We start from the raw sequence: 902,780 nt of genomic DNA on the forward strand, positions 1-902,780 counted from the left end.
CCGTCTCGTGATGGCGCCGTCGGCGTTCGAGCCGGAAGCCCATCCAGAATCGATCCTGATGCGGGCACGCAAGTTAGGCTTGATCGTGAGCCGCATGCCCTCGCTGGAGAGCGGCGAGGCGCCGCGGCTCACCGCGGTCGCGGTCGAGGACCTCCTGTTGCGGCCGAGCGAGAAGATTGACTATGCGCGCCTGGAAGCGCTGATCAAGGGCAAGACGGTGATCGTCACCGGCGGCGGCGGGTCGATCGGCTCCGAGATCTGCGAGCGCGTAGTCGCTTTCGGCGCCGCGCGTCTTTTGATCCTGGAAAATTCCGAGCCGGCGCTCTACGCAGTCACGGAAGCACTCGCCGCGCATGGCCTGCCGGCCCAGATTGAAGGGCGGATTGCCGACATCCGCGACCGCGAGCGCATCATGCGCCTGATGGCGGAGTTCAAGCCGGCCATTGTGTTCCACGCCGCGGCGCTCAAGCACGTTCCAATCCTCGAGCGCGACTGGAGCGAGGGGGTCAAGACCAACATCTTCGGCTCCATCAACGTGGCGGACGCAGCGCTCACCGCCGGCGCCGAGGCCATGGTGATGATCTCGACCGACAAGGCAATCGAGCCGGTGTCGATGCTCGGCCTGACCAAACGCTTTGCGGAGATGTACTGTCAGGCACTGGACCACGACCTCGCAGCGGGGGCGCGCGGGGCCAAGCCGCCGATGCGGCTGATCTCGGTCCGGTTCGGCAACGTGCTGGCCTCGAACGGCTCGGTGGTGCCGAAATTCAAGGCCCAGATCGAGGCCGGCGGTCCCGTGACCGTGACGCATCCCGACATGGTCCGCTATTTCATGACCATGCGCGAGGCCTGCGATCTCGTCATCACGGCGGCAACGCATGCGCTCGGCAGTGCGCATTCGGACGTGTCGGTCTACGTGCTCAACATGGGCCAGCCGGTGAAGATCGTCGATCTCGCCGAGCGCATGATCCGCTTGTCCGGCCTGCAACCCGGCTACGACATTGAGATCGTGTTCACGGGCATGCGGCCGGGCGAGCGTCTGCATGAGATCCTGTTTGCGTCCGAGGAGCCGACCCGCGAGATCGGCGTCGCCGGCATCATGGCCGCGCAGCCGAACGAGCCCCCGATGCAGACGCTGCGCAAATGGATTGCGGCGCTCGAGCAGGCGATCGCGCTGGATGATCGGACGACCATCACCGCCATCCTCAAGGATGCAGTTCCGGAATTCGGCTCGAGACCGCCGCCTGACATCCTTCAGGACGCCTGAGCGCGGGAGAAACGCCGCAGCACGATAGCGACCGCGACCGCACCTGCGAACAACGAGACGATCGTGATCGTCATCGATCCGGCGCGAACGGTGGCAATGGCGAGCAACGCCAGCAGGAAATTGAGCGCGAATGCCTCGCCGACCACCCGCTTCACCGTGAACCCATTGTCGATTGCACGCTGGTAGAAATGCGTGCGGTGCGCCGACCAGAACGGCTCGCGGCGTGCGATCCGTCGAAACAGCGTGATAGTGGAATCCGCAAGATAATAGGCCGGCAACAGCAGCGCCGCGGCCGGCTGCCCGCGAAAGGCGAGCTCCAGCAGGCACCAGCCGAGCAAAAGGCCGATCGGCAGGCTGCCGACATCGCCCAGGAAGACTTTTGCGACCGGGCGGTTGAACGGCGCGAAGCCGAGCATGGCGCCGAACAGCGCCGTCGCGATCAGCGCGGCCGGCCACGGTAGCTCGCCGAGCCATCCCAGCAGCAGCAGCGCCGCGGTGACCGGCACCACTTCTGCTGCCGTCATCAGGTCGAGCCCGTCCATGAAGTTGACGAGGTTCACGAACCAGACTCCTGCGAGCAGGATGAGACCGCGCTCCAGCGCAAGCGGCAGCGCCGGAACGATGCGCGAAGTCTCGGGCGCAGTGAATACCACGGCGCCGACGGCTGCCGCCTGCAGCACCAGCCGCAACAGCACCGGCAGCGACACGATGTCGTCGGCGAATCCGACCAGCGCGATCAAGACCGTCGCACCAACCAGCGCCGGCGGGATCGCGACGTTCGCGACAATCGCAAAGAGCGAGGCGACGATCAGCGTCGCGGCGATCACGGCGATGCCCGCACCCTGTGGGGTCGGGATGCGATGCGAGGACCGCGCGTTCGGCCGCGCCAGTGCGTAGCGCTGGAGCAGGGGACGGCTGGTCCAGGTGATGAGCGCCGACATCAGCGCGGCGATTGCGACGGCAAGCAGCGAGGGCAGGGCGGTGAGGGCGTCGGCGGCCGGGCTCACTCGGGCACCCCGATCGGCGCCGACCCTTGCGCGGCCTTCTCCGCGCTGAGGATCCAGACCAGGCCGCCGATCGCCCCGACGATGAAGAACACGGCGCCGAACAGCAGCGAGACGTTGACGCCCTCGTTTGCTGCGAGTCCGGCGAAGCCGAACGCGAGGCCCATCGTGGCTTCACGTACGCCCCAGCCTGCGATCGAGATCGGCATCATGGTGATCAGCATCACCGGCGGGACGAGCAGAAATATCTGGCCGAAGCTGATCGGCGCCGCGATCGACTGCACCACGCACCAGGCGATGAGGACGGCGAGCACGTGAACGAGGATCGACAGGATCGCGACGATCGGTCCGCGGCTGCGGCTGAAGATCACGCGATTGGCGACCACGGCACAGGCGTGGATGTGATGCGTCGCCCACCAGGTCTTCAGCCAGCGCCATTTCAAGGCGCCGAAGATCAGGAAACCGAGGCCGCCCGCGAGCGCCGCGAAGTCGAGGAGCAGCAGCGCCGAGCGCCCATTCGGATCAGTGATGAGGGTGTAGCTCCAGGGCAGGCTCGCGACGATCAGAACCGCGAGCGCGATCAAGCCGATCGCGCGATCGACGAAGATCGAGTAGGTCGCCGCGCGCCAGCCGGCACCGGCACGCGCGACCAGCCACAGCCGGACCGCATCGCCGCCGATCGCCGACGGCAGGGTCTGGTTGAAGAAGGCACCGATCACGTTGTAGCGCATGGCCCGGCCGAGCTCGAGCGGCGCGCCGCATTCGGCGCTGATCTCGCGCCAGCGCAGCACGCCGACGAAGATTTGCAGGAACGTGACCCCGATCGCCACACCGATCCAGACCAGGCTGGTCACCGTGAAGCGCGAGAACAGTTCGGACAGGTCCACCTTGCGCAGCGCCAGATAGAGCAGCGCCGCGGAAATCAGGATCTTGGCCGCAGAAAGCAGGATTCGGCGCATCTCGCCCGCTTGAATAGGGTTTGCGAAGGTTGGAGGCAACCCGACGCGAGGCGCCGAATTCGGCCGCTTTCGTATGGTTTTGGCGCCAATCTTGCAATAGTCGTGTGTAGTCAGCCGTGTGTAAGCCGTGGTGCAGCGGCGTCTTGAAGGGCCCTCATGAGGAGCAGCAGGCCTATTGCGACCTCCACGATGCGGCGGCTAAACAGGTTCTGCGGGCAAGGGATCTCTGGGGAACAGGATGACGGATCAGGCGATTTTGGTCACGGGCGCTGCCGGCTTCATCGGCTTTCACGTCGCCCGGCAGCTCTTGGCCGAAGGCCGGTCCGTCGTCGGGCTCGACAATCTCAACAGCTATTACGATCCCGCGCTGAAGCGAGCACGCCTTGCACTGCTCAAGAACGAGTCCGGCTTCTCCTTCGTCGAGGCCGACCTCGCCGACCGTGAGACGATCGCGGCGCTGTTTGCGCGACATCAATTTGCCAAGGTCGTGCATCTCGCGGCCCAGGCCGGCGTGCGCTACTCGATCGAGCAGCCGCACGCCTACGCCGATTCCAATCTCCAGGGCTTTCTCAACGTGCTTGAAGGCTGCCGGAACAATGGCTGCCGCCATCTCGTCTACGCCTCGTCATCGTCCGTTTATGGCGCCAACACAAAGATGCCATTTGCCGTGCAGGATCGCACCGACCACCCCGTGAGCTTCTACGCCGCGACCAAGAAGGCGAACGAATTGATGGCGCAGTCCTATAGCCATCTCTACCGGCTCCCGGTCACGGGCTTGCGCTTCTTTACCATTTACGGCCCCTGGGGACGGCCTGATATGGCCATGTTTCTCTTTGTAGATGCCATCATGGCGGGCAGGCCGATCCGGCTCTTTAACCATGGCAGGATGCGCCGCGACTTTACCTATATTGATGACGTGACGCGTGTAGTATCCAAGCTGATCGATCGTGTGCCTGCGGACGATCCGGCGGCCGCAAATGCGCCGTCAAAGCTCTACAATGTCGGCAATCACCATCCGGAGGAACTGATGCACGTCGTCGGGCTTCTGGAGCGGGAGCTGGGCCGGACGGCGATCAAAGAATTGCTGCCGATGCAGCCGGGAGATGTGCTGGAAACGTTCGCGGATGTCGAGGATCTGATGCGCGACACCGGCTTTGCGCCGTCAACGCCGATCGAGCATGGGGTCCGTAACTTTGTCACCTGGTATCGGGACTATTTCAAGGTTTGAGATGACGATGGACAAACGCATAATCCCCCTGATCATGTGCGGCGGTGCCGGCACGCGGCTGTGGCCAGCTTCGCGCGAGGTGCGGCCCAAGCAGTTCCTGCCGCTGTTCGGCACGCGCTCGACCTTCCAGGACACGCTGCTGCGCGTCTCCGATCCCTCGCTGTTCGATCGACCGATCGTCATCACCAATGCGGCCTATCGCTTCATGGTGCTGGAGCAGCTCGCCGAGATCGCGATCGAGGCCGATGTGATCCTCGAGCCGATGCGGCGCGATTCCGGACCTGCGATCGCCGCGGGTGCGGTATTCGCGCAGAACCGCGCCAATGAGGCGATCGTGCTCGCGCTCGCCGCCGACCACGTGGTGCGGGACAATGCCGCCTTCGTCGCCGCGTGCCGCGAAGGCCTTGCGGCCGCGAATGCCGGGCGCATCGTCACCTTCGGCGTCAAGCCGGAGCGGCCGGCGACCGAATACGGCTATATCAACCCGGGCGAGGTGATCACCGGCGAGGTGCACGCCGTCGCGCGTTTCGTCGAAAAGCCGGATGCGGTGCAAGCATCGGACTACGTCAATTCCGGCTATCTCTGGAACAGCGGCAACTTCATGTTTCCGGCCAGTGTGCTGCTCGATGAATATCGCAGGGTGGACGCAGCGAGCATCGAGGCGATCTCCAATGCAGTCGCCAACGCCGGCCGCGATCTCGGCTTCGTCACGCTGGAGCCTCAGGCGTTCGGCGCGGCGAAGGCGATCTCGATCGATTATGCGGTGATGGAAAAGACCTCGCGCGCCGCGGTCGTGCCGGTGTCGTGCGGCTGGTCCGACGTCGGCTCCTGGCACGCGGTGTGGGAGCTCTCGGAGAAGGACGCGCTGGGCAACGCCGCGCACGGAAAGGCGGTGTTCGAAGACTCCCGCAACTGCAACGTCACTACCGATTCCGCGCTGGTCGCGCTCGAAGGCGTCGACGATCTCGTGGTGGTCGCCACAGCGGATGCGGTGCTGGTCTCGCGCCAGAAGGATGCCAACGGCTTGAAGCGTCTCGTGACCAAGCTCAAGGCGGTCGCGCCCAAGGTCACCGAGGAACATCTTAAAGTGCACCGGCCCTGGGGCAGCTATCAATCCGTCGACAATGGCGAGCGGCACCAGGTCAAGCGCATCGTGGTCAAGCCGGGCGGCCGCTTGTCGCTTCAGAAGCATCACCATCGTGCCGAGCACTGGATCGTGGTGCGGGGCACGGCACAGGTCACCGTCAACGAGACCGTGAAGGCGGTGCACGAGAACGAGTCGATCTACATCCCGATGGGCGCCGTCCACCGGATGGAGAATCCCGGCAAAATTCAGCTGGAACTAATCGAGGTCCAGACTGGAAGCTATCTCGGGGAAGACGACATCATCCGGATTGAAGACGACTATCAAAGGTCGTAACCAGCAAACTCCGAATCACGCGATCCGGGCCGAAAGAGCGGTATCTTTTCCGGCTTAAGGCCCCGGGAACGTGTAATTTTTTGAATCAAATCGTGTCCGGACCGCTAGCGCGTCATTCGCCACAAATGTGGCGCCCGTGCTAGAAGCGGCGCCGGGGATTTGGGTTGAATCGGGGTTCCATCAGATGAGTTCCAAAGGATCTGCACCGGCAAAGGCCGGCCTGCGCGTCGGCGTCATTGGCGCCGGCGTGATGGGCAGCAACCACGCGCGCGTACTCGCGGGTCTTCCCGGCGTCAGCCTCGTCGGCATCGTCGATCCTTCGCCGACGCACCGCACCCGCACCACCGAGCTTGCGAGCTGCCAGGGTTTCGAGACGCTCGACCAGCTCTTCGCCGAGGGTGTCGATGCCGTCACCATCGCAGCGCCCACCCATCTGCATCACGAGGTCGCGCTCGCCTGCATCGCCAAGAACATCCACGTCCTGGTCGAGAAGCCGATCGCGTCCACGGTCGAAGAGGGCCGCGAGATCGTCGCCGCCGCGCAAAAGGCCGGCGTCACGCTGATGATCGGTCATGTCGAGCGCTTCAATCCGGCTGTCGCCGCGGTCAAGCAGGCGATCGCGGGCGAGGACATCTTGTCGATCGCGATCACCCGCGTCGGCCCGTTCCCGCCGCGCATGTCCAATGTCGGCGTCGTCATCGACCTCGCCGTGCACGATATCGATTTGATCCGCTGGTTCACCGAATCCGACATCGTCGAGGTGCAGCCGCAACTGTCGAGCGCGGTCGCCGAGCGCGAGGACATCGCGCTGTTGCAGTTCCGCACCGCTAACGGCGTGCTCGCCCACATCAACACCAACTGGCTGACGCCGTTCAAGGCGCGCAGCGTCACGGTCGCGACGCGCGACAAATACGTGATGGGCGATCTGTTGACGCGCCAGGTCACCGAATGCTTCGGCTTCAAGCCCGATGGCAGCTATTCGATGCGGCATCTACCGGTCGGCCATGACGAGCCTCTGCGCGCCGAGCTGATCGCGTTCCTCAATGCGGTCCGCCACGGCGAGACCCCTGCAGTGACCGGCGACGAGGGCGTCGCCAGTCTCGAGATCGCGACACAGTGCCTGGAAACGCCGTCGCGCCCCGCCGCCACGGCGCCCGCCCGCAAGGGCCCGCGTCGTGTCGCCGGCTGATTCCTTTCCATGTCGGCTTCTCAAACTTCGCGAGAAAATCAGCAAAGCGCCATGAACCAGCATCTGCGTTCCGATCCCATTCCCTTCATCGATGTCGGCGCGCAGCGCCGCCGGCTCGGCGCCTCGCTCGATGCAGCCGTGAAGCGGGTTCTCGACCATTGCCAGTTCGTCAACGGCCCGGAGGTCTTCGAGCTGGAGAAGCAGCTTGCGGCCTACAGCGGTGCCAAGCACGTCATCGGCTGCGCTAGTGGCACCGACGCGATCCTGATGACGATGATGGCGAAGAAGGTCGGACCCGGCGATGCCGTGCTGTGTCCGTCCTTCACCTTCATCGCGACCGCCTCGCCAGTGGCGCGGACCGGCGCGACGCCGGTTTATGTCGACGTGGACGAGGCGACCTTCAACATGAGCCCGGAGTCGCTGAAGCGCGGCATCGCGACCGCCCGCAAGGCCGGGCTCAAGCCGGTTGCTATCATTCCGGTCGACCTGTTTGGCCAGCCTGCCGATCACGACGCCATCGCCGAGATCGCCAAGGCCGAAGGTCTGTTCGTGCTCGACGATGCCGCGCAGGGCTTTGGTGCGAGTTACAAGGGCCGCAAGCTCGGCACGCTCGGGCACGCCACTGCGACCAGCTTCTTTCCCGCCAAACCGCTCGGCTGCTTCGGCGACGGCGGCGCGATCTTCACCGACGATGACGAACTTGCAGCCACGCTGCGCAGCATCCGCGTGCACGGGCAGGGCGTCGACAAATACGACAACGTCCGGCTCGGCCTGACCGGCCGGCTCGACACCATGCAGGCCGCGATCCTGCTCGAGAAGCTGAAGATTTTTGACGACGAGATCGCCGCCCGCAACAAGGTCGCAGAGCGCTACGCACGTGGCCTGTCCAACGTCGTCACCGTGCCGCGTCTTAGCCCCGGCAACACGTCGGTCTGGGCGCAGTACACCATCCGCCTGCCCAAAGGCACAGACCGCGACGGCTTTGCCGCCGCGCTGAAGGCCCAGGGCGTGCCGACCGCGATCTATTACGGCAAGTCGATGCATCAGCAGACCGCCTACAAGCACTATCCGGTCGCAGAAGGCGGCTTGCCGGGATGTGAAAGCCTGTCGCAGGACGTCATCAGCCTGCCGATGCATGCTTATCTGACCGAAGCCGACCAGGAGCGCGTCATCGCCGCCGTGCGCGGCGCGGTTTCAGCGTGATTGCGCCGCGGCTTCTTCACGTCTCCTGCTTGCGGGAGAGGGCGGCCGAAGCGCCGGGTGAGGGTTCTGTCCTCTGGGGGAGTCTTCGTTCTTGAGACACCCTCTCCCCAACTCTCCCCCGCAGGCGCGGGAGGGGGCGGACCTTCCTCCCGGCTAGCACCTAGACCTAATCCTGCCATGCTCTAAAACAGACGCATGCTCGGACGCATCTTCACGGTTGGCGGATATACGCTGCTCTCACGGGTGACGGGATTTGCCCGCGACATCATGCTCGCGGCGATTCTCGGCGCCGGCCCCGTGGCCGACGCCTTTTTCGTGGCGCTGCGACTGCCCAATCATTTCCGCGCGATCTTCGCCGAGGGCGCCTTCAACGCGGCCTGGGTGCCAGCCTACGCGCATGTCCATGGCGAGAAGGGTGAGGGGGCGGCGAGACTGTTCGCCGATCGCATCTTCACGCTGCTGCTGGCCTCGCAAATCGTGCTGCTGATCGTCGCCTGGCTGTTCATGCCGCAGGCCATGAGCATTTTGGCGCCCGGCTTTTCCGAGGACGCCGAGCAGCGCAAGCTCGCGATCGAGCTCACGCGAATCACCTTTCCTTATCTGCTGCTGATCACGCTAGTGACGCTCTACGGCGGCATGCTCAACGTGATGCAGCGCTTCGCCAGTGCCGCGGCCGCCTCGATCTTCCTCAACGTCGCGATGATGATGACGCTGGCGCTGGCCGCCTGGTTTCCAACCGCGGGCCACGCCGCGGCCTGGGGCGTGCTGATTTCCGGCTTCCTGCAATATTTCCTGCTCGCCGGCGATCTGGCGCGTCATGGCGGCCTGCCGCGCTTTGCGCCCTTGAGGCTCGATGAAGACGTCCGCGGCTTCTTTAAGGCGTTGGGGCCAGCGACGCTGGGCTCGATGGGTACCCAGGTCGCGCTGTTCGCCGACACCATCATTGCGACGTTCCTGCCTGCCGGTGCTCTGTCGGCGCTCTATTACGCCGACCGCCTCAACCAGCTCCCGATCGGCGTCATCGGCATCGCCATTGGCACGGTGCTGCTGCCGGAGATGTCGCGGCGAATCACAGCCAACGACCATGACGGTGCGATGAAGGCACAACGACGTGCCTTCGATTTCACGCTGCTGTTCTCGGTGCCGTTCGTCGCGGCCTTCATCACCGTGCCCGAGGCGATCATGCGCGCGCTGTTCGCCCGCGGCGCATTCTCGAAGGCCGATGCCGCCGCCGCCGGCGCCACGCTCGCAGCTTATGCCATCGGCCTGATCCCCTTCGTGTTGATCCGCAGCGCGGTCGCGACCTTCTATGCGCGCAAGGATACGGCAACGCCGGTCCGCGCTTCGCTGACCGGCATCGCCGTCAACGTCGCCCTGAAAGTCGCGTTGATGGGATCGCTCGCCCAGATCGGCCTCGCGCTCGCAACAGCCGTCGGTGTCTGGACCAACCTCTTGCTGGTGCTCTTCTTCGCCGCGCGGCGAGGCTTTCTCGTGCCGGACCGCGGCTGGCTGATGTCGCTGGCCAAATTCCTGCTGACCGGATTGGTCCTGTCTGCCGCGTTCTGGCTGATCGCGCACTTCAGCGCGGCCATTTTGGCCTCCATGCAGGCCTTCCGGGACGAACTGACGCTGGCCCTCTTGGCCATCGGGGGCACGATCGTCTACGCGCTCGCGATCCTCATCCTGTTCGGCCGCAACTGGCTGATCTCGCTGATGCGCAGCTAGGCGTTACCCGGCGATCACCGCGCCGTGTCCGATCAGGTCCTTGCCCACTGCGGCCGGATGCGCCTGATGCGGCCCGTCGCCGATGCGGATGAAGTGATTTTCGATGAAAATGCCGTGCGGATGAGCCGCTTGTTAGCGTCCGAGGCACCAGGCGTTTACAGCGCGATGCCTCGCCGGGGCCTTTCATGCGGTTCCCCGATCGTGATACGATCTTTGGATATTCAGGTGACGTCCTCAGGCAACAAGGCGATGAGGCAGTGACCATGCCATTCCGCTCTCCCTGGCCCACATCTCAAATTGACAAGTTCGCCACCGGCAATGCCGACCTGCTGATCCTGATCGGCCGCATCCTGCTTGCATGGGTCTTCGTCGGAAGCGCGTACGGAGCGCTTACGAATTTCAGCGGCTCAGTGGGCTATTTCCGGTCGCTGAACCTTCCAATGCCCCAGCTGTTCACGACAATAACCGTCCTGCTGGAAATAGTGATATCGGTTGGTTTGATACTCGGCCTTGGAACGCGCTACTGCGCAATTTTGGTTTTGCTATTTGTGGTCGCGGCTACTGCAATCGCACATCGTTACTGGGAATATCCCGCCGGTCCGCAACAGATTGGGCAGTACAATAATTTCTTGAAAAACATCTCGATATTGGGAGGCGCTCTGTTGATCCTGGTCACCGGAGGGGGGCGGTTCTCCCTCGATCGGAGGCTGACAGGCTAGCAGCGTTGCCCGTTCTAACTGCCTGGAGGCGCAAGCATCGTCGCTCCCTCGCAGAGCTGAGAGAGTGCGGCCGCACGATGTGGGCGCTTTGGTTCGTTCGCCCTTGCATCATCAAGGGGACGCACAGCCCTGCCAGTTTGGCAGCTGCCAAGCCGCGCCTTAAGGCCATTATTGCGTCACTTCGCCCTAGGCCTGAACGTAACCTCGAGTAGATGGCTGAGGTGTTTTGAGAGAGGCTTCAAGCGCTCGGCAGTGATTCCGAAGAAAAGCATCAACCACGTCGCCAGCGCTGCACACCACAATAGGCTTTCCAATGTTTCGGGCATGAGGACACCCTTTCAAACAAGTACTTGAAATGCGAGCAGTCTTGCCCAACGAAACCCGCGTGGCAAGTCCTCCAATAAGTGGCAAGACGCCGAAATACCCGGAACAGCGTTAGCTTACCCTGACATTCGCCAAAGCACTGCATCTCGGTGTGCGCCGAGGAAGCAAAACCAATCTGCTGCTGGTGCTCCTCTTCGCGGTGCGGCCAGGCGAATTTCCAGAGACGACTGCGCCGGAGCAAATGGCTCGCTTCTAGGATGCAGCAGACATTGGCACATCCCTTGATTTTACGCGATTGTTGTGGTACGAGCGTCTCATGATCAAATCCATGCGCACCGTCAACTTCATGCACATGACCCGCTTCGGCTGGGCCGTGGGAGGAGTCGCGCGCTAGGATTTCGACGACGACATCTTTTCCACCAGGCCCCGCCGGCATCGGACGGGGCCTTTTGTTTGGCCATGCTCCCTGCCGGCCCAACAGCAGGAGCGTCCGATGCCACCCCAACAGACGATCATCACATCCGAGGCCGAGCGCGATGCCGCTGCGCTCCGCCTCGACCTTCCCATTGCACTGGAAAAGGATACTGCTGGACCAGCGGCCACTTCTTCGGCGCAAAGCGTCTTAAGCCTGCTCAAGCAGTGTTGGCGTGCGTTTCAGCGGCGGCGCGAACGCCAGGGCTTAAGGGTCACTTTGCAGGAGCTGAGTGACAGGGAGCTGATGGACATCGGCTTGACGCGTAGCGAGATCGACTACATCACATCTCAACGAGCCATCGATACGCTTAGAGATAGGGCGACGCATCTATCGAGCCGTGGTGTCATGTGACCTGATCGGCATCAGACGCGGACATGCGCTTTGCGAACAAGCGGCGGACAGCACGGCCGCTTGTTCATGGGATTGCGCTTGCGGGTTAGTTCGGCAACTATCATGCCAATAACCGCATCGATCCTCACAGGGAAATGACCGAGCTGCGACCTTTCGCGCCCGTCCCGCTCTGACAGGCGAGGGCAGCGAACAAGTTTCGCGGACGCTGCATGCCTAAACCCGTTTGCCTTGACTCTCTTTCCACGGCAATATGCCGACAAAACAACCATGAGAACGGGAAGACAAAATGGCGGCTCCCATCAAGTTCGGCGTTGGCCAAAGCGTGCTGCGCAAGGAGGATGACGCACTCATCCGCGGCAAGGGCCGCTATACCGACGATTACACGCCGCAGGCCGCGCTCCGCTGCCTGGTGCTGCGCTCGCCGCACGCGCATGCCAAATACACCATCGATGTGAACCGTGCCCGCGGCTTACCCGGCGTTGCGCTGATCCTGACTGCCGATGACGTCAAGGATCTCGGCAATCTGCCGTGCCTGTTCAATCTCGAGACCGATCCGTTCACCGGCCCCCCTTACCCGATCCTCGCCAAGGATGAGGTACGCCATGTCGGCGATGCCGTCGCCTTCGTGGTCGCCGAGACCATCGATCAAGCCCGTGACGCGATCGAGGCGATCGACGTCAAATGGAGCCCGCTGCCGGCGGTGACCGGCGTCGTCAACGCTGTGAAGCCCGGGGCCCCGCAGGTCTGGCCGGACAAGCCGGGTAACGTGCTGTTCGACGTCTCGATCGGCGACAAGCAAGCGACGGAAGCTGCCTTTGCCAAGGCGCATGCGGTCGCCGAAATCTCCATCGTCAATCCGCGCGTGGTCGCGAGCTTCATGGAGACGCGCGCAGCCGTCTGCGAATACGACGCCAAGCGCGACCATCTGACGCTGACCGTCGGCAGCCAGGGCAGTCATCGCCTGCGCGACATCCTCTGCCAGAACGTGCTCAATATCCCGAGCGACAAGATGCGGGTGATCTGCCCCGACGTCGGCGGCGGTTTCGGCACAAAACTGTTTCCGTACCGGGAATACGCCTTGATGGCGGTCGCGGCGCGACAGCTGAAGAAGGCGGTGAAGTGGGCGGCCGACCGCTCCGAGCATTTCATGGGCGACGCGCAGGGCCGCGACAACGTCACCACCGCCAAGATGGCGCTGGCCGAGGACGGCAAGTTCCTCGCGATGGATTGCGATCTGATGGGCGACATGGGCGCGTATCTGTCGACCTTCGGGCCCTATATCCCGCACGGCGGCGCCGGCATGCTGCCAGGTCTTTACGACATCCAGGCCTTCCATTGCCGGGTGCGCACCATCTTCACCCACAGCGTGCCGGTCGATGCCTATCGCGGCGCGGGGCGGCCGGAGGCGGCCTACGTCATCGAACGCCTCGTGGATGCCTGCGCGCGGAAACTCGAGATGACGCCGGATGCCATCCGCCGCAAGAATTTCATTCCGCCGAAGGCGCTGCCTTACAAGACCGCGACTGGCAAGGTCTACGATTCCGGCGACTTCGCCGCGCATCTGAAGCGCGCGATGGAGATCGCGGAATGGAAGGAGTTTGGAAAGCGCGCCAAGGCGGCCAAGAAGCATGGCCTAATCCGCGGCATCGGCCTTGCGAGCTATGTCGAGATTTGCGGCGTGATGGGTGAGGAGACGGCCAATGTCCGTCTCGATCCCAGTGGCGACATCACCGTCCTGATCGGCACGCAATCGAGCGGGCAGGGTCATCAGACCGCCTATGCGCAGATCGTCGCCGAACAGTTCGGCCTGCCGCCGGAGCGCGTGCATATCCACCAGGGCGACACCGACGAGATCGCGACGGGCCTCGGCACCGGCGGTTCGGCCTCGATTCCCACTGGCGGCGTCTGCGTGGAGCGTGCTGCGGGCGATCTCGGCAAGAAGCTGAAGGAGTTCGCAGCGCAGGCGCTGGAAGCGAGCGCGGGCGACCTCGAGATCACCGACGGCGTGATCCGGATCGCCGGCACCGACCGCTCGATCTCCTTCGCCGACCTCGCCAAGCGGCCCGGCGCCGATCCGTCGAAGCTGAACGGCAGCGCCACCTTCGCCAGCGCCGATGGCACCTATCCCAACGGCACGCATCTGGCGGAAGTCGAGCTCGATCCGGCCACGGGCATCATCAAGATCGTCAACTATGTGATCGTCGACGATTTCGGCAAGACGCTCAATCCGCTGCTGCTGGCGGGGCAGGTGCATGGCGGCGCCATGCAGGGCATCGGCCAGGCCTTGATGGAGCAGGTGGTCTATGGCGCGAGCGACGGCCAGCTCATCACCGCGACCTACATGGACTACGCGCTGCCGCGCGCGGCGGACGGGCCGGCCTTCGTGTTCGAGACCAACAACGTTCCCTGCAAGACCAATCCGCTGGGCGTGAAGGGGGCTGGTGAGGCCGGCGCGATCGGCTCCTGTCCGGCCGTCGTCAACGCCATCGTCGATGCGCTCTGGCGCGAATACAAGATCGACCACATCGACATGCCGGCAACGCCCGAGCGGGTGTGGATTGCGATCAACGAGCATCACCGCCGTCACAGCCTCTGAAGTCCAGATAACCCCGCGCGGGAATAAACGCCTGGCGCGGGGTTCTAGTCATGGACGACCTCTCCCGAAAAACTCTGCGAGCCGGAGACACGAGCCAATGAAACGAACGTTGATCGTCGCGGGCGCCCTGCTGCTGGGCGCGGGCGCCGTCATGGCGCAGCAGGAGATTGCCGTTCAGCAGGACAATCTGATGCGCTCGCAGGCGAAGAGTCTTTACACTGTCATTCAGAAGATGACGAAGGGCGACATTCCCTACAATCAGAAGGCGGTCGACGAGGCAATCGCGCATCTGGAGGCGGATGTCGCCAAGATCGCCAAGACCTTCGAGGTCAATCCCAAGCAGGACGTGGTGAACGCGACCTATGGCGCCTCGCAAAAGGTCTGGCAGAACAAGGCCGATTTCGACTCCAAGATCCCTCCGGTGCAGAAGGCGATCGCCGACGTCAAAGGCAAGATCACCAATGTCGCGAGCCTGAAAGCGGCCTATACCGCGATCAACGATCGCTGCACCGACTGCCACGAGACGTATCGGGTGAAGTTGAAATAACAGGGCACAGTTCTAGGTCCGTAGCCGGGATGGAGTGAAGAGAAATCCGGGCTACCAGAATTGAAAAATGGCAGTTGCGAAAGCAGCCGCACTTTTTGCGCGACCATGGTCCGCGAGTCGCAGCGCAGCACGAAATTCCGTCCGCAAGGCCTGACGGATCGCTGTGAGAGCGGCTATCTTTGCTTCAGCCGCCGCGGCATTGATGTGAGCTGTTGGATGCCGGCGCATCTCGCGCCTGACTGCCTCATGATAGCAGGAGTTCCAACGCCCGGCGAGGAACTGAATCAACAGCGAGATAGGCCATGGCAAAACCGTTCCCGTCGAAGACCCACATCGGCAACCATATGCTGCATCCGGAAACCTTGATGCTGACCTATGGCTATGACCCGCAACTGTCGGAAGGCGCTATCAAACCGCCGGTGTTCCTGACCTCGACCTTCGTGTTCAAGACGGCCGACGACGGCCAGGACTTCTTCGACTACGTCGCCGGCCGGCGCGAGCCGCCGGAGGGGATGGGCGCAGGCCTGGTCTATTCGCGCTTCAATCATCCCAACAGCGAGATCGTCGAGGATCGGCTCTCGATCTACGAGCGCACCGAGAGCTGCGCTCTGTTCTCGTCCGGCATGGCGGCCATCGCAACCACGATCCTGGCTTTCGTGCGCCCCGGCGACGTCATTCTGCACTCCCAGCCGCTCTATGGCGGGACGGAAACCCTGCTGACGAACACGCTAGCGCGCCTGTCGATCGGCGCCGTCGGCTTCGCCGATGGCATCGACGAGGCGGCAGTCAAGCAGGCCGCGGAGGAGGCCATGCGCAAGGGCCGGGTGTCGATGATCCTGATCGAAACTCCCGCCAACCCGACCAACGGGCTGGTCGACATTGCGATGATGCGCCGTGTCGCCGAGGCCGTCGAAAAGGCTCAGGGACACACACCGATCATCGCGTGCGACAATACGCTGCTCGGACCGGTGTTTCAGCGACCGATCGAGCACGGCGCAGATATTTCCTTGTACTCGCTCACGAAATATGTCGGCGGTCATTCCGACCTGATCGCGGGCGCCGCGCTCGGCTCGAAGGCGCTCATGAAGGGGATCAAGGCGCTGCGCGGCGCCATCGGCACCCAGCTCGATCCGCATTCCTGCTGGATGATCAATCGGTCGCTCGAGACGCTGAGCCTGCGCATGGAAAAGGCCGATGTGAATGCGCGCCTCGTCGCGGACTATTTGCGCGATCACCCCAAGGTGGCGAAAGTCCACTATCTCGGTCATCACGAGGACGCATCGCCAGCCGGACGGGTGTTCGCGGAGCAATGCTCAGGCGCCGGCTCCACATTCTCGTTCGATATTGTCGGCGGCAAGGAAGCGGCCGTCAAATTCCTCAACGCGCTCCAGATCTTCAAGCTCGCCGTGAGTCTCGGCGGAACGGAATCGCTGGCGAGCCTGCCGGCGACGATGACCCATTCCGGCGTTCCCGCCGACATCCGCCGGAAAATCGGTGTCCTCGATTCCACGATCCGGCTGTCGATCGGAATCGAAAATCCGTCTGACCTGATCGCCGACCTCGCGCAGGCGCTGAATGCGGCTTGAGCGTGGCGAGAATCGAAAAGGCCGGACGCCCTCCTGCGTCCGGCCTTCGCGCAACGAAGTCGCGTTTGCGCTTACTTCGTCACTTGGCCGCGGATCTCGCCGCCCGGGTTCGCCGCCGTGTGGATGTTGATGTAGTACTTGCCGCCGAGCAGATCGGCGGCCTGCGCGTCGGTGAGCGTCGCTTCGCCCTTGACCGGGCTCGCGGCCGCGTTCGGGATCGCGACCGCAACGCCGGCGTTCTTGCCCGCCTCGGCCGGGCCATGGAAATGAGCCGCGGTGGCAGGGCCAGAGAGCCCGGAATAGTTGACAGTCCAGGACAATTTCTTGCTGGCGGCATCGTAGTTCAGATCGGCCGTTCCGCTGCCGCTGCTGGTCGTTGCGGGCACCTCGGACTTGGCGTCGAGCGTTGCTTTCAGCTTTTCGGCGCAGGCCGGGCCTGCAAAAGCGATGGCACCGAGCGCGCACATGGCGATGACGGTCTTGTTCATGACATTCTCCCTGCAAAACCCGTTCGGGCTGGCTAACTTTCAACAGTCGGCATTTCAGTTTATTCCCGTTTCCGGCCAGGGCGGGCTAAATTCTTTGTGGTTGGAGCCGCACGGAGATCGGTCATAGGTTCGCCGCAACGAATGAATGGATCAGCATGTTGCAACGAACAATTTTCGTGGCGCTGCTCGTCGCGATCGCCGCTACGGGCATCTATTGGTGGCTCAGCGCGCCGGTGGTGGCGGCTGCGAGCACCACGCCGCCACCCCATGCGCCTGATCTTGCCAATGGCGAGGTGATGTTCAACGCCGGCGGCTGCGCGTCCTGCCACGCCGTTCCCAATCAGCCCGATCGTCTCAGGCTTGGTGGCGGCGTCGTGATCAAGTCGCCGTTCGGAACGTTCTACGCGCCGAACATCTCGCCCGATCCGGCCGACGGCATCGGCAAATGGACGGACGCCGATTTCGTCAATGCGGTGATGCACGGGGTCTCGCCGTCCGGGCAGCATTACTTTCCGGCGTTTCCCTACACCTCCTATCAGCACGCCAGGCGCGAGGACGTGCTCGATCTCTTTGCGTATCTGAAAACGCTGCCAGCCGTTGCAGGCAAAGTGCGTGACCACGACGTCGGCTTTCCCTTCGACATCCGGCGCAACATCGGCATCTGGAAGTTCTTATTTCTGGACGACAAGCCCTTCGTCGCCGACGCCGCGAAGTCGCCGGAATTCAATCGCGGCGCCTATCTCGTGAACAGTTTCGGCCATTGCGCCGAATGCCACAGCCCGCGCAACGCGCTTGGCGGCATCATCTCCGGTGAGCGGTTTGCCGGCGGGCCCAATCCGGAAGGCGAGGGGTGGATCCCCAACATCACCCAGAAGCGCCTCGGTGACTGGAGCGCGAAGGATATCGCCTATTTCCTCAAGACCGGCGAATTGCCCGACGGCGACAGCGCCGGCGGCGCGATGACGCGCGTCATCAAGAACACCTCGCAATTGCCGGATGCCGATCTCGCGGCGATGGCGGACTACGTCAAATCGCTGCCGCCGGTGGACGGGCCGACGCCGCCCAAGCGCAAGCAGGGGAGCTAGTGTAGCAGCATTAGCCCGTGCCGAACGCCTTGAACGTGATGATGGTAAGGGTGTCCTGGATGCCGGGCAGCACCTGCACCTTCTCGTTCACGAAGTGGCCGATGTCGGTGTCCTTGTCGACGTAGAACTTCACCAGGAGGTCGTATTGACCGGCGGTGGAGTAGATCTCGGAGGCGATCTCGGCTTCGGCGAGCGCATTGGCGACCACATAGGACTGGCCGAGCTTGCATTTGATCTGGACGAAAAAAGGAACCATCGCGGTCACTCCGAAAGCACATCTGGCCGGCTAATAGGCCAAAACCGGCTGCATTTAGCAAGCGAACTTGCCGGCCGCCAGTTGCCGGTCCGGCGCTCAGGAGGCGACGGCCGCCGCGGCGAATGCATCCCTGAGCCGCTGCGCGAGTTCGACCTTGCGATAGGGCTTGGTCAGCACGATGGCTTGCGCATGCGCGCGGCCCTGCTCCACCAGGGTCTCCAGCGCGTAGCCCGAGGTGAACAGGACCGGCAGGCCCGGGCGAATCCGCCGTGCCTGATCGGCAAGCTCCCAGCCGCTCATGCCGCCGGGCATCACGATGTCGGTGAACAGCATGTCGATGCTGGGGTCGGTGCGCAGCTGCTGCAGGGCCTCCTTGCCGTTGACCGCGGCGACGACGCGGTATCCGAGAGCTTCCACCCTGCGAATCGCGGAGGAGCGAACGAACGGATCGTCCTCGGCGATCAGAATGGTCTCGTATCCTCTGGGTGCTGTGTCCTCGCCGTCGACGAGGTCGGCCTGTGTTTGCCCTGCATCGGCGCGCGGCAGGTAGATCCGGACCGTCGTCCCAAGGCCCGCCTCGCTGTAGATCGAGACATGGCCATTGGATTGCTTGGCAAAGCCATAGACCATGCTGAGGCCGAGCCCGGAGCCCTTGCCGACCTCCTTGGTGGTGAAGAACGGCTCGAAGGCGCGCGCGGTGACATCAGGCGTCATGCCTTCGCCGTCGTCGGTGACCGAGATCAACGCGTATGTGCCGGATGCGACTTCCGGGTGAAGGACACGATAGTCGTCGTCGATCGCAACCAGCTCCGTGCTCAGCGTCAGATGTCCTCCGGATGGCATGGCATCCTGTGCGTTGAGCGCAAGGTTCAGCACCGCGGATTCGAGCTGGGTGCGGTCTGCAAAGGCCATGATCGTGCCGGGCCCGGAGCTCGTCCTGATCTCGACATTTTCGCGCAAGGTGCGCTTGAGCAGCTTGAACATGGAATCAAGCAGGCCGCGGCAATCGATCATCTGAGGCTGGAGCAATTGGCGGCGGCTGAACGCGAGCAGGCGCTGCGTCAGCTCGGCGCCCCGTTCGCCCGATTGGCAGATGTCGTCGGCAAACCGCTTGAGGTCGGGCCTCGCCTTGAGCTGCTCGCTGAGGTGCTCGGCATTGCCGATCATGACGGTCAGCAGATTGTTGAAATCATGCGCGATGCCGCCGGAGAGCTGGCCGACCGTCTCCATCTTCTGCGCCTGCTGGAGCTGCTGCTCGGTCAGGTTGCGCGCGGTCAGGTCGTGGATGATGCCGACGAAGATCAATTCACCGTCCTGCCGCGCCTGACCCACCGACAGGTTCATCGGAAAGGTCGATCCATCCTTGCGCAGGCCGAGGGCCTCGCCGCCGGTCGCGAAATGCCCCGTGCGGCTGTCGGACGCAGCAGCTGCCTCGGGCATCAGCATGCCGATATTCCGGCCCATCACCTCGTCGGCCCGGTAGCCGAACAAGCGCTCGCAGGCCGGATTGAACAGCAGGATGCGGTCCTGCGCATCGAACAGGATGACCCCGTCGACCGCGGTCTCGACGATTGCGGTGAGGCGCGCCACGCTCTCGCGCATCGCGCGCTGGGCTTCCCCGACTTGCTGGAGCAGGAGCGTCGCGTCCCGGGTCTTGATTTCCTCCTCCTCGAGCGCGGCCTGAACCTGCCGAAGCTCGAACGGAGAGGGAATCGTCAGGATCTTCGGTAGCAGCGGCCAAAGCGCGCCGGCCGTGACCACGGAGGCCACCGCGGTCAGCGCCTTGACGATGCCCTCGATGCCATAGATCGGGACCCAGAGCGTGTAGATCGACAGCACATGGGTCAGGCCGCACGCCATGATGAAGATCGCGAACGCCCAATAGACCCAGCCGAATTTGAGGTCGCGCCGCTTGGTGACGAGGATCGCGAGCGCGAACGGGATCGAAAAATAGGCGGCGGCGATGCCACCGTCCGAAACGACATGGAGCCAGATCAGTTCGGGTTCCCACAACAGGCAGATGCCATGCGGCGACAGCATCGAGGAGTCGAGGAGACGTTCAAAATAGGCCCACATAGTTCCACCCCCGGGAAGACGTGCGAGCCGGGGACGGCTCGCGCGATTAGTGTCGCTGGGCGATTCCACCACCTAACGTCTCACTCATCAGTGTGCACGCCAAGGGCGAGCTATCAAGGCTATGGCGAGGCTCGATTTTTCAAGCCCGTCCGACTGCGGGGGCATGCCGCGCCGGTTGCGGGCGCGACGGGCCGCCGCGAATCATGGCGGCGGGCCGTCGCGCTTGCTGGGGTTCCACGATCGCGCTAGGACAGGGCCATGGCGGTGTCCTCAAGCAAATGCATCCCGCGATGACGACCCCGGTCGCACTTACCATCGCCGGCTCCGATTCGAGCGGCGGCGCCGGCATCCAGGCGGACCTGAAGACTTTTGCCTCGCTCGGCGTCTATGGCGCCTCCGCCATCACGGCGCTGACGGCGCAGAACACGCGCAGCGTCACCGGCATTCACGCGGTGCCGGCGGAGTTCGTCACGGCACAGATCGATGCGGTGTTTTCCGATCTCGACGTTGGTGCTGTGAAGATCGGCATGGTGGCCCAGGCCGCCAGCATCGAGGCGATCACGGTCGCGCTGTCGCGCTGGGCGCCCCGGCACGTGGTGCTCGATCCCGTGATGGTGGCAACATCAGGCGACCGACTGCTGGCCTCCGAGGCCGTGGAAGCGTTGCGCACGAGACTGATACCGCTGGCCTCGGTGATCACGCCGAACCTGCCCGAGGCCGCCGCGCTGCTCGAGGAGCCAATGGCGGCCAGTGAGGCCGAGATCGAAAGCCAGGGGCGCCGCCTGCTGGCGCTCGGCTGCCGTGCGGTCCTGGTCAAGGGCGGGCACGGCGAGGGCGCGGAGAGCATCGACTATCTGGTCAATGCCGACAACACCATCGCGCTCGCTGCGCCGCGCCTCGCCACCAAGAACACCCATGGCACCGGCTGCTCGCTGTCCTCGGCGGTCGCGGCGGGTCTCGCCAGGGGTGAGGAGCTCGAGCAAGCGGTGCGCAACGCCAAGGCCTGGATCAGCGCCGCGATCGGAGCCGCCGACCGCTTCAGCGTGGGCCAAGGACACGGCCCGATCCACCATTTCCACAAATTTTACTGACGCGGGCTCGCTCAACCTCTCCCGCTTGCGGGAGAGGTCGCGCCGAAAGGTGCGGGTGAGGGCTCTCCCCACTCGGGGATCATCGCTTGAGGAGGCATCCTCACCCCTCTCCCGCAAGCGGGAGAGGCAGCGCACTTGCCTCGTGTGCCTCGTGGGTTCCAGCGGATCTGGTCTTGGGCGAGGTGCCGCTGCGGCGCCATGTCGCCTGATTGTCGCATGCCACTGATATTCGCGGGGAAGGGCGAGGCAAGGCGTGATTCGTATTTGAAGGTGCCTCAAAGGTTCAATCGGTCATCCCCCTGTCACGGGACATTGTTACAGGCTGGCGCATGGGAAGCTACGATGTGAGTGACGAGAGCCCGGAGCGGCGCTTTCGCACGTTGTTCATCTCCGACGTCCATCTCGGAGCCCGCGGTTCTCAAGCCGATCTTCTGCTCGACTTCCTGCGCTATCACGATGCCGACACCATCTATCTCGTCGGCGACATCGTCGACGGCTGGGCGCTGAAATCGAGCTGGCACTGGCCGCAATCACACAACGACCTGGTCCAGAAGCTGCTGCGCAAGGCGCGCAAGGGCGCCAAGATCATCTACATTCCCGGCAATCACGACGAGTTCCTGCGCAACTATTACGGCACGCATTTCGGCGGCATCGACGTGGTCGAGAACACCGTCCATACCGGCGTCGACGGCAAGCGCTATCTCGTCATCCACGGCGACATCTTCGATCTCGTGGTGCAGAATGCGCGCTGGCTCGCCCATCTCGGAGACAAGGCCTACGACTTCGCGATCCAGATGAATCGCTTGGTCAATTTCTTCCGCCGCCTGTTCGGCGTGCCCTATTGGTCGCTGTCGCAATGGGCCAAGCAGAAGGTCAAGAACGCCGTCAACTATATCGGCGCGTTCGAGCAGGCGCTCGCCGCCGAAGCGCGGCGCCATGAGGCCGACGGCGTGATCTGCGGCCACATCCACTATGCCGTGATCCGCGACGAGGCCGGCATCCGCTACATGAATTGCGGCGACTGGGTCGAGAGCTGCACGGCCCTCGTCGAGCACGACGACGGCCATTTCGAGATCATCACCTGGGCGGATCATTTGCAGAAGCCCGCACAAGTCCCGCAGGTCGCGGCAAGAGCTGCCTGATGAGAGCTGCCTGATGCGCATCCTGGTCGCGACCGACGCCTGGCACCCGCAAGTCAACGGTGTGGTTCGGACGCTGACCAAGCTCGCTGACGGCGCCGAGGGGCTCGGCGTCGCGTTCACGTTCCTGACGCCGCAATCGTTCCGCACCTTCGCGATGCCGAGCTATCGCGACGTGCGCCTCGCCATGCCGCGTCCGGCGCGAATTGCAAAGCTGATCGAGGAGGCGCGCCCGGACAGCATCCACATTGCGACGGAGGGACCGATCGGCCTGATGGTCCGCCGCTATTGCCGCCAGCGCAAGCTGCCGTTCACGACCAGCTTCCACACCCGCTTTCCCGAATATGTCCGTGCCCGCGTGCCGGTGCCGGGCTCGCTGATCTGGCGCGCGCTGCGCCGCTTCCATGCGCCCAGCCGTGCCGTGATGGCGGCAACGCCTGCGCTCGCCCGCGAGCTCGGCGAGCGCGGCTTCGACAATGTCGTGCTGTGGCCGCGCGGCGTCGACACCCATTTGTTCCACCCGCGCGCGATCGACCTCTGTCTGCCGGCGCCGGTGTTCCTGTCGGTCGGCCGGGTTGCGGTGGAGAAGAATCTCGAGGCCTTTCTCGATCTCGATCTGCCCGGTACCAAGGTGATCGTCGGTGACGGTCCGGCGCGCGCCTCGCTCGAAGAGGCCTATCCCGATGCGATCTTCCTTGGCGAGAAGCACGGCGAGGCGCTGGCGGAAATCTATGCTGCGGCCGACGTCTTCGTGTTCCCGAGCAAGACCGACACGTTCGGCCTGGTCCTACTGGAAGCGCTCGCGAGCGGCCTGCCGGTGGCGGCCTTCCCGGTGAAGGGTCCCCGCGACGTTATCGGCAATGCGCCGGTCGGCGTTCTCGATCACGATCTGCGCAAAGCCTGCTTCGCCGCGCTCGATATCTCCCGGCAGGACTGCGTCGCGTTCGCCGCGAATTACACCTGGGAGGCTTCGGCCCGGGCTTTCGTGGCCAGCATCGAGGCAGTCGGCGCGGTGCTGCCCGGCCGGAACGGGGCGGAACAGCCACGCTTCGTCGCCTGACGGGGAAAATCCTCGCGGGGAGGTGTCTTGCCCGCGGCTCGCCGGCCGCGATAAAGTCGGCCATGACCGAACAGCTCCTCCCGGTCGGCCCCGCCGACATCGACGCCGCAGCGCGCGTGATCGCGCCTTACGCCATCCGCACCCCGCTGTTGTCTTTTCCCGTGCTCAACGAGCGCGTCGGCGCAAAGGTCTTCCTGAAGCCGGAAATGCTCCAGCGCACCGGCTCCTTCAAGTTCCGCGGCGCCTTCAACAAGGTGTTCTCGATTCCGCAGGACAAGCGCGCCGGCGGCGTCGTCGCGTTCTCCTCGGGCAACCACGCCCAGGGCGTGGCGGCCGCGGCAAAAATCCTCGACATGCAGGCGACGATCGTGATGCCGGCGGATGCGCCGCTGTCCAAGCGCGAGCGCACCAAATCCTACGGCGCAGAGGTCGTGCTGTACGATCGCGATCGCGACGACCGCGAGGCGATCTCGCGCGGCATCGCCGAGAAGCGCGGTGCGACGCTGGTCAAGCCATATGACGATCCCTTCGTGATTGCGGGGCAGGGCACTGCCGGCCGTGAGATCGCGGAGGACATGGCGGGCCTCGGCCTTGCCCCCGATATCGTGGTGGCGCCGGCCTCCGGCGGCGGCCTGATCGCGGGCGTCGCCACGGCGGTGAAGGCGCGCTATCCGCTAGCCGAAATCGTGGTCGCTGAGCCCGAGGCTTTCGACGATCACGGCATTTCGCTTACCGCCGGCCATCGTGAGCCGCATCCGCCGGCGGGCCGCACCATCTGCGATGCGCTGATGGCCCTGATGCCAGGCGAGATGACCTTTGCGATCAACAGCAAGCTGCTCGCGCGCGGCGTCACGGCGTCGGACGCCGAGGTCGGCGCGGCCGTGGCGTTCGCCTATCGCGAGCTGAAGCTCGTGGTGGAGCCGGGCGGCGCCGTCGGCCTTGCCGCGCTGCTCGCGGGTCGGCTTGATGTGGCCGGCAAGAACGTCGTCATCGTGCTCTCCGGCGGCAATGTTGATGCGGAGTTGTTCGCCGAGCTGGTGGCTTAGGCGTCATTCCGGGGCGCGCGCGAGCGCGAACCTGGAATCCATTTCCCCACCGACCCTGCTGCACAATGGACTCCGGGCCTGCGCCTCTCGGCGCATCCGGAATGACAATGTTCAAGAGCTGACATGAAGAAAGGGGCAGAGCGTTGCCGCTCTGCCCTGTGTCGTGTGCGCTTCTTGCGCGAATCAGTGCATGAAGCTCCGGCGATTGTTGCCGCCGCCCGTGCTCGGCGCCTGGTTCATCGACTGCCGGAAGTTGTTGCTGCTGTTGACCATACGGTTCGGCATCGTGTTGAGCTGCGGACGATTGGTCTGCACGTTGTTCTGCAACTGCACCTTGTTCACCGGATTGTTGTTGAGCTTCACGATACCGGTGTTGCCGTTGTTGATGCGGATCGGGTGGTTCTGGGTCTGAACGGGCTTCACATCGACATTCGAGTCGCCCTTGCCGGCACCCGGCATGCTCACGATCTTGCCCGGCTTGCCGTTGGCGTTGCTGGCATTCGGCTTGGTGTTGGTCACGGGCAGCGTCACGATCTTGCCGGTGCCGCCAGTGTTGTTGCTCGTGTTGGTCGGCGCGGGCAGGGTGACGATCTTGCCCGGGGTCGGCGACGGCGTGCCGTTCGGCTGGTTGTTGCCTGAGGGCAGGTTGATGATCTGGCCACCATTGCCGAGCTTGCCGATGACGTTGCCGTCGATCGGCTTCTGCACGACCGGCAGATTGCCGTTCACTTGCGCGCCGCCATTGCCCTGCTGCATCAGCGGCATGTATTTGGGCTGGCCGAGATTGCCGATCTTCAGCGTCGGGGCGATGTTCTGTGGCGCCAGGAACTTGGTCGCTTGCATCAACGGGATCTGCTTCGGCTGCGCCTGCAGTTTCAGCGCGACTTGCGCATAGGGGCTGTTGCCGTAGCTGTCATAGAAGCTCTTGTAGCCCACAGGCGAATTCGCGAGCACAGCCTTGTGCCAGGCCTGCGAGATCAGGAGATTGTTGAGCAGCCAGCGGATGTGGTCGCACAACGGGTCGTGCGGGTACATCTGGATGAACTCCTGATAATATTCCGGCCGGCCCTCGGACACCACGTAGTCATAGGCCTGGCGGGTCGAGCGGCTCGGCAGGTTGGAGGCCATCTGCACCACCGGCGCTTTTACCGGCGGCCGATTGGCGGCAACGGCGGTGTCGCCGAAGAAGGTGAAGTCGCTCGTCAACGACGAGCTCTCCCACGGAATCTGCGCGCCGCTGGTGGTCTGGTTCACCTGCAGGCGCACGCGCTTGAACAGCTGCTCGATCGGCACGTTGGGCTCGCGCGCGACGTTCAGGAACGCCTGGGTGTAGGGGCTGTGGCCGCTGGTGCCGTCGAGCGCTTCGGCGCCCGGCGCGGTCGAGTAGCCGACGATCGAGCCGTTCGGCGCATCGACAATGGCTAGGCCCCGGCCGGCATCGTTGACTTGAGGGAACGGGTTGTTGCGGCAGGCATCGAGGATGACGATGCGCATGCGGCTCGGGATCGTCTCCAGCGTCGACATCACGTCGACCAGACGCACCGAGTTGTTGACGAGCTCGGTCGGGCTCGACACCTTGGCGTCGACGGGAACGAGATAGTTCTCGCCGGCGAGCTGCACGCCGTGACCGGCGTAATAGACCATCGCCACCGTGTTCGGACCGCGCGAAGCGACCTTGGCGGAAAAGTCCTGCACCACGCGCAGCATGTCGTTCTGGGTGAGGTCGGTCGCGGCGACCACTTCGAAACCGGCCGAGTTCAGGAACTGCGCCATCGATTGCGCGTCATCGTCGGGGTTCGCAAGTTGCGGCGCGTTCTGGTAGTTCGCATTGCCGATCACCAGCGCCACCCGCTGCTCCGGGCCTTGCAGCGCGGTGGGAGCCGGCTGGGCCGGGGCGACTTGCGCGGAAACGGGCCCGCAAGCGAAGCCGAACAGGCTTCCCAGGAGGCCGGCAGTCATCAGGAAAGGCTTTAGGCGGAACATGGCGTGCTCCTTTGCCACTTATCTCGATGCGAGATTGGTTGCGAGCAAGCCTGGCCACGTTCGAGTCCGGCGTCCGTGATCCCTATCACGATGGTAAGTTGCGTGATCTGAATCACGCTTGGAACCTGCTATGATTGGGGATCGATTGGGAGGATGGCCTCCGCGCAATCGATCGACTATTGTCGATTCATGTCGCGCCTTATGTGTCTATTCGTTGCTGTCATCCTGTCTCTGCTGCCCGCAGTCGCGCCCGCCGAGCCCGTTCAGAAGCGTCCCAAGCCGGTCTGGCGTGGCTACGGCTTCCTGCCGGGCTATCGCCAGCCGCTAAGCAACAGCATTCCGCTCTACAAGCAGAAGGACGCGATGCGTCGCCTGTCGCGCGCCGACCGGCGCCACTGGTACATCGACCCGGTCCCTCAGTATTACCGCTGGGATGGCGAGTGGCACTATTTCGGCCGCCCCGGCTTCGGCGGCGGCCGCTACAATGGCGGCAGTTTCGGTCCATGCTGGACGCGGACGCCGATCGGGCCGGTCTGGAATTGCGGGTGACGAGGGGGCGCGCGACTAGTCCGTCATTGCTTCGCTGCGCTCGCAATTGACGATGTGGTGAGAGCGCGCGCGCTCTCACGAGAAGAACGCGATCTTCTCGGCCTGGGTCATGCGGCGGATCGGCGCGAGCGGGTCGTTGGCGGCGGCGCGGGGCTTTTGAAGGATGCCGCTGGCGAGGATGGTGGCGCCGAGCGAGGACTCGGGCAAGGACGTGGATAAGGGCGAGGGCATCGGCAGCGTCGCGCTTGGTGCCGCGGCGAATGTTGCTGTGGCCGCCATGGTCGGGGCCGGCTGCTCCATCACTTCGGCAGCGGCTTCCGCAATGGCGTCGGTGAGGCGCGCGAGCGAGTCCATCGCGATCTGCGCGTTTGCGGCGGGCTCTTCCGCGACCGCTGCGACGACCGGCTCCGGTCCGATCGGCTCCGGGATCTCGGCGGCAATCGGAGCTGCGATCTCCGCGGCCATCGGTTCCGGCGCGGCGGCGGCCAATTCCACCGGCTCGATGATCTCGTCGAACTCGGGATCGGGCGCGGCCATCTCCAGCGCGATGGCCTCGAGGATGGCTTCGTCCTCGGCTTCCGCGGCGGCATCGAGTGCGAACTCGTCGTTCGCCTCCGCGAGCGCGGCGGGCTCGGCGGCCGGCTCTTCGAAAGCGATGTCCGCATGCGCCGCTTCTTCAAGTGCCGCCTGGCTTTCGGCGACGATCTCGGGCGCGAGGGCGGCGTCCATTGCCTGCTCGGCAACGTCGGCGGAAGTATCAGTGACGCCGGTTGCCTCGACGGCTGCTTCGGCCTCCGGCGCTGCGGCGATGTCGTGCGGCGTCTCCGCAAAAGCCACGGGGGCTTCGCTCGCGATCGCGCCAGGTGCCACCTCCGCAGGCGCCACGTCCGCCGCGGACGACGGTGCCTCCTGCCTGGGAGCCGGCGCGGCCTGCGGCGTTGCGTCGCCGTCAAGCTGCTCGAGGCGATCCTTCAGCAGATCGAAGGCGGCCTTGAGCTCGACGCGGGGGTCGATGGTCGAAATCTGTCCGCAGGCGGCCTCGATGGAAGCGAGCTGCGAATCAATGAGGTCGCAGATTCGGCCGTCGGCGCCGATTTCGCGCCAGCGCCAGGAGATCTCCTTGATGATGCGCACCCCGAGCGGGATCGGCGCCAGGCTCGCCTCGATCGCCGCGGGATCGAACGCCGCGATCGCGATCGTCTCGGCCTCGCGGATGGCGCGGCGGATCTCGATCAGCGCCTCGGGCAGGCGGTCCTCGACGACGGGTTGTCGCTGTGCCGCAAGGGTTTCTTCGATCTTGGCGACCGCATCGAGCACCATGCGCGTGTCGGCGTTGCGGTTGCGCTTGGCATATTCGCCGAGGAACCAGCGGCCGCGCGCGGTCTCCATGAAGGCTTCGCGGATCGCGTCGTAATCCTGCTCGTTCGGCTGGGCCGCGCGGGCAGACATGGGCGAGAGGGCGAATGCTTCGTTGGCCATGACAATCTCGTCGCGCAAATCACCGCGCGTTACTGTAACGATCACCACGATATCGACCGAATCGCAATTGGTTTGATGCAGTCCGAATCACAAATCCCCATCGCGGCAGCGAAGAAGCGGCGATTCGCCGTGAGTCTTGCCCTGTTCTATTCGGCTGTGTTCGCGGTCTCGGGCACGCATCTGCCGTTCTTCCCGGTGTGGCTGAAGGCGATCGGCATCGACGCCGCCTGGATCGGGCTCATCAACGCGCTGCCGGCGATCACGCGCTTCACCACGCTGCCGCAAGTGACCGCGTTTGCCGAAAAGCGCCAGGCCATTCGCACCGCCATGATGGTGTCGGTGCTGGCGACGGCGATCGGCTTTACTGCGGTCGGCTTGCAGCAGCAGCCGTTGGCTCTATTCCTGATCTATGCGCTGACCTGCGTGATGTGGACGCCGACGATGCCGCTGACGGACGCCTATGCGCTGCGCGGTGTCGCCCGTTACGGCCTCGATTACGGACCCCTGCGGCTGTGGGGCTCGGCAGCCTTCGCAGCGGGCTCGATCGCCTGCGGCTATCTCGTCGACAGCATCGCACCGCGCGATCTGATCTGGGTTATCGTCGCGTGGGCCGTCGTTGCGGTTCTCGCCAGCCTGCTGCTTCAGCGGCTCGACGATGTCAGGCGCAAGACTACCGAGACGCATGGTGGCAAGGCGCTGCTGCGCGATGTCGGCTTCTGGGCGATCATCGCCTCAGCCGCGCTGATCCAGGGCAGCCACGTCGCCTATTATACGTTCTCGGCCATCAACTGGCAGCTCCATGGGATCAGTGGGCTGACGATCGCGGGGCTGTGGACGCTGGGCGTGATCGCCGAGATCGTCGTGTTCGCGCTGTCGCCGCGCTTCTTGCTGCATCCGTCCACGATGATGGCGATCGGCGGGCTAAGCGCGGTGGTGCGCTGGATCGTCACCGCCAACGAGCCGCCGCTGACGCTGCTCGCGATCGTGCAGCTCGGCCACGGTCTCAGCTTCGGCATGACCATCGTCGGCACCATGAATCTCCTGGTGCAGCGCGTGCCGCCGCACAAGATCGCGCGGGGGCAGGGCTACTACGCCGCGTGCAACGGTCTATTGGGCGCAACGACCTCGATCGCGTCAGGCGCGATCTACGCCCATATCGGCGACGACCTGTATTACGTCATGGCCGCGATGGCCGCTGCCGGTGCACTCGTGATCTGGTCGGCGCGGCACCGGCTCAAGCCTCATCCCCACAGCGAGGCGTCCGGCGGATAGACCAGACTGTCGTCGTAACGCAGGGCGTGATCGCGATCGCGCGCCAGCAGCAGCGGGCCGTCGAGATCGACGAAGCGCGCCTGTGGCGTCACCAGCATCGCAGGCGCCATCGACAGCGAGGTTGCGACCATGCAGCCGATCATGATCTCGAAGCCTAGCGTCTGCGCGGCATCGGCCATGGCAAGGGCCTCGGTGAGGCCGCCGGTCTTGTCGAGCTTGATGTTCACGGCGTCGTAGCGCTCGCGCAGCGGCGCGAGCGACGATCGGTCGTGCACGCTCTCGTCGGCGCAGACAGCGAGCGGTCGCTTGATCCGTGCCAGCGCCTCGTCCTTGCCTGATGGCAGCGGCTGCTCCACGAGGGTGACGCCAGCCTCAGCGCAGGCGGCAAGATTGTGCTCCAGATTGGCCTCGGTCCAGGCCTCGTTGGCGTCGACGACCAGCTCGGACGTGGGGGCGGCCTTGCGGACGGCCGCGATCCGCATCCCATCGCCTTCGCCGCCGAGCTTGATCTTGAGCAGCGGCCGGTGCGCTGCCTTGGCGGTCGCCGCGGCCATGGTCTCGGGGGTGCCGAGCGAGATGGTGTAGGCGGTGGTGCGCTCGCGGGGCGTCGGGCGGTTCAGCAGGTTCCAGGCCCGCAGGCCCCCAGCCTTGGCCTCGAGGTCAATCAGGGCGCAATCCAGCGCGTTGCGGGCCGCACCGGGCGGCATGGCGGCCTGGAGGGCCTCCCGGGTCAGCCCAGCGGCCACCGCGTCCTGCATGGCCTCGATGGCGGCTAGCGTCGCCTCGGGCGTCTCGCCATAGCGGGGATAGGGCACGCACTCGCCGCGGCCGGTCAGCCCACCCTGGCTGACCTCCGCCACGACCGTCACGGCCTCGGTCTTGGCCCCCCGGCTGATGGTAAAGCTGCCGGCGATGGGGAAGCGCTCGATTCGCGCCGCCAGGGAGGCAAATTTCATGGAAGTCATTTTGAACTCTGGCGAAATCTGAACCTGCTAGTTACCTGTAGCAACTAACAATGGGCAGTTGGGGATACCTTCTCTAGGTAAGGGCGCGTGCGCAACCATCCGATTCTATCCGTTTCCTGCGCCTCGGCACGGGAGCGGACATCTTGAGTGGCGATCCGAAGCTGGAACGGATTGCCAAGGGCAACGCGCTGGCACTCTGCGCCACCGGAACCTGGACCGCGAGTTTCGCGCCGGTCCTGGAGCGGATGGTGGCGGACGCCGAGAAGCTCGCCGGCGGTCCACAAAGCATCTTCATCGACGTCTCCGAGGTCGCCAAGCTCGATACCTTCGGCGCCTGGCTGATCGAGCGGCTGCGCCGCAGCCTGACCCAAGGCGCCGTCGAGGCCCAGATCGCCGGGCTCTCCGCCAATTATTCCAGCCTCGTCGAAGAGGTGGGGCGGGTGCGGGCGACCCCCGTGATCGACAGCAGCCCGATCACCATCACCGGCATGCTGGAGCAGATCGGCCGGACCGTGGCCGGTGTTGCCGGCACCATGGCGGGCCTCGTCGACATGCTCGGCGCGGTGCTCGCGGCAGGCTTTCGCGTCTTGATCCATCCGCGCTCGCTGCGCCTGACCTCGACCGTGCACCACCTGGAGCAGGTCTGCTGGCGCGCGGTGCCGATCATCGTACTCATCACCTTCCTGATCGGCTGCATCATCGCGCAGCAGGGCATCTTCCATTTCCGAAGATTCGGCGCCGACATCTTCGTCGTCGACATGCTCGGCGTGCTGGTGCTGCGCGAGATCGGCGTGCTCTTGGTCGCCATCATGGTCGCGGGCCGCTCGGGCAGCGCCTACACCGCCGAGCTCGGCTCGATGAAGATGCGCGAGGAGATCGACGCGCTGCGCACCATGGGGTTCGACCCGATCGAGGTCCTGGTGCTGCCTCGCATGATGGCGCTCGTGATTGCGCTGCCGATTCTCGCTTTCCTCGGCGCGATGGCCGCACTTTATGGCGGCGGGCTCGTCGCCTGGCTCTATGGCGGCGTCGAGCCGGAGGCCTTCCTGTTGCGGCTCCGCGACGCCATCTCGATCGATCATTTCATCGTCGGTATCGTCAAGGCGCCGGTGATGGCCGCCGTGATCGGCATCGTCGCCTGCGTCGAGGGGCTCGCCGTGCAAGGCAGCGCGGAATCGCTGGGTCAACACACCACGGCATCGGTGGTGAAGGGCATCTTCTTCGTCATCGTGATGGACGGCGTGTTCGCCATCTTCTTCGCCTCGATCGGGATGTGACGATGGCAGCCGAGATCCAAAATCCCATCATCCGCGTCCGCGACATCACCGTGCAGTTCGGCTCAACGCGCGTGCTCGACGGGCTCAACCTCGACGTCAAGCGCGGCGAGATCCTCGGCTTTGTCGGCCCATCCGGCGCCGGCAAATCGGTGCTGACGCGCACCATCATCGGCCTCGTGCCGAAGATCGCAGGCTCCATCGAGGTGTTCGGCGTCGACCTCGATTCCTCCAGCACGTCGCAGCGGCGAAATGTGGAGCGGCGCTGGGGTGTGCTGTTTCAGCAGGGCGCACTGTTCTCATCGCTGACTGTGAGGCAGAACATCCAGTTTCCGATGCGCGAATATCTGCGCGTCTCGCAGCGGCTGATGGACGAGATCACCATGGCCAAGCTGACCATGGTCGGTCTCAAGCCGGAAGTTGCCGAGCGCTTCCCGTCCGAGCTCTCCGGCGGCATGATCAAGCGCGTGGCACTCGCCCGCGCGCTGTCGCTCGATCCGGATCTCGTCTTCCTGGACGAGCCAACCTCGGGCCTCGATCCGATCGGCGCCGGCGATTTCGACGAGCTGGTCCGGACGCTCCAGCGCACTTTGGGCCTGACCGTTTTCATGGTAACCCACGACCTCGACAGCCTTTACACAGCATGTGATCGCATCGCCGTTTTAGGGAACGGTAAGATCATTGCGGCAGGGTCGATCGCCGACATGCAGGCCTCGCAGCATCCCTGGCTGAGGCAGTATTTTCATGGCAAGCGCGCCCGCGCGGTCATGGGTTAAGAGCTGGGTTGAGTAGCCGGAGCAGCTGATGGAAACGCGGGCGAATTACGTATTGATCGGGTCGTTCACACTGGCGGTGATCGCCGCCGCGATCGGCTTCGTGCTGTGGTTTCAGTCGCTGCACACCACCAAGCAGCGCATCCCCCTGCGCGTCGTGTTCGAGGGCCCGGCGGCGGGCCTGCGCAATGGCGGCAGCGTCAACTTCAACGGTATCCGGGTGGGTGAGGTTGTCTCGGTGAAGCTGGACAACCCGCGGCGGGTTGTCGCACTCGCCATGATCGAGAACAACGCCCCGATCCGCAAGGACACGCTGGTCGGCCTCGAATTCCAGGGCCTCACGGGGGTCGCCGCAATCTCGCTCAAGGGCGGCGACGAGGCCGCAGCCGCACCGCCGCTCGACCAGGACGGCATCCCGACGCTGACGGCGGACCCCAACAAGCTCCAGGACGTCACCGAGGCGATCCGCGGCACGCTGCAGAACATCAACAAGATCGTCGCCGACAATCAGGAATCGGTGAAGAACTCGCTGAAGAATCTGGAGACCTTCACCAATTCGCTCGCCCGCAATTCCGAGAAGATCGACGGCATGATGGCCAAGGTCGACGGCGTCATGCTCAAGGCCGATAGTCTCATGCTCGGCCTCAACACGCTCGCCGGCGGCAAGGACGGCGGCGAGCTGTTCCAGGCGGTCAAGTCGATCCGCGAACTGGCCGAGGACTTCGACAAGCGCTCCGGCGCGCTGATGAGCGACGGCCGTCGTACTCTCGGCGACATCAGCCGCGCCGTGAACAATTTTGACCGCAACCCGACCCGCGTGCTGTTCGGCGCCAGCAACTCATCGCAAGCAGCCCCGCCGCCCGAGCCGCCGAAGCCGGCGGCGGCCGAGCGCAGGCGGTAGGAGGACGAGCAGTCATTGCGAGCGACTTGTCCGCTGTAGCTCGAAGAGCGAAAGCGGAAGCGAAGCAATCCAGACTGTCTCCGCGGAGGCAGTCTGGATTGCTTCGTCGCAAGAGCTCCTCGCAATGACGGTGCTTGTTGGGGCCGCGCAGTTCCTACCGCGCGGTAAATTGCTGGTGCAATGACAAGCCCAAACAAAAACGGAGGCCGTGAGGCCTCCGTTCTCATTCGCAATTCGCTGTTGCTATTGGCGTCTCACCCCAGCCGTCCCGCTGCGTGGGCCAGCAGCGTGTAGACCAGCCCCGTCTCCGAGATCAGGTGGCTGCGCAGCTCCTGCGGGCCGCGGCCGTCGCGGGCGACTTCGTCGAGCAGGCGTTCGAACTCCGCGACATAGCGGTCGACCGTGCCCTTGAAGTTGCGGTCGGCGCGATACTTGCGGGCGACCTCGTCGAAGGCCTTCTGGCCGGCGGGCGTGTAGAGGCGCTTGGTGAAGGCCTTATTCTCGCCGCGCTGGTAGCGGTCCCACATCTCGGCGGCGAGGTTGCGGTCCATCAGCCGGCCGATGTCGAGCGACAGCGATTCCAGCGGATTGCCACCACCTTGCGGCGCCTGCGGCTGCGGGGCGGGTGCCGCACGGCCGCGGGGAGCCTCACGGCCGTTCGGAGTGGCAGGACCGGTGTCGGCGCGGTTGAGCAGGTCCGACAGCCAGCCGTCGCGGCCCTGGTCGTTGCCGGCAGGCGCGACTGACGGCGCTTCGGTGCGGCGCGCAGCCGGCATGCCGAGGTCCGGCGGCGGCAGCGTCGAGGCGCTGCCGGTGTCGCGCATGCGGGTCTCGGTGGCGCGGCCGCCGACGGCTGCCAGCACCGCCGGCTCGTCCTGGCGCTGCACGCTGGCGCGGTTCGTCGTGGTGACGTCGAGACCGCGGCCATGCTGGGCCACGATGCGGTTGAGCTCGGCGAGTGCTTCGATCTGGTCGACGATCACCTTGCGCATCTGCGCCGTGCTCTCGGCGGCCTCCTGCGGCATCTCGAGCACGCCGCGGCGCAGCTCGTTGCGGGTGGCCTCGAGCTCGTTGTGCATCTCGAGCGCCATCTGCTTCATGCTGGAGACGAGGTTCGAGAACTTCTCGGTCGACTGCTTGAACATCACATCCGCTTCGTCCGTGGTCTGGCGGTAGATGTCGTGCATGGCATCGATGGTCTGCCGGTGCTCCTCCTCAGACGCCGCGCGCACCGCCTCGAACTGGCGGGTGATCGCAGCCGAGCCTGCGCCGGCGGTCTCGGCGACGACGCGGGCGATGTCGCGGGCACGCTCTTCGGCTGCGGCCAGCGATTCATCGAGCAGGCCGGTGAAGCGCGAGAGGCGCTGGTCGAGATCGGCCGTGCGGAGGTCGATCGTGGTGACGAGCGATTCCAGCGCCTGCTTGCGCTCGGCGAGCGAGGCGGTGGTGTTCTTGTTGCTCTGCTCGACGACCTGCGCGGCCTCGACGAGCGCCTTGCCATGCTTGTCGAACTGGGTCGACAGCTCGCCGAGATCCTGGAGCGCCTTCGTGGTCTTGCTGTTGAAGACGTTGAGCTGGTCTTCCAGGTTCTGCGTCGCAGCGCCGTTGCGTGAGGTGACGTCGTTCATCGCCGAGACGAAGTCGGCGACGCGCGTCACCAGCGCCCGCTCGAGCGAGTTGAGGTTGTCGTGCGCACCGGTCAGCACCTCCTGGAGCAGGATGTTGCCTTCGCGTAGCCGCTCGAACAGCGCCACCGTGTCGGTACGCAGGATCTTGCTGGTCTCCTGCATCTCGGTGACGGCCGCGATCGAGACCTGGCGCGACTGGTCGATCGCCGAGCGCGAGGCCTGCTCGAGGTCCTTGAGCGACTTGCCGACCGCGCCGGTGGCGATCTCGCTCGCGGTATTGATGGCGCGGGCGACTTCCGAGCCGTTGCCCATCATGGTCTGCGAGAAGGCCTGGCCGCGCGTCTCGATCGACTTCAGGGCGTCGGAGGTGACGCGGTCGATGTCGAGCGTGAGCTGGCTGGTCTTGGAGCCGATCGCGTCGACCAGAGCGCCGCGCTTGGCGTCGATCATGTTCGACAGACGGTCGGCCTGCTGCTGCACATAGGTGACGATCTCGTCGGTCTTGCCGGTCATGGCCTGGCCGAAGCTGCTGCTGGCGGCGAGCACCGAGCGCTCGACGTCGGCCGAACTCGACTTGACCCGCGAGCTCGCCTCGTTGGAGGCAGATATCAGCGCGTTCTGGGCGTTCAGCGCGCTGGTTTGGATGTCGTTGGTCGCATTCGCGGTGGCTGCGCTCAGCGTACGCTCGATCTCGGTCGAGATCGTGCGGATCTGGCTCGCGGCATCCGCCGAGGTCGAGGTCAGCGAGGTCTGTGCCTCACGCGCGCTGTTGAGGATCGTCGAGGCGGTGTCGGCGCCGACCGCGGTCAGCGTGCGCTCGATGTCGGTGGTCAGCGATTTGATCTGGCTCGCCGCGTCGGTCGAGGCGGAGATCAGCGTGCCCTGCGCCTCGCGGATACCGCCGGTGAGCGCCTCGATGGTGGCACCGCCGGCGGTCGCCAGCGCGCGCTGCATCTCGGCCGCGAGCGAACGGACCTGGCTGGTCTGCTCGGCCGAAACCGCGAGCAGGGTGCTCTGGGCGTCGCGGGCGCTGGTGGTGATCGTCTCGGCGGTCGACACGCCGACCTGCGAGAGCGAACGATGCACTTCGGCCGCGAGCGACTTGACCTGGCTCGCCGCATCCGAAGACGCCGTGACCAATGTGCTCTGAGCCTCGCGGGCGCCGCTCATGATGGTCTCGGCGGTCGAGGTGCCCGCCATCGAGAGCGAACGCTGCACGTCGGAAGACAGCGACTTGATCTGGTTGGCAGTCTCGGTCGAGGCCGCGATTAGCGCGCCTTGCGCATCGCGGGCGCCGGCGACGATCAACTCCGCCGTGCTGGTGCCGGCCAGCGACAGCGAGCGCTGCACGTCGGCGGTGAGCGTCTTGACGTGGTTGGTCGCATCCGAAGAGGCGGTGACGAGCGTGGTCTGCACTTCGCGGGCGCCGGCCAGGATCGAGGCGGCGGTGGCCGAGCCCGCCGCGGACAGCGTGCGTTCGACGTCGGTCGCGAGCCCCTTGAGCTGGTTCGACGCCTCGCCCGATGCGGCGACCAGGGTCGACTGCGCCTCGCGGGCACTGGTCAGGATCGAATTCGCAGCACCGGTGCCGACCGCGGTCAGCGCACGCTCGACCTCGGTGGAGGTCATCTTGAGCTGGGCATTGACGTCGGAGGAGACCGTCATCAGCGACTGCTGAGCGGTGCGCGCGCCGGTCTGGATGGTCTCGCTGGTGTTGACGACGAGGTTGGTGAGCGAACGCTCGGCGTCCTCGACATGCGAGCGGATCGCGGTCGAGATCATCTCGGCGCGGGACATCATGTCCTCGCTGGCCTGGCGTCCGCTGCTCTCGATGCGGCCGGCGACGGCCTCGACGCGCGAGCCGAGTAGATCCTCGAACTGCGCCACGCGCACGTCGATGTCGTTGGCGACCGAGCCGACCTTGGTCTCGATGGCCTGGTGGATCTCCTGGAAGCGCGCCGTGACTGTGTCGGCCAGATGCGTGCTGCGGCCGTCCATGATCTCGGTGACGCCGGTGATGCGGCGGTCGACCGCCTCGATCGCCTGCGCGGTGCCATCGGTGAGGGTCGAGGTCAGCAGTGTGAGCCGCGTGTCGATCGACTGCACGGCCTGCGAGGCGCCATTCGTCACCGCCGTGGTCAGGTAGGTGAGGCGGGAGTCGATGGACTCGAGCGCCTGCGATGCGCCGCCGGTCAGCGTCGTCGTGAGATGCGTCAGCCTCGTGTCGATCGACTGGAGGGTCTGCGATGCGCCGTCGGTCAGTGAGGTGGTGAGGTGGTTGAGGCGCGTATCGATCGTTTCGATGGCCTCTGATGCGCCGTCGGTCAGCGAGGTGGTGAGGTGGTTGAGCCGCGCATCGATCTTTTCGATGGCCTGCGATGCGCCGCCGGTCAGCGACGTCGTGAGATGGGTGAGGCGGCCATCGATCGACTGGATAGCCTGCGCGGCACCGTCGCTCAGCGACATCGCCAATGTATTGATGCGTCCGTCGATGGTTTCGGTCATGGACCTGGCGCGGCTGTCGAACGACTGTTCGAGCGCGGCGACGCGGCCGATGAGCTGTTCGTCGAAGGTCTTGATGTGGCCTTCGATCGTGCCGTCGAGGCTGGCGAACTTGCCGTTCAGGGAGGCGTCGAAGTTGCTGACGCGCTCGCCGATCGTGGTCTCGAATTGCAAGAGGCGCTGGTCGAGCACGGCCGTGATCGCGCCGCCATTGGACGTGAAGCGGGTGTCGAAATTGTCGACATAGGTCTTCAGCGTCTCGGCGATGTCCTGCGTGCGCTGGCCCATGCGATCCACGATCTCGCCGCCGAAGGTCTTCACGGTGCGGTCGAACTCGGAGATGTGACGCGTGATCAGCGCGCCCAGCGTGCCGGAGTCGCGGGCGAACTTCTCAACTAGCTCGGTGCCCTGGTTCCTCACGAGCTCGTCGAAGGCGCTCATCTGGAGCGACAGCGAATCGTGCGCGGTCTCGGTCTGGCTGACGACTTTGGCGACCAGGGTGTTGACGGTGGCGTCGAGCGCCTCGCTCGCCTTGTCGCCGCTCGTCATGATCTGGCCTGCGAGCCGGTTGCCGGCGTCGTCGATCTTGGCGGAGATGTCGTTGGAACGCAGCTCGAGCTCGAGCAGCAGCGAATCCGACGAATTCTTCAGGGAATCGTGCACCTGCTCGGTGCGCTCCGAGATGCCGTCGACGATCGCGGCGGAGCGCTGCTCGAACTCGCCGGTGATGCGGTCGATGCGCTCGTTCAACATCTCATGGACGCGGTCGGCGAGGTCGACGAACTCGTCGTGGACGTGGCCGGTCTTGAAGTTGAGGCTGGTGGTCAGCCGCTCGCTGGCGTCGAGCACCGCGCGCGTAGTCTCGTTGCTGGCCTCCTCGAGGCGGTCGAGCAGGTCGCCGCCGCGCTCGCCGAGCGCCAGGATCATGTTGTCGCCGGCGTTACTCAAGGCGCTGGTGATGTGGGCGCCGCGCTCTTCCAGCGCGCCGGTGATGGACTTGGCGACCTCGTCGACGCGCGAGGCAATCGCGTCCGAGATCAGCGCGATGTCGTGGCGCAGGTCGATCTGCACCCCGGAGATGGCGCTGCGGACCTGCTCGGCCTGGCCGACCAGATTGTCGCGCTGATGCGCGATGTCCTGGAGCAGGGCGCGGATGCGCACCTCGTTGTCGGAATAGGCGCGCTCGAGCGCCGCGACCTCGTTGGCGACCAGCGTCTCGAGCTCGCCGGCGCGCGCGATCGCGCGCTCGATGCCGTCGCCCATCGCCGCGACCTCGCGGCGAATGGCCTGGCCGACGGTGACCATGGAATCGGAGGCCGAGCCTTCCGGCTCGGAGAAGCGGATCGCGACCTGCGCCATCGCCTGCGCGATCATGCGCATTTCCTGGCCGCGCCAGACGAGGCTCGCCAGGAAGTAGAACAGCATGATGGGCGCGAAGAACATCGCGATCAGGCCGGCAATGACGAGCACGCCGCCGCTCTGGCCCATGGCGGCCTGGATCGAGGGCAGGAAACCGAACGTCAGCGCGGCGCAGGCGGCGAGCCAGACGCCGGCAAAGATGGTGGCGAAGTTGTAGACGCTGCGGGCAGGGCGGCCCTTCTGAAGCGCCTGGAGCAGCTGGCCGATTGTCTCGCGGTCGTCATTGGCGGCGCGGCGCGAGGTGCGCGGCTCTTCGATCGGGTCGAACGCGGTTGCTCGTTCGTTGGCGGCGGGGCGCGGCTCGAAGCTCGGCTCGTCGAAGATCGGTGGCTCGGGCGGCGCCACCGGAGGCGGCGTTTCGTTGCGCATCGCGGCGTTGCGGCTCGTATCCGCAGCGGTGTCACTGATGTTGAGGGCTTCCTGGATCGCAGAAAGCGCAACTTCTGTGGGGTCTTTGACCTTTTTCGGAGTGTTCGCCATGTCAGTCGGAGCCCTCGTTACTTGTACGCGTCCCCCCGCGAGCCCTGCGCGTTACGCAAGCCCACAGACCGGATCATGCCGCTTGCGCGGATCTCCGAGCCGTCCCCACCCGGACGGCTTGTCCGCCAATTTCTGCAACATCCTATTGGCAGAGCGTCTCGAATGAAATGCCCGCGATTAAGACAATCTTAATCATCGTTAACAGGATCAGGCCGTAACGCCTTAGCAATAAATGCAATTCTCCACCGAACTTGGCAGATTACGGCAACTTTTAGTCAACAAACCGGCGGATCTGCGTCAAACAGCCCAAACATTTCGTTAACCATTTTCATGCTTGGGTGGGAGGAACCTGACCGCCGAACCGGCGGGACATCGCGAATGCCGGGGCCTGCGTCATGACGCCTGAACTGCAACGGATGGACTGGATGCCCTCGCCCCCGCTTGCACCCACCGACAGCCCGCTCGACCTCGATCACCTCTCGCGCATGACGCTCGGCGATGCCCAGCTGGAACGGGAAGTGCTGGCGATGTTCGCCGAGCAGGCGGCCCGCCTGATTGCGGCGATGATGGCGCTGCCGGCCGAGGCCGGCGCACTTGCCCACAAGCTCAAGGGTTCGGCTCGCGGGATCGGCGCCTTTGCGGTGGCCGATGCCGCAGCCAGCCTGGAGACCGCGATCCGGACCGGCCATGGCCGGCCCCACGCCCTTGCTGCCTTGAAAGAGGCGGTAACCGAGGCCCGCACCGCCATCGAGGCGATGCTGAAGTCTTAAGCGCGGACTGTCAGAACCCGGTTCTACTCTTTTGTTTTGACGCGTTTTCTTGCCGCGAAGCGGGATCCACGTCGCGCGAAAACGCTATGGCGCCGGGCGGACCGACCCGTTATAGGACAGCCGGGACCCATCACCTTCATTCCAAGCACCGCGGCAGCACGAGCACACATGGCCAAGATTCACTTTGTCGACCACAAGGGCGAAACCCGCACGGTGGAAATCGAGAACGGCGCAACCGTGATGGAAGCCGCCATCCGCAACAGCATTCCCGGCATCGAGGCCGAATGCGGCGGCGCCTGTGCCTGCGCGACCTGCCATGTCTATGTCGACGAAGCCTGGCGCGAGAAGGTCGGCAGCCCGACGCCGATGGAAGAGGACATGCTCGACTTCGGTTTCGACGTGCGCCCGAACTCGCGCCTGTCCTGCCAGATCAAGGTCTCCGACGACCTCGACGGGCTCGTCGTCGGGACGCCGGAACGCCAGGCCTGATCTTCCCTTCAATAGGGCAGATCTTTAATAGGGCAGATCTTTCCGGAAAACCGCTGCACGCTTGGCAGCTAGCGCGGCCCTTCGGGTCCGGATCATCGATTAGTCGCGCGGCGGCGCGACCTCGATGCCGCGCTTGTGCCAGGGGCTTAGCTTCGCGACCACTTCTGCAGTGAGCGGCGTTGGCCGCCGTGACGCTTCGTCGATCATCACGCCGACCGAATTCGCCGACGCGATGCACTTTCCTTGCGAGAATACGACCTGCTCGAAGGTCACCGACGTTCGTCCGAGCTTCACCACGCCAAGGCCGAGCTCGATCGTGTTCGGCCAGTGCAGCTCGGCGCGGAAATGGATGTCGAGCCGCACCATGATCCAGGCAAGACCCGGCGGCGTCAGCCCATATTCCGGGAGCTTCATCAGCGTGACACGGCCGGTCTCGAAATAGGTGGCGTAGACGGCGTTGTTGACGTGCTGGTTGGGATCGAGATCGCCGAAGCGAACGTTGTCGCTGAGGCGATAAGGGTAGTCTTCCAGGCGCGGCGTCGTATCGAGGCGGCTTGGTGCGTTCACCGATTGATCTCCGTCATATCCTTCCTCGTTACAACCCAGTTATTTTGACCCGGCAAGTGGGTGCGGCGGCCGGGTGCTCCCGCTTTTATGCCTTCCCTGTTCCATCCCCGTTGGCTAGACAGGCGGGGTCACCTCGGCCCAAAGGGCGCCGTCCAACCGATAACGACCGATAAAGAGACGACATGAGCGACGTGATCAAAACCGATGTGCTGATTATTGGCGCCGGCCCCTGCGGTCTGTTCGCCGCCTTCGAGCTTGGCCTTCTCGACATGAAGGCGCATTTCGTCGACATCCTCGACAAGGTCGGCGGCCAGTGCGCCGAGCTCTATCCGGAAAAGCCGATTTACGACATTCCCGGCATTCCGCAGGTCTCGGGCCAGGGGCTGACCGACGCGCTGATGGAACAGATCAAGCCGTTTCATCCGACCTTCCATCTCGGCGAGATGATCGAGACCGTGGAGAAGATCGGCGATCCCGCCTTTCGCTGCACCACCGACGCCGGCAAGGTGTTCGAATGCAAGGTGGTGGTGATCGCGGCCGGCGGCGGCTCGTTCCAGCCCAAGCGCCCGCCGGTGCCGGGCATCGAGGCCTACGAAGGCACTTCTGTGCACTACGCCGTGCGCAAGATGGAGACGTTCCGCGACAAGAACGTGCTGATCGTCGGCGGCGGCGATTCCGCGCTCGACTGGACGCTCAATCTGCATCCGATTGCCAAGCGCATCACGCTGCTGCATCGGCGCGACGAGTTTCGCGCCGCGCCCCACAGCGTCGAGCAGATGCGCGCGCTGGTCGCAGGCGGCAAGATGGATCTGAGGCTCGGGCAGGTCACGGCGCTCTCCGGCGCTGATGGCAAGCTCTCCGGCGCCACCATCAAGGGCAACGACAACGCCATGACCGAAATTGCCTGCGACACCATGCTGCCGTTCTTCGGACTGACCATGAAGCTCGGCCCGGTCGCGAACTGGGGCATTGCGCTGGAGAACAATCTGGTGCCGGTCGAGACATCGGCGTTCGAGACCAACGTATCAGGCATCTTCGCCATCGGCGACATCAACACCTATCCCGGCAAGATCAAGCTGATCCTGTGCGGCTTCCACGAGGGCGCGCTGATGTCGCAAAAAGCCCATCGCTACGTCTATCCGGAGAAGCGGCTGGTGTTCCAGTACACGACCTCATCCTCCAGCCTGCAAAAGAAGCTCGGTGTCAACTGACGGCGCTGAGCAGGGGGCCGATGCCCCATGTTTCTGGTGCTGGAACCGTTCGCGAAATCGCCGTAGTCTGCGGCCATTCCAGTCGTGGAATAGCAAGGTGATCTAATGCGGAATTTCCTGTCCAGCTCTCGGCTGCTTCCCTTCCTCGCGCTCGCGTTGTCGCTCCTTGCGGTGACACCGTCTGCGGCACAGACCGCCGAGCCTACCGCGGCGGGCCTCTGGCAGAAGGTCGAAGACGGCAAGACAGTCGGATGGTTCCTCTTCGTCGACCACAACGGCATCTTTGAAGGCGTGATCGCAAAAACCTTCCCGCGGCCAACCGACGATCCGAACGAGGTTTGCTCCAAGTGCACCGACGATCGCAAGAACGCGCCGGTGCTCGGCATCTCCTTCGTCCGCAACATGAAGCGCGAAGGCTTGAAGTACGAAGGCGGCAACGTGCTCAATCCGCGCGACGGCCAGATCTGGAAGGCCAACATGAAGGTCAGTCCTGATGGCCAGACCCTGACGCTGCGCGGCTATCTCGGCATCGCGTTGCTCGGCAAGGACGAGACCTGGACGCGCCTGCCGGATGCCTACATGGCCCAGGTCGATCCTGCCATCGTGGCAAAATATCTCCCTGCGCAGGCCGCTGCCACGAAGCCGGCGGCACCCGCGACGAAAAAGGGCGGCGCGATGATGGCGCCGGCGCCCAAGCAGTAAGGGCGTCCCTCGCGCACTGTGCCGCCTGGTCGGCAGCAGCTCCACACATCATCATCATTCCTCGTACTGGCGGGGAAGACGGAAAGTCGCCGGCGGTCATATCCGCCGAAAGACGAACGCGCCGCGGGATCGTTCCAGTAGTTGCCCGGAATGCAAGCTGGCGCCGGATTTGCATAGCTATCCGCAAAGCTGCTGGGGGAACGAGTCGCTGCCTTCACGCCTTTCGCCGAGCCGCGGAAGGCGGTCGGCGCGCGTTGTCCCCCCGCGGCGATCATGTCGATCCGCGGAGACGATATGCGACTTGCAAGATTGTGTGCGGTGCCATTGCTGGCCCTGACAGCGCTCTTGGCGACATCGGCGCTGGCGCGCGATGACGGGCGTTACGCCAACTCGCCGCTAAAACCCTGGTTCGAAAGCCTGCACAGCGAATTCGGACAGTGCTGCTCCGACGCCGACGGCTACGTCATTGCCGACGTCGACTGGGAGTCCGATCGCGGCCGTTACCGCGTCCGCATCGACGACGAATGGGTGTTGGTGCCCGACGGTGCGGTGATCACTGTGCCGAACAAGATCGGCCGCACCATGGTGTGGAAGCACTATATCGATGGCCATCCGCGCGTGCGCTGCTTCATGCCGGGCAGCATGACGTAGACCCGCGTGTCATTCCGGTCGGCGCGGAGCGCCGAACCCGGAATGACAAAGCGAAGCTTAGTGCGACCGGTTTTCCGAACCCGCGCTCGCGAGCCGCTTGACGCGCGGGGTCAGCACTGAAACCTGCGCGGGCGAAGCGGGCATGCCGGCGACGATCATCGCGGGCGCGGCGGACTGCTCCTCGACGCCGGCGCCGCCGAGCACCTGCACTTGCGTCGCCGAGATCGGAAACGAGGTCACTTCGTAAGAGGGAAGCTCGCTGGCAAAGGCACCGGCCGAGCTTGCAATCATGGCGCCGGCAACGGCAATCATCGAGAGAATACGCATTGGAAAAATCTCCGTGGAAGATGTCAATCGGAGGTTTGGTCGCGTCGGTGCCGGAACAGGTTCGCTCGCGCGCGAACATTCCCATCGCCGTCGACGAAAATGTGGTTGCGTGATGCGAAAGGACGAAACGCGCACGAAGTTTTTCGCGGCAATGTTTCCGGACGGTTTCGCGGAAAGAGCCGACGCGCCTCGCTTAGTGCTCTTGCAGATCAAGCTGCGGAGCTTTTGCCGGCGCGCTAGCCGCGGAAAAGCGCAGGCTCATCGTCGTGCCGCAGCCGGAGACTGAGGAGATGACCAGCTCGCCGCCGTGGGCGGCCATGATCTCGCGGACGATCGACAGGCCAAGGCCCGCGCCATCGCCCGTGGTGTTGCCGGTCTGAAACGGCTCGATCAGCTTTTGTTCGGCGCCATCGGGCAGGCCGGCGCCGTCATCGTCGATCGAGATGCCATCGCGGCTGAGCGTGGCGACGATGCGTCGCGCGCCATGGGCATGGATGAGCGAATTGCCGACGAGATTGGCAAGCGCACTGCGAACCGCAGCGTCCACACCTTGCACCAGGAACGGACCTTCGCCGTCCTGCTCCCGCGCAAGCTCGATACCGGCGTCCAGCGCCGAGGGGCTGAAATCGGCCAGCACCTCCAGCGTGATTTGGGCAAGATCGATCGGCCGCTTCTCGATCGCATGATTTTGCAGCCGCGCCAGGTCGAGCATGGCGGAGACAAGCGAGGTCAGGCGGCGGACGTCGCGCACCAATTCGGTCCGGAGGGCCGGCTCGGGCACGTCCTCGATCTTCGCACGCAGCGTCAGTGGTGGGTCCGGAGCGACGTCAACCCACAGGGGCTGGATGCCTACATCGTCATACACGAGCAAAATCGAAACTTGGAAACGGCCGGGCCGTCGAGGGTGTAGGATTCGCGGAATACCGGACGCTGCTGCCTGATCCACGCGCTGTACGAGGTCCGCGTGATCGAGGGCAAGTCGTTCGACGTGATCGAGAAGAGGGCGGCCGCGCCGCTCGACAACACCGGGACCATGAGGATCGCCGGTCCGAGCGGCGCGATCGACGACACGTTTGACGGTCCGGCGTCAAGCGAACGGTTGCGCGCAGCGATCGCCGATCTCATCACGCGCAGCCTGCCCGTCACGCTGGGCGACATGCACCTGATCGACAGTCAGTGAGGCCGGCTCGCCAGCCTCAGGTCACCGGCGCCGGATTGAACAGCGTGAGGTCGTTGTGGATGCCCCAGCGGTCCGACCACGGCTTTGTGCGGCCGCTGGCGACGTCGAGGATCAGGCGGAACAGGTCCCAGCCGGTTTCCTCGATGGTCTTCTCGCCGGTGGCGATGCGGCCCGCGTCGAAGTCGATCAGGTCCTTCCAGCGGCGGGCGAGCTCGCTGCGGGTGGCGACCTTAATCACGGGCGCGGCCGCAAGGCCGTACGGCGTGCCGCGGCCGGTGGTGAAGACTTGCAGCGTCATGCCGGAGGCGAGCTGGAGCGTGCCGCAGATGAAGTCGGACGCGGGTGTCGCCGCGAACAGCATGCCCTTCTGCGTCGCCTTCTCGCCGGGCGAGAGCACGCCGGTGATGGCAGACGATCCGGACTTGACGATCGAGCCCAGCGACTTCTCGACGATGTTGGCAAGGCCGCCCTTCTTGTTGCCGGGCGTGGTGTTGGCGCTGCGATCGGCACCGCCGCGGGCGAGATAGGAATCGTACCAGGCCATCTCGCGCACCAGCGCGCGGCCGACGTCCTCGTTGATCGCGCGCCGCGTGAGGAGCTGGATGGCGTCGCGCACCTCGGTGACTTCCGAGAACATCACGGTTGCACCGGCGCGCACCAGGAGGTCCGCGGCAAAACCGACGGCGGGGTTCGCGGTGACGCCGGAGAAGGCGTCGCTGCCGCCGCATTGCAGGCCGATGACGAGATCAGAGGCCGGACAGGTCTCGCGCTTGCGGGTGTTGAGCACCTTCAGCCGTGCCTTGGCTTGAGTCATGATGGCATCGACGATGGCGCCAAAGCCGTCGAAGGCTTCGTCCTGCATGCGCACGATGGCATCGTTGACGCCTTCCGGCACCAGCCGCTCGGGCGCGAGCTTCTCGCAGCCGAGGCCGACGACCAGAATCTCGCCGCCGAAATTCGGGTTGAGCGCGATGTTCTGCAGCGTGCGGATCGGCACCACAGCGTCGGGCGCGGTGATGGCGACGCCGCAGCCATAGGCGTGCGTCAGCGGCACGACGTCGTCGACATTCGGGTACTTCGGCAAGAGCTCGGCGCGGATGCGCTTCACCGCATACTCCATCGTGCCCTTGACGCATTGCACGGAGGAGGAGATGCCGAGGATGTTCTTGGTGCCGACCGAGCCGTCGGGATTGCGATAGCCCTCGAAGGTGAATCCTTCGAGCGGCGGCAGCGGCGCCGGGACGGCGGTCGAGATTTCGAGCTTGTCGAGGGCAGGGGCCTCCGGCATGCGAATGCGGGCTTCGTCCACCCATTCGCCGGCCAGGATCGGCGAAAGCGCGTAGCCGATCACCTCGCCATAGCGGATGATCGGCGCGTCTTGTGCGATGTCGACCAGCGCCGTCTTGTGCCCCTGCGGCACGAAGGCGCGCAGCGTCAGCCCGCAGGCGAAGCGGGAGCCGGCGGGAAGCCCGAAATCATTGACGACGATCGCGACATTATCGCGCTCGTTGAGCTTGATGTAGCGGGGCTGCTCTTTCGCTGCGACTGACTGGTCCATCTGCTCTTGCCTCAGAGACTGAATCGTAGGGTGGGCAAAGGCGCAACGCGCCGTGCCCACCATGCTTCACACCGAAGATAAGCGGTGGGCACGCTTCGCTTTGCCCACCCTACGATATCTACGATGTCGGCCCATCAACCCGGATTGGTATAGGCCGTCTTCACCGCAGTGTAGAACTCGCGGGCATAGGAGCCCTGCTCGCGGGCGCCGTAGCTCGAGCCCTTCCGGCCGCCGAACGGCACGTGATAGTCGACGCCGGCGGTCGGCAGATTGACCATCACCATGCCGGACTCGCTGTTGCGCTTGTAGTGCGAGGCGTATTTCAGGCTGGTGGTGCAGATGCCGGAGGCGAGGCCGAACTCGGTGTCGTTGGAGATCGCCAGCGCCTCCTCGTAATTCTTGGCGCGGATCACGGCGGCGACGGGGCCGAAGATCTCCTCGCGGGCGATGCGCATGTTGTTGTTGGCTTCGGTGAACAGCGCCGGCTGGAGGTAGTGGCCGGGCGTTTCGCGCTTGAGCAACTCGCCGCCCCACGCAAGCTTGGCGCCCTCGTCCTGGCCGATCTTGATGTAGCGCAGGTCCTGGTCGAGCTGGCTCTGGTCGACCACCGGGCCGATATGCACGCCGGCCTTGAGTGCGTCGTCAACCGACAGGCCCTTCAGGCGTTCGGCCATCGCCGCGACGAAGCGGTCATGGATGCCTTCGGTAACGATCAGGCGCGACGAGGCGGTGCATCGCTGTCCCGTCGAGAAATAGGCTCCGTTGACGGCGACCTCGACGGCGGTCTTGAGGTCGGCGTCGTCGAGCACGACCAGCGGATTCTTGCCGCCCATCTCGAGCTGGAACTTTTTCATCGGGTTCGACAGCACGCAGGCCTGCGCGATCTTGCGGCCGGTCTGCACCGAACCGGTGAAGGAGATCGCCGCCACATCCGGGTGGTCGAGCAGGGTCTGGCCGACCACGGAGCCGGAGCCGACCACGAGGTTGAACACGCCGGCGGGAATACCGGAGCGGGTGATGATCTCGGCGAGCGCATGGCCAGAGCCGGGCACCAGCTCAGCCGGCTTGAATACCACGGTGTTGCCGTAGCAAAGCGCGGGCGCGATCTTCCAAGCGGGGATTGCGATCGGGAAATTCCAGGGCGTGATCATGCCGACAACGCCCACCGGCTCACGGGTGAGCTCGACGTCGAGGCCGGGACGCACCGAGGCGCCTTTCTCGCCGATCAGGCGCAGCGCTTCGCCGGCGAAGAACGCGAAGATCTGGCCGGCGCGGGCGACCTCGCCGATGCCTTCCGGCAGCGTCTTGCCTTCCTCGCGGGCGAGCAGGCGGCCGAGCTCTTCCTTGCGCGCGAGGATTTCGAGAGAAACCTTGTTCAGCGCGTCATAGCGCTCCTGCGGCGTCGAGCGCGCCCAGGCGGGGAAGGCGGCCTTGGCGGCAGCGATCGCCTTCTCGGTCTGCGCCTTGTCGGCCTTGGCATATTCGCCGACGAGGTCGTTGGTGTTGGAGGGGTTGATGTTCCTGGTGACGCCGGAGCCGTCGACCCATTCGCCGCCGATGAAGTTCTTCAGGATTGCCGTCATCTCGTTCCTCCAAGTCATCTAAGGGGCATGATCCCTCTCGGAAAACCGGTACCCACTTTTCCGGGATCATGCCTGAAGTTTCTTAACGCACGAGGCAGGGACGCTTGTCGTCGAAGGTCCAGCCGGGGATCAGATCCTGCATGGCAATAGCGTCATCGCGTGCGCCAAGTCCATGCTGCTTGTAGAGGTCATGCGCGGCGTCGATGGCCGCTCTGTCGATTTCGATACCCAGGCCCGGCCTGTCGGGCACGGCAATCTTGCCACCCCTGATCTGGAGCGGCTCTTTGGTCAGCGCCTGGCCATCCTGCCAGATCCAGTGAGTATCGATGGCGGTGACCTTGCCGGGAGCGGCGGCGCCGACATGGGTGAACATGGCGAGCGAGATGTCGAAATGGTTGTTGGAGTGCGAGCCCCAGGTCAGGCCGTTGTCGCGGCAGGTCTGGGCGACGCGGACCGAGCCTTGCATGGTCCAGAAATGGGGATCGGCGAGCGGAATGTCCACCGCACCGAGACGCAGCGCATGGGAAAGCTGCCGCCAGTCGGTGGCGATCATGTTGGTCGCGGTTGGCAAGCCCGTGGCGCGGCGGAACTCGGCCATGATCTCACGGCCGGAGAAGCCGGCCTCGGCGCCGCAGGGGTCCTCGGCGTAAGCGAGGATGCCATGCATGTCCTTGCAGAGGCTGATCGCTTCGTCGAGCGACCAGGCGCCGTTCGGGTCGAGCGTCACGCGCGCGTTGGGAAAGCGCTTGGCAATCGCGGTGACGGCCTCGATCTCCTGCTCGCCGCGGAGCACACCGCCCTTGAGCTTGAAATCGGCGAAGCCGTAATGGTCGTGGGTGGCTTCCGCGAGCCGCACCACGGTCTCGGGCGTCATCGCCTCCTGATGGCGGAGGTTGAACCACTCGATCTTGCCGGTCTCGCCGTTGACATAGTCGAGCTTGGATTTACGGCGGTCTCCAACGAAGAAGAGATAGCCGAGCGTCTCGACGCTCTTGCGCTGCTGGCCTTCGCCGAGCAGCGCCGCGACCGGCAGGTTGAGATGTTGGCCGAGCAAATCGAGCAGCGCGGATTCGATCGCCGTGACCGCGTGGATCATGACGCGCAGGTCAAACGTCTGCTTGCCGCGGCCGCCGGCATCGCGGTCGGCGAAGGCGGTGCGGATATCGGCGAGGATGTTGCTCATCGCGCCGACGGTCTTGCCGATCACGAGATCGCGGGCGTCCTGCAGCGTCTGCCAGATCTTTTGTCCGCCCGGCACCTCACCGACGCCGGTGTGACCGGAATTGTCGGTGAGGATGACGATGTTGCGGGTGAAGAACGGCGCATGCGCGCCGCTCAAATTGAGGAGCATGCTGTCGCGGCCCGCGACCGGGATCACCTGCATCGCCGTGACGACCGGTGCGCCGGCGACTGGCGCGCCGAAGATCTCAGTCTGGGCCATCGCACGCTCCTCCTGTTGTCGTCCGTTATTCTGCCGCCTGTTGTGTCGAACGGATGGCGGGCAGATTCTTCACCAGCGCGGTCAGTTCCGCCATCTCCTGCTCGGTGAGATCGGTGAGCGGCGGACGGACCGGACCGGAATCGCGGCCGATCACCTTCATGCCGGCCTTGATGATCGAGACCGCATAGCCCTTCTTGCGGTTGCGGATCGCGATCAGCGGCAAGATGAAGTTCTTTAGGCCGGCATGGATCGTCTCATGGTCGCGCTTGCGCACGGCGGCGTAGAAATTGGTGGCGAATTCCGGCACGAAGTTGAACACGGCCGAGGAATAGGTCGTCACGCCCATGTCGAGATAAGGCAGCGCGAAGGTCTCCGCGGTCGGCAGGCCGCCGATATAGGTCAGGCGGTCGCCGAGCTTGGTGTAGACGCGCGTCATCAGCTCGATGTCGCCGATGCCGTCCTTGTAGCCGACGAGGTTCGGGCAGCGCTCGGCGAGACGCGCGAGCGTGTCGGGTTGGAGGATGGCGTTGTCGCGGTTGTAGACGATGACGCCGATCTTCACGGCGGCGCAGACCGCCTCGACATGGGCGGCGAGGCCCTCCTGCTCGGAATGGGTGAGATAGGGCGGCAGCAGCAGCAGGCCATCGGCGCCGGCCTTCTCGGCACCAACGGCGATCTCGCGGGCGATCGCGGTGCCGTAACCGGTGCCGGCGAGCACGGGCACGCGGCCCTTGGTTTCCTCGACGGCGATCTTGACGATTTGCGGAACCTCGGTCGGCGTCAGCGAGAAGAACTCGCCGGTGCCGCCGGCGGCGAACAGGCCGGCGACGTCATAGCCGCATAGCCAGTCCATGTTGGCGCGGTAGGTCGCCTCGTCGAAGGAGTAGTCAGCCCTGAACGGCGTGACGGGGAAGGACAGGAGGCCCGATCCGATCTTCTGGGCCATTTCCTGCGGGGTCATCTTGCTCATGGGCGCGGCTCCCTTCTTGCGTGTTGTGGAGGACGCAAGCCTGCGCGTCCATGCGCCGGTGTTTAGGAGACCGTTCGATGCGCGTCCAAGCCAAAGCCTATATCGACTGATGCAGATTGAGTATTAATCCTCCGCCACATCCACGGAGGACAATTCACCGGCGATTTTGATGAGGGCCGACAGCAGCGGATTTTCGTCGTCGCGGCGCCAGACCATGAAGAGCTCGACGGGAACGCGGGTACGCAGCTTCAGCGGCCGCAGCCGCACATCGGCGATCTTCAGGCTTGCCGCCGCCGCCGGCACGATGGCAAGGCCGAGGCCGGCACGCACCATGGCGAGGATCGAGTGGATCTGGCTCAGATGCTGGACATAGCGCGGCAGCACGTCGGCGCGGGTGAACAGCGCCACCAGCAGATCGTGAAAATAGCGGCTCTCATAGGGCGAATACATCACGAAGGGCTGGTCGTCGAAATCCTTGATGGTGATGCTCTCCGCATTCGCCAGTGGATGCTTCTTCGGGATCGCCGCGAGCAGGGGCTCGGCGACGACGCGGCGGCTGGCAAGCTCGGGACGCGCAATCGGCGGCCTGAGCAGGCCGGCGTCGATCTGGCCCGATGTCAGCGCCTCGAACTGGTCGCCGGACACCATCTCCTTCAGCGAGAAGTCCACCTCCGGCAGCTTGGCGCGGCAGGCGGCAACGAGCTCAGGCAGGAAGCCGTAAGCCGCGGCGGCCGTGAAGCCGATCTTCAGCGAGCCGGTCTTGCCGAGCGCGATGCGGCGGGCGACTTGCGAGGCGCTTTCCGCGAGCTTGAGGATGCGCCGCGCCTCCGGCAGGAAGCTGCGCCCTGCGGGCGTCAGGCGCACCGAGCGGCTGGTGCGCTCCAGAAGCGGCGCATCGATGATGTGCTCGAGCACCTGGATCTGCCGGGACAGCGGCGGCTGGGTCATGTTCAGCCGCGCGGCGGCGCGGCCGAAATGCAGTTCCTCCGCCACCGTGACGAAACAGCGGAGCTGGTTGAGGTCGAACATCGATACATGCCTTAGATGGATAAGGCGTTTCCCCGGCACTTCTAGCATCGATCACCCCCAAAACAAAGACGGCGGCTGGGAAGCCGCCGTTGAGTTGCCTGGTCAAGCTCCCATGGGAGCCCTCAGGAGGAATGTTTGAGCGTCACCCGCTCGATCTTTCCGACGACCACGAGATAGGCGAACGCCGCCACCAGCGCGTTGAGGCCGACGAACACCAGCGCGCCGTTGAACGAGCCGGTCGCGGCCAGGATGTAACCGATCACGATCGGCGTGGTGATCGAGGAGAGGTTGCCGAAGGTGTTGAACAGGCCGCCGGAGACGCCGCCGGCTTCCTTCGGCGAGGTGTCGGAGACGACCGCCCAGCCGAGCGCGCCGATGCCCTTGCCGAAGAAGGCGAGCGCCATGAAGCCGACCACGAGCGCCTGTCCGTCGACATAGTTGCAGGCGATGATCGACATCGATAGCAGCATGCCGCCGACGATCGGGATCTTGCGCGCCATGGTCAGCGAGCCCGTCCTGCGCAGGATGGCGTCGGAGATGATGCCGCCGAGCACGCCGCCGATGAAGCCGCACAGCGCAGGCAGCGTCGCGACGAAGCCGGCTTGCAGGATCGACAGGCCACGCTCCTTGACGAGGTAGACCGGAAACCAGGTCAGGAAGAAATAGGTCAGCGTGTTGATGCAGTACTGGCCGAGATAGACGCCGAGCATCATGCGGTTGGAGAGCAACTGGCGGATGTGATCCCAGCCGGAGCCGGCCCCGGGGGCACGCTCGCGCAGCAGATCGTCCTTGGGCGCGTCGAGATCGACCAGCGCGCCGCCTTCCTTGATGTAGTCGAACTCGGCGTCGTTGATCGAAGGATGCTCCTTCGGGCCGTAGATGCTCTTGATCCAGACCAGGCCCATGACGATGCCGAGCGCGCCCATCACGAAGAACACGAAGCGCCAGCCATAGACGTGCGCGATCCAGCCCATCAGCGGCGCGAAGATCACAGTCGCGAAATACTGTCCCGAGTTGAAGAAAGCGGACGCGGTGCCGCGCTCATTGCCGGGAAACCAAGCGGCGACGATGCGGGCGTTGGCGGGGAAGGAGGGCGCTTCGGCGATGCCGACCAGGAAGCGAAGTGCGAACAGCACGAGGACGGCGGTGCCGGCACTGAAGAAGTCGACCCAGCCCTGCATCATCGTGAAGATCGACCAGACGATGATGCTGAAGGCATAGACGAGACGCGAGCCGTAGCGGTCGAGCAGCCAGCCGCCCGGCACCTGCGCGATCACGTAGGACCAGCCGAACGCCGAGAAGATGTAGCCCATGGCGACGGGATCGAGATGCAGCTCCTTGGAGAGCGCGGAGCCTGCGATCGACAGCGTGGCGCGGTCGGCATAATTGACGGTGGTGACCAGGAACAACATGGTCACGATGAACAGCCTGACGCGAGACCTCTTCACGTCCGCTGCGGACACCACTGCGCTCATCACGCGCCTCCTTAGAACTCGAACATTTCCTCAAGGCGACTCCTAGAGGCGCGCGCGGCAAAGTGTCCAAGTTCAAGGCAGTATCGATCGATGCCGTTTTTGGATTGATGGAACGGCAGGTGAGGGGGGAACGATCGTGAGGGTGGCGAGATGCTAACTCCAAGCTCGTCATTGCGAGCGCAGCGAAGCAATCCAGAATCTTTTCGCGGAGGGCCTCTGGATTGCTTCGCTGCGCTCGCAATGACGGCGAGGAGAGAGTTGATCTTCGCTTCTACTGCCGCGCACTCGGTAGCAGCTGCGGCAGAAATCCGCGCGTCACATCCGGCGGAGCGGCGTCGAGGCCGAGCACGGCGCTTGCGGCGGGCAGTGCGGCATCCGCCATCGCGGCGTGGCCCTCGGCGCTTGGATGCACGGCGCCGCCATAGACGGCGGAGAGCACGCCCCAGGTCGCGTCGTGGATGTCCGTCGGCTGGCTCGCGGCCGGCAATCCTTGCGGATAGGTCATCGCGGCAAAATAGCTGTCGTTGGCGTCGCGGATCCAGCGGGCGCGCGGCAGGTAGGCGCGGTATTCCGAAGCGCCGCGCCCGCACAGCATCGGCTGGCTCGCCGCGGTCACGATGTCGGGATTGAAGCTCTGGCCGTTCTCGGCAAAGCAGGTGCGGTCGAATTCGGGATCGTTGCCCGAATGAGCGCAGAAGCCGTGATCGGCGAACGCCGCCTGATGCGTGTCGACGAAGGTCATGCGATCGGCTTCGGGATCGCGGCAGAGCGCGCCGCGGGTGCAGGTGGCGAGCCCTTTCAGCTGCGGCAGGAATTCGGTGTCGACGAAGGTCGAGACGCGGGCCAGGCGCTGCGGATCGGCGTTGAAGGACGGATGGATGTCGAAGCCGGCGCGGCCACCGCGGCAGGGCACGCCGCCATCGGCGAGTGCAGGGTTGGCGTAGGAGACGTAGACCACATGCGAGAGGTCGCCGCCGACCAGCGGCTTCAGCGCCTCGCGCAGCTTGACGAAATTCTGCGGCAACTCGCGCGCCAGCGCGTCACGGGAATCGTCGACGCTTGCCATCACGCCGGAGCGGCGGAACAGCGCGCGCTCGGTCGCGGTGTCGACGATGACGTCGGCGACGAGACCGGAAAAATAGACGTCGTTGGCGCCGACCGACAACAGCACGAGATCGAGCGTGCGGTCGGGCTGGCGCTTCTTCGCCGCGGTGAGCGCTTCGCGCAGCTCGGCGACCTGCGCGTTCACGCTGGTGTTGCAGACGCCGGTCTTGCCGGGCGGGCATTCGCGGGCGCGCTGCGAGCCGAGCAGGCCGTCGCCGATGCTGGCGCCGGTGCAGGCGAGCGGCAGGAAGGTCACGGCGATGTGGGTGTAACGCACCGCGAGCGCCAGCGCGGTGCGGGCCTGATAGCTGTAGAGCGAGCGGTGGCAGGGTGCGTTGAACCAGAGCGCGCTGTAGCGTTGCCAGTTGGCGAGCGTATCGGGCGCCTCGCAGGCGCGGCCACCCTTGAAGCCGTGGCGGCTCGGCCGGTAGTACTGCGCGCCGGCGGTACCGAGATAGGAGCGGAAGCAAAAACCTTCGTCCGACAGCGCCAGCGGCCGGTCCGGATTGCCTTCGCCGGAGGCGATGCTGTCTCCTAAGCCGGCGATGAAAATGTCGCGGACCTGAATCTCGGCCTGGACCCGCTGGGTCGGATCCGAGCCGGAGGAGACATCGACGGTCGCGACCGTCTGCTTGCCGTAGCGGACGCGCAAATTGACCGGCTCGGCGCAGTCGAAGGTCGAGGTTTGCGGCCCGTCGCCATCGTCGAACGACCAGGCGCAGGTGGCGCCGACCGGCACTGCGCCGGCGAGGCGCACGGTGACGGGATGGTCGATCGGGGTGAGGTAGTTCTCCTTGACGTTGTCGCGGGTGCAGGGCTGGTTGACCCGGCCCTGGAGGTCGATGCAGAGCCGGTTGACCATGTTGCGGGCCCAGCCGCGGCCCTCGCTCTGGAGCTCCAGCGACTGCTCGGCGGCCAGGATGCTGCGGTTACGCGCATTCTCGACATGGAGCAGGAAATCGCGCTCCTCGCGGAACAGGCGGAAGCGGTTGCGCACCTCCCAACTGATCTGCATGGCGCCGGCGTCCTGCGCGGCGGCGCGCTCGAGCGGCAAGGCGGACAGAATCGCGGCAAGCAGCAGGGCGCCTGCACGGAGGGTGCGAAAGGGGAGAGGGATCATGGTCCGCGTGTTCAACGGCAAAGTTGGGGCGGAAATAAGAGAGGATTGTTGCCCCGCCCGCAACCTTAGTCTGACGCTCCTGCTGACCCGCCTATCGCTTGCCGGCCTGCCGCAGCGTCCGCTCGCGCTCCATCGCGGCCACCTGCTGGGGCAGGTTGGCCTGGGCGCAGGCCTCCGCCAACCGTCGCCGCTCCTGCCACGGCGCGACCACGTTCATCCAGAGTTCGCGCGTGCCCATGATGGAGATGGCGAGGCCGAACGGGATCACGAAATAGAGAAGGCGGAACACCAGCAGCGTCGCCAGAAGCTGCTCGCGGCCGAATTCGGGCAGCGCTAACAGCATGGCGGCATCGAACACGCCAATCGAGCCGGGTGCGTGGCTGGCAAAGCCGAGCAGCGTCGCCAGGATGAACACCACGGCGAGCGACATGAAGTCGATTGGCGGATTGGCCGGCATCAGCAGGTACATCGCCGTGGCGCAGAAGCCGAGATCGACCACGCCGATCAGGATCTGCACCAGCGTCAGCGGCGTCGAGGGCAGCACCACCTTCCAACCCTTCTGGCCGAGCTCGCGCCGCTTTTCGCCCATGCAAAGCCAGACCAAATAAGAACCGATCGAGGCGAGGCCGCCGAGCGCGATCAGCCGGTTGATCGATGACGGCAGCTGATCCATCGCGGACGCCGCATCCGGATGGATGGCCATGCCGATCGAGAGCACGAAGATGTTACCGAGCCAGAAGGTCAGGCCCGACAGGAAGCAGATTTTCGCGACGTCGATCGCGTTCAGGCCGTAATCCGAATAGATCCGGAAACGGATCGCGCCGCCGGTGAAGACGGTGGCGCCGATGTTGTGGCCGATCGAATAGGACGTGAAGCTGGAGAGCGCCGCGATGCGATAGGGAACGTGCTTCTTGCCGATCGTTCGCAGTGCAAAAAAGTCGTAGAAGGTCAGGGTGCAGAACGCGAAGAAGACGCAGATCGCCGCCAGCCCGATACTTCCGCGGGGAATCTCGGTCAACGCCGTCAGGATGACCCCGGTATCGATGCCCTTGAGGGTCCGCACCAGTGTGGTGACCGCGAAGGCGATGATGCAGACGCTCGCGGCAATGCCGAGCCGTCGCCAGCCGATCCATCTATTGAAGCCGCGTCTCAGCGCGGGCAGCAGTCCGTGCATTCATCCTCCCGGCAGGGGGCAAGACCGATCCAGCCAGGTATTGGCAAGTCGGGTACGATGACGGCCAAAGGCGGGCGTCGATCGGTTGGCATGATCCAGCTCATTTAAGGCAAAAACAGCGGCTTGTGCAGCCCTTGACAACAATAGGTTCTGCGTTGGACCAGCCACTTTTGTCATATGTGGTTCACATCTGACGCGCGTTAAGCATATGAGTCGCGAAACGCGGCTCGGACGGCGCATTCATGTTTAAGAGGATGGTTTCAAATCCTGCCGCCATCCGCATTGTTCCAGCGCAAAGCGATGGGCGTTTTGGAACGTCGATACCGCGTGCTCGTTGAGCCCGATCAGCAGCCGAACATGGCGGAATAATGGGCCTTTCGTGCAGGCCGATACCGCCGTGTTCCCGAAACCGAGAGGACCGGAACGATGGGACTGTTCACAAAAGACATCAAAACCATGAACGACCTGTTCGTGCACCAGCTCCAGGACATCTATTACGCCGAGCAGCAGCTCACCAAGGCGCTGCCGAAGATGGCAAGCAAGGCTACCGATCCGCAGCTGAAACAGGGCTTTTTGATGCACCTCGATGAAACCAAGCAGCATGTCACGCGTCTCGAGGAGGTGTTCAAGATGCACGGCGTCGCCGTGAAGGCAGTCGACTGCCCGGCCATCGACGGCATCATCGAGGAAGCCGACGAGACGGCTGGTGAGGTTGCCGACAAGGCCGTGCTCGATGCTGCGTTGATCAATGCGGCCCAAGCCGCTGAGCATTACGAGATCGTCCGCTACGGCAGCCTGATCGCCTGGGCTAAGCAGCTCGGCCGCAATGAGTGCGCGGCGGTACTTGCCAAGACGCTTGAGGAAGAGAAGGCAACCGACAGGAAGCTGACCACACTCGCCGAGAGCAAGGTGAATCTGCGCGCGGCGAGCTAGCGCGAAGGTGGCGAGATAAGATGCCGCGTGGTGCTGCCGCCCCATAGACTATGTCATCGCCCGGCTTGACCGGGCGATCCAGTATTCCAGAGAAATTAGTGGATACGGAGAAGCCGCGGCGTACTGGATGCCCCGCCTGCCGCCTACGCTAAAGCTTCGGCGCGCCCGAGACCGAAACCTCGGCGAAGCCTTGGCGTAGCCGGGTCGCGGGGCATGACACTGTCTGTGGGGCAAGCACGATCGCTACACACCATCATTCGGTCATTGTCGAATCATGACGGTCTGCCACTAGCGTATATTTCGCATGGGGCTGCAATCGAGGTGGCAGCATGCGAGCAAGCACCATCAAATATCAAACCTTGGACAACGCGCGCGCCGGCTCGCACCTTGCAACCTCCCTCACGCTTGCCGCGATGAGCCTCGGCTACGGCGTGGTGCAGCTCGACGTCACCATCGTCAACACCGCGCTCGATGCCATGGGCAGGGCGCTCGGCGGCGGCGTTGCCGAGCTGCAATGGGTGGTCAGCGCCTACACCATCGCGTTTGCCGCTTTCATCCTGACGGCCGGCGCGCTGGGCGACCGGATCGGCGCCAAGCGCGTCTTCATGGCGGGGTTCGCCATCTTCACCGCGGCCTCGCTCGCCTGCGCGGCGTCGCCCAATGCGGTCGTGCTGATCGCAGCACGGCTGGTTCAGGGCCTGGCGGCGGCGATCCTGGTGCCGAATTCTCTTGCGCTGCTCAATCATGCCTATGCGGACGACCGCGAGCGTGGTCGCGCCGTCGCGGTCTGGGCCGCAGGAGCAAGCCTTGCGCTCACCGCCGGCCCCTTTGTCGGCGGCGCGCTGATCACGCGGGTCGGCTGGCGCGCGATCTTCCTGGTCAATCTGCCGATCGGGCTCGCCGGCCTGTGGCTGAGCTGGCGTTACGCCAGCGAGACCACGCGGGCGCGCTCGCGCGAGATCGATCTGCCCGGCCAGCTGGCCGCGATCGGTGCGCTGGGCGCGCTCGCCGGCGCAATCATCGAAGGCGGAGCGCTCGGCTGGGACCATCCAGCCGTGATCGCAGCCTTTGTCGGAGCCGCCGTTCTCGCCGTGCTCTTTGTCTGGCGCGAGAGTCGCGCGGCGCAGCCGATGCTGCCGCTGTCGTTGTTCGGCCACCGGCTGTTCACGCTGACCTCGCTCGTGGGGCTGCTGGTGAACATCGCGATCTACGGCCTGATCTTCGTGCTCAGCCTGTATTTCCAGCGGATCAATGGGCTGTCGGCGTGGTGGACCGGTCTTGCCTTCGTCCCGATGATGGCGGCGGTGCTGCCGGTCAATCTGTTGGCGCCGCGCCTTTCAGAGCGCATCGGCTCGTGCCCGACCATCGTCGTCGGCGCCTGCATCTCGGCCCTCGGCTGTCTCGGCCTGCTCTCGATCGAAGCCGGGACCAGCTATTGGGCGATCTGCGCGCAGACGATCGCGATCAGCGGCGGGCTCGGCCTCCTGGTGCCTCCTCTGACGTCGACGCTGCTCGGCAGCGTCGAGAAGGCGCGTTCCGGCATTGCGGCCGGCGTCCTGAACGCGACGCGGCAGACCGGCAGCGTGCTCGGCGTCGCTCTGTTCGGTTCCCTGGTGGCGTCGGACCGTGCGTTCATGACGGGGCTGCATTTGTCGCTCGTCATTTCGGCGGCCGTCTTGCTGATCGCCGCCAGCGTGATTGGCGTCGGCGCGCCGGCGCGAGGATCAACAATGTGAGCGAACGCACACATCTCCTATTCACCATTCCCCGAACAGGTTTGTAGCCAGTTACCGATCGTCCATCTCTGTCGGGTCAAGTGCCGGTTGATAGGGGCCGGCAATGTATCAAGTTCTCTTCTGTCTCACCGACGAGCACGATTGGCGACTGGTCGCGCTTGGCGGCGCGGTGTGTCTGCTCGCCAGCGCGGCGGCAATCAGCCTGTTCCAGCGCGCACGCGTGACGCACGGCCCCGGGCGTCTGGCCTGGATCGCCCTGGATGCCGCCGTCAGCGGATGCGGCATCTGGGCGACGCATTTCATCGCGATGCTCGCCTACGGGCCGGGCGGCGCCGGCGCCTACAACATCCCGGTAACGCTCCTCTCCTTGATCCTTGCGATCTCCGTGACCTTCGTGGGGCTGAGCATCGCGGTATCGTCCTCGCGCCCGGTGTGGATCGCCCTCGGCGGCGCGATCGTCGGCACTGGTGTCGCGGCGATGCATTACACTGGCATGGCGGCGCTGGAGATACCGGCACGGGTGGACTGGATCGGAAGCACGGTCGCCGCCTCGGTGCTGTTCGGAATCGTCTTTGCCGCCTTCGCACTGTTCATCGCCGCGCGGCGCGACGACCTCTCCCATGCGCTGACGGCGACCACCCTGCTGACGGTTGCCATCGTCGCGCATCATTTCACCGCGATGGGCGCGGTGCTGCTGACGCCGGACCCGACGCGCGCGATCAGCGGGCTTTCCATCCCGCCGGCCTCGCTGTCCTTCCTCACCGCCAGCGCCGCGGTCGCGATCATCGCGATTGCGCTCGTGGCCGCGCTGCTCGACCGCCGCGCCAAGGGCGCCTTGGGGCGCCAGCAGATCGTGTTGGACAGCGCGCTCGAGAACATGTCGCAGGGACTGTGCATGTTCGACGCGGACGGCAAGATCATCCTGTTCAACGAGCGCTACGCCGCGATGCTCCGTCGCACCGACATCCTGCTCACCGGCCGCCTTCTGGTCGACGTGCTCAGAGAAGAGCAGGCCAAGGGCCAGTGGCAGGGCGACGCGGATGAATTCTTCGCTCGCCTCGTCGCCGACGCGCGCGAGGGCCGCACCACGACCGACATCGTCAACCGGTTCGGCCGCTCCATCCGCGTCGTCAACCAGCCGATGCAGGGCGGCGGCTGGGTCGCGACCTTCGAGGACATCACCGAATGGCTGGAGGCGCAGGCCAAGATCTCGCACATGGCGCGCCATGACGCACTGACCAGCCTGCCGAACCGCGTGCTGTTCCACGAACAGCTCGAGCAGGGACTGCGCCGGACCAATTCGGGCGACCAGCTCGCGCTGCTTTGCCTCGATCTCGATCACTTCAAGGACATCAACGACTCGCTCGGCCACCCCATCGGCGACGCGCTGCTCAAGGAGGTCGGCCGCAGGCTGAAGACGACCGTCGGCGAACACGACACCGTTGCGCGGCTCGGCGGCGACGAGTTCGCGGTGGTCCAGATCGGACGTTCCGAGGAAACCGCTGCGAGGTCCCTTGCTGGGCGCCTCGTCGAGGTGATCTCGGCGCCTTACGAGGTCGACGACCATCAGATCGTGATCGGCGTCTCGATCGGCATCGCGCTGGCGCCGCAGGACGGCAACAATCCGGACGAACTCCTGAAGAACGCGGACCTCGCGCTCTACCGCGCCAAGGCGGACGGCCGCGGCACCTATCGCTTCTTCGAGACCGGCATGGATGCCCGCGCGCAGGCGCGGCGCCTGTTGGAAATGGATCTGCGCGCGGCGCTGCAACGTGACGAGTTCGAGGTGTATTATCAGCCGATCCGTGACGTCGCGAGCGGCCGTGTCGTCGCCTTCGAGGCGCTGTTGCGTTGGAACCACCCGCAGCGCGGGCTGATCGCACCCATCAGCTTCATCCCGCTGGCCGAGGAGACCGGACTCATCGTTCAGCTCGGCGAGTTCGTGCTGCGCTCCGCCTGCACCGACGCGGCCACCTGGCCCGACGATGTCGACGTCGCCGTCAATCTCTCGCCGGTGCAGTTCAAGAGTCCGAACCTGATCGCATCGGTGACTGAGGCGCTGGCCGCCTCGGGACTCGATGCGCGCCGCCTCGAGCTCGAGATCACCGAATCGGTGCTGCTCCAGAACAGCGAGGCGACGCTGACGACCCTGCACGAGCTGCGCGCGATGGGCGTGCGGATCTCGCTCGACGATTTCGGCACCGGCTATTCGTCGCTGAGCTATCTGCGCAGCTTCCCGTTCGACAAGATCAAGATCGACCGCTCGTTCGTGTCGGAGCTGGCGACGCGCGAGGATTCCATGGCGATCATCCGCGCCGTGACCGGCCTCGGCCGCAGCCTAGGCATCGTCACCACCGCGGAAGGCGTCGAGAACGACGCGCAGCTCGAGCTGCTCCGGCGCGAAGGCTGCACCCAGGCGCAGGGCTATCTGTTCAGCAAGCCGCGGCCTGCTTCCGATGTGGCGATGATGCTGGACGGCCCGCGGCTGCGCGTGTCGGCTTGATGGTCTAGCCGCGGCGCAGTGCGAAATGCGCGCCGCAAAATGCCATCACGGCGCCGAGACACAGCGCAGCGAGCCCGGCCAGCACGCTCGAGACGGTCGGGATCGGGCTCGGTGCCGAGGCCACCTGGCCCGCGCCCGCAAGCAGCAGCACGCCGAGCGCGATCAGGAATTGCCGCATCCGTTGCGGGATCTGCCCGGAAATCGCGCTCTGCATCATGGTCGCGGTGAAATAGCCGCCGGAAAAGCCGACGGTCGCAATCAGCCACCAGGCGATCGCCGCGCCGGCCGGGATGAACTCATGCGTGTCGGAGCGCCAGAGGCCGCCGAGGTCGAGCCCGTAGCGCGCGCCCAGCATGTGCACCGCGAGCGCGAGCAGCACGCCGGAGATCATTGCGGCGCCGAGAATCAGGCGGCGCGGAAAAAAGGTCGTCTCAGCCATGCCCCGCTTGTAGGATGGGCGAGGGCGGTCGCGCAAGCGGATCGCATACGGGATCGCGCGGACGGGATTGATTGTCGAGATGCAGGTTTCGGATGCTGATGAGGCAGTCACGAGCTATGCCTACAAGGCGTCGTTGATCGGCTCGGCGCATCGCTTCGAGCTGACGGAGCAGGGGCTTTCCTGGCACATCGCCGGGCACTCCGCGTTGTGGCGCTATGACGAGATCAGCGGGATCCGGCTCTCGTTCCGCCCGGTGTCGATGCAGCAGCACCGTTTTCGCGCCGACGTCAGCCACGCCAGCGGTGGGCGCATCGCGATCCTGTCGACGAGCTGGCAGACCGCGGCGCTGATGGCGCCGCAGGACAGCGGCTTTCGCGCTTTTCTCGTCGCGCTGCATGCACGGATGGCGAAAGCGGGGAGCCGGGCGACGCTGAGCGCGGGCCTCGGCCGCAAGACCTATGCGGCGGTGTTGGCCTTCCTGGCGGTGCTGACGGTGGCGATGGCGGGTCTGTTGATCCGCGCGCTGATGATCGACGAGTTCGCCGGCGCGCTGTTCATCCTCGGCTTTGCCGCACTGTTCGCCTGGCAGGTCGGCGGCTTCGTGTGGCGCAACCAGCCACGGAGCTACAGCTTCGATCAGTTGCCCCGATCCTTGCTGCCATAGACCGATCGTTACTCCGTCGAGTCGAAATCCTCTTCCTTGGTGCCGAGCAGCGACACGATGGTGCGCAGGCCGGAATCGAGCTGCTCGGGCGAGGGCGGGGCAAGCGCGAGCCGCACCGCATTCGGTGCATGGCCATGGGCGATCGCGAAGGTCGAGGACGGCGTCAGCGCGATGCCGCGCCGGGCCGCCGCCGCGACGAAAGTCTGCGAACGCCAATGCGGCGGCAACGTCAGCCAGAGATGATAGGAGCGCGGGTCGGCGGCGAGCTGGTAGCCGGCCAGCAGCCTTGCCGCGGTCTGCTGGCGGCGCGCGGCGTCGATGCGTTTCAGCCTTGTCAGCTCGGCGACGGTGCCGTCGGCCATCAGCCGCTGCCCGGATGCGAGCGCGTGGCCGGAGGCGATCCAGCCGCCGGTGCGGACCGCGCTCATCATGCTTTCGCGTAAGTGAGGCGGTGCGACGAGGATGCCGAGCGCGAGGCCCGGCGCGACCTTCTTGGACAGGCTGTCGATCACGATGCAGCGGTCCGAACCGAGTGCGGCGAGCGGCGTGTCGTCGGCGAGGAAGCCGTAGACGGTGTCCTCGATGATGGTGAGATCGAGCTTTTCGGCAACCCGCATGATGTCGGCGCGCCGCGTCGCATTCATGGTGACGCCGAGCGGGTTCTGGATGATGGGCTGGAGATACAGCGCCGACAGATGCGCCTCGCGATGCGCCTTCTGGATGGCGTCGGGGCGCGCGCCGTGCTCGTCCATGGGAAGCGGGACCAGCGTCACGCCGAGCCGCGCGGCGATGCTCTTGACGTAAGGATAAGTCAGCGCCTCGACGCCGCAGCGCCCGCCGGTGGGAACGAGTGCCGCGAGCGCGGCCGCGAGTGATTGCTTGCCATTAGCGGTGAAGACGATCTGCTCGGCCTGCGGCGTAAAATCCTTGCGCGAGAGATAGGCGGCGGCAGCATTGCGCGCGCTCTTGGTGCCGGTGCTGGTCGAGACGCGCAGCGCGGATTCGAGCGCGTCGACGCGCTCGAGCCCCGCAAGGCTCTTGGCGATCATCGCCCATTGCTGCGGCAGCAGCGGGTAATTGACCTCGAAGTTGATGCGCGCGTCGGCCGGCTCGCTGATCGTCTCGACCTCGCGCCTGATGTCGCCGGAGATGAAGGTGCCGCGGCCGACCTCCCCGATCACGAGCCCGCGGCGGAGCAATTCGGTGTAAACCCGGCTCGCGGTCGAGACCGCGATACCGCGGTCATAGGCAAAATTGCGCTGCGGCGGCAGCCGGTCGCCGGGCCTTAACGTGCCGTTAGAGATATCGACGGCAATGGCATCGGCAAGCTTCACGTACTCGAACTTGGACATTATTGCACCGAGAGCAATGTTTTCCTTGCTCCGAGCAATGTACTGGAGCATTTAGGTTCCATCAAGTTCCGCGATTGAGCCGAGGAGAGCGAGAGCAATCCGACGGCAAATGAGGTGCAAGCGCTCGAAGCGTCTGCGCCAACGGCATCGGCTTCGCCGCGCGGGACGATAGGGCCGGAGAAGAACAATGACCACGATCTCGCAAACTGCCGGGCAGAGTTTACGCCCATCCTCATCGAGCGGATTTTTCAGCACGCTCGCTGGCGCCGTCTACGCGCTGTTCGACCGCCTGGAGCGCCGCTCCGCCGTCAAGACGCTGAACGAGCTCGACGACCGCGCCCTGCGCGACATCGGGATCACGCGCAGCCAGATCGAGGACGCGGTCTACGGCCAGTTCAAGGCCGAGCTGACGCGGTATTTGTGAGCCGCTTCTATCGCTACGCCCGGCAAGTCCGGGCGTGGTGATGGACGTAAAGTGCTTCCCCATCGTCATTGCGAGCGTAGCGAAGCAATCCAGAATCCCTCCGCGGAAATACTCTGGATTGCTTCGTCGCAAGAGCTCCTCGCAATGACGGAGTATGGGGCGACTCCGTCGCTTCATCATTCGCATCTTCATTCCAGACGCACGATCGCATCCTCGCGGCTCATCTCGCCCGAGCTTTGCTTCGGTGCCTTGCCCTCAATGAAAGAGGGCGCAGGGAAGACCGAGCGCCGGCCGGGCACCCACGGTCCACTGTGCGAAAGATGGCAACAAGAATCTGCACAGCGGCATACAGGTGAAGCCTAGCAACCGGCCTTCCCTGCGCAGTGGTTTTACGGCTTATGTCGTGCTCTCCCCGGGGAGCGATGCACTATTGCCCCCGTCGTCTTGCGGATGGCTGATGCGCGCGTCCGGTTGGACGACACACATCACCGCAAGATTTGGCGCACAGACCCCGGGCGCCAGGACGACACGATTTTGCCGTACGCGAACCGCACCTGTCGTTGGCGTGACGCTTTCGCTCACGGTTGCCCGCCCTGCGAAGCCTTTCGCGCCGGTGTGGCCCACGTCCACCGCCGCCCGGCCCGCGTTCGTGACGATCGCGATACGCCCCTCTTCCTCGGGCCGGGTTGCGCGACACATACGTCATTTCCGAATTTCGGTAAAGCGGAATATTTTGGATGGCGCGCGTTGACCGACAGTTGGTGTGTTTTGCCCGACAGGCAACGCAAGGTCTTGTAGCCCGAGCAATAGGCGGACAGTGCTTCAACGCCGTCAATTGCGAGCGCAGCGAAGCAATCCAGAGTCTTTCCGCGGCAGCAGTCTGGATTGCTTCGTCGCAAGGGCTCCTCGCAATGACGGCGTGGTGAGAGATCAGTGCCTGACCACCAGCACCGAGCACTTCGCGTAGCGCACGACGTGTCCGGCGTTGGAGCCGAGGAAATAGGTGCGCATCGCCGGTCGGTGCGAGGTCATCACGATCAAGTCGGCTTTCATGTGCGCCGCTTCTTCCAGGATCTCGTGATAGATGCCGCCCTGGCGCACCACGCTGGAGATGCGGGAGGGCTCAATCCCGGACTCGCGCGCGACGATGGCGAGGGCCTCCTCCGAGGTCTGGCGCTGCTGCTCGTCGAAATCGGCCGGCACGTATTCGGCCAGCATCACCGGCGTCATCGGCAGCACGTTGAGCAGGCGTACCGTGCCGCTCCAGGTCTGAGACAACGTCGCCGCGGTTGCGATCGCCGGCTTGGCGAGATCGGTATCGGCGAGGTCGATGGGCACGAGGATGGACTTGAACATCTGCGCCTCCAGTCTTCCAGTCAGCACCTCCTGGGACTGAATCAACCGGTCGAGACCGCGCCCGCGCGTCTCATCCCGATCGAAGCAGCTTGGGGCTGACGAACAGCACCAGTTTGCCGCGGCGGTAGGCCACGTCACCCCAATCCTTGACGTCAAAGTCGAAGATCGCAAGCCCCGCTGTGGGCAGGTTGTGGCCGAGCGCCCTGGCTCCGGCCCGGTCGCCGCTGCCCGTCAGCATCAGCGCGACCTCGTGCATGCCGGGATTGTGGCCGATCAGCAGCAATCGCTTCGGGTTGGCCGGCGCGGTTGCAGTGCGAATGGCTTCCAGGATCTGCGCGGGATCGGCGCCATAGAGTTCCGGCAGGACCTCGACCTGCGGCGCCGCGACGCGGTCCCTCATTGCCTTCCAGGCGATGTCCCAGGTCTGTCGGGCCCGGACGGCATGCGACACCAGCACGGTATCGGGGAAGGGCGGATGGGCGGCGATCCAGTCGCCCATCTGCGCAGCATCCCTGTGGCCACGGTCGTCGAGGCGGCGATCCTGGTCACGGCCGCTCGGCGCGTCGGTCTCGGTCTTGGCGTGACGCAGCAGCATCAAACGGCGCATGGCATTCTCGAATCGTTACGCATCCAGGATAATCTACAGGCGCGGGTTGAGGACAAGGTGACAAGCGCCCGATCGGTCCTTTAAGAAAACGACATGAATGAGACCTTCCCAAGCGTGCCCCAGGACGAAGCCGGCTTTCACGAGCGGGAGCGGCTGTCGTTCGATCTCGATGCCGACATTTGCGTGATCGGGGCGGGGCTTGCCGGCCTTTCCATCGCGCTGGAGGCGGCCCGGTTCGGGGCCAGCGTCGCGGTGCTCGAGGGCCGCCATGTCGGCTGGAATGCCTCTGGCAATCAGCTTGGCACCGTGATGCCGGGCTTTGCACTGCCGCTCACCGACCTGATCGAGCGCATCGGCTCCGAGGATGCGCGCGAATTGTGGACGCTGTCGAAGGAGGGCGCCGAGTTCGTCCGCGCCAACGCCACGGAAGAGAATATGCCGGGGATCGGCCTCAGCGAGGGCGTGCTGGAAGTCTCCAATGTCGATGTCGGCGACCGGCTGATCAGCCGGTTGCAGATGCTGAACGAGGATTTCGACACCGAGGTCGAGGGCTGGCAGATCGATCGCGTCCGCGCGGTGCTTAGGACCGACCGCTATTTCCACGGCATCCATTATCCCCGCGCGTTCCAGGTCGACGGCCGCAAATATGTGCATGGCCTCGCGGCGCTGGCGCGGCGGGCAGGCGCCCGCATCTTCGAGGATACGCCGGTCGTCAGCATCGATCATTCCGGCATCCGCAAGCGTATCGTCACGCCCTCGGCGCGGCTGCGCGCGACGCATATCGTGCTCGCGGGCAACATCCATCTCGGCGCGCCCTTGCGGCGCCTGTCGGAGACGCTGCTTCCGGTCTGGCGTTATGCCGGGATCACCGCGCCGCTCGGCGAGCGTGTGCATGAGATCATCGCCTTCAAGGGGTCGGTGCTGGATTCCGACGGCATCGACCATTTCCGTATCGTCGACGGCGACCGGCTGATGTGGGCGAGCCCGGAAACCACCTGGGCGGCACGTCCGCAGCGCTTCGCCGGCGCCATCAAGCGGCGGATCCGCACGATCTTTCCCCAGTTCGGCAATGTCGAGATCACCGATACGTTCGGCGGCGCCACCGGGCAGACCGTGCACGGCATGCCGCAGATCGGCCAGCTGCGCAAAGGCCTGTGGGTGGCGAGCGGGTTCGGCCGCCAGGGCATGAACATTTCGGCCATGGCCGGACAGATGATTGCGCGCAGCATCCTCCGGGGCGACGAGCGCTGGCGCCTGTTTTCGCCGTTCGAGCTGGTCTGGGCGGGAGGCACGACCGGACGGGTCGCGGGCCAGCTGGTCGGGATCTGGGGCAGGGCGAGCTCCGCCGCCGCCGGCTCGCTCGCCCGCTACCGCGAGCGGGCGCGGGTCAAGGACAGGGAACGCGAGGCCCGCCTTGCCGAAGCCAACCGGGCGGCCGGCACCGGTCCGCGCCGTCCGCCGCCCGGTGTCCGGCCACGGCCGGCCCCGCCGCCACGAGCTGCGGCCCAGGACGCGGAACCGGCCTCGCACGAGGACATTGTCTCGCAATAGACCCGAGAAAAATTCCGCCCGGAAGTGTAACGTCGGCCGTTAGAGCCCGTATCTCAGGGCGTGGACACGCTCCCGCACGGAGAATGAGATGTTTGATCGCCGCATCCTGCTATCGACTGCCGCCGGCCTGTTCGGCCTTTCGGCCTTCCGCTGGCTGAGGGCATCCCCGGCGGAGGCTGGTGAGAAGACCGCGGAAAAGTTCGAAATCACGAAGACGGAGGCCGAATGGCGTGCCCAGCTCACGCCGCAGCAGTATGAAATCCTACGCAATCACGGCACCGAGCGGCCCGGCTCCAGCCCGCTGCTGAAGGAGCACCGCAAGGGCATCTTCGCCTGCGCCGGCTGCGACCTGCCGCTGTTTGCGTCCGAGACCAAGTTCGAGAGCGGCACCGGCTGGCCGAGCTTCTACCAGCCGATCGAGGGCAATGTCGGCAAGACCGAGGACCGTGCCTACGGCATGGTTCGCACCGAAGTGCATTGCCGCCGCTGCGGCGGCCATCTCGGCCACGTCTTCGACGACGGTCCGAAACCGACCGGCTTGCGCTACTGCATCGACGGCTTCGGGCTGGTTTTCCATCCCGCGGCGGCGTCGGCGACGTGAGGCTCTTTATTTGACGCGTCTTCTTCAGCCGAGCTGGTGACGCGTCGCTCGAAAACGTCATGACGTCCCGGCAATTGTTGCCGGCCCGGCAATTGTGCCCCGGTCATCCGACCGGGGCATGTCAATTTAAGTCGTTGATTTCCTGAAAATACCCGCATTGGCATGGCCTTTGCGACTGTCTCTCCCGATTGCGGCCACGGGTCGGCGCCGCCGAGATCGGATTTGGAGACAAAGTTATGGGTATCTTCGATGCAATGAACACCTCGGTGGGTGGCTTGCAGGCGCAGTCCTTCGCGCTTCAGAACATTTCCGGCAACATCGCGAACTCGTCCACCACCGGTTACAAGGGCATCGGCACCAGCTTCGTCGATCTCATTCCCGACTCATCCGTGCCGAGCAAGCAGGTCGCAGGCGGCGTGACGGCCAACGCGAAGGCCACCATCACGACGCAGGGCACGATCTCATCGTCCACCGTCGCCACCAACATGGCGATCACAGGCGACGGTTTCTTCTCGATCCAGAAAGCGAGCGGCGTCGTCGACAACGTGCCGGTGTTCACCGGGGTCACCTACTACACCAGGCGTGGCGACTTCCAGCTCAATGCCAACGGCAATCTGGTCAATGGCGCCGGCTATTACCTGATGGGCGTCACGGTCGACCCGAAGACGGGCAATCCGCAGGGCAACGTGGCGACCGTCCTGCAATTCCAGAACAATTTCATTCCGGCGCAGGCGACCACCTCGATCCAATACGCCGCGAACCTGCCGACGCAGCCGAACACGGTGGCGAGCACGACCGCGGCGACCGGCACGCTGCTGGCGGCTGGTGGACTAAACCCGTCCGATTTCGCCGCCAACCCGCTGCCGGTCGGCACACCGCCCGCACCCTATACCAACGCAAAGGTGTCCGGTGCGGCGGCGACCGGCAACGTCCGCTCGGCCTACACGTCGACGACGGCGACGGGCACGGTTGCGCTGCAGAACAATTCGTCCGCGGTCGCCTCGACCACCACGTCCCTCGACAACACGGTCGGCACGCATCTCGCCTCCAGCATTCTCACCGCGTTGAGCGGCCAGACGCTGACCATCAACGGCAACACGATCACCTTCAATGCCGGCACCACGGTCTCGACGGTCGGCAGCAACACCACGATCGGTCTCGGTGCGGGCACGACGGCCACGGTGGCCGACATCCTGAACGCGATCCAGACTGCCGGCGGTGCCGGCGTCACGGCGTCGCTCTCCGCCAGCGGCAACATCATGATCTCCAGCGGTACCGGCACCGACGTGGCGGTGGGCAGCGGCACGGCAGCCACCGCGCTCGGCATCAGCAGCGTGACGCGCGGCGGAAACGTGCTGTCCTCGCCCGCGATCTCGGGCGCGACGGTGCTGAGCGGCACGGCGACCGCCGGCGGCGCCCAAGTGCTCTCGTCGGGTTTTTCGGCAGGCCCGCCCGCCGACACGATCACCGTCAACGGCCAGACGCTGACCTTCGTCGCCTCGGGTGCCTCGGGCCCGAACCAGATCAACATCACAGACAACATCACGACGCTGCTCGGCAAGATCGACGCGCTCTCCGGCGGATCGGGGTCGTCGGTGAGCAGCGGTGGCGTGATCACGCTGAACACCGGCACCGTCTCCAACCTCACGGTGTCGAGTTCGAACAGCGCTGCCTTCGCCGCGCTCGGCTTCACCTCGACCATCACCAAGAATCGCGACGGTGGCGGCACCGCCGGTACCGGCGGTGTGATCGGCAACGATATCGCCACCTTCACCAAGGAATCGATCAGCGGCGGTGCGGTGACCGCCTACAACGCCGCGGGCACGCCGGTGAACCTGCAATTGCGCTGGGCCAAGACCGACAGCGCCTCGCTGGGTGCGGGCCATTCCGATACCTGGAACCTGTTCTACCAGACCGACCCGAATGCGACTGGTACGACGGTCGGCTGGGTCAACACCGGCCAGGCCTTCACTTTTGCCGCCGACGGCTCGCTGACCTCGCCGAGCGGCTCGGGCATCACCATCAACAATGTCAGCGTGAGCGGTCAATCGCTCGGCTCCGTCGCCTTCAACATCTCCTCGGGCGGGCTGACGCAATATGCCAGCACGAGCGGCGCGGTGACCATCAACACCATCACCCAGAACGGCTATGCCGCCGGTCAGCTCCGCTCGGTTGCCGTCAACAACAATGGCATCGTGGTCGGCACCTTCTCCAATGGCCAGAACCTCAACCTCGCTCAGGTGCAGCTGTCGCATTTCAACGGCACCAACTATCTGAAGGCGCTCGATGGCGGCGCCTATGCCGCGACTGAACAGTCGGGAGACGCCATCGACGGCGCTTCGGGCACCATCAGCGGCTCGTCGCTGGAGGGATCCAACACCGACATCGCCGACGAATTCACCAAGCTGATCGTGACCCAGCAGGCCTATTCGGCCAACACCAAGGTGATCACGACCGCGAATTCGATGGTGCAGGACCTCTTGAACGTGTTGCGCTGATCGGCGCGTAACGTAACCAAAGGCGGGTCAGTGATATGGGTTTGAGTTCAGCCCTCGCCAGCGCGATGAGCGGTCTGCGTGCCAACCAGGCCGCGCTGTCGATCGTCTCCTCGAACGTCGCAAATTCGCAGACGCCGGGTTACGTCGTCCAGACGCCGAACCAGATCGAGGTCACCACCGGCGATTTCGGCTCGACGGCGATGACCACCGGTGTCAGCCGCGAGCTCGACAGCTACGTGCTGAACCAGCTGCGGACCGAGACCGGCGGCAGCGGTTACGCCGACCAGATGGCCAACATCCTGAAGCAGCTTCAGAATGTCTATGGTACGCCGGGCAATGACGGCACGCTCGAAAGCGCGCTCAACAAATTCACCACGGCGCTCCAGGCGTTGTCGACCAGCTCGGGCGCTTCGTCGGCCCAGACCGTTGCGCTGGGCGCGGCACAGGCACTGGCACAGCAGCTCAACGTCACCACCAAGGGCATCCAGTCGCTGCGCTCCAACGTCGAGCAGGATCTCGGCACTTCGGCACAGCAGGCCAACGCGGCGATGCAGAAGGTCGCCGATATCAACACCAAGCTCCAGGGCCTGTCGGCCAACGATCCCTCGGCGGCCACGCTGATGGACCAGCGCGACCAGGCCATCAACACGCTGTCGAAATATGTTGACGTCCGCGTCACCACCGACGGCTCGAACCAGGCCAACATCTACACCACGACAGGTATTCAGCTCGTCGGCGCCGGGCTTGCCTCGCAATTCTCTTTTGCGTCCACCGGCGCGCTCTCGGCAACTTCGCTCTATAACATCGATCCGGCCAAGTCCGGTGTCGGCGCGCTCACGATCAAGCTGCCGAATGGCTCGCAGCTCGACGTCGTCGCCAACAACGTAGTTTCTTCCGGCCAGATCGCGGCCGATCTGAAGCTGCGCGACCAGACCCTGGTGCAGGCGCAGACCCAGCTCGATCAACTCGCTGCGACGATGTCGAGCGCGCTGTCCGACAAGACCACGGCCGGCAGCACGGTCTCGGGCCCACCGGCCGGATTCGATCTCGACCTTGCCGGTGCGCAGCCGGGCAATACCGTCAACATCACCTACACGGACACGGCGACCAACACCCAGCGCCAGATCACGCTGGTCAACGTGACCGATCCGGCGGCGCTGCCGCTGCAGAACGCGACGAATGCCAACCCGATGCGGATCGGTGTCAACTTCTCCGGCGGCATGGGAGCGATCGCCTCTGCGCTCAACACCGCGCTATCGGGCACGCATCTGTCGTTCGCCGCCGCCCCGTCGCCGGCGACAGCCACGACCCTGCGGGTGACCGATGACAACACCGGTCTTGCCAAGATCAATTCGGCCTCGACCACCAAGACGATCTCGTCGCTGACGTCGGGCAATCCGCAACTGCCGCTGTTCACCGACGGCGGGCAGGCGCTCTACACCGGTGCGATCACCGCGTCGGGCTCGCAGATGACCGGCCTTGCCGGGCGCATCGCCGTGAACACGCAGCTGGTTTCCGATCCGACCCGGCTGTCGGTCTACAACACCTCGCCGGTGACGCCCGCGGGCGACACCACGCGTTCGGACTATCTCTATTCGCAGCTCACCAATGCGGTGTTCTCCTATTCGCCGCAGACCGGCCTCGGCTCGGCGAACCAGCCCTTCACCGGCAGCGTTTCGAACTACCTCCAGCAGTTCCTGAGCATCCAGGCCAACGCCGCGACCCAGGCGACCCAGCTCCAGCAGGGCCAAAGCGTGGTGGTCTCGACGCTCCAGGCGAAGTTCGACTCGACCTCCAAAGTCAATCTGGATTCGGAGATGTCGAACCTGATCCAGCTCCAGAATGCCTATGCCGCCAACGCTCACGTGATGTCGGTGGTGCAGAGCATGATGAACACGTTGCTCCAGGCTCAAGGGTAAGAAGTAACAGGGCTCTGAAAGATGTCGATCAGCAGCATCAACTACTCGTCGTCGGTTCTGGGCTCGCAGATCCGCAACATCAATCAGCAGCTCACCGACCTGTCGACGCAGCTCTCGACCGGCAAGCTGTCGCAGAACTATTCCGGCATGGGCACCAACGAGGGCTTTGCGATCGCCGGGCGCGCGCAGCTCTCCAACATCGCCGCCTATACCGACACGATCACCAACGTCAATGTCAGCATCAACCTCGCCAATACCGCGCTGCAGTCGCTGACGAAGATCCGCAACACGGTGCAGACGGGCTCGGCCAGCACCGCGCAAGACCTCAACGTCAACGGCCAGACGGTCGCGCAGAACACCGCCGCCGCCCAGTTCGGCTCGATGGTCGGCGTTCTCAACACGCAGACGGGCAGCCGCTATCTATTCTCCGGAACGGCCGTCAACACCCAGTCGGTTGCGGATGCCGGCGACATCATCAACGGCACCACGACGCAGGCGGGGTTCAAGACCGTCATGGCCGAGCGCCAGGCCGCCGACCTCGGCGCCAACGGCATGGGCCGCCTGGTGCAGACGCAGCCGACGCCGAGCTCGGTGCAGGTGTCGGAGGACGCCGCGGGATCGCCGTTCGGGCTCAAGATCAAGGCGGTCTCTTCGACGCTGACCGGTGCGACTATCACCGGCCCGAGCGGCTCGCCGGTGTCGTTCTCGGTCAATCTCAACGGCGTCAACCCGAACAATGGCGACAAGCTGAGCGTCCAGTTCACGCTGCCGGACGGCACGACCGAGCAGATCGACCTGACCGCGTCGACGGTGACGCCGACCCCGCTCGGCAGCTTCGCGATCGATGCGAGCGTCCCCGTCAACCCGAACAACACCGCCGCGAACCTCAACACGGCGCTGAACACGGCGATCACCAAGCTCGCCAACACCTCGCTGGTGGCGGCATCCGCGGTCGTCGCCGGCGACAATTTCTTCAACACGGCGAGCTCTGCGATCGGCACGCCCGTCAACAGCCAGGCTGCGCCGCCGGCGCCCGTCACCGGCGCGACGGCACTGTCCGGCGCGAGCCCCTCGGACTCGATCTCGCCGGGCTTCGTCGCCGGCGACACCATCACCATCAACGGCACCACGCTGACCTTCGTCAGCTCGGGCGCGACCGGCAACCAGATGAACGTCACCGACGGCATCCAGACCCTGCTGAGCAAGATCGACCAGATCACGGGGACGTCGAAGCCCTCGACGGTCCATGGCGGTTCGATCACGATCAACACCGACGATGCGGCGAGCCTCAACATCACGAGCTCGAATACGGGGGCGCTGAGCTCGCTCGGTTTCAGTTCGACGCCTGTGACCGCCACGCAACCGCCGCTGCGCGTCGGCTCGTCGCCGGCGAGCTCGGCAACCACGCTGGTGAACGGCTCGGCCAATACGGTGAAATGGTATTTGGGCAATGACGGGCCGGGCTCGCCGCGCTCGACGGCGATGGCGCGGGTCGACGATGCCGTCACGGTGCAGTATGGCGCCCAGGCGAATGAAGATGCGATCCGCCGGCAATTGCAGGCGATCGCAGTGTTCGGGACTTTCTCGACCTCGCCGACCGGGCAGTATTCGGGCGGGCAGGTTTCCGCGCTGAGCCTGCGCGTGACGCAGGCGCTGACCCAGCAGCCCGGGCAGCAGCGCATCGAGGACATCCAGACCGACATCGCGATGGCCCAGAACACGATGAAGGACGCGACCACGCGCCAGACCCAGGCCAAGGCGCAGCTCCAGACCATCATCGACCAGGCGGAATCGGCCTCGCCGGACCAGGTCGCGAGCGAGATCCTGGCGCTCCAGAACGCGCTCCAGGCGTCCTACCAGGTGACTTCGAACCTGGCGCAGCTCTCGCTCGTCAAGTTCTTGTAGGGTCGCGTTAAGGCGCCGTTAACCATGCCTCTTTACCTCTTGGTGAGGATTGGAGCGGGGCGGGGCTGCCGATGTCGGACAAGATGCAATTGGTGGTGGCAACGCCATGCTTCGGCGGGCAGGTGTCGAGCATCTATGCGAGCTCGATCTTCGCGCTCCAGCGCGCCGTGCACGGAATGTCCAATCTCGAGCTCAAGGTGCACTTGCGCGACGGCGACGCGCTGATCACGCGCGCGCGGGCCAATCTGGTCGCGATGTTCCTAGACGATCCCAAGGCGACGCATTTCCTGTTCATCGATGCCGACATCGGCTTCAGGCCGGAGCAGGTGTTCCGGCTGATCGAATGCGGCGCCGACGTCGTCGCCGGCTGCTATCCGATCAAGCGGGTCAACTGGGACAAGGCGAAGCGCGCGGTCGAGGCCGGCCGCGCCGATGTGCCGGCGGCCTCGCTCGACTACGTGCTGGAGATCGAGGATCCCGACCGCATCGTGGTCGTCAACGGCTTCACCCGTGTGCGCTATGCCGGCACCGGCTTCCTGATGATCCGGCGCCACGTGCTGGACGCGATGTGCCGTCACCCGAATTATGCAGCTCTGCAATTCGTCCGCGAGCATTCGCACGATATGCTGGCGGCGAGCCCGAACCGGTTCGCGCTGTTCGAATGCATGATCGATCCGGCGACCGGCACATATCTTTCCGAGGACTTCGCCTTCTGCAAGCGCTGGACCGACATCGGCGGCGAGATCTGGGCCGACATCCAGAGCTCGCTCGATCACGTCGGACCGTCGGTGTTCCACGGCGACATCGCCTCGCAATTCGCGCCCGCGCCCGCAGCGGCGGCGGCCGATGCGGCGTGAGCCTTTCGGGATGAGCGCTGGCGCATCCCGTCTGTCAGCACCGGAACGCGCATCCGAGGACGGCCCGCGCTACCGCCTGCGCGATCTCTTCACACCGCTGGACACGCTGCTCGTCTCCGGCGGAGATCCGCGGCTGGCGCTCGACGCCAGGGATCGCGTCAACGCCTATGGCTGCGCGGCCTCGCCGGAGCCGGGGATCTGGAATTTCGCCTCCTCGACCGCATCGACGATCTCGCAAGCGGCTTATGATCGCGCCGCGCTCGCGCGCGAAGAGCTGATGCACAAGTGCCTGTTCGACGAGGTCGAGATCGCCTTCGATGCGCGCTGTGAAGGCATGCGCGAGGAGTTGCGCGGCCATTTCCAGCTCTCGCCGCGCGTCGATGTGGTGTTCTCGCCGTCCGGCACGGATTCCCAGCTCCACGCCCTGTTCGTGGCGCGCGCGGTGCTCGGCGCGCCGCCGGTGACGATCGTGGTCGGCGCCGACCAGACCGGAAGCGGGACGATCCATACCGCGCGTGGACACCATTTCAGCTCCATGACGGCGAGCGGCTTTGCGGTCCGCAAGGACGGCGCGGTTGCGGGGCTGGCCGGCGCCAGTATCGCGCTGCCATTGCGCGAAGCGGGGCCTGGGATCGCGATGCGCGCGGACGCGGATGCTGCGGTGCTGCGCGCGATCGAGGCCACGATCGCGCAGGGCGCGCCGGTGCTGCTTCAGATTATGGATGCCTCGAAACTCGGCTGGCGCGCGCCGAGCGCGGCCTGCCTCGACGAGATCGCGCGGCGCTGGCCGCGCAAGGTTCAGATTGTCGTCGATGCCTGTCAGGCCCGGCTCGGCCGCCGCCGGCTGCGCTCCTATCTCGACCGCGGTTACCTCGTGCTGATCACCGGCTCGAAATTCTTCGGCGGACCGGCCTTCAGCGGCGCGCTGCTCGTCCCGAAAGGCTTTTCGCGGTCGCTCGACCGGGTCGAGGCGATCGCGCCTGGCTTTTTCGATTATGCCGGCCGTTGCGACTGGCCGATGGCCTGGACGATCCTGCGTTCGCGCTTCGAGCGCCGGCCGAATTTCGGCCAATGGTTGCGCTGGGAGGGGGCGCTGGCCGAGATCGGCAGCTACTATGCAGTGCCAGGTGCATTTCGCGCCAGGGCACTGGTCGAGCTCGCGGCCGGCATCGACAGCATGATCGCGCTGTCGCCGTCGCTTCGCTCCGTTCCAGCCGGAATCGGGAAGGTTGGTGTCGACGACGAGGAGTTCGCGCAAACTACGATCTTTCCGTTTCTGCTGCTGCGCGACGGCAAGCCGATCTCGATCGCGGAGACCGGCGCCGTTCATCAGGCGCTGGCGCGTGACATGAACGAAGAGATCGGCGGCAGCACGGCGGACCGGCAGGTCGCCGCGCAGCGCTGCCTGGTCGGCCAGCCGGTCCGGCTGGAGCGCCAGGACGAGGCCCCGCTGGCCGCATTGCGCCTCTGCGTCGGCGCACGGCTCGTGACCGAGATCTGGTCCCCGGACATGGTGCAGGCGCGACGCAATTTGCAGCACGTGCTCGATCGCGTCGCCGTCGTCCTGGTGAAGATCGAGCTGTTGCTTGATCGTGGCGCGGCGGCGCCCGTGCCGGCAAAGTCCGCGTTCGAGGTGTGAGATGCAGCAGCCGGTTTCCGTAGCCAACTTTGCCGACCGTATCGGCTTTGCGCAGTTGACGCGCCAGGCCTTCGAAGGTGTCGATTTGCAGCCGTTGCGCGACCAACTCGTCGTCCGGATCACGGAGGGGACGGCGCAGGCGGGCGAAGGCCTGGATTTGTCGCTGATCGTCCAGCTCCTTGGCGACAAGGCGGCGGGGCTTGCGATCCAATCGGAGGTGCTGACCTTCCATCAGTTGTTTCGTACGCCTAGCGCGGCTCCGAAGCCGGGCTTGCGCGTGCTCGCGCTTGCAGCCGACATCGACATGGGCGGCAACACGCCGATCGATTTCCTGCTCGAAGGCTCCGACATCGAGCTGTTGACGCTCTACGTGGTCAAGGGCGTCGGTCTGCCCGAGAACTTGCCCGAGCACGACGTCGCCATCGTGATTGCATCCGATTCCGAGGAATGCCGGGACGCGCTCGCGCTGATCGAGAAGGCCGCGCCACACTGGCCGCGGCCGCTGCTCAATCGCCCCGATCTCATCGGCAACCTCGATCGCGACAAGCTCTATCGGCTGCTGACCGGTGTGCCCGGCCTCGACATTCCCGCGACCGTCCACGCCACGCGTGCGCAATTGTCGGATCTCGCGCAGGGGCGGATCGCATGCGCGGCCATCGCGGACGAATTGCACTTTCCGATGATCGCGCGGCCGCGCGGATCGCATGCCGGTGTCGGGCTCGCGAAGCTCATTGATGCGGCGGCGCTCGTGGCCTATCTCGCCGAACGGAAAGAGCAGGACTTCTTCGTCGCGCGCTTCGTCGACTATGTCAGCCCCGACGGGCTCTACCGCAAATATCGCCTCGCCATGGTCGACGGCAAGCCTTACGCCTGCCACATGGCGATCGCCGATCGCTGGGACATCTGGTATCTCAACGCCTACATGGCGTTCAGCGAAGAGAAGCGGGCCGAGGAAGCCGTCTTCATGCTCGACTTCGACCACGCCTTTGCGGCGCGCCACAAGAGCGCGCTCGAGCAGATGAGCAGGCGCGTCGGCCTCGACTATTTCATCGTCGACTGCGCCGAGAACCAGAACGGCGAGCTCCTGGTGTTCGAAGCCGACAATACCGCCGTCGTGCACAACATGGATTCGCCGGTCGTGTTTCCGTACAAGCCGCCGCAGATGCGCAAGATATTTGCGGCGTTCACGGCGATGCTGTCGCGGCATGCGCGAGCGGGCAAGGGAAGTGCAACATGAACGAGATCATCCGCAGCACGCCAAGCTCCGTCACCCACAGCTCGCTCGATCCGCAGGACTGGAGCGAATTTCGCGCGCTGGCCCATCGCATGCTGGACGAGGCGATCGATGGCATCGCCAACGTTCGGGCGCGTCCGGTGTGGCAGCCGATCCCCGATGAGGTCCGCGCGGCATTCAAGGCCGACGTGCCGCGCGAGGCGAGCGACCTTGCCGATGTCTATCGTGAATTTGCCGAGCATGTCGCGCCCTATGCGACCGGCAACGTCCACCCGGGCTTCATGGGCTGGGTCCATGGCGGCGGCACTGCAGTCGGCATGCTCGCGGAGATGCTGGCAGCCGGCCTCAATGCCAATCTCGGCGGACGCGACCACATGCCGATCGAGGTCGAGCGCCAGATCGTGGCGTGGATGCGCCGCCTGTTCGCATTTCCGGAAGACGCGAGCGGCATCTTCGTCACGGGCACGTCGATGGCCAATCTGATGGCGGTGCTGGTGGCACGTACGAATGCACTCGGCACGCTGGCGCGCCAGCACGGCATCGGCAATGACGGCGCACTGCTTACGGCCTATACGTCGCACGCTGCACATGGCTGCATCTCGAGGGCGATGGACATTGCCGGGCTCGGCATGGACGCGCTACGCAAGATCGGTGTCGATGCCGATCATCGCATCGATGTTGCCGCGCTTCGTGCGCAGATCGCGGTCGATCGCGAGGTCGGCTTCAAGCCGTTCCTGGTGGTGGCATCGGCCGGCACGGTGGATGTCGGCGCGATCGACGATCTCAGGACAATCGCGGAGCTGTGCCGCGAGGAAGGGATCTGGTTTCACGTCGACGGCGCTTTCGGTGCGCTCGCCATCCTGTCATCCGAGCTCGCGCCGTTGCTGGGCGGCATCGAGCTTGCGGATTCCATTGCGCTCGACTTCCACAAATGGGGACAGGTGCCCTACGATGCCGGCTTCCTGCTGGTGCGCGACGGCGAGCAGCATCGGCAGGCCTTTGCGCAGCCTGCGGCCTATCTGCGCCGCGAGGCGAGGGGACTTGCGGCGGACGCGGTCTGGCCCTGCGATCTCGGCCCGGATCTGTCGCGCGGCTTCCGTGCGCTGAAGACCTGGTTCACGTTGAAGACGTTCGGCACCGATCGGCTTGGTGCGGTGATCGCGCGAAGCTGCGCGCTGGCAAAATATCTGGAGGCGCGCATTCTGGCCGAGCCACGGCTGGAATCGCTGGCGCCGGTCAATCTCAACATCGTCTGCTTCCGCTACCGCGCCGATGATGCGGTCAACCGTGAGATCGTCGCCGACATTCAGGAGTCGGGCGTCGCGGCCCCATCGAGCACGACGCTGGACGGCAAGTTCGCGATCCGCGCCGCGATCGTCAATCACCGCACCGACGAGACCGACATCGATGCGCTCGTCGCGGCCGTGCTGGAGTTCGGCGGACGCCGGAGCGGCGGCGTGATCGAGGTCGAGGCGCCCCCACTCGCGGCGCAGTGAGCCGCAGGCGCAGATCAAAACGGCAACGGCCCCGGAGATGATCCGGGGCCGTTGTCGTTCGGAGGGTTTGGATGGGCGCGGTCAGGCGGCCGAGCTGACGTCGCTCTTGGGATGTGTGGCCTCGTACTGGTCGCGCAGCTTCTCTTCATAGGCGATTAGTTTGCGGGCCTCTTTCAGCGCCCGGTAGAGGTCGCCGCTCATGATGTTGTTGTTGATGCCCTCGATGATCGGCCAGGAGCTCGGCACCGCGGTGACAATGTCGCGCACGAGGTTGAAATACGTGCCGTGCTGTGTCTGCGGATCCGGCGAGATATACATGAGTTGAACCGCCAGATAGACTAGCTTGGCAGGAGTGTTGGCAGTCTCCGGCGTTAGGATGTCGCGCTCGCGCAGGATCGGCACGTTCTCGCCGTCGATCAGAAGGCGGGCGCGCTGGTCCGTGTTGGTGATCACGGAGTTTCCGACGATGATGCGCTCGTGCGGTTTGAGTTCGACCTTGAGAGCCATGCCTGTTCTCCATCAACCCTTTTCTAACGAGTGGCGCGCTCGCCAGTGAACGGCGATTGCCGACTCTGATTTGGGTCTGATCCTTGCTGAATGTGGTTAACGGCTCGTAAACATCCGCGCTCATGCTCAAAACGACAATGATGTCAACGTATTGCAGAGATGAGATGCCCGGAGCCTGGAGTCAGGGATAGGCGCTTGGAGCGCGACGCGGAGAAACCGGCGGTTTCATTTCACGGATTGTTAGAGGCTTGGACGCACCGTCCGCCGGTCGTTTGATCAATCTCGGTCAAACAGGACGCGTAGCTACCAGAAAGGTAACAGTATGTCCGGTATCGTTCTCTCCGCATCGGTTCGTCAGAACCTGCTCTCCCTCCAGTCCACCGCCGACCTCCTCGCCACCACCCAGTCCCGTCTGTCGACCGGCAAGAAGGTGAACTCGGCGCTGGACAACCCCACCAACTTCTTCACTGCTCAGTCGCTCGACAACCGCGCCAGCGACATCAACAATCTGCTCGATGGCATCGCCAACGGCGTGCAGGTGCTGCAGGCCGCCAACACCGGCATCACCTCGCTGCAGAAGCTGCTCGACAGCGCCAAGTCGATCGCGAACCAGGCGCTGCAGACCACGGTCGGTTACTCGACCAAGTCCAACGTCTCGACCACGATCGCGGGTGCGACGGCTTCCGACCTGCGCGGCACCACGACCTATTCGAGCGCAACCGCGCTCTCCAACGTGCTGTTCTCCGGCACTGCCGGCGGCACCACGGCTGCGACCTCGGCCACCACGCTGGGCAGCGCGGCCATCGCCACGGTCACGGGCACCGCGATCAACGCGGCGACCACGGCGGCCAAACTCCTGAACGGCGCGGGTGTGGGCGACGCCAACGCCGGCGTGGCTGCGGGCGATACCCTCACCGTCGACGGCAAGACGATTACCTTCGCGTCTGGCGACGCGCCGGGCACGGCGCCCACCGGCTTCACGAAGGTCGCCGCGATCGCCAACACGACCACCGGCAACGTCTATACCGACGCGAATGGCAACTCGATCGTCTATCTCGGCTCCACGACGCAGGCTTCAATCGGCGACGTGCTGACCGCGGTCGATATCGCAAGCGGTGTCCAGCGCAACGTCTCTGGCACCTTGACGGCGAACACCGGCCAGACCGCCTCGAGCGTCAACGGCAGCGGCCAGCTGGTCCTCAACAGCTCGACGGGCGCTGATCTGAGCATCACGGGCAAGGCTGACACCCTGAAGGCGTTGGGTCTGACTACCGCGACCGGCACGGGCAGTGCCACGATCTCGGCGGCCCGTCTCACCTCAGGAACCAGCCTCGGCACCTTCGTGCAGGACGGCTCGACCCTGAATGTCAACGGCAAGACCATCACCTTCAAGAACGGCGGCACGCCGGGTGCGTCGGAAGTTGCGAGCGGCTCGGGCGTGTCCGGTAACCTCGTGACCGACGGCAACGGCAACTCGACGGTCTACCTCAACAAGGCAACGATCGCCGACGTGCTGAAAGCGGTCGATCTTGCGACCGGCGTGCAGACGGCATCCAACTCTGGTGGTACGGCGACGGTCACCACGGCGACGGGTCAGACCGCGTCCTCGTTGGTTGCTGGTGCCCTCCACATCTCGACCGGAGCGAACTCGGATCTGTCGATCACCGGCACGGGCAACGCGTTGTCGGTGTTCGGCCTGAACGGTTCGACCGGCACCGGCACCGCCTTCACCGCCAGCCGCACCGCGGCTTCCGGCGGTGTCTCGGGCAAGACCTTGACCTTCACCTCCTTCAATGGCGGCACGGCGGTCAACGTCACCTTCGGCGACGGCACCGGCGGCACGGTCAAGACGCTCGATCAGCTCAACACGCAGCTTCAGGCAAACAACCTGACGGCCACGATTGATGCCAACGGCCTGCTCACGGTCTCGGCGACGAACGACTATGCATCCTCGACGATCGGATCAGCCGTCGCTGGTGGTACGATCGGCGGCACGATCACTTCGACCTTGACCTGGTCGAACGCGACCGCGCCGGTTGCTGACGCTGTTGCCCAGGCCACCCGTTCCAACCTGGTGTCTCAGTACAACAACATCATGACGCAGATCGACACGACCTCGCTGGACGCTTCGTTCAACGGCGTGAACCTGCTCAACGGTGATCAGCTCAAGCTGGTGTTCGACGAGACCGGAAAGTCGAGCCTGAACATCACCGGCGTGACCTTCAACTCGAAGGGTCTGGGTCTGGCCGGGCTGGTGCAGGGCACCGACTTCATCGACAATTCGGCCACCAACAAGGTGCTGGCCAAACTGAACACGGCGTCGAGTACGCTGCGTTCGGAAGCCTCCACCCTGGGTTCGAACCTCTCCGTCGTGCAGGTGCGTCAGGACTTCAACAAGAACCTGATCAATGTGCTGCAGACCGGTTCGTCCAACCTGACGCTGGCCGACACCAACGAGGAAGCGGCCAACAGCCAGGCGCTGTCGACCCGCCAGTCGATCGCGGTCTCGGCGCTGTCGCTGGCCAACCAGTCGCAGCAGAGCGTGCTCCAGCTGCTCCGCTAAATAGCGGCCGACATCGCAAACCCAATACGGCGGCGGGGCTTCGGCCCCGCCGTTTTTTTGTCGCTCGCACGTTGTCGAGAGGCGGTTGCATGAGCCGTGAAGCGGTAACTGTTCGTTATGGTTAATGGACAGATAACGGGCCAAAAACATCAACGATCTCAGCTTGATTGTTGCTTCTGACGGAGCGTCTCCGTGAGCTCATTGTGAACCGCCGCTTACGGACACAAGTCCGGTTTCACCCTTTGTTAGCCATGTCGACGCACCCTGCCTGCGTCACTCGATCCAACAGCGATCGAACGAAGACGCGTTAGCTACCAGAAAGGTAACAGTATGTCCGGTATCGTTCTCTCCGCATCGGTTCGTCAGAACCTGCTCTCCCTCCAGTCCACCGCCGACCTCCTCGCCACCACCCAGTCCCGTCTGTCGACCGGCAAGAAGGTGAACTCGGCGCTGGACAACCCCACCAACTTCTTCACTGCTCAGTCGCTCGACAACCGCGCCAGCGACATCAACAACCTGCTCGATGGCATCGCCAACGGCGTGCAGGTGCTGCAGGCCGCCAACACCGGCATCACCTCGCTGTCGAAGCTGCTCGACAGCGCCAAGTCGATCGCGAACCAGGCGCTGCAGACCACGGTCGGTTACTCGACCAAGTCCAACGTCTCGACCACGATCGCGGGTGCGACGGCTTCCGACCTGCGCGGCACCACGACCTATTCGAGCGCAACCGCGCTCTCCAACGTGCTGTTCTCCGGCACTGCCGGCGGCACCACGGCTGCGACCTCGGCCACCACGCTGGGCAGCGCGGCCATCGCCACGGTCACGGGCACCGCGATCAACGCGGCGACCACGGCGGCCAAACTCCTGAACGGCGCGGGTGTGGGCGACGCCAACGCCGGCGTGGCTGCGGGCGATACCCTCACCGTCGACGGCAAGACGATTACCTTCGCGTCTGGCGACGCGCCGGGCACGGCGCCCACCGGCTTCACGAAGGTCGCCGCGATCGCCAACACGACCACCGGCAACGTCTATACCGACGCGAATGGCAACTCGATCGTCTATCTCGGCTCCACGACGCAGGCTTCAATCGGCGACGTGCTGACCGCGGTCGATATCGCAAGCGGTGTCCAGCGCAACGTCTCTGGCACCTTGACGGCGAACACCGGCCAGACCGCCTCGAGCGTCAACGGCAGCGGCCAGCTGGTCCTCAACAGCTCGACGGGCGCTGATCTGAGCATCACGGGCAAGGCTGACACCCTGAAGGCGTTGGGTCTGACTACCGCGACCGGCACGGGCAGTGCCACGATCTCGGCGGCCCGTCTCACCTCAGGAACCAGCCTCGGCACCTTCGTGCAGGACGGCTCGACCCTGAATGTCAACGGCAAGACCATCACCTTCAAGAACGGCGGCACGCCGGGTGCGTCGGAAGTTGCGAGCGGCTCGGGCGTGTCCGGTAACCTCGTGACCGACGGCAACGGCAACTCGACGGTCTACCTCAACAAGGCAACGATCGCCGACGTGCTGAAAGCGGTCGATCTTGCGACCGGCGTGCAGACGGCATCCAACTCCGGCGGTACGGCGACGGTCACCACGGCGACGGGTCAGACCGCGTCCTCGCTGGTTGCTGGTGCCCTCCACATCTCGACCGGAGCGAACTCGGATCTGTCGATCACCGGTTCGGGTAATGCGTTGTCCGCGCTCGGCCTGAACGGTTCGACCGGCACCGGCACCGCCTTCACCGCCAGCCGCACCGCGGCTTCCGGCGGTGTCTCGGGCAAGACCTTGACCTTCAGCTCCTTCAATGGCGGCACGGCGGTCAACGTCACCTTCGGCGACGGCACCAACGGCACGGTCAAGACTCTGGACCAGCTCAACACTCAGCTCCAGGCGAATAACCTGTCGGCCACGATCGACGCCAACGGACTGCTCACGATCTCGGCGACCAACGACTACGCGTCGTCGACGATCGGATCAGCCGTCGCTGGCGGCGCGATTGGCGGCACGATCACGACGTCCCTGACCTGGTCGAATGCGACTTCGCCGACGGTTGATCCGGTTGCCCAGGCCACCCGTTCCAACCTGGTGTCTCAGTACAACAACATCATGACGCAGATCGACACGACGTCAGTCGACTCGTCCTTCAACGGCGTGAACCTGCTCAACGGTGATCAGCTCAAGCTGGTGTTCGACGAGACCGGCAAGTCGAGCCTGAACATCACCGGCGTGACCTTCAACTCGAAGGGTCTGGGTCTTGCCGGGCTGGTGCAGGGTGTCGATTTTATCGACAACGCCGCGACGAACAGGGTGCTCACCAATCTGAATGCGGCCTCGAGCACGCTGCGTTCGGAAGCCTCCACGCTGGGTTCGAACCTGTCGGTGGTGCAGGTGCGTCAGGACTTCAACAAGAACCTGATCAACGTGCTGCAGACCGGCTCGTCCAACCTGACCCTGGCCGACACCAACGAGGAAGCGGCCAACAGCCAGGCGCTGTCGACCCGCCAGTCGATCGCGGTCTCCGCGCTGTCGCTGGCCAACACGTCGCAGCAGAGCGTGCTCCAGTTGCTCCGTTAATAAGTAGCTGAACTTCCAAGACAAAAGAGAGCGGCGGGGCTTCGGCCCCGCAGCTTTTTTGTTGCCGTTAACACCTCGCAGATTCCGCGTTCTTCGGCGGGGAGGGGCGCTAACCCGGCATTAACCCTATCCCTTAAGTCGCCGTTAACCATACTTTAAAGGACAGCCCCTAAAACTGGACCAAAGCCCGCTTTCCAGATCGGCGAGCCCGATTCGTATCCGGTTCAAAAGGAAGATCCGCCAATGTCCAACATCGTTCTCTCGGCGTCAGTTCGCCAGAACCTGTTGTCGCTGCAATCGACGGCCGACCTGCTGGCCACGACGCAGCAGCGCCTGGCGACCGGCAAGAAGGTCAACACGGCGCTGGACAACCCGACCAACTTCTTCACCGCGCAAGGGTTGGACAACCGGGCGAGCGACATCAGCAACCTGCTCGATGGCATCAATAACGGTGTGCAGGTGCTGCAGGCGGCCAACACCGGCATCACCTCGCTGCAAAAGCTGATCGATAGCGCCAAGTCGATCGCCAACCAGGCGCTGCAGACCACCGTGGGCTATTCGACCAAGTCGAACATCTCGACCACGATTCCCGGCGCGACGCCGGCGGACCTGCGCGGCACCACGAGTTACACGAGCGCATCGGCGACCGGCAATGTCGTCACCAACGGTACCGCTGGTGGTACGACGCCGATTACTGCCGCGACCACGCTCGGCGGCATTTCGCAATCCCTGACTGGTAACGCCGCTCCCGACGGCGCCGGCACTGCGGCAAGCCTCGCTGTGGGCCTCACCCTTCTTGGCACGCCGAGCAACACCACCATCGCGGCGAATGGTGCTCCGTCGGACGGCGATGTGCTCATCGTCGACGGCAAGACCATCACGTTCAGGGCCGGCGCTGCGCCGGCAGTGGCCAACGTTCCCGCCGGCTCCGGCAAGAACAACAACGTCGTCACCGATGGCAATGGCAACTCGACCGTTTACCTCGGCACCAATGCCGCCCCGGCCGCAACTGTTCAGGACGTGATGGATGCGATCGACCTCGCGAGCGGCGTGCAAAAGGCCGCAATCACGGGCGGCACTGCGACGCTGTCGAATTCGTCAGGCGCCAACGCCTCCATCGCCGGCGGTCAGCTCACCCTCACCACGGGCACGGGCGCCGACCTCAGCATCACCGGCAAGGCCGACTTCCTCAAGGCGCTCGGTCTGACGACCGCAACCGGCTCCGGCAACGTCACTGCTACGAAGGCGCGTCTGACGGCCCCAGCGACGCTGGGCACGCTTGTTCAGGACGGCTCCACGCTCAACGTGGACGGCAAGACGATCACGTTCAAGAACGCGGCCGTCCCTACCGCTGCTCCATCGGGTTCCACCAAGGTCGGCAACATCGTGACGGATAGCAGCGGCAATTCCGTCGTCTATCTCCAGGGCGCGAACGTTCAGGATTCGCTGAACGCGATCGATCTGGCGACGGGCGCCGGCATCATCAGCGGCGGCGTCGTGGTCGCAGCGAGCGGTTCGTCCCTTTCCTCGGTCGTCAACGGCGCTCTCAAGCTCAGCACCGGCACCGGTGCGGATCTGTCGATCACCGGGACGGGCAACGCGCTGTCCTCGTTCGGGCTGACCGGTCCCACCGGCACCGGCACCGCCTTCACCGCGAGTCGCGCACCGGGAACGGGCAGCATCTCGGGCAAGACGCTGACCTTCACCTCCTTCAACGGCGGCACGCCGGTCAACGTCACCTTCGGTGACGGGACCAACGGCACGGTCAAGACGCTTGATCAGCTGAACTCCCAGCTGCAGGCGAACCATCTGACGGCGACGATCGACGCCAATGGCGTGCTCACGATCTCCACCGTCAACGAGTACGCCTCCTCGACGCTCGGCTCCACAACTGCCGGCGGCGCAGTTGGCGGTACGATCACGGGCGTGGTGGCCTTCACGACCGCCCAGCCGCCGATTCAGGATCCGGTCGCGCAGACTGCGCGCTCGAATCTGGTCAACCAGTTCAACAACATCCTGGCGCAGATCGATACGACGTCGCAGGACGCCTCCTTCAACGGCGTCAACCTGCTCAACGGCGATACGCTGAAGCTCATCTTCAACGAAACCGGCAGCTCGACGCTCGCCATCAACGGTGTGGTGTTCAATGCGGCGGGCCTCGGCCTCAGCAACCTCGTCAACGGCGTGGACTTCATCGACAACGGTGCCACCAACAGGGTGCTGACCAGCCTGAACGCCGCCTCGAGCACACTGCGGTCGGAAGGCTCGGCGCTCGGTTCGAATCTCTCGATCGTGCAGGTGCGCCAGGACTTCTCCAAGAACCTGATCAACGTGCTGCAGACCGGCTCGTCCAACCTGACGCTTGCCGACACCAACGAGGAAGCGGCCAACAGCCAGGCGCTGTCGACCCGCCAGTCGATCGCGGTCTCCGCGCTGTCGCTCGCCAACCAGTCGCAGCAGAGCGTGCTCCAGCTGCTCCGCTAAGCGCGACGCTGACGATCGCAATGAATGGAAGCGCGGCGAGGCTGATGCCTCGCCGTTCTTTTGAGAGAGATCGCTAACTCGATTAGCTGAAACCGGCGCATGATGGACGCAAGCGTTTACAGTGCACGCACGCGTGTTTAGCTTTGAAGTGAGAAGACTCCGCGACCCGTAATTGTCCGGAGTCCTTCCGTACTCTCACGTAAGCAAATCTTAAGCGCTGCTGCCTAGGGTTGGGAAAGAAATCCTTAAGCTCGTTCAACGGGCTAGGTAAACCTCCAAGGTGTGATTGATGTCGAATTCTGCTGCCTCGGCCTACGCGCGCGTTGCAACGACCACCGCATCTCCTCGCGACATTGAGGCGCAGACCCTGCTCAAGGCCGCGAACAAGCTGCAGGATGCGGTCAACAGCGCCGATCCGCTCAGCGAGCAGACGATGCAGGCCCTGATGTTCAACCGCAAGCTCTGGACCATCTTCCTCAGCGAAGCGATGCGCGACACCAATCCGCAGCCGCTCGACGTCCGGCAGAAGATCGCCAACATCAGCGTGTTCGTGCTGAGCCAGACCGCGGCGCTGCAGATGAGCCCGCAGTTCGATCACTTCCGTCCGCTGATCGAGATCAACAGGAACATCGCTGCCGGTCTGTCCGGCCGTCCCTGATGGACGGCTCAACCTATCTCGAAACGGCGCAGGCTACCCGCGACACCTGAGCGTCAGGCGCTGAGATCGGTATTGAGCGGACGCGAGGGCTCGGATTTCAGATCCATTGCGTGGAAATAAGCACGCCGGCGCAGCATTGCCTCGTCGGGGAACTGGTTGACCACCGCGTCAGTCTTGTCGTTGACCACCTGGAAGACGAAAGATGCGGCCGCCTGGTCGAACACGACCTGGCGCGAGATGTTCTCGCTATTCTGCAAATCGTTGCGCACGGCCGCGCTGGTATCGCTCGCGGCCACCGTCTGGCTCACGGGCAGATCGGTTTGCACGGCATCGTTCGCCGCCGCGTTCGACGTCGTTACGATTGGCGCGGGGGCCGGTATCCCCACCGGCCGGATGCTGAAATCTGTACTCATGGCAGCCTCCTGGTTGCCTTACTTGAGTCAAATCCCAACCCCTCTAATCGCGCAAGCATGGAGCATCAGGATTGAAGGTCCGGTTAGGAAACGTGCCTAACCGCGCGACGACATCGCCGCGCGGTTTTTTGTAAAATTGTCTCTTGTTCTTGCGGGCGCTCAGAGCGAGCGGCTGACCGCAAGCGGTGTGATGTGGCGCGGGCCGGGAGCTGCGCGACGACCCGCGGCGGTATAGGTGTTCGGTACGTTGCGCTTCTGGATCTCGGCATTGACGCCGCGCACGACGCTCTCGGACACGGCGTGTGCGGTGGCGAGCACGGTGAGATTGACCTGAAGCATCGCCCGGAACGCATCGTGGTGGCGATGCAGCGTCGAGAGCAGCTCGGGCGCGGATTTCGTGAGCTGGGCCTGGTTCGCCTTCAGCTGGCTGACGGCACCGACATAATTTCGCGACAGCTCCTGCTTCTTGCCCTCGAGCGTCATCGCCTCGCGGACGTTGCCGGCGCGAACCAGCTCGGTCTCGCGCTCGATCAGTCCGAGCAGGGCGCTCATCGCATCCATCAGGTTCTCGGCGAGCTTGCGGGCCTCGGCGCTGCCGGGCGCGGTGTTCGTACGCTGCGCTTGCATCGGCTGACGTGAGGCGTTGAAATGGTTCATCTCGATTCACCTTATGCCGTGCGGATCGTTTTCGCCTGCTGCATGATCAGGGTGCGGTAGACTTCGTTGGCGATGCCGACGCCGCCGGCCTTGGCGAAGTTCTTGGAATATTGCTCCGTCAGCATCGAGCGCCACACCCCGGTGCCGGGCGTGTCGCCGAACGGGCCTTCGCCCTTCAGGCCGGAGGTCATCTGCGAGAACATGCTGTTGAGGAACATCGCCTCGAAATCGGTGGCGGTCTTCTGTGCCTTGGCCTGCTGTTGCGGCGAGACCTTTTGCAGGGCGCTCGCGAGCTCGAAATCCGGCCGGCCGTTGCGACTCTCGACCGAAAAGGCCGAGGAGTTGGCGACGCGCGGGGTGTTGATCGCGCCGGTCTGCATCACATCACCTCGATGTCGGCTTCGATCGCACCGGCGGCCTTGATCGCCTGGAGGATGCTGATCATGTCGCGGGGCCCGATGCCGAGGCCGTTGAGGCCGTCGACGAGCTGCTGGAGCGACACGCCGTCCTTGACCACGGCCAGCTTCTTGCCGTCCTCGGTGACGGTGACGGCGCTGCGTGGCGCGACCACGGTCCGCCCTCGCGACAACGGGTTGGGCTGGCTCACCTGCGGGCTCTCGGAGATCGTGACGGTGAGGTTGCCTTGCGCAACCGCGACCGTGGCGACGCGGACGTCGCGGCCCATCACGATGATGCCGCTCCGCTCGTCGATGATGATCTTGGCGGCGAGATCGGGATCGACCTGGAGCTGCTCGATCTCGGTGAGAAAGGCGACGACGTTGCCCTTGAACTCCGGCGGGATCGACAGCTGCACCGTCGAGGGATCGATCGGCTCGGCGGTCTTGACGCCGAGATAGTCGTTGACGGCGGCCGCGATGCGCTTGGCGGTGGTGAAGTCGGCGTTGCGCAGCGCCAGGCGCACGTTTGGCAGGCGATTGAGCGCGAATTCGATCTCGCGCTCGATGATGGCGCCGTTGGCAATGCGCCCCACGGTCGGCACGCCGCGCACGATCTTCGCCGCTTCGCCCTCGGCCTGGAAGCCGGAGATCGCGAGCGAGCCTTGCGCGACCGCATAGACGTTGCCGTCGGCACCCAACAGGGGCGTCACGAGCAGGGTCCCGCCCTGGAGGTTCTTGGCGTCGCCGAGCGCGGAGACGGTGACGTCCATGCGCGTGCCCTGGGTGGCGAACGCCGGCAGGTTGCCCGTCACCATCACGGCGGCGACGTTGCCGGTGCGGATGGTGGCGCCTCGGATGTTGACGCCCATGCGCTCGAGCATCGCTTGCAGCGACTGCTTGGTGAAGGGGATGTTGTTGAGCGTGTCGCCGGTGCCGTTGAGGCCGACGACGAGGCCGTAGCCGATGAGCTGGTTCTGCCGCACGCCCTCGATGTTGGCGAGGTCCTTGATGCGCGATGTCGCGCTTGCAGGCGTGACCGAGAGCGCCAGCGCTGACAGCGCGGCACAGGCCACCCCAACAATCCTCACCCAACGAACGCCTGGCATCCTCTGCTCCCCAAGGCTCCTAAAAAGGCTCCTAAAAAGGCTCCTCAAATCGAAAGACCGGCTGCGACACTCCCATGACGAGCTGGTCCGGCGCTTTCCTTGCGAGCGCCGTGCCAACCCCGAGCAGCGAGGGTAGGTGGCTGAATAGGTTGAATAAATCTGTTTCGACCGGTGTCAGCCGGCGTTCGCCCTGAGGAGCGAAACTGCCGCCTGTCGGCAGATTTTGCCGAGCCGTTTACGCGCCGTTAACCATAAAACGGCGAAGGTGCGGCATCGATCACCCGGATTGCTGCGATGCGCATCTACGGACCGAACGGCACCACGCTTGGAGCGCCGGCCAGCCAGGCGAGGCGGACCGGCTCCGGCACCTTCGTCCTGCCCGACACCTCGTCGGCGCAGGAGACGCGGAGTGCTGCCGCGCCGAAAGCCACCGCCAACATTGATGCGTTGCTTGCACTGCAAGGCGTCGAGGAGGATCCGGTCGAGCGCCGCAAGCGCTCCGTCGCCCGCGGCAGGACCGCGCTCGACGTGCTCGACGATCTCAAGATGGGGCTCCTGTCCGGCAATCTCGACGCGTCGACCGTGATGCGGCTGCGCGACGCTGCGGCGAATTTGAAATCGTCTTCGGGTGATGCCGGTCTCGATGCGGTGCTGTCCGAGATCGAGCTGCGCGTCGAGGTCGAACTGGCGAAGGCCGGGCGGACGTAGTCAGGCATCGCGCGCTGTCATCGCCCGCGAAGGCGGGCGATCCAGTATTCCAGAGACTGTCCTTGTTGAATCGAGAGGCCGCGGCGTACTGGATGCCCCGGTCAAGCCAGGTCAAGCCGGGGCATGACAGCGGAGTTTGGAGTGGGCGCGCAGCGCACTTCCGGCAGAGCGCCTATGCCGCTTCCTCCTTCTGCTGTGCGTCGTAGCGGCGCTGGGCGGCGAGCACGTCCTTCAAGTTCTGCTCGGCCCAATCGCGCAGGGGATCGACCGCCGCCGCCAGCGTCAGCCCGAGCTGCGTGATCGAATATTCCACCGTGACAGGTACAGTCGCGATGGCGCGGCGCCTGATCAGGCCGTCGCGTTCGAGCGATTTGAGAACCTGACTCAGCATCTTCTGTGAAATGCCTTCGATCGTGCGGCGCAATTGATTGAAGCGCATCGGCTCCTCGCGCAGCAGCAAGAGGATCAGCACCGCCCATTTGTCGCCGACGCGATCGAGGATCTGGCGCGTCGGACAGTTCGCTGCATAGACGTCGGGTTTCATCTTGGGGTCCTCGGATTCCGTTCTGGTCGTCTGCGAATAGGCATGCCGGTTACTCCAGCGTTATCAGGTAAGCACAAAGTGCTCTCTTAACACCAGCATTCTTTGCGATATCTAGTAACTACTAGTTACTATAGAAGCAAAGGAGCCTTCCATGAAAATCGCAGTCGCCGGCGCCTCGGGCCGGGCCGGGTCGGAAATCACCAAGGAACTATCCCGTCGCGGCCATAGCGTCACCGCCATTGCCCGCAATCCGGAAAAGATCGCGGCCCTGCCGAACGTCACGCCCACCAAGGGCGACGTGCTCGATCAGGCCGGCCTCGCCAAGCTGTGGGCCGGGCACGACGTCGCCGTGAGTTCCGTGCACTTCCTGGCCAGCGATCCGCGCAAGCTGATCGGCGCGGCGAAAGACTCCAAGGTGAGCCGTTACCTCGTCGTCGGCGGCGCTGGCAGCCTCGAGGTCGCTCCGGGCGTGAAGCTGGTCACGACTCCCGGATTTCCCGCCCAGTACAAGGCCGAGGCCGAGAAGGGTTCCGCCTTCCTGGACCTGTTGCGACAGGAAAAGGACCTGAACTGGACCTTCATTTCCCCGTCGGCGCTGTTCGTCGAGGGCGAGCGGACGGGCAAGTTCCGGATCGGGACCGACCAGCTTCTCGCAGATGCGAACGGCAAGAGCTGGATCACCTTCGCCGACTACGCCATTGCGCTCGCCGACGAGATCGAGCGGCCGGCCCATCTGAGGCAGCGTTTCACGGTCGGTTACTGAGCCGGCAGCCACCCCCGGGTCTTTGCGGATAAACGTTCTTGTGCAAGGACTTGGGGGTGGCCCCCGAGCGATCAGGGAAATATTGTCTGTCATAGGAGGCCGCTATATAAGGCCCCGCTCAACGGACCCCGTTCCGTTTGCGAGTCGTTGCTTAGACAGATAGGCCGCCCTTGGAAAAGTTGAAAAACTACCGACCGACCGACAAAGAGCCTTTCATGAACGACCGGCAGAAGGAGTACTTCCGTCTGAAGCTCCTTGCCTGGAAGGATGAGATCCTCAAAGAGTCCAAGCTCACCCTGCAAGCCCTGCAGGAGGAGAACGTGAACCACCCCGATCTCGCCGATCGGGCTTCGTCCGAAACCGACCGTGCCATCGAACTCCGCGCCCGCGACCGCCAGCGCAAGTTGATCGCCAAGATCGACGCCGCGCTTCAGCGCATCGAGGACAACACCTATGGCTATTGCGAGGAAACCGGCGAGCCGATCTCGTTGAAGCGGCTCGAGGCCCGGCCCATCGCGACGCTCTCGGTGGAAGCGCAGGAGCGCCACGAGAAGCGCGAGAAGGTCTATCGCGACGAATAGAGCCCGAGCCGCAGAGTTGCGGCTCTTTGTTTTTGGAGGCAAGGCGCCTTTGGGCGTCGGGGTCGGCGTTTTGCCTGTCGCATGAAAGCCGCGCGCTTCAATGCGCGGGTGCAATCGCGAAAAGTGAATCGCGATCAACGCTCTAGACTCGATTCCTCGGGGCTCACGTGAGTTCGGATGAGAAACAGCCTTCACTTCAGGTGCGGGAGGTTTTGCGAGTCGCATCAACGAGATCGACTCGGATGTTGAGGCGTTGATCCAGCAGCATCAAGCATCGCTGTAATCACGCTTTGAGCGCCGGTCGCGGGACCGCATGGCGCGCGCCCCATAAGGCCCAGACCAATTCAATATTTCCTTAAACGCGGGCGAGGGGCCGTAGTCTGCCCGCCGCCCGCGCTTGTCAGGCCGGAGCGGGGATGCTGAAGTGTCGCCCTCGAATGCGTAGCGTGGGAGGCGGCGCCGATGGACAGGATTCTCGAAGCCGCAAAGGCGATCGCGCTGGCGCGCCGCAACCATGCGCCGCTCGCGCCGCTGAAGCGTCCTCCGGCCGATGAAGCCGAGGGCTATCAGGTCCAGCGTGCCCTGCACGATCTCCTGCTGCCCCATGTCGGGCCACTCGTCGGCTACAAGATCGGTTGCACCAGCCAGGTGATGCAGGACTACATCGGAATCCCGCATCCCTGTGGCGGCGGCGTGTTCCAGAACGGCGTCCATGAGAGCGGCGCGAAGCTCGCCGCCTCCAACTATGTCCGCGTCGGCGTCGAATGCGAGATCGCGGTGCGGCTGAAGCGCGACCTTGCCGCCGGCGAGGCGCCGTTCACGGCCGAATGGGTCGGCGAGGCCGTCGAAGCCTACCATCCCGCGATCGAGATCGTCGACGATCGCTACGTGAAGTGGGAGACGATGGGCGCGCCGACCCTGATCGCCGACGATTTCTTCGCCGCCGGTTGCGTGCTGGGCCCCCTGGTTCCACGCTCGTCCGTGCCGGATCTGATGGCAGTGAAAGGCCGCGCCATCGTCAACGACGAGGAGGTGAGCCAAGGCACCGGCGCCGACGTGCTCGGTCACCCCCACAACGCACTCGCCTGGCTCGCCAACCACCTCGCCGCCGAAGGCAAGAGCCTGCACGCGGGGCAACTCGTGCTCACCGGCAGCCTGGTGAAGACGCTCTGGCTGAAAGCCGGCGACAAGGTGCGGATGGAGCTGGACGGGCTCGGGACGGTGGAGGCGGAGTTTACGTGAGGCGTTGCGGCACCCTCCGCGGTCGTTCCCCGCTTGCGCGCAGGGCTGTCCGGGGAATGATTCACTGTGTCGCGGAGCATGCCCGGGTTTTCCCGGCTTGAAGCAGGTACTTTCTGGTTGTCGAGACTCAGAAAGGGGCCGGGCATGCGGTTTAGCGATAGCATTTTTGGAAGGCTGCTTGAACCGATCAATCGGCGGCAGTTTCAGACGACTGTGGATCGTTTGGATGGCGACGCCTACGACAAGACGTTCGACAGCTGGGATCATCTTGTCGCATTGATATTCTCCCAGCTCAGTGGCGTCGACAGCTTGCGTGCCCTTGAGGCGATCTGGAACGCCAATTCGCATCATCACTACCATCTTGGTGTCGGCAAATTGGCGCGCTCGACGCTTGCGGATGCCAATGCCCGACGGCCGGTCAGTATCTTCGCAGAAGTCTTTGAGCGATTGTCTGGGCATGCCGACCGAGCGCTGAAGCGGGAGGGTGCCGAGATGCTGCGGCTGATCGATGCGACGCCGGTTCCGCTGGATCAACTCAGCACCTGGGCCGGTTGGAACGGACGTACCCGTGGTCTCAAGCTTCACGTGGTTTACGATCCCGGCTCGGATCATCCGCGCCGTCTGGCGATCACGCCGTCGACGGTCAATGACGTCACACCAGCCCAGCAATTCCCGATCGAGGCCGGCGCCACCTATGTGTTCGACAAGGCCTATTGCAGTTATGCCTGGTGGACACGGCTTCACGACGCGGGCGCCTGCTTCGTCACCCGCCAGAAGAAGAATCTGCGCTTCAGAGCTACACGCTGGCGGAAGCTGCGGAAACAAAAGGGGAAGGGCTTTAAAATCATCGACGATGCTGAGGTAAAGCTCCTCAGCAGCTCCAAACTTGCTGTTCCGATGCGCCGCATACGCCTCAAACGCGATGACGGTACAAAACTGACCCTCATCACCAACGATCTGAAGCGTTCGGCCATCGAAATCGCTGCGCTTTACAAAACACGCTGGCAGATCGAGCTGTTGTTCCGCTGGATCAAGCAGCACCTCAAGCTTCGCAAATTTCCCGGCCGCTCCGAGAACGCGGTCCGTCTGCAAATCCTCGCCGCCATGATCGCCTATCTGCTGCTGCGGATCGCCGCACGCGAAAGTCATCTAATCATGCCGGCTATCCGCTTCGCAGGTCTTGTCGCCGCGTCGCTGTTCGCACGAAAACCAATCGCCGACATCGACCGACCTCCCAAGGTGAACCCATCCGCTGCCCGCGACAGAAGCTCCCCCGACCAGATCAGCTTCTGTTATGCATAGAATTCCCCGGACAGCCCTGCGCGAGGGCGGGGAATCCATTAGGCGGAGGTTTTTGGGTTCATCACTGATGTCTCGGAATACTGCATCGCCCGCCTTCGCGGGCGATGACAGTTGAGAGGTCAGATTGCGCTCGGCCAAGCTCGTCATTGCGAGGAGCCCTTGCGACGAAGCAATCCAGAGTCTCTCCGTGGAGGCAGTCTGGATTGCTTCGCTTCGCTCGCAATGACGGAGTTTGGGGCCGCGGTACTGCATGAATTGTTAGCTGCGAGTCGTGGCGGCTTTTGAGGGGAAGCTCTCTCAGCCGTCATTGCGAGGAGCTCTTGCGACGAAGCAATCCAGAATCGTTCCGCAGAGGCAGCCTGGATTGCTTCGCTGCGCTCGCAATGACGGAGTGTGGGCAGACGGTGTCGCTGCAACTGCGCGAACCTGAGCCGCAGTTCGCAGCCGCCTTTCGCAAAATACATGCGGCCCTCGCCAGGGGAGCTAGCGAGGGCCGCGTCGTACATCGTCGTTCGCGCCTAGGTTCGCGGACACGATGTGGGAGCTCTTAAACAGGCTTAGAAGGGCAGCAGCACGTCCATGACCTGTTGGCCGTAGCGCGGCTGTTGCACGTCCATGATCTGGCCGCGGCCGCCATAGGCGATGCGGGCCTGCGCGATCTTGCTGGAATCGATGGTGTTGTCGCTCTGGATGTCTTCGGGGCGAACGATGCCTGCGACCACGAGCTCGCGGATCTCGTAGTTGACACGGATCTCCTGCTTGCCCTCGACCACGAGGTTGCCGTTCGGCAGCACCTGCGTCACAACCGCGGCGACGTTGGTCTGCAACGCTTCCTGGCGGTTGACCGAGCCCTTGCCGTCGGCCGAGGACGTCGAGTCAGTAGTGAGGAGACGTCCGGGGAGAACCTTGAGCGGCTGCGTGACTGTCTGGCTGCCGATGAAGTCCGTAATCCCTGAATCTTCCTTGCTGGTCCGGCTACGTTGGGTCTCGTTGGAGAGGTTGGCCTTGTCCGTGATGTTCACGGTCACGGTCAGGAGGTCGCCGACCTGGCGGGCGCGCTGGTCCTTGAAGAAGGCGCGGCTGCCGTTACGCCACAGCGAGTTCGGATTGTAGGAGGCGACTTCCGGCTTCGGCATCGGCATCTGCACCGGCTTGTAGCCGGGCTGCGTCGTCGGATTGTCGATCGCCGACAATTTCGGTTGCTCGCCGATCTGCGACAGGCGGTCGATCGAGGAGCAGCCGGTTGCCAGCGCGCAAGTCGCCAGCAGCAGGGCAGAGATCGCGATGCGACGAAGACGGGAAGCCGAACTGAACGGAGACATGACTTACTCTGACTTGGCTGGAGCTTGCGAGACGCGAACTTGCGGAATTTGGGCTTGTGCGATCTGGGCGGGAGCCGGCGCCTGGATCAGGCTCTGCGCGAGGGCTGCGGCCGCCGGCACATCGTCACGCTTGAGCGACGAGGTCTGCTCGACCGCGGGCGCCATCGGTGCGGACTGGCTTGCGCCCTGGACCGTGACCTGGCCGCGGCCGGTGACGACGCCGGTCAGCGTGCGCTTGGATTGCGGATTGAGCACGCTGACGGTGTCGCCCTCGGCACCGCTCTCGATCGCCTTGCCGCGCGTGGTGAGATAGAGACCGGGCACCTGGTAGATGATGGTGACGGTCTGATCGCGCACCACGAAGTCAGGCTTGACGATGTCGGCGACACGGATCGGCACGCCCGCGCGCATCGGCCGGCGCAGCTGCATGCCGACGGTACGATCGCGCGAAGCGGGCTCGCCGGTGACCTCGGCCTTCGGCCGCCGCTCCAGCGAGACGTCGGAGGATTTCAGGAGCTCGGTGCGGTCGATGTCGCGCGTCAGCACGGCCACTTCTACCGTCTCGATCGCGGTGCCGGTGAAGCGGAGCTTGGTCGGCGCCGGATTGTTGTCGTTGTTGATCTCGAAGGCGACGTCGAAACGGCCGCTCCGGGCGTCATAGCGGGTTGAGACCGGCTGGAGCGCACCAGTGTTGGAGGCGTCGAGCCGCATATCGGAGATGCCGCGGTCGAACGTGACCGTGATGTTGGCGGCGTCGCCAAGGCCGAAGCGGCGCTCGAGCGTCGAGGCGACCGCGTTTTCGAGGTCCTTGCTGGCGAGCGTGCGGGCGAGGCGGGTGACCTGGACCTCCTTGATGTCGCCGGTCATCACGCCGATCACTTGTTTGGCGCGGAGCACCGACAGCACCTGCGCGACCGTCAGCGTGCCGGTGGTGCCGAGATCGGGCGAGCGGTAGACCGGGATCAGCGCGGCCGATCCTGCGTTGTCGATGAGATCGCCGACCCGCACCACGTCCGAGGTGACGGTGACGCTCGCGCGCAGCGTCGGCGCTGCGATGAAATCGTCGGCCGCCGCTGCCGGCAGCGCCAGCGCGAGAAGAGCGGAGATCGTGGCGAGGGTGGTCCGGATCATCGTCATCACCTCAGCGGAACAGCGCCGTGGTCGATTGCATCATCTGGTCGGCGGCGCTGATCACCTTGGCGTTCATCTCGTAGGCGCGCTGGGCCGCGATCAGGTCGCTCATCTCCGAGACGACGTCGACATTGGCCTGCTCGAGGCTTCCTTGCGTGATGTTGCCGTAACCTTCGGCCGTCGCGGTGCCGTCCTGGGGCGGGCCGGAGGAGGGCGTCTCGGTGAACTGATTGCTGCCGACGGGCTGGAGGCCCGCCTTGTTGATGAAGCGGGTCAGGCCGATCTGGCCGAGGATGGTCGAGGTCGACGAGCCCGGCAGCGTCACCGAGACCTGGCCCTGGACGTTGACGGTCAGGCCCGAGGCGTTGTTCGGGATCGTGATCGTCGGCTGCACCGGATTGCCCTGCGCGGTGACGATGCGGCCCTGATTGTCCATCTGGAAGGTGCCGTCGCGGGTGTACTGGTAGGTGCCGTCGGGCATCAGGATCTTGAAAAAGCCTTCGCCCGAGACCGCGAGGTCGAGATCGTTGCCGGTCTGCGACAGCGTGCCCTGCGTCATGCTGCGCGGCGTGCCGACGGTCTTGACGCCGCCGCCGATGTCGACGCCCACCGGCAGGATCGTGCCCTGGTCGGACGACTGCGCGCCGACGCGGCGGACGTGCTCGTAGATCAGGTCCTGGAACGCCGCGGTTTGCTTCTTGAAGCCGGTGGTGCGCAGGTTGGCGATGTTGTTGGAGATCACCTGAACGTTGAGTTCCTGTGCCGCCATTCCGGTCGCTGCGGTGTGAAGCGCCTGCATGTCAGTTCTCCCTCAATCAGGCCGGAACGTCGGCGAGCTTCTCGATCGCCGATTTGTGGAGGTCGCTCTGCTGCTGGAGCAGGTTGGCGATGGCGGTGTAGCTGCGCATGACTTCGACCATGCGGCTCATCTCGCCGACCGCATTGACGTTCGACTTCTCGACGTAGCCCTGGCGCACGCTGGACTTGGTGTCGGCCTGCGGGGCGGCAGAGCCCACGTCATAGAGGTTGGCGCCGAGCTTGGTCAGCTTGGTCGGATCGTCGAACGAGGCCATCCGGATCTTGCCGCGGATCGAGTCGGTCTTCGCCGTGCCCTCGAGCACCGTGATGGTGCCGTCGGGTGCGACGTTGATGTCGTGGTCGGTCGGCTGGAAGGTGATCGGGCCGGCGGTGCCGAGCACGAGGTTGCCGTCGGAGGTGACGAGCTGGCCGGTGCTGTTGAGCGAGAATTTGCCGTCGCGGGTGTAGCGCTCGCCGCCATTGGCCTGCACCGCGAAATAGGCGTTGCCATCGATCGCCATGTCGAGCGGGTTGTTGGTCGGCTCCGTCGGCCCCTGGCCGACGTCGCGGAAGGTGCCGCGGTCCTGCACATAGGAGACCCGGCGGTCCGCGCCGATGAAATTGTCCTCGCGCGCGTTCGAGTTGAGGAACTCCTCGAACAGCGAATGGTCGGCCTTGAAGCCGTTGGTATTGGCATTGGCGACGTTGTTGGCGATGACATCCATCTGCCGTTCCAACGTCATCTGCCGTGACAAGCCGATCAGAAGCGCGTTCTGCATCGGAAATCTCCCCTGAGTGAGATCTGCCAGCTCGCTCTCCCAAGCGCCTTGGCGGACCCCGTGAACGAGACCGTCTGGTTCTCCCAAACCGTTCGGTCTCGGCCCTTTCTCAGCGAAAGCCGTGCCAACTCGAAAAAATGTGTAATTTCAATTGTTTGACAAATTTTGAGGGACGCGGGAGGGCGGCAGAAAGGTTCTGTTAGCCATGTTTGCCCGGCAGATTTTTCCTAGCGGAGGCCCAATCGAAAGATTCCGTTAACCATTATTACCGTAGCGTTTGCCATGAAGAGGAGCGCATTTGCGCCGGGGGCATTTGTATCGCGTCACTGTCTGAGGCTTCGCTCTATCGACCCCTTTGAGAGATCCGGGCGCGGCGACCATGGCAGAGAACGAAGCGGAAGGCGGTGCAGCCGCCGAGGGCGCGGAAGCCGCTCCGCCGAAGAACAAGCTCAAGCTCATCATCATGGCCATCGGCCTGCTCGCCGTCCTCGGCGGCGGTGCTGCGACCTGGTTCTTCTTCTTCCGTCACGGCGATGACGAGCACCACGCCGAGGCGGCGCCGCCGCCGAAGCCGCCGGCTTTCGTCGACGTCCCCGATATGATGGTCAACCTCGCCGGCGCGCCCGGCGAGCGGGTGCAATATCTGCGGCTGAAGATCGTGCTGGAGCTGAAGGAAGAGAAGCAGATCGAGGCGATCAAGCCGACGATGCCGCGCGTCACCGACCTCTTCCAGACCTATGTGCGCGAACTGCGCCCCTCCGACCTCAACGGTTCCGCCGGCATCTTCCGCCTCAAGGAGGAGTTGACCAAGCGCGTCAACGCGGCGGTCGCCCCGATCCAGGTCAGCGCGGTGCTGTTCAAGGAAGTCGTGGTGCAGTGAGGGTAATGAGCTAGCACCATGGCCGGCAACGAGCAGATGGACCAGGATGCGATTGCCGCCCAATGGGAGGCTTCGCTCGATTCCGAGGATCCCGCGGAGGCCGCGAAGGCTGCCGCCGAAAACGAATTATCCGAGACCATGGCCCTGCAATGGGCGGCCATGGTCGAGGACGGCAGCCGCGATCTCGGCACCGGCAAGAACTCCGGCGAGCGGGTGCTGTCGCAGGAGGAGATCGACAATCTCCTCGGCTTCACCGTCGGCGACGTCACGCTCGACGACCATTCCGGCATTCGCGCGATCATCGATTCGGCGATGGTCTCCTACGAGCGTCTGCCGATGCTCGAAATCGTCTTCGACCGCCTGGTACGGCTGTTGACGACGAGCTTGCGCAATTTCACCTCCGACAACGTCGAAGTCTCGCTCGACCGCATCACCTCGGTCCGCTTCGGCGACTACATGAACTCGATCCCGCTGCCGGCCGTGCTCTCGGTGTTCAAGGCCGAGGAGTGGGAAAACTTCGGCATGGCGACGGTCGATTCCAACCTGATCTATTCGATGATCGACGTGCTGCTCGGCGGCCGCCGCGGCACCAGCCAGCTCCGCATCGAGGGGCGGCCCTACACCACGATCGAGACCGAGCTGGTCAAGCGGCTGGTGGAGGTGGTGCTGGCCGACGCCGAGCAGGCGTTCCGGCCGCTGTCCCCGGTGACCTTCACGATCGACCGGCTCGAGACCAATCCGCGTTTCGCCGCGATCAGCCGGCCCGCCAACGCCGCGATCCTGGTGCGCCTGCGCATCGATATGGAAGACCGGGGCGGCAACATCGAACTGCTGCTGCCTTATGCGACCATCGAACCGATCCGGGGCGTCCTGCTCCAGATGTTCATGGGCGAAAAGTTCGGCCGCGACCCGGTCTGGGAGGGGCATTTCGCCACCGAGATCGTGCAGGCCGAGATCGCCGTCGATGCCGTGCTCTACGAGGCCGACATTCCGCTCAAGCAGCTGATGCGGCTCAAGGTCGGCGACACGCTGCCGCTCGAGATGCGCGCGGATGCCAACGTGTCGGTGCGCTGTGGCAGCGTCACGCTGACCGAAGGGCGGATGGGCCGGGTCGGCGACCGGGTCGCGATCCGCGTGACGAAACCCCTGCGCAAGCCAAGTACGACACTTGCGATGTTCGAGAAGGTGGACGAGCAGAACAAGATGATGGAGGCCCCATGAACCACTCCCTGGGAATGGCGATCGAGTCACTGGTGGCTATCCTGCTGATGCTGACGATCGTCTATTGCGTCATGCTCAACAAGCGCCTGACGCGACTGAAGGCGGACGAGCATTCGCTGAAGGCGGTGATCGGCGAGCTGATCACCGCGACCGAGATCGCCGAGCGCGCGATCGGCGGGCTGAAGCTCGCCGTGCGCGACGTCAACGAGAACCTCGGCAGCCAGCTTGCGGCGGCAACCCAGATGTCCGACCAGCTCTACAAGCAGCTCGGCGAAGCCGACAACGTGGTGCGGCGCCTGTCCAAGATCGCGATCGCCGCGCGCCCCGTGACCAATCCGGAAATGGTTGCCGCGCCCGCAGCCAAGCCTTCGTCGGCGAAGGCGGTGGCGGCGGCGGCCGAAGCTTTCTCCGAGCGCCGACGATCCAACGGCATTGCCGCATGAAGTCAGGGTATGAAGTCCTTTCGTAACATCCGCGTCATCCCGGTCGTCCTGGTCGCCGTAGCAGGTCTCGCCACGCTGAAGGTGGCGGGCCTCGTGATCAATGGCGGCTATGTGTTCGACTACAAGCCGAACCAGGCCAAGAAATCCTGGGCGCAGGAGAATCTGAACTTCCCGACCGGTCGCGAGGACCCCGACATCACCGGATCGACCCATGGCGCGCCGAAGGAGGCGCCGAAGCTGGCTGCTCCCGAGACCAAGCCGGAAGGCACCGTGGTCAAGATGGACGAGGCTCAGCCGCAGGTCTCGGCCTCCGAGCGCGCGATCCTCGAGCGGTTGCAGGCACGCCGCCAGGAGATCGAGGCCCGCCAGCGCGAGATCGACATCCGCGAGAGCCTGCTCAAATCGGCCGAGAAGCGCATCGAGAACAAGGTCGAGGAGATGAAGGCGGTGGAAACCCGCATCTCCGCGACCCAGGCTGAGCAGAAGGCCGCCGAAGCCCAGCGCATGAAGGGCCTCGTCACCATGTATGAGGGTATGAAGCCGAAGGACGCCGCACGGGTGTTCGACCGGCTCGAGATGGGCGTGCTGATCGAGATCGCCTCGGCCATCGCGCCGCGGAAGATGTCGGACATCCTCGGGCTGATGTCGCCCGAGGCCGCCGAGCGGCTCACGGTCGAGATGGCCCGCCGGGCTAATGGCGGCGGCGATCAGTCCGCCTTGGCCGGCGATCTGCCCAAGATCGACGGCAAGCCGACGCAAAAGCCGAATTGAGACGCCTTGCGTGTCTAGTTCGCGAACGCCTGTTGCGCCCTGCGAACAGGTGGGCGCAATTGCTTCTCAACGCGAGGAAGAGTTTTGAGCTGCTGCTTGATCAGCGCGGCCTTTGTGACCCGAGTCACGAGCTGCAGCGTGCTATGGCAACAGGAGCATTCATATACTTTCAGGGCATATCCTCTGGCGATCGGAACGATCGCTACGACCGCTCTTGCCCTGCTACACACAATGCAACCGGCTTCTCCGCTCATTGATTACCCCCAGAGCTAACCAATCGATTCGTATCGCCGAGATCACATCTGAGTCAGAGTCGCGTGCGAAGCGCAACGCCTCGAAGGTTGTGAGTGCGCGTGCTCAGCAACTCGTCAAGGCAGCACATCAAGCTCCCGTTGCGGGTGCAGCTGCGGCAGGCGGCATCTTCTGAGACTGCGGTGACTTGACGCGCGCAGGTGTGAAGTGGCGGACAGTGACGCCCAAGGCGCCGTCGTAGGCTTCGGCCATTCGCAATGAGCAGCGCAGGAGGAGGAGGCCATGAACTGCTCGTCCGCAGCAGATCGCGTAATCGAGGCCGTCAACCGGCTGCTCCTAGCGGCGATGACGTCCGCCTGGACATCCGCGCTAAGCCATCAGCATGCGGCGCCGCCCGAGGGCGACGACGGCAACGATGATGAATCTTCTCTCGGTCAAGAGAGCTCCTCCGCGCCGGATGGCGCCGGCAATCGACACTGAAGACGCCACCGGCTTGCGGGCGTCACACGATCAGATCGTGTAGCACATGGCCCTGAACTGTACCTGCTCCGTAAGCTGGATCAACATCAGGTGGGGATGTTTCAGGCACGGACGCCAGTTCGGACCCGTGGAATGTCCCAGCGTGGTCGTGATGACCGGCGAGGTCTGAGAGATGATCCAGCCCCGCGCCGTGCTGTGAACCCTGCGAAGCGTCATCCTTGAACTGGAACGAATCGCCGAGCTGCTGCGGATTGGCGGGCTTTAGCCCGGACGCTCCATGGGGCGGGTCGTGCTGCTCGGCCGCCTCGCTCGAGGGCGAATGGTTGGCGCCAGCCATCGATGACTTCAGAAGGCCGGGGTTGAGCGTTGTCTTTGCCGTGTCATCGCTGGGATGACCAGCCGCCTGGGCGGCGTTTCCCGGGGGCGAGACGCCGTGATTCCCGGCATCGCTCCCCAGCGCAAGCTCGCGCCCGGCGTGCAGTTCGGCGGCGTTGTGGGCAAAATTCAGCGCGTCGATGGCGATGTCAGGCATCTGGCCGCTTCCGGAAATCGCGCCATCTTTGCCAGCCGTCGTGTCGGGCGCCGCCAAGTGGTTGAAGACAAAGCTGACCTCCGTCGGTGCGGCCATGTGCTGCAAGATCGTAGACGGTCCGCTGGCTGAGGGAGCTACCGCAGTTTCGGTCGCGTACGTTTGCACGTCGTCTGAACTGGAGAGGCTGGAATATTCGGTCCCTTCGGTCTGGTCCCAGCTCCAATTCAGGCTGTAGGTCGCCTCGCTTGACTGGATTGTGGAACTCCCATCGGCGGAGATCGTGCTGTCGCCGCTCCCGGAATCGGAGGAGACCTCGGAAGTGGTCGTCGTCACGGCGGTCGCGTCACTCTGCGCGGTTACGGTGAGGTCGAGCAGTTCGCTGGCGGCCGCCATCACAGGTGCCGCAGCCGGCGCCAGGATGAAGTCCGACGCGTCGATGGTTGCAATTCCCTGCAAATGGACTTCGAGCAGACCGGAATCGCCGATGTGCAAGGTCTGGTCCGTTGGATTGACGTACACGATGGTTTCATTCGCCGCGCTGTCATAGAGCCAGGCGATCGTATGTGCCGGCACGGCCGTGCTGGTTGAGCTCAAGGCCAAGATGACGAACCCAAGCGCGCCAAGAGCGGTCAAGTCGATCTTGTCGGCCCCCGAGGCGAAGTCGGTGATCGTGTCGAACTGGCTTGCGTTGGAATCGGCTACGAACAAATAAGTGAAGCGGTCGTTGCCATTGCTGCCGGTGAGTTGGTCCGCACCAAATCCACCGATTATGGTGTCGCTGCCGTTGTTGCCGTTGATCGTATCGTTGCCCGAGCCCCCGTAGATGACGTCATCCCCATCGTTGCCTTTGATCGTGTCATTGCCGGAGCCGCCGTAGAGAACGTCCGCTTTGCCGGTGCCATTGACGGTATCACTGCCGGCCCCCGCGTAGATGATCTGACCTGTGTCGCCGCCGCCCGCGATGGTTTCGCTCCCCGGCGTTCCATACACGTTGGGGGGATCGGAGATCACGACGGATCCGGTGGCCAGATTATCAAAATCGTTGGGGTCAGCGTCACTGGCGCCATGGATGGCGATGGTCACCGCCTGGGTCGTGCCATCGATGGCAGTTACCGTGAAAGTGTCGGTCAACGTGTCGCCGACATCGAGCGCTTGAACCACGCTATTGTTGTTGTCGAGTGTGTAAGTCCATACGCCGGCTGCCGTCATGGTGAAGGTGCCGTATCCGTCGTCGCTCGCAGTAGGCGAAGAGACCGCGGTGAAAGTGTTCGGCGCGTTGTCGACGTCTGTATCGGTGAGCGTGCCGGTCGCGACGGGGGCGCCGGGCGAGGAAGTTCCTGCCTCGGTCACTGAGCCGGTTGTCGTGCCGGAAATCATGGCCGCGTCGTTGGTGCCGTTGATGGTGATCGTCACCACCTGCGGCGTGCCGTCGAGGGTTGTGACAGTGAAACTGTCAGTGAGCGTGCCGCCAACATTGAGCGCCTGCACCGCGCCGTTGGCGTTGTCGAGCGTGTAGGTCCACACGCCGGCGGCGGTTATTGTAAAGGTGCCATAGCCACTCGTGCTTGCCTTGGGCGAACTCACAGTTGTGAAGGTATTGGACGCATTGTCGACGTCGGCGGCAACCAGCGTGCCCGTTGCGCTCGGCGCGCCTGGTGTCGCATTGGCAACGCCTCCGGCCTCGGTCACCGAGCCGGCCGTGGTGCCGGAAATGACGGCAGCATCGTTGCTGCCATGGATGGTGACCGTCACCACTTGAGCGGTTCCGTCCAGCGTGGTCACCGTGAACGTATCGGTCAGTGTCTGGCCGGCGATGAGCGCCTGCACTGCAGCGTTGGCGTTGTCGAGCGTGTAGGTCCACACGCCCGCTGCCGTCATGGTGAAGGTGCCGTAGCCGGCGGCGCTTGCCGTTGGCGAGCCGACCGCCGTGAAAGCATTTGCGGTCGTGTCGACATCGGTGTCGGTGAGCGTGCCGGTCGCGGTGGGCGTGCCGGGGTTTGCATTGGCGATGCCGCCAGCCTCGATCACTGCGCCGGTCGTCGCGCCGGAGATGACCGCCGCGTCACTGGCTCCGTGGATGGTGATCGTCACCACCTGGGCGGTGCCTCCGATCGTGGTCACCGTAAAGCTGTCGATGAGTGTGTCGCCGGCATTGAGCGCCTGCACAGCGGCGCTGCCGTTGTCCAAGGTGTAGGTCCACACGCCGGCCGCCGTCATCGTGAAGGTGCCATAGCCACCGGCGCTCGTTGTTGGCGAGCTCACCGTCGTGAACGTATTAGGCGGATCGTCGACGTCGGTGTCGGTGAGGGTGCCGGTCGCAATTGGCGTGCCTGGCGTTCCATTGGCGATGCCGCCAGCCTCGATCGTCGATCCGGTCGTGGTGCCGGAGATGATTGCGGCGTCGTTGACACCGTTGATGGTGATCGTGAAGGTCTGATTGACGGTGGTGTCTCCATCGGAGACCGTGATAACAAAACCGTCGGTCGTGGGCGCCTTCAGCGCGTTGATAGCGGCGTCATCAGGCACGAACGTATAGGCGCCGCTCGTGCTGTTGACGTAGAGTGTCCCGTAGGGGCTTGTCTTCGACAGATCGTAGGTCACTCCATTCAGGACCGTATTGCCGGCGCTCGCCCCGATAACGCCGAAGATCAGCTGGCCGCTGCCGTTGGTGCTACTGGCACTGAAAGTCCCTGTCGTCGCAGTGAAGGTGTCAAACACCACCGTGTCGAGTTCAGCGGGCCCGGCTCCGGTGCTGAGCGTCGGCGGTAGACGTCCCAGAGGCTCGATAATGGCGAATGGCAACACAGTCGGCAACGTCTGCAGCTCCGGCGCGTCAGGCGGAACGAAGTTGATCGGCTGCAGCAGCTGGGATTTGACGAAGGGAGGCGTACTCGAGCCATGCGGCCCTTGCCCTTGTGCTAGATTGGCGAGCACGTCCTGTTGCTCGGCACGCAACTCGTCCATCCGAGCGGCAGTGTTCGTGACCTGGTTGACACTGATGCTGGATCCTACTTTTTTGAGGATGATCGTCTCACCAGGATCTTCGACGATGATGTGTCGTGGGATCGGTTCCTTGGTCACGAGCTCAAATGCGCCGTGCGCAAGATCCTTGTAGGTGATGGAGTCGTCATCCAGGACCGTGACATCCGGATCCGCGGCCTCGGCATTTTGCGCGGCCGAGAAAGTCAGTGCTGCAAGCGTCAGCATCCCGAAACCGCCCGCATGGCCTCGGGTGCGAATGCCTGCAATCGGCGTATTCAGCCGGAGAGACCCGGCTTCTGCCAGCCGGCCCAGTACGAAACTGAAGCTCCCTCGGGTCACGTCGAACAACGCTGCATGTGACATGCCTTCGACTTCGAAGACGAAGTCGCTCAGCGCGACGTGAGTGCCGCAGGAGATGTTGAAAAGAGTACCGTCGATGAAGCGAAGTGTGATCTGTCCGTCGGCATCGGTTTCGATCACGTCGGCCCTGTAAACAGGCGCACCAGCTACGGCCTGTGTGGCGACGCCGCTCGCTCGCGTGAGCGTACCGCAACCGATCACTGTATGAATGTGGCCGATGATCTGGACGGGCAGGGACGTAGCGGCCCCGTTACCAACCTGGATGTCGGACGCAACTGACATGGTTCGACCTCGCCTGGGTGATCGATTCAGGCTCGGCGTGCTGCCAGGGTCTTGCTCGGGGCGCCCTCGCCAATGGACAAAATATCCTGGGCGCTGGCAGCCCGAAGGCTTGCCCGCCGAAACAATCAAGTCTGCTTTAGAGAGAGACGCATTGCGCGGGGTACAGCGACGCGTACCGCCATTCCCGCCGTGTCCCCTCCCGCCAATGTGATTAAATTGACAAACGAGACGTATTTAATATGTGGCGTTTACTTAACGTTGAGGATAAATTAGGCCGGTCGAGCAAATTAAACAACAATTATATTTATTGCAGCTGCGCTTCGCGGTTCAAAAATGGGCCAACGATAGCGACAGATCCTTCTCAGAAAGGGGGGATCATGTGCAGACCTACGACAGCCGCATTGGTGACCAGCTTCGTTTTGGCGCTTGCCAGTTTCTTGCCGAGCGCGGCTCGAGCGCAAATCGATTCCGCCAAGCCCGCCGTCGCTGACTCGTCATCCAAACCCATTGGCAAGGTGGTGGCGGCCACAGGCTCGGTCACGATTGAACATGCGGGCGCAGTGATCGTTCAGGCGAATGTGTCGGGTGAGCCCGGTCGGGCCAACGCGGGTGATCCCGTATACCTTGGTGACGTGGTGCGGACTGGAGCCGACGGCCGAGTCGGCATCAACTTTACCGACGGCACCTCGTTCAATCTATCGAGCAACGCCCGCATGGTGTTGGATCACTATGTGTATGAGCCGGACGGCAAGTCCAATGCGACCCTGTTCAATCTCGCCAAGGGAACGTTCACTTTTGTCGCTGGCAGTGTCGCAAAGACCGGCGACATGAAGGTCGGGACCCCGGTCGCCACGCTAGGGATTCGAGGCACGACGCCGCATATCGAGATTTCGGATGATGGGTCGGTCAAGTTTTCGACCCTGATCGAAGAGGGCAGCAAAAGTAAGCTCGTGAAGAAGTCGCCGTCGTCGGCGCAGCCCGAGTCCGATCGAAGCAGCAACCGCAGGCTCAACATCTGTCGGGGATGCTGAAAACTTTGTTGGCCTGAAGTCGCCGTGATGCCGGCTGCAACGCAGCCGGGCAGAGAAGACTGGGGTTAGCGCTTCGTTCGCTCTCGGAGTTGGACGCCTGCTGTGAAAATGACCGCGAGAACCAGTGTCATCAAGGCCGTGATGCTCATTCTCATCGTCGTGCTGTCCAGCTCGTCGGCCTTGGCGCAGAAGCCGGAGAAGGGCAGCTCCCTCAAGAATGTTGAACTGTGTAACGGCTCAGATCGCGTGTCGCCCGAAGCTCGGATCGATGGCTGCACGGCGTTTATCGATGCGGGCGAAGGGACTGCGAACGGCTTCGCTATCGCCCACAACAACAGGGGCAATGCCTATAGCGCCAAAACCGACTACGAACGCGCGATCAAGGACTTCGTCGAAGCGACCAGGCTCAATCCAAATTATGCCAAAGCCTTCAACAACCTGGGCGTGGCCTATCTGAGGAAAGATGCGCACGAACAGGCCCTTGGCGCTTTTCAGGAGGCGCTCAAGCTCAACCCGAACTATGGGGCTGCTTTTGCCAACCGAGCGGCAGCCTACCTGAAGAGGAATGCGTACGAGCGCGCAGCGCAGGACTATGACGAGGCAATTCGCCTTGATCCGAATCTGGAGGCGGTGTGGAGCGGACGCTGTTGGGCCCGAGCCGTCCTCGGCGCTTTGCAGGCTGCGCTGGACGACTGCGACAGGGCGCTTCGATCGGAAGCAAACAACGCCGCAACATACGATTCGCGAGCTCTGATAAATCTGAAGATGGGGCAACTCTCCGCGGCTATCGATGACTACAACTCAGCGCTGCGGTTCGCGCCCAAGCTTGCGAGCGCGCTCTACGGCCGCGGGGTTGCCAGGCTCAAGCTCGGCGACAGAGCCGGCGGCGATAGCGATATTTCGGCGGCAAGACGAATCGACGCTGGAATCCGCGAGGACTTTGCCCGCTATGGAGTGCCGTCGAACGATTGACCAATCGCGGCAGCGCTATTGTGCAGGTGTTAACAACTCCTTAACCGTCTGCCTCTCAAATCCAAAGCTGGCGGACCTGCCCACGCTCGATCCGGCACCGCGTGCTGCCCCCCAGAGCAAATCAAGATGTAGCATTAACAAGTCCTTAATTGGCGAGACCTACAGTCGACGGCACCGGCCGGCGCCATTGCCGGCATGGATTGTCGGACCGGAAGAAATGCCGCCAATGGCGCGAGAGGCTGCCGCTGGATTGTTGACGCGAGCCCGCGCCCTGGCGCGGCAATTGTCGCGTCATGTCCGCAAGGTGCCCGTGCTCGCGGCCTGCCTGCTGATCGGCTTCGCTGCGCCTGCCCGGGCGGTCGATCCTGTCAGGGGCGAGGCGAGCTTTTCCGCGGGCGGCGGTTTTGCCCGTCTCGTGATCAAGCTCGGCGAGGACGTTCCCTCCGAGGTGACCACGGCCGGCTCCATTCTCGTGATCCGTTTCGACCGGCCCGTCGACGTACCCGTCGATCGCGTTCCGGAAGGTGCGCCCGACTATGTCAATTCCGCCCGGCGCGATCCCGATGGCGGCGCCATCCGCCTGTCGCTGGCGCGCCGGGTCACCGTCAACACCATGAATGCCGGCGAGCGCACCTTCATCGACCTCTTGCCCGAGGGGTGGAAGGGGCCGCCGCCGAGCCTGCCGATGGAAGTAGTCAAGGAACTGGCCGAGCGCGCCCGGGTCGCCGAGCGCGCGCTGCGCGCGCAGCGCGCCGCGGCCGAGGCCAAGAAGCGTCCGCAGATCCGCGTGCACGCCTCGGTGCAGCCGACCTTCGTCCGCTTCGTGTTCGAGATGCCCGACGGCGTCGGCGTGTCCTCCGTGCTCAATGAGCAGAAGCTCACGCTCGCGTTCAACGCCAACCTCAATTTCGATCTGGCGGACGCGGTCGTCGCCGCGCCGCCGAACGTCGCCTCGATCAAGCAGAAGGCCGACATCGACCAGACCAGTGTCGAGATCGCGCTGATCGGCGATTCCGACGTGCATTCGTTCCGCGACGAGAAGAACTACGTCGTCGACATCGCCTTCCAGCCGGACAGGGGCAGGGCGGCGGCGACGCCGGAGGCGGCGATCGCGCAGCTCAAGCCCGCAGGTCACGGGCCTGCGCCTGAAAAGCCGGCGGCCGAGAGTCCGAAGGACGCTCATCGCGAGATCGCGGCGCCGACGTCCGAGACAATCGCGCGCGAAGCCAGGATAGAGGTGAAGCCCGACGTCAAGCCCGAGGTGAAGCCGGAAGCGCCCGCCGCGATGCCGGCCGTCGAAGCGCCGAAGCCGGCGACTGAGGCTGCGCACGCTCCAGCAGCGCCCATGGAAGCCTCCAAGCCGGCGCCGCCCGTTGCCGAAGCCGCCCCTGAAGCACCGCAAGAGGCCGTGAAGGAAGCTGCGAAAGAGCCGGTCAAGGAAGCTGCCAAGGAAGTTCCCAAGACTGCTCCTGCGTCGGTGCCGGCGGCGGTGCAGTCCGGTGTTGCCAGCGTCGATGCGCGCCGCGACAGCGACGGCCTGCGCGTGACGTTCCCGCTTCAGGTCGCAACGCCTGCGGCGGCGTTCCGCCGCGGCGACACGGTCTGGCTGGTGTTCGATACGCCAAAGCCGATCGATGTCGAGGCGATCCGCACCAAGGGCGGCGCGATGATCGGCGAGGTCGGTCGCTTGCCGCTCGACAAGGGGCAGGCGGTTCGCATCCGCCTCACCCGTCCGCTGGTCTACTCGCTGACGAGCGAGGAAGTCGGCAAGGAGACCAACTGGCTGCTGACGCTCGCCGACAAGATCCAGGCGACGCCGCTGCCGCTGATGATGTCGCGCAACATCACCGATCCTGCGCTCGCCAACATCGCGATCCCCTTCGCCAATCCGGGCCTTCTGCACAAGCTCACCGATCCCGATGCCGGTGACACGCTCTATGTCGTCACCGCGCAGCGGCCGGTGCGCGGCTTCATCAAGCGGCAGGACCTCGTCGATCTCTCGCTGCTGGAATCCGCGCACGGCATCGCGATCCGGCCGAACTCCGACGAGGTCGGCGTCGAAGTCGGCGCCGACAAGGTCATTCTCGGCAAGAAGGGCGGGCTGACGCTGTCGCCGGTCGACATCTCGGCCGAGCGCGCCCCGACCGCGGTGCGCCCGGTCTTCAGCCCCGAAGGCTGGCGCAAGGGCCAGTCGGAGAATTTCTGGATGCGCCAGAGCGATCTGATGACAGCGATCTCGGCCGTCGACCCCGCGCTGCGTTCGCTGCCGCGGCTCGACCTCGCGCAGTTCTACATGTCGCGCGCCATGTATCACGAGGCAAAGGCCGTAACGGACGTGATGCTGAGCGACCCTCTCAACAAGGAGGAGAGCGGCGCGCTGATCATGCATGCGATCGCGAACATCCTGATCGGCCGGCCGGCGCAGGGCCTGAAGGACCTCGCTAATCCCGTGATCGGCAACAGCCACGATTCCCAGCTCTGGAAGGCGCTCGCCTATGCGCGCCAGGGCAAATGGGCGGACGCGCGCGAGAAATTCAAGAACGTCGAGTTCGCCATCGCCTCGCTGCCGCTCGACATCCAGCGCATCGTGACGATGGACGCGATGCGCGCCTCCCTCGAGGTGAAGGACTATGCCGGCGCCTCCAAGCGCCGCAGCGAGCTCGAGGTCGTCGGCGTCTCGCCCGAGGCTGCGCCCGGCTTCGCCGTGCTGCGCGGCCGGCTCGCCGAGGCGCTCGGCCACGACAAGGATGCGCTCGACGACTACAAATTCGCGGTCGCCTCAAGCGACCGGCCAGCTGCGGCCGAGGCCAAGCAGCTCGAGGTCGCGCTACGTCAGAAGCGCGACGAGATCGGCAAGGAAGAAGCGCTGCGCGAGCTCGAGACGCTGTCGATGACCTGGCGCGGCGATGCGATCGAGGTCAAGACGCTCCAGATGCTGTCGCAGCTCTATGCCGAGAACGGCCGCTACCGGGACGCGCTCACGGCGGCGCGCACCGCGACGAAGCTGCAACCGAACGCAGAAGCCTCGCGCCAGGCGCAGGATCTCGCCTCCGACCTGTTCACGCAGATCTTCCTAGGGCCCAAGGGCGACGATATGCCGCCGGTCGAGGCGCTCGGGACGTTCTACGAGTTCCGCGAGCTGACGCCGATCGGCCGCCGCGGCGACGAGCTGATCCGTCGTCTCGCCGACCGTCTCGCCTCGATCGATCTGCTCGACCAGGCCGCCGAGCTCCTGCAATACCAGGTCGATCACCGCCTCGAAGGCGCCGCCCGCGCCCAGGTCGCCGCGCGCCTTGCCATGATCTATCTGGCCAACCGTAAGCCCGACATGGCGATCACCGCGCTGCGCGCGAGCCGCATCAGCGACCTCTCCGGGGAGCTCAGGCAGCAGCGCCTGCTCCTGGAAGGGCGGGCGCAGAGCGACGTCGGCCGTCACGATCTCGCGCTCGACATCGTTTCCAACGTCTCCGGGCGCGAGGTGCTCCGCCTGCGCTCCGACATCTTCTGGGCGGCGCGGCGCTGGCGCGAATCCGCCGAGCAGATCGAGCTCTATTACGGCGAGCGCTTCCGCGACTTCAAGCCGCTCAATGCGGTCGAGAAGAGCGACATCATCCGCGCCGCAGTCGGCTACGCGCTCGCCGACGATTCGATCGGCCTGTCACGCTTCCGCGAGAAATACACGCCGCTGATGAGCGAGAGCGCCGACCGTCTCGCCTTCGACATCGCGAGCAAGCCGGCCGCGGCCTCCAGCGCCGAATTCGCCGAGATCGCCAAGCTGGCTGCCAGCGTCGATACGCTCGACGGCTTCCTGCGCGAGATGAAGCAGCGTTTCCCCGACGCCACCGCCCGCGCCCCTAGCGCGCCGCAGGCCAAGGACGAGTCCGATCACACCGGCTCGCTGCCCACGATCCCGGTCGTGCGGCAGATCAAGATGACGCGGTAGGATCCCTGCTGCCGCGCGAAGTGCGGCCCGGGACAGCGCCGCAGTCTACGTCATCGCGAGCGCTGTTGTGTCGGAAGGTCGCCACCCCATTCTCGTCATTGCGAGCGCAGCGAAGCAATCCAGAGTCTTTTCCGCAGCGGCAGCCTGGATTGCTTCGTCGCAAGGGCTCCTCGCAATGACGGGGAGGGGTCGGAGGCTATCGCTGGGAGCGGAGAGGATGCCCCTTCGCGGGGCATGACTGCGGATGCATTGGCCTCACCCCCCGTAGCTCTGCACCAGGCTTCCCGCCACTAGCGACCAGCCGTCGACCAGGACGAAGAAGATCAGCTTGAACGGCAGCGAGATCGTTGCAGGTGGCAGCATCATCATGCCCATCGACATCAGCACGGAAGCGACGACGAGGTCGATGATCAGGAAGGGGAGGAACAACAGGAAGCCGATCTCGAAGGCGCGCTTCAGCTCGGAGATCATGAAGGCGGGGACGAGGATGCGCAGTGCGAGATCGTCGGGTGTCGCCGGCGGCTGTTCGCCGGAGAGATCCAGGAACAGCTTGAGGTCCTTCTCGCGCACGTTCTTCTGCATGAAGCCGCGCAACGGCACCGAGGCGCGCTGGAGTGCGTCCTCGACACTGACCTGGTTGGCAACGAGCGGGCGGATGCCCTCGTCGTAGGATTTCTGCAGGACCGGACCCATCACGAAGAAGGTGAGGAACATCGCGAGCGCAATGATCACCGAATTCGGCGGCGCGGTCGCTGTGCCCATCGCTGTGCGCAGCAGCGACAGCACGACCACGATGCGCGTGAACGACGTCATCATGATCAGGATCGACGGCGCGATCGACAGGATCGTGAGCAGGGCGATGAGCTGGATCGCGCGCTCGGTAACGCCGCCACCGCCAGCGCCGCCGCCGAGATTGATGCTGATGTCCTGCGCATGCGCAAGGCTCGCGAGCGAGGCCGCGCCGACCAGGACAGAAAGGAAAAGAACTCTACGCGGGAGGGCCGGCAGCCTCACGAAGACGGCTTCGGACGGCCGAGCAGCGAGGCCATCTCGTCTTCGAGATTTTCAAAGCTGGTCTTTTCCGCGGCGGGCTTTGCAGGCGGGGCCGGTGGCGCCGGCGGCTCGCTGCGTGCCGCGCGCGGGGGAGCGGCCGGCGGCTCCGGCGCAACCGGAGGCGCGACCGTTTCGCCGGCCGGGCGGCGCAGGGCAGCTTCGAGCCGCTGGGCCATTTCGGCGAGATTCTGCTCGGCGCTCGAGGGGATAGCGGCCGGCGCCGGTGGCGGAACCGACGGAGCCTGCGGAATGGGGGGAGGCGGCGGCGCGGCTGCGCGCTCGGCGCGCACCGGCGGCATCTTCGGCGGCTCGCTCTGGCGCGGCGGGCGCGGCATCAGCGGCGGCTCGTTGCGGGCGATGCGCGGCGGCAACGGCTCGGGCCGTGGCTCACGCTCGGGTCGCGGCGCGATCGGTTCGGGCGGAAAGCCGGCGAGCGGCGGCTCGCTGCGGCGTTCGGCCAAAGCGGGCGCAGGCCGGCGCACTTCATCGGCGAAGGACGGGCGCGCGGGCCGCGGCGGCGGCTCGGGCATGTGTGGCTCGGGATGATCCAGCAGCTCGGGTCGCGGCGCTTCGTCGGCCCACCCGCCGGAATCGGGCATGGGGGCGAGGCGCGGCGGTTCCGCGGCGCTGGGACGCGGCGGAAGCTGGTCGCGGCCGGACGCGGCGCGAACGATGTTGGGCTCGACGACGATGTCCGTCGGGCCGCCGATCATGAGGAGATGCTCGACATTGTCACGCCGGACCAGCACCAGGCGGCGCCGGCCGTCGACGGCGGCGGCATCGATCACGGCGAGCCGAGGCATCCTGCCGCGCTGGGTGTTGGCGCCCAGCCGGCTGCCGGCGAATCGGCGAACCAGCCATGCAGCGACGCCGATCAACGCCAGAACGACGATGAACGCGACGATGAAGGTGATAGGGCTGCCTTGCATACTTGTCCCCGACAAATGGCGCTTTTCTCGTGCCCGTGGTCAGACGCGCCAACCACCGGCCTACGATGCCCCAAACTGCGATCTCTTAATGTTCCACGGCAAGTTTTGCCGTCCCCAACTCTTAATAACCTATGAATCGCTCGATCCAAAACGACTTCTTGGCCTGTATACGCGCCGCCAAACGGTTGGGTTAATGCCACTTTTGGCAGCGTCGAATCACAACGCGCGCATATCGTGTCCCATCGGGGAACAAGTGCCCGTGACATCTTTAACCAGCTGTTAACCATACAGGCGGCAAATTCTGCCTAGCTTCGGACCTCAAGGTCCGGAAGGGGCGGAAGGAGCCGCAACGATGTCCATCAACGACCTCCCGGTGCTGTCGGCGCTTCGGACCAAGATGCAGTGGCACCAGGAGCGCCAGCGCGTGCTGTCCGAGAACGTCTCCAACTCCGATACCCCCAAGTTCCGGCCGCGCGACCTGGTCGAGCCGAAGCTCGACAAGACCGGCGCCGTCACGGGCTCGATGGGGCCTCTCGCCCTTGTCCGCACCAGCGCCTCCCACATAACGCCGTCAGGCGCGGCCTCCGCATTCGACCAGAACAAGAATGCGGGTTTTGAGACCCGTCCTGCGGGCAACGCCGTCAATCTCGAAGAGGAGATGATGAAGGCCGCCAGCAACCAGATGGACTACGCGGCGGCGACCTCGCTCTATTCGAAGAGCCTGCATCTGCTCAAGACCGCGATCGGCAAGGGCTAGACCTAGAGGAGCCCCATCATGGCGAATGACAGCAGCGACTTTGCCCGCTCGATGGCGATCGCGACCTCCGGCCTGCGGGCCCAGGCCGGGCGCATGCGGGTGATCTCGGAGAACATCGCGAACGCGGATTCGACCTCGCAGACATCAGGCGGCGATCCCTATCGGCGCAAGGTGCCGACCTTTTCTTCCGCGCTCGACCGCACGCTCGAGGCGCAGGTCGTCACGCTCGGCAGGATCAAGCCCGACCAGTCCAGCTTCCGCGTCAAATACGAGCCGAACAATCCGGCCGCGGATGCGAGCGGCAACGTCAAATATCCCAACGTGAATTCTGTGGTCGAGATGACCGACATGCGCGACGCGCAGCGGTCCTACGAGGCCAATCTCAACATCATCAGTGCGACGCGCCGGATGATCCAGCGCACGCTCGACATCCTCAAGAGCTGAACAGGACATCTGAGCCATGGCATCACCGACAATCGCCGCCAATGCTTATGCCAGTCTCGCCCGCGTGCTGGAGAGCGGCGGCGCGGGAAAGGGCAGCGAGCCCAGCGGACAATCCTTCGCTTCGCTGCTGAAAGACGCTGTCGGCAGCGTCATGGAGTCCGGCCGCAAGTCCGACGCGCAGACGGTGGCGATGGCCGCCGGTAAGGCTAACGTGATGGACGTGGTGACGGCGGTCGCCGACACCGACGTTGCGGTGTCCACGCTGGTCTCGGTCCGCGATCGCGTGATCGCGGCCTATGAAGACATCATGAAGATGCCGATCTGATGAGGGAATGGCGCTCGCCCCAATCGTCATTGCGAGCGCAGCGAAGCAATCCAGAATCTTTCCGCAGGCGCCAGTCTGGATTGCTTCGCTGCGCTCGCAATGACGGAGATAGGTCTTCGCACCGCTTCAAGCGCGTGAGGAGGCGAGGAACGAATAAAGGAAGTTTGCAATGACCGGACCCGAAACCCTCGACGTCGCGCGCGATGCGATCTGGACCATCGTGATCGTGTCGTCGCCGCTGATGGTGGTCGGCCTCGTGGTCGGCGTCATCGTGTCGCTGTTCCAGGCGCTGACTCAGATTCAGGAGCAGACGCTGATCTACGTGCCGAAGATCCTGGCCATCTTCGCCACGATGCTATTGGCGCTGCCGTTCATGGCCGACTCGCTCCACGCCCACATGCTGCGGATCTCGTCGCGAATCATCGGCGGCTGAGGCAAGATGCGTAAACTATGCGCATCGACGTCTCGCTGCTGCCGGCGCTCGCCGCCTCCTTCATGCTCGCCTTCGCCCGGGTCGGTGCGATGGTGATGCTGCTGCCGGGCCTCGGTGAGACCAACATCCCGACGCGGATCAAGCTGTCGATCGCGCTGCTGCTCACGCTGATCATCCTGCCCCTGCATCGCAATGCCTATCAGGTCGACATGGGCTCGCTCGCGCCGCTCCTGGTCCTGATGCTGCATGAGATCGCGATCGGAATCGTGCTGGGCGCGACCGCCCGTGTGACGCTCTCGGCCCTGCAAGTCGCCGGCTCCGTGATCGCGCAGCAGATGGGGCTCGGCTTCGTCACCTCGGTCGATCCGACGCAGGGACAGCAGGGCGTGCTGGTCGGCAATTTCCTGACCATGCTGGGCGTGACCTTGTTGTTTGCCACCGACAGCCACCATCTGGTGATCGCGGCGCTGAACGACAGCTACAAGATCTTCTCGCCGGGCGAGACCGTCTCGAGCGGCGATATTGCCTCGCTGGCAACGCGGGCCTTCGCAGCCGCGTTCCGCCTGGGCTTGCAACTCTCCGGACCGTTTCTGGTGTTCGGCCTCGTCTTCAACATCGGGTTAGGTGTGCTGGCGCGGCTGATGCCGCAGATGCAGGTCTATTTCGTCGGCGTGCCGCTCTCGATCTTCGCGGGCTTTTTGGTCCTCGCCGTGGTGCTCACGGCGATGATGGGTACGTTTCTCGACTATTTCATCGGTGTCATGCACCAGATGATGCCGCTCAAATAGGTGATCGATGGCGGAAGACAACGATCCCGAGAGTCAAACAGAAGACCCGACGCAAAAGCGCCTCGACGATGCGCTCGAACGCGGCGACGTCGCCAAGAGCCAGGAGATCAACACCTGGTTCATGATGGCGGGCGGCACGCTCGTGGTTTCAACCTTCTCGGGCTCGGTCGGCAGCGGGCTGCTGACGCCGATGCGCAACTTGCTCGCCAATTCCTGGATGATCAAGACCGATGGCAAGGCTCTGCTCGCGCTGATGCAGCAGATCGAGTTCGCCGTGCTTGCGGCAATCGGCGTGCCCCTCTTGATGCTGGTGCTGGCGGCGATTGCCGGCAACATGCTCCAGCACCGCCTGGTGTGGTCGGCCGAATCCCTGAAACCCAAATTCAGCAAAATTTCGCCCGGCGCCGGCTTCAAGCGCATCTTCGGCAAGCAGGCGGCGGCGAACTTCCTGAAAGGCCTCGGCAAGCTGATCGCGCTCAGCGTGGTCATGACCATGATCCTGTGGCCGGAGCGGCATCGCATGGAGGCGATGGTCAAGCTCGATCCGGCCGCGATGCTGGGTGCCACCACCAGCATGACCATCCATCTGCTCGGCGCGGTGGTGGCGGCGCTCGCGATCGTCGCCATCGCCGACTATTTCTTCCAGTACCGCAGCTGGTTCCAGCGGCAGAAGATGTCACTCCAGGAGATCAAGGAAGAGTTCAAGCAGTCCGAAGGCGATCCGCACATCAAGGGCAAGATCAGGCAACTCCGGCAGCAGCGCGCTAAGAAGCGCATGATGGCGGCGGTTCCCAAGGCCTCCGTGATCATCACCAACCCGACCCACTATTCGGTGGCGCTGTCCTACGAGCGCGGCATGTCGGCGCCGATCTGCGTCGCCAAAGGTGTCGACAACCTCGCCTTCAAGATCCGGGAGATCGCGCGCGAGCACGACATCCCGATCGTCGAGAACGTGCCGCTCGCCCGCGCGCTCTACGCCACCGTCGACATCGACCAGGAAATCCCGACCGAGCACTACCATGCGGTCGCCGAAGTCATCGGTTACGTCATGCGGCTGAAGCGCGGATTCGGCGCCGGGCGGGGATAAAATGCCGGAAAAGTACCGGAAATGGCCGTAATCTGGGAATCAGCGTACCTTTCGCTCCTGCTGCCCTTGCACCTTTGGGTCCGATTCAGGCAGGGAGGACCCCGTGCGCCCCGGAGCGCGTTGATTCTCTGCCGACAGGCTGCGCCAGCGTGAAATGACTGCTGAGACCGACCACGACCTCACACGCGAGCCCGTTGCGGCGCACGAGCCGTCGCCGCGCTCGGGCAGCATCGCGCTGGTGTTGCTGGTGGCCGCCGGCCTCGTCGCGGTCGCCGTCGGATTGATGACGCTCGGGCGCGCGCAGGCGCAGCCCTATATCCTCGGCATCCTCGCCGTGCTGGCGATGGTCGGCTTGTTCAACCTGTTTGCCTTCGCCGCCGGCATCATCCGCTTCGCCGATCGTAATCTCGACGATCCCATCATTGCCCGCATCTCCGATCACTCGTTCGACGGGCTCGCGGTCACCGATGCGCGCGGGCATGTGGTCTATTCCAACGCGGCCTATCTGACGCTGACCGGCGCCACCGGTCCCCAGGACGTGCGCCCCGTCGAGCGCGTCTTCATCGGCAACCCTGACGTCTCCGAAGCCGTGTTCCGCCTGCTCAAAGCCGCCCGCGAAGGCAAGCGGCAGCAGGAGGAGGTACGCATCTCCGGCCAGGATGGCAACCAGGGCCGCTGGCTGCGCATGCGGGTGCGCCCGCTCGGCACCGGCAAGCGCGAGGCGAAATATGCGGTGTGGTCGATCGCCGACATCACCCGCGACCGCGAGCGCCAGGAGGACGTGTTCCAGGAGCTCCAGCACGCGATCGAATATCTCGATCACGCGCCTTGCGGCTTCTTCTCGGTCAATCCGGCCGGCGAGCTCGCCTATGTCAACGCGACGCTGGCGAACTGGCTGGACTACGACCTCGCCGAGATCGGCTCGGGCGGGTTGAAGCTCACCGACATCGTTTCCGGCGACGGCGCCTCGCTGCTGACCTCGATCGTGGCGGTGCCGGGCGAGGTGAAGACCGAGGTCTTCGACATCGACCTGCGCATGCGCACGGGCAAGACCATGCCGGTGCGGCTCTATCACAAGCTCGCCTTCGGCGCCGACGGCGCGCCGGGGCCGTCGCGCACGCTCGTGATCAGCCGCGCCCGCGACGAGCGCAGCGATCCCGACCGCGCCGCCGAGGTGCGCTTCATGCGCTTCTTCGACCACACGCCAATGGCGATCGCGACCGTGGATCGCGGCGGCAATGTCGTGCGCGCGAATGCGCGCTATGCCAAGCTCGGACAGGCGCTCGGGCTCGACAGCGCCTCCAAGTCGATCTTCCGCGCGGTCAATTCCCGCGACCGGCACCTGTTGATCGCGGCCATCAACCAGGCCGCCGAAGGCCAGGCCGACATCGCGCCGGTCGAGGTGGCGCTGGAGGGGACCAAGGAGCGCTGGGGCCAGTTCTTCGTCACGCCGGTCGATGCGGCCGAGAACGAGGCGGAAGCCGCCATCGTGCACATGCTCGAGACCACCGAGCGGCGCGCGCTGGAGAACCAGATCAACCAGTCGCAGAAGATGGAGACGGTCGGCCAGCTCGCCGGCGGCATCGCCCACGACTTCAACAACGTGCTCTCCGCCATCATGATGGCGAACGACTTCCTGCTGAACGCGCACAAGCCGACCGATCCGTCGTTCCAGGACATCATGCAGATCAAGCAGAACGCGACGCGCGCCGCGACGCTGGTGCGGCAGCTGCTGGCGTTCTCGCGGCGGCAGACGCTGCGGCCGCAGGTGCTCGATCTCGGCGATGCCTTGAGCGATCTCACCATGCTGCTGCGCCGGCTGATCGGCGAGAAGGTCAAGCTCGACCTCGTCCACGGCCGCGATCTCTGGCCGGTGAAGGTCGACGTCTCCCAGTTCGAGCAGGTGATCGTCAATCTCGCCGTGAACGCGCGCGACGCCATGCCTGACGGTGGCAAGCTGATCATCCGCACTGCAAACGTCAGCACCGAAGACGCGGGCAAGCTCGCTTACAAGGGCATGCCGGCCGCCGACTATGTCCGGATCGAGGTCGCCGACACCGGCACCGGCATCCCCGCCGACATCCGCGACAAGATCTTCGAGCCGTTCTTCTCGACGAAAGAGGTGGGCAAGGGTACCGGGCTCGGGCTTTCCACCGTCTACGGCATCGTCAAGCAGACCGGCGGTTTCATCTATGTCGATTCCGAACCGGGGCAGGGCACCTCGTTCCATATCTTCCTGCCGCGCCATCATGCCGAGCAGGAGGTGCAGGTCGAGCAGCCCGCAGCTTTGGTCAGCGCGGCCAATGGCGCCGCGAAGGAAGCCGCACCGGCGGCGGAAGCCAAGCCGCGCACCGATCTCACCGGGCAGGGCACCATCCTCTTGGTCGAGGACGAGGAGGGCCTGCGCGCCCTGAACGCGCGTGGCCTGCGCTCGCGCGGCTACACCGTGGTCGAGGCCGAGAACGGCGTCGAGGCCATGGAGGTGCTGGAGGAGGAGAGCGGCGCGATCGATCTCGTCGTCTCAGACGTGGTGATGCCGGAGATGGACGGCCCGACGCTGCTGAAGGCGATGCGGGAGAAGAACCCGGACATCAAATTCATCTTCGTTTCCGGCTACGCCGAGGATGCATTCGAGAAGAGCCTCCCCGAGGGCCAGCAGTTCGACTTCCTGCCAAAACCGTTTACGCTGAGCCAGCTCGTGGCGGCGGTGAAGGAAACGATGACGAAGGCTGGGTGAGCGTTGTGCCCGAGAGATTGCATTGACGCGCGACAACCTCCGCCGTCGTCCTGGCGAAAGCCAGGACCCATACCGCGTGATCTCTCGGTTGCGCACGCTGCCAATCCCGAACGACCAGCCTTCGCCAAATTGCCTCTCGGGGTAATGGGTCCTGGCTTTCGCCAGGACGACATCGGGAGTGTATGCGCGCGACTGCTTCAACACCGTCATTGCGAGCCACCGGGTCCGCGCAAAGCGCGGCCCGATGACAGGCTCTGCGAAGCAATCCAGGCCGTCTCCGCGGAAAGATTCTGGATTGCTTCGTCGCAAGGGCTCCTCGCAATGGGAGCTGCGCTCGCAATGGCGAGGAAAAAGCGGAAATCCCGTCGCAAAAGCGCCGGTATCCCGCGACCTCGGTTCCCCGCCCGGCCAAACCCCCGCCAAATGCGGCCAAACCCCCGCCAGATGCGGCCAAACCCCCGCCAAATATGGGCTTTTGCCACATCCCCGCGACTGAGGGCCGCAGCTTTAGGTTCCGAAACCGGCTTCACTTTTCGGGAAGTCTGCCCATCTTAAGGCGCACGTCCCCATGCCGGGGATTTGGGAAACGCACATGACTTTCTCGCATCGCTCCCGCAGTCTCTTCAAGACCATTGCCGTCGTGCTGGCGCTTGCGCTGCCGACCGCACTGGCGATCTCCTCCGCTGACGCCCGCGTCGGCGGCGGCTTCTCGTCGGGTTCGCGCGGCTCGCGCACCTATTCGGCGCCGCCGTCGACCACGACTGCGCCGGGCTCCACCTCGCAGTTCAACCGCACCTACACCCAGCCGGGCGCAGGCATGAATTCGGCCGCGACCGCGCCGGCGCGCGGCGGCCTGTTCGGCCGCGGCGGCGGCTTCCTGGGCGGCCTTGCGGCCGGCTTCCTCGGCGCCGGCCTGCTCGGCATGCTGTTCGGCGGCGGCCTGTTCGGCGGCCTTGGCGGACTGTCCTCGATCCTGGGCCTGATCATCCAGATCGCGCTGGTGGTGCTCGTGGTGCGGCTGGCGATGTCCTGGTGGCAGCGCCGCCACACGTCGCAGCCGGCCTATGCCAATGCTAATGCGGGCGCCGGTCAAGGACCGCAGCCGAACTATCGCAGCGGTCTTGGTGGCTTCGGCTTCGGAGCCAACAGCGCGCCGCTCGAGATCAAGCCGGACGACTATGAGGCGTTCGAGCGCCTGCTCGGCGAAATCCAGACCGCCTGGTCGAACGAGGACGTGGCCAAGCTGCACACGCTCGCGACGCCTGAGATGGTCTCCTATTTCGAGCAGGATCTCGCCCAGAACCGTTCGCGCAACGTCGTCAACAAGGTGACCAACGTCAAGCTGTTGCAGGGCGACCTCGCGGAAGCCTGGCGTGAAGGCGAGACCGACTACGCCACGGTGGCGCTGCGCTTCGGGCTCATCGACAAAACGGTCGACCGCAACACCGGCGCCGTGGTTGCCGGTAGCGAGCAGCCGGGCGAGGCGACCGAGATCTGGACGTTCGCCCGCCGGCCGAGCACCGGCTGGGAATTGTCGGCGATCCAGCAGACCAACTGATCGCTCGCGACACGAGGAACCAAGGCGTCGTGCTCCCGCACGGCGCCTTTTTCTTTGTGCGCCCAGCATGGGCGCACTCTTATGGGTGAAAGTCCCATCGTAAGCTGATCATGGCGAGCGAAGTGAAGCGCAACTGCATGAGGGCGACCGAATGTGGGGAGGAAGCGTGGATCGAAGCTGCGGGCCGATGGACAAGAACCGGATAGAAGGCGCTGCCGACCAGGGCGAGCGGGCAAAGGACCGCGAAGCTCTCATGATCAAAGGGAAGCGGCGTAGATCCGGCGGTCGTGCAGTGAAGGAGTGCGTTCTTACCTGGGGAGACCTTGCCTCACGTCCGAAAGGGCGACGGTGTCGAGCCGGAGCGAGGGGGCAGCAGAGGTCGTAGTAGCCGGGGGTACGGCGAGGAGCCCGCATCCCGGCGAAGGACCGAACGAGGAGGAGTGTTAGGCACCATGCCGATGTGGGGAGCACCGCGTCAGATGCCTGCGCAAGCAGGGCGGCTCGAGGAAGGACGCGGTGAAGCCGCGTGGGCCTCGGGCAGTGACGAAGCTCGCCGCCCGCGGCCTGCAAAGCAAAGCACGGGGTCGGCGCTGCTATTGGCGGCGCTGACGAGAGAGAACCTGCAACGGGCGTTGCAACGGGTGCGGGCCAACAAAGGCGCAGCCGGTGTCGATGGTCTGGATGTTGATCAGACTGCCGAACATCTGCGTACGGCGTGGCCCGTCATCCGGGAACAGCTGTTGCAGGGGACGTACCGGCCCAGTCCGGTACGTCGGGTGACCATTCCCAAGCCTGAGGGTGGCGAGCGCGAGCTTGGCATCCCCACGGTGACGGATCGGTTGATCCAGCAGGCGCTGCTGCAAGTGCTGCAGCCCATCCTTGATCCCACCTTCAGCAAGCATAGCTACGGCTTCCGCCCGGGTCGAAGCGCACATGAGGCCGTCCTTGCGGCGCAGTCATATGTGCAATCGGGGCGCCGGATCGTGGTGGACGTCGACCTGGAGAAGTTCTTCGACCGGGTCAACCACGACATCCTCATGGACCGTCTTCAGCAACGGATCGCAGACCCCGGAGTGATCCGGCTGATCCGGGCGTATCTGAACAGCGGGATCATGAGCGATGGCCTGGTTCAGCAGCGGATGATGGGCACGCCGCAAGGCGGGCCGCTATCGCCGCTGCTGGCGAATGTCCTGTTGGATGAAGTGGACAGGGAGCTGGAACGTCGAGGCCATTGCTTCGTGCGCTATGCCGACGATGCGAACGTTTACGTCCGCAGCCGCCGGGCTGGTGAGCGGGTGATGGCGCTGCTTCGGCGGCTCTACGGCAAGCTGCGTCTGACGGTCAACGAGACCAAGAGCGCAGTGGATTACGTGTTTGGTCGCAAGTTCCTGGGCTACAGCTTTTGGGTGGGCCCCGGCGGCGTGATCAAGCGCAAGGTCGCCGTCAAACCGCTGATGACGTTCAAGCAACGTATCCGGCAACTGACCAGCCGCAGTGGCGGGCGCAGTCTGCCGGACGTGATGGACCGCCTGCGGTCCTACGTTTTGGGCTGGCGGGCTTACTTCCGGCTGGCGCAAACGCCAAAGGTCTGGCGCGAGCTGGACAAGTGGCTGCGCCATCGGGTGCGTGCAATCCAGCTCAAACAATGGAAACGCGGCAAGACCATGTACAGGGAACTGATGGCGCTTGGGGCCAAACCGGATGTGGCGCGGCAGGTGGCGGCGAACAGCCGGCGCTGGTGGCGCAACAGCGGCATGCTCCTCAACGCCGCGCTGACCCTCGACTGGTCCAACCGGCTCGGACTACCCCGACTCTCATGACCTCAACTTCTCGAACCGCCCGGTGCGGACCCGCATGCCGGGTGGTGTGGCAGGGGAGCGACCATACAAGGTCGCCCCCTATGCCGATTGGGCGCCCCGCATCGGAATAAGCGGGCGTGCGCCGGGTTGAAATCAGGCGGCCAACGACAAGCACAACCGGAGGACAACATGATCCGCACCGAGAGATCCGTGACGATTTCTGCCCTCGCGCTCGCAATGGCCTTCCTCGCGGCGCCGTCGGCGCAGGCGCAATCGGCCGACATGACGTTCTTCGTGACGTCCAACGGCCCCGGCAAGGGTGCCGATCTCGGCGGCCTCGAGGGAGCCGACACGCAATGCCAGAAGCTTGCACAAGCCGCCGGCGCCGGCACCAAGACCTGGCGCGCCTATCTCTCGACACAGGCCGCCGACGGCAAGCCGGCCATCAACGCCCGGGACCGCATCGGCAAGGGACCGTGGCAGAACGCCAAGGGCGCGGTGATCGCCAAGGACGTTGCCGACCTGCACGGCGCGGCCAACAACCTCACCAAGCAGACCGCGCTCAGCGAGAAGGGCGAGGGGATCAATGGTGTTGGCGACCAGCCAAACCGGCATGACGTGCTCACGGGATCGCAACCAGACGGCACCGCGTTTGCCGGTCCGGACGATCGCACCTGCAAGAACTGGACATCGAGCACACAGGGCGTCGCGATGGTCGGCCATCTCGATCGACGGGGTCTGCGCGACGACGAGCCCTCGAAATCTTGGAACAGCTCTCACCCCTCGCGCGGTCCCGACGGCGGCTGCTCGCAGGCCGATCTGAAGAGCACCGGCGGCGACGGCCTGCTGTATTGTTTCGCGGCGAATTGAGACGCGAGCTGTCTCTTCCGTCATTGCGAGGAGCGTAGCGACAAAATTGCGAAGCAATTTTGCGCTGAAGCGACGAAGGAATCCAGAGTCTGTCCGCGGCGGCAGTCTGGATTGCTTCGCTGCGCTCGCAATGACGGAGTGTGCTGCGAGAGCGTTCCGTCCCGCACTGACGGAACCTTCTGCCGCATGCTACATTGGTCCGGTCGCCCGCAACGCTCACGGACTCCTCCCATGAAATACGAGCTCTATTACTGGCCCGAGATCCAGGGCCGCGGCGAATATGTGCGCCTGGCGCTGGAGGAAGCGGGCGCCGCCTACGTCGATGTCGCGCGCGGACCGCGCGGGACAGCTGCGATGATGAAGATGATGGACGCGAATGGGGGCACGCCGCCCTTCGCCCCGCCATTCCTGAAGGCGGGCAAGCTCGTCATCGGCCAGACCGCCAACATCCTGCTCTATCTCGGCGCCCGCCATGGCCTTGCGCCGAAGACCGAAGGCGGCAGGCTCTGGGTGCACCAGCTTCAGCTCACCATCACCGACCTCGTCGTCGAGATCCACGACACCCATCATCCGCTCGGGCCCTCGCTCTACTACGAAGATCAGAAGCCGCCGGCGAAGAAGCGCACCGCCGATTTCTGGAGCGAGCGCGTGCCGAAATATCTCGGCTATTTCGAGCAGCTTCTCACCGAGAGTGGCGGCACCTATGTCACCGGCCGCAGACTGACCTATGTCGATCTCTCGCTGTTCCAGATCGTCGCGGGGCTGCGCTATGCGTTCCCCAAGCGCATGAAGGCGTTCGAGACAGATATCCCAGGCCTCCTCGGCCTGCACGACCGCATCGCCGCACGGCCCAACATCAAGGCCTATCTCGACAGCGACCGCCGCATTGCCTTCAACGAGCAGGGCATCTTCCGCCGCTATCGCGAACTGGATGCTTAGCCAGTCCGGACGGCAGAGTGATCTGCCCTCACCAAACGCCCGGCACCAGGCGGTAGCGCACCCGCGCCGCATAGTCGGCATAGCCCGGCAGGCCTTCGCGCAAGGTGCGCTCCTCGATAGGGATACGGACCGCGAACAAGGCGATGAAGAGCGGTATCATCGCAAGTCCCCACAACGACCCAAGCAACAACGGCACACCGGTGAAGAACAGCACCATGCCGCTGTACATGGGATGCCGGACATAGGCGTAGGGACCGGTCGAGATCACGTGCTGTGCGCGCTCAGCCTGGAGCTTCACCACGGGCGCGGCAAACGAGTTCTCGCGGAAGACCCACATCGTGAACAGTGTCGAGGCCAGGAACAGCACGAGGCCGAGGACCTGGAATGCAATCGGCATCTCGGAGGATTGAATGCGCCGGTCGAGGCCCATCGCGACCAGCCAGGCCAGCATCGCCACGACAAAGACCGTCATGAACATTTTGTCGGCGGCGGGCTGATCCCGTTGCAGGACCGGCCGCAGACGTTCGGCGAGCAGAGCCGGATCGATCCGGTAGAGCCACCAGCCGCAGAGCGGACCGAGCAGGGCGGAGCTGGCGAGGAGCACCCAGGCCGAAGGCCAGTGCAGCGTTCCGGCGGATACGAACAGCAACGCGCCCATGCCGACGACGAAGATCGTGTTCTGCAACAGGAGGCGTGCGATCATGCGCAGGGTCCCGGGATGACCGCGCATGATAGTGGTCCTGCTATCCGGCAAAGATGCGGCCGGATGCGCAAAAGGCCCGATCGACCGGATCGGGCGCTTCAGCTTTGGCAAGCCTGATCAGGCGAGCTGATCGATCCGCGTGCCCTGACCCGGCGGCAGCGGCGCGGGCGGCTGCGGCTTGTAGGTCGGATCGTCGTCGTTGACCTTGGCCTGATCGTCCTGCTGCTTGGTCGTGTCATAGCTCGGAACCACGATCGCGATCGGTGGCGGCGCAACGGTGGAAACCTTCATCCGCAAATCCTCACACATGGAAACAATTGAGCCTGCCTCGCGAGGAGCGAAGTTTCCTTCAAGGCAATCGTTAAAATGCGAGGAAATTGGCTTGGTGGGATTGGGCTGCCTTTAGCTTCTGCGCGTGCAAGTCTTAAGAGAATCGCGGCTCTCTCCACCGTCATTGCGAGGAGCTCGCGACAAAATTGCGTAGCAATTTTGCGCTGATGCGACGAAGCAATCCAGTCTGTCTCCGCGGAAAGATCCTGGATTGCTTCGCTGCGCTCGCAATGACGGAATTCGTGGTGGGCGGCATCGCGACACGCGCGCCGTCACCCTGCGGAAAGCGGGGAGCCCCGCGTCTATTCGTCCTTGCCGCGCGTGATCGCGATGGACGCGTCCGACCTGGTGCGGCTGCATTCCATGTTGAGCCGCCGGTAACGCATGTTGATCTTGTCGCCGCGCAAAAGCCCCATCCGCTTCAGGCAACGTGTCGCGCCCGACGTGGTGTCGTCCTTCGTCACGGTGAAGACGATCGCGGCCATCGACCCCACCAGCGCATAGAACTCGGGCTTGGGCTTGCGATCGCCCTTGGCATAGAGCTCGATGGAATATTTGTCGCCGCGGCAGCCGACGGACAACTCCTTGGCCGCCGGGTGCGTCAAATAGACGATGTTGGCGGCCCGGAAATTCACCTTGAGCCGATCGATCTGGTTCGCCAGCTCCTTGGCGCTGTCGTCGCAGCGGTCGGCGCGCGCGGGGGAGGTGAGGGCCACAAGGCCGGTGATGGCGGCGGCGACCAGGATCGCGCCGCGGACGTTCGAGTTCAATGTCATGATGAAAAGCCCCTTAGGGCGCGCATTCAAGCGTCGGCGGACACGAAGCGCAAGGGTGAGCGCGGGCCTTTCCACGTGCTGTGCCAATGCCTTCCCGAGCCCTAGCCACCTCTCCCATGCGCACCGGTCCCTTTCTTTTCTGCCGGAAATGGGCTTAGAACGCTTCTACGCCGAGGGCCCGCGCGAGGCCCCAAAACCCGAGATCGACCCCATGAACGCTCCCACCGCCTTCCCCGACCAGTCAAAGCCCGTTCCGCCCTACAAGCACACTCCGTTGTTCCCGCTGGGCAAGGACGAGACGCCCTACAAGAAGATTTCGTCCGAGGGCGTCAGGGTCGAGAAGGTCCTGGGCAAGGACATGCTGGTGGTGTCGCGCGAGGCGCTACGGGCGCTGTCGGAGGCGGCTTTCGGCGACATCAATCATTACCTGCGACCGGGCCATCTGAAGCAGCTCCGTTCGATCCTCGAGGACGGCGAGGCGAGCCCGAACGACAAGTTCGTTGCGCTCGACTTTTTGAAGAACGCCAACATCGCCGCCGGCGGCGTGTTGCCGATGTGTCAGGACACCGGCACCGCGATCATCATGGGCAAGAAGGGCTGCAACGTCATCACCGATGGTGACGACGAGGCGGCGCTGTCGGAGGGCGCGCGCGATGCCTATCTGCGCCGCAATCTGCGCTACTCGCAGGTCGCGCCGCTCTCGATGTACGAGGAGAAGAACACCGCCAACAACATGCCGGCGCAGTGCGAGATCTACGCCGAGGGCGACGACGCCTACAAGTTCATGTTCATGGCGAAGGGCGGCGGCTCCGCCAACAAGAGCTTTCTGTTCCAGGCGACGCCTTCCGTCCTCACCAAGGACCGTCTGCTCGCCTTCCTCAAGGAGAAGATCCTCACCCTCGGCACCGCGGCGTGCCCGCCTTATCACCTCGCCATCGTGATCGGCGGCACCTCGGCCGAGCTGTGCATGAAGACAGTGAAGCTCGCCTCCGCCCGCTACCTCGATGCGCTGCCGACGCACGGCTCGCCCGACGGCAACGCCTTCCGCGACGTCGAGATGGAGAAGGAAATCCACAAGATGACGCAGTCGCTCGGTGTCGGCGCGCAGTTCGGCGGAAAGTATTTCTGCCACGACGTGCGCGTGATCCGGATGCCGCGCCATGGCGCTTCGCTCCCGATCGGGCTTGGCGTGTCCTGCTCGGCCGACCGCCAGGTGCTCGGCAAGGTCACCAAAGACGGCATTTATCTCGAGGAGCTCGAGCACAACCCGGCGCAATATCTGCCGCAGGTCGAGCAGTCGCTCGGCGGTGAGGTCGTCAAGATCGACCTCAACCAGCCGATGAAGGACATTCTGGCCACCTTCTCGAAATATCCGATCAAGACCCGGGTCTCGATGACCGGCACCATGATCGTCGCGCGCGATAGCGCACATGCCAAGCTGCGCGAGCGGCTGGAGAGGGGCGAGCCGCTGCCGGACTATTTCAAGAACCATCCGGTCTATTACGCCGGCCCGGCCAAGACGCCCGACGGCTACGCCTCCGGCGCGTTCGGCCCGACCACCGCGGGCCGCATGGATTCCTTCGTCGACCAGTTTCAGGCCGCCGGCGGCTCGATGGTGATGGTCGCCAAGGGCAACCGGGCGCCTGCCGTGCGCGAGGCCTGCAAGAAGTATGGCGGCTTCTATCTCGGCTCGATCGGCGGCGCTGCGGCGAATCTCGCCGAGCACTGCATCAAGAAGGTCGAGGTGCTCGAATATCCCGAGCTCGGCATGGAAGCGATCTGGCGCATCGAAGTCGTCGACTTCCCGGCGTTCATCATTATCGACGACAAGGGCAATGATTTCTTCAAGGAGTTGAATCTGGGCTAGCTGCTTCATCCGCACTTGCGTGCGGGTGATCGCACCTGTGCTTTACGAAAGATCGTCATGCCCGGGCTTGTCCCGGGCATCCACGTTCTTGGTACGGCGAACAAGATGTGGATGGCCGGGACGAGGCCATGACGATGCGGAAGCTTCAACTACAATTCGTGACCTGGTTGGAGCAGAGCGAACGCCACCAGCCGCGCACACCGTCGTGGCTCTCGACGAGACCCCAATATCCGCTGCAGGCGAGCAGGCGCTTCGGGCCGCCGTCACCATCGATCGGGCCGCCGAGCTCGCGCTGCGCCGCCATCCATTTGGCGTCGACGAAGGGGGCCTGGAACAGCCCGCCCGCGCGCGTGTAGCCGTTGGCGAAATTCGCGCCGACCTTGTTGGAGGCGACCCAGCCGCGTCCGGCATAGGGCTTTGGCGCATTGCGCGGATATTTTTTCTCGTCCTCGTAATCCTTGCCCGGCGGCTTCGCGCCTTCGATCAGAAACCAACCGTCCTTGAAACCGACGATGCGGAATTCGGTGAGCCAGCCGCCCTCGGGCGTGTTCTCGCTGCCGCCAAGCTTTAATCGATACGGCGGCGGCAGGGTGCCGAGCACGCGCGCCTTCACCGATGGCTCGGTCCGCACGTTGAGTCCGTTCGGATCCTTGTCGATGGACCAGGCGCCGAGATTGCAGGGCTCGGTGCCCTCGGGCAGGGTTGCGCGCTTGCCCGCCAGCTCGGCGTGGAGCTTTGCATAATCGCCGTCGTCATCGACCGCATCGGCCTCGACGCGCGGCTTCAATTCGGCCGATACCGCGAGCTTCTCGTCCGGCGTCAGCGCGACCACGAGGGTCTGGCGCGCACCGAACACGCTGGCCGGCGACTTCGGGTCATTCGACGTCGCCGGATAGACGGCGAGGTAACCGGTCGAGGCTTCGGTGCGGTACGCCGTGCCGGCGACATAACCCGCCGGCACCAGGGCGAGCGCGCTTGCGCGCCACGCCGGTTCGGTGTCGTCCGCGCGCGCTGCTTGTGTCGCGACACACAGGATCGTCGCCGCGATGAGATGGAGCAGGCGCATGATTGCTGCGCGGCCTTATGCCCGCGCGCCCGTGAACGGGAAGCTGCCCATCGGGCCGATGCCCATCTCGCCGCTGATGCTGTCGCCGGAGACGGTGCCGGTGAATTCGAGCGTGAGCGGCATCGGGTTGGTGATCGAGACTTTCCAGGAGACGTTGTCGCCAGAGACAGTGCCGTCGAAAATCTCGGCGGTATTACCTTCGGCGCCTTGCGTGCCCGTGAGCGCGCCGCCCGCGGCCTTCAGGCTCAGCGTCGCCTGGCGCTCGCCCATCGGCGTCGTCATGGTCAGATTCCAGTTGCCGTCAACGGCCATTCCTGTCTCCCAAAATCCCGGCGGGTCGCGACGATCCGCGGCCAGTCCTGGGCGAGCCTATAACCCAACTCGCAGCTCCTGCCTAACGCTGCATTGGAGGCATAGAAGCATGATCCGGAAAAGTGTGTAGCGGTTTTCCGAAAAGATCATGCTCAAACAACAACCTAAAGCGCGGTCACATCGCGCTTTAGGCGCGGGCAGCGGCGCGCCGGCGGCTGGTGACGATGAGGCGCAGAACGACGTACTGCGCGGCAAAGGCCAAGATCTTGGCGCCGCCTGCGACCACTGTGAGGTATAACGCCCACAGCTTCAGATCGCCGGTCGATGCGACGGCGATCACGCCGACGCCGATCACGAACATCAGCACCGCCCAGGCATAGCCCGCAGCCGTCACATATTCCGGAACGGTCTCGACGACGATCGGCGGCATGTAGCGCAGCATCCAGCCGCGCTTGAGCATGATGAGTCCGATCGCGAAATGCGCGATCGCGGGCTTTGCCAGCATAAAGCGGGGATCATTGGTCAAGAGCGTGATCGCGCCCAGCACGACCACGAGCGCGAGGCTCGCATAGGTCATGTAGTTGAGCTCTCGTCCCTTGACGCGGGCATAGATCACCTGCGCGATTGCACCGGCAATCGCCACCGACGTCGCCAGGACGACGTTGTCGGTGATGAGGTAGATGACCAGGAAGACGATGGCGGAAAGGAAGTCGGAGGCGAGGCGGGCGAATACGCTCTTCATCGTCGATCCTGTTCAGCGAGCGTTGGGCAATGCGCGGGCGGGCGCACCGTACTTGATCTCGCGATACTCGGGATACCACTTTGTGAAGTACATCGCGCTGTTGCGGGCCGCGAAGGCAACCGCAAGGCTCGACCAGAGCGGCAGCCCGGGGACGTAGAGTAGCACGAGATTGGCGGCTGCCATCAACAGCGCGGCTGCGGTCCAGGCGCCGGTGATGACATAATTGGCGCGGAGGAAGCCGGGCATCGCCGCGGTTTCGGCCGGGACCGATTCAAGCGCATATTGCAGCGTGAAGGGACGACGGACCAGCATCGAGCCGAGTGAGATGATGAAGATGCCGAGATCGACCGACAGCTTGACGCCGAGCGTGCCGAGCGCGGGATCGAGCAGCGCGAGATAGAGGCCGATTGCGGCGAACACGATCGCCGAGCCCGTGGCCAGGATCTTCACCGAGCGGCCGCGCACGGCGTCGATTGCGACCGTGGCGAGGCAGATTGCAGCGGCCGCAAACACGCTGATCGTGGCGGAGGTCACCAGCATCAGCAACGCGAAGGCGCCGTAGGGCGCGAGGATCAGGAAAATCGCCATGAGCCGCCTCGGTCGGGTCAAATCTTTACAATGTCAAGATAAGTAAGCCGGGCGCGGTCTCGGGTCAAGCGAAATCTTTACAGTGTCAAAATGACGTAAGCGACCTCTAAAAGATGAAGTGCTGCAATGGCTTGGTCGGAGGCCTCGTCAGCCAATTCCGCCCAGGGCAGGCGCGACAGGATCGGCAGCGCGGAGGCGATCAAAAGGCCGATGGTGAGCAAGATGCCGCCGTTGAAGAAGGTAATGCTGCTTCGGCGCAGCCGGATGGTTTGGAATGCGAGTGCGGCGCAGGCCAGGGCTAGGACGGCGAGGCAGTCCGCGGTGATCGAGGGCATGTGCATGTGGAATCTCTTTGGTGACACATCCGCGCTGTCATTCCGGGGCGACGCGAAGCGTCGGAATCCATTGAGCGGCAGAACACGCGGCGAAATGGATTCCGGGCTCGCGCTAACGCGCGCCCGGAATGACGAGGTGAGAGCTACGCCCCCACCCAATTGCCGTGAAAGCCGTCGGGCACGCGGTGGCCGAGCTGTACCAGCGCGACGGGACCGGCCTCGACATCGGTGGCGTTGAACACGGCGAGGTCGCTGCGGTTCTCCCGCGCGCGCCAGACCACCGCGAGCAGCCAACCGTCGCCCTCGGCGGCATCGTTCGACCTCTCGACGAACAGCGGCTCGGAGATGGTGTCGCCGGCCGGCAGCAGATAATGGCCGAGCCGTTTGCCGTTGCCGTCGACATGGACGACGCCCGAGAGCGCGCCGAACATCGGCAGCCTCGGATTGGCGCAGGCGTACCAGCCGTGACGGCTCTTCAGCCCGGCGCGGCGATCGTCGATGCGGGGGAATTCGCCGGTGAGATCGTCGAGATAAGTCTGCTGGAAGCGATCGGTATTGCCCGAGAGATCGAACGTCCAGCGGCAGTGGCGGGCGCGCGACTTCTCCGGATCCGTCGGTCGGCCGTCGGGATGCGGAAACAGCGGCGCCTCCTCGAACTGCATGACGTCGGCGATGATGCGGTGATCGTCTTCCCACGCATTCATGACGTGGAAGACGTAGCAGGCCTCAGCTCGAAACCAGACGACGTCCTTTGCCGTGTCGTTGCGCTTCATCACGCCGACATAGGCGCCTTTGTCCGGCTCCCAGGCATAGGGCGACCGTCCACTCATCGCGCGCTCCATGCTGCCGGTGATGGGAAGGATCGGAAACAGCACATGGTTCGCGGTGACGATGAAGTCATGCACCATGCTGGCATAGGGCGCCTCGAAACGCTCGAAGCGCGTCACCTTTCCGGACGCATCGATCGATCCGTAGGAAAGGGCAGGCGTCAACGGTCCGGCGGCATTGTAGCCGAAGAACACCAGTTCGCCTGTGATGGGATCGATCTTCGGATGCGCGGTAAAGCTGCCGGCGATGCGGCCCTGGTAGTTGTGATAGCCGCGCGTTGCCAGCGTGCCAGGCTCGATCTCGGTCGGCAGATGTGCTTCTTCCAGCGCCAGCAGCTTGCCGGCATGGAAGATGATGTTGGTGTTGGCGACGCCGCCATCGGTGAGATCAGCCGGGGCATCGGGCAGCTTGCGGCCGAAGCCGCCGAACAAGGCGCGGCCGGCGTCGTGCTCGGCCAGCCATTTCGGGGTGCGGACCCAGCGATTGCGGTAGCTGGCGCGTCCGTTCTCGAGGTGGAAGGCGTGCAGCATGCCGTCGCCCACGAACCAATGCGCGCCGGGCGAAGAGAACTGCGGATTGGGGCCGTTGCGGTAGAGCGTGCCGTTCAGCTCGCGCGGCAGTTCGCCGATGATGTTGAGGAATGGCGCATCGGCCTCGAACGGGATCGGCGCGATGTTGTTGCGGCGCTCAGTGACGGCGTCCTGCTGCACGGCGTATCCTTCCCTATCTTTACATCGTAAAGATTGGATAACGCTAATTGCCGTTCCGGTCAAGCGAAATCTTTACACTGTCAATATTGCGCCCTATAGCTTGTCCATGGGCAAGAGCGAAACCAGGAACGCGCGCGGCGTGCGCCCCCCGAAGAAGTCACCATCGGCCTCGCGTTCCCCGCGGCGCCCGGCGGTTGCGAAGACCGAGACACCCTATCATCACGGCGCCCTGCGCGAGGCGTTGCTCCAGGCTGCGGAACGGGTGCTGGAGCGTGACGGGCTTGCCGGCCTGACATTGCGGGCGGTGGCGCGCGAGGCGGGCGTCTCGCATGCCGCGCCGACCCATCATTTCGGCGATCTCACCGGGCTGCTCAGCGAGCTTGCGGCCGTGGGCTTCCGCCAGTTCAACGCCGCGATGGCCTCGTCCTGCGATGCTGCCACCACGCCGCTCGAGCGCGCGCTGGCGCGGCCGAAGGCCTATGTTGCCTATGCGCAGGCCCATCCCGGCATGTACGGCATCATGTTCCGCACCGAACGGCTCGATTATTCGAGGCCCTCGCTGCATGAGGCGGCCGAGGCCTCCTTCGCCGGGCTTGCCAATGCGATCGGCATGATGCGGCAGGAGCAGATCAGCGAAGACGCGCTGACGTTGAACCAGGGCGCGGCGATCGCCCGCGCCTGGTCGATGGTGCACGGCTTCACCACGCTGCTGCTCGACGGGCGGCTCAAGGATATTTTGGAGCGGCTGCCCGAGGGCACGACGGCCGAACGGCTGCTCGAGGCGATGCTGACGGCGCCCGTGACCACCAAACTTCCGGTGTAGCGGGCTGTTGAGCCGGAGAAGAGCCTAAATCGCGATGAGATTAGGATGAATCGTCATCGCGGTGAGGATGGGATCATGATGGCGGCTCGATGCAGCTGGAACTTCGTAGCATCAGACGCCTTGATTGTGGGCAAGGCTCAAAAGCGCCATCAGGCACCTGACAGCGGCGCGGAATCGTTCTAGAAGAGCGGCTTCGCTTGGGTCATCCAGCCTCGTTCGCGTCTTTTTTCTCTTGATCATGCCAGCCATCTCTTCGAACAAACCTTATCGCGTCGGCCGCTCCAAGACCGGGCTCGGCCTTTTCGCCACCAAGCCGATCAAGAAGGGAACCCGGATCATCCGCTATTTCGGGCCGATCCTGGACTCGCGGATTCCGGCGCACGACGAGATCGAGAACAAATATCTGTTCGAGCTCAACGGCCGCTGGACCATCGACGGATCGGTGCGCAAGAACTTCGCCCGCTACATCAATCATTCCTGCCGGCCCAACGCCGAGTCCGACGTTCGCCCGCGCGAGCGCAAGGTCTTCATCCGCGCCATCAAGAACATCGAGCCGGGCGACGAGATCAACTACGACTACGGCACCGACTATTTCAAAGCCTATCTGAAGCCGATCGGCTGCAAGTGCGATTCCTGCGAGAGAAAGCGCAAGAAGCTGCGCGCCGAGGCGCGGGCCGAACGCGCCAAGGTGAAGGCGCGAGCCGAGCGCAAGGCCACGAAGGCGGGCGCCAAGAGTCCGAAAAGCAAGGCCGCCAAAAAGAAGAAGCTCAACGGCCACGCCATCGGCAAAGCGAACGGCCGCGCGCGGGCCTGAGCTTGGGCCTTTAACTCAGCTGTCATGCCCCGGCTTGCCGCCTTCGCTAAAGCTTCGGCGGCCGAGCACCCTTGTGGCCCCGGCGTAGCCTTGGCGGAGCCGGGACCGGGGCATCCAGTACGCCGCGGCGTCTCAGCTCAAGCACAACTGCCTCTGGAATACTGGGCGCCCCGTCAAGCCGGGCGACGACAGCGTGTGGATGTGCGTCTCACGCCGCCACCGCACTCGCGCTCCTCCGCAGCCCCACATATTGCAGCTCGGCGAACACGCCGGTCGCAATTGCCTGCGCCACGACCATCAGCTCGCCCGCGAGGTTCGGCGATACCGCCCCTGAAAGCAGCAGCGCGATGCTGCCGGCTGTCCAGGCCGCGTTACCGATCACGACCAGCAGCACGAGCGCCTTGGACACGGATGCACGCGCGGCGAGCCAGCCGACCAGCGTGGTGTAGGCGATCAGGAACAGGCCGGTCTCACGCAGCAGCGCTTCCGGCAGATTGAACAGCGAGGCGAACGCGCCTGCGCCGAAAGTGAAGCCGAGCGCGGCGACGCCGCTGAAGAGGGCATCGGCGAGCAATGCACTGCGCAGGAAAGTGGATGCTTCGATCATCGTGGTTCTCCTTGGTTGAGGTTGGGGGAAATCACCGCAATCCGCGCCACCAGGCGCGGACGATGCGGGCGAGGCGGAACGGGCACAGGCTCCTGCCGATGCCGTGCTCGAAAGCGATGACCTGCGCGACGACATAGTCGCCGGTCGAATGCATCAGCGGCTCCGGCATGTTGAGGCTGCGCGCCAGCATCCGGGTTGCGAAGGCCATGGCCCAGGGCAAGACGTGGTCTGCGAGGGTTCCGTAGAGCAGCAGCGCGATCATGGTCATCTCCTGTTGCGACCGAAGATGCGCGCGTGCGCGCCCCAATTCGATTACCTCGCGGGTAATGGAAGGGCCGAAATCCGCATGCTAGGTTTTCGATCATGAACGCACATGCATCCACGGCACGCGCCGAACGCAGCCAGCCGGTCCATATCGGCGACCATTTGCGCGAATGGCGGCAGCGCCGTCGCATGAGCCAGCTCGATCTCGCGGGCGAAGCCGAGATATCCGCGCGGCACTTGAGCTTCGTCGAGACCGGCCGCGCCGCGCCCTCGCGCGACATGGTGCTCAGGCTCGCCGAGCGTCTCGACGTGCCCTTGCGTGAACGCAACGTGCTGCTGGTCGCGGCCGGCTATGCGCCGGCCTTCCCGCAGCGCCCGCTGGAGGATCCCGCCTTGAAATCAGCCCGCCAGGCGATCGACCTCGTCCTCAGTGCGCATGAGCCCAATCCGGCCCTGGCGGTGGACCGGCATTGGAACCTGGTCTCGGCCAATCGCATGGTGGCGCCGCTGCTCGACGGCATCCCGCAGCACCTGCTCGGCCAGCCCTTCAACGTGCTGCGTCTCGCGTTCCATCCCGAGGCGCTGGCGCCGCGCACGGTCAATCTCGCGGAATGGTGCGGGCATCTGCTCGAGCGGCTGCACCGGCAATGCGAGGCGACGGCCGACCCTGAATTGATCAAGCTCTATAATGACCTGAAGGGCTATCCTATCCCTGCGCGCGCGGCCCCGCTGTCGAGCGATAATGTCGCCATTCCCTTCAAGCTGCGTCATGATGGAGAGATACTAAGTTTCTTCTCTACCACCATGGTGTTCGGCACGCCCGTGGACATTACGTTGTCGGAGCTGGCGCTGGAGACGTTCTTCCCGGCCGATGAGCGTACCGCGGAGCGGCTGAAGCAGATGGCGGCAGCTATGACGTAGGGCCCTTGCCTCGGGGCGGCTTCGGCTTATGTTTGGGCCAACGTTTGTCGTCAAGGAGGCGCCGCCCATGAGCACGCTGAAACCGCTCCAGATCGATGTCGTCTCCGACGTGGTGTGCCCCTGGTGCTATATCGGCAAGCACCGGATCGAGAGCGCGTTGGCGCTCGTGCCCGATGTTCCGGTCAAGCTCAATTTTCGCCCGTTCTTCCTCAATCCCTGGGTGCCGCGCGAGGGCATCAGCCGTGAGGATTATCTCACCAGGAAATTCGGCTCGGTCGAGGCCTACAAGGGCATTGCCGGGCGCGTCGTCGCAGCTGCGAGTGAGGAGGGCCTCGTCTACCGGCCCGAGATGGTCGCGCGTCAGCCCAACACGACCGACTGTCATCGCCTGATCCTCTGGGCCGAGGCGATCGGCAAGGCGCCTGAGATGAAGCAGCGCCTGATGGAGCTCTATTTCCGCGACGGCGGCGATCTCACCGACGTGAACGTGCTGGTGCAGGCAGCGGCCGATGTCGGCCTCGATGCCGACGACGTGCGCAAGCGCCTCGCCACCGACGAGGACGTCGCGCGCGTGTCGGCGGACGCACAGGAGGCCGCCGAGAAAGGCATCTCCGGCGTGCCGACCTATGTGTTCGCACAGAAATACGCCGTCTCCGGCGCGCAGGATCCGAACTTGCTCGCCCGCGCGATCCGCCAGGTCTCGGCGGAGATCAACGCGCAGGCGGCGGAGTAGTCTTTCGCTTATTTGCGGAGCCGATGGACCACGCGTCGCGCGGCCTGATGCGCGACGTTGAGGCCGGTCAGCGCAGCATGAATGAGCGCGACGACCGGATCATTCCGCCGCAGCGGGATCAGCACGTCACCGATAGCGAAGCGTCCCCGCCAGATCGGATTGATCATGGGGTGATCGGCACTCGCCATCGAATCCGCGCTGGCTATGGCGGGATCGGCGCAGAGGTGGCGGGTGAGGTCGAGCGTGAGCTGCACGCCCGGCGAATATTTCGCAAAGCGCTCGTCGATGCCGAGCTTGAAGAAGAAGGCGCGGTCCTGGTGCCGCAGCACGATTCCGGCGGCGACCTGCGTCATGCCGGCACGAAGCGTGATGATCTCGCATTGCGCGGTTTCCGCCAGCGCCGCGACAGCGCGGCGGATGAAGGTCGCATCGCCCGCATGCTGGATCAGCGCGGTGCCGCGCTCGCCCTTCCAGCCGCTGGCCTCGAGTTGCAGGAATGTTTCGAGCGCGGGCCCAATCTCGTCGCGCCCTCGCGCGACCTCGAACACGACGGGGCCATTTTCTTCGAGCCGATGGCGCTGGCGCCGCAGCTCCTTGAGCTTCCTGGCGCCGAGCGCCTCGCGCAAGAGCGTCTCGCCATCTTGCGTCGCATCGAGGCTGGCGCGGATGTAGGAGCTGAGCAGGCGCGGCTTCAGGCCATCACGATTCAGAACCTGGTTGAGGGCAGTCATCGCAGCGCCGTCGAGCGCGACGTCATTCAGCACGAGCGCATGGGCTCCGGCCTCGCGCGCCTGCTGCAACAGACGCGTGGCGGCCTCGATCGGGGCGTCAAGGTCGATCAGCGGGCTGCACAGCGTGCCATAGGGATGCGCGCTCACCAGCGCGGGCAGGGGAATCTTCCAGGCGCGCCAGAGCGAGATCACCGGCATCAGCCCGATCAGGCGCGTCGAAGATGCGTCGAATGCGGCAAGCGCTGAGGCCCCGGTGCGGCCGCGCGCGGTCGCGCTGACGGCGAGCTCCCAGCCGGGCAGGTAATAGCCGTTCGGCTCGATCGTGCGTTGCGCGAGCGCACGCCATTGACCGGGGTCGATGGAGGTGAGCGGAACGCGCGCGCGCGCGGCATCCCTTGCCGATGCCGGATTGACCGCTGCCTGCTGCGCGATGTCGACCACGTCCCGTCCCCGTTCACGCGGGCCAGGGCCGCGTTACGGCCCATGCTTAGCGCAAAGATTGGAAAATACCGTTGGGACGCTGCCTCAATTCGAACGGTAGTGTTAACGTCTCGTTGAGCATCTAAGCGGTGGCGAGCCGTCGGGTGCGTTGCCGGAGGCTTGCTACTGGTCACCCGGGACGAAATGGTCGCGGGCGCTTGCCCGTCCGCCCCCGGCAGTGTCCGTGATCGTGATGTCGATGTCGCGGGATGTCTGCGGCAAATGTGCCGGACCGACCTGCACGGATAAGCGCACCTCCCGGGTTTGATCCTGCCCGACCGCGACGACCGGCTTGCCGTCCGGCCCGGCCTCGATGCCGGCGACGCGAGGGGTCGCGCCGGGCAGTCCCGAGGTCTCGAGCACAAACGATCGTTCTGCGCCCTTGTTGAGGATGCGCACGATATAGTCGTTGCGCACCCCGCCATCCGAGAGCTGGACGAAGAGGGGATTGCGCTCGTGCAGCACGTTGACGTCCATGGTCGCGCGCGTCGCGAGTGCGTAGAGCATGATGCTGCCGACGATTGCGATTGCTGCCGCGTAGATCAGCGTGCGCGGGCGGATGATGCGATAGATCGGCGGCTTGCCGTCGCGCCGGCGCTGCATGTTGATGTCGGTGTCGTAGCCGATCAGGCCGGCGGGCCGACCGATCTCGCGCATGACGTTGTCGCAGGCATCGATGCACAGGCCGCACTGGATGCAGCCGAGCTGGATTCCATGGCGGATATCCACGCCTGTCGGGCAGACATTGATGCACTGGTGGCAGTCAACACAGTCGCCGGCGACGTCGCCATGGGCGCGGGCGACTTCCGCCTTCTTCACCGACATGCGCGGCTCGCCGCGGTCGCGGCGATAGGTGACATTCAGCGCCCATTCGTCGGTCAGCGCCGCCTGGATGCGGGGCCACGGGCACATGTAGATGCACATCTGCTCGCGAGCGTGGCCTGCGAAGAGGTAGGTCGTGGCAGTCAGGATGCCGATCCAGAGATAGGCGATGAATGGCGCCTGGAACGTCGCGAGCTCCTTCACCAGCGTCGGCGCATCGGCGAAATAGAGCACCCAGGCGCCGCCGGTCCACCAGGCGATCATGATCCAGAGGAAGTGCTTCAGGGCAACTTTTCGGATGTGATCGAATGTCCAGCCGCGCTTGTCGCCCTGCATGCGCTCGCGCCGGTCGCCCTCGACCCAGCGCTCCACTGCGTAGAACAAGTCGGTCCACACCGTCTGCGGACACATGTAGCCGCACCACAGCCGGCCTGCGACCGCGTTCATCAGGAACAGCGTCATCGCCGCGATGATCAGCAGACCGGTGAAATAGTAGACTTCCTGCGGCCACAGCTCGATGAAGAAAAAATAGAAGCGGCGATGCGGGAAGTCGATCAGCACGGCCTGATCCGGCAGACCCGGGCCGCGATTCCAGCGTACGAACGGCAGCAGATAATAGGTGCCGAGCGTGACGCAGAGGATCGCCCATTTGATGCGGCGGAAGGGCCCGCGGACCGACTGCGGATAGACCTTCTTGCGCTTCTCGTAGAGAGGTCCCTCGATGAAAGTATCGTCGGTCATGCCAAATTCCCCCGCATCACAGGCTGCATTGGCGCGCGTTCAGGAGAACGCGCAGCCGCTGCTCAGGCCCAGCTTCCTGAACACGATCGCTGCCGGGCAGAAGCCCGTGAACGAGGCCTGCAACATGTTCAGCCCGGCGAATGCCGTCAGCAGGTACCAATACGCATTCACATAGGTGCCCAGTGCGAGACCGAGCAGGACGACGCATCCCGCAAAGGCGAGGACGGCTTTATCGACATTCATGGCAGGCTCCTTCTTCTTACGAACGGGTCAGGTTGGCTTCGGTCCAGGCGACGATGCTGCGCGCATCCATCGCGCCGGAATGGCGGGCGATCTCGCGGCCGCCGCGCATCAGCAGCAGCGTCGGAATGCCGCTGATGCTCAGTCGCGACGACAATGCGGGTGCGTTGTCCGAATTCAGCTTCAACAGCCGCACACCGGGCTCGAGCTGTTGCGCCGCGCGCTCGAACATCGGAGCCATGGCGCGGCAGGGCCCGCACCATGGCGCCCAGACGTCGATCAGCACGGGAATGTCGCTGCTGGCGACATGGCGGTCGAAGTCCTTCTCGTCCACCTCGATCGGCTGGCCGGTGAACATCGGCTGATGACAGGCGCCGCAGCGCGCACCTTGCGGTGCACGTTCGGCCGGCAGCCGGTTGATGCGCCCGCAACTGCCACAGACGATCTGGCGTGTCGTGCTCATGTGCCGGTTCGGACCTCCTTGAGCTTGGCGATGTTCAGCTTGTCGAGAACGAAGCGCTCGTAGAAGGGCTCGCTCTCGCCGCGCCGCATCTTGCGCAGGAAGTATTTCTCGAAGGCGACCTTGGCGAGGTGCACCCACTCGCCCTTGGAGGACCAATTGACGTTGCGCGGCGGGATCTGCGGCTGCGCCAGGAAGGCGACGCCGGAATCGCCGAAGTCGGCGAGGCAGATCGCGTTCCAGGTCGGCTGTGCCGTGGGCGCTTTGCCGCGAAGCAGGGCGCCGATGTTCATCGCGGTCGCCGTCACCATGGATTCGATCATGAAGCCGGTCTTGGGGACGCCGACCGGCACCGGTGTCGCGCCGACCGGTGCGATCGCGACGCAGACGCCGACTGCAAAGACATTGGAGAAGGTGGGGTTCTGCTGATGCTTGTCGACGATGACGAAGCCGCGCGGATTGGTCAGTTTCTCGATGCCACGCACCGCCTCGACGCCGCGAAAGGCAGGCAGCATCATCGAATAGACGAATGGCAGCTCATGAGCCTTGCGGGACGTGCCGTTGTCGGAAAACTCCTCCACCGTCATCAAGCCGGGGGTGATTTTGTCGACGCGGGCGTTGGTGATCCACTTGATGTGCTTCTCCCGCATCTCGCTTTCCAGCAGACCCTTGGTGTCCCCGACGCCGTCGAGGCCGAGATGGCCGATATAGGACTCCGAGGTGACGAACGTCATTGGGACCCGATCGCGCAGCTTTCGCCGGCGCAGCTCCGTTTCCAGTATGAAGAGGAATTCGTAAGCCGGGCCGAAACAAGAAGCGCCCTGCACGGCGCCGATGACGACCGGGCCGGGGTTCGCCGCGAGCTTCTCGAAGGCCTCACGGGCATGCGCAGCGTGATCGACGTGGCAGATCGACTGGGTATAGCCTTGCGGCCCGAGACCCGGAATCTCGTCGAACGCCAGTTCGGGGCCGGTCGCGACGACCAGATAGTCATAGTCGATCGACGTGCCGTCGCCGAGCTCGACGCGGTTCTCGGCCGGGTGGACGCGCCTTGCGCCCTGCGTCAGCAGCCGCACGCCCTTGCGTTTCATCACGTCGGCAAGGTCGATCTCGATCTCTTCGCGCTTGCGCCAGCCGACCGCGACCCAAGGGTTCGATGGGACGAAATGATAGACGGCGCCTTGTGAAATGACACTGAGGCGATCGTCCTTCCTCAACTGGGGCAGCAATTCGTAGGCCATCAGCGTTCCGCTCAGACCGGCTCCGATTACGGCTACTTCCGCCATGGGTACCTCCGTTGGACCAAGCCGCTCCGCCGGTTCAGTTCCGGCCGTCGTGCAGCGCTTGACGATATATTCGTAATTGCGTATATACGCAAGTATGAAAATAGATAGCGAGATCATGGAGCGGGCGGCAGATCAGGCAAGCGAGCTGCTCAAGGCGCTCTCGAACCGCCACCGTCTTCTCATCATCTGCCAGTTGATCGACGGCGAGCGGTCGGTCGGCGAGCTGGCCGAGTTTCTGAGCCTGCGGGACTCCACGGTCTCCCAGCATCTTGCGCTCCTTCGCAAGGATGGCCTGGTCGCCGCCAGGCGCGATGCGCAGACGATCTTCTATTCGATCGCCAGCGAGCCGGCGCGCGAAGTCCTGAAGACGCTTTATCAGGTGTTTTGCGCGCCGAAGTCCGCAAGGACGAGGTGAAGCCTAGGCAAGGGCGGGCGGGTGCGCCTTGCGCGAGATCAACGCGCCTTCGCCCGATGTCGATGAAATGAGAGGAACACCGCGGCGCGGTGTGATGAACCCGATGACGACACGGATGTGTCCCTTGCAATATTTGGCACGCCTGGGATTTCTGGCCGCGTGGGCGGCGATCGGAGTACCGGCGGGGTCCGCTGCCGCCGCGGCAACGCTCACCGTTGCGCAGCAGCCGGTCACCGACGAAAAGGCCGTCTTCGCGACCGTCGAGAGCATCAGCGTGGTCCCCGCACGCGGCCGCATCGGCGGCACCGTCGTTCAGCTCAAGGTGCGGGAAGGCGATCGCGTCACCGCAGGTCAGGTCATCGCGGCCATCGGCGACGAGAAGCTCGTCCTGCAGATGAAATCGCTCGACGCGCAGATCGAGGCGCTGCAGGCCCAGGCCAGGCAGGCGCAGCTCGACTTCACCCGGACCGAAGGGCTGGTCGAGCGCGGCATCCTGCCGCGCGTCAAGCTCGACGAGCAGCGCACGGCGCTCAACGTCGCCGACAACGGCCTGCGCGCCAGGACCGCGGAGCGCGCCGTCATCAACGAGCAGCTCAACCAGGGACAGGTGCTCGCGCCGACGGACGGGCGCGTGTTGAAGCGGTTGATCACCGTCGGATCCGTCGTGCTCGCCGGCGACCCGATCGTCACGGTCGCCGAGCAGAACTTCAAGCTGCGGCTGCGCGTGCCGGAGCGCCACGCGCGCTCTTTGAAGGCCGGCGACAAGGTCCGCGTCGATGGCGCGGAGCTGGCGGGAGAGGCCTCGAAATGGGGCGTGATCGACCTCGTCTATCCCCAGATCGAGGAGGGGCGCGTCATTGCGGACGCGACCGTCGAGGGGCTCGGCGAATATTTCGTCGGCGATCGCTTGCGGGTCTGGATCGCCGGCGGCGCGCGGCCGGCCTTTGTCATTCCTTCGAGCTATGTGACGACCCGGTTCGGCATCGACTACGTCCAGCTCCGCAAAGGCGATGAGACGATCGACGTGCCGGTGCAGCGCGGCCGCGACATGCCGACGCCTTCGCTTCCCGACGGGCTCGAAATCCTGTCGGGCATCCGGACCGGTGACCAATTGGTGCGGCCGTGAATCTCGGGCTGTCAGGACGGTTGACCAGGTCGACCATCGCATCGCCGCTCACGCCGCTATTCCTGCTCGGGGCCCTCGTCGTAGGGCTGATCGCCGTCGTGGTGATTCCGCGCGAGGAGGAGCCGCAGATCAGCGTTCCCATGGTGGATATCCGCGTCAATGCCGACGGCCTGCGCGCGCCCGACGCGGTGGAGCTGGTGAGCAAGCCGCTGGAATCGATCGTCAAGGGCATCGACGGCGTCGAGCACGTCTATAGCCAGACCGAGGACGACCGCGTGATGGTCACCGCGCGCTTCCTGGTCGGCACCAAGTTCGAGGATGCCATCCTGCGCGTGCACGAGAAGATTCGCGCCAATCTGGACCGCATTCCCGTCGGCATCCCGGAGCCGCTGATCGTCGGCCGGGGCATCAACGACGTTGCGGTGACGGTGTTGACGCTGTCACCGAAGCCGGAAGCCGCCAGCCGCTGGACCGACGAGGATCTCTACGAGCTCGCCGACAAGCTGCGCGCGGAGCTGATGAAGGTCGACGACATCGGCCTCACCTACATATCCGGCGGCGCGGCGCAACAGATCCGGGTCGAGCCAGATCCGGAGAAACTGTCGCTGTTCGGTGTCACGCTGCAGCAGCTCGTGGCCAAGGTGAAGGACGCCAATCGCTCGTTCCTGGCGGGGCAGGTCCGCGACGCCGGCATCGTCCGAGGCGTCGCGGCGGGGCAGACGCTGTCCGGCATTCCCGACATGGGACTGCTGCTCATCACGAGCCGCGACGGCCGGCCGGTCTATGTCAAGGACGTCGCCTCCGTCTTCGTCGGCCCGAGCACCGTCGAGCATCGCGTCTGGACGGATTCGCGCGGGCCCGCTGGGCAGTGGGCGCGCACGCCCGCCGTCAGCCTGGCGCTGGCCAAGCGGGCCGGTGCCAACGCGGTCGTCGTGTCCGAGAACATCGCCAAACGCCTCGAAGGATTGAAGTCGCGCCTGATCCCTGGGGATCTCCAGGTGACGGTGACGCGCGACTACGGCGAGACCGCCAACGAGAAGGCCAACGAACTGCTGTTCCACCTCGGCCTCGCGACCGTCTCGATTGTCGTCCTGATCGCGATCGCGATCGGCTGGCGCGAGGCGTTGGTGACCTTCGTCGTGATTCCCACGACGATCCTGCTCACGATGTTCGCCGCCAATCTGATGGGCTACACCATCAACCGCGTCAGCCTGTTCGCGCTGATCTTTTCCATCGGCATTCTCGTCGACGACGCCATCGTCGTCGTCGAGAACATCGCGCGGCATTGGAGCATGCGCGACGGCCGGCCGCGCCTGCAGGCGACCATCGAAGCGGTGGCGGAGGTCGGCAACCCCACCATCGTCGCGACGCTGACCGTGATCGCCGCGCTGCTGCCCATGCTGTTCGTGTCGGGCCTGATGGGCCCCTATATGGCGCCGATCCCGGCCAATGCGTCGGCTGCCATGCTGTTCTCATTCTTCGTTGCGATGGTGGTCGCGCCCTGGTTGATGATCAAGCTCGCGCCGAGGGGCGAGGTTACCTCGACGCATCCGGAGCACGATGAAGGTCGGCTCGGCCGTCTCTACCGGCGCTTCGCCACGCCGATCGTGCGGAGCAAGCGGTCGGCCTGGATCTTCCTGCTCGGCGTCGGCATCGCGACGCTGCTGTCGATGACGCTGTTTGCGACCAAGTCGGTGACGGTCAAGCTTCTGCCGTTCGACAACAAGTCCGAGATCGCCGTGGTCGTCGACCTGCCGGAAGGGGCGAGCCTGGAGGCGACCGAGCGCACGCTGTTCGGCGCGGCCGAGATCGCGCGGCAATTGCCGGAGGTCACCTCGCTGCAATCCTATGCCGGCACGCCCGCTCCCTTCAATTTCAACGGCCTGGTGCGGCACTACTATTTGCGCCAGAGGCCCGAGCTCGGCGAAGTTCAGGTCAACCTGGCGGCGCGCGGCGAGCGCAAGCGCGCGAGCCATGAGATCGCGCTCGAGCTGCGCGAGAAGCTGAAGGCGCTCGATCCGCCCGCGGGCACCAGCATCAAGGTGGTCGAAGTGCCGCCCGGGCCACCGGTGCTTTCGACGCTGCTCGCCGAGGTCTACGGTCCCGATGCGGCCGCGCGCCGTGCGGTTACGGCCGAGCTCAAGAAGGTGTTCGCGGAAGTGCCGTTCATCGTCGACATCGACGATTCCGTCGGCGAGAAGCGGCCACGGCTGCGGCTCTCGATCGACCAGGACCGGCTCGAATTCTTCGGCGTCGAGCAGCGCGACGTCTACGACACCATCCAGGCGCTGTTCGGCGGCATTTCGATCGGCTATTCGCATCGCGGCGAGGACCGCAACCCGATCGAGATCGCGGTGCATCTCGGAAAGCGCGATCTGGTCTGGGACGAGGCGTTGGCCTCGACGCCGGTGCCGGCCAACACGTTGCCCGGCAGCAAGACGGTGGTCGAACTCGGTCAGGTCGTGAAGGCGACCATGGAGGAGGGCTCGCTGACGATCTTCCGCCGCGACGGCCGCTTCGCCGACATGGTGATGGCCGAGCTCGCCGGCCGCTTCGAGGCGCCGCTTTACGGCATGCTCGCGGTTGCCGATCGTGTGGAGGCCCATGACTGGGGCACGCTGCCGAAGCCCGCGATCAGCCTGCACGGCCAGCCATCGGACGAGTCGCGGCCCACGCTGTTGTGGGACGGCGAATGGGAGATCACCTGGGTGACCTTCCGCGACATGGGCGCCGCCTTCGGTGCGGCCATCCTCGGCATTTACGTGCTGGTCGTCGCCCAGTTCCGGAGTTTTCGCCTGCCGCTCGTCATCCTGACGCCGATTCCGCTGACGCTGATCGGCATCCTGATCGGGCACTGGCTCCTGGGGGCGCCGTTCACCGCGACCTCCATGATCGGCTTCATCGCGCTGGCCGGCATCATCGTGCGTAACTCGATCCTGCTGGTCGATTTCATCAGGCACAGCGGCGCAGATGGCAAGTCGCTTCGCGAGGTGGTGCTGGAGGCCGGCGCGGTCCGCTTCAAGCCGATCCTGCTCACCGCGCTCGCGGCCATGATCGGCGCCGCGACCATCCTGCTCGACCCGATCTTTCAGGGACTGGCGATCTCGCTCCTGTTCGGGCTTGCCTCGTCGACGCTGCTCACCGTGCTGGTGATTCCCGCGATCTATATCGCCTTGCGCGCGCCGCGCGAGGCTATTTCGACCACAGCCAAATCCAGGCCATGAGGATCCGATGGACAAGAACTACGTCGACATCACCAGGAACATCTCCGCCAACCTGAAGAAGCTGCGCAGCGACATTCCCGACACCATGAAGGGATTTGCCGCACTTGCCCAGGCGGCGACGCACGACGGCGCGCTCGACAAGAAGACGAAGGAGCTGATCGCGCTGGCGCTTGGCGTCGCTGCGCATTGCGACGGCTGCATCGGCTTTCACACCGAAGCGCTCGTCAAGCTCGGCGCGACGCGCCAGGAGGTCGAGGAGACGCTCGGCATGGCGGTCTATATGGGCGGCGGCCCGTCGTTGATGTATGCTGCGGACGCGATCGCGGCCTACGAGCAGTTTCAGCAACAATCGGTAGTCGCCTAGTTGCGGTCATTCGATACGATCATACCAACGGGACCGGGCGAGTTGTCTCGTCCGGTCCCGGCCATCAAGACTTCATCGATTACCAGCGATCGTCGACACCGACGCCAACGCTGACGCCGGGTGCGCGAATGCCGACGCCGGCGCGCGGGCCGTCATCCCAATCGCGATGGTAGGTCCGACGTTCATAATAGCGTTCGCGCGGCATGTAGTTATAGGAATCTCGCACGATCACACGCGAACCGCTGCGCGTGCGATAGCAGCGGCCGGCGTCGTCGCAGACAAGTCGTACCTGCTGGACGAGATCCGGATTGGTGTACTCGCTGCTCGTGTAGATGTCGGAAGCCTTCGCACTCGATGCGGCTGCCAAAGCACCGACGCCCGCCAACAGCGCAACAGTCAACGTCCTCATCATGTCCTCCTCGAAACTGCCCTCGGCGGTAACAAGAAAGGGAGGCGGTGTTCGTTCCCGTCGGCGATGCTGGTTTTTCCCCGGAACCGCAGCTTCGTTAGAGCGATTTGTTCCTAAATCGGCTGGTAAGTCTCGGTCCCGCAGATGTCGTCGGCTTCCGCACGCCGGCGGTCGACGACCCTTCCACCGGTGATGGTCACGATGTAGGTCTGGGCGCCCAGCGACGTACCGGTCGCGGAGGTGAGCTGTGCGCGGACGCAGGCCGTCCAGCCCGGTCCTCGCACCTCGCGATGGGGCGGGGCTACGTGCACCTCACGCGGATAGGACGTGTTCAGGAAGACCACGTCGATCTGCTCGCGCACCACGCGCTTGACGTCGGGGGCCGGCTCGGGTGGCGGTTGCTCGGCTTCCTTCATGCGCATGAACTCGGGCACCGGCGCGCGGCTGTCGGCAAAGCCGCAGGCACCGAGTGCGAGCGCGCCGGCGAGAAGCGCCGCATGAGCAATGATCCGCAACATACTTGAAGGTCCCCCCTGCGGGCCAACACATAGGCACGAATGCGATCGGGCGAAGTCCCGCCCGATCAAGATTTGCTGAAGTCTTGGAACCCGCGGCATTTGCTATTACGGGATTGCAGGCTAGTTTGTACCCCAGGCGAGGGGGGTTGCATTCATGAGGATTCTGGTGATAGCGGCCGCGGTGCTGGCGCTGGCGGGAAGCGTGGCTCAGGCGCAGATGGGCGCCGGCAGCAAGCGCCATGGCAACGACGCCAAGGCGGACAACAAGCCCAAGGTCGACGAAAAGGCCTACAAGGCCGCGCTCGAGCGCATTCCCGAGCCCAAGGAAAAGTACGATCCGTGGGGCGGGGCCCGCCCCAGCGAACCTGCCAAGAAGTCGAAATAGAACGAGGCGGGCGTTGCGGATCCACCTGCGCGTTGCTGCCGCATTCGTTACGCTCCTGTCGTTTGCCGTGCCGCCGTGCTTCGCCTGGGAGAGCTGGGGCGGCGATCCCGGCGGTTCGCGCTTCTCGCCATTGCGGGAGATCTCGCCGGGCAATGTCGGCCAACTCGTCCGCGCCTTCGAATATCACACCGGCGATCTCACAGCACGCTCGCCCGAGCTGATGCGGCGAACCAAATTCCAGGCGACGCCGCTGTTCGTCGAAGGCAGCCTGATCTTCTGCACGCCCTTCAACGAGGTCATCGCGCTCGATCCCGGCACGGGCGCGCAGAAATGGCGCTATGATCCGAAGATCGCGATCAACCAGCGCCCCGCCAATCGCTATGTCTGCCGCGGCGTCACCTATTGGATCGACGACACGGCGCCGCCGGATGCCGCCTGCCGCGCGCGCATCTTCATGGGAACGAACGACGTCCGCCTGATCGCGCTCGATGCGAAGACAGGCATTCCCTGTGCCGGTTTTGGCAATGGCGGGGAGATCAAGCTCGATATCGGAATGCCCCTGGAATGGCCGGGCGAATTCCAGATCACCTCGCCGCCGGCGGTCGGCCGCGGTGTCGTCGTGGTCGGATCTGCGATCGGCGACAACCGCCGCGTCGACGCGCCGAGCGGCGTGGTGCGAGCGTTCGATGCGCGCAGCGGCCAGCCACGCTGGACCTTCGAGCCGCTCGAGCGCGAAGGCATCGAAGCCGGTCACGCCAATGTCTGGGCGCCGATGTCGGTCGATGACGCGCGCGGACTCGTATTCCTGCCGACGTCGTCGCCCTCGCCGGATTTCTGGGGCGGCAAGCGGCCGGGCAACAACGAGCACGCCAATTCGGTGGTCGCGCTGCACATCGAGACCGGCGAACTCGTATGGGCCTTTCAGATCGTGCATCACGACGTCTGGGACTACGATCTGGCGGCGCAACCGACGCTGGCGCGCCTCGACACGGGTGAGGGCCAGCGCGATGTCGTGATCCAGCCGACCAAGCAGGGGTTTGTCTTCGTGCTCGATCGCGACACCGGCAAGCCGGTGTGGCCCGTCGAGGAGCGCGCCGTGCCGCAGGACGGCGCGGAAGGGGAAAGATTGTCGCCGACCCAGCCGTTCCCGACGCACGTGCCCGCGCTGACGTCACAGACGATCTCGACCGAAGATGCGCTCGCGCTATTGCCTGCGCTGCGTCGCTCGTCCTGCGAGCGACAATTCGCGGAGGCGCACAATGAGGGCCTGTTCACGCCGCCTTCGAGGCAGGGCACGCTGTTGTTTCCATTCACCGGTGGCGGGGTGAACTGGGGCAGTGCGGCCTTCGATCCGGTCAGCCAGATCCTCTACGCCAACACCAGCCGCGCCGTGCATCGCGTGAAGCTGATCCCGCGGGCGGAAGCTGTCGGGTTCAATCCGCCGCCCGGTCATGATTTCGGCCAGCAGCGTGGTACGCCGTTCGCGATGACACGCGCAGTGGTCATGTCGCCGCTCGGCTTGCTCTGCAACAAGCCGCCCTGGGGCGAGATGGTTGCGGTCGATCTGAAGGCCGGAAAAATCCTGTGGCGTTCGACGGTCGGCACCACCGAGGATCTTGCACCGCTCGGCGTGCCGCTGCCGTGGGGCGCGCCGCTCGTCAACGGGCTCGCGGTCACCGCAGGCGGGCTCGTCTTCACCGGAGCGATGGACGCCTATTTGCGCGCCTTCGATGCGCGGAGCGGCAGGGAGCTGTGGCAGGGCCGGTTGCCGGTCCCGGGCGTCGCCAATCCCATGACCTATCTCTGGCAGGGCGAGCAATATGTCGCGATCGGCGCCGGCGGCCACTCCGAGGCAGGCACTTCGATCGGCGACAGCGTCGTTGCGTTTCGCCTAGCGCGGCCGGGCGAGGCGCCCTCGCTATGGTCGCGCACCATCGATCGTCCCGGTGGACGTTTTCTTGCGGCGTCCTCAGTGATCGCGCTCGCGGTCGTCGCGTTCGCGATTGCAAGCCTGCGCTGGCGTCGCCGCCGTCGTATCGCGCGATCATGATCGTGTTGTGGATGCGATGCGAACGATCGTTCACATCGCGCGCGCTATTGCACGAAAGCAAGGCCGACGCGTTTGTCGCTGCGCCACACGGGGCGGCAAGTCCGCACGAAATTGTCGCACGAAATCGATAACTTGAAGCTCTGCGGCAGCGTTGTGGGCCCGTCGAGATCGACGGCAGCGCCGCCGGTCGATATGTTTCTCACCGTGCATGCGATTCCGCTATTTTCAAAGGTGATCCTGCCCCCCTTGAAAACACGGTGACGCTGCGTTTCACGCCTCTCAATCATTCGCGTTCATCCACAATGACCATTGTGAAATAGCGCATAGAAATTACCTTGAACTCAACTCAATACTGGCGCTACTTGCGCTCCGCTTCAGACTTCGTTTACCACGTTGACGCGGACAATCTCTCCGCCGACTTTCCTGACAAGCCCTTTATGGCGTTCGCGCCGATGGAGATACTGATGAAGACCATGGTTTCGATTCTGTTCGCTGCAGCGCTCTCGCTGTCGTCCATGCCCGCCCACGCCGTCAAATGGGACCTCTCGACCATGAGCTGCAAGCAATTCCTGGAGAGCGGCGAAGACAACATCCGAGTCGTTCTGACCTGGATGGACGGCTGGTACAAGGGCGACGCGGACAACGCGATCATCGACACCGACGTGTTCATCGAGAACGCCAAGAAGTTCGGCGCCTATTGCGGAAAAAATCCGAACGTCGGCATCGTGACCGCAGCCGACGAGGTGCTCGGCAAGTAGCGTTTTCTGTCTCGACATGGGATTCGTCGAGAGCCGCGGCGCGCCTGGCGCTTCCGCGGCTCTCTTCTTTTCGAAGCACGCTCAGCCCGGCAGCATCGCGAACGCGCTCGACACCATCGCAATCGGCTTGTTGTCGGAGGCCGAGAGCAGCGTGACGCGGCCAAAGCTCATGGTACGCCCGAGCCGCACCACGCGGGCATCCGCCAGCACGTCCGAGGAGGAGGCTGCGCGCATGAAATGCGTGGTCTGGTCGACCGTGGTCATCGGACGATAGCCGCGGTTGGCGGCGAGGATCGCGATCACCATCGCGGTGTCGGCGAGCGCCATCAGCGCCTGGCCGCAGACCACGCCGCCGTTCCGGCACAATCGTTCAGAAAACGGCATGCGCAGCAGGGCACCCGGCTGCCAGTCCGGCGCATCCGCCGGCTGTGCGTGCTCGATGCGCTCGACCGAGAGGTCGAGATCCTGGACCCAGGGCGCAAAGACCTCGCCGAGGATGCGTTTGGCGTCAGTGATGCCGAACTCGGCGTCTGGCTGCGTTTGCATTGCAGTCGTTCCCTCCATTGTTGCCGGATGTTTCGCCTCATTCTGCGCGCATCGGCGCGGCAAAGTCACCCGGTCTGGCGCCGGTCTCTTCGGCTTGAAAATGCCCGACTTCGCCCGATATGATGGCTCGCTTGGGTACGGGTGGATGATGTTGCGTCGATGTGTCCTGGTCTTTTGTCTGGCTGCGCTCGGCCTTGCGCTGAACGGGTGCACCAAATGCGGCCCGATCTGGGACGACTGGCTGCATGCGCCGAAATCGTGCAGATCGGACCGGCTCTAGCGGCCCTGAGGTCGCGGTCGGCCGCGACAAGGATGACAAAGCGCGGGCGATCCGTGCTTCATGGATGATCAAGGAGTGGATGATGAAGCTTTTCCGTTTGGCCGCGGTGCTGGCCGTGCTGGCGGGACCGGCCTATGCGCAAATGCCCAATCTCAATTTGCTGCAGGAAGGCCCGGGCAAGACCCCCGAGGAGAAGGCCGCGGACGCCGAGCGTGAAAAGGCCTACAAGGAAACGCTGAAGAAGATTCCGGACTCCAAGGCGTCCAACGATCCCTGGGGCGGCATGCGCGCCGATCCGCCGAAGCAGTCGGCGGCGCCGAAGGCCTCGGCCGCGACCAGCGCGCCGAAGAAGAAATCCGGCACGGCCGCCAATTAACCTGCCGCCGCTCGGGGGTGGTTGACGCCTCCGGGTGGGACTCCTCTTTGCCCTGCCGGCCTCCTACATCTCGCAAGAGAGTAGAGTATTGCGTAGAGGAGGACGGGACATGGCCGATCGTCCGCGGGATCTCGCCGAACGGATGGCACGCCGGCGCAAGATGGGCGGCAAGCCGGGCCATCCGGCCGGCGACGGCTATCTGCGCGAGACCTTCACGCTGCCGCGCGCAGCGGCACGGGCAAGGGCGGAGGCCTTCTTCGCCCGCTACCCCAAGGCCGGCTATATGAGCGCGGTCGAGACCTGGCGCGAATTGCCCGGCGGCGACATCGAATTCACCATGCGGCGGCTGCCCAGCGCGGATTAGAGCATGATCCGGAAAAGTGTGCAGCGGTTTTCCGGAAAGATCATGCTCAAACAAGAGCGTAAAGCGCGATGGCGATTCATCCTAGTCGCATCGCGCTTTAGGGGCTCACCTTTTCGATCGTCTCTGCGACGATGCGGATCCGGAATACGGGCTCTTTCGCCTCGTCCAGCAGCTCCATGTGCCATTCGGAATTTTGCTGGAGCTTGCGGGCGATGCCGGCGGCCATGTCAGCGCAGACGCTGGTCATCTCCTTCCAGGCCGAATCGCGATCGGCAAATTCGCTCGCCTGGTCCGCGCAGCCGGAATAACGGCCGTTCCGGATTCGAAAGAAGTAGAGCGGCATGGCTGGCACCGATCAACGCGTGACGGCCCAACCCCAAGGCCACGGGCGCGCAGTGCAATCCCAAACCCCGGTCAGATCAATTCCGGGCGGCTACGGGATATACCCTGCGGGGCGCCGCGCCGGCCGCTGATCTCACCCAGACCGGCCGGTTCAGGCCGTCTTGCTCAGGCCGTCTTGCGCTCGATGGCCTTCAGTTCTCGGTCGATGCGCAACTGCACCCGCCGGATTGCCAACAGGTCGATCTTCGTCTCGGTCCTGCCGGTCTTGATTTGGTCGCCGATTCGGAACTGCCACTGCCAGATTCCGGGAACTGCCGTCTTGGCGACGGTGAATTCGACGCCCCTGTGATTCATGGTCACCTCCCACGATTCACCTTCCATGCCCGTAACATGTTGGGCGTCATCATATGCTCGCGACAAGTGAAATCTGTCGATAAGTCGCGGACCGTTGACGGAAACCGCGAGGGCGCGCACTCCGAAGCAAACGAGGTCGGATTCGGCGCCGCTTGCGCGCCGCCCCGGAACTCTGTTCATGGTCGGAGAACCACGGAGCAATCCGCGCGCGACGGCATGGGCCTTGCTTGGCCCGATGACGGCAAGCAACCATGGGCGCCTCATGCTCGGCATTCCCCGCCGCTATTCTCATTTCGTCTTCGGTATCATCCAGTCCGGACTGACCTCGCTGATCGCGGCAGGCATCGCCAGCCTTCCCGCAGGCAGCGCGAGGGTCTTCCTCGGGCACTGGATGGTGTCGTGGCTGATCGCATGGGCCGCGATGCTGCCGATCGTGCTGCTGGCTGCGCCCGCGATCCGCGCCGTCTCGCTGCGGCTGACGCGGGAGGAGCGGGAAGCTGCGAACCAGCAAGCAGCCATGAAAAAACCCCGCCTGGGGAGAGCCAAGCGGGGCAAAGAGTTGTTGGAGGCTGAGGTGCTGGGCTGCAACACCATAGCCAAGAGACCCTAACTGGTTCGACTTACGTCAGCCTGACAGGCGGCCAAAGCGGAGCGGGGGCCGGCGTCACGTTCGTCGCGCCGCTTTCGTCCATGCCCGCAAACAGAAAACCCCGCTCGCGGGGAGCGGGGTCGTCGGCTGGGTATGGAGACCCGGTGTTGGTCCACCGGGCACGTCGAGACTAGGCGATCAGGCTTACACGCGCCTGACGGTGTCAGTGGGGAAGCCGCGATCGCGCGGGCCGCAGACTGGCCTCGCGCCCGTCCCAATTTCGACATCCGTCCGCACAACTGGCGACACACGGGTCGGCAAGATTCCACACCGTCCGGCGCAGCCATGGGGGAAACGTGGCGCGGCGGCAACGGGGTGGCATCATGGATAACGTAGAGCGGTCTTTCGCCGCCGCGACGGCGGCTGGCTTCGTCGTGCTGGTGATCGGCCTCGTGCTGCTGGCGTTGCTGTAGCAAGGCGTCAGCGCAGGTATGGGGAGGCGGCCGGGGTCCGCGCCGGCGCGCTTCGTCGATGGTGAATGGGCACCAATCTTTCAAAAAGGTGGAAAACAACCCCATGCACAGTAGGCTGTGGGGTGATTTCGTCTTTCCATCAATGGCTTACTGGAAGTATTTGGATACCATAACCACGCGGGATGCTCAGCCAAGCGCATCCCGGCGCGCGATGCTGGATTCCCGCGAGGTCAACGGCAGCCGCTCGCGGCGGTCAGGTTCTGCAACGCGTGCCCAGGCGCTGCCGCTCGCCGTCGTGGGCCTTAGTGAACCTTGATCTCGCCGAGAGGCAACCGCAGCTCGGCGGCGCGCTCGTCACGGTCCTTCTTGCGAAACTCGTTCTCCTTGCGCTCGAACTTGATCATCTCCTCCTGCGCGGCCTCCAGGAGGTGGTTGCGCCTGATGGCGCCGTGGTGTGTGTCTTCAGTCATGACAGGGGTCCCCAGAGTTGCGGTCCCATCCCGAAGAAGGCCACAGACCGCGAAAAGGTTCGGTGCCTCAGGATTAAGGATTTATGACGGCGCCAAGGCCCGCGCGTCTTTGATGCGCGTCAGTTTCGGACGAGGATCCCATTAGCGCAAAGTGTGCAGCGGTTTTTCCTCGCGACAAACGCCGAACGCGTTTGCGCGGAGATCATGCTCAAACAATAGACTAAAGCGCGATGACGATTCTTCGTCATCGCGCTTTAGTGGCAGGGCTTACCAAGCATCTGCGCGCGCCGGCTGTGGCAGCCGTCGTGCAATTGCGATTTCTTCGTAATTTTTGCACCGACTTTCGGAGCGCCCGATGAGATCGGAGTGTTCGATGTCTGCGCTTGCGTCGAGGCCGAGCCGACGAAGATGGCCAGCGCTACAACGATCTTGAGAACCGATTTCATCACGCCTCCTGAATTCAAGGGTCCGAAAGATAACGCTACATATATTAGCGTTACATAGCGTAGCATTCAAGCGCAAGAGATCCAGCGAAACGCAAATTAGGACAGTGCTACGAACAGTAGTTGCCCGGAATCCACTTGGCATCTGGACACCGGTACGGTGCCTCCCGCCGGGGCTGGAATTTCATCCCGAAACGAGATTGCAACCGGCAAAGGGGTCGCTGAAGGGCGGCCCCTTTTCGATTCAGGCACGAGCAGGGGATTGGGACAGCCGCAAAGAACATATTGCGAACCTAGAACAAATAGGGTACATTACTTTTATCGCCGGCCCGCCCTCTCAATCGTTTGTCCCCCTAGCGAATCCTCGCCATAAGGAGCACGACCCAATGTCCGCCACTGCCCTGCGTATCGTCGAAGGATCTTCCATGGACAAGAGTAAAGCCCTGGCTGCCGCGCTCTCTCAGATCGAGCGCCAGTTCGGCAAGGGATCGGTGATGAAGCTCGGCAAGAGCGACCGCTCCATGGACATCGAGGCGGTGTCCTCCGGCTCGCTCGGGCTCGATATCGCGCTCGGCATCGGCGGCCTGCCCAAGGGACGCATCGTCGAGATCTACGGGCCGGAATCGTCGGGCAAGACCACGCTGGCGCTGCATACGGTGGCGGAAGCGCAGAAGAAGGGCGGCATCTGCGCCTTCATTGACGCCGAGCACGCGCTCGACCCGGTCTATGCCCGCAAGCTCGGCGTCAACATCGACGAGCTGCTGATCTCGCAGCCCGACACCGGCGAGCAGGCGCTGGAGATTTGCGACACCTTGGTGCGCTCCGGCGCGGTGGACGTGCTGGTGGTCGATTCGGTTGCGGCGCTGGTGCCGAAGGCCGAGCTCGAGGGCGAGATGGGCGATGCGCTGCCGGGTCTGCAAGCCCGTCTGATGAGCCAGGCGCTGCGCAAGCTCACGGCCTCCATCAACAAGTCCAACACCATGGTGATCTTCATCAACCAGATCCGCATGAAGATCGGTGTGATGTACGGCTCGCCCGAGACCACCACCGGCGGCAACGCGCTGAAATTCTACGCCTCCGTCCGCCTCGACATCCGCCGCATCGGCGCGATCAAAGAGCGCGACGAGGTCGTCGGCAACACTACGCGCGTGAAGGTGGTGAAGAACAAGCTGGCGCCGCCCTTCAAGCAGGTCGAGTTCGATATCATGTATGGCGAGGGCGTCTCCAAGATGGGCGAGATCCTCGATCTCGGCGTCAAGGCCGGCATCGTCGAGAAGTCCGGCGCCTGGTTCTCCTATGACAGCCAGCGCCTCGGCCAGGGCCGCGAGAACTCGAAAGCCTTCCTGAAGGCCAACCCCGACATCACCGCCAAGATCGAGACCTCGATCCGCCAGAACTCCGGCCTGATCGCCGAGCAGATTCTCGCCGGCACACCGGAGCGCGACGCCGACGGCGAGGAGCCGGCGGAGTAAGCCTTAAAGCAGTAGAGTTTTCGCGAGGAGCGGGCGCTGAGGACGTTGAGTTGCCGACGTCTTCGGTGCCCGTTTCGTTTTGGGGTGGGGTGGGGCGCCGGGGCTATGAAGCGTGTGATCTTGACCAGTTCGTCCGGCGTTGGTCTCACCTATGCCGGTCGTGCTGACATGGTCGTCCCCTTGATCTTTCGGTTCGTTTGGGGGCCTCTGCCTACGTCGCATCACCTCGAGGATTACCTCACGGGCGGCTATTACAGGGGGGATCCGGAGGTGCGGTGGTCCGATCTTGTGGGCCGGTTGCCTCAGACCGGTCTCGCGCACAAGGAGACTGGCCTGGTTTGGTTTTGCGAGACCTATGGCGTCGATCTTATCGAGCTGTGGTTCGACCCTGAGCCTAACAGTCAATTGCAATTGATCTGGATCCTCGACTATTTGCGGTCCCATCCATCGATCACCGATCGTCTGAGATTGCGACGTGTCAATTTCGATTTACGCGAAGCGGACGGCCCGCAGCTTCGCGATCGTACGGTGCTGGAATCGGAGGTCGCGGACGGCGACTTCGAGATAGCCAATATGGCCTGGGAGGCCTATCGGGCGCCGACGCCTGAACTTTGCTTCGGGCTACTGGGGAGGGATTTGCCTAGGCTGCCCTTCCTGAAGCCGGCCCTGGAAGCATTGCTGGCAGAACTGCCGGCGCCGACGACGGGGCTGGGAGCGACGGAAGCGCGGCTTCTCGAACGCATCGCGGCAGGACACAATCGGACCGATGAGCTGTTTCGGCCGGGCGCGCTGGGGACACGCGTGTTCGATCAGTGGGAGTTGGGCCCATTGCTCGAAGGGCTCGCATTCGGCCCGGCACCCGCGGTCACTGGGCTGGATGGCAAGCTGGCGACACTCGATCCGGACAATGCGAGAAGCCGCAACGCCGCCTTTCGCCGGAGCCGGCTGTCGCTGACGGAGTTCGGCCAAGCCGTGCTTGAAGGCCGGGAGGATTTCCGCCGTCACAATCCGATTCGGCGCTGGTGGGGCGGTACGCTTCTCACCAATGAACGATTGTGGCGCTGGGATACGCGGAGCCGCTTGTTGGTTGCGCCGGTGTAACGCGTGCGTGTTGCTCAAAAGTGCCCCTGTATTACGTATCAATTTAAGAGGCGATCGTGTCACATCTGATCCTGGCCACGAATGATCTTGCGACACACACGCTTCGCCAATCGGGTGCGGCGAACATCGCGCTCGGATTCTGTCTACGCTTCGTCTCGGGGAAATTACCCTCCGAGGAGCAACTTTTGATGGGACTGGAGCGGCGATCGGCAAAGCACTGTAATCCAGGCGATCATTGGCTCGACGACGTTTGTCGCGGCTCGCTGGAAGGTTTCGGCACGCGCGATATCGGTTTCTTCGAGCTGTGCGAGAAGTTCGACTCGATTGAAATATGGGTTGATCCTCGGCCCAATGATCAGCTTGTGCTCGTCTGGCTGCTCGACCTTCTTCGCCCCTACAAGGAGATCACGACGAAGCTGAGCTTGGTGCATACGGATGACATTGTTGCGAACTATGCTCCGCAATCGGTCGCAAAATGGAAGCTGCCGGCCTTCAAGGTGGTCGACAATCATTTGATGACGGCAAGCCGCGCCTGGCGGGCCTATTGGCCGTCGACGCCAGAACCCTGTTTCGATCTGCTGATGACGGATCTGATGATCCTGCCGAGACTGCGATCGGCGCTGATTGCGGTGCTTGAAGAGCTTCCTGACAGCGTGACGGGACTCGGTGCAACTGAAATGGATCTGCTGGATTTTGTGAACGAAGGGCACACCGACCCGAGGCGCGTCTGCGATGCCAGGTGGCTTCGCGATGTATTCGACGGAAACGACGCGCGCTATGCCTTGCTCGAACTGGCGGAACATTCGGCGCCGCCGGTCTTGTTGGGCGATCCGGCGTTCGACAACGAGGCCCGCTATTTCGGCAAGAGTGAGTGGAAGGTCACGCTGACTGAACTCGGGCGTTCACTTCTCGCGCGCGAAGACGACATGTGGCGTCACAACACGATCAAACGTTGGTGGGGCGGTACCGAACTGACCAACGAACGTCTCTGGCGTTGGGATCGCGAAAGCCGATTGTTGGTTGGGCCTTAGAGGCGCGTTCAGTGCCGTAGGGTGGGCAAAGGCGCGCAAGCGCCGTGCCCACTATATTTCAATAAAGGCAAGATGGTGGGCACGCCTCCGCCTTCGCTCTTCGAGCTACGGCGGACAAGCCGCTTTGCCCACCCTACGAAACCTCCGTCGCGTCTTACTCCGCCGCTTCCGCGTAATCGCTCACCGGCGGGCAGGAGCACACCAGGTTGCGGTCGCCGTAGACATTATCGACGCGCCCGACCGGGCTCCAATATTTGTCGGTGCGCGAGGTGCCGTCCGGGAAGCAGCCCTCGGCGCGGGTGTAAGCGCGCTTCCAATCGTCATCCGCGATGTCGTGCACGGTGTGCGGAGCGTGGCGCAAGGGCGAGGCCTCGATCTTGAAGCGGCCGGCTTCGACCTCGGCGATTTCTTTCCGGATCGCGATCATGGCGTCGCAGAACCGGTCCAACTCGGCCTTCGATTCCGACTCGGTCGGCTCGATCATCAGCGTGCCCGGCACCGGGAAGCTCATGGTCGGCGCGTGGAAGCCGTAGTCGATCAGGCGCTTGGCGATGTCATCAACGGTGACGCCGCTCGTCGTCTTCAGCGGACGGGGATCGACGATGCACTCATGGGCGACACGGCCCTTGGCGTTCTTGTAGAGCACCGGGAAATGCGGATCGAGGCGTGCTGCGATGTAATTGGCGTTGAGGATCGCGATCTCGGTCGCACGCTTCAACCCCTCGCCGCCCATCATCAAGATGTAGATGTAGGAGATGGTGAGGATCGAGGCCGAGCCGAACGGCGCCGCCGACACCGGGCCGACCGGGGCGTCCGCCTTTGTTGCGGGATGACCGGGCAGGAACGGCGCGAGATGCGCTCTGACGCCGATCGGGCCCATGCCGGGGCCGCCGCCGCCATGCGGGATGCAGAAGGTCTTGTGCAGGTTGAGGTGGCTGACGTCGGCGCCATAATCGCCGGGCCTGCTAAGGCCGACCTGTGCGTTGAGGTTAGCGCCGTCGAGGTACACTTGGCCGCCATGGCCGTGCACGATGTCGCAGATCTCGCGGATGTGCTCCTCGAACACGCCGTGGGTCGAGGGATAGGTGATCATCACCGCGGCGAGATCGTTGGAATGCTTCTCCGCCTTGGCGCGGAGATCATTGACGTCGACGTCGCCATTCTTCTCGCAGGCGACCACCACCACGTCCATCCCGACCATCGCGGCCGAAGCCGGATTGGTGCCATGGGCGGAGGAGGGGATCAGGCAGATCTTGCGCTGGCTCTGTCCGCGCGACGCGTGATAGCCACGGATTGCGAGCAGCCCGGCGTATTCGCCCTGCGCGCCAGAGTTCGGCTGCAGCGAGATCGCGTCATAGCCGGTGATGTCGCACAGCCACTTTTCAAGCCGCGCGAACAGCGCGTGATAGCCGGCGGCCTGCTCGCGCGGAGCGAACGGATGCAGCGTCGCAAACTCCGGCCAGGTCAGCGGCATCATCTCGGTGGTCGCGTTCAGCTTCATGGTGCAGGAGCCGAGCGGAATCATGGCGCGGTCGAGCGCGAGGTCGCGATCACTGAGCTTGCGCATGTAGCGCAGCATCTCGGTCTCCGAGCGATGCGCGTGGAACACCGGATGGGTGAGGAACGCGGTGGTGCGCTTCAACTCGTCCGGCAGCGCCTCGCGCGTCTCGGCGTCGATCTCGGCATAGGCGAGTGTGCCGCCGAAGGCGCGCCAGACCGCTTCCACCGTCGCGGGCGTCGTGGTCTCGTCGAGCGCGATGCGCAAGCCGCTATCACCGATTCCAAGATTGATCTTCTCGGCATCGGCGCGTGCGACGATCTCGACGCGCTTGGCGCCGGCATCGACGCTGAGCGTGTCGAAGAAGCTATCCGACCGCGGCGCAAAGCCGAGCTTGCGCAGGCCCGCGGCGAGCACCGCGGTGCGGCGGTGGACGTTGCGTGCGATCTGCATCAAGCCTTCGGGGCCATGATAGACCGCATACATCGAGGCGATCACGGCGAGCAGCACCTGCGCGGTGCAGATGTTCGAGGTCGCCTTCTCGCGGCGGATGTGCTGCTCGCGGGTCTGCAGCGCCAGGCGATAGGCCGGTGCACCGCGCGAATCCACGGAGAGGCCGACGATGCGGCCGGGCAGCGAGCGCTTCAGCGCATCGCGCACCGCCATATAGGCCGCGTGCGGTCCGCCATAGCCCATCGGCACGCCAAAGCGCTGCGCCGAGCCGATCGCGATGTCGGCACCTAACTCGCCGGGCGAGGCCAGCAGCGTCAGTGCCAGCAGATCAGCGGCAACGATCGCCAGTGCGCCCTTGGCGTTCAGCGCCGCGATCGCGGGCCGCAAGTTCCGCACCGCGCCCGATGAGCCCGGATATTGCAGCAGCGCACCAAGCACGTCGGCTTTGTCGAGATCGGTGAGGGGATCGCCGACGATCAGGCTCCAGCCGAGCGGCTCGGCGCGGGTGCGCATCACCGCGAGCGTCTGCGGATGCACGTCCTTGTCGACGAAGAAGGCCTTTGCCTTCACCTGCGAGTGCCGTTCGGCAAGCGCCATGGCTTCGGCCGCCGCCGTCGCCTCATCCAGCAGCGAAGCGTTGGCGACGTCGAGACCGGTGAGATCGCAGATTATGGTCTGGAAGTTGAGCAGCGCTTCCAGGCGGCCCTGGCTGATCTCGGGCTGATAGGGCGTATACGCCGTGTACCAGGCCGGATTTTCGAGGATGTTGCGCTGGATCACAGCGGGCAGGATCGTGCCGGAATAGCCTTGGCCGATCAGCGAGGTGAAGACCTGGTTCTGCCGCGCCAGCTCGGCCATATGCGCAATCGCCTCGGTTTCACTCAGCGGCTTGCCGAGATCGAGCGGGGCGGCCTGCCGGATCGAGGCCGGCAGCGTCTCCGCCATCAGCGCGTCGACGCTTTTCGCGCTGACGGCCTCGAGCATCGCGGTGACGTCGCCTGCCGAGGGGCCGATGTGGCGGCGAACGAAGCTGGCGGCGGCCTCGCCATTGGATTTGCGGTGCGCGGTCATCATTGGGTCCTCGCTCTAAATCATCTGACGCCGTCATGCCCCGCGAAGGCGGGGCATCCAGTAAACGCGGCCGTTCGTGCTTGACCCGAGAAGCCGCGGCGTACTGGATCGTCCGCCTTCGCGGACGATGACATCGAGAATGAGGTTACAGTTCGCTTCATCTCACGCCGTATGTGCCTTGTACGCAGCTTCATCCATGAGGCCGCCGAGCTCGCTTTTGTCGGCGATCTTGATCTTGAAGAACCAGGCGGCGCCTTGCGCATCCGAGTTCACCAGCGCTGGCTCGGCGGCGAGTGCGGGATTGATCTCGAGCACTTCGCCCGAGACCGGGGCATAGACGTCGGAGGCGGCCTTGACGGATTCCACGACGGCGGCAGCTTCCGCCTTCTTCAGCACGCGGCCGAGCTTGGGCAGTTCGACGAACACGACATCGCCGAGCTGCTGCTGCGCGTAGTCGGTAATGCCGACGGTCGCGACATCGCCCTCGATGGCGAGCCATTCATGGTCGGAGGTGTACAGCGTCGTGGTCATTGTCGAATCCTCAGCGTTTGTAGGTATTCTTGACGAAGGGCATGGCGGCGACCTGCAGGGGCAGTCGCTGGCCGCGCACCTCGGCGAACAGCTTGGTGCCGAGCGCGCTCCGGCTCGTGGGCACGTAGCCCATCGCCACCGGCGCGTTCAGGCTCGGGCCGAAGCCGCCCGATGTAACTTTGCCGATCGGCTCGCCCACCGTCGCATCCGCAAACAGCAGCGCGCCTTCGCGCACCGGCGCGCGTCCCTCGGCACGCAGGCCGACGCGGCGGCGGCTGGCGCCTTTATCGAAATGAGCGAGAATCTTCTCGGCGCCGGGGAAGCCGCCGGCGCGCGCGCCGCCAGTGCGGCGGCTCTTCTGCACCGACCATTCCAGCGCGGCTTCGACCGGCGTGGTGATGGTGTCGATGTCGTGGCCGTAGAGGCAGAGGCCGGCCTCGAGCCGCAGGCTGTCGCGGGCGCCAAGGCCGATCGGCATCACGTCGGGGTTTTCGAGCAGCGTCTTGGCGAGACGCTCGGCATCGCCAGCGGGAACGGAAATCTCGAACCCGTCCTCGCCGGTGTAGCCCGAGCGCGAGACGAAACAGGGGAGGCCGGCGACCTCGTGAGGACCGGCGTCCATGAATGTCATGGAGGGCGCCACTGCACACATTTTCGCCAGCGCCGATTCCGCCTTCGGGCCCTGGAGCGCGATCAGCGCGCGGTCGGCAAGCGAATCGATGACGCAGTCGCCGGAGAGATGCGCGCGCAGATGCGCCTCGTCCGCGTCCTTGCAGGCTGCATTGACGACCAGGAACAGGTGATCGCCGAAATTGGCGACCATCAGATCGTCGAGGATGCCGCCATCCGCATTGGTGAACTGGGCGTAGCGCTGCCGTCCTGGTGCAATCGCCACGATATCCTGCGGCACCAGCCGCTCCAGCGCGCGGGCGGCGTCCTCGACCCTGCCGGACTTCGGCCGAAGTGCGATCTGGCCCATGTGGGAGACGTCGAACAGGCCGGCAGAGGCGCGGGTATGGAGATGTTCCTTCAGGACGCCCGCGGGGTATTGCACGGGCATGTCATAGCCCGCGAACGGCACCATCTTGCCGCCAAGCGACACATGAAGGTCGTAAAGGGGCGTTCGTCTGAGGGGGGCGTGGTCGTCGGGTGGAAGCATCACAGGGGCCCTCGGCGGTTCCCCGGGGACGATTCCCCGGGAGCAACCAGTCGAAGCCCCATCTGTCGCTGTGCCTGAGAGTATTATCCCGTCGGCGGACGCTGGTCCGGGCCACCCCCTTTTAAAAGGTAATTGCCCGTCGGCGCCTCTTTCCAGATGTCGTCAAAGCCACGCGGTCCTTTTGCCTGAGAGTTTCCGGGGCGGTTGCTCCTTCGGCGCCGGCACCAGTGCCGGTCTCTCCCGACGTGGCCGTACGATATAGATAGGTAAAGACCACAGGGCGGCCAAGCCTGTCAACGCGGCGGCTTCGCCTTTCAACCGGGATTGCTACGGGATTGCGCGCCTGCGGCAACCCACTGATCTGCTTGCACAGTTTCTGGACAGCGAAGCTGGCCTTGTCTAAAAGCGCTTTGGCCCGCAGATATCAGCCTTAACGTCCGGTTTTTATGGCGAGAAGCGCGGGTCCAAGCACACCCGATTGGATGAACATGAGCGGCGTCAACGAGATCAGGTCGACCTTTCTGAACTTCTTTGCCGAGAACGGCCACGAGATCGTGCCGTCCTCGCCACTGGTGCCGCGCAACGACCCGACCCTGATGTTCACCAATGCCGGCATGGTGCAGTTCAAGAACGTCTTCACCGGCGTCGAGAAGCGGCTCTATCAGCGCGCCACCACGTCGCAGAAATGCGTGCGCGCCGGCGGCAAGCACAACGATCTCGACAATGTCGGCTACACCGCGCGCCATCTCACCTTCTTCGAGATGCTCGGCAACTTCTCGTTCGGCGACTATTTCAAGGAGCGCGCGATCGAGCTCGCCTGGAAGCTGATCACTGCCGAGTTCGGGCTGAAGAAGGACAAGCTGCTCGTCACCGTCTATCACACCGACGACGAGGCGGCCGGCCTGTGGAAGAAGATCGCCGGCTTCTCCGACGACCGCATCATCCGGATTCCGACCTCGGACAATTTCTGGGCGATGGGCGACACCGGCCCGTGCGGCCCGTGCTCGGAGATCTTCATCGACCGCGGCGAGCACATCTGGGGCGGGCCTCCGGGCTCGCCGGAGGAGGACGGCGATCGCTTCCTCGAATTCTGGAATCTCGTGTTCATGCAGTACGAGCAGGTGACGAAGGAGGAGCGCGTTGGCTTGCCGCGTCCCTCGATCGACACCGGCATGGGCCTGGAGCGCATGGCCTGCATCCTCCAGGGCGTCGAGAGCGTGTTCGAGACCGACCTGTTCCGCAACCTGATCGATGCGACGGCCTCGGCGCTCGGCACCGGGCCGAGCGAGCAGACAGTGGCGTCGTTCCGCGTCATCGCCGACCATTTGCGCTCCTCCGCCTTCCTCGTCTCCGACGGCGTGCTGCCCTCGAACGAGGGCCGCGGCTATGTGCTGCGCCGGATCATGCGCCGCGCGATGCGCCATGCGCAGCTGCTGGGCGCGAAAGAGCCGCTGATGCATCGGCTGGTCTGGGCGCTGGTGCGCGAGATGGGCCAGGCCTACCCAGAGCTGATGCGCGCGGAGAATCTGATCGAGGAAACGCTGCGTCTGGAAGAGACCCGCTTCCGCAAGACTCTCGCGCGCGGCCTTGCCATCCTCGACGAAAAGAGTGCGGGCCTGAAGAAGGGCGACATGTTCGACGGCGACGTCGCCTTCACGCTCTACGACACCTACGGCTTCCCGCTGGACCTGACGCAGGACGCGCTGAAGTCGCGCGGCATCGGCGTCGACCAGGCGGCCTTCTCCGATGCGATGGAGCGCCAAAAGGCCAAGGCGCGCGAGTCGTGGAAGGGCTCGGGCGAAGCGGCTTCCGAGGCGATCTGGTTCCCGCTGCGCGAGAAGCTGGGTGCGACCGAATTCCTGGGCTACGAGACCGAAAGCGCCGAAGGTGTGGTTTCCGCACTGGTAAAGGACGGCAAGGAGGCGGACAGCCTCAAGGCCGGCGAGACAGGGGCGCTGGTGCTGAACCAGACGCCGTTCTACGCGGAATCCGGCGGCCAGGTCGGCGACACCGGCGTGCTGCTCGGGGAGGGCGGCATCAAGGTCCGCATCACCGACACGCAGAAGAAGCTCGGCGATCTCTTCGTCCACATCGGCACGGTCGAGAGCGGCGAAGTGAAGCTCGGCACCGCGCTGCAGCTCGAGGTCGATCATGGGCGTCGTTCTTCGATCCGCGCCCATCACTCGGCGACGCATCTCATCCACGAGGCGCTGCGTCAGGTGCTCGGCGATCACATCGCGCAGCGCGGCTCGCTGGTCGCGCCCGACCGCCTGCGCTTCGACTTCGTGCATCCGAAGCCGATCACGGCGGAGGAGCTGTCCCGCATCGAGGACATCGCCAACGACGTGGTGCTGGAGAACGACGAGGTCACGACGCGTATCATGGGTGTCGATGAAGCCCGTGAGGCCGGGGCGCGCGCCCTGTTCGGCGAGAAATATGGCGATGAGGTCCGCGTCGTTTCCATGGGCAGGACCGCGCGCGAGCGCGGCGCCAACGCGCTCGGCTGGTCGGTCGAGCTCTGCGGCGGCACCCATGTGAGGCGCACCGGCGACATCGGCCTGATCACGCTCACGAGCGAGAGCGCGGTCGCCTCCGGCGTGCGCCGCATCGAGGCGCTCACCGGCAATTATGCGCGCAAGCACGCCAATGACACCATGGCGCTGGCCAAGACCGCGGCCAACGAGCTGCGCACGTCCATCGACGACGTGCCGGCGCGCATCACCGCGCTGATGGAGGAGCGCAAGAAGCTCGAGCGCGAGCTGTCCGACGCGCGCAAGAAGCTGGCAATGGGCGGCGGTGCGTCGTCGAGCAACGGCGCGGCGGCAGGCGTGCGCGAAGCCGGCGGCGTCAAGCTGATGGCGCGCGCGGTCGAGGGCATCGAGATGAAGGATCTCAAGAGCCTCGCCGACGACGGCAAGAAGCAGATCGGCTCCGGCGTCGTCGCCATCGTCGGCGTCACCGAGGACGGCAAGGCCGGCGTCGTGGTCGGCGTCACGCAGGATCTCACCGCGCGCTTCAACGCCGTGAATTTGGTGCGCATCGCCTCCGAAGCGCTCGGCGGCAAGGGGGGCGGCGGCCGACCCGACATGGCCCAGGCCGGCGGCCCTGACGGCGCCAATGCGGCCGCGGCGCTCTCGGCGATCGAAAAAGCGATGGCAGGCGCTTAAAGCCCTATGTCCCCCGTTCCGCGAGGACGTGGGCTTCGCGATCCCGATTTGAGGGATCGCCTCTTCGAATTGCTGGAGCACGATCCGCTGGCCTATTCGGTCGGGTCGCGCTTCATCCAGGTGATCATCGGCGTCATCGTGATCAACGTGGCGGCGATGATCCTCGCCTCGGTGCCTGAGCTGGACGCGCAATTCGGCACGCTGTTCGCAGGCATCACCATCCTGTCCGTGATCGTGTTCGCGCTGGAATATGCGGCGCGGCTGTGGACCGTGGCCGGCCACACGCAGCGGAAGGCGTCCGCGCTGTCCGACCGGCTCGGCTACGCCTTCTCCGCGCTCGGCATCATCGACCTCATGGCCTTCCTGCCTGCGGGAACCGTGCTGGCCACGGGCCGACATGCGACGCTGGCAGCTCTCGGCGTACTGCCGTTCTTCAAGCTGATCCGCTATTCGCCGGCGATGCGCTCGCTGCTTGCGGCCGTGCATGCCGAGCGGCGCGCGCTGATCGGCTGCATCGTCATCCTGGTCGGCGTGGTCTTGACCTTTGCTTCGCTGCTCTACGCCATCGAGCGCGACGTGCAGCCGGACAAGCTCGGCACCATCCCGCAGGCGATGTGGTGGGCGATCGTGACGCTCGGCACCGTCGGCTATGGCGATGTCGTGCCGGTGACGCCGCTCGGCAAGTTCATCTCCACCTTCGCCATCATCAGCGGCTTTGCCATGATCGCGCTGCCGGTCGCGATCATCTCCACCGCCTTTGCCGAAGAGGTGAAGCGGCGCGATTTCGTCGTCACCTGGGGCATGCTGGCGCGGGTGCCGCTATTCTCGCATTTGTCGGCCGCCGAGATCGCCGACATCATGCGGCTGCTCAGGGCACGCACCATCGAGCAGGGCGAGATCCTGGTGCGGCGGGGCGATGTCGCCTCCTCGATGTATTTCATCACCGCCGGCGAGGTCGAGATCGCGCTGCCGAGCCAGCAGGTGCGGCTTGCGGACGGCACCTTCTTTGGCGAGATCGCGCTCTTGCACAAAACAAAACGCAGCGGCACGGTGACGGCGACGCGCAAGACCCGGCTGCTCGTGCTCGACGCCCAGGATTTCCACGCGCTGATCGCGCGCATGCCGACGCTGGCCGCCCACGTCCACAACACTGCGAAAGCGAGGCTCGCCGACACCGGCGATCTCGCTGCGGCGGAGCTGGCGCAGGCGGAGAAGGAAGATGGGGGCAAGGCGCGCTGACGAGGTCCGCGGGTTAGCCCTTCTTCAGGAAAACATACTCGGCGGAGTAGGGCACGCTCCTGAACTCGCCAGCCCTGTCGCAAGCGCCGTCGAGCTTGCCGCCATGGGTGTTGATGCGCTGGACCGTGGTCACGGGCGTCAGCACGCCGCTGCCGCGGTGAGCGGTCACTTCCAGCTTCAGCCAGGGGATATCGCTCGCCGTTGCGCCCGGCGCATTGCCGATGGCCTTGCCGACCAGGGCGCTGCCGTCGGCATGCTCCCAGTTCGGGCCGGCATAGTGGCGGCCGATGGTCTTGCCGTCCGAGAGAAGCGTCGCGATCGGCTCGCGGAAGGTCCAGGCGAGCTTACCGTCGGTGCCGGCCTTGCACTCATAGACCTGCGCGCCCTCGGCGTGCACGCTGAGCGCGACGCTCTCGCCCGGCGCGGCGATGGCCTCGGGAAGCGGATCGGCAGCGAATGCGGGCGTGCTGGCCAGCGCGAAGGCCGCGAATGCAAGGCTCTTCGATGTCGGCATGGCGCTTCCCCGGATAAGAACTCTCGTCATTACGAGGAGCTCGCGACAAAATTGCAGAGCAATTTTGCGCTGATGCGACGAAGCAATCCAGACTGTTTCCCCGGAGGGATTCTGGATTGCTTCGCTACGCTCGCAATGACGGCGTGGCTGGCAGCTTACGCCGCCAGCGCCTTCGTCAGGTTCTCGGCGACCTTGTCCAGGAAGCCGGTGGTCGAGAGCCAGCGCTGGTCGGCGCCGACCAGGAGCGCGAGGTCCTTGGTCATGTAGCCGGCCTCGACGGTGTCGACGCAGACCTTCTCCAGCGTGTTTGCGAACTTGGCGAGCTCGGCATTGTTGTCGAGCTTGGCGCGATGCGACAGGCCACGGGTCCAGGCGAAGATCGACGCGATCGAGTTGGTCGAGGTCTCCTTGCCCTTCTGGTGCTCGCGGTAGTGGCGGGTCACCGTGCCGTGGGCAGCCTCGGCTTCGACCGTCTTGCCGTCCGGGGTGAGCAGCACCGAAGTCATCAGGCCGAGCGAGCCGTAGCCCTGCGCGACCGTATCGGACTGCACGTCGCCGTCGTAGTTCTTACAGGCCCAGACATAGCCGCCGGACCATTTCAGCGCCGAGGCCACCATGTCGTCGATCAGGCGGTGTTCGTAGGTCAGGCCCTTGGCGTCGAACTCCTTCTTGAACTCGCGGTCGAAGATGTCCTGGAAGATGTCCTTGAAGCGGCCGTCATAGACCTTCAGGATCGTGTTCTTGGTCGACAGATAGACCGGATAGCCGCGCAGCAGGCCGTAATTGAAGGAGGCGCGGGCGAAGTCGATGATGGAGTCGTCGAGATTGTACATCTCCATGGCGACGCCGGCGCCCGGGGCCTTGAACACTTCCTTCTCGATCACGGTGCCGTCCTCGCCGACGAACTTCAGCGAGAGGGTGCCCTTGCCCGGGAACTTGATGTCGGTGGCGCGGTACTGGTCGCCATAGGCGTGGCGGCCGATGATGATCGGCTTGGTCCAGCCGGGAACGAGGCGCGGCACGTTCTTGCAGATGATCGGCTCGCGGAAGATGCAGCCGCCTAGGATGTTGCGGATGGTGCCGTTCGGCGACTTCCACATCTGCTTGAGGTTGAACTCCTTCACCCGGGCCTCGTCCGGGGTGATGGTGGCGCACTTGACGCCGACGCCGACCTTCTTGATGGCCTCGGCGGCGTCGATGGTGATCTGATCGTTGGTGTGGTCGCGGTGCTCCATGCCCAGGTCGAAATAGAGCAGCTCGACATCCAGGAACGGGTTGATCAGCTTGTCCTTGATGTACTGCCAGATGATCCGGGTCATCTCGTCGCCATCGAGTTCGACGACGGGATTGGATACCTTGATTTTTGCCATGATCGGGGAAGCCTCTTGGGAACGGCGCTTGTGGTGCGCCATGGGAATATCCGGCGCCTCTTAGCACCGCCGCGCGGCGGGCGAAAGCCAAGGGATTATGCACTTTTAGCTCATCCAGCTTCCGCAGACGGGCAGCGGCAGCCCGCCCTCGGCCGGACCCGGGTCATGTTCCAGGCGAGATTCAAAAGTCGAATCCAACCCGTTATTTCCCTTGAGAATTTTGTCAGGACAGGCAAACGACAGGCGGACGGGGCGGCCCGCCCGGTGGGCCGGCTTGAATCAACTCCTGAAGTGGCCTCTGCAAGGCCTTGAGAGACAGCGTGAAAGCGAAGCGAGATGTCGGGGACTGACAAGAGCAAGGCGGGGCTTTCTCTCGATGGTCCCATCGTGATCCTGGTCGAGCCGCAGCTCGGGGAAAACATCGGCATGGCCGCGCGCGCCATGGGCAATTTTGCCCTGAGCCGGCTTCGCATCGTCAATCCCCGCGACGGCTGGCCCAACATCGCGGCCCAGCGCGCCGCCGCCGGCGCCGATCAGATTCTGGAAAAGGTCGAATTGTTCGAGACGGTCGAGCAGGCGGTCGCCGATCTCGACCTGTTGTTCGCCGCCACCGCCCGCGCGCACGACCAGGCCAAGCCGGTGGTCGGGCCGGAAGCCGCCGTCGCCGAGATCTCGGGGCACATCGCCACCGGGGGCAAGGCCGGTATCCTGTTCGGCCGCGAGCGCTGGGGCCTGACCAACGAGGAGGTCGGGCTCTCCAACCGTATCATCACCTTCCCGGTCAATCCGGGCTTTGCCTCGCTCAACCTCGCGCAGGCCGTGCTGCTGGTCGGCTATGAATGGTTCAAACGAGCCACATCCGGCGAGCTGCCGCACGCCATGCCGGAGCGGTCCGAGCGCGCTTCGCAGCACCAGATGCAGGCCTTCTTCGACAACCTCGTGCGCGAGCTCGACAAGGTCGAATTCCTGCGCCCCGCCGAGAAGCGCGACACCATGCTGGTCAACCTGCGCAACATCTTCAGCCGGATGGAGCCGACCAAGCAGGATATGCACACGCTCCACGGCGTGGTGATGGCGATCGCGGAAGGGCGCAAGGGCCCGGCCAAGGGCGGCGTGCTCGACGGCGAGCAGGCCACGCGCCTGCGCGCGCTCTTGGCTGAGCACGGGCAGGGCGGCGGCGTGCCCGACAGCGGCTCGACCGTGCGCGGCCTCGCCCGCCTGCTCCGCCGCAACCCGACCGATGCCGAGCGCCTGCTCTGGCATGCGCTGACTCGCGACCGGCGCTTCGCCGGCCAGTTCAAGCGCCAGACCCCCGTGGGGCGGCATATCCCGGATTTCGTCTCATTCCCGCACCGGATCGCGATCGAGCTGGTCAACCCGGGCGAGGGCGAGACCATCGCCGCCGACCGTGCGTCGCGGCGTGTGTGGCTCGAAGCGCGGGATTATCGTGTGCTGGAGATCCGGGCGGCGGACGTCGAGCGCGATCTGGAGGCGGAGCTGGTGCGGCTTGCCGGGATGATGGCGCAGAGCGCGTAGGTCTCGTCGCGCATCGGTCTTGTAGGGTGGCAAAGTGTAGCGTGCCCACCATGTCGATCGGCAATGTTGAGACAGGTGTCGTGGGCACGGCGCTGCGCGCCTTTGCCCGCCCTACGGATTCGGACCTACACTGCCTCTAGCTGGTCCGCCGCGCGCTTCTTTTTCGTCTTCGACTGGCTGAGCAGGGGACTTGCCGCGAGCGCGGCCGTATCCGCGACGCCCGGATCGCGCGAGACCATCGCCGCGACGATGGCGCCGTCGATGATGAGGCCGAGCTGGTGCGCGAGCACGGTGGGCTCGCTGGAGCCGAGCTCGCCGGCGAGCTTCTCGATGTGGCCGAGCACGATTTTCTTGTGCCTCAACGCGATGTTGCGGAACAGCTTCTGATCCTTGTCGTGCTCGCCGACGGCGTTGATGAAGGGGCAGCCGTAGAAGCGTTCTTCGGCGAACCAGCTCTTCAGCGCGGGGAAGATGCGCGTCAGTTTCGCCTGCGCGTCGCCGCCGCCTTGCTCCATCGCGCCAATGAACCATTCGCGCCACTGCTTGCCTTCGCTCTCCAGCACCGCGTTGACGAGGTTGGTCTTGGAGCCGAACAATTTATAGAGCGTGGTCTTCGCGGTGCCGGCTTCCTCGATGATCGCATCGATGCCGGTGGCATTGATGCCGTTCTTGCAGAACAGATGGGTCGCGGCGCTCAGCAAACGTCCGCGCGCGGACTCGTCGTCGCCTGCGCCAGCACCGGCGTGCGGCGAATTCGTTTTTTTCTTCGATGACGTCTTAGCCATGGACTCGAACTTACCCGCAGCTGCGCCGCATCAGCAAGCCGCATCTGTTCGGCGCCGAAAAGATTCGCATGCGCAAGCGCATCTGCTTCGCCTTTAAGCAAGCTGCGGCTGATCAATCCGCAGGCAGGGACACCTAAGCGGCTCCAATGCTTCGCGTTTTGTTTTCGGCTTGCTGTGGCACGCTCCATGCAAGGAAACAGACCGTTCGGTATCCTGCCGATTTTCACTTCTGCCAGGGAGAAGACTGATGACTGCCGTCGTTCAGAAGACAGTGCTGACGGGGTGCCTCGCGCCCATCGATAAGAATGGCCTCGAGCAACTGATCGCGAGCGGCAAGGCCAATCCGAAGGTCGTCAAGACCTTGAAGTGCAAGACGGTCGCGGAGGGAAAATTCCGCCACGCCAACTACATCCGCAATTTGCCGCCCTACATCGTCGACGAGCCCCCGGGGCTTCTGGGCGACGATACCGCGCCCAATCCGTCGGAAGCCTCGCTCGCCGCGCTCGGCTCCTGCCTCGCCGTCGGTCTGCACGCCAACGCCGTGCATCGCGGCTGGATCGTCAACAAGCTCGAGCTGGAGCTCGAGGGCGACCTCAACATCACTGCGGTCTGGGGCACCGGCGACACCTCCGACAAGCCGGTCGGCTTCACTGACGTCCGCGTCAAGGTCGACATGGAGTGCGAGGGCATCGCGCCGGACGAGATCAACGCGCTGGTCGCCCATGTGAAGAAATGGTCGCCGGTCGCCAACACCTTCACCCGTCCGGTCAATCTCGAGGTTGGCATTTAGAAGACAGCAATCAGCAACTGGGGTGCGGGAGACGATCATGGGTTCACTGGCTTTATCGCGGGTCGACGTTTTGGATCATCCCGCACCGTCCATTGCAGGAGAGGTGGCGCGGATCGCGCGGGAGCAGCTCGCGCCGCTCGCTGCCGGCGTCGACGCCGGCACGGTCTATCCGGCCGAGGTGCTGCGCAAGTTCGGCGCGGTCGGCGCCTGGGGCAGTCACGTCCCGCACGAAGGCCCCGCGGATCTGCGCTGCGCGATCCAGGCGATGGCTGTTATCGGCGAGGTCTGCGGCGCCACCGCCTTCATGGCCTGGTGCCAGAACACGCTGGTCTGGTACGCCGCGAACTCAACAAATCTGAAGCTGGCAAAGCGCTTCGGCGACGCCTTCTCGACCGGGCGGGTGCTCGGCGGCACCGGCCTCTCCAACCCGATGAAGAGCTTCTTCGGCATCGAGAGGCTCAAGCTGAAGGGGCGCAAGGTCGACGGCGGCTACATCGTGCGCGGCGCGCTGCCCTGGGTCTCCAATCTCGGTCCTGACCATTACTTCGGCACGATCTTCGAACGCGAGGACGATAAGGGCATCGCAAAAGGCGAGCCTGGCACGGTGATGTTTCTGGCCGACTGCTCCGATCCCGCGATCACGCTGACGCCGTGCAAGCCGTTCCTCGCCATGGACGGCACCGGCACTTATGGCGTCCAGTTCCGCGACGTCTTCGTGCCGGACGAACTGATCCTGGCCGATCCCGCGGGTCCCTTCGTGAAGAAGATCCGCGCCGGCTTCATCCTGCTCCAGGCCGGGATGGCGCTCGGCGTGATCAGGGACTGCATCAACATCATGGACGAAGTCGACAGCCCCCTTGGCCATATCAACCGCTATCTGCCGCAGCAGCCGGTGCATTTTCGCGATCTCGCCGCCGAGCTCGAGACCGAAACGATGGCGCTGGCGCGTGATCCCTACAACGAGGAGGAGACCTACTGGCGCAAGGTGATCGCACTCAGGCTTCGTGCCGGCGAAGTCAGCGTCGCGGCGGCGCATGCGGCGATGCTGCATTGTGGTGCACGCGGTTATCTCAAAAGCCACCGCGCTCAGCGGCGACTGCGCGAGGCCTATTTCGTCGCGATCGTCACGCCTGCCACCAAGCAATTACACAAGATGCTCGCCGATTCCTGATCTTCACGAGTCCACCCGAAGACCACTGCCAAGACGACTGTTAAGACCACCACCAACCTCAACGGAGAGGCTGCCAATGACGGACGTTCTGATCTCTGCCAGCGAACTTGCCGATCTCTTGAAGACCGAGCCCTGTGTCGTCATCGACACCCGCAATCCCGACGCCTACGGCGCCGGGCACCTCCCCAATGCCGTGAATGTGCACGACATCTTCACCTATCTTGCGACCTCGACGCCCGAGGGCATCAACGAGCTCAAGTCCAAATTTGCCGACGCCTTTGGTGCCGCGGGTCTCTCCGGAACGGAGACAGCGGTGGTCTATGAGCAGTCGATGAACTCCGGCTTCGGCCAGTCCTGCCGCGGCTACTATCTCCTCACCATGCTCGGCTATCCCAAGGTCAAGGTGTTGCATGGCGGTTTCGATGCCTGGGCAGCAGCCGGATTGCCGGTCACCAAGGACGTGCCCACGGCGGCGAAGGCCTCGTTCACGATCGTACCTGAGGCGGGCGAAATCCTGATCGACGCCAAGACCATGCTCGGGGCCGTCGGCAAGCCCGGCATCGCCATCCTCGATGTGCGCGACGTTGATGAGTGGATCGGCGACAGCTCGTCCCCATACGGCAAGGATTTCTGCCCGCGCAAGGGCCGCATCCCCGGCGCGGTGTGGCTGGAATGGTACCGCATGATGAAACCGACCGCCGAGGGCCCGCGCTTCAAGTCCAAGGACGAGATTCTGGCCGAATGCGCCACTGTCGGCATCTCGCAGACGACGCCCGTCTATCTCTACTGCTTCAAGGGCGCGCGGGCCTCGAACACGTTCCTGGCGCTGAAGAATGCCGGCGTGAAGGACGTGCGGATGTACTTTGGCTCCTGGAACGAATGGTCGCGCGATCCGTCGCTGCCGATCGAGCAGGGATTGCCGGTTGTGTCGGGGGTCACGACCAAGGCGGCGTGATTGCGTGCCGCTGCTATAGGGCTCGGTCCACCTCTCCCCGACGGGGAGAGGTCGGATTGCGCAGCAATCCGGGTGAGGGGGCGTTGCGTTTGGTGAGACCGTAAGCCCTCACCCGCATCTCTCGATGCGATCCGACCTCTCCCTACGGGAGAGGTGAACCGAGGCGCGCGACCGTGCTTCGCCAAATTCTAGCCGTTGAGACCCGCCCGTGGACGAGGCGCGATTCCCAGCGCCTTGATCCGCGAGGCCAATGTGGTCGGCTTGATATCGAGCATCTCGGCCGCGCCGCCGGGGCCGAAGACTTTCCCTGCGCAGGCTTCGAGCGCCGCCAAAATGTTGGCGCGCTCGTGATCGCGCATTTCCGATGACGTCATGACCGCGGGGCACACATCGGCTTTCGGGCGTGCAGTGCCGCTCGGAGCTTGCGTGCCGGAGGGGTCGGGCAGATCGATGCGCAGCCGCCCGTTCTGAGACAGAATTGCGGCGCGCTCGATCACGTTCTGCAATTCGCGGACATTGCCGGGCCAATCGTAGCGGGTCAGCCGCCGCGCATCGCCTTCCGACAGGCGCAGGTTCGACTTCAACGCCTTGCTCTCGCGCGTCAGGAAATGCTGGGCGAGCAGCGGAATGTCCTCGCGTCGCTCGCGCAAGGGGACGGTCTCGATCGGAAATACGTTGAGACGGAAATAGAGGTCCTCGCGAAACCGACCGCGTTGCACCTCCTGCTTGAGATCGCGATTGGTCGCGGCAATGACGCGCACGTCGACTGCGCGCGTGCGCTCCTGGCCGACGCGTTCGAAATTGCCTTCCTGCAAGACGCGCAGCAGCTTGCCCTGGAGTTCGAGCGGGATCTCGCCGACCTCGTCCAGAAACAACGTGCCGCCGTCGGCAAGCTCGAACCGGCCGATGCGGTCGCGCGTTGCGCCGGTGAAGGCGCCGCGGACGTGACCGAAGAACTCGCTCTCGAACAATTCGCGCGGGATCGCGGCGCAGTTGACGCGGATCAACGGCCGGTCGCTGCGACCTGAGGCTTCGTGGATGGCGCGCGCGATCAGCTCCTTGCCGGTGCCTGATGCCCCGGTGATCATCACCGCCGCGGTGGTCGGGGCCACCAGCTTGACCTGGCGCAGCGTCTTCTGGATCGCCTCGCTCTGACCGATGATGCCGCGGGGATTGGTCTCGATGCGGATTTCTTCCTGGAGATAGGCGTTTTCGAGCTCGAGACGCTCGCGCAGGCGGTCGACCTCGGCAAGCGCGGCATGCAGCTTCTCGTCGGCCTCGCGGCGCTGGCTGACATCGCGAAACACCACGACCGCGCCGACCACCACGCCGCGGTCGCGGATCGGAGTGGAGGTGTATTCGACCCAGGCCGGCGAGCCGTCCTTGCGCCAAAACACCTCGCCGTCGACCTGATGCACGGCACCGTCGCGGAACGCCGCATAGATCGGGCAGTCGTGGTTGTGATAGTGCCGGCCATCATGGTGGGTATGGTGCACGATGGGATGGATTTCCTTGCCGACCAGCTCCTCGGCGGTCCAGCCGAGCATCCGCTCCGCCGCCGGGTTGACGAAGGTGGTCTTGCCCTCGGCGTTGACGCCATAGATGCCTTCGCCGGCCGCGCGCAGGATCAGCTGGTTCTCGCGCTCGATGTCCTGGAATACGCGTTCGACCCGCTGCCAGGTCGAGATGCCGCCGCGCATGTGGTCTTCGGCAGCAGCGTCGACGTTGCGCCGGCGGCGCGCTTCGAGATCGGTGAGGGTGAGCAGCACCAGCGTGCGGCCGTCATGGGGCAGGATGCAGCCGGCATATTCGAGCCTGAGATTTTGCCCGGCGGCATGGCGCGGGGTGAGCGCCGTGGTCCAGTAGGCGCCCTTGTGCAGCACGGCCTGGGTGAACACGGTCAGCGCCGGGAGCTGGCCGGCATGAAGGGTGCTGGCCCTGGTCTGCCGCAACAGCGTGCGGTCGTAGCCGAGCAGGGTGCAGGCCGCCGGATTGGCGTCGATGATCTGATCGCGGGAGGGATCGACCAGCAGCGTCGCCTCTACTGAGGACTCAAACGCCGCGGTGCGCGGATCGATGGTGTCGGCCGCATCGTCGCGGCCGGGCATTGGCGTCATTGCCATTACGAAATCTCGTCATTTGACTACGAGTTTTCGTTTATCACGACTTTTCGTAGCGACCAAACGCTACGGAAAGTGCTGCGTCATCAACGCACTGCCTCGCGATCCGACGATGGCATGCTCCTTGCGTAATTCCTTCTGCAATGACGCGCAGGAGGTCCGATGTCCACATTCGACAATCCGTTTGATCCCGAGCGAAACCTTCGAGCCGGTTGTGTCTGTGGCCAGCACCGATCGGCGGCGGAGCACGAGCAGGCGAGCGCGGCCCTGCGCTGCGACCCGTCGGACAGCGAGGAGACGCGTTACGCGGGCGTTGTCGCCTCCGCGGTGATGCGCGCGATGTTTCCGCAAGATATGGCGCGGCGCGCGTTTCTGAAATCGGTTGGGGCCTCGACGGCGCTGGCCGCGCTGTCGCAGTTCTTCCCGCTTCAGACCGCAACCGAGGTGTTTGCCGAGACTGGCGCGCCCGAGAAGAAGGACCTCAAGGTCGGCTTCATCCCGATCACCTGCGCGACGCCGATCATCATGGCGGCCCCGCTCGGTTTCTATGCCAAGCACGGCCTCAACGTCGAAGTGGTCAAGACCGCCGGCTGGGCAGTGATCCGCGACAAGACGATCAACAAGGAATACGACGCGGCACACATGCTGGCGCCGATGCCGATCGCGATCTCGCTGGGGCTCGGTGCGAACGCCATTCCCTTTGCCGTGCCGGCGATCGAGAACATCAACGGGCAGGGCATCGTGCTGGCGGCCAAGCACAAGGACAAGCGCGATCCCAAGGACTGGAAGGGCCTGAAGTTCGCCATTCCCTTCGACTATTCCATGCACAACTATTTGCTGCGCTATTATCTCGCGGAAGCCGGTCTCGACCCCGATACCGACGTGCAGTTGCGCTCGGTACCGCCGCCGGAGATGGTCGCGAACCTGCGCGCCGACAACATCGACGGCTTCCTCGCGCCCGACAACATCTGCCAGCGCGCGATCTATGACGGCGTCGGTTTCATGCATCTCTTGTCCAAGGAGATCTGGGATGGCCATCCCTGCTGCAGCTTTGCTGCGAGCCGCGAGTTCATCACGACGGCGCCGAACAGCTTTGCCGCACTGACGCGGGCCATCGTCGATGCGACGGCCTATGCGTCGAAGGCGGAGAACCGCAAGCAGATCGCGGAGGCGATCGCGCCGGCGAACTACATCAACGCGCCGGTCACGGTGCTGGAGCAGGTTTTGACCGGCACCTACGCCGACGGCCTCGGTGGCGTGAAGACCGACGCCAAGCGGGTCGATTTCGATCCGTTCCCCTGGCAGTCCTTTGCGGTGTGGATGCTGACGCAGATGAAGCGCTGGGGCCAGATCAAGGGCGACGTCGACTACAAGACGGTCGCCGAGCAGGTGTACCTGGCGACCGATACGAAGAAGCTGATGACCGAGATGGGGCTGTCGCCGCCCGCGAGCAGCTACAAGTCGTTCGCGGTGATGGGCAAGACGTTCGATCCGGCCAAGCCGGAGGATTATTTGGCCAGCTTCAAGATCAGGAAGGCATCGTGAGTAAACTTCTCTCGCTACCGTCGTCCCGGCGAAGGCCGGGACCCATAACCCCAGGGAGATGTTTGGCGAAGACTCATCGTTCGGTGCTGCTACCGATCGCGATCGATAGATTCCGCGGTATGGGTCCCGGCCTTCGCCGGGACGACAGGTGGAGAGGTCTCGCGCAATGAACTCCTCCCTCCGCCTCCGCGCCGGCCTCGTCTCCATCGCACTACTCGCCGCATTCCTCGGCATCTGGCATCTCGCCACGCGCTCGACCGGCGCAACGACAACGATGAGCCCGGAATACGCCAAGCTGATGGGCCTGACCGCGACGCAGGGCAAATCCGCGATGCCCGGGCCGCTCGATGTCGGCGCAAAGCTCTGGGAGCACCTGAGGCAGCCGTTCTATGACAACGGGCCGAACGACAAGGGGCTCGGCATCCAGCTTGCCTATTCGATCGCGCGCGTCGGCACCGGCTATCTGCTGGCGGTGCTGGTCGCCATCCCGCTCGGCTTCCTCATCGGCATGTCGCCGCTGCTCAGCAAGGCGCTCGATCCCTTCATCCAGGTGCTCAAGCCGATCTCACCGCTGGCCTGGATGCCGCTCGCGCTCTACACCATCAAGGATTCCTCGGTCTCGGCGATCTTCGTCATCTTCATCTGCTCGATCTGGCCGATGCTGCTCAACACCGTCTTCGGCGTTGCCGGCGTGCGTAGGGAGTGGATCAACGTCGCGCGCACGCTGGAGGTCGGCACCGTCAGGCGCGCCTTCACCGTGATCCTGCCGGCGGCAGCGCCGACGATCTTGACCGGGATGCGCATCTCGATCGGCATTGCCTGGCTCGTGATCGTCGCCGCCGAAATGCTCGTCGGTGGCACCGGCATCGGCTATTTCGTCTGGAACGAGTGGAACAACTTGTCGATCACCAATGTCATCATCGCGATCCTCCTGATCGGGATCGTCGGCATGCTGCTCGACCAGATCCTGGCGCGATTCACGCGCATGGTTACGTTTCCGGAGTAGGGCAGTGACCGATAAATTCATCTCCATCGAAGACATCGCGAAGCGCTATCCGGGCGCGGGCGGCGCCACCACGACCGTGTTCGAGAATCTCTGGCTGTCGATGGCCCGCGGCGAGTTCTGTTGCGTGATCGGTCATTCCGGCTGCGGCAAAACCACAGTGCTCAACATCCTTGCCGGCCTCGATGCGCCGAGCGAAGGTGCCGTCATCGTCGACGGGCAGGCGATTTCCGGCACCAGCCTCGACCGCGCCGTGATCTTCCAGAGCCACGCGCTTTTGCCCTGGCGCACCGTGCTCGGCAACGTCGCCTATGCCGTCAGCTCGAAATGGCGGAGCTGGGATCGCGCCAAGGTCAGGGCGCACGCGCAGAGTTTCATCGATCTCGTCGGGCTCACCGGCTCCGAGCACAAGCGTCCCTCCGAGCTCTCGGGCGGCATGAAGCAGCGCGTCGGCATCGCCCGCGCGCTCTCGATCACGCCGAAGATGATGCTGATGGACGAGCCGTTCTCCGCGCTCGACGCGCTGACACGCGGCACGCTCCAGGACGAGGTGCGGCGGATTTGCCTCGAGACTGGGCAGACCGCGTTCATGATCACCCATGACGTGGACGAGGCGATCTACCTCGCCGACAAGATTTTTCTGATGACCAACGGTCCGGGCGCGGTGCTCGCTGAAGTCGTCGAGAACCCGCTGCCGAGGGATCGCGGCCGCACCGATCTGCACCGCCATCCGCTGTACTACGCCTTGCGCAACCACATCATCGATTTCCTGGTGACGCGCAGCAAGACCTTTGCCGCCGAGACGCCCGGTCACGATCCGCGCAACGTGCCGGTGGTTCAGATCGGCAAGCCCGGACTGACGATCGCGTCGAATGGCGAAGAGCAACGACAGCCATGGATACCCGGGCCCAGCCCCGGACTCACTGCGTGATTTTATAGACGCATGATCTACGGAAAACCGCTTCACACTTTTCCGGATCATGCTTTTGAAGAGGAGACCCTGACATGAAACGCGAAGACCTCACCGAGAAGCTGCTCGACATCAAGCGCGAGAAGGGCTGGAGCTGGAAGCACATCTGCGACAAGATCGGCGGCTATTCCGAGGTGCTGATCGTTGGCGCGATCCTCGGTCAGATGAAATTGACCAAGCCGCAGGCCGCCAATGCCGGCGAGCTGTTCGGCCTGTCGAAGGCGGAAGTTGCCATGCTGAACGAAGTGCCGATGCGCGGCACCGGCACGCCGATGCCGCCGACCGATCCGCTGATCTACCGCTTCTACGAGATGGTGATGGTGAACGGCCCGGCCTGGAAGGCGCTGATCGAGGAAGAGTTCGGCGACGGCATCATGTCTGCGATCGACTTCGACATGGGCATCGAGCGCGTCGCCAATCCGAAGGGCGACCGCGTCAAGATCACCATGACCGGCAAGTTCCTGCCGTACAAATATTACGGCGCCAGCGGCAACGTGCCGGAGTACGGCTTCAGGGAGGAGTGACCGCGGCGAAGGCGGCGCGCAACTCGCCGACCGGCGCCATGTCGCGAACATAGGTGAAGGATCCCTTGTCCTTCATCTCGCGTGCGCAGTTCAGGAACGCGGCGAGCGCGTAGCGTGACATGGCCCCGCCGACGCTGATGCGCTTGACGCCGGCGGCGGACAATTGCCCGGCCGTCAGCGTCGGGTCGGCAAAGCCCATCACGTGGTTGAACGGCTTTCCGAGCGAGGCGACGACGGTCCGGATCGTGGCGAGATCGTATAGGCCCGGCGCATAAAGGACATCGGCGCCCGCGGCCTCGAAGGCCTGCAGGCGGCGAATTGTGTCGTCGATGTCCTTGCGGCCGTGCAGGAAGTTCTCGGCCCGCGCGGTCAAGGTGAACGGAATTGGCAGCGCGCGCGCCACTTCGACCGCGGCCTGGACGCGCTCGACGGCGTGGGAGAAGTCGTAGATGGGACGATCACGGTCGCCGCTGAAATCCTCGATCGAACCTCCGACCGCGCCAGCCTCGGCGGCGCGCTGAAGCGCTTGGGCGGCACGCTTCGGGTCATCTGCGCCGCAATTCTCGAGGTCCACGCTGACCGGCAGTTCGGTAGCTTCGACGATCGCGCGCGCGTTGGCGAGGATGACGTCGAGGCTGACGCCGCCGCTGCCGAGCATGTTGGCCACCCCGAGGCTCGTGGTCGCCAGGGCCTCGAAGCCCATCGCCGCGAGCAGCTTGGCCGTACCGGCGTCCCATGGATTGGGAATGATGAAGGCTCCGGGCCGCTCGTGCAGTGCGCGAAACGCCGTCGCCTTGTCCAGCTGGCTCGTCATGGCTCGTCTCCGTGTTGTTCGTGCAAGCAGCCTTAGGAGCGTTTCCGTCATCCGCCAAATTTGTTATTCCTTCAGTGATCATCAGTTTCTTGCATGAGGTCGCGATGGACAGTGATGCCCTCAACACCTTCCTGGCGGTGCATCGCAGGGGCGGGATCTCGAATGCCGCGAAATTCCTGCACCGTTCGCAGCCGGCGATTTCGCGCCGTATCGCCCTCTTGGAGCAGGAGCTCGGCGTGCCCCTGTTCGACCGGGTGGCAGGCCGCACCCGGCTCAGCGATGCCGGGCGCGTGCTGATCCCCTATGCCGAGCGCGCGGTTGCCGCGGCGCAGGACGCCGAACAGGCCCGCACGTTGACCAAGCAGAATTCGGGGCCGGTCTCACTGGCCGTGACCGGTACGCTTGCCGACGGCCGCCTCTCGACCATCATGAAGCGGTTTGCGAGGGAAAATCCCGCCGTCACGCTGGCGCTGCAGACAGCGACCAGCGCGGAGGTCAGCGATCTCATCCGGCGCGGCGAGGCCACGATCGGCCTGCGCTACAACACCGACCGCTCCGGCGATCTCGCCTGCGAGCAGGTGCTGAGCGAGGCGTTGCAGGTCGTCTGTGCGCCCGACCATCCTCTGGCCGGAAAGCGCGTGAAGCGCCTCGCCGAGCTGCGCGGCGAGCGCTGGATCGCATTCCCGGAGACTCGCGGGCGTCGCGAGATCGCCGCGGCTCACGTGTTCGCGTTGTTTCTGACGCAAGGGCTTGGCGAAGTCGCGTGGACGGCCGTGGACAGCCTCACCGCGCAGAAGCGGCTCGTGGAATCGGGCTTTGGCCTAGCACTCCTGGCGAGAAGCCACGTGGAGGAGGAGCTGCGTGCGGCCTCGATCGCGACGATCGCCGTGGGCGATCTTGCCGCGAACCAGGACATCGTCCTTGTCACGCGTCGTGGCGGCTTTCTGAGCGCGGCCGCCGATCGCCTGCTCGAGACCATCCGCCGCAACTATGCCGGGCCGGATGTCTCGACCACGCGGGACGCCAGAAAGCGGTCGCCGGCGCGCAAGGGAATTGCGCGCCGGCGACTCGCCTGAACCAGTTACTTCCCGGCCTTCACCTCGGCGGCCGCCACCGCGATCAGCTCGCTCATCTTGGCGCGAATCGCCTGCTCGGTGACGGCGACCTTCTTGGCGGCGAAATCGGCCATGACCTTGCGCAGGACGTCGCCATCGCCGGCCTCCTCGAAATCGGCCGCGACCACCTCCTTGGCATAGGCGGTGGCGGCGTCACCGGTGATGCCGAGCTGTTCGGCCGCCCACAGGCCGAGCAGCCGGTTGCGGCGGGCCTCCGCCTTGAATTTCTGCTCCTCGTCGAGGGCGAACTTCTTCTCGAAACCTTCCTCGCGCTTGTCGAACTCGCTCATGCTTTGTTCCAAATTCCTCTGAATGGAGTGGGAGCCTTCCGTTGCGGCGACCCGGCTGCATGCCTACATAGAGAGCAGAAATAGGCAAAACAACGGGCCGTTAAGCCGCAGGCAAGACGGTATAAGTTGGTGCCGGACGGCCGGATCGATTGTGCTTGGACAGCCAATCGGATAGGTTGCCTAAGGCTTGGTTCCCGTTCTGTTTCCAAAGATTCGAGACGGGTTCCGAGCCGTTCACGGCAGCTCCGCTGTGGGTCCTAATCCTAGTCAACCGGAGCACACCAAATTCATGGATTTCAACAAAACACGGTACATCCCAATGAGCCGTCGGCGTCGCATTTATGAAGGCAAGGCAAAGGTTCTCTATGAAGGCCCGGAGCCCGGTACCCTGATCCAGCACTTCAAGGACGACGCCACCGCATTCAATGCGAAAAAGCATCAGGTGATCGAGGGCAAGGGTGTCCTCAACAACCGGATCTCGGAGTACCTGTTTCAGCACCTCAACGACATCGGGGTGCCGACCCATTTCATCCGCCGCCTCAACATGCGCGAGCAGTTGATTCGCGAGGTCGAGATCGTGCCGCTGGAGGTGGTGGTGCGGAACGTTGCCGCCGGCTCGCTGTCGCAGCGCCTCGGCATCGAGGAGGGCACCCAGCTGCCCCGTTCGATCATCGAATTCTACTACAAGAACGACCAGCTCAACGACCCCATGGTGTCGGAAGAGCACATCACCGCCTTCGGCTGGGCGACGCCGCAGGAGATCGATGACATCATGGCGCTCGCCATCCGCGTCAACGACTTCCTCACCGGCCTCTTCCTCGGCATCGGCATCCGTCTCGTCGATTTCAAGATGGAGTGCGGCCGCCTGTTCGAGAACGAGATGATGCGGATCATCGTCGCCGACGAGATCTCGCCGGACTCCTGCCGTCTGTGGGACATCAAGTCGAACGAGAAGCTCGACAAGGACCGCTTCCGCAGGGATCTCGGTGGCCTGCTCGAGGCCTATACCGAAGTCGCAAAGCGCCTCGGCATCCTCATGGAGAACGAGCGTCCGCAGGGCTCCGGCCCGGTGCTGGTGAAGAGCTGAGAGAGGATCTTTGACGTGAAGGCACGTGTCACCGTTACCCTGAAGACGGGCATCCTCGATCCGCAAGGCAAGGCCATCGAAGGCGCGCTGAAGTCGCTCGGCGTCGACGGCGTCGCCAGCGTCCGCCAGGGCAAGGTGTTCGACATCGAGCTCGCCGGTGCCGACAAGACCAAGGCGGAAGCCGTGCTGAAGGAAGCCGCCGACAAGCTGCTGGCGAATACCGTGATCGAGAATTATCGGGTCGAGATCGTCTAACGCGCGGGCGGCTTACAGCCACCCTGCACGACGGAATCGCCAGTACAGCGCGCCGCACGCCGTCAGCATCACGCCGAGCAGCATGTAATAGCCGTACTCCCATTCCAGCTCCGGCATGTGCTTGAAGTTCATGCCATAGATGCCGGCGAGCGCGGTCGGGATCGCGATGATCGCGAGCCAGGAAGCGAGCTTCTTGGAGACCGCGGTCTCCTGGGCCTGGCCGACCAGCAGGCTCGCCTCGAAGGCGAAGGCCAGCACCTCGCGCATGGAATCGATCCGCTCCTGGATGTTGCGGACGTGGTCGGTGACGTCGCGGAACAGTGGCTGCATGGCCTGCCGCACCATCGACAGTTCGTCATGCTCCAGCCGGCGGCAGACCTCCACCAGCGGTCCGATTGCGTTGCGGAGCCGCAGGAGGTCACGGCGCAGCATATAGAGCCGCTCGATCTGCGCCTTGGTGATCGCGTGCGCGAGCACGTCGTCCTCGATCTCCTCGATCTCCTCGTGAATGCTCTCCAGCACGGGCGAGTAATTGTCGACGATGAAATCGAGAATGGCGTAGAGGATGTAGTCCTCGCCGCGGGCGAGCGCCCGCGGGCAGCTTTCGCAGCGTTCGCGCACCGGTGTGTAGGAGGTCGAAGCACCGTGGCGCACCGAGACCAGATAGCCATCGCCAACGAAAATGTGCGTCTCGCCGAAGGCGATCCGGCCTTCGACCAGTTGCGCGGTGCGCGCGACGATGAACAGAGCCTCGCCGTACTGCTCTATCTTGGGCCGCTGATGGGCGTGGTTGGCGTCCTCGATCGCGAGATCGTGCAAATCGAACTGCTTCTGCACCGCGCGGAGCAGCGCCATGTCCGGCTCGTGCAGGCCGATCGAGACCACATGGCCGGGCTTGGCCCGCCAGCTCGAGGCCTCGCTGATGGCGATATTGGCGACGCGCCGGCCGTCGACATAAGCGCCGGCAGCGACGACGCCCTCGGTGGGCACCGGCTCGGAGGGGGATGCGGGCAGCGACGGGATATTCATGGCTTCAATCCCGGGCAAATCGAGCGGTCAGACTGCGTGCGACCAGAGCCTGTGTACAAGGCCCTTTGCCGAGGCTAGCACTGGTAAAATCCCCGTCAAATGGTTATGTCTCTTGGCGAATTGGCCCCTCCGTGCCACCCCGATTCCAGCCACCGTCGGAACTTAAGCCATGAAAGCCGCCATCCTCGTCTTTCCCGGAATCAATCGCGAGCGCGACATGGCGCGTGCCTTGAGGCTGATCTCCGGCAGCGAGCCCGCAATGGTGTGGCACGCCGAGACCTCGCTGCCTGCGGGCACCGACCTCGTGGTGGTGCCGGGCGGCTTCTCCTACGGCGATTACTTGCGCTGTGGCGCGATTGCGGCACGGGCGCCCGTGATGGACGCGGTGCGCGACTATGCGGCCAAGGGCGGCCTCGTGCTCGGCGTCTGCAACGGTTTCCAGATCCTCTGCGAGTCCGGCCTGTTGCCGGGCGTCCTGATGCGCAATGCGCGGCTGAAATTCATCTGCCACGACGTGCATCTGCGGGTCGAGCGTTCCGACACGCCGTTCACCCGCGGCTACAATGCCGGGCAGGTGATCCGCGTGCCGGTCGCCCACGGCGAGGGCAATTACGAGGCGGACGAAGAGACCATCAAGCGGCTCGAAGGTGAGGGGCGGGTGCTCTATCGCTACTGCTCGGCCGACGGTGTCGTTGACGATAACAGCAACATCAACGGCGCGGCGCATTCCATCGCCGGCATCGTCAACGACAAGGGCAACGTGCTCGGCATGATGCCGCATCCGGAAAACCACGTCGAAGACATCATGGGCTGCACCGACGGCCGCGGCCTGTTCGCCGGCCTCGTCCGGCATCTGGAAAAAGCCGCGTGATTTCGTTCGTGCTGAAGCGGTCGCTCGCCGCGCTCGCGGCGCTGTCGTTCGCGACCGCTGCGTTCGCGCAGGATTATCCCAAACGTCCTGTTACCATGATCGTGCCGTTCGCGGCCGGCGGCACCTCGGACGTGATCGCGCGAACCGTCGCCGAGCAGATGGGTATCGCGCTCGGCCAGACCATCGTGATCGAGAACGTCGCCGGCGCCGGCGGCTCGACCGCGCTGGCACGCGCCTCTCGTGCCGAGCCTGACGGCTACACCATCGCGATCGGCAATGCCGGCACCAATGCCGCGACCTACACGATCTATCCAAAACTGCCGTTCACGCCGGACTCGTTCGTGCCGATCGCCATGGTGGCGAAGACGTTCGGCATCATCGCCGTGCGCAAGGATTTTCCGGCGAAGGACCTGAAGGAGTTCATCGCCTACGCCAAGGCCAACCCGGGCAAGATCAATCTCGGCCATGCCGGCGTCGGCTCGTCGAACTATTTGATCTGCAAGAGCTTCGTCACCGCCGCCGGGGTCGACGCGACGCTGGTCGGCTATCGCGGCGCCGCCCCCGCGCTGACCGATGCGGTCGGCAGTCAGATCGACGGCGTCTGCGATGCGGCGGCGTCAGTCTCGCAGGCGATCAACGAGAAGCTGGTGAAGGGCGTCGTGGTCGGCTCCACCGTGCGGCTCGCGACGCTGCCGGATCTGCCGACGTCTGCCGAAGCCGGCCTGCCTGAATTCGAGGCGCAGGGCTGGAACGGCCTGTTTGCGCCCAAGGGCACCCCGCCGGCGGTGATCGCCAAGCTCAATGCCGCCGCGCGCACGGCAGTCGAGACCGATGCCGTGAAGAAGCGCTTCGCCGACCTCTCGACCGTTGCGCCCGACCCCGACGAGCACACGCCCGAGGTGCTGCAAAAGCTCGTGACGCGTGACGTCGAAAAATATCGGAAAATGCTCGCGGACGACGCCAAGCAATAGCTGCATTCGGCTGCGATTTCATGAACCTGCATCGCGTCTGAGACGACTGACCCGTCGTCGCGACGCCGGACGATCTCCAGAAGCAATGGCCGGACTTGCTGCAGATGGTCGGCCGCACGGCCGAAGCGCGCATGGTCTTCAACGAACTCCTGATCCAGATGCGGCGCGCGCCGAAATATCTGCGCAAGGCGCAGGCCGAATGGCTGTTCGATCGCCGAGAAGCAGCTTTCGACCTGAAGGGGGCGTGCCAATCTCATAGAAACGTTAGGGATATCCAGGGTACGAAGGTGATCAGCAACAGGCCCAGGAACAGCCAGGCGAGATAGATCCAGATCCGGCGCATGCCGGCATCCGGCGGAACGTTGCCGATGATGCAGGCGGCGTAGTAGCAAAGGCCGAACGGCGGCGCGAACAGGCCGAGGCCCATGGCGAGGATCACCACCATCGCATAGTGCACCTCGTGGATGCCGAACTGCGCCGCCACCGGAAAAAGCAGGGGGCCGAACAGCACGATGGCCGGGATGCCCTCCAGCACGCTGCCGAGCACGATGAAAGCCAGCACCGAGATCAGCAGGAAGCCGTAGGCGCCGCCGGGCACGCCCGCCATGCGCGCGGCGAGATCATGCGAGAAGCCGGATTGCGCCAACGCCCAGGCCATCGCGCTCGCGGCGCCCACGATGAACAAGATCGAGCCGGACAGCGATGCGGTCTGGACCAGCATCGGCAGCACATTCTTCCACGTAAGACTGCCGCGATAGATGATCAGGCCGAGCACGAGGCAGTAGGCGATGCCGATCGTCGAGACTTCGGTCGCGGTCGCAACGCCCTCGACCACGGCGCTGCGGATCAGGAATGGCAGGGCGAGCGCCGGCAGCGCCACCCAGAACGTTCTTGCGACCACGGATAGCGGCGCGCGAGCGACCTTGGCCGCGCCATTCTCCTCCGCGCCCGCCCGGTAGCGCGCAACGAAAGCAAGCACGATCGCCAGCACGATCCCCGGCAGGATGCCGGCGGTGAAGAGAGCCGCGATCGACACGCCGGTGACGGAGGCGATCGCGATCAGCGCGATCGATGGCGGAATGGTCTCGCTCATCGCGCCCGATGCCGCGAGCAACGACACCAGTTCACCATCCTTCATGCCGCGCTTGCGCATCTCGGGGAACAGCACCGGTGCGATCGCCGCCATGTCGGCGGTCTTGGAGCCGGAGATGCCCGAGACCAGTAGCATGGCGCCGAGCATCACATAGGACAGCCCGCCTCGGACATGGCCGAGCACTGAGGCGAGGAAGGCGACCATGACCCGCGCCATGCCGGTCTGCTCGACCAATTGGCCCAGCAGCACGAACAGCGGCACTGCGAGCAGGATCAGCGAGCTCATGCCTTCGTCGATCCGCCCGACCACGACCAGCAATGGGGTGCGCGTCGTGGTCAGGAGGAAAGCGACGGTCGCAAGGCAAAAGGAAAAGGCGATCGGCACGCCCGCCATCACGGCGCAGCCGAGCAGCCCGACGAAGAAGATCAGCAGGTTCCAGTTGCCGAGCGACTTCAGCCAAGGCCCGGCGAAATAGAGTGCTCCGGCGATCGCGGCAAACAGCATTCCAACGGCCAACAGGTCCTTCGCCGATCGCTTGACCAGCGTGAGGCAGATGCTGGCCAGCGCGACGATGCAGCCGACCGGAATCGCCGCGGCGCGAACCACGCCCGACCAGCCGAGCGCCGGCGTCTCCACGAACGCCTGATCTTCCACATAGTCCAGCGCCGGATGCAGGATGATCGCCAGGAACAGCGCGACGGAGCCGGCTGCGAGCGTCGAGGCCCAGGCCTCCGCGCGTGGCGACAAATGGGAGGTGAAGAAAGTCAGGCGCATATGCGCCGAGCGCTGCACCGCGATGGCGCTGCCGAGCATGGCGAGCCAGAGGAACAGGATCGAGGCGAGCTCGTCCGACCAGACGATCGGCCGATGGAAGACCCCGCGTGCGACGATGCCGGCGAACAGGATGATCACCTCGGCGACCACGGCGATCGCCGCCGGGATCTCCACCAGCCAGCGCAGCACCTGCTCCGGCCAGCGTCCCCGGATCGCCCGCGCGTCACCGAGCGTTACCGCCTCGGGCATGTCGACGACCGCGCTCATGCGAGCGCCCCGACGGCGGCCTCGAGCGTTTTCCAGTTGTCCTCACCGAACTTGCCGCGCCATTCCTTGTAGAAGCCGGCGCTCGACAATCCCTTGCGGAAGGCCTCCTTATCGGACCCCTCGAAGCTGATGCCCTTAGCGACCAGTTGATCCTTCAGGGTCGTGTTGAGCTTCGCGGTATCGGCGCGCTGCTCCATCGCGGCCTGGTCGAATTCTTTGCGGACGATCACCTGCAGTTCGTCGGGCAGCGCCTTCACCGAACGGCGGTTGCCGAGGATGAAGAACGGATCCCAGATGTGATTGGTCTCGGAGATGTACTTCTGCACCTCATAGATCTTGCCTGCCTCGATGGTGACGAGGCCGTTCTCCTGCCCATCGACCAGATGCGTCTGCAGCGCCGTGTACAATTCGTTGAAGTTGATCGAAGTCGGGTTGGCACCCAGCGACTTGAACAGGGAGGTGAAGATCGGCGAAACAGGCACGCGGATCCGGTAGCCGGCGAGATCGCCCGGGGTCTTGATCGGCTTGGTAAACGACGAGATCTGCCGAAACGTGTTGTCGGCCGGCTTGGCCATCACAAGCGCGCCGGTCTTCTCGATCTGGGTTGCGATCAGCCTGCCGAGATCGCCATCCATCGCATTCCAGACCTGGCTGTAGTCGGAGAAGGCAAAGCCGACATTGGCGATTCCGGCCACAGGCGATACGGTCGACAGCACGGAGCCGGCGATGTTGAGGAAGTCGACGCCGCCGCTGCGGATCTGGGTCAACAGATCGGTGTCCGAGCCGAGCTGCGAGGCCGGAAAGAACTTGATCTCGAGGCGCCCGCCGCTCGCCTCCTTGATCCGCTTCACGGCTTGGTCGAGCCGGGTGTTGATCGGTTGCGTCAGCGATTGGCCGGTGGCGAGCTTGTACTCGAACTCGGCCGCTTGCGCCGGCCTGGTGCGAATGGCGACCAGAGGTACAGCCGCGGCAGCGGCAGCCATGAAATTGCGGCGTGAGATGGTGTGGCGCTGACCCGACATCGTTCGTCCTCCCCTGATGCGTTTGTGCCGCGCCTTGTCTTGTCGGCGCACGTGTTCGTTGCCGCGCGCAAACCCTGCGCCGGTGATCTCAAAATCGCTTGTCTGGTGAAAGGGCTTTGCCTTGCGTCCTTCCCCCCGCGCGAACCGGCGCTCCGCGCCGTCCTGTTTCCTCGATCAGCACCCGTCTGCTGCGGGTTGCCTTGAGCCTGAAGCCTAGATCGCTGGCCATGGGCGACAATTGAATTATATTCGCCGTCACTTTAGCTGGCCTAAAAGGTTTCCTGATGCAGATACCGTTTCGCGCCATCATCGTCTTCCACGCGGTGGCGCGCGCGGGCAGCATTTCCCGTGCGGCGGATGAATTGCGGGTCACGCCGTCGGCCGTCAGCCAGCAGATCCAGGCGCTGGAGCTGCATCTCGGCACGGCGCTGACCTCTCGGGTGGGGCGTAACATTACCCTGACCGAGGCCGGCGAACGCTATTTCGAGATGATCAGCCGCGAGATCGAGCACGTCACCGACGTCACGCAGCATGTCCGCGGCATCCGCTCCGCCACCACATTGACGGTGCGCGCCGCGCCGAGCGTATCGAGCAAATGGCTGCTGCCGCGACTGGCAAGCTTCGTCAACGCCAATCCGGACATCGAATTGCGGCTCGACGGCACCAATGAGCCGACCGATTTCCGCAAGGAGAATGTCGACCTCGAGATTCGCCATGGCGAAGGCAGCTGGCCAGGTCTGTTCGTGGAAAGTCTCGGCAAGGAGCGCTTCTTTCCGCTGTGTTCGCCTTCCTCGTTTGCTGCGGGGAGCCTCGTAGCCCAAGACCTGCTCAAGCACCGGCTGATCCATTCGGTGAAATCACAGATGCAATGGCCGCGCTGGTTCATGGAGGCCGGTATCGAGCCTGCGGAACGCTGGAAGCGCGTACTGTTCGACCGCAGCCACATGGCGATCGACGCTGCCGTCGACGGCCTCGGCATTGGGCTGGAAAGCGAACTGCTGGCCTGGCGCGAATTGCGCGACGGCCGCCTGGTTTGCCCCGTGAAGAACCCGCCGCAGGTCGCGCTGACCACGCAGTGGATCGTCTGTCCGCACGGCCATCTGCGCCACCGCAAGACCCGCACCTTCCTCGACTGGTTGCGCGGGGAACGCGACGCCTGGAGCGGGCAGCAGGCCGTGTCGATTGTTTAGCGTGCCTACATCGTCGCGGCAGATAATCTGAATTGCCCCCGGATTCGCCGCTGCCTAACGTTTCCGTGCAAGGCGAGCGCGGCCGGACCTCACGGCTGCAACAACGCCGTCATCCGAGGAACGCTTAAGGAAATCCAGATGAATCTCCATCGCATGCTGCTGGAGCGCAAGGCGGCCGGCAAACCTGTTACCATCGGCCTCATCGGGGCCGGAAAATTCGGCCTGATGTTCCTGTCGCAGGTGCGCCAGACCGACGGCATGCATCTCGTCGGCGTCGCCGACCTGAACACCGCCCGTGCCCATGCGCAGCTCAAGCTCGGTTGCTGGCCGGAGGAGCAATATGCGGCAACCTCGATCGACGACGCGCTCAAGCATGGCCGCACCGTCGTCACCGACAATGCGGACGCGCTGATCAGGCACCCGGCCATTGAGGTGATCATCGAGGCGACCGGCGATCCCGGCGCTGGCATCCGCTTCGCGATGAAGGCGATCGAGAACGGCAAGCACATCGTGATGGTCAATGTCGAGGCGGACGCAGTCGCAGGCCCGATCCTGGCGCGCAAGGCGAAGCAGGCCGGCGTCGTCTATTCACTCGCTTGGGGCGACCAGCCGGCGCTGATCGCCGATCACGTCGACTGGGCGCGTGCCGCCGGCTTCAAGGTCGTCGCCGCCGGCAAGGGCACCCGCTATCACCCGACCTATCACCAGTCGACGCCTGATACGGTGTGGGACATTCTCGACAAGTACATGAAGATCAAGGATCGCAACTCGATCAACCCGAAGATGTTCAACTCCTTCGTCGACGGCACCAAGTCCGGCATCGAGATGACGGCGGTATGTAATGCGACCGGGCTGCATGCGCAAAGCGAGGGCCTGTCGTTCCCGCCGGCGACGCGTTTCGAGCACGCCGAAATCTGCAAGCCGAAATCCGACGGCGGCATGCTGGAGAAGTCAGGCGTCACCGAGGTCACGTCCTCGGTCTATCGTGACGGCACCGATGTGCCGCAGAGCCTCGTGATGGGCACCTATGTCGTGTTCGAGACCGACAGCGCCTATTCCGAGGAATGCTTCCGCGAATACAGCATGCTGCCGGACAAGACCGGCAAATATGCCTCGCTGTACCGCCCGATCCACATGATCGGACTCGAGCTCGGCATCTCCGTTGCCTCCGCGGCGCTGCGCAAGGAGCCGACCGGCGCGCCGATCGTGTTCAACTCCGATGTGGTCGCGACCGCCAAGCGCAAGCTGAAGGCCGGCGAGATGCTCGACGGCGAAGGCGGCTTCTGCGTCTGGGGCAAGCAGACCCCAGCCGACGCTTCACTGAAGCAGGGCTACTTGCCGCTCGGCCTCGCCCACCGTGTCAAGCTCAAGACCGATATCGAGCCAGGTCAGCGCCTGAGATGGCAGGACGTCGAATACGATCCCAATAGTCTCGCCGTGCGGGTGCGCCGCGAGATGGAAGCGGCCTTCCGGCAGCCGAACGTGGCTGCTTGATTGACGCTCGCAAAAAGCGCTTCACGCTATCGTAGCTTCAGCCGCTCCGCCGGCACCGTCATGGCCGCAACGCCGGCCATGACCAGCAGCAGGCCCAGCGCGAGGTTCGATGGCACGCTCTCGCCGAGCAGCAACACGGACAGACCCACGCCGATCGGGATGCGCAAATAGCCTTGCGCGTTGGTGGTCAGCGTGCCGAGCCGGCCGAGGCAGACGTAGAACAGCATCAAGCCCAATGCGCTCGACACGATGCCCATGACGATGGTGGCGATGATCGCGGTCGGCGTCGGGTGCAGCGTCCAGGGCTGATCGATGACAAGCGAGGGCGGCAGCAGGATGATGCCGCCGAACAGCAACGAGCCGGCCGCCACCACCATCGGGTCGTACTCGGACAGCCTGAGGCCGAAGATCGTGGCGCAGGCAAAGGAGATGGTGGCGACGAGGATCGCGATCTCGGCGACGATCTCGCTACTGAGCCCGCGCAGCGCATCGAGGCCGACGATGAGAATCGTGCCGGCAAGACCGAGGATCGCGCCGGCGAGCTTGAGCAGCGTTGCCGGCTCATGCCGCGTGATCAGCGAGGTGATCAGGAAGGCGAAGATCGGCGTCGTGGAGGCCAGCACCACCGTGTTCGACGCCGGCACATATTGCTGCGACCAGGTGATGATCAGGAACGGGAAGGTCGAGTTGATCAATTGCTGGGTCGCGAACAGCTTCCAGGCCTTGGCGTCGGTCGGGATCGTGACGCCGCGCATCCACAGGATCGCGAACAGGAACGCGGCCGCGATCAGCGAGCGCGCCGAGATGAAGGTGATGGGTGGAATCGTGTCCAGCGCGAGCTTCGCCAGCGGATAGGTCGAGCTCCAGCAGCAGGCGAGCGCGAACAGCAGCGCATAGTCGTGCCAGCTGCGTGCGCCGGTGGCGGCCATGGACGGCGACGGCGTTGATGCGGACGCCATCGCGCGACCCGCCTCAGATGTGCTCTGCGGCACCTTGTTCCTGCTCCCCGGCGTACAAGCGCACACCCGACTGTGGGCGAGGGGATCCAAAAAGGGAAGCCGTCGAGCTATGCGTTTGGCTGGGGCTGCGGCTTCCGCTTCATCCGCTTGATCGTGCCGGAAAAGGTGAGCAGCAGTCGCTCGCCGGACATCATCTTGCCGCGCAGGAAGATCAGCGAGCCGCCGGCGCGGCTGACCTCGCCGGTGCATTCGATCAGCTCGCCCTCCCGTGCCGCGTCGAGGAATTCGCAGGCAAAGTTGGTCGTCACCGCCCGGCTGTCCAGGACGTGGGTGGCGATCGCGAACAGGGAGTAGTCGGCAAAGGCCATGTAGCAGCCGCCATGGACGTTGCCGGAGCCGTTGAGGTGCTTCTTTTCGACCCGGAAGGCGCTGCGGACACTGCCGTCCGCCTCGATCCGGTGCCAGAACGGGCCGACATGGGACTCAAAACTGTCCCGAATCCAGGTCCGCCAGCCCTTAAATTCTCCCTCGGTGGCAACATGGAGGTCGGGGCGGCGGGGAGCGGGCGCTTTGGTCAATTCGTGCAAGGAAATGGGCCTTCAATTGCGGGTCTTTAGCCCTTAAATCCGATCCGTCCGCGCCGTGCAATTCCTGTTCCCGCGGGGCCCCCGCCGCAAAACGTGGGACAGCGGGAAAATGCGCCATAAAGGGCTTTTCCAAGCCCTCCGATGTTCCTAAGAACGGCCAAAGCCCGCCGAAAGCCCCGAATCCATGAAGAATGAACCCAAGATCACCCCCGAACTGGTTGCCGCCCACGGGCTCAAGCCCGACGAGTATGAGCGCATCCTCAAGCTGATCGGGCGGGAGCCGAGCTTCACCGAGCTCGGCATCTTCTCGGCGATGTGGAACGAGCATTGCTCGTACAAATCGTCGCGTATCCATCTGCGCGGCCTGCCGACCAAGGCGCCCTGGGTGATCCAGGGCCCGGGCGAGAATGCCGGCGTGATCGATATCGGTGACGGCCAGGCCGTGGTCTTCAAGATGGAGAGCCACAACCATCCGAGCTACATCGAGCCCTATCAGGGCGCGACCACCGGCGTCGGCGGCATTTTGCGCGACGTCTTCACCATGGGCGCGCGCCCGATCGCCTGCCTCAATGCGCTGAGCTTCGGTGCGCCGGAACATCCCAAGACCAGGCATCTCGTCTCCGGCGTCGTTGCCGGCGTCGGTGGCTATGGCAATTCCTTCGGCGTGCCGACGGTCGGTGGCCAGGTGCGCTTCCACACCCGCTATGACGGCAACATCCTCGTCAACGCGATGGCCGTCGGCCTCGCCGATGCCGACAAGATCTTCTATGCGGCCGCCTCCGGCGTGAACATGCCGATCGTCTATCTGGGCTCCAAGACGGGGCGCGACGGCATTCACGGCGCCTCGATGGCGTCGGCCGAGTTCGACGACAAGTCCGAGGAGAAGCGCCCGACCGTGCAGGTCGGCGATCCCTTCGCCGAGAAGCTGCTGCTGGAAGCCTGCCTCGAGATCATGGAGAAGGGCTGCGTCATCGCGATCCAGGACATGGGCGCGGCGGGCCTGACCTGCTCGGCGGTGGAGATGGGCGCCAAGGGCGATCTCGGCGTCGACCTCGATCTCGATGCGGTGCCGACCCGCGAGACCGGCATGAGCGCCTACGAGATGATGCTCTCGGAGAGCCAGGAGCGCATGCTCATGGTGCTCAAGCCCGAGAAGGAAAAGGAAGCCGAGGCCATCTTCACGAAGTGGGGGCTCGATTTCGCCGTGGTCGGCTACACCACGCCGAGCAAGCGTTTCGTGGTCAAGCACGGCGGCGACGTCATGGCCGACCTGCCGATCAAGGAGCTCGGTGACGAAGCGCCGGTCTATGACCGCCCGCATGTCCCCTCCGCCGCGCTGTCGATCGTACATGCGCGTGACGTTGCGGCGCCGATAGGCCTCGGCGCGGCGCTGGAGAAGCTGATCGGCACGCCCGACATGTGCAGCAAGCGGTGGGTGTGGGAGCAGTACGACCACGTCATCCTCGGCAACACCATGCAGCGCCCCGGCGGCGATGCCGCCGTGGTGCGCGTGCAGGACGGACCGAAGGGCCTGGCGCTGACGGTCGACGTCACGCCGCGCTATTGTGAGGCCGATCCGTTTGAGGGTGGCAAGCAGGCGGTGGCGGAAGCCTGGCGCAACATCACCGCGGTCGGCGGCAAGCCGCTGGCGATCACCGACAACCTCAATTTCGGCAACCCTGAAAGGCCCGAGATCATGGGGCAGTTCGTCGGCTGCCTGAAGGGCATCTCGGAAGCCTGCCGCACGCTCGACTTCCCGGTCGTCTCCGGCAACGTCTCGCTCTACAACGAGACCAACGGCCGCGCGATCCTGCCGACGCCCTCGATCGGCGGCGTCGGCCTGCTCGACGATTTCACCAAATCCGCTTCGCTCGCCTTCAAGGCCGAGGGCGAGGCGATTCTGCTCGTCGGCGAGACCCATGGCTGGCTCGGCCAGTCGGTTTACTTGCGCGACATCTGCGGCCGCGAAGAGGGCGCGCCGCCGCCGGTCGATCTCGCCGCCGAAAAGCGCAACGGCGATTGCGTGCGCGGCATGATCCATGCGGGTACCGCGACGGCCGTGCACGACCTCTCCGACGGCGGCCTCTTGATCGCGCTCGCCGAGATGGCGATGGCGAGCGGCATCGGCGCCAAATTGCTCGCGGCGCCGACCGCGCTTGTGTCGCAGGCCTATTGGTTCGGCGAGGACCAGGCACGCTATCTCGTCACTGTGCCGGAAACTGAGGCCGGCCGCGTGCTCGCCAAGATGCGCGGATGCGAGGTGCCCTGCGTGCGGATCGGCACCACCGGTGGTGACGCGATTGCCATCGTGGGCGAGGCGCCGATTGCGATCGACACGCTGCGCAAATCGTTCGAGCACTGGCTGCCGGAGTATATGGGCGGGAAGGCGGCGTAAGCCGTTCCCGCGCTCTCCGTCATTGCGAGGAGCAAAGCGACGAAGCAATCCAGACGGTTTCCGCGGAGGGACTCTGGATTGCTTCGTCGCAAGGGGCTCCTCGCAATGACGAGTTGAGAGACCTTGGCCTCACGATAAGTCCCGTGGCCCGGATGGAGCGTGCGCTCCATCCGGGCCACTGGGTCACAGCACCTTCGTTGCCCCGGGGATCTGGCGCAAGGCGCGCGTTAGCGCCCAACTGAACGCGACTGTCAGCACGAACCCGATCGTCGCCTTGACGATCGCTGGCAGCTCATAATCAAACAGCCAGTATTGCAGCCAAAGCGCGATCGGGTAGTGCACCAAAAACATGCCGTAGGCGTCCGCCTGCATCGGATCGAGTAGCTTGGCTGAGCCTGATTGTCTGAACCTCTGGAAAAAGGCGAGGATTAGAAACATGATAGCCACGCTGAAGACAGCGAAGCAGATGGCATAGAGCCCCTCATACCAGTTCGGCAGCGGCGACGGATTTCCCAGTATTTCGCGCTTGATGAAGATCAGTCCCCAGAGCAGGCAATACGGAACGATCGTCAAGACCATCCAGTCCCAGCTGACCTTCGCCATCCGGCCGTCTGCCGCGAGCAGGCCGCGATCCATATTCGCGACGCCAATGCCGGCACCGAAAAAGAAGTAGCTCGCATAGAGCATCACACGCCCGTGCTGCACCGAGAAGGGCCCGAACTCGAACCAGTTGCCTGGTCCATAATACATCAGCCCGGGAACATAGAACGCTGCGGTGACGGCAAGCATGACCGCGAAGAACACGGCGGGCCGACGGCGACCGTGCAGCGAGAGGCGGTTGATCGGATCGAGCAGGGTGGGTGACAGCCGATGCAATATGCAGGCGACCACGTCGAATCCGAGCAGGACCCAAAGGAACCAGATCGGCCCGCTCGGCCACGGGCCCACCGTGACCATATTCCACCAATATTCCGAAAAGCCGATCGCGGGATGGTGTCTGAGCGAGATGGCGTAATAGGCGAGCGGAATGATCGTGAATGCGCAGATCACGAACGGCAGGCCAAGCCGAAGCAGGCGATCTGCCAAATAGTTCAGCGGTCCCTTGCGGGCAATGCCCGACCACGCAAACAAGCCCGACAGGAAGAAGAACATCGCCATGAAGAAGCTGTCGGTGGCTAGCACGATCATGTCGAAGCCGAAGAAGAACTTCGGGTCGGTATGGCCGAAGTAAGTATAGGGGATGACTGCATGGTGCAGCAGCACCACCAGCGTCAGGAAGGTACGGGCACGATCGAGCGACAAATTGCGCGTCTTGGCCTTGCGTGCGGCGTGTGCCTCTGCGCCGATCGTCGCCGAATGTGACATCGTCATCATGATTGCCCCGCGCTCCCGCCCCGGCTGGACTGTGCCGCCGGGAACCTGATTCAGCAAGGGCCGTTTGGGTCGCTCTTCAGTCCCCGGATCCCCTTAGGAACCAGTTCCGCGTAACGAAGTTAGGGTTCGCGAAAAGGGCGTGAGGCCGCGAGGGGCGGCACCAATTCGGAGCTGGCGATGACGATCCTGAAGTGGGCGCTGATCTTCTTACTTGTCTCGATCGTGGCCGGTGTGCTCGGCTTCACCGGCATTTCGGCCGCCTCCGCCGATATCGCCCGCTTCCTGTTCTACGTCTTCGTCGTGATCTTCCTGGTGCTGCTGATCCTGGGGCTCACGATCTTCAGGGCGTAGCCGGGGGCCGGCTCGAATCGGGACGCCGCGCCGGCCATCAATGGCCTGCGAACGGTCTCACGTGGGTGACCAGGTCCGCCAGGAACTCGTCGGGACGATCGAATGGAATGAAATGACTTCCGCCGCGCACCCAGACAAATTCCTTATGCGGGGCAGTGATCTGATTGAAGAGTTGTTCGGCCGGCCCACTCGGTGTGTTGTAGTCCGCATCGCCCTCGATGAAGATCACGGGGATCGGAAACGCGAGGCCCAGCGAGGCGACATCGCGCTTGAACATGGGGCCCTCTCGTCCGCGCAGATATTTTGCGGAGAAGGCCATGCCTTTGCGCCAATTGTACCAGTCCAGCAGCGAGAAATCCGGCATGAACGGGGGCGGGACGGGACCCGCCAACTGGAAGCTCTCGATGGAGGGGAGCCCCAGCGCCTTGCTCCACTTGTCCGCAACCAGTCGATTTTGTGGAGTAATCAGAGGTCGCGCGACGACTGGCGCCAATTCCGCCAGGGCCTCGCTATTGCCAGCGGACTGCGCCAATGCTTGCAGATGCGCGATCGTGATCTCGAATTGCTGCTCGAAGGTCGCCCTGCCGACCACTTGTCCCGTGCCGACATAAGCATAGAACAGATCAGGGCGCTGCTTGACGATGTGTATGCCCAGGAACGAGCCCCACGAATGCCCGACGAGGACAATTCTGTCCTTGTGCAGATGGGTTCGCAGATACTCGGCCAGCTCGATGCCATCCTGCGTCATCCGCTCGAGTGTCATCGTTGGAGCGAGCGCGTCTCCAGCCGCGCCGTAAGTGCGGCCGGTGCCGCGCTGGTCCCACTGCACCACGGTGAAATGCTTTTCCCAGGGGCGCCAGCCCGATGAGATCGGTAAAGTCGATCCTCCGGGGCCGCCGTGGACGAACAGGAGAACCGGATTATCCCGATCCTCGCCGCGGATTTGAATCCATTGCTGGATGCCGCCGATATCGACAAACCTTCCTTCCTCCACCCCTTTGGGGGAACGGATGGCGAGAGTATCCGCGGCAAGATGTTGGCGATAGGCGCGAAACCCGAGCCCGGCAGCGGTCATGGCAATGACGATGCCGGCTGCTCCGAGCAACGAGACCCCAATCAGTCTTGCGGCCTTGCGCGGCATCGCGTGCCTTGTATCGGAGGGGAGGGCGATCCGCGATCGCCCGGCGTCGGCGTCCCGTGAGCCTACCCCACTTCCTCGATCTTCACCTTGTCCGGATAGAAGGCAAGATGGCCGGAAATCTCCGTCATCGCGGGGAAGGGCGTCTCGTAGGTCCAGATCGCGTTGTCCAGCGTCTTGCCGTCGGCTTTGACGCTGTAATAGTTCGCGTCGCCCTTGTACGGACAATGGGTGACGCGGTCGGTGCGCTCGAGCAGGGCCATATTGGTGTCCTCCCGCGGCACATATTGCACCGCCGGATATTTGGCCTCCTTCAAGGTCAGCGCCTTGCTGGTCTCGGCGATCACGATGTCGCCGGCCGTGACGCGGACGCGCCGGGGATTTTGGGTGATGGTGATGGGGTGGTCGGGCCCTGGAAGCTTCATGATGTCACGCCTTTTCGATCAACCTGCCGCGCGCGGCACTTTGTCGTGCCTTCCTGTTGGGATCAGGGATATAGTGCCTGAGTGCGTGACGGTGAAGGCCGTTCACGCTAAGTTTGGCCGTGCCGGTGAGGGGACCCCGGCAAGCGATTCGAGACCAGAAGGAGCGAGACCAGAATGCCCATGGACGCCCACGATATCGAGGCGATGATCAAGGCAGCAATCCCCGATGCCGAAGTGACCATCCGAGACCTCGCCGGCGATGGCGACCACTATGCTGCGACCGTGATCTCTGAATCCTTCCGCGGCAAATCCCGCGTCCAGCAGCACCAGATCGTCTATCAGTCCCTGCGCGGCCAGATGGGCGGCGTGCTGCATGCGCTGGCGCTGCAAACCGGAGTACCCGGCGGGCCGGGCACTTGATCTGACGGGCACCTGATCCAAGCGCGACGGGGACGAAGATGGCTGCGGAGAACCCGCGCGGCGCGATGTTTCGCGTCATCGGTCCGAACCAGCACAGCCGTGTCACCAATGCCGAGCTGTTCTTCGACCTCGTCTTCGTCTTTGCCGTCACACAAGTTTCGCACACGCTGCTGCACCATTTTACGCCGCTCGGCGCGGTGCATGTCGCGGTGCTGTTTCTCGCGGTATGGTGGGTGTGGGTCTACACCGCCTGGGTCACCAACTGGCTCAATCCCGAGCTGACGCCGGTCCGCATCCTGCTTTTTGCGATGATGCTGGGCGGCCTCGTGCTGTCGACGACGATTCCGACCGCCTTCGAGGGGCGAGGCCTGTGGTTTGCGATCGCCTATGCGACCATGCAGGTGGGGCGTACCGCATTCTGGCTGTTCGCGACCCCGCATCACCGCACCGCGGTGCGGCACAACGCGATTCGGATCCTGACCTGGCTCTCGATCTCCGCGGTGCTGTGGATCGCTGGCGGCCTGTCTGAGGGTGATACGCGGCTATGGCTGTGGATCGCGGCGGTGACCTGGGAGTACATCTCGCCGGCGGCGCGCTTCTGGGTCCCGAAGCTGGGCTTCTCGTCGGTCGAGGCCTGGGCCGTCGAAGGCGCGCACATGGCCGAGCGCTGCTCTCTGTTCGTCATCATCGCGCTCGGCGAGGCCATCGTCGTCAACGGTGCCACTTTTGCCGAGCTGACGTGGACCGCGGACAACATCCTCGCCTTCGTCTCGGCGCTGGTCGGCGCCATCGCGATGTGGTGGGTCTATTTCCACAAGGGGGCCGAGGCCGGCTCCGAGCGCATCTCGAAGTCCACCGAATCCGGCCGGCTGGCGCGGCTCGCCTACACCTATCTGCACATGCCGATCGTCGCCGGCATCATCCTGACCGCGGTCTCGGACGAACTGGTGCTGAAGCATCCCACCGGCCATTCCGACCTGCGGACCATCGTGAGCACGATCGGCGGTCCCTTGGTGTTCCTGGTCGGCACCATCCTGTTCAAGCACGCCATCCGCGGCTTCCTCCAGCTCTCCCACGGCATCGGCATCATCCTGCTGCTGGTGCTGAGCTGGTTCGCGTCGGAGCTATCGCCGCTCTGGCTTTCGGTCGCAACGACGGTGATCATGATCGTCGTCGCGGTGTGGGAGTCGGTGTCGCTGGGGGCGGCAACCGAGGAGTAGGCGCGGAGGCCTACTCGGCCACCTCCAGCGCGTGCACCGAGAACATCTTCGCCGCATCCGTCCAGCTTTCGCGCACACGCCAGCCCGCGCCATGTGCCAGTGATGCGAAACGCTCGATGCTGTATTTGTAGCTGTTCTCGGTGTGGATGCTCTCGCCCGGGCGGAACGAGAAGCTGGTGCCGAGCAGACGCACCGTCTGGCTCTTCCTGCTGATCAGGTGCATCTCGATCCGGTGCCGCTCGCGGTTGTAGATCGCACGATGGGTGAAGGCGGAGAGGTCGAAATTGCCGCCGAGCTCGCGGTTGATGCGCACCAGCACATTGAGATTGAAGCGCGCGGTGACGCCGGCGGCATCGTTGTAGGCGTCGTGCAGTACCCGCTCATCCTTCTCGAGATCGGCGCCGATGATCATCTGCGCGCCCTTACCGAGGATCTTGCGGGCGCTCTTCAAAAAGGCCTGCGCTTCCTGCGGCTCGAAATTGCCGATGGTCGAGCCCGGGAAGAAGCCGACCTTGGGCATGGTTGCGACCGCCCTGGGCAGTTCGAACGGTGTGGTGAAGTCGGCGGCGACCGGATAGATGCCGAGCGTCGGGAAGTCCCGCTTCAGGCCGTTTGCCTGCGCCTTCAGGAAGTCGCCGGAGATGTCGACGGGCACATAGGCCGCGAACTTGCAATGGCCCAGGAGCAGGCGCACCTTGGTGGTCGCGCCGGCGCCGAACTCGACCAGCGCCGCATGCTCCGGGATGATCTTCGCGATCTCGCTGCCGCGCTCCCTCAGGATCGCAAGCTCAGTGCGCGTCGGATAATATTCCGGCAGGCGCGTGATCGCCTCGAACAGCTCTGACCCCGTCGCATCGTAGAAATATTTCGGCGACAGCTTTTTCGGCTGCTGCGAGAGGTCCTCGATCGCCTCGCGGGCGAAGGCAGTCGTCTGCTCGTCGGGGAGATGGGCTTCGGCCAAAGCGCTGGCGTGCACATTCATGATACTCTCCTGAACGCGCTGTCCGGCGCGCATTTGTCGTCGGAATGTTTAGTCGTAGTCGGCGAGCCGCAGCCCCGTGAACTGCCAGCGGTGGTGCGGATAGAAGAAGTTGCGATAGGTAATACGGCTGTGGCCTTCAGGGGTTGCAAGCGAGGAGCCGCGCAGCACCAGCTGGTTGACCATGAATTTGCCGTTGTATTCGCCAAGCGCGCCTTCGACGGCGCGGTAGCCCGGATACGGCGCGTACGAAGAGCGGGTCCACTGCCAGACGATGCCGAAGGCATCGTTGAGCTGGCCGGTGCGCGCCGCGACCTCCCATTCCATCTCGGTCGGCAGGTGTTTTCCGATCCAGCGGGCGAACGCGTCCGCCTCGTAATAGCTGACGTGGCAGACCGGCGCGTTCGGATCGATCGGCTTGAGGCCGGCAAGCGTCATCACGTGCCACGTGCCATCGACCTCGCGCCAGTGGCCCGGAGCCTCCCAGCCCTCGTTGCTCACCGTGGCAAAGCCGTCCATCAGCCACAGCGTTGCAGTCCGGTAGCCGCCGTCGCGCATGAAGGCGAGCCATTCACCGTTGGTGACGAGATGGCGGGCGATCTTGACCGGGCCAACGAGGGCGCGATGCGCCGGCTTCTCGTTGTCGAAATGGAAGCTGTCGTCGACATGGCCAACGGTGTGGATGCCTTCGTTCAGAGACAGCCAATCCTCGCCGGCACGGGTCGCGCCCGGGAAGCGCCAGTCCGGATCATAGGCCGGGGAGACCGGATTCTGTGCGAAGGCGTGCAGGATGTCGGTGAACATCAATTCCTGATGCTGCTGCTCGTGATTGAGCCCGACCTCGACCAGCGGCGCGATCTCACGCAGCTTGGCCGCGTCCGCTTCTTGGAAGAATTTGACGACGGCCGCATCGACATATCTGCGATAGGCGCCGACCTGGTCGGCGCTGGGACGGGTGATGTCGCCGCGGCGATGCCGAGCATGACGCGGGCCGGCGCTGACGTAATAGGAATTGAACAGGAATGCGAAATCGGGGTGGAAGGGCCGGTAGCCCGGACAGTGCTCGCCGAGCAGGAATTGCTCCCAGAACCAGGTGGTATGCGCCCGGTGCCATTTGATCGGGCTCGCATCCGGCATGGACTGGGTCTGCTGGTCCTCTGGCGAGAGTGGCGCCGCCCGGCGTTCGGTCTCGTTGCGGACGGTGAGAAACGCGTCTGCCAGCCGCTGGGCGAGCTTGCCCGGGTCGGAGGACGGTGACGAAAGCGGGGCGGCGGCCGTAGCGGAGGCTTGTTTCGTCACGTTTTTCTCCAGACAGGACAAGAGAACGTTGTTGGCGCTACCCGGTTCCAAAACCAAGGTTCGTCCTAGATAGGGGCTCCGTTACGGTATGAAAGTCCTCTCCGGCGATGATATTGATGTCATCAGCCTATGGACCGGCGGGGCTCAGACCGGCCGCCCAAGTCCAGGACGAGGGCCCTTCGCCGCCATTTTACTTTGGATGCACAACGGTTTGGGCTACATATATGGGTAGATGTCGGGTTAGATCGGCTGAGCTGGCCCGAGACAATTGGTGGGGGCTCCGCCCCGGAAGGACATGGAAATGAGCATCGAGGAATTCATCGCCAACGAAGTGAAGTCGAACGACGTGGTTCTGTTCATGAAGGGCACGCCGCAATTTCCGCAGTGCGGGTTCTCCGGCCAGGTCGTCCAGATCCTCGACCATATCGGCGTCGGCTATAAGGGCCTCAACGTCCTGGAATCCGCCGAGCTGCGCAACGGCATCAAGGAATATTCGAACTGGCCGACCATCCCGCAGCTCTATGTGAAGGGCGAGTTCGTCGGCGGCTGCGACATCGTCCGCGAGATGTTCCAGGCCGGCGAATTGCAGCAGCTCTTCTCCGAGAAGGGCGTCGTCGTCGCGGCTTGATGCATGGCCCAGCTGACGCGCCGGGTCAGTGGCGCCGAGCTCGAGGTCATCGTTGCCGACATCACCACGCTCGGCGTTGACGCCATCGTCAACGCCGCAAATTCGTCTCTCCTTGGCGGAGGCGGCGTCGACGGGGCGATCCACGACGCTGCCGGTCCCGAGCTTCTCGCCGAGTGCCGGACGCTCGGAGGATGCCCGACCGGCGATGCCAAGATCACCAACGGCTACCTTCTGCCCGCGCGCCATGTGATCCATGCGGTCGGCCCCGTCTGGCATGGCGGCAGCCACGGCGAGGCGGAGGCGCTGCGCTCGTGCTATCGTCGCGCGCTCGAGCTCTGTCAGGCCAATGGGCTGACCTCGCTGGCCTTCTCCGCGATCTCCACTGGCGTTTATCGTTTCCCGGCCGGCCAGGCCGCGAAGATTGCGGTTCATACGACCATCGACACGCTGCCGGCCGCGCCCTCGGTCAGCCGCGTCATATTCTGTTGTTTCTCGGAGCGAAGCGCCGCCCTTCACATGGACGTGTTGACGCGGTACGGCAGCCCTTGTGCGTGACGACGCGGTCAGTACACTCCGCCGGACCATGTTCCGGGGAGGGGGTATGATTTCACAGTCTGGACTGCGTGCGCTGGTCTGCGGCGCGGTGGTGTCGCTTGGCGCGATGTCGTCCGCGCACGCGGAGGGCACCTACGAGATTCCGGCCGGCGCGCATTTCAACCAGGACAAGCTCGCGAAGGTCAGCGAGTTCTTCAAGAACGAGGTCGTCACCGGCAAGATCGCCGGCGCCACCGTGCTGATCAAGCAGCACGGCAAGCCGGTCTACCACGAAGCCTTCGGCGTGCAGGACGTGGTCAGCAAGGCGCCGATCACCGACAAGACGATCTTCCGCCTGTTCTCGATGACCAAGGCGATCACCTCGGTGGTCGCGATGCGATTGATCGAGGATGGCAAGGTCAAGCTCGACGATCCCGTCTCGAAATACATCCCGTCCTTCGCCAATGTGAAGGTCGGCGTCGAGAAGAAGGCGGAGGACGGCAGCAAGTCGCTCGAACTGGTGCCGCCCAACCGGCCGATGACCGTGCTCGACCTGATGCGCCACACCTCGGGCATCACCTATGGATTCTATGGCGACAGTCTGGTGCGCAAAGCCTATCGCGAGGCCAATATCTATGCCGGCGATTTCGACCTTGCCGAGTTCGCCGAGCGGATCGCAAAACTGCCGTTGCACAACCAGCCGGGTGCGCTTTGGCAATATGGCCATTCCACCGACGTGCTGGCGCGTGTGATGGAGATCGCGGCCGGCAAGCCGCTGATCGACATCATGCGGGAAAAGCTGCTCGACCCGCTCGGCATGGTCGATACCGGTTTCTTCGTTACGGCCCCCGAGAAGCAGAAGCTCCTGGCGCAGCCGGTGCCGAACGACAGCGATTTCCGGGTCGGCCGGATCAACGATCCGACCACCGTCAAGAAAATCCAATTCGCCAGCGGCGGCATGGTGACGACCATGGCCGACTATGAGCGCTTTGCGCAGATGCTGCTCAACGGCGGCAGCCTCGACGGCAAGACCATCCTCAAGCCCGAGACATTCAAGCTGATGGTGACCGATCAGGTCGGCCCGAAATCGGGAGTCGACCGTGACTATTTCTACTTCCCCGGTGACGGTTTTGGCTTCGGCCTCGGCCTCGCCGTCCGCACCGATCCCGGCAATGCCAAGCCGCCGCCACCCGGCGATCTCGGCGAATTGAAGTGGGACGGCGCCTCCGGCTGCTATTTCGTGATCGACCCCAAGCAGGACATGTTCTTCGTCCTCCTGGAGCAGACTCCTACTGAGCGCCAGCGCGTACAACGGACATTGAAGCAGTTGGTCTATGAATCCATGGAGAAGTGATGTGCGCGGGCGCCGCGCGCTGATCGCGGCGCTCATTGTTCTGTTTGGCGTGGTCGGTGCGCGTGCAGGCTCCGAGCGCGCCGCGCACAAATTCTCGCCTGAAGGCCTCGCAAAGGTCTCCGACTACATCCGGAACGAGATCGCCACCGGCAAGATTCCCGGCGCCATCCTGCTGCTCCAGCAGCATGGCAAGCCGGTCTATTACGAGAATTTCGGCGTCCGTGACGTCGCGACCGAGATCTCGATGAGCGCGGACACGATCTTCCGCCTCTATTCGATGTCGAAGCCGATCACCTCGGTCATGGCGATGATGCTGGTCGAGGAGGGCAAACTCTCGCTCGACGATCCCGTCTCGAAATACATTCCGGCCTTCGCCAAGATGAAGGTCGGCGTCGAGACGAAGGCCGAGGACGGCAAGGTCGCGCTGGTGCTGGAAGCGCCGAATCGTCCCGTCACGATCAAGGACCTGCTGCGCCACAGCTCGGGTCTGCCGTATGGCTATCATGGTGGCGGCATGGTGCGCGAGCTCTATGCCGAGGCCAATCTGTTCCAAAGCAATCTGAGCAATGCCGACTTCGTCGCGAAGATCACCACGCTGCCGCTGGTCGAGCAGCCGGGCACCGCGTGGGATTACGGCTTTTCCACCGACGTGCTCGGCCGCGTCATCGAGGTCGCTTCCGGCAAGACGCTGCTCCAGTTCGAGAAGGAGCGGCTGCTCGATCCGCTCGGCATGACCGAGACCGCGTTCTTCGTCGCCGATCCCGCCAAATTCCCGCGCGTTGCCGAGCCGATGCCGGAGGACCGCAACATCAACCCGACCACGCCGGTTCGCGACATCAGGCGGCCGTCGAAGTGGGAATCGGGCGGCGGCGGCATGGTCGGCACGATCGGCGACTACGCCCGTTTTGCGCAGATGCTGCTGAATGGCGGCATCTACGAGGGACGGCGTTATCTCAAGCCCGAGACCATCGCGCTGATGGCATCCGATCACATCGGACCTGAGACGAAGATCGCGCGCGACCAGAACTATTACCCGGGCGACAGCTCCGGCTTCGGCCTCGGCTTTGCCGTACGCACCTCGGTGCCGCCGGGGACTTCCTGGCCGCTTGGCGAGTATCGCTGGGACGGCGTCGGCGGCACGTTCTTCTTCATCGATCCCGAAGACGATCTGTTCGGGATCTTCATGGTGCAGACCCCCTCACAGCGCGGCCGGATCCAGCTGGCGCTGAAGACGCTGATCTATCAGGCGATGGGGCGGTAAGCTCGACCATTACGCCCCTCGGGCCACCTGACTTACGCTCCGCGCACGATCTCCCTGACGTATCCGATCGTCTCCTCGATCTGGCTCGCATTGACGTCGAGATGGGTGCAGGCGCGGATGCGGCCGTCCATCATCGCAAGCGTCACGCCGCGCTGGCGCAGCGCTGCGACCATCTTGTCGCCAGCAACGCCGGCGCCGTCCGGCTTGAAGAACACCAGATTGGTCTCAGGCTCCTGCACCTCGATGCCAGAAATCTGCGAGAGCCCGCGAGCCAGTGCCCGCGCATTGGCGTGGTCGTCGGCAAGGCGATCGACGTGATGGTCGAGAGCGTAGATGCAGGCAGCGGCGCAGATGCCGGCCTGCCGCATCGAGCCGCCGAGGCGCTGCTTCCATTGCCACACCGCGTCGATGAAGGCGCGTGAGCCTGCGAGCACGCCGCCGATCGGCGCCCCGAGGCCCTTGGAGAAGTCGATCCAGGCCGAATCCCATCCGGCGGTCATGTCGCGCGGCGAGATTCCGCTCGCCACGGTGGCGTTGAGCAGGCGCGCGCCGTCCATGTGCGTGATGAGGCCGTGCTGCTTGGCGATCGCGACGATCTCGTCGAGCGCGGCCTTCTTCCAGATCGTGCCGCCGCCGATATTGGCGGTCTGCTCGACGCTGACGACGGTCTGCGGCGGCTGGTAGCGCGTCCGCGGATGCAGCGCCCTGCGCAATGTGTCGGGTGTGAACTGGCCGTCGGCGCCCTTCAGCTGCGTGACCTGGAAGCCGCCGATCGCCGCATGCGCGCCGCCTTCGCGGGCGATGATGTGCGCGGTCTCGTGCGCGAGGATCTCGTCGCCGGGACGGCAATGCACCAGCGTCGCGGTGACGTTGCACATCGTGCCCGACGGCATGTATACCGCGGCTTCCTTGCCGAGCAGATCGGCTACGCGCTCGCACAGCGCGTTTACCGTCGGGTCATCGCCGACCTGCTCGTCGCCGACCTCCGCCCGCGCCATAGCCTCGCGCATCGCAGCGGTTGGCTTCGTCTGCGTGTCCGAGAGCAGGTTGATGCGCACCGGGGGCGCCTTGGGATCGACGGGGGGAGGGGTGTAGAGCATCAACTTGCTCCCTGAGGGATTGGCATTCGCTCGCGGTCAGCGAGTTCTAGGTGGACGCCGGGCGGCGTGACGAAACCGCATAATAACGATTTCTGTCTCGGTCACACGATAATCGATCAGATAAGGATAAGGGTTGACTGGCAAGCGGCGGACGTATGCACGAGTGGTCTGCCGCCCTGCATAAGGATGGTCCTGAAGCAGCGCGATAAGCGCGACAATGCGGTCGCGGACGTGGCCTGCTCCTGGGGCGAGCGCGCTTCGATATACGTCGATCTGGGCAAGCGCCCGCTTCGTGTAACGGACCTTCACAGCCCGTGCTTGGCCCACATCGCGCGAACTTCATCGGCGCTAGCCAGCTCACCGCGGGCGATTTCAGCTTCGGCCTCGGCGAGATCCGCCTCTTCCGCCGCCGTCAGCTGGATCGGAGGTTGATCGACTCCGGCGAGTTCAAGCAGCGCTCGCGCCAACTCATCCTGCTCTGAATCGGACAGGCCGGAAACCTTGCTAAAGGCCTCTTCCAGACGCGTCATGATGAACTCCGTTAGTGCAAGCATAACACGGATGGGATGAGACAGGGGAGTGGCGGCCTGAAACGAAAAAGGCCCCGGAAACCGGGGCCTTTGAACGTCGATCTGCCGAAACGATCAGCGCGAATAGAATTCGACGACCAGATGCGGCTCCATCTGCACCGGGAACGGCACGTCGGAGAGGCCGGGGATGCGCGCGTACTTCGCAATCATCTTGCCATGGTCGACTTCGAGATAGTCGGGAACATCGCGCTCGGGGAGCTGGCTGGCTTCGAGCACGTGAGCGAGCTGCTTGGAGGCTTCCTTGACCTCGATCACGTCGCCGACCTTGAGCTGGTAGCTCGAGATGTTGACCTTGCGGCCGTTCACCTTGATGTGGCCGTGGTTGATGAACTGGCGCGCGGCGAAGATGGTGGAGACGAACTTGGCGCGGTACACGACCGCGTCGAGACGGCGCTCGAGCAGGCCGATCAGGTTCTCGCCGGTGTCACCCTTGAGGCGGCTGGCTTCCACGTAGATGCCGTGGAACTGCCGCTCGCTGATATTGGCGTAGTAGCCCTTCAGCTTCTGCTTGGCACGGAGCTGCACGCCGAAATCGGAGAGCTTGCCCTTGCGGCGCTGGCCGTGCTGGCCCGGGCCGTATTCCCTGCGGTTCACGGGGCTCTTCGGGCGGCCCCAGATGTTCTGGCCCATACGGCGATCGATCTTGTACTTCGCCTCACTGCGCTTAGTCATCGCGTCCTCTTCGGTTGCATGGTTTGAGGAAACGCGCCCTCCTGTGTGACGGGCCAGGCCCGGCACCGACAGGTCCGATCCCCAAAGCTTAAGGGACAGGACCACGGGTCGCGAAACGCTTCGCGGGCCGAAATCGGCCCGCGAGCAGGCGGCTTTTAGGGGAGTTTGGGGTTCGCTGTCAATGCGAATGCCCCCGGAATCAGGTCCTTACTGCCCGGATGGGCTTGGGGCCGGCTGCCCGCAATTCGGCAGCGATTTCAGTGTTGAGGACCTGTTCCAGCCGGGTCAGGACCCGGGCGATCGGGGCGGCATCCGTCACCCGGTGGTCCCAGCGGATCACGACATGGATGGTCTGGTCTGCCTCGACCACCCCATAGCTGATGACGAAGGGGCCCGGCGTGATGGGGTGGAGCTCGCCGCCGCCATAGGCGGCCACCGAGCTTACCGCGAAGCTGCCGAACCAGTTGCCGCGCTGCCGGCCGAAATTCAGCCCCACCGCCCAGGACAGGCGCCGCAGCGGCAGGGGCAGGCGGGTCGCCCGCATGATCTTGCGGAACATCGGGACGTCCTCGACCGGCGCCGTCTTGGCGCGTCGGATCTCGGCGTCGATCTGGCCCAATGGCAGGGCTTCCGGGCCCGATATCCGCTGCGGCAGCACGCATTCCTCGCCCCGTTCGACCCGGGCGATGGCGACCAGCGCGACGCTCTTCGGCAGCTCGTAGAGCGATGGCCAGGGCCATTTGGCATAGACGGTCCGCAGGATCGGCTCGTCCTTGGCGACCAGGGCGAAGGCCTTCACGAACATGGCCGCCCAGCCGGCAGGCGCCATCGCGCCAGCGCGGGATTCGAGCAGGGGGCGGATATCAAGCGAACGGGAGAGCGAGACGAAGGGCACGCCCATCGAGGCGCGCATGAGGTCGCAAATCAGGCGGCGTCGCAGCGAGATGGTCTTGGGCGTCCCGCGCATTGGTCTCCGGTTCCCGCAGATTAAAATATGTGCAGCGAGCGGGTCATCCGCTCGCCGCGTGATCTAGCACGAACCAACCCGCTTGGGCTCGGTCGGTTCGTCGCATCAGGGCGCCGGCGAGGCCAGGGGCTTGGTCTTGTCGGTGACGTAAATTTCAAACAATTTCAACGACTTGTTACCAAGGGTATTGGCGTCGCGCACGGCGCCTGCCGGAATCTGGTAGGAATCGCCGGCCTTCAGATGTTTGTGGAACGACCCTAGCAGTGCCCGGTTTCCGGCAAGGCCGAGATCGGCTTGTTCAGCGCCTGATCCCTTCGAACGCGGCCATGATGCCGCGCTGGAACAGCGACCAGTCGAAGCCGAGCGCGATGGCGCGGTAGCCACGGTCGATCAGGGCGTTGGCCTGGTCGGCGGTGCGCGCCACGCCCCCGATCGGTACGCCGCTTCTGAGGATGCCCGCCTCCGCGCGGGCGACCAGCTCGAGCAGCTCCGGATCGTCCATCTGCCCGCGCTTGTTGATGGACGTCGCGAGATCGCCGGGACCGATCACCGCGACGTCGATTCCCGGCGTTGCCATGATCTCGTCGATGCGATTGACGGCGTCGACATGCTCGATGGTGATCATGCAGATCATCTCGTCGTCGGCGCTGGCCATGTAGTCCGGCATCGACTGGCCCCAGCGGAACGGCGCGTGGAAGGGACCCCAGAGACGATCGCCGCGCGGCGGATAGCGCACGCTGCGCACCGCTTTCTCGGCGTCGTCGCGGTTGGTGATCATCGGGAAGTTGATGCCGAAGGCACCGATGTCCATCGGTGCTTTCGCAAGCCATGGCTCGTTCGCGGCGATCCGAACCAGTGGCGTGCATGGCGTGCCCGTGGTCGCGGCGATCATCGCATGTGCTTCGGTCAATCCAATCGGGCCATGTTCGAGATCGACGATGATCCAGTCGAGCGAGCGCGCCATGATCTGCACCATCTGCACGCTCGGGATCGTCGCGATCGCGCCGAAGGCGGGGCGCCCCTCGCGCCAGAGCTGGCGGAGACGGTTGAGTGGTGTGGAGGGGACCGACATGGGAAGGCCTGCGGCAAGGTGACGACGGCAAAGCCTAGCAGCGCGCCGTTGCCGCGCAAAGTCAGGCCAGGGCGCGGCCGCCGAAGAACGGCGTGAGCATCGCCGAAAGGCCATGCACGCGGTTCGAGGTGAAGATCATCTCGGCGCCGGACTGTACGATGCCGCCGATCCGCGGGCCAAGCAAATCCGAGACGCGGCGGGCGATCGCGGGCGCAGGGTCGATCCACTCGACCGGCCAGGGCGCCAGCCGTTTCAGCCGGTCGAGCAGCAGCGGATAATGCGTGCAGGCGAGCACCACCGTGTCGGTGCGCGATGTCGCATCCCCGGCGTCGCCGACGAAACAGGGAGCGAGTTCGGCGAGGATGGCCTCGTCGCTGATCGGAGCGCCGCTGAGCTCGGCTTCAGCCAGCGAGGCAAGCTCGGGTGAGCCGACCAGAGTCACCTCGCATCCTTGCGCGAAATCGCGGATCAGAGCTTTGGTATATTCCCGCTTCACCGTGCCCTTGGTGCCAAGCACCGAGACGCGGCGGGTCTTCGACTGCGCGCAGGCCGGCTTGATCGCCGGCACCGTGCCGACGAAGGGTACGGAATAAGCGGCGCGCAAGTGAGACAGGACCAGGGTGGATGCCGTATTGCAGGCGATGACGATGAGGTCGGGATCATGCGTACCGATCAATTCACCCATCAACGGTACCACGCGGGCGATGATCTCGTCCTCGCCATGGTGGCCGTAAGGGAAGAAGGCGTCGTCGGCGACATAGACGTAATGCGCGTCCGGGCGTGCGGCGACGACCTCACGGAGCACCGTGAGTCCGCCAAGGCCGGAATCGAACACCAGGATGGTCGGGGAGTTGGTCACGTCATTACCTTAAGGCGCCATGGTTACCATTCGGTTTTTAGGGCGGTTTTGCGGCGGGACCGCCCCAGCGCCAATCTGGACGGGTCGAATGCGCTGCGGACGCGGACATATCCGCAAAATTCCGGGGAGCCATCGTGTCCCAGGCGGGCCGCAACGTCTTTGGCGTTGCGGCGTAGAGCCGGGGCGGTCACGCGATCCTGTTCGTGGTGGCCGCCCGCTCCGTGGCGAGCTGCTTCTGCAGGCGATCGATGTTTTGTAGGAGGCGCTGGCTGGTCAGCACCAGGAAGTAATAACCGAACTGCGGATCCTGGAAATAAATCTCGAGCAGCCGGTCATAGGTGATCGTCAGCACCTGTCCGTCTTCGATGCACTCGATCGTTCCGGTGCGCCGGTTGTCCGGCGTGAGAAAGCCGAGCTCTCCCATGAGAGTTCCCGGCCCGATCTCGACATTGATCTCCTTGACCAGGAATTTTCCGGTGACCGTGAGGAGCATCTCGTTGGCGGGGTCGCCCAGCCTGAACAGCGTATCGCCATGGCGATATTTGCGCTCGGTCATGAACGGCTTGAGCCACTCGATCGACATGTCGCCCTCGGCGGCATGGCGCGCCTTCTTGACCAGCTTGAGCATCTGCCGCAGCCGCAGGGCGTTGATCGGCAGCAACAGAAGATACAGGAGGAACGTCGAGACGTTGGCGGAGAGCGCGCCGAAAACGGCGAACAACGCGCAGCCGATCATGTTGGCGACGCGCAGCGGCACCATCGTCCGCATCAACAGGGTGGCGACGAAGAAGACGGCGCCGACCGCGGCGAACAGATTGGCCAGCGTGATGTTGTGGACGAAGATCTCCAGCAGCCGGTTGAAGATCGCGTCGTAGGTGACGTTGTTTGGATCGAGGCCCATCTGGACCAGGATCTTCGCGATCCTGAGGTTGTCCGTTGCCGCATCGAGAATGCGGTCGAGGATCGAGGAAACGTCTGCGCTGCCGGACGGCATGGTACTAACCCCGCGTAAGGCCTTCAGTCCTGGTCGGTATGCTCGACACGTATAGCCGAAATCGAATGACGGCCGCCTGAAATGAAGCCTTTGGCCGTCACGCCGCAAGAGGCAAATTTTAGCTTGATCGGGCGTTTCGGCAATTGCCCCTTTGGTTGTGCGTCGGCCCGCAACGCGGCCGTGATTCGGGGCGGCTTCGGCGGCGCGGATGGGCCTGGGACGCCCGACGCCGCGGGGCCCGATCTTCGCCTTATGGCTTGGCCGCGGGTTGTACGACCTGCTGCTCGACGAGGCCAAGACGTCCTGGCAGCGAGCCGGCGCGCAGCCGCATGGCGACGCTGTTGGCCTCTTCCAGGGTGAAGTTGCCGGAGATCTGGCCCGAGCCGCCGGTGATGGGCTCGCGGATCACGGGAGCCGCGATCACCCTGTCGTCGAGCACGATGGCGAAGGGCCTTCCGATGTTCTCTGCGGTGATGTGGGCGAAGCGCCGCGTGCCGCGGCCGTTGAAGCGGAACGAGGCGATCGGCTCCTTCGTGTCGCTCGTAAATCCCGGTCCCGCATAGCTGATGTCGTCGCCCTCAAGCGCGCTGTCCTTGGCAACGAGATAGGGAAGCTTGTCCTTGAAGCCGAGCAGGATTTCCGTGCCAGTGGGCGGCGTGCCCGATCGCGCCTGCTCCGGCGGCATCGAGAGATCGATCAGGCGGAAGCTGACCCGCACCTTCTTCGCGAAGATCGTGGTGATGCGCTCGGGCTCCATCGCGCCCGGCAGGAAGATGCGGATGCGGTCCGTTCCCTCGGGCTGGACGCTGGCGAGCGTGATGCCGGCGTCCTTGAGGCGCTGCTCGATCATGGCGATGGAATCTTCGACGAGATCGTGCAGCCGTGCGGCGGATGCGGCGTCGGTCGGCGCAAGCCTGATCAGTCCGTCGCCGGCGTCGGTCACGGTGAGCGCGTGCGTGGGCAACCCCTCCGCCGCCGAGGCGAGCTTGCGCGTGAGCTGTTCGCGACCTTTGGCGTCCGCGATCTTCACTTCGACGCCGCCGTCGCGGATCGCAAGGCCGGAGAAGGCGATCCGTCCCTCGCGCAGGATCTTGTAGGCGTCATCGCGCAGATCCGTGACGACCGCCTCCCGCAAGCCATCAGTGTCCACCTTGTAGATGATGCGGGATCCGCCCAGCTTCTCCATCTTGTCGACGACGAAAGCCGCGACCTTGGCGCGCATCTTGTCGAATTGAGTGTCGGCCAACGCCACGCGAGGCAGCACGATCGCCATGGCGAGTCCGACGAGCAGCCTTGTGATGGGGTTCCGCAGATGCGTAGGCATGATCACCTCAAGTCTTGCGGCAGGACGCTGGCGGGGGAGGCCGGCGCCAGTTTCTTGGTCCCCGGATCGGGCGCGGAGGTTCAATTTCGGTCTGGATCGAGGGCGACCGCCGCAGCCGGTAGGCAATAGACGAACGCCAAATCATCCATCATTGTGTTCCCGCTCGACCGGCAAATCGGTCGAGGCCTCGCCAACCAAAATGTCAAAAGACAGGGGCGGGGACATGCATCTGAGGGAGGACGAAATTCCATGGCGGGCATTCATGCGCTCGATCGGCTCATCGGCAACGACTATCCGGATTTCTTGACGGACGCGGACGTCCGGGCCTTCGAGCAGATTCCTTATGCCGATCGCGTCGCGGCCGAGAGCACCTATGACGCGATCAGGCTGGGTGCAGCGCGCAACCCCGACGGCGCGGCGATCCAGTTCCTGCAAAACGCCGATCCCGCCGACACGCCGGTCGTGGTCACGTATCGCGATTTCATCGCGCGCGTCACGCAGGCCGCAAACATGTTTCACGCACTGGGAGCGGAGAAGGGCGACGTCATCAGCTTCATGCTGCCGCTCGTGCCGGATGCCTTCGTGACGCTGTTCGGCGCCGAAGCCGCGGGCATCGCCAATCCCGTCAACCCGCTGCTCGAGCCGCACCAGATCGCGGAGATCCTGGAGGCCGCGAACACGAAAATCCTGGTGGCGCTTGGGCCGATGCCCGGCACCGACATCTGGCAGAAGGTCGAGCAGATCCGCCCGCAACTGAAGCATCTCAAGGCCATCGTGCAGGTGTTCGGCGGCGGCGATCCCGCCAACGGCATCTTCGCCTTCGGCGACCTGATCAAGCAGCAGCCGTCGGACCGGCTTGTCAGCGGGCGCAAGATTTCGGGTGCCGACATCGCCGCCTATTTCCACACCGGCGGCACCACCGGCACGCCGAAGCTGGTGCGGCACACCCATGCCAACCAGGTCTATCAGGCCTGGGCGCTCAATCTGCTGCTGAAGGCGAAGCCTGGCTCCAATCTACTGTTCGGAATGCCGCTGTTTCACGTCGGCGGATCGTTGACGCAGGTGCTGCTGACGCTGTCGAGTGGCGGCTCGCTGGTCGTGCTGTCGCCGAGCGGCTGGCGCAATCCGAATGCGGTGAAGAACATCTGGCAGCTCGTCGAGCGCTACAGGCCCGACGCGCTGTCGAGCGTGCCGACGGTGCTTGCCGCTACGCTGGCGGTGCCAGCGGGTGATGCAGATATTTCCAGCTTGAAATATGCCGCCGGCGGCGGCTCGGCGATTCCCGTCGCCGTGGGCTCGGCGATCCAGGACAAGCTCAAGCTGCCGGTGATCGAGGTCTACGGCATGACCGAGACCTCGAGTGTGCACACCCTGGCCTATCCGTCGCGGCCGATCCGGCTCGGCTCGGTCGGCCTTCCCATGCCTTACGCGCGCGTGCGCATCGTGCAACTCGATGCCGATGGCCGCCTGATCGGCGACTGTGCGCCCGACGAGATCGGCGTCGTCATCATGGCCGGGCCCGGCGTGTTCGGCGGCTATCTCAACGACGAGCACAACAAGGGCGCCTTCGTCGACGAGGTCTGGGTCAATTCCGGCGATCTCGGCCGGCTCGATGCCGACGGCTATCTCTGGATCACCGGCCGCGCCAAGGACCTCGTGATCCGCGGCGGTCACAACATCGATCCGGCGCCGATCGAGGAGATCATGTTCAGACATCCCGCCGTCGGCTTCGCTGCGGTGGTCGGCCAGCCCGACGCCTATGCCGGCGAGTTGCCGGTGGGCTACGTGCAGTTGAAGCCGGGTGCGAGCGTCGAGCCGGGCGAGCTCGAAGCGTGGGTGCGCGACCGCACGCCGGAGCGCGCCGCCGTTCCGGTGCAGGTGATTCCGATCAATCCGATGCCGGTGACGGGCGTCGGCAAGGTGTTCAAGCCGCAGCTGCGCTGGGACGCGGCGGAGCGCGTGTTCACCAAGGTACTGGCGCCGCTGGTCGAGCGCGGCATCGATTGCAAGGTCAGGGTTGGTGCCCATGGCAGTCACGGCTCGATCGCCACTGTGACGCTTGCGGGCCTGCCACCGGATCAGCGCGAGGTAGTCGCGAACGAGGTGCATGCGCTGCTTGCACCGTTCGTGATGCGCCACGAGGTGGTGCAGATGTAGCGACCCCGATAGACGGCTTCGGCGTCTGTCCGAAAGCAGGGCGACGCTGCGCCGCATTATCCATATCCCCATTAGGGCGTCCTATGTGATGGGCATCACATAGGAAGAATTAGCAATCGGCGATGCTTCCGAATAGTCTCGTGGAATTGCATCCGGGGGGACGCAAGTGATTCCGTTTCGGCTATTTGCTTTGTTGATATTTGCGATGGGCCTTACCTGCGGATCGGCGCATGCCGACCGGCGGGTGGCGCTCGTGATCGGCAATTCCGCCTACAAGAGCGCGCCGAAGCTCGGCAATCCCGTCAACGATGCCACCCTGGTCGGCGGCATGTTCAAGAAGGCCGGCTTCGATTCCGTGGACGTCAGGCTGGATCTCAGCGCCAGCGAGATGCGGCGCATGCTGCGCGAATTCGCCGGCAGGTCGCGCGATGCAGACATGGCGGTGATCTATTACGCCGGTCACGGCATCGAGCTCGACGGCAACAACTATCTCATTCCGACCGATGCCACGCTGGAGACGGACGGCGACGTTCTCGACGAGACCATCCCGGTCGAGCGGGCACTGTTCGCAGTCGAGCCGGCCAAACAGCTGCGCCTGATCATTCTCGACGCCTGCCGCGACAATCCGTTCGCGAAGACTATGAAGCGCACACTGGCCTCGCGCGCAATCGGACGCGGCCTCGCCAAGGTCGAGCCGACCAGCCCGAACACGATGATTGCCTTCGCGGCCAAGGCAGGCTCGACCGCGTCCGACGGCGATGCCAGAAACAGCCCGTTCGCTACGGCACTGGTCGAGCACCTGCCGAAGCCGGGACTTGACCTGCGCAAGGCCTTCGGCTTCGTCCGCGACGATGTGCTCAAGGCGACCAGCTACAAGCAGGAGCCTTATGTCTACGGCTCGCTCGGCGGCGACGACGTGCCCCTCGTCGCGAAGCAAGCCGCAACCGGTCCGCAGGCAAACCCGCAGGATGCCATTCGCAGGGATTACGAACTTGCGCTCCAGCTTGCCACGCGCGACGGCTGGGAGGCGTTTCTAGCGGCGTATCCCGATGGCTTCTACGCCAATCTGGCCAAGGGCCAGTTGAACAAGATCGCGGCCGAAGAGACGCGCGCTTCCGCTGAACAAAGGGCCAAGGCGGCCGAGCAGGAAAAGGCAAGGCTCATCGCCGAGCGTGCCCAGAAGGCCGAGCAGGCGAAGGCGGCCGCGGCGGCCAAGGCGGCCGAAGAGGCGCGCATCGCCGCGGAGAAGCAGAAACAGATCGAGCAGGCGAGGGCCGAGGCGGCCGAGCAGCAGCGCAAGATTGCCGAGGCGGCAGCAGCGAAGGCCTTGGCCGAGAAGCAGGCGGCGGAGAAGGCTAAGGCCGAGCTCGCTGCCAAGCAGGCGGCAGAGAAAGCGGAGCAGGCCGCAAAGCCGGCTGCCGATCGGCAGATGCCCGAAGTCGAAAACCAGAAAGTCGCTGCGCTCTCGCCGGCGCCGACGTCAACATTATCCGCGGCTGATCTGACAAAATCCGTGCAGAGCGAACTACGCCGCGTCGGCTGTCTTACGTCGGCTGCAGAGGGCGAGTGGACATCCGCCGCGCAGCGCTCGCTGACGCTGTTCAACAAATATGCCGGCACCCAGTTCGACGTGAAGCTCGCCAGCGTCGACGCGCTCGATGCGCTGAAGGCGAAGCCGGGACGGGTCTGCCCGCTGGTTTGCAATTTCGGCTTCAAGGCCGACGGCGATCAATGCGTCAAGATCACCTGCCGCGCCGGCTATCGCGTTGGCGATGACAACGAATGCGAGAAGGTGCCGGAGAAGAAGCCGGTCGCGACGCGCGAGGATTCGGGGAGGCGGGACACAGACCGAAAACAGACTGAAACCGCGCCGGCAGCACCGCAAGCCTCGGGACAAGTGATCTGCAATGCCGCCGGATGCAGGCCGATTGCCAAGGGGTGCCGGCTTGGAACGGCCAATCATCCTGCCACTCCTACGGTGAAGATACCGGCCGAAATATGCAACTGATGATGAAGCGCACCTTTCGGACTTGCTCCTTCGCACTGACGGCCCTTGCTTTTTTTGTTCTTGCAGACTGTCTCGATTGCAGCCCAGCACTCGCCGACAAGCGCGTCGCGCACGTCATCGGCAATTCCGCGTACAAGAGCGTGCCGAAGCTTGCCAATCCGGTGAACGACGCTGGCTTGATCGGCGCCATGCTGAGGAAAGCCGGCTTCGACACGGTCGACGTCAGGCAGGACTTGAATGCTTCTGAAATGCGCAAGGCGCTGCGCGAGTTCGGCGTGCGGACGCGAGATGCCAATGTCGCGGTCATCTACTATGCGGGCCACGGCATGGAGCTGGACGGCACCAACTATCTGATCCCGACCGATGCCGCTCTCGAGACCGACACCGACGTCTACGACGAGGCGTTGCCGATCGATCGCGTGCTGGTGAGCATCGAGCCTGCCAAACAGCTTCGGCTCGTCATCCTCGACGCCTGCCGTGACAATCCGTTCGCGAAGTCGATGAAGCGTACGGTGGCCTCGCGCGCCATCGGGCGCGGGCTTGCCAAGGTCGAGCCGACCAGCCCCAACACGATGATCGCGTTTGCAGCCAAGGCAGGCTCAACCGCCTCGGATGGCGATTCCCGGAACAGCCCGTTTGCGGTGGCATTGTCGGATCATCTGCCGAAGCCCGGGCTCGATCTGCGCAAGGCGTTCGGCTTCGTGCGGGACGACGTCCTGAAGAACACCGGCAACAGGCAGGAGCCCTATGTCTACGGCTCGCTCGGCGGCGACGACGTGGCGTTGGTCCCGACCAAGCCTGCTGCGCCCGGCCCGCAGGCCAATCCGCAGGACAGCGTCCGCAGAGACTACGAGCTTGCACTCCAGGCCGGGTTGCGGGACGCCTGGGAAGCATTCCTGCAGACCTATCCGGACGGCTTTTATGCAAACCTCGCCCGCGTGCAGCTAAAGAAGATTGCCGCCGAGGAGGAGCGCACGGCGGCGACGGAGAAGGCGCGGCTGGCCGAGCAGGAAAAGGTGAAGCTCGCCGCAGAACGTGCTCGGAAGGCGGAGCTGGAAAAAGCTGCCGCCGCCGCGAAAGCCGCCGAAGATGCGCGGATCGCTGCGGAGAAGCAAAAGCAGATCGAGCAGGCAAAGGCTGGAGCGGCCGAACGCGAGCGCAAGGCCGCGGAGGCCGCGGCCGCCAAGTCGCTCGCGGAGAAGCAGGCAGTCGAAAAGGCCGCGGCTGAGACCGCGGCGAAGCAGGCCGCGGATGCCGAAATCGGGAAGGTTGCTGCGCTGTCGCCCCCGTCCAATTCTCCGCCGCCCGGCGATCTCGCGAAATCGGTCCAACTCGAACTGCGCCGCGTCGGCTGCATGAAGGCTGAGACGAATACCGATTGGAGCGAGACCGCGCAACGCTCACTCATACTATTCAACAAATACGCCGGCACGAAATTCGATGCGAAGCTTGCGAATGATGATGTGCTCGATGCCTTGAAGGCCAAGTCGGGACGCATCTGTCCGCTGGTCTGCGACCATGGCTTCAGGGCCGACGGCGACGCCTGCACCAAGATCGTCTGTCGCCCGGGCTACCGCGTCAGCGACGACAATGAGTGCGAGAAGATCCAGGAGAAGAAGCCGGTCGCGACGCGCGAAGATTCGAAGAAGCGCGACGTTGAGCGCAAACGAACCGAGTCCACACCGCCAAAGACCCAATCCTCAGAACAGGTGCTATGCAACCAGGCGGGCTGCCGACCTGCAGCAAGAGGGTGTCGGATAGTGATTGGTACGGGTCAATCACAGGGGAGCGGCGGCATTGGACAGCAGAGAGAGGTTTGCAACTGATCTGAAGCGACAGCCTCGCGGTGGCATGGCTGGCAAGGCCGCGCCAATCCGGCAGGACTATCTGTATTGTGGTTTGGCGTAGACGCCACGGGCCTCGATAGGGGGGTGCTCTTCGCTGAGTTACCCCGCCGGCATCCGCGTCTCGATCAGGCGCACCCAGTACGATGCGCCGTGGCCGAGGATGTTGTCGTTGAAGACGTAGGCCGGGTGATGGCACTCGTTGCCGTCGCCCATGCCGACCAGGATCATCGCGCCGGGGCGCGCTTCCAGCATGAACGAAAAATCCTCGGCGCCCATCATCGGGATGAGCTTGTCGTTGACGCGATCGGTGCCGACGATGTCGCGGGCGACCTCGGCGGCGATGCCGGCCTCGCGCGCATGGTTCATCGTCACCGGATACATCCGCGTGTATTTCGTCTCGGCCGAGCCGCCATAGGCTCGCGCGACGCTGTCGGCGACTTCGCCGATGCGGCGCTCGACGAGATCGCGCACCTCAGGGTCGAGCGTGCGCACGGTGCCGGCGAGCTCGGCGATTTCGGGGATGATGTTGAAGGCTGTGCCGGAGTGGAATTGCGTAATCGAGATGACGGCGGACTTCAGCGGATCGACATTGCGCGCCACGATCGATTGCAGCGCGCCCACTATCTGCGAGCCGATCAGCACGCTGTCGACGGATTTATGCGGTCCGGCGCCGGCGTGGCCGCCCTTGCCGCGGACCGTGATCTGGATGTTGTCGGAGGAGGCGAGCATCGCGCCGGGGGTGGTTGCGAAATGGCCTTCGGGCAGGCCCGGCATGTTATGCATGCCGTAGACCTCCTGGATGTTCCAGCGCGTCATCAGCCCGTCCTCGACCATGGCCTTGCCACCGCCGCCGCCTTCCTCGGCGGGCTGGAAGATCATGATCGCCGTACCGTCGAAATTGCGCGTCTCGGCGAGATATTTGGCAGCGCCGAGCAGCATAGCGGTGTGACCGTCATGGCCGCAGGCGTGCATCTTGCCGGGGACTTTTGAGGCGTAGGGCACGCCTGACGTTTCCATGATCGGCAGCGCGTCCATGTCGGCGCGCAGGCCAATGGTCTTGTCGGAGGTCGATTTGCGGCCGCGGATCACGCCGACCACGCCGGTGCGGCCGATGCCCGTCACCACCTCGTCGCAGCCGAACTCGCGCAGCTTGTCGGCGACGATGCCGGCGGTGCGGTGGACTTCGTAGAGCAGCTCGGGGTTCTCGTGGAAGTCATGGCGCCAGGCGGCCATTTCGTCGGACAGGGCGGCGATGCGGTTGACGATGGGCATGAGGCGGGGATCCGTTTTTCTTTGGGAGTTGGCGTTCGTTAGGCGGGTGAAGTCGATCTAATCTTCGATGAAATTCCCATTGATGTCGCGCGTGCGAATCTCCAAGTCGTGTGACGTGAACCCGTGAGAGTTCTTTCTTTGTGAAACAGAACTCTGCAAGTTCAGTCATCAGCTCTCGCCAAACACGCGCTTGAAGATCTTATCGACGTGCTTGAGGTGATAGCCGAGATCGAACTGCTCCTCGATCTCGGCGTCGGTGAGATACTTCTTCACCTCAGTGTCCTTCTTCAGGAGCTGGAGGAAGTCGCCTTCGCCGCGCCAGACCGGCATCGCGTTGCGCTGCACGAGCTTGTAGGCGTCCTCGCGGCTGGCGCCCTTCTGCGTCAACGCCAGCAGCACGCGCTGGGAGTGCACGAGGCCGCCGAGGCGGTCGAGGTTCTTCTGCATGTTGGCGGGGTACACCAGCAGTTTGTCGATCAGGCCGGCGAGGCGCACCAGCGCGAAGTCGAGGGTCACCGTGGCATCCGGGCCCATCATGCGCTCGGCGGAAGAGTGCGAGATGTCGCGTTCGTGCCAGAGCACGACGTTCTCCAGCGCCGGCGTCACATAGGCTCGCACTATGCGGGAGAGGCCGGTGAGGTTTTCCGACAGCACCGGATTGCGCTTGTGCGGCATTGCCGAAGAGCCCTTCTGTCCCTCCGAAAAGAATTCTTCGGCCTCCAGCACCTCGGTGCGCTGCATGTGGCGGATCTCCACCGCGATGCGTTCGATCGAGGAGGCGATCACGCCAAGTGTCGAGAAATACATCGCGTGGCGATCGCGCGGGATCACCTGCGTCGAGATCGGCTCCGGCACGAGGCCCATGGCCTTGGCGACGTGCGCTTCGACGCGCGGGTCGATCTGCGCGAATGTGCCGACGGCGCCGGAGATGGCGCAGGTCGCGACCTCCTTGCGCGCCGCGATCAGGCGTTCCTTGGCGCGCGAGAATTCGGCATAGGCATAAGCGAGCTTGAGGCCGAAGGTGACGGGCTCGGCATGGATGCCGTGGCTGCGGCCGATGGTCGGCGTCATCTTGTGCTCGAAGGCACGCTTCTTCAGGGCAGCCAGCACCTTGTCGAGGTCGGCGAGCAGCAGGTCAGCGGCGCGGGTGAGTTGGACGTTGAGGCAGGTGTCGAGCACGTCGGAGGAGGTCATGCCCTGGTGCACGAAGCGCGCCTCGGGACCGACGATCTCGGCAAGATGGGTGAGGAAGGCGATGACGTCGTGCTTGGTCTCGCGCTCGATCTCGTCGATGCGGGCGACGTCGAACGTGGCGTCCTTGGCCTTGGCCCAGACGGTCTTGGCGGCCTCCTTGGGGATGGTGCCAAGCTCGGCGAGCGCGTCCGCCGCATGCGCCTCGATCTCGAACCAGATCTTGAACCGGGTCTGCGGCTCCCAGATCGAGGCCATTTCCGGGCGGGTATAGCGGGGGATCATCTGACGGCTCCAAGAGGTGGGCGGGATACCCCTTGCGACGCTAGGGGCGTGGGCTCCGGCCAAAATGCTTTTTACGCCGCGATTTAGCAGAGCGGGGAGGGCGAAACAAACGATCCGGCCCAAGGAGCGGGGTACGGGGGCAACTATCCACCGGTCGGGCGCGGCGAGCCCGCGCCGGAGCAAAAATTGGCTATCAATCACGGATCATTGACTGACAGATATTGAAATCTGTCAGCGAGACGTGTATATCCGTACTCCGACGCTCCGATTGGGCGTCCCGCGACAAGCCCCGGGGAGCCCGACATCCGAAACAAGCTCGGATCGGAGGGCGGATTGAAGAACGGGGACCGCGGACGAATGGAGACTTAAGACAATGACGACCGAAATCCTCAATTTCACCGGCGTGATTGGGCATTGGCTCAATTTGCTGGTGGCGCGCCAGATCGCGGCGCAGGCTGCAAAACTGCCTCATTAAGGCATAGGCTTTCCGAACGACCGGCCAGGGCGCTTCGGAAGCGGTCCTACTGCCGGGTAACTGAGCCCTGAACGGGAACATGGTGCTGGCATGAATGAAGCTATTGTCTTGACGCCGGAGCGGATCCTCGAAGTCACCGAGGACGTGCTCAGGCGCTTCGGACTTGCCAAGGCCACGGTGGTCGACGTTGCCCGTGCGCTCGATGTGAGCCACGGCAGCGTCTATCGCCATTTCCCGAGCAAGGCTTCGCTGCGCGAGGCCGTTGCCAAACGCTGGCTCGACCGCATCGACGCTCCGTTGCGCGCGATCGCCGAGGAGCAGGGCCCCGCACCTGTCAGGCTCGACCGCTGGCTGCGCATGCTGTTCGCCGCCAAGCGTTCGCGTGTGCTCGACGACCCCGAGATGTTCCAGACCTATCTGACGCTGGCGCGCGAGGCCTGTGCGGCCGTCAAGTGTCACAAGGACACCATGATCGACCAGATCGCGGCGATCCTGACCGACGGCGTTAAGCAGGGCGTATTCGAGGTGGAGGACGTCAAGACCACCGCGCGCGCCATCTTCGATGCCACCGTCCGCTTCCACCATCCGGCCCATGCCGACGAGTGGAAGGATGCCGATCTCTCCGCGCGCGTCGATGCGACGCTGGCGCTGCTGCTGCGTGGGCTGAAGGCGGCCTAAAGCCGCAGGATCCCTTCAAAAGCGGTGCGGCTCATCAACCTCTAGCCTTGTGGAGCAGGGGGCCGTCGCCAAGCGAGGGCGAGGAAGCCTGGTGTCTTCGCGTGTGGAAAGCAGGGTCGGACGAGGGCACGACCGGCGGACTCTCCGGATATGCATTGACCGCGATTTCGACGACGTCCTTCGATCGCTTTCGAAGGCGGTAGAATGTGAGTTCCTGATCGAGCATTGGGCAGCGGAAGTGGACGACGGCGGTGTCCGGCAGGCGGCAAAGCTCGTCAATGAGTTCGCCTACTGTGATGATCGGGGGATGGTCGACTGTTTTGTGATGACCCTTACTCATGATCGTTACTCCTTCACTCCGTTGCTAACCGAAACTGAACGGTCTCCGTTCCATTCCGCTCGGCACATTGAGAAGGTTCACGGGACTGAAGCGATGCGGCAGCTCTGCTGCTAGATCCTCGTCAACCCGCACGACGCCGCAAGCCGCACGAGCTGCGCGTCCGTGCGCGCGCCTGTCTTCGACTTGATCAGATAGTGATAGTTCTGCACCGTCTTCACACTGAGGTTGAGATGCGCTGCGATCTGCTCGGTGGTGGCGCCGCCGGCGAACTGCCGCAGGATCTCGATCTCACGCTCGCCCAGTTGATCCAGCGCCGAACCGGTCGGCGACAGGCTGTCCTCGGCTAAAATATGCGCGATGTCGTCGCTCATGGCGCGCTCGCCGCGCGCCACGCTGCGGATCGCATTCACGACTGCCGACGGCTCGCTGCTCTTGGTGACGAAGCCAGAGGCGCCGGCGCCGAAGGCGGCTTTCACCAGCACTGCTTCGTTGTGCATGGTGAAGACGAGAATGCGCGCCCGCGGGCTGCGCGCGCGGATGTTGCGGATTGCCTCCAGCCCACTCGCGCCGGGCATCGAGATATCAAGCACGACGACATCGGGATCGTGCGCTTTGAAGGCGCCATAGGCGTCCGCGGCGTTGTCGGCTTCCGCCACGACGCGAAGATCGCCCTGGCTTTCCAGCACGCGCCGGTAGCCTTGCCGCACGATCGGGTGGTCGTCGACCAGCAGCACGGAGATTCCTGTTGCCGCGACCTCGCTCATCTCGGCCTCACGCGGCGAGCGGGATGGTGGCGGCCACGCTGAGGCCGCGGGTCGCTGGCAGGATTGACAGCGATCCACCGGCGGCCGCAACACGTTCGCGGATGCCGGTGAGGCCGAAGCCGGCCGATTGCGCGACGCGCTCCGCATCGCCGCCGCCGTCGTCCTCGACACGGATCAGGAGCGCGTCGTCCTCGCCGGCTTGGCGCTCGATGCGCAACGAGATCTCGCGCGCCGAGCCGTGACGCAGGGCATTGGTCAGGCATTCCTGCGCCACGCGATAGGCGGTGGTGGCCGCCGGACCGCTGATGTCGGTGAGATCGCCCCTGAGATCGAGCTGGATCGTCGGCCGCGCCGCGCTCTGCGAACGCCAGCTGTCGACGAGATTGACGAGACTGGCCTCTAGCCCAAGCTCCTCGGGCAGGGGATTGCGCAGCCGCTTCAGCGCATCGCGCAGCGACGCCATCAGGTGATGGGTGGCCTGCGAGATCATGCGCGCATCCTGCGCGATGCCATTGTCTTTGCTTTCCTTCGCGCTCGCCGTCTCGATGGTGTTGGCGAAGGCGAGGATGGCGGAGAGATTTTGCCCGAATTCGTCGTGGAGCTCGCGGGCGAGCGCGCGGCGTTCGTCGTCGCGGATCTCGATCAGCCGCCGTGTCAGCGCTGCGCGCTGCTCGGTGGCCTCCTCCAGCCGGCCGCCGAGCGCATCGACGGCGCTGCCGATCATCGCAAGCTCCATCGAACGGAAGCGCGGCAGCTTCGTGCGATACTGGCCGCGCGCCATGCGCTGCAAGGCGGTGACGATGGTGCGTGCCGGCGCCAGCGCGTGCGCGATCGCGAGCGAAGCCAGCAGAGCGATTGCCGCCGCCATCAGCAGAGCAACGTCGATCACGTTGAGGATGTACTCCCAGGCGAGCGAGATTGCGGCGGCGGCGTCCGGCGTCGCAACCACCGTGCCGGCGGCTGCCGCGCGGGGACTGACAGGCCGCACCACCTCGGCGTGGCTGCCGAGGAAGGTCGGCACGATCGATGCGAACCAGCGCGGTGGTGTCTTGCCGATGCCTTGGCTCTGGCCGCAGAGCGGCTTCTCGAACGCCGCGGCTGGCTGGAACTCGACGCAGACGCCGGGCGAGATCAGCTTCATCGTCTCCAGCGTGCGCCAATCTGGAACCGGCAAGAGATGCTCGCGGGCTCTGCTGCTGCGCAACAAAAGCTCACGCCAATATAGCGCCTGAAGCGCCTGCGCGACCCGCTGCGCGGAGGCCGCCGTCGCCCGGTCGACACTGCGGTAGGCGTCGAACGTGGCCCACACCGTCGCCGCTCCCAGGCAAAGCGCCACAATGAGCAGCAGACGGGCGACGAGCTGAAGCACGAGGCGCATGCGATCACCCCCAACGTTTGGTAAGCTCAGCCTAACAACGCCGCCGCGCCTTGCCAATTGCGGGGAACGGCAGGATGGCAGCTCGGGCAAATTTCCCAAGCCGGATTGGGCATGGGTCTTTGGACCTGGCGCGGCGGCTTTGATCTAATCGGGCAAGAATCTTTCTCGGCCAATCGTCGCAAGCCAATCGGCGCAAGTCAGGAGCAGTGCAGCATGAGTTCTATGACGATTGGACCGATCGCAGGGACCGCGACCGACCCCTCCGAGCGCAGCGCGCTGCTGTTCTGGATGATTTTTACCGGGCTCTCGGTCTTCGCCGTCGTGCTGTTGTGGCGCTTCGGCCTGATCCACCTGATGCTGACCTCCGACCGCACCTACATTTCGAGCGTGATCGCGGTGCTTTATGTCGTCACCTGCGGCCACTGCTTCCTGCGGACGCGGGCGATCGCGCGGGAGGGCGCCGCGGCACGGCGCTGCCGGGCGGTGCTGTCGGCCGTCGGCGGCAGCAAGGCGCTGGATGCGGGGGCGACGGCGCTGCCGCGCGGCCTCGTGCGCGATCACATCGAGAGCCTCGTGACCAAGGCCGCCGCGCAAGGCTACCGGCCGGTCGACCAGACGCTGCTGCTGCGGACGCTCGCCGACCGCCTGCGTGGCTCCAACGGCTTCGGCGCCTTCGTCTCGGATACGCTGATGAAGCTCGGCCTGCTCGGCACCATCATCGGCTTCATCATCATGCTGGCGCCGATCGCGGGCCTGGATGCCGCCGACAAGACCGCGATGCGCTCCTCGATGGGGCTGATGAGCGACGGCATGGCGGTGGCGATGTACACCACGCTGGCGGGCCTCGTCGGCTCGATCCTGGTCCGCATCCAGTACTACATGCTGGATGCGGCGACCCAGCGGGTGTTCTCGGATGCGGTGGTGCTGACCGAGACCTATGTGACCCCGGTCCTGGAGCGCAGGGGATCTGGGACGCCGTCATGATGGATGATTTCGGTCTCTATCCGCGCGAGGAGGCGTTCGATCCGCTCGGCGTGATGCTGTTCAAGGCGCTCCAGGTGATCGCGTTCCTGTTCTTTCTGGCATTGCTTGCGGTCTCGCCGGATGCCAAGGACGGCAAGATCGATTCCAAGGCCGAGTTCATGATCACGCTGGACTGGCCGGACAATCACCCCGACGATCTCGACCTGTTCGTGCAGGACCCTGCCGGCAACATCGCCTGGTATCGCCACCGCGAGGCCGGCTTCCTCACGCTCGACCGCGACGATCGCGGCGGCGCCAATGACTTCATCATCGTCGCCGGCAAGAAGATCGCCTCGCCGATCCGCGAGGAGATCGTCACCGTGCGTGGTATCCTCGCCGGCGAATACACCGTCAACGTCTCGCATTTCGTCGCGACGACCGGCGAGCCCGTGACGGCCAATGTGAAGGTGCAGAAGCTCAATCCGACCGCGCAGGTGATCTTCGACAATAAGTTTACGCTCGACCACACCGGCGACGAGAAGACCGCGGTTCGGTTCCGGCTCGATGCCGAGGGCAAGGTGGTCAATGTGGATCAGCGGCCGAAGTCGCTGCTGGAGACGTTTCGCAGCAGTTGGCGCAACGGCGGCGATGTCGATCCCAAGACCGGTGTGAGCAAGAACGCTGTGAGGGTGCGCCGTGATTAGCCTGCAGACGGTCATCCTCTCGCTGTCGGTCGCCTACGCCGTCGTAGGCGCGCTGCTGCTGGTCGTTCTGGTCTATGCGAGGCTGCACTGGTCACTGAAGGCGGTCGCGGTGGTCGTGACCAGCGCCTTCTATGTCGTCAGCTTCACCGAGATGCGCGGGCTACTCGGCTGGGCCAGCTCCGACCGGATGCCGGCCGCCTTCAAGCTGCTCCAGGCCCGCATCGTCGAGCCGCATTCGCTGGAGGGCGACCCCGGCTCGATCTATCTGTGGGTCGAGGCGCTGGACGAAGACAATCGCCCGAGCGGCATTCCGCGGGCGTTCCGGGTGCCCTACGACGACAGGCTGGCCGACAAGACCCATGCGGCGCAGAACGAGATCGCGGCCGGGCATCCGCAGGGCGGGCGCGCCGCCGATTTCGGCGGCGGTGACGGCAGCCTGATCGACATGGTGCGGGAATATGTGACGCCGAAGACGATCCTGGAGACCAGTGGCGGCGATTCCTCGACCGGCGAGTTCAACGCCCCGCCGGCCGGCGCGCAAAGCGCCGTATTCACGCCGCTGCCGCCGCCCCGAATGCCACCAAAGGACGAGCAATAGGCCCTTCACCATCGCGGCAGCGACCCGCTGGAAAACCGACCCGCTCCGGCGCATGTTCTTGACGTCCCTCAATTTGGCCTTATCGGCTTCCGATAAGATTTGAGGGTGGAGGGTGCGTGCTCCTAGCTGTCTTCTCGGATATCCACGGCAACCGGCAGGCGTTCGAGGCGTGCCTGAAGATCGCCCGTGCGAAGGGCGCGGAGCGCTTCGTCCTGCTCGGTGATTTCGTCGGCTATGGCGCCGATCCGGAATGGGTCGTGGACACAGCGATGGAGCTCGTCGCCGGCGGCGCCATTGCCGTGCGCGGCAATCACGACCAAGCGGTCAATTCCTCGGCCGAGACCATGAATGTCGAGGCGCAGGTCGCGATCGAATGGACCCGCGGCCGGCTCGATAGCGCGCAGCGGCGGTTCCTGGCCGAATTGCCGATGCTGGTGGAGGACGACGGCCGTCTGTTCGTGCATTCGGAAGCCTCCAGCCCACAGCGCTGGCACTATGTCCGATCAACGGCCGATGCCGCCAAGAGCCTGATATCGACGCCCGCCCACGTCACCTTCTGCGGCCACATCCACCGTCCGGCGCTCTATTCGATGTCGGTGACGGCGAAGATGACGAGCTTTGTGCCGAAGACCGACGTGTCCGTGCAGCTCTTACGCGGGCGGCAATGGCTTGCCGTGCTCGGTTCGGTCGGCCAGCCCCGCGACGGCGATCCATCCGCGGCCTTCGTGCTGTTCGACACGGTCTCGTGCCAGATCACCTATTGCCGCGCGCCCTACGATATCGAGACGGCCGCAAACCGGATCCGCGAGAACGGCCTGCCGCATTGGCTGGCCGACCGCCTCTCGCAGGGGCGCTGACGGCGATGCCGAAACCGCTGGTCAAATCTGGCGCTGTGATCGACGGCTTCACCATCGGCGAGTGCGTGCATGCTGGCGGAATGGCGACGCTGTGGACCGTCACCCATCCCGGCATCGATGTGCCCTCGCTGATGAAGATCCCGCGGGTGTCGGAGGGCGAGGATCCCGCCGCGATCGTCTCCTTCGAGATGGAGATGATGATCCTGCCGCGGCTCGCAGGGCCGCACGTGCCGGCCTGTTTCGGCACCGGGGATTTCGCGCACCAGGCCTATGTCGTGATCGAGCGCATCGTCGGCACGACGCTCTACAAGCGGCTGCCGGACCTGCCGCTGCCTTATGACGAGGCGCGGCAACTCGTGGCGAAGATCGCGACAGGCCTCGCCGACCTGCACCGGCAGAACGTGATCCATCACGACATCAAGCCAAGCAGCATCATGTTCCGCGAGAGCGGCGAGGCCGTGCTGATCGATTACGGCCTGTCGCACCACAACCATCTACCGGACCTGCTGCAGGAAGAATTTCGCCTGCCTTACGGGACCGCGCCTTACATGGCCCCCGAGCGGCTGCTTGGTGTTCGTGACGATCCGCGCAGTGACCTGTTCTCGCTCGGCGTGCTGCTGTATTTCTTCACCACGGGCGAGCGTCCCTTCGGCGAGGGTGAGACGTTGCGCGCGATGCGGCGCCGGCTGTGGCGCGATCCCTATCCGCCGCGCGCATTGCGCGCCGACTATCCGCCCTGGCTCCAGGAGGTGGTGCTGCGCTGCCTCGAGATCGAGCCGGTGTGGCGCTATCCGACGGCATCCCAGCTCGCCTTCGACCTCACCCATCCGGATCAGGTCAAGCTCACCGCGCGCGCGGAGCGGCTGAAGCGTGATTCCCTGGGCATCGCGTGGCGGCGCCGCTTCAATCAGGGCGTCATGCAGCCACGGGCCAAATCGGATGTCGCGGCGCAGATCGCGTCGGGCCCAATTCTTGCGGTGGCGCTCGACACGGTGGAGGGCGCACCGGAGCTGAACGAGGCGCTGCGCGTGACGACCGAGCGCATCCTTGCCACGCTGCCCTCGGCGCGACTTGCCTGCCTCAACGTGCTCAAGCTCAACCGCATCGCGATCGACCGGACGCTCGACGAGCAGGGCTCCAACAAGCATATCGATCGCCTGGTCGCGCTCCGGCATTGGGCGACGCCGCTCAAGCTGGATGAGAGCCGGCTGTCGGTTCATGTGCTGGAAGCCGTCGATCCCGCCGCTGCGATCCTTGAGTTCGCCGCGGTCAATCAGGTCGACCACGTCATCATCGGGGCACGGCAGAGCTCGTTCCGCCGTACGCTGCTCGGCAGCGTCTCGGCCAAGGTGGCCTCGGAAGCAGCCTGCACCGTCACCGTGGTGCGGCCGCCGCGAATGGCGGGGGATGCAGCCGAAGCGGATGCCGGCGAGGCGGCCGGATAGGGCTGCGCCTCCGAACGGCGGATCAGGCCGCGTGGACGGTGTGAGCCGCGCGCTTACGGCGGATGGGCCAGGAGAATTGCGGGCCGGGCTCGCCGTGATCCGCACTGCCGCCAAAATACTGGATGATCTCGCGGCAGGGCTCGCAGTTGAACAGGTTGCGCGACGCGGACGCCTTGGTCATTTCCTTCAGGCAGTTCGGGCAGTGCGGCTTCATGGGAGGCGGTCCGGAAAAGGAAATCTCAGTGTCGGCGCTGCGAGGAGAACGAATGGTCGAGGTCCGAATTGTCGGGCCAGGCATCGTTATCCAGCGTGCCGTCGGCGCGTTCGAGGCGGCCGAAGAAATCATCGAGGCTCGGATGCGGGCGACGCGGGATCCGGCACCTGCGCTTCGGCTGGCGCTTCACGAGTGCGATCTGCATCGCGCTCAGTCCCGGTGACGATGAAGCGGGATGATGCGGGCCGAAGTTGGGGCCTTCACCGGTCGTGCCACGTAGAGGCTGCGAGCTGCAATCGCCGCATTGAATCCGAACCACAACGCTACGCCAGTCCAAACCAGGGTCGTCGTCATGATTTGCTCCCGTCAAAAGCAGGCAGGAGTCACTTGCGGTGATTTGCACGAATCAGTGAAGTCCGGATGAGTACGGATCAAGGTTGCAGTTTTAGGCATTGCGCGCTGCAACACCGGTACGAGCCGCAGGTTTGCGGGCTCCCGATCCAGCTCAAATCGCTTCGCCGCGCGCCCCTAGCGCCGCATTGCGGATGGCCGCGATGTTGGTCTTGTAGGCCTCCTGCGTGCCGCCTCTGAACACGGAAGTGCCTGCGACGAAGGCGTTGGCGCCGGCCGCCGCGAGCGCGCCGGCAACGTCGGGACCGACACCCCCGTCGACCTCGATGTCGATCGGGCGTCCCGCAGTCATCGCGCGGATGTCATGGATCTTGCCGATCGCAGAGGGGATGAAGGCCTGGCCGCCGAAGCCGGGATTGACCGACATCACCAGCACGAGGTCGACCAGATCGAGCACGTATTCGAGCGCGCTGATCGGCGTGCCCGGGTTGAGCGAGACGCCTGCCTTCTTGCCGAGCGCGCGGATGGCCTGGAGCGAACGGTGCAGATGGGGACCAGCCTCCGCATGCACAGTGATGTGGTCGCAGCCGGCTTTCGCGAAGGCCTCGAGATAGGGGTCGCAGGGCGAGATCATCAGATGCGCGTCGAAGATCTTCTTCGTGTGCGGGCGCATCGCCTTGATGACATCAGGGCCGTAGGAGATGTTGGGCACGAAGTGCCCATCCATCACGTCGAGATGGATCCAGTCTGCGCCGGCGGCATCCACCGCGCGCACCTCCTCGCCGAGCTTGGAGAAATCCGAGGCCAGGATCGAGGGTGCGATGGCCAGGGGGCGAGGGGCGAAGGCTTGGGTCATGACGCGGTTTCCGGTGGCGGCCGAAACAAGAACGGCCTCGCCTAACATGGGCCTCCGCGGCAGGCAATGCAGGGGGAAGCTGCTTCCTGTGGGCGGAAATTTCTGCCGCGACCGGCACGAATTGCCGGTGTTCCCGAACCGTGCAAGGCGCAGCGAAGGCGGATTTCATTGAGCTTTTCACGCTGGCACGACGCTTGCTGACGTCTCCTTCTGACGTCGTCTCTTGCTGAGCCGTCTTCGGAACATTGGCCGCGGCATGCCGCACCGGTTGGAGTTGTGCAATGTTGTTCGCCCTAGGCGCGGTATCGAGTGCGCTCGACGCGATCCAGTCGCTGACGAACTCGAAATCGTCATCGGCAACGCAGAAGACGGGATCTTCCCAAGGTGCAACCAATCCGTTCGCGATCGACAGCGGCAACAGCAGCACGACCAGCGGCGCGACCTCGTCGGTTAATTCGGGCAGGTATCCGCCGATATCGCCCGAAACGATGAATGCGTTGTTCGCGGCGCAAAGCCAGTCGGCCGACGGCGCGAGCGGCGCGACCAGCGCGACCTCGTCGAGTTCGGCGTCCTCGACCTCGAAGGACCGGGAGTCGGCGCTGGAGGATCTGTTCTCGCAGATCGATGCGGATGGCGACGGCAAGATCACCAAGTCCGAGTTCGAGGATGCGCTGGGCGCCGGCGGCACCAATCTGGCGCAGGCCGACGACGTGTTCTCGAAGATGGATGCGAACTCGGATGACAGCATCAGCCTGGATGAGATGTCGAAGGCGCTGAAGAGCGGTCACCGCGGCCACCACGCCCATGGCGCGAACGGCGCGGGCGACGCCTCCAGCGGCTCGGATTCCTCGTCGTCGAGCGGTGGGTCGACCTCGACCACGACGACCAACGCCGACGGCTCGACCACCACCACCGTCACCTATGCCGACGGCTTTAAGATGTCGACCACGGTGCCGGGCGCCTCCAGCAGTTCCGGTAACTCGGCCTACGATCTGTTCGCGCAGTTGATGCAGCGGCAAGGCGGGCAGGGGCAAGGCGCGTCAGCAACTGCCGGTTCGTCCATGTCGATGAGCGTCTAAGCACCACGCGCGCTCTCCACAACTAACGCTGTCATGCCCCGGCTTGCCGCCTTCGCTAAAGCTTCGGCGGCCGAGCACCCTTGTGGCCCCGGCGTAGCCTTGGCGGAGCCGGGACCGGGGCATCCAGTACGCCGCGACCTCTCGGTCCAATCAATCCTGTCTCTGGAATACTGGATCGCCCGGTCTTCGCCGGGCGATGACGCGCGACGTGGTGAGAGATGTGTGCCCCTTACGTCCCAAACCGATCCCTCCACGCCGGCTGCGCACCGGGGAACGGCAAGGCCGTCGCGCTGTACACACCACGCGCGATCGCGCGTGCGACGACGTTGGCAGCGATCGTGCCAAGCTCGGTGAGGCCGACCAGCGGCTCGATCGGCTTCGCGCACGTCGCTGCGGCGAACAGCACGTCGCCGTCGGTCGGCGCATGCACCGGATAGATCGCGCGGGCAAAGCCGGTATGCGCGATCATCGCCAGCCGCTTGGCCTGGGGTTTGGTCAGCACCGCGTCGGTGACGACGGCGCCGATAGTGGTGTTTTCGCGCGCGCTCGCCGCGGGACCGCCCTTGATGCGCATGCGGAGCATGTCGTCGGTGAATTTGTCTGGCAGCCCGCGTCCGCCGAATTCGCCGTCCACCTCGAACGGCGCCGCCCAGAACCACGGTCCGTCGCCGACGGTGACGCTGCCCACCGCGTTGACGGCGACGATCGCCGCGACCTTGACGCCATCGGGCGTCACCGCCGAGGCCGAGCCGAGCCCGCCCTTGAACGTCGCGGTGGTGGCACCGAGGCCGGCGCCGACGCTGCCGAGCGCGAAGTCCGTGCCGGCGGCGGCTGCCGCGGCGTAGCCGAGGTCGCGATAGGGCGAGAAGCGTCCCCAGGCCTTGTCGCCACCGTTGAGGAGGTCGAACAGGATCGCGCCCGGCACGATCGGGATCAGCGCTTCGCGAACCCGGAAGCCGCGGCCCTGCTCGGCGAGCCAGGCCTGCACGCCGCCGCCGGTATCGAGGCCAAAGGCGGAGCCGCCCGACAGCGCGATGGCGTCGACGCGCTCGACGGTGTTGGCAAGATCGAGCAATGCGTCCTCGCGCGTGCCGGGTCCGCCGCCGCGAACGTCGATGGCGGCGACCGCCGGAGAATCGAAGATAACCGCGGTCGCGCCCGAGCCGGCTTTTGCGTCTTCGGCATGGCCGACGCGGACGCCGGCGATGTCGGTGAAGAGATTTTTCAAACTGGCCTCGTAACCTGAGAGGAGTTCGCACCTGCGATAGCGCAGAGACGTTGCAGGCTCAACTGGCGAGGGCCGTCCTGAGCATCTTGGCGAGCTCGGACTTGCGGTAGGGCTTGGCCAGCAGCAGCACGCCGGAATCCAGCCGGCCGTGATGGACGATGGCGTTCTCGGTGTAGCCCGAGGTGAACAGCGTCTTCAGGTCGGGGCGGCGCTTGTGCGCTTCGTCTGCAAGCTGGCGGCCGTTCATGTTGCCGGGCATGATGATGTCGGTGAAGAGTAGGTCAATGGTCTTGTCGCTATCGATGATGGTGAGGGCCTCGGCGCCGTTAGCGGCCTCGAGCGCGGTATAGCCGAGGCTCTTGACCTGCGTCACAACATATTGCCGCACCAGCGCGTCATCCTCGACGATCAGAATCTTCTCGTTGCCGCCGGTGATGGGCGCATTCTGGAGCGCTTCGAACTCGGTCTCCTGCACCCCGGTCGAGCGCGGCAGGTAGATCTTCACGCTCGTGCCGTGGCCTTCCTCGCTGTAGATCTTGATGTGGCCGCCAGACTGTTTGACGAAGCCGAACACCATGCTCAAGCCGAGGCCGGTGCCCTTGCCGACCTCCTTGGTGGTGAAGAAGGGATCGAACACACGGTCGATCAGGTCCGCCGGAATTCCGCTGCCGGTGTCGCTGACCGCGATCATCACGTAGCTGCCGGCGACCATGTCAGGGTTCATGCTGGCATAGCCATCGTCGAGGAAGATGTTGCGCGTCTCCAGCACCAAGGTGCCGCCGTCGGGCATGGCGTCGCGCGCGTTCAAGGCCAGATTGAGGATCGCGGTGGAGAGCTGGCCCGGGTCGACCAGTGTCGGCCAGGCATCCTCGGTGAGCTGCGGCACGATCGTGATCTGCTCGCCGAGCGTGGGATGCAACAGCTTGGCGGCTTCTAGCACCAGTGCGTTGACGTCGATCTCGCGCGGCTGCAGCGGCTGCTTGCGCGCGAAGGCAAGCAGGTGCTTGGTCAGCTGCGCGCCCCGCTCGGCGGCATCGTCGATCAACTTTGTGATGGCGGCAAGTTCGGGCCGGTCGGCGACGGCGTCGCTGAGAATGCCGATCGTGCCCGTGATGACGGTCAGCACGTTGTTGAAGTCGTGGGCGACGCCGCCGGTCAACTGGCCGATGGAGTCCATCTTCTGGACCTGCCGGAGCTGGGCCTCGGCGGCCTGCTTGTCGGTGAGGTCGCGGCCGATGAAGAAGTGGCGCTTCACCGGCTCCGACCAGGTGCCCATCCAGTTCAGCGTGACCTCGTGACCGTCGTAGTGGTAGTAGCGCGCCTCGAAACTGCGCTTGACCGCGCCGCGCCGGGCCGCGCGCATCTCGCTCCGCGTGTTCTCGAGATCGTCGGGATGGATGAACTCGGTCGCGCTGTGCCCGACCATGTCCTCGGGGCTGTAGCCGAGGATGTTCTTCACGCTCGGGCTGATCTGGACGAAATTGCCATAGCCGTCAGTGACCAGGATCAGGTCCTGCGATGTCTCGAAGATGCGCTGGCGTTCTTCGGTCTCGCGGCGCAGCTTCTCTCTCGCTTGCTTCTCTTCGGTAATGTCATGCGCGATCTTGGAGGCGCCGATGATCTCGCCATGATCTGTGCGCAAAGGGGAGACATTCAGGACGACGTCGAGCGGGCGTCCGTCTTTTCGGATGCGGATCGTCTCGTGCTGGGCGATCGACTCGTTGCTGGCGATCCGGTTGAGGATGCTCCTGACTTCGCCCTTGAGATCCGGCGGCACGATGATGTCGATCGGCTTGCCGATCGCCTCTGCAGCGGAATAGCCGAACAGATGTTCGGCGGCCTTGTTCCAGCCGGTGATGATGCCGTCGAGCGTTTTCGTGATGATGGCGTCGTTGGAGGATTCGACCACCGCGCCGTACAGGGCGAGGCGTTTGCCGTAATAGTCGCGTTCCGAAGCCGATTGCTGGCGCAACCTGCCGACGAGGCCCACCGTATGCGCCTGAAGGCGGACATTCTCGATGAGGAGCACCGCGAGCACGAACGTCGCCGCGCCGAGGCCATAGAGCCGGCCGGCATAGAAGCCCAGATCGAAGCGTGCGACGTTGACGATCGCCGACAGTGCGATGTCGAACAGCCAGGCGCACATGACGACCATGAGCCAGACGTCGATCACCGAATGCGGCCTGCGGAACCAGAGCGAGACGAGCGCGGCAAAGCTCAGCGACCACACGAAGGACACGACGCCGATCATGGTCGGCGTGTAGCGGCCGTCGCGCAGCAGGACCGGCAACAGATCGTGCTGCACGGTGACGACCCAGGTGAAGACGGCCATCGCGACGATGACGCCGAGCACGCTGGCGCAGATCGCCCTGCTCGTCACAGTCCGAACCCGCGGGCCCCCGTCCTTTTCCTTCAGCCAGGCATAGCCCAGCACGCATAGCGGGAAGACGCCGTGCCAGATCATGTAAAGCCAGACCGTGGTCTGCCGGCCCGCGCCGAAGAGCCCGGTCGGTGTGAACAGGCCGGGGAAGGTGAGGGCATGGACCAGTGCCGCTGCGGCGGTGAAGAGATAACCGGTCGCAAGCCACAGCAACGCACGGGTCCGTAAGACTGCAAATTGTGACAGCAGCAGCACTGCCGTGACGATGTCGCTCACGGCGAGCGCCGATTGATAACTCGCGACGAAGGCGGGGACGGGCAGGAGCGGGGTACCCGCGAAGGGCACGGCCGCCGCGAACAGGATCGAGGACACGCCGACAATCGTCAATGCCGCGCTGCGGTCGGTCGAGGTGGCCGGCAGGGTCGAAAGAAATGTGCTTCGGTCGATCGGTGCAGGCACGTCCACCTCTCGCGGGTCGGTCTTGAGCAGGTCAGCTTTGAGCAGGGTTTTGAGCATCTCCGCTTCGTCTCATTCGGCCGTTAGCCCCCTTCATGCTAGCCGGTTCTGGCGCGGATCGTGAACGGAACCGGTGACGACTTAACCGAAGGTTACAGATTACTTAATTTCGATGAGAACGCGGAATAGGGACGGGGTAAGATGCGCTTTACTGGGTGGTGTCATAATGCCCCTCCGTCCCGGCGGGTTCCAGGTTTGAATCAGCGAATTTGATCTCAATATCGGAAGTTGTCCCCATGCCTCGCGTCCTGATCATCGACGACCAGAAGGACGTCCGCGCGATGGTCGCGATCGTGCTTCGGGTCAATCGTTTCGAGGTCGTGGAGGCCGAAAGCGGTGCGGCCGGGCTGAAAGCCTTCGCGGAAAGCTCGTTTGACGCGGCGATCGTCGACATCTTCCTCGGTGATACCAGCGGCGTCGACGTCATCGCGACCCTGCGTGAGCGCGCGCCTGCGCTGCCCGTCGTTGCGGTATCCGGGGTGACGACGCTCGATTTCATGGAATCGCCCCACCTCGCCGACGTGGTCTGCCTGCAAAAGCCGTTTCGGCCGAATGATCTCCTGCAAGCCCTGCGACAGGCCCAGGCCGCCGTGGGCGGCGAGCTGCCGGCAGCGGTCTGACCTCACGCAAGAAGAAACGCCCCGGACAAGCCGGGGCGTGATGATGATTTGTCGGTCTGAGGCCACGCCAGCGGGCTAGGTGCCTTGGCCGGCGATCTCGGTATAGCCGCCCTTGGCGTCCCATTTGTAGACGACGTAGTCGATCTGCTTGATGTCGCCCTTGGCGTCATACTCGATCGGGCCGATCACGGTGTCCCACTTGCCGGCCTTCATCGCCGCCATGACCTTCTTGGGGTCGGTGGTGCCGGCCTTCTTGGCGGCCTGCGACCAGACCTGCATCGCCGCGTAGGTGTAGAGCGTGTAGCCCTCGGGATCGATGCCCTTGGCCTTGAAGGCCTCGACGATCTTCTTCGCCGTCGGCTTGTTGCGCGGATCGGGGCCGAAGGTGAACAGCGTGCCTTCGCCGGCCGGACCGGTGATCGAGGCGTACTCCTTGTCGGCGAGCGCGTCGCCGGCCATCAGCACGGTCTTGAGGCCCTGATCGCGCATCTGACGCAGGATCAGGCCGCTCTCCTGATGATAGCCGCCGACGTAGACGAGGTCGATGTTGTCGCGCTTCAGGCGCGAGACGATCGCGTTGAAGTCCTTGTCGCCCTTGTTATAGGACTCGTACATCTTCTCGGTGATGCCGGCCTTGTTGAGCGCCTTCTTGGTCTCGTCGGCAAGACCCTTGCCGTAGGTGGTCTTGTCGTTGAGGATCGCGATGTTCTTGCCCTTGAAGTTCTTGGCGATGTACTGCGCGGCGATCAGGCCCTGCTGGTCGTCGCGGCCGCAGACGCGCGCCACGTTCCAGAGCTTGCGTTCGGTGAACAGCGGGTTGGTCGAGGCGGGCGTGATCTCAAGCACGTTGCCATCGGCATAGGCTTCAGAGGCGGGGATCGACGACGACGAGCAATAATGCCCGGCCACGAACGGGATTTTCGCGCCGGCGATCTTCTCGGCGATCGAGCGCGCCTGCTTCGGATCGCAAGCGTCGTCCTCGACGGATAGCGCGAGCTTCTTGCCGTTGACGCCGCCGGCGGCGTTGATGTCGGCCACGGCCATCTCGGCGCCGTTCTTCATCTGGCGGCCGAAGGCGGACTCGCCGCCGGTCATCGGGCCAGCGACTGCGACGGTGACGTCCTGCGCGAATGCCGCGCTCGATAGCGCGAGCGATGCGCCGAATGCCAGACCGATGAGCTTCAGTGATTTCATGAGATACCTCGCGGGTGGTCGCCTGTGGAAGTTGCCGGGCTTGCCCGGTCCAAACCGGTCCCATTCTCGAATGAAATTGCCGAGAAGTCACCGGCAAAATACGGGCGTAGGCGGAGATATCTCGCAACATTCGGCCGCGCGTGGTTCGCCCTTAGTCGCCCTTGGGGGGCGTCAGCCGTGCCGGCCGCCTTCGAGATAGGCGGCGCGAATCTCGGGGCGCTGCAACAACTCGGCGCCGGTCCCGGCCAGCGTGATCAGGCCATTGACCATGACATAGCCGCGATGGGCGAGCTTGAGCGCATGGTTGGCGTTCTGCTCGACGATCAAAACGGTCAGGCCGTCCTGCCGGTTCAGGGCGCGGATCGCATCGAAAATCTGGCGGGCGATCAGCGGGGCCAGCCCAAGCGAGGGCTCGTCGAGCAGGAGCAGGCGGGGGCGGCTCATCAGGGCACGGCCAATTGCCAGCATCTGCTGCTCGCCGCCGGACAGGGTTCCACCGCGCTGGGCAAAGCGTTCCTTCAGCCGCGGAAACAGCGTGAACACGCGCTGGAGCGTCGCCTCACGCTCCGCGTCGGTGCATCCGGTGGCATCCGCCCCCATTTGGAGGTTTTCCGCAACGCTCATACGAGGGAAGATGCGGCGGCCTTCCGGCGATTGCGCGATGCGCAAATGCGCGATCTCGTGGGTGGGAACGTCGGTGATGTCGCGACCTTCGTACAGGATCTGGCCGGCGCGGGCGCGCGGCTTGCCGAAGATCGTCATCATCAGCGTCGACTTGCCGGCGCCGTTGGCGCCGATCAGGGCAACGATCTCGCCGGCATTGATCTCGACATCGACGCCCTTCAGCGCCTCGATCTTGCCGTAGGCGGCACGAAGACCGTGGATCGCGAGCAGGGGAGTGGGGGCCGACGTCACGTCCCGCTCTCCATCACGGCCACGGCCTCGTCCTCGTCGGCGCCGAGATAGGCGGCGATTACCTTGGGATCGTCACGGACTTCGCGCGGGGATCCTTCCGCGATCTTGACGCCATGGTCCATCACCACGATGTGGTCGGAGATCTGCATGACGACCGACATGTCGTGCTCGATCAGCAGGATCGATGTGCCGAGCTCGTCGCGGATCGAGAGCAGGAGCTCGCTCAAGGCCGCGCTCTCGCGTGCGTTGAGGCCGGCCGCGGGTTCGTCCAGGCACAACAGCGCGGGCTCGGTGCACATGGCGCGCGCGATCTCGAGCCGGCGCTGATCGCCATAGGCGAAATTGCCGGCAGCGTCGTCGGCGCGGTCGAGCAGATTGACCCGCCTGAGCCAGTCGGTGGCGAGATCGATCGCGCGCTTTTCGGCATCGCGGTAGGCGGGGACACCGAGGAGACCGAGGAGAGTGAAGCCGGAGGCGCGCATCAATGGGTTGTGCTGCGCCACCATCAGGTTCTCCAGCGCGGTCATGCCGGGAAACAGGCGGATGTTCTGGAACGTGCGCGCGACCTTGGCCTGCTTGGCGATGCGGAAATCGTTCAGCCGCTCCAGCGCGGTGACCTTGCCGTCGTCATGCTTCAGGCGAATGGTGCCGCCGCTCGGCTTGTAGAAACCGGTGATGCAGTTGAAGACGGTGGTCTTGCCGGCGCCGTTCGGTCCGATCAGTGCGGTGATCTTCTTCCGCTCAGCCGAGAGCGACAGGTCCTGCACGGCGACGATGCCGCCGAAGCGCATGGTGAGCCGGTCGACGCTGAGAATCTTGTCGCCGCTCATCCGTGCCCTTCCTTGACGAGGTCGGAGGAGATCGCCTGCGCCTTGGTCAGATACACGGTGGGGGAGCGGTGGCCGATCAGGCCGCGCGGCCGCCAGATCATGATCAGCACCATCGCCATGCCGAACACCAGCATGCGGTAGGTTTCGAGGCCGCGGAACAGCTCGAAGCCGCCGATCATGGCGAGCGCTGCAAGCGCGACGCCGAGCTGCGAGCCCATGCCGCCGAGCACGACGATGGCGAGCACCAGCGCCGACTCCTGGAAGGTGAAGGATTCCGGGCTGATGAAGCCCTGGCGCGTGGCGAAGAACGCGCCGGCGAAGCCGCCGAACATGGCGCCCGTCGCAAACGCCGTGAGCTTGGTGGTCGTGGTGTTGATGCCGAGCGCGCGGCAGGCGACCTCGTCCTCGCGCAAGGCCTCCCAGGCTCGTCCGATCGGCAGGCGGCGCAGGCGGATCGTCACCCAGTTGGTGAGGAGCGCAAGCGCCAGGATCAGGTAGAACAGGAAGATGATGCGGTGGGTCGCCGAATACTCGATGCCGAGCCTGGCGGCGAGCCCCTCATCGCTGTTGTCGAGCGGGATGCCGAAGAAGGTGGGACGCGGAATGCCGCTGACGCCGTTGGGACCGCCGGTGAGCTGCTGCCAGTTGATGATGACGAGGCGGATGATCTCGCCGAAGGCGAGCGTCACGATGGCGAGATAGTCGCCGCGCAGACGCAGCACGGGGAAGCCGAGCAGCACGCCCCAGAACGCGGCGAGGATGCCGGCGAGCGGCAGGCAGACCCAGAACGACCAGCCGAAATTGGTGGCGAGCAGCCCGTAGGAATAGGCCCCGACGGCATAGAAGGCGACGTAGCCGAGATCGAGCAGGCCGGCGAGGCCGACCACGACGTTCAATCCCCAGCCCAGCATGACATAGGTGAGCACGAGGATCGCGAGGTCGAGGATGTAGCGCTGGTCATAGAAGATCACAGGTACCAGCAGCGTGAAGATCAGGAGCGCCGGCGCGAGGTAGCGGCCGATGAAGGACACACCGCTCTGCACCGCAGGCGGCACCAGCTTCTCGCCGCCATTGGGACCGATCCATTGCCGCAGCAGCTCGATCAAGATCGAGCCGCCGAACACGATGGCGACGAGGGAGGCGAGCTCGCCGAAGCGCGTCCAGTAGGTGAGCTGGCCGGAAGAGCCCGCCTCGGTGCGGATGCCGACCATCAGCGAGAACAGCACCAGCGCGACCAGCGCGTTGATGACTGCCGTCTTCAGGAGGGAGAGGATGCCCGTTGCGGATCTGGCCGTCATGGTCGAGGGAGCTGTCACGCGGCGTCAGACTTTTTCGACTTCGGGACGGCCGAGCAGGCCGGTCGGCATGAAGATCAGCACGACAATCAGGATCGAGAACGCCGCGACGTCCTTGTACTCGACCGAGAAATAGGCCGACCAGAACGTCTCGATCAGACCGATCGCAAGCCCGCCGAGCATGGCGCCCGGCAGCGAGCCGATGCCGCCGAGCACGGCTGCGGTGAAGGCCTTGATCCCGGCGACGAAGCCCATGAAGAAATCGACCAGGCCATAATAGAGCAGGTACATCAGGCCCGCGACCGCGGCGAGCGCGGCGCCGATCACGAAGGTCATGGAGATGGTGCGGTCGACGTTGACGCCGAGCAGCGCCGCCATGGTCTGGTCCTGTTCGCAGGCGCGCATGTCGCGCCCGAGCCGGGTGCGCGACACCAGCCAGGTGAAGATCGCCAGCAGCACAATGGTGGTAATGACCACCATGATCTGGATGTTGGAAAGCTGGATCACGAAGCCGTCCGGGCTCTCATGCAGCGTGTAGCCGCCGGTGATGAAGGGCGGGATCGGCTTGACGCGGGCGCCTTGCGCCACTTGCGAGTAGTTGGTCAGCACGAACGACATTCCGATCGCCGACAGCATCGGGGCAAGGCGGAAGGAATGGCGCAGCGGCCGGTAAGCGATACGCTCGATGGTCCAGCCATAGAGCGCGGTGATCGCCATCGAAACCAAGAGAACCACGAGCAGGATCACCGGGATTGCGGTGAGGCCGAACGAGATCAGGATCAGGAAGGTGATCAGCGCAATGAAGCCGCCGATCATGAAGATGTCACCATGGGCGAAGTTGATCATGCCGACGATGCCGTAGACCATCGTGTAGCCGATCGCGATCAGGCCGTAGATCGAGCCCAGGACGAGACCGTTGATGAGCTGCTGGGCGAAATAATCCATGCGCTGCCGTTTACCAAACCTGACGCGGCTCAAAGGGAGAGAGAGTTCTCAAGTTTCTTCTCGGGCCCCGGCAGCCCTTGAGCGTTCTTCCGGTTTTTGTAACAGGAGGGAACTGGCGGCTGCAACTGGCCAGATCTCGACATCAAGGCTTGTACAGAGGTCATTTTCGCCTTCGGTTCCCACGAACAGTGAGGAACCGGGTTCCTGGGCAACCAAAATGGAGGGCGGCCGTTGTCTCGCCTCTGTCGTCCAACAAGGGAGTTCCCCGAATGACGAAGCAGCAGAACCAGAATCCGGGTCAGCAGAGTCAGAACCCCGGCCAGCGCACCCCTCAGCAGCAGCAGGGCGGCGGGCAGAAACCCGGACAGCAACAGCAGGATCCGATGCGCCAGGGCGACCGGCCCGGTCAGCAACAGGGTCAGGACAAGTAAGTTTGGGAGCCCAGGCGTGAGAAGAGGGGCCCTGCCGTAAGGCGGGGCCTTTTTATTGGGCGCCCCGTTATTGGGGGCGCCCCGGTCCACCGGGCAGTTAAGGTAAACAAAGGGTTTAAATTGCCGCCACAGTCTGATGCGAGTTAGCTCCGGCAAAGCCGCTGCCTTCCGTTGAGGGCCTTCGGCAAACCAAGCGGGAAGCGGCATGTTCAGGAATTGGCGGATCGGCTCGGTCAACGGCGCGCTGCTGGCGGCCTATTTCACCCCGGCCTGGACCCTCGTCGCCTTCAGCATCATGGTGGCACCGGTGCACGGCCTCTATGAGCGGCCGAGCGTCGCGGTCGCGCTGTTCCTCAGCGACCATCTCGAGATGACGGGCATGAGCACCGTGCGGGCCGCCTGGCTACTGGCCCTGGGCCGGCTGACCGTCGTGGCGTTCTTCGTGATCTATCTCGCGCTGCTCTGTATCCGCCGCACGCGGAAGAATGGCGGCAGCGACGAGGCGCTCGGCATTGCCCTGGCGATCGGCAGCCTGATCTCGTTTGCCAGCATGGTGATGGCCTCGAAGGTCGGCGAGATGGCCGCGCTCCGGCTGCACGCCACCGAGCTCCTGCTCTTGCTCGGTGCCGCCATCGTGGTGGTGATCGAGAAGCCGGCGACGGCGCCAAAGACCGTCGAGACCGCCGCGCCGCTAAGTCTTGAGCAGGCCGAGCTCCTGCACAATCGCTGAGGCTTCCTTCACGGCGTGGTTCGCCGCCGGGACGCCGCAATAGATCGCCTGCTGCAGCAGGATCTCCTTGATGTCGTCGGGCGTGAAGCCGCCCTCGGCAAGCGCCGCGCGCACATGCAGGCGGAATTCGTCCCATTGCCCGAGCGCGACCATGGTGCCGATCACCAGCACCCGCCGCGTGCGCTCGTCGAAATGCGGCCGCGTCCAGATCTCGCCCCAGGCATAGCGGGTGATCAGGTCCTGGAAGTCGGTGTTGAAGGCGTTGCGGCCCGCGATCGACTTGTCGACCCAGGCATTGCCCAGCACCTTTCGGCGTACATTCATGCCGGCATCGCGGCGGTTCTGGTCGTCCATTGTGTCCTCCTCTCCGTCATTGCGAGCGTAGCGAAGCAATCCAGAAATGCGTCCGCGGAGACAGTCTGGATTGCTTCGTCGCTACGCTCCTCGCAATGACGCGTTGTGAGATCAGCGCTGCGTCAAGAACCCCACCACCGCGTCCGTAAATGCGTGCGGCTGTTCGACGTTGGAAATGTGGGCGGCGTCGATGATGGTCATGCTAGCGCCGGGAATGTTCGAGCGGATCAGTTCGGCTGCCGAGATCGGCGTCGCCATGTCGTGGCGGCCGGCGATCACCAGCGTCGGGCTCTTGATCTTGGGAAGCAGCGCGCGCTGGTCCAGCGTCGACAGCGCCTCGCAGCAGGCGAGATAGCCCTCGACGGGGGAGGCGAGCAGCATCGACTTCATTCTGGCGGTGATCTCGGGCTCGCGCTCGCGGAAGTCCTGGGTCAGCCAGCCCGCGATCACGGCATCGGCGACCGTCGCGATGCCGCCCTTCTTCACGGCATCGATGCGCTCCAGCCATTTGGTCGGCTCGGCATAATAGCAGGAGGTGTTGGCGAGGACGATCTTGCCGAAGCGCTCCGGCGCGTTGGCGCCCAGCCATTGTCCGACCATGCCACCCATCGACAGGCCGCACCAATGCACCTTCTCGATGTTGAGATCGTCGAGGATCGCGAGCACGTCGCGGCCGAAGCGCTCCATCGTGTAGGGACCGGGCGGCACGTTCGATTTGCCGTGGCCGCGGCGGTCGTAACGGATGACGCGGAACACCTGCGTCAGCGCCTTCATCTGCGGCTCCCACATTTGCAGCGTGCAGCCGAGCGAGTTGGAGAGCATCAAGGTCGGTCCGCCGTCGCGGCCCTCGACGGAGACGTTGAGCAGGCATCCGTCGGCATCGATCATGGGCATGCGGCGTCTCCGTCGAATTTGGTCGTAATTGCGGTTCTTATTCGCGGTCCAGGCTGTCGAGCAGCCGGTCGATCAGGGCTTGGGAAGCTCCTTGATAGGCCATCGGCTCGAACAATGCCGCAATTTTTTCCGGCGGCAGATGAGCAGTGATTAGCGAATCAGCCGACAGTACCTCGCGCAGATGCTTCTTCTCGGCGACCGCGCGCTTGCTGGCGGCCTCGACGAGATGATGCGCATCGCTCTTGCCGATCTTCTCGGCCAGCGCAAAGGTGACCGCTTCCGCCATGATCAGGCCGTGCGTCGCATCGAGATTGCTGCGCATGCGCGCGGCGTCGACGTCGAGGCCTTCGGCGATGTCGACGATTGCGGCAAGCGCCCCCGAGGTGACCAGCATCAATTGCGGCAGCGTCGGCCATTCCGCGTGCCAGGGGCCGGCACTGCGCTCATGATCCTGCACCTGCGCGGTAAAAATCGTCGCGGCGAGCTGCGGGGCCATGGTCGCAGCACCGAGCGCGCTGGCGGCGGCAACCGGGTTGCGCTTGTGCGGCATGGTCGAGGAGCCGCCGCGGCCTTCGCCGGCGGGCTCGAACGCTTCGGCGACGTCGGTCTGCATCATCAGCGAGACGTCGCGCGCGATCTTGCCGCAGCTGCCGGCGAGAATTGCAAAGCAGGAGGCGGCTTCCGCGATGCGGTCGCGATGGGTGTGCCAGGGCGCCTCAGGCAGCGGCAGGTTCAGCTCCTGCGCCAGCCGCTCGGCGACCACGAGTCCCTTGTCGCCGAGGGCTGCGAGGGTGCCGGCGGCGCCGCCGAATTGCAGCGCGAGGCCCTCGCGGGAGAGCCGCCTGAGGCGGCAACGGGCGCGGCCAAGGCTTGCGGCGTATTCGGCGGCCTTCAGGCCGAACGGCATCGGCAGCGCGTGCTGGAGCCAGGTCCGCGCTACCATCGCGGTGGCGCGATGGGCTCGCGCGAGCGCGGCAAAACCCTTGATCGCGCGGCTGAGGTCGGCGTCCAGCGCATCGATGCCGGCGCGAAGCGCGAGCATGGTTGCGGTATCGATGACGTCCTGGCTGGTCGCGCCCCAATGCACGTAACGCGCGGCCTCCGCATCGGCCTTGCCGACATTGGCGGTCAGCGCCTTGACCAGGGGAATCGCGAGATTGCCTGATCGCGTTGCCGCCTCGGCCAGGGCTGCCATATCAAAGGCATCAGCCTTGCAGGCAGACGCGATCGGCCCCAGCGCGGATGCGGGAATCACAGCTGTGGCAGCCTCGGCCTGTGCCAGAGCTGCCTCGAAATCGAGCATGTTCTGAAGGGTCGACCGGTCGTCGCAGACCGCGCGCATGGCTGCGCTCGACAGCATCGGCGCGAGCAGGGGGGAGAGGGATGTGCTCATATTGTGCAGGACCTAACCACCATGACCCGCCTGTGCCAATCCCAAACCATCGGCGCAAGCTTTTTGCAGTTGCGAATATGCATTGCACGTGACCGGGGCCCGCCCTTTCCTTTATGGCCTTCGTGCGTTACTTGAACAGCATTATAGTTGTGCGATCCGGGAGGCACCCATGGCCATGACGATGAACGGCGAAGTCCAGCTTGCGGCATCGCGCGAGGCCGTGTGGGACAAGCTCAACGATCCCGAGGTGCTGAAGGCCTGCATTCCCGGCTGCGAGGAGCTGGAGAAAACTGAAGACGGCGGCTTTCGCGCAACGGCGAAAATGAAGGTCGGCCCGGTATCCGCGCGTTTCAGGGGCAAGGTCATGCTGTCCGATCTCGACCCGCCCAATGGCTACAAAATCTCCGGTGAGGGTGAGGGCGGGGTGGCCGGCTTCGCCAAAGGCGGCGCGGCCGTCAAGCTCGCGGAGAAGGACGGCGGCACGCTGCTCTCCTACGACGTCGAGGCGCAGATCGGCGGCAAGTTGGCGCAGCTCGGCCAGCGCCTGATCAACGGCGCTGCCAAGAAGCTGGCCGACGAATTTTTCGCGAACTTCGCCAAGGCGGTACAGGGCTGAAGGCTATCGCCTTTCGGCATGGCGCCTTGCGTCCGGGGCGATGTTGCCCCCGGGCATAATGGCCCATATGATGGGTTGGAATAATTATAAGAACCGCTTCGATGGGACCCGTCGGGGCGCTGATAGAGAGTGCTTATGGCAAAAATCTCCCTCATCGTGAACGGCAATCCAGTCACGGCCAACGTCGATCCCCGCACCCTCCTGGTGCAGTTCCTGCGCGAGAATCTGCGGCTGACCGGGACGCATGTCGGCTGCGACACCTCGCAGTGCGGCGCCTGCGTCGTGCATCTCGACGGCAAGGCTGTGAAGTCCTGCACCACACTGGCGGTGATGGCCGACGGCCACGAGGTCAAGACGATCGAGGGACTGGCCGCCGACGGTGCACCGCTGCATCCGATGCAGGAGGCCTTCCGCGAGCATCATGGGCTCCAGTGCGGCTTCTGCACGCCCGGCATGATCATGACCGCGATCGACATCGTGCATCGCAAGGGCCATGAGCTCGACGACAACACCATCCGCGAAGAGCTGGAAGGCAATCTCTGCCGCTGCACCGGCTATCAGAACATCGTGGCCTCGATCTCCGCCGGCGCGAAGGCGATGGCCAAATCCGATCTCGCGTAAACCGCGCGCGCATTCCGCGATCAGGACACACCCATGTACGAATTCAAATATCATCGCCCTGGGACCGTTCGCCAGGCGGCCAACCTCCTGGTGAAGAACGAAGACGCCAAGGTGATCGCCGGCGGCCACACGCTGATCCCCGTCATGAAGCAGCGCCTCGCCAGCCCGCCGCATCTGGTCGACCTCTCTCACATCGAGGGGCTCGACACGATCGAGATGAAGGGCCGCTCGCTGGTGATCGGCGCCACCGCCAAGCACGCCGAGGTCGCGACCTCCGCTGTCGTCGGCGAGGCGATCCCGGCGCTCGCCAGCCTTGCCGGCGGAATCGGCGATCCCGCCGTACGTCACAAGGGCACGATCGGCGGCTCGCTCGCCAACAACGATCCGACCGCGGATTATCCGGCCGCGGTGCTCGCGTTAGGGGCCACCATTGTCACCAACAAGCGTCGCCTCAAGGCCGAGGAGTATTTCCAGGGCCTGTTCTCGACGGCGCTGGAGGCCGACGAGATCATCACCAAGGTGATGTTCCCGCTCCCGAAGAAGGCGGCCTACATCAAATTCCGCAACCAGGCCTCGCGCTACGCGCTGGTCGGCGTGTTCGTGGCGCGGCGTCCGTCGGATGTACGCGTCGCCGTCACCGGTGCGGGCTCCGAAGGCGTGTTCCGCGTTACCGCGTTCGAGGAAGCCCTGAAGAAGCGCTTCTCGGCGAAGGCGCTTGACGGCATTGCGGTGCCGGCGGAAGGCCTCAACAGCGACATCCACGGCAGCGCCGAATACCGCGCGCATCTCATCGGCGTGCTGACGCGTCGCGCCGTCGATGCCGCCAATGCCAAGGGATGAGCTGACCTCATTCCTCGGCCCAAATCTGTCCCCGGTGAGGGCGTAGCGAGACTGGCTTTTTCATGACTTCAGCGGCCAATTCTTCCGGTGCTTTGCCGGCATCGGTCGATGCGATGCTCGAACTCCTGACGTCGCGCGGCTACCTCGCCGAGCGAGCGCTGGCCACGGTGACCTACCTGTCGCTGCGCATGGGCCGGCCGCTGTTCCTGGAAGGCGAAGCCGGCGTCGGTAAGACCGAGATCGCAAAGGTGCTGTCGGCAGCGCTTGGGCGGAAGCTGATCCGCCTCCAGTGCTACGAGGGCCTCGACGTCTCCTCCGCGGTCTATGAGTGGAACAGTGCCGCGCAGATGATCGCGATCCGGATGGCGGAAGCCGCCGGCGACACCGATCGCGACCAGCTCTCGAGCGACATCTTCGCCGACCGCTACATGATCAAGCGGCCGCTGCTTCAGGCGCTGGAGCCCGACGTTGCCGGTCCCCCGGTGCTGCTGATCGACGAGCTCGACCGCGCCGACGAGGCGTTCGAGGCGTTCCTGCTCGAAATCCTCAGCGACTTCCAGGTGACGATCCCCGAATTCGGCACCGTGAAGGCGCCGCACCCGCCGATCGTCATCATCACCTCCAACCGCACCCGCGAGATCCACGACGCGCTGAAGCGGCGCTGTCTCTATCACTGGGTGGACTATCCCGCCGCCGAGCGCGAGCTCGCGATCGTCAAGACGCGCGTGCCCGGCATCTCGGCAAAACTCTCGCAGCAGGTGGTGCGCTTCGTCCAGGCGCTGCGCAACCAGGACTTCTACAAGTCGCCGGGCGTCGCCGAGACCATCGACTGGGCCACCGCTTTGTCGGAGCTCGACGCCCGCTCGCTGACCCCGCAAGTGGTCGGCGATACGCTGGGCGCACTGCTCAAATACCAGGACGACATCACGCGGATGCAGGGCGATGCCTTGCAGAAGATACTGAAGGACGCGACGAGCGAGAATTGACGCGCGTGCGTCATAACTAACTCGTCATTCCGGGGCGCGTAGCCGAACCCGGAATCCATCGTGCAGCGGCGACGGGGGAGGAATGGATTCCGGGTTCGCGACTGCGTCGCGCCCCGGAATGACCACTGAGAGCGTTGAACCATGGCCATCAATCACCTTGCCCCGGAGCAAACCGAGCAGTTCGCCGACAACATTGTCGGCTTTGCCCGCGCGCTGCGTGCAGCTGGCATGCCGGTCGGGCCGGGTGCGGTCATCGACGCCATGAGCGCGCTTCAGGTGATCGACATCGGCAGTCGCACTGATGTCTTCACCACGCTTGAGGCGATCTTCGTCAAGCGCCACGAGCATGCGCTGATCTTCAAGCAGGCTTTCAACCTGTTCTTCCGCGCCTCGGAAGAATGGAAGCATATGCTGGATTCGGTGCCGCTGCCGGAGCAGGCCAGGAAGAAGCCGCAGGCAGGCTCCCGCCGCGTGCAGGAGGCGATGTCGCAGCCGCGGATGACGGATACGCCGCAGCACCAGGAGCAGGATCTGCGCCTGTCGGTCTCTGACAAGGAGATCCTGCAGAAGAAGGACTTTGCGCAGATGAGCGCCGCCGAGATCGCCGAGGCGCTCCGCGCCGTCGAGCGGATGCACTTGCCGCAGGCCGAGCTCCTGACGCGCCGGCAACGACCCGATCCGCGCGGCCTGCGGCTCGATCTGCGCCGCACGCTGCGCGCTTCCTTGCGCACTGGCGGCGACATCATCGACATCCATCGCCTGGGACGCATCGAGAAGCCCGCGCCGATCGTCGCGCTACTCGATATCTCGGGCTCGATGAGCGAATACACCCGCCTGTTCCTCCACTTCCTCCACGCCATCACCGATGCACGCAAGCGCGTCTCGGTGTTCCTGTTCGGCACCCGGCTGACCAATGTCACCCGCGCCCTGCGCCAGCGCGACCCCGACGAGGCACTGGCAAGCTGCTCGGCCTCGGTCGAGGACTGGGCCGGCGGCACGCGGATCTCGGCCTCGCTGCACAACTTCAACAAATTGTGGGCACGGCGCGTGCTGAGCCAGGGCGCCATCGTGCTGCTGATCTCCGACGGGCTGGAGCGGGAGGCCGATTCCAAGCTGGCCTTCGAGATGGACCGGCTGCACCGCTCCTGCCGGCGGCTGATCTGGCTGAACCCGCTGCTCCGGTTCGGCGGCTTCGAGGCCAAGGCGCAGGGCATCAAAATGATGCTGCCCCACGTTGACGAATTCCGCCCGGTACATAATTTGAGCTCGATCCAGGAGCTGATCACCACGCTCTCCCGGCCGCTGCCGCCGCATCACCGCAGCCTGATCCGCTCCGCAGCTTGAGAGGCACACCATGCTCGATCGCGACGAGGATATTCTGAAGGCGGCGGAGGACTGGCAAAAGGCCGGCCGTGGCGTTGCGCTCGCCACCGTGGTGGAGACCTGGGGCTCGGCGCCGCGCCCGGCGGGCTCGAGCCTCGTCATCAACGACGAGGGCACGTTCTTGGGCTCCGTCTCCGGCGGCTGCGTCGAGGGCGCCGTGGTCACCGAGGCCATGGACGTGATCGAGAGCGGCAAGCCAAAGATGCTGGAGTTCGGCGTTGCCGACGAGACCGCCTGGAATGTCGGGCTGTCCTGCGGCGGCACCATCCGCGTCTTCGTCGAGAAGGTGGGGTAGCCGTGAAGCTCGCGATCCTGCACGAACTCAACGCCGAGCGCGCCGCGCGCCGGCCGGTGATTCTGGTGACGGACACCGAGAGCGGCGAGCAGCGCTTGGTGAAAGCCAAGGACTTTGCCAAAGATCCGCTGCACGCAGAACTCGACAAGCAGCTTCGCATGGGCAAGAGCGCCAATGTCGAGGCCGGCGGCAAGAAGCTGTTCCTCAACGTATACGCGCCGACCGCAAAACTCGTCATCGTCGGCGCGGTGCATATCAGCCAGGCCCTGGCGCCGCTGGCGCGCTCGCTCGGCTACGACGTCACGGTCATCGATCCCCGCACGGCCTTTGCGAGCCCCGAGCGCTTCCCCGACGTTCCGCTGATCGCCGAATGGCCTGACACGGCGCTGCCGCCGCTCAATGTCGATGCTTACACCGCCTTCGTCGCAGTGACGCACGATCCGAAGATCGACGATCCCGCGCTGCTGCACGCCTTCGAGCGCAACTGCTTCTACATCGGCGCGCTCGGCTCGCGGAAGACACACGCTAAGCGCGGCGACCGGCTGCGGGCGCAGGGCGCCAAGGAGAGCGACATCGCGCGCATCCACGCGCCCATTGGCCTTGCGATCGGCGCGGTCTCGCCGTCCGAGATCGCGGTCGCGATCATGGCCGAGATCACGGCGGTGCTGCGGCTGCCTCCAAAACAAAAAGAAGAAGCGGCATGAAGTTCGGCCCGGCGAGCCCCAAGGATGCGATCGGCGGGGTGACCGTCCACACCCTGCGGCAGGGACCGCTGGTGCTCAAGAAAGGCACCAAGATCGGCCCCGCCGAGGTCGAGGCGCTGGAGCGCGCTGGGATCAAAGACATCGTGGTGGTGCGCATGGAGGCTGGCGACGTCTCCGAGGACGTTGCGGCCGCCAGCATCGCGCTTGCCGTCGGCGGCGAGGGCATCCATGTCGAGCGCGCCTTCACCGGCCGCGCCAACCTGTTCGCCGCGCGCGCGGGCGTGCTGGTGATCGACCGCGCCGCAGTCGACCGCATCAACAATGTCGACGAGGCCATCACCTTTGCCACGCTCGCCGCCTACAAGCCGGTGGTCGAGGGCGAGATGGTCGGCACCGTCAAGATCATCCCGTTCGGCGTTGACGAGAGTTTGCGCGATGCCGCGGTCAAGGCGGCCGGCAAGGACGTGCTCAGAATCGCGCCCTATGTGATCCAGCGCGTCGGGGTGGTTTCGACGCTGCTGCCGGGCCTGTCATCCAAGGTCATCGACAAGACGCTGCGTGTTACCGCCGAGCGGCTCGCGCCGGCCGGCGCCAGCATCATCGCCGAGCGGCGGGTTCCGCATGAGGAGCAGGCGCTGTCGGCTGCGATCAAGGAGTTGCTGGGTCTTGGCGCCGAACTCGTGATCGTGTTCGGCGCATCCGCCATCGCCGACCGCCGCGACGTGATCCCGGCGGCCGTCACCGGCATCGGTGGTGAGATCGAGCATTTCGGCATGCCTGTCGATCCGGGCAATCTGCTGCTGATTGCCCGTGCCGGCGAGGTGCCGGTGCTGGGTGCGCCGGGCTGCGCGCGTTCGCCGGTCGAGAACGGTTTCGACTGGGTGCTGATGCGGCTGCTCGCCGGCATCAAGGTGACGCGGTCCGAGCTGATGGGCATGGGTGTCGGCGGCCTCCTGATGGAGATCGTGACGCGGCCGCAGCCGCGCGCAACACCCGAGACCGAGGGCAACAGCCAGGTCGCCGCCATCGTTCTGGCGGCCGGCCGCTCCACGCGGATGGGTGGATCGAACAAGCTGCTCGCGGAGTTCAACGGCAAGAAGCTGGTGCGAATTGCCACCGAACAGGCATTGGCTTCCAGGGCATCCGAGGTGATCGTCGTCACCGGCCACCAGGCCGAGCTGGTCGAGCAGGCGCTGCAAGGCTTGAGGGTCAAGTTCGTCCGCAACCCGGATTTCGCCGGCGGCATCGCAAGCTCGGTCAAGGCCGGCATCGCCGCCGTGCCCGAGACCTGCGACGGCGCCCTGGTGTGCCTCGGCGACATGCCGCTGATCGACGCCGGTCTGATCGACCGCCTCATCGACGGCTTTGCACCCGACCGCGGCAACCTCATCGTCGTGCCCGTCAGCGAAGGCCGCCGCGGCAACCCCGTGCTGTGGTCGCGCCGCTTCTTCAAGGAGTTGTTGACCCTCGACGGCGACATCGGCGCGCGGCATCTGATCGCCAAGCACACGGAGGCCGTGGCCGAGGTGCCCGTCGATGGCGAGAGCGCCTTCCTCGACATCGACACCCCGCAGGCGCTGGAAACGGCAAGACGCGGATGACGCTTCCGTAAACGCTGCCGTAGGGTGGGCAAAGCGAAGCGTGCCCACCAATTTGCGGGTAGTTGTGAGGACAGATTGGTAGGCACGGCGCTGCGCCTTTGCCCACCCTTCGGCATCTCTCACCCCTCCGATTTCAACCACCCGTTCACCATCTGGAAACGACCCCCGCTTAGAGTCCCCTCCACCTGCCTTGGGGGGAGGGGTTTTTCCATGGCTTCGAACGTCGTCGCGCGCCGTTGCGCGACGTTTTTCTTTGCGTTGTCGGTTTGTGTCTCCGGCGCCCGTTACATCACCGAAGCCCACGCAGCGGGCGCTATTGCGGTCGGCAAGTGCGGCGCGTATGGCCAGGCCTATGATTACGGCGCCGAGCACGAGGCGAGCGCCGCGGCACAGAAACAATGCAAGGGCGATTGCACGACCGTGACGATGAAGCGCGCCTGCGCTGCGATGTCGGTCGATCTCGCCAATCCCTGCGGCGCTTATGGCTTTGCCGTCAAGCCGAAGATTTCGGACTCGCTCAATGCCGCCACGCGCGAATGCTACAAATATGGCGGCAAGGAATGCGTGATCCGCGCCTGGGCCTGCGACGCCAAGGGTTGATCCTTCGAGCGCTGATTCCTCTTGCTGTCATTCGGGGGCGATGCAACGGTACCGTGCGGTGCGCGGACCTGAGCATCGAGCCCGGAATCCATTCCTCCGCCGACTTTGCGACCCGATGGATTCTCGATGCGCAATGCGCATCAGAGCTCGCGCCAAGTGGCGCGCCCGGAATGACATCTAGGAATACACATGCAGTTCGACACCAAGATCGCTGTCGTGATCCGCACCGATCTTCAGGCTTGGCAGAAGCTCAACGTCGCGTCTTTCCTGACGAGCGGCATTGCCGCGGCCTTTCCGGAATGCATCGGCGAAGCCTATGAGGACGCCTCGGGCACGAAATATCATGCGCTGATCGGCCAGCCGATCCTGATCTATGGCGCCGATGGTCCGGCATTATCGCGCGCGCTCGACCGGGCGCTGACGCGCAACGTCAAGCCGGCGGTCTATACTGAAGACATGTTCAAGACGACGCATGACGCCGCCAATCGCGAAGTGGTGAGGGCGGTGATGCGCACTGACCTCAATCTCGTCGGTATCGCGATGCGCGCCGAGCGCAAGGTAATCGACAAGATCATCGACGGCCTCAAGTTCCATAGCTGAGCCCGCAGGCGCGTCACGTCGTGCCGTCATCGGGATGTCGTGATGGCGATCGGGTTGCGCAAAGTTTGTGCTGTTTGACGCCCATCAAAGGAGGACCGCTCGGTATCGCTAGTCTGCGTCTGTAATGCAAAGGAGCAGACCGATGCCGACCATGAAAGCCGCAATTGTCAGACAATTCGGCAAGCCGCTGGTGATCGAGGACGTGCCGGTGCCGCAGCCCGGTCCGGGCGAGGTTCTGGTCAAGGTGAAGGCCTGTGGCGTCTGTCACACCGATCTGCACGCCGCGACCGGCGACTGGCCGGTGAAGCCGGTGCCGCCCTTCATTCCGGGCCATGAAGCAGCCGGCATCGTCGCCGCGGTCGGGTCCGGCGTGAAGAACCTGAAGGTCGGCGATGCCGTGGGCGTGGCCTGGCTGCACGATGCATGCATGTCTTGCGAATATTGCGAGACCGGCTGGGAGACGCTGTGCGAGCACCAGCACAACACCGGCTACAGCGTGAACGGCGGCTTCGCCGAATATGTCATCGCCTCGGCTGCCTTCGCCGCAAAGCTGCCGGCGAGCGTCGATTTCGCGGCCATTGCGCCGATCCTCTGCGCCGGTGTCACCACCTACAAGGGATTGAAGGAGACCGAGGCGCGACCCGGCGAGTGGGTCGTGATCTCAGGCGTTGGCGGGCTCGGCCATGTCGCAATTCAGTACGCCAAGGCGATGGGGCTCAAGGTCGCGGCGGTCGATATCGCCGAGGACAAGCTCGCGCTCGCACGTGAGGCCGGCGCCGATCTCGCGGTCAACGCACTCGCGGCAGGGGCCGTGGACAATGTTCTTGCGGCATCAGGGGGCGGGGCGCACGGCGTGCTGGTGACGGCGGTGTCGACTGCTGCATTCGCCCAGGCACTGAAGATGGTGCGCCGGAAGGGCACCGTCAGCCTCGTCGGCCTGCCGCCGGGCGAATTCCCGACGCCGATCTTCGATGTCGTGCTCAAGCGCATCACCGTGCGCGGCTCGATCGTCGGCACACGGCGCGATCTCGACGAAGCCATCGCGTTTGCCGCGGACGGCAAGGTCAAGGCCGAGGTGACGAAGGTGCCGCTCACGCAAATCAACGACGTCTTCGACCGCATGAAGGCCGGCAAGATCGACGGTCGCATGGTGCTGGATTTTGGCTAAAGCATGATCCGGAAAAGTGCGAAGCGGTTTTCCGAAAAGATCATGCTCAAACAATAACCTAAGGCGCGATGACGATTCATCCAATCTCATCGCGCTTTCGCATCTCACCCCGGCGGCATACCTTCGAACTTTATCAGGCTGGGATCAAGGCGATCCCAGTCATGGCCGCGCGCGGCGAAAGTGACCGCCTGCGGCTTGTAGCGGGCGGGCTCGTCGAGGGTTGCGGCGCGGATCGTGAAGACGTCGGGCTGTGCCGCGAAGGTCATGTACACAGGCACGCCGCATTGTGTGCAGAAGCCGCGTGTCTTCACGTTGCCGCTGTCGGCGACCATGTCCCAATGCTTCGCTTCGCCGGTCAGCGTGACGCCGGCGCGCGCGAACGTTGCGTACGAGCCATGGCCGCTGCCGCTTTCCCGCTGGCAGTCCCGGCATTGACAGTGATTGCTGAACAGCGGCTCACCGGCGATCGAGTAGCGGATCGCGCCACAGGCGCAGCCGCCGAAATAGGGCTTGTCCATCGCGATATCTCCTCACTTCTCGCCGCTGATCTCATCGAGCTGTCTGACGACCTTCTTCCACCCGCCGCTCATCACGTTGTAGGCCGACTCGTTCCTGGGCATCACGAAGCCCGCATGGACCAGGCGGATCCGCGTGCCGGCTTCGACCGGGGTGAGGGACCACGTCACGACAGTGTCGAGCGGCGCGCCGTAACCGGTGTTGCGCTCATCGCCGCCTTTCCAGGCGTAGACGAGGCGCCTGTTGGCCACGACCTCGAGAACCCGGCAATGAATGACGCCGTCCCAGGCGCCGCCCGGGGTGGTTTGGAATGTGAAGGTGTTGCCTTCAATCGCCTCGAAGCCGGTCGGCTGCATCAGCCAGCGCGCGATCAACTGGGCACTGGTCAGCGCCTTCCAGATCGTCTCCGGCGCATGAGGGAGCACTTCGTCAATGACGATGTCCCGGATGTTGTCTTGGGTCTCGGCTTTCAACTCGGCTGCACTCACGGATCGATCTCCTTCAAGAGGTCACGCAGGTTCTGGAAGCGCTCGCGCCAGAACACGCCGTAATGGTCCATCCAGGTGACCAGCGGCTCGAGGCCTTGCGGCGCGGCGCGGTAGTAGACATTGCGGCCCTCGGCGCGCTCGGCGACGAGGCCCGCCTGCTTGAGGGATTTCAGGTGCTGCGAGATCGCGCCCTGGGTCACGCCGCTGCCGCGCGTCAGCTCGGCGACGCTGATCTCCCTGCTGTCGAAGACGCGTTCGAACACAGCGCGGCGCGTCGGGTCGGCAAGGGCGCGCATCACGGCGGTTACGGGGTTGGGGGTGACTTCCATCATGAGAAACGCATTAGCATTCGCTAATTCATTAGTAAACACTAAATTGTCGTGCCTGCCTCAATTCCTTCGTTGATTGACAATGACTGACTAGTCAGTCATAAACGACAAATGACGAAGAAGCCCGCCAGAACAGCGATTGCATCCGTGGCCCGAGCCGGGAGCCACGCACCCGAAGCCGGAGCTGAAGCCGAGGCCCGCGTTTCAAATCGCGCGGCTCGGGCCGCGGAGCGGCGTGCGGCGATCGTGGAGGCGGCGATGGACGAGTTCATCACGCGCGGCTTTGCCGCGACGCGGCTCGACGACATCGCCAAGCGCGCCGGTGTCGCCAAGGGCACGATCTACCTGCACTTCAAGGACAAGGAATCGATGTTCGAGGAGCTGGTGCGCATTGTCATCGTGCCAGTGGTCACGCGCCTCACGGCGCTGCCGCCGCCGGTGGGCTCGGTGCGCGACCTGATAGAGGCCTTCGCCGGCAACTTCCTGAAGGAGGTCATCGGCACCAGGCGCGGCGACCTCGTCCGCCTGATCGTGGCGGAGGGGCCGCGCTTTCCATCCGTTGCCGATTTCTACTACCGCGAAGTGGTCTCGCGCGGGATTGCCGCCATGCGCGCGCTGATCGAGCTCGGCATCGCCCGCGGCGAGATTCGGGAGAAGGATCTCGCGCGCTATCCACAGATCCTGGTCGCGCCCGCGATGATCGCGGTGATCTGGCAGAGCCTTTTTGTGCGGCATGCGCCGCTCGATGCGCAGGACATGCTGCGCGTTCATCTCGATTTGATTTTTGGCGAACGGAGGACGACATGAGGTCGTCACGAGCGATTTTTAGATTTGCATTGGCCGTCGTGCTCGCAACCGCGCTTGCAGCCTGCAACGAGAAGCGCGATCCCGGCTTCCAGGGCTGGGTCGAGGCCGACATGATCTTCGTCAGCCCGGACGAAGCCGGCCGGGTGACCAAGCTCAATGTCCGCGAGGGGGACGAAGTCAAGGTCGGCGATCACCTCTATTCCGTCGACGACGATCTCCAGCTTGCCGATCTCAACCAGAACAAGGCGACGCTGGCGAATGCGCAGCAAACCTATGACCGGGCGGCGTCGCTGAACAAGACCGGCTCGGGCACGCAGGCCAATCTGGACTCCGCCGTGTCCGCCTTGCGCGTCGCACAAGCGCGGGTGGCGACGTCGGAGACGCGGATGGCGCGGCGCAAGGGCTTTGCGCCGGTCGCGGGCACCATCCAGCAGATCTATTTCCGGGAGGGCGAGATGGTGGCGGCGCAGCGGCCGGTGCTCTCGATCATGCCGCCCGGCAACATGAAGCTGCGCTTCTTCGTGCCGGAGGCCGAGCTGCCGAAGCTCGCCATCGGCGACACGGTGCGCATCGCCTGCGACAATTGTGCAGCCGATCTCACGGCGAAGATCTATTTCATCGCAACCTCGGCCGAATACACCCCGCCCGTCATCTACAGCCTCGATGAGCGCAACAAGCTCGTCTATCTGATCCAGGCGCGGCCCTCGCGGCCCGACGCCTTGCGCGTCGGACAGCCGATCGATGTCCATCTCAATCCGAAGACACCGGTGGCGGACAAGCGATGAGCGGCGGCAACGGCATCGCGATCGACGTCAAGGGCCTGACCAAGTCGTTCGGGGGCCGCGAGGTCGTGCACGATCTGTCGATGCAGGTGAAGCGCGGCTCGATCTACGGCTTCCTCGGGCCGAACGGCTCGGGCAAGACCACCACCATCCGCATCCTCTGCGGCCTGCTCACGCCCGACAGTGGCGAGGGCACTTGCCTCGGCTACGACATCCGCCGCGATGCCGAAAAGATCAAGCGCCAGGTCGGCTACATGACTCAGCGCTTCAGCCTGTACCAGGACCTCTCGGTGCGCGAGAATCTCGAATTCGTCGCCCGGCTCTATGGCCTCACTGACGCCCGTGGCGCTGCGCGCGACATGATCAGGCGACTCGGGCTCTCCGGCCGCGAGGAGCAGCTCGCCGGCGAGCTCTCTGGCGGCTGGAAGCAGCGCCTGGCGCTAGGGGCCTGCACGCTGCCCAATCCGCAACTCCTGCTGCTCGACGAGCCGACCGCCGGCGTCGATCCCAAGGCGCGGCGCGACTTCTGGAACGAGATCCATGCGCTCGCCGCCGACGGCCTCACCGTGCTGGTCTCGACCCACTACATGGACGAGGCCGAGCGTTGTCACGAGATCGCCTATATCGCCTATGGCCATCTCCTGACGCATGGCACGGTGGAGCAGGTGATCGCCAAATCCGCGCTCACCACCTACACTGTCACAGGCGAAGACCTGAATGGGCTCGCGGCCGAGCTCACCGGCAAGCCCGGCATCGACATGGTGGCGCCGTTCGGCACCTCGCTGCACGTTTCGGGGCGCGACGTCGCCGCGCTCGAAGCCAGCATCGGGCCGTGGCGCGAGAAGAGTGGCCTGGACTGGCGGAAATCGTCGCCTTCGCTCGAAGACGTGTTCATCGAGCTAATGAGCCGCTCCAAGGACAATTTCCAGTAAGGACAATTTCCAATGAGCGCTGTTGATCATCCCGCACCACAGCACGAAATCCGGGAACGCTTCGGCTTCTGGAAACGCTCCTATGCGATGCTGGTCAAGGAGTTCATCCAACTGAGGCGAGATCGCGTCTCGTTCGCGATGATCGTGATGCTGCCGGTGATGCAGCTCATGCTGTTCGGCTACGCCATCAATACCACGCCCCATAATCTGCCGAGCGCGGTGCTGCTCCAGGAGGATTCTGATCTCGCCCGCTCGATCCTGAAGGCGCTGGAGAACACCGCCTATTTCCGCTTCCTCTATGAAGTGCACGACGTCGAAGATTTCGACAATCTGCTGAAATCCGGCAAGGTGCTGTTCGGCGTCGAGATCCCGCGCGGCTTCGAGCGGGCGGTGCGGCGCGGCGACAGGCCGGCGCTGCTGGTCGCGGCCGACGCCACAGATCCCGTTGCGGCGAGCTCGGCGATCGGTTCGCTCGGCATGGTGGTGCAGACCGCGCTCAAGCACGATCTCTACATCGGCGATCCCCCGGAGATGCCGTTCGAGATCCGCGCGCATGCCCGTTACAATCCGGCCGCGGCCTCCAGCCTCAACATCGTGCCGGGCCTGGTCGGCACCATCCTCACCATGACCATGCTGATCTTCACCGCGCTGTCGGTCACGCGCGAGGTCGAGCGCGGCACCATGGAGAGCCTGTTGTCGATGCCGATCAAGCCGGTCGAGGTGATGTTCGGCAAGATCGTGCCTTACGTGCTGGTCGGCTTCGTGCAGGCCTTCCTCATCATCGGCATCGGCGTCGGCCTGTTCGGCGTGCCCGTGCTCGGCAATCTGTTCCTGCTGGCGCTGCTCTCGACGCTGTTCATCACCACCAATCTGTCGATCGGCTACACCATCTCGACGCTGGTGCAGAACCAGCTCCAGGCCATGCAGATGTCGATGATGTTCTTCCTGCCCAGCATCCTGCTCTCCGGCTTCATGTTCCCGTTCGCGGGCATGCCGGCCTGGGCGCAATATGTCGGCGAGGCCCTGCCGCTGACCCATTACCTGCGCATCGTCCGCGCCATCATGCTGAAGGGCGCGACCATGCAGAACCTGCGCTTCGACACGCTGGCGCTGGCGGCCCTGATGCTGCTCGCCATGACCATCGCCGTCACGCGCTTCCGCCGCACGCTGGATTGAGGCACAATGCCCTGGAATCGAGGGGTCAAATGGTCCGGTTTGCAAGCAGGAAAGCCCGGCAGCATGCCGTGCTATCGGAGGATTTCGAGCGCGAGCTGACGCGGGAGGTGCTGCGCACCGAGCTGTTGCGGGTGCGCGCGCTGATCATGACGGGCTGCGTCATGATGTTGTTCCTCACCACAATCTACCTGATCGATCCTGCTGTCGTGAACCGGGTCTGGCGCGGAACGGAAGGGCTTATCGAGATCTACGGCCTTCTGGTCGGCTTCATCCTGTTCGAGGTCTGGGTCCACACCCAGATCAGGAAGAACCTCCGCCTCGATCGCGACCTGCCGGTGATCAGGCGCTATCTCGGCACGCTGATCGAGACGTCGCTGCCCACGGTGATCCTCATCCTTCAGATCCGGACCATGGGCGCGAGCCAGGCGCTCGGTTTCGCCGTGCCGCTGATGTACTTCATCTTCGTCATTCTCTCGACCCTGCGGCTCGATTTCTGGCTCTCCACCTTCACGGGTTTCGTGGCTGCAGCCGGGCTTCTAGCAATCGCGCTATATTACAATTCGGCTGGTGAGGCCGACGAACCCCTGATTTATTTCCACGCCGTGCGGAGCATCATCATCCTGATCTGCGGCGTGCTGGCGGGCGCCGTCGGCGCGCAGCTGCGGCGGCAATTTGCCGCGAGCATTGCGGCGACCACCGCGCGGGACCGGGTGACTAATCTGTTCGGCCAGCACGTCTCCCCGCAGGTGGTGGAGCGGCTGATGGCGGCGGGAACGACTGCAAGCGGCGACCTCCGCCGCGTCGCGGTGATGTTCGTCGATTTCCGCGGCTTCACGGCCGGTGCGCAGTCGCGCACGCCTCAGGAGGTGGTCGACCGGCTCGACGGCGCCTTCGCCGTATTGGTCGATATCCTCGACCGCCACGGCGGCATCGTGAACAAGTTCTTGGGCGACGGCTTTCTCGCGCTGTTCGGCGCGCCATTGGAGGCCTCCGACGCTGCGCACCGCGCGGTCGCTGCGGGCCGCGAGATGCTGACGGCGATGGACCGCATCAACGCGCAGACGAGCTGGCCGCTGCGGATCGGCATCGGCATCCATTTCGGTGAGGTCGTCGCCGGCAACATCGGCTCGCCCCGGCGCAAGGAATACACGGTCATCGGCGACACCGTGAACTTCGCCTCGCGCCTGGAGGCGCTGAACAAGGAGCTCGGCTCCCAGCTCCTGATCTCTGAGTCCGTGCGCGAGGTGCTGGGAGACGACGGCAGCGATGCTGTCGCGCTCGGCGAGGTCGAGGTGCGCGGCTATGAGCGGCCGGTCGCGGTGTTTCAATTGGGGTGAGCGCTGTCTAGAGCGGGGCGTAGGCAAGGCGCGCCCGCAACGTTGCTTCCGCGAATGCTCCGATTGCTCCGAATTTTGGGGCATGACGGGCGATGTCGCCGGCCCGTAGACTTGCCGGCGATGCGGCCGGTTGCGGCCGCGACTTGCATGGGGAAGTGAAAGATGCAGCGCCGCTACATCACCGTCGATGTGTTCACCGACCGCGCCTTCGGCGGCAATCAGCTCGCCGTGGTGCTCGATGCCGGCGGGCTGTCCACTCAGCAGATGCAGTCGATCGCCACCGAGTTCAATTATTCCGAGACGACCTTCGTGCTGCCGCCGCGTGACAAGGCGAATGATGCCGAGGTGCGCATCTTCACCCCGGTCAGGGAGATGCCGTTCGCGGGTCACCCGAATGTCGGCACGGCCTTCGTGCTGGCGACGATCGCCAAGGAGCCGAAGCCGCGCTTGCTGTTCGAAGAGAAGGCCGGGCTCGTGCCGGTCGACATTCGGCGGGAGCAGGGCCGGGTGGTGAGCACCGAGCTCACCGCGCCGCAGCCGCTGGCGCGGTTGTCGCAACTGTCTGCCGCGGATGCCGCGAGCTGCATCTCGCTCAGCTCGGAGGATATCAGGGTCGACCGTCACGCGCCGCAGGTCGTCGGTGTTGGAACGCCATTTTTGGTGATCGAGCTGCATTCGCGCGATGCGCTCAAGCGGGCGAGGTCCGACGCGGCGGCCTTCGGCAGGATATTTCCGCGCGACGGCGCAGTCTCGGCCTGGTTCTATACGCGCGATGTGCCCGCGGCGGAGGCGCCCTGCGAGCTCCAAGCGCGGATGTTCATGCGCGGTGCTGGCGGTCTCGCCGAGGATCCTGCCACCGGCAGCGCCACGGTCGCGGCCGCCGCGCTGTTCGCCGACCTCGATCCCGCGCGCGACGGCGAATTGAAGCTCACGGTCGGCCAAGGTTTTGACATGGGTCGGCCGAGCCTGCTGCTGACGCGGGTGCGCAAGCAGGACGGCAAGATCATCTCGGCCCATGTCGGCGGCAGCTGCGTGCAGATAATGGAAGGGACTTTTCGCTTGGCGGGAGAGGGCTAGGGCGCTCTCAGCTCGTCATTCCGGGGCCGCGCGAAGCGCTGAGCCCGGAATCCATTCATCCACCAACTCCTTGGCTTAATGGATTCCGGGTTCGCGCTGCGCGCGCCCCGGAATGACGTGTGGCTAGACCTGCCGCGTGGCTACACCTGCCGTCCCGCCAAATTCTTCACCGCCACGCCATCGCGCTCCTCGATGATCTCCGCAATCATCTGGCGGTGGCAGTGGGTGTGGTCGCGCTCGTAGCAGAGCAGGCACACGGGGCCGGCCGTCTTCACCAGCGCCGAGAGCTCGTCCATCTCTTCTCGCGCCTGCGGCGTCTTCAGGTGCTTTGAATAGATTTTTTCCAGCACGTCGTATTGGCCGCTGCGGGCGGCGAGGCGGCCTTCCTTCGGCGTGCCGAGCGCGGCGAGATGGATATAGGCGATACCGCGTTCGTCGAGTCCCGCGGAGAGCTGCTTCTTGGAGAAGCCCGGCCGTCGCGAGGACGTCACCGCGCGCACGTCGACCACGAGCTTGACGCCGGCCTGTTCCAGCTCGTCCAGCACGGCCTTGGGCGGCGTCTGCTCATAACCGATGGTGAAGAGCTTTTTCGCCTTTGCCATGGGAGACCTCAGCTCACCCGGGCGATCAGTTCCATGGCGCCGTGCGGCGCGCGCACCTTGCCCTCGTGGATGACGTAGGCGAACACGTCGCGCGGCTCCTTCGTCGGCTTGGCCTTGTCGACTTTCGGGAGGTCGTCGGGTTCGCTTCCCGACGCCCAGGCCTGAAAGCGCTCAGCCCAGGCATCGAGCTGCTTCGGCGGATAGCAGGTCTTGATCTCGTCATTGCCCTTCTGAAGCCGCGCATAGACGAAATCGCCGGCGACGTCGGCAATCGCCGGATATTTGCCGTGCTCGGCGAACACCACCGGCGTCTCGAATTCGCGGATCAGCGCGACGAAGTCAGGCGCGCAGAAGCTGTCATGGCGCACTTCCACGACATGGCGCAGCGCGCGCCCCTCGAGTTTGCGCGGCAGCAGCTCGAGGAACTTGCCGAAATCGGCGCCGTCGAATTTTTTGGTCGGCGCGAACTGCCAGAGCACAGGCCCGAGATGGTCGCCGAGCTCCAGCACGCCGGAATCGTAGAACCGCTTGATGGAATCGCCGGCCTCGGCGAGCACACGGCGGTTGGTGGCGAAGCGTGGGCCCTTTACCGAGAACACGAATCCCTCGGGCACTTCGCTTGCCCATTTGCGAAAGCTCTCCGGCTTCTGCGAGCCGTAATAGGTGCCGTTGATCTCGATCGAGGTCAGCTTCGAGGCCGCGTAGGACAACTCCTTGGCCTGCGTCAGCTTCTCCGGATAGAACACGCCGCGCCAGGGCTCGAAGGTCCAGCCGCCGATGCCGATGAAGATGTTGCCGGATTTTTTGGACGCGGTTTTTGCTTTGGCCACGGAAGGATCTCGCATCGACGGGGAGGGACCTCATCCTAATCAAACCAGTTGTGATTGGCCAGTTGGCCCGTCCCGTCTAAGCTCGCGACCCGCGAAGCAGGAGAACAAGAATGCGGATGCTGTTGCTGGGAGCCGCGCTCGTCATGATGACATCTGCTGCCATGGCGGATGACGACGACGCGAAAAGCGCACAGAAGCTCGCCCAGCAGGGCCGCGACGATTACTGGCATTGCCTGGCTCGGGAATATTCCCGCGATTCAAATCAGGGCCTGTCGGAACAGGATTTTGGCCGTTCGGTCGCGGGCGCCTGTCCGTCGGAGCGGCAATATTACCGGGTGGTGCTGCTCGACTATCTCACCACGCAATATCCCAACATCGATGCCGGCGCCCATCTCGCCACCGCGAACAGGGCGGTGGAGTCGGCGCAGAAGGACATCGTGACGGCCTTCGTCAAGCACCGGCCGCCGCAGAAATAGCTCCATTGACCGTTGCGGCCCGGCGGCCCTTCCGGCTCCGCGCTCATCCATGGTATCACTGGGCGCATCTGGAACAGGGATGGGTCCATGTCGTCTGTGTCGGTGGGGGGCATTCTGGGCGCGATCGTCGCGGCGATCGTGCTTGCGGTCGCCGTCGTGTTCGGACCGATTGGCCAGTACGGGAAGCCGCCCAAGCCGGCAAATATCGAGCAGGCCCCTACTGCGGCACCCGCAGCCCCGGCCGCTCCGGCGCCGCGAGGGCCGGTGATTCGGGAAGTACCCAACCAATAGGGCGCCAAAATCGGGTTTTGGTCCTCTTGCGAAGCGGGTTCGTCGTTCCTATTTACCTTTCAACGGCGACGTTGAGCGAAAACTCCGTCGCTGGGACGACCTTGGAATAGCTTGGGCTCGCGCCGGATGTACGCGCGGTCCGCCGTTCCGGGGTCGTTGGCATTTTAGGGCCTCTTTTGGGCCGTTCCCCTTGGAAAACCCCGGCTTGGCAGCGCATGACGCGGCGGATATACGCTGCCGTCATGAATGAAGTGATCAGACCGGGCGTCGACAACCTGCCGCAGGCTCAAGAAGGGCCGGAACTGTCGGTCATCGTCCCGACCTTCAACGAGCGTGACAACGTCACGGTGCTGTACCGGCGGCTGGAGGCGACACTCACCAACGTCGCCTGGGAGGTCGTGTTCGTCGACGACAATTCGCCCGACGGCACCTGGGACGTCGTGCGCGCGCTGGCGCAGCGCGACAGCCGCGTGCGCTGCGTGCGCCGCATCGGCCGCCGCGGCCTGTCGGGCGCCTGCATCGAGGGTATCCTCGCTTCGAGCGCACCCTTTGTGGCCGTGATCGACGCCGACCTCCAGCACGACGAGACGCAACTGCCGAAGATGCTGTTGCTGCTCGCGAGCGACGAGGCCGATCTCGTGGTCGGCAGCCGCTACATCGAGGGCTACAAGAGCGAGGGCTTCAACAAGCAGCGCGCCGGCGCCAGTGCGCTCGCAACCGAGGTCGCCAGGAAGATGCTGCGGGTCGAGATCGCCGATCCCATGAGCGGCTTCTTCATGATTCGCCGCGATCGTTTCGAGCAGCTCGCGCCAAAGCTTTCGGTGCACGGTTTCAAGATCCTGCTCGACCTCGTCGCGACCGCGCATGGCGGCTTGCGGGCGGTCGAGATTCCTTACACTTTCGGTGCCCGCCAGCACGGCGAGAGCAAGCTCGATTCCATGGTTGCGCTGGACTTCCTCGGCCTCGTTCTGGCCAAGCTGAGCAACGACATCGTCTCGCTGCGATTCATCCTGTTCGCCATGATCGGCGGCATCGGCCTCGTGGTGCACTTGACCACGCTGTTCATCGCGCTTCAGCTGTTCAAGGTGCCATTCCCGGAGGCGCAGGCCGCCGGCGCTATCGTCGCCATGACCAGCAATTTCATCCTCAACAACTTCCTCACCTATCGCGACCAGCGGCTGAAGGGTCTTGCGCTGCTGCGCGGCCTGATCGCCTTCTACATCGTGTGTAGCGTCGGCCTGCTCGCCAATGTCGGCGTCGCCTTCTCGGTCTACGACCAGGAGCCGATCTGGTGGCTGGCCGGCATGGCCGGAGCGCTGATGGGCGTGGTGTGGAATTACGCGATGTCCGGACTGTTCGTCTGGCGCAAGAAATAGAGCGATATGGGCGGAGCTGACGCGGGGATCGCCCGCAACACCGCGCTGGCAATTCTTGCGCTGATCGGCTTGCGACTGGTCGCCGCCGCGTTCACGCCGATCACCTTCGACGAAGCCTATTACTGGATGTGGTCGAACAATCTGGCGGGCGGTTACTACGACCACCCGCCGATGGTAGCCTATGTCATCCGCGCCGGCACCATGATCGCCGGCGACACCGAGCTCGGCGTTCGCCTCGTCTCGATTCTGCTGGCGCTGCCAATGAGCTATGCGGTCTATCGCTCCGCCGCGATCCTGTTCGGCGGCGCGCGCGTGGCCGCGAACAGCGCCATCCTGCTCAACGTGACGATGATGGCGTCGGTCGGCACGTTGATCGTGACGCCCGATGCGCCGCTGCTGGTCGCCTCCAGCTTCGTGCTGTTCTTCCTCGCAAAGGTGCTGGAGACCGGCCGCGGCGTTTGGTGGCTCGCGGTCGGCGCAGCCGTTGGCGCGGCGCTGCTGTCGAAATATACGGCAATGTTCTTCGGGCTAGCGATCCTAATCTGGCTCGCGGCCGTGCCGAAGCTCAGGCCCTGGTTCCTCTCGCCGTGGCCCTATCTCGGTGGTCTCGTTGCTCTTGCGCTGTTCTCGCCGGTGATCCTCTGGAATGCGGACCATCAATGGGTCTCGTTCGCAAAGCAGCTTGGCCGCGCCAGAATCGAGGACTTTCGCCCCGTCTTCATCGCCGAGCTGATCCCGACCCAGATCGCGTTCGCGACCCCGCTCGTCTTCATCCTGGGCGCGATGGGGCTGCATGCGCTGACCTGGCATCGGGCCGGTGCATTGGCCTCGCGCGTGCTGATCGAGGCGATGTTCTGGACCATCGTCGCCTATTTCGTCTGGCATTCCCTGCATGCCCGCGTCGAGGCCAACTGGTTCGCGCCGGTCTATCCGCCCTTCGTCGTCGCCGCGGCCGCTGCCGCCAACCTCGTGCAGTGGAAGCCGCGCCAGCGGCGCCTGGTCGATTTCTGCCTGCGCTGGGCCGCGCCAACAGGCGTCGTGATGTTTGCAGCCCTGATCGTGCAGGCCAATACCGGCTGGCTGTCCGGATATCGCCGCGATGCCACCGTGCGCAGCGTCGGCGTCGGTTGGCGCGAGCTTGCCGCCGAGATCGAAGCAGTACGCGTGCGCACTGGCGCGACCTGTGTGCTCGCGCAGGACTATGGCACCACGGGCTGGCTCGCCTTTTATCTGCCGCGCGGCACCTGCGTGGCGCAGCAGAGCCAGCGCATCCGCTGGGTTAACATGCCCGAGCCCGATCCCAAGCTGCTCGCCGGCAAGCTGCTCTATGTCGACGAGCTGCGCAGCGATGGTCATCCCGTCCTCAACGACCTCTTTGCGACGGTGACGCAGATTGCGCAATTGCAGCGCAAGCGCGGGCCGCTGGTGGTCGAGACCTACGGCATCGATCTCTTGGAAGGCGCCAAGGCCGACGTGCTCGACCGCTCCCCGCCGCCGGAAGCGCGCTAGCGGCCTCCTTCGCCGGGACGACGGCGAAGTATTCAATCCATCACCTCGGCCTCAGCCACAGCCTGCCTCGGCCCATCCCGGTCCCGCCAGAACCAGACGGTCACGACGCCGGAGCGGCCGCGGACCTGGGTGAGCAGGGGGCCCGACAGGACGCCGTCGGGAGCGCCGTGGAAGTCGGCGGTATTCAGCAGCGTATCGCTCAGCGCGAGCCGCGCGTCGTGCTGGGCGGCGATCTCCATCAGCCGGCTCGCGACGTTGACGGTGTCGCCGGTCGCCGTGATGTGCTGGTGGCTTTCGCCGAGGCGGGAGGCGACGATCTCGCCGAAATGCGCGCCGATCTTGAAGCCGAGCTGATCTCCGATCGCTGGCGGCAGCGAAGCGATCCAGTGCTCGACGCCGCGATGCAAGTCGATCGCGCATTTCAGCGCGCGCGCCGCGTCATCGGGCATGGCGCGCGGCAGGCCGAACAGGATCATGGCGCCGTCGCCGAGAAAGCCGGTGATCAAGCCGCCGCAATCGACTGCGGTCTTGTCCACTAGCGCGTGAAACGCCTTCAGCATGTCCTGGAGCGCGTCTGGATCGGTCCGTTCGCTCAGCGCCGTGAAGCCGGAGAGATCGATGAAGACCACGGCTGCGTCCTGGCGGACGGGCTTGGACAGGAAATTCGGATCACGTGCCAGCCAGTCCTGCACGGCCGGCGCCTGGAATTGCGCCAGCGACCTGCTCTTGGCGGCGAGATACTGTGTACGGCGGCCTCCCGCCCACAACTGCACGCCGGCAAAGACCGCAACCGGCGGCACCGTGGCCGCGAGCGTGGTCGCGGCGTTCAGCCAGACCCCATGCGTGAACGCGAACACGTTGAGCCCGGCCCAGGCGATCATCACCGCGGCCGCCGCCACGATGCCGGGCGCACTGCGCCGCCAGGCGAGCAGGCCGACCAGCAGCATCGGCAAGAGCATCGCGGCGAGTGCGTCGGCGATATGGACCCTGCGGTCGCGCACGATGCTATCGCCGGCGACGAGATGGGTGATTGCGGTCGAGACCACCTCGACACCCGGCATCAGCGAGTCGAACGGTGTCGGGTAGAAGTCGCCACCGCCCGCGACCGCGGCGCCGATCACGACGATCCGGTTTTCGATCGCCGCGCGGCTGAGCGTGCCGTCGAAGATGCTCTGCGCGCTCACGGTGCGGATGGTGCGGCGCGGGCCGTAATAGGTTATCGGCAGTGCGAAGTCGCTGTCGGTCGGCACCGTGCGGTCGCCGAGCCTGAGATGATCCGGCGCGATCGTCAGTGGCTTGTCCAGCGCGCGGGCCGCCACGCGCAAGGGAAACGACAGCTCGACCTTGTCGGCCGTCCGGAACAGCATCGGCACCGAGAGCGGCGAGCCCGACTGTCCCGTCGCGACGTTGACGACGCCGACCTCGGCATGGTCGGCGAATGCAGGCAGCGGTAGCAGGAAGCGCTCGGCCTGCGGCAGGACGGCGAGGGGACCTTCGCTGCTCGGCGCCACGGTCTCGCTGGCGGACGGGAAGATCGCCGCGGCGGCGAGCACCATGGGACCGGTGGCAAGTGTATTTGCCAGCGTCGCATCTCCGATCGCGGCGCTGCGGTCGACCAGCAGCAAGTCGATCGCGACGACCTTCGGCTTGAATTGCACGATGGTGTCGACGACACGCGCGAGATCGGCACGCGGCAGCGGATAGCTGCCGCCGCGCTTCACCACGGTATCGTCGATCGCGACGATGGTGACGAGATCAGGCGGACGCTGCACGCCGCGAACCTGGGTCCGCCAATCCGTCACCGTCGCCTCGAGGCGGTCGAGAAAGCGCAGATGGCCGTTGGCGTGCGCGCCATAGACGACCGCGCCCCACAGCGCTGTGAGGACGAGCGCCACCACGATCTGAACGCGTCGGCTACGCATGCGGTCGGTTTGCAATCTTCTGTTGTCCAAATCTCATTGGCCGAGCGTTGTTGACCCAGCCTTATTGTCTTGACTCAGCCTTATTGTCCAAGCCTCGCCATCAGCGCGTCGACGCGCGGCTGGCCCCATGTCTTGACGGTCAACGGGCCGGTTGGCTCGACATCGACGCCTTCACCCGGTCCGAGCACGACACCGCGTCCACGGGCCCTGCGGCTCACGCCGACACGGCCGTCGGCGACGAACACGGAGGTCTTGGTGTCAGCAACATCGACCGCCCATTTCGTGCCCCGCACCGCGGCGATCGCCTGCGGCGTCAGCACCTTGAAGGGATTGCCGCCGGGCTTCTTGGGCACCTCGATCAGCAGGGCTTTGCTGCTCAACTCCACGGAGTCTATATGTCCGTCGCGGTTGGCGTCCTTTAGTTCAAATCTGGCGCCGTTTTCGGCAATGATCGTGATGCCGTTGTCGCAGCGCCAGACTTGCGTGCCCGCGACCGACGGTGATGCCGTGCAGCCCGCATTGGTCGCAGGCTGTGCACTTGCAAACCCAATCAACGATAATGACCACGCCAGGGCGTAAAACCCGGCGCGCGAAAAGCCTCTCATGCCAGCCTCCGTTTCGCGTGCTCGGCACAGTTCAAGGCGATGTTGATACGCCACCGTATCACCCGCAGAGGCTGCTGAAAAGTGCCGAGGTGGGAGCTATTTTCTCGTGGCGACGATTGCCAGACCGGCGCGATCAACTTTCAGTCACGGCGCCGGTGCCGCATGAGCGCTTCTCCGCGGTGTGAGATGCGCGTGAGTTGTTGCCGCGGTCAGCCGGCTCGGGGCAGGGCTGCTGGAAGCGGCGTCCACCAGCCTCGCGCAATGCTCCGCCGCTACCGTGAGGCAGTATTGAAGACCACGAAAATGACTTGGTTGGATGCGTTTAGAAAGGCGGCCGAGGAGGGTCGCTGACCGCACCGATCCGGCCGAGAATTATAGTTAATAATCTCGCCTAAGTCCGTAGTTCTGCGGGCTTTTTTCTCGAAATGGGACAGCATTAACGAGTTGCCCCACATCCGCCTGAACTTAATCCGCATTTAACTAAAAGTCGCCTTAATGACGCTCCGACCCTCTGCGAGATGCTGTTCCCGGATCGTGACCAGCGGCGCTTCGAAGGGGGACTGAGTGACACCGTCCTGGACGCAAGGCGAATGAGTACGAGTATCGCTGCGCAGAGTAACGCGGCACGGAAGTCCAAGAAATTCTCGAAGAATTATTCGCGGAAATCTTCCCGGAAAATGACCACCCACAATTGGCTTGGCGCCGCGGCGATCGGCTGCGTCGTGATCGGCGCCGGCTGGACCATCTACACCGACATCCTCGGCGCCAGCGTCTATCCAACCGTCGGTAACAGCGGCTACGACGAGCCGGTGATCAAGCGTGCGCCCAAGGTCGCGCTGCGCGAGGCGGGTGAGGCGGTCAAGGAAGCCTTCGCGCTCTTGCCCGACCGGTTGCAGGTGGCCGCGCCGATCTCGCGCGAGATGTTCAATGAGCGCTTTGCCGCGGCTGCGACCCAAGGTGTGGCCTCGAACGCGGCCAGCGCCGCGCCTGCCGCGCCCGCAACCAGGGTTGCCGAGGCCAAGGACACCAAGGATACCGCGAAGCCGAGCATGATCGCGAAGGTCGCGGAGGTGCAGAAGCCGCAAGCGCCTGCCAAATCCGGGGACGCCGGCAAGGCCAAGCGCGCTGACGCAGGCGTGCAGCTGGCCTCGGCCGATCCGGCCGAGATCGTGCCGGCGCCCGAGGCAAAGCCAAAATCCTTCGCCGATCGCGCCAAGGCCGCGGTGATGTCGATCACCGGTCCGCGCCAGTCGATGATCGAAAAACTCTGGGGCAAGCGTGAGCCGTCCGGCGGGCTGCTCGCCTATGCCTCGGCCGATGCCAGCATTACCGCGTCCATCGCGCCGAAGGAGCAGAACCCGATGCTTGGCGGCGCGCCGCCCTATGAACGCGACACCGCGGTCTACGACATCACCGCCAAGACGGTCTATCTGCCCGATGGCACCAAGCTCGAGGCGCATTCCGGCCTCGGCTCCAATCTCGACGACCCGCGCTCGTCGAAAATCCGCATGCGCGGCGTGACGCCGCCGCACATCTACACGCTGAAGCCGCGCGAGGCGCTGTTCCACGGGGTGCCGGCGCTGCGCCTGACCCCGGTCGGCGGCGAGAGTGCGATCTACGGCCGCGACGGCTTGCTGGCGCACACCTTCATGCTGGGGCCGAACGGCGATTCCAACGGCTGTGTGTCGTTCAAGGATTATTACGCATTCCTCGACGCCTACCGCAACAAGGGTATCCGCAAGCTCGCGGTGCTGGCGCGGGTGGAATGACGTCGGCAAAGCCCGCCGATGTCTGCCCGTCTAAAGCGCGATGAGATGAGGATGAATCGTCATCGCGCTTTTGGGCCGACTTCAATGCCCCCTTTCGGAGGAACGTCCAGATTCAGCCGGCACTCACGCCAGCGCATCGCCGCGCGCGATGATCGCGAAGCGGTCTGACAGCTCGGCCAGCGCGACCTCGTGGATGGTCCGGGCGTCCAGCGTGCCGCCGCGGCCGTCGGGCAGATCACGCGTGGCGCAGGAATCGGCATCGATGGTCGTGCGAAAGCCGAGATCGAGCGCGGCACGGGCGGTGGAGCTGACGCACATGTGCGTCATGAAGCCGGCCAGCACGATGTTCTTGCGTCCACTCGCGGCGAGCTGCGCCTGCAAGTCGGTGCCGGCGAATGCGTTCGGCAACTCCTTCTCGATCACGAGCTCGTCCGCGCGCGGCGCGAGCTCGGCGACGATGGCGCCGCGATCGGCGGAGCGATCGAACAGGCCGCCGGATTTGCCGCGATGGGCGATATGGATGATCGCAGATCCGCGCTCACGCGCCCGTGCCAGCAGGCCGGCCGCCCGCGCAATCGCAGGCTTGGCATCGGGCAGGGCGAGGGGACCTGCGAGATATTCATTCTGGATGTCGATCAGCACCAGCGCGGCGTCGCCAAGACGCGGCGGGGTGAGGTCGGCACCGGCGAGCTGCAGCAGGGTCTTTGCGGGCGTCATGATCTTCAGAATCTCCAAGGCGGAACGTTGACCTAGCATAGCTCGTCGGGTTCCTGCTGATATGCAGGGATATTGCAGCCGATGGCTGCGATATTGCAGGTCAATGCCGGCCGATATAGGCTTGAAGCCATGAATTGGGACGATCTTCGCATCATCGCCGCAGTCAGGGACGAGGGCACCTATGCCGGCGCCAGCGCGCGGCTGCGCATCGACGAGACCACGGTCGGACGCCGGCTGTCGCGCATCGAGCGAGCGCTCGGCCTGCGCCTGTTCGAGGCTGCGGACGGTCTCCGCAAGCCGACCCGTCAGTGCGAGGCGGTGCTGGCGCACGTCCAGGCCATGGCGGTGCATGCCGCCGAGATCGGCCGCATCAGCGAGAGCCTGCCGGGCCCGGTGGGACGACTGCGCATCGCCACGACCAATGCGGTCGCCGAGGAGGTGCTGGCGCCGCGCGCGAGCGACTTCCTGCGCGCCAATCCCGGCCTGACGCTGCAATTCCTGACCTCGAGCGAGAACGTCAAATTCTCGCGCTGGGAAGCCGATCTCGCGATCCGTCTGCGCAAGCCCGACAAGGGAGACTTCTCGATCTCCAAACTCGGCGACATCCGCATCTACTATTTCGAACCGGTCGCGACTGAAGGCGAGCCGATGCTGTGTGCCTATCCGGACGAGCTCGGCACCATTCCCGAGATGCAATTCCTGCGGACGAAGAAAATCCGGCCGCGCTGCGTCACCGACAATGTCCGCGTCATCCGCACGCTGATCCACTCGCACCAGGCCTCGGGCGTGCTGCCGGAGCACAGCTGCACCGACTTGCTCGGCGACCGCCGCCTGCGCGCCACGCTGCTGCCGAAACGGCGCGACGTCTGGCTACTCGTGCAAAACCATCTCAAGCGCGACGCCGCGACGCGCGTGACGATCGACTGGGTGCGGGCCTGTTTCAGCGAGCTTGCGCGGGGTTAACCCCGAGAGCGCGTGAACCCGAAGGGGCCGCTCATTGGCGGCCCCCCGCATATCCGTTGTGTCGCCCTGCGATGAACGCGTGGCCGCGCCTGTGCGACCAAGATCGCGGAGCCGGGATTGCATGCGCGCAAAAGTTGCGTAATCTCGCGACGACTACGGACTTGATCAGGGCAGGTGCATGACCATTCTTCAGGAAACGATCCGGCCGCGGTCGTCGGCGCAGTCGCGGGAATGGAAGGCGATTGTCATCTTGATTCTGCTGATCCCGGTGCTGTGGTCGCCGCCGTTCCTGTTTCGCTTTTTCCTATATCAGCCGTTCAACATCCCTTCTGGTTCGATGGCGCCGACGCTGATGGTCGGCGACTACGTCTTTGCCGCAAAATATGCCTATGGCTACGGTCGCTATTCCTTCCCGTTCGCGCAGTCCTGGATCTCGGGCCGTGTCTTTGCCGCCGAGCCGGAGTATGGGGACATCGTCGTATTCCGGACGCCGAAGGATACCTCGGTCGACTACGTCAAGCGTGTGGTCGGGCTGCCCGGCGACCGCATCCAGATGCGGCAGGGCCAGCTCATCCTCAACGACCGTCCGGTGACGCGCGTCGCCCTCAAGTACGGCCTCGCCGGCACAGCCTGCGGTGTGGACGGCGGCGTCAAGGTCAGGCGCTGGCGCGAGACGCTGCCGAGCGGGGCGTCCTATGTGACCTATGACTGCATCGACAACGGCTTCCTGGACAATACCAACGTCTTCACAGTGCCGCCGGGCCACTTCTTCGTGCTCGGCGACAACCGCGACAATTCCACCGACAGCCGCATGATGTCGACATTCGGTTTCGTGCCGATGGACAATCTCGTCGGGAAGGTGACGCGGATCTTCTGGTCGCTCGACGAAGACGGCGAGCCGCACATGGAGCGGTTGGGGAAGGTGGAGTGAGGCCCCCGTCATTCCGGGCTCGCGCCCAAGAGGGGCGCGCCCCGGAATGACGAGTGGGGAGATTCTGCCCCAAAAACAAAAACCCCGGCATCGCTGCCGGGGTTTCGTAGTCGTTGAGGTGGCCGGACCTTAGAAGTCCATGCCGCCCATGCCGCCACCGGGGGGCATCGCCGGACCGGCGCCGCCCTTCTTGGGCAGTTCGGCGACCATCGCTTCCGTGGTGATCAGGAGCGCGGCCACCGAGGCTGCGTTCTGGATCGCGGTACGGACCACCTTGGTCGGGTCGATGATGCCCTTCTTGACGAGGTCCGCATATTCGCCGGTCTGGGAGTCGAAGCCGTAATTGTAGGCCTTGTTCTCCAGGATCTTGCCGACGATCACCGAGCCGTCTTCACCGGCGTTGATCGCGATCTGGCGAGCGGGAGCCGACAGAGCCTTGCGCACGATCTCGACGCCGGTCTTCTGGTCGTCGTTCTTGGTGCGCAGGCCCTTGAGCTGCTCGGAAGCACGGAGCAGGGCGACGCCGCCGCCCGGGACGATGCCTTCTTCCACGGCCGCGCGGGTCGCATGCATCGCGTCATCAACGCGATCCTTGCGCTCCTTCACCTCGACCTCGGTCGCGCCGCCGACGCGGATCACCGCGACGCCGCCGGCGAGCTTGGCCAGACGCTCCTGGAGCTTCTCACGGTCGTAGTCCGAGGTGGTCTCCTCGATCTGCGCCTTGATCTGGGCCACGCGCGCCTCGATGTCGGCCTTCTTGCCGGCGCCGTTGACGATCGTGGTGTTCTCCTTGTCGATCATCACCTTCTTGGCGCGACCGAGCATGTTGAGCGTGACGTTCTCGAGCTTGATGCCGAGATCTTCCGAGATCGCCTGGCCGCCGGTCAGGATCGCGATGTCCTGCAGCATGGCCTTGCGGCGATCGCCGAAGCCCGGAGCCTTGACGGCCGCGACCTTCAGGCCGCCGCGCAGGCGGTTCACGACCAGGGTCGCGAGGGCTTCGCCTTCGACGTCCTCGGCGACGATGACCAGCGGCTTGCCAGTCTGCACCACGGCCTCGAGCAGCGGCAGCAGCTCATTCAGCGAGGAGAGCTTCTTCTCGTTAATGAGGATGTAGGCGTCGTCCATCTCAACGCGCATCTTGTCGGCGTTGGTGACGAAGTAGGGCGAGATGTAGCCGCGGTCGAACTGCATGCCCTCGACGACGTCGAGCTCGGTCTCGAGCGACTTGGCTTCCTCGACGGTGATGACACCCTCGTTGCCGACCTTCTTCATGGCGTCGGAGAGGAACTTGCCGATCTCGGCGTCGCCGTTGGCGGAGATGGTGCCGACCTGGGCGATCTCGTCGTTCGAGGTGACCTTCTTGGAGTTCTTCTGGAGGTCCGCAACCACGGCCTCGACCGCGAGGTCGATACCGCGCTTGAGGTCCATCGGGTTCATGCCGGCGGCCACCGACTTGGCGCCTTCCTTCACGATTGCCGCCGCAAGCACGGTCGCGGTGGTGGTGCCGTCGCCGGCCGCGTCAGCGGACTTGGAGGCGACTTCGCGCACCATCTGGGCGCCCATGTTCTCGAACTTGTCATCGAGCTCGATCTCCTTGGCGACGGTGACGCCGTCCTTGGTGATGCGCGGAGCGCCGAACGACTTGTCGAGCACGACGTTGCGGCCCTTCGGGCCGAGGGTGACTTTCACCGCATTGGCGAGGATGTCGACGCCGCGTAGCATTTTGTCGCGCGCTTCAACCGAGAATTTGACTTCTTTGGCTGCCATCTGGAATTTTCCTTGAGGTGTTTGACTGGAGGGAAAGAGAGGCTCTTAGGCCGCCTTCTTCTTGGAAGCGGGGACGTCGAGGACGCCCATGATGTCGCTTTCCTTCATGATCAGCAGGTCTTCGCCGTCGATCTTGACTTCGGTGCCGGACCACTTGCCGAACAGCACGCGGTCGCCGATCTTGAGGTCGATCGGGATCAGCTTGCCGGCTTCGTCGCGGCCACCGGGGCCGACGGCGATGACTTCGCCCTGGGAGGGCTTTTCCTTGGCAGTGTCGGGAATGATGATGCCGCCAGCGGTCTTCTCTTCTGCGTCGATGCGCTTGACCACGACGCGGTCGTGAAGCGGACGGAATTTCATGCAGTCCTCCTAAGCAATTGCACGAGTTGAGGATTTTTAGATGGTTAGCAGTCGTTGCCCGCGAGTGCTAGCACGGGCGAGGCAGAAATAGGACGGGAATTTTGCGGGGGCAAGGGCTTTTAGCAGAAAAATTAGCACCCGGAAGCGCGGACTGCCAGAATCTCTTTTCCATCGTTAACGGCGCGCCGGGCCCGTATTAGCACGGAGTCGTGTCTGCTGCTAACGCATTGAATTTCAACAGCTTGTTAAACTTTTGGGCTTGAGATGAATTGTCAGTTTGCGTCACATTTCTCACATGTGAGCGCATCAGTACCGGGTGGCTCGTCAAGTACACACCGACCAGGCCGCCCCCTTCAATGCGCTCCTGCAAAGGAGGTTGGCATGGGACTGCGGAGTGGGGGCGTTTCCGAGGATTTCCGGAAACAGATGCTGGGTTACGGGCTGACGACGGCGCAAATTCTCTACCGGATGCCGGATCATCCCTCGCTGCTCCAGACGTATGTCTGGCAGAACTACGACATGTTTCCGAAATTTCCGGCACTGAAGGATTTCCTCGCCTTCTGGCAGGAAAAGCTCGACGGGCCCTTGTTCTCGGTGACGGTGGCGCATTCCAAGCTGATCAAGCCGGCCGAGCTGCGCGCCGTAGATGGCGTGTTCCGGCTGCATTGAGGAGAGATCAGACGCCGCCGCTGCAATAGCGTTTCCACATCGCGCGATAGGCGTCGTCCACCGCTCGCGCGTATGAGGCAGGATTGCCGGCGGCAGCAGCGTCGATCTGTCCGGGCAGTTCGCGGCGCAGCTTGTCGAGGTCGCTGATCTGCGCCGCACCGCCAGCTGCGATTTCGATATAGGCCTCATCGCCATCCGCGACCCAGTTCGGCAGGCCAAGCGCGGTGAGGATGGCGCCGCCGGCACGGCTGGGCAGACTGGTCCCGAGCTTCGCCACCACGGGCACCCCCATCTGCAAGGCTTCCAATGTGCTGACGCCGCCATTCTGCGGGAAGGTGTCGAGCGCAATGTCGACGCGATTGAACGATGCCAGATGTTCGCTTCGCAAGGTGGCTCCGAGCAGATCGACGCGTTCGGCCGGCAATCGGCAAGCCGCAAACCGCGCCAGCAGATTGTCGCGGACCAGTTGATCGTCCCGTGCAACATCCTTGATCAGAAGTCGCGAACCCGGCACCCGCTCGAGAATCCTGGACCAGACTTCCACCGCCTCATCCGAAATCTTGCTGATGCGGTTGAAGACACCGAATGTGACGAAGCCGTTCGAGAGCGCCGGCATTGGCGCGCGAGCAATCCCGGCCGGCAGTGGTGCCAGCGTCACGAAGCACGGCAGGTCGACAATGGTCTCCGCAAACAGATGCCGAACCGCGAAAGGAATCGCGACGGGGTCCGAGAACAAATAATCGATCGTTGGCAGCCCCGTGCCAGTGCCGTGGCCCCAACCATGCACCTGGATCGGTGCCGGCTTGCGCGCGAACACGCCGAGCCGGTTTCCTCTGGTATGGCCGGACAGATCGATCAGGATATCGACGCCATCGGCGCGGATTTGAGCGGCGAGGCGATCGTCGGTCCATTGCGAGGCGTCGCGCCAGCGATCGGCGAACCCTTGAAATTCGCCGGTCGTCGCATCCACCTTTGACGAACAAGAGTAGCACACGATCTCGAACTGCGCCCGGTCATGGTGTTGCAGGACTGGCTTGAAAACGAACGCGGCCGAATGCGCGTTAAAATCCGACGAGACATAGCCAAGCACCAGACGGCGATCCAGATCGCGGCCATTGTCATGTCGGTCCCGCCGCTTCTGAAGCGATTTTCGCGCCGATCCGCTCCCACCATACTCGCCGCGCTTGCTGATGCTGCTCAACGCTGGCGTCCGGCATAAAATCGAGCGTGAATATCTTGTTGGAAATCGCGCTCTGGAGGTCAGGCTGGATGTCAAGGGCTCTGTCGAAGCTGGCGAGGGCTTCCTCGACCCGGCCAAGCCCGGCGAGACAAAGGCCGAGCACCGAGTAAGCTTGAATGGAATCGGGAGCGATCGCGAGGGCCTTCTCGCAATCGTGCGATGCCTGGGCAACTTGCTGGATCTGAAGCAGGACACCGGCCCGCGCGAGCCACCCATTCGCGTCGTCGGGTGCCAGCGCGATTGCCCGATCGCCGTCTGCCAGGGCTTCATCAAAATCGCTGAAGTTCTCGCAACGCGATGGCGCGGTTCGCGAGCGCTGAGGCATAGTCAGGCTTGATCGACAGCGCGCGGTTCAGGCTTGCGACGGCCTCGTCATAGTTGCGCTGACGGCAGAGCGCCCAACCCCGACCGTTGTGGGCTTCGGCAAGGTTGGCGTTAATCGCGAGCGCCTTGTCGTAGCTCTCGAGCGCTTCCTCGACTAGATCACGCTCGCGTTGCCGAGATTGGACAGGGCCAGGGCGTAGTTGGGTCGCAAGGCGAGGGCCTTTCGATAGCTCTCGCGTGCCTCATCGTGACGTCGTAGCCCGTTTCGCGCAACGCCTAGGCTCATATGAGCCTCGGCAGATCGCGGATCCACGGCAACCGCTCGGCTTAGCAGAATTTCGGCTTGCTGGTAGTTTTTGGCATCAGACTCCAAAGTGCCGAGCATATGCAGCGCGATGAATTGATTGGGTGCGAGCTGCAGGAGTTGGCGATAGGCAGTCTGGGCCTCGGGGAGAAGCCCCATCTTGTGCAGCTGGAGTGCGTGCCCCAGCAATGGCAACACTTCGGCCTTTTGCCGTTTCTGAAGCCGGGCATTTTGAAATGCACGCTGACCTACGCTGTTGCCCATGAATCAATTTCCCCAGAATCTCCCGGCGAGACTAATTCAGCGTGAGAACGAATACGAGACGATAGCCGCTCGCCACGACAGCTTGGGACAAGCTACGACCGATTGGGTCGTCGAGTGACTGGCCTTAAGCCCGGCAATTGCTGCCTCGTCCAAGACTGGATAATCTGCCTTTCGGGTTGTACCCGTCCGGCGGGGCGCGGCTCAGATCAGGGAGGCAGACAATGGCCAAGCAAAAGGCATCAAGACCCGCAACGAAGAGCGCGGTGAAGAAGCGGAGCGGCGCCAAGGCAGCGGCGCGATCCTCGGCACGCAAGGCGGTGAAGGCGAAGGCCCGCACTGCCGCACCCAAGAAGCTCGCACGTCCTAAGCAGCGCATCGCGATCAGCCATCACCGGGAGGAAGACTTCAAAGCCGACGGCCTGCGCGCCTACGCAAAATACCGCGACCTCGGCATCGCAGAGGCGACCCACGGCCTCGCGCAAGCGCATGTGATCCGCCTGCAAGGCCCCTGCAATCCGGCCGAGGTGTCGAAGCTGCATTTCCACGACGTCGACTTCCAGATGGTCTATGTGCTCAAGGGCTGGGTGAAGACCTACATGGATGGCCAGGGCGAGACCTTGATGAAAGAAGGCAGTGCCTGGACCCAGCCGCCGAAGATCAAGCACATGATTCTGGATTATTCGGACGACGTCGAATTGCTCGAGGTGATCCTGCCGGCGGAGTTCAAGACGGTGGAGTTGAAGGCGTAGGCGCTATCAGGAACAGCGCACAACTCTCTCCACTCGTCATTGCGAGGAGCTCGCGACAAAATTGCGAAGCAATTTTGCGCTGATGCGACGAAGCAATCCAGATTATGTCCGCGGACACATTTCTGGATTGCTTCGCTTCGCTCGCAATGACGGTGAGATGGCCTAGCTCAACACCCCCACCACCGCGCCCATCAGGCACGTCGTCAGCGTCCCCGACACGATCGACTTCAATCCGAGCGCGTTGATCTCCTCACGTCGCTCCGGCGCCATGACGCCGAGGCCGCCGATCATGATGCCGAGGCTGGCGAAATTGGCGAAGCCGCACATCGCGTAGAGCATGATCAGGCGCGAGCGCGGATCGAGCGTATCGGGTGGCAGCTTCGAGAAGTCGACATAGGCGATCAGCTCGTTGAGCACGGTTTTCGTGCCCATCAGGCTGCCGGCGGTGACCGCCTGGTCCCATGGCAGCCCCATCAGCCAGCATACCGGCGCCATCACCAGACCCAGCAACCGTTGCAGCGAGATCGGGGCGCCGTCGATATCAGGCAGCAGGCCGAGGAGGGCGTTGACGAGATAGACCAGCGCCACCAGCACCAGCAGCATCGCAACGATGTTGATCAGCAGCTCGATCCCCGCACTCGTCCCTTTCACGATCGCGTCCATCGTCCCGGAGACCTCCATCTCGGGATTTTCCAGCGCGCCGCCGGTGCGCCTGTCTGAGGTCTCGGGCACCATGATCAGGCTGACGAGGATCGCGGCCGGCGCGCCCAGCACGGAGGCGATGACGAAGTGCGCGGCAGCGTCGGGGATGAGGGGAGCAAGGAGCGTCGCATAGAGCACCAGCACCGTGCCGGCGATGCCGGCCATGCCGCCGGTCATCACCAGGAACAATTCGCTGCGCGTCATCTGTTTCAGATATGGCCGCACGAACAGCGGTGCCTCGACCATGCCGAGGAAGATGTTGGCGGCGGTGGACAGCCCGACCGCGCCGCCGACGCCTAACGTGCGCTCCAGCAGCCAAGCCATGCCCCGCACGATCGGCGGCAGCACCCGCCAGTAGAACAGCAGCGTCGTCAGCACGCTCATCACCAGCACGATCGGGAGCGCCTGGAACGCCAGGATGAAATCGGCGCCCGGCACCTTCACGTCAAAGGGCAGGGGGCCACCACCGACATAGCCGAACACGAACGAGGAGCCGGCGCGCGAGGCCGCGGAGATGGCACCGACCGCGTCGTTGATGGCGCCGAAGGCGCGCGCGGCCACGGGTAATTTCAGGAGGACGATGGCGGTGACGAACGTAGTGACGAGGCCGATCGCCGCCTGTCGCAGCGAGACCGAGCGGCGATTCTCTGCCAACGCGAAGGCGATCAGCAGCAATGCGAAAATGCCGAGTGCCGATTGCAAGCGCAGCATGATGTCCCCAAAGCCCCCATGATTATGGCCGCGCCTGCGGTGCAAAGGCAATGCCGGCACAAGCGGGAGGCGTCCCGCTGTTGACAAGCAGGTCCGCCTCAGTCACGCGGGGCACGTCGAGATCAGGGGGCGGACGGTCCGAGGGTGACCCAAAAGACGATCCAAGAGGCGATGCCAGAGCAGCCGATACCAGCCAGTCCGCCGGTCAGTGCCCGCGCGCTCCTCGCCCACCGCGCCTTCCTGTTCTTCCTGCTCTCGCGCAGCCTGTCGCGCTTTTCCGGCCAGATCGCGGCGGTCGCGATCGGCTGGCAGATCTACGATCTCACCGGCTCGGCCTTCGACCTCGGCATGGTCGGCCTCGTCCAGTTCCTGCCGACCGCGCTGCTCGTGTTCGTCGCTGGACACGCCGCCGATCGCTACGAGCGCAAGCGCGTCGTCCAGCTCTGCCAGCTCGTGGAAGCGGCGACCGCGCTCTATCTGGCCCTCATCACCTATCTTGGCGCCGTCGGCGAGGTGCAGATCTTCATCGCGACCTTCGTGCTCGGCATCGCCGGCGCCTTCGAGAGCCCGACTACGGCGGCGCTGTTACCGCTGATCGCACCGCAAGGGTCGCTCCAGCGCGCCACCGCGGTCTCCAGTGGCGCGGCGCAGGTTGCGACCATCACGGGGCCGGCGCTCGGCGGCTTTGCCTATGCAATCGCGCCGCATCTTGCCTATGCCGTGATGGTGCTGTTCTGGATCCTTGGGATGATCCTGACCGGCTTCATCCGCCCGCGCCCGCAGGCGGTCGCCAAGGAGGGGACGAGCTCGGACAATGTCTTTGCGGGCGTCCGCTTCATCCGCGGCAATCCGGCGATCCTCGGCACCATCTCGCTCGATCTGTTCGCGGTGCTGTTCGGCGGCGTCACCGCGCTGTTGCCGATCTATGCCCGCGACATCCTCCAGACCGGCCCGGTCGGGCTCGGCGTGCTGCGTGCGGCACCTGCGGTTGGCGCGCTCTTGATGACCATGGTGCTGGCGCGTCACGCCATTTCGCGGCATGTGGGCCTGCGCATGTTCCAGGCCGTGATCGTGTTCGGCGTCGCCACGATCGTGTTCGCGCTCTCGTCCTGGATGTGGTTGTCGGTGCTCGCGCTCGCCGTTCTCGGCGCGGCCGACACGATCAGCGTCGTGATCCGTTTCTCGCTGGTGCAGCTCTCAACGCCCGACGAGATGCGCGGCCGGGTCGGCGCGGTGAACTTCCTCTTCATCAACGCCTCGAACCAGCTCGGCCAGTTCGAGAGCGGGCTCACCGCCGCCCTGTTCGGCGCCATGCCCGCCGCCGTGCTCGGCGGCGTCTGTACGGTTGCGGTCGCGCTGTTGTGGATGAAGCTGTTCCCGAGCCTGCGGCAGGTGGAGAGCTTGGAGTAGGTCCTTCTTCGCCTCTCCCCGCTTGCGGGGAGAGGCCGGAATTCGCGCGTAGCGCGGATTCCGGGTGAGGGGGACTCTCCGCGAGTCCAACTGTCTCCGTCCTCGCGGAGACTCCCCCTCACCCCAACCCTCTCCCCGCAGGCGGGGAGAGGGGGAGGAGAAATCTCACCCCCGCCCCACGAATGGCATCTTGGTCGCCATCACCGTCATGGTCAGCACGTTGGCGTCGAGCGGCAGGCTCGCCATGTAGGCGACGGCATCGCCGACCGCTTTCGCATCCATGCGCGGCTCGTGCTTGGTGGTGCCGTCGGGCTGGAGCACGCCGGGGCCGTTGACCATGCGGTCGGTCATCGGCGTCGCCGCATTGCCGATATCGACCTGGCCGACCGCGATGTCGTACATGCGGCCGTCGAGATTGGACGCCTTGGTGAGGCCCGTGATGGCGTGCTTGGTCGAGGTGTAGGCCGCCGAGAACGGTCGCGGCGCGTGCGCCGAGATCGAGCCGTTATTGATGATGCGGCCGCCGCGCGGGGTCTGGTCCTTCATGATGCGGAAGGCGTGTTGCGTGCACAGGAACGGGCCGGTGAGGTTGGTGTTCACCACCGCCTGCCACTGTTCGAGGCTGAGATCCTCGAAGTTCACCGCCGGCGCGCCCATGCCGGCATTGTTGAAGAGCACGTCGAGGCGGCCATAGGTGGCCTTCACCTTGTCGAACAGCGCGGCGATCGAGTCCGGCTTGGTCATGTCGGCGATGACGCACAGGCTCTTTCCCGCGGGGCCGAGCTTCGCGGTCTCCTCGAGCATGTCGAGCCGGCGCCCTGTGAGCACCACGGTGAAGCCGGCGTTCATCAGCGCCAGCGACGCCGCACGCCCGACACCGGTGCCGGCGCCCGTCACCACTGCGATCTTCTTTGTTTCACTCATTGTTTCCTGCCTTTTCTTTCGCTGTCAGGTTTTGGGTTCTTTTTCGTTCTTGTAGGGCGGGCGCGGAATGTTCTGATGCGCGGCGCGCAGCGCTGCCGACCAACGCGAGCGCAGATCGTGGAAATAGGGCTCGCCCGCCTCGATGCGGTGATTGAGATCGGCCTCGCAGGCTTCGTTGCGCACCACCAGCACGTCGATCGGCAGGCCGACGCCGAGATTGGAGCGCATGGTCGAGTCCATCGATATCAGGCCGGTCTTCAGCGCCTCGTATAGCTCGACGTCGTAGTGCATGGCGCGGTCGAGCACCGGCTTGCCGTATTTGTGCTCGCCGATCTGCAAGTACGGCGTGTCGGTGGTGCACTCGATGAAATTGCCGGCGGTGTAGATCATGAACAGGCGCATCCGGGAGCCCTTGATCTGGCCGCCGAACAGGAAGGAGACGTCGAAGGAGACATCCTCGGATTTCAGCGCCGGTCCTTCGGTCGCGTGCACGGACCGGATCGCCCGGCCGATGCGCTGGGCCGCCTGGAACATGGTCGGCGCGTTCATCAAGGTCTCGATCTCGCCCGTGTCGGGGTCCTCCAGGCCTTCGGTCAGCGTCGACAGCACCGACTGGCTGATGGCGAGGTTGCCGGCGCTGGCGATCGCCATGATGCGCTCGCCGGGCTTGGAGAAGATGTGCAGCTTGCGGAAGGTCGAGACGTTGTCGAGGCCGGCATTGGTGCGGGTATCGGCGATCATCACCAGACCGTCCCGAACCAGGATTCCGCAACAATAGGTCATTTCCAGTCCCCGAACGCGCGTTTGCGCGAAATTACTAGCCAATTTCGAGGGCCGCTCCAACCCCCGATTCCCGGGGACACGTCATTCCGGGGCGCGCCCAGCGCGAACCCGGAATCCATTTATCCACTAGCTCTGCGGCCCGATGGATTCTCAGATGCGGAATTGCGTACCGTAGCTCGCGACGTTGTCGCTCCCCGGAATGACGATCTAACTCTGCCACTGCGATTGCGATTGCGATTGCCCGCCGCGGCCGGCCTGCTCGACCTTGACCGCCACCGTCAGCGTCTCCGTGCCACCGCCATAGCGGGTGCCGCGCACGGGGGCTGCGCCGAGATAGTCGAGCCCGATCGCGACGCGGACATGGGCGTCGGTGGCGCAGATGCTGTTGGCGGGATCGAAGCCGACCCAGCCGAGATCGGGCACATAGGCTTCCGCCCAGGCGTGGCCGGCCTCCTGGTGCACGGTGCCGTCGGAGCGCAGGAAGTGCCCGGAGACGAAGCGTGCCGGCACGCCGCCGCTGCGCGCGCAGGCGATGAAGATGTGCGCGTAGTCCTGGCACACGCCGCGCTTGAGCGCGAAGGCTTCGGCCGCCGAGGTGCCGCTGTTGGTCGGATCCTCGTCGAACGTCATGTGATCGCTGATCTCAGTCATCAACGTGTGCAGGAAGCCCAGCGTGTCGCTCTCGGCCTCGCTGCGCAACTGGCGCGCAACCGCCATCATCGCCGGATTGACGCTGGTGAGGTCGGTTGCGCGCAGAAACATGCCGGCCGGAAAGCGCTCGTCCGTGCCGCGTAGAACCCCGCCGGTATCGTGGGTCTCGATCAGGCCTTCGGCGGTGATCTTGATGTCACTGAGGGGCCCGCAGGACAGCACATGGGTGACGTTGCCGAACGCGTCCTCGTGGGTGTCGAGCTTGGTGTCGGTCGAGACGTCGATCTGCCATTCCGCCACATATTGCCCGTCATGGCTGTCGGGCGTCATGCGCAGGATCTGGATCACGCTGCTGGCCGGCGGCTCGTAGCGATACGTCGTGGTGTGCTGGATTCGCAGGCGCATGGTGGACCGTTATTCTGGCGTCGTCATTCCGGGGCGGCTCGAAGAGCCGAACTCCGGTGCGCAATTGCGCACCTGAGAATCTCGAGATTCCGGGTCTGGTCCTTCGGACCATTCCGGAATGACTGCGTGTATCAGATCAAATACTGCTTCGTGATGATTTCGCCCAGCCTGGAATTGTCCGCGATGAATTCCTGAATGAATTCATGCACACCGTGCTGGAAAATGTCGTTCATGTTGCTGTGTTCCAGCCGGTTGCGGATGCCGCGGGCGTGGCGCTGGGCCGGGCCCTGGCGGCCATAGGCGACGCCGATCTGGTCGAGGTTGCGCACGAGATTGCCGTAGCAGCTTGCCAGCGAGCGCGGCAGCGTGTCGTTGAGGATCAAGAGGTCTGCAATCAGCCACGGTTTCAGCGTCTCGCGATAGACCCAGTGATAGGCCGTCAGCGCCGAGACCGAGCGCAGGATCGAGCTCCACTGATAGAAGTCGAGCGGGCCGCCGACATGCTCCTCCTCGGGCAATAGCACGTGATACTTCACATCGAGGATGCGCGCGGTGTTGTCGGCGCGTTCGAGATGCACGCCCATCCGCGAGAACCAGTAGGCATCGTTGCGCAGCATGGTCCGATAGGCCGAGCCGTCGAAGCGCAGCGAGGTCTCCTGCACGAAGCGCAGGAATTTGGCGAGATCCTCGCGCGTGGAGGTGCCCTTACTCCAGACCGCCTGGAGCTCGATCCAGGCCGAGTTGATGGTGTCCCACATCTCGCTGGTCAGCGCCGTCCGCACCGAGCGCGAGTTCAGTCGCGCCGCCTCGATGCAGTTCCTGATCGAGGACGGGTTGTCCGCCGAGAACGAGAGATAGTCGACGACGTTGTGCTCGTTGGCTTCCTCATATTGCTGATAGAAGCTGGCGGCGACGCCGGCGGTGAGCAGCGCCGAGTCCCATTCATTGGTCTTGCCGATATAGGCGGCGGGAAGCGCGGTGACGCGCAAGGTCGCATCGATGGTGCGCGCGAGATACTCGGCCCGTTCGACGTAGCGGGCGAGCCAGTAGAGATTTTCGGCGGTACGCGACAGCATCTGACTACTCGTCCAAAATCCAGGTGTCTTTGGTGCCGCCGCCCTGGCTGGAATTGACCACCAGGGAGCCTTCCTTCAGCGCAACGCGTGTCAGACCGCCCGGCACGATCGTGGTGCGCTTGCTCCCTGTGAGCACGAACGGCCGCAGGTCGACATGGCGCGGGGCGAGGCCTGACGCCGTGCAGGTCGGGCAGGTCGAGAGCGCCAGCGTCGGCTGTGCGATGAAGCCTTCCGGCTCGCGCTTCAGCTTCTCGCGGAAGGCTTCGATCGTCGCCTTGGTCGCAGCGGGGCCGATCAGCATGCCGTAGCCACCGGAGCCATGGACTTCCTTGACGACGAGCTCGCCGAGATTGTCCAGCACATAGGCGAGATCCTTCGGCTCGCGGCAGCGCCAGGTCGGCACGTTCTTCAGGATCGGCTCCTCGCCGAGATAGAATTTTACGATATCGGGCATGTAGGAGTAGATCGCCTTGTCGTCGGCGATGCCGGTGCCGACGGCATTGGCGAGCGTGATGTTGCCGGCCGCATAGGCCGACATCAGGCCGGGCACGCCGAGCACGGAATCGGGGCGGAAGGTGAGAGGATCGAGGAAGTCGTCGTCGACACGGCGATAGATCACGTCGACCCGCTTCAAGCCTTCCGTCGTCCGCATGAACACTTCGTTGTTCTTGACGATGAGGTCGCGCCCCTCGACCAGCTCGATGCCGAGCTTATCGGCGAGGAAGGAATGCTCGTAATAGGCCGAGTTGTAGACGCCGGGGGTGAGCAGCGCGACGGTCGGCTCGCCCGAGGCGCTCTGCGGCGCGACCGAGCGCAGCGCAGCGAGCAGCTCGTCCGGATAGCGCTCGACCGGCGCCACCTTGTGGCGGGCGAACAGATCCGGAAACAGCCGCATCATGATCTCGCGGTTTTCCAGCATGTAGGACACGCCCGAGGGCGTCCGCGCGTTGTCCTCCAGCACGATGAAATTCTCGGCGTCGACACGGACGATGTCGATGCCGGCGATGTGCACGTAGACGTCGTGCGGCACCTGCTGGCCGTTCATCTCGGGCCGGAACACCGGGTTCTGGAAGATCAGATCGTCGGGCACGATCTCGGCGCGAAGGATGTCGCGGCCGTGATAGATGTCGCGCAAGAACATGTTGAGCGCGCGCACGCGCTGCTTCAGGCCCTTCTCCAGCAGCGCCCATTCCTTGCCGGACATGATCCGCGGGATCACGTCGAACGGGATCAGGCGCTCGGTCGCCTCGGCTTCGCCATAGACCGCAAAGGTGATGCCGATGCGGCGGAACAGGAGCTCCGCCTCCTGGCGGCGATATTCGAGCGCCTCGGGAGGCGTCTCCTTGAGCCAGCGCGCCAGCTCCTGATAGGCAGGGCGAAGGTCCCCGCCGGGAATATTCATTTCATCAAACGCGACTGCCATAGATCCCGACTTGTTTCCGTGGCCATGCGGCAAGAGTGCATGACTTTCATGTGGTAGCAAGGGGCGGGCCAGCGCGATAAGCATGGAGGATGGGCATTTGCCGGGGATGCCCGGCGGCTTGCCTGAAAAAATGGCTGAGGACTGCTTATTTCGGCAGCAAAACCGCGTGACTTGAACGCGTTACCTCGGCAAAGTCGGCGCCACAGGTGAGGGACAGTTTTATGAGCGAGATCGTCACGGCGGGCATTCTGGTCATTGGGGACGAAATCCTGTCCGGCCGGACCAAGGACAAGAACATTGGCTTCATCGCCGAATACCTGACCAATATCGGCATCGACCTGAAGGAAGTGCGGATCGTCTCCGACGAGGAGGACGACATCATCGCCGCGTTGAATGCACTGCGGCAACGCTACACCTATGTCTTCACCACTGGCGGCATTGGCCCGACCCATGACGACATCACTGCCGACAGCGTCGCCAAGGCCTTCGGTGTCGGCATCGATCATCACCCGGAGGTGGTCGCCCGCTTCCGCGAGCGCTGGAGCGAGCAGGATCTCAATGAGGCCCGCTTGCGCATGGCCCGCATCCCCGATGGTGCCGAGCTGATCCAGAGCGCCACCATCCTCGCCCCCGGCTTCAAGATCGGCAATGTCATCGTGATGGCCGGCGTGCCCTCGATTATGCAGGCGATGATGGACATCGTTTCGCCCAAGCTGAAATCCGGCGTGCGCATGCTCTCCGAATCGGTCCGCGCCAATGCGCGCGAGGGCGACATCGGCAGTCCGCTGCGGGCCATCGCCGCCGCCCATCCCGACACCATCATCGGCAGCTATCCCTTCATGGACGAAGAGCAGAGGCCCAACACCAATCTCGTGGTGCGCTCGCGCGATGCGGACAAGCTCGCGGCGGCGATGGCGGCGGTGAAGGAAATGCTGGCGGGATTGAACATCACTCGCTAAAGCGCCCAGCTTGCTGGACGTTTGACGAAGCAGGAGACGACAATGGCTGGTGAAGCACCGGAACTGAGCGCGCAGGAGCGGGCGGGCAAGGCCTTCCCGGTCTCGTGGGACCAGTTCCACCGCGATTGCCGGGCGCTGACCTGGCGGCTCAACGAGGTCGGCCCGTTCCATGCGGTGATCGCGATCACTCGCGGCGGCCTGGTGCCGGCCGCGATCGTGGCGCGCGAGCTTGGCGTGCGCGTCATCGACACGGTCTGCATCGCCAGCTACGATCACAACAAGCAGGGCGAGCTCCAGGTCCTCAAGGGTATTTCCGAGGCGGCGATGAAGCTCGGCGGCGGCACCGGCAAAGGGCTGTTGATCGTCGACGACCTCGTCGACACCGGCAAGCTGGTGCGCGAGATGCTGCCCGATGCGCATTTCGCCACCGTTTACGCCAAGCCGATGGGCCGTCCGCTGGTCGATACCTTCATCACGGAAGTGTCGCAGGACACCTGGATCTTCTTCCCCTGGGACACTGCGCTGTCCTACCACCCGCCGCTGCGAGATGGGGCGGCGTGACTGTCGCCGTCATTGCGAGCCAACGGGTCCGCGCGAAGCGCGGCCCGATGACAGGCTCTGCGAAGCAATCCAGAAATGTATCCGCGGAAATAGTCTGGATTGCTTCGTCGCTACGCTCCTCGCAATGACGGGCGGAGGGAGCTATGCCCCTGCAAAACCGCGTCACGCCGACAGGCGACATCATCGCCACCCCGCATCGCGGCCTGTTCACCGGCAACCGCGGCATCATCCATGATCCCGCGACGAAGACGCTGCTGAAGAAGCGCTGGTCGTCGCCGGCCTGGCTCACCTGCACTTGCGAATTCCGCGGCCGGCGCCGCGAGGTGATGGCACAGCAAAGCTGGACCGAACTGTTCTTCCTGGACGAGGCCACTGCGCTCGCGGCCGGCCATCGCCCCTGCTTCTATTGCCGCCGCGACGATGCCAATCGCTTCCGAGCCGCATGGGAGAAGGGCAATCGCGTGCACGGCGTCCGTATGCACGACATCGACACGGTGCTGCATCACGAGCGGCTCGATCACGGCAGGAAACGACTGCACGCACTGCTGGTGCCGCTGGACCAGCTTCCCGCCGGTGCGATGGTTCAGCAGGGTGCGGAGAGCTTTCTGGTGACGCAGGGCACGGCCCTACTGTGGTCACCGGCGGGCTATAGCGCGGTCGAGCGTCAGCTTGGCGAAGCGGCGTTGCTGACGCCGCCCTCAACGCTGCGCGCATTGAACGCCGGCTACCTGCCAGTGTTGCATCCGACGGCGCTGCCTTAGCGCAGCGCCCGGCCTTGCCACTACCCGAGTTTCTCGCGCGCCAGCGCAGCGCCGGCTCCGAGTGCCATCAGCTTGGCTTCCGCGATCTCCCGCCGCATCGGCGCCATGCCGCAATTGGTGGTGGCGACGATGTTGCTCTTGGGGACGAATTTCGACACCGCCTCGATCACCTTCACGACGTCGTCGGCGCTCTCCACCGTGTCGCTGGCGACGTCGATCACGCCGGCCTGCACGACCTTGGTCTTGAGCAGCGCCAGCAGGTCGAGCGGCACCTTCGAATTGCGGCACTCGATCGCGACCTGCTGGATCGGGCTGGCGTCGATCGCCGGGAAGATCTGCTCATATTGCCGCCATTGGCTGCCGAGCGTCTCCTTCCAGTCGGTGTTGGCCTTGATGCCGTAACCGTAGCAGATGTGCACGGCGGTGGCGCAGGAGAGGCCCTGCGCCGCGCGTTCCAGCGCCTTGATGCCCCAGTCGTTGACCTCGTCCATATAGACATTGAAGGCGGGTTCGTCGAACTGCACGAGATCGACGCCGTCGGCCTGGAGCGCCTTGGCTTCCTCGTTCAGGAGCTCGGCGAAGGCGAACGCCATCTTCACGCGGTCGCCGTAATAACGGTCCGCAATCGTGTCGATGATGGTCATCGGGCCGGGCAGGGTGAATTTCAGCTTCTTCTTCGTGTGCGAGCGCGCAACGCGCGCCTCGTCGGCATGAACGCGGCCCTTGAGCCGGAGCGGGGCGACCACCTGCGGCACCATCGCCTTGTAGCGGTCCTTGCGGATACCCATCTCGACCTTGTGGGCGAAGTCGATGCCTTCGAACTTCTCCAGGAAGCCGTGCACGAAATGCTGGCGGGCCTGCTCGCCCTCGGTGACGATGTCGATGCCAGCGTCCTCCTGGATCTTCAGCCAGATCAGTGTCGCGTCGCGCTTGGCGCGCAAGAGCTCTTCGCCCTGCGACTTCCAGGGCGCCCAGAGCATGTTGGGCTCGGCGAGCCATTCCGGCTTCGGCAAGGAGCCGGCGATCGTGGTTGGAAACAGCATGGCGGCCTCCCGGCGGGTTGTGTTGCGCCCCTTCCTGCCATGTCTTAACGTCGAGGTACAGAACGACAAAAGTCGTCAAACCCGCGACGCCGGACCGGAAACGCCATGATCGAATTCTTCTTCGACTGTTCCAGCCCCTGGACCTATCTCGCCTTCCACAACATCCAGCCGCTGGCGAAAGAGCTCGGCGCGGAGATCATCTGGCGGCCGATCCTGGTGGGCGGCATCTTCAACACCGTCAACCCGAGTGTCTATGCGCAGCGTGAGAAGCCGGTGCCGCTGAAGGCGCGCTACATGAAAAAGGACCTCGCCGACTGGGCCCGCTCGGCAGGTCTTTCGATCAAGATGCCGCCGACGGTGTTTCCGGTGAACAGCGTCAAGGCGATGCGCGGCTGCGTCTGGCTCGCCAACGACATGGTGCCGTTCGCCACCGCCGTGTTCGAGGCCTATTGGGGCGAGGACAAGGACATCTCGCAGGACGCGGTGCTGGCCGAGATCTGCAAGAAGGTGGGTATCGACGAACAGAAATTCTTCGCCGGCATCGCAGAGCAGGGCATCAAGGACCAGCTCAAGGCGAATACGGAGGAGGTCGTCGCGCGTGGCGGTTTCGGCTCGCCGACCATCTTCGTCGGCAAGACCGACATGTATTTCGGCAACGACCGTCTGCCGCTGATCCGCGAGGCGCTGCAGCGTCAAAGGGCGAGTGCGGCCTGATGGTGCGCGCTGTCATTTGCCGCGAACTTGGGCCGCCCGAGACGTTGCGGCTGGAGGAGTTTCCTTCGCCGCCGCTTGGGCACGGCGAGGTGCGCGTCGCGATCCGCGCTGCCGGTCTGAACTTTCCCGACGTGCTGATGGCGGCGGGCGAATATCAGCTCAAGCCGGAGCTGCCGTTCACGCCCGGCATGGAAGCTGCCGGGGATGTCATCGAAGTGGGGGCGGAGGCGAGGGGCGTTGCCGTCGGGGACAAGGTCATCGTGAAGATGCGCCACGGCGCCTTCACGGATGAGGCGGTGGTGACGCCGTCGCAGCTCACCCCCAAGCCGTCCACGTTCGACTATGCGGAGGCTGCGACCTATCTCGCCGGCCACGGCACGGCCTATCATGCACTGATCGATCGCGGCCGGGTCGCGCCGGGCGAGGTGCTGCTGGTGCACGGCGCCGGCGGTGGCGTCGGCCTTGCCGCCGTCGAGATCGGCAAGATGCTGGGCGCGACCGTGATCGCGACCGCCTCCAGCGACGAGAAGCTTGCGATCGCAAAGGCGCGCGGCGCCGATCATCTCGTCCGCTATGATCGCGAGCCGTTTCGCGATGCCGTCAAGCGCATCACCGACGATCGCGGCGCGGATGTCGTGTTCGATCCCGTCGGCGGCCAGGTTTTCGAGGATTCGATGCGCTGCATCGCCTGGGGCGCGCGGCTTCTGGTGATCGGCTTCACCGGCGGCATCGGTTCGGCAAAGACCAATCTGCTGCTGATCAAGGGCGCCAGCGTGTTAGGGGTGCGCGCCGGCGAGGCGGTTCGAAGGAACCCCGCACTCGGCGAAGTGCGCCTGAAGGCGCTGCTGCAATGGGCGGAGGAAGGCAAGCTGCGCCCGAACGTCTCGCACCGCCTGCCGCTGGAAGACTATGCGAAGGCGATGCGGCTCTTGATCGAGCGCAAGGCGATCGGGCGCGTCGCGCTGGTGATGAACTGACGGTGTTGATGGTGGGCACGGCGCAAGAGCGGCTTTGCCCACCCTACGAGAGCCTCACTTGTACTCCCGCTCGGTCCACCACGGGAAATAGTCCGGCATATCGCTGGACACCTTGTTCTTGAACTGGGCCGGACGCTTCTCCAGGAACGACACCACGCCTTCCTTCACGTCCTCCGAGCGGCCGCGGGCATAGATGCCGCGGCTGTCGACCCTATGGGCCTCCATCGGATCGTCTGCGCCCATCATGCGCCACATCATCTGGCGGATCAGGGCGATCGAGACCGGCGCGGTTTTGGCGGCAAATTCCTTGGCAAGTGCGCGTGCGGTTGGCAGGAGATCATCCGGGGCGACGACCTTGCTGACGAGACGGCCGGCGAGCGCCTCTTGCGCCGGGAAGACGCGGCCCGAATAGCACCATTCCAGCGCCTGCGAGATGCCGACGATGCGCGGCAGGAACCAGCTCGAGGCGGCCTCCGGCACGATGCCGCGCTGGGAGAACACGAATCCGAAGCGCGCGGCATCCGAGGCGATGCGGATGTCCATCGCCAGCTGCATGGTGACGCCAATGCCGACCGCGGGGCCGTTCACGGCGGCAATCACCGGCTTCAGGCATTTGAAGATGCGTAGCGTGACCTGGCCGCCGCCGTCGCGCACCTGCGGATCGCTGTAATCGACCTTGCCGTCGGCGAAGCGCTTCACCGGCCCGCGGCGCGCGTCGCGGTCGAAGGTGTCAGCGCCGGACGAAAGATCGGCGCCCGCGCAAAAGCCGCGGCCCGCGCCGGTGACGATGATGGCGCGGACATTGTCGTCCTTGTCGGCGGCGTCGAACGCGTCGATCAGCTCTGCTTGCATCTGCGCGTTGAAGGCGTTGAGCTTGTCGGGCCGGTTCAGCGTAATGGTGAGGATCTGCTCGGCGACCTCGTATTTGATCGTCTCATACGCCATGGTGGTTTCCTTCCGTTGTTCTTTTCGCTGCGCAGATGGCAGAGGGCTTGAGTTTTTTTACCCTCCCCTGGAGGGGGAGGGTCGATCGCGCGTAGCGCGAGCGGGGTGGGGTGATCTCTCCTCTCGGGCACTGCCGGACGCAGAGAGACCGTCACCCCACCCCGTCTCACATGTCGCTTCGCTCAATGTGAGCCGACCCTCCCCCTCCAGGGGAGGGTAAGCAAGAGAGGCTCCGCATGCTGCCCGTCCCAAGTCATTCGGGCTTGCGCCTAATGGGCGCGCTTCCCGGGATGAGAAGAGCGTCTTACCGCCCCGGCGGTTTCGGCCAGGGCCGCTGCGGGCCGCGCAGACCTTCGAAGGCCTTGGCCATGCCGAGCACGCCAATATCGTCGAAGCGGCGGCCGACGATCTGCACGCCGATGGGAAAACCCTTGGCATTGAAGCCGCCGTTGACGGAGATCGCAGGGTTCTCCGACATATTCCACGGCACGGTATAGGCGATGTGCTCGAACGGCTTCATGGGATCGTTGGTCGGCGAGGCCCATTCCACCGGATAGTTCACGTTCGGGGCGGTCGGCGAGATCACATAATCGAGCTCGCAGAACAGTTTTCCTGCGGCCGCGCGGATCGCCATGGTCTGGTTGAAGCCGCGGATGACGTCGACGCCCGACAGCTTGGCGCCGGACTCGCCCCACTTGAAGATGTAGGGCAGCACCTTGGCCTGCTCGGCCGGCGTCAGCTTGGCCAGATCGTCCCACATCCGCGCGCGCCAGAAATTGTCGAGGCCGTCGAGCATCTCGCGGGTGAGGATGCCGTCGACCTCGGTGACGACGGCGCCGGCGGATTCGAACGCCTTGGCCGCTTTCACGGCGACCTCGCGCACCGGCTTGTCCAGCGGCATGCCGACACCGGGATCGAGCATCAAGCCGATGCGCAGTTTGCGCGGAGACTTCTCCAGCCCCTTCCAGTTGAGCGGCTCGGCCGGCAGGCTCATGCCGTCGCGCCGGTCGGGCTTTGCAATCGCGCTCATCATCAGCGCGCAATCATCGACCGTGCGGGTCATCGGTCCGGCAACGCGGCCGACATAGGTGGGGTCGATCGGCACGCGGCCGAAGCTCGGCTTCAGCCCGACAAGGCCACACCAGCCCGCGGGCAGGCGCACCGAGCCGCCGATATCGGTGCCGAGATGCAAGGGACCATAGCCGGCCGCCGCGGCAGCACCGGCGCCCGCGCTCGAGCCGCCGGGGTTCTTGGAGAGGTCCCAGGGATTGCGCGCGAGCGCGTGGAAGCTGGAGAGACCGGAGGACAGCATGCCGTAATCGGGCATGGTGGTCTTGGCGAAGATGATCGCACCGGCCTCGCGCAGCCGCGCGGCGGGAGGCGCGTCCTTCTCGGCCGGCACCAGCTTGACGCTGGCAGCGCCCAGCGGCACCGGCACGCCCTTGGTCGCGATATTGTCCTTCACCGTGACAGGCACGCCGTCGAGCGCGCCGGACGGCTCGCCGCCGGTCCAGCGCGCGGTCGAAGCCTTCGCGGCCTCGCGCGCGGCCTCGGGGTCGAATGCATAGAGCGCTTTCAGATGCGGTTCCCACGCCGCGACGTGCGCAAGCACGTCCTCCAGCACCTCGCTTGGCGAGAACTGCTTGGCGCGATAGCCCGCGATCAGATCGACCGCGGACAGATCATGCAGCGAGGTGACCGTCTCTTCGGCGCTCTTTTTATGCATGGCTACCCACCGGCATGCGGGTCTCGATGATGCGGGCGAACATGCTGGCGCCGATCGGCAGGATCTTGTCGTCGAGCACGAAGCCGGGATTGTGCACGGGCACCGAGCCGTCGTGGCCAACCCAGAAATAGGCGCCGGGAATGGTCTGCAGCATGTCGGCAAAATCCTCGCTGCCCATCTTCGGCTGGGCGCGGGTGATCACGTTGGCGGGATCGACCACCGTGCGCGCGACCTCCTCGACCACCTTGGACTGCTCGACCTGGTTGATCAGGACGCCAAAAGTGTCGCGGATGTCGGCTTCGATCGTGCACTGAAACGCAGCTGCGATGCCGGCACAGATCGTGCGGATGCGCTCGCTGATCAGGGCGCGAACTTCATCCGAGAAGGTGCGGATGGTGCCGCAGAGATGCGCTTCGCCGGGGATGACGTTGTAGGCGGAGCCGGCATGGATCTGGGTGATCGAAATGACGGCGGACTGCAGCGGCTCGACGTTGCGGCTGACGATGGTTTGGATCGCCTGCGCCAGCGTGGTCGCGATGATCACCGCGTCCTTGGAGCGCTCGGGCATCGCGCCATGCGCGCCGTAGCCGGTGATGCGGAGGTCGAAGAAGTCGGCGCTGGCCATCGCCGGGCCCGGCAGGATCGCGATCTCGCCATGGTTGAGATCGGGCGCGTTGTGTAGGCCGTAGAGCTCGTCGCAGGGGAATTTCTCGAACAGGCCGTCCTTGATCATCGCGCGGGCGCCGCCGAGGCCTTCCTCGGCCGGCTGGAAGATCAGGTGCACGGTGCCGTCGAAATTCCTGGTCTCGGCGAGGTACCGCGCGGTGCCGAGCAGCATGGTGGTGTGGCCGTCATGACCGCAGCCGTGGAAGCGGCCGGGAATCTTCGAGCTCCATTTCAGATTGGTGTTCTCCTCCATCGGCAGCGCGTCCATGTCGGCGCGCAGGCCGATGCGCTTGCCGCTCGTCCCCTTGCCTTTGATGACGCCGATCACGCCGGTGCCGCCGAGACCGCGATGCACCTCGATGCCCCAGCTCTTCAGCTTGTCGGCGACGATGCCGGAGGTGCGCACTTCCTCGAACCCGATCTCGGGATGGGCGTGGAGGTCGCGCCTGATAGCAGTGAGTTCGTCGGCATAGCCGTCGATGCGGTCGATCGTGGGCATGTGTCCTGTCCGGTTAGCGTGATGGGGGATGGAAGGCGGGGCCGTTCGGCTTGATGCGGATGCCCGGCCGCAGGCGCGTCCACGGCAGGGAGGCGGTGTCGGCCGGCATCGCGCCGGGCGCGGCGCAGATCAGCAGCTTTTCCGCGATCGGCTCGAAATCGGCGCGGAAGTGCACCGAGCTCTTGTTGACCAGGATCTTCTGCGCGGTCGGCTCGATGCCGACATAGCGGTACATCGCCTGGTCGGCGAGTTGCGCCTTGTGCGAGGAGACGACGACGCGGACGTCACCGATGCGCAAGGCTGCGGAGGGGCCCATCTCCATCTCGCGGCCGCCATAATAAGGACCGGGCGCGATGAAGCGGCCGTCGGAGAGCTTTTCGACGACGAAGGTCTCGCGATAGGGCTCGTCGCCGGGGATGCCGGATTTGCCGCCGAGCGACAGCGTCACGGTAGCGCCGACGCCGGCTGCATGCGCGGCCCTGGCCGAGACCGGATCGTAGATCGCCCCCGTCGCGGCACTCGCGTTGTTGCGCACCAGCGCGCGCAGCATGCCTGTGGTGTCGGAATCGCCGCCGGCGCCTGGATTGTCCTGGGTGTCGGCGATGATGATCGGCTTGCTTGCGCTCTTGGAAAGCTCCATCGCGTGGCGCACGCATTCGTCGGGCGACCAGATCTTGCCGTCGAAATCGTCTTCGTGGCTTTCGATCAGCTTGAGAAGCGCATCCGCCGCGCGATCGGCGTCGGCTTGCGTCTTGCCATAGGCAAACACGCTCGGCCCGCAATCGCGGAAATCGGCCGCGGGGAAGCCCGGTGCGAAGGACAGCGTCGGAACCGCATCGCTCTCCAGCGCGGCGAGCCTCTCGTAGATACCTTGGGTGGGCTGGTCGTTGGTACACTGCCAGCTGATCGGGATCAGGAACGGCAATTGCCGGAACGCCTTTGCGAAGCGCTGCTTGGTCTTCAGCAGCAGCGCTAGATGTCTTGCGCAGGCGCGGCCGGTTGCGGCCATGTCGACATGCGGATAGGTGCGGTAGGCGATCAGCGCGTCGGCATGCTCGATCATCTCGGGCGTGACGTTGGCGTGCAGGTCGAGGCTGGTGACGAGTGGAACATCCTTGCCGATGACGCGGCGCACGCGCGCCAAAATCTCGCCTTCGCCGTCGTCGAGATGCTCGGTCACCATCGCCCCGTGCAGGTCGAGATAGACGGCATCGAGCGGACCGGCGGCTGCGATGCCGTCGACCATCACCTTCACGATGCGCTCGAAAGCATCCTTGGTGACATGCGCCGACGGGCTCGCACCGCAGGCGATCGTTGGAATGAGTTCCCAATCGTTCACTTCAGCGCTATCGACGAAGCCGGCGAGACCGACATTGATGCGCCGCATCACCTTCAGCACGTCGGCGCCTTGCGTCATCGCCGGCCAGCCGCCGCCGTGCTGGAAGTCCGCGAACGTCGCCTTCGTCGGAGCGAAGGTGTTGGTCTCGTGCAGGAAGCCGCCGACGGCGATACGTGTCATCAATTCCAGTCCAGTCGATCAGGAGTGCGCGACGTTAGCCTTGGCTTTGCGAGGAGAGCAAGGCGGGAAGCAATCGCGCCGTGCATAGGGTCAAGACGTTTTGGGAATGCTACTACGCTGTCATTCCGGGGCGCGCCACTTGGCGCGAGCCCGGAATCCATTGCGCTGCGGAGTCTGCCGTTGGATGGATTCCGGGCTCATCGCTTCGCGATGCCCCGGAATGACAGCGGGCAGACTACACGGTGGCCGCCACACCCTCTGCCACCGGCCGGAAGTTCGCAAAGTCCCAGTCGCGCCCCGGAGCCGCATCCAGCAGCGCCTTGGTGTAGGCCTCCTTCGGATGCGTCAGCACTTCGGCGGCGGGGCCCTGTTCGACGACGCGGCCGTGCTGCATCACCACGACCTCGTCGCAGATTTGCGCGGCGACGCGCAAATCATGGGTGATGAACAGGATGGCAATGCCGAGCCGCTTCTGGATCTCGTCGAGCAGTTCCAGCACCTGCGCCTGCACGGAGACGTCGAGGGCGGAGACCGCCTCGTCCGCGACCAGCACGTCCGGATCGAGCGCGAGCGCACGGGCAATGGCGATGCGCTGGCGCTGGCCGCCGGAGAACTGGTGCGGATAGCGCGACACCGCATCGGCGGGCAGGCCGACCAGCTCGAGCAGCTCGCGCGCTCGCTTCATGGCATCGGCGTGTGCGACACCGTAATTGATCGGGCCTTCCGCGATGCTCTCGCCGACGGTGACGCGCGGATTGAGCGAGCGATAGGGATCCTGGAACACGATCTGGATCTTCTGCCGGTGCGGCTGGAGCAGGCGGCGCGAGATGTCGGCGATCTCGCGGCCGGCGAGGCGCACGCCGCCGGAGGTCGGATCGATCAGGCGGACGATGCAGCGCGCGACCGTCGACTTGCCCGAGCCGCTCTCGCCGACGATGCCGAGCGTGCGGCCCTTGCGCAGCGTCAGCGTCACCTTGTCGGCGGCGACGACCTCGCGGCCTTTGCCGAAGAAGGCGCGCTCCTTGTAGACCTTGCTGAGGTCGTTGGCCTCCAGCACCACCGGCTCACGGGTCTCCTCGCGGGGCGACCGCGGCACCAGGCTCGGCACCGAGGCGAGCAGGTTCCGGGTGTACTCCATGGTTGGATTGCGCAGCACGGTCTCGAGCGGACCGGTCTCGACCAGGCGGCCCTGCCGCATCACCGCGACGCGGTCGGCGATCTCCGCGACCACGCCCATGTCGTGAGTGATGAACAGCACCGCCGTGCCGTGATCGCGCTGGAGATCGCGGATCAGGGTCAAAATCTGCTTCTGCGTGGTGACGTCGAGCGCGGTGGTCGGCTCGTCCGCGATCAGGAGCTTTGGTTCGAGCACCAGGGCCATCGCTATCATGATGCGCTGGCGCTGGCCGCCGGAGAGGCGGTGCGGGTAGGAGGCGAAGATGCGCTCGACCTGCGGCAGGCGCACCTGCTCCATCATATCGAGGATGCGCTTCTTCCGTGTTTTGGCGTCGAGATTGGTATGGGCGCGCAGGACTTCGTCGATCTGGCGGCCGACCGGCACGACCGGATTGAGCGCGGTCATCGGCTCCTGGAAGATCATCGCCATCTGCGTGGCGCGGAGCTGGCGCAGGCGGCGGTCGGTCGCGGTGAGCAGCTCCTCGCCGACCAGCTTGACGCTGCCGCCGGTCGGCACCAGCGTGCCCTTGGGCAACAGGCCCATCGTGGTGAGGGAGGTCACCGACTTGCCCGAGCCGCTTTCGCCGACGAGGCACAGCGTCTCGCGCTCGCGCACCTGGATCGAGATGCCGTCAATGATCTTCGGCCCGCCCGGCTTCTTGCCGACGGAGACGACGAGGTTGTTGATGTCGAGGATGGTGTTGGTCATGCAGGGGCTTTCGTCATTCCGTGGCGCGCGCAGCGCGAACTACGGTGCGCAATTGCGCACCTGAGAATCCATCGGGCGTCAGTCCAAGCGGTGAAATGGATTCCGGGCTCGCGCCAAAAGGCGCGCCCCGGAATGACCGTGGTACTCGCATCACTTCCCCTCCCGCTGCTTCATGCGCGGATCGAGGGCGTCGCGGGCGGCATCGCCGATCAAATTGATGCTGAGGATGGCGATCGAGAGCAGCAGGCCCGGCCAGAAGATCAGCGACGGCTTGAGCTGGAAGTACTGGCGGCCCTCGGCCATGATGTTGCCCCAGGTCGGCGTCTCCGGCGAGATGCCGGCGCCGAGGAAGGAGAGAATGGCCTCGGTCAGGATCGCGGAGGCGCAGACATAGGTGCCCTGGACGATCAGCGGCGCGATCGTGTTCGGCATCAGGTGCCGCCACATGATCTTCGGCAGGCTGGAGCCGACCGAGATCGCAGCCTCGACGTAAGGCTCCTCGCGCGCCGACAGCACCACCGAGCGCACCAGGCGTGCCACGCGCGGGATCTCCGGAATGGTAATCGCGATCAGCACGGTCCAGAGGCTCGCACCGGAAAGCGACACCACGGCGATCGCGAGCAGGATGCTCGGCATCGCCATCAGGCCGTCCATGATCCGCATCATCACGGCATCGACCAGCTTGAAGAAGCCGGAGACGAGACCGATGGCAAGGCCAATGGCGACGGAGAGAATCGCCGAACCGATGCCGATCAGGAGCGAGATGCGGCCGCCATAGATGACACGCGACAAGAGATCGCGTCCGTAGGCGTCGGTGCCGAGCAGGAACTGCGCCGACGACGGCTTGAGCCGCTGCGACGGCGCGAGCTGGATCGGATCATGCGGCGCGATCAGCGGCGCCACGATCGAGATCACCACGACCAGCGCGAGGCAGACCGTGGCCGTCGCGATGATCGGCGTCGAGGTGAGGAATCCGAACCGCGGCCGCAGCGGCGACGTGATCGGAATGGACGACTGGGGGAGGCTATCAACCGACATTCTTGTTCTTACCCTTGCCTCAGTACCGGATCCGGGGATCGAGCAGCGTATAGGCGACGTCGATCAGGAGATTGACGACGACATAGATCAGCGACGTCAGCAGGATCATCGCCTGGATCACCGGATAGTCGCGCGCCAGCACCGCGTCCACGGTGAGGCGGCCGATGCCGGGAATGTTGAACACGCTCTCGGTGACGACGACGCCGGAGATCAGCAGCGCAAATCCGGTGCCGATGACGGTGATCACGGGCACCGCCGCGTTGCGCAGCGCATGCCGCATCATCACGGCGACCTCGTTGATGCCCTTAGCGCGTGCGGTGCGGACGTAATCTTCGCCGAGCACGTCGAGCATCGCCGCGCGCGTCATGCGCGCGATCAGCGCGATGTAGATGAAGGAGAGCGCGCAGGTCGGCAGGATGATGCGCTCGAAGAACGGGCCGAAACCATTCGAGATGCTCTTGAAGCCCTGCACCGGCACCCAGCGCAAATCGATCGCGAAGATTTCGATCAGGACATAGCCGACCACGAACACCGGCACGGAGAAGCCGAGCACCGACAGGCCCATCACGAAGCGGTCGATCCAGGTCCCGTGCTTCCACGCCGCGATCACGCCGAGCGGGACGGCGACGATGACGGCGAGGATGATCGTCGACAGCGCAATCGAGATCGACGGCTCGACGCGCTGGCCGATCATCTTCATCACCGGCAGGTTGGAGATCAGCGAGGTCCCGAGGTCGCCGTGCAGCAGCTTGTTCACCCAGGTGACGAACTGCACGATCAGCGGCTCGTTGAGGCCGAGCGAGGTGCGGATGCGCTCCAGCCGTTCCGGCGTCGCATTGTCGCCGGCGAGAATGGCGGCGGGATCGCCGGGGGTGAGGCGAAGCAGCAGGAAGACGAACAGCGCGACGACGCCCATCACGGGCACGGCGGCGAAGATTCGGCGAACGAGATATCCGAGCAAGTTGGATCCGTCAGATTAGAGTCAAATCGTGGCAGGGTCTTTGACAAGCCTGCCATCAACCTAACATTTCAGCAATTCCCGTGCCATCCGGGCCACAGGTTTTGCAGTGCGGCCAGTCGTTTCGAGCGCCCCTTTCACCTCAGGCGTCATTCCTGGTTCGGTCCTTTGGACCGCCCCGGAATGACGGGCTCAAAAATCACTCCAGCGTTGCCAGCAGCCCCGCCATCAGCCGGCCGCGTTCGGCCAGGCTTTCGACCTCGATATACTCTTCGAGCGTGTGGCCGTTGCCACCACGCACGCCTAGGCCGTCGAGAGTCGGGATCCCCATTGCGCCGGTGAAGTTGCCGTCGGAGCCGCCGCCGGCACTCGCATGCGGCAGTTCGGCGCCGAGCGACTTGGCGATGCCGCGGGCCTTTTCATATAACGCCATGGTGCCGGCGTCCGGTTCCCACACCGGGCGCGTCACGCCGCGGGTGACCTTGAAGGTGACATCATTGGTTGTGCCTGACAGCGCCAGCATCCTCTCGACGCCGCGATCGAGATCGGCCTGGCGCTTGGCCATCGACAGCGCCTCGCCTGTGGTGGTCGTGGCGACGCAATTGACCCATTGTCCGCCATGCACGACGCCGACCGAGAAGGTGCAGTCCTCCGTGGTCATCGCGTCGATCGCGAGGATCTGCCGGGCCATCTCGCGGATCGCCGAGCGTCCCGCCGACAGCGTCGCGCCGGCGTGGCTCGGCCGTCCCGTCGCCTCGAGATTGAAACGCGCGATTGCGTAACGTCCGGTGGTGACGCCATTGTCGGCGCGGCCGGGCTCGGGCACCAGTACGTATTTGTTGCGCGCGGCCTCCGCCTCGATGATGTCGCGGGTCGAGGGCGTGCCGACTTCCTCGTCGGGCGTGAACAGCACCGTGATCGGCAGCGGCGTTGTGAAGGCGGCGCGCGCCAGCTGCCGGATCGCTTCCAGCGAGAGGTAGTTGCCGCCCTTCATGTCGTAGATGCCGGGGCCGTAGCACTTGTTGCCCTCGCGCCGCCATTTCAGCTTCTCGATGGTGCCGACCGGATGGACGGTGTCCATGTGCCCGGCGATCAGGATGCCGGGCTCGCCCTGCTTCGGATGGGGAAAGCGCGCGCGGATCACGTCGCCAAAGCCCTGGCGGCCGGCGATGCGTTCGATGGTCGCACCCATGATCGCCATATCCCGCGCTGCGAAATCGAGCATGCGATTCACGGCGCCCGCGTCCCAGGTCGGACTCTCGCATTCCACCCAGCCGCGCAGGCCCTGGAGCATCGCCTCGGAATCGAAGGGAAGATTGGCTGGATTCATCTCAATGTCTCTCAAGCTTCGAAAGATGGAACGCGCATTGCATCGGCGCGGGGCGGGACAGGCAGAGAGTGTTGTAGAGCCAAACCGATCCTTGTGGAGCCCGTGCACACGCCGCAAGGGCTTGCAGCGAAACCGGATTGACGCGCTCGGCACGGTCTGCAAGTCTCGAAAAGATAAAGGCATTGCATGAGGTTAGTTCGCCCAAAGAACGAACCGGATGCTCAACCAATAATCTGCCTTTGAACAGTTTCACGTCAGGAGAAACTTTCCATGTTCAACTTCATGCGCCGGGGGTCTCGCGCGTTTGCCTCCAAACTTGCGCTGTCGGTCGTCGCGCTGTCCACGGCGATGGCCTCGCCGGTGTTTGCCGCCGGCAAGACCATCACGGCGGTGATGCATTCGGATCTGCGTATCATCGACCCGATCTTCACCACGGCCTACATCACGCGTGACCATGGCTACATGGTCTACGACACGCTGGTGGCCACCGATTCGAACTTCAAGATCCAGCCGCAGATGGCGGACTGGAAGATCTCCGACGACAAGCTCACCTACACCTTCACGCTGCGCGACGGCCTGAAGTGGCATGACGGTGCGCCGGTTACGGCGGAGGATTGCGTCGCCTCGCTGAAGCGTTGGGCCGCGGTCGACGGCATGGGCCAGAAGCTCATGGACTTCACCGCGAGCATCGAGGCGACGGACGCCAAGACCATCACGTTGAAGCTGAAGGAGCCCTACGGCCTCGTGCTCGATTCGATCGGCAAGCCGTCCTCGCGCGTCGCCTTCATGATGCCGAAGCGCCTCGCCGAAACGCCGCCGGACAAGCAGATCCCCGAGCAGATCGGCTCGGGTCCCTTCAAGTTCGTGCAGTCGGAATTCCAGCCGGGCGTGAAGGCGGTCTACGTCAAGAACACCGATTACGTGCCGCGCAAGGAGCCGGCGAGTTGGACCTCCGGCGGCAAGGTGGTGAAGGTCGACCGTGTCGAATGGATCACCATGCCGGACTCGCAGACCGCGGTGAACGCGTTGCAGTCGGGCGACATCGATTTCATGGAAAATCTGCCCTACGACATGCTGCCGATACTGGAGGCGAACAAGGAGCTCACGCTCGAGGTCTCGAACAAGTTCGGCTTTCAGACGCTCGGCCGGATGAACTTCCTTCATCCGCCGTTCGACAACGTGAAGGTGCGCCGGGCTGCCTTGCTGGCGATAAACCAGAAGGACGTGCTCGACGCGCTGGTCGGAAACCCGAAGTACCAGAAGATCTGTGGCGCCTTCTTCGTGTGCGATACGCCGCTCGCGACGGAGGTCGGCGGGGAAACCCTGGTGAAGGGCAATGGCATGGCGGAAGCCAAGAAGGCGCTCGCCGAGTCCGGCTATGACGGCACCCCGGTCGTGATCATGGCCCCTGGCGATGTCACGACGCTGAAGGCGCAGCCGATCGTTGCGGCCCAGCTGCTGCGCGAGGCCGGCTTCAAGGTCGATTTGCAAGCGACCGACTGGCAGACCGTGGTGAGCCGCCGTGCCAGCCAGAAGCCGCCGAAGGAGGGCGGCTGGAACATGTTCTTCACCAACTGGGTCGCGGCCGACGTCTCCAACCCGATCGCCAATCTCTCGATCGGCGGCCAGGGCAAGAAGGGCGGCTGGTTCGGCTGGGCGGAAGACGCCAAGATCGAGCAGCTCAAGGACGCCTTCGTCCGCGCGTCCTCGCTCGACGAGCAGAAGAAGATCGCCGCCGACATCCAGAAGGAAGCCTATGAGCAGGTGATCTACATTCCGCTCGGACAATATCTCCTGCCGAGCGGCTGGCGCAAATCGCTGAGCGGCGTGCTCGACGGCCCGGCGACCCCGCTGTTCTGGAACATTGACAAGTCGGAGTAGGCGGCACGCCTTCCTGTGAAAAGCGAACGGCGCCGCGTCTTTCCGCGGCGCCGTTTTTTATGAAGCGATCCCTGCTCGGTTTGTTCTAACAGTGGCTGTCGCGCACCTGCTCGAGCCCTTCACTTGCGAAGGGCAGGCTGCTGTCCTGCCGCTCTTCGGATGACTGTTGCCGTGGCGTGGGCTGTTCGGTCTCCCACGCGGACTGATCCGGTCTGCGCTCTTGTTCCATCTCGTCATCCTCTCGAATTGCTGCAGGACAACATTGAGGGGGACGGGAAGTTCCTCACGCGATGGGGCGATGATGCGGCTTGAACAGCCGTCCCTTTTCCACCACCAGCACGATCGCGAGCGCTGCGAGCGTCGACAGGAAGAAGCCGATCGAGAACGGCAGCAGCGTGCCGTCGAAGCTTTGGCCGATCAGGGAGTCATGCATGCAAGCGAGGTACTTTTTGCGCCGTGGGGAATGACCAACGATTGACCTTCAATTGCTTTCGCGAAGGCAATCGCAAGAGCTGCAACGGCTACACCAGCGAAGATGTCCACAAAGTAGTGTCCACCCCACAAGGGCGTTGCTACCAGCATTGCAACGCACATCATTAAAGCCCATGGACGCATCCACCACACGCCCCACCACGCCCACAGCGCGAGCAGAGCCGCGGCAGCATGGAAGCTGGGAAAGGTCACGATGCCGCCGATCTGCGAGATGTTCAGAACCTGTAGGCTACTGCTTCTCACCACGGGCAGGCGATCGAGCTGGATGAGATAGCCGCTAGCCTTGAAGGTCGCGAACTCGGTTGGCAAATTGTATTGCTGATAGGTGCCGATGGCCGGTATCAGCGCAGAAATCAAAGCCACAGCACAAAGGGTGAGCAACGTCGCCATCGTGAACTGTTGCAATCGAACGTGGTTGTTCGTCAGTCCGAGAACGATGGGAACCGCGATCGGCGGCAAACCGATTGCACCATAGGACAAGCATGCATACGGCAGCAGCGCAGGCCAGGCTGTCATGAGCCGGTAATAGACAGTCCAATCCAGTCCGAAGAACTTGTCCCAGGAGTCGAGCATGGCATCCTGCAATGGCAAATTTGCAGATGCTGCGACGTAGGTCAGGACGGCCCCGAGCATGGACACAAGGCCCAACTGGGCGATGGAACTAAGAACGTGCGCAATGCGCACGGCGCGTACTCGTGACAACAAGACGTGACCCGCCGCCGTGAGACCTGCAACCGTCGCCATGCCTCCCAACAACTCGCCTTCGAGGGCCATCGAGAGTTTCAACAAGGCAAGGGATACACCGACGAATCGCGCCAGAATTGCAATAGTGATCCAGTTCAGCAGGTAGAGACCATAGGCCTCCACGCTTGCTTCTGAACTCGTTTGCGCTCCGGCGGATTGGGCGGGACTGTTTCTCACGTAAGCACGAACGGTCATGCGCCGCCATTTTCCTGCATTTTCCGGGAAATATATGGCAACACAACCTTTAATATATCAACAACCTGCCGACGTCGTTAGGCGATGGAACAACCCTCATTCCTAATCGAATCTCTACGACAGCAGGATCCATTCCGGCAAAATTGAAATAAAGACATCGCATAACCTCAAAATTAGAGATGTCTGCACGAGCGACGACTTCTACTAGGAAGGCGTCAGGGTGCTCTTGTGGCGCCGACCGTTACGTTAAAGTGTATAGTGGCGATCGATAGAAGGCGCTCAGCAGAGCGCGCCCGACCCGAACGTCTGAACGAGCTTCCTCACGCGATAGGGCGATGATGCGGCTTGAACAGCCGTCCCTTTTCCACCACCAGCACGATCGCGAGCGCTGCGAGCGTCGACAGGAAGAAGCCGATCGAGAACGGCAGCAGCGTGCCGTCGAAGCTTTGCCCGATCGCCATGCCGACCACGATTCCGATCAATGTTGTGATCGAGCCATAGAGCGAGGAGGCGGTGCCGGCGATGTGGCCCTGCGGCTCCATCGCGAGGGCGGTGAAGTTGGCGACCATCATGCCGAACGAGAACATCATCAGGGCGGAGAGCACCATGAACAAGGATAGCGGCAGCACGCCGAGGCTTTCGGTCAGCAGCATCACGCCGGCCACTGCGGTGTAGAGCGTCAGTGCCCCATGCGAGATCACGCGCATGCCTAGCCTGCCGACCAGCCTCGCGTTGAGGAAGCCGGCGACGGCGGTGCCGGCCGCGATCGCCGCGAAGGCGAGCGGGAAGTAACGGCCGAGGTGATAGATGCCGGTGAAGACCTGCTGGGCGCAGAAGACGTAGGCAAACAGCGCGCCGATGACGCTGCCGGCGGCCGTGGCGTAGCCGATGGTCTGGCGATGGGTCACGGTCTGCCGGAAGGCCGAGAGCACGTCGGCGGGTGCCAGCGACCTGCGCTCGGACTCGGGAAGGGTTTCGGGCAGCCGCAGCACGCACCATGCGAGCGCGAGCAGGCCGTACAGCATCAGCATCACGAAGATGCCGCGCCATGCCGTCACCAGCAGCACCGCCTGTCCGAACGAGGGAGCGATCACGGGCACCGCGATGAACACCATCATCGCGAGCGACATCACGCTTGCCATGCGGCGGCCGACATAGCAGTCGCGCACGATCGAGGTCGCGATCACGCGCGTCGCCGAAGTGCCGAGCCCTTGCAGCGCGCGCGCCAGCAGCAGCGTCTCGAACGAGGGCGCGGCGACCGCCAGCACGCTCGCCACCGCATAGACCGCCATGCCGCCGAGCAGCACCGGGCGGCGGCCGAAGCGGTCCGACAACGGGCCCATGACGAACTGGCCGGCGCCGAAGCCGACCAGGAAGGTCGACAGCACCAGTTGAAGATGGTTGGCGACGGGAATCTTGAAGGCGCTGCCGATGTTGGGCAGGGCCGGCAGCATCATGTCCATCGCAAGCGGATTCAACGCCATGATGGACGCGATCACGATGACGAATTCGGGAAAACCCATGGGACGGTGTCCGGAGGACACCCAATCGTCGGCATTGACGTCGGACAAGGAAGCTCACCTCTGAAATTGAGGGCGTTATCCATTCCGATGCTGCAGTGCACAACCCCCGTTTCGGGATGGCTGTCAGGCAGGGCCGGAGTGGACAAGAATTGGTGAGATGGCCGCCTTTCCTTGCCTGCCGGATTCCCCAGATCGCGCAACCCCCGGTGGCCGGAAACCAGTGATTCACCATCCCTTCCTAAAGATCGGCATCCCGCGCGGCCGCGCCCGTCCGGCAGGATGAAACCGAAACGCATTCTGCCCACAGTGCGGCCGAGATGAGGAGGCGCCGCAGCGGCGCCCAGAGAAACAAGCCAAACAAGGTATCCGCCTGTGTCCGAGATGTCCGGTGCAGCACGATGGTTGGAGCCCGCAGCCGACACGGCTGCGAGGCGGAACATCTGGCTTGCCTGTCTGATTGCGGTGACTGCGCTGCTGGTGCTCGGCAATCTCGTCAACGACGCCAGGCTCGATGTGAAATATGGCTGGGACGTCCGGGTCAATTGCGCGGCAGTCGATGCGCATGCCGACGGGCTCGATCCCTACTTCGTCAAGAACCTGAAGGGCACCAAGCTCTCTTATCCCTATCTGCCGGTGACGCTGGACGTCTTCCGCCCCCTGTGCGCGGGCGGCCTTGTCGATCATTACAGAAGCATCTTTCTCGTCCTCGCCGTGCTCTGCGGCCTGCTCTTGCCCGGGCTCGGCCGAACGGGCACGAGCGCGCGCGATGCTGCGCTCAAGGTGCTGTGCGCGCTGGGCGCGTTCGTCGGTTTCGAATGGGTGCAGGCGTCGGGGAATTTCGCGATTCTAAGCGGCCTGCTGACCGCGATCGCACTGTCGCTCCTGCTTCGCCCGCCTCCGTCCGGAGAAGATTCGAGCTTTCCCTTGCGCCTTGCCGGCGCTGCACTGCTCGGCCTCGTGACCTCGTTCAAGCTGGTGTTCTGTCCCGTGCTGGCTGCGCTCTATTTCCTGCCGCTGCCGCGCCGTCGCAAGCTGGCGCTGATCGCGATGGCGGCGTTCGGCTTCGCATTGCCGGTCCTGATGTCGAGGCTGCTGTATCCCGATCTGTTCGCGAGCTGGCTGCTTGCGATTGCGGGTCAGATCCCGAACCAGCATGCCGTCGATCTCGTGGAGATCAATCCGTCGCTGCTGCTGCTGGCGCGGGACCTCATGGTCCACGCCGGCCTCGGTGACAGCAAGCCAGCGATGTTCGCGACCTATGCGCTCGCGACCCTCGCGCTGGTGCTGGTGCCGTTCGCCCTGTCCGTCCTGCGCGTGGCCGCGAGCAAGCCGGCGCGGGAAGGGGGATCGCTTCTGATGCGGCTGGATCGCTGGCTGATGGATCATCCCCGCACGGCCATGCGCGTCACGGTGCTTGCCATGTTTGCGCTCTATCTGAGCTCGCCGCGGCTCAAGGAATATGCCTTCTTCGAGCTCGCGCTCTATGCCGCCATCCTCATTGTCGATCTTCCGGCCATGGCGCTCGCCGCATGCATCTCGGTCGGTCTTTTCATTCCCGCACTGATCTCGCTTCTGGGAGCAGCATTCGAGGGCAGCTTCATTCTCCTCACGGTCGCGCTGATGTGCTTCTGGATCCTGCTGCTCGACTTCCGGGCCGAGCCGAAACGCCTCGAGCCGCGAACAGTGGATTCACGTTGAAGGGGCTCATGATCGCGCTGAATCGCTTCTGCGCGAATCCATCTCACATTCATGAAGGCATTGCAGGAACCGGATCGAGCCCGAAGTCGGTCATCGATCTCGACCAACGCTGGTGTGGTTGAGGAGATAGACGGCGCCTAAGCAAAGTTCCGTCCGCGGGATCAACCGCGCGGTATCCGCGTCGATCTCGTGGACGCCGGTCGCGTTCCGAACACCGCCATGACCGCAATTAGTCGTCCAAGCGGGGGCGAGGATGGAGCTTTGCCAAGGCGCAAAGGATCACGCCCACCCGGCTGAGGTTGTCTTGATCAAATCTACACGCGCTCGTTGTCAAACTATTAAAGGTTGTATTGCCATACATGTCTCCGGAATTGCTGGGAATGACAAATGGCGGTTCAGGCATGCTCGGTCGGCGGTCTTCCTCGTTCGACCGGTACTCTATCAACCCCAGGGGCAAGCGCGGAACTCGCGGTTTGTTTTAACCTTTTCCAGCTCAACTGGGTTCTCATCGCAGTCACGCTGGCCGTCTTCGTCGTTGGGATGCGTCTAGCCGGTTTTCAATTGCGGGTAAGCAGCTATCTGATCTATTTCGGAATTGCCGGCGTGTACGGAGTGGTCGGTTATCTAAATCTGAAATCAAAACTCAGACGGAGCCCCCGCGTCTACGCCGCCCTGTTCTTCATTGCTCAAATCCTTCTTCAGCTTCTTCTTCTGGTGTCGATCGGCTATCTCGCGGCGACAGCCAACTTTCCAATGCAGGACACGAATCTGCTGGCCATGGATCGGGCCCTAGGCCTGGATTTTCGTGCTTATCTGGCGTTGGTCAACCGGCCCGGTCTGATCGATGCTCTTGCAGTGACCTACGACTCCATTCGATGGCAACTGGTTCTGATCGTGGTTGTCGTTCCACTGCTCGGTCACTACAGGCGCGCTGCGGAGTTCTCGCTCGGATTTGGCCTGACGTTGGCTATCACGACCCTCATCTCCACGCTGTTCCCAGCGACCGGCGTCTATGAAACCGTAGGACTACACTCAGCGGACCATCCCAATTTCGAACCCTCCGTCTACAACGCGACGCTGCGCGAGCTCCCCCTGGTGCGCGACGGCACAGTGAGACTGCTCGATGCGTTTCAACTGGGGCCGCTTCTGACCTTTCCAAGCTTCCACGCGATCTCGGCAGTCTTGTACATGTGGGTGCTCTGGCCGATCCGCTGGGTCCGGGGGATCGGCGTGCTATGGAACGCGGTCATGCTGGCCGCGACCCCGATCGGAGGAGGACACTATTTTGTCGACGTGTTCGCCGGGGTGGCCGTCGCCATCGCATCGATCTGGGCCATCAAACGCATCGGCGCACGTCTTGCGCCCGAGCAGGATCGGGAGAGATCCATCTCGCAGATCTCCACCGTCGACCCATTGGCGATGGTCGAGCCCTGCGGAGATCTGAGCCCGCAATCGTCGTAGTGCTGCGGTGGAAATATGGTTGAAGTCGCGCATGACCGGTGTCGACCAAGCCGAAATCCATCTGGTTGCTGCCTTCATTTTTATGCGGCGTTAATTGCCGCCGCGTAGAAATGAATGTCCTGATTGTGCCGCTTCTGCCGCTCGACGGCAGGCTACTACCGGGCTTTGCAGCCGGTGCAGAGATGATCAGCATGACAATTGCCGCAGGTTAACTTGGACAGTTGACTTCGCATGCGGTGATCGCCGGCGATGGAAGGAGAGCTCGGATGCCGAAGCCTGGATCCCACAACCTCGCTCTGAAGTTTCAGCAGGTTGTTGATTCTTCGCCAGCGGCCGCAGCCGTGCTTTGCCAAGGTCAGTGTTATGATTTTCGGACGCTGAATGCGTTGGCGAACCGTTTCGCCCGGTGGCTTGCAGCACAAGGGGTGACCCAGGGCAACATCGTATGCCTCGAGCTGCCGAAGCTGGTCGAAACTTATGCGCTGGCGGTGGCCTGTCTGAAGATCGGCGCACCCTACAGCTTCCTCGATCCGGCGGCGCCGATCGACCGGGCACGGTTGATGATCGACCGGTGCCAACCCACGATCATCATCAGCACGCGTGATGGCGCGGGAAATCGCGTCGTCCTCGCCAGCGACGCTGATCGCCGGAATCTCCTGGAGGCAATCGAAGCGTTCGATGACGCCAACTTGCGGGAAACCGAGCAGATCACCGGGGCCGATCCCGCCTATGTCATGTTCACGTCCGGATCGACCGGAGAGCCCAAGGGCGCGGTGATCCCCCATCAAGGCGTACTTCATCTGGTCGAATGGGCGGCCGACGATCTGGGCATCGGTCCTGGGGATCGCCTGACCAACGTCAATCCGATTTTCTTCGACAATTCGGTGTTCGATATCTATGCGTCGCTGCTCAATGGTGCCTCGGTGGTTGCGCTCGACGCTCTGAAAGGACGCCCACCAGCCGAACTGATCGCCGAAATCACGGCAAACGAGTGCACGTTCTTCTTCGCCGTGCCGACACTCTTCATGTTCCTTGACTCCATGAACTTGCTGCGGCCCGACAAGCTGCCAAGCGTGCGCCGGTTCATGTTCGGCGGTGAGGGCTTTCCGCTCGCCAGGCTTCGCCGTTTTCACGAGGCCTTTTCGGGAAGAGCGGAGCTCATCAACTGCTACGGTCCGACCGAGACGAGTTGCATTTGCAGCAGCCTGGTGATCACCGGCTCGACGCTGGAGACCGCCGAAGGCTTCGTTTCGCTCGGGCGGCTCAATCCCGGATTCAGTCACCGGGTTCTGAACGAAGATCTGCAACCTGTCGCGATCGGCGACGTCGGCGAGTTGTGGCTCGGCGGACCATGTGTCGGACTTGGCTATCTCAACAACCCCGAAGAAACGACACGGCGGTTCCGCCAGGATCCGCTCGTCAAAGGCTACCGATCTACGCTTTATCGCACCGGCGACCTCGTGGTGCAGGATCCGCGCACCGGTCAGTTTCGATTTCGCGGCAGGGCCGACAATCAGGTCAAGCTACGCGGATATCGCGTCGAGCTCGAGGAGATCGATCACGCCCTGGAGTCGATGCCGGGCGTGGTGCGTGCACTGGCCGTCGTGATTCATGATGCCAACGGCTCGAGCCGCCTGCTGGCAGCATACGCGGGCAGCAGACTTGAAGACGTCGATTTGCTCGCGCACTGCAACAAGCATCTTCCAGCCTACATGGTGCCAGGCCGGTTCGTGTGGCTGGACAACATCCCCACGAACGCCAACGGCAAGGCAGACCGGCGCGCGGTTGCGGCCTTGCTCGAACAGTCCCAGACAATGGCCCGCTCGCCTCGGTCCGCGGGTAAGCCTGTGGCGGCCTAGACGCATTGAATCGTTGATCGGACGACGCGGATGATAAAGACCGACAGTGGCGCTTCGCTCGGTATGACGCAGGGATACACGACCGCCGTCGATCGTCATCTTGCTTTGCTGTACGCGCCGTCCGCAAAGAACGCATGGCGGCTCATTCCGCAGATTGATAAGCATCCAGGGCTGGTCGCCTACGTGCAGGGCTTACCAGGACGCCTCGTTCTGTTTGCCGTCGTTACAGCACTTGCCGCGCCAGCCGGCCTGTTCGAGATTGACCTTACGGTGGCGCCGCTGGCGATGGCCTGCGGTTACGCGCAAAAGCTTCGCCGCTATCTCATTCCATTGGCGACGCTGCTGGTGCTCTGCCGGAACGGCTTCTGGATCGACCGCGATCTCGTGCAGCGTGTCGCAGACCAGGAAGGGCTTGGCGATCACGTCACCGTGTCGCTGTTGTGCTTCGCGTCACTGGTGCTGGTTATCATCCTGTGCTCCTGCCTGCTGGCGCTTTGGCAAAGAGTTGTCGCCATTCAGCTGTTTCGCCGTTCAACGCTGTGCCTGATCTCGAGCTTCATTGGCCTGGTGGTCGTGGCGGAGTCCTCCATGATCGCAGGCATGCCGCGGATCCTGCTCTGGTCGTTCCTCGTGGCCTTGCATCCGTATCTCTGGTTTCTGGCGTATGCGCTTGCCGATGCAGCCGCGCCGGGTCGGGCGCCGTTCTGGCAATATCTCGGCGTCTTCCATCCGTTTTGGGGATCGACTCTCACGCCGTTCGGCAAGGGTCTGTCCTATCTCGCAAAATTCGAAGCGAAGACATCCGAGGAGCTCGCCTTAACCCAGCTCAAGGGGCTGAAGCTCGCGGTTTGGACGCTGCTGCTCGCCGTCTGCTTGAATGGTCTGCGGACGCTGGTCCATGGCCAGCTCGGGCTGCCATCGTTCGACGAGACCTTCCTTGCACATGTCGGCGGGGCGAACTATCCGCGATATCTCTGCTGGGCAAGCCTCGTGACATACTTCTTCGAGGACGTGCTCGCGATGACGACATGGGGAGGGGCCATCATCGCTTGCGCGCGGATGGCGGGCTTTCGCCTGTTGCGCAACACCTGGCGGCCGCTAGAGGCGACGACGCTCGTCGAGTTCTGGAACAGGTACTATTTCTATTACAAGGAATTGCTGGTCGATCATTTCTTCTATCCGGTCTTTCTGCGGTACTTTCGCACGAACCGAAAGCTGCGGATGTTCTTTGCGACCTTTATGGCAGCATGTCTCGGCAACCTGCTGTTTCATTTCATACGGGATATCAGGTTCGTCGTGGAGCTCGGCTGGTGGAAGGCCCTGACCGGCGAAGCGTCACATGCGTTTTATACCCTTCTTCTCGCCGTGGGCGTCGGTGTGTCGCAGATGCAAACCCAGGGACGCGCGCGAGCCGACCACGGACGGTCAGCCCGCGCATTGGGAATGATTTGGGTCATCCTCTTCTTCTGTCTCCTGCATGTCTTCGACGCTCCACTCGACCGTGTCCACACGATCTGGCAGCGCGCCGATTTTCTCGCATACCTCTTTGGAGTTGATACATGGATCTGAACGTCCGCTCGAAAATGCGCGACTATGTCATCCAGCGGCTCAGCCTGCGCGGAGATCATTCTCCGGTCGAGGAGGATGAGCTCTTGTTCACTAGCGGCCGGCTCGATTCGCTGGATGCGGTCGAAATCATCATGTCGCTGGAGATGGACTACGGGATCGATTTTGCGCGGATCAATTTCGATCTGACGCAGCTGGATTCGATCAACGCCATCTCCGATCTGGTGGATGCGGTCAACGCGTGACCAGTCCAAATGGCTCTTTAGCCATTCGTCCGTGTGAGATGTCACGGACGCTTCGCACGTTGTTCTCATCTGGTGCGGGCGGCCGGACTCGAACCGGCACAGGCCTTGCGGCCCCACGGATTTTCATACCACTTCGGCTTTCGCCGCCGCCCTTTCGGCGTTCGTGGTCTGGACTATCCCTTCACCCTGGCGCTTGTCCGCTGTAGGTGCTGCCCGTCTAGTCTCTACACCTTCCCCCTGGCGGGGGCTTGGCTCGGGATTGCCAGTGAAGGTTTCCCCGACTTTGAGCAGTTCTGCTCCTGAAGTTTCCTCCAGGGCACTCAATGGCTTAAGTCCGATGCGTCTACCAATTCCGCCACGCCCGCATCGGCCCATCTATACGGCGCAATTGCCCGACGGGCAAAGAGAATACAGCCGATTCCGCGCACGATTTGAGCCGCTTACCTCAGGGGCTTCAGCTCGGATTCCGTCACGTCCTCGGCCCTCTGGCATTGCTGCTTTGTTGGCTCTATAGGCGGTTCTTCCTTAAGCGAGCGGGGCGCACGAGGCAAAGCCTCAATCCGGACATCTGTTGTTGCTTTAGGCATTCTCAATCCACGGGGACTATTCATCCGGCATGGCTGCTTCGTTTTCCTCTTCCCTGCGCTCATGCAGCGGGCTTCTCGTGCTGCTCGCGGCCGGTGCTGCGCTGTCCGGCTGTGCCGGCATGAGTGAGACGGTCGCGCCGGCCTTCGCCGATCCCGGCAAATACGAATTGTATGACTGCAAGCAGCTCGAGACCGAGCGCAAGGCGCTCGCGAGCCGCACTGCCGATTTGCAGAGGCTGATGGACAAGGCCCAGACCGGCGCTGGTGGCGCGGTGGTGTCCGAGCTTGCCTATCGCAACGACTACATCGCGGTGCGGGGCCAGGCGCAACTTGCCGATGAGGCCTGGCGCCGCAACAGGTGCCGGGAGACACCGCCCGAGCCGACACCGCCCGCCGCGCCGCCGTCATCCGCGGCCGCTGCCAAGCCGGCGTCGAAATCCGGAAAAGCGATCCGCTGAGGCACTGGCGGCGCCTGGCCTCAAGGCCGCCAGTTGTAGATCCAGTCCTGCCGCGCCAGCATGCGGTCCGGGCCGAGCGCGCGGATCGCAAGATCGCGCGCGATCGCGAGCGGACCGCTGAAATGATAGATGCGGCCCTGCTGCCGCGCGGTCCGCTGCACCCGCCGCACGCGTGCCTGGCGCGAACGGCTATATTGCGTCAGCGCAGCCGTGATGCCCGCGGTGCTCTCGGCCGCCTCGACGCTCAAATGCCGGGCGAGCACGGCGGCATCCTCGATCGCCATACCGGCGCCCTGGGCTGCGAACGGCAGCATCGCATGCACGGCATCGCCGAGCAGCCCGATCGGGCCCTTGCTCCAGGGGCAGCCGTCAGGCACCCCGAACAGCGCCCATTTCCGCCAAGCGTCGACCGGGGCGAGCATCATCCGCGCCGACGGCGGCCAGCGCGGCGCGGCGAAAGCCTCCATCACCTCGAGAGGATCGCCGGGCGTGCTCCAGCCGGGCCTGTTCCAGGTGCCCGGCAGCACCGCGACCACGTTGATCTGGCGTCCGCCCGCGATCGGATAGGCCACGAGATGGGCGTTCGGGCCCATCCAGAGCTGCACCCGGCGCGCGGTGTAGTCCTTCGGCAGTTGCGTCGCATCGAGCGTGCCGCGCCAGGCGATCAGGCCGGAAAAGCGCGGCTGCACTTCGGGGAACAGGTGCTGGCGGACCGTCGACCAGATGCCGTCGGCGCCGATCAATGCGCTGGCGAGATCGCTGCGGCGGATCGTGCCGCTGCGATGGACCACCGTCAGCCCCTTGGCGTGAGGCGCGACGTCCTCGAAGGTCGCGCCCAGCTTCAGGTCGATGTCGGGATGGTCGGCAACGGCGCCCGCCAGCGCCGATTGCAGATCGGCGCGGTGTACCACCCAGTAGGGGGCGCCGGCGCGCGCGGAAGCTGCCTCGCCGAGCGGCATGCGCAGCAGTTCGCCGCCGGCCCGGGCGCTCATGATCGAGACCGCTTCCGGGGTCACGGCGCGCAGCTTGAGGCGTTCGGTGAGGCCGAGCTCGACCAGCACGCGGCTGGCATTGGGGGAGAGTTGCAGGCCGGCGCCGACTTCCTCGAGGCGCTCGGCCTTCTCCAGCACGACGATGCGGAAGCCGCGGGCCGCGAGCGCAAGCGCGGCCGTCAGTCCACCGATGCCGGCACCGGCAATGACAATCGTTCGGGAGAGCGCCACCCCTGACCGATGAGACCGGTCAGGCCACCTTGTCCTTCAGCACGCATTCTGGCGGACGGGCTTCGCCCGCCTTCAGGTCGGCCGCGAAGCGGTACAGCGTCGAGCAGTAGGGGCAGATGATCTCGTTGTCGTTGCCGAGGTCGAGGAAGACGTGCGGATGATCGAACGGAGGGTTGGCGCCCACGCACATGAACTCTTGCGAGCCGATCTCGATGACGGGAACTCCGGCATCGTTGTGGAAGTGCGGGACGACATGGTCGGACATCGTAGTTCATCCTGGAGTGGCAATGGCGACAGACACAATCGAAAACTGACGCGGCATCTTTAAGGCGCCGGACCATACTGGTGGGTTCAGATGATTGCTAGTCCAGCGGAACCAAAAGGTTCGCAATTGCCCCATGCTCATTTGCTCATGCAAATTCGACACAATCTTGAGGCCTGAGAGAAGCCCTTCTTTCGTCGGTGGCGTTGTGTCGCAATTTTGGCATACTATGTCTGTGGACGAGCATAATTGCGACGAAAGACGAATCGTCAGGCGTCTGCGATTTTAGGACCGTCCAGGCTTTCCGCATGAAATGGCTGCGAATCAGCACAGCGTTGGCCGGTGTCGCGGCATGCAGCTTCATGCTCGCGCAGGTAGCACCGCAGGCCCGCGAGGCCGGCGCGATCCTTGCCGCCCAGGACGATCCCGCCGTGCTCTCCGAGCTCAAGCTCGATGCGCTGCTGCGGCAGAACGAGCGCCTGGTTCAGGACAACATCGAGGCTGCGCTCGCCGCGGGCGACGCCGATCTCGCCGACAGCTTCGTCGCGCTCGCGCGTGACCGCAACATTGCGCTGCCGAACGACCTCCTGAGCCGCGTCAACGATGCGGTCAAAGCCGAGAATTCCACCTCCCATTTTGCCAAACGATTTGCCACCGGTCTCGTCACCGGCAATGCCGACGACGTCGCGAGCCTCTCGGGAACGGTGGCCGGCGATCTCTTCGTGATCGGCGACATCAGGGACGTCGTCCGGGAAGGCAAGCACCTCGCCATGGGCGAGGACACCGACCGGCTCGTGCTGGGGCTTGCGGCGGCGGGCCTTGCGGTGACGGCGGCAACCTACATCTCCGTCGGTGGTGCCGCACCGGTGCGCGCCGGGCTGACACTGGTGAAGGACGCGCGCAAGGTGGGACGGCTCGGTGAGGGGCTTGCCGCATGGGCCGGCCGGTCGGCGCGCGAGATCGTCGACACGCCGATGCTTCAGAACGCGGTCGCCAAGGGCTCGGTGCTGCGGCCCGGTGAGACCGTGAGCGCGATCAAGGCCGCGTTCCGCGCCCAAAAGGCCGGCGCGCTGGTTCGGCTCGGCAAGGACGTGACGCGCGTCGCCGAAAAGACCGGCACGCAAGGGGCGATGGACACGTTGCGGATCGCCGAAGGCCCGAAAGATGTTGCGCGCGCGGCCCGGCTTGCGGAGGCGCAGGGCGGCAAGACCCGCGCCATCATGAAACTGCTTGGCCGCGGCGCGCTGCTCCTCATCGGCAGTGCGTTCGATCTGACGCTCTGGCTGTTCGGCGCGGCACTGACGCTGTTTGGGCTGTTGTCCTCGATCAAGGCGACCACCGAGCGCCTGACCCAGGCCTGGTGTGATCGCAAGCGCGCGCGGCGGCTCCGCCGGGCGCAGATGGCCGCCGAGGCCGCTCTGGCGGATGCAGCCCTTAGGGCCTAAAGCGCGATGAGATTGAGGTAATTCGTAGCCGCGCTTGAGGCTATTGTTTGAGCATGATCTCCGCGCAAACGCGTTCCGCGTTTGCGGAGCGGAAAAACCGCTGCACACTTGTCCGGATCGTGCTCTAAGATCGACTTTTCCCCCTCCAGACCTGCGGAACTGATGATGCCGAGCTTCCACAACGGCGCCGTTGAAATTGCCTATCTCGACGAAGGCGAGGGCGACCCGATCATTCTCCTGCACGGCTTTGCCTCGAGCAAGAACGTGAACTGGGTCTATCCGACCTGGGTCTCGGAACTGCGCAAGAACGGCCGCCGTGTCGTCGCGCTGGACAATCGCGGCCACGGCGAGAGTGCGAAGCTCTACGAGCCTGCGCAGTACTCGATCCCGGTCATGGCCGGCGACGTGCTGGCGTTGATGGATCATCTCGCCATCCCGCAGGCCGATATCATGGGCTATTCGATGGGCGGACGGATGGCGGCGTGGCTCGCGCTCAACGAGCCGCAGCGCCTGCGCTCGGCGATCCTCGGCGGCATCGGCATCGGCGGCCTGATCGAGGGCACCGGCCCCGGCGAGAACGTCGCAAAGGCGCTGGAGGCACCCTCGCTCGATGACGTCACCGATCCCGTGGGTCGTACCTTCCGCGCCTTTGCCGATCAGACCCGCTCGGACCGCCGGGCGCTCGCCGCCTGCCTGCGCGGCACGCGGGAGCTCATGACGAGAGCGCAAGCCGCGCGCATCGAGGTGTCCGTGCTGATTGCGGTCGGCACCGCCGACGACGTCGCGGGCTCTGCCGGCGCACTCGGCGCGATCATCCCGGGCGCGCAAGTGCTCGATATCCCGGGCCGCGATCACATGCGGGCGGTCGGCGACAAAGTCTACAAGACCGGCGTGCTCGATTTCCTCTCACGCCGTAGCTGAGTCTCGTCCGTCGGCGCCTCGTCGCCGAACGCGCGAAACAGCGCGGTCAGCACCACGAAGGTCGCAATCCACACCATCCGCGCGCCATAGCGGTCGTGCGGACCGGAGATCACGCCGCAGATGAAGGCGTTGCCGAGCAGCGCCAGTGTCACGGTCGCTGCCAGCAGCGTCAGATCGTCGAGCCGGCGTCTCGCGAGCGCATGCACCAGCAGCCCGACGAGCGCTGCCATCGAGGCCAGCGCGACGGGGATATGCAGCCAGTTGACGTCGTCGAAATTGACGGCCCAGTGCTGCTGCCGCGCCGCACGCATCGGCGCGACTTGCGCGGGTATGTAGCGCTCGATGATGCCGTAGGTGTGCGGGATCCAGCCGTTGGTGCCTTCGCCGGTTGCGACATGCAGCAATTGCTGGCCCATTGCCCGCAGCGCCGCGCCGGCCTGCCAGGCCGGATAGTCCGCGAGCGAATGCACGACGATGTAGCCCATCTCCTCGTTCATGCCTTCGAAGCGGCCGAGTGTGTTGAACATGCTCTTGCCCCACAGAAACTCGTCGGCGGTCGCCGGCAGCTCGTTGCGATAGGGGCAGAGCTTGTAGCGTTCGCGCGGGCAATGATCGTTGAGATAGCGCGCAACGATGCCGTCCTGCATCATGCGGCCGAAGGCGACGCCATAGCCGCCGGGCGTCCAGGTCCATTTGCCCGACAGCGCATAATTCGCCGACATCAGCATCAGGCCGCCCGCGACGATGGTGAGGCTCGCCAGCGCCAATCCCGCGAGCGGAAGGCGAACTCTAAGGAGCGGCCGCGCCATCCAGCCGGCGGCGCACAGACCGAGCAGCACGCCGAGCGTCGCGCTGTGGGTCGCTGCGGCAAAGGCGGTGAAGACGAACAGCGGGATTTTTTCGAGCCGCGAGGTACGGTGTGCTCCGATGACCAGCAGGAACAGCGACAGCACCGACAGTCCCGCGAAGATGTCGGTGAGCAGCATGCTCGCCAGCCAGGGCAGGGCGGTCGACAGGATCAGGAGCAGGCTGATCGCGACGAAGCGGAAGGTCTGCATCAGCCCGAGCACGCGCAAGCTGAGCTGCAATAGCCACAGCGTCGCCAGCGACTGGACCGCGACGTTGATCCAGAAACCAAAACTCTCGCCATAGTGCAGATAGAGGCCGAACACGGTGGAGCGGCTCGGGACGAGGTAGCCCTCGTACCAGCGCGCCAGATAGCCGCCGGTATCCCATTGCAACAATGGATAGCCGTTCCAGAACGCCGGCGCGATCATCAGCAGGGGCAGGGTCATTGCGGCCAGCCGCAGCCATAACGAGCCCGCGGCGCGCGCGCGCAATTGGTCGGTGGTGATGCTCAAAACTGTTCCGTCCTCGGGTCGACCATGCCCGCAATAACGGTTGGGGGAGAATTCACCAATAGTTTGATGCGGCCCGGCTTGAATTTGGCAAAACTCTGACCACTTTGAGCCGACCTTGCCGCTTGGGGGCGTCAGAAGAAAGTCTTGTGTTTCAATGTCTTGGCGCGCTTTCGCAAGGCAAGGCACTGTTCACTCTCAGGCAAGCCGGCCAGGACTTTGTCGCCTAGACTGTGCTATAGAGCCAACAAAACCAGCCCATTCGAAAGAGCAATTCCCATGGCAGTGCATCAGGTCAATCCGGGAGGAAAGCTCGCATCGCTCGATCCGATCTGGGACCGGATCCGGAGCGAGGCGGAGGACATCGTCCATCGCGAGCCCGAGCTTGCGACCTTCATCTATTCGACGGTGCTGCATCACAGCCGCCTCGAAAATTCCGTGATTCACCGTCTCGCCGACCGGCTTGATCACTCCGCGCTGTCGGGCGATCTCGTACGCCAGACCTATGACGAGGCGCTGCGCGACGATCCCGATCTCGGCAACGCCTTTCGCGCCGATCTCGTCGCCGTCTACGACCGCGATCCCGCGACCTCGCGCTTCATCGATCCCTTGCTCTACTTCAAGGGCTTTCATGCAATCCAGACCCATCGCCTGGCACACTGGCTCTATCTGAAGGGCCGCAAGGATTTCGCGTACTACCTCCAGAGCCGTTCGTCCGCGGTGTTCCAGACCGACATCAACCCCGCCGCGCGCATCGGCCGCGGCATCTTCCTGGACCACGCCACCGGCTTCGTCTGCGGTGAGACGGCGGTGATCGAGGACGACGTCTCGATCCTGCACGGCGTCACGCTCGGCGGCACCGGCAAGGAGAACGAGGACCGTCATCCGAAGATCCGCCATGGCGTGTTGATCGGTGCCGGCGCAAAGATCCTCGGCAACATCGAGATCGGCCATTGCGCACGCATCGCCGCCGGCTCGGTCGTGGTCAAGCCGGTGCCGCACAACGTCACGGTTGCGGGCGTACCCGCCAAGATCGTCGGCGAAGCCGGCTGCGCCGAGCCGTCGCGCACCATGGATCAGATGATCAACGCGATGGGACTTTGATCTCCGTTTGATCGGAACGGGACCGGATTTTCCGGCCCTTTCCGTCCCAAAATTCTTTGGCAATTCATGCTGGCGGTTCGTCGCGTCTCGTCGTAAACCCCGCCAACCAGATTTCGATTGGAGACTTGCCGTGGACGTCAAGGAAGTGAGAAAGCTCGACGCGTATCTGAAGCGCGTGTTCGGCAATCCCAAGATTCGCGTCGTGCCGCGGCCGAAGAAGGACGATTCCGCCGAGGTCTATATCGGCGAGGAGTTCATCGGCGTGCTCTTCGTCGACGACGAGGACGACGACCGCTCGTTCCAGTTCCAGATGGCGATCCTCGAGGACGACCTAGTCGACCAGGAGTAGGCGTAGCGCCTCGGAGTCACGCATCCACCGCGGCGAGCATCTCGGGGATCGTGACAAACTTCTCCCGGGGCTTGCCGAGCACGGCTCCCCTGCGCTTCTCGGCCGCGTCGATCGTGCCCCAATCCGGATAGCTCACGATGCGTGCGACGCGGCCGGTCAGGCGCGCAAGCAGTGCGTCAGGCGTATCCGAGCGCGGCCGTCGATGGGCGATATCCGCCAGGACGGCCTCTGCGGTGGCAATCCCGCAGCCGCGATTGGTGCCGATCGTGCCGTTCGGCCCGCGCTTGCTCCATCCGCAGACATAGAGGCCCTCGATCACCGAACCGTCGACTGCGACACGTCCGTCGACGTTCGCATGCACGCCGCGATGCGCGTCATAGGGAACCCCGGCCACAGGCGTGGTCTTCCGGCCGACGCTGCTGAACGAGAGGCCGCATGCGATCTCCTCGATTGCGTCCGATCCTTGCTTGAACGCGATGGCCTCCAGGCGGCCCCGTCCTCGGAGCGCGACGGGAGACAAACCAAATCGAAAAACGCAGCGCCGTGGCTTCGTCACGGCCGCCCGCGAGAACGTGCGCAGCAACGACAATTTTTCGGTCAGCTCCGGATCATCGGGACGCCGCGGCTCGAATTCATCGGAGGCGACGTTGCGCATGTCGACGCATGTGTCGCATGCGCCGAGTTCGAGAAAGTCACGCAATTCCTTTGCGGTGAACCTGGCCTGCACCGGTCCGCCGCGGCCGATGACGTGGATTTCGCGGATCCGGCTCTCTGCCAGGACGTCGAGCGCGTGGCGTGCGATGTCGGTCCGGCGCAGCTCGTCCGCGGTCTTGGCGAGGATGCGCGCCACGTCGAGAGCGACGTTGCCATGGCCGATGACGATCGCGGTCTCATGATGAAGATCGAATCGTAGATCTGCAAACTGCGGATGCCCGTTGTACCACGCGACGAAATCGCCCGCCGTGTGGCTGCCCGGCAGTGCTTCGCCGGGGATGTCGAGCGCCCGGCTCAGTTCCGCGCCCGTCGCGAGTACAACGGCGTCATAGGCCTCGCGCAGCTCGTCGATCGTGAGGTCGTCTCCGATCGTGACGCCGCCTATGAAGCGAAACCCGGGCATGGCGGCGATCCGGTCGAAGGCCAATGTGACCTGCTTGAGCTTCGGGTGGTCGGGGGCAACGCCGAACCGCACCAGCCCGTACGGCACCGGGAGCCGTTCGAACATGTCGACAGTCACGGGCACGCCCGAGCGCAACAGGGCCTCGGCGGTGTAGAAGCCACTCGGTCCGCTGCCGACGACGGCGATTCGAACTTCGTTTGCAGCAGACCCCGTCATCGGCCCAGCGCCTGCCTGCGTTCATCGGCTCCCGGCAGAGCCGGCAGGCGCGCACTGATCACGGGAGTCTCAGTCGCGCGCTTGCGGTTGACGTCGATCCAGTACTTCTTGTCCGCGGCGAGGCGATAGTCGGGCTCGATCGCGCCGACCGGGCATGCCGGCGCGCAGCCACCGCAATCGATGCAGTTTTCCGGATCGATGTAGGTCATGGTGTCGTCGACGTGGAAACACTCCACGGGACAGACGGTAACGCATTCGGTGTATCGGCAGCCGCGGCAATTGTCGGTGAACACATATGTCATCGTCAGGCCCCGCTGACCTGAACGAGGATGTCCGAGAATGTCGGGGCGCGGCCGAGGTCGGCAAAGGCGGGAGGCGTCAGCACGTGAACCGTCGCGCCCTTGCGATTGGACCGCTGCCAGTAGCCGGACGGCGCCACCACCACACCCGGCATGACGTCGGCCGAAACGGTCGCGAAAGCCTCGAACGCGCCACGGTCGTTGAACACGCGAATGGGCGCGCCCGCGACGATGCCACGCTGTGCCGCATCGTCCGGATTGAGGAGCACCGCCTGTTCCTCGCCCGCCTGCGCGGTCTGTGCCGGCAGGTTGCCGTAGTTCGAATTCAGGAAGGCGTGGCTCTTCGGCGAGATCAGGCTGAGCGGATAGCGCTTTGCGAGCATGGGCGCCGTGCGCGGGTTCTCGTTCGGCGGGATGTAGTGGGGCAGGGGATCGACCGGCGCGGCGTCCTGATCGCCATTGTAGCCCTGACGGAACAGCGGCACCACGAAGTTGCCGCCCCCGGCGATGGTCGAGCTGAACTCGCACTTCCCCGATGCGGTCGGAAAATTGCCCTCGCGGTGCGGCGCCCAGTCGGCCGGCGCGGGCATGTTCAGGCGGGCATAGCCCTTGGCCTTGACGTCATCGAGCGTGATCCCGGCGAGCACCGGGCTGGTCCAGTCGAGGGAGGCTTCGATGATCTCGTCGTCGCTCCGGAAGAAGGCCGGGTCGGTGATGCCCATCGCGCGCGCGAGCCGGCGGAACAGCTCGGTGTTGGACACGGCTTCGCCGAGCGGCGCGATCGCCTGGTTGTTGTAGGACAGATAGAGATGCCCCCAGGAGAACATGATGTCCTTCTGCTCGAGCTGCGTGGTCGCGGGCAGAACGATGTCGGCGTATTTGGCGGTGTCGGTCAGGAAGTGCTCGCTGACGACGGTGAAGAGATCCTCGCGTTCTAATCCCTTTTCGAGCTTGCCCTGTTCGGTCACCATCGCCATTGGATTGGCGTTGTAGACGAACAGCGCCTTGATCGGCGGATCCAAGCCGAGCTCGCCCGTCAGCGCCGCTCCAAGGCGCCAGGAATTGAGCACGCGCATCTTCTCCGGCTGGAGATCGGGACGCATGAGCACGTCCCATCTGACCGGGAACGCCCAGATCGGGAGCTGGAGCAGCCCGCCGCCGACATGCTTCCAGGCGCCGATCAGTCCCGGAAGACAGGCGATCGCGCGCACGGTCTGACCGCCGCCGGCATGCCGCTCGACCGCGACGCCTATGCGCACGACGGCCGGAGGTGTCGTCGCAAATTCCCGCGCCAGCTTGACGATGTCGTCGACGGGAATGCCGGTTTCCTGCGAGGCGAATTCGGGTGTGTAGTTGGACGCCCGCTCGGCCAGCTCGTCGTAGCCCACGGTGTATTTGTCGACATAGTCGCGATCGACCAGATTCTCCTTGATGATGACGTGGATCATCGCGAGCCCCAGCGCAGCATCGGTGCCGGGACGGATCGGAATGTGCCAGTCGGCGAGGCGTGCGGTGCGGGTGCGGACGGGATCGATCACCACGAGCTTGGCACCGGCCTTCTTCGCCTGCTCGATGAACGGCCAGTGATGCGAGTTCGTGCTCAGTGTGTTGCAGGCCCACAGGATGATGTACTTCGAGTGCACGAAGCTTTCGGGGTCGACGCCCGGCGTGTGCCCGATCGTCATCATGTACGCGGTGCATGAGGCGGAATCGCAGAAGGTACGCTCGAGAACCGTCGCGCCGAGCTTGTTGAAGAGCGGATCGCCGACGTTCAGCCCATTGATGATGCCCTGCGTGCCCAGATAGCTGTAGGGCAGGATCGCCTGCGCACCGTGCTCGGCGATGACGGATGTCCAGCGCGAGGTGATGGTCGCGAGCGCTTCCTCCCAGGAGATTCGCTGGAACTGCCTGGAGCCCTTCGGGCCGACCCGCTTCAGGGGATGGAGCACGCGCTTGTCGCTGTAGACGCGCTCCTCATAGTTGTTGACCTTCACGCAGAGCCGCCCGCGCGTGAAGGGGTGATCGGGATTGCCCCGGACGGCGATGGCCTTGCCATCCTCGACCGTGGTCAGGATGGAGCAGGTGTCCGGGCAGTCGTGGGGGCACGCGCCTATTACCGTGGTCCGGGCCATGGGTCTCTCCGCTTCCCGATTCAAGTCGGTCAAGGATGCGGCCGGCGGGCAAGGCCTGGCTTTTCAAAATGTGCGGTCTTGTTGTCTCGGACTGCTCTCGGCCCGTGGACGGCCGGCCGGATGTCTGGCATGCTAATTGCTGGACCCGGCAATACCTTTCTACCCACACATCGCGTGATCTGGCGGAGATTTCCGATGGGTATGCTTGGCAATTCTGTCGATAAATATGTTACCGGCAGAATGCTTCAGACGTCCAACGACCGGCGGTGGGGACACCTCTTGGCCGAGCGATGGAGCCATGAGCCAGGCGATCTTCCCCCGCAATTGCCGCGCGACACCGAGATCGCAATCCTGCTGCGCGGCAGCTCGGTCGTGGATCGCGAAGGCGCAGGCATGCGGCAGCGCACCTTCGGCCGAAAGGGCACCGTCTGGCTTTGCCCGGCCGGCATCCGCGAAGACTTCATCCGTGTCGAGAACCAGATGCAGGAATGCCTGCATCTCTTTCTTCCCGGCAAGCCGTTCGACGATACCATGCTCCGGGATCTGGACATCGATCCCTCGGGTATCTCGATCCGCTACGAGACCATCGATCAGGACATGTTCATCGAGCACGTTGCTGACCGGATCCTGAAGGAGCTCGAACAGGAGACCTCCACCGGCCGGCTCCTGATCGAAAGTCTCGGGCGCGCGTTGTCAGCCCATCTCGTGCATACCTACGCGGCAACTGCAGTCAGGCTCCGGCAAATCAACGCCGGTCAGCGGCCACTCGACGCCAAGCGGTTGTTGCGTGTGACGGAGTTCATCGATGCATCCGTCGAGCGCGAGTTCACGGTCAAGGATCTGGCATCGGTGGCGTGCATGAGCCCGGCGCATTTCTCCCGCAGCTTCAAGGCGGCGACAGGTAGCGCGCCGCATGAATATGTCAGCCGTCAGCGTCTCGATCTGGCCAAGCGGCTCCTGTCCACCAGCGATCGCCCGCTGGTCGACATCGCCTATGCCGCGGGATTTTCATCGCAGGCCAATTTCAACCGCGCCTTCCGCAAGGCGGTCGGGACAACGCCGAGCCTGTATCGGGCGAAGGGCCGGGACTGAGGCTTCCATCAGAGGACGCGTCAGGGGCAAGCGGATCAGCGCGATCTGGCCGGTCTCGTCAAACCCCAACCCCTCGCGCCCAAGCAATTGGGCGCCGGGAGGTTGGCGCGTCATTCAAATCCGCCACCGCCATGATGCCATCATGCCCCTGTTTTGCCCGACGGGTCAAGGTGGATTTCGTAAAATACGAAAATGCTCCATGCGGCAGATGCTTGGCTACTGTGCATGGGGTTGTTTTCGAGATTTTTTGTCGGGAGGCTCCAGCCCGCAAGCTGCGATGACTGTCAGCTCCGCGGCCCGCGCAGCTGCGCCGTCAGCTTCTCCATTGCCTCCGCCACGTCACGCCACTGCGACAGCCAGCTCCGCGGAAAGCGGAAGGTGAGGTCGGCGCCGCCGACGCGGCGCTCGGAGAGGCACATGCCGGGCGTGGCCGCATCGCGGGTGCAGCGCGCGGTCAGCGCGGGGCTTGCGGCGGAATAGAGGTCCTCGGTGCCGTAAGGGGTCTCGGCGCGGAACATCCGCATCGTCAGGCCTTCCTCGGGCTGGGTTGCGGCCTGGTCGAGATAGCGCGGATAGATCGTGGCTGTTCGCTGCTCCGGCGCGAGCGCATCGTGATGGGCCGCGATCGACAGGAAGATGCGGTCGATCGATTGCACCGTCGCCTCCACCGTGTCGGCGGTGACGTGCTTCGGTGCGCCGGGCGGCTCCAGCGAGGGATAGAGGAAGTCGAGATCGATGCGCTCCTGCGGCCCGGTGTGGCGCTGGATCTTCATCCGGATCGCCGAGGTCGGCAGGTTGAACAGCGTGCCGCCGACGCTCACCGGCAGCTTGTCCGGGGCGTTCGCACCGCGCGTGCCCCAGGTCGGCCACAGCAAATAGGCGACCAGCGCCACCGCGCATGCCGCAGCCGCGCCGCTGAGCACGATCGGGACGACGTGCGCGCGGGTGTGCGTGCGGGGAGAGCGAGGGGAGGCTGCCGAAAACACCGTCATGAGCTAACGCAAGGTAAGCCGAAGTCGGCCGCTGGCCGACGAATCAGCGGCGAATATGCCATGTGGCGGCGATTTCGCGCAGCGTTCCCGGCTGCGGGGAAGGGGGAGAGCCCTGCGTCTGACGGGAGGCGGTGTTAACCTTCTCTTAAGGATAATGTAGCGTTAACCGGCACTATTTGTCACAGGAAGACGCTGGCGTTGCGTAAGGGCGGACCGTTCCGATGACACCTGAAGCTCTCAATACCTTCTTCTCGATCTGCATCGGTTTCGCGCTCGCGGGCGCGCTCGTGAACGGATACCAGGCGGTCGCGCAGCGTCCCGCCGGCTTCGGCCTGTTGCAGGACGGCGTGGCGCCGAAGACCTTCGCAGCGGTGCCGTTCCTGGTCTTCGCGGCGCCCTTCATCATCATGCGCAACACGCTGCGTGGCATGCGCGTGGAAAGCCGCCGCGCCGAATTCGTGATGATGGCGACCCTCATCGCCGGCTTCTGGAGCATGATGAGCGGCACCTTCTTCCTGATGACGCTGCGCGCGGCCGGCGTGCTGGGCTGACGCCTCCGACTTTCCCTGGGACGCCTGCGTTCTCCGGGATGTCGTTCCCAAGCTGCCTGACGCGCGGCCCTTTGCATCAAGGCCGCCGTTTCGCTATGCCAGGATCATCCTGACAGGAGACCTCCATGGCGATCTACGAGCTCGACGGGCAGGCGCCCGACCTTCCCGCCGACGGCAATTATTTCATCGCGGAGACCGCCACCGTGATCGGTCGGGTGCGCCTGAAGCCGGGCGCGAGCGTCTGGTTCGGCGCGGTGCTGCGCGGCGACAATGAGTGGATCGAGATCGGCGAGGGCGCCAACGTGCAGGACGGCTCGACCTGCCACACCGATCTCGGCTTTCCGCTTGTCATCGGCAGGAACTGCACGGTCGGCCACAACGTCATCCTGCACGGCTGCACCATCGAGGAGGGCGCGCTCGTCGGCATGGGCGCGATCGTGATGAACGGCGCGAAGATCGGCCGCAACAGCATTGTCGGTGCTGGCTCCGTCATCACCGAGGGCAAGGAGTTCCCCGAGCGCTCGCTGATCATCGGCTCGCCGGCGCGCGTGATCCGCACGCTCGATGACGCCCAGGTCCAGAAGATGGGAAGTGCCGCCAGGTTCTACGTGGCCAACGGTCCACGCTTCAAGAAGGGCTTGAAGCGGATCGGCTGAGATGCCCGCCGGCTGTGCCTGGCCCCCACGGCAATGGTTCCGTACCGTAAAAAAACAGGCGGGCCCTTTAATTCTCCGCTAGCGCGATCACGCTTCCTATCGCCACATGCGTGCGTCCTCGGCTGCGGCGGCGATCAACGTCGGTCGCATCAATGCGCTGATCTATGCGATCGTCATGGAGTAGCGCGGCTTCTACATGACGGCCGATCGCGGCAAGATGAAGCAGTTCGCGGACGGCCTCTTGCGGCGCAACGGTGAGCTTGCCGAGGCCGTGAAGAGCGTGGAGAAGAACATCGGCGACGACGACGCCGAACTGTTCGCGAGCTTCCGGCAGCGGATCACGCAGTTCATCGACTTCCGTCAGGAGCTGGTGCGGCGCGGAGTGGAGATCAGCTCGGCCGCGGCGCGCGAGTGGGGCGACAACGACGCCAACCGGACAGTGCGCAGTAAGCTCAACAGCGATACCGAGGCGCTCGAGCGCATCTACCATCAGCGCGCCCGCGAGGCGGACGAGCTCGCCAACGAGAACCGCTATGCGGCCGCCTATCTGTTCGCGCTCGGGCTGGCGGCGCTCATTCTTGCGGGACTGAACGTGATCGTCATGCGCAGTCGATCGTCGGCGCGCTGGCCGAGATCACGCAGGCGACCGACCGGATCGCGCAGGGCGACGTCAAGAGCGTAGCGCCGCATCTGCGCCGTCACGACGAGATCGGGCACCTTGCGCGCGCGGTGCAGAATTTCCGCGACGCGGTGGCGCGCATCTTCGAGCTCGAGGAGCTCGAGCTCGGCGCCGCCCAGGCGCGCGACGCGGCCATGACCGAGCGCGACAAGTTCAACGACAAGTACCAGGCCAAGAAGTGGCAGCTCTCCGCCGCGATCGAGGACCGGACCGAGAAGATGGTGGCGGCCGCATAGTGACCGGCTCGCGCCATCCGCAAGGGGGGGAGCGTCAGCGTCCCTTGGATTCGCGCGCTTCGGTCGCGCATGCCACCTTCTCGTGGCCGGCGGCCCATAGCGCATGCTCGTCGCTACCGTCCAGGTAAGGATTGGCTTCGGCGGGGATGCTTTCGCGCGCGGCGCGCTCGCCTTCAGCAAAAGGATCGCGATCGGTCATCGTGATTTGGCCTCCTCGCCTTCAAGCTGACGTGACGGCATTTGTTCCGGAACAGGTGTTCGCCGCAGCGGTTGACCGGCAAAGGGAGAATTTCCGATGTCTGCCAGATCGTCCGCAACCAAGACCATGATGGTGATCCTCGCGCTCACGGCGATGCCGGCCACCTCGTTCGCGCAGGCGACCGGTGGCTCGGCCGGATCAACCGGAGGCTCTGCGGGTTCGACCGGAAGCTCTGCGGGACCGACGGGGGGCGTCGCCAACTCGCCAGCTCCGCCGCCTGGGACCAACAGCCTGGGGACGGCTCAATCATCCGGCCCGGGTGCCGGGATCACCACCGGCACCGGCTCGGGCGCCGCGGACGCCACCGTCAATGCCGAGAACCGGCTGCTCGACAAGAAGATGAAGAGCATCTGCCGCGGCTGCTGATGCTCGCGCGGAATTGAGACAGCGTGGCTGTCAGGAATGCCCAAGTGACATTAGCTTGGTCCTGCTTTGAAGCGTGGAGCGTGTCCACGCGAAGGATCGAGTGATGTTACGCAAGATGATCATGACGACGCTGGCCGTCGCGGCGGTCGGGCTGTCGGCGCCGCAAGTGGCCCAGGCGCGCGGTTTCGGCCACGGTGGCTGGGGCGGTGGCGGATGGAGCCATGGCGGGCACGGCCATTGGCATGGCGGCGGCTTCTGGCCGGGCGTTGCGATCGGCGCGGGCCTTGCCGGCGCCGGCTACTACGGCGCTTATTATGGTTATGGCTATCCCTTTTACGGCAGCCCCTATTATTATGGCGCCGGCTACGACGACGGTTATGGCGGCTGCTACGTCGTTCGGAAGCGGATCATGACGCCAGCTGGATGGCGATACCGCCGCGTGGATGTCTGCGAATAGCATCCTTGGCGAATAGCTGGGCCCATCAAAGAACAAGGCCGTTGACGCAGTATACCGTCAACGACCTTGCCAGCCCCGGACATTGAAATCGGCTCACGCCATCCGGTAATGGCGAGCATGGCGCGGAATCATACGGGAGAATGTGATCCAGTTCACAAGTGGCGAAAATAAAGTTCCAATCGCGCTGGGGGATCGGCTCAGCCGCGCGAACGCTTGCGCGCGCTGGCGTGGACGCGTTGCCGCGCCGGTTTCCTGCGGGTAACCGAGGGTGTTTCAGCCTCGGTGGCCCGGGCGCTGGCAAAAGACTGCCGCAAGCCATCGACGGACTCGTTCAGCGTCGCGACCTGCTCGGACAGGCGCTTGGTGTCGGCCTGCTGCGCCGCCATCAGCCGCTTCATGGTCTGGAGCTGGTCCTGCACGACCTGGAGCTGGTCGATCGATTCCTGCTGAGTCGCCTCCAGCCCCTTGGTCTTCTCGACCAGCTGCTCGGACACCTGTGCCGTGCGGGCCTGGAGCAGCCGCGATGCCACCACCCGATCGGTTTCCGGTGCCGCGCCGGTATAGGCGCGCCAGACCGCAATCGAGGTCACGCCGGCGATGAGCAGGAGAAGGGCGGCGGCGGTCAGCGCGATCGGTTGGCCACCGAGGCGAAGCAGGGGGTTGGACGGTGTGTCCTGTGCGAGATCGATCATCGCGAACAAAGCCCAAACTGAAACTTGGTGCGTGGCGAAGGCCGGCAACCAGAGGTCGCCGGGGCGTCCCGAAAGCCTTACGTTTCGGCAAGGAATGGGACCAAAAAGAGGCTAAGGACAAAAAAACCAGCAATCAGGGGACCTTAGGGCCTCCGAAGGCCTCTCAGGGGCACGGATCAGGGCTGAAACGGCGAAAACGTCCCGGAATAGGTCTTCGACCGAGGCCTCGCATAGGGGCCGAGCCGGGACGTCGTCAGTCCCAGCCGCACCACTGATTCCGCCAGCGTCACGGCGGCGGCGACGCCGTCGACGACGGGCAGGCCGTGCGTGGCGGCGAGCTCGCTGGCGAGATCGGCCATGCCGGCGCAGCCGAGCACGATCGCCTCCGCGCGGTCGTCGCGGATCGCGGCCGAGATCTCGGCGGAGATCTTGCCGATGGCATCGGCGTTGCGCTCCTCCAGTGCGAGCACGGGGACCTCGGCGGCGCGGACGCCGGCGCAGCGCTCGGCGAGGCCGTATTTCCGCAAGTTGTGTTCGATCGGCACGATGGAGACACCGAGGGTCGTCACCACGGCAAAACGCGCCGCGATCAGGCTCGCCATGTGGAAGCCGGCTTCGCCGATGCCGACCACCGGTGCCTTGGCGGCGGCACGCGCTGCGTCGAGGCCGGTGTCGTCGAAGCAGGCGATGATGTGCGCATCCGCGCCGTCGCGATCAGCCTCGCGGATGCAGCCGAGCACGCCGGGCACGGCGAAGGCCTCGTCGTAAAAACCCTCGATCGAGACCGGGCCCATCGCCGGCTGGCGCGCATCGATCGCGGTGCCAGGCAGGGCGATGCTGCGCGCCGCAGCGGCGATCTTCGCCGTCATCGTCACAGTGGTATTGGGATTGACGACGTGAAGGCGCATCGGATCAGACAAGTCCCTTGCCGGCGTCCGAGCCCTTGGCCGCCTGCCGCTTGTTGAGCATGTGGATGGTGCCGAGCGCAAGCGTGATCACCGCGAACGATACCGCTGAGATCACCGTGCCGAGCGCATAAATGTCCGGTTTCGTCACTGTGGTGGTGAGGCCCTGTAGATCCAGCGGCAGTGTGTTCACCGGACCGATGGCCTGGCTGGAGCGGGCGAGCTCGTCCCAGGACAGCGTGAAGCCGAACAGGCCGATGCCGATCACCGACGGCAGGATGATCGGCAGCACGACATGACGGAACGTCTGCCACGGCGTCGCGCCGAGATCGCGCGCGGCTTCCTCGAGGCGCGGATCGAAGCGGTTGAAGATCGCGAACATGATGAGCAAGCCGAACGGCAGCGTCCAGGTCAGGTGCGCACCTAAGCCCGAAGTGAGCAGGCCCATCGAGGTCTCGAAGTTCTCGTTCCAATGCGCCTTGATCAGGTCGTCGATGATGCGGAATTCAAGCGAGATGCCGAGCGAGGTGATGATCGAAGGCACGATCAGGCTCGCGATCGCCGAGTAGAACAGGATGCTCTGCGCCCTGAACTTCCTGCGGAAAGCCATGCCGGCCGCGACCGACAACACGACGGTGACGGCCATCACCACGCCGCCGAGCAGCAGCGAGCGGCGGAAAGCGGCGCCGAGATCGACGATGCCGGTGCCCTCGAACAACTTGGCCAGCCAGAAGGTCGAGACCCCGTTCATCGGGAAGGTGAGGCCGCCCTGCGGTCCCTGGAACGACAGCACGTAGATCGCGATCATCGGGCCGTAGAGGAAGAGCACATAGGCTGCGAAGAAGATTGCGAGCACGTAGAAAGAGCGCGGGCGTCCTTCCTTCATCACAGCTCCTTCCGGATGTCGACGATGCGCGACATCATGGTGATGATCAGGAAGGTGATCGCGAGCAGGATCACGGCGTTGGCGGCGGCGGCGGGGAATTGCAGCGCGTTGAGCCGGGTCTCGATGATCTTGCCGGCGGCGGCGATCTGCTGGCCGCCCATCACGCCGATGGTGATGAAGTCGCCCATCACGATGGTGATGACGAAGATCGAACCGATCACGATGCCGGGTTTTGCCAGCGGGATGATCACGTTGACGAGTGTCTGGAAGCCGCTCGCGCCGGCGTCATAGGCGGCCTCGATCAGCGACTTGTCGATGCGCACCATCGAATTGAAGATCGGCACCACCATGAAAAAGGTGAAGAGGTGGACCAGCGCCAGCACCACGGAGAATTCGGAGAACAGCAGCCATTCCAGCGGCTGGTTGATCAGGCCCGTCTTGATCAAGCCTGAGTTCACCAGGCCGTTGCGTCCCAGCAGTGGAATCCAGGCGATCATGCGGATCACGTTGGAGGTCCAGAACGGGATCGTGCACAGCAGCGACAATCCCATCTGCCAGGTCTTTGATTTCACGTGGAAGGCGAGGAAGTAGGCGACCCAGAAACCGATGAAGAGCGTGATGGCCCAGACCATGAAGCAGAGCTTCAGCGTCTTCACATAGGTCTTGCCGATGGTGCAGAGATCGGGGAGCTGCGCGACGCAGCCTTCGAACGTATCGGTGTAGCCGCGGCCGGAGAAGGCCGGCAGCAGTTGGTATTCGTTGTAATCCCAGAACGAGACGATGACGACGAACACCAGCGGAATCAGGAAGAAGGCGAGAAACACCAGCATCATCGGCCCGGCCTGCAGCCAGGAGATGAAGGACGGCGACAGGCGCGTCGCTTTCGCGGCGCGCGCTGTGCCCGACCCCGGGATCAAACCCGGGGATGCCTGTTGCAGGACTTCTTCCGACATATCCATTACGCCGCGATGAACTCATTCCACTTGCGGACCATGTAGTCGTTCTCGTCCATCACGGCGTTCCAGCAGGCGACGCCGCCCATGCGGTCCTCATAGGAGCCGCCGTCGCGCACGGCGCCGGCCTTCTCGAGCAACGAACCGTCGGGCGCCTTGATGTCCTTCTCGGCCGGCTTGCCTTCCATCCAGTACGCCCACTCGTAGGGCTCCATGTGCGCCTTCGCGGTGGAGAGCACGGCCGAGTAATAGCCCTGGCGGTTGAGATAGGCGCCGGCATAGCCGGACAGGAACCAGTTCACGAACTCATAGGCCCAGTCGAGCTTGGGACCCGAGACGCCCTTGGAGACGCAGAAGCCCGAGGCCCAGGAGCGGTAGCCTTCCTTGAGCGGCTGGAAAGTGCAGGCAATCCCCATCGAGCGCACCTTGGTCACCGCCGGCGACCACATCGACTGGATCACGGTTTCCCCTGAAGCCATCAGGTTGACGCTCTCGTTGAAGTCTTTCCAGAAGGCGCGGAATTGGCCGGCCTTCTTGGCTTCGGTCATCACCTTCATGGTGAGGTCGATCTCTTCCTTGGTCATGTTGCCCTTGTCGGCATATTTGTACTTGCCGGAGGCCTCCACGACCATCGCGGCATCCATGATGCCGATCGAGGGGATGTTGAGGATCGAAGCCTTGCCCTTGAATTCGGGATTGAGCAGCTCGGACCACGAGCTGATCGGCCGCTTGATCAGGTCGGGACGGATGCCGAGCGTGTCGGCGTTGTAGACGGTCGGGATCAGCGTCACGAATTCGGTCGCCGACGTCGCAAACTTCTTGGAGTCCTTGCCTTCGAGATAGAGCACCTTCCAGGGCGCGGTGCCCTGGCCTCCGATCTTCTTGCCGCCGGGCGTCTCGCCCTTGGTGAAGACGGGCGTGATGTTGTCGAATTCCTTGATCTTCTTGGCGTCGAGGGCAAGGATGTTGCCCGACGGCACGATCTTCTTCAGCGAGAAATATTCGGTGTCCAGCACGTCGAAGGAGTTCGGCTGGGTCATCACGCGCTTGGTGACGTCGTCGGTGGTTGCGGTGATGTATTCGATCTTGATGCCGGTATCCTTCAGGCACTGTTTGGAGATGTCATCGCCCTCGTTCACGGCAGTGCCGAGATAGCGCAGCACCTTCGCATCAGCCGATTTCACATAGGGAAAGCCGGTAATGGCGCCGGAGCCGGCGGCAAGGCCGGCGAGACCCGCGGTGCCCTTGAGCAGCGTGCGGCGGCTGACGCCCTTTGTCCTGGTGGTCTCGGTCATATCAGTCACTCCTCTGTTGCGCATTCCAGTGATCGATCGGCGCTATTGCAGGCGTTGCGCCTTGGCGGGATCCCAGGTGGCCAGCACGCGATCGCCCGGACGGAACGGGTGGACGTCGAAGCTGGCTTCGGGAATGTGGGAGAACAGGGCGGTGCCGTCGTCGAGCGTGAGCGAGACGGCGACGTAGGAGCCCTGGTACTCGGTCTGGGTCAGCAGCGCCGGCGCGCCGAAGGCGCCGTCGGTGAACGGGACGATGCCGAGTTGATCGGCGCGCACGGCGATGAGGTTGCCGGCGTCGCTGAGCACGTTGTGGCCGCCGATGAAGCGCGCCACGAATTCGGTGCGGGGATGGTGGAAGATGTCGCGCGCCGTGCCCTGCTGCTCGATCCGGCCGTGGTTCATCACCACGATGTGGTCGGCGAGCGCCATTGCCTCTTCCTGGCCATGGGTGACCTGGATGAAGCTGATGCCGAGCTCGCGCTGCAGCCGCTTCAGTTCGCCCCGCATCTTCACCCGCAGGAAGGGATCGAGCGCTGAGAGCGGTTCGTCAAGCAGCAGGATCTGCGGCTCGGTGATCAGCGCGCGGGCAAGCGCGACGCGCTGCTGCTGGCCGCCGGAGAGTTGCGCGGGCAGGCGCCCCGCATAGGGGCTCATCGCCACCAGTTCGAGCAATTCGCCGGCGCGCATGTGGCGTGTCGGCTTGTCGATGCCGCGCATCTTCAGTGCGAAAGCGACGTTGTCGATGACGCTGAGATGCGGAAACAGCGCATAGGACTGAAACATCATCGCCGTGCCGCGCTTGGCGGGCTCGAGGTCGGTGACGTTCTGCGCGCCTAGGATGATATCGCCCTCGCTGACCGCCTCATGACCCGCGATCATGCGCAATGTCGAAGTCTTGCCGCAGCCGGAGGGGCCGAGCAGGCAGCAATAGGTGCCGGCCGGGATCTTCAGGTTGACATTGTCGACCGCCAGCGTCGTGTCGTAGCGCTTGGTGACGGCAACCAGTTCGAGAGCGGCGGGAGTGGCCATGGCGTGTCCGACAGGAGGGCGATGCTTCCCGCCTCTCTCCGCAAGGTCCGTGCCAACGGCTCTCGGCCGGTCAATTTTTCAAAACTGTGCAGCGGAGTCAGATCGTTAGATCGAATCTGGCGCATCCAGGCTGCCTGCCGCATGCGCAGCCATCTGCACACAAAACGGGCGAAGATTGTATAAAGTTTCGCCTGTGATTGGATACAGCTCGTCGACTAACATTCGCAGCCGAACGTTGTCGATCGAGCCTTACAACCATGGCCGCCAAGACCCGCCCGAAATCCGACGCGCCGGACGCGAGCGATCGCGTCAGCCGTATCCGGGAGGGCGTGACCGCGGCCATCCTCGAGCACCGCCTGTTGCCCGGCACGAAGCTCGGCGAGGACGAGATCGGCGACATCTACGGCGCCAGCCGAACGTTGGTCCGCACCGCGCTCCAGCAGCTCGCGCATGAGGGCATCGTCAATATCGAGAAGAACCGCGGCGCCTTCGTCGCGCGCCCGACACCCGCCGATGCCCGCGAAGTGTTCGAGGCGCGCCGCCTGATCGAGCCCACCATCGTCGATCACGCCATCGATGCGGCATCGCCGGCCTGGCTCGATCGCCTCCAGCGCCATCTCGCTGAAGAGCGCGAGGCCGAGCTGCGTGGCGATGCGCGCGCCTCGGTCCGCCTCTCCGGCGAGTTTCACCGCCTCGTCGCCGAGATGAGTGGCCACAGCATCTATCTCGGCTTCCTGAAGGAGCTGATCGCGCGCTCCTCGCTCATCATCCTGCTCTACCGCCGCCATGACACGCCGGCCTGCGGCACCGATCACCACGCTGGCATCGTCGCCGCGATCCGCAAGCGCGACAGAGAGGCGGCGCGCGCGCAGATGCTGTCGCATCTGACCGAGATCGAGGCCGAGCTGTTCTTGAAGGATCCCGCCGCCGACGAACTTCGGCTGGTCGATGTGCTCGGCGCCTGACCGGCACGGATCGCAAAGCCTGTAGGAGAAGTTGCGGCCGGACCAGCCGGACCGAATCAGCGGCTGAGCTCGCTCTCGGCGGCAAGCTGCCCGTCAGGCGTGATCTCGTATTCGCCGTCGTGCTTGGTCATCCATCCTGACCTGACCATCTCTCGTGCAAGCTGTATCGAGCAGATCGGATGATTGCCTCCTGGGTAATACAGCCTGTCATTCCGGACGAGCAGATGTCCGTACAATTGAGCCTGACGTAACGCCCTGCGCATTCCGGGTGATGGATTTTTCATGTCGTTTCAAGCGCGAGCGCGATGAAGGTTCCTAATGATCGCGGTGTCTCAATGCGATTTCCGCTCGCCGGCCGCCGAGGAACCCTGTTCCTGCCGCCTCGTTTTTTCTTTCGAGGAGTACACTGTCATGAATGTACGGGACGAGCACACCCGATCGCTCTGGATGGATGTTTCGGTTGCCGACGCGCCGGCGCTATCCGGTACGGTGGGCACGGATGTCGTCGTTGTCGGTTCTGGAATTGCCGGGCTGTCGGTCGCCTATGAGCTTGCCAGCCATGGACGCTCGGTCGTGGTGCTGGATCGCGGCGGTATCGGCAGCGGGATGACGGCGCGCACCACCGCTCATCTGGCGACGGCGCTCGACGACGGCTACGACGAGTTGGTGAGGGTGCGCGGCCCTGACCGTGCGCGGCACTACTATCAGAGCGTCGCTGCCGCGATCGATCGCGCCGAGGTCATCCAGCTTGCCGAGCATATCGATTGCGATTTTCAACGCGTCGACGGCTACTGGGTGCTGGCGCCCGAAACGCCCGCATCCGAGCTTGACGAGGAATTGGTTTGCTGTCGCAAGCTCGGAATTCCGGTCGAAAACCGCCTCGAGCCAACCCCGTTCCATGCCGAGGGCCAGGTGCGTTCGCTGCGCTTTGCCCGGCAGGCGCGCCTGCACCCGACCAAATACCTCGCGGGCCTGGCGAGCGCACTCGAGCGCCGCGGGGGGCGGCTCTATGCCGACACCTGTGTTGAGAGCATCCGTCAGCAGCATGGCGACATGGTCGTGACGACCACCTCAGGCCACGAGGTCCACGCCGCCGACGTAGTGGTCGCGACGAACTCGCCCGTCAATCTGCAGGTGGCGATCCACACCAAACAGGCGCCTTATCGCACCTATGCGCTCGCCGCGAAGATTGCGGCCGGCGCGCTGGAGGATGCGCTCTATTGGGATACGCTCGATCCCTATCATTATGTCCGACTCCAGCCGTTCTCTGCCGACGAGGATATCGTGATCATCGGCGGGGAAGATCATAAATCGGGCGAAGCGAACGACGGCGTACAGCGCCTTGACGCGCTCGAGCGCTGGGCACGCGATCGCTTGACGGGTTTGCGCGAGGTTACTCATCGCTGGTCCGGCCAGGTGCTGGAGCCGGTCGATTTCACCGGCTTCATTGGCCGCAGCCCCGGCGAGGAGCATCTCTTCATCGTCAGCGGCGATTCCGGGCAGGGGATCACGAACGGGCTCGTCGCCGGCCTGTTGGTGAGGGATCTGATCACGACGGGCGCGAGCCCTTGGGAAGAGGTCTACGCTCCGTCACGGAAGATTCAGAAGAACATCGGCGAGTTCATCAGCGAGAACATCACGCCGCTGAAGAATTTTGCGGAATATCTTGCGGCGAGCGAGATGGCGAGCGTCGAACGGCTGCGGCCGGGCGAGGGGCGCCTGGTCCGCAGCGGCCTGAAGAAGATTGCCGCATGCCGGGATCGCAACGGACGTCTGCATCTGCACTCGGCAAGCTGCACCCATCTCGGCTGCGTCGTGCACTGGAATGCGCTGGAGCAGTGCTGGGATTGTCCGTGTCACGGCTCACAATTCGCGCCCGACGGCACCGCACTCAATGGCCCCGCTGTGTCGCCGCTCGCGAGCGCGGAGAAGCCGGCCAATCTTGAAGCCGCGGAGTGAGCGGCAATCCCTCAAAAAGCTGCGGGCAGGCCTTTAAGAACCCCGCCGCTGAGCCGTGGCTCGCGGATGCGCTGAGTCCGTGCGAGCGCTGAGCGCCGCGATGCGACCGCTCAAATGTATTTCTACTTCTGACGGTCGGGAACCGGTTCTTTGCGCCGCGAATCAGAGGGAGTCGCATCCGGCGGAGGGCTTGTCGCAATCTCCGGCCTGTCATCGCGCGCGTGACTTCTAAGTGTCTCCAGAACCAGAAAGAATTTCTCGGCTAGCATGAACCAAGCTCGTTTGACGGGTTCATCTCTGTTTCGGAAACTCCGAGACCTCATCAATACGATCACTTACTGTACGCGGCGCCAACTTAATTCGTCACGGCGAGCCGAATTGTGACAGTCCTCGTCGATATTTGCGCTCGGAATGTCGCATGTGGACGATGATGCGTTGCGACGTAACCTGACTGTTCCTCGCGGGGCTTGCCGGCTATATGCTCGCGCTCTGTCATCGAACTGTCATGTACCCCAAAATGCTGAAGTCAGACTCAACACCGGCCCGCAAGACTCCGGGCGCGCCAGATGGGAATCCTGCTCCGAAGGACAACAAGAGAACGCAAGTCGTCGCCGGCTTCCTCAGGCAGATTGAACCCGCCGGGCCAGGCGCAGAACCTCGGATCGAGGACGCCGTGAGTGATCAGACGTCATGGCAAGAGACGACGCCTGATCCGAAACCAGTTCCGTCAAGCGTTGGCGCGCGTCCGGCCGGTGAAATCGAACTCAAGCTTCTCGTCGATGCCGATCGCATGGCGCATTTCAACGCTGCGCCGGTCATCACGGCGAACGCGCGCAATAAGGGCACGCGTAAGCATCTCAAGTCCGTCTATTATGACACGCCCGAGCGCACGCTTCGGCGTGGCGGCCTGAGCTTGCGCGTACGCCAGAGCGGCGCGCGCTTCGTGCAGACCGTGAAGACCGACGCCGCGGACGATCCGCTGCGCCGCGGCGAGTGGGAGGCGAGCGTGCCCTCGCTTGCGCCCGATCTCGCTCTGGCGATGCCTTTCATTCCGGAGAAGCTTCGCTGCCACCTCGAAGCACGGCCGCTCGAAGCCGTCTTCACCGCCGACGTCCATCGTCATGCACGGATGCTCGATCTGCCGTCCGGCACGGTCGAAGTCGCCTTCGACCAGGGCGAGCTGACGGCCGGCGACGGTTCGCTGCCGGTGAGCGAGATCGAGCTGGAGCTCAAGAGCGGCAGCGCAAGCGCAATCTATGAGGTCGCGCTGCGGCTTGCGGAATACGGGGCGGTGAAGCCGTCCATCCGCACCAAGTCGGCGCGTGGCTTCGACCTTGCCGCCGGCAAGCCGCCCTCGGCACGGCGCCCGCGAAAACTTCACCTCGATCCGTCGGTGACCCTTGACGAGGCCTTCGCGACGATCCTGCGCTCCTGCTTCCATCATCTGCTTCAGTCGCTGCCCGCCGCCGAGGACGGCCGCAATCCGGAAGGCGTCCATCAGCTTCGCGTTGCGCTGCGCCGGTTGCGATCGGCGCTGGACCTGATGCGATCGGTCGGCGCGCTCAGCAATCTCGATGCGCTGCGCTCGGAGGCGCGCTGGCTGGCGCAAGATCTCTCCGCCGCGCGTGACTGGGATGTGTTCCAGCTCGAGACATTGCCGACAATCGCAAAAGCCTGTCCTTCGATCGCCGGCTTCGACGCGCTCGGCCGGGCCGCGGCCGAGCGTCAGACTGACGCCTATCGCAAGGCGCATGATGCGCTCGCCGACCGCCGCTGTGCCGTGTTCCTGATCGGCCTCGGCGGCTGGATCGAAACACGGGGCTGGCGCAACGACGTCGCCGCCGAAGATCTCGGCCAACTCGCCGAGCCCGCCGTCAACTTCGCGCAGCGCATCTTGTCGGAGCAGTACGCCAAGGTGCTCAAGCGCGGCCGCCGCTTCAAGTCGCTCACGATCGAACAGCTGCACCGGGTGCGGCTCGCGACGAAGCGGCTGCGCTATCTCAGCGAGTTCCTGCTGCCGCTGTTTGCCGATCGGAAGTCTGCGAGAAAATTTGCCCGCAGGCTCGCCGGTTTGCAGGAGGAGCTCGGCGCCTTCAACGATATGGCAGTGACGGCATCGTTGCTGGATCGGCTCGATGCCGAGCCCGACAGCGCCATCGCCACGGCGGCGATCGCCGGTTGGCAGGCGTGCGCGTCGGTTGGCGTGCAGCCCGCCTTGCAAAGCGCGTGGCGCGATTTCACGGCCGCGCGGGTGCCGTGGTCTCGCCGGACCGCACAGGACTGATCGCGCCTTCGCAAAAAGTTGCGGCCAGGCTTTGGGGGAAGCCTGGCCGCGCGCGAACCGGTCTGGGACGGGGAGGGGTGGGGATGTGACCGGGTCGCGTAACTCGTTGTCTCGTTCCTAATCTCGCGCGCTGGCGGTGGAGACCGCCGGCTTGGTATCGCCGAGCGAGACCCAGACGTTGGGATCGCTCTGCGACTGGCGCTTGACGAAGCGGTATCCTGTCTCCGTCCAGGCAACGACGCTCTCGTTCTGATTGTCGAGAACGAACTCGCCCTTGTCGGTCTTCACCGTCAGCACCGCGTGGCCTTCGCCCTTCTTGTCGCGCACGACCGTGATGAGCAGGGCCTCGCGCGGCCATCCGGCATCGATCAGCATCTTGCGCTTCAACAGCACGTAGTCTTCACAGTCGCCGTAACCGTCCGTCGGCAGCGACCACTTCTCGATCACGCCCCAGTGCTCCTGGTCGGTCAAAGGCTTCACGGTCTCGTTGACCCAGCGATTGACCTTGACGAGGTCGCGCCATGCAGCCTGCGACATCACGATGTCGCGTGCCTGCGTCGGCCCGCCCTGGCACTGAGCGGCGTTGTCCGCACAGAACTCGACCCAGCCGATCGGCGCACGCGTGGTGTCGCCGAGGCTCGCGTAGAGCAGACGGCCTTCGCCGGCCTGCGCTGTCGCGCTGATCCCGAAGAGCATGGCGGCCAGCGCCAGCCCTTTCCCCTGTCCCCTAAAGTCAAACATTGCGGCCCCCGTTTCTTGTTGGGACCACATTTCGCACGGAGCTTTTGAGTTGCCGCTAAGTCAGCCAAGTCAAGTCTAGACGAATGCAGGTAAAAGGCGCGGCGAATTCGATCTATACTTGAATCGAATTCTCGTAAAATTTGAAATGACTGCAATTGATTCAAATTTTATCTATTAACGCGCAAACGCTGCCGGAGCCGTTGTTTGCGCGCACGTGCACCCCTCGCGTTAACTCGCGTAGAGCGGGTCGCAACGCACGAAAAAGGCGGCGTCCGCATCGCAGAGGCCGCCTTCGAGGCTGGAAATGCAGTGGTTTTGACGTCGTCGCGCTTTACCGCGCGGTAACGCTCTCTTCGAGTGTCTCGGCCGGCTGCTCGTGCATGAACTCGAGGGCGAAGCCGTCTTCGAGGTTTCGGACCACGCGGCCCTGGACCCGGCCGAGCAGAACCGTCGATTTCAGCGGCGGGCGGTTCTCCGCGGCAATCGCGGCGCCCGACAGCGACAGGTCGATGATACGGCAGGTCATCTTGGTGCCGTCCTCGAGCGTCAGCACCGCGATCGGGTTGCGCGGTACGATACGGTCGTGACGGCGGTCCTCCGGCAGGTTGAGGATGTCGCGGTTGGCGAGCCAGGTCAGCTGTGCCGCGAGCTTGTCGCGCTTCCTCGGCGTTGCCCCGATCGTCATGGCAAAGCCATTGTCTATGATCCGGGTGATCTTGCCCTCGACCCGGCCGATATGGTCGAGATAGGCGACGACGCGGTCGCCGACATTGCCGATGCCGGGGGCCAGCAGCGCGAGGCCGCCCGGCGACATGTTGATCACCTGGCAGGGGAGTTCACGGCGGTCCGGCAGCATGTAACGGCCGAGCAGGTGCACTTTCACCCGCTGGAAACGCCGACGCTCCTCGGCGGCCGGAAGAAATTTTCTGTTCGCTAACGCCATTTCCAACACCCGACCCCCCGCCCGGGCGGAGTCCGGCACGACCCTAAGGTGCATAGGGTTAATGCCGCGTTAGGATCGGTAGCGCCGGTAACGGACAGACACAATGCGCTCGAAAAACCACATCGAGGGCGGGCAGGCGAGGCCCCCCGGGCGGGACCGGTCAAGCCGTTCGCAGGCGCCGCCGATATAGAAGACCCAGCAGCGCCAGCAGCACTACCGCCGAGAGCCCGAGCGACCAGTGAATGCCGATCGCGGCGCCTGATAGCCCGACGGTGATGCCGCTGAAGGCCCGCATGCCGAGTCCGGCCATGTTGTAGAGTCCGACGACGCGGCCGCGGATGTCGGATGGTGCATTCAGCTGCACCAGCGCCTGCGCCATGGTGTTGAACGACAGCTCGAAGAAGCCCGCGCAGAACAAGAGCACGATCGCGACCGGATAGATCCGCACGGAGGCGAAGCCGAAGAGCGCCACGCTCCAGAGCATCGCCAGCATGATTGCGGTGCGCGGCGTGCCCTTGAGACGTCCCCAGGATTCCAGCGCGATGCCGGCGAGCAGGGCACCGGCCGCATCAGCCGCGAGGAGCACGCTGTAGGAGACGCCGGGATCGCCATGGCCGAGATCGCCGGCAAAGCCCGGCATCTGGGCGTGATAGGCGTTGCCGATCATGAAAGAGGTGAGGCCGGCGAGCCACGTCATCGCTAACAGCACCGGCTGCGTGCCGATGGCGCGCATCGTCAGCACGATGTCGGCAAGGCCGCGCACCGCGAAACGCCCGACGGCGACGCTCTTGTCGCGCAGCGGCGCCCAAAACAGCCACAGCAGCATCGGCAGATAGAACAGCGTGTTGAAGATGATGCCGTGCGAAGTGCCGAGCGTGAGCATGATGATTCCGCCGACGGCGGGGCCGACCAGGATGCCGAGATAGCGCGCCATCGCATTCAGCCGCACCGCGCTCGGAAGATCGGCAGGGCCGACGAGGTCGTAGAGCAGCAGCTGATTCGGCGTTTGCCACAACACGCCGGCGCAGCCGTGGATCACCAGCAGCAGCATCGCGTGCCACATCTGGATCGTATCGGTGAGGAAGAAGAAGCCCCATCCGGCCGAGGCGACGATAAACAGCACCATGCCGCACTGGATGATGCGGCGCGGATCGAACCGGTCGGCGAGCCCGCCGACCGCAACCGAGAACAAGAGGAATGGCAGCCAGTGCGACAGCACGGCAAAGCCCGCCAGCGCCGGCGAATGGAATTTCTGGAACACCACCCAATAGCTGATCACGTGCTCGATGTTGTCGGCCATCATCGCCAGCACGTAAGCTGTGAACTGGAGGCGGTAGGGCACCGACTTCATGGCCGCGAACGAGCCGGACGCGACCATGGGATTTTGAGGGAGGGGGTTCAAGCGAGCACCAAGGTAGGACTTGGGCCGCCTTACACGTTCGGCATCAATGGCTCAAGACACTTGGGTGTGTGAGTCATGAGCCCGTAGCCCGGCTATGACCCCGCTGCTAATCCAGCCGTTTCACGTAGACCGCATAAGGCACGCCAGAGATATCCGGCGCCTCGTGCACCTTCGCGAATCCCATCCGCAGATACATCGGCAGCGCAACCGTCATGATCGTCGTCGTATGCAGCGCGATGACCGGCGACTGGTCGCGCTCGGCGCGGCGAACGCATTCTTCCGTCAGTTGCCGGCCAATACCCTTGCCGCGCGCCGAGGGATCGACCACCAGCATGCGGATGATCGGCCAGGCCGGATCGAAGAACGCGGCCTTTGGCTGCCGTAGACCGATATAAGCCACGGCGCCGACGATCTCGCCACCGTCTTCAGCGACGACGATCTCGCCTGTCCTGGAAAGCTCCGTGATCTTGGCGACATTGGCAGTAAACGTCGGCCAATCGGAATAGTCCTGCTCGAATTGCGCGAAGGCAGCGAGAGCGACGCGCCTGACCGCGTCCGCATCCGCTGGCTGATAGTCACGTAGCATCGGCGGTTATCCTTCGTAGCCCGGATGGAGCGGACGCGTAATCCGGGGCCGCCGGTCCCGCATTCCGCTTTGCTCCATGCGGGCTACGAGACTGCCCGCTTGGCACCAGCCTGCATCTCACATACGCTTCGCTTCAGCCCGCACCAATCAATCATAACAGACGGGCATCGAGGAAACAGCCATGGAATCCATCCGCGTCTGCACCCATGCAGGGCCGGGCAGCGAGCCCGTCATCCGCACCGTGCCATGGCCGAAGGTCGGCCGTAAGGCCGCGCTGATCAAGGTCGGCGCCTGCGGGGTCTGTGGTACCGATTTGCATATTCTCAAAGGACATTGGCCGAAGCCGCTGCCCTGGCCGTTCACGCTCGGCCACGAGCTCGGCGGCATCATCGTCGAATGCGGCGACGAGTTCACTGAGGACTTCATGAGCAAGCCGCTTGCAGTCGGCTCGAAGGTGATGATCCCGCCGCTGATGCCTTGCGGACGCTGCTATTACTGCATCCACTATCCGCAGACAGCCAACAAGTGCCTGACGCCGGTCTATTACGGCCGCTATCTCGGTTTCGACAAGGCACCTCACATGTGGGGCGGCTGGGCCGAATATGTCTATGTCGATCTCGACATGCTGCCGGGCACCAAGATCTACAAGCTGCCCGACAACATGTCGCTGCGGCTGGGTGCGCTGTCCGAGCCGCTGACGTCCTGCATCCGCGCCTTCAACCGCGCCAGCCGCGCCGGCGGTTTCAGCTGGGGCGACACGGTGGTGATCCAGGGCTCGGGGCCGATCGGCATTCTGGCGGTCGCGGCCGCGCAGGAGATGGGGGCAGGGCGGGTGATCTGCGTCGGTGCGCCGGAGGAGCCGCGGCTTCGCCTCGCGCGCGAGTTCGGCGCGGAGGCGACTGTCAACATCGAGGAGATCAAATCGCCGCAGGAGCGCATTGCCCGGGTGCGCGAGATCGTCGGCGGCTTCGGTGCCGATCTGGTGATGGATTGTTCGGGACACCCTTCAGCCGGCCCTGAAGGCATCGAGATGCTGCGCGACGGCGGCACCTATGTCGAGATGGGCCAGTTCACCGACGCTGGCTCGATCGAGACCTCCTGGCACCGCATCTGCACCAAGGACCTCAACGTGCTCGGCTCCTGGGGTTTTACCGGCAACGATCTGCCGCTCGGCGTCGACATGCTTTACCGCACGCGCGACAAGTATCCGTGGCTGAATATGCAGACCATCTATCCGTTCACCGAAGCGGGCGTCGCGCAGGCGGTCAAGGACGCGATGGCGATGAAGACGGTGAAGTCGACCATCGTGCCGTGGCCGGAGCTGGTCGAGTAGGTCATGTCCTCCGCCCCCCACGATCTCGCTGCGTTTCTGGTCGAGGCCAGGCGGCGGACCTATGCCGGGCTGGACGACGACGCGACAGTTGCCGTCCCGCTGCTCGCGGGCTCCAAACAGCTCGAGCACCGCGCGCCGCCTTATCCTCGCCTTTCCGCTGTTGCGCGAGCTTTCGTCGAACTGGATCGAGTATGGCCTCGGCAGCAACACGCTGGCGCTGGCAAGGCCGGCCGGACCGCGGCAGATGCGCCGACGCCGACGGGGAGCGCTTCGCTGCAACTGGCCTTCAAGGTGTCGGCAAGTGAAGTCGATGCATGCGCCGACGAACTCGTGCGGCAGGGCGTGGCGCTGTTGTCGCCGCCGACGAACCAGGCGTTCGGTCATCGCACGCCGTTCTTCCGCGACCCCGACGGAAATCTGCTGGAGGTCTATGCGGAGATCTGAACAGCCCAAAAAGTTCCATCGGGAATCCGCGAACTCTTCACGCCGCGGTGAAACTTCGGCCCAAGTTCCGGATTTCAGTTCACGGGAGAGGTGCCGTGAAGCGAATTCTGAAACCCGTCACTTACGTCCTGGCCGCCGTCTACTTCCTGGTGGACGCGATTTTCATGGCCGTGGCGCGGCCCATCGCGCTCTGGCTTGGGCGGCACTTCCAATTCGAGCGATTGCGGGCCTGGATCAGGTCGCTGCCGCCTTATCCTTCGCTGGCCTTGTTTTCCGTGCCAGTCATCATTCTGGAGCCGATCAAGCCCCTGGCCGCCTACCTTGCCGCAACTGGCCAGGTCCTCAGCGGCGCGGCCACGTTCATCGTCGGCGAGCTGCTCAAGCTCGTGCTGGTCGAGCGCCTGTTTCACCTCACGCGGGACAAGCTGATGCGGATTCCGGCATTCGCCTGGACGTACGGGAAGTTCGCCGAAGTGAAGGCGTGGCTGCAGGCAACCGAAGCCTGGCGCGCCATCCGCGCCCTGAGCTTTGCAGCGAGAGACACTGTTGCGAAGCTGGTCGGGAGCTTCAGCAAGCTGGCGACCTCCAGGGATTAAATCCGAGCCAGGCGCCCCTTCGAACGACAGGAAAATCGTCGGTATCGTCGTGCTTGGGCACGCACTAGCCGCGGCCGAGCTCACTCTCCTTCACCTCTGTCGCACTCACCACCTTCGTGCCTTCCAGCTCGCGCACGATTCGTTCGTCGGGGCCGACAATTCCAAGATCGAACTCGCGATCCGGCGTGACCAGGATCATGCGCTGGCCGATGATCACGACCACCGTCATGTCGTTGGTTTCGCCTTCGACCGCCCATGCATGGATGTCTCCGGCATAGGGCTCCTTGCGCCAGGCGTTGGGCGAGCCTGGGTCGCATCGGATTTCGACGCCGTCCTCCGACGTCGTCACGACGAGCTTCGAGCGGCTCGGCTTCCAGCACTCGTCGAGGAGATCATTGACGAGCCACAGGCAGGCGAAGTCCTCGCATTCGGTGGGCCGCGCAGCGTAGATCGCGCAGCCGCGGCCGGGCTGACAATGCGAGCACCAGGCATTAACCGGCTTGGCCAGTGCCTCGATGGCCATCACCTTGCAGCAAAGCGTGCAATCGCCGCAGCTGCGTTTGGCGGAGGACGTCACGCGGTCATTCCCTTGGGATCCGGTTGTGATTCAGGTTAATCGAGGTGGCCGCAAAAATCCGCTGCAACCTTCAGGCGCGGCTCTCTGCGTGAAGCCATGCATCACAGGCATGGTGATTTCTGAGCGCTTGGCGTAAAGAGCGCCCAGATCAAATCCAGCGTGCGGTCGGGCCGTTTGCCGCGCATGCAGCTCAGGTCCGCCGGTCGACCGTTTGCGCGCCTGAATCAACCAAGGTTCTCCATCTCGTGTCTTTTCCGGCCCTGACCCCGCCGCTCGCCCGAGCATTGGCCGAGCGGAACTATGATTCCCCGACTCCCGTTCAGCTCGCCGTGCTCACGGACGAAGCCTCTGATCGCGACCTCCTGGTTTCAGCCCAGACCGGCTCCGGCAAGACCCTGGCTTATGGCCTTGCCATGGCCAAGGGGTTGCTGGGCGAGGCCGAGGGGTTCGACGAGGCCGGCGCGCCGCTCGCCCTGATCGTGGCGCCGACCCGCGAGCTCGCCCTGCAGGTTCAGCGCGAGCTGGCCTGGCTGTATGGGCATGCCGGCGGGCGCGTCGTCTCCTGTGTCGGCGGCATGGATCCGCGGCGCGAGCAGCGCGAGCTTGCGGCCGGCGCGCATATCGTCGTCGGTACGCCCGGCCGGCTGTGCGATCATTTGCGCCGCGGCCGTCTCGACATCTCCGAATTGAAGGCGGTCGTGCTCGACGAGGCCGATGAGATGCTCAATCTCGGCTTTCGCGAGGATATGGAATTCATCCTCGAGACCACGCCTGAGGCGCGCCGCACCCTGCTATTCTCGGCGACGTTTCCGCGCGGCATCGTCGCGCTGGCCAGGCAATATCAGCGCGACGCGTTCCGGATCGAGGTCGCGGGTGACGAAGGCGGCCACGCCGACATCGAGTACCGCGCGATCCGGATCGCGTCTGCCGACGTCGAGCATGCGGTCGTCAATGTGCTGCGCTTCTACGAGGCACCGAGCGCGCTGGTGTTTTGCAGCACGCGCGATGCCGTCAGGCATTTGCAGGCAGCGCTGCTGGAGCGCGGCTTCTCCGTGGTCGCTCTGTCAGGCGAATTGACGCAGAACGAACGCACCATGGCGCTGCAGTCGCTCCGGGACGGACGCTCCCGCGTCTGCGTCGCGACCGACGTCGCCGCCCGCGGCATCGATTTGCCGAGCCTCGACCTCGTCATCCATGCCGATCTGCCCAATGACGCCGAGGTCATGCAGCATCGCTCCGGCCGCACCGGCCGCGCCGGACGAAAGGGCACGAGCGTCCTGTTGGTGCCGCCGGCACGACGCCGGCGCGCGGAATTGCTGCTCAATCTCTCGGGCATCGAGGCGGCCTGGGGCACGGCGCCGCAGGCGGAGGACATCCGCAAGCTCGATCACGCGCGCATGAAAGACGTGCTGTTCACCGAGGACACCACCGCCGACGATCTGGTGCTGGCGCAGGCATTGCTGGCCGAGCGCTCGCCCGAAGATATCGCCGCTGCGCTCGCGCGGCTCTATCGGGCCCGGCTGCCGTCGCCCGAGGACATCATCGATCCCGGCGAGCGCAGCGGCAGGCCGCGCGACGATCGCGGTCGTGACAGGTTTGAAGGCGAAGGCGGCGGCGATCGTCCCGGCAAGCCGCGATCGAAATCCGGGAAGTCATCGTCGAAACACGGCATGGCGGAGGCCAGCGTCTGGTTCCGCGCCGCCATCGGCCGGCGCAAGAATGCGGAGGCGCGCTGGCTGCTGCCGATGATCTGCCGCCGCGGCGGCATCGACAAGCGCGACATCGGCGCCATCAAGATCATGGATACCACCACCGAGTTCGAGATCTCCGACCGGGTCGCGGATTCCTTCGCCGCGAAGATCAAGCGCCCGGACAAGGAAGACAGCATCCGCATCGAGCCGATGGCGGACGCACTGCCGCGGCAGGCGGCTTCGGAGCAGCGGTCATATGCGCCTCGGCGTGAGGCCGCTGACGATGATCACCGTGAGCGTCAGAGCGATCGCGCGCGCGAGGCAGGTGCATTCAAGCCGCGCAGCAAGTCTCACGGCGAGCGTGGCCCGAAATTCGGCGACGCTCCTTCCTTCGGGAAGAAAAAGAAGCATAAGAACAAGCAGGGCTACGCGGAGCCTTCGGTCACGCCGTGGCCGGTGAAGGCCGCGCCGGGAAAGAAGGCGAAGAAGAAACGGCGAGGCTGAGCGTCCGCCGTTCAGCTCAGACGGCAATGATGCCGCCGGATTGCACCGGCGACATCATCCGAAGAGAGAGGCGTGAGTTCAGCGGCCACCGCCACCACCTCCGCCGCCACCGCCGCCGGCATCACGCATCGCGGAGCTGTAGCGAGGATCGGTCTGCTTCATGTAAGTCGGCGAGGTGTCGCGATGGCTGACCGTGCGTCGTCCGCCCTGGCTCGGCGTCTCGATCAGGCCGCTGCAGCCCTCGAAGAAGGCGAACTCGCAGCCGTAGGTCCGGTACTGCGCGGCGTTGGCACTGGTCGCGGTGAATGCGGTCGCCGCAACGAAGGCAATCAAGGCAACTTTCGGCAATGTGAGTCTCATGGACATTCTCCAGTCTCGGTTCGGCGAGACCGGAACGGCCCGCACGGTTCTTCGACGGAGGCTGGCTGAACCCGGTTCGAACTGGTGGCTTCACGCCCGCGTGAGCCGCGGCCGGGAAGGGGTCTCACGTCGCAGCGAGATCGCGCAGCATGTAGGTCGCGCCTTCACCGTAACATGCGAGCTTTGTGCGCAACTCCGCATCCGTCGTGACCGGCCGAAAGCCGAAACGTTCCCATAGCGGCCGCGTGGCATAGACCGAGACCAGCGCGAGAGCCGCAATGCCCATTGAGCGTGCGAGTTGCTCGATCGTCGCGATATAGTCGCGCGCGACACCACCGCGGGCGTCGGGCAGCACGGCGACGTCGTGTACGTAGAGGCAGTCCGCATCGTCGGGCAGGCTTGCGAGGAAGCCGTCGAGCGGCGGGATCTGATGCTGCTTCCAGGGATGGGCGAGCCCGTAGCCGACGATCCCATCGTCCGCCGCGAGCACGCGGCAGCCATCGGGACAAAGCCGCATCTTCTCCGCGAACACATCAGGCCGCTCGGAGAGATCAGGATGGATGCGCGCCGCGATAGCGCTGATCGCAGCAAGGTCGGCCGTGCGCGCGGGACGCCAATGCGGCTTGCTTATGTCGATCCGTTCCAATTTATTCCGCCGCTAAGAGTGAGATCAATCCAGCTTCGGATATTCGAGCTGCATCGCCACGAAGTCGGCCGTGCGCGATCCGTAGCGCGCCTCGATCGCACGCAGCGTTTCATCCAGCGCCTGTGCCGGCGGGGAGGTGCCGGCTCCCGGCAGCGCCTGCTGCGCAGACCAATCGTCCGCGATCCGGTCCGGCAGGATGCCGAGGCCTCCGCGGCTCGTGCGCGCCTGCGCCGTGGCGGCGAAGGTCAGGGCGCGCGAGCGATAGGTCCGCGACCATGCATCGGCGATCAGTGCGAGCGAGACCTCGTCGACATCAGGCCTTAATGCGATTCCGAGCTGCTCGCGGTTCCAGAAGGCGAGCGTGTTTGCGATCGCCGTCAGCGCGAAGGAGCGCGTGAAGCGGAACGCGTCGCTGCGGTGGCGCGCATCCCACGCCGCAAGGCCGATGTCGCGGGCGACCGTCTCGGCCTTGGCCCGTCCGGCGATGGCCTCGATCAGGGTGAGGGCCATCGGCATGGATGCGCTGATTCCGGTGGTCGTCGCGACGCCCTGGTCGACGACCAGTCTGCGGTCCGCCGTATAGCGGATCGTCGAGTGCTTCTGTAGATCGCGCACGGAATACCAATGCGTCGTGGCCCGCTTGCCGTCGAGCAGCCCGGTGTTGGCAACGACCGTAGCGCCGACGCAGACGCCGATGACGATCGCGCCCTTGCCGGCCTGGCTCCTGATCCACTGCAGGGCGACTGCGTCGTCGTCGCGGCTCATCGCGGGCACGATGACGTAGTCGGCGCCGTCGGGGTGCGCGGCGTCGAACTCGGCGATGGTCGCATGCGGCTGTACCCTCAGTGCGGGATAGAGCGTGACGGGTCCCGGCTGCGTCGCCAGGGTGAGGACGTCGGCGACGTCAGCCCGCGCGAGGATGCCGTAGGGCATCAGATAGTCGGTGGTCTCGCTCATGTCGTTGATGCCGACGATGGCGATCAGGGGGCGCTTTCGTTTCGGCGGTTTCAGCGCGGCCAGCGTCGCCTCGGTTTCGTCTCTGGAGATCGCGGGCGCGGTTCCCGATGCCGGCGCGCCCGGCAGCAGGAGCAGCCAGGTTCCGCCGATCGCCACCAGCAATGCCATGCCGCCGAGGGCGGTCCACCCCAGAATGCGCCAGCTCATGATGTCACCCGCTCGTCGTCTCACGCGGCGCGGAAGCTATCCGGTCGCAACGATTTCAGGAATGACGCAAATCCGGCAAAATCGGTCATGGCGCGCGACGATCCATCGCACGATCACCGCCTGCGCAGGAGCTTTCGAAATCTACCGCAGCCCCTCATACACCATCAGCCCGCGTGCGATCTGCAATTTGCGGATCGCGCGTGGCAGCAGTTTCTCCGGCTGATGCAAATAGCGCCAGGAGGTGAGGGTGAAGGGGCCGAGTGTGCCGCATTCGTCGTCGAACGGTGCGAGCACGCCGGTCACGCTGACAGGCGTATACGGACGGGCATTGAAAGGGAGCAGCAGCAGCTCGAGATGCGCCTTGCTGCCGTTCTCGCGTGCGGCCGTGATGCCGGCGATCGCACCCAACGTCTCGTCGGCGACGATTGTGGTGATCTCTTCGATCTCGCCGCGGCTGGCTTGTGTGAACAGCGCCGTAAAGCTCCGGTCCTTGAGATCGCCTCCGGCGAGCGCGCAGACGCGCGTGCCGGCGACGCGGAACGGGAAGCCGAGGTGCTGTTCGCAGGACAGCACGAAGATGTCGCCGAGCAGGTCACGGACGGCGGCCGGATCGATGTCGGCCCTGTCAGGGGCCCGCGCCGTGCCGCGCTTGTCGTCCCAATACGCGAAGAACTCGCGGCTTGACGGATGTTTCATGACTGAACGCTTACCCCGGGGGCGCAACTTGGCGGCACAAACCTGTCCCGCTTCAGTGCACCCGCGATCCCTCTCGTTGTTGTGCAGGAGGGGATCTGCAGCGTCCATGCCGCGAGGGCGTTTTCGCACCCCTGGGCGCTGCTTTTGCGTCGTTAACGTTAAATTAACTATGCGCTTTGCGCCGGCGGCCCGCCTGCTATGGTGATCGCGGTCGCAAGTCTCGCCGGTTTTCCAGGTTCTCGGCGAGGCCTGAACTTTGGGCGTCAAACAGTTTGGTCACGGGACCGCGGGGAGGGGTGGGGATACACCTTATTCCCAGGGGTACCGGAAGTCCGACACGGACAGGCAGGGCTTTCCCAGGGCCCTGCCTTTTCCTTTTGTGCACTTGCGCAACGCCGGCAAAGGCGACTATCTCCAAGTGGATCGCTCCGATCGCGCCTGAAAGCGAAGCTGCCTTGGATTCCCCGCAAAATTCTCCGCCGCAGGATTCTCCGGATCTGCCGGCCGTCCAGGAGGCCCCGCGCGAGCCGATCCTGACGCTGCCCGTGGCGCTGACCGCCTATATCGCCCTGCTGGCGCTGATCCATCTGCGGGTGCTGCTGCCGCCGGAGATCGAGAACTGGACCATCGACGTCTTCGGCTTCATCCCGAAGCGCTACGATTCCTCGCTGCTCAATTTGCAGATTCCGGGCGGAGCGGGTGCGAAGGTCTGGACCTTCGTCACCTATTCGCTGTTGCACGCCAATTTGACCCATCTCGGCTTCAACGTGCTGTGGCTGCTGCCGTTCGGCAGCGCGCTGGCGCGGCGCTTCGGCGCCATCAGGTTCTTCGTGTTCATGGCGGTGACGGCGGCGGCCGGCGCGCTCGCCCATCTCGTCACCCATGAGCACGCGGTGGCGCCGATGATCGGCGCCTCGGCCTCGGTGTCGGGGGCGATGGCGGCGGCGATCCGCTTCGCGTTCGCCCGCGGCAGCTTCCTGTCGTTCAGCCGTTCGGACGCCGATACCGCTGCAAAGGTTCCGGCGCTGCCGCTGTCGCGCGCGTTGCGCGACGGACGGGTGGTCGGCTTCCTCAGCGTTTGGTTCGGCCTCAACATCATCTTCGGTGTCGGCGCGATCGGCGTCGATGCCGAAACCACGAGCGTGGCCTGGCAAGCGCATATCGGCGGCTTCTTCGCAGGGCTCCTGCTGTTCGCGCTGTTCGATCCAGTGCCGCGCATGCGAAGCGATGCTGCGGATGCGTCATCACAGGACGTTTCAGACCGAATTTGAAGCGGCGCTTGCGGCACGGCCCGAATTCATCCATCATTCCCAAGAAGAATGTTCCGAAAGCGAAGCAATGCTTCGCAAAGCGCACGAGCGTGAACCGGCGCTGAAACTGTTAGTTGAAGACTCGCGAACAAGTTCCGAACCGCCAAATGGGCGGACGGCTCCGATTCAGGGAGGCGACAATGACGGTACGTTCCATTCTCAACACCAAGGGCCATCAGATCATGAGCGTCGAGCCCGACGTCAAGCTGTCGGCCGCGATCAAGCTGCTCGTTGAGAAGAAGATCGGTGCGGTGCTGGTGATGAACCAGAGCCGGCTCGAAGGCATCCTGTCCGAGCGCGACATCGTGCGCGTGCTCGGCGAGCGCGGCGCCAGCGTCCTGGAGGAGCCGGTCGCAGAGGTCATGACCCGCAAGGTCGTCGCCTGCAAGGAGACCGATACGGTCGCCGAGCTCATGGAGATGATGACGACAGGCAAGTTCCGCCATCTGCCCGTGATCGAGAATGGCAAGGTGGTTGGCCTGATCTCGATCGGCGACATCGTCAAGCGCCGCGTCCAGGAATACGAGGCCGAGCAGGAAGCCCTGCGCGACTATATCAAGACCGCCTGAGCGGACTTCACTCGTGTACTGTCGGCGCTGCGCCTTCAGGCGGCGGCGCCAGCACGTGGATCGCTTCCTGGATCGAATCCAACGCACGCTCTGCGGCGCGCACGCCGTGCGCGATCAGATCCTCGGCGCGGTGGAAGTCGAACCAGCCGAACTGGCCGACCCGTGGCGTGATCAGCATGTCGGGAGGATCGCCGGCGAGGCGGGCGCGGGTGATGCGGTCCTGCATGATGTTGAATGCATCCACCATCACCGAGGAGATGCCGGGGCGTCCGCCACCGCCGAAGAACTCGCGCTTCATGGTCTTCTCGGGCGAGAACAGCCGCGGGAAACGCCGTTTGGTTGTCGTCTCCTCGGCCACCGGCGCCACCGGAGTGGGCATCGCGCCGTGCGAATAGATCGTCGTGGAATGGGTGAAGATGTCGCTGGAAAGATTTGCGGCGATGACGATTTCGGCGCCGAGCGCGCGGGCGGCCGAGACCGGCACCGGATTGACCAGTGCGCCATCGACCAGCCAGCGGTCGCCGATCAGCACGGGCGAGAAGATGCCCGGCAGCGCATAGGAGGCGCGCATCGCATCGACCACGCGGCCGCGCGTCAGCCAGATCTCGTGGCCGGTGCGCACCTCGGTCGCCACGCTGGCGAATTTGGCTGAGAGGTCCTCGATCAGGGTCTGGCCGACGGCTTCCTCGAGCCGGGTCGCCAGCTTCTCGCCACCGATCAGTCCGGAGCCATTGAGGCGGATGTCGAGATAGCCGAGGATGTTGCGCATGCCTTGCAGGCTGCGCCCCCATTCTTCCAGCGTATCGAGCTGGCCGGCCGCATAGGCGCCGCCGACCACGGCGCCGATCGAGGTGCCGACCACGACGTCAGGCACGATGCCGTTGGCGAGCAGGGTCCTGATGATGCCGATATGGGCGAAGCCGCGCGCCGCGCCGCCCCCGAGGGCAAGGCCGATGACCGGCCGGCGAATGCTGCCCAAGCCAACTTTTTCGCCAACTTTCTCGCCGTTTGAGCCGTTCGCGCCCCGACCCTTCAAGATGTCCAGCACTGAAAAACTCCCCTACGCCGGGGCCAGGCCCGTATCACCAGACTAAGCGTCACACTGGCGCTCCGCCAGAACCGCGGCGAAGCATGGTTTATGCCGCTTTGGGAAGCGCACAGGGCAGGAGTATGGCGATGGACGGTTGCTTCGAGACTAATCACGCAGGCGTCAACCGGGTTCCAATGACCGTATTCGATCGGGTTCCTGAGGCTTGAATTTGCCGCGTTTTCGGTGAAAAGCAGGGGCATGACACGCGGGGGTGACGGCATCATCGGATGGCGGCGTGGCGTTCGGCTGCTGCCGGCGCTGATCCTTGCCGCGTGCCTCGTGTCCCTCGGCCCGGTTTCCCTTGGCCAAAACGCCGCGAAGGCGCAGCTTTTCTCCGATCGGCCGCCGCCGGTGCCCCCTGCATCGGTGCCGGATCCCGGCGGCGCCATCAATCTGGCGCCGCCCTCCGGGCCGGGGGCCGGCCCCCCGAGCCTGCCGCCGACCCTGATGCAGCCGGCTTCGCCCAGCATGCCGCCGCCCGCGGTCACCACCGTGCCTTCGGCCGCGCCGCTCAACGCGGCCGCGCCCGGTCAGGGCGTGCTGTCGCTGACCGCGAAATACGGCAAGGATTCTCCCGCGATCACCAGCGGCTTGGTCTGGCGCGTATTCGCCGATCGTCCCGACGAGAACGGCACCTTCAAGCTGATCCGCGAGGAGCGCAACGCCACGCCCAACATCGTGCTGCCGCCGGGCACTTACGTCGTGCACGTCGCCTTCGGGCTCGTCAGTGCAGTGCGTACCGTCAGCCTGAAGGCCGAGACCGACCGCGAATCCTTTGTGCTGCCGGCCGGCGGCCTGCGCATCGAAGGCCGGGTCGGCACCAGCCGCATCCCGCAGAACCAGATCTCGTTCGCGATCTACAAGGGCAGCCAGTTCGAATCCGGCGAGCGCGCCTCCCTGGTGCCGAACGTCGCCGCCGGCGACGTCGTGCTGATACCGGAGGGCACCTACTACATCGTCTCCAACTATGGCGATGCCAATTCGGTGGTGCGCTCGGACATCCGCGTCCAGGCCGGCAAACTCACCGACGTCACCATCACCCACCGCGCTGCCGTCATCACGCTCAAGCTCGTCAGCGACAGGGGCGGAGAGGCGCTCGCCAACACCGCCTGGTCGGTGCTGACCCCGGGCGGCGACGTCATCAAGGAATCGATCGGCGCCTTTCCGCGCGTCGTGCTCTCTGAAGGCGAATACCGCGCCATCGCCAAGAACGAGGGCAAGGTCTACGAGCGCGGCTTCAACGTCGTGAACGGCGTCGACGGCGAAGTCGAGGTCGTCGCGCGGTGATGCCTCGGCGGCGATGCCGCCCGGTGGTGGTCTGGTCCGGATGCTGGGCTTCGTGCCTCGGGATCCTCCGCTTCTCACATGGCGCACAAGCACACCATCTCCTGTTACCTCTGCGACAGCGCCCAAGCCGCGTCTCAAGGCGCGAAGAAACCCGCCATCGGCGCCTTATCCCGGAAAACCACGTGAGTTCACCACGCCGGTGGACGATGCCCGATTCCGATCATCAATTTTATTCTCTTTCCATCCCGCTGGGTTATATGTCGCATCGGTCCAGGTGAGCCGGATGCGCAGACCATCGACGGCTGCGCCAGCGGCAATGAGCAGGGGGCCCAGCCGGTCGGGATGTTCGAAGTGGTCCTAACGAGGCGCAAGCGGTTTGGCTGGCGATGGCAGGTGTGCGACCAGTCCGGCAAGATATTTGCGGACGGGTTCGAGCGCACGCGCCCGTCCGCCAAATATCACGGCGAGCGCGCGCTGTTCTTCCTGCTGTCGCAGGCCCATCTGAACGACCGCTCCGCCGCCTCGAGCGAGGATTAGCGGCGGGTGAGCCGCTTGCTCTGAATTCGTAGCGCGGATTACGCTGCGCTCCATTCGGGCTACAAGACCTTGCGTTGCCTGTCGGGCGAGGATACGCGGGTGTGTCTGCGATGAAGATGTGCGTTAGACGAGCGACGTTGCCATCCACATATTCCGTCATTGCGAGGAGCTCGCGACAAAATTGCAAAGCAATTTTGCGCTGATGCGACGAAGCAATCCGGACTGCCTCCTCGGAGGGATTCTGGATTGCTTCGCTGCGCTCGCAATGACGACGTTGATGCAGCTGTGCGCGCCAACACCACGTCTCGTGCCCCGGACGCAGCGCTTCTTCAGCGGTGCGCTGCAGAGCCGGGGCCTATGCATCAGCGAATGCTTGGCTTGCTGGGTCCCGGCTCTGCGCAGCAACGCTCGCGCGTTGCAGTGCGTCCGGGACACGAGAGAGTCTCTCGCTATCGCCACACACTCCGTCATTGCGAGGAGCCCTTGCGACGAAGCAATCCAGACTGCCTCCGCGGAAAGATTCTGGATTGCTTCGCTGCGCTCGCAATGACGACGTTGATGCAGTTGCGCCGACGCCGTTGCCAACTCACAGCACGCTTCGAAAACACAACCGTCATAGTCTCTAACGCCGACTAACCAACACCTGACTTAAAACTGTCATAATCACCGAACGAGCCCTGCGCCTGTGCGCTCTTTACAGGCCGTTAAGCGCAGCTGCATTGGATGCGCCGGGATAGTGCGTTGGGGACTGCCATGAGTGCCGCGAAGAAAGTGTCGGGAAAACCGGCCGCCGAAATGTTCGATGACATCCCGGTGCTTCAACGCAAATGGCGTGCCGCGTTGAAGCCGGGCGAACGGCTGCCGCGCTATGAGGACGTGATGCTCGGCAGTCTCGGAAGGCTCGCCGATCACATCGCGCTGCTCAGGGGTGACGGCGCGCTCGAACTGTCGCGCAGCGGACGTTACGTGCAGAAATGGCTCGGCGAGGAGCGCTGGGACATTGCCGTCGCAGAGCTGTCGCCCGATTGCGCCACGGCGCTGACGGAAGCGGCGGCGATCGCGCTCGCAACGGGACAGCCACATCATGCCAGCGCGCATTGCGTGCGCGACGGCATGGTCAGAACCTACGATGTGCTGACGCTGCCGACCGCCTCGCGCTGGGGCGCGACACTGGTCGGCGCCTACATCAATGAGCGCGGCACGCAATACAATCTCCTGGATGCGATTTTCTCCGCGACCGACGACGCCGTGGTGTCGCTGGCGACGCTGCGCGATGCAAGCGGCAAGGCGTTCGATCTCCAGATCGTGCACCACAACAAGAGCGCGGGCGCGCTGCTGAAGGCCGCGACCGGAAGCCTGCTGTGGCGGAGGGTCGGTGAGGGGAGCACGCTGCTGGCCGCACCCGAGATCATGGATTTCCTGCTCAAGGCTGTCTCGGACGGCCGCGGCGAGCAGCTCGAAATCGAGAGCGACGGACGACACCTCCGCCTCGGCGCCACCGCCTTCGCCGACGTGGTCTCGCTGACGATCTCCGACGTCACCGCGTTGAAGCGGCGTGACGCCTCGTTCCGCCTGCTGTTTGACAACAACCCGATGCCGATGTGGGTGTTCGACGCCGAGACCAAGCAGTTCCTCAGCGTCAACGACGCCGCGGTCCAGCATTACGGTTACAGTCGCGCCACCTTCCTGCGCATGAAGCTGCACGAGATCTGGCCCGAGGACGAGTGGGAGAGCCACGCCGAGGCGCTCGAACGCGTTGGCGATGCCTATCATTCCTCGCGCAACTGGCGGCACTTACGCGCCGACGGCAGCGAGATCGAGGTGCTCACCTTCGGCCGCCGCGTCGCCTTCGATGATCGCGATGGCTATCTGGTCGCGGTGGTCGACATCACCGAGCGGCGCAAGGCCGAGGCGCGGATCGCCCACATGGCCCATCATGACGGGCTCACCGACCTGCCGAACCGCGAATATTTCCAGCAGCGGCTGAAGCAGGCGCTCGACCAGGCCGGAGGAAAGCGGGTCGGCGTGCTCTACATCGATCTCGACCTGTTCAAGAACATCAATGATTCCTTCGGGCATCCATCGGGTGACCGCCTGCTGAAGCAAGTCGCCGAACGTCTGACCACCGCGGTCCGCGGTGCCAATCTCGCGGCCCGGCTCGGTGGCGACGAGTTCGCCGTCATCCTGGCGGCCGACGTCTCGCCGAACGAGGCCAGCGCCTGCGCGACCTTGCTGATCGACATGTTGAAGGCGCCCTATGAGATCGACGGCCAGGAGATGGTGATCGGCGCCAGCATCGGCATCGCGCTGTCACCGGGTGATGGCACGACGTCCGAGGAGTTGATGCGCAACGCCGACATGGCGCTGTACCGGGCCAAGTCCGACGGCGGCGGTGTGCACCATTTCTTCGAGCGCGAGATGGACCTCCAGGCGCAGAGGCGCCGCGACATGGAGCTCGACCTGCGCCGCGCCTTTGCCAATGGCGAGTTCGAGCTGCACTACCAGCCGCTGGTGTCGATCGCCTCCGACCGCATCTCCGGATTCGAATCGCTCTTGCGCTGGCGGCACCCGGACAAGGGCATGATCTCGCCCGCCGAGTTCATTCCGGTCGCCGAGGACATTGGTCTGATCACCCAGCTCGGCGAATGGGTGCTGCGCGAGGCCTGCGCCGAAGCCGTGAAATGGCCTGTCGACATCAAGGTCGCGGTCAATTTGTCGCCGGCGCAATTCCGCAGCCGCAACCTGGTTCAGGTCGTGATCTCGGCCCTGGCGCAGTCCGGCCTGTCGCCGAAGCGGCTCGAGCTCGAGATCACCGAGTCGATCTTCCTGGCGGAGACCGAATCCAATCTCGCCACGCTTCATCAGTTGCGCGAGCTCGGCGTCGGCATCTCCATGGATGATTTCGGCACCGGCTATTCCAGCCTGAGCTACTTGCGCAGCTTCCCCTTTGACAAGATCAAGATCGACCGTTCCTTCGTCAAGGATCTGGCGCAGCGGCCCGATTGCAGCGCGATCGTGCGCGCGATCTCCGGTCTCGGCCGCAGCCTCAACATCACCACCACGGCGGAAGGCGTCGAGACCGAGGATCAGCTCGACTGGCTGCGCGCCGAAGGCTGCAACGAGGTGCAAGGCTTCCTGTTCAGCGCGGCGCGGCCCGCCGTCGAGATCGCAACGCTGCTCGCCAATTTTGGCCAGCGCGCCTCACGGGCGGCGTAGCGGAGGCGGGTAGCAATCGTAGACCAGCGCTTTGAACGCCGGCGTGATGCGGCCGCGCTCATTCTGAGTCTGTTGCATCATGAGGTAGACCATGTCGAGCTTGGGATCGACGCCGAAATAGGTGCCGCTGCCGCTGTCCCATTTCAACTCGCCGATCGAACCAGGCGGCGGCGGTTTCGCGTTGCCGGGATCGGTGCGCACCGCAAGGCCGTAGCCATAGCCAAAACCGTCGCCGGGGAAATAGAAATAGTCGCGTCCGACGCCGGATCCGGGTCCGATGTGATCGGTGGTCATGGCCTTGAACGCAGCAGGGCTCAGATAACGCTTGCCCGCGAACTCGCCGCCGTTGAGCAGCATCTGCGCGAAGCGCTGATAATCGGTGATGGTCGAGAGTAGCCCGCCGCCGCCCGACTGCCATTCGGGATGGTCGAGGCGCTCGCGTTCGGCGGCGAGCAGGATGAAATCGTTCGGCAACGGCCGCGCCATCCGCGCCAGCTCGTCCTCCGTCGCCAGCGCGAATTTGGTGCTGCTCATGCCGAGCGGATCCAAGATGCGTGCTTTCAGGAATTGGTACAGCGTCTGGCCCGAGATGATCTCGATGACGCTGCCGAGCACGTCGGTGGAATGACCGTAGCGCCACAACGTTCCCGGCTGCCGCGCCAGCGGCAATTTCGCGATGCGGTCGGCGAATTCCCTGTTGTTGAATTGACCCTCGAAGATATTGGCCGCCTTGTAGGCCTGCTCGACCCATTTGCCGCCGATGTAATCGTAGCTGATGCCGGAGGTGTGCCGCAGCAGATCCTCGATGCTGACGGGACGGACCGGCGGCACGAGATCGAGCTCCAGCTTGCCGTCCGGCTTGGTGATCTCGAGGCCTACCTTGGTGTCGGCAAAGAGCGGGACGTATTTCGATACGGGATCGGTGAGTGCGAGCTTGCCCTCGTCGATCAGCATCATCGCGCCGAGGCACGTGATCGGCTTGGTCATCGAGTGGATGGCGAAGATCGTGTCCGGCGTCATGGCAAGGCCGGTCGTGACGTCACGTACGCCGAACGTCTTGAGGTAGACGGGTTTGCCGTGCTGCTGGACCAGGATGACGGCGCCCGGCAGCCGGCCGCTCGTCACCTCGTTGTCGAAGAATGCCGTGATGCGGTCGAGCCCGTCGGGCGTTGGAGCGGGAATGTCGGCGGCGCGGCCTCGCGCCATGGTGCCGGCCAGCAGCGTAGCCCCGACCAGAAATTCACGGCGTCTCATCCGGGCTTCCTCCCTGGGCGGGATGAAAGCCGGAAGACGCCAAAGGCGTCAACAAAACATCGCTTAAAAACGCGTCACGATTTCCGAAAGGAACGGTCGCGGACGGTCTTCGCTCGGCTTGGTCGGCGTACCGATGTGGACGAAGCCGGCGAGCTTTTCGTCCGGCTTGAGGCCGAGGCCGTCAAGCACGTCGCGATCGAAGGCGAACCAGCCGGTCAGCCAGCAGGCGCCGTAGCCGAGTGCGGTTGCGGCCGTGACGATGTTCATGGCGCTGGCGCCGGCCGACAATTCCTGCTCGAAGGCCGGTACCTTCGGATGCGGCTTGGTGAAGCTGACGATGCCGATCACCAGCGGCGCGTCGGTGAGGCGCTTGCGCTCGGTCTCGACGTCGGCGGCAGGCGCGCCTGGGTTCTTCCGGGCGAAGACTTTTGCGATCACCTCGCCGGCGCGCTGGCGGGCATCGCCCTCGAAAATGATGAAGCGCCAGGGCGTCAGCTTGCCATGGTCGGGCACGCGCGCGCCGATGGTGAGGATGGTCTCGAGCTCGGCTGCGGAGGGGCCGGGCCCGGTCATCTCGCGCGGCTTGACCGAGCGGCGGGTCTTCAGGAGTTCGATGGCATCTCGCACTGCGATATCCTCTTCAACTGGTCGGCGGACGTACAGACCCGAGATAGGTATGCACGCCCGCAACCGGAAGCGAATTTAGATCGATTTCAGGGATCAGACGGCGCCACGCGCCCGCTGGACGTCCGGCGGGGTCGCTTCGTCGAGGAGGGCGGCGATCGCCTCCTGCGTCGTCATCACCTTCTGGCCGTCGCTGCCGAGCCGGCGGACCGAGACCGAATGCGTCTCGGCTTCCTTCTTGCCGACCACGAGCAGCGCCGGGATCTTGGCCAGCGAGTGCTCGCGGACCTTGTAGTTGATCTTTTCGTTCCGCAGGTCGATCTCGACCCGAAGGCCTGCGCGCCGCGCCTGCTCGACGACCTGCTTGGCGTATTCGTCGGCTTCCGAGGTGATGGTGGTGACCACCACCTGCACCGGCGAGAGCCAGAGCGGGAAGTTGCCGGCATAGTGCTCGATCAGGATGCCGATATAGCGCTCCATCGAGCCACAGATCGCGCGGTGCACCATCACCGGCGGCTTCTTGCCGCCGTCATGGTCGATGTAGAACGCGCCGAAACGCTCCGGCAGATTGAAGTCGACCTGCGTGGTGCCGCACTGCCAGTCGCGGCCGATGGCGTCGCGCAGCACATATTCGAACTTCGGGCCGTAGAAGGCGCCTTCGCCCGGATTGATCTCGGTCTTGATGTGATTGTTCTGCGACTGGATCTCGCGCAGCACGGTCGCCATCACCCGCTCGGCGTGATCCCACATCGCATCGGTGCCGACGCGTTTCTCCGGCCGGGTCGACAGCTTCACGGTGAGATCGCCGGTGAAGCCGAAGTCGGCGTAAGTCGACAGGATCAGGTCGTTGATCTTCAGGCATTCCTCGGCGAGCTGGTCCTCGGTGCAGAAAATGTGCGCGTCGTCCTGCGTGAAGCCGCGCACGCGCATCAGCCCGTGCATGGCCCCGGAGGGCTCATAGCGATGCACGACGCCGAACTCGGCGAGGCGCAACGGCAGATCACGATAGCTCTTCAGGCCGTGCTTGAAGATCTGCACGTGACCGGGGCAGTTCATGGGCTTGAGCGCAAACCAGCGCTTGTCCTCGGCCTCGTCGCCGGCCGACTGCGCCGCGAACATGTTCTCGCGATACCAGCCCCAATGGCCCGAAGTCTCCCACAGCACCTTGTCGAGGATCTGCGGCGCGTTGACCTCGCTGTAGTCGCCGGTCAGGCGGCGCCGCATATAGGCGATCAGCTGTTGGAAGATGGTCCAACCCTTCGGATGCCAGAACACGACGCCCGGACCTTCCTCCTGGAAATGGAAGAGGTCGAGCTCGCGTCCGAGCTTGCGGTGGTCGCGCTTCTCGGCTTCCTCGATCTGCTTGAGGTAGGCGTCGAGGTCCTCCTGCTTGGCGAAGGCGGTGCCGTAGATACGGGTCAGCATCGGATTGTTGCTGTCGCCGCGCCAATAGGCGCCGGCCACCTTCATCAGCTTGAAGGCATTGCCGACCTTGCCGGTCGAGGTCATGTGCGGGCCGCGGCAGAGATCGAACCAGTCGCCCTGGTAGTAGATCTTGATCGGCTCGTTGCCGGGAATGGCGTCGACCAGCTCGACCTTGAAGGCTTCGCCCTTGTCGCGGAACACCTGTTTGGTCTTTTCGCGATCCCAAACCTCTTTGGTGAAAGGTTTGTCGCGCGCGATGATTTCGCGCATCTTCTTTTCGATCGCGGCAAAATCTTCCGGGGTGAACGGCTCGTTGCGGAAGAAGTCGTAGTAGAAGCCATTCTCGATCACCGGGCCGATGGTGACCTGGGTGCCCGGCCACAGCGATTGTACGGCTTCGGCCAGCACGTGCGCGCAGTCGTGACGGATCAGCTCGAGCGCGCGGGGATCGTCGCGATTGACGAGCTCGATCTTCGCGTCGGCCTCGATCGGGTCATTGAGGTCAGCGAGCGCGCCGTCGAGCGCCATCGCTACCGTGCGCTTGGCCAGCGACGGCGAGATGCCCTTGGCGATATCGATGCCGGTGATGCCCTTGTCGAACTGGCGCTGGGCGCCGTCTGGGAAGGTGAGGGTGACCTTGGGGGCGGGAGACACGGGCTTCAGATTGGAGAGGCTGTACTGGAATCCGGATTCGGATTTTGGCTGGTCGGTCATGCTTTTCTCCTGAGGCTCACTCCTGCGAACGAGCGCAGGTAAGCGGGAACGAGCGATATATCAGGCGATTCGGCCTGCGCAATCCGGCAATTCCAAGAAAGTGGCGCGCAAAAGCTGGGACGGTGCACCAACTATTTCAGAGCGCGCCCTTTAATCGACCGCAGCTCTGCTCTACATGCACTTGCATGGAAAGATCGCCTGCTGCCCGCCGCTTCGCGCCAACCGCCCTGATGCTCGGCAACATTGTCACCGGCTGCTCGGTGCTGGCGCCGGCGGGCATGCTGCCGGAATTGGCAACCGGGCTCGACGTCAGCATCCATGCGGCCGGGCTCCTGATCACCTTTGGCGCGATCACGCTGTGCATCGGCTCGCCGCTGACGGCCTGGCTGACCAGCCGCATCGAACGGCGCACGCTGCTCACGATCACGCTGGCCGTGCTCGCCGTCGGCAATCTCGCCTCGGCGTTTGCGCCCGACTATGCGAGCCTCCTTGCCATCCGTCTGGTGATGCTCGCGGTCGGCGCGCTCTATACGCCGCAGGCCGCCGGCACCGCGGCGCTGATCGTGCCGGTGGAGCGGCGCGGCAGCACCATCGCCTACATCTTCCTCGGCTGGTCGCTCGCTGCGGCCGTCGGCCTGCCGCTGATCACCTTCATCGCCAGCCGCTATGGCTGGCGTGCCGCCTATGGCGAGATCGGCGCGCTCGGCTGCATCAGCTTCCTGTTGCTGCTGCTGCGCCTGCCGGCAGGCCTGAAGGGCGCGCCGGTGGATATCAAGACCTGGGCCGAGGTCGGCCGCAGCAAGACAATTCTGCTCCTGCTTGCGATCACCATGCTTCAAATGTCCGGGCAGTTCGTGGTGTTCACCTTCATGGGCCCGCTGCTCAACAAGCTCACCGGCGCCGGACCCGATGCCATCGGCATGGTGTTCGCGCTTTACGGCGTTTGCGGCTTTCTCGGCGTCGCCATCGCGACCCGCGTTGTCGACACCTCGGGCCCTTATCGTACCTCGCTGCTGTTCACCTGCCTGCTGCTTGCGGGGATCACCGGCTGGACGCTTGTCGCGGGCACGTTCGCATCGATGGCGGGCGCGGTCGCGGTCTGGGGCCTTGGCTTTGCCTCGACCAATTCGATGCAGCAGGTGCGGCTGGTCGCGGCCGCGCCGTCGCTGGCATCGGCGACCGTCGCGCTCAACACGTCCGTTCTCTATATCGGTCAGGCGGTCGGCTCGGCCATCGGCGGATTGCTGTTCGCCCGCGAGCTCCTGCACACGGTCGGCTTCGTCGCGGTCGGTTTCGTCGTGTTGGCGCTGCTCCTGGTGCTGTTGACCCGGCCCCGGTCGGCTGCCGCCGTGATGCCCTGAATCCCGCGGCTTCCGCGTGCAAGATGCTTGGCAAACCGCGCGGGAGAGCGCTAGAACGCCCATCATGGGGACCAGAGAGAGTTGACTGAGATGAGGATGATTTTGGCGGTTGCCGCGGTGCTCTATTCAGCCTCCGCATTTGCGCAAGCCGACAAGCCACCGATGGTGGGGGACAAGCCGCTGGTGCAGGTCAAGCCCAAAGGGACTAAGGAGGCGGCGGCCAAGCCCGCCGCGGCGGCGAAGGGCAAGCCGCAATCGATCGCGGCGCGGCTCCAGGCCTGCCTCGAAATCGATGACGGCACCAAGGACCGTCTCAACTGCTACGACGCCGTGATCCCGCCGGCGCCGAAGCCGAAGCCGGCGAAGGCCAAGGGTTACGCAGACTGCCGTTTCTTCAAGGAAGAGGACGAGCGGCTGGCCTGCTTCAACGGCTTTGCCGAGAGCATTCCGAAGCTGCCGAAAACCTAAGCGATAGACCGGGCCCTCAGCGCGCCACGGTCACGTCCGTTTAACGGCTCGATGCGGATGGATTGGTGGAGGCGACGCGCGTGAGCGCAAGCGCGGGCGTCGCCGACATCTTCACCAGGACGTCCTTGAGCGGATCCCGCGTCCAGGCCCTCGTCACGTAATCGCGATGAGTGATGCCCTCGCCAGTCTCGACGAACACCACGCTGCCGGGCCGCAATGGCCCGTCCATGTCCTCGGAGACGCTGATGCCCTTCTGCCTCAGCATGCTCATCAGCTCGCGGTCGCGCCGCGCGGTGTAGCGGGTGTAGGCACTGACGAAGACGCCGGAACGGTGGCTCTCGATCCAGGACGCGAACTTGTCCATTTCGCCATAGACCGCGTCGAGCAGCACGACGCCGCGGACGCGGTCGCTGATGCCGCCGACCTCCAGGCTCCAGGCCGTCGGCAGGAAGCCGCCGCTGTAGCCGACGATCACGATTGGCATGTTCGCGAAGGCCCGCGCGCTGTTGGGATCGCCGGTCAGGCGGGCGAGGTGGTTGGCCGATTCCTCCGTGAAGCGCTTGAGGCCGCCCGCCTGCCAGAACTTGCCGGCGCTGGAATCGGCGGCATCGACCGCCATCTGCGGGGCAAGCAGGATGGCATTGGCGCCGGAATCGGTGATCTGTTTCGGTACCAGCTGGCGGTCGCGCACGTCGCGCTCGAGCGTGGCGCCATTGCCATGGAAGAACACCACGATCACGCCCGGCTTGCGGACGTCGAAATGCTCGGGGACGTGCACCAGCACGCGGCTGTCGCTGTAGGTTTCGTCCTGCCAGTAGACGCGCCCCGAATAGCTGCGGTGGCCGCGGCGGTCGCCTTTGGAGATGTTGAGGAAGGGCGCGTCGGAGGCGGGGTTGTTGCCGAAATAGGGAAAGGCCGACGACTTCATGCTGACGAGCGTCGTCAGATCCTCGCGGGGCGGACGCTTGTAGGGGATCTGCGGCTCGAGCGAAGCGACCTTGTAGGGCGCCTGCTCAGGTTGCGGCTGCTGGACGGCGCGCTTGGGCGAGAAGTCCGACATCTGCCGTTGCAGGAAACTCTCGCTGGCCGAGGGGAAACGCTCCCTGAACTGCGGGGCAGGGAAGCGATCCTCGAACGTGTCGCCGCTTGCCACCTGCGTATTTGTCTTGGCGACCACCTGCACGTTGGCCTGCGAGTTCGCCGCGAGCGCCGCCGGATTGGGCGCCTTGCCGCATTGAACCAGCGTCAGCGACATCGGTACCAAGGCTGAGATCAGGCCGACCCGGAGCACGCGACCGCGCGCGCCGGACATCGTCCGGTCTGCACGAGTGTCAGCTCTCAATTTCGGAACGGCCCCGACCATCCACCCATGACCCCAAGTCACGTCCATCAAGTCGCGTCCATCGGCAATCTTGAGAAAATTGCGCCGACTGGCGTTTAGGCGACGTTAAGCGTCCGGTGAAACTTCCCCACATCCGGAACGCTCAAAGGGACCATGCAATCGTGTCGTGATTGTGGGGGAGGAGAACGGGATTGTCCGGGGTTTGTGCGGGCTTATTGCCCAAGACCGTGCATAAGAGGTGTCAAAATACCCGGTTCGCCTGCCTCATTTAACCCTTGTTAACCCTGCTTGAATTGACTGACCAATCTGCACGATGCTCCCCATGGGGCGAGACGCCTGAGGCTTGAGGACCCGATGACAGCATCAGATGCGGGTACCGCGCCCTGGACTGGCCGGCTGACCGGAAACGGGTCGGGGGTCTCCGTTCTGGTCGCAACCGCCATTGTCGTCGCCGACATGATCGGGGTCGGCGTCTTCACCAGCCTCGGCTTCCAGGTCAAGGACATCCCATCGGGCTTCTCGATCCTGCTGCTCTGGACGGTCGGCGGCATCGTCGCGCTGTGCGGGGTGTTCTCCTACAGCGAATTGGGCGCGATGTTTCCGCGCTCGAGCGGGGAGTACAATTTCCTCGGCCGCGCCTATCATCCCGCCTTCGGCTTTCTCGCCGGCTGGGTCTCGGCGACGGTGGGGTTTGCGGCGCCGGTCGCGCTCGCCGCGATGGCGTTCGGCGAATACGCCAAATCGGTCGAGCCCGAACTGCCGCCGATCCCGCTCGCCATCGGCGTGGTGTGGCTGGTTTCGCTCGTGCAACTGACCGGCGTCAGGCACTCCTCGACCTTCCAGCTGATCTCGACGATTATCAAGGTCGTGCTGATCGTCGCCTTCCTGGTGGCCGGCTTCGTCATCGGCGTGCCACAGCAGATCACCTTCATGCCGCAGCCGGGCGATCTCGCCCACATCGTCAGCGCGCCGTTCGCGATCGGGCTCGTCTTCGTGATGTACTCGTTCTCGGGCTGGAATGCCGCGACCTACATCATCGGCGAGATGAGCACGCCGCAGCGGAGCCTGCCGCGCGCGTTGCTCGCGGGCACGCTGATCGTGCTCGTCCTCTACGTCGCGCTGAACGCGGTGTTCCTCTACTCGACGCCTGTCAGCGCGCTGGCCGGCCAGCTCGACGTCGCCAGTGTCGCCGGCAGCGCCATCTTCGGCGGCCTCGGTGGCCGGATCGTCGGCGCGATGATCTGTGTCGGTCTGATCTCCTCGATCAGCGCGATGATGTGGATCGGCCCGCGCGTGATGATGACGATGGGCGAGGACATTCCGGCGCTGCGCGTGTTCTCGCAGAGGTCGGCGAACGGTGCGCCGGCCTATGCCATCCTGTTTCAGCTCGCGGTCGCGACCCTGCTGCTGTTCACGCGCAGCTTCGAGGCGGTGCTTGACTTCATCCAGTTCGCGCTGCTGTTCTGCTCGTTCTTCACCGTCGCCGGCGTCATCAAGCTTCGCATCACCGATCCCGATTTGCCGCGGCCCTATCGCGCCTGGGGATACCCGTTCACGCCGCTGGTTTTCCTGCTCGTGACCGCGTTCATGATGTACTACCTGTTGACCGAGCGGCCGGTACAGTCGCTGTCGGGGATGCTCGTCATGCTCTCGGGCCTGCTGATTTATGTTGCATTCCGCAGGCGGCCGGTTGCCACTGGCAATTCATCACATCGCGAATAGACATGTTTCGACCCCTGAGAATTGCAGCCATAGCCCTTGCCCTGCTGGCTGCGGCCGTCTCGTCCCCACGTGCCGCCGAGGTCACCTACGACGACACCGCGCGCTTCCTTGCAGGCATGCAGCCTTCGGCGGACTCGCCGCTGGTGCCGCTCACGAAGGATCCGGGCTGGCAGCGTCATGCGAAATTCTTCGATGGCGCCTTCGCCCAGCTCGAGCAACGGCAGCTCTCCAAGATCCGCAGCTGGGCCGACGTCAATCTCGCCGCACCCCGGCCGACCATGTTCTACATGTTCAGTGGCCCGGACTTCCTCTACGCCAACGCCTTCTATGCCAAGGCCAGCACCTACGTGCTCGGCGCGCTCGAACCGGTGGGGGCGGTGCCCGACCTGACGCGGCTGCCGCGTGGTTCGGTCGGCACTGCGCTCTACAACGTCGAGCGCTCGCTCGCCTCGATCCTGAGTTTTTCGTTCTTCATCACCAAGCAGATGAAGGTCGACCTGCACGCCAATCAGGTCAACGGCACGCTGCCGATCCTCTATGTCTTCCTTGCGCGCTCCGGCAAGACCATCCGCAACGTCGAGATGATCGCGCTCGACGACAAGGGCGGGGTGCATACGGCCGGCGACAATCCGGGACCGAACGCGACGCGCGGCGTCCGCATCACCTTCGCCGGCAGCGATGGGGAAGCGCGCACGCTGTATTATTTCTCGACTGATCTTTCCAATTCGGGTGCACGCGCGACCGGCTTCCTGAAATTCTGCGAGACGCTCGGGCCCGGCAACAGCCTGCTCAAGAGCGCGTCGTATCTGCTCCATTCCGGCAATTTCACCGTCGTGCGCGACTGGCTCCTCGCCAACAGCGCCACCATCATCCAGGACGATTCCGGCATTCCGCTTGGGAACTACAGCGCGCGGCAATGGCGGTTCTTCCCGTTCGGCCGTTATCTCGGTCCGATCGATGAATTCCCGGGCCGTTACCAGGAGCGCTACGCCGAACTGTTCACGCGCGCACAACCGATCGATTTCGGCGTGGGCTATCGCTGGCGGACGCACGAGTCGAACCTGCTGCTGTCGGTGAAGGTGCCAGGCAGCGAGACCGCGCCGGCGGAGACCACTTCGTCCGCCGAGCCGTCGCCAAAGCCGCCTCGGCCGAAGCGGTTACGTCCGCCGGAGTCGATCCCGCCGCAGTCCGGGCGCTTTTTCTGGTTCCGCTAGTTACCAGTGCACGCTCTGGCTCGGCACAATCAACGCCGTCGTGCCCGGCGGGGTCGCAAAAGTCGTCGCCAGATACCAGCCGGCGCCGGCGGCGAAAGCGAGCAAGGCGATGGTAGCGAGGAGATCCATTGCTCTGCGGTCGTGGTGGCCCTTGGAGCTGAGATTTGGCCAATGCCTGAAGTGAAAGTTGGGGCTGATTTTCCAGCGCATTGTTGTTTCCTCCCGTAGGAGCATCACAATAACGCGAGGAGAGGGTTCCGGTTCCCCGCAGGGCAAAGATGCGCAAAGCACCGCAGCAACTTAGGACGCGTTGACCCCGCGCCAACGGCCGTAACGCCAGGGCAGGTACCAGCGCGCGCCTTGCGGTGCGGTGAGCGGTACGTTGTCGATGCCCGAGGTGCCGAAGGGATTGCAGCGCAATAGGCGCGCAAGCGTCATCCAGCCGCCCGCCCAGAGTCCGAACCGTTCGATCGCTTCGTCGCCATAGACGGAGCAGGTCGGCAGGTGCCGGCAATTGTAACCGACCAGCGGCGAGAGCGTATGGCGGTAGAGCCAGATCAGAGCGCGGCCGAATCTGCGCGGGAGCCGGAGCGCGCCCGCGACGGGATTGGAACAGTGCTCGCAGGCTGAATGCTTCATGTGCGCTTTGCTGCGACCTTAAGCGACGTATTGCTCGGTTCCGGTGCAGGGAACTGTAAGCTGTTGTTTGCGCGCCATATTTTGCCTGCTTTTTGGGAGCAGTGCAGCAAGTATCTGTGGACGAGCTGTATTCGCCCGGATACCATTTTTATGACGCCCGTGTGTAGAAAACATACGCCTGTATGATGGACTCAGAGGGCGCTACCGGGGATTGTTTGGGGACCTTTGGGGCTTGGGGAAGGAACCAGATTGAGACTTCTGAACTCCCTTAATCTTCGCGGCTGGTTGCTCGTGGGAACCGCCGTCTGTGGAGTCGCGCTGGCTGGCGCCGTCGCGACATTCGGGTCGTCGGCGCGAGCCGGCGCTGCTCTCGAAGAGCGCAAGCTGCCGATGAAGTTCAGCTGGGTGGCCTGCGAGCCGAATTGCCGCGGCTGGATCAGCGCGGTCGGCATCATCACCGCCGATACACCGAAGGATTTCGAGCAGTTTTCGCGCGGACGCCAGCTCGGCGGCGCCACCGTGGTGCTCGATTCCAGCGGCGGTTCGGTCAACGATGCGATCACGCTCGGCCGGCGCTTCCGTAATCTCGGACTTCTGACCACGGTCGGCATCAGCCTCCAGAACCGCGGCGGGCAAGGCGCCCGTCCGGCGGTCGCGTCCGGGGCCTATTGCGAGTCCATGTGCGTGTTCCTGCTGCTGGCCGGCAAGAAGCGCTACGTGCCGGAAGCCGCCCATGTTCGTGTTCATCAGATCTGGATGGGCGATCGCGCCGACGATGCGAAGGCTGCCAGCTACAGCGCGCAGGACCTGATGATCGTGGAACGCGACATCGGCCGGCTGGCCAAATACACCTTCGACATGGGCGGCGCCGGCGATCTGCTGTCGCTCGCGCTCAGCGTGCCGCCGTGGGAGGATTTGCACGAGCTCGACGCCGGTGAGCTCAAGCTCACCAATCTCGTGACAACGGACCTCGTGGCCGACGTGCTGCCGCATGTGGACATCTCCGCGCCGGCGATGGCGGAGCTTGCACCGAAGGCGCAGGCCAGGTTCGGCACGGACCCGGAGCAGCTTGCCAAGTCGACCAAGACCGCGGAAGCCTTGGCGCCGACCGCCGGCGGCGTGGCCACACCAGCCGCGGCGGCGCAGAAGTAAGTTTCCTCTACCGTCGAAACGACGAACCCGGAGTCTAGAGATTGCGGCACGAGATTCCGGGTTCGCGCTGACGCGCGTCCCGGAATGACATTGATGAAACTAGCCCTGCGCCGTCGCCGGCTGCTTCGCCTTAGCCTCGATCTGGCCGATGGCATCCACCACCGCATCGAAGGTCAGCAGCGTCGAGGCATGCCGCGCCTTGTAGTCGCGGACCGGCTCGAGGAACTTGATCTCTTCCCATTTGCCTTGAGGAGGCGCTCCGTTCTCCTTCAGCATCTTGCGAACGGTTTCGCGTAACTCACGGAGTTCGCTCGCAGTCGAGCCGACCACGTGACTTGCCATGATGGATGAAGAGGCCTGTCCGAGGGCACAGGCCTTCACGTCATGGGCGAAGTCGGTGACGGTGTCCCCGTTCATCTTGAGGTCGACCTTCACGGTCGAGCCGCACAGCTTGGAGTGGGCAGTGGCGGAGGCGTCGGGATCCGACAGCCGCCCGAGGCGCGGAATATTCCCGGCCAGTTCGATGATCCGCTTGTTGTAGATGTCGTTCAGCATGTGATGGAGTCCAACACTTCCGCACCGGATCGGCCTTGGCGCGCGCCGTCCACGGTCCTATATAGGGGCGGAACCGGCGGAAAAATAGTCCAGCGGGGGTCCCAGACCATGCGGCCGACGTTGGTGGAGAGGATCTTTTCCACCAGGTTCAATTATTCTGTTCAGGCGTCCGGCGGCTTGCCGCCCCGTCTGCCGGTGACACTCCGGCCGCAAGGCCGTCGAACGGAGTCGATATGGACGCCACGATCAAATCCATCCGCCCCAACAAGCCTTCCGATCGGCAGCCCGAGAGCCGCCCCGCTGAGCTTGATCCTGCCGAATTCCTCGCCGTCGCCGTCCGCGCCGACCAGCCGCGCCCGGCGCGCGCCGAGGCGGAAGCGGCGGTGAAGACGCTGCTCGCCTATATCGGCGAGAACACCGAACGCGAAGGCCTGCTCGACACCCCGCGCCGTGTGGTCGAGGCGTTCGACGAGCTCTATCAGGGCTATCACCAGTGCCCGGCCGAGGTGCTCGACCGCACCTTTGGTGAGACGGCGGGCTATGATGATTTCGTCCTGGTGCGCGACATCGAATTCACTTCGCAATGTGAGCATCACATGATGCCGTTCTACGGCAAGGCGCACATCGCCTATACGCCGGTGGAACGCGTGGTCGGCCTGTCCAAGCTCGCGCGTCTGACGGATATCTTCGCCCGCCGGCTCCAGACCCAGGAGCATCTGACGGCCCAGATCGCGGCCGCCATCGACGAGATCCTCAAGCCGCGCGGCGTTGCGGTGCTGATCGAGGCCGAGCATACCTGTATGTCGGTGCGTGGCGTCGCCAAGCATGGTGCTTCCACCTTCACCAGCCGCTTCACCGGCATGTTCCGCGACAATCCCGCGGAGCAGGCCCGCTTCCTGTCCCTGGTGCGAGGCACGACGCGCTGACCTCGCAAGACCTTATTTTTTTGAGCATGATCTTTTCGGAAAACCGCTTCACACTTTTCCGGATCATGCTCGAGCGAGGGTCCCGTGTCCGCTCACTCCCATGAGATCGAGGAAGGTCTCGCCTTCCTGCCCAAGTTTGACGCGAGCGGTCTCGTGACCTGCGTCGCGACCGATGTCGCCACGGGCGATGTGCTCATGGTCGCGCACATGAACGAGGAGGCGCTGCGCAAGACGATCGCGACCGGCGAGGCTTGGTACTTCAGCCGCTCGCGCAATGCTTTGTGGCGAAAAGGTGAGACATCGGGTCAGACCCAGCGCGTCGTCGAGATGCGCACCGATTGCGACCAGGACGCGATTTGGATCCGCGTCGAGCAGATCGGCGCGGCGTGCCACACCGGGCGCAGGTCCTGCTTCTATCGCAAGGTGGAGGGAGAGGACGGCGGCGCCAAGCTCGTCTTCGTCGATGCGGAGCGGCTGTTCGATCCGGACGCGGTCTATAAGAAATAGCAAGCTGTCATTCCGGGGCGCGCGTAGCGCGAGCCCGGAATCCATCGTACGGCATAACGCGCGGTGGAATGGATTGCGGGCTCGCACCTGCGGTGCGCCCCGGAATGACTCGGGGAAGGGGCGACCCCAGAATTAACCCGGCATTAACCATACCTGTCCCACGGTGAGACGACAGGGCGCCGAATTGCCGGCGTCGCTCAACGCCGCGCGGGGCGGGCACTTCATCATGTCGGTCGGCAATTTCAGCGCGACGCAATCGGCCGGTCTCGATCCGTCGCGGGCGCGCGTCGCCGGCGCGATCAAGCAGGCCTCCAATATCTCCGGCGTCAGCTTCCAGTACATGTTGACCACTGCCAAGATGGAATCTGATTTCGATCCGACGGCCGGCGCCACCACCTCGTCCGCGCACGGGCTCTACCAGTTCATCGACCAGACCTGGCTTGGCACCGTGAAGGAGGCCGGCACCCAACTCGGCTACGGCAGCTATGCCGACGCCATCACCAGGACCTCGTCGGGCACCTACACCGTCGATGATCCCCTGGTGAAGCGGTCGATCATGAAGCTGCGCGACAATCCGGAGGCTGCATCCAACATGGCTGCGGCGCTGACGCAGTCGAACAGTTTCAAGCTCACCGGCCTGCTCGGGCGCAGGCCGAGCGACAGCGAACTCTACATGGCCCATTTCATGGGCGTCGGCGGCGCCGCGAAACTGATCGCCAATGCCGAGGACAATCCGCAAGCCGTCGGTGCGCGGCTGTTTCCCAACGCGGCCGCCGCCAACCGCTCGATTTTCTACGCCAAGGATGGCCGCGCCCGCAGCGTCTCCGAAGTCTATTCGTTGCTCGACGCGCGCTATGCCAGCGCGGCCAATTCGAAAGTGACCCGCAGCGCGATGGCGATGTATGGCGATACGCCCTCGACGACGCAGGTCGCGAGCGCGAATGGCGTGCAGCCCGCTGCGCCGGTCATCGACAACGCCGCTTATCTCCAGACCTTCCCGAATACTCGCGCCATGACGCCCGTCAGCGCGACGTCGCCAACGACGCTCGCGGACAATGCGCCGAGCACGCCGGTGTTTCGTTCGATCTATCAGCCCGGCGACGTCACGCAGCCGGTCTCGACCACCGTGCAGAAATTGTGGGGCAACAACGCCTCACTCACCTCGGTCGCATCCGCGATGCCGGACGTGCGGCCGCCTCAGCCGCTCGATCTCTTCAGCGATCGCAGCGGCACGTTCTCAAGCTAACTCACTGCTCGAAGAATAAATCGCTCGCGTCCCGGACGCGCCGGGCTGCGTCCGTGCACGAAATCCAGATCTTTGTGCGCAACTGCGTCAACACCGTCATTGCGAGCGCAGCGAAGCAATCGAGAATCTCACCGTGGATACATTTTCTGGATTGCTTCGCTGCGCTCGCAATGACGGAGCGTGGGCGAGGGCTGGCGCTCCCTCGTGTCCGGCCTTTGTTCCCTTAACAAAACGTCAATAAAACCAGCCAGTTATGGTGAACGCTTTGTTAAGCGTCGTGGTTTATTTTGTGTTGCAGGTGACAAGCCGTCACCATTTTTCGTTTTCGTTGCGTAAGCCGGAAGCACCATGATTGTTCGGCAGTTCATTAATTGGATCAGGACGGCGTCCGCCGGCGAGCGGGCCGAGGCGACGCGGGCGTTGGCCCGGGCCTGGCTGATCTCGAACCTTTCTCATGACGATCGCGTCGCCGCCGAAGGCGCGCTCTTGATGTTGCTCGACGATCCCTCGCCGCTGGTGCGGCAGGCGATGGCCGAGGCCTTTGCGCGCAGCACCGAGGCGCCGGCCGCAATCGTGCGGGCGCTGTCGGCGGATCAGCCGACGGTTGCGCTGCCCGTGCTCGAACATTCTCCGCTGCTGATCGATGCCGATCTCGTCGACATCGTCGCCACCGGCAATGACGAGGTGCAATGCGCGGTCGCCCGCCGTATCGCGCTGCCGGTCTCGGTCTGTGCCGCCATCGCCGAGGTCGGCTGCGCGGCTGCGGCGCTGGAGCTGATCGAAAATCCCCATGCCGAGCTCGCGCCGTTCTCCTGGAATCGCATCGTCGAGCGCCACGGCCATCTCGCCGCGATCCGCGAGGCGATGCTGGTGCTGGAGGATCTGCCGGCCGTAACGCGCGCGGCGCTGGTGGCCAAGCTTTCCGAGACCCTTGCGCAGTTCGTCGTGGCCCGAAACTGGCTGAGTGCCGACCGTGCCGAGCGCATCACGATCGAGGCGCGCGATCGCTCCACCATGAACATCGCGGCGCGCTCGCGTGGCGAGGACATGCAGGGCCTGGTGCGGCACCTGCGCATCACCGGCCAGCTCACCGCGGGTCTGATCCTGCGGGCGCTGCTGTCGAGCAATCTCGACCTGTTCGATGCGGCGCTCGCTGAACTCGCCGATCTGCCGCTGGCGCGCGTCTCGGCGCTGCTGCACGACCGCGGCGGCAACAGCCTGCACGCGCTGCTCCGCCGCGCGGGGCTGCCCGAGGCGACATTCGCGGCATTCCAGGTCGCACTCGATGCCTGCCACGAGCAGGGCTTCGTCGACAGTGATGATGGTGCGGCGCGGCTGCGCCGGCGCATGGTCGAGCGCGTGCTTACCCATTGCGAGACCGACCGCGGCGCCACCGAACCGCTGATGGTCCTGCTCCGCCGCTTCGCCACCGAATCCGCGCGCGAAGAGGCGCGGCTGTTCTGCGACGAGCTCGTCGCGGATGATATGATCGATCCGGTGTACGACGATCTGATCGCGGCGTAACGAGACGCCGTAGGGTGGGCAAAGGCGCATCGCGCCGTGCCCGCCATTTATCTGCGCAGTTGATGTTGATTGGTGGGCACGCTCCTCTTTGCCCACCCTACGATTCTGATCGTGTCGATAGAGCGGAGTCGAAGCCCCAAACTCCATCATTGCGAGAGGAAAGAGCTGAGCCCTTAATCCGCCGGCGCGATGCTCGGCGCCAGGATCACCTCGAGATGCTCGGGGCGGTCGCGGTTGACGTGGGCGAGATATTCGTCGGCGACCTTGCGCAGGCGCCGGCTGAGCTCGGCGGAGACGCTGATGCTGTCGAGCCTGGTGTTCTCGTGCACGATGGCGAGGATCGCGTTGATGTGGTGCGTGAACAGCTCGGCCGGCACCTTCGAAAGATCCGGCGCATGCTCGATGACGCGGCACAGGCTCTCGGCGATTCCCGCTGCCGAAGCAAAGCCGAACGTCGCTGCATCGCCCTTGATGTCGTGTGCGGCGTGGAACAGCTCGTCGCGCAGCTTCTTGGTGAAGCCATCCTGCTGCACGGCGGTCCAGGCGGCGGACAGTCTCTGGACCTCGATCGTCATCCAGTTCCTGAATTCGCCGGACAGGCCCGCCAGCGCTTGCTCGGCACGGGCGACCGGATCGTCCAAGTCCTTTTCTTCGACCCGGCGCAGCACTTTTCGCAAGGGATTGGGCTGCCTGATGACGTGATGCGTGGCGAAGGCCGTGACCTCGATGTCCTTTGCGCTGTTCTTCGCCATGATGCCTGCCTCGTGTGCGCTAGATGGAGGAGCGGGCCTTGTCGAGCAACGAGGGCTGCTGGAGCACCTCGTGCTTTTCGCCGACGCGACGTTCCGGGCCCATATAGGCAGAGTTGGTGTTGCGGCGCCGGTCCGGACCGAAATAGGTCTTGGTCTTGATGAAGGGGCGGGGATTGGCGACCACGTTGAGGATGCGCTGATAGAGCCCCTTGGCCGAGATCGGCTTGGCCAGGAATTCGGTGACGCCGGCATCGCGCGCGACCGTGACACGGCGCTTCTCGGAATGGCCGGTCAGCATGATGATCGGCGCGTAGGGATTACCCTTCGACTCCGGCTGGCGGATCATCTGCGCAAGCTCGAGCCCGTCGAAGATCGGCATCGCCCAGTCGGTGATGACGATGTCGGGCACGTAATGGCTGTACATTTCCAGCGCCGTGGCGCCGTCCTCGGCCTCGTAGACTTCGCGTGCGCCGAACGAATGCAGCAGCGTCCGCAGGATGCGGCGCATGTGCGGATTGTCGTCGCAGACGAGGAAGCGCAGCTTGTTGAAGTCGATACGGAACATGACGCCCGGGCCAAAGCGGTCAACCTTCGTTAACCATATCGTGGCGGGGGTTAATGAAGGGTTGCGATCGGGCTCTCCGGACGGTGCTGGCCGGCGGCTCAGTAGCCGAACTGTTCGCGTAGAATCCGTTCTTCCAGGCTGTGACCGGGATCGAACAGCATCCGCATCGAGATGGTCTTGTCGGAGAGAACCTCGACCCGGAGGACGTCGCGCACCTCGTCGTGGTCGGCAACCGCTGCGACGGGGCGCTTGTCGCCTTCCAGCACCTCGATCACGACATAGGCGGTGTTGGGCAGCAGCGCGCCGCGCCAGCGGCGCGGGCGGAAGGCGCTGATCGGCGTCAGCGCCAGCATCGCGGCGTTGATCGGCAGGATCGGCCCCTGGGCGGACAGGTTGTAGGCAGTCGATCCCGCCGGCGTCGCCACCAAGATGCCGTCAGCGATCAGCTCGGACATGCGCTCTCGCTCGTCGATCAAGATCCTCAAGCGTGCCGCCTGATAGGTCTGCCGGAACAGGGCGACCTCGTTGATGGCGTGATGCAGGTGGACGCGGTCGTTGACGTCGGTCGCCCGCATCAGGAGCGGATTGATCTCGGATTCGTGCGCCGCCTCGAGACGCCTGCGCAGATCGTGCGTCGAGTATTCGTTCATCAGGAAGCCGACCGTGCCGCGGTGCATGCCGTAGATCGGCTTTCCCGTGTGCATGTTCTGGTGCAGAGTCTGGAGCATCAAGCCGTCGCCGCCGAGCGCGACGACGACGTCGGCTTCCCTGGGGGCGCAATTGCCATAGTCCCGGGTGAGCTGGGCGAAGGCGGACTGCGCCTCGCTGCTCGGGCTGGCGACGAAGGCGATCCGGTCGTATCGCGAGGTCTTGGTCATGGCTTCCCGGGCAGGTGCCGCTGGCTCGAGTAAGTTCCGCCCGGCTCGTCTATACGACCTGGGCCTCGATTGTCGAGGAGGACCGCCTTTCAAGGCAAACGGGCGACCGCCGGGTTCAGGACAAAACAGGGTCGTTTCAAGCCCGGTCGGCCTCTTCGAGGGACGCCGGACCGATGATCCCCCAAACCGTCGCAATTTCGCGCTAGCCTTTCGGCTGGCACCGGCTTTGAGAGCCGGGCACGGAGAACGATCATGATTTTGAGTTTGCCGGTGCTCCGCCACGCGATGCTGGTGCTGGCGGTTTCGGCTTTCGGGCTCGCGGGATTGGCGCGCGCGGATGATCCGCCGCAGCCCCGCTCCGAGGCGGCGTCACCAGTCGGACAGAAGGGGGGCGGGCGTAGCGGTGGCGCGCAAAGCGCTACACCAGCTTCGCCGTCGGCGGCCGAACTGCACCGTCTGCCGCCGGATTCGACCACGAAGCAGACGCTCGAACTGCCTGGCCGAACCCTCAACTTCGCCGCAACCGCCGGCTCGATCCGGGTATTCGACGGCAAGGGCGAGCCGCTCGCTGACATCGCCGTCACCTCCTATGAACTTGATGATGCCGACCGCGCGACGCGCCCCGTGACCTTCCTGTTCAACGGCGGGCCCGGCGCGTCTTCGGCGTGGCTTCAGTTCGGCGCCGCGGGGCCGTGGCGGCTGCCGCTCGACGGCGAAGCCCTGTCGCCGTCGGCCTCGCCCGAGGTGAAGCCGAACGCGGAGACCTGGCTCGACTTCACCGATCTCGTCTTCATCGACCCTATCAGCACCGGCTACAGCCGCTTCGTTGTGAGCGGCGAGGACGCGCGCAAGTCGTTCTATTCAGTCGACGGCGACGTCAATTCGATCGCGCTCGTGATCCGTCGCTGGCTGGAGAAGCACGACCGGCTGACCTCGCCGAAATACGTCGCGGGCGAGAGCTATGGCGGCATTCGCGGACCGAAGGTGGTGCGCCAGTTGCAGCTCCAGCATGGGGTCGGCGTCAGGGGATTGATCCTTGTCTCGCCGCTGTTCGACTTCCGCGAGTTCGCCGGCACGAGCCTGCTGCAATATGTCGCGACACTGCCGAGCTATGTCGCGGTCGCGCGCGAGGCCAAGGGACCGGTCACGCGCGCCGATCTCGCCGACGTCGAGGCTTATGCGCGCGGCGAATTCCTGGCCGATCTCGTCAAGGGCGAGGCGGACAGGGAGGCGACCAACCGGCTCGCCGACAAGGTCGCCGAGCTCACCGGTATCGACCAGGCGGTGAGCCGCAGGCTCGCCGGCCGGTTCGACGTCGGTGAATTCCGCCGCGAGTTCGATCGCAAGAACGGCAAGGTGACGGGACGCTACGACGGCTCCGTGCGCGGCTTCGATCCCTATCCGGATTCCGGCAGCTCGCGCTTTGGCGACCCCTCCGGCGATGCACTGCAGGCGCCGCTCACGAGTGCCGCGGTCGACGTGCTGACACGCAAGCTCAACTGGCGGCCGGACGGGTCCTACGAAGTCCTGAACGGCAGCGTCGAGGGGCACTGGGATTTCGGCCGCGGCCTCAACCCGCCGCAATCAGTGTCGGAGCTGCGCCAGATTCTCGCCACCGACGCGAAGCTGAACGTGTTGGTCGCGCACGGCCTGTTCGATCTCGCCACGCCCTATTTCGGATCGAAGCGAGTGCTCGACCAGTTGCCGGCCTTCGTCACGCAACGCGTGAAATTCGTCGTCTATCCCGGCGGCCACATGTTCTATTCGCGCGACGGCTCGCGACAGGCGCTGCGGAGCGAGGTCGAGACGTTGATCAGGGAGTAGAGCATGATCCGGAAAAGTGCGTAGCGGTTTTCCGATAGGATCATGCTCCGGCTAAATAGGTCGGCGCTTGCGCGGCTGATATCGACGGCCGATCTCGCGGGCGACGACTTTTTCCGGCTTGACGTTGGCACCGGCGATCCAGATGTCGCTGATCCTCCCGCGCTTGTCGCGGACACGGCGGACAGGCTCGCCATGGCTGGAGTAACCGGCGGCCCAAGCGAGCTTGCCGGTGTCGCGGCCGGTGATCTCGATCTCGGCGGCATCCATGAATGGGTTATTGAACTGCGGATTGGCGACGAGCACGCGGTTGCCCGCGGGCACGAGATCAGTGGCTCCCCAGATCGTCCACCAGCGGCCGGTCCAGTCGCGCACGCGCCGGTCGGGCGCGCCGCGCGTCTTGAACACGCGCAGGATCTGCAGCGCGCCGTCCATCCAGAACGGCGCGGCGCCGTCGATGGAGTTGCTGAGGATGCTGATCGCGAGCTCGCAATCAGGAATGGAGCAGGTCCGGGAGATGTAGCCCTGGAAACCGCCACCATGGCCGAACCAGTCCCAGCCGTCGGTCTTGCCGGCGCTGATACCGAGCCCGTAATAGCCCTCGAAGCTCTGCGGGATGCGCCAATGGTGTCGCGTCATCTCGCGGCGGCTCGCGACCGAGAGCACGCTCTTTTTCGCATTGGGTGCGAGCTGCGCGAAGAAGCGGGCGGTGTCGCCGGCAGTCGCGACGAAGCCTGCGGCGGAGGCCATCGCGTGCGCGGGATTGTCGCCGGGGATCACGCAGCGCTCGCCGAACGGCACTTTTCGCGTGTGGCCGCACGCGAATGGCATGCCTTTGGCAAGGGGGGCATTCGGTTCGGTCTCACGTAAGCCGGCCGGCTCGATGATCTCGCGCTTGATCCAGGCGGGGTAAGGCTCCTTCGTCACGACCTCGATGACGAGACCGAGCAGGCCAAAACCGTGGTTGGAATATTTGAAGCGCGTGCCGGGTTCGACCGCGGTCGGCAGCTTCAATTCCGCAAGCAACTCTTTGGCGCTGAGATAGGGACGGCGGTCGATGAACTGGCCGGAATCGGCGCCGTCGCGCGTCAGTCCCGCGCTGTGCGAGAGCAGTTGCGCGATCGTCGTTTCGGCGACGCGCGGATGCAGGCCGCCGACATATTGGCCCACGGGATCGTCGAGCCGGAGCTTGCGCTGCTCGCGCAGCTTCATGATGCCGGCGGAGGTGAAGCTCTTCGAGTGCGAGGCAATGCGGAAGCGATGGCGGGGCGTGAGCTTCTCGCCGGTGTCGAGATTGGCAAGGCCGAATGCGGGCTCGGCGACGACCTCGCCGCGATGGGCGAACGCGACGATGACGCCAGGCTGTTGGATGGTCCTCAGCTGGAATTCGATCCAGGAGCTAATGTAATCGATCGCGGATCGCAGCCACGGGTCCATTGCGCACCAATTTGCGAGGGAAAGATTTGGTGCGGGAAGCTAGCCGAGAAAGTAGAACGGGCACAACCCAAAGGTTGTGCCCGTTCAATTCATTCAAAGATGCGAGGTCTCAGTAGACCGACGGCTCAGTAGACCAGCGTCGCGCCGGTCGGCTTATCGAGCGCGGAGGCGAGCGAGCGATATTCGGAGCTGTCGGTGCCGGCGAGCGAGGCGATCTTGTTGAGGTGATACTGCGCCTGTTCGCGGTTGCCCTGCTCGAGCTGCCAGAGGCCGTAATACTGCCAGGTGCGGACGTGGTTCGGATCGTCCTTCAGCGCCAGCTCGTAATAGGCCTTCGACGACTGGTAATCGCCGAGCTTGCGATAGGAGTAGCCGATCAGGTTTGCGACATCGGCGACGTCGTCGCGCTTGAGCGATTTCAGCTGGTCGATCGCGCCCGTGTAGTCGTGGCGGTCGTAGATCGCAGTATAAGCGGTGCGATAGGCCGCCAGGAATTTGGGATCGCTGACGGAGGAGCTCTTCTTCTTGCCCTTTTTGGACGAGCTGTCCGACTTCGGCGGCGAGGAGGGCTCGTCGCTGCCCGCGGCATAGGCGCTGGACAGCACCGGCGCAGCCGCCAGCGTCATGGCGACAAGTCCCGGCACAACAAGCATTGAGAGTTTGCGCATCTAAGTTCTCCGGTATGGAACGTGGCGATCCTACACGATTGCCCGAAGACCGGAACACCCATGGGGCGAAAACATTCCCGCTTCGCACGATCTATTCGTCCTGCCGCAGATGACAAACTTGTCATCGAGATGAACGGAAGCCTGCAGCGGCCTTCAGACCGGGTTCAGTGCGCGGCCCCTAGGCTCCCACCTACGATCGAAGAGGTGACGAGAGGGCGCCGCCTCAAGATCCTTCCAAGAGGAGACCACCATGTTGAAGACCATTTCCGCAGCCTTGCTCGCCGCTTCCGTGATCGCAGCCCCGGCCTTCGCCGCTGAGGCCGGCAAGACCACCACGACCGCGCCGGTGATCAAGGCGGATCAGAGCCAGACCAAGGCAGCGAACACTGCCGTCAAACCGGATGCGGGCGCCAAGGCCGACACGAAGGCTTCCGACGTCAAGGCGGACGCCAAGGTGGACACCAAGTCGAAGGCGATGAACGCCAACGCTGCCGTCACCCCCGCCGAGCACAAGTCCGTGCGCAAGCATCGCCATCACCACAAGCAGGTCACGTCCAAGGAGTCGCTGAAGGCGCAGCCGGACGTGACCAAGCCGGCGACATCGGACAAGCGCAACTGACGACTGATCTCCCGCGCGGCGGCATCCCTGGCATTGCCCCGCCGCCGCGTGCGGAATTCAGGCCCGGTCCGTTCGCCGTGCCTCGTGCGAAAGCTCGAGGTGTCGGCGGCGGGCCGGTGCGTCGTTGCGCCGCTGCAGGCGAACTCCTTTCATGCAGGGTTGGGATCGTGCGGGCTTGGGTTCGTAGAAGCTTGGGGCTAGAACATCTCCGAATCTGATCGAGCGGAGAGCGGGGCCTGTGGGGCGATTGGCGAGATGTGTGGTGATCCTGGCGTTGCCGCTGGCGCTTGCGGCATGTTTCGGCAGCGACGGTGACCGTCCAACGCTGTTGGGTGGGACCCAGGCCGGAGGGCCGCAGCCGTTTCCCGACAATTTCCGCGGCGACACGCTGGCCTTGATGCGCAGCTATCTGAACAATCCGGTCGGAGTGCGCGACGCCAGCATGGCTGATCCGGTGCAGCGCGAGGTTGGTGGGCGCCAATTCTATGTGAGCTGCCTGCACTTCACCCCGCGCGAGACTGATGGCAGCTACAAGGGCATGCGCGAACGCGCCGTGATCTTCGTCAACGGGCGGAGCGACCGCGTCGTCGATCGGACGAGCGAGCTCTGTGCCGGTGCGGTTTACGCACCCTTTCCGGAACTGGAAAAGATGACGCGGTAGCGCAAAGCCCGCCTTCATCGCCTCGTGATAGGACAGTCCGCGCCGGAGCCGCTGGATCACATTTTGGCGAGCTTTGAACGGGGCGGTTTCGTCTCGCGACAAATCCTCACGGCAGGCCCTGCGCAGGCGACGAGAGCAGCCAGCGCAAGGCGACGTGACGGAACAAAATCGCGCTGTTGCCACCCCGTCACAGTAACGAACGATCAACGTTCCGGCATCGTCGCGAAGCAACCAAATTCACGCCACGTTGTTTGCTGAGGGTCGAATTTGAAAGCACGGGGATGATCATGAAGAGGTTTTTGCTCGGAGCAGTCGCGCTGCTGGCGCTGGCCGCGCCGGCCGCTGCTGCCGACATGCAGCCGCGCACCTACACCAAGGCGCCGGCCTATACGCCGCCGCAGGTGATCTACAATTGGACCGGTTTCTACATCGGTGGCCATGTCGGCGGCGCCTTCGCCGGCGACAACAGCTTCCAGTCGAGCGATGCCCGCTTCCTCGGCGGCGTGCAGGGTGGCTTCGACTACCAGTTCGCGCCCAATTGGGTGGTGGGTATCGAGGCCCAGTATTCCTGGCTGCCGACCAACAACAACGGCGTCACGTTCCCGCTGGGCACGCAGGTGACGTCCAACACCGACCAGCTCGGGTCGGTGACCGGTCGCATTGGCTACACCTGGGGACCAACGCTGCTCTACGCCAAGGGCGGTTATGCCTGGCGCAATAACGGCCTTGGCGTGAACATCGCCGGGGTGCCGCAGACCTTCACCACCACCGGCAACAGCAAGGACGGCTACACCGTCGGCGCCGGCCTCGAATACATGTTCGCGCCGAGCTGGTCGGCGAAGGCCGAGTACCAGTATTACAACTTTGGCAGCACCACCTTCACCTCCGGCCCGGCCGACATCGTCGGCGTTCGTGGCCGGGAGGACGAGCATACCGTCAAGGTCGGTGTGAACTACCGGTTCGGCTGGGGCGGGCCGGCGGCCGCGCGCTACTGACCTACCGCTCCCGACCAGGATCTGACAAAGGCCGGCTCCCGCCGGCCTTTCGTTTGTCGGCATCTGTTCGGCGGCCTTCCGTTTGCTTTGCGTGAACCATCTGGCGCGTCATTTGCTAGCAAGCAGTGCGGGCGCGCCTTCTCACGCGCGTCATGGGGCCGGGGTAAAGCAAAAATAATTTTTGCGATTTACGGAACTCGCGCTCCGGAACGCGTTATATGAGAATTATCGGGCTGGTGGGACGACGGACATGCGTATCTTTGTGTCGGCAGTGGTGCTCTCGTGCTTCACCTGCCTGCCGTGCTCTGCACAGACAATCCTCAAATCCGAACCTCTGATGCTGGCGCCCTATGAGGTCGCCTTCGTCAAGGACGCTTCCTGTCCGTCGGGCAAGGTGCTGAAGGTCACCGGCGCGATCCGCGGGCTGCATCGCCGGAAGGCCTGCGTGGCCCTGGCAGGCGAGCAGGCGTCTCTCGCGACCGCGACCCCCTGAGAAACGCCGGTTTGGCGTCGGACCTCAATAATTCAGCTCAAGCTCCATCCTCGACTGCTGGTCGGCCTCGGCCTTGTTCTTGGCGGGGTCCTCGCCCTGGGCTGCCTGGCAGGGCGCAATCTCGTAGTCGTTGTCGAGCACCCGGCGCGGTCCCCGCTGCTCGTCGTCCGCGATCACGTCGACGACAAGGCCACTTCGCTGCGCGAGCTTCCAGACGTCGGACTCGCTCGGATAGGCCTTACTGATCTGGGCCTCGTTGCAGAACAGGGCGTAGGGCATTCTTCCCACTCCAGGAAAGCCCGTTAACGACTTTGCGGGGTGAGGGGTTCCGGCCGGCGGCCCGATCACGGCGCCGTAATCAGGGGCGGTAGGGCCCTGAGTCCTTAATGAGTCCTGAATCCCCAAAAAAAGAATCCCTGGGACTCTCCGGCCGGAATCAGCGGATGTTTTCGGCCATGACGAGCGACCTGAAAACCTCCTGCGGGCACATGCTCCTGCCCCTGACGCTGGCGCTGTTTGGCGCCTGCGCGGCCAATCTCTGGCTGGTGTGGTCCTGGCTGTAGCCCCCGGCTGGAGAGCCGGCCCTACTTTTCGGCCGGTGGACGGGGGGAGGGGTCACAGATGGCGGCGCGCAATTTGGTCAGGGTGGCCGCGCAATACTCCTCGCGCTCGCGCTCGAACCGCTCCTGATGCTTGCGGAAATTGGCAATCCGGGCCTGCATCTCGCTGCGGAAATCGCCGCTTGCCCTCGCCGGCGGGAGCTTGACGGGCTGAGGCTGCGGAGGGGGCTGGGGTGGCTCGATCTCGGCGGTGACGGCCTCGACGGCGACGATCTCGACGGTCGCCGCCGGCGAATCCGACGGCGCGCCCGGCTGAAGGACGTCATCCTTCTTGCCGGTCACCGATTGGACGAAGGCCAGTGTCTGCGCGATCAGTGCGTCGCGTTCCCTGATCCACTTCATGATCCACCTCAGTCGCGCCCCATTCCAACAAAGCGGCCGCGCCGAATCAAGGGTCCGTTTGTAAAGGGGATTGCATATTTTTCCCGATCGCCCGACAGTGGTCGAATGAATGCCGAAGACAAACGGATGGACGAAGCGGAGGGCTTGAGGCTCGTCCGCGCGTTCCTGTCGCTGCCGCCCGACAAGCGGGCGGAGGTGATCGCGTTCGTCGAGGAATTGGCGCGTGCGCATGGCCGGCCCGAAAAGGGCAAGGGGGTATCGCCGCAGTGATGGCTAGCGCTGGCGCGGATTGACGTTGGGCTCGAACGGCGCGCCGACCACTCGAACCGGTGTCTTCTGAGCGCTGACGTCGGTCGCCATCCGCTGGGCCACCTGCTTTGCAGGATCAGGTGACGGCGCCGGTTCGAACAGCGCAACTGTGCCGGCCACGGCGCCACAGCACAGCGTCACCGTTGCCAGCAGAAACATGTTTCGGTTTTCTTCCCTGATCCGCATGGATCGAGAACCCATGACGCACGTCTTTGGTTCCGATTAGACCCTATTGGAGCCGCCGCCTATAAGTCCGCCCAACGCTGCCAAGCGATGGCGACTAGCTGAAGTCCGAAAATTCCGGCGGGCCGTGTGCGCCGGGTGAGCTTGGGCGGCGGCGTATGCCCGCGGTGCCGATGCCATCATCTATAGCGCCAGCAGAAACCCCATTGCGATTGCAAACAGCACGGCCGTCATCACGATGGCCGTAACCGCACCGGCGGCGATCCTGGCTTTCTCTTTGAGCGTGATGGAACGCATCGTATGCGCATGCTACCTCATGTTGAACTCTGATCCAATCTGTGCTCAGTAACTGCGCCCGCGCTGCGCGCGGCCAACCTCCATTCCTGTAGGTCTGCCTATGAACGAGGACGTCAGCGACGGCTGGGCCGCGTCCGCGGCCGCCTGGATCGTCGAGCAGGGGCAAGATGGCGACTATGGTCGCCGCTTCGTGCTGGACGCGCCGATGAGAGAGCGCATCGAAGGGCGCGGCTTTCGCAATGCGCTCGATGTCGGCTGTGGGGAAGGGCGCTTTTGCCGCATCATGCAGCGCGCCGGCATCCGTACCACCGGCATCGATCCGACCGAGGCGCTGCTCACGCGCGCCCGCGAGCTGGACCCGGATGGCGACTATCGGCTCGGCCGCGCCGAGACGATGGAGCTCGATGCGAGCTTCGACCTGGTCGTCAGCTATCTCAGTCTGATCGACATGCCCGATCTCGGTGCGGCGATCGCCAGGATGGTGGCGGTGCTGCGCCCGGGCGGCACGCTACTGATCGCCAACCTGACGAGCTTCAACACCGCTGGCCAGCCGGACGGTTGGACGCGTGATGGCGAGGGCCCGTGGCGCTTCGCGATCGACCACTATATGCAGGAGCGGCCGATCTGGGCCGCTTGGCACGGCATCCGGATCCGGAACTGGCATCGTCCGCTCAGCACCTACATGACGCTGTTGCTCGATCACGGTCTCCAGTTGCGCCTGTTCGTCGAGCCGCAGCCAACAGGCGGCAGTCCCGAGCAGGTTGCCCGTCATCGCCGCGTGCCCTTCTTCCACGTCATGGAGTGGCAGAAGCCGGCCTGAGCGAAAAGACAGGCGATTCCGGAGGCGACGGATCGCCTGTACACTGGGCTCGCGACTTGATTTGAGCCCAGTCCGATGATCTCCAATCGTCCTCCCATGCTCGCTCACGAACGTTTCCTCGCCGACCGCGAGAATTTCGCCGGCCTCGATCTGGCCGCCCGGTTCGAGCGGATCGAGCGGACCAACCTGTGGGGCGCGGCGGCTTCGGTGTCGGGCCTCGGCTCGGAGGATCCCGCGACCGCCGCGATCCGGGAGGCGCTTGCTCCATTGCTGCAACGGCTCGGCGCGCGCTCGCTGCTCGATGCGCCCTGGGGCGATGCCGGTTGGATCGGCCGCCTGAAGCTCGATGTCGATTACATCGGTATCGACATCGTGCCGTCGCTGATCGAGGCCAACCGCCGGCGTGTGGCAGGCGGCGGGTCGTCGGGCCGGTTTCTCGTTGCCGACATCACGCGCGATGCACTGCCGCGTGCGGATGTCATTCTCTGCCTGTCTGGTGCATCTGAGCTTTGCGAATATCGATCGCGCCCTCGCGCGATTCCGGGAGAGCGGCGCGCGCTTCCTGCTGGCCACCACCTTTCCGGAATGGGATGCAAATCGCGATTGCGAGGACGGCGACTGGCGGGCGCTGAACATGGAGAAGCCGCCGTTCGACTGGCCGGCGCCGCACGCGCTGATCAACGAGCGTTGCGAGGAGGGCGGTGGCGGCTGGCGCGACAAGAGCCTCGGGCTCTGGCGGCTGGAGGATGTCCGATGATCGATGCCAGATGCAGTTGCGGTGCTGTTTCACTTTCGCTCCCGGGACCGACCAGGCTGGTCGCGGCCTGTCATTGCATCGACTGCCAGCGGCGAACCGGAGCGCCGTTCGGCGTCGGTGCGTTCTACCCTGTCGAAGACGTCACGATCTCCGGCGCGCCTAAGCAGTACGCTCGCGCCGCCGCAAGCGGCGGCGAGGTCCGCTTCTTTTTCTGCGCCGACTGCGGCTCGACGGTCTGCTGGAAGGCTGACAATCTGCCTGACATGATCGGCGTTGCCGTCGGCGCCATCGCGGATCCGGATTTTCCGGCGCCCGTCAGATCGGTGTTCGAGCAATCGAAACATGCCTGGGTCGAGATCGGTGGCGCCGGCGTCGCGCACTTCGAACAGGGCAGTGCGCGCAAGAGTTCAAGCTGAGGCACAGGCAGGTGCCGGCGCGGCCGGTGTTCGGTCAAGGACGCTGCCGATGACTTGCGTTGGACGACGCTCCTGACGTCTGTATCGGTTCACCGGGAGCACGGTCCAGTGGCGGGTGAGGCCTGGCGAGTCCTACCGTTCCGGGAGGTGCGTCGTTGCTGGCGGTACGGGTATTGACGCGCTCTAACGTGACTGTCGATGCAACCACAATGGCGATGGCCAAGGCGACAGCGGATAGGGCTAAGGCTACCCGATCATTCGGGTCCATCGCTAGACCTCCGCGAGACGGCTCTATAGCTCAAGGATAACGGCAAACCGATGGTTTAGTTCTTGCGGTGGTCGCCGATGAATAAGGAGCCGTGGCAATTGACAGGCTTCGATCCGCGGTCGCGGAGGGCGGTGGAAGCTTTGCCGCCCGGGTCGATTGCAGGTTCGACATAGCACGTCAGGCCACGACGCGGTGTCGGCTAAACCAATGGTGCCGGCTGAGGGGATTGAACCCCCGACCTTCGGTTTACAAAACCGCTGCTCTACCGCTGAGCTAAGCCGGCGACGCCTGAGAAAGCGGGCAGGGCCGGCACATGCCGGGGCCGTCCACCCGGCCGTCCACCCTTGCGCGCCGCAATATCAGACTTGGTCGGAAAGTGCCAGAACCGCGATCGTCGTCGCAAGACATGAATCAGGCGGCCTTGCGGGCCGCCTGATGGGTCGCGTTCAATGTGAGCCGCTTACTGGCAGATGTGCCGGCGGCCGTCGTCGCCCTTGAACCAGGTGCCGGGCGTGCAGACGAAGCCGTTACGCTGGGCATAGGTGCGGGTGTCCCAGCCGCGATTGTCCCACGAACGATCGTAGGCGTAGGAATTGTCCCAGGCGCGGAACGGAGCGGTTGCGATCGCGCCCGCGGTGCCGATCGCAGCACCGGCTACGCCCGCCGCGACATCGGTCGGCCAGAAGCCGGTGCGGCTCCTGTTCCAATCGTTATTCCAGTCGCCGCTGTTGGTCTGCCGATAGGACATGCGGCGATGGCGATAACCCCTGTCGGTGTACGGGTTTCCCGGTCCGAGGTTCTGGCAGTTGGCATTCGGGAACTGGGCCGAGCAGCGGGCAGGATTGTTGACCACCGCCTGTGCCATCGCGGGGCCCGCGAGAGTGGTGGTCGCGATCGCGACGGCGCCGAGGAGTTTGATGTTCATGATTGTTGGCTCCCGTTGTGGTTGAACGGGGGCTAAATGCCGAGCGCGCCGGACGTTCCGGTGAAACCGGTCGATTTTCGCAGCTGGACGGTCAAACGGATGTGAGCATACGGGTGGTTCCGGTCGGTGCGCTCGATGCCGTTAACGCTTCGCTAGTGCGCTTTGCAGCATTTGAGCAGCGCGCAATCCTTGCACATTAGGCTTACCGGAAATTGGTGAGCGGGCCTTAACCCTCTCTGCGTCGCTATCGGATAGGTTGTCGCCGGATAACCGGGGGCCTCTCATGCGCGCTGCGGCGCTCGCTGCCTTTTTGATCGGACTGCCTGCGACGGCGCTTGCCGACGGCGGCTTCGATATCGTCGTTCCCGGCCGTCCCGGCGTGCCGATCATCATCAACAACATCGACGCGTCCTATAGCGTCGTCGAGGGCGTCTGGGGCCTCGGCAAGAACCAGCAGGTGCAGCCGACGATCTATGGCGGGCGCTATATCGCCGAGCGGCAGCCCGACGACGTCGGCCACTATTATCCGACGCTGGGCCTGCGGCCCGGCTACGGCCGGCTCGAGGTCGAGCCGCCCGCGAACCGCAAATTGCCGAAGCCAGCCGAGAGCTACCACCAGAGCTGGGGCGCGTCGTCCGCGCCGCTGCCGCCGCAGATGGACGTGCCCGTCGATCCGCCGCCGGTGATCCTCGCGCCCGAGATCAACGACCATCCTCGGCGCCCTCGGCCACGGCCGCATACAGAGATCCCCGGCAAGCCGCCGGGTTAGCAAACGTGAAAAGCCACAAAACGGAAATCAACAGGAGAGAGTAATGCGTCAGATGATTTCGGGACTGGTCGCGGCGGCTGCCGTGATGTTCGTCGCTACCGCGCCCGCCGCGGCCTGCGGCTTCACCACGTGCGCGCCGGTTGCGCCGGTCTATTCCGGCTGCAACACCGGCTGCGGCGGCTATGGCTATGGCTATGGAGCATATGAGCGCCTCGCCGAGCCGACCACGCAGTATTATTACGTCAACCAGGGTCCGACCTACACCGGGCCGGGCGCCTTCGCGCCGTATCCGACCTATCGTGAAGACGCGGTCGTCGTGCCCGCCAATTATGGCTATGGTTACGGCTATCGTGCCGCTTATCGCTATCACCGCCCGTACTATCGTCCGTATCGCTACGGCTATGGCCCTCGCTACGGCTATCTGCCGCGCGTGCACTACGGCTACGGTCCGCGCTACGGCTACGCTCATCGCCACGCACCGTATTACGGCGGCCATCGCGTGCTGCGCCGCTATTACTGATCTCTGATCGGTTCAGCCGACGAGGCGCCCGTTCGCGTGATGCGGACGGGCGTTCTGCTTTTTTGGTGTGAACGTAGTGGCGATCGGCGCTTTTGGCCGTCAGCCCGCCTGCTACGGCGTGGCAGCCTTCGCTCGCTTCGCATAATGAAGTTCTAGGTTGGCTTGCCCAGCCGAAGTTCGCGAAGCGAGCGAAGGCTGGTGGGGGAGGCAGGACTCGAACCTGCGAAGCCATGAGGCGGCTGATTTACAGTCAGCTCCCTTTGCCACTCGGGACACTCCCCCGCTCGACGGCAGCACAATCGGGCCGGACCTTGCCGGCGGACCGAAGACGGCCATGGAACGTGAAGGCCGCGACAACCCGGATCGGGGCGCGACCGGGCGCGTTTATGGGCGAAGCAGTGGGGCAAAGTCAACCGAGGCGAACAGCTAAAATCGCCCTGAAGGCACCGAAATTGCCATATTCGGGGACCCGTGACACAAGCGAGCCCATGAAGGATCGAAAATTCGGCCCCAAGGGGGCTCGCGGCGGGGCTAAGCCCTTCAACAGGCCCGGGAAATCGGCCGGCCGCCCGGCCTGGCGCGACCGCGATTCGCACCCCGACGGGCCGGTCATCCTCTATGGCTGGCACACCGTCACGATGGCGCTCGCCAACCCGCAGCGGCGGATCCGCAAGCTGACGCTGACCGAGAACGCCGCAAGGCGGCTCGCGGACGAAAACATCGCAACCCGCATCGCGCCAGAGATCGTCCGGCCCCAGGAGATCGACCGTCTGCTGTCGCCAGACGCCGTGCATCAGGGCCTCCTCGCGGAAGCCGATCCGCTGCCTTCGCCTGATATCGAGACCTTGAAGCAGGAAGGCATGGTGCTAGTGCTCGACCAGATCACCGATCCACACAATGTCGGCGCGATCTTACGCTCCGCCGCGGCCTTTGCGGTGAAGGCGATCGTCACCACCGCGCGTCACAGTCCGGAAGCCACCGGCGTGCTCGCGAAGGCAGCCTCCGGTGCGCTCGAGCTCGTGCCGCTCATCACCGTACAAAACCTCGCCCGCGCGCTCACCGCGCTGAACGAGCGCGGCTTTCAGACCGTCGGGCTCGACAGCGAGGGCAGCGAAGATCTCAGCGACGTCGCGCTGCGTGAGCCGCTGGCGCTGGTGTTAGGGGCCGAAGGCAAGGGCCTCAGGCAGCTGACCCGCGAGACCTGTAGCGTGGTGGCGCGGCTCGACATGCCCGGCGAGATCAAGAGCCTCAACGTCTCCAATGCCGCCGTGCTCTCGCTCTATGTCGGCGCAAGCAGGCTCGGGCTGATGAAGCAGGGCGCGAGGTCGTAGACGACTGAAGGCAGATTTTACGCGATCATCTCTCGCACCATCGGCACGACCTTGCGCCCGTAAAGCTCGATGCTGCGCATCAGCTTCTCGTGCGGCAATGGCCCCGCCGAATACTTCAGCTGGAAACGCGAGATGCCAAGCGCCTTTGCAGTCTTGGCGATCTTGCGCGCAACGGTCTCGGGCGAGCCGACATAGAGCGAGCCGTGCTCGGCTTCGCTGACGAACTCGTCGCGGCCCATCGGCGGCCAGCCGCGTTCCTTGCCGATGCGATCGCGCATGGCCTTGTAATCGGGCCACAACTCTTCACGCGCCTGTTCGTCGGTCTCGGCGACATAGCCGGGGGAATGCACACCGATCGGCTGTGCCGGGCGGCCGAACTCCCTAGACGCGCGGTGATAGAGCTCGACGTAGGGCGCAAAGCGCGCGGGATCGCCGCCGATGATCGCGAGCATCAGGGGCAGGTCGTAATGCGCGGCGCGCACCACCGATTGCGGGCTGCCGCCGACGCCGATCCAGGTTTTCAGCGTGCCGTTCTCGACCGGCGGATAGACCAACTGATCCCGTAGCGGCGGACGCAGCTTACCTTCCCAGGTCACCGGCTGCTGCGACAAGAGCGCGGCGAACAGGTCGAGCTTCTCCTCGAACAGCTCTTCGTATTTGCGCAGGTCGAAGCCGAACAGCGGGAAGGATTCGGTGAACGAGCCGCGGCCGAGGATCACCTCGGCGCGCCCGTTCGAGAGCGCATCCACCGTCGCAAAGCGCTGGAACACGCGGATCGGATCGTCCGAGCTCAGTACCGTCACCGCAGAGCCGAGATGGATGCGCTTGGTGCGCGATGCGATGGCCGCGAGCACGGTCTCGGGGGAGGAGATCGCAAAATCGGCGCGATGGTGTTCGCCGAGGCCGATGAAGTCGAGACCGAGCTCGTCGGCCAGCACGGCTTCATCGACAATGTTGCGGATCACCTGCGCATGCGAAAGCATCGCGCCGGCGGCGTCCTTGGTGACGTCGCCAAAGGTATCCAGTCCAAATTCGAGCGGTGCGGTCATCGATGAGGTCTCTGCGGGCGCAACAGGCGCCTGTCATTGAGGGAGGGATCGTTTGCGGTGGAGCTAGGCCGCTAATGCCAGCGCAACAATGCTGCTTCGAGAAACGCACCGTTTCCTTTTTGGAGGGTGTTAGGTGCGTGTTCAGTCGGCCTCGGCGAACATCCCGACCAGCGTCTCGCGTAGCCAGCGTTGCGCCGGCACGGTGTCGTTGCGCTGGTGCCAGAACAGGCTGACGATGCGCGGCGGCGCGCGAAGCGGAAGCGGCGTGGCGTGCAGGAACGGTGCGTGCCGGGATTGCGAGCGCAGGTCGCTCGGCAGCACGGCAATCAGGTCGGACTGCCGGACGACCTCGTAGGCGGCACTGTAGTGATTGACGGTTGCGACCAGGTTGCGCGATAGGCCACGCGAGGCCAGGAAGAGATCGTAGGACGGCAAGGTCTTGCCGGCGAGACTCACATCGACGTGCCCCGCGTTGAGGAAGGTCCGCGTGCTCAGCCGTTTCTGGGCCGCGAGCGGATGGCCGCGCCGCATGAAGCAGGCATAGTCGACCGTCCAAAGCGAGCGCGAGCGGATGGCGGCCGGCTGCTGCGCTTCGTTGACATAGACGCTGAGCACGCAATCGACCCTGTTGTCCTCGAGCTGGTCGGCGATCTCGACGACAGTATTGGGCACGGTATGGACGCGCGATTTCGGCGCAACCTTGCCGAGATGGCCGAGCAGGTTCGGCATCACCAGCGAGGAGATGTAGTCCGACATCGACAGGCTGAATTCGGTCTGTGTACGTGCAGGATCGAACACCTGCTCGTCGAGCGCACCGCGCACGCTTTCCAGGGCCTCGCCGATCGGCTCCCACAGCACCACGGCGCGCTGGGTCGGGCGGATGCCGGTGCCGGCTCGCACGAACAGGGGATCGCCGAGCGCGTCGCGCAGCCGCGCGAGCGCGTTGCTGACCGCGGGCTGGGTCATCCGCAACGCATTTGCAGCGCGCGTGACGCTGCCCTCGGTCATCAGCGCCTCGAAGACTTTCAGGAGGTTGAGGTCGAGCGCGCGGAACGACACGAACATTCACCGCAGTGATATATCAAATCATAATTATAAATTATGACGATAATGTCACTTTGTCTATGGTCCCCTCCCGAGCGGCGCGCCGGGCCCGTGACAATCGAGGGGGACTTTCATGTCGATGATATCGGCGCGCATCGAGCGCCTTCCATTCGCGCGCTTCCACACGCATCTGCTGTTGATGGGCGGGCTCGGCTACATGTTCGATGCGATGGACGCGGCCGTGCTCGCGTTCATCCTGCCGGTGCTGCGCACCGCCTGGAATTTGTCGAGCGTCGAGATCGGCGTGCTCGGCAGCAGCACCTATATCGGCTTCCTGTTCGGCGCGTTGCTGGCGGGCACGCTGGGCGACCTGATAGGCCGCCGGGCGGTGATGATGTCGGCGCTGGCGCTCTATTGCGCGGCATCGATCGTGAGCGCGGCGGTCGACACATGGCCATCCTTCTTCGCCGCCCGCGTCGTCGCCGGCATGGGCACCGGTGCCGAGAGCGCGATCATCGCGCCCTATCTCGCCGAGTTCGTCGCGCGGCGCTTCCGCGGCAGCTTCACCGGCGCGCTGGCCGGCTTCTTCTCCTTCGGTTTCGTCGCGGCGGCCTTGCTCGGCTACTTCATCGTTCCCGCCTATGAGAACGGCTGGCGCATCGTGCTGGTGATCACCGCCGTGCCGGTCGTCATGCTGTTGTGGTGGCGCAGGGCGCTGCCGGAATCGCCACGCTGGCTGGAAAGCCGGGGCAGGAGCAAGGAAGCCGAAGCCGTGCTGGACAGGATCGAAGCCGGCTTCGCCCGTGAGGGTCACGCGCTGTCGCAGCCGGTTGTCGATGCGGTCAGTCCGCCCGTCGCCGGGGGAACGCTGCTGGCCAATTTCGCCGCGCTGCTCGCCGGCCGCCAGGCGCGCATCACCATCATGACCTGGATCATGTGGCTGGCGATCACCTTCAGCTATTATTCCTTCTTCGTCTGGATTCCCGGCCTTCTGGTCCAGAACGGCATGAGCATCACCAAGAGCTTCGCCTATTCGATCGCGATCTATTGCGCGCAGATACCCGGCTATTTCAGCGCCGCCTGGTTCAACGAGCGCGTTGGCCGGCAGGCGACGATCGCGTCCTACATGGTGCTCGGCGGCGCCAGCGCGCTCGGACTCGCGTTCGCGCACAGCGACCAGCAGATCATGCTCGCGGGCATCTGCCTGTCGTTCTTCATGAACGGCACCTATGCGGGCGTCTATGCCTATACGGCGGAAGTGTTTCCGACGCCGGTCAGGACCACAGGCGCCGGCCTCGCCTCCGCGATCGGCCGCATTGGCGCGATCGTCTCGCCGATCCTGGTCGGCTATCTCTATCCCAATTTCGGCTTTGCCGGCGTGTTCGGCATCACCACCAGCGTTCTGCTGATCGGCGCGCTGACCGTCGTCCTGATGGGCGTGCGGACGCGGGGCCGCTCGTTGGAAGAGATTGCGGCGGGTGAAGTCGCATGAGGAAGGCGAGACGCCAGGCCGATCCGCTGCTCTGCAATGTGGCGGCCGCGCAGGGCAGGGTGGAGCAGCCGAATGCCCTGTTCTCGGCGCTGGACGACGCGTTGAAATCGTCGATTGGGCACAAGCTGTTCACGATCCTGACCTATGACGGCGACAGCGGCGAAGCAGCGCGGGTCTATTCCAATCTCCCCGGCCCGTATCCGACCGGTGAACGCAAGCGCCTGGCGCCGGGCCCGTGGACCGAGGCCGTTCTCGATCGCGGCGAGGCCTATATCGGCCGCACGCAGGATGATTTGCGCAACGTCTTTCCCGACCACGAGCTGATCGCGTCGCTCGGCTGCGAGAGCGTGCTCAACATGCCCGTGCGCTGGCGCGGGCGCACGCTCGGCTCGCTCAACCTGCTGCACGAGGAAGCCTGGTACGGCGCGGACGACATCGCGGCGTGCCTTCCCTTTGCCCAGCTCGCGCTGCCCGCGCTGCTCATACAGTCCTGACCAGACAGGAAACGACCATGCCCAGCACCCTCTTCAAGAATGCCGCACTGCTTGATCCACTCCAGCCGGACCTGTTGGAGGGACATCACGTGCTGGTCGAGGACAATCTGATCAAGGAGGTCTCCGACCGGCCGCTCCAGGCCTCGGCCGATCGGACGATCGACCTGAAGGGCAAGACGTTGATGCCCGGCCTGATCGACCTGCACGTTCATGCGGTAGCGGTCGAGCTCAACTTGGCGCAGCAGGTGCACATGCCGAACGTGCTGGTGACGCTGCGTTCGACGCTACTGCTGCGGGGCATGCTCCGGCGGGGCTTCACCACCGTCCGCGACGCCGGCGGCGCCGGCCATGCGCTGAAACAGGCGATCGAGACCGGCCTGACCGACGGCCCGCGGCTGTTCGTCTCCGGCCGCGCGCTGAGCCAGACCGGCGGCCACGGCGACATGCGGGCGCGCTCGGACTACCTCGCCAGCGACGCGCCGTGTCCCTGCTGCGTACGTGTCGGCGCGCTGGCACGCGTTGCCGACGGCGTCGACGGCGTGCGCAAGGCGGCGCGCGAGGAGCTGCAGATGGGAGCCGACCAGATCAAGATCATGGCGTCGGGCGGCGTCGCCTCGCCAACCGATCCGGTCGGCGCCTTCGGTTACTCCGAGGACGAGATCCGCGCCATCGTCGAGGAGGCGCGCGGGCGCCAGACCTATGTGCTGGCCCATGCCTACACCGCTGCTGCCATCGCGCGCGCCGTTCGCTGCGGCGTGCGCACGATCGAACATGGCAATCTGGTCGATGCTCCGACCGCGAGCTTGATGGCCGAGAAGGGCGCCTATGTGGTGCCGACGCTCGTCACCTATGAGGCGCTGGCGAACGAGGGCGCCCAATACGGTTTGCCGCCCGAGAGCGTGGCCAAGATCGCCGATGTTCGCGACGCCGGTCTGCGTTCGCTCGCGGTCTACCGCGATGCCGGCGTGAAGATGGGGTTCGGCAGCGACTTGCTGGGACCGTCCCAGCGTCTCCAGAGCGACGAATTCCGCATCCGCGCCGAGATACTCGGGCCGCGCGCCACCATCGCCAGCGCGACCTTGATCGGCGCCGAGGTGCTCGGCATGGAGGGCAAGCTCGGCCGGATCGTGCCCGAGGCCATCGCGGACCTGCTGGTGGTCGACGGCAATCCGCTGCGCGACGTTTCCTGCCTGCTCGGCCAGGGCGAGTACATTCCGATGGTGATGAAGGCGGGCAAGGTCCAGTTCGACAGGCTGAACGCGTAACCACTACCGCCACATCCCGCGCATCCTCGCCCCGATATCGATCTTCGGGCCCTGCGCCGCGGTGCGGGCCGCGCCGGCAGCGGCCTTCGGCCAGGCGGTGCGCTCGAACAGATAGACCAGCTGCTCCGGGATGAAGCGGGTGCGCGAGGCGTAGACGTGGCGGTCACCCTTGGCGGCCTGGCCGTGGACGAAGAAGCGCTGAGGAACGACGAGGTGGAGATCGTCCTTGGCGCGCGTCATCGCGACATAGAGCAGGCGGCGCTCCTCCTCGAGCTCGGCGCTGGTGCCGGCGCCGAGGTCGGACGGCATGCAGCCATCGACGACGTTGAGCACGAACACCGACTTCCATTCCTGGCCCTTGGCGGAATGGATGGTGGAGAGGATCAGGTAGTCCTCGTCGCGCAAGGGCGGACCGGATTTGTCGCTGGTCGCATCCGGGGGATCGAGCGTGAGCTCGGTCAAAAATTTCTCGCGCGAGGCATAGCCGCTCGCGATCTGCTCGAGCTGCATCAAATCGGCGCGCCGCGTCTCGGCGTCCTCGTGGATGCGGTCGAGATGCGGCTCGTACCACAGCCGCACGCGTTCGAGATCAACAGGCCATTCCGAGTAGCGCAAATTCTGGGTCGTGCGGACGAAGTCGGTCCAATCAACGCCGGCGCGAGCTGGCGCCGGGAGCAGGCCGAGCGCGGCGAGCGGATCGGTGCTTTCCGCCATCTGGTCGAGCACGCGCTGCGCGGTGGCGGGTCCGATGCCCGGCAACAGATGGAGGATGCGGAAACCCGCGACGCGGTCGCGCGGATTTTCCGCGAAGCGCAAGAGGGCCAGCACGTCCTTGACGTGAGCTGCGTCGAGGAATTTCAGCCCGCCGAACTTGACGAAGGGGATGTTGCGGCGGGTCAGCTCGATCTCCAGCGGGCCGGAATGCGAGGAAGTTCGGAACAGCACCGCCTGGTGCTTCAAGAGCGCGCCTTGCTCGCGATTGGCGAGCACCTGTTCGACGATGTAGCGGGCTTGGTCGGCCTCGTCGTGCACGGTGACGAGCTGCGGCTTGTGCGACGAGGTGCGGTCGGTCCAGAGGTTCTTGGTGAAGCGCTCACGCGCAAGGCCGATGACGCCGTTGGCTGCCGCCAGCACCGCTTGGGTCGAGCGGTAGTTGCGGTCGAGCGTGATCATCTCGGCGCGGGGCGAGAAGCTCTGCGGAAAATCCAGGATGTTGCGCACGGTGGCGGCGCGGAACGAATAGATCGACTGCGCGTCGTCGCCGACCACGGTGAGCCCGCGGCCATCAGGTTTCAGCGCCAGCAGGATCGAGGATTGCAGGCGGTTGGTGTCCTGGTATTCGTCGACCAGCACGTGATCGAAGCGGCCGCCGATCTCTTCCGCGATCAGCGCATCGCTCATCATCTGCGACCAGTAGAGGAGAAGATCGTCGTAATCGAGCACGTGCTGGGCCTGCTTGGCCTCGACATAAGCCGCGAACAGGCCTTTCAGCTCGGCGGCCCAACCGGCGCACCAGGGATAGTGCACCCCTAACACCTTCTCGATCTCCATCTCGGCATTGACGCAGCGCGAGTAGATCGACAGGCACGTGCCCTTGGCGGGGAAGCGGCTCTCGGTCTTCGACAACCCGCGCTCGTGCCGGACCAGGTTCATCAGGTCGGCGGAGTCCTCGCGGTCGTGGATGGTGAAGGCGGGATCGACGCCGATGCGCTCTGCATATTCGCGCAAGAGCCGCGCGCCGATGCCGTGGAAGGTGCCGGCCCAGGTGAGCGCATCGCGCATGATCGCGGCGTTGTTCTCGCCCAGCACTTTTCGGGCGATGCGTTCCACGCGGCCGGCCATCTCGGCCGCGGCGCGGCGGGAGAACGTCATCAACAGGATGCGGCGCGGATCGGCGCCGGCGACGATCAGATGCGCGACGCGGTGGGCGAGCGTGTTGGTCTTGCCGGAGCCGGCGCCGGCAATGACGAGCAGCGGGGCGCCCACGGTCGCGCCTTCGGCCACGCCATGCTCGACGGCGCGGCGCTGCTCCGCATTGAGCGTGTCCAGATATGTCGCCACGAATCGCCCCGGTGAAAGGGGGAGAGTCGGCGATCCCGTCGCGAATCGCAATGCAGCTGGACGAAACCGGGTTTAGGATTTAGGGGGAAAGACGGCCCGAAGTTCCAGCCCGAGAAACGCGTCCCTGGCATGACCGAGCTCAAGCCCGACCAGTTCGAGATGCGGCGGCTGGAATCGCTCAGCAACACCATTTTTGGTGTCGCCATGACGCTGCTCGCCTACGACCTGCCCAAGGCCGCGGTGTTCACCAGTGCGCCCGGCTGGAGCGATCTTGCCCATGTCTATTCCGGCAAGCTCGCCGGCTTTGCGCTCAGCTTCATCATCGCCGGCGTGTTCTGGATCAGCCATCACCGGCGCCTGGCGCGCCAGCCGGTCGGCAGCCGCGGCGCGGTGATCCTGAATTTGTTCTTCCTGCTCTCGATCGTGCTGCTGCCGGTGACCAACGGTCTCTACACCAATTATGGCATGAGCAACGCGGTGGCGGTGCTCTACGGCCTGCACCTGACCGCGATCGCCGGCCTCAATGCCTGGCTGTGGTGGACCATCCTCGGCGGCTGGCGTCACGAGATCATGGCCTCGATGTTTCCGCTGCTCGTGTTCATTCCGGGCACGATCGTTGCCGCGTTCGCGCCGCATGTCGCGCCCTTCGTGTGGTTCATCGCCTTTGGCGGGCTCGTGATCCAGCGCTTCACCATCGCGCGAGCCGCGCCGGACGCGTAAGGCAGCACTCACCCCGATGTCGCGCCGAACCCGGCGGCCGGCACGTAAAGCTTGACCGGACGGATTTCGTAGACTGCCGTCGGGTTGACCGCACGCAGCTTCCGCGCCGCCGCGATCGCCTCATCCTCGCTGGCGCATTCCATCAGGTGAAAGCCCAGAAGCTGCTCCTTGGTCTCGGCAAATGGGCCGTCCAGCACCATGCCCGCACCGGGGCCCCGCAAGGTGCGGGCCTTTCGGGTCTCGTCCAGACGGGCTGCCGGCCCAAACTGTCCGCTCGCCCTCAGGGGCGCCTGAACCTCGATGACTTTGGCGACGACCGCGGCGTCCTCCTCGGGCGTCCAGGACAAGACCTCGTCTTCCACGTGATAGGCCAGGATGGCGTACAGCATCGTCACCTCTTTTTTCTACGCAAGCCCCAAGGACGTAGCACGGCAGCCCGTGCCGACAATCCCGAAGCAAAATATTGCGCGGCCGGCAAGCGACGAAACCGTCCTGAAACCCGATTGCGGCCGTGCCGTGTGAACGCCGCCGGAAGCGGTTGCGACTGATGACCACAAACAACAAGGTTATTGCTGGAGGCGGCTATGTCGGGTCACACCATCAAGATCATCTGCGACGCGCGTCGGGCGGGGCAATCGGAGCCGGCCGATCTGCACGACCAGGCCGGCCATCACCGCTATTACGGCAGCTCGGCCGAGAACGGCGGCGAGCGGATCGTGGAGAGCCGGCGCGGCAAACGCCCGCGTGCGTTCAACATCTGCGGCTTCTAAAGCCGTCGATGAGACCGTGGTTCAACATGGCCGTGCTGCAAATATCGATTGCGGCGATGCCGTTCCTGCTCTCGCTGGCGAGCCGGACCGGCAAGGCGATCGCGCCGTGCTTGCTTGCGAGCATCTTCACTGTGCTCCTCGGCGAGGAACCTCATCGCGCGGTCATGGCCTGGTGCGTCGGCATGCTGATCGCCGCCGTCGCCCTGCGCGAGCGGCTTCGCGCGAGCTGAGCCGGTGGGCGGTCTCGACCCTCGATTAGACAAATCGCAAAAGAAAAGGCGCGGCGGAGAGTGCCCCGTCGCGCCCGATTTCTTGCTCGCTGGTCCAGGGCTGAGAGCGCCCCGATGCCAAGCTTTGTCTAGAGCTTAGCGGGCGATCCCAGCGAGGTGACAGCGCTTGAGATAAGACACTGGATCACCTCCTTTCGTTGGTTTCGGGAGATTCCAATATAGGTTGTAAGGCCGCAGCTGTTAAGGGCAGGCCGATCGGCCGGAACCGAGGCCTGTTCGTAAGGCCGGCAAGCTGCGAAAAGTCACCGTCGCGGCAGTTGAGACCGCCGTCCGGCCGTGTTAGGGAGCCCCTGACGCGGGTGTAGCTCAATGGTAGAGCAGCAGCCTTCCAAGCTGAATACGAGGGTTCGATTCCCTTCACCCGCTCCAATGTTCTCAACAGCTTAGACGTTTCATTCCGACACGTCGCGCTTTGTCGACGACCATCGGCATTTGTCCCTGGGCCTTCGGCATGACGGCCACACATGTGGTCAAAGAAAACTATCGCTGTGGTCTGAGCAGGGGGCGCCACTGCCGGCATGTTCGATGACGTGGACGTGGCTCAGGCTCTTCGGTGGTTGAGGTATTGAAGAGCGAGCTTGATGAAATTGTGCACCACCATCGACGTCTCGTCCTCCCTGAACACCAGATACACATCGGCCATGGGCGGCGAGGGCCTGATCGGGCGGAAGACGATGTCGGTCGTTGTGAACCGCGCAATCGACCGCGGCACGAGTGCCACGCCAAAACCTGCGGCAATCAGACTTGGGATCGACTGGGCGTCGACGACTTGCTGGGAAACCTTTGGTAGAAAGCCGGCGTCGACACAGCACTTCTGCACGTAGCGGGCGAAATCGGAGCTGTCCGGATCCAGGACGACGTGATCCTCGGAGGCGAGATCACCGAGGGCGATGCGCTTGCGTTGCGCCAGCCGATGGCTGCGGGGCACGGCCAGAACGACCTCTTCGCGCCACGCCAGCTTGCTGGTCAGGTCGCGTTCGGCGGGAATGCCGCGAATGAGACAGATGTTGGTGGTACGGCCAAGGAGCGCGGCGATCTGCAGCGCCGGCGCCTGCTCATGCACGGTCATCTTGACCAATGGTGCGACCTTCCGGTAGGCCGCGAGCAGCTCGGCGAGACGCCCGCGCAAGATCGAGCCGGTCGCCCCGACATCCAGCGTTCCGACCAAGCCGGCGCCTATCGACCGGACCTCGTCTTCGGTGGCTTTGACCTGCTGCAGGATCGCGCGCCCCCGCACCAGCATGGCTTCTCCGGCCTGCGTCAACTCAACCCTGCGGCTGGTCCTGTAGAGGAGCTGGGTCCCGAGTTCGGCCTCGAGCGCCTGGACATGTTGGCTGAGCGGCGGCTGCGAGAGGTTCAGCCGTCGGGCGGCGAGGGTAAAGCTCCGCTCTTCGGCAACCGCGATGAAGTACCGGAGCTGGCGCAGATCCATAGCGAAAACCTATCAATCGTGTCGTTCTATATATTGGACTTGGCAACGAGGCTGGTCAACGAATGACCGGCGGAGACCTCTCGCGTGCTGCCGCGACCGAATGGCTCCATCCGCGGCGACTTCACGTCGCCGCCAACGATAAGTGTGGCGAAGGCTAAAGGCCGATCAAGCCAGACAAATGAAAGCCCAGCGAGCGAGGAAAGCCATGCCCAAGATTTTCAAGTCACTCTTCTTCCAGGTGGTCGTCGCACTTCTGGCCGGTATCGCTCTCGGCATGGCCTATCCGGATACTGCATTGCAGATGAAGCCCCTGGGCGACGGCTTCATCAAGCTGATCAAGATGCTGGTGCCGGTCATCGTGTTCTGCGTCGTGGTGCAGGGAATATCGGCGGCCGGCGACCTTTCAAAGGTTGGAAGGGTCGGCATTCGCTCGCTGCTCTATTTCGAGATCGTCACCACCATCGCCCTGATGTTCGGCATTGCGCTTGCTTATTATTTCCAGCCCGGCGCCGGAATGAACATCGATCCGAGGACGCTGGACGCCAAGGCGCTCAGCGGATTCAGCCAGACCGCGGCTCAGGTCGCCGGCGGCGGCGTCTCCGAATTCCTGATGAAACTCATCCCCTCGACCATCGTCGGTGCCTTCAGCTCCGGCGATGTTCTGCAGGTCCTGATCGTCTCGATCATGTTTGGCTGCGCCATGTCGTTGTGCGGCGAGCGCGCGAGGCCGGTGGTCGATTTCGTCGAGCGGGTGAACGAGATCATCTTCAAGATGATGAACTTCGTCGTCCGGCTTGCCCCGCTCGGAGTCTTCGGTGCGATCGCCTTCACTGTCGGCAAGTATGGCATCGGTTCGCTCAAGCAGCTCGGGGGACTCGTTGCCCTGTTCTATCTGGCGGTGTTCTTCTTCGTCGTCATCGTTCTTGGAGCGATCATGCGGCTGTCGGGCTTCAGCCTGTTCAAATTGCTCGTCTATCTGCGTGAAGAGCTGATGATCGTTCTCGGCACGGCCGCAGGCGACAGCGTGCTTCCGCAGACCATGCGCAAGCTCGAACAGCTCGGGATCAAGCGGTCGACGGTCGGTTTGGTCATCCCGACAGGGTACTCATTCAATCTGGATGCCTTCTCGATCTACTTGACCTTGGCGGCGGTCTTCATTGCACAGGCGACGAACACGCCGCTCGCCACGGGGGATCTCCTGGCGATCCTCGGCATCGCGTTGCTCACCTCCAAGGGGGCTCATGGCGTCCCGGGCTCGGCCATTGTCGTCCTCGCGGCGACGCTGGCTGCCATTCCGGCCATCCCGGCGATCGGACTGGTGCTGATCTTGTCGGTGGACTGGTTCATCGGCATCGCTCGCGCGCTCGGCAACTATGTCGGAAACTGCGTTGCCACGGTCGTCGTCGCCTCGTGGGAGGGCGACCTCGATCGGGCGAAGGCGCATCGCATCCTCGATGGTGAGATCGTGCCTTCAAGCGAGAACGTGCAGATCGATCCGGCCGGCGCGAACGCTCCCGTCGCGGGCCTGCAGACGAGCTGAACTGAGGCATTGGGTGACGATGGCGATACTCTCGATTGAGCCCTTGACCAGGCAGGCGTTCGCTCCGTTCGGAGACGTCGTCGAAACGGAAGGGTTGACGGCCCTGTCGATCAACCAGGGCTATGCCGAGCGCTACAACGAACTCGCCACTATCGATGTCGGCGCGGAAGGCGGACAAATCAACATCGGCTGGTTTGTCGCCTTTGCGCGCCCCGCGCCGATCGCCATTCGCCTGATGGAGCGTCATCCACTTGGAAGCCAGCTGTTTATGCCCTTGAACGGAGGGGACTGGCTGGTCGTCGTCTGCACCGACCCGCAAACACCCTCGAGCTATCGCGCGTTCGCTGCCAAGGGCAACCAAGGCGTGAATTATGCCCGAAACTGTTGGCACCACCCGCTTCTGGTTCTCAAGGACGCAAGCTCGTTCCTCGTCGTCGATCGCAAGGGTGGCGGTGACAATCTCGAAGAATATTGGCTGGACGAGACGATGCAACTCGATCTCAGGACAGCCGCAAGCTGACCCCGGTAACGACCACGAGGCTTGATGATGTCATCGCAAACCTATCACATCCCGCAAGGGGGCCTTCCGCCCCAGACGGATCTTCTGAGTGGCCGGGCGGTCTTTACGAACGCCTACGCCGTCATCCCCAACGGCGTGCAGCGCGATATCGTCGTCAGCCACCTGCCGCACTGGGACGGCACGCGTGTCTGGGTGCTGGCGCGACCGCTCTCCGGATTCGCCGAGACCTTCTCCCATTATCTTATGGAGATCGCGCCGGGTGGAGGAAGTGAGATTCCCGAGCCGGACAAGGATGCCGAGGGCGCGTTGTTCGTCGCGGGCGGCAGGTTGGTCCTGACATTGGCGGACAGGGAGCGTGAGCTCAGGCCCGGCGGCTTCGCCTATCTGCCACCTGGCTGCGCCTGGAGCATTCGCAACCGGGACCAGAGCCCGGCACAGCTTCACTGGATCCGCAAGCTGTATCAGCGCGTGCCCGGATTGGCCGAGCCCGAGGTGATAGTGACCCATGCAGACTCGGTTGAACCGGTAGCGATGCCGGGCACCGAGGGAAGATGGGCAACCACGCGCTTCATCGATCCGGCCGATATGCGGCATGACATGCACATCAATATCGTCACGTTCGAGCCGGGTGCGACGATCCCCTTTGCAGAGACGCACGTCATGGAGCACGGATTATATGTCCTCGAGGGCAAAGCCGTGTATCGTCTCAATCGGGACTGGGTCGAGGTCGAGGCCGGAGACTATATGTGGCTCCGCGCCTTCTGCCCGCAGGCCTGCTACGCAGGAGGCCCCGGTCGGTTTCGCTATCTGCTCTACAAGGACGTCAACCGGCACATGAATCTGCGGCAGGGAGCTCCGCTGATCTAACCTCGAATAACGTCAGTTTCGGGCAAGTCGGCTTCGGGTAGGGCCCCCGCTCCAATCGCCCCCAAAAGGGGAGCGGGTGATACGCTTCGGAATAATTTTTCCAGCATTTGCATAGCGCTTTTCCTGCCGGCTTCAGAATTGGAAGCTTAGTCGGGCATTAGTCCGGTTCTCGACGCTCCATTCGAGCGGCTTTTCGTCGGTCAGAAGGCGAACAATCAAGCGCTCCTGCTTTGCGCGTTGCGTTTGAGTTGTTGTTGCTTGTACTCGGCTTGCACGGCTGGGTCGTCATTGCTTCCACGAATAGTGTCGGCATCCCCCGTGCCGCCGTCGAGGCCTTTTGCCGCTGCGATGTGCTCTTTCAGATTGGAGACCGCCGACTGGATGTAAGATTTGAGATATTTGTCGAGGATGCCTTTGCCCGGATCATCCAATTCTTTTGTCAATGCTTGTAGGTAAGCGGTTTTATCCGTCGAGGCCCAATCGATACTGAAACCGGCGCGTTGAGCCAGTACGGAGTGAACCACCATGATCGTGCGACCATTGCCGTCCAAGAAAGGATGACCGTGAGCGAGATAGCCCATGACCTCTCCGGGTTTTTCGCGCATGGTCTTGGGATCGCTGCCGAGCTTCAGAGCGTGTTCGATCGCGTTTTGAATATACCCGGGATGTGCGAACAGAATGCCGCCCCGGCTCACGGCGATATTCGGCGCCGTTTGAAGACGGTCGTGCCCAGCCCACGGATACATAGCTTCGGTCTTGTGCGTGGTCAGTACGTCCGCGTAGGTCAGGGTCTTCTTTTTCTGAAGAGCGGCGAACGCCTCGTCGATCCCAGTCGTGAAAGAGGCATGTTCGAGCCGCCGTACAATCGCAGTCTTTCTCTTCGGCAAGATTACGTAGGTATCCGCGCGCTTCGAAGTCGCCGAAAGGATCGAAAGTCACGATCGGGCTTCACGAAGATAGCGGGCCTGAAGAATGATCATTTCGGAGCGTGTAATCCGCTCGGCGCGGACCAAACCAATGAGCAGCTGTTCGATCTCGTCCAACTCGACCGTATCGCCAGCTAGGCGCGAGATATCATGAGCCAATCGGTCGCTAGGACCCTCGGAGTAGGACACATGGAACGTCCGCGCGAGGGTCCGAATGTGCTCTGCTGTCGAGGTGGCGGTTAGCTTGTCCATATTCATAGTATAGCACTTCTTAGCTGAGATTACACGGGTTCATGACCCGGGAAAGCTCTATCCCTGTCGGACACGGCTCGCCTGCGCTGTCCCAGGAACCATCATCGCAAGCACGAGTTTCCCGGTCGGGCGGGACGAAAGTCACACGAGGTCAACCGTGCAAGACGACGTGCGCGTGCGCTCCACGGCTCAGATCGCGGGTCATCCGATTCACCCAATGCTGGTGCCGATCCCGATCGTGTGCTTCATCGGGGCGCTGTTCACTGATATCGCCTATGTCGCGAGCGCCGAGATCATGTGGGCGGATTTTTCCGCCTGGCTCCTGCTCGTCGGCGTCATCTTCGGCGTGCTCGCGGCTATCGCAGGCCTGACCGATTTCCTCGGCAACCGGCTGGTGCGGACGCAAGCGCCGGCCTGGCCGCATCTGATCGGCAACGCGGTGGCGCTGGTCCTTGCGATCTTCAACACGATGATTCACATGCGCGATGCCTGGACCTCGGTGTGGCCAACCGGGCTCGCGCTTTCGGCGCTGACCGTGCTGATCCTGCCCGTCACCGGCTGGCTCGGCTGGGCCATGGTCTATCGCCACGGTGTGGGAGTTGCGCGATGAAGTTCTCCATTGCCCGCGCGCTGTTGTGCTCTTCGTTGCTGTGTCTGGCCGGCTGCAATGACGGCAGCGGCGATCCGAAGGCGCAAATCGGCGCCAATCCGACGCTGCCGGAGATCCAGCAATATCTGCTGCCGCCGGTCCACATCGCCCGCATCGTCGGCTGGAAGAAGGACGAGACACCGGCCGTTGCCCAGGGCTTGCAGGCCAAGGCGTTCGCGACCGGCTTGCAGCATCCGCGTTTCCTCTACGTGCTGCCCAACGGCGACGTGCTGGTGGTGGAATCCAAGGCGCCGAAGGGGGCCGCGATCAAGCGGCCCAAGGAGATCGTCATGGGATATATCGAGTCCTGGGCGACATCGGGCGGCGGCGACACCGGGCCGGGTAACCGCATCACGCTCCTGCGTGACAGCAATGGCGACGGCGTGCCTGACACGCAAAGTGTCTTCCTCAACCGTCTCAACTCGCCGTTCGGCGTCGCGCTGGTCGGCAACGATCTCTATGTCGCCAACACCGATGCGATCGTGAAATATCCCTACACCGAGGGCGATACCAAGATCACCGCGCCCGGCACGGTGTTGACGCCGCTGCCAGGCGGGCCGATCAATCATCATTGGACCAAGAGCCTGGTCGCGAGCCCCGACGGCTTAAAGCTCTATGCCGGCGTCGGCTCCAACAGCAACATCACCGAAAACGGCATGGAGGCCGAGCACAATCGCGCTGCCATCCTCGAGGTCGATCGTGCCAGCGGCCGCTGGCGCGTCTTCGCAAGCGGCCTGCGCAATCCGAACGGCCTCAGCTTCGAGCCGCAGACCGGTGCGCTGTGGGCAGTGGTGAACGAGCGCGACGAGATCGGTCCCGATCTCGTGCCCGACTACATGACGTCGGTGAAGGACGGCGGCTTCTACGGCTGGCCTTACAGCTATTGGGGCCAGCACGTCGATCCCCGCGTCAAGCCGGAGCAGCCGGACCTCGTCGCCAAGGCGATCGTGCCGGACTACGCGCTGAGCTCGCATGTCGCCCCGCTCGGGATGGCTTTCAGCACCAGCACGAGTTTGCCGGCCGCCTATCGCAATGGCGCCTTCGTCGGTGAGCACGGCAGTTGGAACCGGCAGGTGCTGAATGGCTACAAGGTCGTGTTCGTGCCGTTTGCGGACGGCAAGCCGAGCGGGCCGGCGCAGGATGTCGTAACCGGCTTCCTCAACAGCGACAATCAGGCGCGCGGACGTCCCGTCGGCGTCGCCATCGACAAGACCGGCGCGCTGCTGGTGGCCGACGACAGTGGCAACACGGTGTGGCGGGTGACGGCGGTGCATCCACAGCTGACGCAACGTTAAGCGCGCCGGCGCGTTATCGGGCAGACGGTCTCTGAACGCCAAGCCAGGAGTTGGATCATGGGCCTTGCTCAATATGCCATCGTGCCGGTGCAGGACGAATGGGGCGTGCTGCACGACGGCGACGTCAAGAGCAGATACGCCACCAAGGAAGCCGCATTCGAATCGGCGGTTGCCGCGGCATCCCTTGCCCTTCGTGAGGGACATGAAGTCCATGTCAGCGTCCCTGGCCGCGAAGCCGGCGAGACTGCACTCGGTGTCTAGAGCGCCGCGACGCGGATAGCATTCGAGAGGAGGAGGCCAAGATGACCAAGCCTCGCGAGCAGAACGGCGTCGAGCCGCCGCTGTCCGAAGACGATATCCAGCGCGATCAGCTCGGCCCGCGCGGCGTGCCCGGCGCGCCCGACCCGGCCAGGATGACGCCGCAACGCGACAAGAAGACGCCGAAGCATATCGAGCCCGGCCACACCGCGTGAAGCGGCTCTGCGGCGGCTCATGATCTGACGATCAAACCGCCCGCGCCGCGCGGCAATCCCAACCGCAACCTCGGCACAGGGGTTGAAATCGAGACGGTCGGCTTCGATGCCATCGGGAGTGCCGGCCGCCAGTCCGCGCGCATAGCCGTGTCCGGGCGTTCGCCCGGCATAACATCATGTTAGGTTTATCGCATAACTGGGTAATTGTGTTAGCCCGGCGAAAGCCTATTGTCGCCCCCAATCAGACACCGACCGGCAGTGACAAGCGCTCGCGAAACTCCGCAGAGCGCCCGGAGATTGCTGCCCAATTTTCCAACGAAGCCCGCCAACGGGCCGTCAGCAAACCAGATTGGGAGGATTTTGAGATGGTCACGACGCGCGCGATCCATGACATGACTCAGTCCAGGAAGGCTGCCGCAAGCGGCTGGATCGGGTCGGCTCTCGAATATTATGACTTCTTCATCTACGCGACAGCCGCCTCGCTGATCTTCCCGCAGATCTTCTTCCCGTCGGACAATCCCACAGTCGCAATCGTCGCATCGCTTGCGACTTATGGCGTCGGATACGTGGCGCGGCCGATCGGTGCCTTCGTCCTCGGACATTGGGGCGACACGCATGGCCGCAAGACCGTTCTCATCCTTTGCATGTTCCTGATGGGCCTTTCGACGATGGCGGTAGGTGTCCTGCCGACGTATCAGCAGGCCGGCATCATGGCGCCGATCCTGCTCGTCATCCTGCGACTTGTGCAGGGATTTGCCGTGGCCGGTGAAATCTCCGGCGCGAGCTCGATGATCCTGGAGCACGCGCCGTTCGGTCGGCGCGGCTTTTATGCAAGCTTCGCGCTCCAGGGCGTGCAGGCCGGACAAATTCTCGCGGCAGCCGTCTTCCTGCCGCTGGCGGCCTATATGCCGACCGACGCCTTCAACAGCTGGGGCTGGCGGATTCCGTTCCTGCTCAGCTTCTTCGTCATCGTCGCCGGCTACATCATTCGCCGCGAAGTCGACGAAACGCCTGCTTTTGCCCGAGAGGACGAGCGGGGAGAAACGCCACGGGCTCCGATCGTCCAGGCCATCAAGCTGAGCTGGCCCGACATGCTGCGGGTCATCTGCATGGCGCTCATGAATGTCATTCCGGTCGTTGCGACCATCTTTGGGGCGGCCTACGCGGTCCAGCCGGCCTATGGCATCGGCTTTGCCAAGGACGTCTATCTGTGGATTCCGGTGCTCGGAAACATGCTGGCTGTGTTCGTCATTCCCTTCGTCGGCCATCTCTCCGACAAGGTCGGCCGCAAGCCCCCGATCATCGTGGGCGCGCTGCTCTCCGGCCTGCTCGCCTTCGGCTATCTCTATGCCATCAGCATCAGGAACGTGCCGCTCGCGATCCTCCTGTCGCTCCTGATGTGGGGCGTGGTCTATCAGGGCTACAACGCGATCTTCCCGAGCTTTTACCCGGAGCTGTTTCCGACGCGCACCCGTGTGTCGGCGATGGCGATCTCGCAGAACATCGGCACGACCATCACGGCATTGCTTCCTGCTCTGTTTGCGACCGTGGCTCCTCCCGGCTCGACCAACATTTCCTTGACGGTGGGGGCGATCGCCTTCGGCATCACTGTCATCGCGGCACTGGCGGCCGTCACGGCGCGCGAAACCTATCGGATCAGCATCGACGATCTCGGTAATCCCCAGGCCGTTCCCATGGCGCGGGCCGACTATGAGCGGCAGCGTGCGGCAGCAGCGGGCGGTGCGACCGCAATTCCGACCTGATCCGGACAGAACAAGGCCATGCCGCTGCAATTGACGAAGGTTGCAGCGGCAGGGCTTCACGCATAGCGTGACTAACGACTCGAACTTGTGCGCGCGAGCGCTGGAATCATGAGGTTGTTGGATGAACCCCGCTGTCGTTGCTGTCGCGATCACCGGCTCCGTTCCGCGCAAGAAGGACAATCCGGCGGTCCCCATCCTGCCGTCCGAGCAGATCGAATCGACGCAACAAGCCTTCGAGGCCGGCGCCACGCTTGCGCATATCCATGTTCGAAACGATGACGAGACGCCGTCCTCCAACCCCGAGCGATTTGCCCTGGTGCAGGAGGGGATCAGGAAGCATTGTCCGGGCATGATCGTCCAGTTCTCGACCGGCGGGCGGGGCCGCGATCCCTCGGCGCGCGGCTCAGCGCTTTATCTCAAGCCCGACATGGCCTCGCTCTCCACCGGCTCAGTGAACTTTCCGACGATAGTTTACGAAAACAGCGCCGCGCTGGTCGAAACGCTCGCCACCAGCATGAAAGCGAATGGCATTTTGCCGGAAATCGAGATCTTCGATTTGTCGCATCTACATGGCGCCCGCCGCCTGATCGAGGCGGGCCTGATCGACCAGCGTCCGCACGTGCAGTTCGTCATGGGCGTCAAGAACGCGATGCCGGCGGACGAACATGTCCTCGACATCCTGTTGGGAGAGCTCAGGCGGCTGATCCCGAAAGCAACCTGGACTGCAGCCGGAATCGGGCGCCATCAAGCCGAGGTCATGGGCTGGGCGCTCGCGCGGGGCGCCGACGCGGTTCGCACCGGGCTCGAGGACAATATCAGGATCGACAAGACGCGCCTGGCCGCCAGCAACGCAGAGCTGGTGGCCATCGCGGCCGAGGCCGTCGCACGGCACGGCCGGCGCGTCGCGACCGCGACTGAGGCGCGATCCTTGCTCGGGATCGCAGGGTAGGGCAACCGTCCACCGGTCGACATGCTCCCGGCTGCCTCCTGCCATTCGGCGGCCGGCGTTCCCGTGCGCCGAGTCTCCGGATATGACGGGGGCACAGGCGCGATCGGCGCCTGGCGGGCAGGCGACATTTGGAATGCGGTTCTTGAAATCTGACAGCAGGCTCATTGGGGTCCTGCTGGTGCTCGCGATCACGCAGCTGGTCGGATGGGGCACGATCGGGCTTCCCGCCATCATCGGGCGCGACCTTGCGGCGGATCTCGGCATGAGCCTGCCGGCGGTGTTCGCGGGGACGTCCGTTCTCTATGTCTCGATGGGACTGTGCGCCCCCTGGCTCGCCAAGTCGTTTGCGCGGCATGGCGCGCGGACGGTCATGATGATCGGCACGATCGTCACTGTGCCGGGCTTCGTGCTGCTGTCGCTGGCGCACGAGCCGATGCTCTATTTCGCCGCCTGGATCGTGCTCGGCATCGCCGGCAGCGCCACGTTGTCGACCGGCGCCTATATCATGCTGAACGAGGTTGCCGGGCGGCAGGCCAAGAGCGCGATTGGCGCGCTCATGCTGGTGACGGGACTGTCCAACAGCATCTTCTGGCCGGCCACATCGTTCCTGAGCGGTCACCTCGGCTGGCGTGGTACATGCCTCGTCTATGCCGCCATGTTGATTCTCGTTTCGCTTCCCCTCTATGCGTTCGCGGCTCCGCGCCGGAGAGGCGCCGAAGGCGATGGCGGTGCGCCGGCCAAGCCTGAGGATGCGCCTCCAATTGGGCGGAGCACGTTTCGTCTCGTCGTGGCCGCGATCACCCTCAATGCCTTCGTCAATTTCGGCCTTTCCGCCATTCTCATCGAGCTGCTCCGGGCGGAGGGACTGGCGCCGGCGCAGGCCATTGCCTTCGGCTCGATGCTCGGTGTGATCCAGGTCAGCGCGCGCGGGCTGGACTTCCTCGGGGGCGGGCGATGGGACGGCATCACGACCGGCCTCGTCGCAGGCACGGCCTTGCCGGTGGCGATGCTGCTGCTGATGATGAGCGAGGGCACGACCTGGGCAGTCGCGGTCTTCATCCTGCTCTATGGCGCCGGCAGCGGCGCAATGGCGGTGGCGCGGGCGACCATCCCGCTGGTGTTCTACGACCAGGCCGCGTTCGCCAAGGCCATGTCGATGATCGCGCTGCCGCTCAATCTCGCCTCGGCAGTCTCGCCGCCGCTCCTCGTCGGTTTGCTCACGGAGTTCGGCAGCCGCGGCGCGCTCGGTCTCACCTTCGTCTGCTCCTGCGCGACCGTGCTGATCCTGGTCCTGCTCGGCCGGCGCCGGCCGCGAATTGTCGCCGCAGCCCTGACCTAAGAAAAAATATTCACGGCGCGGAATTCGACGTCCAGAGCCGATGCTGTCGCCGGGCAGGGGATGGCCGTATGCCGCCAGTGCAGTGCTCGACGCCCGAAAATGGTGTATCCGCAAGGAGCGCGGCCAGAGCTTCGAGCCGCCGCGCCAAGATTCCAGTTCCCCGGAGGAAATCGACATGTCGGCCTTGCCGCTTTCAGGCATCAAGATCCTTGACCTCACCCGCGTGCTCGCAGGACCCCTGTCGGCCCAGATGCTGGCGGACCTGGGCGCGGAGGTCATCAAGATCGAGCGGCCGGGCACCGGCGACGACGCGCGCGCCTTCGGCCCGCCTTACCTCGCCGATCCCGAGGGCAAGGCGAACAACAACAACTCGTTCTACCTCTGCGCCAACCGCAACAAGAAGTCGGTCACGGTCAACATCGCCAAGCCGGAGGGGCAGGCGATCATCCGCGAGCTCGCCAAGGACGTCGACGTCTTCATGGAGAACTACAAGGTCGGCGATCTCAAGCGCTACGGCCTCGACTATGAATCGATCAAGGCGATCAATCCCGGCATCATCTATTGCTCGGTGACCGGCTTTGGCCAGACCGGCCCATACGCGCCGCGCGCCGGCTATGACGCCATCCTGCAGGCGATGGGCGGCCTGATGAGCGTCACCGGCCATATCGACGGCGAGCCGGGCGAGGGCCCGATGAAGGTCGGTCCCTCGATCGTCGACTACATGACCGGCATGAACTCATCGATCGGGATTCTCTCGGCGCTCTATCATCGCGACGCCAATGGCGGGGCGGGACAGCACATCGACGTCTGTCTGTTCGATACTGTCATCGCGTCGTTGTCGCACTGGCTCCAGATCTACCTCGTCAACGGCAAGACACCGCCGCGCCGCGGCACCTGGGGCAATGGCGGCATGCCGGCCGGCGTGTTCCGCTGTACCGACGGTGAGCTGATGCTGGTGGTCGGCAATGACGGCCAGTTCCAGCGCACCTGCGCCGTGCTCGGCGAGCCCGAGCTCGCCAGCGACAAGCGCTTCATCAAGAACAACGACCGCGTCGTGCACGGCAAGGAGATCATGGCGATCTTCGCCGGCCTGTTCCTGAAGAAGCCGGTGGCCTATTGGCTGGAAAAGCTCGAGGAGGCCGGCGTGCCCTCAGGGCCGATCAACAATTTCGAGCAGGTGTTTTCCGATCCGCACGTCCAGTCGCGCGGCATGCGGGTGAAGGTCCACCATCCCTTCGAGCCCGATCTGTCGCTGGTCCGCAACGCGCTCACTTTGTCCGAGACCCCGATCAAGGACTACCGCGCGCCGCCGCTTCTGGGCGAGCACACCCAGGAGGTGCTCACCGGCAAGCTCGGCTATGATGCCGGCCAGATCGAGACGCTGAAGCAGCAGGGCATCATTTAGCGCACTTCGGGGGGACGGCGGTCGCAACCGCCGACGAAGCCCGCGCAATGCTCGGGCTTGCCTGAAGCTTGCCCGCAATCCCCAGATAATCCCGGTCCGTAGTCGCACAGGCTTTCGCCGCGCGCCCGATTCTGATCCGATCTCTCCACTTGAGCGGGAGGGAAGCGAATGTCCTACACGATCGGGTTCCAGGCCAAGAACCAGAAGGGAATTCTGGCGACCGAGGCGGCGACCGCAAATCAGGCCGTCGCCATCATTGCCGCGCTGCGGCAAAGTTCCGATGAGATCAAGTTCATCCGTTCACCGCAGGAAGGCGAGATGGGCATCGAGATGCTGCTGCTGCTCGCCAAGGAAGAGGCCGAGGAGATGCCGCAGCGGGTCTAGGGCCCGCCACACTTCGATCGAAAGCGAACCATGCCGGCTGCAATATGATGTAGCACGGCTCGCTCGAACCGAAGGTGGCCGCCATGAAACGCGAAGCGCTCCGCGTCGAACCGATCTCGACGTTTCTCGACCGCTGGAAGGCGCCGACCTCGCCGGTGACGCGCGCCGGCAATATGATCTTCGTCGCCGGCCTGCCGCCGTTCGACCCCGAGACGGGCGAGATCGTCTCCGTTCCGATCGAGCGGCAGAGCGAGCTCGTCATGGAGCAGATGAAGCTGTGCCTTCAGACGGCCGGCGCCTCGCTCGACAACGTCATGAAGTGCAACGTCTACTGCACCTCGACGAAGCATTTCGCCGCCTTCAACACCGTCTATGCGCGCTACTTCCCGCTCGATCCGCCGGCGCGGATCTTCGTCTGCACGCCGGAATGGTTCGGTCCCTTCGACGTCGAGATCGACTGCATCGCGATGATGTAAGGGGCGATCCTTTCGCTTCTCTCCGCAAGCGGTAGGGCTATCGCATATGGCGTGAATAATGCTTCGGCATCGGCAGTGGGCTCCCTCTCCCGCTTGCGGGGGAGGGCTGGGGTGGGGGTGCCTCCGCGTCGGGATTGTCGAGAATTGCGGAGGCGATCCCAGTGCGGTGAGAGCCCTCACCCGCCGCGCTCGGGACGATGCTTCGCATCGCCCGGGACGCGTCGGCCTCTCCTGCTTGCGGGAGAGGCCGAGCAAACTCGCGGGTGGTCCCCGCGAAATGCATATGCGATAGCCCTACCGCAAACGGGGCGAGGGAGCGCAGCGTCGGTGTGGCTACCTTTTCGACTAACGCGCCGCCACCTTTGACGACACCTTCGTCTCGGCCTTTCCCGCCGTCAGGGCCATCGTCGCGACGCTGACGACGCGGGCGACCACGTCCTCGACGTCGTCGAGATCGCATTTGCCTTCCGACAGCTTCGTCAGCCGCTCGCTCTCGCGGATGGTGTGGTGCGCCATGGCGAGCGCGAAGTTCAGGCCCCAATAGATCTCGACGTCGCTGCGCTCGGGCAGGGATCTCCGCATCGCGCCGGCGAATTTGCGCAAATGGTCGATCTCGCGGTTCTTGATGCGGCGGATCGGCGGCACGGATTCGATCGAGGCGCGGATCATGAAGCGTGCCGCAGTGGAGCGCTGGTTCTCGGGGCCGAGGCAGCCGCGCAAGGTCGGGCCGACGAGCGCGCGCAAAATCACCTCGATGGGCGCGCGCCCGCCGCCTTGCTCCTCCGCCGCCTTCAGTTCGCGCAAGCGCTCGCGATTGGTCGCGATCGAGCGCGTGACGAACAATTCGGCGATCAATTCATCTTTCGAGCCGAAATGATAGTTCACCGCGGCGAGATTGACATTGGCCTCCGCGACGATGTCGCGCAGCGTCACGTCGCCGAAGCCGCGATCGGCATAGAGCCGTTCGGCGGCGGCGAGAATGGCAGACCTCGTATGATCGCTGGCCATGAGTGCCCTGGATGAGGGGAGTTGCAATTCAAACAGTTGTATGAAACTATCGTTTGAAGGCCGGAAATGTCAATCCGTAATCGGGACTCGTTCGCAACTTGCGATTCCGTTCCGAGGCGGCCGCAACGCACGCGCATTCGCGCTTGCGGGTCGCGCGCGGCGGCGGGACAGTCCGGCGCAAGAGATTGTTCAGAGAGCAAGACGAGGAGCGTCCTATGGATTTCGATCTGTCCCCCAAGCAGAAGGAATGGCTCGACCGCGTGCAGTCCTTCATGGCCAAGCACGTGCGCCCGGCGGTGCCGGTCTATGACCAGCAGGACAAGAGCGGCGACCGCTGGAAGGTGATTCCGGTCCTGGAAGACCTCAAGAAGAAGGCGAAGGCCGAGGGCCTCTGGAACATGTTCCTGCCGCCGTCGGAGCACGAGGATGACGAATTCCGCGGCGCGGGGCTGACCAATCTCGAATATGCGCTGCTCTCGGAAGAGATGGGCCGCATCACCTGGGCCTCGGAGGTGTTCAACTGTTCCGCGCCCGACACCGGCAACATGGAAGTGTTCATCCGTTACGGCTCCAAGGAGCAGAAGCGCAAATGGCTGCGCCCGCTGATGGACGGCGAGATCCGTTCCGCCTTCCTGATGACGGAACCAGCGGTGGCCTCGTCGGACGCCACCAACATCGAGACCCGCATCGAGAAGGACGGCGACCACTACGTCATCAACGGCCGCAAATGGTGGTCGTCCGGCGTCGGCGATCCCCGCTGCAAGATCGCGATCCTGATGGGCAAGACCGATTTCAAGGCGGCCAAGCACCAGCAGCAGTCGCAGATCCTGGTTCCGCTCGACACCCCCGGCATCAAGGTCGAGAAGATGTTGCCCGTGTTCGGCTTCGACGACGCGCCGCACGGCCACGCCCAGGTGCTGCTCGAGAACGTGCGGGTGCCGAAGGAGAACATCCTATTAGGGGAAGGCCGTGGTTTCGAGATCGCGCAGGGCCGTCTCGGTCCGGGACGCATTCATCACTGCATGCGCACCATCGGCAAGGCCGAGGAGGCGCTGGAGAAGATGGTGAAGCGGCTCGCCTCGCGCACGGCCTTCGGCAAGAAGATCGTCGAGCATTCGGTGTGGGAGCAACGCATCGGGGAGGCCCGTACCAATATCGAGATGACGCGTCTTCTGTGCCTCAAGGCGGCCGACATGATGGACAAGGTCGGCAACAAGACCGCGCAGGCCGAGATCGCGATGATCAAGGTCGCAGCGCCCAACATGGCGCTGAAGATCATCGACGAGGCGATTCAGGCCTTTGGCGGCGGCGGCGTCTCGGATGAAGCCGGCCTTGCCAAGGACTACGCCCACATCCGCACGCTGCGGCTCGCCGACGGTCCGGACGAGGTGCACAACCGCGCCATTGCCAGACTTGAACTTCGGAAGTATGCAAACTCTCCAAGTCACTAAACAAGTCATCGAGAGGGAGAGCCGGACGGCGTTCCCGACTTGACGAAGCGACAGGGCATGATCCGCGTCGGATGACCGCTTGACGCAAGTGCGCCAGTGGTTACCGATTAGGATCATGCTCGACCTGAAAAGGTCAGGACTGAAGAGGGAGCGTCATCGTGGCTGACGGCGTCAGGAAAGACGAGGAGTTTTCGGGCACCAAGCCGGTCGAGGAGCGGCATCGTTTCGACGAACTGCGGCTCGAGGCCTGGATGCGCGACAACGTCGAAGGCTATGAGGGCCCGCTGGTCGTCCTCCAGTTCAAGGGCGGCCAGTCCAACCCGACCTATCGGCTCGACACGCCGAACCGTTCCTATGTGATGCGCCGAAAGCCGTTCGGCAAATTGCTGCCTTCGGCGCACGCCGTCGATCGCGAATACCGCGTGATTGCAGCCCTTGGAAAACAGGGCTTTCCGGTCGCGCGCGCCTACGCGCTGTGCCAGGACGATAGCGTCATTGGCGCTGCCTTCTACATCATGTCGATGGAGGAGGGCCGGGTGTTCTGGGATCCGACGCTGCCGAGCCAGGATGCCGATGCGCGGCGCAAGATCTTCACCAGCAAGATCGAGACGCTGGCGCAACTCCACATGTTCGATCCCGTTGCGATCGGACTTGGCGACTTCGGCAAGCCCGGCAACTACTTTGCCCGCCAGATCGACCGCTGGACCAAGCAGTACCGCGCCTCCGAGACCCAGCACATTCCGGAGTTCGAGAAGGTCGCCGAATGGCTGCCCAAGACCGTGCCGGAGCAGGCGCGCGTCTCCATCGTCCATGGCGACTATCGTCTCGACAACATGATTTTCCATGCGACGGAACCGCGTGTGCAAGCGGTGCTTGACTGGGAGCTGTCGACGCTGGGCGATCCCATGGCCGACTTCACCTATCTGTTGATGCAGTGGATCATGCCGGGCTTGCAAGGCGTCGATCTCAAGGCGCTCAACATCCCGAGCCTGGAAGAGGCCGCGCAGATCTACTGCAGCGTCACCCAGATGAACGTGCCGGACCTCAACTGGTACTTCTCCTACAATCTGTTCCGCCTCGCCGGCATCACGCAGGGTATCGCGGGGCGCATCCGCGACGGCACCGCCGCGAATGCAAAAGCGCTCGAATCCGCCAAGCGCACCGTGCCGCTGTCGAAGGCATCGTGGGAATACGCGCAGAAGGCGGGCGCAATTTAGGAAGAGCGAAGGCGCGGCCGGTGGCCGCGCCTTTTCTCATTTGTGGTTGGCCGTCCCCACACACCTCCGGTGTCATTGCCCGCGAAAGCGGGCAATCCAGTATTCCAGAGGCGTAGTGCTTGAGCCGAGAAGCCGCAGCGTACTGGATGCCCCGGTCACGCCGGGGCATGACACCGGGTGATGAGGCGAGCTCGTTCCACCGTCATTGCGAGCCACCGGGTCCGCGCGGAGCGCGGCCCGATGACAGGCTCCGCGAAGCAATCCAGCATATCTCCGCAGTGACAGTCTGGATTGCTTCGTCGCAAGAGCTCCTCGCAATGACGAGGAGGTGGGCTAACCCCTCACACAATGCGCGATCAGCCTCTCGACAAACCCCGCGCACTTCTCCAACTCGGCCATCTCGACGAACTCGTCCGGCGTATGCGCCTGTGCGATCGATCCCGGGCCGATCACCACCGAGGGGATATCGGCCATGCTGGTGAACAGGCTCGCCTCGGTGCCGAAGGCGACCTTGGCGTGGTCGTTGCGGCCCGCGAGGCCCTTGGCCAGCGTGACGATGGCGGCGTCGGCGGCGGTGTCGAGCGCGGGATAGTCGAGGATCTCCTCGAAATCGATGCCGCAATCCGCATTCCTTACCTTCATCGCCGGCTCGAGCTCGGCCTTGGCCCAGGCGACGATCGCATCGGTGACCTCACGCGATTCCGTGATGCCGATGCCGCGACATTCGAACTCGACTGCACACTGGTCCGGCACGATGTTGAGCGCGGCGCCGCCATGCACGATGCTGGTGAGCAGGGTCGAGTGCGGAACGTCGTAGAGGCTATCCGTTGATCGCGCGGCGGCGAGCTTCACCGCGCGGCGGCGGATCTCGGTGATCAGCTCGGCGGCATATTCGATCGCATTGACGCCGTCGGGCGCAATCGAGGAGTGGCGGGCGAGGCCGCGAAATGTGGCGCGGACACCGTGCTTGCCCTTGTGGCCGATGATGACCTTCATCTCGGTCGGCTCGCCGATGAAGGCGCCGAGCGGCTTGACCTTCGTCTTGGCGATTTCGCGCAGCATCGGCCGCACGCCGACACAGCCGATCTCCTCGTCATAGGAGATCGCGAGATGAATCGGCGTCTTGAGCTTCGCCTCCACCATCTCCGGCACCATCGCGAGGCACACCGCGACAAAGCCCTTCATGTCGGTGGTGCCGCGGCCGTAGAGCCTGCCGTCGCGCTCGACGAGCTTGAAAGGATCGTGGCTCCAGTCCTGGCCGACGACGGGCACGACGTCGGTGTGGCCCGACAGCACCAGGCCGGGGCGGTCCTCGGGTCCAATGGTGACCCACAGCGAGGCTTTCTTGCCGGTCTCATCGATGATGCGCTCGCCCTTGATGCCGAACGCGGCGAGATAGCTTTCGATATGGGCGATCAGGGGCAGGTTGGTGCGGTCGCTGACGGTGTCGAAAGCAACGAGGTCGGTGAGCAGCTTGCGGATACGGTCGGGTCTTGAGCTCTGCATTTTTAGGATCTTGGTAGGAGATTGCGGAAGCCGAGGCGGCTTGCATGAACCATACCAATGTTGCGACGGGATGGGCAATTGCAGCCGCAGCTGTCATTCCGGGCTCGCGACTTCGTCGCGCCCCGGAATGACGAGGGGAGGGCTACAAGACCTTGCGTTGCCTGTCGGGCAAAACACGCGATCCGTTGGTCAACGTACGCCAATCCAAAATATTCACATTTACCGAAATTCGGAAACGGCGTATGTGTCGCGCAACCCGGCCCAAGGAAGAGGGGCGTATCGCGATCGCCACGAACGCGGGCCGGGCGGCGGTGGACGTGGACCACACCGGCGCGAAAGGCTTCGCAGGACGGGCAACCGTGAGCGAAAGCGTCACGCCAACGACAGGTGCGGTTCACGTACGGCCAAATCGTGTGGTCCTGGCGCCCGGGGTCTGTGCGCCAAGTCTTGCGGTGATGTGGCGGCCCGACCGGGTTCGCAGCATCAGCGATCGGCAAGGCGACGGGGGCAATAGTGCATCGCTCCCGGGGGAGCGCGACATAAGTCGTTCCAACCACTGCGCAGGGAAGGCCGGGATGCTTCCGGTTGCCCTGTTTCCCGCTATGCATTGAATCGCACGCAATCTGCTCTCGGCATGGCGGTCCATAGGAGCCAACCGGCTCCCGGTCTTCCCTGCGCCCTCTTTCAATTATGAGGGCAAGGCACCGAAGCAAAGCTCGGGCGAACAGGCCGCGAGGACGCAAAGGTGTGTCTGCAATGAAAATGCGAATTGAAAGAGCGACGCCGTCACCCCACACTCCGTCATTGCGAGGAGCTCGCGACAAATTGCAAAGCAATTTTGCGCTGATGCGACGAAGCAATCCAGAGTCTTTCCGCGGAGGGATTCTGGATTGCTTCGCTTCGCTCGCAATGACGGTGTTGAGGCAGTTGCGCGCCACCACATCTCGTGCCTCGGACGCGGTGCAGCGTCACTGCGCGCTGCGTCGCGTCCGGGACACGAGACCTTGCTACACCGGCTTGCCCGTATACGGCATGGATGCCGTGAGACCGCCGTCGACCGGGAACGCCTGGCCGTTGACATACGAGGCTTCGTCGCTGGCCAAAAACAGTCCCATCGCCGCGAGCTCGTGCGGCTGGCCGGGGCGCTTGAGTGGGTTGAGCTGGCCGATCTTGTCTTGGGTGCCGCGCTCCTTGGCGCGGTCGAAGATCGGTTTGGTCATGCCTGTTTCGATCAGGCCCGGGCATACCGCGTTGATGCGCACGCCGGTGCCGGTGAGCGAATAGGCCGTGGTCTGCACCAGGCTGATCACGCCGGCCTTGCTCGCCGCATAGGGATGGCCGCTGGCGCCGGCCTTGAGACCTGCGACGGACGCCGTCAGCACGATCGCGCCGGACTGCTGCTTGACCATGTGCGGCATCGCGTATTTCACCGCGAGGAACGGCCCGATCAAATTGACGCGCAAAATCTCTTGCCAGTGCTCCACCGTCTGCTCGGCGAGTGGAACGAGCCCGCCCGAGACGCCGGCATTGGCCCAGATCACGTCGAGCCGGCCATGCGTCTTCACCGCGTTGTCAATGACGGCGATGACGTCCTTCTCGGAGCCGGCGTCCGCTACCATGGCTTCCGCGACACCGCCGGCCGCCCTAATCTCCTCGACGGTCTCCTTCATCGCCTCGGTGCGATCGACGGCAATGAGCTTTGCGCCTTCCCTGGTGAACAGCAGCGCAGCGGCGCGGCCGATGCCGCTGCCGGCGCCAGTAATGATGACGGATTTGCCTTGCAGGCGGCCCATGCGGTTCTCCCTTTGGCTCGCACGCGGCCCTTGCCGCGTGACGGAATTTCAAACAAGATTTCAAACGGTAAAGTGTCTTGAGACACGTTCGCTACTGACGTACAGCGACATCACACGGGATGGAAGGGTTTCGATGGCAGGCGCAGACAAGCCGAATGTGGTCATGACACGATGGTGGTGGGTCCGGCACGCGCCAGTGCGCAATGACGGCGGCAACATCTACGGCCAGTCCGACATCGCCTGCGACACCAGCGACACCTATGTGTTCAACGCTGTTGCCAAGGTGCTGCCACGCAAGGCGGTCTGGTATTCGAGCAATCTGATGCGCACACATCAGACGGCCGAGGCGATCTGGGCAGCCGGCTTTCCGCGGCCTGCGTCGATGAAATGGGAAGCGGATCTCGCAGAGCAGAATCTTGGCCGCTGGCAGGGCATGAACCGCGCCGAGTTCATCGCGAGCCGCCCTGTCGGCACCAGCTGGTTCGCCGACATCAAAGAGCCCGCGCCCGGCGGTGAAAGCTTCATGGATCTCTATAACCGTACGCGCCGCACCATCGAACGGATCAATGTGGAAGCGGCCGGGCAGGACATCATCGCGGTCGCGCATGGCGGCACCATCAAGGCGGCTGTCGGCCTTGCGCTCGGTGACTTGCCGGAGCAGGGGCTCGCATTCGATATCGACAATGTGTCGGTGACGCGGCTCGATCATTTCGCGAGCCCCGAGCGCACGGTCTGGCGGTTGCCGATGGTGAACCAGCAGCCATGGATCGCCGACGCTGCGCACGCGGCGATGCACCAGCCTGCGGGACCGGAAGTCAAGAAGCTCGCTTGAGCCATTGTCCGGCCGCGCGCCTGCGGCGTAAGGTTCAAGCCAATCGATCATACTCTGGGAGAGAAACATGACCTTGTTCGACATGAAGGGGAAAGTTGCCGTCATCACCGGCTCGACGCGCGGCATCGGGCTCGCGATCGCCGAGCGCATGGCCGAGCACGGCGCCAAGGTGGTGATCTCCTCGCGCAAGGCCGACGTTTGCGAGCAGGTGGCCAAGGGAATCAACGACAGATTCGGCAAGGGCACCGCGGTCGCGATCGCCGCGAACATCTCGTCGAAAGAGAATCTGCAAAACCTCGTCGACGAGAGCAACCGCGCCTTCGGCAAGATCGACGTGCTGGTCTGCAACGCCGCGTCGAATCCGTACTATGGTCCGCTCGCCGGCATCTCCGACGATCAGTTCAGAAAAATCCTCGACAACAACATCGTCGCCAACAATTGGCTGATCTCGATGGTGGTGCCGCAGATGATCGAGCGCAAGGACGGCTCGATCATCATCGTCTCGTCGATCGGCGGCCTCAAGGGCTCGACCATCCTCGGCGCGTACGCGATCTCGAAAGCCGCCGACATGCAGCTCGCGCGCAATCTCGCCTGCGAATACGGCAAGGACAATATCCGCGTGAACTGCATCGCGCCCGGCCTGATCAAGACTGATTTCGCCAAAGCGCTGTGGGACAATCCGGAGAACCTGAAGGCCTCGACCTCGCGCTCGCCGCTCTTGCGCATCGGCATCCCCGACGAGATCGCGGGCGCGGCCGTGTTCCTCGGGTCGAAGGCCGGCGACTTCATGACCGGCCAGACCATGGTGATCGACGGTGGCGCGACGATCAGTTGAACTTGGCGATTAGCTGACGCGCAGCTCGGGGAAGGGGCAAGTGCGTGCCCCACCATCGGTGTCATCGCCCGCGAAAGCGGGCGATCCAGTATTCCAGAGGCCTTCGTCGAAGAGCTCGCTCTCACCACATCCGCCGCGGAGCACTGGATGCCCCGCCTTCGCGGGGCATGACAGTGAGTGTGGGGAGGCAGCGTCGGCACCCGCGATACTAAGCTTCGCCTCACTCCACCGCGGCGTAAACCAGATCCCGCACCAGCGTGCGCGTGTAGTCGCGCTGGCCGGGACCTTGGCTCATGAACACCGCGAACAGGTCCTCCTTCGGATCGATCCAGAAGAACGTGCCCGCAATGCCGCTCCAGTAATACTGGCCGACGCTGCCGGGGAAGGGCGCGATGCCCGGCTCGCGCCGCACGGCAAAGCCGAGGCCAAAACCGTGGCCGGGCGACAGCAGCGTGCCATTTGTGACAACGTGCGGCCCGAGATGATCGGACGCCATCAGCTCCAGCGTCTTGCGGCCGATGATCCTGTTGCCGTCGAGCGTGGCGCCATTGCGCAGCATCAGGCAGAAGCGGGCATAATCCATGGTGGTCGAGACCAGCCCGCCGCCGCCGGACTCCATCACCGGCTGTTCCAGCATGTTGAAGAGCGCGACCTTGTCACCGGTCCAGGGATCGGCCGCGAACGGTTCGGCGAGGCGGCCGGCATTGGCCGCGGCTGTCGCAAAACCGGTCTCGGCCATCTGCAGCGGCGCGAGGATGCGCTCGGCGAGGTACGCGCCGAGCGGCTTGCCGGTGACGACCTCGATGATGCGGCCGAGGATGTCGGTGGAGCGGCTGTAATTGAACTCGTCGCCGGGATGGCAGACCAGCGGGAAGCTCGCCACCAGCGCGGCGTGCTCGGCATTGGTGATCTTGCGGCTGCGGACGCGGGACTCCTGGTAGAGCTTGTGCACGGGGCCGTCGCCCTGGTGCTCGTAGGTCAGGCCCGAGGTGTGACGGAGCAGATCTTGCACCGTCATCGGCCGCTTGGGCGGAACCAGGTCCAGCTTGCCGCCGCTGACCACGCCGACCTTTTGGTCGGCGAACTCCGGAATGAACTTAGCGACCGCGTCACTGAGAAGGAGATGGCCGTCCTCGACCAGCGCCATGATGCCGACCGAGACAATGGGCTTGGTCATCGAGAAGATCCGGAAGATCGAATCGCACGTCATCGGCGCGGCGCCCGTCGGGCTCTGCCGTCCCAGTGCCTCGAACCAGCCGATTTGGCCGCGGCGGGCCACCAGCACGGTGACGCCGGGAACAGTGCCCTTGTCGATCTCGCGCTCGAAGGCGTCCGACATGGCCTGGAGGCGGGGCCGCGATAGCCCGAGCGTCTCGGGGCGGGCTTCCGGCAAAGGCGGGGTCTGCGGCGCGATCGTGGCCTGTGGGGCGGCTGTAGCGGTCGCTGTGGCGGTCATGGGCACTCCCGGTTGCTCTTGATTATCGGGAACGGACTGTGGCCCAAAAACCCCGGTACAAACAACCGAAGCTGGCGCGGTTCACCCTTGCAAACCGGCCGTCCCCTGTGCTTGAAAGCGGCCCTGATCCTAAGGCGACGCAGGGTCTGTAGGAGTGTAGCTCAATTGGTAGAGCACCGGTCTCCAAAACCGGGGGTCGCAGGTTCGAGCCCTGCCACTCCTGCCAGCTAATCCCGACAATCAGTCTACAGGTAGGACGGCGCCGGCTCTAAGAGGTCTGATCGTCGATCATGGGGCATGGGTAAGCCATTGATCCCGATGAGGTCCGCACGCGGCGGCCACGCGTATCTCGACCTGCCCAATATCTTGACCTTTGGCCCCATCCGCAGTATCTACCCCGCACTCGCAGCCGGCCCGTTAGACGCGGATTTCCGGCGCGGCTTTGAAATCCCCGAACAATCGAGCCCGGTTTCCGGCTCATCCTTCAGACGAGGGCTGGGCCAGAGGCGCCTGTTCGGATCCCTTCGAAATCAGTAGCCGTCTTGCGACGGACGTTGGACATCAAACGATGGCAGTCAGCCCGTTCAAGTTCTTGCAGGAAGTGCGCTCGGAGACCGCCAAGGTCACCTGGCCGACCCGTCGTGAGACCACCATCACCACCATCATGGTGTTCGTCATGGTCGCCGTGGCCTCGATCTTCTTCTTCGCCTCCGACCAGATCATCCGTTACCTCATCACCTTCCTTCTGGGCATTCACTGATGGCAACAGCAACCGCTCAAGTGTCTGACAAGCGCTGGTACATCGTCCACGCCTATTCGAACTTCGAGAAGAAGGTCGCCGAATCGATCCGCGAGCAGGCCAAGCAGCGCGGGCTCGAGGAGCTGTTCGAGCTGGTGCTGGTGCCGACCGAGAAGGTCACGGAAGTGCGCCGCGGCCGCAAGATCGACGCCGAGCGCAAGTTTTTCCCCGGCTATGTGCTGGTGAAGATGAAGCTGACCGACGAGGCGTTCCATCTGATCAAGAACACGCCGAAAGTGACGGGCTTCCTCGGCGCTGAAAACAAGCCGATGCCGATCTCGGAAGCCGAGGCCATGCGCATCCTGCACCAGGTGCAGGAGGGCGTGGAACGGCCGAAGGCGTCGGTCTCGTTCGAGATCGGCGAGAACGTGCGCGTGGCCGACGGCCCGTTCGCCTCGTTCTCGGGTGTGGTCGAGGAAATCGACGAGGCGCGCTCGCGCGTGAAGGTCGCGGTGTCGATCTTCGGCCGCGCCACGCCGGTCGAACTGGAATTCGGTCAGGTCGAGAAGGTCTGACCGGGTACGCGTGAGACCTTCGGTCTTGCGCAGCAAGAGGCCGTGGGAGGGAGAGGGCGGTTGCCAGCCGCATCCGACCCAGACCACGAACCTGAAACCGCCGGCCATGCCGGCACAACAGGAGTGATACATGGCAAAGAAAGTGACCGGATACCTGAAGCTTCAGGTCCCGGCCGGTGCGGCGAATCCCTCGCCCCCGATCGGTCCCGCGCTCGGTCAGCGCGGTCTCAACATCATGGAGTTCTGCAAGGCGTTCAACGCGCAGACCCAGAAGGAAGAGAAGAACACTCCGATTCCCGTGGTGATCACGATCTACGCCGATCGTTCGTTCACCTTCGAGATGAAGACCCCCCCGATGTCGTTCTTCCTCAAGCAGGCTGCCAAGATCCAGTCCGGCTCGAAGGCGCCGGGCCGTGACAAGGCCGGCAAGGTGACCAAGGCGCAGGTGCGCGAGATCGCCGAGAAGAAGATGAAGGACTTGAATTGCGACAGCATCGAATCGGCCATGAAGATGGTCGAGGGCTCCGCCCGTTCGATGGGTCTGGAAGTTGCGGGGTAAGCGGTCATGGCAATCGGAAAGCGTTTGAACAAAGCCCGCGAAGGCATTGACCGCGAAAAGCTTTACCCGCTCGCGGACGCCATCAAGATGGTCAAGGAGCGCGCGAAAGCGAAGTTCGACGAGACCATCGAGGTCGCGATCAATCTCGGCGTCGATCCGCGTCACGCCGACCAGATGGTCCGCGGCGTCGTGACCTTGCCGAATGGCACCGGCCGTACGCTCCGCGTCGGCGTGTTCGCTCGTGGCGCCAAGGCCGACGAGGCCAAGGCTGCGGGTGCTGACGTCGTCGGCGCCGAGGACCTGGTCGAGAAGGTGCAGAACGGCTCGATCGATTTCGACCGCTGCATCGCCACCCCCGACATGATGCCCCTGGTCGGCCGGTTGGGTAAGGTGCTCGGCCCGCGCGGCCTGATGCCGAACCCGAAGATCGGCACCGTGACCATGGACGTCACCGGCGCGGTGAAGGGTGCCAAGGGCGGCTCGGTCGAGTTCCGCGTCGAGAAGGCCGGCATCCTGCAGGCCGGCGTCGGCAAGGCCTCGTTCTCCGAGGAGAAGCTGGTCGAGAACATCAAGGCCCTGGCAGACGCCGTCTCCAAGGCGAAGCCGGCCGGCTCCAAGGGCACCTACATCCAGCGCGTTGCGGTGTCCTCGACGATGGGCCCCGGCGTGAAGGTCGAGCCGGGCACCATCCTCGGCTAAGGTTTGCAAATTGCATGAGGCGAGGGGCGGAATTGGGCAACCGATTCCGCCCCTCGTCGTTTGTGACCGCGTTCACCGGAAACAAGAATAATGGCTGACAAGGTCCTGATCTTCTCCCGCTTTCCCAAGACAATGATGGTGCGTTTCGCCGAACGGTTCGAGTTGCTCGACACCGGTGGCAAACCCGCGCGTGAGGTGTTTTCGGCGGATGAACTCGGTGGCATCCGCGCGATGCTCACCGCAGGCGGCACGCCGCTGGGGGCCGACGCGATGGACCTGTTTCCAAAGCTTGGCGCCATCGTCTGCTACGGCACCGGCTATGACGGCGTCGACCTGAAGGCGGTCGCCGTGCGCAACATCGCGGTCGGCCACAGTCCGGGTGCCAACGCGGCCTCGGTGGCCGACATCGCGATGACCCTGATGCTGGCGACGACGCGGCGGATCCTGGTTGCCGACCAATATGTCCGCAGCGGCGATTGGGCGGCGTCAAAACCCTCGCCGATGATGCGGCCACAGGCGGGCATGCCCGGCCGCCGGATCGGTATCTACGGCATGGGTGAGATCGGCCGCAAGATTGCGGCGCGCTGCGCGGCGTTCGAAAGCGAGATCGGCTATTTCAGCCGCACCAGATACGATCTGCCCTATCAATATTTCCCGTCGCTGGAGGCGCTGGCCGACTGGTGCGGCGTCCTGATGATCGCGGTCCGGGCGGGGGCCGAGACCCAGCATGTCGTCAATGCCGATATCCTCAGGCGTCTCGGCGCGGACGGCTATGTCGTCAACATCTCCCGCGGCTCGGTGATCGACGAGCAGGCCCTGGTCGCCGCACTTACCGACAAGACCATCGCCGGCGCCGGCCTCGACGTTTACGAGAGGGAACCGCACGCGCCCGATGCGCTGACCGGGCTCCCCAATGTGGTGCTCGCCCCGCATATCGGTGGCCACACGCTCGAATCGCACGTCGCCATGCAGAACTGCGTCCTGGCGAACCTGACCGCGTTCTTCGAGGGCAGGCCGCTGCCTTACGCAGTCAAATCGGCCTGAATCGGCTCTTGTTGGCCCGCCTCAGGCCCGGCCGGCGACGGATTGGAACTGGTGTGAATTTTGCTCTTGGCAAGCAGGCTCCGAGCGGTTAAAGAACGGCTTCCGGACGTGCCGGCCTCGGCTGGCGCGTTCGTGCACGCATTCCGAAAACCGATGCAGCGGGAGATCATTCCTTTCCAGGACGTCCGCAAGGATTTGCCCGGAAAAGGAAGGAAACCTCGTCACTTGGTGGAATGCGGGCAGAGGTCGGGCGGTTCGCCGGCTGACCTTGTCCTGTCCAAGACTGCAGGCGCCCGCGGGGAATTTCGATTTCTCAACGGCTTAATCGCATGGCCTGCATAGACGGGTGAAGACCGGATTTCACTTCGCACCCAGCTTCAAGGGCTGGCTTCGCGAAACGGGTCTGGTTCGGACCTCGACACGCCGTGGGCCTTATGGGCTCCCGGAGGGCAGGCTTGAATTGTCGTCTTGCCCGGCGTGTCCGATGGGTTTTGGCCCGGAGGTTCAGGTTTGGGCGGGACGATGGGTGCAACCCGGCGGTCCCGCTTCTCGCGATGGCCGCCAACCGGAGAGAGCTTGCTGTGGAACGAGCGGCAAAAAAGGAAGCGGTCGAACAGCTCAACGAGGTCTTCAAGACCACGGGTGTCGCGATCGTTGCTCAATATTCCGGCCTCACCGTTGCCCAGATGCAGAAGCTGCGCACGCAGATGAAGCAGGCTGGCGCCTCGGTGAAGGTCTCGAAGAACCGTCTCGCCAAAATTGCTCTTGAAGGCACTGACGTCGTTGCCATCGGCCCCATGCTGAAGGGGCCGACCGTGATCGCGACTTCCAACGATCCGGTAGCGGCGCCGAAGGTCGCCATCGAATTCGCCAAGGCGAACGAAAAGTTCGTCATCATCGGCGGCTCGATGGGCAAGACCGTCCTGAATGTCGATGCAGTGAAGGCGCTTGCCTCGCTGCCGTCGCTTGACGAACTGCGCGGCAAGATCGTCGGCCTCATCGTGGCCCCGGCGACCAAGCTCGCTCAGCTCGCCAACGCGCCCGCGGGCAAGCTCGCGCGCGTCATCCAGGCTCATGCCTCAAAGGGCGAAGCGGCCTGACGCCCTTCGCAAAACTCAAACCCGAACCAGACTTACACGTAAGGAAACTGAACAATGGCTGACTTGCAGAAGATCGTTGACGACCTCTCGAGCCTCACCGTGCTCGAAGCTGCCGAACTCGCGAAGCTCCTCGAAGAGAAGTGGGGCGTTTCGGCTGCCGCGGCTGTCGCCGTGGCCGGCCCGGCCGCTGGCGGCGGCGCTGCCGCTCCGGCTGAAGAGAAGACCGAGTTCACGGTCGTTCTCGCCAGCGCCGGCGACAAGAAGATCGAGGTCATCAAGGAAGTCCGCGCCATCACCGGTCTCGGCCTGAAGGAAGCAAAGGACCTCGTCGAGGGTGCTCCGAAGCCGCTGAAGGAAGGCGTGAACAAGGAAGAAGCCGAGAAGATCAAGGCGCAGATCGAGAAGGCTGGCGCCAAGGTCGAGCTCAAGTAAGCGGAAGCTTACTGGCGAGGTCCCGGGCGAGCATCAGCGCGACCCGGGATCTTGGTCCACCCCCATCGAAGGGGTGGGCCGGATGCAAAAGGCGTGCGACGGAACGTCCCGACGCAGGCCGAACACGAAAAAGTGTGGGGATTTGAGGGTTTACCCCTCGAATCTCCACTATTGTCGCCCCATATCGGGTCGGCAGCACGAAAGCGCGGTGGGCAGGGATGCCGGATTTCCCTGTAAGCCGTTGGGAGAGCAGGCTATTTCGGGCTTTTGCAGTCCGTGAAGACGATCGTTGTGACGGGCGGGCGCGCTTCTGCGCCCCGCGCGTCGTTTTGCGTTTTGAAGGTCTGAAGAACAGATTCAGGACATTTCCGCCTGAAACTGAGCTTCCGGCCCCCAAGACGGGTTCGAAAAATTCAACCCGGGGAGCGGTGGCAGCCGCGTTCCGGACGGCGCGCCCAGAGCGGGCGACGAAATGAGAGGCCACGATGGCGCAGCAGACATTCACCGGTCGCAAACGCGTTCGCAAGTTTTTCGGACACATCAAGGAAGTCGCCGAGATGCCGAACCTCATCGAGGTTCAGAAGGCGTCCTATGACCAGTTCCTGATGGTCGACGAGCCCCAGGGTGGCCGTCTCGACGAGGGTCTGCAGGCGGTGTTCCGCTCGGTGTTTCCGATCTCCGACTTCTCGGGCACCTCGATGCTGGAATTCGTCCGCTACGAGTTCGAGCAGCCGAAATACGACGTCGACGAGTGCCGCCAGCGCGGCATGACCTTCGCGGCTCCCCTCAAGGTGACGCTGCGCCTGATCGTGTTCGATATCGACGAGGAAACCGGCGCGAAATCGGTGAAGGACATCAAGGAGCAGGACGTCTACATGGGCGACATCCCGCTCATGACGATGAACGGCACCTTCATCGTCAACGGCACCGAGCGCGTCATCGTCTCGCAGATGCACCGTTCGCCCGGCGTGTTCTTCGATCACGACAAGGGCAAGACCCATTCCTCGGGCAAGCTGCTGTTCGCCGCCCGCGTGATCCCGTATCGTGGCTCCTGGCTCGACATCGAGTTCGACGCCAAGGACATCGTCTATGCGCGTATCGACCGTCGCCGTAAGATTCCGGTGACGTCGCTGATGTTCGCGCTCGGCCTCGACGGCGAGGCGATCCTGTCCACGTTCTATAAGAGGATCCTCTACAAGCGGACCAAGGAAGGCTGGCGCGTTCCGTTCGACGCCAACCGCTTCCGCGGCTACTCGACCGTCAACGATTTGATCGACGCCGATACCGGCAAGGTCGTGCTCGAGGCCGGCAAGAAGCTCACCGTCCGTGCTGCCCGCCAGCTCCAGGAGAAGGGACTGAAGGCGCTGCGCATGGCCGATGAGGAACTGGTCGGCAACTACGTCGCCGAGGACCTCGTCAACCCGAAGACGGGCGAGATCCATGCTGAAGCCGGTGAGGAAATCACCGACAAGCTGATGAAGGCGCTCAACGAGCAGGGCTACAAGGAGCTGCCGCTACTCGACATCGACCACGTCAATGTCGGCCCCTACATCCGCAACACGCTCTCGGCCGACAAGAACATGACGCGTGAGGACGCGCTGTTCGACATCTACCGCGTCATGCGCCCGGGCGAGCCGCCGACGCTGGAATCGGCGCAGGCCATGTTCCAGTCGCTGTTCTTCGACGCCGAGCGCTACGACCTCTCCGCGGTCGGCCGCGTCAAGATGAACATGCGCCTCGACCTCGATGCGCCCGATACCCAGCGCACGCTGCGCAAGGAAGACATCCTCTCCGTCATCAAGACGCTGGTGGACCTGCGCGACGGCAAGGGCGAGATCGACGACATCGACCATCTCGGCAACCGCCGTGTGCGTTCCGTCGGCGAGCTCATGGAGAACCAGTACCGCATCGGCCTCCTGCGCATGGAGCGCGCGATCAAGGAGCGTATGTCCTCGGTCGACATCGACACGGTGATGCCGCAGGACCTGATCAACGCCAAGCCGGCGGCTGCCGCCGTGCGCGAGTTCTTCGGTTCCTCGCAGCTCTCGCAGTTCATGGACCAGACCAACCCGCTCAGCGAGATCACCCACAAGCGGCGCCTGTCGGCGCTCGGACCGGGCGGTCTGACCCGCGAACGCGCCGGCTTCGAAGTGCGCGACGTGCATCCGACGCATTACGGCCGCATCTGCCCGATCGAGACGCCGGAAGGTCCGAACATCGGCCTGATCAACTCGCTCGCGACCTTCGCGCGCGTGAACAAGTACGGCTTCGTCGAGACGCCGTACCGCAAGGTCAAGGACGGCCGCGTCACTGACGAGGTCGTGTACCTCTCGGCGATGGAGGAGGGCCGCTACACGGTCGCGCAGGCCAACGTGCCGCTCGACCCGAAGGGCCGCTTCACCGAGGACCTCGTGGTCTGCCGTCACGCCGGCGAAGTCTTGCCGGTGACGCCGGACAAGGTCGACTACATGGACGTGTCGCCGAAGCAGCTCGTTTCGGTCGCTGCGGCGCTGATCCCGTTCCTCGAGAACGACGACGCCAACCGCGCGCTGATGGGCTCGAACATGCAGCGCCAGGCGGTGCCGCTGGTTCGCGCCGAGGCGCCGTTCGTCGGCACTGGCATGGAAGGCGTGGTTGCGCGTGACTCGGGTGCTGCGATCGCGGCGCGCCGTTCGGGCGTGATCGACCAGATCGACGCGACCCGCGTCGTCATCCGCGCCACGGAAGATCTCGATCCGACCAAGTCGGGCGTCGATATCTACCGGCTGATGAAGTACCAGCGCTCCAACCAGTCGACCTGCATCAACCAGCGTCCGCTGGTGAAGGTCGGCGACATCGTCAAGAAGGGCGACATCATCGCCGACGGCCCCTCGACCGATCTCGGCGAGCTCGCGCTCGGCCGCAACGTGCTGGTCGCGTTTATGCCGTGGAACGGCTACAACTTCGAAGACTCGATCCTGCTCTCCGAGCGGATCGTGAAGGAAGACGTCTTCACCTCGATCCACATCGAGGAATTCGAGGTGATGGCCCGCGACACCAAGCTCGGACCTGAGGAAATCACCCGCGACATTCCGAACGTCTCGGAAGAAGCGCTGAAGAACCTCGACGAAGCCGGTATCGTCTACATCGGTGCGGAAGTGCGCGCCGGCGACATCCTGGTCGGCAAGATCACGCCGAAGGGCGAAAGCCCGATGACGCCGGAAGAGAAGCTCCTGCGCGCCATCTTCGGCGAGAAGGCTTCCGACGTTCGCGACACGTCGCTGCGCGTTCCTCCGGGCGTACAGGGCACCATCGTCGAAGTGCGCGTGTTCAACCGTCACGGCGTCGACAAGGACGAGCGTGCGCTGGCGATCGAGCGGGAAGAGATCGAGCGTCTGGCCAAGGACCGCGACGACGAGCAGGCGATCCTCGACCGCAACGTCTACAACCGTCTTGCCGAGCTGCTCGAGGGACGGCAGGGCATTGCCGGTCCGAAGGGCTTCAAGAAGGACACCAAGATCACCCGTGCGGTGCTCGAGGAGTACCCGAAGTCGCAGTGGTGGCTGTTCGCCTCGCCCAACGACAAGCTGATGGCCGAGATCGAGGCCATGCGGAAGCAGTACGACGAGTCGAAGAAGGGGCTGGAACAGCGCTTCCTCGACAAGGTCGAGAAGCTTCAGCGCGGTGACGAATTGCCGCCCGGCGTGATGAAGATGGTCAAGGTCTTCGTCGCGGTGAAGCGCAAGATCCAGCCCGGCGACAAGATGGCCGGCCGCCACGGCAACAAGGGTGTGGTGTCGAAGATCGTGCCGATCGAGGACATGCCGTTCCTCGAAGACGGCACGCATGCCGACATCGTGCTCAATCCGCTGGGCGTGCCCTCGCGCATGAACGTCGGACAGATCCTCGAGACCCATCTCGGCTGGGCCTGCGCCGGCCTCGGCAAGCGTATCGGCCAGACGGTCGATGCGTACCTGTCGAAGCAGGACATCAAGCCGCTGAAGGAAACCTTGAAGAAGGTCTACGGCGAGGACGAGACGATCAAGTCGCTCAATGACAACGAACTGATCGAGCTCGGCCACAATTTGAGCCGCGGCGTGCCGATCGCGACGCCGGTGTTCGACGGCGCCAAGGAAGCAGACATCGAGGAGATGCTGAAGCTCGCCGGTCTCGACGCTTCGGGTCAGTCGACCGTCTATGACGGCCGCACCGGCGATCCGTTCGATCGCAAGGTGACGGTGGGCTACATCTACATGCTCAAGCTGCACCATCTCGTCGACGACAAGATCCACGCGCGTTCGATCGGTCCGTACTCGCTCGTCACCCAGCAGCCGCTGGGCGGCAAGGCGCAGTTCGGCGGCCAGCGCTTCGGCGAAATGGAGGTGTGGGCGCTCGAGGCTTACGGCGCGGCTTACACGCTCCAGGAGATGCTGACGGTGAAGTCGGACGACGTCGCCGGCCGCACCAAGGTGTACGAGGCGATCGTGCGCGGCGACGACACGTTCGAGGCCGGTATTCCGGAATCCTTCAACGTGCTGGTCAAGGAAATGCGCTCGCTCGGCCTCAACGTCGACCTGCACAACTCCAAGATGGGACCGGCACCGACGTCGGAAGCGGCCGAGTAATTCGACCTGTCATGCCCGGCCTTCGCGGCCGGGCGTTGGCGCTCCGCCTGAGGCCTTGAGGGCAGGGCGCCCCGCTAAGTGATTTTCGAATTTGCGGCCGGAGGCGACCGGCACGCGAGGAGAAGACGATGAACCAAGAAATTATGAATCTCTTCAATCCGACGACGCCGGCTCAGGTCTTCGACCAGATCCGGATCTCGATCGCGTCTCCAGAAAAGATTCTGTCCTGGTCCTACGGCGAGATCAAGAAGCCGGAGACCATCAACTACCGTACCTTCAAGCCCGAGCGTGATGGCCTGTTCTGCGCCCGCATCTTCGGGCCGATCAAGGACTACGAGTGCTTGTGCGGCAAGTACAAGCGCATGAAGTACAAGGGCATCATCTGCGAGAAGTGCTCGGTCGAGGTCACGCTGTCGCGCGTCCGGCGCGAGCGCATGGGTCACATCGAGCTCGCAGCCCCCGTCGCCCACATCTGGTTCCTGAAGTCGCTGCCCTCGCGCATCGGCCTCCTGCTGGACATGACGCTGAAGGATCTCGAGCGGATTCTTTACTTCGAATATTACGTCGTGCTGGAGCCGGGTCTCACCGCGCTGAAGGACCGTCAGCTCTTGTCGGAAGACGAGTATCTGAAGGCGCAGGACGAGTACGGCCAGGACAGCTTCACCGCCATGATCGGCGCGGAAGCGATCCGCGAGCTGCTCAAGGGCATGGACCTGGAGAAGCTCGAGGCCTCCTTGCGCGTCGAGATGCAGGAGACCGACTCCGACATCAAGCACAAGAAGCTCGCCAAGCGCCTGAAGATCGTGGAAGCGTTCCGCCACTCCGGCAACAAGCCGGAATGGATGATCATGACCGTGGTCCCGGTGATCCCGCCGGACCTGCGTCCGCTGGTGCCGCTGGATGGCGGCCGCTTCGCGACCTCGGACCTCAACGACCTCTACCGCCGCGTCATCAACCGCAACAACCGCTTGAAGCGGCTGATGGAGCTGCGCGCGCCGGACATCATCATCCGCAACGAGAAGCGCATGCTTCAGGAAGCGGTCGATGCACTGTTCGACAACGGCCGCCGCGGCCGCGTCATCACCGGCGCCAACAAGCGCCCGCTGAAGTCGCTCGCCGACATGCTCAAGGGCAAGCAGGGCCGCTTCCGTCAGAACCTGCTCGGCAAGCGCGTCGACTATTCGGGCCGTTCGGTGATCGTGGTCGGTCCCGAGCTGCGCCTGCATCAATGTGGCCTGCCGAAGAAGATGGCGCTCGAGCTGTTCAAGCCGTTCATCTACTCGCGGCTTGACGCCAAGGGCCTGTCCACCACCGTGAAGCAGGCCAAGAAGCTGGTCGAGAAGGAGCGGCCCGAGGTTTGGGACATCCTGGATGAGGTCATCCGCGAGCATCCGGTGCTGCTCAACCGCGCGCCGACGCTGCATCGCCTCGGTATCCAGGCGTTCGAGCCCGTGCTGATCGAGGGCAAGGCGATCCAGCTGCACCCGCTGGTCTGCTCCGCGTTCAACGCCGACTTCGACGGCGACCAGATGGCCGTGCACGTTCCGCTGTCGCTCGAAGCGCAGCTGGAAGCGCGCGTCCTGATGATGTCGACCAACAACATCCTGCATCCGGCGAACGGCCAGCCGATCATCGTGCCGTCGCAGGACATCGTGCTCGGTCTCTACTACGTCTCGATCATGCGTGAAGGCCTGCCCGGCGAGGGCAAGGTGTTCGGCGACATGGCCGAGCTCGAGCACGCCCTGCACGCGAAGGTCATCCACCTCCACACCAAGATCAAGTACCGGTGGGAAGGCATGGACGAGACCGGCAAGGTCTCCAAGCGCTGGATTGAGACCACCGCCGGCCGCGTCATGCTGGGCAATCTGCTGCCGAAGAACCCGCGGATCTCGTACGAGATCATCAACAAGCTGATGACCAAGCGCGAGATCTCGGGCGTGATCGACCAGGTCTACCGTCACTGCGGCCAGAAGGAGACGGTGATCTTCTGCGACCGCATCATGGCGCTCGGCTTCTACAACGCGTTCAAGGCCGGCATCTCGTTCGGCAAGGACGACATGGTCGTGCCGCACGGCAAGTGGAAGATCGTCGATACCACCCGTACGCTGGCGAAGGATTTCGAGCAGCAGTACAACGACGGTCTGATCACGCATGGCGAGAAGTACAACAAGGTCGTCGACGCCTGGTCGAAGGCCACGGAAGAAATCGCCAAGGCGATGATGAAGGAGATCTCCGCCACCAAGAAGACGGCGAGCGGAGCCGACGCCGACATCAACTCGATCTACATGATGGCTCACTCCGGTGCCCGCGGTTCGCCGGCCCAGATGCGCCAGCTCGCCGGCATGCGCGGCCTGATGGCCAAGCCGTCGGGTGAGATCATCGAGACGCCGATCATCTCGAACTTCAAGGAAGGACTCTCGGTTCTCGAGTACTTCAACTCGACCCACGGCGCCCGCAAGGGCCTCGCGGACACCGCGTTGAAGACTGCGAACTCGGGCTACCTGACCCGTCGTCTCGTCGACGTGGCGCAGGACTGCATCATCACGCAGAGTGACTGCGGCACCAAGCTCGGCATCAAGATGCGCGCCATCGTCGACGCCGGCACCGTGGTGGCTTCGCTCGGCTCGCGCATCCTCGGACGCACGGCCTGCGAAGACATCCGTGACAGCTCGGGCAAGGTGATCATCAAGCGCGACACGCTGATGGAAGAGAGCCATCTGGACGCCATCCAGCAGGGTGGTGTGCAGGAGGTGAAGATCCGCTCGGCGCTGACCTGCGAGCTCGTCAACGGCATCTGCGGCAAGTGCTACGGCCGCGACCTCGCCCGCGGCACGCCGGTCAACCACGGTGAAGCCGTCGGCGTCATCGCGGCGCAGTCGATCGGTGAGCCGGGCACCCAGCTGACCATGCGCACCTTCCACATCGGCGGTGCGGCGCAGCTCAACGAGCAGTCCTTCGTCGAAGCCAACTTCGACGGCAAGATCGTGATCCGGAACAAGGCCATCGCCCGCAACAGCGAAGGTCACCTGATCGCGATGGTGCGCAACATGGTGGTGGCGATCGTCGATGCCGACGGCACCGAGCGTGCGACGCACCGTGTCCAGTACGGCTCGCGCCTGCACGTGGACGAAGGCGACATGGTCAAGCGCGGCCAGCGCGTCGTCGAGTGGGATCCTTACACCCGTCCGCTCCTCACTGAAGTCGAAGGTACGATCGGCTTCGAGGATCTGGTCGAGGGGCAATCGATCTCGGAAACGCTCGACGAGGCCACCGGTATCGCCAAGCGCGTGGTTATCGACTGGCGCTCGACCCGCGGCGGCTCGGACCTGCGTCCGGCCATCGTGGTCAAGGGCAAGGACGGCAAGGTGCTCAAACTCCCCCGTGGCGGCGATGCCCGCTACATGCTGTCGGTCGACGCCATTCTCTCGGTCGACGTCGGAGCCAAGGTCAATCCGGGCGACATCCTCGCCCGTGTCTCGACCGAAAGCGCCAAGACGCGTGACATCACCGGCGGTCTGCCGCGGGTGGCGGAACTGTTCGAGGCACGGCGTCCGAAGGATGCGGCGATCATCGCCGAAATCGCGGGCACCATCCGGTTCGGACGCGACTACAAGAACAAGCGTCGCATCTCGATCGAGCCGATGGACAAGACCGAGGAGCCGCGCGAGTACCTGATCCCGAAGGGCAAGCACATCCACCTTCAGGACGGCGACGTCGTCGAAAAGGGCGACTTCATCGTGGAAGGCAACCCGGCGCCGCACGACATTCTTGCGGTGAAGGGCATCGAGGAGCTTGCGGCTTACCTGGTCAACGAAATCCAGGAGGTCTACCGGCTCCAGGGCGTGCTCATCAACGACAAGCACATCGAGGTGATTGTCCGTCAGATGCTCCAGAAGGTGGAAGTCACCGACCAGGGCGACACGGACATGATCTCCGGCGAGCAGGTCGACAAGATCGAGTTCGACGCGCTGAACGAGAAGGCCAAGGAAGAGGGCAAGAAGCCCGCCACGGGGACGCCGGTTCTGCTCGGCATCACCAAGGCGAGCCTTCAGACCCGCTCGTTCTTCTCGGCGGCCTCGTTCCAGGAGACCACCCGCGTCCTCACGGAAGCGGCGGTCAACGGCAAGATCGATCCGCTCGAAGGCCTCAAGGAGAACGTCATCGTCGGCCGGCTGATCCCGGCGGGCACCGGCGCCTCCATGGCCAAGATCCGCGAAGTCGCCATGAAGCGCGACAAGCTGATCCTGGACGAGCGCGAGAAGCAGGCGGCCGTCGTGTCGCCCGCGCCGGAAGCGGAGCCGATGGCGCTGCCGCCGGCGGAATGATGGTTCATCCGTAAGAATACCGAGGACAATGAAAAGGCCGGCTTTTGCCGGCCTTTTTGCTGCTTTCTGTGTTTGCTGCTATGCGGGATCAGCCTTTGTTCATCTTTCCTTCAGCCGCAAAAGCGCTTCTGCTAGGAGAGCTTAGACCGGTGGTCCCGTGACGGGGGCAGGGCCGGAGACCACGGAACTCACATGCTTGATCTCGCAATCGTAGGCGGCGGCCCCGGCGGGCTGATGAGCGCCTGGTATCTTAAGCGTAAGCTCGGCGACCTCTGCCGCGTCACCATCTTCGAGGCGTCCGACCGGCTCGGCGGCAAGATCGTCACGCGCAAATTCGATTCCGCGCCCGCGATGTACGAGGCTGGCGTTGCCGAGATCTACGACTACTCGATGACCGGGCCCGATCCGCTGCGCGAGCTGATCCAGCATTTCGGGCTTCAGACCATTCCGATGGATGCCGAGCAGGTGCAGTTCGGCGGCGAGCTCCTCAACGACGTCGCTGGCATGCGCCGCAAATACGGCGCCAAGACCGCGGCCGCGATCGAGGCGTTCCGCAAGCGCTGCACCGAGGTGATGTCGCCGATCGAGTATTACGAAGGCGTCGGCGCGCACGACAACGAGAACCCCTGGGCCTACAAGACCGCCGAGCAGGTGCTCGATGAGGAGGTCGAGGACGAGACGGCAAAGCGTTTCTTCAAGGTCATGGCGCGCTCGGACATCGCGACCGAGAGCCACAACACCAACGGCCTCAACGCGCTCAAGAACTATCTGATGGACGTCGACGGCTATATCGGCCTCTATTCCATCCAGAACGGCAACGAGCAGCTGATCGAGTGCCTGCAGTCGGAGGTCAATGCCGACATCCAGCTCAATCACCGGGTGCTTACCGTCGGCAAGGCGCCGACCGGCCGTTATCAGCTCAAGATGATGAACGGCAAGGGGCCCGAAACGCGCGACTTCGATCTCGTGCTGATGTGCCTGCCGCATTCCTGGCTCGCGACCGTCGGCTGGGAAGGCGAGCAGCTGCGCAAGTCGATGGTCAAGCACGTCTCATACTTCGATCGCCCGGCGCACTACTTGCGCGTCTCGATTCTGTTCGACACGCCGTTCTGGGGCGAGAGGATTCCCGGCGCCTGGTTCATGTCGGAAGCCTTCGGCGGCTGCTGCGTCTACAACGAGGGCGCGCGCCACGACGTCGGCAAGCACGGCGTCTTGAACTGGCTCATTCCCGGCTCCGACGCGCTGGCCTTCGCCAATCTGTCGGACCAGGAGCTGATCGATGCGGCGCTGAAATCGCTGCCGGCATCGCTCGGCGATGCGCGTTTGCATTTTGTGGAAGGCAAGATCCACCGCTGGCTGTCGTCGGTGAACGCGCTGCCGGGCGGTCTGCCGGTGCGCGACGTCATGACCAATCACCGGCCCGAGCCGAAGCAGCATCCCGGCATCGTGGTCGTCGGCGACTACCTATTCGACTCGACGCTGAATGGTCTGCTCGACTCCTCGGACGCGGCGACTGACATCATCCTGACCGAGATGATGCGCCTGCGGCGCGAGCGCGCGCAGGAGGACAAGCCGCTCTCTGACAAGATCGACCGCGATTATTTCGAGAACTATCGCGGCCTTGGTCCCTATGACGAGGCGTGGCGCCACTTCACCGATCCCGATTATCTCACGAGGCTGATCGGCATCGTCTGGGGCGAGGCGAAGGGCGCCAAGCTGCTGGTCGCGGGCTCTGCCAGCGCCGAGCTGGTCGGTGCGCTGCGCGATCGCGGCATCGATGCATGGGGAATCGAGAACAACCGCGCCATCCACGCCAAAACGCCGAAGGCACTGAAGAAGTACAACAAGCTCGGCTCGATCACCGACATGCCGTTCAAGGACGGTGCGTTCGACTTCGTGTTCGAGACCAGCCTTTGCCACGTTTCGCCGAAGCAGGTGGTCCGCGCGATCCGCGAGCTGAATCGTGTGGTCAAGACCGGCCTCGTGTTCGGCTCGATCACGTCGGACATGGCGCCGGCACTGATCGACCGCTACGACCTGCTGCGCGGGGTCAAGAAGCTCGGCACCTGGTGGGAGTGGTCCGAACTGTTCTTCGGCAACGGCTTCGATCTGTCGATGCACCGCAAGGACTGCACCGATGCGCTCTGGGAGGCGACGCTCGCCGCGAGCAAGGGGCCGGGCCAGTGGTACGCCGACGCCGACAGCTTGCGCTATTCCTTCTTCGACAAGGTCGAGCACGAGGACTAGCCCAAGACGTCGGGCGCCTTCGCCAATTGCTTTGCCGAATTCATCTTGATGGCATAGAATCGGTGCAATAGCGGCTGCCGCTATTGCTGCTTTCTCTGCGGTCATGCCGGCCGTCAGCATCGGTTGGTTTTATGGCGTCCAAGCCCCTCTCGCCCGACAAACAGAAGCTCGCCGCGGAAGAGGCGGCCGAGCTCGACGACAAGCTCGCCGCCACCGCGAAGCCGGAACTCGAAGACGAGGAGGACGACGAGAGCGGGGACGAGCTGGAGCTCGATGACGAGGATGAGGACGAGGACCTCGTCGTCTTTACCGCGCGCGAGGCCGCCGGCGCGCTCGCCACCATCGTCGGGTTCGTCAGGCCCTATCTGACCAACTACAAGCGGATGCTGTCATTCGTCGCGTTCGGCGTCTGTATCGAGACGCTGTTCAACGTCATCATGCCGCTCAGCCTGAAGTACCTGATCGACGACGCGCTCGGCGAGGAGGACTTCCAGGCCCTCTACAAGATCCTCGGCGTGCTCGCGGCCGCCGGCATCTTCACTTCGATTGTCGCGGTCTGGTACGAGCGCTGGGACGCGCGGCTCGCTGCCTGCATCATTTCCGACGTGCGCAAACGCCTGTTCGAGCATGTCCAGGATCTGCCGGCGGCCTATTTCGGCCGCACCAAGCGCGGCGAGATCCTGTCGCGCTTTTCCGTCGATCTTTCGGCCTTCGAAGGCTCGGTCAAGAGCTTTGCCAACAGCGCAGCGCTGCCGTTCCTGGAACTGATCGCCGGCATCATCCTGATGGTGTTCCTGAACTGGCAGCTCGCGGTGGTCGCGCTGCTGGTGTTCCCGATCACGCTGATCGGCCCGCGCATCCTCACCCCGAAGGCGGTGCAGGCCAATTACGAGCAGAAGCTCAACGAGAGCGCGCTGCTCGGCATGGTGCAGGAGAACGTGGCGGCGCAGGCGGTGATCAAGGCGTTCAGCCTGCAGCGCAAGATGTTCGGCTTCTTCACCTTCCGCAACGACGAGACGCGCAACAAGATCGCCTCGGCCGCGTTCCTGTCGACCATGGTGGAGCGGACGGTCACCATCTCGGTGCTGCTGCTGCACCTGGTCGTGCTCGCGATCGGTGCATATCTGGCCACCAAGGGCCAGATCACCATCGGCACCTTCGTCACCTTCGAGAGCGCGTTCTGGGAGGTTTCCTACAATATCGCCCATGTGATGCATTTCATCCCGGTGTCGATCTCCTCGGCCGCTGCGATCCGGCACATCCAGGAGCTGCTCGACGAGCCGACGCGCGGTGCCGATCGCCCCGGCGCGCCCGACCTGCCGCGCATCACCAACGACATCACCTTCGACCGCGTGACGTTCCAATACGAAGGTAGCCAGACGCCGGTGCTGGACAATCTCAGCCTCAAGCTCAAGGCCGGCAAGCGCATCGCCATCGTGGGACCGTCAGGCTCCGGCAAGAGCACGCTGCTCAATCTGATCCTGCGGCTCTACGTGCCCGACGAAGGCCGCGTCACCATCGATGGTGTCGACGTCCGCAAGGTGACGCTGGATTCGCTGCGCCGGAGCATGGCGGTGGTGTTCCAGGAGAACATGCTGTTCAACATGTCGATCCGCGAGAACATCCGGCTCGGCAAGGAGGGCGCGACCGACGAAGAGGTGGAGGAGGCGGCCAAGAAGGCCGAGATCCACCGCTACATCATGGGTCTGCCGCAGCGATACGACACGCCGGTCGGCGAGCGCGGCGAAACGCTCTCAGGCGGCCAGCGCCAGCGCATCGCGATCGCGCGCGCAATCATCCGTAACCCGTCCGTGCTGCTGCTGGACGAAGCCACCTCGGCGCTCGACCAGACCACGGAAGCCGCGATCAACCGCACGCTGCTGAAGGTCGCCAAGGGCCGCACCATGATCTGGTCGACCCACCGCCTGGCCTCGGTGGTCGAGATGGACGAGATCATCGTGATCTCAGGGGGCAAGGCGATCGAGCGCGGCTCCCATGCGGAGCTGCTCGCCAGGAACGGCACCTATCGCAAGCTGTGGAACGATCAGATTCACCAGCCCCATGGCGCGTTGGCTCACGCCGACGATGGCGACGAGGATGAAGACGACCTCGAGGATGATGAGGATGACGGGGAGGAGTGACTGGGGGCGTTCGGCTCCGGAGGGAGCGCCGTGTCCTATCCATGTCTCGTCGCCCAAGCATGCGTGGCCCAGCACCGACTCAGTGATTCCCTGACGCAAGGCGTTCGGCCGGCGCCAAGCCGCGGACTTTTTCGATATTTGGCTTGGGCGCATCGGCCCGTCGCGGGTCGACCAGTACTGCCGAAATCCCCGCGAGACCGGGCATCGCGGCACGCCAGGGAAGCTGGAAAACCGCCGCCAGCCAGCGGATTTGTGCATGGGCAGGAAAAAGCCCACAGTTTTGATAATAAAACTACATTTTGTCCGGGTATAATTTCCTTCGGATCTGGTAGACCAACCGCTTCGTCCCCATCTCAGGCAGGCGCGGGGAGGCGGCCAAGAGGCTATTTTTGCAGGCGCTGAAGCGCTTTGTGACTGTCGTTTCACCTTGACTTGACCGATTCTCACTTATAGAAAGCGCCTCACTTAACGACAGGCGGTGAGCATCGCCAGCGTCGGAACGGGCCACCCGTTTGATCCCCAAGGACTAGATCCACAAGGGTCGTAAAGGCGGGCACCAACCTCGACGAATGCCGCTCAAACGCTGTCGATCATAGCTAGGCAATGCCAGTGCGATTTTAGTTCTCTTGAGCACGTTCTCATGAGATCGAACTCGGATGCATGACCTCAGTGCGCGGGCCGCGGCATTGTGCTGACCGGTCTAACTACTGCGGTCCTCTGTGGCGTCGAAGCGCTTTCCGCTCGTTGATGGAGCGGTTGGCGCAATTTCGCTTTGCGCGGATTGATCTGCGCAGGGCGGCTCCGTCGGGCGGGTGGCTCGAAAGAATTTGCGGTCCCGGCAACGGGCTGCGGCAAGAAAGCGGATCTGGAAGGGTCTGCGCTAGAACAAAGGGTAAGGCCAGGATGCCGACGATCAACCAGCTGATCGCTCAACCGCGGGAAGTGCAGAAGTCGCGCAAGAAGGTGCCGGCACTGCAGCAGTCGCCGCAGAAGCGTGGTGTTTGCACCCGCGTCTACACCACGACCCCGAAGAAGCCGAACTCGGCGCTTCGTAAGGTCGCCAAGGTGCGCTTGACCAACGGCTTCGAGGTGATCGGCTACATCCCCGGCGAGGGTCATAACCTCCAGGAGCACTCGGTGGTCATGATCCGCGGCGGCCGCGTCAAGGACTTGCCCGGCGTGCGTTACCACATCCTCCGCGGCGTTCTGGATACCCAGGGCGTCAAGAACCGTAAGCAGCGTCGTTCGAAGTACGGCGCGAAGCGTCCGAAGTAAGCGGGAACCAGCTCAATGTCTCGTCGCCACTCAGCGGAAAAGCGCGAAGTTCTTCCCGATCCGAAGTTCGGGAACATCATCGTCACGAAGTTCATGAACTCGGTGATGTACGCCGGCAAGAAGTCGGTCGCGGAAGGTATCGTCTACGGTGCGTTCGGCATCATCGAATCCAAGACCAAGCAGAACCCGCTCGGCGTGTTCGAGCAGGCGCTCGAGAACGTCATGCCGACGATCGAGGTTCGCTCCCGCCGCGTCGGCGGCGCGACCTACCAGGTGCCGGTCGAAGTTCGCTCGACCCGCCGTCAGGCGCTGGGCATCCGCTGGCTGATCTCGGCCGCGCGCGAGCGCAACGAGAAGACCATGACCGAGCGGCTTTCGGCTGAGCTGCTGGATGCGTCGAACAACCGTGGGAACGCCGTAAAGAAGCGTGAAGACGTGCACCGGATGGCGGAAGCCAACCGCGCCTTCTCGCACTATCGCTGGTAACGGCGAAACAAACGGACTCGCAAGGAACACCCCATGCCCCGCCAACATGCCATCGAGGACTACCGTAACTTCGGTATCATGGCGCATATCGACGCCGGCAAGACGACGACGACCGAGCGCATCCTCTACTACACCGGCAAGAGCCACAAGATCGGCGAGGTGCACGAAGGTGCCGCGACGATGGACTGGATGGAGCAGGAGCAGGAGCGTGGCATCACGATCACCTCGGCTGCGACCACCGCCTTCTGGGCCGGCAAGCGCCTGAACATCATCGACACTCCCGGCCACGTCGACTTCACCATCGAAGTCGAGCGTTCGCTGCGCGTGCTCGACGGCGCCGTCTGCGTGCTCGACTCGAACCAGGGCGTCGAGCCCCAGACCGAGACCGTCTGGCGCCAGGGTGACAAGTACAAGGTTCCGCGCATCGTCTTCGCCAACAAGATGGACAAGATCGGTGCGGACTTCTTCAAGTGCCTGTCCGACATCGTTGACCGTCTGGGCGCCAAGCCCGTCGCGATCCAGCTTCCGATCGGTGCCGAGAACAACTTCAAGGGTCTCGTCGATCTCGTGAAGATGAAGGGCGTCGTCTGGAACGATGAAGCGCTCGGCGCGAAGTTCGACTATGTCGACATTCCGGAAGACCTGGTCGACCAGGCCAAGGAATACCGCGAGAAGATGGTGGAAGCCGCCGTCGAGCTCGACGATGACGCCATGGCCGCCTATCTCGACGGCAAGGAGCCGGACGAGGCGACCCTCAAGCGCCTGATCCGCAAGGCGGTGCTGACCGGTGCGTTCTATCCCGTGCTGTGCGGTTCGGCCTTCAAGAACAAGGGCGTGCAGCCGCTGCTCGACGCCGTCGTCGACTATCTGCCGTCGCCGCTCGACGTGCCCGCGATCAAGGGCACCGACGACAAGGGTAACGAAGTCGTGCGCAAGGCGGACGACAAAGAGCCGCTGGCGCTGCTCGCGTTCAAGATCATGGACGATCCGTTCGTCGGCACCATCACCTTCTGCCGCATTTACTCCGGCGTTCTGCAGAGCGGCACCGGCGTCGTGAACTCGACCCGCGAGAAGAAGGAGCGGATCGGGCGCATGCTGCTGATGCATGCGAACAACCGCGAAGACATCAAGGAAGCCTATGCCGGCGACATCGTCGCGCTGGCCGGCCTGAAGGAAGCGCGCACCGGTGACACGCTGTGCGATCCGGACAAGCAGGTGATCCTGGAGAAGATGGAATTCCCCGAGCCGGTCATCGAGATCGCGATCGAGCCGAAGTCCAAGGCCGATCAGGAGAAGCTGGGCGTGGCGCTGGCCAAGCTCGCTGCGGAGGATCCGTCCTTCCGCGTGTCGACCGACCACGAGTCCGGCCAGACCATCCTCAAGGGCATGGGCGAACTCCATCTCGACATCAAGGTCGACATCCTCAAGCGCACCTACAAGGTCGACGCCAACATCGGCGCGCCGCAGGTGGCCTTCCGTGAGCGCGTCACCAAGCGGGTCGAGCACAGCTACACCCACAAGAAGCAGACCGGCGGTACCGGCCAGTTCGCGGCCGTGTCGTTCATCGTCGAGCCGAACGAAGCCGGCAAGGGCTACGAGTTCGAGTCGAAGATCGTCGGTGGCGCGGTGCCGAAGGAATACATCCCCGGCGTCGAGAAGGGCCTCGAGAGCGTGCTGTCGTCCGGCGTGGTCGCGGGCTTCCCCGTGGTCGACGTCAAGGTGCAGCTCGTCGACGGTAAGTATCACGACGTCGACTCGTCGGCGCTCGCCTTCGAAATCGCCTCGCGCGCCTGCTTCCGCGAAGCGCTCCAGATGGGCAAGTCCGTCCTGCTCGAGCCGATCATGAAGGTCGAAGTGGTGACCCCGGAAGACTACACCGGCTCGGTCATCGGCGACCTGAACTCCCGGCGCGGTCAGATCCAGGGTCAGGACATGCGCGGCAACGCCAACGTCATCAACGCGATGGTGCCGCTCATGAACATGTTCGGTTACGTGAACAATCTGCGCTCGATGAGCCAGGGTCGCGCGACCTTCACCATGCAGTTCGATCACTACGCAGAAGCGCCGGCCAACGTGTCGGCAGAAGTCCAGAAGAAGTTTGCCTGATTGTCGTCGGTCTCAAGCTGACGATTGAACGGAGAGTCAAATGGCCAAAGCAAAGTTTGAACGTACCAAGCCGCACTGCAACATCGGCACCATCGGTCACGTGGACCATGGCAAGACGTCGCTGACCGCGGCGATCACCAAGATCCTCGCCGAGACCGGCGGCGCGACGTTCACCGCGTACGATCAGATCGACAAGGCGCCGGAAGAGAAGGCTCGCGGCATCACCATCTCGACCGCGCACGTCGAGTACGAGACCACGAACCGCCACTACGCCCACGTCGACTGCCCCGGCCACGCCGACTACGTCAAGAACATGATCACCGGCGCCGCCCAGATGGACGGTGCGATCCTGGTCGTGTCGGCCGCTGACGGCCCGATGCCGCAGACCCGCGAGCACATCCTGCTCGCCCGCCAGGTCGGCGTGCCCGCGCTCGTCGTGTTCCTCAACAAGTGCGACATGGTCGACGATCCGGAGCTGCTCGAGCTCGTCGAGCTCGAAGTCCGCGAGCTGCTCTCGAAGTACGAATTCCCCGGCGACAAGATCCCGATCATCAAGGGTTCGGCGCTCGCCGCTCTCGAAGATTCGGACAAGAAGCTCGGCCACGACGCCATCCTCGAGCTGATGCGCAACGTCGACGAGTACATCCCGCAGCCGGAGCGTCCGATCGACCAGCCGTTCCTGATGCCGGTTGAAGACGTGTTCTCGATCTCGGGCCGCGGCACCGTCGTGACCGGCCGTGTCGAGCGCGGCGTCGTCAAGGTCGGCGAGGAAATCGAGATCGTCGGTCTGCGTGCGACCCAGAAGACCACCGTCACCGGCGTCGAAATGTTCCGCAAGCTGCTCGATCAGGGCCAGGCCGGCGACAACATCGGCGCGCTGCTCCGCGGTACCAAGCGTGAGGACGTCGAGCGCGGTCAGGTTCTGGCCAAGCCGGGTTCGGTCAAGCCGCACACCAAGTTCAAGGCCGAGGCCTACATCCTCACCAAGGAAGAGGGCGGTCGCCACACCCCGTTCTTCACCAACTACCGTCCGCAGTTCTACTTCCGCACCACCGACGTGACCGGTGTCGTGCACCTGCCGGAAGGCACCGAGATGGTGATGCCGGGCGACAACATCGCGATGGAAGTGCACCTGATCGTGCCGATCGCGATGGAAGAGAAGCTCCGCTTCGCGATCCGCGAAGGCGGCCGCACCGTCGGCGCCGGCGTCGTCGCCTCGATCATCGAGTAACAAGCGAATAGGGAATGGTGAGTGGCGAATAGGGATTTCTATTCGCTACTCGCTACTCGCCACTCACTAAAGAAAGCACGGCAATGAACGGCCAAAATATTCGTATCCGTCTCAAGGCGTTCGACCATCGTATCCTCGATACGTCGACCCGTGAGATCGTGAACACGGCGAAGCGCACCGGCGCGCAGGTCCGCGGACCCATTCCGCTGCCTACCCGCATCGAGAAGTTCACCGTCAACCGTTCGCCCCACGTCGACAAGAAGAGCCGCGAACAGTTCGAGATGCGCACTCACAAGCGCCTGCTCGACATCGTCGATCCGACCCCGCAGACCGTCGATGCTTTGATGAAGCTCGATCTGGCCGCCGGTGTCGACGTCGAGATCAAGCTCTGAGCAAGACCCCGAAAAGTGGGCAACGGTTTTCGGACCGGGTCTTGCTCACAACGAAGATTAGCTAGTCCGCAAGGACAGAAAGAACAGGAAGCAAGCCGATGCGCTCCGGAGTGATCGCACAAAAGGTCGGGATGACGCGGGTCTTCACGGAGGCCGGCGAACATATCCCCGTGACCGTGCTGAAGCTCGGCAATTGCCAGGTCGTAGGCCACCGCACCGAAGAGAAGAACGGTTACGTCGCGCTCCAGCTCGGTTCTGGCAGCCGCAAGACCGTTTACATGCCCAAGGCCGAGCGCGGCCAGTTCGCCGTCGCGAAGGTCGAGCCGAAGCGCCAGGTCGAGGAATTCCGCGTCACCGCGGATGCCATGATCCCGGTCGGCGCCGAGATCCAGGCCGACCACTTCGTCGTCGGCCAGTTCGTCGACGTCACCGGCACCTCGGTCGGTAAGGGCTTTGCCGGCGGTATGAAGCGCTGGAACTTCGGCGGTCTGCGCGCCACGCACGGTGTGTCGATCTCGCACCGCTCGATCGGTTCGACCGGTGGCCGTCAGGACCCCGGCAAGACCTGGAAGAACAAGAAGATGCCCGGCCACATGGGCGTCGATCGCATCACCACGCTCAATCTTCGTGTTGTCCAGACCGATGTCGAGCGCGGCCTGATCCTCGTCGAAGGCGCCGTTCCCGGTTCCAAGGGCGGCTGGATCCGCGTGCGCGACGCCGTCAAGAAGCCGCTGCCGAAGGAAGCTCCGAAGCCCGGCAAGTTCAAGGTTGCTGGCGACGCGGAAGCCGCTCCGGCTGCGCAGGAGGCGTGAGATGGAATTGAAGGTCACCACCCTCGAAGGTAAGGAAGCCGGCTCGGTCCAGCTGTCCGACGCCATTTTCGGCCTCGAGCCGCGCGAGGACATCATCGCGCGCTGCGTCCAATGGCAGCTCAACAAGCGCCAGGCCGGCACGCACAAGGCCAAGGGCCGCGCCGAGATCTGGCGCACCGGCAAGAAGATGTACAAGCAGAAGGGCACCGGCGGTGCTCGTCACGGCTCGGCCCGCGTGCCGCAGTTCCGTGGCGGCGGCCGTGCCTTCGGTCCGGTGGTGCGCTCGCACGCCACCGACCTGCCGAAGAAGGTCCGCGCGCTGGCTCTGAAGCATGCGCTCTCGGCCAAGGCCAAGGACGGCGATCTCGTCGTGATCGAGAAGGCCGCGCTGGAAACCGCCAAGACCAAGGCGCTGCTCGGTCACTTCTCGGGCCTGGGGCTCACCAACGCGCTGATCATTGACGGCGCCGAGCTCAACAACGGCTTTGCCGCAGCGGCCCGCAACATCCCGAACATGGACGTGCTGCCGATCCAGGGCATCAACGTCTATGACATCCTGCGCCGTCAGAAGCTCGTTCTGACCAAGGCCGCCATCGATGCGCTGGAGGCGCGCTTCAAATGACGAAGAACATCGAGCCTCGCCACTACGACGTGATCCTGTCGCCGGTCGTGACCGAAAAGGCGACGATCGCCTCGGAGCACAACAAGGTGCTGTTCAAGGTGGCCGCGAAGGCGACCAAGCCGCAGATCAAGGAAGCGATCGAGAAGCTGTTCGACGTCAAGGTCAAGAGCGTCAACACGCTGGTCCGCAAGGGCAAGGTCAAAGCCTTCCGCGGTAATCTCGGTTCGCAGTCGAACACCAAGCGCGCGATCGTGACCCTCGAAGAGGGCCACCGGATCGACGTCACCACCGGTCTGTAAGGTCGTACGACGATGGCACTGAAGACATTCAATCCCACGACGCCGGGCCAGCGCCAGCTGGTCATGGTCGATCGTTCGGCCCTGTACAAGGGCAAGCCGCTGAAGGCGCTCACCGAGGGCAAGAAGTCCTCGGGCGGCCGCAACAACACCGGCCGCATCACCGTGCGCTTCCGCGGCGGCGGTCACAAGCAGACGCTGCGCACCGTCGACTTCAAGCGCGAGAAGGTCGACGTCCCCGCGACCGTCGAGCGGCTGGAGTATGATCCGAACCGCACCGGCTTCATCGCCCTGATCAAGTATCAGGACGGCGAGCAGGCCTACATCCTGGCGCCGCAGCGCCTGGCCGTGGGTGACACCATCATCGCCGGCAACTATGTCGACGTGAAGCCGGGCAACGTGATGCCGCTCGGCAACATGCCGGTCGGCACGATCATCCACAACATCGAGGTCAAGATCGGGAAGGGCGGCCAGCTCGCCCGTTCCGCGGGCACCTACGCCCAGCTCGTTGGTCGTGACCAGGACTACGTCATCATCCGCCTGAACTCGGGCGAGCAGCGCCTGGTGCACGGCCGTTGCCGCGGCACGATCGGCGCGGTGTCGAACCCGGATCACATGAACACCTCGATCGGCAAGGCCGGTCGCAAGCGTTGGATGGGCCGTCGCCCGCACAACCGCGGTGTTGCGATGAACCCGATCGACCATCCGCACGGCGGTGGTGAAGGCCGTACCTCGGGCGGTCGCCACCCGGTCACGCCGTGGGGCAAGCCGACCAAGGGCAAGAAGACCCGCACCAACAAGTCGACCAACAAATTCATTCTCCTAAGCCGCCACAAGCGGAAGAAGTAAGGAACGCCGGACATGGTTCGTTCAGTCTGGAAAGGCCCGTTCGTCGAGGGTTCTCTGCTCAAGAAGGCAGATGCCGCGCGCGCGTCCGGCCGTCACGACGTCATCAAGATCTGGAGCCGTCGCTCGACGATCCTGCCGCAGTTCGTCGGCCTGACCTTCGGCGTCTACAACGGTCAGAAGCACGTGCCGGTGGCCGTCAACGAGGAAATGGTCGGTCACAAGTTCGGCGAGTTCTCGCCGACCCGGACCTTCCATGGCCACTCCGGCGACAAGAAAGCCAAGAAGGCTTGAGGATTAAACGATGAGCAAACCTAAGCGCGAACGGAGCCTCGCCGACAATGAGGCCAAGGCGGTCGCCCGGATGCTGCGGGTGAGCCCGCAGAAGCTCAACCTGGTCGCCCAGCTCATTCGCGGCCGGAAGGCGTCTGCCGCGCTCGCCGACCTGCAGTTTTCGCGCAAGCGGATCGCGGTCGACGTGAAGAAGTGCCTGGAATCGGCTATCGCCAATGCCGAGAACAACCACGATCTCGACGTCGACGATCTCGTCGTGGCGCAGGCCTTCGTCGGCAACGGCCTCGTGATGAAGCGCTTCGCCGCCCGCGGCCGTGGCCGCTCGGGCCGTGTCTACAAACCATTTTCGCAGCTGACGATCATCGTTCGTCAGGTCGAAGCCGAAGCAGCCGCTTAAGGGCGCAGGAGAACACGATGGGTCAAAAGATCAATCCGATCGGTCTGCGTCTCGGCATCAACCGGACCTGGGATTCTCGCTGGTTCGCCGGCAAGCAGGAATACGGCAAGTTGCTGCACGAGGACGTCAAGATCCGCGAGATCCTGCACAAGGAGCTCAAGCAGGCGGCCGTCGCCCGCATCGTGATCGAACGTCCGCACAAGAAGTGCCGCGTCACCATCCACTCGGCCCGTCCGGGTGTGGTGATCGGCAAGAAGGGCGCCGACATCGACAAGCTGCGCAAGAAGGTCGCGGACATCACCTCGTCCGACGTCGTCATCAACATCGTCGAGATCCGCAAGCCTGAGCTCGATGCGACGCTGGTGGCCGAGTCGATCGCGCAGCAGCTTGAGCGCCGCGTGGCGTTCCGCCGTGCCATGAAGCGCGCCGTGCAGTCGGCGATGCGTCTCGGCGCGGAAGGCATCCGCATCAACTGCTCGGGACGCCTGGGCGGCGCGGAAATCGCGCGCATGGAGTGGTACCGCGAAGGTCGCGTGCCGCTGCACACGCTGCGCGCCGACATTGATTACGGCGTTGCGACCGCGTTCACGACCTTCGGCACCTGCGGCGTCAAGGTCTGGATCTTCAAGGGTGAGATCCTCGAGCACGATCCGATGGCCCAGGACAAGAGAATGGCCGAGGGCGAGACGGGCGGCAGTGGTGATCGTGGTGGCCGTCAGCGCCGCGATACGGCTGCAGCCTGATCTGCACCAAGAATTTGAGGGCTTAAAGCCATGATGCAACCTAAGAAAACGAAGTTCCGGAAGGCGCACAAGGGCCGCATCCACGGCGTTGCGTCTTCGGGCGCGACGTTGGCGTTCGGCCAGTTCGGCCTGAAGGCGACCGAACCTGAGCGCGTCACCGCGCGCCAGATCGAAGCCGCCCGCCGCGCGCTGACCCGCCACATGAAGCGCGCCGGCCGCGTCTGGATCCGCGTGTTCCCCGACGTTCCGGTGTCGAAGAAGCCGGCCGAAGTCCGCATGGGCTCCGGCAAGGGCTCGCCGGAACTGTGGGTCGCGCGCGTCAAGCCGGGCCGGGTGCTGTTCGAGATCGACGGCGTCAACACCCAGATCGCGCGTGAGGCGTTGACCCTGGCGGCCGCCAAGCTGCCGATCAAGACGCGCTTCGTCGAGCGCATTGCGGAGTAATGGCCATGGCCCAGATGAAGATCGAAGACATCCGCGCGATGAGCCCCGACCAGCAGGATGACGCCATCCTGAACCTGAAGAAGGAGCGCTTCAACCTGCGCTTCCAGCGCGCCACCGGGCAGCTCGAGAACACCTCGCGCCTGCGCGAGGCTCGCCGTGACATCGCCCGGATCAAGACCGTCGCCGCGCAGACGCGCGCCAAGAAGAAGTAAGAGGCTTACGAAGATGCCGAAACGTACTTTGCAGGGCGTGGTCGTCAGCGACAAGCAAGCCAAGACCATCGTGGTGCGCGTCGATCGCCGTTTCACGCACCCGATCTACAAGAAGACGATCCGCCGTTCGAAGAATTATCACGCGCACGACGAGAGCAACCAGTTCAAGCCGGGCGACGTGGTGTGGATCGAGGAATCGAAGCCGATTTCGAAGTTGAAGCGCTGGGTCGTGATCCGGGGCGAGCACAAGAAAAGCGCCTGATCTGTTGGCTTTAGCCGACTGATTTCAGGGAAATGTTGAGCGCCGGCTGGGCTGGCGCAAAGAGAAAGAGGACGAGGTGCATCAATGATTCAGATGCAGACCAACCTCGACGTGGCCGACAATTCTGGCGCACGCCGTGTCATGTGTATCAAGGTGCTGGGAGGCTCCAAGCGCCGCTACGCGACGATCGGCGACATCATCGTCGTCTCGATCAAGGAAGCTATCCCGCGTGGCAAGGTGAAGAAGGGCGACGTGATGAAGGCCGTCGTGGTGCGCGTCCGCAAGGACATCCGCCGCGCCGACGGTTCGGTCATCCGCTTCGACCGCAACGCCGCCGTCCTGATCAACAACCAGGCCGAGCCGGTCGGCACCCGTATCTTCGGGCCCGTGCCGCGCGAACTGCGCGCCAAGAACCACATGAAGATCATTTCGCTCGCGCCGGAGGTGCTGTGATGGCTGCGAAGATCCGCAAGGGCGACAAGGTCGTCGTGCTGACCGGTCGCGACAAGGGCCGCACCGGCGAGGTGTTCGAGGTGCGCCCCGACGCCGGCACGGCGCTCGTGCGCGGCATCAACATGGTCAAGCGTCACCAGAAGCAGACGCAGGCCCAGGAGGGCGGCATCATCTCGAAAGAGGCGCCGATCCAACTGTCCAACATCGCGTATGTCGGCAAGGACGGAAAGCCGACCCGCATCGGATTCAAGATTCTGGCGGACGGCAAGAAGGTCCGCATCGCCAAGAGCTCGGGAGCTGAGATCGATGGCTGAGGCCGCTTACACGCCGCGCCTGCGCGCGGAATATGATGCGAAGATCCGCACGGCTCTGACCGAGAAGTTCGGTTACGAGAACGTCATGCAGGTTCCGCGTCTGGACAAGGTCGTCCTGAACATGGGCGTTGGCGATTCCGTCAACGACCGCAAGAAGGCCGAGACCGCCGCTGCCGAATTGACCCAGATCGCCGGCCAGAAGGCGATCGTGACCTATTCGCGCATCGCGATCGCGACCTTCAAGCTGCGTGAGAACCAGCCGATCGGCTGCAAGGTCACGCTGCGTAAGGCGCGCATGTACGAGTTCATCGATCGCCTGGTGACGGTCGCGCTGCCGCGCGTCCGCGACTTCCGCGGCCTGAACCCGAAGAGCTTCGACGGCCGCGGCAACTACTCGCTCGGCATCAAGGAGCACATCATTTTCCCCGAGATCGACTTCGACAAGGTCACGGAAGCCCGCGGTATGGACATCACCGTCTGCACCACGGCCAAGACCGACGAAGAGGCGAGGGCCTTGTTGACCGCTTTCAATTTCCCGTTCCGGCAGTGAGACGCTGACCTAAAGCCTCTCAAACGCGGATACCCAGGAGCCAAGCATGGCAAAGAAGAGTTCAGTCGAGAAGAACAACCGGCGCAAGCGGATGGTGAAGAACGCCGCCGCCAAGCGCGAGCGGTTGAAGGCGATCATCGCCGATAAGAAGCTGCCGATGGAAGAGCGCTTCGCTGCGACGTTGAAGCTGGCGGAAATGCCGCGCAACTCGTCGGCGACCCGCATCCGTATGCGTTGCGAGCTGTCGGGCCGCCCGCGCTCGAACTATCGCAAGAACAAGCTGTCCCGTATCGCGCTGCGCGACCTTGGCTCCAGGGGCATGGTCCCGGGCCTCGTGAAGTCGAGCTGGTAAGGAGGGTCGTTTAGATGTCTACGCACGATCCAATCAGCGATCTGATCACCCGCATCCGCAACGCGCAGATGCGCTCCAAGACCAAGGTCTCCTCGCCCGGCTCGAAGATGCGCGAGAACGTGCTCGAGGTCCTGAAGTCCGAGGGCTACATCCGCGGTTACGCCACGCTCGAGCATCCCTCGGGCCGCAGCGAGATCGAGATCGAGCTGAAGTATTTCGACGGCGAGCCCGTCATCCGCGAGATCGAACGTGTTTCCAAGCCCGGGCGTCGCGTCTACGCCTCGGTGAAGGCTCTGCCGCGGGTCAACAACGGGCTCGGCATTTCGGTGTTGTCGACGCCGAAGGGGATCATGGCCGACCACAGCGCGCGCGACGCGAATGTGGGCGGTGAAGTCCTCTTCACGGTGTTCTGAGAAGGATTTTTCATCCATGTCACGTGTTGGCAAAAGGCCTGTGGCGGTTCCGTCGGGTGTTACCGCGACCGTTGATGGGCAGACCGTCAAGATGAAGGGGCCGAAGGGCCAGCTTCAGTTCGTCGTCCATGATGACGTCGAGGTGAAGCTCGAGAGCGGCCAGATCAAGGTCAAGCCGCGGGCAGAGACCAACCGCGCGCGGGCCCTGTACGGCACCGCTCGCGCCCAGGTCGCTAATCTGGTCGAAGGTGTCACCAAGGGCTTCGAGAAGAAGCTCGAGATCACCGGCGTCGGTTACCGCGCTGCGATGCAGGGCAAGAACCTCCAGCTGGCGCTCGGCTACAGCCATGACGTGATCTATCCGATTCCGGAAGGCATCACGATCGCCGTGCCGAAGCCCACCGAAATCACCGTGTCGGGCAGCGACATCCAGCGCGTCGGCCAGGTTGCGGCCGAGATCCGCGCCTATCGCCCGCCGGAGCCCTATAAGGGCAAGGGCGTGAAGTATGTTGGCGAATTCATCTTCCGCAAGGAAGGCAAGAAGAAGTAACGGAGCCGGTCATGTCGAAAGCCAAGGTTACGAATGCCCGGCGCAAGCGGAGTGTGCGGCTGAAGCTGCGCCGCTCCGGTGGCGGCCGTCCGCGCCTGTCGGTGTTCCGCTCGTCCAAGCACATCTACGCCCAGGTCATCGACGACCTCAAGGGCGAGACGCTGGCCTCTGCCTCCTCGCTCGAGAAGTCGATGCGCGACGGCGGCAAGACCGGCGCCGACATCGATGCGGCGAAGGCAGTCGGCAAGCTGCTCGCCGAGCGCGCGGTGGAGAAGGGCGTCAAGGAAGTCGTGTTCGATCGCGGCGGCTATCTCTATCACGGGCGCGTCAAGGCTCTTGCCGACGCGGCGCGTGAGAGCGGGCTGAGCTTCTAACAGAATTTGAGGATTGAGGCGTGAGCCTCTGAAGGATTGGAAAAACCATGGCAGCTGAACGCGAACAACGTGGTGGACGCGATCAACGCGGCGGCGGACGTGAACGCAGGGAGCGCGAAGAGCGCGACAGCGAGTTCGTCGACAAGCTCGTCCACATCAACCGCGTGGCCAAGGTCGTCAAGGGCGGCAAGCGCTTCGGATTCGCTGCGCTGGTCGTGATCGGCGATCAGAAGGGCCGCGCCGGCTTCGGTCACGGCAAGGCACGCGAAGTGCCTGAGGCGATCCGCAAGGCGACCGAATCCGCCAAGCGCAACCTGACCCGCGTGTCGCTGCGCGAGGGCCGCACGCTCCATCACGACATCGCCGGCCGTCATGGCGCGGGCCGTGTCTACCTGCGTGCCGCCCCGGCCGGTACCGGCATCATCGCCGGCGGCCCGATGCGCGCCGTGTTCGAGACGCTCGGCGTCCAGGACGTGGTGGCGAAGTCGATCGGCTCGTCGAACCCGTACAACATGGTTCGCGCGACCTTCGACGCGCTGAAGCATCAGGATTCGCCGCGCTCGGTCGCTGCCCGCCGCAACATCAAGGTGTCCACCCTCCAGTCCCGTCGTATCGGCGGCGACGCCGAGGCGGCTGCCGACTAACGGAAGCTTTTCGGAGTAGACTCCCATGGCCAAGGCCGCAAAGACGATCAAGCTCGAGCAGACTGGCAGCGCGATCCGCCGCCATCACTCGCAGCGCTCGACGCTGATCGGGCTCAAGCTCAACAAGATCGGCCGCACCAGCGAACTGCCGGATACCCCGGCGGTCCGCGGCATGATCGAGAAGGTTCACCATCTCGTCCGCATCGTCGACGAGAAGTAAGAAGCGGCGCAGGATCCCGAAAAGCGGGCACCCGGTTTTCGGTGAAGATCGTGCGCAAGACACAAGGAGAAGGGCGATGAAGCTCAGCGATATCGCCGACAACGCCGGCTCGCGCAAGAAGCGTATGCGCGTCGGCCGCGGCATCGGTTCGGGCAAGGGCAAGCAGTCCGGCCGCGGCGGCAAGGGCCAGACCGCGCGTTCGGGCGTGCGCATCAAGGGTTTCGAAGGCGGCCAGATGCCGATGCATCGCCGTCTGCCCAAGCGCGGCTTCAACAACATCTTCCGCGTCGAGTTCGCCGAGATCAATCTCGACCGGCTCCAGGAAGCGGTCGATGCCAAGAAGATCGACGCCGGCAGCGTCGTGAACGTCGAGGCCCTGGTGAAGGGTGGCGTGCTGCGCCGCGCCAAGGCCGGCCTGCGCCTGCTCGGGCGCGGCGAGCTCAAGTCCAAGCTCAACATTGAAGTGCACGGCGCCTCCAAGACCGCGATCGCGGCGGTCGAGAAGGCCGGCGGTTCGGTGAAGATCCTCGCCCCGGCCAAGGAAGAAGGCGAGGCGGCGTAACAACTGCGTCATTGGCCCGCCCTCGCGGGCCTTTACGCATGCGGGACGATGGACTTATCGAAGCCGAGCCCCAGATAATGTCCGGCGTCCGCTAAAGTAGCCCGGCCGCGGGCATGACGGCGCAACAGGCGGCGGGAGAAAGTCCAAGATGGTCTCTGCAGCGGAACAACTGGCAGCCAATCTCAATTTCGGTGCGTTTGCCAAGGCCGACGAACTGAAGAAGCGCATCTGGTTCACCCTGGGTGCGCTGCTCGTTTATCGGCTGGGCACCTACATCCCGCTGCCCGGCATCGATCCCAACATCTGGGAACAGGTGTTCCGGTCCCAGGCGGGCGGCATCCTCGGCATGTTCAACATGTTCGCCGGCGGCGGCATCCACCGCATGGCGATCTTCGCGTTGAACATCATGCCGTACATCTCGGCCTCGATCATCATCCAGCTCCTGACCACCGTCTCGCCGCAACTCGAGGCGCTGAAGAAGGAAGGCGAGGCCGGCCGCAAGACGCTGAACCAGTATACGCGTTATCTCACCGTTATCCTGGCCGCGTTCCAGTCCTACGGGATCGCGGTGGGCCTCGAGGGCGCCGGCAACGTCGTTAGTGATCCCGGCATGTTCTTCCGCCTGTCGACGGCGATCACGCTGACCGGCGGCACCATGTTCCTGATGTGGCTGGGCGAGCAGATCACCTCGCGCGGCATCGGCAACGGCATCTCGCTGATCATTCTGGCCGGCATCGTCGCCGAGCTGCCCGCCGCGCTCGCCAACATGCTCGAGCTCGGCCGTCAGGGCGCGATGTCGACCGGTCTGATCCTGGTCGTGATCATCATGGCAGTCGCCGTGATCGCCTTCATCGTGTTCATGGAGCGCGCGCAGCGCCGCCTGCTGATCCAGTATCCGAAGCGCCAGGTCGGCAACAAGATGTTCGAGGGCCAGTCCTCGCATCTGCCGCTCAAGCTCAACACCTCGGGCGTGATCCCGCCGATCTTTGCATCCTCACTGCTGCTGCTGCCGACCACCGTTGCGAACTTCAACGCGGGCAGCGGGCCGGAATGGTTCCAGTGGATCACCACCCAGCTCGGCCACGGCCGTCCGCTGTTCCTGATCATGTATCTGGCGCTGATCGTGTTCTTCGCCTTCTTCTACACCGCGATCGTATTCAACCCGACCGAGACCGCGGACAATCTGAAGAAGCATGGCGGCTTCATTCCGGGCATTCGCCCCGGCGAGCGCACCGCCGAATACATCGACTACGTGCTGTCGCGCATCACCGTGTTAGGTGCGATTTATCTGGCGATCGTCTGCTTGATCCCGGAGATCCTGATCTCCTACGCCTCGGTGCCGTTCTACTTCGGCGGCACCTCGCTGCTGATCGTCGTCAGCGTCACCATGGACACAGTGGCGCAGGTGCAGGGCTATCTGCTGGCGCATCAGTACGAAGGCCTGATCCGCAAGTCGAAACTGCGCGGACGCCGCCGCTAAGCGCGGCGTCCCCTGAAGGCGGCGCGATTGCGCCGCCGATTCGCCGTGCGAGCAACGCGCGGCGCCTGCACGGCACCAGCCAGCCATCGGCCGCATCGGCAGAGCTGCTCTCACTGCAGCGCAATCACAGATTTCAAAGCCCTTCTTGGCGTCAGCCCATCCGCTCCCCTATGATATGGGTGGCGGTGCATCGCCGATTATGGTTTGCACTGTTCTTGATCTTCAAACACAGGTGCGCGACGTATCGCTCACCAATCCGGGGGGCGTACGCCGATGAGAATTATACTTCTGGGACCGCCGGGGTCGGGCAAGGGGACCCAGGCGCAGCTCTTGGTGCAGCGCTATGGCATCGTCCAGCTCTCGACCGGCGAGATGTTGCGCGCGGCCGTTGCGGCCGGAACGCCGGTCGGGCTGAAGGCCAAGGAGATCATGGCCGGCGGCGGCCTCGTGCCCGACGAGATCGTGGTCGGAATCATCTCCGACCGAATCGATCAGCCGGACGCCAAGAACGGTTTCATCCTCGATGGTTTCCCGCGCACCGTGCCGCAGGCTGAGGCGCTGGACGAGCTGCTCAAGCACAAGCATCTCAAGCTTGATGCGGTGATCGAGCTGCGTGTCAATGAAAGCGCGCTGCTGAATCGCGTCGAGACCCGCGTCGCCCAGATGCGCGCGCGCGGGGAGGAGGTCCGGGTCGACGACACCCCGGAGGTCCTGACCAAGCGCCTCGCCAGCTACCGTAGCCAGACGGAACCGCTGATTCACTACTATTCCGAGCGGCGGAAGCTCTCGACCATCGACGGCATGATGGCCATCGACGAGGTCACCCGTGCCATCCACCGCCTGCTCCTGGCGCTTGGGGCGGTCGAGCCCAAGACCCATGCCAGAAGTGCGGCCAAGACGGCCCCGGCCAAGAAGGCCAAGGCGGGGAAGAAGGCGGCCGTAAAACCGGCAAAAACGACCAAAGAGGCTGCCAAATCCGCTAAAAAGGCCGCCAAGAAAGCCGTGAAGGGCACAGGGAAGGCGACCAAGAAGACGGCAAAGAAGGCAGCCAAAAAGACCGCCAAGAAGGCTGTCAAAAAGGGTGCCAAAAAGGCCGCAAAAAAGGTCACGAAAAAGCGAGCCAAACGCTAGCAGCGGTTGACGAAAGCCCCTGGAATCCCTTAATAAGCCCCGCATCCAAGTCGGATAGTTTCAGACGATGCCGGGCCCCAGGAAGACCGGGGGTGGGCGTCGTGTTCGCGTTTGTGAACACCTGCCCGAGAAAGCAAGCACTTAAAGCCCGATCCTGACGAGGATCGGCGACAGGAGAGAAGGCCGTGGCCCGTATTGCCGGCGTGAACATTCCCACCAACAAGCGCGTGCTGATCGCGCTCCAGTACATCCATGGCATCGGCCCGAAGATCGCCGGTGACATCATGGAGAAGGTGAAGATCCCCGAGGATCGTCGCGTCAATCAGCTTAGCGACGCCGAAGTGCTCCAGATCCGCGAAGTGATCGACCGCGACTATCTCGTCGAGGGCGATCTGCGTCGTGAGGTCGGTATCAACATCAAGCGTCTGATGGACCTCGGCTGCTATCGCGGCCTGCGTCATCGTCGCGGTCTGCCGGTGCGCGGTCAGCGCACCCACACCAACGCGCGCACGCGCAAGGGCCCGGCCAAGGCCATCGCCGGCAAGAAGAAGTAAGTTTTCGAACTCAGTCGCGGCGTGCGGCGAACAGGGGATGACCCATTCGCCGCGCGCCTTTCGTTCCACAGGTGTAGCCGCTGGCATTACGGCGGCGTTTGAGATCTCCAGGAAAGGTACTCAATGGGCAAGGAAGCCACCCGCGTTCGTCGTCGTGAGCGCAAGAACATCGCCTCCGGCGTCGCGCACGTGAACTCGTCGTTCAACAACACGACCATCACCATCACCGACGCGCAGGGCAACACGATTGCCTGGTCCTCCGCCGGCACGATGGGCTTCAAGGGCTCGCGCAAGTCGACCCCGTACGCCGCGCAGGTTGCCGCGGAAGACGTCTCGAAGAAGGCGCAGGAGCACGGCATGCGCACGCTGGAAGTCGAGGTCGCCGGTCCCGGTTCGGGCCGTGAGTCGGCGCTCCGCGCGCTCCAGGCCGCGGGCTTCACCGTCACCTCGATCCGCGACGTGACCACGATCCCGCATAACGGTTGCCGTCCCCGCAAGCGTCGGCGCGTTTGATACGAGGTTGCGGGCGCATTGGCGCCCGCAATGACTTTTCTAAGAAGCCGCGGGAATGCTCTGCGGCCTTTCTCCAACGCCAGTATTTGAACTGTCAAATTGACTGGCCTGTATGGGTGAAACAGTGACGATCCAGAAAAATTGGCAAGAACTGATTCGGCCGAACAAGCTCCATGTGTCCCCCGGCAGCGATCCCTCGCGTTTCGCGACCATCGTCGCCGAGCCGCTCGAGCGCGGCTTCGGCCAGACCCTCGGCAACGCCCTGCGCCGCATCCTGCTCTCCTCGCTTCAGGGCGCGGCAGTGCAGTCGGTGCACATCGACGGCGTGCTGCACGAGTTCTCCTCGATCGCGGGCGTCCGTGAGGACGTCACCGACATCGTGCTCAACATCAAGGACATCTCGATCAAGATGCAGGGCGAAGGCCCCAAGCGCATGGTCGTGAAGAAGCAGGGCCCGGGCGTCGTCACCGCTGGCGACATCCAGACCGTCGGCGACGTCACCGTGCTCAACCCGGACCTGCAGATCTGCACCCTCGACGAGGGCGCGGAGATCCGCATGGAGTTCACGGTCTCGACCGGCAAGGGCTACGTGCCCGCCGAGCGCAACCGTCCCGAGGATGCGCCGATCGGTCTGATCCCGGTCGACAGCCTCTACTCGCCGGTCCGCAAGGTCTCCTACAAGGTCGAGAACACCCGCGAGGGCCAGATCCTCGACTACGACAAGCTGACCATGACGATCGAGACCAATGGCGCGATCTCGCCGGATGACTCGGTGGCCTACGCCGCGCGCATCCTCCAGGATCAGCTCAACGTGTTCGTCAATTTCGAAGAGCCGCGCAAGGAAGTCGCCCAGGAGATCATCCCGGACCTCGCCTTCAACCCGGCCTTCCTCAAGAAGGTGGACGAGCTCGAGCTGTCGGTGCGTTCGGCCAACTGCCTGAAGAACGACAACATCGTCTACATCGGCGATCTCGTGCAGAAGTCGGAAGCCGAAATGCTCCGCACCCCGAACTTCGGCCGCAAGTCGCTGAACGAGATCAAGGAAGTGCTGGCCCAGATGGGTCTGCACCTCGGCATGGAAGTGCCGGGCTGGCCGCCGGAGAACATCGACGAGCTCGCTAAGCGCTTCGAAGATCACTACTGATCGACTTCACCGTGACGGCCGGGCTCTCCGGCCGTTATTTTCATGGGCGAACGCAGGCAGCCCACCTGAGCAACATGTCCGACGAACCGTCGCGGCAGTTTTAAAGTAAGGACTACACACATGCGTCACGGCAAGGTTCATCGGAAGCTCAACCGCACCGCCGAGCACCGCAAGGCGATGTTCGCCAACATGGCGGCCGCACTGATCAAGCACGAGCAGATCGTCACCACGCTGCCCAAGGCCAAGGAGCTTCGTCCGATCGTCGAGAAGCTCGTCACCCTCGGCAAGAAGGGCGGCCTGTCGCTGCGCCGCCAGGCGATCGCGGAGCTGCGCGACGTCGACATGGTCAAGAAGCTCTTCGACACGCTCGCGACCCGCTACAAGGACCGCCAGGGCGGCTACACCCGCATCATCAAGGCCGGCTTCCGCTACGGCGACAATGCCGCGATGGCCGTGATCGAGTTCGTCGACCGCGACGTCGATGCCAAGGGCCAGGATTCCGGTCCGGTGCAGGAGAAGGAAGCCGAGGCGGCGTAAGTCACCCGGCAGATACGGATTGAAAACGGCGCCCTTCTGGGCGCCGTTTTTGTTTCGAGGAATAGGGGCGCGTCGGAAGGACTATTCCTCCTTGATCCCCGCCTTTTGCGCGATCTCCTTCATTTCGGCGGTCTCCTTGCCGATGGCGCTCGTCCAGTCACTGTATCGCTTGAAACCGGGCTCAAAGCCGACCGCGGCGAAGCGTTCGGCCACGGATGGGCTGTTGATCGTCTCCTCCAGAGCCGACGTCAGCTTGTCACGAACGGCCGGCGGCAGGCCTTTGGGGGCGACCACGGCGCCCCAGGAGGCGAAGTCGATGTTGCCATAGCCGAGTTCGGCGAGTGTCGGCACGTCAGGCAGGAAGGGCGTCCGCTTGCCTGAGAACACAGCGAGCACCTTGACGGTGCCGGCCTCGATCTGCGGCTTCACGGCGATCACTGTGTCGACGTGGTACTGGATGTGCTTGCCAATAAGGTCGTTCATCGCCGGCGCGCTGCCCTTGTAGGGCAGGTGGACCATCTTGATTCCGGCGGCCGATTTGAACAGCTCACCGGCGAAATGCGAGACGGTCGCCACGCCGAACGACGCCAGCGACAGCTTGTCGGGATTGGCCTTCGCCTCCGTGACGAGCGCAGCCACGTCCTTGATCGGGTTGTCCTTGTAGGTGACCAGCGCCAGCGTGATCTTGCCGACCTGGCCGAGCGGCTCGAAATCCTTGGCCGCGTCGTAAGGTACGCTTTCCTTGACGGCCGCCGGCAGCGTGAAGCTCGAATTCGAACTGAAGAACAGGGTGTATCCGTCAGGCGCCGAGCGCGCGACTTCCTTGGCCGCGATTGTGGTGCCGCCGCCGGGGCGGTTCATGATGATCACGGGCTTGCCGAGACGCGTCTCCAGTTCGCCGCCGATGATGCGCGCGACCACGTCGGAGGCGCCGCCGGGCGGGAAGGGCACGATCAATTGCAACGGTTTTTCCGGATAGACCGCTTGGGCCGGTGCGAGCGAATTGCCGCTGATCAGACCCAGCAACCCGAGCGCAACAGTGAGGGCCGTTCTTTTCATCGCAAGGTCCTTCCGTGTTCACATGAGCAAAAGAGCTCGGTCAGGCTTAGCAATAATCGTTCCAGCCGCGACAGGAGCATACGAGGCGCCATGTCGCTGCCGGAACAGCTCGTGATCGTCACTGATTGGTGAGCGCCAATTGCGGCCCAATCCGCCACGTCCGATATCCCCGTCATCGTTCTGATGGAGATACTACATGAACATCGACCTTTCGGGAAAAACTGCATTGGTGACCGGCTCGACCGCCGGCATCGGCCACGCCATCGCCAAGGGCCTCGCCGCTTCGGGCGCGAGCGTCGTGATCAACGGTCGCGGCCGGGACAAGGTCGATGCGGCCGTCCGTAAGCTGGAAGGGACCGGCGCCAAAGGTCCGCGGCATCGCCGCCGACGTCTCGACGGCGGAAGGCTGCAAGGCGCTGGTGGCGACGTTGCCGGAGGTCGACATCCTCATCAACAACGCCGGCATCTTCGAGCCGAAGGAGTTTTTCGAGATTCCCGACGAGGACTGGAGCCGGTTCTTCGAGGTCAATGTGATGAGCGGCGTGCGGCTGTCGCGGGCCTACATGAAGGGCATGCTCAAGCGCAACTGGGGCCGCATCGTCTTCATCTCCTCGGAGTCCGGACTGAACATTCCCGTCGAGATGATCCACTACGGCATGACCAAGACGGCCCAGCTCTCGGTCGCGCGGGGGCTTGCGCAGCTCACCCGCGGCACCGGCGTCACCGTCAATTCCGTGCTGCCGGGCCCGACCATGTCCGAAGGCGTCGAGACCTTCGTGAAGGATCTCGCGAAACAAAACGGACAGTCGGTGGATGAGGCCGCGGCCAATTTCGTCAAGCAGCATCGCCCGAGCTCGCTGATCCAGCGTTTTGCGAGCGTGGACGAGATCGCGAACATGGTGGTGTACGTCGCCTCGAAGGAAGCCTCCGCCACCAACGGTGCGGCGCTGCGCGCGGAAGGTGGTATCATCAATACCATCGCGTGAGGCAGTGCATGACAGCCTATGTGATTTCCGAAGTCGAGATGCGCGATCCCGATGGATTTGAAGCCTATCGTACGCTCGCCGCGAAAACGATCGCGCAATACGGCGGGCGTTATCTCGTCCGCGGCGGCAAGACGGAGCTCGCCGAAGGCAATCTTCCGCCGAAGGCCATCGTCATCGTCGAATTCGCCTCGATGGCGAGGCTGAAGGAATGGTACGCCTCGCCGGAATATGCCGAAGCACTGAAGCTGCGGCAGACGGCGCTGGAGCGGCGGTTGATGTTCGTGGAGGGGGCGAGGGAAACGTAGGGTGGGTTAGCCGAAGGCGTAACCCACCGCTGTGTGTTTCCGCAGAGATAGAAAAGGTGGGGTGGGTTACGCCCTGCGAACCGCGCTTCGCGCAGTCGCAGGGCTAACCCACCCTACGCACCGACATTGTAGCTGCTACCACCCCTCCAGCACGATCTTGCCGCGCGACTTGCCGCTCTCGAGCAATGCATGCGCGCGCTTGAGGTTGGCCGCGTTGATCGTGCCAAAGGTCTGGTCGAGCGTGGTGCGCAACACGCCCTTGTCGATGAGGTCGGCGACGTCATTGAGCAGATGATGCTGCGCGATCATGTCGGGCGTCTGGAACGAGGAGCGCGTGAACATCGATTCCCAGTGCACCGAGATCGCCTTGCCCTTGAATGTGCTCATGGCGAATTCCGGCGGATCGTCGATCAGGCCGAACTTGCCCTGCGGTGCCATGAACTCCGCGATCGCCTTGTAGTGCTGGTCGGTGAAGGTGAGGCTCGCGACCAGCGCGACCGGCGGCAGCTTCAATTTCTCGATCTGCTCTTTCATCGGCTTACCGTGGTCGATCACCGCATGCGCGCCGAGATCAAGGCACCATTTTTTCGATTCCGGCCGCGTCGCGGTCGCGAGCACCGTCAGCCCGGTGAGACGACGCGCGAGCTGGATCAGGATCGAGCCGACGCCGCCGGCGCCGCCGATGATCAGCAGCGTGCGCGGATCGACGCTCTTGCCGGGGACCGCGCCCAGCCGGTCGAACAGCAGCTCCCAGGCGGTGATGGAGGTGAGGGGAAGGGCGGCCGCTTGCGCGAACGACAGGCGCTTCGGCTTGTTGCCGACGATGCGCTCGTCGACCAGGTGGTATTCCGAGTTGGTGCCCTGGCGCAGGATCGAGCCTGCGTAAAACACCTCATCGCCCGGCTTGAACAGCGTGACCTCGGGGCCGACGGCATCGACCACGCCGGCCGCGTCATAGCCGAGGATCTTCATCTCGCCCTCGGGCGGGGCGGCGCGCTTGCGCACCTTGTAATCGACCGGATTGGCCGAGATCGCTTTCACGGCGACGCGGATGTCGCGCCCTCCGGGCTCGGGTTTTGCGGTCTCGAAATCGATCAGTGAATCCGCGTCCTCGATCGGAAGCGATTTCTTGTAGCCGACGGCCTTCATGGCTTGTCTCCATCAGATGGCTTTGTTCGCCCGCCATCCTAACTGTCGCTCTGGCCCCGATTTGGCAAGTACTGTAAATTCGGGGATATAGTCCCTGTTTGGATACTATTGGAAAAACACGCATGAAACGGCGCAATTTTGCCCGGCGCCCGGGCTGCTCGGTCGAGGCGACGCTGGACCTGATCGACGGCAAATGGAAGGGCGTGATCCTCTACCACCTCCAGAGCGGCACCCAGCGCTTCGGCGAATTGCGCCGCCGGATGCCGGGCATCACCCAGCGCATGCTGACCAAACAACTTCGCGCGCTGGAGGAGGACAAGCTCGTCATCCGCAAGGTCTATGCCGAGGTGCCGCCGCGCGTTGAGTATTGCCTCTCCGAGCTCGGCGAGAGCCTCAAGCCCGTGATCGATATCCTGAAGGCCTGGGGCGAAAGCCACCAACAGCGGCTGTCCTGCGCGCCCGCGCCGGTGGTCGTGAGGAAGCCGAAACGGGCGGCGTAGATTGAAAGCCGCTGTCGTTCTTCACCTCTCCTCAGCGGGGAGAGGTCGAATTGCATCTGGCGATGCGCAAGCATCGTCCAGTGCAATTCGGGTGAGGAACGCGCATTCTCGATCGAGCGTAACGCCTCACCCGCGCCGGAGCCTGTCATCGGGCGCGCCTTTGGCGCGACCCGTTGGGCGCGACCTCTCCCAATGGGAGAGGTGTAGAGCCTAGAACGCGAACTGCGTGCGCATCGCGACGGCGTCGAACTTCGAGCCGACATCGGCGGTCGAGATCGGCGAGGCCTGCCGCGATACCGTTCCGTGCAGATAGTCGAGCATGAAGCGGACGTTGCCGTTGACGTACCAGTTCAGCGCGAGCGTATAGACGGTCTGCCGGCCGCCGGCGATGCCGGTCGCTGCTCCCAACTGATTGTTGAGATCGATCGTCGAGAAGCGTCCCGCGATCTCCCATGCGCCCCAGCCGCCACCGTCGAGCGAGAACGGATGCGCCGGCTTGACGCCGCTATAGGCGGCGTTCGCCGCATTGTAGGTCCGGCCTTCGCCCGTCACCACGTAGCCCGCCTGGGCGTAGCCGCCCTGGAATTTAAGGCTCGGTGCACCAACCAGCGGCACGCCGGTGTTGGCCGTGCGATCGACATTGTACCAGAAGTACTCGCCCTGGACGATGAACGGGCCGTAGGTCGCCGCCGCCTCGACGCTGTAGACCTGCGCGCCCGAGGCATTGGCGATGGCGCCGGTGGAGATCAGCGTGGTCGGGTCGAGACGCAATTCCGGGCGATCGCTGAGCGTGACTGTCTGCGTGTTGGCGATCAGGTTGCGCGGCGGCTGGATCAGCCATTGCGCGTCGGCGCCGATATGCACCGAATAGTCCTTGCCGCTGATCGGATTGCCTGCCACGCGCGCCACGGCGCCATATTGCTCGCTGGTGCCGGCGGGCGCCGCACTCGAGGCGGAGTGGATCGCTCCGGTCGACGGTCCCGTGACATAGCCGCCGATCCAGAGCTGGTCGTTGAACCAGCGGGCACCGGCTGCGGAGCGGAAGTCACCGGCGGCGATGTTGGTTGCGATCACGCCGGGCGAGGCGCGCTCCATGAACATGATGTCGTTGGAGCTCGTGGCCTCGTCCATGGTGTAGGGCAGGTCCATGATGCCGGCCTCGATTGCCATCCGTCCGCCGAACGGTTTTAAGCCGGTATAGCTGAGATAGGCATTCTCGACGCCGGAGACGCCTCCGCCCGGAAGGGATCCCGGCGCCGTGCCGCCAAATCCGTCGGATGAGCCGCCGAAGTCGTAGACCAGCGCGAAGTTCCAGTCGTTGAAGAACTTGCCGGTGACGCCGATGCGCGCGCGGCGAACGTTCTGGCCGCTGTCGAGCTTCTGCGGCACGGTCGCCGCGGTGTCGGGACGATAGTCGTAGCCGCCGACATCCCAATGCAGACGGCTGGTGATGGCGACGCAGTTCGCCTGGTCAGCGGTGCAGATGGTTGGCCGGTTGTTCGGCATCGTCACGACGACGCCGGTGGCCGGCGTCGGTCCCTTGACCGGGATCGCCGCATTGGCGTTGGCAACCGCGGCCTTTGCCTCAGAGCGCGCCTCGGCCTTGGCCTCAGCTTTCGCTTCGGCTCTGGCTTTCGCTGTGGCCGCCGTATTCGCCGCGGTCTGGCTCTGGAGCTTGTCGAGCTTCTGCTCCAGCATCTTCAATTGCTGCTTCAGCAGCGCGATCTCCTGCTCGCTGCTGCTTGCCGTTTGGGCCTGGGCCTGCGAGGCCGCCAGCGCACCGGCGAGTCCAATCGCCGTGGCTGCAATTCTTGTCCTGCTCACGTCATGCCTCCATCGTTTGACGAACTTCCCCAAGTCGCAACGGGAGAGCCTAGGTGTGATCGATGACTGCCCCGCGACGCTGCGCCCGGTTGCGCGGTTCCCACTGATGCCAATTCGCCGCAACCGAATCCGCTCGACACCACAATGCTGGATGACGAGCATCATGCCAATCCACCGCTCTGGCAAATTGCCGATTCGCACGCTGTGCTTGCATCTCGGACACACCGGAAAGGGGCTGGATATTGCCGCCTGGCGCCCTTCTATTGGCGGGCGAACGCGCCTATATTCCGGCGTCTTTTCCAAGAGGTAGGAATGTTTCGATCGACCTGGACCGCCGTCGCCACGGCCTTGTGCATAGCCTTTTCAGCCCACTTCAATCCGACTGCTGCGCAGGACCGCCGGGTCCCGTCGTCGCCGGCCGAGTTGCGGCTGTCCTATGCACCGATTGTGCAGCGGGTGCAGCCGGCCGTCGTCAATGTCTATGCCGCCAAGGTGGTGCAGAACCGCAATCCACTGCTCGACGACCCGATCTTCCGTCGCTTCTTCGGCGTGCCGGGCCAGCAGCCGGAGCAGATGCAGCGTTCGCTCGGCTCCGGCGTCATCGTCGATGCCTCCGGCCTCGTCGTCACCAACGTCCATGTCATCGAGGGCGCGGACCAGGTGAAAGTGTCATTGTCGGACAAGCGCGAGTTCGAGGCCGAGATCCTGCTGAAGGATTCCCGCACCGATCTCGCCGTGCTTCGCCTGAAGGACACCAAGGAGAAATTCCCGACCCTCGACTTCACCAATTCCGACGAATTGCTGGTCGGTGACGTCGTGCTCGCGATCGGCAATCCCTTCGGCGTCGGCCAGACCGTGACCCACGGCATCATCTCGGCGCTCGCGCGGACGCAGGTCGGCATCACCGACTATCAGTTCTTCATCCAGACCGATGCGGCGATCAACCCCGGCAATTCCGGCGGCGCCCTGGTCGACATGAGCGGCAGGCTCGCCGGCATCAACACCGCGATCTATTCGCGCTCCGGCGGCTCGCAAGGCATCGGCTTTGCGATCCCTGCCAACATGGTGCGCGTCGTGGTCGCTTCCGCCAAGAGCGGCGGCAAGGCGGTGAAGCGGCCGTGGCTAGGGGCCAGGTTGCAGGGAGTGACGCCCGAGATCGCCGAAAGCCTCGGCCTGCGCTCGCCGACCGGTGCGCTGGTCGCAAGCGTGGTGCCGAACGGCCCCGCGGCGAAGGCCGGCCTGAAATCCTCCGACCTCATCACCGGGATCGACGGCCAGACCGTGGATGATCCCAACGCCTTCGACTACCGCTTCGCGACCCGTCCGCTCGGCGGCACCGCGCAGATCGACGTGCAGCGCGGCAGCAAGCCGGTCAAGCTGACGGTGGCACTGGAGACCGCGCCCGATACCGGCCGCAACGAGCTCGTCGTCACCGCGCGCTCGCCGTTCCAAGGCGCGAAGGTCTCGACCATCACGCCGGCGGTCGCCGACGAGTTGCATCTGGATGCCGACACCGACGGCGTCGTGATCACCGATATCGGCGGCGATACCGCGGCCGCAAGTGTCGGTTTCCAAAAAGGCGACATCATCCTGGCCGTCAACAATCAGAAGATCAGCAAGACCGGCGACCTCGAGAAGGCCGCGGGTGAACGGCCGCGGATCTGGCGCATCACGCTGGTGCGCGGCGGCCAGCAGATCAACGTCACGCTGGGCGGATGAGTCCGAAGCGACCACAGGAGACGCCAACCCTCTTCGCCGCGGCGGGGCTCGATCATGACGCTCCGCATCCGCTGCCGGATCGGCTGCGTCCGCGCGCATTGTCGGAGGTCGTAGGCCAGGACCACATCCTCGGTCCCGACGGTGCGCTGACGCGCATGCTGGAAACGCGCACGCTCGGCTCACTCATCTTCTGGGGGCCGCCCGGCACCGGCAAGACCACGGTGGCGCGGCTGTTGGCGGATGCGACTGATCTGCATTTCGAGCAGATTTCCGCGGTGTTCTCCGGCGTCGCCGATTTGAAGAAGGCGTTCGATGCCGCGCGGGCCCGCCGCGAGATGGGCAAGGGCACGCTGCTGTTCGTCGATGAGGTGCATCGCTTCAATCGCGCCCAGCAGGATTCGTTTCTGCCCGTGATGGAAGACGGCACGGTGGTCATGGTCGGCGCCACCACCGAGAACCCATCGTTCGAGCTCAACGCGGCGCTTCTGTCGCGCGCGCGGGTGCTGGTGTTTCGCTCGCTCGACGCGGCCGCGATCGAAAAGCTGTTCGCGCATGCCGAGGAGGTCGAGGGCCGCAAGCTGCCGCTCGATGCCGAGGCGCGCGCGGTGCTGGTGCGCATGGCCGATGGCGATGGCCGCGCCTCGCTGACGCTCGCCGAGGAAGTCTGGCGCGCGGCGCGCAAGGACGAGATCTTCAACGCCGCGGAGTTGCAGGAGATTCTGCAACGCCGTGCCCCGATCTACGACAAGTCGGCCGACGGCCATTACAACCTGATCTCGGCGCTGCATAAGTCGGTGCGCGGCTCCGATCCCGATGCCGCGCTGTATTACCTCGCGCGCATGCTCGATGCCGGCGAGGATCCGTTGTTCCTGGCCCGCCGCGTCGTGCGCATGGCGGTCGAGGATATCGGTCTTGCCGATCCGCAGGCGCTGGTCATCGCCAACGCCGCCAAGGATGCTTTCGACTTTCTGGGTCACCCAGAGGGCGAGCTCGCCATCGCGCAGGCCGTGGTCTATCTCGCCACCGCGCCGAAATCGAACGCGGTCTACACCGCCTTCGGCACGGCGATGCAGGTGGCCAAGCAGGCCGGCTCGCTGCTGCCGCCCAAGCACATCCTCAATTCCCCGACCAAGCTGATGAAGTCGGAAGGCTACGGCTCCGGCTACGAATACGACCACGACGCGCCGGATGCCTTTTCAGGCCAAGACTATTTCCCGGAAGCCCTCGGCCGCCAGACCTTTTACGACCCGCCCGAGCGCGGTTTCGAGCGCGAGATCAGGAAGCGGCTGGATTACTGGGCCAAGCTGCGCAAGGAGCGGGGTGGCTGAGACCAAATCGCCATTTCGTCGTGACGAAACGGCACTTTTGGGCTAGGCAGGCAGCCATGAGCCGCCGCATCAAGAGAATGAACCCGAAGCCCCGTTCGCGCGACGAGCGCGATGACGTGCGCCCATTCAAGGCGCGCAGCGCGCAGAAGGCGGGGTCGCGGCCGGGCGGCAAGCCAGGTAGCAAGACAGGTAGCAAGCCGCCGCGCTTCGCGGGCGAGCGCGCCGAGCGGCGTGCGCCCAAGGCCGCAATGGAAAAGCCTGCGCGGGAAAAGCCCGTTGAGGCATTGCTGCCGACCAAGGTGCAGACCGTTACCGTGACGGCCGACGAGAACAACATGCGCGTCGACCGCTTCCTCGAAGCGCGCTTTCCCGGCCTCTCATTCTCCCACATCCAGCGCGTCGTGCGCAAAGGCGAGCTGCGCGTCGACGGCAAGCGCGTCGACAGCAAGGACCGCCTGGAGGCGGGGCAAAGCGTCCGCATTCCGCCGCTCAAGCTCGACACGCCGAAGACGGCCGGCCCGCTGTCGGAAGCCGCGCAGAAGACGCTCAAGGCGCTGAAGGAGATGACGATCTGGGAGGACGACGACGTGCTCGTCCTCAACAAGCCGGCCGGCCTTGCCGTGCAGGGCGGCTCGGGCATGACGCGCCACATCGACCAGATGCTGGAGGTGATGCGCGATTCCAAGGGCCAGAAGCCGCGCCTCGTGCACCGTATCGACCGGGAGACGTCGGGCTGTCTCTTGATCGCCAAGACACGCTTTGCCGCCTCGCATTTGACCGGCGCGTTCCGCTCGCGCTCGGCACGAAAGGTCTATTGGGCGCTGGTGCCGGGCCTGCCGAAGCCGAAGCAGGGCCGCATCTCGACCTTCCTCGCGAAGGAGGAGGGCGAGGACGACACCATCATGCGCATCGCCCAGCATGGCGACGAGGGCGCCAGCCACGCGGTGACGTATTATGCGGTGGTCGAGACCGCCGGCAACAAGCTGACCTGGGTGTCGCTGAAGCCCGTGACGGGCCGCACCCATCAACTCCGTGCCCACATGGCCCATATCGGCCATCCCATCATCGGCGATCCCAAATATTTCAACATCGAGAACTGGGAGCTGCCGGGCGGCCTGCAAAACCGGCTGCATCTCCTGGCACGCCGGATCGTCATTCCGCATCCGCGCGGCGGCGTGATCGACGCCACCGCGCCGCTGCCGCCGCATATGCAGCAATCGTGGAATCTGCTCGGGCTCGACGCAAGCCGGTTTGATCCGATCGAGAACGCGCCGGAGGAGTAGGGCTCGGCGCCGCGGCCAGCCAAAGCCCGGCGAACAGGGCCGCAATGCCCGCAAGTTCCCTTATGCCTGCCGCTCGCTTTATCGGCCGCCGCGCTTATCTTGAAAGCTTGGCATTCAGCGACCGGGACCGAAGACTCAACATGCGCGAATTGTTCGAAGAAGCTGCGGGGCAACCCCCGTCGGATCCGCGGGAATCGGCGCGCGCCTCCGCGCGCACGCCCCCGCGCAAGCGCTTCTACAAGGAGGCCGGCGCAGTCGAGGCCGAGGGCGGCTTCGCCATCACCCTCGACGGCAAGCCGATCCGCACGCCCTCCGGCCGCCAGGTGGTGATTCCCTCGCGCGACCTCGCCGATGCGGTGGCTGTCGAATGGGCGGCGCAGGGCGAGACGATCGATCCCGTGACCATGCCGCTGGCGCGGATCGCCAACAGCGTGGTCGAGGGTGTGATCGACCGGGTTGATCTCGTCAGCGACGATCTCGCAAAATACTTCGAGACCGACCTGTTGTTCTATCGCGCCGGCCACCCCGAAAGGCTGGTCGCCCGCGAGGCCGCGCATTGGGACCCCGTGCTGTTCTGGGCCGCGGAGACGCTGGGCGCGCATTTCATCCTGTCCGAGGGCATCATGCATGTGAAGCAGCCGGACGAGGCGGTCAGGGCCGCGCGCGCCGCCCTCCCTGGAGATGCCTGGTCGGTCGCCGCGCTCCATATGGTGACAACCTTGACCGGCTCGGCGCTGCTGGCCCTAGCGCTGGCCCATGGCGTGCGCGACGCTGGCCAGGTCTGGGCCGCCGCCCATGTCGATGAGGACTGGAACATCGACCAATGGGGCGTGGACGAGGAAGCGGCCGCTCGCCGGGCCACGCGCCTGCGGGATTTCGAGGCCGCCGCGACGGTTTTGGCGGCGGTAAAGCGGCAAGCGGCCAAAGGTCCTTAACGAGAGGTTTACGACGGCGCCTTAGGGTGACGCTAGCATTCCCTGGGCCCTCCGAGATGCCGACGCCGATAAGCTCGATCCTTCCGGTCAGTGCTGCCAGCCCCGCGGCTGATGCGGCGACGCCCGATCTCGTGTTGCAGGCCGGCAGCGTCGTGGACGCACGAGTCGTCAGCATGCTCGCCGACAATATGGTGCGGATCGCGATCGCGAATCTCTCGATGGACGTGATGTCGGAAGTGGCGCTGTCGCCCGGGCAAAATCTCCAGCTCACGGTGTCGCAGAACGACGGCACCATCCAGCTCGCGGTCGTCGGCGGGGCAGGCGGGGCGGCGTCCGATCAGATTACGCTGACGCCGGCTGCGGCCTCGCTGGTGGAGAGCCCGCCGCTCGCGCCGTCCGCGAGCGCGGCGCGCAATACGCTGACTCCGCTGGAGCAAGTCGCCGTCACCGTGGCGTCCGCCGAGGCCGTGACTAGGCAAGGCAGCCAGGCGCCGCTGTTCGCCAATCTCGCCGCGGTCGTCACCGGCAGCGATTTGCCAGCGGGACTGAAGCAGGCCGTGCTGGACGTGCTGGCGCAGCAGACGCCGCTCAACGCCCGGCTCGATGGTGGCGATATCGAGACTGCCTTCCAAAAGTCCGGCTTGTTCCTCGAGGCCTCGCTGGCTGTCGGCGCGATGCCGTCGTCCGGCGCAATGCCCGATCTGAAGGCGGCGCTGCTCGTGCTGCGCCAGACGCTGGCCACGCTCGAAACCACCGCGCCCCAGACGCAAGGCGCCGCCATGCCTGCCAGCGTCGCGGGCGCGCCGCAGCTAGCCGCTGCGTCGGCTCGGCCAGCAGCCGAGGCCGCGCAGGCCGCATTGTCGTCAATGGCCCCCGACATCGCCCAACCGGCGCAACAGCCGCGCAATGCCAATTTCTCGGCCGCGGTGCTCGCCGACATGGCTGGCGACGCGCCACAAATGGCGATGCCGCGGAACATGACCGCCGGCCTTGCCGCCAGCCTCTTGCAGGAGATGACGCAAAACCTGCCGCGCCTGATCGGCAACGTGCCCGGCTCCAACAAGGCCGTGCCGGATGGCCACATCTTCGAGGCGGCCACCCACGCGACCACGCCGCCGCCATTCCGTGGCGCATTGCCGGCGCCCCAATCCATCGCATCGCCATCGCTCGCGCCCGATACGCCGCTGGCCGCCACCGTGCACCGCCTGCTCGACGACACCGATGCCGCGATCGCGCGGCAGACATTGCTCCAGGTCGCCTCGCTTCCCGATCGCACTGATGCCAGCGGCCACCGCATCGACCCGGCCGTGCCGCAGTGGAATTTCGAGATTCCCTTCGCAACCCCGCAGGGCACCGCGATGGCGCAGTTCGAGATCTCGCGCGACGGCGGCAATGAATCCGCCGATCCCGCCACGCGTGCCTGGCGCGCGCGCTTTTCGCTCAATGTGGAGCCGGCCGGCCCGGTGCATGCGCTGATCACGCTGAGCGGCGACAAGACCCTCGTGCGGATGTGGGCGGAGCGGCCCGCGACGGCGCAGCAGCTCCGCGCCGGCGTCGGTGAGCTCAGCCAGGCATTGTCCAGAGCTGAGCTCAAGCCCAGTGATATCGTGGTGCGCGACGGCACCCCGCCGCGGGCCACACAGGCTCGCGCCGGCCATTTCCTGGATCGCGCCACATGAGCGACCCATCCAAGCTCGCGATTGCCCTGCATTACGAGAAGGGCACCAACGCCCCGGTTGTCGTCGCCAAGGGCAAGGGCACGATCGGTGAAAAGATCGTCGAGATCGCCAAGGCCCATGACATCCCGATCGAGGAGAACGAAGTCCTGGCCGGCGCGCTCTCCAAGGTCGAGCTCGGCGAGGAGATCCCGCCGGACCTCTACAAGGCCGTCGCCGAAGTGCTGGTGTTCGTGCTGCGGCTGTCCGGCCGGGGGCGGTAAACACTACCTGTCATCGTTTCACCAGATATTGGCGGCATTGTCGCGGCCACTCTCATCATCCTCGGATACCAATCTTGCTGACCCGTCGTTCCACCCTCGGCCTGCTTGCCGCAGCCGCCACCCTGCCGTCACGCGCGCTCGCTCATGTCGCCCCGCCGCGCAACGAAATCCGCGACAGCTTGGCCAAACGCTTCACCGATCTTGGCACATCAGGCACCTTCGTCGGCTACAAGGTCGAGGACTATCTGATCGTCGCCAGCGACAAGGAGCGCTCGGGCGAGGGGAAGCTGCCGGCCTCGACCTTCAAGATTCCAAACTCGTTGATTGCGCTCGAGACCGGCGTGGTCGCTGACCCCGACAAGGACGTATTTCCCTGGGACGGCGTGAAGCGGCCGATCGAGGCTTGGAACAAGGATCACACACTACGCAGTGCGATCGCGGCCAGCGCGGTGCCGGTCTATCAGGAGATCGCGCGCCGCATCGGCCAGGAGCGCATGCAGAAATATGTCGATGAGTTCGACTACGGCAACCGTGACATCGGCGGCGGCATCGACCAATTCTGGCTCACCGGGAATTTGCGCATCGATCCGGTCGAGCAGGTCGACTTCGTCGACCGGCTGCGCCGCCGTGCTTTGCCCATCAGCAAGCGGAGCCAGGATCTCGTCTGCGACATCCTGCCGGTGACCAAGGTCGGCGATAGCGTCATCCGCGCCAAGTCGGGCCTCTTGGGCGCCGAACGCGGCGAGCCCTCGCTCGGCTGGATGGTCGGCTGGGCCGAGAAGGGCGGGGCCCACACCGTGTTCGCGCTCAACATGGACTGCCGCGAGCCGCGTCTCATCAGCGAGCGCATGCCGCTGACGCAAGCCTGCCTTGCCGAGATTGGCGCGATCTAGCGCTACCGCGCTGGCGCCGCTCAACTAGCATCCTCCCGCCAAAGAAAAACCGGGAGGATAACAATGAACTCAACGCCGCTCTGGCTGTCGTCGCTCACGCTTGCGGCAGCTGCCGGCTGGCTCGGCGCCACGATGTTCGCCGGCCCCGCCACCAGCAAGGAGCCACGCTTTCCGCAGCTCACCATGGATCAGCTGGACGCCAGGCAGAAGCCGCTCGGCGAACAGATCATGAAAGTGTCGAGCGTCGGCATCGGCGGGCCCTACAATCCGATGATCCGCAGTCCCGTGCTCGGCCAGCGCCTGTTCGACCTGTTCCACTATCTGCGCTGGGAGACCTCGGTCCCGGTCAAGCTCAACGAGTTCGCTATCCTGATCATCGCGCGGCAGTGGCGCTCGCAGGTGGAATGGTACGCACACGCGCCGCTGGCGGCGAAGGCGGGCCTGTCGGCCGACATCATCGCAGAGCTGAAGGCCAACAAGCGACCCTCGAAGATGGCCGATGACGAGGCGGTGGTCTACGATTTCGTCACCGAGCTCACCACCATCAAGAATGTCACCGACGAGACTTACGCGCGCGCGAAGAAGGTGTTCAACGACCAGCAGATCGTCGATCTGACAGCAGTCGCCGGCAATTACGTGATGGTGGCGATGCTGCTTGCCATGGCGGAGGAGACCGTGCCGCCGGACAAGCAGGAACCGTTTAGGCCGGGTGAGCCGTAGGGCTCGTTATTGCGAGCGCAGCTCTCTCCACGCGTCATTGCGAGCGTAGCGAAGCAATCCAGAGTCCCTCAGCGGGAAGATTCTGGATTGCTTCGCTGCGCTCGCAATGACGGGGGCGTAGGGTGGGCAGCGCCGTGCCCACCTTCTCTCCGTGTCATGATCTGTGATTGGTGGGCACGCTCCGCTTTGCCCACCCTACGAGAGCTGGGGCGGAGCAAACAGTCTCAACCCAGCTTCAACAGCACCTGCAAAAACTCCTCCACGGCCTTGCGCGCTTCAGCGGCTGTCTTCGGATTGCCGCCGACATGCGGGTTGAGCTCGACACAGGCGTCCTTGTAGGAGAAGGGCGCGTTGGTATCGCCGTTCATCAGCACGCCGCCGTCACCTTCCTTGATGCGGCAGTTGCGCACGGTTTGCGCGTTCGCGGACACGGCGACGGTGTTGAGGCCGAGCAGGCCGCTGTCAAATCCGTGCGCGCTATCGGGATATTCGGTCAGCGACACGTCGCGCCCGGCCGCTTTGAGCCGTTCGACAAAGGCCTTGCAGCTCTTCACGGGATTGTAGTCGTCGGGTGCGCCGTGGAAGATGCGGATCGGGCGCGCGGCGACCTCGGCATCGCTCTGATACGTCGTCGAACAGTCCGGATAGAACGGGATGTAAGCCGCGAACTGGATACCTGACTTGTTCCAGAGCTTGTGGAAGCGCTCGAGGCTCGCATAGAGCGTCGCCTGTCCGCCGCGTGAAAAGCCCATCAGCACGATGCGATCAGGATCGACGCGGGGATGCTTTGCCAGGATCTCCAGCGAGCGGTAGATATCGATGATCAGGTTGAGCCGACCGAGCAAGGCCTGGTTCGGCCCGACCACCGTGAGGCCGCGCCCCGTAAAACCGTCGATCACGAAGGTGGAGATGCCCATGGCATTGAAGGTGTGCACCCAGGCTTCCGTGGTGGCGCCGACGCCGCTGGAGCCGTGCATCAGCACCACCACGGGAAGCTTGCCGGCGCCCTGGGCCACGCGGAATTCACCCGCGACCGTCACCGGCTTGCCGGCCGCCGCATCGCCGCTGAGGAATTGTTGGTCGGAGAGGGTGAGCGAGGAGATCGGATAGATCTCGGCGCGCGTGGCGATTTCCTTGGGGAGGGATTGTGCGTTGGCGCCAATGCCGACGAACAGAGTTGAAATGCAAAGCGCCATAGCGACGCGGAATGCCGTCGGCATCGGTTCCCCCCTTGTGATTTTGATCGAGTAGAACAACAGGCTCGCGCGCTGTCAATTTGGCGTGCGGCAGCTCTCAGGCGGGATCGGCGGTTTTCTTCGCCGTCAGCGCCTGGTCGATCGCAAAGCCGCCGATCTCGCTCATCGCCTGCGAGATCACGTCGCCGCGTCTAGCAAAGCCGTTCGAGAGATAATCGAACTGCGTCCGCGCCAGCCGCAGCACCTCGATCGGCACGGAGACCACGGTCTCGTTGAAACTGTCGACAGAGGCGCGCAGCGTGTCGAGCTCCGTGCTGAGCTTGCCGATATGACTCTCGGCATGCTGCATCAGGCCAAGCAGCTTGCCGCGCTCGGCATCGAATGCGGCTCGCTCGGCCGCGGTCGCTGCGGTGACCTCGGCAAGCTGCGTCCGCAGCGCTGCGATCTGGCTCACCATGGCATCGCGAGCAAGCTCGGCGGCCTCGCGCAGCTCGGTGTTGCGCGTGCTCTCGACCTGCTGTTCGTGATAGAGCCGCTCGGCCGACATCGCCCGCTGTGCCAGCGATACGATCAGGCTTGCTGCGCGCAGCAGCATCTCGCCGTTCCGTCCCGACACCATGCTGGCCATGCGCCGCAGGAAGTCGATGATTTCCGACGATGAGTTCGGCGGCAGGGGGACGACCGTCGCGGACATCTCAGTGATGCTTGCGTGATGCTCGAGCCGAGGCGTAATGACCGCCGCCGTACCGACTGGGCTCACGCAACATTCGGCGCCTGATCGTGAGCTTGAAGCAAGCCTGAATCGGCTGGCCTGGTCAACTGGGCCGGACCACCAAATTTGCAGGCCGCGCGCGGGTCAGGCGTCCTTCTGCCGGCCGATCCGCCCCAGATGGGTGAAGCCGAACCCCGCGGAATATTTCAGGCCATAGCCGAGCGCCCGGTCGATGCCGATATGGGCGAGCCAGATCAAGGCGATGGACAGGGTCAAAGGCGAGGCGAGGCCGAAGCCAAGTGTCAGCAGCGACACCGGCGCCATGTAGCTGTGGGCGGCATTGTAGACCAGTGCGCCGAATTTGGCGTCGGAGAGGTATGCCAGGAAGCTCAGGTCGGGGACGAGGAAGAGCAGGGCAAACACTAGCCAGGAGCCGTCCCACGCCCGGTAGAGCATCACCATGCCAGCGAACAGGGTGAGGCCCTCCAGCCGCAGCAGGATGTTGACACCGCCCGTCGCCGCACCAGTCTCGGCCGTTCCTTCGTCCATGCTCGCCTCCCAGGCAAAACTTTGTAATTCCTTGCGCTTTCACGCTGCGGCAGGGCAGCCCTGCGGCGCCGAAAGGCGCTTTCCGGCCCGCAAAATGCCGTGTTAGAACCCCGCATCACTTAAGAACTGGCGGGAGCAAATGAAACACATCCTGGACGCCCTTGAAGATCGTCGTGCCGGTGCCAAGCTCGGCGGCGGGGTAAAGCGCATTGAGGCGCAGCATGCCCGCGGCAAGCTGACTGCGCGCGAGCGCATCGAGCTCTTGCTCGACAAGGGATCGTTCGAGGAATTCGACATGTTCGTCGAGCATCGCTCCACCGAGTTCGGCATGGAGAAGACCAAGGTGCCGGGCGATGGCGTCGTCACCGGCTGGGGCACCGTCAACGGCCGCAAGACGTTCGTCTTCGCCAAGGATTTTACGGTGTTCGGCGGTTCTCTCTCGGAAACGCACGCGCTGAAAATCACAAAGCTCCAGGACATGGCGATGAAGGCGCGGGCGCCCATCATCGGTCTCTATGATGCCGGTGGCGCCCGCATCCAGGAGGGCGTCGCCGCGCTCGCCGGCTATTCCTACGTGTTCCGCCGCAACGTGCTCGCCTCGGGCGTGATCCCGCAAATATCAGTCATCATGGGCCCCTGCGCCGGCGGCGACGTCTATTCGCCTGCGATGACCGACTTCATCTTCATGGTGAAGAACACCAGCTACATGTTCGTCACCGGCCCCGATGTGGTGAAGACCGTCACCAACGAGGTCGTCACCGCCGAAGAGCTCGGCGGCGCCTCGGTGCACGCCACGCGCTCCTCGATCGCCGATGGCGCCTTCGAGAACGACGTCGAGACGCTGCTGCAGATGCGCCGTCTGATCGACTTCCTGCCGTCCAACAACACCGACGGCGTGCCGGAATGGCCGAGCTTCGACGACATCGGCCGGGTCGACATGTCGTTGGACACGCTGGTCCCCGACAATCCGAACAAGCCCTACGACATGAAGGAATTGATCCTGAAGGTCGTGGACGAGGGCGATTTCTTCGAGATCGCGGAAGCCTTCGCCAAGAACATCGTCACGGGCTTTGGCCGCATCGCCGGCCGTACCGTCGGCTTCGTCGCCAACCAGCCGATGGTGCTGGCTGGCGTGCTCGACAGCGATGCTTCACGGAAAGCGGCGCGCTTCGTTCGTTTTTGTGATGCCTTCAACATCCCGATCGTCACCTTCGTCGACGTGCCGGGCTTCCTGCCGGGCACGAGCCAAGAATATGGCGGCCTGATCAAGCATGGCGCAAAGCTCTTGTTCGCGTACTCGCAATGCACCGTGCCGCTGGTGACCATCATCACCCGTAAGGCCTATGGCGGCGCCTTCGACGTCATGGCCTCCAAGGAGATCGGCGCCGACATGAACTACGCCTGGCCGACCGCCCAGATCGCGGTGATGGGCGCCAAGGGCGCGGTCGAGATCATCTTCCGCTCCGACATTGGTGACCCCGACAAGATCGCGGCGCGAACGAAGGAATACGAAGACCGCTTCCTGTCCCCCTTCATCGCCGCCGAGCGCGGCTATATCGACGACGTCATCATGCCGCACTCGACAAGGAAGCGGATCGCCCGGGCGCTGGCGATGCTGAAGGACAAGAAGACGGAAATGCCGGCGAAGAAGCACGACAATTTGCCGTTATGAGAAAGATGTCGCCCGGATGAGCGTAGCGACATCCGGTCTTTGCTTAAGCCCCGCATGTCGCTTCGCTCATGTGGGCTGCTGGTTTCTTCTGATTTGGTATCCTTGATCCAATGACCGAAGACGATCCGACCGACGAGATTTCCGATATTGAGGCACGGATCGAAGCGCTCGCCGAGATCGCCGAGCGCTGCCGGAAGTACATCCTGGCCTCCAAGATCGCGATCGGCGGCGGTGCGGCGCTGCTCTTGATCACTATCCTCGGCCTGTTCGGGACAGGTCAGACCGCTGCACTCGGGTCGATCGCGCTGGTGCTGGGCGGGATCGTGTCGCTCGGCTCGAACATCAGCACGTTGCGGCAGACGGATGAGGCCATCAGTGCCGCGGAGGCGCGTCGTTCGGCCTTGATCGGAAGCATCGATCTTCGCGTCGTTGCCGACGCACCGCTGAAGCTGGTGTGACGCGCCGCGTCTACGGTGCGTAGGGTGGGTTAGCCCTGCAGATGCGCAAAGCGCATCTGCGCGGCGTAACCCACCTCTTTTCTCTCCGCGGCGACAGAATTGGTGGGTTACGCCCAGCGGACTGCGCTTCGCGCAGCCGCAAGGCTAACCCACCCTACGAGATCCCGCGCGCCTTATCCGCCGAAGCAAAATGCGCCACCTGGTCCGCACGGGCCTTCGCAAAGGCTGGGCGGGCCGTGGCCCGGGCGAGGTAAGCACGGCAGGCCGGGTGGTTCGCCAGTCCCTCGAAGCGGTCGACGGGGCGCAGCACGTCCGACATCAGGATGTCGGCGACGGAGAAGGACCCCGCCAGCCATTCGCGGCGGGCCAGCACCAGTTCGAGATGCTTGAGGCGAACCTCAAGGAACCCGTCCAGGAATTTCCATGCCGGCGTGTCGTCCGCATTGCCCATGAACTTCAGCATCGCCCAGGGCAGGCTCGCCATCTCCACCGAATTGAGCGCGGCGAACACCCATTTCGTCGCCTCGACGCGGCCGCGCGGATCTGACGGCATCAACTTGTCGCTGCGTTCGCCGAGATGCAGCAGGATCGCGCCGCTCTCGAAGATCGAGAGGTCGCCGTCGGTCAGCCACGGCACCTGGCCGAAGGGCTGGTGCGCGAGATGCGTGGGGCCGCGGTCGTCGAATGGCACGCTCGCGACGCGATAGGGCAAGGCGGCTTCTTCGAGCGCCCAGCGCACACGGAGGTCGCGCACGAAACCTCTCGGCATCTCGGGAACCCAATCGAAGGTAGTCAGCGTGAGATCGGCCATTTGGTGTCTCCGTGTCCTGGTTCAGATCAAGGACGCGCGGAGGGCGCACGTTCCGACACCGCTGCCAACTGTTTTTGTCGCCGGCCGATGAAGCGGCTAGTCTTGCCCCAAACAATGGGAGGAAACCCGATGCCATCAGCCTTCTTCGTCGTCCGCGCCACCGTCGCCGACGCGAGCAAGCGCGCCGCCTTCGACAGATGGTACGAGACGGAACATCTGGCCGACGCGGTGAAGGCGTTCGGCGTAGGCAAGGCCTGGCGGTTCTGGAGCCTGGACGATCCCTCGCTGCACCAGGCTATGTATCAGTTCGATGACGAGGCGAGGCTCGCCGCGATGCTGAAGGGAGATGCGCTCAAGCGCCTGACGGCCGACTTCAACCGCGACTGGCCCGATGTGACGCGCACGCGCGAGACGCTGGTGCTGGCGCAGGAGTTCGCGACGTAGCGCTCGGGGCTACGAATTCTCCAATTAATCTGAACACCTGATTCAGCTTTGGTTCATGTCGTGACCACGACACTTCTCCTGCATCACAGGCACGATGATCCAAGAGGAAGAAGCCATGGAGCGCCGGAACTTTTTGAAACTTGCATTGGGGGTGACGGCGGGAGCCGCCGCCTTCGCTGCGACCGCGCAGGCCGCGCCGCTGTCACCGCAGCCGGTCGCTGATCCCACCCGCATGCCGCAGGGCAGTTCCGATGCTCATCCCGCAGTCACCACCAGCGAGGAAGCCGCGCAGGCGAAGCCTGAGCAGGTGCATTGGCATGGGCGCGGCCGGCATTGGGGCTGGCGCCGCCGACACTGGGGTTGGCGTCGCCGGCGCTGGCATCGCCGTCATTACTGGTAAGCTCGCGACAATTCGCGAATTGGACGGGGATCGCCGCTGGCGGTCCCCGTTTCGATTCTGGAGCCGCTCCGATTCCACGGCGGACGAAAGTCGGCAGCGGCGCCCAAACGAAAATGGCCGCGCAGGTTGTCCCGCGCGGCCATTTTGCAAGGCGAAAGGATCAGAACGGACGGCAGCGGCCGGCGTACCAGCGGAAGCCGTAGGGGCACACGCGCGCGCGGGGCACCACGACGACCGGCGCCGGGGCGACCACGACGGGGCCGGGACGCACGACGACCGGGCCGCGCATCGGACGGCAGCCGCCATAGGGGCCGCGATACCAGCCCGGGCCACAGCCGCCGGCGGCGCTGGCCACCTCGCTGAAACCGACGACTGCGCTGGCGAGCATGACGGCGGCAAACAGATATTTCATTTGATCTTCCTTCTGGTCCTTGGGGCAGGCTTAGGGGGATGGCGCTTGCGGCGCACAATGAATCAAAAGACACCATTCGACACGCTAAACCTATGCGTGCCGACACGTCGCGATCCAAACCTGCCAATCATGACCTGAATGCGGCATGAACGTTCCTCCGCATACGGCTTCAGGCGACAACGATGGCGCTAGATGCTTTGTTTGACGCGTTTTCTTTACGCGAGCCGGTGTCCACTTCGCTCGAAAACGCTCTAGCGGCCAAGAAAGCCCAGCACCAGCTCCCGATACTTCTCCGGCGCCTCCAGGAAGACGAGGTGACCGGTGTCCGGGATCACCTCGGCCCGCGCATTCGGCATCTGCGCGGCGAACGCTTTGGCGAGCTTGGCGTTCTGTCCCATCTTGGCGCGCAGCGCCTCCGGCGCGTTCGGCCGTCCCGGTGCGTTGTGATCGTCGGCACCCATCACGAACAGCGTGGGCAGCGTGATGAGCGGGATCTCTTGCGCGACCGGCTCGCGATAGATCATCTGGCCGGAGCTGACGAAGGCGCGCAGCCAGCGCGGATAATCGGGGCTGCCCTTGATGTTGAAACGGGCATCGATGAACGGCGTGATCGCCTCCGGCGGCAGCTTGATCGCATAATTGGTCTGGAGTTGCTTGCGATAGCCGTCCGCCGTGAGCTTGTCCTCGGTCTCGATCATCTTCTCGGTTGGCGTCGGCGGCACGTAGAGGCGATAGTCCTCGAGCCCGATCGGCGCGGTCAGCACCAGATGGGCGATACGGTCCGGATAGGCGCGGGCGATGCGTACACCGAGCATGCCGCCGAGGGAGTGGGCGACGATGTCGGCCTTGTCGATCTTGAGGTGATCGAGCAGCGCAATCGTGTTGCGCGCCAGCGTGTCGAAGTGAAGCTCGCCGGCCGGCTTGGAGGATTTGCCGAAGCCGATCTGGTCCGGCACCACGACGCGAAAGCCGGCCTCGCTCAGCATCGTGATCACGGGGGCCCAGTAGCTCGACGGGAAATTGCGCCCGTGCAGCAGCACCACGGTGCGGCCGTTCGGCTGTGCGGGCGCCACGTCCATATAGGCCATGCTGAGCTGCTCGCCGTCATTGACGAGTGGCAAGAGGTGCACGGGATAGGGATAGGCAAAGCCTTCGAGCGCGATGCCATAGGGCTCGCGCGGCGCGGTGTCGGCGGCGCGGGATGCAAGCGGGATGCTGAAGAGGGCGGCAGCGAGTGCGGCCGAGAAGATGCGGTTCATTGAGGTCTCCGGTGTGCCCGGGCAAAAGCGCGAAGCGCGTCTTCGCGACCTTGTCCCGGGCATCCACGTGCCAGCCGCAATAAAGACGTGGCTTGCCGGGTCAAGCCCGGCCATGACGAGAGGGGAGTTCACACGGGAATGTGTGCCGTCACGCAGCTTGCGTGATCAGTCCTTCCCATTCCCGAACAGCGCGGCGAACTGCTTCTCGCCGGTGCGGGTGAAATTCACGACGCGGCTGCCGGGCGTGGCGTCGCGTGCGGCCCATTTGAGTTCGGTGAAGCGCTGCATCATGGCGGCCCCCAGCGTGCCGGCGAGATGATGCCGCCGCTCGCTCCAGTCGAGACAGGCCTTGCACACCGGGCGGCGCGGATGGGTGAGCATGTCGGGCGAGATCTGCAAATGCTTGGCGAGGAAGCGCTCGCCCTCGGCCGTCAGCTCGATCTCCTGCTTCCTCTGCCTGACCAGATGTCGCGCGCGCATGGTGTCGAGCATCTGCACGCCGAGATCACCGGCGAGATGATCATAGCAGATCCGCGCACGCCGCAACGCCGGATCCTTCGGTCCGGTGCGCACGCGCATGTGGCCGGTCCGCGCGGCAAGCCCCGCGAGGCCCTCGAGCACGCCGGCGACGTCGTCGTCGGTGAGGCGGTAGTAGCGGTGGCGGCCCTGCTTCTCCGGCTCGACGAGGCCGCCGGCCTCGAGCTTCGACAGGTGCGAGCTCGCGGTCTGCGGCGTGATGCCGGCCTCCTGCGCCAATTCGCTCGCGGTCAGCGCGCGGCCGTTCATCAGCGCGGTCAGCATGTTGGCGCGAGCGGGATCGCCGACCAGCGAAGCGACCATGGCGATGTCAGGACCTGATTTCATGCTTCGATGGTAGCCGAAGCATCGCCGTCGGGCAAGGGCGTAGTCTCTCACGGCATCGTCATTGCGAGCGCAGCGAAGCAATCCAGAGATGTTTCCGCGGAGGGATTCCTGGATTGCTTCGCTGCGCTCGCAATGACGATGTGGAAACAGAGGAGCCCAATCATGTCCGTCACCGTCTTCATCCGCTACCAGCTCGATCCGTTCAAGCGCGCGCAGTTCGAGGAATACTCGAAACGCTGGCTCACCATCATCCCGAAATGCGGCGGCGATCTGATCGGCTATTTCATGCCGCATGAGGGCACCAACAACATCGCCTTCGCGCTGATCACCTTCGAGAGCCTGGCCGCCTATGAAGCCTATCGTGCGCGGCTGCGGCAGGACGCCGAAGGCATGGCGAACTTCCATTTCGCCGAGGAGAACAAGTTCATCCTCGCGGAGGAGCGCACCTTCCTACGCAAAGTGGTATTGTAGGCCACAACATCGTTAGCAGGAGACGCCCATGATCGCCGTGATCTTCGAAGTCTGGCCGAAGCCGGAACACCGTCAGGACTATTTCGACCTCGCTGCCGACCTGAAGCCGATCCTGCAAACCATCGACGGTTTCATCTCGGTCGAGCGTTTCGAGAGCCTCACCGAGAAGGGCAAGATCCTGTCGGTATCGTTCTGGCGGGACGAGGCGGCCGTCGAGGCCTGGCGCAACACGATGGAGCATCGCCGCACCCAGGCCAAGGGCAGGGCGAAGATATTCGCCGACTATCATTTGCGCATCGCCAGCGTCATCCGTGACTACGGCATGAACGATCGGGAGCAGGCGCCGAAGGACAGCCGCGCGGTGCACGACGCGCACTAGCGCTGCTCGGGCGCGCTACTAGCGCTGCCCTGAATGCGCGCCTATGTCTTCGCGGCCAATAAGGGAGAGAAACATGCACGTGACAACCGCTGACAAGCGCGCAACCTTCAAGAAGATGCACGAGAGCGGCTGCTTCATCCTGCCCAATCCGGTCGATGTCGGCAGCGCCAAAGCATTGCAGCATCTCGGCTTCAAGGCGATTGCGTCATCGAGCGCGGGCTTTGCCTGGACCATCGGCAAGGCCGACAACCACGTCAGCGTCGAGGACGTCTGTCAGCATCTGGCAGCATTGAGCTCCGCCGTCGATATCCCCGTCAACGCGGATTTCGAGGGCGGCTTTGCCGTGGAGCCGGACAAGGTCGCCGACAATGTCGAGCGCTGCGTGCGCACCGGCGTTGCCGGCCTGTCGATCGAGGATTCCACCGGCGACAAGGCCAAGCCGCTCTACGACCGCGCGCTCGCGGTCGAGCGGATCAAGGCCTCGCGCAAGGCGATCGGCGACAGCGGCACGCTGCTGGTCGGCCGCTGCGAGGCGTATTTGTGGGGCGTGACCGACCTCAAGCTGGTCATCGACCGGCTCACCGCTTATGCGGACGCCGGCGCCGACTGCCTCTATGCGCCGGGCCTGAAGAGCCGCGAGGACATTGCGGCGGTGGTTAAGGCGGTGCATCCAAAACCGTTCAATCTCCTGATCGGCGGCGCCGGCTTGTCGTTGCAGGAGGCTGCCGATCTCGGCGTGCGCCGCATCAGCGTCGGCGGCTCGCTCGCCCGCGCCGCCTGGGGCGGTTTCATGCGCGCGGCGAAGGAAATGGCGGAGCAGGGAACCTTCACCGAGCTCGGCAACGGCTATTCCGGCGGCGAGCTCAACAAGATGTTCAGCTGACCCATTAACGAAAAGCGGCGGCATCTCAGGTCCCGCCGCTCTCGCATCCTCTTGGTGTCATGCCCGCCTGGTACGCAATTGCGCACGGGGGCAGGGTATCCATTACGCCGCGGCTTCTCGATTCAGCCACGACTGTCTCGGAGTACTGGGTCGCCCGGTCGAGCTGGGCGACGGCAGCTATCGTGTTACTCTACTTCGCGCCATCAGACGGCGTCTGCGTATCCGGGGCCGGCTTGCTTGGTGCCGCACCCGTGGTCACGCCCGGCCCGGTGTTGTTGCGCGGCGTTACGTCGCGCATACCGGGAGGCGAGGCCGGATTGGTCGGCTGCGTCTGCGCGGTCTGCGAGGCCGGTGTGTTGCTGGCCTGGTTGGTCGTGCTGGTATTGTTCAGACCGTAGAACACGGCACCCAGCACCAGCGCAATCGCAACGGCGAACAGCGCAACTTTGCCGCTGGAGGCGGGGCCTTCGCCAAGCTCGGGATCGGCCTGAAGGTCGGCGTCCCGGCGCGCCGCGCGAAGATACTCATCGTCGGCGAGGTTCGGGCGGTACGGATCGTTGGGAAAACGGTCGTCAGCCATCGATAGGTCTCCTCGGGTTATTGCCGCGGGACAACCCGTGGATGCGAGATTCTGTTCCCGGCGCTTTATGCTTTCGTCGCATGTTGCTCCCGCCTCGGGAATCAGGAACCTGTTCAGAGAACCGTGGACTAAGTTCCATGGTGGACCGGGGAACAAATCCATGTGGAGCCTGCCGCCGACCGATAGCGTGCTGCATCTTCTGGCGTTCGTCGCCTTGACGGCGGAGGGCATGACGGCCGCACTGGCCGCCGGTCGGCGCAGCATGGACTATGTCGGCGTTTGTCTTCTCGCCTGCGTGACCGCGCTTGGCGGCGGCACGCTGCGCGACCTGTTTCTCGGTCACTATCCGCTGGTGTGGGTCGCCAACCCGATCTACCTCGCGCTGCCGGGCGGGGCAGCGCTGCTGACGATCCTGATCGCGCGGCTGGTGCATCGACTGCACCTCGCCTTCATCGTGCTCGATGCCATCGGCCTCGTCGTCTTCACCATGATCGGCTGCAACGTCGGCTGGCAGATGGATGCCTCGCTTCCGATCGTGATCGTCTCGGGCATGGTGACGGGCTGCGCCGGCGGCGTGTTGCGCGACGTGCTCTGCAACGACGTGCCGCTCTTGTTCCGATCCGAGCTCTACGCCAGCGTCTCGGTCGTGACCGGGTTGTTCTACGCCACCGCCTTCGGTCTCAATCTCAATGCCGAGCTCTGGACGATCTTGACCTTCGTGCTCGGCCTCAGCTTCCGTCTGCTCGCGGTCCGCTACCGATGGGAGATGCCGAAATTCGTGTTCACGGGAGACGAAAAGAAATAGCGCGCAATCTTCGCCTCGCCTCGCTTGCGGGGAGAGGCCGACGCGCGAAGCGTGGCGGGTGAGAGGGAGTCTCGGCGAGTCGAGCTGGTCGGCATACGCACAGCTCCATCCACGTCGTCATTGCGAGCCAACGGGTCCGCGCGAAGCGCGGCCCGATGACAGGCTCCGCGAAGCAATCCAGAATCCCTCGGCGGTGGCAGTCTGGATTGCTTCGTCGCAAGAGCTCCTCGCAATGACGGTGAGGATGCGACGGTGACCTACTCCTCCTCTTTCCTCGCCTTCGCCACCTGCGATGGCGTCACCAGCGGGCCCGCATTGCCCCAGGAATTGCGCATGTAGTTCGTCACCGCGGCGATCTCGTCGTTGGACAATTGCTTGGCATAGGCCGGCATCTCGCCGGTGTTGGGCGCGCGCGGCGTCGTCACGGTGTGGGCGCCGTCGAGGATGATGCGCAATGTAGAGGACGGATTGATCGATTGCAGCAGCGCGTTGCCGGGCAGCGGCGGATAGATCCGCGGGCTGCCCGTGCCGTCGGCCTCATGGCAGGCGACGCAGAGCTTTGCGTAGACCGCCTGACCGGCCTTCATCTCGGCATCGTCAGGGGGCGTCACGATGGTCTCGCGCCGCGCCGGCGGCAGGCTCTTCAGATAGACCGCGATTGCTTGCACATCGGCATCGCTCATCTTCGAGGTCGAGTTGACGACCACCTCCGCCATCGGCCCGCCGGCATGGCTTTTGGTGTTGCGGCCGCTTTGCAGATATTCGGTGATATCGTCGGCGCTCCACGACTTCAGCCCGGTGCGGGCGGCGCCGTCGAGCCTTGGTGCATACCAGCCGCCGATCTCGCTGCCGGACAGCGCCTGCGCCTGCTTGTCCGCGCCAAAATAGTTCTTCGGCGTATGGCAGGCGCCGCAATGACCGAGACCGGTGACGAGATAGCCGCCTCTGTTCCACGCGGCGGTTTGGCTCTGGTCCGGTTCGAACAGGCCGGGCTTGAAGTACAGATAGTTCCAGACCCGCATCAGGCCGCGATAGCCGAACGGCCAGCGCAGCTCCGCCGGCTTGTTGCGGTTGGCTACGGGCGCCAGCGTTCCCAGATAGGCCCGGATCGCCAGCGTGTCGTCCTTCGTCATCCGCGTGAAATAGGGATAGGGAAACGCCGGGTAGTAGTTCGAACCATCAGGCGCGACGCCATAGCGCACGGCGCGCGTGAAGTCGGCATCGGTCCAGGCGCCGATCCCGGTGTCGCGGTCTGGCGTCAGGTTCGGTGCATAGATCGCACCGAAGGGCGTGTCGATGCGCTTTCCGCCCGCAAACGGCTTGGCCGGATCGGCGGTGTGGCAGCCCGCGCAGCCACCGGCCTCGACCAGCGTCTTGCCGTAAGCGATCAGCTCCGGCGAGGGCTCGGCGGCGCGGGCTGCGCTTCTAACTGCACTGCACAACACCAAACCCACGAGAGCCAAGCCAAACAGAATCGTCCGCATCGAAAGCCTCTCCTGCGACCAATCGCCCGCATCCGGCAGACGGGGCATCAATTCATTTCGCGACGGCGGGGGTATGGTGACACAAATTGAAAATGCCCAGCGTGTTTCAGGCCACGAAATTGCGATTTTTACCCGGCGCTGCCTTTGGTCCAGATTTGTGATGCGGAGCGTGAAATTTCCGACATAAAGTGGCGGAGGTGGTCGGCGCGCCCTAGCTAAAAACGACGGGCAGGCAACGGCTTAAGTGGCCAAACGCCAAGAAGGGTGGAAGAGGACAGCATGGGCATCAACCAGGGTCCGATCAGTCTCGATCAGAAATATACCCAGCAAACTGGACACGTCTTCACCACCGGCATTCAGGCGCTGGTGCGCCTGCCCATGGCCCAGATTCGGCGCGATCGCGCCAATGGCCTCAACACCGCGGGCTTCATCTCCGGCTATCGCGGCTCGCCGCTCGGCGGCTATGACCAGCAGCTCTTCGCGGCGCGAAAACACCTCGAACAGTACAACGTCAAGTTCCAGCCCGGCGTGAACGAGGACCTCGCGGCGACTGCCGTGTGGGGCTCGCAGCAGCTCAACCTCTCGCCCGGCGCCAAATATGATGGCGTCGTCGGCATCTGGTACGGCAAGGGTCCCGGCGTCGACCGCTGTGGCGACGTCTTCCGCCACGGCAATGCCGCCGGCTCGGCCAAGAATGGCGGCGTCTTGTGTCTTGCCGGCGACGACCACGGTGCAAAATCCTCCACCGTCCCGCATCAGTCCGACCATGCCTTCATCTCGGCGCTGATGCCGTATCTCTACCCCTCGAGCATTCACGAGATGATCGAGATGGGTCTGCTCGGCATCGCGATGTCGCGCTACTCGGGTTGCTGGGTCGGCATGAAGGTGATCACGGAGACGGTGGAGACCACCGCCGAGATCGACCTCACCGACGAGATGAAGCCCTTCATCATCCCCTCCGATTTCGAGCTGCCGCCCGGCGGCCTCAATCTGCGCTGGCCCGACGACCGTTTCGAGCAGGACCGGCGCCTGCAGGACTACAAGGGCTTTGCCGCGATCGCCTTTGCGCGCGCCAACAGGGTCAACCGCATCACCATGGATTCGCCGAACGCCCGCTTCGGCATCATGGCGTCGGGCAAGAGTTATGAGGACGTCCGCCAGGCGCTGCGCGAGCTTGGGATCACCGAGGAGGTCGCCGCCAAGATCGGCATGCGCCTCTACAAGATCGGCATGCCCTGGCCGCTGGAGCCGGAAGGCGTGCGCCAGTTCGCCATCGGGCTCGAAGAGATCTTCATCGTCGAGGAACGGCGCGAGATCGTCGAGAACCAGGTCAAGCAGGAGCTGTTCAACTGGCGGGACGATGTTCGCCCGCGCATCGTCGGCAAGATGGACGAGCACGACAAGCGCTTTCTGACCTTCGCCGCCGAGCTCAGCGTCGCCTCGCTTGCGACCTCGCTCACCGAGCGGCTGCTTCGACTTAATCTCAACCCTGAAATTGCGGAAATGCTCCGCGTCAAGGCCGACTGGTTCAACGGCCGCCAGGCCACGCAGATGCAGGCGGTCGCGCCTGTCTCCCGCACCCCGTATTTCTGCTCCGGCTGTCCCCACAACACCTCGACCAAGGTGCCCGAAGGCAGCCGTGCGCTCGCCGGCATCGGCTGTCACTTCATGGCGCTGTGGATGGACCGCTCGACCGAGACGTTCACGCATATGGGCGGCGAGGGCGTGCCGTGGGTCGGCATCGCGCCTTTCACCAACGAGAACCACATCTTCGCGAATCTCGGTGACGGCACCTATTTCCATTCGGGCATTCTCGCCATCCGCCAGGCGATCGCCTCCAAGGCCAACATCACCTACAAGATCCTCTACAACGACGCCGTCGCCATGACCGGCGGTCAGCGCCATGACGGCGATCTCTCGCCGCAGAAGATCATGGCGCAGCTTTATGCCGAGGGCATCAGCGAGATTTACCTCGTCTCCGAGAATCCCGACGCTTACCCGGCCGACACCATCGCGCCCGGCGTGAAGAAGTATCACCGCGACGAGCTCGACAACGTCATGAAGATGTGCCGCGAATACAAAGGCACGTCTGCGATCGTGTTCGTGCAGACCTGCGCGGCCGAGAAGCGTCGCCGCCGCAAGCGCGGCCTGATGGAAGATCCGGCGCGCCGGGTCATGATCAACCCGGCGGTCTGCGAAGGCTGCGGCGACTGCTCGGTGCAGTCGAACTGCATCTCGGTCGAGCCGCTGGAGACCGAGTTCGGACGCAAGCGCGCCATCAACCAGTCGTCCTGCAACAAGGACTATTCCTGCCTGAAGGGCTTCTGCCCGTCCTTCGTCACGATCGACGGCGGTGCGCCGCGCCATCGCGCGCCGGCGGAGCTCAGCGAGATCGGCGAGCTGCCGGAGCCGGCCTCGCGCCCGGCCCTCGACAAGCCCTACAACATCGCGGTCGGCGGTGTCGGCGGCACCGGTGTACTGACCATCGGCGCGCTGCTCGGCATGGCCGCTCATATCGAGGGCAAGGCCTCGATGATCCTCGACATGTCGGGCCTGGCGCAGAAGGGCGGGGCGGTGCTCAGCCATGTGCGGCTATCAGATCATCCGGCCGAGGTAACCTGCTCGCGCATCGTCACCGGCACGGCCGATCTCGTGCTCGCCGCGGATGAGGTGGTCGCGGTTGCCAAGGATACGATCTCACTCTGTGACTCCAGCCGCACGCACGGCATCATCAACAGCCACGTCATCCCCACCGCCGACTTCATCCTCAACCGCGATTTCAACTTCCAGACCCGCAAGCTGAACGCGGTGCTGGAGACGGCGCTGCACAAGGACTCCGTATTCTTCGATTTCACCAGACCTGCCGAGCAGCTCCTCGGCGATGCCATCGCCACCAACATGATGATGATGGGCTATGCCTATCAGAAGGGACTGTTCCCGCTGTCGGCTGAAGCGATCGAGCAGGCCATCGAGGTCAACGGCGTCTCGATCAAGATGAACAAGGAGGCCTTCCGCCTCGGACGCCTTGCGGTCGCCGACCCCAAGCGCCTTGCCGACATGCTGAAGGGGACGAACGAGGTCGTTGCGCCCAAGACGCTGGAGGCGATGACGCTGGACGAGGTCATCGAGCATCGCGCCAAGCATCTCACCGCCTACCAGAACAACCGTCTCGCCAAGCGTTATCGCAAGCTGGTCGACCAGGTTCGCGAAGCCGCGGTGAAGGGCGGCTATGGCGATGCGCTGCCGCGCGCGGTCGCGGTGAACTACGCCAGGCTCCTGGCCTACAAGGACGAATACGAAGTCGCACGCCTCTACACCAATGGCGCCTTCGAGCGGCAGCTCCGCGACCAGTTCGAGGGCGACTTCAAGTTCAACTTTAATCTGGCACCGCCGATCCTCAGCAGCGGCGTCGACGCGCTGGGCCGTCCGAAGAAGCGCGCCTTCGGCCCATGGATGCTGAACATCTTCCGCGTGCTGGCAAAATTCAAATTCCTGCGCGGCACCCCGTTCGACATCTTCGGCCGCAGCGCCGACCGCAAGCTCGAGCGTGACCTGATCGCCGGCTACGAGAAGGATGTCTCAACCGTGCTCGGCCTGCTATCGCCGGTCACGCACGACACCGCTGTCGAACTGCTCTCGCTGCCCGACCGCATCCGCGGCTACGGCCCGGTGAAGGAGAAGGCGGTGAATGATGCCAAGGCCCGCTATGCCCAGCTCGCCGCGGATTTGGCGAACCCGCCGCCAGCGCCAAGGCAGATCGCAGCGGAGTAGGGCGGTCTCGTAGGGTGGGCAAAGGCGCGATGCGCCGTGCCCACCATCTCTCCGAGTTATCTAAGACGTGGGCACGCTTCGCTTTGCCCACCCTACGATTTCTGCGGAGTAGCCCCGTAGCCCGGATGGAGCGCAGCGCAATCCGGGACAAGCGCATCCGCGGGTGAAGATCCCCGAATTGCGCTTCGCTCCATCCGGGCTACAAGTCCCCTGCGTTTTTCCGTTTGAAATCAACGCCGCTCTACTGTGCATGGGGTTGTTTTCGGTAAAAAAGAAATACACTTGCGCCGTCGGGCAAAACATCTTTATACTTTTGCTCCGCGCTGGTGACGCGATGTCGTTTGGGCCAGCCTGAACGGGGACTGAGGTGCGGTATGGATTGGGCTCGTCGCATTGTGACACGCTTGCCGCTTGAAGAACTCTGGACGAACGCAGGCCTATTGGATTCACAGCCCGCTGAAAGCGCTGGTGCGGCCAAGATCGAGCACCTCTTGCAGAATGGTGCGAGCTTCGTGGTTGCTGATGTTGGCAAGCCGTTGCGGTGGATCTCGACTGGCGATCGTTTTTCGTTCTGGAAGAGCGAGGTGAAAGCTCGCCTGGTGGCTCCGGAGGCCGCTCGTTTTGCTATCGACGAGTACCCCAATGGTTACTGCTACGTGGCGACCGTGTGGAATGGCGCATCGCCAGACCCAGTCATTGTTCTGGAGATGCATCACTGACGGATGCTGAAGAGGATGACGGATCAACGGGGCCACTTGCGCCAACCCGCTGCCTCTCGTCCGACGGAATATTTCCGCGCTTGCCAATCAAGCCCCCGCGGTTCAGAAAAAAGAGCCAAGAAGAAACGCGAGCGGAGACCTGAAGTTTGACCATCAAGGGCAAGGCCTACATTGCCGGGATCTATGAGCACCCGACCCGGCATGCGCCGGACAAATCCACCGCGCAGCTCCACGCCGAGGTCGCCAAGGGCGCGATCGAGGATGCCGGGCTCTCCAAGGACGACGTCGACGGCTATTTCTGCGCGGGCGATGCGCCCGGCGGCGCCTGGCCGATGGTCGATTATCTCGGCCTGAACACCAAGAAGCTTCGTCACGTCGATTCCACCGAGACCGGCGGCTGTTCCTACATCATCCATCTCGGCCATGCGGCTGAGGCGATCGCCGCGGGCAAGTGCTCGATCGCGCTGATCACGCTCGCCGGCAAGCCGCGCACCGGCGTGATGCCGCCGCGCGCGGCCGGCGCCGAGGTCGATTTCGAATCCGCTTACGGCGCGACCACGCACAATGCCTATGGCATGTGTGCCATGCGCCACATGCACGACTATGGCACCACCAGCGAGCAGCTGGCCTGGATCAAAGTCGCGGCCTCGCACCACGCGCAATACAATCCGCATGCGATGCTCAAGGACGTCGTCACCGTCGAGGATGTCCTGAACTCGCCGATGATCTCCGATCCCCTGCACCGCATGGATTGCTGCGTCGTCTCCGACGGCGGCGGCGCGCTGATCGTGACGACGCCGGAGATTGCGAAGAGCCTGGAGAAGCCGCTTGTGCGCCTGATCGGCCATGGCGAAGCCATGAAGGGCCCGCGTGGCGGCAAGGATCTCGACCTCACTTACTCCGCGGGGATCTGGTCCGGTCCGCGCGCGTTCGCGGAGGCCGGCATCACGCCGAAGGATATCAAATACGCGTCGATCTATGACAGCTTCACCATCACGGTGCTGATGCAGCTCGAGGACCTCGGCTTCTGCAAGAAGGGCGAGGGCGGCAAGTTCGTTGCCGACGGCAATCTGATCTCGGGCGTCGGCAAGCTGCCGTTCAACACCGATGGCGGCGGCCTTTGCAGCAACCATCCCGTCAACCGCGGCGGCATGACCAAGATCATCGAGGCCGTCAGGCAGTTGCGCGGCGAGGCGCATCCGAAGGTGCAGGTCAAGAATTGCGATCTCGCCATCGCCCACGGCACCGGCGGCCTTTTGGGTGTTCGCCACGCCGCCTCGACCGCCATTCTGGAGCGCGTGTGATGGTAGATGCAAAAAAATATCCGGCCCCGGTGACGAACCCGGAGACCGCGGCGTTCTGGAACGCAGCCAAGGAAGGCAAGTTCATGATCAAGCGCTGCACGGCGTGCGGCGAAGCGCATTACTTCCCGCGCTCGATCTGCCCGTTCTGCTATTCCGACAAGACGGTGTGGGAGGAAGCATCGGGCGAGGGTACGATCTACACCTACAGCCTGATGCGGAAGTCGCCGACCGGTCCTTACGCGATCGGCTACGTCACGCTGAAGGAGGGGCCGTCGGTGCAGACCAATTTCGTCGACTGCGATCTCGAGAGGCTGAAGATCGGCCAGAAGGTGAAGGTGGTGTTCAAGCCGACCGACGGCGCACCGCTGCCGTTCTTCACGGTGGCCTGACGCGAAGCGAGATGTAACCCTCTCCCCTTGTGGGAGAGGGTGGCAGCCGAAGGCTGCCGGGTGAGGGGTCTCTCTCCACACGAGAAGTGTTACTGCAGAGCCAACCCCTCACCCGAGTGAGTTTGTTGCAAGAGCGGTGCGGCCCTCTCCCACAAGGGGAGAGGGCACATTAACGAGCGCCGCTGCTCGCGGAGATACTGGGAGGAAGGCAAACAACATGTCCGCCAGATACGAAGAGCTCAAAGGGCTGAAAAACATCGGCCAGAAATACGCCTACACCGATCGCGAGGTGATGCTCTACGCCTATGGCATCGGCCTTGGCGCCGATCCCATGGACGAGAAGGAGCTCGCCTTCGTCAACGAGGGCACGCTGACGCCGCGGCCGCTGAAGGTGGTGCCGACATTCGCGTCCGTCGCAGCATGGGGCTCGGGTCCCGGCGAAATGAACCTAAACCGCGTGATGGTGGTCGACGGCGAGCGCGACATCACCTTCCACCAGCCGCTGCCGGTCGCCGCGCACATCACGGCCGATTCCTCCGTGCTCGAGGTCTACGACAAGGGCAAGGACAAGGGCGTCGTGATCAGCCACCAGACCGTGCTGAAGAACGAGAAGGGCGAGAAGCTGGCTACTCTGGTGGCCTCGCGCTTCGCCCGCGGCGATGGCGGCTTTGGCGGGCCGAACCTGACGCAGCCCGACCCGCACAGGATTCCGTCGCGCAGCCCCGACAAGACCATCGACATCACCACGCGTCCCGACCAGGCGCTGGTGTATCGCCTCTGCGGCGACCGCAACCCGCTGCACTCGGATCCCGAGTTCGCCAAGAAGGCCGGCTTCCCGCGCCCGATCCTGCACGGCATGTGCACCTACGGCATCACCTGCCGCGGCGTGCTGCAGACCTATGCCGATTACGACGCTTCCGCCTTCCGCCAGCACGTCGCGCGGTTCTCTTCGCCGGTCTATCCCGGCGAGACCGTGACCATGGACCTCTGGAAGGATGGCAATGTGATCTCGTTCGAAGCCAAGGTGAAGTCGCGCGGTGTCACCGTGATCAAGAACGGCAAGACGGTGCTGGGTTAGCAACACGGTACGGCCGCCGTCTCCCTCGCCCCGCTCTTGCGGGGAGAGGGCGGGGTGAGGGGCTCTCACCACGAGAAGGGACGGTATTGAGACCTGTACCCCCTCACCCGGATCGCAAGGGCGATCCGACCTCTCCCCGCAAGCGGGGCGAGGTGGAAGAAAAAGCAAACAGGGAGACGCCACCATGGGACTACTCGACGGCAAGGTTGCGCTGATCACCGGCGCGGGCGGGGGGCTCGGTGAGGCCTATGCAAAGCTGTTCGCGCGGGAAGGGGCTTCGGTCGTCGTCAACGACCTCGGCGGCCGCCGCGACGGCTCCGGGGCCGACAAGTCCATGGCGCAGCAAGTGGTGGACGCGATCAAGGCGGAAGGCGGCAAGGCGGTCGCCAACGGCGCCGACATCTCCACCATGGAGGGCGGTCAGTCGGTGTTCGACGACGCCATCAAGCACTTTGGCCGCGCCGACATCCTCGTCAACAACGCCGGCATCCTGCGCGACCAGACCTTTCACAAGGCGTCTGAAGCCGACTGGGACAAGGTCATCAAGGTGCATCTGAAGGGCACTTTCTGTTGCACCATGCCGGTGTTTCGCTGGATGCGGGAAAACGGCGGCGGCGTCATCGTCAACACCTCCTCGACCTCGGGCCTGATCGGCAATTTCGGCCAGACCAATTACGGCGCGGCCAAGGGCGGCATCTGGGGCCTGTCCAACGTGCTGGCGATCGAGGGCCGCAAGTACAACATCCGGATCTGGACGCTGGCCCCGGGCGCGCTGACCCGCATGACCGCAGACCTGCCCCGCTATAAGGAGAACCCCTCGGCGGCGCTGGGGCCGGACGGCATCGCGCCGGCCGTGCTATACATGGTCAGCGATTTGTCGGGCGACCAGACCGGCAAGGTGCTGGGCGTGTCCGGGCCCCGCGGCGTGCGCGAAATGCGGATGATGGAAATGGAAGGCTGGAAACCGCCGCACTCGGGCTGGAAGGCCCGGGACATCGTCGATCACGCCAAGGAGATCTTCTTCTCCGAGGAGCAGATCAAGATGGGCGCGCGGCGGTTTTAGCCATCGACAGAGAGAAACAAGGAAGACGATGAAACTCACCGCCGACGCCAAGGGCACCTTCGCAATCGCGCCGACGCCGTTCCACGACGACGGCCGGATCGACGAGCGCTCGATCGACCGCCTGACAGATTTCTACGAGGAGGTCGGCTGCGACGGCGTCACGGTGCTGGGCATCCTCGGCGAGGCGCCGAAGCTCGATGCCGCCGAGGCCGAGCAGGTCGCGGTGCGCTTCGTCAAGCGCGCCAAAAAGATGCAGGTGATCGTCGGCGTCTCCGCGCCGGGTTTTGCCACCATGCGCTCGCTGGCGAAGGCCTCGATGGATGCAGGCGCGGCCGGCGTGATGATCGCGCCGCCGCCGAGCTTGCGCACCGACGACCAGATCGTCGGCTATTTCAAGCAGGCAGCCGAAGCGATCGGCCCGGATGTGCCCTGGGTGCTCCAGGACTATCCGCTGACCCTCTCGGTGGTGTTCACCCCCGCCGTGATCCGCAAGATCGTCACGGACAATGCGAACTGCGTGATGCTCAAGCACGAGGACTGGCCGGGGTTGGAAAAGATCTCGACCCTGCGCAATTTCCAGAAGGACGGCTCGCTCCGTCCGCTCTCGATCCTCTGCGGCAATGGCGGGCTCTTTTTGGATTTCGAGATGGAGCGCGGCGCCGACGGCGCCATGACCGGCTACGCTTTCCCCGAGCTCCTGATCGACGTCGTGAACCTCTCCAAGGCCGGCAAGCGCGACGCCGCGCATGATTTGTTCGACGCGCATCTGCCGCTGATCCGCTACGAGCAGCAGCCCGGCGCCGGCCTTGCCGTGCGCAAATACGTATTGCAGAAGCGCGGCATCATCGCCTCCAGCGCGCAGCGCAAGCCCGGCGCGACCATCACCCCGACGGCGAAGGCGGAGGTCGATTATCTCCTCTCGCGCGTCGCCCGGGTCGACAAGCGCGCCAATCTCGGCCCGCAATCCAGCGCCGCAGGCTAATCGAATGGCAGAGACATCAGCATCACGCCCGGCTTCGACCATCCTCCTGCTGCGCGACGGCGCGGGTGTCGACGGCAAGAGCCGCGACGAGATCGAAGTCTTCATGATGGTCCGCCATCATCAGATCGAGTTCAACTCGGGCGCGCTGGTGTTTCCCGGCGGCAGCGTCGATGCCGGCGACAAGGAGATCGTCGCCCGCTCCAACCTTTACTCGGGCGGCGAGGGCCTCAGCGAAGCGGACCGCGGTTTTCGGATCGCCGCGATCCGCGAGACTTTTGAAGAGAGCGGCATCCTGTTGGCGCGATCGAAGGAGACGGGCGCGCCGGTCGACGCCAAGCGTGCCGGCGAGATCGCCGACGCGCATCGCGTCGCGCTCAACGAGCACAAGGTCAGCTTCATGAGCATTTTGGCCGATAACGGCCTCCAGCTCGCGCTCGACACGCTCGTGCCGTATGCGCACTGGATTACGCCGGAGGGCATGCCGAAGCGCTTCGACACCTGGTTCTTTCTTGCGGCAGCGCCGCCCGATCAGCTCGGCGCCCATGATGGTCGCGAGTCCACGGATTCGATCTGGGTCTCGCCGCGCGAGGCGGTGGAGGGCGGGGAGATCGGCCGCTTCAAGCTGCCGTTCCCGACCACGCGCAATCTGATCCGGCTTGCCAAGCAGCCAAACGTGAGTGCCGCACTAGAGCACGCCCGCGGGATGTCGATCGTCACGGTCATGCCTGTGATGACCAAGACCGAAACCGGCCGCCAGCTCCGCATTCCCCGCGAGGCCGGCTACGACGGCGAGGTGTTCGAGGTCGGGGCGCTCGGCTAGGATAGTTCGACACCAAACGAAGTATCGGCGGCTGCGGACGCGCTAGGTTCCGTTCATCGCGAATGGACGGGACGCAACGCATGGACGACCGGCAGGGTACCAACATCGCCGTCGAGCTGGCGCTGCTGGTCGCGCTCGCAACGCTCTGGGGCGGCTCCTACACCTTCATCAAGCTCGGCGTCGCCACCATCCCGGCGATCACGCTGATTGCGGCGCGCACCACCATTGCCGGCCTGCTGCTGCTCATCGTCATGCGGGCGCGCGGCATCGGGATGCCAACGGATGCGGCAACCTGGCAGCGCTTCGCGTTTCAGGCGGTGCTCAACAGCGTGATCCCCTGGACGCTGATCGCCTGGGGCGAGCGCCATGTCGGTGCCGCGCTCGCGACCATCCTCAACTCGGCCGGGCCGATCTTCACCTTCGTGCTCACGGCGCTGATCACCCGCCACGAGGCGACGCCGCCGCGAAAGCTGTTCGGCGTGATCGCCGGCATGGTCGGCATCCTGCTGATCGTCGGCGTCGATGCCTTCCATGGCATCGGTAGCGGCCTGCTGGCGGAGGCGGCGATCGTGGCCGCCACCATCTGCTATGCCTGCGCCGCGATCTTCGGCCGCAGTTTCAAGGGGCTCGATCCCATGGCGCCCGCCGCCGGCTCGCTGCTGGCGGGCGCAGCGGTGCTGATCCCGGCCTCGCTCGTCATCGAGCAGCCCTGGACGCTGTCACCCTCGCTTGCGTCCGTGTTGGCTCTGCTGGCGCTCGCGGTGTTCTCGACCGCAGCAGCGTTTGCGATCTACTTCCGCTTGATCCAGACCCTAGGCTCGGTCGGCACCACCGCGCAGGCCTACCTGCGCGTCCCGATCGGGGTTGCCATCAGCGTCGCCTTCCTCGGTGAGATCTTGAGCCGGACCGCCTGGATCGGGCTGGCCTGCGTCGTCCTCGGCGTTGCCGCCATGACGATCCCGGCCCGGCGGCGGACAAGCGTCACAGGCTCATAGTCCGAAACGGAGGAGGGGCGGCAGGCCCGATATTAAGGATATTCGGCGGCCAGAGGCATGTTCCCCCGGGGGCGCAATACGTCGTATATTGGACCTCCATTAGCCCGGTCCCCCAAACACCAATGTCCGCCGAATTGACGCCGACCCCTGAGAAAAAGCGAACTTTTTCGCTCTCCATCGGCCAGCTCACCTTCGGCAGCTTCCTGTTGGTGCTGGCGGTGATCATCGTCACCTCGACCGCGAGCGTGATCGCGATCCGGCATATCGACACCACGTTCGCTGAGCTGCAACGGCTCCAGAGCGTCGGGGACCTCGCCGAGGACATCGACCGCCGCATGAACGAATTGCGCCTTGCCGCGCGCGACTTCGTCACCGATCCCGGCGCCGGCATCCAGTTCCAGCAGGTGGGCGAGGCGGCCTCCGCCTTAAGCGATATCCTGAAGAAGACCCGCATCGAGCTCGCGCCCGAGCAGCAGGACATGATCGACGGGGTCACGGAGCGGCTGGCGACCTACCGGACCGGCCTGGAGCGGATCTCGACCCTGATCGACCGCCGCGCCCAGCTGCTCGCCGGCCTGCCGCCGCTGCGTGACCGGTTCGACGCGGCCGTCGCCGGCACTTCGGACCGCGAGCTGGCCTCCCGCCTGTCCGAGGCGCAGAGCCGCATCGCGCTCGGACTGCTGGCGCGCAACCCGTCCGCGGCCGAGCAGGCCGCGGAGGGAATGCGGGCGATGGACATCGCCGATGGCAAGCTGAGGTCGGCCGTCAACGATTACGCCGAGGCGATCATGGCGGTCGCCGTCCGCGAGCGGCAGATCGCCGACATCGACCGCGAGGTGCTGGGCACCGAGGGCCGGCTGATCGGCCGCGTCACCGAATTGCTGCGCGAGGTCAGCGCCCGGCGCGGCCACGTGCTGTCGCGCGATTTTGCCCGCACGCTGACCGAGGCGCGGTGGCAGAGCATCGTGCTCGGTACGGTCGGCGTGCTGATCGGCATCGGCGCCGCGCTGTTCGTGGTGCGCAGGACGGTCCGTCCGCTCGCCCAGATCGCGCGCTCCATTCGCGCGCTTGCGGCGGGCCAGAAAGACACGTCGATCCCGTCCGCCGACGTCGACAACGAGATCGGTGACATCGCACGGGCAGCCGAGGTGTTCCGCCGCGCGCTCGAGGAGGCCGACACCGCGCGCGAAGCGGCGGTGCGCGCGCTCACCGAGCAGCGCCTCGCCGAGGAGAGCTATCGCAAACTGTTCGAAGGCTCGGTCGATGGCATCTACGTGACGACACCGGCCGGCGATCTCCTCAACGCCAATCCGGCACTGGCGCGGATGATGGGCTACGACAGCCCGCAGCACCTTATCGACAGCATCAACGACATCGCCCATACGATCTACGTCCATCCCGAGGCGCGCGCCGAATACCAACGGCTGATGGCGCGCGACGGCATGGTGCGCGAGTTCGAATATCAGGTGCGCCAGCGCAGCGGCAACATACTGTGGCTCTCCGACAGCGCCACCGGCGTGCGGGACGAGCAGGGCAACATCGTCCGCTACGAGGGCACGCTGCGCGATATCACTGACCAGAAGCGGGCCGAAGACGCCATCGCCGAAGGCCGGCGCCTGCTCCAGCAGGTCATCGACACCGTGCCCGCGGTGATCAATGTCAAGGACCGCGACCTGCGCTACGTGCTGATGAACCGCTACATGGCCGGCATCTTCGGCATCGAGCCGGGCGACGCACTCGGCCGCACCACGGCCGACCTGATGTCGCGCTACGGCGCTGCCAAGTCCGACGAGAGCGACAAGCGCGTGCTCAAGTTCCGCAAGGGACTCGGCTTCTATGAGGAGGAGTACAAGGACGCCTCCGGCAACATGCGGCAATGGCTGGTCAACAAGCTGCCGCTGCTCGACGCCGAAGGCGAGATCGAGCGCATCGTCACCGTCGCGCTCGACATCGGCGAGCGCAAGCGCGGCGAGCAGGAGATGCGGAAAGCCAAGGAAGCCGCCGAGACTGCACTGCGCAATCTGCGCGAGACCCAGGCCTCGCTGATCGAGGCGGAGAAGCTCGCCGCGCTCGGGCGCCTGGTCGCCGGCGTCGCGCACGAGGTCAACAATCCGGTCGGCATCAGCCTCACGGTCGCTTCCGCGCTGGAGCGCAAGACCGCGATGTTCACGGCTGAGGTCGAGCGCGGCGAGCTCCGCCGCTCCACGCTCAACGACTTCCTCAACACCAGCCGCGATGCTTCCTCGCAGCTGGTCTCCAACCTCAACCGCGCCGCCGAGCTGATCCAGTCGTTCAAGCAGGTCGCGGCCGACCGCAACTATTCGGACCAGCGCAGCTTCGACCTCGGCGACCTCACCGAGCAGGTGGTGATGAGCCTGCGACCCGGCCTGCGCAAGCACAATCTGACGCTCAACGTCGAGTGTCAGCCGGACCTCACCATGAACAGCTATCCCGGCCCGTACGGCCAGGTGCTGACCAATCTGTTTCTCAATTCGGTGGCGCATGCGTTCCCGGACGGCCGGCCGGGGACCATCGACATCCAGGTGCGCGAGTCCGGCAAGGACAATGTCGAGATCCTCTTCTCCGACAATGGCTGCGGCATGTCGCTCGACGTCCGCCGCCGTGCCTTCGATCCGTTCTTCACGACGCGGCGCGACCAGGGCGGCACCGGCCTCGGCCTGCACATCGTTTACAGCATCGTCACCAATCGGCTCGGCGGCCGGCTCGATCTCGATTCCGAGCCGGGCGGCGGCACGCGCATCCAGATGATCCTGCCGCGCATAGCGCCGCTCGAACAGGCGGCGGAATGACCAGGCCGCGGACTCATTAGCGCGCGGCGCTTCGGCGATCGTTACCCGCGAACGAGAGCCGCGCCCAGGATGAGACACCAAGCGCCCAAAATGCGTGTCAACGTGATCGGATGGTGCGGCAGGCTGAACATGCCGATGTGATCGAACGCCAACGAACCGAGCAACTGACCCACGACGATCAACGTCAACACCGTCGCCACGCCGAGGCGCGGCACCATGAGGATGCTGGTCGCGATGAAGATCGCGCCGAAGATTCCCCCGGTCCATGCGATCAAAGGGGCTCGTCCGGCCAGGGCGGCAGCGGGTATCGGCTCGCGCACGGCGACCAGAACCAGCAGCAACGCGATTGTCCCGCCAAGATAACTCACGAACGCCGCCCACCGCGCGGATTGCATGGCGTTGCCAAGACTGGCGTTCAGCACCTGCTGAAAGGCGAGGCTCAGGCCTGCGGACAGGACCACGAAAGGTGCCAAGAGGTTCATGCGCGGCTCGCAGTGGCATGGAGAGGTGGAGCCAGCTTAGCGCCCGAGGCCAATTCACGTCTGGAACGAAATCGACCGTCTCAATCCGCGAACGCTGAACGGTAGGCGGCAGGCGTTGCGCCGTAAGCGCGTCGAAACAGGCGACCCAGGTGGCTCTGGTCGCAGAACGAGCCGGCATAAGCCACGTCGGCGACGGTGTCGCCGCGCTTCAAACGCGAGCGTGCCGATGCCAGTCGCAGCGCAAGACGATAGGCGGCGGGGGTCATTCCAACCTCTCGCTTGAACAGCCGAATGAAGCCGTCTGTCGATCGACCCTGCCGTGCCGCGATCGTGCGGATGGCGAGATCGTCGCACGAAACCAGCTCCGTCAGCGCGGCACATCGGGCCGGCCGCGTGAGACGTCTCGGGCACGGATCGTGCGAGCCGATCGCGTCGAGCATCTCGTCCGGCAAGGTTGCCCGCGAGTTGCGGATGCAGAGCGGCCCAGAGATCCCTCTCACCGCCGCATGATCGCTCGATAGATAGAGATGGCTGACGATCGAGCCGGCGCCGCCGTGCGAGGCGTGCGGTACGCCCGCCGGGATGACGACGATATCGCCCGCGATGGCGCGGAACTCCCCGACCGTGGTCACGTATATGCGCCACCCTTCGCTGACGGCGGCAACCTGGACATCCGGATGTACGTGACCGGCGAGCGCGACTGCCTGTGCCGCCGCGAGGTGGCCGAGCTCGATCGCCGCGTCACGTGCCCATGGGCGATATGTCCACGATCCAGGCATCCCTGCTGCATACGATCTATTGCTCAGGATGTCAGGGGGGGTGCTGTGGACTAGTTTGGGCCGTGACTTATGGCGGCACGCCCTAATCGACGTCGGCGAGCCTGTGCAGCGTCGCGCCGAAGATCTGGCTCGCCTTGCCGACCAGCGCCGTGCCAGTCATCTCCCCGCGCGTCTCCGTGAAGGTGCCGCTGACGCCGATGCCGACCGGGGCGGGGCCGCCGAACAGCGGATTGTCGTTGCCGCGCGGCGAGGTGTGGCGCTGCACCAGGACCTCACCTTTGAAAGTGTTGTTGTCCTTCACCGTGTAGCTGCCGGTGTAATAAAGGTAGGCGTCGCCGCCAAGAATCTTGCCGTCGCGGAAGAGAATGACGCCACTGCCCTTGCCGACTCGACCGTCGAGCAGGGTCACGTGAATCGAATAGAGGCCGTTCTTCATAACGTCCCGCAGGTCGGCCGCCATCGCCCAATGGCGTAACCGGTAGAGCAGTTATGCCAAAGCGCGTCCGCCGGCGCAACGCGTCACTTTTGCCGGTTGGCGGGAGCCTGCCGTCGCAAGCCGTAGTTGTCCCGGCTTGTGCGTGACGCCGTCATGACGGTTTGATGATGAGGCGAGGCCGAACGTTGCGAATCGGAGTTGGCCCGCGAAATGCATAACCATTGTTGCACTGGCCGCGGAGTGCTGGAGCAAGACGAACGTGAGCAACTGGATCGATTCCGGCGGCGATGAGCCGCGTCTGTACGGTGCGCGTCCCACGAATTGCAAAAGCGAACGACGGCGGATCGGCAGCGCGACACGCTGGCGAGGTGTGACAAGGCTGGCGTGCGCCTTGGGCCTGATTGCGCTCGCGGCTCCCTTCGGGCACGCGCGTGACCGTGGCCACTTCGTCAACACCAATGCGGATTTGAAGGCCTGGTTCGACGGCCTTCGTAGCGGCAAGGGGCCTTGCTGCTCCGACGCCGACGGCTCGGCGCTCTCGGACTCCGACTGGGACAGCAAGGACGGGCACTATCGTGTCCGCGTCCCGCGCTATGGCTCCGCCATCGACGGCCAGCCGCAGGAACTCGTCTGGGTGGACGTGCCCGAGGAAGCCGTGATCTCGGAGCCGAACCGAGTCGGACGGACCATGGTCTGGCCGATCTACGGCTACATGGGCGTCACCATCCGCTGCTTTATGCCCGGCAGCATGACGTAGACACACCGGGCAGCGCTTCGCTCGGAAGGCCGATGCCTGATGCCGCTCGCGTCGCGTCAGGTATACTTCTTGTCGCGCTCGAGCAGCTCGATGGAGATGCCTTCGGGGCCGCGGATGAAACAGATGCGTACGCCGGGCCTGATCGTCGTCGGCTCGCGCGTAAAGGTGACGCCCTTGGCCTTGATCTCGGCGGCGACGGCGTCGATGTCTTTTACCGTCAGACCAAAATGATCGAGGCCCTGATGCGGATGCAGAGGCGGCGGGCTGACGGCGGCGTCGCCCTCGAGCGGCGCGATGAAGACCCTGGCGCCGCCAAGGTTCACGTCGATCCGTCCGGGCGCGCGCACGATCTCGCCACCGAGGATGTCCCGCAGCCAGGCCGCCGTAGCCTCCGGATCGGGGCTGCGCAGATGGACGTGATCCCAAGTGACGACTGGCATTTCATTCTCTCCCAACGCGGTCTTTCGATGTTGCGCCGCATGTTTAACGGCCCCAGCCGGCGATCGCCACCGTCTTTGCTGATTCGCAACGGGCCGGGAACCTTAGTTCGTGTTCCCGATTAAGTGAAACGGTGGCTTAGTCCGTCGTAGGACGTGCTTCAGCCGCTGTCGGTGATGAAAACCATGAACGTTAGGCTTGACCGGTTCGGGTTGGGGCGTTTCGCCGGGACTGGCGAACGATTGGCGCGGGCCGTGACGGTTGCGAGCGTCTCGTTTGGCCGAAGCCTGCTGTGGCTGCTGGCAGCGATCATTGTGGGCTGCGGAATTTGGATGCTACTGCCTCTCTCCAAAGGCAATAGCGCGCAACCGGTGACGACCGGCCTGGCAGCCGTCGAGACGGCTCCTTCAGGCGATGCGGCAGCCGCGGGCTCGCCGGCTTCCGCAGCTCAGGCGCCGGCAATGGCAGAACTCGGTCGTCTCAGGATTTCATCGCAGACCTGGCGCCGCGGCGGCCTCGGCTCGAAGGCGCTGGTGACGTTCACGTTGCGAAACGACAATGACTATGCCGTAAAGGACGTCGAGATCGTCTGCGCGTTCGCGCGGCGCGACGGCAGTCATCTCACTGATCGCAGTCGTGTGCTGGCGGACCCTGTCAGCATGAAGAGCCGCAAGACCTATGCGCATATTCCCATCGGCTTCGTCAATGTGAATGCCGACCAGGCGAAGTGTTCGCTGGTTGCAGCACGCCGCGCCTAAAGGAGGCATTTTTCCGGATAGCGGAAAAGTTACCATCCGCAGGTCTTGGCCAAAATACTTGGCGTTGCCATTTGAACCGAACGGGCTGGGCCAGGAACCAACTAGAGAATCGCCTGTTAAGGCGAAGAGCCCACGCGGGGATGCGGGGGGCGGAGCGCGGCCAATGCCCATCTTTCGGTATTTCATCTTTGTCGGTGGAGCTTTGCTCACACTGTTGTTTGCGGCGGATTTCATGCTGCCGGCAGCACCCGTGGCGCAAGCTGTTGCGACCGCGAGCAACGACCAGCCGCTGATCCGAATCCGGTCCGATCGCCATTTGCCTGAACGTGTCGTGCTCGACACCAGCCAGCCGACGATCGCCGCGCCTGCGATAAAGACCGCCGCCGCCGTTGCGCCTCAGCCGCCAGTGCAGGCTGGCATGTCGCCCGCATTGGCCGAGATGTCGGCCAAGGTGCGGGTCCGCGAGACGTTCGCCCAATTCACGCCCGGCCCGAAGGCCGATACCGCCGCCGCAGCCCGGAAGACCGAGGCCCAGGTTCAGGCTGCTGCGGCTTCTCCGGCCCAGGCTCAGCCCAAGCGCAAGGTCGTCAGGACGCATCGGGCGCCGCAACAGGGACGGCCGATGATGGTAGCCCAGCAGCCGCATTTCGGCCTTTTCAACACGACCTGGTGAGAGCACACCTTCGACTCGTCTCGAACGGAGGCGGGTGGGGCTTTTTATTGGTCGGCCTCTCTGCTAATTCGAACCCATCCGAACGCCGTCCGCTGTGCGGGCTCGCCAGCAGCGGTCAGGCGCGTCTCGGTTGCGGCCCACTACTGGGCCAGGGCGCTCGTAGCTCAGCTGGATAGAGCATCGGATTTCGATTCCGAGGGTCGGAGGTTCGAATCCTTCCGAGCGCGCCACGCCTCCCTGCGTTCTAGATCTGTTCTGTATCAGCACTGATGCCGGTCACCATCGCGTGGGCTTGCGGCGTCAGCCTGCCGACACTCGGATTTGCCGGCCACGAGCCAGCGTGTCCGAGGGCGCCTCGTGGAAGGTCGCGCGGTATGCTGCGGCGAACTCACCGAGATGATGGAAACCCTGGGCGCGCGCGCATGTAGCGACGGTGGCGCCGCCGCCCTTGAGCAGGCGAGCGCGGGTTGCCCACAGTCTTTTGAGGCGAATGTACTGGTGCAGGCTCATGCCGCGCACCTTGCTGACCGCGCCGCCGAGCGTCCGGATCGAGACGCCAAACTCGCTGGCGAGATCGGCCGTATAGATCGGAGCGGTCGGATAGGCTGCGACGTAATCGTCGATCTGCTGAACGAGTTTGATCGACCGCTCGCTGCGAACGGAGGTGCTCCGATCTGACAGGGGATCGATCCGAAACAGATCATCGAGCGCGAGCAGCAGGCCTTCCTGGAGATGGGCGGCTACCTCGGTGGTCTCGAACAGGAGCGGCTGCACCGATGCGGTTCGCAGAATGTCGAGCAGGAGCTGACGTGCGTGGAGCAGGGCCGGCCGGTTCGCGACATGGGCCCGCAAATCGTCGGCACGATCGAACCAGCCCCGGTCTCGCAAGGTAGGCGAGAGGATGATCATCGCGTGATGATTGGTCTGGGGTTCGACGTAGTGACATTCATCGTTGCCGCGCAGTGCAACGAAGAAGCGGGCGTCGAGATCCACACCCCTGAAGTTGGCCTGAAGGTCGTCGGTCATCGCCAGGATCACCTTCCCGCCCGGCATCCGATAGGCGGTGTCGAGGATGCGCGCGAACGACCTCATCACGACGATGCGGCATGCCGGCAGGGAGACGACGGCGCGGGCCGCCGCGAAGTTCGCAACGTCGAGCGGAATGCTCCTCGCGTCCTCCATCGACTCGATCGGCCGAAACGCATCGACGTCGGCAAAGCCGATCAGTTGGAGCGCGGAGGACGGGACGAGGGCGTCGAACAACATGCGTCTGGGCGGCTGCTGCAATGTGACACGCAAATGGATGTCGGTGCATCGCCATCAATGGCGAAACATCATGCTTCAGTAAATCGGATTTCGTGCCGTAGTATTGCGGACCTCATGCCATGAGGCACGGCAGATCAATGTCGCCGTCAACCTTCTCTGCTTATCGGTTGGCCGGAGGCGAGGTCGATGAAATGCAGGCGCGTGCACGCGGGACAGGCAAAGGACGCAAAGCTCCGCCCCTCCTGTCTTTGTCCCTTCTCCAAATGCGTCTGCACATTCATGCCCGTCTGGGGGCATCGGAAAACGATCAAATCGGCCATCTCCGTACAATGACGAAGTGACGGATTTCATCTTTGATCTAGATCAGTTTTGGAATTGCTCCAGGCTAGCCGCGCAGGTGGTCGGAGCAAGCAGTTCACGGTCTCGCAAAAGCGAAGGGGCCCCAAGGGCCCCTTCGGTATCACCAGCGGCGATAGCCGTAGCCATAATAGCGTGGGCCGTAGTAGCGCGGCGCATAATACCGGGGGCCGTAGTACGGCCGCGGTCCGTAATACCCATAATAATTCGGACGCCACCAGCAACGTCCCCAGGCGTTGCAGACCATGCGGACCTGCTCGACGCCGGAGACCTCTGGCGTTGCAGGTGCGGGCGCGATGGGCATGGCGGACGCCGCCGGCGATACCGCGAGGGCACCGAACAGGGATGCGGCGACGAGGCCAATCTTGAGCTTCATGATGTCTTCCTCCGCTGACGCAATGCAGGATATCGATGATGTTCTGATCAAATTGTGGCGGAACCGAAATGTAATGCTGATGAACAAATCTTCAGCGAGCCCGCCGCAGGCGTGACCTTAATGCGCCAGACTATTCCAGGTTCGAGCGTCTGACCAATGTTGCGCTGGCGCCGGCAGGTGCCGCACGACATGCCGCCATCCTTGATCCTGCGCAATTCGCCGGCGCGGCTTCGTCCCTAGTCTTGCCGCATGGCCAGCCTTTCGAGGAATTCGAAGAGCAGGCCCACGGGTTGCTTGGAGCTATGCAATGGACAAGATGAGACTGGACAAGGGTGACTGGCTGGTCGTGTGCGACGGGCGCAAGGCGCTCATTCTGGAAAATCTCGGCGACGAGATGTTTCCGAACCTTCACACCAGGGAAGTGCATGAGCAGCCCAACCCATCGACAGGCGCGCAAGGGACCGATGCGCCGGGTCGATTGCATGGAGCGGCCGGCGGGGCGCGCAGCTCCGTCGAACAAACCGATTGGCACGATGAGGCCGAGCGCGCGTTCCTGCGGGGCCTGGCCGGCCGTCTCGATGCCGCCGTCAGTGCGGGAGAGACCTCGGCCCTGACCATGGTGGCCTCACCGCGTGCGCTGGGCATGATCCGCGCCGATTATTCCGATGTCGTGCGCAGGGTGCTTCAGGGCGAGGTCGGCAAGGACCTCGTCAAGCTGCCGGTCTACGAGATCGAGAAGCAATTGCTGCGGTCGGGCGCCGCGAGATAGGGGCGCCCGCGGGGAAGGACGCGCGGCGCCTCAGTAGCAGGGGTGCCGGCGGCCGTCCTGGCCGATATAGGCGGCCGCGCCCCGGTAGCAGTGGTTGGTCGACGGGCCGTCGTAATAGGCGAAGGTGCCGGGGGTGATGCCAGGCCCGTAATTGTGCAGATAGCTGATCGGATAGGGCAGCGGGTTGGCGTAGGAGCGGGGGTACCGGTGATGTCCCCGTGCCTCCGCGAGGCCAGGGGCTAGGATTGCAGCCGACAGGGCAGCAACTGCGGCTACAAGCTTCAACTTGCTCATCTCGATTCTCCGGAACCTGCGCGAATAGGTCGGCCATTTATAGCAATTTCGGGTGCCCAGGACATCGGTCCGGAGGCGCGGAATCACGCCCAAACCGGCAGATTTCCGGGTGGGTGTGACAGAATTGCCGGACATGCGGTCGAAAGCTGCCCATTTTTGGCCTTTTCGGGATGCTTAACGAATTCCCCACACAAGTATGACCAAAGACTATTCGATTAAGAATCCTGTCGTCGGCCTTTGGGGGCTCCTTCCAGGCCGGTCCATTCCTGAAGGCTTTCGCCGTCACGTCGCCATGCGCATCCCGCTTCTGAGCCTGCTGTCGCTTTGCCTCGCCGCCGCTACGCCGGCGCGCGCCGAGCTGCACATCACCCGCGACCACGGCGGCTATGTCGAGGAGTACAAGGCCAAGTACAAGCGCGTGCGCGAGAAGGGCGAGCGCGTCATCATCGACGGCATCTGCAATTCGGCCTGCACGCTCGTGCTCGGCATCGTGCCGATGAACAAGATCTGCGTGACGCCGCGCGCCAGCCTCGGCTTCCACCAGGCCTACTACGACAAGGCCTTCACCTTCGGCATCAAGGTCACCAGTGCCGAGGGCACCTCCGATCTGATGTCCTACTACCCCGACAAGGTGAAGGACTGGATCCGCCGCAATGGCGGGCTCACCACCGACATGAAGAAGATCAAGAACGGGGTCGAGCTCTGGAAAATCATCGATCCCTGTCCGGAAGAATGGTGAGCGGCTGAGCCGCGGCTCCCGCTGCCCGTCGCAGCGCAGCATCGCTCGTCCGGAAATTCGTATTGCCGCATGGGGCCCCATCGGGCAATGAGGGCGGCAATGAACCACAATCCGGAAGCTCTGACCGCCCGCGCGGCGCCGATCCTGTTCGTCCTGCTCTGGAGCACCGGATTCATCGGCACGAAATACGTCGTCAACAATGCCGATCCCTTGACCTATCTCGCCATCCGCATGGCGATCGTGGTCGGCCTGATGGCGATCATCGCAGGCATCGCGCGGCCGAAATGGCCTGATGGCACCGGCATTGCGCACAGCGCGGTCGCCGGCATTCTGGTCCACGGTTTCTATCTCGGCGGCACCGCGATCGCGATCGCGCATTCGATTCCGGCCGGCCTTTCCGCGCTGATTCCGGGCCTGCAGCCGATCCTGACCTCGACCATCGCCAATCGCTGGCTCGGCGAGAAGGTGACGCAGCTGCAATGGGCCGGCCTCGTGCTCGGCCTTGGCGGGGTCGTGCTGATCCTGCACAACCGCCCGATGACCAGCGAAGCCGGGCTCGGCTGGCTCGCCTCGGTGGTCTCGCTGATCAGCATCACGCTCGGCACGCTCTATCAGCGCCGCTACTGCAATCACATCGACTGGCGCGCCGGCAATCTCGTGCAATACGTGTCCGTCACCATCTTCTTCGCGATCGGCGCCTTTCTGTTCGAAGACCGTGTGGTGCACTGGACGCGGGAATTCGTGCTCGCGCTCGCTTGGCTGGCCGTGGCGCTCTCGATCGGATCGATCGGGCTGTTGTACTGGCTGATCCGCCACGCCGCGGCAACCTCGGTCGCGAGCCTGTTCTATCTGGTGCCGGCCGTGACGGCGCTGATGGCCTATCTGCTGTTCGGAGAAAACCTGGACGCAGTTGCCATTGCCGGCATGGCGCTCTGCGCCGCAGCGGTCTTTGTGGTCAATCGACGCTCTTAGCGGATTCCAGCGCGCACAGCCCTGACGTGTGTTGACCGTTTTCGTGCTAGGGTGGGGCGGCGCGCAGCCAAACGGCGAGGGTAGGCCGTCGCCGGAGCTGTCTCCGGGCGCGCCCGCACCCGGAGATCTGCTCTGAGTGCGATCAGCGCTTGGCCTTCTTGGCCTTCTTCTTCGACTTGGACGCTTTCTTGGAGGCCTTTTTCGCGGCTTTCTTGGACGATTTCTTTGCGGCCTTCTTCGTGGTCTTCTTCGCAGCCTTCTTGGCTTTCTTCTTCGCAGCCTTCTTCGGCGCTACTTTCTTCGCGACCTTCTTGGCGGCTTTCTTCACCTGCTTGACGGCGGTGACCGCGGCGTCCTTGGTCGCTTCCACGGCGGTGGTGATCGTGCCCATCGCCTGCTCTGTGATCGGCTTCTCGTCGTCCATGTCGTCCCCCATTGTTTGAACGAAGCGATGACGATAGCGGGTTTCAAAATTGTGTCAAAGCAACGCTCAACCTTTGCGGATCTTTGCGTAGGCGGCGAGCGCCCGCATCCCCTGGCATGATCGACGATCAGCTGCGGGCATGATGCCCGCGCTCGCAAGCTCGATCGGGTTGCCCGCCACGGAGGGTGGATCAGCTTCGCCGGTCTGTCCTTCAGCTCCGGCACCCAGCGCTCGGCTTTCGATGGCATCGCTTGCGATCTTCGGCGCAGGACGCAGCTCCTTCGATGCGGGCAGGACGCGCCAGGCGCCAGGGCGGGCCGCTGGTCAGGGGTGTCCTCGTTTACGATTTGGAAAGCATGGCGCGGGCCACGGTGCGAACGGTCGTTAATGGGGCCGTAAGCCGATTGCACGAATATGCAAGAATTACGGGGGTCATTCCATCCATGTCCAACCTTCTCTCGGCGAAGTTCCTGCCGCAGTTCAAGCTCGGCACCAAGGCCGTCCTGTGCGCGGTACTGCTGATCGCCATGAATACGGCGCTCGTGGTCGGCGCCGGCTATTGGTCGCTGACGTCCGCCTTCAATGATCGTGCGCTGCGCGACATCGAGGTCAATCTGCGCACGCTGGCTTTGGCCTTTGCCGAGACCGTTCCCGACGTCAAGATCATGATCCGGGATGGCGCCGTCCAGCGCGCCGAGATTCCCAAAATGCCCGACCTCAGGGATCACGCCATCGTCGATCGCGCGGTGTCCTATGTCGGCGGCAATGCGACCCTGTTCGTGTTCGACGAGGCGAGCGGGCAATTCGTGCGACGCTCGACCAACGTGAAGAAGGAAAATGGCGACCGCGCCGTCGGCACCCAGCTTGCCGCCGATCATCCGGGGCAGGCGCCGCTGCGTCGTGGCGAGGCCTATAAGGGACCGGCCACGCTGTTCGGCAAGACGTTCATGACCGCCTATTTCCCGATTCTGGACGCGACCGGCAAGGTCGCCGGCATCCTCTATGTCGGCATTCCGATGGCCCAGTTCGAGAGCATGCTGTCCCAGGCGATCGAGAGCATGGCCGCCGCCGCGGGTCTCGCCGCGCTCCTGGTCCTGATCCTCACCTTGGTGATCGTCCGCCGGGTCACGAAACCGCTCACCTCGGTCACGCGCTCCCTCACGGCGCTTGCCAACGGCCAGAGCGACGTTGCGATCGAGTGCGAGGACCGCGCCGACGAGATCGGCGAAATCGCCCTCACGGTCGCGGTGTTCAAGAGCAATTCGCTGGAGCGGGCGCGCCTGCGCAGCGAGCAGGCGGCGGCCACAGCTGCGGCTGCCGAGCAGCGCAAATCCGACCTGCGCAACTTCGTCGAGGAGTTCCGCGGCAGCGTCGGCGGTATCCTCGACAAGGTGCTGACATCGTCGGGTGAGTTCGAGCGCGTGGCGCGGCAGCTCACCGACGTCGCGCGTTCCACCGCCGATCTGTCGGCGCGGTCCGCCGGAGCCTCCGAAAACGCCTCCGAGCACGTGCGTTCGGCGGCATCAGCCTCCGACGAGCTGTCTCAATCGATCTCCGAGATCACGCGCCGGGTGCAGGAATCCAACGAGATCTCCGCCGAGGCGGTGCGGCAGGCCGAGGCGACCGATCAGCGCATCGCGCAGCTCTCGGAAGCCGGCGCGCGCATCGGCGACGTCGTCAAGCTGATCACCTCGATCGCCGAGCAGACCAACCTGTTGGCGCTGAATGCCACCATCGAGGCCGCGCGCGCGGGCGATGCCGGCCGTGGCTTCGCGGTGGTGGCCCAGGAGGTCAAGACGCTCGCCGGCCAGACCGCCAAGGCGACCGACGAGATCTCGAACCAGATCGAGAGCATGCAGCTCGCGACCGAGGAATCGGTCGCTGCCATCAAGGCGATCAGCCAGACCATCGAGCGCATCAGCGGCATCGCCGGCTCGATCTCGGCTGCGGTCGAGCAGCAGAAGAGCGCGACCCACAACATCGTGGCCAGCGTTCGCGCGGCGGTGTCGGGCACGGCTGATGTCGCCGTCAATGTCCGTCACGCCGCCAAGGGTGCGAGCGAGACCGGCGAGACCTCGAGCCGGATGTTTGCCTCCGCCCAGGCGCTGTCGGGCGAGAGCCTGCATCTGAAGGCCGAGGTCGACGGCTTCCTCGACCGCGTCCGCGCAGCGTGATCCAACGCAGCCGTTCCGGGGCGGTGCGCTAGCACCGAACCCCGGTGCGCAATTGCGCACCTGAGGTCTGGTCCTCGGACCATCCCGGGATGACGTTTTGCAGTCGCTATCGGCGACCGCCGAAAGTCACTTCGGCTGCGGCACGATGCGGATGTAGGGCTTCGGCTCCTTCCAGCCCTGCGGGTAGATCGTCTTGGCCTCGTCATTGGAGACCGAGCCCGCGATGATGACGTCCTCGCCCTGGGTCCAATCGGCCGGCGTCGCGACGCGATGCTTGGCGGTGAGCTGGAGCGAGTCGATGGCGCGCAGGATCTCCTGGAAGTTCCGCCCCGTGGTCATCGGATAGACCAGCACCAGCTTGATCTTCTTGTCCGGCCCGATGACGAAGACGTTGCGGACGGTCTGATTGTCGGCCGGCGTGCGGGTGAGGGGATCGCCCGAGGTCGAGGCCGGCAGCATCTCGTAGAGCTTGGAGACGTTGAAATCGGTGTCGCCGATCATCGGATAGTTCGGCGCAGCGCCTTGCGTCTCCTTGATGTCCTCCGACCATTTGGAATGGCGGTCGACCGGATCGACCGAGAGGCCCATCAGCTTGACGCCGCGCTTGTCGAACTCCGGCTTCAACTTGGCGAGAGCGCCGAGCTCGGTCGTACAAACCGGCGTGAAGTCCTTCGGATGCGAGAACAGCAGGGCCCAGCTGTTGCCGATCCAGTCGTGGAACTTGATCTTCCCTTCGGTGGTCTCGGCTTCGAAGTCGGGTGCGGTGGCGCCGATCGGAAGTGTCATGGTTCTACCTCATCTCGTTGAATTTACTTTAGAATTCATCTTTTGCCGTCGTCGTCAGTATAGAATGCTGGAGAGGTCAAGTGAACCGGCTCAAGTAAAATGTGAATTCCTTCTTTGAAGAGCCGATTTTCTAGCACCTTTCTGTTACAGCGGCGCCTGCGGCGAAACATCTCCATCCGGGATCACACGGTCGCGATTGCCCCGATAATGCCTTTTATGACTTTCATCACGCTCGCCCGGCGCTTCCTAGAACCAGAATGGTCCTAACAGCGACCAATTGGCAACCATCTAGAAAAGTCGCGATCCCCGTATCGAATCGTTAACCACCCCTTTACGTCGGCATGAAAATGCTGGCCGATCAGAAGAAATCTGGAAGTGAACTATGTCTGCCGCTGCGCCTAAGCCTACCGACTCGTCGTCCCTCGAACCGTCCTGCCGCGATACCGCGGCCCATGCACTGAGCATCGTGCGCGACGGCGTGATCACGGGGGAAGGCCCGACCACCAAGGGAAGGGTGCATTTCTCCCGTTCGCTCGATGCCGATGACACCGCCTGGTGCGTGCGCATCCTGACCGCCACCGCCGTCAACGACCAGCCGATCAGCCGCACCGAGGCCGAAGTGCTGTTCGAGATCAACGAGGCCGCGACCGAGCGCACCGACGGTGGCCGGTTCGATGACCTGCTCGCCAAGGCGGTCGCCCATTATGCCGCCAGCGCCTCGGGTCTGAAGGTGCCGCCGCGCAGCGTTGCGCTGTCGGCCGACACCGAGATCGAGAGCTGGGCGCCGTCCTATGCCTCCAAGGTCAACAGCGAGATGCTGGAGTGGATCGCCGGCCAGATGCGCGGCAAGCGCCAGAACAACCGTCGCCTGATGGCGATGGTGGCGACCTTCCTGGGCGCCACCGCGCTGCCTCTGGCGGGCCAATTGCCGAACGTGTTCGACATCGGCATGTAAGATTTGGGCATGTAGATTTACGCGTCTCAATCGAGGACGCGATGAAGCGGCGGGGTTACTTCCCCGCCGTTTTTTGTTTGCCACCCTCTACCTCGAGCCCGAGCGTGCGGCCGGAGAAGCCGGCTGCATCGAAATAGCGCTGGCTGCCGACGCGCTGGAAGTTCAGCACGGTCATCAGGCCACCTTCGGCCGGTTTGGACTTCAGCGTGCCGGCATAGGCCTTCGGCACCGTGCCGTTGGGCATGGCCTCCGACATCACGCGGCCGACGAGATCGCCATTCTGCGCGCTGCGCAGGTCCATGAGCCGGGCCGCGGTCATGCCGACGTCGGCATTGCTGACCGGGATCTCGTCGACATAGCCGGCTTTGAAGTCCGGACCGATGGCGGCCATGAAGTTCATGGTGTCGCCGCGGCTGAAGCTGCCATGCATGCCCTGGCCCTGGCGCAGCACGGTATCGGCGATCTGGACCGAGCAGTTGGTCGGCGCCTCGCCGCAATCGCTGGCATAGGAGCGGAAGTTGACGACGATCGACGGCGTCGGCGTCGCCGACTTGCCGCGCAGATTGATGCTCGACAGCGGCAGGGTGCCGGGGAAGCGGCCGAGCGCGTCCTCGACGAACAGGCCGGAGACGTAGTCCTGCTCGAGCAGCGCCTTGATCGTCTTCGCCGCCAGCTTCTTGTCCTTGCTCGGCAGATAGATCAGGTCGGAGCCGCCATTGGTGGCGACGACGAGATCCGGCTTGGTCGGTTCCTTGCCGAGCACGCCGTTGCCGGCCTTGGGATGCTTGTTGCCCTCGATCTTCGCATTCTTGTCGTTGGGGTCGAACAGCGGCAGGTCGAGCGCTTTCGCAAGGTCGAGCGCCAGGAAGCCCATCGGCAAAAAGTCCTTCGGCGTGTCGTCATAGCTGACCTTGGCCGAGGGGCTGGTCTTGCTCTCCTTGGAGATCGTCGAGAAGCCGTGGTCGGCGGAAACGATGATGTTGGTCGAGGCGGCAAGCCCGAGCTCGTCGAGCGCCTTGCGGAGCTGGGCGAGGTTGGTGTCGGCGTTCTTGATGCCGGCCATCGAGGTGGGGCCGTTGATGCCGGGCTTGATCTGGTTGAGGCTGTCGCCGGTATTGTGCTGGCTGCCGTCGGGGTCGCGCGACCAGAACACGAGCACGAATGGCTTGTTGCGCGCCTTGAACATCGGCAGCACCACCTTGGTGGCGACATCGGCGAAATAGGCCTGCTGCGCGACGTTGGCGACCGTGGTGCCAGGGGTTTTGGCATCGCCCGCCTTGGAATTGTCACCGCGCGGCGGCGTGGCGGTGGGCAGGCCGGCCTTGGTCAGCGCGTCCTTCACCTCGTCCGAGAGCGCCACGCCGTTCTTGCCGCCGGTGGCGTCGTCGAACACGATCGAATGCAGACCGGCCTTCTCGGGCTTGTCGGTGTGATCGAACTGGTAGGTCGGACCATGTTTGCCCAGCGCGGCAGTGCTGAACCCCTTGTCCCGGGCCATCTTCAGGATGGTCTCTTCGTTCAGATAGTTGCCCTTGAAATGCTCGTCGATATCGCCGAGCACGGCGTCGTTCTCGATGAAGGGGACCACCGTGTCGCCGGCGGGGCCGGAGGTGTAGCTGGTCCAGATCGTGTTGGAGAACACGCCGGTATCGCCGAGATAGTGTCCGGTCGACATCGCCGAGCCGTTGGCCATGGTGAAGGTCGGGAAGAGCGAATGCGGGTTCTTGAAGTTGACGCCCTTGTCGCGGACCTCGGCCATCGCAGGCGCCGTCTCCGGTGTGACCTTCAGCGCGCGAAGACCGTCCGGAATGAACAGGATCAGGTTGCGTGGCGTGTTGTTCTGGGCGGAGGCAAGTCCGGTGGACAGGACTGTCAGCCCGGCGGACAGCAACACCAGTGAACGACGCATCGAATCTCTCCCTGCGGTGAGGCGGCTTGGCCGCTGGCCGCGGCCCCGGATTCGTTTAGTTTCACTGCATGACCGTTTTGTTACAAGAGCGGAGAAGCGTGGAAAGAAGGGCGTGTCCCGGACGCGCTGCAACGCCTTTGGCGTTGCGGCGCTGAGCCGGGACCCAGGCGGTGCATTTCGCCGTTGCGTGGCCCCGGCTCTGCAGCGCACCGCTGAAGAAGCGTTGCGCTGCGTCCGGGGCACGAGACCGCAGTTTGGTGCACAGCTGCTTCAACATCGTCATTGCGAGCGCAGCGAAGCAATCCAGAATCCCTCGGCGGAGGCAGTCTGGATTGCTTCGTCGCAAGAGCTCCTCGCAATGACGGAGTTTGAGGCGGCATGGTCGCTCATCAATCCCATTTCAATCGCAGACGCGCCTTCTCATCCTCGCGGCTTGTTCGCCCGAGCTTTGCTTCGATGCCTTGCCCTCAATGAAAGAGGGCGCAGGGAAGACCGGGAGCCGGTTGGCTCCTATGGACCGCCATGCCGAGAGCAGATTGCGTGTGCGTCAATGCATAGCGGGAAACAGGGCAACCGGAGACATCCCGGCCTTCCCTGCGCAGTGGTTGGAACGGCTTATGTCGCGCTCTCCCCGGGGAGCGATGCACTATTGCCCCCGTCGCCTTGCGGATCGCTGATGCGCGGACCCGGTCGGGCCGCCACATCACCGCCAGACTTGGCGCACAGACCCCGGGCGCCAGGACCACACGATTTTGCCGTACGCGAACCGCACCGTCGTTGGCGTGACGCTTTCGCTCACGGTTGCCCGCCCTGCGAAGCCTTTCGCGCCGGTGTGGTCCACGTCCACCGCCGCCCGGCCCGCGTTCGTGACGATCGCGATACGCCCCTCTTCCTTGGGCCGGGTTGCGCGACACATACGCCGTTTCCGAAGTTCGGTAAAGCGGAATATTTTGAACTGCGCGCGTTGACCCACGGCTCGCGTGTTTTGCCCGACAGGCAACGCGACATCTTGTAGCCCGGATGGAGCGCAGCGTAATCCGGGATTCCATCAGTGCGGGCACAGCGGTCCCGGATTGCGCTGCGCTCCATCCGGGCTACGACCATTATCGCGCAGCCGGCGGCAACGGCGCTTCTTCAGCTCACAATACGTAAGTCGCAAAAGAACGACCCGCCGCTCGATGAAGGCGGCGGGTCGTGCAAATGAAGCCCGGTCGCTACCAGCGATAGCCGCCGGTCAGCGTGCCGTTGTTGTTGCCGTCAGGGCCGACATCGCCCTGCGTCGAGCTCGGGGTCGGATGGCGAGTGCGGTAGTATGCGCCATACGGTCCGGCGACGTCAGGATAGTACGCGCCCGGCTGAACCGGTTCGTAGGCGGGCGCGTCCCAACCCACGCGCGGTCCGTTCCAATCGTAGTAGCCCTGCGCCGACGCGGCTGTAGCGCCTGCGACGAGCGATGCCGTGACCAGGCAGAGGAGTTTTGACTTGTTCTGCATTCGAGTGCTCCTTGCTTGTGTCGGGGGCCAACGGGTGCAATGCGGGAGCGTTCCGGACTTATTGGTCGGGAGCGATCAACTCCGATCAACTGGTTATGAATCGCGCGCTGCGGAACGAAGTGGCGCAAAACGGGACGGGAATCCGGGCGTTCTGCCGCACCATGTTCCCCGTTAATCCCGTGTCTTAACCAATAATTAATTATACGTTTGCGGGCGGGCGAGAGCCCGGCCTAGCCTGCAGTGGGGAGCCGCTACCTGCGAAGCCAAACGAGTTGGTGCGTATCATGATGTCGAGATCACAAGGGGCGCTATTTGCCTCGCTCAGCGCAGCCGCGCTGCTCCTTAGCCCCAACGACAGTTTTGCCAGACCCGGCGGCGCCGCGCCGCATGGTGTCACCGCCGCTCCGTCAGGCGCAATGGCGCGTGCGCCGATCGGACCGGGAGCCCGGTTCCACCGCCGCAGCAATCCCTGGGTCTACTGGCCGGGCGGGGGCGGGTTCTTCTACGACGGCGCGACGTACAGCCAGCCTTTCGGCGAGGCGGCGCAGCCGCTCTCCAATGACGTGCGCTACACCTATACGTATGACGTTCCCTGGGATTGGGCGCATCGCTTCCCGCCGAATGTCGTGCCTTCCGACCGGCCCTATGTGCCGAGCTGCCCGACGGAGCAGGTGACGGTGCCCGGGCGCGGCGGCGGCGAGCACACCGTCAACATCATGCGCTGTTACTGAGCTAGCCCAGTTCGAAGCTGGTCACGCCGAAGACGCGGTCGATGCGCAGCGGCGGGATCGGCCCGGTGTACATCCGCGCCGTCTCGAACACCGGCCTGAGCCCGAGATCGCCCGCGAGCGCGATGGCCTCGCGATTGACGGCGGGGACATCGAGGAAGACTTCGCCGCCGTCTGCGCTCGCCAGCAAAGCTTGCACGATCGCTTCCGCCGCCGCCCGATCGTCGGCGACGAGCGGGCCGATCTTGTGACCCGTCCGGCACGGCCGGATCACGCCCCAGGCGGCGAGTTTGCCATCGCGCAGCAGCGCGCGGCCGACATGGCCCGATGTGTTGATCCAGGCGCGCAGGAAGGCACTGCGCGGGGCAGGGAAGACGGTGGCGTCATCGGCTTCAACAAGCGCAAACGGGATCTTGTCGAGGGCGACGACTTCGGCAGGTGGTTTCGGTGGTGCGGTCACGATGCCGCCATAGCGGATATTGGCGTAGGCGAGCTGGAAGCCCGATTTCCTGTAATTGTCCTGCTGTGCGACCACGCCATCGAGCCCGATTACGCGGGCGCCCGCATGCGCGATCGCCGCGTTCCAGATGCGCAGGCCGTGGCCGCTGCCGCGAAAGTCTGCACGCACGATGTAGAAGCCCAGGAAGGCGAAGCGGTCATCGTAATTGACGCAGGAGACGGTCGCGACCGGCTCGCCGTCGATCTCGCCGACTAAGAAACCTTGCGCGTCAGGGATCGCGAAGCAGGCAGCATCGGCCAGGCCCGGATTCCAACCCTCCGCCGCGGCCCAGTCGATGGCGACGGCGATCTCCTCGGGCCGCAAATTGCGGATCTGCAAATCGCTCATGACGGATGCTCTCGACGGTGGACCTGACAGCGGGTCCGGCGGTAGAAGGCCTCATGATAGGCTGGGCCTGTGGCTCGCCTCAACGATATCACAGAGGATGAATCGCTCATGGCGGAGAAGGTTGCACTCGTCACTGCGGGCGGCAGCGGCATGGGGGCAGGGGCCGCGCGGCGGCTGGCAGCGGACGGGTTTCGCGTCGCGATCCTGTCGTCCTCCGGCAAAGGCGAGGCTCTGGCTGCCGAGCTCGGCGGCTTCGGCGTCACCGGTTCGAACAAATCCAATGACGATCTGAAGCGTCTCGTCGACGGTGCGCTGGCCAAGTGGGGACGCATCGACGTGCTCGTCAACAGCGCCGGCCACGGGCCGCGCGCGCCGATCACTGAGATCACCGACGAGCAATGGCATGCCGGCCTCGATACGTATCTGCTCAACGTGATCCGTCCCACCCGGCTGGTGAGGCCGGTGATGCAGGCGCAGAAGGGTGGCGCCATCATCAACATCTCGACCGCCTGGGCGTTCGAGCCGAGCGCGATGTTTCCGACCTCGGCGGTGTTCCGGGCGGGCCTTGCCGCCTTCACGAAAATCTTCACCGACACCTACGCTGCGGACAATGTCCGCATGAACAACGTGCTGCCGGGCTGGATCGACAGCCTGCCGCAGCTAGACGCGCGCCGCGACAACGTGCCGATGAAGCGCTATGGCAAGGTCGAGGAAATCGCCGCGACGGTCTCGTTCCTGGCCTCCGACGGCGCTGCCTACATCACCGGCCAGAACATCCGCGTCGACGGCGGGCTGACGCGCTCGGTTTGAGCGGCGCCTCAATGTGAGGCGACGAGCCGTGCCAGTTCCGGCAGGATCTTGTAGCGCGCGATCTCATGCGGATATTCGCCGCGATTGACCAGCAGGACGATGCCGAGCCGCCGCGCCGGCACGAGGCCGATATAGCCGGAGGCGTTGTTGAGGCCGCCCGGCTTGTCCACGACGGTGACGTCGGGCAAGCGTACGGTCTCCCAGGCCATGCCCTGTCCGAACTTCTCGTCGACCCGGAAGGACTCATGCTGCGTCATCCGCAACGCCTCGCGCAGATGCGGATCGACCGAGCGGCCATCGACGCAGGCAGCAACGAAGCTCGCGAGATCCCGCACCGAAGAGAACATCTGGCCGGTGCCGGAAAAGTCAAAATAGCTCTGCTGGTTGCCGATCGGGCCGATCTCCTTGCCCTGGTCCGAATAGCCCTGGACCACGCGCCGCAGCCACGCCTCGTCCATGACGGCGCGGTTGTCTTCGCCGCGGTCGGGGACGCAGGTCGCGGTCATGGCGAGCGGCCTAAGGATGCGCTGTTCGAACAGGGTCGCGATCGGAGCGTCGTAGCGGCGCTCGAGCACGAGCTGAAGCAGCACGTAGCCGGCATGGGTGTAGATGCGCTGCCGGCTGGGTGCGACGCCGGGCGGCGGCGCGAAGGTGTTCAGCATGGTGATGAACTGGTCGCTCGTAAACTGCTCGTCAGGCCAGGGCGGATGATCGGTCGGCAGCAACAGCCCCGAGGTGTGCGTGGCGAGCTCACCGACGGTGACGCGGCGGATGTAGTCGCCGTCCAGCTCCGGCAGGTATTTCGGCAGGTGGTCGTCGAGCTGCAGCTCGCCGCGCAGCGCGCCGAGCGCCACGAGGGTCGCCTCGAAAGGTTTGCGCAAGGAGGCGAGATTGAACAGCGTGTCCGGCGTCACCGGCCGTTTGGCGGCATCATCCGCAAAACCGTAGGTGAAGAACTCGACATGGCGGCCGGCATAAAGCGCGGCGGCAAGGCCGCCCGCATGGTCCGGCGTCGCGGTCGGAGCCAGCTCGTTCGCGACGATGTCGCGCATCTGCGCGATCATGTCGGAATCCGCCAAGGCGCGGCCTGACCAGGCAAGGGCGAGTGGAACGAGCGCTGCCCGGGAGAGCGCCCGCCGGGTGAGGTGTGATGAGGTGACAACAGACGGCATGGCTATGACGCAAGATGTGATGTGCCCCGAGCCCCTCTTATCGTGAACGAGCGCGCGCCCCAATTCACGATTGCGCGTTGTGGGTTCCACCTCGCGTTGCCTTCGACAAAAATCACTTAGCCTATGAGCTAACAATGATTGACGCCGGATGGTGGCAGCCCTATAGTTAGCTTCATGGCTAACCAATTGTTCCGGCTCGACCAGGTTTTTTCCGCGCTCGCCGATCCCACGCGGCGGGCGATCGTGATGCGGCTTTGCGCGGGCGAGGCGTCGGTCGGCGAGCTCGCCGATCCCTTCGACATGGCGCTGCCGAGCTTCATGAAACACATCCATGTGCTGGAGACGAGCGGGCTCGTGCTGTCGGAGAAATCCGGCCGCGTGCGCACCTGCCGTCTCAGCCCGAATGCGCTTCTCAGCGCGGAAGACTGGTTCCAGCAGCAGCGTGCGATCTGGGAGGCGCGGCTCGATCGGTTCGAAGCCTACGTGATGAAGCTCAAGAAAGAGAAGGAGAGGGCGGCCGCCAAGCGTCCGTCCCGAACAACCAAACGGAAAGGTTCCGAGTGATGACGAATTCTGCCAATGCTGCCTTGTCGCAATGGTCCCTCGACCGCGAGATCGTGATGTCGCGCGTGATCGACGCGCCGCGCGATCTCGTGTTCGAGGCCTGGTCCGACCCGAAGCATTTGCCGCAATGGTTCGGTCCGAAAGGGTTCAAGGTCGAAACCTTCGAGATCGACGTGCGCGTCGGCGGCGTCTGGCGCTTCAACATGATCGGCCCCGACGGCACGGTCTACCCGAACCGCATGCGCTTCCGCCGCATCGAGCGGCCGTCTCTGATGGAAATGGATCACGGCGTCGACCAGGACGAGGATCCCGGCATGTTCCGCTTCACCGTCACCTTTGCCGAGCAGAGCAACGGCAAGACTGTGCTGATGATGCGGCAACTGGCCTCGAGCACCGAGCAGCGCGATGGCATGATCGGATTCGGCGCCGTCGAATACGGTTACCAGACGCTGGACAAGCTGGCGGCGTATGTGGCGGGGATGAAGCGGTGAGATCGCGTTTGCAAAGATTTCTCGCGGCCACTTGAACGCGTTCTGAGTTCATCCCTCAGGCGTTCGAAAAAAAACGAATGCGGCTCCGGCGGAGAGCACTCGCCGAGGCCGCACTCATGCGCCGCATGGTCGTATTTCGAAAGAGCCTGATCGTTGCTCCCGCTAACGACGCGGTGTGCCGCCGGACGATGGGGTCGTCTCGTTGCGCATGCCTTTAGGACTGGAGGCGCCTTGTCCGCCACGCTTCACATGCGTGATACCGCGGAACACCGGATCGTGCGCCCGCCCGGTAGGAACGATAGTTGCCCTCCGGCTTTGGCAGTGATGACGCACATTATCTTCAGCGATTACCGCAACCCCGCCGCCGAGCAGGCCTTCGAGATCGCCTGGGACTTTCTCGCGCGCATGGACGCCATCCGCGACGGCCTGCGTATTCCTGGCGCAGCGCATCGCCGTGATGGTGGAGGAGGGGCAGACCAACCGGATCCGCATGGCCAATCGCGCGATCTCCGAATATCAGCACCACGTCGACGAACGCGACGATTTCATCCGCAGCGGCGGCCGCCGTGCCGGAGGGCGCTGAGCGCCGCATCGATCGTCATTCGCCCTTGAGGCCGGCGTCGCGGATCAGCTTGGTCCATTTCTGCGTTTCGTTGTCGATGAATTGGCCGAACTCCGCCGCGGTGCCGCGCCGCACTTCGAGGCCCTGCGCGGTCAGCTTGTCCTTGATTGCGGGTTCGGCGAGTGCGCGCATCACCTCGGCCTGGAGCTTGTCGACAATCATGCGTGGTGTCGTCGATGGCGCCATGAAGCCGTACCAGCCGGCGGCGGCCACGTTGGGACAACCCTGCTCGCGCAAGGTCGGCGCCTGCGGGTAGAGCGCGCTGCGCTCGGGCGAGGCGACGCCGAGCACGATGAACTTGCCGCTCTGGATGTAGGGCAGGGCAGTCGGCAGCGCGGTCAGCGTGGCGTCGACGCGGCCGGCGAGCAGCTCAGTGTAGGAAGCGGCGTCGCCGCGGAACGGGATGTTGAGGCCCTTGACGCCAGCATCCCGGAATAGGAGCTCGCCGGCAAGGTGCGGCTGCGAGCCGGCGCCGGGCGAAGCGAAGGTGAGGCCGTCGGGCTTCGATTTGCCATAGGCGACCATTTCGGGGAGCGTCTTGAACGGCGCGTCCGCGCTGATGATCAAGAACAGCGGCGCGATCACCGCCATCGCCACGGGTTGCAGATCCTTTCGCTCGTAGGTCAGCTTGCCGAACAGCGCTTCGGCGGTGGCATAGGGGGCTGCGACATAGAGCAGGGTGTAACCGTCGCCCGGCGCATGCGCGACCATATCGTTGGCGATGCGTGTGCCGGCGCCCGGCTTGTTCTCGACGATGAACTGCTGATGCAGGCTGCGGCCGAACTCCTCCGCCAGGAGACGCAGCGAGATGTCGTTGGAGCCGCCGGGTCCATAGGGTGAGATCAGCCGCACCAGGCGTGACGGCCAGGCCTCCTCAGCGCGTGCGGAAAATGGCGGGCTCGACAGGGATGCGGCAAGGGCGCCCAGCAATGTTCGGCGTGTGATGGTCATGATGGCCTCCCGGACGTGGGGCGCCAGCTTGCTTGTTCATGTCCTGGCGCCCTTCTTGTTTTGCTTGCGTGTCGCGGCTGGCGGCTCCGCCGCCTTGACGATAGCGCGGATGCTGTCGGCGAGCGCGGCAATGCGCGGTCCGATCTCGCCCTCCAGCTGGCCCGGCTGGAGCCGGAACGCGGGGATGCCGCAATTGATCGAGAACGACTGCTTCGCTTCGCGCGCGTGAAACAGCGGCGCGGCGACCGCGTGGATCGAGGCGATGTACTCGCCCCAGCAGGTGCAGAAGCCGCGGCTTGCGCATTGCGCGATTCCGGCCCGGTATTTGTCGCGGAAGGCGGGCCACAGCGCGGCGTCTTCGGCTGCGATCTGCCGTTCGAGCCGGTCTGCATCCGCCGGCGGCAAGGTTGCCGCCGCGGCGCGGCCCATCGCGGTCATCGCGACGGGAATGGGCATGCCGATGTCGGGGACGTGCGGGCCGACGTCGCCGGAGCGCGCGGTCTCGACATAGATCATCGAGGTCGCATCGAGCAGGCCGATCGACACCGTGCCGCGGACACTCTGCGCGAGCTCCTGCATCATGGGCCGCGCCACCTGGCGAAACTGCATGTCGGCGAGCAGCGGATGCGCCATGCGCAGCGCCCGCGCACCGACGCGATATTTCGCGCGCTCGGCGTCGTAGCGGAGATAGCCGAGCTCGGCCAGCGTGTGCGTCAACCGCGCCACCGTCGGCCGCGGAATCCCGGTCAGCGTCGACAGCTCCATGTTGCCGAGCAGCGTCGTCCCGGCCTTGAAGGCCTCGAGGACCACGAGGCCTTTCGCCAGCGTCGTCGCGAACGCGGCGTCATCGGTGCTCGAAGCCAGCACCGCGGCGGCGGTCGAGGAGGCGAGGGACGGTTTGGAGACGGCTCGGGCCATTCGGGTTTCATGAACCCGAAGAGGCCTGTTGTCCAATAAATTTAGAGAATGTGCGGGAATCGTCCACTATGCGGACGCCATGACCCAGGCCGAAGATGCGCGGAAAGCGACCCCGCACACAGATTTTTGTCGTGATTCCCTGGTGTCTCGTGACAAGATTATTACGAACACATGTCAGGTCGATTACAGCGGAGCGATTCATGTTGCAGTGGCAGGCACGGTCAAATCCCCTCGCGTGGTGGTGGGGGTCCCTGACGCTGGTCAGCGCTGCCAACATCCTCGTCTGGTTCATGCTGTACCGCGAGTTCTATCCGACCGTTGCGGGCAGCGTCAGTGGCGGCTCGGATATCGGCCTGATGTTCCTGCTGTGCGCGGCCTATGTGTTCGGCTGCGCCTTCCGCTCGGTGCTGCCGCGCGCCGATGTGCAGCGCATCTGCCTGTTCGATACCTGGCTGTCGAGCGTGTTCGTCGGCCGTACGGTCGCGACCGTGGCCGAAGTCTGCTTTGCCGCGCAATGGGCGATCATCCTGCACCAGCTCGGGAACATGACCGGTGCGGAGACCGCGGTGAACATCGCGCTCGTGATCGTGCCGATCATCATCATCGCGGAGTGCTTCTCCTGGTACGCAGTGGTGACCACCAACTTCCTCTACAATGCGATCGAGAACTCGCTGTGGGCGGTGACCTTCTTCCTCGCCGGCATTGCGCTGTGCCGGCTGATGCCGGAATTCCAGGGGCCGGTGCGCTGGGCGCTGATCGCGGGAATCGTCGGCATCGCCTGCTTCCTCGCCTTCCTCGTCACCGTCGACGTGCCGATGTATCTCAGCCGCTGGCGGGCAGGGCACGCCGAGGGCGGCAGGTTCTTGGGCTTCCTCGAAGGCCTGCACGACGTCGCGACGCGCTGGGTCGTGACCCACGACATCGCTCACTGGAAGGGCGAGCTGACCTGGATGTTCCTGTATTTCAGCGCCGCGGTGTGGTCGAGCCTCGCGCTCTGCGCGCTCTACGCCATGGAAGGCTATCTCACGCGCTATCTCGCCTGACGGTTACTTGCCGACCAGGCCGCACTTGCTGCGGTCGAGCGGACGGAAGGCCTGGTCCGGCGGGATCGTTGCGACCAGCTTGACGAAATCCCAGGGACCCCTGGATTCCTCCGACGTCTTGACCTGCACCAGATAGAGGTCGTGCACCATGCGCTGGTCCTCGCGGATACGGCCGTTGGGGGTGTAGGCATCCGACACCGGTGTCGCCTTCATCTTGGCCATCACGGTGGCGCTGTCGTCCGAGCTGGTGTCTTTCACGGCTTGCAGATAGTGGCGTACGGCAGAATAGACGCCGGCCTGGATCTGCGAGGGCATTGCTTTCCTGCGCGCATAGAACGCATCGGAGAACTTCCGGGCGGCGGGCGAGACGTCCTCGAAGAAGGAGGTGACGATGAGATCGCCGCGTGTGGCCTTCAGCCCGACCGCCTCGATGTCGACGTTCTGAAACGACATCGGCACGATCTTCATGCCTTGGCTGGCGAGCCCGAATTCCTCGGCCTGCTTGATCGCGGTGGCGTTGTCGCCGGCGACGTTGATCGCGAGAATCTTGGCGCCCGACGACTGCGCCTGCAGCAGGAACGAGCTGTAGTCGGGCGTGCCGAGCTGCGCCTTGACGCTGCCGGCGACCTTGCCGCCAAGCGCAGCAATGCGCTCGCGCGCGGTTGCCTCGATCGAATGGCCAAAAGCGTAGTCGCCGGTGATGAAGAACCACGGCTCCTTGCTGGTCTGCATGATACCGGAGACGACCGCGGTCGCCGTGGAATAGGCGTCCTGGGTCCATTGCACGCTGGTCGGCGCGCAGGCTTCATCGGTCAGCTGGTTGGCGCCGGCGCCGGAGACGAGAAAGATCTTGCCGTTGCCGCGCACCAGCTCCTGCACTGCGAGTGCGGCGCCGGAGCTGCCACCGTCGGCGATCGCCTGCACGCCGTCGCTGAACCACTTTCGCGCGAGAGAGGCGGCGAGGTCCGGCTTGTTCTGGTGATCGGCCTGCAAGATCTCGATCGGTTTGCCGTTGATCTTGCCACCGAACTCCTCCGCGGCCATCCGTGCCGCCTCGACCGAGCCGGGACCCATGGCGGTTGCGAAGACGCCGTTCATGTCGGTGAGGACGCCGATGCGGATCGCATCGCCTTTGATCTCGGCGTGCGCGGTGGCGCCTGCAAGCGCCAGCGCGGACAGCAGGATGGCGGTGGACGTCGTGCGGATTGTGGTCATGGCGTTTCCTGATTTTATCGTTGATCGATGGTGCTGGCGGTCAGGCCGGTTCGGCGATGACCGTGTTGCGCAAGATTCCGATGCCGGAGATCTCGACCTCGACGGTGTCGCCGGGGCGCATCCACAGTGGCGGCGTGCGCTTGGCGCCGACGCCACCGGGCGTGCCCGTGACGATGACGTCGCCGGGCACGAGTGGGCAGATCGTCGAGATGTAGGCGATCAGCTCGGGGATGGCGGTGATCAGAAGATCGGTGGTGGTGTCCTGCACGACATTACCGTTCAGCCGCGTCTGCAAGGAGAGCTTTGACGGATCGGGGATCTCGTCCGCAGTCACCAGCCAAGGCCCAAAACTGCCGCTCTCGGCAAAGGTCTTGCCAGAAAGGAACTGGCTGGTGTGGCGCTGCCAGTCGCGCACGCTGCCTTCGTTGTAGCAGGAATAGCCCGCGATATGGTCGAGCGCGCTGCTCGCCCGGATGTGGCGGCCTTTTTTGCCGATGACGAGCGCGAGCTCACCTTCATAGTCGAAATCGTCGCTGACCTTCGGCTTCACAATGGGCTGGAGATGGCCGACCTGGCTGCAGGGAAATCGGACGAACAGCGCCGGCTTCTCGGTGACGGTGCGGCCGGTCTCGGCGACGTGGTCACGATAGTTCAGGCCGACGCAGATGATCTTGCCGGGATCGGGGATGACGGGTGCGAAGGTGATCTTGTCGAGCGCGTGATCCGGCGCAGCGGAGGCGGCGAGATTCGTGGCCTCCGCGACGTGGCCCGTTTCGAGCAACCGGCGCAGCGTGGTGCAGCCGTCGCCGGCCATGCGCGCACCGAGATCGACGACGCCGCCGTCCTTGACGGCGCCGAAGGAGGCGCGACCGTCGGCGAAAAATGAAAGCAGCTTCATGAAGTGTCCTTGAAGAGTTCGGTCAGGCCGCGGACGGCACGTGGGTTGGAGGCGTGATGGCGGCGACAAGTCGGTTGAGCTCGGCATCGTTGCGGGCGGTGCCGCGCACATAACGGTCGGGCCGAACGAGCGCGGCCGTGATGCCGTGCTCGCGAAGCCATGGTCCGATGTCCTCGGCATCGTCGCTGGACAGGATTTTGATCCCCGCCTGTGAAGGATTGAGAGATGACGACAACGTGGCCGCGCTCGCGACGAGGAGCACATGGCTGTAGCCGACCTGGTCGTCGCTGCGGCCGCCGTCGCGCAAGGTGAACTGCGGCGCGAGATGTCCGGCGAGAGGCAGGTTGCCGAGCGCAAGGCCGGGGCCGAGCAGGGGCTTCTTCACCTCCAGCCTGACCGGCGCATTCTCGCGCGCTTTGCCTGCGGCAAGGCCGGCTTCGATCGCCTTGGTGTTGATGACCCCGCCGAGGCGAATGGCGAGCTCAATGAACTCGCGCACATGCGGCTGGCGTTCGCTCTGATAGGTGTCGAGGAGGTCAGCTGCAGCGCCGCCGCGGATGATCGCGCTGAGCTTCCAGGCAAGGTTTGCAGCATCGCGGATTCCGGCGCACATGCCCTGGCCCAGGAAAGGTGGTGTCTGGTGCGCGGAATCGCCGGCGAGCAACAGTCGAGCACTGCGCCATCGTTGCGCGATGACAGAATGAAACGTGTAGACCGCGGCGCGCTCGATTTCGGCATCATCCGGCGTGATCCAGCGCGACAGCAGCTTCCAGACCTTGGCAGGTTGCGCCACCTCCTGGGAGTCCTCATCGGCAAGAACCGTGATCTCCCAGCGCCGCCGTGTGCCGGTGCCGCGCACGTAAGTTGCGGGCCGCCGCGGATCGCAATGCTGGAGGCTGTAGTCGCCGAGGTCGTCGCGCTCGCGCTTGAGCAGGACGTCGACCACCAGCCAGCGCTCGTGGAAGCCGAGGTCGTCCAGCCCCGAGCCGACGAAGCGTCGCACCAAGGAGCGGGCGCCGTCGCAGCCGATCACGTAGCCGGCGCGGACCTTGCTGAGCCTCCCGTTGGAGAGGTCCTCGTAACGGATGCGCACGCCATGCTGATCCTGGTCCAGTGCGAATACATCGCAACGATTGCGCAAGGTTACGTGCGGCCATCGCGCGAGGCCGCCGATCAGCGCGTCCTCCAGATCGGGCTGATGGAAGCGATAGCTCAGATTCCAGCCCATCGGGGTGAGCGTCTGCGGCCGCGACCAGTCCAGCAGCATGCGGCCATCGGCGTCGAGGAAGAGCATCCCGGGGCTGAGGATGGTTTGCGGCAGGATGGCGTCGGTAAGGCCAATGGTCTGGAACACGCGCATGCATTCGTCGTCGAAATGCACCGCGCGCGGCAAATGATAAGTCCGCGCCTCGCGCTCAAGCACCAGCGTGCGCACGCCGCACAGGCCGAGCAGGTTGGCGAGCGTGGCGCCGACCGGACCACGGCCGACGATGACGACGTCAAATTCTTCGGGCGCGGAGTTATTTTTCATGGGGCGATCTTTGTCCTCAGGCGGGTGACCGCTTCAACGCCGTCGCGCCGAGTGTCCGTCCAGCGGACACACACACACACGCTCGGGCCCCCGACATGTGGCTGGGTGAGCCGCGCGGGGCCCTTGCAACAGGCGGCAATCACGTATATGTACAGATGAACATATATGAGGGCGACATGGCGAAGGCCAGGAAGAAGACCGCTGCGCTGTCCCGCCCGCGGGGGCGGCGGAGCAGGGATATGCCGGATGGCCGCCAAGCGCTCTTGGCCGCGGCCACACGGGCTTTTGCCTGTCACGGTTTCGATGGCGCCGATCTGCGCAGCGTCGCTGCGGCTGCCAATGTCAGTGCCAACCTGGTTCGCGTTCACTTCGGCAACAAGGCCGCGCTCTGGGAGGCTTGCCTTGATCAAGTCGTGGCGATCGGACTGCCCGCCATGGCCGGGGTCCGGCAGATTGCTTCTGATTCCACGCGCTCGCTGGGTGAACGGCTTTGCGGGGTAATCCGTGAGATCGCCGCCTTCTATGCGGCGCATCCAGACGTCAGGGATTTCGTCGTCCGGCACGCCACAGAAGTGCCGGAGCGGGCCATGCTGGTGTCGGATCGACTTCTACATCCGGCCTATGCGACGGTTCGTGAGCTTTTTTCCGCCGGCATTGAAGCAGGTATCATTCGCAGTCGTCATCCGGCGTTGTTTTTTGCTCTTCTCAATGCTGCGCTGAACCAGCCGCCTGCTTTTCCGATGCTGATCAATCGGATTGCGCCCGAGATCGACCCGGAAGCCTCTCGCGATCTGCTGACCGAGACGACCATCGCGACGTTTCTTCATCTTCCGCAATGACGCTGGATGACATCGCCAGCCTCGCCAAATGTCCAACCTGAGAGTGAGAGTCCCCCATGCAATTTCGTCTTGTTCTTGCTTTGCTGAGTGCAACGATCACACCGGCCCTTGCCCAGTCCGGACCGAGCGAGGCCGTCCAGCGGCAAGCCTGCATGGGGGACGCCCTTCGGCTTTGCGCCGCCTATGTTCCCGACCGCGCCCAGATCAGGGATTGCATGGCTGCTCAGCGAGATCAGCTCAGCGCGCAATGCCGCGCCGTGTTTAATGCATCCGCTGAGGCTTCGGCTCCGCAACGGCATGTCGGATCCCGGCCGCGTTAGGATTCGACCGGGATGGCCGCCGCCGCTTCGCGCAAGGGCGCAACAAACCTCGCGATGGCTTCGTCGAGTGAAAGCGCTGACCGGATCCAGATGATCGAGATGCAGCCGAACACGATCTCGCCGCGGACGATCGGCACCGCAATCGAGGCGGTCTTGGGGTTGAACTCGCCCTCACTACGAACGGCATAGCCGCGCTTTGCAGTCTGCGCGATCATGCGGGTGAAGCGACACTCATCGAGGAACGGGCGGTCGTCGGCTTCGTCGATGCGGCGGAGATGACTGACGATCAGATCGCGCTCGCGTGCGGGGCAGGCGGCGAGATAGGCGCGGCCGGCGGAGGTGCGCAGCATCGGCAGGCGCTTGCCGATCATGCCGCGGTCGATCGAGAGGGGACTGCGCGAATGGGTCGTTTCCTGCACCACCATCGCGGCGTTCTCGTAGGTGGAGAGATCGACCGGCCAGACCAGGGTCTTGCTGAGTTCGGCGAGATAAGGCGCTGCCGCCTGGCAGATCACCACGCCGGGATCATAGCCGTCACCGAGGCTCAGCGCCCGCCGGGTCACACGAAAACGGTCGTCGCTGGCGCTGCGCGCGACATAGCCGAGTTCCTCCAGCGTTTCGAGCAGGCGATAGACGGTGGGCCGGGGTAGGTCGAGCGCGCGCGCAACGTCGCCGGCGCGGATGCCGCCGGAGCGGTTGACCTCTTGCAGCACGTCCAGCCCGCGCTTGAAGGCACGAACGCCTTCCGACTGACGGGGCTGGCCGTTCCGCGTCCGCTCCTTGGACACTTCGTATTTCCTCCCTTGTGGCGCACGGTCGCGCGATTATCGTCGTTGCGAACGCAAAGCGATTGCGGGACTTCACCGTAGGATCGCACGCGGCCGGTATCAAGTTCGCCGCACTGCGGCACATGCGATACCTTCGGGAGGACGTCGATGGAAATCACCGCGCTCGGCTATATCGGGATCAATTCGTCCCAGCTCGACTCGTGGAGCCGGATGGCGACCACGCTGCTCGGCATGCAGCAGGTCGACCGCGGCGGCAAGATACGCGCCTTCCGCATGGACGACCGCAAGCAGCGCCTGATCGTCGATGGCAGCAGCGATGCGGGGTTCGCGGTGATGGGATGGGAGGTCCCGTCGACCGCCGAGCTGGCCCAATTGGCCGGACGACTGGAAAGCCACAGCGTCAAGGTGGTCCGCGGTTCGCGCGCGCTTGCGGATGAACGTCATGTCACCGAGCTGATCACGTTCGCCGATCCCGCCGGCAACCGGTTGGAGGCGTTCTACAAGCCGGAGCTTGCGACCGAACCGTTTAGGCCCAGCCGACCGATCTCGGGTTTCCGCACCGGCGCGCTCGGCATGGGACACGTCGTGCTCAATGTCGAGGACGTCGAAGCGCTGTTGCCGTTCTATCGCGACGTGCTCGGCTTCCATGTCTCGGACTTCGGCCTCAAACCCTACGGGCTCTATTTCTTCCACGTCAACGGCCGCCACCACTCCTTTGCGATGGTCGGCTCCGGGCGCAAGGCGCTGCACCATTTCATGGTCGAGCTCGGCAGTCTCGACGATGTCGGACAAGGCTATGACCTCGCGCAGATGGACGATGGCCGCGTTGCCTATACGCTGGGACGGCACACCAACGATCACATGACCTCGTTCTACGTGAACACCCCGTCCGGCTTCTTCATCGAGTATGGCTGGGGCGGGCGCGTGATCGATCCCGCGACTTGGCAACCGCACGAGACCTTTGACGGCCCGTCGCTGTGGGGTCACGAGCGGCTCCATATGCCTGAAGAGCAGCGCAAGCGACTGCGCGATATGCGACTCGATGCTGCGGCGCGCGGCGTGCGCGTCGCCGACCCGCGCGTGCCGCCGCTCAACTGCGCGTGGCTGGATTCGGTGATCGCACGCGAATGATCCGCGGCCACGCAGCAATCTAACATCCAAGGAAACCAAAATATGATCAAGACCCTCGTGAGGGCCGGCCTTGTGCTGCTCGCGCTCAGCACTTCTGCCTCGGCCGAACCGATGAAGGTCACGCTGCTCGGCACCGGCGTGCCGACGCCGCGACCGACCAGCTTCAGCGCGTCGACGCTGGTGGAGGCAGGGAACGAAAAACTGCTGTTCGATCTCGGCCGCGGCTCGACCATGCAGCTCTACAAGCTGAAGATTCCGCTCGGCGCGATCACCGCGAACTTCATCACCCATCTGCATTCCGACCACCTCGTCGGCCTTCCCGACATGTGGTTGACCGGCTGGCTCGCCACGCCCTGGGCGTCCCCGCAAAGGACCGATGAAGCTCTACGGGCCCAAGGGCACCGTCGCGATGACGGAGAACCTGACAAAGGCATTCGCCGACGACATCCGCATTCGCATCGATGACGAGCACCTCGATCCCGTGGCGGTCACATTTGCCGCAAAGGACATCGAGGCCGGGGTCATCTACGACAACAACGGCGTCAAGGTCACCGCGATCGAGGTCAATCACGGCGAGAAGATCAAGCCATCGTTCGGCTATGTCGTCGAATACGGCGGCCACAAGATCGTGCTGTCGGGCGATACGAAATATGACGAGCGCATCGCGACGGCGGCCGAGGGCGCCGACCTCCTGATCCACGAGGTCGCGGTGATTGAGCCGGAGGTGCTGTTCAAGAATCCCGTCTATAAAGACATCCAGGCGCACCACACCGCGCCCGAAGAGGCCGGCCGCATCTTCGCATCGGCCAAGCCGAAGCTTGCCGTCTACTCCCATATCGTGTTCGGCACAGTAAAGCCGGTGCCCGAAATCCCGGAGGAGACGCTGATCCTGCGCACCCGCACGGCTTACAAGGGGCCATTGCTCGTCGGCCGTGACATGATGTCGTTCAGGATTGGCGACCGAGTCGAAGCCTATGGGCCGGATGGCGCGAAACTCGATCCGTAACGGGTAGGGCGCTCAGGCCTCACCGAGATCGACCTCCGTCAAGAGTCCCTGGCGCAATGCCAGCCGCACCAGCTCGATGTCGGAGCCGACGCCGAGCTTGTCCTTGATCAGCGAGTGCAGGTTTGCCACCGTCTTCGGGCTGACATGCAGGGTCTCGGCGATCTCCTCCGTCGTGTTCTCGGCGAGCAGCAGCCGCAGCACCTCGAATTCGCGCGGTGTGAGCACGTCGGCGGCCGAACTCTCGCCGCTGATACGGCTGAGAGCAAGTTCGTGGTCGATGTCGGGGCTGATCGCGATCTTGCCGGCGAGCACGTCCTTCACCGCGCGCACCAGCGTCTCGGGCGGATTGGTCTTGGTGACGTAACCCCTCGCACCGGCGCGGATCGCCTGCACGGCAAAGCCGGCATTCTCGTGCATGGTGAAAACCAGGATCCGTGCGCCCTTGTCCCATTGCCTGATCCGCCTGACGGCCTCGATGCCGCCGATGCCGGGCATGCTGAGGTCCATGATGACGAGGTCGGGCGCCTCGGATTTGTACAGGCGGTAGGCTTCCGCGCCGTCGGCCGCCTCGGCGACGACGCGCAAGCCCGGCTGCTTCTGGAGCACGGAGCGATAGCCCTCGCGGACGACGGAATGGTCGTCGACCAGCAGGATGGTCGCGTCAGCCGCGCTCATGCCGCGTGCTCCAGTGCCTGCCGATCGGCGGCCGCGAGCGGAATGACCACGCGCAATGCCGAGCCATGGGGACCGGTTTCGAAGCTCAGCCGGCCGCGAAGCGCGGCGACGCGCTCGCGCATGCCGAGCAGGCCCATGCCCGATTTGACGGCCGCCTCGTTCGGCCGGCCGTCGTTCTCGATCGCGAGCGCGATCTCACTTTCGGCCATCGTCAGATGCAGGCTGACCTTCGTTGCGCCGGCGTGCTTGGCCGCGTTGGTGAGCGCCTCCTGCACGATGCGATAGAGGTTGGCGCTGACGGAGGCGGGCACGCTCTCGAAGCCGCCCTCGAAGGAAATATCGAACCGGGTCTGGCCGCGGCTGCGGCCGTTCCATCCCGAGACCAGGCCTTCGAGGCTCGCGACGAGGCCGAGCTCGTCGACATCGGGCGGCCGCAACCGGAACAACGCGCCACGCAGCGTCTCCATCATGCCGGTCGCGGTCCGGGCGATGCTGTCGCACTCTCCCAGCAAATCGGGGCAGTCCTGCGCCGCAGTCTGGCGGGCGGACGCGGCAAGCGCGCGGATTGCGGCTAGCGACTGGCCGAACTCGTCATGCAGCTCGCGCGCGAGATGGCGCCGCTCCTCGTCCTGGAGCGCGATCAGCTTCCGCGTCAGCTCGCTGCGCTCGGCGAGCGCGATCTCGAGGCTTTCGGCGAGATGGTTGAAGACGTCGCGGATGGCGGAGAGCTCGGCGAGGTCGAACGGCGGCAGCCGTGTGGTGAGGTCGCCAGCGGCAATCCGCTCGAGGCCGTTGCCGATCATGCGGGTGGGACGCAGGGCGCGGGCGAGTGCGGCATAGACCAGCGCGCAGAGCAGCGGCAGCGCGATCGCAAGCGCGATCATCAGGCGGCCGGCCTCGTGCCAGGCCTCTGCCGTCTGCACCGCCGGGTCGACCGAGACCACGGTCTCGCCAAGCTTCGTTCCGCGCACGATCACGGGCCGCGCCGCCTCGCGGCCGGGGTCGAACAGGCTGCGATAGAAGGCGGCGAAGGCTTGCGGCGGCGGGCTCGCCGGAGCAGGCGCGCCACTACAGAAGCGCTGAAGCATCTCGCCGCTCGCGCTGCGGAATCCAAGACACAGGCCGGGCGTCATCACATGGGCCGAAACCGGGTCAAGGTTCGGAAAGTCGGAGCGCGGGCTGGCCACCCACTGGATCTTGCCCTGTTGCAGCTCCAATGTCTTGGCCACGATGGCGGCGATACCGTCGATGCGCGCATGTGCGGCGCTGTCGGCGGTAACAAGGAAATAGGCGGAGATCGCGGCGAAGCAGGCGGCCGATACGGCGGCCACGCGCAACGTCAGACGGACCTTGAGATCGAACCTCGGGCGATTCCACATCGGCGGGTACCTGGTGCGAACGGGTTTGTCGCTCCCGCATTAAACGGCAGAACGCAAGCGGCGGGAAGCGTTCCCGCTCTGCCGCAGTGCAACGTCGTGAAATTTTCCCGGCGCTCGTCGGGACGGCCGCGGCTGCATTGTCTCAGGTGACCCGGCCAGATTTGCCCGGCCGCTCCATCCCACGAGGCCCGTTCATGCACTGCTCCCGGTTGTTTCTCTCTGCTTTTCTCCTCTTCGTCCTTTCTTCGCGGGCCGATGCCGAGCCTGCCATTGGCGTTGCCATGGACGATTTCAGCTATACCGACACGTCGGCCGAGCCGGCCAACCAGACCGCCGCCCACGAGCGGCGGCTCTCGGCCTTCATGGCCGCGCTCAGACGGGATATCGGCGCGGACCGGCGCTATCGGCTGGTGCCCTCTGCCCAGGACGGAGCAGCGTTCAAGGTCATCGGCGGCATCCAGAAGACCAGCACGCTGGTGCAATGGGCCAAGGTCGCTGTCATCGACGTCGGCGCCAAGATGCTGGTGATGGACAAGCTCTACACCTTCCGCGGCGACAATGATGAATCATGGGAGCGCGCCGAAATTTTTGTCTCGCGCGAGGTCATGGCTGCGCTCGCAACACCTGCGCCGGTCGCGCTGGCGGTGTTCGAGTTCGAGCTCGAGGACACGACCGCAGCCTCGGTGGGCGCGTCAGCCGCGTCGGACGCCTCGTACCTGGCCGAGGTCAGCAGCGGTGTGCGCGATATGCTCGGCCAATCCGGCCGCTATCGCATCGTCGATGTCGGCCGCAAAGCGGCGAAGGCGCGCGCCTTGCGAGATTGCGGCGGCTGCGAGGCGGCGATCGCGCAAAAGCTCGGCGCGGATCAGTCGCTGGTCGGCGTGGTGCGGCGTGTCAGCCGCACCGAATACACGCTCGGCTTCCAGGTTCGCGACGCCAGGACCGGCGCGGTGCTAGCGCGCGGTGACAGCGGCTTGCGCCTCGGCGCGGACTATTCCTGGAAGCGCGGCGCCGTGCGGCTGGTCAGCGACCGGCTGATCGAGAGCCAGCAGGCCACCGACGCACCTAAAGCGCGATGAGATGAGGACGAATCGTCATCGCGCTTTAGGCTATTGTTTGAGCATGATCTTGTCGGAAAACCGCTGCACACTTTTCCGGATCATGCTCTAGAAGGTAAGCTGCACCTTCATCGACTGTGCGCGGTCGCTGGCGAGCTCGAAGGCGGCGACCGCGTTCTCGAACGGCATGGTGGCCGTGATCAGCGGCTTGACGTCGATCAGGCCTTCGCCCATCAGCCGCACCGCGAGCTCGAACTCGGAATCGAAGCGGAAGGTGCCGCGAAGCTGCAATTCCTTGGCGACGATGCTGTTGATCGGCAGCGTCATCTCACCGCCGAGTCCGAGTTGCACCAGCGTTGCGCCCGGCCGCAAAACGTCGAGCGCGGTGCGGAGTGCAGCCTGGTTGCCTGAGGCTTCGAACAGCGTGTCGAACACGCCCTTGCGGGCGCGCCACGGATCAAGCGCTGTTGCGTTGGTCGCGACATTGATGGCCTGGGTCGCGCCGAGTTTTTTCGCGACCGCGAGCGGCGCTTCGGACACATCCGTTACCACGATCTCGGATGCACCGCCGAAGCGCGATACCAAAATCATCAGCGCGCCGATCGGGCCGCAGCCGGTGATCAGCACGCGCTTGCCGAGCAGGGGGCCGGCCTGCTTGCCGGCATGCAGGCACACGGCGAGCGGTTCGGCGACCGCGGCTTCCGCCAGCGATAGCTTGTCTGCGATCGGCACGGCCTGCATCGCATCGACCGTGATGAATTCGCGAAAGCCGCCTTGCACATGGGGAAAGCGCATCGCGCTGCCGAGGAAGCGCATGTCGAGGCACTGGTTGCGCATGCCTTCTTGGCAATGCAGGCACTGGCCGCACGGCTTGCTCGGATTGACCGCGACGCGCGAGCCCGGCTTGACGCTGGTGACGCCGTCACCGACGGACGCGACCACGCCGGCGATCTCATGCCCCAGCGCCATCGGCTGCTGGATGCGGACCACGCCGAAGCCGCCGTGATGGTAGTAGTGCAGATCGGAGCCGCAGATGCCGCCATTGGCGATCTTGACGCGGACCTCGCCCGGGCCGGGCTCCGCATCCGGATAGTGATCGATCCGCAGGTCTTTCGGGGCGTGAATGACAACGGCGCGCATGGGCTTCTTCCTTCGGCGGTTCGCAGGTCACATCGCGGCGATCATGCCGCCATCGACATAGATGATCTGGCCATTGACGTAAGTCGAAGCGTCGGAAGCCAGGAAGATCGCGGCGCCGACCAGCTCATCCGGCTTGCCCCAGCGTTTCGAGGGGATGCGGCCCATCAGCCAATTGTTGAAATCGGTATTGTTGACCAGCGCCTCGTTCATGTCGGTCAGCATGTAGCCGGGGCCGATCGCATTGGCCTGAATGCCGTGCTGGGCCCATTCCACTGCCATCGAGCGGGTCAGATTCTTGATGCCGCCCTTGGCGGCGGTGTAGGGCGCGATGGTCGGGCGCGCGAGCTCGCTGCCGAGCGAGCCGATATTGATGATCTTGCCGTGCTTGCGCGGGATCATGCGCTTGGCCGCCTCGCGGCCGATCACGAAGGCGCTGGTGAGGTTGGTCTCGATCACCTTGCGCCATTCGTCGGTGGTGAATTCGACCAGCGGCTTGCGGTGCTGGATGCCGGCATTGTTGACGACGATGTCGACGGCGAGGCCTTGTCTGTCGAAATCGTTGAAGGCGGCGACGATCGCGGGCTCGTCGGTGACGTTGAACGCGGCGCCTTCGGCCTGGTGACCGGCATTGCGAAACTCGGCGACGGCCTGCTCGACGCGCTTGGGATCGACGCCGTTGATGATGATCTTGGCGCCGGCTTTGGCCATGCCTTCGGCAATGGCGCGGCCGAGGCCGCGGGAGGAGCCCGTCACCAGCGCGGTGCGGCCGGAAAGGTCGAAGAGGGCGGTGCTCATCTTAGGAATCCTTAGGCGTTGGAGCGGCGCACGGTCAGATCGGAGCGGTCGAATACGGCGGGCAGAAGATCGACGCCGAGGCCGGGGCCCTCCATGGGATAGACAAAACCGTCCTTGATCGTGGGCATGGTGGTGACGAGCTCATTGTACCAGCCCTTGTAGAAGGCGCGCACCGATTCCTGGATCAGCGTGTTGGGCTGGCTGAACGACATGTGGATGGCGGCGACGAAGCCGATCGGGCCGATGCAGTCATGCGGTGCAAAGGGCCGGTGATAGGTCTCGGCCATCGCGGCGATCTTGCGACCTTCGGTGAGGCCGCCGGTCCAGCACAAATCCGCCATCACCACGTGCATGGCGTCGCGGTCGAGCATATCCTTGTAGGGAAAGCGTGAGCCCAGCGTCTCGCTGGCGCAGACCCAGACATCGGTCGAGCGCGCATATTCTGTCAGCGCCTGCGGCGAGTTCATGCGGATCGGGTCCTCGTACCAGGTCGGCTTATAGGGCTCGAGCGCGCGCGCGATCTGCTTGGCTGTCGGCAGATTCCAAAGCGAGTGGAGCTCGACCATGATCTCCATCTTGTCGCCGACGGCTTTGCGGATCTTCTCGAACGGTTCGATCGCCTGCTTCATCTGCGCGGCGGTGATGTAGAGGCCCTTGTTCTCCTGGGCCGCCGGATCGAACGGCCAGATCTTCATCGCGGAGATGCCGCTTTCCAGAAGGCTCTCTGCGAGAGCGTCGGCGCGATGCATGAAGCCGTCGAGATCCTCGTAAGGCCCCTTGGAGGCGCCGAGATTCCAGTTCGCGACCGGGCTGATATTGGTCGAGCGGACATATTGCGTGCCGGCGCAGGTGTTGTAGATGCGCTGCTTGTCGCGGCAGAGACCGCCGAGCATCTGGTGCACCGGCTGGCCGCAGACCTTGCCGAAAAGGTCCCACAGCGCGATGTCGATCGCAGACGCTGCGCGATATTCGACGCCGGTGGATGACTGCGCCATCGGCAGGTTCAGCATGTCGCGGTGGATGGCTTCGATGTGCAGGGGATTGCGGCCGAGCAGCCGGCCGGCAAAGGTGTCGTGGATCTGCGCCTCGACTGCGCCCGCGCCGTAGAAGGTCTCGCCGAGCCCGATCACGCCGGTATCGGTGTGGATGCGCACCCAGATGACGTTGGAGAACTCCTCGGTGCGCAGGGTCTCGATCGACGTGATCTTCACGGCAACAATCCTCCCGTCGGGCCCATAGCGCCCGTTTTGTTTGTCATTTCTGCGCCGCCGTTGCCGGCGGGGCCGGTGCCAGTTTTACGCCGGCTTGTAATATATCACAACATGTTTTAAGGATATCACAAACAAGGCGCCGCCTCGCAATGAGAGCGCAGGCTGACGGGAGGACGACATGGCACGGCGCAAGCGCGCGCTCGAGGTGGTGAGAAACGACGATGACGGCGAGGGCAGGCCCTCCCGGCGCAATCGCCTCAACTTCTTCGAGCTGGCCTATCAGAAGATCGAAGAACTCCTTGTTCACTGCGAGCTCAAGCCCGGCCAGTTCATGACCATGCTGGAATTGCAGCAGATCACCGGCTTCGGCCGCACGCCGGTGCATCATGCTGTCAATCGTCTCTCCGCCGACACGCTCATCATCATCCGTCCGCGGCACGGGCTCCACATCGCGCCGATTGATCTGGCGCGTGAGCGCATGCTGCTGGGCTTGCGCCGCGACATGGAGCGCTTCGTGATCCGCCTTGCGGCCGATCGCGCCAGCCTGTCGCATCGCAATCAGGCGCTGCACATCGAGCGTCTGCTGCGCGAGCGCCGCGCCAGCCTGACCCTCGACGAATTCAACAGCATCGATCGCCGCATCGACGCGCTGGTGCTGGAAGCCGCCGGCGAGCCTTTCCTCGCCCACACGCTGCGGCCCCTGCACACCCTGTATCGCCGCATCGGCTTCATCCACCATCGTTTCATGCCGGGACAGACCGAGCTGTCGGGCACGATCGATTGCCATCTCGCCATTCTCGCTGCGGTCGCCAATCGCCGCGTCGAGGATGCCGTGAAGGCGAGCGATGCACTGATCGACTACATGGACGCGATATTCACCGGCATGGAGGCGGGCATCGATCCGCGCCTGCTCGATTGCAGCATCGAGCCGCTGCTCGGCACGTAGAGAGTTTTGAAGAGAGGACCAAGCATGTCAACGATGGCGATGCCACATCCGACCGCGAGCGAAGCCGCGGTCCGCTACCTCATCACGAACTACAGTCCCAAAGGCAACAAGGTCGGCTGGCTGATGATGGCCTCGATCCTGGTCGAAGCCTGGGATCTCTATTCGATCGCCTTCGTGCTGATCTTCATCAAGGAGCAATACAATCCCGATCCGCTGATGCTGGGCCTTGCCGCGGCCGGCACGCAAGGAGGAGCCCTGATCGGCGCGCTGCTCGGCGGCTGGCTGTCCGACAAGATCGGCCGCCGCGTCATGTTCCTGGTGACGATGGTGATGTTCATCGTGCTGGCGCTGGCGCAGGCCTTCGTGCCCAACGTTACCTGGCTCGTGGTGATCCGCTTCCTGCTCGGCATTCCGCTCGGCTCGGACATCTCGACCGGCTACACCTACATCATGGAATCCATGGCCAAGGGTGAGCGCGAGGTCATGGGCAACCGCTGGCAGTTCATGTTCGCGGTCGGCGAGGTGATGACCATCGGCGTCATCGTGATCTTCCTGCTGACCGACATGAACCACGAGATGCTGTGGCGCGTGACGCTCGGCCTCGGCGCGGTGCCGGCGCTGATCATCCTGATCATGCGCCACGACGTGCCGGAGACGGCGGTGTGGCTGGTGCAGAAGGGGCGCTACCGCGAGGCCAAGCAGGTCGCGCGCGAGATGTTCAGCGACAATCTCGACATGCTGCCGGACCGGGACGTCGAGATGCCGAAGGTCTCGACCCGCGCGTTCCTCGCCGATCTCAAGAAGGATCCGATCCGCTGGCGTGCCACGCTGTATGGCTGGATCGCATGTTTCGCGCAGGCGAGCGAGTTCTCGACCTTTGCGTTCTACCTACCGGTGCTGTTTGCAATGGTCGGCGTGTCGTCGATCCTCGGCAACAATCTGGTGACGATGGCGCTGTTTGCCTTCGCAGCCCTGTCGGGGTGGGTCGGGCCACTGCTGACGCCGAAGATCGGCCATCGCGGCATCGCGATGGCGGGCTTCTCCATCGTGCTGGTGTCACTGCTGGTCGCTGCGTTTGCGCTCTACACGGACAACAAGATGCTGCTGCCGTTCGCCGCGGCCGGCATGCTCTGGGGCCACTATTGGGACGCGTCGAACTGCATGACGATTCCGACGATGGTCGCGCGGCCGCGATACCGCGGCACAGCCAGCGGCTTCGCCTACATGTTCGTGAAGCTGCCGTCCTTCCTGGCGATCTTCCTGTTCCCGACGCTGTTCGCGGCGATCGGACAAGCCAACGCCACCCTGTTCGTGGCGATCTTCCCGGTGATCGGATTGCTCGCTGCAACCGTCATCCTGCCGGAGGTCTACGGCTACGAGAACGACTGACGAAGCGCGACCTGGTCGCGGCGTCATCGCCGCGATCGGGGCCTATTTCGGGATGTCGCGCGCCGGCGGCTACGGGCTCAAGAAGACCGGGTCGATCCCGACTCCATGGCCGAGCAGGCCGATCGCCTGAAGCTGGGCGGAGTGGAGGTCGATTTCCACGATGGCGAACAGGGTAAACAACACCACTGCGGAGAAGACCAGCAGCGGATGGGCCGTCTCGGCCCGGCTCTCGTCGCCGCGAATCGGGCGACGCAGGGAGGAACTCTGCGGCAATGCTTTCGATCGAATCTGCATGATGAACCTTCCTTGCCGCGCCATATCCATCTGATCTGCGCGACAATGGAATTCTAGCCACGGCGTCGCCGCCGGCATTGATGCACCGCAAATAGCTCGCACTCGATTTCGAAAGCTGGGTTCGGTATCCCTTACCAGATTGCCGCCGCCAACGCCGCGATCAGTGCGGGTGGCGTCACCAGCAGGCCGAGCTTGAGGAACAGCCAGGCGCCGACCTCGATCTTCTCGCGCCGGAGCGCGACCAGCCAGAGGATGGTGGCGAGCGAGCCGGTCACCGACAGATTGGGGCCGAGGTCGACGCCGATCAGGATGGCGCTGACAACAGGCACGGGCAGATGATCGCTGGCGGCGACCGAGCCGGCGACAAGGCCGACCGGAAGGTTGTTGGCGATGTTGTCGGCGAGCGCGGTGGCAATGCCGACGCTCCAGGCGGCCTGCGGGACGGATTGTGCCACCGCTTGGTGCAGCAGCCCGCTGAGCTGCGCGATCACGCCGGTCTTCACCAGCGCCTCGACCATGACAAAGAGCCCGCCGACCAGCGGCAGCACGCTCCAGGACACGCCGCGCAGCACGGGCATAGGCGATTGACGGTTGATCAGCAGCACGGCGGCCGCCGTCGCGGTCCCGCAGACGAACGTCGGCAAGCCCAATTGCAGATCGAGTGCAGAGGCCCAGATCAGCACGATGCCGATGGCGCCGATGCCATAGGCGGTCAAACGGCCGCCGCGTCCGAGCTTCGGGTGAGGGACACTCTTTTCGATCGTTTCATCCTTCAGCTCGCGGTGCAGCGCAAGGCGCAAGGCGACATAGGTGAGCCCGATCGAGGCAAGTGACGGCAGCGCGAACTGACGCAGCCACGTTCCGAGATGCGGCATGTGCTTGCCGAAGACCACGAGATTGGCTGGATTGGAGATCGGCAGCACGAAGCTCGCGGCATTGGCGATGAAGGCGCAGACGAACAGATAGGGCAGCGGCTTGGCGCCGGCCGCGCGGGTGGCGGCGTAGACGGCGGGCGTGAGCACGATCGCGGTGGCGTCGTTCGAAAGCAGCACCGTCACCAGCGTGCCGACGAGGTAGATCAGCAGGAACAGCCGCTGCGGGGAGCCGCGTGCATGCTCGACCGCAAAGGCGGCCAGATAGTCGAACAGGCCTTCGAGGCGGGCGAGTTCGGCGATCAGCATCATGCCGATCAGGAAGAGATAGACGTCGACACCCTTCTCGATACCGGTGAGCGCATCCTGCCAAGGCAGGAAGCCGAGCAGCACCAGTGCAACGGCGCCGATCAGGGCCCAGATCGCCTCCGGCAGGCGAAAGGGCCGGATGATGACGCCTGCGGTCGCGGCGGCGATGGTGCTCCAGGCCCAGATGGCGTCAGACGGCACGGTCAGTCCTCAAGGTGAACCAGATCTATTCGGCAGCGATACCTGATGCGGACGCCGCTGTCTTCCCCCGCAGGCACAGATCGCCATCTGCGCCTTGCCGCGTCTCCGGTAGAGCGAAGAAGCAGACCACGGCCCCGATCGCCGCCACGATGCCGAGCGAGAAGAACGCTGCGCTGTAACCGACGCCGACCACGACCAGGCCGGCAAGCGTCGTCGATAGCGCCGCGCCGATGCTCTGGGCGGTGATGACCGCGCCCTGCGCGACGTTGAAGCGGCCGGTGTTGCGCATGAGGTCGGCTACGATGACGGGAAAGATTGCGCCGAAAATGCCGGCTCCGACGCCGTCCAGAAGCTGCACGCCGACCAGCCAGAATGGATTGTCCGAGAGCGTATAGAGGACACCGCGGATCGGCAGGATCAACAGCGCGGCAAGGAAGAAGCGCTTGTGGCCCCAGCGGTCGGCCTTGGCGCCCACCAGCATCGCGAACGGCACCATCACGACTTGCGCGGCGACGATGCAGGCCGACATCAGGCTGGTGCCGATGTTCTTGTCCTGCAGCGCGAGCTTCTGCCCGACCAGCGGCAGCATGGCCGCGTTGGAGAGGTGAAACAGGATCACGCAAATTGCGAAGATGAGCAGGGGGCGGCAGGTCAGGAGCACGCTGAAGCCCGAGGGCTGTTCGGGCACCGTGCTGGCGTCGCTGTCGTGCAGACCGCGAGCGAGATCATGGTCGATGGCCCGTTCGGGGATTGCGACAATGCTGGCGAGGCTCGCAATCGCCATGGCGCCGAGCAGGTAGAACACGACGGTCGGGCCGAACCAATAGGCGAAGAGGCCTGCCAGACCCGCCGCGACAGCGTTGCCGGCATGGTTGAAGGTCTCGTTGCGTCCGATCCTGCGGGTAAAGGCGGAATGGCCGAAGATGCCGAGCGAGACGGCCGCGATTGCGGGCGGGAAGATGCCAGCGGCGGCCTGGGCGATCCCCTGCGAGATCGCGACCGGCCCGAAGTTCGGAAACAACGGCAGCGATAGCGAGGCAAGCGCCACCAAAATGGCGGCGACCACCATCGCGAGCCGCTTCGCCCGCGTGGCGTCGACCAGCGCGCCGGCCGGCGTCTGCGCCGCGATGCCGGCGATCGTCGCGATCGACATCACGAGGCCGATGCGCGCCTCATCCCAGCGCTGCTCGGTGAGCAGATAGACCGCGAGATAGGGCCCGAGCCCATCGCGGACATCTGCGAGGAAGAAGTTGGCCGCATCCAGCGCGCGGCCGGCGCGCCTCGTCTGATCGGAGTTTGCGCTCGACATCGGGTGTCTCGGTCGAGGCTCAAAGTGGCCCCGGCAGCAACCATCGTGATGTCGGCCTGGTTCCGCGGATCACGTCGGGCTCCTCAAGACTTGACCGCGAGCAGCACCGCGCCGCCGCCGATCTTGGCGAAGATCGCGGTCAGCGCCGCAAAGCAGGCGGAGAGGATCGCCCAGGTCTGCCGGGCGGAGAGGAGGGCGGGTTTCATGGGGAATACCTGGTGCGCTACGTTTCGATCGTCGTTAGGCGAATAACTGCAGCCTAACACTCAGCCGTCGTCCCGGCGAAGGCCGGGACCCATAACCACAGGCAGGTGTTTTGCGAAGGAGACATCGTGTGTGCCACAAGAGAGATTCCGCGGTATGGGTCCCGGCCTTCGCCGGGACGACAGCGTGTGTTGTGGTCTCCATTCACCTTACCACCGAAAGCTTCTCCGTGATCGCCTTGCGCAAGATGCGCGAGAGCGATTCCACCGAATAGGGCTTCTGGATCAGCTCGAAACCGCGATGCGCATTCTCGGCGAGCACGTTGCTGTAGCCAGAGGTGAGCACGACGGGCAGGCCCGGATAGCGCTCGCGGATGATGCTGGCGAGCTCGACGCCGTTCATGCCGGGCATGATGACGTCGGAGAAGACGAGGTCGACGGCGAATTCGTTCTCGCCAAGGATCGCGAGCGCCGCATCGGCGCTGGCGACGCGGCGGACGACATAGCCGAGATCCTCCAGCAGCTCGGTGGAGAAGCGGCCGACCTCGTCATTGTCCTCAACCACGAGCACGCGGTAGCCGCGCCCGGTGGCCGCGGCCTCATGGGTCAGTGCCGCGGCTTCCTTGTCCGTCGCAGGGCTTTGCGCCCGCGGCAGATAGATGGTGAAGGTCGCGCCTTTGCCTTGCCTGCTCGTCACCGCAATGTCGCCCTCGGACTGTTTTGCGAAGCCGAAGGCCTGGCTGAGGCCGAGCCCGGTGCCCTTGCCGACCTCCTTGGTGGTGAAGAAGGGCTCGAAGATCAGGTCGAGATGCTCCGGCGCGATGCCGCAGCCGGTGTCGGTGACTGAGATGGCGACATAGTCGCCGCCGCGCGCCGATTGTGCGCGCAGGCTCGGAATCCCAAAGACCTTGCGGACGGCGATGGTGAGGCCGCCTTCGCCGTTCATGGCGTCACGGGCGTTGACGGCGAGATTGATCAGCGCGCTCTCGAACTGGGCGATGTCGGCCACAGTGAAGCAGCCGGGATCCTCGACCTCGACCGCGATCTCGATGCTGCCTCCGACCAGCGGGCGGATCAGTTGCGCGACGCCCTCGACCTGGCTGCCGACATTGAAGATCTGCGGCTTGAGCGGCTGCCGCCGCGCGAACGCCAGCAGCTGTGCAGTCAGCGTGGAGGCCCGCTCGACCGTCTCGGAGATGGCATCGACATAGCGGCGGCGGCGCTCCTCCGGCAGCTCGCGGCGGCGCAGGAAGTCGGTCGCCGAACGGATGATGGTGAGGAGATTGTTGAAGTCGTGCGCGACGCCGCCGGTGAGCTGGCCGATCGCCTCCATCTTCTGCGACTGCCGCAGCGCTTCCTCGCCGCGCCGGCGCTCGGTGATGTCGACGGCCTCGGGCACGGCGCCGGTGATGTTGCCGTGGCGGTCGAGCACGGGGCGCATGCCGAAGTCGAAATCGCGCTCGCCGATGGGAAGGCGCAGCCGCATCTCGAGCCGCACGGCTTCGCCCTTGAGCACGGTATCGAAGGCGTCGCGCACCAGCGCGCCCATGCCCTCCGTCGCGCTGAACCAGGGCGTCTCCCACAACGGCTTTCCGATGACGTCCGAGGAATTCGCCTTGATGCCGTCAAGCGCAGTCTTGTTGGCGTAAAGCAACTCGCCCCTGAGATTGACGAGGCCCTGATACTGGTTGCTGGTCTCCAGGATCGCACGCAGCCGCGCCTCGTTGGATTCGAGCTCGGCGGTGCGCTGGGCGATGCGCTCTTCCAGAGTCTCATTGAGCTGCCGGAGCTCGATCTCGGCCTGCTTGGCCGCGGTGATGTCGTGGGCGACGCCGATGAAGCCGATATGCTTGCCGGTCGGGTCCCAGCGCGGCTGCGATTCCGAGCGCAGCCAGCGCCATTCCCCCTTGGCATTCTTGTAGCGTGCTTCCAGCACGAACGGTTTTAGCGACGCTTCGCCCTGGACGGATTGCTGGAGCACATGCGGCAGGTCGTCCGGATGCAACACCTTGCGCCAGTCGAAGTCGATGGCCTGATCATAGGGCAGGCCGACGAAATCGACATAGGCCTGGTTGGCGAAGGAGCGCTTGCGGTCGAGCTTGGTCACCCAGATCGGCACCGGCGCGCTGTCGGCGATCAGCCGGAAGCGTTCCTCGCTCTCGCGCAGCGTCTCGCGCGCGAGCGCCTGGGCGGTGATGTCGATGTGGGCGCCGACGAGGCGGATGGCGCGGCCGTCCTTGTCGCGCTCGATCTTGGCAACGACCCGAATCCAGCGGGTCTCGCCGTCATTGGGGCGGATGATGCGGTATTCGGCGGTGTAGTCTTCGCTCGTTCCGGCGAGAGCCTCGAAGAAATGTTTGACGGTCGCGTCGCGATCCTCGGGATGGATGCGGTTGACCCAGTCCTCGTGCGTCTCGTCCGCGGCCTCCGGGGGCAACCCATGGATCATCAGATATTCGGGCGAGCGACGGTTCTTGAAGCCCTCACGGAAGTCGACCTCGACGCCGCCGACCTTGCCGATACGCTGGATGCGCGCGAGCTCGGCCTCGCGCTCCTGAAGCGCGCGATAGGCGTTGTCACGCTCGCGCGCGACGTCTTCGAGGTGCTGGCGCAGCCTTTCGGCAGCGATTGTCTCGGGCAAGGGTTTGTTCAAGGCATGGGCCGTTGTCATGCGGGTGCGCACGTGCCGGACCGATATTCACACAGACGGAGCGTGATGGCCATCACTTAGAAGGGAATATGCAGGGAAGGGCGCGGATTCCGGCGGGTATGAACGAATGCCTCCACCGGCTATTTGTTCCTGACGTTGGAACGATGCGCCCTCTGCGCGCGTATCTGCGAGGCGCGACAACTCTGATTCCACAAGACTCCCTTTGCGAAGAGGCTAAATCTTGAAGCTCTTTGTCTGCCAGGCCTGCGGCAACGTCCTCTATTTCGAGAACCGCGCCTGCGAACGCTGCGGTCACCGCGTGGCCTTCCTGCCGGAGAAGGAGACGATGTCGGCCGTCGAGCCCGACGGCGAGGCCTGGAAGACGCTGACCGACGCGCGCGAAATCCGCATGCTGTGCCGCAATGCCGAATACGATTCCTGCAACTGGCTGACGGATACGGTCGACGGCACGGGCTATTGCCGCGCCTGTCGTCACAACGGCATCGTGCCGGATCTGTCGGATCCGGCGCAGCTCGCCGGCTGGCGCGGGCTGGAGGTGGCAAAGCACCGCCTGTTTTATTCCCTGATCCGTTGGAAGCTGCCGCTCCAGACCCGGCAGGACAACCCTAAGCATGGGCTGATCTTCAATTTCCTCGCCGACGATCCGCACAGCGGGGAGAAGGTCATGACCGGTCATGACAACGGCCTGATCACGATCGCTCTCACCGAGGCCGACGACATCGAGCGCGAGCGGCGCAGGCTCGAGATGGGCGAGCCCTACCGGACGCTGCTCGGGCATTTCCGCCACGAGGTCGGACACTATTTCTGGGACGTGCTGGTGCGGGACGGCGGCAAGCTCGACCAATGCCGCGCCATGTTCGGCGACGATTCGGCCGATTACGGCCAGGCCTTGCAGCGCCATTATGCCGAAGGCGCGCCGCCGGACTGGCAGCAGAACTACGTCTCGGCCTACGCGACGACGCATCCGTGGGAAGACTTCGCCGAGACCTGGGCGCACTATCTCCACATCGTCGACACGCTGGAGATGGCCGCCGAGTTCGGCATGGAGGTACGCCCCAAGGTCGACCGCGACGGGGAGCTGACGACGCGCATTCGTTTCAACCCCTACGAGGCCCGGGATGTGGAGGCGCTGGTCAGCGCATGGCTGCCCTTTACCTTCGCCATGAACAGCGTCAACCGCGCCATGGGCCTGCGCGACCTCTATCCTTTCATCCTGTCGCCCGCAGTGATCGCCAAACTGGGCTTTGTTCACAGCCTCGTGCGGGACGTAGCCAAGGCCGGGAAGCCGTAGGCGGTGCCAGGGCCCGCAGGCCCCGCTCCGCAAGCCCGTTCCGGTCTTGCGCTGGTACGCCAGAGGGGAGGGATTTAGACCGTTGCCTCCGGCCCATTTTGATGTACCACGGGGGCCACACGGCCCGTTTCCCATAGGCCCCAACGGCCAGGAAAGGGTCCCCGCCCAAGGTCGAGACTCAAGAAAAGCATGTTCAAACGCATTCTGATCGCCAATCGCGGCGAAATCGCCTGCCGGGTCATCAAGACTGCCCGCCGGATGGGAGTTCAGACGGTTGCGGTCTATTCCGAGGCCGACCGCGATGCCCTCCATGTCGAGATGGCCGACGAGGCGGTGCTGATCGGCCCGCCCGCTGCGGCCGAGAGCTATCTGGTGATCGAGAAGATCGTGGACGCCTGCCGCAAGACCGGCGCCGAGGCCGTGCATCCCGGCTACGGCTTCCTGTCCGAGCGCGAGGCGTTTCCGCGCGCGCTGGAGGCGGCCGGCCTCGTCTTCATTGGCCCGAACCCGGGCGCGATCGCAGCGATGGGCGACAAGATCGAATCCAAGAAGGCGGCCGCCAAGGCCAAGGTCTCGACCGTGCCGGGCTATCTCGGCGTCATCGAGGACGACAAGCACGCGGTGCGGATCGCCGACGAGATCGGCTACCCCGTGATGATCAAGGCCTCCGCCGGCGGCGGCGGCAAGGGCATGCGCATCGCGCACTCCAAGGCCGAGGTCGCCGAAGGCTTCAACCTCGCCAAGGCCGAGGCCAAGGCCTCGTTCGGCGACGACCGCGTCTTCGTCGAAAAATTCATCGTCGATCCCCGCCACATCGAGATTCAGGTGCTGGGCGACAAGCACGGCAACGTGATCCATCTCGGCGAGCGCGAATGCTCGATCCAGCGGCGCAACCAGAAGGTCATCGAGGAGGCGCCGTCGCCGCTGCTCGACGAGGAAACCCGCCGCAAGATGGGCGAGCAGGCCGTCGCGCTGGCCAAGGCCGTGAACTACGATTCCGCCGGCACCGTCGAGTTCGTCGCAGGGCAGGACAAGAGCTTCTACTTCCTGGAGATGAACACCCGCCTCCAGGTCGAGCATCCCGTCACCGAGCTCGTCACCGGCATCGATCTCGTCGAGCAGATGATCCGCGTTGCCGCCGGCGAGAAGCTCGCGATCGCGCAGAGGGACGTCACGCTCACCGGCTGGGCGGTGGAATCGCGCCTCTATGCCGAAGATCCGTTCCGCAACTTCCTCCCCTCGATCGGACGCCTGGTGAAATACCGTCCGCCGGCGGAAGCCAGCAAGGATGGCATCACCGTGCGGAACGACACCGGCGTGCAGGAGGGCGGCGAGATCTCGATCCATTATGATCCGATGATTGCGAAGCTGGTCACGCATGCGCCTTCGCGCGCCGCCGCGATCGAGGCGCAGGCCACCGCGCTGGACTCGTTCTATGTCGACGGCATCCGTCACAACATCCCGTTCCTGTCCGCGCTGATGCATCATCCGCGCTGGCGCGAAGGCCGGCTCTCGACCGGCTTCATCGCTGAGGAATTCCCGAAGGGCTTTGCGGTGCGCGTGCCCGAAGGCGAGGTCGCGCGGCGGATCGCTGCGGTCGGCGCCGCCATCGATCATGTGCTTGGCGAGCGCAAGCGGCAGATCTCGGGCCAGTTAGGCGGCCGCATCGTACAGCGCGAGCGTCGTCGCGCGGTCTGGCTCGATCACCAGGAGATCCTGCTCGAGGTCGGACGCGAGAGCGAGGCGATCGCGGTGCGCTTCATCGATGCCGAGGGCAAGGCCGGCAATGCGCATCTGTTGCAGTCACCGTGGAAGCCCGGCGATCCGGTCTGGCAGGGCACCATCGACGGCCAGTTCATCGCGGTGCAGGCGCGGCCGATTGCCAATGGCATCCGCCTCGCGCATCAGGGCGTCGAGGTGCCGGTCTATGTCTGGACCGAGGCGGAAGCGGCCTCGGCACGCTTGATGCCGGTGACGACGGCCTCCGATACCGGCAAGAAGCTGCTCTGTCCGATGCCGGGCCTCGTGGTCTCGATCGCCGTGAACGAAGGGCAGGAGGTCAAGGCCGGCGAGACGCTCGCTGTGGTCGAAGCCATGAAGATGCAGAACGTGCTGCGCGCCGAGCAGGACGGCACCGTGAAGAAGATCCACGCCAGCGCCGGCGCGACGCTCGCGGTGGACGCGCTGATCTTGGAGTTTGCGTAAGACTGGTCTCGGCTATTGCCCAATGTCGTCCTGGACAAGTGAGCGGAGCGAACGCCGATCCAGGACCCATTACCCCAGGGAGCAGTTGTTGACGGAGATCGTAGCCATCACCTGCAGCGACAATGTACAGTTGGGGTAATGGGTCCTGGCTTTCGCCAGGACGACGATAGAGTGTGTTCGCATCGACCGAGACAGCACCATGGCCTTTCGTTCCCGCCGCGAGAAACTGCGATCGATCCTGTCGGGCGGGACTTGCGTCCGTCCCGGCTCGGTCTACGACGCCATCTCGATCCGCATTGCCGAGGACCTCGGCTTTCCGCTCGGCATGTTCGGCGGTTCGGTGGCCTCGCTCGCCGTGCTCGGCGATCCCGACGTCACGCTGATCACCCTCACCGAGCTTGCCGAGCAGATACGGCGGATGTCGCGCGCCTCCGCGCTCCCCGTCCTCGTCGATGCCGATCACGGCTATGGCAATGCTCTGAACGTGCGCCGAACGGTGCAGGAGCTGGAGACAGCGGGGGCTGCCGGGCTCACCATCGAGGACACGCTGCTGCCGGCGGCGTTCGCCGAGGCGAAGACGCAGCTGATCCCGCTCGAGGAAGGCGTCGGCAAGATGAAGGCGGCGCTCGATGGCCGCAGCGATCCCTCGCTCGTGATCATGGGCCGCACTGGAGCTGCCTCGATCACTTCGATCGAAGATGCGATCCGGCGCGCCGTGGCCTATGAGGCCGCCGGTGTGGACGCGCTGTTCTTCACCGGGATCAAGTCGCGCGCGGAGCTTGCGGCCATCGCATCCGCCACGCACCTGCCGCTCGTGCTCGGCGGCGCGCCGGAGGAATTGAACGCGACCGACTATCTCGAGAGCCAACGCGTGCGCATCGCCCTCCAGGGGCATGCCCCGATCGCGGCCGCAACGCAGGCCGTGTACGAGGTTCAGAAAGCGTTGCGTGACGGCACAGCGCCGAAAGCGCTGAAGGGATTGCCCGCAGCGGAACTGACCAACCGCGTCATGCGCGAGGCCGACGTGAGGGCGCGCAGCGCCAACTTTCTTGGGCTGAAAAAATGAGCAGGGCGATCCTCCAGGTCATGATCCGCGGTCGCGTCCAGGGCGTCGGCTACCGCGCCTGGGTCGAGTACCAAGCGACCACCAGCGGTCTCGAAGGGTGGGTCCGTAACCGCCGCGACGGCAGCGTCGAGGCACTGTTCGCGGGCGCGCCCAAGCACGTCGCCGACATGGTGGCACTGTGCCGCCACGGCCCGCCGTCCTCACGCGTCGACAGCGTCACCAGCGAGACCGCCGGTGCGGATGAACTAAACCTGCGCCGGGCAGGGGAGGCGTTTTCGGTGTTGCCGACGGTGTGAACGCTCGCAACAGGTCGTCATGCCCGGGCTAGGACGTGGACTCATTAACGCGAAGCCATAGCCTGATCGAGGCGAGCTGAACGAAAGCAAGATAGTTCGCTGCCAGCTTGTCATAGCGAGTTGCCACGCGACGGCACTGTTTGATCCTGTTGAAGAACCGCTCGACCTGGTTGCGAGCGCGATAGAGATACGGGCTGAAGCAGATCGGATCGCTGCGATTGCTCTTTGGCGGGATGTTGGCCCACGCTCTTCTTCATCGCAAGTTCTCTGATCCAGTCGGCGTCATAGCCACGGTCGGCGAGTAACATTGCCCCGGATTTCAGACGAGACAGCAGTTTTCCGGCTAGTCGAACGTCGTGCGCCTCACCGGGGCTCAGCGCCAGCCGTACCGGCAGACCATTGCTATCGACCACCGCATGAATTTTGCTCGTCAAGCCGCCGCGTGACCTTCCCATCGATTGGCGCTGGTTTCTCGTAACGCAGGCTCCATGCTGGTGCACGCGGACAATAGAGGTGTCGATCATCTGGACAGCGGCATCATGAGCAGTGGCAAGTGCGTCTATGATGCGGCCCCAGACACCAGCCCGCCGCCAACGGACGAAACGGTTATAGCAGGTCGTGTAAGGGCCAAAATGATCCGGCAGATCGCGCCAAGGTGCCCCGGATCGCAGGACCCAGAAGATGCCGTTTAAAACGCGTCGGTCGTTTACCCGAGGAACGCCACGAGGCTTGTTTGGCAGCATCGGCTTGATGGCAAGCCATTCATAGTCGGCGAGTTCGTAGCGCATGATTCGTCCCCCCAGTTTGGGAGTTTGAATCATGGGGGGCGGTCCAAGCGCAACGCTTCTGGCCTGGCTCGGCGCTCTCTGGGCAAAGCTTCAGCTAACCGACAGCCCTCGTTGAGTCCGTCGAAAATGATTCAAAGCGGACGTTAGTCGGACCGTGCGGCCGACTCGTCAATTTTCATGATCGGCTGCCTGCCTTGACCTGCTGGCCGACTAGGTCACGCACGATTCAAATTTTGTTTTTTGACCTTGAGGCAGGCAAATCTCCGCCCACTTGGTCGTTGTCACGGTGCGCGGCGATGAACATGGCGACGGCCGACCGGCAATAGGATTCGATTTCGTTGTCGTCCTCTGCTTTCGCCTGATCGAAGCGTGCGATCATCAGGAGATCGGATCCTTTGAAAAGCGCGGCGAACAAGCGGGCGGACCGGAGAGGATCGGGCACGTTCAGAACCGCCTTCGCGTGCAACTGACGCAACAGGGCCTCGATTTCGGCGATGACATGGGCGGGGCCGGCTTCGAAATGGAGCTTGCTTAACGCGTTTTGACTCGTCTTGTCGGCCATGACCATGGCTTCGAGGCTGCGGACGTCTGATCTCAACAGCGTGCGAAGCAGTGATGATCCCACCGCCACGAGCTGATCTTCGACCGAACCGTCGACGCCTTCAAGAAGGGCCTGTGGTGCAAACAACTGATGGCAGCCGGCCGCCATGGCCGCGCCGAACAGCGCCTCCTTGTTCTCGAAGTGCCTGTAGATGCTGAGCTTGGATATCTTCGCTCGCTGGGCGACCTTGTCCAATGTCGTCGCTTGAAAACCCAACTCCACAAAGAGCTCGCGCGCGGCGTCGATGATGGTTTGGCCAAGCGCCTCGTTGGCGGGCCGGCCGCGCCGGCCCTGGCTGTTTTCGGTCACGGCAATTCCAGTACTTGACAGTATCCTAATTCTTGAATTACGATACCATGAAGTATCTGAAATGTGCAAGCCAGGGGGTAGGGTGACTCCTTCGATGGAACGACGAGCCCTGCCGAAGTTGGCTGCGCTTTCCGCCATCGGCCTCGCCCGCGCTCAGGCCACCGCCAAGCCCAACTCGTCTCCCTCCATCCACAACACGGAGCCCATCACCATGGATGACGTCATCATCATCGGCGGCAGCTTTGCCGGTCTCGCCGGCGCCTTGCAGCTCGGCCGCGCCCGCCGCAAGGTCACCGTTCTCGACACCGGTCTGCCACGCAACCGCTTCGCCGGCCACTCGCATGGACTGCTCGGCCACGATCACAAGCCGCCGCTGGACATCCTGGCGGAGGCGCGGCGGCAGTTGGCGCGTTATCCCGCGATCAAGCTTGTCAGTGCCCGGGCCGACAGCGTCTCCGGCGCCATCGACAATTTCTCTGTCCTTACTGGCGATGGTGAAAGCCTTGCGGCGCGTCGTCTGATCCTGAGCTATGGCGTCGCCGACCAGATGCCTGATGTTCCGGGCTACGCCGAAAGCTGGGGCACGTCCATCGTGCCATGCCCCTATTGCGACGGCTTTGAAGTCGCCGGCCAGCATTGGGGCCTCGTCTGGTCCAGCCCGCAGTCGCACAATCAGGTCAGGCTGTTCCACGATTGGACTGACAAGTTGACGCTCTTCGCCGATGGTCACGACATTCCGCCCGATATCCAGGCCGATCTGGCGCGCCGCAACATACCTCTCGTCGATGGCCGGATCGTCGAGATCGCCCATCACCAGGGCCATATCGCCACCGTCAATCTCGATACCGGCCGCAATGTCGCGGTCGACATCCTGTTCGCCAATCCGCGCAACAAGCCGTCCGCAAGCCTGCATGAAGCACTGGGCCTTGCCACCGTGGCTACGCCCGCCGGCATCGTCCTCAAGGTCGACGAACGCCGTCAAACCAGCACGCCTGGCATCTACGCCGCCGGCGACCTCACCACGCCCTTCTTGCCCTCGGTCACCCAGGCATCATCGCAGGGCGCGATGGCGGGTATCTTCGCCCAGCAGTCGATGGTGGTTTGAGAGCGCAGATTCCCTTCTCCGGTTGCCGCGTGCCACCGAATTGGAGTTGAGGAAGAGAACGATGTCGAAAGAACCAATGAACAGCTTCGCCGGAAAATGGGCTCTGATCACCGGGGCGTCGAGTGGCCTCGGCCTCGACTTCGCAGATCTCCTGGCTGCGCAGAAAGTCAATCTCGTATTGGCGGCCCGAAGGCGGGAGTCGATGGAAAAGCTTGCCGCCGATCTCCGCCGCAAATACGGGGTGGACGTGCTGGTCGAGGCGATCGATCTTGCCGCGCCGGGCGCCGCCAGCCACTTGAAAAGCAGTCTCGATGCGAGGTCGGTGACGATCGACATCTTGCTGAACAATGCCGGATACGGCTTGCACGGCGCTTTGTTGGACACGCTGATCGAGCGCACGACAGACATGATCCAGCTCAACATCACGACGCTCACAGAGCTGACCTACCTGTTCGGCCGTGACATGGCCGCGCGGCGCTCTGGACATATCCTTCTCGTCGCCAGTCTCATGGCCTTCCAAGCCGTTCCCAGCTACGCGGCCTATGCGGCGACCAAGGCATATGTACTCGCCCTTGGCGAGGCCCTGCACGACGAACTCCGCTCGCATGGTGTGGTTGTTACCACTCTCTGCCCGGGGCACACCGCGACGGGCTTCGATGCGGCAGCCGGCGCAGCCACAACGGCCTTGCTGCGCCTCCTCACCATGAAGCCTCGTCCGGTCGCCGCGAGCGGTGTTCGGGCGCTTATGGAAGGAAAAGCCATGGTGATCGCCGGCCTCGCGAACAAGATGGCAGCCTTTTCAAATCGTCTGACGCCGTGATCAATGCAAAGGGCCACTTTGAAAAGAATAGTGGACGGTTAACTGCAGGGGCGCTGGCGTGCGGAGCTCATCGAACAAGCGGGGGCTCTGAAGGCTGACGATGTACACGGAGCTTCGATCCGGATCTGGTCGTTCCTCTCAAGGATCAGCGGAGAATGGATCGCTTCATCCCGTTCGCCCTCGCTGCTCGCTGGAGACGATGCGCGCTTTGGCATCGGACAGTTTAGAGAACAAGGATATGTCATGGCACAGCACAATGCCGATCGAGCCGCCGGCTGGAATGACCAAAGCGGGGAGCGCTGGGTCGCCCACCAGGCCCGGCTCGACGCCATAGCGGCCGTGTTCGGTCAGGCCGCGATCGAAGCCGCCGCGCCCGCGACGGGCGAGCGCGTGCTGGACGTCGGCTGCGGCGCGGGCGCGTCGAGTCTGGCTCTGGCCGCCCGCGTCGGCGCGGGGGGCCAAGTGCTGGGCGTGGACATATCCGAACCGCTGATCGCCCGAGCGCGCGCGCTCGCGCCACAGGATACGCCAACCCTGTTCCGCGTCGCCGACGCCAGCAGCGCCGAGCTGCCCGAGGGGGCGTTCGACATCCTGTTCTCGCGTTTCGGGGTGATGTTCTTCGACGATCCGACAGGCGCGTTCGCCCATATGCGCCGCGCGCTCAAGCCGGGCGGGCGGGTCGCTTTCGTCTGCTGGCGTGGCGCGGCCGAGAACGATTGGATGCGCCTGCCGATGGGCGCGATTAAGGGCATCGTCCCGGCGACCGCGCCGCCCGATCCCGAAACGCCCGGCCCGTTCTCGTTCGGCGACCGGGGGCGGGTGGCGCGCATCCTGACGGGGGCCGGCTTCAACGATATCGCTATCGCGCCCTTCGATGCTTCCGTCCCGTTTGGCGAGGGCGCGACGCGGGACGCGGCGATCGACGACGCGGTGAAGATGACGTTCGAGGTCGGCCCGCTGTCGCGCGCGCTTGTTGATCAGCCCGACGACATCCGCGCCCGCGCCTCGGCCGCGGTTCGTGCCGCCTTCGCGGACTGCCCCGGCGAGCGGTCGGTGATGATCGACGGCGCGACGTGGATCGTCACCGCGCGCAATCCCGCGCAAGCTGATAGCGATTAGCAGGGGGAGACGCCCCTCGCTGGCCTTTATGGCCGCTGCGCTGGCCGGGTGCAAGGATACCGTGGCGCAAAAAGCCGAACCGCCGCGGCCGGTTGTGGTTGCGACCGCGCATTTTGACGCCGAGACCCCGGAGCGGAGCACAGCTGCTTAATGAGTACACAGCCTAGTCCCGGGCATCCACGTTCTTCGTGCGACGGGGCTAGACGTGGATGGCCGGGACAAGCCCGGCCATGACGGCGAGGAGGCTTCGGTGCCTCAAGCTCTCGAACAGAACAATCACCGCGGCAGCTTGGCAATCGCCTCGCTCAGCTCGTGGATCTCATAGGGCTTGCGCAGGATCGGGAAATCGCCGCGCACGCCGGCGGCGACCTCGCTATAGCCGGTGGCGAGCAGGATCGGCAGGCCGGGGCGGATCTGGCGCAGATGCTGGGCGAGGCTGAGCCCGTCCATCTTGCCGGGCATGACGATGTCCGAGAAGACGAAGTCGACGCCGTTCGTCTCGATCTCGCGCAACGCGGCTTCGGCATCCGCGACCCTGCGCACGCTGTAGCCGAGCTGTTCCAGCAGGCCGACGCTGACGGATGCGACCTCGGGATTGTCCTCGACCAGCAGCACCGTGCCGCTGCCGCGGAACGGTGATGCTCCCGCCGTCTGACGCGATGGCGCGTCGTCTGCGCGCGGCAGGAGGATGGTGAAGGTGGTCCCTTTGCCGAGCTCGCTTGCGACTTTGATCGTTCCCCCCGCCTGATGAGCAAAGCCGTGCACCTGGGAGAGGCCAAGGCCAGTGCCTTTTCCGATCGGCTTGGTCGTGAAGAACGGCTCGAAGATCTTGTCGAGGACGTCATCGGGAATGCCAAGCCCGGTATCGGTGACGTTGATCGCGACGAACCTGCCGGCGAAGGGGTCCTCATGCAGCACGACGTTGTGCGCACCGATCGTCACCGTGCCCCCGTCGGGCAGCGCATCGCGGGCATTGATGACGAGGTTGAGCAGCGCGGTCTCGAGTTCGGAGACGTCGGTCTTGATCGGCCAGAGATCGGGGCTGATGTCGAAGGCGAGGCGCACCGAGCTGCCGACGCCGGCATCGAGCACCTCGCGGATCGCGGCGATACGCTCGGCGAAGTCGATCGCCTGCGGATTGACGCTCTGCCGCCGCGCGAAGGTGAGCAGCTGGTTGGTCAGCGCCGCGCCGCGCTTGGCGGCGGTCTCGATGGCCGAGATCGCGCGCTGAAGCTTTGCCTCGTCCTTGGCCCCTCTCTTCAGCATATGGAGGCTGCCGCTGATGATCATCAGGAGATTGTTGAAGTCGTGGGCGACCCCGCCGGTGAGCTGGCCGAGCGCATCGAACTTCTGGGATTCGGCGAGCTGCTTCTGCATCGCCTCGAGCTTGATCTGCGTATTGCGGCGTTCGGTGATGTCGCGCGTGATCTTGGCGAAGCCGACCAGCTCGCCGTCCTCGTAGATCGGATCGATCACGACGCTGGCCCAGAAGAACGTGCCGTCCTTGCGGACGCGCCAGCCTTCCTCCTCGAAGCGACCCTTTTCCCGCGCGAGGCCCAGAGCGCGCGCGGGCTTGCCGTTGGCACGGTCGGTCTCGGTGTAGAAGCGGGAAAAATGCTGGCCGAGGATCTCTTCGGGCGCGTAGCCCTTGATGCGCTCGCCGCCGATGTTCCAGCTCGTGATGATCCCGGCGGGATCGAGCATATAGAGGGCGTAGTCCGCAACGCCTTCGACCAACAGCCGGAAACTGCGTTCGCTCTCGAACAAGTCTCTCTGTTGATTAGACTTTTTTACCATTCCGGACCCCGCCTCGACGGGGACAAACGCTGGGGGCGCCGGATTGGTTCCTGGGATCTGGGACATTTTTAGGCAAACATCAGGGGGCCGTATGCAGATCGGCCACCCCCATGAGACGCTGCGCAGCGCGTTCGAGGCGATCCTGTGAGCGCTCGCGGTCTCAAGCCGGTACGCTCCGGAAGGTCGCGGCCACCGCGCGCAGCGCCGCCAGCTTGGCGGGATCGCTGACCTTCGAATGCAGCATCACCTTCGAGCTGCCGAGTTTCGGCAGCTTGTGCGCCGGCCCGATGTCGACCAATCCGGGAGGTGCGATCCGCCGCGCCAGCGGCGCGATGGCAAGTCCGGCAAGCGCAGCTGCGACCACCGCCGTGACGCCGCCGCCGACAAAGCGTTCGCGCCAGGCGATGCCGGCTTTGTCCAGCGCACGCACGGCGATGGCGCGGACGCCGCAGGGCGGGGAGAGCGTTGCGAGCGGCAGCGGCTCGCCCTTCGGCAGCGTGAGGCGGCGCGCGGCGAACCAGCCGAACTCGTCCTCGGTCAGCTTTTCGCCGCCGCGGCGGCTGCCTTCCTGGCGGACGATCACGGCATCGAGTTCTCCCGCGTCGTAAGCATCCTGCATTTCGCGCGAGAAGCCGATGGTGACGGCGAGGGTGAGATTAGCAGACATCGCATGCAGCCGTTCGAGCAGCGGCACCAGCTCAGGGCCCGCCGCGTGGTCGGAGATGCCGAGCGAAAGCGACTGCGCGACCGATGCCTCGCCCGAGAGCGCGCGGTCATGCGCTGCGATCAGCGCGCGGGCGCGATCGAGGAACGCGGCGCCGTCGGCGGTGAGCCGGACCGCGCGCGGTGAACGCTCGACAAGACGTTTTGCCAGCAATGTCTCCAGCCGTTGCAGCTTGAGGCTGACCGCAGCCTGGGTCGTGCCGAGCACTTCGGCGGCACGGGTAAAGCTCTGGAGGTCGGCAACCAGCAGGAAGGCCTGGACGGTCGCGATGTCGAGTGTGGATGCCATTATCAATCTTTATCACTGGTATCAATAGAGATAAGATATCAAAATGACGAGGGGAGGTCTAGCTTCCGGACCGACGCCGCGCAAATCGCGCGACATTTTGGGGAGAACCATCATGCCTCTGATCACCGTATCCTACACCACGTCCCGTCAGTCGCCGTCGCTGAAGGCCGACATCGCGAACGCCGTGTCCGAGCTCACCGCAAAGATCCTGCACAAAGATCCCGAGGTGACCGCCATCATCGTGAAATCGGTCGATGCAAGCGACTGGTTCGCCGGCGGCAAGTCGCTCGCCGAGCAGAAGCTTGCGAGCTACTGGATCGACATCCACGTCAGCGAAGGCACCAACACCAAGGACGAGAAGGCGGCCTATCTCGCTGCCATGTTCAAGCGCATGGCCGAGCTTTTGGGCCCGCTGCATCCCGAGACCTATCTGCACGTCGACGAGGTCAAGGGCGATGCTTATGGCTTTGGCGGCCTGACTCAGGAGCGGCGCTACATCGCCGGCAAGCTCGCGGTTTCGCTCAAGGCGGCGTGAGACAGGAAGCCGCGGGTGATGATCTCACCCGCGGCCTGAATTTCAGCTCGCGGCGCGGAACTGAACCTCTGAATTGTTCAGGAAGCACGTCTTGTCGAACAGTTTCAGGTCCAGCGGATTCGGCAGCCTGACATCGCTGAGATCGGGGCAGCGCTTGACTGAGGGATCATAGGATCGATCGATCTGTGCGATGAAGACGACGATCAATCCCCCCTCGCGTGCGAACGATTTCAGCGCGCGCACCTGAACGGAGAGGTCGGGGTTGTCCCGCCTCTGGTCGAGCAGTTGCAGATAGTCGATCACCACGACTGTGCCGCGGGGAGCTGCGGCCATTTGCTTCACGACGTAGTCGGCGCTGATGGCGTCCGAGCAATCGATTTCGAACAGTTTGTCGAACTGCACGGGGTCCACGCCGATCGCGCGGAGGCGGTCCAGAACGTCTTTCTCGGTATATTCGAGCGAGAAGAACGCAGCGCGATGGCCCGACCGCATGGCTACGACGGCAAGCTCGAGGCTCATCAGTGTCTTACCTTGCCCGGGGCGCGCGCCGACCAGCACGAGGTCGCCCGGCCGGAATTGCGGAAACAGCCTGTTGGCCGGCGTCACCGCGGCAGCTTTCGCCGCCAGCATGCTCCAGGCGGAAAAGCCTTCCGCTGCAGCAACGCGATCAAGCGCGGCGTGGAGCGGAATGCCTTCCTCGTGCGACAGGCGTCTTGCGTTTCGCTTCAGACGATAGATGGGTGCAGACAACTTCATCGAGAGAACCTCCCATTGCGAGCAGAAAGCGCAATCCCTCCTTATGCCTGGCGCTCGAACAGTCGGTCCGATGATCAAATCGCCCGGCATGACGTCTGCTTTCCCGGCGGAGGGGGGAGGCGTGGGCGGCACCGGAAATAAACATAGCCGATTCCGCGGCGAGCGGAGAACACGCGCGATCGGCCTCGAACAAAAATGTTAGACCGCCGCTTCCGGCAGCAGCGCGCGGGTCGGCCCGAACAGCTCCTCGAACGCCTGCCGGAGCGCGATATCGACATCGGCCATGGTCACGAGCTGGCCGAGATCGACCAGCGAGGTGACACCGTAGCGGGGATCGGCGACGCCGCAGGGCACGATGCCGTCGAAGTGCGACAGCTCCGGCTCGACGTTGATTGCAATGCCATGGAATGACACCCAGCGCTTCAGCCGGACGCCGATCGCCGCAATCTTGTCCTCGTGCTCCGGCCCCTTGTCGGGCCGCTTCACCCAGACGCCGACCCGGTCCTCGCGCCGCTCGCCGCGGACGTTGAAGGCGGCGAGCGTGCGCAGAATCAGCTCCTCCAGGCTCGCGACATAGGCCCGGACGTCCGGTCGGCGGCGCTTGAGATCGAGCATGACATAGGCCACCCGCTGGCCGGGGCCGTGGTAGGTGAGCTGGCCGCCGCGTCCGGTCGCAAAGGTCGGGAATCGGGGATCGAGCAGGTCGGATTCCTTGCCCGAGGTGCCGGAGGTGTAGAGCGGGGGATGTTCGAGCAGCCAGACCAGCTCGGGAGCCTCGCCCGCGGCGATCGCCGCGACGCGGGCCTCCATGGCGGCCACCGCGTCCGGATAGGGCACCGGAGCGTCCGAGATGAGCCACGCGACGAGCTCGCCGCTGGCGGCGGAAAATGACGTCAAATCCAGCTCTTGACGCTGGTTTTGGCGGGGGCTTTCAGGCGAATTAACCATTGGCTAACCATAACGTGGTGATCATCACGGGAGCAAATACCAAGTCCTTTGGTTCGAAGTCCCAAGTTGCGGCGGTCCTGACAGTGCCCACACTCGATAAAGTCACCGTGGATCTCATGGTCGTCCTCGGCACGACTACCATGCCGATTCATCAGGTATTACGCCTTTCGCGCGGCGCCATCATCGAGCTGGACGCAACCGAGGCCGACGAGGTCAAGGTCTTGGCCAACAATTTGCCGGTCGCCTCCGGCGTCGTGCTGGTCGACCGCAACCGGATCGCGGTCGAGGTCAAGCAGATGCTGCCGCGCACGCCGGGGACGCGGTAGCGCCCTGGGCGCCCGATAGGCCGATCCCAGGGGAAGGGGCCGGAAACTTTCCTGCCAAGCTTGTGGAATTCGGGGCCCTTGCAGGCTTGTATCCCCCTGATGGATTTGTTAGATCGGCGGCCGCTGATCCGGCCAGCCTAACGACCTCAGGCCGGCATCTCCTAGCGCTCGTGGCGGAACTGGTAGACGCGCTGCCTTGAGGTGGCAGTGGGTAACACCGTGGGGGTTCGAGTCCCTCCGAGCGCACCAAGCGCGTAAGTCATTGAAATATATGATAGTTTCTTTTTGAAACTACTTGAGGAGCAGTTATTCGCCGTTGTAACCCACTGGAAAGTGGTGCGCCGCCCTAGAGAGATAACCGCACGCAGCCCGAAGGCCGCATCTTTTTCGCGCTAAGGTGTCCGGCCCTCTAGTTGCGGTCAGCCAGCTAAATCCTTCACAATTGTCTGGCCCATTTCATCACTGTTCTGACGAATACTGGGATTCTAGTGCGCTCCATGCCGCGTCGTCCGGCCAAGATCACTCAAGGTGAAATTGCTCGCGTGATCCGCGCCGCCAAGGAAGCTGGCGCAGCGGAGATGGTGATCGACAGTGAGGGGCAAATCCGCATTTCGCTATCATTGAACGGAGTGGCTTCGCCTCCATCACAGGAGTGCGACGACGGTCAAGCCTGGACGCCGTCCGTGCTCGCAAGAAAGAAACGGTGGTCATCTCGAGATGCCACGTCCTGGCGGGATATTCCAAAACAGCTACTCAGAGGCTGAGCCGCCAACCGCTTGAGTGAGATGCAATGGGTTCGGGCCACTGATCGGAATTGCTATGGAATACCGGGGTCGAGAGGATTTGTTGGCCACCGATAAGCTAACACGCGAAAGCGTATCACGTTGTGAGGCATGAAAGAGGAGTAACTCGTCGGTCGAGCAGTTGGTAGAGGATGAGAAGCCAGAATGCCTGTGGGCGGAAAGACATCCAGCCGATCGGCGCAGCAAGCTTGCGCTCTGGATTGTCCTTGTTCATTGCCTTCTGATGAAATCGGTTTTGGTGCGGACACCCTTGCTGTAGACGCGAACGTCTGGTCGACCATCCAACAACGCTTTGGATTTCCTTGGGCAAAACCTATAGTATCGCCTTATGAGAATGGCCGCTAAGCTCGAATTCGATGCCGGCACCAAGACATTTGCCTCGGGCCTCCTGGCTGATTTGATAGACGCGCTGCGCCGCAGCCGTAAGGGCGATCTGGTGGCCTTGATCAGCGGCGATTCAAGCATCGGCCCCGACCTTGAGGCATGGTGTCGCTTCACCCGTAACAGTTTGGTTGACGTGGCCGTTGAACAAGGTCGCACCCGCTGGGTAGTTCGGTACGGAGAGGCTCCTGAAAGCGTCGAAGATCGGCCAGTCGGCTCTCGTCTATGGCTTTATACGAACTTCGACTGCAACCTAAGCTGCGATTATTGCTGCGTGCGCTCCTCACCCAAAGCTCCGCGGCGGGCTCTTGGTATCGAGCGCGTGCGACGTATCGCTGTCGAGGCGGCCGAGCTCAGTGTGGGGGAAATCTTTGTGACCGGCGGCGAGCCATTCATGTTGCCAGATATCGGCGAGATCCTTGCCGCATGCGCAGCGGCGGCGCCGACCACGGTCCTCACCAACGGCATGCTGTTTGCCGGACGTCGGCTCGCAACGCTGCGCTCATTGCCGCGTGAGCGCGTAACATTTCAGATCAGCCTGGATAGTCCGACGCCGGAGCGCCACGACGGCCACCGTGGAAAGGGAACCTGGGCACGCGCCTGGAGAGGAGTTGAGCTGGCGCGCGCCGAAGGATTCCGGGTGCGATTGGCGGCGACGGTATCAAGTGACGCGGAAGCCGAGGAATTCCGCAGCTTCCTGGATGCTCGTCACGTCAGCGAGGAGAACCGGGTGATCCGGCGAATTGTCCTGCGAGGCTCCGCCACACAGGGCATTGCGTTGGCTAGGGCGGATCTAATTCCTGAGGTAACGATTACCGCCGAAGGCGTGTTTTGGCATCCGGTCGGAGCAGAGGATAATGACCTGCTGGTCAGCCACGACATCTTTCCGCTCGCCGAATCCTTTGCAGCCGTGCGCCGTGCCTTTGATCGCGAAAATGAGCATCAGCGCCGGTTGGCAATGATCTTCAATTGCGCCTGATAGGGGCGGAGCTCTCTATCGCTAAGCCGAGGGGCGCGTTAAGAAGCCTTGTTGCGCCGATGCTTCCCGCAATTCGGCGTAGGCTGCAAGCTGCGGCGCTATCCACTGGCGCAGCCCTTCGGCCTCGAGCACAGCACGATGCGTCGGGTTGTCGTAGCTCATGGCGAATAGTGCTTTGGCAAAGTGCTGCTCCAACGCGGGGTCCAGATCGGATCGGGCAGTGAACATGCAGTGATTATATGGCGGCGAGGTCCAGATTTCGGTCAGCGCACCCCCCGGCACCAGACGCTCCGTTCGCACCGCGTTCCAGAATGGGCTGCCGATTGCGCCGGCATCGGCGCGGCCGTCGAGCACCGCGCGAACGACGTCGGACTCGCTCGTCCCGGTGTCACCGTGCTTACCGAGGTCCGTGTTGAAGCGCAGCGTTCGGTAGTCTTCCCCCTCAATCAGTCCCTCGCGCTCTAGAAAATAAACCGGGAGGATTGCCGCATGGCCGCTGTCGCGGCTGCCGAGCGCCAGGGTCCGGTTCTTGAGATCGCCAAGCGTAGCGACCGGCCCACCGGTGACCGCAACGATCTTGGTCATCCAGCCGACGTCGGTGTCGCGCATCGCGATCGGGCGGCAGCGCTTGTCGCTCCAGGCATCGGCCTGGATATAGGCGAGGTTCGTGTTCCATGCGATGTCGATCCGCGGCAGCCGCTCGCCCGGCAAAGCCAGCAGCGCTGCGACCTGGGCCTCGTAGCTCTGAAACAATACGACCTCGACGGCGAGATGCGCCTCCTCGTGAAAGTAGCGTCGCATGCCCTCCCAGATACTGACCACCTTCGGATCGTATGCGACGGCACCTACCCAGATCGTCTGGCTCATGATTACTCCTCGCCTGTCACGCCTGATTTCAAATGCGATCAATCGCGATCTGAGCGCGGCCAGCAGGGCAACCCTGCCGCGCTCAGAACAGCGGTATTCCCAACACGGCCTTGCCGATGAATTCACGCAGAACATCGCCCGTCGGCGCCATGACCGCGCCTGCATGGGCATCGCGGAACAATCGCTCGATGGCCAGATGCTTGGAAAACGCAGCACCTCCGCACACCCGCATCGCCGCCGAAGTGACGCCGATAGCAACATCACCCGCCGACACTTTGCACTCGAGCACGCGCAGCATGGTGGTATCTCGGGGGCGCTCGAGGTGACCGACGAGATCGTCGACGCGCGCGGCGAGCCCATCAGTGTCGATTTGCATTGTCGCAAGTTGCGCGCGAAGCGTCGGCAGGCTCTCGCCGAGGGTCTGGCCCAGATGCTCGAAGCGAGCGCTCTTGAGGTGAGCTGTGGTCCCCGCCACGGCGGCCCGGCAAAGGCCTAGCGCGACCGCCGATGTCCCGAGGTTGAACAGCGGAAGCACGATTTCCAGCATCGCCTTGAAGCCCGCTCCGTCGTCGGTCAGCTGAAGACTCGATCCGACCTCGGCGTCCTCAAGGATCATCGGCGCGGAAGCGTTGGCGCGCATCCCGAGACCATCCCAAGGGCCGGCGACCGACAGTCCAGGCGCACCAGCGGCGAAAAGGTAAAGGGTTGAATCGGTCGGACTCTTCCCTTCAGGAGCCAGCGCCGAGACAACATAGCTTTGCGCGTGACCGGCGCTCGTCACCCACGATTTCTTGGCCGTGATGCGCACATTAGTGCCACTACGGATCGCTCGCGACACAGGCGCCCAGAAGTGGCTGCGCGATCCGGCTTCGCTGAATGCCAGCGTGGTGAGGTGCTGACCGGCTGCAATATCTTTCAACGTCTGCACGACGGCTGCACCGGGACGGGCCGCGGCGATCGTCGCGGTGGCGCACATGTGCATCAAATAGACCATCGCGGCCGACGCGTCCGCTTCCGCAAGCGTCTCAATGATGGCAGCGAGGGTCCTTGGTCCGAGAGCCGAGCCGCCGACTTCGGTGGGCAGCATCATCCCCAGCAGTCCGGCCGAGCCGAGCGCCGCGACTGCCTCCGACGAAAATCGAGAATCCTTGTCGTTTTGCCGTGCCGCCGGCGCCAGTATGCGGTCGGCGATCTCCCTGGCCTGCGAAACTGCAGTCTCGTGGTCCATAACAGCCCTCCGTCGTGCTCGGTCGATTGAACTAGGTGCAGGCGGCTGTATTGCACTGCAGCGGATGTTGTCGGGTCTGAACGCCCAGTGTGCGGCACAACCGCTTCCGTATACTCGCTGTTGGTTTCTCCACGCCAAACTACCCCCAAATTAATACGCCGCTCAAAGCGATCTGGTTACGTCACCCGGAGGATATTTTTTTAGACGTCGGTCGCACCTTTTGCTTGTTCCGGCTGCGGCCGGCGGAGACAATCATCGCAGCAGGGGGGCTGGCGCTGGTCCGCTGTCGCGAAAAGCGCTGCGAGCGACCGGCGATTGCGTAAGGAGGTTTGCCTGGCGTGGCGGCCATTGATCGCGATCGCGGCCGATCGCCCGCGGCTCCGGCTCCTGCTATGAGCGTTGCGGCGATCGGGATCATCTGTAAGGCGCCGCAGCCGGGCCGCGCAAAGACCAGGCTTGCGACGGCTATTGGCGCGGTAGCCGCCTCGGAGCTCTCGGCCTGCTTTCTGCGTGACGTCGCCGACGCCATCGAGACGGTCCCGGAGAGCCTCGGCAGGCGCGGCTATGGTGTCTATGCGCCCGCGGGGGTCGAGCACATCATGCGGGAGCTGCTTCCCGCAACGTTCGGGCTTCTGCTGCAAGTCGGTGACGATCTCGGAGATGTGCTGTTCGGTGCCGCGCGCGACCTCCTCGACGGACACGACTGCGTTTTGCTCGTCAATGGCGACAGCCCAACCCTTCCTGCCCGTTTCCTGGTCCGGGCTATCGAAGCTCTTCGCGAGCCCGGCGACAGAATGGTGCTCGGGCCAGCAAGCGATGGCGGTTATTACCTCATTGGGTTAAAGCGCCCACATCGGCAGCTATTCACGCGCATCGCATGGGGGACGGAGACCGTAGCTCGCAGCACATGCGATCGCGCCGCCGAGATCGGACTTGCCACGATACTGCTGCCGGAATGGTACGATATCGACGACATTGAAGGGCTAACTTGGCTTAAGGACGAATTGGCCGGCAATTCGGCGCGCTTTCGCGGTGGTGGTCTGGCGCGGGCGAGCCGAGTTTTTCTCAAGGCTGCGCAGCGGATAGACCCATGAAGCCAATTGCGGGCACCATTGTGAGTCAATTCGGCGGACTGGCGCGCTCGGTCACCACAATGCCTCCGCTTCATCGGCTGGCCGGTATTGGCGTTGTCCTGCTTGGTCTCACTCTGGTGACCCCCTTTGCCTTCGAGGCAGCCGGTGATAATGCCTTCATTGCTCTGACCATTCTTGCAGGTCTGCTGACGATCTTAGCGACAAGTATGGCCGAACAGGCTCCACCCGATCGCGCGCTATGGCTCATTTTTGGCTTGGCGATCGTTCTGAGAGCCTATGTGCTGGCGTTCGATCCCCTTCTGTCCAATGACATCTATCGCTATGTCTGGGATGGCAGGGTTCAGGCCGCAGGTATCAATCCGTACCGCTATTTCCCGGCTCATGAGGCATTGGCATCTCTGCGCGACGGGGCGATCTTGCCGCACATCAACCGGGCCGACTCTGCCGTCACCATCTATCCTCCCGTGGCGCAGTTTTTCTTCCTCGTTGTCACGCGGATTGGTGAAAGCGTGACGACGATGCGCCTCGCACTGTTGGGGTGCGAGGCCGTCACCGTCACGATGATCATGCTGCTGCTGCGGCGCATGCACCGCCCGGTGACGCGCGTGATCGCCTATCTCTGGCATCCGCTGCCGCTGTGGGAGATCGCCAACAGCGGCCACGTCGACGCGCTCATGGTCGCGCTGGTGCTGCTGGGCCTATGGGTTGCCCTGACCGGCTCCGCTCTGCGCGGGGCCGCCGTGATCGCGTTATCGACGCTGGTGAAACCGTATGCGGCGCCGGTGCTCGCCGGGATCTGGCGGCCGTGGGACCCTAAAATGCCGCTCGTTGTGATCGCTGTCATCGCGCTTTGTTACCTTCCTTATCTGTCGGTCGGCTGGGGCGTTCTCGGGTTCCTGACCAAGGGCTATTTCAACCAAGAGGGGATCGTTGCCGGCAACGATATCTGGCTGTTGTCGCTCTGGCGGCTTGTGTTCGGCGAGCATGAGCGCGACGTTGCCGTCTACGTGGCACTGGCCGGGCTGGTCCTCATGCTCAAGGGGCTCATGGTTGCCCGCAGCTCTGATCACAGCATCGCGTCGCGTGTTGCCGACATTAACATGCTGTTGCTTCTTGCTTTCCTGTTGTGGTCGCCGAACTACCCCTGGTATTTTCTGATTGTTGCGCCGTTTGCCGCCTTGTGCGGCTCCGCGCCCACCTGGGTCGTTTCGATCGGAGCGCTGCTGCTGTCCGAACAACTCGACTGGGACTTCTACATTCCAAGGGTGGTAAGCAAATCAATCCTGTTTGGAGGTCTTTTGCTGGCTTGGGCCTTCGTCGTCTGGAGGACCCGCATGCCGCGGACCATAGAGGCAAGGCTGTTGCAATGAGCCTTTCCCGCGAAGCGCAAAACCCTCACGCGCCGTTCGACCCGCGCCGCTACCACGAGTCGGTCGCGGGCGAGCGCACCGAGGTCGCCCAGCGCCCGCCAGTCTGCCTTTATCTGGAGGTAACCAACCGCTGCAATCTTTTGTGCACCACTTGCCCGCGCACCTACGAGCAGCTCGAGCCGCCGGCGGACATGAGCTGGGACTTGTTCGTATCGATTGTCGATCAGGTCCCCGGTCTTGCGCGGGCGGTTCTGCACGGCGTCGGCGAGCCGATGCTGGTCGCTGATCTGCCCCGCATGGTCGGATACCTGAAGGATCGTGGCGTTTATGTCGTCTTCAACACAAATGGAACGGTTCTCAGTGAGCGCAACGGCCGTGCGCTGATCGACGCCTGCCTTGATGAACTGCGCGTCTCTCTCGACGCGTCAAATCGCGAGAGCTTCAAGGCGATCCGCGGCAGAGATTATTTCGGCCGCATCATCCGCAACGTGCGAGCATTTCGCGAACTACAGGAGCGGGAGGGCCACTCTAAGCCGCTGGTATCCTTCTGGCTGACCGGTCTGAGAGAGACTGTCGAGCAGCTTCCGGCCTTTGTGCAAATTGCGGCGGAGATCAGCGTCAAGGAAGTCTATCTGCAACGGCTCGTATTCTTCGATGAATCCGCCATTGGCAAGGCGCGGCCGGATCAGGCGCTGTTCGAGCGCCTGACGGAGGAGGAAGCGGCGTACCTGAAGCAGGCTGAGGAGCTCGCGCGCTCCCTTGGCATGACCTTCAGCGCATCGGGCGCAACGAGCGAGCCCAGCTTAAGCCTCAAGGGTGGCGGAGACCTTTCGCCATGGTCGCTCTGCCGGCGGCCATGGTCGCTGATGTACTTTACGGCCAATGGCCGTGCGCTGCCATGCTGTATCGCGCCGTTCTCGCAGCATGGCTATGACAACTACACCCTCGGTCATGCCCGGCAGCAGGCCCTGCGGGACATCTGGAATGGGCCCGCCTACCGGGACTTTCGGGCAGCGCTCTTGTCAGACGAGCCACCCAAGTGCTGCGCCAATTGCGGCCTGCGCTGGAGCCTGTGAGCCAGGTGATCAAGGAGAGCGAACAGAGCGAGCGCCGGCCGGTGGTTTCGGCGATCATTCCCTGCATTGATGAGGAAGCGGCCATCGGCTGGGTCGTGACGGCGGTGCTCGGCCAGAATGTAAGCGAGGTCATCGTGGTCGACGGGGTCTCGCGAGATCGTACGGTCGAGCGCGCTGAGGCCGCCGGAGCGCGCGTAATTGTCGAGCCGCGACGCGGCTACGGGCGCGCGATCCAGGCTGGCATCGCCGCTGTGCGTGATAACGCCGACATTCTGGTTTTCCTCGACGGCGACGGCAGCGATCCTGCGGAATTCATTCCTGATCTGGTGTCGCCGATCATTGCTGGGCAAGCCGACTTCGTACTCGGCTCGCGTGTTCGCGGCCCACGTGAGCCCGGCAGCCTGGCACCACAGCAGGTCATCGCTGCCCACGTCGGCAGGCTTCTGCTGCGCTTCGTCTATGGCGCAAACTTCACGGATCTGTCGCCGTTTCGCGCTATCCGGCGGGATGCGCTCATACGTCTCAATATGAAGGAAGAGACATTTGGCTGGAATCTGGAGATGTTGATGCGGGTCGCCGCGGCGCGTGTACCGATGCTTGAGATCGCTGTCGGACAGCGGCGCCGAATCGGCGGAGTGTCGAAGGTCTCCGGCAATCTCATCGCCGGCATCAAGGCAGCCTGGTCGATTTCGGCGACGTTTGTTCGTCTCGCGTTCGAGCTGCGAGACCACGGCAAGAGGAGCTAGTCAGCGCGTGCCGGCACGATCTTCGCAGGCAACGATATCCCGGGGAGACTTTCGATTTTCCTTATTCGGCGGGGAGAAGACAGCGAGGTATCCGCCATCGCCTGCGAGCTGATATGTGGCGATCTCGCGATAACCGACGGCGCTCGCTTCGCAACGCAACTGCTCAATTGGCGTGCCATGTTCGGAGGTCGGACGCTCAAGGTCGACAATTCCGATCCGCGCGCCCGGTTTCAAGGCAGGCGCGAGATTATAGAGAAAGGCATAGGGTTGGGCGATCTCGTGATACATGTGCACGAGGATGGCGGCATCCAGCGAGGAGGCGGGCAGGCGTGGGTCGTGCGGTTCGCCCAGCGCTAATGTGACGTTTGTCAGTCGAAGACGTTCGATGCGCCTGGCGAGCTCGATGAGGTAATCTCGGGTGACGTCCTCAGCAATGACTGAGCCTTTGGAGGCGAGGAGGGGCGAGAGCCGAACCGTGTGGTAGCCACGGCCGGCGCCGATATCACCGACCGTCATGCCGGGCTTCAACACAAGACGCCGAGCAATCTCGCCGGTCTCATCCAGGGAGTCACGGTGCCTCTCGTCGGAGCGGCCTGGGCTGACAATCGGCGCAACCGGGCGCTGGGGCGAGGGGAACTCCGATGCCGAGACGCCTGATGGGGCCAGATAACCGATATCGGCCGCGTACGCGCAAGTTGGGCCCAGCACCGCAAGAAGCGAGGCTGCGCGAAATAGAGCGATCAAATGCCCGCCAAGCATCTCGTGCGGCCGGTCGGCTCTTGTGAGTTCACGAGGTTGGCTCAACGTCGTCACTCTCTCACTCAAACGATCGCAACTAGCCCGCCATGTGGAAAAACCCGCCGATTAATCCCTTCCCGTCGCGCACCGCAGGGATTTGGCGGCGCAACCAGGCATCAAGGCCAAGACTGCGGCCGGCGCCATCGAGTGTGAGCAGGAACATCAGCATGGCCAAAAACATGTACGTCCACGGCCACTCGGACGAATTGCCATACAGGCCGAGCCAGAGCTGCAGCACATAGGCGATGGCCAGCACGCCCAGCAATCGCACCGCAAGCCCGAGCATCATCGACCCAGCGAATGCCAGCTCGGCAACAAAGACGATTGGCCCAAAGATGGTCATGTTCGGGAGCACGACATCCTTCATGAAGCTGCGGTGAAACTCGAACGCCGCGTTGGTCGATTCCTGTTCGGTCCAGTATTGCAGACCGCCCGACAGAGGTAGCGGCAGCTTCCATAACATGCCCTGAAACCACATACAGCCGACCAGCACCCGAACCAGCCAGATTCCGAGATGTCGGCCGGTACGTTGCTCCGAATCCTCCTGCCAATTCCGCAAGGCCAATGCAATGCTGGCGAACAGCAGCGCCCAGAACAGCGCCAGGATCAGATAGCGCCAGTTTCCGAGACTGAGATAGTCGCCCGTCATCGCACTCAGGAAATGACCGATATCGATGAAGGGATTTGTGGGCATAGGCGCATGCTCCGGAGCAGTGCACAGTAACTCCACAGTATCCGCGTCCGCAACTCCATCTCGGCGTGCGCGGGTTCACTTCGCTGCGCTCTGTCGGTCGGGGCAACTGGCTGTAGCCAGCGCCTGAAACGCCTCATCCGCGAAGCTGAGACCAAGGGTGGCGATCCGCGTGGTCAGCTTCCAGCCGGAGATCAAGGCGCATATGAGGTCCGGCGTACTCCTGATAGTGGGCACGATAGCGGACCGCGCCAGAGGTCCGAGTTGGGGCCAGGTCCAGGTGCGGACGTCGCATCAGTGGCGTTTCGCGACGCCATCTGGATTGTCGGCGCGATGCTCTAGGCGTACCCTGAGTGCTCGTTCAAGGGGACGATGACATGCGATCATCCGGGCAGATCGCTATCGAAGCGAAGCCTGAGGCTCTTTCCATCAACCCAACTCAGAGCGCCGTCATCGTTGTCGATATGCAGAATGACTTCGGCTCTGAGGGCGGGATGTTCGCGCTTGCGGGCATCGACATTTCCGGCATCCGGAACGCCATTGCGCCCACAGCTCGCGTCTTGGCTGCAGCGCGGCATGCCGGCATCAGCATTATTTACTTGAAAATGGGTTTCCGACCGGATCTTTCGCGATCAGCCACTATTTTGTGATGGACTGGGCCGCGGTGTGGCCCGCCACGCCAAGGTGACTGAAGCATCGATCGCACTCATCTACACCACCGTGTTGAATATCGCCGTTCTCGCGCTAGCAACTGCGCTTGTCTGGAGATTTCTAAGGACCGGCGTCCGGCAATGCTGCGCATGATGAACGAGCCAAGCCATCGGGCTACTTAGGGAGTGTGAGGCATGATGGATGGCATGATGAACATGATGGGTGGCATGGGTTGGGAGATGGCTCTGATCGGAGTACTCATCCTCATCCTTCTCATTCTCGGCATTGCGGCGCTCGTTAAATACCTCTCGGGACCGTAAGCAGTGCCACCGGGCGCAGATGGAGATCGAAAGCCAGCCTGCTACTGGCAGGATATCGGGCTCACAAACCCGTGAACCGCAGCGCCGGTTGATGTTGCGGCTCCTGCCAATGGCCTAGCTATTCTCGACGCTGGTCGTTATCTTAGTCGCATGTCGGAGAAGCTTGGCCGCGTCATGAGACTGGCGCTTGCCCTCACGTTCATCGTGGGGCTGGTTCCGCATGGCATACGTGCTGCGCATGCTGACGTGAGCATGGTCATGGCTGCCGCGACCGACATGCCGATGAAAGGCAAATGTCACGGCTGCGGCGACGATCAGAAGGCCATGACGGCCGCGGCATGCTCCGCCTTTTGCGGAAGTTTCGTGGCCTTGCCCGTCTTTGGACCGCTGTTTGAGCTGTCCTCGGTCGAGACGGCGCGAGATTGCTTCAGCCCAATTCTTGCGGGGCATACGATCCCGCCTGACCCGTATCCTCCCAGACCTGCCGTCCTGAACTAAAGGCGCATCGCTGGTCGCGATGTGACCTTTGGCGCGCAACGATGCCCACCGCATCGACAGCGCATCGTGATGACGCACGTGGGCTCTTGGCCACGGGCAGCGGATCAACGTCCAGGATCGGCATTCATGCACTCCAATTTGCGTCCGGCGATCGATCGTCGCGCAGTGCTGCTAAGTGGCACCGCAATTGCGGCCTCCGCCCTGTTGCGGCGAATAGCACGAGCCGCACCGGCAGAACCCAAGTTCATTGAGCTCTCCGCGGCGCCCGGTCGCGTGTCCCTCGTTGGCTCGCCTGACACGGAAACAAATGTCTGGTGTTACGGGAATCGCATCCCTGGTCCCGACATCCGGCTCCGCCAAGGCGAGCCCGTTCGGTTGGTGGTGCGAAACCAGTTACCGGAAGATACGACCGTCCACTGGCACGGCATACGTCTGCCGAATGCCATGGACGGCGTTCCTGGCCTCACGCAGCCGCCGATCGAGCCTGGCGAAGCCTTCACCTACGAATTCACGCCGCCCGACGCCGGCACGTTCTGGTACCATCCGCATGCCGACAGTCTGCAGCAACTGGGGCGCGGCCTAGCCGGAGCTCTGATCGTTGAAGAGCCGGAACCCGTACCGGTCGACCGCGACGTTGTCTGGGTGTTGAGCGACTGGCGGCTCAAATCCGACGCGCAAATCGCGTCGGGATTCGGCAACGGCATGGAAGCCGCCATGTCCGGCCGCGTCGGCAACACCGTCACGGTGAACGGTGTGGTGTCCGAAGAGGAGTCAGTACGGGCAGGGGAGCGCATTCGCCTGCGTCTCATCAACACCTCGCTCGCTCGCATCATGTCCCTGCGCTTCGAGGGCCATCGTCCGACAATCGTCGCGATCGACGGCCAGCCCTGCGAACCGCATGAGCCCGACAATGGGCGCCTGCTTCTTGCTCCCGCAATGCGCGTCGACCTCATCCTCGATATGCAGGGTGAACCGGGACGGCGATACCGCGTGATGGACGACTTCTACGACAACCTGTCTTATTGGCTCACTCAACTCGCCTACAAAGATGAGCCGCCGCTCCGCGCGCATCCACTCGATTCACCGCTCCGTTTGCCGCGCAATCCGTTGCCAGAGCCGGACCTGACCAACGCCGAACTGCGCGAACTCCGGCTGCAGGGCGGCATGATGGGTGGCGGAGGCATGATGGGGATGGGCGGAATGATGGGCATGGGCAACCAAGCCAGCTGGGCCATCAACGGTCATTCCATGACGGGCGACGGTCACGCTGGGATGCCGCCGCTGCTTACGCTGCGGCGCGGACGAAGCTGCGTGCTGTCGATGCGCAACGAGACCGCCTGGTGGCATCCTATGCATCTCCACGGCCACAGCTTCCGCGTCCTGAGCCGCAACGGTGCACCGGTGCCGTACCGGCAATGGGCCGATACCGTTCTCGTGCGACCGAAAGAGACGATCGAGATCGCTTTTGTCGCCGACAATCCCGGCGACTGGATGCTGCATTGCCATGTCACCGACCACCAGGTGTCGGGAATGATGACGGTGCTGCGCGTTGCATGAGCAACCCGATCTTTGCAAAGGAGAAACGACATGAATAGACGGACATTCTGCCTTGGCACTGCGCTAACGACGCTCGTGCTGCCGCTGCCAGTGTTTGCCGCTCCGACCCAGGCGACCTTGTACAAGAATCCGCAATGCAGCTGCTGCGAGGACTATGCCGCGTATCTTCGGCAGAGCGGCTTTGCCGTTGACGTGAAGCCCACCAATGATCTCGCCGAGATCAGCCAAGACGCTGGCGTGCCGACGAAATATCAGGGCTGTCACACGATGTTCGTTGGCAACTACGTGGTCGATGGGCATGTCCCTGTGGAGGTGGTCCGTAAGCTTCTGTCCGAGCGGCCGCCGATTGCGGGGATCACCCTTCCCGGGATGCCGACCGGCTCCCCCGGCATGACCGGCCCCAAGACGCAGAAATTCGTCATCTACGCCGTGACCAAGGATGGCAAGGCACCGACCGTCTACGCCACCGTGTAGCCAGTCGGTAGCGGGCGAGGTCGGCCCGCATCGCCCCACAAGCACGTTGGCCAACGATCGTCCCCAAACGGCTTGTGGATGCGATCCTGCCATCGATCGGAAAGGTTGAGCAGCAATGATGCTTGTCCCCTGTATCGGCCGGATTCAGTCCGCGATCGCTGTCGCAATCGCACTCGCAGCGGCCACTCAATTGGCCGTTGCTCAGGAGCCAGCGAAAAAGGTGGTCCTGCATAACAGCCCAAGACCTGTCGCCGCTGTTCAGTTCAGTGATGAGGAAGGCCGACCGCGAAGTCTGGCTGACTTCAAAGGAAAGGTCGTGGTCCTCAATATCTGGGCCACCTGGTGCGTGCCCTGCCGAAAGGAAATGCCCGCGCTCGATCGGCTGCAAGCGGCCTTGGGCGGCGCCGAGCTCGAAGTTGTACCTCTCTCGGTGGATCGCGGCGGGCACGAAGCCGTCCGCAAGTTCTACTCCGAGGTCACCATTCGCAACCTTGCCGTTTACACCGACCCCTCCGGGCAGGCGTTGCGTGCTGTAGGCGCGATCGGCTTGCCGACGACGCTCATTATCGATCGCGCTGGCCAGGAAGTCGGGCGCGCGCTTGGCCCGGCCGAGTGGGATTCCCCAGAAATCGCCGACACGCTCCGAGCCGTCATGACCAATACCGGCGATCGCTTCGCTCAGCGGCAAGACCCTGATCGATTGCACGCGTCGCTCGGCCTGCTCCGGCGTGTGTTCGACTGGCTGATGTCGCCCATTAACGAAGTGATCCTCGATAGAGAAACAGCTGATGACTCCTCAGACGAAAATAAGAGCAGATGATATCTCTGCGGTACGCGCGTGGCGGCCCTGGCGTTATCTTGGGGAGCGGCGCGCACTGGTTATCCTCGCGGTTATCGCCGTGATCGCCGGCACCGCGTTCGGATGGAACTGGCTCGTGGCTGCCGGTATTGCGCCCGTCCTGCTGAGCGTACTGCCATGCTTGGTGATGTGCGGGCTCGGTCTGTGCATGAACCGCCTGATCGGCCGCTCTTGCGGAACCTCCACATCACAAAGCGCAGCGAATGTCGGCTGGCAGGCAACGAATTCTCCGGTCCTTGACCAGGCAACGGCAGATGTCGCTCAGGGTCGGGGTCCAGACCGAAATCCTGGGGACGCCGCCGAAAGAACGCGCGGCGAGCCTGCGGAAATCGGAAACCGACGAAAGGAGACCGAACATGCAATCAACCGCTAGAACTCTGCTTGTATTCGCCGCGTTCTCGGTCGCCGCGGTGACCATGGCTCCGGCTCTCTATGCCGACGATCACGCCTCGTCCAGCTCCACGACGATGGTCGGAATGATGGGTCGGGGGAGCGGAATGATGGAACGGATAGGGATGATGAACCATTGCGGCGCGATGATGGGCAGAGATGACAGCAGTGGCCGACCCAACGACCAGTGGCGCGCTCCTCGATCGCCGGATGCCAAGGCCAAACAGTAGCCGTCGATGAAGACACGAACCAGACGCCTGACCATCATAGCTCTTGTTGCGGCCGCCGGCGCGATCGCGCTGGCTGAGGTATGGTTTGTGGCGACTCCGTATCCGAAGGTCGTCACGTCTGGCACGGCAGCGATTGGCGGGCCGTTCACGCTGGTAACGACCGACGGCAAGACAGTGAGCGATGAGACTTACCGCGGCAAGTGGCTTCTGATCTACTTCGGCTACACCTTATGCCCGGATGCGTGTCCGACCGCGCTCACCAACATGAGCACGGCCTTGGAAAAGCTTGGCCCAAATGCCAGCGAGCTCCAACCGCTCTTTGTCACGGTCGACCCCCAGCGCGACACCCCTGTCGTCATGACTGATTACCTGAAGTCATTTGATCATCGCATTGTCGGCCTGACTGGAAGCCAGGCGCAGATCGACGGCGTGCTGAGGGTATATCGCGTGTACGCCGAAGCGCAGAAATCCGAAGCCGAAAAGACCGATTATCCCGTCTCGCACAGCGCGTACCTCTATTTGATGGATCCACAGGGACGGTTCGCGAATGTGATCCAGAGTAGCGAAGGTGGAGATGAGATCGCCGCTTGGCTGAGCAAGCAAATGGTCCACAAGAACGGATAGCACGACTGATGAAACAACCAATCAAGCTGATCTTGAGCATCGCATTCGTTTTGGCAGCCAGCGTTCAGGTTAACGCGCAAATGTCAGGTTCGAGCTCAATCGTAGTCGAGCGACCTTGGGCGCGAGCGACGCCCGGTGGAGCCAAGACCGGCGCAACATACCTTACATTGATCAATAACGGCGAATCTCCAGACCAGTTGTTGGGGGCGACGACGCCCGTCGCGGACAAAGTTCAATTTCACAGCACCACAGAAGAGAATGGCATGTCCCGTATGCGCGAAATGCCCGTCGTCGATCTGGTACCTCATGCAAAGACCACATTCGATCCGGGCGGCATGCACATTATGCTCGTCGACTTGAAGCAGCCGCTCAAAGAAGGTCAGACTTTCTCTCTAAGTTTGACGTTTGCCAAGGCGGGCAAAGTCGACGTCACGGTTCCGGTTGCGAAGGTCGGCGCCATGCGGCCCAGTGACATGGCTCCCATGATGCATCATCACCACGACACGATGAAAGAATGAGGTTGGTTGAGCTTGAGCCTGATGATGCGGCCTCCAGCGAACTGGCAATCTGTCGCCCGGTGAACCACAAGGCACCATCTGGCCCGGTCGTGATGCCAAGTGGTCCCGTCGATCCAGGGATTGCGAATTCGGTCAGCTTTAGGTTTTCGACGGTGGCGGTCGTCGGAATGCGCCCGATCTTCTTCGCCGTGAACTCGGTGAGCCACAGCGCGCCGTCAGGCCCCGTCGTGATGGAATGCAAAACGCCGCCGCCCTTGATCGGGAATTCGGTGATGCTGCCATCGATGGTTATTCGCCCGATCTTGCCCGCTGCCTCGGTGAACCAGAGCGCACCGTCTGGCCCAGTGGTGATTGCGGACGGACGGCTGGCGGGAGCCAGCATGAATTCAGTGAAGGTCTGGGCAGCAGCAGGCATAATTCCCACGGCCGCACCCAATCCGAGCGCAATTGCCAGCAACAATGAAGCGACCGCAAATCTCATGGCCTTCTCCACGTAGGGTGGGCCTTGCGCCGAAGCACGATCTCACGAACTCCGAAACTTAAGTCTAGCAGTCTTTCGGACGCCGTATCGCGTTACTTGCTGGCGCCCCGGAGAAGGGCGGAGCCGATGGCGCAAAGGCGACGCTTGCTGTCGTCGCCGCTACTCGCCCGGCGCGGTTAACGGGAGCGCTTACCGCGGCGAGAAGGCCGGCGCACATGCCTCAAAAGAAGTTGACCTGGAGCTGAATTAGAACGTCTCAAATTGCACCGATCCGAAACCGGCGGTACGACCGTCCTCGGACCCAACCTTCAATTTGGCATCCCCGGTGAGCATGCTATCTTTACCGCCGCGTCTCGCAGTGCTTGCCACGCTGGTCGCTCTGGTATTCTGCGGCGCAGCGAGGGCCGAGACGAGCGATGTCGAAACCACGTGGCGACTGCTGGATTACATTGCGGTGGATTACGCCGGCGCCGTATCACATGGCTCGGTCTTAAGCCCTTCCGAATATGCCGAGCAGAATGAGTTCGCGGCGACCGTTGCCGCAAAGATCGCTGCACTCCCACCTAAGCCGGAACGGCAAGCGCTTGCGATGGAAGCTGCCCGCCTGCAGGGCGCCATCGCAGACAAGTCTGACGCCGAGCAAGTAGCAGCTATAGCGCATGGCCTGGCGGCTGCGTTGCTGGCGACCTACCCCGTGCCGCTGGCGCCGAACAAGGTTCCGGACTTCGCACGCGGCGCGACGTTATTCGGTCAGAACTGCGCCGCCTGCCATGGAGACGCGGGCGACGGCCATGGACCAGATGCCGTCAAGCTTGATACGCCGCCCATAGCGTTCACGGACGCCGAGCGTGCTCGCCAGCGCAGCGTGTTTGCCCTCTATCAGGTGATCACCCAGGGACTTGATGGTACGGCGATGCCGAGCTTCGACAGCCTTCCGACCGATGACCGTTGGGCGCTGGCCCTCTACGCCAGTCATTTCGCCTTCCACGATGCCGCTGCGGCTGAAGGCGAGCGGCTGTGGAAGCAGGACGCCTCGCTTCATAGGCTCGTTCCCGATCTGAAGACGCTCGTCGGGACGACGCCCGCAGCGCTCGCGAGCAAGATCGGACAGGACAAGGCCGACGCTCTCATGGCTTATTTGCGTCGTCATCCAGAAACCGTCACGCAGCAGCAGACCGGATCCCTGTCGCTGGTGCGCGGCCGCTTGACCGCGAGCCTTGCCGCCTATCGTGCGGGGGACCGCCAGCATGCGGGCGAACTGGCTTTGTCTGCCTATCTCGATGGGTTTGAGCCGGTCGAACCGGCGCTGGGGGCGCGCAATCGTGCGCTTCTGGAGCGGATCGAGGGCGCGATGGGCGACTACCGTGCCGCCATCCAGAGCGGAGAAAATGCCGATGCGCTCGCCGATCGCGTACAGGTCCTCGACGATCTTTTTGATGATGCAGAGGCGTCGCTTTCCCCCAATGCGGCAAGCGGCCTCTCAACGTTTCTCGGAGCGGCAACGATCCTGCTGCGCGAAGGACTGGAAGCGCTGCTGATCGTCGTTGCGATGATCGCCTTCCTCCGCAAGGCTGAGCGGATGGAGGTCATGCCCTACGTCCATGCGGGTTGGGTGGGCGCGCTCGTCGCCGGCTTCGCAACCTGGGTCATCGCGACCTGGGTGATCGGAATCAGCGGCGCGAGCCGGGAGCTGACGGAGGGATTCGGGTCGGTGATCGCCGCCGTTGTCCTGCTCTCGGTTGGCATCTGGATGCACGGCAAGGCGCACGCCGATCAATGGCAGCGCTACATTCGCGAAAAGATGGCGAAGGCATTGTCCGGTGGTTCGGCCTGGTTTCTGTTCGGGCTCGCTTTCATCGTGGTTTACCGCGAGGTATTCGAGACGATCCTCTTCTACGCGGCGCTGTGGAGCCAGGGAAACGGCGGTACGATCCTTGCCGGCGCGCTGAGCGCGTGCGCGGCGCTGGCATTCATCGCGTGGGCGATGCTGCGCTATAGCCGCCGGCTGCCAATCGGCAAGTTCTTCACCTACAGTTCGTGGCTCATGGCGATTCTGACGGTCGTGCTGGCGGGCAAGGGCATCGCGGCCCTGCAAGAGGCCGGCATCGTTAGCATCGCGCCGTTACGCTTGGTGCCACGCATCTCGTTGGTTGGTCTGTTCCCAACCACGCAAACGGTCGCGGCCCAGCTACTCATGATTGCGGCTCTGGCGATAGGCTTCGGCCTCAATCGTCGAAAGGTCGCATAGGATGAGGCCTGGCGGTGGCAGTGACCAGGATGACGAAGTCGGTCAGCGCTGGAGCAACTGACCGGCGAACGCAAAGAGTTGCTCGGCCACGGGGACTGGGAACGGAGCTCTGACCGCGCAGCCGCAGGCTCCGATCATACGGCTTCTCCGCAGACGCCCACACAACGCCGCGCCAGCCCCGCCAGTTTGACGGCGGTTATTGGCCGAAATCTCAGTGGCGGGTGGCGTGAACACGTGGCTTCGCCGTGGCATCTGTCCAAATAACGGGCAGAGTCCAGCGATGCGTCGGCGGGTCGATGGCGAGGCGTGGCATCCGGAAACCCCGACCTAGTTCAGAGCTTTGGAGCTGTGCCTGAAAAGCGCCTATAGGCCCGAAATGCACTTACGCGTTTGCCCATTTCGATAAGCCATTGAAATCACAGCAAATGCGGCCGCCCTCCGACGCAGATCGCGCAACTGCCAAGGGCGCTCCGGCGGAGCGCCCCATCTTGTGCAGAACGGCGAAGACTAGGCGACCCTTGGGACAGGCAGCTCGGTGACTCCCGGCAACACCGTCTTGATGCGGATGTTGCGGAATTGCACCTTCGATCCATCGTGATGGTTTTGTAGCGCGATGTGGCCGCGAAGAGACCGGGACGTGGGATCCGTGAAGTCGTTCACGAGCACATCGTTAAGCGTCACTTTGATGCGGTTTCCGACCGCCTCAATCAGGAACCTGTTCCATTGCCACGGGCCTTTCGCAACATCGCTGCGGGTCGCGGCACTGATGTTGTAAATGGCGCCCGTGCTTCGCAGCGGATCGCTCTCCATATTCTTTTCGGAGTTGTATCCACGGGGATCGATTTGGATCTCGTAGCTTTGGTCGATTGCGGCCGTCCAATCGTTCGGATTCGAACTGTTCAGGTTGGGCACGCGGATGAAAACGCCGGAGTTGTCCGTGCGGTTGGCGTATTGCCATTCCAGCTCGAGCACGAAGTCGGAGAAGCTCTCGCGCGTGTACCAGAGCAATCCGGGCCCGCCGACGGACTCGAGAATGTCGAACACCTGCAGGAAGCTTCCGGACCCCGACATCTGCCAGTCTGCCAAGCTTCCTGCGTAGAGCGGCTTGAAACGCGCCAAAGGCGTCGGCGTCGATGCCGCAACGACGGCGGCGCTCGTCCGACGCGCGAGCGTAAGGCCGGTCAAAGACGGATTCGCCGAGCCGACGGTGGGGAACACAGCAGGGCCAGCAACATAGGCGTTGGCGATGTGATGGAATCGTCCGTTGGAGTCGGTGATCGATGTGGCCGGATCCTCGCCCATCCACAACGTGCCCGCTTCGTGATGCGTATTGCCCAACTTGTCCTTGGTGGCACCAAACGGATCGGCGGGTGGGATGCTTTGCCAGCCGCCATTGTACAGGTACTGAACGTCGCCGGCGTTCTTGCCGAGGCGTCCGGCCAGGCTGACCGCTGCGCTGGCGAGTTTGCTCCAGGCCGCGTAGTCGTTTGGCGTCGGCGTGAAATTGACCCACGCGCGCGCGCTCATGCCGTCGTTTTGAAGCGGATCGGCCGCATTGGTGAGGTTCACGAAGCTCGTGACGCCGCCCGGGCCTGCGCTCTTGTCGCCGTCCATTTCACCGAGACCGCGGAAAACGATCGCCACCCAATCCGGGTCCTCGTTCGAAAGCAGGTTCCGCAACAGGTCGATGTCGGGCACCATAGTCCACATCGTTGCTTCCGGGTTCTGTCCTTTCTCGGCCGATGCGAGCACCTGGAAATGATAGCGGCGTTTGCTGCCGTCCGGATTCGTGATCTCGCCGCGCACGATGGCTCCGCCCTGCTCAAGTGTGGTGACCGCTCCGAGCCCGAGCGCGCTGCGCTTGACGCGCACGGTCAGATTCGTGCGCAGATGCGCCATAAAGTTGGCGCCCATGCTGTACGCACCACGATTGATCGGGAACGACTCGATCGCCAGCCGTGTCGACTCGATCGTCCCCGCCGCCAGAATGACCTGGCAATCGGGACTGAGGTTTGTCGGAACGGAGAGCGATCGAAACTGACCATTGTAGGTGAGATCGATGCCCGTGACCTTGCCCCCGCTGTTCTGTAGCCGGATCACGTGGCAGCGCGGAACGAGGAAGAATCGCCGCCGCGAATTATCGTTCAACGTCCAACGTTTCGCGATATCGTCGCGGATGCTCTCCAGCAGCATGGGTCCGCTGCTGAATTTGTCGAAGGAAAAGAGGCCGGGCCCCGGTGAGCCTGCCTGCACCGCGATCGGGGCCTCTTCGACGACATCGACGGTCACATTGGGAATGTTCGCGCCGCCCGCCACGCTTTGGAGCGCTGCATTGACCGCCGCATTGAGCGGACCCGAGAGGTAGTCCGCCTTGTCCTGAACGCCAATTTCGAACTCGACGTCCGGGTAGTTCGCTGTCAGAAAATCGCGCGCGCCTTTGGGCCACGCAGCCAGATCAGCCGGCGTGAGCCGCGGCGACCAGCCTCCCCAGAACAGCGATCGGCCTCCCGGGCAGTAGGCTAGCCCGGTGAACGGCTCGTTGCTGTGCCAAGGAATGCCCCAGACGCCATTGCGCCCACCCGGATCTTGATCGTTACGTGTGACCAGCGCGGTATCCGGCGCATTCAGCCCGAGATGCGGCATGTTCTGCACGTGCGTTGAAGCAAAATAGCCTCCCGCGTCGAGCAGGAGCACCCGGAGGTTCTGGTCGGCGCTGCCGCGATAGATCTTGTCGGCGACATAGGCGCCGAACATGCCTGCGCCGATGACCACTACATCAAACGGCTTGCCGCCGTTGCTCACGGCTTCGTCATAGGTGCTGCACACGTATCGGCCGAGCAGATCCCGCGTGAACTCGGTGTCTTGAATATCGACCGGAATGGAAGGGTCTTGCCGCAGAAAGGTGAGCATGGAGAGTTCCTTTCGAAGCGTTGAGATCGCCGCGGTGCGCGAGACGGTTTGGTCCGGCCGTGTCGCTTTCGATCGTTAGGCCGCGCCTCCGCAGCAAGGCGGAGGAGGCGCCTCAGGGGTCAAGCGAGACACGCGACGAAGACCTGCCACACGCTTGGAGCGCGATCTGGAGAAATGATACGACAAATTGCCGGCACGATTGGTGAGCCGGTTCACACATGAGTGCGATTTCAGCTCCGTGACCTCGCGGGTGATCTCGCAGGGCTGATAGACTTCGCGGCGGTTGCAGTGAGCTGCTCCACAGAAGCAGACCTAAGCGCCAGAACGACAGAAATGCTGCCAGTCGCCTGCGGGTGAAACTGCGACTTGGCCGGGAGGGCCGCTTGGGCGCATAGCGGCCTTGTGAGTGAGCCCCGGTCAACCAAGAGCCAGACCGAAATGCGTTGCCGCTCGATCGCATCGTCAGCGCGAGCGAAAGAGACACTCAGCGCCTGCGCTGGCTGCACGCCGGAGCCGAGCAGCGCGATGTGGTCAGCTTCCGAAGCTATGACACAGTCGACATTCAGAGCTTCGCCTGCAGTCTATCCGCGACGCGGCGGGCGATCTCTGCCGGCGCGTCATCCGGGATCGGGAAGACTGAACTGACGTTGATCTCGCCGAGCACGTAACTGTCGCTCCCGTCGGAGCAAGGCGGGCCCAGCATGAAGTCTGCATCCCAGATCATCGGGAGATCGCTCCTCGGGATGTCCAGCAAGGAAGTCAGCTGCGGCGTCCACTCGTCTTCCATCAACCGGCGCAGGCCCTGGAAGCGCGGGTCGGCCTTGTTGGCATAGAGCCGCGGTCCGGCTTTCGCGCGCGCGGTCGGTTCGTCAACCAGGGCCTTGACCTTATGATAGCCGAAGCCGGCGCAGCGATCGCCTGCCATATAACAGCGGACCACCCCTTCGCTCAGGCGTGGCTGGAACGGCTGATCGATCACAGAACCGTCTTCGAAATACTCGATGCACCGCTTAAGAAACTCGTCCAATGCGATGTCCTCCGATCCTTCCTTGGTGGCATCAAGCACGCGTACCATCAGCCCGTCGGGTGGACTTGCCAGCGCCTCGACTTTCCAGACACCCTGGCCGCCATTACCGCGGTTGCGCTTGATCACGCGCGGACCTGCGGCGAGTCGCAAGGGCAATTCCACACTCATCTGCTCGAGCGTTCGATAGAGGGCCGTGTCACAGCCCCAGCTCATAATGCGGGTGCGATGGAGCACCTCTTTGGTGCCCATTTTGAGGATGACATCGGGATGGGCGCTCACCCAGACGCCGCGCGCCGCGACCTCGCGCAGCAGCGCGTCAAGATTGGCGCGGTTGCGCCCCTCGTGAATCGGATTGACCCAGACGAGCACGCCATCGAACGTGGCGAGCTGTGTTCGGACGGCGTTGAGGACATCGTCCTCATAGACCACCGGTTCCGCATCAACGCCGACATCGGCGAGCGCCGCGAATACGGCACTGAACCGGCTGGTCTCTGGTGAGGCGCTGTGGCGCGCTGCTTCATCTCCGCGCCACAGGATAGCGATGCGGCCGAGGCGAGCTGTGGGTTCAAGCATGGAAAGCGGCTCCTGATTCATTGATCCATATGATTGTGTGTTGGTTCTGCACAGGACAAGGGCCAGGCCAGCGCGACGCTAGACGACTAGGACCGCGCCCGAAGCCAACAGCAGCACCAATACAATCTTGCGGAATGCGGCCTCGCTGACGCGGCCGAACAACTTGAGACCAAGCCAAGTGCCGGCGAGCAGGGCCGGCAATCCGATCAGAAAGAGCTTGATCGTCTCCGCGCTCAACGCGCCTTTGGCGCCGATCCAAAGCGCACTCACCAGGAACGTCGCCACCGCAACGGGTTGAAAAACCGCACGCTGCACATCCTTGGGCCACCCGCGCAGTCCGCACCAGATCGTGATGAGGATTCCGGCGAGCCCAGTGATGCCGCCCAGGGCGCCGTTGAGGAATCCGACAACGGCATCGACTGCGGCGCCCTGTGATTTCAGGGGCTCGATCGTAGGACGAAACAGTGCATAGAGGCTGTAGAGGACGAGAAACACGCCGACACCCGCGCGAACGTGGCCAGGATCGGCCCAGGTCAATATTGTTACCCCAACCGGTACGCCGAGTGCCGCGCCAAGCATGAACGGCCAGAGCCGTCTCCAGTCCAGAGCACCACGCAATTTCCATACGGAGTAACCCTGCACGATCAGCCCAAAGGCGATGATCAAGCTGGCGGTCTGCAAGGGAGTAAGGATGTAGAGCCAGATCGAGGCGGCTATCAGACCGAATGCAAATCCGGACATGCCGGCAACGAGCGCACCGGCGAACGTCGCAACAATGAAAAGCGGAAGTTCAAAAGACATCCCATCCATGTGTCCGCTCCAAAACAAAGCGAACAGCTCTTGCATGGGATGACCCACTTGATGGGGAGGCTGCTACATCCCCAGAGGCACACTAGTCCGAACGCCGAGAAAGCTCAATTGACGTTGTATGCGGTGAGCGACTTTTTTGTCTGAAGGGTCAATTGCTTGATCTACCTACAAGATAGCACCAGAGTCCACGTCTCGACATATCCCCTCAGGGGGGATAGGATATGGCATGGCGAAAGAACACGTTCACGAAAGTCATCCGGAGATCGTCAAGCGGCTGAAGCGCGCCGAGGGGCACCTCCACAGGGTCATCGAGATGTTCGGCGAGGGGCGCGGCTGTCTCGATCTCGCTCAGCAGCTTCATGCGGTCGAGAAGGCCATCGGCGAGGCGAAGAGGGCGCTCATCCACGATCACGTGGACAATTGCCTCGACGCGGCAGCGAACGGGGGCTCGTCGAAATCCACGAAGACCGTGCTCGCCGAATTCAAGGCGATCTCGCGTTACCTCTGAGCGGCGGCGCACTGCGCCGATATTGAAGAGAAACGTATGTCCTTCCGACCGATTATCCTGGTCGCGGTGTTCGCAGCGGGCGTCGCATCTGCCCTTTGGGCACCAGGCGTGCCGGCCCTGCGGAAGGCCGTGGGAGTTGCCGCCGAGCAGCCGCGGCAGGAGGCCAAAACACCCGAGGCTGAACGTCCGCCGGTCGTTCGGATGGATGACGAGCGAATTGGTCTCGCCAAAATCGATCAAGTGCAGGTTGGACCGGGCAGCATCGCTAGGCGACTTTTGGTGCCCGGAACCGTTGCTCCAGACGCGGACCGGGTTGCGCACGTCTCAGTGAAGCTGTCCGGCACCGTTGCCGAGCTTCGCAAGAACATCGGCGATGTCGTCGCACAGGGCGAAATCCTGGCTTCGCTTGAGAGCCGCGAAGTTGCGGACGCCAAGAGCGAATATCTGGCCGCTCGACTTGCGAACGAACTGCAACAAGATCTCGCAGGACGAGACAAGCTATTGTGGGAAGGCCGCGCAGCGCCGGAGCTGCAATATATTCGTTCCCGCAATGCGGCAGCGCAGACCGCCATGCGCCTGGACATCGCCCGCCAAAAGCTGCTGGCGTTGGGCGTGCAGGAAAATGAAATCGCCGGTCTACCGCAGGCGCCAGAGATCTCGCTGCGGAGCCAAAACGTTCGCGCGCCGATCTCGGGCCGGGTTGCCGCACGCAGAGTCGAACTCGGAACGGCAGTCGGCCGCGACAATCTTGAAACCGAGCTCTTTGTCATCGTCGATCTGAGCCGCGTATGGGTGGAACTGGCTGTCTCGTCCAGCGACCTGCCATTGGTGAAAGAGGGCCAAACTGTCCGGATCACGGGGCGGGGAATGCCGGAAACCGCTTTTGGCAAAATCGTGTTCGTGTCGCCGCTGCTTGAAAAGGAGACCCGCAGCGCGCGCGTCGTCGCAGCGCTGGACAATCCGGACGGCCGCTGGCGGCCAGGGTCCTTCGTTACTGCGGCGATTGCACTGAATGAGCACCGGGCAGATGTCGTGGTGCCGATCGGCGCGCTTCAGACCGTGGATGGACGGAGGGTGGTCTTCATTCGCAGCAAGGATGGGTTCGAAGTGCGCGGCGTGATGCCCGGCGAGCGCGACGGTGAGGTCATTGAGATCGCCTCTGGTCTTGCTGCTGGTGAGACCATCGCCGTGTCGAACACGTTCTCGCTGAAGGCAGAGCTGTCCAAGCCCCGCGACGAGGACTGAGCAATGATCGCCTGGATTGTCGACTTCTCAGTTCGTCGGCGCTGGCTCGTGGTGCTGGTGACGCTGGTTACCGCTGGCGCCGGCTTTTGGTCGATGACGAAACTACCGATCGATGCCGTTCCCGACGTCACGAACGTACAGGTGCAGGTCAACGCGACCGCCCCGGCGTTGACGCCAACTGAAATCGAAAAGCAGGTGACAGTCGCGCTGGAGACGGCGCTGGCGGGTACGCCCGGCCTGGAATCGATGCGATCCTTTTCGCGCAATGGTTTTGCGCAGATCACGGCCGTATTCGCTGATCGCACCGACATCTACTTCGCGCGTCAACAGGTTTCCGAACGGCTGAACGAAGCGAAAGGCAATCTTCCTCCCGCTGTCGACGTTCGCATGGGGCCGATCTCCACCGGCCTCGGTGAGATCTATTGGTGGGCGGTCGAATACGCCAAGCCGGGCGAGATGGCGCCGGTCGAGGACGGCAAGCCGGGTTGGCAGAGCGATGGCAGCTATCTCACGCCCGAAGGCGAGCGGTTGACCGATGACTTTCAGCGTACTGTCTATCTCCGGACCGTGCAGGACTGGATCATCCGACCGCAAATGAAGACGGTGCCCGGTGTGGCCGGAGCGGATGCGATCGGCGGGTTCCTTAAACAGTTTCAGGTGCACCCCGATCCGCTCAGGCTGAACGCCTATGGGCTATCGTTCAGCCAGCTGATCGCCGCGATCGAGGCCAACAATGTCAGCCGCGGCGCCAACTTCATCGAGCAGAACGGCGAGGGCGTCGTGGTCCGCGCCAGCGGCCGGGTCGAGAATCTCGAGGACATCAGGCAGATTGTCGTGACGACGCGGGGAGGAATTCCCGTGCGCATCCAGGACGTCGCCGATGTCGAGATCGGGCGCGAGCTGCGGACCGGCAGTGCCAGCGTCGATGGGCAAGAAGGAGTCGTGCTCGGAACCGCTCTTATGCTGATCGGCGGCAATAGCCGCACGGTGGCAGCCGCTGCCGACGCCAAGATCAAGCAGATTAGCCGCACGCTGCCGCCGGGCATCAAGGCGCGGACCGTGCTTAATCGCACGCAGTTGGTTGACGCCACCATTCGAACTGTTGCAACCAACCTCGCCGAAGGTGCGCTGCTGGTGATCGCAGTGCTCTTCCTGATGCTCGGCAATTTCCGTGCGGCGCTGATTACCGCTGGCGTCATCCCAGTCGCGATGCTGTTGACGGTAACTGGCATGCTGGGGACCAAGCTCAGCGCGAACCTGATGAGCCTTGGCGCGCTCGACTTCGGCCTGATCGTCGATGGTGCCGTCATCATCACGGAGAACAGCCTGCGCCATCTGGCAGAACGCCAGCGCGAGCTCGGCCGGACCCTTAGGCCTGCCGAGCGGCTCAACACCGTGACGGTATCAGCGATCGAGATGATCAGACCCACGGTCTACGGCCAGCTCATCATCATCCTGGTCTATGTGCCGCTACTGACCTTCACCGGCGTCGAAGGCAAGACGTTCGAGCCGATGGCGTTGACTGTGATGATCGCGCTTGTTGCGGCCTTCGTTCTGTCACTGACCTTCGTGCCTGCGGCGATTGCGATCGCGATGACCAAGCCGGTGCGCGAACAGGAAAACGCAATTGTCCATTGGCTTAAGCAACTCTATGCGCCAGTCCTGGCGAGGGCAGTGGTGTCGCCGCGGCCGATCATGGCCACGGCGGTGGTTCTCTTCGTCGGTGCGGTGATCCTCTTTGGTGGACTTGGTCAAGAGTTCACGCCGACGCTTGACGAAAAGAACATCGTCATGGAGGTCAAACGCGTGCCCAGCACGGCGCTGTCGCAGGCTCAAGCGATGCAGCTCCTGATCGAGCGGACGATAAGCAAATTTCCGCAGGTCTCCTTCGTGTTCTCGCGCACAGGAACGCCCGATCTCGCAGCCGATCCGATGCCCCCGAGCGCCTCCGACACCTACATCATCGTCAAGCCGCAGAGCGAATGGCCGGATCCGTCGCTGTCGAAGGACGAGCTGATACGGCAGATCGAGGCAGAAGCGACCAAATTGCCGGGCAACAAGGTCGGCTTCTCCCAACCCATCGAAATGCGGTTCAACGAGCTGATCGCGGGCGTCCGGGAAGATCTTGCCGTCAAGGTGTTCGGCGACGATTTCAGCGAAATGCAGCGGACCGCGCAGGAGATCGCCAATGTGCTGCGTCGCATCGAGGGCGCCGAAAGTGTCAAGGTCGAGGAAACGACCGGCCTTCCATTCCTTGAAATCCGCATCGACAAGGCGGAGATCGCCCGCCGCGGCCTTAACCTCGCAACCATCCAGGACTTGATCGAGACGGCCGTTGGAGGCCGGGTGGCCGGGCTTGTCTTCGAAGGCGATCGCCGCTTCCAGATTGTGGTTCGGCTCGACGACAAGCTGCGTTCCGACATTACCGCTCTGGAGGCGCTTCCAGTGCCGTTACCGCACGCCGATCCGAATACGCCGGCCGCCTCCGTTCCGCTGCGCACACTGGCATCCTTCGAGCAGACCGAGGGGCCCAACCAGATCAGCCGCGAAAACGGCAAGCGTCGGGTGGTGACGACGGCCGAGGTTCGCGGCCGGGACATCGGTTCGCTCGTCGCCGAAGCACAGGCCAAGGTCGCAGAACAGGTCAAGCTTCCCCCTGGGACTTATCTGGCCTGGGGAGGACAGTTCGAGAACTTCTCCGTCGCGCGGCAGCGGCTGATGGTCGTGGTGCCCGGCTGCTTCCTTCTCATCTTCCTGTTGCTATTCGGCGCCTTGGGTTCCGCGCGCGATGCGCTTCTGGTCTTCAGCGCCGTTCCGCTCGCTCTGATTGGCGGTATTGTCACGCTATGGCTGCGTGGCATGCCGTTCTCGATCTCGGCTGCGGTTGGCTTCATCGCGTTGTCGGGTGTCGCCGTCCTGAACGGGCTCGTGATGTTGAGCCAGATCCGCAAACTGGTCGAGGACGGTGCCGAACTTCGGTCAGCGATCGAAGAGGGGGCGTTAATACGCTTCCGACCGGTGATCATGACTGCTTTGGTCGCTTCGCTCGGCTTCGTCCCCATGGCGCTCGCCACCGGAACTGGTGCCGAGGTGCAGCGGCCGCTTGCCACCGTGGTGATCGGTGGATTGCTCACGGCGACGCTGTTGACGCTCATCGTTCTGCCGGCGCTCTATGCCTATTTCGCGCGACGGCCATTGCGATTGAAGAGATCCGATCAGTTCCTCTCGCGACGCGCAGCCGAATAGACCAGAGGGCCTATCGTGCTTTCAGTCCTTGCCAACCGAACCTATCGCGATGACAACGGCAATACTACTGTCCTGCAGTCTCGCTCCCGGATATGCGGAGGAGTCCGGGTTATCCAAGACATATAAGCAGGAGCAATCGGTTCCGGTGCAGCCAGATCGCACGCCACAACAATCGGACCAATCTCGCGACCAAGAGCGAGCGCGCGGTGAGAGTGTTCAGATCGAGCGTGACTGGAAGGCTCAGGAAAATGCCAACCGAAGTGCTGGCGATGGATCTGCTGGCAAGACCGACGAGGACCGTCAAACAGTAGGTCGTGATTGGCGAGCGCATCCTGAGCGTGACGAGAAGCACTGAAATCAGGCTGGCTGTGAGAGCGAAACGTGATTGGCCGCATGTTGTCGCTACAGAGAGCTGTGAGCGGGAACCCGATCAAGCTGAAGTGAACAAACCGCCAAGTTGGCGAGCCTCGCTTCCGCTGGTTCCTAATTGACAAGCAATTCCGCTTTGGCAAGGTCGCCGCTATGGGGACGGCGATCTCCCCATGAGGCGACATGCCCAAGCATCGCGTCCGGATTTCTGAGAAGGACGCTGCATGTCAACCGTCAACGACGGGTTTTCGCCAGACCGTTCAGCGCCTTTGCTGGGCGTGAGAAACCTGACCAAGCGCTATGGAAGCGATGGCACCGCGATCGACGGTGTGACGTTCTCTGCTGTCGCGGGCGAAATCCTCGGCATCATCGGTCCAAATGGCGCCGGCAAGACGACGTTGCTGGAAGCCGTTGCCGGACTTCTACCGGTGAATTCAGGCGACGTCTTTTGGCGCGGAGAGCCGCTGCACGTGGGCCGTCGACGCGACGTCCTGTTCTACCTGCCTGATGGCGTCCGTCCGTACCAGGACCAATCGGCCCTGCAGGTCGTGTGGTTTGTCGGCAGCGTCTTTCGACGGTCAGAAGCAGACATCAAGTCGACCATCGAAGCGCTCGAGTTACAGCCGGTGCTTCGAAAGCGCGTCCACGCCCTGTCAAAAGGTTATGCCCGACGCCTGATGCTGACCATCGGGCTGCTCGCGCCGCATGACCTGTTACTTATGGACGAACCATTTGACGGATTTGACCTGCGGCAAACGCGCCACGTGATGGGTCTATTGCGTGACCAGACGGCGCGCGGACGCACGCTGATTCTCTCCATCCATCAATTGCCGGACGCGGAACGGGTCTGTGACCGTTTCATCCTACTCTCGGCAGGGCAGGTGCGCGGATCTGGGGGACTTGCTCAATTGCGTGCGCAGACCGGACTGCCGAACGGCTCACTGGAGGATATCTTCCTTGCACTCACGTGAGGCATACCTGCGGCCGACCGCACCGATCGTTCCGCTGCTCGCAAAGGAGCTCCGCGAGGTCACGGCCGGGCGGGCACTTTGGACCATGTTGCTGCTGGTCTGTCCGCTCGTCGGATACTCTTTCGTCCAGGCAGTCTCGCTCTACAGCGAGTCAAGCGCCGCGGCCCTCCAGTCGCCAGTCCTGGCGAGGAGCCTGTCTCCCCTCGATGGGGTCCTCGCTCCGACATTCGGCGCATTCTATGTGGCGGTGACGTTGTTGTTTCCTTTCGTGGCGATCCGGGTGCTGGGTCAGGAGAAGGAAAGTGGCGCATTGCGCCTGCTGGTCCAATTGCCGTACCGGCCTTCGACGCTGATCGCCGCAAAATTCTGCGCCGTGCTGGCAGCCTGGCTCATGGTGAGCATTCCTGCGCTTTCCGCGCTGGCCGTGTGGGCTGTGTTGGGTGGCCATCTGGCTGCGCCCGAGACGCTGAATCTTATATTGGGTCATTTGCTCTACGGTCTGCTGGCCGGCGCCATTGGGCTGCTCGCCGCGGTTATCGCCGACAATTCGGCTACTGCAGCCATCATCGCGCTCGCCGTCACGATAGGATCATGGGTGCTGGATTTCACGCTCGCGGGCCGCTCTGGTCTGTCGGCCTGGCTTGTGCAATTGTCGCTAACCCAAACGCTGCGTCCCTTTGAGCAGGGGCTTCTTTCGGCCGGCCTCGTGCTAGGCATAGCGGCCGTCATTGGCGGGCTCGCTGCGCTGACAGTTGTCTGGCTCCCTCCCGGTACACCGGTGCGGACGAAAGTCATCCGTTCTGTGTCTTGTGTGTTTGTGATTGCCGTTGCGCTCACCGTCGCGGCGCAGATCAGGGCATCCGGGGATCTCAGCGAAGATCGTCGCAACTCGTTTACTTCGGCAGATGAACGTTTGCTCGCATCGCTTCGGCGGCCCTTGGTTATCAAGGTCAATCTCGCTGCCGAGGACCCCCGCTATATCGATCTTCGACGCAACGTCCTCGCGAAGCTCGAGCGCGTCCTGCCTGATGTCACCGTCGTTCTCGCGAGCGAGCGGTCGAACGTTCCCAATCGATCAGACGCCTATGGCCAGATCGAATATGTCTACGGTGATCGAACCGACGTAAGCCGTTCCACCAGTCCGCGGGAGATACTGCCGCTACTATATGCGCTCGCGGGCACGCAGCCGCCGGCGCCTAGCGTCGGCGAAGAGTACCCCGGTTATCCCCTGGTCGTTAGCGCGGACGCGACGCTGCTGTGGTTCTTCGGCGGATTGCCGCTCCTGATAGTGCTCGCGTGGCGATGGATTCGCCGGCCCCCTCCAGACAAAGGTCCTCTCGTTCATCCAGGAGTTAAGCCATGAGATCCTGCAAGAAACTCGGAATGATCATCCTCGCGGCAATCGGCTTTGCGGTGCCGGCATTGCCCTGTTTAGCCGCGGAGCCAATCAAGATTGACCTCTCGAATGAAACCGTCGGTGGGGAACCAAAGTCGCTGGTGCCAGTGGTGGGCTTCTGGAGGATCGAGCAGGACGGCGGCAAGAAGGTGCTCACTGTCGATGGCCGGCAGTGGAAGGAGGGGCAATCGTCGGCAGGTATCGCCGACAAGGCACGGGCTCTCTACGGCGAACGCTACGCTGAGTTTCTCGATCGCGTGCAGGCCTACGCCTACTATCCCTACGCGGTCGCGCCAAAAATCGAAAATTTCAGCGATGGCGAGATTTCGGTGCGCTTTGAAGGGTTGTCCGGTCGTATCGACCAGGGCGCCGGCATCCTATTCAATCTCAAGCCAAACGGGGACTACCTGACAGTCCGCGCGAACTGTCTGGAGAATAACATCGTGCTGTGGAAGTTCGAGAACGGCAAGCGCTCTTCCGTCAAATGGGTACGCAATACGCCGACCGCGACACGGCAGTGGCATGACCTCAAGGTCCGCGTCAAAGGCACGAAGGTCGAAGGCTATCTCGATGGCAAGCTCTATCTGGAGCACACGCTGACCCAACCGGTCTCGGGCCGGATCGGACTCTGGTCGAAGGCCGATAGCCACATGTATTTCGCGGACTACACAGTAGCCGCCGGCGGCAACTGAAAGGATGACAGCGGGAGATTCGTCAGAAAAGGAGATGGACGATGAACAGGAAATGGATTCTGGCAGGCAGCGGCGCGCTGTTGCTGGGCCTCGTGGGTGTCGCCATGGTTACCGCCGAACCGGAGGGCAGGGGTGCGATCTTCATCGCGGGAGACAAGCCGGTCAGCGAGGATCAGATCCGTCAAAAGCTGCAGTCGGACGGCTGGTCGAATGTCCAGATCGTGCGCAACGGATGGTACTTCGAGGCGATTGGCTCGAAAGACGGCCAAACCGCGAATGTTGCCGTCAATTCGCGGAACGGCCGACTACGTACCGGCGATGACCACGACGAGGATTGAGTAGATAGCTCCCGTCGGGAGTGAATGGAATCGGGGCGGGCTGGTTTCGCGTGCGACCCCTCCGCGCGACGTTGAGGCGTTGCGTCCGCAGCTCCCCTGCGGGCGATTCCGCTGCTTCGAAATGAATGTTTATCGGCATTGACAAGTTGTCGCAGCCGGCTCTATTTCTTGGGTATGGGGAAGCGATCTCCCCATGAGGCGACATGCCCAAGAATCGCGTCCGATTTCTCCAAGGGCGCATCATGTCTGCCGTTATCCCAATCACATCCAACAAATTCCCAGATCTTACTAGCGCGCTGCCGCCGGTTGGCACTTTGTGCGCCCGGATGCCACCCAGGCCATGCGTCGGGAGGTTGCCATGACCTATGTCGTGAAGCCGTTGTCCTGCGACCCGAGCCGCATCCGTGGGATGTCGGAGCGGATGATTATCAGCCACTACGAGAACAACTATGGTGGCGCGGTCAAACGGTTGAATCTGATCGACGAAAAGCTTGCCGAGCTCGACTATGCGAACGCGCCAGGCTTCCTGATCAATGGGTTGAAGCGCGAGCAGCTTATCGCGACCAACTCGATGATCCTCCATGAAGTGTTCTTTGCCGGGCTTGGCGACGAGAGCGAACCCGACGCGAGCCTGAAGGAAACGCTGGCGCGTGACTTCGGCTCGTACGAGCGGTGGCGCGCCGAATTCATCGCCATGGGCAAGGCGCTCGGCGGCGGCTCCGGCTGGGTGCTGCTGACCTGGTCGCCGCGCGATCGCAAGCTCGTGAATCAGTGGGCCGCGGATCACTGCCATACGCTGGCCGGTGGCACGCCGATACTCGCGCTCGATATGTACGAACACTCGTACCACATCGACTACGGTGCCAAGGCTGCGAACTACGTGGACGTGTTCATGTCGGCGATTAATTGGCCGGCCGTGCAACGTGCTATTGACGGGATACAGAAATGAGGCACGGCCTACGATACGTTCGGTGGATTCTCTGTTCGGCCGCGCTGGCTTTCATAGCTGACGCTCGCGCCGAAGATCAGTTCAGGATGCTCGGCGGGAAGCAAATCCGCGCTCGCGTTGTCGGTCAGGACATCACGGATGGATCCCACTGGTCCATGTATCTCCGGCCGGATGGCGCTCTCGTCGGTTCAGAATCGGGAAGTTCTTGGACCGGGACCTGGAAAATTCGAGATGACAAGCTGTGCACGACGATGCCAAGCAGCCCGTCGCCGGTGTGCAATGAAGTCTGGATGTCAGGGACGCACATCAGGATGCGCGCCAACAAGGATGAGGAGACATTCGACGCAAGGGTTATGGCGCACCAAGCCAAGCAATGAACAGTGCGGACTCGCGATGCTCTGAAGCTGGCCAAGGGTCTTCGAGCTGCCTTAAACAAATCGGCCAGCACCAAGAAGTCGCAGAACTGATCGATCCCATCGGCCAGACGGTTGGCCCACGTGATCGTGCCCTCAGGAAAGGAAGATCGAATGCGAAATGCGGCTCTTATGTTGTCTGTACTCACTGGTCTCTTTGCAATGAACGCTACCGCGCAGGCTCAAACGTCCTGCAAGGTATGCGCGGAGCAGCAAAAGGCGTGCATGAAGAACTACGCCGGACCTGCCTGCAAGACCGAGTACCAAATGTGTCTCAAAGCCTGCAAGAAGTGAAAGAGGTTAGGTTGGTCAAGCTAGGAATAAAGCGCTTCATCGCGGTACTTGCCGGCATCGGGAGCCTCGTTGCTCTCGATGCCGGATTTGTTGCCGCGGAAAATCTCAAGAAATTATCTGGCGCGCAAATACGAGCAAAGTTGTCGGGCAAGGAAGTGACCGACGAGGTCCATTATCGTGATGTCTATGAACACGACGGGACCCTCCGAAGCTATTCGATGGGCAGCAAGAAGCGCGGCAAGTGGACCATTCAAGGGGATGACCTTTGCATCGATCTTCCGGAGCCCGACGGCGGCTGTTTCGAGGTGACCGCGGCGGGAAAGAACGTCGTCCTGACGCCGAAAGGACTTGGCTCGCCGTCGGACGGGATAGTCCAGGCGATCTCCGATCCAAAGTAGGAGGCCAAAGATGTCATCGCAGATCATCGAAGGAGTGTCTCAACCGAAGACGGAGTTCTCGAATCCTGTCATTCGCTGGATCGACTATCGGCTTCCGATTTTCACGTTCCTGGATCACGAGCTGAACTCGTATCCAACGCCACGAAACCTGAATTACCTCTGGAATTTTGGGTCGCTGGCAGGCATCACGCTCCTGATCATGATTGCGACCGGCATTGTGCTTGCGATGCACTATGTCCCGACGGGAGGCGGCGCGTTCCGGTCCGTCGAGCACATTATGCGTGACGTGAACTACGGCTGGCTCTTGCGATATATCCACACCACCGGCGCTTCGATGTTCTTTGCCGTGGTCTACATCCACATCTTTCGCGGGCTCTACTACGGATCCTACAAGGAGCCACGAGAGCTGCTTTGGTGCCTAGGAGTCCTCATCCTGTTGTTGATGATGGCAACTGCGTTCTTTGGGTACACCTTGCCGTGGGGGCAGATGAGCTTTTGGGGCGCGACCGTCATCACGAATCTGTTCTCAGCCATTCCCGTGGTTGGCGACAGTATCGTCACCTGGTTGTGGGGCGGTTTCACGGTAGGAGATCCGACGCTCAACCGGTTCTACTCTCTGCACTATCTCTTGCCTTTTGTGATCGTCGCAGTTGCCGGACTTCATCTTATCGCACTGCACCGATTCGGCTCGAACAATCCGACGGGGATCGATACGAAGGAGCCGGGCGATACAATCCCATTCCATCCCTATTATACGGTGAAGGATCTGCTCGGGCTCATGGTCCTTTTCCTGGTGTTTGCGTGGTTCGCGTTCTACGAACCGAATGCTCTTCTCAACTCCGATAACTACATTCCTGCGAATCCCGGGGTTACACCGCCGCACATCGTGCCCGAGTGGTACCTGCTGCCGTTCTACGCAATTCTGCGATCGATCCCGAACAAGCTCGTCGGCGTTATCGCCATGCTGACATCGATCCTTGTCCTGTTCGCGTTGCCATGGCTGGACACCAGTCCGGTTCGCTCAGGGCGATTCAGGCCCATGTTCAAGGTGTTCTATTGGTTTCTGGTCGCCGATTGCGTGTTGCTCACTTATGCCGGCGGGGAGCCGCCTGAGGGCACATGGCTGATCATGAGCCGGATCGGAGCCGCGTACTATTTCGCGCACTTCTTCCTCGTTCTGCCTCTTGTAGCGAGAATCGAAAGCCCACATCCGCTCCCGAACAGCATCAGCCAAGGAGTGTTAGCAGCGCCTGGTTCAGACAGGCCCTAACAGACTCTTCGTTGTCACCGATAACCAATCTTTCGAAGGACTTTGAAATGACAGCAACCACTATCCCCGAGCGTAGCCGTATGGCCGAGCTTGCACTCTACTTCTTGCGTCTCGGCTTTCTCGGCTTCGGCGGTCCGGTTGCGCTCGTGGGCCAGATGGAACGCGAACTGGTCAACGACAAGAAGTGGCTCAGCAAGGAGCAGATGCGCGAGTCCATTGCCATCTGCCAATCGCTCCCGGGTCCGCTGGCGATCCAGGTCGGCGTCTACATCGCCTGGCTCCGTTGCGGCTTCTGGGGAGCCTGGCTTGGCGGATGGTGCTTCATCCTGCCCAATTTTGTTATCGTCGCGGCGTTAGGAGCGCTCTACGTCCATCTCGGCGATCTTCAGCCGGTCACTGCCATCTTCTACGGCGTGAGCCCGGCCGTGATCGCGCTCATCCTGCATTCCTGCTACCGCCTGGCGAAACTCGGCATGGAAGACTGGCTGCAATGGGCGATCGCGGCTGTCTGTTTCGTAGTGACGATCATTCTGCAGGCCGAGGTCGCGCTGTTGTTCATCGGCGCAGGTAGTGTCGGCATCGTCTATTATGGCAGCCTGTTCAAACGTACGCCCGCTGTGTTGCCGGTGGTCGTGGTGCCGGCGGCCGCTCCGATGGCACCAGTTGCGACAGGCTCGACGCTCGGCAAGCTCATGCTGTTCTTCTTGAAGGCCGGCTCCCTGACCTTCGGCAGTGGGCTCGTCATCGTGCCATTCCTAGAACAAGGGCTTGTGCAGCAATATGGCTGGCTCGACGAACGCCAATTCCTGATCGCGGTCGCGATCGGCATGATCAGTCCGGGACCGGTCGTGATCACGGCGACCTTCGTCGGTTATCTTGTGGCGGGATTCTGGGGCTCGCTCGTGTCCACGGTGGGCATTTTCCTGCCGTCCTTCCTGTTGGTTCTCATCGTGGCACCGATCCTGGCACGGCATCGAGGAAACGCCAATGTCCAGGGCTTTGTGAAGGGCGCTTACGCGGCAGCGATAGGCACCATCCTGGGTGCTTGTGTCCTACTCGGAAAGATTGCGATCGGCGATTGGCTGACAGCGGCAATCGGCATCGTATCTCTTGCCGTGCTGTTCCGCTGGAAGATCAACAATCCGACGCTGATCGCGGCAACCGCGGTGGTTGGGCTTATCGCTCATCCGCTGCTGCAGCCCGCATGGGTGATGGTGAAATAGCAGCTTAGCCAAAAAGGCAGGGGATCCGTTGCTTAGTCCAGGAGCATCTTATGGCAACGCAAATTGTAATGGATCACACCGGCCACTCCCGCCACGAATTCGACGCCGGCGATGCTGAAGCGCTGGCCAAGGCGGAGTGGCGTTTCCGGGCATTGATCGGTGAAGGGTTTACAGCCGCGGTGCGGACCGCGGAAGGCGAGTCGTGCCGAGTTTTTGCGTTTGACCCGACCGCGAAAGAAACGCTGTTCTTCCGGCGGCTCAGGGGTGGATAAGAAGGGCGGTTGCCGTGTCTCTGATCAGCAGATGTGGACCTCAGATTTCGCGACTTCGTGCGCTGCGGCAGATGTATCATAACTATGTCAGCGAAAATTCACCTGAAGCGAAGGGACGGACGCTTCTGCGCCAGTGGCTAACGCCAGTTCAGAGAAGGCAGTTTGAGGAGCAGGGTTACTTCGATGTCGTCGGGTGCGCGACTCGAAGGCGGTACCGAGTGCAATACGGGTCTATTGCCAACGTGCAGGAAATGGATTTCGAAGGGCAATCCGGAGCCATCTTGTGCTTTGCTCCCGAGGGTTATCTCGTCCCGGGCGACGTCATGCTTGCTCAGAAGATTGCCTTGGAGACGGATGAACTTGCAGCGCTAGCCGTGGCGCATCGAGTGGCGCCGGTAGTGAGACGCGTCGGTCTGGCGCAGTCGTGGGCCTGATGGCCCCGTGCAGTCGGACTTATCTGGCAGGTCAGCGAAAAGCTCTCCTTTGACCTCGCGTATCGCCACGCGGTCACCACCCGCCATTCCGTCGACGAGATACGAACCGGCCTGACGTTTGCTGTGCCCCTTCGCTTCGAGGGCGCTTACAGTCGGTAATCTTCTAAAAAGAGCGTACAGCGGCCAGCCGCCAATCCTTACATTACGGAAACAGGCGAGCCGCCGGGAAGAATGTGTGCACCAGCATCAAAACAGCGAGGATACCAATAGCGTAGCCTAGCCACCGGTTCAGGGCTTCGGGCGGCTCTTGTGGAGGCTCTGTTTTCCTGGAAGGCATGCGGTCACTCAGCCCCGCTACCGGTTCTTGGTAACCCCCAGAAGGGTCGATATCTCCCTGAATTCGCTCTCCGCACCCTGAAAAAGATGTACAACAGATAGCCATCTAGCAGGATGGTAACCACCATAACGGTGTAGGCCCACGGGCTGTCCATCAGCTTCAACTCGATCAATACTCGGGAAAGTCCAAAGCCGACGACCCATGCGTCAAAACTCATGCATATCCGGCGAAATGCCTCGGGGTCGAGCCGACGGATAGCGAAGGCGCCGAGCGGTATGCCAAAAAGGGCACAGGGAACGAACACCAGTAAAAGACTTCCGCTCTCGGCGATAAACAGACCAAGCTTGTAATACACGAGCGCGGTCACGCTCGACTCCGCAACGCGAACCAATGCAAGACCGGCCCGGAATTCGTCTTTGACCAGGCCTTGATTATTGAACAGGATCGCCAGCGGAGGGCCAGAGATGGTCGTGACCGAGTACAGGATACCGAGGGTCGTCCCAAAGGGGAGTCCGACTAGCCACCGTGACTGTATCGGCCGGCGCCAACCGGCTGCCTGGACCAGGATGAGGGGCAAGATCACCGCGTAAGTGGCGAGTTTGATCCAGCCAGATTCGAGCGAGGCAAGAGCAAGGGCGCCGATTCCAATGCCGGGTAGCAGCCCGATGAGAATCGGCAGCACCCTCTTCCATACAGCTGGAACACCTTTCAAGTTGATGAAGAGAACGTACAAGTTGACGAAGACTTCGATCACTACGATCGCTGGGTTCAGGATCCGGTTCGTGTAGAAAACGAGCGCGAGCGGTACCGTAAGTGACGAAAACCCATAACCAAGCGCGCCATTTACAAAGGCCGCCAAAAAAGCGATCCCGACAAGAACAATCATCGCGGTGTCGAAGGATGGCATTCTAGGTGTTCCAAGCGGAAGCGGTGGGCACTTGAGTATAGCGCAACTCAAGAGATCGCGGTTGCAGAAAAGAAGCGTGCGTGGAGTTGCACGCTGGATCAGCTCTCGACTTAAAGCTGAACAGGACATTGTTCGCCGCGCGTGGGTTGGACAAAGCCGGTGAGAAGGTGGTCACTTCGGTCAGAGAGACGAATTCCTCCGATTATTTGCACTCACCGCCTAGAGCGTAGCTTGGGGAGGAGCTGAAACTGAAATTCGACGAGTTGCGTCACTGCTCACTAAGCTTTGTGATGGTCATGGCTCCATTCCTATCAGAGGCGGAAAAGATGACTTCATCTCCCAGTCGCACCGCATCAAACAGGAGTGGATCCTGCACTTTGAACTCTTCGGCCGCACCGTAAGAGATCGCCCCGGCTGCACCTGTTTGCATTTCGCGAACTGAAACAATGCCAGCTATCCCGTCTACCTTTACGACGACGCCCCTAACGGTTCGGTCGGCAAAGGCCTGGGAGCTGATTGTGATGATGAGCGTGGCGACTGCCAAGGTGACCCGTGCTGCTCTCAATGTAGTCTCCGTGACTAGAGAAATGAATCGTCTCGTAACTCACGCTGGCGAGATGCCAGCAGCTGGCGTTGGGAGTGGAAGGAGTTGAGGGCTTTCCGTCCATGCGCAATAGCCTGTGGAGCGAGCCGTGCGCAGAGCTTGGACGGGTAGGGCCGTCTAATGGGGAGACTGCGTCCCCGTGAGCCAACTGGATCGGATTGTAAAGGTTCCTGCGGCTAGGATGGGGGCGGAACTAACCGAGATCCATTGTCTTTACATTCTGCGTGAGATGGGCCGCTGATCTTCGCAATGCAGTCTAACGCTGACCGACAGAATCGAATGGCGAGTATAGAGGATGGTAGAGGTAAGCGGCCGCACCTGGGTCCAGAAGGCTACGTTCGCACCCGGTGACAACCTCTCGCATTGAGCCGTGAGTGCGCTCGGATGGCGAAGAATGGACAACAACAGAGCTTAAGACGGGAGCTCGGGCCGATAACGGCAACCCTCTTCACCGCCGGCATGATGGTTGGCATCGGTATCTTTGCCACGATCGGTGCTGCCACGGCAGCCGCAGGGAGCGGCATCCCGATTGCCATACTCCTCGGTGGCAGCGTTGCCCTTGCCACCGGTATCAGCGCCACACAATTGGGTGTGAACAATCCGACTGAAGGGGGCGCTTTTACATGGGCGCGCGATGTCCACCAGCCTACGCTTGGCTTCATCGCAGGCTGCGGGTATCTCGGGAAGAACCTCATCTCGATGAGTGTGATCGCGCTTGCCTTCGCCACCTACCTGGGACAGGTCATTCCGGGGATTCCTGTTCACTTCGTCGCGGCTGCTGGGGTGGTGGCCATCACCATTCTGAACCTGTTTGGAATCCAGCTGACGTCGCGGGTGCTCATCAGCCTTCTGCTGTTGGTCATCGCTGTGCTCTCGATCTACGGGGCATTCTCGCTACACGCGATCGAGCAGGGCCATTTTGTACCAGTCTTAGGTGCTAATGGGCTTATGGGCGTCGCCAGTGGCGCGGCTATCTTTTTTTGGACCTGGGATGGGTTTATGCGGATGGCCATCATGGCCGGGGAGGTCAAGGAACCACGTCGTACCATTCCAATCGCCATCATTGGAGGTGTAACAATCGCGGCAGTCATGTTTGTCGGCGCGGCCGCGATCACTCTCGGCGTGCTCGGGGCAGACGAGGTCGGCGCGCAGGATACCCCTCTGCTTGGTGCCGCCTTGAAGGCAATCGGCCCGTGGGGGAGATGGGTCATCCTGGCCGGCGCGATCGTCGCTGCGCTTGCGGAGATCCTGGGCGATATGCTGAGTGCTTCGCGTGTCGTTCTGCCGATGGCCGAGGCCCACGAGCTTCCCAGCTGGTTGGGAAAAATTCATCAACGATCACGGACGCCTCGTCGTGCAGTCATCGGCCTTGGCCTGCTCAGTGCAAGCGCCGCTCTCATCTTTGATCTTCGGCCACTCATCGAAGTTGGTGGCTCCTTTATGCTCGTCTGGTATTTCATCACGCACTATGCTGCGCTGAATCTGCCGGTCCGGAAGCGCCACTATCCGGCGATCTTTTCCTGGTACGGGATCATGGGTTGCATCGGATTGACCATCGCAATGCCTCGCGTCGCGGTCCTCGTTGCAGTAGGAACGCTGACCATATTAACGCTGGCCCGTCTGGTCCTGCATCGCATGCACCCGCAATGGCGGTCTGCCTGACGCGTCGTCGGCTGGGACGCAAGGTGCTTACGCCAGTTGGCGCAGGGCTCGCGCGGCAGTCGTGTACCTGAGCAGCGGACCTTCCTCCGGATCATCACCTTGGAAATGAATCGCTGCGCCAGCCGGGATTCTGCGTGGCTTTCCGTAGTGCTTCACGGAAGCGGTCTCGACCACTTGTAAACGGGAGTCCTCTGCGAACGCGGTCAGAGCGGCGAGTTCGGCAGTGCTCGCGCCGCCGGAGCGCCAGGACGCCTCGAACACTCCAGATCGCCATTTTCCGGTTCCATCAATGCCTTGTCCAACATCATAATTTCGGCGTGAGGCCAGGAAGCCCCGATATCTGGCGGCGTTCCGATCGTATATTCGGGCTTGATCGACAGCCAGCCTCGCCTCCATCTCCATGGGAAGACTGTCGAGCGCCGACCAGTCGCCGCGAACGCAAATGATGTGCGAGCCGCCATAGACCCGAAGTCCATGATTATTGGTAACCGACCGTTGCGTGCCGTGATAGGCGATCGACCGGTCGCCGATCATCGTGCAACCGACACTTCGGGTTACGACTTGACGCAGGTTGACCTCGAGCGACAGGCCGTGAGATGCCAGTTTATCTGTCGGGAATTTCTCCAGGTAAGCTTCCAGTTCATCAATGTTCGTGATGACCGTCTGTCCATGACCTCCGTCGCCCAGCGGCTCCTTCACGCGAACCGGCCCTAGCGCCAATAGCCGCTTGACCGCCAGCCTAGCACCGCCGGCGTCAAATGCGGTGTAGCCCGGCAGAACCGCATCACGGACACCGTCTCCGAAGGCAAATGACCAGCCGCGCGGCCGGGCCACATGCTTGGCGACAAGGGGATGCGTGATGGCTTTCGTCTTGACGAAGGGATATGGCACTACGGCGCCGTGGAGCTGATGCGGAGAATGAATTCCGAGATCCCGCGCCTCCTCGACTATGAGCGTGTCGCTGGGAACGAAGAAAAGACCAGCGGCCACATGCGTCTTCGGGCCGTATTCGCCTACAAATCGACAGCCTTTAAGGCGCGCGATGCTCTCAGCCACCACGGAAAGCGTGACGTTCTCGTGGGTGTACATCGGCGCGCCCAGACGAGGGAAGAGGCAGGCGACCGCGCGGATTCCGTGCTGTTCGCGCGCAATCTCACGAACCGCGGATGGCCGCGTTTGGCGCGATCGATGCTGAAGCAGATGAGGGAATGTGGGTCGGTCCATGCGCAACCACCTCGACAACCGAGTATTGGCCAGTGCTTGGACGGAACCGTCTGACGGGGAGACTGCACATCCCCATTCAGATAACGTAGATCACTGCAAGATGTGCCAAGGGTAAAAGGTAATATGCTCACTGTCAGCGCGCTGAAGCGCTTGCATATCGTGGTCTCGTTCGAACTCGCGGATGGAGAATGTATTGCGCTGCAGGGCCCGTCGGGCGTCGGCAAGAGTTTGCTGCTCCGCGCCATTGCCGATCTCGATCCGAATGAGGGCTCCGTCGAGCTGGACGGGATGTCGCGGGAAACGATGCCGGCCCCTGTTTGGCGCAGGCAGGTGACCTATGTAGCTGCCGAACCTGGCTGGTGGGCTGACACGGTGCAGGAGCACTTTACCGACTGGGATCTGGCCACTCCGTTGGTGGATCAGTTGGGACTGCCAGCGAGTTGCGGAACCTGGCCGATCCGGAGACTTTCTACCGGCGAAAAGCAGCGCCTTGGCCTCGTACGGGCTCTGTTGCTGCATTCGCGGGTGCTTCTGTTGGACGAGCCCACGTCGGCGCTTGACGCGGCATCGACCGCATCCGTGGAAGCCCTGGTTGCCGAGCGTGTCTCGGCCGGAACAAGCGTCCTATGGAGCACTCACAACAGTGGCCAGGCTCGTCGCGTCGGATCTCGTCTGTTCGTGATGGCGAGCGGCGGCCACCTCGAGGAGCACTCGCTTTGAATTACATCCAGCTGGCTTACAGCGACCTCATATTGCCTGCGCTTCTTGTTGTCATGAATGGCGCGCTCTCGCTCGCGCTGCACCTGAAGCTTGAACGACAGCTTGCCCTTGCGAGCATGCGAATGGTGATCCAGCTCGTACTCGTTGGATATGTGCTGACGTTTCTGTTTGCCGCGGTCTCTCCGTTCTGGACGGCACTCGCCGCCTTCATCATGGTCTTGTTCGCATCGCGAGAAATCGTCGCCCGTCAGAAGCGACGGCTGGAGGGTCTTTGGACCTACGGCTTGGGGGCAGGCTGCACCTTGCTGGCCGCCGGTACCGTCACGACGTTTTCGCTGCTCTCGCAGCTCCGTCCCGAGCCCTGGTATCATCCGCGCTACGCGCTGCCGCTGTTGGGAATGATCCTGGGCAACACCATGACTGGAGTGAGCCTGGGTCTGGATGTGCTCGTCAATGGCGTGGTGCGCGAACGTGCTGCGGTGGAATCCTGCCTCGCGTTGGGAGGTACCCGCTATCAGGCGCTCCTCCCGGTGATCCGCGATGCACTGCGAAGCGGCTTCATGCCGACCATCAACGGCATGGCTGCAATTGGCCTGGTCTCTCTGCCCGGGATGATGACCGGGCAGATTCTCGCGGGCGTTGAACCAGTCGACGCCGTCAAATATCAGCTACTGATCATGTTTCTGATTGCAGGCGGAACGGGATTGGGCACGCTTGCGGCAGTCATCGGCGGCGGACGTTTGCTAACTGATCATCGACACCGATTGCGCCTGGATCGGATCGCCTCCGAAAAGTGATCCAGTCATCGTAGATCGAGGAGATCACGCAACACGTTCGGTATGGATTGCTCGCGCTCGAAGAGATCGATGATGTCATCGGCGGGGACTCGACCGGTCTCCAGCCTTGCGCGAAAATGATCGAGCGGCTGGCAATCGAAACCCCAATGGCTCAGCGCACTCGGCGCCTTTGACAGGACTTCATGAGCGCGCTCGCGGGCGCCCTCTGCATGGAGGCCAAATCGGGCAACCTGTCCCATGTCGTAGATCCGGGTTTGCTCCGTCGCGCGGCCCAACAATCTCTCGCCGAGGATCAAGGCAAGCCACAGCAGAAAGTAGGCCTGATAGTCGAGAAGATATGGCGTCATTTCGAGGGGTTTGAATTCAAGGCGCAGGTGTTCCTTCGGGTGGATGGAAATCGCCGGCGCGATGGTGCTGCGGTGATAGGTGCGTACGGATTTTCCAATGGAGCCGCGAATACGCCAAAGATCCCCGCGATATAACGGCGAGGCAACCGTGAGGGCGGTGAGGGCAGGGGCGTAATAATTCACCTTGCCATGGAGTTCGTGCAGGTCCAGTTGTGCCGCCACGTCAGGCGGAACGCTGACATTGATGTCCGGGCCGTAAGTTGTCATCGCCTCCATGGCCCATTGCCAATGGTCGTAACGACGCTTGTTCTGCGGACCTTCGAAATGGTCCTCGATCGGATGAAAGGAGAGCGTTGCGGCGCGGTATCCGCGCTCCGACAAAGATCGTTGCATCCGGCCGTGAAGCGTTGCGAAGGTGGCCATGCACTCCTCAACTGAGTTGCATATCGGAGTCCGAATCTCGACGCCCTTTGGCAATAAAGCGGTCGGCTTCAAATCCGGGCCGGGAAGCTGATAGCCTTCGACAACGAACGGCATCCTCTTGCGGTGAAGCGGGATGAGGTCCAAGCCCTCTTGATCGAAATCGCTGACGTCAATCGCTTCCAGAGCGAGATTGAGCTCCTCGAATCGAAGTTCGGGATGCCACAGAGGACGGCACGAATTGGCTTCGACCAGCAGAAACTCTGCTTCCAAGCCGAAACGAAATCCTGAACCATGGCCGATCATGTGCTCATCAATTCCACGAGGCGCGACATCCCTCATCCGCGAGACGTTGCCCTATGCGCGTTTTGACAACGGCGACCTGAGGTCAGCTTCCCACTCGCAGAGATCAACTCGTTGTGAAGAGGTCGCGGTTTGGCTAAGACGCATTGCTATGCACAACGATGGTGTTTCGAGTGTGCGTAGCGGGAGCCAACCAGGCAAATGTTTATCGAAGCTCTGTGTTCATGCCTTCTTTTTCGGCCGAGTTGCGGGCCCCGAGACTTCGCCGTGGCGATCGCGCAGCTGCCGCGGTCCGGCACGAAAGACGAATTTCTTGATCGGTACGGCATCCGCGCTCGTCGATCAAGGAGAAGGTCCTGCAGCTCATATCTAGCCCGTAGAGGTTGATGCAACGGATTGTTGCTGTGTGTTAAGCGCGCGCTTGAAGGTTTTTGCCAATTCCTCAGCATTGCCGATGCCCCAGTAGTGCAGGAAAATGATGCGTGGGTCCTCAAAGAACATGTGATTGTGGACGGCTACCACTTCGATCGTTCCTGCTTGCAATTCGCGGATAACCGAGTGCACTTCGTTTTCCAGCATCGCAACATCGCCGCATATTGCCGCGCGCTCGTTCGTGCCTTGAAAGGCGGCCCATGTGTTGTAGCCCATTGCGGCGTCAATATTGAGGTTACCGCAGCGCTTGCAGATGAGTGGCACCGTTGGCCGCCCTAACACGAATTTGAATACGCCATCTTTGCTCTCGCCCTTATGCTCGACAATTGTTTCAAGTCGCTGTACGTCCAGAGTGCTGTCGACTTTCTCAACGGCGGAGTCGACAGGGTGCCCCTGACGCACGGTCTTAATTGCTTCGAGAATCTTGTGCGCGCCTGTCGCTAACGCAGTGTCATCGGCCGTGCCCTCGATGTGCATAAACATCACGCGCGGCTCCTCGCGCACGAAGTGATTATGCAAGGCCGTCACGTACAGGTCCGCTTGGATAGCCGCGGCCATTGCGTCCTTGATTTCATCTTCAAGCACGACAATGTCAACCATCAACGTGGTGTGATGTGGTCCTTGCCGAAAGGCGACCCACGATGTGAGTCCCATGAACGGAATGACCTCAAAGCCGTCGAGGGTCACTCTCACTTCGTTGCGCGGGATCGATAACTTGAGCACGTCACCCGTCGTTTGTCCCTTCAGTCCCGTTATGGATTCAATGGCCTGGGTATTAAGCATGTTGCTCTCCTTGCTTCCTTGTCAGTACCTCCTCTCGTTTGGCGCGCCGCATGATGAGTCGAGCGCCGACCGAACGCGGAGGCCACAAGGCTCTCACTCTTCCTCGGCGAGCATCCTCGAATGCGCACGAGATTACGTCTTCGCCGCGAAGCGCTCGCACCAACCGTTGGGGCTAATTCCACCCTCAACCAACTGGCACTGGTTCGGAGCCTGGAAGAACTGGCACAATTGACAACGCTGATTGCCGTTCGCCTTATCCTGATATTTGGCCTCCGATTTGCTGATCTTTTGCTGTGCTTGCGCACTGAAGAAGGCGCTGCCCGTCAACAGAGCGGCGCAACCGATCGTGCTCATCAGATCTCGGCGCGATGGCATCGCAGCCTTGTTTGGTTGGGCCGCCCGCCGCTGCGTCGGAAGCTGTTGCAGTAGGACGGTCATTGAAGGACCGCACTCGCGTGACGAGTTCTTTGTCATCCCGCTCTCCTCAAGCTGGGTGGTTGTGCGGCGCGCCCCAACGGACGGCCGCTGTGCGGACCGCAGTCGCGCCTGCATCGTGAATAGGGAGGGGTAGAGAATTGTGTTTCGTCCATGCGCAATCGCCTCGGAAGCGAGCCGTGCGCAGAGCTTGGACGGCAATCCGTCTAACGGGGAGCCTGCGTCCCCCTAGGGTGGAGCAAACGACATCGGCCCCGAAAGGTTCCTATGGCGTAATGCAAGGTTCTCTCAGGCATTCGAAGGCCCCATCAGGTAGGGTGCTCGCCGTCGGCGTACTTGGCAATTTGGCAGGCCATATGAGGGAGCAAGAAGCGTAGATCGGATCAGCCCGAACGGCACGTCTTCGTGCCTTCTTTTCGGCGGTCTCACGACGCTAAGCTTCGACCGTCGGCTTCCCAGATCGCTATGGAGTTCGAGGCGATGCACTGTCCTGACCAAAAGCGACGTTCGCTTCTCCTGACGGCTCTCGCCACCGGAGCGTGCTTGGCAACCAAATCCGTTGGGCCGGCGCCTCGACGCTTAGCCGCGCTTCCGCTGACGATCGCCGACGGCGCGCTTATAGTGGCTGGAGCTTTCGTCGGAAAGGTCGGTGCGCAGCCAGGAGGATGAACGGGCACCTTAATGAGGGCTTTGCAGGAGGAAGCCCAAGCCCGAGCTCGACAGGATTAGCCCTTTGCCGCGACATTGAAGCTTCGAGCGGTGACCTAACGCCAGGAACGAACCCATACGAGGGTGGTTGATGCCTAGACCATGTGCCTCATGAAGCTCAACCTTTTGGACGGTAGCCGGAGCGGCACGCTGACCGAAACGCCGGCCGGAGTCATCCTCTTGGCGATAGTCGTCGCGCTGGCAGTCGTGTGCTTCACGACGCGAGCCGCCAGATGAGGGCACAGTTCAGGTTCTCGCCTCTTTACTGCTGGCGATCGCTCCGATCGCTCCGATCGCGCCCGCAACCGCGAAGGGATGCATCAAGGCCGCGATCGTGGGAGGCGTTGCCGTGGACTGCCGGATGAAAGCCGATTTCACCCGCAAAGCTGCGGCCTGATCGTGACCGCAACGCCGGCCCGCGGTCTTTCGGTGCGAACCTCAATGCTGCTTGCGATAGTCCGATCTTTCCATTCACTGGCGCGAGGGCTGCTTAGCAGGCGGGCCGCTCTTATTGCCCGGCAGTCCCTTAATGTTCGACGGGTCCTGCATCCGAACCGTCGGGTTCTCCTGGTTCGTCGTCGAGCTAGAACCAACGGTCTCTCCAGGCTTGACGGCAGGACCGCTCTTGTTTCCCGGTTGACCCGGTATTCCTGCGCCGGAGCTCTGTGCGCTCGGAGCACCGGAGACGTCGGGTTTGGTCGTTTGCGCCAACACCGCTGAAGACAGAACCGTCAGCAGAAGGGCGACGGCACTTATAAGCAACTTCATGGCGCTTACTCCTTACGAAAGGATTGTGTCAGAGCGAACGTGCGCCTGCTCAGCGCGTTCCGACCCCGGGTGAATTTAAAGAGCCGCGCATCCGCGAGTGACGCCAGCGCCTCGGCAGAATGGGAGTATTGTCCTAATCGAACGGACAGTGCACTGATATTGTTGTAAGTTCCTTCGAGTTTCAACTTCGGAACTGACGTTTTGGAGGAGATTATCGCGCCTAATTTCCTGAGGGCGGACGGCCACATTCAGCTTCGCGTCGAACTCCATTGCGCCGACGAAAAAACGGCAAGTGAACGAGCCAAGCAGCTCGCTGATGATCATGACGTCGACCTTTGGGAAGGCGCACGCCTGATCCGCACGCGCATCCAACGAATGCACATTGGCGTCATCCGGCGGCCGCCTGGCGTCCCGTCCGTTCGGATGCGATAGGGCGCGGCGCCAGCGCCCGTTGTCCGGTCGGGCGGGCCACGCCCTATCCAGATTCGCCCTTCACCTAGTCGTGAGTTGGGTCCGCTGTCTGCGCGGGTCTACATCAAGGGTGGGTTGATCGAGACGGTCTCTCGCACCACGAGCGCTACAGGAGCAGGCCGACAGTGCCAGTGCCCGACGGGGCCAGCGCCAACAGTGCCAGCGTCCTTGCGGCCAGAGAAAGCGAGCATCAACCTCCGCGCCCCACGCGGCGCAAGCGCTTGCGTCCGCGACTCGGGCGCAGTTGTTGATAGGCCATTTTCGTCTGATGATCCTGTAACCCTTCGCGAGCCTCTTGCGCGGTGGTGCGACGCGATGGCGCTTGAGCCGCGTGCACCATGCCAATGTGAGCTTATCATGAGCGAAAGCATCTCATCGGTATTGCTCGATGCGCACCGCGCAAGGAGGCAGGGTCTCAACGCTATCGCGCAGCGACAACGCGCGCGGCTCGGCGAGGCCGTCGCCTTCGCTCGCGCCAACTCGCCTTATTATCGCGAGCTCTATCAGGGTCTACCGGAGCGGATTGAGAGTTCGTCTGTGCTGCCGGTGACCAATAAGCAAGAGCTGATGCGTTATTTTGACGACTGGGTCACCGACCGCGAGGTTAGTTTCGCGGCAGTGCGAGCGTTCGTCGATAACCCTGAGCTGATCGGGCAACGCCTCCTTGGCAAATATTCGGTGGCAACCACCTCGGGCACTACCGGGACACCTGGAATATTCCTGTTGGACAAGCACAATTGGACGGTCACACTCGCTTTTTCGCTGCGCATGATGATCGGCGCGCTTGGCGCCAGCGACATGTTTCGTCTCCTCGTTCGCGGCGGTGGCGCGGCGTCGGTGCTGGCGATGGGGGGCCATTACATCGGCGCAACCAGCTTTGCTGCGATCCGCACAAAATGGCCGGCCCGACGATTCCGGGCGCTCCCGGCACAGGCGCCGTTGCAGAATCAGGTCGCCGAACTCAATCGGCTCTGCCCGGCTCTGCTCATCGGATACGCCAGCGTCATGGCACTCTTGGCCGCCGAGCAGGATGCCGGTCGCCTGCATATTCGGCCGGCGCTGGTTCTTCCGACTTCGGAAGGGCTTTCGTCGGACGGATACGACCGGATCGCAAGGGCATTCCACGCCAAGGTCCGGACTATTTACGTCGCGACGGAATGCCTGTTCATGGCGATCGGCTGTGAACACGGTTGGCATCACGTCAACAGCGATTGGGCGATCCTCGAACCCGTCGATGCGAGCTATCGGCCGGTGCCGCCCGGTGAGGAGTCGCATACGGTCCTCGTGAGTAACCTCGCCAATCGCGTGCAGCCGATCCTCCGCTACGATCTCGGCGACCGGATCCTGCAACGACCTGATCCCTGTCCTTGCGGCAACCCGCTTCCGGCGATCCGCGTGCGGGGCCGCGCTGCCGATATCCTCACGTTTCCAACCGAACGCGGCGAGAAAGTCACAGTGCCATCGCTCGCGCTTGAGATAGATCATGTACCCGGCGTGGAGTTGCTTCAGATCGTGCAGACTGCGCCAACACAATTGCGCGTTCGGCTCCATCCCGCAGCCGACGCTGACCCAAACCGGGTTTGGCGGGCGGTGCATTCCGAATTGACCAAGCTATTGAACGAGCATGGGCTTGGTCAGGTGTCTGTTGAGTTGGCCCCCGAACCACCAGTCGCATCTTCCGCCGGAAAATACCGCACCGTCATCCCACTGGTTCTGAGCGCTTGAAAGTCGTGAGCGTGGGCGGATCGCGCTGCTGCTGCTGCCCTACATCCGCAGGTTTCCATTGAACGCGAAGCAACGAGCTGCCCGCTGTAGGTGAACGGTTGGCGATGGCCTTGTCAGGGTAGGCTGGCGTGAACGGGGAATTACGGCGCGCTGGCACCCGGCTTGAAAAGCACCTGTAGGCCCGAACTGCACCTAATCTTTTGCCCCTCTAGGCAAGACAGCTTCGCGCGTTCAAGCGAACGAGCTCGCCGCCAATGGCACGCCGACTTCAAGCCGCATCTTGATTTCGGTTCGGGCCGTAGTCTTCCGGTTTTGACACAAATTAACCTGGTGTGGTGAAAGCTAGATACACTTCTCTTGGTTGCGAAGACGAGTTTGCGATTGCGATGAAGCTGATTTCGGCTAGCAGCAATGCTGCCGGAATGCTCAGTGCCTCACACGCAGACTTCATGACAATGCTGGGCGGGCCGCGTCGATTGGCCTGCCTTTGCTGAGGCAGGCGCAGCGACCAAAGCCCATTGGAGATCCAGTCGTGGTCCGCTTGCATGTCGAACGCTTCATTCGTAGCCGAACTGTCCGACGATCCCTGGCGCTCGGCATCATCACTCTGAGCGGATGGGCCCTGTTGCCGTATGTGACCTACAGAATCGCTCCGTCCGCCTTTGTCAACGCCGAGCTCATGCGCGTGACTGCACCGATCGCGGGTCAGCTCGCGCCTGATCTTCCACGCAAAGGTGAATATTTCCAGCGCAACCGGGTGGTGTCGCTGGTCGAGGCGCGTTCGCCGGATCGCCGGCACCTCATGGACCTCGATCAGCAGCTTGCCGTGTCTAGCAAGCGCGCAGAGCTCGCAGGTCGGCAACTCGAGGAGATCGCCGAGCTCGATCGCAAGCTCCGCGAGCGCAGCGAGGACTATCGTTTGGGAGCGGTCGCACGCCTCAGCCACGAGATCGGAGAAACGGAGGCTGAAAGAGGTGGCTGTCTCGCCGAGGCGCGGCAGCGGAACGATGTCGCGGGCCGGATGGAGAAGCTCGTCAAGCTCGGCATCAGTTCACAGATCCGTTCTTCCGAGGCCCAGGCTTCCCAGGAGGCAACCGCAACGCGGTGCCAGATGGCCGATGAACGCCTGCAGCGCTTCAAGACCGAGTTGGCGGCGGCCGAGAAGGGCATCTATCTTCGTGGCGATGCCAATGACGTGCCCTATTCTCAGCAACAGCGCGAGCGGCTTGTTCTCCGTCGCCAGGAGCTCGAGACGGACCTGTTGCAAAACAGCTCACGTTCCGCGCAGCTGGCCGCGGAAATTGCAGAGGAGCGCGCTCGACTTGATCGCCTTCAACACTACGATCTGTCGTTGCCTGCAGCCCATGTGGTCTGGTCGGTCGCGGCCAGCCCGGGCTCGATGGTCACGGAAGGGCAATCGGTCTTTGATTTTGCAGATTGCGAACGCCGATTCATCGTTGTTGAACTGCCAGAGCGCGATTTCGAGAAGATCAAGCCTGGAGATGCGGCGACTGTCCGCCTGATCGGGAGTCGAGAGTGGAAGACCGGCCAGATCCGGCAAGTTCGCGGCTCGGCGGCGTACGCCGATGATCGACTGCTCGCGGCTCGGGTGCCGCGACCTGATCCGGGCAACATTACTGTTGAGATCTCGTTGCCGCCTAACGAGACGGCGGCCGACCACAACGGCTCCTGCGACATCGGACGGCTGGCCGAAGTGCGCTTCGAGCGCAGCTCCGACGGCCTGCTTCGATTGGTCAGCTCGAAGCTGAAATGGCTGACCGCTCGGTTGGACCTCGACCAGTCGTCCCTGTGAGCGAGAAATTCCGTGCAGGTCATGACTCTGTCTTTCGCTCAGCTGTTCGCGCCGATGCTGGGCGTCTTTGCGGCGATGTACCTGTTGGCGCCGACCTTTGCAGTCGCGCGCCTTTGGGCGCGTGTCGCGATTTTCATCGCGGTTTGGCTTGTCGTTGCCCGCTATCTCGAATGGCGGATCTTCACCACAGTGCTGCCGGCAAGCGGGACCTGGTATCAGGTCGGCTGGATCTGGCTCTGTCTCTTCGTTGAGCTCCTGACTTTCACGGATCAGTTCATTCTCTATCTGACCTTCCTTCGCAGGACCGATCGCCGCAGCGAGGCAGATCAGCACGAACGTCGGCTTCGCGGCCTGCCGGAGGATGAGCTGGCCTCGGTCGACGTCTTCATTCCGACCTATGACGAGCCGTTCGAGGTGCTGGAAAAGACGATCACGGGCGCACTATGTCTGGACTATCCAAACTTCCAGGTCTGGGTCCTGGATGATGGTCGCAGGCCCTGGCTCAAGGAACTCTGCGAGCGCAAGGGTGCCGGGTATCTCACTCGTTCCGACAATGTGAATGCGAAAGCTGGCAATATCAATCATGCGCTGACGATGACGCATGGCGAGTTCTTCGCGATCTTCGACGCGGACTTCGTGCCGCAGCGCAATTTCCTGATGCGCACAATAGGCTTCTTCGCCGATCCAAAGATCGGAATCGTTCAGATCCCGCACGCCTTCTACAATGAGGACCCGATGCAGGCGAATCTCGGCCTGCACAGGGGACTGCCGGACGAACAACGGTTCTTCTTCGATTCCATCATGCCCGCGCGCGACGGCTGGGATGGTGCGTTTTGTTGTGGATCCAACTCCGTCACGCGTCGTGCAGCACTCCGCGCGGTAGGCGATTCCTTGCCGACCCAGTCCATTACGGAAGACATCCTGCTGACGCTGGTCCTGCTGCGCAAAGGATACGTCACCCGTTATCTTTGCGAACCGCTGGCAATTGGATTGGCACCGGAAAGCCTTGGCGCCTTTTTTGTGCAACGGCAACGCTGGGCGCGTGGTGCGATTCAGACCCTGTATCTCGCCGCCGGCCCGCTCGGCCCCGGGCTGAGCTTGATGCATCGGCTCCTCTTCTTTCCGACGCATTGGCTCTCACTGGGCTTGCGGGCGCTCATGGTCGTGCTGGTTCCGATCGTGTTCATGTGGACCGGCCTCGCGCCTGTGGTCGACGTCACCCCTGAGTCGGTCTTCTATTACTTGTTCCCGGCGATCCTGGCGCTCAACGGCGGTATCTCCTGGTTCGCGCCGCACGCGCATTTTCCACTCGCTGCTCAGGTGTCGGCGACCATCCAGAGCTTCAAGATTCTACCGACGGTGCTCGGCACTCTCGTCAGGCCGAAGGGGCATGCGTTCAGGGTGACGCCCAAGGGAGCCGCCGCGCGGTGCGCAAGCTATGCCGCGGAGATATTCTGGCCGTCGGCGGCCCTGATGGCGTTGACGGTTGTCGGCCTCGTTCTGAACACCATCCCGGAATGGCGGATCATCGATCATCCGGCCGCTTTGCCGATGGTCGCCTTCTGGTCGGTCGTGAACATCGTCGTGCTGTTCTTCGTCTGCATGACCTCGCTACAGGCGCGGATGGGGCGTTCCGAGGAACGCTTCGATGTCGACGAATCAGTCTTGATCCATACTGAGACCGGTGAGCTGCTTTCCGGGCGCATGAGCAACATCTCTCTTTCCGGCGCCGGCGTCCTGCTCGATTCCGGCATCGACTGTCCTCGTAGCGGAGAACCGCTGCGCGTACACATCATGCAGGTGGGCTGGGTCGACGCGATGATCGCGCAGCAAAGGGGTCAGCTCGTCGGGGTGCAGTTCAAATTGCCGCAGTCGCTCGAACGAGACCTGTTGATCCGCAAGCTCTTTACCGTCGCCCGCTTGAAGGAGAACAGTGTTATCGCATGGTCGGTGAACAGGACGATGCTCAAGAGCATCTGGTCAATGGCCGCGCCGTTGCCTCAGCTTGAGACAAGTGGCGCGAAACCCGCGGCGCCTTCGCCGGCTGAGCGTCTGCCGGCCGAGAGCCTGGTCATCCGGCCTCAACCGCGGATCGGCGATTTGGCACATCTCGCCGGAGCTCGAAGCCTGCATCCGACGAGTTTCACCAGAACCTTTCCTTAGCCGGGTCGGCGGCTCGGTACTCCAAGCCATCGGCTAAGCTGATGTTGTTGATCCCTGTGCTCATCGACCTCCGCGAGCTGTCGATCGCACAAACCGGCTCTCGATGCGGTCAGCCAACTTCCATGTTCTGCCACAAACCTCAACCGGAAATGGGCAAGCCTGTCATAGCCCGAATCGTCCTGGGGTCTCAGGGTAGAGGAAACATCTCTTGTCCGATCATCGCAGCGATTTTCGCCAAGGGCGTTTGACGTTCTGGGCATCCGTATTTGTGGCGGTCGCCTGCGTGGCGATTGTCGCAGTCAGCGGCTGGCGGGAGTGGTCCTCTCGGCAGGCGACGTTGAAGAGCTCCGAGACCGACATGGCCAATCTGGCCCGATCGCTGACGCAGCACGCGGACGACACCTTCGAGCTCACGGACACCGTTCTGAACGTGCTGGTTGGCCAGCTCGAACTGGAGGGAACTGGCCCTGCGGCAATTGCCAAGATTCAGACCTTCCTTTCCCGGCGCAAGGCCGCGAATCGAATTCGGGCGGTGTTCATCTATGACGAGACCGGACGCTGGCTCGCTACCAGCGAGTCCGTTGACTTCGCCAGCCTCAACAACAGCGACCGCGACTATTTCCAGCATCATCGTGCCGTGGCTGACCGGGGAACCTTCATTGGACATCCGGTGAGGAGTTGATCAGGCGGGCAATGGATCATCACCGCGTCGAGACGCTTCAATCATCCTGACGGCAGTTTTGCCGGCGTCGCCCTCACGACAATCAACGTTGACTACTTTCTTCAGTTTTATAGCGGGTTCGACGTTGGCCAGAATGGTTCAGTTGCGTTGGCGGCCGCAGACGGCATTGTCCTCGCACGTAGCCCGGACAACGGATACACAGGCCGCGATCTGTCTGGCGCCCCGCTTTTTAGGAGCCTCCGCGAGCGGCCGGTTGCGGGCGCCTACTACTTCACGTCGCCTCTCGACGGGGTTCGGCGTCTGAGCTTTTATCAACGGAGCAGTCGCTATCCTGTTCTCGTGGTTGCCACGGAATCCGAAGACGACGTCTTGGCCCCCTGGCGCAGAGCCGCTCTGGGGCGCATGGCTGCAGTGCTGGGACTGGCAGGAGGGCTGGCGGTTGCGGGACTCTTGCTGGTGCATCAGCTGCACCAGCGGCAAAAGATGGCCGCAGCTCTGGTCGCCAAGGAGGCGGATTTTCGCCTCCTTGCAGAGCAGTCGGGCGATATGGTGATGCGCATCGCGATCGATAGGCAGATCCTCTATGCGTCGCCGTCCAGCGCCCAGGTTCTTGGCTGGGCTCCGAACGAGTTGGTGAATACGTCAGCTCTCGCCGGGATAAATCCCGCGGACCTGGCACGGGTTGAGCAAACGATCTCCGCGTTGATGAACGGCGAGGCCGAAGAGGCGAGAATTGCATATCGCACCCGTCATCGCGAAAAGATCGAGGTCTGGATCGAAACTGCGCTGCGCGTCACCAGGAGCGCGCAGAGCGGGGACATCAACGGCGTGGTGGCGATCTCGCGCGACATGACCGAACATAAGGATCTCGAGGATAAGCTGTCGGCTCTCGCGATTTCGGATGGCCTGACGTCATTGGCAAACCGCAGGCACTTCGACGAGCGGCTGGCGGCGGAATGGGATCGGGCCAGACGCGAAGGAGCGCCTTTATCGCTGTTGCTGATCGACGTCGATCATTTCAAGAGCTTCAACGATCAGTACGGGCATCAGGCCGGCGACGCGTGTCTTCGCTCAATCGCCAGGGTCCTGGCGGAGCAGGCCAGACGCCCGGCAGACGTGGCGGCCCGGTATGGTGGTGAGGAATTCGCCTTGCTGTTACCGAATACTGATGCAGGAGGGTGCAAGCAGGTCGGCGAGCAAATTCGGCAAGCGATCCAGGAACTCGGCATCCTGCACGCGTTCAACCCGCCGTCCAAGCAAGTCACGGTGAGTATTGGCGGCGCAACGCATGTGGCGCTGACCGACAAGGCGGATTGCGCGTCATTGATAGCGGCTGCGGATAAGGCGCTCTATGCCGCCAAGGAGAGTGGGCGCAACGGCCTTGTGATGTCAGGGCAAATCATCGCGTGGCCTGGCTCGATACGGGCTTGAAGGGAGAGCAATCAGACCAGCGCCATCGCTGCACCCGCAGCGGCGCTGAACGCGACGACGATGAGCGGAGGAGCGCGCCAGGCGACCAGCAGGACAAAGCCGACGAGCGCGATGCCGAAGTCCCGTGGCGAATGCACGGTCGCGGTCCAGACCGGATCGTAGAGTGCTGCCCCCAAGACGCCGACGACCGCGGCGTTGACACCCCGCATCATGGCCTGGGCGCCGGCGCGCTTGCGGAACGAATCCCAGAATGGCAAGGCTCCGAGCAGCACCAGCATCCCCGGCAGGAAGATGCCGACGAGGCCGAGCGCCGCGCCCGCGAGCCCATGCGGCTCGGCAGAAACCACCGTGCCCAGATAGCCCGCGAAGGTGAAGAGCGGGCCGGGGACGGCCTGGGCGGCACCATAGCCGGCGAGGAATGCGTCGTCGCTCAACCAGCCCGGCGCGACGAATGCTTCGCGCAGCAGCGGGAGCACGACATGGCCGCCGCCGAAGACGAGCGCGCCCGAACGATAGAAGGCATCGAACAGGGCGATGCCCGATGATCCCGTTAGGCCGCGCAGCGCGGGAAGCCCCACCAGCAGAACGATGAACATCCCGAGCGTGATCAGGCCCACGGTCCGCGATACTGGCATCTCGACATGTCCGGACGGGGCCGGCGCCTCGCTGCGGCACAGCCACAGTCCGATCAGCCCGCCGAGGACGATCGCTCCGATCTGCGCGACCGACGACGTGCTGAAGAGGATGATGAGCGCCGCCACCACCGCGATCGAGGCGCGCTCGCGGTCGGGACAGAGGTTGCGCGCCATGCCCCAGACCGCCTGCGCCACGATGGCGACGGCCGTCAACTTCAATCCGTGCAGCAGGCCGCCGCCAAGCGGTCCGCTCAACACGCCGGCGCCGTAGGCGAACAGGATGAGCGCCGCGGCGGAAGGCAGCGTGAAGCCGGTCCAGGCGGCGAGCGCCCCGAGATATCCGGCCCGCATCAGGCCGATCGAGAAGCCGACTTGGCTGCTGGCCGGGCCCGGCAGGAATTGGCACAGCCCGACCAGATCGGCGTAGGCGTGCTCGTCGATCCACTTCCGTCGTACGACGAACTCGTCGCGGAAGTAGCCGATGTGCGCGATCGGACCGCCGAAGCAGGTCAGTCCGAGCTTCAGGAAGATCCGCAGGACCTCCAGCGGCGAGCCGGCGCTGGATCGGACTCCGGTAGAGGCATCGGTTGATGAATTCAGATTGGTCACGGACGTTTGATCCGATTCCGACTGCACACTTATCGGCTTTCGATAATTGATATCGGTCGGATCAGCCAGTCCTAATCCTTCATGGCCTCGCCTGTGAATTCGAGGAGGCGCGTGGCGGCCTCGAGAAGGCTTTGAAGGACTACGAACAGAAGAACGAGAAGGCTTGGCGCTGATCAGTGCGGCGCCGTGCGGCCCTGTTCACGGGAGTGCATTGCCGTCGCTGAATTCGCCGCGAAGATGCCCGACTGACGGCGTGGCCGAGCGCCTGATGGTGGAGGACATGAGGGACAGTGCGTCGGAGATTGCCGAGATCAGGGATGGCGTTCACCTCTGCATCGACATGCAGAACATTTTCGCCCCTGGCGGGCTCTGGGCGACACCCTGGATGGAGCGCGTCCTGCCGACGATCGCCTCGATTGCGGCGCGCCATCCGGCCAGAACGATCTTCACGCGCTTCATCACGCCGCAGGATCCGGAAGACCGTCCGGGCCAGTGGCAGAGCTATTTCCAGCGTTGGCACCAGGCGACGCGAAAACATCTTCCGCCATCCGGTCTCGAACTCGTGCCGGCCTTGGCCGGGTTCGTTCCGCCGGCTGCCGTCATCGACAAGCCGGCCTATTCCGCGTTCAGCAATCCGGGTCTTGCAAGCCTGCTGATCGGAAAGAACGTCGGCACGGTGGTGATCACCGGGGCCGAGACGGATGTCTGCGTGCTGTCGACGGTTCTGAGCGCCGTCGATCTCGGCTTCAGGGTCGTCATCGTCGAGGACGCGCTGTGCAGCTCGTCCGACGTCGGGCACGACGCGCTCATGACGATGTACCGCACCCGCTTTCACGGCCAGGTCGACCTCGTCACCGCGGAGGAGCTGGCGGAGTTCTGGCGGGAGTAGATTCGCCAGGCATTCCGACGAAGTGCGGCGGCCGATTCACATAGCCTAATGCACGGGTCATCCGGAGCGGCCAGACTATGCCGGCTGGAAAGGGGGCTGCGATGACGATGGATCGCATTGAACAAGCCTTTGTCGCGACCGCGATTACGGGTTTCCTGGTGATGATGGGAGCGATCATCTGGATGATGATGGGCTAACGGCCGGGAAGGGTCCTGTCTTGCGCGTCGCGCTACCTTACGCCGGAGCTATCCTGTGCCTGGCGGTGACCGCCTGGATCGCCTTCGCGCATTTGTTCTGATCGTTGTCGGCTGCGATCTTCCGAGGCAGCGGTCTTGTCCGGATGCTGCCTGTCCCGGCGGGGCGGCTTGCGGCGCTTTTGCTCCAGCTCCTCGCGCAGGCGCTGAGCGCTCACGAGATGATCGCTGCTGCGCAGCAGTGCCAGGGCCTCGCGCACCAGCTCCTGCGAATGGCTCAGGAGTTGCTTGTCGACGGCGGGATCAGGTGCATAGATCATTGAACGTCGCTCTCTGTTGCGAGGAGTGGTTAGGAAGACGCGCCGCGCTGCGCGTCATGCACGCCGGTCGCCGACGAGCCCAGCCAGATTCCGTGCCATGGCCACGATATCGATCGGCTTCTCCCAGAGCGGCACGTCCTGGAATTCCGGCTCGATGCTGATTTTCTCGTACCCCGTCGTGAACACGAAGGGCACATCGCGCGCCCTGAGCTCCCTGGCAATCGGAAAGATCATCTGGGTCCGGATGTTTACGTCGAGCACCGCGGCATCCAGAACGCCGCCATTGTGCAGCATCGCGACGGCATCCTCGATGTGACCGACGGGACCGGCAATCTCTGCGCCGAGCTTGCGCAGGGCATTGCCGATGTCGTCGGCGAGAAAATATTCGTCCTCGACCACCAGAATGCGGCGCCCCGTCAGCGGCGTACCTGCAAGAGACGACGCGGGCGAAACTGACATGATCCCCTCCCGGGAGCCCATCGATACGATTGGAACATAAGGCGGAGGACCGCCTTGGTCCAAACGACGCAATCCGAGGCGGGTTCCATGAGCAACCGCGACATCATCGTCATCGGGGGCTCGGCCGGCGCCACCCAGCCCTTGAAGCAGATTCTGGGCCGCCTGCCGGCAGACTTGCCGGCCGCGATCTTTGTCGTCCTGCACATTCCTGCGCAGGGCATCGGGATCCTATCCACGGTCGCCAACAATGCCGGCCCGCTTCCGGTGCGGCAGGCCAAAAACGGCATGAAGATCGAGCCCGGCCAGATTTATCTCGCCGCGCCCGACCACCACCTGCTGCTGTCCGGGGATCACATTTTCCTTGGGCGGGGGCCGCGCGAGAACCTGGTGCGGCCGGCGATCGATGCCCTGTTCCGCTCCGCCGCCCTCTATCACGGTCCGCGCGTGATCGGCGTGCTCCTGAGCGGCCTCTTGTCGGACGGCGCCGCCGGCCTCAACGCCATCAAGCGCTGCGGCGGGATGACGGTGGTGCAGGACCCCATGGACGCAATTTCCGATGAAATGCCGCGGCGCGCCATGGAGGCGACCACCATCGATCTCTGCGTTCCCGGCGCAACCATGGGCGACGTTCTCTCCGAGTTGGTCAAGGAGCAGGCCGGAGTCCCGCTGCCGATCCCGCCCGAGATCAGGCTCGAGGTCGAGATTGCGGCCGGTGAGCGGATCGGCAGCGACAATCTCGTGTCGGTTGCCGATCCCGTTGCCCTCACATGCCCGGCCTGCGGGGGAGTGCTTTCCGAGGTCAAGGAAGGTCGCCCAATGCGTTTCCGCTGCCAGGTTGGTCACGCCTTCACCGCGGATGTTCTCGCCAAGGAGCAGGAAGGGCGGGTCGATGAAGCCTTGCGGGTTGCGCTCCGCATCATCGAGGAACGGGCGGAACTGGTGCACCGCATGGCCGCCGACGGCCGGCGCAGCGGCCGGCCTGCGGTCGCCGAGATGTACGAAGCCAGGGCGGCCGAATACCGCGAATATGCCGATATGATCCGGCGCGTCGTGCTAAAATCGCTCGATCCTCCGGTTCATAAGCGGGAGGCTTGAGGGCTCTGCCATGGCCAACTCCCTTGCCGAATGGACCGAGCAGCTCCGTACCGAGCAGCGCCTGCTGGTGAAGGCCGATCGGGACATCGAGCAGGGCTCGCAGCGCATCCGCGATCAGGAAGATCGCGTGCGTGAGCTGATGGCGGAAGGCCACGATACGCGGCAGGCAGAACGGCTGGTTGACCTGCTCAAGGAGACCCTGGCCGAATGGGAGCGCCACCGCGTCTTGATCGAGCAGCGCGTTACTTACCTCCGGCAGCAGGTCGAGGCGGGTTAGCCGGCGGGTGGCTGATTGCCGGTCTCCTGAATTCTGCACTGAGCTCGAACATGTAGTCGAGCTGTCGCTCCACGCGGCGGCGCCAGCGGTCGTTCTCGGCGAGCAGGCGGCGTGTGGTCGCGGCGGCGCGCTCGGCGCGCCCGATCAGGGTCGCGAGTTCCTCGGAGATTTGCATCGCGCGTTCCTGCGCTACCCGCCGAGTATGGACCTTCCGGCCGGGGCTGACAACGCTCGGGCCAGGAATCGAAAAGGGGCTTCGGGACATTTTTGCCTTTGATCTGTTGGGGTAATATCGATTTCTGCTATTTGCAGGAGCCGGGCGCCCATTGGTCCCGGTCAGCGAAAGAGAGCTACCAGAGCCATGAAGGAAGTCGGCGACCGACCAGTCGATGGAGAGCGCCAGATCAAGGCCCCGCTGATCATCGGCGTCGGCGCCTCACCCGGCGCCCTGGACAGCATCGAGCGCTTCTTTGGCAAGCTGATCATCGGCGCAGATCAGGCGATCGTGCTGGCACTTCAGCATCACGAGTTGTTCGACGAGCCACGGCTGCGCCGGATCGTGCAGGGATCCAACGGCGCCAAGGTTGCCGACATCCGTGACGGTCATGCGATCGAGGGCGGCACGATCTATCTGTGCCCGCTGGCGATGATCACCACGATTCAGGGCGATCGGTTCGCGATCCGCAAAGCCGAGCAGGCGCCCGGCGAGCGCGCCACGATCGACAGCTTCCTGGTGTCGCTGGCCGAAGAACGTGCCGAGCAATCCATCGGCGTCATCCTCGCCGGCACCGGCGGAGACGGCACGCTCGGCGCCGCGACGTTGAAGGACCACGGTGGTCTCGCCATCGCAGAGAAAGCCGCGGGCCCGAACACGGCCGAGCACCTGCTCGACGGCAACACGCCTGCCGCGATTGCCGACTATGTACTGCCGCCGGAGGAGATCCCCGAGCACATCCAGGTCTACGCCCGTCATCTGAGGCGCCTGGATGAGAAGCAGGGCTTCGACGAGGTGCTGGCCGCGGCCGCGACCTCGCTGTCGCGCATCGCCGACATCCTGCGCAACAAGACCGGCAATGATTTCCACGGTTACAAGCAGAACACCTTCCTGCGCCGCGTGCAGCGCCGCATGCAGGTGGTCCAGATCGACGGTATTCCGGCCTATGTCGATTTGCTGCGCAACGACAAGGATGAGGCGCAGCACCTCTTCAACGACCTCCTGATCGGCGTCACTGAGTTCTTCCGCGACAAGCGCGAATTCGAGGTGCTGGAGACCCAGATCATTCCGAAGATATTCGAGGGCAAGGGCGCGGGTCAGCAGGTTCGGGTCTGGGTGCTCGGCTGCGCCACCGGCGAGGAGGCTTACTCGATCGGCATTCTCCTACGCGAATACATGGCGCGGATGGATTCGGTGCCGCAGGTGCAGATCTTCGCCACCGACATTGACGGCCGCGCGCTGGCGGCCGCGCGCGTCGGCCGTTATCGCACCAGCATCGAGGCCGACATGACCAGCGAGCGCCTGGCGCGCTGGTTCGTGCGCGAGGGCGACACCTATTGCGTGGTCAAGGAGCTGCGCGAGATGTGCATCTTCTCGCAGCACAACGTCATCAAGGACGCGCCGTTCTCCAAGCTCGACCTCGTCTCCTGCCGGAACCTTCTCATCTATCTCAATGCCGAATTGCAGAACCGCGTGATCCCGCTCTTTCATTTCGCGCTGCTGCCGGACCGCTTTCTCTTCCTCGGCAATTCCGAGAACGTGACGCGGCATCCGAAACTGTTTGCGCCGATCGATCGCCGCGCCCGCATCTTCAAGAAGCTGGAGACCGGAACGCGGCTGCCGCCGGAATTTCCGATCACGACCGCGGCGGGCAGGGCGCCGGTCGAAGTGCCGCCGGTGCGCTCCTTCGGCCCCGACGTAGGCCTGGAGCGCCGCGCCCAGCGCATCGCGGAGCGCTATGCGCCGGCCTACGTCATCACCGATGACAATTTCCAGATCCTGCACTTCTCCGGTCGCACCGGCCGCTACATCGAGCCGACGGCGGGCACCGCCACGCTCGACCTGCTCCAGCTCGTGCACCGCGATCTCCGCCTGGAACTCCGCACCGCGCTGAGCCGTGCGGCGGAGACCAACGAGCCTGCCCATGCCGAGCAAGTGCAGCTCGGCGTGAACGGCCACCGTGTCCTGGTCGACGTCACCGTCGAGCCGATCCAGGAGGGCGGCGGCGGCCACCGTAATTTCGTCGTTCTGTTCAAGGACGGCCCCATCCGCGCGATCGAGACCAACCAGAGCAATCCCAACGCCCTCGTGCGCACCGAGCATGTTGAGAGGCTCGAAAGCGAGCTGCGCGCGACGCGGGAGCGCCTGCAGGCGACCATCGAGGAGCTCGAAAGCACCAACGAGGAGCTGAAGTCCTCGAACGAGGAATACCAGTCGCTCAACGAGGAGCTTCAGTCCGCGAACGAGGAGCTCGAAACCTCGCGCGAGGAATTGCAGTCGGTCAACGAGGAACTGACCACCGTCAATGGCGAGCTGGCGCATCGCGTTCAGGAGTTGACCCGCGCCACCAGCGACCTCAAGAATTTCCTCGAGAGCACGCAGATTGCGACCGTATTCCTCGACAACGATTTGCGCGTGATGAATTTCACGCCGGCGATCACGCAGGTTCTGCATCTGGTCGAGACCGATACGGGCCGCCCGATCGCCCACATCAAGGCGCGCATCCCGATCGAGGAGCTCTACGACGACATTCGCCGCGTGCTGCGGACGCTGGCGAGCGTAGAGCGCGAGCTGAGCGCGCCCGACAGCGGCACACGCTACATCGTCCGCATCCTGCCCTATCGCAGCATCGACAATTTCATCGCAGGCGTCGTCATCACCTTCATCGACGTCACCGCGATCACCCGGGCCGAGGAGCGGCAGCGCCTGCTGCTGGCCGAGCTTCAGCATCGCGTCCGCAACACGCTCGGCGTGGTGCGCTCGATCGCCCGTCGCTCGGCGGAGTCGAGCTCCACCGTCGAGGACTACGCCTCGCATCTCGACGGCCGGCTGAACGCCTTCGCCCGCACCCAGGCGCTGGTGACCCGCGATCCCGAAGGCGGCGTCGACCTCGAATTTCTCGTGGTGGAGGAGCTCCTCGCTTATAACGCCCGCGAAGGCGAGCAGATGCGGGTGTCCGGTCCCAAGGTGCGCTTCCAGCCCAAGGCCGCGGAGACTTTCGCGCTCGCGCTCCACGAGCTTGCGACGAATGCGCTGAAATATGGCGCGTTGAGCCAGCCGACAGGCCGTATCGAGGTCTCATGGCGCGTCGATGAAAGCACCGAACCCAAGCGGCTGGTGTTCGAATGGCGGGAGCGGGGTGGGCCGCAAGTGGTGCCGCCGCCGCGAAAAGGTTTTGGCACCGAGCTTCTCGAGCGCACGCTGGCCTTCGAGTTCAAGGGCCAGACCACGATGGCATTCAATCCCGGGGGGCTGCAATGCACGATCATCATTCCCTTGAGCAAGCGCACTTTCCACACGCCGTCATTGGCTGACTGATGTCCTTGTCGATCGCCGATCGCAGCCTGTTGGAGCCGGCCGCTCGCCGGCTGAACGCGTTGAGGCCGTTGTCGGCAGAGGCACGCGCCGCGCTTGACTATGCGATGCTCGAAGGGTTGCAGCGCGCCGGCTCCAGCGAGGACCTGATCTCGGAAGGGGATCCCGTCGACAGCGTCCGGGTCGTGCTGTCGGGCTGGCTCTGCCGCTATAAGACGCTCGAGGACGGAAGACGCCAGATCGTCAACTTCATCTTCCCGGGCGAGAGCTGCGACGCGCATGCGTATCTGCTCGCGGTCATGGACCATTCCATCGCGACGCTGACGCCGGTGGTCTACGCTGAAATCAAGCGCGCGCGTTTCGAGAGCCTGATCGCGGGCGACCGGTCGCTTGCGGAAGCATTCTGGTGCGAGACACTCGTCAACAACGCGATCCAGCGCGAATGGGCCATCAATCTCGGCCGCCGCGTCGCGCTGGAGCGCGTCGCGCATCTGTTCTGCGAGATCTTCGAGCGGCTTCGTCCTGTCGGCATGATCGAGGGCAATTCCTGCATCATGCCGGTGACGCAGATGGATCTCGCCGATGCCACCGGCCTGTCCGTGGTTCATCTCAATCGAACCGTGCAGGAGCTGCGCGCGTCCGGCCTGATCGTGCTGCGCGAGCGGACGCTCACCATCAACGATCTCGCCGCGCTCAAGGACGCGGCCCTGTTCTCGCCGAGCTATCTGCACCTGTATCGGCGTGGATGACCAGAGATTGGCGTCAGGTGCTGCTTCGGGTGCCGGCGGCAGCGGCGCTGGTGAGGTGGGATGGGAGGCGAGGGCTCGCTACGTTGTCCGCCGGGGCGAGCATCGCCCCTCATTGTCCTGACGTGCCTTGATCTCGGAGCGGACGCTTGCGCTTTCGTAGATCGACAGTCGAAGCTTCTCGCGCACATCGTCGAACTGCGTCCGAAGAAGGTGGCGCTGCTTTCGAATTTCGCCGTTTTCTTCGAGTGCCAGTTGAGCGCGTGCGAACAGGGTGTCTGTCATTTCTGGATCATGATCGATCCCTCCGCTTTCGACCACCAACCAGGTTAATCTTCGTTTTAATCTTCGCTTTGTCTCCGGGGAAAAGCTCGTAGCTCTTCCCACCAGAGCGTACCGGCAGCATATGTAAGTCGTACTGACCAAGACCGGCACGTCTCTCTGGCGGTGCGCTTGTGTTGAGGGCGGCTGGAAACGCGTCAACTTTCCATGTCAGCGACGCAACCGCTCCCGATCGGGCACGTTGGTCTCCCACTGCAGTGAAGAGCAGTGACGAGAACGCAATGGCGCGCTCCGCCCAGAAACAAGGAGAACGCCTGATGTCGATGCGGCATCGATTCAAGCATACGGATCCTCTGGAAATCCGGTTGGCGGCCGAGGCGGAGCGGCTGCGCGAAGAGGCCAAATCGCTTCCGCCCGGCGCTGCACGCGACGAGATGTTGCGCAAGGCGCGGCAGGCGGAAACAGGGTCTCAGATGAGTGAGTGGCTGAGGTCGCCGGGCCTGCAGCCGCCGGACTAATGCAGCCGCGGTTGGAGCGTGCAGCATCAGCATTTCGGTTCCGGCGCAATCGAAAGGGCGCTGGCAACCCGCTGCGCATCCTGGCGGCGCGTAAAATCACGCACTTAACTTATTGAAATGCCGGAACCGGCTGATGCGGCGGAATCTACAATCTGCCGGTTGGGCCGCCCTCAGCCGGCAATTTCCATCCATCCGAATTGCTCGTGAAAATACGATGACCGCCAAACGTAACCGCAGGAAACAGACCCAATCGCTCCAGCAGCGGTTGACGACATTCGCCGAAAACGCCCGCGAGCGCGCGCGCAGCCTGCCGCCGGGCAAGGAACGCGAGATGCTGCTGCAGCGCGCCAAGCAGAACGAAGTGACCTCGAACTTGACCGACTGGCTGAGCGCACCCGTCTACCCACGACGAGGACAATGAAGATGGGAAGCATGAAGCACTATCGCGCGTTCCAGATCGAGCCGGACGGGCGTGTGTTCGGATGCGTCAATCTCGTCTGCGACAATGACGAGCAGGCCAAGCGCGAAGCCGCCGCGCTCGTGCTGCTGCATCGCATCGAGCTGTGGCGGCTCGACCAGCGCATCGCGCGCTTCGATCTGCCCCAGGAGATGGTGCGCCAGTAGAGCTATGGGAACCGCGCGGAGTGCCCCGGGTTGGTCGGACGGTACCGACTTCGCCAGGAGCCAGCATGATGGACGCCGACATTCGCAAGGGGATGCCGCCCGTCAGGCTGTCGCGCGAGGAGTTCGAGCGGCGTTACCGGAGCCAGTTCGTCGATCCCGCCTTTGCCCCGCTGCAACGCGAGCTCGATGCCGTCGTCGGTGCCGCCTGGGACGCCTACAGCCATTCGCGCAAGGCGCCGCTGACGCGCAAGGCGGGCGCGGGCTTCGCCGATCCCGATTACGACATCGCCGTCGATTGGCTGGAGGCGCGCGCCGCCGTGCTTGCGGCGCAGCGTCGGCATGACGATGCCGCCGAGACGCCGCGGATCCTGATCATCAACGGCTCGGCCCGCAGCGAGCACACCTGTCCTGGTGAGATGTCCAAGACCTGGCGCCTGGTCAAGCTGGCCGAGCCGGTCTTCATCGAGATGGGATTTGCCGTCGACATTCTCGATCTGTCACGGCTCGCCTCGGAATTCGGCAAGAATATCCATCCCTGCAAATCCTGCGTTGCGACCGCGATGCCGCTCTGTCACTGGCCGTGCAGCTGCTATCCGAACTATTCGCTGGGGCAGACCGGCGATTGGATGAACGAGATCTACCCGCTCTGGGTCGCTGCACACGGCATCCTGATCGTGGCGCCGGTGAACTGGTATCACGTGCCGGCCGGGCTCAAGGCGATGATGGACCGCATGGTCTGCGCCGACGGCGGCAATCCCGATCCGAGCTCGACCCACGGCAAGAAGGCCGCCGAAGCCAAGGCGATGGAGCTGAAGGGCTGGTCTTATCCGCGTCATCTCGCCGGCCGTCATTTCGGCATCGTCGTTCACGGCGATGCGGTTGGCGCCGAGGACGTCCGCCGCGCCTTGTCCGACTGGCTGACAGACATGCAGCTGACCTCGGCGGGCCGCTTCGCCGAGCTCGACGGCTATGTCGGCTACATGGAGCCATACGCCACCTCGCACCGCGAGCTCGATGAAGACGACGAATTCCAGCAGCAGGTGCAGAATGCAGCGCGCGCGCTCGGCAACGCGGTCCGGCTGGCGCGGGGCGGGCGGCTCGAGGAGCCCGGTGCCGGTCTTGCGGACCCAAACCCCAAATGACACAGCGCGGCGACCGGAACCTGGAACGAAGCGCGTTGCCCCGCTCAGTCCGAAGACATGACGCGCTGCATCGGGCTCTGCATGAGCTGCTACCAGATTTGCCTCGGCACCGCGATGAACCACTGCCTCGAGACCGCCGGCAAGCACGTCGAGCCGAAGCACTTCCGCCTGATGATGGCCTGCGCCGAGATGTGCCGGACGGCCGCGCATTTCATGCTGATCAACACGCCGCATCACAAGCACACCTGCGGCGAATGCGCCGAAATCTGCGCCGAATGCGCCGAGGATTGCGAGCGGATCGGCGGCATGGACGAATGCGTCGCGATGTGCCGCTCGTGCGCCCAATCCTGCCGCGCGATGGCGGCCTGAAAGGACAAAGCCCATGCTGGAAGAGAAACTCAAGGAAGCCATCATCGGCGAGCTGCAAAGACAAGCCGCCGACCGGCCCCAAGCGCTCAAGGTTCAAGGCTCGGACGATGTGAAACGCTCGGACGAGCTGACCGTCAACGGCAAGGTCGACCTTGGCGCCCTGGTCATGGTGATCGCGGGATCAGTGGCCGGCGGCCCTTAGCTCGGTCGTCGACCGGCCGTTTAGCCGTATTCCTCCCCGATACCGTATTCCCGGTAGATCTCCAGCGGATCGAGGTCGGGAAACAGGCGGCATTTGGCCTGGGCCAGGTGCAAACTCACCGCCGCCGGCTCCTTGCCGTTCGAGAGCATCTTGCGGATGTCGTCCATATGCGCGTTCGGCCGGTGCTTTGGCTCGAGCTGCTCCAGCGCGACCAGCGCGGTCGCAAGCGCCTCGGTCAGAACCCAATCGTCGTGGCCCGTGATTCCCTTCTTCGGCATCGGCAGACCCCACATGTGGCGGCGGTCGATAGTCTATCGCGACTTTCGCCAAATCGCCATTGAGCCGTTGCGGGCAAGCGGCGCGGGAATGGGGCGACGGCGTGCTCCGGTTTGCAATATGGCCGCGTGTGGCTAAAAGGCGGCGAGTTGCGGGGCGAAAGTATCTTTGTTGAAACAAACTTGGCGTAGACGGGCCTGCACGGCATCCAGGCCGGCTGCTCCGGTCTGGCCCCTGATCCCGTAGGCGCGACGATCCGGTTGCGCTACCCCTTCAAGGCTCGAGCCAGCATGGTTTTTCTTAGCTTCGTCTACCGCTTCATCACCAATTTCGCGTTCATGGCGGTGGTCTATTTCAGCCTGAACTTCATGGAGAAGTACCCGAACCGGGCGATCCTGGCGATCCTGGTGCTGGTCTATGCCGCCATGCGCGCAGCCTCGACGCTGCGCGCGTTCTATTTCTTCCAGAAGATCGAGAAGCTGGAGGCCGAGACGCGGCGGCTTCAGGCCCCGATCAATGATGGTTCGGGCGGAACCTCGGCGCGCAAGCAGGTCGTCGCCGACGTTGCGCGGCTGCGGCGCGACGGCGAGCTCAAGTCCTATATGGACCTGTTCTTCCTGGCGCTGATCGTGCTGCTCTGCGTCGCCGCGATCATGCGGCAGTAGGGCTTTAAGCGCGCTTCTTCAGGCTGGCGACCCCGGTCGGACGCGGCGCGGCGGGCTTGGGCGCCGGGCTGCTGGCCTGCGCAGCGTGCTTCGGTGTGCCATGCGCGGCATGTGCCGTCCGCCGTCCCGGCGATTTGGCTGCCTTGCCCTTGGCCGCATGAGGCCTCTCGGCTGCCATGGCCAGCCGCGTCGCGGCGCGCCGTGAGGCGGTCGTCGACAGCAGCACCTCGACCGAGCCCTCGGGAATCGCAAACAGGTCGCGGTCCGGCACGGGCAGGGTGGCCGCGACATTCGCCAGCGCCATGGTCCGGCGCGGCAGCAGCGGCTGATGCTCGGTCTGCGCATTGAGGTCGGCAACAGCGGGCGCCGGCAGCGTCCCGGCCTGCGCGAACACGAAATTCGGCACGCGCGGCCAGCGCGCGATCGGCGTCGTCTCGGTCGGAGGATGCAGCAGCCATTCCACTGGCGTCGTCGGTGTGGCCGGCCGGTCGGCGGTCGCAGGCACCACATGGACGATGCGATAGCCGCGCGCCTTGAGGTCGCGGATGATCTTCGGCAGCGCCGCCACCGTGCGGGCCTGGATGTCGTGCAGCAGCAGGATGCCCTTGCCCTTGGCCTCCAGCCGCTGGATCGCGAGCTGATAGACCCGGTCGGACGAGACATGGCGCCAATCGTCGGCGGGGAAATCGGCGCTCCAGACCTGGATGCCGCGCGAGATCAGATGGTTCTCGACGCCTTCGGCGCGCATCAGGCCGGGAATGCGGAAGAATGGCGCGAGCTTGGACGGATCGGTCATCGCGGCCGAGGTCCATTCGATGCCGCCGTTGATCTCGGCCTCGGCCTTCTCGATCGGCATCCGGTCGAACGTCAGCGGATGGTCCATGCTATGGGTGCCGACGGTGTGGCCCGCCGCCACCAGCTTGCGCACCCCTTCCGGATTGGCCTTGGCCTGGTTGCCGATGATGAAGAAGGTCGCCTTGATGCACTCGCCGGCGAGGATCTGGAGCACCTGGTTGGAATATTTCGGCAGCGGACCGTCGTCGAAGGTCAGGACCACTTCATGGTCCTTCAGCGGCAGCGTCTCGCGATATTGCATGGTGCCGACCAGCGGATGCTCGCGCGGATCGACCACGAGGGTGCGGGAGGTCCCGAGCGCGTCCGGATGGCCGGGACAGTCGGCTGCGAGCGCCGCCGGCGAAGCGGTGGTCAGCAATCCCAACAACAGGCCAAGGGCGCTCCACGATCGCGTCCGCGAAACAACGCTACTTCCGATCATGAACCTTCGTCTGCCCCCATATGCGATGGCCGCCTTAATAGGTCGGAGACTTCTGGAAACCGGTTCAGGCGCAAAGAACCCTTTCCCATGACAGGTCCCCCGACCATTTGCATGGGCTAGCATGAACAGAGTGTTAACAGGGCCTAAATCACCCCATTTTGCGCCGGCGTGACATTCCGGCATCAATGCGCGTCGGCATGCTTCTGCGCGGGGCCGGCCGGCGCGATGTGAACCACCCGATAGCCATTCTCCCTCAGATACCGCAGGAAGGCCGGCATGATCGCGGCCGTGCGCGCCTTGGGGTCGTGGAAGAGGATGATGCCCTTGCCGCTGGCGGCAAGGCGCTCGGTGACGAGCTTCAATTCCTGCTCCGGCGTCATCTCGTTCCAGTCGCTGGCCCAGAGGTCAGCCCCGAACACGACGATGCCGCGCGCCTGGAGCAGGTCGAGCTGTCCCGGTGTTGCCTCGAAATAGGGGAAGCGGAAGAACGGCGTCGAGGGCGTCGTGGTCGACACCCCGTGCAGCGCCATCTCGTCGGCCGCGATGCCGCGGTCGATCTCGCTCTTCGCCTTGTCGAGCGGAAGCCGCGCCATGAACGGGTGCGAGAAGGTGTGATGGCCGATGGTGTGGCCCTCGCTGGCGATGCGCTTGACCATGTCTGGATGCTGGGAGGCGTGCAGGCCGATCAGGAAGAAGGTCGCACGCACGCATTCCTGCGCCAGCGCCGCCAGCACCTTCGAGGTGGTCGGCGGATGTGGGCCGTCATCGAAGGTCAGCACGACCTCGCGATCGGCGAGCGGCAGCGTCTGCGGAAAGCTCTTCAGGCCGACGCGCGGGGTAGTCTTGGCGTCGACGCTCAGAACGCGCGAAGTGCCGAGCGCGTCCTTGCGCGGGCACTCGGCGGCTTCCGGCGAGGTCGCGCCGACGAGGCCGGCCAGCACCGCGCCCAGCGCCATCGAGGTCCATTCCGGCCGATGCATCTTTGTCATTGCGCTCGAAGTTCGCTTGTGGGTATTGCCTGAGCCGTCAGCCCAGACCATCTGATCCAACCTGTCAAACGGCGAGGCGCGCCATGGATGAACAAATGGACGTTGCCCCTCCCGCTGCGGATTCGGTACTCGAGCACGTGCCGATGCGCAATGAAGACGGCGAAATTCGGCACGAATTCGTCGAGGAGATCGCGCATGCGATCGAGGCCGCAGACTCCGCACAGCTGCGCGCGATCGTCGCCGAGCTGCATGAGGCCGACCTCGGCGACCTGATCGGTGCATTGCAGCCCGACGACCGCGTCCGCCTGGTCGAGCTGACCGGGCGCGACTTCGACTTCTCCGCGCTGAACGAGGTCGACGAGGCCGTGCGCGAGGAGATCCTCGAGGAACTGCCGCCGGAGACGGTCGCAGAAGGTGTCCGCGAGCTCGAATCCGACGACGCGGTTGAGCTGCTGGAGACCCTCGACGCCGAGGATCAGGAGGAAATTCTCGAGAAGCTGCCGCTGCGCGAGCGCGTCGCGCTCGAGCGCAGCCTGCTCTATCCGGAAAATTCCGCCGGCCGCCGGATGCAGACAGAGTTCATCGCGGTGCCCCAGGACTTCACCGTGGGCCAGGCGATCGACTACATGCGCGAGACGCCGGACCTGCCCGACCGCTTCTACGAGATCTACGTCGTCGACAAGGACCAGCACTGGCAGGGCGCGGTGCCGCTCGACGTGCTGCTGCGCGCACGCCGCCCGGTGCCGCTCACCGAGCTGACCGACGAGGACCGCCGCCGCGTTTCCGTCCTGGAGGACCAGGAGGAGGTGGCGCGCATGTTCGGCAAGTACAATCTCGTCGCAGCGCCCGTGCTCGACACCCAGGACCGCCTGGTCGGCGTCATCACCGTCGACGACGTCGTCGACGTCATCGAGGAGGAGGCTGACGAGGACCTCAAGGCGCTCGGCGGCGTCACCAGCGACGAAGAGCTGTCGGACACGTTTCTCACCATCGCCCGCGGCCGCTTCAACTGGCTGCTCGTCAACCTTGCCACTGCGTTCCTGGCGTCCTCCGTGCTCGGCCTGTTCGAAGGCCAGCTCGAGAAGATGGTCGCGCTCGCCGTGCTGGCACCGATTGTGGCGAGCCAGGGCGGCAATGCCGCGACCCAGACCATGACGGTGGCGGTGCGGGCGCTCGCGACCCGCGAGCTCGGCTCCTTCAACGCCTGGCGCGTCGTGATCCGCGAGAGCTTGGTTGGCCTCGTCAACGGTCTCGCCTTCGCCGTGATCACGGGGATCGCGGCCGTGGCCTGGTTCAAGATCCCGGGCCTCGGCATCGTCATCGGGCTTGCCATCATCTGCAATCTCGTCGCCGGCGCGCTTGGCGGCATCCTGATCCCGATGGCGCTCGACCGTGTCAGGGCAGACCCGGCGGTGGCGTCCGGCACCTTCGTCACCACCGTGACCGACGTCGTCGGCTTCTTCTCCTTCCTCGGTATTGCGACGCTCTGGTTCGGGTTGAAGTAGGAGGTAGTTTGAGGCGCCGCGCTCTCTCCCCGTCATTGCGAGCGCAGCGAAGCAATCCAGAAACCCTCCGCGGTGGCAGTCTGGATTGCTTCGTCGCAAGAGCTCCTCGCAATGACGGGGTGGGCACGGGGGCTCCTCACTCCCTGTCCCGGGCGCGCCGCGTCCGGGGCACGAGACCTCGGTATCTTTAATCCGAACTTAAGCGACCTGCCGCATCATCGTCCGTGCTTGGGGGAATGAGCATGCGGTTGCGGCTGAAGGCGGACGGGCGGATCGTCGAATTGCGGGACGGGCAGGAATTTCCGGTCCGGCCGGCGGCCAATGCCGCGTCGGGCGACACCGGCCCGCTCGCGGTGCGCGATTTGCGCCGCCGCGCCCGTCTCACCCAGATGGAGTTCGCCGCCAAGCTCGGCGTCCCCGTCGAGACCATCCGCAATTGGGAGCAGGGCAAGCGCGCCCCGCGGGGACCGGCCCGCGCGCTGCTCGCCGTGATCGCGCATGCACCGGATACGGTGTTCCAGGCGCTCGCCAAGGTCTGACGACCAAGATCTGACGGCCAAGGCCTGGCGCCAAGAGCTCGACGCGAACCTCACGTTAGCATTGCCCTGAATATCCGGCCGAACTGCCGCGGGCTTGCGTTGGCAGTGACATGGGCCGGGTCCATAATGACGCCTGGATGATTTGGGGCTGCCGCAACAGAGAGGATTCCTCATGCTGTTCGTCGAGGCCAATGGTGCAAGGATCCCGGCGATCGGGCTCGGCACCTGGGAATTGGATGGCCGGCCGGCCGCGCGCGTGGTCGAGCAGGCGCTGCGGCTCGGCTATCGCCACATCGACACCGCGCAGGTCTATGACAACGAGCGCGAGGTTGGCGACGGCTTGCGGTCCTCGGGCGTGCGCCGCGACGACATCTTCCTCACCACGAAAGTCTGGACCAACCATTTCGCGCCCCACGATCTCGAGCGCTCGGTCAAGGAGAGCCTCGCCCGCCTGCGGCTTCCCTCCGTCGACCTGTTGCTGCTGCACTGGCCGAATTCGCACGTGCCGCTGGCGGAGACGCTTGGAGCGCTGTCGCATGCGAAGACGATGGGCCTGACCCGCCATATCGGCGTTTCCAATTTCACGGTGGCGCTGATCGAGCAGGCGGTGGCGTTATCGCCCGAGCCGCTCGCCTGCAACCAGGTCGAATATCACCCTTATCTCGACCAGGCGAAGGTGAGGGCGGCTTGCGACCAGCATGGTCTTGCCCTCGTCGCCTACAGTCCCATCGCCAAGGGTCGCATCAAGACCGACCAGACGCTCGCGGAGATCGGCCGCGCCCATCGCAAGACGCCGGCACAGGTGTGCCTGCGCTGGTTGGTGCAGCAGAATGTCGCTGCGATCCCGCGCACCTCGCGCGTCGAGCGCCTGTCGGAAAACATCGAGATCTTCGATTTCGAGCTGTCGGAGGACGAGATGAGCCGGATCGCCGCGCTGGCCCATCCCAAGGGCCGCCTGACCGATTTCGGCTTCGCGCCGAAATGGGATTGAGGGGGGCCTGGGGTATGCTAGGACCGCGACGGCAACCCAAGATCAGTCGATGGAACTGCGGAAGATCATACGGACGGAGGTCGCGGCGTCGGCGATCGCGCATCTGACGCTGGTGGCGCTGATCATCCTGATCAGCGAGGTCCATCCGTTCCATGCCGCGGCGCCCGAGACTGTTTCGGTCGACATCGTCACGCCGGAGCAGGTGAAGGAAGAGATCAAGGAGCAGGAGACGAAAGAGGCGGCCACGGAGAAGCCGCCGGAGCCGACGCCCGACCTGAAACTGCCGAAGCTGGATTTCACCGACAAGTCGGATGCGGCGGCCAAGCAGCAGGCCGCGCCATCGCCATCACCGCAAGCTTCGCCCGAGCCGCAACGCTCCCCGCAACAGCAGCCTTCGCCTTCACCGAAGCCGCGCGAGGCCAACGCACAGCCGCAACAGCCTCCGCCGCAAGCCCAGCCTCAACCGATGCCGCAATCGCTGCCACAGGCGATGCAGCAGCCCCAGGCCGCGCCGCCGCCGGCCTATCAGGCGCCGGAGCCTGACGTCACCGTCAAATACGGCGTCATGCTGGGCCTGCCGCCTGAATTGCCGACGGAGCTGCCGAAGGATACCCCCAAAGACGACGGCGGCGACGCCAAGGATTCGATCGCCGCCAAGCTGCCACCGGAGGTCATCGCCGAGCTACGTCGGCACCTGAAAAGCTGCGCCAAGCTGCCGGCCGGGGTCGCGCCGACCGACAACATCCACATCAAGCTGCGTACGGTGCTCGCCGCCGACGGCACACTGGCGCGCGAGCCGATCCTGATGGCGGCCCCGCCATCCGCGAAGGGCGTCGCCCTGGTGAAGTCCGCAATGAGCGCGCTCCAGAACTGCCAGCCCTACAAGATGCTGCCGGCCGCCTTGTACGGGGAATGGAAGGTGTTGGATTTGCCGTTCAGCCCAAAGGACTTCGGGTCGTAGCGTGTGGTCGTGTAGCCCGGACGGAGCGCCCGGCATCTCGCATCGTCCCGGATTACGCTGGCGCTCCATCCGGGATGCGGGATTTTGCTGTGTCGCCCCTCAGTCAATCCCAGCTCGCAAAAATATTCCGCTTTACCGAAATTCGGAATTGGCGTATGTGTCGCTCATCCCGGCTCACCCTTGAGGGGCGATCATATGTCGTGATGATCGCAGAGCCGGGGAGCGGTGGACGCGGCAGCGTCGGGCGCAAGAGGCTAGGGGCAGGGCGGATTGCTCTCCGTGAGCCCTAGGCTTCGCGCGGACGAACGACGCTGTCAGGTTCGTCGCGCCAGCATTTCGATGGCAACGTGCACAACGCCGTCGAACCCTGTGGCGCAGGCGAACCGCGCGTACGGCAAAACCGTGTGGTCCTGGCCGTCGTTGCTACGGTCAAGCCCTGGCGGATGCGGCATTGGCGTCAACCGGCGCGGGTGCCGGCGACTTTCGCTGGAGTGAGGGAGGCCAGAAGGAATTCGGCTCCCAGGAGAGCGCGGCATAAGCCGTCAAACCACCGCGCAGGGAAGGCCGTGCGTTGGGCTTCACCTGTATGCTGCTGTGCGGTCTTCTCTGCGTGTGCTTTTCGCGCAGCGGACCGCGGGTGCCGGCCGGCACCCGGCCTTCCCTGGTGTGCCCGGCATGGGCTTCGACTTGGAGGTGAAAGTCCTTCCGTGAGCTGATCACAGCGAGCGAAGTGAACCGCAGAGTGTCGGACCGCGAGGCCGGCGTGAAGGAAGCGGGGAGCGAAGCTGCGGGCCGACGAACAGAAATCGGATATGAGGCGGAGCCGAGCAGGGCGAGCGGGCCAGGAGCCGCAAAGCCGTTGTGATCAAGGCAGGCGACGTAGATCCGGCGGTCGTGCAGCGAAGGTCGAAGGTCTTACCCGGGGAGATCTCGCTTGCACCTGAAAGGGTGACGAGGGTTGCAAGGCCTTCGGAGCGAGAAGTCAGCAGAGGCCGTAGTAGCGGCTTAAAGCCGTGAAGGGCCGAACGATGGGAAGGGCGAAACGCCCACAAACCTCGGGGGAATTATGCCACAGAAGCCGGAAGCCCCGGACGCACGATCGACCGCTGCGGTGAAGCCGCAGCGGCCGGCCGGGCGCGTGGAAGCGCCCCTGACTGGAAGTGGAGACGAGCGCCCAGGAAGCAGCGATCTGATGGAGAAGGTGTGTGAACGCCAGAACCTTCAGGCCGCACTGAAGCGTGTTCGGCAGAATGCGGGCAGTCCCGGCATCGACGGGATGACGGTGGAGGAGCTACCTAACCATCTGCGCGTGCACTGGCCGCTCCTGCGCGAGAAATTGCTCGCGGGGCAGTACCAGCCGCAGCCAGTGAAGCGGGTGGCGATCCCGAAGCCCGGCGGGGGCGAGCGCGAGCTCGGCATCCCCACCGTGCTCGACCGGTTCATCCAGCAGGCCCTGCTGCAGGTTCTGCAACCGCAGTTCGACCCAACCTTCTCGGATGCAAGCTATGGCTTCCGGCCCGGACGGAGTGCGCACGACGCGGTGCGTCGCGCGCAAGCCTATGTGCAGGAAGGCCGCAGCTTCGTGGTGGATATCGACCTGGAGAAGTTCTTCGACCGGGTCAACCACGACATCCTGATGGGAAGGCTGGCCAAACGGATCGCGGACCGTCGGGTGCTGCGGCTGATCCGCCGCTACCTCAATGCGGGCGTGCTCGCAGACGGGGTGGTGATCGAGCGGGGTGAGGGGACGCCGCAAGGCGGTCCGCTGTCTCCGCTATTGGCCAACGTGCTGTTGGACGAAATCGACAAGGAGCTGGAGCGGCGCGGGCATGCCTTCGTCCGCTACGCCGACGATCTGAACGTCTACGTTCGGACGCAGCGTTCGGGCGAGCGGGTGATGACCTCACTGCGCAAGCTGTTCGGGAAGCTGAAGCTCCGCGTCAACGAAACCAAGAGCAAGGTACGACGCGCCACGGCATCGAAGTTCCTCGGCTTCTCCTTTTGGGTGGCTGCGGGACGGACGATCAGGCGGCGCGTCGCACCACAGGCCATCGAACGCATGAAAGAGCGCGTGCGCGACATGACCCGGCGCAGTGCCGGACGCAGTCTCGCACAAATGTGCAAGCCGCTCGGCAAGTATCTGACAGGGTGGAAGGGGTACTTCCGCCTTGCAGAGACGCCCGGCGTCTTTGCCGACATCGACGGGTGGATCCGGCATCGTCTGCGGGCGGTTCAGCTCAAGCACTGGAAGAACGGGCATGTCGTCTACCGCGAATTGATCGCGCGCGGCGTACATCCCGACGAAGCCAGGCGAGTGGCCATCAACAGACGGCGCTGGTGGCGCACCTCGAAGGTGGCGCTCAACAAAGCGTTGCCAAATGAACGCTTCAGACGGCTGGGAGTCCCCTCCCTCGCAAGCTAACCTCAACCCATCGAACCGCCCGGTGCGGACCCGCATGCCGGGTGGTGTGGCAGGGGACGTGGAGCCAAACTCCACGCCTCTATGCCGATCGCCCTCTTGGCTTTAGAGGGTGGAGTGAAGCTCGGGCGAAACGCGCCGCGAGAAGGCGGACGTGTGTCTGCGACCAACCACGCGCGCTGTCATCGCCCGCGAAGGCGGGCGATCCAGTACTCCGAGGCGGCAGTGATTGAACCGAGTGGCCGCGGCGTGCTGGATTCCCCGCCTTCGCGGGGAATGACAGTGGCATTTGGAGGACGACGGCAGTGCCCCTTGCTCCGTCATTGCGAGGAGCCCTTGCGACGAAGCAATCCAGAGTCTTGCCGCGGAAAGACTCCGGATTGCTTCGCTGCGCTCGCAATGACGATGTGGAGAAAGCGTGGGCTGCACTTCACCGCACCGGCGCTGACGCCTCAATGACCGCGCTTCTTCTCCTCGCCATCAGCCACCACCTCCGGCGCCATCGCCGCCCAGGCGCTGGACGCGAACTGCCGTCGCCAGGTCACGACCACCACGGCCGCCGTGGTCACGAACAGCAGCCAGGGACTGACGAACCAGCCGAGATAGCCGAGCGCGAAGAAGAAGGCGCGTTGGCCGCGGTTGAAATGGCGGCCGGCGGATTCGAACAGGCGCGAGGTGCGGATGACATGGGCTTCCGCCTCCGCCGTGTCGCGCTGGGAGGCCGGCGGCATGCCGCCGAACAGGATCGCGACGTAGTTGAACAGGCGATAGGCCCAGGCGAACTTGAAGAAGGCGTAGACGCAGATCAGCACGAGGCCGACGCATTTCAGCTCCCACAGTGCGGGCGAGGGGCTGAGGTCGATCGGGAGCTTGCTCAGGATGGTGATGGCATCGTTGGTGGCGTGCAGAAGCGCCAGCGCGCCGCCGAGCGCGAACAGGCTGGTGGAGGCGAAGAAGGCGGTGCCGTTCTGGAGCGAGGCCATGATCTGCATGTCGACCATGCGCGTGTCGCGGTCGAGCAGCTGGCGGACCCAGACCTCGCGATAGCGGTTCATGCGCGCCGACAGGCTGTCGCGGCCATAGGCCGAATGCTCCAGCGTCAGCGCGTAGGCCAGCCATTCGATGATGAAGAAGCCGACGGCGGTGATGTCGACCCAGTGCCTGCTCATGTCCGTCTCCTCGCGGGCGGCAACGATTGCCACGCATGGCGAGGCGCGGCAACGATTGATTGGCGGCAGGCGATGGCGTTAAAAGCAGCTCGCTTCTGGACGTCTCGGGAAGGATTGATGACATGGCTGCGCTGAAACTCGCGATCGGCAACAAGAACTACTCGTCATGGTCGATGCGGCCCTGGCTCGCACTGCGCGCCAACGACATCCCGTTCGTGGAGACGCTCATCCCGCTCTACACCGACAATCCCGCCGACAAGGAGCAGATCCTGTCCTTCAGCCGCGCCGGCAAGGTGCCGGTGCTGGTCGATGGCGACATCACGGTGTGGGATTCGCTCAGCATCATCGAATACATCGCCGAGCGCTACCCGGAGAAAAAGCTGTGGCCCGATGATGTCGCCGCGCGCGCTTATGCCCGTTCGGTGTGCGCCGAGATGCATTCCGGCTTCATGGCCTTGCGCAACGAATGCGGCATGAACCTGCATCGTCCCGTGCGTCCCGTGACGCTGTCGGCGGACGCCAAGGCCAATATCGCGCGCGTGCAGGAGATCTGGCGCGAGTGCCGCACGCGTTACGGCGCCAAGGGACCGTTCCTGTTCGGCCGCTTCGGTGCGGCGGATGCGATGTACGCACCGGTCGTGCACCGCTTCCGCACCTATGCGATCGAGGTCACGCCCGAGACCAAGACCTACATGGACACGATGCTGGCGCTCCCGGCGTTCCAGGAATGGACCCGGGACGGGCTCGCCGAAACGCTTCGCATCGAGAAGTTCGAGGACGCCTGATCGCTGGTCTGGCGGCTTCGCTCATCGGCCCGCGGGCCGGTGGCGGTCAGGCCGCAATGGACCCGCGGCCATGGCGCAAGGGGGGAGCTGCGACACCAACCGCGACACGCCGCGTGAACGGGCGGCTCCCAAGGTGTCATCGGGCCTGCAGTTTGTCCCGCTATCGTTATGAAATAGCGGCAGAATTTGCGCGATTGCCATGCCGGTTTGCGCTGGCCAAACCGGCGGGGCTCGTGCTATACGACGGCCCGGGTTTCCGGCCGGCCATCGCAGTGGGACACTGGGCGAGGCAGGCGCTGTTTGAGTAATGGAGAGGGTGTTGAAGCACAAATTCCCCGTGGGAACGCGCGTCTTGTTCACGGCCAGCAACGTCGCGCGTCCGGCTGCCAGCGGCGCGTATGAGGTCATCCGTCTGCTGCCGACCGAAGGCGACGACTGCCAGTACCGGATCAAGAGCTCGACCGAAGCCTTCGAGCGCGTCGCCAAGGAAAGCCAGCTCGCGCTCTCCTGAAGGCCCGACGCTACCTGCGCATAGGCGCCTCCCGGGAAGTTGTGTCCTGTCGCCGTCAAAAGGCCCGCTTCACCTTCCCAAGGTGGGCGGGGGCAGTTGCCGACTCGCGGTGCTCGCTTTGACCATCCGCTCTTTGCTCGCGTGAGGGGACGTCGCGCATGAACTGGGCATGGGCCACTTCGCTCGACCAAATCTGGCACTCGCCGGCCTTCCCGATGTGGATGACGCTGGTGGCTGCTGGATTCTTCGGGCTGATCCTCCTCATCACCCTGCAGCGCGCCGACCGGTCGGTCGCCAATGGCGCGCTGACCGTGATTACGCTGCTATCCATCGCGATCGCCGGAGCGGCCACCATGCGCGTCTATGGTCCTGAGGGGCAGGCCACCCCGGTCGAGGCGCGCGCGCAAGGAACGGTGACGGCGAGCTTGCCGGCGCTGTCCTGTCTCGACGATCTCGCCGGCGATGCCGTGGCCGTTGGTTGCGAGAAGGCGCTGTTCGGCGCGCCTGACGCGGCCGCTGCGGCCGTCTCCTACACCGCCGCCAGGATCGACCGGCTGACCGCGCTCGGCGACGCCGCCACGGCCGAGAGGAGCCTGACCCTGGACATGAAGGTGCTGCGCAAATCGCTGGAGCGTGATCGCTACGGCCTCGTTGCGCATGTGCTGGTCGCGCGCGACGGCTGCACGCAGTTCGATTGCGCGGCGTTCCGCTCGCTGACCGACCAGCAGCAGGTCGCTGCCAACATGAATTCCCATCTCTACGATACGCTGGTCGCGCGCTATGCGCCGACCTGGAACGCGCCCGCAACGGCGCCGGGGCTGCCGGCCAGCGCTGCGCTTGCCGGGTTGCCGCCGTCGATGCCGACGGGCAAGCCGACCAATGCCGAGTTCCCGAGCGCCTCATCGACGCCGCCGGTCAGCATCATGAATCCGGAGCCCACAGCGACGACGCGCCCGGCGGCACCCGCTGCAAACACGGCAGCAGCGCCCGCGCCGCGCGCGCCGGCCGCGACCTCGGCGCAGGCCGCAGTTCCCGCGGCGCCCGCCGCCAAGAAGCCGCCGGCGCCGAAGGCTGCGCGTGCCCCAGCTGCCGCGCCGGTTCCGCTTGCGCCGCCGCCCGCCGCGGCGGCTGCGCCCGCGGCTGCGGATAACGAGTAGATCGGCATTCCAAATGCGCTGCTGCCCGGCTAATGCTGGGGCATGCCGCTACATCTGATCAAGCTCGCCGTCGGCTGCGACTCCGTCAAGGAATTGAAGGAGTGGGTCGCCGAACGGATGCAGACCGCCAAGAAGAAGGGTCTGCCGCAACGTCACATCCACATCACCCGCATGGTGCCCAAGCGCGACGCCGAGATCCTGGCGGGCGGCTCGCTCTATTGGGTGATCAAGGGCGAGATCGCTGCGCGGGAGAAGATCATCGGCATCGAGCCGTTCCGTGACAAGGACGGCATCGGGCGCTGCCGGATCGTGATGCAGCCGAAGGTGATCTCGGTGTCGCCGCGGCCGATGCGGCCGTTCCAGGGCTGGCGCTATCTCACCGATGATTCCGTGCCCGCCGATCTCGGCAAGTCCGCCGCTGGCTCGATCGCGGCGATGCCGGAGCCGATGCGGCGCGAGCTGCGCGATCTCGGCCTGCTCTAAACCGCGATATTGTCGATCAGCCGGGTCGTGCCGAGCCGGGCTGCGACCAGGATCCGCAAGGGCCCGTCCTTGCGCGAGGTGACCGGTGCCAGCGTCGCGGCATGGCGGGCTTCGAAATAGTCGAGCGCGAAACCGGCCGCCTTGATCATCTCGGCGCCGCCCGCCATCGCGGGCGAGATGGCATCGCCGGCCTTGATCCGCCGCGCGCTCTCCTTCATGGCGCGATAGAGGACGGTCGCGGTCTGCCGCTCCTCGGCTGAGAGATAGACGTTGCGCGAGGACATCGCGAGCCCGTCGCGCTCGCGCACGGTGCGGGAGCCGATGACCTTGACGCCGAGGTCGAGATCCCGTGCCATCTGCGTCACCACCCGCAACTGCTGAAAATCCTTCTCGCCGAAGATCGCGACATCCGGCCGGCACTGCGTGAACAGCTTGCCGACGACGGTGGCGACGCCCCCGAAGAAGTGCGGCCGAAAGCGGTCCTCGAGCCCGACCAGCGCCGGCCCCTCCGGCACGATGCGGGTGGCGAAGCCTTCCGGATACATGGCCTCGACGCCGGGGTGCCAGACCACATCGACATCCTCGGCCGCGAGCTTGGCGATGTCGGCCTTCCAGGTTCGCGGATAAGCGCCAAAGTCCTCGGTCGGAGCGAACTGAGTCGGATTAACGAAGATCGACACCACGACGCGGCTTGCGCGCCGCCTGGCGAGGCGAACCAGCGACACGTGCCCGTCATGGAGTGCCCCCATGGTCGGGACCAGCGCGATCGTGGCCTTTCGCTTGCGAAGATTGTCGATGGCGCGTCGCAGGGTGGGGACCGTGCGGGCGATCAAGGGGCTTGGTGACATCAGGACTCGACGGGGTTGGGAATCAGTGCGGGTGAGGGCTGGCGTCCGGCTGGCTAACCTTAACAAGCGGCGATCGTGGACACCATCCATCCGGACGCGGCACAGCATCCCGCGCAAGGCCGCGCAGGATGTCGCGACATTGCGAGCTGCATCACAGACGAAAGATGACGCTGCGATTCATGATGAAGAACGGCGCGCTGCGATTTGCATGACCTGTCACGCATTTCACTTGACCGCAAACGCGGTCAACTCGAAGATATTCGTTAGGGGTGTTGAGGATCGCTATGCTTGTGCAGGCTAGCCAAGGCCAATCCGGCTCGGCGCATGTCGTCGTGCTCGGCAACGAGAAGGGCGGCTCCGGCAAATCGACCACCGCCCTGCACATCGCGGTTGCGCTTCTGAAGGCCGGCCAACGCGTCGCCACCATCGACCTCGACTGCCGACAGCAGAGCTTTACCCGCTACATCAGCAACCGCTCCGCCTGGGCGCGCCGCACCAAGCTCGACCTCGAGCTGCCGGTGCATCGCTGCATCAAGCTCGGCGAGACCATGCAGATCGCCGAGAACGAGAATTCCGAGTTCCAGCAATTCATGGAGGCGGTCTCGGCGGTCGAAAGCAATTTCGACTTCATCGTCATCGATACGCCCGGCACCGACAGCTACCTGATGCGGCTCGCGCATTCGATGGCAGACACGCTGGTGACGCCGATCAACGACAGCTTCCTCGACTTCGATGTGCTGGGCACCGTCGATCCCGCCAGCTACGCGGTCACCGGAGAGAGCCACTACGCCGAGATGGTGCGCGATGTCAGGCGCAAGCGTCGCCAGCTCGACGGCGCGACCACCGACTGGATCGTCGTGCGCAACCGCCTGTCGATGCTCGGCTCCCGCAACAAGCAGCTTGTCGCCGAGGGGTTGAAGGATTTGTCGCTGCGGCTCGGCTTCCGCTATGTCGACGGCTTCGCCGAACGCGTTGTCTATCGCGAATTCTTCCCGCGCGGACTGACCGCTCTCGACGAGATCGACGAGGCGACACTGGGCATGCGGCCCAATCTCGGCCATCTCACCGCGCGGGAGGAGGTGACGAGCCTGCTCCGCCAGCTCAAGCTGCCGCTCGACGAGCGCGGACGCCGCCGCGCCGCCAACCGCGCCGAGTGGTTCAGCCAGGTCGACAAGCCGCTCGAGGTCCACGACATTCTCGGTGCCTAAGGCAGCGGTATATAGCTACTTCCAGTCGATCCCCGCGGCCGCTTGTCGCGGGAACTCAACCCGCGTTCCGCCGTTTTTCATCCTGCACTTACCTGTGAAATCGAACCCAATCGCCACTGGTTGCGTCGGATAGTGGCCTGCACCTTAAGTGGCCGTATGAGGACAGGGTGCCCAACAAACGTGTGCGACGCACAATGAAAGGGCTGCCGGTTCACAATATTTAGCCTTCCTGTCACGCTGCTGTGACATATATTAGGGAATAGGCGACAAGGGGACGAAGAGCCCCGGAAGAACACGATTTTCAACAGGGATCAGGCCGCAAGAGCCTGGGGCTGAGGACGAAAATGAAGCGTGGAATTGCCGTTCTAGTTTCAGTCAGTGCCCTCTGCGGCATCGCCTATTTCACGGCGAGCAAGTGGGCCATTAAGCACGAGACCATCACCTTCTACGACACTTCGCGCGACAATCGCCCGGTGCCGGTCGACATCGCGGTGCGCCGCGACAAGGAAATGCAGGCCAATGCCGGCATGATCACGTTGCCGGTCGCCGTGATCAATCACGGCAATACCGTCAAGAACACCGAGTACGGCTTCCTCGCCAACATCTTCGCTGCGCGCGGCTATATGGTCGTCAGCCCGCAGCATGATTTGCCGACCGATCCTCCGATGGTGACCAAGCCGGGCGAACTCTATGTCGGCCGCCTGCCGCAGATCCTGCGCGGCGTCGCCAACATTCATCTCGCCATGCAGGAGATGAAGAAGGTCCAGCCGAATGCCGACTACGATAAGGTAACCATGGTCGGTCATTCCATGGGCGGCGACATCTCGATGTATTTCGCCAAGCAGTATCCGGATGAGGTCAAGAAGGTTGTCACCCTCGACAATCTGCGGGTTCCCTTCGTCACCGCCGGCAAGTTCAAGATCCTGTCGTTCCGCTCCACCGATCCGCAGTTCAAGACCGATGCGGGCGTGATCCCCACGGACGAGGAGTGCGAGAAGGCGGGCATTCAGGTCGTGAAGACCGAATTCCAGCATAATGACATGCGGGACACCGGTCCGGACGTCGCCAAGAACTCGATCCAGGGCATGCTCGACAAGTTCCTGAGCGCGACCGACAGCGAGATTGCGCCAGTCGACACGCAGTCGTCCCCGCCCAAGATCCTCGAGCCCGGTCCGGTCGCATTGATGGCGCCAGCCAAGAGCTGACGCCTCCCTCATCATCGGCACCGATTGCAAAGCCTCCGCCGGCGCAAGCCCACGGAGGCTTTGCACATTGACCGGGCTCTGCGCGCGCACCACATTAATCGCCCACGCATGGTTGAGCAGCGATGTCGGGCGAACCCATCAGGCCGCGCGGTGATGCCGTCTCGACGAAGGCCGGCGGCGCGGTGCCGCAGGCCGGGACGTCGACCTCGGCGGACATTGCCGCCTTCGTCACCAAGGCGCGCGCGCTGTCGCCGCATGCGCCCGGCGCGCAGGGGCGGCTGATCTTCGCGCTGGATGCGACGATGAGCCGGCAGCCGACCTGGGACATGGCCTGCGCGCTCCAGGCCGACATGTTTCGCGAGACCGCGGCGCTCGGCAGTCTCGACATCCGGCTCGTCTACTATCGCGGCTTCAACGAATGCCGCGCGACGGCATGGATCTCCGACAGCGCCAGGCTTGCGACGCTGATGAGCAAGATCGATTGCCGCGGCGGCGACACCCAGATCGGCAAGGTGCTGAGCGAGGCCCGGCGCCAGGCGGTCGCCTCCGGCGTGCGGGCCGTCGTCTTCGTCGGCGATGCCATGGAGGAGAAGGCCGACGAACTCTGCGCCAAGGCCGGCGAGCTCGGCATGCTCAAGGTGCCCGTGTTCGTGTTTCAGGAAGGCGATGACGCGGTGGCCGAGCGGACCTTTCGCGAGATCGCGCGCCTGACCGGCGGTGCCTGGTGCCGGTTCGATCCCGGCGCAGCGGCGCAGTTGCGCGAACTGTTGCGGGCAGCGGCGGCTTACGCTGCCGGCGGCCGCGAAGCGCTGCTACAACTGGCGAAGAGCGCGAGCGGCGCAGCAAAGCTGATCGGTCAGATGAAGTAACGCTTCAAGCAGGCTGCGACCCGCTGCGGCCGTGGACGCGATGCATTTTGCCGGGAGGGCGACTATATTATTCCGGCCATGACCCTGATTGCCGGCGCTGTCGCTGTTATCACGCTCTATCTGCTGCTCCAGACGTTCCGCTCTGCCAATCCGGCGGCGTTGGCGCGCGCCATCAAGTTCGGTGGCGGCGTGGTGGCGCTGGCGGCCGCAGCGTTCACGGGTCTGCGGGGCGAATTGGTCGTCGCGATTCCGCTCGGAATCTTCGGCGCCGGGCTGCTCGGCTGGACACCCCTGGCCAACGCCGGCTTCGGCAATGTCGGAGGGCTGTTCGGCGGCGGCGCGACGCGCCCGTCCGGACAGGCCTCGCGGGTGCGCTCGCAATTCCTGGACATGCGGCTTGACCACGACACCGGCCAGTTGACAGGCCAGATCGTTGCCGGACCTCATGCGGGGCGCGACCTCGACGAGTTTGATCTCGCCGGCCTGCTGGCGATGGTGCCGGCGTTCGACGCCGAGAGTGTGGCCTTACTTGAAAGCTATCTGGACCGCCGGTTTCCCGCTTGGCGTCAGGACGCGCAGCGCGATGCGGCAGGGCGGCAGCGCCGCACGGCGACGAGCGGCAAAATGACGACGGAGGAAGCCTATCAGATCCTTGGCTTGCAGCCGGGCGCGGGGCGCGACGACATCAGCAGGGCTCACAAGTCCCTGATGAAGAAACTCCATCCCGACCAGGGGGGCTCGACGTATCTCGCTGCCCGTGTAAACGAGGCCAAGGATACTCTGCTTCGTACGCATAACGGCTAACTCCGGCACCACGCCACAAACGCCCGTACCGCGTGAGCTCCGCTTGCTCCGTTTGCCGTCGCCCGATGCCCGCCATTATCGGCGTGGTCGATCCCTTGAGGAAAATCTTAACCGTAAATCCTTGACGAGAGGTTGTCGCGGAACTGGCTTCTGCTCACCGCACGTCCGAAAACAAAAATGCCCGCGCAAGAGCGCGGGCATTTGTTCGGAAGAGGTAGAGGAGATCAGTTGCGCACGGTGATGCAGGAGATCTCGGCGCGCTTCAGGGTACGGCAGACGGCTTCGGCCTGGTCGCGCTCGAGCCCGGCGAAGCGGGCACGGTAGAGCTTGCGATTGTCCTTCGCGACGACCGGTTCGGTGAACGGATCGGCCTTGCTGAGCAGGCCGCGGGCCGAGCTGCGGGCGGCGTCGATGCGGTGCTGGGCTTCGGTCTCGCTCTCGAGCGCGCCGACCTGGACGATCCAGCCGCTGTGGGTGACGACCGGCTTGGTGGTGGCGCTCATCTGGATCGGCTGCGGCGCCGGGTCGGCGGAAGCAAGCTTCGGAGCGGCCGGTGCGGGCGCGGCGGCGGTTGCGGCCGGCAGCACCCCGAGGATGCCGTTGCCGGTGCCGAAGCCCGCCGGCTGCCGCGGCAGCTCGGTGCGGGCGATCTCGGCCTTCGGCGCCTCCGGTTGGGTCGCGACCTCGGGCTTGTTGATGAGATCGGCCCGGGCGACGACGGCGCCGGAGGTCTCCGCGACGTCGGACCGGGACGGAATGGTGTTGGTGACCGGCGGCGATACCTGGGCCGGGGCGGCGGAGGCGACCTTCACGGCGCCGGCCTTGACCTGCACCGTCTTGACCCGGACCGGCTTCATCGGCTCGGACGAGCCGGGGATGATGGACAGCGGCTGGCTCGAGATCACGCCGTTGGTGAGCGGCGCCGGCTCGATCTTGGATTCAGTCGGCCTGGCTTCGGGCTTCGGCTGAGACGGCGGCATCGCGGCAGTTGCAGCGGCCAGCGTCGACAGACGCGCGGCGAGGCGGGACGGGGCGGCCTCGGGAGCAGGGGCGGCCGCGGCCTGAACCTGCGCCACGGGGCGTGCCGGGCTATCGGATGCGTCGGCGACGTCGGCAGCGCCGTTACGCTCGGTGACGGCAACGACGGTGTGCGTGGTCGCGCCCTTCTCGAGATTCTCCGCGAGCAGGTTGCGCATGATGGCATCGCGCGAGCCGCCGCTGCGGCCGCCGAGCACAACGCCGATCAGGTGGCGATTGCCGCGGCGCATCGAGCTGACGAGATTGAAGCCGGAGGCGCGGGTGTAGCCGGTCTTGATGCCGTCCACGCCCTCGACATTGCCGAGCAGGTGATTGTGGTTCCGGATCGACTGTCCGCGCCAGTTGAACGAGGCGGTCGCGAAGTAGCGGTAGTAGCGCGGGAAGCGCTCCTGGATGGCGCGGCCGAGCGTGGCCTGGTCGCGTGCCGTCGTTACCTGCTCGTCGTTCGGCAGGCCCGAGGCGTTGCGGTAGACCGTCTTGGACATGCCGAGCGAGCGTGCCTTGCGCGTCATCATCTGCGCGAAATCGTCCTCGTCGCCACCGATCGCTTCCGCGATCACCACGGCGGCGTCATTGGCGGAGCGCGTCACTAGGCCCTTGATCGCGTCCTCGACGCGGATGGTCTGGCCGGGGCGGAGGTTGAGCTTGGTCGGATCCTGGTCGGCGGCATGCTGGGACACCGGCATCTCGGTGTCGAGCTTCAGCTTGCCGGACTCGAGGCGCTCGAACAGCAAATAGAGCGTCATGATCTTGGTGAGCGAGGCGGGGTGACGCAGTCCGTCGGGGCTGGTCGACTGCAGCACCGCGCCGGAATTGCCGTCGACGATGATGGACGCGAATTTCGGGCTGGAGCTCTCGGACACATCGCGCTGCACCCGGTGGTGCGCGTAATGGCGCCGGTGGCGCCGCGCTTCGGCAGCATCGGTGGTGAAGATGACTGCGGTGGTGACCGTAAGCAGCCCGAAAACGCCAACCCGCGCCAAGCGCGAGGAAGACAAGTTGTTACGAAGCATGGAACCCCGTCCCCGTTTCTGACTTGATCACCGGCTCGTGAGGCGAAATTGTGCCCAATGGACCCGGGATCATTACCTGCTCAGGCTGTCCCTCCGCTGGTGTTCGCCGCGGGAGACGTTGGGCCTGAGCCGCTGTTCTGGCTAAGGTGATGTTCTCAAACGGCTTTTGACCGCCTGCGGAAGTGAACACGTCCAGGGAATCAGGGTAGGGGGCCGCGGTTTCCAAAAGCTTAAGGAACCCTTGCGGGAAACCCCGGGAATCTCAGCGATTTGGATCTAGTTTTGTGCGTTGCACAAGATTCTTGACTTTTTTGTGCGTTGCACTAATTGTGGGCAGAGTCAGGGAGCCGGGGCTTCCCGACGAGAGCCAGGGAAAAAGGATTCCGACATGTTCAAGGTTGAAGACTTTCAGAACTACGGGAAAGAGCAGTTCGAGCAGTGCGTCGCCTCCGCGACCTCGGTGCAGCACGGCCTCCAGGCGATCGCGAGCGCCTATGGCGACTACACCAAGAAGTCGTTCGAAGACACCAAGTCCTTCGTCGAGAAGCTCTCCGGCGTGAAGTCGCTGGACAAGGCCATGGAAGCGCAGACCGATTTCGCCCGTTCCGCCTACGAGACCTTCGTTGCTGAATCGCAGAAGATCGCCGGCCTCTACAGCGACCTCGCCAAGCAGGCGTTCAAGCCGGTCGAGACCATCGTGTCGAAGTTCACCCCGGCTGCGAACTAACGCTTTCTGGAAGTCCTGGAATGAAAAAAGCCCGGCTGATCAGCCGGGCTTTTTGTTTGCGCGCGATCAATCCGTCAGAGTGCCGCACTTGCACCGCATCGATTATGACGCTTGCCGACTTGCGGTTGTCGCACAGCTGGAGACGTCGACCGCGACACGGTCCGATCTCGCGCCATGCACTCAAGCCCTTGGTAAATTGGACCGTAGAAAACCGGAGATGTGCCGTGCGCGAAAGGTCGCAGCCGCATGGGACGGTCGGGTTCCTGGTCAACACGTTCCAAATGGGCGCGACGGAAAATTTTGTCAAACCGGTCCGGATTGACTAACCTTGGTGAGGATCACCGGGCCGGGAATCGGGACCGCCGCGGCAGCATCGGCCGGACCGTTGCATGCTTGCGGCGAGCCGGGGGCAGGGCCATATTGCTGTCGACCGATCCGGTTCCGACCGGAGCGGTCGGAGGCGGCGATTCAGAAAGGCGGCGCGCCTGTGCGAGGCTCCGAAGTGCTGAGCTGCGCCGCAGACCGTCATTCGCTTCCGTGGGGAATTTGAACGCCTGTGCCATGCCGCAACTGACTTCCAGACTCGACCTGTCCGCGGTCACCGCCGCCTGCGCTCCCCGGATGAGCAACGATGAGAACCGTTCGGGCGGCCCTTCCGGGCCGAACACGTCGGTCATCACCAAGGTCAAGCCAAAGACCAAACGGCCGAACCTGTATCGTGTGCTGATCCTGAACGACGACTACACGCCGATGGAATTCGTCGTTCACGTGCTGGAGAAGTTCTTCCAGAAGGACGTCGAGGCGGCGACCAAGATCATGCTGCACGTCCATCATCACGGCATCGGGGAGTGCGGCGTGTTCACCTACGAGATCGCGGAGACCAAGGTGACACAGGTGATGGATTTCGCCCGCAAGCACCAGCATCCGCTGCAATGCGTGATGGAAAAGAAGTAAGACGCCTCACGGCGCGTTGAAGCCAGCTCCCTTGTAGTGGCGGTGTGATCGTCGCCTGAGGTCTGCGCGCGACATCCGTTGCAGCCGGCAGCAACAGAATTTTGTGCCGGCGCCGATCCCGCCCAAATCGGAACGGGTTTTGCATCGAGAATACGGTAATCGAGAATACCGCAGGTGTGCAGCCGCCAGAGTCGCGGAACCGGTCTTTTGCCGCGATCTTGTATAACTATATGTGACAAAGGTTGTTGTTGCCTGACCGGGCGATGACGATCATGATGGTGGGGGCCATAGAGGACGCGAATGCCGACTTTTTCCCAAAGCCTTGAACAATCCCTGCATCGTGCGCTGGCGATCGCAAACGAGCGTCATCACCAATACGCGACGCTCGAGCATCTTTTGCTCTCTTTGATCGATGACTCCGATGCAGCCGCCGTCATGCGCGCCTGTAGTGTCGATCTCGACAAGCTCCGCACGAGCCTCGTCAACTATCTTGAAACCGAATTCGAGAATCTGGTGACGGATGGCGCCGACGACGCCAAGCCGACCGCCGGCTTCCAGCGCGTGATCCAGCGCGCGGTGATCCACGTGCAGTCGTCCGGTCGCGAAGAGGTGACCGGCGCCAACGTGCTGATCGCGATCTTCGCGGAGCGCGAGAGCCATGCTGCGTATTTCCTGCAGGAGCAGGACATGACGCGCTATGACGCAGTCAACTACATCAGCCACGGCATCGCCAAGCGGCCGGGCGTCTCCGAGGCGCGCCCCGTGCGCGGCGTCGACGAGGAGACCGAGACCAAGGGCAACGAGGACGCCAAGAAGAAGGGCGAGGCGCTCGAGACCTATTGCGTCAACCTCAACAAGAAGGCGCGCGACGGCAAGATCGATCCGGTGATCGGGCGCAATTCCGAGATCAACCGCGCGATCCAGGTGCTGTGCCGCCGGCAGAAGAACAACCCGCTGTTCGTCGGCGAAGCCGGCGTCGGCAAGACCGCGATCGCGGAGGGGCTCGCCAAGCGCATCGTCGACAGCGAGGTGCCGGAGGTGCTGGCGGCTGCGACGGTGTTCTCGCTCGACATGGGCACGCTGCTCGCCGGCACGCGCTATCGCGGCGACTTCGAAGAGCGTCTGAAGCAGGTGCTGAAGGAGCTCGAGGCGCATCCCAACGCCATCCTGTTCATCGACGAGATCCACACCGTGATCGGTGCGGGCGCGACGTCGGGCGGGGCGATGGACGCCTCGAACCTGCTCAAGCCGGCGCTGGCCTCGGGCACGATCCGCTGCATGGGCTCGACGACGTACAAGGAATATCGCCAGCACTTCGAGAAGGACCGCGCGCTGGTGCGGCGCTTCCAGAAGATCGACATCAACGAGCCGACGGTCGAGGACGCCATCGCGATCCTCAAGGGTCTCAAGCCGTATTTCGAGGACTATCACCGGCTGAAATACACCAACGAGGCGATCGAGGCCGCCGTCCAGCTCTCTTCGCGCTACATCCACGACCGCAAGCTGCCGGACAAGGCGATCGACGTGATCGACGAGTCGGGTGCGGCGCAGATGCTGGTCTCCGAGAACAAGCGCAAGAAGACCATCGGCATCAAGGAGATCGAGACCACGATCGCCTCGATGGCGCGGATTCCGCCGAAGAGCGTGTCGAAGGACGATGCCGAGGTGCTCAAGCATCTCGAGCAGACCTTGAAGCGCACCGTTTTCGGCCAGGACAAGGCGATCGAATTGCTCGCCGCCTCGATCAAGCTGGCACGCGCGGGCCTGCGCGAGCCGGAGAAGCCGATCGGCTGCTACCTGTTCTCCGGACCCACCGGCGTCGGCAAGACCGAGGTCGCCAAGCAACTCGCGGCCGCGCTGGGCGTCGAGCTCCTGCGCTTCGACATGTCCGAATATATGGAGCGGCACACCGTGTCGCGCCTGATCGGCGCGCCTCCCGGCTATGTCGGCTTCGACCAGGGCGGCCTGCTCACCGATGGCGTCGACCAGCATCCGCATTGCGTGGTACTGCTCGACGAAATCGAGAAGGCGCATCCAGACCTCTACAACGTGTTGCTCCAGATCATGGATCACGGCCGGCTCACCGACCACAACGGCAAGCAGGTTAACTTCCGCAACGTGATCCTGATCATGACCACCAATGCGGGCGCAGCGGATCTCGCCAAGCAGGCGTTCGGCTTCACCCGCTCCAAGCGCGAAGGCGACGACCACGAGGCGATCAACCGGCAGTTCGCGCCGGAATTCCGCAATCGCCTCGATGCCATCGTCTCGTTCGGCCATCTCAGCGTCGAGGTGATTGGCACGGTCGTGGAGAAGTTCGTGCTTCAGCTCGAGGCGCAGCTCGGCGACCGCGACGTCACAATCGAGCTGTCCGAGGAGGCCAAGGCCTGGCTGATCCAGCACGGCTATGACGAGCAGATGGGCGCACGTCCCATGGCCCGCGTGATCCAGGAGCACATCAAGAAGCCGCTGGCGGACGAGGTGCTGTTCGGCAAGCTCAAGGGCGGCGGCCATGTTCGCGTGGTTCTCGTCAAGGACGAGGGCGACGAGACCAAGGAGAAGATCGGCTTCGAGTTCGTCGAGGGCCCGGTCACGCCGAAGCAGGAGAAGCTGCCCGGCGCCCGCAAGCGTCCGCCAGGCAAGTCCAAGCCGGGCGGTCCCGGCGGCTCCAAGGGGCCGACTTCGAAAGGACCGCTGGTCAAGGTCTGACTTGCGCGCGATGAGTTGAAAAGGCCGGCTGAAAAGCCGGCCTTTTTGTTGCTCGCATCACTGTAGCGGCTTCATTCCCCCCGCAGGCGCTGGTCGTCCTGCACACGAACATGCTCGGCGCCGCGCGCGCCCACGGGCGACAGCCGCAGCAGGCTCAGCACCGCGCCGCAGAGTGCAAAGCCGACACCGGCGAGTAGGGCCAATCGGGTTCCGTCGATCGGATAGCGGCCGAGCAACAGCGCCACCAGCGCCGCGCCGGTGGTCTGGCCGAGCAGGCGCGCCGTGCCCAGCATGCCGCTGGCGCCGCCGGCGCGCTCGCGCGGGGCGGCCGCGATCATGGTGCGGTTGTTGGGGGTCTGGAACAGGCCGAAGCCGGCGCCGGCCAGTGCCATGCGCCAGATCACGTCGAACGGCGTCGGGCTAGCGGGCAGGAAGGCGAGCGCACCGAGGCCACAGGCGAACAGCGTGAGCCCGATGCCGCCGAGCAGGCCGGCCGGATAATGCTCGACCAGGCGGCCGGCGAGGGGCGCCGCGAAAGCCACCGCGATCGGCCAGGGTGTGATCAAGAGGCCCATATGCACGGCGGAATAGCCGAAGCGGCTCTGGAGATAGAAGGGGATGGCGACGAAGGCCAGCATCTGCCCGCAGAACGATGCGATCGAGGTCGCAATCGACAGCGCGAACACGGGGATGCGTAACAGGTCGACCGGCAAGAGCGGCGAGGTCATGTGGGTCTCGCGATAGATCAGCAGCGCGCCGGCGACGATGGCGATGGCGAACTGCACGAGGCAGGTGATCGCGGCCTCCCCGTGACCGACGCTGTCGACGGCGGCGATGCCGACGCCGAACGTGATTGCCGACAGCCCCGCACTCTGCCAATCGAAGGAACGGCTCGCTTGTTTGGTGTGCGGCAGGCTGCGCAAGCCGATCAGCAATGTCACCGCACCGAGCGGGACGTTGATGGCGAACAGCCAGGGCCAGCTTCCGACCGCGAGGATGCCGGCGGCGAGCGTCGGTCCGACCGCGGCCGAGAACGCGACCACGAGCGCGTTGAGCCCGATGCCGCGGCCGAGCTGGCTGCGCGGATAGGTGAAGCGCACCAGCGCCGCGTTGACGCTCATGATGCCGGCCGCGCCAAAGCCCTGGATGATGCGCGCGATCGTCAACAGCGGCAGCGTATGTGCCAGCGCGCACAACGCGGACGCGAGCGTGAACAGCGCGAGCCCGACCAGATAGACGCGGCGATAGCCGACGATCTCGCCGAGCGAAGCCAGCGGCAGCAGCGAGATCGTGATCGCGAGCTGGTAGCCGTTGACGATCCAGATCGAGAAGGCCGGGCTCGCATCAAGGTCGGCCGCAATCGTCGGCAGCGCCACGTTGGCGATGGCGCTGTCGACCACCGCCATGATGATGCCGAGCGCAATGGTCAGCACCGCCTGGTTGCGTTGTGGCTGCGGCAAGCCGTCGGCATGCTCGATCGGGGCGGACGACATGATGGAGGCGCGGTTGATTCGAGCCGTAATTCATCTCCGAATAGGAAATTGCCCGATCGACAGCAACCCGTCAGGACCCGGACAGTTCCCCTGCCGGAGCAGGGCTTCCGCCATGAAAGGACAGGGGTCGGAACGCGCTTTCACGAGCGCTCAACAGCGCGCAGTCATGGCAATTGACCGGCTTCTACACTGCCGGCGGATTGCGGTCGGTGAACGTCGTGCGCTGGTGCCAATAGGGATAGGGCAGCGTCACCTTGCTCGCGGCATCGAGCTTTGCGACATGGTCCTTGGTCAGCGACCAGCCGACCGCGCCGAGATTTTCGCGCAGCTGCGTCTCATTGCGCGCGCCGATGATCAGGGTCGCGACGGTCGGACGCTGCAGCAGCCAGTTGAGCGCGATCTGCGAGACGCTCTTGCCCGTCTCCTTCGCGACCTCGTCGATGGCATCGACGACACGATAGACATGTTCGTCCGGCACGGGCGGGCCAAAATCGGCGGTCTGGGGCAGGCGGCTGACTTCCGGCTTGGGCTGACCCCGGCGGATCTTGCCGGTGAGGCGGCCCCATCCGAGTGGCGACCAGACCACGGCACCTAAGCCCTGGTCGAGACTGAGCGGCATCAGCTCCCACTCGTAGTCGCGACCGATCAACGAATAATAGGTCTGGTTGGCGACGTAGCGCGGGAAGCCATGCTTGTCGGCGACGGCGAGCGACTTCATCAGGTGCCAGCCCGAAAAATTCGAGACGCCGACGTAGCGGATCTTGCCGGCACGCACGAGCACGTCGAGGGTCGCGAGCACCTCTTCAGGTGGGGTGAAGGCGTCGAAGCCGTGGAGCTGGAACAGGTCGATGTAGTCGGTGCCGAGCCGGCTCAGCGAACCGTCGATCGCGGCGAGCAGATGCTGGCGTGATGATCCGATGTCGTTGGCCCCATCGCCGAAGCGGAAGCTTGCCTTGGTCGAGATCAGGACCTTGTCGCGGCGTCCCTTGATGGCTTCGCCGAGAACGCGCTCGGATTCGCCGAGCGAATAGACATTCGCGGTATCGAACATCGACACGCCGGCATCGAGGCAGATATCGAGAAGCCGCCGCGCTTCGGTCGCGTCCGTCGTGCCCCAGGCGGCGAGGCGGCCGACGCCGCCAAAGGTACCGGTCCCAAGACTCAAGGCAGGCACCATGAGGCCTGACCGGCCCAAGCGTCGGTATTCCATCGATATGCTCCTCGGCTGGTCGCTGATTGATCACTGCGGCTTGGTGGCGAGGATAGTGCAAGCAGGCGCAGCGTCCTATCACGCGCTCACATACCGGCCTTGCTTGGGAATGGCCTAGTCGTGCAGGCGCATGTCGTCGAACGCTGCATCGGCAATGCGCGAGCCGGGCGTCTTCACCAAAGATTGAGCTTCGAGCCTTGTTGCGGGCGAGGGAAAGCACGCAGGTTCACTGTCGCGCGGTTGCCGCGGTAGCAGCGTCAGGCTCCAGCCCACCAGGACCAGCACTGCGAGCCGGATCGCGATCACACCCAGCAACAGCTCCGTTCCGCTTATGGTGGCGTGAGTCCTCATGCGTGCCAGCTTGATGCAGGTCACCAGGCAAGACAATTTGGAATTGGCGAGCATTACCTTCGTTGGAAGCGAAGGCTCGAGGTGATAGCTGATTGCAAGGGACGTCAGTGCCGCAACTGGCTCTGCCGAAAGTCGCGCGGTGACATCCCGAAATGCTCGCGGAAGACGCGGCCGAAATGCGAGAGGTCGTTGAAACCCCAGGCGAAGGCGATCTCGCTGATGTGGCGATGGGCGAGCACGGGTGAGGCGAGGTCGCGCCGGCATTGGGCGAGACGTTCGGCAAGCACGTGGCGCTGGAACGAGATGTCCTCGTCGGCGAGGAGATCGTTGACATAGCGCGGCGAGATGCCGAGCGCGGCCGCGGTCTCCGCGAGCGAGAGATCGGGATCGGCGAGATGCGCGCGGATGTGCGCTTTCAGCCGGTAGAGCAGGGCGGAGCGATGGGTCGAGGATGGCAGCGACGTCTTGCCGAGCCGTTCGCCCAGCGCCATCGCAAGGAGATCGACCGCCTGCTCCGACAGCGCGACCGCGTTGTCCGGAGCCAGCCGGTCCGCGCTCTGGCAGAGCCTGACAATAAAATCATAGGCGAGCCGCTCGAGCGGCACATCGGCGCCGAACGCGATCGCGGTCAGCGCCTCGGTACCGCCGAGCCGGCGCTGCAGCATCTCACGCGGCACCTTGAAGATGGTCTGCGTGAAGCTGTCGTTGAACTTCAGCTCATAGGGCCGCGTGGTGTCATACAGGGCGAACTCGCCGGGATGGATCACGGTCTCGCGGCCATCCTGCACCACGCCGCCGTCGCCGCGATTGCCGAGCGCGACCAGGACGAAATCCTGATCGGAGCGCGCGATGCGCGAGGGTGTGCGGAATACGTGCTGGCGATCGGAGCAGACCTCGGAGCACACCGCCCTGCCGAGCGAAGCCTGCGTGACCGACCCGTGAAAAGCGCTGCCGAGGTCCGACTTGCAGTCGAGCCCGACGAAGACGTCGCAGACGATGTCCTGCCAGAGAGCAAGCCGCCGGTAGCCGGGGCTGCCATCCGTCGTGAACTGGACTGGCATCTGAGGAGCCTCCCTTTCACATCCTGCAAAATCGCCTGTTGGCGGATCCAGCCTGCCCGGAGGCAAATCCCATACCCGGTCGGTGGCCGCGTCCAGTCGAGTTTTTGTTCCGCCGTGGTCGAGCGCCCCGCCGCCCGGCTTGGCTCAATAGACTGCATCGGACGTGGCTTCCGATCAACCGGCATGGAGGCGGGAATGGGCATCGAACATCCGAAATACAAAGTGGCGGTGGTGCAGGCGGCGCCGGCCTGGCTCGACCTCGACGCCTCGATCGACAAGACGGTCGCACTGATCAGGGAGGCCGCGGAGAAGGGCGCCAAGCTGATCGCCTTTCCCGAGGCGTTCATCCCCGGTTACCCCTGGCATATCTGGATGGACTCGCCGGCCTGGGCGATCGGCCGCGGATTCGTGCAGCGCTATTTCGACAATTCATTGTCCTATGACAGCCAGCAGGCTGAAAAGCTGCGCGAGGCCGTGCGCAGGGCAAAGCTCACCGCCGTGATCGGTCTCTCCGAACGCGACGGCGGCAGCCTCTATCTGGCGCAATGGCTGATCGGACCCGACGGCGAAACCATCGCAAAGCGCCGCAAGCTGCGGCCGACCCATGCCGAGCGCACCGTCTATGGCGAAGGAGATGGCAGCGACCTCGCCGTGCATGCCAGAGCCGACATCGGCCGTCTCGGCGCGCTGTGCTGCTGGGAGCATCTCCAGCCGCTGTCGAAATACGCGATGTACGCGCAGAACGAACAGGTGCACGTCGCGGCCTGGCCGAGCTTCTCGCTCTACGATCCCTTTGCGCCGGCGCTCGGGGCCGAGGTGAACAATGCGGCTTCGCGCGTCTACGCGGTGGAAGGCTCCTGCTTCGTGCTCGCACCTTGTGCGACGGTGTCGCAAGGAATGATCGACGAACTGTGCGACCGGCCCGACAAGCATGCCCTGCTGCATGCCGGCGGCGGTTTTGCCGCGATCTACGGCCCCGACGGCAGCCAGATCGGCGAGAAGCTGGCGCCGGACCAGGAGGGCCTCCTGATTGCCGAGATCGACCTCGGCGCCATCGGCATCGCCAAGAACGCCGCCGATCCCGCCGGGCACTATTCGCGGCCCGACGTGACGCGGCTCCTGCTCAACAACAAGCCGTACAAGCGGGTCGAGCAATTTGCGCTGCCGGTTGACACCGTCGAGCCCAAGGACATCGCCGCGGCGGCGAGCTGATCGTCGGCGTCGAGGAGAGGGCACGATCATGGAATCCGCAATTCCTCTGCATCTCGAGGCCCCGCGCACGCGCCACAAGCGCGTGCCGGACGACTATCAGCCGCCATATCCTTCGTTCGTGGCGCGCTACAAGCCTGCCGTCGGCTGCGTCGTGATGGCCTATTTCGGCGTGCAATATCGCGGTGAGGCGCCGGCGGCGACGGACGCGTTGAAAGAAATCGCAGGGCTCTTCGCTGCGGAGAACGGTCCGTCACATTGGGACCGCGCGCATTATGTCGATCGGTCTGGTCATGAGAACGTTGTCTCGGTCGCCTATTGGGACGATGTCGCGCGTTTCGATGCCTGGTTCGCACCGGCGCGCGAGGCCTGGACCGGAAAACAGCGGGACGGCATCGGCACCTTCATCGAGGTGCTGCGACCCGCTGTGGCGCGGCACGAGACGCTGTTCTCCTCGCCGGACCGGCCCGAAGGGGTTGCCGCAATCGCCGGCGGCATGAGCGGCGAGGTGCAGGAGCACGCCTATTGGGGCGGCATGCGCGACCGTATCCCGCTGTCTCAGACCGACGCCATGGCGCCCGGCGGCGCACCGGAGCTGATCCGCGACGGCGCGCGGCTGCGCGTCGTGGCGCACGACAATCTGTGCCTGATCCGCTCCGGGCAGGACTGGAGCGATACCGAAGCGTCCGAGCGCAAGCTCTATCTCGACGATGTCGAGCCGGTGCTGCGCGAGGGCATGGATTTCCTGCGCGACGACGGCCTCGGCATCGGCTGCTACGCCAACCGCTACATGCGCGTGCTCGCGGCTGACGGAAGCGTCAGCGAAAAGTCCTATGGCCAGAGCTGGTGGAAGAGTCTCGCTGCGCTCGAACGCTGGGCAGAGTCGCACCCGACCCACGTCAAGATCTTCGGTGCGGCGATGAAATATCTGTCGACGCTCGGGCCGTCAGCCAAGCTGCGGCTCTATCACGAGGTGACGGTGGCCGCTGCCGACGAACAGTTCTTCGAATACCTGAACTGTCATCCAAAGACGGGCATGCTGGCAGCGGTGGAGACTGTCGGCGCCTGATAGGCTAGGTCACGCAATGGCCGAGCAGCTCGGGATGCGCGGCGCAGATGTGATGTGCGCCGGCCTCCTTTAGCTCGGCCTCGCTGCCATAGCCGTAGAGCACGCCGATGGCGGTCATGCCGTTGGTGCGGGCACCGACCACGTCATGACTGCGATCGCCGATCATGATGGCGCGCTGCGGATCGACCATGGCCTCATCGAGCGCGTAGCGGAGCAGGTCGCGCTTGTCGACGCGGGTGCCGTCGAGCTCGGAGCCGAACACGCGCTCGAAATACGGTTTCAGGCCGAAATGATCGACGATGCGCGTGGCATAGACGGCGGGCTTGCTGGTCGCCACGAACATGCGCTGACTTGTCGCTGCGAGCGTCGACAATGTGTCCGTAATTCCGCTGTAAGCCTCGTTCTCGAACAGCCCGATGTCGCTGAAGCGCTCGCGATAGAGCAGGAGCGCGCGGTCAGCGAGTTCATCGGTCCCGGTGAGCCTCTTGAGGCTGGCATGCAGCGGAGGGCCGATGCACCAGGTCAGTTCGTCCTCGCTCGGCACCGAAACGCCGAGCCGTTCCAGCGCGTACTGGATCGAGCGGGTGATCCCGGGCTTCGGGTTGGTCAGCGTGCCGTCGAGATCAAAAAAGATTGTCACCATCGGAGCGGGACCTGCGTTGATACTGCCGCTCGTTGCTAGTTGGCTGGGGTTCCAAGTCAAGGTCCGATTTGTCCGATAACGTCAATGCCATGCGAATAGCTCGGGTTATCGCTGTCCTGTGCCAGGCCCTCGTACTGTCGCCGGCGCTGGCGGAGGAGGCGCCTCCGCCCGTCGTGCCTCCGAATGCCGAGGAACCCGCAAAGCCGGCGGAGAAACCGAAGGACGCCCGCGAGAGCGACACGCGGGAATCGCTCTGCCTGATCATCGAGGCGGCGGCGCGCGAGGCCAATCTGCCGCTCGAATTCTTCGCCCGGGTGATCTGGCAGGAGAGCCGCTTCCAGTCCGACGCGGTCGGACCGCTGACCCGCAACGGCGAGCACGCACAAGGGATCGCGCAGTTCATGCCGGGCACGGCAAGCGAGCGCGGGCTGCTCAATCCGTTCAATCCGGTGCAGGCATTGCCGAAGTCGGCGGAGTTCTTGAACGAGCTGCGCAACCAGTTCGGTAATCTCGGCCTCGCGGCGGCCGCCTACAATGCCGGCCCGCGGCGGGTGCAGGAATGGCTCGCGGGCACGGGACCGATGCCGGAGCAGACCCGCAACTACGTCTTCGCCATCACCGGCACGAGCGTCGATGCCTGGGCCAAGGCAGGCAGCACCGGCAAGGGACCGCCGAGTTCACCGCCGACGAGCTGCGGTGATCTGATGGCGCTGCTCAAGCGCGCGCCAAATCCGTTCGTCGCCGAGCTCGAGCAGCATGTCGAGCTTGCGGCGGCAAAGGTCTGGGGCGTGCAGCTTGCCGCCGGCTTCGACCGCAACAGGGCGCTGGCGATGTATTCCCGGGCCGTCACGAAACTGAGCGCCGTGATCGGCGAGCGTGATCCGAGCCTGCTGAGCTCGGTGATGCGCAGCCGCGGCACGCGCGCTTTCTATCAGGTGCGCATCGGTGCCGACACGCGCGCCGAGGCGGACGATCTGTGCAATCGTATCCGCAAAGCGGGCGGTGCGTGCTTCGTGCTGAAGAACAGGGGTGTGAGCGGGTAGGCCCCTCGTCATTCCGGGGCGCGCCTCTTGGCGCGAGCCCGGAATCCATCGGGCCGCAGAGATCGTGGTGAAATGGATTCCGGGCTCGCGACTTTGTCGCGCCCCGGAATGACGTCGGCGGGTGCCCCGCGCCACGTGCGCATGCCAGCCCCGCCGCGGGCTTTCTTGACGTGCGTCGCCGTATCGCCCGTTATGAGGCACGATTCCTCTCCTCGACCAAACCTCCCGTGGCGCTTCCTCCGCTCGATTCACCTCAATGGCAAAGCTCCTGGCGCGCCTTTGCGTGGGGGCTGCGCTCGATCACGCAGACGATCCTCACCATCGTGCTGTTCGTGACCTATCTCGGCATCGGCGCGCTCGCCCACGACACCCATTTCAGCCTGCTCTGGGCGCTCGCCTCGACGTTGTTCGTCTGGGCGGGTCCTGCGCAGATCATCCTGATTACCACGCTTGGCTCGGGTGCCACCATCATCCAGTCGGCGATCGCGGTCACCGTCAGCGCCATCCGCCTGTTTCCGATGGTGGTCTCGGTGTTGCCGTTGATGCGCACGCCGACGACGAAACGGCGCGAGCTGATCTTCACCGCGCATCTCACCGCCGTCACGCTCTGGGTCGAATGCCACCGCTTCCTGCCGCTTGTGCCGCGCGAGCGGCGCATCGCCTTCGTCCACGGGCTCGGCTGTGGCCTGGTCTCGGTGTGCCTCACCGCCAACACGGTTGGCTATTTCCTCGCCGCCAACCTGACGCAGACGCTTGGCGCCGCGATCCTGCTGCTGACGCCGCTGTCGTTCCTGTTCTCGACTGCGCGCAACAGCCGCGAGGTCGCCGATGTGGTCGCACTCGTGCTGGGCATATTGCTCTATCCGCTGGCCGTGAAGATGAACTCGGGCCTTGATATCCTGGTCAGCGGCCTCATGGCTGGCACGATCGCCTATGGCGTGCATTGGCGGCGGGAGGTGCGCGCATGAGCTTGGCGCAGCTCATCGGCGACTGGCACGCGCTGGCCGTGCTGTTCGTCGCCGGCGTGGTTCCCAATCAGATATGGCGCATGCTGGGCCTGTGGTTCGGCGGCGGCATCGACGAAGGCTCCGAGCTGCTGGTCTGGGTGCGGGCGGTCGCGACCGCGATCCTGGCCGGTGTCATCGCCCAGATCGTGGTCGAGCCGCCAGGGGCGCTTGCCAGCGTGCCGGATATCTTGCGCTATGGCGCGGTGGGGGCCGGGCTCGTCGTCTTCCTGCTGACCCGCCGCTCGATCTTTGCGGGCGTCGTCACGGGCGAAGTCTTCATGCTGGCCGGAAAGTGGTGGTTGGGCTAAAACCGCCGGCGAACAGCAAGGAACAGGAAATATGGTTCGCGAACAGGAGCTCCGCGAGGGCGAGGTCGCCATCGAACTGCCGCCCGCAGAGGATGCCGGCCTCGTCTTCATCGGCCGCATCCGCACCCCCTGGACGTCGCGGCTGGAGACGCCGCGGCAGGGGCGTCACGACGGCCCGGTGTGCCGGCTCGAAATATTCGAGCCGTTCGTGCCGGCCATCAAGGGCGTCGATTTCTACAGCAACCTCGAAGTGCTCTACTGGCTCGACAGGTCGCGGCGCGACATCATCCTGCAGAGCCCAAAGAACAACGAGAAGACCCGCGGCACGTTTTCGCTACGCTCACCGGTGCGGCCCAATCCGATCGGCACCTCGATCGTGAAGCTGGTCGGCATCGAGGGCAATGCGATCCTGGTGCGCGGACTTGACTGCCTCGACAACACGCCGCTGATCGACATCAAGCCGGACCGTTGCGAGTTCACGCCACTGGCGGCGCCGCAGAAGGGCGATTTCGAGACGGAGTGAGGTCTCTGCTCCGTCATTGCGAGGAGCCCTCGCGACGAAGCAATCCAGACCGTCGCCGCGGAAGCAGTCTGGATTGCTTCGCTTCGCTCGCAATGACGAGGAGGAGCCATCGTAGCCCGCATGGAGCGAAGCGGAATGCGGGGACAGTCCCGGATTGTGCTTCGCTCCATCCGGGCTACGGGGCGCGCCCCGGAATGACGAGCGGAGAGATCTACCCCGCCTTCAACGCCGCGATCAGCTTGGCCGCGTGCTCTTCCAGCACCTTGGCGTCTTCCTTGCGGCTCGCGGGCGGCAGCATGGCGACACCGTCGCGGCGCGGCATCACGTGCATGTGGAGATGAAACACCACCTGTCCGCCGGCGGGCTCGTTGAACTGCTGCACGGTGATTCCGTCGGCTTCGAACGCCTTCATCGCTGCCGCCGCGATCTTGTGCGCGCCGCGGGCGACATGGGCGAAGTCGTCCGGTCTGATGTCGAGGATGTTGCGGGCAGCGGCCTTCGGGATCACCAGCGTGTGGCCAGGCACGCGCGGCATGATGTCGAGAAAGGCGAAGACGTGTTCGTCCTCGTACACCTTGTAGGAGGGCAGCTCGCCGCGCAGGATCTTTGCGAAGATGTTGTTGGTGTCGTAGGCGGTCATGCTAGCTCCTCGGCGGCTCCTCGAGATTTTGCGCTTACTGTCACCAGCAACGGCGAGGCGTCAAGGCGCCTCGTCGGCGCCTTTGCGGAACGGGCCGAGCTCGGCGAGCTCGCGTCCGGCTTCCGCAACATAGGCGCGCTCGCGCTTGAGATAGTCGTCGATGGCGCGCCGCAGGCCCGGATCGGCGATGAAGTGGGCGGAATAGGTCGTCTTCGGCAGATAGCCGCGTGCGATCTTGTGCTCGCCCTGTGCGCCGGCCTCGACGTGCCGGAGGCCGCGCTTGATGGCGAAATCAATCGCCTGATAGTAGCAGACCTCGAAATGCAGGAACGGATGATGCTCGACCGCGCCCCAGTTGCGGCCGAACAGCGTGTCTGAGCCGATGAAGTTGATCGCGCCTGCGATCCAGCGATTGTTGCGGCGGGCCATCACCAGCAGCACGTCCTCGCTCATCGTCTCGCCGATCAGCGAGAAGAACTCGCGCGTCAGATACGGCCGGCCCCATTTGCGCGAGCCGGTCTCCATGTAGAATTCGAAGAACGCGTCCCAGGCGTCCTCGGTGATGTCTTTGCCCGTGAGCCAGTGGATGGTGATGCCGGCGGAGAGCGCATCGCGTCGCTCGCGCTTGATCGACTTGCGGTGGCGCGAGTTCAGCGTCGCCAGAAAGTCATCGAAGCTGGCAAAGCCATCATTGTGCCAGTGGAACTGCTGGTCGGTGCGCTGGAGGAAGCCGTGCTTGGCGAGCAGCTTCCATTCGGCCTCGCGGGCGAAGGTGACGTGCACCGAGGAGGCCTTGCTGACCCCGCACAGCGCCACCAGCCCGCTCGCCAGGGCCTCGCTGATCCGCTCGCGGTCGACACCGTCGCGGACCAGCAGACGCGGTCCTGTGGCTGGGGTGAACGGAACCGAGACCTGGAGCTTCGGATAGTAGCGCCCGCCCGCGCGTTCATAGGCGTCCGCCCAGCCCCGGTCGAAGACATATTCGCCCTGCGAGTGCGACTTGAGATAGCAGGGCACTACGCCGGCGACGCGACCGTCGAGCTTGGCCACGAGATGCCGCGGTCCCCAGCCGGTGCGGATCGTCGCTGAGCCCGATTTCTCAGCGGCGGAGAGAAATGCGTGTGAGACGAACGGGTTATAGGCCGACTTTAAGAGACCGGCGGAATCGCCTGGAAGGGCGGATGAGGTTCCCGTGCCATTCCCATTGCAAGCCTTGCCGGGATTGGCGCAGGCGTCCCAATCCTCCGGTGCCACTTCGCCAATCGAAGGTACGGCCTCGAGCGTGATTTCGGATGATGCCATCGTCCCCAAGATCGTGCATTGCAGCAGCGACTTCAAGGGTGGGGAACGCCTCTCTCGTGCCCGGACGCAGTGCAGCGCTCCTTCAGCGGGGCGCTGCAGAGCCGGGGCCCATGTGGCAGCACGTTCGCGGAGGGATGGGTCCCGGCTCTGCGCCGCAACGCTTGGAGCGTTGCAGCTTGTCCGGGACACGAGCGCGTTCGCATGCCGTACCCTACGGCACGAACCCCTCGAAGATCATCTGATCCGCATATTGACCGACCCGCGTCCGCTGCTCCGGCGTGCGCACGGTCCAGCCGAGCAGGGCGCAGCCGAAGACGTTGCGGGCAATCCAGGGGGCGGGGGCCGGCAGGTGATCGACTTTGAACGCCACAAAGTGCGGCTGGGTCTGCAAGCCGTGGCGCAGGTACAGCATGCTGTCGCGCTGCGCCTGGGTCAGCTTGGCCCAGTACTCGTCCTCATAGGTCTGCTGCGCGACGATGCCGCGCGGGCGGGAGGGCAGCAGCTCGCGTAGCGCCAGCACCTGGTCGGGATCGAAGGACATGCCGACGGCGGGACCGTCATAGGACGCCAGCACCTCGGCCATCCGCTTCACCAGCTTGCGGTCGCCGCCAAAATGGCTCTTCACCTCGATCACCAGCGGTACCCGGCCGGCGACCAGGGCGCAGAGATCGCCGAGCGACATCATCCGCTCCGGCGTATCCTTGAACTTGACGGCTTTCAGCTCGGCCGCGGTTTTCTCGATCACCTCTCCAGTGGCCTCGGTGAGGCGGCCGAGCGCATGGTCGTGATGCACCATGGCCTCGCCGTCGGCGGAGAGCTGGATATCGACCTCGATCGAAAAATTGCCTGCGATTGCGGCCTGGACCGCGCCCGGCATGTTTTCCACGATGCCGCGCGAAATGTCATGCAGGCCGCGATGGGCGACCGGCCGGGCTGTCAGCCAATCCGGAGCGCGCATTCGGGTCAGGCGACCTCGAACACGCCGTCGACCTCGACCGCCGCATCGGCAGGCAGCGAGGCGACCCCGACGGTGGTGCGGGCATGGCGGCCCTTGTCACCGAAGGCCGCGACCATCAGGTCGGAAGCACCGTTCAGCACCTTGGGCCCGTCCAGGAAGTCGGGCGCCGAGTTGATGAAACCGCCGAGGCGGACCACGCGCACGACCTTGTCGAGGTCGCCGAGCGCGGCCTTGACCTGGGCCAGCAGGTTCACCGCGCAGCCGCGGGCGGCCGCAGCGCCGTCTTCGATCGAGACGCCGGCACCCAGCTTGCCCTTGGCGATCAGCTTGCCGGCGGGATCGAAGCAGACCTGGCCGGAGACGAACAGCAAATTGCCGGTGCGCACGAACGGCACATAGTTGGCGACGGGAGTGGGGGCTTCATGCAGCTTGATGCCTTGTTCCGCCAGTTTCTGCTCGACTGTGCCAGCCATGTTCGACCTCGTTGTCCAAGAATTCATCTGCCCCGACGCCTCTGGAGGCCGGCGGCCCTGTTTCGCTCATCGTGCCGCCACATGCAAGCAACCGAAGGGACTGCATTTTGTTGAGGCAGGGGAGGAGGTTCAACGCGGGAGCCGCAACTTTACGTGAAACGGCCTCAGTTGCGACGCAATGGATCGGTCATTAAAATGTCTAATCTGCGCTCCCCAAGGACGCATCCTCAAGGAACAGACATGGTGCACCTTTTCCGGACTTCGCTCGGTGTGATGGCGCTCGCGGCGGCCACTGTCGGCCTTGGCGGCGAGGCGCAGGCTGCCAAGGGTCCGTTCCTCGCGCACCAGGCGCTTTATGACCTTAGCCTCGTGAAATCGCGCTCCAACTCGGTCAACAGTGCCCGCGGCCGCATCCTCTACAATTTCACGGGGAATGCCTGCGAGGGTTATACCTCGGAATTCCGCCAGGTCTCCGAGCTCGACAGCGGCGAGGGTAAGGTCACGCTGAGCGACCTCCGGTCCAATTCCTGGGAGGACGCCGCCGGCAAGAGCTACCGCTTCAACATCGAGACGCGCATGAACGAGGCGGATGCCGGCCGCGTCGACGGCTCGGCCGAGCGCGACGGCGACCACATCAACGTCAAGCTGAAGCTGCCGGCGCCGAAGACATTTACCCTCGACGGCAAGATCGTATTCCCGACCGAGCAGATCCAGCGCATCATCGCTGCAGCCAACGAAGGCAAGTCGCTGCTCGAGCTCTCCGTCTATGACGGCTCCGACGATGGCCAGAAGGTCTACAACACACTGACCGTGATCGGCCAGCCGATCCCGGCCGACCGTGCCACCGCGTCCGACCCGTCGATCTCCGACGAGCATATGAAATCGCTCAAGCGCTGGCCCGTCACCGTCAGTTACTTCGACCGCGAGGCCCAGCAGAAGGAAGGCGAGCAGACGCCGGTCTACGCGATGGCGTTCGAGCTCTACGAGAACGGCGTCTCCCGCCAGCTCGTGCTCGACTACAACGATTTCGTGATCTCCGGCGCGATGGGCAAGTTCGACGTGAAGGACAGCAAGCCCTGTAATTAATGGGGCTGCGTTCTCTCCTCCGTCATTGCGAGCGCAGCGAAGCAATCCAGACTATTTCCATGGTGACAGTCTGAGCTGCTTCGTCGCAAGAGCTCCTCGCAATGACGGGGCTGGCTCTCCGCGCGCTCTCCAGCTACCCTCCATCCCAACCACAAACATCCGGGAGGCCAGCACCATGCCCAAGCTCGACCATCTCCGCCCCAGCGGCCTGCATCACAATCCCGCCTATTCGCACGTCGTCACCGCTACCGGCGCGCGCACCATCTACATCTCCGGTCAGGTGTCGGTGGACGAGGAGGGGCGGATCGTCGGCGAGGGCGATATTGCCGCGCAGACGACGCAGGTGATGCAGAATCTCGGCCACGCGCTGAAAGCGGCGGGGGCGAGCTACGCCAACATCGTCAAGATCACGACCTTCGTCGTGAACTACAAGCCGGAGCTGCGCCCCATCATCGGCAAAGCCCGCTCCGTCTTCTTCGAAGGCATGGAGCCACCGGCCTCGACGCTCGTCGGCGTCTCCGCGCTGGCCGCACCGGAGTGGCTGATCGAGATCGAGGCGGTGGCGGTCGCGGATTGAGGTCTCTCTTGTAGCCCGGATGGAGCGAAGCGTAATCCGGGTCTGCTGCTAGGATGCGCTGTCCCGGATTGCGCTACGCTCCATCCGGGCTACGAGTGTCTCGCGCCAGACATCTTCTGTAGAACAGCCATCGCTTCGTCCGCCTTGTCGATGGGCACGAAGAGGTGATCGTGATGGAAGGCCGAAACGGCATTCACGCTGATGCCGGCGTCGGCCAGACGCGCTGTGATTGCAGCCAGGAAGCCGACCGCGTCCAGCGACGAATGAACCGTCAGAGTGATCAGGCGCGAGGCGAACTCGTAGCGTAGGCCTGCCGCTTCGGCCTCTTCGAGAGCGATCACCAGCGTTGTTCCTTCGCGTTCGCGGAACGTCAGGATCGGACTGATGGCGGCTGGAATGATCGCGCTCGGCGCAAGCGTGCAAAACACGAAGATGCCGTCCAGGATCTCCGGCTTCATGTTACTCAGCAGCGCGTCGAGATCGCGTTCGCCTGTCACGGTGCTAGCCCCTGAACCGGTAGGATCGTTTGAGCCCATGCGAAGCTATCGGCGACAGAGGCTGTTGGAGCCATGGTCAACATACCTTTGTATATCTCCTCTAATCCTTCTCATGCGCTGATCTTACGCTGGTAGAATTGAGCGACGGCGGGAGAGTCTTACAATTTGAGTCCACTCGGGTCACTGCGAGGAGGCTCAAATGAACGTCGTCATTCGAAAGCTCAACGGCTTGTGGCACCTCATCGTCGGGTCTTGTCAGATCCGAACGCCGTTCCTGGAAACTCAGGATCGGCATTTGGTCGTTCAGTATGCCCGGCGCGCCTATCCGGGTGCACGGATCTTCGAACGCGACTGAGTTGAGCAGGACTCGATCACTCCTGCGCCTTCTCCGGCCCCTCATACGCAATGCCGCGGATCACCGCGGCACTGCCGAACTTCTTGCGCAGACTGTCCACCGCGCGCTCGGCGTGCGCGGCGCGGCGGTCGAGCATGTCGGTGTCGTCGGAGACCGAGCCGTCGCGCAGCGCGCTGACGCCGGCGCCCATCAGGCGGAAGGCGGTGCCGTCGATCTCTTTCGCCAGCATCTCGCGGCAGATCGAGAAGATCTTTGCGGCGAGCTGCGTCGGGGCGGCGATCGACTGCGAGCGCGTGCGCTGGCGGAAATCGGCGGTCTTCAGCTTCAGCGTGACGGTCGAGCCGGCGAGCTCGCTGCTCTTGAGACGCGACGACGTCTTCTCGCATAGCCGCCACAAGATCTTCTCCAGCGTCGCGAAATCGCGGATGTCGCTCTCGAATGTGGTTTCGCTGGAAATCGTCTTGGCGCCGCGATCAGGCTCGACGCGGCGGTCGTCGATGCCGCGCGCAAGCCGCCACAGCCGGCGGCCGTCGCTCGGAAACTGCCGCATCATCTCGGTCTCGTCGGCCTTCTGCAGATCGGCGATGATGCGGAAGCCGCGCTGCAAGAGGCGTTCCTGCGTGGCCGGTCCGACGCCAAAGATGAAGCCGACCGGCCTCGAAGACAGCATCAAGCGCGCTTCGTCCTGGTCGAGCGCGGCAAAGCCGCGCGGCTTGTCGAGGTCGGAGGCGATCTTGGCCAAAAACTTGTTGCAGGACAGGCCGACCGAGACGGTGATGCCGATGTCGCGCTCGACCTCGTAGGCAAAACGCGCCAGCACCTTTGCCGGGATCATGCCGTGGACGCGCTCGGTGCCGGACAGATCGAGGAAGGCCTCGTCGATCGAGAGCGGCTCGACCAGCGGCGTCAGCGCCTGCATGGACTGGCGCACCTCGCGGCCGACCCGGACGTACTTCGACATGTCGGGCGGGATCACGGTGGCGTGCGGGCAGGCCTCCAGAGCCTTGAACATCGGCATGGCCGAGCGCACGCCATAGGTGCGGGCGATGTAGCAGGCAGCCGACACCACGCCGCGCTTGCCTCCGCCGATGATGACGGGCTTATCGGCGATAGCAGGATTGTCGCGCTTCTCGACCGTCGCATAAAAGGCGTCGCAGTCGATATGGGCGATGGTCAGGCCCGCGAGCGCGCGGTGGCGGACCAGGCGAGGGGATCCGCAGGCGGAACAGCGCCTCACGCCCATATCCAGATCGGCCAGACAATCCCGGCAGAAGCAGCGGGGCCCGGCCGGATCGGGTTCGGTCACGGCACGTCGCGCTCCCAGGAGGGGTCGCCGAGCGCGTCGCCCAGCACCTGCCGCGCCGCGGCAACGTTGGTTGGATGCAGTTCCGCGGTCTTCGCAAACGCCTTCACGGTCTCGTCATCGCGCAGCACGAAATCGAGCACGCTGAGCAGGAAATTGGGGTCGGAGGCGGCATTGCGCAGGGTCTCCGGACCGACCCCTGTCTCAGCCAGGAACAGGCCCAGCCGCTCGGGCTCGCCGGCGACGAAGGACAGGGCCTGAATCGCAACGATTTCAGCGACTTCGCGGGGGTTGTGAACAGGCTTTTTCACGGGGCCGGTTTGCCTTTCCGTTAACTTTCGGTCTCTAATTTGGAATCATCATGCCCGAGTCTTCGCCTCGAGTCTTGCGAGCCCGACAAGCAACTGGAAACCACATCGCAGAAAGTCGGCCCTCGGGTTTAACGAAACTAGAGCGAATCTGGGGCTAGTTTGAATCCAGTTTTCGAAGCGCCGGCGAGCGGCGCCTGAGGCGTCACATGTATGGGTCTGCGGACCAATCAGGAGGGCGGGATGGCTAAGACCGTCCTGATCGTGGAAGACAACGAGCTCAACATGAAGCTCTTCCGCGACCTGTTGGAGGCGCACGGTTACCAGACCTCCGGCACCAGCAACGGCTACGAGGCGCTCGATCTCGTTCGCAAGATGAGGCCCGACCTCGTGCTGATGGATATCCAACTGCCGCAGGTCTCGGGCCTCGAGGTGACACGCTGGATCAAGGACGATCCGGAGCTACGCGCCATTCCCGTCGTCGCGGTCACGGCCTTCGCGATGAAGGGCGACGAAGAGCGCATCCGCGAGGGCGGCTGCGAAGCCTATTTGTCCAAGCCGATCTCGGTCGGCAAATTCATTGAGACGGTCCGGCGTTTTATCGGATAGGAAGTGAGTTCAAAGTGTCCGCGCGTATCCTGGTTGTCGATGACGTTCCTGCCAACGTCAAGCTCCTCGAAGCCCGCCTGTCTGCCGAATATTTCGACGTGATGACTGCGGCGAACGGCGCCGAGGCGCTGGCGATCAGCCGGCGCGCCGAATGCGACATCATCCTGCTCGACGTGATGATGCCCGACATGGACGGCTTCGAAGTTTGCCGCCGCCTGAAGACGGACCCTGCCACCCACCACATTCCCGTCGTGATGGTCACCGCGCTCGACAGCCCGTCCGACCGCAACCGCGGACTTGAAGCCGGCGCCGACGATTTCCTGACAAAACCCGTCTCCGACGTGGTCCTGATCGCGCGCGTGCGCTCGCTGACGCGGCTGAAGATGATGACCGATGAGCTGCGCATGCGCGCCATCACCTCGCTTGAGATCGGCATGCAGGCGCCCGAGCGCAGCGCCGTGGCCGACACCGGCAAGGGCGGCCGCATCCTGCTGGTCGACGACCGCGAGTCCTCCTATGAGCGGCTGGCGACGATCCTCGCCGCCGAGCACACCATCGACGTCGAGCCGAACCCGACGGAAGCGCTATTCCACGCCGCCGAGGGCAATTACGACCTCTTGATCGTTTCGCTCGATCTCAACAATTTCGATGGCCTGCGGCTCTGCAGCCAGGCGCGCTCGCTGGAGCGCACGCGCCACGTCCCGATCCTGGCGATCGCCGACCCCGAGAACTCGACGCGGCTGCTCCGCGGCCTCGAGATCGGCGTCAACGACTATCTGCTGCGCCCCATCGACAAGACCGAGCTGCTGGCGCGGGCCCGCACCCAGATCCGCCGCCGCCGCTACACCGATCACCTGCGCGACAACGTGCAGAACTCGATCGAGATGGCGATCACCGACGCGCTCACCGGGCTGCACAACCGCCGCTACATGGAGAGTCATCTGGCGACGCTCGCCGAGCAGGCCGCGACCCGCGGCAAGCCGCTCGCGCTGATGATTTTGGACATCGATTACTTCAAGTCGATCAACGACAATTACGGCCATGACGCCGGTGACGACGTGCTGCGCGAGTTCGCGGTGCGGGTGCGCAAGTCGATCCGCGGCATTGACCTTGCCTGCCGCTATGGCGGCGAGGAGTTCGTCATCGTGATGCCCGAGACCGATCTCCACGTCGCCGGCATGGTCGCCGAGCGCCTGCGCCGCTCGATCGCGGGCGAGCCGTTTGCGATCCACAAAGGGACGAAGCGCATCGAGGTCACGATCTCGATTGGCCTGACCACGCTGGAGCAGAAGGGCGAGGCGGTCGCCGACGTCCTCAAGCGCGCCGACACCGCGCTCTACCGCGCCAAGCACGACGGTCGCAACCGGGTGGTGGCGCAGGCCGCGTGAGCTGCCGGCACAATAAGTGCGAAAACAACCCCATGCACAGTAGCCGGCGATAGCAAGATCAACGGCTTACGTGAGAAGCAGGGCGGTTTGCGCTGGCGGCAGCGCCATTTGACACGTCGGGCAAAACAGGGGCATTCTGCCATCATCCCGAACAGGTCCTACAAACTCCGCTGTCATTCCCCGCGCATGCGGGAATCCAGTACGCCGCGGCCTTTCGGTTCTAACCTCGCTGCCTCTGGAATACTGGATCACCCGCCTTCGCGGGTGATGACACCGAGTGATGCGGTGGCAGCGATCACTGCGGCGGACACTTGTCCTTCACCGGCTTCGCATCATCCCCCACATCCACCCCCGCATTTCGCAGCAGCACCTTTGCGGCCTCCTTTGCCGCCCTGGCCATCGCCGGATCGTCGCGGACGAGGTCCTGGGCGATGGAGCCGTCGACGAGCAGCACGAGCTGCGTTGCGAGCGCCTCCGCATCCGCAACGCCGAGCTCGTTCAACCGATCGCGAAACCAGACGCGGCGGCTTTCCTTGAAGGCGATTGCGATCTTCTTCACCGCGCGGTCGGAAGGCCCGAGCTCGGCGACCGCATTCACGAACGGGCAGCCGCGAAAATCCTTGGCGGCGAAGCGTCGCTCCAGCGAATCGAACGTCGCAAGGATCTGCTCGGCCGGCGGCTTGTCGGAGGGGCGCGCGCTGACGAAGCGGCGCTCGAGGTAAGCCGCGATCAGCGCGTCCTTGGAGGGGAAGTGGTTGTAGAGCGTGCGCTTGGAAATGCCGATCTCGGCCGCGATGGTGTCGACGCCAATGGCGCGAATGCCTTGCAGATAGAACAGCTTGTCGGCGGTCTGAAGGATCCGCTCTTTCATCGTCTGTGGGGCGGGCGGGGGAGCCATGCGGTAGCGCGCGTCCTGTTCGCTTGACAGCACCGGCCCTTTATAGCCTAAGTACACAGGTCTGTGTACCCAAAATCAACGGCAAAAGCAGACGGCGGCGTTCGCGCCGTGCCCAAAAGGGAGAAGAAAAATGCCCCTGTTGCAGGTCCTGCGTCCGACCTTGCCCATCCTGATCGGCGCCTCGATCATGCTGACGCTGAGCATGGGACTGCGGCAGTCGCTCGGCATCTTCCTGCAGCCGCTGACGCATGACATCCACATCTCGGTGTCGGATTTCACACTGGCGCTGGCCGTGCAAAACCTCGCCTGGGGCTTTCTCCAGCCACTCGCCGGCGCCATGACCGAGCGCTACGGCTTTCGTCCCATCATGATCGTGGGCGCGCTGATGTACATCGTCGGCCTCGCGCTGATGGCGACCGCCAACGGGCTTGTCAGCATCATGATCGGCGCCGGCGTTCTGATCGGCACCTCGCTGGCCTGCACGGCCGCTGCGATCGCGATGTCGGTGGCGGCGCGCGCGGTGCCTGAGACGGTGCGCTCGACCGTGCTCGGCATCGTCTCCGGCGCGGGCTCGCTCGGCGCGCTGCTGTCGGCGCCGATCGGGCAGATGCTCAACGAGGGCTTTGGCTGGCGCATTGGCCTTGCCGGCTTCGTCATCATGTCGGTGTTGATGATCCCCGCCGCCTGGTACGCCGGTCGCGTCGACCAGATCCCGCTGCCCAAGCCGGCCGCCGACGAAATCGACGATGCCACCGCCGCGATTGCGGCGCGGACCGCGTTCGGCAATGCATCCTTCGTGGTGATGACCTGCGCCTATCTCGTCTGTGGCATGCAGCTCGTGTTCCTCACCACGCATCTGCCGTCGTATCTGGCGATCTGCGGCCTCGACCCGATGCTGAGCGCGCAGACGCTCGGCATGATCGGTGGCTTCAACGTGCTGGGCTCGCTGTTCTTCGGCTGGGCCGGGCAGCGCTGGAACAAGCTGGCGCTGCTGGGTGCGATCTACATCCTGCGCTCGCTGGCGCTCGCCTGGTATTTCATGCTGCCGGCGACGTCATTCTCGACGCTGCTGTTCGGCGCGATCATGGGCTTCCTCTGGATGGGTGTCGGCCCGCTGGTTGCGGGCGCGGTCGCCGAGATGTTCGGCCTGCGCTGGCAGGCGATGATCCAGGGCCTCGCCTTCATGAGCCACCAGATCGGCAGCTTCCTCGGCGCCTACGGGGGAGGGCTGCTCTACGACGCGCTCGGCTCCTACACCATGGCCTGGCGCATCGGCGTGGCACTGGGCCTCGCCGGCGGCATCGTGCAGGTGGCGTTCGCGCTGATCCGGCCGTCGCAGCCGCCGGTGTTGAAGGCGGCGTAGCGAGGGGCGTTCGTAAGCGCCAAGCAAGCGTCGCGCCGCTTGGTCGCGAACAGCCGCTCGTGCCCCCGAAGCGGACCAGGCGCGGCGTCCAGACCCCGGCCTTTCGTCCGGCTGGGACGGAAGATGTTCATCCTGCTATATTAACCAGACTGGCAGGGTGGCGGTGGCTATGGCGCGCGTTGAGAGACGGTTAGCGGCGGTGCTGGCAGCGGACGTTGCGGGTTACTCGCGGTTAATGGGCGCCGATGAGGTCGGCACGCTCGAAGCCCTTAAGGTCATTCGCCGCGAAATCGTCGATCCAGCCATTGCGGAGCACAAGGGCAGGATCGTCAAGACAACTGGCGATGGCCTCCTGGTCGAATTCGCCAGCGCTGTCGACGCGGTGACTTGCGCCATGGCCGTTCAAGAGAAGATGGCCGGCCGGGAAGGACCGATTGCCTTTCGCATCGGCATCAACATCGGCGACATTATCAGCGACGAAAACGACATCTTCGGTGATGGCGTGAATGTGGCTGCACGCGTTGAGAACGAGTGCGTGCCGGGCGGCGTGTGCTTGTCGGGAAATGCGTTCGAACAAGTCAGGGGAAAGACGACATTCGAGTTCGATGATCTAGGCGAACGATCGCTGAAGAACATCGATCGGGCGGTTCGACTATATGGAGTCAAGCTTGCCAATGCGAAGCCAGCGACTGCGGAGAGCAATCGACTGCTGTCATTACCCGACAAACCTTCAATCGCGGTTCTCCCGTTTCAGAATATGTCCGGCGACCCGGAACAAGAGTACTTCGCCGATGGCATGGTGGAGGACATCATCACTGCGCTGTCCCGATTCAAATGGCTGTTCGTGATCGCCCGCAATTCGACCTTTACCTACAAGGGGCGGTCCGTTGACATCAGGCAGGTTGGACGCGAACTGGGGGTTCGTTACGTGTTGGAAGGCAGCGTGCGGCGGGCGGCCGACCGCGTACGGATCACAGCGCAGCTCATTGACGCGGAGACCAGGGCCCATATCTGGGCAGATCGCTACGACCGCGCGGTCGACGACATCTTTGCCTTGCAGGACGAAATTACCGTGAGCACCGTCGCCGCGATCGAGCCCAGCGTGCGTCAGGCCGAAATTGAACGGGCGAAGCGCAAGCGCCCTGATAATCTCGACGCCTACGACCTCGTGTTACGTGCGACGCCTCTAGTGGACACCGGGATGCCGGAGGGCGCGTCGCAGGCAGTGCCACTGCTCGAGCGCGCACTTCTGCTCGAGCCGAACTACGCGCTCGCGCACGGCCAGACGGCGTTCTGCAATGAAATACTGTATCTCCGAGCGGGAAGGCGTGAAGACAATCGCACGGCCGCGATACGGCACGCGCATACTGCAGTGGCGCTTGGCCCCGACGATGCCCCGGCACTCGTCTACGCCGCAATCGCTATCGGTCTCGTCGAACATGACCGTATCTTGGCTCTGGAAACGTTCGAGGCCGCCCTGGCAATCTCCCCGTCGGCGGCGTGGGGCTATTCCTGGGGCGCGTTGATCTTGGGCTGGGGAGGGGAAGCCGAGCGCGCCATCGAATGGGGCGAGCGGGGTATCCGGCTTAGTCCATTCGATCCGTGGATTACCGCAGCGCTGCATGGCATTTGCATGGGGCATTTTCTTCGCGGACGCTATGAAGATGCTGCGGCGGCAGCGCAACGGGCCATTCGCAGCAAACCAGGTTTCAGCGTCTCGCACATGTTTCTGGCAGCGTCGCTTGCCAAACTCGGACGAATGGAAGATGCGAATGCAGCCGCCGAGCGCGTGATGCAACTTCAGCCCAATTTCAGCAGCAATGGTCAGTGCTCCGCCATCGGCTGCGTGCCGGTGCTCGCAACACCTCTGATCGAAGCAATGCGCGCTTCAGGTCTTCCCGAATAACCGGGATCCGCCACCAGGCGGCCGATGCGTCAGCACAGTTGACTTTTAACCAAGGTTCCACAGGGCTAGGCTGCCGAGATTAATGATCGCGCTCCCGCCAGATGGTGAGAGGAGGCGTGGCATGATCGAACAGCCGCACTTTGACGCGTATTCAATCCCAGCACGTATCTGCTTTACCGTTGCATTGCTTGGTTGTGCCGTACTGATCGCCGTGTTGGTTACGAGCGTCTACTTCCTGGAATAAGGTGCAGGAGTGAACCTTCGCGACGAACCAGGCTCGCGCCATCGGCATGGCGGCTGGGATACGAGAGGGGCGAGCGGGCAAAATAAAAACGGGGCCCGAAAGGGCCCCGCAAAACTCTTCAACGCTGCGCCGATCTTACTTGATCTTGGCTTCGCGGAATTCGACGTGCTTGCGCGCGACCGGGTCGTACTTCTTCTTGACCAGCTTGTCGGTCATGGTGCGCGAATTCTTCTTGGCGACGTAGTAGAAGCCGGTGTCGGCCGAGGACACGAGCTTGACCTTGATGGTGACCGCTTTGGCCATGTTCTGAACCTCAGAAAATTGGGGAATCTGGAGCCGGCCAAACGGCCCGCGTTGGCCGGCAACCTAGCCAGAGCCTCGACGCTGGTGTTCGGCGCGCTGATGGGGTTCCTCTGGCTCGGCGTCGGGCCGCTGGTTGCGGGCGCTGTCGCAGAGATGTTCGGCCTGCAATGGCAGGCGATGATTCACGGGCTCGCCTTCATGAGCCACCAGGTCGGTAGCTTCGTCGGCGCCTATGGCGGCGGGCTGATCTATGGCGCGCTCGGCTCCTACAACATGGCTTGGCGGATCGGCGTCGCGGTGGGCTCGCCGCCGGCATCGTTCAGATCGCGTTTGCGATAAAGCCGACGGCGCCACCCGTGCTGCGAACCGTATAGGCATCGTCAGCGATTGCTTATTTGTTGGGCGATGCGCTGCTGCGTGAAGCAGCGCAACGCGCGATTGCCGCAAAGCAGCAAACTGGAATCGCTGCGCATTCAGTAGCTTGAATGAATCGCATCGATGGTGCGAATCTTGCACGTCCTTTGATCAGGAATTGGAACGTCTCTGACGCTTTCCGATCTGGTGACAAGGGAAAGGCCGATAAGCCATGAGGCTGGTCGCCGCCAGTCTCCAGTCATCGAGGCTCGACGACCTCATCGCGCCGAGCCGCGATCATTGTGTCCCAAAAACCCGAGCTGATCGCGCTGGCGTCGTCACGCCGGCGCGAACGATCGTTTCCGCGGTTCCACTCGAACAATGCCCAGAAAACATCTCTTGCGACTTGGGAGGACGATGATGGAGTCAAGAACATCCACGCGCCAAAGGCTCGTGACGTTGTTGGTCGCGCTGTTGGGAATTGCGCTTCTCTACCTCGCCCTCGGCGAGGTCGCGCTGGCCGAGGATGCGGCCCCGCCCGCTTGCGGCGGCAAGATCCTCGAGAAGTGCACGCCCAATCCTGGCGACACCGCCTGGATGCTCACCTCCGTTGCGCTGGTGCTGATGATGACGGTCCCGGGTCTCGGGCTGTTCTATGGCGGCATGGTGCGCAAGAAGAACGTGGGCGACACCGTGATGACGAGTTTTGCGGTGACGTGCCTCGTCACCATCCTGTTCGCGATCCTGACCTATAGCCTGGCCTTCCGCGCCGGCACGCCGTTCATCGGCGGGCTGGACCGCATGTTTCTGAAGGATATCCTCAGCGACATCGGCAAGGGCGGGATCGGTAATCCCAATCCGCTCGCAGCGACGATCCCCGAGAGCGTCTACATCTGCTTCCAGATGACCTTTGCGATCATCACGCCGGCGCTGATTGCCGGCGCGTTCGCCGAGCGGATGAAGTTCTCCGCGATGCTCTGGTTCATCGGCCTGTGGGCGATCTTCGTCTATGCGCCGATCGCGCATTGGGTATGGGGCCCTGACGGCATCTTCGCCTCCGGCAACGACGCCGCCTGGGTCAAGGTGCTCGATTTCGCCGGCGGGACCGTGGTGCATATCAATGCCGGCGTGGCCGGCCTGATGTGCGCCATCATGCTCGGCAAGCGCAAGGAGACGGGACCGGCCCATAACATGGTGCTGACCTTCATCGGCGCCTCGCTGCTCTGGGTCGGCTGGTTCGGCTTCAACGCCGGCTCCGCGGTGACGGCGGGCATGCAGGCCGGCATGGCGATGCTGGTGACGCAGATCGCAACTGCGGTCGCCGGCTTCACCTGGATGCTGGTGGAGTGGTCGCTCAAGGGCAAGCCGACGGTGGTCGGCATCTGCTCGGGGGCGGTCGCGGGCCTCGTCGCCATCACGCCGGCGTCCGGTTTCGTCAGCCCGGTAGGGGCCTTCGTGATCGGGATCGCGGCCGGCGCCCTCTGCTACTGGGGATGCACCGGGCTGAAGGCCATGTTCAGCTATGACGATGCGCTCGATTGCTTCGGCGTCCACGCCGTCGGCGGCATCGTCGGCGCATTGCTCACCGGCGTTTTCGCCGTCGAGCAATATGGCGGCACTGCGGGTGCGCTGGAGGGAAACCCGATCCAGTTCGTCAACCAGTGCATCGGCGTCGCCACGGTCTTTGTCTACGATGCCGTCGTCAGCCTGATCATCCTCTACGTGGTCAAGCTCTTCGTCGGCTTGCGGGTATCGGAGGATATGGAGCGCGACGGTCTCGATCTCGCACTGCATGGCGAGGTCGTGCACTAAGGCCTGTTTACAGTCGCTAGTTTGCGAGGAAAGCCGCGACGAGATTGAGGAGGCCGGCAAAGCAGGCGTCTGTCTTTTCGTAGCGAGTTGCGATGCGGCGGAATGCCTTGAGCTGGCAGAAGAAGTTCTCGACCAGGTGGCGCCATTTGTACATTTCGGCGTCGTGCGGGATGCGCCCGGCGCGGTCGGCCTTGGACGGGATGACCGCTGCGGCGCCGCGTTGGTTCAGATTGGCGCGCAGCCAGTTATTATCGAAGGCCTTGTCGCCGATCAGCGCTTCAAAATCGAGGCCAGTGATCAAAGGCTCGACGCCAATGCTGTCGTGACGCTGGCCGGGCAGCAGGACGAAGCGAATGAGATTGCCGAGTGCGTCGATCAGAGCCATGATTTTGGTAGTCAGGCCACCACGCGAGCGGCCTATGGCCTGATTTTGAGTCCCCCTTTTGCCCCGGTGCCATGTTGGTGGACCCGGACGAGTGTGCCGTCGATCAGGACATATTCGAAATCGGGATCGTCACAGAGAGCTTTGAAGACCCGCTCCCAGACCCCCTTCTGCGCCCAGCGCCAGAAGCGCGTATACACTGTGAACCACTTGCCGAACGCTTCCGGCAGATCTCGCCACGGCGAGCCCGTGCGCGCAATCCAAAGAACTGCTTCGATAAAGAGCCGGTTGTTACGCCCGGTGCCGCCGGGATCACCGGCTTTGCCAGACAATTCCGGCGCAATCCGCTCCCACTGCGCATCGCTCAACATCAATCGAATCAAGGCTGATCTCCAATTTTCAGCCTTGAATCAATTTTCTACTGATTTGGGAATCCTGTCTGTAAACAGGCCTTAGATCGCCGACGGCAATGTTGAACCAATCCGGCCATCCGCACATCCAGCGGATGCGTCGGCACGGGAGAAGACATGATGACCGAGATCTTTGCGCAAGGTGACCTGCTGATCGAGCGGGTGTCCGATGTCGCGCCATCGGGAGCGCTCACGGAGACCGCCGAAGGTGTGCCGCTGGTCCTGCTGGAGGGCGAGGCCACCGGACATTGTCATGCGATCCGCGAGCGCGTGACGCTGTTTCGCGACGACGATCTGGCGCGCGACATTCCGGCCGGGCTCTATCTCGGGCATCTCCAGATTGCCTCGGCCTATGCGCGGGTGACGCATCAGGAGCATGCGACTGACGCTGCCGCGCGGGACCTATCGAGTGCGCCGCCAGCGTGAGTTGGGGCCGCGAGATGCGCGCGTCCTCGCCGATTGAGCAGACGGCGGCGTTGGGCGATTACCGTGCACGGTGGAGAGCCGTCCGACGCTCGACCGCGCCTGCCGATCGCGACAGCGCGGAGCAGGGCGTGCGGCTTGCCTATCGTGCTGCAGGACTGGAGCCGCCGGCCCGCATCGTCTGGTGCGACGGCCCGCAGGCGCTGGCCGGGCTTGTCGTTTCGCGCGATGACGGCCGCAATCTCCGCTTTCAGCTCGTCGATCGGCTTCGCCGTCAAATCATTTCGAAAATCGAGGCGCGGATTCACCGGAAGGTGCTTGCCGCGGTCGACAGCGCAGTCAATCCCGCGGACGCGCTGGTCACTGCTGCGGCCGAGGCGGTGATTCGGAACGTGCCGGAGCAGAACCTGTCCGTGCTGGGCCAGCTGCGCCGAACCGGTCTGTCGCTCGCTGGCGTGCTGCAGGCGCTCACCGCCCCGCGGAGCTTTTCGAGCTGCGCGGCGGGGCCGCACGATCTGTCGTGGCTGGGTGCTTACGACTATCTCCGCGAGGTCCTCGGTTTGCACGCCGAGACCGAGCCGCTGCGCGGCCTGATGCAACTCGCGACGGGCGTGGGCTGGCTGCTGCCGCACGAGCACACCTGCTGGCTCGCGGAGCGACCGAACCTGTTATGCGGCGATGCGCGCGACCGGCTGCATCACGCCAGCGGTCCGGCGCTGCGTTATCCCGACGGTTGGTCGATCTGGGCCTGGCGCGGGGTGGAGGTGCCACGCTGGATCATCGAGCACCAGGACCGGATCACGCTCGCTGCGATCGACGACCAGATCGACGTCCAGGTCCGCCGCTGCATGATCGAGATCATGACGCCGGAGCGTTACGTCGCGCTCGGCGGCGCCACCCGCGTGGCCGAGGACGAGACCGGAATCCTGTGGCGCCGCAACTGGCTCGCCGCGGACGCCTGGGCCGCCGTGGAGGTCGTCAACGCCACGCCCGAGCCGGACGGCACGCGCAGGCATTTCTTCCTCCAAGTGCCGGCCAATCTGCACACGCCGCGCGAAGCGGTTGCGTGGACCTACGGCATGAGGGCAGAGGCCTATGCACACCTCGTGGTGAGGACGTGAGGCACATCTTCTTGGCGGCTAAAGCGCGATGAGATTTGGATGAATCGTCATCGCGCTTTAGGTTGTTGTTTACGCATGATCTTTCCGGAAAACCGCTTCGCACTTTTCCGGATCATGCTTTAGAGCAGAATGGCCTTTGGTTGAATCGATCGAGCCGCGGGATCACTCGACCTCTCCCGCGTGCGGGAGAGGTCGGCGCGAAGCGCCGGGTGAGGGCTTTCTCCTCTTGGGGGTTCTCGATTGCGGAGACACCCTCTCCCCCAGCCCGAGCGGGGGAGGGAGCGCATCTTCTCCATGGCAACCAGCCAAGCCCAATTTCACCCGCCTTAACTGCGGTAGTAGCGCCACATCCGCAGGAAGGTGCGATGGATCACGTCCGGCGGCTGATCGAACGGCTCGACATTGATCCGCACCATGTTGGTGTGGCTCATCCGCCAGGGTAGCCGCATCAGCCAGCGCCAGGACGGCTGCTTGCGCCAGTCGGCCACGAGCGCGCTGGTGAGCGGCGCGTTCAGCACGATCTGGAGTTCATGCACCGTCATGGCGCGCTCGGCGATCTCGACAAGGTCGATGCGCTCGATGGCGCGCCAGCGGATCAGGCCGAAGGCCTGGACGAAGATGCCGTACTGGTTCGCGCCGATCGTGGGCCGGCCGGTCTCGAGCAGTGGAATATTGTAGTAGGTAAACCCGGCCGCGAGCGCCGCGAGCGCAAGCCAGTAGAACTCGCCGGTGAGAAACGCGGCGGTGCAGAAGATCGCGGCCAGCGCCGCCGTGACGTAAACCGGGAAATAGACATCGTCGCGGCCATAAGCGACCGAGTAGCCACCGACATGTTCCTCGTCCAGGGCTGCGCTCATGGACGTGGAGGCTACGACCATCGACCGCAAATAAAAACGGCCGCAAATAAAAACGGGGCCGCGAAGGGCCCCGTCAAAGTCGTTCAGCGTCCCGCGATCTTACTTGATCTTGGCTTCGCGGAATTCGACGTGCTTGCGCGCGACCGGGTCGTACTTCTTCTTGACCAGCTTGTCGGTCATGGTGCGCGAATTCTTCTTGGCGACGTAGTAGAAGCCGGTGTCGGCCGAGGACACGAGCTTGACCTTGATGGTGACCGCTTTGGCCATGTTCTGAACCTCAGAAAATTGGGGAATCTGGAGCCGGCCAAACGGCCCGCGTTGGCCGGCAACCTAGCCAGAAACCGCCTGATGTCAAGGTTTTAGGGGACTGAAACCACCCAAATCGGCCCGATCAGGCCTCGAAGAACCGGTTTTTCGGCCGCGGCAGGCCCAGATTCTCCCTCAAAGTGGGCCCTTCATACTCTTTGCGGAAAATCCCGCGGCGCTGCAGCTCCGGCACGACCTTGTCGACGAAATCGTCGAGGCCGGCGGGCAGGAACGGGAACATGATGTTGAAGCCGTCCGAGCCGCGCCCGACCAGCCATTCCTCCATCTGGTCGGCGATGGTCTTGGCGGTGCCGACGAAGGACAGCCCGCCATAGCCGCCGACGCGCTGGGCGAGCTGGCGCACGGTGAGCTTTTCGCGGGCGGCGAGATCGACCATGCGCTGGCGGCCGCTCTTGCTGGCATTGGTCTCGGGGATGTCGGGGAGAGGGCCGTCCGGATCGAAGCCGGAGGCATCGGTACCGAGAATGACGGACAGCGAGGCGATGGCGCTGTCGTAATGCACGCGGCTGTCGAGCAGCGCGCGCTTCTCCTTGGCTTCATCGACGCTGTCGCCGACGACGACGAAGGCGCCGGGCAAGATTTTGAGGTGTTCGGGATCGCGGCCGATCTTCTCCATGCGGCCCTTGATGTCGGCATAGAGCTTTTGCCCGTCGGCGAGGCTGCCGCCGCCGGTGAACACGGCTTCAGCCGTTTCGGCCGCGAGCTGCTTGCCGTCTTCGGACGCGCCGGCCTGCACGATCACCGGCCAACCCTGCACCGGACGGGCGATGTTAAGGGGGCCGCGCACTTTGAGATATTTGCCGTTGTGGTCGAGCGTGTGCATCTTCGCGGGATCGAAGAACAGGCCGCTCTCGACGTCGCGCACGAACGCATCGTCGGCGAAGGAATCCCAGAGGCCCGTGACGACGTCGTAGAACTCGCGGGCGCGCTTGTAGCGCTCGGCGTGCTCCATGTGATCGTCTAGGCCGAAATTCAGCGCTGCATCCGGATTCGAGGTGGTGACGATATTCCAGCCGGCGCGGCCGCCGCTGAGATGGTCGAGCGAGGCAAAGCGGCGCGCGACATGATAGGGCTCGTCGAAAGTGGTCGAGCCCGTCGCGATCAGGCCGATGCGCTCGGTGACGGCGGACAGCGCCGACAGCAGCGTGAACGGCTCGAACGACGTCACCGTGTGGCTGCGCTTGAGCGCATTGATCGGCATGTTCAAGACGGCGAGGTGATCGGCCATGAAGAAGGCGTCGAACTTGCCGGCCTCGAGCTTCCTAATCAGCTGCTTGATGTGACTGATGTTGAAATTGGCGTCGGGCCAGGCGCCGGGATAGCGCCAGGCGCCGGTGTGGATGCTGATCGGGCGCATGAACGCGCCAAGCTTGAGTTGCCGTTGTGCCATCGCCCGGTGTCCGTTTTGGGTGTCGTTGCGAAAGACATAGGCATGCGGCGGAACTCCGCCATTGGCGGCGGCGGGAAGATTATTTTGTTTTTTGCAGATCTCTCAGCACGTCATTCCGGGGCGCGCCTCTTGGCGCGAGCCCGGAATCCATCGAGCTGCAGACACGGTGGATGAATGGATTCCGGGTTCGCGCTGCGCGCGCCCCGGAATGACGGCGAGGGGAGCGCCGATCAGCTCAAAACATCCTTCTGCATCTTGCCGCCGTAGAAATGGAAGAACGGCACCGGCGCATCGTGGCGCAGCGGGCCGGTGGCAAGGCGGGTGTCGAGCTCGTTGAGCACGTTGCGCGTCATCGGATGCAGATCCGCGAGCGGTTTTGAGCCAAGCTCGACCCAGACCAGCTCGACCAGCTCGGCATCGGCATGGATCACGCCGTCGACGCGGTGGGTGATCGCGGAGGCATCTGCCGTGAAGAAGCGGGTGTCGAAGCGTTTGACGCGGCCGGGCGGGGTGATGGCGCGGGCGATCAGGAACAGGCCGGAGGGATCGGGCAGCAGGCCGGCATCCGCGAATGGCTTCCAGGGGCCTTCGAGCTTGGGCACCTTGTCCTCCGCTCTGCGGCCGAGGCAGAGACCCGTCTCCTCGCAGGCTTCGCGGATCGCGGCAATGGCGAGCGACTTCGCGCGCGAGGCCGGGGTCTTCGGGCTGCCCTTGGCGAGATTGGCTTCGAGCTCGGCGGTGATGGGCGCGGCGCAGGGCACGCGATAATCGGCCTTGTCGACACGGCCGCCGGGGAAGACGAACTTGCCGGGCATGAACACCACCTTGTCGTGGCGCTTGCCGACCAGCACTTTCGGAATGGGCCCGCTGCGATCGACCAGGATCAGCGTCGCCGCATCCCTTGGGCGAAAATAGGGATGGTGGTCGGCTTCCTTCTCATCGTGAACCTTGGCCTTCTCCACTGCCTGCGCCGTATCCGTCATATCCTCACCCAAACCGTTTTTTGCTTCTTACTTACACAGGCGGAATACCATCGGGAGGGTTCTCGTCAAACCCGTGCATGCGCAGAGCCCATTGCAAGCCGACCACAGCTCCCTTCACGGGCTGCAACAACGCGAGCGAGGCGACGAAGGTGAAGGGCAGATAGGCCACGAAACTGAGCCAGATCGGCGTGGTGTAGTTGGTCTCGATCCAGAGGATGGCCGGCACCACGATGTGACCGACGATGACGATGACGAGATAGGCGGGCAGATCGTCGGCACGATGCGGGGTGAAGTCGAGGCCGCATTTGGCGCAATTGTCCGCCGTCTTCAGGAAGGCGCGGAACAGCTTTCCCTCGCCGCAGCGCGGGCAGCGACCGCGAAAGCCGCGCTTCATCGCAGCCCACACGTCGCGCTTCTCGACGAGGCCGGTCTCGCGCGTCCAGATCTTTGGGGCCGTGCTCATCGTCACCATGCCTTGCCCTTCTGTCCCTTGCCTTTGCCCTTGCTCTTTCCCTTGACCTTCCTGCCCTTGGCAGATTTTTGCTTTTCCGGCTTGCGTTTTCTCTCCGGACTGCGCCCCGGATGCGCCTTGGACAATTTGCGCTGCGGACGGAACGGCCGGCGCTCGCGGGGACTGGTCTCGCGTTCTGACGACAGCAGCTCGAAGCGTAGCGCGCCTGCGATAGGAGCTGCTTCTATCAGACGGACGTCGACGACGTCACCCAGCTGATGCATGGTGCCGCTGCGCGTGCCGACGAGGGCGTGGCGGCTCTCGTCATAGTTGAAATATTCCGTGCCGAGGGATCGGATCGGGATCAATCCATCGGCGCCGGTCTCGCTCAGCTTGACGAAAAGACCGGCGCGGGTGACGCCGGAGACGCGTCCCTGGAAGCTGGCGCCGATGCGGTCGGCGAGGTGATGCGCGATCAGGCGATCGACGGTCTCGCGCTCCGCCTTCATCGCGCGCCGTTCGGTCAGCGAGATATGCGCGGCGACCTCGCCGAGCGATTCCGGCGTTTCGCTGTCGGGCAGGGCGCCTTCGCCGAGGCCGAGCGCGCGGACCAGTGCGCGGTGCACGATGAGGTCGGCATAGCGGCGGATCGGCGAGGTGAAATGCGCATAGCGGCGCAGGTTCAGGCCGAAATGGCCGTAATTCTCCGCGGAATATTCCGCCTGCGCCTGGGTGCGCAGCACGACCTCGCTCACCAGCGGGTAATAGTCGTGACCTTCGAGCTGGGCCAGCACGCGGTTGAACAGGGTGGGGCGCAACGCGCCTGATTTCGCGAAGGGAACGTCGAGCGTTTGCAGAAACTCGCTGAGCGCGTGGACCTTCTCCAGCGTCGGCTCATCGTGCACGCGATAGATCAGCGGCAGCGATTTCTTCTCCAGCATCTCGGCCGCGGCGACGTTGGCGAGGATCATGAACTCCTCGATCAGCTTGTGCGCATCGAGACGTTCGGGCACGACGACGCGGTCGACCGTGCCGTCGCTCTTCAACAGGATCTTGCGCTCGGGCAGATCGAGATTGAGCGGATCGCGCTCGTCGCGGGCGCGCTTGACGCAAGCATAGGCGGCGTAGAGCGGCCTCAGGATCGGATCGAGCAGCGGGCCGGTGGTGTCATCAGGTCGACCGTCGATCGCAGCCTGTGCCTGCGCATAATGCAGCTTCGCCGCCGAGCGCATCAGGATGCGGTGGAAACTGTGCGAGCGCTTGCGGCCGTCGGGTCCGATCACCATCCGCACCGCGAGCGCGCCGCGTGGCTCGCCCGGCACCAGCGAGCAGAGATTGTTGGAGATGCGCTCCGGCAGCATCGGCACGACGCGGTCGGGGAAATAGACCGAGTTGCCGCGATCGAGCGCGTCGCGGTCGAGCGCGGTGCCCGGCCGCACGTAGAAGCTCACGTCTGCGATGGCGACGTTGACGATGAAGCCACCCTTGTTGTTGGGATCGTCGTCGGCCTGCGCATGCACCGCGTCGTCGTGATCCTTCGCATCCGGCGGATCGATGGTGACGAGCGGCACGTCGCGCCAATCCTCGCGCCCTTTCAGGTTCGCAGGCTCGGCCGCTTCCGCCTCGCGTTCGGCGGCAGGGGAAAATTGCAAGGGGATGTCGTGGGCATAGATCGCGATCAGGCTGATCGCCTTCTCCGACTTGACCGAGCCGAGCCTCTCCTTGACCCGGCCGGAGGCGAGGCCAAAGCCGCGCGAGCGGACGATGTCGACGCTGACGAGGTCGCCGTCCTGCGCGCCTTGTGTATCGGTCTTCGCGATGTTCAACTCGCGGTCGGCGAACTTCTTGTCGACGGGAACGAGCCGTCCGCCGCCTTCGGGCAGTGCTCGGAATACACCGAGGATGCGGCTCTTGGCCTTGTCGATGAGCTTGATGATGCGGCCGCGATAGGCGGGGCCTTCGTCCTCGTCGGTGCGTTCGACGCGCAGCAGCGCGCGGTCGCCGACGCCGGCGGCGGTGCCGGGCTTGGGCCGGCGCGGCATCTCGATCAGGATTTTGGGCGGCTCGCCGCTTTCGACCTCGTCCCATTCGGCCGGTGAGGCGATCAATTCGCCGTCGCTGTCGCGCCCGGTGATGTCGGCGAGCAGCGTCGGCGGAAGCGTGTCCGGCTCGGAGACCTTGTGCCGCTTCTTCTTGATGATGCCGTCGTCGGCGAGCTCGCGCAGCATGCGCCTGAGCTCGGCGCGATCGGCGTTCTTCAGGCCGAACTCGCGCGCAATTTCGCGGGTCCCGACCTTTCCGTGGTTTGCCTTGATGAAGGCGACGATGGCTGTCCGGTCGGGAAAGCCACGGTCATTCTTGCGTTTCACTTAACCTCTAATTCTTGCCGGCACTCTTCTTGGCCGGAGCCTTGGTGGCGGCTGCCTTGGTCGGCGACGGCTTTGTGGCAGAAGTCTTGGCGGTCGACGGCACGGCGGCGCGCGCCTTGCTGGTGGATTCGGTTTTCGATTTGGCCGCGGCTTTCTTCGTGGCGGGTTTCTTCGGCTTTGGCGCGGCGTCCTCTCCGTCCGCAGCCTTCTCCGTAGCCTTCTTGGCCTTGGCGGGCTTTGCCGCCTTCTTCGCCTTGGTCTTGCCGCCGCCCTTGGCCGCGCGTTCGTCGATCAGCGCGATCGCCTGCGGCAGCGTGATGGCGTCCTTTTCGAACTCGGCCGGGATCGTCGCGTTGACGCCGCCTGCGGTGACATAGGGGCCATAGCGGCCGCTCTTCACGGTGACGGTGCCGAGCGTCGGATGATCGCCGATTGCCTTGCCGGGATCGGCGCCGAAGCCGCGGCTCGGGCCCTTCGCGACCTTTTCCGCGATCAGCGTCACCGCGCGGTTGAGGCCGATGTCGAACACCTCGTCGCCGGCCTCGAGGCTGGCGTAGGTCTTCTCGTGCTTCACGAACGGCCCGAAGCGGCCGAGGCCGGCGGTGATCGGCTGACCGGTTTCCGGGTGCTTGCCGATCACGCGCGGCAGCGACAGCAGTTTCAGCGCAAGCTCGAGGTCGACATCGCTGGGCGAGGTGCCCTTCGGAATGCCCGCGCGCTTCGGCTTCTCGCCTTCCGCATAATCCTTCTGCTCGCCGAGCTGGATGTAGGGGCCGAAGCGGCCGGCCTTGACCCAGACATCGAAGCCGGTGTCGGGATCCTGGCCGAGCGAGCGGTCGGCGTTGGCTTCGCCATCAGCGGCGAGCTGGCGGGTATAGCGGCACTCCGGATAGTTCGAGCAGCCGACGAAGGCGCCGAACTTGCCGGCCTTCAGGTTCAGCCGGCCGGTGCCGCAGTTCGGGCACTGCCTGATGTCGCCACCATCGGCGCGAGGCGGATAGATGTGCGGGCCCAGCATCTCGTCGAGCACGTCAAGCACCTGCGCGACGCGCAGATCCTTGATGTCGTCGACGGCGCCGATGAAGTCGCGCCAGAAATCCTTCAGCACCTCTTGCCAGGAGATCTCGTTGTTGGAGATGCGGTCGAGCTGCTCTTCGAGGCCCGCGGTGAAATCGTATTCGACGTAGCGGCTGAAGAAGCTCTCGAGGAACGCGATCACGACGCGGCCCTTGTCCTCGCCATGCAGGCGCTTCTTCTCCAGCTTGACGTAGCCGCGGTCCTTCAGGACCTGGAGGATCGAGGCATAGGTCGAGGGCCGACCGATGCCGAGCTCTTCCATGCGCTTGACGAGGGATGCCTCAGAGAAGCGCGGCGGCGGCTCGGTGAAATGCTGGGTGACGGCGAGCGACTGCCGCTTCAGGGCTTCGCCTGCGCTCATGCCGGGCAGGCGGCGGGAATCCTCGTCCTCCTCGTCGTCGCGGCCTTCCTGGTAGAGCGCGAGGAAACCGTCGAACTTGATGACCTGCCCGGTGGCGCGCAGCTCCAGCGTCCGGCCGCCGGCTTTTGCGGTGATGTCGACCGTGGTGCGCTCGAGCTCGGCCGCCTCCATCTGGCTCGCGATGGTACGCTTCCAGATCAGCTCATAGAGCCGGGCCTGATCGGCATCGAGCTTGCGGCTCATGCTGTCGGGGCGGCGCGAGAGGTCGGTCGGACGGATCGCCTCGTGCGCTTCCTGGGCGTTCTTGGCCTTGGCCTGGTACTGGCGGGGAGCGTCCGGCACATAAGCGTTGCCGTAATCCTCGCCTATCACCTTGCGCGCCTGGGTGATCGCCTCGGGGGCAATCTGCACGCCATCGGTTCGCATATAAGTAATGAGTCCGGTGGTCTCGCCGCCGATGTCGATGCCTTCATAGAGGCGCTGGGCGATGCGCATCGTGTGCGCCGGCGCAAAGCCGTATTTGCGGCTGGCTTCCTGCTGCAGCGTCGAGGTGGTGAAGGGCGCCTGCGGATTGCGCCGCGCGGGCTTGGCATCGACCGCGGTCACGGCATAGGCGGCTGCTTCCAGCGCCTTCTTGAAGTCTTCGGCTTCCGCGCCGGTGCCGATGTCGAGGCGCTGGATCTTCTTGCCGTCGGCACCGACCAGGCGGGCCTCGAAGGCATCGCCGCGCGGGGTCAGCAGGGTCGCGACCAGCGACCAATATTCGCGCGGGACGAACTTCTCGATCTCGAGCTCGCGGTCGCAGACGAGGCGCAGCGCCACCGACTGCACGCGGCCGGCCGAGCGCGCGCCGGGCAGCTTGCGCCACAGCACGGGGGAGAGGGTGAAGCCGACCAGATAGTCGAGCGCGCGGCGCGCCATATAGGCGTCGACCAGCGCGCCGTCGATCTGGCGCGGATGCTTCATGGCTTCCGAGATCGCCTGCTTGGTGATGGCGTTGAACACCACGCGCTCGATCTTCTGGTCCTTCAGCGCGCGCTTCTCTTTCAGGACCTCCAGCACGTGCCAGGAGATGGCCTCACCCTCGCGATCAGGGTCGGTGGCGAGAATCAGGCGGTCAGCGCCTTTCAGCGACCTCGCGATATCGTTCAGCCGTCCGGCGGCCTTGGGGTCGACCTCCCAGATCATCTTGAAATTGGCGTCGGGATCGACGGAGCCGTTCTTGGCGGGGAGGTCGCGGACATGGCCGAACGACGCCAGAACCTCGTAGGACGAGCCCAGATATTTGTTGATCGTCTTGGCTTTCGCCGGCGACTCCACAATGACGATATTCATGTAGTTCCAGTAACTTATGGGAAAATCTTGGGCCGAATACGAAAGGACTCGGGTCGGCCGTTTCGACCCGAACATGGGTGGTGAGGCCGGTCCTGTCAAATCGGCGGGTGTTGAAAGCCGCCGCAATGGGAAAAGTTTCATATCGAGAAAGTTGCAAAATACCACCTTGGAGTTGCGGCCGATGTCGGCGTAATGTTTCCGCGGGGCATGGATTCGGGGTGGGTCTGGTGACTAGGCCAGGAAAGAAACGGGCGCGCGCCGCATCGGGCGCGCCGGGAGGCTCGCGCAACGAGGAACCGGGGGAAGGTGGGGCGGATGAGGCGGTGGCCTTCATTGCCGAGCAGACGGCTGCTCTGCGCAAGCTCGCCGAGCGCCACAAGCTGCACGTGTTACATTATCTCTTGGGCATGACACAGCTCGAGGCCGACGAGCATCTGAGGCTGCGGAGCAGGCGCAAGCTGTCGTGAGCGACTCTAGAGTAAGGCGCGCTGTCTCAACGTCGTCATTGCGAGCGCAGCGAAGCAATCCAGAATCCCTCCGCGGAAAGACTCTGGATTGCTTCGCTACGCTCGCAATGACTGTTTGGTGCCGGTCGTGCGCCGTCAGGCCGACCGCCGCCGCGGCGCCGGCCGCGGCTTCAGCGTGGTGTCGGCCGGGCTGAGCAACCGGCCGTCCTCGGCGCGCATTTCGAGCTTCTTCACCGGGCGGCCCTTGGCGCGATCGATCAGGATGGTCGCGATCTCTTCGGGGTGATCGTCGAACTCCTCGCTCCATTGCCGCAGCGCCACCAGGATCGGGAAGGTGCCGCGGCCCTTCTCCGTCAGCACGTATTCCTGGTAGCCGCTGCCGTCGGAGGCCGGGGCGGTCGCCAGAATGCCGTGCTCGACGAGTGACCGCAGTCGCACCGACAAGATGTTCTTGGCCATGCCGAGCTTGCTCTGGAATTCGCCGAAACGGCGTGCGCCGAGCAGCGCCTCGCGGATGATCAGCAGCGACCACCAGTCGCCGAGCGCCTCCAGCGATCGCGCGATCGGGCAGGCATCGCCCTCAAAGCTCGTTCGTTTCACCATGGTCTTTCGTCCTGTCGCGTTCGCCCGCTTTCGGGGGGGCGATCACGCGCTTGTGTGGTTGCATCATAAAACCGTATGCCCTAGATGGCAAATTAGTTTTATCATGCAACCACTGGAGGCGAACGTGAGACTGACGAACAAGACGGCCCTGATTACCGGCGGCAACAGCGGCATTGGCCTTGCGACCGCAAAATTGTTCGTGGCCGAGGGCGCCAGGGTCGTGATCACCGGGCGCAACAAGGAGACGCTGGAGGCAGCTGCGAAAAAGCTCGGGCCGAATGCGCTGGCGCTCGCCGCCGACGCCACCGACATCGCCGCGACGGAAGCCGCGATCAAGAAGGGCGCCGAGACGTTCGGCAAGTTCGACATCGTCTTCGCCAATGCCGGCATCGCCGGCGGCACGCCGCTCGGCTCGGCGACGCTGGACGTCTTCGAGAAGGTCATCAGCACGAACCTCACCGGCGTGTTCTTCACCGTTCAGTCGGCGCTGCCGTATCTCAACGACAACGCCTCGATCATTCTCAACGGTTCGGTGATCTCCGTGCTCGGCATTCCCGGCTACTCCGCTTACGGCGCCGCGAAGGCCGGCGTCCGCGCGATGGCGCGGACCATGGCCTCGGAACTGTCGCCGCGCGGCGTTCGCGTCAACGTGGTGGCGCCCGGTGCGATCCGCACGCCGATCTGGGGACCTGCGGTCGCGACGCCCGAGGCCGAGAAGGCGTTCGAGAAACGGATCGCGCTATCGACGCCGCTCGGCCGCATCGGCGAAACGGATCACGTTGCGAAGACGGTGCTGTTCCTCGCCTCCGATGATTCCGCCCACGTGCAGGGCCAGGAGATCTTCGTCGACGGCGGCGCGGTGGCCTCGCCGAGCGGCGCGCCGATCTATCGCGGCTAACCTAAAGCGCGATGACGATTCATCCAACTTTCATCGCGCTTTAGCGCAAATTGAATCGGTTGGCGCAATGCGCGCGGTTGCGCCGGCCGGTTCCTGCATCTTGCGCGACGTGCTCCAAAACCTTTGCGTGAGGACTTGAACCTCCGCGCGCACTGCCAAGACATTTTTACGGGCAGGGGGCAGAAGACTCATTTTTAAGGGAGTCCGTTATGCCGAAAGCAGCCCGTATTTTTTCGTCGATTTCATCACCGCGTATTTACACTGAAAATTCCGCCACCCCGGCCAAACGCTCCGGAAGGTCCGAACTCGTCGCGGTCGCACTGTTTTCCGGAATCGGCCTGTTCGTCTCGCTCGTCGCCGTGATCCTGGGCATGCAGGGCGTCTGGTTTTAGCTTTGCAGATGGCGCAGCCGTCCATCAGCCGCCGCAGGCGATGCCGCGGCGACTGATGATGTCGGTCTGATCTCAGGCCGCGCGCAGGCTGGTTGCCGCCTGGAGCGCGCCGGCCAGAGACTTCTCGCGATGCTCCGGTCCGACCTGGATGCCGTCGGCGATGATGAATTCGGCATTATGGATGCCCATGAAGCCGAATACGCCGCGCAGATAGCTTTCGAGGTGCTCCAGCGCTGCGGCGGGCGAACCCGCGCCATAGTATCCGCCGCGGGAGATCGCGACGATCACGCGCTTGCCGCCGGCGAGCCCCTCCGGCCCCGCCGCGCCATACTTAAAAGTCTTCCCCGCCACCAGGACGCGGTCGATCCAGGCCTTGAGCTGGCTTGGGATCGTGAAATTGTACATGGGTGCGCCGATGACGACGATGTCGGCGGCCAAGAACTCGTCCAGCGCGGCTGCGCTCGCGGCGAGGTCGGGTGCGAGTTCCGCCGGCGCGGGTGCGCCTTGCGCGGCCGCCAGGTGTGAGCCGGAGAGGTGGGCGAGCGGGGTCTGGGTCAGGTCGCGATAGGTGATGTCGAGCCCGGGCGTCGCCTGGCGCAGCCGGTCGACGATGGCGGCGGAAACCTGCCGGCTGACGGAGTGGGGGCCGAGGACGCTGGAGTCGATATGGAGGAGTTTCATTGGGGTCACCCATGGTATAAGTTTGTAACCCGCGCTACATGAGTGACTGTCGAAATCCCCGCAAGAACGCACTTTTTTGAGCCATGGGCACATTATTGAAACCTGAAAACACCGATTTGCCTGCTCCGCCGAGGCCAAATCCAAGGTCGGATACAAGGCCCGACCCAAGGCCGGATCCCAACCATGCGGATTGTCGTGGGGTCGCCTCCGTGCTGTCCCGTGTCGGCGACAAATGGAGCGTGTTCGTCATCATGATGCTCAGCGACGGGCCGAAGCGCTTCAATGAGCTGAAGCGCATGATCAACGGCATCTCGCAGCGGATGCTGACCTTGACGCTGCGTGGCCTCGAGCGCGACGGCCTCGTCACGCGCACGATCTTCCCCACCATTCCGCCGCGCGTGGACTACGAGCTCACCGATCTCGGCCGCGGCCTGTCGCGCCCCGTGGAAGCGCTCGGCAGCTGGGCGAAGGACCATCTGGCGCAGATCGAGGCGGCACGGACGAAGTTCGACCAGCGCAACGAGGGCTGAAGCGGAGAATGGAGAATAAGGAGTAGGAGCCTGATCGTGCTGCGAGGTGGATTTTACCCTCCCCTGGAGGGGGAGGGTCGGCTCACATTGAGCGCAGCGAAATGTGGGACGGGGTGGGGTGACAGTCTCTCCGTCTCAAACAGTGCCTGCGTGGAGAGATCACCCCACCCCGCTCGCGCTTCGCGCGATCGACCCTCCCCCTCCAGGGGAGGGTAAGGTACGGGCCAGCTCCCTAAAGCAGCGATACCAATCCGCCGCCGTGACGCTCCAGCTTGCCGGCGAGCTCGAGCTCCAGCAGCACGGTGCGCACGATTGCGGGCGAGGCGCCGGACATCCGCACGAGATCGTCGATCGAGATTGGGGCAGGGCCGAGCAGGCCGGTGATCTGGTCGCGATCGTGGCCTTGCGGATCGCTCTCGAACGGCTCGCTGTCGGGCTCGCCTGCGGGGTGCATCAGCGGCCGCTCCATGATCGGCTGCACCGCATTGACGATGTCGGCGGCCTCGGTGACGAGCGTTGCTCCCTGCTTGATCAGATCGTTGGTGCCGGCGGCGCGCGGATCGAGCGGCGATCCGGGCACTGCGAACACCTCGCGGCCCTGTTCGGCCGCCATGCGGGCGGTGATCAGCGAGCCCGAGCGGTGCGCCGCTTCCACCACGACCACGCCGAGCGACGCACCGGAGATCAGGCGGTTGCGGCGGGGAAAGTCGCGGGCACGTGGCTCATGGCCGAGCGGCATCTCGGAGATCGCAGCGCCCTCATGGTCGAGGATCGCGGCGAGCAGGTCGCCATGCTCGGGCGGATAGATGCAATCATGCCCGCCGGCGAGCACGGCGATCGTGCCGCTTTCGATGCTCGTGCGATGCGCGGCCTGGTCGACGCCGCGGGCGAGGCCGGAGATGACGACGAAACCGGCTTCGCCAAGCTCGCGCGCAAGCTGGCCGGCAAACTTCAAGCCGGCGCCGGAGGCATTTCGAGAGCCGACGATCGCGATCATCGGTCGCATCAAGGTTTTCGCGTCGCCGCGCACGGCGAGCAATGGCGGCGCATCGTCGAGCGTTGCGAGCCGCGCCGGATAGCCGTCTTCGCCGGGCGCGCGCCAGGCGATGCCGAACTTGCGGCTTGCGGCGAGCTCGGCCTTCGCTTCATCGGCGCTACAGATGCGCCCCGATCGCTGCGCACCGCCGCGGCGCGCCAGATCCGGCAGCCGCTCCAGCGCGGCGCGCGCCGTGCCGAAATGGTCGACCAGCGAACGGAAGGTGCGCGGCCCGACATTGTCGGAGCGGATCAGCCGCAGGCAGTCGATCCGCTCAGACTCGGTCAGCTCCACGCTTGGATTGATGGCGTCCACGGCGTCTCCTTGCAGACACAGCATGGAACAACCTGAGGGCGTTGCGCAACAGGGACGTGCGCTTGCGCGACCGCGCCCCGATGCTAAAAGCGATCCCAATAAGAAGGATTTTGCCATGATCTCACTCGCCGATCTCCAGCGCCGCATTGAAGCCGGCGAGTTGTCGCCCGATGCCGCGATCGCGCAATCGCATGCGGCGATCGAGGCCAAGGAGAAGGACGTCCGCGCCTTCGTCCGCCACGACAAGGCTGCGAAGGCGCAAGGCGCCGGTCCGCTGCGGGGCATCGCGGTCGGGATCAAGGACATCATCGACACGGCCAATATGCCGACCGAGATGGGCTCGGAGATCTATCGCGGCTGGCAGCCGCGCTCGGATGCGCCGGTCGTGATGATGCTGAAGCGGGCGGGCGCCACCATCATCGGCAAGACCACGACCACGGCGTTCGCCTCGCGCGATCCCACGCCGACGCGCAATCCGCACAATACGGGCCATTCGCCAGGCGGCTCGTCCTCGGGCTCTGCGGCAGCCGTCGGCGCCGGCATGATCCCGCTGGCGCTGGGCACCCAGACCGGCGGCTCGGTGATCCGTCCCGCCGCCTATTGCGGGACCGCCGCGATCAAGCCGTCGTTCCGCATGCTGCCGACGGTCGGTGTGAAGTGCTATTCATGGGCGCTAGACACGGTCGGCCTGTTCGGCGCGCGCGCGGAGGATCTCGCGCGCGGGCTGCTGGCGATGACGGGGCGCAGCGAATTCTCCGGCATCACCGCAGCGAAGTCGCCGCGGATCGGCGTCGTCAGGCAGGAGTTCGCCGGCGCCGTCGAGCCGGCGGCTGAAGAGGGGCTGCAAGCCGCGATCAAGGCGGCGACGCGCGCCGGCGCCAGCGTGCAGACCATCGATCTGCCCGAAGCGGTGCAGAAGCCCTGGCGCATCCATCCGATCATCCAGGATTTCGAGGCGCATCGCGCACTCGCCTGGGAGTTTTCCGAGCGCCACGACGAGATCGCGCCGATGCTGCGCGCCAGTCTCGATGCGACGGTCGGCCTGACGCCGAAGGAATATGACGAGGCGCGGCGGATCAGCCGGCGCGGCCGCCGCGAGCTCGGCGAGCTGTTCGAGGGCGTCGACGTGCTCCTGACCTATTCCGCGCCAGGTACGGCGCCGGCCAAGGAGCTCGCGACCACGGGCGATCCCCGTTACAACCGGCTCTGGACGCTGATGGGCAATCCTTGCGTCAACGTGCCGGTGCTGAAGGTCGGCGGCCTGCCGATCGGCGTGCAGGTGATCGCGCGCTTCGGCAACGATCCGCTCGCACTCGCAGCGGCCTGGTTCTTGGAGGACGCGCTGGCGAAATCAGGCTAGCGCGGGATGCGACTTGGTTGAATCGATGCGCCTCCGGGACTCGATACACCTCTCCCGTAGGGAGAGGTCGCATCGTGAGATGCGATCCGGGTGAGGGGTTATGACCTCACCGAATGCCACAGCCCCTCACCCGGATTGCACTGGACGATGCTCCGCATCGCCAGACGCAATCCGACCTCTCCCCGTTGGGGAGAGGTGAACCACGGACCGCCGGCAGACCGTCACACCCTATACCAGCGCGGGTTCGGCTGGAGCGATGCGCTGATCGGATGCAGGTGAGGCTGCACTGACAGCGGTGCCTTGCTTCAACCAGCGCTCCGCGGCCTCGCGGCCGCTCCGGTGCAAGAGGCGAATGAAGCCTCGGCCGAGATCGGTGGAGGAGCGTTGCGCCAGCCCGTCAACGAAGTCTTCGGCTGCGATCCTGGAGAGCCGCAGCGATGGCGCGGCATGAGCCTGCGCCCATTCGATCGCGGCGATCTCGGCGTTGAGCGCGGCGTTGGCTGCAATCTGGTCGAGCCGGCGGTCGATCGCGGCAAGCGTGATCGGCACGTAGCTGTCGCGCGCCGGCGTGACCTGGACCAGCAGGACATCGGACGTCATCGTTTCCTGCGCCAGCCGCAGCAGCGGCGGGTTGCCGCCAAAGCCGCCGTCCCAATAGGCCTCGCCGTCGATCTCGACGGCGCAGTGGACGAGGGGCGGGCAGGTCGAGGCCAGCGCGACGTCGGCGGTGACAGCGTCATTGCGGAAGATCTGTTGCTGGCCGTCGTGGATCCGCGTCGCTGCGATCAAGAGCTTGGGACAGTTCGGATGGCGCAGGGCGGCGAAATCGATGTCGCGCGACAGCGCCTGCCGCAGCGGATCGAGATCGAACGGATCGAAGTGGCCGGAGCGCAGCGTCGGCCCGAACGCGACCGAGCTTCCCGCTGGCGAAAAGCCGCCGACCAGCATCAGCGCGCGGAACGAGGCTTCATGCATCAGGCGGAGCCAGAACCGGTTCAGCCGTGACCGCGCGCCTTCGCGCCCGCCTTCGGCAAAGCCGGAGGCGAGCAGCAGCGCGTTGATGGCGCCGGCGCTGGCGCCACTAATGGTGTCGATCGCGATGGAGGGCTCTTCCAGCAGCCGCTCGAGCACGCCCCAAGTGAAGGCGGCGAAGGTGCCGCCGCCCTGAAGCGCCAGCGACAGTTTTCGCGGCGGCCATTGATCGGAATGCGTCCGCGCGGGCGCGACCGGTGCAGCCTTCGTCATGACGATATCGACGGGAGCGTCGGCTTTCGCGAGCGGCTCAGGCTGCGGTGCTTGCGGTAAAGCGGGAGCAGGTTCTAGTGCGGGAGGCGGCGAGGCCGCATCGGACCAGATATTGGTCATCGACAGCAGTCGGCTCGCTGCGGTGCCCGAAGCACCCTGCGAACCAACCCCGTCATGCGCGCCGACAATCTTCTCGCTCATTCTGAGCTACCGCGTAACGCTATCCACGCTGTCAGGATGACAGCCCAGAATCCCGCTGGCCAATACAACAGTGATTCGGCCGCAAGTTGCGAACAGGATTTGGGATATAATGTGGAAGGGCCGTTTCGGTATCCGTAGATGCCCGGCTCCGGAGTCTTGTTTTGACGCGTCTTCTTGACGCGAACCGGCATCCACTTCGCTCGAAAGCACTCTAGGCCTTCTCGCCGATCCGGCTTTCCTTGCCCGCTTGCAAGCGCTTGATGTTCTCGCGATGCGCGTAGAACAGCAACAGTGTCAGCACTGCTGTCAGAGCAGACAATGCGAGATGCCCGAACCACCACAGGAACATCGGCGTGATGAACGCCGCCACCAGCGCGGAGAGCGAAGAGTAGCGGGTGGTGAAGGCGGTCGCCAGCCAGAGCAGACAGAACACGACGGCGCCAGGCCAGAACAGGCCGAGCAGGATGCCGATATAGACGGCCACGCCCTTGCCGCCTTTGAACTTGAGCCAGACCGGGAAGAGATGGCCGAGGAAAGCGCCGAGCCCGGCCACCATGGCGGCATTGGGGCCTGCAATGTAGCCGGCAATCACCACGGCCACGGTGCCCTTGAGCGCGTCGAACAGCAAGGTGCCTGCGGCGAGGCTCTTGCGTCCCGTGCGCAGCACATTGGTGGCGCCGATGCTGCCGGAGCCGATCGAGCGGATATCCTGCGTGCCCGCGAGCTTGGTGAGGATCAGCCCGAACGGAATCGAGCCGAGGAGGTAGCCGATGACGAAGGCCACCGGCAAAAATGCTTCAAGCCCCATGGCGGCAGCTCCAAAGGCTGGATCTCCATGTCGAACGATCGCGCGCGTCAGACATGCTCGTAGACCGTCCGTCCGCCGACAATGGTGCGCACCACGCGGCCTGTAAAGCGGGCCTCGTCGAACGGGGTGTTCTTGCAGGGCGATTTGAGGTCGGCGGGATCGACCACCCACGGCGTATCGGGGTCGATCACGATGACATCCGCCGGGCTGCCGGCGCGCAGGGTTCCGCCTTGTAGCCCGAGCAGCTCGGCCGGCCGGGTCGACATCGCGCGGATCAGCGTTTTCAGTTCCATCTCGCCATTGTGCACGAGGCGCAGGCCCGCGGGCAGCATGGTCTCGAGTCCGACGGCGCCGGGAGCGGCTTCCGCGAACGGCAGGCGCTTGACCTCGACGTCCTGCGGATTGTGATCGGACATGATGACGTCGAGAAGGCCGGAGGCGAGTGCCGCCACCAGCGCGCGGCGATCGTCCTCGGTGCGCAACGGAGGCGACAGCTTCAGGAACGAACGATAGGGCCCGATGTCGTTCTCGTTCAGCGCCAGATGGTTGATCGAGACCGAGGCGCTGACGGTAAGCCCGGCGTCGCGGGCGCGCTCGAGGATCTCGAGGGAGTCGATGCAGGTCAGCGACGCCGCGTGGTAGCGGCCGCCCGTGAGCGCGACGAGCCGCAGATCGCGCTCCAGCATCACGGCTTCGGCGGCATTCGGGATGCCCATCAGGCCGAGCCGGGTGGCGAACTCGCCCTCGTTCATCACGCCTTCGCCGACGAGGTTGGGATCCTCGGTGTGATGCACGATCAGCGCGTCGAAGTCGCGGGCGTAGGTCAGCGCGCGGCGCATCACCTGGGCGTTGGTCACGCTTCTGTCGCCGTCGCTGAAGGCGACCGCGCCGGCGGCTTTCAACAGGCCGAACTCGGTCATCTCCTCGCCGTGCATGCCCTTGGTGAGGGCCGCCATCGGCTGGATGTTGACGATCGCGGTGTCGCGGGCGCGCCGCATCACGAAGTCGACCGTCGCCGAATTGTCGATGACGGGCGAGGTGGCGGGCTGGCAGATGATGGTGGTGATGCCGCCGGTTGCGGCGGCCTGGCTCGCCGAGGCAAAGGTCTCGCGGTGGCTGAGGCCGGGCTCGCCGACGAAGGCGCGCATGTCGATCAGGCCCGGCGCCACGATCTTGCCGGAGCAGTTGACGATGTCGGTACCCTCGGGGACGCCGGCCGCGCCAATGCCGCGGCGGGTCTCGCGGACGATGCCGTCGGCAATGAGAACGTCGGCGACACCGTCGAAATCCTTGCTGGGATCGACGACGCGGGCGTTGGCGAGCAGGATGGGGCGGCGGTCGGTCAACATCGGCATCACGCGTTCGGCAGGTTGCGGGCGAGCGCTTCCAGCACGGCCATGCGCACGGCGACGCCCATCTCGACCTGTTCGCGGATCAGGGACTGGGCGCCATCGGCCACGATCGAGTCGATCTCCACGCCGCGGTTCATCGGGCCGGGATGCATCACGAGTGCGTCCGGCTTGGCGTAGGCGAGCTTCTTCTGGTCGAGCCCGAAATAATAGAAGTATTCCGATGACGACGGCACAAAGGAGCCGTTCATGCGCTCGCGCTGCAGCCGCAGCATCATGACGATGTCGGCGCCTTCGAGGCCCTCGCGCATGTCGCGCGCGACCTCGACGCCCATCCGCTCGATGCCGGGCGGCAACAGCGTGGAGGGGCCGACGACGCGGACGCGGGCACCCATGGTGTTGAGCAGGATGATGTTGGAGCGGGCGACGCGCGAATGCAGCACGTCGCCGCAGATCGCGACCACGAGGCCCTCGATCCGACCCTTGTTGCGGCGGATGGTGAGCGCGTCGAGCAGGGCCTGCGTTGGGTGCTCATGTGCACCATCGCCGGCATTGATCACGGAACCGTCGACCTTGCGTGCCAACAGTTCCACCGCGCCGGAGGCGTGATGGCGCACCACCAGGATGTCAGGGTGCATCGCGTTCAGCGTCACCGCGGTGTCGATCAGGGTCTCGCCCTTGCGGATCGAGGACGAGGACACCGACATGTTCATGACGTCGGCACCCAGCCGCTTGCCGGCGAGCTCGAACGAGGACTGGGTCCGGGTGGAAGCCTCGAAGAAGAGGTTCACCTGCGTCCGTCCACGCAGGACGGTACGCTTCTTGTCAACTTGGCGGTTGAGCTCGACATATTCTTCGGACAGGTCGAGGAGGCCGGTGATGTCGGCCGCGGAAAGGCCCTCGATGCCCAGCAAATGCCGGTGGCCGAGGACGAAGGTCGATTTCGATGTCATTAAAAGCAGAGCTATAGGGGGGGATGGCGGGGGGAGCAAGGGGCAAAGGTGAGGAAGTGAGTTATCCCCTGATCTGTCGGTGCGGGCGGCGCGACGTCATCCTCTCCGTCATGCCCGGGCTTGTCCTGGCTTGTGCCGGGCATCCACGTTCTTCTATCGCATTTGACGCAAAAGAACATGGATGGCCGGGCCTTCGCCTCGCCGAAGCGGCTTCGGCCGCGCAGGCGGGACAAGCCCGGGCATGACGGTCCGGAGGCCATAGCGTGAGATCACTTCTGATTGCGACCGTCGTGATGGCTATCGTTTCGCCTACCCACGCCCAATCGCTGCCCGGCGGCTTCGTGTACCTGCGCGACATCGACCCCAGCATCATCCAGGACATCCGCTACGCCACATCGAACAATTTCGTTGGCCGTCCGCTCGCCGGCTATGGCGCCGGCGAATGCGTGGTGAAGCGGGAGGTGGGGCTGCGGCTGAAGGCGGTTCAAGAGGAACTGGCGGCGCAAAATCTCTCGCTCAAGATGTTCGACTGCTACCGGCCGGCGCGGGCCTCGCTCGACATGGTGAAGTGGTCGCAGAACGGCCACGAGACGGCCGCCGAGCGGCGCTACAATCCCAAAATTCCCAAGACCGAGCTGTTCCGCCTCGGCTACATCGCCAGCCGTTCGCAGCATTCCACCGGGGCGGCGCTCGATCTCACTCTGGTCGATCTCAAAGGCGACAATTCCGCCAAATATGATCCGTCAAGGATCTATGCCGATTGCACGGCACCGGCCGAGGCGCGGGCGCCGGAGGGCAGTGTCGACATGGGCACCGGCTATGACTGTACCGATGCGCTGGGCCATACTGCGGCACCATCTATCAACCCGGCCCAGCGCGCCTGGCGCAAGCGGCTGGTGGCTGCGATGGCGAGGCAAGGCTTTGTGAACTATTCGAAGGAGTGGTGGCATTTTTCCCTGCCGGGGGCGGGCGGGGCGGCCTATGATTTCCCGATCCAGCCGCGAACAAGGTAGAGTTCAATTGAGGCGGAAGCAGCCGCGAGCAGGTTTACCTCTCCCAAGGGGAGAGGTCGGCGCGAAGCGCCGGGTGAGGGGATCAGGTCCCTCGTTCGAGCGTAACCCCTCACCCGCGCCTGCGGCGCGACCTCTCCCGTCGGGAGAGGTGGCACCGCCCGCGGCGAGATACGGTCGATCGGAAGCATCATGACCCAGCCGAGCTTTGCGACCCACGAGGTCTTCAACCAGTCGCCGCCGTTCGAGAACGTCGACCTGTTCGCGGTGGATCGGCCGCTGGTCGAGGCGGTCAAGGCCAATGGCGGTGCGGCGGCGGAACGCGAGCTCTCGGAGTTCGGCAAGCACTGGGGCTCGGCCGCGATGGCTGATCGCGGGCGCGTCGCGAACGAGAACACGCCAAAACTGCGCACATTCGATGCCAAGGGCAATCGTCGCGACCAGGTCGAGTTTCACCCCTCTTATCACGAGTTGATGGCGCACAGCGCGCATGCCGGCGTGCACAATTCGACGTGGACGGCGGACGGGAAGCCCGCGGGCGATGCCGCCGAGGTCATCCGCGCGGCAAAATTCTATATCGCCGCGCAAGTCGAGACCGGCCATCTCTGCCCGATCACGATGACGCGCGCCTCCGTGGCCGCGCTGGCGATGCAGCCGGATCTGCTCGCGCGCGTGATGCCGGTGCTGTCGACGAAAAGCTACGATCCCAGCTTCGCGCCGTGGTGGGAAAAGCGGGGCATGACGCTCGGCATGGGCATGACCGAGAAGCAGGGCGGCACCGACGTCCGCGCCAACATGACGCGCGCAGTGCGCGACGGCGATGCCTACCGCATCACCGGCCACAAATGGTTCATGTCGGCGCCGATGTGTGACGCATTCCTGGTGCTGGCGCAGACAGACGCTGGGCTGACCTGCTTCTTCATGCCGCGTTTTGCGCCGGATGGCTCGGTGAATGCGATCCAATTCCAGCGGCTGAAGGACAAGCTCGGCAACCGCTCCAATGCCTCCTCGGAGGTCGAGTTCGTCGGCGCCTATGCGCAAGCGGTCGGCGAGGAGGGCAAGGGCATCCGCACCATCATCCAGATGGTGCAACTGACGCGGCAGGATTGCGCGATCGCCTCCGTCGGCCTGATGCGCTCGGGCCTCGCACATGCGCTGCATCACGCCCGTCACCGCAGCGTGTTCCAGAAGCATCTCGCAGACCAGCCCTTGATGCAGGCGGTGCTGTCGGACATGGCGCTGCATGTCGAGGCGAGCACAGCCCTGGTGATGCGGCTCTGCCGCGCCTTCGACCGCACGCCGCACGATGCGGCGGAGGCCGCGTACATGCGGCTGCTGACGCCCGCGATCAAATACTGGACCTGCAAGAGCGCGCCGCCGTTCCTCTACGAGGCGATGGAGTGCCTCGGCGGCAACGGCTATGTCGAAGACGGCATTTTGGCGCGTCACTACCGCGAGTCTCCCGTCAACGCGATCTGGGAAGGCTCGGGTAACGTCATGTGCCTCGACGTGCTCCGCGCGCTCTCGCGCGAGCCGGAGGCGGCGATGGCGGTGCTGCAATCGCTCGCGGCCGAGACAAAGGGGCTGCCAGGGACAGAAGATGCGGTGGCGTTCATCGGCAAAACCTTCCGCCGCGCCGACGGCGAACGGGTCGCGCGGCTTGCGGTCGAGAGGCTGGCGCTGCTCGCTGCGGCTGCGGCGCTGAACGGCGTGTCACCGCACGATGCCGAACTGTTCGCGAGCACGCGTCTCGCTGCCAATCACGCCAGCATGTACGGTGCCGTGGAGCTCGACAGCGCCGACGTGCGCGCGCTGCTGGAGCGCGCGCTGCCGTGAGTCTCCCAAACGAAAGCCTTTTGATGGACTCCGTTAATCCCGATCATCCGCCATTGAGGGTAACGCCTGCGACGCCGCATGTCTGGATGTTCTGGGGCACGGCGCTGTGGGGCTTCCTCATCTTCGTCGCGATGTTCGTCGGGCAGATCGGCGCGATCGTTCTGCTGGTGGCGGAGCGTGGTTTGCCCATGGACCTCGCTTCGCTGCAACTTGTCGGCCGTGAGCCCCAGGCGCTGGCGCTGTCGGTCACCATGGGTCTGCCAGCGACGCTGGCTGCGGTCTGGCTTGCCATTCGTATCAAGAAGGCGTCCTTCGTCGATTACCTCGCGCTGCGTTGGCCGGCCTGGAAGCAACTGGCATTCGGCGCCGTGGGGCTCATCCTGCTGGTACTGATCTGGGAGACGATGTCGCGCGCGCTCGGCCGCGAGGCGACGCCGGGCTTCATGGCCGATCTGTTGAAATCGGGCCGCGACAAGGGCGCCGCAATGGTGCTGCTGTTCGCCTTCAGCGTCGCTGCGCCGATGTCGGAAGAAGTCCTGGCGCGGGGCTTCCTCTATCGCGGCTGGTCGGCAAGCTTCCTGCGGGTGCCTGGCGCGATCCTCCTGTCGTCGCTGGTTTGGACGGTCGTGCACCTGCAATACGACATGTACTTCCTCGCCGAGGTCTTCACCATCGGATTGTGGTTCGGCTACATGCGCTATCGCGCCAATTCGCTCTGGCTCACGGCCGTGCTGCATGCGCTCAACAATCTGACCGCAGTGGTGCTGACGATGTGGCTGGGTGTCTGAGGTCTCATACTCCGTCATTGCGAGCGCAAGCGAAGCAATCCAGAATGGTTCCGCGGAGGAATTCTGGATTGCTTCGTCGCAAGGGCTCCTCGCAATGACGAGGTGAGGGAGCTCGCAATGACGAGTCTTAGGCCGCCAGCGCGATCGCCATTGGCATCGTGATGGCCGCAAAAATCGTCTGCAGCGTGATGATCTGCGCCAGCAGCGGCGCATCGCCGCCCATCTGGCGGGCCAGCACATAGGCGCTGGGCGAGGTCGGCACTGCCGCGCAGATCGCCACGATCGCGAGGCTATTGCCGGAAAGCCCGAACCAGGCACCGAGCACCAGCGCGAGCGCGGGCATCAGCGCGAGCTTGAAGACGACGCCGATCGCCGCTCCCATGCTCGGGCGCAAGAGGCCTTCGAGATGCAGGCCGGCGCCGGTGACGAGCAGGCCGATCGCGAGCGAGGAGCGGCTCAGCGCATCCGCCACCTCGTGCCAGAGCTTCGGCAGCGGCAGGTGCGTCAGGTTGACGGCAAGCCCGATGACGCAGGCCCAGATCAGAGGATTGCGGATCACCGTCATGACGATGGCGCGTGCGGACTGCTTTTTAGGCGCGGCGTAATGGGCGAGCACCACGACGCTGAGCACGTTGACCAGGGGAATGATCGCGACCATCGCCACGGAGGCGAGCGCCAGCCCGACGTCGCCGAACAGGTTGGCGGCGACCGACAGCCCGACGAAGGTCTGCCAGCGCGTTGCGCCCTGAAAGATCGAGGTGAAGGCGGGCCCGTCAATGCCGAGCCGCGACAAAGCGGGGCGCAGCGCGAGGCACAGCAGCGACATCGCGAGCGCCGACAGCAGCAGCGCGCCGCCGACGCCGGCGACCGGTACCTTGGAGAGGTCGGCCTTCACCAGCGTCTGGATCAGCAGCATCGGAAACAGCACGAAATAAGTCAGCCGCTCCAGCCCGTGCCACTGCGTGTCGAGCCGCATCAGGCTGCGCTTCAGCACGACGCCGAGCACGATGAGGACGAAGACCGGCAGCAGCGCCGCGATGACGACGGCCATGGATCAGTCCGTCCCCGGGCTCGCGCGAAGATTGGCGAGGCGGTCGAGCGCGCCTTGCAGGATGAAGATCGCGGCATGCTCGTCGATCACCTCGGCGCGCTTGGCGCGGCTGACATCCATGCCGATCAGCTCGCGCTCGACCGCTGCGGTCGAAAGGCGCTCGTCCCAGAGGCCGATGGGGAGCGCGGTCAGGCCGGCGAGATTGCGGGCGAAGGCGCGGGTCGACTGCGCGCGCGGGCCCTCGCTGCCGTCCATGTTGATGGGCAGGCCGAGCACGAAACCGGTCGCCTTGCGCTCGGCCGCGATCGCGAGCAGCCGGGCGGCATCCTGCTTGAACGCCTTGCGCTGGATCGTCTCGACGCCGGTCGCTAACCGCCGGTCGGGATCGGACACGGCAACGCCGATGGTCTTGGTGCCGAGGTCGAGCCCGATCAGCGCGCCGCGCGCGGGCCAGTGGGTTGCAGCATCGACGAGTGGCAGGATAAGAGCCGGCATGGCCTTAGCGCATATCACGCGTCGCGCTGCGGAGTGAACCCTGGACATGGATGCACTGACACTATTCGGCCTGTTTGCCGTGACGGCGATGCTGGTCTGCTATGCACTGGAAGACCGCAGCCATTGGATCGTGTTGCTGTTCGCGGCGTCCTGCGCACTCGGCTCGGCCTACGGCTTCCTGCAGGGCGCCTGGCCGTTCGGCCTCGTAGAGGCGATCTGGGCTCTGGTGGCGCTGCGGCGGTGGCACCGGAGGGGCTAGCGACGGAAGCTCGTCTTTTGGACCGATCTCAAAGAAGAGCTTTTCGAAACCGTGATGCACATGCGAGAACATCGATCATTTGTTGCGTAGTTCACACAAGCAAAGCGCTCCCCATGACATGATGCCGCGCGCGCGGCAGCCGGCATCAATTGACGCGTTGGTTGTGGCGCGATAGGATTATGAGGCTAAAGTAGTAGGGGACCCAACCCCGATTTGAACAATCATTGGCAGTGAACGGCAGATCAGGCCGCACTGCAGCCTTGGCGCAATTTTCAGCGTCCGCACGTCGATATTCATCCGAATTTTCGAGAGGTCATCATGTTCATCAAGCCAAGCCTGATCGCGGGCTCAGAAAGGCGATTCAAGCAAGCCGAGTTTTCACCGGAAACCCTGAACCGGAAACTGGGCGACGGCCCGATCGAGATGACGGTCGAGAAGAAACGCCTGCGCCAGCGCCAGCTTTTCGCCGAGACACGGGACGTGCAGGCGGCCGAGATCGGCCTCGAGCGGATCATCCAGGGCAACGATCTCGACAGCATCAACTACCTCGCCAAGGGTACGGCGGCCTCGCGCCCGGTCTGTCGCATCCAGCTCAGGGATATGAGGTCAAATCTGCTCGGCTATGGCTCGGGCTTTCTGATCGGGCCGGGCCTGCTGCTCACGAACCATCATGTCTTCGGCAGGCCGTCCGATGCAGCCACTTCGATCGCCGATTTCAACTACGAACTGGACATTTCGGGACAAGAGCGCGTGCCGGTCAGATTCGGATTCGAGCCGGACAAATTCTTCTACACCAACGACAGGCTTGATTTCTCAATCGTCGCGGTGGCGCCGACCTCGGTGTCAGGCGACGAACACCTCGAGGATTGGGGATGGTTGCCGCTCAGTGGCGCGCCCGGCAAGGCTGACCCTGGCGAGTACCTCACCATCGTCCAGCATCCCAGCGGGCAGATGAAGCAGGTCTGCGTTCGCGAAAACAAGCTGCTCAAATATGTCGGTGACTTCCTCTGGTACAACACCGATACCACGGCCGGCTCGTCGGGCTCGCCGGCGTTCAACCGCTTCTGGCAGGTGGTCGCGCTGCACCACAGCGGCGTGCCGAGAAAGGATACGCGGGGCCGCACGCTGACCAAGGATGGCAAAGTGTGGGATGCCTCGATGGACGAAACCTCGATCGACTGGATCGCCAACGAGGGCATCCGGATCAGCGCGATCGTCGCCGATCTCAAGGTTTCCGTGGGCTCACATCCTCTGATCAAGCCGGTGCTCGACGAGGAGGAGCCGCCGACCCGGCAGGAGGTCGCGAAAATGCCGCGCCCCGCCGCTGCAGCTCCCTTCGGAGCGAGTGTCTGGGTCGAGCAGTCTGTCGACGGAAGCTCGCTGGTGGTCCCGATCCGCGTGCCATTGCCAATGTTCAGGAAGGACATTCCGGTTGCCCCACCGGCGCCCGTTCCGAACCTTGGGGGCAATGGCGGCGCGCCGAACGGCGGCATGCAGAACGGCGGCAAGCCCCTGATCGTCCCGCCGGTCGGCCTGTTGCCTCACATCAGCGCGAAGAACGGCCTGCCCATGGAGGCGGTGCACATCGATCAGAGCACGCTGAAATCGCGGCCCGGCTACAAGGCGAATTTTCTCGGCAGCGGCAAATTTTCCGTCCCCTTGCCGAAGATACCCGCCGCCCTCAAATCCCGGGTTGCGATGTTGAAGGGCAGCTCCAAGCAGTCCGAGCTGAAATATTTCAACTATAGTGTCGTCATGAACAAGGCGCGCCGGCTCGCCTTCTTCAGCTGCGTCAATATCGACGGCGGCGAGCAGCAGGACGTCGGCAAGCGCGAAGGCGATTCCTGGCTGCGCGATCCACGCATCGACGATGAGGCCCAGATCGGCGACGAGTTCTACCGCAAGCAGGCCACGTTCGAGGCCGACCGCAGCAAGAATCCGTTCGATCGCGGTCATCTCGTGCGCCGTCTCGATGCGACCTGGGGCGACACCGTCGCCGCGGCCAAGCAGCATGGCGACGATTCCTTCCATTTCACCAATTGCTCGCCGCAATTCTTCTCGTTCAACCAGGGCAAGCAGCTCTGGGCCGGACTGGAGGATTATACGCGCGATGTCCTGCTCGAAGGCGAGGAGAAGGGCATCGTGATGAACGGTCCGGTCTTCGACGGACCGGATGCCGACGGATCGGATTTGCCCAATCCGGCCGGCAAGTCGCACAAGGATCCGAGCTTCGGAGGCGTTCAAATTCCGAAATACTTCTGGAAAATCCTGATCCGACGCGACGACGATGGTCTCAAGGCGGCGGCATTCCTGATGAGCCAGCGAAAGCAGGTCATGGAGATCGATCGAATCCAGGAGGCGGATCTGCTCGAGCGGTTGTCCGAAGAGGATGTCAGCGTCTTCCAGGTCTCGATCGCAGACCTGACGAAATTGACCAAGCTCGACTTCGGCAATCTCGTCGACGCGGATTCGCACGAGGCGACCTCGGTCGGCCCGCGCCGGATCGAGTCCTATGAGGACATTCGACTCAAATAGTGCTTCGGTTCGCCGAGCCGCGAAACCGACGCGGCGTTCGGGTGAGGGCAGCGCTGCGCTCCGCAGAGACACCGCATGACCCTCACCCGACTTTCCTTAGGGCCCGTGTGGGCGTCAGCGGATTGCGATCGGATTGATCATCGCCTGCACGCCGCCGGTCCAGCGCGGCTGGCCAAGCACGAACAGAAATTCGTATCCCTTGTCCCGGGCGAGCGCAGCGGTGTCCATGTTCTCGAGGATGTAGGTCCCGTTCATCGCGAGCAGGATCTGGTGCACCTCGAACACGTTCTTGGACTCGAACGGCAGCACCTCGAGCGCCCAGGTATCGGCGCCGATCGCGACGACGCCCTTGCCGGTCAAATACTTCGCACCCTCGACGCCGAGGCCGGGCTCGCCCGCCGAATAGCGCTTGTCATCCTTGCCGATCAGGCTGAGCCAGCCGGTGTGGAAGATGACGACGTCGCCTTGGCGGATCTCGACGCCTTGCTTCTTGGCGGCTTCCTCGATCTCCTTGACGTTGAAGGCGGTGCCTTCCTTGACCACGTCGGTGTTGAAATAAGCGGCCATGTCGAGCAGCACGCCGCGCGTGACCATCGGCGGCACCTTCTCGATGCCGAGCTTCTTCAGCCCGTTGGGATCGGCGAAATCGGCGAGCTTGTTGCCGTTGTAATAGACATGCTCGACGCCGAGATGGCCGAGCCCGTCGAGCTGGCTGCCGATGCCGACCCAGGTGTCGAGGATATCGTCGTTATAGGTTGCCTTGTTCGGACCGAGACCCGGGCTGCCGGCCTGTCCGGGCTGCACGATGGTCAGCTTGAACGCGCGCGGCGGATAGGCTGGTGTCTGCGGCGTGACGGGAATGCCGAGGGCATAGGTCTTGCCGGTCTTCACCAGCGACGCCGCTTTCACCACGAGCTCGGGTGTCATGTAGTTGGCGGCGCCAATCTCGTCGTTCGGCCCCCATTTCGATTTGGTCCAGTCCTGTGCGCTTGCAGTTCCTGATATCGCCGACAACGCAGCGACACAGCACAACACGAGCGTATTGCGCATCGATAGTCCTCCCGATGTTTTGGCTTCGTTATGGTTTCGCGCCGGCCAGTCATTCATCCTAACGTAGAAGGAGAGCGGCCTTCAAAGTTTTTCCACGAGCAGCGCTGCGACGGCTGAACGCAACGCAGCGTGGATGGATTCAAGTACGACAGATTTGTGACGGTGAATTTCGCGCGGTGGAACGGATTGCGTCGCGTCAGGCCGCGATGACGTCGTCATCTTTCGTTAGGCACGCGGCAAAGCCACTGAGCGCGCTGGTTTGATGTCCGGCGCAGCGTTGGATGAAGAGCGTCTCGACGCGCGCGTGCGAGGCACTCAACGTATGGATCGACACATTGCCGTTCATCGCGCTGCATTCGACCACTGCGCGTGGCAGCAACGTCACGCCCATGTCGGCGGCGACGCAGCCGATCATGCCGTCGAGCGTGCCGAGCTCGAAGCGCGCGGCCGACGGCCAGCCGAACTCGACGAACACTTGCTCGAGCCGCTGACGGTAGGTGCAGCCGGTGCGAAACACCAGCGCGGTCGGGCCGGATTCCGGCGTGCCGGCGCGCAACTCGGCCAGCGAAGCCCAGCGACGCGCGCTGACCAGCACCAGCTCTTCGCAGAAGGCGCTCGTCGCGATGAGGTCGGCATGCGCGATGGGGCCCGCGACGAAGGCGCCGTCCAGCGTGCCGTCAAGCACGGCGGCGACGAGGTCGGCGGTCGGCGCGGTGCGCAAGGAAAGTCGCACGGCGGGGAAACGGCGATGGAAGTCCGCCAGCAGCGGTGGCAGCCGCACGGCCGCCGTCGTCTCCATCGATCCGATCGCGAGCGGTCCCTTCGGCTCGCCATCGTCACGCGCGGCGAGCAGGGCTTCGCGCGACAGCGCCGCCATTTTTTGGGCGTAGGGCAGGAGGCGCTTGCCGGCACCAGTCAGCGTCATGCCGCGGCTGTGACGTTCGAACAGCGGCGTGCCGATCTCCGCTTCCAGCGCCTTCACGCGCTGGGTAACGTTGGACTGCACCGTGTTGAGCTCTTCGGCGGCGCGGGTGATGCCGCCGGTGCGGGCGACGGCGGCAAAGGTCTGGAGATCGCTGAGTTCCATGGCGTCGTTCCGCTTTTGAGATGGTAGCGTTCTCAAGAATTCAATTTTAGAGAATGCTATTCGCGCCTAGTGTTCTTGTCCAGAGTGGGAGGACGCATGCCGATCGCGACGCCGCTGACAGAGCTTCTTGGGATCAAGCATCCCATCCTGTTGGCGCCCATGGACACCATCGCCGGCAGCCGGCTGACCCGTGCCGTCAGCGGTGCCGGCGGATTCGGAATCCTGGGTGGTGGCTACGGCGAGCGGGCCCGGCTGGAGGCCGAGACCAAGGAGCTGAATGGCGTTGCGCCGTTCGGTATCGGCTTCATCACCTGGAGCCTCGCAAAACAGCCCGAACTGCTCGACATCGCACTCGACGCTCGCCCGCAGGCCATCATGCTGTCATTTGGTGATCCCGCGCCGTTCGCGCCGCGCATCAAGGCGGGCGGCGCGCGATTGATCTGCCAGGTGCAGAGCGAGGACATGGCGAAGCAGGCGCTCGATGCCGGCGCGCAGATCCTGGTCGCACAAGGCACCGAAGCTGGCGGCCATGGCGCATCGCGCACCACGATCGACATCGTGCCGGCGATCGTCGATCTCGCGGCAGGGCGCGTGCCAGTCGTCGCGGCCGGCGGGATCGCTGACGGCCGGGGCCTCGCCGCAATGATGATGCTCGGGGCGTCCGGCGTGCTGATCGGCACGCGGTTCTATGCCAGCGTGGAGGCCAATGGTGCGGAGGAGGCGAAGCAGCGCATTCGCGCGGCTAATGGCAATGACACCGTGCGCGGCGTCGTCTTCGACTGGGCGCGAAATCTGTTCTGGCCGGCGCCGTTCACCGCGCGCTCGCTGGTCAATGATCACATCAAGCGCTGGACTGGCCGCGAGATCGAGTTGATGCAGCGCGCAAGCGAGGTCGCCGTGGAGTATGCTGCGGCGAAGGCTGCGGGCAATTTCGAGATTGCTGCGGTTTTTGCCGGCGAGGCGGTCGGCCTGATCCATGACATTCCGTCTGCCGCGGAGATCGTCGAACGCATTGCGGCTGAAGCCGAGCAGTTGCTTGCCGGACAGCGCAACTCGGTGAGAGGTACGCACGCTCTTCCACCCTCCCCTGGAGGGGGAGGGTCGCTTCGCATGTAGCGAAGCGAAATGCGTAGCGGGGTGGGGTGATCTCTCCAGGTGGGCAGCGCCTCCGAGGAGAGACTGTCACCCCACCCCGCTCGCGCTACGCGCGATCGACCCTCCCCCTCCAGGGGAGGGTAAGGAAAACAAGTAGTGAGAGAACCCATGTGGCCTGACCGTCGTCTAATCGATCTCTTCAAGACCGAATTCCCGATCGTGCTGGCGCCGATGGCGGGCGTGATGGATGCGGAGCTGGTGATTGCGGCCGCGCAGGGCGGGGCGCTGGGATCGCTGCCCTGCGCGATGATCTCGGCGGAGAAGGCACGCGAGCAGGTTGGCCTCATCCGCCAGCGCGTGAAGGCGCCGGTCAACATGAACTTCTTCTGCCACACGCCTGTCGAGCTCACGGCCGAGGCGGAGGCGCGCTGGAAGCAGCGGCTGGCCGGCTATTACACCGAGCAGGGCCTCGATCCCACAGCGCCGATCGCTGCGGCGAACCGTGCGCCGTTCGATGCGGCCTTCTGCGAGGTCGTCGAGGAGCTGAAGCCGGAAGTCGTCAGCTTTCACTTCGGCTTGCCGGAGCAAACTCTGCTCAAGCGCGTTAAGGCAGCCGGCTGCGTCGTGATCTCGTCCGCCACTACGGTGAAGGAAGCGGTCTGGCTCGAGCAGCACGGCGTTGATGCCATCATCGCGCAAGGCGCGGAGGCGGGCGGTCATCGCGGCATGTTCCTGACCGACAAGATCGCCGAGCAGCCCGGTACGTTCGCGCTGGTGCCGCAGGTCGTCGATGCCGTGAAGGTGCCGGTGATCGCATGCGGCGGCATCGCGGACGGGCGCGGCATTGCCGCGGCCTTTGCGCTCGGTGCATCCGGTGTGCAGATCGGCAGTGCCTATCTGCGCTGTCCGGAATCCAAGGTCACGGCCGGAGGCCGCAAGGCGCTCGCCGAGGCGGGCGACGAGTCCACCGTCGTCACCAATGTCATGACCGGCCGTCCGGCGCGCGGTGTCCAGAACCGCCTGATGCGCGAGGCGGGCCCGGTCTCGCCGGATGCGCCTCCTTTTCCCCATGCCGCGACGGCGCTGGGGCCGCTGAAGGCGGCTGCCGAAAAGCAGGGCAGGGTGGATTTCACCAATCTCTGGGCCGGCCAGGCCGTAGCCCTCGGCCGCGAGGTCCCGGCGGCCGAATTGACCCGGGATCTGGCGAAATCGGCCCTTGCCCGCATGAAAGCGCTTGCTGGCTAGGCGGGAAGCGCCGGTTGCGGCGCAAAAGCGGCCTCTGCTATACGGCGGTTAGGTTTTGCCGTGAGAGGCCTTATATAATGTCCGTCGACGCCGCTACCGTCCGCCGCATCGCGCATCTGGCGCGCATTGCGGTTTCCGAGGGCGAGGTTCCGCATCTGCAGGGCGAGCTCAACGCCATGCTCGCCTTCGTCGAGCAGCTCTCGGAGGTCAATGTCGAGGGTGTGGAGCCGATGACCTCGGTTACCCCGATGCAGATGAAGAAGCGGCAAGACGTGGTCAATGACGGCGAGATCGCCGACGATATCGTTGCGAACGCACCTGCGACCGAAGGACACTTCTTCCTGGTGCCCAAGGTCGTCGAATAACTTTTAGGACGCCGTCCGATGTGCCTGTTATGCGACGATGAGAAGGCCTATCAGGCCTATATGAACTATCTCGACAAGATGGAGCGGCAGGGCAAGGCTGCCGATCCCAATGTGGCCGTCAATGCCGTGCTCGACGAGATCGAGGCCGCTGCGAAAGCCGCCGCCAAAAAAGACGACCCGGCCAACGACAAGACCCTGTCTCCGTTCTTCTGCAGCCCGATCAATAAATGACCGATTTGACATCGCTGACGCTCGCCGAGGCCCGCAAGGGCCTCGCGGCCAAGACCTTCACGTCGCTCGAGCTGACCGACGCGCATCTTTCCGCGATCGAAGCCGCGCGCGTGCTCAATGCCTTCGTCATGGAGACGCCGGACCAGGCGCGCAGCATGGCGCGCGAGGCGGACGCCAGGATCGCCAAGGGTGACGCCGGTCCGCTCGCCGGCATCCCGCTCGGCATCAAGGATCTGTTCGCGACCAGGGGCGTGCGCACCACGGCCTGCTCGAAGATCCTCGGCAATTTCGTGCCGACCTATGAGTCCACCGTGACCTCGCAGCTCTGGCGCGACGGCGCGGTGATGCTCGGCAAGCTCAACAATGATGAGTTCGCGATGGGCTCGTCGAACGAGACCTCGTGCTTCGGCCCGGTCGGCAATCCCTGGCGGCGCGACGGCTCGAACACGACGCTGGTGCCGGGCGGCTCGTCCGGTGGTTCGGCGTCGGCCGTGGCGGCGCTGCTCTGCATGGGCGCGACCGCGACCGACACCGGCGGCTCGATCCGCCAGCCGGCGGCGTTCACCGCGACCGTCGGCATCAAACCGACCTATGGCCGCTGCTCGCGCTGGGGCATCGTCGCCTTTGCCTCCTCGCTCGACCAGGCCGGTCCGATCGCGCGCAGCGTGCGCGATAGCGCGATGCTGCTGCGCTCCATGGCGGGCCATGACCCGAAGGACACGACCTCGGTCGACATCCCGGTGCCGGATTACGAGGCCGCGATCGGCAAGTCCGTGAAGGGCATGAAGATCGGCATCCCCCGGGAGTATCGCCTCGACGGCATGCCGGCGGAGATCGAAAAACTTTGGGAAGCGGGCGCGGCCTGGCTCAGGAGCGCCGGCGTCGAGCTCGTCGAGGTGTCGCTGCCGCACACCAAATATGCTCTGCCGGCCTATTACATCGTGGCGCCGGCGGAGGCCTCCTCCAACCTCGCGCGCTATGACGGTGTCCGCTACGGCCTGCGCGAGCAGGGTAGGAACATCATCGAACTCTACGAAAACACCCGCGCCGAAGGTTTTGGCGCAGAGGTGAAGCGCCGCGTCATGATCGGCACCTATGTGCTCTCAGCCGGCTATTACGACGCGTACTATTTGCGCGCCCAGAAGGTGCGCACGCTGATCAAGAAGGATTTTGAGGACTGCTTCGCAAAGGGCGTGGATGCCATCCTGACGCCAGCGACGCCGTCGGCGGCCTTCGGCATCGGCGAGAAGGGCGGCGCCGATCCTGTCGAGATGTACCTCAACGACATCTTCACGGTGACCGTGAACATGGCGGGCCTGCCCGGCATCGCCGTGCCCGCCGGCAAGGACGCGCAGGGCCTTCCGCTGGGCTTGCAACTGATCGGCCGTCCCTTCGACGAGGAGACGCTGTTCTCGCTCGGCGAGGTGATCGAGCAGGCCGCCGGCCGCTTCACGCCCGCGAGGTGGTGGTGAATGTCGCGGCGTTCATCGCGAGCCTCGACGGCGCGGCGCCTGCGCCGGAATTGAACGCGCCGCTCGCCGGACTTTGGTGGGCGGCCAAAGGCGACTGGGACCGCGCGCACAAGATCGTCCAGGACGAGAGCAGCCGTGAGGCTGCTTGGGTGCACGCCTACCTGCACCGCGTCGAAGGCGATCTCGGCAATGCCGGCTATTGGTACCGCCAGGCCGGCCAGCCCGCAGCAAAGGATTCATTGGAAGCAGAGTGGCAGCGCATCGCGGCCACGCTGCTGGGGAGCAAGACATGAGCACGGCCACGCACAAGCTTCTCAAGGGCGCCACCGGCGATTGGGAGATGGTCATCGGCATGGAGATCCATGCCCAGGTGACCTCGAACTCGAAACTTTTCTCGGCCGCCTCGACCGCGTTCGGCGGGGAGCCGAACAGCCACGTGTCGCTCGTCGACGCCGCCATGCCCGGCATGCTGCCCGTCATCAACGAGGAATGCGTCAGACAGGCTGTCCGGACCGGTCTCGGCCTCAACGCGAAGATCAATCTGCGTTCGGTGTTCGACCGCAAGAACTATTTCTATCCGGACTCGCCGCAGGGCTACCAGATCAGCCAGTACAAGTCGCCGGTCGTCGGTGAGGGCGAGGTGCTGGTCGAGCTCGACGGCGGCCGCAGCGTCACCGTCGGCATCGAGCGGCTGCATCTGGAGCAGGACGCCGGCAAGTTGCTGCACGACCGGTCGCCGACCATGTCCAATGTCGACCTCAACCGCTGCGGCGTGGCGCTGATGGAGATCGTCTCCAAGCCCGACATCCGCGATGCCGAGCAGGCCAAGGCCTATGTGACCAAGCTGCGCTCGATCCTGCGCTATCTCGGCACCTGCGACGGCGACATGGAGAAAGGAAGCTTGCGCGCCGACGTCAACGTCTCAGTGCGCAAGCCCGGCGGACCGCTCGGCACCCGCTGCGAAATCAAGAACATGAACTCGATCAACTTCATCGGCCAGGCGATCGAGTACGAGGCGCGGCGTCAGATCGAAATTCTGGAGGATGGCGGGGCGATCGACCAGGAAACGCGGCTCTATGACCCCAACAAGGGCGAGACGCGCTCGATGCGGTCCAAGGAAGAGGCGCATGACTACCGCTACTTCCCCGATCCCGACCTGCTGCCGCTGGAGTTCAGCCAGGCGTTCGTCGACGATCTGAAGGCTGAGCTCCCCGAGCTGCCGGATCAGAAGAAGACGCGCTTCGTCGCCGACTTCGGCCTGTCGGCCTATGATGCGAGCGTGCTGGTCGCCGAGCGCGAGAGCGCAGTGTTCTACGAGACGGTGCTCGACAAGCTCGCGAGCCGCGCGCGCGACGGCAAGATGGCGGCGAACTGGGTGATCAACGAGCTGTTTGGCCGTCTCAACAAGGAAGGCCGGGGTATTACGGACTCTCCCGTCAACGCCGAGCAGCTCTCAGGGATCATCGACCTGATCGGCGAGGGCACGATCTCAGGCAAGATCGCCAAGGATCTGTTCGAGATCGTCTGGCAGGAGGGCGGCGATCCCCGCGCGCTGGTGGAAAGCCGCGGCATGAAGCAGGTCACCGACCTCTCGGCGATCGAAAAGGTTGTCGACGACATCATCGCGGCCAATCCCGACAAGGCCGCGCAGGTCAAGGACAAGCCGCAGTCGCTCGGCTGGTTCGTCGGCCAAGTGATGAAGGCGTCCGGCGGCAAGGCCAACCCGCAGAGCGTCAACGAGCTGCTCAAGTCCAAGCTCGGCGTCTAGCCTCGCGCGTTTGAACGAGGTGACGGACACGCTTCGTCACCTCGCTTTCCGCTCTTGGTGCGGCGCTCGCGCGCATCCTCGGCGGCAAACTTCATCCCGATCGACGGTGATGCGGCGGCCGAATCGCCGGCGCGCGATTCGCACAAAACGGCGGCTTGCACACGCTCAGGCGAGCGTTCGCGCCGTTAAGCATGAAAATTTTTTCGTTGCCAAAAGTCGCGACTCAGAGTCCGCGAAACGCCTTCGCGAGGCGATCGCGCGACTCGCGACGCTCATCATCGCGTTGCTCATGCGCGATGCGTGCGCGCCGAAAAATACTTGCTGCATAGTGTTTTTCTGCAATCGCATCCGTCGCAAACGCCGACGATGCGCCCACTCTCTGCGATCGCAAGCACAGGTGATGCAGTGCGCTTGCATCGCGCTCGCCAAGCGCACGCGCGTTGCGCCGTCAACACTTCTTTAAGCGAGACGCTGTTTTTTTCTTCGTGTTGGTGTATTCGGGATGAAGTGCATTCGATCCCCGAGTGCACGCAGCGATTAAAGCCATCTCACACATCGGAGGGCAACATGGCCAAGAAAGCGAAGAAGGCGAAGAAGGCGAAGAGCGCAGTGAAGAAGACTGCGAAGAAGACCCGCAAGGTCGCGAAGAAGAAGAAGTAACTTCGCTTCTGAAGTTGCCGGCTCCAGATAGCCGGCACGTCATCAGCGCCTCCTAAAGGTTCTGGTCGACGATAGAGGGTGTCGGCGAGACATCAGGTCAACGGTCGGATCGTTCTCTTTCGCGGTCCGGCAGAAGAAACAAGTTTTCTTCGTTCGGTGCGGTTCTCCTCAAAGGGCTCCGCAATTTCACAAGCGGCCTTCGGGCCAACGTGGAATCTGGTCCTGACGTGTTCGCCGACGCCCTCGTTCTCTTGAGGCCGGGGTATTGCCGGCATTCCTTTCCCCGACATTGCTGATCTGACCGCGACGCGGCCGCGCGCCTTGCTCGCACTGCCTTGGGGCAGGGCTAGGGCTGCGGCCTGATTGCACGCTGTTCGCACGCCGCTTCTCCGTTCGCGGTGTCATCGCGCCGCTCGACCGGGCGATCCAATTCTCCGAGACGGCGGTGGTTGAGTAGATCCGCCGCGGCGTACCGCATTCCCGCCGGAGCCTGTCATCGGGCTCGCCGGAGGCGAGACCCGGTGGCGGGGAGATGACAGGGCGGGCGCGGCCACCACAGCGATCCGCTCCTACAAATCGTAACCGCAGGACATCCGCCACCGCGCGCGATGGTTACCGTTCTCCCAAAATCCCAAGGTAAACCGAATCTGACGAATTGCAGAAGTACCTGCAAGTCAGGGACTTTTTGAATTCCCTGCGCAGGCACCGCGCGCTCGCGTTTACGTCTGCTTCATCGCGATACTTAAACTGCCATTCAAATTTGCCCGCCATCATCGCCTCCAACAAGCCGGCAAACGGCAATGGGGATGAGTTGAACAGTGCACGATCCCGGGAAGGGTCATGCACATCAGAGTTGGACGGGAGCCGCGCTCGGGGGAACGAGACGGCATAAGAAAAAAGGGGATGCGACATGTTTCAGGGGACTTTCGATCTGGAGACCGCGACGCCGATCGACACGAGCGCGCTCTCGGATGTGCTGTTCGAGCGCGGCATCTATTGGGCGAGTGGCCGCTCCGGCCTCGTCGATCTCGTCGCCGCGCATAAATGGTTCAACCTCGCCGCGCTGAAGGGCCGCAAGGACGCCGTCGCGCTGCGCCAGGAAGTCGCCGGGCAGATGTCGGACGCCGAGATCTCGGCCGCGCAGCGCGAGGCGAGGGCGTGGGTCTTCGCCCACTGAACTGAGAATCGCATCCGTATCCGTGTTTCCACGGGTGAGCTCGGTTGCGCTGGATCAAATTCCCTCGTCGTGCGGTCCCCTAGATCCGCACGGTATGAGCGACCCCGACCAGAATGGGCCAAACAATGGCCGATGGCTTCCGATTCAGATCGCGCCCGACGACTGCGATCTGGAACTCGGACGGTTCCACAAGACGGGCATTTTGCCCTGGACTTTTCCATGCCGGCGCAGGTCCGGCGTCTGGTTCAACGTCTGGGCGGGCGAGGCGGTGCTGATATCGCCCTCGCACTGGCGGATCTGGCGATCCAGCCGCTAGACGCGCGCACGCATATATAAGGTCAGTGCGAATCGCAGGAACTCGCCGCGAGGATCCGTGCGCGAGGCTTGCGCCGCCGGCCGCTCGTCAGCTTTCAGGTGAAAAGAACCCGCCGCCCTCAATTCTGCCGCTTGCGGCCCGCCGCCGTGTCGGGCATACCCGGCGTATTGGAGACGTGGCCGAGTGGCTGAAGGCGGCGGTTTGCTAAACCGTTATAGGCTTGTAAAGGCCTATCGAGGGTTCGAATCCCTCCGTCTCCGCCAGCCAAGCTGGCCCGGACATAGATACCCCCGCACCACACATAGAGAGAGCTGACTTGGTCGAGATTTGGCCTCGCCTGTCGTGGCCAAGGCCGTTTCGCCGCCATCGATGACCGTTGGGCTGAGCGAGATTCGGAGGTGCTTGAGTCTCGTCCGATTCTACGATTCGAGCGCGCCTGGGTCGCCACATCCCGGCCTCCGCCCGCCGCGCCTTAGGTGCGGAATTTTGACGGCAAGCGGAACCTCTCTGAAAAGATCAATAAAAACAAAGTGTTGCGGGCGTGCCGCGATCACATCTACGTGTTATTTGTGCAACACCCGTCGGAAAACACGTCTCATAGGCCCGCTTCGGAGCGTTCTTTTGTTGTGTGTGCAAGGACGTTCGGTAATTGTGACTGAGCGACGGAGGGGGGCATCCCAAGGTCGTCCCGTTTAGGTCATTCGCTTAAGTCCCTCGCGTTCATGCGGGTGTGTCCGAAGACGCGAAGGAGCCGAAAGCGGTGATTTAGAGGGGGTTGGGGAATTGGCCGTCCGGTCAGTGACCTTCCCTGAAGAGCAACTTGGAGGTTTAACATGAAGTTGGTTAAGAGCCTTTTGCTCGGCTCAGCGGCGGGTCTGATCGCCGTGGGCGGAGCACAGGCAGCCGATCTGCCCGTGAAGGCCAAGGCGGTCGAATACGTGAAGATCTGCTCCCTGTACGGTGCAGGATTCTACTACATCCCCGGCACTGACACCTGCATCAAGCTGGGTGGCTACCTGCGCGCCGAAGTCGCGCTGGGCACCAACAGCGTCTACGGCATTGCGAACGGCGCTCCCGCCGGCATGCACAACCGCCTGAGCAACTACTACACCGCGCGCGCTCGTGAAGATCTCAACATCGACACGCGCACCGCCACCGAATACGGCGTCGTCCGCACGTTCTTCGATGCGACGTTCTCCTGGACCACCGCCGGCTACGTCGGCACCGGCTCGGCCACGGGTACGACCGCCGCCACCTTCACGACGGCTGGTAACACCACCATCAATCCGACGGACGGCGGCACCTCGGGCGGTTCGCTCGGCGTGTACTACGCCTTCATCCAGTTCGCCGGCTTCACGATGGGTAAGGCCGTGTCGCAGTTCGACGCGCCCTGGACCAACTATCCCGGCAACAACATCGACAGCCTCGTCGGCGGCAGCGGCACGGTCACTGGCGTCAACCAGTTCACCTACACCGCTGACTTCGGTCAGGGCGTGACGGCGGCGTTCTCGGCGGAAGACGCGACGGCTTACTATCAGGCCGGCAACCTCAACATGACCGGCGCGACTGCCGCTGGCATGGTTGGCGGTGCGTATGGCTCGAACGCCATCGGCGGTTCGCGCTCTCCGAACCTCGTCGGTATGGTCCGTGTCGACCAGGCCTGGGGCCTCTTCCAGGCGTCGGTTGCTGCGCATGACAACCACGTTGCCTACTACGGCGCTACCGAGACCACTGGCCACCCCGACGACAAGTGGGGTTGGGCGGTTCAGCTCGCTCTGTCGATCAAGAACATCCCGACCGGTGCGGGTGACACGATCAACATCCAGGGCGTCTACACCGACGGCGCGACCCGCTACAACTTCCAAAACCTGGCGGGCAGCTCCTACCAGATGTACGGCAGCTCGGGCATCGCCTATCAGAGCGTCGGCTTCGCCAATGCTCCTGACACCGTGTTCATCACGGGCAGCTCGCAGGAGACGGTCAAGACCTGGGGCTTCCGTGGTGCTTACACCCACAACTGGGATCCCTACTGGAACACCGCGCTTTACGGTGCTTACGCTCAGGCCCAGTTCGGCACGCTCGCCAAGACCACGCTCTGCGGCGCGACTGGCACCGGTGGCGTGTTCGGCGGCCTCGTGGGTGTGACGGGTTGTAACCCTGACTTCGCGATCGGTCAGATCGGTATCATCACCCGTTGGACCCCGGTCAAGAACCTGACGTTCTCGGCTGACCTGAACTGGACCCATCTGGATCAGAAGTATTCCGGCACTGCCATCCTCAGCCCGGCCGCTAACACGGCCAAGCCGACCGCAGTGTATGAGCTGAAGGATCAGGACAGCATCACCCTGCTGCTCCGCGCTCAGCGCAACTGGTAAGTTTGGTCTAGCGACCTGACAGAGAGCCCCGGCGGGAAACCGCCGGGGCTTTTCTTTTTGCCGGCTTGTTCTCGCCTCGGGTCATGACGGCCAGAGTTGGCGTCGCGCGTTCCGTTGATCGATCGTTCGCCGAGACCTGATTGAAGCCGCTGCGAGAGAGGGATGACCGCGCGGCCCGCATGCCCGTCCGTGGCGAGGCATGGGCAGGCTGTCGCTGACCGGTCCGTCTTGCAAAGCGACCCGCCGATCCAGCCTTGCCGACAATGGTGAGCTCGTCGATGTGGCAAGCGACCTTGCAGACCTCGATCGAGGCGCGTCTCGGGAAGGGCGCCAGAAGGTCGCGTGACTGCGCAGTCCGTCCGTCGGAGACTTAAGGCCTGACGGCATCGCTTGCCACCGATGCTCCCGGCAGCGATCGGGCGAGGGTGTTGCTATTCCACGCTGCCGGTGCCGCGGCGCAAATCGGCTTCGATCTGCAGCCGCGTGCCGCCGCCGAAGCGGGCGCGGTAGACCTGAAGGTTCTCCATGATCCGCTGCACGTAGTTGCGCGTCTCGGAGAACGGAATCAGCTCGACCCAATCGACCGCGTCGACCTTGGGGTCGCGCGGATCGCCGTAGCGCTCGACCCACTTCCTCACGCTGCCGCGGCCGGCATTGTAGGCGGCAAACGTCATGATGTAGGAGCCGCGATAATCCTCGAGCAGTCCGCCGAGCTCGGCCGAGCCGAGCGTGGCGTTGTAGACCGAATCGTTCTTCAGCCGGGACAGGTCGTAGGTCGCGCCGTGGCGTTTGCAGACGTAGCGCGCGGCGTCCGGCGTCACCTGCATCAGCCCATAGGCCTGCGCCGGCGAGACCACCGACGGATTGAATGCGCTCTCCTGCCGTGCGATCGCATAGACGATGCTGCGCTCGACCTGGGGGCCGATCGGCGTGAACTGCGGAATGCCGTTGACGGGATAGGCGTAGAAGTCGAACGGCAGGCCGCGATTGAGCGCGGCCTTGCCCAGCAGCAGCATGCCGCGCGCGTCGCTGTAGCGCTGGGTGAGCTCGCCGAGGCCGGCAAGCGCTTCGGGATCGCCGTTCTCGCCCATGTCGGCGAGCATGGGCACCGCGAGCTCGCGCTCGTCGAGCTCGTAGAGCAGTTGCGCGGCGCGCACGATCTCGAGCCGTTCGGCGCCGCGTCCGCGCGGCGGATTGTTGAGCTCGATCTGGGGCAGGCCGAGCTTTGCGCGCGCGAGCTGGCCGTAATAGCTGGTCGACTGCTCGGCGGCGCGGGCATAGGCGTTGCGCGCCTCCTGCTGGCGCCCCATCGCTTCCGCGGCGCGGCCCTGCCAATAGCCGGCGCGCGCCAGCGTGGTCGGGTTGACGCTGCCCACGCCGATGCGGGCAAAATGCTGGGCGGCGGTCGCGGGATCGTTGAGGAAGCGCAGCGCGATCCAGCCTGCGGTGAATTCCTGTTCGGTCTTGTAGATGTCGCGCGAGGGCAGGGCGGCATCGCGCGCGATCAGATAGGCGCTGCGGAATTCCTCGGTGTCGATCATCTTGCGCGCCAGGAGGCGCCGCTCGATCCACCATTCGTCGAGATTGTGGAGCCGGTTCGGATCCTTCGGCGCCGAGAGCATGAGCTGCGCCGCTTCGGCAAACTTCTCCTCGCGGCGCAGGAGCTGGATCTTGCTGAAGATGAAGCCTGGATCGCTGTGCAGCTCGCGCGGCACGGCATCGAGCAGCGCGCGCGCATTCGGCGCCTTCTTGACGGCAGCGATGCGAGCCTTGGCGAGCGCGACATAGCCGGCGCCGAGGCGCTTGGCGGCGCGCAACGCGGCTTCGTTCTCGCTGCCGTAGAGCAGGGTGTCCATCCGCGCCTTCTGATCGCCCGCCGTCAGCAGGGCGCCGAACTGGTCGAGCGCGTTGTTCTCAGTGTCCTCCGACATCGGATCGCTGCGCCAGGCCTCGCGCACCAGCCGCTCGGCGTTGGCGCGGTCGCCGCGCGCCAGCATCGCCTTGGCAAGCGTGAAGCGGCCCTTGGCGGAGATCGGGAACTCATTCTCGAACCACGACCACGCAACTGAATCGTCGCGCCTGTCGTCCCACATCGCAGCCTCGAGCCGGCGGCGCAGGAAGGTCTGCGACGGCCAGCTCGGATTGGCGGATAGGAAGGCGCGGTAGCGCTCCACGGTCGCGCCATTGTCCTCGCTGCGCAGGATGATCCATTCCGCCAGCTTTCGCGCGACGGGATCCGAGATCGAAGCTGCATAATTGGTGGCGTCGCCCGCCTTGCGCTTGCGCACGAGCTCGATGACGTTTTCCAGCGTGTCCTTGTCGGCCTGCGACGTCGACGATGTGGCGGCGACCGCGGCCGGTATGACCGGCTTGCGCGGCGCTGCATGCTGGCGGGTCGCAGGAGCCAGCACGGGAGCTGCGGACGGTCTGGCGGCGGCCGGGGCGGTGGGTCTGACGGTGGCCGTCGAAGTCGGGGCGGGCGCGGGCTTGGACGGCGCGCCGTTGGCGGTCGGTTTTGATGTTGCCGCGGCGGCCGCTGCCGCAGGCTTGGATGCTGCCGCGGGCTTGGATGCTGCCGCGGGCTTGGATGCTGCCGCCGGCTTGGTTGCTGCCGCGGGCTTGGTTGCTGCCGCGGGCTCGGGCTTGTCTTTCGCGGGTTCCTTGCCGGCGTTCTTCCCAGCGTCCTTCTCAGCGTCCTTGGCAGATTTCTTCGCGGCATCCTTGGCCGGGGCGCTGGCCGCGCCCTTGCTGGCGCCCTTGTTGGCGCCCGTATCCTTTGAAGTTTCCTTGCCGGTTCCCTTGGACGAATCCTTGGCGGCTGGCTTAGGGGAGTTCTTAGCCTCGTCCGCGGTCGTCTCGTTGGACTTGTCACTGGACTTGGCCAAGGCGGCACAACCGACGGACAACCCTGCCATCAGGCATACGACCAGACCGGTGGATCGCCATGCGGCACGAGGAAAGGAGGTCACGGCGTTTCGTCGCCCCGAATCAGTCAAGTGGCCCAAAATCTAGCTGTATCGATTGAATATGCGGACAAAATACCAACAGCCGCTTACCTCGGGCCGATTTGCACCATCACCGCGGCAAAATCGCGGCCTAAACGGTGCGTCACACGGCGGCGGGCCTTTTACCGGCGGGATAGACCCGATATGTATGAGGCTTGCTCAAGAGATCGCCGCGTACGGAGGAAGTCCATGGCAGCCAAGACGAAATTCCGGGGGTCGTTCACCGCCTTGGTCACGCCGTTCAAGAACGGCTCGCTGGACGAGGCGGCGTTCCGCTCCCTGGTCAATTGGCAGATCTCAGAAGGCACCAACGGCCTGGTGCCGGTCGGCACCACCGGCGAGAGCCCGACGCTCAGCCATGACGAGCATAAGAAGGTCGTCGAATGGTGCATCGCTGAAGCCAAGGGCCGCGTGCCTGTCATCGCGGGTGCCGGCTCCAACTCGACCAAGGAGGCGATCGAGCTCTCTCAGCACGCCGAGAAGGCGGGCGCGGACGCCGTGCTGATCGTGACGCCTTACTACAACAAGCCGACCCAGGAAGGCATGTATCAGCACTTCAAGGCGATCAACGATGCGATCGGCATCCCGATCATCATCTACAACATCCCGCCGCGCTCGGTGATCGACATGTCGGTCGACACCATGAAGCGGCTGTGGGAGCTGAAGAACATCGCCGGCGTCAAGGACGCCACCGCCAGCATGGTCCGCGTGTCGCAGCAGCGCGCGGCGATGGGTGAGGACTTCAACCAGCTGTCGGGGGAGGACGCGACCATCCTCGGCTACATGGCCCATGGCGGCCATGGCTGCATCTCGGTGACCTCGAACGTCGCGCCGCGCCTGTGCTCGGAGTTCCACGTGGCCTGGCAGAAGGGCGACCACGCCACCGCCCTGAAGCTGCACGACAAGTTGATGCCGCTGCACAACAACCTCTTCATCGAGAGCAATCCGGCGCCGATCAAGTACGCGATGTCGCTGCTCGGCAAGCTGGACGAGACGCTGCGGCTGCCGATGGTGCCGGTCTCCGAGCCGACACGCGTCGCCGTGCGCAGCGCAATGGTGCACGCCGGCCTCATCAACTGATGCATTGGCGTTTGGGGAGCGTTTCATGAGCGTCGAGGAGAAGAGCATGCAGATGCTCAAGGAGTTCCGCGAGTTCGCCATGAAGGGCAACGTCGTCGACCTCGCGGTCGCCGTCATCATCGGTGCGGCCTTCGGCGCCATCGTCAATTCGCTGGTCGGCGACGTGATCATGCCGATCATCGGCGCCGCTACCGGCGGGCTCGACTTCTCAAACTACTTCACCCCCTTGTCGAAGGCGGTCACCGCCACCAATTTGGTTGAAGCGAAAAAGCAAGGCGCCGTGCTGGCCTGGGGCAACTTCCTCACGCTGACGATCAACTTCATCATCATCGCCTTCGTGCTGTTCCTGGCGATCCGGGTGATGAGCCGACTGAAGAAGGAGCAGGCCGCGCCTGCGGCGCCGCCGAAGCCGTCGGCCGAGGTCGAGCTGCTGACCGAGATCCGTGATCTCCTCAAGAAGTCTTGACGCGCGCGCTTCATCCGAACTGTTAGAATCCGTGCGCATCTTGATCAGGTTTGTCTGCGATGGCCGATAAGAACGAACGTCCGATCAAGGTCATGGCGGAGAATCGCAAGGCCCGCTTCAACTACGCCATCGAGGATACGATCGAGGCGGGCATTGCGCTGACCGGCACCGAGGTCAAGTCGATCCGCAACGGCAAGAGCACGATCGCGGAATCCTATGCCGACTCGAAGAACGGCGAGATCTGGCTGATCAACGCCACCATTCCCGAATATCTCCAGGGCAACCGCTTCAATCACGAGCCCAAACGGCCGCGAAAACTGCTGCTTCACCGCCGGCAGATCAACAAGCTGATGGGCGCGGTCGACCGCGAGGGCATGACGCTGATCCCGCTCAAGCTCTACTTCAACGAACGCGGTCGCGCCAAATTGCAGCTGGCGGTTGCCAAGGGCAAGAAGCTGCACGATAAGCGCGAATCCGAGAAGAAGCGCGACTGGAGCCGCGAGAAGGGCCGCCTGATGCGGGCGAGGGGATAGCGGGATGACCCAGAGGAACCTGCTCGAGGTCGATTGGAGCCGGATTCCCGCGCCCGCCGACGACGGTGGCGCCGTCCATCTGAAGGGCATGACGTTGCCGCCGATCGGCCTGCTCGCGACGGACGACAGGTCAGTCACGCTGTCGGCGCTGCGCGGCCGTACCGTCGTGTTCGCCTATCCCCGCACCGGCGAACCCGGCAAGATTGCGCTGGTCGACGATTGGGACATGATCCCGGGCGCGCGCGGCTGCACCCCGCAGACTTGCGCGTTCCGCGATCTGTTTGCCGAGCTGAAGACGGCTGGCGCCTCACACGTGTTCGGTCTCTCGACCCAGAGCAACGACTACCAGATCGAGATGGCCTCGCGGCTGCATCTGCCGTTCCCAGTGCTCTCGGACGAGAAGCTGGCGCTGACGCGCGCCCTGAATTTGCCGACGATGGAGGTAGCTGGCCTGACGCTGATCAAGCGGCTTGCGCTGATCATCGACGACGCCAGGATCACGCATGTGTTCTACCCGGTGTTTCCGCCCGACCGGAATGCCGGCGATGTGCTGGACTGGCTGAAGGCCAATCCCGCCAAGGGCTAGATCGCTAGCTAAGGTGGGATGAGCCGTGGTCGGTTGAATCGATGCGAGCCGAGGGTTCACCTCTCCCGTAGGGAGAGGTCGGATCGCATCGAAGATGCGATACGGATGAGGGGATCAGGTCTCACTGGATGCCGCGGCCCCTCACCCGGATTGCACCGGACGATGCTCCGCATCGTCAGGCGCAATCCGACCTCTCCCCGTCGTCGGGGAGAGGTGAACCCCGGACAAGCGACCGGCCCAACTGCATAAGGCTCTAGTCGAGATCGGCCTTCACCTTCGCGAACACGGACCGGAACATGTCGGGCGTCAGCACGCCGGTGTTCGTGTTGTAGCGGGAGCAGTGGTAGCTGTCGTAGAGCTTGAACGCGCCGGCCTGGTGCACGGCGCCATGGCTGAAGGGGGCTTGCGAGCCCTTCAGGTTCAGCGGCTTGAGCACGCTGTCGTGCGCAATCCGCCCGAGCGCGACGATCGCGCGCAGGTTCGGCATGGTCGCGAGATTCGCCGCAAGGAACTGGCGGCAGGTGGTGATCTCGATCGGAAGCGGCTTGTTCTGCGGCGGCAGGCAATGCACTGCGTTGGCGATCCGGCAATCGATCAGCTTCAGGCCGTCATCGGGGCGCGCCTGATAGGTGCCCTTGGCAAATCCATATTCGACCAGCGTCGCGTAGAGGAGATCACCGGCATAGTCGCCGGTGAAGGGACGGCCGGTGCGGTTGGCTCCCTGCATCCCCGGCGCAAGGCCCACGATCAAGAGGCGCGCCTTGATGTCACCGAAGGGCGCAACCGGTGCATTGTGCCACGATGGCTCGCGCGCGCGGTTGGCGTCGCGAAAGGCGACCAGACGCGGACAGAGCGGGCAGTCACGGTCGGGAACGACGCTGGAAGGCTGGCGGCTTGACCGGGCCGCCTCACTCCTCGAAGTCGTCATCGCCCCTCGGCGCCATCGTGGTTGCGCGCTGGAGGAATTGCGGAGCGTGGTGGCGTCCCTCGCGCTCGCCGCGGTCCCGTGGGGCGGGCCGTTCCGACGGGTCGCGGCCGAGCTTGGATTGCAGCTCGACGAGGTCGGTGAAGACGTCGGCCTGGCGGCGCAGTTCGTCGGCGATCATCGGTGGCTGGCTGGCGATGGTGGAGACCACGGTGACCCGCACGCCGCGGCGCTGGACGGCCTCGACCAGGGAGCGGAAGTCGCCGTCACCCGAGAACAGCACCATCTGGTCGATATGCTCGGCGAGCTCCATGGCGTCGACGGCAAGCTCGATGTCCATGTTGCCCTTGACCTTGCGGCGGCCGGAGGCGTCGATGAATTCCTTGGTCGCCTTGGTGACGACGGTGTAGCCGTTGTAGTCGAGCCAGTCGATCAGCGGGCGAATCGAGGAGTATTCCTGATCCTCGATGATGGCGGTGTAGTAGAACGCCCGAAGCAGCGTCCCGCGGCTCTGAAACTCCTTCAGCAGGCGCTTGTAATCGATGTCGAAGCCCAGAGTTTTCGCCGTCGCGTAGAGATTGGCCCCGTCGATGAAGAGCGCGATCTTGTTGGTAGGAGAAAGTGACATTCAGTTTGCTCGCGTAGTGCTCGTGATTGATCGTTTATTGTTGGCGCGGCGGCAGCGAGCCGCGCAGGTCTTGAGGCGCCGTCGAAACCCGTCGAAACCGCAAATCCGGAGAAGTCGGGGCAATCAAGGTATAGTTATGGCGGTCCACACGCCCGGCGCTAACTTCGATGGCAGCCCGGCAAATCACCCATCCCAGCCCTAATGTGGGGGTACCAGAGCCGTTTGGCGAGGCCAAATCACAAATTGGCCTTGCGAAATCGGCCCGGTCCCTATAACTAGCCCCGATCATCCACATATTTCGTCCCACCCACAACGGAGCGACAGGCCATGGCTCGCGTCACCGTAGAAGATTGTATCGACAAGGTCGACAACCGCTTTGACCTGGTCCTGCTGGCCGCCCACCGTGCCCGCATGATTTCGTCCGGTTCACAACTAACGGTTGACCGCGATAACGACAAGAACCCCGTTGTGTCTTTGCGCGAAATTGCCGAGACCACCATTTCGCCGGAGGACCTCCGCGAGGAGCTGGTGCACTCGCTCCAGAAGTTCGTCGAGGTCGACGAGCCCGAGCCCGATACGGTACCGCTGATCGGTTCCGCGGGTGCGAGCGTCGATGCGGATGATACTGAGGTCGCCGTCGAACGCATGACCGAAGAGGAGCTCCTGAAGGGTCTCGAAGGCCTCGCGCCGCCCGAGGAACAGCCGGAGGAGGACGAGTAGATCGTCCCGTCGTAATCATCGACCTCTTGTGATCTTATCAAGGCCCGAACCGTTGTTCGGGCCTTTGCTTTTGTTGGTGTTTTCGTGGTTACCATAGCGTTGTCGGTTCGCGCCGCGCCCTGTCACCGAATTGATCGGACGCGCCCGGGATCAGCGTTAAGATGTATACAACGGCCCGCCTCCGGGTCCGTTTGAAGGCAGGACGGCATGGTGTATCGGCGCTGGAAACCAATGCAGATGCAGGCCGCAACCGAATCGGTTGCCGTGGCCCCGACTGCGCCGGTGCCGCGCCCGGCGAAGCCACGCGCACGCATGATGCGTCAATATGACCTCGTCGAGCGCGTCAGGTCCTACAACCCCAACACCAACGAGGACCTGCTCAACCGCGCCTATGTCTATGCGATGAAGGCGCACGGTTCGCAGACCCGCGCCTCGGGCGACCCCTATTTCTCGCACCCGCTCGAAGTGGCAGCGATTCTCACCGACCTCAAGCTCGACGACGCCACCATCGTGGCCGCGCTGCTGCACGACACCATCGAGGACACCGAAGCGACGCGGGCCGAGATCGACCAGATCTTCGGGCCCGAGATCGGCGCGCTGGTCGAGGGCCTGACCAAGCTGAAGCGGCTGGAGCTGGTGTCGCGGGAGGCCAAGCAGGCCGAGAACCTGCGCAAATTGCTGCTGGCCATTGCCGACGATGTCCGCGTGCTTCTGGTCAAGCTCGCCGACCGCCTGCACAACATGCGCACGCTGGACTTCGTGCCGACGGAATCGCGCAGGCGCATTGCCGAGGAGACGCTCGACATCTATGCCCCGCTGGCCGGCCGCATGGGCATGCAGGAAATGCGCGAGGAACTGGAGGATTTGTCCTTCCGCACCCTCGATCCCGAGGCCTATTCGGTGGTGATGCAGCGGCTCGACGCGCTCGCCGAGCGTAACCGCAATCTGATCGGCGAGATCGAGGACCAGCTCTCCAACAATCTGCGCCACCGCGGGCTGGGCGCGCGGGTCTATGGCCGGCGCAAGAAGCCGTTCTCGATCTGGACCAAGATGGAGCGCAAGTCGGTCGGCTTCGAGCAATTGTCCGACATCTTCGGCTTTCGTCTCGTCGTGAGCGACATCGAGGCGTGCTATCGCGCGCTCGGCATCGTCCACACCACCTGGCCGGTCGTGCCGGGACGTTTCAAGGACTACATCTCGACGCCGAAGCAGAACGACTACCGCTCGATCCACACCACCGTGATCGGCCCCGGCAACCAGCGCGTCGAGCTCCAGATCCGTACCGAGGCGATGGACCAGATCGCCGAGCGCGGCATCGCCGCGCACGTCTTCTACAAGGAAGGCGTCGGCTCGCCGACTGAGTTCCTCAAGCGCGAGTCCAACGCGTTCGCCTGGCTGCGCCACACCATCGGCATCCTCTCCGAGAGTGCCAATCCCGAGGAATTCCTCGAGCACACCAAGCTCGAGCTGTTCCACGACCAGGTGTTCTGCTTCACCCCGAAGGGCAAGCTGATCGCGCTGCCGCGCCATGCCAACGTGATCGACTTCGCTTATGCGGTGCATACCGACGTCGGCAATAGCGCGGTCGGCTGCAAGATCAACGGCAAGTTTGCGCCGCTGTCTTCGGAGCTCCAGAACGGCGACGAGGTCGAGGTGCTGACCTCGGAGGCGCAGTCGGCGCCGCCATCGGCCTGGGAGACGCTCGCGGTCACCGGCAAGGCGCGCGCCGCGATCCGTCGCGCCACGCGCACCGCCGTGCGCGATCAGTATGTTGGCCTCGGCCGGCGCATCGTCGAGCGCCTGTTCGAGCGGGCCAAGATCGAATACGCCGACGACAAGCTCAAGGGCGCGCTGCCGCGGCTGGCGCGGACTTCGATCGAGGACGTCATGGCTGCGGTCGGGCGCGGCGAGATCAAGGCCTCCCACGTCGCGCGCGCGATGTATCCCGACTACAAGGAGGAGCGCATCGCGCGCTATGGCGCCAAGAAGGGGCTCGCCGCGAAGCTCAAGGAGAAGTCGTCGGAGTCGCCGCGCAGCCCGGTCGCGATCCCGATCCGCGGCATCAATTCCGACCTCCCGGTGAAGTTCGCGCCGAACGGCGGCGCCGTGCCCGGCGACCGTATCGTCGGTATCGTCACGCCGGGCGAGGGCATCACGATCTACCCGATCCAGGCGCCGGCCCTGAAGGATTTCGAGGAGGAGCCGGAGCGCTGGCTCGACGTGCGCTGGGACATCGAGGATTCCGCGCCGCAGCGCTTCCCGGCCCGCATCAAGGTCGAGAACGTCAATGAGCCCGGCGCGCTGGCACAGATCGCGACGGTGATCGCCGAGCACGACGGCAATATCGACAACATCAGCATGCAGCGCCGCTCACCTGATTTCACGGAGACGACGATCGACCTCGAAGTCTACGATCTGAAGCATTTGAGCGCGATCCTCGCCCAGTTGCGCGCCAAGGCGGTCGTCGCCCGCGTCGAACGTGTTAATGGATAGACGCTTTGCGTCTGCGTCTATCGCCCTGATTTCGTGAGTCCTGCAAATGCCCGCACTTCCGCTCCGCCTCGGCGTCAATGTCGACCATGTCGCAACCCTGCGTAACGCGCGCGGTGGGCGCAATCCTGATCCGGTCCGCGCCGCACTGCTGGCGATCGAGGCCGGCGCCGACGGCATCACGGCGCATTTGCGCGAGGATCGCCGGCACATCCGCGACGAGGACATGGCGCGGCTGAAGGCCGAGATCTCCAAGCCGCTCAATTTCGAGATGGCGGCGACCGACGACATGATGCGCATCTCGCTCGCCACCAAGCCGCATGCGGTGTGCCTCGTGCCGGAGCGCCGGCAGGAGGTGACAACCGAGGGCGGGTTGGATGTCGTCGGCCAGCACAATGCGCTCGCGCCCTACATCGCGCGGCTCAACGATGCCGGCATCCGGGTGTCGCTGTTCATCGCCGCCGACCCCGCGCAGATCGAGATGGCGGCACAGCTGCGCGCGCCTGTCATCGAGATCCACACCGGCGCCTGGTGCGACGCCGTCGTCGATGGCCACACCGACAAGGCCGAAGCCGAATGGCAGCGGATCGTGGCGGGGGCGAAGCTGGCCAAGGCTGCCGGGCTGGAGGTCCATGCCGGACACGGGCTCGACTATGCGACGGCGGAGACGATCGCGGCCCTGCCGGAGATCATGGAACTCAATATCGGCTACTACATGATCGGAGAGGCGCTGTTCGTGGGTCTGGCCGAGACCGTGCGCAACATGCGCACGGCGATGGACCGCGGCCGGAGCCGGGCATGATCATCGGCATCGGCTCGGATCTGATCGACATCACCCGCGTCGCCAAGGTGATCGAGCGCCACGGCGAGCGCTTCCTCGACCGCATCTTCACCGTGGCCGAGCGGGCCAAGGCGGAGCGGCGGGCCAAGAACGAGAAGATGGTGGTGGCGACCTACGCCAAGCGTTTTGCCGCCAAGGAGGCCTGCTCCAAGGCGCTCGGCACGGGCATCAGGCGCGGCGTCTGGTGGCGTGACATGGGGGTGGTCAACCTGCCGGGGGGACGGCCGACCATGCAACTGACCGGCGGCGCCTTGGCCCGGCTTCAGGCCCTGACGCCGGAGGGTTTCGAGGCGCGGATCGATGTTTCGATCACCGACGACTGGCCGCTCGCGCAGGCCTTCGTCATCATTTCCGCCGTCCCGCCGGCCAAGTCCTGACAGGATCCGGTAAATCTCATAATTCGTTTGAAATACCAACGTCTTATGCAATTTTGATGCGATCCTTGATTGCGTGGTCTCCGACAACGGTCTAAAAGTCCGCCGACGCAAATCAGGCTGGGTGAATTCGGCTTTACGCCGGAATTGGCCCTCACTATCAGAATCAGGACAATCTCCTTGGGCCGCGAACCGATGGGCTGTTCGCGGGAGGAGGGCGCTCTGTGACCGCCGGCCGGAATTGAGAGAGCAATGAGCGTGACTTCGGGAACGAAAACTGAGAGCGGCGTCGGCGAAACGATCCGGGTCGTGATCCACGCTCTGCTGATCGCGCTGGTGATCCGCACGTTCCTGTTCCAGCCGTTCAACATCCCGTCCGGCTCGATGAAGGCGACGCTGCTGGTCGGCGACTATCTGTTCGTCTCGAAATATTCCTACGGCTATAGCCACTATTCGATCCCGTTCTCCCCGCCGCTGTTCTCCGGGCGGATCTGGAGTTCGGATCCGAACCGCGGCGACATCGTCGTGTTTCGCCTGCCCAAGGACGATTCCACCGACTACATCAAGCGCGTGATCGGCCTTCCCGGCGACCGCATCCAGATGCGGGATGGTCTGCTCTACATCAACGACACCCCGGTCGAGCGGCAGCGCATGAGCGAGTTCGTTGGCGAGGATCCCTGCGGCTCCGAAGGCGGCGGCATCTCCCGGGTGAAGCGCTGGAAGGAGACGCTGCCGAACGGCGTGTCCTACGAGACGCTGGACTGCGCCGACAACGGCTACATGGACAACACCAACGTCTACACGGTGCCGCAGGGCCACTTCTTCATGATGGGCGACAACCGCGACAACTCGACCGACAGCCGCTTCCTCGGCCAAGTCGGTTATGTGCCGCAGGAGAATTTGATCGGCCGCGCCCAGATGATCTTCTTCTCCATCGCCGAAGGCGAGCATGCCTGGATGTTCTGGCGCTGGCCGTGGGCGGTGCGCTGGAATCGTTTCTTCAAAATCGTTCGATGAAAGACGAAGCCAAGGACATCGCGACCCCACCGACGGAGGCGCAAGGCGCCCCTGATGGCGAAGCTGCGACCAAAACGCCGGCGAAAAAGAAGCGGTCGCGAAGCAGCAAGGCCAAAGGCACTGATGCGAACGCGGCGCTCGAGGCGCGCATCGGCCACAGCTTCACTGATCCGAACCTCCTGATGCAGGCGATCACGCATGTCTCGGCGCTGAAGTCCGGGCGCAAGCGCGGCGACAGCTATCAGCGACTGGAATTCCTCGGCGACCACGTGCTCGGGCTGGTCGTCTCCGACATGCTCTACCACGCCTTCCCGAACGCCGACGAGGGCGAGCTATCGAAGCGGCTTGCCGAGCTCGTGCGCAAGGAGAGCTGCGCCGACGTTGCAAAATCGCTCGGCCTCGTCGACGACATCAAGCTCGGCTCGGTCGGCCCCAGCGCCGACGCCCGTCTGCGCAAGAGCGTGCTCGGGGACATCTGCGAGGCCGTGATCGGCGCCATCTTCCTCGACGGCGGCCATGCGGCGGCAGCCGAGTTCGTCAGGCGCAACTGGACCGAGCGCATGCATAAGCCGCGCCGTCCCTTGCGCGACCCCAAGACTGTGCTTCAGGAATGGGCGCAGGGGAAGGGGCTGCCGACCCCGGTCTACCGCGAGGTCGAGCGCACCGGCCCGCACCACGATCCGCAGTTCCGCGTCGCGGTGGACCTGCCGGGATTGGCCCCGGCCGAAGGCATCGGCGGCAGCAAGCGCGCGGCAGAGAAGGTGGCAGCTTCGGTGATGATCGAACGCGAAGGCGTCGGCGGCGGCAATGACGGCTGAAGCAAGCGGCGAGACGCCCACCGCGACGCGCTGCGGCTTCGTTGCGCTGATCGGCGCGCCGAATGTCGGCAAGTCCACCCTGGTCAACGCGCTGGTCGGCGCCAAGGTCACGATCGTCTCGCGCAAGGTGCAGACCACGCGCGCGCTGATTCGCGGCATCGTGATCGAGAACAACGCGCAAATCATCCTGGTCGACACGCCCGGCATCTTCCTGCCCAAGCGTCGGCTCGACCGCGCCATGGTCTCGACCGCCTGGAGCGGGGCGCACGATGCCGACCTCGTCTGTGTGCTGCTCGATGCCAAGACAGGTATCGACGAGGAGGCCGAGGCGATCCTCGCCAAGGCGGCCAGCGTCAACCACGAGAAGATCCTGGTGATCAACAAGGTCGATCTGGTCCAGCGCGAGAAGCTGCTGGCGCTGGCGCAGGCCGCCAACGAGCGTATGAAGTTCGCGAAGACCTTCATGATTGCGGCGATCTCGGGCGACGGCGTCGACGACATCCGCACGACGCTGGCCGAAATGGTGCCGCCAGGCCCATTCCTCTATCCCGAGGACCAGATGTCGGACGCGCCGATGCGGCAGCTCGCGGCCGAGATCACGCGCGAAAAAATCTATCAGAAGCTGCACCAGGAATTGCCCTACCAGTCCACGGTCGAGACCGACAAGTGGGAGGAGCGCAAGGACAAGTCGGTGCGCATCGAGCAGACGATCTTCGTCGAGCGCGAAAGCCAGCGCAAGATCGTGCTCGGCAAGGGCGGCGCCACCATCAAGTCGATCGGCGCGGACTCGCGCAAGGAGCTGATGCAGATCCTGGACGTGCCGGTGCATCTGTTCCTGTTCGTCAAGGTGCGCGAGAACTGGGGCGACGATCCCGATCGCTATCGCGAGATGGGGCTGGACTTCCCCAAGGAATAGCCAAGAAAAGATCGGTATCCGATGAGCGTGCCCAGCAACGTCCGGCGCTTCGAAGCGCTGCTCTATGCATCGTTGATGCTGGATGCCCTGTCGGTCGCGGTGCAGGACCGCACGCCCAATGCCGAGATGACCGAGCAGATGATCATGACGGCGACGCTGCTCGCCGGCGGCATGATCCTGCTGCTGGTCTATTTCGTTTGGCTCGCTGCGCATTGGCGCAAGAACTGGCCGCGCTGGGTGCTGGCGGCAGCCCTGGTGCTGTCGGTGATCTCGCTCGGCCAGATCATCGGCGAGAAGGGCATGCAGCTCGACAGCGCCATCGAAGTCGTCTCCTGCGCGCTGACCACGATGGGACTGTATTTCTCCTTCACCGGGGATGCGCAGGGCTGGTTCAACGCGTGAAGTTTCACGCGGTGCCGTAGAGTGGGCAAAGGCGCGCCCTTGCGCGCCGTGCCCACCAAGTTTGGCCATCGATCAAAATCGGTGGGCACGCTTCGCTTTGCCCACCCTACGGCCCCTCGAATGGGCTACACTTCCTTCCCATGGAATGGATCGACGAAGGCATCGTGCTGGGCGTGCGGCGGCATGGCGAGTCGAGCGCCATCGTCGAGCTGTTGACGCGCGCGCATGGCCGCCATCTCGGTCTCGTCCGCGGCGGCGCCGGCTCGCGGATGCGGCCGCTTTTGCAGCCGGGGAACAGTGTCAGTGCGGTGTGGCGGGCGCGGCTCGACGAGCATCTCGGCACCTATGCGATCGAGGGATTGAAGCTGCGCGCAGCGACGCTGCTGGCATCGTCGCACGGGGTCTACGGCGTCACCCATCTGGCCTCGATTGCGCGGCTGCTGCCGGAGCGCGATCCGCATGAGGCGATCTTTGCGCTGCTCGAACATTCGCTCGACGATTTCGACGATATCGGCGGCGCCGCCGTGCACGTCATTCATTTCGAGCTGGCGATGCTCGCCGAGCTCGGCTTTGGGCTCGCGCTGGAAAATTGTGCGGTGACCGGGGAGACCACGGACCTGATCTATGTCTCGCCCAAATCCGGCGGCGCGGTGTCGCGCGGCGCCGGCGAGCCGTGGCGCGACCGGCTGCTGCGCCTGCCGCCATTCCTGCGCCAGGGCGAGGTGCAGACCGATCTCACGGAGCAGGATCTCCTGGACGGTTTTCGGCTCACCGGTCTGTTCCTGCTGCGCCACGTTCTGGAGCCGCGCGGCCAGGGCCATTCCGACGCGCGCGCCGGCTTCATCAACGCCTTGATGCGGCAGCAGGCGAGGGCGGCAATCCCGGCGCCATGATGAAATCGCGATTCTGCCTTGCCAGCCAGCATAGATTTCCCGGGAACCAAATCGGGCCGGCCCGAATTGGCTCGCGGGTTCCACAATGGGGACAGCCTAAATGTTGATCAGGGGATTCGCCTTATCCGCGGCGCTGCTCGCGTTTGCGCCTGATGCAATGGCCGGCGAGCCGCAACCTGGCGTATTTCGCCGGGCGTCCTGCACGGTCGTCCGGTACTATGTGGCCAAATATTCCGCTGCGGCCGCAGAGGCATGGGCACGCTCCCACGGCGCGACCGAGGCCGAAATCGACGCCGCCCGCCGCTGTGTGACCAATGCGCCGCCGGTCCAAGCCCCTGGCCAAGCCAAGACCCAGCCTGTCACAGCCGGCTGGGCCGGCCAGTAGGCCGCCCCCAGCGAACCAATCGATCCTTGCCCGATTCGCTTCCACGGTTTAACCGGGCGGCATGGGAAAACGAATCGTTCCGCCGGAAGAACCGGCCGAAATTCACGAGGTGCCGCTGCGTGACGCGCTGGAAGAGCGCTATCTCGCCTATGCGCTCTCCACCATCATGCACCGTGCGCTGCCGGACGCACGCGACGGCCTGAAGCCGGTGCACCGGCGCATCCTCTACGGCATGCGCCTGCTCCGCCTCGATCCCGGTACGGCCTTCAAGAAATCCGCAAAGATCGTCGGCGACGTGATGGGCTCGTTCCATCCGCATGGCGACCAGGCGATCTACGACGCCATGGTGCGCCTTGCGCAGGATTTCTCCTCGCGCTACCCGCTGGTCGACGGCCAGGGCAATTTCGGCAATATCGACGGCGATAATCCCGCCGCCTACCGCTACACCGAAGCGCGCATGACCGACGTCGCGCGGCTTCTGCTCGAGGGCATCGACGAGGACGGCGTCGAATTCCGCGCCAATTACGACGGCCAGTCCAAAGAGCCGATCGTGCTGCCGGGCGGCTTCCCTAATCTGCTCGCCAACGGCGCGCAAGGAATCGCGGTCGGCATGGCGACCTCGATCCCGCCGCACAACGCCGCCGAGCTTTGCGATGCCGCGCTGCACCTGATCGAGAAGCCCGACGCGAAATCCAAGGCGCTGCTGAAATGGGTCAAGGGCCCGGATTTCCCGACTGGCGGTATCTGCGTCGATTCCAAGCAGGCGATTGCGGAGGCTTACACCACGGGCCGCGGCTCGTTCCGTGTCCGTGCCAAGTGGCAGCAGGAGGAGGGTGCGCGCGGCACCTGGGTGGTTGTCGTCACCGAGATTCCGTATCTGGTGCAGAAGTCGCGGATGGTCGAGAAGATCGCCGAGCTGCTCGACCAGAAGAAGCTGCCGCTGGTCGGCGACATCAGGGACGAGTCCGCTGAAGACGTCCGCCTCGTCATCGAGCCGAAGTCGAAGAACGTCGATCCCGCCCTGATGATGGAATCGCTGTTCCGGCTGACCGAGCTCGAAAGCAAGATTCCGCTGAACCTCAACGTGCTGATCAAGGGCCGCATTCCCAAGGTCGTGGGGCTCGCGGAGTGCTTGCGCGAATGGCTCGATCATCTGCGCGACGTGCTGATCCGCCGTAGCAACTACCGCAAGGCGCAGATCGAGCACCGGCTGGAAGTCCTTGGCGGTCATCTCGTCGCCTATCTGAACCTCGACAAGGTGATCAAGATCATCCGCACCGAGGACGAGCCGAAGCCGGCCCTGATCAAGGCGTTCAAGCTCACCGAGATCCAGGCGGAGGCCATCCTCAATATGCGTTTGCGCAATCTGCGCAGGCTCGAGGAAATGGAGATCCGCAACGAGGACAGGGATCTCCGCAAGGAGCTAAAGGGCATCGAAGGCGTGCTCGCCTCCGAAGCCGAGCAGTGGAAGAAGGTCGGCGAGCAGGTCGGCAAGGTCCGTGACATGTTCGGACCGAAGACGCCGCTCGGCAAGCGCCGTACCACCTTCGCCGACGCGCCCGAGCACGATCTCGCCGCGATCGAGGAGGCCTTCGTCGAGCGCGAGCCGGTCACCGTCGTCGTCTCCGACAAGGGCTGGATCCGCACCATGAAGGGCCATGTCGAGGATCTCTCCGGGCTTGCCTTCAAGCAGGACGACAAGCTCGGCTTCGCCTTCTTCGCCGAGACGACCTCGAAGCTGCTGCTGTTCGCCACCAACGGCAAGTTCTACTCGCTCGACGTGGCCAAACTTCCGGGCGGCCGCGGCCATGGTGAGCCGATCCGCCTGTTCATCGACCTCGAGCAGGAGGCGGCGCCCGTTGCGCTGTTCGTCAACAAGGGCGGACGCAAATTCCTGGTCGCGAGCCACGAGGGGCAGGGCTTCGTCGTCAACGAGGACGATTGCGTCGGCACCACCAAGAAGGGCAAGCAGGTCCTCAACGTCGATATGCCGAACGAGGCGCGTGCGATCACCGAGGTGCTTGGCGACACCGTCGCGGTCATCGGCGACAACCGCAAGATGCTGATCTTCCCGCTCGACCAGGTGCCGGAGATGGCCCGCGGCCGCGGCGTCCGCTTGCAGAAATACAAGGACGGCGGCCTCTCCGACGTTGCGGTCTTCGACGCCAAGGCGGGCCTGACTTGGAAGGACTCCGCGGGTCGCGAATTCTCGGCGACCATGAAGGAGCTCGCCGAGTGGCAAGGCACCCGCGCCGATGCTGGCCGCCTGCCGCCGAAGGGTTTTCCGAAGTCGAACAAGTTCGGGCGGGTGATCGGGTAGGGCGGTCCCGTGTCCCGGACGCGCTGCAAACGCTTTTCGCGTTGCTGCGCAGAGCCGGGACCCACGCTGCACGGATTGCTCGGAGATATGGGCCCCGGCTCTGCAGCGCACCGCACGATGCTTCGCATCGCCGGGGGCGCTGCACTGCGTCCGGGGCAAGAGAGAGTATTGTGCGCACCTTTCTCCACACCGTCATTGCGAGCGTAGCGAAGCAATCCAGGATCTTTCCGCGGAAAGACTCTGGATTGCTTCGTCGCAAGGGCTCCTCGCAATGACGGAGCAAGCGGCGAGGCCATTGCTCTCCAATTCACATTTCAAATAGCGCGCGAGCGTTCGCATTCCCGCGGCGCATGTCGCCCGAGTTTTGCTCCAGGTGCACCCTCGAAAAAGACGAGGGCGCAGGGAAGGCCGGGCGCCGGCTGGCACCCGCAGGTCCGTGCGCTGTAGAAATGCACACGGGGTGGACCACAGGTGATGCCGGTCGCCCGGCCTTCCCTGCGCGAATGGTTTTAACGGTGTCCTTCGTGCTCTCCCCGGGGAGCGATGCACTATTGCCCCCGTCGCCCTGCGGATGGCTGATGTGCGGACCCGGTTGGGCCGCGGGCATCACCGCAGGACTTGACGCACAGACCCCGGGCGTCAGGACCACACGACTTCTCCGTCCGCGCACGTCTTCGCTGGGAATCCGAGGGGTGGCGTGTGCTCGCCCCCGAAGCCATGCGAAGACGCTGTCAGCGTCGTGTCGTCGGCGCGAAGCGATTGCTCACAGCCGAAGCCGCCCTGCAGTGCCTGTTACGCCCGACGCCGTCGCGTCCATCGCTGCCCGGCCTGCGGTTCGTGACGATCGCGATCCGCCCCTTGTCTCAGGTCAGGGTGTTTCGCTTGTACGTCAAATCCGAATTTCGGTAAAGTGGAATATTTTGCAAGGTGAGGCTTGACAGGCGGATGGTGGGTGTGTCGCGGCTGTTTTGCCGGACGGGCAACGGCCGACGGGGGCGTGGTGACGAGCTTTGCCTTGAGGACGGGCACTCCACGCCGCACTTACTTCGTCAATATTTCTTACAGTAGTTCCCCGGAGTTGCTGTTTCGTCAAACACGGTCTGGGATGCGGCATTGCATGCTCTGTGGAGCAACAGCCGCGCTGCATTCGAATCGTACATTGAGTTGGAGACGATCATGCGCAACATCGTATTGGTGATGGCATTCGTGATCTCGCTGTCGACTCCGGCTTTGGCTCAGAAGCCCGAGATTGAAGCGATCAACAGCAAATTTGTCGAATTTTTCAACAAGGGCGATTTCCCCGGCATTGCGTCGCTTTATAGCGCTGATGCGATCGCTTTGCCGCCCGGTTCTTCGATGGTGCGGGGCCGAGTAGCCATCGAAGTCATGTGGAAAAGCATGGCGGAACAAGTCGGCGACCCGAAGCTCACAACTGTTGATGTGAAGGCGCTCGGTCCTTTGGCGGCACGCGAGATCGGCACGTTTGCTCTAAAGACCAAAGGGGCGACACCGCAGGAAGTGACTGGGAAGTACGTCGTTGTTTGGGAAAAGGTCGGAAATGACTGGAAGCTCGCCACCGACATATGGAACGAGGGCAAGTAGGCCGGCGGCGTACATGTCTGTTGTTGACCCATCAGCGAAGTGGCGACGGTTCTCATTGAGGTCCGTTTGGTGGGGCATAGCAGACGAGATTTGCTCACGCTGACATCACGGACCTATGGGCGTCACCTGTGACATCTGGCTCCGAAGGCAGGCTGAGGAGGGCTTTGAACCTCCCGTTCGCTACATCGACCTATATCTTGAAGAACCATGCGCATATGAGGCTCGTCGTCGTTTCGCCGGGAGGAGACGATGACGATTCAGCGCGACTTCTGCGGTCGGCCGAACTCTAGGGGGAGAACGGATGAGCAAAATCCTGATTTGCGGCGGAGGCGTGATTGGATTGTGCACAGCGATGATGCTTGGTCGCGATGGCCACCGAGTCACAGTTCTAGAGGCTGACCCGGCCGATCAACCCGCAGCGCCCGCCGAGGGATGGAATTCGTGGGAACGTCCGGGAGTTGCCCAATTCAGGCAACCTCATAACCTCAGTTCGCGATTTCGGATGATCAGCGATCAGGAATTGCCGGGGTTGACTGATGGTCTGCTTCGAGCCGGTTGCGTTTGGGTGGACTATCTGGACAGTCGATCTCTTCCCCCAGCCATAACGGATCGGACGCCGCGTCCGGGCGACGAGGCCATACGCTTCGTCACCGGTCGGAGGCCCATTATTGAATGCGCCGTGGCTGCAATGGCGCAAGTGGCACCTAACGTGACCATTCGTCGGGGCACCAAGGTTCGCGAACTGATCACGGGCGCTTCGGCCGTCCGAGATGTGCCGCACGTTGCAGGGGTACGCACGACATCTGGCGAAGAGATTCGCGCTGATCTGGTAATCGACGCCATGGGACGACGAAGCGCGGCCTGCGATTGGATCATCAGCGCGGGTGCCCGTAGCCCGATCGAGGAATGCGAAGATAGCAACTTCGCTTATTTTACGCGGTATTTCTCGGGGCAACAGCGGCCTCGCAGGACGGGACGTGCACTCACGTCGATGGGCTTGTTTTCGATCCTTACCCTGGACGGGGACAATGACACCTGGTCGATCACCTTGTATACCTCGTCGAAGAACAAGGCGATGCGAGCCTTGCGCGATACGGCGACATTCCATCGCGTCGTCTCCGCATGTCCGCGGCAAGCCCATTGGCTCGACGGCGAGCCAGTAACGCCCGTCCTTCTGATGACGGGAGTTGTCGACCGATACCGGCGGTTTGTCGTCGATGGTCGGCCGGTCGTCACGGGATTCGCCGCTGTAGGTGATGCATGGGCGTGCACCAATCCGTCCGCCGGACGCGGCTTGAGCGTCGGCCTTCTGCACGCGCAGGTGCTCCGTAATGTTGCGCGCCGACACATCGACGATCCCGGAGCTTTCTCCCGGGAATACGACGCTGACACCGAAAGCCAAGTCGGTCCGTTTTATCGAAATCAGATCGCCGCGGACCGCGTTCGGATCGCCGAAATGACGGCTCTGGAAGAGGGCATGCCGATGCCCGCGCCCAACCCAGTCATGGCCAAGCTTCTGGTGGCATCATCCCAAGACGCAGACGTGCTCCGTGGCATGATCGAAATCGCAATGTGCCTTGCGCTGCCTCAGGACGTCATCGCTAGACCGCATGTAGCCGCAAAACTGGCCGAGTTAGACGGCTGTCAATTGCCGCAAGACCCCAACATCGTCGATCGACAACGGATGGCAGCGCTACTGGATGGCTGATCCTAGCGAAGCCAGCCACACTTCCGCGCGTGGTCATGGGGAGCATCGCTCGGCGCGAAACATTCGTTTCTCTTGCTAACCATGCCCTAGATCACCCCCGCCAGCCGCAGCGCCACGCCGGCGGCGCTGCTGCCCGCAAGCACCGTGAGCATGCCGAGCTTGAAGCGGAAGATCGCGGTGGCGGCCGCGATCGACAGCACCAGCGCCGGAATATCGACGCTCGTCAGCACCGGCCTGTCGAAGTCGAATGAAGACGCGTGCACCGGCACGGTCTCGCGGAACAGCGTGTGTAGCGCGAACCAGATCGAGAGGTTCAGGATCACGCCGACCACCGCGGCGGTGATCGCGCTGAGTGCGCCTGCCAATCCCGTATTGCCGCGCAGGCGCTCGATATAGGGCGCGCCGACGAAGATCCAGAGGAAGCAGGGCGTGAAGGTGACCCAGGTCGCGAGCAGTCCGCCGAACGTTGCCGCCAGCATCGGCGACAGGCCGCTTGGGTCGCGATAGGCCGCCATGAAGCCGACGAACTGGAGCACCATGATCAGCGGGCCCGGGGTGGTCTCGGCCATGCCGAGGCCGTCCAGCATCTCGTGCGGCTTCAGCCAGTGATATTGCTCGACCGCCTGCTGCGCGACATAGGCCAGCACGGCATATGCGCCGCCGAAGGTGACCAGCGACATTTTTGAGAAAAAGAGCGCGATCTGGCTGAAGACGTTGTCCTGACCGAAGGCCGCGAGCAGCGCCACGACTGGCACGAGCCAGAGCGCAAGCCACAACGCACCGACACGGATCGCGCGCCCGGTGTTGGGACGAACGTGCTCGGGCACGGCTTCGCCGAGCATGCTGTCGATCGCAGCGTTGTTGCCGCCATGGCCGTGACCGGCCGGCGCGAATTCCGGACGGCCACTTCTGGCGCCGGCATAGCCGATGATGCCGGCAGCGATGATGATGATCGGGAAAGGCACCGCGAGGAAGAAGATCGCGATGAAGGCCGCGGCCGCGAGCGCGATCATGATGCGGTTCTTCAGCGCGCGCTTGCCGACGCGCACCACAGCCTCGACGACGATGGCGAGCACGGCGGCTTTCAGCCCGAAGAACAGCGCCTCGACGAAGCTGACATTGCCGTAGGCGGCGTAGACGTAGCTGAGGCCCATGATGGCGATGATGCCGGGCAGGATGAACAGCCCGCCCGCCATCAGCCCGCCGGCGGTGCGATGCATCAGCCAGCCCACATAGGTCGCCAGCTGCTGCGCCTCCGGTCCCGGCAGCAGCATGCAGTAGTTCAGCGCATGCAGGAAACGGCCTTCGGAGATCCACTTCTTCTCCTCGACCAGGATACGATGCATCACCGCGATCTGGCCCGCGGGCCCACCGAAGCTCAAGGACGCGACGCGGAGCCAGACGCGAAAGGCCTCATTGAAGCTGACGCCGTGACCGGCGCCAGCTCCTGCTTGAAGGTTACGGGTATCCATTATGCCTTCACCTTGTTGGTCGGCCAGTTGTGGGTCTCGGCCGTGGCATCGCGGCACCAGCGGTAGAAGGCGTCGTAGAGCACCATGCCGGCCTCGAGCTGTTCGAGGTCGTCGTCATACATGCGCGACAGTCCGAGCGAGGCCGCGAGCAGGCCCGGCGCCTCCGGCGCAAGATCAGGCCGCGCGGTGTCGGCGCCGCGCACCAGCGTCGCGAGCCGGAGCAGGGCTGGCGAGGCGATCCCGAACTCCTCGATCATGACGTCGAAGGTGCAGAGCTCGCCGCGGTGGCTCCAGAACACGTTCTCGATGTCGAAGGGAGCTGCATTGAACCGCTCGCCGACGCCGACCACTTCGGACGGTGTCACATACAGGAACACCGCGTTGGGATCGACAAAGCGGCGGATCAGCCAGGGGCAGGCAATGCGGTCGATCTTCGGCCGCGCCCGCGTGACCCAGACGGTGCGCCCCCTCGCATCGCGCGGCGGCAGCTTGCGCGTGTCGAGCAGCGGCAGCTTGGCTGCCTTCCAGCCCTCGAAGCCGCCGTCCAGCGTCTCGGCCTGGACGCCGAGCTGGCGCAGCCAGGCCGCCGTGCCCTGTGCGAGCTTTTCGCCGCGCAGGCACGCGACGATCGCCCGGCGGCCGGCGAAGTCGCGGCCCCAGTCCTGGACCTTGTCGTGGCTGAGCTTGATCGAGCCGGGGATCAGCCGCTGATCAGCGGCAAAATCCTCCTCGGTCCTGACGTCGATGAGTACAGGGGCATTGGCCGTGCCAATCAGGCGCGCCAATTTGTCGGATGATATGGTCGTGAAAGTAGACATGATGCGTCCTCGCAAAAACCGAACGGGACGCGATACTTGGGCATGTCGCCTCGTGGGGAGATCGCTCAAATCCCCATGGCGCGGATTACAGCGAAACTAAGCAGGACTGTCAATCCACTGGACGATTGGGCCTTAGAAAATCGGACCCCGGCGGTCTATACTGCGCGCCGACAGACCTGAATTTTCTGGAGAATTCGATGCACTCGCACTCCATCGAGCAATGGACCCACGATCACGCCTTCCTCGGCGACAAGCACGAGGAGAACGAGCGGCGCACCTGGCTCGTGGTCGTCCTGACGCTGGTCATGATGGTCGGTGAGATCGTCGCCGGCTCGCTGTTCGGTTCCATGGCGCTGCTCGCCGACGGCTGGCACATGGGAACGCATGCGGCCGCGCTCGGCATTGCGGCGTTCGCGTACCGCTTCGCGCGCCGGCACCTGGGAAATGCGCATTTCACCTTCGGCACCGGTAAGTTCGGCGATCTCGCCGCCTTCTCCAGCGCGATCATCCTGGGTCTGATCGCGGTCGAGATCGCCTATGAGAGCGTGCTGCGGCTGATCGCGCCGGTGCCGATCGTCTTTGGCGAGGCGATCGCGGTCGCTGCGCTCGGCCTGTGCGTCAACCTCGCCAGCGCGTGGCTTTTGCGCGGCAGCCACGATCACCACCATCATGGCCATGATCACGGCCATGGCCACGTGCATGATGATCACGACGATCATGGCCACGACCACGATCATCATGGCCATCACCACCATCATCATCACGACAACAATCTTCGTGCTGCCTATGTGCATGTCATGGCGGACGCGGCGACCTCGGTGCTGGCGATCGCAGCACTCGTCGTCGCGATGTATTCAGGCTGGGTCTGGGCCGATCCAGCCGTCGGCCTGATCGGCAGCGCTGTGATCGCGAGCTGGGCGTTCGGCCTGATCAAGTCATCAGGTGCGGTGCTGCTCGACGTGCGCGCCGACGAGAAGCTGGAGCGGGTGATCCGGGCGCGCATGGAGATCGGCGACGACCGCGTCACCGATCTGCATCTCTGGCAGGTCGGCCCCGGCCATTGTGCCGTGCTGCTCTCGGTGGTGTCGGACCAGCCGAAGCAGCCGGCCGTCTACAAACGGCGACTGGCCGGGCTGAAGGGCCTCAGCCACGTCACGGTCGAGGTCGAGACCTGCCCGCATTGACGTGTTTTACGGGAATTCCGCGAACGGGCCGGGGTTGATCCTCGGTCGTGGCCTGCATGGCTGTACGGGAGGAACAACAATGATGCCCAGGATGAAGTTCGCGCTCGCCATTGCTGCACTCGCTCTGTCCAGCCCTTCAGCGCTGGCACAATCGGAAAAGACCGGCGTCGAAAGGCTCTACGTGCTGAATTGCGGGGAGGGCACCGCGGGCGACATCTCGCGCTGGACGCCCGGCCTGAACGAAGGCAAGACGATGGACTTCGTCGACACCTGCTATCTCATCAAGCACGCCAAGGGCTGGTTCCTGTGGGACACCGGCATTGCCGATTCCGTCGCCGCGATGCCGAATGGTCTCGTGCCCGCCGATCCCAAAGCCGTCACCTGGCGCCGGCCGAAGACGCTTGCCGCGCAGCTCGAGCAGCTCGGCGTCAAGCCCGCCGACATCAAGGCGATGGCGGTTTCGCACACGCATCCCGATCACACCGGCAATGTCGAGCTGTTCCCGCAGGCCACGCTCTATGTGCAGAAGGCCGAATATGATTGGCCCGCCGCCAATAACGAGCCGCGCTTCAAGCCGTCACATCCGGTCGAACTGCTGGCAGGCGACAAGGACGTGTTCGGCGACGGCAGCATGACGATCCTGTCGACGCCCGGCCACACGCCGGGGCACCAGTCGCTGCTGGTGAAATTGCCGAAGACCGGCGCGGTGATCCTGTCGGGCGATGCCGTGCACTTCAAAGACAATTGGGACAACCGCCGCGTGCCCAGCATGAACGTCAGCAAGGACCAGACCGCGGCCTCGATGCAGAAGATCGCCGACACGCTCGCCAAGGAAAAAGCCCAGCTCTGGATCAACCACGACAAGGCCCAGCGCGACAGCCAGAAGATGGCGCCGGAGTTTTACGACTGAGATCCGGATCTGGTGTCTTCGGTCATCGCTGCTTGCGCGAGAAGTTGTGGCGCGGTCAATCCGGGCGGCGCTCCGGGCGGATCAGGAACAGGGCCGCCAACGCCGAGAGGCTGAGCGCGGATGAGACGATCAGCACCTTGGCGCCCATGACGTCGATCAGCAGACCGAAGGCGAGCGGCGCCACCGCCTGCGCCATTCGCGCCGGCGCGCCGATGATGCCGAGACGGTAGCCAAAGTCCTTCGGCCCGAAGATCGCGAGCGGCAGCGTGCCGCGCGCGATCGTCAGGATGCCATTGCCCGAGCCGTGGAACAGCGCAAACGCGCTCGCCGCAGCGCCGCCGAAGATTGCGACGATCACAGCGCCGATCGGATGGGTGAGGCAGGCGAGCCGCGTCGACCACAGCGGATGGAAACGGCTGAGGACGCCGGCTTCGAGGATACGTGCGCCGACCTGGGCCGGGCCGATCAGCGCGCCGGCCGCGATGGCCTCGACCGGCGTTGCGCCCGTCGTCTCCAGGATGCGCGGGAAATGCGCGGCCATCGCGCCGGTGACGGTCCAGACCGCGGCGAAGATGAAGGCGAGCAGGATCATGGTGCGGTCGAGCGGCAGGTGCGGCTTCTCGGCGGTCGCTGCGGCCTGCCTGGCGCCCTTGATCGCCGGAAGCATGAAGAAGTTGAGAGGCAGGCCGATCAGGATGTTGGCGGCGGCCCAGGCAAAGCAGGTCTCGCGCCAGCCGATATGGGACAGCCCCCAGGCGGTGAGCGGCCAGCCGACCGTGGAGGCGAAGCCCGCCATCAGCGTGATGCCGGTGATGGGCCTGCGCGCCTCGGTGCCATAGATGCGGCCGAGCGCGGCGAAGGCGGCGTCATAGAGGCCCATCGCCATGCCGATGCCGAGCACGAGCCAGGCGATCCCCATCACCGCCACCGACTGCGAGAGGCCGAGCAGGACGAGGCCGGCGGCGATGGTCAGGTTCGAGGCTGACAGCACCTGCCGTCCGCCGACGAGATCGATCTGCCGCCCGATGCGCGGGCCGAGCATCGCCGCGATCACGAGCGAAGCCGAGAACGCGCCAAAGATCCAGTTGGAAGAGACGCCGAGGTCGTGCGCCATGGGATCGGCGAGCAGCGCCGGCAGATAATAGCTGGAAGCCCAGGCCAGGGTCTGCGTGGTGCCGAGCGCCAGGATGATCGGAAGCTGGCGCCGGGTCATTCGCGCGTGCTTCCGATTCTGGCCGACAAAGTCATCATCGCCGGCATTTGCAGCCCGCGCGGCGGAAGCGTCAACCGCGGCGGCGGCATATTCGACCTGCAAGGGACGGGAGCCTGGCGTCACGTCGGCCCTCGCGCCTTTCGCTCGTCACGAATGCGCGTCATAATGGCATATGCAAGTAACTTCGCGCCTTTCACTGATGAACTGGGTCGCCGGCCAGGGGCTAACGGGCCTCCCTGAACCCGAGCTGCTCCGCGGTTTCTGCGAGCGCTGCTGCGCCGAAGGGCTCGACCTGTCGCGCGGGCTCGTGGTCATCGACACGCTGCATCCGATCTACGAGGGCCGCGCGTTTCGCTGGAGCGATACGCCAACCAACGAGAGCGACGTCATCGAATACGGTTCGACCGCGGAGGGCGACGCCGCCAAGAACTGGCGTCGGTCGGTGTTCTATCATCTGCTCGAGCACGGGCACGACGAGATGGTGATCGATCTTGCCGATGCCCCGTCGCTCGATTTCTCGCAGATCGGCGATCTCGCCGAAAAGGGCCATCGGCATTTTCTTGCTTTCGTGCATCGATTCGGCGAGACCGGCGCGCTCGGACAGATGGACTGTCTCTACTCCTACTGGACGACGCGGCGCGAGCACGGCTTTACGGAATCCGAGCTGGTCGCGCTGCGCGACCTCGTCCCCGTTCTTGGTCTCGCGATCAAGTCGGCGCAGCAGGTCGACATCGTGCGCACGCTCGGCCGCGTCTATCTCGGCCGCGACGCTTCCGAGCAAGTGCTCCGCGGGCGCATCTCGCGCGGCGTTACCGAGCGCATCAACGCCGTGCTCTGGTATTCGGACCTGCGCGGCTCGACCGGGATCAGCGAGAGCATCGGTCCCGACGAGATCATTCCGTTCCTCAACGACTATGCGCAGGCCGTGATCGACGCCATCCACGATGCTGGCGGTGACGTCCTCAAGCTGATCGGCGACGGTGTGCTCGCGATGTTCTGGGGCGAGGATATGGCGGATGCGCGTCGGGCCGCGCTGCGCGCCGAGCATCTGTTTCGCAAGAACATCACTGACTTGAACAAGCGCCGCGCGGCCGACGGCCGTCCCACCACGTCGGCCTATATCGGCCTGCATGTCGGCGAGGTCTTCTACGGCAATATCGGCAGCGAGGACCGGCTCGATTTCACCGTGGTCGGCCCGACCGTCAACGAGGTCAGCCGCATCGCCTCGATGAGCCGCTCGGTCGATCGCGAACTGCTGGCGTCGTCGGAGTTTTACAAGGGTCTCGACGCCACTGGGCGCCGCTATCTCGTCTCCACCGGCCGCTACGCCCTGCGCGGCATCGGCCGCGCGCAGGATCTCTACACGCTCGATCCAGACGTCGATGCCAGCGAGCCCGTGACGGGAAGCTACGAGCGGTATCTGGCGGGTTGATCTTCGATGTCGTCCCGGCGAAGGCCGGGACCCATACCCCCAGGGAGAAGTTGCGGCACGAGCTAGTAACCACGAGTCTTCGCCAAACTACTCTCTGTGGTTATGGGTCCCGGCCTTCGCCGGGACGACGGAGATTGTTGCTGCGCTATGCTCTCAATCAGCTAACACCGCGCCGGCGCCTCATCGCCCACCATGTCCGGCTGCCGGTCCAGTGCCACCGCCGGTGACAGCAGGATCACCAGCGCCTGCACGCCGAACACGGCGGCGGCGAGATAGAGGCAGGCTTCCGCGCTCCAGATGCCGCCGACGATTGCACCCAGCGCCGAGCCGAGCGGGCGGGCGCCATAGCTCATGATGTTGATGGCGGAGACGCGTCCCAGCAGGCGCGGCGGTGTCACCGACTGGCGCAGTGTCGTGGTCGAGATCACCCACAGGATCGGCCCGACGCCCAGCAGGAAGAAGCTCAAGGCCGCAAGCCAGGGCGAGGGGACCAGCACCGTCAGTGCCATCACGAGTGCGGCGACGAAGCCGGTGACGGGCCCGAGCCCGACCACGGTGCCGAACGCGACGCGCTGCATCACGCGCGTCGCGACCAGCGCGCCGATCACCATGCCGACGCCGTACATCGTCAGCACGGTGCCAACGCCGGCGGCGGTCAGGCCGAGATGGCGCACGGCATAGGGCACGAACACCGCGATCTGCACGAACCATCCGGTGTTGAAGATGAACTGGGTGATGAACACCGGCCGCAGCAGCGGATGGTGAAACACGAAGGCCGCGCCTTCGCGGATGTCCTGGAACGGGTGGCGCTGCGGCGCTGGCGCGCGGGCAGGCTCGTAGATGCCGGCGAGCAGCACCACCGCGACGGCCGAGAGTGCCGCGGCAAAGCCGAAGGCTGGGCTCGCGCCCCACCAGCCCACCAGCGCGCCGCCGAGCGCAGGGCCGCTCGCAAAGGCGATGGTGCGCGCGAGCTCGATCCGCGCATTCGCCGCCGGCAACAGGTCCGAGCTCACCAGCGACGGCACCAGCGCCGGCGCGGCCACGCTGTAGACGACAGTGCCGCACACCGCAGCGAAGCCGAGCAACGCCAGCAGCGGCAAATTGAGCGCGCCCAGCGCCAGCAACAGCACGATGGCTGCGAGTGCGGCGGCCCGCAACGCCTCGGCTCCCGCCATCAGCCAGCGGCGGGAGATGCGGTCGGCGAGCACGCCGGCGGGAATGGCGAACAGGACGAAGGGCAGGGTGAGGGCGGTCTGTAGCAGGCCGGTCCGCCCCTCAGCGACCCCCAACGTCAGCACGGCGACGATGGGCGCTGCGGCCAGTGCGATCTGCTCGGCCGATTGCGCCGCAAGGTTCGACCAGGCGAGGCGGTTGAAGGTGTCAGGGAGGCGAGGAGGCGTTGACATGGCTCATATCCTGCAGAGGCGAATTTGCGCCAATGTTCGCCCGTGAGGACCACCGAACCCACCCGCTTCCCGACAAGAGGCGAGATTGCCACGGCCACGCCAGGAACCGGTGCGGCTAGATGCAGTTGCAAATGAGTTGCAATAAGAACCAAGTCGGGTATTCTGCCAGCATGGATGCCCGATCACCCCACCTGACCCCCGACGCAGCCGGCTGGCGTGCCGACGCGCCGATCACCAAGAGCCTCGCCGAGGTCAATTCCACCGTCGCCATTCCGGCCGCCGGCCGCTGGTGGCGGCGGCTGCTTGCCTTCGTCGGTCCGGGCTACCTCGTCTCGGTCGGGTACATGGATCCCGGCAATTGGGCGACCGACCTCGCCGGCGGATCGAAGTTCGGTTACACGCTGCTCTCGGTCATCCTGCTCTCGAATTTGATGGCGATCCTGCTGCAGTCGCTGGCGGCGCGGCTCGGCATCGTCACCGACCGCGACCTCGCGCAGGCGTGCCGCGCCACCTATTCGCCGGCGGTGAACTTCCTGCTCTGGCTCGCCTGCGAGGCGGCGATCATCGCCTGCGATCTCGCCGAGGTCATCGGCACCGCGATCGCGCTGAAGCTCCTGTTTGGCATTCCGCTGATCGGCGGCGCGCTGCTCGCAGCGCTGGACGCCTTCCTGCTGCTGCTTCTGATGAACCGCGGCTTCCGCTTCCTCGAAGCCTTCGTCATCGCGCTGCTGGTGGTGATCGCGGTCTGCTTCGTGGTCCAGATCGCGGCTGCGGCTCCGCCGGTCGCGGAGGTGCTGCACGGCTTTGTGCCGAAGACCGAGATCTTCACCAATTCCGAGATGCTCTACATCGCGATCGGCATCATCGGTGCGACCGTGATGCCGCATAATCTCTACCTGCATTCCTCGATCGTGCAGACGCGCGCCTATGAGCGCAACGACACCGGCCGGCGCGAGGCGATCAAATGGGCGACGACGGACTCGACCATCGCCCTGATGCTGGCGCTGTTCATCAACGCCGCGATCCTCGTCGTGGCAGCTGCGACATTCCACAAGAGCGGCCATTCCGATGTCGCCGAGATCGGGCAGGCCTTCGAGCTCTTGTCGCCGCTGCTCGGCCTCGGCATCGCCTCGACGCTGTTCGCAGTGGCGCTGCTGGCCTCCGGCCTCAACTCGACGGTCACGGCGACGCTCGCCGGCCAGATCGTGATGGAGGGCTTTCTCGACCTGCGTCTGCCGAGCTGGGCGCGCCGCCTGCTCACGCGCGGCATCGCCATCATTCCCGTGATCATCGTCACCGCGATCTATGGCGAGCGCGGCACGGCCGATTTGCTGGTGTTCAGCCAGGTCGTGCTGTCGATGCAGCTGCCCTTCGCCGTCATCCCGCTGGTCCGCTTCGTCTCCGACCGCCGCAAGATGGGGCAGTTCGCGATCCCGGTCTCGGTCGCCGCCGTCGCATGGATCGTCGCGGGCGTGATCGTGGTTTTGAACGTGAAGCTGCTGGCGGATACGCTGTTTGGGTGATGTAGCCGCAATGTTTTCTGTCATCGCCCGGTTTAAACCGGGCGATCCAGTATTCCAGAGACCGTTGTGATTGAGTTGAGAAGCCGCGGCGTGCTGGATGCCCCCGGTCAAGCCGGGGCATGACAGTGAGTTAATCCTGCGGCTCGGACGCTGTATCCCCGTGCGCGTCGATGCGCAGCCAGCCTGAGGGCGCGAGGCGCTGCTGCGGCAGGAAGCGGGCCTTGTAGTCCATCTTCTTGGAGCCCTCGATCCAGTAGCCGAGATAGACGTAAGGCAGGCCCTGACGCCGCGCGCGAGCGATGTGGTCGAGAATCATGAAGGTGCCCATCGAGCGGCTGACCTGGCTCGGCTCGAAGAACGAATAGACCATCGACAGGCCATCGCTGAGCACATCGGTCAGCGCCACGGCGATCAGCTCTTCGCCGCGGCCGGTGAGGCCGCTGTCCGGGCCGCGCTTGCGGTACTCGATGATGCGGGTCTCGACATGGCTGTCCTCGACCATCATGGCGTAGTCGAGCACGGTCATGTCGGCCATGCCGCCGTGGCGGTGGCGGGCGTCGAGATAGGCGCGGAACACCGAATATTGCTCGGAGGTGGGCACCGCGCTGCGCTGCTCGCCGATGATGTCGGCGTTGCGCGCCAGCACTTTTCGGAAGTTGCGGGAGGGCCGGAACTCGTTGGCGATGACCCGGACCGAGACGCAAGCGCGGCACTGATCGCAGGCCGGCCGGTAGGCAATCGACTGGCTGCGGCGGAAGCCGCCATGGGTCAGGAGGTCGTTGAGGTCACCGGCGCGCTCACCTACGAGGTGCGTAAACACCTTGCGCTCATGTCGGCCCGGCAGATAGGGGCACGGGGAAGGCGCCGTGAGGTAAAATTGAGGGGTATCGCGCGAGTGCTGGGTCAAGGGACGTCGTGGGCCTCCGAACTGTATCTCAGCATCGCGCTACGGACGCTCCCGGTCAATTGGCCTGCTCGGCAGATCAGTCAGTCTAGAAGGTCCGGGTTGACAGGTCGTTGATCAGTACATCCTTGCGGCCTGGGGCGCGGGTACGCGAACCGAATTGTTGATCACGACCGTTCCCAGCACGAAATCGTGCAACAGGCGACGGCGGCCGTTGAACAGGCCGACCAGCACCACGAAGGGTGACAGGAACGAGATCGTCACCCAGAACAGCACGGCATGGGTGGCGCCGAGGACGAAGTAACCGGGCGCGCCGTACCAGGTGCGCAGTTCCAGATCCATCACGCGCATGCCCACTGTTGCGGAGGAAGGGCCGCCGATGCTGGCACCGTAATACACGATGGCCCAGACCACCGAGGCCGGCCAGGCGATCCAGAACAGCGCCCAGCCGATGCCGAGCGTCACCACGCCGAACAGGGCGATGAAGATGTAGCCGAGGATCACCGGCACCGAGATCACGACCATGTCGATCAGGAAGGCGAACACCCGCCGCGTTGCAACGCCGCGGAACAGTTCCGGATGCAGATAGGGGTCGTAGGCGTGCGGCTGCATCCCGCCGTCGTTGCGCCAGGCGCCTGAATTGCCCGAGTCCGACATGTCCGTTTCTCCCAGCGAACCCCCATGGCGGGACATGGGAACAGGTCGTCCGCATGCCAAGGGCGCGCTGGGATCAACAAGCGAAAATATTCCGGCGATTCCGCGGCTGTTGCGAGCGGCGAGTTATCAATCGCAGTGTCGTCCTGGACCCATTAACGCAGGCAGGAGGGATTGCGGCGAAATGCCACTACGAGTCCTCGTCAAACGGAAGCTGGTGGGTATGGGTCCTGGCTTTCGCCAGGACGACGAGGAGGCAGGTGCGCCCGGTCTTCGCCGAAACGACCATGGGGAGGCAGGGTGGGCAAAGGCGCGTTAGCGCCGTGCCCACCATCGTTCCGCGATCACAAGCCGGAATGGTGAGCACGTCGCTACGTGACTTTGCCCACCCTACGGCACCTTATCCTTGGCTCCGCAGCTTCTCTGCCGCCTTCGGCGCGAAATAGCTCAGCACACCGTCGGCGCCGGCGCGCTTGAAGGCGAGCAGGCTTTCCATCATGGCACGGTCGCCGTCGAGCCAGCCGTTATTGGCGGCGGCTGCGATCATCGCGTATTCGCCGGAGACTTGGTAGGCGAAGGTCGGCATCGCGAAGGTATCCTTCACGCGGCGGACCACGTCGAGATAGGGCATGCCCGGCTTCACCATCACCATGTCGGCGCCTTCGGCGATGTCGAGCTCGACTTCGCGCAGTGCTTCATCGGTATTGGCGCTGTCCATCTGGTAGGTGCGCTTGTCGCCGGTGAGCGTCTTGGCCGAGCCGATGGCGTCGCGGAACGGGCCGTAGAAGGCCGAGGCGTATTTGGCGGCATAAGCCATGATCTGCACGTCGAGCAGGCCGGAGCGATCGAGCCCCTCGCGGATCGCGGCGACGCGGCCGTCCATCATGTCGGACGGCGCGATGATGTCGCAGCCGGCCTCGGCCTGCACCAGCGCCTGACGCACCAGCACTGCGACCGTCTCGTCGTTCAAGATCTTGCCGTCGGAGATCAGGCCGTCGTGACCGTGACTGGTGAACGGATCGAGCGCGACGTCGCAGAGAATGCCGATCTCCGGAAACTCCTTTTTGATCGCGCGCACAGCCTGGCAGACCAGATTGTTCGGATTGGTCGCTTCCGATCCTTCCTCGTCGCGCAGGGACGGGTCGGTATAGGGAAACAGCGCGATGCAGGGGATGGTGAGCTTCATGGCGCGCTCGACTTCGCGCACGGCCTGGTCGACGCTGAGGCGGTCAACGCCGGGCATCGAGGCGACCTGCTCGCGCTTATTGCTGCCGTCGATCAGGAACAGCGGCCAGATCAGATCATCCGTGGTGAGGACATTCTCGCGCACCATGCGCCGAGCCCACTCGGCCTTGCGGTTGCGGCGCGGACGGACGGTCAGATCGAGGGCAGGGGAGGCGCCGGCATCATCCCGGCGCGAAACCTCGCGCAGTTCGATCGGACGTCCGTATTTGATCGCCATTAGTCTTCCTCCGGCTGGAATTATTCTTATACCAGCTCGCATGGTTCCCGTCACCGCGGCTTGACCTGCCGCAAGGGATGACAGCCGATTGATTTTGCGGGGCGAAACAGCCAGAAGGGGGCCATGTCCGAGATCTCCACCCGCGATGCGGCCCGCGACAGTGCCAGGGACAATGCCAGAGACACCGCCAGGGATGGCGCGATGTCGGTGGCGGCGATCTCATCGGAGCGCTCCCAGTCCGATGACAATGTGTGGACGCGCCGGCTCGTGTTGTTCCTGCGGGTGATGGCGCTGCTCTCGATCCTGAAGGGTCTCTATCACTGGGCGCAAGTGACGGGTTTCGTCGGTGGCGAGGACGAGGCGTTCGAGAACCAGTCGATGGCCTGGCAGGCCGCGACCGTCTACTTCGCCGTGATCGAGCTCGTCGCGGCGGTTGGTCTGTGGCTGGCGACGCCCTGGGGCGCGGTGGTGTGGTTGACGACCGTGGTGTCGATGGCGGTGATCGAGCTGATGTTCCCCGGCATCTACGGCGGCAGCCTCGTCGTGGTCGGCGTCGAAGCGTTCATGCTCGCCGCATATCTCGCGCTCGCCTGGATGGCTGCGCGGGAACGGCCGCCGTAGCAGATAGTTCGACACGTCAGTGCTCTCGTGCCCCGGACGCAATGCAGCGCGCCCCGGCGATGCGAAGCGTCGTCCAGTGCGGCGTGATGCGTTGCAGAGCCGAGGCCCATTTCTCCGCGATCTCGTTTGTGGCTTTCTGGGTCCCGGATCTGCGCTTCGCTTGTCCGGGACACGAAGGAAGCTCGCGCAGTTGTGCGCGATTGGTTGACCGTTGGTTGCCTAAAATTTGCGGTAAGTTTTCGTTGACCAGCCTGTTCCGCCACAGCTGTTACGCGCCCGTTTCGAAACGGGGCGGGGCTGTACTGGAATGCGACAATAGGGGCGGACGGAGGGTGAACAGGACCTTGCGAGGGTCAACAGAGGGTTGCGAAAAGTCCTTTTGCTACAGGCTTAATCCGCAATTCACTGTCTTAAATTCATGATCTCTTTATTCTCTTATTTAAGCCGATCTTCAAACGAGCCCCTTAAGTTGCACCTATCAGACGGGACACAAGTTTCGTCGAATAAGTGTCGATAAAAACGACAACAGGGGAAGTGTCATGATGAAAGCCGTCGCAACTGCGGCAGATACCGCAGAGCGCGTCTCCGGCCAGCAGGGTTCGGTGCAGTCGCTCTATCTGGAAGCTTTGACTCTGGTGGAGCGGCTGCATCGCCGGCTCCTCGACGTGATCAAGGATGAATTCGATCGCCGCGGCCGTGCGGACATCAACTCGGTCCAGGCGCTCCTGCTCTATAACATCGGCGACAAGGAGCTGACCGCGGGCGAGCTGCGCACGCGCGGTTACTATCTCGGCTCCAACGTCTCCTACAATCTGAAGAAGCTCGTCGAGCTCGGCTTCCTCGATCATCAGCGCTCGCGCGTTGATCGCCGCTCGGTGCGCATCCGCCTGACCCCGCAGGGCCACGAAGTCCGCCGCATCGTCGATGCGCTCTACCAGAAGCACGTCAAGACGGTGGAGCAGGTCGGCGGCATCTCCGGCGAGGAGTTCTCGACCCTCAACAAGTCGCTGCACCGTCTTGAGCGGTTCTGGACCGACCAGATCCTGTACCGGCTCTGAGTTCCAAGGGATCAAGGCCAAGCCGGCCCCCAACAAGACCGGCAAGCCTCCCCGAACGTGCCCTTAGACTTCCCCAAGCGCGCCGGCCCGGATTCCGTCCGGACCGGGGCGTTTTGTATTTTTTTGCACCTGCGAAAAAAAACCTCGCAGGCGGGGAACCAGTTCCGGGCTCGGCGCTTATCTCCGTCGGATCGGAGAATGTCGATGCTGGTCGAGCGCGGGCCTCAGGCGATGAACGTGGAACTCGTGAGCGAGGCCTACGCCATTGCCGCGAACTACCTTCGCCGCTCCGGCGCGATTCCCGATTCCCTCGTCACCGACGAGCGCCTGCTCAGGATCATCGTCAAGCTGCTCCAGCAGGGCGAATTCAACAAGATCAGGCTCGCCAACAAGGCGATCGCCCGGTTCGAGACGCAGTCCGAGGCCCGCGCGGTTGCCTGATCAAAACTCCCAAGATTCAAGAGAACCAGAGGGTGCCATGGAAGCCGCCATCGACCGCATCATGCAGACCTATGACCTGCTCGCCAACCGCACCGCAGCAGCGAGCGAGGAGGCACGGGCCAAGGTCACCAACTATCTCAATACGTTGATGGAGGCCGGCGAAAAGGACACCCACCGGTTGACGGTCTGCGGCCTGACCTATCTCCGGCAGCTCGACGGCAGCGTGGACCCGGTGAAGGCGGGCTATACCGGGCTATGAATTGCCACCGGCTCGGGCCGGCGGCCGTTGGCGCGAGGTGAGGCCCAAAGCGGTCCTAGTCCGGACATTCGCAGAGGAGCGGTTCTATGAAACCGCTCCGGCGCCGAAAACCTCCACTCTCCACCATATCTTGCATAAATCTCAGGTCCGACCCGCAAATACTTGGCCGTGGGCGGGCGATGTGGTAGATCGCGCGTGCTTCCGACCGCCACACCAGACCCGCCCGTAGCCCGCCAAAAGGCTGCGGCGGTGGAGATATTCGCAAGATGACCTCAGCCAAAACCGCCTCCGCGCCCGATTCGTTTTTCACCGCCTCGCTCGAGCAGGCCGACCCGGACATTGCCGCCGCCATCAGGGGCGAACTCGGCCGGCAACGCCATGAGGTCGAGCTGATCGCCTCCGAGAACATTGTCAGCCGGGCCGTGCTGGAAGCGCAGGGTTCGGTGATGACCAACAAATATGCGGAAGGTTATCCGGGCGCGCGCTATTACGGCGGTTGTGAGTGGGTCGACGTCGCCGAGAACCTTGCGATCGATCGCGCCAAGAAGCTGTTCGGCGCCAACTTCGCCAACGTGCAGCCGAACTCGGGCAGCCAGATGAATCAGGCGGTGTTTCTGGCGCTGCTCCAGCCCGGCGACACCTTCATGGGTCTTGATCTTGCGGCCGGCGGCCATCTCACCCACGGCTCGCCCGTCAACATGAGCGGCAAGTGGTTCAAGGCCGCGCACTACACCGTGCGCCGCGAGGATCAGATCATCGACATGGACGCGGTCGCCAAGCAGGCCGAAGAGGTCAAGCCGAAGCTGATCGTCGCGGGCGGCTCGGCCTATTCGCGCGCCTGGGACTTCAAGCGTTTCCGCGAGATCGCGGACAGCGTCGGCGCGTATCTCTTGGTCGACATGGCGCACTTCGCCGGCCTCGTCGCCGGCGGCGTGCATGCTTCGCCGGTGCCGTATGCCCACGTCACCACCACCACGACGCACAAGTCGCTGCGCGGTCCGCGCGGCGGCCTGATGCTGTGGAATGACGAGACGCTGACCAAGAAGCTCAACGGGGCGATTTTCCCGGGCCTCCAGGGCGGCCCCCTGATGCACGTGATCGCGGCGAAGGCGGTTGCCTTCGGCGAGGCGCTGCGTCCGGACTTCAAGGTCTATGCCAAGAACGTCGTCGAGAACGCCAAGGCATTGGCCGAGGCGATGAAGAGCCACGGGTTCGATATTGTCTCGGGCGGTACCGATAACCATCTGATGCTCGTCGACCTCAGGCCGAAGGGCCTGAAGGGCAACGTCTCGGAGAAGGCGCTGGTGCGCGCCGCCATCACCTGCAACAAGAACGGCATTCCGTTCGACCCCGAAAAGCCCTTCGTCACCTCGGGCCTGCGTCTCGGCACTCCGGCCGCGACCACCCGCGGTTTCGGTGTCGCCGAATTCCAGCAGGTCGGCGGCATGATTGCCGAGGTCCTCAACGCGATCGCGCAGTCCGACGACGGCAAGGCGCCGCTCGTGGAAGCTGCGATCAAGGAACGGGTCAAGGCGCTCACCGACCGGTTCCCGATCTACCAGTAAGGCTTGGGTAAACGGATGCGCTGCCCGAACTGCAACAGTCTCGATACGCAGGTAAAGGACTCGCGTCCGACCGAGGACTCTTCTGTCATCCGCAGGCGGCGCGTATGCGTCGCCTGCAATTTCCGCTTCACCACCTTCGAGCGCGTGCAGCTGCGCGAGCTCACGGTGATCAAGCGCAACGGCCGCCGCGTGCCGTTCGACCGCGACAAGCTGATGCGCTCGGTGCAGATCTCACTCCGCAAGCGGCAGGTCGAGCCGGAGCGGGTGGAGAAGATGGTCTCCACCATCGTGCGCGAGCTCGAGACCGGCGGCGAGGCCGAGATCTCCTCCGAGGTGATCGGCGAGACCGTGATGGAGCATCTGCGCACGCTCGACGACGTCGCCTATGTGCGCTTCGCCTCCGTCTACCGCAATTTCCGCGAGGCCAAGGATTTCGCCGACGTGCTCGGCGAGCTCTCCGGTGAGGAGGAAGCGCGGCTCGCCGCGATCCGCAAATGATCTTCCGCATCCTGGAAGATCAATTCGCGCAGAAGGCCCGTGAGGCCAAGGATGCCGATCTCCGCTTCATGCAGCTGGCGCTTTCGCTTGGGCGCCGCGGGCAGGGTCGCACTTGGCCGAATCCGGCCGTCGGTGCGGTCATCGTCAAGGATGGGGTCATCGTCGGCCGCGGCTGGACACAGCCCGGAGGGCGGCCGCATGGCGAGCCCGAGGCCTTGCTGCGGGCCGGCGAGGCGGCGCGCGGCGCCACGCTCTACGTCACGCTGGAGCCATGCTCGCATTTCGGCAAGTCGCCGCCTTGCGCCGATGCGGTGATCGCCGCCGGCATCAAGCGGGTGGTCGCCGCGATCGAGGATCCCAATCCGGAAGTTGCCGGCCAGGGCCATGCGCGTTTGCGGGCAGCCGGCATCGTCGTGGATGTGGGTCCATGCGCTGCGGAAGCCGCGTTCGATCATGCCGGCCATTTCCGTCGCATCCGGGACAAGCGTCCGCACGTGATCCTGAAGCTCGCGGTCTCGCCCGACGGCAAGATTGGCGCGGCCGGCGGCAAGCCGGTTGCGATCACCGGCGAGGCGGTGCGCAATCGCGTGCATCTCTTGCGCGCGCAGAGCGATGCCATCCTGGTCGGCATCGGCACGGTGTTGGCAGATGATCCGCTTCTCACCTGCCGCCTGCCGGGCATGGCGGCGCGCTCGCCGGTGCGGGTGGTGCTCGATCAGAGCCTGCGCATTCCCGGCGCAGGCAAGCTCGTTCGCACCGCGCGCGAGACGCCGCTCTGGGTGGTGAGTTCTGAGCTTGCCGAAGCCGCGGCCGCCACGCGGCTTGGCGCGGCCGGTGCGCAAATGTTGCGCGTGCCGCCGGTCGGTGCATCAGGGCTCGATCTTACGGCCGTGCTGCATGCGCTGGCCGAGAAGGGCATCACGCGGCTGATGGTCGAGGGCGGCAGCCGTGTTGCCGCGTCCTTCGTCGCGGCCGACCTGGTCGACGAAATCTGGCTGTTCCGCGGCGCGGAAGAGGTGGGCTCTGGCGGCGTCGATGCGCTCGATGCATTGCCCCTGTCGAAAATCACGCAGTCGCGGGCCTACAAGGTTCATGCTAGCGAGACATTCGACAGGGATACTCTCACCGTTTACGAGCGCTCGTAATGTTCACTGGCATTGTCACCGATATCGGCGAGATCGTCGGCTTCACGCCAACGGCGCAGGGGCAGCTGCACCGTCTGCGCATCGCCTGCCGTTATGATCAGACCACCATCGCCGATGGCGCCTCGATCGCCTGCAACGGCGTCTGCCTCACCGTGGTCGCCTCCGGCGTTGAGGGGAATAACACCTGGTTCGACGTCGATGCCGCCGCCGAGACGCTGGCACTGACGACCGCAAAACACTGGAAGGTCGGAACAAAGCTCAACCTCGAGCGGGCGCTGAAGATTGGTGACGAACTCGGCGGCCACATCGTCGCCGGCCATGCCGACGGCATCGCAACGCTTCTCAGCCGCGAGGATCTGCCCGACATGGCGCGGTTCGAGCTCTCGACGACGCGCGAGCTGGCGCGCTTCATCGCCACCAAGGGCTCGATCACGCTCGACGGCGTCTCGCTGACCGTCAATACGGTGAAAGACACGACCTTTTCGGTGCTGATCATCCCGCACACGCTGACGGTGACGACGATCGGCGGCTGGAAGGCGGGGCACGAGGTCAATATCGAGGTCGATCTGATGGCCCGCTACGCGGCGCGGCTGACGGAAATGAAGTGACCGGCGCAGCCGGAACGACGGTTTAAAACTTGGCTTACCCGCCTGCGGCGACTACATAACGCGCCGACCACTGTAGAACGGATTGAACGATGGCAGACGCGCGGCGCGCACCCCTGAAGGACCAGACCGACATCTCCGGCGCCCGCGCGCTGATTGTCGAGGCGCGGTTCTATGACGATCTCCAGGACGCGCTCCTGGACGGTGCAGTCGCCGAGCTGAAGGCGGCCGGCCTCACGCACGACGTCATCACGGTTCCCGGCGCGCTGGAGATTCCGGCGGCGATCGCCATCGCGATCGACGCGGCTGCGGCGAACGGCAGGCCCTATGATGCGGTGATTGCGCTCGGCTGCGTGATCCGCGGCGACACCATCCATTTCGAGATCGTCTCGCAGGAATCCTCGCGCGCGCTGATGGACCTTGCGGTGGCGCGAAAGCTGCCGCTCGGCAACGGCATCCTCACCGTCAACACCGAGGCGCAGGCCTGGGCACGGGCACGCGCCAGCGAGCTCAACAAGGGCGGCGATGCCGCACGTGCAGCGCTTGCGATGCTGCGCATCAAACGCTGCTTGGCACGGGCCTGAGTCATGGCCGACAACAACAAAAAGCCGGCGGGCGCTCCGGAGAAGAAGGCGAACCGCCGCGGCGCGGCGCGGCTTGCCGCCGTGCAGGCGCTCTACCAGATGGACATCGCCGGTGCCGGCATCAACGACATTTTTGCCGAGTTCGAGAGTCATTGGCTCGGCAACGAGGTCGAGGGCGACACATACCTGCCGGCAGAGGCCGCCTTCTTCCGCGATGTCGTCTCCGGCGTCGTTCGCGACCAGAAGAAGCTCGATCCGCTGATCGATGAGGCGCTGTCGAAGGGCTGGCCCTTGAAGCGGATCGAGGCGATCCTGCGCGCGGTGCTGCGCGCAGGAGCCTACGAATTGGAGCACCGCAAGGATGTGCCGGGTCGCGTGGTGATCTCCGAATATGTCGACGTCGCCAACGCTTTCGTCGACCGCGAGGAGACTGGTATGGTCAACGCGGTGCTCGACCAGATTGGCCGCCAGTTTCGCGGTGACGAGTTCGGGCGGGGGTAGCTACACATTCCGCTGTCATCACCCGCGAAAGCGGGTGATCCAGTACGCCGCGGCAGCGGTAATTGATGTCAGGCGTCTCGGCGTACTGGATCGCCCGGTCAAGCCGGGCGATGACACTTGTGTTCGAGGCTAACGCCGATGGCAAACCCGCAAAATCCCTCCGGCGAAGACTCCCTCATCGCGCGCTATTTCAAGCCGCTGGCGACCGATCCCGGCGCGTTCGGACTGGTCGATGATGCCGCTATCCTGAGATCGGCTGGCGAGGACATCGTCGTCACCACCGACGCGGTGGTGGAGGGCGTGCACTATCTTGTCACCGATCCGCCTGACACCATCGCGCGCAAGGCGCTGCGGGTGAACCTGTCCGATCTCGCGGCCAAAGGAGCGGTCCCGGCCGGCTTCGTGCTGACGCTGGCGCTGCGCAGCAGGGAGGATGCCTGGCTCAAGCCGTTTGCGGATGCGCTCGGCGAGGACGCCAAGAGCTTCGCGTGCCCGCTGCTCGGCGGCGACACGGTGTCGACCCCAGGACCGCAGATGGTCTCCATCACCGCCTTCGGCCGCGTGCCGCAGGAACGGATGGTCGGCCGCACCGGCGCACGGCCGGGTGATCGCATCCTGGTGACGGGCACGATCGGCGATGCTGCGCTCGGCCTCGACGTGCTCACGGGCGGCGCTGCGGCGGGCGCGCTGACATCCGATCCCGCTGCACGGGATTTTCTGGTGTCGCGCTATCGCGTGCCGCAGCCGCGCAATGTGCTGGCGCAGGCCGTGCGTGATCATGCGACCGCTGCGATGGACGTCTCCGACGGGCTCGCCGGCGATCTGACAAAGCTCTGTGCGGCATCGGGCGTCTCGGCCACGGTCGAAGTGGCGAACGTGCCGCTCTCGGCCGCGGCCGCAAGCCTGATCGCGCGCAACGCTGTTTGTGTCGAGACGCTGCTGGCGGGCGGCGACGATTACGAGGTGCTGTGCACCGTTCCGCCGGCACAAAGCGATGCGTTGATCGCAGCCGGGCGGACGGCAGGCTTCGCCGTCACCGCCATTGGCACGATCATCGAGGGCGGGGCGCCACCGCGCTTCCTGGACGGGCAGGGCCAGGAGCTGACCTTGAAGCGGCTGTCGTACAGCCACTTCTAGGAATTGCTCCAAACCGGCATCTTAATTCTCCGGACTGGCCCAAATACCTGCCGAGATCGGCCGTTTCGGCCTTATCCGGCGTTGCACCCTTAATTTGATTTTGGCAAGCTCGCGACCGACTGGGGCCGCCCCTTCGGGCAAGGGGCGGCTTTGTTCAAAATCAAGGCGCCGCACCGCACGACGGACAACAAAAGGCGCCGGGGGTACATCAAGGATCTGAGGCAAAAAATCACATGACAGCATTATGGTTGATAGTGCTCTGCGGAGTGCTTTCCGTCGTCTACGCGATTTGGGCGACGTCTTCGGTGTTGGGCGCGGATGCGGGGACGCCGCGCATGCAGGAGATCGCAGGAGCGGTGCGCGAAGGCGCACAGGCGTATCTGCGGCGCCAGTACACCACGATCGGTCTCGTCGGCATCGTCATCTTCTTGCTGCTTGCCTATTTCCTCGGGGTCTATGTCGCGATCGGTTTTGCCATCGGCGCCGTCCTGTCGGGGGCGGCCGGCTTCATCGGCATGAACGTCTCGGTCCGCGCCAACGTGCGCACCGCCCAGGCCGCGACGACCTCGCTCGCTGGCGGCCTTGAGCTCGCTTTCAAAGCGGGCGCCATCACCGGCCTTCTGGTCGCCGGTCTCGCGCTGCTCGGCGTCACCCTCTATTTCGGCTTCCTGGTCCATTCGCTGAAGCTCGCGCCCGATAGCCGCACCGTGGTCGACGCTATGGTGGCGCTCGGCTTCGGCGCCTCGCTGATCTCGATCTTCGCCCGTCTTGGTGGCGGTATCTTCACCAAGGGTGCGGACGTCGGCGGCGACCTCGTCGGCAAGGTCGAGGCCGGTATCCCCGAAGACGATCCGCGCAATCCCGCCACCATCGCCGACAACGTCGGCGACAACGTGGGCGACTGCGCTGGCATGGCCGCCGACCTGTTCGAGACCTATGCGGTGACCGCGGTCGCCACCATGGTGCTCGCGGCGATCTTCTTCGCCAAGACGCCGATCCTCGCCAACATGATGACGCTGCCGCTCGCGATCGGCGGCATCTGCATCATCACCTCGATCATCGGCACCTTCTTCGTCAAGCTCGGACCGAGCCAGTCGATCATGGGCGCGCTCTACAAGGGCCTGATCGCGACCGGCATCCTGTCGCTGATCGGCATCGCGCTGGTGATCTACTACCTGATCGGCTTCGGCAAGCTCGAGGGCGTCGACTTCACCGGCATGGCGCTGTTCGAATGCGGCGTGGTTGGTCTCGTCGTCACGGCGTTGATCATCTGGATCACCGAATACTACACCGGCACCGACTATCGCCCGGTGAAGTCGATTGCCCAGGCCTCGGTCACCGGCCACGGCACCAACGTGATCCAGGGCCTCGCCGTCTCGATGGAAGCGACCGCGCTGCCCGCGCTCGTCATCATCGCCGGCATCCTGGTCACTTACAGCCTCGCCGGGCTGTTCGGCATCGCGATCGCGACCGCCACCATGCTGGCGCTGGCCGGCATGATCGTCGCGCTCGACGCCTTCGGCCCGGTCACCGACAATGCCGGTGGCATCGCCGAGATGGCGGGACTGCCCAAGGAGGTGCGCAAGTCGACCGACGCGCTCGACGCGGTCGGCAACACCACCAAGGCGGTGACCAAGGGCTACGCGATCGGCTCGGCCGGTCTCGGTGCCCTGGTGCTGTTCGCGGCCTACAACCAGGACCTCAAGTTCTTCGTTGCGGACTCCGCGAAACACGCCTACTTCGCCGGCGTCAATCCGGACTTCTCGCTCAACAACCCCTATGTGGTGGTGGGCCTGCTGTTCGGCGGCCTCTTGCCGTATCTGTTCGGCGCGCTGGGCATGACCGCGGTCGGCCGTGCGGCCGGCGCGATCGTCGAGGAAGTCCGCCGTCAGTTCCGCGAGAAACCGGGCATCATGCAGGGCACCGACAAGCCTGATTACGGCAAGGCGGTCGACCTGCTCACCCGCGCGGCGATCAAGGAGATGATCATCCCCTCGCTTTTGCCCGTGCTGTCGCCGATCGTCGTCTACTTCCTGATCTACGCGATCGCGGGCGGCGGCGTGGCCGGTAAGTCGGCGGCGTTCTCAGCGGTCGGCGCGATGCTGCTCGGCGTGATCGTGACCGGCCTGTTCGTCGCGATCTCCATGACCTCGGGCGGCGGCGCCTGGGACAACGCCAAGAAGTACATCGAGGACGGTCATTTCGGCGGCAAGGGCTCAGATGCCCACAAGTCGGCGGTGACCGGCGACACCGTCGGTGATCCCTACAAGGACACGGCCGGCCCCGCAGTGAACCCGATGATCAAGATCACGAACATCGTGGCCTTGCTGCTGCTGGCGATCCTGGCGCACTGAGCGGCGGCGGCGACACAAGACAAAACCCCGCGGCGCGAGCCGCGGGGTTTTGTTTTTCACCTCAATCTCGCTGTCATCGCCCGCGCAGGCGGGCGATCCAGTATTCCAGAGGCCATCGTGGGATACGGATAGGCGGCGGCGTACTGGATTCCCCGCCTTCGCGGGGAATGACAGCGGTGTTCGCGAACGCCTACTGCACGTCCATCTGCAACCCTTCCTTCTGGATGATGCCGGCGAACTTTTTCGTTTCGGCGTCCACGAAGGCGGCGAATTGCTCTGGCGTGCCGTAGTCGGCGCGGGCGCCCATGGCGGCGATCTGCTTCTTGATGTCGTCGCGCTCCAGCATCGCCTTGACCTGAAGATTGAGCGCGTTGAGCACCTCGGGTGAGACCCCCTTCGGTAGGAACACGGAGAACCACGAGGATACGTCGAAGTTCGCCAATTCCGGCGCGCTCTCGCGCATGGTCGGCAGGTTCGGTGCGAGCTCGCTGCGCTCGGTCGTGGTGACGCAGAGGCCGTTGAGCGTGCCGTTCTGCACCTGCGGCAGGCTCGGATAGAGATTGTCGAACAGGATCTGGATGTCGCCGGCGAGCGCGGCCTGGAGCGCGGGGCCGGCGCCGCGGAACGGGATGTGGGTCATCTTCAGCCCGGTGAGCTGGAGAAACCATGCGCCGGTGAGGTGAGGGCTCTGGCCGACGCCCGACGAGGCGTAGCTGAGCTTGTCCGGATTGGCCTTGAGGTACGCGATCAACTCGGCGGTGGACTTGATGCCGGTCTTCGGATGCGCCGAGACGATGTTCGGGATCCGGATCATGTTGGAGACCGGCTGAAGCTGGTCCGGCTTGTAGGTGAGGTTCTTGAAGATGCTGTAGGCGATCGCGTTCGGCCCGGGATTGCCGACCAGGATGGTGTGACCATCAGGTTTGGCGCGGACCACCTCGGCCGTGCCGATCGTGCCTCCGCCGCCGGAGCGGTTTTCCACGACCGCCGTTTGGCCCCAGGCGGTTTGCAGGTGGGCAGCCAGGAGCCGGCCCATGACGTCGGTGGAGCCGCCGGCCGCCGCCGGCACGATGAGGCGGACGTTCTCGGTCGGCTTCCAGTCGGCCAGGCTCGATCGTGGCAGGATTGCTGCGGCCGAGAGGCCGGCAGCGCCAGCGAGCACATGACGACGGGACAGAAATTTGTTGGGCACGAATCCACTCCCTGCTTCTTGTTTTGCCGGGAGCGTAGGGAACCCGGCGCGCGACGGCAAGCCGCGCGCGAGGGCAAGTGCCGCGCGGAGGGCGGCACGACGCCGCAGGCTCAGTTAAAGCTGAGCAGCTTGAACAGCGGCGCGAGGTAGCTCATCTCCTGGCCCGACGTCGCCGTGGTGCGGCTGATGAAGTCGAAGATCTTGCCGTCCTGGAGGCCGTAATTCGCCAGCCGGCGCACGCGGCGGTTCTTGTCGAAGTAGATCGCGATCACGCGCTGGTCGACCACCTTCTGGTTCATGAAGGCGACCATGCGCTCGGAGCGCTGCGAGATGTAGTAGAACACTTCACCGTCGAGGGTTGCGACCGTGGAGGGCGTGCCCATCACGATCAGCACCTGGTCCTGGCTCGCGCCGATCGGAATCTGCTCCAGCGCGCCGGGCGGCAGGATGTAGCCCTTCTGGAACTGCTCACCGGTGCACCCGGCGAGGGCGGCGCCGACCAGAGCCACGGTCGCGAACATGCGCAGGCCGCGCCAGCGTGCATGAAGGCCGCGCCGCTGACTTGTGCGCAGGCCAGTCTGGTTCGTCATCGTCATAGCGGAACTGATTCCGTCCCCTTGCGTCGCGCGAGGCGCTGAAGTACCGGGCGGAGGCTCTGAATGCAACACGCGCGCGCCCGCTTGCGGAAACCACAATGCTTTGGCCGTTCAATCACTTCAGGAAACCCCGGCTAACCCCGCCGGGCACCATTGAAGCCATCTATGGCATGATCGTGACGCAGGCGCGAGAACCCATATTTTACCGTGACTTGGGCGTACCGGATACGGTTAACGGGCGTTTCGACCTGTTGCTGCTGCATCTCTGGCTGCTGCTGCGCCGCCTGCGCACGGTCCAGGGCGCCACCGAGCTGTCGCAGGCGCTGTTCGACCGCTTCTGCGAGGACATGGACGACAATCTGCGCGAGATGGGGGTGGGCGACCAGACCGTACCGAAGCGGATGCGGGCTTTTGGCGAGGCCTTCTATGGCCGCGTCCAGGCCTATGACCAGGCCATGGAGGGCGGGCGCGAGGCGCTGGCATCGGCGATCTGCAAGAATATCTTGAATGGGACCGGCATGGATCAGGCGCAGAGGCTCGCGGCCTATGCCCGGGCCACGGAAGCTGATCTCGGCCGGACCGACGAGGCCGCGCTCTTGCGCGCGTCCTTCAAATTTCCCCCGGCGCTGCCAGAGGATATCATGCCATGAGCCGACCGACGACCGGATCCCAGCCCGATCCCTGGCGGGCGCCCGTCATCGTGGCGCAGGTCTCCGACACCGGCCTGCATCGCGAACTCGAGGCCTCGGCGGCCGAGCGGAAGGCCATGGCCGAGATCGCGGGCCTGCGGGAGATCCTGTCCGCCCATGCCAGCTTCGATGTCGTGCCGAAAAGCGGCGGGCGGGTCGAGGTCACCGGGCTGGTCCGCGGCCGGATCGGCCAGACCTGCGTCGTCACGCTCGATCCGATCGAGAGCGAGATCGAGGAGGAGGTGGACCTGATGTTCGCTCCCGAGGCCGAGGCGCGCCGGCTGGCCGACCTGATCGAGGAGGGTCAGGACGATCAGGAGCCGCCTGATGTTGCCGACCCTCCGGAGGCGATCGTCAATGGCATCATTGACCTCGGCCGTCTCGCCACTGACGCGCTGTTCCTGGCGATCGATCCCTATCCGCGCAAGGAGGGGGCCGTGTTCGAGGCGGAGGTCACCGCCCCCGATCCGGAGGACCATCCATTCGCAGCCCTGAAGGCACTTCAGGACAGGAAAAAGGGCAAATAGCTCGGCATTTCCGGCGGGACCGCTTGGGGCGGGGCACGAGCCGTTTGCCGCGATGGTTTGAAGAACGGTTATATCCGTTTGATTCCAAGGCGTTTCCTGCAGATTCATCCGTTCGCTCGCGGATCGTCCTGAATGCAAAAGGCTGGGGGCAAGAGGTTGTTTCGGGGTAACAAAACGCTATTGTCGCGCCCCGGTTCGGGTGCGGCGTGGCGCTTGGCCAGTCGCCATGTCCGTGGCGAACCCATTTTGCGGCCCCGCTAGCTCAAGACCGCACGAGACCAGGTTTCCAGGACTTTCATGCCAAGCAAGGTTCGCATCGCGCTGGACGCCATGGGAGGCGATGTCGGCCCCGCCGTGGTCATTCCCGGTGCTGCCATCTCGCTTGGCAGGCACCGCGATAGCGAATTCCTGCTGGTCGGGGACCGCGCCAAAATCGAGCCCGAGCTCGAAAAGCACCCCGCGCTCAAGGCCGCCTCGAAGATCATCCATACCGACGTTGCCGTCAGCGGTTCGGACAAGCCGAGCCAGGCGCTGCGGCGCGGCCGCAAGACCTCCTCGATGTGGCTCGCGATCGATGCCGTGAAGAAGGGCGAGGCGGATGTCGCGATCTCCGCCGGCAACACCGGCGCGCTGATGGCGATGGCCCGCTTCCACCTGCGCACGCTGCCGGGCATCGACCGTCCGGCCATCTCCGCGATATGGCCGACCAGGCGCGGCGAGTCCGTCGTGCTAGATCTCGGCGCTACCCTTGGTGGCGATGCGCACCACCTGGTGTCGATGGCGGTCATGGGCGCGGCCAAGGCGAGCGTGCTGTTCAACAAGACGCGGCCCACGGTCGGACTGCTCAACATCGGCGCCGAGGAGATCAAGGGGCACGAGGAGATCCGCGAGGCCAGCGAGATCCTGCGTGCGAGGAACCTGCCCGAGCTCGACTATATCGGCTTCGTCGAGGGCGACGGCATCGGCAAGGGGCTGGCCGACGTCATCGTGACCGAAGGTTTTAGCGGCAACATCGCGCTGAAGGCCGCCGAGGGAACCGCGCGCCAGATGGCGGAATTACTCCGCAACGAGATGCAGCGGAGCTGGCTGTCCAAGCTCGGCTATCTCTTTGCGCGTAGCGCTTTTCAGGCCCTGCGCGACAAGATGGACCCCAACAAGTCCAATGGCGGCGTGCTGCTGGGGCTAAACGGGGTGGTGGTCAAGAGCCACGGCGGAACCAACGCCGAAGGCTTTGCCTATGCGATCGATGTTGGCTATGAGATGGCTCACTACGATCTCCTGAACAAGATCAATCAGATGCTCAACCGCGAGGGCGGTGCACTTAGTTCCGTGCAGGCCGCGCAGGAGGCTGTTTCGTGACGAAAATCCGTTCGGTCGTGCTCGGCTGCGGCTCTTATCTGCCGGAGCAGGTGGTGACCAACGCCCAATTGGCGGCGCGCATCGACACCTCCGACGAGTGGATCGTACAGCGGACCGGCATCCGTGAACGGCACATCGCGGCCGAGGGCGAGTTCACCTCGCACCTAGCGCTGAGGGCAGCGCAGGCCGCGCTCGCCGATGCGGGCGTGGACGCGCAATCGATCGAGCTGATCGTGCTGGCGACCTCGACGCCGGACAATACGTTCCCAGCAACCGCGGTCGCCGTGCAGCACGGGCTCGGCATCAACCACGGCGCGGCGTTCGACCTCCAGGCGGTGTGCTCGGGCTTCGTGTTCGCGCTCGCCACCGCCGACAATTTCCTGCGCACCGGCGCCTACAAGCGCGCGCTGGTGATCGGCGCGGAGACATTCTCGCGCATCCTCGACTGGAACGACCGCGGCACCTGCGTGCTGTTCGGCGACGGCGCCGGCGCGGTCGTGCTGGAGGCGCAGGAGCAGCCGGGCAATGCCGCGACCGACCGCGGTCTCGTGACCACTCACTTGCGCTCCGACGGCCGCCACAAGGCAAAACTGTTCGTCGACGGCGGGCCGTCCTCGACCCAGACCGTCGGCCATCTGCGCATGGAGGGCCGCGAGGTCTTCAAGCACGCGGTCGGCATGATCACCGACGTGATCGTCGATGCGTTCCAGGCGACCGGACTCAACGCCGACAGCATCGACTGGTTCGTGCCGCACCAGGCCAACAAGCGAATCATCGACGCCTCCGCCCACAAGCTGCATATCGCCCCTGAGAAGGTGGTGCTGACGGTGGACCGGCACGGCAACACCTCGGCGGCCTCGATTCCCCTGGCGCTCTCGGTGGCGCGCAAGGACGGCCGCATCAAGAAGGGCGACCTGGTCCTCCTTGAAGCCATGGGCGGCGGCTTCACCTGGGGCTCTGCCCTCGTGCGCTGGTAGCAACAGTCTATAAAATTTTGCCGGAATCAGCGCGATTATCGATGCGTCTGCATTGATGAGCGCTGTTGACCGCCGTATCGTAAGCTCCTAATTTCAGACAACAATTGTTCGCCGTGATGTGGGGCAGGGCGATGACCGAGACCAGCAAAACCGTAACGCGTGTTGATCTGTGCGAAGCCGTCTACCAGAAGGTGGGGCTATCGCGCACGGAGTTGTCCGCCTTCGTGGAACTCGTGCTGAAGGAGATCACCGACTGCCTCGAGAAGGGCGAAACGGTGAAATTGTCCTCGTTCGGCTCGTTCATGGTGCGCAAGAAGGGTCAGCGTATCGGCCGTAATCCGAAGACCGGCACCGAGGTGCCGATCTCGCCGCGCCGGGTGATGGTGTTCAAGCCGTCGGCGATCCTGAAGCAGCGGATCAACGCCCAGCACCGCACCAACGGCGATGGCAGCAAGGTTCAACCCGAGGCGTAACCGCCTATCGGAAAGGATTGGCATTTGGACAAGGCGCCGGATGCGTTCCGAACCATCAGCGAAGTAGCGCAGGAGCTCGACATTCCGCAGCACGTGCTGCGGTTCTGGGAGACGCGTTTCTCCCAGATCAAGCCGATGAAGCGCAGCGGCGGCCGCCGCTATTACCGCCCCGACGACGTCGACCTGCTCAAGGGCATCCGCCGCCTGCTCTACGGGGAGGGCTACACCATCCGCGGGGTGCAGCGGATCCTGAAGGAGCACGGCGTCAAATCGGTGCAGGGCCTCGCCGACAGCGCTGCCGCGGTCTCGTTCGGGGCCATCGAGGACGCCATCGGCGCGAGCCTGATGGAGCCCGAGGACGAGGCGCCGATCAAGGGCGTCACCGATACCGACGATGACGACTATCAGGGCAGCGAGGAGGAAGGCATCGACTTCCGCTTCGCCGAGATCGACGACGAGGACATCCTCACCACCTTCCGCAAGGGCGGCGCTGCCACAGCGCCCGCCGGCCCCAGTGCGCTGGATAGGGAGCGGCTCGGCCGGGCGCTCGCCGACCTCGTCGCAGCCAAGGAAATGCTGGATCAGGCGCTGAAGGACGGATGAGGGGCCGCTTCGCGCCGGCTTTGCGGGGAGTTCCGGGGGCTGTGGGCGGATACAGCAAAATGCTGCGGCCTCGCCTTGCGCAAAGCGGCGATCCTAGCTAATGGAACGACATTCGGAGCGTGGCGCAGCCCGGTTAGCGCACTAGTCTGGGAGACTAGGGGTCGGAGGTTCAAATCCTCTCGCTCCGACCATCTAACGAACTGCAATTGCAGGGACATTTTTGCTCCTATCCATCGTGGATTGCGCCCGTGCCTCCCGCGGGGAAGCACCGGGGAAGCACGAGCGTCGATTATGGGCTGATTTGGGCGGTTTGCGAGCGCCCAATGACCGCGATTATTCAGTGCAACTGAAGTCGAGCGCTCGCAGCATCCTTTGCCTCCAGCATCTTCATCGCGACCGGCAACGTCACCGCGGCGTCGATCTCGACCATGTTGCCGGCGAGAACTCGGAACTGGCCGGCGGCCTTCCCCTTGAGAGGGGCAAGCATCGCAGCGGCGATTGCCGAGCTGACCTGACACTGAACGAGGGCGTACGGCCCATCAATGCTCAAGAGGAGGTCGACTTCCCTGCGTGCAAGCGCGCGGCCGATTTCGGTTTCGCAGAGGGTGACGCTGGAACGCAGAGCGGAAGAAGCGATCATGATGTTTTGCCTTTCGAGCAAGATGGAAGTCCAGGGGCGAAATGACCGACATCAGACGGCCCCGCGCACCTTTGGGCGTGCGCCTTGGACATACGCGCGCGGCCCCTGGACAAGATCTGTGATCGCCGCTGACCGGAATGGCTATCGGCTGATGTTTCGGGCTTTCGACCCGGGACCAGCATGCGGCATCTCGAAAAATCGACAACGAATTTCTTGTCTGGAAAAGTCTAATACGTAAAACCAGACAACTTAGCGCTTGATCGGATTTGCGCATTTATCGATTTCAGCGCTTTTGTCGGGTTTCGAAAGCGCGCATTACCCGACAAGGAATTCGAGGCGGGCACGACGCACCGCGCGTCAATATGGAAATAGCGCCAGCGACTTAGCATGCGTGCGTCGCTATCACAGCATGCAGAATTCTTTGAAGGTCAGTCATGCGTATGACTGCGGGCCTTTCGATCGCAGTTTGAAGGGACCGCCTCGAGACCGTCATAACGAGAGCTCAGCGGGGCACCCATCCCGGCCCACTTCCGACCCCTAGGGGGGAGGCGGACGCGCGTAGTCCAAAGGTCGCAAAGCCCCTCGGCTAAATTTCAGAATTTTCAAAAGTCCGAGTGGCGCTCATCGAGCGTCATACGATGGGTCTTCGAAGATGTCGCTGGCTTCGATCGGCTCAATGATCTGTTTCTGCAATACTTCTACCGCGCAAAGCTTCAGAACCTTCTTAATGAGCTTGTATTTCTCAGCATAGAACTTGAGGCCACGAACGGGCCTCGTATTCTTCGGATCTCGTTGTCGCACCACGTCTTCGGTTGCCGCGGCGATATCCTGCTTCAGACTCTTAAGGCCGCTTGCAAACGATTCATCTCGGCACGTCTTGGCATAGTCGTCTGGATCAAGTTCGGTGATCGTACGCGCCGGAGCTCGGGGCTCATCGGCCGCAACTGGTGCTGACGTCGTTTCTGAAGGAGAGGCCTTCGCTTCCGTTCTGGATCGCTCGGGTTCGCGCACCACGAGCTCCTTTACTCGGGAAGGGTCGATCTTTGCATGCTCCAGGTTGCGGCCTGCCTCATCGAGCGCCTTCTTGAGTTCCGGAGAGATCTCGGCGATCGCCTCCAAGGCACCCTTTGAACCGGCCACAACGCCTGAGCTTGGCTGTTTTGCCGGAGGAGATGCTTGTGCAGGTGCCGCCGCGGCAGCCTTCGGCGGTGCATCATCGCACTTCATCGGCTTGAGTTCGACGCCATCGATCTTGCCGCTTACGCCGCTGCAATCTTTCTGCGGCTTGACGGGTCTTGAGATTGGATTGCCGACGGCTGCTGCTGTTTGGTTCGAAGGAGTTGGAGAGGGCTTTGCCGGCGGAGCCGGCGCTCTCCCGATGCGCACGGCTCGGGCGATGCCGCCGTTGGCCGTAATCGAGCCGTCGGGTTGCAGCGTGTACACCCACGATCCCAGACTCGTTGTGTAGGTCAAGTTATCGCCGGAGCACGTCCAGGTACCCTCCGCCTGACACGCCGCGTGCTCACTACAAATGGCTCTCCCGTCAGCGGTGAGCGTCCCCTTATTTCCTCCGGAATGCCTCCATTCGCCGATGAACTTAGAAGAGCAGCTCGCTGGCGGAGCGGCAGAGGCGGGTGTCATTGATACGGCTGCTGCCAACGACAGGCAAAGCAATAAGCGCACTGAAATTCTCCCAAACAAATGCGATCAGAGTTATCGGCAGCCACGAGTCCCATCAGAATGGATAACCACCCGCGGCGTTTATCGGAAGCCAAGTCGCCGGCGCGTTAGTGCTTTAGGTCTTCGAGCGCCCTCCCAAAAACCTGTCGGGCTTTGCGCTCATATCCTTCCGTTCCCCCTCGGCCGTAGTCATCCAGGTACGCAGCAGCTTCCGCTGTATAGTGACCTTTGAGACTGCAGCCCGAGTATAGCGCTGTGATCTCCTTAGCAAATGCCCGCGCCGATTCGAGCTCTTGCGCATTGAGCCATTCACCAGCTCGGGGTGTCTCCCTCTCCAATTCCGTAGCAAGATCGTACCGATACAAGCGCTCGAACGGATTTTGGCCTGCTTCTCTCTTTGACCACTGCGAGACGCCGATACTATGCTGCTCTCTTTCTTCAACGAACTTGGGTTCGCCGGATCTAGCTCTTTCCACGAGTGCGCTGTATCGCAAAGCAGCGTAGGCCTGCAGCGTTCGGGAGAACACTTGATACAGGTCAAAACCAATGATCCGTACCATGGGGCGGACGATTCCAGCGCGCTCCTCCGCACTGATGTTCAAATCGGCAAGTTGCTTGTCCACTTCATCTAGCTGAGCTTGTTTTTCTCGTGCGGTCGGGGCGCCCATCCGATTGCCCCATGCTGCCTGATTGTAGGCAGCGCGAGCACTATTGATCGAAGTCCGCCTCAACTGTTGAAGAAGTGCCTGTGCCTGATCGAGTTGCTCGCGCAACTCCACTTGAACCTCCCAAACCTTGAACGTCTTGATTTGAGATAGAAAGACAAACAAGGCGCAGACGATGAACGCAGCTCCTAGGGTCGCAGTCGACCCAGTCTTCCAAGCTTGATGGATGCAGAGTATTAGAGCAGCTATCCCCATCGCAAAGCAAACAAGAGTGAAGATTTCGCGCAGTTTTTCCATGTCGCCGTCGATCAATTTAAATATGCTCCCGCGCCGAATAGGACGCGCCTCTGCCCCCGACGAAATCAAATTGTGACGCGGGCTGGCGTGTCACGTGCAACTCTAGCGGGTCTTTTGCGGCCGCCAAGCAAAACCGGTAGTTTGCCCCCAGCTAGCTTGCGAGGGCGAATCTGCTGAAGGAGGCCGCTTGAGCTAAAGCCCTTGGAGTTGATTTTGATCACAAGGCCGGCCCGGATCGTCGTGGGCACCGGTCTATCTTGAGCCTTCAGGTGGCCGAAAGTGCCGTTTGCCCCGACCCGATGAGCGCTACCGCGCGTGGTTTTCAAGCCGTGCCTACAAACCCGGGCCGATCAGCTGTAACTTTCCGCTTACTACTCCAGAGTCATAATCACCGCACGGACGTCTAAGCCGCTTCGCCGACGGCACCCACCGCGCAATCCCGCGCACTTCCTCTCACCCCGTCGGCGAATGTCGTCAACCCCGTACGGATGTCCAACAGACGTTACGCCGATGGAGTAGTTCGGCGTACGATAGCGTGCGAAAGGGCGAGAGCCGGACTTGGGCTAAGGAGACCGGGCCGCTTTGAACAAACTGAAGATCAAGAACTGTAACGCTGGGGGGCGAGTCGCTCCCCGGCCACCCCGGGCCACGATTTTCCGCGCCACTCTGCGATATTCCGCGATTTCCCGCGTTTGATGATAGCGGTCGGCTCCACCGTTGGACAGAGATCGCTCTACAACGTCCGTCATTCGACCGCGATGGCCACTTTTCCGAAGTGCGCGCCGCTAGCCATGTGACGGAACGCCTCCGGAACTTGGTCGAACGGGAAGGTCTTGTCGATCACGGGCCTCATTCGATTGATGGCGATCGCATCGCACATTGCCTGCAGGTCTTCGACTGAGCCCACGGTGACCCCCTGCAGTCGTTGCTGCTGCATGACCATCAAGGGCAGGCGCAGTTCGGCCGGCGGCGGTCCGGCGAGCACGCCGATGAAGGCGATCGTCCCGCCGATGCGGATCGCCCGGATCGACTCGTTGAGCGAGCCGACGCCGCCGACCTCGACGACCAGATCCACGCCTTGGCCTGTAAGGTCTCGCGCCTTCTTGCCCCAGTCGGGCGCCGTCCTATAATTGATTGTGACATCGGCCCCCAAAGATTTCAGCCGTTCGAGCTTGGCCTCGTTCGACGAGGTGGCGATGACGCGCGCGCCGCACATCTTCGCGAACTGAAGTGCAAAGATCGATACGCCGCCGGTGCCCTGTGTCAGGACGGTCTGGCCGGCCCTCACGCCACCGAGTTTGACCGTCGCGCTCCATGCGGTCAGCCCCGCGCAGGGCAGGGCGGCAGCCTCGAGGTCGGAGAGGTGATCCGGAGTTCGGACCAGCGCTTGCGATGAAAAGACGCGGTACTCGGCGAGGACGCCGTCGACAGCGCCTCCGAGGGCTCCCTGCATCTTCGCCGCACTTGGTTCGCCGCCGATCCATGTCTCGAAGAAGCTGCCGACGACGCGATCGCCAGGCGCGAATGCCTTCACATCCGGACCGACGGCCTCCACGAGGCCGGCACCGTCGGAAACCGGTATCAACGGAAATTTCTGACGCGAACCGTACCCGCCCTTGATCGTGAGAAGGTCGCGATAGTTGAGCGTCGCAGCCTTGATGCGCACCAGCACTTGGCCCGGTCCGGCCTGCGGGACGGGTCTGTTGACCAGCTTGAGTCCCTCGACCCCATCCGGTCCCTGCAATTCGAAGCACTTCATTGTCGCGTTTCCTTGTGTTCGCCCGGTCAAGACCGAAACGGCATTCGCTTGAATGTCACGCTCAATCCTCCTGACCGTCTGCACGAAGGGGCCCGGCGGCTTGCGACAGCAGTGCGACGACTCCCAAATGCGGTCTCGTCCGGCTCATCCAGAGATCCGGGCGCCGAATATTCCGGATTCGAAAACCGCCGTTATCCCTGCGTCGTTGAGCATACCTGCCCGAGGTCGAAAGGTCACTGAGTTCGAGTGTGGCTCAAAACCGAACCCAGCGGGGAGGGCAGCTCTTGGCGCGAAGCGGACATTCGACCGGACGCGCATGTCCAAAGGCCAAGCGCCGACATGCCGAATAGTGCCGCTCTCCGGGTTGAGCGGACGCAGTTCCCGAGTTGCGGATCCGACTACTGTTGCGAAGGCCCCGCAGCAGCCGAAAGGTTCTCGCGGGAAGAGATTGCTAGACTTCGCTCTCGCGTGCGCAATTTCCAGCGACCCTGTATTGGATCAGTCGATGCAAACGATGTTTTTCGGACGCTTTAGAGTTCCGAATTTCAGAAATTTTACTGGCGAGGGGGCCGCGAGCGAGATAAGCGAGCAAAAAAGTTGAATATCCGCTGTCTCTTTTCTCCGCCTCAGGGCATTGACGATATGCCCATCATGGGGCTCGATCAGCGTCGAGCGTGCGGAGGAGACGAGATCATGGGCTACAAGCCGATCGAGTCCTATGGCGTCATCGGCGACCTGCACACCATTGCCCTGGTCGGCATCGACGGGTCCATCGACTGGTGCTGCCTGCCGCACTTTGACTCACCGAGCGTCTTCGCGGCGATCCTCGACGACCAGAAAGGGGGCTCATTCCGCATCGCCAGTCTCTACGAGGCGCAGCACAAACAGATGTACATGCCTGACAGCAACGTCCTGGTGACGCGCTTTCTTAGCGACCAGGGCGTCGGTGAGGTCGTCGACTTCATGCCGGTCCAAGGCCCGCGCGAGATCAGAAAGATCCACCAGATCGTCCGGGTAGTGCGGGCGGTGCGCGGGTCGGTTCGATTCCGCCTCGACTGCCGGCCGGCTTTCGACTTCGCCCGCCGGCCCCACCAGGTCGTCCTGGAGGGCCGGGGAGCGATCTTCGAGGCGCAAGGCATGAAAGTCTCGCTAGTCAGCCGCTTCCCGCTTGGTCGGCAGGGCGACGGCGTCGCTGCCGAGTTCGTTCTCAACCCCGGCGAGACGACCACGTTCATCCTCCGCCAGGTGGAGGAGAACGGCCACGATAGCGATCATGACGGCGTCCTGCTCGAGGCGCGGCTGGTCGGCACGGAGGCCCTGACGCAAACCCTGGCCTTTTGGCGGCAGTGGCTGAGAAAGTGCAACTATTCAGGTCGCTGGCGCGAGATGGTCCACCGCTCGGCGCTGGTATTGAAGCTGCTGACGTTCGCGCCGACCGGCGCGATCGTGGCGGCGCCGACCTGCGGGCTGCCGGAAGAGATCGGCGGAGTGCGCAACTGGGACTATCGTTATACTTGGGTGCGCGACGCCGCTTTCACCAATTACGCCTTCCTGCGCCTGGGGCTGACGTCGGAGGCGGAGCAGTTCATGGCCTGGTTGGAACAGCGGGCCGTCGAGGGCGCCCGGGGCAACCCGTTGCAGACTATGTACCGCATCGACGGCGGGCACGAACTACCCGAGGAGGTCCTCGGCCACCTCGATGGCTACCGCGGCTCGCGTCCGGTGCGAGTCGGAAACGCCGCTGCCGCGCAGCTGCAGCTGGACATCTATGGCGAGCTGATGGACGCCGTCTACCTGTACGACAAGTACGGGACGCCGACCGGCTATGACTTCTGGTGCCACCTGCGCAAGATGCTCGACTGGGTGGCGAACAACTGGGAGCGAGCCGACGATGGCATCTGGGAGGTGCGCGGTGGACAGCAGCAGTTCGTCTACTCCAAGGTGCAGTGCTGGGTGGCGCTGGACCGAGCGATCCGCCTTGCGCAGAAGCGGAGCCTGCCGCTGGACCGCACCCGCCTGGCCGCGGAGCGAGACCGCATCTACGAGGCCATCATGACGCGCGGCTGGGACACGGAGCGGCAGACCTTCGTGCAGCACTTCGCCACCGACGCGGTGGATGCGTCCAACCTGATCATGCCGCTCGTCTTCTTCCTGTCGCCGACTGACCCCCGCATGCGCGGGACGCTCGATCGGACCATGGCGGAGCTGGTCTCCGACAGCCTGGTGCACCGCTACGAGATCGGCAGAGGAGCCGGCGACGGCCTGACCGGGAGCGAGGGGACGTTCAATATGTGTACGTTCTGGCTGGTGGAAGCGCTGGCCCGGTCGGGCCGCGCCGAGGAGGCCCGCTTCATCTTCGAGAAGATGCTGACCTATGCCAACCACCTCGGCCTGTACGCCGAGGAAACGGGTCCGCGTGGCGAAGCGCTGGGCAACTTCCCGCAGGCATTCACTCACATCGGGTTGATCAGCGCCGCGTTCAACCTGGACCGCCGGCTCGGCGTGGCGCCTTGAGTAGGGTCGGACCATGAGCGCGCAGGTCACTTACCTAGGGACTTCCATCGCAGACTGGGTGGGGGAGCTTTCGAGCAGCGATCCGCTCCAGCGCCGCCTCGGCGCATATGCCCTGGGCGAGATCGGCCCCGCGGCAACCGAGGCTGTGTCCGACCTCGCTGCGGCCCTCCAGGACCCGGTTGAGTTCGTGCGCGTCTGGGCGGCGGCGGCCCTCGCCCGGGTGGCGCCGCTGGGTGGAGAGTCGGTCACCGTCCTTATTGCGGAGTTAGGCGACGAGCTTGCCTTCGTCCGCAGCCTGGCGGCCTGGCACCTCGGGCGCCTCGGTCCGACCTTCCCGGGGATCGAACAAGCCCTCATCCCCCTCCGACAGCTAGCGGGTGATAAGGATCCGAGCGTGCGGGTGGAGGCCGCGCTGGCGCTGGGGATGCTCGAGGGGAAGGGCGCCCCGCCGCCGGAGCTGAAGTCCTTGTCCACTTGAGCTCGTCAGTTAAACCTATCTTCGAGATAGCTGATCAGCTTCACTTGCGATGGCGCGTGATCGGGCAGGTATATTTGCGCTCGTTCGTCGCCGGATCCCGATTACGAGGTCAGGCGCCAATTTAGGGATGATGATTCTCTTTCGACGTCGAGGAACCGAATCTCTGGACGCGAGAGCAGACCGGCGGGCGCTACTTGAACGTTTCTCGTTCGCCTCCCATGTACAAGGTACATCAAGACGAAGGCTGGTACCTTCACCAACCTGCCCGCTGCGGTAAGGTGGTATCCACACTTGTGGGATGGGGCTGTTCAGTGGCAATCCAGGCAGTACCAGCCTCCGGCGAAGCTCAGGGGGCAACATGTCTATCCCACCTTTAAGTCTGTATTCCGCTCCGCCAACGCGGCGCCGTGTCATCATCGGACTGGCCGCGTCTTCCCTTCCCGCTCCAGCCATTGTCCGCGTGGGCCGCATCATGCCAATCCGCAGCATGGTGATCGCTGAAACCGGCCTCCCATCGGCCGGCTTTGTCCAGCGCCTGTTCTATAATGCTCTCGCCACCGGGCTTGCCCGAGGCCGGATCACGGTCCGGCTAAAAAACAGGGCCGTGACCTCGAATGAAGTGGAGCGACTGGTCAGCAACGCGCGCCAAACTGGCTGGATCGATGACCAGCCCGGCGCGCCGGGGGCCATCCGGAATGGGGAGAACTGGCAATGACCATTAGGCAGAGCACCGAAATCCGAAACGGGATGGATGCGAGAAAGATCGCTGTGCTGCACATTCCCCACAGTTCTCGCCTGATTCCGGCCGATGAGCGCGCGCGACTGTCTCTCGGCGAGAGTGAGCTCGAAACTGAGTTGCTCCGGATGACGGACGCTTTTACCGACGAGCTATTCCCACCTACGCTTCATGAAGCGGAGCGAGTTGTGTTTCCAGTCAGCCGGCTGGTATGCGACGTGGAACGCTTTTCAGACGATGCAGACGAGCCGATGGCAGGCCGCGGCATGGGCGCGATCTACACCGCAACCAGCACCGGGAGACGCCTGCGAGCCACAGCTTCGGCGCCTGAACATGAGCGTATTATGACGCGGTGGTATCGGCCGCATCATGAGTTACTCACGTCGGCCGTGGACAAGGTGCTCCGCCGTGAAGACCGTTGCCTCATTATCGATTGCCACAGTTTCGCTGATCGTCCGCTACCGCACGAGCCTGACCAGGACCCGCGGAGACCCGAAATCTGCATTGGGACGGATCCTCTCCACACCGCGCATGGACTGAGTGGAGCAATTGCAGACGCTGCAAGGAAACTCGGGTTCACCGTTGCTGCTGACAGACCATTTTCGGGCGCGCTCGTTCCGGCGAAACACTACCGTGCCGACATGAGGGTTCAATCGCTAATGATAGAGGTGAACCGGCGGGTCTACATGAACGAGCTTACGGGCGATCGTCTCGTCAGCTTTGAGAAGTGCAGGGAAGCCGTTGGCAGTCTTGTGTCAACTGCGGCGACTTTCCTCCTTTCTGCATAGCCATAGAGCAGAGCCGAGGCTCGCGTTCCGTTTTTTTGCTCGAGCCGCCATATTCACGCTGGAAGCGACGACGCTTTTCCTGCCTGGTGTTTTTGCGTTCACTCGCTGGTAAGGGCTGTCCATTGGTGCAGGCGTTCATGGGGTAGTGCTGCGTGGTATAACGTACGCAAAGCTGGGGTGGGCTTTCGCTAAGTAGGGCATCCGGGTGAGCGCCTGCGTCGAAGAGAGCGCGCTAGCGCGGTGAGCGTACAGGCTCACTCCTGATGACAATCCCAGCCGCATCGCGATCAAACGTGTCGGACGTAACCCCGTCCCTGCGCAGCAGATATTTTTCAATCTTGTTAGTTGGCGTCTTTGGCAGATCGCTCAGGATGCGGACGTAGCGCGGCACCATGAAGTGAGCCATTCTTGGCCTGAGGAAGTGGATGAGGTCCGCGGGATCCAGGGTCTGACCTTCGGCGAGGGACACTGCGACGAGCACGTCGTCCTCGCCATGTTCGCTGGGCACGGAGACCGCGGCAGCCTCCCGAATGGCCGGGTGGGCTGCGACTTCGAGCTCGACCTCGAACGAGGAAATATTCTCGCCGCGCCGGCGAATGGCGTCCTTGAAGCGATCGACGAAGAAGTAATTTCCGTCCTGGTCGATGCGGAAGGCGTCGCCCGTGTGAAACCAGCCATTGCGCCAGGCGAGCGCGGTGGCCTCCGCGGCCTTGTTGTAACCGTGATTCATTGCCCAGGGCGTGTCGGTTCGCAGGACCAGTTCCCCGATCTCGCCAACCGCAACTTCGCAGTCATGGGCGTCGACGAGTCGGGCCTCGACACCGGCCCGTGGCTTGCCGCAGGCGGCTGCGACGGTCGGGTTCGGCTCTGTCGCCAGCGGGCAGGAGACTTCCGACATGTTGAAGAGCGTGTGCGTCGTGACGCCGTAGCGTTTGCCGAACGTGATCCCTTCCTCGCTCAAGGGAATGATGGTGACGTTCTTGAGCGGGCTGTCCTTCTCATCGCCATTGTCCGTCCGTTTCATCAGGAAGCTCGCCATCACGCCGAGTAGGATCACCATCGTCGTGTTGGTCTTGGCCACCGTCGACCAGAATGATCCGGTATCGAAACGGTCAACCATGGCGATGGAGCCGCCGTTGATCAGCATGGCGTAGCTCGGCCCCGTCCCGCCGACATGAAACAGCGGAAGGTTCACCATGAACGTGTCGGTGGCGTCGAGGTAAGGGATGCCGTCTCGATCGGCCGAGATGCCGCGCCCCGTGGCATAGAGGTGGGCGTAGGACGACAGGACGCCTTTTGAGGGGCCGGTCGTCCCGGATGTGTAGATGATGGTCTGCGTGTCCCAGGGCGCGATCGGATGATCGAGTTTCGGCGCTTCCGCGGACGTCGAATCGAGGGCACTCGACGGCAGCACCTCGAGCCCGCCAATCGCAGCCGGCTCACCGCTGATCACGACGACCTTGCGGAGCTTGGCTCTGTCGATGTCGCCGAGCCGTGGCAGCAGGCTCGCATGGACGATCGCAACCGTTGCGCCGGCATTGTTGACGACATGTTGGAGAATGCCGCCACGATAGGCGGTGTTGATCGGCACGTAGATGGCGCCCATCATGTTGATGCCAAACCAGGCGCGCAGACATTCAGGGCCGTTCGGGAGCCAGACGAGGACGGTGTCGCCTTGCTTCACGCCCAGCGCTTGCAGGGCGTTGCCGGTTCGGCGCGCCAGGCGTAGCAATTCGCCGTATTTCAACCGGGTGCCGTCGTCGAAGGTTGCGTAGACCTTGTCCGGCGTCTCGCGACCCCAGCGTTCGAGGAGGCAACTCAGAACGCATTCCTCGGCGGCGGGAACCTTGTGGCTCGTCATTGAAACCTCCCTGCTCATATTGTCGCGGCCAGCGCTAAAGGCGCACTAGCCGGGTCGAATGGCCCCGGTCGTTGCGATGCCGGAGCTTCCTTCAGTTCCACGCCGGAGGGCGCGGTCGTCCAACCTCAGTCGGGGCCGATGGCGCGCAGCCCCCGAGCGATGCGGGACAGCGTTTCGATGCAATCGGTAATTTCGGTGGCCGACACGCCCCTCGTTCCCTGCCGGAAGAATTCCAGCGAGCGCGTGTGCAAATCCTTCCAGGCCCCGATGCCGGCCGAGGTGAGGCACACCATCCTCTTGCGGCGATCGTCTTCAGCCTCGACGCGTTCGACAAGACCCTTCTTCTCAAGTCCCTTCAGCACGGCATCCAGATTTTGCCGGCTCACGCCGAGATACGCATAGAGATCCGAGAACAGCATGCCCTTGGGATCGCGGTACAGCGCGCCCAGCGTCGCACCCGTCACGGCCGAGAAACCCAGTTCGCGAACGGCTTGGGTCTCGTAGATGTTGGCGGCCTGAAACAGCCTGAAGAAGAGCCTGTTGTTGAGATGGTCGCGCGAGGAATGACCCGCCGGCAGGTCGCGGCTGGTCCTCGTCCCGGTCTTGACGGCTGTCGGCATCGCGCGTCCCCTTAATTTGTGTAATGATATTGACATAATATGGCCTTGTCCATAGCCTTTGGCGCCAAATGCAGCCCCGTGAGCCGGGAAGGATCGACATGCCGTTTCGAAAGATGCTCATCGCCAACCGCGGGGAAATCGCGCTTCGCATCGCACGGGCGGCGTTCGAGCTGGATATCCCCATCGTCACGGTGTTTCCCGCAGATGACGCGGCTTCCGCCCACGCCAAGGCCGGCAGCGAAGCACGGCAATTGCCGGGTATGGGAGCTGCGGCCTATCTCGATGTCGAAGCCATCGTCGATGCAGCGCGGCAGACTGGTTGCGACGCCGTGCATCCCGGCTATGGGTTTCTGTCGGAGAACCCGGCCTTCGCGCGGGCGCTGTCCGCGGCAGGGATGACTTTCGTCGGTCCGGCCGCGGAGACGCTCGAACTGTTCGGCAACAAGTCGGAGGCGCGGCGGCACGCGCGCGACGCCGGCGTCCCCGTGCTCGAAGGATCGGCCGGAGCGGTTTCCCAGGCCGAGGCGGCGGCCTTCCTGGACAAGCTCGGCAGCGGCGGCGCGATCATGATCAAGGCGGTGGCCGGGGGAGGCGGCCGCGGCATGCGCGTCGTGTCGGCACCGGCCGAACTCGCTGCAGCCTGGGAGCGCTGTCGTTCCGAGGCGCAGGCCTCGTTTGGCGCCGATGCGCTCTATGTCGAACGTTACCTGCCGAACGCGCGCCATATCGAAGTGCAGGTCGTCGGAGACGGCGACGCGATCGTCCATCTGGGCGAGCGCGAATGCACCATCCAGCGGCGCCATCAGAAGATCGTCGAGATGGCGCCGAGCCGGAGCCTGACGCCAAAATTCCGCGACGCCATCTGCGAGGCATCGGTCCGCATGGCCACTGCTGCGGCGTATCGCGGCCTCGGAACATTCGAATTCCTGATGCCTGCGGACGGCGGCAGCTTCGTCTTCATCGAGGCCAATCCGCGCCTGCAGGTCGAGCACACCGTGACCGAGGAGATCTACGGGATCGACCTGGTCAAGACGCAGATCCGCGTCGCTTCGGGCCTGCGGTTGCGCGACATCGGTCTCGGCACCGCGCCCGTTGCGCGCGGCGGCGCGATCCAGTTCCGCGTCAATATGGAGAAGATGACGGCCGATGGTGGTGCGCGACCGACCGGAGGTGCGCTGACGAGGTTCTCCTTGCCGAGCGGTCCCGGCATCCGTGTCGACACGTTCGGCTATGTCGGTTACCGCACCAGTCCGCGTTATGATTCCCTGCTCGCGAAAGTCATCGCTTATTCACCCGAGGGCATGGACGATGCCATCCGGCGCGGGCGGCGGGCGCTGGAAGAGTTTCGCATCGACGGCGTGGAGACCAACATTCCCGTGCTTCGCGCGCTCGTGGAGAACGCGGATTTTCTTGCCGACCGCCTGTCGACGAAATTCCTGGAGCAGCATCACGAAAGCATCTTCGCGGCCGCGACGAAGTTTGCAGGCCACGCCGAACAGCCGGCCAAGCGCTCGCGCGACGTCCGCGCCATCGATCCGCTCGGCGTCTTCGAGAGCAAGGCGGCCATCGCGTCCCAGCAGCTCACCGCAGGACGCGAGCGGCACGCGGTTCATGTGCCGGAAGGACTGGTCGCAATCCCGGCGCCGCTGCAGGGAACGATCGTTGCCTGCAACGTCGCACGGGGCGACCGCGTGCGCGCGGGACAGCAGGTGGTCGCGATCGAAGCCATGAAGATGGAGCATGTGATCGCGGCACCGGTTGCGGGCGTCGTCGAGGACATTCTCGTCACGCGCGGCGACACCATCTTCGAAGGCGAGTCACTCCTGCACATCACGCCTTCCGACGACGCCGGGGCCGGTGTCGAGGAAGCCGAAGCCATCGATCTCGATCACATCAGGGGCGATCTGGCCGAAGCGCTGGCGCGACGTGCGGAACGGCTCGACGAGGGCCGCCCGGACGCCGTTGCGCGTCGTCGCAAGACCAACCAGCGCACTGCGCGCGAAAACATCTCCGATCTCTGCGATCCCGACTCCTTCATCGAATATGGCGGCCTCGCGCTCGCGGCGCAGCGCCAGCGGCGTTCGCCGGAGGAGCTGCGCCGGATGAGTCCCGCCGATGGCCTGATCACGGGCGTCGGGGCGGTGAACGGCGAGCTGTTCGGCGACGACCAATCGCGCTGCGCGGTCATGGCCTACGACTACACGGTGTTCGCGGGGACGCAGGGCGTCGTCAATCACAAGAAGAAGGACCGGCTGTTGTCGCTCGCCGACAAATGGTCGCTGCCGGTCGTGCTCTTTGCGGAAGGCGGCGGCGGCCGGCCCGGTGACGAATGGCCGACACCTGCGGGGCTGGAAACCACGACGTTCTCGAAGGTCGGCGCCATTAATGGCAAGGTGCCGTTGATAGGTGTGGTTTCGGGACGGTGCTTTGCGGGCAACGCCGCGCTGCTGGGCAGCTGCGACGTCATCATCGCCGACCGAACCTCGAACATCGGCATGGGCGGCCCGGCGATGATCGAAGGCGGTGGGCTCGGCGTGTTTCGCCCTGAAGACATCGGCCCGGTAGATGTCCAGGCGCCGAACGGCGTGATCGACGTGCTGGTCGAGGACGAGGCGGAAGGTGTCGCTGCCGCCCGCAAATATCTCGGCTATTTCCAGGGGCGGGTCCGTGACTGGTCGTGCGCCGACCAGCGTCTGCTGCGCCACGCCGTGCCCGAGAACCGGCTGCGCGCTTACGACGTGCGGCCGATCATCGAGACGCTCGCGGATGCCGGCTCGGTGCTCGAGCTGCGTCCGTCCTTCGGGCGGGGCATGATTACGGCGCTCGCGCGCATCGAGGGCATCCCGATTGGCCTGATCGCGAACGATTCACGGCATCTCGGCGGTGCCATCGACGCCGATGGCGGCGACAAGGCGGCACGCTTCATCCAGCTCTGCGACGGGTTCGGCATTCCCATCGTCTCGCTGTGCGACACGCCGGGCATGATGGTGGGGCCGGAGGTCGAGAAGACCGCCCAGGTCCGCCACGTCTCCCGGGTGTTCGTCGCGGCCTCGCGCGCGACGGTACCTTATTTCACGGTGGTGCTGCGCAAGGCCTATGGGCTCGGCGCGCTGGCCATGGCCGGCGGATCGAGCCAGATGTCGTTCTTCATGGTGGCTTGGCCCAGCGCCGAGTTCGGTGCCATGGGCCTCGAAGGCGCCGTGAAGCTGGCCTATCGGAAAGAGCTCGCCGCGATCGAGGACGCCGCGGCCCGAAAAGCCTGGTTCGACCAGATGGTGGCCAAATCCTACGAGGACAACAAGGCGCTGAGCGGCGCGACCTTCCTCGAGGTCGACGACGTCATCGACCCCTGCGAGACCCGGCGCTGGATCGTCCGCGGGCTCAAGGCGTCGATGCAGCCGGGCCGATTCAGCGAGAGACGAACGACACGCGTCGACCTGTGGTGAACACGGGCGAACAAGGGAGGAAACAATGACAGGGGTCAAACCCGATACCGACTATACACGCAACGAAGAGAGTTATCTGGCGCATGTGCGCGGCCTGCAAGCCGCGCTCTGGCCGGCTGGCGTTCCCAGGGAGCCGGTGTTTCCGCTCGGCCGCCAGCCACTGACGCATTACCTGCGTGAATGGGCACGGCGGCAGCCCGACAAGGCGGCGGTGCTGTTCTACGGTCATGCCATCAGCTACGCCGATCTCGATCGTCTCAGCGACCGCTTCGCGAGCCTCCTGAAACGTCTTGGCGCGCAGAGAGGCGACCGCATCGCGGTGTTCCTGCCGAATTGCCCGCAGTTCTATGTCTGCTTCTACGGCATCCTCAAGGCCGGCTGCGTTCACGTGCCGGTGAATCCGATGTTCACGCGGCCCGAGCTTGCCTACGAGGTCAACGACACGCAGGCGCGCATCGTGATCGCGCACGATCAGCTGGCCCATCTCGTCGAAGAGGTCCGGCAGGAGTGCAATATCGCGCATCTCGTCGTCACGAGCTTTGGCGATGCGCTGGGGGCCGAACCCGAGGGGCCGCTGCCGCCAGCGCTGACGGCGCCGCGGGTCGCGGTCGCCAATTCCATCGACCTCATGGCTGCGCTAGCGCAAGAGGCTGATGCGCCGCCGCAGGCCGATGCCGGCATCGATGATATTGCGGCGCTGAACTATACGGGCGGTACCACCGGCATGCCCAAGGGCTGCGTCCACACGCAGTTCGACATGCTGTTCACCGGCGCCGTCATGGGATCGGTGTCGATGAAGGTCACGTCCGACGATGTCATCATCAATTTCTGGCCGATCTTCTGGATGGCCGGCGAGGACCTCGGCATCATCCTGCCGATGGTGACGGGTTCGACCTGCGTGCTGATGGCCCGCTGGGATCCGCAGGCTTACATGTTCGCCGTCCAGCGCTATCGCGCGACCATCTCGAACATGGTCGTCGACAACGCGGTCGAGATCATGAATCGGCCTGATGCAAGCCAGTACGACCTCAGCTCATTGCGGGAAGTCATGGTGGCGTCCTTCGTCAAGAAGCTCAATCCGGTGTTCCGCGACGGATGGCGCAAGCTCACGGGAACGACGCTGCGGGAAGCGGCGTGGGGGATGACCGAAACGCATTCCTACGATGCCTTCAACCGCGGCTGGCAGGATGACGATCGCGACCTCAAGCAGCGCCAGATCTTTTGCGGCATTCCTGTGCCGCAGACCGACTTCAAGATCCTGGAGTTCGGCTCGGACCGGCTGCTGCCGCTCGGCGAGGAGGGCGAATTGTGCGTGCGCACGCCATCGCTGCTGAAGGGGTACTGGAACAAGCCGGATGCGACGGCCGAGGGTCTCGTCAATGGCTGGCTGCGCACCGGGGACATCGGCATGATTTCGGAGCAGGGCACCATCCATTTCCTCGGCCGGCGCAAGGAGATGCTGAAGGTGAAGGGGATGAGCGTGTTTCCGTCCGAGATCGAGGCGGCGCTCGGTCAGCATCCCGACGTGACGGGAAGCGGGGTCATCGGACGCGTGGACGATACGCGCGGACAGGTCCCTGTCGCCTTCGTCACCGTGCTGCCGGAGCGCAAGGCGGTAACGACCGCGGACGTGCTCGCGGCCTTCTGTCGGGAGCGCCTCGCGGTCTACAAGATTCCGGAGATCCAGATCGTCGATGCATTGCCGATGACGGCGACCGGCAAGGTCAAAAAAGAAGAACTCGCTCGGCTTTACAGCTGAGCGAGTCCTGAGGTCGCGTAAAGTTTCTTCTTGAGGGCCTTACTTCTTGAGGGCTTTGCATTCGCTTTCGCTGGCCGGGATGAACGCTTCCGATCCCGGCACCTTCTTGACCAGGGTGATCAGATCGGTGGGGCTGCCCTTGGCGCCGGGCTTCTTCGCCTCGGCGTAATAGACGTCGCGCATCAGGCGTCCGTCTTCGCGAATGCGGGCGCCCGAGGTGAAGAGATCCTCGACCGGCATCTCCTTCATCTTGGCCAGCACCGCCGTCGTGTCGCTCGTGCCGGCGGCCTTCACCGACTTCAGATAGTGCAGGACCGCGCTATAGACGTTGGCCTGCGGATCGCTCGGCATCTTTCCAAACGCCTTCTTGAAGCGCTCGGCGAAGGCCTTGGTCTTGTCAGAGGCATCCCAGTAGTAGCTCAGCACGAGCGGCATGCCCTGCGTGGCCTCGTTGCCGAGCGCGTCGATGTCGACCGTGGTCAGCGAGAAGGGCACGAAGCGCTGACCGGTGCGGTCGATGCCGAACTCGGCCGCCTGCTTGATCGCGTTGGTCATGTCGGCGCCACCGCCGATGAAGCCGATATTCTTGGCGCCGGAGTTCTGAGCCTGCAGCAGGAACGAGCTGAAATCCGGCGTATTGAGCGGAAAGCGCACCGCGCCGACGAACTTGCCGCCGTCCTTCTCGATCATCTTCTGGGAGTCGCGCTCGATCGAGTGTCCCGCCGCGTAATCCACGGTCAGGAAGAACCAGGACGTCGGCTTGCCGTCGGATGCGCCTTTGATCGTGAGATTGGCGACCTCGTAGCCGTCATTGGCCCATTGCATGCCGTTCGGCGAGCAGGACTTGCCGCTGATGTCGCGGCTCGAGGCCATCGAGACCACCAGCAGCTTGTTCTTTTGCTCGGCAATGCCCTGCACGGCGAGCGCGACGCCGGAGCTGTAGATGTCGAAGATCGCATCGACGCCCTCTGTATCGAACCAGCGCCGGGCGATGACCGAGCCGATGTCCGGCTTGTGGCCGTGGTCCGCGGAGACCAGTTCGATCGGCTTGCCCAACAGCGCGCCACCCATGTCTTCGATGGCGAGGCGGGCAGCCGCGACCGAGCCGGGCCCGGTGATGGCGGAGTAGACGGAAGCCTGGTCGTTCAGGATGCCGATCTTGACGGGCCGATCCTCGGCCGAAGCATCACTAATGCCCATGGCGGCCGCCAAAAGTGCAAGCGATGCCAGCGTCGCTATTGTCCGCGTCATTCTCTCCTCCCGATGTTTCTTCGTCGATCTTTGCATCCACGATTTCACGGAGGTCTATATATGTCAATATCTTTACATGAATGCAGGCATTGGTCCGCTGGCGGTATTCAGTGCCTGACGGTTTGTCGCAGGCTGCCTATGCGAGGAGACGCTCGACGATGGGCTGCGCCACTCCCCAGCGCCGCAGCACCTCGCGCGTATCGTCGCCGGAGACGCGGGCAGATCGCGGGGTGGCGGCCGGCGTGCGGCTGAAGCGCGGCGCCGGGGCCGGCTGCGTCACTTCGTCGATGGTGACGAAGGTGGCGCGTGCGACATTGTGCGGATCGCTCGGCGCCTCATCCCAGTCGAGCACGGGCGCGACGCAGGTGTCCTCGCCGCCCAGCAGAGCAACCCATTCGGCGCGGCTCCGCGTGAGAAACATCGCCGCAATCCGCTGCTTTTGCGCCGGCCATTTCGCCTTGTTCATCTGGTCGTCGAACAGCGGGTCCGTTAGCCGGCACAGCGTGCGGAAGCGCGCGTAGAATTGCGGTTCGATCGCGCCGAGCGCGATGAACTTTCCGTCTGCGGAAGCATAGGTGTCGTAGAACGGCGCGCCGCCATCGACCAGATTGTCGCCGCGCTGATTGCTCTGGCTGCCGGAGGCACGACCTGCGTAGCGACCGGCGGCAAGCAGCGCGGCGCCATCCGTCATGGCGGCATCGACCACCTGTCCCTTCCCGGAGGCGCGGGCCTCGAGCAGTGCAGCCATGATGCCGAAGGCCAGGAACATTGCGCCGCCACCGAAGTCGCCGACCAGGTTGAGGGGCGGTGGCGGCGGCGAGCCGGGGCGGCCGATCGCGTGCAACGCGCCAGTCAGGGCGATGTAATTGATGTCGTGGCCGGCGCGGCGCGCGAGCGGGCCGTCCTGGCCCCAGCCGGTCATGCGGCCATAGACGAGACGCGGGTTGCGCGCGATGCAAATGTCGGGTCCGAGACCCAGACGCTCCATCACGCCGGGGCGATAGCCTTCGATCAGGACCTCGGCCTTTTCAATCAAGGCAAGCGCGCTCGCGACGGCGCCGTCCGCGCGCAGATCGAGATCGACGAAGCGGCAGCCGCGTCCTGTCACGTCGAAGCGCGGCTCGGTGTCGAACATCGAACCGCCGGGCCTGCGGATGCGCACGACCTCGGCGCCAAGATCCGCGAGCAGCATGGCGCAGAACGGGCCGGGACCGATCCCGGCCATCTCGACGACGCGCAGGCCCGCGAGCGGCCCGCTCACCGGATGATCTCGCCGGCGCCGCCGAGGCTGGCGAGCTTGTCGCGGCGGACCTTGAGCCCGGCCGCCTCGCGGTCCCATGTGTCCGCGGACACGCCGTCGGCGCGCAGCAGGTGTTTCTGCACCTTTTGGGTCGGCGTCTTCGGCAGCACTGGCAAGATCCGGATGTAGCGCGGGATCATGAAGTGGGCGAGCCGCGTGCGCAGCCACTCCAGCAGGGTGATCGCGTCGACCGATCGTCCTTCGACCGGCGAAACGACGGCGAGCACCTCGTCCTCGCCGAACTCGCTGGGGACGCCGACGACCGCGACCTCGCGGATATCGGGATGTGCGTTGATCGCAGCCTCGACCTCGAACGAGGAGATGTTTTCACCGCGCCGCCGGATCGCGTCCTTCATGCGATCGACGAAGAAGAACTCGCCGCGTTCGTTCTGTCGGAACGCGTCGCCGGTGTGGAACCAGCCGTTGCGCCACGCACGTGCCGTTGCTTCCGGGTTGCCGTAGTAGCCATGACTCATCGCCCAGGGCGCGTCCGTGCGCAGCACCAGCTCCCCGGTCTTGCCCTGCACGACATCGATGTCGTTCTCGTCGACGACGCGTGCGAACACGCCGGTGCGGGGTCGGCCGCAGGTGCCGAGCGTCTCGGGATCGCGCTCCGAGATGATCGGCCACGACGTCTCGGTCATGTTGAAGACGGTGTAGACCTCGACGCCGAAACGCTCGCCGAACTCCCTGAAGCCATCGGCCAGCGGCACGATGTTGACGACGCGCAGCGTATGGTCGCGGTCGCCCGGGCCCGGCGGCTCCTTCAGCAGGAATGGCACCATGGCGCCGAGCAGGGTCAAATAGGTCGATTGCGTTCGCCGTACCGTGTCCCAGAACGAGCGCGTGTCGAAGGACTCGACGAGCGCGATCGATCCGCCCTTGACGAGCATGCGGTAGACGGCGCCGGTGCCGCTCATGTGGAATAGCGGCAAATTGACCAGATTGCGGTCGTCAATCGTCAGCGGCGCAAAGGCGAGCGCGCAGGAGCCGCAGTGCATGTAGGTGCAGAGCACGCCCTTGGACGGGCCTGTCGTGCCCGACGTGTAGATGATCATCTGGTTGTCCCAGGGCATGATCGGGCGTTGCGGCGCGTCGGGCTCGCCCGGCGCGGAAAGATCGGCCGCGTCATGGTGCCGGAAGCCGGCCAAGCGCTTGTCGCGGGCGTCGGGCCCGATCAGCAGCAAATCGGTCAGTGCGCAGCGGTCGACGTCTTGAAGGCGGTCGACGAGCTCCACGTGGGAAATCAGCAGTCGCGCGCCGGAAATCCGCACGGCGTTCTCAAGCACCTGCCCACGCCAGGCGATGTTCATAGGGACATAGACGGCGCCGATATAGTTGATGGCAAACCAGATACGCAGCGCATCCGGACTGTTCGGAAGCCAGGTGAGGACGTGGTCGCCCTGTGCCACGCCCATGCGTTGAAGGGCGGCTGCGGTGCGGCGAACGGTCGAATGGATCTGTGCGTAGGTCCATTCGTGGCCGTCGTCGAAGCGGACGAACACCTTGTCCGGGGTATCAGCCGCATGGCGGTCGAGGACATGGCGGAGCACGCAGACCTCGGGCGGAAGGATGCGCGGATCCTTCCACGCCGCGTTTGTGCTGTGGCTCGTAGCCTGCATCGACGCTCTTCCCTAGACAGCGCGCTTGCGGAATACGGACATTGCCTTGGGATCGCGGCCTGACAGCAGCGTCGCCATCGTCATGTCCTCGACCGAGATCGCGGCGTGATTGGTCGGCGTGAAGTTGAGGTTGCCGAGCAGGCCCTTGTAGTCCCTGGTCGCGTCCATCGCGCGTTTGACCTTCTCGGGGTCGAAGGACTTCTCCTGTACGATCGCCGCGCGCACCAGATATAGGAAGTCGTAGAAGGGCGAGGCGGCGACGTTGACGCCGGTCTCCTTGGTCTCGGGAAAGGTGTTCGCCTTCTTGGCGAATTCCAGCTGCCTGCTGCCGATGTCTTCCTTGTCGCTCCAGGTCAGCGTCTTGTAGTAGGTGCCGGCCGCGTTCTGCAGCGCTTCCGCGGGCACGAGGTCGAGCAGCGAATCGGCGAACAGCGAGCTATGGCCGGCGATCGCCGGATAGTATTTCTGGCTGTGCATGGAGTTGAATCCCTTGGCCGTGATCGGCGTCGAGCCGGTCCAGAACAGCACGCCGTCGGCGCCGGCCTTGCGCAGATTTCCGACATAGCCGTTCAGGTCCGGCGCCGTAATCGGGAAGACTTCGACGCCGACAGGCGCTACGCCGAGCTTCTTCAGGATGGTCTGGCACGCCGCGACGACCTGTTCGCCATAGGCGGTGTTCTCCTGGAGAATGCCGATCTTCTTCAGCCTCAGCGTCTCGACGAGATAGCGCGAGGCCATCTCCGCCTGCAGGTCCGAATTGAAGGTGCACTGATAATGCCAGGGATAGCGGTTGCCGTCGCCGGCTTCCGAGGCGATGGCGTACATGGTGGTAATGGTCTTCGATGACGTCGTGACCGCGAGTGCGGCCAGTGACTGGCTCGAACCGGTGGGACCGCATATGTAGCGGACGCCGCCTTCCTGCAGCTTCTTGATGACGGCAGGTTCGCGCGCAGGGGACGCTTCGTCGTCTTCTTCCTGGCGCGCGATCTTCCGGCCCATGACGCCGCCGGCAGCATTGATCTCGTCGATCGCGATCAGTCCGCCGATATAGAGCGGGGCGTAGGAGGAGGCGAGCCGACCGGTCGTCGGTCGCACCCAGCCGATGTTGAAGGTATCGTCGGCCGCGAAACCCGGTCGCACCAAGGTACTCGCGCCAAGGGCTGCCACACCGCCGAGAAACAGGCGACGGTCGAGAGTGTTGCGTCGGATCGTCATGGCATTCCCTCCCAATATGTTCTTGTTGCTTCTGCGCGAGGCGCGTGGAGCTAGATCGGCGGGATCGACCGGAATTTCGGCGGGTGATCCGGCTCGCGCCGCGGCGGCACCTGTGCGAAGATCTCGATGATGCGACGGCGTGTGGTGCGCGGATCAATCACGTCGTCGACGCCGAAGCCCTCGGCCGCATGGATGGCGCCGGTCTGTGCACGCGTCTCCTCGATCATTTCCTGGCGGCGCGCCTGCGGATCGGGGGCGGACATGTATTCTTTCCGGAATGCGACATCGACGGCCCCCTCGATCGACATCGCGCAAATCTGCGCCGAAGGCCAGGCGAAGGAGGCGTCGGAATCGAAGGCACGGCCACCGTTCATGGCGAAATAGCCGAGGCCAAAGCCCTTGCGGATCACCACCGACACGCGCGGGACGCTGGCGTGGCCCCATTCGTAGATCAGCTTTGCGCTTCGCCGCCCGAGTGTGGTGCGCTCCGCAGCCGAGCCGATGTAGAAGCCGGGCACGTCGATCAGCGAGATCAGCGGCAGGCCATAGGCATCGCAGAGCGCGATGAAATGCGCGCCCTTCTCGCAGGCATTGGCATCGAGGATGCCGCCGGTCCGCATCGGCTGGTTGGCGATGAAGCCGACCGGCCGTCCGCCAAGCCGCGCGAATGTGGTGATGATATTGCCGGCAAAGGTTGGCTTGATCTCGAACAGGCTGCCGACATCGGCGATGCCTCTGATGATCTGGCGCATGTCATAGGCGCGTCGGGTCGAGGGCGGAACGATATCGAGCAGCGCGTCGTCTCCGCGATCGCTGGGATCATCGGTCGCCACCAGGGGCAGGGGCTTGCGCGCGTTTCCGGGCAAATAAGAGAGGAAGCGCTTCGCGGCGGCGAACGCCTCGTCCTCGCTGGCGACGCCGAGATCGGCAAGGCCCTGCTTGTCGACCTGCACCGCGGCGCCGCCGAGCGCTTCCTGGTCGGTCTCCTCGCCGGTCCCGGCCTTCACCAGCGCAGGTCCCGCAAGGCCCATCACGGACTGGCCGCGCACCATGACGACGAGGTCGGCGAGGCCGGCATAATTGGTCGGTCCGGCAAAGCCTGCACCGAGCATCAGCGCGACCATCGGGATCCATCCCGAGGCATGCGCAAGGTCGTGAAACATGCTGTTGGCTTGGGCGAAGTGCCGCGAGTTTTGTCCGCCCTGGATGCGGTGGCCGCCACCGTCGAGCATCATGACCATGGGGATGCCGCGGCGGATCGCGATCTTCACCAGGCGGTGGGTCTTGGCGCTGCCGAACTTGCCGATGCTGCCGCCGAATACGCTGAAATCCTGCGCGAAGACGGCGACGGGGCGCCCGTCGATGCGTGCGGTGCCCGTAACGACACCGTCGGCCGGCGATTTGTCGCGGGGATGGGGCTGGCCTGCCTGCGGCTCCTCCGAGGCGAGCGCGCCGATCTCATCGAACGTACCGGGATCGACGAGACTGGCGATCCGTGAGCGCGGCGACATGCGGCCGCGTTCGGCCAGCCGCTTCATCGCCTCGGGACGCGCCTCGTCCATCAACTTGCCGCGCTCGCTCTCGATCGCCGCGAGAATCTGCCGCTGCCCGGCATCGGGATTGGTCGTCATGGCTGGCTCTGTCGGGGTTCGGAATGATGGGGCGCGCCGTGCTCGCCCATGAAGGCGGCGTGCAGGGCGTCGCCGGCTGCGATCTCGGCAGCCGGGCCGCTGGCGATGACGCGCCCGTTCTGCATGACATAGGCGTCGTTGGCGATCTCGAAGGCGCGCTCCACCATCTGCTCGACGAGGAGGATCGCGACCCCTTGCGCTCGTAGTGCGAGGATGGCGGCCAGCACCTGGTCCACCAGGACCGGCGCGAGGCCGAGCGAGGGCTCGTCGAGCATGAGCAGCTTCGGCTCGCGCATCATCGCCTGGGCGATCGCGAGCATTTGTTGCTGGCCGCCGGACAGGCTGCCGGCCGGCAGGTTCATCTTCTCCTGCAGGATCGGAAAAAGCTCGTGGATGCGCGCGACACGCCGGCCGTGCTCTTGCTCGGTGAGGCGCAGCCCATAGCGGCCGAGCTCGATATTGTCGGTGACACTCTGGCGCCGGAACAGGCGCCTGCCTTCCGCGACGTGCAGCAGGCCCGCATCGACGATGGCATTCGGCCGCGCGGTCGTGATGTCGCGGCCATCGAAGGTGATCCTGCCGGAGGTCGGACGATTGAGGCCGGACAAGGTGCGCAGCAATGTCGACTTGCCGGCGCCGTTGCGGCCGACCAGCACGACGATGCGTCCCTGGCGAACGTCGACCGAGACGTCCTCGAGAACGCGGACATGGCCATAGCCTGCATCAACATTGGCGGCCGACAGCAGCGGCGCGGAGACCATCGCCTTCATGCGGGAACTCCAGCTTTCAGCGCCCGCTCGCCCATATAGGCCCGCATCACGCGTTCGTCGTTGAACACCGCTGATGGCTTGCCCGCGGCGAGCACCGCGCCGCGGTCGAGAACGGTTACGCGGCTTGCGACATTGGCAACGAGGTCGAGATGGTGCTCGACGATCACGATCGTCGCCCCCAAACCGCAGATGCGCATGATGAGCCGCTCCAGCCGCTCCAGTTCGGACATCGACAGTCCTGCCGCGGGCTCGTCGAGCAGGATCAGCCGCGCGCCGCCCATCATGGCGCGGGCAATCTCGACCAGCCGTTGCTGGCCGTGCGGGATCTCGCCGGCTTCGATGTCGGCGCGGTCGGCGACGCCGACGAATTGCAGGAAGCCGAGCGCCTCCTGCCGCAGTCGCCGCGTCTCAGCACGCGCCGATGGCAGCCGCAACGCCGTCGAGAGCAGCCCCGCGCGTTCGCGCGTATAGGCGCCGAGCATGACGTTATCGAGCGCCGTGAGGTCGGCGATCAGCCGCGGAGTCTGGAAGGTGCGTCCGACACCACGCGCGGCGATCTGCTGCGCGCCGGAGCCGAGCGCCTCGGCGCCGCCGATCTTCACGCTGCCGGAGTCGGGCACGTAATATCCGCTGGCGAGATTGAGCAGCGTCGTCTTGCCGGAGCCGTTCGGGCCGACGATGGCGCAGCAGCTTCCGGCTGGAACGGAGAGATCCACGCCGTCGAGGGCCTGGACGCCGCCGAATTGCTTGCGCAGTCCGGTGATGTCGAGCGCCAGGCCTGCGATCGGCGGATGCTCCCTGGCTTCGGACGCGGCAGCGTTGGCTGCCGGCTTGGCCGGTGCCATGCGCCGCCAGGCCTGCCGCAGTGCGCCGTACAGGCCATGCGGTGCGAGCAGCATCAGGCCCAGCAGCATGCCGCCGTAGATCAGCATGCGCCAGCTCTGGAGGCCGGCCAGCAGTTCCGGGATCAGGAAGAAGACCAGCGCGCCGATGATCGGTCCCCAAAGCGTGCCGAGGCCGCCGAGCACCACGGTCAGCAGGAAGAAGATCGAGAAGTCGGCGGTGAAGTCATCCGGTGTGACCACCGTCTTCTGCACGGCGAAGAAGGCCCCCGCAACACCTGCAAGTGCGGCCGAGATCACGAAGGCAACGAGCTTGGTCCGCTGCGGCGAGGCACCGACGGCAAGCGCTGCCGGCTCGACGTCGCGCACCGCGACGAAGGCGCGGCCGAAGCGGGAGTGCACGATGTTGCGCACCAGGATGAAGGCGACGATCGTGACCGCGACGATCGTGTAATAGAGCGGCCGCGGGCCGAATTCGGAGCCGAAAGCCGAGGGCGGCGGCACGCCGACGACGCCGGCAAAGCCCTTTGTCAGCCAGCGCCACTCGACGATCATCTTCTCGAAGACCAGCGCAAAGGCGAGTGTGATGAAGGCGAAGTACCAGGTGCTGAGCCGGAAGGCGGGCAGGGCCGCCAGCACGCCGAGCCCGGCGGCGAGCACCATTCCGACCACGGCTGCGGGCCAGAACGGCCAATGATGATCGACGGTCAGGAGGGCGACCGAGTAGGCGCCGATCGCGACGAACGCGGCGTGCCCGAGCGAGACCTGCCCGGCATAGCCCGCGAGCAGATTGAGGCCGATCGCGGCGATGATGTAGATGCCGAGCTGGGTGGCGACGAACAGCGCGTAGGAATTGGCGCCGACAAAAGCAGGAAGGGCCAGCGCAACGGTGAGTGCGGCGAGCTGCATGGTGATGGGAATGACGGCGCGTGACATGATCAGACCGTCCGTGCATTCGGGCTGCCGAACAGGCCTTCCGGCTTCAAGAGCAGCACCGCCAGGACGACGATAAAGATCACCGCTTCCTGGTAGCCGGGCGACAGCAGCGACGCGCCGACCGCTTCCGTGACGCCGATGACGTATCCGGCGATCAGCGCGCCGCGATTGTTACCGATCGAGCCGACGGCCGCAGCCGCAAAACCCTTGAGCAGCAGATCCGGACCGAGGGACGTCGATGCATAGAGGACGGGCGCGGCGAGAATGCCGGTCATGGCCGCGAATGCTGCACCGAGGAAAAACGACCAGCGGCCGAGACTGCCGGGATCGATGCCGCGCAGCAGGGCCGCCTCGCGATCTTCGGCGACCGCCATCACGGCCTTGCCCTTGAGCGTGCGGTAGATTCTCTCGACGATGAGAACGAGCACCAGCGTCACCAGGATGAGCGCAATCTCGTAGGACGAGATGCGCGACGACAGGATGTCGAGCGATTCCATGCTGAGCAGCGCGGGCGGCTTGACCAGGATCGGATCGGGTCCCCAGAAGCGCCCGACGAGGTTGGAGATGATCAGGGACGTCGCGAGCGTCGTGATGACCCAGCCCGTTCCCGTCTGCGATCGCGCCAGGATGGGCGCGACCGCAACACGCTCCTCGACCAGCCCGATGCATCCGACGGCGACGAGCGTCCCTGCGAAGGCGACCAGCCACGGCATGCCCGCGAGCGAGGTGAGGCTCGCGAAGATCATCGCGCCGAGCATGACGAGCTCTCCTTGCGCGAAGTTGAACACGTTGGTCGGCCGGTAGAGAATATTGAAGCTCACCGCGACCAATGCATAGAGGCTGCCCGCGACGATGCCATGCGCGAGGACGTCGATATCCATCGGCGTGCCTTCACTGGCCGGGTGCGCGGGCGCGCATACAGCCAATGGCGCGCGGATCCTGTCCCGACGCGACCGAGACCAGCACCACGTCCTTGGCCCCGATGCCCGAATGGTTTTCCGGCGTGAAGGAAATGTCGCCCAGCAGGCCTTTGTGATTGCTGAGCTTGTCGAGCCCGCGCTTGATGGCTTCGGGCTCGAAGCTCTTCTCCGATTCGATTGCGGCCTTCAGGCAATAGAGGAAATCGTAATAGGGCGCGGCGGCGACGTTGACCTCATAGCCCTTCGATTCCGGGTATTTTGCCAGTTTCTTGGCGAACTCAAGCTGCCGCGCGCCGGGCTGCTCGGCGTCGGTCCAGGTGAAATTGCGATAGTAGGTCGCGAACACGTTCTTGACGGCTTCTGCCGGCACGAGATCGAATAGTGCCGGCAACATCAGGCCGCTGTGACCGGTCACCGGCGGGAACCATTTCAACGTCTTCATCGCGTTGAAGATCATGGCGGCATTGGGAACGTTGGCGATCCAGCCGATGATTCCGTCCGCGCCTGATTTTTGCAGATTGGCGACGTAGGTCGACAGGTCGGGCGCCGAGATCGGATAGACCTGCTCGCTGACCGGCGTGAGGCCGAACTTCTTCTGCAGGATAGCCTTCGTCGCGGCTGTTCCCTGCTCACCGAAGGCGGTGTTCTCCTGCAGGATGCCGATCTTCTTCAGGCCGAGCGTCTTGATCATGTATTCGACGCAGACATGGGCCTGCTGATCGGTGTTGAACATGATCTGGTAGTGATAAGGATATTTGCGCCCATCGCCGGCTTCCGCGGCAGCCGCATAGGTCGCCTGGATGGTCTTGGCTGATGTCGTGGCCGCGATCGATGCGAGCGACTGCGAGCTGCCGGTCGGTCCGACGAAACATCCGATGTTCTGTTCACGCAGCTTGCGCACGATGCCCGGTTCCTTTGCCGGCGACGCCTCGTCGTCTTCCTCGATGCGCGCGATCTGGCGGCCCAGAATGCCGCCGGCGGCGTTGATTTCATCGACAGCGATGAGCCCGCCGAAATACAGCGGCGCAAAAGACGAGGCGAGGCGGCCGGTCGTCGGCCTGATCCAGCCGACCTTGAATGCTTGCTGCTGTTGCGCAAATGCGGGGCCGGCGAAGGCAGCAACGCCGAGCTGTGCGGCGAGACGCAACAGCGCGCGTCGATCGATGAGGTTGCGGGCAAGCAAGGGGATTGCGGGCGTCGAGCGCATGCGTTTCTCTCCCGGATGAGCGGCTCTTGTGTCGGCCGCAATTTGCGCCCGATCATAATACTTGTTGACCGACCAGCAAGTAGATTATTAACTTCGGCCATGGCTTCTCCAGCGCCTCAACTCAAGACAAAGCCTGCATCGCGGCAGGACGAACGGCGGCGTGCGTCAGATGCGCGCATGTTGCGCGCAGCGATGTCGATCATCGCGCAGAAGGGCGCAGCGGGAGCGACGCTCGCCGAAATCGGTCTCGCCGCGGGCTTTAGTCGTGGGCTTCCGGCAGAGCGGTTCGGCACGAAATTCGCGCTGCTGAACGCGCTGATGGATTTCATGGAAGGCTGGTTTGCCGAGCGACTGCGTCACGCAATCGGGGACAAGACGGGGCTCGACGCCGTGCAGGCGCGGATCGACGCGCATGTGGACAGCGCTTGCGCCAGCCCGGTGGCGACCGCGGCGCTCTATTCGCTGTTCGTCGAATCGCTCTGCGCCATACCGGAGTTGCAGTTGCGCACGCGCGCCATCAGCGCCAGCTTCCATGACGGCTTTCGCAGGCATCTGGAGCAGGCGCGCCGCAGCGGAGAACTCCGCGAAGGCGTCGATTGCACGAAGATGGCCAACATCCTGGTCGGCATGTTGCGAGGCCTGATCATCCAGTCGCTGCTCGAGGGCAATGCGACGAGCCTCGCGACGAACCGGGCGCAAATCCACGCATTCATCGACGCGGGCTTGCGCAAGCGACGCAACGGTGCGGGAGGGCACGCTTCCGGCCGGCGGAAGAACCACTGACGGCGTTCGCGCCGGAATAAACGACCGCCTGAAGGCGGCGCAATGGGAGGCGCCAATGAGTGGCGACAACGATCGGCTGTCCCCATCGGACAGATACGTGCTGCGCAATCTGGTCGACCGCCACGCGCGCGAGCGGGGCGACCAGACCTTCATCGTGCTGTCGACGGGCGAGGAATGGTCGTACACGCGGCTGCGTGACAACGTGCGCCGGGTCGCTGCGAGCCTCCAGGCGCTCGGCGTGAAGCAGGACGATTTCGTCCTGTCCTGGCTCCCGAACGGTCCGCATGCCATCGCCGTCTGGTTCGCACTGAACTACATCGGCGCGGTCTACGTCCCTGTGAATGTGTCCTATCGCGGGCGGTTGCTCGCTCACGTGATCAAGAATTCCGGCGCGCGCCTGATGATCGCCGATGCGAGGCTCGCCGAGCGGCTCATCGAGGTCGAGACCGCCGCGCTCGATACGCTGGTCGTGGTGTCGGGCAATCCGCCACCGGGCCTGACGGGCATTCGCGGCCTGACCGAAGATGCGCTTGGCTCTGCCGCCGGCGAGCCCGCCGATCCTCCGCGCGCGATCATGCCGTGGGACACCCATGCGGTCATCTACACGTCGGGCACCACCGGTCCGTCGAAAGGCGTGCTGTCGTCTTATCGCCATCTGGCGGCAACGACGGAGGCGATCGATACCGTGACCTCGGATGATCGTGCCATGGTCAACCTGCCTCTGTTCCATGTCGGCGGCACTAGTGGCGTTTATCGCATGCTGACGCGCGGCGGCTCGATCGCGCTGGTCGAAGCCTTCGACACCCGGACCTTCTGGGACACGGTGCGCCGCACCGGCGCCACTACGACAACGCTGCTCGGCGCGATGATCCCGTTCCTGATGAAGGCACCGCCGAGCCCGCGTGACCGCGATCATACGTTCCGGCAGGCAATCATGGTGCCGCTCGCCGACGACGCGGCGGAATTCACCGCCCGCTTCGGCGTCGACATCTACACGGTCTTCAACATGACGGAGATTTCGTGCCCGATCGTGTCGGTGCGCAATCCGGATGTGCTCAAGACTTGCGGTCGGTTGCGCGACGGCTTTGAGGCCCGCGTGGTCGACGAGAACGATGTCGAGGTGCCGCATGGCACGATCGGCGAGTTGATGGTCCGGGCCGACGAGCCTTGGACGATGAATCACGGCTACAACGCAAATCCCGAGGCAACCGCGCGAGCCTGGCGCAACGGCTGGTTCGACACCGGCGATGCCTTTCGCCGGGACGAGGCCGGCAATTTCTTCTTCGTCGACCGCATGAAGGACGCCATCCGCCGACGCGGCGAGAACATCTCCTCGTTCGAGGTCGAGGCGGAAATCGGGGCGCATCCGAAGGTGCGCGAGAGCGCGGTCGTCGGCGTTCCCAGCGAATTCGGCGAGGACGAGGTCATGGCGGTGATCTCGCCGGTCCCCGGCGCCGACATCGACCCGCTCGAGATCATCTCGTTCCTGACCCCGCGACTGCCGCACTTCATGGTGCCGCGGTACGTCCGCCTGCTGGCTGAACTGCCGAAGACGCCGACCCAGAAGATCGAAAAGCACGTGCTGCGCTCGGAGGGCGTGACCGGCGACACGTGGGATCGCGAGCAGGCAGGCATCCGCCTCAAACGCGAGAAATTGACAGCCGGAGATTTGAAGGTCGCACGATGAAGGAAGATACCAAACCGAGGGCCGATCTCAGGCTCGTTCGGGATGCCCAGGCCGAACGTCTTGACGCCGCGCGTCCCAAGGCGGTCGCACGCCAGGAGAAGCGGGGACGCTGGACGGCGCGCCGGGCCGTCGAGGCGCTCGCGGATCAGGACAGCTTCGTCGAATATGGCGGGCTGGTGCGTCCTGCGACGAAGGGCATGGAAGGCGCTGCCGACGGACTGGTCATGGGGACCGCCAAGGTCGACGGGCGGCCGGTGGATCTGGTCCTGTACGACTACACGGTCTATGCGGGCACGCAGAGTGCAATGAACCACGCCAAGATCACGCGCATGTTCTCGCATGCCGAGAAGCACCGGTTGCCCGTGATCTGCTGGCTCGATGGCGGCGGCGCACGGCCGCACGACATGCACGTCACGGCCAGGCCTTCGACGCCGACCTTCGTGGTGTATGCCCGTCTGTCCGGGCTCGTGCCGACGGTCGGCATCTCGCCGGGCCGGGCCTTCGCGGGCCACGCCAATCTCGCGGGATTGTGCGACGTCCTGATCGCCACGGAGGATTCGGCCATGGGCATGGCGGGCCCGCCGTTGGTCGAGGCCGCGCTCGGCAAGAAATACACGCCGGAGGAGATCGGTCCGGCCTCGGTGCACTGGGCCTCGGGCGTGATCGACATCCTCGTCAAGGACGAAGTCGAGGCAATCGCCGCCGCGAAGAAATATCTCGGCTATTTCGACATGCAGCAGCCGGCAGGCGAAGCGCCAGACCAGATGCTGCTGCGCGACATGGTGCCGGAGGACCCCCGCAGGGCCTACAATGTCCGCAACGTAATCCAGACGCTGTGCGACGTCGACAGCGTCATGGAGGTCAAGGCGGGTTACGGCAAGGCGGCCGTGACGGCCTTCGGCCGCATCGCGGGCCGCACTGTCGGGATCGTCGCCAATCAGCCAATGTATCTTGCCGGCGCCATGGACACGCCGGCCTGCCTCAAGATGGCCCGCTTCATCCAGATCTGCGATGCCTTCGACATTCCCCTCGTCGTGCTCTGCGATACGCCCGGCCTGATGGTCGGGCCGGAGGTCGAGAAGACCGGGCTGATGCGTCACAGCGCGCGCGTGCTGTCGGCGCTCGCCAATGCCACCGTGCCCGTGCTGACGGTCGTGCTGCGCAAGGCTTACGGCCTCGGCTATTACATCATGGGCTCGCGTCCGCTCGAACCGGCGATCCTCGTGGCGTGGCCGACCGCCGAGTTCGGCGGCATGGGACTCGAAGGCGCTGTCAACATCATCTACGCGAAGGAGCTCGAGGCGGCTACGACGTTGGAGGAGCGCGCCGAATTGCACGCCAGTCTGACAGCGGAGCTGAAGCGATCGAACACGGCGGTCGAGAGCGGCGCCAAGTTCCTCTACGACGACGTCATCGATCCCGCCGATACGCGGGACATCCTCGTCAAGACGCTCGAGACGCTACCGCAGCCGGCGCCGCGAACGACGCGCAAACGCGTCATCGAGCCGTTCTGAACGTCAAGAAATTCTGTTGTGAAGACCTGAAAGGCAATTTGGAATGGCAAAGCTTGAAGCAAAGTCCGAGGTGAGCGGTTTCGTCTGGAAGGTGGAGACCGAGCTCGGCAAGCGCGTGGCGAAGGGCGACACGCTCATCCTGATCGAGTCCATGAAGATGGAGATCCCGGTCGTAGCGGAGGCTGACGGGGTGGTCGTGAAGATCTCCGTCGAGGAGGGCGCCGCCGTCAACGAGGGTAACACGGTTGCCGTGCTGGAGATATGAGGACTACTTTAGGAAAGAGCCTTGATGATGCGCCGGCGAAGTCAATTCCGCCCGGTGAAAATGAAAGACGTTCCGCGTCAAGCTCGGTGAGCAGGAAGCTTATGGATGTTTCGGGTGCCTTGCGTGAGGGAGCCTGGGCGCCCTTGATTGTCTTCGGCGCAAATTGCAAGCTCGTCTGGTTCTCCAACTGAAGTGCTGGCTCCGCATGCAATGGCGCCCGGTGGCTCTCGATTGCGGAGAGCTGCAACAGGCCTGCCTGCGCCGCAGGTCAGGATGTCCACGAACGCGCAACTGTCCGTATGGCGGAAAAACAGCTCGCGCTTGAAGCAAGAACGTTCAAAACGAAGAGGAACGCATGTCTGGAGCATATATCATCGACGCGGTTCGCACGCCGCGAGGCATCGGCAAGCCGGGCAAGGGGGCGCTGTCGCACCTCCATCCGCAGCAATTGGCCGCAACGGTGCTCAAGGCGCTCAAGGAGCGCAACAACCTCGACACCTCGACGGTCGATGACATTATCTGGTCGACGTCGACCCAGGAGGGTAAGCAGGGCGGCGATCTCGGTCGCATGTCGGCGCTTGCGGCTGGATATGACATCAACGCCAGCGGCACGACGCTCGACCGCTTCTGCGGTGGCGGTATTACGTCCGTCAATCTTGCCGCAGCATCGGTCATGTCGGGAATGGAGGACTGCGTCATCGCGGGCGGCACCGAGATGATGAGCTATCAACAGGCTTTGGCAGCCGAGCGATCCAAGGCCGGCCAGCCAGCGCGGCTGATGGGTGCGGGCAATGCGGCGCTCGACGCCGTTCATCCGCAGTCTCACCAGGGCGTGTGCGGCGACGCCATCGCCACGCGCGTGGGTATCAGCCGCGAGGCCTGCGACGCGCTGGCCCTGGTCAGCCAGCAGCGGGCCAAGAGAGCGATTGACGAACGCCGCTTCGCGAAGTCGGTGGTGCCTGTGTACAATGATGACGGAAGTGTCGCTCTCGATCGTGAGGAATTCCCGCGCCCTGAGACGACGGCCGAGGGACTCGCTGCGCTCAAGCCCAGTTTCGAACAACTCGCCGATTTCGATCTCGGCAACGGCGCGACGTTCAGGAAGCAGATCCAGCGCCGCTACCCCGACCTCGAATGGAAAGGCGTGCATCACGCCGGCAACAGCTCGGGTGTGGTAGACGGCGCAGCCGCTGTGCTGATTACCTCGAAGACATATGCCGAGAAACACGGCCTCAAGCCGCGCGGCCGGATCGTGGCCTATGCCAACCAGGGTGACGACCCGACGTTGATGCTGAACGCTCCCGTTCCGGCGGCCAAGAAGGTTCTCGCCAAGGCGGGCCTGACCAAGGAGGATATCGACGTCTGGGAGATCAACGAGGCCTTTGCGGTCGTCGCCGAGAAGTTCATCCGCGACCTCGGGCTGAATCGTGAAAAGGTCAACATCAATGGTGGCTCCATCGCGCTGGGGCACCCCATCGGTGCGACCGGATCGATCCTGATCGGAACGGCGCTCGACGAACTCGAGCGCAGCGGTGGACGCTATGGTCTCGTTACCATGTGTGCCGCCGGCGGGATGGCGCCGGCCGTCATCATCGAACGCATCTGATCTGAAAAGGGATTCTGCAATGAAACTCAGTTCATCGGTTGCCGCTGTTGTCACCGGCGGCGCTTCCGGTCTCGGCGCAGCTACGTCGCGAGCCCTCGCTGCGGAGGGCGTGAAGGTCGCCATCTTCGACTTCAACGTCGAGAAGGGGGAAGCCATCGTCCGGGAGATTGGTGGGGTGTTCTGCAAGGTCGATGTCACCTCGGACAACGAGGTCGATGCGGCTTTTGACAAGGCCCGCGCGGCCCACGGCCAAGAGCGCATCCTGGTCAATTGCGCAGGCACAGGCAACGCGGTGAAGACGGCAGGCCGGGACAAGAAGACCGGGGAGGCCACCCACTTTCCGCTCGATGCCTTCAATCGCATCATCCAGATCAACCTCGTCGGCACTTTCCGCTGCATCGCGAAGTCGGCGAAGGGCATGCTGTCGCTGGCCCCGCTCGAGGACGGCGAGCGCGGTGCGATCGTCAACACCGCTTCCGTGGCGGCCGAGGACGGGCAGATGGGGCAGGCTGCATATTCGGCTTCCAAGGGCGGTGTCGTCGGCATGACGCTGCCGATCGCGCGCGATCTGATGAACGAGGGAATCCGCGTCAACACGATCCTGCCGGGCATCTTCAATACGCCCCTGCTGCAGGGAGCTCCGGAGAACGTCAAGGCTGCTCTCAGCGCGTCGGTGCCCTTCCCGAAGCGTCTTGGAATGCCGGAGGAATATGCGCAGCTTGCGCTGACAATGATCACCAACGGCTACTTCAACGGTGAAGACGTCCGCCTCGACGGCGCCATCCGCATGGCCCCCCGCTAAGAGCATTCTAAAATGAATGGGGCGACCGGACATCAAGTCCGGTCGCTCCTGCGGTCCCGATTGCACGTTGACGAGAATTAATCGACCGTGATCGCCGTCACTTGGACCCAATCCTGCCCGTCAAATGTTTGCACTACCAGGCGCTTGAACGGAACGTAGTTGTCCGGCGTCGTATTGTAGGTGGTACCGGCCAGCAGCGAGGGCGCGGCTACATTGTTCAGGTGCGTCGCCTGATATAGCAGGTTCTCACGGGTCAGATTGTCCCCGCAGGCCTCAATGATTTTCGCCATGATGTAGGCAAACGAATACACGGCAAAGCCGATCTCGTTCTTGGGGTCTTCATTAGGCAGGTACTTCTTCATGAAGGCCTGATAGGCGACGATGTCATGGTCTTCGGCCCATTTCGGGCTCGACACCTGCTTGTAGGGCGTTGCCGCGATGATACCGGTGACCGAATCGAGACCGGCAGCTTCCAGGAACTGTCGCCCGACCGACGGGCTGACGACGAGCTGCAGCGGCTTCCAATCGAGCTCATAGGCCTTCTTCATCGACTGCGAGGCAGCCTTGCCGAGCGAGACGTTGAAGAACACGTCGGCACCTGACGATTTGAGCTGCGCGACCTGCGAATCCATCGTGGGATCGGTCAGCTCGTAGGTGACCTCCTTGACGATCATGGTGGATGCCTTGTCGCCGAGGCCCTTCTTGAACCCGGAGACATAGTCGCGGCCGAAATCGTCGTTCTGCATGAGGATCGCGACCTTCGCGTCCGGCTTCACCGACAGGAGATACTTCGCGAGGATCTCGCCCTCGGTGCCGTAGAGATGGAATGCAGGCGTCGACCATTTGAACGCCTTCGGCTGGTTCCACTTGTTGGCGCCGGTCGAGACCAGCAGCTGCGGAATGCCTTTGCTGTTGAGATATTTCTGCACCGAGGACTGTGCCGCAGTGCCGGACGAGCCGAACAGCGCGAGCACGCCGTCGCTCTCGACCAGCTTGCGGGTCTGCTCGACGGTCTTGGGCGGCGAGAACGCGTCGTCGAGCGAGATCAGATTGATCTTGCGGCCGTTGATGCCGCCTTTCTCCTCGTTGAGCATCTTGAAATAGGCGACCTCGGTGCGGCCCTGGATGCCGTGGATCGACAGCGGACCGCTATAGGGCATGGTCTGGCCGAGCTTGACCTCCGTATCCGAGGCGCCTTCGTCGTACTTCTTCTCCGCGGCACTCGCGCCTGTGACGAAGACGAGCCCGGCGGACAAGACCGCCATCGCCGACAATAGTCTCTTCATTTTATCCTCCCGATCCTGCTTTGTTATTCACCCTCACCCAAGTGCACTTGCCTTTGCGGCGAGTTCTTCGCGAAGCTGTCGCTTGACGATCTTGCCGCTTGCGGTGCGCGGCAGCTCCTCGATTCGAATATCGACATGCGTGGGCAGCTTGAATGCGGCGAGCCTTGGGCGTAGATGCTCGGTCACCTGGTCCGCGGTCAGGCGCGATCCGGCCCGTATGCGAACGACGGCGCCGACGAGTTCGCCGAGCACGCGGTCGGGAATGCCGACGATGGCGGCTTCCAGGATGTCCGGATGCGCGAGGAGGGCGTCCTCGATCTCGACGCAATAGACGTTCTCGCCGCCGCGGATCAGCATGTCCTTGGCGCGGTCGAGCAGATAGACGAAGCCCTCCGCGTCCATCCGGACGATGTCGCCGGTGCGGTACCAGCCATCGCGGAACGCTGCCGCGGTCGCCTGAGGGTTGTTCCAGTAACCCTTCACGACGTTGCCACCGTAGATTTCAAGCTCTCCGATCGCCCCGATGGGCAAGACGTTCCCGGACTCATCGATGACACGCAAGTCGCATCCGGGTACGGCGGGCCCGACGGAGTCCGGCCGTGCGAGATAGTCCTCGGCACCGTTCGAAGTCGATACCGACGACGTCTCAGTGGCGCCATAGCCCGTGCCGCCGAACTTGCCCGGGAAGAGCGCAGCTACTTTCCGGGTCAGCTCAGGCGACGCGGCGGCGCCGCCGTAGGAGAGACCCTCGAGGCTCGAGACGTTGCGCCGTTCGAAATCCGGCGACTCCAGCAATTGCCATGTCATCGACGGTACGCCGGACATAGCGTTGATGCGCTCGCGCTCGATCAGTTCGAGTGCTGCTTCCGCGTTCCATTTGTACATCAGCACGATCTTCGAGCCGTTCGCCATGGCGGGGATCATGATCGAGTGGCACCCGGTGACATGGAAGAACGGCACTGGAAGCAGCACCGCTTTCTGGGCCTCTGGCGGCGCTGGCAGGGGATCACCGCGCCGGATTGCCGCTCGTGCGCCCGAGAACGTGATGTTCACGAGGTTGCACATGATGTTTCGATGGGTGCCCAGCGCTCCCTTGGAACGGCCGGTCGTGCCCGACGTGTAGAGAATGGTCGCGTCGTCGTCCGGATGGATGTTCCGATCGGGTGGTGCCCGGTCCGGCAATGCGCCGTAGTTCGACGCCGGACCTATCAGATCTTCCAGTGTGTCCGTTCCGTTCCGGATGTCCGATGCAGCGCGGACCGCGATGAGTCTGGCAGGGTGACTTCCTGGGGCGAGCGAATTGAGCCGCTCCAGCCGCTCACCGTCGACGATGGCGACAGAGGCACCAGAATCGCGCAAGCCGTAGGCGAGATCATCTCCGGTTCCCCAGGCATTGAGCGGGACTGCGATGGCGCCGATGGTTGTTGCGGCCCAGAATGCGATCGTCCATTCCGGATAATTCCGCATGGCGATGGCAACGCGGTCGCCTTTCTTGACCCCGTAGCTATCGACCAGCCGCCACGCGAGGGCGGATGCGGCGCGATAATGTTCGGCAAATGTAAGCCGCTCATCTTCAAACACGAGGAAAGTGCGGTCGCCCCATGCCTTGCTGGCCTCGAAGATCTCCCGCAGATCGCGACGGGCCTTCTTGTAGAGCCGGTAAGGGCGCCCGGCAATGTCGATCGTCTCCATCTCGAAAGGTGCGCCAGGCGCTGTGAGGAGGCGGTAGGTTTCGTCGAGCGAGACTGCCGGCCAATTGCGTCGCTCACACGTCATTTTCTTGTCTCGTTGCGGCGTGCTCTTGGCGAAGCGCAATTCGTGAAGGCGCAACGCAAGGAATTTCTATAGCGATATCGTTGAGCGCGGCTTGCGTTAGTCTGCTGGCAAGTCGAAAGGGCAGGAAGGCGCACGGTACCGCCTCGGCGGAGCACTCGAGTTGCTCCGCCGGACATGATCAGCTCAGGTCCCAACGCTTTCCCAGTTCTTGCCGTTGAAGCGTTCGAGCGTCATGAATTTCACGACGCGATAGTCAGTCGGGCTGGTGTTGATGAGACTGCCCGCCAATAGCCCGGGATTGCGGAAATCCTTCAAATTGGCCGCCTGCCGCATGATGTTCTCGCGGGTCAAATCGTCGCCGCACTGACGCAGCACCTGCACCAGCATCTGACTGAATGTCCACCCCGCGAGGAAGAAGGTGTCGTTCGAATTCGCGTTCGGCATGTATTCCTTCAGCCATTCGTAGAACGGCTTCAGCTCGGGGTCGTCGCGCCAGCGCGGGTCCGACGGGTCCTTCATGTAGCGTGCGGTCTTGATGCCGACGCAGCGCTCAAGGCCAGCCGGGATCAGGGTCGCGCTCATCGAGGCCGAGCCCGAATGCAGGTAGGTGTCAGGCTGCCAGTTCAGCTCGTAGATCTTGCGGATCGCCTGCGCCGCCTGCTTGGCGTAGGCAAACAACAGGACGGTGTCGACGCCGGTCGACTTCAACTTGACGATCTGCGAATCTACGGTCGGATCGGTCGGGGTGAAGCTCTCGGCCGCGATGACGGCGGAGGCCTTGGCGGCGAGACCGTCGGAAAGGCCCGACAGCATCTCCTTGCCGAAGTCGTCATACTGGTACAGCACGCCGATCTTCGGATTGGCGTTGACGGCCAGGATCTGCTTGCCGAAGAACGTGCCCTCGGAGCGCAAGGTCGGCTGGAAGCCGATGGTCCAGGGATATTTCTCCGGATTGGCAAACTGTTCGGAGCCGGCCGCGACGAACAGCTGCGGCACCTTGTTGGAGTTGAGGTAGGTCCGAGTCGCGAGGTTCAACGGCGTGCCGAGCATGCCGAACATGACGGCGACCTCCTCCTGCTCGACCAGACGGCGCGTCTGCTCGACAGCCTTGGGCGGACTGTAGCCATCGTCGACCGAAATGAAGTTGATCTTGCGGCCGTTGATGCCGCCGCGATCGTTGATCGCCTTGAAATAGGCGGCCTCGGCCTGGCCGAGCTGGCCATAGGCGGAGGCCGGTCCGCTATACGCGATGGTCTGGCCGACCTTGATCTCGGTGTCGCTGACGCCGGGGCCGTATTTCTTTTCGGCCCGAGCGTGGTTCGGAGCGAGCGTGGCGGCAAGTGTTGCAAGCGAGGCGAGCGCGATCGTTCGCCGTGAGACGTCCGGCATGATACTCTCCTTGTGCTTCCCTAACGCGTCCGTTCGTGCCGTTTGCACTGACGGATCTGGTCCTAGGCTCTCTTGTGGGGGCCCATGAAACCAAACAGATAACCAGCCACCTTGCGCATCTGGATCTCTTCCGAACCCTCGGTGATCCGGTAGCGGCGGTGATGGCGGTAGATGTGCTCGAACGCCTTATGGCGCGAATAGCCGATGCCGCCGTGCACCTGCATGGCGCGGTCAGCCGCCTCGCAGCAGAGCCGGTTGGCCCAGTAGTTACACATCGAGACTTTGTCGGAGAGCCGTTTTTCGACCTCGGGATGAGGCATGCTGTCCATCTCCCAGGCGGTCTTGCGAATGAGCAGTCGGAGCATCTCGATCTGCGTGGCCAGCTCGACTAACGGGAACTGGATGCCCTGGTTAACCGATAGCGGCTTGCCGAACGGCTTGCGCTGATTGGCGTATTTGACGCTCTCATTGACGCAATACGCGGCCGCGCCGAGCGAACTCGCGGCCTGGCGAATGCGGTTTTCGTGCACGAATGCCTGCGCCAGCGCGAGCCCCCGGTCGATCTGTCCGAACATCGTGCTTTCGGGCACCCAGACGTTGGTGAAGCTGACGCGCGGGTGGTCCGTCGGCATGTTGAAGGTCCACATATATTCCTCGACCTTCACGCCCGGTGAATTGGCTGGAACCAGGAATGCGGTGATACCCTTGGCATCGCCGTCCTCGCCGCTGGTGCGGGCAAACAGGCAGCAATGCGATGCGGTGTGCATGCCGGTGGTCCACATCTTCTCGCCGTTGATCAGCCAGCCGGCGACTCCATCGCGTGTCTCGCGGACCGCGCGCGTTTCCATGTGAGTGGCGTCCGAGCCGTGGTGCGGTTCAGTGAGGCCGAAAGTGACGCGAATCTTGCGGTCGAGCGAACCGCGGATGAACTTCTCCTTCTGCTCGGGCGTGCCGAAATCGCGCAGCATCACGATGAAGGGGAAGTTGCCGACCACTGAATGTTCGTTCTGGAGGTCGTTGTGCAGGCCGAGGCCTTGCGTCGCCAGATGCTCCCGGATCACGGCCATCCAGAGATTGCCGCCGCCTTGGCCGCCGAATTCCTTGGGCAGCGAGAAGCGGAAGAAGCCGGCCTTGTCGGCCAGCGCCTTGGCCTTTTCGAGCAGCGCCTCCCATTCGGGGCGGGGCAGGCCACCCTTGTCGAAATCGGTCCGTGCCCATTCACGGCGATGATCGAAGAAGCGCTCGTTGTCGTCCTGCGCCTGCAGCGGCTTGATCTCGGCCTGCACGAAAGCGTCGATCCTGGCGAGATAGTCGACGAGATCCTTGGGGATGCTGAAATCCATCGCTGGTCAATCCTCTTGCTTCGTTTGTTGTTGGCCGGCGCGCGTTTCGAGCGTGCGGCGGTAGCTGGCGTAATTCGGCTGATCGATCTTCATCTTGTCGAGCGTGGTCCGCCAGAGATGGTCGGCAAGCCCGTCGCTCTGCAGGTCGAACTCGCCGCGCCGGATGCGGCCTGACAGTTCGGCCTCCAATTGCTCCAGAGTGCCGTCGCGGTTCAGCAGCGCCTGCAATCGCGCAAGCGCTTCGCGTTCGACGCTCCCGCCGAAGTCGATCTCGCGGGCGACGAGGTCGATCGCATTGGCGGCCACCCGGGCCTGGAAGGCGGCGTTGGCGGGAAGTTGCGGCATCAGCGTCTCGCGCAGCAGACGCGAGACCGCGGTCAGGATGTCGGCGCCACGAGGTTGATCCAGCATGTCAGTCCGTCCCGGTCAGGATGCGCATCAGGTCGAGCTCGTTTTCGGACACGCGCCGCGCGATCATCGCGCGCTCCACGCTGGGGTCGCGCCCGCTGATGAACCATTCCAGCATGCTGGCGCAGCTGACGCCCCAGCGCAGGCTGCCGAGGACTTCCCAATAGTGCACGCGCGCGGGATCGACGCGCTCGCCGCTTGCCGCCTCATAGGCCTCGAACAATTGCTGTCGCGAGCCGAGCCCGCCGACCGGGCGGTCGAGCTCACCGAAACGCCAGGGCGGGGTCGAGATCCAGGCGAGGTCCTCGGCGGGGTCGCCGATATGGGCGACCTCCCAGTCCAGCACCGCGCGCACGCCTTCGGCTCCGAAGATGATGTTGCCGTTGCGGAAGTCGCCGTGAACCAGCCGATATGTCGCGAGCGGCGCCGGTGCGTTCTGTTGCAGCCAGCGGAAGGCGAGGTCGAACACCGGCCGCGCGACGCCGAGACTGTCGTAACGGCTCAAGAGCCGCGCCACGATCACGTCAGCCGGCTTGAACGGCAGCGCCGGCAGGCGCGCGGTATCGACCCTGCTCATGGTGCCGCGAATGGTGCCGAACTGGGCCGCGAGGTGAGGGCGGATCGCGGCGAACTGGGCGTCGCGCAAGACCTTGCGCGCGATCGTTTCGCCCTCGATCCGCGTCATCAGAAAGCCGTCGCCGAGTCCGTCCTCCGGCGCCAGCGTGTGCACGACGGTCGCGACCGGCACGCCGCTGCCGTCGAGGACGCGGATCAGATCCGCCTCGGCCTCCAGCGATAGCGATTCCGTGCTGCGCAGGCCGCCCGGCGAGCGGCGCAGGATCAGCGGGTGCAGCATCCTGTCGCCATCGACGGCGTCGAATGACCAGGTCTCCAGGGTTGCGCCTGCAGATAGTCGGCGCAGAGCGGCGATGCCACGTGCGCCCGGCACGATGCGGACCGTCATGGCTTGGAGAGCGTGGCTGAAGCTGTTGTCCATCGCGTTCATGCGTCTCGCCGCTGTCTCTTTCGCTTGCCGCCGGACGCGATGGCTGGGACCATCTCGGGCCCTGGCGTGAGCGGTCGATCCGGGTCGGTGTAGACCGCCCGGCACCAGATCTCGGTGACCTCTTTGCAGAGCCGCTTCAACTCCAGCGGACGTTCGAACGGCTCCATCTTCTGGATCGCAAAGGACTGCGCGGTGCCCTCGACCATCATCGCGAGCGACAGGGCGGCCGCATCAGGATCGATCGGCAGGCAGCGCCCGAGCTGGCGCTGGCGTTCTAGATGATCGCGCACCCGGATGATGTAGGCGCTGCGCATCTCGGCGCGCTTCCGGCCGATCTCGGGATCGACATAGCTCGCCTCGAAGAAGGCCCGTAGCAATCCGCGGTTGGCGCCGAAGATCTCGAAGTAGCGAAGATTGTTGTCGTAGACGCGCTCGCGCAGCGTATGGCCTGAGCGCACCCGGGAGGAGGCGACGATGTCGTCGACGACTTCGGTGATGGTGCGGACGAAGATGTCGTCGGTGCTGCGGAAATACAGATAGAAGGTGCCGCGGCTGAGACCGGTGGACTCGATGATGTCCTGCACGGTGGCGCGGATGTAGCCTTTGTCGGCGAACACGCGCCGGGCGGCCTCGAGCAGAATCCGTTCGGAGGTTTCGGCAGAGTTGCGGGTGCGCCGCAGCTCTGTCGGCAGCGCGCCGCGGCGCACGGCGGCCGAACGCGTGATGCGTCGCTTCCCTGCCACGTCTCTTCCTCTGTTTCGCGTGCATGGATTGCACGTCGTCGCTTGCTTGCACCTAACCTGACACTGATGTCAGTGTCAGACTTGCGTCTTGTCGCCGTCCACGCGGTTCTTTCTCGTGAATCGTCAGGCCATCGTTTCGACGTCGGCCGTTCGGCCGGTGCGCCTGGCCGAGAGCTTGGGGCATTGCGCTTGAAAGGTTCTCAGGCGCTTGAGCATCAATTGCTGCCCCTTCGCCGTCGCAGCGCCGCGCAAGGCGAGCGCATAGCCGTAGCCGACCGCGGCCTGGATATCCTCGATCTCGATCTCCGCAATGACCCAGTGCAGCATCACCGAGCGAAACGTGTAGTCGAGATTGCGCAGCAGCACCGCGGTGTCGATCTCGGGCAGCAGCAGGCCTTCGTCGACGGCGTCGTCGAGCAGCTTCATCCAGAAGCTGTCGCGCTTCTGGTTGAAGATCGCGCTGCGCTCCTCGGAGGCGGACGCGGCGAGAATGCTGGTCCACAGCGCACGGTAGAACATCGGATCGTCTTCGTAATAGCTCACGGCGAGCTTCGCGGCCCGCAGGATCCTTTCAAGCGGATCGAGCGACTTGAATCGCGCGAAGCGCGCGCCGAATCCCTTGATGTCCTCGAGCACGGCGACGAGCACGGCGCGCTTGGAGCCGAACAGATTGTAGGGCGTGGCGAGACTGAGGCCGGCCTTCGCCGCGAGGGCGCGCATCGACAGTCCGGCATCGCCGGTCTCGCGGATCAGGTCGCGCGCCGCCTTGATGATGCGAGAGCGCCGCTCCGCCTTTGCCGTGTCGCGTCGGTTTTCCATTCCGCTGCCTGCCGTGCCTCTCGTGCGGACGATAAGCGCTGGTTGACACCCCGACAAATCTATATCACGTTATAAGAACGCGTTATAAAAATATTTCAGCGGACGGGCGGGGTGTCATCGCATTCCCTTCGAAATCGCCGCGACGGGAGAAACGCCATGCGAACCTGCAATGGATCGCGGCTGACGCCGCATGCCTGCTTCCTGCTTGCCGGGATCGCGCTCGCAGTCCAGTCGCCGATCCCGGCGCGCGCGGACGCCGCGAAGGGCGACATTAAGATCGGCAATATCGCGCCCTACAGCGGCCCCGCCTCGGCCTACAGCGCGTTTGCGAAGACCGAGGCTGCCTACATGAAGATGCTCAACGACAAGGGTGGCATCAACGGGCGCAAGATCCAGTTCATCTCTTATGACGATGCCTACAGCCCGCCAAAAGCGGTCGAGCAGGCGCGCAAGCTGGTCGAACAGGACGAAGTCCTTGCGATCTTCCAGGCGGTCGGAACGCCGTCGAACGCGGCCATGATGAAGTACATGAACGCCAGGAAGGTGCCGCAGCTGTTCTCCGCCACCGGCGCGACCAAGTTTGGCGATCCCAAGAACTTTCCCTGGACGATGGGCTTTTCGACCTCGGTCTACCGGATCGAGAGCGCGATCTACGCGAAGTACATTCTGGCGAATTACCCGGAAGGGAAGGTCGCCGTCCTGTTTCCGAACGACGACTATGGCCGCGATATCTACGGCGGGTTCAAGGATGCGCTCGGCGCCAGGGCCAAGACGACGATCGTGGCGGAAGCGTCCTACGACAGCACTGAGCCGACGATCGATTCCCAGATCGGCAAGCTGAAGGCATCGGGGGCCGATATCTTCGTCAATTTCTCGACGCCGCGATTTGGCGCGCTTGCCATCCGCAAGGTGGCCGAGCTCGGCTGGAAGCCGGTCCATTTCATCAATACAACTGCCGCGGCGATTTCGAACTTCAAGCCGGCCGGGCTCGAGAACGCGATCGGATTGTTCACCGCGACATCGATGAAGGAGGCGAACGATCCTCGTTATGCCGACGACCCCGGTGTGAGGGAGTATCGCGACTTCATGAAGCGCTACAATCCGGAAGGCGACATCGCCAATGGCCAGAACGCCTACGGATTTCTTGCCGCGCAAGTGCTGCAGAAGGTGCTCGAACAGTGTGGCGACGACCTGTCCCGCGACAACATCATGCAGCAGGCCGCCAATCTGAAGGCGTTGAAGTTTGGTCTGCTGTTCGACGGCATCACGGTCAACACCAGCCCGACCAACTACTTCCCAATCACCCAGATGCAGATGCTGCGTTTCAACGGCACCAGCTACGACAAGGTCGGTCCGATCATGTCGGAGACGGTGATGCTGCCGGAAACGCGCGATTGATGCGGAGCAGCCAGCGATGACGGTGCAGCCAAAGATCCCTCCGAGCGAGTTCCAGTGCCTGAAATACGACGTCACCGATCATGTCGCCGTCGTCACGCTCAACCGGCCGGAACGACGCAACGCACTTAACCGGCGTGCCTATGACGAGGTCGAATCCGCCTTCCGCGCCGCCTCGATCGACACGGAGGTCCGCTGCGTCGTCATCACCGGGGCTGATTCAGCGTTCTGCGCCGGAGAAGACGTCAAGGAGATGATGACCGGCGAGAAGCGCGCCATGACGCCGGTGGTGCGTCGTCCGCCAACTCCGGCCGCGATGTCCGCGCTCGAATGCCCGGTGCCGGTGATCGCCGCCGTGAACGGCTCGGCGGTCGGTTGGGGCATGGAGCTTGCGCTTTACGCAGACATTCGCCTGGCGTCCGAGAAGGCGAACTTTGCCGAGCTTTTTATCCGCCGTGGCTTAATCTGCGATGTTGGCGGGCTCTTGCGCCTGCCAGCGATCGTCGGGCCCGCCAAGGCGGCCGAGCTGCTCTATACCGGCGACGTCATCGATGCCCATGAGGCCGCCCGCATCGGCCTGGTCGGCGAGGTGACCGCGCATGCCGAGCTGATGCCGAAGGCGATGGCTCTGGCGGCGCGCATCGCGCGCAATTCGCCGCTGGCGCTGCGTTTCATGAAGGAGGGCCTGCGCCGCGCCTCCCATGGCGATCCCCGCGAGACCGGGAGCTGGGCTATCGACGTCATCTACAAGCTGTTCGACACCGAGGATCACCGCGAGGGCGTGCGAAGTTTCCTCGAGAAGCGCGAGCCGGTGTTCACGGGCCGCTGACATCTTAGACTAGCGGGAGCGGACCGCCGTCCCCGCCAAACACAGCAACACTGCGACAAGCGGGAACTACAACAGAGCCGGGAGGCGCGCGATGGATTCGTGGGTCAGGATTGGCGATCGCGTCAAGACCAAGGCGGAGATGGACGCGCGCGCCCAACGCGCCGCGCGAGGCTATGCCAGCCTCGGTGTCGGCGCAGGTGACGTCGTCGCGGTCTACATGCGTAACGATTTCACCTTCATGGAGGCCTCGCTCGCCGCGGGCCTGTGCGGCGCCTATGTCGTGCCGGTCAACTGGCACAACACGCCGGAGGAGGCTCGCTACGTCATCGAGAATTCCGGCGCCAAGGTGCTGGTCATCCATGCCGATCTCTGGCGCAACATCGGCCACGCTGTTCCCGCCGGGGTCATCGTGATCGTCGCGGAAACGCCGCCGAGCCTGCGCGGTCCTTACCGCGTACTGGATGAAGCTGCAAAGGTGCCGGCAGGGATGAATGACTGGGAGAGTTGGCTTGCGGGCTTCGAGCCCGCAGTGCCGCCTTTCCCGACCTCGCCGGGATCGATGATCTACACGTCGGGCACCACGGGCCATCCCAAGGGCGTGCGCCGGCAGCCGCCGACGCCGGAGCAGGCGCTGGCGAGTCAGCAGATGATGCGTATGGTCGGCGGCCTCACCGACTGGGCGGATCGCCTGAACGAAGTCGTGCTGCTGATTCCGGGACCGGCCTATCACTCCAGCCCGAACGGCTGGATGTTCTCGTTCTACAACATGGGTGCCAACATCATCGTTGAGCCGCGCTTCGAGCCGGAGCGGATGCTTGCGACGATCGAGAAGCATCGCGTCACCCACGCGCTGGTCGTGCCGACCATGTTCGTGCGGATGCTGGCGCTGCCAGCCGAGGCCCGCTCGCGCTACGATCTATCGAGCCTGACTTTCGCCATGCATGTCGGCGCGCCCTGTCCGCCGCACGTCAAGCGCGGCATGATCGGCTGGTGGGGGCCGATCATCACCGAGCACTATGGTTCGACCGAAGTGGGCGCTGTGACTTTTTGCACATCCGCTGAATGGCTGGCGCATCCCGGCACTGTCGGGCGGAGGCTGCCGGGCTGCGCCGTCGTCGTCATGGACGAGGAGGGCAGGGAGCTGCCGCTCGGGCAATCCGGCGAGGTCGTCTGCGGACGCGATCTCTATCCGGAATTCACCTATCACGGCGATCCGGCCAAGCGGGCGAAGTCCGCGCGGGGCCGTCTTGTCGCCACCGGCGACGTCGGATTCTTCGACGCGGACGGTTTTCTCTACCTGACAGGCCGCGCCAGCGACATGATCATCTTCGGCGGCACCAACATCTATCCCGCCGAGATCGAATCGGAGTTGATGAAGGTCCCCGGCGTCGCCGACTGTGCGGTGTTCGGGATACCTGACGACGAGTTTGGCGAGAAGGTCTGCGCCTTCATTCAGCCGAGTGCTGGTGCCGTGCTCGACGAGGAAGCGGTCCGCACGGATCTGAAGTCTCGGCTGGCCGGCTACAAGATCCCGCGGCGGATCGAGTTCTCCAGCACGCTGCCGCGCGAAGACACTGGCAAGATATTCAAGCGGAAGCTCAAGGAGCCGTTCTGGCAAGGCACGGGTCGTACGATCTGAGGAGAGTTTCGTGGATCAGCAATATTCCGCTTACAGCTTCATCAGCTGCGAGATCGATCGCGCAATCTTGGTGATCACGCTCAATCGTCCGGAAAAGCTCAACGCCTATACCGGCGCGATGGGATCCGAGATCGAGGATGCCTTCCGAAAGGCCGATATTGATGACGAGATCCGCGCCATCATTGTGACGGGCGCGGGCCGCGCCTTCTGCGCCGGCGCCGATGTCTCGGGCGGCGCGTCGAGCTTTGATACCTCGGGCGCGCATGGCGCCGGCGTGTTCGGCAATCGCCTGACCGGCGGCGGTCCGCGCTCGGGCAGTGGCTTCGTCGACGCGATCTTCCGCTGCCGCAAGCCGTCGATCGCCGCCATTAACGGCCCCGCGGTGGGTATTGGCATCACCATGACCCTCCCGATGGACGTGCGCATTGCCGCGAAGGGCGCGAAGATTGGCTTCATCTTCGCGCGGCGCGGCCTGGTCCCGGAGGCGGGCAGCGCGTGGTTTCTGCCCAAGCTGGTCGGGCTGCCGCAGGCGCTGCGTTGGTCGATCTCGGGCCGTACTTTCGGCGTCGAGGAGGCGTTGAGCGGCGGCCTTGTCAGCGAAACCGCGGAGCCCGCCGACCTCCTGACACGTGCGAAAGAGATCGCGTGGGAATTGACCTCGCAGACGTCGGCCGTCTCGGTTGCGCTCACCCGCCAAATGCTGTGGCGTTTCGCAGGCGCACCGGATCCATTCGAGCTCTTGACGATCGATGGCCCCATCTCGCGCGAGCGCGGCAGTCACGCAGATGTCCGCGAGGGTGTCGCTTCCTTCCTGGAGAAGCGGGCGCCAGTATTCCCGGGCAAGGTTTCGACCGATATGCCCAGCCAGTATCCTTGGTGGAAAGAGCCGTAAGAACACTTGCCGCCCGACTGCCGATCGCTCGTGGCGCAAAGCGGACCAGAATGGCTTGCGCGCAGTGGCGAGCGAACGCGAGAGGCATCGAAAGACCGGACTAGCGCGTCCCTGATCTCTGACGGTATTTGAAGCTTAAGTCGCACGAGTGCGGGCATGGCAGTCTCGGCTGCGCAGGCAGTGCTGATCAGTCGATCGGTTCCGATAGGTCGCGGAATCGCCAACATTGTGAATGGCTCGAATTTTCCTGTGAGTTCGAGACTGAAAAGTTGCTACGGCGATACCGTCGGGAGTCGTCCGTCAGGCTTGAAGAATTGTGCTTGCAAATCAACGACGATACGCTGTCCTAAATGATTGAGTGGGAGTAGTGTCCCCGGCGGTTATTAGCTCGATTGGCGTAGGTTCACGCGTTCTCGATGGATCTGGCATGTTGCCCATATGACTTAACGCCGGGGAAGCGGATCTCCAACAGACGTCACGCCGATGGAGTAGTGCGGCGTACCATAGCGTGCGAAATGGCGGGAGCCGAACTTGGGCTGAGCAGGGGACCGCGCGCGCCGTTTTGAACAGACTAAACATCATTAACGTCGGGGATCGAGTCGCTCGCTCCGCTACGCCCGCCCACAATCCTGCGATCTTCCGCGCTTTAGTGCCCTTCATGGTAGCGCTCACCGCGTGCTGTCTGCGGCGCGATCATTCGCGGCCGAAAACACCAGGTTGAAACAGCAGGTCAGCAGATTCCTTGTGACCGTGCGCGCGGCCTGAGGTTTGCGAAGAACGCGCGTCGGCTCAAAAATGCGAACGCGATGCTGTTCAATTCAACTATCCTCATCGAACGTACCATCCCGTGTGGTGAAAATACTCGCGTTCGATAACTTGGACGCAGATTTTGCGAACTCGTCGACGGAGATTCAGCAATAAACGGAGATTTTTCGCGTCCCGTCCTTCGTACAGTGCCGGCTGTTTCAAGCGGAGGATGAAAAATGCGCGTCGGGGTTCCCACTGAAGTCAAGCGGCATGAATATCGGGTGGGCATGACTCCGGCCGCTGTTCGCGAATATCGGGCTGCCGGTCACGAGGTGATTGTGCAGGCGGGAGCCGGTTTGGGAGTTGGCGCTTCGGATGCCGAATACACCAATGCAGGCGCGCATATCGTCGATACCGCCGATGAAGTCTTCGCGACGGCGAATATGATCGTCAAGGTGAAGGAGCCGCAGCCCGCAGAATGGGCAAAGCTCAAGGACGGGCAAATCCTGTTCACCTATCTCCACCTGGCGCCGGATCTCGAGCAGGCCAAGGGACTGTTGGCTTCAGGCTGCACTGCCGTGGCGTATGAGACCGTTACAGACGAGCGTGGCGGGCTGCCGCTCTTGGCTCCCATGAGCGAAGTTGCGGGACGTTTGTCGATCGAAGCCGCCGGCTCAGCTCTCAAGCGCTACGCCGGCGGACGAGGGTTGCTGCTCGGCGGCGTGCCGGGTGTGAAGCCGGCGCGCGTTGCCATTCTCGGTGGTGGCGTAGTCGGCACGCATGCGGCTCGCATGGCCGTCGGTTTAGGGGCGGAGGTCTCGATCCTGGATCGGTCGGTGCCGCGGCTGCGGCAGCTCGACGAGCTGTTTGGCGGCCGCGTTCGGACGCTGTTCTCGACGGCCGAGTCGATCGAGAGCGAGGTGTTCGGATCGGATGTGGTGATCGGAGCCGTGCTCGTGCCCGGCGCCGCGGCGCCGCACCTCATCTCTCGGCCGATGCTCAAGAAAATGAAGCCTGGTGCTGTTCTGGTCGACGTTGCGATCGATCAGGGCGGCTGCTTCGAGACCTCGCGCGCGACTACCCACGACGAGCCGACCTACGAGGTCGACGGCGTCGTTCATTACTGCGTCGCGAATATGCCGGGCGCCGTTCCCTTGACCTCGAGCTATGCGCTCAACAATGCGACCTTGCCGGTCGGGTTGGCCCTTGCCGCTGGCGGCGTGAAAGCGATCTCGCAAAGCCATCTACTGCGCACGGGCCTGAACATCCATAAGGGCAAGCTAACCTGCAGACCGGTGGCTGAAAGCCTGAACCTCCCGTTCTCGCCGCTGGATCAGGCGCTAGCTGCGTAACGAGCTGGCCCGGCCAAGTGTGGAGGGCGGGCGCGGTGTCGATCTCAGGGAAGAACCCGATTCGACCGGTTGTCCATTCAGCCAATCTGCCCGGTGATGTGAGGCAGAACGGGCGCCTGACTTTTCCATGTTTCTCCCTGACTTGGGCTACCGCGCCGAGCGGTAGCCTTCTTTTTGTCAAAACCGCGGTTGTGAGCCCGCCGATGGGAATCCAGTGAGTGTGTTCCATCATGCCGTTAGGGAGATAGAGCGACATGGAAAGCACGATTGCGGCAGCCATTGGGTCTGGCGCGCTGGTTGGGTTCATGCTCGGTCTCATCGGAGGGGGCGGTTCAATTCTTGCGACTCCTTTGCTGCTCTACGTCGTGGGGATTTCCCAAGCACATGTCGCCATCGGGATCAGCGCGCTGGCTGTGTCGGCGAACGCATATGTGAATCTTCTCGGTCACGCCCGCAAAGGAAATGTCTGGTGGTCCCGTGCCATCCTGTTTGCTCTCGTCGGCGCGATCGGTGCATTGGTCGGTTCGACCTTGGGCAAGTCCTTCGACGGACATCTGTTGGTCGTTCTGTTCGGGGGAGTGATGGTGGTCGTCGGATTGCTGATGCTTTGCCCGCAGAAGACGCCGACAATTGCCCCGCAACGTGAGAATGGCTTTCGCTTCGACCTTCGCACGGCGATCACGGCTCTGCTGGTCGGCCTCGTGTCGGGGTTCTTCGGAATCGGTGGCGGATTCCTGATCGTGCCTGGTTTTATGCTTGCGACCCGCATGCCGATGATCAACGCCGTCGGCTCTTCATTGTTGGCTGTCGGCACGTTCGGTCTCGCCACGGCCCTGAACTATGCCTGGTCCGGGCTCGTCGACTGGTCCGTGGCGATGGAATTTGTTGCTGGCGGCGCGATCGGTGGCATCCTGGGCACGTCGGCTGCAACGCGGATGGCCGTTCACAAGTATGCGCTCAATCGCTTGTTCGCGGGTGTAATCTTCGCGGTCGCGTTCTACCTGATCCACCGCAATATGTTTGCCTTTGTGCGCCCGAACTGAAGATAGTTCGTTTCGGCGATGCCGCTGCCGCAGGCACTAGGTTCGAGACGGCGATAGCGTCTTGTCTTAGGTGCCGGCGCGTGACCTTTCCAGCACTCGCGGAGGCAAGTCTCTGTCCAGGATGGTTCTAAGAGCAAAGTTCGATTGGATTCGCGCGACGCCCGGCAGACGCGCAAGCTGCGTCTTGTGAATGTGCTCAAAATCCTCGATGTCGCGTGCGACGACGAGGATAAGATAATCATCCGATCCCGACATCAGAAAGCAACGCGCAATCGAGGGACACAAGGCCGCCGCCCGTTCGAACGTGGACAGGGCTTCTTCGCTTTGGCTGTGCAAAGCGATGCGGACGACCACCGTCGCCGGAAATCCCAAGGCGGTCAGGTTCAGTTCCGCGCGGTAGGCATGAATGTATCGTCCGCTCTCGAGCGCGTTCTGCCGGCGAACGCAGGCCGTCGTCGACAGGCCGACCTTCTCGGCCAAGTCTGATTGCGTGACGTTGGAGTTCGTCGCCAATTCGCGCAACAGTTTGAGGTCCAGATGGTCTAACTCCATCATCAATCCCCGTTTCCGACCCAGTGCGGCTCCGCCCTTATCGGGAAGGCCGAGCACGACCTCCTGAAATATTGGTGCTTGTAAGATTTGTGCCGTCGATCAAACCTTCGATCACCAACTTGCGAACCGTTGCGATATGAGTCTCCGTCATCTCGCGGGCACGTTTCTTGTCGTTGTTTACCAGGGCATCGATCAATGAATCATGCTCTTGATGCATCTCTGCGGGCCGTTCGCGTAGAACGAACCCCAGATGGAGAAGCCGAGTCATCTCGTCCATGATCTGCGAAAGCGCTGCAAAGAGCCGAGAATTGCCCGACGCACGTGCGATTTCCATGTGGAAGCTGCGGTTCGCTTCCATGAAGCGCATCTCGCTGGCTATGTCGCCGGGTACGTAACCGGCCGTGCATTTCGCATTGAACTGATGAAGAAGCCCGCCGTCGACGTTACCGCAGGCCTTCTCCACGGCCGCCGGCTCGAGAAGCATTCTGAGTTCGAAAACCTCGTTCACCGACTGCAGCGTCACCGGTGCTATCACATGACCCGAGCGGGGCACGGGTATGACGAGGCCTTCTTGGGCGAGCTTGGATAGCGCTTGCCGGATCGGCGCCTTGCCGTAGCCGTACATTTCGCACAGCTGCGCCTCGCTGATCGCCTGACCCGGCTGCAGCTTGCACCAGACGATATCGTCCTTGATCCGATCGAAGGCTTGGATCGTCAGCCCCTTTTCGGCGGCCTCAATCGTATCCGATCGCGCCGGGTTCCTTGCCAATTTCGCCACGATTCACCTCCGCAAGCGACATAGCACGCTGGCGAGATATTTCAATGATCGGCCGTTGACATGTCAGATTGGCATTTCTAACATATCAAAAATGGAGAGGTTTGAGATGCCTGATATCGCGACGGATGTCCTAGTGGTTGGAGCGGGGGCTGCTGGGATCTCGGCTGCGATGGCGGCCGCGAAAGGCGGTGCATCCGTTCTTCTCGTGGACAAGAGTCTGATCGGACGCGGCGGCGCGACCATCATGGCGCAAATGACCGTCGCAGCCGCCCTGGGTGAGCTGGATGCGGATGATTGGCATCTTCATCTCGCCGACACGCTCAAGGCCGGACGCGGAATCTGCAACGCTGAGCTTGCTGGCATTCTCTGCCGTGAAGCGCCCGATCGGATTCGTGAGCTGGATTCGTGGAACGTTGGTTGGGCACGCGATGAGAAAGGGCGCATCAAGGGCGTGCGGGCCCCTGGCCACAGTGTGAGGCGCTGCGTCTACGTCGATTTCCTGGACACTGGTCCCGCTATCGCCCAGACACTTCGTACCCAGGTATCGCGCGCAAAGGGCGTCAAACGCATAAGCAATTTATCGATCCGTGATCTCGTGTTGCACGAGGGGCGTGTCATCGGTGCCGTCGGTACCAACGCAGGCGACGGTCGGCATGTCGCGATCGCGGCCAAGGCGGTCATCCTGGCGGCTGGCGGCTTGACCAGGATATTCCAGCGTAACAGTGCGTCTCTGAACATGACCGGCGATTCCTATGCGATGGCGCTGCGCGCCGGAGCAGAGCTGGTCGATATGGAATTCCCGCAATTCTTCCCGATCGGGCATCTGGCTCCGCGCCTGGTGGGCATGGATCCAATCATGTGGGATCCGTTTCGTTACAAGCTTGGCGGCCGCCTGCTGAACGGCAACATGGAGGAATTCCTCGAGCGTTACGGCCTGAACGACGGGGGCGTCTATTCGGCCCCACGCGATGTGACGGCCTATGCCATCGTCAAGGAAAACGAAGCGGGCCGCGGATCGCCGTCCGGCGGTGCCTATCTCAGCTTCATGCACGTGCCGGAGCCGGAGTTGCGTGAAGCGTTCGGCCCGGCGATCGAGTTGCTGGCGCGCAACGGCATCGATCTGGCCAAGCGGTGCGTCGAGGTCGCGCCGATCGCCCACTATCACATGGGCGGAATCTGGGTGAACAGCCAAATGCAGTCCGGTGTGCCGGGCCTGTATGCGGCGGGAGAGGCAGTCGGCGGCGCGAACGGTGCTAACCGGCTTTCCGGGAATGCGCTTCCGGAAGCGCTCGTCTTCGGAGAGCGCGCCGGCCGGTTTGCGGCGATCGAAGTTAAGGAAAGCGAACTCGTCTGGAGCGAGGCGGCTGCGGCTCCAGCTCTTGCCGTGCTTCGTGACGTGGACCAGCGAGCCCAGTCGAGCGATGGCGCTGTGGCGCAAACCGCCCAGCTCTGGACCGACCTGCAGCAGCTCATGTGGAAGAAGGTTGGCCTGTCGCGTACCGAGCAATCGCTTTCCGAAGCGCTTGTCCGTCTCCGCCAGATGCGGGCGGAGTTTCCGAGCCTGACCTTGGGCTCCGGCAGCGCCTACAACATGACGATCGAAGAGTGGTTCGAACTGCGGAGCGCCCTGCAGGTCGCTGAGGCGATCACGCTCGCCGCGCTCAATCGCAACGAAAGCCGGGGCGCTCATCAGCGTCTGGATCATCCCGAAACGCAGGCGGACTACGAGCGCACTCAGGTCCTGCGCCTGGACGGCGACGCAATCACCAGCCGATGGATACCGCTGGTGCGGGACGCCATTGGTTTGCAATCCAACGCAAGCGAGATGAATTGATGACGACTTCTGTCACGCTGTCGGTAATGAGGGGCACGGGAGATGCGGATTCCACCCTGCAGGACTTCACCGTTCCCTATGTCGAAGGAATGTCGGTTCTGGATGCGCTGATCTGGCTTCGTGCCCACGTCGATCCGACGCTTGCGATTCGCTACAGCTGCATCAACGCGAACGCCTGCAAGGAGTGCTCCGTCATGGTCGATGGTGACGTCACTTACGCTTGCACAGCGCGCTTGACGCCGAAGGGCGCGAGGGTCGAGCCCCTCGAAGGCAAGCCGGTTATTCGCGATCTGGTCACCGACATCCTTCCCACAAAGGAACGCCTGTCAGCCGTGCTGGTCGCAAAGCGCTAGCGCTCCGTCTCCAATCAAGGAGGGCCCGATGGCCTTTGTCGTCACCGATTCCTGTATCCGATGCAAATTCCAGGACTGTTTGCAGTCCTGTCCGGCTACCTGCTTCTACGAAGGCCAGAACATGCTGGTCATCAATCAAGACGAGTGCATCGACTGCGGCGCCTGCGAGCCCGAATGTCCCGCCGAAGCGATCGTTCGCGACAACGCGCCTGGCGCGCAGCAGTGGGTCGAGTTCAATCGCAAATATGCAGCGGTCTGGCCCAAAATCCTCAAGCCCGGCGTCGTCCCCGACGATGCCGAGGACTGGGTGGGTACTGAAGGCAAGCTTGAAGCGCATTTCAACGCCGAGCCGGCGGCTCGCTGAGCGCCGGATCTGATCCGTGGGAGGAGCAATGACAAAAAGCGTCTGGATCCATGAACTGACATGGCCCAATATCGCCAAGTACCTCGAGACCGACGATCTCGCCATGGTCCCGATTGGGGCCACCGAGCAGCACGGGCATCACACGCCGCTGCTCGTCGACACCGCCTGGGCAAGCGATGTGTCCGAGATGGTCGCGCGCCGAGAGAACGTGCTGGTGGCGCCGCCGATGCACTTCGGCTGGTCTCCCCATCATCTGGCTTATCCAGGCGGCATCACGCTGCGGCCCGAAACCTTGGCGCAGGTTGCGGTCGATATCGGCGAGAGCCTGATCTCCCATGGCTTCCGGAAGATCATCTTCGTGAACGGAAACAGGGTGGCAAATCTTCCTCCCCTGCAGATCGCCATGGCGAAGCTGCGCTTCAAGACGAAGGCTTATGTCGCGATCATCGATACGCATCTGATCGCACGGAAGGAGGTCTGCGAGGCCGCGGGCAATGCGAGAGACGCATCGCATCACGCCGGCAACGTCGAAACCTCATTCATGTTGCATGCGCATCCCGATCTGGTGCGCGCGGACAAGATCATGAGCCTGCCCGAGCATCCGCTCGCCGATTTCGCGAGCAATTTTCCCATGGATCCGCCGCTCGATCAGAACATCGCATTCTGCCAACCGACGGCCGATGAATTCTACAAGCGAACTCAAGGTCACGGAACGTATTCGAATCCCGGCACCGCGTCGGCCGAGATCGGTCGCGCGGTCCTGGACGTCACCGTCGCGCGGGCAGAGCAGTTTATCGCGCAAGTGAAGAAGATCGACGTCGTCTGCGATCGGTGCCCGATTCCGATCTGATCGATAGCAGTCTTTTTCGAGGGTGGAGGTTTGGGGATGCAGCACGGCAATGAATTCTCGACGCTGAAGGTCGCGATCGTTGGTGCCGGACCGGCAGGCTTCTATGCGGCTGAGGCGCTCGCCGCTCTATGTCCCGGTTGCGAGGTCGATCTGATCGAGCGGCTTCCGACGCCTTATGGGCTGATCAGATCTGGCGTGGCACCCGATCACCAGACGACCAAGTCCATTCAGCAGACGTTCGAGCAGACCGCAAGCCGATCCAACCTGCGGTTCGTGGGCAATGTCGAGCTGGATCGTGACCTGAAGCTGGAGGAACTCGCGGACGTCTACGACGCGGTCGTTCTGGCTTGCGGCGCGCCTCACGACATGAAACTCGATATCCGCGGCGCAACTCTCAAAGGGGTTTACGGTGCTTCGGAATTCGTCGGCTGGTACAACGCGCACCCCGATCATGCGAACCTCGATCCGGATCTTTCCGCTCGCGGAGCCGTCATTATCGGAAACGGCAACGTGGCGCTCGACATCGCGCGTATCCTGACGAGGCCGGTCCGCGAGCTCGCCAGCACGGATATCGCCGAGCATGCGATCCAATGCATCGCGGGTTCGAAACTGACGGATGTTCACGTCGTCGGACGCCGTGGGCCGCTCGACGCGAAATTTACCAGCGTCGAGCTGCAGGAGCTGGGGCACCTGCAGGATGTCGTGGCGGTTGCAAGCTCCGATCAGATGCCTGAGGGCGTCGATGATGGCGTCCCTCCTCGGGAGCGTCGGGCAAAGGTCAAGAATCTCGAATGCTTCCGCGCGTTTGCAGAAGCCGATCCTGCCTCCGCGTCGCGCCGAATTCAGTTTCAGTTCAATGCGCGGCCCTACGACGTGCTGGGGACGGATCGCGTCGAGGCTGTTCGGTTCGAGCGCACGCGCGTCGAAAACGGTAGCGTGATCGGCACGGGGCAGCTGTTCAGGATCCCCTGCGGGCTCATCGTCACCGCGATCGGCTATCGCGCCCGTCCAGTAGGCGAACTGGCCCTTTCCGAAACAAAGGACCGGCTCCGAAACGATGATGGTCGAATTAAACCAGGGCTGTACGTGGTTGGGTGGCTGAAGCGAGGTCCTTCAGGCAAGATCGGAACGAACCGCGCGGACGGTGAGCAGATCGCCGAACGAATCCGCGTCGAGGTCAGTCCGGCGGGCAAGCCGGGTTTCGCTGCTCTACAGCAGGCTCTCCGGAGCCGCGGGCTCCGATGGACCGATTTCACCGATTGGAAAGCGATCGAGCGCGCGGAGATCGAGGCAGCCGCCGAAGGGGCCCCGCGCCGAAAATTCCCCAGTATCGATCGCATGCTTCAAATCTGCGCCGCGAAGTCGCCGGCCGTCGCCTCGCTTTAGCCGGAGCCCGTTCTGATGATCGATGGAACAGGAACAGTTTCACCTCAGCTATCCCGCCGCGGCCCGAACTGGCGCGTGGCAACGCGCGCGCTGAGCGGTCCCGAAGCCGTCGATGCGTGCAGCCAAGGTGGTCCGCGGGCGTCTTGGCTCCGCACTGCTTCGTCAGAACAAGTGCATCGCAGTTTCCGCATGCGTCGTTCATTTGAACGAAAAGAGCGCCAGAAGAGGCGCGGATACGGTGAACAACCACCAGCCTCCCGCGGCTACTGTACCGCCGGGCAGTTGACTTCACCGAGGATTGCATGACCGGAGCAGACAAAACGACTGTGGGTGCCGCCGATCCGTTCGCGGATTTCAGGAGGAGCCTCACGCGGAGCGACCTTCTGCCGTGGCTCGCGACCGATTTGATCGGGCACGATGCGGAGCTCGTCGGCCCGTTCGGGCCAAAGACCCTCGTCTATGCGGACTATGTCGCATCCGGTCGTGCCCTGTCGGTCGTCGAGAACTTCATTCTCGAAAAGGTTCTCCCCTATTACGCGAACAGTCATACGGAGGCCTCCTATTGCGGCGGAGCGATGACGAGACTGCGTCGCGCTGCCCGATCCGTCGTCGCCGCTTGCTGCGGCGCGGATGAGCGGTACGCGGTCATCTTCACCGGGTCGGGAGCGACGTCCGGCCTCAATCGGCTGGTGAATCTGTTCGCGGTGAAGACCAATTCCGGCGTCATTCCCCGCGTGATCATCGGGCCCTACGAGCACCACTCGAACATCTTGCCCTGGCGCGAAAGCGGCGCCGAGATCATCGAGATCGAAGAGGCGCCCGCGGGCGGTCCCGATCTCGTCCAGTTCGACGCCGCGCTCGAAGGAGCGGCAGGCCGCCCGATCGTCTGTGCATTTTCCGCCGCATCCAACGTTACGGGCATTACGTCCGACGTCGTCGAGATTACGCGAAGAGCAAAACGGGCGGGCGCGAAGATCATTTGGGACTACGCTGGCGGCGGGCCCTACTTGCCGATCGCCATGCAGCCGGCGAGCGATGCGGAAATCGATGCGCTCGTCGTCTCTCCGCACAAATTCATAGGTGGGCCCGCTGCCTCGGGAGTCTTGATCGTCCGCATAGACGCCGTCCTTGCAAGCACACCGACTTGGCCGGGCGGCGGTACGGTGAAGTTCGTCACGCCAACGACGCACGATTACAGCGACAATCTGGAAGCGCGTGAAGAGAGCGGGACGCCGAACGTCGTCGGCGACATCAGGGTTGCATTGGCCTTCCTCGTGAAGGAAGCGATCGGCCAGGCTACCATGGACATGCTCAACACGGTCCTCAGGACCGGGGCCTTGGCCGCCTGGCGAGAGCTCGAGCGCATCGAGCTGCTGGGCAATCAGCAAGCTGCCGGCCTGCCAATCTTCTCGTTCAGGATCAAGGACGGGCAGGGCGGCTACATTCACCAGCAGCTCGTGACCCGACTTCTGAGCGACAGGTACGGCATTCAGGCGCGTGGCGGTTGCGCCTGCGCGGGGCCGTATGCGCATCGGTTGCTGTGCATCGATGATGCGGAATCCAGCGAGCTGCGGGCGGCTATCGCCGACGGCGACGAGGTGCGGAAGCCGGGATTCACCCGTCTCAATTTCAGCGTTCTGCTCTCCGACGAGAAGGTCGAGTTCATCTTGAAGTCCGTCGCCGAGCTCTCTCAGAACGCAACGCTTTATTCGAGCAACTATACCGTCGATGCGAGCAGGGCGATCTTCAGTCCCCGCGCGAGCGTCGATCCGCAAGCCTGGGTGTTGCCGGAGGCGGTGTAGCGATAGTCGGTCTTCGCGGGCCGTTGCGAAAAGAGGACGTAGGAAGGACAGATGCCCGTTTCCGAACCCGGAAAGACCGATGTGCGAGGGTTCTTCGACCCGCGCACGTGGAGTATCCAGTACGTGGTCGCCGATCCCGCCACGCGGGAGTGCGCGATCATCGATCCCGTGCTGGACTACGACGAGAAGTCGGGCTCGACCGGGACGCTCAACGCGGACAAGATCCTGTCCTATGTGGCCGAGCGCAATCTGAAGGTCGCCTACATCCTCGATACCCATCCGCACGCCGATCATTTCTCGGCAGCGCAATATCTCAAGAGAAAGACCGGCGCACCGACGGCGATAGGCAAGCACGTCATCGAGGTGCAGAAGCTCTGGAGGGATATCTACAATTCGGCCGGTCTCCTCACCGACGGATCGCAATGGGATCATCTGTTCGCCGATGGCGAGCGCTTCTCTGTGGGCTCGATGGAAGCGCGGGTGTTGTTCTCGCCCGGGCATACCCTCGCGTCGATAACCTACATCATCGGGGACGCCGCGTTCGTGCATGACACGATGTTCATGCCCGACAGCGGAACGGCACGCGCTGACTTTCCGGGCGGAAGTGCATCGCAACTCTGGACGTCGATCCAGAAGATTCTCGAACTGCCCAACGCCACCCGTGTCTTCACCGGCCAGGATTATCAGCCGGGCGGGCGCGAGCCGCGCTGGGAAAGCACGATCGGGGAGCAGAAGTCCCTCAATCCTCACCTGCATGGCCAAAGCCAGGACGAGTTCGTCGCGATGCGAGAGGCGAGGGATCGGACGCTGCCGATGCCGAAGCTGATCCTTCACGCCTTGCAGGTCAACATCAACGGGGGCCAGTTGCCCACCCCCGAGCGGAATGGCCGGCGCTACCTCAAGATCCCGCTGAACGCGCTGGGAGATGCGGTATGGGGCTGACCTTGGAATCCTCGGGCGGTCATGGGATCGGCGCGCGCGTCTTGCGCAAGGAAGACGATCGCTATTTGCGCGGCCGCGGTCAGTATGTCGCGGACATCCGCTTGCCGAGAATGCAGGACGTGGCTTTCGTCCGGAGTCCGGTTGCGCATGCCCGCATCCGGGGGATTTCCGTTCCCGAGGAATACCGCGACTTTGTCTTCTCGGCGTCCGACCTAGCCGACGTGAAGCCGATCCGTGCGGTCACGGCACTGCCGGGCTTCAAGGTGTCCGAACAGCCCGTGCTCGCGAGCGGCAAGGTGCGCTATGTCGGCGAGCTCGTGGCCATGTGCGTCGCGCCAACCCGTGCCGAGGCCGAAGATATCGCCGCGCAGGTGACGCTGGACCTCGAAGAGCTCCCGGCCGTGTACGACATGCTGCAGGCTTGCGACCCGGGCTCGCCGCTCGTTCACGAGCAATGGGGCGATAACATCTTCCTGGAGTCCAAGTACGAGAGGGATGTCGAGGCGGCATTCGACGCTCCGGTCAAGGTGACGCGGGAAATTTCGACGTCCCGGCAGTGCATGGCGCCGATGGAAGGCCGCGGCGTGGTCGCGACGTTCGACCACAGGTTCGAGCAACTCACGCTCCATACCGCGACGCAGATGCCGCACATCGTGCGCAGCGGCGTTTCGGATTGTCTCGGGCTGGAGCACGGCAAGATCCGGATCGTATCGCCCGATGTTGGCGGCGGCTTCGGCTACAAGGGCATTTTGTCGCCGGAGGAAGTATGCCTCGGCTGGCTGGCGATGCGATGCGGTCATCCCGTTCGCTGGATCGAGGATCGACGGGAGCATCTCGTCGCGAACGCCAATTGCCGCGAGCACCATTACAAGATCACGGTCTACGCCGATCGCGACGGCATGCTGCGCGGCATAGATTGCGATGCTCACGTGGATTCCGGGGCCTATTCATCGTACCCGTTTTCGGCATGCCTGGAATCGGGGCAGGTCGTGAGCATATTGCCCGGCCCGTACATCATGCCTTCTTATCGCTGCAGCGCGCGATCGGTCGCCACCAACAAATGTCCGATCCTGCCGTATCGCGGCGTCGCGCGCACCGGCGTTTGCTTCGCGCTCGAGATCATGTTGGACGCGATTGCCGCCGAGGCAGGACTCGAGCCTGGCGAAGTCCGGCTGCGGAATTTGGTCCGTCCCGACCAGATGCCGTTCGAGAACATCACCGGAAAGCACTTCGATAGCGGCGACTATCCCGAGGCGTTGCGCAGGGCGCTCGCCGCTATCGACGTCGCTGCCGTGCGCGAACGGCAGCGCAAGGGCGAAGCGGACGGTCGCCTGATCGGCGTCGGCATGGCGATCTACTGCGAGCAGGCCGCTCACGGCACCTCGGTCTATGCCGGTTGGGGCATTCCGATGGTGCCCGGACACGAGCAGGCCAATGTCAGGCTGACGCCGGACGGCGGGCTGGAGATCAAGGTGGGCGTGCACTCGCACGGACAGGGCATGGAGACGACCCTGTCGCAGGTGGCCCATGAGGTGCTTGGCATCGATCTGGCGAGGATCAAGCTGGTGCACGGCGACACGGCCTTCACGCCCTACTCGACCGGCACTTGGGGTTCACGCTCGATGGTGATGGCCGGAGGCGCTGTGTCGTGCGCATGCAGCAAACTCGGCGAACGGATGCGGAAGATCGGGGCCAAGCTACTACAGCTTGATCCGTCGGACGTCCGGCTGAGTGCTGGAAAGGTCGAGGGTGCAAGCGGAAGCGTCACGATCGACGAGATCGCCAAGACTTGGTATCGGCGACCGCAGGACTTGCCGGCAGACGTCGATCCGGCTGGTCTGGAGACGACGGCCGGATACAAGCCACAACGCGACACCGGCGTGTTCAGCTATGCAGCGCACGCGGTGACGGTCGCGGTCGATCCGGAGCTCGGGAACGTGAAGATCCTGGACTACGTGGTCGTTGAGGACGGCGGTGTGCTCGTCAATCCGATGGTCGTCGATGGGCAGATCCTCGGCGGCCTCGCGCAGGGTATCGGAACGGCGCTTTACGAGGAGATGCCGTTCGATTCGGCTGCGCAGCCGCTTGCAACTACCCTTGCCGATTACCTGCTGCCGGGGGCAACGGAGATACCGGATCCAACACTCGAGCATATCGAGACACCCTCGCCATACACCTTGTTCGGCGCAAAGGGCATCGGCGAGGGCGGTGCGATCGCGCCGCCGGCTGCCATCGCCAACGCGATCAACGACGCGCTGCGGCCGCTGGGCGCAGAGCTGCTGCGCAGTCCGATGTCGCCGCGCCGCGTCATCGAAAGCATTCTTGCTGCACGGGCTCGGAGCGCCACATGAAACCGGCTTCCTTCAGCTATGAGCGTCCCGCAAATGTCGCATCCGCGCTCGAGGTGCTCGGATCGGCCAGCGGAATGGTCAAGGTCATGGCTGGCGGGCAATCGCTCGGGCCGATGCTGAATCTTCGGCTCGCGGCGCCCGATCTCATCATGGACATCGCTGGGTTGAGCGAGCTCAAGCATGCGGCGACCGATAAAGGCGAACTCGTCATCGGGGCGTGCGTCACCCATGCCGATATCGAAGATGGACGTATCCCCGACGTCACGCGCGGCGCGATGAGCCGGGTCGCTGCGGCGATCGCCTATCGCGCGGTGCGCAACCGCGGCACCATCGGTGGCTCGCTTGCACATGCCGATCCGTCGGCGGATTGGATCTCGGCGCTGCTCGCTTTGGGAGCAAAGGCGGTTCTGCGAAGCAGCAAGGGCTCGCGCAAAATTGCCATGTCCGACTTCGTGGTCGGCGCGCTCGAAACGACCCTGCAACCCGGCGAGCTGATAGAGCAGATCCGCGTGCCCGCGACGAGTCCATCTTCCCGTTGGGCTTATGTCAAAGCGTGTCGCAAGACCGGCGAATTTGCGCATGCGATCGGCTCGGTGCTGATCGAGCCGGAAGCGGGGACGGCCAGGATCGTCATTGGCGCCACCGAGACCGCTCCGATGCTCGTGAAGGACGCTGCCGAACTCTTCGGTGGACGCATCACCGGCGAGTTCAAGGCACAGTTCGACGTCCGGGTCGCGGACCGTCTCCTGCTTCAGGCCGGCATGTCGGATCCCTGTGACCGGCAGGTCCATCTTACGGTGCTGCGCCGCGCCGTCATGGAGGCTGCCGCATGACCAATCTCTCGCTGACGGTCAACGGACGCGCCGTCGAAGCCGCCATCGAAGCACGCACCAATCTTGCGGATTTCGTCCGCGAAAAGCTCGACCTGACCGGAACCCACACCGGTTGCGAGCATGGCGTCTGCGGCGCATGCACCATGATCGTCGATGGCATGCCGGTGCGATCATGCATCACTTTCGCGGTCGCCTGCGGCCGCGCCAGCATTACGACCATCGAAGGCCTGGACGAAGACGAGATTGCCGCCGAACTCCGTACAGCCTTCAGTCGCGAGCATGCGCTGCAATGCGGCTATTGCACGCCCGGCATGCTCGTTTCGGCGCGAGACCTCGTGCTGCGGTTGCCGGACGCGGACGAGGAGCAAATCCGCATTGGGATGAGCGGCAATCTGTGCCGATGCACCGGCTATGTCGGGATCGTGCGAGCTGTACGCGCGGTGATCGCGAGCCGCCGCGAACGTGGTATCGCGCCCGTCCCGGGCGCCGGCCGCGAGCAGCTTGGACCCGCCGGTGCCGGTCACGAATCCGGTGCGAGCGTCTCCGACCGGAAATCGAAGCGCGCGAAGGCGTCGGTGACGCCGGCGAAAATCGAGATCCCGGATTTCGCGCCGACGGTCGTCTTTGAGCAGCGTTTCGATGTCGCCCACGCACCTGACCGCGTGTTCGATTTCTTCGGTGACGTTGCGGCGGTCGCGAGCTGCCTGCCTGGTGCCGTGCTCAACGAGGATGCTACGCCCGAGCACGTCAATGGCGCGTTTCGGGTCAAGATCGGACCGATCACCGCATCGTTCAACGGTAGCGCGCGAATCGAACGCGATATCGAATCGCGGTCCGGCCGCATCGTGGGCGTGGGAGCGGATCAGCGCTCTCGATCTTCCACGCAAGGCGAGATTCGCTATCGCGTGGTTTCTCTCGACGACGCGGCCAAGACGCGCGTCGAGCTTACGATCGGATACAGCCTGAAAGGCATGCTCGCCCAGGTCGGTCGTCCCGGACTGGTGCGCGACCTCGCCAGCCGATTGATTTCCGAGTTCGCCGGCAACGTCAATCGACATCTTGCGGGCGCGCCTGCCGCGGCAGACCCGCGAATGGCGTCGAGCTTGAATGCCTTTTCCCTGATCCTGGGTCTCGTGAGCTCGCAAGCGAAGCGTCTGCTTCGACGGTTGACGGGAGGCGATTAGAACTTTCTGGAGTGCGGTCTCCATTCGCCGGGGGGAGTCCGAAGTGTGTAACCACAGTAAGACTGGAGAGCGGAATGAAACGTACTACAATGTTTGCGATCGCAATTGCGCTTGTTTGCGCTCATGGCGCCGCCCTTGCGCAGACGATTAAGATAGGCGTCAACCAGCCGTTGACCGGTGCGTTTGCCGCGTCCGGCAATTTCGTTGTCGGCGGAGCGCGGATCGCTGCCGACGAAATCAACGCCAAGGGCGGCGTTCTCGGAAAAAAGATCGAGCTGGTCATCGAGGACAACAAGAGCAATCCGACGGAAGCCGCAGCCGTCGCTGAGAAGCTCATCACGAGCGACAAGACGCCGGTTCTGATGGGCGCGTGGGGCTCCAATCTCACTCTCGCGGTGATGCCCAAGCTGGTCGAATACGCGATCCCAATGATCGTCGAGACTTCCTCGGCCGCCAAGATTACGACGCAGGGAAATCCCTACGTCTTCCGGATTTCGGCGCCCGCCGCGGTGGAGGCCGACGCCTTGGGCAAGCTCGTCGGAAAGCTCGGCATCAAGAAAGCGGACTTCCTTGCCATCAATAACGATTGGGGCCGCAACACGGTTGATGAATTCGGCAAGATGTTCGGCAATAACGGCGTGCAGGTCGGAACTGTCCAGTTCATGGATCAGTCGGCGCAGGACATGAGTGCCCAACTTGCCAAGCTGAAGGACACGGACGCCGACACGCTGATCGTCACCGCTGCGGTGGACCAGCTGACTCTGATCTTCAAGCAGGCTGCGGCCCTTGGAATGAAGAAGCGGATTATCACGACGGGCGGTGCGCAGAATCCCGATCAGCTCATTCAGCAGGCAGGCGCCGCTGCGAACGACACGATGCATCTGGCGACGTTCGTGCCCTGGTTTCCGGAGGAGACTCCGAATCCCGAAGGCACCAAATACCTGGTTGGCGAGTGGCAAAAGCGCGGCTTCACGCCGGCTGGCGTCGCCGAGGGATTCCGCGGCTATGACGGGATCCGCACCGCGGTAGCCGCGATCGAGAAGGCCGGAACGACCGAACCTGCCCCGATCACCAAGGCGCTGTGGCAAGTCAAGGTTCAGGGCCTGAACGGGGACATCAGCTTCGAGAAGGTCGGACCAGCCGGCCGGGAAAGCGGACAAAGCACGCCGCGGGTGTTCCTGCTCCAGATCGCCGACGGGAAGATCACGGTGCCGGCCCTCTAATTCGCAATGGATGACGAACGTTCTCGCACGAGGTGCGACTGACGCCACGCGTGTCGCTTGCAGAGTGGTGAGTCCGCTCTGCAAGGGGGCAGTCGTAACGGTGCGAGGCTCATGCTTCAATGCGGAGAAGGATATGGATGAACTTGCGCAACATCTCGTAAACGCCGTCTTGATCGGTGGTGCCTATGCCTTGCTCGGCATCGGCCTCACCCTGATCTTCGGCATCATGAATGTGGTCAACTTCGCGCACGGCGTCCTGTACATGTTCGGCGCGTACGTGATGTACATGGTTACGCAGCAATTCGGCGTGAGCTTCTTCATGGGCCTTCCGTTCGCCGTCGTGGCCGGATGGCTTCTCGGAGCTCTGATTGAGCTCACCTTACTGCGTCCATTGCGAGGGTCCGACGTCGACACGACCATGCTCGTCATGATCGGCGCCTGGATAGCCATGCAGGCAGGTGCGCTGTGGATCTGGGGCGGGGTCGCGAAGTCGGTGGCGCCTCCGTTCTCTGACAAGCCGCTGGTGCTCGGCCCGGTCTCCGTTTCCTGGTTGTGGCTGTTCGTCCTGGCCGCAGTCGTCGTCCTGATCGGCGGGACATATTTCGTGATAGATCGAACGAAGCTCGGTCGCGCGATGCGTGCCACCTTTCAAGATGAGAGCACGGCGGCTCTGATGGGGGTCAACGTCAATCTTATCTACACCTCGACCTTTGCGATCGGATCGAGCCTAGCCGCCGCGGCCGGCGCGCTGCTCGGACCGGTCTACGTCATATTCCCGCAAATGGGGGATCTTGCCGTCGCCAAGTCGTTCGCCGTCGTCATTCTCGGCGGGCTCGGCAGCATCAGCGGCGCGGTGATCGGCGGCTTCGCGCTGGCCCTCGCGGAAGAGCTCGGTGCCGGCTACGTCTCGTCGGGATATCGGGACGCCATGGGTTTTCTCATCATCATCGCCGTTCTGCTGTTCAAGCCGACGGGACTGTTCGCCAGAGTGGAGCGCGTCGGATGAACAGGTTCACGGTATTCGTCGTCGGGGTGCTGGTGTTCGCATCGATCCCGCTTTGGCTCAGCGATCCATATCTGCTGAACACGCTGGTCACGACCGGCATCTTCATCATTGCCGCCATGAGCTTCAACCTGCTATTGGGCTACACGGGGCAGCTCAGTCTTGGCCATACGGCGTTCTTCGGCATCGGAGCCTATGTCAGCGCGCTGACATCGCTGGGGTTCGACGTCGGCTTGCCCGGCGGGTTTCGTATCGTTCACGAGCCGTGGCCTGCCGTGACGGGTTTTGCTCTTGCGGTCGTCGCAACGGCATTGTGCGGCTATTTCGTCGGACGACTGTCGTTCCGCGTGCGTGGGGCTTATTTCGTCATCGTAAGCATTTCGTTCGCGGAGGTGATGCGGCTCATCGCCCTGAACTGGGTTGAACTCACTCAGGGACCGCTTGCCCTGACGGGCATTCCGTTCTTTACGCTGGAATTGCCGGGCGTGGGCAGCTTCGCGCTGCGGACCAAGAGCCAGAACTTCTACGTCGTGCTTGCGATCGGAGCCGCGGCCTATCTGTTGATCTCGCGACTGGTCCATTCTCCGTTTGGCCGAGCGATGCGGGCGCTGAAGGAAAACGAGACGCTCGCCGTTTCGGCGGGGGTCGATGTTACGCGTACGCTGACGCTCGCGACCGTCATCTCCGCGGCTATCGCGGGCGCGGCCGGCAGTCTCTATGCCCATTACATCCGGATCATCGATCCCGAAGTGTTCATGTTCCTCAACACCGTGACAATGGTCATCATGGTCGTCAGCGGCGGCAAGGGCTCTCTGGCGGGACCGGTGGTCGGTGGATTGATATTCGGGCTGTTGCCGGTGGCGTTGCGTCCGATCATGGCGCCTGAGGCGCAGTGGATCACCTACGGTGTCGTGCTGATCGTGATCCTGTTCGTGCTGCCGCGCGGCATCGTCCCCTCGCTCGCCGAGCGCTTTCGCGGCCGCGTAGGAAAGCCCACTGCGGTAGGTCTATTCCAGCGGAACGCCGAGGAGCGTGCGTGATCATGACAACTCCGGCACTTTCAATCGAGCATGTCGGCGTGCAGTTCGGCGGCCTGACGGCACTCTCGGACCTCAATTTCAGCGTGGGCGAAGGCGAGATCGTTAGCCTGATTGGACCCAACGGGGCCGGCAAGACCACCGCGTTCAACATCATGACCGGGTTCCTCACGCCTACGCGAGGACAAGTGCGCTATCGCGGCGCCGTACTTGCCGGATTGAAGCCGCATCAGATCGCGCATCTTGGCCTGATCCGCACGTTCCAGCGGACGAGCGTCTTTCCGAATGACACGGTCTTCGAGAATGTGCTGATTGGCCTGCATCGGCGGAATGCGGTCTCGCTGCCCGCCTCCATCTTCGGCTTGCCGGGCGCGCAATTGTCCGAGCGAGCGCTACGGGAGCAGGCGGACGAGATCATCGAGTGGGTGGGGCTGAGCGCGAGGCGCGACGACTTGGCTGGGTCCCTGTCCTATGGCGAGCAGCGATTGGTCGGTGTCGCCTTCGCGCTCGCGGCGGAGCCATCGATGCTGCTGCTCGATGAGCCCGTGTCGGGCATGAATGCGTCTGAAACCCATGCGTTCGTGCAATTGATCCGCAGCATTCGCGAGCGGGGAACGACGGTACTGCTCGTCGAGCACGACATGCCGATGGTCATGAGCGTTTCGGATCGCATCGTCGTGCTGAACTACGGGCGTATCATCGCCGAAGGAGGTCCAGATTTCATCCGAAACAATCCGGACGTGATCGAAGCGTATCTCGGAAAGGGCGTGCGGCATGCTTAAGATCAGCGACATGGTCTGCTGCTACGGCCATGTGACGGCTCTCAAAGGAATCTCGCTTGAGGTCGCGGCCGGACAGCTGGTGGCGCTGATCGGTGCCAATGGGGCTGGCAAGAGCACAACACTGCGTGCAGTTTCGGGCCTGATGACACCCAGTTCCGGCGCGATGACCTTCGACGGGCAGGACATCACGCGCGTCGGAGCCAGGCAGGTGCTCAAGCGCGGCATCGCTCACTGCCCGGAGGGCAGACGCGTGTTTCCGCAAATGAGCGTTGAGGAAAATCTCGAAATGGGCGCCTATCTCCGTTCGGACGGTGCGGGTGTCAGATCGGACGCCGAACGCATCTATGGCATGTTCCCGCGCCTTGCGGAGCGGCGGCGGCAGGTGGCCGGCACGCTCTCCGGCGGCGAGCAGCAGATGCTGGCGATCGGCCGGGCGTTGATGTCGCGGCCCCGACTTGTCTTGTTTGACGAGCCGTCGCTCGGGCTCGCTCCCAATATCGTCGAACAGACATTCGACATTATCCGGGAGATCAGGAAGGCAGGCACTACCGTGCTCCTCGTCGAGCAGAACGCATTCGCGGCGCTCGAGATGTGCGACTACGCGTACCTGCTGGAATCCGGTCGAGTGGTGCTGTCCGGATCCGGTGCCGAACTGATCAAGAACGACCATGTTCGCAAGGCCTATCTTGGTGCCTAGATATGATCCGGAAAAGCGCGAAGCGTTCTTTCCGGAAGGGGGCGTGCTCGAACAATGAAGTGCGAGCATGATACGCTTCCACCTGATCGTATCTTGATCCAGGAGGCGTCGAGCGAGCTGACCATGTGAGACGACCGAAATGGATGACGGGCTGATCAAGCTTGACAAGATCGATCTGAAGATTCTCTCGCGTCTTCAGAACGACGGCACGCTGTCGCAGCGGGATCTCGCCGACCGGGTCGGACTGTCGCTCAACGCCTGCTGGAGACGGCTACAGAGACTGAACAGCACCGGCATCATCCTCGGCACGAGCAGTCAAATCGATCTGGCGGCGCTCGGGATTGACCTGACGATCTTTGTGATGATCAGAACGCGACATCACACCAAGGAATGGACAGATCGATTTCGGAAGTATGTCGAGCGGCAGCCGGAGGTGATCGACTTCCATCGTATAGGCGGCGACTGGGACTATATGATCAAGGTCGCGGCCAATGGGATCAGCGGCTACGACAATTTCTATCAGCGTTTGATAACGAGTTTCGACTTCGACCGCATAACCGGTCTGTTCTCGATGGAAGCCATCGTCAACAATCGCGCCATTGATCTGGTGCGGTTGACCGCGTCCAGCGTCAGGGCAGTCCCCAAACGTGCGCTGATCGAAATATCTGACCACGAGCCCACGCTCAATGGCCGAGAGCTAGTGTAGGTAACGAAGCCATAGCGATCCAGAACGCGATACATCGTATCTATCTCGGCCGCGCGCGCCATAGACGTTCATAACCGGGACCACGGCGCAGATCATGATCGACTTGGCCGATGTGATGCTGCCAGGAAGCGCAAAGAGCCAAGCGACTGGTCGCCTGACAAGGATGTTGGTGAACGTCGTGGTGTTCGAAGACGAACCACAGTTTCCTAATCATTGACGGTACCGGAAGCAGAGCATGAGCGGCGGTCGTTATGGCGAAGCACGTGCGCCCACTTAATCGATTGATTCCGATAGTTGCCGAAGCAGGGATTCTTCCGAGCGGCAAGAATTTTCCTGTGAATTCAAGATCAAAAGGATCGGGCGGGTATCCCGGCGGGATTTGTCCGTCAGCGATGAGAAATTGTGCTTGCAGATCAACGCGGAAACGGCGTCATGAATGATTGAGTGGGAGTAGGGCTAGCGGTGGCCTTCGCGTAGTTTGGCGTATTTCGGGGCGCGTTCTCGTTCTCTTTCTTCGACGTCGAGGTGGTCGGCCGGAGTTGCATGCTTCGATTTAATCCGGCCGAAGCCGATATCCCAGTGTTCTTACGCAGACGGCGTACTGCTGGGCATTTTAGCGTGCAGAAAGGCGAGCGCGTCTTCATCGCGAACTCGATCTACTCACAGACATCGCGCTAGCTTTGGACAAGGCGTAGCCGCATTCGTTGCGTCCAAGTGCCTCAGATGCGAAACCTAGCCTGTCAGACTGGTCTTTTTGCTCATCGACCAGGAGTTTCCTCGGATATGTCGAGGACGACGTTTCCTACGACATCTCCGCGTTCTATCATGTCGTGGGCTTCGGCGATCGCTTCGAGTGGCAAGCGGCGCGCTATGGCGTGGACCAACCGTCGTTCGCTCAGGATCTTGGTCAATTCGGCGACGCCGGCCAGTCGATCTGCGTCAGAAATATCATAGATCAGGAACAGGCGCAGCGTGATCGAGTTCTGCATCAGCCAGAGGCTGGGCAGAGCCGACTCGTTGGCCGACATGCCATACACCACGACCGTGCCGTGTGGACGAAGCAGGAGGGGATACAGCTTCGCGTTCGACGTCAGGTCGAGCTCAATGATTGTGTCGACGCCGCGCCCCTGGGTGATGTCTCTGACGCGCGCGCCGACATCCTCGGTCCTGTAGTTGACGACGTGATCCGCCCCGACGCGTCTGGCATGCTGCGCCTTGGCGTCCCCGCTGACCGTTGTGATGACCGTGGCGCCGCGCAGCTTGGCTAACTGGATAGCATAGTGGGCGACCGATCCCGCGCCGCCGGCGACCAGCACGGTCGCGTGTTGGTCGATGTTGGCAAGGCGAACGGCCTGGACCGCGGTCAGGGCAGGGATGCCGAGGCAGGCACCCTCGTCGTAGCCGACATTGGCCGGTAGCTGCACCGCCTGCGCGCTCGGCAGCACGATGTATTGGGCCGCGGTGCCGTGCGGACGCTTCCATTGGCCGTTCCAGACCCAGACGCGTTCGCCGACGCGATCGGCAACGCCGGGACCGACGGCGTCGATATCCCCGGCGCCGTCGCTGTGCGGAATCACCAGCGGCGCGGCGAGCCCCCGGCCAAATCCGCCACGGCGAACCTTCCAGTCGGAAGGGTTCACGCCAGAGATCCGCAGCTTGACGCGGACTTCTCCCGGTCCCGGTGCTGGGGTCGGCTGTTCGCCGATCTGCAGGACCTCATGCGCCGGACCCTGCCGTGTATAGAATGCTGCGCGCATCGCTAGTGCCTTTCAGTTGGATGATTCAAAGGTGAAAGCACGCCTCATTGCGCCGTCGCGCCGCCGTCGACTTTGAGGCTGGTGCCGGTGACGAGCCGGGCGGCGGGTGAGGCGAGGTAGACGACCGCTTCGGCGACGTCCTTTGGCGCGGCGATCCGCTTCAGCGGAATGGTGTCCATCGCAAACTGGCGATACGACGCATCTTGCAGGAATGGCGCAGTCATCGATGTCTCGACAATGGTCGAGGCGACGGCATTGACCCGGATGTCATGTGCGGCGAGCTCGATGGCCATCGCCTTGGTCAAGCCTTCGATGGCATGCTTGGTCATGCAATAGACACTGCGTTTGGCGGCTCCGACGTGACCCATCTGAGACGAGATGTGGATGATCGCGCCACCGCGTCGCCGTGCAATCATGGACCTGGCGACCGCCTGCGAAGTCTTGAACGCCGAGCGGACGTTGAGCATGAGGAGCAGGTCGAGTGTCGCATCGTCGACTTCGTCGATGGCCTGAAGCCGATTGGTACCGGCATTGTTGACGAGTACGTCGATGTTGGAGTTCGACTCCAGCTCGCGCCAGAACGCCTGCTCGGTGACATCGGCCTGTCGGGTCTCGAGCCGGGGGCCTGCTTCCTCCTTGAGATCGTCAAGGTCGCGCCGGGTCCGGGCAACGGCCACGACGCGGGCGCCGGCCTGCGCGCTGGACAGCGCGCAGGCGCGGCCGATGCCGCGGCCGGCGCCGTTACCAGCACAGTCAGGCCATTGAGTGGTGATGCACGGTCCATCACAGGTCTCCATGATTCATTCGGGTGAGTGCGCAGGCGTCTGTTGCTTGCCGCACCGCGCTAGAACGCCACGCGCGCCGCACCTTTGAGCGCGAGCATGTCCCTCGCTTCGTCGGCGCTTGCGACCTCAAGTCCGAGGCCCTCGATGATCTTGCGGGCGAGGGTGACCTGCTCGGCATTGGATCGCGCCAGGCGGCCTCTGCCGGACCAAAGCGAATCCTCAAGCCCTACGCGGACGTGACCGCCCATGGCGGCGGCCATTGCCGCAATTCGCATTTGTGCGGATCCGGCACCCAGCACCGACCAACGATACTGAGCGCCAAACAGCCGGTCGGCTGTCCGCTTCATCTGCATCACATCTTCGGGGTGGGTGCCGATGCCGCCGAGGATGCCGAACACCGACTGCACGAACAGCGGCGGACGCACCAGCCCGCAGTCAAGAAAATGCGCGAGATTGTAGAGATGCCCGATGTCGTAGCACTCGAACTCGAACCTTGTGTCGCTGCCGTAGCAAGTCTCGAGGATGTATTCGATATCTTTGAACGAATTGCGGAACACGAGATCGCGCGTTGCTTCCAGATGCTGGCGTTCCCATTCGAATTTGAAGTCGTTGTAGCGGTCAAGCAGCTGGAAGAGTCCGAAATTGATGGAGCCCATGTTGAGCGAGGCGACTTCCGGCTTAAAGCGGGCCGCAGGTTGGACCCGCTCCTCGACCTTCATGTAGGGGCTGCCGCCCGTGGTGAGGTTAATCACCGCACCGCAGCGCTGCTTGAGGCGGGGCAGGAACCTGGCAAAGCCTTCCGAGGTCTGATCGGGCTTTCCGGTTTCGGGATCGCGCGCATGCAGGTGCAGGATGGCGGCTCCCGCCTCGATGGCGGCGACGGCCTCATCGATGATCTGATCCGGCGTGATCGGCAAATGCGGCGACATGGAAGGGGTGTGGATCGCCCCTGTGATGGCGCAGGTGATGATGACTTTTGATGTCATGGCGCGGTGTTCGTTCTGGTTGGCACGATCGGCACGAGCAGGTGTGAAGGGCAGGCGGGCCCGGCGTGCAAAGTCACCCTGCCGCCGAAGATGGAGGCCGGCCGATCGCGGGGATCGTCGTGCAGGAACGGTCCGCAGCCACGCATCTCGTTGCGGATATTGGAAAGGCGGGCCGATGGGCCGGAATACTCGTAGTCCTTGCCGCGCACGGTGAGCGCCAGCCGGTAACCCGCCGGCACGACGATCGAGGTCGGCCAGATCTCGATGTCGAGCTCGTAGATGCGGCCGGGTTGAAGAGGCTCGATCTCGTCATGCGGATGATACGGCCGATAGATCGTCGATTGCCGTGGATCGAGCTTGCGATGCGATGCGCGCAGCCAGCCTTGCGCGATCGGCGTGTGCGGATCGAGCGCGCCCTGGAATACCACCTCTTTCATGTCGGGCGAGAACAGCCGGAGAACCAGGAACAGGTCGGCGTCGGTGGTCTCAGAAGAGACGAACAGCTTTGCCGCAAGCGGTCCGGTGATCTCCAGCTCGCGATCCTGCGCCGGGAGCAGGAATGTAGCGCCATCGCCCAGCCCGTCGTAGCTGTGGCTTGCCTGCAGCTCGGGTTGATAGGGGAGCAGGACCAGGTTGCTGCAATTGAGGAACAGCTTGCGCCACTCGGTGCGCGCGATCGGCCATTGCTGTTCGCTACGCGGCTCGAAGCGATCGACGTGGCGTACCCAGAGCTGGACCGGCGGCTCCTTGTCCCATCCGTTGGCTTCGCCCTTGAGGAAATGGTCGAAGAAGCGCTTTTGAACGTCCACGCCGCAGTTCGAGTAGAACTCGGTCCAGTGCTCGCGGCCGTGGACTTCCAGCCATTTGTGTTTGGACGCAGCGCGGAGGAATCCCTCGATATTGCCTCGCAGGTGCAACCCGTTGCCGCCCCAATTGGCTGCGGACAGCAAGGGCACATCGATCTGGTCCCACTGCGCGGACCGCTCCTTGTAAAACGGATCCCAGAGCGGACGGGAATAGACGTCTTCACCGAGATCGCTACAGCTTGCCGCGAGTTCAGCGGCGTCCAGCGTCTCCGGACCGCAGACCAGATCGCCCGTGACGACGCTGCGTGGGCCGCGGCGACCGAGGCCATGCTGGACCGACGTGACCTGCTGGCGGTACCAGTTGGCGAGGAACGTGCAATAGATGCCGCCGTGATGGCTGACGTCGCGATAGAAATCGGCCGCGCCTTCCCAGACGCAGATCGCCGCAAGGTGAGGCGGGCGCAGCGACGCCACCTGCCATTGGTTCATGCCGTAATAGGAAATGCCGTTGAGGCCGACCTTGCCGTTTGACCAGGGCTGCGCCGCGGCCCACTCGATGCAGGCGTAGAAGTCGCGGCTCTCGCGTCCTGACCAGGGCTCGATGTGACCGGGCGACCGCCCGGCACCACGTCCGTCGACCCTCACGCAGGCGTAGCCATCCGGCACCCAACGTTCGGGATCGACGACTTCCCAGTTTTGATAGAGGCCGCTCGATTCATGCGTGACCTCCGGGAAGTGCTCGACCATCTGCTGCCACGCCGAGGGATAGCCCTGCTGAAACGACAAACCCTTGGCGTAGGGCCCGTAGCTCATGACGACCGGGCAGGCGGCGCTGCCCGGCGGGCGAAACACATCTGCCCGCAGCACGACCCCGTCATCCATCGCGATCGGCACGTCCCATTCGACGATCATGCCGTCCCGCCGCTCGACCCGGTGAGGATCGGCTGCAACGGGCTGCTCCATCAGCGACATCTCTTCACTCCCTCGCATTCGATTGTCCTTTCCGGTCTATTGCGGCAGCGCGTCGTCCCTGGTCTCGCGGCCGATGGTGACCGCGAGCAGGCTGAGCAGCGCAAAGCAGGTCATCACGCCGGCCGCCTTGCTGAAATTTCCGCCGAACGGCGCGACCAGCAGGCCCGCGACAAGCGGTCCGAAGCTCGTAATGATGCGTCCGGTCCCGTTGCAGAACGACAATGCAGTGGCGCGAACGTGCGTCGGGAAGAGCTCCGGTACGTAGATGGCGTGGCCGGAGAACACGCCCCAGACGAAGTAGCCGAACAGCGGCAGCAGGCAGGGATAGAGGGCGTGGTGGTCGACACCGAAGTAGAGGTAGAGGCCGACGGCCAGCGTTCCGAGGTTGTAGAAGGCGATGGTGGCGCGGCGGCCGATCCGGTCGGCAATAAAGCCGAATGTCGCGTAACCGAGGATGCCCCCGATGCTCCAGAGCTGCATATTGTGGCTGACGATCGCGATCGCCTCGGCGCCGTTGATCGCTTCCTTGTCCAGCATCAGGCTCTGGATCGTGGGCAGCCAGATCAGGCTCGTCCAGATCGACAGTAGCGTGCCGAGGCAAAACATCAGTCCGATGATGGTGTTGAAGATCAGCTTGCGTCCAAAGAGCTGCATCGGAACGAACCGAAGAAATTCGCGATCGGCATCCGACAAGCTGCCTCCGGCGAGCCTGGCGCGCGATCGCCGCGCCTGCACCGCGGCAAACGACTCTGGTTCGGCCACGCCGCGGCGGAGCAGGAACAGCAGCAGTGCCGGTGCGATGCCCGCTGCGAACACGTAGCGCCAGCCCAGCGGCGCGAGCAGGCCGTACACGGATGCCCCGAGCAGGCTGCCGAACGCGCCGCCGGTCATCATAATCCCGGTAATCTTGGCGCGGTACGGCCCGCTGAGCGCCTCCGCGAGCAGCGGGATTCCGACGATAATCTCGGCGCCTGCGCCGACGCCGGCGAGAAAGCGGAAGAGGCCGAGCTGTAGCGGCGTCTGGGCGAGCCCCTGCAGGCCGGTGAACACGCTGAAGATCAGGATGCTGACGGCCAATGTCCGCAGCCGGCCGGCATAGTCAGCCACGATCCCGAACACGAAGCCGCCAATGGCCCATCCCAACAGGCCGACCATGCTGAGCAGACCGCCGATGCGGCCAAGCTCGGCAAGGTTCGCCTGGCTGCCGAGCAGCTCAGAGAGTGCCGGGCGCAGCACAAAGGAGAACAGCCCGAAATCGGTGGAATCGAGAATCCAGCCCAGCCACACCACCGCAAAGACGCGCCATTGATACGGGGTGATGTCGCGGACCCAGTCCAGCGGGCGCGCATCTACCGTGGTCGTCTCAGCTGCCGAAGGCTGCTTCATTGCCGGTCTCCCTGTCGGACGAATTTCTTGACGTCGTCTCGAGCGAGGGGATAGCGGTCCGCACCTTGTCGCAGGAAATACTATCTCGGCATGACGGTCATAACGCGATGCTGATCACGGCGGTCAGGGCAGCAGCTTCGCCATTGTCCAGCTGCCGGAGGCGATCTGGGTGGCGATGGTCTCGCGCAGGGTCGCCTTGAGCTGCTCTCCGGCCGCCGACAAGGGCTGTTCGCGCGACTGGACGAGCGCCCACGACACATCGAGGTGCCGGATCGGCGCGAGGCTGACGCGCCCCTCGCGGAGGAAGCGGTAGGCCGAGCAAAATGGCAGAGTGGCGAAGCCGAGCCCGGCTTCGACCGCGAGCACGATCAGGGTCGGAGAGTTTCCCTCGAACGCAACATGAAGCGGGATCTTCCGCTCGGCCATTGCTGTTTCAAGGATCAGCCGAAGGCTGTTTGGTCGTCCCGGGACGATCAGCGACTTCGTCGCCACCTCCTCGAGCGCAACCGGTGCAGCCGGATCGAGACCGGCGGATCTGGGGCCAATCAGGCACAGCGGCTCACGCAAGAACTCGGTGCTCTCGAGTGTTGCCAGCGGCTCGACGTTGGTCACGACCGCCAGGTCAGCCTTTCCGAGGTGAACCATCGACCAGGCATTCAGGACGCCACTGATGCCCTCGATGACGCGCAGCAGCACGCCCGGGTGACGCTCCCGATATCGGGCGACCGCCGGTAATGTCACGAGTTCGAGCATGGATGGCGGCATCGCCACCGTCACCTCGCCGCTCGGCTCGTTGAACTCGTCGCGCACCTCCTGCCGCACCCGATCAACGTGCTGCAGGAGGCCAACGGCGCGATCGCGCAACAGCATCCCGGCGCTGGTCAAGGCAACTCCGCGATCGGAGCGCTGGAACAGCGCAACTCCGACTTCTTCCTCAAGCTGGCGCACATGACGGGACAGCGCAGGCTGTGCGATGTGCAGCAATGTCGCCGCACGCGTCACACTTCCAAGCTCGGCAATCTGAAGAAAAAAGCGAAGCTGCTTGATGTTCATGATCAAGAAGGCGTGTCACTATCCTGTCATCGGCCAATCGCGGACGGACGCCGAGAGTTGCTCATACAATCTGTTCCTGGCCCTGCCGTTGACGCAAGTACCTCCGACAGCTTCGGCGTTTCGCTTGAGAATGTCTACTTCTTATGACCGGAAACGCGCCAACATTGGCCCGTGGTCTCGCCGTTCAAGAGGCGAAAGGGATCGGCTTGGGCTCATCGGCGCGCCATCCCGAATCAGGCGTTGACGTCGCTCGCAATCGGGCTGTTGATCGGCCCCCTTGGAAAAGGCGTCGTCACTGTGACGGCGGCCCTTAGTTTGAGCGCGTGCTTGCGCTGCCCGCGCCGAGGCAATCAATATCGAGCGCTCTGCCAAACTGAAGCAGGCGGCTTCCCGATCGGAGCGGCTGGTCAGCTACGGGTCAGGCTACGGCTTGGCGGAGAGGGCCCCTTGTGGCGCCAAACCAAACCATCAATGGCCGCCCGCCTGACCATTGACGGTATCACGTGGTAATCGACGAAAGGACAAGTAGAGGCCGTCCGACCGGGTGTATGTCTACTGCGTCGATTGATTCCGATACTTGCTGAAGGTGCCAATCCTCAGAACCTCGTAAATTTTCCTGTGAACTCAAGACCGAAAGATTAGGGCGGGTATACCGTCGGGATTTGACCGTCAGCTTTGAGAATTTGTGCTTGGAAATCAACGCGGAAACGTCTTCCAAAATGATTGAGTGGGAATAGCGCGGACGGCTGGCATCGCGCGGTTTAGCGTAGTTTGCTCGAGTTGCTCTCGCTTTTTTCGCGTCGAGAAGCCGACCGAATAGTGAGCTTGCTTTATCCCAGTGGAGGTCCGAGATCCATTGGTCTTCACTGATGGAGTATCGCAGCGTGTTCGATCGTACGGAAGGTGTGGGCGCTTAAAGCTTGGCCGGGAGCACCGGTCGCTTTTGGCACAAGGCAGAGTTGATTGCCTTGTATCGGTCCTATGACGGTACCACATTTCCCGGTGCGGACCTTGACCGCCATAAACCGGTTGGCCGCGTAGGCGAGATGGACGGGTGCTCCGGCGATACCCTCTTCCTGGTTGCACTAGCGACGTTGTCTCTTCAGACCGAGAGGGCGGCTCGCGGGCCTCTGCTCTTTGTTGCCGATGACGCACAATGGCTGGATCAGCCGACCCATGACGTGCTGGCCTTCATCTCGCGCAGATTAAGTTCGGACCGCGTTGTTCTCTCGGTGGCCATGCGCGATGAGTTTCAACTCTTCGCCGCGGTCATGTTGCCGCCATCACGTCGGTCTTGCCATCGGACAGGATGGCGTCCGGAAGGGCGTGTTTCACGTGATGGAATTTGCCGGCTGACGAGGCTTGTCGGCGGACTAAAATGGATGACGAATAACGGTGTGCCGGCGTGTGAGCAAAAAGGGCTGCACCGGGAGAAACACTTTGCATGGGTGGATAGATGACGAAAGCTTTCAGCGGTATCCGAATTGTCGATTCGACCCACGTTCTAGCTGGTCCGTTTGCGAGCTATCAGCTCGGCGTCCTCGGTGCAGAAGTCATCAAGATCGAATCTCCGCACGGTCCCGACCAGGCCCGCCTGCAGGGCAGCGACAGGGGCATGAACGACCGGGCAATGGGAACCTCGTTCATGGCTCAAGCATCCAACAAGAAGGCGATCGCGCTCGACCTGAAAACGGAGGGCGGCCGGAAAGCGCTGCTGCGCCTGCTCGAAACTGCGGATGTCTTCGTGCAGAACTTTCGACCCGGGGCCTTCGACCGCCTGGGACTGTCCTGTAACGACGTGCGAGCGCTTAATCCGCGCCTGATCTACTGCTCGATCTCGGCCTTTGGCGCGACCGGGCCGAGACGCGAGGAAACCGGCTACGACAATGTGATCCAGGCTTCCTCCGGAATGATGGCGATGACCGGCTATGGCGACGGCCGGCCATTGAAGAGCGGGGCCCAGCTCGTCGACTATGGTACCGGCTTCGCCGCGGCCTTTGCGATCTCCGCCGCGCTTTTCCAGCGTGAGAAGACAGGCGTGGGGCAGCATATCGATGTATCCATGTTCGATGTGGCCCTCATGCTGTGCTCCTCGCACATTGCGGGCCTGACCTGGAACGGCTCGCATCCCAAGGCGAAAGCGAACCGGTTTCCGTTTGCCACCATCGGCTGTTACCGCGCCTCCGACACCGACATGATGATTGCGGCATCGAATCTTGCGCAGCAGCGGCGGCTGTGGACGGCATTGGGCCGGGAAGACCTGATCAAGACCAACAACAACCAGCGCCTTGATGCCCACGCCGAAGAAGAGGCTGCGCTCAGCGCGATCATCGCCACGCGGTCCGCAGCGGAGTGGGAGGCGTTGTTGCGGAAACATCGCGTTCCGGCCTCTCGCGTTCGCACGCTCGCTGAGGCGATCGCCGATCCCCAGGCCGTCGCGCGAGGGGTCGTTCAGAATGCCGGGCTGCGCGGCTCGGGGCAGCAAGAGCTTGGTGTCGCCGTGGCCGGCTTCAAGATGTCGGCAAGTCCGGCTGGACTGACGTCGCCGCCGCAGCCGGTCGGATCTCACACAGTCGAGGTCCTTGAATCTTTGGGCTATGGTGAGGCAGACATCGCCGCGCTAAGGACGCAGGGTGCGATCGGGTAGAAGGAGATTTGTGCTTTGCCCAATCCGTTGATCGCGCTTGCGGAGGCTGCGGCAGCCTGGCGTGAGGCGGAGCTTGCCCCGGACATCGAATGGGCGGCTCGGCGGGCGGTGCTTGACTGGTTTGCAACGACGCTCCCGGGGTGCCGGGAGAAACCTGCGACACTGGTCATCGACGCTCTGGCCGAGGAGAAAACCTCGGGACGCGCGGTCTGCTATGTCGATGGATCGCTCAGGTCTCCGCGTCAATCCGCGATGATCAACGCGGTTGCCAGTCACATCGTCGAGTTCGACGACATCTTCCGGGACGGCGGCTATCATCCGGGCAGCTCGACCATTGCGGCCGCTTTCGCCATCGCTCAGCACCATGGCCTGTCCGCCGGTGCGTTTCACAGAGCCGTCATTGCCGGCTATGAAGCCGGATGCCGCGTGTCTCTTGCTATCCAGCCCAGCCATTATGCGTTCTGGCACACGACCTCGACGGTCGGCACCATCGGCTCGGCCGCTGCGGGCGCCGTTCTGCTGGGCTGTGATGCCAAGGCCATCGCCCATGCCATGGCGCTGGCGAGCAGCTTCGCGGGCGGACATCAACAGAATTTGCAGGACGAGGGAATGGCAAAGGCGATGCATCCCGGCCACGCCGCCGACGCGGGCCTCCTGGCTGCGGTCTGTGCGAGGCAGGGCATCACCGGATCGATGGCCAGTTTCCATGGGCCCAAGGGCTTTGCCGCAGCGAGCAGCGACTCCGCGGGCGATTGGACCAAGGCGCTGCACGGTCTCGGTGACTGGACGCCGATTGCGCGCATGACAGTGAAAGCCCACGGCTGCTGCGGCCACATCTTCCCCGCGATCGATGGGCTGAAGGCGATGCAGCGTACGTCAGGCTTTGCGGTTGATGAAGTCGCTGCGATCCACGTCGAAGGCTACGGGGCGACCTACCAGATGTGCAATCGGCCCGATGCGATCACGGCGCAGGACGCGCGCTTCAGTCTGCAATATTGCCTTGCGGCTCAACTGGTGCTGGAAGCGGTGCGGCTCGAAGCGTTTCGGCCTGCTGCGCTCTCCGATGCTCGCATCCGGAGCCTGATGCCGCTGATCACCGTCAGCGAGGCCGCCGACCTCGCCGCCGCCTATCCAGGCCGGCGCATGGCCCGGCTCGCGGTCACGTTGCGCGACGGCCGCCGGATCGACCATTTTCAGAGGACGAGGAAGGGAGATCCAGACGATCCCCTTAACGATGACGAGCTCGTTGACAAATTCATGGAGCTTGCCGGCTCCGTCCTCGAACCTGCCAGCGTCGAACGATTGATGCAGACGCTATTGCACGGCAATGACCTGCCCGGATCGGTCCGGTTCAAGCCGTGACCGCTGGCCTGTGGCCAGCGTTCGGAGGCTTACTCCATTCTGATATCTGCTGCCTTGATCACCTCACCCCACTTTTTCGTTTCCGACGCGAGAAAGGTTCCGAAAGCGGAGGACGTCATGGCAACGGGTGATATTCCCAACGCGTCGAGTCTGGAGATGGCGTCGGTCTCGCCGAGTGCAGCGTTCAGTTCCTGGCTCAGGCACGCGACGATTGTTTCAGGCGTACCTTTCGGTGCCACGAGGCCGTAGAAGTTGGTCGCTTCGTATCCGCCGATATGCTCGCCGATCGCTGGAATGTCGGGCAATGTCGCCAGGCGGCTGGCGGACGTCACGCCAAGCGCACGCAGGGTCCCCGATTTGATGCTTGCCGTCGATGAGACCGAAGACGGGAATCCCGCCTGGATGTGCCCGCCGATGAGGTCCTTCAGCACGGGGCCGCCGCCCTGATACTGCACGAATAGACAATCTGTCTTCGACAACTGCGAGAACAGCGCGGCGGCCAGATGCTGCGGGCTACCATTGCCCGGCAGTCCCATGCTTGTTGCGCCTGGGTTCTCGCGAGCCAGCTCGATGAATTCGGGGAGGGTCTTTGCGGGAACGTCCGGGTGCACAACCAGGATGTTGGGCACGAGACCAATGCTTCCGATCGGGGTCGAATCCGCGAGGAAATTGAATCGGAGCTTCGGATAGAGCGTTGCATTGGCGGCATTGGCGGTGCTCGCGAGCAGCAACGTGTAGCCGTCGGCCGGCGATCTCAACGCGGCCTCCGTGCCGATATTCGCGCCGCCGCCGGCTCGGTTCTCCGTGATGAAGGGCGCCTTGAGCTGCTCGGCCAGCCGCTGTCCGATCAACCGGGCGATGATGTCAGTCGCCCCGCCCGGAGCATAGGGCGAGATGAGCTTGACCGGCTTCGACGGATAATCCGGCGTCGCGGCGAGGCCCGGCCTGCTGCCGGCCGCGGCAGTGGCGATGAAGGATAGCGCGGCAAGCATCTCGCGCCGGCTGAACTGCGTCATGGCATATTCCTTTCTGAAGGGGCGGAGCTTGCGCTTACTCTTCTTGGAAGGCTTCCTCGCGCGTGACCGAGAATGAAGGCAGCAGCACGAGCGCGAGCAGGACGAGCGCGAGCGCCAGCATGCCCGCACTGATCGGACGGGTCAGCAGCACCAGCGGATCCCCCTTGGACAGCAGGAGCGCACGGCGCAGAAACTCCTCCATCATCGGTCCGAGGATGAATCCCAGCAGAAGCGGGGCCGGTTCGCAGTCCAGCTTCTTGAAGACGTAGCCGATCACCCCGAACAGTGCCATTAGGTACACGTCGAAATGCGCATTGTTGAGGCTGAAGACGCCGATCGCGCAGAACACGATGATCATCGGGAAGAGATATCGATAGGGGATCGTGATCATCTTCACCCACATCCCGATCAGGGGCAGGTTCAAGACCAGCAGCATCAGATTGCCGATCCACATCGATACGATCAGGCCCCAGAACAGCGCGGGTTGCTCGGTCATCACGGATGGGCCGGGCTGAATGCCCTGGATGATCATCGCCCCGATCATGAGCGCCATCACCGGGTTCGCTGGGATACCAAGCGTCAGCATCGGGATGAACGACATTTGCGCGCCGGCGTTGTTTGCCGATTCGGGCGCCGCGACGCCCTCGATCGCGCCCTTGCCGAACTCGCTCCTGTTCTTCGAGACCTTCTTCTCGAGCGCGTAGGCTCCGAAGGAGGCGAGCGCGGCGCCGCCGCCGGGCAGGATGCCGAGGATCGAGCCGAGCGCGGTCCCGCGCAGGGTAGGCGCGACCATCCGCCGGAAATCCTCCTTGGTCGGCCACAATCCCTTCACTTCGTTGATCGAGACGTCGCGGCTGGCTTCCTGCTGCAGGTTGGCGACGATCTCGCCGATGCCGAACATGCCCATCGCAACGATGACGAACCCGATGCCGTCGGACAGTTCTGGCAGGTCGAATGTGTAGCGCTGCAGGCCCGAGTTCACGTCCGTTCCAATCAGGCCGAGCAGCAATCCGAGCACGATCATGCCAAGCGCATGCAGGATCGAGCCGTGCGCGAGGACGATGGAGGCGATCAGGCCGAGCACCATCAGCGAGAAATATTCGGCGGGGCCGAATTTCAGGGCGACCTCGGCAAGCGGCGGAGCGAACAGCGCGATCAGCAGCGTGCAGACGGTGCCGGCGAAGAACGAGGCGAGCGCTGCGGTGGCGAGCGCGCGACCTGCCTTGCCCTGTCGTGCCATCTGGTGACCGTCGAGTGCCGTGACCACCGACGACGTTTCGCCTGGCAGGTTGACAAGAATGGCCGTCGTCGAGCCGCCATATTGGGCGCCGTAGAAGATGCCGGCGAGCATGATCAGCGCGGTGACCGGCGGCATGGCGAAGGTGGCCGGCAGCAGCATCGCGATGGTGGCGGCCGGTCCAAGTCCCGGGAGGACGCCGATGGCGGTTCCCAGAAAGCAGCCGATCAGGGCGTACAGCAGATTGACGGGCGACATCGAGGTCTGAAGCCCGAGCAGAAGGTTGGCGAAGATGTCCATGGGAAGGCTCTCCGGACTCAGCGTTGTGGAGCGATGGCGGCGGCGTGCTCGAACCACGATCCGAGGATCGGCATCGGCACTCCGAGACCCTTTACGAAAACGAGGATGCAGAAGACGGTCAGGCCAACGAGCACCAGAAGGCTCTTGAGGTCGTAGACGGATTGTTGCGAGGCCAGCGCCGAGATGATGACAAGCGCGGGCAGGGCGAAGACGAGCCCCGCGGTGTCGATCAGGAAACCGAAGGCCACGACCGCAGCGGTGATCAGCGCGAGTTGCTTCCATGCGATGCTGCCGACGGGAGAGCCGTTGGCAACGAACGAGCGAACGATGGAAATTGCGCCAAAGGCGCCCAGGATCCAGCTTAGGGTCAGCGGAAAGTAACCAGGCCCCATCCGGGAGGCGGCGCCCATCTTGAGGTCGCGTCCAAGCCAGAGGAAAGCAGCAGCCAGCAGAACGTAGAGAAGGCCTGCCCAAAAGTCCTTTTCAGCCCTTATCCTGATCAAGGCGGTATCCTCCCATGTTCTCTTGGTTGTGCCGATCGCTCTCCCGCCGGTCAGGGCGGGTACAGCTCCGATTGTCGCCGCGACCAAAGCGCGCCGATTGCACTATTTCGACGAACCTATATCGACAAATCCGACGGATTAGGCTGTGCTAATTCCACTAGGTGAAACGGCGGCCCCATGACTAACCGGCACGACGGGGATGGGATGAACCGCTCGCTCGAGCGCGGCATCGCTATCCTGCGGGCGTTCAAGCCCGGCCTCAGCGAGCTCGGCAATGCGGAGATTGCGGAGCGGACCGGTCTGCCCAAGGCGACCGTGAGCCGTCTGACGCGGACCCTGGTGTCCGCGGGCATGCTGGAGAGGGATGCCGCCCAACGCGTCTACCGCCTGGCTCCAGCGGTCTTGAGCTTCGCCCATGCAATGCGCTTGAGTTCGCCGATTCTGTCCACAATCGCGCCGCTGATGCGGGCCGAAGCGACACGACGACACGTGAACGTCGGACTGGCGGCGGCCGACGGCGACATGATGGTTTATCTGGAATCATTTCGTTACAGCCCCCGCGCGAGTTTCCGGACTGTCGTCTCGGGTCAGCGCGTGCCGGTGGAACTGACGTCGCTTGGCCGGGCCTATCTCTGGGCGATACCGCGCGAAGATCGGGACCGTGAACTGGCAGCGATCGCAAAGCGCCGCCCAAAGGGATCTCGCCAGTTCCGCCACGATATCGAACGATCTTTCGCCGAACTCGATCAGCTCGGCTATTGCGCAGTCAGATGGCAGCCCGGCGTTGTGGCGGTGGCGACGTCGCTCCGGTTCGAGGAGCAGGATCCATACTCGCTGAATATGAGCCTTGCGAGCGACGAGCCCTTGGCTGACGCCCGGCGGCGGCTGGGACCCTGGCTGCTGGACCTGAAACGCAGATGTCTTGAAAAGCTCGAGTTGAACGCTGCGCGAGACACCTATTGAGCGGTGGATCGCGGCCGCCGCCGGGACGGCGACGGCACGCGTTCGATTCCAGCAGGTGGAATTGGCCGAGCATCAAGCAGCAGTGGAAGTTCTATAGTCCTCCTCAAATCAACAGGCCGTGCGCGCACGGATTGGGAGGATGCCATGTGGAAAGAACGTCGGAAGGTCATCAGCTTCTTCCGAATAGCACTTGTGGCGGCCGCGCTACCGGTTTCGCTCGCGGTACCGGCTCACGCTGAATATCCAGAAAAGCCGATGCGCCTGATCGTGCCTTTTGCGCCCGGCGGCGGCACCGACACGATCGCAAGAAGCCTCGGCTCCCTGCTGGCCAAATCACTGGGGCAGCCCGTCATCATCGAGAACAAGCCGGGCGGCAGCACCATGATCGGCTCGGAAGCCGTGGCGAACAGCCCTCCGGATGGCTACACGCTGCTGGTCGCGACCTTGGCTCATGCCGTCAATCCCAGCATGCAGCCGAAGATGCCCTACAACACCGAGAAGGCGTTTTCCGCGGTCACCCTGATCGGCAGCTCGCACAACGTTCTGGTCGTGAGGCCAGACAGTCCGTTCAAGACGGTCGGCGATATCATCGAGGCGGCGAAGAAGTCGCCCGGCAAATACACGTTCGCGTCCCAGGGTAGCGGCACGTCGGCGCATCTCGCCGGCGAGCTGTTGAAGAACCTGGCGCAGATCGATTTGCTTCACATTCCCTATCGCGGCGCCGGTCCCGCTCTGACGGACCTGATCGGTGGCCAGGTCGACATGATGTTTGCCACCAACGCCGCCGCAGCGGGCTTCATCGCGAGCAAGCGATTGCGGCCAATCGCCGTGACGGCGCCTTCCGGACAGTCGAAGCTCCCCGGGGTGCCGACGGTCGAGGAGACCGTGCCCGGCTATGTGGTGGACAGTTGGTACGCCTTGTACGCGCCTGCGAGGACGCCCCAGCCGATCATCGACAAGATCGGAGCGGCCGTCAAACTCGCCGCGCAGGATCCAGATTTCATCAAGCGGGCGGAAGGCGAAGGCGTCACGCTTCATTCGAGCTCGCCGGCCGAGCTGGACGCGTTCGTACGTGCCGATACGCAGCGCTGGCACAAGATCGTAACCGAGAACAAGATTACCGCGGATTAGGAACATGGCTGAGACACTTCTGAAATCTGTCACCGAGGGCGTGGCAACCATCACGCTCAATCGGCCCGACAAGCGAAACGCGATGAGCGACGAGATGCGAACCGCGTTCATCGAGGCTATCGAGGAGATGACCGCCGACAAATCCGTGCGTGCGCTGGTCCTCACCGGCGCCGGCAGGGGATTTTGCGCCGGTGGCGACATCGCAGGCATGAAGCGTCGCATGGAGGCGCCGGCAGGCGAGGTGGCCTTCAACGGATGGGCCCGCCAGCAGCGCGTGCACCACTCCATATCGCTGCTTCACACGATGCCAAAGCCGACGATCGCGGCCGTGAATGGCGCCGCCGCCGGTCTCGGTGCCGATATCGCCCTGGCGTGCGATTTCATCATGGCGAGCCCGGTTGCCAGCTTCACCTGGTCGTACGTCCTGCGAGGGCTGATCCCCGATGGCGGCGGGATGTACTTTCTGCCGCGGCGTGTTGGTTTGGCGCGGGCGAAGGAACTCATCTTCACTGGTCGGAGAGTCGATGCCGACGAAGCGCTGACGCTCGGCATCGTCGACAGGGTCAGCAGTCCTGAAACACTGCTCCCCGACGCCCAGCAATGGGCACGTTCGCTCTCGGCAGGATCTGCCACTGCGATCGCCCTGGGCAAGTCGATCCTCAATCAGTCCTTCGAGAGCAAGGCCGGGTCGGTCTTTGCCTCCGGAAGCCAGGCGCAGGGCATTTGCTACACGAGCACCGAGCATCGTGAATCGGTCCTGGCGTTCCTCGCCAAGGCCGCCAACTGAGGGAGTGGATATGTCGCTGGGCGTGCTGTTCAACCCCCGGAGCGTCGCCATTGTCGGCGCTTCGGCCGATCCCTCGAAGACGTCAGGACTGCCCGTCAAGTTTTTGCGACAGCAGAACTTTGCCGGTGAGATCTATCCGGTGAACCCGCGCGTCGCTGTGATCGACGGGTTGCGCTCCTATGCGACGGTCGAGGAGCTGCCGGCGGCGCCGGATGTAGCGATGATCGTTCTCGGTGCTGACCGAACCGTGGACGCTGTGCGCGCACTGGCTCGGAAAGGGACCAGGCACGCCATCGTTCTCGCCAGCGGATTCGGCGAAAGCGGGGAGGAAGGTAAGAGCCGTCAACGTCTGCTGCGCGAAGTTGCCGGCTCGATGCGCATCCTGGGGCCGAATACGATCGGGCTGGTCAACGTCTCGGATGGCGTTCCGCTCTCCGCGAGTGGCGCGTTGGCAGCAGGATCGTTCATCAAGGGGCCGGTCGGTGTGGTCTCCCAAAGCGGAGGTATTCTCGGTGCGTTGCTCTCGCGCGCCTCGGCGCAGGGGATCGGTCTGTCGAAACTGGTGGCGACCAGCAACGAGGCCGACCTCGAGATGTCGGAGTTCATCGACTATCTGTCGGACGATCCTCACACGTCGGTGATCGCGCTCTACATCGAGTCGGTCCGCGATTCCGATCGCTTCCGCCGCGCAGCGCTGAAGGCGAGAGCCGCAGGAAAGTCCATCGTCGCCCTGAAGATCGGACGTTCCGCCGCCGGCGCACGCGCCGCGGCGTCACACACCGGCGCCATGGCGGGAAGCGACCGCGTCTACGACGCGTATTTCCGAGATCTCGGCATCATTCGCGCCCAGAGCTTCGGCGACCTCGTCGACATCCCGGCCGCGCTTGCGACGCAGCCGCCGCTGACCGGGCGGCGAATTGCCATCCTGACGTCGACCGGCGGAGCCGGCACGCTGGTCGCCGACAGTCTGGGCCTTTGCGGTTTCGATTCTCCCGCTCCCGAAAAGTCGACCATCGATCACCTGCTGCAGGCCATGCCGGGTGGAAACGCCGCTCTCGACACCAATCCCGTCGACGTGACCCTGGCTGGACTTCAGCCGGACATTCTGAAGGGCTGCATCAAGGCTCTGCTCGACAGCCCGTCCTATGACGGACTGACGGTAGTCGTCGGCTCGTCGAGCGTCGGAAATCCGGAACTGGTCAGCAACGCGATCCGCGAGGCTGGATCGGCAACTGCTGCAAAGCCGGTGCTGGCCTACGTCAGTCCCCACGCGCCGGAAGCGGCCGCCCGACTGACCCGGCAAGGCGTACCGGCCTTCAACACACCGGAAGCGGTTGCCTCGGCGTTCTCGGCGCTATGGACGGCGGGAGAGCCTCTCGTCCGGATGCAGCCGGCAAACCGATCACCCGTGGATGTCCCGGCAGATTGGCAAGGTTCGCTCGATGAGCACAGGGCCAAATCGCTGTTCAGCCGGTTCGGCCTGCCTGTCGTCCGCGAGCACGTCGTTGCCAGCGCCGACGAGGCCCGGCAGGCCGCGAGCACACTCGGCGGCAAGGTTGTGCTCAAGATGCTGTCGTCCGCCGTCACGCACAAGAGCGACGTCGGCGGCGTTGCGGTGGGGCTCGATGCGGACACGATTGGAGAACAGCTCAAGAAGATGCGCGCGACGGTCAAGCTCCGCGCCGGCATCGATCCAGACGGCTTCCTCGTGCAGGAAATGGTGCCGCCCGGAGGGCTCGAGCTCATTCTTGGCTACAGTCGCGATCCGCTCGGGGCGGTGCTGCTGATCGGCATCGGCGGCGTGACGGCCGAACTGATGAAGGACTCCGTTCTTCGACTGCTGCCGCCCGGCTGTGCGATGACTAGGGACGATGCGGTCTCTGCCTTGCGAGAGTTGCGATCCTGGCCGCTGCTGGACGGCTATCGCGGCCGTCCGAAGCTTGACGTCGAGGCTCTGGCGACGGCCATCGTCGATTTCTCCGTCATGGTGGCCCAGTTGGGCGACCGGCTGATCGAGGCCGAGATCAATCCGATCTTCGTTCTGCCGAAGGGATCCGGGGTCAAGGCCGCTGACGCAGTGGCCATCCTTGGGGCGGGTTCGTGACATGAGCGTCAGGCTTCCCGCGCTATCCTGCAATTCCCACTGCCACGTGTTCGGGCCTGCGGAGCTGTTTCCGTTCGACCCGCAGAGCCCGCCGCCGCTCGCGGAGGCGCCGAAGCAGGCTCTGTTCGCGCTGAATGACGCATGTGGCCTGGAGCGTTGCGTGGTCGTGCAGTCGAAGGTTCACGGCTACGACAATCGGGCAGCCGAGGACGCGATTGCGGCTCGGCCGCGAACCTATCGCGGCGTCGCGCTGGTAGCCACCGACGTCTCCGACGACGAATTGAAGCGACTGGACCGGGCCGGGTTTCGCGGCGCCCGCTTCAACTACATGCACCATCTCGGTACTGGAGAGGATGTCGAGGCCGTGCTCACGCTCGCACGTCGCCTTGCTCCGCTCGGATGGCACGTCCAGGTCCACGGCGATCCCGCGACGGTGCTCGGCGAAATCGTGCCCCGACTTCTCGGCGGTCCCGCTCCCGTGGTGATCGACCATATCGGCCGCATCGACGCGGCGCTCGGATTGGAGCAACCGCACTTCACTGCGCTGCGCCGGTTGATGGAGCACCCGGCATGCTGGGTGAAGGTCTCGGGGATCGACCGCATCACGCGCAAGGGACCGCCCTATGACGATGCCGTGCCATTCGCGAGGTTGCTTGCATCCGAATTCACCGATCGTGTCGTCTGGGGCAACGACTGGCCGCATCCGAACCATCAGGGACCGCTTCCCAGCGATGAAGAGCTGGTGGATCGCATCGCCAACGTTGCGCCGGACTCCATGGTGCGCAGATCACTCATGGTGACGAATCCGGCGCGACTTTACCATTTTGGAGAGACGGAATGAGCCAGCGCTTCAAGGAGAAGGTCGCGATTGTCACCGGTGCCGGATGTGTAGGTCCCGGTTGGGGCAACGGACGAGCGATCGCGGTACGCCTCGCCGAGGAGGGGGCCATGGTCTTCGCCTGCGACCGCGACCTGTCCCGTGTCGAGGAAACGGTCGAGCGGGCGGGCGCCGTCGGCGCCGCGATCGTTCCACATGCCTGCGACGTGACATCCAGTGCCGACCTCGCGGCAACTGTCGAGGCGTGCCTTGCGCGCTTCGGCAAGATCGACGTTCTCGTGAACAATGTCGGCGGTTCGGCGGCCGGCGGTCCCGTCGAGCTTGCGGAGGACGCCTGGAATACGCAGGTGGATATCAACCTGAAGAGTGTTTTCCTGGCCTGCAAGCACGTCCTGCCGCATATGGTTGCAAGAAAGGCGGGGGCCGTCGTCAATCTTGCGTCGACGTCGGGTCTGCGATGGACCGGATCGGCCCAGGTCGCCTACGCAGCCACCAAGGCCGGCGTGATCCAGATGTCGCGCGTCATTGCCGTGCAGCACGCACCCGACGGCATCCGGGTCAATACCGTGGTGCCCGGACAGCTCCATACGCCCATGGTCGAGGCGCGCCTGGCCGGTCAGCGAACCGGGGGCAACGTCGATGCACTGTTGGCCTCGCGCGTCCGCCGCATTCCACTTGGCTTCATGGGTGATGGCCGCGACACGGCTGCTGCCGTCGCCTATCTCGCATCGGACGAAGCGCGCTTCGTGACGGGGACCGAGATCGTGGTCGATGGTGGAATGATCGCGCGCTGCGACTGAGACGAATTTTCAGGAGAACTTCACATGTTGAGACGCACATTCCTGGCCGCCATCATCTGCCTGGCACTGGCTGGACCGTCATTCGCCCAGACGAAACCCGCGCGGATCATCGTCGGCTTCGCCCCCGGAGGGCCCGTCGACAGCGTTGCGCGGATCCTGGCCGATCAGCTTGGAAAAGAGCTCGGTCGCACCGTGATCGTCGAAAACAAGTCGGGTGCAAACGGGGCGATCGCTGCCCAGGAGGTCATCAGATCGTCGCCTGACGGCAGCACGATCTGGATCACGTCGGTCGGTGCGGCCGCAATCAACCCATCGCTTTACGACAAGCTCGTCTATGACATGACGAGGGACTTTGCGCCGGTCTCGCTGGTCGTGAACAACGTCGAAGTTCTCGTGGTCAATCCGAATGACAGCGCAAAGGATGCTGCCGATTTCGTCGCCAACGCCAGGCGGGCCAAGGAGACGGCTATGGCTTCGTCGGGTGTGGGATCGATTCCCCATCTCGCGATCGAGCAACTCGCCGACGCGACCGGTGCGGCGTTTCTGCATGTGCCCTACAAGGGAGCGGCTCCCGCGATTTCTGATGTGATGGGAGGTCAGGTCGCGGGTTTTTTTGGAGATGTGCCTGGTCTCATCGGCCACGTCAGAGGAGGCAAATTGCGCGCCGTCGGTGTGGCGGCGCCGAAGCGGCACCCGGCGTTGCCCGACGTCAAGACGTTCGAAGAGCAGGGCTTCAAAGGCATCGATACCAACAATTGGTACGCAATATTCGTGTCATCGAAGACTCCTCTCGCCGTGGTGGAAACTCTGAACAAGGCCGTACGGGCGAGCCTGACCGCACCGGACGTGAACGCCAAGCTGATCGCGCTGGGCGCCGAGCCGGCCCCCTCGACCCCAGACGAATTGGCCGCTCTTCTCAAGACGGATACCGAGAAGTGGTCGGCCTTGATCAAGGCGAAAAATATCAGAGGTGAGTAAGATGGCTGACGGAATCCGGGTGCCGCCGGTCGTCCCTGGTACGCGACCCGAGCTTGCCAATCTCGAGGGTCGGATCCTGGCTGAACGCGGACGCATCTCGCTGCTCTACCAGGTCCTGCTCAACTCGGGGCCGATCGCCGCCGGCTGGGAACGGATGTTGACGGCGGTACGCAACGAGACATCGCTCCCTGCGGACTTGCGCGAGCTCGTCATCTTGCGCGTTGCGGTGCTCAATCGGGCCAGTTTCGAATTCGAAGCCCACGCGCCGATCGCGAAGCGCGCCGGTCTTAGCGACGAGAAGATCGAGGCGGTGAAGCAGGATGGCATCGCTGCAGCGTTCGATTCCCGCGAAGCGCTGATGCTCGAGCTCACCGATGCAATGACGCGCGACATCATCGTATCGGACGCACTCTTCGGGAAGCTCCGGGAAACGTTCGATGACGGCGGGATCGTGGAAGTCGTGGCGACCATCGCTGCGTACAACATGGTCTCACGCTTTCTCGTCGCGCTCAATGTTTGCCATTGACAGGGAGCCAGGACGATCGACCAAAGAGATCGCCAGCGAAGTTGATGGTCACCTTTGGCTCTAGGATCGGGGGCGTGGCCTGCCGCGAATAGTTGTCCGGGAAGGCAAGCGCCATGCCTCCAAGAAGAGGAGGGTCATCGATCTACGCTTTTCCCAGGAGGACTTGGCCGTGAGGATCGGCGTCGGTCGCCAAACGATCAACCGGTTGCTCAAGAGTCTCGAGCAGGATGAGTTGTTAGGAGAGCCGCTGTTGGTGCAAACCTTGACATCAGAGGCCTGTCCGATTGACCGATGACGGTATCTGCTGCAAGTCGAGGAAAGCACAAGAGCAGGCCGTTCCGAGCTTGTGGCCCGTCTAGTGCCCCGATTGATTCCGATACTTGCTGAAGATACCAACCCTCAGAGCCACCCAAATTTTCCTGTGAATTCAAGACCAAAAAATTGCGGCGGGTATACCGGCGGCATTTGTCCGTCAGATTTGAAGATTTGTGCTTGCAAATCAACGACGAAACGTCGTTCGAAATGATTGAGTGGGTAGTGTGGCCGGTGGCTGACGCGCAGTTTGGCGTAGGTTTTCGTAAGATTATTCTCACTCCTTTCATCTTGGTCGATGACCACCGTTGTATGCGTTGGCTTAGCCGACGCCCGGCCGCGATTTCAAGCCGGCATCGCTGGTGTGCGCGTTGCAGCGTACAGAAGGGAAGAAAGCCGTACTGAAGGCTTGTGGCGCGTGGGCAGGGTCCGGAGTTGCGAGGGGAGGAGCGGGCGAGTGCCTACGTGCAGTCTCAGCAGTTCGACGCGGAATCGAAAATCGTGGGTTTGACTCCCACTCTCTCCGCCGCACCATTTCTCTACTTTATCCGGCTGTTCGAAGCGACAGCAAAACAATGAAGAGTGCCAGAACAGTTGTTGCAGCTAATTCCGTGATGTTACCCTTGGTCACCGCGCCAACAGTAGCTTCAGAACGTGGGGTCGGAGATTTTGATGAAGAACCTAGCGCGCAAGACCAAGTCGTTAGTTGTTGGACACGAAAAGAGATGAAAAACCTCGGTTAAATCGCAACCTGAAGTGAATGTCGGTATCGGTGGTTGCACCTGCATCATGCCAGTCCACCGCGCGTTCCTGGCAACGTGAGGGACAGCCGCAGGGGATCGCGATAGACGTGCGGCAGGGCCGCCCGCCTGCCAAAGCCGAAAGCTCGGAGTCGAGACAAACACGTTTGGCGTTTCGTCCCGCTGGAAAGCGATGCGCATGGAATACTCGCGACTGAGAGGTGTCGGCCTGTCCCGATAATCCAAAATCAAGCCTGTCGCATGCAGCCGGGCCGTCCCCACACACAAATCGGGTTGGCGCGCAGACCGGACGAACGCTTTCGACGGCTTCACCGCCGCTTTTGACCCGAGTCGGAGAGTACGAACGCGGCTTCGACCGCGGCTCGGTTGCTCCGCCCGACGGCATGGCTCAGGTTGCCATCACAACCCATTAGTGCGGCAGATTGGTCTGGCGCCTGCGCAGGCTGATGGAGGCGTTCCGGCACGAGGGGAATGCGCAGCCAGAAAAGTGAGGAAATGATCATAAACGAGGGCCTAGTGTCGGTGGTTATTCGCATGATCTAAACGTCGCTTTGGCGCCTATACTCCGTCGGTGTCGTTCCGACCATGCGGCGGAACGCGGTGGCCATGTGCTGCGACGAGGCAAAGCCACAGGCGTGCGCAACCTGGGTAACGCTAAGGGGGCCTGCTACCAGAAATTCCTTTGCGAGTTCTATCCGAAGCATCATTACATAGCGATGGGGCGGAACTCCCGTGCTGGTCTTGAAGGCGCGTGCGAAATGATATGGAGAGCGAGAAACAAGTGCAGCAAGCTCGGCGAGCGACAAGTCACTCGCGAGTTGACCCTTCATGTACTCAGTGAGGAGCTTCAATTCTTTCGGTGTTAGTCCGCCTTTCGCCAGTTTCATCCCAATCGCGGGCTGCGAGGCTCGCGCGAGCAAAGTCGCGAGCGCCATGCCAAAGCTGTCGGCCTCCAATTGCGTCAGTCCATGCGCGCTTAGCTCCCAAAGTTGCTCCGCGAGCTGCAGCGGCAACGTGTCATAGCGTGCTCCATGATGGAGCGGTCCGCAGTCTTGGAGGCGCCAAGGATCGTCCCAAAAAACCTTGGACGAAAATTCAATGACGAGAAGATCGATGTTGGACGTGAGGTCGTACCTGCAAGGATGATCGGGAGGCGCGACGAAATAGTTTGGTGCGGACAGATCCGCGTTGAAACGGCCTGCGCCCAGATCGACGACAGACCGACCCGCCCGAGGCGCGCGGCTAATCTGAAGCGATACTCCATGGGCAGATTCGACGTACTCACCGGCTTGGTGCTGCGGCGAACGAAACAAATTCAGTCCGCCAACAGATCTGTGCTGTTGTTCAAACGGATATATAGTGCGGTAATAGTCGGCGTAGCTCAGGGGGTGACTCATGGGCGGGCATCACGATGCGGTCTCCTACTAGGACAGTGGGAGAGGCGTCGTGTCGATTACACCATAGTGTATGGTTGTTTGTTGCGATAGCGGCGAAGCCGTTGGCGTACATGCCGTCGACGCAGATCAGGTGGTTCTTGTGAGTGGCGCCTTACGCAGGCCTGATGCTGAGTCTGGATTGGTATCGCCGCGACGGAAGGCGCTTGCGTCAGACTGTTTAGCATTGTGGCCGATCAACCATACTCACGGCCTGCGGCCTCGTCTCAGGATGCCGCGGATCTCTTGCGGCGTAGCGTGGAAGGTTTTATGGAAGGCCAACCTGGCTTCCGCCCCACTCCTGTCCAGCTCGCGAGCGAGTTGTTCGAGGCCCGGCTCCTGAGCGTCGCCAAGAAGCGACAAGAGGCGCCGGCTCTCTTGTCCGGAAAGCGCTCGGGGCCGCGGGCGGCGAGGAGGCTTTGTCGTTGCGTGGGTACGAATGAGATGGCATCCGAGACTCAAGGAAAGATCGTCCAGCTCAAGGCGGCTAGGCACATCGCCGCGCCGCAATCGCTGCTCGAGCCTGCGTCCGATCCGACCAAGCACGGGCTCTCGGGCAAAATGGGGTAGGGTGAAGGTTAGCCCGAATGCGTCTATTGCCGAGAGTCCAAGGTCTTCGCCGAGTTGCCAGAGATCGGCGGCCGGAAAGTAGATGTGGATGACGCGCCAGTCGCCCGTCAGCATAGCGGCCGGTGCTTGGCCTGCTTGGACCAATTCAACCGCGCCAGCCTCAAACATTCCCTCATGTACTTCGCGACCATCCACGGCGTAGGTCGCATGGTGGCCGCAAGTCGATACCGCGAGAATGTGTGTTGTCGGATCTGAAGGCGATGCGACTTCGAGTCTCTGAGCGTTCTGGCCCGCGAATACGCCGGCCGATAGGCCAGCTGTCCGCCCCGGCCAGGCAATTGCAATCGGAGAGATGCCCCAATCAGCTGACACACTCTCAGGGGTTGTCGATCCTCGTTCGCCCATAGCGTTGCCACCGGTCAATTATTGTTTCGCATGATGGCGGACGCGCGCTGGAGACATGTCTTGTTCGCCAACGAAGGCCAGCAAGCACCAAGTCACGATTTCAACCATAGCCGTAGTTGATCAAGTGTCGCCAGCTCTAATGTGCGTTCGATACCAAAGACGGCGCGGTTTTGCGCAAGAATTTGAACATTCGTCAAATCCGTGAACGACGACTGTGGCTTTGTGCTCCACATCCATCCTCGAGATCGTTGCTGAGATCTGCGCAGCGTTTCTTGGCACGAGGGCCTCAAAGCGTCCGGCATCTGGAGTCGCGACGGCATTCAGCGAGACGGCCTCTCAACGAACGTATGAGCAGACCCGCCGGCTAGCCAGGTTGCTGATCCGGTGGGACACCACTGCTGAAGGAGAAGTTATGGCGAATACATTGAAGAGCAAGTCAAGCGTTCTGTCGACTGGTGGCGGGCAAGCCCTGATCGACCCGGCCGACACAGTGATCCTATTGCTCGATCACCAATCCGGTCTGTTCCAAACAGTGAAGGATATCGCCGTCGCCGACCTCCGGCGGAACGTCGAAATGATCGCGAAACTAGCGACATTGCTGAAGATCCCGGTCATTACGACCGCATCTGAGCCGAAGGGACCGAACGGCCCGCTCATGCCGGAAATCCATAAGCACGCGCCGCATGCCGTGTTCGTGCCGCGTAAGGGTGAAGTGAATGCCTGGGATAACGCAGACTTCGTCGAAGAGGTGCGCTCGACCGGCCGAAAGACGTTGGTCATGGCGGGTGTCTGGACGAACGTTTGCGTGATGTTCCCGGCGCTGGATGCCCGGGCAGCTGGATTCGACGTGTATGCGGTGATTGACGCCTCCGGCGACCCGAGCGAATTGGCGTCGCGCACGACGCTGGCCCGCTTCGTCCAAGGCGATGTTATCCCGACGTCGACCAATGCGCTCCTGTCCGAGCTTCATCGCACGTGGGCCCGCCCTGAAGCGGCAGAGCTCGCGAAGTTGTATGGCCTGGTGGCGCCCAACTACGCCGCGGTATCGGAGAGCTACGAGAAGGCTCAGGAGGTCGCAAAACATGCAAAATGACGTCGAGCTTTGTTCGGGTGCCGTACGCACGGCATGAAGGCGTCAGCGCGCGACGGCAGGCAAGACCGCGGTAATCCCCAAAACGTTCAAAGGAAGGAAGCCGATATATGTTGTGTCTCTTGGCGCGGGCCTCCTTGTTGGATTGATCTATAGCGTTCTCAACGTGCGCTCTCCGGCGCCGCCTTTGGTCGCCCTCGTCCGATTGTTCGGCATTCTCGTCGGCGAGCAGTTGCTTCCTGTCGGCAAGCAACTGCTCGTAGGCTCGATCATCGCGGCTGCATGGCGCGAAGGAGGATGCTCTGCTTACATGTTCGGGATGTTGCCGGGACGGCACGGTGATGATACGGCAGAATCGAAAGAGGACTTGTCATGAGTGTTCCGGACCTCATCCTGCACCGCGGTCTGACCACGAAGCCCGATCGTTCCACGGGCATTTGCGACCTACCGGAACCGGGTACCACAAGACGGTATCACAAGTCTATGTGCGCGCATGCTGTGGTGCAGGTCGTGGTGCAGGTCGAATCCGACAGCGCGCCGGGAACTGCGCGACGATTCGTCCGCACGGCATCAGCTCTGCCGACGAGCACAAGGATTTTTCACACCAAGGTGCAATTGAGCAGTCAATTTCATGGGCTCTACTCTCGGCTGTTCGCGATACCTGACTGAGAGAGCGCATAGATGATCCCGATCGAGAGCATCTAGGTCGATAACAATAATGTCCCTGCGAAACTATCGTAAAGTAGCGAGACTGAGCTGCATCCTAAGTTCCGCAACGCGTAATCATCTTTCGCAGTTTGGCCATGACGATGTCCCTGAACAGATTTGATCTGAATCTTCTGCGCGTGTTCGACGCGGTCATGGAGGAACGAAGCGTGCTGCGAGCCAGCCGGAGGATATGTGTCAGCCCTACGGCCGTTAGTCACGCTCTCGCCCGGTTAAGAGAGTTGCTCGACGACGAATTGTTTGTTCGCACGAACGCGGGGATGCAACCGACCGCGCGCTCGGTTGCGATGGCCCCTTTGATACGCCAAGCGTGGAAATCACTGGAGGCGGCGATCGACCCACCCAAATTCGAGCCAGGTAGTTCGACGAGGCGGTTCACTATTGCGGTGAGCGATTTTGCCACCATGGTGATGCTGCCATATCTCCTCACCATTTTAAGGAGGGAGGCGCCGCTCGTTAATCTCGTAATCCGGCCGGATAGTTGGATCGATCTGGCCGAGGAGATAGATCTCGGACAGATTGATGCAGCAATCGGTACTTTCTCAGATGTGCCTGCGCGTTTCGGGTCAAGCTCGCTCTTTGCATACGATGATGTCCTTATCACGAGTTCTTCACGGGAACTCGGCAAGCCGTCGCTTGAGGCATTCTCTGCGCTTTCCATAGCCGTGGTCTTGTTGAATGGCGAGCATGAGGGAGCTGTCGACGGCTATGTATCTGAACGTGGGCTGGCCCGGCGATCGGAAATGTTCGATAGGGCCGCCTTCGAACGGGCCTTTTCGGGGGCAAAGCGAAGTCCGCGCATAGCTGTCTCATTGCCTCACTTTCTTGCGCTTCCCTCACTACTTGAGGACGCGGATTTGACGGCTATCGTGCCACGGCCGCTCGCCAAGTTGTTGGTCGGCAGGCACCCACTGTCGATGCACGAGTTACCATACAAAACGACTTTGGAGGACGTTAGCGTTCTGTGGCATGAACGGAACGAGGGTGACGCGCCGCAAGAGTGGCTGCGCGCCACATTGAGCCGAGCTACCGAGCCTCTGCGGGCTCGTTTGTTTGAGTTTGCGAGACCCATATTAAGCCCATCGGTGCAGCGGCTCGCCGCGGAAGCGTGAGGGAGGTCGAAGACTTCCTGTATTCCAAAAACCGACACCAAGGTACGATGGACCTCGCCGAAGAGGCACTCTATTCTAGCGGGCGGACCTTGGCTGTTCGCAACCTTGATTTGTGGCCTCTTACGAGTTGTTCAGGGAATGACGTGGAGGACGGCCGGCCTCCCAAAGACCTTCATCAAGCGCCGTATCGGGACTTCCCGTGAGAGCTGGTCAATTCGTTCGAGCCGGCTCTCAGCAACTCCAACGGTGAGCGGGCTAGGAATTGACCCCGTGGCCGACCAGCAGCCAGCGGAGTAGAACATGGGCGAAACGGCAGTTCGGCGCCGTGACCGCAGCTTGTATGAGTTGATGACCCGTAGTCCGAAGTGTCAGTGAGTGCCGGCGCTATGGTCGTCGTAACGGAAGGGCCTCTGCGTGCGCAAACTTGCGACAGTTGGAAGGGGCATGGTAGCTTATGTTATGCGATCGTACTCTATCATTGTCGACGGCCTCTGAAGCGACAGCTCGGGTTTGCTGCCGCCGGAAAGGGATACGTGGAAATGTCTCCGAGCGTAAGTTGAGCACGCCGGGGTGTCCTTGGCAGCGATCTAAAATGGTGGTCAACAGCAAACATTCTGCTGAGCAGCGCCAGTGCTCTCGGTGCTGTATCAACGATCTGAACAGGATCCTTGCTCATCCTCCTATCTGGAGCGATGGCTCGTTCTCACAAGCGCTTCCGGATTTGCTGGACATCGTGGTGGACATGCTCCACCTGGACTTTGCTTACGTTCGTCTCAAAGACCCAGTCAAGATGGAATATCTTGAAGTAGCTCGAACAGCGAGATCACTTGTCGGAGCCATCGCGCCGCAGGAGGTAAGCAGCGTTCTAAGCACTTCGCTGGGTCAAGACCCGAAAACTTGGCCCTTGATCCAGCGAATTGCGATTGGCGAGAGAGAGCTGTCGACCATATCGCTGCACCTGGGATGGCTCCCGGATGATACCGGAATGTTGGTGGCTGCATCTCATCGTGCCGAGTTTCCCGAAGAGGCAGAGACGCTTCGCCTCAGAATTGCAGCCAATCAAATTGCGAGCGGCCTACAGGAGGCGCGGCTCTTCAGCCAACGAACGCGAGTTGACGAAACTACAGATCAAGAGGTTTGGCGGCGAACCAAAGAGATTCTTGCCCTTAGCGAAGATCGAAGACAAGAGATTGTCGAGCTCAGGCGAGTGGTGGAATCGCTTCGCGTACGAGAAATCGATATTCAGTTGATAGTGGACGCCATTCCGGCTCCTCTAGCCATTATGACGGTGGATGGAGAGGTTGAGGCCGTCAATCGTCCTGTCCTTGAATATTTCGGGATGGGCGCCGATGAATTGAAGCGCTGGAGCACGACCGGAGCCGTCCATCCTGATGACGTAGCCGCGACGATCAGCACATGGAGGCGGGCGGTCCAAACTGGCGAGCCATATGAAGTGGAAAGCCGGCATCGCCGCAGCGATGGTGTCTACCGATGGTTCAGCGTCCGCGGCTTTCCATTACGAGATAAGCACGGAGACATCGTACGCTGGTGTGTACTGCAAATCGACGTCGAGGAACGGAAACGCGCCGAGGAAGCGTTGCGAGCCAACGAGCGCAATCTCAATCTCATCATCAACACCATTCCTGGGCTCGTGTGGTCTGCTAGTGCAGACGGCTCAGCCGACTTCGTCAATCAGCACTACGCAGATTATGTGGGCTTCGACTTGGAGCACCTCCAAGGGTCTAGGTGGACGGCGGCGATTCATCCCGACGACAGGAGCGGTATGGCTCATGCGTGGCGTTCGTTCATGACGTCGCGCCGAGCGGGAGAGAGGGAAGCGCGATTGCGCCGCTTCGATGGCACGTACCGATGGTTTCTGTTTCGCGCCAATCCACTACTTGATGAGTCCGGTAATGTCATCAAATGGTTCGGAATCAACACCGACATAGAAGACCGCAAGCGCGCCGAGGAGCAGCTGCGCGATACGCAAACGAAACTAGCGCATATGGCGCGTATGACGACGATGAGTGAGCTAACGGCATCCATAGCCCACGAGGTCAACCAGCCGCTATCGGGCATCGTCACTAATGCAAGCACTTGCTTGCGCATGTTAGCCGCGGATCCACCAAATGTCGCAGGTGCCCTCGAAACCGTGCGCCGTACGCTTCGTGACGGCAACCGGGCGTCCGATATCATTGGTCGCCTGCGATCGCTCTTCAATAGGAAGGCGCCTGTAGCCCGGCCGGTGGACCTGAACGAGGCGACCCGCGAGGTCATTCCGTTACTACTAAATAGGCTTCATCGTGATGGCGTCAGCCTGCGGATGGAATTTGCCGAAGACCTTCCGCTCGCGGCCGGCGATCGGGTGCAACTTCAGCAAGTAATCTTGAATTTGCTCCAAAATGCCATGGACGCGATGAGCATGATCGATGATCGACCAAGAACGCTGACGATCAGGACGGAGCGGGAGCAAAGTAATTGGATTCGCCTGAGTGTGCAGGATTCGGGACATGGTTTTGACGGTGAGGCCATAGAAAAGCTTTTTGACGCATTCTATACGACCAAGGACGACGGTATGGGAATTGGATTATCGGTCAGTCGCTCGATTATTGAGAATCATCATGGGCGCCTATGGGCGTCGTTGAATGACGGCTGGGGGGCCACGTTCTCGTTTTCAATTCCCCGAAGCGCAGAGAGTATAACTAGCGCGCACAGTCTTGACGCCAAGGGAACGCTCGGTGAGGGCGGCGTCACGAGGAATGTATGATGGTCACACGTTCGTTTGTGTCGGTGGTCGACGACGATGAGTCCGTGCGGGAGTCCTTACCGGACCTGCTGAGGGAATTCGGCTACGCGGCTCTAGCGTTTTCGTCGGCCGAAGAATTTCTGGCATCTGAATATGTAGGGCAGACGGGCTGCCTCGTTCTCGATATCGCGATGCCCGGTATGACTGGTCCCGAACTCCAAAGAGAGCTGACGCGTCTCAACCAAAGAATTCCAATTGTCTTCATCACCGCGCATGGAGATAATTCAACACGTCCGCGAATGCTTGAGCAGGGCGCCGTTGAGTGCCTTTCCAAGCCATTCAGCGACGAAGCTCTGCTGAAGGCGCTCAATGCTGCGTTCGGAGCCAGTTGAGGTTGGAAAGTACTCACGCGTCTGATGTGAGATATTGGAAAAGGAATCGATGGCGGAAGGGCTCCTCGCTATGTCACACGAAGACGCAATCGTGTTCGTCATCGATGATGACGTCTCGGTACGCGAATCTCTAGAATTGCTGATACGTAACGCGGGCTGGCTGCCGGAGATATTCGAGTCCGCTCAGGTGTTCCTCTCGCGCCCACGCGTGTCTGTTCCTCATTGTCTGATTTTAGACGTTCGTCTTCCGGGGCTTAATGGCCTCGAATTGCAAAAGCGGGTAGCAGTCGAGCGCCCCGATATGCCGATCATCTTTATCACGGGTTACGGGGACGTGCCGATCACGGTCCAAGCCATGAAGGCTGGAGCCGTAGAATTTTTGACTAAGCCATTCAGTGATACTTTGTTGCTGGATGCAATTCGAGATGCCATCAATCGAAGCGACGCCTTACTCCGCCGTGAGGCTGAGGTGCAGGATCTGCGAGATCGCTATGCCTTGCTCAGTCGACGTGAGCGGCAGGTGATGGGTCTGATCGTTCGTGGTGTCTTGAACAAGCAGGTGGCCCACGAGCTCGGCATAAGTGAGATAACAGTCAAGGCGCATCGAGGCCAGGTAATGCGGAAGATGAACGTAACCTCGTTCGCCGAATTGGTGAGCATCGCGCCAAAGCTAGATCCTTAGCGTCGACTGGAAAGCCGGTGGCGGTGTCACAGCGCTTGGCTCTTTGCTGCCTCGGTTACGCGTCAGTATAGCCAACGCGGTGACGAAGCGCGTATCGCGGGCCCTTCGTGGCATTGGTGTACCAATATTCGAACGCTGAGCGACCGGAATGCAGCCTGCTCATCCGAGCGCTGAAATCGTTTCACTTCCGCGCGCTCGCTAAATTGCACAACATCCACGTCGACTTCGCGACGGTTAGAGGCAACGGCGGGACATAAGCATCGATGGATGCTGTTAGCTTGCGCATAGCAACGGGAGGGGCTCGGCAATGGTGGAAGCTCAGATGATTAGCAAGCGCGCTTTGGTGAATGGCGTGACGCTGCACTACGTAGCGGTCGGTTCCGGGCCTGCAGTGCTATGCCTCCACGGCTGGCCTCAAAATCACCGCGAGTTCCTGCCGATCTTTAAGGAGTGTGCTGAGCGCTACCGATTCATAGCCCCGGACCTGCGTGGGTACGCCGACAGCGACAAGCCCTATGCTGACTATATGCCGGCCACCATCGCCCAGGATTTGCTTGAGCTCGCCGACGTTGAGAAGGTCGACCGATTCCACATTCTCAGCCACGACCTTGGAGGGCCGCCGTCCGTCGCCCTAGCTTACATGGCAGGAGCGCGCGCGCTGTCTCTAGCGACGATCGAGACGCCGTTCTTCGGACTCGATTACAAGGACTATGTGGATCCGAGAGTGCCGTATTGGCATCTGTCGATGCACGCCAATATGGATATTGCGCGTTTCTTGATCGAAGGTCGAGAAGAACAGTATCTTCGTCACTTTTTTCGAGACTTTGCCTACAATCCCAACGCGATCAACGAAGACGAACTACAACGGTACGTTATTCAGATGAAGCAGCCCGGAAACCTGCGGGCCAGCCTCAACCACTACGCCTTCATCGATGAGAAAGCGGCGCAACTCGCTGAGTTCGCAAAGGAGAAGCTTTCGATTCCGACCATGGGGTGGGGAGGGCGCCGATCCTTTGGGGCGCACTGCTTCGACAGCGCCAAGGCACTCTCGGACCGGGCAGAGGGCGGTGTCATCGAAGAGTGCGGACACTGGGTGTTCGAGGAAAAAACGGACTTCATTTGCGAGCAACTCGTTCAATTCTGGGACAAGGGTGCCAGGTTGTAATCGGCATGATCGAATCAAGCCCTCCATTTCGCATCGAGAGTACAGAGCATACCGGCATCACGGTGTGGTCGCTCGATCAGGCGCTTTCGTTCTGGGTCGACGTCATGGGCTTCGATCACCTGTATACTTGGGACTTCGATGAAAGCTCTTTCCTTGAGGAGCTGGTCGGCGTGAATGCGGCAGCGGCGCGTTTAGCAATGGTGAAGGCGCCCGGTCATTTGATCGAGCTTCTGGAATACCGCTCTCCGAACGACCGGAAGGTAGTGAAGCCCCGGTCCTGCGATGTGGGATCTGTACATGTGGCCTTCCGGGTCGAGAACATCGACGCATTGTTGGAGCGGATCAGTACTGTGGGGTGGAACGCTTTAAGCCGGGTCCAAAAGGTGGAGTCCGGGGAGCGCACCGGACTTCGCCTCGTTTACGTGCGTGGGCCGGACGGCGCGACTCTCGAGTTTCTTGAGTATCCAAAAAGTAGCCCCGGCGCGGCACCCTGAGTTTCGATCGACCAATTCCGGGAAAGGAAGGAAAAGTCATGCTCCGAAGCAGAGCGATTTTCATCGTCGGCACGATCATGTTTGGCGCAGCCGCAGCAGCGCAGCCGCCGGCGCCACAACTTCCAAAGTACTCCAAGTCGCCTGCCGAATTGACTGCTATCGCGCCAACCGGTGGCGTGGGAGGGTCGGGCAACGCCAAGGTCCAAGTCGTTACGATTCTAGGCGATCCGTCCAAGCCAGGGCCGTACAGCCAACTGCTTAAGGTCGCGCCCCATGCGACCATTGCCGCGCATCATCACGCAGGGGATCGGGTCGGCAGTAACCGGCATGAGCTCCCACGTCTGCGGTGATCAGCGGGCGCGTGGGTAGCGGATCGGCATCCAATATTGGCGCATGGCCTCGACGACCGCTGGAATATCGGCGTGGGCGTTACGCAGAAAGTCGGCGGTCTCGCGGCCGCTTCGGGGTGGTCCAAGCATCGGCCGCCCCTGATCGTCGCGACAGTGCAACAGAATGGGCAGTAGCAGGCCGTGATTGACATTGCTGGTGTCCAGCAACGGTGCCCACGCCGACAGCCTGAGCCGCATCGCGGCATGGAAGCCCTGGCACCAGGGACGCGGATCGACGTCGCCATTGATTTTGCGCCGGTGCATCGGGGCGAACTGGGCAGGCGCGGTCGAAAGGATCTGGCTGATCTCGTTATGGCGCAGCGCGACGGCGGAGATCGCAGCAAACTCCGGGGTGCCGCCGTGGTTGAAAGCGTCGGCATCGATGGCGAGCAGCGGGCAGATCCAGTCGAGCGGGCTCATCGACACCGGTCCGGCCACGATCGCGGCGACGTAACCGTCGAGCATGGGGAGATTGGTGGCGGCGGGATGCCGATCGACGCGAGCCTGGAGCCATCGCTCG

863 protein-coding genes, 9 tRNA genes, 12 pseudogenes and 2 riboswitches (2 of these 886 running past the window's edge) are annotated in these 902,780 nt (G+C 64.0%); of the genes and pseudogenes, 536 read left to right on the plus strand and 348 right to left on the minus strand.

The window, feature by feature from the left end; all coding sequences use genetic code 11:
* Positions 1-1,267, plus strand: partial view of an SDR family NAD(P)-dependent oxidoreductase gene (locus tag ACR9YP_RS18345; protein WP_474221082.1) — the 3' portion only. Its footprint begins 668 nt before the window's first position; 1,267 of the gene's 1,935 nt are visible here — the last part of the coding sequence; its start codon lies beyond the left edge, outside the window; its stop codon occupies positions 1,265-1,267.
* On the opposite strand, the gene ACR9YP_RS18350 is transcribed toward ACR9YP_RS18345, so the two are convergent.
* The gene (locus tag ACR9YP_RS18350) at positions 1,255-2,274 is read right to left on the minus strand and encodes an MraY family glycosyltransferase (RefSeq protein ID WP_474220699.1); all 1,020 of its coding nucleotides are present in this window, start codon (positions 2,272-2,274) and stop codon (positions 1,255-1,257) included. The genes ACR9YP_RS18345 and ACR9YP_RS18350 overlap by 13 nt on opposite strands.
* Positions 2,271-3,230 carry a lysylphosphatidylglycerol synthase transmembrane domain-containing protein gene (locus ACR9YP_RS18355; RefSeq protein WP_474220700.1) on the minus strand — a complete coding sequence of 320 codons (960 nt, stop codon included), beginning with the start codon at positions 3,228-3,230 and terminating at the stop codon, positions 2,271-2,273. Before ACR9YP_RS18355 ends, ACR9YP_RS18350 begins: the two co-directional genes overlap by 4 nt.
* Before the next feature lie 238 nt (positions 3,231-3,468).
* Here ACR9YP_RS18355 and ACR9YP_RS18360 point away from each other — a divergent pair, with 238 nt between their 5' ends.
* The 10 genes from ACR9YP_RS18360 to ACR9YP_RS18405 all read left to right on the plus strand — a co-directional run bounded on the left by ACR9YP_RS18360 (position 3,469) and on the right by ACR9YP_RS18405 (position 16,593).
* On the plus strand, positions 3,469-4,458 hold the full coding sequence (locus tag ACR9YP_RS18360; protein ID WP_474220701.1) for an NAD-dependent epimerase: 990 nt from the start codon (positions 3,469-3,471) through the stop codon (positions 4,456-4,458).
* 7 nt (positions 4,459-4,465) lie between these two features.
* Positions 4,466-5,878, plus strand: coding sequence for a mannose-1-phosphate guanylyltransferase/mannose-6-phosphate isomerase (locus ACR9YP_RS18365; RefSeq protein ID WP_474220702.1), 1,413 nt, complete (start codon positions 4,466-4,468; stop codon positions 5,876-5,878).
* Between the two features lie 184 nt (positions 5,879-6,062).
* Positions 6,063-7,067 (plus strand): Gfo/Idh/MocA family protein, encoded by a 1,005-nt coding sequence (locus ACR9YP_RS18370; protein ID WP_474220703.1) that lies wholly within the window; start codon positions 6,063-6,065, stop codon positions 7,065-7,067.
* Between the two features lie 51 nt (positions 7,068-7,118).
* Positions 7,119-8,270, plus strand: a complete 1,152-nt coding sequence (locus ACR9YP_RS18375) for a DegT/DnrJ/EryC1/StrS family aminotransferase (RefSeq protein ID WP_474220704.1) — start codon at positions 7,119-7,121, stop codon at positions 8,268-8,270.
* A gap of 195 nt (positions 8,271-8,465) precedes the next feature.
* Complete coding sequence (gene murJ / locus ACR9YP_RS18380) at positions 8,466-9,995, plus strand: murein biosynthesis integral membrane protein MurJ (RefSeq protein WP_474220705.1); 1,530 nt, start codon at positions 8,466-8,468, stop codon at positions 9,993-9,995.
* A 185-nt stretch (positions 9,996-10,180) separates the two neighbouring features.
* Positions 10,181-10,714: a DoxX family protein gene (locus tag ACR9YP_RS18385; protein WP_474220706.1), complete on the plus strand. Its 534-nt coding sequence runs from the start codon at positions 10,181-10,183 to the stop codon at positions 10,712-10,714.
* Positions 10,715-11,531: 817 nt separating this feature from the next.
* Positions 11,532-11,864 carry a DUF1127 domain-containing protein gene (locus ACR9YP_RS18390; protein WP_474220708.1) on the plus strand — a complete coding sequence of 111 codons (333 nt, stop codon included), beginning with the start codon at positions 11,532-11,534 and terminating at the stop codon, positions 11,862-11,864.
* 286 nt (positions 11,865-12,150) lie between these two features.
* Positions 12,151-14,460, plus strand: coding sequence for a xanthine dehydrogenase family protein molybdopterin-binding subunit (locus ACR9YP_RS18395; RefSeq protein WP_474220709.1), 2,310 nt, complete (start codon positions 12,151-12,153; stop codon positions 14,458-14,460).
* 97 nt (positions 14,461-14,557) lie between these two features.
* Positions 14,558-15,007: a cytochrome c gene (locus ACR9YP_RS18400; RefSeq protein WP_474220711.1), complete on the plus strand. Its 450-nt coding sequence runs from the start codon at positions 14,558-14,560 to the stop codon at positions 15,005-15,007.
* A 302-nt stretch (positions 15,008-15,309) separates the two neighbouring features.
* On the plus strand, positions 15,310-16,593 hold the full coding sequence (locus ACR9YP_RS18405; protein ID WP_474220712.1) for a cystathionine gamma-synthase family protein: 1,284 nt from the start codon (positions 15,310-15,312) through the stop codon (positions 16,591-16,593).
* A gap of 71 nt (positions 16,594-16,664) precedes the next feature.
* Here ACR9YP_RS18405 and ACR9YP_RS18410 read toward each other — a convergent pair whose 3' ends face one another.
* Positions 16,665-17,081, minus strand: a complete 417-nt coding sequence (locus tag ACR9YP_RS18410) for a CHRD domain-containing protein (RefSeq protein ID WP_474220713.1) — start codon at positions 17,079-17,081, stop codon at positions 16,665-16,667.
* A 155-nt stretch (positions 17,082-17,236) separates the two neighbouring features.
* Between ACR9YP_RS18410 and ACR9YP_RS18415 the strand changes: the two genes are divergently transcribed.
* Entirely contained in the window at positions 17,237-18,166 is a 930-nt protein-coding gene (locus tag ACR9YP_RS18415; protein ID WP_474220714.1) for a c-type cytochrome, read from the plus strand.
* A 10-nt stretch (positions 18,167-18,176) separates the two neighbouring features.
* Here ACR9YP_RS18415 and ACR9YP_RS18420 read toward each other — a convergent pair whose 3' ends face one another.
* Both ACR9YP_RS18420 and ACR9YP_RS18425 read right to left on the minus strand, forming a co-directional pair.
* Positions 18,177-18,422 (minus strand): Lrp/AsnC ligand binding domain-containing protein, encoded by a 246-nt coding sequence (locus ACR9YP_RS18420; protein ID WP_061878884.1) that lies wholly within the window; start codon positions 18,420-18,422, stop codon positions 18,177-18,179.
* Positions 18,423-18,518: 96 nt separating this feature from the next.
* Complete coding sequence (locus ACR9YP_RS18425; protein ID WP_474220715.1) at positions 18,519-20,498, minus strand: PAS domain S-box protein; 1,980 nt, start codon at positions 20,496-20,498, stop codon at positions 18,519-18,521.
* A gap of 290 nt (positions 20,499-20,788) precedes the next feature.
* On the opposite strand from ACR9YP_RS18425, the gene thiD reads away from it, so the two are divergent.
* From thiD to ACR9YP_RS18445, 4 genes are all read left to right on the plus strand, one after another.
* Positions 20,789-21,589 carry a bifunctional hydroxymethylpyrimidine kinase/phosphomethylpyrimidine kinase gene (thiD, locus tag ACR9YP_RS18430; protein ID WP_474220716.1) on the plus strand — a complete coding sequence of 267 codons (801 nt, stop codon included), beginning with the start codon at positions 20,789-20,791 and terminating at the stop codon, positions 21,587-21,589.
* A gap of 329 nt (positions 21,590-21,918) precedes the next feature.
* Positions 21,919-22,731, plus strand: coding sequence for a UDP-2,3-diacylglucosamine diphosphatase (locus ACR9YP_RS18435; RefSeq protein WP_091891998.1), 813 nt, complete (start codon positions 21,919-21,921; stop codon positions 22,729-22,731).
* 13 nt (positions 22,732-22,744) lie between these two features.
* Positions 22,745-23,788, plus strand: a complete 1,044-nt coding sequence (locus ACR9YP_RS18440) for a glycosyltransferase family 4 protein (protein WP_128944936.1) — start codon at positions 22,745-22,747, stop codon at positions 23,786-23,788.
* A gap of 62 nt (positions 23,789-23,850) precedes the next feature.
* Positions 23,851-24,834 carry a threonine/serine dehydratase gene (locus ACR9YP_RS18445; RefSeq protein ID WP_128944935.1) on the plus strand — a complete coding sequence of 328 codons (984 nt, stop codon included), beginning with the start codon at positions 23,851-23,853 and terminating at the stop codon, positions 24,832-24,834.
* A 183-nt stretch (positions 24,835-25,017) separates the two neighbouring features.
* Here the strand turns inward: ACR9YP_RS18445 and ACR9YP_RS18450 are convergent, their stop codons facing one another.
* The gene (locus ACR9YP_RS18450) at positions 25,018-26,817 is read right to left on the minus strand and encodes a caspase family protein (protein ID WP_474220717.1); all 1,800 of its coding nucleotides are present in this window, start codon (positions 26,815-26,817) and stop codon (positions 25,018-25,020) included.
* Between the two features lie 189 nt (positions 26,818-27,006).
* Here ACR9YP_RS18450 and ACR9YP_RS18455 point away from each other — a divergent pair, with 189 nt between their 5' ends.
* Positions 27,007-27,366 carry a hypothetical protein gene (locus ACR9YP_RS18455; protein ID WP_128937315.1) on the plus strand — a complete coding sequence of 120 codons (360 nt, stop codon included), beginning with the start codon at positions 27,007-27,009 and terminating at the stop codon, positions 27,364-27,366.
* Between the two features lie 75 nt (positions 27,367-27,441).
* On the opposite strand, the gene ACR9YP_RS18460 is transcribed toward ACR9YP_RS18455, so the two are convergent.
* Positions 27,442-28,845 (minus strand): hypothetical protein, encoded by a 1,404-nt coding sequence (locus ACR9YP_RS18460; RefSeq protein ID WP_474220718.1) that lies wholly within the window; start codon positions 28,843-28,845, stop codon positions 27,442-27,444.
* Positions 28,846-28,920: 75 nt separating this feature from the next.
* On the opposite strand from ACR9YP_RS18460, the gene ACR9YP_RS18465 reads away from it, so the two are divergent.
* Entirely contained in the window at positions 28,921-30,117 is a 1,197-nt protein-coding gene (locus tag ACR9YP_RS18465; RefSeq protein ID WP_474220719.1) for an MFS transporter, read from the plus strand.
* On the opposite strand, the gene dgcA is transcribed toward ACR9YP_RS18465, so the two are convergent.
* Positions 30,087-31,082: an N-acetyl-D-Glu racemase DgcA gene (dgcA, locus tag ACR9YP_RS18470; RefSeq protein WP_474220720.1), complete on the minus strand. Its 996-nt coding sequence runs from the start codon at positions 31,080-31,082 to the stop codon at positions 30,087-30,089. The two genes, ACR9YP_RS18465 and dgcA, sit on opposite strands and share 31 nt — an antisense overlap.
* A 143-nt stretch (positions 31,083-31,225) precedes the next feature.
* On the opposite strand from dgcA, the gene ACR9YP_RS18475 reads away from it, so the two are divergent.
* The 3 genes from ACR9YP_RS18475 to ACR9YP_RS18485 are packed head-to-tail and all read left to right on the plus strand — an operon-like array spanning position 31,226 to position 34,030.
* Complete coding sequence (locus ACR9YP_RS18475) at positions 31,226-32,359, plus strand: MlaE family ABC transporter permease (RefSeq protein ID WP_474220721.1); 1,134 nt, start codon at positions 31,226-31,228, stop codon at positions 32,357-32,359.
* Positions 32,360-32,361: 2 nt separating this feature from the next.
* Complete coding sequence (locus ACR9YP_RS18480; protein WP_474220722.1) at positions 32,362-33,132, plus strand: ABC transporter ATP-binding protein; 771 nt, start codon at positions 32,362-32,364, stop codon at positions 33,130-33,132.
* Between the two features lie 28 nt (positions 33,133-33,160).
* A complete protein-coding gene (locus ACR9YP_RS18485; protein WP_474220723.1) occupies positions 33,161-34,030 on the plus strand; it encodes an MlaD family protein in 870 nt (289 codons plus the stop codon).
* 254 nt (positions 34,031-34,284) lie between these two features.
* Here ACR9YP_RS18485 and ACR9YP_RS18490 read toward each other — a convergent pair whose 3' ends face one another.
* Complete coding sequence (locus tag ACR9YP_RS18490; RefSeq protein ID WP_474220724.1) at positions 34,285-40,059, minus strand: apolipoprotein A-IV repeat region-like domain-containing protein; 5,775 nt, start codon at positions 40,057-40,059, stop codon at positions 34,285-34,287.
* Positions 40,060-40,454: 395 nt separating this feature from the next.
* Between ACR9YP_RS18490 and ACR9YP_RS18495 the strand changes: the two genes are divergently transcribed.
* Both ACR9YP_RS18495 and ACR9YP_RS18500 read left to right on the plus strand, forming a co-directional pair.
* Entirely contained in the window at positions 40,455-40,829 is a 375-nt protein-coding gene (locus ACR9YP_RS18495) for an Hpt domain-containing protein (RefSeq protein ID WP_474220725.1), read from the plus strand.
* 168 nt (positions 40,830-40,997) lie between these two features.
* Positions 40,998-41,318: a 2Fe-2S iron-sulfur cluster-binding protein gene (locus tag ACR9YP_RS18500; RefSeq protein ID WP_091898497.1), complete on the plus strand. Its 321-nt coding sequence runs from the start codon at positions 40,998-41,000 to the stop codon at positions 41,316-41,318.
* A 99-nt stretch (positions 41,319-41,417) separates the two neighbouring features.
* Here the strand turns inward: ACR9YP_RS18500 and ACR9YP_RS18505 are convergent, their stop codons facing one another.
* Positions 41,418-41,885, minus strand: coding sequence for an acyl-CoA thioesterase (locus ACR9YP_RS18505; protein ID WP_474220726.1), 468 nt, complete (start codon positions 41,883-41,885; stop codon positions 41,418-41,420).
* 182 nt (positions 41,886-42,067) lie between these two features.
* Between ACR9YP_RS18505 and ACR9YP_RS18510 the strand changes: the two genes are divergently transcribed.
* The 3 genes from ACR9YP_RS18510 (at position 42,068) to ACR9YP_RS18520 (ending at position 44,449) form a co-directional block, all read left to right on the plus strand.
* Positions 42,068-43,096, plus strand: a complete 1,029-nt coding sequence (locus ACR9YP_RS18510; RefSeq protein WP_091898501.1) for an NAD(P)/FAD-dependent oxidoreductase — start codon at positions 42,068-42,070, stop codon at positions 43,094-43,096.
* A 105-nt stretch (positions 43,097-43,201) separates the two neighbouring features.
* Positions 43,202-43,798 (plus strand): DUF2147 domain-containing protein, encoded by a 597-nt coding sequence (locus ACR9YP_RS18515; RefSeq protein WP_128944788.1) that lies wholly within the window; start codon positions 43,202-43,204, stop codon positions 43,796-43,798.
* 294 nt (positions 43,799-44,092) lie between these two features.
* A complete protein-coding gene (locus tag ACR9YP_RS18520) occupies positions 44,093-44,449 on the plus strand; it encodes a hypothetical protein (RefSeq protein ID WP_474220727.1) in 357 nt (118 codons plus the stop codon).
* 57 nt (positions 44,450-44,506) lie between these two features.
* Here ACR9YP_RS18520 and ACR9YP_RS18525 read toward each other — a convergent pair whose 3' ends face one another.
* Together ACR9YP_RS18525 and ACR9YP_RS18530 are read right to left on the minus strand one after the other, a co-directional pair.
* The gene (locus ACR9YP_RS18525; protein ID WP_474220728.1) at positions 44,507-44,776 is read right to left on the minus strand and encodes a hypothetical protein; all 270 of its coding nucleotides are present in this window, start codon (positions 44,774-44,776) and stop codon (positions 44,507-44,509) included.
* Between the two features lie 193 nt (positions 44,777-44,969).
* Positions 44,970-45,641 carry a sensor histidine kinase gene (locus ACR9YP_RS18530; RefSeq protein WP_474220729.1) on the minus strand — a complete coding sequence of 224 codons (672 nt, stop codon included), beginning with the start codon at positions 45,639-45,641 and terminating at the stop codon, positions 44,970-44,972.
* A gap of 99 nt (positions 45,642-45,740) precedes the next feature.
* Between ACR9YP_RS18530 and ACR9YP_RS18535 the strand changes: the two genes are divergently transcribed.
* Positions 45,741-45,956, plus strand: a complete 216-nt coding sequence (locus ACR9YP_RS18535) for a hypothetical protein (protein ID WP_474220730.1) — start codon at positions 45,741-45,743, stop codon at positions 45,954-45,956.
* Between the two features lie 16 nt (positions 45,957-45,972).
* On the opposite strand, the gene garD is transcribed toward ACR9YP_RS18535, so the two are convergent.
* The 8 genes from garD to ACR9YP_RS18575 all read right to left on the minus strand — a co-directional run bounded on the left by garD (position 45,973) and on the right by ACR9YP_RS18575 (position 57,410).
* Positions 45,973-47,514 (minus strand): galactarate dehydratase, encoded by a 1,542-nt coding sequence (gene garD / locus ACR9YP_RS18540; RefSeq protein ID WP_474220731.1) that lies wholly within the window; start codon positions 47,512-47,514, stop codon positions 45,973-45,975.
* Positions 47,515-47,648: 134 nt separating this feature from the next.
* Entirely contained in the window at positions 47,649-49,097 is a 1,449-nt protein-coding gene (locus tag ACR9YP_RS18545; RefSeq protein WP_474220732.1) for an aldehyde dehydrogenase family protein, read from the minus strand.
* 82 nt (positions 49,098-49,179) lie between these two features.
* Positions 49,180-50,538 (minus strand): glucarate dehydratase, encoded by a 1,359-nt coding sequence (gudD, locus tag ACR9YP_RS18550; RefSeq protein ID WP_474220733.1) that lies wholly within the window; start codon positions 50,536-50,538, stop codon positions 49,180-49,182.
* 25 nt (positions 50,539-50,563) lie between these two features.
* Positions 50,564-51,508: a 5-dehydro-4-deoxyglucarate dehydratase gene (kdgD, locus tag ACR9YP_RS18555; protein ID WP_439361222.1), complete on the minus strand. Its 945-nt coding sequence runs from the start codon at positions 51,506-51,508 to the stop codon at positions 50,564-50,566.
* Between the two features lie 123 nt (positions 51,509-51,631).
* Positions 51,632-52,537, minus strand: coding sequence for a LysR family transcriptional regulator (locus ACR9YP_RS18560; RefSeq protein ID WP_474220735.1), 906 nt, complete (start codon positions 52,535-52,537; stop codon positions 51,632-51,634).
* 122 nt (positions 52,538-52,659) lie between these two features.
* Positions 52,660-54,012 carry an MFS transporter gene (locus ACR9YP_RS18565; RefSeq protein WP_474220736.1) on the minus strand — a complete coding sequence of 451 codons (1,353 nt, stop codon included), beginning with the start codon at positions 54,010-54,012 and terminating at the stop codon, positions 52,660-52,662.
* 271 nt (positions 54,013-54,283) lie between these two features.
* Positions 54,284-56,236, minus strand: coding sequence for an SGNH/GDSL hydrolase family protein (locus ACR9YP_RS18570; protein ID WP_474220737.1), 1,953 nt, complete (start codon positions 56,234-56,236; stop codon positions 54,284-54,286).
* A 91-nt stretch (positions 56,237-56,327) separates the two neighbouring features.
* On the minus strand, positions 56,328-57,410 hold the full coding sequence (locus ACR9YP_RS18575; RefSeq protein ID WP_370989920.1) for a lysylphosphatidylglycerol synthase transmembrane domain-containing protein: 1,083 nt from the start codon (positions 57,408-57,410) through the stop codon (positions 56,328-56,330).
* 426 nt (positions 57,411-57,836) lie between these two features.
* Between ACR9YP_RS18575 and ACR9YP_RS18580 the strand changes: the two genes are divergently transcribed.
* The 3 genes from ACR9YP_RS18580 (at position 57,837) to ACR9YP_RS18590 (ending at position 62,582) form a co-directional block, all read left to right on the plus strand.
* Complete coding sequence (locus ACR9YP_RS18580; RefSeq protein ID WP_474220738.1) at positions 57,837-58,343, plus strand: YciE/YciF ferroxidase family protein; 507 nt, start codon at positions 57,837-57,839, stop codon at positions 58,341-58,343.
* A 329-nt stretch (positions 58,344-58,672) separates the two neighbouring features.
* Positions 58,673-60,079, plus strand: a complete 1,407-nt coding sequence (locus ACR9YP_RS18585; RefSeq protein ID WP_474220739.1) for an MFS transporter — start codon at positions 58,673-58,675, stop codon at positions 60,077-60,079.
* Positions 60,080-60,182: 103 nt separating this feature from the next.
* Positions 60,183-62,582, plus strand: a complete 2,400-nt coding sequence (locus ACR9YP_RS18590) for a bifunctional diguanylate cyclase/phosphodiesterase (protein ID WP_474220740.1) — start codon at positions 60,183-60,185, stop codon at positions 62,580-62,582.
* A 4-nt stretch (positions 62,583-62,586) separates the two neighbouring features.
* Here ACR9YP_RS18590 and ACR9YP_RS18595 read toward each other — a convergent pair whose 3' ends face one another.
* Positions 62,587-63,021, minus strand: coding sequence for a hypothetical protein (locus ACR9YP_RS18595; protein WP_474220741.1), 435 nt, complete (start codon positions 63,019-63,021; stop codon positions 62,587-62,589).
* 79 nt (positions 63,022-63,100) lie between these two features.
* Here ACR9YP_RS18595 and ACR9YP_RS18600 point away from each other — a divergent pair, with 79 nt between their 5' ends.
* The gene (locus tag ACR9YP_RS18600) at positions 63,101-63,685 is read left to right on the plus strand and encodes a hypothetical protein (protein ID WP_474220743.1); all 585 of its coding nucleotides are present in this window, start codon (positions 63,101-63,103) and stop codon (positions 63,683-63,685) included.
* 8 nt (positions 63,686-63,693) lie between these two features.
* Here the strand turns inward: ACR9YP_RS18600 and ACR9YP_RS18605 are convergent, their stop codons facing one another.
* Entirely contained in the window at positions 63,694-65,037 is a 1,344-nt protein-coding gene (locus ACR9YP_RS18605; protein ID WP_474220744.1) for an aminotransferase-like domain-containing protein, read from the minus strand.
* A 187-nt stretch (positions 65,038-65,224) separates the two neighbouring features.
* Here ACR9YP_RS18605 and ACR9YP_RS18610 point away from each other — a divergent pair, with 187 nt between their 5' ends.
* Entirely contained in the window at positions 65,225-65,461 is a 237-nt protein-coding gene (locus tag ACR9YP_RS18610) for a DUF1127 domain-containing protein (protein ID WP_438107027.1), read from the plus strand.
* Positions 65,462-66,391: 930 nt separating this feature from the next.
* Here the strand turns inward: ACR9YP_RS18610 and ACR9YP_RS18615 are convergent.
* Positions 66,392-66,817 carry a universal stress protein gene (locus ACR9YP_RS18615; protein WP_027577099.1) on the minus strand — a complete coding sequence of 142 codons (426 nt, stop codon included), beginning with the start codon at positions 66,815-66,817 and terminating at the stop codon, positions 66,392-66,394.
* Between the two features lie 70 nt (positions 66,818-66,887).
* Positions 66,888-67,424: a SixA phosphatase family protein gene (locus tag ACR9YP_RS18620; protein WP_474220745.1), complete on the minus strand. Its 537-nt coding sequence runs from the start codon at positions 67,422-67,424 to the stop codon at positions 66,888-66,890.
* A 93-nt stretch (positions 67,425-67,517) separates the two neighbouring features.
* On the opposite strand from ACR9YP_RS18620, the gene ACR9YP_RS18625 reads away from it, so the two are divergent.
* The 9 genes from ACR9YP_RS18625 (at position 67,518) to ACR9YP_RS18665 (ending at position 81,124) form a co-directional block, all read left to right on the plus strand.
* Complete coding sequence (locus ACR9YP_RS18625; RefSeq protein WP_474220746.1) at positions 67,518-68,975, plus strand: NAD(P)/FAD-dependent oxidoreductase; 1,458 nt, start codon at positions 67,518-67,520, stop codon at positions 68,973-68,975.
* 88 nt (positions 68,976-69,063) lie between these two features.
* Positions 69,064-69,576 (plus strand): peptide-methionine (R)-S-oxide reductase MsrB, encoded by a 513-nt coding sequence (gene msrB, locus ACR9YP_RS18630; RefSeq protein ID WP_474220747.1) that lies wholly within the window; start codon positions 69,064-69,066, stop codon positions 69,574-69,576.
* A 236-nt stretch (positions 69,577-69,812) separates the two neighbouring features.
* On the plus strand, positions 69,813-72,074 hold the full coding sequence (locus ACR9YP_RS18635) for a flagellar hook-basal body complex protein (RefSeq protein WP_091898993.1): 2,262 nt from the start codon (positions 69,813-69,815) through the stop codon (positions 72,072-72,074).
* Between the two features lie 35 nt (positions 72,075-72,109).
* Positions 72,110-73,993, plus strand: coding sequence for a flagellar hook-associated protein FlgK (gene flgK, locus ACR9YP_RS18640; protein WP_474220748.1), 1,884 nt, complete (start codon positions 72,110-72,112; stop codon positions 73,991-73,993).
* Between the two features lie 21 nt (positions 73,994-74,014).
* Positions 74,015-75,898, plus strand: a complete 1,884-nt coding sequence (locus ACR9YP_RS18645; protein ID WP_474220749.1) for a flagellar protein — start codon at positions 74,015-74,017, stop codon at positions 75,896-75,898.
* A 71-nt stretch (positions 75,899-75,969) separates the two neighbouring features.
* Entirely contained in the window at positions 75,970-76,755 is a 786-nt protein-coding gene (locus ACR9YP_RS18650; protein ID WP_474220750.1) for a hypothetical protein, read from the plus strand.
* Positions 76,745-78,394 carry a hypothetical protein gene (locus tag ACR9YP_RS18655; protein WP_474220751.1) on the plus strand — a complete coding sequence of 550 codons (1,650 nt, stop codon included), beginning with the start codon at positions 76,745-76,747 and terminating at the stop codon, positions 78,392-78,394. Before ACR9YP_RS18650 ends, ACR9YP_RS18655 begins: the two co-directional genes overlap by 11 nt.
* 1 nt (position 78,395) lies before the next feature.
* A complete protein-coding gene (locus ACR9YP_RS18660) occupies positions 78,396-79,631 on the plus strand; it encodes an ATP-grasp domain-containing protein (RefSeq protein ID WP_370991110.1) in 1,236 nt (411 codons plus the stop codon).
* Positions 79,628-81,124, plus strand: coding sequence for a pyridoxal phosphate-dependent decarboxylase family protein (locus ACR9YP_RS18665; protein ID WP_474220752.1), 1,497 nt, complete (start codon positions 79,628-79,630; stop codon positions 81,122-81,124). The genes ACR9YP_RS18660 and ACR9YP_RS18665 overlap by 4 nt, the downstream gene beginning before the upstream one ends.
* Before the next feature lie 81 nt (positions 81,125-81,205).
* Here the strand turns inward: ACR9YP_RS18665 and flbT are convergent, their stop codons facing one another.
* Positions 81,206-81,631, minus strand: coding sequence for a flagellar biosynthesis repressor FlbT (gene flbT, locus ACR9YP_RS18670; RefSeq protein ID WP_474220753.1), 426 nt, complete (start codon positions 81,629-81,631; stop codon positions 81,206-81,208).
* 322 nt (positions 81,632-81,953) lie between these two features.
* On the opposite strand from flbT, the gene ACR9YP_RS18675 reads away from it, so the two are divergent.
* The 4 genes from ACR9YP_RS18675 (at position 81,954) to flaF (ending at position 89,907) form a co-directional block, all read left to right on the plus strand.
* Entirely contained in the window at positions 81,954-84,194 is a 2,241-nt protein-coding gene (locus ACR9YP_RS18675; RefSeq protein WP_474220754.1) for a DUF1522 domain-containing protein, read from the plus strand.
* 330 nt (positions 84,195-84,524) lie between these two features.
* Positions 84,525-86,765, plus strand: a complete 2,241-nt coding sequence (locus ACR9YP_RS18680; RefSeq protein ID WP_474220755.1) for a DUF1522 domain-containing protein — start codon at positions 84,525-84,527, stop codon at positions 86,763-86,765.
* A 243-nt stretch (positions 86,766-87,008) separates the two neighbouring features.
* Positions 87,009-89,249: a DUF1522 domain-containing protein gene (locus ACR9YP_RS18685; RefSeq protein WP_474220756.1), complete on the plus strand. Its 2,241-nt coding sequence runs from the start codon at positions 87,009-87,011 to the stop codon at positions 89,247-89,249.
* A 289-nt stretch (positions 89,250-89,538) separates the two neighbouring features.
* Complete coding sequence (gene flaF / locus ACR9YP_RS18690) at positions 89,539-89,907, plus strand: flagellar biosynthesis regulator FlaF (RefSeq protein WP_027560338.1); 369 nt, start codon at positions 89,539-89,541, stop codon at positions 89,905-89,907.
* 53 nt (positions 89,908-89,960) lie between these two features.
* Here flaF and ACR9YP_RS18695 read toward each other — a convergent pair whose 3' ends face one another.
* From ACR9YP_RS18695 to ACR9YP_RS18710, 4 genes are all read right to left on the minus strand, one after another.
* Entirely contained in the window at positions 89,961-90,320 is a 360-nt protein-coding gene (locus ACR9YP_RS18695) for a hypothetical protein (protein ID WP_474220757.1), read from the minus strand.
* Positions 90,321-90,479: 159 nt separating this feature from the next.
* The gene (locus ACR9YP_RS18700; protein WP_474220758.1) at positions 90,480-90,977 is read right to left on the minus strand and encodes a hypothetical protein; all 498 of its coding nucleotides are present in this window, start codon (positions 90,975-90,977) and stop codon (positions 90,480-90,482) included.
* 11 nt (positions 90,978-90,988) lie between these two features.
* Positions 90,989-91,357, minus strand: coding sequence for a flagellar assembly peptidoglycan hydrolase FlgJ (gene flgJ, locus ACR9YP_RS18705; RefSeq protein WP_474220759.1), 369 nt, complete (start codon positions 91,355-91,357; stop codon positions 90,989-90,991).
* Complete coding sequence (locus tag ACR9YP_RS18710; protein ID WP_091898030.1) at positions 91,357-92,481, minus strand: flagellar basal body P-ring protein FlgI; 1,125 nt, start codon at positions 92,479-92,481, stop codon at positions 91,357-91,359. The genes flgJ and ACR9YP_RS18710 overlap by 1 nt, the downstream gene beginning before the upstream one ends.
* A 294-nt stretch (positions 92,482-92,775) precedes the next feature.
* Here ACR9YP_RS18710 and ACR9YP_RS18715 point away from each other — a divergent pair, with 294 nt between their 5' ends.
* A complete protein-coding gene (locus tag ACR9YP_RS18715) occupies positions 92,776-93,189 on the plus strand; it encodes a flagellar assembly protein FliX (protein WP_474220760.1) in 414 nt (137 codons plus the stop codon).
* A gap of 172 nt (positions 93,190-93,361) precedes the next feature.
* Here ACR9YP_RS18715 and ACR9YP_RS18720 read toward each other — a convergent pair whose 3' ends face one another.
* Complete coding sequence (locus ACR9YP_RS18720; RefSeq protein ID WP_091898026.1) at positions 93,362-93,733, minus strand: winged helix-turn-helix transcriptional regulator; 372 nt, start codon at positions 93,731-93,733, stop codon at positions 93,362-93,364.
* Positions 93,734-93,884: 151 nt separating this feature from the next.
* Here ACR9YP_RS18720 and ACR9YP_RS18725 point away from each other — a divergent pair, with 151 nt between their 5' ends.
* The 4 genes from ACR9YP_RS18725 (at position 93,885) to ACR9YP_RS18740 (ending at position 97,621) form a co-directional block, all read left to right on the plus strand.
* Positions 93,885-94,496, plus strand: a complete 612-nt coding sequence (locus ACR9YP_RS18725) for an NAD(P)-dependent oxidoreductase (protein ID WP_474220761.1) — start codon at positions 93,885-93,887, stop codon at positions 94,494-94,496.
* Between the two features lie 215 nt (positions 94,497-94,711).
* Positions 94,712-95,077, plus strand: coding sequence for an RNA polymerase-binding protein DksA (gene dksA, locus ACR9YP_RS18730; protein ID WP_085966600.1), 366 nt, complete (start codon positions 94,712-94,714; stop codon positions 95,075-95,077).
* A gap of 462 nt (positions 95,078-95,539) precedes the next feature.
* The gene (locus ACR9YP_RS18735; protein WP_474220762.1) at positions 95,540-96,319 is read left to right on the plus strand and encodes a 2-keto-4-pentenoate hydratase; all 780 of its coding nucleotides are present in this window, start codon (positions 95,540-95,542) and stop codon (positions 96,317-96,319) included.
* Between the two features lie 144 nt (positions 96,320-96,463).
* A complete protein-coding gene (locus tag ACR9YP_RS18740) occupies positions 96,464-97,621 on the plus strand; it encodes an IS4 family transposase (protein WP_474221083.1) in 1,158 nt (385 codons plus the stop codon).
* 557 nt (positions 97,622-98,178) lie between these two features.
* Here the strand turns inward: ACR9YP_RS18740 and flgH are convergent.
* From flgH to flgF, 4 genes are read right to left on the minus strand one after another with little or no spacing between them, the layout of a single operon-like run.
* On the minus strand, positions 98,179-98,943 hold the full coding sequence (flgH, locus tag ACR9YP_RS18745) for a flagellar basal body L-ring protein FlgH (protein WP_091898018.1): 765 nt from the start codon (positions 98,941-98,943) through the stop codon (positions 98,179-98,181).
* A gap of 3 nt (positions 98,944-98,946) precedes the next feature.
* Positions 98,947-100,074 carry a flagellar basal body P-ring formation chaperone FlgA gene (flgA, locus tag ACR9YP_RS18750; RefSeq protein WP_474220763.1) on the minus strand — a complete coding sequence of 376 codons (1,128 nt, stop codon included), beginning with the start codon at positions 100,072-100,074 and terminating at the stop codon, positions 98,947-98,949.
* 10 nt (positions 100,075-100,084) lie between these two features.
* The gene (flgG, locus tag ACR9YP_RS18755; protein ID WP_091898014.1) at positions 100,085-100,873 is read right to left on the minus strand and encodes a flagellar basal-body rod protein FlgG; all 789 of its coding nucleotides are present in this window, start codon (positions 100,871-100,873) and stop codon (positions 100,085-100,087) included.
* 16 nt (positions 100,874-100,889) lie between these two features.
* A complete protein-coding gene (gene flgF, locus ACR9YP_RS18760) occupies positions 100,890-101,651 on the minus strand; it encodes a flagellar basal-body rod protein FlgF (protein WP_474220764.1) in 762 nt (253 codons plus the stop codon).
* Positions 101,652-102,030: 379 nt separating this feature from the next.
* Here flgF and fliL point away from each other — a divergent pair, with 379 nt between their 5' ends.
* From fliL to ACR9YP_RS18785, 5 genes are all read left to right on the plus strand, one after another.
* Positions 102,031-102,531 (plus strand): flagellar basal body-associated protein FliL, encoded by a 501-nt coding sequence (gene fliL, locus ACR9YP_RS18765; protein WP_474220765.1) that lies wholly within the window; start codon positions 102,031-102,033, stop codon positions 102,529-102,531.
* A gap of 18 nt (positions 102,532-102,549) precedes the next feature.
* Positions 102,550-103,752 (plus strand): flagellar motor switch protein FliM, encoded by a 1,203-nt coding sequence (gene fliM / locus ACR9YP_RS18770; RefSeq protein ID WP_091898008.1) that lies wholly within the window; start codon positions 102,550-102,552, stop codon positions 103,750-103,752.
* Complete coding sequence (locus ACR9YP_RS18775; RefSeq protein ID WP_130220063.1) at positions 103,749-104,195, plus strand: DUF6468 domain-containing protein; 447 nt, start codon at positions 103,749-103,751, stop codon at positions 104,193-104,195. The genes fliM and ACR9YP_RS18775 overlap by 4 nt, the downstream gene beginning before the upstream one ends.
* 9 nt (positions 104,196-104,204) lie before the next feature.
* On the plus strand, positions 104,205-104,966 hold the full coding sequence (locus ACR9YP_RS18780) for a MotE family protein (RefSeq protein WP_474220766.1): 762 nt from the start codon (positions 104,205-104,207) through the stop codon (positions 104,964-104,966).
* Positions 104,967-105,500: 534 nt separating this feature from the next.
* Positions 105,501-105,698, plus strand: coding sequence for a hypothetical protein (locus ACR9YP_RS18785; RefSeq protein ID WP_474220767.1), 198 nt, complete (start codon positions 105,501-105,503; stop codon positions 105,696-105,698).
* Between the two features lie 22 nt (positions 105,699-105,720).
* Here the strand turns inward: ACR9YP_RS18785 and ACR9YP_RS18790 are convergent, their stop codons facing one another.
* Positions 105,721-109,854 (minus strand): VCBS domain-containing protein, encoded by a 4,134-nt coding sequence (locus ACR9YP_RS18790; protein WP_474220768.1) that lies wholly within the window; start codon positions 109,852-109,854, stop codon positions 105,721-105,723.
* Between the two features lie 404 nt (positions 109,855-110,258).
* Between ACR9YP_RS18790 and ACR9YP_RS18795 the strand changes: the two genes are divergently transcribed.
* The 3 genes from ACR9YP_RS18795 (at position 110,259) to ACR9YP_RS18805 (ending at position 115,800) form a co-directional block, all read left to right on the plus strand.
* On the plus strand, positions 110,259-110,885 hold the full coding sequence (locus ACR9YP_RS18795; protein WP_474220769.1) for a FecR family protein: 627 nt from the start codon (positions 110,259-110,261) through the stop codon (positions 110,883-110,885).
* A 108-nt stretch (positions 110,886-110,993) separates the two neighbouring features.
* Positions 110,994-111,857, plus strand: a complete 864-nt coding sequence (locus ACR9YP_RS18800; protein ID WP_474221084.1) for a tetratricopeptide repeat protein — start codon at positions 110,994-110,996, stop codon at positions 111,855-111,857.
* A 226-nt stretch (positions 111,858-112,083) separates the two neighbouring features.
* The gene (locus tag ACR9YP_RS18805) at positions 112,084-115,800 is read left to right on the plus strand and encodes a tetratricopeptide repeat protein (protein WP_474220770.1); all 3,717 of its coding nucleotides are present in this window, start codon (positions 112,084-112,086) and stop codon (positions 115,798-115,800) included.
* 255 nt (positions 115,801-116,055) lie between these two features.
* Here the strand turns inward: ACR9YP_RS18805 and fliP are convergent, their stop codons facing one another.
* Positions 116,056-116,814 (minus strand): flagellar type III secretion system pore protein FliP, encoded by a 759-nt coding sequence (gene fliP, locus ACR9YP_RS18810; protein ID WP_091897994.1) that lies wholly within the window; start codon positions 116,812-116,814, stop codon positions 116,056-116,058.
* Positions 116,811-117,782 (minus strand): flagellar biosynthetic protein FliO, encoded by a 972-nt coding sequence (locus ACR9YP_RS18815; RefSeq protein WP_474220771.1) that lies wholly within the window; start codon positions 117,780-117,782, stop codon positions 116,811-116,813. The genes fliP and ACR9YP_RS18815 overlap by 4 nt, the downstream gene beginning before the upstream one ends.
* Positions 117,783-118,134: 352 nt before the next feature.
* Here ACR9YP_RS18815 and flgB point away from each other — a divergent pair, with 352 nt between their 5' ends.
* The 11 genes from flgB (at position 118,135) to ACR9YP_RS18870 (ending at position 129,519) form a co-directional block, all read left to right on the plus strand.
* Positions 118,135-118,539, plus strand: a complete 405-nt coding sequence (flgB, locus tag ACR9YP_RS18820; protein WP_474220772.1) for a flagellar basal body rod protein FlgB — start codon at positions 118,135-118,137, stop codon at positions 118,537-118,539.
* An 18-nt stretch (positions 118,540-118,557) separates the two neighbouring features.
* The gene (gene flgC / locus ACR9YP_RS18825; protein ID WP_128932833.1) at positions 118,558-118,983 is read left to right on the plus strand and encodes a flagellar basal body rod protein FlgC; all 426 of its coding nucleotides are present in this window, start codon (positions 118,558-118,560) and stop codon (positions 118,981-118,983) included.
* Positions 118,984-118,999: 16 nt separating this feature from the next.
* The gene (fliE, locus tag ACR9YP_RS18830) at positions 119,000-119,308 is read left to right on the plus strand and encodes a flagellar hook-basal body complex protein FliE (protein WP_474220773.1); all 309 of its coding nucleotides are present in this window, start codon (positions 119,000-119,002) and stop codon (positions 119,306-119,308) included.
* 169 nt (positions 119,309-119,477) lie between these two features.
* Positions 119,478-119,741, plus strand: coding sequence for a flagellar biosynthesis protein FliQ (gene fliQ, locus ACR9YP_RS18835; protein WP_011088555.1), 264 nt, complete (start codon positions 119,478-119,480; stop codon positions 119,739-119,741).
* A gap of 17 nt (positions 119,742-119,758) precedes the next feature.
* Positions 119,759-120,529, plus strand: a complete 771-nt coding sequence (fliR, locus tag ACR9YP_RS18840; RefSeq protein WP_091897984.1) for a flagellar biosynthetic protein FliR — start codon at positions 119,759-119,761, stop codon at positions 120,527-120,529.
* Positions 120,530-120,536: 7 nt separating this feature from the next.
* Positions 120,537-121,616, plus strand: coding sequence for a flagellar biosynthesis protein FlhB (flhB, locus tag ACR9YP_RS18845; protein WP_474220774.1), 1,080 nt, complete (start codon positions 120,537-120,539; stop codon positions 121,614-121,616).
* A 154-nt stretch (positions 121,617-121,770) separates the two neighbouring features.
* Entirely contained in the window at positions 121,771-124,353 is a 2,583-nt protein-coding gene (cckA, locus tag ACR9YP_RS18850) for a cell cycle histidine kinase CckA (protein ID WP_474220775.1), read from the plus strand.
* A gap of 568 nt (positions 124,354-124,921) precedes the next feature.
* Positions 124,922-125,911 (plus strand): Tim44 domain-containing protein, encoded by a 990-nt coding sequence (locus tag ACR9YP_RS18855; protein WP_474220776.1) that lies wholly within the window; start codon positions 124,922-124,924, stop codon positions 125,909-125,911.
* Between the two features lie 458 nt (positions 125,912-126,369).
* Positions 126,370-127,731 (plus strand): group II intron reverse transcriptase/maturase, encoded by a 1,362-nt coding sequence (ltrA, locus tag ACR9YP_RS18860; protein WP_474221085.1) that lies wholly within the window; start codon positions 126,370-126,372, stop codon positions 127,729-127,731.
* 168 nt (positions 127,732-127,899) lie between these two features.
* Positions 127,900-128,580 carry a lectin gene (locus ACR9YP_RS18865; protein WP_474220777.1) on the plus strand — a complete coding sequence of 227 codons (681 nt, stop codon included), beginning with the start codon at positions 127,900-127,902 and terminating at the stop codon, positions 128,578-128,580.
* Positions 128,581-128,811: 231 nt separating this feature from the next.
* The gene (locus ACR9YP_RS18870; RefSeq protein WP_474220778.1) at positions 128,812-129,519 is read left to right on the plus strand and encodes a glutathione S-transferase; all 708 of its coding nucleotides are present in this window, start codon (positions 128,812-128,814) and stop codon (positions 129,517-129,519) included.
* 28 nt (positions 129,520-129,547) lie between these two features.
* Here the strand turns inward: ACR9YP_RS18870 and ACR9YP_RS18875 are convergent, their stop codons facing one another.
* The 3 genes from ACR9YP_RS18875 to ACR9YP_RS18885 all read right to left on the minus strand — a co-directional run bounded on the left by ACR9YP_RS18875 (position 129,548) and on the right by ACR9YP_RS18885 (position 131,328).
* Positions 129,548-130,222, minus strand: a complete 675-nt coding sequence (locus ACR9YP_RS18875; RefSeq protein ID WP_474220779.1) for a methyltransferase family protein — start codon at positions 130,220-130,222, stop codon at positions 129,548-129,550.
* 117 nt (positions 130,223-130,339) lie between these two features.
* On the minus strand, positions 130,340-130,513 hold the full coding sequence (locus ACR9YP_RS18880; RefSeq protein WP_164934497.1) for a hypothetical protein: 174 nt from the start codon (positions 130,511-130,513) through the stop codon (positions 130,340-130,342).
* Positions 130,514-130,854: 341 nt separating this feature from the next.
* Positions 130,855-131,328, minus strand: a complete 474-nt coding sequence (locus ACR9YP_RS18885; RefSeq protein WP_474220780.1) for a hypothetical protein — start codon at positions 131,326-131,328, stop codon at positions 130,855-130,857.
* A gap of 211 nt (positions 131,329-131,539) precedes the next feature.
* On the opposite strand from ACR9YP_RS18885, the gene ACR9YP_RS18890 reads away from it, so the two are divergent.
* A complete protein-coding gene (locus ACR9YP_RS18890; RefSeq protein ID WP_474220781.1) occupies positions 131,540-133,195 on the plus strand; it encodes a fumarate hydratase in 1,656 nt (551 codons plus the stop codon).
* A 145-nt stretch (positions 133,196-133,340) separates the two neighbouring features.
* On the opposite strand, the gene ACR9YP_RS18895 is transcribed toward ACR9YP_RS18890, so the two are convergent.
* The 6 genes from ACR9YP_RS18895 to ACR9YP_RS18920 form a co-directional block, all read right to left on the minus strand.
* On the minus strand, positions 133,341-134,261 hold the full coding sequence (locus ACR9YP_RS18895; RefSeq protein WP_474220782.1) for an SH3 domain-containing protein: 921 nt from the start codon (positions 134,259-134,261) through the stop codon (positions 133,341-133,343).
* Positions 134,262-134,276: 15 nt separating this feature from the next.
* Complete coding sequence (locus tag ACR9YP_RS18900) at positions 134,277-134,573, minus strand: hypothetical protein (protein ID WP_438107103.1); 297 nt, start codon at positions 134,571-134,573, stop codon at positions 134,277-134,279.
* Positions 134,574-134,760: 187 nt separating this feature from the next.
* Entirely contained in the window at positions 134,761-135,315 is a 555-nt protein-coding gene (locus ACR9YP_RS18905) for an inner membrane-spanning protein YciB (RefSeq protein WP_474220783.1), read from the minus strand.
* A 12-nt stretch (positions 135,316-135,327) separates the two neighbouring features.
* Positions 135,328-135,903 carry a hypothetical protein gene (locus ACR9YP_RS18910; protein WP_474220784.1) on the minus strand — a complete coding sequence of 192 codons (576 nt, stop codon included), beginning with the start codon at positions 135,901-135,903 and terminating at the stop codon, positions 135,328-135,330.
* 77 nt (positions 135,904-135,980) lie between these two features.
* Complete coding sequence (locus ACR9YP_RS18915; protein ID WP_474220785.1) at positions 135,981-136,244, minus strand: hypothetical protein; 264 nt, start codon at positions 136,242-136,244, stop codon at positions 135,981-135,983.
* Between the two features lie 137 nt (positions 136,245-136,381).
* Positions 136,382-137,776 carry a carotenoid oxygenase family protein gene (locus ACR9YP_RS18920; RefSeq protein ID WP_474220786.1) on the minus strand — a complete coding sequence of 465 codons (1,395 nt, stop codon included), beginning with the start codon at positions 137,774-137,776 and terminating at the stop codon, positions 136,382-136,384.
* 106 nt (positions 137,777-137,882) lie between these two features.
* Here ACR9YP_RS18920 and ACR9YP_RS18925 point away from each other — a divergent pair, with 106 nt between their 5' ends.
* Together ACR9YP_RS18925 and ACR9YP_RS18930 are read left to right on the plus strand one after the other, a co-directional pair.
* On the plus strand, positions 137,883-138,599 hold the full coding sequence (locus tag ACR9YP_RS18925) for a TetR/AcrR family transcriptional regulator (RefSeq protein ID WP_474220787.1): 717 nt from the start codon (positions 137,883-137,885) through the stop codon (positions 138,597-138,599).
* Positions 138,600-138,837: 238 nt separating this feature from the next.
* Complete coding sequence (locus tag ACR9YP_RS18930; RefSeq protein WP_370988849.1) at positions 138,838-139,413, plus strand: SET domain-containing protein; 576 nt, start codon at positions 138,838-138,840, stop codon at positions 139,411-139,413.
* Between the two features lie 208 nt (positions 139,414-139,621).
* Here ACR9YP_RS18930 and ACR9YP_RS18935 read toward each other — a convergent pair whose 3' ends face one another.
* Entirely contained in the window at positions 139,622-140,020 is a 399-nt protein-coding gene (locus tag ACR9YP_RS18935) for a hypothetical protein (protein WP_474220788.1), read from the minus strand.
* Between the two features lie 31 nt (positions 140,021-140,051).
* Complete coding sequence (locus ACR9YP_RS18940) at positions 140,052-140,282, minus strand: hypothetical protein (protein WP_474220789.1); 231 nt, start codon at positions 140,280-140,282, stop codon at positions 140,052-140,054.
* Positions 140,283-140,383: 101 nt separating this feature from the next.
* Here ACR9YP_RS18940 and ACR9YP_RS18945 point away from each other — a divergent pair, with 101 nt between their 5' ends.
* Together ACR9YP_RS18945 and ACR9YP_RS18950 are read left to right on the plus strand one after the other, a co-directional pair.
* Positions 140,384-141,205 carry a helix-turn-helix domain-containing protein gene (locus ACR9YP_RS18945; protein WP_474220790.1) on the plus strand — a complete coding sequence of 274 codons (822 nt, stop codon included), beginning with the start codon at positions 140,384-140,386 and terminating at the stop codon, positions 141,203-141,205.
* Positions 141,206-141,272: 67 nt separating this feature from the next.
* Positions 141,273-141,938: a DsbA family oxidoreductase gene (locus ACR9YP_RS18950; RefSeq protein ID WP_474220791.1), complete on the plus strand. Its 666-nt coding sequence runs from the start codon at positions 141,273-141,275 to the stop codon at positions 141,936-141,938.
* 8 nt (positions 141,939-141,946) lie between these two features.
* Here ACR9YP_RS18950 and ACR9YP_RS18955 read toward each other — a convergent pair whose 3' ends face one another.
* The 5 genes from ACR9YP_RS18955 to ACR9YP_RS18975 all read right to left on the minus strand — a co-directional run bounded on the left by ACR9YP_RS18955 (position 141,947) and on the right by ACR9YP_RS18975 (position 146,698).
* Positions 141,947-143,110, minus strand: coding sequence for a GNAT family N-acetyltransferase (locus ACR9YP_RS18955; protein WP_474220792.1), 1,164 nt, complete (start codon positions 143,108-143,110; stop codon positions 141,947-141,949).
* A gap of 162 nt (positions 143,111-143,272) precedes the next feature.
* Positions 143,273-144,712: a cytochrome c oxidase accessory protein CcoG gene (gene ccoG / locus ACR9YP_RS18960; protein WP_474220793.1), complete on the minus strand. Its 1,440-nt coding sequence runs from the start codon at positions 144,710-144,712 to the stop codon at positions 143,273-143,275.
* Between the two features lie 39 nt (positions 144,713-144,751).
* Positions 144,752-144,955, minus strand: coding sequence for a YgaP family membrane protein (locus ACR9YP_RS18965; protein ID WP_097658086.1), 204 nt, complete (start codon positions 144,953-144,955; stop codon positions 144,752-144,754).
* Between the two features lie 16 nt (positions 144,956-144,971).
* The gene (gene trxC, locus ACR9YP_RS18970) at positions 144,972-145,415 is read right to left on the minus strand and encodes a thioredoxin TrxC (protein ID WP_474220794.1); all 444 of its coding nucleotides are present in this window, start codon (positions 145,413-145,415) and stop codon (positions 144,972-144,974) included.
* The gene (locus ACR9YP_RS18975; protein WP_474220795.1) at positions 145,412-146,698 is read right to left on the minus strand and encodes an NAD(P)/FAD-dependent oxidoreductase; all 1,287 of its coding nucleotides are present in this window, start codon (positions 146,696-146,698) and stop codon (positions 145,412-145,414) included. Before ACR9YP_RS18975 ends, trxC begins: the two co-directional genes overlap by 4 nt.
* A 115-nt stretch (positions 146,699-146,813) precedes the next feature.
* Here ACR9YP_RS18975 and ACR9YP_RS18980 point away from each other — a divergent pair, with 115 nt between their 5' ends.
* From ACR9YP_RS18980 to ACR9YP_RS18995, 4 genes are all read left to right on the plus strand, one after another.
* Positions 146,814-147,113, plus strand: a complete 300-nt coding sequence (locus ACR9YP_RS18980) for an ArsR/SmtB family transcription factor (RefSeq protein WP_474220796.1) — start codon at positions 146,814-146,816, stop codon at positions 147,111-147,113.
* 103 nt (positions 147,114-147,216) lie between these two features.
* A complete protein-coding gene (locus ACR9YP_RS18985; RefSeq protein ID WP_474220797.1) occupies positions 147,217-148,239 on the plus strand; it encodes an efflux RND transporter periplasmic adaptor subunit in 1,023 nt (340 codons plus the stop codon).
* A complete protein-coding gene (locus ACR9YP_RS18990) occupies positions 148,236-151,463 on the plus strand; it encodes an efflux RND transporter permease subunit (protein WP_474220798.1) in 3,228 nt (1,075 codons plus the stop codon). The genes ACR9YP_RS18985 and ACR9YP_RS18990 overlap by 4 nt, the downstream gene beginning before the upstream one ends.
* A gap of 7 nt (positions 151,464-151,470) precedes the next feature.
* The gene (locus tag ACR9YP_RS18995) at positions 151,471-151,827 is read left to right on the plus strand and encodes a carboxymuconolactone decarboxylase family protein (protein ID WP_474220799.1); all 357 of its coding nucleotides are present in this window, start codon (positions 151,471-151,473) and stop codon (positions 151,825-151,827) included.
* A 79-nt stretch (positions 151,828-151,906) separates the two neighbouring features.
* Here ACR9YP_RS18995 and ACR9YP_RS19000 read toward each other — a convergent pair whose 3' ends face one another.
* Both ACR9YP_RS19000 and ACR9YP_RS19005 read right to left on the minus strand, forming a co-directional pair.
* Entirely contained in the window at positions 151,907-152,239 is a 333-nt protein-coding gene (locus ACR9YP_RS19000; protein ID WP_474220800.1) for a hypothetical protein, read from the minus strand.
* A gap of 110 nt (positions 152,240-152,349) precedes the next feature.
* A complete protein-coding gene (locus ACR9YP_RS19005; RefSeq protein WP_128932867.1) occupies positions 152,350-152,754 on the minus strand; it encodes a hypothetical protein in 405 nt (134 codons plus the stop codon).
* A 154-nt stretch (positions 152,755-152,908) separates the two neighbouring features.
* On the opposite strand from ACR9YP_RS19005, the gene ACR9YP_RS19010 reads away from it, so the two are divergent.
* Both ACR9YP_RS19010 and ACR9YP_RS19015 read left to right on the plus strand, forming a co-directional pair.
* The gene (locus ACR9YP_RS19010; protein WP_091889110.1) at positions 152,909-153,139 is read left to right on the plus strand and encodes a hypothetical protein; all 231 of its coding nucleotides are present in this window, start codon (positions 152,909-152,911) and stop codon (positions 153,137-153,139) included.
* Positions 153,140-153,152: 13 nt separating this feature from the next.
* A complete protein-coding gene (locus ACR9YP_RS19015) occupies positions 153,153-155,189 on the plus strand; it encodes a pyrroloquinoline quinone-dependent dehydrogenase (protein ID WP_474220801.1) in 2,037 nt (678 codons plus the stop codon).
* Between the two features lie 44 nt (positions 155,190-155,233).
* Here ACR9YP_RS19015 and ACR9YP_RS19020 read toward each other — a convergent pair whose 3' ends face one another.
* Positions 155,234-155,476 carry a PilZ domain-containing protein gene (locus ACR9YP_RS19020; protein ID WP_370988860.1) on the minus strand — a complete coding sequence of 81 codons (243 nt, stop codon included), beginning with the start codon at positions 155,474-155,476 and terminating at the stop codon, positions 155,234-155,236.
* Between the two features lie 177 nt (positions 155,477-155,653).
* Here ACR9YP_RS19020 and ACR9YP_RS19025 point away from each other — a divergent pair, with 177 nt between their 5' ends.
* A complete protein-coding gene (locus ACR9YP_RS19025) occupies positions 155,654-155,947 on the plus strand; it encodes an HdeA family protein (RefSeq protein WP_474220802.1) in 294 nt (97 codons plus the stop codon).
* 81 nt (positions 155,948-156,028) lie between these two features.
* Here ACR9YP_RS19025 and ACR9YP_RS19030 read toward each other — a convergent pair whose 3' ends face one another.
* Together ACR9YP_RS19030 and ACR9YP_RS19035 are read right to left on the minus strand one after the other, a co-directional pair.
* Positions 156,029-156,493 (minus strand): PaaI family thioesterase, encoded by a 465-nt coding sequence (locus tag ACR9YP_RS19030; RefSeq protein WP_091889104.1) that lies wholly within the window; start codon positions 156,491-156,493, stop codon positions 156,029-156,031.
* A gap of 37 nt (positions 156,494-156,530) precedes the next feature.
* A complete protein-coding gene (locus tag ACR9YP_RS19035) occupies positions 156,531-156,740 on the minus strand; it encodes a hypothetical protein (protein ID WP_164939634.1) in 210 nt (69 codons plus the stop codon).
* A 115-nt stretch (positions 156,741-156,855) separates the two neighbouring features.
* On the opposite strand from ACR9YP_RS19035, the gene ACR9YP_RS19040 reads away from it, so the two are divergent.
* The gene (locus tag ACR9YP_RS19040) at positions 156,856-157,149 is read left to right on the plus strand and encodes a hypothetical protein (protein WP_091889181.1); all 294 of its coding nucleotides are present in this window, start codon (positions 156,856-156,858) and stop codon (positions 157,147-157,149) included.
* A gap of 109 nt (positions 157,150-157,258) precedes the next feature.
* A complete protein-coding gene (locus ACR9YP_RS19045) occupies positions 157,259-157,513 on the plus strand; it encodes a hypothetical protein (RefSeq protein WP_474220803.1) in 255 nt (84 codons plus the stop codon).
* A gap of 97 nt (positions 157,514-157,610) precedes the next feature.
* Here ACR9YP_RS19045 and ACR9YP_RS19050 read toward each other — a convergent pair whose 3' ends face one another.
* Together ACR9YP_RS19050 and ACR9YP_RS19055 are read right to left on the minus strand one after the other, a co-directional pair.
* On the minus strand, positions 157,611-157,856 hold the full coding sequence (locus ACR9YP_RS19050; protein WP_091889101.1) for a DUF6894 family protein: 246 nt from the start codon (positions 157,854-157,856) through the stop codon (positions 157,611-157,613).
* A 164-nt stretch (positions 157,857-158,020) separates the two neighbouring features.
* Positions 158,021-158,209, minus strand: coding sequence for a hypothetical protein (locus ACR9YP_RS19055; protein WP_091889179.1), 189 nt, complete (start codon positions 158,207-158,209; stop codon positions 158,021-158,023).
* Between the two features lie 262 nt (positions 158,210-158,471).
* On the opposite strand from ACR9YP_RS19055, the pseudogene ACR9YP_RS19060 reads away from it, so the two are divergent.
* A pseudogene (locus tag ACR9YP_RS19060) lies at positions 158,472-158,699 on the plus strand (DUF2798 domain-containing protein); the annotation flags it as partial.
* Between the two features lie 874 nt (positions 158,700-159,573).
* On the opposite strand, the gene ACR9YP_RS19065 reads toward ACR9YP_RS19060, so the two are convergent.
* Together ACR9YP_RS19065 and ACR9YP_RS19070 are read right to left on the minus strand one after the other, a co-directional pair.
* A complete protein-coding gene (locus tag ACR9YP_RS19065) occupies positions 159,574-159,741 on the minus strand; it encodes a hypothetical protein (protein WP_164934493.1) in 168 nt (55 codons plus the stop codon).
* Positions 159,742-159,995: 254 nt separating this feature from the next.
* The gene (locus tag ACR9YP_RS19070; protein ID WP_474220804.1) at positions 159,996-160,187 is read right to left on the minus strand and encodes a hypothetical protein; all 192 of its coding nucleotides are present in this window, start codon (positions 160,185-160,187) and stop codon (positions 159,996-159,998) included.
* A gap of 383 nt (positions 160,188-160,570) precedes the next feature.
* On the opposite strand from ACR9YP_RS19070, the gene recA reads away from it, so the two are divergent.
* From recA to ACR9YP_RS19085, 3 genes are all read left to right on the plus strand, one after another.
* Positions 160,571-161,656: a recombinase RecA gene (recA, locus tag ACR9YP_RS19075; protein ID WP_091889095.1), complete on the plus strand. Its 1,086-nt coding sequence runs from the start codon at positions 160,571-160,573 to the stop codon at positions 161,654-161,656.
* Between the two features lie 105 nt (positions 161,657-161,761).
* Entirely contained in the window at positions 161,762-162,757 is a 996-nt protein-coding gene (locus tag ACR9YP_RS19080; protein ID WP_474220805.1) for a hypothetical protein, read from the plus strand.
* A 56-nt stretch (positions 162,758-162,813) separates the two neighbouring features.
* The gene (locus tag ACR9YP_RS19085; protein ID WP_474220806.1) at positions 162,814-163,788 is read left to right on the plus strand and encodes a hypothetical protein; all 975 of its coding nucleotides are present in this window, start codon (positions 162,814-162,816) and stop codon (positions 163,786-163,788) included.
* 154 nt (positions 163,789-163,942) lie between these two features.
* Here ACR9YP_RS19085 and gcvP read toward each other — a convergent pair whose 3' ends face one another.
* From gcvP to gcvT, 3 genes are all read right to left on the minus strand, one after another.
* A complete protein-coding gene (gene gcvP / locus ACR9YP_RS19090; RefSeq protein ID WP_474221086.1) occupies positions 163,943-166,810 on the minus strand; it encodes an aminomethyl-transferring glycine dehydrogenase in 2,868 nt (955 codons plus the stop codon).
* 162 nt (positions 166,811-166,972) lie between these two features.
* Positions 166,973-167,341 carry a glycine cleavage system protein GcvH gene (gcvH, locus tag ACR9YP_RS19095; protein ID WP_091889091.1) on the minus strand — a complete coding sequence of 123 codons (369 nt, stop codon included), beginning with the start codon at positions 167,339-167,341 and terminating at the stop codon, positions 166,973-166,975.
* Positions 167,342-167,351: 10 nt separating this feature from the next.
* Positions 167,352-168,500: a glycine cleavage system aminomethyltransferase GcvT gene (gene gcvT, locus ACR9YP_RS19100; protein ID WP_474220807.1), complete on the minus strand. Its 1,149-nt coding sequence runs from the start codon at positions 168,498-168,500 to the stop codon at positions 167,352-167,354.
* Positions 168,501-168,664: 164 nt separating this feature from the next.
* Positions 168,665-168,753: riboswitch (glycine riboswitch) on the minus strand.
* A gap of 235 nt (positions 168,754-168,988) precedes the next feature.
* On the opposite strand from gcvT, the gene alaS reads away from it, so the two are divergent.
* Together alaS and ACR9YP_RS19110 are read left to right on the plus strand one after the other, a co-directional pair.
* Positions 168,989-171,667, plus strand: coding sequence for an alanine--tRNA ligase (gene alaS, locus ACR9YP_RS19105; protein WP_474220808.1), 2,679 nt, complete (start codon positions 168,989-168,991; stop codon positions 171,665-171,667).
* Positions 171,668-171,673: 6 nt separating this feature from the next.
* Positions 171,674-172,906, plus strand: coding sequence for a cyclic nucleotide-gated ion channel (locus tag ACR9YP_RS19110; protein WP_474220809.1), 1,233 nt, complete (start codon positions 171,674-171,676; stop codon positions 172,904-172,906).
* 13 nt (positions 172,907-172,919) lie between these two features.
* Here the strand turns inward: ACR9YP_RS19110 and ACR9YP_RS19115 are convergent, their stop codons facing one another.
* Both ACR9YP_RS19115 and ACR9YP_RS19120 read right to left on the minus strand, forming a co-directional pair.
* Complete coding sequence (locus ACR9YP_RS19115; protein WP_474220810.1) at positions 172,920-173,420, minus strand: DUF3455 domain-containing protein; 501 nt, start codon at positions 173,418-173,420, stop codon at positions 172,920-172,922.
* Positions 173,421-173,575: 155 nt separating this feature from the next.
* Complete coding sequence (locus ACR9YP_RS19120) at positions 173,576-174,790, minus strand: NADP-dependent isocitrate dehydrogenase (RefSeq protein WP_474220811.1); 1,215 nt, start codon at positions 174,788-174,790, stop codon at positions 173,576-173,578.
* A gap of 336 nt (positions 174,791-175,126) precedes the next feature.
* Here ACR9YP_RS19120 and ACR9YP_RS19125 point away from each other — a divergent pair, with 336 nt between their 5' ends.
* Positions 175,127-176,326, plus strand: coding sequence for a TrmJ/YjtD family RNA methyltransferase (locus tag ACR9YP_RS19125; protein WP_091889080.1), 1,200 nt, complete (start codon positions 175,127-175,129; stop codon positions 176,324-176,326).
* Between the two features lie 125 nt (positions 176,327-176,451).
* Here ACR9YP_RS19125 and ACR9YP_RS19130 read toward each other — a convergent pair whose 3' ends face one another.
* Positions 176,452-177,111 carry a TetR/AcrR family transcriptional regulator gene (locus ACR9YP_RS19130; RefSeq protein ID WP_474220812.1) on the minus strand — a complete coding sequence of 220 codons (660 nt, stop codon included), beginning with the start codon at positions 177,109-177,111 and terminating at the stop codon, positions 176,452-176,454.
* A gap of 247 nt (positions 177,112-177,358) precedes the next feature.
* Here ACR9YP_RS19130 and ACR9YP_RS19135 point away from each other — a divergent pair, with 247 nt between their 5' ends.
* The 3 genes from ACR9YP_RS19135 to ACR9YP_RS19145 all read left to right on the plus strand — a co-directional run bounded on the left by ACR9YP_RS19135 (position 177,359) and on the right by ACR9YP_RS19145 (position 180,027).
* Positions 177,359-177,901, plus strand: coding sequence for an OsmC family protein (locus ACR9YP_RS19135; protein ID WP_091889076.1), 543 nt, complete (start codon positions 177,359-177,361; stop codon positions 177,899-177,901).
* 37 nt (positions 177,902-177,938) lie between these two features.
* The gene (locus ACR9YP_RS19140) at positions 177,939-179,072 is read left to right on the plus strand and encodes an acyl-CoA dehydrogenase family protein (RefSeq protein ID WP_474220813.1); all 1,134 of its coding nucleotides are present in this window, start codon (positions 177,939-177,941) and stop codon (positions 179,070-179,072) included.
* 76 nt (positions 179,073-179,148) lie between these two features.
* Positions 179,149-180,027: a sulfurtransferase gene (locus tag ACR9YP_RS19145; RefSeq protein ID WP_474220814.1), complete on the plus strand. Its 879-nt coding sequence runs from the start codon at positions 179,149-179,151 to the stop codon at positions 180,025-180,027.
* A 188-nt stretch (positions 180,028-180,215) separates the two neighbouring features.
* Here ACR9YP_RS19145 and ACR9YP_RS19150 read toward each other — a convergent pair whose 3' ends face one another.
* Positions 180,216-182,150 carry a sigma-54 interaction domain-containing protein gene (locus tag ACR9YP_RS19150; RefSeq protein ID WP_474220815.1) on the minus strand — a complete coding sequence of 645 codons (1,935 nt, stop codon included), beginning with the start codon at positions 182,148-182,150 and terminating at the stop codon, positions 180,216-180,218.
* Positions 182,151-182,309: 159 nt separating this feature from the next.
* Between ACR9YP_RS19150 and ACR9YP_RS19155 the strand changes: the two genes are divergently transcribed.
* The 4 genes from ACR9YP_RS19155 (at position 182,310) to cynS (ending at position 186,189) form a co-directional block, all read left to right on the plus strand.
* Positions 182,310-183,692: a CmpA/NrtA family ABC transporter substrate-binding protein gene (locus ACR9YP_RS19155; protein WP_474220816.1), complete on the plus strand. Its 1,383-nt coding sequence runs from the start codon at positions 182,310-182,312 to the stop codon at positions 183,690-183,692.
* A gap of 166 nt (positions 183,693-183,858) precedes the next feature.
* Positions 183,859-184,698 (plus strand): nitrate ABC transporter permease, encoded by an 840-nt coding sequence (gene ntrB, locus ACR9YP_RS19160; RefSeq protein WP_474220817.1) that lies wholly within the window; start codon positions 183,859-183,861, stop codon positions 184,696-184,698.
* Positions 184,699-184,702: 4 nt separating this feature from the next.
* The gene (locus ACR9YP_RS19165; protein WP_474220818.1) at positions 184,703-185,626 is read left to right on the plus strand and encodes an ABC transporter ATP-binding protein; all 924 of its coding nucleotides are present in this window, start codon (positions 184,703-184,705) and stop codon (positions 185,624-185,626) included.
* Between the two features lie 74 nt (positions 185,627-185,700).
* The gene (gene cynS / locus ACR9YP_RS19170) at positions 185,701-186,189 is read left to right on the plus strand and encodes a cyanase (protein WP_474220819.1); all 489 of its coding nucleotides are present in this window, start codon (positions 185,701-185,703) and stop codon (positions 186,187-186,189) included.
* Here cynS and ACR9YP_RS19175 read toward each other — a convergent pair.
* Entirely contained in the window at positions 186,176-187,003 is an 828-nt protein-coding gene (locus ACR9YP_RS19175; protein WP_474220820.1) for an isocitrate lyase/PEP mutase family protein, read from the minus strand. The genes cynS and ACR9YP_RS19175 overlap by 14 nt on opposite strands.
* Before the next feature lie 104 nt (positions 187,004-187,107).
* Between ACR9YP_RS19175 and ACR9YP_RS19180 the strand changes: the two genes are divergently transcribed.
* On the plus strand, positions 187,108-188,079 hold the full coding sequence (locus ACR9YP_RS19180; RefSeq protein ID WP_474220821.1) for a LysR family transcriptional regulator: 972 nt from the start codon (positions 187,108-187,110) through the stop codon (positions 188,077-188,079).
* A gap of 5 nt (positions 188,080-188,084) precedes the next feature.
* Here ACR9YP_RS19180 and ACR9YP_RS19185 read toward each other — a convergent pair whose 3' ends face one another.
* On the minus strand, positions 188,085-188,408 hold the full coding sequence (locus ACR9YP_RS19185) for a DUF1476 domain-containing protein (RefSeq protein ID WP_128932894.1): 324 nt from the start codon (positions 188,406-188,408) through the stop codon (positions 188,085-188,087).
* 319 nt (positions 188,409-188,727) lie between these two features.
* On the opposite strand from ACR9YP_RS19185, the gene purC reads away from it, so the two are divergent.
* Both purC and purS read left to right on the plus strand, forming a co-directional pair.
* Positions 188,728-189,495, plus strand: a complete 768-nt coding sequence (gene purC / locus ACR9YP_RS19190; RefSeq protein WP_173015815.1) for a phosphoribosylaminoimidazolesuccinocarboxamide synthase — start codon at positions 188,728-188,730, stop codon at positions 189,493-189,495.
* Positions 189,496-189,510: 15 nt separating this feature from the next.
* Complete coding sequence (purS, locus tag ACR9YP_RS19195) at positions 189,511-189,750, plus strand: phosphoribosylformylglycinamidine synthase subunit PurS (RefSeq protein WP_091889056.1); 240 nt, start codon at positions 189,511-189,513, stop codon at positions 189,748-189,750.
* 12 nt (positions 189,751-189,762) lie between these two features.
* Here the strand turns inward: purS and ACR9YP_RS19200 are convergent, their stop codons facing one another.
* Positions 189,763-190,779 carry a magnesium and cobalt transport protein CorA gene (locus tag ACR9YP_RS19200; protein WP_474220822.1) on the minus strand — a complete coding sequence of 339 codons (1,017 nt, stop codon included), beginning with the start codon at positions 190,777-190,779 and terminating at the stop codon, positions 189,763-189,765.
* 169 nt (positions 190,780-190,948) lie between these two features.
* On the opposite strand from ACR9YP_RS19200, the gene purQ reads away from it, so the two are divergent.
* On the plus strand, positions 190,949-191,650 hold the full coding sequence (gene purQ / locus ACR9YP_RS19205) for a phosphoribosylformylglycinamidine synthase subunit PurQ (RefSeq protein WP_474220823.1): 702 nt from the start codon (positions 190,949-190,951) through the stop codon (positions 191,648-191,650).
* A complete protein-coding gene (locus ACR9YP_RS19210) occupies positions 191,647-192,621 on the plus strand; it encodes a tripartite tricarboxylate transporter substrate binding protein BugD (RefSeq protein WP_474220824.1) in 975 nt (324 codons plus the stop codon). Before purQ ends, ACR9YP_RS19210 begins: the two co-directional genes overlap by 4 nt.
* A 253-nt stretch (positions 192,622-192,874) precedes the next feature.
* Here the strand turns inward: ACR9YP_RS19210 and ACR9YP_RS19215 are convergent, their stop codons facing one another.
* Together ACR9YP_RS19215 and ACR9YP_RS19220 are read right to left on the minus strand one after the other, a co-directional pair.
* On the minus strand, positions 192,875-194,755 hold the full coding sequence (locus ACR9YP_RS19215; RefSeq protein WP_474220825.1) for a TRAP transporter large permease: 1,881 nt from the start codon (positions 194,753-194,755) through the stop codon (positions 192,875-192,877).
* Positions 194,752-195,777, minus strand: a complete 1,026-nt coding sequence (locus ACR9YP_RS19220) for a TRAP transporter substrate-binding protein (protein ID WP_474220826.1) — start codon at positions 195,775-195,777, stop codon at positions 194,752-194,754. Before ACR9YP_RS19220 ends, ACR9YP_RS19215 begins: the two co-directional genes overlap by 4 nt.
* Before the next feature lie 284 nt (positions 195,778-196,061).
* On the opposite strand from ACR9YP_RS19220, the gene ACR9YP_RS19225 reads away from it, so the two are divergent.
* Complete coding sequence (locus ACR9YP_RS19225; RefSeq protein WP_474220827.1) at positions 196,062-196,967, plus strand: LysR substrate-binding domain-containing protein; 906 nt, start codon at positions 196,062-196,064, stop codon at positions 196,965-196,967.
* 138 nt (positions 196,968-197,105) lie between these two features.
* Positions 197,106-198,461, plus strand: a complete 1,356-nt coding sequence (locus ACR9YP_RS19230; RefSeq protein WP_474220828.1) for an NAD(P)H-dependent oxidoreductase — start codon at positions 197,106-197,108, stop codon at positions 198,459-198,461.
* Positions 198,462-198,487: 26 nt separating this feature from the next.
* On the opposite strand, the gene ACR9YP_RS19235 is transcribed toward ACR9YP_RS19230, so the two are convergent.
* Positions 198,488-199,453 carry a DMT family transporter gene (locus ACR9YP_RS19235; protein WP_474220829.1) on the minus strand — a complete coding sequence of 322 codons (966 nt, stop codon included), beginning with the start codon at positions 199,451-199,453 and terminating at the stop codon, positions 198,488-198,490.
* A 74-nt stretch (positions 199,454-199,527) separates the two neighbouring features.
* Positions 199,528-200,007, minus strand: a complete 480-nt coding sequence (locus ACR9YP_RS19240; RefSeq protein ID WP_370988893.1) for a PaaI family thioesterase — start codon at positions 200,005-200,007, stop codon at positions 199,528-199,530.
* A gap of 184 nt (positions 200,008-200,191) precedes the next feature.
* Here ACR9YP_RS19240 and purL point away from each other — a divergent pair, with 184 nt between their 5' ends.
* The gene (purL, locus tag ACR9YP_RS19245; protein ID WP_474220830.1) at positions 200,192-202,402 is read left to right on the plus strand and encodes a phosphoribosylformylglycinamidine synthase subunit PurL; all 2,211 of its coding nucleotides are present in this window, start codon (positions 200,192-200,194) and stop codon (positions 202,400-202,402) included.
* 183 nt (positions 202,403-202,585) lie between these two features.
* Here purL and ACR9YP_RS19250 read toward each other — a convergent pair whose 3' ends face one another.
* Positions 202,586-203,776, minus strand: coding sequence for an acyltransferase family protein (locus tag ACR9YP_RS19250; RefSeq protein ID WP_474220831.1), 1,191 nt, complete (start codon positions 203,774-203,776; stop codon positions 202,586-202,588).
* Positions 203,777-203,953: 177 nt separating this feature from the next.
* Here ACR9YP_RS19250 and ACR9YP_RS19255 point away from each other — a divergent pair, with 177 nt between their 5' ends.
* Positions 203,954-204,127 carry a DUF1328 domain-containing protein gene (locus tag ACR9YP_RS19255; protein ID WP_007612121.1) on the plus strand — a complete coding sequence of 58 codons (174 nt, stop codon included), beginning with the start codon at positions 203,954-203,956 and terminating at the stop codon, positions 204,125-204,127.
* 37 nt (positions 204,128-204,164) lie between these two features.
* Here ACR9YP_RS19255 and ACR9YP_RS19260 read toward each other — a convergent pair whose 3' ends face one another.
* Positions 204,165-205,268 carry an alpha/beta fold hydrolase gene (locus ACR9YP_RS19260; protein ID WP_474220833.1) on the minus strand — a complete coding sequence of 368 codons (1,104 nt, stop codon included), beginning with the start codon at positions 205,266-205,268 and terminating at the stop codon, positions 204,165-204,167.
* Positions 205,269-205,330: 62 nt separating this feature from the next.
* Complete coding sequence (locus ACR9YP_RS19265; protein WP_091889032.1) at positions 205,331-205,690, minus strand: DUF427 domain-containing protein; 360 nt, start codon at positions 205,688-205,690, stop codon at positions 205,331-205,333.
* A gap of 174 nt (positions 205,691-205,864) precedes the next feature.
* Here ACR9YP_RS19265 and ACR9YP_RS19270 point away from each other — a divergent pair, with 174 nt between their 5' ends.
* Both ACR9YP_RS19270 and ACR9YP_RS19275 read left to right on the plus strand, forming a co-directional pair.
* Positions 205,865-206,110, plus strand: coding sequence for a BolA family protein (locus tag ACR9YP_RS19270; protein ID WP_128932902.1), 246 nt, complete (start codon positions 205,865-205,867; stop codon positions 206,108-206,110).
* Positions 206,111-206,148: 38 nt separating this feature from the next.
* A complete protein-coding gene (locus ACR9YP_RS19275) occupies positions 206,149-207,330 on the plus strand; it encodes a low temperature requirement protein A (protein ID WP_474220834.1) in 1,182 nt (393 codons plus the stop codon).
* Between the two features lie 10 nt (positions 207,331-207,340).
* On the opposite strand, the gene egtD is transcribed toward ACR9YP_RS19275, so the two are convergent.
* Together egtD and egtB are read right to left on the minus strand one after the other, a co-directional pair.
* A complete protein-coding gene (egtD, locus tag ACR9YP_RS19280; RefSeq protein WP_474220835.1) occupies positions 207,341-208,312 on the minus strand; it encodes an L-histidine N(alpha)-methyltransferase in 972 nt (323 codons plus the stop codon).
* A 48-nt stretch (positions 208,313-208,360) separates the two neighbouring features.
* Positions 208,361-209,659 carry an ergothioneine biosynthesis protein EgtB gene (gene egtB / locus ACR9YP_RS19285; RefSeq protein WP_474221087.1) on the minus strand — a complete coding sequence of 433 codons (1,299 nt, stop codon included), beginning with the start codon at positions 209,657-209,659 and terminating at the stop codon, positions 208,361-208,363.
* Positions 209,660-209,909: 250 nt separating this feature from the next.
* Between egtB and grxD the strand changes: the two genes are divergently transcribed.
* From grxD to ACR9YP_RS19305, 4 genes are read left to right on the plus strand one after another with little or no spacing between them, the layout of a single operon-like run.
* Positions 209,910-210,236 (plus strand): Grx4 family monothiol glutaredoxin, encoded by a 327-nt coding sequence (gene grxD / locus ACR9YP_RS19290; RefSeq protein ID WP_061883061.1) that lies wholly within the window; start codon positions 209,910-209,912, stop codon positions 210,234-210,236.
* A gap of 3 nt (positions 210,237-210,239) precedes the next feature.
* The gene (locus tag ACR9YP_RS19295; RefSeq protein ID WP_474220836.1) at positions 210,240-210,791 is read left to right on the plus strand and encodes an O-acetyl-ADP-ribose deacetylase; all 552 of its coding nucleotides are present in this window, start codon (positions 210,240-210,242) and stop codon (positions 210,789-210,791) included.
* 46 nt (positions 210,792-210,837) lie between these two features.
* Complete coding sequence (locus ACR9YP_RS19300; RefSeq protein ID WP_474220837.1) at positions 210,838-212,124, plus strand: serine hydrolase domain-containing protein; 1,287 nt, start codon at positions 210,838-210,840, stop codon at positions 212,122-212,124.
* A 1-nt stretch (position 212,125) separates the two neighbouring features.
* The gene (locus tag ACR9YP_RS19305) at positions 212,126-213,385 is read left to right on the plus strand and encodes a serine hydrolase domain-containing protein (RefSeq protein ID WP_474220838.1); all 1,260 of its coding nucleotides are present in this window, start codon (positions 212,126-212,128) and stop codon (positions 213,383-213,385) included.
* Between the two features lie 32 nt (positions 213,386-213,417).
* Here ACR9YP_RS19305 and ACR9YP_RS19310 read toward each other — a convergent pair whose 3' ends face one another.
* The 10 genes and pseudogenes from ACR9YP_RS19310 to ACR9YP_RS19355 form a co-directional block, all read right to left on the minus strand.
* Positions 213,418-214,485, minus strand: a complete 1,068-nt coding sequence (locus ACR9YP_RS19310; RefSeq protein ID WP_474220839.1) for a threonine aldolase family protein — start codon at positions 214,483-214,485, stop codon at positions 213,418-213,420.
* 36 nt (positions 214,486-214,521) lie between these two features.
* Positions 214,522-214,812 carry a type II toxin-antitoxin system RelE/ParE family toxin gene (locus ACR9YP_RS19315; protein WP_474220840.1) on the minus strand — a complete coding sequence of 97 codons (291 nt, stop codon included), beginning with the start codon at positions 214,810-214,812 and terminating at the stop codon, positions 214,522-214,524.
* Positions 214,791-215,015: a hypothetical protein gene (locus tag ACR9YP_RS19320; RefSeq protein ID WP_474220841.1), complete on the minus strand. Its 225-nt coding sequence runs from the start codon at positions 215,013-215,015 to the stop codon at positions 214,791-214,793. The genes ACR9YP_RS19315 and ACR9YP_RS19320 overlap by 22 nt, the downstream gene beginning before the upstream one ends.
* A 114-nt stretch (positions 215,016-215,129) precedes the next feature.
* Positions 215,130-215,747: a 30S ribosomal protein S4 gene (gene rpsD / locus ACR9YP_RS19325; protein ID WP_438107207.1), complete on the minus strand. Its 618-nt coding sequence runs from the start codon at positions 215,745-215,747 to the stop codon at positions 215,130-215,132.
* Between the two features lie 199 nt (positions 215,748-215,946).
* Positions 215,947-216,714: an acyltransferase gene (locus ACR9YP_RS19330; protein WP_474220842.1), complete on the minus strand. Its 768-nt coding sequence runs from the start codon at positions 216,712-216,714 to the stop codon at positions 215,947-215,949.
* A gap of 105 nt (positions 216,715-216,819) precedes the next feature.
* Positions 216,820-216,987: pseudogene (locus ACR9YP_RS19335) on the minus strand (cupin domain-containing protein); the annotation flags it as partial.
* A 25-nt stretch (positions 216,988-217,012) separates the two neighbouring features.
* Positions 217,013-217,786 (minus strand): HpcH/HpaI aldolase family protein, encoded by a 774-nt coding sequence (locus ACR9YP_RS19340; protein WP_091889011.1) that lies wholly within the window; start codon positions 217,784-217,786, stop codon positions 217,013-217,015.
* A 61-nt stretch (positions 217,787-217,847) separates the two neighbouring features.
* Positions 217,848-218,645 (minus strand): glutamate racemase, encoded by a 798-nt coding sequence (gene murI / locus ACR9YP_RS19345; RefSeq protein ID WP_474220843.1) that lies wholly within the window; start codon positions 218,643-218,645, stop codon positions 217,848-217,850.
* 187 nt (positions 218,646-218,832) lie between these two features.
* Complete coding sequence (locus ACR9YP_RS19350; RefSeq protein ID WP_370988907.1) at positions 218,833-219,639, minus strand: Crp/Fnr family transcriptional regulator; 807 nt, start codon at positions 219,637-219,639, stop codon at positions 218,833-218,835.
* A 250-nt stretch (positions 219,640-219,889) separates the two neighbouring features.
* Entirely contained in the window at positions 219,890-220,963 is a 1,074-nt protein-coding gene (locus tag ACR9YP_RS19355) for a SecDF P1 head subdomain-containing protein (RefSeq protein ID WP_474220844.1), read from the minus strand.
* A 249-nt stretch (positions 220,964-221,212) separates the two neighbouring features.
* Here ACR9YP_RS19355 and ACR9YP_RS19360 point away from each other — a divergent pair, with 249 nt between their 5' ends.
* From ACR9YP_RS19360 to ACR9YP_RS19370, 3 genes are all read left to right on the plus strand, one after another.
* The gene (locus tag ACR9YP_RS19360; protein ID WP_474220845.1) at positions 221,213-223,120 is read left to right on the plus strand and encodes an acyl-CoA synthetase; all 1,908 of its coding nucleotides are present in this window, start codon (positions 221,213-221,215) and stop codon (positions 223,118-223,120) included.
* 205 nt (positions 223,121-223,325) lie between these two features.
* Positions 223,326-225,128 (plus strand): caspase family protein, encoded by a 1,803-nt coding sequence (locus ACR9YP_RS19365; protein WP_474220846.1) that lies wholly within the window; start codon positions 223,326-223,328, stop codon positions 225,126-225,128.
* Complete coding sequence (locus ACR9YP_RS19370; RefSeq protein WP_474221088.1) at positions 225,128-226,954, plus strand: caspase family protein; 1,827 nt, start codon at positions 225,128-225,130, stop codon at positions 226,952-226,954. The genes ACR9YP_RS19365 and ACR9YP_RS19370 overlap by 1 nt, the downstream gene beginning before the upstream one ends.
* 120 nt (positions 226,955-227,074) lie before the next feature.
* Here the strand turns inward: ACR9YP_RS19370 and ACR9YP_RS19375 are convergent, their stop codons facing one another.
* Together ACR9YP_RS19375 and purB are read right to left on the minus strand one after the other, a co-directional pair.
* Positions 227,075-228,247, minus strand: a complete 1,173-nt coding sequence (locus ACR9YP_RS19375; RefSeq protein ID WP_474220847.1) for a M20 aminoacylase family protein — start codon at positions 228,245-228,247, stop codon at positions 227,075-227,077.
* Between the two features lie 168 nt (positions 228,248-228,415).
* Complete coding sequence (gene purB / locus ACR9YP_RS19380; RefSeq protein WP_474220848.1) at positions 228,416-229,723, minus strand: adenylosuccinate lyase; 1,308 nt, start codon at positions 229,721-229,723, stop codon at positions 228,416-228,418.
* Between the two features lie 565 nt (positions 229,724-230,288).
* Between purB and ACR9YP_RS19385 the strand changes: the two genes are divergently transcribed.
* Positions 230,289-230,876, plus strand: coding sequence for a TetR/AcrR family transcriptional regulator (locus tag ACR9YP_RS19385; protein ID WP_474220849.1), 588 nt, complete (start codon positions 230,289-230,291; stop codon positions 230,874-230,876).
* 450 nt (positions 230,877-231,326) lie between these two features.
* Here ACR9YP_RS19385 and ACR9YP_RS19390 read toward each other — a convergent pair whose 3' ends face one another.
* Together ACR9YP_RS19390 and ACR9YP_RS19395 are read right to left on the minus strand one after the other, a co-directional pair.
* The gene (locus tag ACR9YP_RS19390; protein ID WP_370988915.1) at positions 231,327-231,980 is read right to left on the minus strand and encodes a response regulator; all 654 of its coding nucleotides are present in this window, start codon (positions 231,978-231,980) and stop codon (positions 231,327-231,329) included.
* A gap of 7 nt (positions 231,981-231,987) precedes the next feature.
* A complete protein-coding gene (locus tag ACR9YP_RS19395) occupies positions 231,988-233,358 on the minus strand; it encodes a sensor histidine kinase (RefSeq protein ID WP_474220850.1) in 1,371 nt (456 codons plus the stop codon).
* A 213-nt stretch (positions 233,359-233,571) separates the two neighbouring features.
* On the opposite strand from ACR9YP_RS19395, the gene ACR9YP_RS19400 reads away from it, so the two are divergent.
* The 5 genes from ACR9YP_RS19400 (at position 233,572) to ACR9YP_RS19420 (ending at position 237,925) form a co-directional block, all read left to right on the plus strand.
* Positions 233,572-234,342 carry a MotA/TolQ/ExbB proton channel family protein gene (locus tag ACR9YP_RS19400; RefSeq protein WP_474220851.1) on the plus strand — a complete coding sequence of 257 codons (771 nt, stop codon included), beginning with the start codon at positions 233,572-233,574 and terminating at the stop codon, positions 234,340-234,342.
* Positions 234,339-235,025, plus strand: coding sequence for a hypothetical protein (locus ACR9YP_RS19405; protein ID WP_128932925.1), 687 nt, complete (start codon positions 234,339-234,341; stop codon positions 235,023-235,025). Before ACR9YP_RS19400 ends, ACR9YP_RS19405 begins: the two co-directional genes overlap by 4 nt.
* Entirely contained in the window at positions 235,018-235,623 is a 606-nt protein-coding gene (locus ACR9YP_RS19410) for a hypothetical protein (RefSeq protein ID WP_091888981.1), read from the plus strand. Before ACR9YP_RS19405 ends, ACR9YP_RS19410 begins: the two co-directional genes overlap by 8 nt.
* 116 nt (positions 235,624-235,739) lie before the next feature.
* A complete protein-coding gene (locus ACR9YP_RS19415; protein ID WP_128932926.1) occupies positions 235,740-236,480 on the plus strand; it encodes a metallophosphoesterase family protein in 741 nt (246 codons plus the stop codon).
* 5 nt (positions 236,481-236,485) lie between these two features.
* A complete protein-coding gene (locus ACR9YP_RS19420) occupies positions 236,486-237,925 on the plus strand; it encodes a serine/threonine protein kinase (protein WP_474220852.1) in 1,440 nt (479 codons plus the stop codon).
* A gap of 22 nt (positions 237,926-237,947) precedes the next feature.
* Here ACR9YP_RS19420 and ACR9YP_RS19425 read toward each other — a convergent pair whose 3' ends face one another.
* The 4 genes from ACR9YP_RS19425 to rpe all read right to left on the minus strand — a co-directional run bounded on the left by ACR9YP_RS19425 (position 237,948) and on the right by rpe (position 239,346).
* On the minus strand, positions 237,948-238,139 hold the full coding sequence (locus tag ACR9YP_RS19425; protein ID WP_128932928.1) for a hypothetical protein: 192 nt from the start codon (positions 238,137-238,139) through the stop codon (positions 237,948-237,950).
* A gap of 25 nt (positions 238,140-238,164) precedes the next feature.
* On the minus strand, positions 238,165-238,344 hold the full coding sequence (locus ACR9YP_RS19430; RefSeq protein WP_474220854.1) for a hypothetical protein: 180 nt from the start codon (positions 238,342-238,344) through the stop codon (positions 238,165-238,167).
* Between the two features lie 5 nt (positions 238,345-238,349).
* A complete protein-coding gene (locus ACR9YP_RS19435; RefSeq protein WP_164940187.1) occupies positions 238,350-238,493 on the minus strand; it encodes a hypothetical protein in 144 nt (47 codons plus the stop codon).
* A gap of 151 nt (positions 238,494-238,644) precedes the next feature.
* On the minus strand, positions 238,645-239,346 hold the full coding sequence (gene rpe / locus ACR9YP_RS19440; RefSeq protein ID WP_474220856.1) for a ribulose-phosphate 3-epimerase: 702 nt from the start codon (positions 239,344-239,346) through the stop codon (positions 238,645-238,647).
* Between the two features lie 281 nt (positions 239,347-239,627).
* Between rpe and ACR9YP_RS19445 the strand changes: the two genes are divergently transcribed.
* Positions 239,628-240,425: an EF-hand domain-containing protein gene (locus ACR9YP_RS19445; protein WP_474220857.1), complete on the plus strand. Its 798-nt coding sequence runs from the start codon at positions 239,628-239,630 to the stop codon at positions 240,423-240,425.
* 229 nt (positions 240,426-240,654) lie between these two features.
* On the opposite strand, the gene ACR9YP_RS19450 is transcribed toward ACR9YP_RS19445, so the two are convergent.
* Positions 240,655-241,653, minus strand: coding sequence for a P1 family peptidase (locus ACR9YP_RS19450; RefSeq protein ID WP_474220858.1), 999 nt, complete (start codon positions 241,651-241,653; stop codon positions 240,655-240,657).
* Between the two features lie 58 nt (positions 241,654-241,711).
* Positions 241,712-244,549 carry a PAS domain S-box protein gene (locus ACR9YP_RS19455; RefSeq protein WP_474220859.1) on the minus strand — a complete coding sequence of 946 codons (2,838 nt, stop codon included), beginning with the start codon at positions 244,547-244,549 and terminating at the stop codon, positions 241,712-241,714.
* Between the two features lie 236 nt (positions 244,550-244,785).
* Here ACR9YP_RS19455 and ACR9YP_RS19460 point away from each other — a divergent pair, with 236 nt between their 5' ends.
* Positions 244,786-245,169 carry a response regulator gene (locus ACR9YP_RS19460; protein WP_474220861.1) on the plus strand — a complete coding sequence of 128 codons (384 nt, stop codon included), beginning with the start codon at positions 244,786-244,788 and terminating at the stop codon, positions 245,167-245,169.
* 75 nt (positions 245,170-245,244) lie between these two features.
* On the opposite strand, the gene ACR9YP_RS19465 is transcribed toward ACR9YP_RS19460, so the two are convergent.
* The 5 genes from ACR9YP_RS19465 to ACR9YP_RS19485 all read right to left on the minus strand — a co-directional run bounded on the left by ACR9YP_RS19465 (position 245,245) and on the right by ACR9YP_RS19485 (position 250,348).
* On the minus strand, positions 245,245-246,363 hold the full coding sequence (locus tag ACR9YP_RS19465) for a branched-chain amino acid ABC transporter substrate-binding protein (protein WP_474220863.1): 1,119 nt from the start codon (positions 246,361-246,363) through the stop codon (positions 245,245-245,247).
* A gap of 171 nt (positions 246,364-246,534) precedes the next feature.
* On the minus strand, positions 246,535-247,278 hold the full coding sequence (locus ACR9YP_RS19470) for an ABC transporter ATP-binding protein (RefSeq protein WP_474220865.1): 744 nt from the start codon (positions 247,276-247,278) through the stop codon (positions 246,535-246,537).
* Positions 247,275-248,108: an ABC transporter ATP-binding protein gene (locus ACR9YP_RS19475; protein ID WP_474220866.1), complete on the minus strand. Its 834-nt coding sequence runs from the start codon at positions 248,106-248,108 to the stop codon at positions 247,275-247,277. Before ACR9YP_RS19475 ends, ACR9YP_RS19470 begins: the two co-directional genes overlap by 4 nt.
* Complete coding sequence (gene livM, locus ACR9YP_RS19480) at positions 248,105-249,406, minus strand: high-affinity branched-chain amino acid ABC transporter permease LivM (protein ID WP_474220867.1); 1,302 nt, start codon at positions 249,404-249,406, stop codon at positions 248,105-248,107. The genes ACR9YP_RS19475 and livM overlap by 4 nt, the downstream gene beginning before the upstream one ends.
* Before the next feature lie 24 nt (positions 249,407-249,430).
* Positions 249,431-250,348 (minus strand): ABC transporter permease subunit, encoded by a 918-nt coding sequence (locus tag ACR9YP_RS19485; protein WP_130220606.1) that lies wholly within the window; start codon positions 250,346-250,348, stop codon positions 249,431-249,433.
* Positions 250,349-250,617: 269 nt separating this feature from the next.
* On the opposite strand from ACR9YP_RS19485, the gene ACR9YP_RS19490 reads away from it, so the two are divergent.
* Both ACR9YP_RS19490 and ACR9YP_RS19495 read left to right on the plus strand, forming a co-directional pair.
* Positions 250,618-250,779 carry a hypothetical protein gene (locus ACR9YP_RS19490; RefSeq protein ID WP_164934786.1) on the plus strand — a complete coding sequence of 54 codons (162 nt, stop codon included), beginning with the start codon at positions 250,618-250,620 and terminating at the stop codon, positions 250,777-250,779.
* Positions 250,780-250,984: 205 nt separating this feature from the next.
* Entirely contained in the window at positions 250,985-251,509 is a 525-nt protein-coding gene (locus tag ACR9YP_RS19495; RefSeq protein WP_474220868.1) for a hypothetical protein, read from the plus strand.
* Here ACR9YP_RS19495 and ACR9YP_RS19500 read toward each other — a convergent pair.
* The 3 genes from ACR9YP_RS19500 to ACR9YP_RS19510 form a co-directional block, all read right to left on the minus strand.
* Complete coding sequence (locus ACR9YP_RS19500) at positions 251,471-251,863, minus strand: carboxymuconolactone decarboxylase family protein (protein ID WP_091888951.1); 393 nt, start codon at positions 251,861-251,863, stop codon at positions 251,471-251,473. The two genes, ACR9YP_RS19495 and ACR9YP_RS19500, sit on opposite strands and share 39 nt — an antisense overlap.
* 111 nt (positions 251,864-251,974) lie before the next feature.
* Positions 251,975-252,757, minus strand: a complete 783-nt coding sequence (gene pcaD / locus ACR9YP_RS19505; protein ID WP_474220871.1) for a 3-oxoadipate enol-lactonase — start codon at positions 252,755-252,757, stop codon at positions 251,975-251,977.
* 37 nt (positions 252,758-252,794) lie between these two features.
* The gene (locus ACR9YP_RS19510; RefSeq protein ID WP_474220872.1) at positions 252,795-254,150 is read right to left on the minus strand and encodes a 3-carboxy-cis,cis-muconate cycloisomerase; all 1,356 of its coding nucleotides are present in this window, start codon (positions 254,148-254,150) and stop codon (positions 252,795-252,797) included.
* 169 nt (positions 254,151-254,319) lie between these two features.
* On the opposite strand from ACR9YP_RS19510, the gene ACR9YP_RS19515 reads away from it, so the two are divergent.
* The 11 genes from ACR9YP_RS19515 (at position 254,320) to adhP (ending at position 263,564) form a co-directional block, all read left to right on the plus strand.
* On the plus strand, positions 254,320-254,766 hold the full coding sequence (locus ACR9YP_RS19515) for an SRPBCC family protein (RefSeq protein WP_091888945.1): 447 nt from the start codon (positions 254,320-254,322) through the stop codon (positions 254,764-254,766).
* 135 nt (positions 254,767-254,901) lie between these two features.
* Positions 254,902-255,387 (plus strand): (2Fe-2S)-binding protein, encoded by a 486-nt coding sequence (locus tag ACR9YP_RS19520; protein WP_091888943.1) that lies wholly within the window; start codon positions 254,902-254,904, stop codon positions 255,385-255,387.
* A 33-nt stretch (positions 255,388-255,420) separates the two neighbouring features.
* Complete coding sequence (locus ACR9YP_RS19525) at positions 255,421-256,227, plus strand: FAD binding domain-containing protein (protein WP_474220874.1); 807 nt, start codon at positions 255,421-255,423, stop codon at positions 256,225-256,227.
* A gap of 62 nt (positions 256,228-256,289) precedes the next feature.
* Positions 256,290-257,213 carry an AAA family ATPase gene (locus ACR9YP_RS19530; protein ID WP_474220875.1) on the plus strand — a complete coding sequence of 308 codons (924 nt, stop codon included), beginning with the start codon at positions 256,290-256,292 and terminating at the stop codon, positions 257,211-257,213.
* Positions 257,214-257,354: 141 nt separating this feature from the next.
* A complete protein-coding gene (locus ACR9YP_RS19535; RefSeq protein ID WP_474220877.1) occupies positions 257,355-258,557 on the plus strand; it encodes a vWA domain-containing protein in 1,203 nt (400 codons plus the stop codon).
* Positions 258,558-258,567: 10 nt separating this feature from the next.
* Positions 258,568-258,891 carry an XdhC family protein gene (locus ACR9YP_RS19540; protein ID WP_008564652.1) on the plus strand — a complete coding sequence of 108 codons (324 nt, stop codon included), beginning with the start codon at positions 258,568-258,570 and terminating at the stop codon, positions 258,889-258,891.
* A gap of 2 nt (positions 258,892-258,893) precedes the next feature.
* Positions 258,894-259,595: an XdhC family protein gene (locus ACR9YP_RS19545; RefSeq protein ID WP_474220880.1), complete on the plus strand. Its 702-nt coding sequence runs from the start codon at positions 258,894-258,896 to the stop codon at positions 259,593-259,595.
* Positions 259,592-261,196, plus strand: coding sequence for an NTP transferase domain-containing protein (locus ACR9YP_RS19550; protein ID WP_474220881.1), 1,605 nt, complete (start codon positions 259,592-259,594; stop codon positions 261,194-261,196). The genes ACR9YP_RS19545 and ACR9YP_RS19550 overlap by 4 nt, the downstream gene beginning before the upstream one ends.
* A 210-nt stretch (positions 261,197-261,406) precedes the next feature.
* A complete protein-coding gene (locus ACR9YP_RS19555) occupies positions 261,407-261,796 on the plus strand; it encodes a DUF4189 domain-containing protein (protein WP_474220882.1) in 390 nt (129 codons plus the stop codon).
* A gap of 189 nt (positions 261,797-261,985) precedes the next feature.
* On the plus strand, positions 261,986-262,396 hold the full coding sequence (locus tag ACR9YP_RS19560) for a DUF2000 family protein (RefSeq protein WP_128932949.1): 411 nt from the start codon (positions 261,986-261,988) through the stop codon (positions 262,394-262,396).
* Positions 262,397-262,538: 142 nt separating this feature from the next.
* A complete protein-coding gene (adhP, locus tag ACR9YP_RS19565; RefSeq protein ID WP_474220883.1) occupies positions 262,539-263,564 on the plus strand; it encodes an alcohol dehydrogenase AdhP in 1,026 nt (341 codons plus the stop codon).
* Positions 263,565-263,668: 104 nt separating this feature from the next.
* On the opposite strand, the gene ACR9YP_RS19570 is transcribed toward adhP, so the two are convergent.
* From ACR9YP_RS19570 to ACR9YP_RS19580, 3 genes are read right to left on the minus strand one after another with little or no spacing between them, the layout of a single operon-like run.
* Positions 263,669-264,082, minus strand: coding sequence for a GFA family protein (locus ACR9YP_RS19570; protein WP_474220884.1), 414 nt, complete (start codon positions 264,080-264,082; stop codon positions 263,669-263,671).
* 12 nt (positions 264,083-264,094) lie between these two features.
* The gene (locus ACR9YP_RS19575) at positions 264,095-264,568 is read right to left on the minus strand and encodes an SRPBCC family protein (protein ID WP_091888923.1); all 474 of its coding nucleotides are present in this window, start codon (positions 264,566-264,568) and stop codon (positions 264,095-264,097) included.
* Positions 264,565-264,900 (minus strand): ArsR/SmtB family transcription factor, encoded by a 336-nt coding sequence (locus tag ACR9YP_RS19580; protein ID WP_370988943.1) that lies wholly within the window; start codon positions 264,898-264,900, stop codon positions 264,565-264,567. Before ACR9YP_RS19580 ends, ACR9YP_RS19575 begins: the two co-directional genes overlap by 4 nt.
* Positions 264,901-265,008: 108 nt before the next feature.
* On the opposite strand from ACR9YP_RS19580, the gene ACR9YP_RS19585 reads away from it, so the two are divergent.
* The 6 genes from ACR9YP_RS19585 (at position 265,009) to ACR9YP_RS19610 (ending at position 271,008) form a co-directional block, all read left to right on the plus strand.
* Positions 265,009-265,704, plus strand: coding sequence for a TetR/AcrR family transcriptional regulator (locus ACR9YP_RS19585; RefSeq protein WP_474220885.1), 696 nt, complete (start codon positions 265,009-265,011; stop codon positions 265,702-265,704).
* Complete coding sequence (locus ACR9YP_RS19590) at positions 265,701-266,489, plus strand: HlyD family secretion protein (RefSeq protein WP_474220886.1); 789 nt, start codon at positions 265,701-265,703, stop codon at positions 266,487-266,489. The genes ACR9YP_RS19585 and ACR9YP_RS19590 overlap by 4 nt, the downstream gene beginning before the upstream one ends.
* Complete coding sequence (locus ACR9YP_RS19595) at positions 266,486-267,418, plus strand: ABC transporter ATP-binding protein (RefSeq protein WP_474220887.1); 933 nt, start codon at positions 266,486-266,488, stop codon at positions 267,416-267,418. The genes ACR9YP_RS19590 and ACR9YP_RS19595 overlap by 4 nt, the downstream gene beginning before the upstream one ends.
* A 12-nt stretch (positions 267,419-267,430) precedes the next feature.
* The gene (locus ACR9YP_RS19600) at positions 267,431-268,594 is read left to right on the plus strand and encodes an ABC transporter permease (RefSeq protein ID WP_474220888.1); all 1,164 of its coding nucleotides are present in this window, start codon (positions 267,431-267,433) and stop codon (positions 268,592-268,594) included.
* 29 nt (positions 268,595-268,623) lie between these two features.
* Positions 268,624-269,931: an adenylate/guanylate cyclase domain-containing protein gene (locus ACR9YP_RS19605; protein ID WP_474220889.1), complete on the plus strand. Its 1,308-nt coding sequence runs from the start codon at positions 268,624-268,626 to the stop codon at positions 269,929-269,931.
* Between the two features lie 162 nt (positions 269,932-270,093).
* Entirely contained in the window at positions 270,094-271,008 is a 915-nt protein-coding gene (locus ACR9YP_RS19610) for a PhzF family phenazine biosynthesis protein (protein WP_474220890.1), read from the plus strand.
* Positions 271,009-271,148: 140 nt separating this feature from the next.
* Here the strand turns inward: ACR9YP_RS19610 and ACR9YP_RS19615 are convergent, their stop codons facing one another.
* Positions 271,149-271,610: a DUF488 domain-containing protein gene (locus tag ACR9YP_RS19615; RefSeq protein ID WP_474220891.1), complete on the minus strand. Its 462-nt coding sequence runs from the start codon at positions 271,608-271,610 to the stop codon at positions 271,149-271,151.
* A gap of 8 nt (positions 271,611-271,618) precedes the next feature.
* On the minus strand, positions 271,619-272,455 hold the full coding sequence (locus tag ACR9YP_RS19620; RefSeq protein ID WP_474220893.1) for a DUF72 domain-containing protein: 837 nt from the start codon (positions 272,453-272,455) through the stop codon (positions 271,619-271,621).
* A 95-nt stretch (positions 272,456-272,550) separates the two neighbouring features.
* On the opposite strand from ACR9YP_RS19620, the gene ACR9YP_RS19625 reads away from it, so the two are divergent.
* The 4 genes from ACR9YP_RS19625 (at position 272,551) to ACR9YP_RS19640 (ending at position 276,092) form a co-directional block, all read left to right on the plus strand.
* Complete coding sequence (locus ACR9YP_RS19625; protein ID WP_091888903.1) at positions 272,551-272,916, plus strand: hypothetical protein; 366 nt, start codon at positions 272,551-272,553, stop codon at positions 272,914-272,916.
* 87 nt (positions 272,917-273,003) lie between these two features.
* On the plus strand, positions 273,004-273,207 hold the full coding sequence (locus ACR9YP_RS19630; RefSeq protein WP_474220894.1) for a hypothetical protein: 204 nt from the start codon (positions 273,004-273,006) through the stop codon (positions 273,205-273,207).
* Between the two features lie 242 nt (positions 273,208-273,449).
* Positions 273,450-274,583, plus strand: a complete 1,134-nt coding sequence (locus tag ACR9YP_RS19635; RefSeq protein WP_474220896.1) for a glycosyltransferase family 2 protein — start codon at positions 273,450-273,452, stop codon at positions 274,581-274,583.
* A 6-nt stretch (positions 274,584-274,589) separates the two neighbouring features.
* Positions 274,590-276,092 (plus strand): glycosyltransferase family 39 protein, encoded by a 1,503-nt coding sequence (locus ACR9YP_RS19640; RefSeq protein WP_474220897.1) that lies wholly within the window; start codon positions 274,590-274,592, stop codon positions 276,090-276,092.
* A gap of 32 nt (positions 276,093-276,124) precedes the next feature.
* Here the strand turns inward: ACR9YP_RS19640 and ACR9YP_RS19645 are convergent, their stop codons facing one another.
* Positions 276,125-278,014: a CHASE2 domain-containing protein gene (locus tag ACR9YP_RS19645; protein ID WP_474220899.1), complete on the minus strand. Its 1,890-nt coding sequence runs from the start codon at positions 278,012-278,014 to the stop codon at positions 276,125-276,127.
* 80 nt (positions 278,015-278,094) lie between these two features.
* Entirely contained in the window at positions 278,095-278,619 is a 525-nt protein-coding gene (locus ACR9YP_RS19650) for a FecR domain-containing protein (protein ID WP_474220900.1), read from the minus strand.
* Between the two features lie 677 nt (positions 278,620-279,296).
* On the opposite strand from ACR9YP_RS19650, the gene ACR9YP_RS19655 reads away from it, so the two are divergent.
* On the plus strand, positions 279,297-280,388 hold the full coding sequence (locus ACR9YP_RS19655) for a DUF2778 domain-containing protein (RefSeq protein WP_474220902.1): 1,092 nt from the start codon (positions 279,297-279,299) through the stop codon (positions 280,386-280,388).
* Between the two features lie 123 nt (positions 280,389-280,511).
* On the opposite strand, the gene ACR9YP_RS19660 is transcribed toward ACR9YP_RS19655, so the two are convergent.
* Complete coding sequence (locus tag ACR9YP_RS19660; protein ID WP_474220903.1) at positions 280,512-281,105, minus strand: cysteine hydrolase family protein; 594 nt, start codon at positions 281,103-281,105, stop codon at positions 280,512-280,514.
* A 129-nt stretch (positions 281,106-281,234) separates the two neighbouring features.
* On the opposite strand from ACR9YP_RS19660, the gene ACR9YP_RS19665 reads away from it, so the two are divergent.
* Together ACR9YP_RS19665 and lepB (ACR9YP_RS19670) are read left to right on the plus strand one after the other, a co-directional pair.
* On the plus strand, positions 281,235-282,068 hold the full coding sequence (locus tag ACR9YP_RS19665) for a LysR family transcriptional regulator (RefSeq protein ID WP_474221089.1): 834 nt from the start codon (positions 281,235-281,237) through the stop codon (positions 282,066-282,068).
* 178 nt (positions 282,069-282,246) lie between these two features.
* Positions 282,247-282,999, plus strand: a complete 753-nt coding sequence (gene lepB, locus ACR9YP_RS19670) for a signal peptidase I (RefSeq protein WP_474220905.1) — start codon at positions 282,247-282,249, stop codon at positions 282,997-282,999.
* 129 nt (positions 283,000-283,128) lie between these two features.
* On the opposite strand, the gene groL is transcribed toward lepB (ACR9YP_RS19670), so the two are convergent.
* Positions 283,129-284,769, minus strand: coding sequence for a chaperonin GroEL (gene groL / locus ACR9YP_RS19675; RefSeq protein ID WP_235545309.1), 1,641 nt, complete (start codon positions 284,767-284,769; stop codon positions 283,129-283,131).
* Positions 284,770-284,814: 45 nt separating this feature from the next.
* A complete protein-coding gene (locus tag ACR9YP_RS19680; protein ID WP_091888887.1) occupies positions 284,815-285,129 on the minus strand; it encodes a co-chaperone GroES in 315 nt (104 codons plus the stop codon).
* Positions 285,130-285,510: 381 nt separating this feature from the next.
* On the opposite strand from ACR9YP_RS19680, the gene ACR9YP_RS19685 reads away from it, so the two are divergent.
* Positions 285,511-285,798, plus strand: a complete 288-nt coding sequence (locus tag ACR9YP_RS19685) for an usg protein (RefSeq protein WP_091888885.1) — start codon at positions 285,511-285,513, stop codon at positions 285,796-285,798.
* Positions 285,799-285,805: 7 nt separating this feature from the next.
* Here the strand turns inward: ACR9YP_RS19685 and ACR9YP_RS19690 are convergent.
* Positions 285,806-287,930 (minus strand): annotated as a pseudogene (locus ACR9YP_RS19690) (O-linked N-acetylglucosamine transferase, SPINDLY family protein).
* A 221-nt stretch (positions 287,931-288,151) separates the two neighbouring features.
* Between ACR9YP_RS19690 and ACR9YP_RS19695 the strand changes: the two are divergent.
* Positions 288,152-288,679 carry a cupin domain-containing protein gene (locus ACR9YP_RS19695; protein WP_474220907.1) on the plus strand — a complete coding sequence of 176 codons (528 nt, stop codon included), beginning with the start codon at positions 288,152-288,154 and terminating at the stop codon, positions 288,677-288,679.
* A 162-nt stretch (positions 288,680-288,841) separates the two neighbouring features.
* Here the strand turns inward: ACR9YP_RS19695 and ACR9YP_RS19700 are convergent, their stop codons facing one another.
* Positions 288,842-290,092, minus strand: coding sequence for a NupC/NupG family nucleoside CNT transporter (locus ACR9YP_RS19700; RefSeq protein ID WP_474220908.1), 1,251 nt, complete (start codon positions 290,090-290,092; stop codon positions 288,842-288,844).
* 171 nt (positions 290,093-290,263) lie between these two features.
* Here ACR9YP_RS19700 and ACR9YP_RS19705 point away from each other — a divergent pair, with 171 nt between their 5' ends.
* Complete coding sequence (locus tag ACR9YP_RS19705; protein ID WP_474221090.1) at positions 290,264-291,502, plus strand: MFS transporter; 1,239 nt, start codon at positions 290,264-290,266, stop codon at positions 291,500-291,502.
* Between the two features lie 165 nt (positions 291,503-291,667).
* Here ACR9YP_RS19705 and ACR9YP_RS19710 read toward each other — a convergent pair whose 3' ends face one another.
* The 5 genes from ACR9YP_RS19710 to ACR9YP_RS19730 form a co-directional block, all read right to left on the minus strand.
* Positions 291,668-292,426: an SDR family oxidoreductase gene (locus tag ACR9YP_RS19710; RefSeq protein ID WP_474220909.1), complete on the minus strand. Its 759-nt coding sequence runs from the start codon at positions 292,424-292,426 to the stop codon at positions 291,668-291,670.
* Positions 292,427-292,450: 24 nt separating this feature from the next.
* Positions 292,451-293,209, minus strand: coding sequence for a proteasome-type protease (locus ACR9YP_RS19715; protein ID WP_474220910.1), 759 nt, complete (start codon positions 293,207-293,209; stop codon positions 292,451-292,453).
* A 207-nt stretch (positions 293,210-293,416) separates the two neighbouring features.
* Positions 293,417-294,265: a transglutaminase family protein gene (locus ACR9YP_RS19720; RefSeq protein ID WP_474220911.1), complete on the minus strand. Its 849-nt coding sequence runs from the start codon at positions 294,263-294,265 to the stop codon at positions 293,417-293,419.
* Positions 294,266-294,396: 131 nt separating this feature from the next.
* Positions 294,397-295,341, minus strand: coding sequence for an alpha-E domain-containing protein (locus ACR9YP_RS19725; RefSeq protein WP_091888869.1), 945 nt, complete (start codon positions 295,339-295,341; stop codon positions 294,397-294,399).
* A gap of 4 nt (positions 295,342-295,345) precedes the next feature.
* A complete protein-coding gene (locus tag ACR9YP_RS19730; protein WP_474220912.1) occupies positions 295,346-296,764 on the minus strand; it encodes a circularly permuted type 2 ATP-grasp protein in 1,419 nt (472 codons plus the stop codon).
* Positions 296,765-296,985: 221 nt separating this feature from the next.
* Here ACR9YP_RS19730 and ACR9YP_RS19735 point away from each other — a divergent pair, with 221 nt between their 5' ends.
* The 3 genes from ACR9YP_RS19735 (at position 296,986) to ACR9YP_RS19745 (ending at position 299,045) form a co-directional block, all read left to right on the plus strand.
* Positions 296,986-297,723, plus strand: coding sequence for a competence/damage-inducible protein A (locus ACR9YP_RS19735; RefSeq protein WP_091888865.1), 738 nt, complete (start codon positions 296,986-296,988; stop codon positions 297,721-297,723).
* 42 nt (positions 297,724-297,765) lie between these two features.
* A complete protein-coding gene (gene gpt / locus ACR9YP_RS19740) occupies positions 297,766-298,284 on the plus strand; it encodes a xanthine phosphoribosyltransferase (protein ID WP_474220913.1) in 519 nt (172 codons plus the stop codon).
* 143 nt (positions 298,285-298,427) lie between these two features.
* Complete coding sequence (locus ACR9YP_RS19745; RefSeq protein WP_474220914.1) at positions 298,428-299,045, plus strand: hypothetical protein; 618 nt, start codon at positions 298,428-298,430, stop codon at positions 299,043-299,045.
* A 20-nt stretch (positions 299,046-299,065) separates the two neighbouring features.
* Here ACR9YP_RS19745 and ACR9YP_RS19750 read toward each other — a convergent pair whose 3' ends face one another.
* Entirely contained in the window at positions 299,066-300,088 is a 1,023-nt protein-coding gene (locus tag ACR9YP_RS19750; RefSeq protein WP_474220915.1) for a methionine synthase, read from the minus strand.
* Between the two features lie 105 nt (positions 300,089-300,193).
* On the opposite strand from ACR9YP_RS19750, the gene ACR9YP_RS19755 reads away from it, so the two are divergent.
* Together ACR9YP_RS19755 and ACR9YP_RS19760 are read left to right on the plus strand one after the other, a co-directional pair.
* A complete protein-coding gene (locus ACR9YP_RS19755) occupies positions 300,194-300,802 on the plus strand; it encodes a 2-hydroxychromene-2-carboxylate isomerase (protein WP_438107298.1) in 609 nt (202 codons plus the stop codon).
* Complete coding sequence (locus tag ACR9YP_RS19760; protein ID WP_438107299.1) at positions 300,802-301,779, plus strand: NADPH:quinone oxidoreductase family protein; 978 nt, start codon at positions 300,802-300,804, stop codon at positions 301,777-301,779. Before ACR9YP_RS19755 ends, ACR9YP_RS19760 begins: the two co-directional genes overlap by 1 nt.
* Positions 301,780-301,833: 54 nt before the next feature.
* Here ACR9YP_RS19760 and ACR9YP_RS19765 read toward each other — a convergent pair whose 3' ends face one another.
* From ACR9YP_RS19765 to ACR9YP_RS19800, 8 genes are all read right to left on the minus strand, one after another.
* Complete coding sequence (locus ACR9YP_RS19765; protein WP_438107301.1) at positions 301,834-302,724, minus strand: crotonase/enoyl-CoA hydratase family protein; 891 nt, start codon at positions 302,722-302,724, stop codon at positions 301,834-301,836.
* A 304-nt stretch (positions 302,725-303,028) separates the two neighbouring features.
* Positions 303,029-304,450, minus strand: a complete 1,422-nt coding sequence (locus ACR9YP_RS19770) for an amidase (RefSeq protein WP_438107303.1) — start codon at positions 304,448-304,450, stop codon at positions 303,029-303,031.
* Positions 304,443-305,615: a M20 aminoacylase family protein gene (locus ACR9YP_RS19775; protein WP_128932986.1), complete on the minus strand. Its 1,173-nt coding sequence runs from the start codon at positions 305,613-305,615 to the stop codon at positions 304,443-304,445. The genes ACR9YP_RS19770 and ACR9YP_RS19775 overlap by 8 nt, the downstream gene beginning before the upstream one ends.
* 13 nt (positions 305,616-305,628) lie before the next feature.
* Positions 305,629-307,134, minus strand: coding sequence for a M81 family metallopeptidase (locus tag ACR9YP_RS19780; protein WP_474220916.1), 1,506 nt, complete (start codon positions 307,132-307,134; stop codon positions 305,629-305,631).
* A gap of 235 nt (positions 307,135-307,369) precedes the next feature.
* Positions 307,370-309,019: an ABC transporter ATP-binding protein gene (locus ACR9YP_RS19785; RefSeq protein ID WP_438107309.1), complete on the minus strand. Its 1,650-nt coding sequence runs from the start codon at positions 309,017-309,019 to the stop codon at positions 307,370-307,372.
* 150 nt (positions 309,020-309,169) lie between these two features.
* Positions 309,170-310,057, minus strand: a complete 888-nt coding sequence (locus tag ACR9YP_RS19790; RefSeq protein WP_091888843.1) for an ABC transporter permease — start codon at positions 310,055-310,057, stop codon at positions 309,170-309,172.
* Positions 310,058-310,076: 19 nt separating this feature from the next.
* Positions 310,077-311,018 carry an ABC transporter permease gene (locus tag ACR9YP_RS19795; RefSeq protein ID WP_164934790.1) on the minus strand — a complete coding sequence of 314 codons (942 nt, stop codon included), beginning with the start codon at positions 311,016-311,018 and terminating at the stop codon, positions 310,077-310,079.
* A 196-nt stretch (positions 311,019-311,214) separates the two neighbouring features.
* On the minus strand, positions 311,215-312,345 hold the full coding sequence (locus ACR9YP_RS19800; RefSeq protein ID WP_438107311.1) for a M20/M25/M40 family metallo-hydrolase: 1,131 nt from the start codon (positions 312,343-312,345) through the stop codon (positions 311,215-311,217).
* 270 nt (positions 312,346-312,615) lie between these two features.
* Here ACR9YP_RS19800 and ACR9YP_RS19805 point away from each other — a divergent pair, with 270 nt between their 5' ends.
* Positions 312,616-314,226, plus strand: coding sequence for an ABC transporter substrate-binding protein (locus ACR9YP_RS19805; RefSeq protein ID WP_439361349.1), 1,611 nt, complete (start codon positions 312,616-312,618; stop codon positions 314,224-314,226).
* A gap of 283 nt (positions 314,227-314,509) precedes the next feature.
* Here ACR9YP_RS19805 and ACR9YP_RS19810 read toward each other — a convergent pair.
* From ACR9YP_RS19810 to ACR9YP_RS19820, 3 genes and pseudogenes are all read right to left on the minus strand, one after another.
* Positions 314,510-314,644, minus strand: a pseudogene (locus ACR9YP_RS19810) (MFS transporter); the annotation flags it as partial.
* Positions 314,644-315,657, minus strand: coding sequence for a phosphatase PAP2 family protein (locus ACR9YP_RS19815; protein WP_474220917.1), 1,014 nt, complete (start codon positions 315,655-315,657; stop codon positions 314,644-314,646). The pseudogene ACR9YP_RS19810 and the gene ACR9YP_RS19815, both read right to left, overlap by 1 nt.
* Before the next feature lie 320 nt (positions 315,658-315,977).
* Entirely contained in the window at positions 315,978-317,228 is a 1,251-nt protein-coding gene (locus ACR9YP_RS19820; protein WP_474220919.1) for a multidrug effflux MFS transporter, read from the minus strand.
* A gap of 333 nt (positions 317,229-317,561) precedes the next feature.
* Between ACR9YP_RS19820 and ACR9YP_RS19825 the strand changes: the two genes are divergently transcribed.
* The 7 genes from ACR9YP_RS19825 to ACR9YP_RS19855 all read left to right on the plus strand — a co-directional run bounded on the left by ACR9YP_RS19825 (position 317,562) and on the right by ACR9YP_RS19855 (position 325,054).
* Positions 317,562-318,878, plus strand: a complete 1,317-nt coding sequence (locus tag ACR9YP_RS19825) for a hypothetical protein (protein WP_474221092.1) — start codon at positions 317,562-317,564, stop codon at positions 318,876-318,878.
* 387 nt (positions 318,879-319,265) lie between these two features.
* Entirely contained in the window at positions 319,266-320,339 is a 1,074-nt protein-coding gene (locus tag ACR9YP_RS19830) for a phosphatase PAP2 family protein (RefSeq protein ID WP_474220920.1), read from the plus strand.
* 38 nt (positions 320,340-320,377) lie between these two features.
* Complete coding sequence (locus ACR9YP_RS19835) at positions 320,378-320,551, plus strand: hypothetical protein (protein WP_474220921.1); 174 nt, start codon at positions 320,378-320,380, stop codon at positions 320,549-320,551.
* A gap of 54 nt (positions 320,552-320,605) precedes the next feature.
* Positions 320,606-322,198, plus strand: a complete 1,593-nt coding sequence (locus ACR9YP_RS19840) for an amino acid adenylation domain-containing protein (RefSeq protein ID WP_474220922.1) — start codon at positions 320,606-320,608, stop codon at positions 322,196-322,198.
* Between the two features lie 30 nt (positions 322,199-322,228).
* Positions 322,229-323,767 carry a hypothetical protein gene (locus ACR9YP_RS19845; protein WP_474220923.1) on the plus strand — a complete coding sequence of 513 codons (1,539 nt, stop codon included), beginning with the start codon at positions 322,229-322,231 and terminating at the stop codon, positions 323,765-323,767.
* Positions 323,758-324,009 (plus strand): acyl carrier protein, encoded by a 252-nt coding sequence (locus ACR9YP_RS19850; RefSeq protein ID WP_474220924.1) that lies wholly within the window; start codon positions 323,758-323,760, stop codon positions 324,007-324,009. Before ACR9YP_RS19845 ends, ACR9YP_RS19850 begins: the two co-directional genes overlap by 10 nt.
* A gap of 616 nt (positions 324,010-324,625) precedes the next feature.
* Entirely contained in the window at positions 324,626-325,054 is a 429-nt protein-coding gene (locus ACR9YP_RS19855; protein ID WP_091889471.1) for a twin-arginine translocation pathway signal, read from the plus strand.
* Positions 325,055-325,074: 20 nt separating this feature from the next.
* Here the strand turns inward: ACR9YP_RS19855 and ACR9YP_RS19860 are convergent, their stop codons facing one another.
* Together ACR9YP_RS19860 and ACR9YP_RS19865 are read right to left on the minus strand one after the other, a co-directional pair.
* Positions 325,075-326,277 (minus strand): FAD-dependent monooxygenase, encoded by a 1,203-nt coding sequence (locus ACR9YP_RS19860; RefSeq protein ID WP_474220925.1) that lies wholly within the window; start codon positions 326,275-326,277, stop codon positions 325,075-325,077.
* 19 nt (positions 326,278-326,296) lie between these two features.
* On the minus strand, positions 326,297-326,542 hold the full coding sequence (locus tag ACR9YP_RS19865; protein WP_007602543.1) for a zinc-finger domain-containing protein: 246 nt from the start codon (positions 326,540-326,542) through the stop codon (positions 326,297-326,299).
* Positions 326,543-326,847: 305 nt separating this feature from the next.
* Here ACR9YP_RS19865 and ACR9YP_RS19870 point away from each other — a divergent pair, with 305 nt between their 5' ends.
* Entirely contained in the window at positions 326,848-327,984 is a 1,137-nt protein-coding gene (locus ACR9YP_RS19870) for a hypothetical protein (RefSeq protein ID WP_474220926.1), read from the plus strand.
* Positions 327,985-328,149: 165 nt separating this feature from the next.
* Positions 328,150-328,905 (plus strand): alpha/beta fold hydrolase, encoded by a 756-nt coding sequence (locus ACR9YP_RS19875; protein ID WP_091889523.1) that lies wholly within the window; start codon positions 328,150-328,152, stop codon positions 328,903-328,905.
* Here ACR9YP_RS19875 and ACR9YP_RS19880 read toward each other — a convergent pair.
* Positions 328,863-330,266: a hypothetical protein gene (locus tag ACR9YP_RS19880; RefSeq protein ID WP_474220927.1), complete on the minus strand. Its 1,404-nt coding sequence runs from the start codon at positions 330,264-330,266 to the stop codon at positions 328,863-328,865. The two genes, ACR9YP_RS19875 and ACR9YP_RS19880, sit on opposite strands and share 43 nt — an antisense overlap.
* A 276-nt stretch (positions 330,267-330,542) precedes the next feature.
* Between ACR9YP_RS19880 and cysE the strand changes: the two genes are divergently transcribed.
* Together cysE and ACR9YP_RS19890 are read left to right on the plus strand one after the other, a co-directional pair.
* Positions 330,543-331,367 carry a serine O-acetyltransferase gene (cysE, locus tag ACR9YP_RS19885; protein ID WP_091889465.1) on the plus strand — a complete coding sequence of 275 codons (825 nt, stop codon included), beginning with the start codon at positions 330,543-330,545 and terminating at the stop codon, positions 331,365-331,367.
* 130 nt (positions 331,368-331,497) lie between these two features.
* Complete coding sequence (locus tag ACR9YP_RS19890) at positions 331,498-331,716, plus strand: DUF3126 family protein (RefSeq protein WP_007602550.1); 219 nt, start codon at positions 331,498-331,500, stop codon at positions 331,714-331,716.
* 16 nt (positions 331,717-331,732) lie between these two features.
* On the opposite strand, the gene ACR9YP_RS19895 is transcribed toward ACR9YP_RS19890, so the two are convergent.
* The 3 genes from ACR9YP_RS19895 to ACR9YP_RS19905 are packed head-to-tail and all read right to left on the minus strand — an operon-like array spanning position 331,733 to position 335,480.
* The gene (locus tag ACR9YP_RS19895; RefSeq protein ID WP_474220928.1) at positions 331,733-333,049 is read right to left on the minus strand and encodes an FAD-dependent oxidoreductase; all 1,317 of its coding nucleotides are present in this window, start codon (positions 333,047-333,049) and stop codon (positions 331,733-331,735) included.
* The gene (locus ACR9YP_RS19900; RefSeq protein WP_474220929.1) at positions 333,046-333,351 is read right to left on the minus strand and encodes a 4Fe-4S dicluster domain-containing protein; all 306 of its coding nucleotides are present in this window, start codon (positions 333,349-333,351) and stop codon (positions 333,046-333,048) included. Before ACR9YP_RS19900 ends, ACR9YP_RS19895 begins: the two co-directional genes overlap by 4 nt.
* Positions 333,352-333,353: 2 nt before the next feature.
* Positions 333,354-335,480: a molybdopterin-containing oxidoreductase family protein gene (locus ACR9YP_RS19905; protein ID WP_474220930.1), complete on the minus strand. Its 2,127-nt coding sequence runs from the start codon at positions 335,478-335,480 to the stop codon at positions 333,354-333,356.
* Positions 335,481-335,759: 279 nt separating this feature from the next.
* Here ACR9YP_RS19905 and ACR9YP_RS19910 point away from each other — a divergent pair, with 279 nt between their 5' ends.
* The gene (locus tag ACR9YP_RS19910) at positions 335,760-336,572 is read left to right on the plus strand and encodes a helix-turn-helix domain-containing protein (protein ID WP_474220931.1); all 813 of its coding nucleotides are present in this window, start codon (positions 335,760-335,762) and stop codon (positions 336,570-336,572) included.
* A 284-nt stretch (positions 336,573-336,856) separates the two neighbouring features.
* Here the strand turns inward: ACR9YP_RS19910 and ACR9YP_RS19915 are convergent, their stop codons facing one another.
* Positions 336,857-337,564, minus strand: coding sequence for a hypothetical protein (locus tag ACR9YP_RS19915; RefSeq protein ID WP_474220932.1), 708 nt, complete (start codon positions 337,562-337,564; stop codon positions 336,857-336,859).
* Between the two features lie 221 nt (positions 337,565-337,785).
* Here ACR9YP_RS19915 and ACR9YP_RS19920 point away from each other — a divergent pair, with 221 nt between their 5' ends.
* The 4 genes from ACR9YP_RS19920 (at position 337,786) to ACR9YP_RS19935 (ending at position 339,686) form a co-directional block, all read left to right on the plus strand.
* Positions 337,786-338,115 carry a DUF6949 family protein gene (locus ACR9YP_RS19920; RefSeq protein ID WP_091889455.1) on the plus strand — a complete coding sequence of 110 codons (330 nt, stop codon included), beginning with the start codon at positions 337,786-337,788 and terminating at the stop codon, positions 338,113-338,115.
* A gap of 125 nt (positions 338,116-338,240) precedes the next feature.
* Complete coding sequence (locus ACR9YP_RS19925) at positions 338,241-338,771, plus strand: gamma carbonic anhydrase family protein (RefSeq protein WP_091889454.1); 531 nt, start codon at positions 338,241-338,243, stop codon at positions 338,769-338,771.
* Between the two features lie 196 nt (positions 338,772-338,967).
* The gene (locus tag ACR9YP_RS19930; protein ID WP_474220933.1) at positions 338,968-339,453 is read left to right on the plus strand and encodes a hypothetical protein; all 486 of its coding nucleotides are present in this window, start codon (positions 338,968-338,970) and stop codon (positions 339,451-339,453) included.
* Entirely contained in the window at positions 339,426-339,686 is a 261-nt protein-coding gene (locus tag ACR9YP_RS19935) for a hypothetical protein (protein ID WP_474221093.1), read from the plus strand. The genes ACR9YP_RS19930 and ACR9YP_RS19935 overlap by 28 nt, the downstream gene beginning before the upstream one ends.
* Before the next feature lie 34 nt (positions 339,687-339,720).
* On the opposite strand, the gene ACR9YP_RS19940 is transcribed toward ACR9YP_RS19935, so the two are convergent.
* A complete protein-coding gene (locus ACR9YP_RS19940) occupies positions 339,721-339,885 on the minus strand; it encodes a hypothetical protein (protein WP_474220934.1) in 165 nt (54 codons plus the stop codon).
* A 96-nt stretch (positions 339,886-339,981) separates the two neighbouring features.
* Between ACR9YP_RS19940 and ACR9YP_RS19945 the strand changes: the two genes are divergently transcribed.
* Complete coding sequence (locus ACR9YP_RS19945; RefSeq protein ID WP_474220935.1) at positions 339,982-340,311, plus strand: hypothetical protein; 330 nt, start codon at positions 339,982-339,984, stop codon at positions 340,309-340,311.
* Between the two features lie 103 nt (positions 340,312-340,414).
* Positions 340,415-340,768, plus strand: coding sequence for a hypothetical protein (locus ACR9YP_RS19950; RefSeq protein WP_438107354.1), 354 nt, complete (start codon positions 340,415-340,417; stop codon positions 340,766-340,768).
* 197 nt (positions 340,769-340,965) lie between these two features.
* Here the strand turns inward: ACR9YP_RS19950 and ACR9YP_RS19955 are convergent, their stop codons facing one another.
* The 6 genes from ACR9YP_RS19955 to ACR9YP_RS19980 form a co-directional block, all read right to left on the minus strand.
* The gene (locus ACR9YP_RS19955; protein ID WP_474220936.1) at positions 340,966-341,460 is read right to left on the minus strand and encodes a hypothetical protein; all 495 of its coding nucleotides are present in this window, start codon (positions 341,458-341,460) and stop codon (positions 340,966-340,968) included.
* Positions 341,461-341,636: 176 nt separating this feature from the next.
* On the minus strand, positions 341,637-342,368 hold the full coding sequence (locus tag ACR9YP_RS19960; RefSeq protein WP_438110679.1) for an aspartate/glutamate racemase family protein: 732 nt from the start codon (positions 342,366-342,368) through the stop codon (positions 341,637-341,639).
* Positions 342,369-342,372: 4 nt separating this feature from the next.
* A complete protein-coding gene (locus ACR9YP_RS19965) occupies positions 342,373-343,251 on the minus strand; it encodes an ABC transporter permease (protein WP_474220937.1) in 879 nt (292 codons plus the stop codon).
* Positions 343,251-344,210 (minus strand): ABC transporter permease, encoded by a 960-nt coding sequence (locus ACR9YP_RS19970; RefSeq protein ID WP_474220938.1) that lies wholly within the window; start codon positions 344,208-344,210, stop codon positions 343,251-343,253. Before ACR9YP_RS19970 ends, ACR9YP_RS19965 begins: the two co-directional genes overlap by 1 nt.
* A complete protein-coding gene (locus tag ACR9YP_RS19975; RefSeq protein ID WP_164939483.1) occupies positions 344,210-345,499 on the minus strand; it encodes an ABC transporter substrate-binding protein in 1,290 nt (429 codons plus the stop codon). The genes ACR9YP_RS19970 and ACR9YP_RS19975 overlap by 1 nt, the downstream gene beginning before the upstream one ends.
* Positions 345,500-345,541: 42 nt before the next feature.
* Complete coding sequence (locus ACR9YP_RS19980; protein WP_438107360.1) at positions 345,542-346,528, minus strand: ABC transporter ATP-binding protein; 987 nt, start codon at positions 346,526-346,528, stop codon at positions 345,542-345,544.
* 257 nt (positions 346,529-346,785) lie between these two features.
* Here ACR9YP_RS19980 and ACR9YP_RS19985 point away from each other — a divergent pair, with 257 nt between their 5' ends.
* From ACR9YP_RS19985 to ACR9YP_RS19995, 3 genes are all read left to right on the plus strand, one after another.
* Positions 346,786-347,493 (plus strand): GntR family transcriptional regulator, encoded by a 708-nt coding sequence (locus ACR9YP_RS19985; protein ID WP_128933009.1) that lies wholly within the window; start codon positions 346,786-346,788, stop codon positions 347,491-347,493.
* A gap of 411 nt (positions 347,494-347,904) precedes the next feature.
* Positions 347,905-349,452: an FAD-dependent oxidoreductase gene (locus ACR9YP_RS19990; RefSeq protein ID WP_474220939.1), complete on the plus strand. Its 1,548-nt coding sequence runs from the start codon at positions 347,905-347,907 to the stop codon at positions 349,450-349,452.
* Between the two features lie 517 nt (positions 349,453-349,969).
* Complete coding sequence (locus tag ACR9YP_RS19995; protein WP_474220940.1) at positions 349,970-351,736, plus strand: CYTH and CHAD domain-containing protein; 1,767 nt, start codon at positions 349,970-349,972, stop codon at positions 351,734-351,736.
* Between the two features lie 117 nt (positions 351,737-351,853).
* Here ACR9YP_RS19995 and ACR9YP_RS20000 read toward each other — a convergent pair whose 3' ends face one another.
* The 4 genes from ACR9YP_RS20000 to ACR9YP_RS20015 form a co-directional block, all read right to left on the minus strand.
* Positions 351,854-352,477 (minus strand): transglutaminase-like cysteine peptidase, encoded by a 624-nt coding sequence (locus tag ACR9YP_RS20000; RefSeq protein ID WP_164934798.1) that lies wholly within the window; start codon positions 352,475-352,477, stop codon positions 351,854-351,856.
* 331 nt (positions 352,478-352,808) lie between these two features.
* Positions 352,809-353,420, minus strand: coding sequence for a PilZ domain-containing protein (locus ACR9YP_RS20005; protein WP_474220941.1), 612 nt, complete (start codon positions 353,418-353,420; stop codon positions 352,809-352,811).
* A gap of 160 nt (positions 353,421-353,580) precedes the next feature.
* Positions 353,581-354,798 (minus strand): MFS transporter, encoded by a 1,218-nt coding sequence (locus ACR9YP_RS20010; RefSeq protein ID WP_438107363.1) that lies wholly within the window; start codon positions 354,796-354,798, stop codon positions 353,581-353,583.
* Between the two features lie 130 nt (positions 354,799-354,928).
* Positions 354,929-355,408 carry a GNAT family N-acetyltransferase gene (locus ACR9YP_RS20015; protein ID WP_438107365.1) on the minus strand — a complete coding sequence of 160 codons (480 nt, stop codon included), beginning with the start codon at positions 355,406-355,408 and terminating at the stop codon, positions 354,929-354,931.
* A 181-nt stretch (positions 355,409-355,589) separates the two neighbouring features.
* Here ACR9YP_RS20015 and ACR9YP_RS20020 point away from each other — a divergent pair, with 181 nt between their 5' ends.
* The 3 genes and pseudogenes from ACR9YP_RS20020 (at position 355,590) to ACR9YP_RS20030 (ending at position 357,781) form a co-directional block, all read left to right on the plus strand.
* Positions 355,590-356,741: a zinc-binding dehydrogenase gene (locus tag ACR9YP_RS20020; RefSeq protein WP_438107367.1), complete on the plus strand. Its 1,152-nt coding sequence runs from the start codon at positions 355,590-355,592 to the stop codon at positions 356,739-356,741.
* A 142-nt stretch (positions 356,742-356,883) separates the two neighbouring features.
* Positions 356,884-357,185: pseudogene (locus ACR9YP_RS20025) on the plus strand (VOC family protein); the annotation flags it as partial.
* A 95-nt stretch (positions 357,186-357,280) separates the two neighbouring features.
* Entirely contained in the window at positions 357,281-357,781 is a 501-nt protein-coding gene (locus ACR9YP_RS20030; protein ID WP_438107368.1) for a hypothetical protein, read from the plus strand.
* Positions 357,782-357,845: 64 nt separating this feature from the next.
* Here the strand turns inward: ACR9YP_RS20030 and ACR9YP_RS20035 are convergent, their stop codons facing one another.
* Positions 357,846-358,358, minus strand: a complete 513-nt coding sequence (locus tag ACR9YP_RS20035) for a hypothetical protein (RefSeq protein ID WP_438107370.1) — start codon at positions 358,356-358,358, stop codon at positions 357,846-357,848.
* Positions 358,359-358,603: 245 nt separating this feature from the next.
* On the opposite strand from ACR9YP_RS20035, the gene ACR9YP_RS20040 reads away from it, so the two are divergent.
* Positions 358,604-360,553, plus strand: coding sequence for a DEAD/DEAH box helicase (locus ACR9YP_RS20040; protein WP_474220942.1), 1,950 nt, complete (start codon positions 358,604-358,606; stop codon positions 360,551-360,553).
* Between the two features lie 78 nt (positions 360,554-360,631).
* On the opposite strand, the gene ACR9YP_RS20045 is transcribed toward ACR9YP_RS20040, so the two are convergent.
* The 4 genes from ACR9YP_RS20045 to ACR9YP_RS20060 all read right to left on the minus strand — a co-directional run bounded on the left by ACR9YP_RS20045 (position 360,632) and on the right by ACR9YP_RS20060 (position 363,419).
* On the minus strand, positions 360,632-360,913 hold the full coding sequence (locus ACR9YP_RS20045; protein ID WP_474220943.1) for a hypothetical protein: 282 nt from the start codon (positions 360,911-360,913) through the stop codon (positions 360,632-360,634).
* A gap of 124 nt (positions 360,914-361,037) precedes the next feature.
* Positions 361,038-361,544, minus strand: a complete 507-nt coding sequence (locus tag ACR9YP_RS20050) for a GNAT family N-acetyltransferase (protein ID WP_474221094.1) — start codon at positions 361,542-361,544, stop codon at positions 361,038-361,040.
* Between the two features lie 39 nt (positions 361,545-361,583).
* A complete protein-coding gene (locus ACR9YP_RS20055; protein ID WP_474220944.1) occupies positions 361,584-362,723 on the minus strand; it encodes a DJ-1/PfpI family protein in 1,140 nt (379 codons plus the stop codon).
* 141 nt (positions 362,724-362,864) lie between these two features.
* Positions 362,865-363,419, minus strand: a complete 555-nt coding sequence (locus ACR9YP_RS20060) for a PAS domain-containing protein (RefSeq protein WP_474220945.1) — start codon at positions 363,417-363,419, stop codon at positions 362,865-362,867.
* A 455-nt stretch (positions 363,420-363,874) separates the two neighbouring features.
* Here ACR9YP_RS20060 and ACR9YP_RS20065 point away from each other — a divergent pair, with 455 nt between their 5' ends.
* Together ACR9YP_RS20065 and ACR9YP_RS20070 are read left to right on the plus strand one after the other, a co-directional pair.
* A complete protein-coding gene (locus ACR9YP_RS20065; protein WP_474220946.1) occupies positions 363,875-364,690 on the plus strand; it encodes a rhomboid family intramembrane serine protease in 816 nt (271 codons plus the stop codon).
* A 179-nt stretch (positions 364,691-364,869) separates the two neighbouring features.
* Positions 364,870-365,298, plus strand: a complete 429-nt coding sequence (locus ACR9YP_RS20070; protein WP_474220947.1) for a CBS domain-containing protein — start codon at positions 364,870-364,872, stop codon at positions 365,296-365,298.
* 7 nt (positions 365,299-365,305) lie between these two features.
* Here the strand turns inward: ACR9YP_RS20070 and ACR9YP_RS20075 are convergent, their stop codons facing one another.
* A complete protein-coding gene (locus tag ACR9YP_RS20075; protein WP_091889401.1) occupies positions 365,306-366,346 on the minus strand; it encodes a patatin-like phospholipase family protein in 1,041 nt (346 codons plus the stop codon).
* A 240-nt stretch (positions 366,347-366,586) separates the two neighbouring features.
* Between ACR9YP_RS20075 and ACR9YP_RS20080 the strand changes: the two genes are divergently transcribed.
* From ACR9YP_RS20080 to ACR9YP_RS20090, 3 genes are all read left to right on the plus strand, one after another.
* Positions 366,587-367,675, plus strand: coding sequence for a hypothetical protein (locus tag ACR9YP_RS20080; protein ID WP_474220948.1), 1,089 nt, complete (start codon positions 366,587-366,589; stop codon positions 367,673-367,675).
* A gap of 342 nt (positions 367,676-368,017) precedes the next feature.
* Positions 368,018-368,212 carry a hypothetical protein gene (locus ACR9YP_RS20085; protein ID WP_130221158.1) on the plus strand — a complete coding sequence of 65 codons (195 nt, stop codon included), beginning with the start codon at positions 368,018-368,020 and terminating at the stop codon, positions 368,210-368,212.
* A 753-nt stretch (positions 368,213-368,965) separates the two neighbouring features.
* A complete protein-coding gene (locus ACR9YP_RS20090; protein WP_474220949.1) occupies positions 368,966-371,428 on the plus strand; it encodes a putative bifunctional diguanylate cyclase/phosphodiesterase in 2,463 nt (820 codons plus the stop codon).
* On the opposite strand, the gene ACR9YP_RS20095 is transcribed toward ACR9YP_RS20090, so the two are convergent.
* The 3 genes from ACR9YP_RS20095 to thrS form a co-directional block, all read right to left on the minus strand.
* Positions 371,414-372,682, minus strand: coding sequence for a serine hydrolase domain-containing protein (locus tag ACR9YP_RS20095; protein ID WP_474220950.1), 1,269 nt, complete (start codon positions 372,680-372,682; stop codon positions 371,414-371,416). The two genes, ACR9YP_RS20090 and ACR9YP_RS20095, sit on opposite strands and share 15 nt — an antisense overlap.
* 63 nt (positions 372,683-372,745) lie before the next feature.
* Complete coding sequence (locus ACR9YP_RS20100; protein WP_128933029.1) at positions 372,746-373,309, minus strand: nitroreductase family protein; 564 nt, start codon at positions 373,307-373,309, stop codon at positions 372,746-372,748.
* Positions 373,310-373,402: 93 nt separating this feature from the next.
* Complete coding sequence (gene thrS, locus ACR9YP_RS20105; RefSeq protein ID WP_474220951.1) at positions 373,403-375,445, minus strand: threonine--tRNA ligase; 2,043 nt, start codon at positions 375,443-375,445, stop codon at positions 373,403-373,405.
* Positions 375,446-375,630: 185 nt separating this feature from the next.
* Here thrS and ACR9YP_RS20110 point away from each other — a divergent pair, with 185 nt between their 5' ends.
* Together ACR9YP_RS20110 and ACR9YP_RS20115 are read left to right on the plus strand one after the other, a co-directional pair.
* Positions 375,631-376,806, plus strand: coding sequence for an MFS transporter (locus ACR9YP_RS20110; protein WP_474220952.1), 1,176 nt, complete (start codon positions 375,631-375,633; stop codon positions 376,804-376,806).
* 90 nt (positions 376,807-376,896) lie between these two features.
* Complete coding sequence (locus ACR9YP_RS20115) at positions 376,897-377,274, plus strand: hypothetical protein (protein ID WP_091889385.1); 378 nt, start codon at positions 376,897-376,899, stop codon at positions 377,272-377,274.
* Between the two features lie 40 nt (positions 377,275-377,314).
* On the opposite strand, the gene ACR9YP_RS20120 is transcribed toward ACR9YP_RS20115, so the two are convergent.
* On the minus strand, positions 377,315-378,637 hold the full coding sequence (locus tag ACR9YP_RS20120; RefSeq protein ID WP_474221095.1) for an alpha/beta hydrolase: 1,323 nt from the start codon (positions 378,635-378,637) through the stop codon (positions 377,315-377,317).
* Positions 378,638-378,970: 333 nt separating this feature from the next.
* Between ACR9YP_RS20120 and ACR9YP_RS20125 the strand changes: the two genes are divergently transcribed.
* Positions 378,971-380,338, plus strand: coding sequence for an APC family permease (locus ACR9YP_RS20125; RefSeq protein WP_474220953.1), 1,368 nt, complete (start codon positions 378,971-378,973; stop codon positions 380,336-380,338).
* Positions 380,339-380,340: 2 nt separating this feature from the next.
* Positions 380,341-381,552: a hypothetical protein gene (locus ACR9YP_RS20130; RefSeq protein WP_474220954.1), complete on the plus strand. Its 1,212-nt coding sequence runs from the start codon at positions 380,341-380,343 to the stop codon at positions 381,550-381,552.
* Here ACR9YP_RS20130 and ACR9YP_RS20135 read toward each other — a convergent pair whose 3' ends face one another.
* Both ACR9YP_RS20135 and yidD read right to left on the minus strand, forming a co-directional pair.
* The gene (locus tag ACR9YP_RS20135) at positions 381,553-381,762 is read right to left on the minus strand and encodes a hypothetical protein (RefSeq protein WP_474220955.1); all 210 of its coding nucleotides are present in this window, start codon (positions 381,760-381,762) and stop codon (positions 381,553-381,555) included.
* 90 nt (positions 381,763-381,852) lie between these two features.
* Positions 381,853-382,191: a membrane protein insertion efficiency factor YidD gene (gene yidD / locus ACR9YP_RS20140; RefSeq protein ID WP_091889374.1), complete on the minus strand. Its 339-nt coding sequence runs from the start codon at positions 382,189-382,191 to the stop codon at positions 381,853-381,855.
* 249 nt (positions 382,192-382,440) lie between these two features.
* Between yidD and ACR9YP_RS20145 the strand changes: the two genes are divergently transcribed.
* Positions 382,441-383,343: a COG3904 family protein gene (locus ACR9YP_RS20145; RefSeq protein ID WP_474220956.1), complete on the plus strand. Its 903-nt coding sequence runs from the start codon at positions 382,441-382,443 to the stop codon at positions 383,341-383,343.
* 99 nt (positions 383,344-383,442) lie between these two features.
* Here ACR9YP_RS20145 and ACR9YP_RS20150 read toward each other — a convergent pair whose 3' ends face one another.
* Entirely contained in the window at positions 383,443-383,898 is a 456-nt protein-coding gene (locus ACR9YP_RS20150) for an iron-sulfur cluster assembly scaffold protein (protein WP_128945663.1), read from the minus strand.
* Between the two features lie 233 nt (positions 383,899-384,131).
* On the opposite strand from ACR9YP_RS20150, the gene folE reads away from it, so the two are divergent.
* The 4 genes from folE to ACR9YP_RS20170 all read left to right on the plus strand — a co-directional run bounded on the left by folE (position 384,132) and on the right by ACR9YP_RS20170 (position 388,101).
* The gene (folE, locus tag ACR9YP_RS20155) at positions 384,132-384,824 is read left to right on the plus strand and encodes a GTP cyclohydrolase I FolE (RefSeq protein ID WP_091889368.1); all 693 of its coding nucleotides are present in this window, start codon (positions 384,132-384,134) and stop codon (positions 384,822-384,824) included.
* A gap of 84 nt (positions 384,825-384,908) precedes the next feature.
* Positions 384,909-385,331, plus strand: a complete 423-nt coding sequence (gene hisI / locus ACR9YP_RS20160; protein ID WP_370985564.1) for a phosphoribosyl-AMP cyclohydrolase — start codon at positions 384,909-384,911, stop codon at positions 385,329-385,331.
* A 184-nt stretch (positions 385,332-385,515) separates the two neighbouring features.
* Positions 385,516-386,577, plus strand: coding sequence for a lytic transglycosylase domain-containing protein (locus tag ACR9YP_RS20165; RefSeq protein WP_474221096.1), 1,062 nt, complete (start codon positions 385,516-385,518; stop codon positions 386,575-386,577).
* A 348-nt stretch (positions 386,578-386,925) separates the two neighbouring features.
* On the plus strand, positions 386,926-388,101 hold the full coding sequence (locus ACR9YP_RS20170) for a DUF2336 domain-containing protein (protein WP_474220957.1): 1,176 nt from the start codon (positions 386,926-386,928) through the stop codon (positions 388,099-388,101).
* Between the two features lie 173 nt (positions 388,102-388,274).
* Here ACR9YP_RS20170 and ACR9YP_RS20175 read toward each other — a convergent pair whose 3' ends face one another.
* The 3 genes from ACR9YP_RS20175 to ACR9YP_RS20185 all read right to left on the minus strand — a co-directional run bounded on the left by ACR9YP_RS20175 (position 388,275) and on the right by ACR9YP_RS20185 (position 390,296).
* Positions 388,275-388,853, minus strand: coding sequence for an Hpt domain-containing protein (locus ACR9YP_RS20175; RefSeq protein WP_474220958.1), 579 nt, complete (start codon positions 388,851-388,853; stop codon positions 388,275-388,277).
* 19 nt (positions 388,854-388,872) lie between these two features.
* A complete protein-coding gene (locus ACR9YP_RS20180) occupies positions 388,873-389,418 on the minus strand; it encodes a response regulator (RefSeq protein ID WP_008549760.1) in 546 nt (181 codons plus the stop codon).
* 98 nt (positions 389,419-389,516) lie between these two features.
* Positions 389,517-390,296 (minus strand): NAD kinase, encoded by a 780-nt coding sequence (locus tag ACR9YP_RS20185; RefSeq protein ID WP_474220959.1) that lies wholly within the window; start codon positions 390,294-390,296, stop codon positions 389,517-389,519.
* Positions 390,297-390,548: 252 nt separating this feature from the next.
* Here ACR9YP_RS20185 and ACR9YP_RS20190 point away from each other — a divergent pair, with 252 nt between their 5' ends.
* Positions 390,549-392,120, plus strand: a complete 1,572-nt coding sequence (locus ACR9YP_RS20190; protein ID WP_474220960.1) for a S10 family peptidase — start codon at positions 390,549-390,551, stop codon at positions 392,118-392,120.
* Between the two features lie 51 nt (positions 392,121-392,171).
* Here the strand turns inward: ACR9YP_RS20190 and ACR9YP_RS20195 are convergent, their stop codons facing one another.
* Both ACR9YP_RS20195 and ACR9YP_RS20200 read right to left on the minus strand, forming a co-directional pair.
* Positions 392,172-393,554, minus strand: coding sequence for a serine hydrolase domain-containing protein (locus tag ACR9YP_RS20195; RefSeq protein ID WP_474220961.1), 1,383 nt, complete (start codon positions 393,552-393,554; stop codon positions 392,172-392,174).
* A gap of 125 nt (positions 393,555-393,679) precedes the next feature.
* The gene (locus ACR9YP_RS20200) at positions 393,680-394,222 is read right to left on the minus strand and encodes a tetratricopeptide repeat protein (RefSeq protein ID WP_370985570.1); all 543 of its coding nucleotides are present in this window, start codon (positions 394,220-394,222) and stop codon (positions 393,680-393,682) included.
* A 250-nt stretch (positions 394,223-394,472) separates the two neighbouring features.
* Between ACR9YP_RS20200 and ACR9YP_RS20205 the strand changes: the two genes are divergently transcribed.
* From ACR9YP_RS20205 to ACR9YP_RS20220, 4 genes are all read left to right on the plus strand, one after another.
* Entirely contained in the window at positions 394,473-394,841 is a 369-nt protein-coding gene (locus ACR9YP_RS20205) for a His-rich protein BRANT (RefSeq protein ID WP_474220962.1), read from the plus strand.
* Between the two features lie 265 nt (positions 394,842-395,106).
* Entirely contained in the window at positions 395,107-395,502 is a 396-nt protein-coding gene (locus ACR9YP_RS20210; protein ID WP_128940612.1) for a hypothetical protein, read from the plus strand.
* 287 nt (positions 395,503-395,789) lie between these two features.
* The gene (locus tag ACR9YP_RS20215) at positions 395,790-396,497 is read left to right on the plus strand and encodes an outer membrane protein (RefSeq protein ID WP_370985572.1); all 708 of its coding nucleotides are present in this window, start codon (positions 395,790-395,792) and stop codon (positions 396,495-396,497) included.
* Between the two features lie 250 nt (positions 396,498-396,747).
* Positions 396,748-396,990, plus strand: a complete 243-nt coding sequence (locus ACR9YP_RS20220; RefSeq protein ID WP_027560017.1) for a DUF6719 family protein — start codon at positions 396,748-396,750, stop codon at positions 396,988-396,990.
* Positions 396,991-397,014: 24 nt separating this feature from the next.
* Here ACR9YP_RS20220 and ACR9YP_RS20225 read toward each other — a convergent pair whose 3' ends face one another.
* Together ACR9YP_RS20225 and ACR9YP_RS20230 are read right to left on the minus strand one after the other, a co-directional pair.
* Entirely contained in the window at positions 397,015-397,269 is a 255-nt protein-coding gene (locus ACR9YP_RS20225) for a hypothetical protein (RefSeq protein ID WP_128933048.1), read from the minus strand.
* A gap of 305 nt (positions 397,270-397,574) precedes the next feature.
* Positions 397,575-397,952 (minus strand): hypothetical protein, encoded by a 378-nt coding sequence (locus ACR9YP_RS20230; protein ID WP_474220963.1) that lies wholly within the window; start codon positions 397,950-397,952, stop codon positions 397,575-397,577.
* A 126-nt stretch (positions 397,953-398,078) separates the two neighbouring features.
* On the opposite strand from ACR9YP_RS20230, the gene ACR9YP_RS20235 reads away from it, so the two are divergent.
* The gene (locus tag ACR9YP_RS20235; RefSeq protein WP_474220964.1) at positions 398,079-398,222 is read left to right on the plus strand and encodes a hypothetical protein; all 144 of its coding nucleotides are present in this window, start codon (positions 398,079-398,081) and stop codon (positions 398,220-398,222) included.
* 3 nt (positions 398,223-398,225) lie between these two features.
* Here ACR9YP_RS20235 and ACR9YP_RS20240 read toward each other — a convergent pair whose 3' ends face one another.
* Positions 398,226-398,420 carry a hypothetical protein gene (locus ACR9YP_RS20240; protein WP_438107412.1) on the minus strand — a complete coding sequence of 65 codons (195 nt, stop codon included), beginning with the start codon at positions 398,418-398,420 and terminating at the stop codon, positions 398,226-398,228.
* 421 nt (positions 398,421-398,841) lie between these two features.
* On the opposite strand from ACR9YP_RS20240, the gene ACR9YP_RS20245 reads away from it, so the two are divergent.
* The 3 genes and pseudogenes from ACR9YP_RS20245 (at position 398,842) to ACR9YP_RS20255 (ending at position 400,734) form a co-directional block, all read left to right on the plus strand.
* Complete coding sequence (locus ACR9YP_RS20245; RefSeq protein ID WP_474220965.1) at positions 398,842-399,561, plus strand: class I SAM-dependent methyltransferase; 720 nt, start codon at positions 398,842-398,844, stop codon at positions 399,559-399,561.
* A gap of 75 nt (positions 399,562-399,636) precedes the next feature.
* Positions 399,637-400,318, plus strand: a pseudogene (locus ACR9YP_RS20250) (class I SAM-dependent methyltransferase).
* Positions 400,315-400,734 (plus strand): GFA family protein, encoded by a 420-nt coding sequence (locus ACR9YP_RS20255; RefSeq protein ID WP_438107416.1) that lies wholly within the window; start codon positions 400,315-400,317, stop codon positions 400,732-400,734. The pseudogene ACR9YP_RS20250 and the gene ACR9YP_RS20255 overlap by 4 nt, the downstream one beginning before the upstream one ends.
* 476 nt (positions 400,735-401,210) lie before the next feature.
* On the opposite strand, the gene ACR9YP_RS20260 is transcribed toward ACR9YP_RS20255, so the two are convergent.
* Together ACR9YP_RS20260 and ACR9YP_RS20265 are read right to left on the minus strand one after the other, a co-directional pair.
* Positions 401,211-401,285 (minus strand) — tRNA-Thr (locus ACR9YP_RS20260).
* A gap of 177 nt (positions 401,286-401,462) precedes the next feature.
* Positions 401,463-401,927: a hypothetical protein gene (locus ACR9YP_RS20265; protein WP_128933053.1), complete on the minus strand. Its 465-nt coding sequence runs from the start codon at positions 401,925-401,927 to the stop codon at positions 401,463-401,465.
* Positions 401,928-402,210: 283 nt separating this feature from the next.
* On the opposite strand from ACR9YP_RS20265, the gene ACR9YP_RS20270 reads away from it, so the two are divergent.
* Together ACR9YP_RS20270 and ACR9YP_RS20275 are read left to right on the plus strand one after the other, a co-directional pair.
* Positions 402,211-402,696, plus strand: coding sequence for a hypothetical protein (locus ACR9YP_RS20270; RefSeq protein WP_438107418.1), 486 nt, complete (start codon positions 402,211-402,213; stop codon positions 402,694-402,696).
* Between the two features lie 43 nt (positions 402,697-402,739).
* Positions 402,740-403,216, plus strand: coding sequence for a hypothetical protein (locus ACR9YP_RS20275; protein ID WP_438107420.1), 477 nt, complete (start codon positions 402,740-402,742; stop codon positions 403,214-403,216).
* Between the two features lie 196 nt (positions 403,217-403,412).
* Here the strand turns inward: ACR9YP_RS20275 and ACR9YP_RS20280 are convergent.
* A tRNA-Tyr gene (locus ACR9YP_RS20280) sits at positions 403,413-403,498 on the minus strand.
* Positions 403,499-403,704: 206 nt separating this feature from the next.
* On the opposite strand from ACR9YP_RS20280, the gene rlmB reads away from it, so the two are divergent.
* Positions 403,705-404,547: a 23S rRNA (guanosine(2251)-2'-O)-methyltransferase RlmB gene (gene rlmB / locus ACR9YP_RS20285; RefSeq protein WP_165405178.1), complete on the plus strand. Its 843-nt coding sequence runs from the start codon at positions 403,705-403,707 to the stop codon at positions 404,545-404,547.
* A gap of 17 nt (positions 404,548-404,564) precedes the next feature.
* On the opposite strand, the gene ACR9YP_RS20290 is transcribed toward rlmB, so the two are convergent.
* Together ACR9YP_RS20290 and ACR9YP_RS20295 are read right to left on the minus strand one after the other, a co-directional pair.
* Complete coding sequence (locus tag ACR9YP_RS20290) at positions 404,565-405,596, minus strand: LLM class flavin-dependent oxidoreductase (protein WP_474220966.1); 1,032 nt, start codon at positions 405,594-405,596, stop codon at positions 404,565-404,567.
* A 141-nt stretch (positions 405,597-405,737) separates the two neighbouring features.
* Positions 405,738-406,661 carry a LysR family transcriptional regulator gene (locus ACR9YP_RS20295; protein WP_474220967.1) on the minus strand — a complete coding sequence of 308 codons (924 nt, stop codon included), beginning with the start codon at positions 406,659-406,661 and terminating at the stop codon, positions 405,738-405,740.
* Between the two features lie 112 nt (positions 406,662-406,773).
* Here ACR9YP_RS20295 and ACR9YP_RS20300 point away from each other — a divergent pair, with 112 nt between their 5' ends.
* Genes ACR9YP_RS20300 through ACR9YP_RS20310 form a run of 3 tightly spaced genes read left to right on the plus strand, consistent with a single transcriptional unit; the run spans position 406,774 to position 409,891 of the window.
* Entirely contained in the window at positions 406,774-408,132 is a 1,359-nt protein-coding gene (locus tag ACR9YP_RS20300; RefSeq protein WP_091889325.1) for an MFS transporter, read from the plus strand.
* Complete coding sequence (locus ACR9YP_RS20305) at positions 408,129-408,626, plus strand: GAF domain-containing protein (RefSeq protein ID WP_438107424.1); 498 nt, start codon at positions 408,129-408,131, stop codon at positions 408,624-408,626. The genes ACR9YP_RS20300 and ACR9YP_RS20305 overlap by 4 nt, the downstream gene beginning before the upstream one ends.
* A 17-nt stretch (positions 408,627-408,643) precedes the next feature.
* A complete protein-coding gene (locus ACR9YP_RS20310; protein WP_474220968.1) occupies positions 408,644-409,891 on the plus strand; it encodes a metal-dependent hydrolase family protein in 1,248 nt (415 codons plus the stop codon).
* Positions 409,892-409,894: 3 nt separating this feature from the next.
* Here the strand turns inward: ACR9YP_RS20310 and ACR9YP_RS20315 are convergent, their stop codons facing one another.
* Positions 409,895-411,952, minus strand: coding sequence for an ATP-dependent helicase (locus ACR9YP_RS20315; RefSeq protein WP_474220969.1), 2,058 nt, complete (start codon positions 411,950-411,952; stop codon positions 409,895-409,897).
* Between the two features lie 129 nt (positions 411,953-412,081).
* On the opposite strand from ACR9YP_RS20315, the gene ACR9YP_RS20320 reads away from it, so the two are divergent.
* Positions 412,082-412,672, plus strand: coding sequence for a TMEM175 family protein (locus ACR9YP_RS20320; protein ID WP_474220971.1), 591 nt, complete (start codon positions 412,082-412,084; stop codon positions 412,670-412,672).
* An 8-nt stretch (positions 412,673-412,680) separates the two neighbouring features.
* On the opposite strand, the gene ACR9YP_RS20325 is transcribed toward ACR9YP_RS20320, so the two are convergent.
* A complete protein-coding gene (locus ACR9YP_RS20325; RefSeq protein WP_474220973.1) occupies positions 412,681-413,061 on the minus strand; it encodes a YciI family protein in 381 nt (126 codons plus the stop codon).
* 195 nt (positions 413,062-413,256) lie between these two features.
* On the opposite strand from ACR9YP_RS20325, the gene ACR9YP_RS20330 reads away from it, so the two are divergent.
* The 3 genes from ACR9YP_RS20330 to ACR9YP_RS20340 all read left to right on the plus strand — a co-directional run bounded on the left by ACR9YP_RS20330 (position 413,257) and on the right by ACR9YP_RS20340 (position 414,101).
* Complete coding sequence (locus tag ACR9YP_RS20330; RefSeq protein WP_438107430.1) at positions 413,257-413,442, plus strand: hypothetical protein; 186 nt, start codon at positions 413,257-413,259, stop codon at positions 413,440-413,442.
* Positions 413,443-413,468: 26 nt separating this feature from the next.
* A complete protein-coding gene (locus ACR9YP_RS20335) occupies positions 413,469-413,672 on the plus strand; it encodes a hypothetical protein (protein ID WP_438110684.1) in 204 nt (67 codons plus the stop codon).
* A 355-nt stretch (positions 413,673-414,027) separates the two neighbouring features.
* Positions 414,028-414,101, plus strand: a tRNA-Gly gene (locus ACR9YP_RS20340).
* Positions 414,102-414,273: 172 nt separating this feature from the next.
* Here the strand turns inward: ACR9YP_RS20340 and ACR9YP_RS20345 are convergent.
* Complete coding sequence (locus tag ACR9YP_RS20345) at positions 414,274-415,164, minus strand: LysR substrate-binding domain-containing protein (RefSeq protein ID WP_438107432.1); 891 nt, start codon at positions 415,162-415,164, stop codon at positions 414,274-414,276.
* Between the two features lie 205 nt (positions 415,165-415,369).
* Between ACR9YP_RS20345 and ACR9YP_RS20350 the strand changes: the two genes are divergently transcribed.
* From ACR9YP_RS20350 to ACR9YP_RS20360, 3 genes are read left to right on the plus strand one after another with little or no spacing between them, the layout of a single operon-like run.
* Positions 415,370-416,704, plus strand: a complete 1,335-nt coding sequence (locus ACR9YP_RS20350) for a C4-dicarboxylate transporter DctA (protein WP_474220975.1) — start codon at positions 415,370-415,372, stop codon at positions 416,702-416,704.
* Positions 416,705-416,723: 19 nt separating this feature from the next.
* Positions 416,724-417,224 (plus strand): ureidoglycolate lyase, encoded by a 501-nt coding sequence (locus tag ACR9YP_RS20355; protein WP_474221097.1) that lies wholly within the window; start codon positions 416,724-416,726, stop codon positions 417,222-417,224.
* 27 nt (positions 417,225-417,251) lie between these two features.
* On the plus strand, positions 417,252-418,091 hold the full coding sequence (locus ACR9YP_RS20360; protein ID WP_474221098.1) for a bifunctional allantoicase/(S)-ureidoglycine aminohydrolase: 840 nt from the start codon (positions 417,252-417,254) through the stop codon (positions 418,089-418,091).
* 215 nt (positions 418,092-418,306) lie between these two features.
* Here ACR9YP_RS20360 and ACR9YP_RS20365 read toward each other — a convergent pair whose 3' ends face one another.
* Together ACR9YP_RS20365 and ACR9YP_RS20370 are read right to left on the minus strand one after the other, a co-directional pair.
* Positions 418,307-418,978 (minus strand): Fic/DOC family protein, encoded by a 672-nt coding sequence (locus ACR9YP_RS20365; protein ID WP_474220977.1) that lies wholly within the window; start codon positions 418,976-418,978, stop codon positions 418,307-418,309.
* Positions 418,979-419,026: 48 nt separating this feature from the next.
* Complete coding sequence (locus tag ACR9YP_RS20370; RefSeq protein ID WP_474220979.1) at positions 419,027-419,275, minus strand: hypothetical protein; 249 nt, start codon at positions 419,273-419,275, stop codon at positions 419,027-419,029.
* Positions 419,276-419,426: 151 nt separating this feature from the next.
* Between ACR9YP_RS20370 and ACR9YP_RS20375 the strand changes: the two genes are divergently transcribed.
* The 10 genes from ACR9YP_RS20375 (at position 419,427) to ACR9YP_RS20420 (ending at position 428,002) form a co-directional block, all read left to right on the plus strand.
* Positions 419,427-419,879 (plus strand): DUF2231 domain-containing protein, encoded by a 453-nt coding sequence (locus ACR9YP_RS20375; RefSeq protein ID WP_474216918.1) that lies wholly within the window; start codon positions 419,427-419,429, stop codon positions 419,877-419,879.
* Positions 419,876-421,213 carry a PQQ-dependent sugar dehydrogenase gene (locus tag ACR9YP_RS20380; protein ID WP_474216919.1) on the plus strand — a complete coding sequence of 446 codons (1,338 nt, stop codon included), beginning with the start codon at positions 419,876-419,878 and terminating at the stop codon, positions 421,211-421,213. The genes ACR9YP_RS20375 and ACR9YP_RS20380 overlap by 4 nt, the downstream gene beginning before the upstream one ends.
* Before the next feature lie 57 nt (positions 421,214-421,270).
* Positions 421,271-421,474, plus strand: a complete 204-nt coding sequence (locus ACR9YP_RS20385; protein ID WP_091889217.1) for a hypothetical protein — start codon at positions 421,271-421,273, stop codon at positions 421,472-421,474.
* Positions 421,475-421,515: 41 nt separating this feature from the next.
* Positions 421,516-421,686 carry a hypothetical protein gene (locus ACR9YP_RS20390; protein ID WP_164934807.1) on the plus strand — a complete coding sequence of 57 codons (171 nt, stop codon included), beginning with the start codon at positions 421,516-421,518 and terminating at the stop codon, positions 421,684-421,686.
* A 365-nt stretch (positions 421,687-422,051) separates the two neighbouring features.
* On the plus strand, positions 422,052-423,449 hold the full coding sequence (locus tag ACR9YP_RS20395; RefSeq protein ID WP_474216920.1) for an MFS transporter: 1,398 nt from the start codon (positions 422,052-422,054) through the stop codon (positions 423,447-423,449).
* A gap of 121 nt (positions 423,450-423,570) precedes the next feature.
* Positions 423,571-424,398 carry a 3-oxoadipate:acetyl-CoA acetyltransferase gene (locus ACR9YP_RS20400; RefSeq protein ID WP_474216921.1) on the plus strand — a complete coding sequence of 276 codons (828 nt, stop codon included), beginning with the start codon at positions 423,571-423,573 and terminating at the stop codon, positions 424,396-424,398.
* Between the two features lie 133 nt (positions 424,399-424,531).
* A complete protein-coding gene (locus tag ACR9YP_RS20405) occupies positions 424,532-425,737 on the plus strand; it encodes an MFS transporter (protein WP_474216922.1) in 1,206 nt (401 codons plus the stop codon).
* Between the two features lie 175 nt (positions 425,738-425,912).
* Positions 425,913-427,142: a CaiB/BaiF CoA transferase family protein gene (locus ACR9YP_RS20410; RefSeq protein ID WP_474216923.1), complete on the plus strand. Its 1,230-nt coding sequence runs from the start codon at positions 425,913-425,915 to the stop codon at positions 427,140-427,142.
* A 168-nt stretch (positions 427,143-427,310) separates the two neighbouring features.
* Positions 427,311-427,526 carry a hypothetical protein gene (locus tag ACR9YP_RS20415; protein WP_091889205.1) on the plus strand — a complete coding sequence of 72 codons (216 nt, stop codon included), beginning with the start codon at positions 427,311-427,313 and terminating at the stop codon, positions 427,524-427,526.
* A gap of 83 nt (positions 427,527-427,609) precedes the next feature.
* Positions 427,610-428,002, plus strand: a complete 393-nt coding sequence (locus tag ACR9YP_RS20420) for a RidA family protein (protein ID WP_474216924.1) — start codon at positions 427,610-427,612, stop codon at positions 428,000-428,002.
* Positions 428,003-428,347: 345 nt separating this feature from the next.
* Here ACR9YP_RS20420 and ACR9YP_RS20425 read toward each other — a convergent pair whose 3' ends face one another.
* Positions 428,348-429,010 carry a TetR/AcrR family transcriptional regulator gene (locus ACR9YP_RS20425; protein WP_128933117.1) on the minus strand — a complete coding sequence of 221 codons (663 nt, stop codon included), beginning with the start codon at positions 429,008-429,010 and terminating at the stop codon, positions 428,348-428,350.
* 215 nt (positions 429,011-429,225) lie between these two features.
* On the opposite strand from ACR9YP_RS20425, the gene ACR9YP_RS20430 reads away from it, so the two are divergent.
* A complete protein-coding gene (locus ACR9YP_RS20430) occupies positions 429,226-430,461 on the plus strand; it encodes an acyl-CoA dehydrogenase family protein (RefSeq protein ID WP_128933118.1) in 1,236 nt (411 codons plus the stop codon).
* A 158-nt stretch (positions 430,462-430,619) separates the two neighbouring features.
* Complete coding sequence (locus ACR9YP_RS20435) at positions 430,620-431,678, plus strand: phosphotransferase family protein (protein WP_474216925.1); 1,059 nt, start codon at positions 430,620-430,622, stop codon at positions 431,676-431,678.
* Between the two features lie 333 nt (positions 431,679-432,011).
* Here the strand turns inward: ACR9YP_RS20435 and argE are convergent, their stop codons facing one another.
* The gene (argE, locus tag ACR9YP_RS20440; RefSeq protein ID WP_474216926.1) at positions 432,012-433,184 is read right to left on the minus strand and encodes an acetylornithine deacetylase; all 1,173 of its coding nucleotides are present in this window, start codon (positions 433,182-433,184) and stop codon (positions 432,012-432,014) included.
* Positions 433,185-434,191: 1,007 nt separating this feature from the next.
* Complete coding sequence (locus tag ACR9YP_RS20445) at positions 434,192-434,977, minus strand: SDR family NAD(P)-dependent oxidoreductase (RefSeq protein ID WP_474216927.1); 786 nt, start codon at positions 434,975-434,977, stop codon at positions 434,192-434,194.
* Positions 434,978-435,110: 133 nt separating this feature from the next.
* Here ACR9YP_RS20445 and ACR9YP_RS20450 point away from each other — a divergent pair, with 133 nt between their 5' ends.
* Both ACR9YP_RS20450 and ACR9YP_RS20455 read left to right on the plus strand, forming a co-directional pair.
* Positions 435,111-435,809, plus strand: a complete 699-nt coding sequence (locus ACR9YP_RS20450) for a histidine phosphatase family protein (RefSeq protein WP_474216928.1) — start codon at positions 435,111-435,113, stop codon at positions 435,807-435,809.
* A gap of 67 nt (positions 435,810-435,876) precedes the next feature.
* Complete coding sequence (locus ACR9YP_RS20455) at positions 435,877-436,644, plus strand: SDR family NAD(P)-dependent oxidoreductase (RefSeq protein ID WP_091894773.1); 768 nt, start codon at positions 435,877-435,879, stop codon at positions 436,642-436,644.
* A 220-nt stretch (positions 436,645-436,864) separates the two neighbouring features.
* Here ACR9YP_RS20455 and ACR9YP_RS20460 read toward each other — a convergent pair whose 3' ends face one another.
* Entirely contained in the window at positions 436,865-438,100 is a 1,236-nt protein-coding gene (locus tag ACR9YP_RS20460; protein ID WP_474216929.1) for a serine hydrolase domain-containing protein, read from the minus strand.
* Between the two features lie 150 nt (positions 438,101-438,250).
* On the opposite strand from ACR9YP_RS20460, the gene ACR9YP_RS20465 reads away from it, so the two are divergent.
* The 43 genes from ACR9YP_RS20465 to rplQ all read left to right on the plus strand — a co-directional run bounded on the left by ACR9YP_RS20465 (position 438,251) and on the right by rplQ (position 476,774).
* Positions 438,251-438,326, plus strand: a tRNA-Trp gene (locus ACR9YP_RS20465).
* A 342-nt stretch (positions 438,327-438,668) separates the two neighbouring features.
* Entirely contained in the window at positions 438,669-438,860 is a 192-nt protein-coding gene (gene secE, locus ACR9YP_RS20470; protein WP_091894769.1) for a preprotein translocase subunit SecE, read from the plus strand.
* Positions 438,860-439,414, plus strand: coding sequence for a transcription termination/antitermination protein NusG (gene nusG, locus ACR9YP_RS20475; protein WP_018647229.1), 555 nt, complete (start codon positions 438,860-438,862; stop codon positions 439,412-439,414). Before secE ends, nusG begins: the two co-directional genes overlap by 1 nt.
* 130 nt (positions 439,415-439,544) lie before the next feature.
* The gene (gene rplK / locus ACR9YP_RS20480) at positions 439,545-439,973 is read left to right on the plus strand and encodes a 50S ribosomal protein L11 (RefSeq protein ID WP_006611824.1); all 429 of its coding nucleotides are present in this window, start codon (positions 439,545-439,547) and stop codon (positions 439,971-439,973) included.
* A gap of 6 nt (positions 439,974-439,979) precedes the next feature.
* The gene (gene rplA / locus ACR9YP_RS20485; protein ID WP_018647230.1) at positions 439,980-440,672 is read left to right on the plus strand and encodes a 50S ribosomal protein L1; all 693 of its coding nucleotides are present in this window, start codon (positions 439,980-439,982) and stop codon (positions 440,670-440,672) included.
* Between the two features lie 90 nt (positions 440,673-440,762).
* Positions 440,763-441,716, plus strand: coding sequence for a 2-hydroxyacid dehydrogenase (locus tag ACR9YP_RS20490; RefSeq protein WP_474216930.1), 954 nt, complete (start codon positions 440,763-440,765; stop codon positions 441,714-441,716).
* Positions 441,717-442,297: 581 nt separating this feature from the next.
* The gene (gene rplJ / locus ACR9YP_RS20495; protein ID WP_474216931.1) at positions 442,298-442,816 is read left to right on the plus strand and encodes a 50S ribosomal protein L10; all 519 of its coding nucleotides are present in this window, start codon (positions 442,298-442,300) and stop codon (positions 442,814-442,816) included.
* A 54-nt stretch (positions 442,817-442,870) separates the two neighbouring features.
* Positions 442,871-443,248, plus strand: coding sequence for a 50S ribosomal protein L7/L12 (rplL, locus tag ACR9YP_RS20500; RefSeq protein ID WP_091894765.1), 378 nt, complete (start codon positions 442,871-442,873; stop codon positions 443,246-443,248).
* A gap of 485 nt (positions 443,249-443,733) precedes the next feature.
* Entirely contained in the window at positions 443,734-447,852 is a 4,119-nt protein-coding gene (rpoB, locus tag ACR9YP_RS20505) for a DNA-directed RNA polymerase subunit beta (RefSeq protein WP_091894763.1), read from the plus strand.
* A gap of 128 nt (positions 447,853-447,980) precedes the next feature.
* Positions 447,981-452,177 carry a DNA-directed RNA polymerase subunit beta' gene (gene rpoC / locus ACR9YP_RS20510; RefSeq protein ID WP_091894761.1) on the plus strand — a complete coding sequence of 1,399 codons (4,197 nt, stop codon included), beginning with the start codon at positions 447,981-447,983 and terminating at the stop codon, positions 452,175-452,177.
* A gap of 192 nt (positions 452,178-452,369) precedes the next feature.
* Positions 452,370-454,424 carry an FAD-dependent oxidoreductase gene (locus ACR9YP_RS20515; protein ID WP_474216932.1) on the plus strand — a complete coding sequence of 685 codons (2,055 nt, stop codon included), beginning with the start codon at positions 452,370-452,372 and terminating at the stop codon, positions 454,422-454,424.
* A 131-nt stretch (positions 454,425-454,555) separates the two neighbouring features.
* Complete coding sequence (locus ACR9YP_RS20520; protein ID WP_474216933.1) at positions 454,556-456,565, plus strand: ABC transporter ATP-binding protein; 2,010 nt, start codon at positions 454,556-454,558, stop codon at positions 456,563-456,565.
* 903 nt (positions 456,566-457,468) lie between these two features.
* Complete coding sequence (gene rpsL / locus ACR9YP_RS20525) at positions 457,469-457,840, plus strand: 30S ribosomal protein S12 (protein ID WP_007603006.1); 372 nt, start codon at positions 457,469-457,471, stop codon at positions 457,838-457,840.
* Positions 457,841-457,855: 15 nt separating this feature from the next.
* Positions 457,856-458,326 carry a 30S ribosomal protein S7 gene (gene rpsG, locus ACR9YP_RS20530; RefSeq protein WP_008136420.1) on the plus strand — a complete coding sequence of 157 codons (471 nt, stop codon included), beginning with the start codon at positions 457,856-457,858 and terminating at the stop codon, positions 458,324-458,326.
* A gap of 33 nt (positions 458,327-458,359) precedes the next feature.
* Positions 458,360-460,432 carry an elongation factor G gene (gene fusA / locus ACR9YP_RS20535; protein WP_091894754.1) on the plus strand — a complete coding sequence of 691 codons (2,073 nt, stop codon included), beginning with the start codon at positions 458,360-458,362 and terminating at the stop codon, positions 460,430-460,432.
* Between the two features lie 40 nt (positions 460,433-460,472).
* Entirely contained in the window at positions 460,473-461,663 is a 1,191-nt protein-coding gene (tuf, locus tag ACR9YP_RS20540) for an elongation factor Tu (protein ID WP_027574053.1), read from the plus strand.
* An 83-nt stretch (positions 461,664-461,746) separates the two neighbouring features.
* On the plus strand, positions 461,747-462,055 hold the full coding sequence (gene rpsJ / locus ACR9YP_RS20545) for a 30S ribosomal protein S10 (RefSeq protein WP_002712302.1): 309 nt from the start codon (positions 461,747-461,749) through the stop codon (positions 462,053-462,055).
* 98 nt (positions 462,056-462,153) lie between these two features.
* Positions 462,154-462,867, plus strand: coding sequence for a 50S ribosomal protein L3 (gene rplC, locus ACR9YP_RS20550; RefSeq protein WP_474216934.1), 714 nt, complete (start codon positions 462,154-462,156; stop codon positions 462,865-462,867).
* A 1-nt stretch (position 462,868) separates the two neighbouring features.
* Entirely contained in the window at positions 462,869-463,489 is a 621-nt protein-coding gene (gene rplD, locus ACR9YP_RS20555; RefSeq protein WP_091894751.1) for a 50S ribosomal protein L4, read from the plus strand.
* Entirely contained in the window at positions 463,486-463,788 is a 303-nt protein-coding gene (locus tag ACR9YP_RS20560; RefSeq protein ID WP_018647244.1) for a 50S ribosomal protein L23, read from the plus strand. Before rplD ends, ACR9YP_RS20560 begins: the two co-directional genes overlap by 4 nt.
* Before the next feature lie 12 nt (positions 463,789-463,800).
* Complete coding sequence (rplB, locus tag ACR9YP_RS20565; protein WP_060736369.1) at positions 463,801-464,634, plus strand: 50S ribosomal protein L2; 834 nt, start codon at positions 463,801-463,803, stop codon at positions 464,632-464,634.
* 12 nt (positions 464,635-464,646) lie between these two features.
* Positions 464,647-464,925, plus strand: coding sequence for a 30S ribosomal protein S19 (gene rpsS / locus ACR9YP_RS20570; protein WP_008136357.1), 279 nt, complete (start codon positions 464,647-464,649; stop codon positions 464,923-464,925).
* A 10-nt stretch (positions 464,926-464,935) separates the two neighbouring features.
* Complete coding sequence (rplV, locus tag ACR9YP_RS20575) at positions 464,936-465,322, plus strand: 50S ribosomal protein L22 (RefSeq protein WP_008549264.1); 387 nt, start codon at positions 464,936-464,938, stop codon at positions 465,320-465,322.
* A gap of 17 nt (positions 465,323-465,339) precedes the next feature.
* The gene (rpsC, locus tag ACR9YP_RS20580) at positions 465,340-466,065 is read left to right on the plus strand and encodes a 30S ribosomal protein S3 (protein WP_014494500.1); all 726 of its coding nucleotides are present in this window, start codon (positions 465,340-465,342) and stop codon (positions 466,063-466,065) included.
* 30 nt (positions 466,066-466,095) lie between these two features.
* Entirely contained in the window at positions 466,096-466,509 is a 414-nt protein-coding gene (gene rplP / locus ACR9YP_RS20585; protein WP_035709578.1) for a 50S ribosomal protein L16, read from the plus strand.
* A 5-nt stretch (positions 466,510-466,514) separates the two neighbouring features.
* A complete protein-coding gene (rpmC, locus tag ACR9YP_RS20590; RefSeq protein ID WP_011088144.1) occupies positions 466,515-466,721 on the plus strand; it encodes a 50S ribosomal protein L29 in 207 nt (68 codons plus the stop codon).
* 13 nt (positions 466,722-466,734) lie between these two features.
* On the plus strand, positions 466,735-466,983 hold the full coding sequence (gene rpsQ / locus ACR9YP_RS20595) for a 30S ribosomal protein S17 (RefSeq protein ID WP_008549247.1): 249 nt from the start codon (positions 466,735-466,737) through the stop codon (positions 466,981-466,983).
* 84 nt (positions 466,984-467,067) lie between these two features.
* Positions 467,068-467,436, plus strand: coding sequence for a 50S ribosomal protein L14 (gene rplN, locus ACR9YP_RS20600; protein ID WP_008549246.1), 369 nt, complete (start codon positions 467,068-467,070; stop codon positions 467,434-467,436).
* Positions 467,436-467,750: a 50S ribosomal protein L24 gene (rplX, locus tag ACR9YP_RS20605; protein WP_024342453.1), complete on the plus strand. Its 315-nt coding sequence runs from the start codon at positions 467,436-467,438 to the stop codon at positions 467,748-467,750. Before rplN ends, rplX begins: the two co-directional genes overlap by 1 nt.
* Positions 467,743-468,300 (plus strand): 50S ribosomal protein L5, encoded by a 558-nt coding sequence (gene rplE / locus ACR9YP_RS20610; protein ID WP_018647250.1) that lies wholly within the window; start codon positions 467,743-467,745, stop codon positions 468,298-468,300. The genes rplX and rplE overlap by 8 nt, the downstream gene beginning before the upstream one ends.
* 46 nt (positions 468,301-468,346) lie before the next feature.
* Entirely contained in the window at positions 468,347-468,652 is a 306-nt protein-coding gene (rpsN, locus tag ACR9YP_RS20615; RefSeq protein ID WP_091894744.1) for a 30S ribosomal protein S14, read from the plus strand.
* A gap of 14 nt (positions 468,653-468,666) precedes the next feature.
* Positions 468,667-469,065, plus strand: a complete 399-nt coding sequence (gene rpsH / locus ACR9YP_RS20620; RefSeq protein ID WP_474216935.1) for a 30S ribosomal protein S8 — start codon at positions 468,667-468,669, stop codon at positions 469,063-469,065.
* 16 nt (positions 469,066-469,081) lie between these two features.
* The gene (rplF, locus tag ACR9YP_RS20625) at positions 469,082-469,615 is read left to right on the plus strand and encodes a 50S ribosomal protein L6 (RefSeq protein WP_091894742.1); all 534 of its coding nucleotides are present in this window, start codon (positions 469,082-469,084) and stop codon (positions 469,613-469,615) included.
* An 11-nt stretch (positions 469,616-469,626) separates the two neighbouring features.
* On the plus strand, positions 469,627-469,989 hold the full coding sequence (gene rplR / locus ACR9YP_RS20630) for a 50S ribosomal protein L18 (protein ID WP_080137236.1): 363 nt from the start codon (positions 469,627-469,629) through the stop codon (positions 469,987-469,989).
* A gap of 47 nt (positions 469,990-470,036) precedes the next feature.
* Entirely contained in the window at positions 470,037-470,633 is a 597-nt protein-coding gene (gene rpsE / locus ACR9YP_RS20635) for a 30S ribosomal protein S5 (protein WP_014494507.1), read from the plus strand.
* A 25-nt stretch (positions 470,634-470,658) separates the two neighbouring features.
* On the plus strand, positions 470,659-470,853 hold the full coding sequence (gene rpmD / locus ACR9YP_RS20640) for a 50S ribosomal protein L30 (protein ID WP_011088137.1): 195 nt from the start codon (positions 470,659-470,661) through the stop codon (positions 470,851-470,853).
* 76 nt (positions 470,854-470,929) lie between these two features.
* Positions 470,930-471,415: a 50S ribosomal protein L15 gene (rplO, locus tag ACR9YP_RS20645; protein WP_008549236.1), complete on the plus strand. Its 486-nt coding sequence runs from the start codon at positions 470,930-470,932 to the stop codon at positions 471,413-471,415.
* 148 nt (positions 471,416-471,563) lie between these two features.
* On the plus strand, positions 471,564-472,895 hold the full coding sequence (secY, locus tag ACR9YP_RS20650) for a preprotein translocase subunit SecY (protein ID WP_091894740.1): 1,332 nt from the start codon (positions 471,564-471,566) through the stop codon (positions 472,893-472,895).
* Between the two features lie 273 nt (positions 472,896-473,168).
* Positions 473,169-474,026 (plus strand): adenylate kinase, encoded by an 858-nt coding sequence (locus tag ACR9YP_RS20655; protein ID WP_474216937.1) that lies wholly within the window; start codon positions 473,169-473,171, stop codon positions 474,024-474,026.
* Positions 474,027-474,211: 185 nt separating this feature from the next.
* Positions 474,212-474,580, plus strand: coding sequence for a 30S ribosomal protein S13 (gene rpsM / locus ACR9YP_RS20660; protein ID WP_027574068.1), 369 nt, complete (start codon positions 474,212-474,214; stop codon positions 474,578-474,580).
* A gap of 123 nt (positions 474,581-474,703) precedes the next feature.
* The gene (gene rpsK, locus ACR9YP_RS20665; protein WP_007603045.1) at positions 474,704-475,093 is read left to right on the plus strand and encodes a 30S ribosomal protein S11; all 390 of its coding nucleotides are present in this window, start codon (positions 474,704-474,706) and stop codon (positions 475,091-475,093) included.
* Positions 475,094-475,205: 112 nt separating this feature from the next.
* The gene (locus tag ACR9YP_RS20670; protein WP_474216938.1) at positions 475,206-476,237 is read left to right on the plus strand and encodes a DNA-directed RNA polymerase subunit alpha; all 1,032 of its coding nucleotides are present in this window, start codon (positions 475,206-475,208) and stop codon (positions 476,235-476,237) included.
* Between the two features lie 120 nt (positions 476,238-476,357).
* The gene (gene rplQ / locus ACR9YP_RS20675) at positions 476,358-476,774 is read left to right on the plus strand and encodes a 50S ribosomal protein L17 (RefSeq protein ID WP_080137232.1); all 417 of its coding nucleotides are present in this window, start codon (positions 476,358-476,360) and stop codon (positions 476,772-476,774) included.
* 81 nt (positions 476,775-476,855) lie between these two features.
* Here rplQ and ACR9YP_RS20680 read toward each other — a convergent pair whose 3' ends face one another.
* A complete protein-coding gene (locus ACR9YP_RS20680; RefSeq protein ID WP_474216939.1) occupies positions 476,856-477,833 on the minus strand; it encodes a Bug family tripartite tricarboxylate transporter substrate binding protein in 978 nt (325 codons plus the stop codon).
* Positions 477,834-478,029: 196 nt separating this feature from the next.
* Here ACR9YP_RS20680 and ACR9YP_RS20685 point away from each other — a divergent pair.
* Positions 478,030-478,819 (plus strand): annotated as a pseudogene (locus ACR9YP_RS20685) (SDR family NAD(P)-dependent oxidoreductase).
* Positions 478,820-478,827: 8 nt separating this feature from the next.
* Positions 478,828-479,124, plus strand: coding sequence for a DUF1330 domain-containing protein (locus tag ACR9YP_RS20690; protein ID WP_438107529.1), 297 nt, complete (start codon positions 478,828-478,830; stop codon positions 479,122-479,124).
* Between the two features lie 135 nt (positions 479,125-479,259).
* Here ACR9YP_RS20690 and ACR9YP_RS20695 read toward each other — a convergent pair whose 3' ends face one another.
* The gene (locus tag ACR9YP_RS20695) at positions 479,260-480,273 is read right to left on the minus strand and encodes a zinc-binding alcohol dehydrogenase family protein (RefSeq protein WP_474216940.1); all 1,014 of its coding nucleotides are present in this window, start codon (positions 480,271-480,273) and stop codon (positions 479,260-479,262) included.
* 122 nt (positions 480,274-480,395) lie between these two features.
* Here ACR9YP_RS20695 and ACR9YP_RS20700 point away from each other — a divergent pair, with 122 nt between their 5' ends.
* A complete protein-coding gene (locus ACR9YP_RS20700; RefSeq protein ID WP_438107533.1) occupies positions 480,396-480,773 on the plus strand; it encodes a winged helix-turn-helix transcriptional regulator in 378 nt (125 codons plus the stop codon).
* A 210-nt stretch (positions 480,774-480,983) separates the two neighbouring features.
* On the opposite strand, the gene ACR9YP_RS20705 is transcribed toward ACR9YP_RS20700, so the two are convergent.
* Positions 480,984-482,597 carry an OprO/OprP family phosphate-selective porin gene (locus tag ACR9YP_RS20705; protein ID WP_474216941.1) on the minus strand — a complete coding sequence of 538 codons (1,614 nt, stop codon included), beginning with the start codon at positions 482,595-482,597 and terminating at the stop codon, positions 480,984-480,986.
* A 312-nt stretch (positions 482,598-482,909) separates the two neighbouring features.
* Here ACR9YP_RS20705 and ACR9YP_RS20710 point away from each other — a divergent pair, with 312 nt between their 5' ends.
* From ACR9YP_RS20710 to ACR9YP_RS20745, 8 genes are all read left to right on the plus strand, one after another.
* Positions 482,910-484,316, plus strand: coding sequence for a DegQ family serine endoprotease (locus ACR9YP_RS20710; RefSeq protein WP_474216942.1), 1,407 nt, complete (start codon positions 482,910-482,912; stop codon positions 484,314-484,316).
* Positions 484,313-485,644 (plus strand): replication-associated recombination protein A, encoded by a 1,332-nt coding sequence (locus ACR9YP_RS20715; RefSeq protein ID WP_474216943.1) that lies wholly within the window; start codon positions 484,313-484,315, stop codon positions 485,642-485,644. The genes ACR9YP_RS20710 and ACR9YP_RS20715 overlap by 4 nt, the downstream gene beginning before the upstream one ends.
* A 56-nt stretch (positions 485,645-485,700) precedes the next feature.
* Positions 485,701-486,927 (plus strand): RluA family pseudouridine synthase, encoded by a 1,227-nt coding sequence (locus tag ACR9YP_RS20720; protein WP_474216944.1) that lies wholly within the window; start codon positions 485,701-485,703, stop codon positions 486,925-486,927.
* 140 nt (positions 486,928-487,067) lie between these two features.
* Positions 487,068-487,862: an ATP12 family chaperone protein gene (locus ACR9YP_RS20725; protein ID WP_474216945.1), complete on the plus strand. Its 795-nt coding sequence runs from the start codon at positions 487,068-487,070 to the stop codon at positions 487,860-487,862.
* A 56-nt stretch (positions 487,863-487,918) separates the two neighbouring features.
* Positions 487,919-489,541: a flagellar hook-length control protein FliK gene (gene fliK / locus ACR9YP_RS20730; RefSeq protein ID WP_474216946.1), complete on the plus strand. Its 1,623-nt coding sequence runs from the start codon at positions 487,919-487,921 to the stop codon at positions 489,539-489,541.
* Positions 489,538-489,801 (plus strand): EscU/YscU/HrcU family type III secretion system export apparatus switch protein, encoded by a 264-nt coding sequence (locus ACR9YP_RS20735; RefSeq protein ID WP_028140989.1) that lies wholly within the window; start codon positions 489,538-489,540, stop codon positions 489,799-489,801. Before fliK ends, ACR9YP_RS20735 begins: the two co-directional genes overlap by 4 nt.
* Before the next feature lie 74 nt (positions 489,802-489,875).
* Positions 489,876-490,694 carry a class D beta-lactamase gene (blaOXA, locus tag ACR9YP_RS20740; protein WP_474216947.1) on the plus strand — a complete coding sequence of 273 codons (819 nt, stop codon included), beginning with the start codon at positions 489,876-489,878 and terminating at the stop codon, positions 490,692-490,694.
* A gap of 63 nt (positions 490,695-490,757) precedes the next feature.
* Entirely contained in the window at positions 490,758-491,414 is a 657-nt protein-coding gene (locus ACR9YP_RS20745; protein WP_474216948.1) for a carboxymuconolactone decarboxylase family protein, read from the plus strand.
* A 224-nt stretch (positions 491,415-491,638) separates the two neighbouring features.
* Here ACR9YP_RS20745 and ACR9YP_RS20750 read toward each other — a convergent pair whose 3' ends face one another.
* The 3 genes from ACR9YP_RS20750 to ACR9YP_RS20760 all read right to left on the minus strand — a co-directional run bounded on the left by ACR9YP_RS20750 (position 491,639) and on the right by ACR9YP_RS20760 (position 493,871).
* A complete protein-coding gene (locus tag ACR9YP_RS20750; protein ID WP_474216949.1) occupies positions 491,639-492,634 on the minus strand; it encodes a dienelactone hydrolase family protein in 996 nt (331 codons plus the stop codon).
* Positions 492,635-492,707: 73 nt separating this feature from the next.
* Positions 492,708-493,304, minus strand: coding sequence for a hypothetical protein (locus tag ACR9YP_RS20755; protein ID WP_370985658.1), 597 nt, complete (start codon positions 493,302-493,304; stop codon positions 492,708-492,710).
* 162 nt (positions 493,305-493,466) lie between these two features.
* Positions 493,467-493,871 carry a DUF4260 domain-containing protein gene (locus ACR9YP_RS20760; RefSeq protein WP_474216950.1) on the minus strand — a complete coding sequence of 135 codons (405 nt, stop codon included), beginning with the start codon at positions 493,869-493,871 and terminating at the stop codon, positions 493,467-493,469.
* 139 nt (positions 493,872-494,010) lie between these two features.
* Here ACR9YP_RS20760 and ACR9YP_RS20765 point away from each other — a divergent pair, with 139 nt between their 5' ends.
* Together ACR9YP_RS20765 and ACR9YP_RS20770 are read left to right on the plus strand one after the other, a co-directional pair.
* Positions 494,011-495,543 carry an acyl-CoA carboxylase subunit beta gene (locus ACR9YP_RS20765; protein ID WP_091894704.1) on the plus strand — a complete coding sequence of 511 codons (1,533 nt, stop codon included), beginning with the start codon at positions 494,011-494,013 and terminating at the stop codon, positions 495,541-495,543.
* 110 nt (positions 495,544-495,653) lie between these two features.
* The gene (locus ACR9YP_RS20770; RefSeq protein ID WP_091894702.1) at positions 495,654-496,001 is read left to right on the plus strand and encodes a hypothetical protein; all 348 of its coding nucleotides are present in this window, start codon (positions 495,654-495,656) and stop codon (positions 495,999-496,001) included.
* 154 nt (positions 496,002-496,155) lie between these two features.
* On the opposite strand, the gene ACR9YP_RS20775 is transcribed toward ACR9YP_RS20770, so the two are convergent.
* Positions 496,156-496,812 carry a glutathione S-transferase family protein gene (locus ACR9YP_RS20775; protein WP_474216951.1) on the minus strand — a complete coding sequence of 219 codons (657 nt, stop codon included), beginning with the start codon at positions 496,810-496,812 and terminating at the stop codon, positions 496,156-496,158.
* Between the two features lie 129 nt (positions 496,813-496,941).
* On the opposite strand from ACR9YP_RS20775, the gene ACR9YP_RS20780 reads away from it, so the two are divergent.
* A complete protein-coding gene (locus tag ACR9YP_RS20780) occupies positions 496,942-497,256 on the plus strand; it encodes a hypothetical protein (RefSeq protein WP_474216952.1) in 315 nt (104 codons plus the stop codon).
* A 115-nt stretch (positions 497,257-497,371) separates the two neighbouring features.
* On the plus strand, positions 497,372-497,656 hold the full coding sequence (locus ACR9YP_RS20785; RefSeq protein ID WP_474216953.1) for a twin-arginine translocation signal domain-containing protein: 285 nt from the start codon (positions 497,372-497,374) through the stop codon (positions 497,654-497,656).
* A gap of 160 nt (positions 497,657-497,816) precedes the next feature.
* On the opposite strand, the gene ACR9YP_RS20790 is transcribed toward ACR9YP_RS20785, so the two are convergent.
* The 3 genes from ACR9YP_RS20790 to ACR9YP_RS20800 form a co-directional block, all read right to left on the minus strand.
* Positions 497,817-498,068: a GCG_CRPN prefix-to-repeats domain-containing protein gene (locus ACR9YP_RS20790; protein ID WP_474216954.1), complete on the minus strand. Its 252-nt coding sequence runs from the start codon at positions 498,066-498,068 to the stop codon at positions 497,817-497,819.
* 251 nt (positions 498,069-498,319) lie between these two features.
* A complete protein-coding gene (locus tag ACR9YP_RS20795) occupies positions 498,320-499,327 on the minus strand; it encodes an alpha/beta fold hydrolase (protein WP_474216955.1) in 1,008 nt (335 codons plus the stop codon).
* 165 nt (positions 499,328-499,492) lie between these two features.
* Positions 499,493-500,191 (minus strand): ArsR/SmtB family transcription factor, encoded by a 699-nt coding sequence (locus ACR9YP_RS20800; RefSeq protein WP_438107556.1) that lies wholly within the window; start codon positions 500,189-500,191, stop codon positions 499,493-499,495.
* A 162-nt stretch (positions 500,192-500,353) separates the two neighbouring features.
* On the opposite strand from ACR9YP_RS20800, the gene ACR9YP_RS20805 reads away from it, so the two are divergent.
* From ACR9YP_RS20805 to ACR9YP_RS20815, 3 genes are all read left to right on the plus strand, one after another.
* Positions 500,354-500,662: an NIPSNAP family protein gene (locus ACR9YP_RS20805; protein WP_028154914.1), complete on the plus strand. Its 309-nt coding sequence runs from the start codon at positions 500,354-500,356 to the stop codon at positions 500,660-500,662.
* 28 nt (positions 500,663-500,690) lie between these two features.
* Positions 500,691-501,041, plus strand: coding sequence for an antibiotic biosynthesis monooxygenase family protein (locus tag ACR9YP_RS20810; protein WP_091894692.1), 351 nt, complete (start codon positions 500,691-500,693; stop codon positions 501,039-501,041).
* Positions 501,042-501,114: 73 nt separating this feature from the next.
* Positions 501,115-501,924, plus strand: a complete 810-nt coding sequence (locus tag ACR9YP_RS20815; protein WP_091894690.1) for an isocitrate lyase/PEP mutase family protein — start codon at positions 501,115-501,117, stop codon at positions 501,922-501,924.
* A 190-nt stretch (positions 501,925-502,114) separates the two neighbouring features.
* On the opposite strand, the gene ACR9YP_RS20820 is transcribed toward ACR9YP_RS20815, so the two are convergent.
* A complete protein-coding gene (locus tag ACR9YP_RS20820; protein WP_370985666.1) occupies positions 502,115-502,504 on the minus strand; it encodes a hypothetical protein in 390 nt (129 codons plus the stop codon).
* A gap of 160 nt (positions 502,505-502,664) precedes the next feature.
* Here ACR9YP_RS20820 and ACR9YP_RS20825 point away from each other — a divergent pair, with 160 nt between their 5' ends.
* Positions 502,665-503,309 (plus strand): trimeric intracellular cation channel family protein, encoded by a 645-nt coding sequence (locus ACR9YP_RS20825; protein ID WP_091894686.1) that lies wholly within the window; start codon positions 502,665-502,667, stop codon positions 503,307-503,309.
* 257 nt (positions 503,310-503,566) lie between these two features.
* On the opposite strand, the gene ACR9YP_RS20830 is transcribed toward ACR9YP_RS20825, so the two are convergent.
* Entirely contained in the window at positions 503,567-504,793 is a 1,227-nt protein-coding gene (locus ACR9YP_RS20830) for a c-type cytochrome (protein ID WP_438107560.1), read from the minus strand.
* A gap of 279 nt (positions 504,794-505,072) precedes the next feature.
* On the opposite strand from ACR9YP_RS20830, the gene ACR9YP_RS20835 reads away from it, so the two are divergent.
* The 10 genes from ACR9YP_RS20835 (at position 505,073) to ACR9YP_RS20880 (ending at position 518,724) form a co-directional block, all read left to right on the plus strand.
* Positions 505,073-508,564: an indolepyruvate ferredoxin oxidoreductase family protein gene (locus ACR9YP_RS20835; RefSeq protein WP_474216957.1), complete on the plus strand. Its 3,492-nt coding sequence runs from the start codon at positions 505,073-505,075 to the stop codon at positions 508,562-508,564.
* A 374-nt stretch (positions 508,565-508,938) separates the two neighbouring features.
* On the plus strand, positions 508,939-509,283 hold the full coding sequence (locus tag ACR9YP_RS20840) for a hypothetical protein (RefSeq protein WP_474216958.1): 345 nt from the start codon (positions 508,939-508,941) through the stop codon (positions 509,281-509,283).
* A 146-nt stretch (positions 509,284-509,429) separates the two neighbouring features.
* On the plus strand, positions 509,430-510,587 hold the full coding sequence (locus ACR9YP_RS20845) for a thiolase domain-containing protein (RefSeq protein ID WP_438107562.1): 1,158 nt from the start codon (positions 509,430-509,432) through the stop codon (positions 510,585-510,587).
* The gene (locus ACR9YP_RS20850) at positions 510,587-510,976 is read left to right on the plus strand and encodes a Zn-ribbon domain-containing OB-fold protein (RefSeq protein WP_438107564.1); all 390 of its coding nucleotides are present in this window, start codon (positions 510,587-510,589) and stop codon (positions 510,974-510,976) included. The genes ACR9YP_RS20845 and ACR9YP_RS20850 overlap by 1 nt, the downstream gene beginning before the upstream one ends.
* Before the next feature lie 217 nt (positions 510,977-511,193).
* Positions 511,194-512,054, plus strand: coding sequence for a MaoC family dehydratase (locus tag ACR9YP_RS20855; RefSeq protein ID WP_438107566.1), 861 nt, complete (start codon positions 511,194-511,196; stop codon positions 512,052-512,054).
* A 184-nt stretch (positions 512,055-512,238) separates the two neighbouring features.
* The gene (locus ACR9YP_RS20860; protein ID WP_438107568.1) at positions 512,239-513,117 is read left to right on the plus strand and encodes an SDR family oxidoreductase; all 879 of its coding nucleotides are present in this window, start codon (positions 512,239-512,241) and stop codon (positions 513,115-513,117) included.
* A 28-nt stretch (positions 513,118-513,145) separates the two neighbouring features.
* Positions 513,146-514,099, plus strand: coding sequence for a dihydrodipicolinate synthase family protein (locus ACR9YP_RS20865; protein WP_438107570.1), 954 nt, complete (start codon positions 513,146-513,148; stop codon positions 514,097-514,099).
* Between the two features lie 4 nt (positions 514,100-514,103).
* Positions 514,104-514,919 carry an NUDIX hydrolase gene (locus ACR9YP_RS20870; RefSeq protein ID WP_474216960.1) on the plus strand — a complete coding sequence of 272 codons (816 nt, stop codon included), beginning with the start codon at positions 514,104-514,106 and terminating at the stop codon, positions 514,917-514,919.
* A gap of 80 nt (positions 514,920-514,999) precedes the next feature.
* On the plus strand, positions 515,000-515,914 hold the full coding sequence (locus tag ACR9YP_RS20875; RefSeq protein ID WP_474216961.1) for a DMT family transporter: 915 nt from the start codon (positions 515,000-515,002) through the stop codon (positions 515,912-515,914).
* A gap of 122 nt (positions 515,915-516,036) precedes the next feature.
* Complete coding sequence (locus ACR9YP_RS20880; RefSeq protein WP_438107574.1) at positions 516,037-518,724, plus strand: PAS domain S-box protein; 2,688 nt, start codon at positions 516,037-516,039, stop codon at positions 518,722-518,724.
* Between the two features lie 41 nt (positions 518,725-518,765).
* On the opposite strand, the gene ACR9YP_RS20885 is transcribed toward ACR9YP_RS20880, so the two are convergent.
* The 3 genes from ACR9YP_RS20885 to ACR9YP_RS20895 all read right to left on the minus strand — a co-directional run bounded on the left by ACR9YP_RS20885 (position 518,766) and on the right by ACR9YP_RS20895 (position 520,421).
* Complete coding sequence (locus ACR9YP_RS20885) at positions 518,766-519,206, minus strand: DMT family transporter (RefSeq protein WP_474216962.1); 441 nt, start codon at positions 519,204-519,206, stop codon at positions 518,766-518,768.
* 80 nt (positions 519,207-519,286) lie between these two features.
* On the minus strand, positions 519,287-519,985 hold the full coding sequence (locus tag ACR9YP_RS20890; protein WP_438107576.1) for a helix-turn-helix domain-containing protein: 699 nt from the start codon (positions 519,983-519,985) through the stop codon (positions 519,287-519,289).
* Between the two features lie 82 nt (positions 519,986-520,067).
* Complete coding sequence (locus ACR9YP_RS20895) at positions 520,068-520,421, minus strand: GrlR family regulatory protein (RefSeq protein ID WP_176945705.1); 354 nt, start codon at positions 520,419-520,421, stop codon at positions 520,068-520,070.
* Positions 520,422-520,680: 259 nt separating this feature from the next.
* Between ACR9YP_RS20895 and ACR9YP_RS20900 the strand changes: the two genes are divergently transcribed.
* Positions 520,681-521,178, plus strand: a complete 498-nt coding sequence (locus ACR9YP_RS20900; RefSeq protein ID WP_474216963.1) for a hypothetical protein — start codon at positions 520,681-520,683, stop codon at positions 521,176-521,178.
* Between the two features lie 56 nt (positions 521,179-521,234).
* Here the strand turns inward: ACR9YP_RS20900 and ACR9YP_RS20905 are convergent, their stop codons facing one another.
* Complete coding sequence (locus ACR9YP_RS20905; protein WP_438107579.1) at positions 521,235-521,618, minus strand: VOC family protein; 384 nt, start codon at positions 521,616-521,618, stop codon at positions 521,235-521,237.
* Positions 521,619-521,801: 183 nt separating this feature from the next.
* Here ACR9YP_RS20905 and ACR9YP_RS20910 point away from each other — a divergent pair, with 183 nt between their 5' ends.
* The 3 genes from ACR9YP_RS20910 (at position 521,802) to ACR9YP_RS20920 (ending at position 523,277) form a co-directional block, all read left to right on the plus strand.
* Entirely contained in the window at positions 521,802-522,374 is a 573-nt protein-coding gene (locus ACR9YP_RS20910) for a hypothetical protein (protein ID WP_438110688.1), read from the plus strand.
* A 163-nt stretch (positions 522,375-522,537) separates the two neighbouring features.
* Positions 522,538-523,047 (plus strand): hypothetical protein, encoded by a 510-nt coding sequence (locus ACR9YP_RS20915; protein WP_438107581.1) that lies wholly within the window; start codon positions 522,538-522,540, stop codon positions 523,045-523,047.
* A 153-nt stretch (positions 523,048-523,200) separates the two neighbouring features.
* Positions 523,201-523,277: transfer RNA gene (locus tag ACR9YP_RS20920), tRNA-Arg, on the plus strand.
* Between the two features lie 70 nt (positions 523,278-523,347).
* Here ACR9YP_RS20920 and ACR9YP_RS20925 read toward each other — a convergent pair.
* Positions 523,348-524,313, minus strand: a complete 966-nt coding sequence (locus ACR9YP_RS20925; protein WP_438107582.1) for an AraC family transcriptional regulator — start codon at positions 524,311-524,313, stop codon at positions 523,348-523,350.
* A 460-nt stretch (positions 524,314-524,773) separates the two neighbouring features.
* The gene (locus ACR9YP_RS20930; RefSeq protein WP_091889772.1) at positions 524,774-525,046 is read right to left on the minus strand and encodes a hypothetical protein; all 273 of its coding nucleotides are present in this window, start codon (positions 525,044-525,046) and stop codon (positions 524,774-524,776) included.
* Between the two features lie 307 nt (positions 525,047-525,353).
* On the opposite strand from ACR9YP_RS20930, the gene ACR9YP_RS20935 reads away from it, so the two are divergent.
* The gene (locus ACR9YP_RS20935; protein WP_438107584.1) at positions 525,354-525,815 is read left to right on the plus strand and encodes a host attachment protein; all 462 of its coding nucleotides are present in this window, start codon (positions 525,354-525,356) and stop codon (positions 525,813-525,815) included.
* A gap of 30 nt (positions 525,816-525,845) precedes the next feature.
* Here the strand turns inward: ACR9YP_RS20935 and ACR9YP_RS20940 are convergent, their stop codons facing one another.
* The gene (locus tag ACR9YP_RS20940; RefSeq protein WP_474216964.1) at positions 525,846-526,109 is read right to left on the minus strand and encodes a hypothetical protein; all 264 of its coding nucleotides are present in this window, start codon (positions 526,107-526,109) and stop codon (positions 525,846-525,848) included.
* 292 nt (positions 526,110-526,401) lie between these two features.
* On the opposite strand from ACR9YP_RS20940, the gene ACR9YP_RS20945 reads away from it, so the two are divergent.
* Both ACR9YP_RS20945 and ACR9YP_RS20950 read left to right on the plus strand, forming a co-directional pair.
* Entirely contained in the window at positions 526,402-526,848 is a 447-nt protein-coding gene (locus ACR9YP_RS20945; protein WP_091889766.1) for a hypothetical protein, read from the plus strand.
* A 99-nt stretch (positions 526,849-526,947) separates the two neighbouring features.
* Positions 526,948-527,820 (plus strand): DMT family transporter, encoded by an 873-nt coding sequence (locus tag ACR9YP_RS20950; RefSeq protein WP_474216965.1) that lies wholly within the window; start codon positions 526,948-526,950, stop codon positions 527,818-527,820.
* Between the two features lie 142 nt (positions 527,821-527,962).
* Here the strand turns inward: ACR9YP_RS20950 and ACR9YP_RS20955 are convergent, their stop codons facing one another.
* Entirely contained in the window at positions 527,963-528,244 is a 282-nt protein-coding gene (locus tag ACR9YP_RS20955; protein ID WP_438107587.1) for a histone, read from the minus strand.
* A gap of 443 nt (positions 528,245-528,687) precedes the next feature.
* Between ACR9YP_RS20955 and ACR9YP_RS20960 the strand changes: the two genes are divergently transcribed.
* On the plus strand, positions 528,688-530,418 hold the full coding sequence (locus tag ACR9YP_RS20960) for a methyl-accepting chemotaxis protein (RefSeq protein ID WP_438107589.1): 1,731 nt from the start codon (positions 528,688-528,690) through the stop codon (positions 530,416-530,418).
* A gap of 126 nt (positions 530,419-530,544) precedes the next feature.
* On the opposite strand, the gene ACR9YP_RS20965 is transcribed toward ACR9YP_RS20960, so the two are convergent.
* Entirely contained in the window at positions 530,545-531,204 is a 660-nt protein-coding gene (locus ACR9YP_RS20965; protein ID WP_130218030.1) for a peroxiredoxin, read from the minus strand.
* Between the two features lie 382 nt (positions 531,205-531,586).
* On the opposite strand from ACR9YP_RS20965, the gene ACR9YP_RS20970 reads away from it, so the two are divergent.
* Positions 531,587-532,159 carry a hypothetical protein gene (locus tag ACR9YP_RS20970; RefSeq protein ID WP_438107590.1) on the plus strand — a complete coding sequence of 191 codons (573 nt, stop codon included), beginning with the start codon at positions 531,587-531,589 and terminating at the stop codon, positions 532,157-532,159.
* 55 nt (positions 532,160-532,214) lie between these two features.
* Here the strand turns inward: ACR9YP_RS20970 and ACR9YP_RS20975 are convergent, their stop codons facing one another.
* Both ACR9YP_RS20975 and ACR9YP_RS20980 read right to left on the minus strand, forming a co-directional pair.
* A complete protein-coding gene (locus ACR9YP_RS20975; protein WP_438107592.1) occupies positions 532,215-534,068 on the minus strand; it encodes an alkaline phosphatase family protein in 1,854 nt (617 codons plus the stop codon).
* A gap of 1,214 nt (positions 534,069-535,282) precedes the next feature.
* Positions 535,283-535,561 (minus strand): hypothetical protein, encoded by a 279-nt coding sequence (locus ACR9YP_RS20980; RefSeq protein ID WP_438107594.1) that lies wholly within the window; start codon positions 535,559-535,561, stop codon positions 535,283-535,285.
* Positions 535,562-535,845: 284 nt separating this feature from the next.
* Here ACR9YP_RS20980 and ACR9YP_RS20985 point away from each other — a divergent pair, with 284 nt between their 5' ends.
* On the plus strand, positions 535,846-536,292 hold the full coding sequence (locus ACR9YP_RS20985; RefSeq protein WP_474216966.1) for a hypothetical protein: 447 nt from the start codon (positions 535,846-535,848) through the stop codon (positions 536,290-536,292).
* A gap of 1 nt (position 536,293) precedes the next feature.
* Here ACR9YP_RS20985 and ACR9YP_RS20990 read toward each other — a convergent pair whose 3' ends face one another.
* Positions 536,294-537,136, minus strand: a complete 843-nt coding sequence (locus tag ACR9YP_RS20990) for a GNAT family N-acetyltransferase (RefSeq protein ID WP_438107595.1) — start codon at positions 537,134-537,136, stop codon at positions 536,294-536,296.
* Positions 537,137-537,244: 108 nt separating this feature from the next.
* Between ACR9YP_RS20990 and ACR9YP_RS20995 the strand changes: the two genes are divergently transcribed.
* On the plus strand, positions 537,245-537,946 hold the full coding sequence (locus ACR9YP_RS20995; RefSeq protein WP_474216967.1) for an SDR family oxidoreductase: 702 nt from the start codon (positions 537,245-537,247) through the stop codon (positions 537,944-537,946).
* Positions 537,947-537,954: 8 nt separating this feature from the next.
* Here the strand turns inward: ACR9YP_RS20995 and ACR9YP_RS21000 are convergent, their stop codons facing one another.
* Positions 537,955-539,010: a serine hydrolase gene (locus tag ACR9YP_RS21000; protein ID WP_438107599.1), complete on the minus strand. Its 1,056-nt coding sequence runs from the start codon at positions 539,008-539,010 to the stop codon at positions 537,955-537,957.
* Between the two features lie 282 nt (positions 539,011-539,292).
* On the opposite strand from ACR9YP_RS21000, the gene ACR9YP_RS21005 reads away from it, so the two are divergent.
* The 3 genes from ACR9YP_RS21005 (at position 539,293) to ACR9YP_RS21015 (ending at position 540,756) form a co-directional block, all read left to right on the plus strand.
* The gene (locus ACR9YP_RS21005; protein ID WP_438107601.1) at positions 539,293-539,682 is read left to right on the plus strand and encodes an ArsR/SmtB family transcription factor; all 390 of its coding nucleotides are present in this window, start codon (positions 539,293-539,295) and stop codon (positions 539,680-539,682) included.
* A complete protein-coding gene (locus tag ACR9YP_RS21010) occupies positions 539,682-540,173 on the plus strand; it encodes an SRPBCC family protein (RefSeq protein WP_176945700.1) in 492 nt (163 codons plus the stop codon). Before ACR9YP_RS21005 ends, ACR9YP_RS21010 begins: the two co-directional genes overlap by 1 nt.
* A 454-nt stretch (positions 540,174-540,627) precedes the next feature.
* Positions 540,628-540,756, plus strand: a complete 129-nt coding sequence (locus tag ACR9YP_RS21015; protein ID WP_474216968.1) for a hypothetical protein — start codon at positions 540,628-540,630, stop codon at positions 540,754-540,756.
* A 15-nt stretch (positions 540,757-540,771) separates the two neighbouring features.
* On the opposite strand, the gene ACR9YP_RS21020 is transcribed toward ACR9YP_RS21015, so the two are convergent.
* The gene (locus tag ACR9YP_RS21020) at positions 540,772-541,746 is read right to left on the minus strand and encodes a Bug family tripartite tricarboxylate transporter substrate binding protein (RefSeq protein WP_438107603.1); all 975 of its coding nucleotides are present in this window, start codon (positions 541,744-541,746) and stop codon (positions 540,772-540,774) included.
* A gap of 36 nt (positions 541,747-541,782) precedes the next feature.
* Positions 541,783-542,664, minus strand: a complete 882-nt coding sequence (locus ACR9YP_RS21025; RefSeq protein ID WP_474216969.1) for an IclR family transcriptional regulator — start codon at positions 542,662-542,664, stop codon at positions 541,783-541,785.
* 200 nt (positions 542,665-542,864) lie between these two features.
* Between ACR9YP_RS21025 and ACR9YP_RS21030 the strand changes: the two genes are divergently transcribed.
* Positions 542,865-543,707, plus strand: a complete 843-nt coding sequence (locus tag ACR9YP_RS21030) for a hypothetical protein (RefSeq protein WP_165405791.1) — start codon at positions 542,865-542,867, stop codon at positions 543,705-543,707.
* A gap of 3 nt (positions 543,708-543,710) precedes the next feature.
* Here the strand turns inward: ACR9YP_RS21030 and ACR9YP_RS21035 are convergent, their stop codons facing one another.
* Genes ACR9YP_RS21035 through mhpA form a run of 3 tightly spaced genes read right to left on the minus strand, consistent with a single transcriptional unit; the run spans position 543,711 to position 547,351 of the window.
* A complete protein-coding gene (locus tag ACR9YP_RS21035) occupies positions 543,711-544,922 on the minus strand; it encodes an ABC transporter substrate-binding protein (RefSeq protein ID WP_474216970.1) in 1,212 nt (403 codons plus the stop codon).
* A 40-nt stretch (positions 544,923-544,962) separates the two neighbouring features.
* Positions 544,963-545,820 (minus strand): fumarylacetoacetate hydrolase family protein, encoded by an 858-nt coding sequence (locus ACR9YP_RS21040; RefSeq protein ID WP_438107608.1) that lies wholly within the window; start codon positions 545,818-545,820, stop codon positions 544,963-544,965.
* Between the two features lie 22 nt (positions 545,821-545,842).
* Entirely contained in the window at positions 545,843-547,351 is a 1,509-nt protein-coding gene (gene mhpA / locus ACR9YP_RS21045) for a bifunctional 3-(3-hydroxy-phenyl)propionate/3-hydroxycinnamic acid hydroxylase MhpA (protein WP_474216972.1), read from the minus strand.
* A 176-nt stretch (positions 547,352-547,527) separates the two neighbouring features.
* Between mhpA and ACR9YP_RS21050 the strand changes: the two genes are divergently transcribed.
* The gene (locus ACR9YP_RS21050) at positions 547,528-548,190 is read left to right on the plus strand and encodes a TetR/AcrR family transcriptional regulator (protein WP_438107612.1); all 663 of its coding nucleotides are present in this window, start codon (positions 547,528-547,530) and stop codon (positions 548,188-548,190) included.
* A 316-nt stretch (positions 548,191-548,506) separates the two neighbouring features.
* Here ACR9YP_RS21050 and ACR9YP_RS21055 read toward each other — a convergent pair whose 3' ends face one another.
* A complete protein-coding gene (locus tag ACR9YP_RS21055; RefSeq protein WP_438107614.1) occupies positions 548,507-549,298 on the minus strand; it encodes a DNA-binding transcriptional regulator in 792 nt (263 codons plus the stop codon).
* Between the two features lie 147 nt (positions 549,299-549,445).
* Between ACR9YP_RS21055 and ACR9YP_RS21060 the strand changes: the two genes are divergently transcribed.
* Genes ACR9YP_RS21060 through ACR9YP_RS21070 form a run of 3 tightly spaced genes read left to right on the plus strand, consistent with a single transcriptional unit; the run spans position 549,446 to position 551,435 of the window.
* On the plus strand, positions 549,446-550,429 hold the full coding sequence (locus ACR9YP_RS21060) for a VOC family protein (protein ID WP_474216973.1): 984 nt from the start codon (positions 549,446-549,448) through the stop codon (positions 550,427-550,429).
* 42 nt (positions 550,430-550,471) lie between these two features.
* A complete protein-coding gene (locus tag ACR9YP_RS21065) occupies positions 550,472-550,894 on the plus strand; it encodes an MBL fold metallo-hydrolase (RefSeq protein ID WP_474216974.1) in 423 nt (140 codons plus the stop codon).
* Positions 550,806-551,435 (plus strand): MBL fold metallo-hydrolase, encoded by a 630-nt coding sequence (locus tag ACR9YP_RS21070; protein WP_438107618.1) that lies wholly within the window; start codon positions 550,806-550,808, stop codon positions 551,433-551,435. The genes ACR9YP_RS21065 and ACR9YP_RS21070 overlap by 89 nt, the downstream gene beginning before the upstream one ends.
* A 12-nt stretch (positions 551,436-551,447) precedes the next feature.
* Here ACR9YP_RS21070 and ACR9YP_RS21075 read toward each other — a convergent pair whose 3' ends face one another.
* Both ACR9YP_RS21075 and ACR9YP_RS21080 read right to left on the minus strand, forming a co-directional pair.
* Complete coding sequence (locus ACR9YP_RS21075; protein WP_091889722.1) at positions 551,448-552,110, minus strand: response regulator; 663 nt, start codon at positions 552,108-552,110, stop codon at positions 551,448-551,450.
* Positions 552,107-553,489 (minus strand): sensor histidine kinase, encoded by a 1,383-nt coding sequence (locus tag ACR9YP_RS21080; RefSeq protein ID WP_474216975.1) that lies wholly within the window; start codon positions 553,487-553,489, stop codon positions 552,107-552,109. Before ACR9YP_RS21080 ends, ACR9YP_RS21075 begins: the two co-directional genes overlap by 4 nt.
* A gap of 194 nt (positions 553,490-553,683) precedes the next feature.
* On the opposite strand from ACR9YP_RS21080, the gene ACR9YP_RS21085 reads away from it, so the two are divergent.
* Complete coding sequence (locus ACR9YP_RS21085) at positions 553,684-554,568, plus strand: DUF3280 domain-containing protein (RefSeq protein ID WP_438107622.1); 885 nt, start codon at positions 553,684-553,686, stop codon at positions 554,566-554,568.
* 87 nt (positions 554,569-554,655) lie between these two features.
* On the opposite strand, the gene ACR9YP_RS21090 is transcribed toward ACR9YP_RS21085, so the two are convergent.
* Genes ACR9YP_RS21090 through ACR9YP_RS21100 form a run of 3 tightly spaced genes read right to left on the minus strand, consistent with a single transcriptional unit; the run spans position 554,656 to position 557,693 of the window.
* Positions 554,656-555,687, minus strand: coding sequence for an L-idonate 5-dehydrogenase (locus ACR9YP_RS21090; protein WP_474216977.1), 1,032 nt, complete (start codon positions 555,685-555,687; stop codon positions 554,656-554,658).
* A gap of 27 nt (positions 555,688-555,714) precedes the next feature.
* The gene (locus ACR9YP_RS21095; protein WP_438107626.1) at positions 555,715-556,482 is read right to left on the minus strand and encodes an SDR family oxidoreductase; all 768 of its coding nucleotides are present in this window, start codon (positions 556,480-556,482) and stop codon (positions 555,715-555,717) included.
* Positions 556,483-556,493: 11 nt separating this feature from the next.
* Positions 556,494-557,693 (minus strand): mandelate racemase/muconate lactonizing enzyme family protein, encoded by a 1,200-nt coding sequence (locus tag ACR9YP_RS21100; RefSeq protein ID WP_438107628.1) that lies wholly within the window; start codon positions 557,691-557,693, stop codon positions 556,494-556,496.
* A gap of 178 nt (positions 557,694-557,871) precedes the next feature.
* On the opposite strand from ACR9YP_RS21100, the gene ACR9YP_RS21105 reads away from it, so the two are divergent.
* Together ACR9YP_RS21105 and ACR9YP_RS21110 are read left to right on the plus strand one after the other, a co-directional pair.
* Positions 557,872-558,639, plus strand: coding sequence for a GntR family transcriptional regulator (locus ACR9YP_RS21105; RefSeq protein WP_128941237.1), 768 nt, complete (start codon positions 557,872-557,874; stop codon positions 558,637-558,639).
* A gap of 24 nt (positions 558,640-558,663) precedes the next feature.
* Entirely contained in the window at positions 558,664-560,028 is a 1,365-nt protein-coding gene (locus ACR9YP_RS21110; protein WP_438107632.1) for an MFS transporter, read from the plus strand.
* Between the two features lie 69 nt (positions 560,029-560,097).
* Here ACR9YP_RS21110 and ACR9YP_RS21115 read toward each other — a convergent pair whose 3' ends face one another.
* The 5 genes from ACR9YP_RS21115 to ACR9YP_RS21135 all read right to left on the minus strand — a co-directional run bounded on the left by ACR9YP_RS21115 (position 560,098) and on the right by ACR9YP_RS21135 (position 565,899).
* Positions 560,098-560,322: a hypothetical protein gene (locus ACR9YP_RS21115; protein WP_164939115.1), complete on the minus strand. Its 225-nt coding sequence runs from the start codon at positions 560,320-560,322 to the stop codon at positions 560,098-560,100.
* A gap of 131 nt (positions 560,323-560,453) precedes the next feature.
* A complete protein-coding gene (locus ACR9YP_RS21120; RefSeq protein WP_474216978.1) occupies positions 560,454-561,704 on the minus strand; it encodes an arsenic transporter in 1,251 nt (416 codons plus the stop codon).
* Positions 561,705-561,729: 25 nt separating this feature from the next.
* Entirely contained in the window at positions 561,730-563,013 is a 1,284-nt protein-coding gene (locus ACR9YP_RS21125) for an MFS transporter (protein ID WP_438107636.1), read from the minus strand.
* Positions 563,014-563,096: 83 nt separating this feature from the next.
* Positions 563,097-563,219 (minus strand): hypothetical protein, encoded by a 123-nt coding sequence (locus tag ACR9YP_RS21130; protein WP_438107638.1) that lies wholly within the window; start codon positions 563,217-563,219, stop codon positions 563,097-563,099.
* A 202-nt stretch (positions 563,220-563,421) separates the two neighbouring features.
* Positions 563,422-565,899 carry a PAS domain-containing hybrid sensor histidine kinase/response regulator gene (locus ACR9YP_RS21135; protein ID WP_474216981.1) on the minus strand — a complete coding sequence of 826 codons (2,478 nt, stop codon included), beginning with the start codon at positions 565,897-565,899 and terminating at the stop codon, positions 563,422-563,424.
* 208 nt (positions 565,900-566,107) lie between these two features.
* Here ACR9YP_RS21135 and ACR9YP_RS21140 point away from each other — a divergent pair, with 208 nt between their 5' ends.
* The 4 genes from ACR9YP_RS21140 to ACR9YP_RS21155 all read left to right on the plus strand — a co-directional run bounded on the left by ACR9YP_RS21140 (position 566,108) and on the right by ACR9YP_RS21155 (position 570,745).
* The gene (locus tag ACR9YP_RS21140) at positions 566,108-567,178 is read left to right on the plus strand and encodes a zinc-binding metallopeptidase family protein (protein ID WP_474216982.1); all 1,071 of its coding nucleotides are present in this window, start codon (positions 566,108-566,110) and stop codon (positions 567,176-567,178) included.
* Positions 567,179-567,367: 189 nt separating this feature from the next.
* Positions 567,368-569,383 carry an acetyl-CoA carboxylase biotin carboxylase subunit gene (locus tag ACR9YP_RS21145; RefSeq protein ID WP_370985730.1) on the plus strand — a complete coding sequence of 672 codons (2,016 nt, stop codon included), beginning with the start codon at positions 567,368-567,370 and terminating at the stop codon, positions 569,381-569,383.
* 199 nt (positions 569,384-569,582) lie between these two features.
* Positions 569,583-570,449, plus strand: coding sequence for an isocitrate lyase/PEP mutase family protein (locus ACR9YP_RS21150; RefSeq protein WP_438107641.1), 867 nt, complete (start codon positions 569,583-569,585; stop codon positions 570,447-570,449).
* Complete coding sequence (locus ACR9YP_RS21155) at positions 570,446-570,745, plus strand: acylphosphatase (RefSeq protein ID WP_091889695.1); 300 nt, start codon at positions 570,446-570,448, stop codon at positions 570,743-570,745. Before ACR9YP_RS21150 ends, ACR9YP_RS21155 begins: the two co-directional genes overlap by 4 nt.
* 28 nt (positions 570,746-570,773) lie before the next feature.
* Here the strand turns inward: ACR9YP_RS21155 and ACR9YP_RS21160 are convergent.
* Positions 570,774-571,533, minus strand: a protein-coding gene (locus tag ACR9YP_RS21160) for an IS5 family transposase (protein WP_438107643.1) whose coding sequence is annotated in 2 segments (ribosomal slippage) — positions 570,774-570,993 and positions 570,992-571,533 — 762 coding nt in all. Because the reading frame shifts where the segments join, the coding sequence is not laid out codon by codon here.
* Between the two features lie 226 nt (positions 571,534-571,759).
* Positions 571,760-572,443: a TetR/AcrR family transcriptional regulator gene (locus ACR9YP_RS21165; RefSeq protein WP_271591156.1), complete on the minus strand. Its 684-nt coding sequence runs from the start codon at positions 572,441-572,443 to the stop codon at positions 571,760-571,762.
* Between the two features lie 211 nt (positions 572,444-572,654).
* Between ACR9YP_RS21165 and ACR9YP_RS21170 the strand changes: the two genes are divergently transcribed.
* The 4 genes and pseudogenes from ACR9YP_RS21170 to ACR9YP_RS21185 all read left to right on the plus strand — a co-directional run.
* On the plus strand, positions 572,655-573,548 hold the full coding sequence (locus tag ACR9YP_RS21170) for an NAD(P)/FAD-dependent oxidoreductase (protein ID WP_461618236.1): 894 nt from the start codon (positions 572,655-572,657) through the stop codon (positions 573,546-573,548).
* Between the two features lie 61 nt (positions 573,549-573,609).
* On the plus strand, positions 573,610-574,368 hold the full coding sequence (locus ACR9YP_RS21175) for an SDR family NAD(P)-dependent oxidoreductase (protein ID WP_474216983.1): 759 nt from the start codon (positions 573,610-573,612) through the stop codon (positions 574,366-574,368).
* A 243-nt stretch (positions 574,369-574,611) separates the two neighbouring features.
* Entirely contained in the window at positions 574,612-575,487 is an 876-nt protein-coding gene (locus tag ACR9YP_RS21180) for a class I SAM-dependent methyltransferase (protein ID WP_341510676.1), read from the plus strand.
* 28 nt (positions 575,488-575,515) lie between these two features.
* Positions 575,516-575,626, plus strand: a pseudogene (locus ACR9YP_RS21185) (efflux RND transporter periplasmic adaptor subunit); the annotation flags it as partial.
* A gap of 137 nt (positions 575,627-575,763) precedes the next feature.
* On the opposite strand, the gene ACR9YP_RS21190 reads toward ACR9YP_RS21185, so the two are convergent.
* Both ACR9YP_RS21190 and ACR9YP_RS21195 read right to left on the minus strand, forming a co-directional pair.
* Positions 575,764-577,284, minus strand: a complete 1,521-nt coding sequence (locus ACR9YP_RS21190) for a PAS domain-containing sensor histidine kinase (protein ID WP_370985733.1) — start codon at positions 577,282-577,284, stop codon at positions 575,764-575,766.
* 160 nt (positions 577,285-577,444) lie between these two features.
* A complete protein-coding gene (locus tag ACR9YP_RS21195) occupies positions 577,445-578,296 on the minus strand; it encodes a LysR family transcriptional regulator (RefSeq protein WP_438107647.1) in 852 nt (283 codons plus the stop codon).
* A 112-nt stretch (positions 578,297-578,408) separates the two neighbouring features.
* On the opposite strand from ACR9YP_RS21195, the gene ACR9YP_RS21200 reads away from it, so the two are divergent.
* A complete protein-coding gene (locus ACR9YP_RS21200) occupies positions 578,409-578,831 on the plus strand; it encodes a tautomerase family protein (RefSeq protein WP_370985735.1) in 423 nt (140 codons plus the stop codon).
* Positions 578,832-578,873: 42 nt separating this feature from the next.
* On the opposite strand, the gene ACR9YP_RS21205 is transcribed toward ACR9YP_RS21200, so the two are convergent.
* Both ACR9YP_RS21205 and lipB read right to left on the minus strand, forming a co-directional pair.
* On the minus strand, positions 578,874-579,587 hold the full coding sequence (locus tag ACR9YP_RS21205) for a DNA helicase (protein ID WP_474216984.1): 714 nt from the start codon (positions 579,585-579,587) through the stop codon (positions 578,874-578,876).
* Positions 579,588-579,785: 198 nt separating this feature from the next.
* Complete coding sequence (gene lipB / locus ACR9YP_RS21210; RefSeq protein ID WP_474216985.1) at positions 579,786-580,535, minus strand: lipoyl(octanoyl) transferase LipB; 750 nt, start codon at positions 580,533-580,535, stop codon at positions 579,786-579,788.
* Between the two features lie 83 nt (positions 580,536-580,618).
* Between lipB and ACR9YP_RS21215 the strand changes: the two genes are divergently transcribed.
* Together ACR9YP_RS21215 and ACR9YP_RS21220 are read left to right on the plus strand one after the other, a co-directional pair.
* Complete coding sequence (locus ACR9YP_RS21215) at positions 580,619-580,861, plus strand: FliM/FliN family flagellar motor switch protein (protein ID WP_011088012.1); 243 nt, start codon at positions 580,619-580,621, stop codon at positions 580,859-580,861.
* A gap of 164 nt (positions 580,862-581,025) precedes the next feature.
* Positions 581,026-581,110: transfer RNA gene (locus ACR9YP_RS21220), tRNA-Leu, on the plus strand.
* Positions 581,111-581,740: 630 nt separating this feature from the next.
* Here the strand turns inward: ACR9YP_RS21220 and ACR9YP_RS21225 are convergent.
* Positions 581,741-581,878, minus strand: coding sequence for a hypothetical protein (locus ACR9YP_RS21225; RefSeq protein ID WP_438107649.1), 138 nt, complete (start codon positions 581,876-581,878; stop codon positions 581,741-581,743).
* A 120-nt stretch (positions 581,879-581,998) separates the two neighbouring features.
* On the opposite strand from ACR9YP_RS21225, the gene ACR9YP_RS21230 reads away from it, so the two are divergent.
* The gene (locus ACR9YP_RS21230) at positions 581,999-583,024 is read left to right on the plus strand and encodes an Rv1681 family radical SAM protein (RefSeq protein ID WP_438107651.1); all 1,026 of its coding nucleotides are present in this window, start codon (positions 581,999-582,001) and stop codon (positions 583,022-583,024) included.
* Between the two features lie 21 nt (positions 583,025-583,045).
* Here the strand turns inward: ACR9YP_RS21230 and ACR9YP_RS21235 are convergent, their stop codons facing one another.
* Positions 583,046-583,891 (minus strand): phosphate/phosphite/phosphonate ABC transporter substrate-binding protein, encoded by an 846-nt coding sequence (locus ACR9YP_RS21235; protein ID WP_474216986.1) that lies wholly within the window; start codon positions 583,889-583,891, stop codon positions 583,046-583,048.
* A gap of 82 nt (positions 583,892-583,973) precedes the next feature.
* Positions 583,974-585,119 (minus strand): acyl-CoA dehydrogenase family protein, encoded by a 1,146-nt coding sequence (locus tag ACR9YP_RS21240; protein WP_474216987.1) that lies wholly within the window; start codon positions 585,117-585,119, stop codon positions 583,974-583,976.
* Positions 585,120-585,457: 338 nt separating this feature from the next.
* Between ACR9YP_RS21240 and ACR9YP_RS21245 the strand changes: the two genes are divergently transcribed.
* From ACR9YP_RS21245 to ACR9YP_RS21260, 4 genes are read left to right on the plus strand one after another with little or no spacing between them, the layout of a single operon-like run.
* Complete coding sequence (locus ACR9YP_RS21245) at positions 585,458-586,213, plus strand: TIGR04282 family arsenosugar biosynthesis glycosyltransferase (protein WP_474216988.1); 756 nt, start codon at positions 585,458-585,460, stop codon at positions 586,211-586,213.
* Positions 586,210-587,583 carry an MptA/MptB family glycosyltransferase gene (locus ACR9YP_RS21250; RefSeq protein WP_474216989.1) on the plus strand — a complete coding sequence of 458 codons (1,374 nt, stop codon included), beginning with the start codon at positions 586,210-586,212 and terminating at the stop codon, positions 587,581-587,583. The genes ACR9YP_RS21245 and ACR9YP_RS21250 overlap by 4 nt, the downstream gene beginning before the upstream one ends.
* The gene (locus tag ACR9YP_RS21255) at positions 587,580-588,659 is read left to right on the plus strand and encodes a radical SAM/SPASM domain-containing protein (RefSeq protein ID WP_130213040.1); all 1,080 of its coding nucleotides are present in this window, start codon (positions 587,580-587,582) and stop codon (positions 588,657-588,659) included. Before ACR9YP_RS21250 ends, ACR9YP_RS21255 begins: the two co-directional genes overlap by 4 nt.
* A complete protein-coding gene (locus tag ACR9YP_RS21260) occupies positions 588,623-589,405 on the plus strand; it encodes a glycosyltransferase family 2 protein (protein WP_206732789.1) in 783 nt (260 codons plus the stop codon). The genes ACR9YP_RS21255 and ACR9YP_RS21260 overlap by 37 nt, the downstream gene beginning before the upstream one ends.
* On the opposite strand, the gene ACR9YP_RS21265 is transcribed toward ACR9YP_RS21260, so the two are convergent.
* The gene (locus ACR9YP_RS21265; protein ID WP_438110696.1) at positions 589,406-590,164 is read right to left on the minus strand and encodes a class I SAM-dependent methyltransferase; all 759 of its coding nucleotides are present in this window, start codon (positions 590,162-590,164) and stop codon (positions 589,406-589,408) included.
* Positions 590,165-590,240: 76 nt separating this feature from the next.
* Entirely contained in the window at positions 590,241-590,852 is a 612-nt protein-coding gene (locus ACR9YP_RS21270; RefSeq protein WP_438107663.1) for a DoxX family protein, read from the minus strand.
* Between the two features lie 419 nt (positions 590,853-591,271).
* On the opposite strand from ACR9YP_RS21270, the gene ACR9YP_RS21275 reads away from it, so the two are divergent.
* From ACR9YP_RS21275 to ACR9YP_RS21315, 9 genes are all read left to right on the plus strand, one after another.
* Positions 591,272-591,544, plus strand: coding sequence for an isochorismatase family protein (locus ACR9YP_RS21275; protein ID WP_438107664.1), 273 nt, complete (start codon positions 591,272-591,274; stop codon positions 591,542-591,544).
* 195 nt (positions 591,545-591,739) lie between these two features.
* On the plus strand, positions 591,740-591,865 hold the full coding sequence (locus ACR9YP_RS21280; protein WP_438107666.1) for a hypothetical protein: 126 nt from the start codon (positions 591,740-591,742) through the stop codon (positions 591,863-591,865).
* A 174-nt stretch (positions 591,866-592,039) separates the two neighbouring features.
* A complete protein-coding gene (locus tag ACR9YP_RS21285) occupies positions 592,040-592,363 on the plus strand; it encodes a hypothetical protein (RefSeq protein ID WP_130213043.1) in 324 nt (107 codons plus the stop codon).
* Between the two features lie 126 nt (positions 592,364-592,489).
* Positions 592,490-593,920, plus strand: a complete 1,431-nt coding sequence (locus ACR9YP_RS21290) for a multicopper oxidase family protein (RefSeq protein ID WP_474216990.1) — start codon at positions 592,490-592,492, stop codon at positions 593,918-593,920.
* A 30-nt stretch (positions 593,921-593,950) separates the two neighbouring features.
* Entirely contained in the window at positions 593,951-594,394 is a 444-nt protein-coding gene (locus tag ACR9YP_RS21295) for a DUF411 domain-containing protein (protein WP_438107671.1), read from the plus strand.
* A 115-nt stretch (positions 594,395-594,509) separates the two neighbouring features.
* Positions 594,510-595,214 (plus strand): TlpA family protein disulfide reductase, encoded by a 705-nt coding sequence (locus ACR9YP_RS21300; protein ID WP_474216991.1) that lies wholly within the window; start codon positions 594,510-594,512, stop codon positions 595,212-595,214.
* 293 nt (positions 595,215-595,507) lie between these two features.
* Complete coding sequence (locus ACR9YP_RS21305) at positions 595,508-595,873, plus strand: hypothetical protein (protein WP_438107675.1); 366 nt, start codon at positions 595,508-595,510, stop codon at positions 595,871-595,873.
* A 6-nt stretch (positions 595,874-595,879) separates the two neighbouring features.
* On the plus strand, positions 595,880-596,497 hold the full coding sequence (locus ACR9YP_RS21310; protein WP_474216992.1) for an SCO family protein: 618 nt from the start codon (positions 595,880-595,882) through the stop codon (positions 596,495-596,497).
* An 8-nt stretch (positions 596,498-596,505) separates the two neighbouring features.
* A complete protein-coding gene (locus ACR9YP_RS21315) occupies positions 596,506-597,015 on the plus strand; it encodes a copper chaperone PCu(A)C (protein WP_438107678.1) in 510 nt (169 codons plus the stop codon).
* Here ACR9YP_RS21315 and ACR9YP_RS21320 read toward each other — a convergent pair.
* Positions 596,927-597,496, minus strand: coding sequence for a Vgb family protein (locus ACR9YP_RS21320; RefSeq protein WP_438107679.1), 570 nt, complete (start codon positions 597,494-597,496; stop codon positions 596,927-596,929). The two genes, ACR9YP_RS21315 and ACR9YP_RS21320, sit on opposite strands and share 89 nt — an antisense overlap.
* A 358-nt stretch (positions 597,497-597,854) precedes the next feature.
* Between ACR9YP_RS21320 and ACR9YP_RS21325 the strand changes: the two genes are divergently transcribed.
* Positions 597,855-599,744 carry an FTR1 family protein gene (locus ACR9YP_RS21325; protein WP_474216993.1) on the plus strand — a complete coding sequence of 630 codons (1,890 nt, stop codon included), beginning with the start codon at positions 597,855-597,857 and terminating at the stop codon, positions 599,742-599,744.
* Between the two features lie 507 nt (positions 599,745-600,251).
* On the opposite strand, the gene ACR9YP_RS21330 is transcribed toward ACR9YP_RS21325, so the two are convergent.
* The 3 genes from ACR9YP_RS21330 to ACR9YP_RS21340 all read right to left on the minus strand — a co-directional run bounded on the left by ACR9YP_RS21330 (position 600,252) and on the right by ACR9YP_RS21340 (position 605,100).
* Complete coding sequence (locus ACR9YP_RS21330) at positions 600,252-602,654, minus strand: 3-keto-alpha-glucoside-1,2-lyase-like domain-containing protein (protein WP_438107682.1); 2,403 nt, start codon at positions 602,652-602,654, stop codon at positions 600,252-600,254.
* 562 nt (positions 602,655-603,216) lie between these two features.
* Positions 603,217-604,254: a Cj0069 family protein gene (locus ACR9YP_RS21335; protein ID WP_474216994.1), complete on the minus strand. Its 1,038-nt coding sequence runs from the start codon at positions 604,252-604,254 to the stop codon at positions 603,217-603,219.
* A gap of 78 nt (positions 604,255-604,332) precedes the next feature.
* Positions 604,333-605,100, minus strand: coding sequence for a sulfite exporter TauE/SafE family protein (locus ACR9YP_RS21340; RefSeq protein WP_438107683.1), 768 nt, complete (start codon positions 605,098-605,100; stop codon positions 604,333-604,335).
* A gap of 190 nt (positions 605,101-605,290) precedes the next feature.
* Here ACR9YP_RS21340 and ACR9YP_RS21345 point away from each other — a divergent pair, with 190 nt between their 5' ends.
* From ACR9YP_RS21345 to ACR9YP_RS21380, 8 genes are all read left to right on the plus strand, one after another.
* Entirely contained in the window at positions 605,291-605,572 is a 282-nt protein-coding gene (locus ACR9YP_RS21345; RefSeq protein ID WP_091889643.1) for a metal-sensing transcriptional repressor, read from the plus strand.
* A 36-nt stretch (positions 605,573-605,608) separates the two neighbouring features.
* Positions 605,609-606,817, plus strand: coding sequence for an efflux RND transporter periplasmic adaptor subunit (locus tag ACR9YP_RS21350; protein ID WP_474216995.1), 1,209 nt, complete (start codon positions 605,609-605,611; stop codon positions 606,815-606,817).
* Between the two features lie 3 nt (positions 606,818-606,820).
* Positions 606,821-610,063 carry an efflux RND transporter permease subunit gene (locus ACR9YP_RS21355; protein ID WP_474216996.1) on the plus strand — a complete coding sequence of 1,081 codons (3,243 nt, stop codon included), beginning with the start codon at positions 606,821-606,823 and terminating at the stop codon, positions 610,061-610,063.
* Positions 610,064-610,656: 593 nt separating this feature from the next.
* Positions 610,657-611,403: an ABC transporter ATP-binding protein gene (locus tag ACR9YP_RS21360; RefSeq protein WP_474216998.1), complete on the plus strand. Its 747-nt coding sequence runs from the start codon at positions 610,657-610,659 to the stop codon at positions 611,401-611,403.
* Positions 611,390-612,766 carry an ABC transporter permease subunit gene (locus ACR9YP_RS21365; RefSeq protein WP_474216999.1) on the plus strand — a complete coding sequence of 459 codons (1,377 nt, stop codon included), beginning with the start codon at positions 611,390-611,392 and terminating at the stop codon, positions 612,764-612,766. The genes ACR9YP_RS21360 and ACR9YP_RS21365 overlap by 14 nt, the downstream gene beginning before the upstream one ends.
* Positions 612,763-613,491 (plus strand): LamG domain-containing protein, encoded by a 729-nt coding sequence (locus ACR9YP_RS21370; RefSeq protein WP_249756454.1) that lies wholly within the window; start codon positions 612,763-612,765, stop codon positions 613,489-613,491. The genes ACR9YP_RS21365 and ACR9YP_RS21370 overlap by 4 nt, the downstream gene beginning before the upstream one ends.
* A 41-nt stretch (positions 613,492-613,532) precedes the next feature.
* On the plus strand, positions 613,533-613,829 hold the full coding sequence (locus tag ACR9YP_RS21375; RefSeq protein ID WP_474217000.1) for a hypothetical protein: 297 nt from the start codon (positions 613,533-613,535) through the stop codon (positions 613,827-613,829).
* Between the two features lie 358 nt (positions 613,830-614,187).
* A complete protein-coding gene (locus ACR9YP_RS21380; RefSeq protein ID WP_438107690.1) occupies positions 614,188-614,778 on the plus strand; it encodes a superoxide dismutase in 591 nt (196 codons plus the stop codon).
* 8 nt (positions 614,779-614,786) lie between these two features.
* On the opposite strand, the gene ACR9YP_RS21385 is transcribed toward ACR9YP_RS21380, so the two are convergent.
* Positions 614,787-614,927, minus strand: coding sequence for a hypothetical protein (locus ACR9YP_RS21385; RefSeq protein ID WP_164939117.1), 141 nt, complete (start codon positions 614,925-614,927; stop codon positions 614,787-614,789).
* A 224-nt stretch (positions 614,928-615,151) separates the two neighbouring features.
* Here ACR9YP_RS21385 and ACR9YP_RS21390 point away from each other — a divergent pair, with 224 nt between their 5' ends.
* From ACR9YP_RS21390 to ACR9YP_RS21410, 5 genes and pseudogenes are all read left to right on the plus strand, one after another.
* Positions 615,152-615,883 carry a hypothetical protein gene (locus ACR9YP_RS21390; RefSeq protein ID WP_438107692.1) on the plus strand — a complete coding sequence of 244 codons (732 nt, stop codon included), beginning with the start codon at positions 615,152-615,154 and terminating at the stop codon, positions 615,881-615,883.
* 10 nt (positions 615,884-615,893) lie between these two features.
* Positions 615,894-617,138 (plus strand): annotated as a pseudogene (locus ACR9YP_RS21395) (cytochrome b); the annotation flags it as partial.
* A gap of 62 nt (positions 617,139-617,200) precedes the next feature.
* Positions 617,201-618,376 (plus strand): chromate efflux transporter, encoded by a 1,176-nt coding sequence (gene chrA / locus ACR9YP_RS21400; RefSeq protein ID WP_438107693.1) that lies wholly within the window; start codon positions 617,201-617,203, stop codon positions 618,374-618,376.
* 50 nt (positions 618,377-618,426) lie between these two features.
* Complete coding sequence (locus ACR9YP_RS21405; protein WP_474217002.1) at positions 618,427-618,648, plus strand: hypothetical protein; 222 nt, start codon at positions 618,427-618,429, stop codon at positions 618,646-618,648.
* 71 nt (positions 618,649-618,719) lie between these two features.
* Positions 618,720-619,082 carry a hypothetical protein gene (locus tag ACR9YP_RS21410; protein ID WP_244551177.1) on the plus strand — a complete coding sequence of 121 codons (363 nt, stop codon included), beginning with the start codon at positions 618,720-618,722 and terminating at the stop codon, positions 619,080-619,082.
* Positions 619,083-619,423: 341 nt separating this feature from the next.
* On the opposite strand, the gene ACR9YP_RS21415 is transcribed toward ACR9YP_RS21410, so the two are convergent.
* A complete protein-coding gene (locus ACR9YP_RS21415; protein WP_474217003.1) occupies positions 619,424-620,326 on the minus strand; it encodes a sulfite exporter TauE/SafE family protein in 903 nt (300 codons plus the stop codon).
* A gap of 268 nt (positions 620,327-620,594) precedes the next feature.
* Positions 620,595-620,891, minus strand: coding sequence for a copper-binding protein (locus tag ACR9YP_RS21420; RefSeq protein ID WP_370985780.1), 297 nt, complete (start codon positions 620,889-620,891; stop codon positions 620,595-620,597).
* Between the two features lie 423 nt (positions 620,892-621,314).
* Here ACR9YP_RS21420 and ACR9YP_RS21425 point away from each other — a divergent pair, with 423 nt between their 5' ends.
* Complete coding sequence (locus tag ACR9YP_RS21425) at positions 621,315-622,592, plus strand: APC family permease (RefSeq protein ID WP_474217004.1); 1,278 nt, start codon at positions 621,315-621,317, stop codon at positions 622,590-622,592.
* A 27-nt stretch (positions 622,593-622,619) separates the two neighbouring features.
* Here ACR9YP_RS21425 and ACR9YP_RS21430 read toward each other — a convergent pair whose 3' ends face one another.
* Positions 622,620-623,681, minus strand: a complete 1,062-nt coding sequence (locus ACR9YP_RS21430; RefSeq protein WP_474217005.1) for a DUF3182 family protein — start codon at positions 623,679-623,681, stop codon at positions 622,620-622,622.
* A 258-nt stretch (positions 623,682-623,939) separates the two neighbouring features.
* Here ACR9YP_RS21430 and ACR9YP_RS21435 point away from each other — a divergent pair, with 258 nt between their 5' ends.
* Together ACR9YP_RS21435 and ACR9YP_RS21440 are read left to right on the plus strand one after the other, a co-directional pair.
* Entirely contained in the window at positions 623,940-624,536 is a 597-nt protein-coding gene (locus ACR9YP_RS21435; RefSeq protein WP_474217007.1) for an ABC transporter ATP-binding protein, read from the plus strand.
* Positions 624,533-625,333: an ABC transporter permease gene (locus tag ACR9YP_RS21440; protein ID WP_438107701.1), complete on the plus strand. Its 801-nt coding sequence runs from the start codon at positions 624,533-624,535 to the stop codon at positions 625,331-625,333. The genes ACR9YP_RS21435 and ACR9YP_RS21440 overlap by 4 nt, the downstream gene beginning before the upstream one ends.
* Before the next feature lie 5 nt (positions 625,334-625,338).
* On the opposite strand, the gene ACR9YP_RS21445 is transcribed toward ACR9YP_RS21440, so the two are convergent.
* The 3 genes from ACR9YP_RS21445 to ACR9YP_RS21455 all read right to left on the minus strand — a co-directional run bounded on the left by ACR9YP_RS21445 (position 625,339) and on the right by ACR9YP_RS21455 (position 628,092).
* The gene (locus ACR9YP_RS21445) at positions 625,339-626,406 is read right to left on the minus strand and encodes a glutamate-cysteine ligase family protein (protein ID WP_474217008.1); all 1,068 of its coding nucleotides are present in this window, start codon (positions 626,404-626,406) and stop codon (positions 625,339-625,341) included.
* A gap of 366 nt (positions 626,407-626,772) precedes the next feature.
* Positions 626,773-627,618: a DUF1259 domain-containing protein gene (locus ACR9YP_RS21450; protein ID WP_474217009.1), complete on the minus strand. Its 846-nt coding sequence runs from the start codon at positions 627,616-627,618 to the stop codon at positions 626,773-626,775.
* 132 nt (positions 627,619-627,750) lie between these two features.
* Positions 627,751-628,092 carry a high-potential iron-sulfur protein gene (locus ACR9YP_RS21455; protein WP_438107704.1) on the minus strand — a complete coding sequence of 114 codons (342 nt, stop codon included), beginning with the start codon at positions 628,090-628,092 and terminating at the stop codon, positions 627,751-627,753.
* A gap of 522 nt (positions 628,093-628,614) precedes the next feature.
* On the opposite strand from ACR9YP_RS21455, the pseudogene ACR9YP_RS21460 reads away from it, so the two are divergent.
* Positions 628,615-628,722, plus strand: a pseudogene (locus tag ACR9YP_RS21460) (2Fe-2S ferredoxin); the annotation flags it as partial.
* Positions 628,723-629,232: 510 nt separating this feature from the next.
* Here ACR9YP_RS21460 and ACR9YP_RS21465 read toward each other — a convergent pair.
* Complete coding sequence (locus ACR9YP_RS21465; RefSeq protein WP_128943328.1) at positions 629,233-629,529, minus strand: hypothetical protein; 297 nt, start codon at positions 629,527-629,529, stop codon at positions 629,233-629,235.
* Positions 629,530-630,357: 828 nt separating this feature from the next.
* On the opposite strand from ACR9YP_RS21465, the gene ACR9YP_RS21470 reads away from it, so the two are divergent.
* The 4 genes and pseudogenes from ACR9YP_RS21470 (at position 630,358) to ACR9YP_RS21485 (ending at position 637,814) form a co-directional block, all read left to right on the plus strand.
* Positions 630,358-631,725 (plus strand): phenylacetate--CoA ligase family protein, encoded by a 1,368-nt coding sequence (locus tag ACR9YP_RS21470; protein WP_474217010.1) that lies wholly within the window; start codon positions 630,358-630,360, stop codon positions 631,723-631,725.
* Between the two features lie 532 nt (positions 631,726-632,257).
* Positions 632,258-633,538: an HlyD family secretion protein gene (locus ACR9YP_RS21475; protein ID WP_474217011.1), complete on the plus strand. Its 1,281-nt coding sequence runs from the start codon at positions 632,258-632,260 to the stop codon at positions 633,536-633,538.
* 75 nt (positions 633,539-633,613) lie between these two features.
* On the plus strand, positions 633,614-635,701 hold the full coding sequence (locus tag ACR9YP_RS21480) for a glycosyltransferase (RefSeq protein ID WP_474221099.1): 2,088 nt from the start codon (positions 633,614-633,616) through the stop codon (positions 635,699-635,701).
* Positions 635,702-635,909: 208 nt separating this feature from the next.
* Positions 635,910-637,814 (plus strand): annotated as a pseudogene (locus ACR9YP_RS21485) (sensor domain-containing diguanylate cyclase).
* An 11-nt stretch (positions 637,815-637,825) separates the two neighbouring features.
* On the opposite strand, the gene chrA (ACR9YP_RS21490) reads toward ACR9YP_RS21485, so the two are convergent.
* Positions 637,826-639,058, minus strand: a complete 1,233-nt coding sequence (gene chrA, locus ACR9YP_RS21490) for a chromate efflux transporter (RefSeq protein WP_438107710.1) — start codon at positions 639,056-639,058, stop codon at positions 637,826-637,828.
* A gap of 280 nt (positions 639,059-639,338) precedes the next feature.
* Between chrA (ACR9YP_RS21490) and ACR9YP_RS21495 the strand changes: the two genes are divergently transcribed.
* The gene (locus ACR9YP_RS21495; protein WP_438110700.1) at positions 639,339-639,947 is read left to right on the plus strand and encodes a cysteine hydrolase family protein; all 609 of its coding nucleotides are present in this window, start codon (positions 639,339-639,341) and stop codon (positions 639,945-639,947) included.
* Positions 639,948-640,176: 229 nt separating this feature from the next.
* On the opposite strand, the gene ACR9YP_RS21500 is transcribed toward ACR9YP_RS21495, so the two are convergent.
* Positions 640,177-640,461 carry a hypothetical protein gene (locus ACR9YP_RS21500; RefSeq protein WP_438107711.1) on the minus strand — a complete coding sequence of 95 codons (285 nt, stop codon included), beginning with the start codon at positions 640,459-640,461 and terminating at the stop codon, positions 640,177-640,179.
* 54 nt (positions 640,462-640,515) lie between these two features.
* On the minus strand, positions 640,516-640,920 hold the full coding sequence (locus ACR9YP_RS21505; protein WP_128943331.1) for a response regulator: 405 nt from the start codon (positions 640,918-640,920) through the stop codon (positions 640,516-640,518).
* Between the two features lie 87 nt (positions 640,921-641,007).
* Here ACR9YP_RS21505 and ACR9YP_RS21510 point away from each other — a divergent pair, with 87 nt between their 5' ends.
* Both ACR9YP_RS21510 and ACR9YP_RS21515 read left to right on the plus strand, forming a co-directional pair.
* On the plus strand, positions 641,008-642,015 hold the full coding sequence (locus tag ACR9YP_RS21510) for a chemotaxis protein CheB (RefSeq protein WP_474217012.1): 1,008 nt from the start codon (positions 641,008-641,010) through the stop codon (positions 642,013-642,015).
* A 10-nt stretch (positions 642,016-642,025) separates the two neighbouring features.
* The gene (locus ACR9YP_RS21515) at positions 642,026-642,292 is read left to right on the plus strand and encodes a hypothetical protein (RefSeq protein ID WP_438107714.1); all 267 of its coding nucleotides are present in this window, start codon (positions 642,026-642,028) and stop codon (positions 642,290-642,292) included.
* Here the strand turns inward: ACR9YP_RS21515 and ACR9YP_RS21520 are convergent.
* Positions 642,258-642,467 (minus strand): hypothetical protein, encoded by a 210-nt coding sequence (locus ACR9YP_RS21520; RefSeq protein ID WP_370985798.1) that lies wholly within the window; start codon positions 642,465-642,467, stop codon positions 642,258-642,260. The two genes, ACR9YP_RS21515 and ACR9YP_RS21520, sit on opposite strands and share 35 nt — an antisense overlap.
* A 186-nt stretch (positions 642,468-642,653) precedes the next feature.
* On the opposite strand from ACR9YP_RS21520, the gene ACR9YP_RS21525 reads away from it, so the two are divergent.
* Both ACR9YP_RS21525 and ACR9YP_RS21530 read left to right on the plus strand, forming a co-directional pair.
* Positions 642,654-645,824: a CheR family methyltransferase gene (locus ACR9YP_RS21525; RefSeq protein WP_474217013.1), complete on the plus strand. Its 3,171-nt coding sequence runs from the start codon at positions 642,654-642,656 to the stop codon at positions 645,822-645,824.
* Complete coding sequence (locus tag ACR9YP_RS21530; protein WP_438107715.1) at positions 645,824-646,570, plus strand: Crp/Fnr family transcriptional regulator; 747 nt, start codon at positions 645,824-645,826, stop codon at positions 646,568-646,570. The genes ACR9YP_RS21525 and ACR9YP_RS21530 overlap by 1 nt, the downstream gene beginning before the upstream one ends.
* Positions 646,571-646,648: 78 nt before the next feature.
* Here the strand turns inward: ACR9YP_RS21530 and ACR9YP_RS21535 are convergent, their stop codons facing one another.
* Entirely contained in the window at positions 646,649-646,852 is a 204-nt protein-coding gene (locus ACR9YP_RS21535; protein ID WP_438107716.1) for a hypothetical protein, read from the minus strand.
* 314 nt (positions 646,853-647,166) lie between these two features.
* On the opposite strand from ACR9YP_RS21535, the gene ACR9YP_RS21540 reads away from it, so the two are divergent.
* From ACR9YP_RS21540 to ACR9YP_RS21565, 6 genes are all read left to right on the plus strand, one after another.
* Positions 647,167-647,367, plus strand: coding sequence for a hypothetical protein (locus ACR9YP_RS21540; RefSeq protein WP_370986049.1), 201 nt, complete (start codon positions 647,167-647,169; stop codon positions 647,365-647,367).
* A gap of 214 nt (positions 647,368-647,581) precedes the next feature.
* Positions 647,582-647,788, plus strand: a complete 207-nt coding sequence (locus ACR9YP_RS21545; protein WP_438107717.1) for a hypothetical protein — start codon at positions 647,582-647,584, stop codon at positions 647,786-647,788.
* A 2-nt stretch (positions 647,789-647,790) separates the two neighbouring features.
* Complete coding sequence (locus ACR9YP_RS21550; protein WP_438107718.1) at positions 647,791-647,991, plus strand: hypothetical protein; 201 nt, start codon at positions 647,791-647,793, stop codon at positions 647,989-647,991.
* Positions 647,992-648,056: 65 nt separating this feature from the next.
* Positions 648,057-649,133, plus strand: coding sequence for a flavodoxin family protein (locus tag ACR9YP_RS21555; protein ID WP_438107719.1), 1,077 nt, complete (start codon positions 648,057-648,059; stop codon positions 649,131-649,133).
* Positions 649,134-649,190: 57 nt separating this feature from the next.
* Positions 649,191-649,502, plus strand: a complete 312-nt coding sequence (locus tag ACR9YP_RS21560; protein WP_474217014.1) for a four-helix bundle copper-binding protein — start codon at positions 649,191-649,193, stop codon at positions 649,500-649,502.
* Between the two features lie 13 nt (positions 649,503-649,515).
* Complete coding sequence (locus ACR9YP_RS21565) at positions 649,516-649,704, plus strand: hypothetical protein (RefSeq protein WP_438107721.1); 189 nt, start codon at positions 649,516-649,518, stop codon at positions 649,702-649,704.
* A 20-nt stretch (positions 649,705-649,724) separates the two neighbouring features.
* Here ACR9YP_RS21565 and ACR9YP_RS21570 read toward each other — a convergent pair whose 3' ends face one another.
* Positions 649,725-649,982, minus strand: a complete 258-nt coding sequence (locus tag ACR9YP_RS21570) for a hypothetical protein (RefSeq protein WP_212092892.1) — start codon at positions 649,980-649,982, stop codon at positions 649,725-649,727.
* A 288-nt stretch (positions 649,983-650,270) separates the two neighbouring features.
* Here ACR9YP_RS21570 and ACR9YP_RS21575 point away from each other — a divergent pair, with 288 nt between their 5' ends.
* The gene (locus ACR9YP_RS21575; protein ID WP_091889588.1) at positions 650,271-650,645 is read left to right on the plus strand and encodes a hypothetical protein; all 375 of its coding nucleotides are present in this window, start codon (positions 650,271-650,273) and stop codon (positions 650,643-650,645) included.
* A gap of 4 nt (positions 650,646-650,649) precedes the next feature.
* Here the strand turns inward: ACR9YP_RS21575 and ACR9YP_RS21580 are convergent, their stop codons facing one another.
* Together ACR9YP_RS21580 and ACR9YP_RS21585 are read right to left on the minus strand one after the other, a co-directional pair.
* Positions 650,650-651,921, minus strand: coding sequence for a polysaccharide deacetylase family protein (locus ACR9YP_RS21580; RefSeq protein WP_474217015.1), 1,272 nt, complete (start codon positions 651,919-651,921; stop codon positions 650,650-650,652).
* 182 nt (positions 651,922-652,103) lie between these two features.
* Positions 652,104-652,877 (minus strand): polysaccharide deacetylase family protein, encoded by a 774-nt coding sequence (locus tag ACR9YP_RS21585; RefSeq protein ID WP_438110702.1) that lies wholly within the window; start codon positions 652,875-652,877, stop codon positions 652,104-652,106.
* A 116-nt stretch (positions 652,878-652,993) separates the two neighbouring features.
* On the opposite strand from ACR9YP_RS21585, the gene mgtE reads away from it, so the two are divergent.
* The 5 genes from mgtE (at position 652,994) to ltrA (ACR9YP_RS21610) (ending at position 659,328) form a co-directional block, all read left to right on the plus strand.
* On the plus strand, positions 652,994-654,415 hold the full coding sequence (gene mgtE, locus ACR9YP_RS21590; protein WP_091889584.1) for a magnesium transporter: 1,422 nt from the start codon (positions 652,994-652,996) through the stop codon (positions 654,413-654,415).
* 236 nt (positions 654,416-654,651) lie between these two features.
* Positions 654,652-654,954: a helix-turn-helix domain-containing protein gene (locus ACR9YP_RS21595; protein WP_091889582.1), complete on the plus strand. Its 303-nt coding sequence runs from the start codon at positions 654,652-654,654 to the stop codon at positions 654,952-654,954.
* A gap of 172 nt (positions 654,955-655,126) precedes the next feature.
* Positions 655,127-655,945 (plus strand): aldo/keto reductase, encoded by an 819-nt coding sequence (locus tag ACR9YP_RS21600; RefSeq protein ID WP_128933273.1) that lies wholly within the window; start codon positions 655,127-655,129, stop codon positions 655,943-655,945.
* Positions 655,946-655,994: 49 nt separating this feature from the next.
* The gene (locus tag ACR9YP_RS21605) at positions 655,995-656,906 is read left to right on the plus strand and encodes a hypothetical protein (protein WP_438107723.1); all 912 of its coding nucleotides are present in this window, start codon (positions 655,995-655,997) and stop codon (positions 656,904-656,906) included.
* A gap of 1,066 nt (positions 656,907-657,972) precedes the next feature.
* Positions 657,973-659,328 carry a group II intron reverse transcriptase/maturase gene (gene ltrA / locus ACR9YP_RS21610; RefSeq protein ID WP_474217016.1) on the plus strand — a complete coding sequence of 452 codons (1,356 nt, stop codon included), beginning with the start codon at positions 657,973-657,975 and terminating at the stop codon, positions 659,326-659,328.
* 449 nt (positions 659,329-659,777) lie between these two features.
* Here the strand turns inward: ltrA (ACR9YP_RS21610) and ACR9YP_RS21615 are convergent, their stop codons facing one another.
* Entirely contained in the window at positions 659,778-660,494 is a 717-nt protein-coding gene (locus ACR9YP_RS21615) for a DUF599 domain-containing protein (RefSeq protein ID WP_474217018.1), read from the minus strand.
* A 122-nt stretch (positions 660,495-660,616) separates the two neighbouring features.
* On the opposite strand from ACR9YP_RS21615, the gene ACR9YP_RS21620 reads away from it, so the two are divergent.
* The 4 genes from ACR9YP_RS21620 to ACR9YP_RS21635 all read left to right on the plus strand — a co-directional run bounded on the left by ACR9YP_RS21620 (position 660,617) and on the right by ACR9YP_RS21635 (position 663,430).
* Positions 660,617-661,279 carry a glutathione S-transferase family protein gene (locus ACR9YP_RS21620; protein ID WP_370985809.1) on the plus strand — a complete coding sequence of 221 codons (663 nt, stop codon included), beginning with the start codon at positions 660,617-660,619 and terminating at the stop codon, positions 661,277-661,279.
* A 307-nt stretch (positions 661,280-661,586) separates the two neighbouring features.
* Positions 661,587-661,790, plus strand: coding sequence for a hypothetical protein (locus ACR9YP_RS21625; RefSeq protein WP_085969273.1), 204 nt, complete (start codon positions 661,587-661,589; stop codon positions 661,788-661,790).
* A gap of 158 nt (positions 661,791-661,948) precedes the next feature.
* A complete protein-coding gene (locus ACR9YP_RS21630) occupies positions 661,949-662,947 on the plus strand; it encodes a hypothetical protein (protein WP_438107738.1) in 999 nt (332 codons plus the stop codon).
* A gap of 42 nt (positions 662,948-662,989) precedes the next feature.
* Complete coding sequence (locus ACR9YP_RS21635) at positions 662,990-663,430, plus strand: DUF1489 family protein (protein ID WP_091889570.1); 441 nt, start codon at positions 662,990-662,992, stop codon at positions 663,428-663,430.
* Here ACR9YP_RS21635 and panC read toward each other — a convergent pair.
* Positions 663,427-664,278, minus strand: a complete 852-nt coding sequence (gene panC / locus ACR9YP_RS21640; protein WP_474217019.1) for a pantoate--beta-alanine ligase — start codon at positions 664,276-664,278, stop codon at positions 663,427-663,429. The genes ACR9YP_RS21635 and panC overlap by 4 nt on opposite strands.
* 284 nt (positions 664,279-664,562) lie before the next feature.
* Between panC and ACR9YP_RS21645 the strand changes: the two genes are divergently transcribed.
* The 4 genes from ACR9YP_RS21645 to ACR9YP_RS21660 all read left to right on the plus strand — a co-directional run bounded on the left by ACR9YP_RS21645 (position 664,563) and on the right by ACR9YP_RS21660 (position 668,364).
* Positions 664,563-665,486: a division plane positioning ATPase MipZ gene (locus ACR9YP_RS21645; protein WP_370985812.1), complete on the plus strand. Its 924-nt coding sequence runs from the start codon at positions 664,563-664,565 to the stop codon at positions 665,484-665,486.
* A gap of 344 nt (positions 665,487-665,830) precedes the next feature.
* Positions 665,831-666,691, plus strand: coding sequence for an alpha/beta fold hydrolase (locus ACR9YP_RS21650; protein ID WP_128941297.1), 861 nt, complete (start codon positions 665,831-665,833; stop codon positions 666,689-666,691).
* A 122-nt stretch (positions 666,692-666,813) separates the two neighbouring features.
* A complete protein-coding gene (locus ACR9YP_RS21655) occupies positions 666,814-667,560 on the plus strand; it encodes a vWA domain-containing protein (protein WP_474217020.1) in 747 nt (248 codons plus the stop codon).
* Positions 667,561-667,638: 78 nt separating this feature from the next.
* Positions 667,639-668,364, plus strand: a complete 726-nt coding sequence (locus tag ACR9YP_RS21660) for a DnaJ domain-containing protein (RefSeq protein WP_091889560.1) — start codon at positions 667,639-667,641, stop codon at positions 668,362-668,364.
* A gap of 224 nt (positions 668,365-668,588) precedes the next feature.
* Here ACR9YP_RS21660 and ACR9YP_RS21665 read toward each other — a convergent pair whose 3' ends face one another.
* Positions 668,589-670,415: a serine hydrolase gene (locus tag ACR9YP_RS21665; RefSeq protein WP_474217022.1), complete on the minus strand. Its 1,827-nt coding sequence runs from the start codon at positions 670,413-670,415 to the stop codon at positions 668,589-668,591.
* 388 nt (positions 670,416-670,803) lie between these two features.
* On the opposite strand from ACR9YP_RS21665, the gene ACR9YP_RS21670 reads away from it, so the two are divergent.
* The 3 genes from ACR9YP_RS21670 to clpA all read left to right on the plus strand — a co-directional run bounded on the left by ACR9YP_RS21670 (position 670,804) and on the right by clpA (position 674,805).
* Positions 670,804-671,142: a phasin family protein gene (locus ACR9YP_RS21670; RefSeq protein WP_024341049.1), complete on the plus strand. Its 339-nt coding sequence runs from the start codon at positions 670,804-670,806 to the stop codon at positions 671,140-671,142.
* A 621-nt stretch (positions 671,143-671,763) separates the two neighbouring features.
* A complete protein-coding gene (gene clpS / locus ACR9YP_RS21675) occupies positions 671,764-672,096 on the plus strand; it encodes an ATP-dependent Clp protease adapter ClpS (protein WP_164934959.1) in 333 nt (110 codons plus the stop codon).
* Between the two features lie 300 nt (positions 672,097-672,396).
* Positions 672,397-674,805: an ATP-dependent Clp protease ATP-binding subunit ClpA gene (clpA, locus tag ACR9YP_RS21680; protein WP_474217023.1), complete on the plus strand. Its 2,409-nt coding sequence runs from the start codon at positions 672,397-672,399 to the stop codon at positions 674,803-674,805.
* Between the two features lie 71 nt (positions 674,806-674,876).
* Here the strand turns inward: clpA and ACR9YP_RS21685 are convergent, their stop codons facing one another.
* The 4 genes from ACR9YP_RS21685 to ACR9YP_RS21700 all read right to left on the minus strand — a co-directional run bounded on the left by ACR9YP_RS21685 (position 674,877) and on the right by ACR9YP_RS21700 (position 678,920).
* Positions 674,877-676,298 (minus strand): MFS transporter, encoded by a 1,422-nt coding sequence (locus tag ACR9YP_RS21685; protein ID WP_474217024.1) that lies wholly within the window; start codon positions 676,296-676,298, stop codon positions 674,877-674,879.
* Positions 676,299-676,482: 184 nt separating this feature from the next.
* Positions 676,483-677,508, minus strand: a complete 1,026-nt coding sequence (locus ACR9YP_RS21690) for an aldo/keto reductase (RefSeq protein WP_438107744.1) — start codon at positions 677,506-677,508, stop codon at positions 676,483-676,485.
* A gap of 114 nt (positions 677,509-677,622) precedes the next feature.
* Positions 677,623-677,913 (minus strand): hypothetical protein, encoded by a 291-nt coding sequence (locus ACR9YP_RS21695; protein ID WP_438107745.1) that lies wholly within the window; start codon positions 677,911-677,913, stop codon positions 677,623-677,625.
* A gap of 50 nt (positions 677,914-677,963) precedes the next feature.
* Complete coding sequence (locus ACR9YP_RS21700) at positions 677,964-678,920, minus strand: AraC-like ligand-binding domain-containing protein (protein WP_438107746.1); 957 nt, start codon at positions 678,918-678,920, stop codon at positions 677,964-677,966.
* A gap of 195 nt (positions 678,921-679,115) precedes the next feature.
* Between ACR9YP_RS21700 and ACR9YP_RS21705 the strand changes: the two genes are divergently transcribed.
* Positions 679,116-680,132 carry a carbon-nitrogen hydrolase family protein gene (locus tag ACR9YP_RS21705; RefSeq protein WP_438107747.1) on the plus strand — a complete coding sequence of 339 codons (1,017 nt, stop codon included), beginning with the start codon at positions 679,116-679,118 and terminating at the stop codon, positions 680,130-680,132.
* 28 nt (positions 680,133-680,160) lie between these two features.
* A complete protein-coding gene (locus ACR9YP_RS21710; RefSeq protein WP_438107748.1) occupies positions 680,161-681,198 on the plus strand; it encodes a phenylacetaldoxime dehydratase family protein in 1,038 nt (345 codons plus the stop codon).
* A gap of 4 nt (positions 681,199-681,202) precedes the next feature.
* Here the strand turns inward: ACR9YP_RS21710 and ACR9YP_RS21715 are convergent, their stop codons facing one another.
* The gene (locus tag ACR9YP_RS21715) at positions 681,203-681,841 is read right to left on the minus strand and encodes an HAD family hydrolase (protein WP_474217025.1); all 639 of its coding nucleotides are present in this window, start codon (positions 681,839-681,841) and stop codon (positions 681,203-681,205) included.
* A gap of 89 nt (positions 681,842-681,930) precedes the next feature.
* Between ACR9YP_RS21715 and ACR9YP_RS21720 the strand changes: the two genes are divergently transcribed.
* The 4 genes from ACR9YP_RS21720 (at position 681,931) to tsaA (ending at position 684,722) form a co-directional block, all read left to right on the plus strand.
* Positions 681,931-682,884 carry a lytic transglycosylase domain-containing protein gene (locus ACR9YP_RS21720; RefSeq protein ID WP_438107750.1) on the plus strand — a complete coding sequence of 318 codons (954 nt, stop codon included), beginning with the start codon at positions 681,931-681,933 and terminating at the stop codon, positions 682,882-682,884.
* A gap of 227 nt (positions 682,885-683,111) precedes the next feature.
* Complete coding sequence (locus ACR9YP_RS21725) at positions 683,112-683,852, plus strand: AzlC family ABC transporter permease (protein WP_438107751.1); 741 nt, start codon at positions 683,112-683,114, stop codon at positions 683,850-683,852.
* A complete protein-coding gene (locus ACR9YP_RS21730; protein ID WP_438107752.1) occupies positions 683,849-684,199 on the plus strand; it encodes an AzlD domain-containing protein in 351 nt (116 codons plus the stop codon). The genes ACR9YP_RS21725 and ACR9YP_RS21730 overlap by 4 nt, the downstream gene beginning before the upstream one ends.
* A 31-nt stretch (positions 684,200-684,230) precedes the next feature.
* Positions 684,231-684,722: a tRNA (N6-threonylcarbamoyladenosine(37)-N6)-methyltransferase TrmO gene (gene tsaA, locus ACR9YP_RS21735; RefSeq protein ID WP_438107753.1), complete on the plus strand. Its 492-nt coding sequence runs from the start codon at positions 684,231-684,233 to the stop codon at positions 684,720-684,722.
* 211 nt (positions 684,723-684,933) lie between these two features.
* On the opposite strand, the gene ACR9YP_RS21740 is transcribed toward tsaA, so the two are convergent.
* From ACR9YP_RS21740 to ACR9YP_RS21755, 4 genes are all read right to left on the minus strand, one after another.
* Entirely contained in the window at positions 684,934-685,362 is a 429-nt protein-coding gene (locus ACR9YP_RS21740) for an HIT family protein (protein WP_438107754.1), read from the minus strand.
* Positions 685,363-685,422: 60 nt separating this feature from the next.
* Positions 685,423-686,664 carry a GNAT family N-acetyltransferase gene (locus tag ACR9YP_RS21745; protein ID WP_438107755.1) on the minus strand — a complete coding sequence of 414 codons (1,242 nt, stop codon included), beginning with the start codon at positions 686,662-686,664 and terminating at the stop codon, positions 685,423-685,425.
* 211 nt (positions 686,665-686,875) lie between these two features.
* On the minus strand, positions 686,876-687,622 hold the full coding sequence (locus ACR9YP_RS21750) for a glycerophosphodiester phosphodiesterase (protein ID WP_474217026.1): 747 nt from the start codon (positions 687,620-687,622) through the stop codon (positions 686,876-686,878).
* Between the two features lie 5 nt (positions 687,623-687,627).
* The gene (locus ACR9YP_RS21755) at positions 687,628-688,095 is read right to left on the minus strand and encodes a RidA family protein (RefSeq protein ID WP_018321130.1); all 468 of its coding nucleotides are present in this window, start codon (positions 688,093-688,095) and stop codon (positions 687,628-687,630) included.
* A 240-nt stretch (positions 688,096-688,335) separates the two neighbouring features.
* On the opposite strand from ACR9YP_RS21755, the gene ACR9YP_RS21760 reads away from it, so the two are divergent.
* Positions 688,336-689,181, plus strand: coding sequence for a cell envelope integrity EipB family protein (locus tag ACR9YP_RS21760; protein WP_438107757.1), 846 nt, complete (start codon positions 688,336-688,338; stop codon positions 689,179-689,181).
* A gap of 175 nt (positions 689,182-689,356) precedes the next feature.
* Entirely contained in the window at positions 689,357-689,758 is a 402-nt protein-coding gene (locus tag ACR9YP_RS21765) for a RidA family protein (RefSeq protein ID WP_091899125.1), read from the plus strand.
* Between the two features lie 89 nt (positions 689,759-689,847).
* On the opposite strand, the gene ACR9YP_RS21770 is transcribed toward ACR9YP_RS21765, so the two are convergent.
* Positions 689,848-690,255 carry an ACT domain-containing protein gene (locus tag ACR9YP_RS21770; RefSeq protein WP_438107758.1) on the minus strand — a complete coding sequence of 136 codons (408 nt, stop codon included), beginning with the start codon at positions 690,253-690,255 and terminating at the stop codon, positions 689,848-689,850.
* 199 nt (positions 690,256-690,454) lie between these two features.
* Between ACR9YP_RS21770 and ACR9YP_RS21775 the strand changes: the two genes are divergently transcribed.
* Positions 690,455-690,610, plus strand: coding sequence for a hypothetical protein (locus tag ACR9YP_RS21775; RefSeq protein ID WP_474217027.1), 156 nt, complete (start codon positions 690,455-690,457; stop codon positions 690,608-690,610).
* A gap of 16 nt (positions 690,611-690,626) precedes the next feature.
* On the opposite strand, the gene ACR9YP_RS21780 is transcribed toward ACR9YP_RS21775, so the two are convergent.
* Together ACR9YP_RS21780 and ACR9YP_RS21785 are read right to left on the minus strand one after the other, a co-directional pair.
* Positions 690,627-691,916 (minus strand): DNA polymerase IV, encoded by a 1,290-nt coding sequence (locus ACR9YP_RS21780; protein WP_438107760.1) that lies wholly within the window; start codon positions 691,914-691,916, stop codon positions 690,627-690,629.
* Positions 691,913-692,224, minus strand: coding sequence for a DUF3572 domain-containing protein (locus tag ACR9YP_RS21785; RefSeq protein ID WP_091895933.1), 312 nt, complete (start codon positions 692,222-692,224; stop codon positions 691,913-691,915). The genes ACR9YP_RS21780 and ACR9YP_RS21785 overlap by 4 nt, the downstream gene beginning before the upstream one ends.
* A 240-nt stretch (positions 692,225-692,464) precedes the next feature.
* Here ACR9YP_RS21785 and ACR9YP_RS21790 point away from each other — a divergent pair, with 240 nt between their 5' ends.
* Positions 692,465-692,830 (plus strand): response regulator, encoded by a 366-nt coding sequence (locus ACR9YP_RS21790; protein WP_008566616.1) that lies wholly within the window; start codon positions 692,465-692,467, stop codon positions 692,828-692,830.
* 14 nt (positions 692,831-692,844) lie between these two features.
* A complete protein-coding gene (locus ACR9YP_RS21795) occupies positions 692,845-694,218 on the plus strand; it encodes a PleD family two-component system response regulator (RefSeq protein ID WP_128933302.1) in 1,374 nt (457 codons plus the stop codon).
* 295 nt (positions 694,219-694,513) lie between these two features.
* Here ACR9YP_RS21795 and ACR9YP_RS21800 read toward each other — a convergent pair whose 3' ends face one another.
* Entirely contained in the window at positions 694,514-695,116 is a 603-nt protein-coding gene (locus ACR9YP_RS21800; protein WP_474217028.1) for a TetR/AcrR family transcriptional regulator, read from the minus strand.
* Positions 695,117-695,246: 130 nt separating this feature from the next.
* Between ACR9YP_RS21800 and ACR9YP_RS21805 the strand changes: the two genes are divergently transcribed.
* The 3 genes from ACR9YP_RS21805 (at position 695,247) to ACR9YP_RS21815 (ending at position 698,629) form a co-directional block, all read left to right on the plus strand.
* Positions 695,247-696,479, plus strand: a complete 1,233-nt coding sequence (locus tag ACR9YP_RS21805) for an MFS transporter (RefSeq protein WP_091895942.1) — start codon at positions 695,247-695,249, stop codon at positions 696,477-696,479.
* Positions 696,480-696,648: 169 nt separating this feature from the next.
* The gene (locus ACR9YP_RS21810; protein ID WP_474217029.1) at positions 696,649-698,385 is read left to right on the plus strand and encodes an adenylate/guanylate cyclase domain-containing protein; all 1,737 of its coding nucleotides are present in this window, start codon (positions 696,649-696,651) and stop codon (positions 698,383-698,385) included.
* A 121-nt stretch (positions 698,386-698,506) separates the two neighbouring features.
* Positions 698,507-698,629 (plus strand): hypothetical protein, encoded by a 123-nt coding sequence (locus ACR9YP_RS21815; RefSeq protein ID WP_276339337.1) that lies wholly within the window; start codon positions 698,507-698,509, stop codon positions 698,627-698,629.
* A gap of 135 nt (positions 698,630-698,764) precedes the next feature.
* On the opposite strand, the gene rpmG (ACR9YP_RS21820) is transcribed toward ACR9YP_RS21815, so the two are convergent.
* On the minus strand, positions 698,765-698,932 hold the full coding sequence (gene rpmG / locus ACR9YP_RS21820; RefSeq protein ID WP_007603295.1) for a 50S ribosomal protein L33: 168 nt from the start codon (positions 698,930-698,932) through the stop codon (positions 698,765-698,767).
* Positions 698,933-699,007: 75 nt separating this feature from the next.
* On the opposite strand from rpmG (ACR9YP_RS21820), the pseudogene ACR9YP_RS21825 reads away from it, so the two are divergent.
* Both ACR9YP_RS21825 and ACR9YP_RS21830 read left to right on the plus strand, forming a co-directional pair.
* Positions 699,008-699,306, plus strand: a pseudogene (locus ACR9YP_RS21825) (MFS transporter); the annotation flags it as partial.
* Positions 699,307-699,703: 397 nt separating this feature from the next.
* On the plus strand, positions 699,704-701,098 hold the full coding sequence (locus ACR9YP_RS21830) for an ammonium transporter (protein WP_474217031.1): 1,395 nt from the start codon (positions 699,704-699,706) through the stop codon (positions 701,096-701,098).
* Between the two features lie 16 nt (positions 701,099-701,114).
* Here ACR9YP_RS21830 and ACR9YP_RS21835 read toward each other — a convergent pair.
* Positions 701,115-701,863 (minus strand): IS5 family transposase gene (locus ACR9YP_RS21835; protein WP_474217032.1). Its coding sequence is split into 2 segments (ribosomal slippage): positions 701,115-701,533 and positions 701,533-701,863, totalling 750 coding nucleotides; the frame shifts between segments, so codons are not numbered across the junction.
* Between the two features lie 144 nt (positions 701,864-702,007).
* On the opposite strand from ACR9YP_RS21835, the gene ACR9YP_RS21840 reads away from it, so the two are divergent.
* Positions 702,008-702,316 (plus strand): hypothetical protein, encoded by a 309-nt coding sequence (locus ACR9YP_RS21840; protein WP_474217033.1) that lies wholly within the window; start codon positions 702,008-702,010, stop codon positions 702,314-702,316.
* Positions 702,317-702,330: 14 nt separating this feature from the next.
* The gene (locus ACR9YP_RS21845) at positions 702,331-703,434 is read left to right on the plus strand and encodes a DUF6745 domain-containing protein (RefSeq protein ID WP_438107765.1); all 1,104 of its coding nucleotides are present in this window, start codon (positions 702,331-702,333) and stop codon (positions 703,432-703,434) included.
* A 326-nt stretch (positions 703,435-703,760) separates the two neighbouring features.
* On the opposite strand, the gene ACR9YP_RS21850 is transcribed toward ACR9YP_RS21845, so the two are convergent.
* The 7 genes from ACR9YP_RS21850 to topA form a co-directional block, all read right to left on the minus strand.
* Complete coding sequence (locus ACR9YP_RS21850) at positions 703,761-704,291, minus strand: hypothetical protein (RefSeq protein ID WP_370985848.1); 531 nt, start codon at positions 704,289-704,291, stop codon at positions 703,761-703,763.
* A 99-nt stretch (positions 704,292-704,390) separates the two neighbouring features.
* Positions 704,391-704,558, minus strand: coding sequence for a 50S ribosomal protein L33 (gene rpmG / locus ACR9YP_RS21855; RefSeq protein ID WP_007603295.1), 168 nt, complete (start codon positions 704,556-704,558; stop codon positions 704,391-704,393).
* 124 nt (positions 704,559-704,682) lie between these two features.
* The gene (locus ACR9YP_RS21860) at positions 704,683-706,008 is read right to left on the minus strand and encodes an LLM class flavin-dependent oxidoreductase (RefSeq protein WP_438107766.1); all 1,326 of its coding nucleotides are present in this window, start codon (positions 706,006-706,008) and stop codon (positions 704,683-704,685) included.
* 230 nt (positions 706,009-706,238) lie between these two features.
* Positions 706,239-706,991, minus strand: coding sequence for an NUDIX hydrolase (locus ACR9YP_RS21865; RefSeq protein WP_438107767.1), 753 nt, complete (start codon positions 706,989-706,991; stop codon positions 706,239-706,241).
* A 31-nt stretch (positions 706,992-707,022) separates the two neighbouring features.
* Entirely contained in the window at positions 707,023-707,463 is a 441-nt protein-coding gene (locus ACR9YP_RS21870; RefSeq protein WP_370985853.1) for a DUF983 domain-containing protein, read from the minus strand.
* Complete coding sequence (gene rnr, locus ACR9YP_RS21875; protein WP_474217034.1) at positions 707,457-709,811, minus strand: ribonuclease R; 2,355 nt, start codon at positions 709,809-709,811, stop codon at positions 707,457-707,459. Before rnr ends, ACR9YP_RS21870 begins: the two co-directional genes overlap by 7 nt.
* 7 nt (positions 709,812-709,818) lie before the next feature.
* Positions 709,819-712,584, minus strand: coding sequence for a type I DNA topoisomerase (gene topA / locus ACR9YP_RS21880; RefSeq protein ID WP_474217035.1), 2,766 nt, complete (start codon positions 712,582-712,584; stop codon positions 709,819-709,821).
* 323 nt (positions 712,585-712,907) lie between these two features.
* Between topA and ACR9YP_RS21885 the strand changes: the two genes are divergently transcribed.
* Positions 712,908-713,051, plus strand: a complete 144-nt coding sequence (locus tag ACR9YP_RS21885) for a hypothetical protein (protein WP_244551336.1) — start codon at positions 712,908-712,910, stop codon at positions 713,049-713,051.
* Positions 713,052-713,186: 135 nt separating this feature from the next.
* Here the strand turns inward: ACR9YP_RS21885 and ACR9YP_RS21890 are convergent, their stop codons facing one another.
* Positions 713,187-713,654 (minus strand): winged helix-turn-helix transcriptional regulator, encoded by a 468-nt coding sequence (locus ACR9YP_RS21890; protein WP_438107769.1) that lies wholly within the window; start codon positions 713,652-713,654, stop codon positions 713,187-713,189.
* Between the two features lie 124 nt (positions 713,655-713,778).
* Between ACR9YP_RS21890 and ACR9YP_RS21895 the strand changes: the two genes are divergently transcribed.
* Together ACR9YP_RS21895 and ACR9YP_RS21900 are read left to right on the plus strand one after the other, a co-directional pair.
* Positions 713,779-714,552: an SDR family oxidoreductase gene (locus ACR9YP_RS21895; RefSeq protein WP_474217038.1), complete on the plus strand. Its 774-nt coding sequence runs from the start codon at positions 713,779-713,781 to the stop codon at positions 714,550-714,552.
* A 209-nt stretch (positions 714,553-714,761) separates the two neighbouring features.
* Positions 714,762-714,944, plus strand: coding sequence for a hypothetical protein (locus ACR9YP_RS21900; RefSeq protein WP_091895976.1), 183 nt, complete (start codon positions 714,762-714,764; stop codon positions 714,942-714,944).
* 72 nt (positions 714,945-715,016) lie between these two features.
* On the opposite strand, the gene ACR9YP_RS21905 is transcribed toward ACR9YP_RS21900, so the two are convergent.
* Positions 715,017-715,625, minus strand: coding sequence for an FMN-dependent NADH-azoreductase (locus ACR9YP_RS21905; protein WP_474217040.1), 609 nt, complete (start codon positions 715,623-715,625; stop codon positions 715,017-715,019).
* A gap of 83 nt (positions 715,626-715,708) precedes the next feature.
* Between ACR9YP_RS21905 and ACR9YP_RS21910 the strand changes: the two genes are divergently transcribed.
* The gene (locus tag ACR9YP_RS21910) at positions 715,709-716,155 is read left to right on the plus strand and encodes a winged helix-turn-helix transcriptional regulator (protein WP_438107772.1); all 447 of its coding nucleotides are present in this window, start codon (positions 715,709-715,711) and stop codon (positions 716,153-716,155) included.
* 232 nt (positions 716,156-716,387) lie between these two features.
* Here the strand turns inward: ACR9YP_RS21910 and dprA are convergent, their stop codons facing one another.
* Positions 716,388-717,530, minus strand: a complete 1,143-nt coding sequence (gene dprA / locus ACR9YP_RS21915; RefSeq protein WP_438107773.1) for a DNA-processing protein DprA — start codon at positions 717,528-717,530, stop codon at positions 716,388-716,390.
* 91 nt (positions 717,531-717,621) lie between these two features.
* Between dprA and ACR9YP_RS21920 the strand changes: the two genes are divergently transcribed.
* Positions 717,622-718,866, plus strand: coding sequence for an amidase (locus ACR9YP_RS21920; RefSeq protein ID WP_474217041.1), 1,245 nt, complete (start codon positions 717,622-717,624; stop codon positions 718,864-718,866).
* Positions 718,867-719,094: 228 nt separating this feature from the next.
* Here the strand turns inward: ACR9YP_RS21920 and ACR9YP_RS21925 are convergent, their stop codons facing one another.
* The 4 genes from ACR9YP_RS21925 to ACR9YP_RS21940 all read right to left on the minus strand — a co-directional run bounded on the left by ACR9YP_RS21925 (position 719,095) and on the right by ACR9YP_RS21940 (position 723,422).
* A complete protein-coding gene (locus ACR9YP_RS21925; RefSeq protein ID WP_438107775.1) occupies positions 719,095-720,312 on the minus strand; it encodes a patatin-like phospholipase family protein in 1,218 nt (405 codons plus the stop codon).
* Between the two features lie 211 nt (positions 720,313-720,523).
* Positions 720,524-721,120: a glycerol-3-phosphate 1-O-acyltransferase PlsY gene (gene plsY, locus ACR9YP_RS21930; protein ID WP_128933319.1), complete on the minus strand. Its 597-nt coding sequence runs from the start codon at positions 721,118-721,120 to the stop codon at positions 720,524-720,526.
* A 47-nt stretch (positions 721,121-721,167) separates the two neighbouring features.
* Positions 721,168-722,469, minus strand: coding sequence for a dihydroorotase (locus tag ACR9YP_RS21935; RefSeq protein ID WP_176946019.1), 1,302 nt, complete (start codon positions 722,467-722,469; stop codon positions 721,168-721,170).
* A gap of 5 nt (positions 722,470-722,474) precedes the next feature.
* The gene (locus ACR9YP_RS21940) at positions 722,475-723,422 is read right to left on the minus strand and encodes an aspartate carbamoyltransferase catalytic subunit (RefSeq protein WP_091895998.1); all 948 of its coding nucleotides are present in this window, start codon (positions 723,420-723,422) and stop codon (positions 722,475-722,477) included.
* 293 nt (positions 723,423-723,715) lie between these two features.
* On the opposite strand from ACR9YP_RS21940, the gene ACR9YP_RS21945 reads away from it, so the two are divergent.
* The 3 genes from ACR9YP_RS21945 to ACR9YP_RS21955 all read left to right on the plus strand — a co-directional run bounded on the left by ACR9YP_RS21945 (position 723,716) and on the right by ACR9YP_RS21955 (position 727,056).
* Positions 723,716-724,435 carry a M15 family metallopeptidase gene (locus ACR9YP_RS21945; RefSeq protein WP_474221101.1) on the plus strand — a complete coding sequence of 240 codons (720 nt, stop codon included), beginning with the start codon at positions 723,716-723,718 and terminating at the stop codon, positions 724,433-724,435.
* Between the two features lie 189 nt (positions 724,436-724,624).
* Positions 724,625-726,268, plus strand: a complete 1,644-nt coding sequence (locus tag ACR9YP_RS21950) for an acyl-CoA dehydrogenase family protein (protein WP_438107778.1) — start codon at positions 724,625-724,627, stop codon at positions 726,266-726,268.
* 23 nt (positions 726,269-726,291) lie between these two features.
* Positions 726,292-727,056, plus strand: coding sequence for a CPBP family intramembrane glutamic endopeptidase (locus ACR9YP_RS21955; RefSeq protein ID WP_438107779.1), 765 nt, complete (start codon positions 726,292-726,294; stop codon positions 727,054-727,056).
* Positions 727,057-727,183: 127 nt separating this feature from the next.
* On the opposite strand, the gene ACR9YP_RS21960 is transcribed toward ACR9YP_RS21955, so the two are convergent.
* Both ACR9YP_RS21960 and ruvX read right to left on the minus strand, forming a co-directional pair.
* A complete protein-coding gene (locus ACR9YP_RS21960; RefSeq protein ID WP_438107780.1) occupies positions 727,184-728,107 on the minus strand; it encodes an AEC family transporter in 924 nt (307 codons plus the stop codon).
* Between the two features lie 3 nt (positions 728,108-728,110).
* On the minus strand, positions 728,111-728,602 hold the full coding sequence (gene ruvX / locus ACR9YP_RS21965; RefSeq protein ID WP_474217042.1) for a Holliday junction resolvase RuvX: 492 nt from the start codon (positions 728,600-728,602) through the stop codon (positions 728,111-728,113).
* Between the two features lie 46 nt (positions 728,603-728,648).
* On the opposite strand from ruvX, the gene ACR9YP_RS21970 reads away from it, so the two are divergent.
* Entirely contained in the window at positions 728,649-728,861 is a 213-nt protein-coding gene (locus ACR9YP_RS21970) for a hypothetical protein (protein WP_474217043.1), read from the plus strand.
* A 318-nt stretch (positions 728,862-729,179) separates the two neighbouring features.
* Entirely contained in the window at positions 729,180-731,396 is a 2,217-nt protein-coding gene (locus tag ACR9YP_RS21975; RefSeq protein WP_474217044.1) for a DNA/RNA non-specific endonuclease, read from the plus strand.
* 114 nt (positions 731,397-731,510) lie between these two features.
* Here ACR9YP_RS21975 and ACR9YP_RS21980 read toward each other — a convergent pair whose 3' ends face one another.
* Together ACR9YP_RS21980 and ACR9YP_RS21985 are read right to left on the minus strand one after the other, a co-directional pair.
* Positions 731,511-732,446, minus strand: coding sequence for a cyclase family protein (locus ACR9YP_RS21980; protein ID WP_091896021.1), 936 nt, complete (start codon positions 732,444-732,446; stop codon positions 731,511-731,513).
* A gap of 196 nt (positions 732,447-732,642) precedes the next feature.
* Positions 732,643-733,533 carry a LysR substrate-binding domain-containing protein gene (locus ACR9YP_RS21985; protein WP_474217046.1) on the minus strand — a complete coding sequence of 297 codons (891 nt, stop codon included), beginning with the start codon at positions 733,531-733,533 and terminating at the stop codon, positions 732,643-732,645.
* 96 nt (positions 733,534-733,629) lie between these two features.
* Between ACR9YP_RS21985 and ACR9YP_RS21990 the strand changes: the two genes are divergently transcribed.
* From ACR9YP_RS21990 to ACR9YP_RS22035, 10 genes are all read left to right on the plus strand, one after another.
* A complete protein-coding gene (locus ACR9YP_RS21990; RefSeq protein WP_474217047.1) occupies positions 733,630-734,649 on the plus strand; it encodes an NAD(P)H-dependent flavin oxidoreductase in 1,020 nt (339 codons plus the stop codon).
* Between the two features lie 147 nt (positions 734,650-734,796).
* Positions 734,797-735,873, plus strand: coding sequence for an NAD(P)H-dependent flavin oxidoreductase (locus tag ACR9YP_RS21995; RefSeq protein ID WP_474217048.1), 1,077 nt, complete (start codon positions 734,797-734,799; stop codon positions 735,871-735,873).
* A gap of 77 nt (positions 735,874-735,950) precedes the next feature.
* Positions 735,951-736,238 carry an Asp-tRNA(Asn)/Glu-tRNA(Gln) amidotransferase subunit GatC gene (gene gatC / locus ACR9YP_RS22000; protein WP_007611211.1) on the plus strand — a complete coding sequence of 96 codons (288 nt, stop codon included), beginning with the start codon at positions 735,951-735,953 and terminating at the stop codon, positions 736,236-736,238.
* Positions 736,239-736,256: 18 nt separating this feature from the next.
* Complete coding sequence (locus ACR9YP_RS22005; RefSeq protein ID WP_027547180.1) at positions 736,257-736,469, plus strand: hypothetical protein; 213 nt, start codon at positions 736,257-736,259, stop codon at positions 736,467-736,469.
* Entirely contained in the window at positions 736,466-737,941 is a 1,476-nt protein-coding gene (gene gatA / locus ACR9YP_RS22010) for an Asp-tRNA(Asn)/Glu-tRNA(Gln) amidotransferase subunit GatA (protein ID WP_474217049.1), read from the plus strand. Before ACR9YP_RS22005 ends, gatA begins: the two co-directional genes overlap by 4 nt.
* Entirely contained in the window at positions 737,932-738,234 is a 303-nt protein-coding gene (locus ACR9YP_RS22015; protein WP_474217050.1) for a hypothetical protein, read from the plus strand. The genes gatA and ACR9YP_RS22015 overlap by 10 nt, the downstream gene beginning before the upstream one ends.
* Positions 738,231-739,709 (plus strand): Asp-tRNA(Asn)/Glu-tRNA(Gln) amidotransferase subunit GatB, encoded by a 1,479-nt coding sequence (gene gatB / locus ACR9YP_RS22020; protein WP_474217051.1) that lies wholly within the window; start codon positions 738,231-738,233, stop codon positions 739,707-739,709. Before ACR9YP_RS22015 ends, gatB begins: the two co-directional genes overlap by 4 nt.
* A gap of 1,570 nt (positions 739,710-741,279) precedes the next feature.
* Positions 741,280-741,546, plus strand: a complete 267-nt coding sequence (locus ACR9YP_RS22025; RefSeq protein ID WP_474217052.1) for a hypothetical protein — start codon at positions 741,280-741,282, stop codon at positions 741,544-741,546.
* Between the two features lie 485 nt (positions 741,547-742,031).
* Positions 742,032-742,125: transfer RNA gene (locus tag ACR9YP_RS22030), tRNA-Ser, on the plus strand.
* Positions 742,126-742,695: 570 nt separating this feature from the next.
* Positions 742,696-744,237, plus strand: a complete 1,542-nt coding sequence (locus ACR9YP_RS22035; RefSeq protein ID WP_474217053.1) for a porin — start codon at positions 742,696-742,698, stop codon at positions 744,235-744,237.
* Positions 744,238-744,668: 431 nt separating this feature from the next.
* Here the strand turns inward: ACR9YP_RS22035 and ACR9YP_RS22040 are convergent, their stop codons facing one another.
* A complete protein-coding gene (locus ACR9YP_RS22040) occupies positions 744,669-747,152 on the minus strand; it encodes a lytic transglycosylase domain-containing protein (protein ID WP_474217054.1) in 2,484 nt (827 codons plus the stop codon).
* A 279-nt stretch (positions 747,153-747,431) separates the two neighbouring features.
* On the opposite strand from ACR9YP_RS22040, the gene dapA reads away from it, so the two are divergent.
* Genes dapA through ACR9YP_RS22060 form a run of 4 tightly spaced genes read left to right on the plus strand, consistent with a single transcriptional unit; the run spans position 747,432 to position 749,907 of the window.
* On the plus strand, positions 747,432-748,322 hold the full coding sequence (gene dapA / locus ACR9YP_RS22045) for a 4-hydroxy-tetrahydrodipicolinate synthase (protein ID WP_474217055.1): 891 nt from the start codon (positions 747,432-747,434) through the stop codon (positions 748,320-748,322).
* A gap of 52 nt (positions 748,323-748,374) precedes the next feature.
* Positions 748,375-748,788: a large conductance mechanosensitive channel protein MscL gene (mscL, locus tag ACR9YP_RS22050; RefSeq protein ID WP_091899100.1), complete on the plus strand. Its 414-nt coding sequence runs from the start codon at positions 748,375-748,377 to the stop codon at positions 748,786-748,788.
* A 59-nt stretch (positions 748,789-748,847) separates the two neighbouring features.
* Positions 748,848-749,321 carry an SsrA-binding protein SmpB gene (gene smpB / locus ACR9YP_RS22055; protein WP_024341117.1) on the plus strand — a complete coding sequence of 158 codons (474 nt, stop codon included), beginning with the start codon at positions 748,848-748,850 and terminating at the stop codon, positions 749,319-749,321.
* A 4-nt stretch (positions 749,322-749,325) separates the two neighbouring features.
* Positions 749,326-749,907, plus strand: coding sequence for a peroxiredoxin (locus tag ACR9YP_RS22060; protein ID WP_474217056.1), 582 nt, complete (start codon positions 749,326-749,328; stop codon positions 749,905-749,907).
* Between the two features lie 253 nt (positions 749,908-750,160).
* On the opposite strand, the gene ACR9YP_RS22065 is transcribed toward ACR9YP_RS22060, so the two are convergent.
* Both ACR9YP_RS22065 and ACR9YP_RS22070 read right to left on the minus strand, forming a co-directional pair.
* A complete protein-coding gene (locus ACR9YP_RS22065; RefSeq protein ID WP_474217057.1) occupies positions 750,161-750,835 on the minus strand; it encodes a uracil-DNA glycosylase in 675 nt (224 codons plus the stop codon).
* On the minus strand, positions 750,816-751,460 hold the full coding sequence (locus ACR9YP_RS22070) for a LabA-like NYN domain-containing protein (RefSeq protein WP_128933338.1): 645 nt from the start codon (positions 751,458-751,460) through the stop codon (positions 750,816-750,818). The genes ACR9YP_RS22065 and ACR9YP_RS22070 overlap by 20 nt, the downstream gene beginning before the upstream one ends.
* A 327-nt stretch (positions 751,461-751,787) precedes the next feature.
* Here ACR9YP_RS22070 and rpoZ point away from each other — a divergent pair, with 327 nt between their 5' ends.
* The 13 genes from rpoZ to ACR9YP_RS22135 all read left to right on the plus strand — a co-directional run bounded on the left by rpoZ (position 751,788) and on the right by ACR9YP_RS22135 (position 765,946).
* The gene (gene rpoZ / locus ACR9YP_RS22075) at positions 751,788-752,180 is read left to right on the plus strand and encodes a DNA-directed RNA polymerase subunit omega (protein WP_007603391.1); all 393 of its coding nucleotides are present in this window, start codon (positions 751,788-751,790) and stop codon (positions 752,178-752,180) included.
* 207 nt (positions 752,181-752,387) lie between these two features.
* On the plus strand, positions 752,388-754,673 hold the full coding sequence (locus ACR9YP_RS22080; RefSeq protein ID WP_091893214.1) for a RelA/SpoT family protein: 2,286 nt from the start codon (positions 752,388-752,390) through the stop codon (positions 754,671-754,673).
* A gap of 46 nt (positions 754,674-754,719) precedes the next feature.
* Positions 754,720-755,472: a pyridoxine 5'-phosphate synthase gene (locus ACR9YP_RS22085; RefSeq protein WP_370985893.1), complete on the plus strand. Its 753-nt coding sequence runs from the start codon at positions 754,720-754,722 to the stop codon at positions 755,470-755,472.
* Positions 755,469-755,888 carry a holo-ACP synthase gene (gene acpS / locus ACR9YP_RS22090; RefSeq protein ID WP_474217059.1) on the plus strand — a complete coding sequence of 140 codons (420 nt, stop codon included), beginning with the start codon at positions 755,469-755,471 and terminating at the stop codon, positions 755,886-755,888. Before ACR9YP_RS22085 ends, acpS begins: the two co-directional genes overlap by 4 nt.
* Before the next feature lie 249 nt (positions 755,889-756,137).
* On the plus strand, positions 756,138-756,902 hold the full coding sequence (lepB, locus tag ACR9YP_RS22095; RefSeq protein ID WP_091893218.1) for a signal peptidase I: 765 nt from the start codon (positions 756,138-756,140) through the stop codon (positions 756,900-756,902).
* Complete coding sequence (rnc, locus tag ACR9YP_RS22100) at positions 756,899-757,720, plus strand: ribonuclease III (RefSeq protein WP_474217060.1); 822 nt, start codon at positions 756,899-756,901, stop codon at positions 757,718-757,720. The genes lepB (ACR9YP_RS22095) and rnc overlap by 4 nt, the downstream gene beginning before the upstream one ends.
* Complete coding sequence (gene era, locus ACR9YP_RS22105) at positions 757,710-758,636, plus strand: GTPase Era (RefSeq protein ID WP_474217061.1); 927 nt, start codon at positions 757,710-757,712, stop codon at positions 758,634-758,636. Before rnc ends, era begins: the two co-directional genes overlap by 11 nt.
* Positions 758,637-758,657: 21 nt before the next feature.
* Positions 758,658-759,038, plus strand: a complete 381-nt coding sequence (locus tag ACR9YP_RS22110; protein ID WP_474217062.1) for a hypothetical protein — start codon at positions 758,658-758,660, stop codon at positions 759,036-759,038.
* A 140-nt stretch (positions 759,039-759,178) separates the two neighbouring features.
* The gene (gene recO, locus ACR9YP_RS22115; RefSeq protein WP_370985897.1) at positions 759,179-759,931 is read left to right on the plus strand and encodes a DNA repair protein RecO; all 753 of its coding nucleotides are present in this window, start codon (positions 759,179-759,181) and stop codon (positions 759,929-759,931) included.
* A 100-nt stretch (positions 759,932-760,031) separates the two neighbouring features.
* A complete protein-coding gene (locus tag ACR9YP_RS22120) occupies positions 760,032-760,316 on the plus strand; it encodes a hypothetical protein (protein WP_474217063.1) in 285 nt (94 codons plus the stop codon).
* A 61-nt stretch (positions 760,317-760,377) separates the two neighbouring features.
* A complete protein-coding gene (gene parC, locus ACR9YP_RS22125) occupies positions 760,378-762,636 on the plus strand; it encodes a DNA topoisomerase IV subunit A (protein ID WP_091893230.1) in 2,259 nt (752 codons plus the stop codon).
* A 1,176-nt stretch (positions 762,637-763,812) separates the two neighbouring features.
* Entirely contained in the window at positions 763,813-764,238 is a 426-nt protein-coding gene (locus ACR9YP_RS22130; RefSeq protein WP_438107796.1) for a YybH family protein, read from the plus strand.
* A 301-nt stretch (positions 764,239-764,539) separates the two neighbouring features.
* On the plus strand, positions 764,540-765,946 hold the full coding sequence (locus tag ACR9YP_RS22135; protein ID WP_474217064.1) for an FAD-dependent oxidoreductase: 1,407 nt from the start codon (positions 764,540-764,542) through the stop codon (positions 765,944-765,946).
* Between the two features lie 86 nt (positions 765,947-766,032).
* On the opposite strand, the gene chrA (ACR9YP_RS22140) is transcribed toward ACR9YP_RS22135, so the two are convergent.
* On the minus strand, positions 766,033-767,418 hold the full coding sequence (gene chrA, locus ACR9YP_RS22140) for a chromate efflux transporter (protein WP_474217065.1): 1,386 nt from the start codon (positions 767,416-767,418) through the stop codon (positions 766,033-766,035).
* Complete coding sequence (locus ACR9YP_RS22145; protein ID WP_438107798.1) at positions 767,418-768,236, minus strand: chromate resistance protein ChrB domain-containing protein; 819 nt, start codon at positions 768,234-768,236, stop codon at positions 767,418-767,420. Before ACR9YP_RS22145 ends, chrA (ACR9YP_RS22140) begins: the two co-directional genes overlap by 1 nt.
* A 197-nt stretch (positions 768,237-768,433) precedes the next feature.
* Between ACR9YP_RS22145 and dmeF the strand changes: the two genes are divergently transcribed.
* Both dmeF and ACR9YP_RS22155 read left to right on the plus strand, forming a co-directional pair.
* Complete coding sequence (gene dmeF, locus ACR9YP_RS22150; RefSeq protein WP_474217066.1) at positions 768,434-769,420, plus strand: CDF family Co(II)/Ni(II) efflux transporter DmeF; 987 nt, start codon at positions 768,434-768,436, stop codon at positions 769,418-769,420.
* A 79-nt stretch (positions 769,421-769,499) separates the two neighbouring features.
* The gene (locus ACR9YP_RS22155; protein ID WP_474217067.1) at positions 769,500-770,330 is read left to right on the plus strand and encodes an N-acyl homoserine lactonase family protein; all 831 of its coding nucleotides are present in this window, start codon (positions 769,500-769,502) and stop codon (positions 770,328-770,330) included.
* A 55-nt stretch (positions 770,331-770,385) separates the two neighbouring features.
* On the opposite strand, the gene ACR9YP_RS22160 is transcribed toward ACR9YP_RS22155, so the two are convergent.
* Entirely contained in the window at positions 770,386-771,543 is a 1,158-nt protein-coding gene (locus ACR9YP_RS22160; RefSeq protein ID WP_474221102.1) for an MFS transporter, read from the minus strand.
* Between the two features lie 172 nt (positions 771,544-771,715).
* Between ACR9YP_RS22160 and ACR9YP_RS22165 the strand changes: the two genes are divergently transcribed.
* Positions 771,716-772,975, plus strand: a complete 1,260-nt coding sequence (locus ACR9YP_RS22165; RefSeq protein ID WP_474217069.1) for an adenylate/guanylate cyclase domain-containing protein — start codon at positions 771,716-771,718, stop codon at positions 772,973-772,975.
* 161 nt (positions 772,976-773,136) lie between these two features.
* On the opposite strand, the gene ACR9YP_RS22170 is transcribed toward ACR9YP_RS22165, so the two are convergent.
* Positions 773,137-774,381, minus strand: a complete 1,245-nt coding sequence (locus ACR9YP_RS22170; RefSeq protein WP_474217070.1) for an MFS transporter — start codon at positions 774,379-774,381, stop codon at positions 773,137-773,139.
* Between the two features lie 170 nt (positions 774,382-774,551).
* On the opposite strand from ACR9YP_RS22170, the gene ACR9YP_RS22175 reads away from it, so the two are divergent.
* Entirely contained in the window at positions 774,552-775,904 is a 1,353-nt protein-coding gene (locus ACR9YP_RS22175; protein WP_474217071.1) for an Nramp family divalent metal transporter, read from the plus strand.
* A 130-nt stretch (positions 775,905-776,034) separates the two neighbouring features.
* On the opposite strand, the gene ACR9YP_RS22180 is transcribed toward ACR9YP_RS22175, so the two are convergent.
* The 3 genes from ACR9YP_RS22180 to hemB all read right to left on the minus strand — a co-directional run bounded on the left by ACR9YP_RS22180 (position 776,035) and on the right by hemB (position 778,924).
* Positions 776,035-776,811, minus strand: coding sequence for an arginyltransferase (locus ACR9YP_RS22180; protein ID WP_474217072.1), 777 nt, complete (start codon positions 776,809-776,811; stop codon positions 776,035-776,037).
* A gap of 114 nt (positions 776,812-776,925) precedes the next feature.
* Positions 776,926-777,465, minus strand: a complete 540-nt coding sequence (locus ACR9YP_RS22185; protein WP_438107803.1) for an RDD family protein — start codon at positions 777,463-777,465, stop codon at positions 776,926-776,928.
* Positions 777,466-777,862: 397 nt separating this feature from the next.
* Positions 777,863-778,924 (minus strand): porphobilinogen synthase, encoded by a 1,062-nt coding sequence (gene hemB, locus ACR9YP_RS22190; protein ID WP_370985910.1) that lies wholly within the window; start codon positions 778,922-778,924, stop codon positions 777,863-777,865.
* A 123-nt stretch (positions 778,925-779,047) separates the two neighbouring features.
* Between hemB and ACR9YP_RS22195 the strand changes: the two genes are divergently transcribed.
* The 12 genes from ACR9YP_RS22195 (at position 779,048) to ACR9YP_RS22250 (ending at position 789,692) form a co-directional block, all read left to right on the plus strand.
* Positions 779,048-779,545: a DUF6163 family protein gene (locus ACR9YP_RS22195; RefSeq protein WP_128933362.1), complete on the plus strand. Its 498-nt coding sequence runs from the start codon at positions 779,048-779,050 to the stop codon at positions 779,543-779,545.
* 539 nt (positions 779,546-780,084) lie between these two features.
* Positions 780,085-780,603 (plus strand): transcriptional regulator LdtR, encoded by a 519-nt coding sequence (gene ldtR / locus ACR9YP_RS22200; RefSeq protein WP_091893258.1) that lies wholly within the window; start codon positions 780,085-780,087, stop codon positions 780,601-780,603.
* 204 nt (positions 780,604-780,807) lie between these two features.
* Entirely contained in the window at positions 780,808-781,044 is a 237-nt protein-coding gene (locus ACR9YP_RS22205; protein WP_091893370.1) for a hypothetical protein, read from the plus strand.
* A gap of 37 nt (positions 781,045-781,081) precedes the next feature.
* A complete protein-coding gene (locus ACR9YP_RS22210; protein ID WP_091893260.1) occupies positions 781,082-781,303 on the plus strand; it encodes a hypothetical protein in 222 nt (73 codons plus the stop codon).
* 266 nt (positions 781,304-781,569) lie between these two features.
* The gene (glyA, locus tag ACR9YP_RS22215; protein ID WP_128946708.1) at positions 781,570-782,868 is read left to right on the plus strand and encodes a serine hydroxymethyltransferase; all 1,299 of its coding nucleotides are present in this window, start codon (positions 781,570-781,572) and stop codon (positions 782,866-782,868) included.
* 15 nt (positions 782,869-782,883) lie between these two features.
* Positions 782,884-783,366: a transcriptional regulator NrdR gene (gene nrdR / locus ACR9YP_RS22220; RefSeq protein ID WP_011087793.1), complete on the plus strand. Its 483-nt coding sequence runs from the start codon at positions 782,884-782,886 to the stop codon at positions 783,364-783,366.
* On the plus strand, positions 783,363-784,511 hold the full coding sequence (gene ribD, locus ACR9YP_RS22225; RefSeq protein WP_438107805.1) for a bifunctional diaminohydroxyphosphoribosylaminopyrimidine deaminase/5-amino-6-(5-phosphoribosylamino)uracil reductase RibD: 1,149 nt from the start codon (positions 783,363-783,365) through the stop codon (positions 784,509-784,511). Before nrdR ends, ribD begins: the two co-directional genes overlap by 4 nt.
* Entirely contained in the window at positions 784,511-785,119 is a 609-nt protein-coding gene (locus ACR9YP_RS22230) for a riboflavin synthase (protein ID WP_438107806.1), read from the plus strand. The genes ribD and ACR9YP_RS22230 overlap by 1 nt, the downstream gene beginning before the upstream one ends.
* Before the next feature lie 89 nt (positions 785,120-785,208).
* Positions 785,209-785,700, plus strand: a complete 492-nt coding sequence (gene ribH, locus ACR9YP_RS22235) for a 6,7-dimethyl-8-ribityllumazine synthase (protein WP_438107807.1) — start codon at positions 785,209-785,211, stop codon at positions 785,698-785,700.
* 3 nt (positions 785,701-785,703) lie between these two features.
* Positions 785,704-786,201, plus strand: a complete 498-nt coding sequence (nusB, locus tag ACR9YP_RS22240; protein WP_091893270.1) for a transcription antitermination factor NusB — start codon at positions 785,704-785,706, stop codon at positions 786,199-786,201.
* Positions 786,202-786,339: 138 nt separating this feature from the next.
* On the plus strand, positions 786,340-787,338 hold the full coding sequence (thiL, locus tag ACR9YP_RS22245) for a thiamine-phosphate kinase (protein WP_438107808.1): 999 nt from the start codon (positions 786,340-786,342) through the stop codon (positions 787,336-787,338).
* Between the two features lie 233 nt (positions 787,339-787,571).
* A complete protein-coding gene (locus ACR9YP_RS22250; RefSeq protein ID WP_128933368.1) occupies positions 787,572-789,692 on the plus strand; it encodes a sodium-translocating pyrophosphatase in 2,121 nt (706 codons plus the stop codon).
* 190 nt (positions 789,693-789,882) lie between these two features.
* Here the strand turns inward: ACR9YP_RS22250 and ACR9YP_RS22255 are convergent, their stop codons facing one another.
* On the minus strand, positions 789,883-790,884 hold the full coding sequence (locus ACR9YP_RS22255; protein ID WP_474217074.1) for a Bug family tripartite tricarboxylate transporter substrate binding protein: 1,002 nt from the start codon (positions 790,882-790,884) through the stop codon (positions 789,883-789,885).
* A 110-nt stretch (positions 790,885-790,994) separates the two neighbouring features.
* Positions 790,995-791,480 carry an outer membrane protein assembly factor BamE gene (locus ACR9YP_RS22260; protein WP_474217075.1) on the minus strand — a complete coding sequence of 162 codons (486 nt, stop codon included), beginning with the start codon at positions 791,478-791,480 and terminating at the stop codon, positions 790,995-790,997.
* Positions 791,481-791,578: 98 nt separating this feature from the next.
* Here ACR9YP_RS22260 and ACR9YP_RS22265 point away from each other — a divergent pair, with 98 nt between their 5' ends.
* From ACR9YP_RS22265 to ACR9YP_RS22295, 7 genes are all read left to right on the plus strand, one after another.
* Entirely contained in the window at positions 791,579-792,130 is a 552-nt protein-coding gene (locus ACR9YP_RS22265) for a ubiquinol-cytochrome C chaperone family protein (protein ID WP_474217076.1), read from the plus strand.
* Positions 792,127-792,696, plus strand: a complete 570-nt coding sequence (locus tag ACR9YP_RS22270; protein ID WP_474217077.1) for a YceD family protein — start codon at positions 792,127-792,129, stop codon at positions 792,694-792,696. The genes ACR9YP_RS22265 and ACR9YP_RS22270 overlap by 4 nt, the downstream gene beginning before the upstream one ends.
* 297 nt (positions 792,697-792,993) lie before the next feature.
* A complete protein-coding gene (gene plsX / locus ACR9YP_RS22275) occupies positions 792,994-794,055 on the plus strand; it encodes a phosphate acyltransferase PlsX (RefSeq protein WP_091893283.1) in 1,062 nt (353 codons plus the stop codon).
* A complete protein-coding gene (locus tag ACR9YP_RS22280; RefSeq protein WP_438107814.1) occupies positions 794,052-795,032 on the plus strand; it encodes a beta-ketoacyl-ACP synthase III in 981 nt (326 codons plus the stop codon). The genes plsX and ACR9YP_RS22280 overlap by 4 nt, the downstream gene beginning before the upstream one ends.
* Positions 795,033-795,163: 131 nt before the next feature.
* A complete protein-coding gene (locus ACR9YP_RS22285; protein ID WP_474217078.1) occupies positions 795,164-795,505 on the plus strand; it encodes an integration host factor subunit alpha in 342 nt (113 codons plus the stop codon).
* A 24-nt stretch (positions 795,506-795,529) separates the two neighbouring features.
* Positions 795,530-796,108 (plus strand): MerR family transcriptional regulator, encoded by a 579-nt coding sequence (locus ACR9YP_RS22290; protein ID WP_474217079.1) that lies wholly within the window; start codon positions 795,530-795,532, stop codon positions 796,106-796,108.
* 113 nt (positions 796,109-796,221) lie between these two features.
* Positions 796,222-796,299: transfer RNA gene (locus tag ACR9YP_RS22295), tRNA-Pro, on the plus strand.
* Between the two features lie 146 nt (positions 796,300-796,445).
* Here ACR9YP_RS22295 and ACR9YP_RS22300 read toward each other — a convergent pair.
* From ACR9YP_RS22300 to ACR9YP_RS22315, 4 genes are all read right to left on the minus strand, one after another.
* Positions 796,446-796,748 carry a hypothetical protein gene (locus ACR9YP_RS22300; RefSeq protein ID WP_438107816.1) on the minus strand — a complete coding sequence of 101 codons (303 nt, stop codon included), beginning with the start codon at positions 796,746-796,748 and terminating at the stop codon, positions 796,446-796,448.
* A 621-nt stretch (positions 796,749-797,369) separates the two neighbouring features.
* Positions 797,370-798,191 carry a hypothetical protein gene (locus ACR9YP_RS22305; RefSeq protein ID WP_474217080.1) on the minus strand — a complete coding sequence of 274 codons (822 nt, stop codon included), beginning with the start codon at positions 798,189-798,191 and terminating at the stop codon, positions 797,370-797,372.
* Between the two features lie 344 nt (positions 798,192-798,535).
* On the minus strand, positions 798,536-799,405 hold the full coding sequence (locus tag ACR9YP_RS22310; RefSeq protein WP_438107818.1) for a hypothetical protein: 870 nt from the start codon (positions 799,403-799,405) through the stop codon (positions 798,536-798,538).
* 730 nt (positions 799,406-800,135) lie between these two features.
* On the minus strand, positions 800,136-801,149 hold the full coding sequence (locus ACR9YP_RS22315; protein ID WP_474217081.1) for a zinc-dependent alcohol dehydrogenase family protein: 1,014 nt from the start codon (positions 801,147-801,149) through the stop codon (positions 800,136-800,138).
* Positions 801,150-801,842: 693 nt separating this feature from the next.
* On the opposite strand from ACR9YP_RS22315, the gene ACR9YP_RS22320 reads away from it, so the two are divergent.
* The 4 genes from ACR9YP_RS22320 to ACR9YP_RS22335 all read left to right on the plus strand — a co-directional run bounded on the left by ACR9YP_RS22320 (position 801,843) and on the right by ACR9YP_RS22335 (position 805,665).
* Positions 801,843-803,663, plus strand: coding sequence for a glycoside hydrolase family 15 protein (locus ACR9YP_RS22320; RefSeq protein WP_438107820.1), 1,821 nt, complete (start codon positions 801,843-801,845; stop codon positions 803,661-803,663).
* A 13-nt stretch (positions 803,664-803,676) separates the two neighbouring features.
* Entirely contained in the window at positions 803,677-804,141 is a 465-nt protein-coding gene (locus ACR9YP_RS22325; RefSeq protein ID WP_438107821.1) for a HEAT repeat domain-containing protein, read from the plus strand.
* A gap of 224 nt (positions 804,142-804,365) precedes the next feature.
* Positions 804,366-804,473: riboswitch (SAM-I-IV-variant riboswitch) on the plus strand.
* 26 nt (positions 804,474-804,499) lie between these two features.
* A complete protein-coding gene (locus ACR9YP_RS22330) occupies positions 804,500-804,856 on the plus strand; it encodes a hypothetical protein (protein WP_474217082.1) in 357 nt (118 codons plus the stop codon).
* A complete protein-coding gene (locus ACR9YP_RS22335) occupies positions 804,853-805,665 on the plus strand; it encodes an N-formylglutamate amidohydrolase (protein ID WP_438107823.1) in 813 nt (270 codons plus the stop codon). The genes ACR9YP_RS22330 and ACR9YP_RS22335 overlap by 4 nt, the downstream gene beginning before the upstream one ends.
* Positions 805,666-805,897: 232 nt before the next feature.
* Here the strand turns inward: ACR9YP_RS22335 and ACR9YP_RS22340 are convergent, their stop codons facing one another.
* Entirely contained in the window at positions 805,898-807,526 is a 1,629-nt protein-coding gene (locus ACR9YP_RS22340; protein ID WP_438107824.1) for an AMP-binding protein, read from the minus strand.
* Between the two features lie 125 nt (positions 807,527-807,651).
* The gene (locus tag ACR9YP_RS22345; protein WP_438107825.1) at positions 807,652-808,146 is read right to left on the minus strand and encodes a MarR family winged helix-turn-helix transcriptional regulator; all 495 of its coding nucleotides are present in this window, start codon (positions 808,144-808,146) and stop codon (positions 807,652-807,654) included.
* Between the two features lie 98 nt (positions 808,147-808,244).
* Between ACR9YP_RS22345 and ACR9YP_RS22350 the strand changes: the two genes are divergently transcribed.
* Together ACR9YP_RS22350 and ACR9YP_RS22355 are read left to right on the plus strand one after the other, a co-directional pair.
* Entirely contained in the window at positions 808,245-811,592 is a 3,348-nt protein-coding gene (locus tag ACR9YP_RS22350) for an acetyl-CoA carboxylase family protein (RefSeq protein ID WP_474217083.1), read from the plus strand.
* Between the two features lie 25 nt (positions 811,593-811,617).
* Positions 811,618-813,351: an AMP-binding protein gene (locus ACR9YP_RS22355; RefSeq protein ID WP_474217084.1), complete on the plus strand. Its 1,734-nt coding sequence runs from the start codon at positions 811,618-811,620 to the stop codon at positions 813,349-813,351.
* Positions 813,352-813,390: 39 nt separating this feature from the next.
* On the opposite strand, the gene ACR9YP_RS22360 is transcribed toward ACR9YP_RS22355, so the two are convergent.
* The 9 genes from ACR9YP_RS22360 to ACR9YP_RS22400 all read right to left on the minus strand — a co-directional run bounded on the left by ACR9YP_RS22360 (position 813,391) and on the right by ACR9YP_RS22400 (position 824,985).
* Entirely contained in the window at positions 813,391-814,602 is a 1,212-nt protein-coding gene (locus tag ACR9YP_RS22360) for an ABC transporter substrate-binding protein (protein WP_438107827.1), read from the minus strand.
* A gap of 136 nt (positions 814,603-814,738) precedes the next feature.
* Positions 814,739-815,863 carry a CaiB/BaiF CoA transferase family protein gene (locus ACR9YP_RS22365; protein WP_438107828.1) on the minus strand — a complete coding sequence of 375 codons (1,125 nt, stop codon included), beginning with the start codon at positions 815,861-815,863 and terminating at the stop codon, positions 814,739-814,741.
* Entirely contained in the window at positions 815,860-817,524 is a 1,665-nt protein-coding gene (locus tag ACR9YP_RS22370) for an AMP-binding protein (protein ID WP_474217085.1), read from the minus strand. Before ACR9YP_RS22370 ends, ACR9YP_RS22365 begins: the two co-directional genes overlap by 4 nt.
* A gap of 12 nt (positions 817,525-817,536) precedes the next feature.
* A complete protein-coding gene (locus ACR9YP_RS22375; protein WP_474217086.1) occupies positions 817,537-818,739 on the minus strand; it encodes an ABC transporter substrate-binding protein in 1,203 nt (400 codons plus the stop codon).
* A 50-nt stretch (positions 818,740-818,789) separates the two neighbouring features.
* Positions 818,790-820,370, minus strand: coding sequence for an acyl-CoA carboxylase subunit beta (locus ACR9YP_RS22380; RefSeq protein ID WP_438107831.1), 1,581 nt, complete (start codon positions 820,368-820,370; stop codon positions 818,790-818,792).
* Entirely contained in the window at positions 820,367-821,140 is a 774-nt protein-coding gene (locus ACR9YP_RS22385) for an ABC transporter ATP-binding protein (protein WP_438107832.1), read from the minus strand. The genes ACR9YP_RS22380 and ACR9YP_RS22385 overlap by 4 nt, the downstream gene beginning before the upstream one ends.
* Positions 821,137-822,918: a branched-chain amino acid ABC transporter ATP-binding protein/permease gene (locus ACR9YP_RS22390; RefSeq protein WP_474217087.1), complete on the minus strand. Its 1,782-nt coding sequence runs from the start codon at positions 822,916-822,918 to the stop codon at positions 821,137-821,139. Before ACR9YP_RS22390 ends, ACR9YP_RS22385 begins: the two co-directional genes overlap by 4 nt.
* Positions 822,919-822,920: 2 nt before the next feature.
* Complete coding sequence (locus ACR9YP_RS22395; RefSeq protein ID WP_438107834.1) at positions 822,921-823,799, minus strand: branched-chain amino acid ABC transporter permease; 879 nt, start codon at positions 823,797-823,799, stop codon at positions 822,921-822,923.
* A gap of 10 nt (positions 823,800-823,809) precedes the next feature.
* Positions 823,810-824,985, minus strand: a complete 1,176-nt coding sequence (locus ACR9YP_RS22400) for an ABC transporter substrate-binding protein (protein WP_438107835.1) — start codon at positions 824,983-824,985, stop codon at positions 823,810-823,812.
* Between ACR9YP_RS22400 and ACR9YP_RS22405 the strand changes: the two genes are divergently transcribed.
* From ACR9YP_RS22405 to ACR9YP_RS22430, 6 genes are all read left to right on the plus strand, one after another.
* Positions 824,920-825,828, plus strand: coding sequence for a TetR/AcrR family transcriptional regulator (locus ACR9YP_RS22405; protein ID WP_438107836.1), 909 nt, complete (start codon positions 824,920-824,922; stop codon positions 825,826-825,828). The two genes, ACR9YP_RS22400 and ACR9YP_RS22405, sit on opposite strands and share 66 nt — an antisense overlap.
* 55 nt (positions 825,829-825,883) lie before the next feature.
* On the plus strand, positions 825,884-827,515 hold the full coding sequence (locus tag ACR9YP_RS22410) for an AMP-binding protein (protein ID WP_474217088.1): 1,632 nt from the start codon (positions 825,884-825,886) through the stop codon (positions 827,513-827,515).
* Positions 827,512-829,029 carry an acyl-CoA carboxylase subunit beta gene (locus tag ACR9YP_RS22415; protein WP_474217089.1) on the plus strand — a complete coding sequence of 506 codons (1,518 nt, stop codon included), beginning with the start codon at positions 827,512-827,514 and terminating at the stop codon, positions 829,027-829,029. Before ACR9YP_RS22410 ends, ACR9YP_RS22415 begins: the two co-directional genes overlap by 4 nt.
* Positions 829,030-829,072: 43 nt before the next feature.
* Positions 829,073-829,294 (plus strand): biotin/lipoyl-binding carrier protein, encoded by a 222-nt coding sequence (locus ACR9YP_RS22420; RefSeq protein WP_354136620.1) that lies wholly within the window; start codon positions 829,073-829,075, stop codon positions 829,292-829,294.
* Positions 829,295-829,649: 355 nt separating this feature from the next.
* Positions 829,650-830,900, plus strand: a complete 1,251-nt coding sequence (locus ACR9YP_RS22425) for an acetyl-CoA C-acetyltransferase (RefSeq protein WP_474217090.1) — start codon at positions 829,650-829,652, stop codon at positions 830,898-830,900.
* 19 nt (positions 830,901-830,919) lie between these two features.
* Complete coding sequence (locus ACR9YP_RS22430; protein WP_438107840.1) at positions 830,920-831,702, plus strand: SDR family NAD(P)-dependent oxidoreductase; 783 nt, start codon at positions 830,920-830,922, stop codon at positions 831,700-831,702.
* A gap of 77 nt (positions 831,703-831,779) precedes the next feature.
* Here ACR9YP_RS22430 and ACR9YP_RS22435 read toward each other — a convergent pair whose 3' ends face one another.
* From ACR9YP_RS22435 to ACR9YP_RS22470, 8 genes are all read right to left on the minus strand, one after another.
* Entirely contained in the window at positions 831,780-832,988 is a 1,209-nt protein-coding gene (locus ACR9YP_RS22435) for an ABC transporter substrate-binding protein (protein ID WP_438107841.1), read from the minus strand.
* Positions 832,989-833,021: 33 nt separating this feature from the next.
* Entirely contained in the window at positions 833,022-834,764 is a 1,743-nt protein-coding gene (locus ACR9YP_RS22440; protein ID WP_438107842.1) for a class I adenylate-forming enzyme family protein, read from the minus strand.
* 183 nt (positions 834,765-834,947) lie between these two features.
* Positions 834,948-836,153 carry an ABC transporter substrate-binding protein gene (locus ACR9YP_RS22445; protein WP_474217091.1) on the minus strand — a complete coding sequence of 402 codons (1,206 nt, stop codon included), beginning with the start codon at positions 836,151-836,153 and terminating at the stop codon, positions 834,948-834,950.
* 62 nt (positions 836,154-836,215) lie between these two features.
* Complete coding sequence (locus tag ACR9YP_RS22450; protein ID WP_438107844.1) at positions 836,216-837,496, minus strand: acyl-CoA dehydrogenase family protein; 1,281 nt, start codon at positions 837,494-837,496, stop codon at positions 836,216-836,218.
* A gap of 6 nt (positions 837,497-837,502) precedes the next feature.
* Positions 837,503-837,907, minus strand: coding sequence for a DUF6285 domain-containing protein (locus tag ACR9YP_RS22455; RefSeq protein WP_438107845.1), 405 nt, complete (start codon positions 837,905-837,907; stop codon positions 837,503-837,505).
* 1 nt (position 837,908) lies between these two features.
* Positions 837,909-838,910 carry a phosphotransferase family protein gene (locus tag ACR9YP_RS22460; protein WP_438107846.1) on the minus strand — a complete coding sequence of 334 codons (1,002 nt, stop codon included), beginning with the start codon at positions 838,908-838,910 and terminating at the stop codon, positions 837,909-837,911.
* Positions 838,907-839,653, minus strand: coding sequence for a TetR/AcrR family transcriptional regulator (locus ACR9YP_RS22465; protein WP_438107847.1), 747 nt, complete (start codon positions 839,651-839,653; stop codon positions 838,907-838,909). Before ACR9YP_RS22465 ends, ACR9YP_RS22460 begins: the two co-directional genes overlap by 4 nt.
* Before the next feature lie 123 nt (positions 839,654-839,776).
* A complete protein-coding gene (locus tag ACR9YP_RS22470) occupies positions 839,777-840,472 on the minus strand; it encodes a TetR/AcrR family transcriptional regulator (protein WP_438107848.1) in 696 nt (231 codons plus the stop codon).
* Between the two features lie 156 nt (positions 840,473-840,628).
* On the opposite strand from ACR9YP_RS22470, the gene ACR9YP_RS22475 reads away from it, so the two are divergent.
* From ACR9YP_RS22475 to ACR9YP_RS22500, 6 genes are all read left to right on the plus strand, one after another.
* Positions 840,629-841,870 (plus strand): ABC transporter substrate-binding protein, encoded by a 1,242-nt coding sequence (locus ACR9YP_RS22475; RefSeq protein WP_438107849.1) that lies wholly within the window; start codon positions 840,629-840,631, stop codon positions 841,868-841,870.
* Between the two features lie 16 nt (positions 841,871-841,886).
* Positions 841,887-842,696, plus strand: a complete 810-nt coding sequence (locus ACR9YP_RS22480; protein WP_438107850.1) for an enoyl-CoA hydratase/isomerase family protein — start codon at positions 841,887-841,889, stop codon at positions 842,694-842,696.
* A 91-nt stretch (positions 842,697-842,787) separates the two neighbouring features.
* The gene (locus ACR9YP_RS22485) at positions 842,788-844,335 is read left to right on the plus strand and encodes an acyl-CoA synthetase (protein ID WP_474217093.1); all 1,548 of its coding nucleotides are present in this window, start codon (positions 842,788-842,790) and stop codon (positions 844,333-844,335) included.
* 10 nt (positions 844,336-844,345) lie between these two features.
* Entirely contained in the window at positions 844,346-845,227 is an 882-nt protein-coding gene (locus tag ACR9YP_RS22490) for an enoyl-CoA hydratase-related protein (RefSeq protein ID WP_438107853.1), read from the plus strand.
* A 983-nt stretch (positions 845,228-846,210) separates the two neighbouring features.
* The gene (gene ald / locus ACR9YP_RS22495; protein WP_438107854.1) at positions 846,211-847,326 is read left to right on the plus strand and encodes an alanine dehydrogenase; all 1,116 of its coding nucleotides are present in this window, start codon (positions 846,211-846,213) and stop codon (positions 847,324-847,326) included.
* 254 nt (positions 847,327-847,580) lie between these two features.
* Positions 847,581-848,369: a sulfite exporter TauE/SafE family protein gene (locus tag ACR9YP_RS22500; protein ID WP_438107855.1), complete on the plus strand. Its 789-nt coding sequence runs from the start codon at positions 847,581-847,583 to the stop codon at positions 848,367-848,369.
* Between the two features lie 66 nt (positions 848,370-848,435).
* Here ACR9YP_RS22500 and ACR9YP_RS22505 read toward each other — a convergent pair whose 3' ends face one another.
* Together ACR9YP_RS22505 and ACR9YP_RS22510 are read right to left on the minus strand one after the other, a co-directional pair.
* Positions 848,436-848,924 (minus strand): Lrp/AsnC family transcriptional regulator, encoded by a 489-nt coding sequence (locus tag ACR9YP_RS22505; protein ID WP_474217094.1) that lies wholly within the window; start codon positions 848,922-848,924, stop codon positions 848,436-848,438.
* Positions 848,925-848,958: 34 nt separating this feature from the next.
* Positions 848,959-849,699 carry a GntR family transcriptional regulator gene (locus tag ACR9YP_RS22510; protein ID WP_438107857.1) on the minus strand — a complete coding sequence of 247 codons (741 nt, stop codon included), beginning with the start codon at positions 849,697-849,699 and terminating at the stop codon, positions 848,959-848,961.
* A gap of 106 nt (positions 849,700-849,805) precedes the next feature.
* Between ACR9YP_RS22510 and ACR9YP_RS22515 the strand changes: the two genes are divergently transcribed.
* The 16 genes from ACR9YP_RS22515 (at position 849,806) to ACR9YP_RS22590 (ending at position 867,046) form a co-directional block, all read left to right on the plus strand.
* Positions 849,806-851,533, plus strand: a complete 1,728-nt coding sequence (locus ACR9YP_RS22515; RefSeq protein WP_474217095.1) for an L-aspartate oxidase — start codon at positions 849,806-849,808, stop codon at positions 851,531-851,533.
* Positions 851,533-851,886, plus strand: coding sequence for a 2Fe-2S iron-sulfur cluster-binding protein (locus ACR9YP_RS22520; RefSeq protein WP_438107860.1), 354 nt, complete (start codon positions 851,533-851,535; stop codon positions 851,884-851,886). The genes ACR9YP_RS22515 and ACR9YP_RS22520 overlap by 1 nt, the downstream gene beginning before the upstream one ends.
* A gap of 28 nt (positions 851,887-851,914) precedes the next feature.
* Positions 851,915-852,250 (plus strand): ferredoxin FdxA, encoded by a 336-nt coding sequence (fdxA, locus tag ACR9YP_RS22525; protein WP_474217097.1) that lies wholly within the window; start codon positions 851,915-851,917, stop codon positions 852,248-852,250.
* A 28-nt stretch (positions 852,251-852,278) separates the two neighbouring features.
* The gene (locus ACR9YP_RS22530; protein ID WP_438107862.1) at positions 852,279-853,100 is read left to right on the plus strand and encodes a creatininase family protein; all 822 of its coding nucleotides are present in this window, start codon (positions 852,279-852,281) and stop codon (positions 853,098-853,100) included.
* 36 nt (positions 853,101-853,136) lie between these two features.
* Entirely contained in the window at positions 853,137-854,486 is a 1,350-nt protein-coding gene (locus ACR9YP_RS22535) for an FAD-dependent oxidoreductase (RefSeq protein WP_474217098.1), read from the plus strand.
* Between the two features lie 302 nt (positions 854,487-854,788).
* Complete coding sequence (locus ACR9YP_RS22540) at positions 854,789-856,288, plus strand: aminotransferase class V-fold PLP-dependent enzyme (protein ID WP_474217099.1); 1,500 nt, start codon at positions 854,789-854,791, stop codon at positions 856,286-856,288.
* Positions 856,289-856,339: 51 nt separating this feature from the next.
* Positions 856,340-857,230 (plus strand): MBL fold metallo-hydrolase, encoded by an 891-nt coding sequence (locus tag ACR9YP_RS22545; RefSeq protein WP_438107865.1) that lies wholly within the window; start codon positions 856,340-856,342, stop codon positions 857,228-857,230.
* The gene (locus ACR9YP_RS22550) at positions 857,221-859,581 is read left to right on the plus strand and encodes a xanthine dehydrogenase family protein molybdopterin-binding subunit (protein ID WP_474217100.1); all 2,361 of its coding nucleotides are present in this window, start codon (positions 857,221-857,223) and stop codon (positions 859,579-859,581) included. Before ACR9YP_RS22545 ends, ACR9YP_RS22550 begins: the two co-directional genes overlap by 10 nt.
* Complete coding sequence (locus ACR9YP_RS22555; protein ID WP_474217101.1) at positions 859,578-860,414, plus strand: FAD binding domain-containing protein; 837 nt, start codon at positions 859,578-859,580, stop codon at positions 860,412-860,414. Before ACR9YP_RS22550 ends, ACR9YP_RS22555 begins: the two co-directional genes overlap by 4 nt.
* A complete protein-coding gene (locus ACR9YP_RS22560; RefSeq protein ID WP_474217102.1) occupies positions 860,411-861,598 on the plus strand; it encodes a xanthine dehydrogenase family Fe-S subunit in 1,188 nt (395 codons plus the stop codon). The genes ACR9YP_RS22555 and ACR9YP_RS22560 overlap by 4 nt, the downstream gene beginning before the upstream one ends.
* 74 nt (positions 861,599-861,672) lie before the next feature.
* Complete coding sequence (locus ACR9YP_RS22565; protein WP_474217103.1) at positions 861,673-862,821, plus strand: ABC transporter substrate-binding protein; 1,149 nt, start codon at positions 861,673-861,675, stop codon at positions 862,819-862,821.
* A 133-nt stretch (positions 862,822-862,954) separates the two neighbouring features.
* Positions 862,955-863,827: a branched-chain amino acid ABC transporter permease gene (locus tag ACR9YP_RS22570; RefSeq protein WP_438107868.1), complete on the plus strand. Its 873-nt coding sequence runs from the start codon at positions 862,955-862,957 to the stop codon at positions 863,825-863,827.
* On the plus strand, positions 863,824-864,864 hold the full coding sequence (locus tag ACR9YP_RS22575) for a branched-chain amino acid ABC transporter permease (RefSeq protein ID WP_438107869.1): 1,041 nt from the start codon (positions 863,824-863,826) through the stop codon (positions 864,862-864,864). Before ACR9YP_RS22570 ends, ACR9YP_RS22575 begins: the two co-directional genes overlap by 4 nt.
* A 2-nt stretch (positions 864,865-864,866) precedes the next feature.
* Positions 864,867-865,643: an ABC transporter ATP-binding protein gene (locus tag ACR9YP_RS22580; protein ID WP_438110713.1), complete on the plus strand. Its 777-nt coding sequence runs from the start codon at positions 864,867-864,869 to the stop codon at positions 865,641-865,643.
* Positions 865,636-866,340 (plus strand): ABC transporter ATP-binding protein, encoded by a 705-nt coding sequence (locus ACR9YP_RS22585; protein WP_438107870.1) that lies wholly within the window; start codon positions 865,636-865,638, stop codon positions 866,338-866,340. The genes ACR9YP_RS22580 and ACR9YP_RS22585 overlap by 8 nt, the downstream gene beginning before the upstream one ends.
* 139 nt (positions 866,341-866,479) lie before the next feature.
* Positions 866,480-867,046, plus strand: a complete 567-nt coding sequence (locus ACR9YP_RS22590; RefSeq protein ID WP_474217104.1) for an Lrp/AsnC family transcriptional regulator — start codon at positions 866,480-866,482, stop codon at positions 867,044-867,046.
* A 758-nt stretch (positions 867,047-867,804) separates the two neighbouring features.
* Here ACR9YP_RS22590 and ACR9YP_RS22595 read toward each other — a convergent pair.
* The 6 genes from ACR9YP_RS22595 to ACR9YP_RS22620 form a co-directional block, all read right to left on the minus strand.
* On the minus strand, positions 867,805-868,803 hold the full coding sequence (locus ACR9YP_RS22595; RefSeq protein WP_474217105.1) for an NADPH:quinone reductase: 999 nt from the start codon (positions 868,801-868,803) through the stop codon (positions 867,805-867,807).
* A gap of 44 nt (positions 868,804-868,847) precedes the next feature.
* Entirely contained in the window at positions 868,848-869,600 is a 753-nt protein-coding gene (locus tag ACR9YP_RS22600) for an SDR family NAD(P)-dependent oxidoreductase (protein WP_474217106.1), read from the minus strand.
* Positions 869,601-869,647: 47 nt separating this feature from the next.
* Complete coding sequence (gene kce, locus ACR9YP_RS22605) at positions 869,648-870,574, minus strand: 3,5-dioxohexanoate:acetyl-CoA acetone transferase (protein WP_438107875.1); 927 nt, start codon at positions 870,572-870,574, stop codon at positions 869,648-869,650.
* Positions 870,571-872,370, minus strand: coding sequence for a CocE/NonD family hydrolase (locus ACR9YP_RS22610; RefSeq protein WP_474217107.1), 1,800 nt, complete (start codon positions 872,368-872,370; stop codon positions 870,571-870,573). The genes kce and ACR9YP_RS22610 overlap by 4 nt, the downstream gene beginning before the upstream one ends.
* 18 nt (positions 872,371-872,388) lie before the next feature.
* Positions 872,389-873,738: an MFS transporter gene (locus tag ACR9YP_RS22615; RefSeq protein WP_474217108.1), complete on the minus strand. Its 1,350-nt coding sequence runs from the start codon at positions 873,736-873,738 to the stop codon at positions 872,389-872,391.
* 123 nt (positions 873,739-873,861) lie between these two features.
* Entirely contained in the window at positions 873,862-874,791 is a 930-nt protein-coding gene (locus ACR9YP_RS22620; RefSeq protein WP_438110715.1) for a LysR family transcriptional regulator, read from the minus strand.
* Between the two features lie 920 nt (positions 874,792-875,711).
* On the opposite strand from ACR9YP_RS22620, the gene ACR9YP_RS22625 reads away from it, so the two are divergent.
* From ACR9YP_RS22625 to ACR9YP_RS22635, 3 genes are read left to right on the plus strand one after another with little or no spacing between them, the layout of a single operon-like run.
* Entirely contained in the window at positions 875,712-876,251 is a 540-nt protein-coding gene (locus ACR9YP_RS22625) for a hypothetical protein (RefSeq protein ID WP_474217109.1), read from the plus strand.
* Complete coding sequence (locus ACR9YP_RS22630; protein WP_474217110.1) at positions 876,248-877,438, plus strand: CaiB/BaiF CoA transferase family protein; 1,191 nt, start codon at positions 876,248-876,250, stop codon at positions 877,436-877,438. The genes ACR9YP_RS22625 and ACR9YP_RS22630 overlap by 4 nt, the downstream gene beginning before the upstream one ends.
* Before the next feature lie 15 nt (positions 877,439-877,453).
* Positions 877,454-878,800, plus strand: a complete 1,347-nt coding sequence (locus tag ACR9YP_RS22635; protein WP_438107881.1) for an MmgE/PrpD family protein — start codon at positions 877,454-877,456, stop codon at positions 878,798-878,800.
* A 29-nt stretch (positions 878,801-878,829) separates the two neighbouring features.
* Here the strand turns inward: ACR9YP_RS22635 and ACR9YP_RS22640 are convergent, their stop codons facing one another.
* Genes ACR9YP_RS22640 through ACR9YP_RS22650 form a run of 3 tightly spaced genes read right to left on the minus strand, consistent with a single transcriptional unit; the run spans position 878,830 to position 881,943 of the window.
* Positions 878,830-879,792: a Bug family tripartite tricarboxylate transporter substrate binding protein gene (locus ACR9YP_RS22640; protein ID WP_474217111.1), complete on the minus strand. Its 963-nt coding sequence runs from the start codon at positions 879,790-879,792 to the stop codon at positions 878,830-878,832.
* 58 nt (positions 879,793-879,850) lie between these two features.
* Positions 879,851-881,353, minus strand: a complete 1,503-nt coding sequence (locus tag ACR9YP_RS22645) for a tripartite tricarboxylate transporter permease (RefSeq protein ID WP_438107883.1) — start codon at positions 881,351-881,353, stop codon at positions 879,851-879,853.
* 17 nt (positions 881,354-881,370) lie between these two features.
* Entirely contained in the window at positions 881,371-881,943 is a 573-nt protein-coding gene (locus tag ACR9YP_RS22650; RefSeq protein WP_438107884.1) for a tripartite tricarboxylate transporter TctB family protein, read from the minus strand.
* A gap of 117 nt (positions 881,944-882,060) precedes the next feature.
* On the opposite strand from ACR9YP_RS22650, the gene ACR9YP_RS22655 reads away from it, so the two are divergent.
* The 9 genes from ACR9YP_RS22655 to ACR9YP_RS22695 all read left to right on the plus strand — a co-directional run bounded on the left by ACR9YP_RS22655 (position 882,061) and on the right by ACR9YP_RS22695 (position 890,278).
* On the plus strand, positions 882,061-882,819 hold the full coding sequence (locus ACR9YP_RS22655; RefSeq protein ID WP_438110719.1) for an IclR family transcriptional regulator: 759 nt from the start codon (positions 882,061-882,063) through the stop codon (positions 882,817-882,819).
* Between the two features lie 144 nt (positions 882,820-882,963).
* Entirely contained in the window at positions 882,964-883,950 is a 987-nt protein-coding gene (locus tag ACR9YP_RS22660) for a tripartite tricarboxylate transporter substrate binding protein (protein WP_474217112.1), read from the plus strand.
* A 4-nt stretch (positions 883,951-883,954) separates the two neighbouring features.
* A complete protein-coding gene (locus ACR9YP_RS22665; protein WP_474217113.1) occupies positions 883,955-884,737 on the plus strand; it encodes an enoyl-CoA hydratase/isomerase family protein in 783 nt (260 codons plus the stop codon).
* A 10-nt stretch (positions 884,738-884,747) separates the two neighbouring features.
* Complete coding sequence (locus ACR9YP_RS22670; protein ID WP_474217115.1) at positions 884,748-886,841, plus strand: acetate--CoA ligase family protein; 2,094 nt, start codon at positions 884,748-884,750, stop codon at positions 886,839-886,841.
* 1 nt (position 886,842) lies between these two features.
* The gene (locus tag ACR9YP_RS22675) at positions 886,843-887,682 is read left to right on the plus strand and encodes an amidohydrolase family protein (protein ID WP_438107888.1); all 840 of its coding nucleotides are present in this window, start codon (positions 886,843-886,845) and stop codon (positions 887,680-887,682) included.
* Entirely contained in the window at positions 887,679-888,479 is an 801-nt protein-coding gene (locus ACR9YP_RS22680; RefSeq protein WP_474217116.1) for an SDR family NAD(P)-dependent oxidoreductase, read from the plus strand. The genes ACR9YP_RS22675 and ACR9YP_RS22680 overlap by 4 nt, the downstream gene beginning before the upstream one ends.
* A 24-nt stretch (positions 888,480-888,503) precedes the next feature.
* Positions 888,504-889,457 (plus strand): Bug family tripartite tricarboxylate transporter substrate binding protein, encoded by a 954-nt coding sequence (locus ACR9YP_RS22685; RefSeq protein ID WP_474217117.1) that lies wholly within the window; start codon positions 888,504-888,506, stop codon positions 889,455-889,457.
* A gap of 1 nt (position 889,458) precedes the next feature.
* Positions 889,459-889,983, plus strand: a complete 525-nt coding sequence (locus ACR9YP_RS22690) for a carboxymuconolactone decarboxylase family protein (protein WP_438107891.1) — start codon at positions 889,459-889,461, stop codon at positions 889,981-889,983.
* Positions 889,984-890,119: 136 nt separating this feature from the next.
* Positions 890,120-890,278, plus strand: coding sequence for a helix-turn-helix domain-containing protein (locus tag ACR9YP_RS22695; protein WP_474221103.1), 159 nt, complete (start codon positions 890,120-890,122; stop codon positions 890,276-890,278).
* Positions 890,279-890,382: 104 nt separating this feature from the next.
* On the opposite strand, the gene ACR9YP_RS22700 is transcribed toward ACR9YP_RS22695, so the two are convergent.
* Entirely contained in the window at positions 890,383-890,601 is a 219-nt protein-coding gene (locus ACR9YP_RS22700; protein WP_438107892.1) for a hypothetical protein, read from the minus strand.
* Between the two features lie 135 nt (positions 890,602-890,736).
* Between ACR9YP_RS22700 and ACR9YP_RS22705 the strand changes: the two genes are divergently transcribed.
* Positions 890,737-890,821 (plus strand) — tRNA-OTHER (locus ACR9YP_RS22705).
* A 774-nt stretch (positions 890,822-891,595) separates the two neighbouring features.
* Here ACR9YP_RS22705 and ACR9YP_RS22710 read toward each other — a convergent pair.
* A complete protein-coding gene (locus ACR9YP_RS22710) occupies positions 891,596-892,453 on the minus strand; it encodes a helix-turn-helix domain-containing protein (protein WP_438107894.1) in 858 nt (285 codons plus the stop codon).
* A gap of 480 nt (positions 892,454-892,933) precedes the next feature.
* On the opposite strand from ACR9YP_RS22710, the gene ACR9YP_RS22715 reads away from it, so the two are divergent.
* The 9 genes from ACR9YP_RS22715 to ACR9YP_RS22755 all read left to right on the plus strand — a co-directional run bounded on the left by ACR9YP_RS22715 (position 892,934) and on the right by ACR9YP_RS22755 (position 901,871).
* On the plus strand, positions 892,934-893,059 hold the full coding sequence (locus ACR9YP_RS22715) for a hypothetical protein (RefSeq protein ID WP_438107895.1): 126 nt from the start codon (positions 892,934-892,936) through the stop codon (positions 893,057-893,059).
* Positions 893,060-893,876: 817 nt separating this feature from the next.
* On the plus strand, positions 893,877-894,557 hold the full coding sequence (locus ACR9YP_RS22720) for an isochorismatase family protein (protein ID WP_438107896.1): 681 nt from the start codon (positions 893,877-893,879) through the stop codon (positions 894,555-894,557).
* Positions 894,558-894,660: 103 nt separating this feature from the next.
* On the plus strand, positions 894,661-894,930 hold the full coding sequence (locus ACR9YP_RS22725; RefSeq protein ID WP_438110724.1) for a XapX domain-containing protein: 270 nt from the start codon (positions 894,661-894,663) through the stop codon (positions 894,928-894,930).
* Between the two features lie 427 nt (positions 894,931-895,357).
* Positions 895,358-896,392: a LysR family transcriptional regulator gene (locus ACR9YP_RS22730; RefSeq protein WP_438107897.1), complete on the plus strand. Its 1,035-nt coding sequence runs from the start codon at positions 895,358-895,360 to the stop codon at positions 896,390-896,392.
* A 592-nt stretch (positions 896,393-896,984) separates the two neighbouring features.
* The gene (locus ACR9YP_RS22735) at positions 896,985-899,159 is read left to right on the plus strand and encodes a PAS domain-containing sensor histidine kinase (RefSeq protein ID WP_438107898.1); all 2,175 of its coding nucleotides are present in this window, start codon (positions 896,985-896,987) and stop codon (positions 899,157-899,159) included.
* Positions 899,156-899,530 (plus strand): response regulator transcription factor, encoded by a 375-nt coding sequence (locus tag ACR9YP_RS22740; protein WP_474217118.1) that lies wholly within the window; start codon positions 899,156-899,158, stop codon positions 899,528-899,530. The genes ACR9YP_RS22735 and ACR9YP_RS22740 overlap by 4 nt, the downstream gene beginning before the upstream one ends.
* Before the next feature lie 49 nt (positions 899,531-899,579).
* Positions 899,580-900,212: a response regulator transcription factor gene (locus tag ACR9YP_RS22745; protein ID WP_438107899.1), complete on the plus strand. Its 633-nt coding sequence runs from the start codon at positions 899,580-899,582 to the stop codon at positions 900,210-900,212.
* Between the two features lie 307 nt (positions 900,213-900,519).
* Positions 900,520-901,377, plus strand: a complete 858-nt coding sequence (locus ACR9YP_RS22750; protein ID WP_474217119.1) for an alpha/beta fold hydrolase — start codon at positions 900,520-900,522, stop codon at positions 901,375-901,377.
* Positions 901,378-901,382: 5 nt separating this feature from the next.
* A complete protein-coding gene (locus tag ACR9YP_RS22755) occupies positions 901,383-901,871 on the plus strand; it encodes a VOC family protein (protein WP_474217120.1) in 489 nt (162 codons plus the stop codon).
* A 350-nt stretch (positions 901,872-902,221) separates the two neighbouring features.
* Here ACR9YP_RS22755 and ACR9YP_RS22760 read toward each other — a convergent pair whose 3' ends face one another.
* Positions 902,222-902,780: the 3' portion of a UPF0149 family protein gene (locus tag ACR9YP_RS22760; RefSeq protein WP_474217121.1), read on the minus strand. Its footprint extends 32 nt past the window's final position; 559 of the gene's 591 nt are visible here — the last part of the coding sequence; its start codon lies off the right edge, out of view; it ends in the stop codon at positions 902,222-902,224.

The organism is Bradyrhizobium sp. BR14999 (assembly GCF_056106085.1).

Coding starts and splice junctions, on each gene's coding strand:
- ACR9YP_RS22325 (WP_438107821.1), top strand. CDS start 803,677: ATGAGCGCGCAGGTCACTTACCTAGGGACTTCCATCGCAGACTGGGTG.
- nusG (WP_018647229.1), top strand. CDS start 438,860: ATGGCAACAGCAACCGCTCAAGTGTCTGACAAGCGCTGGTACATCGTC.
- rplV (WP_008549264.1), top strand. CDS start 464,936: ATGAGCAAACCTAAGCGCGAACGGAGCCTCGCCGACAATGAGGCCAAG.
- ACR9YP_RS20965 (WP_130218030.1), bottom strand. CDS start 531,204: ATGACACTTCCGATCGGCGCCACCGCACCCGACTTCGAAGCCGAGACC.
- ACR9YP_RS21850 (WP_370985848.1), bottom strand. CDS start 704,291: ATGAGCGCAGCCCTGGACGAGGAACATGTCGGTGGCTACTCGGTCGCT.
- rplX (WP_024342453.1), top strand. CDS start 467,436: ATGGCTGCGAAGATCCGCAAGGGCGACAAGGTCGTCGTGCTGACCGGT.
- ACR9YP_RS21925 (WP_438107775.1), bottom strand. CDS start 720,312: ATGAGCGAGAAGATTGTCGGCGCGCATGACGGGGTTGGTTCGCAGGGT.
- ACR9YP_RS21235 (WP_474216986.1), bottom strand. CDS start 583,891: ATGAGCCAGACGATCTGGGTAGGTGCCGTCGCATACGATCCGAAGGTG.
- ACR9YP_RS20875 (WP_474216961.1), top strand. CDS start 515,000: ATGGACGACCGGCAGGGTACCAACATCGCCGTCGAGCTGGCGCTGCTG.
- ACR9YP_RS19175 (WP_474220820.1), bottom strand. CDS start 187,003: ATGACGAGCCAGCTGGACAAGGCGACGGCGTTTCGCGCACTGCACGAG.
- ACR9YP_RS20070 (WP_474220947.1), top strand. CDS start 364,870: ATGACGGTACGTTCCATTCTCAACACCAAGGGCCATCAGATCATGAGC.
- ald (WP_438107854.1), top strand. CDS start 846,211: ATGCGCGTCGGGGTTCCCACTGAAGTCAAGCGGCATGAATATCGGGTG.
- rpsN (WP_091894744.1), top strand. CDS start 468,347: ATGGCAAAGAAGAGTTCAGTCGAGAAGAACAACCGGCGCAAGCGGATG.
- ACR9YP_RS20765 (WP_091894704.1), top strand. CDS start 494,011: ATGAAACACATCCTGGACGCCCTTGAAGATCGTCGTGCCGGTGCCAAG.
- ACR9YP_RS22420 (WP_354136620.1), top strand. CDS start 829,073: ATGGCAAAGCTTGAAGCAAAGTCCGAGGTGAGCGGTTTCGTCTGGAAG.
- ACR9YP_RS20205 (WP_474220962.1), top strand. CDS start 394,473: ATGTTGAAGACCATTTCCGCAGCCTTGCTCGCCGCTTCCGTGATCGCA.
- rpsJ (WP_002712302.1), top strand. CDS start 461,747: ATGAACGGCCAAAATATTCGTATCCGTCTCAAGGCGTTCGACCATCGT.
- ACR9YP_RS18610 (WP_438107027.1), top strand. CDS start 65,225: ATGACCACGATCTCGCAAACTGCCGGGCAGAGTTTACGCCCATCCTCA.
- ACR9YP_RS19960 (WP_438110679.1), bottom strand. CDS start 342,368: ATGCGCCTTCACGTCGTCAATCCCAATACCACTGTGACGATGACGGCG.
- ACR9YP_RS22645 (WP_438107883.1), bottom strand. CDS start 881,353: ATGGACATCTTCGCCAACCTTCTGCTCGGGCTTCAGACCTCGATGTCG.
- ACR9YP_RS21500 (WP_438107711.1), bottom strand. CDS start 640,461: ATGATCTATGCACCTGATCCCGCCGTCGACAAGCAACTCCTGAGCCAT.
- clpA (WP_474217023.1), top strand. CDS start 672,397: ATGCCGACTTTTTCCCAAAGCCTTGAACAATCCCTGCATCGTGCGCTG.
- ACR9YP_RS21810 (WP_474217029.1), top strand. CDS start 696,649: ATGGCGCGCGTTGAGAGACGGTTAGCGGCGGTGCTGGCAGCGGACGTT.
- ACR9YP_RS22320 (WP_438107820.1), top strand. CDS start 801,843: ATGGGCTACAAGCCGATCGAGTCCTATGGCGTCATCGGCGACCTGCAC.
- ACR9YP_RS22575 (WP_438107869.1), top strand. CDS start 863,824: ATGAACAGGTTCACGGTATTCGTCGTCGGGGTGCTGGTGTTCGCATCG.
- ACR9YP_RS20880 (WP_438107574.1), top strand. CDS start 516,037: ATGTCCGCCGAATTGACGCCGACCCCTGAGAAAAAGCGAACTTTTTCG.
- ACR9YP_RS19310 (WP_474220839.1), bottom strand. CDS start 214,485: ATGCTCTACACCCCTCCCCCCGTCGATCCCAAGGCGCCCCCGGTGCGC.
- ACR9YP_RS21525 (WP_474217013.1), top strand. CDS start 642,654: ATGAAGGAAGTCGGCGACCGACCAGTCGATGGAGAGCGCCAGATCAAG.
- ACR9YP_RS20220 (WP_027560017.1), top strand. CDS start 396,748: ATGCGTATCTTTGTGTCGGCAGTGGTGCTCTCGTGCTTCACCTGCCTG.
- ACR9YP_RS19265 (WP_091889032.1), bottom strand. CDS start 205,690: ATGAAGCTTCCAGGGCCCGACCACCCCATCACCATCACCCAAAATCCC.
- ACR9YP_RS21000 (WP_438107599.1), bottom strand. CDS start 539,010: ATGATCGCGCAGATGCGCGACATCGTCGCGAACGAGCTGGCTCCGACC.
- rpsS (WP_008136357.1), top strand. CDS start 464,647: ATGGTTCGTTCAGTCTGGAAAGGCCCGTTCGTCGAGGGTTCTCTGCTC.
- ACR9YP_RS22500 (WP_438107855.1), top strand. CDS start 847,581: ATGGAAAGCACGATTGCGGCAGCCATTGGGTCTGGCGCGCTGGTTGGG.
- ACR9YP_RS21945 (WP_474221101.1), top strand. CDS start 723,716: ATGGCTATCGTTTCGCCTACCCACGCCCAATCGCTGCCCGGCGGCTTC.
- ACR9YP_RS22655 (WP_438110719.1), top strand. CDS start 882,061: ATGAACCGCTCGCTCGAGCGCGGCATCGCTATCCTGCGGGCGTTCAAG.
- smpB (WP_024341117.1), top strand. CDS start 748,848: ATGGCCGATAAGAACGAACGTCCGATCAAGGTCATGGCGGAGAATCGC.
- ACR9YP_RS19365 (WP_474220846.1), top strand. CDS start 223,326: ATGGGCCTTACCTGCGGATCGGCGCATGCCGACCGGCGGGTGGCGCTC.
- ACR9YP_RS19230 (WP_474220828.1), top strand. CDS start 197,106: ATGAATCTCCATCGCATGCTGCTGGAGCGCAAGGCGGCCGGCAAACCT.
- ACR9YP_RS19430 (WP_474220854.1), bottom strand. CDS start 238,344: ATGCAGATCGCACTCGTGAAGCGCCAGCCGAAGCGCAGGTGCCGGATC.
- ACR9YP_RS18500 (WP_091898497.1), top strand. CDS start 40,998: ATGGCCAAGATTCACTTTGTCGACCACAAGGGCGAAACCCGCACGGTG.
- ACR9YP_RS22460 (WP_438107846.1), bottom strand. CDS start 838,910: ATGAACGCGATGGACAACAGCTTCAGCCACGCTCTCCAAGCCATGACG.
- rplK (WP_006611824.1), top strand. CDS start 439,545: ATGGCAAAGAAAGTGACCGGATACCTGAAGCTTCAGGTCCCGGCCGGT.
- ACR9YP_RS22120 (WP_474217063.1), top strand. CDS start 760,032: ATGTTGATCAGGGGATTCGCCTTATCCGCGGCGCTGCTCGCGTTTGCG.
- ACR9YP_RS22470 (WP_438107848.1), bottom strand. CDS start 840,472: ATGGAAAACCGACGCGACACGGCAAAGGCGGAGCGGCGCTCTCGCATC.
- ACR9YP_RS20925 (WP_438107582.1), bottom strand. CDS start 524,313: ATGTTGTTCGACGCCCTCGTCCCGTCCTCCGCGCTCCAACTGATCGGC.
- ACR9YP_RS18465 (WP_474220719.1), top strand. CDS start 28,921: ATGCAGTCCGAATCACAAATCCCCATCGCGGCAGCGAAGAAGCGGCGA.
- ACR9YP_RS19610 (WP_474220890.1), top strand. CDS start 270,094: ATGCAGCGCCGCTACATCACCGTCGATGTGTTCACCGACCGCGCCTTC.
- ACR9YP_RS22545 (WP_438107865.1), top strand. CDS start 856,340: ATGCCCGTTTCCGAACCCGGAAAGACCGATGTGCGAGGGTTCTTCGAC.
- ACR9YP_RS21150 (WP_438107641.1), top strand. CDS start 569,583: ATGGCCTTTCGTTCCCGCCGCGAGAAACTGCGATCGATCCTGTCGGGC.
- ACR9YP_RS19870 (WP_474220926.1), top strand. CDS start 326,848: ATGAAATGGCTGCGAATCAGCACAGCGTTGGCCGGTGTCGCGGCATGC.
- rplF (WP_091894742.1), top strand. CDS start 469,082: ATGTCACGTGTTGGCAAAAGGCCTGTGGCGGTTCCGTCGGGTGTTACC.
- ACR9YP_RS22475 (WP_438107849.1), top strand. CDS start 840,629: ATGCGAACCTGCAATGGATCGCGGCTGACGCCGCATGCCTGCTTCCTG.
- kdgD (WP_439361222.1), bottom strand. CDS start 51,508: ATGAGCAAGATGACCCCGCAGGAAATGGCCCAGAAGATCGGATCGGGC.
- ACR9YP_RS18620 (WP_474220745.1), bottom strand. CDS start 67,424: ATGCGCCGTTTGATGCTGCTGCGTCACGCCAAGACCGAGACCGACGCG.
- ACR9YP_RS19510 (WP_474220872.1), bottom strand. CDS start 254,150: ATGAGCACATCCCTCTCCCCCCTGCTCGCGCCGATGCTGTCGAGCGCA.
- ACR9YP_RS20240 (WP_438107412.1), bottom strand. CDS start 398,420: ATGTTTCTGCTGGCAACGGTGACGCTGTGCTGTGGCGCCGTGGCCGGC.
- ACR9YP_RS18680 (WP_474220755.1), top strand. CDS start 84,525: ATGTCCGGTATCGTTCTCTCCGCATCGGTTCGTCAGAACCTGCTCTCC.
- ACR9YP_RS21315 (WP_438107678.1), top strand. CDS start 596,506: ATGAAACAACCAATCAAGCTGATCTTGAGCATCGCATTCGTTTTGGCA.
- ACR9YP_RS20425 (WP_128933117.1), bottom strand. CDS start 429,010: ATGGCCAGCGATCATACGAGGTCTGCCATTCTCGCCGCCGCCGAACGG.
- ACR9YP_RS19115 (WP_474220810.1), bottom strand. CDS start 173,420: ATGCCGACATCGAAGAGCCTTGCATTCGCGGCCTTCGCGCTGGCCAGC.
- ACR9YP_RS19490 (WP_164934786.1), top strand. CDS start 250,618: ATGACGAAGCAGCAGAACCAGAATCCGGGTCAGCAGAGTCAGAACCCC.
- ACR9YP_RS22480 (WP_438107850.1), top strand. CDS start 841,887: ATGACGGTGCAGCCAAAGATCCCTCCGAGCGAGTTCCAGTGCCTGAAA.
- ACR9YP_RS21110 (WP_438107632.1), top strand. CDS start 558,664: ATGTCAACGATGGCGATGCCACATCCGACCGCGAGCGAAGCCGCGGTC.
- ACR9YP_RS18580 (WP_474220738.1), top strand. CDS start 57,837: ATGGGACTGTTCACAAAAGACATCAAAACCATGAACGACCTGTTCGTG.
- ACR9YP_RS20670 (WP_474216938.1), top strand. CDS start 475,206: ATGGGTGAAACAGTGACGATCCAGAAAAATTGGCAAGAACTGATTCGG.
- ACR9YP_RS22385 (WP_438107832.1), bottom strand. CDS start 821,140: ATGAAGGCGATGGTCTCCGCGCCGCTGCTGTCGGCCGCCAATGTTGAT.
- ACR9YP_RS21620 (WP_370985809.1), top strand. CDS start 660,617: ATGGCTGCGCTGAAACTCGCGATCGGCAACAAGAACTACTCGTCATGG.
- ACR9YP_RS19050 (WP_091889101.1), bottom strand. CDS start 157,856: ATGCCGCTCTACTTCTTTCGAATCCGGAACGGCCGTTATTCCGGCTGC.
- ACR9YP_RS21450 (WP_474217009.1), bottom strand. CDS start 627,618: ATGCTTAATACCCAGGCCATTGAATCCATAACGGGACTGAAGGGACAA.
- ACR9YP_RS20275 (WP_438107420.1), top strand. CDS start 402,740: ATGCGTCAGATGATTTCGGGACTGGTCGCGGCGGCTGCCGTGATGTTC.
- ACR9YP_RS19135 (WP_091889076.1), top strand. CDS start 177,359: ATGACTGCCGTCGTTCAGAAGACAGTGCTGACGGGGTGCCTCGCGCCC.
- ACR9YP_RS21205 (WP_474216984.1), bottom strand. CDS start 579,587: ATGAAGTTGTCTGCACCCATCTATCGTCTGAAGCGAAACGCAAGACGC.
- ACR9YP_RS22060 (WP_474217056.1), top strand. CDS start 749,326: ATGACCCAGAGGAACCTGCTCGAGGTCGATTGGAGCCGGATTCCCGCG.
- ACR9YP_RS21745 (WP_438107755.1), bottom strand. CDS start 686,664: ATGGCATCATCCGAAATCACGCTCGAGGCCGTACCTTCGATTGGCGAA.
- ACR9YP_RS19025 (WP_474220802.1), top strand. CDS start 155,654: ATGAAGACCATGGTTTCGATTCTGTTCGCTGCAGCGCTCTCGCTGTCG.
- ACR9YP_RS19685 (WP_091888885.1), top strand. CDS start 285,511: ATGGGACTGCGGAGTGGGGGCGTTTCCGAGGATTTCCGGAAACAGATG.
- rplD (WP_091894751.1), top strand. CDS start 462,869: ATGGAATTGAAGGTCACCACCCTCGAAGGTAAGGAAGCCGGCTCGGTC.
- chrA (WP_438107693.1), top strand. CDS start 617,201: ATGACAGCAACCACTATCCCCGAGCGTAGCCGTATGGCCGAGCTTGCA.
- ACR9YP_RS22300 (WP_438107816.1), bottom strand. CDS start 796,748: ATGATCGCTTCTTCCGCTCTGCGTTCCAGCGTCACCCTCTGCGAAACC.
- ACR9YP_RS18855 (WP_474220776.1), top strand. CDS start 124,922: ATGCCGGGGATTTGGGAAACGCACATGACTTTCTCGCATCGCTCCCGC.
- ACR9YP_RS18905 (WP_474220783.1), bottom strand. CDS start 135,315: ATGAAGAGCGTATTCGCCCGCCTCGCCTCCGACTTCCTTTCCGCCATC.
- ACR9YP_RS21550 (WP_438107718.1), top strand. CDS start 647,791: ATGGGAAGCATGAAGCACTATCGCGCGTTCCAGATCGAGCCGGACGGG.
- ACR9YP_RS19620 (WP_474220893.1), bottom strand. CDS start 272,455: ATGCGAGATCCTTCCGTGGCCAAAGCAAAAACCGCGTCCAAAAAATCC.
- ACR9YP_RS21285 (WP_130213043.1), top strand. CDS start 592,040: ATGAGACTGGCGCTTGCCCTCACGTTCATCGTGGGGCTGGTTCCGCAT.
- ACR9YP_RS20990 (WP_438107595.1), bottom strand. CDS start 537,136: ATGAGCGATTTGCAGATCCGCAATTTGCGGCCCGAGGAGATCGCCGTC.
- ACR9YP_RS20310 (WP_474220968.1), top strand. CDS start 408,644: ATGCCCAGCACCCTCTTCAAGAATGCCGCACTGCTTGATCCACTCCAG.
- ACR9YP_RS20800 (WP_438107556.1), bottom strand. CDS start 500,191: ATGAAATCAGGTCCTGACATCGCCATGGTCGCTTCGCTGGTCGGCGAT.
- ACR9YP_RS20970 (WP_438107590.1), top strand. CDS start 531,587: ATGTCTGCCGCTGCGCCTAAGCCTACCGACTCGTCGTCCCTCGAACCG.
- ACR9YP_RS22720 (WP_438107896.1), top strand. CDS start 893,877: ATGGCGAATACATTGAAGAGCAAGTCAAGCGTTCTGTCGACTGGTGGC.
- ACR9YP_RS19495 (WP_474220868.1), top strand. CDS start 250,985: ATGTTCAGGAATTGGCGGATCGGCTCGGTCAACGGCGCGCTGCTGGCG.
- ACR9YP_RS21095 (WP_438107626.1), bottom strand. CDS start 556,482: ATGAGCACCGCCCTCTTCGACCTTTCCGGCCGCACCGCGCTGGTGACG.
- ACR9YP_RS20720 (WP_474216944.1), top strand. CDS start 485,701: ATGAGCCGCCGCATCAAGAGAATGAACCCGAAGCCCCGTTCGCGCGAC.
- ACR9YP_RS21545 (WP_438107717.1), top strand. CDS start 647,582: ATGACCGCCAAACGTAACCGCAGGAAACAGACCCAATCGCTCCAGCAG.
- rpoC (WP_091894761.1), top strand. CDS start 447,981: ATGAACCAAGAAATTATGAATCTCTTCAATCCGACGACGCCGGCTCAG.
- ACR9YP_RS22130 (WP_438107796.1), top strand. CDS start 763,813: ATGCGCAACATCGTATTGGTGATGGCATTCGTGATCTCGCTGTCGACT.
- ACR9YP_RS21390 (WP_438107692.1), top strand. CDS start 615,152: ATGAACAGTGCGGACTCGCGATGCTCTGAAGCTGGCCAAGGGTCTTCG.
- ACR9YP_RS19770 (WP_438107303.1), bottom strand. CDS start 304,450: ATGCATAAAAAGAGCGCCGAAGAGACGGTCACCTCGCTGCATGATCTG.
- ACR9YP_RS22630 (WP_474217110.1), top strand. CDS start 876,248: ATGACGAAAGCTTTCAGCGGTATCCGAATTGTCGATTCGACCCACGTT.
- gcvT (WP_474220807.1), bottom strand. CDS start 168,500: ATGCTTCCACCCGACGACCACGCCCCCCTCAGACGAACGCCCCTTTAC.
- adhP (WP_474220883.1), top strand. CDS start 262,539: ATGCCGACCATGAAAGCCGCAATTGTCAGACAATTCGGCAAGCCGCTG.
- ACR9YP_RS22160 (WP_474221102.1), bottom strand. CDS start 771,543: ATGACCCGGCGCCAGCTTCCGATCATCCTGGCGCTCGGCACCACGCAG.
- ACR9YP_RS21090 (WP_474216977.1), bottom strand. CDS start 555,687: ATGCGCGCCGTTGTCATTCACGCCCCGAAAGACCTGCGGATCGATCAC.
- ACR9YP_RS19580 (WP_370988943.1), bottom strand. CDS start 264,900: ATGATGGAAGTCACCCCCAACCCCGTAACCGCCGTGATGCGCGCCCTT.
- ACR9YP_RS19915 (WP_474220932.1), bottom strand. CDS start 337,564: ATGACGGTGTTTTCGGCAGCCTCCCCTCGCTCTCCCCGCACGCACACC.
- ACR9YP_RS18360 (WP_474220701.1), top strand. CDS start 3,469: ATGACGGATCAGGCGATTTTGGTCACGGGCGCTGCCGGCTTCATCGGC.
- ACR9YP_RS21760 (WP_438107757.1), top strand. CDS start 688,336: ATGGTGCACCTTTTCCGGACTTCGCTCGGTGTGATGGCGCTCGCGGCG.
- ACR9YP_RS20735 (WP_028140989.1), top strand. CDS start 489,538: ATGAGCGACCCATCCAAGCTCGCGATTGCCCTGCATTACGAGAAGGGC.
- ACR9YP_RS21970 (WP_474217043.1), top strand. CDS start 728,649: ATGGATGCACTGACACTATTCGGCCTGTTTGCCGTGACGGCGATGCTG.
- ACR9YP_RS18440 (WP_128944936.1), top strand. CDS start 22,745: ATGCGCATCCTGGTCGCGACCGACGCCTGGCACCCGCAAGTCAACGGT.
- ACR9YP_RS20055 (WP_474220944.1), bottom strand. CDS start 362,723: ATGAGCTGGCGCATTCTGGGGTGGACCGCCCTCGGCGGCATGGCATTG.
- ACR9YP_RS21510 (WP_474217012.1), top strand. CDS start 641,008: ATGAGCAACCGCGACATCATCGTCATCGGGGGCTCGGCCGGCGCCACC.
- ACR9YP_RS19225 (WP_474220827.1), top strand. CDS start 196,062: ATGCAGATACCGTTTCGCGCCATCATCGTCTTCCACGCGGTGGCGCGC.
- dgcA (WP_474220720.1), bottom strand. CDS start 31,082: ATGACTTCCATGAAATTTGCCTCCCTGGCGGCGCGAATCGAGCGCTTC.
- ACR9YP_RS19070 (WP_474220804.1), bottom strand. CDS start 160,187: ATGAAATCGGTTCTCAAGATCGTTGTAGCGCTGGCCATCTTCGTCGGC.
- msrB (WP_474220747.1), top strand. CDS start 69,064: ATGTTTGATCGCCGCATCCTGCTATCGACTGCCGCCGGCCTGTTCGGC.
- ACR9YP_RS18420 (WP_061878884.1), bottom strand. CDS start 18,422: ATGGTTCCTTTTTTCGTCCAGATCAAATGCAAGCTCGGCCAGTCCTAT.
- ACR9YP_RS22315 (WP_474217081.1), bottom strand. CDS start 801,149: ATGAAGTGCTTCGAATTGCAGGGACCGGATGGGGTCGAGGGACTCAAG.
- ACR9YP_RS20745 (WP_474216948.1), top strand. CDS start 490,758: ATGAACTCAACGCCGCTCTGGCTGTCGTCGCTCACGCTTGCGGCAGCT.
- ACR9YP_RS19295 (WP_474220836.1), top strand. CDS start 210,240: ATGGCCCAGCTGACGCGCCGGGTCAGTGGCGCCGAGCTCGAGGTCATC.
- ACR9YP_RS22485 (WP_474217093.1), top strand. CDS start 842,788: ATGGATTCGTGGGTCAGGATTGGCGATCGCGTCAAGACCAAGGCGGAG.
- ACR9YP_RS20185 (WP_474220959.1), bottom strand. CDS start 390,296: ATGACCAAGACCTCGCGATACGACCGGATCGCCTTCGTCGCCAGCCCG.
- ACR9YP_RS22590 (WP_474217104.1), top strand. CDS start 866,480: ATGGATGACGGGCTGATCAAGCTTGACAAGATCGATCTGAAGATTCTC.
- ACR9YP_RS19255 (WP_007612121.1), top strand. CDS start 203,954: ATGACGATCCTGAAGTGGGCGCTGATCTTCTTACTTGTCTCGATCGTG.
- ACR9YP_RS20895 (WP_176945705.1), bottom strand. CDS start 520,421: ATGAAGAACGGCCTCTATTCGATTCACGTGACCCTGCTCGACGGTCGA.
- folE (WP_091889368.1), top strand. CDS start 384,132: ATGGACGCCACGATCAAATCCATCCGCCCCAACAAGCCTTCCGATCGG.
- ACR9YP_RS21340 (WP_438107683.1), bottom strand. CDS start 605,100: ATGCAAGAGCTGTTCGCTTTGTTTTGGAGCGGACACATGGATGGGATG.
- ACR9YP_RS18590 (WP_474220740.1), top strand. CDS start 60,183: ATGTATCAAGTTCTCTTCTGTCTCACCGACGAGCACGATTGGCGACTG.
- ACR9YP_RS21310 (WP_474216992.1), top strand. CDS start 595,880: ATGAAGACACGAACCAGACGCCTGACCATCATAGCTCTTGTTGCGGCC.
- ACR9YP_RS18740 (WP_474221083.1), top strand. CDS start 96,464: ATGCGGTTTAGCGATAGCATTTTTGGAAGGCTGCTTGAACCGATCAAT.
- ACR9YP_RS18805 (WP_474220770.1), top strand. CDS start 112,084: ATGGCGCGAGAGGCTGCCGCTGGATTGTTGACGCGAGCCCGCGCCCTG.
- ACR9YP_RS20905 (WP_438107579.1), bottom strand. CDS start 521,618: ATGCCAGTCGTCACTTGGGATCACGTCCATCTGCGCAGCCCCGATCCG.
- purL (WP_474220830.1), top strand. CDS start 200,192: ATGAAGAATGAACCCAAGATCACCCCCGAACTGGTTGCCGCCCACGGG.
- ACR9YP_RS20085 (WP_130221158.1), top strand. CDS start 368,018: ATGTTCGAAGTGGTCCTAACGAGGCGCAAGCGGTTTGGCTGGCGATGG.
- ACR9YP_RS19215 (WP_474220825.1), bottom strand. CDS start 194,755: ATGAGCGCGGTCGTCGACATGCCCGAGGCGGTAACGCTCGGTGACGCG.
- ACR9YP_RS19585 (WP_474220885.1), top strand. CDS start 265,009: ATGACGAAGAAGCCCGCCAGAACAGCGATTGCATCCGTGGCCCGAGCC.
- ACR9YP_RS20090 (WP_474220949.1), top strand. CDS start 368,966: ATGAGTGCCGCGAAGAAAGTGTCGGGAAAACCGGCCGCCGAAATGTTC.
- ACR9YP_RS20080 (WP_474220948.1), top strand. CDS start 366,587: ATGACACGCGGGGGTGACGGCATCATCGGATGGCGGCGTGGCGTTCGG.
- ACR9YP_RS20790 (WP_474216954.1), bottom strand. CDS start 498,068: ATGAAATATCTGTTTGCCGCCGTCATGCTCGCCAGCGCAGTCGTCGGT.
- ACR9YP_RS21670 (WP_024341049.1), top strand. CDS start 670,804: ATGTTCAAGGTTGAAGACTTTCAGAACTACGGGAAAGAGCAGTTCGAG.
- flgA (WP_474220763.1), bottom strand. CDS start 100,074: ATGATCCGGACCACCCTCGCCACGATCTCCGCTCTTCTCGCGCTGGCG.
- ACR9YP_RS19760 (WP_438107299.1), top strand. CDS start 300,802: ATGGTGCGCGCTGTCATTTGCCGCGAACTTGGGCCGCCCGAGACGTTG.
- ACR9YP_RS21955 (WP_438107779.1), top strand. CDS start 726,292: ATGGACTCCGTTAATCCCGATCATCCGCCATTGAGGGTAACGCCTGCG.
- ACR9YP_RS21750 (WP_474217026.1), bottom strand. CDS start 687,622: ATGCGCGCTCCGGATTGGCTGACAGCCCGGCCGGTCGCCCATCGCGGC.
- ACR9YP_RS20750 (WP_474216949.1), bottom strand. CDS start 492,634: ATGCCGACGGCATTCCGCGTCGCTATGGCGCTTTGCATTTCAACTCTG.
- ACR9YP_RS19355 (WP_474220844.1), bottom strand. CDS start 220,963: ATGCCTACGCATCTGCGGAACCCCATCACAAGGCTGCTCGTCGGACTC.
- ACR9YP_RS19710 (WP_474220909.1), bottom strand. CDS start 292,426: ATGAGTGAAACAAAGAAGATCGCAGTGGTGACGGGCGCCGGCACCGGT.
- ACR9YP_RS20885 (WP_474216962.1), bottom strand. CDS start 519,206: ATGAACCTCTTGGCACCTTTCGTGGTCCTGTCCGCAGGCCTGAGCCTC.
- ACR9YP_RS21705 (WP_438107747.1), top strand. CDS start 679,116: ATGGGCATCGAACATCCGAAATACAAAGTGGCGGTGGTGCAGGCGGCG.
- ACR9YP_RS19830 (WP_474220920.1), top strand. CDS start 319,266: ATGGCGGTTCAGGCATGCTCGGTCGGCGGTCTTCCTCGTTCGACCGGT.
- ACR9YP_RS18940 (WP_474220789.1), bottom strand. CDS start 140,282: ATGATCGCGCTGCTGCTCTACGGAACCCTCGCAGACCACGTCTTGCCC.
- ACR9YP_RS19130 (WP_474220812.1), bottom strand. CDS start 177,111: ATGGCTAAGACGTCATCGAAGAAAAAAACGAATTCGCCGCACGCCGGT.
- ACR9YP_RS21555 (WP_438107719.1), top strand. CDS start 648,057: ATGATGGACGCCGACATTCGCAAGGGGATGCCGCCCGTCAGGCTGTCG.
- ACR9YP_RS18410 (WP_474220713.1), bottom strand. CDS start 17,081: ATGAACAAGACCGTCATCGCCATGTGCGCGCTCGGTGCCATCGCTTTT.
- ltrA (WP_474221085.1), top strand. CDS start 126,370: ATGTGGGGAGCACCGCGTCAGATGCCTGCGCAAGCAGGGCGGCTCGAG.
- ACR9YP_RS19615 (WP_474220891.1), bottom strand. CDS start 271,610: ATGGCAAAGGCGAAAAAGCTCTTCACCATCGGTTATGAGCAGACGCCG.
- ACR9YP_RS21630 (WP_438107738.1), top strand. CDS start 661,949: ATGAACTGGGCATGGGCCACTTCGCTCGACCAAATCTGGCACTCGCCG.
- ACR9YP_RS20995 (WP_474216967.1), top strand. CDS start 537,245: ATGGCGGAGAAGGTTGCACTCGTCACTGCGGGCGGCAGCGGCATGGGG.
- ACR9YP_RS19535 (WP_474220877.1), top strand. CDS start 257,355: ATGGCCATCAATCACCTTGCCCCGGAGCAAACCGAGCAGTTCGCCGAC.
- ACR9YP_RS20215 (WP_370985572.1), top strand. CDS start 395,790: ATGAAGAGGTTTTTGCTCGGAGCAGTCGCGCTGCTGGCGCTGGCCGCG.
- pcaD (WP_474220871.1), bottom strand. CDS start 252,757: ATGCCCATGATCGATGCCGACGGATGCCTGCTCAACGTCTCCGTCGAG.
- ACR9YP_RS20420 (WP_474216924.1), top strand. CDS start 427,610: ATGAAACGCGAAGCGCTCCGCGTCGAACCGATCTCGACGTTTCTCGAC.
- ACR9YP_RS18595 (WP_474220741.1), bottom strand. CDS start 63,021: ATGGCTGAGACGACCTTTTTTCCGCGCCGCCTGATTCTCGGCGCCGCA.
- ACR9YP_RS18605 (WP_474220744.1), bottom strand. CDS start 65,037: ATGTCCAAGTTCGAGTACGTGAAGCTTGCCGATGCCATTGCCGTCGAT.
- ACR9YP_RS20020 (WP_438107367.1), top strand. CDS start 355,590: ATGGAATCCATCCGCGTCTGCACCCATGCAGGGCCGGGCAGCGAGCCC.
- rpsK (WP_007603045.1), top strand. CDS start 474,704: ATGGGCAAGGAAGCCACCCGCGTTCGTCGTCGTGAGCGCAAGAACATC.
- ACR9YP_RS22570 (WP_438107868.1), top strand. CDS start 862,955: ATGGATGAACTTGCGCAACATCTCGTAAACGCCGTCTTGATCGGTGGT.
- ACR9YP_RS19630 (WP_474220894.1), top strand. CDS start 273,004: ATGTCGTCTGTGTCGGTGGGGGGCATTCTGGGCGCGATCGTCGCGGCG.
- ACR9YP_RS22230 (WP_438107806.1), top strand. CDS start 784,511: ATGTTCACTGGCATTGTCACCGATATCGGCGAGATCGTCGGCTTCACG.
- ACR9YP_RS19955 (WP_474220936.1), bottom strand. CDS start 341,460: ATGATCGATCTCGCACAGGACACACCGTCCAACCCCCTGCTTCGCCTC.
- ACR9YP_RS19920 (WP_091889455.1), top strand. CDS start 337,786: ATGACACCTGAAGCTCTCAATACCTTCTTCTCGATCTGCATCGGTTTC.
- ACR9YP_RS21805 (WP_091895942.1), top strand. CDS start 695,247: ATGCCCCTGTTGCAGGTCCTGCGTCCGACCTTGCCCATCCTGATCGGC.
- ACR9YP_RS20270 (WP_438107418.1), top strand. CDS start 402,211: ATGCGCGCTGCGGCGCTCGCTGCCTTTTTGATCGGACTGCCTGCGACG.
- ACR9YP_RS21270 (WP_438107663.1), bottom strand. CDS start 590,852: ATGACGGGCGACTATCTCAGTCTCGGAAACTGGCGCTATCTGATCCTG.
- ACR9YP_RS18545 (WP_474220732.1), bottom strand. CDS start 49,097: ATGACGGCAATCCTGAAGAACTTCATCGGCGGCGAATGGGTCGACGGC.
- ACR9YP_RS18885 (WP_474220780.1), bottom strand. CDS start 131,328: ATGACATTGAACTCGAACGTCCGCGGCGCGATCCTGGTCGCCGCCGCC.
- rplN (WP_008549246.1), top strand. CDS start 467,068: ATGATTCAGATGCAGACCAACCTCGACGTGGCCGACAATTCTGGCGCA.
- ACR9YP_RS22265 (WP_474217076.1), top strand. CDS start 791,579: ATGCTTTGGCCGTTCAATCACTTCAGGAAACCCCGGCTAACCCCGCCG.
- rpmC (WP_011088144.1), top strand. CDS start 466,515: ATGGCCCAGATGAAGATCGAAGACATCCGCGCGATGAGCCCCGACCAG.
- ACR9YP_RS18395 (WP_474220709.1), top strand. CDS start 12,151: ATGGCGGCTCCCATCAAGTTCGGCGTTGGCCAAAGCGTGCTGCGCAAG.
- ACR9YP_RS22390 (WP_474217087.1), bottom strand. CDS start 822,918: ATGTCACGCGCCGTCATTCCCATCACCATGCAGCTCGCCGCACTCACC.
- hemB (WP_370985910.1), bottom strand. CDS start 778,924: ATGGCGATCAAATACGGACGTCCGATCGAACTGCGCGAGGTTTCGCGC.
- ACR9YP_RS19370 (WP_474221088.1), top strand. CDS start 225,128: ATGATGAAGCGCACCTTTCGGACTTGCTCCTTCGCACTGACGGCCCTT.
- ACR9YP_RS21700 (WP_438107746.1), bottom strand. CDS start 678,920: ATGCCAGTCCAGTTCACGACGGATGGCAGCCCCGGCTACCGGCGGCTT.
- ACR9YP_RS21665 (WP_474217022.1), bottom strand. CDS start 670,415: ATGCTTCGTAACAACTTGTCTTCCTCGCGCTTGGCGCGGGTTGGCGTT.
- ACR9YP_RS19655 (WP_474220902.1), top strand. CDS start 279,297: ATGACCACCCACAATTGGCTTGGCGCCGCGGCGATCGGCTGCGTCGTG.
- ACR9YP_RS21145 (WP_370985730.1), top strand. CDS start 567,368: ATGTTCAAACGCATTCTGATCGCCAATCGCGGCGAAATCGCCTGCCGG.
- fusA (WP_091894754.1), top strand. CDS start 458,360: ATGCCCCGCCAACATGCCATCGAGGACTACCGTAACTTCGGTATCATG.
- ACR9YP_RS22330 (WP_474217082.1), top strand. CDS start 804,500: ATGTCTATCCCACCTTTAAGTCTGTATTCCGCTCCGCCAACGCGGCGC.
- ACR9YP_RS20865 (WP_438107570.1), top strand. CDS start 513,146: ATGAAACTCACCGCCGACGCCAAGGGCACCTTCGCAATCGCGCCGACG.
- fliQ (WP_011088555.1), top strand. CDS start 119,478: ATGACCGGACCCGAAACCCTCGACGTCGCGCGCGATGCGATCTGGACC.
- ACR9YP_RS20360 (WP_474221098.1), top strand. CDS start 417,252: ATGTCATCGCAAACCTATCACATCCCGCAAGGGGGCCTTCCGCCCCAG.
- ACR9YP_RS21030 (WP_165405791.1), top strand. CDS start 542,865: ATGTTGCAGTGGCAGGCACGGTCAAATCCCCTCGCGTGGTGGTGGGGG.
- ACR9YP_RS22445 (WP_474217091.1), bottom strand. CDS start 836,153: ATGCCGGACGTCTCACGGCGAACGATCGCGCTCGCCTCGCTTGCAACA.
- ACR9YP_RS21505 (WP_128943331.1), bottom strand. CDS start 640,920: ATGTCAGTTTCGCCCGCGTCGTCTCTTGCAGGTACGCCGCTGACGGGG.
- murJ (WP_474220705.1), top strand. CDS start 8,466: ATGCTCGGACGCATCTTCACGGTTGGCGGATATACGCTGCTCTCACGG.
- ACR9YP_RS19650 (WP_474220900.1), bottom strand. CDS start 278,619: ATGAGAGGCTTTTCGCGCGCCGGGTTTTACGCCCTGGCGTGGTCATTA.
- ACR9YP_RS19775 (WP_128932986.1), bottom strand. CDS start 305,615: ATGCCCACGATCGACCGCATCGACGGCTATGCCGACGAACTCACTGCT.
- ACR9YP_RS19330 (WP_474220842.1), bottom strand. CDS start 216,714: ATGCGCGGGACGCCCAAGACCATCTCGCTGCGACGCCGCCTGATTTGC.
- ACR9YP_RS21435 (WP_474217007.1), top strand. CDS start 623,940: ATGCTCACTGTCAGCGCGCTGAAGCGCTTGCATATCGTGGTCTCGTTC.
- ACR9YP_RS21730 (WP_438107752.1), top strand. CDS start 683,849: ATGAGCTTGGCGCAGCTCATCGGCGACTGGCACGCGCTGGCCGTGCTG.
- ACR9YP_RS21380 (WP_438107690.1), top strand. CDS start 614,188: ATGACCTATGTCGTGAAGCCGTTGTCCTGCGACCCGAGCCGCATCCGT.
- ACR9YP_RS19515 (WP_091888945.1), top strand. CDS start 254,320: ATGGCCATGACGATGAACGGCGAAGTCCAGCTTGCGGCATCGCGCGAG.
- ACR9YP_RS20855 (WP_438107566.1), top strand. CDS start 511,194: ATGTCCGCCAGATACGAAGAGCTCAAAGGGCTGAAAAACATCGGCCAG.
- ACR9YP_RS19970 (WP_474220938.1), bottom strand. CDS start 344,210: ATGGATATGTCGGAAGAAGTCCTGCAACAGGCATCCCCGGGTTTGATC.
- kce (WP_438107875.1), bottom strand. CDS start 870,574: ATGACATCAAAAGTCATCATCACCTGCGCCATCACAGGGGCGATCCAC.
- ACR9YP_RS22410 (WP_474217088.1), top strand. CDS start 825,884: ATGAGTGGCGACAACGATCGGCTGTCCCCATCGGACAGATACGTGCTG.
- ACR9YP_RS19750 (WP_474220915.1), bottom strand. CDS start 300,088: ATGCTGTTTCCAACCACGATCGCCGGCTCCTTGCCGAAGCCGGAATGG.
- ACR9YP_RS20755 (WP_370985658.1), bottom strand. CDS start 493,304: ATGTCCGCGACGGTCGTCCCCCTGCCGCCGAACTCATCGTCGGAAATC.
- rplC (WP_474216934.1), top strand. CDS start 462,154: ATGCGCTCCGGAGTGATCGCACAAAAGGTCGGGATGACGCGGGTCTTC.
- ACR9YP_RS19395 (WP_474220850.1), bottom strand. CDS start 233,358: ATGCGCCTCGTGCTTCAGCTCGTCGCCCGTCTGCTGCTCATTGTGGCG.
- ACR9YP_RS18490 (WP_474220724.1), bottom strand. CDS start 40,059: ATGGCGAACACTCCGAAAAAGGTCAAAGACCCCACAGAAGTTGCGCTT.
- ACR9YP_RS20680 (WP_474216939.1), bottom strand. CDS start 477,833: ATGAAAAGAACGGCCCTCACTGTTGCGCTCGGGTTGCTGGGTCTGATC.
- ACR9YP_RS19790 (WP_091888843.1), bottom strand. CDS start 310,057: ATGTCGGTTGATAGCCTCCCCCAGTCGTCCATTCCGATCACGTCGCCG.
- fdxA (WP_474217097.1), top strand. CDS start 851,915: ATGGCCTTTGTCGTCACCGATTCCTGTATCCGATGCAAATTCCAGGAC.
- ACR9YP_RS19185 (WP_128932894.1), bottom strand. CDS start 188,408: ATGAGCGAGTTCGACAAGCGCGAGGAAGGTTTCGAGAAGAAGTTCGCC.
- ACR9YP_RS21790 (WP_008566616.1), top strand. CDS start 692,465: ATGGCTAAGACCGTCCTGATCGTGGAAGACAACGAGCTCAACATGAAG.
- ACR9YP_RS22600 (WP_474217106.1), bottom strand. CDS start 869,600: ATGGAGACCTGTGATGGACCGTGCATCACCACTCAATGGCCTGACTGT.
- ACR9YP_RS18445 (WP_128944935.1), top strand. CDS start 23,851: ATGACCGAACAGCTCCTCCCGGTCGGCCCCGCCGACATCGACGCCGCA.
- ACR9YP_RS19540 (WP_008564652.1), top strand. CDS start 258,568: ATGCTCGATCGCGACGAGGATATTCTGAAGGCGGCGGAGGACTGGCAA.
- ACR9YP_RS21020 (WP_438107603.1), bottom strand. CDS start 541,746: ATGACCATCACACGCCGAACATTGCTGGGCGCCCTTGCCGCATCCCTG.
- ACR9YP_RS22210 (WP_091893260.1), top strand. CDS start 781,082: ATGGAAGCCGCCATCGACCGCATCATGCAGACCTATGACCTGCTCGCC.
- ACR9YP_RS18390 (WP_474220708.1), top strand. CDS start 11,532: ATGCCACCCCAACAGACGATCATCACATCCGAGGCCGAGCGCGATGCC.
- ACR9YP_RS18435 (WP_091891998.1), top strand. CDS start 21,919: ATGGGAAGCTACGATGTGAGTGACGAGAGCCCGGAGCGGCGCTTTCGC.
- era (WP_474217061.1), top strand. CDS start 757,710: ATGACGGCTGAAGCAAGCGGCGAGACGCCCACCGCGACGCGCTGCGGC.
- ACR9YP_RS19570 (WP_474220884.1), bottom strand. CDS start 264,082: ATGGACAAGCCCTATTTCGGCGGCTGCGCCTGTGGCGCGATCCGCTAC.
- ACR9YP_RS19120 (WP_474220811.1), bottom strand. CDS start 174,790: ATGGCAAAAATCAAGGTATCCAATCCCGTCGTCGAACTCGATGGCGAC.
- ACR9YP_RS21900 (WP_091895976.1), top strand. CDS start 714,762: ATGCCGAAAGCAGCCCGTATTTTTTCGTCGATTTCATCACCGCGTATT.
- ACR9YP_RS22435 (WP_438107841.1), bottom strand. CDS start 832,988: ATGAAGAGACTATTGTCGGCGATGGCGGTCTTGTCCGCCGGGCTCGTC.
- ACR9YP_RS19705 (WP_474221090.1), top strand. CDS start 290,264: ATGCCAGAGCAGCCGATACCAGCCAGTCCGCCGGTCAGTGCCCGCGCG.
- ACR9YP_RS22335 (WP_438107823.1), top strand. CDS start 804,853: ATGACCATTAGGCAGAGCACCGAAATCCGAAACGGGATGGATGCGAGA.
- ACR9YP_RS19435 (WP_164940187.1), bottom strand. CDS start 238,493: ATGACGACGACCCTGGTTTGGACTGGCGTAGCGTTGTGGTTCGGATTC.
- ACR9YP_RS18400 (WP_474220711.1), top strand. CDS start 14,558: ATGAAACGAACGTTGATCGTCGCGGGCGCCCTGCTGCTGGGCGCGGGC.
- nusB (WP_091893270.1), top strand. CDS start 785,704: ATGGCCGACAACAACAAAAAGCCGGCGGGCGCTCCGGAGAAGAAGGCG.
- ACR9YP_RS19925 (WP_091889454.1), top strand. CDS start 338,241: ATGGCGATCTACGAGCTCGACGGGCAGGCGCCCGACCTTCCCGCCGAC.
- ACR9YP_RS19700 (WP_474220908.1), bottom strand. CDS start 290,092: ATGCTGCGCTTGCAATCGGCACTCGGCATTTTCGCATTGCTGCTGATC.
- ACR9YP_RS22345 (WP_438107825.1), bottom strand. CDS start 808,146: ATGCCGACAGCCGTCAAGACCGGGACGAGGACCAGCCGCGACCTGCCG.
- ACR9YP_RS22380 (WP_438107831.1), bottom strand. CDS start 820,370: ATGACGACCAATCCCGATGCCGGGCAGCGGCAGATTCTCGCGGCGATC.
- ACR9YP_RS22375 (WP_474217086.1), bottom strand. CDS start 818,739: ATGACGATCCGACGCAACACTCTCGACCGTCGCCTGTTTCTCGGCGGT.
- ACR9YP_RS21105 (WP_128941237.1), top strand. CDS start 557,872: ATGGCACGGCGCAAGCGCGCGCTCGAGGTGGTGAGAAACGACGATGAC.
- ACR9YP_RS19525 (WP_474220874.1), top strand. CDS start 255,421: ATGTACGAATTCAAATATCATCGCCCTGGGACCGTTCGCCAGGCGGCC.
- ccoG (WP_474220793.1), bottom strand. CDS start 144,712: ATGACCGACGATACTTTCATCGAGGGACCTCTCTACGAGAAGCGCAAG.
- ACR9YP_RS21940 (WP_091895998.1), bottom strand. CDS start 723,422: ATGACATCGAAATCGACCTTCGTCCTCGGCCACCGGCATTTGCTGGGC.
- ACR9YP_RS19065 (WP_164934493.1), bottom strand. CDS start 159,741: ATGACTGAAGACACACACCACGGCGCCATCAGGCGCAACCACCTCCTG.
- ACR9YP_RS18495 (WP_474220725.1), top strand. CDS start 40,455: ATGACGCCTGAACTGCAACGGATGGACTGGATGCCCTCGCCCCCGCTT.
- rnc (WP_474217060.1), top strand. CDS start 756,899: ATGAAAGACGAAGCCAAGGACATCGCGACCCCACCGACGGAGGCGCAA.
- ACR9YP_RS22205 (WP_091893370.1), top strand. CDS start 780,808: ATGCTGGTCGAGCGCGGGCCTCAGGCGATGAACGTGGAACTCGTGAGC.
- ACR9YP_RS19460 (WP_474220861.1), top strand. CDS start 244,786: ATGCCTCGCGTCCTGATCATCGACGACCAGAAGGACGTCCGCGCGATG.
- ACR9YP_RS22745 (WP_438107899.1), top strand. CDS start 899,580: ATGGCGGAAGGGCTCCTCGCTATGTCACACGAAGACGCAATCGTGTTC.
- ACR9YP_RS20170 (WP_474220957.1), top strand. CDS start 386,926: ATGATTGTTCGGCAGTTCATTAATTGGATCAGGACGGCGTCCGCCGGC.
- ACR9YP_RS21865 (WP_438107767.1), bottom strand. CDS start 706,991: ATGACGGATACGGCGCAGGCAGTGGAGAAGGCCAAGGTTCACGATGAG.
- ACR9YP_RS20335 (WP_438110684.1), top strand. CDS start 413,469: ATGGCCGTGCTGCAAATATCGATTGCGGCGATGCCGTTCCTGCTCTCG.
- secE (WP_091894769.1), top strand. CDS start 438,669: ATGGCAGTCAGCCCGTTCAAGTTCTTGCAGGAAGTGCGCTCGGAGACC.
- ACR9YP_RS18720 (WP_091898026.1), bottom strand. CDS start 93,733: ATGAAACCCGACGTCTATGCAGCGAACTGTCCGACGCGCCAGATCCTC.
- rpsH (WP_474216935.1), top strand. CDS start 468,667: ATGTCTACGCACGATCCAATCAGCGATCTGATCACCCGCATCCGCAAC.
- ACR9YP_RS20935 (WP_438107584.1), top strand. CDS start 525,354: ATGGACAAGATGAGACTGGACAAGGGTGACTGGCTGGTCGTGTGCGAC.
- ACR9YP_RS20125 (WP_474220953.1), top strand. CDS start 378,971: ATGACAGCATCAGATGCGGGTACCGCGCCCTGGACTGGCCGGCTGACC.
- ACR9YP_RS21170 (WP_461618236.1), top strand. CDS start 572,655: ATGGATGACGTCATCATCATCGGCGGCAGCTTTGCCGGTCTCGCCGGC.
- flgK (WP_474220748.1), top strand. CDS start 72,110: ATGGGTTTGAGTTCAGCCCTCGCCAGCGCGATGAGCGGTCTGCGTGCC.
- ACR9YP_RS21295 (WP_438107671.1), top strand. CDS start 593,951: ATGAATAGACGGACATTCTGCCTTGGCACTGCGCTAACGACGCTCGTG.
- ACR9YP_RS22730 (WP_438107897.1), top strand. CDS start 895,358: ATGACGATGTCCCTGAACAGATTTGATCTGAATCTTCTGCGCGTGTTC.
- ACR9YP_RS18525 (WP_474220728.1), bottom strand. CDS start 44,776: ATGCGTATTCTCTCGATGATTGCCGTTGCCGGCGCCATGATTGCAAGC.
- ACR9YP_RS19425 (WP_128932928.1), bottom strand. CDS start 238,139: ATGAAGCCGCACTGCCCGAACTGCCTGAAGGAAATGACCAAGGCGTCC.
- dksA (WP_085966600.1), top strand. CDS start 94,712: ATGAACGACCGGCAGAAGGAGTACTTCCGTCTGAAGCTCCTTGCCTGG.
- ACR9YP_RS18995 (WP_474220799.1), top strand. CDS start 151,471: ATGGACAAGAACTACGTCGACATCACCAGGAACATCTCCGCCAACCTG.
- ACR9YP_RS20950 (WP_474216965.1), top strand. CDS start 526,948: ATGAACCACAATCCGGAAGCTCTGACCGCCCGCGCGGCGCCGATCCTG.
- ACR9YP_RS21920 (WP_474217041.1), top strand. CDS start 717,622: ATGATCTCACTCGCCGATCTCCAGCGCCGCATTGAAGCCGGCGAGTTG.
- ACR9YP_RS22610 (WP_474217107.1), bottom strand. CDS start 872,370: ATGCGAGGGAGTGAAGAGATGTCGCTGATGGAGCAGCCCGTTGCAGCC.
- ACR9YP_RS18985 (WP_474220797.1), top strand. CDS start 147,217: ATGACGACACGGATGTGTCCCTTGCAATATTTGGCACGCCTGGGATTT.
- ACR9YP_RS22080 (WP_091893214.1), top strand. CDS start 752,388: ATGGTGTATCGGCGCTGGAAACCAATGCAGATGCAGGCCGCAACCGAA.
- ACR9YP_RS19845 (WP_474220923.1), top strand. CDS start 322,229: ATGATAAAGACCGACAGTGGCGCTTCGCTCGGTATGACGCAGGGATAC.
- ACR9YP_RS21065 (WP_474216974.1), top strand. CDS start 550,472: ATGATCAAGACCCTCGTGAGGGCCGGCCTTGTGCTGCTCGCGCTCAGC.
- ACR9YP_RS22110 (WP_474217062.1), top strand. CDS start 758,658: ATGAGCGTGCCCAGCAACGTCCGGCGCTTCGAAGCGCTGCTCTATGCA.
- ACR9YP_RS18865 (WP_474220777.1), top strand. CDS start 127,900: ATGATCCGCACCGAGAGATCCGTGACGATTTCTGCCCTCGCGCTCGCA.
- ACR9YP_RS21650 (WP_128941297.1), top strand. CDS start 665,831: ATGAAGCGTGGAATTGCCGTTCTAGTTTCAGTCAGTGCCCTCTGCGGC.
- ACR9YP_RS20760 (WP_474216950.1), bottom strand. CDS start 493,871: ATGGACGAAGGAACGGCCGAGACTGGTGCGGCGACGGGCGGTGTCAAC.
- ACR9YP_RS19420 (WP_474220852.1), top strand. CDS start 236,486: ATGCCGAAACCGCTGGTCAAATCTGGCGCTGTGATCGACGGCTTCACC.
- ACR9YP_RS20445 (WP_474216927.1), bottom strand. CDS start 434,977: ATGGGCCGCCTGCAAGGCAAATCCGTCATCATTACTGGCGCCGGCAGC.
- ACR9YP_RS19825 (WP_474221092.1), top strand. CDS start 317,562: ATGTCCGGTGCAGCACGATGGTTGGAGCCCGCAGCCGACACGGCTGCG.
- ACR9YP_RS19140 (WP_474220813.1), top strand. CDS start 177,939: ATGGGTTCACTGGCTTTATCGCGGGTCGACGTTTTGGATCATCCCGCA.
- ACR9YP_RS21130 (WP_438107638.1), bottom strand. CDS start 563,219: ATGAAACCCGCCCTCCTCTCCGCCCGGCAGACCTGGGCGATCCTCTCC.
- ACR9YP_RS21175 (WP_474216983.1), top strand. CDS start 573,610: ATGTCGAAAGAACCAATGAACAGCTTCGCCGGAAAATGGGCTCTGATC.
- ACR9YP_RS20095 (WP_474220950.1), bottom strand. CDS start 372,682: ATGAGACGCCGTGAATTTCTGGTCGGGGCTACGCTGCTGGCCGGCACC.
- ACR9YP_RS22540 (WP_474217099.1), top strand. CDS start 854,789: ATGACCGGAGCAGACAAAACGACTGTGGGTGCCGCCGATCCGTTCGCG.
- ACR9YP_RS18815 (WP_474220771.1), bottom strand. CDS start 117,782: ATGCAAGGCAGCCCTATCACCTTCATCGTCGCGTTCATCGTCGTTCTG.
- ACR9YP_RS21985 (WP_474217046.1), bottom strand. CDS start 733,533: ATGGAACTCAGCGATCTCCAGACCTTTGCCGCCGTCGCCCGCACCGGC.
- ACR9YP_RS19635 (WP_474220896.1), top strand. CDS start 273,450: ATGAATGAAGTGATCAGACCGGGCGTCGACAACCTGCCGCAGGCTCAA.
- ACR9YP_RS18510 (WP_091898501.1), top strand. CDS start 42,068: ATGAGCGACGTGATCAAAACCGATGTGCTGATTATTGGCGCCGGCCCC.
- ACR9YP_RS19530 (WP_474220875.1), top strand. CDS start 256,290: ATGACTTCAGCGGCCAATTCTTCCGGTGCTTTGCCGGCATCGGTCGAT.
- cynS (WP_474220819.1), top strand. CDS start 185,701: ATGAAACGCGAAGACCTCACCGAGAAGCTGCTCGACATCAAGCGCGAG.
- parC (WP_091893230.1), top strand. CDS start 760,378: ATGGGAAAACGAATCGTTCCGCCGGAAGAACCGGCCGAAATTCACGAG.
- ACR9YP_RS22750 (WP_474217119.1), top strand. CDS start 900,520: ATGGTGGAAGCTCAGATGATTAGCAAGCGCGCTTTGGTGAATGGCGTG.
- ACR9YP_RS19145 (WP_474220814.1), top strand. CDS start 179,149: ATGACGGACGTTCTGATCTCTGCCAGCGAACTTGCCGATCTCTTGAAG.
- purB (WP_474220848.1), bottom strand. CDS start 229,723: ATGATCCCCCGCTATACCCGCCCGGAAATGGCCTCGATCTGGGAGCCG.
- ACR9YP_RS21655 (WP_474217020.1), top strand. CDS start 666,814: ATGTCGGGCGAACCCATCAGGCCGCGCGGTGATGCCGTCTCGACGAAG.
- ACR9YP_RS18585 (WP_474220739.1), top strand. CDS start 58,673: ATGCGAGCAAGCACCATCAAATATCAAACCTTGGACAACGCGCGCGCC.
- ACR9YP_RS20695 (WP_474216940.1), bottom strand. CDS start 480,273: ATGAAGGCCGTCGGCTACAAGAAATCGCTTCCGATCGAGGACGCGGAT.
- thiL (WP_438107808.1), top strand. CDS start 786,340: ATGGCAAACCCGCAAAATCCCTCCGGCGAAGACTCCCTCATCGCGCGC.
- ACR9YP_RS20430 (WP_128933118.1), top strand. CDS start 429,226: ATGGATTTCGATCTGTCCCCCAAGCAGAAGGAATGGCTCGACCGCGTG.
- ACR9YP_RS22615 (WP_474217108.1), bottom strand. CDS start 873,738: ATGAAGCAGCCTTCGGCAGCTGAGACGACCACGGTAGATGCGCGCCCG.
- ACR9YP_RS20915 (WP_438107581.1), top strand. CDS start 522,538: ATGCCCATCTTTCGGTATTTCATCTTTGTCGGTGGAGCTTTGCTCACA.
- ACR9YP_RS18375 (WP_474220704.1), top strand. CDS start 7,119: ATGAACCAGCATCTGCGTTCCGATCCCATTCCCTTCATCGATGTCGGC.
- ACR9YP_RS20830 (WP_438107560.1), bottom strand. CDS start 504,793: ATGCGGACGATTCTGTTTGGCTTGGCTCTCGTGGGTTTGGTGTTGTGC.
- ACR9YP_RS21840 (WP_474217033.1), top strand. CDS start 702,008: ATGATGACCGAGATCTTTGCGCAAGGTGACCTGCTGATCGAGCGGGTG.
- ACR9YP_RS20840 (WP_474216958.1), top strand. CDS start 508,939: ATGGATTGGGCTCGTCGCATTGTGACACGCTTGCCGCTTGAAGAACTC.
- ACR9YP_RS20890 (WP_438107576.1), bottom strand. CDS start 519,985: ATGCCTGGATCGTGGACATATCGCCCATGGGCACGTGACGCGGCGATC.
- ACR9YP_RS22665 (WP_474217113.1), top strand. CDS start 883,955: ATGGCTGAGACACTTCTGAAATCTGTCACCGAGGGCGTGGCAACCATC.
- ACR9YP_RS19840 (WP_474220922.1), top strand. CDS start 320,606: ATGCCGAAGCCTGGATCCCACAACCTCGCTCTGAAGTTTCAGCAGGTT.
- gcvP (WP_474221086.1), bottom strand. CDS start 166,810: ATGACCGCGCACCGCAAATCCAATGGCGAGGCCGCCGCCAGCTTCGTT.
- ACR9YP_RS19400 (WP_474220851.1), top strand. CDS start 233,572: ATGAGTTCTATGACGATTGGACCGATCGCAGGGACCGCGACCGACCCC.
- ACR9YP_RS21075 (WP_091889722.1), bottom strand. CDS start 552,110: ATGAGCGCGGCTGACGCGACCATCCTGCTGGTCGACGACCATTCCGTC.
- ACR9YP_RS21905 (WP_474217040.1), bottom strand. CDS start 715,625: ATGAAACTCCTCCATATCGACTCCAGCGTCCTCGGCCCCCACTCCGTC.
- ACR9YP_RS19340 (WP_091889011.1), bottom strand. CDS start 217,786: ATGTCGGTCCCCTCCACACCACTCAACCGTCTCCGCCAGCTCTGGCGC.
- flbT (WP_474220753.1), bottom strand. CDS start 81,631: ATGGCTCTCAAGGTCGAACTCAAACCGCACGAGCGCATCATCGTCGGA.
- ACR9YP_RS19780 (WP_474220916.1), bottom strand. CDS start 307,134: ATGACACGTATCGCCGTCGGCGGCTTCCTGCACGAGACCAACACCTTC.
- glyA (WP_128946708.1), top strand. CDS start 781,570: ATGACCTCAGCCAAAACCGCCTCCGCGCCCGATTCGTTTTTCACCGCC.
- ACR9YP_RS18660 (WP_370991110.1), top strand. CDS start 78,396: ATGCAGCAGCCGGTTTCCGTAGCCAACTTTGCCGACCGTATCGGCTTT.
- ACR9YP_RS18930 (WP_370988849.1), top strand. CDS start 138,838: ATGCCAGCCATCTCTTCGAACAAACCTTATCGCGTCGGCCGCTCCAAG.
- argE (WP_474216926.1), bottom strand. CDS start 433,184: ATGCAGAGCTCAAGACCCGACCGTATCCGCAAGCTGCTCACCGACCTC.
- ACR9YP_RS19385 (WP_474220849.1), top strand. CDS start 230,289: ATGAATGAAGCTATTGTCTTGACGCCGGAGCGGATCCTCGAAGTCACC.
- ACR9YP_RS19360 (WP_474220845.1), top strand. CDS start 221,213: ATGGCGGGCATTCATGCGCTCGATCGGCTCATCGGCAACGACTATCCG.
- gcvH (WP_091889091.1), bottom strand. CDS start 167,341: ATGACCACGACGCTGTACACCTCCGACCATGAATGGCTCGCCATCGAG.
- ACR9YP_RS21995 (WP_474217048.1), top strand. CDS start 734,797: ATGTGGCCTGACCGTCGTCTAATCGATCTCTTCAAGACCGAATTCCCG.
- ACR9YP_RS21685 (WP_474217024.1), bottom strand. CDS start 676,298: ATGTCGTCCGCCCCGATCGAGCATGCCGACGGCTTGCCGCAGCCACAA.
- ACR9YP_RS22685 (WP_474217117.1), top strand. CDS start 888,504: ATGTTGAGACGCACATTCCTGGCCGCCATCATCTGCCTGGCACTGGCT.
- ACR9YP_RS20945 (WP_091889766.1), top strand. CDS start 526,402: ATGCGCATCCCGCTTCTGAGCCTGCTGTCGCTTTGCCTCGCCGCCGCT.
- ACR9YP_RS19695 (WP_474220907.1), top strand. CDS start 288,152: ATGGCCAAGCAAAAGGCATCAAGACCCGCAACGAAGAGCGCGGTGAAG.
- mscL (WP_091899100.1), top strand. CDS start 748,375: ATGCTCAAGGAGTTCCGCGAGTTCGCCATGAAGGGCAACGTCGTCGAC.
- ACR9YP_RS20200 (WP_370985570.1), bottom strand. CDS start 394,222: ATGCGCAAACTCTCAATGCTTGTTGTGCCGGGACTTGTCGCCATGACG.
- fliL (WP_474220765.1), top strand. CDS start 102,031: ATGGCAGAGAACGAAGCGGAAGGCGGTGCAGCCGCCGAGGGCGCGGAA.
- ACR9YP_RS21320 (WP_438107679.1), bottom strand. CDS start 597,496: ATGAGATTTGCGGTCGCTTCATTGTTGCTGGCAATTGCGCTCGGATTG.
- rpsG (WP_008136420.1), top strand. CDS start 457,856: ATGTCTCGTCGCCACTCAGCGGAAAAGCGCGAAGTTCTTCCCGATCCG.
- ACR9YP_RS20400 (WP_474216921.1), top strand. CDS start 423,571: ATGAACCCCGCTGTCGTTGCTGTCGCGATCACCGGCTCCGTTCCGCGC.
- purQ (WP_474220823.1), top strand. CDS start 190,949: ATGAAAGCCGCCATCCTCGTCTTTCCCGGAATCAATCGCGAGCGCGAC.
- ACR9YP_RS19855 (WP_091889471.1), top strand. CDS start 324,626: ATGGCTGCTTCGTTTTCCTCTTCCCTGCGCTCATGCAGCGGGCTTCTC.
- ldtR (WP_091893258.1), top strand. CDS start 780,085: ATGATGAAAGCCGTCGCAACTGCGGCAGATACCGCAGAGCGCGTCTCC.
- ACR9YP_RS21950 (WP_438107778.1), top strand. CDS start 724,625: ATGACCCAGCCGAGCTTTGCGACCCACGAGGTCTTCAACCAGTCGCCG.
- fliM (WP_091898008.1), top strand. CDS start 102,550: ATGGCCGGCAACGAGCAGATGGACCAGGATGCGATTGCCGCCCAATGG.
- ACR9YP_RS19155 (WP_474220816.1), top strand. CDS start 182,310: ATGTCCACATTCGACAATCCGTTTGATCCCGAGCGAAACCTTCGAGCC.
- yidD (WP_091889374.1), bottom strand. CDS start 382,191: ATGAAGCATTCAGCCTGCGAGCACTGTTCCAATCCCGTCGCGGGCGCG.
- ACR9YP_RS21980 (WP_091896021.1), bottom strand. CDS start 732,446: ATGCGCAATACGCTCGTGTTGTGCTGTGTCGCTGCGTTGTCGGCGATA.
- ACR9YP_RS20820 (WP_370985666.1), bottom strand. CDS start 502,504: ATGGCTGACGACCGTTTTCCCAACGATCCGTACCGCCCGAACCTCGCC.
- ACR9YP_RS19045 (WP_474220803.1), top strand. CDS start 157,259: ATGGCCGATCGTCCGCGGGATCTCGCCGAACGGATGGCACGCCGGCGC.
- ACR9YP_RS18460 (WP_474220718.1), bottom strand. CDS start 28,845: ATGGCCAACGAAGCATTCGCCCTCTCGCCCATGTCTGCCCGCGCGGCC.
- ACR9YP_RS20815 (WP_091894690.1), top strand. CDS start 501,115: ATGCACGTGACAACCGCTGACAAGCGCGCAACCTTCAAGAAGATGCAC.
- ACR9YP_RS20850 (WP_438107564.1), top strand. CDS start 510,587: ATGGTAGATGCAAAAAAATATCCGGCCCCGGTGACGAACCCGGAGACC.
- ACR9YP_RS20245 (WP_474220965.1), top strand. CDS start 398,842: ATGAACGAGGACGTCAGCGACGGCTGGGCCGCGTCCGCGGCCGCCTGG.
- ACR9YP_RS19055 (WP_091889179.1), bottom strand. CDS start 158,209: ATGAATCACAGGGGCGTCGAATTCACCGTCGCCAAGACGGCAGTTCCC.
- egtD (WP_474220835.1), bottom strand. CDS start 208,312: ATGAATGTGCACGCCAGCGCTTTGGCCGAAGCCCATCTCCCCGACGAG.
- ACR9YP_RS22350 (WP_474217083.1), top strand. CDS start 808,245: ATGCCGTTTCGAAAGATGCTCATCGCCAACCGCGGGGAAATCGCGCTT.
- ACR9YP_RS18880 (WP_164934497.1), bottom strand. CDS start 130,513: ATGAAGGTTTCCACCGTTGCGCCGCCACCGATCGCGATCGTGGTTCCG.
- ACR9YP_RS22355 (WP_474217084.1), top strand. CDS start 811,618: ATGACAGGGGTCAAACCCGATACCGACTATACACGCAACGAAGAGAGT.
- ACR9YP_RS21775 (WP_474217027.1), top strand. CDS start 690,455: ATGAACGTCGTCATTCGAAAGCTCAACGGCTTGTGGCACCTCATCGTC.
- ACR9YP_RS19785 (WP_438107309.1), bottom strand. CDS start 309,019: ATGACCAACACCATCCTCGACATCAACAACCTCGTCGTCTCCGTCGGC.
- thrS (WP_474220951.1), bottom strand. CDS start 375,445: ATGACCGACCAGCCAAAATCCGAATCCGGATTCCAGTACAGCCTCTCC.
- ACR9YP_RS19735 (WP_091888865.1), top strand. CDS start 296,986: ATGAGCGAGATCGTCACGGCGGGCATTCTGGTCATTGGGGACGAAATC.
- ACR9YP_RS20230 (WP_474220963.1), bottom strand. CDS start 397,952: ATGAAGTGGATCAGGGAACGCGACGCACTGATCGCGCAGACACTGGCC.
- ACR9YP_RS20380 (WP_474216919.1), top strand. CDS start 419,876: ATGAAGTTCTCCATTGCCCGCGCGCTGTTGTGCTCTTCGTTGCTGTGT.
- ACR9YP_RS19600 (WP_474220888.1), top strand. CDS start 267,431: ATGAGCGCTGTTGATCATCCCGCACCACAGCACGAAATCCGGGAACGC.
- ACR9YP_RS18385 (WP_474220706.1), top strand. CDS start 10,181: ATGCGGTTCCCCGATCGTGATACGATCTTTGGATATTCAGGTGACGTC.
- ACR9YP_RS20235 (WP_474220964.1), top strand. CDS start 398,079: ATGGACGAAGCGGAGGGCTTGAGGCTCGTCCGCGCGTTCCTGTCGCTG.
- ACR9YP_RS21935 (WP_176946019.1), bottom strand. CDS start 722,469: ATGTTGACCGACCGCCGCCCCATCCTGCTCGCCAACGCCCGCGTCGTC.
- ACR9YP_RS22040 (WP_474217054.1), bottom strand. CDS start 747,152: ATGGCAGGGTTGTCCGTCGGTTGTGCCGCCTTGGCCAAGTCCAGTGAC.
- ACR9YP_RS21200 (WP_370985735.1), top strand. CDS start 578,409: ATGCCTCTGATCACCGTATCCTACACCACGTCCCGTCAGTCGCCGTCG.
- ACR9YP_RS22580 (WP_438110713.1), top strand. CDS start 864,867: ATGACAACTCCGGCACTTTCAATCGAGCATGTCGGCGTGCAGTTCGGC.
- ACR9YP_RS21085 (WP_438107622.1), top strand. CDS start 553,684: ATGCACTGCTCCCGGTTGTTTCTCTCTGCTTTTCTCCTCTTCGTCCTT.
- ACR9YP_RS21375 (WP_474217000.1), top strand. CDS start 613,533: ATGAACAGGAAATGGATTCTGGCAGGCAGCGGCGCGCTGTTGCTGGGC.
- flgF (WP_474220764.1), bottom strand. CDS start 101,651: ATGCAGAACGCGCTTCTGATCGGCTTGTCACGGCAGATGACGTTGGAA.
- ACR9YP_RS21155 (WP_091889695.1), top strand. CDS start 570,446: ATGAGCAGGGCGATCCTCCAGGTCATGATCCGCGGTCGCGTCCAGGGC.
- flgG (WP_091898014.1), bottom strand. CDS start 100,873: ATGCAGGCGCTTCACACCGCAGCGACCGGAATGGCGGCACAGGAACTC.
- ACR9YP_RS18775 (WP_130220063.1), top strand. CDS start 103,749: ATGAACCACTCCCTGGGAATGGCGATCGAGTCACTGGTGGCTATCCTG.
- ACR9YP_RS19645 (WP_474220899.1), bottom strand. CDS start 278,014: ATGCGTAGCCGACGCGTTCAGATCGTGGTGGCGCTCGTCCTCACAGCG.
- ACR9YP_RS21060 (WP_474216973.1), top strand. CDS start 549,446: ATGGAAATCACCGCGCTCGGCTATATCGGGATCAATTCGTCCCAGCTC.
- ACR9YP_RS19680 (WP_091888887.1), bottom strand. CDS start 285,129: ATGAAATTCCGTCCGCTTCACGACCGCGTCGTGGTCAAGCGCATCGAC.
- ACR9YP_RS21355 (WP_474216996.1), top strand. CDS start 606,821: ATGATCGCCTGGATTGTCGACTTCTCAGTTCGTCGGCGCTGGCTCGTG.
- dapA (WP_474217055.1), top strand. CDS start 747,432: ATGGCAGCCAAGACGAAATTCCGGGGGTCGTTCACCGCCTTGGTCACG.
- ACR9YP_RS19905 (WP_474220930.1), bottom strand. CDS start 335,480: ATGGCCCGGACCACGGTAATAGGCGCGTGCCCCCACGACTGCCCGGAC.
- cckA (WP_474220775.1), top strand. CDS start 121,771: ATGACTGCTGAGACCGACCACGACCTCACACGCGAGCCCGTTGCGGCG.
- ACR9YP_RS18900 (WP_438107103.1), bottom strand. CDS start 134,573: ATGGCCGTTGACGGCAACTGGAATCTGACCATGACGACGCCGATGGGC.
- ACR9YP_RS21480 (WP_474221099.1), top strand. CDS start 633,614: ATGTACCTGTTGGCGCCGACCTTTGCAGTCGCGCGCCTTTGGGCGCGT.
- ACR9YP_RS22085 (WP_370985893.1), top strand. CDS start 754,720: ATGCCCGCACTTCCGCTCCGCCTCGGCGTCAATGTCGACCATGTCGCA.
- ACR9YP_RS18575 (WP_370989920.1), bottom strand. CDS start 57,410: ATGCACGGACTGCTGCCCGCGCTGAGACGCGGCTTCAATAGATGGATC.
- ACR9YP_RS20870 (WP_474216960.1), top strand. CDS start 514,104: ATGGCAGAGACATCAGCATCACGCCCGGCTTCGACCATCCTCCTGCTG.
- ACR9YP_RS21635 (WP_091889570.1), top strand. CDS start 662,990: ATGCCGCTACATCTGATCAAGCTCGCCGTCGGCTGCGACTCCGTCAAG.
- ACR9YP_RS21265 (WP_438110696.1), bottom strand. CDS start 590,164: ATGCTTGGCGGGCATTTGATCGCTCTATTTCGCGCAGCCTCGCTTCTT.
- rpsQ (WP_008549247.1), top strand. CDS start 466,735: ATGCCGAAACGTACTTTGCAGGGCGTGGTCGTCAGCGACAAGCAAGCC.
- ACR9YP_RS20455 (WP_091894773.1), top strand. CDS start 435,877: ATGACCTTGTTCGACATGAAGGGGAAAGTTGCCGTCATCACCGGCTCG.
- ACR9YP_RS22170 (WP_474217070.1), bottom strand. CDS start 774,381: ATGTCAACGCCTCCTCGCCTCCCTGACACCTTCAACCGCCTCGCCTGG.
- ACR9YP_RS18665 (WP_474220752.1), top strand. CDS start 79,628: ATGAACGAGATCATCCGCAGCACGCCAAGCTCCGTCACCCACAGCTCG.
- ACR9YP_RS20305 (WP_438107424.1), top strand. CDS start 408,129: ATGAGGAAGGCGAGACGCCAGGCCGATCCGCTGCTCTGCAATGTGGCG.
- ACR9YP_RS19560 (WP_128932949.1), top strand. CDS start 261,986: ATGCAGTTCGACACCAAGATCGCTGTCGTGATCCGCACCGATCTTCAG.
- ACR9YP_RS19475 (WP_474220866.1), bottom strand. CDS start 248,108: ATGAGCGGCGACAAGATTCTCAGCGTCGACCGGCTCACCATGCGCTTC.
- gatB (WP_474217051.1), top strand. CDS start 738,231: ATGAGCACGGCCACGCACAAGCTTCTCAAGGGCGCCACCGGCGATTGG.
- ACR9YP_RS18480 (WP_474220722.1), top strand. CDS start 32,362: ATGGCAGCCGAGATCCAAAATCCCATCATCCGCGTCCGCGACATCACC.
- ACR9YP_RS22620 (WP_438110715.1), bottom strand. CDS start 874,791: ATGAACATCAAGCAGCTTCGCTTTTTTCTTCAGATTGCCGAGCTTGGA.
- ACR9YP_RS20450 (WP_474216928.1), top strand. CDS start 435,111: ATGGCAGGCGCAGACAAGCCGAATGTGGTCATGACACGATGGTGGTGG.
- ACR9YP_RS21345 (WP_091889643.1), top strand. CDS start 605,291: ATGGCGAAAGAACACGTTCACGAAAGTCATCCGGAGATCGTCAAGCGG.
- rpsL (WP_007603006.1), top strand. CDS start 457,469: ATGCCGACGATCAACCAGCTGATCGCTCAACCGCGGGAAGTGCAGAAG.
- ACR9YP_RS19275 (WP_474220834.1), top strand. CDS start 206,149: ATGGCTGCGGAGAACCCGCGCGGCGCGATGTTTCGCGTCATCGGTCCG.
- ACR9YP_RS19300 (WP_474220837.1), top strand. CDS start 210,838: ATGATTTCACAGTCTGGACTGCGTGCGCTGGTCTGCGGCGCGGTGGTG.
- ACR9YP_RS19940 (WP_474220934.1), bottom strand. CDS start 339,885: ATGACCGATCGCGATCCTTTTGCTGAAGGCGAGCGCGCCGCGCGCGAA.
- ACR9YP_RS21570 (WP_212092892.1), bottom strand. CDS start 649,982: ATGCCGAAGAAGGGAATCACGGGCCACGACGATTGGGTTCTGACCGAG.
- ACR9YP_RS19725 (WP_091888869.1), bottom strand. CDS start 295,341: ATGCTGTCGCGTACCGCCGAAAATCTCTACTGGCTCGCCCGCTACGTC.
- purC (WP_173015815.1), top strand. CDS start 188,728: ATGAGCCGTCGGCGTCGCATTTATGAAGGCAAGGCAAAGGTTCTCTAT.
- ACR9YP_RS22360 (WP_438107827.1), bottom strand. CDS start 814,602: ATGACGCGGACAATAGCGACGCTGGCATCGCTTGCACTTTTGGCGGCC.
- ACR9YP_RS20355 (WP_474221097.1), top strand. CDS start 416,724: ATGGCGATACTCTCGATTGAGCCCTTGACCAGGCAGGCGTTCGCTCCG.
- ACR9YP_RS20415 (WP_091889205.1), top strand. CDS start 427,311: ATGTCCTACACGATCGGGTTCCAGGCCAAGAACCAGAAGGGAATTCTG.
- ACR9YP_RS19590 (WP_474220886.1), top strand. CDS start 265,701: ATGAGGTCGTCACGAGCGATTTTTAGATTTGCATTGGCCGTCGTGCTC.
- ACR9YP_RS18695 (WP_474220757.1), bottom strand. CDS start 90,320: ATGAGTACAGATTTCAGCATCCGGCCGGTGGGGATACCGGCCCCCGCG.
- ACR9YP_RS22515 (WP_474217095.1), top strand. CDS start 849,806: ATGCCTGATATCGCGACGGATGTCCTAGTGGTTGGAGCGGGGGCTGCT.
- flgH (WP_091898018.1), bottom strand. CDS start 98,943: ATGTCTCCGTTCAGTTCGGCTTCCCGTCTTCGTCGCATCGCGATCTCT.
- fliE (WP_474220773.1), top strand. CDS start 119,000: ATGGCATCACCGACAATCGCCGCCAATGCTTATGCCAGTCTCGCCCGC.
- ACR9YP_RS21330 (WP_438107682.1), bottom strand. CDS start 602,654: ATGCTCACCTTTCTGCGGCAAGACCCTTCCATTCCGGTCGATATTCAA.
- groL (WP_235545309.1), bottom strand. CDS start 284,769: ATGGCAGCCAAAGAAGTCAAATTCTCGGTTGAAGCGCGCGACAAAATG.
- rplQ (WP_080137232.1), top strand. CDS start 476,358: ATGCGTCACGGCAAGGTTCATCGGAAGCTCAACCGCACCGCCGAGCAC.
- ACR9YP_RS18515 (WP_128944788.1), top strand. CDS start 43,202: ATGCGGAATTTCCTGTCCAGCTCTCGGCTGCTTCCCTTCCTCGCGCTC.
- topA (WP_474217035.1), bottom strand. CDS start 712,584: ATGAATATCGTCATTGTGGAGTCGCCGGCGAAAGCCAAGACGATCAAC.
- ACR9YP_RS21025 (WP_474216969.1), bottom strand. CDS start 542,664: ATGGCCCGAGCCGTCTCCAAACCGTCCCTCGCCTCCTCGACCGCCGCC.
- rplP (WP_035709578.1), top strand. CDS start 466,096: ATGATGCAACCTAAGAAAACGAAGTTCCGGAAGGCGCACAAGGGCCGC.
- ACR9YP_RS22425 (WP_474217090.1), top strand. CDS start 829,650: ATGTCTGGAGCATATATCATCGACGCGGTTCGCACGCCGCGAGGCATC.
- ACR9YP_RS20835 (WP_474216957.1), top strand. CDS start 505,073: ATGGGCATCAACCAGGGTCCGATCAGTCTCGATCAGAAATATACCCAG.
- ACR9YP_RS18710 (WP_091898030.1), bottom strand. CDS start 92,481: ATGCCAGGCGTTCGTTGGGTGAGGATTGTTGGGGTGGCCTGTGCCGCG.
- ACR9YP_RS19595 (WP_474220887.1), top strand. CDS start 266,486: ATGAGCGGCGGCAACGGCATCGCGATCGACGTCAAGGGCCTGACCAAG.
- ACR9YP_RS21360 (WP_474216998.1), top strand. CDS start 610,657: ATGTCAACCGTCAACGACGGGTTTTCGCCAGACCGTTCAGCGCCTTTG.
- livM (WP_474220867.1), bottom strand. CDS start 249,406: ATGACGGCCAGATCCGCAACGGGCATCCTCTCCCTCCTGAAGACGGCA.
- ACR9YP_RS21275 (WP_438107664.1), top strand. CDS start 591,272: ATGCGATCATCCGGGCAGATCGCTATCGAAGCGAAGCCTGAGGCTCTT.
- ACR9YP_RS18785 (WP_474220767.1), top strand. CDS start 105,501: ATGAACTGCTCGTCCGCAGCAGATCGCGTAATCGAGGCCGTCAACCGG.
- rplL (WP_091894765.1), top strand. CDS start 442,871: ATGGCTGACTTGCAGAAGATCGTTGACGACCTCTCGAGCCTCACCGTG.
- mgtE (WP_091889584.1), top strand. CDS start 652,994: ATGGATGAACAAATGGACGTTGCCCCTCCCGCTGCGGATTCGGTACTC.
- ACR9YP_RS19000 (WP_474220800.1), bottom strand. CDS start 152,239: ATGATGAGGACGTTGACTGTTGCGCTGTTGGCGGGCGTCGGTGCTTTG.
- ACR9YP_RS21470 (WP_474217010.1), top strand. CDS start 630,358: ATGAGCGAAAGCATCTCATCGGTATTGCTCGATGCGCACCGCGCAAGG.
- ACR9YP_RS18560 (WP_474220735.1), bottom strand. CDS start 52,537: ATGTTCGACCTCAACCAGCTCCGCTGTTTCGTCACGGTGGCGGAGGAA.
- ACR9YP_RS21080 (WP_474216975.1), bottom strand. CDS start 553,489: ATGTGGAATCGCCCGAGGTTCGATCTCAAGGTCCGTCTGACGTTGCGC.
- rpsD (WP_438107207.1), bottom strand. CDS start 215,747: ATGACTAAGCGCAGTGAGGCGAAGTACAAGATCGATCGCCGTATGGGC.
- ACR9YP_RS22690 (WP_438107891.1), top strand. CDS start 889,459: ATGGCTGACGGAATCCGGGTGCCGCCGGTCGTCCCTGGTACGCGACCC.
- ACR9YP_RS19500 (WP_091888951.1), bottom strand. CDS start 251,863: ATGGACGACCAGAACCGCCGCGATGCCGGCATGAATGTACGCCGAAAG.
- ACR9YP_RS20005 (WP_474220941.1), bottom strand. CDS start 353,420: ATGGCGTTAGCGAACAGAAAATTTCTTCCGGCCGCCGAGGAGCGTCGG.
- ACR9YP_RS21335 (WP_474216994.1), bottom strand. CDS start 604,254: ATGCTTGAACCCACAGCTCGCCTCGGCCGCATCGCTATCCTGTGGCGC.
- ACR9YP_RS21910 (WP_438107772.1), top strand. CDS start 715,709: ATGGGCACATTATTGAAACCTGAAAACACCGATTTGCCTGCTCCGCCG.
- ACR9YP_RS21690 (WP_438107744.1), bottom strand. CDS start 677,508: ATGGAATACCGACGCTTGGGCCGGTCAGGCCTCATGGTGCCTGCCTTG.
- ACR9YP_RS21465 (WP_128943328.1), bottom strand. CDS start 629,529: ATGAAGTTGCTTATAAGTGCCGTCGCCCTTCTGCTGACGGTTCTGTCT.
- gudD (WP_474220733.1), bottom strand. CDS start 50,538: ATGGCCCAGACTGAGATCTTCGGCGCGCCAGTCGCCGGCGCACCGGTC.
- ACR9YP_RS22155 (WP_474217067.1), top strand. CDS start 769,500: ATGATGCCCAGGATGAAGTTCGCGCTCGCCATTGCTGCACTCGCTCTG.
- ACR9YP_RS19520 (WP_091888943.1), top strand. CDS start 254,902: ATGGCAAAAATCTCCCTCATCGTGAACGGCAATCCAGTCACGGCCAAC.
- ACR9YP_RS22660 (WP_474217112.1), top strand. CDS start 882,964: ATGTGGAAAGAACGTCGGAAGGTCATCAGCTTCTTCCGAATAGCACTT.
- ACR9YP_RS21530 (WP_438107715.1), top strand. CDS start 645,824: ATGTCCTTGTCGATCGCCGATCGCAGCCTGTTGGAGCCGGCCGCTCGC.
- lepB (WP_474220905.1), top strand. CDS start 282,247: ATGACCATTCTTCAGGAAACGATCCGGCCGCGGTCGTCGGCGCAGTCG.
- ACR9YP_RS21800 (WP_474217028.1), bottom strand. CDS start 695,116: ATGGCTCCCCCGCCCGCCCCACAGACGATGAAAGAGCGGATCCTTCAG.
- ACR9YP_RS18895 (WP_474220782.1), bottom strand. CDS start 134,261: ATGCGCCTGCTCCATCTCATCGCGGCGACGATCCTGTGTGTCGCGACA.
- rpoB (WP_091894763.1), top strand. CDS start 443,734: ATGGCGCAGCAGACATTCACCGGTCGCAAACGCGTTCGCAAGTTTTTC.
- ACR9YP_RS21225 (WP_438107649.1), bottom strand. CDS start 581,878: ATGAACAAGGACAATCCAGAGCGCAAGCTTGCTGCGCCGATCGGCTGG.
- secY (WP_091894740.1), top strand. CDS start 471,564: ATGGTCTCTGCAGCGGAACAACTGGCAGCCAATCTCAATTTCGGTGCG.
- flhB (WP_474220774.1), top strand. CDS start 120,537: ATGGCGGAAGACAACGATCCCGAGAGTCAAACAGAAGACCCGACGCAA.
- ACR9YP_RS21495 (WP_438110700.1), top strand. CDS start 639,339: ATGAGGGACAGTGCGTCGGAGATTGCCGAGATCAGGGATGGCGTTCAC.
- gatC (WP_007611211.1), top strand. CDS start 735,951: ATGTCCGTCGACGCCGCTACCGTCCGCCGCATCGCGCATCTGGCGCGC.
- ACR9YP_RS19125 (WP_091889080.1), top strand. CDS start 175,127: ATGTCGGGGACTGACAAGAGCAAGGCGGGGCTTTCTCTCGATGGTCCC.
- ACR9YP_RS18655 (WP_474220751.1), top strand. CDS start 76,745: ATGCGGCGTGAGCCTTTCGGGATGAGCGCTGGCGCATCCCGTCTGTCA.
- ACR9YP_RS19445 (WP_474220857.1), top strand. CDS start 239,628: ATGTTGTTCGCCCTAGGCGCGGTATCGAGTGCGCTCGACGCGATCCAG.
- ACR9YP_RS21415 (WP_474217003.1), bottom strand. CDS start 620,326: ATGCCATCCTTCGACACCGCGATGATTGTTCTTGTCGGGATCGCTTTT.
- ACR9YP_RS21445 (WP_474217008.1), bottom strand. CDS start 626,406: ATGATCGGCCATGGTTCAGGATTTCGTTTCGGCTTGGAAGCAGAGTTT.
- ACR9YP_RS21010 (WP_176945700.1), top strand. CDS start 539,682: ATGACGAATTCTGCCAATGCTGCCTTGTCGCAATGGTCCCTCGACCGC.
- ACR9YP_RS20710 (WP_474216942.1), top strand. CDS start 482,910: ATGTTTCGATCGACCTGGACCGCCGTCGCCACGGCCTTGTGCATAGCC.
- ACR9YP_RS21625 (WP_085969273.1), top strand. CDS start 661,587: ATGGAGAGGGTGTTGAAGCACAAATTCCCCGTGGGAACGCGCGTCTTG.
- ACR9YP_RS18450 (WP_474220717.1), bottom strand. CDS start 26,817: ATGTTCCGCCTAAAGCCTTTCCTGATGACTGCCGGCCTCCTGGGAAGC.
- ACR9YP_RS22550 (WP_474217100.1), top strand. CDS start 857,221: ATGGGGCTGACCTTGGAATCCTCGGGCGGTCATGGGATCGGCGCGCGC.
- ACR9YP_RS19745 (WP_474220914.1), top strand. CDS start 298,428: ATGCCCCTGCAAAACCGCGTCACGCCGACAGGCGACATCATCGCCACC.
- ACR9YP_RS21305 (WP_438107675.1), top strand. CDS start 595,508: ATGTCGCTCAGGGTCGGGGTCCAGACCGAAATCCTGGGGACGCCGCCG.
- ACR9YP_RS18715 (WP_474220760.1), top strand. CDS start 92,776: ATGCGCATCTACGGACCGAACGGCACCACGCTTGGAGCGCCGGCCAGC.
- ACR9YP_RS22755 (WP_474217120.1), top strand. CDS start 901,383: ATGATCGAATCAAGCCCTCCATTTCGCATCGAGAGTACAGAGCATACC.
- ACR9YP_RS21890 (WP_438107769.1), bottom strand. CDS start 713,654: ATGGTGAAACGAACGAGCTTTGAGGGCGATGCCTGCCCGATCGCGCGA.
- ACR9YP_RS21050 (WP_438107612.1), top strand. CDS start 547,528: ATGGCGAAGGCCAGGAAGAAGACCGCTGCGCTGTCCCGCCCGCGGGGG.
- ACR9YP_RS18520 (WP_474220727.1), top strand. CDS start 44,093: ATGCGACTTGCAAGATTGTGTGCGGTGCCATTGCTGGCCCTGACAGCG.
- ACR9YP_RS20940 (WP_474216964.1), bottom strand. CDS start 526,109: ATGAGCAAGTTGAAGCTTGTAGCCGCAGTTGCTGCCCTGTCGGCTGCA.
- ACR9YP_RS19665 (WP_474221089.1), top strand. CDS start 281,235: ATGAATTGGGACGATCTTCGCATCATCGCCGCAGTCAGGGACGAGGGC.
- tuf (WP_027574053.1), top strand. CDS start 460,473: ATGGCCAAAGCAAAGTTTGAACGTACCAAGCCGCACTGCAACATCGGC.
- ACR9YP_RS22715 (WP_438107895.1), top strand. CDS start 892,934: ATGGCATCCGAGACTCAAGGAAAGATCGTCCAGCTCAAGGCGGCTAGG.
- ACR9YP_RS19975 (WP_164939483.1), bottom strand. CDS start 345,499: ATGACCGAGACCACCAGGACAAAGGGCGTCAGCCGCCGCACGCTGCTC.
- ACR9YP_RS21960 (WP_438107780.1), bottom strand. CDS start 728,107: ATGGCCGTCGTCATCGCGGCGCTGCTGCCGGTCTTCGTCCTCATCGTG.
- ACR9YP_RS20560 (WP_018647244.1), top strand. CDS start 463,486: ATGACGAAGAACATCGAGCCTCGCCACTACGACGTGATCCTGTCGCCG.
- ACR9YP_RS20010 (WP_438107363.1), bottom strand. CDS start 354,798: ATGGTCGCGTCCGGCTCGTTCGCGGCCATGAAGTCGGTGCCCTACCGC.
- ACR9YP_RS19030 (WP_091889104.1), bottom strand. CDS start 156,493: ATGCAAACGCAGCCAGACGCCGAGTTCGGCATCACTGACGCCAAACGC.
- ACR9YP_RS22450 (WP_438107844.1), bottom strand. CDS start 837,496: ATGGATTTCAGCATCCCCAAGGATCTCGTCGACTATCTCGCCAGGATC.
- acpS (WP_474217059.1), top strand. CDS start 755,469: ATGATCATCGGCATCGGCTCGGATCTGATCGACATCACCCGCGTCGCC.
- ACR9YP_RS20135 (WP_474220955.1), bottom strand. CDS start 381,762: ATGCGCTGGAAAATCAGCCCCAACTTTCACTTCAGGCATTGGCCAAAT.
- ACR9YP_RS20690 (WP_438107529.1), top strand. CDS start 478,828: ATGACAGCCTATGTGATTTCCGAAGTCGAGATGCGCGATCCCGATGGA.
- ACR9YP_RS19765 (WP_438107301.1), bottom strand. CDS start 302,724: ATGGCGTATGAGACGATCAAATACGAGGTCGCCGAGCAGATCCTCACC.
- ACR9YP_RS21515 (WP_438107714.1), top strand. CDS start 642,026: ATGGCCAACTCCCTTGCCGAATGGACCGAGCAGCTCCGTACCGAGCAG.
- ACR9YP_RS20700 (WP_438107533.1), top strand. CDS start 480,396: ATGAAACGGCGCAATTTTGCCCGGCGCCCGGGCTGCTCGGTCGAGGCG.
- ACR9YP_RS21695 (WP_438107745.1), bottom strand. CDS start 677,913: ATGCTCGCCAATTCCAAATTGTCTTGCCTGGTGACCTGCATCAAGCTG.
- ACR9YP_RS21645 (WP_370985812.1), top strand. CDS start 664,563: ATGCTTGTGCAGGCTAGCCAAGGCCAATCCGGCTCGGCGCATGTCGTC.
- ACR9YP_RS20785 (WP_474216953.1), top strand. CDS start 497,372: ATGGAGCGCCGGAACTTTTTGAAACTTGCATTGGGGGTGACGGCGGGA.
- ACR9YP_RS18910 (WP_474220784.1), bottom strand. CDS start 135,903: ATGGCGATTTTCCTGATCCTCGCGCCCTACGGCGCCTTCGCGTTGCTG.
- ACR9YP_RS21405 (WP_474217002.1), top strand. CDS start 618,427: ATGGCAACGCAAATTGTAATGGATCACACCGGCCACTCCCGCCACGAA.
- ACR9YP_RS18790 (WP_474220768.1), bottom strand. CDS start 109,854: ATGTCAGTTGCGTCCGACATCCAGGTTGGTAACGGGGCCGCTACGTCC.
- ACR9YP_RS22680 (WP_474217116.1), top strand. CDS start 887,679: ATGAGCCAGCGCTTCAAGGAGAAGGTCGCGATTGTCACCGGTGCCGGA.
- ACR9YP_RS18700 (WP_474220758.1), bottom strand. CDS start 90,977: ATGAACCATTTCAACGCCTCACGTCAGCCGATGCAAGCGCAGCGTACG.
- ACR9YP_RS21350 (WP_474216995.1), top strand. CDS start 605,609: ATGTCCTTCCGACCGATTATCCTGGTCGCGGTGTTCGCAGCGGGCGTC.
- ACR9YP_RS18780 (WP_474220766.1), top strand. CDS start 104,205: ATGAAGTCCTTTCGTAACATCCGCGTCATCCCGGTCGTCCTGGTCGCC.
- thiD (WP_474220716.1), top strand. CDS start 20,789: ATGACGACCCCGGTCGCACTTACCATCGCCGGCTCCGATTCGAGCGGC.
- ACR9YP_RS20825 (WP_091894686.1), top strand. CDS start 502,665: ATGTGGAGCCTGCCGCCGACCGATAGCGTGCTGCATCTTCTGGCGTTC.
- ACR9YP_RS20015 (WP_438107365.1), bottom strand. CDS start 355,408: ATGCTACGTGACTATCAGCCAGCGGATGCGGACGCGGTCAGGCGCGTC.
- ACR9YP_RS19800 (WP_438107311.1), bottom strand. CDS start 312,345: ATGAATCCAGCCAATCTTCCCTTCGATTCCGAGGCGATGCTCCAGGGC.
- ACR9YP_RS21425 (WP_474217004.1), top strand. CDS start 621,315: ATGGCGAAGAATGGACAACAACAGAGCTTAAGACGGGAGCTCGGGCCG.
- ACR9YP_RS19930 (WP_474220933.1), top strand. CDS start 338,968: ATGACGGCCGATCGCGGCAAGATGAAGCAGTTCGCGGACGGCCTCTTG.
- ACR9YP_RS20330 (WP_438107430.1), top strand. CDS start 413,257: ATGTCGGGTCACACCATCAAGATCATCTGCGACGCGCGTCGGGCGGGG.
- ACR9YP_RS20115 (WP_091889385.1), top strand. CDS start 376,897: ATGAGGATGATTTTGGCGGTTGCCGCGGTGCTCTATTCAGCCTCCGCA.
- lipB (WP_474216985.1), bottom strand. CDS start 580,535: ATGGTTAATTCGCCTGAAAGCCCCCGCCAAAACCAGCGTCAAGAGCTG.
- rplA (WP_018647230.1), top strand. CDS start 439,980: ATGGCAATCGGAAAGCGTTTGAACAAAGCCCGCGAAGGCATTGACCGC.
- ACR9YP_RS21280 (WP_438107666.1), top strand. CDS start 591,740: ATGATGGATGGCATGATGAACATGATGGGTGGCATGGGTTGGGAGATG.
- ACR9YP_RS20180 (WP_008549760.1), bottom strand. CDS start 389,418: ATGTTCCGTATCGACTTCAACAAGCTGCGCTTCCTCGTCTGCGACGAC.
- alaS (WP_474220808.1), top strand. CDS start 168,989: ATGAGCGGCGTCAACGAGATCAGGTCGACCTTTCTGAACTTCTTTGCC.
- ACR9YP_RS18615 (WP_027577099.1), bottom strand. CDS start 66,817: ATGTTCAAGTCCATCCTCGTGCCCATCGACCTCGCCGATACCGATCTC.
- ACR9YP_RS20805 (WP_028154914.1), top strand. CDS start 500,354: ATGTCCGTCACCGTCTTCATCCGCTACCAGCTCGATCCGTTCAAGCGC.
- ACR9YP_RS22185 (WP_438107803.1), bottom strand. CDS start 777,465: ATGTCGGACTCGGGCAATTCAGGCGCCTGGCGCAACGACGGCGGGATG.
- ACR9YP_RS22430 (WP_438107840.1), top strand. CDS start 830,920: ATGAAACTCAGTTCATCGGTTGCCGCTGTTGTCACCGGCGGCGCTTCC.
- ACR9YP_RS20980 (WP_438107594.1), bottom strand. CDS start 535,561: ATGCAGAACAAGTCAAAACTCCTCTGCCTGGTCACGGCATCGCTCGTC.
- ACR9YP_RS21115 (WP_164939115.1), bottom strand. CDS start 560,322: ATGCAGATTCGATCGAAAGCATTGCCGCAGAGTTCCTCCCTGCGTCGC.
- tsaA (WP_438107753.1), top strand. CDS start 684,231: ATGGTTCGCGAACAGGAGCTCCGCGAGGGCGAGGTCGCCATCGAACTG.
- ACR9YP_RS22585 (WP_438107870.1), top strand. CDS start 865,636: ATGCTTAAGATCAGCGACATGGTCTGCTGCTACGGCCATGTGACGGCT.
- ACR9YP_RS18800 (WP_474221084.1), top strand. CDS start 110,994: ATGACCGCGAGAACCAGTGTCATCAAGGCCGTGATGCTCATTCTCATC.
- ACR9YP_RS21250 (WP_474216989.1), top strand. CDS start 586,210: ATGAAGCCAATTGCGGGCACCATTGTGAGTCAATTCGGCGGACTGGCG.
- ACR9YP_RS20325 (WP_474220973.1), bottom strand. CDS start 413,061: ATGCTGTACGCCATCCTGGCCTATCACGTGGAAGACGAGGTCTTGTCC.
- ACR9YP_RS18365 (WP_474220702.1), top strand. CDS start 4,466: ATGGACAAACGCATAATCCCCCTGATCATGTGCGGCGGTGCCGGCACG.
- ACR9YP_RS20985 (WP_474216966.1), top strand. CDS start 535,846: ATGATGTCGAGATCACAAGGGGCGCTATTTGCCTCGCTCAGCGCAGCC.
- ACR9YP_RS20150 (WP_128945663.1), bottom strand. CDS start 383,898: ATGCTGAACGACATCTACAACAAGCGGATCATCGAACTGGCCGGGAAT.
- mhpA (WP_474216972.1), bottom strand. CDS start 547,351: ATGAAAAATAACTCCGCGCCCGAAGAATTTGACGTCGTCATCGTCGGC.
- ACR9YP_RS21255 (WP_130213040.1), top strand. CDS start 587,580: ATGAGCCTTTCCCGCGAAGCGCAAAACCCTCACGCGCCGTTCGACCCG.
- ACR9YP_RS18935 (WP_474220788.1), bottom strand. CDS start 140,020: ATGATCGAAGCATCCACTTTCCTGCGCAGTGCATTGCTCGCCGATGCC.
- ACR9YP_RS22560 (WP_474217102.1), top strand. CDS start 860,411: ATGACCAATCTCTCGCTGACGGTCAACGGACGCGCCGTCGAAGCCGCC.
- ACR9YP_RS22740 (WP_474217118.1), top strand. CDS start 899,156: ATGATGGTCACACGTTCGTTTGTGTCGGTGGTCGACGACGATGAGTCC.
- ACR9YP_RS20345 (WP_438107432.1), bottom strand. CDS start 415,164: ATGGATCTGCGCCAGCTCCGGTACTTCATCGCGGTTGCCGAAGAGCGG.
- ACR9YP_RS21845 (WP_438107765.1), top strand. CDS start 702,331: ATGCGCGCGTCCTCGCCGATTGAGCAGACGGCGGCGTTGGGCGATTAC.
- ACR9YP_RS19220 (WP_474220826.1), bottom strand. CDS start 195,777: ATGTCGGGTCAGCGCCACACCATCTCACGCCGCAATTTCATGGCTGCC.
- dmeF (WP_474217066.1), top strand. CDS start 768,434: ATGCACTCGCACTCCATCGAGCAATGGACCCACGATCACGCCTTCCTC.
- plsX (WP_091893283.1), top strand. CDS start 792,994: ATGCCAAGCAAGGTTCGCATCGCGCTGGACGCCATGGGAGGCGATGTC.
- ACR9YP_RS19605 (WP_474220889.1), top strand. CDS start 268,624: ATGGTCCGGTTTGCAAGCAGGAAAGCCCGGCAGCATGCCGTGCTATCG.
- ACR9YP_RS22535 (WP_474217098.1), top strand. CDS start 853,137: ATGCAGCACGGCAATGAATTCTCGACGCTGAAGGTCGCGATCGTTGGT.
- ACR9YP_RS19875 (WP_091889523.1), top strand. CDS start 328,150: ATGCCGAGCTTCCACAACGGCGCCGTTGAAATTGCCTATCTCGACGAA.
- ACR9YP_RS20290 (WP_474220966.1), bottom strand. CDS start 405,596: ATGACCGCACCGCTCGAATTTGGACTGGATACCTTTGGCGACGTCACC.
- ACR9YP_RS19390 (WP_370988915.1), bottom strand. CDS start 231,980: ATGAGCGAGGTCGCGGCAACAGGAATCTCCGTGCTGCTGGTCGACGAC.
- ACR9YP_RS21755 (WP_018321130.1), bottom strand. CDS start 688,095: ATGGCTGGCACAGTCGAGCAGAAACTGGCGGAACAAGGCATCAAGCTG.
- ACR9YP_RS19805 (WP_439361349.1), top strand. CDS start 312,616: ATGTTCAACTTCATGCGCCGGGGGTCTCGCGCGTTTGCCTCCAAACTT.
- ACR9YP_RS19110 (WP_474220809.1), top strand. CDS start 171,674: ATGTCCCCCGTTCCGCGAGGACGTGGGCTTCGCGATCCCGATTTGAGG.
- dprA (WP_438107773.1), bottom strand. CDS start 717,530: ATGCTGTGTCTGCAAGGAGACGCCGTGGACGCCATCAATCCAAGCGTG.
- trxC (WP_474220794.1), bottom strand. CDS start 145,415: ATGAGCACGACACGCCAGATCGTCTGTGGCAGTTGCGGGCGCATCAAC.
- ACR9YP_RS20175 (WP_474220958.1), bottom strand. CDS start 388,853: ATGGCGAAGAACAGCGCAAAGGACATCGAGGTCACGGCCTTCGCCACG.
- ACR9YP_RS22195 (WP_128933362.1), top strand. CDS start 779,048: ATGTCCGAGATCTCCACCCGCGATGCGGCCCGCGACAGTGCCAGGGAC.
- ACR9YP_RS22640 (WP_474217111.1), bottom strand. CDS start 879,792: ATGCTTGCCGCGCTATCCTTCATCGCCACTGCCGCGGCCGGCAGCAGG.
- ACR9YP_RS18675 (WP_474220754.1), top strand. CDS start 81,954: ATGTCCGGTATCGTTCTCTCCGCATCGGTTCGTCAGAACCTGCTCTCC.
- ACR9YP_RS21520 (WP_370985798.1), bottom strand. CDS start 642,467: ATGCAAATCTCCGAGGAACTCGCGACCCTGATCGGGCGCGCCGAGCGC.
- ACR9YP_RS20410 (WP_474216923.1), top strand. CDS start 425,913: ATGTCGGCCTTGCCGCTTTCAGGCATCAAGATCCTTGACCTCACCCGC.
- ACR9YP_RS19405 (WP_128932925.1), top strand. CDS start 234,339: ATGATGGATGATTTCGGTCTCTATCCGCGCGAGGAGGCGTTCGATCCG.
- ACR9YP_RS22440 (WP_438107842.1), bottom strand. CDS start 834,764: ATGACGTGTGAGCGACGCAATTGGCCGGCAGTCTCGCTCGACGAAACC.
- ACR9YP_RS18355 (WP_474220700.1), bottom strand. CDS start 3,230: ATGCGCCGAATCCTGCTTTCTGCGGCCAAGATCCTGATTTCCGCGGCG.
- rplB (WP_060736369.1), top strand. CDS start 463,801: ATGGCACTGAAGACATTCAATCCCACGACGCCGGGCCAGCGCCAGCTG.
- ACR9YP_RS21300 (WP_474216991.1), top strand. CDS start 594,510: ATGATGCTTGTCCCCTGTATCGGCCGGATTCAGTCCGCGATCGCTGTC.
- ACR9YP_RS21560 (WP_474217014.1), top strand. CDS start 649,191: ATGACGCGCTGCATCGGGCTCTGCATGAGCTGCTACCAGATTTGCCTC.
- ACR9YP_RS21765 (WP_091899125.1), top strand. CDS start 689,357: ATGCCCAAGCTCGACCATCTCCGCCCCAGCGGCCTGCATCACAATCCC.
- ACR9YP_RS21710 (WP_438107748.1), top strand. CDS start 680,161: ATGGAATCCGCAATTCCTCTGCATCTCGAGGCCCCGCGCACGCGCCAC.
- cysE (WP_091889465.1), top strand. CDS start 330,543: ATGGCAGTGCATCAGGTCAATCCGGGAGGAAAGCTCGCATCGCTCGAT.
- ACR9YP_RS18975 (WP_474220795.1), bottom strand. CDS start 146,698: ATGGCGGAAGTAGCCGTAATCGGAGCCGGTCTGAGCGGAACGCTGATG.
- ACR9YP_RS18485 (WP_474220723.1), top strand. CDS start 33,161: ATGGAAACGCGGGCGAATTACGTATTGATCGGGTCGTTCACACTGGCG.
- ACR9YP_RS22565 (WP_474217103.1), top strand. CDS start 861,673: ATGAAACGTACTACAATGTTTGCGATCGCAATTGCGCTTGTTTGCGCT.
- rpoZ (WP_007603391.1), top strand. CDS start 751,788: ATGGCTCGCGTCACCGTAGAAGATTGTATCGACAAGGTCGACAACCGC.
- ACR9YP_RS20300 (WP_091889325.1), top strand. CDS start 406,774: ATGTCGATGATATCGGCGCGCATCGAGCGCCTTCCATTCGCGCGCTTC.
- flgB (WP_474220772.1), top strand. CDS start 118,135: ATGTCCATCAACGACCTCCCGGTGCTGTCGGCGCTTCGGACCAAGATG.
- ACR9YP_RS20520 (WP_474216933.1), top strand. CDS start 454,556: ATGGCGTCCAAGCCCCTCTCGCCCGACAAACAGAAGCTCGCCGCGGAA.
- ACR9YP_RS19080 (WP_474220805.1), top strand. CDS start 161,762: ATGAAGCGTGTGATCTTGACCAGTTCGTCCGGCGTTGGTCTCACCTAT.
- ACR9YP_RS19465 (WP_474220863.1), bottom strand. CDS start 246,363: ATGAAATCACTGAAGCTCATCGGTCTGGCATTCGGCGCATCGCTCGCG.
- ACR9YP_RS21815 (WP_276339337.1), top strand. CDS start 698,507: ATGATCGAACAGCCGCACTTTGACGCGTATTCAATCCCAGCACGTATC.
- ACR9YP_RS20725 (WP_474216945.1), top strand. CDS start 487,068: ATGCGCGAATTGTTCGAAGAAGCTGCGGGGCAACCCCCGTCGGATCCG.
- ACR9YP_RS22270 (WP_474217077.1), top strand. CDS start 792,127: ATGAGCCGACCGACGACCGGATCCCAGCCCGATCCCTGGCGGGCGCCC.
- ACR9YP_RS18650 (WP_474220750.1), top strand. CDS start 75,970: ATGTCGGACAAGATGCAATTGGTGGTGGCAACGCCATGCTTCGGCGGG.
- ACR9YP_RS22505 (WP_474217094.1), bottom strand. CDS start 848,924: ATGATGGAGTTAGACCATCTGGACCTCAAACTGTTGCGCGAATTGGCG.
- flgC (WP_128932833.1), top strand. CDS start 118,558: ATGGCGAATGACAGCAGCGACTTTGCCCGCTCGATGGCGATCGCGACC.
- ACR9YP_RS20110 (WP_474220952.1), top strand. CDS start 375,631: ATGGAAAGATCGCCTGCTGCCCGCCGCTTCGCGCCAACCGCCCTGATG.
- ACR9YP_RS18635 (WP_091898993.1), top strand. CDS start 69,813: ATGGGTATCTTCGATGCAATGAACACCTCGGTGGGTGGCTTGCAGGCG.
- ACR9YP_RS22035 (WP_474217053.1), top strand. CDS start 742,696: ATGAAGTTGGTTAAGAGCCTTTTGCTCGGCTCAGCGGCGGGTCTGATC.
- ACR9YP_RS20775 (WP_474216951.1), bottom strand. CDS start 496,812: ATGGCCGATCTCACGCTGACTACCTTCGATTGGGTTCCCGAGATGCCG.
- ACR9YP_RS19965 (WP_474220937.1), bottom strand. CDS start 343,251: ATGAAGGAAGGACGCCCGCGCTCTTTCTACGTGCTCGCAATCTTCTTC.
- ACR9YP_RS20490 (WP_474216930.1), top strand. CDS start 440,763: ATGGCTGACAAGGTCCTGATCTTCTCCCGCTTTCCCAAGACAATGATG.
- ACR9YP_RS19270 (WP_128932902.1), top strand. CDS start 205,865: ATGCCCATGGACGCCCACGATATCGAGGCGATGATCAAGGCAGCAATC.
- ACR9YP_RS21740 (WP_438107754.1), bottom strand. CDS start 685,362: ATGACCGCCTACGACACCAACAACATCTTCGCAAAGATCCTGCGCGGC.
- ACR9YP_RS19625 (WP_091888903.1), top strand. CDS start 272,551: ATGCGGATGCTGTTGCTGGGAGCCGCGCTCGTCATGATGACATCTGCT.
- ACR9YP_RS19715 (WP_474220910.1), bottom strand. CDS start 293,209: ATGACCTATTGTTGCGGAATCCTGGTTCGGGACGGTCTGGTGATGATC.
- ACR9YP_RS21615 (WP_474217018.1), bottom strand. CDS start 660,494: ATGAGCAGGCACTGGGTCGACATCACCGCCGTCGGCTTCTTCATCATC.
- ribD (WP_438107805.1), top strand. CDS start 783,363: ATGATCTTCCGCATCCTGGAAGATCAATTCGCGCAGAAGGCCCGTGAG.
- ACR9YP_RS19895 (WP_474220928.1), bottom strand. CDS start 333,049: ATGACGGGGTCTGCTGCAAACGAAGTTCGAATCGCCGTCGTCGGCAGC.
- ACR9YP_RS19200 (WP_474220822.1), bottom strand. CDS start 190,779: ATGAATATCCCGTCGCTGCCCGCATCCCCCTCCGAGCCGGTGCCCACC.
- ACR9YP_RS22070 (WP_128933338.1), bottom strand. CDS start 751,460: ATGTCACTTTCTCCTACCAACAAGATCGCGCTCTTCATCGACGGGGCC.
- ACR9YP_RS22530 (WP_438107862.1), top strand. CDS start 852,279: ATGACAAAAAGCGTCTGGATCCATGAACTGACATGGCCCAATATCGCC.
- ACR9YP_RS18425 (WP_474220715.1), bottom strand. CDS start 20,498: ATGTGGGCCTATTTTGAACGTCTCCTCGACTCCTCGATGCTGTCGCCG.
- ACR9YP_RS21195 (WP_438107647.1), bottom strand. CDS start 578,296: ATGGCATCCACACTCGACATCGCGACCGTCCAGGCCTTCCTGCTGGTT.
- ltrA (WP_474217016.1), top strand. CDS start 657,973: ATGCCACAGAAGCCGGAAGCCCCGGACGCACGATCGACCGCTGCGGTG.
- fliK (WP_474216946.1), top strand. CDS start 487,919: ATGCCGACGCCGATAAGCTCGATCCTTCCGGTCAGTGCTGCCAGCCCC.
- ACR9YP_RS20195 (WP_474220961.1), bottom strand. CDS start 393,554: ATGGACCCGTGGCTGCGATCCGCGATCGATTACATTAGCTCCTGGATC.
- ribH (WP_438107807.1), top strand. CDS start 785,209: ATGGCAGACGCGCGGCGCGCACCCCTGAAGGACCAGACCGACATCTCC.
- ACR9YP_RS20060 (WP_474220945.1), bottom strand. CDS start 363,419: ATGAAACATCCGTCAAGCCGCGAGTTCTTCGCGTATTGGGACGACAAG.
- garD (WP_474220731.1), bottom strand. CDS start 47,514: ATGGACCAGTCAGTCGCAGCGAAAGAGCAGCCCCGCTACATCAAGCTC.
- ACR9YP_RS21660 (WP_091889560.1), top strand. CDS start 667,639: ATGACCCTGATTGCCGGCGCTGTCGCTGTTATCACGCTCTATCTGCTG.
- ACR9YP_RS20515 (WP_474216932.1), top strand. CDS start 452,370: ATGCTTGATCTCGCAATCGTAGGCGGCGGCCCCGGCGGGCTGATGAGC.
- ACR9YP_RS22675 (WP_438107888.1), top strand. CDS start 886,843: ATGAGCGTCAGGCTTCCCGCGCTATCCTGCAATTCCCACTGCCACGTG.
- ACR9YP_RS20045 (WP_474220943.1), bottom strand. CDS start 360,913: ATGAGACTCACATTGCCGAAAGTTGCCTTGATTGCCTTCGTTGCGGCG.
- ntrB (WP_474220817.1), top strand. CDS start 183,859: ATGAACTCCTCCCTCCGCCTCCGCGCCGGCCTCGTCTCCATCGCACTA.
- ACR9YP_RS18965 (WP_097658086.1), bottom strand. CDS start 144,955: ATGAATGTCGATAAAGCCGTCCTCGCCTTTGCGGGATGCGTCGTCCTG.
- ACR9YP_RS18370 (WP_474220703.1), top strand. CDS start 6,063: ATGAGTTCCAAAGGATCTGCACCGGCAAAGGCCGGCCTGCGCGTCGGC.
- ACR9YP_RS19980 (WP_438107360.1), bottom strand. CDS start 346,528: ATGGCCACTCCCGCCGCTCTCGAACTGGTTGCCGTCACCAAGCGCTAC.
- ruvX (WP_474217042.1), bottom strand. CDS start 728,602: ATGCCGGCTCTTATCCTGCCACTCGTCGATGCTGCAACCCACTGGCCC.
- fliR (WP_091897984.1), top strand. CDS start 119,759: ATGCGCATCGACGTCTCGCTGCTGCCGGCGCTCGCCGCCTCCTTCATG.
- ACR9YP_RS20795 (WP_474216955.1), bottom strand. CDS start 499,327: ATGAACCGCATCTTCTCGGCCGCACTCGCTGCCGCCCTCTTCAGCATC.
- ACR9YP_RS22395 (WP_438107834.1), bottom strand. CDS start 823,799: ATGGATATCGACGTCCTCGCGCATGGCATCGTCGCGGGCAGCCTCTAT.
- rpe (WP_474220856.1), bottom strand. CDS start 239,346: ATGACCCAAGCCTTCGCCCCTCGCCCCCTGGCCATCGCACCCTCGATC.
- ACR9YP_RS21005 (WP_438107601.1), top strand. CDS start 539,293: ATGGCTAACCAATTGTTCCGGCTCGACCAGGTTTTTTCCGCGCTCGCC.
- flgJ (WP_474220759.1), bottom strand. CDS start 91,357: ATGCAGACCGGCGCGATCAACACCCCGCGCGTCGCCAACTCCTCGGCC.
- ACR9YP_RS19040 (WP_091889181.1), top strand. CDS start 156,856: ATGAAGCTTTTCCGTTTGGCCGCGGTGCTGGCCGTGCTGGCGGGACCG.
- ACR9YP_RS19485 (WP_130220606.1), bottom strand. CDS start 250,348: ATGGATTATTTCGCCCAGCAGCTCATCAACGGTCTCGTCCTGGGCTCG.
- gatA (WP_474217049.1), top strand. CDS start 736,466: ATGACCGATTTGACATCGCTGACGCTCGCCGAGGCCCGCAAGGGCCTC.
- ACR9YP_RS19455 (WP_474220859.1), bottom strand. CDS start 244,549: ATGCTCAAAACCCTGCTCAAAGCTGACCTGCTCAAGACCGACCCGCGA.
- gpt (WP_474220913.1), top strand. CDS start 297,766: ATGGCTGGTGAAGCACCGGAACTGAGCGCGCAGGAGCGGGCGGGCAAG.
- ACR9YP_RS22520 (WP_438107860.1), top strand. CDS start 851,533: ATGACGACTTCTGTCACGCTGTCGGTAATGAGGGGCACGGGAGATGCG.
- ACR9YP_RS21830 (WP_474217031.1), top strand. CDS start 699,704: ATGATGGAGTCAAGAACATCCACGCGCCAAAGGCTCGTGACGTTGTTG.
- ACR9YP_RS21290 (WP_474216990.1), top strand. CDS start 592,490: ATGCACTCCAATTTGCGTCCGGCGATCGATCGTCGCGCAGTGCTGCTA.
- ACR9YP_RS19035 (WP_164939634.1), bottom strand. CDS start 156,740: ATGCAGCCAGTCGTCCCAGATCGGGCCGCATTTGGTGCACCCGTTCAG.
- ACR9YP_RS19320 (WP_474220841.1), bottom strand. CDS start 215,015: ATGACGCGTCTGGAAGAGGCCTTTAGCAAGGTTTCCGGCCTGTCCGAT.
- ACR9YP_RS18415 (WP_474220714.1), top strand. CDS start 17,237: ATGTTGCAACGAACAATTTTCGTGGCGCTGCTCGTCGCGATCGCCGCT.
- recA (WP_091889095.1), top strand. CDS start 160,571: ATGTCCGCCACTGCCCTGCGTATCGTCGAAGGATCTTCCATGGACAAG.
- ACR9YP_RS21190 (WP_370985733.1), bottom strand. CDS start 577,284: ATGGTAAAAAAGTCTAATCAACAGAGAGACTTGTTCGAGAGCGAACGC.
- ACR9YP_RS22135 (WP_474217064.1), top strand. CDS start 764,540: ATGAGCAAAATCCTGATTTGCGGCGGAGGCGTGATTGGATTGTGCACA.
- ACR9YP_RS20130 (WP_474220954.1), top strand. CDS start 380,341: ATGTTTCGACCCCTGAGAATTGCAGCCATAGCCCTTGCCCTGCTGGCT.
- ACR9YP_RS20930 (WP_091889772.1), bottom strand. CDS start 525,046: ATGAAGCTCAAGATTGGCCTCGTCGCCGCATCCCTGTTCGGTGCCCTC.
- ACR9YP_RS21585 (WP_438110702.1), bottom strand. CDS start 652,877: ATGGCGCTGGGCGCGGTGCTGGCCGGCCTCGTCGGCGCGACCTCGCCG.
- ACR9YP_RS19555 (WP_474220882.1), top strand. CDS start 261,407: ATGGCTTCGAACGTCGTCGCGCGCCGTTGCGCGACGTTTTTCTTTGCG.
- rpmG (WP_007603295.1), bottom strand. CDS start 698,932: ATGGCCAAAGCGGTCACCATCAAGGTCAAGCTCGTGTCCTCGGCCGAC.
- ACR9YP_RS20395 (WP_474216920.1), top strand. CDS start 422,052: ATGGTCACGACGCGCGCGATCCATGACATGACTCAGTCCAGGAAGGCT.
- rpmD (WP_011088137.1), top strand. CDS start 470,659: ATGGCCAAGGCCGCAAAGACGATCAAGCTCGAGCAGACTGGCAGCGCG.
- rplR (WP_080137236.1), top strand. CDS start 469,627: ATGTCGAAAGCCAAGGTTACGAATGCCCGGCGCAAGCGGAGTGTGCGG.
- rpsC (WP_014494500.1), top strand. CDS start 465,340: ATGGGTCAAAAGATCAATCCGATCGGTCTGCGTCTCGGCATCAACCGG.
- ACR9YP_RS20000 (WP_164934798.1), bottom strand. CDS start 352,477: ATGTTTGACTTTAGGGGACAGGGGAAAGGGCTGGCGCTGGCCGCCATG.
- ACR9YP_RS19020 (WP_370988860.1), bottom strand. CDS start 155,476: ATGATTGAGAGGCGTGAAACGCAGCGTCACCGTGTTTTCAAGGGGGGC.
- rplO (WP_008549236.1), top strand. CDS start 470,930: ATGAAGCTCAGCGATATCGCCGACAACGCCGGCTCGCGCAAGAAGCGT.
- ACR9YP_RS21070 (WP_438107618.1), top strand. CDS start 550,806: ATGAAGCTCTACGGGCCCAAGGGCACCGTCGCGATGACGGAGAACCTG.
- ACR9YP_RS22340 (WP_438107824.1), bottom strand. CDS start 807,526: ATGACGAGCCACAAGGTTCCCGCCGCCGAGGAATGCGTTCTGAGTTGC.
- ACR9YP_RS22595 (WP_474217105.1), bottom strand. CDS start 868,803: ATGCGCGCAGCATTCTATACACGGCAGGGTCCGGCGCATGAGGTCCTG.
- ACR9YP_RS18980 (WP_474220796.1), top strand. CDS start 146,814: ATGGAGCGGGCGGCAGATCAGGCAAGCGAGCTGCTCAAGGCGCTCTCG.
- ACR9YP_RS21540 (WP_370986049.1), top strand. CDS start 647,167: ATGTCGATGCGGCATCGATTCAAGCATACGGATCCTCTGGAAATCCGG.
- ACR9YP_RS20910 (WP_438110688.1), top strand. CDS start 521,802: ATGAACGTTAGGCTTGACCGGTTCGGGTTGGGGCGTTTCGCCGGGACT.
- ACR9YP_RS21240 (WP_474216987.1), bottom strand. CDS start 585,119: ATGGACCACGAGACTGCAGTTTCGCAGGCCAGGGAGATCGCCGACCGC.
- ACR9YP_RS19990 (WP_474220939.1), top strand. CDS start 347,905: ATGAATGTACGGGACGAGCACACCCGATCGCTCTGGATGGATGTTTCG.
- ACR9YP_RS21595 (WP_091889582.1), top strand. CDS start 654,652: ATGAGCATGCGGTTGCGGCTGAAGGCGGACGGGCGGATCGTCGAATTG.
- ACR9YP_RS21370 (WP_249756454.1), top strand. CDS start 612,763: ATGAGATCCTGCAAGAAACTCGGAATGATCATCCTCGCGGCAATCGGC.
- ACR9YP_RS21860 (WP_438107766.1), bottom strand. CDS start 706,008: ATGGCACAACGGCAACTCAAGCTTGGCGCGTTCATGCGCCCGATCAGC.
- ACR9YP_RS19640 (WP_474220897.1), top strand. CDS start 274,590: ATGGGCGGAGCTGACGCGGGGATCGCCCGCAACACCGCGCTGGCAATT.
- ACR9YP_RS19010 (WP_091889110.1), top strand. CDS start 152,909: ATGAGGATTCTGGTGATAGCGGCCGCGGTGCTGGCGCTGGCGGGAAGC.
- ACR9YP_RS20655 (WP_474216937.1), top strand. CDS start 473,169: ATGAGAATTATACTTCTGGGACCGCCGGGGTCGGGCAAGGGGACCCAG.
- ACR9YP_RS21600 (WP_128933273.1), top strand. CDS start 655,127: ATGCTGTTCGTCGAGGCCAATGGTGCAAGGATCCCGGCGATCGGGCTC.
- ACR9YP_RS21180 (WP_341510676.1), top strand. CDS start 574,612: ATGGCACAGCACAATGCCGATCGAGCCGCCGGCTGGAATGACCAAAGC.
- ACR9YP_RS22145 (WP_438107798.1), bottom strand. CDS start 768,236: ATGTCTACTTTCACGACCATATCATCCGACAAATTGGCGCGCCTGATT.
- ACR9YP_RS18685 (WP_474220756.1), top strand. CDS start 87,009: ATGTCCAACATCGTTCTCTCGGCGTCAGTTCGCCAGAACCTGTTGTCG.
- ACR9YP_RS21990 (WP_474217047.1), top strand. CDS start 733,630: ATGCCGATCGCGACGCCGCTGACAGAGCTTCTTGGGATCAAGCATCCC.
- ACR9YP_RS21605 (WP_438107723.1), top strand. CDS start 655,995: ATGGAACTGCGGAAGATCATACGGACGGAGGTCGCGGCGTCGGCGATC.
- ACR9YP_RS21870 (WP_370985853.1), bottom strand. CDS start 707,463: ATGGTGACGATGAGCACGGCCCCAAAGATCTGGACGCGCGAGACCGGC.
- ACR9YP_RS20955 (WP_438107587.1), bottom strand. CDS start 528,244: ATGGACGACGAGAAGCCGATCACAGAGCAGGCGATGGGCACGATCACC.
- ACR9YP_RS19550 (WP_474220881.1), top strand. CDS start 259,592: ATGAAGTTCGGCCCGGCGAGCCCCAAGGATGCGATCGGCGGGGTGACC.
- ACR9YP_RS20975 (WP_438107592.1), bottom strand. CDS start 534,068: ATGCGTCGTTCACTGGTGTTGCTGTCCGCCGGGCTGACAGTCCTGTCC.
- ACR9YP_RS20225 (WP_128933048.1), bottom strand. CDS start 397,269: ATGCCCTACGCCCTGTTCTGCAACGAGGCCCAGATCAGTAAGGCCTAT.
- ACR9YP_RS20960 (WP_438107589.1), top strand. CDS start 528,688: ATGTCCAACCTTCTCTCGGCGAAGTTCCTGCCGCAGTTCAAGCTCGGC.
- ACR9YP_RS21575 (WP_091889588.1), top strand. CDS start 650,271: ATGGTTTTTCTTAGCTTCGTCTACCGCTTCATCACCAATTTCGCGTTC.
- ACR9YP_RS20715 (WP_474216943.1), top strand. CDS start 484,313: ATGAGTCCGAAGCGACCACAGGAGACGCCAACCCTCTTCGCCGCGGCG.
- ACR9YP_RS22250 (WP_128933368.1), top strand. CDS start 787,572: ATGACAGCATTATGGTTGATAGTGCTCTGCGGAGTGCTTTCCGTCGTC.
- ACR9YP_RS20780 (WP_474216952.1), top strand. CDS start 496,942: ATGCCATCAGCCTTCTTCGTCGTCCGCGCCACCGTCGCCGACGCGAGC.
- ACR9YP_RS21230 (WP_438107651.1), top strand. CDS start 581,999: ATGGCCGCTAAGCTCGAATTCGATGCCGGCACCAAGACATTTGCCTCG.
- ACR9YP_RS19865 (WP_007602543.1), bottom strand. CDS start 326,542: ATGTCCGACCATGTCGTCCCGCACTTCCACAACGATGCCGGAGTTCCC.
- ACR9YP_RS19660 (WP_474220903.1), bottom strand. CDS start 281,105: ATGACGCCCGCAAAGACCCTGCTGCAGCTCGCCGGTGCCGACCTCACC.
- chrA (WP_474217065.1), bottom strand. CDS start 767,418: ATGGATACCCGTAACCTTCAAGCAGGAGCTGGCGCCGGTCACGGCGTC.
- plsY (WP_128933319.1), bottom strand. CDS start 721,120: ATGGGGCTTGAAGCATTTTTGCCGGTGGCCTTCGTCATCGGCTACCTC.
- nrdR (WP_011087793.1), top strand. CDS start 782,884: ATGCGCTGCCCGAACTGCAACAGTCTCGATACGCAGGTAAAGGACTCG.
- ACR9YP_RS21565 (WP_438107721.1), top strand. CDS start 649,516: ATGCTGGAAGAGAAACTCAAGGAAGCCATCATCGGCGAGCTGCAAAGA.
- ACR9YP_RS22455 (WP_438107845.1), bottom strand. CDS start 837,907: ATGCTGGATCAACCTCGTGGCGCCGACATCCTGACCGCGGTCTCGCGT.
- ACR9YP_RS22165 (WP_474217069.1), top strand. CDS start 771,716: ATGCAAGTAACTTCGCGCCTTTCACTGATGAACTGGGTCGCCGGCCAG.
- ACR9YP_RS20265 (WP_128933053.1), bottom strand. CDS start 401,927: ATGAACATCAAACTCCTCGGCGCCGTCGCGATCGCGACCACCACTCTC.
- ACR9YP_RS18945 (WP_474220790.1), top strand. CDS start 140,384: ATGAACGCACATGCATCCACGGCACGCGCCGAACGCAGCCAGCCGGTC.
- ACR9YP_RS18570 (WP_474220737.1), bottom strand. CDS start 56,236: ATGATCCCTCTCCCCTTTCGCACCCTCCGTGCAGGCGCCCTGCTGCTT.
- ACR9YP_RS19180 (WP_474220821.1), top strand. CDS start 187,108: ATGGACAGTGATGCCCTCAACACCTTCCTGGCGGTGCATCGCAGGGGC.
- ACR9YP_RS19995 (WP_474220940.1), top strand. CDS start 349,970: ATGCTGAAGTCAGACTCAACACCGGCCCGCAAGACTCCGGGCGCGCCA.
- rlmB (WP_165405178.1), top strand. CDS start 403,705: ATGAAGGATCGAAAATTCGGCCCCAAGGGGGCTCGCGGCGGGGCTAAG.
- ACR9YP_RS21715 (WP_474217025.1), bottom strand. CDS start 681,841: ATGGTGACAATCTTTTTTGATCTCGACGGCACGCTGACCAACCCGAAG.
- ACR9YP_RS18645 (WP_474220749.1), top strand. CDS start 74,015: ATGTCGATCAGCAGCATCAACTACTCGTCGTCGGTTCTGGGCTCGCAG.
- ACR9YP_RS20460 (WP_474216929.1), bottom strand. CDS start 438,100: ATGACCGCCACAGCGACCGCTACAGCCGCCCCACAGGCCACGATCGCG.
- ACR9YP_RS22025 (WP_474217052.1), top strand. CDS start 741,280: ATGTTTCAGGGGACTTTCGATCTGGAGACCGCGACGCCGATCGACACG.
- ACR9YP_RS22260 (WP_474217075.1), bottom strand. CDS start 791,480: ATGACGATGACGAACCAGACTGGCCTGCGCACAAGTCAGCGGCGCGGC.
- ACR9YP_RS22555 (WP_474217101.1), top strand. CDS start 859,578: ATGAAACCGGCTTCCTTCAGCTATGAGCGTCCCGCAAATGTCGCATCC.
- ACR9YP_RS20295 (WP_474220967.1), bottom strand. CDS start 406,661: ATGTTCGTGTCGTTCCGCGCGCTCGACCTCAACCTCCTGAAAGTCTTC.
- ACR9YP_RS19730 (WP_474220912.1), bottom strand. CDS start 296,764: ATGGCAGTCGCGTTTGATGAAATGAATATTCCCGGCGGGGACCTTCGC.
- ACR9YP_RS19720 (WP_474220911.1), bottom strand. CDS start 294,265: ATGCGCCTGCGAATCCAGCACACCACGACGTATCGCTACGAGCCGCCG.
- ACR9YP_RS18870 (WP_474220778.1), top strand. CDS start 128,812: ATGAAATACGAGCTCTATTACTGGCCCGAGATCCAGGGCCGCGGCGAA.
- ACR9YP_RS20370 (WP_474220979.1), bottom strand. CDS start 419,275: ATGAATATGGACAAGCTAACCGCCACCTCGACAGCAGAGCACATTCGG.
- recO (WP_370985897.1), top strand. CDS start 759,179: ATGGAATGGATCGACGAAGGCATCGTGCTGGGCGTGCGGCGGCATGGC.
- ACR9YP_RS22735 (WP_438107898.1), top strand. CDS start 896,985: ATGGTGGTCAACAGCAAACATTCTGCTGAGCAGCGCCAGTGCTCTCGG.
- ACR9YP_RS18875 (WP_474220779.1), bottom strand. CDS start 130,222: ATGATCGCACGCCTCCTGTTGCAGAACACGATCTTCGTCGTCGGCATG.
- ACR9YP_RS22285 (WP_474217078.1), top strand. CDS start 795,164: ATGACCGAGACCAGCAAAACCGTAACGCGTGTTGATCTGTGCGAAGCC.
- ACR9YP_RS21430 (WP_474217005.1), bottom strand. CDS start 623,681: ATGTACACCCACGAGAACGTCACGCTTTCCGTGGTGGCTGAGAGCATC.
- ACR9YP_RS18950 (WP_474220791.1), top strand. CDS start 141,273: ATGAGCACGCTGAAACCGCTCCAGATCGATGTCGTCTCCGACGTGGTG.
- ACR9YP_RS20810 (WP_091894692.1), top strand. CDS start 500,691: ATGATCGCCGTGATCTTCGAAGTCTGGCCGAAGCCGGAACACCGTCAG.
- rplE (WP_018647250.1), top strand. CDS start 467,743: ATGGCTGAGGCCGCTTACACGCCGCGCCTGCGCGCGGAATATGATGCG.
- ACR9YP_RS20405 (WP_474216922.1), top strand. CDS start 424,532: ATGCGGTTCTTGAAATCTGACAGCAGGCTCATTGGGGTCCTGCTGGTG.
- ACR9YP_RS22710 (WP_438107894.1), bottom strand. CDS start 892,453: ATGAGTCACCCCCTGAGCTACGCCGACTATTACCGCACTATATATCCG.
- ACR9YP_RS18925 (WP_474220787.1), top strand. CDS start 137,883: ATGGGCAAGAGCGAAACCAGGAACGCGCGCGGCGTGCGCCCCCCGAAG.
- clpS (WP_164934959.1), top strand. CDS start 671,764: ATGAGCAACGATGAGAACCGTTCGGGCGGCCCTTCCGGGCCGAACACG.
- ACR9YP_RS20320 (WP_474220971.1), top strand. CDS start 412,082: ATGACCGAGCTCAAGCCCGACCAGTTCGAGATGCGGCGGCTGGAATCG.
- ACR9YP_RS18915 (WP_474220785.1), bottom strand. CDS start 136,244: ATGCACATGCCCTCGATCACCGCGGACTGCCTCGCCGTCCTAGCCCTG.
- ACR9YP_RS20860 (WP_438107568.1), top strand. CDS start 512,239: ATGGGACTACTCGACGGCAAGGTTGCGCTGATCACCGGCGCGGGCGGG.
- ACR9YP_RS21535 (WP_438107716.1), bottom strand. CDS start 646,852: ATGACAGACACCCTGTTCGCACGCGCTCAACTGGCACTCGAAGAAAAC.
- ACR9YP_RS20385 (WP_091889217.1), top strand. CDS start 421,271: ATGGGCCTTGCTCAATATGCCATCGTGCCGGTGCAGGACGAATGGGGC.
- ACR9YP_RS19815 (WP_474220917.1), bottom strand. CDS start 315,657: ATGACCGTTCGTGCTTACGTGAGAAACAGTCCCGCCCAATCCGCCGGA.
- rpmG (WP_007603295.1), bottom strand. CDS start 704,558: ATGGCCAAAGCGGTCACCATCAAGGTCAAGCTCGTGTCCTCGGCCGAC.
- ACR9YP_RS19260 (WP_474220833.1), bottom strand. CDS start 205,268: ATGCCGCGCAAGGCCGCAAGACTGATTGGGGTCTCGTTGCTCGGAGCA.
- ACR9YP_RS19350 (WP_370988907.1), bottom strand. CDS start 219,639: ATGCCGTCCGGCAGCGCAGACGTTTCCTCGATCCTCGACCGCATTCTC.
- ACR9YP_RS18405 (WP_474220712.1), top strand. CDS start 15,310: ATGGCAAAACCGTTCCCGTCGAAGACCCACATCGGCAACCATATGCTG.
- ACR9YP_RS19375 (WP_474220847.1), bottom strand. CDS start 228,247: ATGCCCATCGTCAACCGCATCGCCGCCCTGTCCGACGAAATGGCCGCC.
- ACR9YP_RS21125 (WP_438107636.1), bottom strand. CDS start 563,013: ATGTCGAGCGCAAACTCCGATCAGACGAGGCGCGCCGGCCGCGCGCTG.
- ACR9YP_RS18565 (WP_474220736.1), bottom strand. CDS start 54,012: ATGAGCGCAGTGGTGTCCGCAGCGGACGTGAAGAGGTCTCGCGTCAGG.
- ACR9YP_RS19005 (WP_128932867.1), bottom strand. CDS start 152,754: ATGTTGCGGATCATTGCTCATGCGGCGCTTCTCGCCGGCGCGCTCGCA.
- ACR9YP_RS21720 (WP_438107750.1), top strand. CDS start 681,931: ATGCGAATAGCTCGGGTTATCGCTGTCCTGTGCCAGGCCCTCGTACTG.
- ACR9YP_RS19850 (WP_474220924.1), top strand. CDS start 323,758: ATGGATCTGAACGTCCGCTCGAAAATGCGCGACTATGTCATCCAGCGG.
- panC (WP_474217019.1), bottom strand. CDS start 664,278: ATGTCACCAAGCCCCTTGATCGCCCGCACGGTCCCCACCCTGCGACGC.
- ACR9YP_RS18455 (WP_128937315.1), top strand. CDS start 27,007: ATGTCGCGCCTTATGTGTCTATTCGTTGCTGTCATCCTGTCTCTGCTG.
- ACR9YP_RS20770 (WP_091894702.1), top strand. CDS start 495,654: ATGACCGAAGACGATCCGACCGACGAGATTTCCGATATTGAGGCACGG.
- ACR9YP_RS22065 (WP_474217057.1), bottom strand. CDS start 750,835: ATGACGACTTCGAGGAGTGAGGCGGCCCGGTCAAGCCGCCAGCCTTCC.
- ACR9YP_RS20255 (WP_438107416.1), top strand. CDS start 400,315: ATGATCGATGCCAGATGCAGTTGCGGTGCTGTTTCACTTTCGCTCCCG.
- ACR9YP_RS18890 (WP_474220781.1), top strand. CDS start 131,540: ATGAACGCTCCCACCGCCTTCCCCGACCAGTCAAAGCCCGTTCCGCCC.
- ACR9YP_RS22415 (WP_474217089.1), top strand. CDS start 827,512: ATGAAGGAAGATACCAAACCGAGGGCCGATCTCAGGCTCGTTCGGGAT.
- ACR9YP_RS19945 (WP_474220935.1), top strand. CDS start 339,982: ATGTCTGCCAGATCGTCCGCAACCAAGACCATGATGGTGATCCTCGCG.
- grxD (WP_061883061.1), top strand. CDS start 209,910: ATGAGCATCGAGGAATTCATCGCCAACGAAGTGAAGTCGAACGACGTG.
- ACR9YP_RS21035 (WP_474216970.1), bottom strand. CDS start 544,922: ATGACCACAATCCGCACGACGTCCACCGCCATCCTGCTGTCCGCGCTG.
- ACR9YP_RS18625 (WP_474220746.1), top strand. CDS start 67,518: ATGAATGAGACCTTCCCAAGCGTGCCCCAGGACGAAGCCGGCTTTCAC.
- ACR9YP_RS20390 (WP_164934807.1), top strand. CDS start 421,516: ATGACCAAGCCTCGCGAGCAGAACGGCGTCGAGCCGCCGCTGTCCGAA.
- ACR9YP_RS21580 (WP_474217015.1), bottom strand. CDS start 651,921: ATGATCGGAAGTAGCGTTGTTTCGCGGACGCGATCGTGGAGCGCCCTT.
- ACR9YP_RS19950 (WP_438107354.1), top strand. CDS start 340,415: ATGTTACGCAAGATGATCATGACGACGCTGGCCGTCGCGGCGGTCGGG.
- ACR9YP_RS20190 (WP_474220960.1), top strand. CDS start 390,549: ATGATTTTGAGTTTGCCGGTGCTCCGCCACGCGATGCTGGTGCTGGCG.
- ACR9YP_RS21455 (WP_438107704.1), bottom strand. CDS start 628,092: ATGACAAAGAACTCGTCACGCGAGTGCGGTCCTTCAATGACCGTCCTA.
- ACR9YP_RS22005 (WP_027547180.1), top strand. CDS start 736,257: ATGTGCCTGTTATGCGACGATGAGAAGGCCTATCAGGCCTATATGAAC.
- ACR9YP_RS21410 (WP_244551177.1), top strand. CDS start 618,720: ATGTATCATAACTATGTCAGCGAAAATTCACCTGAAGCGAAGGGACGG.
- ACR9YP_RS19900 (WP_474220929.1), bottom strand. CDS start 333,351: ATGACATATGTGTTCACCGACAATTGCCGCGGCTGCCGATACACCGAA.
- ACR9YP_RS19250 (WP_474220831.1), bottom strand. CDS start 203,776: ATGATGACGATGTCACATTCGGCGACGATCGGCGCAGAGGCACACGCC.
- ACR9YP_RS22370 (WP_474217085.1), bottom strand. CDS start 817,524: ATGCAGGCTACGAGCCACAGCACAAACGCGGCGTGGAAGGATCCGCGC.
- flaF (WP_027560338.1), top strand. CDS start 89,539: ATGTCGAATTCTGCTGCCTCGGCCTACGCGCGCGTTGCAACGACCACC.
- ACR9YP_RS19985 (WP_128933009.1), top strand. CDS start 346,786: ATGGCCGCCAAGACCCGCCCGAAATCCGACGCGCCGGACGCGAGCGAT.
- ACR9YP_RS22175 (WP_474217071.1), top strand. CDS start 774,552: ATGGATGCCCGATCACCCCACCTGACCCCCGACGCAGCCGGCTGGCGT.
- rpsE (WP_014494507.1), top strand. CDS start 470,037: ATGGCAGCTGAACGCGAACAACGTGGTGGACGCGATCAACGCGGCGGC.
- ACR9YP_RS19755 (WP_438107298.1), top strand. CDS start 300,194: ATGATCGAATTCTTCTTCGACTGTTCCAGCCCCTGGACCTATCTCGCC.
- ACR9YP_RS18600 (WP_474220743.1), top strand. CDS start 63,101: ATGCAGGTTTCGGATGCTGATGAGGCAGTCACGAGCTATGCCTACAAG.
- ACR9YP_RS19150 (WP_474220815.1), bottom strand. CDS start 182,150: ATGGCAATGACGCCAATGCCCGGCCGCGACGATGCGGCCGACACCATC.
- ACR9YP_RS18725 (WP_474220761.1), top strand. CDS start 93,885: ATGAAAATCGCAGTCGCCGGCGCCTCGGGCCGGGCCGGGTCGGAAATC.
- ACR9YP_RS22670 (WP_474217115.1), top strand. CDS start 884,748: ATGTCGCTGGGCGTGCTGTTCAACCCCCGGAGCGTCGCCATTGTCGGC.
- lepB (WP_091893218.1), top strand. CDS start 756,138: ATGAGCGTGACTTCGGGAACGAAAACTGAGAGCGGCGTCGGCGAAACG.
- ACR9YP_RS20350 (WP_474220975.1), top strand. CDS start 415,370: ATGCCCAAGATTTTCAAGTCACTCTTCTTCCAGGTGGTCGTCGCACTT.
- ACR9YP_RS18735 (WP_474220762.1), top strand. CDS start 95,540: ATGGACAGGATTCTCGAAGCCGCAAAGGCGATCGCGCTGGCGCGCCGC.
- ACR9YP_RS21040 (WP_438107608.1), bottom strand. CDS start 545,820: ATGAAGCTGCTTTCATTTTTCGCCGACGGTCGCGCCTCCTTCGGCGCC.
- ACR9YP_RS20120 (WP_474221095.1), bottom strand. CDS start 378,637: ATGGTCGGGGCCGTTCCGAAATTGAGAGCTGACACTCGTGCAGACCGG.
- ACR9YP_RS21975 (WP_474217044.1), top strand. CDS start 729,180: ATGTTCATCAAGCCAAGCCTGATCGCGGGCTCAGAAAGGCGATTCAAG.